Here is a 922,746-nt window from a genome sequence, read left to right on the forward strand (position 1 = left end):
CAAAAGGATCAAGCCCGATGGATCTTCTTCTTAGAGGAATTGCCGGATGTAGCAGTATAGATGTGGTAATGATCTTAAAGAAACAACAACATGAGTTGGAAGATCTTCAAGTAGAAGTAGAAGGTTTTCGTGAAGATGGAGCTATTCCAAATGTTTTCAAAAAGATCCAATTAGACTTTATTCTTAAGGGAGACGTACCCGCAGCAAAGGTTGAAAGAGCAGTAAAATTATCTATGGATAAATATTGTTCGGTATCAAAAATGTTAGAAAAAGCAGCAGAAATAGCTTATAGTATAACTCTTAACGGAGAGAAGCTTAGCTAATGGTTGCTTTTGAAACAAGAATAGTTAGAACCTGGGAGCCTTCTAAATGGTTAAGAATCTTAGGAGCATTGCTTTTAGTAGGTAGCGGAATTACATTATATGTTTGGAAGCCAGATATTAGGTGGCTCATGATCTTATCTGGAATAGTATATTTGATATCTTTCATATTTGCGTTAAGCTTTTCATTCATAAAACCTAAAAATCTAGGGATAATCTCTATTACAGAAGATAGAATACAAGTAAATCTAAAAGAGGAGAAAAGAGAATTTCAAATTTCAGAACTTTTAGAATTAGGTTTAGATTATAAAGGCTATGCAAGTTTTTGGAAGCACTCCATCTATGGTAATAAAAATCATCTCTATTTTACGAATAGTTCTAACGATATATTGGACTATGAGATAGTAATAGAAAATAAAGAGAAAAAGGAAGAACTAAAGCAATTTTTAGAAGATTTATCAGTGACTCATCAGTTAAAAGTGGCACATTCAGGACTTTCTTCATTTTAATATTTCAATCTTTATCTATGAAAATTAGGTACGATAAGACAGAGAATTTATTGGTTATAAATGACAATTTAGGATCTCAGAATTTCATCATAAGCACCATGTTGATCCTAACTCTAATAAATGCTGTCATAAATTTATTTTTAGTGCTTAATGATGCACAAAAAAGTATGTTTGGTTATATATATGTTCTATTGGGTGTGTTCTCAGCAGTAGTTCTAATTTATAGATATGTTAAAAAAACTTCTAAGAATAGAATTGGGCTGAATAATATCAAATCTCTACAAGTGAAAGACTTATTTGGTAGGAACAGGTATTCATTAATGTTAGATAACGGAAAATCTCGAGACCTCCCAGAATTAAGATCTGAGGAGGATATTGATGATCTAAAAAACGTATTGCAGCGCTCTACTTTAAAAGAAGAAGTCTAGCACGACCATTTAAAATTTAATGATATTTCCACTTACTTCTTGTAAGTATTTGACCTAATTTACCTGCGTCTAAAACCCATTTATACGTTTTTGCGTAAATGTGTTTGAATATTAAAAAAAAACCATAGATCTTGTAATGTACAGCCAGATCATTAGATGCAGCGGTATTTTTACGAACAAGTTACATTTGCCCCATATATGAAGAGAATTACCCTGTTGTTAATTTTGCTTATAAGCTCTAACTCTTATTCGCAAGATGAGATCAAAAAATATTATTCATTAGACGCCAATTATTTTTACGGTACCATTTTAGAACACAATCCGGATATTTCTCATCTTATTACCGGACATCCGAGCGGTTTCATTTTAAGCTTGAATCAAAAGACATATGGCTTAAAAGAATGGGAGCGTAGATATAACTATCCAGATTTTGGGTATTCTTTCTCTTATCAAGATATGCAAAATCAATATCTTGGAAAGAATTATGCGCTCTACGCTCATTTTAACTTCTATTTCTTCAAGAGAAACCTAATGTTTAGAATTGGGCAGGGAATTGCATATGCCAGTAACCCCTATGATCCAGAAACCAATTATATAAACAATGCGTATGGTTCAAGATTTTTGAGTTCTACCTATTTAATGGGAAACTATTCCAGGCAAAATATCTATAAAGGTTTTGGAATACAGGCAGGGATCTCTCTAATTCACTATTCTAATGCAGATTTTAAATCTCCTAATAACAGCACTAATACCATGGCTTTTAATATTGGTGTGAATTATCTGTTAGATGCAGAAAATACTCCAGACTTTGTGCCTAGAGATCCGGAAGACAAAAAATACACCCAGCCCTTCCACTATAATTTCGCACTTCGAGGTGGCGTTAATACAACCGGGGTAATTGGTTCTAAGCAATATCCATTTTTAACTATTTCTGCCTATGCAGATAAGGTTATTAATAAAAAGAGCACGTTGCAGGCAGGAACCGATATATTCTTTTCTAAAGCACTGGAAGAATACATCTACTTTCAATCTGTTGCATTTCCTCAGGGAGAGACCGTGGGAGATGAAGATGCTAAGAGAGTAGGGCTTTTTGTGGGGCATTTACTAACATTCAATAAATTATCTCTAGTAACTCAATTAGGCTATTATGTGTACTACCCTTATGATAATTATGTAGAGCAAGTCTATAATAGAATAGGTTTACAAAGAAAGATCTCTGATGATTTTTGGGCTTCGGTTACCGTTCGATCTCATGCAGCAAATGCAGAAGCAGTAGAATTTTCACTTGGATATAGATTATAAGATGAAAGCGATAAAAATAATATTCTGTATCATTCTAACAGTAACGTTTTTGGGTTGCGATAAGGAAGATGCTCCGGGTTGTTTTAAAACAGCAGGTTCTATAATAACTGAAGAAGTTGCGGTTTCTCCTTTTAACGAGATTATTGTATATGAAAGAGTTAAACTTTATCTAGATCAGGGGGAAGAACAGCGTATAGTTATAGAATCTGGTGAAAATCTAATAAATGATGTTGGTGTTGAGGTAGTAGATAACAGGTTGAGCATTCGTAATGAGAATTCATGTAATCTGTTTCGGGATTATGAGATCACCAAAGTTTATGTAACGGTTAAAGATCTTACGTGGTTACAAAATAGCAGCGGTAGTACTATAGAAACTACAGGCGTTATAAAATTAGAAGACCTATGGCTAAGATCTGTTAATCAGGAAAGAGATCTTTCTATACATACTAATGGAGATTTTAAATTAGATCTTGATGTTAAGAATCTAAGAATAACAAACGATAATGTTTCTAATTATTTTCTAACGGGGAAAGCAGATAAAGTGAATGCATTTTTTGCAGCAGGAGATGGAAGAATGGAAGCTGCAGATCTAATTGTTCAAGATTATCAGATATTTCATAGAGGAACAAATAAGTTGATCATCAATCCTCAACAATCTATTAGAGCAGAATTAAGAAGTAGCGGAGATGTGATCTCAAAGAATAGACCACCTGTGGTGAAGGTGGATGAATATTATACAGGTAGGCTTATTTTTGAGTAGAAGTTAACTCTGAAAATAGCGTTTCTAAATTTTTAGATTTTCTGTTTAGCTGAAGTGTTTTAAGTCCGTTATCGTGAGCAAAGTCAAAAACCGCAGGGCGCATGTCTTTGTTCGTGTCAAATTTTAGTTCATAATGAAATCCTCCTAAGTTCTTAGCTGCAACTAAGTGAGGCAAGACATTTAATGCCACTTCTTCAATGCGGTAATCAAACTCTACCTGAATGATCTGTTCTTTTTGCTCCTGCAGTTCCTTCATTTTCTTATCGGCTACAATTACACCTTTGTCAATAATGATCACGCGGTCACATATAGCTTCTACTTCCTGCATGATGTGTGTTGAAAGAAATACTGTTTTTTCTTTTCCAACCTTTAAGATCAAATTCCGAATCTCCGTAAGCTGATTTGGATCTAGCCCGGTAGTAGGTTCATCCAAAATAAGCACTTCGGGATCGTGTAAAAGGGCGGCAGCAAGACCAACTCTTTGGCGATACCCTTTAGAAAGTTGTTCGATCTTTTTATTGGCTTCCGGCAAAAGACCTGTCATTTCTATCACTTCTTCAATTCTCGACTTTTTGATCTTAAATATAGAAGCATTAAAAGAAAGGTATTCTCTTACATACATTTCGGCATAAAGCGGATTATGCTCCGGTAAATATCCTACAGAGCGCTGTACTGCTTTCAAATCTTCCGAGATCAAAACATTATTCACACTCGCAATACCTTCAGAAGCGCTTAAATATCCTGTTAGAATTTTCATCAAAGTAGATTTTCCGGCACCATTAGGACCAAGAAAACCAACGATCTCCCCTCTTTTAATACTAAAGTTTACAGTATCAAGAGCTTTTTGATCGTCATAGAATTTTGAGATATTTTCAACCGAAATAGACATAATAAAGCTTTTTTCAAAAGTAAGAATTAATTCAGCATCTAATACTTTCCATGGTTTTTATAGCGTTTGATTTTGCGATTTTTCATGAAAAAAGTAAGTATCAGGTTTTGATTATTCAAAACCTAATTTTAGAAACTACAATAGTTCTCGACTCCGCTCGAACTGACATCATTTCTAAAATCAACATTCTTCTTCTGCAACTTGTGTAAAAACATTTAAGTTGAATTGATACTGAAATGAGTTCAGCAAAAAAATAATAATGATGTCTCCCCGAGCGGAGTCAAGGGTTCAATAACAGTCTAAACGAAACCGTTTGAGTATAAAAAGTAAATTTTTATAAGGTGTTTTAATTTTTAATTTTAAATTAGCAGTATTCAATTACAGACATGAACAACTTTAATACTTGGAACGCTTGTTATTATTTTTATTTCTACACCAGAGATAAGATCGGGAGCGCCATGTAATTAAATAAGCAAATTATATATAAAAGGTCCTGATTTTTAAATCAGGACCTTTTTTTTATTTCAATTTTAAAATGGATAAATTAATAGGAATTCAAGGAATACAAGGCTCTTTTCATCATTTAGTAGCTCAGCAATATTTTGGGCAGCAAGTAGATGTTTTGGAGGCTATGTCTTTTCATGAGATGGTGAATAGTCTAGTTTCTGGGGAATCTCAAGAAGCTGTGATGGCCATAGAAAATTCTATTGCCGGTTCTATTCTTCCTAATTTCGCCTTGATAGATGAAAATGATCTTCAGATTATTGGAGAGCATTATATTCCTATTAATATGAATTTGATGTCGATTCCAGGACAGAAAATAACCGATATCAAAAAAGTATTTTCACATCCAATGGCTTTGCTTCAGTGTAAAGAATTCTTTAAAAATTATCCGCATATAAAACTTATTGAAGATACCGATACTGCTGAAGTTGCCAGAAGAATTTCAGAAAAAGAAAGTAGGGGAATTGCTGCAGTAGCAAGTGAAGCAGCTGCAAGCATCTTTGGATTAGAAATTTTAGCTTCCGGCATTCATACAAAAAAGGGCAACGCCACCAGATTCTTGATCATCAGTAAGATCAAAAAAGAACCAAATGGAGAAGTTCTAAATAAAGCTTCACTGAAATTTGAATTAGAAAGCACTCGTGGAAAACTGGTTTCTGTATTAAACATTTTCAGAGATTTTAATCTGGACATGACCAAGATTCAATCAATGCCAATAATTGAAACTCCCTGGAAATATTCATTTTTTGTAGATGTGATTTTTGAAGACTATTCAGAATTCTTGAAAGCCATGGAAATAATTACAGTAATGACAGATCATTTAAAAATTTTAGGAACATATAAAAATCGCTTATAATGATACAAGCCAATAGATTGAGTCAGGTACAGGAGTATTATTTTTCTTCTAAATTGAGAGAGGTGCGTGCATTAGAAGCGCAAGGTAAACCTATCATTAATCTAGGAATTGGAAGCCCAGATCTTCCTCCTCCTATGCAGGTGGTAGAGGGCTTAACCAAAGCATTGTCTCGATCTGCGGCGCATCAATATCAGCCTTATAAGGGAACCTCAGATTTTAGAAATGCAATACAAGAATTCTATAAATCTCATTATAGTGTTGAATTGGTTTCAGAAACAGAGATCCTTCCGTTAATGGGAAGTAAAGAAGGGATACTTCATATTTCTATGGCTTTTTTAAATGAAGGTGATGAAGTTTTAATTCCGAATCCGGGATATCCAACGTATTCTTCGGTTACAGAATTAATAGGAGCCAAGGCGGTAAAATATGAACTTTCAGAAGAGAGAAATTGGTTGCCAGATTTGCGAGAATTAGCCAAAAATGATCTTAGCAAGGTAAAGTTAATGTGGGTGAACTATCCACATATGCCAACCGGCGCTTCTGCCACGAAACAGGTTTTTAAAGATCTGGTGGCATTTGCCAAGCAGCATCAAATTTTGGTGGTAAATGACAATCCGTATAGCTTTATTTTAAACGAGCATCCGTTGAGTATTTTAGAAGTTGAAGGAGCTAAAGAAGTGGTTTTAGAACTTAATTCCCTCAGCAAAAGTTTTAATATGTCTGGCTGGAGAGTGGGGATGGTTTGCGGAAGTGAAGAAAATTTGAATAGCATCTTAAAAGTGAAATCTAATATGGATAGCGGCATGTTTTATCCGCTACAAGCCGGAGCTGCTATTGCGCTAAGACTATCTAAAGAATGGTTTCGATCTTTAAATGAAACCTATTTAAAAAGAAAGAAGCTGATTTTGGAGTTGACAGAAGCGTTGAATTGTATTCCCACAAAAGATCAAACAGGAATGTTCGTATGGGCAAAAATTCCTGAGGGAACTACTTCAGAATTGATAGTAGATAAACTGTTACATGAATATGATCTTTTTATTACTCCCGGTTTTATCTTCGGAAGTCAGGGAGAAGGTTATGTACGGTTTTCATTATGTACACCGGAAGAAATGATTAAAGAAGCAATTAAAAGAGTGAAGCAATGAGAGTGCATATAATTGGAGTTGGATTGATCGGCGGTTCGTTTGGGCTTGATATTAGAAATGCATATTCTGATGTTACCTTGGTAGGAATCGACAAAAATCACGAAAACCAAAAGCGAGCTTTGGAATTGGAACTAGTAGATGAAGTTGCCGAAATTGAAGACGTTGCAACTTCAGATATTGTAATTATTGCCGTTCCTGTAGATGTAAGTTTAAACGTAGTAAAGCGAGTTTTAGATCTGGTAAAAGACGATGCTATTGTTATAGATACCGGATCTACTAAAGGTAAATTATGTGAAGCGATTGCAACCCATGAAAAGAGAAGAAATTTTTTGGCCGCTCATCCAATTGCCGGAACAGAATTTTCCGGTCCCGATGCTGCGATTGCTAATCTTTTTAGGAATAAAACAAATATTATTTGTGAGGTAGAAAAGACCACTTTTAAGCTTCAGGAAAAAGCTTTAGATCTTTTTCAGAAATTAGGCATGAGAATTTGTTATATGGATGCTAAGTCTCACGACAGACATATTGCATATGTTTCGCATTTGTCGCACATCAGTTCCTTTATGTTAGGAAAAACGGTTTTGGAAAAGGAGAAAAATGAGCGTAATATTTTTGATCTTGCCGGAAGTGGATTTGCTTCTACGGTAAGATTGGCAAAAAGTTCACCAGCTATGTGGACCCCGATATTTGAGCAGAATAAGGAAAATGTAGTGGAGATTTTAAATGAATATATACTGAATCTTGTCAATTTTAAAAATCTATTAGAAGATGATAATTTTGAAGAAGTATATCAAGAAATGGAAACTACAAATCATATAAAAGCCATTTTAAATGGCATTAACTAAAATTAGAATTGTTTAAAAAATATTGAAAATGGAAAATAAAAAAGAACTTGGAAATTGGTTAAAGAAGTTTGGTCTTGATCACCCGCTAGTAATTGCAGGACCTTGTAGTGCAGAAACGGAAGAGCAGGTAGTAAAGATCGCTCATCAATTAAAAGATAGCGATGTAAGTGTGCTGCGTGCAGGAATTTGGAAACCAAGAACCAGACCCGGAAATTTTGAAGGAGTTGGTGCTTTAGGTTTAAAATGGATGCAAACCGCAAAAGAAGAAACAGGATTGTTAACTACTACAGAAGTTGCGAATCCAAACCATGTAGAACTGGCTTTAAAGCATGATGTAGATATTCTTTGGATTGGGGCAAGAACTACAGTTTCGCCATTTATAGTTCAGGAAATTGCAGATGCTTTAAAAGGAACTGATAAAACGGTATTGGTTAAAAACCCGGTAAATCCAGATCTGTCTTTATGGTTAGGTGCGGTGGAAAGACTTTATACAGCAGATATCAAGAATCTTGGAGTGATTCACAGAGGATTTTCAGCGTATGAAAAAACAAAATACAGAAACAATCCGGAGTGGCAAATTGCGATAGATCTTCAAAATAAGTTTCCAGATCTACCTTTAATTTTAGATCCATCTCATATTGCAGGTAGAAGAGATCTTATTTTTGATCTATGTCAAACCGCTTTAGATCTTAATTATGATGGGTTGATGGTAGAAACTCATTACGATCCGGATAATGCGTGGAGTGATGCCGCTCAACAAATTACACCGGCTACGTTGGTACAGATCATGAAAGATCTGAAGATTAGAAAAGAAGTAGGCGAGAGCGAAGAATTTCAGAAGAATTTACAAAATCTTAGAGCTAAGATCGATATTGCAGATAATCAGTTATTAGATGTGATGTCTAAAAGAATGAAAATCTCAGACGAAATTGGAAAGATAAAGAAAACTCAAAATGTGGCAATTTTACAAACTTCAAGATGGAATGAGATCTTAGGTAAAATGATCTTGGAAGGAGAACAGCAAGGTTTAAGTGAAGAATTCATCTTAAAATTGTTCAAAGCTATTCATCAGGAATCTATAAATCATCAGAAAAAAGTAATTAGCGAATAAGCATGGGATTTCGCACCTTTGTAGTATGAAAGGAATAGTTTACAAATCTACCGGAAGTTGGTATCACGTTAAGGCTGAAGATAATAAGGTCTATAGATGTCGTATCAAAGGGAAATTTAGAATGCAAGGCATAAAGAGTACCAATCCGGTAGCTGTTGGCGATAAGGTGGAATTTGATCTGGAAGAAACCGGAGATGATGTTTTTGGAGTTATCAAAACTATAGAAGAAAGGGAGAATTATATTATTAGAAAATCTGTAAATCTATCGAAGCAAACACATATTATTGCTTCGAATATAGACCAGGCCTTTCTTTTGGTAACGCTGAACAATCCACCTACGTTTACAACTTTTATAGACAGGTTTTTAGTAACCGCAGAGGCATATCATATTAAAACGATCTTGCTTTTTAATAAAATAGATACGTATACGCCGGAAGAGACCGATGAGATAAGATATCTTGCAGCGCTCTATAGAGAAATTGGATATGAGTGTATAGGAATTTCGGCGATGACCGGAAAAAATTTGGATAAAGTTAAAGAGAAAATGATAGGTAAAACCAGTATGTTCTCAGGACATAGTGGTACCGGTAAATCGACGCTCATCAATGCGTTAGAACCATCGTTAGATCTTAAAACCTCTGTAATAAGCACACAACATAAACAAGGGCAACATACCACTACTTTTGCCGAAATGTACGATCTTAGTTTTGATGCAAGGATTATAGATACTCCCGGAATTAAAGGTTTTGGGATCGTGGAAATGGAAAATGAAGAATTAGGAAATAATTTTCCTGAATTTTTTGCAGTTAAGCAAAACTGTAAATTCCATAATTGTATTCATGTGGAAGAGCCAAAATGTGCAGTAAAAGATGGTTTGGAAGAGGGGAGCATAGCCTGGTCTAGGTATAAAAGTTATTTGCAGATCATGGCAGGAGAAGATGAGCAGCAATATAGAATAGATAATTATACCGAAGAATGAAGGTAATCTTACAAAGAGTTACTCAAGCTTCGGTTTCTATTGAAAACAAAGTTAAAGCAAGTATAGATCAAGGACTTTTAATTCTGCTAGGAATTGAAAATGAAGATACTTCAGAAGATATTAGCTGGTTATGTAACAAGATCTTGAAGATGCGTATTTTCAATGATGAAAATGAAGTGATGAATTTATCTTTAGACGACATACAGGGAGAAATTCTGCTTATAAGTCAGTTTACCTTGCATGCCAGCACCAAAAAAGGAAATAGACCAAGTTATATAAAGGCTGCTAAGCCAGACGTTGCAATTCCGCTTTACAAGAAGTTCATTCAGGAAATGCAATCACTGCTGGGAAAAGAAATTAGTACAGGAACTTTTGGTGCAGATATGAAAGTTTCATTGTTAAATGATGGTCCGGTTACCATTATCATAGATTCGAAGAATAGAGAATAATTTTGCATATTCTTAATTAAATCTTAATTTTAGCGAAATACTTTTCCTAAAATGCGATTGAAAATTATATTTATTCTGTTAATAGCAGGATATTCTTCTATTTCCTACGGTCAGGAAAAAGATCTGGCTATATCAAAAATTCCATTTCAACTTTTACTCAATGCAAATTCTGTTGTTAGAAATGAAGAGTTAATTATAGAGGTAGAAGATGTAGATAAAATGAGCATCACAAATAAAAAAGTGATCACCGTTTTAAATGCCAACGGAGATGATTCTGCTATTGCTTATCAATATTACGATGATGATATTAAGATCAGAAAGCAGTTTCTTAAAGTTTATAACGCTACTGGTAATGAGATTAAAGAGTATAAGCAGCGAGATTTTAAGGATGTAAGCGGCGTTAGTAACAATGACCTATTTTCAGATAACAGGATTAGTTATTTAGATTATACACCTACTGAATATCCATACACTATAGAATATTATTGTGAGATAAAATCTGGAAATACGGCCTTTATTAGATCTTGGATGCCGGTAAAGCGATATGCCCAAAGTATTGAAGAATCTAATTATATTCTGAATAACCCCAAGTTAATAGGCTTAAGGGTTATAAAAAATAATATGAGCAATCGTATCTCCAATTCTGGAGATGATTTTAATTTGAAGTATAAAGCAGAAAATTTACCTGCATATAATTATGAGAATTTAAGTCCGCCTTTAGAAACCTATACTCCATATGTGAAAGTAGCTTTAGATAAATTCTCTCTGGTGGGTGTAGAGGGAGAAGCAACTACATGGAAAGATTTTGGAAAATGGCAATATGATCATTTGCTAAAAGGTAGAGACGTCTTGCCTGCTAAGACCGTGCAGGATCTAGAAGTTCTTACAAAAGGAATTTCAGATACTCTTGAGAAAGCAAGATTGATCTATGAGTATGCTCAGAATAAAACCAGATATATAAGTATACAACTTGGAATTGGCGGGTGGATGCCTATGCTGGCTTCTGATGTTGATAATCTTGGTTATGGAGATTGTAAAGCGCTTACCAATTACACCAAATCTTTATTGGAGAGTCAAGGAATTGCTTCTAATTATGCCATCGTATTTGCCGGAGATGAGAAAGAGAGTATAGATAAGGATATAGTTTCTATGCAGGGAAATCATGTAATTCTTAATGTACCTCAACAAGGAGAAGATGTGTGGTTGGAATGTACAAGTCAGACTCATCCCTTCAATTATTTAGGAGATTTTACAGATAATCGAGATGTTCTGTTAGTAAAACCAAATGGTGGAGAAATTGTAACTACCAAAAAGTATAAAGCTTCAGAGAATGTTATTCATACAACTACTCATCTAGAGCTAAGTTCAGATAGAAGTTTTAAGGCTGAAGGAAAGAGAAGTTCTAAAGGAATTGAATATGGTAATATATATCCCATTGCAAAGATCGATGAGCAAAAGCAAAAAACATATTACAAGAATGTGCTGGGACATATAAATTATCTTGAACTTGAGAATATAGTGCATACCAATAATAAACAGGCTCAAAATTTTGAAGAAACTCTTACATTTTCCGGTGCTAACTTTGGCACCACTGCAGGTTCAAGGATCTTAATACCTCTAAATATCTTTAAAATTGAAGTAGAAGATGTTCCCCGCTACAAACCTAGAAAATTGGATCTGGAAATATTAAGAGGTAAAACAGTGATAGATGAGCTTCTCATTAGCATTCCAGAAAATTATACTATTGAAACCCTACCTAAAGCTATAGATATTACAAATCAATTTGGAAGCTACAACTTTCAGGTTAGTGCTATAGCAGATAAAGAATTTAAGGTTACCAGAAAATATGTTTTAAACGATGGACTTTGGAAAAAAGAAGAGTACACTGCCTTTCGTGATTTCATGAATCAGGTAAATATATTGAATAATCAAAAGGCTGTAATAGCTATTATAAATCAATAAATAATTATGAAAAAATTCTACTTGGGTTGTTTACTTGTTCTATTTGTATTTAATGTGAATGCACAGAATTATAAATACGGCAAAGTTTCTAAAAAAGAAGTTGCTGCTACTTCTTATGAGAAAGATTCTTCTGCAAATGCTGCGGTGCTATATAGAGAACAACATATCTATTATGATTATTCTAAGGCAGAGGGTTTTCAAGTAATAGAAGAAGTTTTTGAACGTGTTAAGATCTACAATAAAGAGGGATTTGACTGGGCAACAAGAAATATAGATTATTATGTTTCCGGGAATAATAAAGAAAGTATTTCCAGCCTAAAAGGAGAAACTTATAATATAGAGAATGGTAAATTAACCTCTGTAAAATTAGATAAAGATGCCATTTTTGAAGAAGAGGTAAATAAATATAGAGAGCGTATAAAATTTACGATGCCGGCGGTAAAGGCAGGTAGCGTTATAGAATTTAAATACATTAGAACTTCGCCATTTATAACATCTATAGATGATATTCCACTTCAATACACCATTCCTATTAAAAAGTTAGACTTCCAGATAGCGATTCCGGAATATTATACATTTAATACTCACTTTAATCCAAGAAGTACGTTAAGATATGATCTAACCAGCCATACCGGTAGATCTAGTTATAATATTAGTAGTGTTTCCAGGTCTGGTGGTTATGTTCAGAAGAGTAATGCCACTGTACAGAAATTAGAATTTTCAAAAACGATCTATGAGATAAATCAAGAGGAAATCCCGGCATTAAAAAGTGAACCTTATATAGATTACCTGCGTAATTATGCAGGGTTTTTAAAGATGGAGCTGGTATTTATTAAATACCCAAATTCTAATATTGAGAACTATGCGCTAACCTGGGAAAATGTTGCAGAAAAGATCCAATCTCATCCAGAATTTGGAGATCAGCTAGAGAAATCCAGATATTTTGAAGATGATCTTGATGCTGTTTTGGTTGGTAAATCTGGGGTTGAAGATAAAATTAGCGCAGTTCTTGAATTTGTTAAATCTAAGGTGAAGTGGAATGATTACGTAGGGTATTATACAGACGAGGGTGTAAAAGAAGCATATAAAGAAGGTTCTGGAAATTCTGCCGATATCAACTTAATGCTAACCGCTATGCTTAAATATGCTGGATTAGATGCAAATCCGGTTTTAATAAGCACTAAAAGTAATGGAATTCCTGTGTTTCCTACCAGAAATGGTTTTAACTATGTAGTGGCTTCTGTAAAATATAATAACAAAACTACCTTGATAGATGCTACAGATAAAAATGCTTTGCCTAACATTTTGCCGGAACATGCTCAGAACTGGTTAGGGAGATTAGTAAGAACAGATGGATCTTCAGAATTAATAGAGTTAATGAATTTGGGGGTTTCTGAAACTAAGAAGATCTTAAAGATTAAGTTTGAGGATGCTCTTTCTATTAATGGCAGTTTTACTCAAATTGCTAGCGGGTATTCAGCAAAAGAGTTTCGAGATGAGCATGAGAATATGAGCGAAGAGAGTTTAATAAAAGAATTGGAAGAGGGAAAAGGAAATATTGAGATCCTGGATGTAAAGTTAAAAAATGATGATAGTAATTATGCTGAGGTTACAGAGATCTTTAATTTTAAACTTAAGAACGGAGTAGAAAAGATAAGCAACAATGTGTACATAAAACCTATGTTCTTTATGGCGCAAAGCACAAATCCGTTTAAAGCTGATGAGAGAAAACTTCCAATATTCTTTAAGTATCCATCTACAGAATCTAAAACGGTTTATATGCAAATTCCCGATAATTACAAGGTAGAATCTTTGCCGGAAAGTAAAATGTTTGATCTAAACGAAGGTCAAGGAAGTTATAAATTCATAATTTTGCAAAGTGGAAATTTTATCAAGGTCACTTCTGAATTAAAAATGAATAACATTGTGTACACTCCAGATGATTACCAGAATTTGAAGAGGTTTTATGATGGTATGGTAGCATTAAATTCTGAAGCGATTGTACTAACCAAACTATAATATGGAAATTAAGAACGCACAGCTAGAAGTAGATAATTGGATAAAGGAGCACGGGGTGCGCTATTTTAATGAACTTACCAATATGGCACAACTTACAGAAGAAGTAGGTGAGGTGGCTAGAATTATAGCTCGCAGATATGGGGAGCAAAGTGAGAAAGAAAGCGATAAGAATAAAGATCTTGGAGAAGAACTGGCAGATGTAATGTTTGTAGTGTTGTGTCTTGCAAATCAAACAGGAATAGATCTTCAGGAAGCATTTGATAAAAAGCTAGATCTAAAAACCAAGAGAGATCATGATCGCCATCAGAACAATCAAAAACTGAAATAATGCTTTTTCAAAAGATCTTAAAGCTAAAAGCGTTTTGGAAATCTGTTCTTGTATTGGGAATGGGTTTCGTAATAGTATATAATCTTTTTACCATGATCATAGAATTCGGAGGGTTTGATTTCTCCGGATTTTATGATAAAAAATTAGCAGATGGGAAATGGATTAGATTTGTGCTGGCATCTGTATTTTCTGCATTTGTCTATGGTTTGATAATAGCCTATGGAAAATTTTATATGAAGTTAAAGAATAGTGAAAAATAATATTGACAGTATTAAATTCACTTAATTTGCCTGCTTAATATTCTTTTAAGCTATGACCATTCAATTACCAAAGTCTTCTTTAAACATCTCGTCCTCATTGAAAATCACTGGTTCCAAAAGTGAGTCCAACCGAGGATTGATCTTGCAGGCACTATTTCCGGAAATTACATTAGAAAATCTTTCTAATAGTGATGATACTATGGTTCTACAAAACGCTTTAAAGCTTGTAAATGGAGTGGTAGATATACATCATGCTGGTACAGCAATGAGATTCTTAACTGCCTATTTTGCTGCGAAACCAGGATGTGATGTGGTGCTTACCGGTAGTAAAAGAATGCAGGAGCGGCCAATTAGATTATTGGTAGAAGCCTTACAAAGTATGGGTGCGGAGATCTCCTATAATCATGAAGAAGGCTATCCCCCTATAAGTATTAAGGGGAATCATTTGCAGAGACGTAGTGTAAATTTACAGGCTAATATTAGCAGTCAGTATATTTCTGCAATAATGCTGATAGCTGCCTCACTTCCAAGTGGAATAGAGATCAATCTAATAGGGCCAGTTACTTCTGTGCCTTATATTAATATGACGTTAGATCTTCTTAAATTAGTTGGAATTAAAGGAGAATTCAATAAGAACAGAATTAACATAGAGCCATGTTCTAAGTTATCTCCCGTAACTGTAAATATAGAATCTGATTGGAGCTCTGCATCTTATTTTTATTCTATAATGGCTATCTCTAAAGATGCCGAAATTAGATTGTCTAATTATAGAGCGTCCAGCTTGCAGGGAGATTCTTGTATTGCAAAGATCTATGCACAATTTGGGGTAGAAACAGAGTATCTGGAAGATGAAATAATCCTCAGAAAGATCCCGCATAGCAAACCTGTTAGAATTTACGAGAATTTAGTTAATGCTCCAGATATAGCTCAAACCATTGCCGTTACTTGTTTGGCGTTAGGGATAGAGTGTGAACTTACAGGGCTCCATACCTTAAAGATCAAAGAAACAGATAGGTTGGTGGCTCTAAAGAACGAAATGGAGAAACTAGGCGCAACGGTAGAAATTGGAGAAGACCGATTGATACTATCTCCTCAAAGCAATTTAAAGGAAAATGTGGCTATAGAAACTTATAATGATCATAGAATGGCTATGGCTTTTGCACCACTTGCTTTAAAAGTACCAATTACAATAAACAATGCAGATGTAGTATCAAAATCGTACCCTGGATTTTGGAATGATCTTCAAAATATTGGTTTCAATTGTGTGGAAGGCGCTTAAACATAGAGATTTCCTAAATAAATAGCCATTTGCTTGACAACCCCTATGTTGAGGTTGTATATTTGCAGCCTTTAAAAAATGTAACTATGGGAATGAAACTTTCACAATTCAATTTTGAACTTCCAAAAGAACTTTTGGCGGAATACCCTGCAGAGAATAGGGATGAAGCTAGATTGATGGTTCTTAACAGGAAAGAACAAACAATTGAACATAAACAATTCAAAGATCTAATAGATTATTTTGAGCCAGAAGATGTGATGGTTCTTAATAATACGAAGGTTTTTCCTGCTCGTCTTTATGGAAATAAAGAAAAAACAGGCGCAAGAATCGAGGTTTTTTTATTGAGAGAGTTAAATGCTGAAACGAAACTTTGGGATGTTTTGGTAGATCCGGCAAGAAAGATAAGAATTGGTAACAAACTTTACTTTGGTGACGATGAAAGTTTGGTTGCAGAAGTTATAGATAATACTACTTCAAGAGGTAGAACCCTACGTTTTTTATATGATGGTTCTTACGAAGAGTTCAGAAAAAAATTACAAGATCTAGGAGAAACTCCACTTCCTAAATATATTAAAAGAGAAGTGCAGCCTGAAGATCAGGAAAGATATCAAACCATTTATGCTAAAAAAGAAGGAGCTGTTGCTGCACCAACTGCCGGACTTCACTTTTCTAAGCATTTATTAAAAAGATTGGAAATTAAAGGGATAGATTTTGCTGAGGTAACTCTTCATGTTGGTCTTGGAACTTTTAACCCGGTGGAGGTAGAAGATCTTTCTAAACATAAAATGGATAGCGAAGAAGCTTTTATTGAAACTAACGCTACCAATACAATTAACCAAGCAATACAGGATCGTCGCAGAATTTGTGCTGTAGGAACTACGGTAATGAGAGTTTTAGAGAGCGCGGTTTCTTCAAATCACACATTAAATGAATTTAGTGGATGGACCAATAAATTTATTTTCCCTCCATATGATTTTAGTATTGCAAATTGTATGATCACTAATTTCCATACTCCAAAATCTACTTTAATGATGATGGTTTCTGCTTTTGCTGGTCATGATTTTATGAAAAAAGCATATGCTGAAGCTATTAAAGAAGAGTATAAATTCTATACTTATGGGGATGCCATGTTGATTATCTAATAGCAACTTATAATATTATAAGGTCACGATTTTACAGATTTAAAACTGTAGGATCGTGGCTTTTTTATTTTATAGAATTAAGTCAAATTTTAATTTGAAGATTTACGATGATTGAAATTACTGAAATTAGGTTCTTTACAGAGAAATCCTAATAATCTTCTTACTTTTGCATCGTGAAAAATGATAAGAAAGATATACGGGCTTTGACCAAACAACAACTGCAGGAATTTTTTGTTTCTCAGGGTGATAAATCTTTTAGAGGAACTCAGGTTTACGAGTGGTTGTGGGTAAAGAGTGCTTATAGTTTTGAAGATATGACCAATATCTCCAAGCAAACCAGACAAATGCTGGAAGATAATTTCGTGATCAATCATATTAGGGTAGATCAAATGCAGCGCAGTAGTGATGGTACTATTAAGAATGCTGTAAAATTACACGATAATCTTACGGTTGAATCTGTTCTTATTCCAACTCCTAAAAGAACCACTGCCTGTGTTTCTTCTCAAGTTGGTTGTAGTCTGGATTGTAAATTCTGTGCTACCGCAACTTTAAAGAGAATGCGAAATTTAAATCCTGATGAAATTTACGATCAGGTAGTAGCTATAGATAATGAAAGCAGGTTGTATTTCGATAAGCCACTTTCAAACATTGTGTTTATGGGAATGGGAGAGCCTCTCATGAACTATAACAATGTTATGAAGGCAGTAGAGAAAATCACTTCAAAAGAAGGTCTGGGCATGTCTGCTAAGCGAATTACCATATCTACTTCCGGAGTTCCAAAAATGATCAGGAAATTGGCAGATGATGAAGTTAAGATCAAATTGGCAGTTTCTTTACATTCTGCAATAGATGAAGTTAGAACCACCATCATGCCTTTTAATGAAACCTTTCCATTAATAGATCTTAAAGAAGCATTAGAATATTGGTATTCTAAAACCAAAAGTAGAATTACTTATGAGTATATAGTTTGGGAAGGTATTAACGATACCCCAAAGGATGCAGAAGCATTAGTGAGATTCTGTAAATATGTACCATGTAAGGTGAATTTAATTGAATATAATCCAATAGACGATGGTGTTTTTCAACAAGCATCTTCTAAAGCTACTCATATGTATGAGGCTATGTTGGAACAAAATGGCATTACTGTTACAGTGAGAAGATCTCGTGGAAAAGACATCGATGCTGCTTGTGGGCAACTTGCTAATAAATCATCGTAACGTTCAAATTTATAATTTTTAGCTATTTTAAATCCTTATGAAGGTCATCTCTCAAATAAAATTGCCGGTAGAAAAAGAGATGGAGCTTTTTGAAAAGAAGTTCTTTGAGTCCATGTCTTCAAAAGTGGCACTCTTAAATAGAATAACACATTACATTGTAAATAGAAAGGGGAAGCAAATGCGCCCTATGTTCGTGTTTCTGGTAGCTAAAATGGTTTCTGAAGGAAATGTGAACGAGCGTACCTATCGTGGCGCAGCGGTTATTGAATTGATTCACACAGCAACCTTGGTGCACGATGATGTGGTGGACGATTCTAACAGAAGAAGAGGTTTTTTTAGCATCAATGCGCTTTGGAAGAATAAAATAGCAGTGCTGGTTGGAGATTATCTGCTTTCTAAAGGATTACTGCTTTCTATAGATAATAACGATTTTGATTTGCTGAAGATCATTTCTGTGGCTGTAAAGGAAATGAGTGAAGGAGAATTGCTTCAAATTGAAAAAGCTAGAAAGTTAGATATTACAGAAGCGGTATATTATGATATCATCCGTCAAAAAACAGCAACACTTATTGCTGCGTGTTGTAGTTTAGGAGCAGCTTCGGTAAAACCGGAATCTTCAGAAATTGCTAAAATGAGAAGATTTGGTGAGTTGATAGGGATGGCATTTCAAATTAAAGATGACCTTTTTGATTATGGAGATGAACAAATAGGAAAACCTACTGGTATCGATATCAAAGAACAAAAAATGACCTTACCTCTTATTTATACTTTAAATAATTCTTCAGCAAAAGATAAGAAGTGGATCATTAATTCTGTGAAGAATCATAATAAAGATAAAAAACGTGTAAAAGAGGTAATAACCTTTGTGAAAACTAGCGGTGGCTTAGATTATGCGGTTAAGCGAATGAAAGAATATCAAAAAGAGGCACTTGCAATCTTAGATGATTATCCAGAATCTCCTTTTAAAGACTCTTTGATCTTAATGGTGAATTACGTAATAGATCGCAAAAAATAAGATCATTAATCTCACTTATTTGTCATGCTGAACTTGTTTCAGCATCTCTTTAAATCCTAAAACTATATCTACTGTCACATCGAGCGGAGTCGAGATGTTTTCTATCATTTATAGATGATTAGTCTGCGTCAAAAAATCAATTTTAAAAACTTTTTTAAAATTTTTCATACCCTCAGGCAACCTTTTGTAATTTAAACTCGTCTTATAAATAGATGGTTTAATTGAAACATTAGTGAAGGTCATTCAACTTTTTAATCAGGAATCTAAATTAATTGCCCGAGCTGCTAAGCAGAATCGGGAAGCTCAACAACGCATCTATGATTTGTATAGCGCTAAGATGTTAAGTGTTTGCAGAACGTATATCAAAGATCTTCAGCATGCAGAAGATGTGATGATAAAAGGCTTTCTAAAAGTTTTTACTCACTTAAATGATTTTAAGGAAGAGGGAAGTTTTGAAGGCTGGATAAGAAGGATCATGGTTAGAGAAAGTATCTCTTTTTTAAGAATTCAGAAAAGAATAGAATTTCAAGAAGAGTTTATAGAAGATAGAAGTTTTGATGATGTTAATTCGAATTTTGAGGTAGAGCATATTCAGCAATTAATAGATGAATTGCCAGAAGGTTATAGAGTAGTTTTTGTGATGTATGCTATTGAAGGATATAAACATCAAGAGATCTCAGAAACATTAAATATCACCGTTGGAACCTCAAAATCTCAATTGTTCAAGGCCAGAAAAATGTTACAAGAAAATTTAAAGACACAAAATAATATAGGTTATGGGACGCCTTAAGTTTGAAAAAGAGTTTAAAGAAAAGCTGGATCGTAGAGAGATAAAGCCTTCAGAAAATAGTTGGAATAAATTAAGTTCTCAATTAGATTCAGAAGAAAAAACCTCCAAATTTAATTTTTGGTGGCTTGGGATTGCTGCTACTTTTTTAGCAGGGATATTAATTATTGGACTTCAATATAGAAATTCTGCGGTAGAAACTTCTCCACAAGTGGTAGATGCTCCAGTAGATAATGTAGGTACAGAGCAGCATGAGCCGTTAAATGAGAATTCAGAAGAAGTGGAAGTAGTGAATACATCAATAATTAATAAAGATAATATAAGATCTCAAGAGGCAGTAGCTCAAAATTCCTCAACAGCTAAAAGTGAAGGACTTCAAAAATCTGGAGATGCTACTAGAGAAGAAAAAATCAGCAAAACGGCTTCAAAAGAGGAGGGTATTCAGGTAGCAAGTGTCGCAGCCCATCAAATTATAACTTCAAAAGAAGATATACTTATATCCAAAAAATTGAGTGAAGTTATCGCTCAGGTTAACAGTATGAATTCTGATGGGAATTCTATTACAGATATTGAGGTAGAGCAATTACTTGTTCGTGCTGCCAGGGAAATAGAAAAAGATAGGAATTACAACTTTTCTGTAGGTAAAATAGATCCGGAAGATCTTTTAAGATCTGTAGAGATAGATATGGAGCATTCTTTTAGAGATAAAGTATTTGATGTGCTTAAAGAAGGATATCTAAAAGCCAAAACCGCTGTTGCCAATAGGAATTATTAGTTTAGAATTAGCCATAAAAATCTTCTAATTCAGAAGTAAATCAAACATTCATTCATCAATCAGGTCTGGAACTGTTCCTCCCATAAACATCTGGGAGGACAGTGAAAGATCTTAAAAATTAATCATCATGAGAACAATTACAATTTACTTGAGTATTTTATTTATGTCTTTAGCCATGTCTTCTATGCATGCTCAAAACGATAGTATTCCTGCCAAAGCGGAAAGAATTCAGGAACTAAAAGATAAGATCATTAATGAAGAAAAAGATCTGCTAAGAATTGAACTTGAAGGAATCAATTACAGACTGGAAAGAGAATATATTACTAAAGAAGAAGCAGATAAGCAAAAGGAAGAGGCTGCTAAAATCCATGCGCTTAATATTGAGAACAGGATCGCCATCTTAGAAAATCAGATAGCTTTAAGACAAAGAGACGGGAATAAAACCTATTTAGCTCTGGAAATTTTTGAAGATGGAAAAGCATTAAATTTAAAGTTCGATGAGGGAGAATCTAAAAGAAAATTTGATAGAAGAACCACCAGCGATCTCGTTATAGCCGTTGGACTTAACAATGCAATTTCAGAAGATAATTCTATAGATGATTCAGATTTTAAAATTGGTGGTAGCCGTTTCTTCGAAATAGGGTGGGCATGGAAGACGAGAGTTTTTCAGAATTCAAATTTTATGCGAGTGAAATACGGAGTTTCATTTCAGTTTAACGGATTAAAACCTACAGATAATCGAGTATTTGTAGAAAATGGAGAGCTTACTGAATTAGAGGAATTTGAATTTGATCTTAATAAATCCAAATTTAGAACAGATAATCTTGTTTTTCCTGTTCATTTTGAATTTGGTCCTTCTAAGAAAACAGAAACCGAGAATTATTATAGATATTCAACTAATAACAAGTTTAAGATAGGATTGGGAGGATATGCCGGTTTTAACATTGGAGAAAGACAAAAATTAAAGTACAGAGAAGATGGAGATAAGAAGAAAGATAAATTAAAAGGTGATTACAATACCAATGATTTTATTTACGGTCTTAGCGGTTATCTAAGTTTTGGTGGAACTGCCTTATATGTAAAATATGATCTTAATCCATTATTTAAAGATCCGAATATAGACTTGCACAACATATCATTAGGTTTAAGATTCGATATAGATTAAAGTTAGTATTTAGTTCTTAACTCTTTGTTTGTTAGATAATTGAATAAGGTTAGTTTTATAATGTTATGTTGATTTGGCTTGAGTTTTGATGTAATAATAGTGACAATCTGCTAAGTTGTTAAAGAGAATGGTTTCCTGCATAAGTGGAATCGTTCTCTTTTTTTATTGTTACATTTGACGATTCATAAAAACTTCATTTCCCACTACATTGATATCTAAAAATACCATAGATCAGGTTTTTGAGACCTCTAGAGTTGAAGAGGTGCTGGGTGACTTTGTTCAGCTTAAAAAATCTGGTAGTAATTTTAAAGGTTTAAGTCCGTTTACAGATGAGCGCTCTCCAAGTTTTATGGTCTCTCCTGTAAAACAAATTTGGAAGGATTTCTCTAGTGGAAAAGGAGGTAATGTGGTTGCCTTTCTAATGGAGCACGAACATTTTACCTATCCTGAGGCTATAAAGTATCTGGCTAAAAAATATAATATTGAGATTGAAGAAACCGAGCAGTCTGATGAGCAAAAGCAACAAGCAGATGAACGAGAGAGTATGTATTTGGTTTCAGAATTTGCAAGCACCTATTTTCAGAATACGTTATTAAAAACAGAACAAGGAAAAGCAATTGGTTTAAGCTATTTCAAGGAACGTGGATTTACAGATGAAACCATTAAAAAATTTAAGCTTGGTTACTGTTTAGATGAATGGGATGCATTTACTTCTGAAGCTATTAGAAAAGGATATAACCTAGATTATCTTGAGAAGACCGGATTATCTATTGTAAAAGGAGAGAAACAGTTCGATAGATTTAAAGGAAGAGTAATGTTTCCAATACATTCTATGTCTGGACGGGTGCTTGGATTTGGAGGACGAATTTTAACCAACGATAAGAAAGCTGCCAAATATCTCAACTCTCCGGAAAGTGATATTTACCATAAAAGCAAAGTACTATATGGTATACATTACGCTAAACAAGCTATCGCCAAAGAAGATAATTGCTTTTTAGTAGAAGGATATACAGATGTTATTCAGTTTCATCAGAGCGGGGTGGAGAACACGGTATCCTCTTCTGGAACAGCTCTAACACAGGAGCAGATCAGATTGATCAATAGGTTAACTAAAAATATTACGGTTCTTTTTGATGGAGATGCTGCAGGAATGAGAGCTTCTATTCGCGGAATAGATCTTATTCTTGAACAGGGAATGAATGTGAGAGTTTGTGTATTTCCTGATGGTGAAGACCCAGATAGCTTTGCAAAGAATCATTCTCAGGCAGAATTAGCAGAATTCTTATCAGAGAACTCCAAAGATTTTATAGAATTTAAAGCATCCTTGTTATATCAAGATGCGAAGAATGATCCTATAAGAAGAGCTAATCTCATACAGGATATGGTCTCTAGTATCGCCAAGATCCCAAATCAGATTCAGCAGGAAGTTTATATTCAGGAATGTTCTAGGATCATGGATATTTCAGAAGATGTACTTTTCTCAACCTTATCTCAGATCTTAGTTAAAGAAGGCAAGGCTACAGCAGCTAAACCTGCAAAAACTAAATCTTTTGAAGTTGTAAAGGAAACAGCTGCAGAAAGAACAAAAGTAGATGAACAATTTGAGCTTGAACGCAAGATCATTAGTTTACTAATGCTTTATGGTACTGTAGAAGAAGAGTTTGAAGATATGATCTGGAAAGAAAATGCCCAAGGAGATCTGGTTTTAGAACCTGTGGTGCACAAGGCGAAAGTTTTCGAGAAGATCTTCTTAGACCTGCAAGAAGATGAGATTGCCTTTACTAATGATCATTTTAAGGAATTGTATACTAAAAGTATCAATCATTTAAATGCAAATGGCTCTTTAAATATGGAGATGTTCGTAAATGAATTAGACGCAGATCTGTCTTCTGAGGTTACTACCATTTTAATGGAAGAAGAACAATATGTTCTTCACGATTGGGAGCGAATGGATATTATTGTAAAAACAAAAGATACCACGATCTCTAGATTAGTGAACGAAACCATTCTGTCTCTTAGAAGATATCTTATCAATCAAAAGATAAATGAGCTTTCTGCAAGTATTCGGGAGGCTAATGATGCTGAATTTGCCCAGGCAACTATAACCGATATTATGGATTATCAATCTTTAAAAATGATCCTTTCCAGTAAATTAAATAGAGTTATGTAACTCTTAATTGAAGCATCCTCGCTTGATTTATAAGATCTGCAAGATTATCTACTTTCAATTTTTTAAGTAATCTGGTCTTATAGGTACTTACCGTTTTTTCGTTGATAGCTAATGCTTCTGCAATGTCTTTATTTCTTTTTCCATTAGAAAGAAGATTTAATACTTCACTCTCTCTGGTAGACAATTTTTTAAATTTTGCAATAAGTCCATTGCTCAGGGTAGCTCCAGAATTTATTTTATCGGTAATGCTCTTGTTAAGATATATTCCACCTCTAGCCACCTGTTGAATGGCTTGTTGCAGATTTTCTGTAGAAACTGTTTTGGATACATATCCTGATGCTCCTGCTTTTATAGCACTTAAGGCATACATCTCTTCTGGATGACAGCTAAATACCAGCATTTTGGTACCTGGATATTCATTCTTTATATTCCTTAAAGCGGTAATGCCGTTTATTTGCGGTAGATCTAACTCCATTACTAAAACATCGGGAATTTGATGTTTTAGAAATTTGAATAATTCATTTCCGCTGGTTACGTTTCCAATGACCTCTAGATTTTCGTTAGTCTTTAGAAGTGCTGTAATTCCTTCTTTAGTGATTGGATGATGATCTGCAATTAAAACTGTACTCATATGAAATGCTTAGCACTAAAATTAACAGTACGTGGGGGTTGCAATTTAGCTGGTTAGTAAAGTATTAAATAAAATTAACCGTTATAAATTTCAATTTCTAGTCTTAGCAGATATATTCGTTAAAAGTATTATTATTTAAGATGAACGGGTATCTCACACACCGGAATCGGATTCATTTTGTGCTGATTCATTCTGTTGAGTCTGATGTAAATCTTGAAGACTTCTTTTTCTCTGCTAGTAAATTCCTCCACATTTACATCTGGAGTATCCTGTTTCATGGCCCATTCCAATTCGTCATAAGACGCTCCTAATTGATCTTCATCACTTCTATCATCTCCAAACAATCCATCTGTAGGAGCTGCTGTAATGATCTCATTGTTAATTTTAAGATATTTTGCTATCTCATAAACTTCACTTTTGGTAAGATCTGCAATAGGACTTAGATCTACACCTCCGTCTCCATATTTGGTGAAAAATCCTACACCAAAATCTTCCACTTTATTACCCGTACCTGCAACTAAATATCTATGTAATCCTGCAAAATAGTAAAGGGTGGTCATTCTTAGTCTGGCTCTGGTATTTGCTAAACTTAGATCTTTGGTAGCGCTTACTTCTGCCTGAGGAACTGCAGTCTTAAATTGTTCAAAAACATTGGTAAGGTCTACAGGGAGGCTAGAAATATTTGCAAATTGCTGCTTTAAAGAAGTAATATGATTTTGTGCTCTGGTAACCTGGGTAGGAGCCTGATGTATTGGCATTTCTAAACATAAGGTGCGCAAACCTGTTCTGGCGCAAAGAGTAGAAGTAACGGCAGAGTCTATACCTCCACTAATTCCTATTACAAATCCATTCATAGATGCAGAAACTGCATAATCTTTTAGCCACGTAACTATGTGCTCTACTACCTTTTCTGTATCCATATTTTGGGTGTTTAAATTTGTAAGTAATACCTTTGTAAGCAAATTTAGCATTAAATCATAATTAATAAAAACGGGTTAAGTTAAACGCTTCACAATATATGCGCATGTTTAGAAAAACTTTTTTGGTGCTAACACTGTTCTTAGTCTTTGCTTGTAATGAAGACTCTAAACAAAGGGAGGAAATAGATAAAATTAATATAGAATTCAAAGTAGAAAGATTTGACCAAAAGTTTGCTAATACCGAGCCTGAAGATCTTCCTCAATTAAAACGTGATTATCCATTCTTATTTCCTGCACAATATCCAGATAGTGTATGGGTAAATAAGATGCAAGATTCCATTCAATTAGAATTAAATACAGAAGTAACTGCTGCTTTTAAAGATTTCTCTAAAGAAGAAGATGAGTTAAAAACATTATTTCAACATATTAAATATTACTTCCCATCGTTTAAAGCACCAACTGTTATAACAGTTACTTCAGATGTAGATTATAGAAATAAGGTCTTACTAACACCAGATTTTCTATTTATAGCTTTAGATACCTATTTAGGAAAGGACCATCAATTTTATATGGGAATACAGGAATATTTAAAAAAGAACTTTGAAAGAGCGCAAATTCTACCGGACGTTGCATCACAATATGCAGAGAGATATGTGCCACAACCACAAAAAAAGAACTTTTTAGCTACCATGCTCTATTATGGAAAGCTATTATACTTAAAAGACAGATGGTTGCCAGATACCCCAGATTTTGAAAAAATAGGATATACCGAAGAAGAATTGAAATGGGCAGATGCTAACGAGGAACAGATATGGAGATACTTTGTAGATAAAGAACTTATTTTTGATTCTGATACAAAGCTGTATAGCAGATTTTTGTATCCTGCACCTTTCTCAAAATTTTATCTGGAATTAGATAATGAATCTCCAGCAATGCTTGGCCAGTACATTGGTTGGCATATTATAAGAGATTATATGGATAAGAACGATGTAAGTTTACAGGAGATGTTAGACACAGATGCTGAAACAATCTTTAATAAAGCAAAATATAAACCGAAGAAATAATGTCAGAATATAAAAAATCAGAAATAAACATTGAAGTGATATTGGACGAGAATCGTGTTCCGGAAGAACTCTATTGGAGTGCGCAAGATGGCGATATTTATAAAGAAGAAGCAAAGGCTATGTTACTTTCTATGTGGGATAGCAAACAGCAGGAAACATTAAGAGTAGATCTTTGGACAAAAGATATGCCGGTAGATGAAATGAAAAAGTTCTTTCACCAAACTCTTGTAGCTATGAGCGATACTTTTAATCGTGCAACTCAGGATGAGAAAATGACAGCTACTATGAAAGATTTCTGTGATTACTTTGCAGAAAAAATGGAACTAAAAAAGTAGTATTTTAAAATTTATACGTTAAGCCAGAATAGAATCCAATATAGTATGGCTTATAATCTTGCGTATTGTTAAATGTATTTAATTGGTACTTCACTATTGGTTCTAGATGCAATTGAAGTTTAGGTACGATCTTATAGTTAAGCCCCATTCCTAAATTTGCAGTAAAACTCAAATTATTAAGGTTCTCTACTTTAGAAGCTACGCTATTGAAATTATCTGAAGTTATAGATATTTTATTCTTATTTAAAATTAAGGTGCTAAAGCCAGTAATAAAGCTGAAGCCAAATTTTTTATTAAGAATAAAATACTCTATTTCTGTTGGGACTTCTATAAACCCTATATTCTGATCAATTTTAACAGCAGCTTCTACCACATCGGTGGTTGTAAGTAAGGCAGAGTTTACAGAGAAATCATTTCCAATGGCTTTAGAATTTAATACCGAAGCATATGTAGTATTCTGAAAATTGTCTTTAAGTTCTACCTGACTAATTCCTGATCTTATTTTTAATCTTTCGGTTACAAGATATCCAAAGGAAACTCCATATGAAGTTGATGTAAGACCACCTGCATTACTTGCAATTTGATTACTCAAAGAACTTCCGCTTCCTAAATTATCGAAATAAAGCGCTGCAGCATTTGCAGAAACACTAAATCTATCAAAGTTAGAGGAGCTTTCTGCTAGTTCCTCTTTTTCAGGTTGTAGCTGGGGCTGCATGATTTTAGTAATTTCTTTAGTTGGTTCATTAATACCAATATTTCTTTTAAAAGTAGAGTGATCTCCAAGCTTAACACCCCCAGAGTTCAATGAAATACTTTTTAAAGATATATCTTCCTTTCTCTTTCTATTTGTAATTTGATCAGAATGTGAACTTGACCTTTCATGTTGATCTGTACCTATTACAGTAGTATAAAATTGTTCTTGCTTGCTATTTTTAGAATTAGAAGAATTCTCTTTAGATATCGAAGCGCCAGTACCAACAATTTCATTCTGATTTTTGATCATAGGCAAATGCTTTTCGTTCTCTAAAATAGGCGAATTACTGTCATTTATTTTATCAACTTTTATTGAATTTTCACTGTTGTGATCTGTAATTGTTGGAGATGTATTTTCTACAAAACTAGTTCTTAATAAAAGCGCTATAATTATTAGAGCAGCGGCAGTACCACCTAAATAATACCATAGTGGGACTATTCTATTCTTACGCTTTTTTAGAGGTAGCTGTGATGAGATTCCTTCCCAAATATCATCTGGTGGATTTATTTCTGCATCTTTAAATCTATCGCTAAAGATCTTATCTATGTTCTTATTTTGCTTCATAATTCTCTCGCCATTTTACTTAATTTATATGAAATAATAGTCTCCTTTAACTTTAGCCTTGCACGTGCTAAATTAGATTTGGAGGTTCCTATAGAGATCTTTAGAATGTCAGAAATTTCTTTATGAGAATATCCATCTAGCGCGTATAAGCAGAATACCAATCTGTATTGATCCGGAAGCCCCTGAATTAATGTCATTAGATATTCAAAAGACAGTGCTTCCTCTTCAATTTCTAATGATATCTCTTCATTTGGAATTAAATTATCTTCAATTTTCACAAAGATCGATTTACCTTGATATTCCTTCAGGGCGTTATTGATCATTATTCTTGTCATCCAGCCTTCAAAACTACCGTTGCCTTTATAGGAAGAAATGTTCTCATATATCTTTATAAAACCATCGTGTAGACTATCTTTAGCTTGCTCATAGCTGCTGGAATATTTTAGGCATATCACAAAGAATTTCGGAGAAAATGATCTATAGAGATTTTCTTGAGCTACTTTATCATGCTCTTTGCATCTCCTTATTAAATTCTCAATATCCAATGCTTTCTTGTTTAGCGTGGTGATGGTTAGCTTAATTTTTGTTTAGATTACACTTTTAAATGTAATCTCTATTCTTTTTTACCTAAACAGAATTATTTTGAGCACTTAATCCTAAAGTAAATACCAAAATTTGAATAGATGCTTTAGTTCTTTAGAGTCTAATTAGTTTTTTTAATATTATATGAGTCTCCTTTGAGTCTTTGTTCAATGTCAACATAAAACGAGCATTTTAGATTAAAAATTATTCCTTCGCATACTCAAGTCCAAGACCATCACAAGCATTGTAAGTATTTCTTAATTTAAGGTCGTTAGCAAAATAGAGATATTCAGTTAAACTTTGAGAGTAACAATTTGCGAGTAATGTGCTGTTGGTATCGAAGGTAGTTTCTAAATATTTAACGGAATTATCAGTATTCATGAATTCAGATTCATCTAATAATCTATAGGTTCCTGTGGCGATTAAGATAGTATCTTTTGTGGTTCTTGTTTTTGTAAATGTGCCGTCATAGTTGAGCATATAATCCTCCTGCCATTCCATATCTAAGCCTTCAGTAACAGTAGAGGAAAAACTTCCGGTTATTTTAACTAGAGACCATTTTCCTTTATAAGTTAATACATCGGTATCGCCTGTAGATTCTTTACTACAAGAAAATAGTACGGTAAGTATAAGAAATATTGCAAAGATGTTTTTCATAGTTGGTAATTTAAGTGAAATTAGAATTTTATACGCATTCATATTTATATGACCTAAATATTCTAAATGGTTGCGTTAATTCTAAATAAATTTAGTTTTTCTAATTTCAGGCAGATATACTTATAAAAACAAAACCCCTACTGTTTTAATAGTAGGGGTTTAAATATAATATTGTAAATATTTCTAGCCGTTCATAGAAAGTAGAAATTCTTCGTTATTTTTAGTTTGTTTAAATCTCTGGTTGATGAATTCCATTGCTTCTACAGGATTCATATCAGAAAGATACTTTCTCATTACCCACATACGTTGCAAAGTGTTCTCGTCTAATAAAAGATCATCACGACGTGTACTAGAAGATGTAAGGTCTATAGCAGGGAAAATTCTTCTGTTTGCAATTTTTCTATCTAATTGAAGTTCCATGTTTCCAGTACCTTTAAATTCCTCAAAGATAACTTCATCCATTTTAGAACCTGTATCTGTAAGTGCCGTAGCAATAATAGAAAGAGAACCTCCATTTTCTATATTTCTGGCTGCACCAAAGAAACGTTTAGGCTTATGTAAAGCATTAGCATCTACACCACCACTCAAAACTTTACCACTTGCTGGTTGCACTGTATTGTAAGCTCTTGCCAATCTGGTAATAGAATCTAGTAAGATTACAACGTCATGTCCGCATTCCACCATTCTTTTAGCTTTTTCAAGCACAATATTAGCAACTCTTACATGTTCATGGGCTTCACGGTCAAAAGTAGAAGCAACAACTTCTCCCTTAACATTGCGCTGCATGTCTGTAACTTCTTCTGGTCGCTCATCTATTAATAGAATGATCTGGTAAACTTCGGGATGATTGGCTGCAATGGCATTAGCGATGTCTTTTAGTAACATCGTTTTTCCCGTTTTAGGTTGAGAAACAATCATTCCACGTTGTCCTTTTCCAATTGGAGAGAACAAGTCTATAATTCTTGTAGAAACGGTACTTTCTCTTTCTGCTAAATTAAATTTCTCTTTCGGAAAAAGAGGGGTTAAATGTTCAAAAGAGATCCTGTCTCTAACAACTTGTGGATCTAGACCATTAATCTTGGTAATTTTAATAAGTGGGAAATATTTCTCTCCTTCTTTTGGAGGTCTAATTTGCCCAAGTACAGTATCTCCTGTTTTTAGACCAAATAATCTAATTTGAGATTGAGATACATAAATATCATCTGGTGAAGAAAGGTAATTATAATCTGAAGAGCGAAGAAAACCATAGTTGTCCTGCATAATATCCAGTACTCCTTCACTTTCTATAATTGCATCAAATTCATAATCTGGCTCGCGGTAACGGTTTCTGTTATCACGGTTACCATTATTCTTTGGAGAATTAGAATTATTCCCAGAATTGGTGTTATGATTTTGATCTTTATTGCCTTGATTACGAGTATCTTTTCGCGGCTCTCTATTATTGTCTCTACTGTTATCTCTGGAATTTCTGTTATTGTCTCTATCTCTACTGGAGTTAGAATTAGAGTTCGAATTAGAATTTCCATTCTTATCATCTCTTCTAGGAGAATGAGATTTTTCGGTAGGCTTCTTTACTTCTTCTTTAGCTTTTGCGCCTTGATTCTTCTTTTCTGAAGATTTTACAGGAGCTGGTTTTTTGGCTTCTGTTACATTATCTGGCTTATTATTTTGCTCCGGTTTAACCTGATTTTCCTCGCGCTTTTTAGCTGGTTTACGTTCTGAACCTATTTTAGATTTTACAGGCTTTTCGTCTGTCTTTTCCTTACTGATAGGTTTAGAAGCAGTAGTATCATCGTTTAAAACTTCTTTTACCTTATTAGGGTTTGCTGCTTGATAGTCTAGAATTTGATATACTAGATCTAATTTCTTTTGAGTGCGATATTTTGGGACATTCAAAGATTTGGCAATGTCTTGAAGCTCAGGTAACTTCTTAGCTTTTAATTCTGAAATTTCAAACATGTATAAGTATGAATAAGTTTGTGTTTGGTTTTGAATTTACTTCTCGAGGAAGAATCGAAAAAAATATGGAGTCTTAAGTAACCTATATTGAACCGGTTACGCATTATATATGCAATAATACAACTTTATTTTAAATTTTTGAATACCTATTTTAAAAAGAAAACTTAATTTTGCTGTCAATATTTAAGATTTCAAATGTTACAACGAATACAATCTGTTTACTTATTAATTGCCGCGTTATTAAGTGGGGTGTTAATATTTTTTGTTTCTTTGTGGAGCAATGAGGCTGGAGAGCCTACATATGTTGAAGATGTTATGCTGGCTCTGGGTATGTTTTTAGGGTCTGCCATCTTATCGTTCATCACCATATTTTTATTTAATAATAGAAAGCTTCAATTTATCTTGGGGCGTATCAATATAATTTTAAACTTTTTTTTGCTAGGAGTTTTTGTGTATTGGTCTCTAACTGTACCTGGAGAGATGGAAATCTCTGAGAAAGGTATTGGGATGTTTATTCCTATTCTTTCTATCGTTTTTTTAGTGTTAGCCAATAAAGCTATCCAAAAGGATGAAGATCTTGTAAAATCTGTAGACCGGTTACGATAAGCCTATTATCTTAGTGTTATTAGTGCGTAAAAACCCAGAGCGAAAGCTCTGGGTTTTTTAGTTGTAACTATTCGAGTTCTATCACTTCGAGATCAAAAATTCGCTCTCCTTCAATTTTAAATCTAAGCATAGTCCTTTTTTTATGAAATCCGCGTTTTCCTGCTGCGCCCGGATTCATATGCAATAAGTTTAATTTTTTATCATTCATTACCTTCAGAATATGAGAGTGCCCAGAGATAAATAATTTAGGAGGATTAGTTTTGATCTCCTCTTTTACGGCTGGAGAATATTTGTTGGGATATCCACCAATATGGGTGATCCACACATCTACTCCTTCGCAAAAAAATCGTTGATTTAATGGAAACTCTTTTCTTACTTCATGATCATCAATATTCCCGAAAACGGCGCGTAGAGGTTTTACTTTTTTAAGTTGGTCTGTAACAGAAATTAATCCAATATCTCCCGCATGCCAGACCTCATCTGCCTGTTCTGCATAAAATAATATTCTGTCATCTATATGGCTATGGGTGTCGCTTAATAATAAGATTTTCTTCAAAACTGCTTATAACGTTAATTTATGATTACATATAAAACTCGGGGGAGATGCTCCCTGTGAGTTGCTAAGTTTGCCGTATCTTTGCAGGCAATCACGTAAAAGTATCAATTTACATTGAGATATTTTGTAGAACTAGCATATAATGGAAAGGCGTATCATGGTTGGCAAAACCAGCCAGATGCTATTTCTGTTCAGGAAACTTTAGAGAAGGCATTGTTTACCATATTGCAGGTGGAAACCCCTGTGGTAGGAGCCGGGCGTACAGATGCGGGCGTCCATGCTACGCAATATTTTGCTCATTTTGATGCAGATTCTCTTGGAGATCTTCAGGATTGGGTGTATAAATTAAATTCTGTATTACCACCTGATATTGCGGTGTATGATTTGTTTAAAGTTACCGACCAAGCTCATGCTCGGTTTAACGCAGTTAGTAGAAGTTATCAATATCATATTGTGCTTCGTAAAGATCCATTTAATTTTGATGCAGCTCATTACGTGAAGAACCCTTTGGATGTACAGAAGATGAATAGGGCGGCAAGCACCCTTATAAACTACGTAGATTTTAAGTGTTTTTCCAAATCTAAGACAGACGTTAATACTTATAACTGTACGATAACTCATGCAGCTTGGAGGAAGGAAGGCGATAAGCTAGTGTTTCATATCACTGCCAATCGTTTTTTGAGAAATATGGTGAGAGCCATTGTAGGGACTTTGCTTGATATTGGTCTTGGCAAAACAGCAGAACATAGGCTTGATGAAATAATTGAGAGTCGAGACAGACAAAATGCAGGAACCTCGGTGCCAGCAAAAGGTTTGTATTTAACAGAAATTGAATATCCAACATCTATTTTAATTAAATAAATGGCGTCAGCAACAGGAAATGCTTTTGATTTTACCCTTTTTAAAAGGTTAATTAGATATACCAATCCCTACAAATGGACTTTCTATTTTGTAGGTTTTGCAGCAGTTTTATTATCATTTTTTGCGGTTTTTAGACCGTATCTTTTACAGATCACTATAGATGATTCTATAGTGCCTAAAGACAATGATAATTTAGTGTATTATATCAGCTTAATGCTGATAGCCCTAATGTTGGAAGTGATCTTTCAGTTTTGTTTTATTTATTTTGCAAACTGGTTGGGCCAAGAGGTAATTCGAGATCTCCGGGTGAATCTTTTTAAGCATATGCTTCAATTTAAAATGAAGTATTATGATAAATCTGCTGTAGGTAGATTGGTAACCAGAGCTGTGAGCGACATCGAGACCATTGCAAGCATTTTTAGCGAAGGTCTTTTTATGATTGCTAGTGATCTTTTAAAAATGATTGTTGTCTTAGGTTTTATGTTCTATAATAGCTGGCAGCTAACACTTTTGGTGCTATTAGTACTGCCTTTCATATTATATGCTACCAGAGTGTTTCAAAAGAAAATGAAGATCGCTTTTGAAGATGTAAGAAATCAAGTAGCAAATCTAAACACCTTTGTGCAGGAAAGAATTACCGGGATGAAGATCGTTCAGCTCTTTACAAGAGAGCAAACAGAGTATGATAATTTTAAAGAGATCAATGATAAGCATAGAAAAGCATGGGTTAAAACCGTGTGGTATAACTCTATATTTTTCCCAATTGCAGAAATGTCTACGTCTATTACCATTGGTCTTATTGTATGGTACGGTGGTTTAAGAGTGGTAGAAAGTGATGCGCTTAGTTTGGGTATCATTATTATGTTTATTGAACTGGCTCAAATGTTGTTTAGACCTTTACGCCAAATAGCAGATAAGTTTAATACCCTTCAAATGGGGATGGTTGCCGCTAATCGAGTATTTGCAATATTAGATACAGATGCTATTATTAAAAATGAAGGTACTATCGAAATTAAAAACTTAAAAGGTAATATCGAATTTAAAGATGTGCGTTTTGGGTATATAGAAGATGAAGAAGTGCTTAAAGGAGTTTCATTTAAAGCAAATGCCGGAGATACTATAGCGATAGTGGGTTCTACAGGTGCCGGAAAGACAACTATTATTAATCTGCTCAATAGATTCTATGAAATTAATAGCGGACAAATTCTTACTGATGATATTGATATCACTAAAATTACGCTGCAATCTCTAAGAGCTGAAATTGCTGTGGTGCTACAAAATGTTTTCTTGTTTGCAGATACTATTTTAAATAATATAACCCTTCATAATCCAAATGTTACTGAGCAGGACGTTATTAATGCTGCCAAAGAAATAGGGGTGCACGATTTTATTAACTCTCTTCCAAACGGATATCATTATAACGTGAAGGAAAGAGGGGTAATGCTATCTTCTGGGCAAAGACAATTAATCTCTTTCTTAAGGGCTTATGTGAGTAATCCTAGTATTCTTATCCTAGATGAAGCTACCTCGTCTATAGATTCTTATAGTGAGCAGTTAATACAGGATGCTACAGATAAGATTACAGAGGGCAGAACATCCATTGTAATTGCACACAGGTTGGCTACTATTAAAAAAGCAGACAAAATTATAGTTATGGATGCTGGGCAAATTGTAGAAATGGGAACACATAAAGAATTACTTCAGGTACAAGGTGGTTTTTACAAAAATCTATATGAGGTGCAATTTATGGCAGAAGAGTCTATATAATTTCTAAGTAAGATCTTCTTTTAGCTTGTTGATAAGTTCTTCGTTATCTTCAAAGATCACGAACTCACCATCTTTTAGATAAGATATCTGGCCTGTTTCTTCACTAACTACTAAAGCCAATGCATCGGTCTTTTCAGTAATTCCCACTGCAGCCCTATGTCTTAATCCGAATCTTAAAGGAATAGTTCTATCATTAGAAACCGGAAGTATTACTCTGGTGGCGGTAATTTTATTGTCTTCAACAACTAAAGCACCATCATGTAAAGGGGAGTTTTTGAAGAAAATAGATTCTATAATTGGTTGGTTTAATGTAATGTTCATGGCATCTCCAGAATTCTTTACGAAATCTAGTTTTGTGCTCTTTTGAATAATGATAAGGGCTCCGGTAAAGGTTTTTCCCATGTTTTCACAAGCCTTTACTATTGCGGTTAAATTGGTCTTTATTTGTGTATCATCTTTTACAAACCTGAAGGATCTTAAGAATTTTCTTCTGTGGGTAAAGTTGGTAGAACCAATCATTAATAAGAATTTTCTTATTTCTTGCTGAAATACTACGATCAATGCAAAGATTCCTGCCCCTATAAATTCACCCAGTACATTACTCAGCAATTCCATTTGCAACAGTTGGGTGATCTTCCAAACTACCCAAATGATCACAATTCCCACAAAAATGTTTACAGCAACGGTACCTTTAACGAGTTTATATAGATAGAATAGCAGTATTGCTAAAAACACAATATCTACTATATCTAAAATACGAAGGTTTAAGAAATCCAAATTCTGAGGCTTTGTGTAAAAATAGAAAATATACGCTTAGTTTGGCAGAAGAGATGTTAATTTCACAACTTCCATAGCTTCCTTTACATCATGCACTCTTAAAATATTTGCACCTCTGGTAATAGCGATGGTGTTTAAAACAGTCGTGCCGTTTAAAGCGTCTTCAGCACTACATTCTAAAGTCTTGTAAATAGTAGACTTTCTAGATAATCCAGCAAGAATTGGAAGATCTAGATTTTTTAAAAGTTCGAGCTTACCAAGTAATTCAAAATTTTGAGCAATATTCTTTGAAAATCCAAAGCCCGGATCTATAATTACATCGTTAATTCCTAGTGCTTTGGTTTTACTTATTATTTCTGAAAAGTAGTAGATCACATCCTGGGTTAGATCCTTATAATCTGTAAGATCTTTCATGGTTCTTGGATTACCCCTCATATGCATTGCGATGTAAGGTGTTTGATATTTAGCAATTACAGTTAGCATCTTATTATCTAGATGTCCGCCAGAGATATCGTTAATTATTGCTGCTCCGGCATCAAGGCATTTTTCAGCAACCTCACTTCTAAAAGTATCTATAGATAAAAGAGTTTTCGGAAAGTTTTTAAGTATAGATGTTATTGCAGGAATAACGCGTTCTAATTCCTCGGCTGTACTAATATCTGTTGCACCTGGTCTACTACTATAGCCTCCCAGGTCTAAAAAAGTAGCTCCTTCATTCAGCATTTTTTCAGCAGATACCAATAAACTTTCTTCTGAATCTTTTCTGCTTTCAGAATAGAAGGAATCTGGAGTTAAGTTTAGTATTCCCATTACTTTTGGCGTAGTGAGATCTATAAGGGTGCCTTTACAGTTAATTGTCATTCTTTAAAGCTTATAATTTTGAAGTTGAATTACCTCTGGTAAATTAACTTTGACTATCTAAATTATTTGACCGAAATTTACGGAAATTAGACTGTTTTTTATGAAGGATACTTCAAAACAATATGATGCGGTAGTAGAAATATGTCGCTCTTTGTTTTCAAATAAAATGAGAGATTATGGAAGTGCTTGGAGAATTTTAAGACTTCCTTCTTTAACCGATCAAATTTTTATTAAAGCGCAACGCATTCGCGGACTTCAGGAAAACGAGGTTAGAAAAGTGGATGAAGATGAAATTCCTGAATTTATTGGGATCATTAATTACGCTATCATGGCGCTTATTCAATTAGAGAAGGGAATCGCTGCACAACCAGATCTTTCTTTAGAAGAGGCAATTTCTTTATATGATAAACATATTTCTGAGACTAAATCCTTGATGGAAAATAAGAATCATGATTATGGAGAAGCTTGGAGAGAGATGAGAGTCAGTTCTCTTACAGATCTTATCCTTCAGAAATTATTAAGAGTTAAGCAAATTGAAAATAATAAAGGCAAGACGTTGGTAAGTGAAGGTTTAGATGCTAATTATCAAGACATGATTAATTATGCCATCTTCGCCTTAATCCTTTTGGAAGAAAAGGAGGCTTAAATTTAAAGTCTATTACTAGTGCAGCCCTATTTTAAATGCATATTGAATTTACTAGATATTATAAATAGCTGTAATTATTTAATCTTGCTACAGATGCCATATTATATACTATAATTATCTCAATCTAAAATATCAAGTTTAGATATTAAACCAGATTAAACATGAAAGTATTTGTAGGAATTACACGAATCTTTGTTGGGATCTTATTTATGATCTCTGGTTTTATTAAACTTAATGATCCTATTGGTTTTTCCTTTAAGCTTCAGGAATATTTTAGTGCGGAGGTATTAAATCTGGAATTTCTTGCTCCATTTGCATTAGCAATTGCTGTGATCTTGGTTGTTTTTGAATTGGTGCTAGGGGTGATGCTTATTATAGGATATTTACCAAAATTTACATTATGGAGCTTATTGCTCATGATACTGTTCTTCACTTTCCTAACATTCTATTCAGCTTATTTTAATAAAGTAACAGATTGTGGATGTTTTGGAGACGCCTTGCCATTAACGCCTTGGCAGTCTTTTTATAAAGATGCTTTTCTACTAGTGTTGATATTAATTCTGTTCTTCAACCCGAAATTGATTACTCCAATTTTAGTGCCTGCATCTCATAGATGGGTGATTTTCTTGGCATTTATGTTAAGTTTTCTTTTTGGATATTACGTGTTAATGCATTTGCCACTTATAGATTTTAGAGCCTATAAAATTGGGAATAACATTCAAGAACAAATGGTTCTCCCGGAAGATGCGCAGAAAGCGGAAGTGGAGTATAGATGGAAATTTATTCAGAATGGAGAAGAGGTAGTGATAAAAAATAATGGCATTTATCCGCAAGTTAAAGGAGAATATTTAGGAGTGGAAACCAAAGTTATAAAAGAAGCAGATCTACCGGCTATTCCATATTTTAAGATCGAGAAGAATGGAAAAGATCGTACAGATGAATTTTTAGCAGAAGATAAGCTAATAATGATCGTTGCGTATAATTTAAGAAATACTGAAACTCAAGGTTATAAAGAAATAAAGCTACTTACAGATAGCGCTTTAAGAAACGGATATACCGTGATTGGCCTTACAGCATCCGGAAAAGACAAACAAGAAGAATTAATTGAAAAGTTCGACCTCGGATTCGAATTTTATCAGTCTGATGAAACTGGATTGAAGGCGATAGTTAGATCTAATCCTGGAATATTGGTACTTAATAAAGGCACCATCACTCAAAAGAAACACTGGTTTGATGCCGCAGAAATTGGATTGTAATGGCTACTATTTCAAATAGTCTTGTTAATCTTTAAGGCTATGTTTCTACTTATCAATATATTTGTAATTCTTGAAAATGAACTGCTTTTTAGATAGCATCCAATTAAATAATTATCATCTCAAACTTCCATTGCATAGGTTGAAGGAAGTTTAATTAACATTTAAATACTTAGAATGAGAAAGAATATTGTTGCCGGAAACTGGAAAATGAATAATGATCTTGCCGAAACTCAGGAATTATTATCGCACTTAAAAATGCAATTGGTAAAAGAGCCTAAAGCAGATGTTTATGTAGCACCATCTTATATAAGTTTATTTAGTGCTTTTGAATCGCTAAAAGGAACCGCTATAGAGGTAGCCGCGCAGAACATGCATTTTGCAGAGAAAGGAGCTTACACAGGTGAAATTTCTGCAAAAATGTTGAAAAGTGTAGGGGTAAAGACAGTAATTTTAGGTCATAGTGAGCGTCGTGCTTATTTTAATGAAACCGATGAATTGTTGGCAAAGAAGGTAGATGCTGCTTTAGAAAATGAAATGACGGTGATTTTTTGTTTTGGTGAAGAATTAAAAGATAGAAAAGCAGACCAACATTTTGAGGTAGTAAAAAATCAATTAGAAAATGGTCTTTTTCATATATCTAAAGATGCTTGTAAAAATGTGATCTTAGCCTATGAACCGGTTTGGGCAATAGGAACAGGAGAAACAGCATCTCCAGAACAAGCTCAGGAAATTCATGCGTATGTTCGAAAAATGCTTACAGAAAAATTTGGTGAGACCATCGCGCAAGATGTTTCCATTTTGTATGGAGGAAGTGTAAAGCCAGATAATGCTAAAGATATCTTTGGTAAAGAAGATGTTGATGGAGGACTTATTGGTGGTGCCAGCTTAAATGCAGTGGACTTTTTAGCTATTGTAAATTCTTTTGAATAAAATATGAATTACTTAGAATTTCAGTTCAAAATAGAACCGCTTCAACCTGCTTCAGAGATCCTGATTGCAGAATTAGGAAATGTTGGTTTTGAGAGCTTTGTAGAAAATGAAGAAGGGATTACTGCCTATATTCAGGTTAACGAATTTCAAGAAGGATCATTAAAAGATATATACGTTCTAAATTCCGACGAATTTGAAATAAGTTATACTACTTCAGAGATCGAGCAAGTGAATTGGAACAGTGAGTGGGAGAAGAACTTTAACCCAATTATAGTGGATAATAAATGTTCTGTTCGAGCTCCATTTCATGTAAAGCCAGAAACTGAATTTGATATAGTTATAGAGCCTAAAATGTCTTTTGGAACCGGCCATCATGCAACTACGCATATGATGCTTCAGCATATCTTAAAAGATGATTGGAGAGATCTGTCTGTATTAGATATGGGCTGTGGAACAGGAGTTTTGGCAATACTTGCAGGGATGAAAGGTGCTAATCCTATAGATGCAATAGATATAGATAATTGGTGTTATCTAAATACGATGGAAAATGTGGAGCGCAATAATGCCAATAACATATCGGTTTATGAAGGTACGGCAGCGCTTTTAGAAGGGAGATCTTATGATAGAATTATAGCTAATATCAATAGAAATATATTATTAGAAGATATAAGTATCTATTCAAAATGTTTAAAATCTGGCGGAAAATTATATTTAAGCGGATTTTATGTGGAGGATATTCCAATGATAGAGAAAGAGTGCAATGCTAATAATTTAAATATAGAGGCAACACTGGATAGAGAAAATTGGGCTGCAGTAAGTTTTACTAAGGTTTAATTTTTTATTAATTAGTATCTTTGTAACTGAATTTCAATATATTAAAAACTGAAGATGAGCACGAAAGAAGAAGTATTGGAAAGAGTAAAGACCAGTACAAAAAAGCAACAGAATTACGAGATCGTTCTATTTAATGATGATCATAACACCTTTGATCATGTTATAGAAACGTTGATCACTACTTGTGAGCACACCGCAGAGCAAGCAGAGCAATGCGCAATTTTAGTACATTATAAAGGGAAATGTACTGTAAAGACAGGAGATTATAAAGATCTTAAACCTAGATGCTCTAAATTATTAGATGCGGGTTTAAGTGCTGAAATAATGGGGTAATCTCATTAATTTAAGTGTTAAATATCCAATAATGTAAGTTTTTTCTTACTTTATTGGATATTTTGTTTTATGTTTATAGGAACCAAAGTAAGGTTTTAAATACCCCCTATCTAACCCTAACTTAAATTCCTACTTATGAAAATTAAAAAATTACCATTACTATTATTGGCATCTGGATTATTTTTCACTTCTTGTCAGAAAGATGATATTTCAGATACCACCTTAGATGATTCTTTAAATGCAACTTCAGAATTAACCCCGGAAACCATTGATAAGATAAAAGCATTACACTTTAATCCTGTAGATGCTACTGTTGGAAAGATCATGCTACCAGATGGTAGTTATGAGAAAACCTATATTGTGGAAGGAGATATTGCTTTAAATTCATCTCAATTAAATAGCATGAGCACTGCAGAGATCACTAATAAGCAGTATAGAACCAATAACCTTGTTAGTAATAATAGAACGATAAGAGTAATTGGATATACTGGTGGTTCTCAAGCCTTAACTACTAAGCAACGCACAGCATTACAATATGCTATTAACAATTACAATGCATTAAACATTGGTCTTACTTTTACCTTAACCTTTGGAACTAACTATTCTCCTTATGATATTGTAGTTTACCAAACAAACAACGGTCAAGCAGGTGGAGTAGCAGGATTCCCTAGTGGAGGAAATCCTTACAAATACGTGCAGATCTATAGTGGTATGGAGAGCTATAGTGTAGATACTAATGAGCATGTGATGACACATGAAATTGGACATACCTTAGGAATGCGTCATACAGATTGGTTTAGCCGCCAAAGTTGTGGGCAATCTGGAGAATCTGCAGGAGCAGATGGAGCTGTATTAATTCCAGGAACACCTAGCGGATATGATGCTACTTCTGTAATGTTAGCTTGTTTTAGCGCAAATGAAGATGGAGAATTTGGAGCAAATGATATTACTGCCTTTGAATACCTTTACTAATAATTAATACGGGGGTATTTAATACTTTAAAAAAATGGATATATTTATTTCCATTTTTTCTTTTTATAAAATAAATCAAATTAATCTTTCTTGAATTTAAAATAAAACATATATTTGCACCCGCAAAAAGGCCTCGTGGCGCAACTGAATAGCGCACTTGATTACGGCTCAAGAGGTTCCAGGTTTGAATCCTGGCGAGGTCACAATAAGATCCTAATTTTCTTTTATAGATAGTTAGGATTTTTTTTATGCTTAAAATTGACTTTAAGCTGATGTCAAATTAGTTGATTGATGTTTTTATTTTGAATACCGCAAATTTGGGAATAGTGACCTTATTAAACCTGTAAAAGTTTTAAGGTGTAATTAATTGAAGATTAGAGTTAAATTATTTATTTCATAATCTCACCTTGCTTTTATGTAATTGTTGCAAGATATTGTAAAACAGATTGTTAGGATTGCATTTTCCCAGTGCTATATTTAGGTGCTTTCAATTCAATTAAAAGTATTTTAAGTTATTATAGAAATTTATAGTCTCTTTCATTAAATTACTCCCATTAACCTACTTACTTATGTCCTCAGATAATAGCCTAAAAGAGAACTTCTACGATCTTTTGTCACGTGATATTTCTATTCTAGAATGGATTACAAAAGACACCCTTTACGGTATTTGGGTCGTAAATAAAGATTTTCCAAGAAACTTTTGGGCTAATGATGCTTTTCTAAAGAATTCTGGATTTACCTCTGTAGCTGCGCTTATTGCAGATCTTAATTCTTTATTATTTTCATCAGAATTAGAAAGAATACAGAAAATTGTGCAAGATTCTTCAGATGAGATTTCTGATGTAAAATTATCTTTTAATTTTCAGAAAGATTATAGAGGTGAGATAGAACTTCAGGCTCATGTACAAAAAGTTGTAGATACTAATGGGGAATGGTTATATATCTTCAAATTTTCAAGAATTGATACCGATGAGAACAATGTTGATTTCTTACTGGATACACTAGATAAGGCTAAGAATAAATTATCTATTTATCATGAAACCAATAAGATAGCAGAAGTTGGTGGTTGGGAAGTAGATCTCATTAATAATAAATTGTCTTGGACCAGAATAACAAAAGCGATACATGAAGTTGATGCAGATTATGAACCAGATATCAGTTCAGGGCTCAATTTTTATAAGCCGGGTAGGAGTAGAGATAAGATCACGAAATTATTTGATAATGCCATTACTAAAGGAGTTCCTTTTGATACCAAGTTAAAGCTTATTACAGCTAAGAACAGGGAGATCTGGGTTAGGTCTTTAGGAAAACCTGAATTTAAAAATGGGAAATGTGTGAGAGTCTATGGAGCCTTTCAAAACATTGATCGAGAAAAAAGAATTCAGTTAGAATTTGAAAGAACCAAAGAGCAATATGAAATGATTTTCAATAACTCTGCAATAGGTAATGTATTGGTGCATAGTTCTGGAAAATTGTTAGAGGTAAATCCTGCTACCTTAAAGATCTTTGGTTTTGAGCAAGAAGATATGGAGACAGCAATGTCTTTAACTTTTAAAGATCTTATTCATAAAGATTTTCTGCAAGCTGCTGTTAAACAGCGAAAAATGTTGGTATCTGGAGAAGTAGATAGCTATCAATTAGAATCTAAATTCTACAAAAAGGATGGTTCTCTAATATGGTGTAGAACAAACTCATCTATAATTAGATCTTTAGAAGATAATGGAGATCTTATTATTACACAAATAGAAGATATTAACGATACCAAAGAGCTAGAGGTTAAAGCAAGTGAGAACTCAAAAAGATTTAAAGCAGCCTTTGAGTATTCTCCAAATGGAATGGGAGTAGTAAGTCTGGAGGGCAATTGGCAGATGGTTAACCAAAATCTGGCAAGTATGTTTGGGTTTTCCAAAGAGGAATTCAAAGAGAAATCTTTTAAAGAGCTTACTCATGAAGATGATTTTAAAAAGGATACGGCATTGCTTGGTTCCCTTTTAAATAGAGAAATTGAAACCTACAGTGTAGAAAAAAGATTTATTCATAAGAGCGGCAGAACCATATTTGGATTGCTAAATGTTTCCACTATACTTGGGGAGAATGGGCAGCCACTATATTTAATTGGACAAATTAGCGATATTACAAAACGTATCGTTTCTGAAAGGGCATTGCAAAAAAGCTTAAATGAGCTTCAGTGTTTGATGGATGCAACTTCTCAGATAGCTATTATTCAAACAGATCTGAAGGGTAAAGTGGAAAAGTTTAATAAAGGAGCAGAAAACCTTTTAGGTTATAAAGAAGAAGAGATAAAATATACTTTTAACGCCACCGGTTTTCATGATGAAGAAGAAATTGAAAGTAGAGCCCTAACACTTAGCGATAAATATAATAAGAACATTTCAGGATTTGAGATATTCTCGTATCCGGCACAAAGAGGTGATTACGATGCTCGAGAGTGGACCTATATACGTAAAGACGGAAGTAGGTTTACAGTGCAGCTTATAGTAACTCCTATTACCAATCATAGAGGTAAAATAACCGGATTTTTAGGGGTAGCAACAGACATTTCTCAGCTTAAAGAGATGGAGGTCTCTTTAATAAATGCAAAGATCAAGGCAGAAGCAGCCAGTAAATCTAAATCTGAATTTCTGGCGAATATGAGCCATGAAATTAGAACTCCATTAAATGGAATTATAGGATTTACAGATCTTCTTATGAGAACAGAGCTAGAGAACTCTCAGCAAAAATATATGCATACCGTATATAATTCGGCAAATTCTTTAATGGACATTATAAACGATGTTTTAGATTTTTCTAAAATTGAAGCAGGTAAATTAGAACTAAGTGTAGAGAGAACAGATCTTATCGAGCTTTGCGATCAAACCGTAGATATTATTAAGCATCAAGCCCACAAAAAAGGCTTAGAAGTCTTGATGAATATTTCCCCATCTTTAAGAAGGTATGTTTATGCAGATGCTGTAAGGTTGAGGCAAATTCTTACCAACCTTTTGGGTAATTCAGTTAAGTTCACTCAAAAAGGTGAAATAGAATTAAGCATTTCTTCAGAAACTGTAGAGGGTAGTGAAAATGATAGAATCTTAACTTTTTCAATTAGAGATACAGGAATTGGAATTGCGCCTCAAAATCTAAAAAAGATATTCCATGCTTTTGATCAGGAAGATGCTTCTACAACTAGAAAGTATGGAGGTAGTGGCTTGGGCTTGTCTATTAGTAATAAGCTCTTAAATCTAATGGATAGTAAATTAGAGCTAAGAAGTGTACTTAATGAAGGGAGTGAGTTCTATTTTAAAGTAAGACTTCGCACAGATAAGGAAATTAATTATATCTCTAGACCTAGCAAAAATGTAAAAAATGTGCTGGTAATAGATGACAATACTAATAACAGAATTATCTTAAAAGACATGCTGGCCGCTAATAATATAGATTCTCAAGAATGTGCTAACGGAGTAGAAGCCTTAAACATACTTAAGAAAGGAGAACAAAATTTTGATCTGGCTATTGTAGATTTCAATATGCCATATATGAATGGTATTAGTGTGATAGATCAAATAAGGAATAACCTTAAATTAACATCTAATGATCTTCCTGTTATTCTTTTACACAGTTCTACTGAAGATGATGAAATTTTAAAAGGTTGTAAGAGATTGGATGTTAGATTTAATATTCCAAAACCTATACAGATACATACCTTGTATAAAATGATAGATGAAATTGAAGAACCGGGAGTAGCGCCACAAGCTGCTCCTAGAGATCTGAAATTTACCATGGATAGTTCAAAAGTTTACAATATTCTAATAGTGGAGGACAATCCTGTAAACAAATTTCTTGCAAAGACTATTATTAAAAAAGTTTTACCAAATGCAAATTTGCTGGAGGCAGAAAATGGAGAGGATGCCGTTACTATCTTTCAGCAATTTAATCTGGACCTCATTTTTATGGATATTCAAATGCCGGTTATGGGAGGAATTGAAGCTACAAGAGAAATTAGAAAAGTAGAGAAGGAAAATTCCTACACCCCAATTGTTGCTCTTACTGCTCGAACCGTTAAGAATGAAGAAGAACTTTGTCTGGAATCTGGAATGGACGATTATCTTACAAAGCCAGTGGTAATGGAAGATATGAGGCTAATGATGGTTAAGCATCTTAAAACAGATTAATTCATATTTTCTATTAAATAGAGAAAGAATATTTTCTAAAATTCTTATTTGCACCCTTGCCAAATACTATGTATATTATAGTTTCGCTAATACTAGTCTGATTCTATTTAAAGTTATACTTTTGGAGACTAGTTTAGATAGTACAATTTTGTCCCAAATACCCCAGTATGAATAATTTACCCCAAAATGATTGTTTTCAAGTACTTCTTATTGAAAGGTCTGAGGTTGAAAGTATGCATTTTATCGATGTAATGAATAAACATCATAACAACGTATGTGTTGAGGTTTGTAAGAATAGTTTTGATGCAGTACAATGGGTGCAAGAAAATAATGCAGATGTAATTATTATAGAAGAAGATGCTCAACCTATGAGTGCATCTCAAACTATAGATTATCTTATGTTAGAGCTTAATTCAGAAACGCCTGTTTTTGTCACTGCTACTTCTTCTCAAGAAAGATATTATCAGAATTTAATTCTGAAACCCTTTACAGAAAGATCACTAGTCGCGCTATTTGATGCTACATCGGTAGCAATTAAGGCTGAGGAAATTTCACTTTATTCTTTGAACTATTTAATGGATATATCAGATGGAGACACAGATTTTATCATGGAAACCTTAGATGTTTTTAAGTCTTCCGTAAAAGAGAAAATAAGGGAGCTAGATGCTGCCTCTAAAGAGGGAGATAAGAAAGAAGTTGGTGGAATAGCTCATAATATTAAACCTTCTTTTGAGATGTTAGAAAATGAAGAAGGAACAAGTATCTGCAATGAACTTACCTATTACAAGGCTGAGACAGCAATCCCAGAACTAGTGGCCAGACTCAAATTAATATTTGAGGAAATTGTAGAACAAATAGATGCAGATTTTTCAACTAAAAATATATAGATGCAACGTATTCTTATCATAGAAGATAATCCAATGATCGTTAAATCTTTAGAGTTTAAACTCAGCAAAGATGGTTATCATGTGGTTACAGCCATAGATGGAAGAGAAGCCATGAATATTTTAGGGGAACAATCTTTTGATCTAGTTTTAACAGATCTAATGCTTCCTTTTGTTACTGGCAACCAGCTTATAAAACATATAAAGGAGAGTTCTCCCGAAACTTCAATTATCGTTCTTTCTACTTCTAAGCAAGAAAAAACTATTATGGAAGCTTTTAACTTTGGCGTAGACGATTTTATTACCAAGCCTTTTAACCCCAATGAGTTAACCCTACGTGTAAAAAGATCGCTCAAGAAAATTTAATATGAGTTTATGGATGATTTCTTTAGACATATTACCAATAATGGGAATTGGATCCTGCAATTAAATATAGTTTTTGCAGCTTTTTTCCTGAGTATAACATTGGGCTTTGTCTTCGCTATTATTTATCTGCGTATTTCAAAAATTATTAAGAATAGAGAAATTGGAAAGCAAAAGGAGTTATTTTCCAATTATATCATGCTTTATTTATTTGATACCAATATACCTTCCATAGAAGAGGTAAAACAATTTAAGGAGCAATATATACAAACCAAACTTTCCGAAAAGATCGCAGTTAAAGTTCTGCTTATTTTTGAAGAAAATTTTAAGGGTGAAACCAATCAGAAAATAAAAGAATTATTCTATCTGTGGGATCTTCGTAAAATTGTTGAAAACGATCTTAACAGTGGAAAATGGTATAAGATAGCAAGAGCTATCTATGTAGCTGCAGAGCTTAATCTTAATGATTTTAGTAAGAATATTGAACAATATTTGGATGCTGAAAAAGATGAACTCAGACAGCAAGCAATCCTTTATTTCATCCAGCTCTCTAATAAGAGTCCGCTTTTGTTCCTATCAAAAATTAAAAAGCCTTTGACGCTTTGGGAGCAAATTTATATTGAAGAATGTTTAAAAAGTAATTATACAGGAGAGATTCCAGATTTTTCTAAATGGTTAAATAGTGATCTGGCGAGTGTAAAGATCTTCTCTATTAAAATGATTGGAGAATATAATCAATATGAGAATATTCCAAACCTGCTACCATTTTTAGAAAGTAAAGATTTAGATATAAAAAAGGAAACTATCCATAGCTTAGGAAATTTAGGCTATCCAGAGTTGCTTATTTATTTAAAAGAAACATTTCAAAATGAAGTACCAGTCTTAAAAAGTTTTATTCTGAAAACTGTGATGAAAATTGGAGCTATAGAAGATGTTCTGGAGTTGGAATCTATGATCCCGGTAGAAGACTGGGGAACTAGACAAACCTTATTTAAGATCAAAAAACGCTGGAATAAAAAAGAATTTGCATTTTCCACAGTTTAATTTCATCTTGTAACAGATTTCCAAAATTCTTCAAATGATTTTAGTTTGAACATACATCAAATTACAGAAATTGCAAGCTGGCTATTCTTATTATATGGAATTATAATTTGTTCGGGATATTGTTTTGCAGCTATCTTCTCTTTTTTGGAAATAAGAGATTATAAAAGAAAGAACAATTTTCAGGCAGAATTTGCACTTCTTCAATCTTCTAGTCTTCCTACTATTTCTATTTTAGCTCCTGCATATAATGAAGAAGCGAACGTGGTAGAAAATGTTCGTTCGTTACTTACTCTTAACTATCCTTCTTATGAAATTGTTATTATTAATGATGGGAGTAAAGATGAAACGCTACAAAGATTAATAGACACTTTTAAATTAGAACTGGAAGAATTCTTATATCATCCTTTTATACCGTCTAAAGAGGTAAGAGGTATCTATAAATCTAAAAACGAATCTTTCAAGAATCTTACTATTATAGATAAGGTTAATGGCGGAAAGGCAGATGCGCTAAATACAGGTATTAATGTGTGCGACAATGATATAATCTGTTGTATAGATGTAGATTGTATCTTAGAGTCTGATGCATTGCTTAAATTAGTAAAACCATTTCTTAATAATTCAAAAAAAGTTATTGCTTCCGGTGGTATTATTAGAGTTGCAAATTCTTGCACTATTGAAGATGGCCGAATTTTAGAAGTAAAGCTGCCAGATACTTTCTTAGCCAGAGCTCAGATCATAGAATATTTTAGAGCTTTCTTAATGGGAAGAATGGCATGGTCTAGGTTAGATGGCTTATTGCTTATTTCCGGGGCGTTTGGGATGTTCGATAAGGAAACGGTTATTGCGGTTGGAGGTTACAACCATGAAACCGTAGGAGAAGATATGGAGTTGCTGGTAAGAATGAGAAAGAAGATGAGAGAGGATAAAGTTCCATACACGGTTGGATTTGTACCAAATCCGCTTTGCTGGACAGAAGTTCCTCAAAAATGGGGTGTATTACATAGGCAACGTAACAGGTGGACCCGAGGTACTGCAGAAACATTAATGTTGCATAAAAAAATGCTTTTCAATCCTAAATACGGTGTTTTGGGGTTGCTTAGCACACCTTACTGGTTCTTTTTTGAATGGTTAGCGCCTATAATTGAGTTTTTAGGACTTGTTTATTTAATATTGATCACAATTTTTACAACTCCCAATTATTGGGTCTATTTAATATTTTTTGGAGTAGTATATACCTTTGCCATCTTGTTCTCCATTACGGCACTATTCTTTGAAGAATTTTCTTTTCAGCAATATAAAAGGCCTAAGTACATTATAAAGCTGCTGGGAACAATTTTATTAGAGCCATTAATATATCATCCATTTGTAATGTGGGCTTCTGTAAAAGGTAATTGGGATCTTATTCATGGAAAGAAAACTTGGGGTGCCATGGCAAGAACGGGGCTGGGAAGCAAAAAGTCTTAAACTTGTTCGCCTCCAGCCTATGGAAAACGGATAAAATTTTGTAGATTAATTATTATAATCTTAGAACGAATTTCTGTTTCTTAGAATGGCAAAATAATGCCAATTTATATTACATTTTCCCTACTTAAATTAAATAATCTTCAGGTAAATGAATTGTGTAATTATTGATGATGAGGAGCTACCCAAAAAGATCTTAGCCAAATTGATTTCTCAAACAACGGCTTTAGATCTTATTGAAGTATTTGATAATCCCATAGAGGGGCTGAAGTTCATCAATAACGACGAGAATACTATAGATCTAATTTTCTTAGATATCCTTATGCCCAATTTCTCAGGATTCGATTTATTACGCGCAATAAGATCTAATGCACAAATAATTCTAATCTCCTCTGCTAAAGATTATGCGCTTAACGCATTTGAATATTCTAATATTACTGATTATTTACTCAAACCTTTTCAGAAAGATCGATTTAATAAAGCGATAGATAAAGCGGTTTTGCAAAATAATAATTTGAGTATTCTTAATAGCAGATCCACAACGGTGGAGCTATCTGAATCAGAAAAGGAGATCTTCATCAACACAGATAAGCGTCTTATAAAAATTAAGGTTTCAGAGATAGAATATATCGAGGCTAGTGGAAATTTTATAAATATCAAGACCGTTAATCAAATGCACCTTACATATTCTTCCTTGAAGAAAATAGAAGCCAAATTACCAGCCTCTTCTTTTATTCGAGTTCATAGGTCTTTTATCATCAATTATAAAGAGATCATAGATATACAAGATAACAGTGTTTTGATAAATAACAAGCTAATTCCTATTAGTAGAAGATATAAGACACAGCTTATTAAAAGGATCAACCTCTTATAATTACACTCTTATTTTAAAAACCTTACCACTTATCTTTTAAAAGCTACCATTTAAATAATTTATTCCGGAAGCTATTTTCCTATGCATATTTTTGTTTAGAATCTGTAGGGGAATGTTCACATTCTTTCGGTGAGTCCCTACAACCCGCCTTACAGATTCTTTTGTAATTACATTTTAATTACTCTTGCTTATGACTAGAAAAGAAGTAGATGGCACGATTAATTTATCGGGTAAATTAACTTCAGGTAACGTATCTGAAATTGAGATCTGTTTGCAAGAAGCATTAACAGAAACCGCAGATCTGGTAATTGATTTGAACGATCTTAAATCCATCGATGTTTCTGGATACTTTATGTTATTTATTTTCAAGAAGAATGCTGTACTGGCAAATAAGAAGGTTACCTATCTAATTAACAGCACTCCAATTATTACTGGTAGCATTAACGGTATTAATCCGCCCAAATTGGCGCTCTAAGTCTGCTGCCTTATCAAGAATATTTTTTTAGTATTTAGATGCTGAACACTTAAATGAAGTTTGCAGCTACTTGCCATATTGTAGTTCTATCCAAAGAAAGATCTGCTTATATGCTTCCTCTCTTACAGGTAAGGGGGATAGTATAAGATCATGCATTCCGTCTTTAATAGTGCATAACGTTATATCTCCCTCAAGTGCTTTTCCATATTTATGGATATCGTTAATATTAAGAACGGCATCTCCTTTTTGCATATCATTTACCCATTCCCTTGTGTATATCGATCTACTGCTATGTAAAATAAGCATAGGAACATCTATTGTAGTATGATGGTGAACCTGTTTCTGAGCTTTGTGAATAGCATTTATAAAGCCCAGATTTACCTTTGGAATTTTATGTGGTTTCCAAGTAAGGGAATACTCCCATTCTCCAAATTTTTTTTGATGTAAGCTATACCCATAAAGTTTGGTAAACCCGCTAGAAATTAGTAGATCTGGTTTATGTTTTCCTATAAATGAGAGCATAGGAATGCCTAACTTTCTTTCTATACTATTTAGATTAAAACTGTAAAACGGACTGTTGCAAATAACTCCTTGAAATTTTTCACTGTGAAGATTTCGCCCTGCGTAATAGGTAAGTATTAATCCTCCGGTAGAATGCCCCATTAGTATAACCTGTTTATTTTCTTCAGATCTAATGATATCTAAAGATCTTTCAATCTCTTCATCATATTCCAGAAGACTGCGCACATTGTTCATTTTTTGATGCTTAAGCAGGGAACGTCCATATTTTCTAAGGTCTAATGCATAGAAGTTATAACCCTTAGCATTGAAGCGTTTCGCCAGCTCTTTTTGAAAAAAGTAATCATTAAAGCCATGAACATACAAGACCGCTTTAAATGTTGGAATTTTAGATTTTCTGCGCACTAGGGTTGCTAGAACTTTCCCCTCATAATCATCTTTAAGATCTAAGGTGCATTGTTCAAAATCTTCACCCAGAACATCTTTTGAATAATTAGAATTAATAAAATGTGCTATGGACATAGTTTATTCGGGTGATTGTGAGATGGCTTGTTTGTCTTTTTTAAGATATGATGATATCTTAAATTGAAGTAATATAAGCATTGCAAAGAAGGTTACCACTATAATTATTAGTAGCATTGTTATTTCTGAATGAATAGAAGTTAACCCGCCTTCATAAAATGCTATTTTTCTGAATCCGCTAAGAAATTGAGTTAATGGTATAAACTGGGCTACATTGGTAATTGCAGTAGGAATTGCTAGTGTGGGCCATGTGAAACCACTTAGTACGAATGCTGGAGTAGAAATAACCATTAAAAGCTCTGTAGCTTTCAACTGGCTGGGAATTGCAATAGAAAAAAGCATCCCAATATTCATAGATGCTAATGTTAAAAGAGAAGCTAAGACTAGCATTGGTAACGTAAAAATAGAAATCTCTATATTAAAAAATGGTATTAATAGGCTAACTATGATCCACATTAGAGGAATCATTAATAAAAATGGTGTAGATTTTAAAGTTATATGGAATAGAGACCACTTGCTTTCTTTTACTAATTTTGCAAAATATCCATCTTCAAAATCTCTAGCAAAAACCAACGCCATCGCCAAAAAGATGATTTGTTGCATTATAGCAGCAATAAGCCCTGGTAGCATAAAGTATAAGTAATTCCCTGAAGAATTATATAACTTATTGAAATTGATCTTAAAGCTTTCGTAGGCATTCATAGCTTCATTAGGGTGCATCCCCTGTTTTTTAAGACCTTCTATTTCAATTCCTGCATTTATCGTCATTAATACAGATTGTATATTTTTACTAGTAGTATTAGCATTTAAGATATTTGCCATATTAAGATCTACTCGAACTTCAGGATGTCTTTTCTGAAGAATAGCGGCTTCAAAATTTGCAGGAAATGTAACTACTGCGGCATATTGCTCTTCCGGCATTTCTGCCATAATATTACCAGGAGTAAACCTTAGATCTTTTACTAATAGCGTTTCATTATCATTAAAAGCATCAATAATTTTATCTGTAGTAGGACTGTGATCTTGGTCTATAATAAGTATAGGCAAGTCTATAACTTTTGCCTGCCCATATACATACCCAAATAAAACTCCGTAAAGAATTGGTGCGCCAAAAAAAATGGCAAGTAAAACATTGTTTGAAAAAATCCTTTGGAATTCTACCCGTATTAATCTTATAAAATCTTTCATAGACTTTATTGTTTAATTATAACTGTGGCATTAGCAAAGAAGGATTGTTCTTTATTTATTGAAGTTGGTACTACTTTTAGTTCATAGATAGATTCTGAGAGATCATATAGAGGAGCAGTACTTGTAATATCTGCGTACTGGGCTAATTGCTTAATAGATTTTACTTTTGCTTTGATCTCTTGCTCTGTATATGGATTAACAAGAACTAATTCTTTTCCTACCTCAAAATTATAGATGTTAGATTCTGGTACTGTGAATCTGAAGTATAGGCTGCTCCTAGCATAACCGTTAAAAAGGACGAAACCTGGAGAAAGTAATTCTCCCTCCTTCAGGCTAATAGTTTCAATAGACATATTTGTTGGTGCAATCATATATTTTTCTTTAGACGCAGATAGAACTTCTTCCTTTGCGCCAAGAGCTCTTTGTAATTGCCCTTGTGCCTGATCTATCTGCTCAGATCTAGCGCCGCTTGTAGCTTCTTTTCGTTTTGCATTTAGAGCTTCTACCTGTGCTTGTGCCATTTCCAGCTTCATTTCTACCTCATCAAACTGCTGTTTGCTTATTAAGGAATCCTTGTACATATTTAGCATTCTATTATAAGATTCTTTAGCAAATTCCAATTGCGCTCGTCCAGAATTTAGTTGCCCATCAATTTGATTGATTTGATCTTTTGTAGCACCATTGTTTGCCATATCTAATTGACCTTGAGCGGCTGTTATTGCGCCATTAGCCTGCATTACTTTAGCATTAACTTCTGGAATATCTATAATGGCAAGAGTGTCTCCCTTTTTAACAATTTGTCCTTCTTCAACATAAATTTTACTAAGCCTGCCAGCTATTTTTCCACTAACAGAAATAGTTTCAAATTTAACTTTGCCTATGTATGGACTCAAAGCCTCCTTATCATTACAAGACTGGAGCATATAGATGGTTAGTATAGCAATGACCAATGTTTTGAATATTTTCATTTCAATATTAATTTTGATTGTAGAAAGAAGTAATTATACCTTTTGCATGAAGCAATTCTGTAACTGCTCTGCGCTGATCGAAATAAGATTCTTGCAATTTAAAATTAGCTTTCTCTAGATCTGTAAGTGCATCTAGAACTTCTGTAATAGTGGCGAGATTGTTCTTATACTGCTTATTTACCATGGTATAGGTAGCATTTGCCAGATCTATTTCTTTCTCAACAATCTTTGTATTTTGAATTGAAGACTCTAAGGTTAGTTTCGCTTTAATTATGGATAGATCTATCATCTCTTCTGCCTCTTCAATTTGCTCACGATATTTCTGACTTTCAATCATAGACTTTTTGCTTTTCAATACTGCTTGAAAACCGTCGAATACATTCCACGAAACACCAACGCCTAAAAACCATTTTGGATCTAGTAAGGATAAGTCATCCTCAATAAATTCATAATGTCCTTTTAAACCAAGTTTAGGAATATAACTACTTTTCTCCATCTTAGATTTAAATAATGTCGCCAGCTCTGCTTCTTCTAAGGCTTTAACCTCATTTCTTTTTTCAGTTGAGGTACTTGAAGAATTTTCAAGCGAATCTAATTGAGGTGCTAGTTGCATTAACCTTTCTTTAGATTCTCCAGTAAGCTGATGTAAAGATTCGATAATTAGAACTCTGTTATGATCATACTCTAATTCCTTGCCATTTAATTGCTGCTGAGCGAGCTCTATCTTTTTTCTGCTTATAGGGGTTGCTAACCCATTTTCTATGGCCTTTTTAATATAATATTCCTGATCATCTAAATATTCTTTAGAGGTAGAAATAACTTTTTTGGAAGCATACACCAACGCAAGCTTGTCATAATATTCTATAATTTTTAAGGCAATTTTATCCTTATCTGCTAAGCCTTTATAAATTATGGAAGTTTTTTTATGTTCACTAGCTCGTACCGCGTTGGTAACTTCTAAACCGCTAAAAAGAGTCCAGTTTAGATCTACAGAAGATTTTAAGATATTCTTATCCTGTAAATTTGGAATATCTGTTAACGGAATATTTTCAGGAAAAGGTGCATTAAATGGAATGCCAATAGCTTCTTTTACTAATAATTTTTGAGTAGAAATTAGAAGATTCTGTGTGTCTGAGTCAAAAGTTATGTCGTCATCAAGTCTTGTAAAACTTCCGTTGAAGGTAAGCTTTGGAAGTAGTGCAGATTTTGCAAGCAAAGCATCTACTTTGGCTTGTTCTGCTTCAAATTGATTGATATTTAATGAATGACTTTTATCAACAGCTTTTTGAATTAGGTATTTAAGGGCTGGATCTAATTCTTGGGCATTAGAAACTGTGGCGTTAAGCGTGGTAATAATTATATAAATTAATACAATTTTATTGAGCTTTAATTGCATCTTACTATTTTAAGAATTCTCCTTTAAATATAATAAACATAGTAATTACTTAGTTTAATTAAGAATATAAATAGTTATTATTTACTTTTTTAAGTATTAATTTTTAAGGTTAAAATGGTACATAATGAGGTTTTTAAACTAAAAAAGCTGCATTCTTTAGAGATATGCAGCTTCTTCATAAATGTCTTTCTACTCAATTTATTCATCTAAGAAAGAGAGCAAAGGTGTTATAAAACTATCAAATTGCTCTATATGAGGTAGGTGTCCTACATTTTCAATTTCTATAAGTTTAGAATTTGGAATCTTTCGTTGCGCTTTTTTGCCCAATTCATTATAAAGTCCCATTTGATCTCTAATGGTATCCTCTACCAGAGCTTTACCTAATGCGGTTCTATCTCTGGTACCAATAATTAATAAAGTAGGAGAGGAGATCTCTTCAAATTCATAGATCACTGGTTGTGTAAAGATCATATCATAAGTTAATGCAGCGTTCCAGGCGATGGTCTTATAATCTGAGTTTAGTGTCCATCCCGCAAGTAAATTAACCCATTGCTCATATTCTGGTTTCCACTTATTATCGTAGTAACTTTCAAGTTGATATTTTTTTATGTTTTTATAATTGTTCTTCAATTCGTTCTGGTACCACCATTCTACAGGTTTATATAGTACTTTTAATTTCCAATCTTCTAATCCTATCGGATTTTCCAGGATCAGTTTAGTTGTGTTTTCTGGATACATCAAAGCAAAACGAGTTGCCAGCATTCCGCCCATAGAATGTCCCAAAATAGCGGTTTTGGTCACGCCAATAGAATCTAATAATGTTTTGGTATTTTGAGCCAGTTGCTGGAAGGTATATTGAAAATGTTGAGGTTTAGAAGATTTTCCAAAACCTATCTGGTCTGGAACTATAATTCTATAACCTTCCTTTTGTAGCGCATCAATTGTAGTCTTCCAATAAGCACCATTAAAATTCTTGCCGTGCATAAGCACTATATTATTCCCATTATAGTTCTCTGGTTTTATATCCATATAAGCCATCTCCAAAATCTGGTCTTGAATGCTTAGTTGAATTGTAGACACAGAATAAGGATATTCATAATTAGATAACTTTATATTTAACCATTGTAGCTCTTTATCTTGAGCCGATAACAATTGAAAACTGCTAACTAAAATTAGAAGTAGTATTAGATTTTTCTTCATTGCTTAAAAATTTTATAGCTTAGTAAAAATCGATTAGAGTTCCATTAGCAATAGTTGCGAATGGAACTCTAATAATCTTTATATTTTTATCTTATTTATGGTAAAATCTATATTAGTAATCTCACCGTTGATCTCATTAATTCTGGAATTGGTAAAATAAAGCTCATCTTGATAAATGCTAAAGGTATCTGCCCATCTTATCTTTTCTCCTTTAGCAAGATCAGTTATAAGATTAGATGAAATATTGAATTTCATGATACTATGATTTTCCAGATCTGCTAAATAGAGATTTCCTTTTTTGTCTAATATCATTCCATCTGGTGCAGATGTTTTAGCAATTAATTTCACACCTTTTTCAATCTCTTTTGAAGTTCCATTTACTAAAACATCAGTAGAAATGGCATATAGGCTATATCCGGTAAGCGCATGGTAGTAAAGAATATCATTTTCCGTGTCTAAAGCAATACCATCGGAATGAATTACATTCTTCCATTTTTTTCCGTCTATGGTAAGATGATCTGTTTCGGTAAGGGTAGAATAATGGTCATTTAATACTCTATTCGAAGCTCCTGTTTTTAGATCTAAAACTATAATTCCCGCATGTCCCGAATCTGTTAAATATACTTTCTGTTTTTTCTTGTCTATTCTAAGATCATTAATGTAAGAATCTGAATGAAAACTAGCATCCTCTAAAATGTACGTGCGTTTTAAATTATTATTCTCCAAGTCAAAAACAAAAATTCTTGGATTGTCTATTACTCCTTGAAATAAGGAATTTCGAGTATCTAATACATATAAATCATTTTCAAAAGCGAGTACAGATTGTACTCCAATAAATACAGAGTCTTTTGCCGGAGACCCAACTTCCCATGTGTTCCAGCTTTTGTTAGGATAAGCGTTGGAAGAACCATTTTCTAGAACTTCTACTACAGAATTCTCAACTCCTTTTCTCCATCTAGGAAAATTGGCAAACATTCTGCCTCTATCGCTAATACTTAATCCAGTAACCTGTTGCCCGCTAAAACTCGCAACATTTTCAATTTCCTTATCTGTAGGAGCGGGAATACTAAGAGACTTGCATCCTGCCAGAGATATTAATCCAATTAATAAAATTATCTTCTTCATCTTTAAATAGTATATAATTAAACAAGCATTGCTCTAAAAGTTTTAAAGCAATGCTTGTTATAAATAGTAGGTGTCTCCAATAAAGTCGGAGAGGGTTAGTGATAACTTACAGCCTATTAGATTTTTCAGTCTAATCTATAAGTTTAAAAAGCATAAATTAGAACAAATCTGCCATGCTTATAATTACTTTTCCTTTCGCCTTTCCTGTAGCTAGATATTCATAAGCATCTATAGCATCTTCAAAAGAATATATAAGATCTACAATAGGTTTTATAGTGTCATCTTCTACTAAGATTTTTACATCTTCCAACTGCTTGGCGTTGGGCTGCATCCATGTTAGCTTGTACTCTGCAGATTTTTCTTTCTTTAGTTTTGCTAACTTCTCAGGTAAGGAATAATCTTGCATTCCCATTTGTTTTGCAGTTTCCTCATCTGGTGGACCTACAATGGTAGTAACCCTTCCGCCTTCTTTAATAATCTCGAAAGCATCAAAAGTATAATCGTCTCCCAGCGTATCAAAAACTATATCTAAGTTATTCGCAACCTCTTTATAATCTTCGGTTTTATAATCTATTACTCGATCTGCTCCTAGTGCCTTTACCCAATCTACATTTTTAGTGCTTGTGGTGGTATAAACAATTGCGCCTTTGTATTTAGCAAACTGTATAGCAAAACTTCCAACACCCCCAGAACCGGCATGTATAAGAATTCTATCTCCCTCTTTAATATTTACTTTCTCTAAAGCCTGCATCGCAGTTAATCCTGTTAGCGGCAGTGCACTTGCCTGTTCAAAAGAAATGTTTTCTGGTTTTAATGCAACCATATCAATATTAATGGCAACAAATTCTGCAACCGTTCCCATTTGCTCTTGTGGGACTCTAGAATAAATTTCATCTCCAATTTCAAAGTTCTTAACCTTGGAACCTTTTTCTACTACAACCCCACTTACATCGTAACCAATGGTGGCAGGAAGTTTTAAGGATAACATATCTTTTAATTTACCTTCCGCAAGTTTATAATCTATTGGATTTAGAGAAGCCGCTTTTACCGCTACCAGAATGTCATTATCATTAAAAGATGGTTTGTCTACCTCTTGTATGGAAAGACTATCTTTAATTTCTCCATATTTAGTTATTTGTAAAGCTTTCATAATTATTTATTTTAAGTTGATTGAGATGCAATTACCTCATTTTGTAAGTCTTTATTGAGTAGATTAATTAGTTTATCTAATGTCTCTTTTAAAGAAATAATATCTTTAAGTTCTACTTCTTCTGAAATTAAAGATCTTAAAAGAGTTTGTGGAATTGGAATAGCATCATTTTTATAATTTAATCCTTTTTTAGTTAGTTCTACAACTATGCTCCGTTCATCTTTTACAGATCTTGTACGCTTTAGTAAATCCATTTGTTCCATTCTCTTAATTAATGGCGATAGCGTATTTGTATTTAATTGTAAGTTACTTCCTATCTGATTAACGGTTAGTTTCTCATGCTCCCAAAGAACCAGCATTACCAAATATTGTGGATAAGTAAGGCTCATTTTCTCTAAATATGGCTTATAAGCTTTTGTTATAAGTCTGGATACTGAATATATCGGGAAACAAATCTGGTTCTCTAACTTAAGTTGATCTTCTACTTTCATGCATTACTTCTTTGCATTTCTCCAAGCGGTCCATGCACCAGAAGACCACAATGCCCATGCAATTAATACAGGCTGAAAAAATAATCTAATAAGTCTGGCTCTATCAGAATTTAAGGCTCCAAAAGCATCTTTCCCATCTAGATATTGAGCTACGTTCCCTGGAAATACCAGAATAAAGAAGATCGCTAAGGTCCAACCAATATTCACACGCTGATTTTTCCAAAATAAAAGTGCTAATCCCAAAGCCATTTCTACTATTCCAGAAAGAATTACTACTAGATCTTTACTCATAGGAAGCCAATCTGGTACCTGAGCTTGAAAATCTACTCTGTTAAATGTTAGATGACTAAATCCTGCGTAGATCATAAATACCGCAAGTACTATTCTAAAGATCTTTTGTGTTAAGCTAGTTTGAATTACATTTTCCATATTGAATTTTAAGTCTATTAATATTTATATCGTGCACGATACAAATATAAGGCTATTATCTAACAACCTTATAAAGCGTGAAAAAGGGAATGATATATTAAACATATCAAAGCGATTCTTTATCCCAATAATATTAATCACACCATCATAGAATTATTATCATCCCTTAATATCATTGTACTATATAATTGATAATTAGCTATTTATTGTGGGATGTATTCTAAAATCTATGAGCTTTTTAAAGTTAAAGATAGTTGACTTTACCGCGCATTAAAGTTGTGTTAATCTTTGTTGATCAACATTCAAACGAATCAATAAGGAATATAATCCTACAATTATGGTGACGATAAACAGTCTTACTACTTTTATTTCTGATTGCTAAAATACTCAGTTAGTAAAATTTGAAATCTAGATAGAAATATAGGGAAGATTGCATCTATTCTGAAAACACCGTCTTAGTCTCTATGGTTGATGCTCCTATAATTTTACGCCATTGCAAAACCCAAAATCAGATACATGATAGAAGTTATAATTCCTCCAAGTATTGCATAAGGCAACTGCGTTCTTACATGATCTATATGATCACTTGCAGAAGCCATGGAAGAAATAATAGAAGTATCTGATATTGGAGAACAATGATCTCCAAAGACTCCACCTCCCAAAGTTGCTGCAATAATAAGTGGTAATTCTGCTTGGTGTGCATTTGCCATAGGAATAGAAACAGCTAACATAATTGCAAACGTTCCCCAGGAAGTACCTGTAGAGAATGCAATAAAAGAACTTATAATAAATACCACTACAGGTAAGAATTCTGGAGATAACCATTCTTTTGAAGAGTTAGCTATAAACTGGCCGGTTCCTAATTGATTACATGCGTCTCCAATGGCAAAAGCTAAAAGCATAAGGAGCGCCAACGGCATCAATTCACTAATCCCTTTAATTACCAGATCTATCATTTCTTTAGTTTTCATGATCCCTTGAGATCTATATAAGATCATAGCAACCAAAATGGCAGTGCAAACTGCATACAACACAGAGGAAGACCCAGAACCTTGACCAATAGCCTGATAAAGATGATCTCCAAAAGAAGTATATTCTTCTACTGCTGCCCATCCTGTAGCTGCTAAATTTATAGGCATCATAAATACCATTGTAGCCAATGGAATGATCATATTGTAAGCTTTAGCCTTAATGCCTTCTTTTGGTTTATAAGAAGTAATTGTGTCTGAAAGCATAGGCTTTGAATTTTCATTAAAGAGTTCTCCGGTTTCCTGAACTCTCTTTTCAGCTTTAGCCATAGGGCCAATATCTTTTCTAAATACGATTACAAGAAAAACTATTAAAATGGCTAGAATAGGGTAAAAGTTATAAGCAATTGAAGAAAGCATCAGGGAGAATGGATTTTCCAAGCCTTGGGTTAGTAATAAGCCCATAATGAATGCTCCCCATGCGTTAAACGGAATTAAAATAGAGGTAGGGGCAGAACTGGAATCTGCAATATAAGCTAACTTTTCTCTTGATATCTTTAGCTTATCAAATACAGGTCTGTATAAAGTTCCAACCGTTAATGAGCTAATACTTGTTTCTACGAATAGTAAAATACCTGTTAATAGTGCAAGTAACTGAATAATGACCTTGCTATAACCGGTTTGCTTTTTCTCAAAATAACCAATTAATACATTCAATTTATTGATAAAACCTTCAACACCTCTAGAATATTGTATAAAAAGTAAAAGCGCACCAACCAGTGCACTAAACATAATAGTTCTGGTATTGCCTTCAGATTTAAATACGTTTACCAAACCCTCTATTGCAGCAACAGTACCGGTTAGAAAATTCCAATCATTCATGATGATCCACGAGAACCAGATCCCAAATAGTAAGGCTATATAAACCTGTTTGGTTTTTAAAGCAAGAATTATAGCTATTACTGGAGGTAGGATGGAAAGCAAACCGTAATTTTCCATAGGCGTAGTAAACAGTGGTAATTAGATTTTTGAAAGAAGCAATAAATATATAAAAACAATTCCAACTATAATATTTTGGAACTAAGAGGCGCCTGAATTAATTGGCCTTTTATTTAAACTTACAACCTCAGTATTTTAAAAAATACGCTCAAGAAGAACTGCTAAAACCTTCTTGAGCGAATTTAATTAGATAAATTAGTCTTTAAGTAAGGTCTCGTTAAATAGTTTTAGAATTCTTTTATATTCATCTGTCCAGCTACTAGGCTCTACAAATCCGTGATCCTCCAGAGGATAAACAGCAAGTTCCCAATTATTCTTACCTAATTCAATTAATCTTTGTGATAATCTAACTACATCCTGAAAATGTACATTTACATCTAACATTCCATGTTCTATTAATAAATTACCCTCAAGCCCTTCAGCAAAATAAATGGGAGATGAGCGTTTATAAGCTATAGGGTCATCTACCGGATTATTAAGAATGTTAGAAGTATACCCATGGTTGTAGTGAGCCCAATCTGTTACAGATCTTAATGCAGCGCCAGAGGTAAAAGTTTCTGGTTCATTGAACATTGCCATTAAAGTTATAAAACCACCATAGCTACCTCCATATATGCCAACTTTATCTTTATCTATCCCTAATTCTTTAACTAAATAAGTTGCACCGTCTACTTGGTCTGATAGGTCTTTACCTCCCATATGTCTATAGATCGCGGTTCTCCAATCTCTTCCATAACCTGCACTTCCTCTATAATCTATGTCTAATACAGTATAACCAAGGTCTGTAAGTAAATTATGGAACATATATTCTCTAAAATAGCTAGACCACCATTTATGCGCATTCTGAAGATATCCTGCTCCATGAACAAAAATCACGGCGGCTCCATTTTTAGCAGTTGCACTAGGTTTATAGATTCTTGCAGGAACCATGGCTCCGTCTTCAGCTTTAAAGTTTACAATTTCTGGATCTCTCCACGGGTACGCTTTAAATTCTTCTGATAATCCTGAGGTGAGTTGAGTGGCATTATCTTTTTGCTGGGTTTTCTTAAGAAATAGTTCCCATGGCTTATTACTATATGAATATAAAATTGCCATACGCTTTTCATCTGGGGAGAGATACACATCGTTATTCCCAGACATGCTAGTAAGCTTTTCCATTTTCCCTCCCATAAGAGGCATTTTATAAAAATGTCTTTCTTCAGGTCCCACTTCAGAGGTGGTTAAGAACCAGCTTTTGCCATCTTTTGATATAAATGGATCAAAAACTTCAAAACTACCTTTTGTAAGTTGTTTTTTATTTCCGGTATCTACATTAAGAACATATAAATGAGAATACCCAGATTCTTCAGATTGAAAATAAATATTCTTATTATCTGGAAGCCATCCCATAGTCTCATAACCTGTTGCATATCCTATCCCGGGACCATTAATCCATGCCTCATCTCTTTGTCTGTCTAAGCTTTTTAAAACTCCTGTGGCTAGATCTAAACTTGCAATCCACCTATCTTTATTATCTTGAGACCTAATATTTACTATAGCTCGTTTTCCATCTTCAGAAAAATAAGTAGCAGCCGGAATAACTTCACGCACTTCTTTTTCCCAATTCTTTTCAGGATAATCTTTAGTGTAATCTGGAAGATCTGTAATACCAGGCAATCCATCAGTTTTCACAATGTAAACACTGTCATTCTCTACAGAATAGATAAATAGTTCTTCTTCTTCAATCTCATCTCCAACTTTGGATCTTGCAGGTAGATTAACAGTATATCCGGAAGCATCTACATAGTTCGGAACATCTGTATATTTATTTTTTACCGGAGTAGTAAGATTAAAAGTAGCAAATTTGCCATCTGGAGAAAGGTGTAGGTTAGAAACTTCTTTATCTCCTGTATAAAAGCTTGTTGGATCTTTTTGAATACTATTATAATATGCTTCAGATTCTTCTCTTTTAATTTTGCGCTGATTGACAACTTCTAGAAGTCCTAGATTTTCATTTTTCAACCATTCATCTTTAGTAGATAGTTTCTCGTTTTTCTCAGGTTCATTTCCAGGCTTTATATTGGTGATCTTTTCTAAGAAACCTGTTTTTAAATGAAAAAGATATAAGTTGTTTTTCATGTTGAAGCTAACCAAATTTTCATCTTTTAAAAATTCAGCATTCCTAACATTCTCCCCTAGATCTAAAAGTGTTCTGGAAGAATTGTCTTTAGAACTGAAAAGCATTAACTTTCCATCTTTCGTGTACAGTTTTGCGCTTCTATCTTTATTATAAATTCCATTGAAGGTGAGTGTTTTTATCTCTTTCTGGCCAACTTTAACAATCTTCTCCGGAGCATTAAGCTGTATTTTATACAAAGAATCTGAAGGGTCTTCCTGCAGATTATAGTTGAAATAGAGAGTGCCTCCATTTTCAGCCCACTTTACATTAGAAGGAATCGTCCCCATCCATTTAGGATCCTTCATTATTTTCTCTACACTAAGACTAGATTGTTGAGCTGTTATTATTTGAAAGCTAAAGAAAAGTAAAATGGTAAAACTTAATATTTTGAAGTGTGAATGCATGGTAAATACCCGGTTTAGATAATGATGTTTTTTTGAATTTAGAAAGATATGAAAATTATGTGATTAGCATTTTATCTTAGTACTTGTTAAATTTATGTAGAACCACATTCATTATTTTCATTTGGAATTTATGGATACCTCTACAGTATTTTTTATCTTTCGCGAATGAAGAAAATTGAAGAATTAATTAGAGATATTCCAGACTTTCCAAAAGCTGGAATACAATTTAAAGATATAACTCCATTGCTTCAAGATCCGGAAAGAGTAAGAGAAGCAGTTACAAGTTTTGCTAAATCTTTAGAGGGGAAAACAATTCATAAAGTTGTAGGAATTGAAGCTCGTGGATTTCTATTTGGTATGTTGCTGGCGGAAAAATTGAATGCTGGTTTTGTGCCTATACGTAAGCCTGGGAAACTTCCATATAAAACTTTTAGTGAAGAGTATGATCTGGAATATGGTTCTAATACGCTAGAGATTCATCAAGATGCAATTAAAAAGGGAGAGAATGTAATTATTCATGACGATGTGCTCGCTACAGGAGGTACAGCAGAAGCAGCTTGTAAATTGGTAGAAAGAATGGGTGGTAATATTGTTGAATGTAATTTTATAATGGAGCTAAGCTTTTTAAATGGAGCAGATAAATTGAAAGATTATAAATTACACTCTTTAATAACTTACTAATCAGCTTAATTTTAAAATAAAAATTAATGAAGAAATTTAAATTGCAATATTTCAAATTAAATTTTGAAGTATAACTCTTTTGATAAGAGATGATTTATTTCAACAAGTAAAATAAAAAAGCCGAAAGCATATAGCTTTCGGCTTTTTAGATCATTAAAATTGTAATATCTAGTATAGATATTCAAAAGCTACGATATCAAACTCTCCAAAATTACCAGTTTCACTAGCGCTAAAGCATGAAGCCATGATAGAATTTGGATCATATCTGTATGGAGTACCTGGAATATGAACAGCTCCACTTGGGTTTGCTAATTCTCCAAAACTTGGACGTCCACAGCTTTCACGCGTAAACCAGTCGCTATGGCGCATTCCTAAAGTATGTCCAATTTCATGAGTTATTACGTGCTCATTAACACTTAGGCTGTATTGTTCCATTCCAGAAAAGATCTGTACGAATTGGTAAGGATTTCCGTTAGATGGGAATCCTGCTACCCCACCAGCAGCACCTGGAGATTGAAAGATGATAATATCTGCATTTGCCAGATCTGTTCCGAAAGAAAGACTGAAATCTAAACTGATATCAAGATCATTATAATTTTGTACTGCCAACGTAAGTGCTTGTTTTTGTTTAGCAGTTAATCCCTGACTTGATGGTGCATTGAAACCAAGAACTCTAATTGTTTTAGGAGTGCTAACTAGGTTATAAGTACGGTATTGCTTATCTGTAATACCAACGCCACTCATTTCGTTTATCTGACTTTCAGAAAGCATGATATCATCTTCTACTAGATAAGAAGTAACTGTAGAACCATCAGGTCTGTCTACCGCTCTTTTTTCTATACCATCTGTATTGAAATTAAGTGCTTTTAATTTTTTAATAATGTCTTTTGGTACTGCTGCAGATTGTGCATCTGTGGTTTCCAATTCTGTAGACGAGTTGTCATCTGTAGAACAGGCGGTAAATAATAGTCCTGCGATGAGGGCTGCTGCGTAAAACTTAATTTTCATAATTAGTGGTTTTAGTTTGTAGTTATTTTTTTTCTAATAATGCATTAAAGTATTAATATTTTTAGGATATAGTTAACGTTTGTGTTTAATTTTTAAGATTTTCGATAATGAAAGATATTTGTCAGATGAAATGTATATTTCAACAATACTTTTGAAATACTTTTACTACAAATCTTAAAACCTTGATATGGAAGAATATATAATTATTTAGTTAGAATTCTAATCTAATGAGTTCTTGGTAACCCATAATTTCCATCCCAAAATAGCTTTTTGAATGTTGGTTGCCTTTTGAAGATTTACTCGATTCTTAGAAAGGGAAGGCAAGGCTTTCTTATTTATCTTAGAAAGAGTCTTAAAGAATTGCTTTTTCATAAAATTGGTTGATTTCTTTCAAAGATATTGAAATTGAGTAATTTATGTAAAAAAATTAAAGCTTGTAGCTATATGAATTACATAAATCTACAAGCTAATTATTAAAGTTAAGTGATATAGGAGTTGTTTACTTTTCTTTTAATGTAATTACAATTACTCCATTCTTCCCTCTTTCTCCATATTTTTTAATGGCTGTTCTATCTTTTAGGATATATACACTCTTAATGTTTTCTGGATCAATAGCGTCTGTGCTAAAATCTTTACTTTTTATCTCACCATTTACAACAACCAGAATATCTTTATATTTAGGCGTGATATTTAATTTTTTGTCTCCAGATGCAGTTTTTACGATCTTAATAGTATCATCTAACTCAGATTGATCTGTTCTAGATTTAGTGCTAATTTCAATAACCCCATATTTGCCTTCGTTGCCATATTTGTGAGTTGCATTATCACCTTTCAAAACATTTACATATTCAATTGTTTCAGGAGAAATGGTGTTGATATCAAAACCTAAAGGCAATTTTTTACCGTTTAGAATTGTCAATATCTTTTTGTCTTGGGGAGCAGTAACAGTTATGCTTTTCTCTTTAGAACTTTTAGATTGATACACTTCTACCGTATCAACTATTTGAATTCGATTTTTTGATTTGGTAGTATCGCGCTCAAAATTGGTGACAGGGTTACTAGTGTTAATGCTATAATTTTGTCCGATCATCCCGCTAGATCCAGAATTACCCGTTGGATAGTATACCTTTTCTGAACCTGAAGAGAATAAATAGGTTGGTTTATTTGTAGAAGATCGCTCAATAATCGGCTCAACCACCTCTTCCTTGTTTAATTTTGAAATAGTGCCGGTAGTATCATTAGGCAATGAAATTCTTATAGGAGAGGCTGTAGATTTAAATTCAACCTTTTGATCTTCATCAAAGATTATTTCTATTGGCTTTATAGGAGTATTTCCAGATCTTTCGAACTTGCCAGACTCATTATTATTTAAGTTCAAATAAATTATTTGTATTTCGGTAAGATAGCCTTCTTCAGAATATTTCAAATCTTGAAAGTGAAGCTCTATTCCATACTTTTTAAAATTTTCGCTGATAGTTTTAAGCATCTCTGTAGTATGTGTTGAGGTAATGATAGCAGATGCTAGGGTGTCAGGAAACCATTCTATGCTTTCAAGTTTAACTGATGTAACTTTTTTTGTTTGAGCTTCAGTATTCACATTAAAGATGAGCATAAAAGAGAGCAATAATGGAAAGATAAGAGCAATTTTCCAGGAACTGTGAGATTTGTTTTTGGTGTGTAACATAAGTATTCGTTTTTTGATGAATGATTGATAAAATGAATTTGTGAATGATGGGTGATATTCATTAGTAGAGACTTTAACAAGCGCTTGCAGGTATTCTTTTTTCGAAGAGCATCTTTTTACCGTCTCTAGATCTGCTATATATTCTAAGTTCTGGACAATTTTCTTTTTATAAAATGGCATTAAAGGATGAAACCAGAGTAAAAGGGACGCCACATTACCAATTATAATATCTATAGAATGTAATTGAGAAGCATGAACTTTCTCATGGATTAAAATAAGGTCTATATCATCTTTGGAATGTAATGTTGGATTAAAAACAATAAAATTGAAGAAGGAAAATGGTCCAACTAATTTAGTAGACTCTATAAATTTGAAATTTCCATCTCTAATGATCTTGCTGGTATTTATAAAATGAAGTAGCTTCAGAAGTTGAAATATGAATCTTATTAGCAAGGCAGCTGTTATTAATAAATAAATAACTCCCACAATCTGCCACCAATCAATTGTTTCTTCTCTAATTATAGGTGTACTAATAGATCCTACGTTTTCAAATTGGCTATAATCTACCGGTGCCACCAGTATCTTTCTGGTAAGGTAAATTCCTGGCAGAACAAAAGATGTTAGAATTCCTCCTAGCAAATACTTTCTATTAATTTGAAAGTTTGTATCCTTTTGAAGCAGTAAAATGTATAGGATATAGAAAACACTTATAAGTACGGCGCTTTTTAAAAGATAAATTAGAATTATATGCATTATTATCCTTTTTTCTCAATTAATTCTAAGATCTCTCTCAATTCTTCTGCGCTTATCTTTTCCTCTTTTGCAAAATATGAGACCATACTCTTATAAGAATTGTCGAAGAATTTTTGGGTAGCGGTGTTCATAAATTGCTTTTTAAATACCTCTTTGGTAACAATCGGAAAGTATTGATGAGTCTTTCCAAAAGCCTGATGGGAGACATATCCCTTATCTTCGAGGTTTCTTACAATGGTAGATACCGTATTATAATGTAAATTTTCTTCAGTGATCTCTGCAAGGATCTCTTTCACAAAAGCTTTTTTCAGCTTCCATAAAATATGCATGATCTCCTCTTCTTTATTGGTGAGCTTTTCCATTAATACAATTTATAATTAGCTATTCTCAAATATAACTACAAAAATAGTTATAAACCTAATTTTATAGTTTGAAAATGATATTGGTGCAGCAGATTTAGTTTCTTTATCTTCGCAAAAAAATAAATAATGAGTATAGTTTTTATCCTAATAGGCTTCGCTTTGTTAGTTATAGGGGGAGAATTCCTGGTTCGATCTTCAGTAGCACTATCCTTTAAGCTAAACCTTTCTAAGATGGTTATTGGGTTAACGGTAGTATCTTTTGCTACTTCTGCACCAGAACTGTTGGTTAGTTTGCAAGCAGCATTAACAGGATTTTCAGATATTTCATTAGGAAATGTGATTGGTTCTAACATTGCAAATATTGGACTTGTATTAGGGATCACCGCCTTTATTTCACCATTGGCAATAGACAGAGATTTCTATAGATTTAACTGGCCGGTGATGATGATCTTTTCCTTAGCACTTTACTATTTCCTTACCACCGGTAATAATTTGTCTAGAGTAGAAGGGGTAGCGCTGTTATTAGGTATTGTTTTGTATTTATATTTATTGATACGTAGATCTAGAAAAGAGCATATTGAGGTTGAAGGGATTGATGATAAACTGACGAGTACCAGTAATTTTAAAGTAACAATATGGCTTCTAATTGGGGCTGCAGCATTATATGGAGGTTCAGAACTTTTGGTTAAGGGTGCAGTAGATCTCGCAGAAATGATAGGGGTAAGTGAACGCGTAATTTCTGTGACGATTATTGCCGTAGGAACCAGTGTTCCAGAATTAGCTGCATCTGTAATAGCTGCTTTAAGAAAGGAAAAAGCAATTTCTTTAGGAAATTTAATAGGCTCCAATATCTTTAATATTGCATCTGTTCTAGGTCTTACAGCGCTTATAAAACCAATTAACGTTCAGTCTGCAGAAATTCTTAACAATGATATCTTTTGGATGATTGGATTCGCTTTAATCATTATTCCATTAGCCTTCCTTCCCCGTAGATTTATTTTAGGTAGGTATAAGGGGTTTTTGCTATTTGCAGGATATGCAGTTTTCATAGCACTCGCGTTTTTAGATTAATTTAAGGGGTGTTTTAGTTATTTAAGTAAACTTTAAGTTTTTTACCCCTAAATTTTAGGGGGTGTATATATAAATCTTGTATTTTTGCTGAAGTATTTTTAAAAAACAAATAACTTCATATGGCAACTTTAAGATTTCAGGCTCTAAAAGAGACTTTAAATAGAAAACCGATAAAGATAGACGAGGGAGATCGTAGATCAGAACTTTTCGGAAGGAATGTTTTTAATGAAACAGTAATGAGACAATTCCTTACCAAGGAAGCGTATCAGAGCGTAAAAGATGCTACAACCAAAGGAACTAAAATTAGTAGAGGGGTAGCAGATCATATTTCTACTGGGATGAAAGAATGGGCTATCTCCAAAGGAGTTACTCATTATACACACTGGTTTCAACCCTTAACAGGAGCTACTGCAGAAAAGCACGATGCATTTTTTGAAACTATTGGAGATGGACTTGCCATAGAGAAGTTTGGTGGTACTCAATTGGTTCAACAAGAGCCAGATGCCTCAAGTTTTCCACATGGAGGAATAAGAAATACTTTTGAAGCTAGAGGTTATACTGCATGGGATCCAACATCTCCTGCATTTATATATGGAACTACCTTATGTATTCCAACGGTATATGTTTCCTATACCGGAGAAGCATTAGATTATAAAACACCACTTTTAAGAGCATTACAATCTGTAGATTCTGCAGCAACTGCTGTATGTAAATATTTTGATAAGAACGTTAGCAAAGTTGTGGCTACCCTAGGGTGGGAACAAGAATATTTCTTAATAGACTCTGCGTTATACAGATCAAGACCAGATCTTCAACTTTCTGGTAGAACTTTATTAGGTCATTCTCCAGCAAAAGGACAGCAGTTGGACGATCATTATTTTGGGTCTATTCCAAGCAGAGCTTTGGCTTTTATGAGAGATTTGGAAATAGAATGTATGCTTTTAGGAATTCCTGTAAAGACAAGACATAATGAAGTGGCTCCAAATCAATTTGAGTTAGCGCCTATTTTTGAAGAAGCGAACCTTGCAGTAGATCATAACTCCTTATTGATGGATCTTATGGATAAGGTGGGAGAAAGACATAATTTTAAAGTGTTATTCCATGAAAAACCTTTCGCAGGGATCAATGGTAGTGGAAAGCATAATAACTGGTCTTTAAGTACAGATACCGGAACCAATTTATTGAGTCCTGGAAGTACACCTATGAAGAATTTACAATTCTTAACTTTCTTTATTAATACTATAAAAGCAGTTCATGATCATGAAGAATTGTTGAGAGCTACTATTGCTAGTGCCTCTAATGATCATAGACTAGGAGCGAACGAAGCACCTCCAGCTATTATTTCAGCATTTATTGGAAGTCAGCTTACAGAAGTACTTGATGAGCTGGAAAAAGTTACCGATGGAAAATTATCTCCGCAGGAAAAGACAGATCTTAAATTAAATGTTGTAGGTAAGATTCCAGAAATCTTGTTAGACAATACAGATAGAAACAGAACTTCTCCATTTGCCTTTACAGGTAATAAATTTGAATTTAGAGCAGTAGGATCTACAGCCAACTGTGCAAACCCAATGACCGTTCTTAATACTATTGTAGCTAAGCAACTTAAAGACTTTAAGAAAAGGGTAGATGCTTTGGTGAAGGATGATAAAATGAAAAAAGATGACGCCATCTTCAACGTTCTTAGAGAGTACATCAAAGAATCTAAGAAAATTAGATTTGAAGGTGATGGATATGGAGAAGCTTGGCAACAAGAAGCTAAAAAGCGAGGATTGAGTAATAACAAAACTACTCCAATCGCTTTAAGAGCTAAAGTTTCTAAGCAAACTATAGATTTGTACAAGGAGATGAAAGTGATGAACAAAAGAGAAGTTGAAGCTCGTCATGAAATTGAATTGGAAGATTATTCTATGAGAATTCAAATTGAAGGAAGAATCTTAGGAGATATTGCTAGAAATCATGTAATTCCAACTGCTATTAGATACCAAAATGTTTTAATAGAAAATGTACGTGGATTAAAGGAAATATTTGAGCAAGATTTCAAAAAGCATTCAAAAGAGCAGATAGGTATTATTGAAGCTATTTCAGGTCATATTGAACATATCAATGCAGATGTAAATAAAATGACAGATGCTCGTAAAAAAGCTAATGTTATAGAAGATGCTGAAGAGAGAGCATTAGCATACTGTGATAATGTGAAACCATTTTTTGAAGAGATAAGATATCATTGTGATAAATTAGAGCTGTTGGTAGATGATGAAACTTGGCCATTGACTAAATACAGAGAATTATTGTTTACTCGCTAGGTGACATTAATTATATTCCAAGCCACACTTTTTAGTGTGGCTTTTTTTATTTTAAAAATATAGTTGATATTTTTTTAACAAATATTTAACTTTTAGATGATCTGTTAGATATATCGATTTATTGGTTACTTTTTGCACTAGAGGAAACTAAATAGGAAAATGCTATCAGTTAAACCTTACAATTTCTTCTGAAAAAATAAATGCTTTGTGTTAGAGGTAATATAATTCAGTGAAAAATTCGCATATTTAACTGAATATTAAGGTGTTGAGAAGATTTCGTTAAATTGAGTAGCTTAATTATTTAATAGATTTTTAATTTTTGAAAATTACTGACTAACGTATTAATTAAGATGGAAAACCCTAATCACTAAGCGAGAAAGGCTTATTGTTTTCCAGACTTTCCTCCCTACCCCATAGTTTACACCCCAACTATTATAAAGCAAGAAGATCTGGCATTTGCTTGGATTCTACATAAAGTCTATTTATTAACCAATACTATTTAAATTATGAAAAAAGTAATTCTAAGTGCTGCAGTACTCATGTGCGGAGCAGTGATGGTAGCTCAATCCAATTCTAGCGATGTTGATCAATCTGGAATGGGAAATGGTTCTGATGTTGCTCAACAGGGGGCATTGAATACGTCTGAGGTGGTTCAGAAAGGAAAGGAAAATTATAATGAAGTTAGACAAAGGGGGGAATCTAACATGTCTAATGTCTTGCAGGTTGGCCCGCGTAATGATAGTTATGTGCGGCAAATAGGAGACGATAATGAATCTTCAGTTTTTCAAGGAATGCCAGGAAACAGCAGTAAAGATAATTACAGCTTGGTGGTGCAAAGTGGAGATAAAAATGAATCTGAAGTATCTCAGTATGGAGATTATGGATCAGACTTTAATGATTCTTATGTTAGACAGATTGGAGATGAGAATGAATCTGAGGTAGAACAAGAGGGAGATCTTAATTATTCCAGAGTAAGACAAGATGGAAATAGGAATGAGGCAGATATTGAACAAGAAGGAGATTGGAATACTTCTATTTCATTTCAAAATGGCGATAAAAATGATTCTGATGTAGAGCAGGAAGGTGATTATAATTTCGCTAGAACAGAACAACTTGGAGTAGATAACGACTCTGATGTGGAACAGGAAGGCATGAGTAATATTTCCAGAGTGTATCAGGATGGTACAAAAAATGATTCTGAAGTAGAGCAGGAGGGAGATTCTAACCGTTCTAGAGTTTGGCAATTGGGAGAAGAAAACGAAGCTATTCTAGATCAGTTTGGAGATTATAATGTGGCAAAGGTCTACCAAAATGGTGATGAAAACATATCTGATATTGATATGGATGGAGATTATAACAAATCTTTTGTTTCGCAAATAGGTTTGGATAATATTAGCGAAACAGATCAAGAAGGAGATTCAAATAGAAGCGAAGTTTCTCAAGAAGGTGAAGATAACGAATCTGATATGGATCAATTAGGAGATAGGAACAGATCTAGAGTTGTTCAAGGAACGTGGGGCGCCTTAGGGTATTCAAATATGAGTACTGTGTTGCAAGAAGGTAATCGCAATACAAGCAACGTTCAGCAATTTGGAAACGACCATACCAATTCAGTAAATCAATTGGGAAATCAAAATTCTGCGATGACCACTCAAAGTGATCTATAGTAATCTAATTATCTTTGTTCTAAGCCCGTAATCAGATAGGATATAGAAAATGTGTGTTGCCTAATAATTTTTTAAAATACGCTCGTTATTGAGCATTTTACAAATGTTCCTTGTAGTAAGATACAGGGAACATTTTTTTGTTATTCATACTACAAGTTTCTTCTCTAAATAATAGTTGATGGAAGCTTGGATAATTAAAATGAGTAATTATGAACTGCTATTTATTGTAATAGCCTTTGTAGTATCTATAGAACAACAAAGGAGGTTAGTGATCCTGACAGGTATAACAATATAATAGCTATAAGTGAATAGCTGGAATAAGCTTATGTCCTACAAATGGAATAACATTAGGTGCTAAAATGAAGTACTAATTATGAGTTATTTCAAGAAATGTCTTAGATACCAGGCGGTGTAATCTGATTAATTCAAAACTATTTTGCATTAATTAAGAATTGACATTTGTGTTTACTTCAAACGTGTTTATATCTGGTGAATTAGAAAATGTAATTTTTATGATGTGCTTATAATATTATAAATGAGAACGTTGCATAATTTTCTGCACTCATCATTACGATATTATGTGCTAACTTTTTTAACACATTATAAGATTTATATTGCCAGTTCAAAATTAAAATTAACAAAAAATTAACGTTTCGGCAAGTGGTAATATTTTGAGATTACGAGCATATATTTTCTTCACAAAATGGAATAAGGGGAAAAATCCTATAAGGTAATTCTTACAAATAAAAGTACATTTCAATTTCTAAAACTCAGAGTGTTTGATGTTTATGCATTTTATTTAGATATTTGAATTGTTGAATTCAAAGAAATGTTCTTTTAATTGTTGATTTAATAACATTATGCTTAAAATTTTTGAATATGGAATTATCTAATTTCTTATAAGAATTATTTTGCTTAATAATGGTTTCGTTAAAAATGTACACCACGTTTCTTCCCAGGAAACTTTTATGTTAACATAACATTTAATAAATCAATCAATTTTTACAAAGCTCTGAATTATGTTAAACAACAACCTCGTCCCCTCACGATAACCTAATTAATTATGTCTTCCAATCTTTCATTGGAATTATACATAAGTCAATTTATTAACTAAATATATTATCATTATGAAAAAAGTAGTTTTAAGTGTTGCCGCTTTAATGTGTGGCGCAATGATGGTGGCTCAATCCAATTCGAGCGCTGTAAATCAATCGGGGATGACTAATGGGTCTTCCGTTAATCAAACAGGCTTAACAAATGTATCAACAGTAGATCAGGTAGGAGACTCAAATGTATCTGGTGTAATGCAATCTGGTACTAGTAACTGGAATGATACAGATCAACTAGGAGATGGGAATACAGCATCTGCAACCCAAATGGGTCTTGGAAATTATTCTAGTATACATCAAGGTTTTGGTTCTGGATCTTCTATAAATGACGGGAATAGTGCAACAGTAATGTCAACCGGCGACTATAACACTGCTCATATAGATCAATATGGCGATTTAGATGGTTCTGATGATAATACCGCTAGCATAGATCAAACAGGAAATGTTAACGATTCTTATATGGATCAAAATGGAGATATGAACCTTGCTTCAACAGATCAAGTAGGAGATTACAATTCTTCATCTGTTTACCAATATGGAGATTCCAACTCTGCAACTAAAGTTCAATCTGGAGATGGTAATTATTCTACTACTGATCAGTACGGTGATGGAAATAGCTCATCTGTTAGCCAAGTAGGAGTCGCTAACAGTTCTTATGAATATCAATACGGAGATGGTAATGCTATTTCTGAGAGTATAGAAGGAGATGGTAATTACGTTTATGCATATCAAAGTGGAGATTCTAACTCTGCTGTATTAAACGCCACTAAAAACAATCCTGCTTTTTTCGCAGATAACAATGATTTAATTGCAATACAAGTAGGAGATGGGAATAATGTACAGGTAAGAGTTTCTGGAGGAGATGATAACTATGTAGATGCAAGTCAGGTTGGAGATAACAACTATCACCGTATAGGAGTTAGTGGAAATGATAATGAGGTTACTTTAGATGTGGACGGAGATTCTAACAGAGGTGATTGGAAAGTGGCAGATGGATACCCACCAAATGCAGATGATAACGATGTAGAATTAATTCAAGATGGAAATTCAAACTTCTCTACAGGTAGAGTAATGGGAGACAATAACAATGTGGTAGTTAGTCAAGTTGGAAACAGCAACAAAGTAGGTAGTGCATGGTATACCGGAGATGGTGTAGTAATAGACGGAGACTTTAACACTGCAGAGATCTTTCAGAATGGTGATATGAACATGGCTACTTCTTTTCAAACTGGAGATTTTAACCAAAGTTATACAGCTCAATCTGGTTTGAGCCACTCAAGTGCTACAACTCAAATTGGTAATAGCAATACTTCTACAGTTAATCAAAGTAACTAAGCGATAGAGAGCTAGTATAAGATTATTATTAGAAATTACAAAACCTGCTTCGGCAGGTTTTTTTATGTAATGTTCATAGAATCAATTAATAAAATTGCGTTATAACAATTATTTGGGCGTTTTGACGAGTAATTTTTAATAGCCCTAAAGTTTGACTTAGATTCGTCTTGTGATTTTGATGCCCCCCAAGCTTCACGAAAATCACTTTTTGTAATACTCTACTATTATAGATAGGTTCATAATTTTTGAATTGGATTTTAATCAGTTATAAAAATAAAAATTAATAAGTATGAAAAAAGTAATTCTAAGTGCAGCAGCACTAATGATCGGAGCAGTTACATTCGCTCAATCCAATGATAGTGAAGTTATTCAGCAACGCACCGGTAATATGGCAGATGTTGTACAAACTGGAGCAATAAATGAGTCTGATGTTTTCCAAAATGGTGATAACAACAAGGCTTCTGCTACTCAAACAGGTGTAGATAATAAGTCTACTATTGAGCAAGCTGGATCTCAACCTTTCAAAGTGAAGCGTAACCAAGCAACGCTTGTTCAAACAGGAGATAATAATATCTCGTTCGCAAGATCTCAAGATGGAGAAGATAATGTTATTACAACAACTTCAGTTGGTAATTATAACAATGCTTATGTTAAGCAAATTGGTAGCCGTAATGGAAGTGTTATCGATCAACAAGGAGATGGTAACATTGCTAGATCAACAGTAACCTTTAGTAATGATAACTCGTCTACTATTTTACAAGATGGAAATGGTAATGAGTCCAGAACCGCTCAAACATTTGGTCCGGCAAGAGGAGATGGTGGTCTTAATATGTCTTCTGTAACTGTAGTAGGTGATTATAACCGTGCATTTACATACCAAGCTGGTGGTGGTAATACATCTATTATGAAGCAAGATGGTAATTATAATCTATCTGTTACAGATCAAATTGGTAATAATAACTATGCTAGAACTACTCAGCTTGAAAACACAAGTGATAGCTATATTACACAAACAGGAAACGGAAATGGTGCTACTGTTAGACAATATGCTAACGATTTTAATATATCTGATGTTGACCAGGTTGGTAATGACAACAAAGCTAATGTAGATCAGTTTGGTGGAAGCAATGAGTCTACTGTTTTAAGCGTAGGTAACGGTAACATTAATGACGTAGACCAAGGTCTTCAAAGTATTAGTAATCAAGCAAGAAGTTTTGATTCTGTAAGTGCAATTGATCAATTAGGTGACTTTAACAGAACTAGAGTTCTGCAGTTAGGAAACAACCAAATGAGTTCAATTATGCAATCAGGTAACAGTAACGTGGCTACTGTAAGCCAATCTAACTAATCAACTATAATTCTAATCATCAAAAAAGCCAACTTTGGCTTTTTTGATGATTTTTTTCATTTCAATAAAATTGGATAAAAGTAATTTAGTGAGAAGTTATTAGTAATGTTTCTAACGTAAGTAAAATCAACTAAACTTGATCTTCTTATAGTTTTAAAGCGCTGATTTAATTTCATACATCATAGTAATAAAAATAGCTATTCATTTATTATTACAGCACCTGCTAAGAAGCAGGCTTTGTTTTTATATAATGTGCATACAATTGAGTAATACTTTTACGTTTTAACAATTATTTGGGCATTTGGTCGAATACTTTTTATTACTAGACATGTTTCCCTTAGATTAGTATTATGATTCTGATGCCCCCCAAGCTGCTTAAGAATCATCCTTTTTTAACATTCTGTTATTTTAGGTAGTCCCCATATTTTTTTGAATTGAGTTTTAATCAATTATAACTATAAACAATTAATTATGAAAAAAATTATTTTAAGTTCAGCAGCTATCTTATTTGGAGCGGTTGCTTTTGCGCAAAGCAATCAAAGCACCGTAGATCAAGTAGGGTACTCTAATCAATCAGATGTTCAGCAAACAGGTAGTAATAATGGATCTGCTGTTCTTCAAACTGGTGGACGTGATGGTGAGACCGCTAACCATGAAGCAACTGTAATACAAAATGGGAATGCAAACTTATCTTCAGTAGATCAAAACAATGATGATAACATTGCAAACGTAAATCAATTAGGGGACTCTAATGATTCTGGAGTTTCACAAGATGGTTCTTCTAACCTTGCTAATGTAGACCAAGATGGAATTGCTAATAGTAGTACCGTTACACAAGTTGGAGATGCAGGTGGTGCAGAGCCAAATAACGAAGCTAACGTAAACCAAATAGGATTTTTAAATACTGCTGTTGTTTCACAAACAGGAACATTGAACTTAGGGAATTTAACTCAGAATGGAGATTTTAACTATGGTTCTATAGATCAATTAGGAGATGAAAATTCTGCAAACCTTCGTCAGTGGGGTATTAATAACACAGGATTTCAAATTCAAGATGGTGCAGGTAACTCAGCTGTAATGAATCAAGGTGAAGCATTAACAGGATGGGCTAGTTCTCAAGGTAGCATAGCTCAACAGGAGCAATATGGTAATGACAACATGGTTACTGTTACCCAAAGAGGAAGCGGTCAATTCTCTTTACAGGCACAACAAGGTGATGATAATGAAATGAAAGCTTACCAAGGAAATGACGGTAACTTTAACAGACAAGTACAACTTGGAAATGGTAACTACGCAAATACGCAACAATATTTTAGCTCTAATCAATCTCTACAAGAACAAGTAGGGAATGACAACTGGGCTACTACAAGACAAACAGGAGCAGGTGCAGGTTTTAACTTCTCTACGGTATCTCAATTGGGAGATGCTAACTATGCTTTAACCTCACAAAATGGTTTAGAAAATGGTTCAGCTACAACTCAACTAGGAAATATGCATAATAGTGTTGTAAATCAAATGGGTAGCAACAACTCATCTGATGTACTACAACAAACTGTAGCATCACCAGGAGGAGCATCAGGACCAGGACTTCCTCAATAAAGATTAATTTTATAGTACTTCATATTCCCTCCCGTAGGCATGAAGACTATGAAACTGCAACTAAATATTATTAAAATATTTATTTCATAACTTAAAATAATGGGTGGGCAATTTAAGATCCTGCCCTTTATTTTAATTTATTATTTAAGAAGTAGAGAATTCTCGGGTACGCCCGATTTCTGAATTTCTAAATAATTTCAAAAATTTTAGATAAAGCTCTATATGATTTCTTCTTTGTGAGTGTTTATTTTTAAATTTTATGTAATATTGAATAACAGGTACTTACTATGAAAAACTCAATCTACTTTTTAGTTTTTGGGATCTTTTTTTTATTGAATCCATTTACAGGCCATTCACAAAGTCAAACTAATGCTGATGGGGTTACTTTATCCTTACAAGGATTTCAATCCAGATCATCTGAACTGAATTTTCTAGCAAATCAAAATTATTCTTCCAATATTACTTCAGCCACTTCATCCAATATTGTAAATATTAAACAAATTGGTGATTTTAATGAAGTCTCATCAAAAACAATTTCTGCTCAATCTAATATAGATCTTATTCAAAATGGAGACTATAATAATATTGAATTAAATCTTAATGCTACTGTTATTAACGAAAGAGTTATACAAAATGGAGATCGTAACACATTTGTAGATATAAACACTTTTGGGGTAAACCTTCATGAAGCAGAAATAATTCAGAATGGGAATAATCAAAGTTTAACCTGGTATGGTAGTAATTCTATTTCAGAAAGAATGAAAGTTAACATGCAGGGGAATGATAAAATTATTGAGGTTAGAAGTTTTAATTAGATTTTACGATGGCAGTGAATAAAAAGTTTTCAGTTATTTTCCTTTTCGCTGTGATGAGTGCCAACACTTCTTTTGGACAATCTTATAATGCCGATGTAGAAGCTAAAATTAACATGTCTACTAATAACGAGTTTATAGAAATTACGGGTATTGCTCTTAATAAATCTGAAATCACCCAAAGTTTGCGTTACGTTCTCTCGGTAATAAAAAAGAACTCAGAAAATTCTAACAGTTCTAAAAATGACCAAAGCGGAAGAATTGTATTAGAACCTTCTGAAAAGAAAGAACTATCTACAACTACTATAAATGCGGATGTAATAGATAGGGTGATTATCCTCTTGTTGATATATGATATAAATGATAATATTGTTGGTAAGGACAGGGTGGTAGTAAATGATACTCCTGAGGCAAATGACAATGCATTGCAAAATATCATGGAAGATAATAATTTGCCTATAGAACCAACCTCTAATTCAGGCAGCAAGATTGCAAATGAAGATGTTAATCAAGAAGGCAGAGACGGGATAGAACTTTCTGGAATTGTTACAGAAGATACCAAGACCAAAGCTGGTATGGATTTTTATAAACTCTTTTACTCAAATTATAGTTCAAAAAATATTAATGGTAGTAAAGTAGTAAGTATTAGTGAGATGATAGCCCTTGGGAATAATACCAAAATACAAGTGAAGGTTGATAATGCCTTGGTTTGGGAATTCTTTGCAAGACCCAAGTATGATTACTTAAAATCTATGGCAGATGTTGCGGTGCAACGTGTCAATGCCTATTTCCAGAATATGGAAAGAAATGCCCGAAATGTAAGAAGATATTAACCTAAATTTTTCAAAATTGAGAATAAAACTACTCTTTTTATTTTTATTAATTTCAACACTAAGTTCTGCACAGCAGCTAACTTATAAGCCCATAAATCCAGCTTTTGGAGGTGATACTTTTAATTATCAATGGTTGCTTAGTTCTGCCACAGCGCAAAATTCATTTAAAGATCCAGATGCAAGGCAAAATTCAAACGGTACTAATTTAGATTCCTTTGCCGAGAATTTAAATCGTCAACTATTGAGTCAGCTTTCCAGAAGTCTATTTAATGATCAATTAGGAACAGACGGTCTAAAACCGGGAACATTTACTTTTGGTAGTTTGTCTTTGGATATCTACGAATCTTCTGAGGGTCTAGTAATAAATATACTAGATACCAATACTGGAGAACAAACCCAAGTTATAATTCCCAATTAACCTACAAGAATGAACTTTTTAAAACGAATTAGTGTAGTAACTTTTGCTACTATAGTTTCCTCATGTGGAACAACATTCAATCAGCCTGTAGATTTTCAAAAGGCAAGAATTGGCGAGATATCAACAGTTACTAAAAAATTAGAAAAGTTACCAGAGCCAGAAGAGGCTGTGGTAGTAGGAGTTTACAATTTTCGAGATCTTACAGGGCAATATAAAGCATCAGAAACAGGAAGTACCTTTAGCACTGCAGTAACTCAGGGTGGTACTTCTATCTTAATAAAAGCTTTAGCAGATTCAAAGTGGTTTGTTCCCATTGAAAGAGAAAATATTGGAAATCTTTTAAACGAGCGAAATATTATTCGTTCTACAAGAGAAGAATATCGAGGTACTCCTAAAAATGAACCACAGGTTCCACCGTTATTATATGCGGGGATCTTATTGGAAGGTGGAATTGTATCTTATGATACTAATATTCTTACCGGTGGTATGGGGGCCAGATACTTTGGTGTAGGAGGAAGTACACAATATCGTCAGGATAGAGTTACCATTTATTTAAGAGCGATTTCAACTTCAAATGGTAAAATTTTAAAGAATATCTATATTTCAAAAACCATCCTTTCACAGGAAGTAGGTGTAAACCTTTTTAAATATGTAAATTTTCAGCGCTTATTAGAGGCTGAGGTAGGGTTTACAAGAAACGAACCGGTTCAACTTGCTGTTAAGGAAGCTATAGAAAAAGCGGTTGAAGGTTTAGTAATAGAAGGAATTCAAGATAAATTGTGGCAGCCAAAAGATGGTTGGGAAGCTGCAGATCAATTAGTGCTAGATTACGTAAAGGAAAAGGATGAGGCAGAACTAACTAAGATTTACGATCGTAAGTATATTGATAATGAACATAAAAGTTCTTTAGGAATTAGTGGAGGTGCAGCTATTCTTAGCGGAGATTATTCTAAAAAGGATGCGGGTGCTTTATTAAAACTAGATTTTAATACGGCCCTAACCCCATCTTTCTCAATTAATTTTGCAGCCACTGCTTTTCAGCTTGAAAGTAGTAATGTAGTGCAAAACAAATTTATTGGTACAGAAGGAAACGTACTGTTCAAATTATTGCCTCATGATAATTTTGGACCTTACATCTATGGTGGAGGTGGACTTCTCTTTAACTTAGAGAATGATATACCAGACAATATTGGTAGCACTCATTTTAAACTTCAATATGGACTTGGAGCAGAATATTTGTTAAATGAAAAAATTGGTTTAAAAGTTTTCGCTGAGCATAATATTGGTTTAGATGATGAATTGGATAATCTAATTAATGGTAAAAGAGACGATCACTACTTCAATTTAGGAATAGGAGTAAATTATTACTTAGGTAAATCTGCAGGTAAAAACACTAAAAAATAAATTATGAAATTCATTAAACCCCTTATTTTATTATTACTACTAATAAGCGCAGTTGGTTGTAGTGAAGATACTATTGGTGCTTTTGGAAATGGAACTATCACTGGAAGGGTGGTAAAAGATGGAAGTAATGAACCTATAGAAAACGTAAAGATATCTACGAACCCTGCATCAACCACAGTTTTTTCTGATGCTGATGGAAATTTTATACTTAAAGATGTGCCGGAAGGAGAATATTCTGTGCAAGCTCAAAAAGATGGACTGTTAACCAAATTTGAAGGAGCTACCGTTAGACAAAGTGCAGAAGTGAATGTAATTTTTGAACTAAAGCCTCAAACTGCTAATAATAGACAACCTTCTGCTCCAGAAGCAATCTTTCCTGAAGATAATGCTACCAATGTAGATGTTTCATTACAATTTGCCTGGACTTCTACAGATCCTGAAGGAGATGATCTAACTTATGAACTAGAACTTAGAAATGATATTAATAATTCTGTTCTTAAGTTTCAGGATATACAGGATACCACTTATACCGTAAATGGTCTTCAGAATGGATTAAAATATTTTTGGCAGATTAAGGTTACAGATAGTGTTAATGATCCTGTACTTAGTAAAGTGTATTCATTTGAAACCTCTCAATTTCCAAAAACAAGATATTATTATGTGAGAAAAGTTAGCGGTAACAATGTGATCTTTTCATCAGACGGAGCAGGAGGGGAATACCAGTTAACTTCATCTAGTGTAAACAGTTTTAGACCAAGAAAAAATAATGCTACCAATAAAGTGGCGTTCTTAAGAACGGTTGGAGGTCAGACCCAATTATTTACAATGGATCCAGATGGGTCTAGGCAGACCCAGATTACTAATAATATCCCTGTTAATGGATTCAATCTAGAGAAGATTGGTTATTCATGGATTGATGATGGAACTGCACTTGTGTATCCTAACTTTAGCAAATTATATAAGATCAATATAAATGGTGGAGGAAATGAACTAATTTATGAAACACCTAATCTTAAATTTATTTCTGGCGTAGCTGTAAATGAAGTAAACAAATTTATAACCTTGCTTACTACCAATGTAAATGGATACGATGGCTCTGTTTTTACTATAGATTATACCGGTAATAAACGTACTACCATTTTAGATAACCAGAAAGGGGCAATTGGAGGTCTTGATATTTCTGTAGATGGTAAAACCCTGCTATATAGCAAAGATATATCTGAATTTGAAAATGGAAATTACAGACAATTAGATGCTCACATTTTTAGTTATAATTTCTCTACCGGAAGAACCATAGATCTAAGCCAGGGTAAGCCATCCGGATTTAATGATTTGGATCCTAGATTTTCTCCTAACGAAGCAAGTATAATATTTACCAGTACTTCTAATGATGGGGTATCTCCTATAAATATTTATATGGTTGGAGTTAATGATATGAATGCAGAATCTCAAAGATTAGAATTATTTCAAAATGCATTTATGCCAGACTGGGAATAATCTTATAAAAATTTTAAGTACGGCAGTCTGTAAAAAGGCTGCCGTTTTTGTTTTAGTATATCTTTACTGTCCGCTTTAAACTGTTTATCTTTGGCACTTCAAAGATCAATATTCATGAGCCAGGAAATAAGTAAAAGGTATGCCGGTCGCGGAGTATCTGCAGGAAAGGAAGATGTGCACAATGCCATTAAAAATGTAGATAAGGGGTTATTTCCTCAGGCATTTTGTAAGATCGTCCCAGATCATCTTACTGGAGATGAAGATTATTGTCTAATTATGCATGCAGATGGTGCGGGTACCAAATCTTCTTTAGCTTATATGTATTGGAAAGAGACCGGAGATCTTTCGGTTTGGAGAGGCATAGCTCAAGATGCTTTAATTATGAATATTGATGATCTTTTATGCGTTGGAGCTACAGATAATATTATGCTCTCTTCTACCATTGGGAGAAATAAAAATTTAATTCCTGGAGAAGTTATTTCAGCTATTATAAATGGAACAGAAGATCTTCTCAAAGATCTTAAAGAATTTGGAGTGGAAATTCATTCTACCGGGGGAGAGACTGCAGATGTTGGAGATCTGGTAAGAACAATTATTGTAGATTCTACGGTAACTTCTAGAATGAAAAGAGCAGATGTTATAGATAATGCCAACATTAAACCTGGAAATGTAATTGTAGGCTTAGCATCTTTTGGGCAAGCTAGTTATGAGAAAGAATATAATGGGGGTATGGGTAGCAATGGTCTTACTTCTGCTAGACATGATGTTTTTTCTAAAGCATTAGCAAAGAAATATCCAGAAAGTTATGATAATAGTATTCCTAAAGAATTGGTTTATTCCGGAACTAAATCTCTTACAGATACCATAGAGAACTCTCCTCTAGATGCCGGTAAACTGGTGCTTTCTCCTACTAGAACTTATGCGCCAATAATCAAAAAGATACTTTCAAAATATTCTAATACAGAAATTAATGGAATGGTGCATTGCAGTGGTGGTGCTCAAACCAAGATCCTTCATTTTATAGAAGATCTGCATATAATTAAAGATGATATGTTTGAAGTTCCACCGCTTTTTAACCTAATTCAGCAGGAAAGTGGAACAGATTGGAAAGAAATGTATCAGGTTTTTAATATGGGACATAGAATGGAAATTTATGTAGATGAAGCTATAGCGGCAGATATTATTGAAATCTCAAGATCTTTTAATGTGGAAGCCAAAATTATTGGTAGGGTGGAAGCATCAAATACTAAAAAACTCACAATTAGTAGTTCAAAAGGTATTTTTGAATATTAAAAAATTCTTTTATCAATTAAAATATTTAACTTATATCCTTAAGATGTAAGTGAATCTCTAAATTTACGGTTAAGAGGTATTTTATCTGAGAATCCCTATGAATATCAGTAAAATCATATTGCCAGTTGCAAAAGCTTTATTGATCTTTATCAATATTTGGACGCTGCTCGAGTTTTCTACCGAGGTGAGCGATTATATGCGTTTTGGAAACATGCTTATTTACTTCTTGCTTCTTTTATTTTTTAATGAGTATTCTAAAAAGCATTTAATTCTATTTTTGCTGCTACTTATATGTGATGGCTTTCTTATTTTTTATAAGATACCAATATTTAATCTTCTTACTTTTATTATGAGAATTGCAATTTATTTATTGCTCTTTTCATTAGTGGCAAAAAAATTAAAAGGACTTAGATTAGAATTCACGCAGGTGGCAGTATTTGGAGTTGTATTGGTTGTGAATATTTTTTTGCTATTAGCCTTAGTAGAAATGGTTCCTAGTGAGTATGATTATGATGCTTTTAATACCTTATTCTATATTTACGGTGTAGCTTCTATTTTAGTGGTAGCGGCAGCTATTTCATACAGTAATAGGTATGAAAATAAGATCTCATTATACTATATAGCAGCTGTTCTGGGACTTATTTTTTCAGATCTGACCTACTTCATTGCATTTTATTTAGAATTTGAAGAATTTTATATCCCGGAAAGAATTTTTAATATTCTTGCTATAGCCTTTTTAGTACAGTACGCTATTAGTGCTACCAGAAGGGATTCAAATAAATCTACATTGTATCCATAAATATCTGTTTTAATAAAACCACCCGAGCTGTTTTATCGTACTTCTTCGTGTAATTTTATTTTAATGGCACGTTTAAATCATGTTTCATTTATCATAGGAATAGTTCTTCTTATTCTTAACAGTATTGTTATCTTACAATTTGGACTACTAGAGAGTAGATGGTTAAGAAACTTTACCTATTTTTTCTTCGGAATTCTATTTTTTAAGGACCTTCAAAAAGATCAATATTATCTAATCACAGCTTTTTTAGTAGTTGTTATTTCAGATAATCTTTTAATTAATTATTCAAGAATTCATTTAGAGAACTCAAAAATGGTTTTGGGAGGGATATCTTATATAGCTTTAGTATTGCACTTAAGAAGATATGTAAGGATCTTATGGCAAAATTATTTTCAAACAATGCTCTTTATTCTCGTGCTAGCGCTCAACGCTGTAATGTTCTATCTTTTATTCGAAATCATTTCAGTGGAAGATCATGATCCAATGGCTTCCATTATTTTTATACTTTTTAGTATTGCATCGTTTTGCTTAATGGTTTTTACATTTTATTTTAATAGTAAGTATCAAAATAACAGTAGCCGTATTTTAATCATTACCATATTCTTACTTGTAGGAAGTGATCTCACTTTAATTATTAGCTCTTTTCCGAATTCTGGTAGTTTTTATGATCTATATGGGATATTTTATTTAATTGGGATAGGATCTCTTGTTAAATTTACTTCTTTGGATTCTCGAGTGATTCCATATAATTCTGAAGAAATTCAGAAAGCTACATAATTTTTCTAGTAAACCTGTAATTCAAATTCTGTTAAATCCATCGATTTATCGTAAATTTGACTCGAAAAATCATCCTAAATTTTATGATTGAGAAGCTGAATATAGTGAAGCAACGTTTTGACGAGGTAAATGATCTTATCATTCAACCCGATATTATGCAAGATCAAAAGCGTTATGTAGAACTTAATAAAGAATACAAAGATTTAAAAGCGCTCATGGATGAGCGTGAAAAATACATTCGTCTTACAGATAATATTGCAGAAGCTCAGGAAGTGATTGCAGATGGAAGTGATGCAGAAATGACAGAGATGGCAAAGATGCAACTCGACGAGGCTAAATCTCAAGTTCCTGGATTAGAAGAGAAGATAAGAATGATGTTGGTGCCTAAAGATCCTGAAGACGCTAAGAACGTTGTGATGGAAATTCGTGCAGGTACCGGTGGAGATGAGGCGAGTATTTTTGCTGGAGATCTTTATAAGATGTACAATAAATATGCAGAAAGCAGAGGCTGGAAAGCCAATATTGTAGATTATAATGAAGGTACCAGTGGTGGTTTTAAAGAGATGATCTTTGAGATCTCTGGAGAAGATGTTTATGGTACTTTAAAATTTGAAGCCGGTGTTCACCGTGTTCAACGTGTTCCTCAAACAGAGACTCAAGGTAGAGTGCATACTTCTGCAGCTACAGTTATGGTTTTACCAGAAGCAGAAGAGTTTGATGTAGAGATCAACCCAAAAGATGTGAGAGTAGACTATTTCTGTTCTTCAGGCCCTGGAGGTCAGTCTGTAAATACCACATATTCTGCAGTACGTTTAACTCACGTACCTACAGGATTGGTAGCGCAGTGTCAAGATCAAAAATCTCAGCATAAGAATAAAGAGAAAGCATTTAGAGTATTGCGTTCTCGATTATATGAAATGGAACTTGCAAAGAAAATGGAGGCAGATTCTGCGAAGAGGAACTCTATGGTTGCCAGTGGAGATAGAAGTGCTAAAATTAGAACTTATAATTATTCTCAGGGAAGAGTTACAGATCATCGTATAAATCTTACGCTTTACGATCTTTCCAATATTATTAGTGGAGATATTCAAAAAATTATTGATGAACTTCAGCTAGTAGAGAATACAGAAAAATTAAAAGAGAACAGCGACGTATTTTAAACTGTTTCACATACAAAATCCCGCAACTGCGGGATTTTTTTATATCTAATAAGTAAATTATCTTTACCTCAAACCTTATTTGTTATGACCACCGAAGCGCTTGTAGAGCAAATTTTTAAGAAAAGATCTTTTCTTTGTATAGGCTTGGATACAGATCTAGAAAAAATCCCCACCTACTTACTTTCTGAAGAAGATCCTATCTTCGAGTTTAATAAAGCTATTATAGATGCAACTCATCAATTTGCGATAGCTTATAAGCCCAATACAGCTTTTTATGAGGCTCATGGTAAAAAGGGATGGAAAGCGCTAAATAAAACCATAGAATATCTTAATGAGAATTATCCGCAACTTTTCACCATTGCAGATGCTAAGCGTGGAGATATTGGAAACACTTCTTCCATGTACGCAAAAGCATTTTTACAAGAAATGGCGTTTGATTCTGTAACCGTTGCACCGTATATGGGTAAAGATTCTGTAGAACCTTTTCTTTACATCAGAAATAAACACACCATTTTACTAGCCTTAACTTCTAATGAAGGCGCTTTTGATTTTCAGACGCTAAAAACTGATGATACCCAATTATATAAAAAGGTGATTGAAGTTTCCAAGACCTGGGAAAATTCAGAAAGATTAATGTATGTAGTGGGAGCTACAAAAGCCGAGTATTTAGCTGAAATTAGAAAGATCGTACCAGATAGTTTTCTTCTAGTTCCTGGCGTTGGTGCTCAGGGTGGTAGTTTGGAAGAAGTTTGTAAATATGGTATGAATAAAAATGTTGGATTATTAGTGAATTCGTCTAGAGGAATTATATATGCATCAGAAAGTTCAAATTTCGCAGAGATCGCTGCAGCTAAGGCTGAAGTTATGCAACGCGAAATGTCTGAGCTAATGAAGAATCTCTAAAAGGCTGATGAAAGATCAACTAGGTAGGTTGTTAGATATTACCCAAATTCCTAAGAGGATAATTTCTTTAGTGCCTAGTCAAACAGAACTATTATGTTCTTTAGGTCTTAAAGATTCAATAGTAGGAATTACAAAATTTTGCGTTCATCCTGAAGGTCTTAAGAAGGAAAAGAAAATTGTAGGAGGCACTAAGAATGTTCATTTTAATAAGATAGCAGACTTAAAGCCAGATATTATTCTTTGCAATAAAGAGGAGAACACAGAAGAGATGGTCTTGGCATTAGAAAAGATAGCTTCCGTTCATGTATCTAATGTTATTACATTAGAAGATACCTATCAGTTAATTCTGCAATATGGTGAAATATTCAAAAGAACAGAGCAAGCATCCCAATTGGTTAACGCTATTCAGTATAAAAAAGGTGAATTAAACATAGATAATCGCATAAAAAAAGTTGTTTACCTAATTTGGAAAGATCCATGGATGGCAGTAGGTGGAAATACCTTTATCAATTCTATGTTAGAATTAAATAACTGCGATAACGTATATAAAAACAGTGCGGATAGATATCCGGTTGTAACACCGGAAATGTTGAAGGATTTGGATATCGACATCGTTTTACTAAGCTCAGAACCTTATCCTTTTAGGGAAAAACATATTTCAGAAATAGATAAACTCTTTAATACAAAAACAATTTTAGTAAACGGAGAATATTTTAGCTGGTATGGATCCCGTTTGTTGAAAGCTTTCGACTACTTTAAGACAATAAGTTTTCTTAATAATTAGCTATAAGCTTTTGTCTATTTTTTTACAATTCATTTTTTTAAGTTGAAGTAAGATCTTTTTAGCTCTTGCTCTAATTTTGTCGCTTTTTTCTTTGTTGTGTAGCGCAACCCTAAATGATTGACTCATCAATTCAGAATATTTTTGACACAATCTATCTTCTTCACTTTTATAAAATAAGTTTCCTAACATCATCATCTACTTTAGGTTACAAAATTAGGGGCTTATGCCCTTATATTTTATTAACCTCAGGTTAAAGGTTTTGTAATATTTACAAGGTAATGGAATTATATCGTTAAATCTGTTAATCTTGTAGAGAAAAGACTCGTTGTAATAGTCTTGACGTTCTAGACGCAAGATCTGTTCTAATTTGCTGTTCTTCTACTGCAATCATTTTATAAACTCCTTTCAAAGCCTCATTAGTAACATAATCAGGAAGATCGGGATTCACCTTGCTAGCCAGTGGTAAATTATTATATTTCGCAATAATATTGCTCCATACTTGAGTTGCACCCACCTTATCTAAAGAATTAGAAATAACCGGATTAAACTTAGAGTATAGTTGATCTTCAGTTTTTGAAGTTAAATAAGATGTAGCAGCTGTATTATTTCCTAAAAGAATATTTCTTGCATCATTAAAAGTTATTTGCTGAACAGCGCTTACAAAGATTGGTGTTGCTTCTTTCACCGCATCTTCAGCAGCTCTATTCAATACTTTCAATCCTTCATCTGCTAAAGAGCTTAATCCAACACTACGTAAGGTTTGATCAACTTTTTGAAGTTCTGGAGGAAGCGAAATTCTTACAAGCTCATTTTTGAAAAAACCATCTTCCTGGGTTAACTTGTTAACTTGCCTATCTATTCCCAAATTTAATGCCTCTCTTAGTCCGGAAGAAATTTCGGTATTAGTAACCCCATATTCAGAATTTGGAAGTTGTGAAGCGATATCTTGTAATTCTGCACATCCTAAAAATAAAGGAAGTATTAAAAGAAGTAGAAGTTTTTTCATAATATGAACGATTTCAAAATTTCTATAAAAGTCTGATTTATTTAGCTGTAGTCATGTTATAGTTTTACTAAAACCTTTATTTATAAATAAATAATAAATAGCATTTTAAGTTGGTAATTTAATTCTTGATGCGTTTTATAATCTGTAAATCTTTAAAATATTTCTCTATTTCGAAAGTTCATTACGAAATTCGTAAATTGCGGAATCAAAATTTAAAATTTACCAATGGAAGTACAAGCTCCTTATATACCTCAGAATAAAGTTAGAATAGTAACAGCTGCCTCTCTTTTTGATGGACATGATGCTGCTATAAATATTATGAGAAGAATTATTCAATCTACCGGGGTTGAAGTAATTCATTTAGGACATGATAGAAGTGTTGAAGAAGTGGTTAATTGTGCCATTCAGGAAGATGCCAATGCTATTGCAATGACTTCTTATCAGGGAGGACATAATGAATACTTTAAGTATATGTATGATCTGCTTAAAGAAAAAGGAGCAGCGCACATTAAGATCTTTGGTGGTGGAGGTGGAGTAATACTTCCTGAAGAGATCAAAGAACTTATGGATTATGGTGTAACCAGGATCTATGCTCCAGATGATGGTAGAGAAATGGGATTGCAAGGGATGATTAATGATCTGGTAAGAACTGCAGATACACCCACTCCAAAATTAGAAAAGGAAAGTCAAGCTGAAGAATTGCTGAAAAATAAAGATGTAAACACTATTGCACGTTTAATTTCTTTAGCTGAAAATAGACACGAAGACTTTAAAAAGGTTTTCGATAAAATAAAAATGCCAGAGCTTAAAACTCCAGTTCTTGGAATTACCGGAACCGGTGGGTCTGGAAAATCTTCTTTGGTAGATGAATTAGTAAGAAGATTCTTGATCGACTTTCCGGAGAAAACCATTGGAATTATATCTGTAGATCCATCAAAGAAAAAAACGGGTGGAGCACTATTAGGAGATAGAATTAGAATGAATGCGATTAATAACACCAGAGTTTATATGCGTTCCTTGGCAACAAGACAATCCAACCTTGCATTGTCTAAGTATGTTGCTGAAGCTGTAGATGTGCTAAAAGCAGCTCAATATGATCTAATTATTTTAGAAACCTCTGGAATTGGGCAATCTGATACTGAAATTTTAGAACATTCTGATGCTTCTCTTTATGTAATGACACCAGAATTTGGTGCTGCTACTCAGTTAGAGAAAATAGATATGTTAGATTTTGCAGATCTAGTAGCAATAAACAAATTTGATAAACGTGGAGCCTTGGATGCACTTCGTGATGTGAAAAAGCAATATCAAAGAAATCATCAGTTATGGCATGAAGATGCAGAAAAGCTTCCTGTTTATGGAACTATTGCTTCTCAGTTTAATGACCCTGGAATGAATACACTTTATAGTAATATCATCAATAAAGTGGATGAGAAAACCGGATCTAAATTTAATTCTACTTTCGAGATAAGTGATGATAAAAGTGAGAAGATCTTCATCATTCCGCCAAAAAGAACCAGATATCTTTCTGAGATCTCCGAGAATAATAGAAGTTATGATGAGAAAGCAGATTCTCAAGTGGAAGTTGCGCAAAAGCTTTATGGAATTTATAAAACAATAGAATCTGTAACCAATGTTAAGCCAACACTTTCTCAATACGGTTTGGATGAAGAGAGTTTAGAAGAAAGTAAAACTGAACAAAACTCAGATCTTTCAGATCTTCTAAAGAAAGAATTCGATCGCGTAAAAATGGATCTAGATCCATATAATTGGGAAGTTATTACCGGTTGGAGCGAAAAAGTAAATAAATATAAAGAGCCGATTTATTCTTTCAAGGTACGTGACAAAGAGATAAAAGTGGAGACTCATACAGAATCTCTTTCGCATACGCAGATCCCGAAAATAGCTTTGCCAAAGTATCAAGCTTGGGGAGATATTCTAAGATGGTGTCTTCAAGAAAATGTACCGGGAGAATTTCCTTATACAGCAGGGCTTTATCCGTTTAAAAGAGCTGGAGAAGATCCAACCAGAATGTTTGCGGGAGAAGGTGGGCCAGAGCGTACCAACAGGCGTTTTCATTACGTAAGTCAGGGGCTACCGGCAAAACGTCTATCTACAGCGTTCGATTCTGTTACTCTTTATGGTAACGATCCAGATTTTAGACCAGATATCTACGGAAAGATTGGTAATGCAGGAGTTTCGATTTGCTGTTTAGACGATGCTAAGAAGTTATATTCAGGTTTTGATCTTGCAGATGCAATGACATCGGTGAGTATGACCATTAACGGTCCGGCACCAATGTTACTTGGGTTTTTTATGAATGCTGCCATAGATCAGCAATGTGAGAAGTATATTGTTGAAAATGGATTAGAGAGAGAAGTTGAAGAAAAAATCGATAAGCTCTATAAGGATAAAGAAGTAGATAGACCATTTTATCAGGGAAAATTACCGGAAGGTAATAATGGTTTAGGTCTTATGCTGTTAGGAGTTACCGGAGATCAGGTTTTACCTTCAGATATTTATGAAGACATTAAAAAACATACCTTAAGTGTTGTTCGTGGTACGGTACAGGCAGATATATTAAAAGAAGATCAGGCACAGAATACCTGTATTTTCTCTACAGAATTTGCTTTGAGATTGATGGGAGATGTTCAAGAATATTTTATTGAAGAAAAAGTAAGAAACTTTTATTCGGTATCTATATCTGGTTATCACATAGCAGAAGCAGGGGCAAATCCTGTTACTCAATTGGCTTTAACATTGGCTAACGGCTTTACGTATGTAGAGTATTACTTAAGCAGAGGAATGGACATCAATAAATTTGGTCCAAACCTTTCCTTCTTTTTCTCTAACGGAATAGATCCTGAATATGCGGTAATTGGTAGAGTGGCACGTAAGATATGGGCTAAAGCATTAAAATATAAATATGGAGCTAATCCAAGAGCTCAAATGTTGAAATATCACATTCAAACTTCTGGAAGATCCTTGCATGCTCAGGAGATAGATTTTAATGATATTAGAACAACGCTTCAAGCACTTTATGCAATTTACGATAACTGTAATTCCTTACATACCAATGCGTATGATGAGGCTATTACTACGCCTACAGAAGCTTCTGTAAGAAGAGCAATGGCAATTCAGTTAATTATCAATAAAGAGTTAGGGCTAACCAAAAATGAAAACCCAATTCAAGGTGCTTTCATTATTGAAGAATTGACAGATCTTGTAGAAGAAGCAGTTCTTTTAGAATTTGATAGAATAACAGAAAGAGGTGGTGTTCTTGGTGCTATGGAAACCATGTACCAACGTAGCAAGATACAGGAAGAAAGCTTGTATTATGAAACATTGAAGCATAATGGTGAATTTCCAATTATTGGTGTAAATACATTCTTGAGTTCTACAGGTTCTCCAACGGTTACACCGGGAGAGGTAATTAGAGCAACAGAGGAAGAAAAGCAATATCAAATTACGACCCTTCAAAATTTGCAGAAGGCGAAAGAAAATGATGCAGAACGTTCATTGGTTAAAATTAGAGAAGCTGCTATTAATAATGAGAATTTATTTGAAGTTCTTATGGAAGCTACAAAAGTTTGTTCTCTAGGGCAGATCACTCAGGCAATGTTCGAAGTTGGCGGACAGTATAGAAGAAATATGTAATTGTTAGAGTATATAATTGAATAAAAGGCGCTACTCTTTAGTTAAAAGGGTAGCGCTTTTTTTATTTTCAAAATGTATTAGATAATTATTTAATCCAAAAAATTAATTTAACTTCGCAGCTTCTTAAAACTAATCTAATGGAAAATCTGTGGTTATTTGCTATAGCTGTATTTACAGGTTTCTTCGCGATTAATAGTCCCGCTGGGAATATTCCGATTTTTATCAGTCTTACTAAACAGGCAGATAGAGCTACCAAAAAGAAAATATCTAAAAAGGCTACTATCACTGCTTTTATTATTGTTACCGGATTTATAATTCTGGGTAAATATATTTTCGATCTTTTTGGTTTAACAATTCCAGCATTTAAGATCACGGGAGGAATTTTAATATTCTTTGTTGGGTTTGAAATGATACGTTCTCAAGAATCTAGTATAGATAACCAAACTGAGGTAAACTTTAATGAAGGTATCTCGATCTCTCCATTAGCTATCCCTATTCTTGCAGGACCTGGAACTATAGTTACTGCAATGAACTATACAACTACTGCAGGATACATAGAATTAGTTATTATTATCTCTATGTTAGCCTTAATTATGTGGCTTAACTATTTGGCTTTTATCTCTAGCGAATATTTGGTGAAATATATAGGTGCCAATAAAATCGTGGTAATAGAGAAGATCATGGGATTGATCATAGCCATTATAGGTACCAATATGTTTATACAGGGTGTAAAATTGGCATTCTTTACAGAAGATGTGCTACTTAAATAACTACTCGTCTTTCTTGTAGTGAAGATTATTTAGCCAATCTGTAAATAGGTTTTCAAATTGAAGGATCTCAGATTTTAGAAGATTTAAGAACTCTGTTTCCTTCACTCCATTAAATTCTAACTTTCTGCACTTTATAAGCATTCTTTTGGCAGACTTTCTAATATTATTAGCACGTTTTAATCTTAAAGAAGAATTGGAGGTATTATGTACCACTGCCAAACTTGGCACCAATCTTAGAGAGTCTGATACTATTTCTCCAGCAAAATGATAATTATAGTTATTGGAAATTCCCATTTCCATCACATTTTTATTGTCACTAATAATACATGCAATGGCGCGAGATACCTTAAAGATCTCCTGAGCTTTTTGGTAAACTTTTAATTGAGTAAAATTAGATTCCATATAAAACTATAATTTCTTACGTTTCATAAAAATAGCAAGAATGCTGATGGTCATGCTTTAATATTTAAAGCATAATTGCGCTATTACTTTAATATTATGTAATTTTAGTCTTAAAATATTTAAAAATGCCTTTAGATAGAATAAACTGGTTAATACTAGATGAGTTGCAGATCAATGCTCGTCAATCGTTTGCGGAGATTGGCAGAAAAGTTGGTTTAACCTCTCCTGCAGTAGCAGAGCGAGTTAAGAAGATGGAAGATAAAGGAATTATAAAGGGCTATAAAGCTGAGGTTTCCTATCACAAAACAGGACATCAATTAAAAGCAGTTATTACCTTAAGAGCTTTTATGGGAAGACTCAAGCCTTTTTTAGAGAAGGTAAAAGAATTTAAAGAAGTGATTAATTGTTACAGGATCACCGGTAATGAAAATATTATTATGGAAGTGGTCTTATTCGATCAAACTCACTTAGAAGAATTTATAGATAAGCTAATTACCTACGGAGAAACAAAAACGCATATTATTCTATCTAATGTCGTAGAACATGCACCTATAAAAAGTAGGGGGGGTAGATAAACTATTTATTTAATTCCACTTACAAGATACATCATTGAGCCTCCTGCAGCATGATACTGCTCTCTTTGTAATGCGCCCATTACATGCTCATCTCTCCTTGAGTATTTTTCCTGATACTCAAAATAGAACTGCATATATTCTTCCCCTGCAGCACTAAAAAAATCTATATCTTTTTGAGTATTAGATTTCCAGGAACTTCCCTTCATCCATTGTTTTAAGGTTGCTACTTGTTCCTCATTATTGTAAGGAGGATACATTGCAATCGCTTTGTCAGACAATCTAACTTCAATATTCTTAAGTTCTTCCAATGCAAACATTCCCGGTAAGAGATCACCTAGAGAATTATCTCCTCGACCCATATTTTTCTTACCTCTTTCTATGATCAATCTATATTTAATGTGGTCTAGAGTTTCCTCTATAGAATCATTTTTAGTAAGCGATGTTTTGGTTAAGCTTTGAACGATATTGTTTGGTTCTACACATAGCAAAATTCCGCCAGGTTTTAAAACTCGAAGCATTTCTTTAAGCGCTTTTTGCGGGTGAGGAACATGAATAAGAACTGTTTGGCAGGTAACCATTTCAAAATGATCATCTTCAAAAGGCAGATTTTGAGCATCTCCTTTTAATAAATTGAAGGACCTATCTAAATTATAGATATGTCCTTCTAGTTCTTTATTTTCTGAATACCACCTAACATCACTATCTACTGCCGTAATAGAAGCGTTGTGAGAAAGGTATGGTGCAAGTAACCTCGTCCAATGTCCATTTCCACAACCTACATCTAGCATAGATCCAATTCTGGATAGCTCAAGCCTATTGGCAGTGAGATCAAGAAATGCCTTGTTCCACCAAAAATCTCTGTAGTCTCCAAAGTAATTTTCAGAATGTCCTTTATTTAGCTTTGGATCTGTCAAAACTTCTGCCCTTAGAATTATTATTAGAATTTGAGTTTGTTCGCTTAGAATTAGAAGGTTTGCTCTGGTTTCTTGATGGTCTTCTTTGTTGAGGTTTCTTTGCCGGAACTTCAAAGAGCTCCATTGGATAATTATGACCTTCAATTACAGGAATCTTCTGATCTATTAATTTTTGAATATCTCTAATGTATGATTTTTCCTCATAATCTGAAAAAGAAATAGCTTTACCACTAGCTCCAGCTCTACCTGTTCTTCCTATACGATGAACATAAGTTTCTGCTATGTTTGGGACTTCGTAATTAATTACCAAAGCCAACTCATCTATATCTATTCCACGAGCTGCAATATCTGTAGCTACAAGTACGCGGGTAGTCTTGTCTTTAAAGTTCTTTAAAGCTTTCTGTCTTGCATTCTGAGTTTTATTCCCGTGAATGGCTTCCGCTTTTATATTTTCCTTCATAAGGTCTTTAACCACCTTATTAGCACCATGTTTAGTTCTTGTAAAAACAAGCACTCTATCTGCATCATTATCCTGTAAGAGGTCAATAAGCAAATTCTTCTTATTCGCTTTATCTATAAAATATACTTCTTGCTGTATCATTTCCGCAGTAGAAGATACTGGTGTAACTTCAACTTTTACCGGATTATCTAAAATACTATTGGCAAGATCTAGAATAGAATCTGGCATGGTAGCAGAGAAGAATAAAGTTTGACGTTTTTGAGGAATTTTTTTGATCACTTTTTTTACATCATGAACAAATCCCATATCAAGCATTCTATCTGCTTCATCTAAGGTGAAAATTTCAATTTTGGAAAGAGAGATAAAACCTTGATCCATCAGATCCAACAATCTTCCTGGGGTTGCCACTAAAATGTCTACTCCATTTCTTAACGCATTAACCTGAGAATTTTGAGGAACACCACCAAAGATCACAAGATGTTTAAGATTGGTGAATCGTCCATAATCAGCAAGGCTTTCACCAATTTGAATAGCAAGTTCTCTTGTAGGTGTTAAGATCAAACATTTAATGTCTGTTCTGCGACCATTGTTTTGAGAATTTGAGTTTAATAGTTGTATTGTAGGAATGGAGAAAGCGGCTGTTTTTCCTGTTCCGGTTTGGGCGCAACCTAGAACGTCGCGTCCTTTTAATATTGCGGGTATAGATTGTGCTTGTATAGGGGTAGGATTGGTATATCCCACTTTTTGTACTGCCTTTTGTAAAGGTTCAGTTAATTGTAAATCGTTAAATGTCATGTATGAATTATAAATGCTGCGCCGCTTGAAAATTTGTTCTGGGGCAGACTATGTGTAAATGTTGCGTTGTCGGAGAAGATCGCAACCGGCTGCAAAGATAGGGCTTTATTCTGAAGTAGGAAGTTTAAGGCAAGCAATGCCAAATTTTAACACTCTTTTACGTTATGAATATAATTTAGTTAAAATCTGCGTAATTGTAATTTCTTTAATACTTGTGCGACAACTCTGTAGTTATCTTTGATAAAAATAATACGCTATGAAAAATTATACTTTAATATTCCTTGCATTAACCGTTATAACAGGTTTAATAGGCTTTACAGGAATGAACTTTTTTGGTATACCGGCGGTGAGAGTGTTATTTGTGATATTTGCCGATCTATTGGTGATCTCAGTATTAGCAAAAATCTTTTTCCCAGAAACTGAAAATATGAAATTGCAAAGAGTTAAAAAATAATCCCAACATTTTGTTTAGAAAAAGCCCTTAAGGTCTCTATGATAGAGGCCTTTTTTTATATGCTCAATTTATTCTAACTTGATGTTTTAAATCTTGAATTCTTGAAATATCTATTCCTAACTTTCTTCATGTTCTCTAGTGTGCTAATTTCAGCACAGCAATTAACGCTTAAAAAAGGTATCGTAACAGATAGTTTGATTGTGGCAAATGCCTCAAATGAAACTTTTTCTGTATACCTGCCAACTTCTTATACAACAGAAAAGACCTGGCCTATTATTGTAATTTTTGATTCTGAAGGGAGAGGTAAAATAGTTACACAATTATTTAAAAAGATAGGAGAAGAGCAAGGTTATATAATTGCGGCTTCCAATAATGTCTCGAAGGATCTGGATCTTTTAAAAAATGTAGAAATTGGTGATAGATTAATAGAGACCGTACAGGCTTATTTTTCTATTGATAAGAATGCTATTTATACCACCGGTAGTAATGCAGGAGCAGAAGCTGCCATGGCGGTCTCTGCTATTCGAACAGATATTAAAGGTGTGATGGCTATTGGAGATTTCTGGATTAACTCAGAGTTTCTGAAAAAAAATAAAGGATATGCTTTTGTGGGCATGATAGATTATAAAGATCCAGATTATTATAGGCTCAGCGATATCAGTAGTTATATTTCCAAAATAGGATACCCCTCTCGTATTTACTCATTTACAAGTGCAAAGGAATATCCTTCAGCAGATCTTATCTATAGCGGTATATCTGAGTTTACGCTTCAAAGACTTAAATCAGACTCAACAGTAAATGGTAATTCTGCACAGAAGTTATTTGAGTACGATCTTCGAATCGCAGAGAATTTAAGAAGAAAGTTAAGTTTTTATGAAGCCTATGAATTTCTAGATCTTATGTCTCAAAAATTTCCAGTAGAAGGTTCTCAGGATATCATCAGAGAAATGCAGAAAGAAATTAAAAAAAATAAGATCTATAGATCTCAAAGAAGAAATTTTGCCAAAGCCATCACCACAGAAAACATTAAGAAGTCTGAATTTTCCTATTATTTAGCGGATGATCTGGCACAGATAAATTTTGAAAATCTCGGATATTGGAATCAGCAAATTAAAGAGCTAGAAGAAAACAAGGGTTCTGAAAATATTGCAGAAGCGAGAATGGGTTATAGATTGCAAGGATATCTTCAAAATATGGCGCAATTATCTCTTGTACAGTTTGAGGAGCAAGGATCCAGTATAGATCTATTAGTCTTTACAGCTGTATTACAAACTATCTTTGATAAAGAAAACCCAAAAGGATATTTTAAAGTAATATCATTAAGTGCCTCAGATGGAGACTACGAAACAGCGCTGCTTTACTTAGAAGATCTCTTAAAAACCGGCTATGATAATTTAGATGCACTTTATACTATCCCAGGAACCTTGGATCTTAAATTAAGCCCGGAATATAACAAGGTTATCAGGAAATACTTGGGAAGATCTAAATTCTATAATCTTAATTTGGAGGAGAACTAATAGCTTCTTTTCTTATTGTAATTTTCAGCCAGACAAGAAGCGCACAGGCTAGGATAGCTAAAAATACCATTGTGTACCACGTAAATTCATAGCCAAAATTTTCTATAAGTTGCATTCCCGAATTATGTCCAAAGATGTGGCTAGTAGAAAAAGCGATACTGTAAAGTGCCATATAAGATCCTTGTTTACCTCTTTCTGCTCTCTTTAAAGCAAATGTATTAGAGAATGGGAAGGCTATCATTTCTCCTATTGTAAGAAATATCATTCCAACAATTAGTATCCCTATTAATCCGCTTAGGTTTACTAGTAAGAAACTTATTCCTACCAAAGCGGTACCCCAAATCATTAAACCAATAGGGTTAAACTTCCTACTTTCCAGATATTTTATTAGGGGCATTTCTAATAAAAATATCAAAAAGCCGTTCATGCCTAATAATAATCCAATTTCAAATTCAGACATTTTGAAGCCTTGAGCATAGTACAAAGGCATGGTAGAGAAGTATTGAATGAATATAAATCCAAATAAGATCATAGATACTATAAAAAGTAAATAAGGTCTATCACTCATAACCCCAAGCGGATTTAAGTTTTCTTCAAGTTTATTTTCTATAGCCTTCTTAGGATGTAATAATTTCAATAACAATAATCCTGCTGCCAAGCAGGTAATACCATCTACCCAAAAAAGTCCGCTGTACCCTGAAGTAGCTATTATTAGTCCGCCTAAAGCCGGACCGGCAGAAAATCCCAAATTAATAGCCAATCTTATAAGCGTTACAGATCTGGTTCTGTTTTCAGGCTTGCTATATGCGCTAATTGCTACAAATACTGCGGGTCGAAACATATCTGCCACCATCATCACCAAAAATATACCTGCACAGATTCCCCAAAAGGTTGTTGGGAATTGAAGTAGTACAAATAGAACAGAAGATAAGATCAAACTTCCGGTCATTGTTTTGTAGTGGCCTATAGTATCTACGAGTTTTCCTCCTAACCATGATCCTGCTACAGAACCTAGTCCAAAAAATGTTAAGATCCATCCAACTTGCTCTAAAGAAAATCCTCTGCTCTTAGTTAGATATAAAGAAAGGAAGGGTATAACCATGGTTCCGGCACGATTTATAAAGGTAATAAATGCTAAAAGCCAAACTTCCTTCCTTAAGTCGCTAAAAGAATCTATATAAGAGCGGTATATTCTACTAATCATTGATAAGAGATAGATCTCAAAATTAGATTAATTTTCGCTAATATTATTCTCTAATTTGAATCAACTAAATAGTGAATTATGTCATTTTTAAGATTAAAGAGAATAGTGTTGTTGTTAATTATGTTTGAAACATTTTGCGTTGCGGCTCAAACTTCTGAAAAGGAAAGTGTGTTAGAATTTCAGCGTAACATCAATAAAGAATTTAAAGATCCTGCCGAATCTCCTTTAACTATTGAAGAGAGAAAAGTTTTTAAAAGTCTTACCTTCTTAAAAATTGATACTACCTATGTGGTTGAAGCAGAATTTATTAGAACACCTTTTGAATCTCCTTTTGAAATGCCTACTACAAAAAAGCGCACTCCAATTTATGTTAAGTATGGAGAATTATATTTTAAGCTGAAAGGAAAGAATTTGAAGTTGAACGTCTATCAAAGTCAGGATCTATTGCGAAAACCGGAATATGCAGACTACTTATTTTTGCCTTTTACAGATCTTACTAATGGAGATATAACTTATGGCGGAGGTAGATATATAGACTTGTTATTACCTTTATCTAAAAAGGTAACTCTAGATTTTAATAAAGCTTACAATCCTTACTGCGCTTACAGTAAAAAATATGCTTGTCCTATTCTTCCTGTAGAAAATGATTTAGACATAGCAATTCCAGTAGGGGTGAGTTATAATGCTAAAGATTTTTTACACTAATTTTGACAGGAATAAACCAATAAATATAGCAGTAAATCCAGCAAGTAAACTTCCAAAAGTATAAATAGAGAAGTTAAAATAATCTCCGGCTTTCAAAAGTTCCTGATTTTCAAAAGCAAAAGTAGAAAAGGTAGTAAAACCACCACAAAATCCTGTAGCTAAAAATAAGATCATATTATTAGAAAGTTGACCACCTTTTAAAGCTATACCTAAAAAAAGGCCTAACAGCAAGCTTCCTAAAATATTTACGGTTAGTGTTCCTAATGGTACTTGGAACGGAAGCTGATTTAAATATTTTGAGATAGCATATCTTAAAACACTTCCCAAGCCTCCTCCTAAAAAAACCATTAATAAGGCTTTCATAAAACTAGTTTAGAATTTCTACTTCTGGCTGTATTAAAGGAATATATATTTCTGTGATCCAAAGAGATGGATTTTGTGTCTGTGCTGCGCTTACTTTATAAACCTCAAAAACCGCTTGATCTTCAGATGGTTGTAAATTGTTATCAGAAATATATTGGTACGATTTATCCCAAGCCCTCTGCATATATTTATAATCACCCTTTAAAGTGGTCTTAACAACTTTTTGAACGGGTAGCATTCCATTAAGTATAGAACTCTCTGCAGGGGTAATCACTAAGCTTGGAGTAAAAATTCCAACAGAATAGATAGCAGAGTTGTTTTGTTTATCCCATTGATTATATAATACAAATGGATTACCAGATTCGGTAATATTATTTTGCTTCATATATAAAGAAACATCAGTAAACATTTTCGGCATCTTCACTCTCACTTGGCTTACTTTAGAAGCTGTAGTTGTGTACATATAAAATCCTCCACCATGCTGTGTAATGCCATCTACATTTATAGAATAAGCATTCATTTTATCTTCTGTAACCTTTTTCAATTTATCTAAACCTTCTGCTAACATCGGTTTAAGCATATTAGAAAAGGATTCATCTTTAAAAGCAAATCCTAACTTTTCCATGAAACTTTGAGAGCCTTTTATGCCCCAAGTAACGAGTGTACCATCTTCTGCATCTTCAAATTTCCAATAAACATCGCTGGTAGATTCGCCATAGGTAGATTTAAAATTTAATTCCTGCTCTATAGAATTATTTGGAATAGCCTTAGTGGTAATAATATTTCCATCACCCATATCTTCGCTTTTCCAAGAGTATGAACCACCTTCACCGCTGGCTTTAGAGCCATAATCTAAAATTAAATCATCTGCATCATCCATCCATGGTCCCCAATTTTCCCAGTTACGGAAATCATTTACTTCATTATAAACAACACTGGTTGGTGCTGCAACATTTATACTGTCTTCTACCTGATAGTTTCCATCTTTAGTAGCTATATAGATGGCCCCTGCAATTATTGCAATTAAAATAAGAAAGAATAAATATTTAATAATTTTCATCTATTTGAGGGGGTTATTGGTTCAAAATGCTAATATAGTTAATTTACAAGACGCGAATTCTTACATTTGCATCAAAATAAACAAAATTATATGAAACCTAAATTTCTATTGACGCTTTTTACGGCGTCTATTTTACTGTTTTCCTGTAAAGATGATACAAAGGATAATCAATTAGCTGAAGCCGATGTAAAAGTTGATACTACCTTTAACTTTACAGTAGAAGAATTTGCTGATATTAAAGTATTGCGTTACCAGATTCCGGGGTGGGAGAATCTTTCTTTAAAAGAGCAGAAGCTGGTTTATTATCTTACGCAAGCAGGTCTTAGCGGGCGTGATATTATGTGGGATCAGAACTATAGACATAACCTTGAAATTAGAGATGCGTTAGAAAATATTTATAACACCTATGAGGGTGATAAAGATTCTGAAGATTGGAATTCTTATGTTACTTACATGAAAAGAGTATGGTTCTCTAATGGGATTCACCATCATTACTCTAATGATAAGATGAAACCAGAATTTAATAAAGAATATTTTGATACTTTATTAAAAGAAACTAATACAGAACTTACAGGAGAACCTTACGAAGTTATCTTTAATGATAAAGATGCTAAAAAGGTGAACTTAGATCCTTCAAAAGGATTGTTGGAAGGGTCTGCAATTAATTTTTATGGACCAGATGTAACGGCTGCAGAAGCAGAAGCTTTTTATAAGAAGAAATCTTCTCCAAATGCTAATAAGCCGCTTTCTTTTGGATTAAATTCTACTTTGGTTAAAGAGAATGGAAAACTAATTGAAAAAGTTTGGAAAAGTGGTGGTCTTTACGGTGCTGCTATAGATGAAATAATTAAGTGGTTGGAAAAAGCAAAAGGTGTGGCAGAAAATGAAAAACAAGCCAATGCCTTTGGACTTCTTATTAAATATTACCAAACTGGAGATCTTCAAACTTGGGATGATTATAATGTTGCTTGGGTAGAAGCTACCGAAGGGAATATAGACTACATTAATAGTTTTATTGAAGTATATAACGATCCTTTGGGATACAGAGGTTCTTATGAGAGTATCATTCAAATAAAAGATTTCGAAATGTCTAAGAAAATGCAGGTTCTGGAAAAGAACGTGCAGTGGTTTGAAGATAACGCTCCATTAATGCCAGAGCATAAAAAAGATTCTGTTGTTGGTGTAACGTATAAAACGGTTATTGTGGCTGGTGAAGCTGGAGATGCTTCTCCAAGTACACCAATAGGAGTTAATCTTCCAAATGCTAACTGGATTAGAGCGGCTCATGGAAGTAAATCTGTTTCTTTAGGAAATATCATTGGTGCTTATAACAATGCAGGAAGCTCTGGAGTTCTAAAAGAGTTTGCCAATGATGAAAAAGAGATTGAATTGGAAGAAGAGTATGGTAAGAATGCAGATAAATTGCATACAGCATTGCATGAGGTGGTAGGACATGCTTCAGGGCAGTTGAATCCTGGAGTTGGAGAAACCAAAGAAACCCTAAAAAACTATGCTTCTACTATGGAAGAGGGTAGAGCAGATTTAGTAGGGCTTTACTATTTAATGGATCCAAAAATTCAAGAATTAGGCTTAACAGATGATTATAAAAAAACTGGTATGGCTGCTTATGATGGTTATATTAGAAATGGATTACTTACGCAATTAAGAAGATTGAATCAGGGAGATGATGTGGAAGAAGCTCATATGAGAAATCGCCAGTGGGTAAGTGCTTGGGTTTTTGAAAAAGGTAAAGCAGAAAATGTTATCGAGAAAATTTCCAGAGATGGAAAGACTTATTATGATATTAAAGATTACGATAAGTTAAGAGCGCTTTTTGGAGAATTACTTAAAGAAACACAGCGTATTAAATCTGAAGGAGATTTTAATGCAGCTAAGAATCTGGTTGAGAATTATGGTGTGAAAGTAGATCAGGCAATTCATAAAGAAGTGCTGGATAGAAATGCGCAGTTTAAATCTGCACCTTACAGCGGTTTTGTTAATCCAGTATTAGTTCCAGAAATGGATGATAATAGAGAAATTAAGTCGATCAAAATTGAGCAACCTGAAGATTTTCAAGCGCAAATGCTTAGTTACTCTAAGAACTATAATTTCTTAAAAGTGAAGAAAGAATCTAAAGTTACTGAGGCTAAATAAGCTGAAAGTAAAACAGAATAAAAAAACCTCATCAATTATATTGATGAGGTTTTTTTATTTGTAAAAAGGATAAGAAACTACTCGTGCAAGAATTTTTTGATAACAAATAGTAAACCTATAAATACCAAAAATCCTACGAGCACGTATAAGCTACCTTTATAATATTTTTTATGAAGCTGAAGGTCTTTTCTATAACTGTATATAATAATGGTTACAAATGAAATAAAGAAGATGGCTGCAAAAACCCATTGACCGGTACTAAACATTTTTAGCTATTTTTATACAAAGTTAACTTTTAAAACTCATTCATTATAATGAAAAAGAGAATAGATAGCGTTCGTAAATTTCATGATGCATTTGGTCTAGGTAGTAATGAGAAGCCCGTGGCAGATCTTGGAGCAGCCAAGAATTTATTGAGATTCAATTTAATGCAGGAAGAAAATGAAGAGTACTTGGAAGCTGCAAATAATAATGATATTACTGAAGTTGCAGACGCATTAGGTGATATGCTCTATATTCTATGCGGCACCATTATAGAACATGGAATGCAGCATAAGATAGAAGAGATCTTTGATGAGATACAAAGAAGCAATATGAGCAAACTAGGAGAAGATGGAAGGCCTATCTATAGAGAAGATGGGAAAGTTCTAAAAGGGCCAAATTACTTTAAGCCTAATTTTAATGAGATCTTGAGTAAATAAGAAAAGCCTCTTAACAAGAGGCTTTTTAATTATATATAAAAAGAAATTATTCTTTAACAAGATATCTCCATCCAAATTTGTCTTCAGCAAGATTGTATTGGATCTTCATCATTCGTTCTTTAAAATAAGTAGCGTAAGAGTCTGTAAGATTTTTGATCTCATAACGTTCCCCTTTATGCCCAAATCCTTGAATAGGGTTAATTACAGCAGCAGTTCCGGTACCAAAGATCTCTTTTAAAGAACCGTCTTTTGCAGCCTCCACTATCTCTTTTACAGCAACTCTTCTTACCTCAACATTAATTCCATCTTCCTCTGCTAATTGAATCAAACTTTTTCTGGTAATACCATCTAAAATTCTGTCGTTAGTTGGTGCTGTGATCAACGTATCATTTATTCTGAAGAAGATATTCATTGTTCCAGCTTCTTCTAAGAATTCGTGAGAATTAGCATCTGTCCAGATAATCTGCTGGAAACCTTCTGCCTTAGCTAGATTAGTTGGGTAAAATTGTGCTCCATAATTCCCGGCAGCTTTAGCGTAACCAACACCACCATCTGCAGCACGACTAAATCTTTCAGAAAATTGTACTCTAACCTCACCGTTGTAGTAAGATTTTGCAGGAGAACATATTATCATGAATTTGTATTCTGTTCCTGGAGAGGCAAGTACACCAGGTTCTGTAGCAATAACAAAAGGTCTTATGTATAGAGAATTTCCAAAACCTTTCTTTATCCAATCTTTTTCCATTTTCAACAATTCTTCCAAAACAGTAAAAAAGTGATTTCTTGGAAATTCTGGAATTGCTAATCTATGAGAAGATTTATTAATTCTATTAAAATTTTCTTCTGGTCTAAACATCCAGATATTATCTTTGTCGTCTTTGAAGGCTTTCATTCCTTCAAAAACCGCTTGTCCATAATGGAATACTTTAGCAGCAGGATCTAGTTGAATTGCCCCGTATGGCTTAATTTGTGGAGTTTGCCAGGCGCCATTCTTATAGTCGCAAATCATCATATGATCTGTAAAGATGTGCCCGAAGTTAAGGTTCTCAAAGTCTACAGAATCAATTTTAGAGGTAGGGGCTTTTACAATATCAAGGGCGATGGTTGCATCGTTTTTCATTATGTCAAAATTTAGATTGCAAATTTACCGAAATATTACTAGAATCAAAATTGAAAGTTTTGCTAAATTTGACAGGTTATTGATTTACAGTCATTAAATTAAAATTATTATGAAAAAATTAAGTCTTTTTGCAGTATTTTCTGTCCTTTTAATAATTTCTTGTAAGAATTCTCAAGAGGAAAAAAGTATGGAGGTTGAAGCATCGGCAGTATTAGATGATCAAAAGTATCAGAACTATGGTGCAGAATTAGGTGAAGATAAAAGTGTTTCTGCATTAGAAATGGAAAACACCTATAATACCTTAAAACCTGGAGATACAATTCCTATGAAGTTTACTTCTACCGTAAACGAGGTTTGTAAGAGTAAAGGTTGTTGGATGACTTTAGATCTTCCAAACGAGGAAGAAACTGTAATGGTAAAATTTAAAGACTACGGTTTTTTTGTACCAAAAGATATTGAACAGCAAGAAGTAGTTGTTCATGGAAAGGCATTTGTTTCTGAAGTATCTGTAGAGGAGCAACAGCATTATGCAAAAGATGGAGGGAAATCTGAAGAAGAAATAAATGCTATTACCAAACCTAAAAGAACATTATCTTTTATAGCAGATGGAGTATTGGTAGCTGATAATAAATAAATGAAAAGAGAGATTATTACTACCGGAGATGGTTCTACTACCATACATATGCCAGAATGGAATGAACAATATCATTCTAAACACGGTGCAATACAAGAGGCAAGACATGTCTTTATTGAAATGGGTCTTAAGAAAATTCTGGAGCGAGATAATTGTAAAGAAATTTCTATTCTGGAGATTGGATTTGGTACTGGTCTTAATGCCATGGTTACCTGGGAGGCTGTTGAAGCTAAAGAAATCTTTATTAATTATACAGGGGTAGAGGCATACCCGGTAGCTGTGGAGGAAGTAATTCAGCTAAATTTTGCTGAAGAAATAAAATTAGAGAATTCAAAAGATATATTTAATAAGTTGCATGAATCATCATGGGAAGAGGCGAATAAGATCTGTGAAAACCTAACTTTAACCAAACAACAAAAATTCTTTCATCAAATTGAAGACGTAGAAACCTATGATCTTATTTATTTTGATGCATTTGGAGCACGTGTTCAACCAGACCTATGGACAGTAGAGATCTTTGAGAAAATGTTTAAAGCCACCAAGCAAGATGGTGTTTTGGTTACCTATGCCGCTAAGGGCTCTGTAAGAAGAGCAATGTTAGAGGTAGGTTTTAAAGTAGAAAGATTGCAGGGGCCTCCGGGTAAACGCGAGATGTTAAGAGCAACTAAAGTTTAACGCCTGTTAAACCTGTTATAAATGCTTCTTATTTGCCAGCACAGTTTAATACCTTGTCAATAAAAAAATGAAGGTTTTAATCACAGGTGCAACAGGTCTTATAGGGAAAGAGATCACAAGAAAATGCCATCAGGCAGATATTTCTGTGAATTATTTAACTACCAGCAAAGATAAGATAGAGAACAAGCCCGAATTTAAGGGGTTTTATTGGAATCCGGAACAGCAAGAAATAGACAAGTCTTGTTTTAATGATGTAGATGCAATTATTCACTTAGCGGGAGCAAGTATTGCAGAACGATGGACAGATAGTTATAAAAAAGAAATAATTTCTAGTAGAGTAGATACCGCCGCACTACTATATAAAACGCTCGAGGCATCTGAAATTGAAATACCTAATTTTATCTCGGCTAGTGCAATTGGTATTTATCCAAGTTCTCTGCAAAAACTTTATACAGAAGAAGATAATGGTGTAGACGATTCCTTTTTAGGAGAAGTGGTAGTAAAATGGGAGGAAGCGGCAAATCTATTTACAGACCTAGGAATGGAAGTTTCTAAGGTGAGAATAGGATTAGTTCTTGCTAAAGATGGTGGAGCCTTACAAAAGATGAAAGAACCTATTTCCCTAAACGTTGGAACAGCTTTGGGTAGTGGTAAACAGTGGCAATCTTGGATTCATCTACAGGATCTTGCAGGAGTATTTGTACATGTTCTTCAAAATAAATTATCGGGAACATATAATGCTGTAGCCCCTGGACCTGTTACTAATAAGGAACTTATTAATGGAATAGCTAAAGTGCTAGGGAAATCTATTTGGTTACCAAATGTTCCGGCCATCGCTTTAAAAGCAGCGTTAGGAGAAATGTCTGCAGTTGTTCTTTCAAGTCAATTAGTCAGTGCAGAGAAAATAATAGCTACGGGTTATGATTTTCAATTTAAAAATTTAATCAAGGCTTTAGAAGATATTTTATAAAAAAATGAACCAGGCTTTTAGAGCCTGGTTCTTAAATATATTGATGTAAATATTAAGCTTTCTTAGCTTTAACCTTTACTGTAAGTGTAATATCATCACTAATAAATTTATCACCTAAATTATCCATTACAGATTTAGACATAAATTTTATACCCCATTGTGTACGGTCTATTGTGAAAGATTCACTTGTTAACTCAAGTTCATCACCATCAACATCAATATTTACAGGAAATTCAACGTTCTTGGTCTCCCCTTTCATGGTAAGATTACCACGTAACATTGTGTTTCCTTCAACTTCATTAACACCGGTAATTTCAAAAGTAGCTTTTGGAAATTCCTTTACATTAAAGAAATCACTTTCTTTTCCTTCAACAGTACCTTTCAAATGATTTTCCAAGTTTGCTTTATCATCACCTTCAAGATCCTGAACTTCAATAGAATTCATATTAATCACAAAAGATCCAGATTCTATCAAACTATCGTTGGCAGTAAAAGTTCCTTCAGAGATGCTAATGACTCCATTATGAGACCCAGCAGGTTTTTCACCTTTCCATTCTATGGTAGAATTAGTAGTATCTACAACAAATTCTACAGCAGCCTCATTTGCGCTAGCAACTTCTTGAGCATCTGTAGTTTCTGCATTATTATTTTCATTCTTACATGCTACAGTAGCAAGAGCAATTCCTCCTACAAGACATAAATTTAAAATAGTTTTTTTCATGGTTTTCCTTTAAAAATTTAATTTGCAAAAATAGTTAATATGTAAATGGCGATATCATAAATCTATATTAATATTTAAGATGACATTTTGACAAATTTCTAGAATTGGCAGTAATTTTGACTTTAATGTAAAAACAAATATTGTTTAGTAATGAGCACGAACGAAGAAAACTACAAAGACGAGAATAATAAGAACATCAATAATAATGATGAATCTGTGAAAGATCAAATTGAAGAGCTTATGGATGAGGCAATTGAAGAAGTTGAGAGTAATCAAGATGCTTCTGAGATTTCTGAAGGTGATGCGCTTAAAGCTGATCTTGAGAAGGAGAAAGATAAGTTCTTAAGATTATTTGCAGAATTTGAGAATTATAAAAGAAGAACTTCAAAAGAACGTTTAGAGCTTTTCAAAACCGCTAATCAAGAAGTTATGACAGCTATGTTGCCTGTTCTTGATGATTTTGACAGAGCTATGAATGAGATCAAAAAAGCCAAAGACAAAAATCTTTTAAAAGGTGTTGAATTAATTCATAATAAATTCTCTGAAACTTTAAAGAATAAAGGTTTGGAAGCAATGGAGGTTAGTAATGGTGATGCATTTGATGCAGATATACATGAAGCTATTACTCAAGTACAGGCACCTTCAGATAAGCTTAAAGGAAAGATTATTGATGTTGTTGAACGCGGATATAAGCTTGGAGATAGAATTATTCGCTATCCAAAAGTAGTGACCGGGAAATAGGATTTCCAAATTAGTCTCTTTAAAAATTCAGAAAATTAGAAGATGAAACAGGATTATTACGAAGTATTAGGAATAAGCAAAGGAGCAACTGCTGCCGAAATTAAAAAAGCATATCGTAAAAAGGCGATAGAATTTCACCCAGACAAGAATCCGGGAGATTCTTCTGCTGAAGAAATGTTTAAGAAGGCTGCAGAGGCATATGAGATCTTAGGTAATGAAGATAAGAGAGCCAAATATGATCGTTTTGGACACCAAGCTTTTGATGGCGGTGGTGGCTTTGGCGGCGGCGGCATGAACATGGATGACATCTTCAGTCAGTTTGGAGATATCTTTGGCGGCGGTTTTGGCGGCGGAGGATTCTCTGGTTTTGGCGGTGGCGGAGGCCAAAGGAGAGTTAAGGGTAGCAATTTAAGAATTAGAGTTAGCCTTACTCTTGAGGAAATAGCCAACGGTACCGAAAAGAAAATAAAAGTTAAGCGTAAAGTTCAGGCAGCTGGCACTACCTATAAAACCTGTACTACATGTAATGGTTCTGGACAGGTAACCAGAATCACTAATACTATTTTAGGTAGAATGCAGACGGCATCTCCATGTAATGTTTGTGGTGGAGCTGGGCAAATTATAGATCAAAAACCGGATGATGCAGATGCACAAGGCTTAAAAGTTCAGGAAGAAACTGTATCTATAAAAATTCCGGCTGGAGTTGAAGATGGAATGCAGTTAAAAGTTACAAGTAAGGGTAATGATGCTCCTGGTAATGGAATTCCGGGAGATCTATTAGTAGCTATTGAAGAAAAGCCACATGCCTCTTTACAAAGAGAAGGTGATAATTTACATTACGATCTTTACATAAGCTATTCTGAAGCTGCTTTAGGTGCCTCTAGAGAAATTGATACCGTAACCGGTAAAGTAAGAATTAAGGTTGAGGAGGGAGTACAGTCTGGGAAGATTCTAAGATTAAGAGGTAAGGGTATCTCTAATCTTAATGGATATGGAAAAGGAGATTTGTTGGTTCATGTAAATGTTTGGACCCCAAAGACCTTAAATAAAGAACAGCGCGAATTTTTTGAGAAGATGGCAAGTGATGATAATTTTAAGCCAAATCCGGAAAAGAGCGATAAGTCATTTTTTGAAAAAGTAAAAGATATGTTTTCTTAAAAGAATGGTTTTAAGATAATTTTTATATATTTGACTATCACTAAAACCTTTAGTGATAATTTTTCTTTTTCATAGCAATTTTTTTCCCATCCTAGAATTTCTATTTTAGGATGGGTTTTTCTTTTATATAGATCTAGGTTTATATTTAAAAAAATATTGAAAAGAACTAAGGTTTACCTGCATTTCGATATCTTTACCTTATAACTACTATTTATGGATAATCTTCTGGTAGCAGAAAATGTTTCTAAACATTTTGGGGAATTTACTGCGCTAAATAATGTTTCTATTACAATTCCTACTAAAAGTATATTTGGATTACTAGGTCCTAATGGCGCCGGTAAAACAACACTCATTAGAATTATCAATCAGATAACCATGCCAGATAGTGGTAGGGTATTATTTGATGGGAAACCGCTAAGCCCATCAGACGTAAGTCTTATAGGCTATTTGCCGGAAGAGCGAGGCTTGTATAAATCTATGAAGGTGGGGGAACAGGCTTTATATTTAGCAAGGTTGAAAGGTCTTTCAAAAGCTCAAGCTAAAGAGAGGCTGGAGTATTGGTTTAAAAGACTTGATATAACACATTGGTGGGATAAAAAAATTCAGGAACTATCTAAGGGGATGGCTCAAAAAGTACAATTTGTAATAACAGTACTACATGAACCTAAATTATTGATATTTGATGAACCTTTTAGTGGTTTTGATCCTGTAAATGCAGATCTTATTAAAAATGAGATTCTTAAGTTGAGAGAAGATGGAGCTACTATTCTATTTTCTACCCATAGAATGGAAAGCGTAGAAGAACTTTGTGATTATATGGCTTTAATTCACAAGTCTAATAAACTGCTGGATGGAAAAGTAAGTGATATTAAACGAGCTTATAAGTCTAATACCTTTGAAGTAGGAATTCATCCTAGAGACGAGGCTATATTGTTACAAGAACTAAATAGCAACTTCAAAGTAGGAAAAGCACATTTTAAGAGTATTACAGAAGACTTGAAATTGAGTATACAGCTAAAGCCCGAAGAATCTGCGAACGATTTGTTGCAATACTTGATCTCCAGAGGTACCGTAAATCATTTTGTGGAGGTAATTCCTTCTGTTAACGATATTTTCATTAAAACCGTCACCACGAATGCATAATTTAAAGCTCATCCTTGAACGGGAATATCTAGCTAGAGTTAGAAACAAGACTTTCATTGTCATGACATTTCTAAGCCCATTAATACTAGTGGGTATGATCTGTTTAATTGCTTATTTAAGCATGCTCAATAATAAAGAGGTTCATACCATGGCTATTAAAGATGATAGCGGATTATTTGAAAATGATTTTAAAGACAGTGAAGATGTTAATTATGTAAACCTTTCAGATTTATCACTAGAAGAAGCTAAAGCGAGTGCTGCTAAGAACGAATACTATGGCCTTCTTTTTATTCCTGATGTTCAGGATAATCGCGAATTAGCAGGTTCTATTGAATTTTTTTCTAAAGAATCTCCCTCATTAAGTAACCTTAGACATATAGAGCGCACCATAAAAGAAAAATTAACCAATAGAGAGCTTATTTCTAGGGGAGTAGATATTTCGGAAATTGAATCTGCAGAAACTGTAGTAGATATACAAGTTCAAAATTTTGAAGGAAGGAGAACTTCAAAGATGTCTAATTATATAAAGATGTTCTTTGGTGGCGCAGCAGGATATTTGTTAATGATGTTCATAATAATCTACGGGAATATGGTGATGCGTAGCGTAATAGAAGAAAAGACCAATAGAATTATAGAGATTATTGTTTCTTCTGTAAAGCCAATTCAGCTAATGCTTGGAAAAATACTTGGAACTTCTCTAGCAGGGATCACCCAATTCGCAATTTGGGTAGTTTTAGGAGGAGTGCTGCTTGTTGCAGCTTCTTACTTTACCGGGATGGATCTTGTTTCGGGACCAGCTCAGGCGCAGGAAGGACTCGATAACATGTCTGGTTCGGAAATGCAGCAATTATTATTAGATGTTAGTAATCTGCCAATTACTAGTCTATTAATTTTCTTCGTAATCTATTTCTTAGGAGGCTATTTTTTATATAGTGCTATTTATGCAGCTATTGGTGCTGCTGTAGATTCAGAAACAGATACGCAACAATTTATGTTTCCAATTATATTACCACTTATGTTGGCCATCTACGTGGGTTTCTTCTCGGTTATAGAAAATCCTCATGGTACGGTTTCCACCATTTTTTCTATGATTCCGCTTACCTCTCCTATCGTAATGCTAATGAGAATTCCTTTTGGAGTACAGTGGTATGAGCTAGCAATATCTATAGCAATATTAATAATAACCAATATTGGTGTCTTGTGGTTAGCAGCAAAGATCTATAGAGTAGGAATATTGATGTATGGTAAAAAGCCCACTTATAAAGAGCTTTATAAATGGCTTAAATATTAAATTCTCTATAAATTTTATAGGAAGTTCTTCTTTTCTGAAGAGAGTCAATTAAATTTAAACTTTATAGAAAAAACTAAGATTCGGCTGTAAGGCTGTAATTATAAAAACATAAAATGGCGAAAATATTAGTTATAGAAGATGAAGCTGCTATTCGCAGAGTTTTAATTAAAATTCTCTCAGAAGAAAATAGTACTTACGAGGTAGATGAAGCTGAAGATGGTCTTATTGGAACAGAGAAAGTAAAAGATGAAGATTATGATCTGGTTCTATGCGATATTAAAATGCCAAAAATGGATGGTATTGAAGTATTGGAAGCTATCAAAAAAATTAAACCTGAAGTTCCTGTGGTAATGATATCTGGCCATGGAGATCTAGATACAGCAGTAAATACCATGAAATTAGGTGCTTTTGATTATATTTCTAAACCACCAGATCTAAATAGATTGCTTAATACTGTGAGAAATGCTTTAGATCGTAAAGAACTTGTGGTGGAGAATTCCAGACTTAAGAAAAAGGTAGGGAAGAACTATCAAATGATAGGGGAGTCTCCTTCAATTTCTAAGATTAAGGAGATTATAGAAAAGGTAGCACCTACAGATGCCAGAGTCTTAATAACAGGTCCTAATGGTACTGGAAAAGAGCTTGTAGCTCATTGGTTACATCAAAAAAGTGACCGCTCTAATGGCCCTATGGTAGAAGTTAATTGCGCTGCGATTCCTTCAGAATTAATAGAGAGCGAATTGTTTGGCCATGTTAAAGGAGCTTTTACTTCGGCAAATAAAGATCGCGCCGGTAAATTTGAAGCTGCAAATGGTGGAACAATATTTCTAGATGAAATTGGAGATATGAGTCTGTCTGCTCAGGCTAAAGTGTTGAGAGCACTTCAGGAAAATAAGATTTCCAGAGTGGGAAGTGATAAGGATATTAAGGTAAATGTAAGAGTTGTAGCGGCTACCAATAAAGATCTTAAAAAGGAGATAGAAGAGAATAGATTTAGGGAAGATCTTTATCATAGACTAGCAGTAATTCTAGTAAAGGTACCTGCTCTTAATGAGCGAAGAGATGATATTCCATTACTGGTAGATTTCTTCTCAGATAAAATAGCGGAAGAACATGGGAGCAATAAAAAAGATTTTACCAAGCCGGCTATAGATCTTCTAAAAGAATATGACTATACAGGGAATATAAGAGAATTGAGAAATGTTGTAGAACGTTTAATTATTCTTGGTGGCAAAGAAGTAACAGAAGAAGATGTAAAACTTTTTGCAAGTAAATTGTAGGGTTAAATGGACTTAATGAGTTTCGGGAAAAAGACTCATTAAAAAACAAAAAAGCCTGCTGGTTAAAGCAGGCTTTTCTAATTTATTATTTTCCTTCTTTTAGAGATTTAGGAATGTATCTTAAAAAATACATAGTGTCTCCACTAGGGTGTTGCCATTCATGAAACAGTTCAAATCCAAAACGTTGATACACCAAAGCATTCTGTCTCATTCTGGTTTCAGCATAAAGTGGGATTTTATATTCCTCTGCCTGACGATAGAATTCATCTTTCATCTCTTTTCCGGTTTGAGTATCTGCACCTCGTGCATCAGATAGAATTCCCCAGAACCAACAATAGAGATATTCACCTTCTTGAGGTCTTTGTGCTTTAATGTAGCTTTGAGTCTTCAAGATCTTTAAGGCATTTTTAAAGCCTGTTACATTTCTTAGCAAACCAAGCTGAGTAGGTAATTCTTCCCAAAAGTTTTCATCGTCTTTGCTAGTCTTAAATAATATAGCAATACCCTTTTCATTTTTAGAAATGATTAATGCATCTTTTTTTATGGCTTTCTCAACCATATGAGCAGCTAGATATTGAAAACGCGCATCTCTTTTAGAATCGTCTTTAACGATATCCATAGATGTTGGGATCTCTTTAAGTAAAAGAGCTACTTTATTTATAATTTCTTCCTTCTCCAAATCACTTTGTTTAGGTTGCGAAGATAAAAAAAAATCATCTTTTAAAGATTTGTATCTTTCGCTATCAACACATGTTTATGAAAGATATCAATATAGAGCAATTTATAGCTACATCAGATTTTAAATTAAAGAATGTTTCTACAAAAATAGCTTTAGGGGCAGATGAAGATAAATTAGAAGATGAACTTAAGAAATTAAGTAAAAAGCTTGGGGAGTGGCAGGATGTACTGTATGCACATAGCAAATATGCAGTGCTAATATGTTTACAGGGAATGGATACTGCAGGTAAAGATAGTTTAATACGTGAAGTTTTTAATCAATTTAATACAAGAGGCGTAGTAGTACATAGTTTTAAAGTGCCTACAAATCTTGAATTAAAGCATGATTTTTTATGGAGGCACTATATAGCGCTGCCTGCACGCGGAAAATTTGGAATTTTTAATAGAACGCATTATGAAAATGTTTTAGTAACCCGCGTACATCCGGAATATGTATTGGGTGAAAATCTACCAAATGTAAATAGTCTGGAAGATATTGATGAGAATTTCTGGGACTCTCGATTTGAACAAATAAGAAATTTTGAAGATCACTTATCTAAGAATGGGACTATTATATTTAAATTTTTCTTGAATATATCTAAAGAGGAGCAAAGACAACGTTTGCTTAGAAGATTAAATCGTAGCGATAAAAATTGGAAGTTCTCTCCGGGAGATCTAAAAGAGAGACAGTTATGGGATGATTATATGGATTGTTACGAAGAAGCTATTCAAAGAACATCTACTCCAAATGCTCCGTGGTATGTTATTCCTTCAGATAATAAAGATGCTGCTAGATATATAGTTGCTAAAGTTCTATGGGAGGAGCTTTCTAAATATACAGATGTTCAAGAGCCAGAATTAGAAGCTAAGATCTTAGAGAATCTGGAAGATTATAAAAAGCAGCTTCAACATCCAGACGCTTAGGCCTTATTATTGATTGTCTGCATTAGATTTTGTTAATTAGCAATCTGCAAAAAAAAATCCGCATTTATGAAAAGATCATTAGTAGCACTCGCATTGATTATTAGTTTCTTTAATCTTCAAGCACAAGAAAATAAACAGAGTGAAGATTCTTTAACTATAAGAAAAATATATGATTACAATTTGCTGCAAGGTCATTCTTATAAGTGGTTAAATTATTTATCTAATGATATTGGAAGTAGGCTATCTGGTTCTTTAAATGCTCAGAAGGCTGTAGAATACACCAAAAAGCAATTAGATTCTTTAGGTCTGGATAAAGTTTGGCTTCAGCCGGTGATGGTTCCAAAATGGGTGCGTGGAGGAAAGGAATATTCTTATGCTCAAACTGCGCCGGGAGTAACTAGAGATCTTAATATCACAGCGTTGGGAGGTTCTGTAGCAACTCCAGAAGGAGGAACTAAAGCTAAGGTTATAGAAGTACAAGGTCTGGAGGACCTTGAGAGATATGGTGAAGCAGGAATCAAGGGTAAAATAGTGTTCTATAACAGACCTATGCGTGCAGATAATATAAATACTTTTGATGCTTATAGCGGGGCTGTAGATCAACGTTATGCAGGAGCTATGGAAGCTGCTAAATATGGAGCAGTTGGTGTTATTATTAGATCGTTAAATCTAAGATTAGATGATTTTCCACATACTGGTTCTATGACTTATGGAGATTTGCCAGCGGCCCAGAGAATTCCTGCTGCAGCGCTGAGCACTAATGATTCTGAATATTTAAGCAGCTTACTAAAAGTTGATGAAAATGCTGAGGTTTATTTTAAATTGAATAGCTCTTCGTTGGCAGATGTGCAGTCTTACAATGTAATTGGCGAAATTACTGGCACAGAATTTCCCAAGGAATATATAGTGGTTGGTGGTCATTTAGATTCTTGGGATCTAGGAGATGGCTCTCATGATGATGGTGCAGGAGTAGTACAGTCTATGGATGTTCTAAGAACTTTTAAAGAATTAAAGATTAAACCAAAAAGAACTATTAGAGTAGTGCTGTTTATGAATGAAGAAAACGGACTTCGTGGCGGTACCAAATATGCAGAAATTGCTAAACAGAAAAATGAAGATCATATTTTTGCCCTTGAGAGTGATGAAGGTGGCTTCACCCCAAGAGGTTTTTCAATTGAAGCGAATAAAGCTCAGTTCGAAAAAATTAAAAGCTGGTCCAATTTATTTGAACCTTATCTAATTCAGCATTTTATTATGGGCGGCAGCGGAGCAGATATTGGACCACTTAAAAATGATAAGATCGTTCTTGCAGGCTTAAGTCCAGATTCTCAACGTTATTTTGATCACCACCACTCTGCTAACGAAACTTTTGATCAGGTTAATAAACGTGAACTAGAGATGGGTGCTGCAACAATGGCTTCTATGATTTACCTTGTTGATAAATATGGATTTAATTCTTCTAACTCTAATTAGTTTTGATTAGTATAACTAGGGAGAATGCGTGTCTAGAAAATGTTAGTTTAATTAAAGCTTCTAGATTAAAACAAGTTATCTTTGCGCCTTAAAAATTAAGATTTGCAATTAACAGCCTACACCAAAGAATTTAGAACCAGTTTGAATATTGCCTTTCCTGTTATGATGGGACAATTGGGACATGTGTTGGTTGGGTTGGTAGATAATCTAATGATTGGGCGATTGGGTGCAGCTCCTTTGGCAGCTGTTTCTTTGGGGAATAGTCTTGTATTTATTGCCCTCTCTCTAGGTATCGGGTTTTCTTTCGCTATAACTCCATTAATTGCAGAGGCAGATGGAGCATCAGATATAGAGCTTGGTAAGCGCTATTTTCATCATGGTATTATTTTGTGTACTGTTAATGGTGTTTTATTATTCTTACTTCTTTTATTAGCAAAACCTATACTTTATTATTTAAAGCAACCACAGGAAGTTGTAGAACTAGCAATACCATATTTAAATATCGTTGCATTTTCTATGATTCCGTTAATGATCTTTCAGGCTTTTAAACAGTTTGCAGACGGATTATCACAAACTAAATACAGTATGTACGCCACCATTCTTGCGAATGTAGTGAACGTAATATTTAATTTCTTATTGATCTATGGTATTTGGATATTTCCAAAACTGGGTCTTGAGGGTGCCGCTATTGGTACCTTGATCTCTAGATTCTTTATGCTTTGGTTTATCTGGGAAATATTGAGAAGGAAGAAGAAATTTAAAGAATATTTTATTTGGAGTAAAAAGGAATTAATTAAAACGAGCATCTTTAAGAGAATGATTGCTCTTGGATTTCCATCTGCTTTACAGATGTTTTTTGAAGTAGCTATTTTTGCAGGCACTATTTTTCTTGCAGGTACACTTGGAACCAATCCACAGGCGGCGAATCAAATTGCACTTAATTTAGCCTCTATGACTTATATGATTGCTGTAGGCTTAGGAGTAACTGCCACTATTAGGGTTGGGAATCAAAAAGGTTTAAAGAGGTATAAAGATCTTCGTAGAATTGCATTCTCCACTTTCTTGTTGGTTTTTTTAATTGAAGCTGTTTTTGCGCTAGGATTTATACTATTAAAAGATTGGTTACCAACTTTGTATATTAGCAATGTGGAGGTTATTATTCTTGCATCTCAATTATTAATAATAGCTGCATTATTTCAGTTAAGTGATGGTTTACAAGTGGTGATCTTAGGAGCACTTAGAGGACTTCAGGATGTAAAGATCCCTACTTTAATTTGCTTTATAGCTTATTGGGTAATTGGCTTTCCAGTGTCATTTTATTTCGGTCAAAAGGAGATTATGGGAAGTATGGGTATATGGATGGGGCTATTTGTAGGTCTCACCGCATCTGCCTTAATGTTATATCTAAGATTTAATTACCTAAGTAAACAAGAAGTTGTAAAAGAAAATGAAAGTGAAGCTCTTGATTCAGCAAAAACAACAACACTTTCTTAAATTTATAAGAACACAAAATTAATATTAGTACTATGGACTTTCCAAAATTCTTACTAGGAGACAATACAGATTTTCCCGACGCTATATTCGTTGTACACACAGAGTATCCAAGATTTATAATCAATCTTCAGGATGATGAAGTAGAATGGTTAGAAGATTTCGATCAAAGCGATGAAAAAGAATTAGCTACAGAGGCAGAAGATCTTATCACTCAGGCTAATGAATTCTATGATAGAGAGGTGTCTAGATACGACGATTAAGCTCCATGTTAGAAAAAATTATAGCTTTAGATCAGGAGTTATTCCTTTATTTAAATAATTTGGGTAGTTCCACCTGGGATCCATTCTGGTTATTAATTACAGATAAATGGACCTCCATTCCTCTTTACGCTATTTTACTTTATCTTATCTATAGAAACTTCGGGCTCAAGGGAACGCTTCTAAGCATAGTAATGGTGGCATTGCTTATAGCATCTACAGATCAGTTAGCTAATGTATTTAAGCACGGCTTTCAACGCCCTAGGCCCTGTGGTCAAGATGGAGTGATGGAATATGCAAGGTTTATAGCAGTGCGTTGTGGTAGGTACGGTTATTTTTCTGCACACGCCTCAAGTTCTATGGGGTTAGCCATTTTTATGAGTCTAATTTTAGATAAATATTATAAACACCTAACTTCATTATTAATGATCTGGGTAATATTAGTGACCTACAGTAGAATTTATGTAGGAGTTCATTATCCTTTAGATGTATTAACCGGTGGTTTATTTGGAGCGCTACTAGGCTATTTGTTTTATAAAATACACTGTTATTTAATGGGGTATTTTAATCTTGCTTCTTAGTAGCAATATAAAAATTTCTTATTAACCTTACATTTTTGCCTTTGGAGATAGCTGGATTTAAATTTAAGGTATCTACAAATCTTAGTTGATACTTTCCAAATCTGGATCTCCAACCTGGTGTAGATTCTTCATTTACTAAGATTCCAAATTCTTTTTCTGAGGGAAGATCATCTCCATATTCTTCAATAGACAGCGGTATTGGTTTCCCATAAGTAAAGATCAATTCAGGAAAAAGGCCGCTAACATCATACATATTAAGATCATTCTCTTCAATATAAGATCTAATTTGGGCAACATTTGGAGAGTTTCTTTCAGGAGCTATCAATTTTAAAAGTGGAAATCCAAACGAAAGTATCCCTACGATCATCAATACTTGAAGAGAAAATAGCAATTTCATATCTGTTTTATAAATTCCGTAGACAAACAGTATTCCTAAGGCTATTAGAAAAATAGAGAATAGGAGGTATTGATATTTCATTTCCCAAATAGTTTCTTTTAATCCGAAATACAAAAGAAAAGGAAGCGCAAATGAAACCAGTGTTAGCACTCCAAAATTTAACCAAACTGGAATTTTTTCTAATTTGCTGAAGTTATCTTTAAAATTCCTAATGGCATACTCCGCATAAAAGCTAGTTGCCATTGCTAGCGGAATTAATACAGGAAGTAAATATCTGCTTTTTTTCTCCGGAATAATAGACAATAAGATCACAGAAAAGATAGTCCATAGAAAATAAAATCTGTATGCTTTAAAATTTGAAACTCTGGGTTTTAAATACCAATAAAATAATGACATTAGAGCAGGAATGGTCCAGATACCACTCTGAGTAAAAAAGCTCCAGTAATACCATATTGGTCTCACATTATAACTAAACCATCGGGTACTCTCTGTATTAGCAACTTCTGCAAAAGCTTCCGGGTCATAATAATGAGCAATTGCTGTCCACCACGTTCCTGAAATTAGTCCCACAATAATGAACAAGGAAATTGATTTCCAAAGAGTAGGAGAGGTTTTAAATTTATAGGTGATTGCGTATGCAACTAAAAAGGGCAAAAACAAGGCATATAAAGAAACCGGGCCTTTACTTAGTAAGGAAGCTCCAAAGAATATGCCTGCCAATAGTGCATTTTGGTATTGATGTTTTTCTAGCGCTATCATCTTTATAAAGAAATAACAGCAAGTCACCATAAAACTATGAGTAAAGATGTCCCATTGTCCATCTCTTCCAGAAAACACAATATAAAAAGAAGTCATTAAGATCAAACTCCCTAAAAACGCAGTATATTTTTTAATGTTTAGTTTAAGTTGAAGTTTATAAAACATTATTACCATAAAAATTGAGACCAGAGCAGCAGGTAATCTATAAGCAAAAACGTTTTTTATTCCGAAGATAGATGCAGAAATAGCCGTGAGCCAGGTAGGTAGTGGTGGCTTCTCATACCTAGGCATAAGATCTATAGTGGTAAATATCCAGTTATTGTGGGTAAGCATCTCACGGGCTGTAATAAAATTACGAGCTTCCATGATATTGATATATAACGCATCTAAATTCAGTATAAACACCAGGCATCCAACAACTATTAGTATGGGCAGATAGTATGGTTTTAATTGAATTTTATGAAGCATGATTTTTTTCTCTTCTACTAATAATAATATTTCTTGCATACACCACACTTCCCATAATATGTCCTGTAAAAAGTACAGGATCTCTTCTAATAATGGCATAGGTGAGTACCATAAGTGCTCCTGTAAGACTTAAGATCCAAAATCCTAACGGTAAGATGGAAGCTTTCATCCTTTCAGAATATATCCACTGATATATAAAGCGGAGGTTAAATATGATCTGTGCGGTAGAGCCCAGAATTAATAACCATAACGGAATATTCTCATTATTGAATAATTTATGAATGTCGAGAATATTATTATTATAAGAATATATAACTATGAAGATAGGAAAGACATGTAGGAAAAATTTTAATGCTGTTGGAATCTTCTTCCAGTCTCCTTGTAACTGAATGTTTCTAATATAGATATAATAGGTAATTGCCTGTCCCAGCATAATCGAGAAATCTTCTCTTAGATATCCGTAAACAAAGAGTAGAAAAGAAGCAAATAGGCTAAATTGCCAAAATAGAGCAGGGGTTATTACTTTCTTTTCCTTTTCTGAGACTAACCACTGTTGAATTAATCTGGCGGAAAATAAAATTTGTGCAGCAAATCCAATACTATAAATCTGCCAACTACTCATCTTTTTTAATTACCTTATAATTGATGTAGTTTCTCTTCATCCATAAGTAGGCAAAACAATCTAATAATGGTCCTACTAGTCTATTCATAAGATGAAACTTAGCTTCTCCCGCAATTCTAGGATAATGACGCACAGAAACTTGTATTATCTTTCCGCCTTGAAGTTCGATCATTGCTGGTAAGAATCTATGTAATCCTTTAAACATTGGAATTCTTTTTGCATAATCTGCTCTTATCACTTTTAACGGACAGCCGGTATCATCCATTCCATCATGGGTGAAACTTCTTCTAATCCCGTTTGCAATAGTAGAAGACATATTCTTAACAAAAGAATCTTTTCTATTATCTCTTAATCCTGTAACTAGATCATATTCTTCAATATGAGGCAGAAGGATATTAAAATCTTCCGGATCTGTTTGTAGATCAGAATCTATATAGCCAATAAGAGGTGTTTTGGCATAATCAAATCCTGCTTTTATAGCGGCACTCAGTCCTCTGTTCTTATCAAAAGATATAAAATGCATAGCTTCATTGCGCTTACAGATATCTTCAATGAAATTAAGGCTATTATCAATAGAGCCATCATTTACATAAAGAATACAGGTTTTTTTAATGGCAATATCTATATAAGCTGCAAGGTGCTTTTCTACTCTTAAGAGGTTGTCTTCCTCATTATAAAGCGGCACAATGATAGTAAATTCGTAATCCATAAAATGTTTATTCGTTGCAAATGTATTAATTCTGAAGCATAAAGCACCCTATAATTACAGCTCAAAATTGGGAAATGTTTAAAGAATGATTGTAATTTGCACTCGAAACTTCTTCTAAGTCTTATAAATGATTTCTTAATTTAAAATTTTACGGGAAATATGAATGTATTAGTAACTGGGGCCGCAGGCTTTATTGGCTCTCATATGTCAGAAAGATTGCATAAGAATGGATTTCAAGTAACAGGAGTAGATAATTTTTCTTCATATTACGATGTCTCATTAAAAGAACTAAATGCAGAGGAACTTAGAGATAAAGGTATAGTACTGCATAATATAGATCTTAGAGATAAGACTCAAATTTCAGAACTTGCTACAGACTTCGATTTTATATTTCACTTTGCTGCACAACCAGGAATATCGGTTACCAGTTCTTTTGAAGATTATTTGTCTAACAATATCATCGCAACTCAGAACCTAATTGAGTTTTCAAAGAGAAATTCTAACCTTAAACATTTTTTTAATATAGGAACTTCCTCAATTTATGGACTTGAGGCTACTTTTCCGGAATCTGTAGCACCAAATCCTGCATCTCACTATGGAGTTACTAAATTAGGAGCAGAACAACTGGTACTTGCAGAATCTCGAACTAAAAAATTAAATGGAAGTTCTTACAGATTATATTCGGTTTATGGGCCTAGAGAACGTCCGGATAAACTTTATACAAAATTAATTTCCTGCGCTTACAATAATAAGTCTTTTCCATTATTTGAAGGTAGTGGCGAACATTTAAGGAGTTTTACCTATGTGGGTGATATTATAGACGGTTTAATGAGTGCTTTAGACAATCATGAAAAATTAATAGGTGAGATCATTAATATTGGAACAGAAGAAGAAAGAAGTACTCAAGAAGGAATAGACCTAGTGGAAGAATTATTAGATACCAAGATAGCTTTGGAAATTAAGCCACAACGCCCAAGCGATCAATGGAGAACCTTAGCGAATATAGATAAGGCTAAAAAACTCTTGAATTATAATCCCACCACCACTTTAAAAGAAGGATTAAAACTGCAAATAGAATGGTATAGATCTAATTTTTTATAGGTTTTTATATTTTTGCAAAAGATAATTGGCCGCAACAAATGGTGTGGTCTCATTATTTTCTATGGCATATAATTGATCGTGCAATGCTGTTTTTATCACAGGGTTCTTATAAAATCTATTTTTTAGATGCTCATTAATGGTTTGTACCAGCCAGAATTTATTCTGCTCATGCCTATTCTTTTCAAAGTAACCATTGTTGCTGGTTAGAGTTTGATATTCTTTAATTAGCTCCCATATTTCATCTACACCGGTTTTGTTTAAGGCGCTACATAATAGAACCTTAGGCTGCCAATCACTTTGCTTAGGTGGATAAAGATGTAAAGCTCTTTTAAAGTCTAATCTGGCCTCTCGTGCAGCTTTTTGATTTTCTCCATCTGCTTTATTAATAACGATGGCATCTGCCATTTCAATGATCCCTCTTTTAATTCCCTGTAGTTCGTCTCCGGCACCTGCTAATTTCAGCAACAGAAAGAAATCTGTCATACTATGTACGGTGGTTTCGCTTTGGCCAACACCAACGGTCTCTATCAAAATTACATCAAATCCAGCAGCTTCGCATAGAATGATGCTCTCTCTTGTTTTTCTTGCCACACCTCCTAATGAATCTCCGGAAGGTGAAGGCCTAATAAATGCATTTTCTTTTGTGACCAGGTTTTCCATTCTGGTCTTATCTCCTAAAATACTACCATGAGATAACGTACTACTTGGATCTACGGCTAGTACCGCAACTTTTTTACCTTGTTTTACCAAAAAACTCCCCAATGCCTCTATAAAAGTACTTTTGCCAACTCCGGGTACCCCGGTTATTCCAATTCGTATAGATTTATGAGCATATGGTAAGCAAGATTCAATAAGTTTTTCTGCTCTATGTTGATGATTGGTTTGATTGCTTTCTACCAGCGTTATTCCTTTTCCAAGCGCAGTTTTATTCCCTTCTATAAGTTTTTGAAATAATTCTTCGTGAGAATATATCTTCTTACGGGAAGCCTTGATCCTACTAATAGAATCAGGGTTTATCTTGGGTGATGAAGGAGTACTTTCAGACTGATTTAATGCGGAATTAGTTGGCTTTTTGGTCAAAATTAAATCAAGATTTATGACAAATTTATGAATAGTTCTATGGGGAAAATACCCTTTAGTAGTATCTTCAAATTTAAATAAAATTAATCAAAAATAAAGAAGATGAAGGTATTGTATAAAGCTAAGGCAACTACAGAAGGTGGACGTGATGGTCATGTAAAGACAGATGATGGTGTTTTAGACATGAACTTAAGTTTAGCAAAAGGTTTAGGTGGAAAAGGTGGTGATGGAACTAATCCTGAACAACTTTTTGCAGCTGGATATTCGGCTTGTTATGGAAGTGCTTTACAATTAGTGGCTAAAAATCATAAAGTAGATCTAGGTGAAGATTTTAGTGTTTCTGCTACCGTAAAATTAGGAACTAACGAAGAAGGAGGATTAGATCTTGCCGTTATTTTGGATTCTTATTTACCAGGAGTAGATGTTGAAACAGGAGAGAAACTAGTGAATGAAGCTCATGAGATCTGTCCTTATTCTAGAGCAACTAGAGATAATATAGATGTTACTTTAAATTTAATGCTAGACGAGGAGTAGGCATTTTAAAATATTAGTGAAAGGAAAGAGGCGTCTTGGATGCCTCTTTTTCTTTTATAATAGGCACGCGAATTTTAGTATAATCCCAACTTAATGTTAGTTCTACAAATTCATGATCTTTTTCAAAATATATGCTGAATTGTTCTAGAGGCTCCGCAATTTGCTCGGTAGGAATTTCAATAACCAACACGTCAAATTCAGGTTCTCTGTAAGGTTGTTTGTCTAAATTTATTCCCCACGGATACATTTTTGAGTTAAAAATGACTTTCCATGAATTTTCCATAGGGATTGTCCAAAGTGTATATTTCCCAGCTTCTAATATAGAGCCATCCACAATTAAATCTTCATTAGTACTAAAGGTAGTAGCTTCATTTGCACCTGTACGCCAAACTTCTCCATAAGGTATTAAACCTCCAAATATCTTTCTATTCTTTTTATAGGGCCTATTATAAAACACTTCAAGCTCCAGAGCGTTGTCTTCATACGTTATTGTTTCTTCAGGGCTATAGGCTTTGGTTGCATATCTGTCATAAAATAGCTTACCAAGTACTATCAACATTATAATTACCAAGATTTTTAAACCTAATAATATATTCTTTTTCATGGTCTTAATCTAATCAAATATATTGATCATCTCCTATGAAATTACAAAAATGGCGCCAAATGAATATTAGGTCTTGCTGCTATTGGTCCTCCAATTGAATTAATTTCACATAAAAATGAATAAATTTTGCAACATCGTATAATTAAGCTCGTCTTTATGATAACAATCAACTAACTAAAACCAATTTTGTTAACACATCAGCTCATTCAGGATTGTCGTGCCAATAACAGAAAAGCACAGGTAAAGCTTTATAATAAGTATTGTGAGGGTATGTTTATTGTGGCGCACAGATTTTTGAAAGATTCTTTTGAAGCTGAAGATGCAATGCAGGAGGCATTTATAAAAGCCTTTTTAAAATTACATCAGTTTGAAGGGGAGGTAACTTTTGGTGCGTGGTTAAAAAAGATCGTGATCCATAAATGTATTGATAAGCTTAAAGCTAAGAAAATGGAATTGATAGCTCTTAATGAGCAAACAATGGAGGTTGTAGATAATGATGATACTAATTGGCAAATTCAGGATGGTATAACAATAGATATGGTTACTAATAGTATAGAGAAATTACCAGAAAAATACAAATATCCTCTTATGCTCTTTTTGATAGAGGGTTATGATCATCAGGAGATATCAGAAATATTAAAAATATCTGGAGTAGCATCCAGAACCTTGGTACATCGAGGTAAGAAAAAGTTACAAGAAGAATTAAAATCAATTAAAGATGGCACAGGATATTAGAGAGATGTTCAAGAATGGATCTCTGGCTAAGGAGCGTTTGGAGAAAGGACATCATAAAAGATTTGAAAGAAAACTGGATAAGGAATTCGGCAAGAAAAAAGAACATAATAGCTTCTTATTTTTTAAGATAGCAGCAATTTTTATAATTGCCATAGGAGTAGCATTTTTCTATTTTAAAAATAATAATACGCCAATAGAAAATAAGATGGTAAATACTCCAGATGTAGAGAAAACTAACTCGGTACAGAAAAAGGATAATATTCAACTTAGTGAGATCTCTCCGGAATTTGAAAAAATTGAGAACTATTATCTGGCTGGTATCAATTTGGAATTAGCCAAACTAGAAATAAATGCAGATAATAAGCTTTTGATAGATTCTTTTATGGTAGAATTATCAGAATTGGATAAAGAATATCAGCGCTTAAATCAGGATCTGAATGAGACCGGCATTAATGAACAGACCATACAAGCTATGATCAATAACTTACAACTAAGGCTCGAATTGCTATTTAAGCTTAAAAATAAACTGAGTGATCTTAAGAAATCAAAAAGCACTACCTATGAAAATGCACAAATATAATATAGCCCTCTTATTTTTATTAATTGTGAGTAATATCACATTAGCTCAAACTAGAAAGCTTGATAAAAGTTATAAAGTAGATAATGATGTTGTAATAAAGATCAATTCTAAGCATACTAATTTATTAGTAGAGAGTTGGGATAAGAATGTAGTTTCCGTAGAAGCGTATTTAAATTCAGAAAAATTAAATAAGGAAGAGACTAAAAAACTTCTTAATGAATGGAATCTTTCTGCTACCGGAAATACTGGTGAAGTTGTGATTAATTCTTCTGGAGGAATGTCTGTTGGGCCAGATATAAATATGGAAGGTATAACTGGTTCTATAGGAGAATTGCAAAATTTGATAGGTCCAATGGTAACAGATCTTATTGGTCCAATACTTAGTGATATGCCTATTCCTAAACTGCCTTCAGAATTTTATTCTAAAATGGGAAAGCTTAATTTTGATTATCAGGCGTACCAGAAAGATGGAGAGAAATATATGAAGAGATGGGAAAAGCAGGTGGAGAATAATTTTGGAGATGATTTTCAGAAATCTATGGAAGAGTGGGGAAAGCAGTTTGAAAAGAACGCAGAAGTATGGGAAGCTCAAATTGAAAAGAATTCTGAGGGATTAGAAAAGAAATTTGAAGCAGACATGGAGAAGTGGGGAGAAAACTTTGGCAAAAGAATGGAAATATGGGGTAACAACTTTGAGAGAAAAATGGAAGGGAAAGAAGATGTGAAGCTTTATGTTAATGAGATGTTTTCCAACAATTCTTCTAAAGCCATAAGAACAATTAAACTAAGAGTACCTAAAAATGCAATTCTAAAATTAGATGTACGCCACGGTGATGTGATCTTAGATAGGAAAACCACCAATTTAAAGGCTACGCTCTCTCATAGCAACTTTAAAGCAACAACCATAGATGGAGAAAGAACAGAAGTAAAAGCTTCTTATACACCTATAAATGTTGGGTCATGGAATTATGGGATTTTAAATACAAGCTATGTGAACGATTGCCGAATTAATAATGTGAGAAGCATTAAATTGATCTCAAGCTCTAGTGATGTTGTTATTGGTGAAATATCGCAAACAGGTATTCTATCCGGTAATTTCGGAAAATTGAGAATAGATAAACTCTCTTCCGGTTTTAAAAATTTGGATATAAGTGTGGATAATAGTGAGCTAGAATTAAGTTTACCTGCAACAGCTACTAGTTTTAATTACAACGGAACTCAAAGTGAGATCTCTTATCCTAAGGTTAATACCGTGAAATCTACCAAGTCTTATGACAATTTAAGTTTAAATGGTTTTTATAAAAATCAGAGCTCTTCATCCTTAATATCAATTAAAGCAAGATTTAGCGAAGTTGTAGTAAAATAAGTTATTTTTGAAAAAAAATGATCTTATGTCCACTACCAATTTTGCAGAGTTCATCTCAGAATGCTCCAAAAACTTTACGCCAGTTATAGACACTATCTTCGTGAAAAAGGATTTTGAGCATATAGATCTTTCTCATGTAAGCGAGGAGTTAAAAGAGATCAAGATCCCTTCTTCTGTGATCCTTCAGGGTAAGATAGAAGAATATCTTGCTAAGCGCAAAAAAAAGGTAGCTTTTGGTGGGTATGACGAGCAAAGGAACCTGTATGAGCGTAGTGTTATATTTAATGACGATAAAGCAGCGGTTAATAGAAATATTCATATAGGATTAGATCTATGGTGTGCAGCAGGCACAGCAGTTATTGCTCCCTTAGATGGAACAGTTCATAGCTTTAATGACAATTTAGGATTTGGTAATTATGGGCCTACGATCATTTTAGAACATATTATTGATGAGCGTACCTTTTATACACTTTATGGGCATCTATCCAGATCCTCTATTAAAGATCTGGTTTTCGGTCAGATTGTAGAGGCAGGAGATAAAATTGGGGTTTTAGGTTCTCACAAGGTAAATGGAGATTACGCTCCTCATTTACACTTTCAGATCATAGAAGATCTACAAGGGTTTAATGGTGATTATCCCGGAGTAGTTGCTGCGGCAGATCTAGAATTCTACTTAAAGAATTGCCCAGATCCAAATTTGCTTTTAAAAATTAATTGATCATTTAAGCTTTAACCGCCGGATTTTTACTTTTTACAAACCAAGCTACTAAGGCAGAAGTTACTACGCCCATTGCTAAAGCAGAAAATACTACTTGGATCATCGTAGATTTAAGATTGTAAAATGCTTCTGCTTGTTCTCGCGTCATGGCGCTATTTTCAGAAATATAAGTTATCATATTGCTGAAGTAATTCGGGCTTATGTATACGCTAGTAATGTATTGAGATAAAGGAGACAATAACGCTACTACAATTGTAATTACTACTCCAGCAACAAAGCCTTGCTTCCAATCCATAACTCCATTATAATAATTCTTCTTTTTATCTCGCAGTCCGAGAAAATAAATGAAGACCGCTATAAATCCAAACAAGTTACTGTAAATCGCTTGTTGATCTATATGCTCATCATGCCATCCCATCATCTTTTCAAATAAGACCCAGATAAGACCAGCGATTATAAAAATAACACCCCATTTAATTTCAATAGAAAAATTCTTCATTTTGTGCAGATTGAATTAGAATGTTAAAATTAGTAAATATAGAGCTATGGGATGATATTTATCTCCTCTAATAAGGTTCTATATTACCTCTGAAGGTTTAAAAAATTGTTGTTAATTAATTTTAGTTTTTCTTGATCATATCTTTTTTGTTTTTCTATGTGAAGTTAAGAACTATATGGTGAATAATTAAATACATCATTTGAAGTAGAAGAACGGAAATTATAGAAAATAATAAACCCCAAAGTCAGGCTCCGGGGTTTATTCAAATAGAAATTAAATTTCTTTTATTGCTGATGATCTGTAACCACCCAATCTCCTTTTTCAATTAAGGGAATAGCTTGTTTGTATTTCATGGATTTACTTTCACCACTCATAACATTTTTAAGGGTCACCTTGTCATTTCTATTGATCTTAGGTTGATCTCTAACAATGGTTTCAGTTTTCTGAGGTCTTTGTTGAGTTTGTTGCCCTGCAGCGCGGCTTTGAGCAGCACGTTCATCTAGATTTGGAATTTCTTCTTTAGTAGTTTCCACCTGCTCTCTTCTTTTAACTTGTCGAGCTTCTTGAATATTAGAAGTGTTTCCTTCTGGAATTTCTCCTTTGAATAAGAAAGAGATCACATCTTTATTTACCTGATCTATCATGACCTTGAATAATTCAAAAGCTTCAAATTTATAGATCAATAAAGGATCTTTCTGCTCATGAACAGCAAGTTGCACACTTTGCTTTAATTCATCCATTTTGCGCAAATGCGTTTTCCAGGATTCATCAATAATGGCAAGAGTTATATTCTTTTCAAAATCTTTAGTTAATTGCTTTCCTTCAGATTCGTAAGCTTTTTCAAGATTGGTAACAACTTGTAAGCTTTTATTCCCATCTGTAAAAGGAACGGAGATTCTTTCAAAATTGTTAGTCGGATCTTCGTATACCTGTTTTATGATTGGGAAAGCAGAAACGGCAGTACGCTCCATTTTATCATAATAATGAGCATACGCAGCTTTATAAACTGTGCCAGAGATCTTTTGATCATCCATTTTGGCAAACTCTGTTTCAGAAACAGGAGAGCTCATAGAAAAATATCGAATCAGTTCAAATTCAAAGTTCTTATAATCTACAGCAGATTTGTTAACTTCTACAATAGATTCTACAGTATCAAATATCATATTGGCGATATCTACTTTTAATCTATCTCCAAAAAGAGCATGGTATCTACGTTTATAGATCACTTCTCTTTGAGCGTTCATAACATCATCATATTCCAATAATCTCTTACGAACACCAAAGTTGTTCTCTTCCACTTTTTTCTGAGCTCTTTCAATAGATTTTGAGATCATGGAATGTTGAATAACTTCTCCTTCTTCAAGACCCATTCTATCCATTAGTTTAGCAATACGCTCAGAACCAAATAAACGCATCAGATTGTCCTCCAATGAAACATAGAACTGAGAGCTTCCCGGATCTCCTTGACGACCGGCACGACCTCTTAACTGTCTGTCTACACGTCTGGAGTCATGGCGTTCTGTACCAATAATGGCAAGTCCACCATTATCTTTAACTTCTTTGCTCAATTTAATATCTGTACCACGACCTGCCATGTTAGTAGCAATTGTCACAATTCCAGAGTTACCTGCTTCCGCAACAATATCTGCTTCTTTCTTATGTAATTTGGCGTTCAATACATTATGAGGAACATTTCTTAATTTAAGCATTCTGCTTAATAATTCTGAAATTTCTACAGAGGTTGTACCTATCAAGACTGGTCTACCAGCATTGGAAAGTTCTGTAACCTGTTCTATTACCGCATTAAATTTCTCACGCTTCGTTTTATAAACAAGATCTTCTTTATCAAAACGGGCAATTGGACGGTTGGTAGGAATTTCTACTACATCCAATTTGTATATTTCCCATAATTCTCCTGCTTCTGTCACCGCTGTACCTGTCATACCAGATAGTTTTCGGTACATTCTAAAGTAATTCTGAAGAGTAACAGTCGCAAAAGTTTGAGTAGCATCTTCAATCTTTACACTTTCCTTCGCTTCTATAGCCTGGTGTAATCCATCGCTATATCTACGTCCTTCCATGATACGCCCTGTTTGCTCATCAACAATTTTCACTTTATTATCAATAACCACATACTCAGTGTCTTTTTCAAATAAAGTATAAGCTTTAAGCAATTGTCTCATAGTATGAATACGCTCGCTTTTGATGCTATAATCTCTAAAAAGATCTTCTTTCTGTTCTGCTTCTTCTTCTGAAGTAAGGCCTTTATTTTCGATCTTAGCGATCTCCATTCCTATTTCAGGCATCACAAAGAAATCCGGATCATCTTTTCCTGAAAGATATTCAACCCCTTTATCGGTAAGATCTATTTGATTATTTTTTTCTTCAATTACAAAATACAGCTCTTCATCAACCTTTGGCATTTCGCGGTTGTTGTCTGACATGTAATGATTTTCGGTCTTTTGAAGTAACTGCTTAATTCCCTCTTCACTCAAAAATTTAATCAGCGCTTTATTTCTAGGAAGTCCTCTGTGTACTCTTAATAATTGAAGTCCACCTTCTTTAGTATCTCCAGCAGCAATCAGTTTTTTAGCTTCAGCTAAGGTCTTGTTAAGTTGCTGTCTTTGCACTTCTACTATATTATGAATAGAAGGTTTTAAAACCTCAAACTCATGAATGTCACCTTTTGGAATTGGTCCGGAAATAATTAATGGCGTTCTTGCATCATCTACCAATACAGAATCTACCTCATCTACAATTGCATAGTTTGGTGCACGCTGAACGAGATCGTCTGGCGAGTGAGACATATTATCTCTCAAATAATCAAAACCAAACTCGTTGTTAGTTCCGTACGTAATATCTGAATTATATGCTTTACGTCTAGAAGCAGAATTTGGACGGTGATAATCTATACAATCTACGGTTAACCCATGAAATTGAAATAGTGGAGCCATCCAGGCGCTATCCCTTTTTGCTAAATAATCGTTCACCGTTACTAAGTGAACCCCATTTCCGGTAAGTGCGTTTAGGTACATGGGTAAGGTGGCAACAAGAGTTTTACCTTCCCCTGTTTGCATTTCAGCAATTTTACCTTGATGCATAGCAACACCACCAATTAACTGAACATCGTAATGAACCATGTCCCAAGTAATAGGTTTTCCTGCTGCATCCCACGAGTTTTTCCAAGTAGCATAATCACCATCAAGAACAACGTAATCTTTTTCTGCAGACAACTCACGGTCATAAGAAGATGCAGTTACTCTTAGCTCTGTATTATTTGTAAATCTTTTTGCCGTTTCCTTAATTGTAGCAAAAGCTTGAGGAAGTATTTCATTTAGAACCCCTTCAGATAGTTCATATAAATTGTCTTTAAGACCATCTATCTCTGCATAGATATCTTCATTTCTGGTAATATCGTCGCTTGCGTCTGCTTCTTGGGTAAGGGTGTCTATCTTCTGCCTGACATCTGCTGTAGCACCTGCTATTTGCTTTTTAAAAGAAACAGTCTTTTCTCTTAATTCATCAAGGCTTAAGGCTTCAAATTCCTTTTCTAGCGCTTTGATCTTCTCTACAATTGGTTGTATTTCTTTGACGTCTTTTTTGGATTTATCGCCAACGAATACTTTTAATACAGAATCTAAAAAACTCATTGTTTTTCTATTTATTATAGTTCAAATGTACGCAAAAAAAAAGCCTCAAGATTGAGACTTTTACTATTTTACGTTGTGTATATATTATTTAATATTCATCCTCGTTCCAAAGATAATCTTCGTCCGTAGGATAGTCGGGCCAGATCTCTTCGATAGAGTCATAGGAATCTCCTTCATCTTCAATTGACTGCAGGTTTTCTACCACTTCAAGTGGAGCACCTGTTCTAATGGCATAATCTATTAACTCATCTTTTGTTGCCGGCCAGGGAGCATCGCTTAGGTAGGATGCCAATTCTAAAGTCCAATACATTGATTAATCGGGTTTTATTTTTTGCAAAAATAATTTTTTTGTTGTAATGGGCAAGTAAAAAATCTAATAATTCATCATTAATTTTAAGAACATCCTCAAATTTTGTAAAAATTGATAGCTATGATCAAAATATAGAGGTAACGTAGGGACTTAAATATTCTCGGAAGGAATCCACTGAATTTCTTCTGCTTGTACATCTTTTGACAATTTTCGTGCCAGCACAAATAGATAGTCAGATAATCTGTTAAGATATTGTAAAACAAGTTCGTCAAAAGGTTCCAATTCATATAAAGCAGTGGCTAATCGCTCTGCACGTCTACAAACACATCGGGTTATGTGACAGAATGACACTGCCTGATGACCTCCTGGTAAAATGAAATGAGTCATTTCTGGTAAGTCTTCATTCATCTTATCCATTTCATTTTCTAAGAGCGTAATATCTCCTTCTGTGATCTTTGGAATGTTTAAGCGTTCTTTTCCGCTTTTCAATATTGCTTTTTCAGGATCTGTTGCCAAAATAGCGCCTAGAGTAAACAATCTATCTTGAATAATATTTAAAATTTCTTTGGTATGCTCATCAGGTTTTTGATCTTTAACAAGCCCAATATAAGAGTTAAGTTCATCTACAGTTCCATAACTTTCTATGCGTATGTGATGTTTGGGAACTCTGGTACCTCCAAATAACGCAGTAGTACCTTTATCTCCGGTTTTAGTATATATCTTCATATTTAATTAGTCTAAAGCTGCTTAATTCTTGCTGCCTTCAAAGATACAAGAAACCTTAAAGACTAGAAAAGGCATGGAGTGTTTATGTATTCCAAGGCTGGTGCTTTTCCAATATGATAATCTAGAAGATTAAAGCTGCTAAAGTTCGGTTCGTAAATTTTCTTCCTTTTTACGCTGATTGTATCTATGGCGAAAATTTCTATTTTTTCTGGCTTTCTTGCTTTTTGCGGAGCGATTGGCGTTCCAAATAAAGTAGGCAACAATAAGAATTATAATACTTAAATACCACCAAGTCTCCCTGTCTAGATCTATCATGATAAGATATGTTTTCTACAAAGTAAGAAATAATCTAAAAATCTCTAAGTATATTGAGGTTTAGTCTTGTCTTTACGTTCATCACTTTCTATAACACCATCTCTTAATCTGATTACTCTGTGAGCATGCTCTGCAATATCTTCTTCGTGAGTTACCAATATCACAGTATTTCCTGCAGCATGAATTTCATCAAATAAGTGCATAATCTCTACAGATGTTTTAGAATCTAAATTCCCTGTAGGTTCATCTGCTAAAATTATGGAGGGCTTATTCACCAAAGCTCGGCCCACAGCCACACGTTGTCTTTGTCCACCAGAAAGTTGGTTAGGTTTATGATCCATTCTATCTGCCAGACCAACATTGGTAAGAACCTCTTCAGCTCTAACTTTTCGTTCTGCTTTGGTAGCACCTGCATAAACCATTGGTAAGGCAACATTTTCTAAAGCTGTAGTTCTTGGTAGTAAGTTGAAGGTTTGAAATACGAAACCAATTTCTTTATTTCTAATCTCCGCAAGATCATCATCAGACATTTTACTAACATCCTTGCCATTTAAAATATAGCTACCTGAAGTAGGTGTGTCTAGACAACCTAGAAGATTCATAAGTGTAGATTTACCAGATCCCGAAGGTCCCATAAATGCTACATATTCTCCTCTTTCTATTTCAAGGTCTATACCTTTTAAAACTTTTATGATCTCTTGCCCCAATGGGAAATCGCGGGTAATACTGTGTAATTCTATAACCTTGCTCATGTGAAAACTTCAGAATTTGAATGTAAATATAGGACGTCAACTTTTAAGATTTGTTACAGCCTTAAAGTAAAATGCTCTTTTTCTTGTTCTTTTCTGAAGAAAACCAGTCCCCAATAATAAGAATCTATGGTAACTCTAACGTTAGGATCTTTTTTAATTTCATCCCAGGCTTCTTCCATTTCTTGCGACCAGTGAATATCATCGAAGATAAAAACAGAGTTGTTGTGGGCGTGCGGAAGCAGTTTTTGGAAATATTTTAATGTTGGTTCTTTTTGATGTTTTCCATCAAAATATATAAGATCAAAAGATTTTTTAAGAGACACATCAGTTAGCAATTCATCAAATTCACCTACTTTTATTTTAATGTTGTTCAGATTAAAATCTTTAAAATAGTGTTGTGCAACAGAAGCCGTTTCCGGGCAACCTTCAAAAGTTAAAATGTTTGCCTTTGTATCAATGGCCATAGCAGCTGAAGCTAATCCTACAGATGTTCCTAACTCTAATACTTCTTGAATTTCAAGATAATTAATAAGCTTGTTCAAGAGTTTTGCTCTCTTCAATGAGATTCCAGCATTCTTGGTAATAGCAGATACTTGTCTTTTATTAGATTTGAAAACCCGACTCCCGGCGCCAAAATCTTTAACGTTTATGTTCTGTTTATCTTGAAGTAATTTTTTTCTGAATTGTTTCAGCGTTAGAATGGATTCTTTTTTACCTTTTCTATAGAAACATTTTGTAAGAAGTAAATAGACAAAAGGGGAGTGCACCCCATGCTGATTTGTAGATCTTATTAGAAATTTTATATAGGAAATGAATTGATGCAAGTTTTTATTCAGTATTTAGTATACAGTATTAAGTATTGAGTACTTAGTATTGAGTTATGTAATTTCAAGTTAGAGCGTTTTTGCTTTTATTAATTAAAAACTTCTCTACTCCGCTCGAGGTGACAGTCATTTTTGTAAACGTCACCCTGAACTTGTTTCAGGGTCTATCATAAAAATTAAACTAGATGCAGACACAAGATCAGCATGACAAGAACAGATGAAGTTTGAAGTAAATTATTTGTATTATATTCTCACTACTCACTACTCACTACTCACTACTCACTACTCACTACTCACTACTCACTACTCACTACTCACTACTCACTACTCCAAAAACTATTCTTTCTCACCCAATTCAAAATAGCGTTCGGTCTTTGTCTCAATTTCATCTAAAACTTTTTGAAGCTCTAAAGAGGTTTTGTCTATTTCTTCTCCAGACAATTCTTCCAGAAATTTTGCCTGGATCTTTTCTTTCTGCTTTTCTAAATTCGGAATCTCTTTTTCTAATTTTTTAAATTCTTTCTGCTCATTATATGTCAATCCAGAATTTTCATTATTAGATTTCTTTTGAGATGTGGTTTCCTTAGGAATCTCTGTAGATTTATTATTTGGAGTTGAAGCTTCTAAAGCTTCATATTCTCTATAATCTGAATAATTTCCAGGGAAATCTTGAACCTCAGCATTTCCTTTAAAAACAAATAGGTGATCTACGATCTTGTCCATAAAATACCTATCGTGAGTAACTACCACCAAGCAACCAGGAAAATCAAGTAAAAAATTCTCTAATACATTTAAAGTAACAATATCCAGATCGTTGGTTGGCTCATCCAAAATCAGGAAATTTGGATTCTGAATAAGAATGGTACATAAATAAAGACGCTTTCGCTCACCACCACTCAGTTTCTCTACAAAATCATATTGCTTTTTTCTGTCGAATAAAAAGCGTTCCAGCAATTGTTGCGCAGAGATCTGACGACCTTTTTGAAGCGGAATAAAATCTCCAAATTCTCTAATAACGTCTATAACCTTTTGCCCGGGCTTACTTTCAATTCCACCCTGCGTATAATACCCAAATTTAATGGTATCTCCAATAATCACTTTTCCGGAATCTGGTTTGATGTTTCCGGTAAGCATATTCAAAAAAGTAGATTTTCCGGTTCCATTTTTCCCAATGATACCAATACGTTCTCCTTTTTGAAAATTATATTCAAATTTATCTAGCAGTTGTTTGCCTTCATAGCTTTTTGAGATCTTATGAATTTCAACGATCTTGCTTCCCAATCGTTCCATATTAATCTCCAACTGCACCTGATGATCTTTTCTTCTTTTAGATGCTCTTTCTTTAATATCATGAAAATCATCTATTCTAGATTTAGACTTTGTGGTACGGGCCTTTGGCTGACGGCGCATCCAGTCTAATTCTTTTTTGAAGAGTTGTTTTGCCTTATCAGTATTGGTTTGATCTAACTCTATTCTGGCATCTTTTTTATCTAGATAGTAGGAATAGTTTCCTTTATAAGTATAGAGAACACCATCTTCTAACTCTACTATTTCGTTACATACACGTTCTAAAAAATACCTATCGTGCGTAACCATAAATATGGTAAAGTTCTCTTTTTTGAAATATTCTTCCAGCCATTCGATCATATCAAGATCTAAATGGTTGGTAGGTTCATCCATTATTATAAAGTCGGGTTTATGCAAAAGCATATTGGCAAGAGCCAAACGTTTTTTCTGTCCTCCAGAAAGATCCCCTACTTTTTTATTTAGTTCCTCCAGTTTTAGTTTGAAAAGGATCTGCTTATACTGAGATTCAAAATCCCAGGCTTGAAGCATATCCATTTCCTCAAAAGCTTTTTGATAGGCTTCAGCATCATCTGGGTTTTCGAGTGCCTTTTCATATCTGGCAATCACTCTTAATGTTTCATTATCTGCAGCAAAGATGGTCTCCTCTACAGTTAGATCTGGATCTAGATCTGGTTCTTGAGCCAAGAATGCTGAAGTGATATCTTTTCTATAAACCACTCTACCATCATCTGGAGTATCGGTACCGGCGAGGATATGTAGCAATGTAGTTTTTCCTGATCCGTTCTTGGCCACGAATCCTACTTTTTGCCCCTCATTAATTCCGAAGGAAATGTTTGAGAACAACTTATGCTCCCCAAAAGATTTAGCTATATTTTCAACCGATAGATAATTCACAGATAATTTTTTTGCAAAAATACTCAGAATTTACCGGGTTCAAAGTAGATTAGTTTTATTATTAGCTTACATCTGTTATATTTGTTTGGGTTAGCATGTGCGAAGATCGAAAAACACTATCTTGCCACCATATTTGTTGAGATTTCGGGATCTATTAGTGATATATTCTCTGAAATTCAAAAAGTATAATACCCCTATAAAACCGAACTTATTTATATCCCCTCTATGAGATATATATTAATAATTTGCTTTTTAGTTATAGGTCTAGGTTTTACCTCCTGTGTTCCTACTAAGAAAATAACGTATTTGCAGCCTAATGAGAAGGTAGTAGATAGTATTATTGAAATACATAAATTAAATAAACCTTATAGAGTACAGATTAACGATCTGTTGAGTATTCGAGTAAAGGCATTAGATCAGGAACTGGTGGGGATGTTTAATCCAATAGATGAAAATAATCTTAGCGCTACTGGTGAGGAGCGATTGTATTATGATGGTTTTTCTGTAGATCAGCATGGAAATATAAGAGTGCCAACTTTAGGAGAGATCAACGTTCTTGGTTTCACCGTAGAGGAGATACGAAACAAAATAGAAGCAGAGCTTTTAGATAAATATTTTAAAAGTGAAGCCAATATTTTTGTAACTGTAAAATTAGCAGGAATTAGATATACTACGTTGGGTGAGATTGGATCTGGAAGCCAGGTTATCTATAAAGAACAAGTAAATATTATGGAAGCCGTAGCTCAGGCAGGTGGTATTACAGAATATGGTGACATGACAGATGTAAGAATCATAAGGCAGACTCCTGCTGGTGAGGAAATTCATAGTATAGACCTTACCAGAATTAAAGCTACTCAAAGTCCATATTATTACATTCAACCTAACGATCTTATTCTAGTAAATCCATTACCTCAAAAAGCTTTAGGGGTAGGTACCACAGGCTTAGGGAATTTGAGAGATATTATAAGTGTGATCACCTTGTTAACCTCTGTAATATTAATTGTTACCAGATAATTTATGGCGCACGAAGAAGATCATATCTCAGATGTAGGTTCCACCTTCGATTTTAAAGGCTTTGTACTTAAAATTATAAGTTATTGGCAGTTGTTGGTGATCTCTATTGCTATAAGTTTAGGAGTAGCCTATTATAACAACGTTCGGAAATTACCGGTATATCAACTCGGGAACTCGATCTCTATTAAAGATGATCAAAATCCATTTTTCACCTCTAATACCAGTTTAACTTTTAACTGGGGAGGAACATCAGATAAAGTAAATACCGCAGTTACCATTTTAAAATCTCGCTCTCATAATGAAGAGGTTGTAGAGCGCCTTCAGTATTATATGGATTATTTGGTAGATGGCGAATACCAGCGAATTGATGCCTATGGTTCAACACCATTTAAGGTAAAAGTAGATACTTCAAAAGCTCAGGCTTTAGGCTTAGTAATTAAATTAAAAATGGTAGATGCTACTAGTTTTAACTTAAGTGCTACGCTTCCTGCCTCAGTAATCGGGCAGAATTACGCCACTAAAGAAAAGGAGAGTATAGACCTTCAGGCTCAAGAATTCAGTAAAAATTATGGTTTTGGAGAATCTATAGACCTTCCATTTTTTAGCGGAACTCTACAAAGAACAGAGCAGCCTTTGCAAGCAGGAAAGGAGTTTTATATTCGCTTCTTAAATTTTGATTCTGCCGTAGGGAAATATCGATCTGTTTCTGTTAACCCAGACGGACAAGGCGCATCGGTTTTAAATTTGAGTCAGGTTGGTGGCAATAAAGCTCGAATTGTAGATTATTTAAATGGTACGGTAGCGGTGCTTAGTGAAAATATGCTGGAGCGAAAGAATCTCTTTGCTACTAAAACTATTCGATTTATAGATAGTAGTTTGGCTGTAAAGTCTCGTGAGCTACAAACTGTAGAAGATGAATTAAATCTATTTCGAAATCAGAATTCTATTTTAGATATTTCTGCGGAAGGGTCTGATCTTTCAAACAAGCTATCTACACTAGATGTAGAAAAAGAACAAATAAGAAGACAATTAGCTTATTACAATACATTGCAAACCTATCTTCAAACAAAAAATGATTATTCAAATGTTCCAGCTCCATCAGTAGCAGGTATTAATGAAGGTAGCATCTCGAGCGGAGTAGGGAAAATAATTGCACTAGCAGAAGAGCGAAGTAATTATCAATATACTTTAAAAGAGAACTCGCCTGTATTTGATGATATAGATAGACAAATTAACTCTATTAAATCTATTTTATTAGAGAATATAAGTTCTTCTAAAGGCTTATTACAAGATCAAATAAATAGTATAAATAGAAAAATTTCTGAGGCCGAAACCGAGATAAAGAAATTACCAAAAGATCAGCAAGACCTTTTGAAGATCCAAAGGAAGTATAGTTTGAGTGAAAAGACTTATAATCTTTTCTTAGAAAAAAGGAGTGAAGCTGGTCTGGTAAAAGCGGCCAATGTGAGCGATGTAATGGTAATAGATAATGCCAAAGACATTGGAGGAGGAAAAATTGGGCCCAATACAGAGCTTAATTATGTAATGGCCTTATTAATAGGGGGAGTAATCCCGTTAGTTTTTGTTTTCTTGATCGTATTTCTAAATACCAATATTCATAATGCTCAAGAGGTAAGCAGAATGTCCCCAATTCCCATATTAGGATTAATTGGTAAAAATAAGTCTGATGATAATCTGGTAGTTTTCAACAAATCTAAATCTGCCATTGCAGAAAGTTTTAGAGGATTGAGAAGTAGTCTGCAATTCATGTATAAAAAGCAAGGAGTTGTAGGGTCTAAAACTGTGTTAATTACCTCTTCGGTTTCCGGAGAAGGAAAAACCTTTTGCGCAATGAACTTAGCTACCGTCTTTGCTTTAAGTGAACGGAAAACAGTATTAGTAGGTCTCGATTTACGTAAGCCTAAGATCTTTGATGATTTTGAATTGAAGAATGAGGAAGGGATCGTGAATTATTTAATAGGAGAGGCAACAATAGATCAAATTATACAAGAGAGTAAAATTCCACATTTAGATGTTATAACAGCAGGGCCTATTCCTCCCAACCCATCAGAATTATTAATGGCAGATCAAATGGAAACTCTAATGGAAGATCTGAAAACCAGATATGATTATATAATTTTAGATACCCCACCAATCGGGATCGTAGCAGATGCCATGAACCTTGTAAAATATGCAGATGCATCTTTATTCTTAATTAGACAAGATTATACTAAGAGAGGCATGTTGGAGTCTATTAATGAGAAATACGAAAAAGGAGAATTGAAGAATATCAGTTTTGTCTTAAACTACTTCCAGCACCGTGCTAAATATGGATATGGGTATGGTTACGGATATGGATACGGCTATGGGTATGGATATTCTTATAATAAATACAATGCCTATGGGGAGACTCCTAAGGGTGTTAGGACATTAAGGAAGATTTGGAGAAATGCAATGAAAAATTTTGAGTAAGTTAGAGTGATTTATGTTCTAATCTTAAAATATCTTTGGCAAAAATTTTGCTGAATTCTGTAGCACCTCTATCATTTAAATGGCTGCAATTATAAAAATAATCTTCTTGAAAGGGGAATACGTGAGAATAATCTAAAAAACTTGGAAGTTTGTTTTTTAATTTTTTTGAATAATTCAAGTTCTTAGTATTAGGACAATAAGGAGCCATAAAATAGATTATAGTTATATCATTCTTTTTAGCGAAAGCATTAATCTTATTAATGTAATTGTTTCTGCTTATAACATGATCTGGTAAAGTGGAAGACAATTTTTGATTAGTACTTCCATATTTTGGAAAGTATCCATTTTTAAAATCGGTAGCTGATCTGTGATTAATTGCGGAATTAAAGAATTCCCTAAATCCTAATTTATAATCATATATCAGATACCTATAAAATGGAATATATTTTAATTGATAAAATTCCTTATCTCTTTTCTTTATCAATTTTGTGATAAAGTCCTTATGAATATATGGCATTAGATAGCTTTTCAAAATTTCAGAATTTCCATCCATATTGAAAACATAGTCCACCTGGATAAATACCTTTTTGAATTTTATATTTTGCTCCTTCAGAAGTTGTAGAATTATATAGTAATCATCAATTTTCGCACCTTGAAATCCTAAGTTGATGGTCGATTTACTTGTAATCGAAGTAATAATATCAGCATTTATGGTATTATCGACACGGGAAGACCCAATAAATACATAATCAACTGTATCATTCTCCCTTTGCATAATGTAAGAGAGTTTGTTTCTTGCCGTACCATGATGATATGTATAGGTATAAATGAAATCTAATAAATATAGACTTAGGATTATAATAACAAGAATGGATAACAGATACTTAAGAAATTTTTTCATCTTAAAATTGAAAATAAATAAATGTGGAGTGGTTGGAAAATACTCCAAATAGAAGGATCATCCATAATATTAATATAGTTTTTAAAAGTTCAAATTTTCCGCTTAAAGGTTGTTCTTTAGTTTTATTGAACCATTCAATTATTATAAAAATTAAGATTAATAAAACCATTTCTACACTATACCTTTCTATTGTTAAATATTCTATTTTAAAGGAATGATTGTTTATAATTCTCTTCAAATATTTAAAACTGTCGGAGATAGTTGATGATCTAAAAAAAACCCACGCAATACAAGTAATAAAAAAAGTGAATAAAATTCTAATAAGGTCTCCGAATGTAGTTGCAGTATGCTCTTTTTCTTTAACCATTATATTTGTTCTTGACCTTTTAAGTAAAATAGGTGCAAAAAATATAGCATGAAGACCACCCCAAGCTATAAATGTCCAGTTGGAGCCATGCCAAAATCCACTCACAAGAAAAATGATAAATACGTTTCGTAGCTGCTGAAACTTACTCCCTCTGGAACCTCCTAATGGAATATATAAGTAATCTCTGAACCATGTAGATAAAGAAATGTGCCATCTCCTCCAAAATTCACTAATATTTTTTGAAAAATAAGGGTAATTGAAGTTTCTCATTAAATCAAATCCAAACAACCTAGCCGTTCCGATGGCAATATTTGAATAGCCTGCAAAATCACAATAGATCTGAAATGCAAAGTAAAATGCACCAAGTAATAAACTTAAACTATCTACTCTATCATAAGAATCGAAAATTGCATTAACGAAGGTTGCACAATTATCTGAAATCACCATTTTTTGAAAAAGTCCCCATATTATCAATTGGATTCCACTTTTGGCTTGATGAAAATCGAATTTTCTGGGATTGATAAACTGAGGAAGTAAATTCTTAGCGCGTTCGATTGGCCCTGCAACTAATTGAGGAAAGAAGGAAACATAAGTAGCAAATACGACAAAATTTGAAGTGGGTTGTATTTCTCTTCTATACACATCTATAGTATAACTCAGCGTTTGAAAAGTATAAAAGGAGATTCCTACCGGGAGTATAATTTGTAAGCTGTTATAATCTGAAGATAGTCCAATAGAGTTACCAAGTTCTATAAAGCTCTCTATAAAAAAGTTGAGATATTTGAAATATCCTAGTAGCAATAGATTACAAGCTATACTGCAAAAGAGTAAAACCTTTCTCCACTTTTTAATCTCATTCTTATAAATGGCAATTGCAATAGAATAATCTACTAATGTACTTCCTGCTATGAGTAATAGAAATCTATAATCCCACCATCCATAGAAGAAATAACTAGCTACTAATAATAGTATATTTTGATAACTTACTTTTTTGATTATAAACCAATAAAGAATAAAAATAACTGGAAGGAAAAGTAAAAATGGAATAGAATTAAAAATCATTGTAAGCAGATAGTTGAAAATCTAATTTATATTTATAGATCAAATAAAATTTAAAAAGATAAATTTGCTCAAAGAGAGTTCTGCTGCAATTTATTAATATCTTTATTAGTATTAGACAGTTTAATAGAAATATTAAAATCCCCATCTTGAAAGAAATAAATTCGGACTGGCTTTACGTGATCACTCCTAAACATAAATTATTTGACCTTAATTTTAAAGAGATCTGGCGATATAAAGATCTTTTATTTCTTTTTGTGAAAAGAGATATTGTAACCGTTTATAAACAGACAATTTTAGGTCCTATTTGGTATTTCATACAACCACTGTTTACCTCAGTGATATTTACCTTAGTTTTCAACAATATAGCTAGTATTGAAACTGGAGCAGTACCGGCTTTTTTATTTAATCTTACCGGTATCACCGCTTGGAATTATTTTAGCCAGTGTTTAACAGGAACCTCGAATACTTTTGTTAGTAACAAAGGCTTGTTTGGGAAGGTGTATTTTCCAAGATTTATAATGCCTTTAAGTACCACATTTTCAAACTTACTAAAGCTAGGGATTCAACTCTGCATCTTGTTTTTCTTTTATATCTATTTTGTCATTAAGGGAACAGCTATTTCTCCCAACTTAAATTTATTACTATTTCCAATATATGTTATAATGATTGCATTATTAGGGTTGGGAGCCGGAATGATAATTTCTGCATTTACAACCAAATACAGAGATTTATCTGTTCTAGTAGGTTTTGCAGTGAGCTTATTGATGTACATTTCTGCGGTTCCATACTCATTAAGGGAAGTACAAAAAGGCCAGCCAAAATATGCATGGATTGTAGAATACAATCCATTAACACAGATCATTGAAGGCTTTAGATATATGATCCTGGACTACGGTGTTTTTACCTGGTGGGGATTCTTGTATGCCTTAATAATATCGATACTACTTTTTCTAGTAGGTTTGATCATTTTTAATCGTACTGAAAAAACATTTATAGATACTGTTTAAAGTTGGTGTCAAATAGAGTTCTAAATTATGGATGATAATCAGAAAAAGAATATAGAATTTTACGATCAGAAATATCAATTTTTAGATGCAGAAGTAAATGGTATTCTTAAAAGGCTTAATAAACTGGATGTTTTTTTAGCAGATGCTACATCTACAGATACCAGTTGGGTTGGGTTATATCACGGTGATTTTCAGAATAAGATAGTTGGTAAAAAAATTTTAGAGCTTGGATGTGGAGATTGTGCAAATGCTGCAATCATGGCTGCATTGGGAGCAGATGTATATGCTAATGATATTTCTTCTAAGAGTGGGGAGATCATTGCAAAAGTGAATGAGCTATATAAATTTACTCATCCAATTGTTTTTATCGAAGGAGATTTCTTGACTGCAGATTTTAAAGAAAAAGACTTTGACTTTGTTGTAGGGAAAGCATTTTTACATCATCTCACTCATGATGTAGAACGCAAATTCTTTAGTAAAATATGTGAATTATTGACTCCTACAGGGGAATCTAGGTTTTTTGAACCTGCTGTAAATAGTATAATTTTAGATGAGGTTAGATGGCATATTCCAGTACCAGGAAGACCATCAAAATTCTCTAAAAATGCTTTTCAAATATGGAAAGCGAATGATCCTCATCCGGAGAGAGATAACAGTAGTACTCATTTCAAAAAATTAGGCTTAAAATATTTTAATGATGTAAAAATTATTAATCTTGGAGCTCTGGAAAGGTTTCATAGATTACTACCTGCATATTTTAATTCAAGGTCATTTAGAAAGAAGGCATTTGTTTGGGAAAGAAAACTTCCTTGTTCTTTTAACAGAATACTTGCTAGAAGTCAGGTTATTATTTATACTCATAAGAAATCAAATAAAATTTAAGATCATTAGGTGTTTAAGGATAAAAGAAAATTACCAATCTTACTATTAATCTATCTGTTAAATCCAGTATTTGTATTTGGATTGATCTCTTGGCTGTTCCTTGATTTTAATGGATATAAACTGAAGGTGAATTTCACAGAAAATATATGTCTTGCTTTAATTGCTTATATTTTTATAACATTAGAAAATTCTATTAAGTTTAGAAAGTATATTTTTTGGAGTATTTATATCTTATTATCGCTAAAAATCTTCATAGATCTTTCTTATTATAATCTTTATGGCAATTCTATTGGTCCTTCGACGATATATATATTAATGGAGACTAATTTAACTGAGGTTTTCGAATATTTTCAAGCCAACTCATCATTTTTTTCAATTTGCATAATTGCATTATTAGTATGGCCACATTTAATACCCTATAAGCACAGGGACATAAAATTAAACTTCCTAAAATTTGAATTGAATAATCTTTTCTTGATATATATATTGATAGGAACGCTTTTTTTGTATTTTTTTCAAAATTTATATATTCATAATTTTTATTATAAAACATGGACTTCTTATAAAAGCTATGTTGAACAAAGCAAATTGTTCGATCATCTAGGACTGCATAATAAAATTGGTAAGTTTAAACATGTTACTTCTCAAAGCAATCCCTCCAAGCAATTATATGTTGTGGTTATAGGAGAATCTACTACCAGGCATAAAATGGGGCTTTATGGGTACAAGAGAAAAACAACTCCTTTGCTTTCAAGCCTCGATGACGAACTTAAAGTTTACACAGATGTTATAAGTCCTGCAACTCATACCATCCCTAGTCTTTCAGAATTATTGACCGGTTATGATCTTAATAAAACCCATTTTAAGGGTGATGGTAGTTTAATTCAGTTAATGAACCAGGCAGGGTTCAATACCTATTGGATTTCAAATCAAAGGCCTGTGGGTTTGAATGAAAATTTAATAACCAAACTTGCCTCTGCATCTACCAAAACGTATTTTTTGAACATTAACAATTACAATTTAACCACTCCATATGATAATGTTGTCCTACTTAAATTGCAAGAACTGCTTTCACAAGATTTAAACAAAACTTTTATTATCATCCATCTGTTAGGGACTCATGCGTATTACAAGAATAGATATCCAGAGAGTTTTAATAAATTCAATACTGGATCTGACTTTGTAAAAACTTTAAATGATTCTGAAAATGAAATTGTAATTGAATATGATAATGCTATTTTATACAACGATTATATTGTTTATAATATAATACAAAAGGTGAAATCTTTAAATTTAAATTCATACGTACTTTACCTCTCAGATCATGGAGAAGATGTTTTTGAAATAAATCATTCCGCATCTCATACTGAAACTAATGGAACAAAACCAATGTATGATATTCCATTTGTTTTGTGGACTTCAAAGAAATATAACAAGACAAGATCTATAGATTTAGACTTACATAGGCCCTACATGTTAAATGATTTAATATATAGTATTGCAGATTTGTCTAAAGTAAGTTTTTTGGGATACCTGCCAAAGAGGAGTATATTTAATAAAAGGTTTATAGCTAGAAATAGAATTATTTTTGATAGTATTAACTATGATAAGCATTTTAAGCCATGAAGAAAGCACTTTTTATAATATTCTTTCTCTTGGTTGCCGCAATGGCTTATAAATATTGTTCTCATCCATTTGTTCTGAAAATTCTTTTTCCTAAAAAAATATGGATCCATAGAGTAAATAGTTCCATAAAATTAAAAGAGGTCTGTTCAGATTATTATGGAGTAGAATTAGATGTAATGTGGTTGGATGGAAAATTTGATGTAAATCATCCACCTGCGAAATCTATAAATCTTTATCTAGAAAATTATTTTTCAGTACTCGAAGATCCTAAGAAATTGCATTATTGGTTGGATTTTAAAAATTTAACCAAAAGGAATTCATTGGCATCTAGTAAGCATCTTCATAATCTGGCCAGAGCACATAAAATTCAAACAAATCATATATTAGTAGAATCGTCTAATACTTTGCCACTTGAAAATTTTAAGAATTTAGGTTTCAAAACTTCCTATTATTTACCAGAAAATTTGGATATAGCTGATAGCATAAAAATTGATCATATTGGCGAGATCATACGGACGAGCAATACAACTTTCATTTCTTCTTCATTTAATGATTACTTATGGTTAAATGAAAATTATCCTGAAAAGAATAAAATATTATGGTATCTAGGGAGCTGGGGAGGATACAAAAATAAGATGAATATCTACCGAACTTTATTAGACGATAAAGTGAAAATTATACTGTTTCAATATAGTTCTATAAAAGGGGATAGATAATAAATTAAAATATAGTTATATTTTTGACTCTTACCATTAATTCTAGAATGATAGAAATTTATGAGCGTAATACTTAAGGCCGAAAACATTTCAAAGCAATATCGTCTAGGAACTGTAGGTATGGGGACTTTAAGTCATGATCTTAATAGATGGTGGCATAGCATAAGAGGCAAGGAAGATCCATATTTAAAAATTGGAGGAGTTAATGATAGAAGTCTTAAAGCATCAGGAGATTACGTATGGGCGATAAAAGATATTAATTTTGAAGTAAAGCAAGGAGAGGTACTAGGAATTATTGGTAAAAATGGAGCTGGTAAATCTACGCTCTTAAAAATTCTCTCCAGAGTTACTGCACCTTCCACAGGAATTATAAAGACAAAAGGACGAATAGCTTCTTTACTAGAGGTAGGTACAGGTTTCCATCCGGAATTAACCGGAAGAGAGAATATCTATTTAAATGGAGCTATTCTAGGTATGACCAAATCTGAAATTACTACTAAACTGGATGAAATTATAGACTTTTCCGGATGCGAAATGTATATTGATACACCGGTGAAAAGATACAGCAGCGGGATGACGATAAGATTAGGTTTTGCAGTAGCCGCGCATTTAGAACCGGAAATCTTGGTGGTAGATGAGGTTTTGGCAGTTGGAGATGCCGAATTCCAGAAAAAAGCAATAGGTAAAATGAATTCTCTTTCTAAGGGGGAAGGACGTACTGTGTTGTTTGTAAGCCATAATATGGCAAGTATAAATAGTTTGTGTACAAAAATAATCGTTCTTGAAAATGGGAATATAATTTTTGAAGGGAATACTAAAGATGGAATTGATAGTTATTTACAATTAAACCAAAATACTGGGTTTACAGGTGTTTATAATAAAAAAATAGAGAATGGCTCCGGAATAGAAAGCTTAGTAATTGTAGATAAAAACAACAAAAACAGAACTGAATTTGGTTTTGATGAAGTTATAACCATTAAATGTAAAATTTTAATTGAAGAAAAATATTTGAATGCTCATTTAGGGTTTCGGGTGGTTGATAAGAGTGAGCAAATTATTTTTACTACAGAATTTAAATTATCATCTAAAATTGATAGTGCAGGGGTTTACTCTTTTATAGTGGAAATTCCTCATAAATTTTTAGTTCCTAATACGTATTATTTGAATTTTGGTTTGCATATACCTAATGTTATAATGATTGATTATCTGGAAAATTGTTTGTCTTTTCAAATTGTAGAAACAGGTTCAGATTTTCATATCTATCAAGGGCGGGATTTTGGTTGCGTATTTGTAAACTGCGCCTGGAATGAAATTGCTTATCCAATATAAAATAAAAAATGAATGCTAAAAAAGTTACTAAAAAAGATATTGAAAATTGAGAAAGTTACAGAAGTAAACTATGATTCTGATAATAAAGAAACGTATAAATTGCTTATAGATATAAAGTTACAAAATGGGAGGATTTGGTCTTCACAGATAAAGAATAAGAAGGTTGAAACTTTACATGATGCTGAGTTTAAGGTTTTTTCTCAATGGGGAGATGATGGAATTATTCAATATTTAATTAATTATCTTGAAATAAAAAATAAGATTTTTGTGGAATTTGGAGTAGAAGACTATCTAGAATCCAATACCAGATTTTTACTTATTAATGATAATTGGTCTGGACTCGTAATAGATGGAAGCGAAATGAATATTGCTAAAATAAAGAAAGATGAAATATATTGGAAATATGATCTAATAGCTAAATCTGCCTTTATCACTAAAGATAATATTAACCAACTTATTGAAGAAGAAGGGATTTCAGATGAAATTGGATTACTGCATATAGATATTGATGGTAATGATTACTGGATTTGGAAAGCTTTAACCATAGTAAAACCAATTTTAATGATTGTGGAATATAACAGTGTTTTTGGGTACGCAAGAGCTATTACAATACCCTATGAGGAAGATTTTGTTTGGACAGCGGCACATTATAGCAATCTTTATTTTGGCACTTCTATTTTAGGACTTTGCGATTTGGCAGAAGAAAAGGGATATTCTTTTATTGGTAGTAACAGTGCAGGGAATAATGCTTATTTTGTGAAAAATGAATTCTTAAAAGGTTTGAACCCATTGACAGCTAAAGAAGGTTATGTTGAAATGAAATTCAGACAATCCCGGGATAAGGATGGGAATTTGAATTATTTGAGAGGAAACGAAATTTTGAAAAGTATTAATGGAATGCCTATTTATAATACAAGATCTAATAAAATTGAAAAATTATAGATGACATTATTAAATATGAAAATTCAAGGAATAATATAAATATGGGCATTTTTAAATTATTGAATAAAAAAAAAGGAAATTCACAAAAGAATATTGAATATTCGATTGGGAAATACACTGTAAATATTCCTCATAATCATCCTTTACCTCAATATCAAAAATCAAATAAATTGTATGACAGATTCTTACCTGTTTTGGTCAAAAATTTAAATTCTGATAAGATAATAATAGATGTTGGAGCAAACGTGGGTGATAGTACAATTGCTTTGATACAGAATTGTGAAAATCCAATTTATTCGATTGAGCCTTCAGAATTATTTTATCCATATCTAGAAAAAAATATAAAAAAACTTTTATACTCCGATAAAAAGCGAGTTATATGTTTAAATAAATTCATTGGTACCGGTGATTTTAATGGTCAATTATTGCACTCGGGAGGAAGTGCAAGCGTGACCACGGAAAGTTGTTCTAACGTTATTAATTATGAAACTCTGGATGGCTTAATTCAGGATCATTCAGCTGTTGAATTAATTAAAGTGGATACCGACGGTTATGATTTTGATGTATTAAAATCATCAGGAAATATATTAATTAAATCAGAGCCAATATTATTTTGGGAAAATCAAATGTTTGAGGAATTTCAAATAAAAGGATTTAATGATCTTTATAAAATACTTGAAAAAATAGGGTATAAGTATATTTATATTTTCGATAATTTCGGAAACCTAATAATTGAAGAATCAGATTTTATAACACTTAAGAAGATCAATTCCTATGTCCTTTCAATGGATAGAAATCAATCAACAAGAACATTTTTTTATACAGATATACTTGCAGCTACTGAGAGAAACCATTCTACCGTTAAGAAAGCTATGTTAGAATATAAAAAGGATTGGTTACCTTTAGAAAACACAAAAGAGCAAACAAAATAATTGTGAAAATTCTCATTGATAATCAGGTATTCGAAAATCAGAAATTTGGAGGAATAAGCCGTTATTTTAATGAATTACAAAGAGATAATAATTCAATTGCAAAGATGGAATTATTCGTTAATAATATTCCAAGGAAGAAGGATCTTTATCAAAGGCTTCAGTCAAAATTAAATAGAACTTTGATTAAAGAAAAGCAAATATTACCTAATAAATATGATTTTTATAATTCTCAAATAAGGGAGCTTCAATTTGATATTTTTCATCCCACCTATTACGACAATTATTTTTTAGAACAGCTCACCAAGCCATTTGTTCTAACCGTTCATGATATGATCCATGAAAAATACGCGGAGTATTTTGGGAACAGTCAGGATTCATTTAATAAACGAAAGTTATGCAATGCGGCGACCAAAATTATTGCAATATCAAATTCAACCAAAAATGATTTAATGGATATTTTTGGAATACCGGAAGAAAAAATAGAGGTTATTTACCATGCAACAAATTTCGATTCGGTTATTGCTATCAATCCAAATCTTAATATTCTAGACAGTCGATATCTGCTTTTTACAGGTAACAGGAGTATCTATAAAAATTTCTTAACTTTTTTAATTGCTGTTGCACCAATTTTAAAAAATAATAAAGATTTACATTTAGTATGTACAGGTCCGGATTTTACCACTATTGAAAATCGATGGTTAGAAGAATTGGAAATAAAAGCTATGGTGATTAGCTATTTTTGCCAAAGTGATGGAGAATTAGTTCACCTGTATAAAAATGCGGAATGCTTTGTCTTTCCTTCTTTATACGAAGGTTTTGGTTTTCCTCTATTAGAAGCATTTGCATGTGATTGTCCTGTAGTTAGTAGTCTGGGAGGATCGCTAAAGGAAATAGCCGGAAATGCTGCTTTATATTTTGAGCCGAAAAACATTAGAGAAATGAGACAATCAATTAATAAGGTGCTTTCAGACGAGTTGTTTAAGAAAGATTTAGTTGAAGCAGGTAAACAAAGGTTGAAAGATTTTTCTTGGGACAAATGCCGAGAAGAAACTAATTTGCTTTATTCAAAGCTTTAGTAATTTGAAAATTATAGAATGATTAACTCAGTATCTAATATTAAAATAGCTCTTATCACAGGTGTAACCGGACAAGATGGATCTTATTTAGCCGAATTTTTACTTGCTAAAGGATATATGGTTCACGGTATTAAAAGAAGAAGTTCTTCATTTAATACAGATAGGATAGACCATTTATATCAGGATCTGCATGATAAGAATGTGAAATTTAAACTGCATTATGGTGATCTTAGTGATGCTATGAATTTAACTAGAATCATCCAGGAAGTTCAACCAGATGAAATATATAATCTGGGAGCAATGTCTCATGTAAAGGTAAGTTTTGATACTCCGGAATATACTGGTGATATAGATGGACTAGGCACGTTGAGAATATTAGAAGCTGTAAGGCTTTTAGGTTTAGGAAAAAAAACAAAAATATATCAAGCTTCAACATCAGAGTTGTATGGGAAAGTGCAACAAATTCCACAAGATGAAAACACTCCGTTTTACCCGAGAAGTCCCTATGGAGTTGCAAAACTTTATGCCTACTGGATCACTGTTAATTATAGAGAAGCCTATGGAATGTTTGCTTGCAATGGTATTTTATTTAATCATGAATCTCCGGTAAGAGGAGAAACATTTGTTACTAGAAAGATCACCAGAGCTACGGCGAGAATAGCTCTAAGTATGCAAGACACTTTATTTCTGGGTAATTTAGACGCGAAAAGAGATTGGGGCCATGCAAAAGACTATGTAGAAGCTATGTGGTTAATGCTACAGCAAGACCAACCTGAAGATTTTGTGATAGCAACGGGAGTCACCACTTCCGTAAGAGATTTTGTTAAAATGTCTTTTGCTCAGGTTGGAGTTCGTATTTTATTTAAAGGAAAAGGAATAGATGAAAAAGGGATTGTAGAACAAAGCGAGCATCCAGATTTTAAGATTGAGATTGGAAAAACAGTCATAAAAATTGATCCTAAATATTATAGACCTGCAGAAGTAGACATTTTAGTTGGAGATGCTTCTAAATGTAAGCGAAAATTAAATTGGAAACCTAAGTATAGTTTAGAAGAACTGGTAAAAGAAATGATGATTGGAGATCTTAAGAATTTTCAAAAAGAGAAATATCTTAAAGAAGGTGGTCATGATGTAATGAATTACCATGAGTAAGTAACAGCATAATGATGAAGAAAAATTCAAAAATATACATAGCTGGTCATTCCGGAATGGTAGGTTCTGCTTTATTGAGACATTTAATGGAGAAGGGGTTTACCAGCTTAATTTTTAGGACATCTCGCGAGTTAGATCTTACCAATCAGGCTGCTGTAGCAAAGTTTTTTAAGGAAGAATCTCCGGAATATGTTTTTCTAGCAGCTGCAAAAGTTGGAGGTATAGAAGCCAATAATACACAGAGAGCTCAATTTTTATATCAAAACTTGATGATTGAGAGCAATGTGATTCATCAGAGTTATCTTAATAATGTTCTAAAACTTCTTTTTTTAGCGTCATCCTGTATTTACCCAAAATATGCAGATCAGCCAATCAAAGAAGAAGCCTTGTTAAGCGGAAAATTAGAACCCACTAATGAACCTTATGCTATAGCTAAAATTGCTGGAGTTAAATTGTGTGAGAACTATAATAAAGAATATGGATGCGATTTTATTTCTGTGATGCCTACAAATCTCTATGGTCCTAATGATAATTATGATCTTAAGAACTCTCATGTTCTTCCTGCATTACTCCGAAAATTCCATGAAGCTAAAATTCAAAATTTAAAGAGTGTAGAAATATGGGGAACTGGAACTCCTATGAGAGAATTTTTGCATGTAGATGATCTAGCAGAAGCTTGTATCTACTTGATGGATATTTATAAAGGTAACATAAGTGTGAATATTGGTACTGGAAAAGATATTTCTATTCATGATCTTGCGTTACTTATAAAGGAGATTCTAGGTTATCAAGGTAAATTGGTTTGGAAGAAAGAAAAACCAGATGGAACACCAAGAAAACTACTAGATGTGAGTTTGATACATAGCTTAGGATGGGAACATAAAATTCAACTTAGGCAAGGAATAGAACAAGTTTATCATGAAAAATTCACCAGTGCTCATGAGTAGACCTTTAATCTCTATTATTACAGTTAACTTCAATGATCTGGAAGGATTAAAGAGAACTTTTAAAAGTGTTTTTAATCAAACCTGGAAGGAATTTGAATATATTGTGATAGATGGAGGTTCTAATGATGGCAGTGCCGAATTAATTTCAAGTCAAGGATCCAGTATTAATTATTGGATTAGTGAACCTGATTCTGGAATCTATAACGCTATGAATAAAGGAATTAAAGTAGCTAAGGGAGAGTATTTATTGTTTTTGAATAGTGGTGATTGGTTATTTGACAATATAGTTTTAGATAAAGTTGCAGATAAATTATCCGGTTATGATGTGCTTTACGGAAATATGGTAAAAGTTTTTTCTGACGGCAAACAACATTTTGACAAAGGGATAAACGGAAATGAAATAACCTTTAAAACTTTTGCTGAAGGTAATTTAAATCATCAAGCTACTTTTATTAATATTAATTTGTTCGATAAATATGGTCTCTATGATGAAACTATAGGAATAGTTTCTGATTGGAAGTTCTTTCTAATTGCTTTGGGAATGAATAATGCCAAGGTCAAATATTTAAATACTGAAATTTCATTTTTTGATATGAGCGGATTAAGTAGTGATTATAAAGCAAGAGATGAAGAAAGAATGAAAGTTTTGAAAGAAGAAATCCCTTTTCCTATCTATAGAGACTATTTGAATTTAAAAGAACAGGAAGCCACTTTAAATTCTCCAAGAATAAAAAAATTTATTAAAACGGATAATAACAGAATTTCAAAGAGATTACATTCTGTTATTTTCAGGATATTTTTTAAATAATTGTTTTAAACATTGATTTATGGGAGACCCTTTAATTTCTTTAATTATACCTACATATAATCGAGCTCATTTAATTGGTGAGACCTTAGATTCAATAATTGCTCAAACCTATAATAATTGGGAATGTATCGTTATAGACGATATCTCAAGTGATTATACCGAGAAATTAATGGAGTTTTATTGTAGTAGGGATAATAGAATAAAATACTTCTCAAGACCAATCAATAAGAAGAAAGGACCCAATTCCTGCAGAAATCATGGGTATGAATTAAGTAACGGAATATTTATAAACTGGATAGATAGCGATGACATTTTATTTCCCAAAGCTTTAGAAAAAAAAATATTAAATATTGGCACTAATGATATTGTTATTTCTACTCTACATTATATTGATGAGCATAAAAAGATTATACCCCAAAAACATCAATTTCGGTCTGCGAATCTAATTGAAGATTATTTAATAGGAAAAATAACATTCTATACCTTTACACCGCTATGGTCTAAGACATTTATTGAAAAACAATCTGAATTGTTTGATGAAAGATTATCAAATTTAGATGATTGGGATTTTAATTTAAGAATGTTATATTCTAAACCTAAAATGGTGTTCTTGGACGAGGCTTTGATTCTTTATAGAGTTCACAACGAATCTTTATCTCATGAAATTCATAAAATGAATTTTGAAGAAATAAAATCGGAAGTAAGAGCACGTAAAAAGCATGTTATGATTAACCTAAAAAATAAAATATTCAATGGAAATTCATATTATAAATTTATTTTAGGAAGAAACAAAAGTTTTTTACGAGAAGCATTTGTAGCCAATTCAAATACGAAATATTATCTTTTTCTTAATTTAATTTTTGTTCAATTAATTTTAAAAGAGTATAAAGGGATTACAAATAGTTTTCTTGCCTTGATTGGTTATACTTTAGTTGGAAAAGGTTACAGATTTTTGAAATGAAATTATTAATAATCACCCCTTATCTCTCTTATGTAGGAGGAACAGAAATTGAAACGCTAACAACAGCTCAAGCACTTGCTAATTCTGGGAAGTTTAAAAGAATTGAAATATTCTGTCCTCATAAACCTAACCATGAAAATTATTTAGATCTCTTTTCAAGTCCAAAAATTACATTTAGTACATATCCTGCTTTCTTCAAAAATGAAAATGTGAGAAAGATAAATAGAATTTTCAGGATCACTTTTAATCTAAAAACTTCGTTTCTTGAAAATACTTATTGGTTTTTAAAGAGGTTAAGAGGGTTTGATTATGCATACATTTTGGCCACGACTTCAGATTTATACTACATCCCTTTACTTAATAATTTTAATCGAAAAAATTGTATACTCAAATTCACTATCCTTTATCAAGAAAAATCTACCGAGTGGAGAAAACAGTATTTCAGATCCCTAAAAAATATAATTGTAACTAATCATTGTCACAAGGAGTTTTTGACTACAAGCTTTCAAAGCAATAATGTAGTTGTTCAGGATTTAATTATAGCTAATGAAAAAAACCTTTTACAAAATGTAACCACACGAAAATATACTTTTGGTTTACTGTGCAGATTTTCAAAAGAGAAAAGGATTGAACAAGCTATTAGATTAATAGAAAAGCTAAATGTAAATAATAAAAATGCTACATTAATAATACAAGGAGAGGGAGATGAAACATATTTTGAAAAGTTGAAGGAAATGATCAAATCTCTTCATTTAAATGAATTTATAACTTTAGTTAAGAGTAACATTCCTCCTGCTCAAACCCATTTGTTTTACCAAAATATATCTTTTTTCCTGATAACTTCTGAGTTTGAAACAGGCCCGTTAACTGGTCTGGAGGCAATGTCAGCTGGGATTCCTGTTTTATCTTACAGTGTTGGAGCTATGAAAACAAGACTTAAATATCATGACTTTCTGATTGTTAATGAATTCGAAGAAATGTGTGAAATAGCGAGTCAATTAATAGACTTAAAAAAAATAGAATATCAAACTCTTTCAAATTCCATAAGACAAACGTATATTTCCCAAAGCTCTAATTATCCTAAAATAGAAAAATTAAAGGATCTATTTTTTCAAAAATAACCCGATGGATAAATTAGTCTCCTTAATAATTCCGTGTTATTATGATGCAACATATATAGAGAAGGTCGTAAATTCAGCATTATCAGAAACTTATAAAAACACGGAGATAATAGTTGTGGATGAGGCTCTATAGATCACATCAAAGCTATCTTAGATGCCTATGTGTCTAAAGATATGAGGTTTTATTATTACACCAGGCCTTCAAATTTTCCTAAAGGTGCAAATTCTTGTAGGAACTATGGTTTTGATAAGTGTAATGGAGAATTTGTGAATTGGTTTGATAGTGAAGATCTTATGCTGCCCGATAATCTTCACCTAAAAGTTGATGCTTTAACTGCAGAACTCGACTTTGTAATTGCAAATAGTCTCAATTTTGATGAAGCCGGGAATAAATCCAGACCTTATTTTCTCGATTATGATCTACCCATAACTTCAGAAAATTTTATAAACGGAAAAATTGGCTGGATAACAACCAATGCTTTGCTTAGAAAAGAAAGTATAAAAAATAGATTTAATGAATATTTGAGATCGGGGCAGGAGTACAACTTTTTTTCTCGCTAACTTTTTTATACTACTAAAGGGAAATACCTTAAAGAAGATCTTTGTTATAGAAGAATTCATAATGACTCTATACAAACGGAATTTTTAATAAATTCTACAAATAGAAATCAAAATTTATTTTATAGCGAGCTCGAACTTTTAAAAGATTTAAAAGGAATCAGAACTATAAATATTGTAAATCGATCATTAAAACGCATCGTTCGCTTTTATTTTTACTAAGACCAAAATTTAAAATTGCTAAATATCAATTAAGAGTTCTTGCTATAATTCCCTTACCAAATAAAATTAAAATATACACTTTTTACTTATTCTTTTGCTTTTCTAATCTTTTTTTTGGTAGAGGTTATATCTTTGTCAAATAAATTAATGACTTATTAAATGTATGAAAATTCTCTAGTTTCTATAATTATAACATGTTATAACGATTATAAATTCATAGAGGAATCTGTGAATTCAGCAATTAATCAGACTTATCAAAATAAGGAAATTATAATTGTCGATGATGGCTCAAAGGAAAGAACTAAGTCTATCTTAAAAAGTTTAGAGGCTAAAGTCACAAAGATAATTTATCAATTTAATCAGGGTGTTAGTGTAGCCCGGAATATAGGGGTTAATGCTGCGCAGGGAAAATATATTATTATATTAGATAGTGATGATTTTTTTATGCCAAGTTTTTGTGAAAAAGCAATAAAAATTTTTAATAAAGAAAACGACGTTGTTAATGTTACATGCAAAGCGCGGTGGTTTTGGGATGATCTAGATTATCAGATATTTGAACCTGTTGGAGGAACAGTCGTTAATTTTCTTAAAAATAATTCCTCTTTAGCAAATTCCTTATTTACAAAAGATAAATTTTTAGAAGTAGGTGGGTATGATGAAAAAATGATTCATGGTTATGAAGATTGGGAATTTTTCATAAGGTTGCATGAAAAAGGTGGTCATACTTATGTAATACCTGAAATATTATTTAATTATAGAAAGAAGAAAATATCGAGATCTACAAAATCGCATAATTATAAATATGATCTTTTAGAATATATATATCTAAAACATTCCAATTTATATATAAATAATTTTGAAGTTTTTGTGAAAGATCAGTTGGCTAAAAGAAAATGGGAGGAAAAAGAGAAAATTAAGAATACTGAGAGGATCGATTTTTTATTAGGTAAAAATATTTTAAAGCCATTTCGATTTTTAAAATCGAAATTTAAAACATAGGACTTATATGAAAAATCCAAAGATCACCATTCTAATTGCAACTTATAATAGAGCAAGTTTGCTGCCCAACACGCTGCAATCTATACTTGCTCAAACCTATAGTTATTGGGAATGTTTGATTATTGATGATCATTCTACCGACGGTATTGAAAAAATAGTACAGGATTTTATTAATAAGGATAAACGTTTTAGCTACTACTTGAAATCTGAAAATTATAAAGTAGGACTTTCCGGAACTAGAAATTATGGGTTAGATCTTGCAGAGTCTCAAAAGTCAGAATTTATTCAGTTTTTTGATGATGATGATTTAATGCATCCTAAAAAGTTGGAACTTCAATTAAAAGGATTACTTGAACATCCTGAAAGCATGTTTTCTATTTGTGGAAGAAGAAATTTTGAAAATGAAGCTGAAATAAATTGGGAAGATTATCAACAAATTTTTCAGTCTAAATTATATTCCTTTGGCGAAGCATTTTTAATTGGAAAATTAAGATTAGTTGCTCAGGTATTTTTATTTAGAGCACAGTATTTAAAAGATCAAAGGTTTGATGAAAATTTACGATATGCAGAAGACTGGGAATTCTTTTCTAAATTGTTCCTAAAAAAAACTCCAAAGTATGAGGTTTTAGATCAAGTTCTTTTTTTTAGAAGAAAACATTTGAATTCTATGACAGAAGACTTGGATAGAACGGGTCTTCGTGCTTCCAATCTAAACACCGCAGTTAATAAAGTTTTTTACTTTTTAGTAGATCAGAAATGCCATACACCAAATAGTTTAACTTACTTTGGAAGAGTATTTCTCCTATATCATTACAGCTCTAATAATTTAGAATTGATAAAACAGATATCAAAGGAAGATAAAATGTTTTCTAAGTTGAGCAAAAGGCTACAAATGGCATTAAAAATTCATTATTTAATGAGGAAAATGATTCTTAGAATTCTAATTTATAATGCTAATTAAGAGGTTTAGATATTGGATAATTATAAGGTAACTATACTACTTGCAACTTTTAATCGTGCTCATTTAATTGAGGAGACCCTTAATTCTATTAAATCTCAAACCTATAAGAATTGGGACTGCATTATTGTAGATGATCATTCCACCGATGGCACTCCAAAAGTAGTAAGTAGATTAATTGCGGAAGATTCCAGATTCAGTTACTTCTTAAAGACCGAGGCCTATAAAAACGGACTTTCCGGCACTAGAAATTACGGTTTAGACATAGCCGAAAGTAGAGAAGCTAAATATATTCAGTTTTTTGACGATGACGATATCATGCATCCTCAAAAATTGGAATTACAGATCACTCCTTTTATAGAAAATCCGTTATTAAATTTTACTGTCTGCAAATTTGAGAAGTTAATTGAAGATGAAAATGGAGATCTTCACAGATTAAAACCTGAATTCAGTTTACACCATCGACACCTTGGAGATGCAATTTTAACAGGAAGGTTTAGAATGAATAATTTAGGTCCGATCTGGAAGATGACGGTTATAGAACAATTCAGGTTCGATGAAGAATTAGCTTATGCCGAAGAATGGGAATTATTTACCCGTTTAGGCTACCTATATCCAAATAATTATAAAGTGGTAGATGAATTTTTGTTTACCTATAGAAAGCATAATAAATCTCTAACTTTGGGAGGAGATAAAAATTATGAAAGAAGAAAAACATCTGCTATTATAAGAATAAAAATATTTGAATTTCTAACTAATAATAAATTGCATACTCCGGATAGTGTAAGATTTTTAACAGAATCTTTTTTGTTGAAAGCTTATCATCCAGAATTATTAAAAGAACTTTATTCGTATTGCGAGCAAGATCAAAATCTATCATCAAGGTATAAGTTTTATATAAAGGTGGCAATGAGTATTACTAAATTTTACAGAAAAATAATTATAAAATTAGGTTCTTGGATCTAGGAAAGCACTCAATGTAATGAATGAAAATGTGATTGTTTCCGTTATTATTCCAACCTACAACAGGAGCAGCCTTTTAATTGATTCTTTGAGATCTGTGGCAAAACAATCCTTGCACAACCTGGAGTGCATTATTATCGATGATGGCAGTGCAGATGACACTGAAGATATTGTTAATAGCTTTATAGAAAAAGATTCCAGATTTAAATACTTTAAAAGATCTTCAGAATATGCTATAGGAGCTTGTGGGTCAAGAAATATGGGCTTTGATCTAAGTAATGGTAAGTATATACAATATTTAGATGATGATGACCTGCTTTCTCGAGATAAACTTGAATTACAAGTAAACAACCTTGAAGATCAAAAATCTAAAAATGTTTTTACAACTTGCGATTGGGATGTATATTGGGAAAGTAAGGATTTCGAGCCAAAGAATATCTTTAATAATCAGAAAAAAATTTTGGCTGATGAATATCTAGATAAATTAGCTGAAAATGAAACTTTCATTCCTTATCACACTTTTCTAATTCCTCGCAATGTGGTTAAAAATGCAGGGCTATGGAATGTTGATTTGACTATTAACGATGATGCAGAGTTTATGTTGAGGATTTTATTGAATTCTGATGGATTAATAAACACTAAGGATTGCTATGTTCTTTATCGTACACATAATGAAAATAGATTAAGTTCTTCATATAATAAAGACAGTCTCAAATCAATTCTTAAAAGTTATGATATAATGAGCTCAAATTTAAGCTTGAGATCTTTGAAAAGCAGGAAATTTTTTAAATGGAGACTTAGGAGATTATTATTGGCGTTCTGGAGAACTGATAAATTGATATTTCTATCTTATAAGAATTTATTTGCTGAGTATGGTGTCTTCCTTGGAATTAGTTATTATTACCTTCTTAGAAACGATTTATATATGTTGGTCTACCCTTTATATAAAAAAGTAAAACGATCAATTAAACTCTAATTCTTATAGAATAAAAATTAGTTAAACTATAAAGAATGATGAAAATATGATTCAGAATTTAAAAGAAATAATCTATAAACGTTATAATATTAGTTTTTCAAAATCTGGAGATGATATTCAACTTTTTAAACTTATAAATTCCCATAAGCCTGGTTTATATGTTGACGTGGGTTGTTGGCATCCAATTAAAGCATCAAACTCCTATTTTTTTCATCTAAGAAAATGGAAAGGGATTTGTATTGATGCAAATCCAGAATTAGAAAGTCTCTATCGCAAATATAGAAAAAATGATATATTTCTTAATTATGGTGTAGGAACATCTAATATTGATCTTACTTTTCACTTTTTGAATGAATCCTATAGTTCGATGAATACGTTTAACTTAGACTTCATTAAATCAGAAGGTTTAGAGAATGAAATTAGAAATAGTATCAAAATTCCCGTTCTTAATTTGGCAGAGATTTTAGCAGATTACATAAAATCCTCAAATAGAATTGATTTTTTTGATATTGATGTTGAGGGGAATGATTTAGATGTTCTAAAATCTAACGATTGGATTAAGTTTAGACCTAAAATTGTTATGGTAGAAACTACTCAACCCCTAAAATTTGACCTTGATTCTGAAATCAATAATTATATGGGAAATGTTGGTTATTCTTTAATAGGGAAATCAGTGATTAATGGAAATTTAGGAAATTTATTTTTTCAAGATAAAAGAGTTTAAATGCGCACCGGAGTTAATCCAGAGAAATTTAAAACAGAAAAGAATGTTCATTACTTTCATAGGGTGATCGTTCCTGTGCATATTCCAGAGAGTTCAAATTTATATTACAAAGAAGCTATAGAAGTTCTAAAAGTCTGTCTTCAATCCTTATTCAATTCTATAAATCATGAGACTACAGCTATAACTATTATTAACAATGCATCTAATACAGAAGTTGAAGAAGTATTATCTGGTTATTATAAAGATGGACTTATAAATAAATATGTAATATATAAAGAGAACAAGGGAAAGGTTCATGCAATTATAAGTGAAGCTAGAGCATGTTTTGAAGATTATATTACTATTGCAGATAGCGATGTTTTATTTATGGAAGGGTGGGAAAATGCATGTTTTGAAATCTTCAATTCTTATCCCAAAGCAGGAGTGGTTTCTCCGGTTCCCTCTCAAAATTTATCGCTTTATTATAACCGCTCCTTATTTTATGATCTTTTCTTAAAGGGAAAAATAAAATATGGAAAGGTGGTAAGCGATTACGATTGTGAACTTTTTCTGAAAGGATTAGGAAATGCAGCCTTGCTGGATAGAAATAATGCTGAATATTCATGGAAGCAGAAACAATACTATTTAGATAAACCTACAAGGGCTATAGTTGGTGCAAACCATTTTGTTGCTACTTATAGACGAGAAGTTTTAATGTGGAATAAAGAATTTCCTCAGGAAAAATTTATGAAGGGTTATGAAGAAAACTATTTAGATTTTCCTGCAGATAGATTGGGTTGGTATAGACTTTCTACTCCCAAAACATTTGCTTACCATCTAGGAAATGAGTTAGATGAAGTAGTTTGTAAATCTTGTGACAAGCCTAAATCAAAAATTTTTCAAGAGAGTTTTAAAGCTTTAAGTAGACCTAGACCTTCAAATAACTCCTATAAAATGAAAAGAATATTTTTCAAAGTACTTAGAAGTATAAAACAACTTTAAAAAATGAATGATTCTTTTTTAGTAAGCATTATCATTCCAGTCTATAACAGAGAAAGTTTTCTTCAGGAAACTATAGAATCTGTTATAAATCAAACTTATAAAAAGTGGGAGTTAATATTGGTGGATGATGGTTCTTCTGATTCCTCTATATCAATTGCGAATACAGCTGCTCAAAAGGATATTAGAATTGTAAGCGTAAGTAGACCAAATACTAAATTAGGTGGAGGTAATTCCGCTAGAAATTACGGATTTCAAAAATCAAATGGTGATTTGATCAATTGGTTTGATAGTGATGATCTTATGCATCCTGAGTTTATAGAAAGAAAGGTTGAAGAATTTATAGATCATCAAGATTTGAATGTAGTTTTTACAAAAACTATAAGAACAGATTTTACTGAAGTAAATGTTCCCGATGAAAGGTTGAAATATAGTTCAACTTTTTTACACGATTATGTAGTAAGAAAAATAAGTTGGTATTTGCCAGATGCAATGTTTAGAAGGTCTTTTTTAGAAGATAAACAATTATTTGATGAAGACCTATTAGCAGGACAAGATCGAGATTTTTATATCAGATTATTTGCCAGAGAATTTCCTAAGTTTAAAATTTTAGATTTTTATGCTACCTACTATAGAATTCATCAAGATAGTATTTCAGAAAAAATTTATAGAGAAGCAAACATCAAGATGCAAGTTTCTCACTATAATAGCCTCATAAATCAGGTGGAGGTTTTGAATGAGTGTAATTTATTAGGTAAAAACTTAAAGCAACATTACTTACAGGAGCTAAAAAAAAGGCTTCCTGCGGTTATAAAAAGTAAAGCTTCATTATCTAAATATTTTAAGGAAGTAAAAAAACTTTCAGATCTTAATAAAACCACTGCAGAGACATGGCTTAAGTTATTTGTTGCGTATTTTAGCTTTCAGATATTTGGTAAAGGTGAACGTTTTTTAAAATAAAATATTTGAAAATTCTTCTTTGTTTTGGTACACGGCCCGAGGCTATTAAAATGGCTCCGATCATTAAAGAACTCGATCGTCAGCATATTTCTTATAAAGTGTGTGTAACAGCTCAGCATCGAGAAATGTTGGATCAGGTATTGGATTTTTTCGAAATCATTCCGGATTATGATCTTAGTTTGATGAAGACAGGCCAAAGTCTAAACTCTTTGAGTGCTTCCATATTAAATTCTATAGACCCTGTTTTAGATGATTATAAACCAGACGTAGCTTTAGTTCAGGGGGATACGACAACTGCAGCTATGGTAGCTTTGGGTAGTTTTCATAAAAATATAAGGATAGGTCATATTGAGGCAGGTTTAAGAACCTATGATAAAAGGTCTCCGTTTCCGGAAGAAGCAAATAGACAACTTATAAGTAGATTAGCCGATTTTCATTTTGCGCCCACTTCAGACTCTAAAACAAATTTGGAGAATGAAATGGTAGATGCAAAGAGTATTTTAGTTACCGGAAATACGGTAGTAGATTCACTTAAATGGGCAATTAAAAAGATCGATGATCAAGAATCTGAGGAAATAATAAAGATTAAAGGTCTAATAAATGAGGAAAAGAAATTGATCCTTGTTACTGGACATAGAAGAGAGAATTTTGGGTCTGGTTTAAAAAATATTTGTGAAGCATTAATAGATATATCTCATTTAGAGAATGTTCAAATTATTTATCTTCTTCATCTTAATCCTAATGTATCTGGTCCTGTAAAGGAAATTTTAGGAAAAGTAAAAAATATTTGTCTAATTCCTCCTGTTACTTATCCTACTATGATCTTTTTAATGCAGAAATGTGATCTTATAATTTCAGATTCCGGGGGTATTCAGGAAGAAGCACCTAGTTTTAATAAGCAGGTATTGGTAACACGTAATCACACAGAACGAATGGAAGGAATTAAAGGCGGATTTTGCTATTTGGTTGGAACTAATTCTTCTGTAATAGTTCAAAAAGCTAAAGAAGTTCTAACTAACCCTACTAATAATTTAGACAAAGTGAACCCTTATGGAGATGGATCTGCTTCTCAGAAAATTATCGAATTTCTAAAGATAAAGTAACATTCTAAAACGGCATACCTAGAAAAGAGTTTCTTTAGACTTAATATTTTATATTTGTAACTCGCACTGCTTGCGGCTCCTCATTTTTTATAGAAATTAAAAAGATTATTTAATTGTCTGCTAAACAAAAGATCTTAGTTGTTGTTGAATCTATTGATGTTGAAGACAGCAGCGGTGCTAAGGCTAATTTGGCTCTTATAACTAATCTACAATCTGTAGGATATCAATTAAAAGTACTTCATTATACTAGGAAAGATATACAAGTATCGGATGTTGAATGTGTAGCCGTAAAAGAAAATAGGAGAAGTTTATACTTCTATTTAAGTCGCTTAGAAAGGCAAATACGCTACATTTTAAAAATTAAATTGAGTAAGCCATTAGAAAATATTTTTGGATTTTCTTTTACCCTTTTTAATGATAGAAATAGCATAGTTTCTGCTCTTAAAGACTTAGATCATTCAGAATTTGATCTTGTTCTCACCCTTAGCCAAGGCGGTAGGTTTAGACCGCATCATGCATTACTTAAATTACCACATCTTCATAATAAATGGATGGCATATATTCATGATCCTTATCCAATGCACCTATATCCTGAGCCTTACCCATGGAAAGAGCCGGGATATAAGATCAAGGCTGAATTTATGGAGGAAGTTTCTGTGAAAGCTGCATTTCATGCTTTTCCCAGTAAATTATTAATGGAATGGATGGGGAACTATTTTGAGGGATTTGCAAAAAAAGGTATAGTTATCCCACATCAGATCTTGGAGGAACAATTTCAATTAGAAATTACTTCAAATTATTTTGATGCTTCTAATTTTAATATTGTTCATTCTGGTAACCTGTTATGGGGCAGAGATCCTAAAGGATTGATCAATGGTTATTTAAAATTTATCAATAACATTCCAGAGGCTAAAGATCAAAGTTGTTTGATATTTTTAGGCGGTAAGAATCATTATACAAAGCAGTTATTGCATTACCATGAAGAGTACGAGAACATCTTTGTAAGTGGCAACTACGTGCCTTTTGAAGAAACTCAGTACATACAAAAGAATAGTGCTGTGAATGTAATATTAGAAGCGAAGGCGGAATCAAGTCCCTTCTTACCTGGGAAATTTCCTCATTGTGTTTTAGCAAATAAACCTATTTTGCTGCTTGGTCCCCCTGTGAGTGAATCAAGACGATTATTAGGAGAAGGTTACAAATTTTGGTCAGAAATAGATTCAGAAGAAATTATTGCTGACTTGCTCGGGGAACTTTATAAAAACTGGAAATTAAAATCTGGCAATCTCAGTTTAAATAGACCAGATTTAGAAAATTACTTATCAGTGGACCATTTGAGATTGACAGTAAATAGAATTTTCCTAAAAATAGAAGCATGAAGATATTAATGGTTTCTATGTTTTCTAATCATTTTTTTAATTGGACCAAACAATTGGAATGTCAAGGGCATACCATTTATTGGCTCGATGTGTATGATGCCAATATTGAAGTAGAGAAAATAAGCTTTGTACACCATATAATTGGTTGGAGAAATAAAACAGATTATCCGGGCAGATATACGATAAAGAAAGAATTACCAAAACTCTATGATTTTATTAATAAGTTCAATCAAAATAAGCTAGCAGATATTTTCGAGAAAAAAATGATTGAAATACAGCCAGATCTGGTACAAAGTTTTGAAATGTTTTCTTCCTGTGTACCAATTCTTGAAGTAATGCGAAAATATCCAAAAACCAAATGGGTTTATAATATTTGGGGAAACGATCTCTTCTATTTTAAAGAATTTCCTAAGCAAAAAGCACAAATCAAGGAAGTTTTAAAAAGAATAAATTATCTCTTTTCAGATTGCGAAAGAGATCATGAAATTGCTATGGAGCTTGGGTTTAACAGAGAGTTTTTAGGAGTTTTTCCAACAGGTGGGGGATATGATCTTGACAAATATGAAAAATTCCTAAAGGTAGCTTCTGAAAGAAAAACGATTTTAATAAAAGGTTATGAGCATGAATTTGGTAGGTGTATTAAAGTATTAGAGGCAATTACAACGATGAAATCTGAATTATCAGGTTATAATATTGTTGTATTTGGAGCAAATGAAAAAGTGGAAGTTTTCTGTAAAGAAAACAATCTAGATGATTGGGATAATTTAATTATTTACAAGCAAAGAGCACATTCCGAAATTTTGAAGTTGATGGGAGGATCTTTGATCTATGTAGGTAACAGTGTATCAGACGGAATGCCGAATACCTTATTGGAAGCTATCATTATGGGTGTGTTTCCTATTCAGTCTAATCCTGGGGGAGCCACCTCAGAAATGATCACTCATGGCGTGAATGGATTTTTAATAAACGATGCGGAAGATTCCTCTGAAATAAAAAGCTTAATTGCTCAAGCTTTGAAAGATCCAAATCTATTAAAATCTGGTGTAGACTATAACTTAGAAAATATAAAGCCTAAATTAGAACGACGTTTTATTGCGAATCAGGTAAATCAGAAATATCAATATCTACAACAAGCCTTATAATTTGCTGACGATAATTTATTCATATAGAAATCGAGACTTAAATAGATTAGAGAATTCGTTCAATTCTTTGGCTAGGCAATCTGTAAAAGATTTTGATGTTATCTTGGTAGATTATGGTTCTGAACCAGATTTGGCTAAGAATGCTAAGGAGTTATGTTCAAAGTATAAATTTATTTCTTACATATATCGATTTGCCCAATATCAACCTTGGAATAAATCTAAAGCATTAAACTCAGTGATCAAAGACCTGAAAACTGAACAATGTTTTGTTGCAGATGTTGATATGATCTTCAGAAGTGATTTTATTGAAATAGCCTATTCTTTAAAAGATCCAGAGAACATTACTTATTTTGAAGTTGGATTTTTAGGTCCGAAGGAAGATCTAAAAGATCTGAATTTTGCTGATATAACCAATTATAGAAAAAGTACTCATGAAGCTACAGGGCTTAGTTTATTTCCTGTTACTGCTTTAAAACAGATACGCGGCTTCGATGAGTTTTACCATTTCTGGGGAGCAGAAGATACAGACGTTCATAAAAGATTAATTGATAAGGGCTATAAAACAGATTTCTATAATTCAGAAACATTGATGTTCCATCAGTGGCATCCTAGTTATAGAAGTTCAGAGTCTAAAAAAATAACTAAAGATTTTCAGATCTCTGGAATAGTACAATTAAACCACCAGTATTTACAGAATGGTCTGCTTAAAACGTCTACAGAAGTAAATGCGAAAGGATGGGGCGAAACTTTGCTAAACGAAGAACTGCAAAGCTTAGAAAAGGAATCTGTAAACCTAATTTTGAATACTGAAAAAAGGAAAATAGATAATTTACTATTTGGGATTCTTCCAAATCTAGGAAACGGAATTTTAAAAGTGAGAATTGAAAGTTTAAAGAAGGATAATCTTAGACAAATGCTTAAGAAAAGTATGGGGAAAAAAGTTCCTGAATGTTACTCATTAAAAAAAGTAAATGACTTGATTTTGCTGCATCTCATCTCATATTATAGAGATTTACCCTATACCTTTAAAATAGATGATAAATTGCAAAGTATAGAATTTGCTTTGAAAATAACAAATAGATAAAAAGATTAGCTCTGAAAAAGCAAAAGAACATAGCCATCATTCCCGCTCGAGGAGGATCTAAAAGATTACCGGGTAAAAACATCAAGTTATTAGATGGGTTACCCTTAATTGTGCATAGTATTAATTTTGCCAAAGAGAATTTAGGTATTATAGATAAGATTGTTATTTCTACAGATCATGATGAGATAAAAAAGATAGCAAAAACCAATGGAGCAGAAGTTATTGATAGACCTTTAGAATTAGCTCAAGATCTAACATCTACCTTAGAAGTTCTTCATCATATAATGGATGAGCTAGATGAGCAGTATGATAACGTAATATTATTACAACCTACCAATCCTTTAAGACCTCAACATTTATTAGAAAACGCATATTCACACTATCTAAAAGGTAATTTTAATAGTTTAATGACTGTGACTCGAAATCATCAAAAATTCGGAAAAATAAAAGATTCTAGGTTCGTACCCTTCAATTATAATATGGGGGAAAGAAGTCAGGATCTGGAGCCTTTATATTTTGAAAACGGATTGCTTTATATTGTCAAAGCTCAAATTATAAAAAATGGAGAACTGTTAGCTCCTAATAATTGTGCTTATGTGATAGACCATCTCTGGGCGAAGGTTGATATTGATACCTTAGAAGATTTTGAATATGCGGAGTTTTTAATGAAAAAGGAGAATAGAAAATAAGATGATACACATGAAACCATATATTGAAATATCTGGAAGAAAGATTGGAGAAGATTATCCGCCTTTAGTAATTGCTGAAATTGGTATTAACCATGAAGGTTCGTTAAAAACGGCTAAAGAAATGGTTGATGCTGCGCATAGAGCTGGAGCAGAGATGGTTAAACATCAAACTCATATTGTAGAAGACGAAATGAGTTCTGAGGCTAAAAAGGTGATCCCCGGAAATGCAGATATTTCTATTTATGAAATAATGAAACGTTGTGCTTTAGATGAATCAGATGAAAGAAGCTTAAAAGAGTATGTTGAAAGCAAGGGTATGATCTTTATTTCTACCCCTTTTTCTAGAGCAGCAGCAAACAGGTTAGAAAATTTTGATATTCCGGCTTACAAAATAGGTAGTGGAGAATGTAATAATTATCCCTTGTTAGAACATATTGCCGGTTTTGGAAAACCTGTAATTCTAAGCACAGGTATGAACAGTATTGAAAGCGTTAAAAAAGCGGTTGCTATATTTGATAAGTACAAAGTTCCGGTTGCTCTACTACATACAACTAACTTATACCCAACCCCAATACATTTGGTAAGATTAGGAGCTATGCAGGAACTTCATAATTCTTTTCCAGAAAAAGTTTTCGGATTGTCAGATCACACTTTAAATAATAATGCCTGCTTAGGTGCTGTGGCTTTAGGTGCTTCTATTTTAGAAAGACACTTTACAGATCATATAAAACGTACTGGGCCTGATATTATTTGCAGTATGGATGAAAAAGCTTGTGGAGAACTTATAATTTCTAGTGCTGAAATTGCGCAAATGAGAGGAGGTAAAAAGGAAGCGGCATTAGAAGAAAAGGTGACTATAGATTTTGCATTTGCAACGGTGTGTACTATAAAAAACATTAAAAAGGGAGAGGTGTTCTCAAAGGAAAATATTTGGGTAAAGCGTCCTGGCACTGGAGAAATCTTAGCAGAGAATTATGATCATGTCTTGGGTAAGATGGCCATTTCAGATATAGAGAATGACAATCAATTAAAATGGTCTGATATTGTTAAGTAAGACTAATAAAGCAATGACTAAAAAAAGAATTCTTTTCTTAACAGGCACCAGAGCAGATTTTGGAAAGATAAAATCGCTTATTCAGATCTTAGATTCGGATGTAGACTTTGAAGTCTTTGTTTTTGTAACCGGAATGCATCTTCAGCATGAATATGGGTATACTTTACTTGAAATTGAACGCTGTAATTTTTCCAACGTTCATACCTTCGAAAATTTTACTCATGAAACTACCATGGATCTCACTTTGGCAAAGACTATTGAAGGTTTGTCTAGATATATTAAGGAGATCGATCCAGACATGATCGTAGTACATGGAGATCGAGTTGAAACTTTAGCAGGAGCTATTGTAGGATCACTAAATAATATTTTAGTGGCGCATATAGAGGGTGGTGAGATCTCTGGAACAGTAGATGAATTGATACGACATAGCGTAAGTAAGTTGAGTCACATTCATTTTGTTTCTAATAATGAAGCATGTAAGAGGTTAATTCAAATGGGAGAATTGGAGAATTCGATCTTTGAAATTGGATCACCGGATATCGATCTAATGTTATCTCCTTATCTTCCTTCTTTGGATGTAGTTAAAGAATATTATCAAATTCCATTTGAGAATTATGCAGTAGCAATGTTTCATCCTGTTACCACAGAAGTTTTACATATAGAGACCTATGTGAAAAACTTTGTAGATGCTTTATTGAATGATGATCATAATTATGTAGTGATCTATCCTAATAATGACCTAGGAAGTAAAACTATTTTGAAAGAATACAAACGTATTTTAGATAATAAAAGATTCAGGGTTATTCCATCTTTAAGATTTGAATATTTTCTGAGTCTACTAAAGGAAACTCAATTTATAATTGGTAATAGCAGTGCCGGGATTCGTGAAGCTCCTTATTACAAAATACCAATAATAAACATTGGAACAAGACAGCAAAATAGATCTCAATTTGCAGATATTATCCATGTAGATTATGATACTAAAAGCATAAGCAAAGCATTATATATGGTAGAAGATCACCAAATCAGCTATCAACAAACTTCCTATGGAAAGGGGAATAGTGCAGTTGAGTTTTTGACATCTCTTAAGAATTCTACTTTATGGGAAATAAATCATCAGAAACAATTTAAAGATCTATAGTTTGCTAAATAACTTCTGAATTGTTTTTAATACTTTTTAGAATCTTCCCCTTACTCACTATTATTTTTATCTTTGGCTAATACCTATTTATCATTATAAAATTTGAGCTCTAAAAAAATTTTAATTTTACTTCCTGATGGTGTAGGTTTAAGAAACTTTTCCTTTTCTAATTTTGTAGAGATTGGAGAGCAATTAGGGTGGGAGGTGATCTTTTGGAATCAAACTCCGTTCGATTTGAGTTCTCTTGGATTAAAGGAAATCAAACTTCAAGTTAAACCAAGACCATTTACAGATCTTATAAAAAGAGCTAAGATAAATTCAGAACTAAGTCATTTCGAAAATAAATGGAATGATTCGGTATATAGTTCTTATAAATTCTCGCCTTCCTCTAGAGGAATTAAAGCAAGACTCAAAAATACAATTGTCTCAATTTTAGAGAGCCGATCAAAGAATGAGAATGGATTAAAGCAATTGAGAAATAGGTTAAAAAAGTCTGAACGAAGTTCCAAATTTTACGATCATTGCAAAGTGGTCTTAAAAAGAGAAAAGCCGGATATTGTATTTTGTACCAGTCAGAGACCAGTAACGGCAATAGCACCACTTACTGCAGCGCAAGATTTAAATATTCCAACCGCTTCCTTCATCTTTTCCTGGGATAACCTGTCTAAAGCCACATTAGTGGTAGAAGCAGATCACTATTTTGTTTGGAGTAAATATATGGTGGACGAATTGGTTAAATATTATCCTTATATAAATACCAATAATATACATATTACAGGCACACCACAGTTTGAAGCTCATTACAATGCCAGCTTACTTATATCTAAAGAAGTTTTTTTTGAACAGCATAATTTAGATCTTAAAAAAAAATATATATGTTTTAGCGGAGATGATATTACAACTTCACCCGATGATCCTCAGTACTTGGAAGATCTGGCAAAAGCGGTGCAAACTTTAAATGCTGAAGGACTTCATCTAGGTATCATATTTAGAAGATGCCCTGTAGATTTTTCGGGAAGATATCAGGCTGTTATAGATACATATCCTGAAATAATAAAAGAGATAAGTCCTTTGTGGGAGAAACAAGGCGATAGTTGGAATACCATTTTGCCAACCAAAGAAGATTTGGCCTTACAGGTGAATACTGTACATTATAGCAGTGTTTTGATTAATTTAGGTTCTACTATGGTGTTTGATGCCGTAACTCATAAGAAACCTTGCTTTTATATCAATTATGATGTAGAAAATAAAAAAGTTGAAGATTGGAGCACAGAAAATATTTATAAATATGTTCATTTTAGATCGATGCCATCTTCCAAATCTGTAATATGGATAAATAGTAAGAATGAGATAGCAAATAAAATTGCAAGCTTACTAAATAACGATGATGAAGACGTCATTAGAAATGCCAAGACTTGGTTTAACTTGATCAATGAATCTCCAGCAGATAAGGCTTCAGAACGTATCTGGAAATGTTTAGAGAAGATCAAAACAAATAATTAATTATTTAATCTATGGAGAATACTGTTCCAAAATTATCTATTGTTAGCCCTGTTTATCAAAGTGAGGCTACTCTTGAACTTTTAGTTTCAGAGGTCGAAAGGGTAATGAAGAGTATGCAGGTTTCTTATGAGATAATTCTTGTAGATGACAGAAGTAAAGATAATAGCTGGAGTATTCTTCAAAGCATATCAAAAAAAAATGTTGAAGTAACTGCTGTAAGATTAAGTAGAAATTTTGGACAGCACCCTGCAATTATGGCTGGTTTATCAATAACTAAAGGGGATTGGGTGGTGGTTCTAGATTGTGATCTTCAAGATCAACCTAAAGAAATTGTCAAACTATATGAAAAGGCAATGGAGGGCTATGATGTTGTTTTGGCTAAAAGAGTTGATAGACAAGATTCTTTTTTAAAAAAAACTTCCTCTTTTATTTTTTCTAAATCTTATAAAATATTTACTGATACACATTACGATCATGAAATTGCAAATTTCGGAATATACAAAAAGAAGGTAATTTCATCAATATTAGAAATATCAGATTACATAAAATTCTTTCCTTTATTTGTCAAATTTGTTGGTTTTAATGTTACATCTTTAGAGGTTGATCATGCCAATAGAGAAGAAGGGAAATCTAGTTATAGCTATTCTAAGTTGATTAGTTTGGCATTTAATACTATCATTTCATTTTCTAATAAACCATTAAAACTATTTATGAAGTTTGGGTTGTTGGTTTCTATATTATCATTTTTAGTTGGTGTTTATTATATGAACTTAGCTTTTACGGGAAAGATAGAAGTGTTAGGATTTAGTTCCATTATTATTTCCATTTGGTTCCTCTCGGGTGTGATTATTACTACCATTGGAGTTTGTGGAATATATTTAGGTAAGATATTCGATCAAACAAAAAATCGACCTGTGTATATAATTGATGAGATTGTATGAAAGTAATTTTAAAAGGTTGGGATTCCAATTTTTTCAACCTGAAAGTTGGAGAGTATAAAGTTGAAAATAATGTTGGGCAAAACGTCAAAGCAGCTCACTTTGATTTAATTTATTGTTATTCAGAATGTGAAATTAATTTATCTCTTTCAAACTTTCTTAACAGCTATTCTGAAATTCAATTAAATTTTAGAAAAAAAATAATTCCTATAAACTATAAACATCCTGAAATATTTGAACTAAACCAATTATCAGAATTTGATATAAATGAACTTTATGAATTAGCTTATGAAAGCGGTAAGTATAGCCGTTTTAAATTAGACCCAAAATTCTCCGAAAAACAGTTTCAGGAATTATATGAAAAATGGATTGATAATTCTATAAATTCACAATTTGCAGATATCTTCTTAATTTTTTTCAAGGATGAAAAGATTACTGGATTTGTGACTTGTAATGTGGGAAAAGATTCTGGTTCTATAGGTTTATTAGCTGTAAACGAGAATCAACAAGGAAAAGGAATTGGTCGAATTTTAATACATAGCTTAGAATCATATTTACATAAAAGTAATATTGAAATACTAAATGTGGTTACTCAATCTGAAAATAATGTAGCTGTTGACTTTTATACAAAAATGGGATTCGAATTAATAACTAAGAAATATATTAAACATTATTGGAAATTATGATTCCCTTCAACAAACCATATTTTACAGGAAATGAATCTCGCTACATTGAAGAGGCAGTAAAGTCTGGTAAAATCTCTGGCAACGGTAATTTCACTAAAAGATGTCAACATTTTTTTGAGCAGGAATTTGGTTTTAACAAGTGCCTACTTACCACATCTTGTACAGATGCCTTGGAAATGGCAGCTATCTTACTAGATATTCAGCTGGGAGATGAGGTTATAATGCCTTCTTACACTTTTGTTTCTACTGCCAATGCATTTGTTTTACGAGGTGCCAAGATAATTTTTGCAGATAGCAAAAACACATACCCGGGATTCGATGAACATTCTCTAGAGCGTTTGATTACTCCTAGAACAAAAGCAATTGTACCGGTTCATTATGCAGGTGTGGCGTGTAATATGGATTTGATCATGGATCTTGCGAAAAAATATGATCTATTTGTAGTAGAAGATGCGGCTCAAGCAATTGGAGCATACTATACAGATAGAAACGGAATTCAAAAGGCATTAGGTTCTATTGGACACTTGGCAGCATTTTCTTTTCATGAAACTAAAAATATTATCTCCGGAGAAGGAGGGATGTTGGTTATAAATGATGACAATTTTGTGGAAAGAGCAGAGATTATTTGGGAAAAGGGTACAAATAGGGAACAATTTTTTAGAGGTGAGATCAATAAATATGAATGGGTAGATATAGGTTCTTCGTTCTTACCTTCTGAAATTGTTGCTGCTTTTCTTTGGGCACAATTAGAAAACATAGAAAGTATCCAACAAAAAAGGCTTCAATTATGGAATACATATAACGAAGAGCTGAAAGATTGGGCCTCACAAAATGAAATAAGACTTCCATTTATTCCTGAATATGCAAGTAATAATGCCCATATGTTTTATTTAGTATGCAAATCTTTAGAACAGAGAAGCAGACTCATAGAATTTCTTAGAGAAAATGAAATTTTAGCGGTATTTCATTATGTTAGTTTACATTCGAGTGAATACTATAGAAAGAATAACGAATATTTTCAATTATCCAACTCAGATATTTATACAGAGCGGCTAGTGAGATTGCCCTTCTTTTTTGAGTTAGAAATAAATAAGGTGATAGATGTACTTAAAAAATTTCATTAAACATTCTGGAAAGTTTTTTGAGATCGTCTTTTTGTGTTTAACGGTAATATATGCGTCTCTGAGCGCATACTATTTTTTAACACTTCCGGGAGATAGTGTAGATGAGATAGTATTCTTGAACGATCTTAATCTTATTGAAACTAAAGGTTGGTATACTGCTATTTCTAAAAACATATCTATCCCTTATTTGGGGCTTGTTTACCCTCTATCTATTTTAACAGGAAAAGTGGTTGCGCTTAGGTTGATAAATGTGATCTTATTGATATTGTTGCTCTTCTATTTCTATTTTAGAAAATTGAGCAAAATTGGTTTTAGCTTTTTGATATTTTATATTAGTACTGTTGGGTATTTTTATAGTGGAACTAATGATACCTTATTCGTGTTCAGTTTAGTTGTTTTTTTAAATGAAATAAGAAGGGCAGCTAATAAGGAAAGTTACAGCGTGAATTTAGCATTAATAAGCCTTTTAATAGCTGCTTTTACTAGAGAATTGTATCTCGTTTATTTACCGGTAATCCTTATAGGATTATTTATTATGGTAAAAGTTGGGATTAATTTGAATAAGAGAAGCTGGATTCCATTAGTACTGTTAGCTATATTTTTATTCTGTAATTTACCATCGCTAGTTTCAAACGGGAACTTATCTTACGATAGAAAGTCACCTCCAGAAGAGGTGCATGCAACTTGGACTCAGCGTCAATATTTAGCTCAAATTATGGTTAATAATGGGAAATTGCCAAATTATTATCATCCTAGTTGGGAACAAACAGATGAATATTTAAAAATAAATGGAGATAAATCATTACCAGATGGAATTCTTCAAGGTTTATTTTTTGATGTTTCATTTACCTTAAAAGAATTTGTAAAGGATCTGGTACATGTATTTATTTATAGCTCTAGAGGACTAGGGTTTATATTGTTAATATGTTTAGGTTACCTATTTTTAGAGATATTAAAAAACAGAAGTATCAGTTTAAATCTATTTTCTCCCGGTGTAGCTTTAATAATGCTTATTATATTTTCATTGATTATAATTTCTTATGTTGAAATGAGGTGGCTTAGTCCTATATTTATTCTGTTAATTGCATATTATAGCGATCTAATAAGGGTAAATAAAATTCACTTTCTGTTAAAAAATATCAATTTATTTTTCTTTTGTATCCTTGCAGGGTATGGAGTTTTCAAAATATTAAACCGAATTTATTAAATGATGCATATTGCCTTCATAACTCCAGAATATCCTCATTCATTCACCAATAGTTCCGGAGGTTTGGGCACCAGTATTAAAAATCTCGCACACTCGCTGATACATCAAGGTATGGAAGTGAGTATTTTTATATATGCTCAAGATCAAAACAAAACTTTTAAAGAAAAAAAAATCAATTTTTATCTTATAAAACAAAAGAGCTATAAATTTGGTGGCTTTTATTTTTACAGGAAATATCTTCAGCAATACATAAATAAAAAAGTAAAAGAAAAATCTATAGATCTTTTAGAAGCTCCAGACTGGACAGGGATCACTGCTTTTATGAAGTTCAAATGTCCTTTGGTGATAAGGCTTAATGGCTCTGATGGTTATTTTTGCCATTTAGAAAATAGAGAACAAAAGCCTAAGAATAGATTATTTGAAAAAAGAGCCTTGCAAGCTGCAAATGCAATAATTTCTGTAAGTGCTTTTACAGCAAAAGTAACATCTGATATCTTTAAATTAGAAAAGAAGATAACAGTTATTCATAACAGTCTAGATCCAAATAATTTTATGCCTTCAACCTTAAAGGTTGATAAAAACTTGTTGCTATATTTTGGTACTATAATTCGTAAAAAGGGAGTATTAGAATTAGCTAGTATCTTTAATAAAGTAGTACAAGAGAAACCAAATGCTAAACTTCTCTTATTAGGAAAAGATGTGGTAGATGTTTTTGAAAACAAATCGACTTTAGAATTATTTATAACTTCGCTAAGTAAAGAGGCCAAATCTATGGTAGAACATTTACAAGAAGTAAGTTATTCGGAAGTTCAAAACTACATAGCATCTGCCAAGGTAATACTGCTTCCAAGTTTTGCAGAAGCATTGCCAATGACGTGGTTAGAAGCTATGTCTATGGAAAAGGCTTTGGTAACATCTAATGTGGGATGGGCTCCAGAGGTAATGATAGATGGCGAAACAGGCTTTACAGGAGATCCTAAAGATCATGCCTCTTATGCCAGTAAGATCGTTAAGTTAATGAATGAAAATCACTTGAATGAACAAATGGGCAAAGCTGCTCGTAAGCAAGTATTATCTAAATTCTCAACAGATGTAGTTGTCTTGCAAAATATTGAATTTTACAGGAAAGTTATCTTAGATTTTAAAGTTTAACCATTTTTAAATAGTATTTCAATTTATGATATTAATAGTCCATCAAAAAGCAAGTCAAGTTCTGGAAGTACTTAAAGCTGGAAAATCTTTAGATATTAAATTTAATTCATGTGTTGAAGCCTTTTGGAGTCTCTCCGAAAAATTTGAAAATGAAATAATTGCTTGGTGCGATTTAGCTCTTAAACCTCATATAGATTTATCAACTTGGGATAATGTGTTTCATCATGATCTTATCATGGCTTCCTATGGTGTAAATACCATGTATCTTCCTCAAAGCATTGGATATGTAGATCAATTACCTTTTGCGAATGTTCTGTCTGAATTAACCTATGCTACTTGGAGAATGAGTGGTGATGTTGGCGGAATGAAGGGAGAGGTGATCTCAAAGTTTAAACATCTTTTTAATAATATTCATAACTTTGAATATTTAATCAACTCTATTGCTAAACTTGGACAACAAAATGGTCTTTTTTGTTATAGTGCACCAAGTTTAATTAAAATAGGAAAAATATCAAGTCTGAAATACACTGCTACTAAGAATGAACTTTTTTCTTTTGTATTTCAGCATTATAAAAGTTTTAGGGTTGTTGTTCTTTTTTGGTGCATTTTTAAATATGAAAAGGGATTTTCTTTAATCTCTTTTATTGCATCTTTCTTTAGATCGAAATTTTTTAAGGAGAAGATAGATCTATCAGATATTTCTATTAATTCAAATAAAGTATTTACAACCTCCAATGCTATAGATGTTATAATTCCAACCATTGGCAGAACTAAACATGTTTTACAAGTTCTTGATAATCTAAAAAATCAAACTTTATTACCTAAGAGAGTTATCATAATTGAGCAGAATCAGGGTCCAAATGCACATTCTGAGTTGACAGAAAAACTTAATGAGGAATATCCATTTGAAATCATTCATAGGTACATCCATCAAACAGGAGCATGTAACGCTCGAAATATTGCGTTAAAGGAAATTAAATCGGAATGGGTTTTCTTTTGTGATGACGATAACAGAATAGAGAATGATCTTTTAAGAAGAGGTCTAAAGGAAATAAGAAAATATGGAGTGGAGGTTTTAAATACGGCATATATCCAGATAGGAGAAAGTAGAATTTATGAAGATGTAAAACAATGGGGAACTTTTGGAGCTGGAAATGGAATTGTATTAACAAGTGCTATAAAAGATATAAGTTTTTCTATGGTATTTGAGCATAGTTATGGAGAAGATGTAGATTTTGGAATGCAATTAAGAAAGCTTGGGAAGGAGATTATGTATCATCCTGATTTAGAAATTATTCATCTAAAAGCCCCAATGGGAGGATTTAGAACGAAGCCTAAACTACCCTGGTTGTTAGAAGAATATGCTCCAAAACCTTCTCCTGCATTAATGGCCTTAGCATTAAAATATTATTCAAAACAACAATTATTAGGCTTTAAAACAGTGCTTTTTTTAAAATTCTATGCTTCTCAAACTATAAAGAATCCTTTTAAATATTATAATAATATGCAAAAGAGATGGGAAGCAAGCAATAAATGGGCCAAGTATTTAATTAAACAGAATGAATAATTTTTCGCCGATGGAATTACATTTTACGCTTATAATTTGTACCTACCAACGCTCAAAAGCGTTATGTAGGCTGCTTGATTCTATCAAAATTCAAACACTTTATCCAGATCAGATCTTAATAATTGATGGTTCTTTAGATAATGAAACTGAATTCTTATTATCTAAAAATCAGATCACGAATGTAGAATATTATAAAGTAACGGAAGATAATAGAGGGCTTACCAAACAGAGAAATTTTGGTGTTAACAAGGTGAATAGTACTACAGAAATTATATGTTTTTTAGATGATGATATTTTATTAACCGAAGATTATTTTCAAAATTTAATTTCTACTTATAAAACATATCCTACCGCAATTGGAGTAGGAGGTTATATAAAAGATGAAATAAAATGGTTTACAGCTGAGCAACCAGCTCAATTTGATGAATACTCTATTGATGGATATACTCGAAAATTAGGCAGCAGGAATTTATTTCGAAAGAAAATGAAGATGTTGAGTAATCATCCTCCAGGATATATGCCCGAATTTTCTAATGGGTTATCCATTAGTTTTTTGCCTCCCTCTGGCAAAATTTATCCTGTGGAATTTTTTATGGGTGGAGTTTCCTCTTACAGGAAAAGTCTTTTCGATGACATGAGATTTTCTGATTATTTTATTGGGTATGGTTTATATGAAGATATGGACTTTTGTTTAAGAGCATTTAAAAGAGGAAAATTATTTGTAAATACCAGTGCGCAACTATACCATTTACATGAAGAGGAGGGAAGACCTAATCAGTTTAAATATGGGAAAATGGTACTAAGAAACGGTTGGTATGTTTGGCGAGTTAAATATCCAAACCCATCTATAGCTGCTGTTCTAAAATGGAATTATATTGCATTTGTTCTTACCCTTATTCGCTTAGGGAATGTGATAACCACCTCTCAGAAAAAAGCGGCGTTTACAGAAACCTTAGGAAGAGTTGCGGGTTGGTTTAGTTTGATTTATAATAAACCAAAGATGGGAAATTAATTCCAATTCTATTTCTCTACAAAATAGATCAATTCATATTCTAAAATTCCATATTTAAAGCGATCACGTTGAGATAAAGTATTCCAGTAATCTATAGCAGAAACTTTGAAACCTGCTGTTGCTAATCTATCTACGTAATCTTTTCCATATAACCTTACATGATCACCTTGGCCAAAAGCTTTTTCTCTTTCTTTTGGGTCTGTTATACCAAAGTCTTCGAACGTTTCTAATAATTGAACATCAATTGGAACTAAAAGAACAGCACTTCCACCTTTTTTCAAGACTCTAAATAGTTCGCTCATGGCTTTAGTATCATCAGGAATATGCTCTAGTACGTGATTACAAAATATAAAGTCAAACTTTTCGTCTTCAAATTCAAGGTCTGTTACGTCCCCTTTATTAACGCTGGGCCATTTAAATAGTAGTAATAATCTGGATATAGATCTAGTGGAAAATATTCAATATGATTTGAATATTTAATCTTATCATAAATACATTTTTCAGGTGCTACGTGAAGTAGATTGATTGTTTTAGAATTTTCAAAAACTAAACTTTTTTCTTTAAGAAATAGGTAAATCATTCTATGTCTTTCCAGACTTTTACAAACAGGACACTGAGCGTTGTGCCGAATTGATGCTCCAAATTCATCGAATTTTTTAAAATAATTTTTACAATATGGACAGTAAACTCCTGAGAATTTATATCTATAATTTAGTTTTCTCGTAAAGGAATTTAGATTTTTATCTAAGATTTTTCGCATCTCCCGTCTTTTTTTATACGGCAGAATAGTATTCAGAAACTTTTTCACAAAGCGGTGTTTATTTAATTCATGAAGTTAAAACTTCAATTTACAGAATTCGAAAACTATAATAACAAAATGTATTAGAGCTCAATATTACATTTAATTATCATCTTTTAAAATCTTATAATACTAAAATTAAAAGTTAATGCAAGTAAATAGAAATGTGCTATTTATAAAAGTGTAAATTAATATCTTGCACTTCTCAAATTGCCTTAGAAATAACATGAAGTTAGCTGTAATTACACATATTCTGCATAAACAAAAGAATGAAGAATATTATTCTTACGAGCCCTACGTTAGAGAGATGAATATATGGTTTAAATATGCTTCTGATGTGATTGTAGTTGCACCATTATCTGAAGGTTCAATTACATCAATAGAATCAAAATATTTAAAAGATACTATTAGCTTTAAGAGAATCCCTCAAATTTCTTTCTCAAGCCATTTAATGACTTTAAAAAGCGTCTTTAAGATGCCATTTATTGTTTTTAGAATTATAAAAGCAATGAATGCCGCAGATCATATTCATTTAAGATGTCCCGGAAACATTGGGCTTATTGGTTGTGTTTTGCAAATATTTTTTCCCCAGAAACCTAAGACAGTTAAGTATGCTGGTAATTGGGACCCCAATGCAGAACAACCTTGGAGTTATAAATGGCAAAAGAAGATATTAAGTAATGCAAGACTTAGTAAGAATATCAAAGTTTTGGTTTATGGTGAGTGGGATGGTCAAACTAAAAATATTATTCCCTTTTTTACAGCGTCATTTAGCAGAACTGAAAAGATAAACTCAATTAAGAAAATAACTACCCCTTATAAATTTGTCTTTGTAGGAACGTTAAACGAAGGTAAAAGACCTTTCTTTACAATCAAGTTAATAGAAAATCTTATACAGAAGAGAATTCCAGTTACCTTAGAAATGTATGGTAATGGTGATATGAAAAAAGAGTTAGAAGAATATATAACTATTAATAATTTAGATCCTTTTATTAAGTTAATGGGAAATCAAAATTTGAAAATAGTAAAAGAGGCCTATTGTAATTCCCGTTTTTTGATCTTGGCTTCAAAATCTGAAGGTTGGCCAAAGGCAATTGCTGAAGCCATGTATTTTGGATGTATCCCCATTGCTACCAATATTTCTTGTGTGGACTGGATGTTGGATTATGGCAAAAGAGGAATTTTAATAGAGCCTAATGTGGAAAGTGCAACAAGAAAAATTGAGGATAAATTATCTGATATATCAAAACTGCAAGAAATGTCGGAAAACGCTATGGAATGGTCTCAGCAATACACTTTAGAGTTTTTTGATGAGGCGATAAAGAGCGTAATTAAAATATAGATAATGATCTTTAAAAAGTCTATAAAACCATGAAAGTTCTTCAACTAATAGATTCTTTAAGATTAGGTGGAGCAGAGAAAATGTCAGTTTCCTATGCCAATGCTTTGGCAGAAAGAATTGAGAGTTCTTTTTTATGCTGTACCCGTTTGGATGGTTTTTTAAAAGAAGAATTGCATACTACGGTTAATTATGTTTTTTTGAATAAAAAGAGCATTTTAGATACTAATGCCATCTTCAAATTAAAGAATTTCATTAAATACCATAATATTGATGTAGTACAAGCGCATGGAAGCTCATATTTCATTGCTAGCTTAGTTAAAATGTTATGGCCAAATTTTAAACTTGTTTGGCATGTACATAACGGAGCTAGTAATCAAATGAATTTTTTTGAATTGAATACTCTAAGATTTATTTCTCGCTTTTTTGATGGTATTATAACCGTTAATATATCTTTGAGTAATTGGGCAAAAGAGAATTTGAATTGTAAAAATGTAATCGATTTGCCGAATTTTGTTTTGAATAATTCTTCTTCGAAAGTTGGAGATCTAACTTTAAAGGGAGAAGCTGATGCATTTAAAATTATTTGTGTTGCAAATTTAAGACCTGAAAAAGATTACTCTAATCTTATAAAAGCTTTTAAGGAATTTGCTAAAAATAAGAATGTTAGTTTGCATATTATAGGAAATGATCTAGACACTTTATATTCTGAAAAAATATTGAAAGAATTAGAAAATTCAGGAACTAATAAAAAGATGTTTTACTACGGCTCTAGGAGAAATGTAATTTTTTTACTTAAACAGGCAGATTTAGGGGTGATTTCCTCAAGGTCGGAAGGATTACCAGTAGCACTTCTGGAGTATGGTTTGGCAGGTCTCTGTGTGGTTTCTACAGATGTAGGGCATTGTAAAGATGTAATTAAAAATAATGGTATAGTTGTAGGAAAAGAAGATCACATCTATTTGTCCAAAGCATTTAACACTTACTACTCTAATAGAGAATTAGCGAAAACTGATGCTTTGAAATTCCATAATGATATCACTAAAAAATATTCGCCAAGTACAGTAGTTTCCAGATTAATTGAGTTTTATAATTCAATACTAATAACTAATTAGATAAGCTATAAAAAGTTTTACAAACATTGGTTACCTCCAGATATTAGTTGCTCATATTTTTATGGGATATCTGGTCTATGCTTACAGGCCATCTGCCTCTATCCTTTTACTAGGGACAATGGTTTTCTTCGTGTTCTATATAGTTCTTAAGGATAATAAAAATAATGAAGCTTTAATGGCTGCAGCATATATTGCTGGGGCAGAAGTATTTTATAGAATGAATGGAGCCATGGTTTTTTATGAAACCGGGAAATATTCGGTAATAATATTTTTGGTGTTAGGTATGTTCTACAAAGGGACATCTTCTAAAACAGTACCATATTGGCTCTATTTATTGATTCTAATTCCTGGGATCATAATGGCCTCCATAACTTTAAATTATGATGTGGTTTTCCGTAAAGCCATAGCATTTAATTTAAGTGGGCCGGTTTGTTTAGGGGTTAGTGCTTTGTACTGCTATTATAAAAAAATTAGTGCTGATCAATTCAATAATTTGATAATACTATTATTGATGCCTCTAGTAGCTAATATGACTTATCTATATTTTTACACACCTAATATTGGCGAGGCTTTAATGAGTGGAACTGGATCTAATTACGCAGCCTCTGGAGGGTATGGACCTAATCAAATCTCAACAGTGATGGGCTTGGGTGCTTTTTTAGCATGTTCACGACTTTTTGTCGTAAAAAATAAAATGATCAATTTAATAGATTTGATAATTTTTGGGATGATGTTTTTTAGAGCAATGGTTACCTTTTCTAGAGGAGGAGTATTAACAGGTATCATTTGTATAATTGCCTTCGTTCTTATTTTCTATCAAAAAAAGAAAGGAATAGATCAACTAAAACTACTAAGAAAATCAGGTATTTTTTTAGGAGCTTTAATAATTATTTGGATGTATACTACAATAAAAACACAAGGATTAATAACGTATAGATATACTAATAGAGACGCTGCCGGAAAATTAGAAGATGACATTACAACAGGTAGAGCAGAACTTATTGAAACCGAATTGCAAGGATTTTATAATAACCCTATAATGGGAGTAGGGGTTGGTAAAGCTAAAGAGTATCGGTCTGACGAAGTTGGTTCTGCAACTGCCTCTCACAATGAAATAAGTAGATTATTATCTGAACATGGATTGTTGGGGTTAGCTGCCATTCTAATTCTTATATTTGTACCCGTAGTATTTTGGTTTAAATTCAAGAACAATTATTATTTTTTAGCTTTCTTAGCATTTTGGTTTCTAACCATAAATCACTCTGCTATGAGAATAGCTTTGCCCGGTTTTGTGTATGGCCTTGCATTATTATATATCGTAGATGAAAAAAAGAATCCTGTATATAGGAAACGACTTAACCATTAACAGCTTTACAGCTACGTATATATCCTTTTTTAGCAAAGTGTTGAAGAAAGAGGGCTATGCCGTTAGAACTGCGTCTAATAAAAATAATAAGGCTTTACGTTTATTAGAAATGTTAGGTCTTATTATGAAATATCATAAGTCTACAGATGTGGTTCTTATAGATACCTATGGAGCGTTAAATTTTTATTACGCTTATATGGTAGGAAAAGCGTGCCAGTTTTTCGATCTTGAGTACATACCTATACTGCATGGAGGAAATCTTCCAGAGAGGATAACACATTCTCCAAAATTTAGCAAAAGTCTATTTGGAAATGCGAAGATGAATGTAGCTCCTTCAAAATTCTTATACGATGTCTTTGTAAATGCGGGTTTCTCTAATACGCAGATCATTCCAAATTCTGTAGAATTAAAAAAATATCCATTTAAAAATAGATTAGAATTTAACCCTAAATTATTGTGGGTACGGAGGTTTCAGAATAGATATAACCCAATGATGGCGGTTGAAGTTTTGGAGCAATTAAAGCAACACTTCCCAAAAGCTTCGCTATGTATGGTTGGGCCTGAGAAAGATGGTGCCTTGGCTAAATGTAAAGCATTCGCAGAAAAGAATAATCTTGACGTGAAATTTCCAGGAAAACTTAGAAAAAAAGAGTGGGCAAAATTATCTGTGAATTATGATATTTTCTTGAACACTACTAATATAGACAACACCCCTATTAGTGTAATAGAAGCTATGGCACTGGGTTTATCTATTGTATCTACAGATGTTGGTGGAATGCATTTTCTTATTGAAAATAATAAGGATGGTTTATTGGTTCCTTCTCATAATAAGGATAAAATGGTCTCTGCAATTTTGTATCTTCTAAACAATCAGAAGAAAGCTAATCTTATGACATTAAATGCTCGGGAAAAAGTAGACAATTTTGATTGGGAGCTTATAAAAAATAAGTGGAATTTATTACTCCAGTAATGAAGCCAAGCATTATTTATATAGGTAATAAGGTTTCAAATTCACAAACTAATCCAACTACCCATAATAAGTTGGTAGAAAACCTGACTGCAGAAGAATTCAAAGTTTTTTCAGCTTCTTCTAAAACCAATAAAATAATTAGGCTTTTAGAGATGATATGGGTGTTTCTTAAAAATAGATCCCAGTCTAGTTATGTTCTTATTGATGTATATAGTACTCAAAATTTTTGGTACGCAGTGATATTGAGTAAGCTTTCTATTTTATTTGATATAAAATATATTCCCATTTTACATGGCGGAGATCTCATATCTAGATTTAATAGATCAAAAAAGGCAAGTACCTCGCTTCTAGCTAAAGCTTTTGTTATTGTTTCTCCCTCAAAATATCTTAAAGAGGAGGTGAGCGGTTTAGCATTCAATAATGTAGTATATATTCCAAATTCACTAGATCTTAAGAGTTACAAATTTAAGCTTAGAAAGGAGTTGCGTCCAAAATTGTTATGGGTAAGAGCTTTTGATGAGATATACAACCCTATGATGGCTATTAAAGCATTTCAATTGATTCTTGAAAGGTTCCCTAATGCTCATCTCTGTATGGTGGGTCCGGATAAGGATGGTACTTTAGAGATTTGTAAAAAATATGCTCTTTCAAACAATTTGAACATTACTTTTAAAGGAAAGTTGAAAAAGGAAAAATGGATACAACTCTCAGATGATTTTAGCATCTTTTTAAATACCAGTTTTATTGATAATATTCCCGTGAGTGTTTTAGAGGCTATGGCCCTTGGTCTTCCTGTTATTTCAACTAATGTAGGGGGAATCTCATATATTATTGAAGGCGGGAAAAGTGGTGTTTTAGTAAATGCTGGTGATGAGGTTGCTATGAGTAAAGCTATCTGTTATCTTCTTGAAAATCAAGAGTTGGTAGAAAAAATATGTTTGGATGCCAGATTAAATTTGGAGAATTATAGCTGGGAATCTGCTAAAAATGAGTGGTTTAAAATACTAAACTGAAAATAATTATATTTAAGTCCCCTAACCGAATATAATGTCTAAAAATACCTCTGTACATTTTGAAATATCAGAGCGCAAAGTGCTGCTCAGAATTATCGATATTTTAGCGGTGCTTCTTACACTTAGCATTGTAGGCGTCATTTTTAATTTTGATTATTTTCAGGTTACTTCCTATAACTGGATCTGGACATTTATGCTTGTTTTATATTTAACTGTTTTTGGAAGTGTGTTTGAGCTGTATGACCTTCAGAAAGCGAGCAAATTTGAGAAAGTAGGACAAAACATTATTTTTACAGCTTCTGTTACGGTTTTGTTCTTTATTCTTACGCCATTCTATACGCCAAGTCTACCAGAAAATAGATTGCAGATCCTGTTCTTTTTTCTGGCTATTGTAGGTGCGCTTTTACTTTGGAGATTTGCATACATCACTATTATTTCTGCACCTAGGTTTTACAAAAAGGTCTTGTTAATAGGTAATGCTTCAGAATTAGGTTTAATGGTAAAGGCGCTGCAAAAATCTGACCCTAATTACGCTATCGTTGGCTATATAAATACGTCTAAAGATGAAGTTATTTCTTTAGGAAACAAACTTATAGAATTTGTACCCAGACATCTATCTAGTACCATTAGGGAACAAGGAATTACAGAGATTGTGGTGGCAAGTACCAATAATAATACAAAGGATGGAGTAGACTTAACTTTGCTAAAGCAGTTAAATAATTTACTAATTCAAGGATTCTCCATAAAAGATTATATTCAGGTTTACGAAGATCTAACCCACCGCGTCCCTGTTCAATATATCGGGAAAGATTTTTATAAAGTATTTCTATTTAGCCGAAGTAATCAGAATAAGTTCTATTTATTTTTTTTAAGGGTTTTTGATCTTATCTTTTCGCTATTAGGATTGATAGTATGCGCAATTTTAATTCCATTTATAGCGGTAGGGAATCTGATAGGAAATCGAGGTTCATTGTTTTATTCTCAGGAACGGGTAGGGCAAAATGCAAAAAGTTTTAAAATTTTAAAATTTAGAACAATGCCAGAAAACTCTGAAAAAAATGGCCCGCAGTGGACAGAAAAGAACGATGCTCGAATTAAAGGTTTTGGGAAGTTTCTTAGGCGAACAAGATTAGATGAGTTTCCTCAATTCTTTAATATATTAAAGGGAGAGATGAGTATAATTGGTCCAAGACCAGAGCGGCCGGTATTCGTTAAAGAATTATCTAAAATGATACCTCTCTATAAAACAAGACATATTGTTAAACCAGGACTTACGGGATGGGCGCAGGTAAAGGCTAATTATGGTTCTAGTCATGACGATAGCTTAGAAAAACTTCAGTATGATCTGTATTATATAAAACATAGAGGGTTGTTCTTAGATCTGGATATTATGCTTAAAACCTTAAGTGCTGTAATATTTTTTAGAGGTCAGTAGGTTTAAGTTATTTCCTACTCTTGGTATGTTTTATAAAAGAGAAAGCAAAGATTATAATTCCAATTAAAATTGATATTCGGGCAATATAATCTCCAAAACTTACATAAAATGTTTTGTCAGAATTTAAAGTGATTTCGCTCTTTATGCTACCTCGTTCTTCATAAGCTAAGCTTTTAGTGATCTCTCCTTTAGGAGTTATAAAAGCAGAAATTCCAGTATTAGCACTTCTAACTACAGATCTTCTGGTTTCTATAGCACGAAGTCTGGCATAACTTAAATGTTGTTTATGGCCTTGCGTATTGCCCCACCACGCATCATTGGTAATTATGCTTAAAAAATTAGCACCATTTTTAATATAACCGGTTACATATTCTCCATAAACAGATTCATAACAAATTATAGGCGCGGTCTCCATATCATTATTTAATGCAAATGCCTCTCTGTCTTTTTGAGTGGTTTTCATTGCTACCGTTCCACCAAGATCTATCATTACATCTCCTAAAATTGGCTTAAGTACACTTTGGTATGGAAAATTCTCAACACCAACCACTAATTTAGATTTGTGATATAGTTGTGTACTATCTTGCCCATTTCGTAAAAATGCCGAATTATAATCGTCATACCAATCATTCTCACCTATTTGATTGCTTTGCTTTCTTACCATTCTAGGGTCATGAAAACGTTCGTAAAATGAGATACCGCTTAAGAAATTTGTTTTAGGATATTTTCTTAAGATCTCTCTGGAAAAGTAATCAGCTTCAGAATTTGAAAATTTAGACAATACTGTACCATCAGCAAAAACAGTTTCTGGAGCTACTATTAATGCTGTGTTGTCTGTAACCTTCTCCTCGCTTAACTCTAAAAGTAACTGTCCAATTCTAGCATCGTTTGTATTGTATTTCTCTGTATAAGGATTAATATTTGGTTGTAGAATTACAACTTCCATTTTATCCTTCGCTTCTGCATAAGTATTAAATAAATAGAGCGAGATTCCTATAGGCAAACCAATGATCAATAAGATCTTTAATGCTCCTTTATAAATAACCTCTTTCTGCTGAAATTGAACATAGGTTAGTATTAATTTGAATCCTGCCATGTTAGCCAGCCAGATCCATAGGGTGCCTCCAAAAGTACCGGTATATTCGTACCATTGAATGACCTTTGGGTATTCTGAAAACCCATTACCGAGATTTAACCACGGCCATGAGAATTCCCATCCTAAATGAAGTTTTTCGAAAGCTATCCAAATACAAATTAAAAATGCGGTGGAAGCTCTGAAATTCGTTTTTTTAGCTACAATATGATAAATAAGAAATACCACAGCCATTAAAAGAGAATTTACTGTAATGGCGAAGATTCCTCCAAATGCAGTAGAATTGTATAGCCAATAAGTGGTAATGATGTTCCAAATTAAAAAACTGATATAGGAAAGGGCCAAGACCTTTAATTTTATATAGCTTTTTTGGGAGTTTCTAACTTTATATTCAGCATAAAGTAATGGGATAAAGGCAAAGAAAAGTAAAAATGGAAATCCGTAAGTAGGCCAGGCTAGAGCCAATAGAATCCCGCTGCTAAGAGCTAATAATAAATTCTTCATAAAGAGCAATTCTCCTCAAAAATAACAATTTGAAGAGGTATAACGTCAGAAGAAAGTTAAAAACTTATAAATTTTGACATGCACCTTCATTAAATTGCATAGCTTAATCTATCATTCAATTACTTTAGTATTTTTACTGAAAAATATCTTATGGCTTTAAAACGACATATTCCTAATATAATTACACTTTTAAACATGCTATGCGGAAGTGTAGCGGTGATCTTTGCAGTGCAGGGAAACCTTATAATGGCAGCTATGTTTGTAGGGTTGGGAATATTTTTTGACTTTTTTGATGGTCTTGCTGCTAGAAGTTTAAATGTAAAAAGCGAATTAGGACTGCAGCTAGACTCTTTGGCCGATATGATCACGAGCGGATTGGTTCCTGGAATCGTTATGTTTAAATTACTGATAAAAGCACTTCCCGGAGATTGGAGTACCTATACTGGTAGTTGGGAAAGTCATTCTACGGCAAACTGGTTTGAATTCCCATTTCCATTAATAGCACTTTTAGGCTTACTGGTAACGGCTGCTTCAGGATATAGATTGGCTAAGTTCAATATAGATGATAGACAGCTAGATTCTTTTATAGGACTACCAACCCCGGCAAATGCATTATTAATTTTAAGTTTACCCTTAATTTTAGCCTTCCAGCCGCATCCTATTGCAGTAGCTATCATTTTAAATGAATGGTTCTTAATTGGATTAACTTTGGTAAGCTGCTATATGATTAATGCAGAAATCCCTCTTTTCGCACTCAAATTTTCTGATTGGTCCTTTGCCCCAAATAAAGTGAGATATTTATTCTTGATTTATTGTGTGATATTACTTGTCTTACTTCAATTTATAGCTATACCTATAATAATAGTAAGTTATGTTCTATTATCGTTAATTATAAATAGGAAAACTACTGCAGTGTAAAAGATGAAAGTCATGTAAATAAAAACCCGTCTGAATTAAATTCCAGACGGGTTTTATATTTATACCAATTGTTCTATTGAAACAATTTCTTCTTTCTGAGTTCAAAATTCTGACCTAAGTACACTTTTCTTACCATTTCATCTGCAGCCAATTCTTCTGGCTCCCCATGTTTTAGAATACTTCCTTCAAACATTAAATACGTTCTATCTGTAATGGCTAGTGTTTCCTGAACGTTATGATCTGTAATTAGAATTCCAATATTTTTGTCTTTTAGCTGAGCAACAATTCTCTGAATATCTTCTACCGCCACAGGATCTACTCCGGCAAATGGTTCATCTAGTAAAATAAAACTAGGATCTGTAGCCAAGGCTCGGGCAATTTCTGTTCTTCTTCTTTCTCCACCACTTAAAAGATCTCCTCTACTTTTTCTAATATGATTAAGTCCAAATTCTTCAATTAGGGATTCCATTTTAAGATGACGTTCTTTCTTGGAGAGCTTAGTAAGTTCCAGAACACTCATAATATTGTCTTCAATACTTAGTTTTCTAAAAACGGAAGCTTCCTGTGCTAAATAACCAATACCATATTGCGCTCTCTTGTACATGGGGAACTTGGTTATTTCCTGTTTGTCTAAGAAGATCTTTCCACCGTTAGGTTTAATTAGGCCCACTATCATATAAAAAGAAGTTGTTTTTCCGGCACCATTAGGTCCAAGCAAACCAACGATCTCTCCTTGATTTACTTCAACATTAATGCCTTTTACAACAGATCTTCCTTTGTATGATTTTACTAAATTTTGGGCAACTAATTTCATATATGTATTTGTAAGACTAAGATAAAGACTTTTTTTAAGTCTGCAGCTTTATGATATTTTTTCCTTGTTCTCTAGAGCATCCCAGAATTCGTAAGCTCTTCTAAGGTGAGGTATAACAATAGTTCCGCCAATAAGCGTTGCTATACTTAGTGCTTCCACAACTTCTTCTTTCTTTAGGCCTTCTTTATAAGAGGTCTCTAAATGATACTTTACACAATCATCACATCTTAAAACAGTAGATGCTACCAAGCCTAAAAGCTCCTTAGTTTTTACATCTAATGCTCCAGGTGCAAATGCATTGGTATCTAAATTAAAGATCCTTTTAATAATTTTATTATTATCATTAAGGATCTTATCATTCATACGCTCACGGTATGAATTGAACTCATCAACTTGATCTATCATAAACTTAATTACTTAATTTTTCTTCTTCTTTTTTATAAACTAATTTTGAAATAAAAATACTTACCTCGTAAAGTATCAATACCGGTATTGCTACAATGATCTGGCTCACAATATCTGGTGGAGTAATAACTGCAGAAATTATTAAAACAATTATCAACGCATATTTTCTATAAGTTCTTAAGAACTGTGGGGTTAGAACGCCAACTTTGGTTAGAAAGTATATGATTATTGGCAGCTCAAAAATAAGGCCACTAGCAATTACAGAAGCTCTAACAAGACTAATGTAGCTGCTAAGATCAAATTGATTTAAAACCTGATCACTTACCTGGTATTTACCAAGAAAATTGATAGATAGTGGAGTAATCACGTAATATCCAAAAAGTACTCCTATAAAAAATAGGAAAGAGGAAATTATAATAAATCCACGAGCATTTTTTCTTTCGTTTTCCTTTAAAGCAGGAGCTGTAAATTTCCATAGTTCATAAAGAACATAAGGAAAAGCGATAATGAAACCAGCAGTAATGGCTACCCAAATATGTGCAGAGAACTGTCCTCCCATGGTTCTACTCTGTATCCCAAAATTCATTACAGTGTCACAAAATCCACCGTCTATTCCTACAGAAGTAGAAATTCTACAGAGAATATCGTATGTCCAGAAATCTGGATGACTTGGGCCAAATAAGATATGATCAAAAATGAAACTCTTTAAAAAGAATGCTATGGTAGCAGCAATTATAACTGCAAGGGTAGCACGAATTAAATGCCATCTTAAATCTTCTAAATGATCTAAAAACGACATTTCGTCGTTGTGGTTCTTTACTTTTGCCATTATATAATACCTTCTCTAATAAGATTATGAATGTGAACTACTCCTGCATAATTACCATTTTCTTCGGCAATAAGCTGCGATATTTTATTTTCTTCTAATACATCTAAGGCATCAATAGCCATAGCATCATTGTTTATTGTTTTAGGCTTACTGCTCATAATATCTGAAGCAGTTAGATGCAAAAAAGAGTCGTTATTCCTTAACATTCTTCTTATATCACCATCGGTTATAATTCCAATCACCTTATTATTGTCTGTTACGGCAGTAACACCCAACATTTTTTCAGATATTTCTACAATCACATCTTTAACATTGGTAGTTGCTAATACCATTGGTTTAAGATTTTGTGATGTTATATCACTAACCCGTAAATATAGCTTTTTACCCAAAGCTCCACCAGGATGATATTTTGCAAAATCTTTGCTTGAAAATCCTCTTAGATTTAGCAGGCAAACGGCAAGTGCATCACCTAAAACAAGTTGTGCGGTAGTACTTGTAGTGGGAGCAAGGTTATTAGGACAAGCTTCCTTTTCTACATACGCATTTAATACAAAATCAGATTGCAATCCTAGAAATGAATCTGGATTTCCGGTTATTCCAATAAGCTTATTATGAAAATTTTTTATAAGAGGAACCAAAACTTTAATTTCTGGAGTATTTCCACTTTTCGAAATACAGATCACCGTATCATCTGGTAAAATTGTGCCCAGATCTCCATGAATAGCATCTGCAGCATGCATAAATATGGCCGGAGTACCTGTAGAATTAAGAGTAGCAACAATTTTGGTAGCAATAAGGGCGCTTTTTCCAATTCCTGTAATAATTACCCTACCTTTTGAGTTATATATGTATTGAACTGCGTCTGCAAAGTCTGAGGTTAAAAGATCACCTAGATTTGCTATAGCTTTCGCTTCAATGGATATAGTTTCTTTGGCTACTGAAAGAATTTTTTCTTCAACTTTCAAATTTGTAAAATTTTGATTGGCGATACTAAAGAAATACGTATCTTTATTTGTGCAAATGTATGTAAAATTGTAACACAATTGAATGAGTTCTACGGAAATCGATTTACACCAACAACTTAAAAAGTACTTTGGATTCAGCCAATTCAAAGGTCTTCAGGAACAAGTAATCACAAGTATCGTCAATAGGCAGGATACCTTTGTGATAATGCCTACCGGTGGTGGTAAATCATTATGTTATCAGCTGCCAGCATTAATTCAAGAGGGAACAGCAATTGTTGTGTCTCCTTTAATTGCTTTAATGAAGAATCAGGTAGATGCCATTAGAGGAATCTCCTCAGAGTATGGTGTTGCTCACGTTTTAAATTCTTCACTTAATAAATCTGAAGTCAAAAGAGTAAAGGAGGATATAGTTAATGGGGTTACTAAACTCCTCTATGTAGCTCCGGAATCTCTTACTAAAGAAGAGAATGTGGAGTTCTTAAGAACTGTGAAAATATCTTTTCTGGCGGTAGATGAAGCACATTGTATAAGTGAATGGGGCCATGATTTTAGGCCAGAATACCGTAATCTTAGACATATAATAAAGAGAATTGGAGATAATATTCCCATTATAGGACTTACTGCTACGGCAACCCCTAAAGTTCAGGAAGATATTCTCAAAAATCTTGGGATTACAGATGCTAATACGTTTAAGGCTAGTTTTAATAGGCCTAATCTATATTATGAAATAAGGCCAAAGACCAAAAATGTAGATTCAGATATCATTCGTTTTATAAAACAAAATGTAGGGAAATCTGGAATTATCTACTGCCTTAGCCGAAAGAGGGTAGAAGAATTAGCACAAACACTTCAGGTAAATGGAATCTCTGCTGTTCCATATCATGCTGGATTAGATGCAAAGACCAGAATTAAACATCAAGATATGTTTATTATGGAAGATGTAGATGTTGTGGTTGCCACCATTGCTTTTGGAATGGGGATAGATAAGCCAGATGTTAGGTTTGTAATACATCATGATATTCCTAAAAGCTTAGAAAGTTATTACCAAGAAACTGGTAGAGCTGGTAGAGATGGTGGAGAAGGACATTGCCTTGCTTTCTATTCTTATAAAGATATAGAAAAGCTTGAAAAATTTATGAGCGGTAAGCCTGTAGCAGAGCAAGAGATAGGTCATGCATTGTTGCAAGAAGTTGTAGCTTATTCAGAAACATCAATGTCTCGAAGAAAATTTTTACTGCATTATTTCGGTGAATCTTTTGATGATAAAACCGGTGATGGTGCTTCTATGGATGATAATGTAAGAAATCCAAAGAAAAAGAACGAAGCTCAAGAAGATGTAGCATTGTTGCTAAATACCATTAAGGAAACCAAGCAACTTTATAAGGCTAAAGAAGTGGTGAATACCATGGTTGGAAAAGCGAATGCTCTCATTGTTTCTCATAAAACAGATGAGCATCGACTATTTGGTAAGGGAAAAGATAAAGATCCTAAATACTGGATGGCTCTAATAAGACAGGTCTTGGTGGCCGGCATGCTCAAAAAAGATATAGAAACTTATGGCGTGGTTAAATTAACTCCAAAAGGTAAAGATTATATTAAAAGTCCATCTTCTTTCATGATGACAGAAGATCATATTTTTGATAGTACTACAGAAGCCGAAATTACTGCCCCTAAATCTAGCGCGGCTAGCGTAGATGCGCAATTAGTTAAAATGCTGAAAGATCTTCGTAAAAAGGTTGCTAAAAAATTAGGGGTTCCTCCATTTGCAGTTTTTCAAGATCCTTCATTTGAAGATATGGCGCTTAAATATCCAATAGATATTGAAGAGCTTAGTAATATTCATGGAGTAGGTGAGGGGAAGGCTAAAAAATACGGTAAGGATTTCGTAGCGCTTATCAGTGATTATGTAAAGGATAATGATATTGTGAGGCCCGATGATCTTGTTGTTAAAACTACTGGAGCCAATAGCGGACTAAAATTGTACATAATTCAGAACGTGGATAGAAAATTGCCTTTGGATGATATAGCATCGGCCAAAGGAATGTCTATGAATGATTTTATTAAGGAAATGGAAGCCATAGTTTACAGTGGTACCAAACTTAATATAGATTATTGGATAGATGAAATTCTGGATGACGATCAACAAGAGGAAATTCATGAATATTTTCTTGAAGCAGATTCAGATAAGATCGAAGTTGCTTTAGAGGAATTTGATGGAGATTACGATGATGAAGAATTGCGTTTGTATAGGATTAAATTTATTAGTGAAGTAGCTAATTAATTCGATTAAGACGATAGAAATTTTATGAAAGTATAGAAGTGCTTACATCTTTTAATAGAATTGGCTAGATAACTCTATCTGAGACCATTTTTATTCTTAAATTCTAGCTAAGCCTTACTGCTTACTTTTTCAAATCCTTATCTTTGCAGAATTAATTATAAAAAACTGCGACATGCAAGACGGATTATACGCAAAATTCAATACTAATAAAGGAGAGATCCTAGTTCAATTAGAATTTGAGAAAACACCTGGCACAGTTGGAAACTTTGTTGGATTGGCAGAAGGGAAATTAGACAATAAAGCAATTCCTCAAGGCAAGCCTTATTATAATGGTTTGAAATTTCATAGAGTTATTCCAGATTTTATGATCCAAGGGGGAGACCCTAAAGGAAATGGAACTGGTGGGCCTGGTTACAACTTTGCCGATGAGATTCACCCAGATCTTACACATGACGCTCCAGGTAAATTATCTATGGCTAACGCAGGTCCTGGAACTAATGGAAGTCAGTTCTTTATAACACACACAGCAACACCATGGTTAGATGGTAAACATACTGTTTTTGGAAGTGTAATAGAAGGTCAGGATGTAGTAAATGCAATTGCACAAGGAGATAAGATTGAATCTTTAGAAATTTTAAGAGTTGGTGCTGCAGCTGAAGGTTTTAACGGAGTTGAAGAGTTTAGAAGTTTTAACGGAGCTAAAGAAGAAAGGGAAGCTGCTGCGAAAAAACAACAAGAAGAACTTTTAGGAGAACTATCTCAAGGTTTCGTAAAAACTTCTAGCGGATTAAGATATAAGATCGAAGAAAAAGGACATGGACCTAAAGCAGAAAAAGGTAAAACTGTTTCTGTGCACTATAAAGGAATGCTTCCTGATGGAAGTGTTTTTGATTCTTCTTATAAAAGAAATGAACCAATAGACTTTCCTTTAGGACAAGGTCATGTTATTGAAGGGTGGGATGAAGGTATTCAATTACTAAGTGTAGGAGATCAAGCAAGATTTGTTATACCTTCTCATTTAGCATATGGAGAAAGAGGTGCAGGTGGAGTTATTCCTCCTAATGCAACTTTAATATTCGATGTTGAATTGGTAGCAGTAAAATAAGTTTATATAACTTTAAATACAAAACCTCCTTTATTTTGATAAAGGAGGTTTTTTTGTAGTTAACTATTTTTAAGTTCCGGCTGTGGCGTGAGTCTTAAATAAGGCTTTATTTCTTTAAAGCCTTTTGGAAACATCGTCTTGGCATCTTCATTCGAAACCGATGGACTAATAACCACATCTTCACCATTCTTCCAATTTGCTGGGGTGGCTACTTTATTATAAGCGGTTAACTGTAACGAATCTATTACTCTTACCAGTTCATCAAAATTCCTTCCAGTACTAGCAGGGTATGTCAACATAAGCTTGATACTTTTATCTGGAGCGATTATAAATACAGATCTCACTGTAAGTGTATCATTAGCTTTAGGATGCATCATATCATAAAGATCTGCTACTTTCCTATCTTCATCTGCTATAATTGGGAAGTTTACTGTAGTGTTTTGAGTTTCATTAATATCTTTTATCCAATCTTTGTGAGACTCAACACCATCCACACTCAAGGCAATCATCTTAACATTGCGTTTGTCGAATTCTGGTTTATATCTAGCAGCAGTACCAAGTTCTGTAGTACATACCGGTGTATAATCTGCAGGATGAGAGAAAAGAATTCCCCAGCTATCTCCTAAATAATCATAAAAGTTGATTTTTCCATCTGAAGTTTCTGCATCAAAATTTGGTGCTTGATCTCCTAATTTTAGTGTGCTCATAGAATTATTATTTTTTGTAAAATATATAATCTAAAGTTAAGCATTAATGATTTGGAAGGCTGTTAATGTCTTATCAAATTTGCAATATAGAAATAGAGAAGTGTTATTTTTTCCACTTTATGGAACAACCAACGCTCGGCTTCTGTAGCATAGAAACCTTTCTGTTATTTATAATTGCATCTAAAGCTTCTCGTATGCTTCGTCCATTTAATGAGATCCCATTGCCTGGTCTTGAGTCATCTAATTGTCCGCGATAGATCAATTCTAGATCCTGATCAAAAAGAAAAAAATCTGGGGTGCAAGCAGCATCATACTCCTTGGCAACTTGTTGCGTTTCATCATAGAGATATGGAAAAGAGTAATTATACTTTATGGCATTTTCTACCATTAATTTAGGATCGTCTTCAGGATAGGCTACCGTATCATTACTCATAATGGCAATAAAACTAAAACCGTGAACGCGATAATCATTGGCAACTCTTACAATTTCATCATTAACATGTTTTACAAAAGGGCAATGATTACAAATGAACATTATCATGGTTCCATTTTCTCCTCGAAGTTGTTCTAGACTTAAGCTATTCTGACTTATTACATCATAAAGCTTAAAATTCGGAGCCTTTGTACCTAATGGGAGCATGGTAGATGGAGTGAGAGACATTCTGAAATATGGTTTAGATTACTAGGATAACTACTAAATTAATATCTTTAGTAAAAATACAGATTATGAAGCGTTTAAATGAATGGTTTGAAGAATATTCTGTAAGTCATCAAAATCAAACCAATCAATACATTCATTATATATGCGTGCCGGCAATATTCCTTTCTATTGTTGGCTTAATTATGTGTATACCTGCCTATTTTTTGGAAGATCTTTTAAAAGGTGATCATCCAGTATTTGAAAATTGGGCATTGGTTGTATTAATAGTTGTACTCATCTTTTATTTTAACCTCTCTATAAAAATGGGGTTAATGATGGCTGTTTTTGGGTTTCTATGTTTGGTAATTAATCATCTTATTTCACTTATAGCCCCGTTATGGATTGTTTCACTTGCAATTTTTTTTCTTGCCTGGATAGGACAGTTCTACGGACATAAAATTGAAGGTGAGAAGCCATCCTTCTTAAAAGATCTTCAGTTCTTATTAATTGGTCCGGCGTGGGTACTTTATAAATTATTTAAATAGTATGGAAATAAATTGGAACGATTTTGAAAAAGTGGAGATGCGTGTAGGAACCATCATTAGTGCAGAAGTATTTCATAAAGCTAAAAAACCAGCCTATATTCTCACAATAGATTTTGGCGATGAATTGGGGATGAAGCGATCTTCGGCACAGATCACCTCGAGATATACTATTTCAGATCTTGAAGGAAAACAAATAATTGCAGTGGTCAATTTTCCTAAAAAGCAGATAGCGAATATTATGAGCGAATGCCTGGTTCTAGGAGCTATAGGTCCAAATAATGATATTGTTCTACTCAACCCAGATCACAAAGTGGAAAATGGATTAAGAGTAGGTTAAATATCAGCTTTGTTCTCTAACAACAGTTTTTTAATATCAGAATTTTTCCCGTAAAGCACCATAATATCATCCGGATGTAATACGGTTTCTGAAGATGCTACTCCTTGAACTTCAGATTCCTGCGTAGTAACACCTAGCATATTTTCATTAGGTATCATTTTAATGGTAGTAAGTACTATGATGTTATAGGCTCTTCTAAGGCCAATTTCCTGAAGTGTTCTTCCTTCATATCTTTTAGGTACCTTAATCTCTACAATACTGAAATGTCCTGTAAGTTCAAAAGAATCTACCACTCCATGAAGATTTAATTTCTTTGCCCAACGCTCTGCAGTTTCTTCTTCAGGATGTATTATTTCATCTACACCCATTGCCTGTAATACCATTTGTTGTAAAGGAGTGACGGCTCGACTAATTAATCGTTTCACCTTTAGCTGCTTCATTAGTGCAGTAGTCATAATAAGAGCTCCTTTATCTTCACCAATAGCAACAATAACAATATCTGTATCTTTTAAAGGTAGGTGTGAAACCGCATTAATATCTGTAGAATCTAAACAAATTGCGTGGGTGATCTTATCTTTAAGAGCTTCCACTTTATCCATCTTAAGATCAACTCCTATAACTTCATTTCCCATTTTTGTAAGCTTTTCTGCAAGGGATGAGCCAAAATTTCCGAGTCCAATTACTATATACTTCATGTGGTGATCTATTAGTTTATCAAGATTTCTTCTGTAGGATACTTATAATTTAAGTGTCTTACTCTACGTAACATTGCTATTAATATGGTAAGCATACTTACCCTTCCTATAAACATGGTTGCTATTAGAACCATTTTACTAGGGTCTGATAGTGCTGAGGTTATTCCCATGCTAAGACCTACCGTACTATAAGCAGAGAAACATTCAAATGCTATCTTTAATAAGTTTTGATCGGGATCAAAGGAAACTATAAGTGAAATAGCTATTCCTATAACCATAAGCGAAAGAGAAATAATAGCGAATGCTCTTCTTACAGAAATATCGGCAATCTCTCTTTTATATAATTCTATTCTATCTTTACCTTTTGCTAAGCTAAAAAAGTTAAGTGTTGCAATTGCAAATGTGCTTGTTTTAATACCACCCCCGGTAGATGCAGGAGACGCTCCAATCCACATTAATAGGAAAATTAACATGAGCGTTCCAAATCTTAGATCTGCATAATCTATACTATTAAAACCTGCGGTTCTAGGAGTAGCAGCACCAAAAAAGGCGGTTACTATTTTACCGAACTCAGTATGAGCAGCAAGCGTATTATCATATTCTAAAGCATAGAAACCTATACTACCACCAATAAGTAACACGAAGGTAGAAAGTAATACTATTCTGGTATTCATATTAATAACCCAAGGTCTGTGTAAGCATCTCTCATTTTTTCTAAGAGGTAAAACCCTATTAATAATTAAGTGCTTAAAATAGGTGTAGACGTTTAATACTATTGGAAAACCTAATCCTCCAAGAATAAAAAGTAAGGCTAATATGATGTGCAAGGGATAATTAAATCTAAATCCGGGTTCGTATAAACTATTTGCCAGTGTAGAAAATCCTGCATTACAGAAGCTGGAAATTGTATGAAAAGTAGAAAAGAACAATTTAGTTCCAATACCCGTTATACTCTTACCTAAGCTAAAGAATATTAGAATCCCACCAATAAATTCTATGGTAAACGTGATGAGTAATATCCTTTTCATAGCAGAGAATACTTCTCCTATCTTTTCTGAATTTGTCATATCACGCATCATAAGTTGCGTCTCATAACTGCTTTGTCCTCTAAAGAAATAACTAAAATAAGTTGCAAAGGTCATGATCCCGATACCTCCCAATTGTATCAACACTAGAATAATGGTTTGTCCGAATTGAGTGAAATAGCTTCCGGTATCTACAACTATCAATCCTGTAACGCATACTGCACTTGTAGAGGTAAAAAGAGCATCTATAAGAGATATTCCAGAATGAGTGGCATTAGGTAGTAAGAGGAGGAAAGTACCAATTAAGATAATTCCAAGGAAACTAGTAATAAACAGTTGTGCAGGATTAAAATACTGAGTCTTAAAATCTAATCTCAATGAAGAAAATTCTCTAATAAAATAAAGAAACACTGCCAGGTAAAGCCATCCTTTTTTATTGAAGAATCCAAGGTCTGCCACCAGTAGATCTGTCCTTATAATTATTAGGAATACAAACAATGTAAGTATAATAATATCTATAACTTTTACCTTAAAGCCGGGGTGTTTGCCAGAGAAGATATATCTTAAGCCAATAGATATACAGCCAACAAAAAGTGCTGAAAGATATATAGTAATTAATCGCTGTGCTGTAGTATCACTTTTTTGAAACCCCAGATCGTAAAAAACCAGGATTACAGAGATAAGACTCAGCCAGAACGAAATGCGCTGAATGATATGCGTAAATCTAGGCGACCATTGAAAAGACTGGATATTCTCTAACATTTTCATCTTAACAGATTTCCTTTGAAAGTATTTGATCTTCTAGAACTAAAGAATGATCAAAATTGGTTGTGTGATTTGCTACTAACTTAAGAGTTGTAGATATAAGTAGCTGATAAAAAGAATTTAATAGAGTATTAAAAGAATCAGAAATATTCAATGCATGAATTATTTAGAATTACATGCAAAATTAAGTAAACTAAAAGAAGTAATTAGTTAAGATTTGAATTTATTACTGTTTCCTTCTCAATATGATGTTGTTTACAATAATATAAAGGATAGAGCAATGTTATATATTTATTATTAGAATAAAAAAACCGCCTAGATTGCTCTAGACGGTTATAAAATAGTATTGAAGTGGTTTAAATATCTTCAAAACTAATATCTGTAAATTTATCTGGAGAAGTGCTAGAATGAGATTCTACTTCTTCTTCCTGATATTCTTTTTTGAAATCTTTTTGGTGCTTATCGCTAATTACTTCTTCACCTTTCTCTTCCACTATGTAATCTGTCATTTCATTAAGGATCTCTGTGAATCCTTCAAAATCTTCTTTATACAAGTAAATTTTATGTTTTTTGTAATGAAAAGATCCATCAGCATTCGTGAATTTCTTACTTTCTGTAATCGTAAGGTAATAATCGTCTGCCTTGGTAGCTCTCACATCAAAAAAATAAGTGCGTCTTCCTGCTCGTAATACTTTAGAGAAAATCTCATCTTTCTCCATCATTCCATTTTCACTCATAAAATAAATCTTTATAGTTTTTTTAAAGTACGCCCAAAAATCTAAAAATTTTTAACATTTCGCAACAAATTTTCACATTTCTTTTTCACTTAGCTGTTTTGCGTAGAGCTCTTTGTAATAACCATCAATCTCTATTAACTTTTGATGAGATCCTTGCTGAACGATTTCTCCATCTTCAAGAATTATAATATTGTCTGCATTTTTAGCAGAAGATATTCTATGACTAACAATTATAGTGGTCTTATCTTTAGATATTTTGAAAAGATTATTTAAAATTTCCTCTTCAGTTTCTGTATCTACAGCAGATAAACAATCATCAAAAAGAAGAATTTGAGGATCATGTATAATTGCCCGTGCTATTGAAACTCGTTGCTTCTGACCTCCAGAAAGTGTAATTCCACGTTCGCCGAGTACAGTATCATAACCATGTGTAAAATCTTTAATGTTTTTATGCACTGCTGCATTTTTTGCAGCTTCAATTACTTCTTCATCTGTAGCAGTGGTTTTTCCAAATCTTATGTTATTCTTAATAGAATCACTAAATAAAAATGCGTCTTGGGGCACGTAACCAATAGAGTTTCTTAAACTATATAAGTTTAGATCTCTAATATTCTTTTTATCAATAGCTATTTCTCCTGTTTGAACATCATAAAGTCTTCCTATTAATTCTAAGATAGTAGATTTCCCGGAACCTGTTTTACCAATAATTGCTAAAGTCTCACCTCTATTAACGCTAAAAGAAACATTTTTTAGAGCTGTAATATTTGTGTCTTCATATGTAAAGCTCACATCTTTAAACTGAATATCACCATTGATCTTAGAAACTGTTGGTTCTAAATTCTTTATTTGAGGTTCTTCTTTTAGAAATTCATTGATACGTTTTTGAGAAGCTTCTGCTTGTTGAACTATAGAGGTGACCCAACCTACAGTGGCAACAGGCCAGGTAAGCATATTCACATATAGCAGAAATTCCACTATCACTCCAATATTTTCAATTTCTCCATTAATTACCTGCCTTCCTCCAATAAAAATAACCAAGGTGTTACTAAGTCCTATTAGCAGTACCATCATAGGGAAGAAAAAGGCTTGCACTTTAACCAGATCCAGATTCTTTTCTTTACTCCCGTTAGATAATTCAATAAAATTAGAGTTTGTTTGCTGTTCTAAGCCGTAAGATTTTATCACGGAAATTCCGCTAAAACTTTCCTGAGTAAATGTGTTTAATTTTGAAAGGTATTGTTGTACGATGGTACTTCTCTTATGAATGGCAACGCTTAATTTATAGATAGCGAAAGAAAGGATAGGTAAAGGAGCTACCGTATATAAAGTAAGAAGGGGTGCTGTTTTTACCATATACCAGATCACAATTATAAAAAGCGTTAGAGTGGTAACACTATACATAATTGCCGGTCCCAGATACATTCTTACTTTGGAGACATCATCACTTATTCTGTTCATTAGATCTCCCGTACGATTCTGTTTGTAGAAATTTAATGAGAGTCTTTGGTATTGATGGTAGACTTCATTTTTAAGATCGAATTCCATATGTCTGGAGATAACGATAAAGATCTGTCTCATTAAAAATGTAAAAAACGCAGAAACTAGGGTGGCGCCAATTATTAAAGCGATATTATAAAAAAGTTCACTTCTTAATATGGCTGCATCGGTAATTTCTCCATTTACATATTTTTCTATAGTGCTGGTGGAATTACCAATAAATTGAACCGGATATAGTGCAAATATTCTGGCAACAACAGTTATAAGTAGGCCTAAAATTAATTTCCACTTGTATTTAAGGAAATATTTATTGAGGTGCTGTAATTCTTTCATTTAAAAAACTTAATTCAATTCTTGTGAGATTCGCAATTTATGTCGGCATTTTTTCCCATAACTTAAAATATTAATTATTTTTGTAGTCTGATTTTCAGAAAAACAAAAAAATTTAAATCTTAAATTTTCAATTTATGCAGGTTGACGTTTTAAACGCAAGTGAACTTAAAAAAGCTGCACCGGTATTCGGACAGCTATCCTTTGACAACCACGAGCAAGTGGTTTTTTGTAATGACAAAGATACAGGTTTAAAGGCAATAATTGGTATTCATAATACGGTTTTAGGTCCTGCTCTTGGAGGCACTAGAATGTGGAATTATAGCACTGAGTGGGAAGCGTTGAACGATGTTCTTAGACTTTCTAGAGGTATGACGTTTAAAAGCGCTATAACCGGATTGAATCTTGGTGGTGGAAAAGCAGTTCTTATAGGAGATGCTAAAACACAAAAGACCCCAGAACTTATGCGAAAATTTGGAGAATTTGTACATTCTCTAAGTGGTAAATATATAACTGCAGAAGATGTAGGAATGGATACAGAAGATATGGATACAGTAAGAGAGGTTACTCCTTACGTAACTGGTATCTCAGAATCTAAAGGGGGTGCAGGTAATCCATCTCCAATTACAGCATATGGAGTGTATATGGGAATGAAAGCGGCTGCTGGATTTAAATATGGAAGTGATAAATTAGAAGGAAAAAAGATATTAGTGCAAGGTATTGGGCACGTTGGAGAAACTTTGGTAGACTATCTTGTAAAAGAAGGTGCACAGGTTTTTATTAGCGATATCAACCAGGCTAGATTGCAAGAAGTAAGTGCACAGTACGGAGCCAACATTTTTGTGGATGATGTATATAGTGCAGATGTAGATATTTACGCTCCTTGTGCTTTGGGGGCTACAATTAATGATGATACTATTAATAGAATTAAAGCAACTGTAATTGCAGGAGCTGCTAACAATCAATTAGCAGATGAACTTCGTCATGGTAAGATACTTCAGGATAAAGGCATCGTATATGCTCCAGATTTCTTGATCAATGCAGGTGGAATTATAAATGTTTATGCTGAATTAGAAGGATACGATAAAAAAGAGATCATTCGTAAAACTGAAAATATCTATAATACAACCATGGAGATCTTGAGGACAGCGTCTTCAAAAGATATAACCACACATTTGGCTGCATTGAAAATTGCACAACAGCGAATAGATGACAGAAAAAGCCAAAATTTGAACTAACAAGTTTGAAATAAATACTATTTTTGCAAGGCGAAAGAAATCTCTTTCGCCTTGCTAATTTTATAAGTTCTTTTACACCTATGTTAACCAGAAGACATATCCGAGTTAAAGTAATGCAATCCCTATATGCATTCACCCAAAGCGATAATCAAAATTTCAATACGGAGGAGAAGTTCCTTTTAAAAAGTATGGATGAAATGTATGATTTATTCCTGCTTATGTTAAAATTGATCACCGAGATCAAGGTATATTCAGAAGACTATCTGGATAAATCTCAAAGAAAATTTCTGGCTACTAAGGAAGAAATAGATCCCAACAGAAAATTTATTAATAATAAAGTTATCCAGATCCTGGAGAATAATATCAATTTTAAAGAAGAAATTGAGAACAGGAAGCTAAACCACTGGAGCAAAGATAGTGAGTATGTAGCTCTTCTTTGGGAAGAGATCATGAATAGCTCAGCTTTTGAAAGTTATATGGCTACCAGAGAGTCTAGCTTTAAAGAAGATAAAGATTTTGTGATCTTGCTTTTAAAAGAATTTATTGCTCCCAATGATAAGTTGTATGATTACATAGAAGATACAAAGTTAACCTGGTTAGATGATCTTCCTTTAGTGAATACGGCGATCCTAAAATTCCTTAATAAACTTAAAGAAGGTGCTTTAGAAGAGACAAAACTACCTAAGTTGTTCAAGTCTCCTGAAGATAAAGAATTCGGGATTCAATTATTTAGAAAAGTTTATCTAAATGATGATGAATTAACCAATGAAATGGAAGGCAAGACTCCAAATTGGGACAAAGAGCGAATAGCAGAGATCGATACCGTTCTTATTAAGATGGCTATTTGTGAATTCTTACATTTTAATTCCATTCCTGTTAAAGTTACCATTAATGAATATTTGGAGGTTGCTAAAGAATATAGCACCCCTAAAAGCAGCATTTTTGTAAATGGAGTTTTAGATAAATTATCTAAAGAGTATCAGGAAGGAAAGAGATTAAATAAAATGGGTAGGGGATTGATGTAGTTTAGAATTTTTGTATTTTTAACGTTCAATTTAAATTAACTAATTATGAAGAAAGGTATCTTATTGATAGCAGCCTTTGGAGCAATGATTTTTACCTCCTGTAAAGATGATGCCTCTAGTAAGGTAAAAGCAGAAAATGTAGAGACAGCTGCAGAACGAGATGCAGAGCAAGTGTACTATCCTGAAATGAAATTCGAAGAAGAAGAATTTGATTTTGGAAATATTGCAAAGGGTACTAATGTAGAGCATGTCTTTAAATTTACCAATGTAGGTAAAGCACCGCTGGTAATTACAAATGCAACTAGTACATGTGGTTGCACTGTGCCTTCTTATCCTCACAACGAATCTATTGCTCCTGGAGAGCAAGGAGAAATGACCGTTCTATTTAATGGATCTGGTCAAGGTCAGGTAACAAAAACAGTAACCGTTTCTGCAAATACAGAAAAAGGTTCAGAACAATTAAGAATCAAAGCTTTTGTAGAATCTGATGGGACTAACCCAGAAGGATAAAAGCTTCTAAATAAATTTATGGAACAGATAACGCAGTTTGCCCCAATAATATTAATGTTTGTAGTGGTGTATTTTTTTATGATACGTCCACAAATGAAAAGAGCCAAACAGGAAAAGAACTTTGCAGCAGCTCTTAAAAAAGGAGATCGTGTAGTTACCAAAAGTGGTATGCATGGCAAAGTGATTGATTTTAGCGAAAAAAATAACACTATTATTATTGAAACCGGTGCAGGTAAAATTACTTTTGATCGTTCTTCAGTTTCTATGGAGATGAGCAAGAAGATGAATGAACCTGCTGTTATTGAAAAAAAATAAGAAAACTTTGCTCTTATTTTATATAATAAAAAGGCTGCCTGATAATTCAGGCAGCCTTTTCTATGCAAATTAACTAAGTAACCAAATCTAGTGCATTCCTGAAGTATCTACTTTCCCCGCACCTTTCTTTATCAATAATACAAACGGTACACAGACTAAGAATAGAAGCCCCAAGTAAAGAAAAATATCCATATAAGAGAGCACTGTACTTTGTAAGGTTACAGAACCATCCAAAACCTGATATGCTCTTGCTAAAGATTCATTAGCGCTAAAGCCTTTGCTCATAAACATTTGTTGTAGCCCGTTAATTCTTTGCTGAACATTAAATTTCATGGCGTTTATATTTGGAATAAGATCTATTCTATGTTGTTGAGAGAGTCTGGCAATCATAGTGGTGATAATAGCTATTCCAAAAGATCCTCCTAATTGTCTCATCATTCCTGTAAAAGCAGCACCTTCTCCAATATCTTTTCCTTTAAGTGTAGAAAGAGATAGGGTGGTAATTGGTACAAATAAAAGTCCCAAACCAACTCCTCTCACTACTAATGGCCAAAACATTTGTTCTGAAGAAGTATCTGGAGTAATTAAGGTAAACATCCAGAAGCTATACAAAAAGAAGATACTAAATCCTGCAGCTACCAAATATTTCTGCGACACCCCTCGCTCTATCAACTTACCAATTATAGGCATCATGATACCCGTAGTAATAGAACTTGGAATAAGTAATAATCCGGCATCTGTAGCGGTCCAACCTAAAATAGATTGCGTGTATATAGGAATAATAAATGTAGAGCCATACAAACCAAAACCTAAGATAAAGGTCATGATGGTTCCAACTCTTAAATTACTATTCTTTAAAACTTTAAGATTCACAATAGGATGCTCGTAGGTAAGCTCCCTCCATATAAAGAATATCAGTCCAAAAACGGAAACTACACTCAAGATCACTATTAATGGTTCTTGAAACCAATCATCTTGCTGCCCGTGTTCTAAAACAAATTGTAAAGAGCCAATAAATGAAGTTAAGAATACAATTCCCCACCAATCTACCTGACTTGCTTTTAATTTATCTCCGTACTTAGGACTCTTTACATAGATTAAAGTTAAGAATGTAGCTATTATTCCTATTGGTATGTTGATATAAAAAATATACGGCCACGAAAAATGGTCTACAATATACCCTCCTAGCGGAGGTCCTAAGGTAGGACCAACAATTACGCCCATTCCATAAATGGCCTGCGCCATTCCTCTTTTGGCAGCAGGATAACTTTCCGTTATAATGGTTTGAGCAGTTACTAATAAGGCTCCTCCACCCATACCTTGAATGAACCTAAAGGCTACTAGTTCCCAGATATTTGTTGCATTTCCACATAAAAATGAGGATACTGTAAATATCACTATAGAAGCTGCAAAGTAATTACGTCTACCAAATTGTTTGGAAAGCCAACTAGTCATAGGAATAATGATCACATTGGCAATGGCATAGGCAGTAATTACCCAGGCCACATCTGTAAGAGTAGCACCTAGACTTCCCCTCATATCGTTGAGGGCCACATTTACTATTGTAGTATCTACAATTTCTAGAAGCGCACATAAAATGGCGGTTATGGTAATGATTACCCTTCTAAAACCGTATTCTACTAAACTATTTTCTTCCTCTTGCATAACTTATTTTACATGTACATCTACTAAAACATTCATTCCAGAACGAAGTTTTTTCATTTGCTCTGCATCATTTGTTTCAGTAAAATCAATTTTAACAGGTAATCTTTGTACGGTTTTCACAAAATTTCCAGTAGCATTATCTGGAGGCAAGAGAGAGAATTTTGCCCCAGTAGCAGGAGAAAATGCAGTAATAGTTCCTTCAAATTCCATATCTGGATAAGCATCTACTTCTATTCCTACTTTCTGGCCAATAGCCATTTTATCTAACTGAGTCTCTTTAAAGTTTGCTACGACCCATTTATCTGAAATATTTACCAAATAGAATAAAGCTTGTCCTGGTTGAACGAACTGTCCTGGTTGAATATCAACTTCTGAAAGCTGACCATCAATAGGAGACGTTACAATTGTATAATCTAGATTTAACTGAGCTGCATCTAACATTGCCTGTGCACTTTGAATATTAGCTTCAGCCACAGATACCTGTTTCTTTGAGATCTCTGTTTGAGACATCGCAGCGTTACGCTGACTGGATGTTGCTTTAGACTGACTCTTTAAAATCTCTAATCTACTTTCTGCTTCTTGCTTGGCAGCTAACGCCTGCTCATATTGTTGCTCTGTTATAGAATGATTTTCAAAAAGATTTTTGTAACGATCAAAGTCATTAGTTACTCTCCATAAATTGATCTTTGCAGTTTCAATATTTCCCTGTGCTGTATTTACCTGTGCGTTAGATGCTGCAGCATTTGCCTGATAAGACCCTATGCTTGCCTCAGAAACACTAAACTGGCTTTCTGCTGCAGCCATAGAAGCTCTTGCCTGCTGTAATTGCACCTTATAATCTCTATTATCTATAACGAATAACGTATCTCCTTTTGATACCTTTTGGTTATCTGTAACATATACCTTTTCTATATAACCACCTACATGAGGAATTATAGGATTCATATTTGCAGCTATCTGCGCATCATCTGTTTCTTCGTGAGATAATGAGTGAATAAATTTATAACCTCCATAAACAACTCCAACGGTTACTAATACAGCGATTATTATTATAAATTTCTTGTTTGTTTTTTTCTTCTCTTCCATTTTAGTAAAATGATTATTAGTTGTTGAATTGATTTGTTAGTGTTCCCTGAGCGGTTAATAGCTCGTAATATTTTTGAGTGATATCTGCATTGGCATAAGCTAAATTCATTTTAGCTTGTAATTGATCTATATCTGCTTCTAAAAGATCATTGGTATCTACTAGTCCATTATCATATTTATCTTTAAGAATTCTATAGTTTTCTATTGCCTGCTCTTCAGACTTTGTATAAACCTCATATTTCCTTATAGAAAGTTTGTAATCTTGTTTGGCATTTTCTATTTGCAACTTCACTTTATCAGATACCATGTCTATAGTGTATTGAAGTTCCTCCGCTTTGCTTTGAGCTACTTTTACCTCACTTCTACTTTTGAAAATATCAGCTAGATTATAAGACAAGCCAACGCCAACATTAATTGCATTGTTTACAGTAAGTGCATTATGAAGATCCAGATTGGTATATCCACCTACCAACGCGATGCTAGGATAATACTTGCTTTTTGCCATTTTGATCTGATTTTCAGCAGCTTTTTCCTGATACGTTAGCGCTTCCAGATCACTTCTGGAAACCATCCCTTTTAAATTAGAAGGAATAACATTTCCGAAATTAGTATCTTGCGTATTGATCTTAGTTGCTTCCGGCAACTTCAACATTACATTTAATTTGTAATTAAGAATATTGCTGTTTTTTTTAGCTTCTTCTAAACTTAGCTGAATGTTAGATTCTTGCAGCTGTGCTTTTAATAAATCATTTCTGGCTAACAGACCATTCTCTTCCATAGCAGTAAAATCTTTTACACGTAGATTGGCACTGTTAAGATTCTCTTCTATAATTTCAATAGCCTTTTGCGCTTTATATAAATTGATATAATCTATTATGGTATGTAGCGCTATTTGCTCCTTATCGTTCTGTGCATTAAGAGAAGCAGCCTTTAAATTATTTTCGCTTGCTTTTACCGCATTCTTTAGTTTGAAACCTGAAAATAGGGGCAGCGACATATTGGCCTGTGCCAATAATAATTGATTCACATCTGGAGTTGGGGTAGGCTCTGAAGCAGAACCTTCTGAAGGAGTTGCAGCAGGAAAATCTATTTCTGCTCCGGTTAAATACTGATATTGTCCGGAGATCTTAAGATCTGGATACTGAAGATTTTTTGTTACCTGAAGCTCACTCTCTGCCGTATTTACTCGGGAATTCGAAATTTTTGCTTCATCGCTATTGGTGAGGGCTAAATTTACTGCCTGCTCTAAAGATAGAGATTTACCTTCCTGCGCACTTGCAGAAGCAATTCCTAAACATAGAATTGCAGAAAGGAAAAAATGTTTAATTTTCATAAGTCAATAATGCTTTTATGGTTTTCTGAATATGTTGGGTTAGGGTAGTGTGTACGTAGTTATCTAAAGATGCTTCATCTGTAATGTTATGTAGCACTTCAAAGAATCTGAGGTTATAATAGAAATTAAAATAGGTACCTAAAATTGTGGGTACAGTAAGCGGTATATTTAGATCTTTAGAAAAAACACCTTCTTTTTGTCCTTTAATTACAAATTCCTCAATGACCTTATAATTAGATAATTTCTGATTGATATAATTTTCGAAATCTATTTTTCGGGTGTCATTTGAGTATTCAAAATGAATGATCTTGTACATTCTTCTGTTGTGATGAACTCTTCTTATAATAAGTGCTACCACTTCATCTACCTTTTCCAACGTTGAATTCTCTATAGAAAGAACAGTCTCCAATTCCATTCTAAAATCTGCAGATCTATATATGAGCATAGCCTCTAAGAGTCGCTCTTTAGAGCCAAAGTAATAGGAGATCATTGCCACATTTACCCCTGCTTCCTTGGCTATTTGCCTCACCGAAGTACCTGCAAAACCATTCTCTGCAAATAGTTTCTCTGCTTCAGTTATAATTTGAATCTGTTTCTCGTTTAATTCCATAGAATCTAAATTTCGAGCACAAAGTTAAACAATTGTTTAAATTAAACGTTTGTTTAAATTAATTTTTTGTTTTAATTTAACACTATAAGGTTTTCGTGGAATAATAAAGCATTGTGCAATAAATGACCTAATCGCACATTCGCAGGAAAATATTAACAATCATTTAGAAGCCTTTCCCTTTAATCTTTGTGTAATTGTTCTATTTTAAGCCTCGATCACAAATAATTATAATGTTAGAAGAAAAAGACCAAAGTCATTGTGTAGACGCACCTTATAAGATCTCCTTTTCTGGGTGGAAGAAAATAATTTTAGAAGTTAAGAATGAGATTGCTGCAGATAGCGTAGGAATCGTTTCTGCGGGTATTGCGTTCTATGCATTTTTGGCCATATTCCCAGCGATTATGGCTTTAATATCTATTTATGGATTAGCAACAGATCCTCAACAAATAGAGCAGGAGTTATCCAAACTGGCGGCTATGATGCCGAAGCAGGCTTTTTCGTTACTAAAGGATAGAGTAGAAATATTTCTCTCTACCCCAGGAACCACTTTAGGATGGGGTACCGCAATTGGTATTTTATTTAGTATATGGAGTTCTAATAAAGGAACAAAATCTTTGTTCGAAGGTATAGATATAGCATATGATACTGTAGAAAGTAGAGGCTTCTTTAAGCAAATTTTAATGGCTATAATCTTTACCATATTTGGAACCATTCTCTTATTAATAAGTTTAGCTTTTATAGTGGTATTTCCTACTGTAATGCATAAGCTAGGACTGCCCGAGGGTACAGAAAATATAATAGCATTCTTAAGGTGGATTGTTTTGGCAGTAATAGTAACACTATTTCTGTGCCTGATCTATCAATATGCCCCAGCAAGAAAAAAACCAGAGCTTAAATGGGTGGTAACAGGAGCTATATTTTCTACTGTAGTCTGGTTACTTGCTTCTTGGGGATTTTCATTTTATGTGAGCAACTATGGAAATTATGGGGAAGTATATGGATCTATTTCTGCAGTGGTAATTCTAATGTTATGGTTATATATCACTTGTTATATCATCTTACTGGGAGCAGAAATCAATTCTGAAATAGACGATTATGTTCACCCAGATTCTATTGCAGATTATAAAGTAGAAAAAAAGAACTAATTGAGCTTAAAATATATTCAATAAGGAAAAGCCACCTCAAAAGGTGGCTTTTTATACTTTAATCTTTTACCTGAAAAACTATGGGTAATGAGTATGAGACCGAGACTGGCTTACCTCGTTGCTTTCCCGGCTCAAAATGTGGCAGGGATCTTATAACTCTAATTGCCTCTGCTTGTAATTTTGGATGCTGTGCTCTAGACTGAATGTCTACCACATTTCCATTTTTATCTATATTGAACATTACGTAAACTTTATTGATTCCAGATAGTCCTAGATTATTACCAATATCTCTGTTGAAGTTTGCATTAACATAATCAGATATTTTTTCACTCATACATGTTTTACGCTTTTCATTGTTTGAATAGCGCTCACACCCAGGGAAAATAGGGACATCTTCTATAACTTTGAAAGAATAGTGCTCTATTTCTTCCTTCGGTTTTATTTCAATAATATCAACAACATCAACTATACTTGGTGATTCTACTGTTTGCTGAATATTATTCGTAGGTACATCTTCACTATCATCAATGATGGCTAAAATATCATCAGATTTAATTGCCTTTGGAATTGAGGGTACTGCGCGATCTACAAATTCTGTTATTGGAATTTCTTCTTCTATCAACTTATCCATTACTATCTCTTTAGAAGCTTTTTCAATAGGATGATAGCTCTTCCATTCTACTAAAAAATAACATAATAGGAGAACAACAATTAGCCCTATTTGTAAGAAAAATACAGATCTTTTTCTAAGATCTGCCGTAGCGTTTTTTTTGAATTCCATAGGTTATAAGTTTATAAGTTAATATTTTTTATTATTACCAATAAACATGCCTAAGAGTTATAGTATTTATTATCTATTAAGTGTTTTATTCAGAGATAATTTTATTTAAATAAGGTTTTATGAAGAAATTAATAATGTATCTCATTTGTTAGTATTAGTGGAGGAAACAATTAAAATCTATTAGTTGAAATGATATCAAAAAAAACGCAACCATATTAAATATGATTGCGTTGTATTCTAATGTTAATTTTTATTTAGTCTGCAGAGACTTTATCTAACGCTTCTCCTATGAGGGTTTCTCCGCTTAGAATCTCAAAAGTCGCTTTATTAGCAACATCGTCATTAAGTACATGAACTAAGGTTTGAGCAACATCATTTCTGCTGATCTTGCCTCGTTTATTAAGTTTACGAGCTAATTCTATCTTATTAGTAAGCTCATCATTTGTTAAACTCCCAGGTCTCACTATTGCATAATTTAAGCCGCTATCTTTTAAATACTCATCTGCATTGTGCTTGGCTTTTAGGTAATCCTGAAGCTCTTCTGCTTTAGAAGGCTCATCTGCTCCCATAGAACTGAGCATAACAAATTTTCTAATATTATTCTTTTTAGATGCGTCAATTAATCGTTTTGCACCTTCTTGATCTACACCAACTACATTTTTACCTCCAGATCCTGCTGCAAATAATACCTTATCTATATTGTTTTTGAATACATGAGAAACGTCCTCTTCAAGATCTCCTAGAACGGTATCAATATTTTTAGCTTTAAAATAAGGAAGTTCATCCTCTTTTCTCACCATTGCAATAGGGTTAAAATACTGAGATTCGTGTAATAATTGTACAATCTTTTTTCCTGTGGTACCGTTGGCACCGGCTACTAATATCTGTTCCATAGTTACAAGATAATACCTTACTGCATTATTTTGAATATCATATTTGGGGTTTAACTCATATTTAATATAATTTCAAATAGTTAGTTTGAATATACTAAAGCATTTAACAATTGTTTTAATCCCTAACTGCAGAGTTATGGTTTTCAATAAATTCTGAACTTTATAAAAGTATTTGCTAAAACAGAGGTTTCACAGGTATTATAAGATTTCACTCAAAATAGATCTTAGCTTTATCGTTAGAGAATGTTTGTTTTCCATTTTTAAATCCTGCTAAAGGTTGCGAAATGGTTCGAATAGCTTCAATTTCATTCTTGGCTTCAAGTATTATAAAGGTTGCTGGAGCACCAACTTCAATAGTATATGGTAATGAGAGAAGAGCGGCGGCATTGTCTGTTACCATTTTATAAACTTGCTGTATCTCTTCATCTTTAGCTAACTGGGAAATGTTTGCGTACATATTTGCCATTCTAGCAAGGGAGGCATCTCCGTAAGGGGTAAAGGCATTTAGAATATTATTACTGGAAATGGTAGTATTTACACCAAAGGTTTTCAATTCATTAGCATTTACCATTCCACGGGGAATTAATGTGTCGTAATCTCTACCATTTAAAAAAATATCTGTTGCAGGAAGAACTGTTAGCGTAATTTCGGCATTGCTTAAAAGTAAAGCCATCTCATTGCGTTTTTCTTTGGGCATAGCAGAAATTTTAGTGACATGCCCTAAAGAAACTCTCCCTAAATAATTTCTCTTAATTGTCTCTTCGGATATTTTAGGGATGCTTGAATTATTTGGGTCAAGATCAAAATCTAGATGAAAATCTACATTTACATCAAATTCCTGAGCCATGTCAAAGATCATCTCGATATGTTTTGTAGGATCTACATCTTTGTAAGGACAGCCTCCAACAAGATCTGCTCCATCAGATAATGCCTGTTTTAATAATTTTTGGGTTTCGGAAGAATTGGTGAGTCCTTCCTGAGCAAAAGCGCAGATCTCAATATCTATGGCAAAAGCATATTTATCTTTAACTCTTTTAATAGCTTCAAAAGAACGTAATTCAGTTTTTGGATCGGTTTCAACAAAGGTACGAAGACCCATAGTTCCTTTCTTAATTGCCATTTCAATTACGCCGCTAGCACGCTCAAAAACATCTTTTTCTGTAAAGTTTTCTTTCGCCTTTCCGGTCTCTTCTACAGCCTCATCAAGATCTCCCTTTTTGATCTCACATCTTTCTAAAATACAAGCCTTATCTAAATGAATATGACTTTCAAAAAATCCTGAACATAAAAAATTATCCTTTGCGTTGTAAACGGATTGAGCGTCTTTTAGGTACTGAATTCTATTTTCATTATTACTGGAAAGACTGATACTTGCAATAGTACCATCTGAAACTGCGATATCTACAGGGGCACTATTTTTATTTAGAATAGCATTTTTTATTATTAGATCATAAGCTCTGTTCATATATCCAAAAAGTTTAAGCCTCTAAGATAATTAACTTGAATTAGAAGTTGAATATTAGGTTTTAGGAATATTACATTTTTACTATTTAGAGCTAGAAAAAATCTCCATTATATATTAATAACAATGGATAAAGAATTTAAAATACAGATAGTGTTCACCTCAGATTTATGAAGCGTAAGTGGAGTAACTCATAATTATAAACTACCGCAATGCTTTCCCGTTCCTTCGATCTGGGGTGTTTTAAAACATAAAAAAACTGCTCAGGAGAAAATACCCGGCAGATTTTTATTTTTTTAGTCCGCAGCGTAGCTGCGCTTCATAGTGGAATGGGAGGAAACGACCGAATTTTGACAGTTTCAATAATTTTAGGCTTCAAAATGGGTATTATTGATGGAGATACCGAATTGGTGATACGTTCACATAATTTGACACATTAGGCTCTTTAACTTTTAATCAATGATAATAAGTTGACCCTATCAACTTATTTCAACGGAGCGTGTATATTTTTTTTTGAATTATAAGTACACCTAATCAAGGTTCTCTGAATTATTGTCCTTTTAATATTTGTGGCACATACATTTTATATCAAAACTCTTTTGGCTCTTTTAAATTAAAAGTATATTAGCCGCAATGTTCAAAAAGCGTTACGCACATATAATCCCGATTTTCTTTCTGGTGGCATTTGCCCTCCTGCGGATTATTAATGTGCATACCTTTGTTCACGTTTTTTTTGAGAATCAGCAGGAAGTAGCAGATTGTAAGTACTGCGAGATGGTAGTCGCCAGCGATCAAGGCACTCCATTAAATCCTGCTCCAGAAGCTGCAGCGCATAGTTATATTAATTTTGAAGCCTTGCAGGCTGTTGAAGTTCACAGTGTTTATCGTGAGCCTTCGCTCAAAATTTTAAAGTTTTCCTATTTATTCAATAAGCCGCCTCCGGTGGTTTCCTAAGTATTGTTACACCTTTTTTATATCTGTTTTAGAGTTACCGGCTTTGCTGAAAATCATTAATCTTTGGTTGAGGTCTGGGAGTGTACAGTACATTTTCGTTTAAGGATTTAAGCAATTTTACACCTGATTATTTACTAGCGGCCCTTTGATAGAACAGGCTTTTAGTCTGTATACTATTGAATTTACAGTGCAGCCTGTATACAGCCTAAGGCTTTTGATATCACAAAATGAGTGATGTCACCTAGGGTTTAGGTGCTGTTTAGAATCCTTCCTTTTTTCCTTTTACTTAAAATTTTTGATCAGACTGCAACGAGCTCAATCACTGGGTTTATGCTGCTTCAAGCCTTTGGCTCAGAAGCGGCTGCTGTCTGTAATCTTACAACCTATAAAACATAAAACTTATGATTCAAGCACTTAACCTTACTAAAAGGTACGGCTCGCATTTGGCATTAAACAACCTTAACCTAAAAATCAAACCTGGGGAGATCTGCTGTTTGCTGGGGCAAAACGGAGCTGGAAAGAGTACCACAATCAACCTTTTTCTGGGCTTTATAGAACCCACCTCGGGCAATACGCTAATCAACGGGATCAACGTACAGGAGCATCCTCAGGAATCTAAAAATCATCTGGCATACATTCCGGAAACGGTGATGCTGTATCCTAATCTATCCGGGATTGAAAACCTGGAATATTTCTCTAGTCTGGCAGGTTTTAAATATAGCAAAGTTCAGCTTATTGAGTTTTTACTCAAAACCGGTTTACAGGAAGAGGCGCATAGCAAACGTCTGGGTGGTTATTCTAAAGGGATGCGTCAAAAGGTTGGAATTGCTATAGCGATAAGCAAGCATGCAAAGGCCTTGTTTTTAGACGAACCAACCAGTGGTCTGGATCCCAAAGCTTCTAATGAATTTACGAAGATCATCAGGCAACTCTCAGACTCCGGCACGGCAATTCTGATGGCGACGCACGATATTTTTAGGGCAAAGCAGGTGGCTCATAGTATAGGCATATTGCGCTCCGGAGACTTTGTTTCGCAAATCAAAGCCGCTGATATTTCTGCAAACGAGCTCGAAGAACTTTACCTACAAACCGTTTAATAAACCCTACACTTCAATACAATGATTTCTATAAAACAACTCTTATTTTCTTTATGCTTTTTAGTCTTTGCTGAAGCAAATTCACAGCAAATTAAAGGGCAGGTTAAAGATGTAGATTCACAACTCCCAATACCGGGAGCCACAGTACAAATCAAAAATACCAAGCAAGGTACCTTAACCGATTTTGAGGGCAACTTCCGTTTAAACGGAAGCGGCAGCTTAGAAATTTCTTATTTAGGCTATAAAACGACAACGGTCAATCCGGATTCAACTTTTGTCACTATTTATATGAAAGCTGAAAATTTTGCCCTCGAAGCGGTTGAACTTGTAGGCCGAAAAGCGCAAACTTATACCAGTGATTATTCGTTCTCGGCGACGCGTACTTCAACCTTGAATAAAGATATTCCGCAGGCGATAAGTACGGTTACCAAAGAATTGATAGACGAGCAGCAGGGCATACAACTCGCTGATGCGGTAAAGAATGTGAGTGGGGTTTCACCCAGCAGTTTTTATAATCAATATTCCATCCGCGGGATCAGTCAGAATGAAGAGGGGCAACTAATTAACGGGATGCGTACCCGCCAGTTTTATTTTTTGCAGCCGTTGCTGGCCAATGTGGAGAGAGTTGAAGTTATAAAAGGTCCGGCAAGTGCTACTTTTTCAAGCGTAGACCCCGGCGGAAGTATCAATTTGGTCACCAAAAAGCCACTGGACGTGGAGCGTAACGAGGTGAAATTCACCACCGGAAGTTTTAGTACGATTATGGCCGCTGTAGACTTCACCGGTCCGTTGAATGAGGATAAAACCCTGCTTTACCGTTTTAACGGTGCCTATGTGGAAGCCAATAGCTACCGCGACAACATCAGCAACACCTCGTTGTTGCTATCGCCTTCGTTTACCTATTTAGCCAGTGAAAAAACCGCTATAAATGTAGAGCTTATCTACAGCGATATGAAGGGGAAATTAGATCGCGGTCAACCTATTTTTGGTGCGGAAGCCGGCGTGACCAATTTGAACAGTACGCCCATAAGTTTGAACCTAGGTGCGCCCAATGATTTTTTCAATTCCAAACAGTTTATCATCACCGGAAATCTTACGCACCAGTTTACCGATCAGATAGGCTTTACCACGACCTATATGAAGCAAACCTGGAAAGAAGATTTACAGGAAAGACGCACCACAAATGGGTTTGGGGTTGACATTGATAACAATCCTGTACCCACCCTGGCCGCAATGCGTTTTATACAACGCCAACAGTCTTGGAGTGTAGACAACGTCAACAGCTATTTCAATTTTGACTTCCATACCGGTGCATTCAAACACAAATTGCTGGTAGGGTATGATCTGCACAGTTGGGCAAAATTAGAAGGCGGAGGACAAAATCAGGCACGGGGCTATCTGTTGAATGACGGTTCGGTAACCAATGCTTTTGATCCTGCGAATGCTGCAGCCTATCAAACCTATACCTACGAAGGGATGATCTTGCCCAAACCCAATGTGCCGCATTACAATCTGGAAAATCCCAACAACACCCTGAATAACCTTACCGACTATAATTTTAACGGAAGGTCCGCTTTTCCTACCGCACTAACTGAGACCCACGCAGCGTATCTGCAGGAACAGCTTACCTATAAGCGCTTTCATCTTTTATTCAGTTTGAGACAAGAATGGTTCCGCGATGTGACCAACCGGGGTGAGGTTGATGAAATTTCGTTTACCAACAGGGCGCTGCTGCCACGCATCGGGCTGACCTATACCGTTAATGACCAGATTAATGTGTATGGAACGTACTTGGAAGGCTTTCAACCACAATCTAACACGGTTACCATATTGCCGAACACAGGAAGTTTTTATGGCAGCACAGATGATTCGGCCAGCAGGTTTAAACCTTTAGAAAGCGATTTAAAAGAGGTAGGCGCAAAAATTACCCTGCTGAAAAATAAGCTTCATATCAATACGGCACTCTTTGAAATTAATCAAAAAAACCTGTTGCTTAATGCGAATGTCCCTTCAGCTCCAGATTCTTTAGTCACCCGCGGTGCAGAGCGCAGTAGAGGTTTTGAAGTAGATGTTAACGGTTATTTGTTGCCTAACTGGCAGGTGTATGGCTCCTTTAGTTATAATGATGCGAAGATTATAGCGGATAACGACCCAGAGCTGATCGGCGCCCGCAAACAAAACACGCCGATTACAACTGCGACTTTGTGGACGCGTTATAACTTTTTGAGTACTTCAAAACTACACGGACTGGGAATAGGTTTTGGCGCACAACATTCCGGGGACAAAGTACCTACTTATGACCGCAGTTTTAAAACGCCTGCCTATACCTTACTGGATCTGGCGGTCTATTTTACACCCAAAAACAGCAACATCCAGCTCAATCTGGCGGTTAAGAATCTAACCGATAAAACCTACTGGGTTGGAGCCCAAAATTACCTGAGGTTGTTCCCGGGGGCACCGCGTAACTTTTTAGCAACAGCAACATATAGATTATGAAGATGAACAGTATCAGGAATATTATAAAAGTAGAATGGAAGAACATCATGAGAACCAAAACAGCCATGGTGCTAATTGGTGTCTTTACAGTCCTGCTGTTGTTTTCAGCCTTTATAGGGGTGGAAAACACAGCAGAGCAGAACAGCATACGCGAGACCTATCAGGAACAGGTGCACGATGATTATGTCAATCAGCCCGATCGCAATCCGCACCGGGTATCCCACTACGGATACCTGGTATTTAGGGAGCGTCCTGCGCTGAGTTTTTTTGAATTCGGGATTGAATCTTTTGCAGGAAACTCCATTTTTTTGGAGGCACACCGGCAAAACACCGTCAACCTGAGTGAGGCCGGTTTTTCGAATGGGATGTTGCGTTTTGGAGAACTCAGCATGGCGTTGATCCTGCAATTGCTGGTGCCACTCTTTATCTTTTTCATCGGTTATGGTACCCTTGCCGATTTAAAAGCCAACGGCGTACTCAAGATCATGCTTGCCCAGGGCGTGAGTGCAAAGCGGCTTATTTGGGGTAAAACCCTGGGGATTTTCAGTTTTACCACGGTTGTTTTTATAGGAGCTATGCTTTTGATTTTTAGTATCGCTTTTGTGGCGTATCCTGAAGCTCTTACTACGGCTGTGCTGTTGCGCAGTCTTTTTGCAATGGCTCTGTACACGGTGTATTTCTTCATCTGCTCGTGGATAACCGTGCTTATTTCCGCTAAAAGTTCGCGTGGAGGTGCAGCACTGATATCTCTGATTCTGTTGTGGATGCTTTGCGGAATTATTCTACCCAAAATGGCGCAAAATGTAGGTTATGCTTTGTTTCCCGCACCCTCCAAATTGGAGTTTGAGACCCGAATTACCGAAGACCTTGAGCAAGTAGGCGATTCTCATGATCCAAATGATCTGTATTATACCGGTTTTAGGGAAAAAACTTTGGCGGAATATGGAGTAGATGATGTTAAAGACCTTCCCTTCAATTATGCCGGACATTTAATGGCAGAAGGCGAGCGGGTTACTACAGAACTGTACCGAAGCCATTTTGATGAGTTGATAGCTACCTACACCAATCAAAACAGTATTGCAGCCTATTTATCGTTTATCAATCCGTATTTGATGGTGCGCAATTTATCTATGGCTGCTACGGGAACCGATATGGCACATTACATCGATTTTCAGAAACAGACCGAAGATTACAGATACAGGCAAACCCAGTACTTCAACGAACTTCATAAGAATGAAGTTAATGCTGAACGGAGCGGCACCCAACGCCTGAATAGTGCGCGGTTTAATGAAAGAGCCCCTTTCGAATATGAAAACAGAGGGCTTTTCTGGGCCTTATCTAATAATGTGATCACGTTGCTGGCATTGGTGTTTTGGCTCATGCTTATCGGGTTGTCGTTTTCTTTTGGTTTAAAAAAAATAAAATTATAAAGATGAATACTACATTTTTTAAACTCTTTGCAACCGAGTATAAAAGCTTTGCCCGCAATCCCATAAGTATGTTGGGCTTTGCAGTGATTTTTATCATTGGGATCTATGCTATTTTCCACGGAAAGAATACCGTATCCCAGCAGGAAGAAACCATCTCAAAAATTGCGGAAATACAAGAAGAAGAGCTGGCTAAGAATAAGCGATTGTTTTCTGATAATCTGAGCTATTTTACCTATTACCAGTTTTATTACACGCAAAACGACCCTGGCAAATGGGCTGCTTTTTCTATAGGACAACGTGATGTAAATAATTACAGTCTTAAGCTGCGTATACTTGCGCTTGAAGGGCAATTGTATGATACCGAACTCACTAACCCGATGACCTTATTATCGGGGAATTTAGACCTTAGCTTTTTGTTTGTGGTCTTGATTCCGTTGCTCATCATTGCGCTGTGTTTTAATCTGATTTCTTCAGAGCGGGAATCGGGTGTGTGGGCAGTAGTAGCTTCACAACCCTATTCGCTTTCCAGGATTATATTCTTAAAGTTTTCAGTGCGATTTCTGGCTGTTTTAGGACTTTCTGTACTTCTATTGATAGCAGCTTTGTGGTTACTCGGGCTGCCTTTTGATACCGATTTTGGTGTGGTGTTTTTATTGATTGTAGGTTACGAACTCTTTTGGTTTGCATTGGTTTATGTGCTAACGCTGCTTAAGAAAAATTCAAACTATAATGCCGTCACGCTTTTAGGGATCTGGTTATTTCTGGTAGTGCTTCTTCCGGCATTGGGTAATGTGCTGGTTAACCGTTTTATACCTATTCCTGAAGCCTTTTCAACCACCGTAACCCAACGGGAAGCCTATCACGAAAAATGGGATATGCCCAGAAGGGAGGCGATGGAGCCGTTTTATGAAGCTTATCCGCAATACCGATCGTATTCTATACCTGAGGATGCGTACAGCAACGGCTGGTATTACGCGATGCAATATGTCGCCGATCAGGAAGCCGGTAAAGATTCAAAACTGCTTTTTGAGAAGCTTGAAAAGCGTCAGGAGGTAAGTAGAAAACTCGGTTATTTTATTCCCAGTTTGCTGTTACAAAACACCTTTAATCGAATTGCAGATACCGATCTGGAAGATCATCTCAACTATCTCGAAGCAGTAAAGAACTACCACAAAGCAATTTCTGAATTCTTTTATCCCCACCTCTTTAAAGGAAACACCATCGACGAAAAGGACTGGGAAGATTTTCCGGAATTTGATACTTATTAAATAAACAATTGAAAAATTAATAATCATGAAAAATACAGTAATCCTAATCCTTTTTATTTCTATGCAATTCAGCTTTGCGCAGCGCTCTTTTACCTTTGAAGGAACAGAAATCCCGGCAGCGACCAAAGCTCATTTTAAAATACCTGTAGAATATTCAGGTGAATTCACCTTTATACCAGTAACCGTTTTTAATGGAGCAAAAACAGGAGAAACCCTGGGTATCACTGCCGGCGTTCACGGGTACGAGTATCCGCCTATTTTAGGGGCACAACGGCTTATAAAATCAATTGATCCCAAAAACTTAAAAGGAACGGTTATTTTGGTACAGGTAGCCAACTTGAACAGCTTCTTAAACCGAAAATCGTTTATGAAGCCGGAAGATGACGAAAATCTGAACCGCGTCTTTCCGGGAGAAAAGGATGGAAATTTGAGTGAGCAAATTGCATATTATATATCCAATAGCATTATTAATCGGGTGGATTATTTTCTGGATATGCACGCCGGTGATGCTGCTGAAGATCTGATGAGTTACGGAGCCTATTACCGCAATGCGAATATGCCGGAAATTTCAGCAACCGGGAAGCGTATGGCATTGGCACTTGGCTTTGATCATATCGTAACGTTTAATACCGATGGTAAGGACTATATGAAAATGGATAGCCCCAGTTTATATACTTCTGCAGAAGCTTTCAAAAGAGGAATTCCGTCTATTGATATCGAATGTGGAAGGTTGGGTGTTGCAGATATACAAGCTGCTGAGCAGGTAGAACAAGCTGTTCTAGGTTTGCTTCAGGAACTCGATTTTACATCAAATTCAAAAGAAGCTACTCAAAATACTGTGAATATCATTATAGACCGAACCTATGCCGAAAGTTCGGTCTCCGGTATTTTTTATCCACTCAAAAAGGCTGGGGATTATGTTATTAAAGGAATGAAGGTAGGATACATTACCGATTTTTTTGGGAACATAAAAGAAACTGTATATGCTGAAGCAAACGGACTCCTTTTACTGATTTTAGGAACTCCACCGGTTAATAAAGGCGAGACGCTTTCGGTGATAGGACAATTTGAGCAGTAATCACTTTTTCAGAATCAATTGCGCATGGCTGCAGTTACTCCAGTCCTGTAAGTGCAAAATTCCCTTCCTTCGAAGGAAGGGCCGGGGGTGGATGTTTTTTTACTTTAGAAAGAGTAATGCGCATTTATCAATTTTTACTTTTAACTCATAAAAGGCGGGCTAGCTACGCTTCACCGCAGTAACTTGAGTCCTGCAAATGCAAAATTCCCTTCGTTAGTGCTCAGCGGTCTTAAAAGCAAAAACTCCTGCTCAGGTAACCTGGCAGGAATTTTACGTTTTAATCCTTTGCGGAATTTAGCATTTGATAGTGGAGTCGGAGGGAACGACCGATTTTTAAAGTTTATAGTATTTATAAGGCCTTTCAAAGTTCATCAAAAGTTGGTCACCGGATTGGTCTCGCTTTAACATATTTTAACTTTCTAATCTGATAATAATATGGTTTTAGTCTCATTTCCTATCTTATTGTATAATTCTCTATTTTATATGTCAACGCATATAGAAGTAGAGTAGAACTTTATTTTATATGTTTTTACATATAAAATTGTTAAATTATCAAGTATTGTATGTTACTGCATATAATTTTGTTTAAAAATGTACGTTTAAGTATATAATTGAAGAGCTTGCAGAATTTGTAAAATCACGATGGAAAGAAGTAAATCTTACCCAGGAAGAGTTTGCCGAAAGGGCAGGGGTAGCATTAACGGTAATCCGAAAAATCGAACAGAATAAAACGAATCTGAATCTTGAAAATGTTAATCAGGTTTTAAAAATGTTCGGTCATAAGCTTGTGCCTGTAAGTTTTAAAGATATCGAGAAAAATGAGACAAGCTAAAATTCTATATGATAATCTGTTCTGTGGATTATTGACAGAAACTGTTTAAGGCACTTATACTTTTCAGATTGAAGCTATGCAGGAAGCATATTCTAATCTTTTAGAAAGCAGATAGGAAGTATTATTAGAAAATTTAGGAGTTTAATAAATCTAAATATCTTGGAGATGTAATCTGGACTTTCAATCCTAAGTTATATGATAGGTTTTCTAGATTTAAAACAATTCTTTAAGTTGTCATACTCTAAAATTAAATCTGGAATGACTAAGAATATTAAAAATATCAACCTTACAGAATTAACCGACCCTACTCAGTTACCTATATGTAAGAACTGGTAATTAATTTAAATAAGTTGTAGATCTTTCATGATCGAAATCAAATGAGGATTAGTGTTCGCGCTGAATTCTTCCCTTAATTCCTTCAGACGTTTTTCAATGGCGCTTTTGCTATTGGGTTTTATATTCTGACTTTTCAGTTCTTGCTCTATCTGATCCTGTGTAAATCCATTTGCCAGAAATTTCACAATGTTGATCTCAAAATCGCTTAAGACAAGTAAATTGTTTTGGTTCAAGACCTTTTGAATTGAAGGTGAATTGTAGGTTTCGCCTATATTTAATTTTTGTAGTGCTTCTTTTAATTCCTTTAAACCATTTCGATCTTTACATACATAACCATCAATATTTCCAGAATCCCATAAATCTTTTACTGTTTGAGGATGATCTTCGATCGAATTTACCACAACCCTAAGATTAGGATATTCTGATTTAAGAATAGCTATAAGCTCTATCCCAGATTTAATTTTCTCCTCTCTATGATCTTCTTTAAAAGAAAGATCACAGATTAACAAATCGAACGGCTCCTTATCCTGTGAAGCTTTTTTGGCAAGAAGCCAAGCTTTATCACAATATTGAGCGTGAACTACTTCTGGTATTTCAAGTTCTTTTAAAACTGCAGCCACAGCATAATTAATGCTGTCCATGTCTTCTGCAATTAAAACTTTTTTAAACATACCGCAAATCTAAATTGGAATCTGTATTACTATTGATAAACCTTTTTCCTTTGAAGTTTCAAAATTAAGTGATCCTTTGATTGATAAAATACGGTTTTCCATATTTTGTACACCATTTCCCGATTTAAGCTTTACATCTGTAACGCCAATACCATTATCAGAATAGTGTATTTTTAAAAAATTCTTTTCTTCAGAAAATACAATTGCCACTAAACTCGCATTGCTATGCTTGTTCATATTGATCATTATCTCCTGCAAAACTCTATAAAGAATGATTTTTTTCTCAGGTTTAATGTTAGACCAATTTATTTTATTTTCTCCCCGAAGAATGAGCTTAGTATTTGCTGAGATAGTAGAACTAAGAGTAGAAAGCAAGTGAGTTTGGTAATTCTCTCCCATAGGAATACTACTATTCTCTTTAGAAATATTACGGGTACGCTTATAAATTTGTTCTAATTTGTCTATCATATTATTCGGTGCAATTTTCTGCAATTCACTCATAATATTATAGATGTCATTAGCTAATTCATCGTGAATCTTCTTTGAGATCCTGCTTTCAGTTTGATACGATTCTTTAATTTTCTCTTTTTCATGTTTTTGCCTTAAATAATAAAAGGCAAATCCGCTACTAACCACCAAAAGCAAACCTAATAAAGAGGCAATGAGGATTTGATTCTTCAATTCTTCAGTTTCCAAATGTTGTTTTATGGTTTCTGCTTCGAGATTATTTATTTCTTGCTGTTTTTGTTCCTCATCAAATTTAATTTTAGCAAAAGTGTTCTTAGCTTTTAATTGTGCATTTTGAAGGCTGTCATTAAGCGTAATAAACCTATTTGTATAGATTTTGGAACTTTCTCCTGGAGAAATCCTTATAATTCTTTTTAAAGCATTTAGTTCTGAATGCTGGCTGGAATTCTTTTTTGCCGTTTCTAACCACTTCAATGCATAGTCCAGTGCCAGTGCAGGTTTTTCCTTTTCGTAGTAATTGGAAAAATGTTCATAACTGGCGGTCAAACCATCTAAATCTTTTGATTTAAGCCGAAGTTCGAGAGCCTGAGTAAGTTCATCTAAGACAGGAGAGGAAGAATCTTGCATCCATTTTGTGTAGGCATAATTATCAATAAAACGAGCTTTGGAATCTTCATCGGCAACTTCCATTTTATCCAAAACTCCTTTAAAGGTAGAGAGTGCACTTGGGTAATTTCCATTATCCCTATATGCCAAAGCAATATTATTTAAAAAACTTAGACTATCTTTTGTAGAAATTGAATATCGAAGCGCATTTCTATATTCTTTTATGGCATCCTCATAGAAACCTCTTTCCCGATAGGATATGGCAATTGCATTGTACGCACTGTTTATATAAGATGAATCTTTTGCTTTTAATAGAAGTTTTAAAGCCGATGTGGCATTCTCTTGGCTACCATGATAGTCGGCCATCCTGCTTTGCGCATTTGCCATTTCCACAGATCTTTGTCCTGCACGCGAGCTATCACCTATTTGTAAAAACAGATCTCTAGATGTATAATAATTTTTAAATGCTTCTTCTGAATTGTTAAGCGCTTGGAACACAGCAGCCTTGCGATAATATCCTAAAGCAACAAAGTAAGTATTCTTTTGTAATTCTGCAGTTTTGATGAGACTGTCGGTATAATCGAGTGCAGCTTTGTAATTATTTTGCCGTTTTTGAACATAAATTATCCCATCCAATAAATAAAGACTTATACTGTCCTTTCGGGAGTCAACATTTGCCATTCCTTCCTTGAAATTGGATAGCATCTGCTTTGGATCTTTCTCCTTGATTCCTTTTTGGAAATAAATTTCTCCTATTCCAGGTTTAACTTCCTCATTATCTATTTTAATTTCCTTTTTACAAGAAGTGAGAGTGAGGCCTGCTAGAAAAATTATAATAATTTGGGGGATTTTCATAGAACGAAAATAGGTAAAAATGGCGAAGGTTATTAGGCTTATAAAAATGTGCTTTCAATGCTAAAACCTTATTGAGGTAAAACAAAGAAACCCACCATTTGGCGGGTTTCAATCTTCAAGTTTCCTCTACCAAATTGTTATTCTGTCTTCTTTTGGTAAAAACATTTTATTGTCAACCTTTACATCAAATGCGTTATAAAAAGGAGAGGTATTCATTAAAGGACCATTTACTCGCCAAATGGGTGGCGAATGAGGGTTGTTATTAATCCACAGCCTAAGGAACTCATCTTTCATTTTTACTTTCCAAATTCTAGCAACCGAAAGGAAAAAACGTTGGTCTGGAGTAAAATCGCCAATTTTTTCTTGGTTTTGTCCTTCCGGTGTCATTTTAAAAGCATCGTAAGCCACAGCGATTCCTGCAATATCAGCCGTATTTTCGCCTACCGTCATGTCACCATTAACGTGTAGAGAGTCTAAGACTGTAAATGTGCTGTATTGATCTTTAACTTGTTGTATTCTTGACTTAAACTGTGCATAATCATCTTCCGTCCACCAGTTTTTTACGTTACCATCTTTATCATATTGTGCCCCTTGGTCATCAAACGTATGGGTTATTTCATGTCCTATAACCATTCCTATGCCGCCATAATTAAGCGCATCATCGGCATTATTATCAAAATAGGGTGGTTGTAGAATTCCAGCCGGAAATACGATCTCATTTGCAGAAGGATTATTGTAAGCGGTAACGGTTGATGGAGTTGTGTACCATTCTGATTTATCCACAGGTTGATCTAATTTTGCCATTTCTCGTTGATACGAGGCAGCAGCAGCAGATACGATGTTCTCAAAATAGGTGTCTTTTGAAATATTCACATTGCTGTAATCTTTCCATTTATCGGGATAGCCTATTTTAAGCCTCATGGCAAAAAGTTTTTCTTTTGCTTTAATTTTAGTGCTGTCGCTCATCCACTCCAATTTGTTTATTCTTGCAGCATAGGCGTTTTGTACATTTTTCACTAAATCTAACATTCTCATTTTTGCGTCCTCCGGAAAATATTTCTTCACATAGAGTTGGCCCAGTGCTTCCCCTAAATAATTGTCAACTTCACTTGCCATTATTTCCCCTCGTGATTTTTGGACCGCTTGGCCAGAAATAACTTTGTTAAACTCAAAAATGGCATCTACAAAAGGTTTACTTAAATGCGATGCGTATTCTTCTATAACATTTGCCTTTAAATAAACTTTCCAATTTTCAAGTGGAGTTGTTTTTAAAAGTTCATTAAGTTTATCATAATAAGGAGGTTGCGCTATATCTATAGAATCGGTTTTAGCACCTAAATGTTTAAGGAAATTGGACCAGCCAATGTTAGGCTGTGCTTTTTCCAGATCTTTTAGAGCCATCTTATTGTAATTTGCTTTCACATCTCTGCGTTCAACTCTTGTTCTGTGCGATTCTGCAAGTTGCTTGTCAATATTGTAAACCAAAGCCGCATCTCTTTTGGCTTGCGCTGGCTCGCTGCCTGTTAGTTGAAATAAAGTGGCCAAGTATGTTTTATAGGCTTCCTGTATAGCAACTGTTGATGAATCTGATTTAAAATAATAATCCCTATCTGGCAAGCCGAGACCAGTTTGGTAGGCGTGCGCAATGTTCATGTTACTGTTCTTGTCATCTGCACCCACTCCAAACGCCATGATAGAACTATTATCAACTTTTACCTGATTCGCTACAAAGGTCATTAAAGAAGGTAGATCGCTAATTGCTTTAATATTAGAAAGTATAGGTTTGATGGGGTCATAGCCTCTTTTATTGATAGTCACCGTATCCATGCCCGACACATAAAAATCACCCACCTTTTGCTCTATACTTCCTAAGTAATGTTGACCTTGCGAAACACTATCCAAGATCCCTTGCAGCCGAATGCGTTGAGGATAATTCATAAACATGTAGGCACCAACTCCAGACTGAGATGCGGGGATAGATATAGAATCATACCATTTACCATTGGCATACCTGTAAAAGTTATCACCAGGGCTTAATGTTGAGTCTACCTCCGTAATTTCAATAAAACTTTTTTCCTGAGCGTTCGTTTTTGTGAATGATGCTAAGGAAAGTAGCGTCATGAAAAGGATTAATCTTTGTTTCATGTTTGATTTAGTTTACAATAAAAATAAGCATTTTTAAATATTAAGCGTATCGAACTTGATTTCTTTGTGATGCAAAATTCATATTCAGAACATTTGTATAGGTAGAAAATAATAAAGCGCGAAGAAAGGGTCACTTTGAACAATTTATTTCTAATATTTTTAGAAAGATTAATTGATTATTCAAGTTTTTAATATTTACGGTAAACTGTAATTAATTAAACAATTTTTAGATAATTTAATAATTAATTATAAATTGCTATAAATGGGCTTTTAGATAGTATGGCTGGAACTGATCCACCAAATTTAAGTAATAAAGGAATTTATTCAATAACAATAGGTATACCTTCAACTCTAAAAGAACAACAAGCCATTGCCACGGCCTTAAGCGATGTCGATGCGTTGATCAGTTCGTTAGACGGGTTAATCGCCAAAAAGAAAGCCATCAAACAAGGCGCAATGCAGCAGCTGTTGACTCCGCCCTCAAAAGGCGGCAAACGCTTACCTGGTTTTGATGGGGAGTGGGAGGAGAAGATGGTCGGGGAATTATGTAATAATATATCTTCAGGGACTTCAAATACAAATTCAGTTTCAGGTGCATTTCCATTATACGGTTCTACTGGACAGATTGGTACTAAAAATTATATGGACTATGAAGGAGAAAGGATACTTGTTGCCAGAGTTGGAGCAAATGCGGGAACTCTTTACAAAGTATGTGGTCAATATTGCGTCTCGGATAATACTTTGATGATTTCATTGAGTAAATCTTTGAATCTTGGGTTCCTATATTATTCTTTAAAGCAGTTTAATTTATCACGATTGATATTCGGTTCTGGTCAATCCCTTATTACAGGACGACAATTGAAAAACCTAAAATTCTTTATTCCGCAAATTGAAGAACAAAAAGCCATCGCTCAAATCTTAAGTGATATGGATGCGGAGTTGGGGCAGCTTGAGGCTAAAAAAACCAAGTATCAATAAATCAAACAAGGGATGATGCAGGAGTTATTAACCGGGAAAACGAGGTTGGTGTGATAGATCCTATAAAGAATAAATTACAGCTTAATTATGATAGCGAATGTTTTACTTCAAGGTATTACGTCTATGTAATTAAGATTGAAGTAGCGAAAGATATATTTTATTATGTTGGTCAGACTGGAGACCGCCATTTTATAGCGGCTCGTTCTCCATTTTACCGTTTATGGGGGCATTTTAATCCTTATAACTTAAAAAAAGGGACAGATAGCCAGCTTATGAGTAATTTGTTTAAGCGGAAAATATTTCGCAAAAAAGAAGGAGAATCAAACAGGCTTACAATTGATCGTGCCTTGGCAAGAAAAGATGCCATTATAAAAGCACAATTCTACCCCATTGAAGATTTTGCAAACGATAATACACAGATATCTAAAGATAACCATAGAAAAAAACGCCTATATGTAGAAGAAATTGAAAAAGGCGTAATCGAAGGATTAGATCAACAAATAATTTTCAATGATTTGTCTAAAAAAGGATTTCAAAAAATTAAAGTATCTCCAAAGGCTAGAGTGATTTCTGATTTGATCCTTCAGGATCTAGAATCAGAGAAATGAAACTGAATGCCAAAATTAAGTTGAACTAATGAAACCGCAGTTGTCAAACGCTAAAAAAAGATTAGTATGCACCAGGCATTTATATTGTCGTTTTATGACGACTGGGAGTTTTGGACGAGTGCTATTGGAACTCTTGTAACCGTATTCTTAGGTCTTGTTGTATGGTATTCCACAAAAAAGTATAATAAAACCCAGATTGATTTGACTAATGACAAACTACAGAAAGAGCTTTTTACAGATTTCAATAGTAGATATGATGAGCTAAACGATTTTCTGGAGATAATTATAAAAAACAAAATATTCAAATCTTTTAAGAAAGACAAAAACTTTGATCAATTATCGTGTAAGCTCAATGATTATTTCAATTTATGCGCCGAAGAGTACTACTGGTATAGGAAAGGAAGGATAGATGAGTTAATCTGGGCCAGTTGGCAAGCCGGGATGAATAGTTGGTATAATAATCATAATGTAATTAAAGAGGCTTGGGAGCTGGAGCTAAAAAGTTTTGGTCACCAGTCTTTTTATTTATAAGAAGATGAGCAGCTTTTTAAAAATTATTAATTAATGATAGCGTAAAAAAAGGTTATTTGTTCCCTAGCAGAAAGCTTTTAGTCAAACTAACCAAAATATGAAGAGAGTCCAAGCCGAAGTCAAAATAATAGGCGATGTATTAAATCAAGACTTAAAAATACCTCCTTATCAGAGACCTTATCGCTGGCAAGAGAAAAACGTATTAATTCTATTAGAAGATATTTTCTCGAGTTGGAAACAAGTAAAGAGCGCTTATAGGATAGGTAGTGTCATTATTCACGTAGATAAAAAGGAGGATAAAAAAGAAAATCAAAAAGAAGAACTCTATATTGTAGATGGTCAACAGCGCATAACAACTGTGGTGCTCATACTTAAGGCACTGGATTCTTCATTAGGAGATAACTTGCTGGAAAATCTAAAATATAATCACAGTGATTCTGTAGATAATATTAGAAAGAACTATGAGATTATAAAAGATTGGTTAGAGGAATTGGGAAGTGAAAAAAATGAATTTCTCAATTACCTAATTCGTTTCTGTGAATTTGTTGAGATACATGTTGATAATATTTCTGAAGCATTTCAAATGTTTGATTCTCAAAACAGTAGGGGGAAGTCTTTAGAGCCTTATAATCTTTTAAAAGCTTACCATATAAGAGCAATGGAAGACAATACCCAACGAGAAAAGGTCGAAGCAGACAGGCGTTGGGAATTGGCAACACGTTATGTTGAGGATCCTTTGCAGTTGCAAACTCCTAACGATATTCTAAAGCAGCTTTTCAATGAGCATTTATTTAGAACTCGTGTTTGGAGTCGAAAGGATGAGGCCTATACCTTTAGTAAAGATAAAATTGATGAATTCAAAGGTGTAACGATTTCTGCAAATACAAATTTAGATCATCCGTATCAAAACAAAGATTTATTAAATGCGGTTGCTCAAAATTATTTCAATTCATTAAACGTGCAGGTTAGGGGAATGAAATCCAGATTTAGATAAAAGCAACTAGATAATATCTCAGATTTTACCTCACTGAATCAACCAATAATTAATGGACTTGCTTTTTTCGACTACATAGAAACGTATACAGAGATTTATAAGCAACTCTTTGTAAATGAAAAGAAAAAAGATTCCTTTGAAGAGTTTAAGGATTTTTATTCTAAACAATGTCAATATAAGGGAAGTCATAGAGCCGGAGATCAATATTTAAAGGAGCTTTATAAATCTTTAATTATGCTCTTATTTGATAAGTATGGTGAAGAAGGTTTATATAAATATTACAAAGTTTTATACGCTATAGTGTATCGATTAAGGCTGGAGCAATATCAGGTACGCTACAATAAGGTTGCAAAATATCCAATAGAAATGGGAGGTCTATTTGCAATTATAGAAAACAGTAAAAACTACTACGACCTTCGCAAATTAAATTCTTTGGCAAGTCCAAGGATTGATTGTCAAAGAGATGAAAAAGTTATAATTGAGTTCTTATTAAACGAGATGCAAATTCCTATTTTCTCAAAGTTTAAAGGAGAAGCTGAAGTGAATATAGACAAATATCGTATAGCGTAATATGGAAAAAGTAAACCTAGAAAAAAGTATAAATCAGATTTTTGATGAGAAGTATATTGTACCGCTTTATCAACGTAATTATGCCTGGGGGTCAGAAGAAATACAACAGTTACTTCAAGATATATATGAGAGTTTTGTTAAAAACCCAACAGGTAATTATTTCATAGGCTCTTTAATAGTTTTAAAACGACGAAATAGAGATTTTGAAGTTATAGATGGTCAGCAACGCCTTACAACACTTTCATTAATAGCAAAAAAGCTCGATAGTCAAAATTTGAAAAGTCAGAAACTTTTTTTTGATTCTCGTCCTGAGGTTGAAAACTTTCTTAGTCATTTTTATCAAAGTGGTATAATTGCAGACAGTACCAATAACCATCTAATATCTCATTTTAAAGCAGCAGTTGAATTCATAGATGCAACAAACCTTGATAGTAAATCAGACGTGCCTCACTTATTGAATGAAATGGAGGAGAATGATTTTACAAATTTTAAAAAGTACTTCTTTAACAACGTTATTTTAGTTAGGGTCGAAATCCCTAATGATACAGATGTGGCACATTATTTTGAAGTAATGAATAATCGGGGAGAGCAGCTCGAAAAGCACGAAATTTTAAAGGCAAGTTTGTTAAAGAAATTGAGTGACAATGAAGAAGAGAGCTTACGTTTTTCTAAAGTATGGGATGCATGTTCACAAATGAATTCTCCCTTGCAAAGTCTTTTTGTTGTGGGAGATAGAGTAAGATTTTTTGGTGAAGAGTATAACGAATATATGTTTGACATTGATCCCAGCGATAAAAGTCAAAATAATAGATCTGATAATGTGAAACATTCACTAAATATTAATGAGGTAATTAGTGGGATAGATTTAAATTATAGGGATCCTGAAATTAAGGAGATAGCCGATAAAAATGAATCAATTATTGATTTTCCAAATTTTTTAATGCACGTACTTCGTTTATATCTAAATGAAGATGTTCCTCTTAATGGCGATGACTTATTAGACGTATTCAGAACTTTTGAGGAGCATATTGATCCGATGGCATTTATTGATTATCTTTTTTTCTATCGAACGGTCTTTGATAGATATGTTATAAAAGCTAGTGAAGATGAAAATGCTGAAGACCATTATAAATGGTCACTTTTAAAACCCGAACTATATCATTATGAAAAAAGAGATCAAGATAGATTGATTTATAAAAACACCTTTGAGAAACAGGATCGTATTATAAAAGGTCTATCAATGCTTCAAGTAACATTTAGGACTAAGAAATATAAAAACTGGTTACAAGAATTACTTTCTTGGTTTGAAAATGGTGATGATCTAGATATATCAAAAGAGGTGTTTCAAACAAAGTTAGATGGGTTAATATTAGATATTTTTAACTCAAATCAAGTTTATAATTCCATATTTGATGAGTCGTCATTATCGTTAGGAACAACCACTCCACATTTCTTATTTAATTTCATAGATTATCTAATGTGGCTTCAGGATAAGGAAACACAAACTTTTGAGTTTAAATACCGTAATTCGGTAGAACATCATCTATCTCAGTCTGCAAGAAAAGAAAATAATGAGAAGTATATTGATCACTTAGGTAATTTATGTCTCGTTAGTAAGGGAGGTAATTCTAAGATGAATAACGAATCGCCTGTAGGTAAAGCTAAGGTTGGTCATAAATATTACCGGGAAGATTTACCTCCTAAGCAAAAGAGAATGTATGATCTAACAAACAGTAATTCTGATTGGGGACCAAAGGAAATTCAAAAACATTATGACGAGTTAAAAGATCTGCTAAGTGAACGGAAAGAAATACTAGGATTATGAAAAACGCCATAGGCAAAGCAGAGCGCCTTTCTCAAGATCGTATTGTTCAGCTTTTTCAAAGCGAGTTGGGCTATCGGTATTTAGGCAACTGGCAGGACGAACTGCGTACCCAGCCGGTAGAAGAAGATTTGCTCAGAAACTTCCTTAAAAAGCAGGGATACGCAGCTATGCTTATAGACCGTGCTGTATCTAAGTTTTTAAAGTCGGTTACTAACATCGCTTCCGGTTTATATGATGCAAACAAAGAAGTTTATAAACTCATACGCTATGGGGTTAATGTACGGGAAGATTTAGGCGAAGCCAAAGAGTCTGTGTTGCTTATCGATTTTGAGAACCCCGAGAATAATGATTTTGCCATTGCAGAAGAAGTCAGTTTTAAAGGCAAGCACAACAAGCGACCCGATGTGGTTTTGTATGTAAACGGTATTGCAATAGGGGTTTTAGAATTAAAAAGTTCACGTAAAGGCCTTGAAGAGAAGAGGGCATAAGTCAAAACCTGGATAATCAAAGCGATTTTTTTACTCCTAATTTTTTTACGACCATACAGTTGGTGTTGGCGGGTAATGATACGCAAGGCTTACGTTATGGCACCACCAAAACTTCAGAAAAGTATTATTTAAAATGGAAAGAAACCTTAGATGCCACTTACGATATATCATAGACAAGCATATCGTGCAGCTCTGTGAAAAGAAACGCATGCTGGAAATCATTAAAGACTTTACCATTTTTGACAAAGGGGTCAAAAAGTTGTGCCGCCCCCAATCAATATTTTGGTATTAAGGCGGCCCAGCAACGTATACGCGATAAAGAAGGCGGTATCATCTGGCATACGCAGGGGAGTGGTAAAAGTTTGACCATGGTCTGGCTTACCAAGTGGATACGTCAAAATATTGATGACAGTCGGGTATTGATCATTACAGACCGCGAAGAGTTAGATGATCAGATCGAGAAATTATTTATAGGTGTAGAAGAAAGTATCTACAGAACAAATTCCGGGCGAGATTTTTTAAATGTTCTCAACCACAAAACCCAAATGCTTATTTGCAGTTTGGTACATAAATTTGGTAACCGTTCTGATGAGCCGGATTACGAAAAATACATAAAAGAACTTAAAGAAAGTTTGGGTTCAGATTTTAAAGCCAAAGGAAATTTATATGTTTTTGTAGACGAGTGTCACCGTACCCAAAGCGGAAAATTACACGAGGTGATGAAAGCCATTTTGCCTGAAGCTCTTTTTATTGGTTTTACAGGAACACCCTTGCTTAAAAAAGATAAGCAGAAGAGTATTGAAATTTTTGGACCCTACATAGGAGAACCCTATAAGTTTGATGAGGCAGTAGAAGATGGTGTGGTACTTGACCTATTGTATGAAGCCAGAGATGTAGAGCAGTTTGTTACCGCACAGGATAAAATTGACGAGTGGTTTGATGCCAAGACTCAGGGCTTAACTGATGTCGCTAAAATAGAACTTAAAAGAAAGTGGGGTACAATGCAAAAAGTGCTTGGCTCTAAATCCAGACTGGCAAAAATAGTAAATGATATCGTTCATGATTTTGATACCAAGCCACGGCTGTATACGGGCGAAGGTAATGCGATGCTGGTTTCCGGTAGTGTATATCAGGCTTGTAAATATTACGAACTCTTCCAGCAGGCAGGCTTTAAAGAATGCGCGATTATAACTTCCTATGAACCGCATCACGCAGATATAAAAGGGGAAGACTCAGGAGAATCTAATCCTACCGACAAGCTCTTAAAATACGAGGTGTATACCAAAATGCTTAAAGGTAAATCTACTGAGGTTTTTGAAAGCGAAGTGAAGGAACAGTTTATCGATGAACCGGCTAGAATGAAACTGCTTATTGTGGTAGATAAGCTGCTCACGGGTTTTGATGCACCCTCGGCAACCAATTTGTATATTGATAAGAGCATGCAGGATCATGGTCTTTTTCAGGCGATATGTAGGGTAAATCGTGTGGATACAGATGACAAAGAATACGGGTATATCATAGATTATAAAGATTTGTTTAAAAGCCTTGAGCGTTCGATACAGGACTATACCTCAGAGGCTTTTGATAATTACGATCAGGATGATGTAAAAGGCCTTCTGAAGGACCTTCATCAGGAATCTAGAAACCGCCTGGAGACTGCTCTCGAGGCAGTCAGAGCCTTGTGCGAACCGGTGCATCCTAAAGATGAACCCCATTACATTCGATTCTTTTGTGGGAATACAGAGAATCCAGATGATATAAAGCAGACCGAAGAGAAGCGGGTTGCTTTGTATAAAGCGGTCGTTACCGTTATTCGTTCGTATGCTAATGTAGCCAATGAGATGCGTGATCTGGGCTATTCTAATGCAGAAACAGAAAAGATTAAGGAAGAGGTAAAGTTTTACTCTGATTTACGCGATACCATAAAGCAGGCCAGTGGCGATCACGTGGACCTTAAACGCTTTGAATCGGGTATGCGCCAATTGATGGATCGCTATATTGATGCAATGTCCAGCAAGAAGATTTCTGATTTTGAAAACAAATCTATAGTAGAATTGATTGTAAATCTGGCTAATGATCCCGGAGCGGAATATAAGACGAAACGCCAGGAAGCGGTGGCAGAAACTATCGAGAACAATGTGTGAAAAGTGATCATTGAAGAAACTCAGGCTAACCCCAGGTATTACGAGAAAATGTCTCGACTTCTTGATGAGATCATTGCGCAACGAAAAAATGATACACTTGAATATCAGGAATATTTAAAAAGAATAAAGGAATTAGCTGAATTAGTATCAGCACCGCAAAAAACCAACGAATATCCGGAATCTCTAGATTCGGCGGCAAAGCGTGCTTTGTACGATAATCTGGATGCTAACGAGATTTTAGCCTTGGCTTTAGATAATATTATAAAAGCAACCAAGTTAGATGGGTGGCGTGATGGAGGTATAAAGGAACGAAAACTACGAATAGCTGTTCAGAACATATTGAAGGATGATGAAAAGACTGATGCGTTAATGGATATTATAAAAGCACAATGTGACTACTGAAAAGGAAAAAATAACCATCGCTAATATTGAAATTGATGTCATTAGAAAAGATATCAAAAACATGCATTTAGCGGTATATCTCCCTACCGGAAGAATCCGCTTATCAGCACCCAAATCTACCGATGATGAGGTACTGCGCCTTTTTGCGATTTCTAAATTAGGCTGGATCAAAAAACACGTCGAGAATTTCAAAAGTCAGCCTAGAGAATCTGAACGCGAGTTTTTAGGTGGTGAAAGCCATTATGTAAAGGGCAAGCGCTATTTATTAAAAGTAATACCGCAAACAGGAACTGCACGTGTGAACTTAAACGGAACCAAAGAGTTGATTCTGGAAGTAAAGCCTGATGCTAGTCGGGCTGAAAAAGCAAAAGTTATTAAAGAATGGTATCGTAAAAAACTCAAAGCAGAAATACCCAATCTGTTGACAAAATGGGAACAACGCATAGGGGTAAAAACTAACGACTGGGGAGTTAAACAAATGCGAACAAAATGGGGGACATGTAATATTGAAGAAAAGCGTATTTGGCTCAATCTTGAACTTGCAAAAAAACCAACAATTTGTCTGGAATACATAATCGTCCACGAACTCACCCACCTTCTTGAGCGTAATCACAATGAACGTTTTATACAGTATATGGATCTTTTTATGCCAAAATGGAGGCTTTATCGTGATGAACTAAATAGTCTTCCCGTTGCTCATAATGATTGGGTTTATTAAAAAAGCCCGCTACAGCGGGCTTTTTTATTGGAAACTTATTTACCTGTAATGATGGGCGTCAATTCAGACTTTAATTCTTCATATTCTTCTTCCTCTATGATACCAAGATCTAGCAATTCCTTTGATTCTTTTAGTTTAGCTATCGCTTCATCACGTGTTAGTGGAGAATTAGTGCTTTTAATTTCACCTGCCAAAACTGCTTTTTCATAATCTGTTACAGACATGTATTTGTTGATTCCAAACGCTCGTCCGTTAGGTTCTCCTAGCAAAATCTGAACTGCAAGAGGTTTTTTCTTACTTCCTTTATGGAACAGCGAAATTTCAGAAATTAAAACCACTTCACCTTGCATATCCTGCCCAGCGTTTGATGGACCTTCTCCACTTAGTGCATTCATCACATTTCCGAATCCTGCTGGTTCACCCATGATTATATTAGAAAAAGAACTTGCCGTTTTTGATCTGGCTTTAGCTACGCCAAATGTGTTTGCTGCGCCTGCCGCAGTTGTATTGGTAGTGCTACCAGAAGGTGTTCCTATTATTAGGGTATCACCCACTTTCAATTCACTGCCATCCGCAGAGGTGTAAGTGGAAACAGTTGTGCGGTTTTTTATATTTCTAAAAATGTCTGAAGTCTGGGTCTCTTCATATGTGATCGCTTCAAGGTGATTTTGAGATACTACGCTTAGAGATGCCAATAGAAATACTGTAAGTAAAAATTGTTTCATTAAATAAAGATTTGGTTGATTATAGTTATTAATTTGAATTGTGATTTCAAATCTATTTAAATCTTTTTGATAAAATTTCTTGGACTTTTCGTTCAATACCGTTATCTGCGGAGAAAACAGCCTTCTTTGCTAGGTCTATGTCTATATTGTGATTGGTGATATTCATGCTGTTAGATAACCAATCCTCCAATCTCATCTTTCCTTTAGATTGATTGATGGTTCGTAAAGTAACATCTACATTTTCTGGACAATTTACTACTTCTGCAATTTCATGATTCGTAAACTGATCACGATATGCCATAAAGATTGCTTCCGAAGATCGAATGTGCTCATAATCATAACGATCACCACCACGTAAAGTTTTTCCTGTGTAGCAATCGATATATAATGCTTTTCCATCTCCACCTCTTTCTAGTGCTTTTTGATGCATTTGTGTCTTTACATTTGTGAATAACAAATCTTTTTCGGCGCGGTGGTAGGGACGTATTGGGTTGTGCATAGAATTTAAATTCAATTATTCGGTACCTTCACCTTCTTCTTCCAAATCCTCCATCTCATCAATCTCCATCGCTTCAGCATTTAGCATGGAAAGCATATCTGGATTCACTCCTAATTCTTTTAATTTTTCTTGTACTTCTTGAACCTCTTTTAATACTTCTTTGAACTCTTGTAAATTATTTTTTATTTCGGAAAGATAGCTGGGATCAGCATTTTCTGTTAATTCTTGAGTTTTGTCTTCCTTTATATCTTTTGCAACATCATTAACATTTTCTGTAACCTCGTTTATTCCTTTGATTTCCTCAGAGGGATTTGCTTCAACTTTTTCGGGTTCACGCTCTAGTTTATCTTGAATACCATCAACTTTTTGGGTTGCATCATTGACCTTGGTTTGATTCTCTGTAGATAAAATTTTATCTAACTCACTAAAAGCTGTTTCTTTAGCAGTATCAAAACTGCCTTTTAAAGCTTCCTTAAAACCTTGGCCTTCTTTTAAGCCTTCTACACCTTTTTTAATTCCGTCTTTCGCTATTTTTTCTCCAGCCTCTTTTAATGTATTTATTACTGCTTCTAATGCCATAATTAAAGTTTTTTTGTTAATTGGGTTAGCTTGCTTGGGTATTCTTTTTTATTTAAAAGATTTACAATATATTTTAAAATTAACTGCGCATCTTCAGTACTATCGATATTAGTCATATTCTTAATGATTTTTAAAAAATCATTTTTAATCAAATTCAAGCTTTTGGACTTATCTATATTTTGTTTTAATATGAAGTCTAAACAAATTGTTTCGTTTACAAAATCTGCTTCTTTATTTGTGATTTTTTTAGTCCCTTCAAATTTTTTAATAATATTTAGAACCTTTTCTACATTATACTTTTTGCTTGAAAGCGCGGTATGTTTAAATTTCTCATTCTTAGATTCAAACTTGTCAAATTTGCATAGAATTGCTTCTTGCCAATCATTTTGGTAGATTGCTGCTACTCCCGTTTCAAGACTTGCCAATTCCTTTATTTGATCTTCAGTAAGATTCATTGCGTTCCCAACTAATTTTCTATCCTCGAAATCTGGTAATCTTAAGCAGATTTTTGTATTAGTATTTCGAATAACCGACAAATCCAATAGCCCAGGTGCTTGGTCTGCGATTATGAAGCCTTCACCGTAGGTGCGCATTTCGGCGATGGCATTAGATATCATCTCTACTGATTTTCCGGCTAAATTTGAACTGTCTGCTGACTGTTCTGAAGATGTTCTCTTAAGTAAATTATGCGCCTCCTCGATGATTGTTATGTGTTTTAAATCACTATTGCTTTGTGATTTGGTAGCAATTCGATATTCATTTAATTTCATAAATATAAGACCCATAAATAGAGCCTTTCCTTCAGAAGAAGCGACACGGGATAGATCCACTATAACATTTTTGTCAAATAAATCTTCATCCGAAATATAGTTATCAGAAAAAATTAATTTATTTAATCCATTTGTCATACTTCGGACACGGGAGACCAAGGCACCTTCATAATTGCTTTTAATTTCAGCGGAGAACTTACTTTTATTAATCACATTTTCCAATGATATTAATAAATCTGAAAATATTGGAAATTGAATATTTTGAGTAACACATCTAGATTCATCTAGTAACCAGCCTTTAGAAATATAAGAATCTTCAACTGCTTCTTTCAGAAGGTTTGGCATTGCAGCCTCCATTGGCCAGCACGAATTTAAAATTTCAATAAAACGATCTATGTGCTCATATATGTGGATGTTTGTTGGAAAAGCAAAAGGGTTAATTCTTAAAAGATCTGTTTCAGAAGAATTTGTTCCATAAACCGAAACATTGTCTCTCCCACCAAACTCTTCTTTATACTCTCCTTTAGCTGGTTCTATTACAAGAAAGCTAATGCCTTTATCGCAAAGCTTTTCTATTAAATTATAAGTAACATTAGATTTTCCAGATCCGGTACTTCCCGTAACAAAAATATGACTGGTAAGTTTATTAATATCTAATAAAACATCGTTATAAAGTGTTTGCTCATAATTATATAATTTACCTAACTTAATATTATTTTCAACCTCCTTTTTAGGGTTGTTTCCAAAGGGTACTATTTCCACCACATCTAACCCTACAACAGATTTATGAGGTAAATTCATTTGAACAGTCAATTCATCTGTGGTAATAGCTTGAGCTAAATCGCCGAAATCCTTTATTTTCGGGATTTCATATCGCTGTAAGTAATCAACTACTTTATTCTTTTCTTTACTATTAATAGAATTAAATGTTTTTATTGCTGCAGTTTCAAAACAAGATTCAGCACCTTTAGTTACTCCATTATAAATATTCGCTGCAATGATGCTATTTTGTTCTTCATCTGAAATGAAATAGGTACCTACATTCCAGAATCCCACTCCTTTCCCTTGCTGCAAACGTTTAATTTGGAGATCTAATTGATCTAAAAAGTTTGAAACTTTTTTATTTGTAAATGTTATTTGCCGAGATGTTGAATTTCCTGAAGAATTACTTGTAGTATTGGTTTCTGAATCACCCTGAGTTTCTGAGGTAGTAACCGATTTGGATTCGTTTGACCCTTTAGCCTTATTGCCTTCTCCTTTAGTTTTTAGATCTAAATTCTCTTTGAGCCTTTTGCCTTTTCGTTTACCCCACTCACTTCCAATTAGGGCCCCGCCGGTTCCGCCGACATATCCCCCAATACCTGTACCGATGACGTTAGGAGCAACTTCAAGAAAATTTCCAAAACCGTTTTCAATTTTTTTTGAAAAATAATCAGCGTTTTTTGATCCAGTCCCAAAAAATCCGCTCATCATTTTTCTGCCGATCCAAGGTGACGAATTTGTAGTTGTTGTTTCACTAGTTCCAAATGTTTTACTGCTAGAATGGGAAGTTGAATTACTCTTTGACATACTCAAAGAATCTGATATAGAATTATTTGTACCATCTGTGGTCACAAATTCTTTATCACTAGATAAGACACTGTATAATTGTTCGTAGGCATCTAAAGTTAATTCTACTTGGCTGGTTGCAATGGGATCAGCAATAAAAAAAGCTGAAAAAGATTTGCCATTCATTCCTAAAATTAGATTTTCAATTCCTTGAATAAACTGATCCTCATCTTTGTCTTTTAAGGAAGGAATACCAACAACAGCAGTAACTTCCTTACAATTATCAAATATCCTCTCATTGATATTGATTACATCTTCATTGCTAATACTTTCGTTCTTGTTTGTAAATTGTGTACCTGGAAAGTTGCCTTCTAAAGCCCCTTTTAAAACTTTCGATTTTTCATTTACCCTTTCACCCGCTTTAACACCGAAATACAAATTACATTCCGTACCATTCGAAACAATTTTAAAAACCAAAGAGCTATTAATAGAATGAACTGTTGTAAATACGGATTTTAATTTATCTGTAATTTTTACATCTTTTTCATAAACAAATTTCTGCAACTTGAAAAATCGGATTTTACCTCTAATCTGTTCTTTAGATACTGTAGATAACAATATCTCGTTATCTAATTCGGAAAATGGAAGAATACTTAGGTCTGTTTGCTGTAAATATTGCTTTTGTAAATCAAATTTTATATCGCTCAAATTATTTACAGGGGATTTTTTTTCGGGATTCTCTATCAACTCCTTATTCATTAACTTAAAACTTTATAAATTAAATAACCCGTAATTATGACTGCTCCTCCTATAATTATCTTCTTCAAGACATCGTCATTTTTAGAAGTATCATTTGATTTATAATCATATTTCTGATTTACGTAAACTTCGTTGTATAATTCAATCAAAAGATTGTATCGTTTCCTTGAATAGTTCTCATCCATGTTCCATTTTTCGTCAGTAAAATAATCCTCCTTATTATTTTTATCTGTAACTGCAAGTTCGCAATGTTCTTCGAATTCAAAATCACTCTTATTAATTGCATCTTCAACTGCTTTATTAATTTCATTGCGATCTCCCTGTAAAAAAAATAGATTGTCTATTAAAATTCTTTTTATTTCGTCTTGGTCATTCGCTTCAATACTAGTAAGTAATGGCTGGTTTTCTGTGTATTTTCTCATTTGATTCAGGTGTTTTTAATATTGAGATCTCATTTGTGATCTTATCAAATTTTTGTAATTGGTAATTTTTTGCTTCAATGGTTAAGACGAGAACTCTTTCTGATTTTTGAAATACACTGTTTATAGTTTCTTCGAAAGAGTGATAAACCAAATTTTTGAAAGAATCATTATAAGCTCTAAACATTTTATCAAACTCATCTTTACTATCTTGAACTATTTTTCTGAAATGTTTACTTAATGGATTAATTACCTCGTTATAAAACTTACCCCCATCAATTACCTCTGTTCTTTCCTTATAAGTTACATTATAAGTTACAGTATCTGTAATTCCAAAAATTCTTTTATACCATGAAGTGCTTGTAACTTCTTTCACTTTCTCACGTATTTTTTTTTCTGTTTTTACAATTTTATAATTATCAATTTCATCAAAACTTAATACATTAATTTTATTTAAAAGTTCTGCATTGAATGTCTTAGTTTCTAAGATCGGTTCATCCAATTTAAATTTATTAACTACCTCGTTTTTCAACTTTAATAAATAACCCTCCCCCTCATCATTCATTTTTGAAATTAGATCCGTTTCTATACTAACTCTTAAGTTTATAATAGTTTTGTTAGCTTCATCAACTAATTCTTTTGCTTGAAGAGGATTAAGCTCCTGTTTTCCGGATTCTGCTTTTAACCTAGCGAACATTTTGTCTACTTTCTTACCAGTTTCATTAATAAATTCTTTTTCAAGTACTATCTTATTAATCTCTTTTAAAGCCTCTGTTCTTTTGTTATTTAACTTTTCTATTTCTTTTTTAGTTCTCTCTTCATTTTTTTTTTGTTCCTCCAGCGTTTTTTCCTCTAGTCGATGTTTTTCTAAAAGAATTTTGTTTTCAATTACGTTTGATACATTTTGAGCAACACTCATCAAATCTTTATATTGTTTTTTTTGATGATGATTTGTAATGTAATCCTCTATATATAATTTAATGGAAGCTAAACCAGAATAGACAAGATCTGCATCTAGTTCACTTTTTAATATTTTTTCTTGTAATTGTTGTTTTTGATTTATAGATATAGGTGTGTATTCCAAAAGTTGATAACCTAGATATTTTTCTTGAGGTTCAGGAATAAAATCATTTCTATAAACATTTAATTTATTCTTTTCATTTCTTGATAAATTACTGTTTAACTGGGCAAGTTTAGCATACTTTGCACTTAATGGAAAAACCTTTGGATTTTCAATATTATATCTCCCTAAGAACTGCTTTATTTTTGGTGAGATTTCACTAAATGCTTTTTTGTCCAGCTCTTCCCTGTCAACTTTGTTATAGATAAAGATAATTCTGTCTAAATTTTGTTTGTTACTCTTTAAAACATCACTAATTTCCCTTAATGTGTTATCATCATCTTTTGAATCCATTTTTTCCGGATCCAAAACATATAAAACAATAGGGAGTTGTTGATTATCCTTTAGATACGTGAAGGTTTTTTTAGTATGATTAGAATATTGCGCACTATTCGGACCGGGAGTGTCAATAAAATTTAATTCTAAACTCGATGAATTTAAGTTTTTAACTGGCCCTTCTAAATTCAACTTTAAATTTGAAAAATTATTTTTATTGGCGTTAGAGTTCCACTTACTTAAAAAGGCGCTAATGTCAGACTGTGATTCTTCAAGTATTGTTTCTTTATCAATTGCTTGAGCTATAAATTTTTCTAATTTGTTATTGATTTTGATATTACAGGTTGTAGCTGTTGCAGCTCCTGTATCCTCGAATAAAAAATCTTGACCAATAAGTGCGTTTAAAAGTGTTGACTTTCCTGAACTCATAGTTGCTATAACAGGAACTTCAACTTTATTACTTCTTAGAGTTTTAATATTTTCGACATTAGGTTTAATAGCTTTCTTTACAATCTCCTCATTGGAATTCAATGCAAAATTTAAAAATGCATCAATATTATTATAATTACGGTTAACCCATTTATCATCTATTACATTAATTTTCTTTTGATCGATTAAACCATTTTGTCTATCTAAAATGGAATCAATTAAAACTTTTTCATATAAATCGCAACCGTTTATTTCAATCGAAAAAGGATCATTATTGCTCTCTTCTTTAAGCCTATTAATGAAGGTTCCAAACCAATCTGTAATTCTCTTATTCTTTATGTCTTCAATGGTTTGTTCTAAATTATTTTGTATCGTTTTGTCACTACAATTGATCTGAGATTCAAATGAAATTGTATTATAATTTATCTCTATATTCATTATTTATAATTTCGTTTTCTATTATTTCTTTTTAAGAATAGCTTTAAATTAATTTTTTTTAAACTTTAAATATCCAAGATTTAAATATCCTTCCGTATTTAAATCCAGACCATTTACTCTCATAAATGTATTGTGAACTTTCTCTTTTTCATCCATCGGATTTGCAAACATTGAACTTATTTGTACAGAAAGTCCTCCATCTATATATTCTCCTTTAACATTCATTGAATGTTTGGTTTTAATTTCAAATGTTGCCATATTTTTAAATTACTTATTAAAGTTATTCTTCACTTTATTCAGTTGGTGTAATTGTATTAAATGCTTCTATTATTTCTTCCTTCCCAATAATACTCCCTTGATTTCTCTTATACCCAAGAACAAGTGTTTCTTGGCCTATCAAGAACGATCTATAAGAGTCTGATTTTTCTTGCTTGTATTTTTTAGAAAACAAAACTTGAACTTCATCAAAAGCCATAAAACCTTCACAAATAATGGTTTTGGGTTCAATGAATTCAATCAATTTCTTAGTCCACACTCTTCCACATTCAAACATCTGGGAACTTAAATTTTTTGGCAATAATCTCATGAGTTCATTAAAGTCTGCTAGATTATGAGTAGCCCAAGGATAGAAATTGATTTTAACTGTTGAGTTGCGTAATTTATCTTCTTTTCCTGCCATAGTAAAAAGGCTTTTCGTTTGTTCTCCTAAACTGTGTTTATTGAGATAATATTCTAATGCAGGTATGGGTTCAAATTGTTCAACAATTATCCCATGCCATTTATGGTAGCCTCCCCCAGGGTTGAAACCGATCAATAGGAATTCTGGCCTTTCGAGCAAAGGACTGAAAAGGATTTGACAACCTTTATATAATTCCTTAATGCGAGAATTCTTTTTACATTCTTGAAGTATCGAGAAGTGATATGATTTAATTTCTTCAGATATAGAAGAGTAAGCAGCTAAAAGTTCTGTCATAAGGAGGTTAGAAAGCGAAAGATTTTGAATGAATTCAGGGTCATTATAATTGCAACTCATGTAAATCTAAATTTTATGTTAAAGCGATGCTTTGTCATTTAGTAAACGTATAGAAATTCAATGTTATCGTTTAAAATTTTGTTTGTTCTCCTATTATATTTACACTGGGGTTAGCCTTAGAAATTATGAATTTAGGTAGGGACTGAAAAGTTTTTAAAAGTACCATATAAATTATTACAGGAATAACGGTTTCCCGTATCACAACTGCAAATTTTCAATATTATAAAAAACCATCGAAGCCTATCTTAAATTAAATACCCTACTAATTAAGCTAAGAATTGAGCTCCAATGGTTATAAAACGAAATTAAATTAGTCTAACTTCAAGATATGTCAGCTAATAATTCTTTAAAGAATTCTTTAGTTGTTCTTTGATCATTTTTTTGAGACTGAGTGGCTCCAAAACCTTTACCTGATCTCCATAAGAAAGAAGCTCCATTCTAAAATCATAGGTAGGTTTTATAAAATAGCTGAATCTAATTTCCTCATTATTTTCCAGAATGATTTTTTGGCTATCGTGAAGTGGTAGAGATTTTATATATCTTCCTTGTTGTAACGTAAAGGATAGTATCACTTCAACTGCTTTTTCATCAGTTCCATTGATAATACCGAAACTTTCTTTAAACTCTTTATGAGCATTATAGGTGACGGGTTTAAACCTTAGTTGCGTGATATTGAGATTCTGTATACGATCTAAAGAAAAGTTTTTGATTGCACCATCCTTCTCATCTAAAGCTATTAGATACCAACGATTTCTAGCTTCTTTTAATGAAAGTGGTTTTACCTTTCTACTGCTATGTGATCCATCCCAAAATTTGTGATAGTTAAATTCAATAAATAGGTTATTTTGAATGCCATGTATCAAGCCTGCCATATGCTCTGTTCCCAGATGTCTACGGTTTTCGAAAATTAATATATTCCCAAAGCCTTTTGACATTTTAATAGCGTTAACGATCTCAAAGTTTTCTCGAAGTCTTCTCGTTTGTATATCTTCAATATCATCTTTGATGTAATACTTATAGCTGGAAGGATCTGATTCGATTTCAATTTCATAAATAGAAGCAATTGCTTTGATATCTCTTTGTAAGGTACGTTGAGAGGTTTGTAGTTTCTCTTCTATTGCATCAGGATCGTTTAACATTTCATCCTGAATTTCTTGAAAACTCATGGGTCTTCTTCTTAAAAGCGAAATGATCTTGGTATATCTTTTTATCGTTTGGCGTACAGACATAATGAGATTTTAATAACAGAGTTTAGAAAAGAAAATAGTAGTTTGTGTTTTGAATAACTCCAAAGGAATTCTATGCCCTAACTGAGGATCTATATGGAGGTCTATTTCTTCTTTATCCAGACAGTTGGTCAAAAATGCTAAGGTCTCCTTAGGATCTACCACATCATCAATACCTCCTAAAACAAACTGCTTATAAAAATTACCTTTAGTGTAAGTAGGATTAATAGGGTAGTTGTCTTCATATTTAGCTAGTGGTGGATTAAACAGTAAACATGGCCTTCCAATACTTTCTGAAATAATATAGGAGTTTAAGGCACCCATGCTACTTCCAATGATCACATTAATCTCAACATCTTTTAGCTTTTCCAATATTAATTTCGGTTGTATGTGCTTAATGCTATAATCAATATCGGGAGCATAAACTTCCCCGAAATTTTCAAGTACTTGTCTTTTTTCTGGACTCAATCTGCTATGAAGTCCGTGTAAATAGAGTATGTTCATAATTATTTAGTTAATAGCTGTTGAGAAGATCACTTCGATAAGATTTTTCGTCTTTAGGCCAATTCCATTTCTTGTAAATCTCTTTAAGTTGAGGTTATTCGATTTGAGTATCTGAAAAACTTTTTTTGACTACGCGTCTTAATTTACTATTCGCTTTTAGCTTATCCTCCTTTTCTGAAGATACCAAACAATTTCCTGTGATTGGTGTTTTCCTTTTCGATCTACTCATCGGTGTTGAATTCAATAAAACAAATTAAGCCAATTGAGGCGACAAAATATGTCGGCATTAGAATTAATCAAAAATTATTTCATTTAAAATTATTCCATAATTAAAAAGTGAATTTTGTCAGAAACGTAATAAAAATTTTACACTATATAACAAAACCAAAGCTGCTTTGAAAAAATAACCGACATTAGTTACTCGACGTGAAAAATAGTGTTTGATAAGAGGTTTACATGAAAATGATTTCTCTATATGATCAATGATTATTTTATGAGTGAAGTCATGAAAGACATTTATTTTCGAAAACAAAGAAGAGTAAGATCTCACCAGAAGAGTTGGGAATACAATGCTCCTAAATTAACCAGAACTAATCTGCGCGTGGTTCCTGTGCTGTTTTTATAGCGTTCGGGAAGATGAGCGTTAAGTAAAAACAGCAGAGGGCGCATATGTGCTGTTATTTGAAGCTTAAATCTATGAAGATTAAAAAGATGCAGAACTTTGATTTATTTATAAAAATCGGGATGGGTATCATCCTCTGCATAAGCTCTTTTCTCACGATAAACATTTTTGTTTATTGGATCAGCAATTTTGATAAGATTTAAAAGAATCTTGAGTGTAGGCTCCAAAGAGTCTTTTTCCATTTTTCGTAATAGTACTTCCAGCGCATCCATTCTTTTATTGAAAATATGAAGTAATCTATTATTAGTTAGCGGGAATGGTTTAAAGGGAGAAATATAATTCTTTTCAAAAAAGTCCAGCATCGCTTCCATGGATTCAGTATAATTCACATCATTTTCTATGGCGTATTTTTTAAAGCGTTCTACCGTTTCGGAATGAAAATTAATTCGGGAGAAATTCTTACTCATGGCACTAATTTTTTTGAGATTAGGATAATTGCGTGTACTGTTTATAGGACCTGCCAACCGTTTATGGTATATATCAACTTTTGGATGGATTTACAAACTTTGAAATAAGGTTGCAAAACACGGTAAATCAATAATTTATGAGAAAATGAGAATGACCTAACATCGCGTAGCGTGTTATCCTCTTGCTACTCATTTTCCTTCGCTTTCAGCTTAATAAAAGAGTACTTTTTTTGTGAATACTTTCTTTATTTAATGCAGTATTCATAAAATCTACCTAAAGATAACGAAAAGAATATATTGATTTGTTTTTTTAATACGGTCTCTATTAGTTTCAAGATTAATATTAATTCTCTTTTGATTTATTCTCATTTTTGGTCTTGGCTTCCAGCTTTTCCCTCAATGTCTGCATATCATCGCTTATTTTACGATCTACGATCTTAACATAATGTTGGGTGGTTCTAAGATCCTTGTGTCCCAACATTTTGCTCACAGATTCTATAGGCACACAATTTGTCAGCGTGATGGTTGTGGCAAAAGTATGCCGGGCCAAATGAGTGGTAAGTGGTTTGGTAATATCGCAAAGGGCAGCGATTTCCTTTAAAAATGCATTTGATTTCTGGTTACTCAATACAGGTAATACATATTTTCCATCTTTAACTTCAGGGTGGTCTTTATATCGATCTAAAATCTCCTCTGCAACTGGTAGGAGAGGAATGCTACTAAGTGATTTGGTTTTGGTTCTCTTGATACAAATCCATTTGCTACCATCAATTTCTTAGGTAATATAAGCTTTACTTAACTTTTTCAATTCAGAATAAGCTTTACTAGTGTAGAAGCTGAAAACAAACATATCCCTGACCAGTTTCAACGCGGTAAAGTTGAAGATTCGTGTGTATTTGTTTTGGAACTTTTATTGTTTAAATAACTGGTATTCTATAGTTTCCTTATTACCCTTTTAGTTAAAAAAGGATGGAAGCTGACAATCCCTATGTTGGCTAAGGTGATGTGAATAATTTTCTTGAGCCACATATTGGAGTTAAATAGAAACGTGGTCTATAGGTGTTTAAGAACAGGATTTAAGATATACTTTTCATTCATCATGTAACATAATAGTAAAATCTCTTACTTAATTGCTTGTGTATAATTTAAAAAGCTGTATTCATACTAGATGTTGTTGAGAAACGCTGACAAACATTTACAGCAGAAATCTTGACTTTAAAATTAATTTTTATCTCAATAATAACCTGATTCACGAAAAAATATAATGAAAATAACTAAATACCTTTTACTAATAGTCCTTTTTGGCCTCTTTGGCATTTTTGGTTATGTCTACTATCTTACATTTACTCCGCATGGACGTTTGAACTGGGGACAGGCTGTGTTTTTAAAAATGACTGTTAATGATAGTGTGTCAGAAATAGCTTATAGGCTAAAAAAGATGACTGTAATAGAAAGAAGCCATTTGATAGATCAAATGCCTATTAATTTGGAAGGTTTAAGTGTAGATACACTGAAAATAACAAGTGATAGTCTCACAACATATATTTTTAAGTCTAAGAATTTTGACAAGAATAGTCCTGTGGTAATTTATTATCACGGAGGCGCATTTGTATTACCTTGGACTAATCTATCTGTATCTTATGCCACAAGATTGGCCCGATTATATAATGGGATTGTAGTATCAGTTGATTATAGGGTTGCCCCTGAATACCCTTTCCCAATTCCTAACAATGATTGTTATGCAACTTTTTTATGGACCATTTCAAATATTGAAAATTGGGGAGGAAACCCAAAAAAAATAATCGTTGCAGGTGAAAGTGCCGGTGCAACCTTTGCATCCTTAGTGTCTATAAAAGCAAAAGAAGAGAATTTAGCCAATATTAAATATCAAATTTTGGAATGTCCTGCGATCTATTCACCTTTAGAAACAACTGCCTATCAAAATTTTAAAATAGGTTATTATTTACAGGAACCCGAGATGAAGTATGGGTTGCAAAGTTATTTGCCAAATACTGCTGACCTGACAAACCCCTTGGCTTTTCCATTTTATTCGGATAACTTATCTAATATGCCACCTTCATATATTGTTACTAGTGAGTTTGATCCATTAAAAGATACAGGGAAAAATTTTGCAGAAAAACTTAAAAACGCAAATGTCCCTATCATCCATAAGGAAATGAAAGGGATGATTCATAGTATACCAGGACCTTTCAATGAAAAGGACAGAGAAGATTTATATAAGGAAATAAGGACTGAATCTCAGAAATATTTAAATTAATGATGACTCTATTTTAATATACAGCGAGAAAAAGAGAAGTGGTACCCCATGGACTGAACTTTTTGAATTTTATATATTTTCTAAATTTTGTTTTAATCTTGCTTTTTCCTTACCATCTAATTTTCCTTTCAGTGTCTGCATATCATCACTTATTTTACGATCTACGATCTACGATCTTAGCATAAAGTTGGGTGGTTCTAAGATCCTTGTGTCCCAATATTTTGCTCACAGATTTTATAGGCACGCTATTTGTCAGCGTGATGGTTGTGACAAAAGTATGTCGGGCCAAATGAGCTGTGTGGGGTTTGGTAATTCCGCAAAGGACAGCGATTTCTTTTAAAAATGCATTTGATTTCTGGTTACTTAATACAGGTAATACATATTTCCCATCTTTTACTTTAGGGTGGTCTTTATATCGATCTAAAATCTCCTCTGCAAGGGGTGGGATTGGAATACTACTTAGGGATTTGGTTTTTTTTTCTTTTATTCGAATCCATTTGCTTCCATCAATACCCTTAGTGATATCTGCACTGCTCAGTTTTTTTACGTCAGAATATGCCAGTCCGGTCTTGCAGCTAAACACAAACATATCTCTCACGATCTTAAGTCGATCCAGATACAGCTCTTTATCAACTAGTATCCGCACTTCTTCTTAATTTAAATATTCTCTTTCTACAGCATCAAACTTGACTTTGAAATTGTAGAATGGATCTCGATCCATCCACTGGTTGGCTAGGCCAATGCGAATTTTCTTTTTAAAATTATTCACGTATTTCAAGGCGGAGTTATGATTGCACTTTCGTTTCGTCTTTAGAAAATACTCGAATTTAGAGATGAAGTGATGGTTGATATCATTCATTGGATAATCCTTGGCCTTATATTCTTCGTTTATGAATTGTTCCACATAATTACAACAGGTCCAGTATCGCTTCGCGGTGCTTTTATATATGCTTTTACCGGAAAGACGATCAATTTGTTCATTATGCTCTTTAAAGACCTCTAGGGTCATTTTAAGCTTAGGTTTATTTTCGCCTTTAAAATCGTCAAGAATATTTTTTAAGGTAATACATATCCCTTTCTATTAGTTGCTGGTGTATATTCTTGATCTTATTCCTGAGAACAGTGATATAATTATTTAATTCAATCGCTTCCAGACTTTTTCCCAGAGCTTTCTCAGATTTAGAACTCCACTTTCTAAGACCAACTTTTCGGCTTATACTAATGTCTGAGCGCTTGTTTTTTTGGCTTTAAAATTCCCATTTAAAGTACTAAAAAAGTACTTACGATTTAAAACTTTAATACTTTGTAAAGAATTGGTATTCAGTGTATTTTAGGCTTTCCGGTGTTCAATTTTTGAAGTAAAAATTGGTCGCCAAATTGCACACCAGATATGTGCTATTATTTGATATTAAACGATATTCTAAAAAATGAAAAACCCCGTAAATCCTAGGATTCCGGGGTTTTTGATACCATTTGGTAAGTAAAAAGTGGAGTCGGAGGCTATTGAATATACTATAATTCAGTTTATTTATCCTATGCAAATAAGTGGGTAAAACCTTTATTGACATCTTGTTTTATTACTTATTATAACTTACTTTTGAAAGTAAATATAGGTAAAATTGTCACCTATTTTGTCACCTTTATTGTCACCTCTTTCAAAAGTGTATTTATATGACTTCAACTTTTTATCTCAAGGAAGCTAAAACTACTGGCGAATCCTTAATTTATTTCTCTTGTCACTTTAAAGAGGAAGGTAGGAAATTCGTTTATTCTACCGGAGAAAAAATTGCACCTACTCATTGGGATCAGAAGAATAAAATGCCTGTAATGCGTGGGAAGAATAAAGCAATCAATCGGGGCTCTATAAAAACACAGTTAGGCAGATATGAAAGTTGTTTTAAGAACACGCGTTCCCGATGTATAGAAATGCAAGAGGATTTTACTTCCCAAGTTTTAAAAACTGCTTTTGATGAAGAGTTTAAAAAATCCCCTACCGGAAAGAATATTTTCTTTGATGCCTTCGAGATCTTTATGGATCAGAAGAAAAAAAATCAGGAGTGGAAGAAATCAACTGAGAAGAGGTATAACAATATTCAAAATCTATTGAAGTCTTTCCAAGCTGAAACAGGTTATAAGTTGAATTTCAATGCCATTAACAGTAGGTTCCATTCTGAATTCACCTATTACTGCATTGAGACGAAAGGGCACGTAAACAATACCTATTCCAGAAATTTAGGACTATTCAAAACCTTTATGCATTGGGCCTTGGAAAATGGTTACACGTACAATGAAGAATTTAAAAAAATAAAGAAAATTTCTAAAGTTGTAACTCAACAAATAGCACTTAAAAAGTCCGATCTGCAGAAGTTGATGGATCACGAATTTGAACCAAAACAAAAATATCTAGAACGTGTCCGGGATGTTTTCGTTTTTTCATGCGTTACAGGTTTAAGATTCGGTGAATTAGGCCTTGTGTCAAGGAATAATATTATTGATGGCAACTTACACCTTAAAGAGGAAAAAGGTGCAGAAAAGGAAGCTAGAACAATTCCATTGAATGATTTAGCAGAATATATACTAAAAAAATACAATTATAATCTTCCACTGATAACCAACCAACGTCAAAATGACTATATCAAGGATATTTTTGAGGAGGCAGGTTACACCTGGGACGTTGAAAAGAATGTAACTAGAGGGAAGAATGTTGATCGACAGACATTGCCATTTTATAAGCGCGTAAGTACACATACAGCAAGACGTACTTTTATCACAATGCTTAAGCGCGAGGGAAAAAGCGATAAGCTTATTTCCAAAATTACCGGCCACAAAGACCTGAAAACCTTAAATCAGTATTACCAGGTTGATGATGAAGCAAAAAAAGAGGCAGTAACTTCTACATTCGATATTAAATTTAATTCCTTGAAGAAAGTTGATTAACTCGGCGCTAAAATAAAAGTTTATGGATAACTCTGAAAATAGTACTGGTCTACAATTAGACCGTATAGAGATTAGAAGAATAATTGCAATAGGTAAGAAAAAAGGAAGTAATTTGGGAATGTTTGAATTTAAGGGTGAGCTAAATTCATTGCGAGTACATTCTATTAATAATGAACATTTGGCTGAGATGGTTCACGAGTACATGCAAGACATTCAACTGGCTTACATTAGGCATAAATCCTACTATAAGATTGCTATCACGAGCTTCCGATCTTCGAAAGATAAAATAATTGCAAAAGCAAAGTTGTATAATGAGACAATCGATCCTGAAAATAAAGAACAGGAAACAAATTTTGCAGCTTCAATGTATGAGAGCTTTATAAAAACTCAACCAGATTTTGGTTTGGGTATAGATATTCTGGAAGAAATAAAAGAACTAGAAAATGTTGTTACAATCTATGAATGTTTGGAAGAAAAAAAGAGACGGGTAGATGCAATTATAAACGAAACAACTGAAAGAATACGAAATAAGGAAAACGTACCGGTAATATATACTGATAAAGACTCTCAAATATTCAATACTGTTTGGGAAGCGGTTATATATCACTCAGTATTAGTCGATATAGATCCAAAGAAGTATATCAGGAGCAAGAAAGATATACCTGATCTAGTTCAAACCTGGATTAAGCCAGATGGTAAAGCTATTTCTCCTAATACTTTCTATCAGAAACTTCAAAAGATTCAAATGGCAAAGAAGGGAATTGCAGACCCTAAGCACGGTAAGTATACTATTAACGATTACGAATCTGTAAAACAAAGACTGATAAGGGGTTTTCCTCAGGCAGTTTCTGTACTTGAACTTAATTATTACCACAACGAATTATATTAATTAAAAATCGTAACCCCTTTCCGTAACCCCTTACCTATAGATTACCTATAATTCTTTTACAATTTAGCCTTGAATTTAAAAATCAAGGTAATGGAAAAAATAACTCAAGTACACGGAATCACTCGGGAAGATCTCTTCAATGCTTTCCAACGATTGGAGGATAAAATCAATAATCTTCAAGCGGCCAATCGTAAACCGAAAAAACATTCTATAAAGGAACTAGCTCAGAATTGCGGAGTAGCAGAGCTAACCGTTAGAAACTGGATTGCTGATGGTAAAGTTAAAGCGGAAAGAATTGGACGTAGGATCTTTATATCAGAAGAAGAATTTCAGAAAGCCTTATCTGAAGTGAAATCAATTAAATACAAAAGGTGAAAACCTAGTGTTTTATAACTCTAGGTTTTTATCTGCACTAGTAATTGATTTCAGGGAATGAAGGATAATTTTATTAAACAACCAAATCATATTTTCACAGCGAGATTTACATTGTCTAGGCTGGAGAAAAATATAATCTACACTATCTTGGATAAGCTTCAAAAATCAATGAAAATGGACTTGAATGATCATTTCGTTGAAGAGAAAGTTACGGCAAAGTTGAAAACATTAGATAAAAATCGGAATTATAAAAGAATTAAATCAGCAGTAAAATCTTTGGGTAGTAAGCAAGTAGAATTTGAGCTAAACATTCCAAATGGCAATAAACCTTATTTAGTTCAGGAGAATGTAACCTCTTTGGTAAGTGGTCTTACACATGTTCAGAACTCTGATTCGATTTCATTTATTATTCCTTCACAAGCCAGTAAATTTTTCTGTTATATTGGGGGAGGGTATACTATTTTTCAGAAAACTATCGCTATAAGTCTAACCTCTTTGTATTCCAAACGTTTGTATGAACTTTGCTGTAGGTGGATTGATAAAGGAGGTTACAATTGTTCTATTGAAGATTTTAAAAAATTAATGTCTATAGAGAATAAATATAAGCAAATATCTCACTTGAGAGAGCGAGTTTTGGAGGATTCCAAAGATGAACTTGAAAAGTTGTCAGATGTTTATTTTAGCTATTCTCTCAGAAAAACTGGGAGAACTTATACTACAATTTCGTTTAAATTTCATAGAAGTCTCGAGATTGGAAATAATAATCGACCAGTAAGAAGTGAACATTACTCATATGTGTATAATTTTCTTAATCAATATTTCCCACGATATTTAGATGATAAGGCTCTTGTTTATAGCGATTCTATAGCTAATGCGGATGAATTATATACGGCGTACAAAAGGTTCGGTAGATTGGACGATGATCTAGCAACTGGTAAGAAAGAAAAACGAGATATTACCAATTTGCTGAACACAGTAATTTTGAAAGAATTAAAAGCGATATAAGGAAAGTCATCAAATCACACATAAAAAAAGTTATGTGTGATATATCCTTAGAACTTCGTCAATTTGTGTGATTAACTTCGTCAATTTGTGTGATTTCACTTTTAAAACTTCGTCATTTTGTGTGATTTAGATCTGTTAAGGTCTGTAAATACAGGGGCTGAGAGACTGCTACAATAAGGTTAACCTACAATTATTTACAAGGTTATAGAAGAATATTAAAAAAATGCTTTTGAAAAGAAAAATAAAATAGTTTTTTCAGGTATTTGAAGACTTTAAATAATGAGAAAAGATTGAAAGTGAAAATTGATGGTTGAGATTTTTAGATCGAATATTTCGTGAAAACCAGGAACGGAACCCTCGTCCAAGCATAAATTAGTTATGATTTCAGGAGGCATTCATTTTATTTTCAGAAGCCAGAAAAACATAGGTTCATTTTAGGTTTGCAATGGAGGAAAAAAACGGAAATAGTTGTTTTTAAATTTGGAGATTTCCTGTAAACTTAAATGTTAAATTCCGGAAAATGGTCTGCAAGATGTGTACTCGTCCGTACAAATTTTATAAATTTTCACGATCGATTACAGACTTGCCAGCGGAGCAGGAGAAAAACACACTCGCAACTCGTAAATAAATAAGAATGGAAGAAAAGAAAAAAAGAAAAAAACTTTATAAAAAAAGCATTGAAAAAAAATTCTTAAAAAAGCGATTTGAATTCAGATTATCTGAAGCGGAATTAATTGAATTGAAAACAAAAGCACAGGAAGCTGGACTAAATACATCTACATATGCCCGAAAAAAGGTGATGGACACAAAAGGATCAGTATTCAATCCTAGACCTTTAATTCAACACTTTTTCAATTATACCGGGGCAGTCAATAAGGTAGGGAACAATATTAACCAGGTAACAAACTATATTAATTATTTGAAAAAAGAAGGAAAGACTGATGAAAAGGCAGTTTTGGAATTTAACCAATTATTTTACGATCTTGTAGTACTAATGACTGAACTAAATAGGGTTATGCATTTTGAATTAAAAAAACTAAGATAATTGTCTCAAATATTCTCCAATGAATAACTGCACGGATTTTCTATCTTTGTTTGTCTAAGTTATTTTGTACCCTTGAAAAATTAAAGTAGCTTTTATAGTAATTAGAATAAATAATAAATTATAAAAAAGAGATTATAAAAAACAAAAACTATAAAATAAAAAATATATTTTTTATAAAATAAAATTCTTAAGCGTTTAGCTTTTGATTTTGGTACTAGGAAATCGCCAGTTTTTTATATCCACCTCAATCAAAGCAAGGCGCCCACGTTTCGGCGTGGGCTGCTCTTGTTTGGTGGATGGGTGTCTGGCGATACCTCTGGTACCGACATGTTGCAGTTCCACGCTTTTTTTGTGCTTGGACTTCACGATCAAAGGCTGACCTAATCTTTAAAATGAACCTATGAACCAGTTAGCACATCTAAATTACAGTTTTGAAGAAGTCGAAATATTAAAAACTCTTGCCAAGTACCACGACGAGCCAAAAATTGCTGAAAATATTTTATTCTCTGGTTTAAACGAATATGAATATACCCAGGTAAAAAAAATAATACAAAAGTTTTACCTCGATGGTATATGGGACTTTGAAGACACTGCAAATGGTAAAGGTCAATCCACTTTCAATTTTGATCTTAAAAACAACATACTCGAATACCCCAATCCTATCCCAAAAGAGTACAAAGAAGATATTAATTTAAACAGCGTTTTAGAGAAGCTCTATGCTTCAAATCTAGAAACTTCAGAAGCGAAATATATTACGGCTCTTATCAAGAAAGATCTTATTGACCAACCTAAATAAAATATCATGAAGAAAGTTTTTCCATTTTTACTTATTACTATGATGGCTTGTAACAGCCAACAAAATATAGATGCTCAAAAACAGGCAATTGTCAACTTCTTGCAAGAAGATGCTAAAGGAGTTAAAACCGATTTAAAGATTGAAGTTTCGCAAATAGAAATTACTGATGTTACAGTGGCAGACAGCATTAGTATTTTGAAAGAAAGGTATCAAGCAGAAATAGAAAAAGCTCAAAAATCGATAGACAATTTTCAATCGAATATCGATAGCGCAATGAAAGAAAACAAATCATTGGATAATTCCAATATTGATAACCTTGCTAATATAGCAGCCAACAAGTCTATTGGTGAAATGAATCAAAGAGGTCTTGAAAAGGCCCAGGCTGCGCTAAAAGAGGTAGATAAACAAAAATCTATATCATTGGCTAAATATGAAGATAGGGATGAAAATGAACTCCTTGTAAAGAAAGCAGAAACCACTTTTTCGTTTTTTAATCCAAGATTACAAACACGCCAGGAAAGAACAGACGATTTTGTTATGTCAAAAGATGGTTCTGAGGTAGTGGGGATAATAGAAAACGGGAAAGTAAGGCGAAAGAGAAAGTAAATTTTAAAATATATAAAATCTAAAATTATAATTTGTTGCGTTGATTTATTGAACTAAGGATTTTAATATAAAATTGGAGCCAACGGTTTGCGGTTATCACAAGTTACGGGAGTCGGGACGCGGACTTGTCGGCTTAACCATTTTCTTTATAGGTTACTAAAATTACACTTTTTCCATAATACCCGGAATTTGAGATGAACCGCTGTTAGCTCGCGTATTTTACTCTAATTTAACTTCTTTCCATTTGTCAGATTCAGCGAACTCTTTTATTATTTGATTTCTTTCCTCTAATAATCTTGTCATATATTTTTTTAGAAAGAGATAGTCTGCAATTTTACCTAAAAACATTAATGGTGATTTGTAGTCTAAGATATCTGTCATTAAAGTTCCATTTTCTTGTTTAGTAAATATGTGCTGATGTTTAAAACTTTCAAAAGCACCACTTAACATTTCATCTGTGAAGTTGTCGGAGTAATTGTATTGTGTAATTTTAGTTGACAATTTTTGAGTAACGCCAAAATGTTTTCCTTTCCAGGTTACGCTTTCATTAGGACCAATTAATCCACTTGTAACTCCAGCAATTGCTTCTTCATTAGTTTTTGCAACCGAAATTTTATGTAGATCAATACTTCTTGATAAATTGAATACCAATTCTTTGTCAGCCTTTATGTGAGTCAGTAATTTTATTCTTGGCATTCTCTTGTGTATTATACTGAAATAGGTTGACCATTTTTGATCTAATTTTCGACAGGTTAAATGGTCAATAGTTCTAAATTTTGTTTGTTCCTTTTGTAGGAATGATAGTCTACATTTCTATTCAAATGAACAAAGTTAGGGGTGTTCAATTTGAGACTAAAATGGGGTCTTTTGTTGTTGTAAATCTCAACAGCTCTTTTGACCATCTTCTTTGCTAAGTTAGTATTTTTTATAGTTCGTTTTAAATCATATTCATATTTAAGGGTTCTGTTGATTCTCTCAGCTACGGCATTCTCGTAGGGATCGTACTTCTCAGTCATGCTCATGATTATTCCGTTTTCCTCAGCAAAGCTGGTGTATAGTGGGTTGCAATACTGAATTCCACGATCGGAATGATGGATGAGTTTCTGATTCTTGTATTTTCTATTTTTAATAGCCATTCTAAGGGCATCGATGCAAAGTGATGTCTTCATATGGCTTGCCAATTTATAACCCATAATTTGCTTAGAATAGGCGTCTGTGACTAATGCCAAGTAACTGTGTCCGTTCTGCGTTTTGATATAAGTGATATCGCTTACCCAAAGTTGTTCCGGCCTGGTGGGCATTTTATCTTTTACCAGGTTTTTGTATTTAAAGAACCGGTGTTTTGAATCGGTTGTGTTGTGGAACCGCTTTAATTTAGGAACGAGCAGGTTATTCATTCGCATTACTCGATAGAATTTATCCCTTCCTATTTTAATACCGAGTCGGTTCATATCTGCCTTTAATTCCTGATACAGTTTAATTCCACCGGTACGCAGTCCATACTGACTCCGATACTCTTTGATGAGTCGAATAATTAGCTGTTGCTCTGTTTGCCTGTTCTGATGAGATTTTAACCGCTTATAAAAAGCTTGTTTGGAAACCCCAAAACATTGAATCAACCATTTTCTTTTAAACGGTTTTGCTTCTTTTTTTCGATCTCGTCTGCTAATGTTTTGGGCAATGACTTTTTTGACATATCAACTCCGGTAATAAGTTCCATGTCAGCAATAATGTCTTGTTGGAAGTCTTTTACAAACTCTAATTCCTCTATTTTTTCTTTGAGTTTCTTGATCTCATCTTTCTAGCTCATCCCTTGTTTCTTTTGTTCTAAAGTACTGTATTTTTTCAACCAATAATAGATGGAAGCTCTGGAAACCTGATATTTATCGGAAGCATGATTGATAGAGATCTGTGCATTTTGGATCTGATCGATGATAACCAGCTTAAGATCGTATCCTACTTTTTTGTAGGAAGTTTTTCGACAGTGTTGATTTTGTTCTTTCATTAGGTATAGTGCTAAAAGGTTTAATTTTTAGTCAACCTATTTCAGGAAAGTACAGATAATTATTTTCTTAGTAACGGTGCCGCTTATTGGCGATTAACCGTTGTTGTGTACAGTTTTTATCCTTTCTATTCCTAAATGTGCATTTCGAATCAATTTTACAGCAGTATTATTATCACAGCCAATGGCTGTTTTGGAATCATCATATAAAGTAGTGAAACACCATTTTTTATTTTTTTCAAGCACAAATTCTGGGGAAAGATTTGAAAAATTTGAAGCTATATCTTTAATCTGTTCTATTTTTGTAAAATATAATGACGGTAAGTCATTGTTTTCAATATTTCCTCGAATTTTTCTTAAAACATCATAATGGCAATATACTTTTGTTTGAAGGGTTGAATCGAATACTCTTAAGAGTTCTAAAATATCATTAAAATAAATACTAGAACCTTCTTCACTTCCCCATAAATAATTTGGTCTCGTATCTTTGTTTCGGACCTGATACATAACGTAATCGTAATAATCTTTAAAGTCTTCTCCTTCTTTTAAAAATTCCTTTTTGAATTGGTTAAATGTCAAGACACGTTTATTTTTAGGTCTTCCTAGTTCGTCGCGAGAAGATTCACGACCATTTTGAATATCTAAATCAATTAAAATCGGATGATGATAGATGAAATAATTATCGAAATCCTCAGAGAACCAGTTTTCAATCTCATTTGGATAACTTCGACTTCCACTTTTTCTTTGTATCCAATATCTAGGAACTTTAAAATTTATCATTTTCTTAAAAATGTCTTGTCCTGAAATATGGCTACAGGTTAAAATTGATTTTACGCTGTTAATTTATATACCATATTTGGAGTTTGATAGTCTAAAGATAAATGTAATCTAATTGCATTATATAATTTAATGGCACTTTTTGCTGCTCTTTTCGCGTGTTCCTTGTTTGTGAAGACCTGATCGAGATAGAATTCATCTTTCAGGATCCCATTTACGCGTTCTGCCATTGCATTTTCGTAACAGTGATTTTCTTCAGTCATACTGATAGCTATCTTTTTTCTTTTAAGGATTTGAGTATACACATTGCTGCAATATTGTATCCCTCTGTCTGAATGGTGTATGAGCCCTTTGATGTCTTTGGCTTGGTAAATCGCTTTATTAAGTGCTCTCACGCATCCTTTAAGTTCTAGGCTATCACTAAGGTCATAACCCACAATCTTTCTGGAATGCATATCTGTAATGAGTGCTAGGTAACAAAATCCTTTTAGAGTTCTGATATACGTAATGTCCGATACCCAAACTTGATTAGATCGGTTTACTTTTAGATCTTTTATAATGTTATTGTACTTATAAAACCTGTGATACGAATTGGTTGTTCTGGCACTGTACTTTTTTCTTAATGTCAACATTTTATGTTCTCTAAGAACATTGAACAGGGTGTCTCTACCCACTTTCAGGTGTTGTTTTTCAAAATCCTGTCCTAGGGATTTCATAAGCTTTCTCACGCCTTCTCTAGGAAGGGATTTACGTCGTCTTTTAACGATGGTAATTATATGTTGTTCAACCTTTTTTCGCTTATCAGCTCTGCATTTATACTTATAATAAGCATCTCGCTTTAGTTCAAAACAATCACATATTTTGGTTAACGAAGCAAATCCCTTAGCTTTTTCCTTTGCTATGATTAAGGCTTGATATTTAGTTTTTTTTTAAGTTCCAAGACACTTTTGTAGCCTAGTTTTTGAGCAGCTACTTCCAAGTATGCATCATCGACAAGTTGATCCATATCCTTTTTAAGGAGTAGTTTTTTAAGCTGTTCAATCTCTTTTTGGAGTGCTTTGATCCGTGTTATTTCATCCTTTGTTTCTATCATAACCCTTGTGTTCATTAGGTCTTTACGTTCATACTTTCTGATCCATTCATTGATGGTGGAAGGAGCAATCCCATAGAGTTTGCCTAGTTCATACTTTGTGTATTTCCCAGTACTAAGTTCTGATAAAATTTTTAATTTGAATGGTTCACTGTAACGTCTGGTTACTCTGTCATTTTTATACATAACTGTTTAGAATTATGTAGCCTTTATTCAGGACGAGTCAATATTGCTGGCAACGGTCTCGGTTCGTATGTTAGATTTGAGATTGTAATTTAGCTAAAAATAGGAATTAATTATTAAACTCCATAGAAGGGATAGGGAGGTCTCGGTAGATACATTTAATCAATGATATCGTGTGTTAGAAATTCCACCCTTCTATTAATTTCTCTAAGAACTTGAACAGTACCTAGATCCTATAACAGAGATCGTATCAAAAGCGAGCAAAAGTGATGGAGAATAGAGTTTAAAAAATCAACATTATTATGAAGAATGAAATTTTGAAACTCTCCTTAGGAGTAGATGTCTCAAAAGAGACTTTGGCTGTTTGTTTGTGCCGTCTAACGGCTAGACTTACAAAGGAGTTTGAAGATCCATTTGAGGTTAGTAATGATTTATCAGGTTTTAAAAAGTTGGTAAAGTGGTTACTTAAAAATGCCAGTTCTCCAGAGGATATAGTTGTCGTTATGGAATCGACAGGTATTTATCATGAAGCTTTGGTATACCATCTCTATGGGGAAGGATTTCCTGTAAGTGTTATGCAATCAGGACGTGTAAAGCGCTATGCTCAAAGTTTGGATCAACGTTCCAAGACCGATGCCTTAGATAGCCGTATGCTTGCCATGCTTGGTTGTGAAAGAGAGTTGGCATTATGGAGCCACCAGATCCAATATTACGTCAGTTAAAAGGCTGAGTCGGGAACGATCTTTTTACTAAAGGAAAAGCAGATGGAGCGAAATAGACTTCATGCCTTGGAACACTCCGTTTATAAAAGCAAGCGGGAGCTAAAGCGCTATGGACAGCGATTAAAATTGATTGAAAAGCAGTTGATAGAAATAGAAAAGGAGATGGAAATTCTAGTTAAGAATGATCCACAGTTGCATCAAAGGATTAAGCATTTGGAAAGTATCCCCGGGATCTCTTTTAAATCTGCAGCGACCGTAGTAGGTGAAACTTTGGGTTTCACCGGTTTTACTAATGCTAAACAATTGACTAGTTATGCAGGATTTGATGTGGTCTTGAAAGAATCTGGTGCTTATAAGGGAAAGACGAGAATCAGTAAGAAAGGGAATAAACATATTCGTAGTGCACTATATATGCCAGCGATGAGTGCCATACAATGGAATCCAACCTTGAGAAAATTTTACGAACGAGTCCAACCCACTAAAGTCAAACCAATGATAGCCTTAGTAGCAGTAGAGCGAAAGCTATTGGTATTAATGTATAGTTTATGGAAAAATAAAATAGATTACGATCCAGAACATGAGCAAAAAAAGACAGCAAGAACCGAAGTCCTTGCTGCACAGGATAGAAGTAATTTAGCATTGACAACTTCCTAAAATTTTTATCAAAAATACTTGTTTTCTAACACAGTACCTAACACAAGTTGCGGGAGTAGGGACGCGAACTTGTCGGTTTTGTTCTTTTCTTTCTTAGGATACTAAATTACACTTTTTCGATAAAACCCGTTATTTGTGATAACCGTTGTTGTACACAGTTTTAGTGTTCCTCAATTTCTATTATAAAGTTACCTACAAGGGTTGATTTTATATTTACGGGAATTGCTCCAAATGATGTCACAATAAACTTAAACACATTTTCAGAGAGTTTTTCATTGTCGGAGAATAATAAAAATTCCATAGTAGTATTCTCAGTTAATCCATTAGATTTTAAACTCCAAACTTTGTTTAAAGTCAAAGGTCCTTTTTCATAGTTAAAATAAGTAGAATCTAATTCCAGATTAATTCTACTATTTACATTCCCTGTAGCAATTTTAGGAATAAATATATATTTTTTAAGACCTGCACAATTACATAAACTACTTACTTTTATTTTATATTTTTTGTCGGCTTTTAGATCAAAAGTAAAATTTTTATAATTGGATTTAATTGAGTCATTATAATACAAAATGGAATCATCCAGAGAAAGCTTATCTTTAAAATCGGCATTTACTTTAATTTCTTTTGCAATTGAATTATTTGCTTCAAATAAGTCTACTGAATTTTTGCTCTTTATCTGTTCATATCCTTCATTAGGATTTATTTTTCTTGAACAAGAAGTAAAGATTAAAATAATAGATATAAAATAAAAGTAAAATTTTCGGGTCATATTCTAAAATTGTGTACAACGGTCTTGGTTAAGGCAAGTGGCGTGGAGTAGGGACGCGAACTTGTCGGCTTTGTTGTTTTTTACTTGGTCTCTAAAATAACACTTTTCATCGGAATGCCCGCTATTTGCGCTTAACCGATGTTGCCCACAGTATTTAAAACCAGAATTTTAATAATCATCAATATTCTCTTCAAATTTGGTTATATGATGAATCATTCGGGTTTCACCTTTTTCATTGTATTCCTGCAAAAAGATAATATCATCAATAACTCCCTTAATAACATTCACATATTTCGTTTTAGGCTTGTAATAAATCTCAGCCGTCATTGCTGTATCTAACACATATGACTGAATATGGTTTTTATTTATTTGTGACCAATCATCTTCTTTTATACTTTTTTCCAAATCTTCTAGGTTAATATTTTCAAAAGTATAGTACAGAAAAGTATACCTCTTATCTTTTTCTGAAAGTTTAAGAGTGTCCAATGAGGAATTGTAAATTAATTCTATTTTTAATGAATCCTCGGGTATCGAAGATCTATTATAAACTAACAAAATTTTATCGTTTGTTATTTTTGCTTCCTCTTTTTTTAGATCAGATCTACCGTTTCCTTTTTCCTGTTCCTTGCACGAGAAAATGAAAAAAATAAACAGTAATGGATATATATAACAATAAGGTTTCATTACATCAAAGTTGGTTCCTGGTTAGTTAAACAGTTTATACTTTAGTTTGACTAGAATCTTTGTTCATATTGTGGGCAACGGCCGCGCATAACACAAGTTGGCGGAGTAGGGGATGCGAACTTGTCGGCGTAGACCTGATTTGTTGGTCAAGATAATTATTTTCTTTCTAACGGTGCCGCTTATTTGAGTTATGCGCTGTTGTGTGTAGTTTTTTAGTCAAAACTATATTCTTTAGAAAGGACTAAACAAATTTCTCCTTTGTACTATAAATATGATATGGTTTAATAAGAAAAAATGTTATCTCATGATTTTAACAGATTTTTTGATAAAGTGGTGTGATCCAAATAGTATGATTATACCAATTCCTACTAAAATGGCAAGTGAAGAGTAGTTGATTACATAATAAGTGTCACTTAGATTTATAGTTAAAAATTTTTCTTTGAAAATTATGCCTAAAATTATAGTTGATATTAATGCAATTGCGAAATAAAATTTTTTCATGGTTAGTATTTTAAATTGTTCGAAAAAAATGCGTTGTATAATGTGAAATTTCCAAAATCAAAATCTTGAAAACTTATATCTTCTAAAATATAGTTGTCCCAACTCAAATTAAATGGTTTTAATCCGAAATTTACTTTTATGTATTCCGATAAATTTGTAACCAAATCCTTTGATTTTTGTGAATATTGATTTTCTGTAATAATTTTTGGAGGAGATTCAAAAATTCTATTATCGGAATCAAGGTTTACTTCTGTTAGAAATAGTGTAAAATATGGGATTAATTTACTCAATTGAAGTTTATATCGTAAGAGGTTATTCTCAACAATGATGTCTAACCAATAGCATTCAGCTCGATCTAGCCAATTATCCAATGAAACCTTTTGAAATTTATATTCATTAAATTTTACAGAAATTTCATTTTCTAATTTCTCCAGATTTTCTTTTCTAGAAGAACTATTTATTGAAGCTTTTAGATTTATAAATTCTTGAGTTTTAATATAATCATCTGTTTTCTTCGTTGCCGATAAATTTGATGGATAATATAAATATACGATCTGTTTTAAAATTAAAATTTCATATGTATCCAATGATTTTTTCACAATGCTCTGTTTCAAATTTAATAGTAAATTTTACATAAAAATTACACACAACGGTCTCGGTTAACACAAGTTGCGGGAGTAGGGACGCGAACTTGTCGGTTTAGTTGTTTTCTTGTTAGGATACTAAATTAGACTTTTTCGATAAAACCCGTTATTTGTGATAACCGTTGTTGTTGCCAGTGCGGTTACTTGCCTATTTTTAAAATTCTTATAGCACCTTGAACTACTAGAATAAAAACAATTGTTCCAATAATTAAGTCAGGCTTACTTGAATTCAACCATTTAACAAGTATAGCAGCAATTATAACTCCTACATTTATTATTACATCATTTGAAGTGAAAATCATACTTGCTTGCATATGAGCTTCTTGTTTGCTTTTAGATTTTTGCAGTAGAAATAAACAAATTCCATTCGCAATTAAAGCAAAAATTGAAACGATAATCATTGTTTGAAATTTAGGAAGAGTTTCACTTCCAAAAAACCTTCTTAGCACTTCTGCAAATCCAATTAATGCAAGTAAGATTTGAAAATAACCAGCTAAATTTGCAATTTTTTTCTTTTTTACAACAGAACCACCGACAGCGAAAATACTTATTCCATAAACAAAAGAATCGGCTAGCATATCTAAACTATCGGCAACTAATCCCATAGATTTAGAAATTATACCGGTTGTCATTTCCAATATAAAAAAGATGAAATTTATAGCTAGTACATACCAAAGTAATTTTTTCTGTTGAGCATTTGTTTCAAATTCTGTTTGGTCGGTTTCTTCCGTCTTAATTTTTTTGGTTCCTAATTTTAGTCCGTCTAATGATTCTTCTATAGATTGAATTTCACCTTCGTGAAATACTGTTAATTTTCTATTCGGAATATCGAAATCAAGATTTTTAATACTAGAGATTTCATCTAATTTCATCCTTATCAGATTTTCTTCTGAAGGACAATCCATTTTTGAAATTTCGAAAACTGACTTATTCATTGAGGTATAAATTTATCTAAAGATAAATATTGGTTTTAAAATTTGGGATTTTCGTTTTTAGAAATTTGGTTTTTAAGCTGAATGTTCAATGTCCGCATTGGCTACAACGGTCTCCTTTACTTCGTTTATTAATAAATATACCTTTGAGATGAAGAAGGAGGAGAACTAAAACGGTCTCTAGATTACAGATCCAATATCCGTAAGAGTCCTCCATTCTTCATATGGGCAGCAAAGAACCATTTGGAATACCAGGTCAATAAATGGACCCGTTAAAGGAGTTAGTTACTGCGCCCTTCAAATATTAATTTTTAAAAATATGAAAAATTACCAAGAAGTAATCGGAATTGATGTTTCAAAAAACAAGTTAGATGCTTTTGCGTATAATCGAAGTTTACATCGTGAGTTCAGTAATGATGTAGTGGGTTATAAAGCCTTGTTGAAATGGGCTAACGGTAAGGAACAGAAAGTGTTTTTTTGTTTTGAGAATACAGGTCATTATTCCTTGAAGTTAGCGTTGTATTTATCGTCGAAGAAGGCGGTTTATGTGCAGGAAAACCCAGTAGTGATCAAAAGATCCTCTGGAGTAATCAGGGAGAAGAATGATGTTGTAGATGCCATGATGATCGCCAGATATGGTTGGCTTCACCGAGAGGAACTTTCTGCCAGTGAGCTGAAAGATAAGGAACTCTTGGAAGTAGGCAGATTACTCGCTTTACGGGATCAACTGGTTCGAAGTCGTACAGGATTAATGAGTACCCTTTCCGAGCTAAAGAAGTTACTCAGCAGTAGTTCAACCGATACCTGTTGCAAGACGCTGGTAAGCTCTATTGCTCATCTAACTTCTCAAATAAATAAAATAGAGAAGCAACTAAAATCACTTATAAAGAATTCTGAAGCATTATCACAAAACTATCGGTTGATCTCTTCTTTAAAAGGCGTGGGATTAGTTGTAGGTGCCCAGTTGCTTTATCACACCAATAATTTTAAACGTTTTGATAGCTGGCGCCAATTCTCCAGTTATTGTGGGACTGCTCCTTTTGGTCATAGTTCTGGGAGCAGTATTCATAAAAGGCGAAAATGTCACCCGATGGGAGACCGGCAAATGAAGAGTCTGCTTAGCATGGCTGCTTGTACAGCTATTCAACATGATAGTGAATTACGCCGTTATTACAAGAAAAAGCTAGAAGAAGGTAAACTAAAGATGATTGCGCTGAATAATGTTCGCAATAAGCTATTATCCAGAGTGTTTGCAGTAGTAAAAAGAGGTACTCCGTATGTGGAACTACATAAATTTGCTGCCTGAAGAATTAGGGAAAAAAGTTTGGATTTAACCTTGGAATACGGTTAACACAAGTTGCGGGAGTAGGGACACGGACTTGTCGGTTTAAATATTTTCTTACTTAGGATACTAAATTAAACTTTCTCGACAAAACCCGTTATTTGTGATAACCGTTGTTGCCTGCAGGCATTTAGTCAGTTTTATATAATGTTGGTTTTGTTATTCCATTTTTCAAATAAATTTTTTTATTCATCTCAAAATTCATTTCCGACATTCTGTTCAAATAGTCTTCTAATGGTTCAAGTCCAATAGCTTTTCTTCTTTCATTCACGTTTAAACTGTCTTTTAGATTTTTTGGGTATGCTTGAGATATTTTGAAGTTATAAGCGACTTGAGTACCATAAATTTGTTTTTTTCCAGTATTAAGATTTGACCTATCTGTTAAAAGAGCATAATTGGAAGCTGTGTCATTTCCTTTTTCTACCTCAATTTTCATTTGTTCTAAATATTCTTTTTGAAATTCAGGGTCGTGATCGGAATGCTGCACAATTATAAATGCAATATTAGAACCTTGATTACCTACTAAACTGTAACCTGGATATCCATTTTTTTCGATTATTTCAACAATCAATCTTTGGTGAGATTTATAAATACTGTCCTTAAATAAATTCCACTTTTCTTGAGAATAATCAGAATAATTTTCAGGTGGAAAAGCGTTACTCGCTGCTAATTGATCAATTTCTATTACTCTATTTAGTTCTTGAATTAAATCATTATTTAATTCAGTTCTTTCAACTCCTTGATTAGATGCAATCTTTTGTTCTTTACATCCAACAAAAAGAAAAACGAATAATGATATTCTAAAAAAATGTTTCATTTAAGTGCTTTTTTTGCTTGCTGGCAACGTTTAGTATATGAAAAGTAGGCGGTTTGGAAGCACGAAACTTTCGGCTAAGCACAAACTTTGATAAGAGCCAAAAGCCTTGAATTTACTACTGTTTCGCCTATTTTTTATATACATTGTTAGCTGTAGTCTTTTCAACTTTCCCACGTTATATAGTCTAAAGTTCCATCTTGATTAATATTCAAAACTAAAAGCTGATTGCAAGGTTCTCCATCAATGTCAATCGAATAGTCAAATGTTGCGAAATAAGAAGCTTGTGGATAAATTCCAACTCTTATTAAGTTCAGTTCTTCCATTAAAAGACTATTCCTCGATTTTTTTCGATTTTTCAAGTCAATTATTCCACCTAATTCACTTTCATCAAGTTCGTCAAGGTAGAAATTCAGATAGTCCGATGTCATACTCACGTCTTGCTCAAAGTCCGATTTTATGTAATTCCGATTTTGGTGGTCAAATTCAGGTATCTTTTTTACGAATTCCATAATTTGATTTAATTCAGCTTGATTTGTCGAATCGGTTTCAAAGTTTAAATCCAAGTTCAATTTCCGCTCTCCATAATTTATTGTCCAATCGTAATAATCCTCCAACTTCTCAATGTTAACTTTTGAAAAATTTGGTTTCTCTAAAATTAGGACTTCTGCTTTTTTATTTTCAGATTCTTCTTTATTTTTTTTGAAAAAGTCAAATATTCCCATTTGCGTTTTTTTGGTCAGATTACAGCTAACGGTCTCGGTTAACACAAGTTGCGGGAGTAGGGACGTGGACTTGTCGGTTTAAGTATTTTCTTACTTAGGATACTAAATTACACTTTTTCGATAAAACCCGTTATTTGTGATAACCGTTGTTAGCGGCTGGCATTTTATAATGGTATTACATCCTCAATGTTATCGACAATACCTCTTTCGTTAAACGGACTTGTTAGAGCTAGCATAATTATCTTCCTTTCCTTTCTCCATTTTATTAGAAAAATAAATGAGATTACTATTAACACTTTTAATTCTTCATCATCACTTGTTAAATATTCTTCTTTCAAATCCTCATTTTTAGGCAGGTTTATATCAATTACGTTTGAATAGATTTTATATTCTTCATTTAGAAGATTTAAATTAAATTTCTCTATTTCGGTTTTTGATAAATCTTTTGATTCAAACTTTGGTAAATCTTTTTTATCTAAAATGAAAAAGTTGTCATTAAGATGATGGTTGCTTGAGGGTATTTCGATAAAAATTTTCTTGTATTTGGAATTATCGATTAATTGTTTGGATTCATAACTTGGTCTGATTGCTACGATGATCTTATTATCCAACTTTTTAAGTAATCTGTCTAAACCTTCTATTAATTGGTTTCTTTCTAAAACAAAGCGATTAGTCTTAGCTACCAAAAAGGCATTAGGGAGAAATTTTTGGATCTTATATCTTGCAATACTCTCTGCATAAATAGTATCAAAATTAATATTAGGAATATCATTATCAGTAAATGATGATTTGGTTGAAACGATTAATTCCCCATTTATTGAAGAAACCATACTATCATCTACATCTTTAAAATTTTCTTCATTCCCGATTACATTATACTTTTTAAATGCAGAAGTAATAATTTCTTTTGTAGAATCATAAAATGTTGTAATCTTTTCTTGTGATAAACCAGCACCTAACTTGGTAAGATCAATTTTTTCCTTGATCTTTTGATCTAAATTATCAAAGGTTTCCAGAATTTCTTCTTCACTCTTAATTTTAAAATCTAAGTCTTTTAACAACTCTTTATTTCCTAAAACTTGTTCTATACAACTTCTAAAATATGGTAGTCTATCATTATATGAATAAAGAGTCTGTAAATCATCGGTTAAATTGTGAAAAATTCTAAAATTTTGATAGACGTAAATTTTTTGTTGAGTAAACTGTCTTATAAATAGTAAGGAAATATAGAGGCAAATGTTATTGCTAATGTCATTGCTAATTCCCAAGTTATCTATTTCTGGAAAGGAATATTTAAACTCTAATGGTTCATCCATAGTTCTAAACTCATTACTGAAATGTTCAAACCAGGAGAAGATTTCATCCATTGTCTGAGGTAGAAGCGGATAACTTGGAGGTTGTGATTGAGAGAATGATAGTATGTATTGCAATGCGTGGTATTCCTTCTGATAAAATAATAATCCACCCAAAGCATAGTTAAATTCCAAAAATTGTTTACGTTCTATATTGACTTTATCAATTTCTTTCTGATTAGCTATCTCTCCATTCTCATATTCTGGTATCAAGGCTGAAAGACTATAATTGAAATTTTGAGAAGCTCTGCTCCAGTAATTCGAAATTAATTTTTTATGATTACTAGATATAACTAAATTTCTCCATAACCATCTATAAGTTTCGTTTGATAATTTACTGAATTTGAAATTTTCGCCTATCAACCAAATCCCAGATGATGCACGATGTTCTAAGACCTTTAACTTTAGGTTCTCATTATGAATAGATGTTGCAATTATTTCATTATTAACGAAATAAAGATCTATCGGATAAATCGGACCTTCTTCAGGATCGAAGTTTTCTCGATAGCGATAAAATAAGGAAGAATAGAAATTTACTAATGATTCTTGCAAATGGAAATCCTGATGTTTTATTGCATAAATAGCGAACTCATTAATAGATTTTAATAGGTAAGTCTTATGTTGGTTATCTTGTTGTTGATTGTTATACTCTGATATTAAGTATTTCAACAATTCTGATGCCTTACCCTGAAACAGCATAATTCTATTTAACCAATAAAGGAATGTTCCTGTCAGTATCAGAGTCAAAAAGAAAACTATTAGATCAGCAGAGTTATCAATTATAATATTACCTGTAAAATAAGGTATTGTTGGAATCCAAAAAATTTGGAAAATAAAACTTAAAAGTGTAATTATTAAAATTATTTGGAAGAATGAAAAACCCCTATACACTTTATTATTTGGAAATTCTGCATCAAAAATATTGGTAAGATATTCTGAATAATATTTTGATCCAATATTTGAAATTTTATCAATTAAAATAGGATATGCAATTCCTAATATAGCTATATCAATTGCTATACATATTTCGATTAAATAGTTTATCATTTGTATTCGAATTTCGATAATGCTTGCCGCTAACGGTCTTGGTTAAGGCAAGTAGCGTGGGGTATGGACACGTTCTTGTCGGTTTTGTTGGTTTTTACTTGGTGTCTAAAATAATACTTTTCACTATATTGCCCGCTATTTGCGCTTAACCGATGTTAGCTATCGTTATTTACTCAAATTCTAATTTTAAGTTCTCTCTTATATATTCATTTAAGTCAGATTTTGCAATTCCTAAGCAATTTTCGAGAGCAGCATAAAATTCCTCATTTGATGTACCACTGTTCATCATTTCTTTAATCATTTTCCATCCACCTTTTTCGTAAATTTTCTTAATAAGAAAACTTCCTAGCGCGTAATGATAATCTGTATATTGATCGAAATTCACATAATCAGTTAAATTATTTAAATTGACATTGGGATTCTTCTTTAGATAATTATAAATCTTTTCTTGGTGCCATTTTAAACTTTTGCCTCTACTTGAATTGCTAAGGTATGTTGCAAGTCCCTCAGTGATCCAGTAATTTTTATTTGGATAATGTTGATCTATTTGAACATGATAAATTTCATGCAAATAATCCTCGCCCAATCCGCTACCATATATTTTATCAAACGATGATTTTCCACTAGGCATATTAGCACCGCCCATTCCTATATAGTAATCTATACCTTTTAAATTCTGTATTTCATCATAATCATCAGCCATATAATATTCAAAAGGAATAGGCTTTACATCAAATATTTTACTTATTTCATGAATAAAATCATTTGCTATCTCCGCTTTATCCATGTTGAATTCGTGATACTTGGGAAAGTAGTAATCAATAAGCCCAACTTTCTTATAATTCCATTTTTTTCTGTTCTCTATAAGTGCATTATATAGTTTATAACTACCGTTTTCAGGTTTGGCATAATAGTTCACAATTGCTAAGACATAAGGGGTTCCGTTTTCTTGACAAAAAGAATATTGTGCTTTCAATTGGTATATATCATTATTTGATTTCACACTCAAAACATGTATAGGAAAATCCATATATAAAGAAGGTTTGAACTCACTTTCTAAAAAGTCATAGTGTTCATAATTTCTTTGATCTTCTTCATTCCAAAATTGATTGAATCCTAGTTTGTTGGGTTCAGATTTGATGTAGTTCTCAATTAATCTAATTACTTCCTGTGTTTTTACATTGGAAGAATCTACAAGATGATTATAGGTGACATTTTGAGAAATCAATGTAATATTATAGAACATTACAATAATTATCAAAAATCTTGTTTTATTCATAGAATTTAAGGTTTGCTTAATAATGATAGCTAACGGTCTTGGTTAAGGCAAGTAGCGTGGAGTAGGGATGCGTCCTTGTCGGCTTAGTTGTTTTGTTACTTGGTGTCTAAACTATCACTTTTCATTGGAATGCCCGCTATTTGCGCTTAACCGATGTTGTTGCAAGTTTTGTAAACTAAAATTTGTTTTAAAAGTTTTTTTGAACTTCTAAAATTAAATATGCTTGACTGAGTGCTGTTGCCATTCCTGGTCCGCTTTCCTCGAAATCAACCATAGTTTTTCCATCTTTTTTATAAACTTTGTTGATCTTTATTTCACTACAGCAGTAATTAAAAAATTCACCGATTACGATTATCAAATCGTTACTGGTAAAATCAAAATTCAAATTTTTCAATTTTTCTGCTTGGTTTGGATTCACTCTTTCTATTTCTGGAATAAAATCGTTCCAATCATTTTCATTTTCAAATACTAAAAACTGTTTACGAATTTTATTTTCTTCGTCATAGCTTAAAGTACTTTCATCAATTATTTTATATGAAATTTGATCTGTTATTTCTTTAGAACACCCAATAAATAGTAATATTGAACAAACAATAAGTATAATATTTTTCATTTTCTTCTTTATTAAGTTAGATAGCATGTTAGAATTCGGTTACTATAGTCAATGGTATTGCAAGTTTAGTTTCTCCGATTATTTTAGAATAACTCTTTTATAAGGAATTAGAGCACAGTTTTGTAATTCACCGCAACCTAATAGTAGTTCATTATTTTCAAAGTAAAAACTACGACTATGTTCAATATCTGATTTTATTAAGATTAGGTTTTCTAAAGGAACACTCTCAAAATAATTTTCTTCATTAGAAGCCCAGCTGTTATATTTTAATTTAATCATATTATTGTCAACATTGTAGGTTCCGATTTCTTTAGAAAAATATCCAAGTTTTTCTTGATTATTTTTATCGATTATGAACAACAACGAAGTATAAGTATTATTGGAAGAAAAATTAATTTGGGAAACTATTAAATAATCTCCTTCGTTAAGTCCTTCAATTTCTGCTGCCACAGGTTCATATGATCGCTCCCAAGTTCCTAACAGTCTTGGACTGGAATTATCATCCTTACTACATCCTAATACAAATAAGAATAAGATTGTAATCCATAATACATTTTTCATAATTATATCATTTGTTATTAATATAATAGATATTTTGATAACGAAAGGTTGCTTCAAAATTTGCTACAACGGTTACGGTTATCGCAAGTTGCGGGAGTAGGGACGCGGACTTGTCGGCTTAACCAATTTACTTCTTGGTTTCTAAAATTACACTTTTTCGATAAAACCCGTTATTTGCGATGAACCGATGTTACCTATCGTTTTTTATCTCTTTTCTAATGTATAGATCTTTAATTTTTTCATTTATCGTAGTATCATTTCTTATAAATTGCGAATATGATGTACACGAATGAACACATGCTAACATGAACCTTTTCCCATTTTCTTGAAAGAATAGTAATGCGTCATCATAATCCACCTTGACACTTTCTATTGTAGGATTTGTTGATTCATAAATATACTTATAAGTTAATACTTGAATTTTCTCTATAGGAGAAGAAGGAGCGAATGAAATTGAAGAATTCATATTTTGAAAAACATACTGGTCAAATTTGTTTTTTAGTTCATTCTCATTTCTTTTTATTGCAAACTCCATCCTAAAAAAATCAACATCATCTTCCTCATCGAATATACTCCTGAATTTAAAAGTCTTAAGTTGTTTAGAACCTATTATATTTTCTGATAAGTAAGGCATATAGAAATAACTAGATTCCATTATTTTATCCTCCGTAGAAATATTTAAACTCGGCGCACTAATTATATAAACATCTTTTTTCAATAACTCTTCTAAAACTTTAATTTGTTTTTCGGTAATATGTATTTTATGTGTCTTCATAAAAATGATAGGTAACGGTCTTGGTTAAGCCAAGTGGCGTGGAGTAGGGACACGTTTTTGTCGGCTTAGTTGTTTATTTATTGGTTACTAAAATATTACTTTTTGTTGAGATACCCGCTATTTGGGCTTAACCGATGATGTGGCTAGTAGCTTTTATCCGAGTAAGAATTTTTTTATCAATATTGTCATTTTAAACCTCATTGATATTGTCACTTTTCACGTCTGAGTGATGTCAGTGATTTATCTTTAAAATCATTCAATTGTTTGTAGTTAACAATCCTGAGTAAAAGTCGGAATAAGAACTCAAATCTTCGGTTCGAGTAAAAGTCAGCGACTTGTATTTAAATCATTTTTGTTCTTTAAATCTCATTTTCATTTGACTTTTTCACTCCCGAGTAAATTCAGCGATTTAAATTTAAAATCATTCAATTGTTTATAGCTAACAATCCTGAGTAAAAGTCAGAATAAGAACTTAAATCTTTTAGGTTTGAGTAAAAATCAACGAACTCCATTTTACTCATTTTTCAATCTTTTAAATTTAGCGCAACAGTTGCGAAAAACGGGTTCTTATCAGTTCTTTATCAATTATGTTCTTTACTGAATTTTGTTTTTTGGGCTATTAGCCACAACGGTCTCGGTTCGTATGTTAGATTTGAGATTGTAATTTAGCTAAAAATAGGAATTAATTATTAAACTCCATAGAAGGGATAGGGAGGTCTCGGTAGATACATTTAATCAATGATATCGTGTGTTAGAAATTCCACCCTTCTATTAATTTCTCTAAGAACTTGAACAGTACCTAGATCCTATAACAGAGATCGTATCAAAAGCGAGCAAAAGTGATGGAGAATAGAGTTTAAAAAATCAACATTATTATGAAGAATGAAATTTTGAAACTCTCCTTAGGAGTAGATGTCTCAAAAGAGACTTTGGCTGTTTGTTTGTGCCGTCTAACGGCTAGACTTACAAAGGAGTTTGAAGATCCATTTGAGGTTAGTAATGATTTATCAGGTTTTAAAAAGTTGGTAAAGTGGTTACTTAAAAATGCCAGTTCTCCAGAGGATATAGTTGTCGTTATGGAATCGACAGGTATTTATCATGAAGCTTTGGTATACCATCTCTATGGGGAAGGATTTCCTGTAAGTGTTATGCAATCAGGACGTGTAAAGCGCTATGCTCAAAGTTTGGATCAACGTTCCAAGACCGATGCCTTAGATAGCCGTATGCTTGCCATGCTTGGTTGTGAAAGAGAGTTGGCATTATGGAGCCCACCAGATCCAATATTACGTCAGTTAAAAGGGCTGAGTCGGGAACGATCTTTTTTACTAAAGGAAAAGCAGATGGAGCGAAATAGACTTCATGCCTTGGAACACTCCGTTTATAAAAGCAAGCGGGAGCTAAAGCGCTATGGACAGCGATTAAAATTGATTGAAAAGCAGTTGATAGAAATAGAAAAGGAGATGGAAATTCTAGTTAAGAATGATCCACAGTTGCATCAAAGGATTAAGCATTTGGAAAGTATCCCCGGGATCTCTTTTAAATCTGCAGCGACCGTAGTAGGTGAAACTTTGGGTTTCACCGGTTTTACTAATGCTAAACAATTGACTAGTTATGCAGGATTTGATGTGGTCTTGAAAGAATCTGGTGCTTATAAGGGAAAGACGAGAATCAGTAAGAAAGGGAATAAACATATTCGTAGTGCACTATATATGCCAGCGATGAGTGCCATACAATGGAATCCAACCTTGAGAAAATTTTACGAACGAGTCCAACCCACTAAAGTCAAACCAATGATAGCCTTAGTAGCAGTAGAGCGAAAGCTATTGGTATTAATGTATAGTTTATGGAAAAATAAAATAGATTACGATCCAGAACATGAGCAAAAAAAGACAGCAAGAACCGAAGTCCTTGCTGCACAGGATAGAAGTAATTTAGCATTGACAACTTCCTAAAATTTTTATCAAAAATACTTGTTTTCTAACACAGTACCTAACACAAGTTGCGGGAGTAGGGACGCGAACTTGTCGGCTTAGATTTTAATTGTTGGTTAATTTGATTATTTTCTTTGAAAAGCTACCCGTTATTTGTGATAACCGTTGTTGGCTGTAGTGCTTATTCGTGTTCTATTTTTAAATCTTTTTTTATTTCATTTATTAGTAATTCTTCTAAAGTAATAAATGGACCATTAGACTTAAATTTATCTCCAGCTTCAAAAAACTTCGCTAAATTTTCTTTTCTAATCTTTGATTCTAACCCTTGAACATTTTTGAGAGAATGATGCATAAAAAATTCTTCAAAGCAACTTTGAAGTTCCTTATTTATTTCTTTTAAGGCCGCTAAAATCTCTTTTTTAATGAATGGTTGATTATAAATATAGTATTTAATAAAGTCATTAAAATCTCGGCGTAATTCTATTCCCATTTCTTCAGATCCGTTGTATTGAAATTGTTGAATTTTACTTTTCAAATCAAAAAGTTTCTTTAGAAGAGTTTTATGAATTTCTAATTTTTCTCTGAAAACTCCAGAATAAGCAACCTTAAATTTTTCTATTTTTTGATCAACATTTTTTTTAATAATTAGATAGAAAATTATGTTTCCAATAATTGCAATTAAGCCTGGAACAATTAGATAAATTATTTTCATTTTTTCAAAGTTTCTGCATTACAGCCAACGGTCTCGGTTAACACAAGTTGCGGGAGTAGGGACGCGGACTTTTCGGTTTTGTTCTTTACTTTCTTAGGATACTAAATTACACTTTTTCGATAAAACCCGTTATTTGTGATAACCGTTGTTGGCAACAGTTATTTACCCTTTACTTTGTAAGATTGTAGTTTCCTTTTAACTCCAACTTTTGGATTTATTTGAATTGCTTTTTCCCAATAATGAATTGTTTGATTTATTTCTCCTTTATTTTCATAAAACTCTCCTATTCTTCTGTATAATTTATCTAATCCATAGGAATATGAAGCATTCTCATCATTAACTGCTTTACTTAAAACATCCAAATAATCATTGTCATTAAATTTAACTTCGTCTGGTTTACTTTCGAAATGATACAGTACGTCAGTAATACTTCCTTTATTTAAAATTTGTGATTCATATTGTTCTTTGTTTGTATGTAAGCCATTAAAGTCAATTTCATAGATAAAATCATTTCTTGTAGTAAGTATTATTTTTTGATCTTTAGTTTTAATTATCGCTTCCTTGAAGGAGATAGGTCTTTCTAGTTTCTTTAATATTTTTTGATCTTGAAGATCAATTATAAAAAGTTTATCACCATCATTGTCATCAGAATTATGTGTTTCAAATATTGCTATTTTGGAATCAATGCTTAATGCACAATTCCCTAAATTAGCATTTGTTCGAATTGAAAATAATTCTATACCTGATTTATCAAATACATAAAATATTCCCGTTAAACTTTCTGCATTTGACCAATCACAACATATAACAATACCGTCATTACTTACAATACAATCGTGTGGTCTTTCTATCTCTTTTTTAAATAATAATTTATTATTCTTAACTAAAGCAATTTTTCCATTCTCCCATTTCGAACCTCTAAATAAACCGTCTCTAGAGTAAATGCTAAAATTCTTATTTGGTGACTTTTTTTCAGTGCCATAAAATCCAGCAATATCTCTGGTTGTTTTTCTTTTTTTATCTAGTTTTCCATTTTTTGCTCTTCTAACAAATTCTTTTTCATTTAATTCTATTGTGAATTGGATGCTATTTCCTGTACTCTCACTTTTAACATTACTAAGATCTTTTTCTTTTTCAGTAGAGTCTTTCTTTTTGTTTCGTTTAAAAAGATAAAACGTAATAAGTCCAATTGTTATGATTATAAATATTTCCAAAATGTTTTTTTTGGGATTTTGATGATAATTGTTGCCAACTGTCTCGGTTAACACAAGTTGCGGGAGTAGGGACGCCGACTTGTCGGTTTTGTTTTTTTCTTACTTAGGATACTAAATTACACTTTTTCGATATAACCCGTTATTTGTGATAACCGTTGTTGTGCCCAGTTAAATTAAATATCGTGTTTTGTTTTTATCTCCTACTTTTTTAAATAGTTTTAGTTCAACTCCTTTTTTCAAATCTCGGCTTGCAGTAGCAGCGGAAATATCTTTAAACACCTCCATATAATCTTTTCGTGTAAATTCTCTTTTGTTGAGAGATAAGAAATATTCAAGTCGATCTTTTTCAGTCAATGTGCGACTATTGAAGTCTAATAATTCATCTAATGATTTATCAATTACCCCTAGCATATATTCAATAAAAGCTGTGGAATTTCCCGACTTGTCACTTTGTGATAAAGCTTTATAATATTTGTCCTGGTCTTTACTTATTAAAGTTTCAAAGGGTAAATATTCAAATACGGGATATTTTTCCATTAAAACTAATGTTTGCCACAATCTGCCCATTCTACCATTTCCATCTAAAAACGGATGAATAAATTCCATCTCATAATGAAAGACGCAACTTTTTATCAATTCTATTTCTTCTGATGATTTTAAATAGTCAAATAGATCTTTCATTAAAAAAGGAACATTTTCATAAGGTGGAGCATAGTGTTCAACTTGTGAACCTTTCATTATACCGACTCCTTGTTTTCTGTATTTTCCAGCATCTTCAATTAGGCTCTCCATTAAATGTTTATGACATTCTAAAAATGATTTTTCATTAAATGGATTATAATTTTCTAAGTGTTCATAAATCTCAATTGCATTCAAAACTTCTTTTACATCTTTCTTTGGCCCTATTATTCTTTTATTTTCAAGCAATGCAGTGATCTGTTCTTCAGTCAATGTGTTACCCTCAATTTTTAAAGATGAATGAATGGTTTTTATTCTATTTTCCTTTCTTAATTTGGGAGATGGTTTATTAAGATAGTTTGCATTAATAGCTCCAACTTTCTCGGAAATTGAAGTTATAAATCTTAAAATACTCGGTGTTATATCGTAAGGTGGTTTCATTTGATACTATCATTTGATATTATCAAAGTTAGCATCATTTTATTATTATTCGAAGGAAAAATGTTAATCTTTAATTGGGCACAACGGTCTCCTTTACTTCGTTTATTAATAAATATACCTTTGAGATGAAGAAGGAGGAGAACTAAAACGGTCTCTAGATTACAGATCCAATATCCGTAAGAGTCCTCCATTCTTCATATGGGCAGCAAAGAACCATTTGGAATACCAGGTCAATAAATGGACCCGTTAAAGGAGTTAGTTACTGCGCCCTTCAAATATTAATTTTTAAAAATATGAAAAATTACCAAGAAGTAATCGGAATTGATGTTTCAAAAAACAAGTTAGATGCTTTTGCGTATAATCGAAGTTTACATCGTGAGTTCAGTAATGATGTAGTGGGTTATAAAGCCTTGTTGAAATGGGCTAACGGTAAGGAACAGAAAGTGTTTTTTTGTTTTGAGAATACAGGTCATTATTCCTTGAAGTTAGCGTTGTATTTATCGTCGAAGAAGGCGGTTTATGTGCAGGAAAACCCAGTAGTGATCAAAAGATCCTCTGGAGTAATCAGGGAGAAGAATGATGTTGTAGATGCCATGATGATCGCCAGATATGGTTGGCTTCACCGAGAGGAACTTTCTGCCAGTGAGCTGAAAGATAAGGAACTCTTGGAAGTAGGCAGATTACTCGCTTTACGGGATCAACTGGTTCGAAGTCGTACAGGATTAATGAGTACCCTTTCCGAGCTAAAGAAGTTACTCAGCAGTAGTTCAACCGATACCTGTTGCAAGACGCTGGTAAGCTCTATTGCTCATCTAACTTCTCAAATAAATAAAATAGAGAAGCAACTAAAATCACTTATAAAGAATTCTGAAGCATTATCACAAAACTATCGGTTGATCTCTTCTTTAAAAGGCGTGGGATTAGTTGTAGGTGCCCAGTTGCTTTATCACACCAATAATTTTAAACGTTTTGATAGCTGGCGCCAATTCTCCAGTTATTGTGGGACTGCTCCTTTTGGTCATAGTTCTGGGAGCAGTATTCATAAAAGGCGAAAATGTCACCCGATGGGAGACCGGCAAATGAAGAGTCTGCTTAGCATGGCTGCTTGTACAGCTATTCAACATGATAGTGAATTACGCCGTTATTACAAGAAAAAGCTAGAAGAAGGTAAACTAAAGATGATTGCGCTGAATAATGTTCGCAATAAGCTATTATCCAGAGTGTTTGCAGTAGTAAAAAGAGGTACTCCGTATGTGGAACTACATAAATTTGCTGCCTGAAGAATTAGGGAAAAAAGTTTGGATTTAACCTTGGAATACGGTTAACACAAGTTGCGGGAGTAGGGATGCGAACTTGTCGGTTTAAGTATTTTCTTACTTAGGATACTAAATTACACTTTTTCGATAATACCCGTTATTTGTGATAACCATTGTTGGCTACAGTATTTTTATCGGTGTTTTACTGTCATCTATCGCTACGAAGGTAAATTCTCCCGAAACTGCTTTCTCTCTAAAGTCAGAATACATTTCTTCTACAAAAATGTCTACTCTTACTTTTAAACTCGTATTTCCTACGTGAGTTACATATCCTATTAACTCGATTATTGTTCCTGCGGCAATAGATTTTTTAAAATCAATTTTATCGCTACTTACGGTAACCATTTGTTGACGGCTAAATCTTGTGGCAGTTATAAAAGCTGTTTCATCCATTAATTGCATTGCAGTTCCTCCAAATAAGGTATCATAATGATTTGTAGTATTAGGAAATACTGCTTTAAAAATTGTCGTTGTTGATGCTTTAATTCGCTTCTCTATATTCATACAACTTGTTTTTCTATTGCTAAAAAGTGAGTTACATTATCACTATACATTGGAATAATTTTGACTTGGCACTCATAAGGTGTATTGTCTTTTCGGTAATTCATTATGATTTCTGTAAACGGTTTTAGTTCATGTAGTTTGTTCCTAATTCTTTTCTTTGCTTTTGTCGAAGTATTGATTCCTTGTAAAAAATGAGGTTTTTTATTGACTGCAAATGATTTAGAGTATCCTGTCATTTTTGTGAAGCCCTCATTAACCCAAACAATTTTCTGTCCTGCATCTGTTATAATTAAGGCGTCAAAATCTTGATTGTTAAAAATGGTATCTATTTCATTTTTCCATTTAGCTTTTTTAGCAAAAGCTTTTACCATTTTAATATCGCTTTCTGTTTTCAGGTTTTTAAGTGTTTTAAAATAGTTCTGACTATAGATATCCCAACTTAACAAGGGCATAAATTTAGGTGTCGATGGTTTAATTTGAAGTTTAATTTTGTCATATTCTTTGGATGACAAGGAGGATGTATAGATATCTAAACACATCATTTCAGAAAGGCTGTATTTCATAGTTCTCTTTTCTTTAATATTGTAGCCAACGGTCACGGTTATCGCAAGTTGCGGGAGTATGGACGCGGACTTGTCGGATTAACTATTTTCATTCCTGGTTTCTAAAATTATACTTTTTCCACAATACCCGTTATTTGCGATGAACCGATGTTGTGAGCTGTTTGTTACACTAATATTTATTCATATCAATTTCATCGAAATCTTGTATTTCAGACAACTTTATCAAGTTTTCAATTTTAATTTTCTCCCAAGTTTCTTTAAAAACTTCCTCTTTATCTTGGGAATTCATATTTTCATTTTCTAAAACTTGTTTTTTCTTTGTTAGAAAATTAATGCTTGTTTTGTAATTCACAATCGGTCCACGATTTTCACTTGATTCATATCCAATCAATTTAAAGTCTGATTCATCGTATCTAAAAATATACTCCCAATTTCCATATCGGCCATGTCCGTAATGAATTTTTAAAATGTTCTTATGAATATCAATTGAAAGTTCTGGAGGATAATAAACGCCGCCATTTTCATTTTCAGAGGAGAAGCAATCTAAATTCTTTAAAATTGATTCATAACCATTTTCAGTGCCTAATAGCACAATTATTCCTCTTCTATTACGGTCAACTACATCTCCAAATCTATTTTCAATTATATTTTCCTCTTTTGAATTCTTTATAATTAAAATACAATCCTCTAATCCATCTTCATTAACATCTGCACTATACTCTTCAAACAATACATATCCATTAGGAATAAATCCAGTTGTTGATTCGGTCTGAGCATTTCCAAGACTGTTATTGAAAAGTAAACTTAGTAAAATTAAAAAATTGATATTTTGTTTCATTTTTGTTATTCTCATTTTTACAAATTGCTCACAACGGTCTCGGTTCGTATGTTAGATTTGAGATTGTAATTTAGCTAAAAATAGGAATTAATTATTAAACTCCATAGAAGGGATAGGGAGGTCTCGGTAGATACATTTAATCAATGATATCGTGTGTTAGAAATTCCACCCTTCTATTAATTTCTCTAAGAACTTGAACAGTACCTAGATCCTATAACAGAGATCGTATCAAAAGCGAGCAAAAGTGATGGAGAATAGAGTTTAAAAAATCAACATTATTATGAAGAATGAAATTTTGAAACTCTCCTTAGGAGTAGATGTCTCAAAAGAGACTTTGGCTGTTTGTTTGTGCCGTCTAACGGCTAGACTTACAAAGGAGTTTGAAGATCCATTTGAGGTTAGTAATGATTTATCAGGTTTTAAAAAGTTGGTAAAGTGGTTACTTAAAAATGCCAGTTCTCCAGAGGATATAGTTGTCGTTATGGAATCGACAGGTATTTATCATGAAGCTTTGGTATACCATCTCTATGGGGAAGGATTTCCTGTAAGTGTTATGCAATCAGGACGTGTAAAGCGCTATGCTCAAAGTTTGGATCAACGTTCCAAGACCGATGCCTTAGATAGCCGTATGCTTGCCATGCTTGGTTGTGAAAGAGAGTTGGCATTATGGAGCCCACCAGATCCAATATTACGTCAGTTAAAAGGGCTGAGTCGGGAACGATCTTTTTTACTAAAGGAAAAGCAGATGGAGCGAAATAGACTTCATGCCTTGGAACACTCCGTTTATAAAAGCAAGCGGGAGCTAAAGCGCTATGGACAGCGATTAAAATTGATTGAAAAGCAGTTGATAGAAATAGAAAAGGAGATGGAAATTCTAGTTAAGAATGATCCACAGTTGCATCAAAGGATTAAGCATTTGGAAAGTATCCCCGGGATCTCTTTTAAATCTGCAGCGACCGTAGTAGGTGAAACTTTGGGTTTCACCGGTTTTACTAATGCTAAACAATTGACTAGTTATGCAGGATTTGATGTGGTCTTGAAAGAATCTGGTGCTTATAAGGGAAAGACGAGAATCAGTAAGAAAGGGAATAAACATATTCGTAGTGCACTATATATGCCAGCGATGAGTGCCATACAATGGAATCCAACCTTGAGAAAATTTTACGAACGAGTCCAACCCACTAAAGTCAAACCAATGATAGCCTTAGTAGCAGTAGAGCGAAAGCTATTGGTATTAATGTATAGTTTATGGAAAAATAAAATAGATTACGATCCAGAACATGAGCAAAAAAAGACAGCAAGAACCGAAGTCCTTGCTGCACAGGATAGAAGTAATTTAGCATTGACAACTTCCTAAAATTTTTATCAAAAATACTTGTTTTCTAACACAGTACCTAACACAAGTTGCGGGAGTAGGGATGCGAACTTGTCGGTTTAGGTTTTAATTGTTGGTTAATTTAATTATTTTCTTTGAAATGCTACCCGTTATTTGTGATAACCGTTGTTGGCTGTAGTATTTTATTCGGAACTAATTTTTTCTTGCTAATAATATACCACCCTAAATTCTTTAGAACTTTCATTGACCAATTGTCTAAATAACTTGTAATATTCGTCATCTGGAGCATGAATATTATATGAATATTCAGCTTCATTTTTATTTTTTATTGTGACTTTAACTTGAATTGCATCAAGAACAACTCGATTTTTATTTGTCTCAATTTCATTTAAAATTGTTTTTTTCGAGCTTATAATTAAATCACTTAATTCAATAATTGGATCTTTTTTTGAAAAAATGAAACACTCTTTTGAATAATTTTTTGAATTATCACGTAATTTCATTATTTCCATATTTTCATTTGCAGTTCTATCTTTTTTATGAAGTAATTCCGTAATTCTTATTTTATCAGTTTTAGTATAAGTTTCTTTACCAGTATATTCTGAAAAATAGATTTTAGAATTTTCACTATTTCTATGAACATCAATTATATATTCAAATTCAGGCATGTTTCCACTAACCCTAACTTTTAATTGGTATTCGTTTTGAGCAAAAGAATTAATCTTTGTTAAAAGAAATAAAAGAATAAGAATCTTGTACATATCTAAGGTTTTGTGAATATTACAGCCAACGGTCTCGGTTCGTATGTTAGATTTGAGATTGTAATTTAGCTAAAAATAGGAATTAATTATTAAACTCCATAGAAGGGATAGGGAGGTCTCGGTAGATACATTTAATCAATGATATCGTGTGTTAGAAATTCCACCCTTCTATTAATTTCTCTAAGAACTTGAACAGTACCTAGATCCTATAACAGAGATCGTATCAAAAGCGAGCAAAAGTGATGGAGAATAGAGTTTAAAAAATCAACATTATTATGAAGAATGAAATTTTGAAACTCTCCTTAGGAGTAGATGTCTCAAAAGAGACTTTGGCTGTTTGTTTGTGCCGTCTAACGGCTAGACTTACAAAGGAGTTTGAAGATCCATTTGAGGTTAGTAATGATTTATCAGGTTTTAAAAAGTTGGTAAAGTGGTTACTTAAAAATGCCAGTTCTCCAGAGGATATAGTTGTCGTTATGGAATCGACAGGTATTTATCATGAAGCTTTGGTATACCATCTCTATGGGGAAGGATTTCCTGTAAGTGTTATGCAATCAGGACGTGTAAAGCGCTATGCTCAAAGTTTGGATCAACGTTCCAAGACCGATGCCTTAGATAGCCGTATGCTTGCCATGCTTGGTTGTGAAAGAGAGTTGGCATTATGGAGCCCACCAGATCCAATATTACGTCAGTTAAAAGGGCTGAGTCGGGAACGATCTTTTTTACTAAAGGAAAAGCAGATGGAGCGAAATAGACTTCATGCCTTGGAACACTCCGTTTATAAAAGCAAGCGGGAGCTAAAGCGCTATGGACAGCGATTAAAATTGATTGAAAAGCAGTTGATAGAAATAGAAAAGGAGATGGAAATTCTAGTTAAGAATGATCCACAGATGCATCAAAGGATTAAGCATTTGGAAAGTATCCCCGGGATCTCTTTTAAATCTGCAGCGACCGTAGTAGGTGAAACTTTGGGTTTCACCGGTTTTACTAATGCTAAACAATTGACTAGTTATGCAGGATTTGATGTGGTCTTGAAAGAATCTGGTGCTTATAAGGGAAAGACGAGAATCAGTAAGAAAGGGAATAAACATATTCGTAGTGCACTATATATGCCAGCGATGAGCGCCATACAATGGAATCCAACCTTGAGAAAATTTTACGAACGAGTCCAACCCACTAAAGTCAAACCAATGATAGCCTTAGTAGCAGTAGAGCGAAAGCTATTGGTATTAATGTATAGTTTATGGAAAAATGAAATAGATTACGATCCAGAACATGAGCAAAAAAAGACAGCAAGAACCGAAGTCCTTGCTGCACAGGATAGAAGCAATTTAACATTGACTTCTTCCTAAAAATTTTCTCAAAATTACTTGTTTTATAACACAGTACCTAACACAAGTTGCGGGAGTAGGGACGCGGACTTGTCGGTTTAAGTATTTTCTCACTTAGGATACTAAATTACACTTTTTCGATAAAACCCGTTATTTGTGATAACCGTTGTTACCACCAGGCGACTATCTCTTATACTCGTCTCGGAGGCCGATAAAATCAATCGGAACAACTGGCTTATTTATTTCTTTTTTTCGTTCTTCTAAATTAATTCCCATTGCTAAGTATATCATACTAGCCCTAACTAATTTAATTAAGTTTAATGTTTTCTTCTCAAATTCCTCTCGGTTTATAGCATAAGTAAGATTTTTATCAAATAATCCATTTTCTCCAAACTCTATTATTTTGAATGACTTATGTTCTATGAAGTTTCTGATTTTAGCTAATTCTTTGGCTTCTGGTTCAATTGTTGAAGAAAAGCTCTCATCTTTTTCAAAGAAGTCTCTACTTAACCAATATAGTCCTCTTAATGGCCAATTTTGAGTTTGACTAATTTTTGGGTTCATTTTAGAAGTCTTTGATTTTTTATCATAAACGATCCAAATACTTCTAAAGGATACTTTTTCGGGTTGGAATCCTAAATCTAAATAATCATTTAATAAGTAACCGATTTTATCAAGGATCGAGTAGCACATTCTAAAAGCAATTTTTGTTTTTTCACTACTATATGAATAAACAGCAAAATCTAAAGTGTCCAATTGTAAATTATCTTTATCCGAATAATGTGTTTCTTTTTGATTCAGGCCTTCAAATAATAAATGTCTTGCAGATACAAATTCTTGCTTTATTTGATTAAAAATTGTCTGATAAAATGGAGTTTTGTCAAAATTTAAGGTCATAGTCGGGAGTAAAAGACAATCGTGACCAGCTATGTTTTCTGTGGTAATATCATTTAATGGATTTAAAAATAAATGATTTTTTAAACACCATTTTCTGTATTGAATTTCTCCTTTACTTTCTCCAAGAGAGAAGTGTTTTAAATCTTGGATGTTTTTTAATTCTTCTTTTTCTATAAAGGACTCAATTAAATTAATTGTGTTCTGGAATGCTGATTTCGCTTCATCGTAAATATCAGTGTCTATAGTTTTTAATAGGTACTTATGTGCGAATTGGAAAAATAAAAATTGATGGCCACTATCGTAGATAGTTTTAGCATAATGAAAAAGTCCAAATCCGATATTTCCAAAAGCCATTGGAAAGGATGAATCTACACTTAATACTTTCTTCCAATATAACTGAGCTTCTGAGAATCTCCCCAAATGACTAAAAACGTTTCCTAAATTCGTAAGTATTTCACATTTTTTAATTCTATTCTGGCTTTTATGAGAATATGAAAGGGCTAATCGTAGATTTATTATTTGTTGATCAAGTTCTTTATGACTAAAACGCCAAAATTGATCTGAATTTAATTCTTCTGTCAATCGTTGGAAATAAGACCATCCATTTGCAACATTATAATGAAAAACCATTTTTTCATCGTTCGAGAAGTTTTCCAGACTTTGATCTTCGGCAAATTTTAGTCCTTGTCGAATGATTTTGACATCTTCTGACTGTCTTCCTGTTTCAAATAAAATAGCAAGCGCATTCGGAACCTGGCCAGTTTCAAAATTATTTAGGTCAGGTAAGTTTAATATTTCCTTTAAAGTTAAATTCACAGTTTGTCGGAGCTTGGTGGTAACGGTCTTGTATATGAAAAGTAGCGCTGAAAATAAGCGATTACTTTCGGGTGAAACACAAGTCGAATTTTTAAATTTTACTAATTATTTTATTTTTGGGAATTTGTCAAATTTAAAAATTTGGCGACTTTCCAAAAATGCCCGAACCTTTGTGTTAGCAACGACTCGCGCTATTTTTTATATACGTTGTTGCCAGTAGTTTTATATCACGGAAATTCTTGGTCTCAAGTCATCTGTTTTGCCTAATTCCTCTCCTAAAAATCCGATTATTTGAACTTTTCCATTTTTATCCATCCAACGACATTCTACTTCATTAATATCATTGTGAATTCCGATTACTACCATAATCAGGCTCGTATTGCTTAAATGATAAACTTTATCTCCTATTTTGAAATCTTTGATTGTATATTTTCCCATAAATATTTAATTCATTAAAACTTTTAATTCTCTATGTAATGCTCCAAAAGTCGCATCAATTGTGTCTTTTGCAAATGGAATATAAACAAGTCCGTGAATATTACTTGGAATATTTACACCACTTTCGTGAAGTAGAACAACATTATTTAAACCATAAAAACCTTGAAAAAAACCGATTTCGTGCATCACATTTTCCCTTGCTCTTATTTCTCCATCTTCTGTAATATCATCTCCTGTCATAACAATAACTGCAACAGAACATTTCTGTGCTTCTTCAGATAATTTTTGTAAAATGGTTCTTCCCAAATTCGCTTCTTGTGCTAATTCTAAAGTATTATGTTCAAGGTCTTTTTCTAAATAAGCTTGAAGTTTTCTCCATTCCTCACTTCTGCCGTGACTTATAAAAATTCTATTCGTCTTTTTTATATTTTCGGATTTTTCGCCAATTCGCATATTAGAATAAACCTCTAAAACATAGTCAAGATTATTTATCAATGGTGTGATTCCATCTCTTTGATATAAACTATCATTTCCATTATTACCTAATTTTTTTGGTAAAGGTAGATTTGGTAAGTCATCAAATAATCCGTCAAATTCAGTTTCTAATTTATTTATTAGAGTTTCATATCGAGGAAGTAAAGGTTCAATACTACTTCCGATGCACCTTTGTCCATAACCATATTCAATACTCTCAAAACTTTTTTTAAGTGCTGCTACTTTTGCTAAAATTATTGACTGTTTACTCATTTGTTCGTTTGTTTCTCAAATTACTGGCAACGGTCTCGGTTCGTATGTTAGATTTGAGATTGTAATTTAGCTAAAAATAGGAATTAATTATTAAACTCCATAGAAGGGATAGGGAGGTCTCGGTAGATACATTTAATCAATGATATCGTGTGTTAGAAATTCCACCCTTCTATTAATTTCTCTAAGAACTTGAACAGTACCTAGATCCTATAACAGAGATCGTATCAAAAGCGAGCAAAAGTGATGGAGAATAGAGTTTAAAAAATCAACATTATTATGAAGAATGAAATTTTGAAACTCTCCTTAGGAGTAGATGTCTCAAAAGAGACTTTGGCTGTTTGTTTGTGCCGTCTAACGGCTAGACTTACAAAGGAGTTTGAAGATCCATTTGAGGTTAGTAATGATTTATCAGGTTTTAAAAAGTTGGTAAAGTGGTTACTTAAAAATGCCAGTTCTCCAGAGGATATAGTTGTCGTTATGGAATCGACAGGTATTTATCATGAAGCTTTGGTATACCATCTCTATGGGGAAGGATTTCCTGTAAGTGTTATGCAATCAGGACGTGTAAAGCGCTATGCTCAAAGTTTGGATCAACGTTCCAAGACCGATGCCTTAGATAGCCGTATGCTTGCCATGCTTGGTTGTGAAAGAGAGTTGGCATTATGGAGCCCACCAGATCCAATATTACGTCAGTTAAAAGGGCTGAGTCGGGAACGATCTTTTTTACTAAAGGAAAAGCAGATGGAGCGAAATAGACTTCATGCCTTGGAACACTCCGTTTATAAAAGCAAGCGGGAGCTAAAGCGCTATGGACAGCGATTAAAATTGATTGAAAAGCAGTTGATAGAAATAGAAAAGGAGATGGAAATTCTAGTTAAGAATGATCCACAGTTGCATCAAAGGATTAAGCATTTGGAAAGTATCCCCGGGATCTCTTTTAAATCTGCAGCGACCGTAGTAGGTGAAACTTTGGGTTTCACCGGTTTTACTAATGCTAAACAATTGACTAGTTATGCAGGATTTGATGTGGTCTTGAAAGAATCTGGTGCTTATAAGGGAAAGACGAGAATCAGTAAGAAAGGGAATAAACATATTCGTAGTGCACTATATATGCCAGCGATGAGTGCCATACAATGGAATCCAACCTTGAGAAAATTTTACGAACGAGTCCAACCCACTAAAGTCAAACCAATGATAGCCTTAGTAGCAGTAGAGCGAAAGCTATTGGTATTAATGTATAGTTTATGGAAAAATAAAATAGATTACGATCCAGAACATGAGCAAAAAAAGACAGCAAGAACCGAAGTCCTTGCTGCACAGGATAGAAGTAATTTAGCATTGACAACTTCCTAAAATTTTTATCAAAAATACTTGTTTTCTAACACAGTACCTAACACAAGTTGCGGGAGTAGGGACGCGAACTTGTCGGCTTAGTTGTTTTCTTACTTAGGATACTAAATTACACTTTTTCGACAATACCCGTTATTTGTGATAATCGTTGTTAGGCTGCGTTATTTTCTAACGGTTTTATATTATTGAATTCTTTCTCCTTTAAAGATTTTTCTTCTTCTAAATCATAATCATCTTGCAATCCCAACCAAAATTTTGCTGTGGTTCCAAAATATTTTGAAAGTCGAAGAGCGGTGTCAGCAGTTATTCTTCTTTTCTTTTTTATGATTTCACTTATTCTTGTCTGCGGAATAAAAGTTTCTTTAGAAAGTCGATATGCAGTAATTTCCATTGGATCTAAAAATTCTTCTTTCAAGATTTCACCAGGATGTATATTTTCTAACTTTTTCATTTTTTATCTTTTTAAAATTAATGGTAATCAATAATCTGAACTTCAAAAGCATTGTCATTTTCCCATTTGAAAATTATTCTCCATTGCTTATTAATTCTAATGCTATGAAAACTTTCTAAATTCCCGCTCAACTTTTCTAAATGATTCGCTGGAGGAATTCTTAAGTCATTTATATTTTGAGCATTATTTATCATTCTCAGTTTTCTTCTTGCTACATTTTGAATATTAGCAGGAAGCTTTCTCGATTGGATACCGTTCCAAATTTTGTCAGCTTCTTTGTCTGCAAATGTTTTAATCACAAATAATTTTGTTTTGCGTTACTAACGTCAAAGATAAGTAAAAAATTAGAAGTTCCCAACACGAAAAAATTATGCTGCCTAACGGTCTCGGTTAACACAAGTTGCGGGAGTAGGGACGCGAACTTGTCGGCTTAGACTTTATTTGTTGGTTAATTTAATTATTTTCTTTGAAATGCTACCCGTTATTTGTGATAACCGTTGTTGTAAACTGTAGCGATACACCCAGTAAGTTCTTGAAATAGTATTCGCCGTAAATTTTGAATTTATCTGTTAATCCTGAAAAATAAATAATGTTCAAAATACTCATTTTCCTCATTTTTCTGTATGAGTGAGAGTCAGATTTGTAATTTTTTAAAAATTTTATTAAAAATCAGTTTCCAAATTTTCTCGACGCTTTATTGATTTCCATCATTTTTTCGCACTAAATTTTATGAATTTTAGAGTCCTATTTTGAGTTATGAAACTTAGTCAGTTTAATCAATTATTTCATTTTTTGCTGCTTAAATTTGGAAGAATTTAAGTCGTTGCTATTATTTCCAACTGAAATTGTGCACTGTAATCAAAATTTTAAACTTGTTTAAGAAATCACTTTTTCTTTTGGTTTGTGGAGTTTGTTATATAAAAATTTCAAAAATCCAGTTATCATAAAGAAAAATATTACGATTAAAAATCTGTTATTAGTCAAAGTATCAATTGGCCAAATATCAGTCAGGGCAATAATCAAAATGAATAGTGATAGTAACCAAATTATAAGAGCGAATATCCAAAGCGTTTTATACATTTTTATATTTTTAATTTGATTATCTACTAAAGAGAAGTTATTATTTATATTAATCAATTCTTGATTAATTGTTTGGCCAATTTAATTTCTTTTAATTAAAACTCAAAATTTTCCTTAGAGCTATTGTTTACAACGGTCTTGGTTAAGGCAAGTGGCGTGGAGTAGGGACACGTTCTTGTCGGCTTTGTTGTTTTTTTTTGATGTCTAAAATAGTGCTTTTCACCAGAATGCCCGCTATTTGCGCTTAACCGATGTTGGCAACTGGCTTTTTCCAATTAATTACTTTTCAAAAACCTAATATCATTCATATTATAATTTTTTTCCGAAGCCCCAATCTGTTTAAAATAAATATATTTTAATTCTTCCGAACACGATTTATACGTGCTACCAGAAACAGAATATTTAAGCATTGTAAATGGTTTTATTGAGTCATTATTATAGATAAAGCCTTTTCCATTAAATTCAATTCCTCCCGTTGGGTAATTTATATATTCGTTAAAAACCTTATTTATCAATAATCCAGCTTTAATATCTTTTCCGTTTTCCGAGTAAAATAATGTGTCAATTATAGATTCCTTGTATTCAATGTTTGTTGGTAAATCTATTGCCCAATATCTTTTAATCGTGTCATTATAAGTTTTGCCATTAAAAAATCTTAAAGCTAATTCTGAAGGCTTTTGAATTGTTTTAACTTTTATTAAACTGTCAACCAAATTTTGAATTTTGATTTTATCACGCCTATAAAGGTTTGGTTCAATTTTTACGTTATAATTAAATTCCTTTGGCGTTGTCGTTTCAGTCATTTTTAGAGAAAACTCTTTTGTCAAATGAGTCATTGACATAACTGCAAGTGGACAACTTAAAATTAGTAGAAACCAAACACTTATTTTTTTGATATTATTCTTGAACGATAATAAAATAAATACGATTGTTGATATAAATAGGATTAAGGAAGTAATTGTAAAAGTGTCAATTACATTTCCTAATCCAGAACCATTTTTGTCGTTAAAAATGTGAAAGATTGAAATTAAAATTCCAATTGCTAAAATTCCATATAAAATTTTAATTCCTTGTTCTTTCATTTTTTTTTTAGCTTGTTGCCAACGGTCTCGGTTATCGCCAGTTGGCGGAGTAGGAGACACGGATTTGTCGGCTTAGTATTGGTTCGTTGGTCAAGTTAATTATTTTCTTACTAATGCTACCGCTTATTGGCGATTAACCGTTGTTATGTGGCGTTTAATTGTTTATATTTTGTAGTTAAAATCGAGCTAACCAATTTTTTCTATTCTTTTCAAGTCGAGACTTTTTAATTCCAGTTTCATTCCAAAAAGAATAATATTCAGATCTTCTTAAATAACGAGATAATTTGAAAGCTAAAAACAAATGTGTTATTCCATTCAGTCGAAAAACCTCTTCAAAAACCCTTTTTCTATTTTCTTTTCCAGTTATTTTTTTCGCATCTGCTCCACTTTTCATTTCTAGAGGAGGTAAATCTTCTAATCTGCAAGCTTCTGCCCAAAGTAGATCTATGAGAATTAGGCATCTTCTTCTGATTCCATCGTGATAGGTTAGCCAATCTTGAACCTCTTTTCTAATCTGATCGTGTTGTTTAGGATCAGTTTCGTATGAAAATATATGTTTATATTCTGGTTCCAATAGCTGTCTTAAAGGTCTACTTGGTCTTAGGAATTCTGTCCCAAATATTGGATAAGTTTCTGCTATATCTAAATGTCCTTGTAATAATCTCGTTGAAATCTCAGATAAAATTCCACATATTTTTTGAACGCTTTCTCTTGCCCAAATTGTAGGTTCACTTAAATTGTATTCAAGTGTTTTTTCTTTTAATTCATTGAGTCTTTTCTTATTAACCACTTGGTAATATTCATTAGAACTTCTTCCAATGTAAACTATGTTTCCCCAATATTTTTTGCTTTTATTCCAGAGGTTACGATATTCTGTAATTAAAGCAATTCTTGTCTGTCTTTTTTGTGATATTAAAATAAATACCTGGGCAAGTCCAACCAATACAAGAAGAATAGTTGCAATTGCTGTTAATGCAGAATCACTCATTATAGAAATCATTTAGGATTCTTTTAATTTTTGTGCAATTTAAGTATTTATAGCTTTCGTATTAAATGCCATATAACGGTCTCGGTTAACACAAGTTGCGGGAGTAGGGACGCGGACTTGTCGGTTTAAGTATTTTCTTACTTAGGATACTAAATTACACTTTTTCGATAATACCCGTTATTTGTGATAACCGTTGTTATGCCTTGTTATTTGTGTTCTTCATTTATAATTAGAAACTTTGCCCTTTCATAAAGTTCATCATATGTAATTATTTCTGGAGAGTTAATGTTTTGTCTATATAATTCAAAAGATGAAAATTTACTTTCATTAATTCCATATTCGGTTTTAAATTCAGATAGATTTCCTATTATTAAGAATGATTTTGGTTGATAAAGAAAAACGGTTTCATTCGTTGGATTGCCCATACTATCTTTTAAAATATTCTGTGTGGGTAAATTATTTATAGATTTTTGAACAGTCTTCTGAATTTGAGAAACTGCTCCAGATAATTCATTTGAGGGATTCCAACAATCGTTTCTATAAGGTTTGTTGTTTAGTAATGAAGTGCTATTAGTTTTAATTTCAATAAAACATAAAGTGCTTATTATTCCTCGAGTTTTTAATAATCCATCAACTCTTTTACCATTCGAATTGAATGTATACCCAGAAACTACTTGTTCAATTTTTTTTCCTTCTAAATTACTAATGAAGACGTAATTTAAACCAAAACCAAATATCCAAGTATTCTTTTCAAAAAATACTTGCCATAAATTCTCTTTACTTCTATTTCCCAATTTATCTAATTGGGAATCAAAATAATCTTTGTCATTTAGGAGTTTTTCAAATTCTTTTAATTGTTTTTTTCTAAATCCTAAAGCTGTTATATCTGCGTTCTTAATATCATTTTCTATAAACGATTTGATAATATTTGGGTTATTTTCTAAAAGTTTTTTTGACTGATGATCTGTAAAAACAATATTTTCGGCTTGTTCGTCAGTTATTTGGATGTTTAATTTTTTTCTATTCTTTGGATTATATAATGAATCAATTGGTGAGAATTCAACTCTACTATTTAGTCCTTCTATTTTGGAATATACTTCGTAATTCTTTAAACCAATATGATTAATAACATCAGTAAGTTGAAAGCCTTCATTGACTAGATGTTTAACATAAGAAAATTTTAAGTGTTTTATAGAATATTGTTCCCCATTCAAAATATTTAATTTTGCTCGATTAAAAATATTTCTAACTGATGATTTAGAATATGCTTCATGTGAAGAATCATTTTCAAATAAGTAATATTTTGGTTTATAGATTTCTAAATAAGAGTCTATTTTAGTTTTTAAATAATCTCCAAAATTAGATTCCCGATATATTTTACCATATTTTCTAATTTTCAGAATATTTTTATCAAATAATAAATCCGACTTTCTTAACTCAATCAATTCGCTCACATCTAAACCACAAGCATAAATTAATGAGATTATTAAATTATGCTTTAAATTTTTAATTGAATCAAGTATAGTTATTAATTCTGGCTTTGAAATTGTTAAATGTATTGTCTGTTCAGGTCTTTTTATTTTGATTTTTTTGAATGGATAATTTCTTTCAAAAACTCGATTGTATAAAAACTCTAGTGCCGTTATCGCTTGACGAATACTTGGCTTGCTGTAATGATTTTCATTTTTTAGAAAAGTAATATATTCGGTAATTTCGTTAAAGCTTAATGCTTTTATATCATCGGAGTTATGATATTCAAAAAATCTATTTTGCCATATCATATAAGTTTTAACTGTACTATCTTGAAAATTGAATTCCTTCAATTTATTCTCTATAAAATTCTGCGCAATTGAAACTTTCATATTCTCAAATTATAAGGCATAACTGGTTATATCCACAGCAATATACTTATTTATTCAAGAATGTTCCGGGATAAGCGCAGGTTTTGCTGTTTTTTAACCCATAAACATTAAATACAAAAATACTATTTAGAAAGAACAATTTGTCATCTATATTGTCACCTAAAAATAAAAAACCCAGTAAGCATAGTGCTTACCGGGTTATGTGGTGGAGTCGGAGGGTTTCGAACCCTCGTCCAAACAAGCAATTAACATAGCTTTCTACACGCTTATTTTTCACTTAATTGTCGATGCAAGACCGGCTGAAAACCACCAACCTTACACGTATTCTCATTTGAGCTTCAGAATTACATCAAGACCCTATAATTCCTATATTTACTTTATCGATACCTCTAGTGTGAACGCCGTAAATCAAGGCTTTCACGAGGCATCTCGGCTCCCTACCTTGTAGGGATGAAGATAATCCTACTGTAATTCGGATTATGCAGCCAAGGCGTAGTTATTCTCGCCGTTTAAAAAAGTGTGAAATATGAGATTTACGAGCTATATCCCAGCGCTCGACGTGCTTACTATCCAATTAGACTCGCTGTCAAATCCAAGTCGACCCCATAAAATAATGAACTTTTGTGCGTTCCTGCTTTAAAAAAAGCAGGCCGGGCTATTCGTTTCAATCCATTTAATCTTTTAACAAAAATAAAATGGGATTTTCACTGCTATCCTTAACGCGGCTGCAAAGATACAGATTTAAATTTATATCTTTACAGAAGACCTAGTTTAAAACAAAATCCATACCAAAATATGATAAAATTTGCCCTGATCAAAGAGCGTAAATCTCCACCGGATAGACGTGTAGTGTTTTCTCCAGAAAAACTAAAAGAAGTAGTTCAAAAATTTCCAGAGGCAAGTTTTAAGATTGAAGCCTCCGATATCAGAATATTTTCAGATCAGGAGTATAGAGATGCAGGATTTGAGGTGGTAGAAGATATTTCAGATTGTGATGTAATGCTAGGGGTAAAGGAGGTTCCATTGCTATATCTAATTCCGGATAAGAAATATTTCTTCTTTTCGCATACTATCAAAAAGCAGCATTATAATAGGGACCTTTTAAGAGAAGTGGTTTCAAAACATATCGAACTTTACGATCATGAAGTGGTTGTAAAAAAGAACGGACATAGACTTATTGGCTTTGGTCGCTACGCAGGACTGGTAGGAGCTTATAATTGTTTTAGAGCTTTGGGAGTCCAAAAGAATTTATATAATCTGCCAAAAGCTAAGGATCTTCCAGATCTAAATGCCCTTTTGTCAGCCTTAGAAAAAATTAAAGTTCCTAATTTAAAATTCGTTCTTACAGGTAGTGGAAAAGTTGCACATGGCGCTAAAGAAATATTAGATCATCTAAAAATTAAGCAGGTAAGTACAGAGCATTATCTAAACGATAAGTTTAATGAGCCTGTGTATTGTCTAATAGATGTGCTGGATTACAATGCACATAAAGAGAATAAAAACACTACGAACTTGCATTTTTATAAAAATTCAGAAGAATACAGATCAGATTTTATGAAATTCGCTAAAGTAAGTGATGTGTTTATTGCAGGTCATTTTTACGGAGATGGGGCACCAGTTTTCTTTGATAAGCAACAGGCCGCTTCTAAAGATTTCAATATTAAACTTATTGCAGATATATCTTGTGATATCAATGAGCCCATAGCTAGTACTATAAGACCTTCTACTATTGCTGAACCTTTTTATGGATTTGATCCTGAAACTGGGACAGAGGTTGATTTTAAGGATAAGAATGCTATTATGGTAATGGCGGTAGATAATCTACCTTGTGAATTGCCTCGAGATGCCAGTGAAGGTTTTGGTGAAATGTTCCTTGAAAAGGTAATTCCATCTTTCTTTAACGGTGATAAGAATGGTATTCTAGAACGGGCAAGAATGACTCAAAATGGCAATTTAACAGAAAGATTTAAATATCTACAGGAATTTCTGGATGGTAAATAGAACCTATAAGTTTTAATAAGAAATTTAAAAAACTGAAAAGCTGTTATCCAACTATAACAGCTTTTCAGTTTTTTAATTAACTCCTACTTAGCGATCCACATGGCTATTTCCAGATCCTGATTAAAGAGTTCATCGGTTATACTACCAATAAGTAAGGAAGAAAAAGTATTACCTCCTTTATCTCCAACAATCAAAAGATCTACATTAGAATTTTTAGCGCCAGTACTAAGTTTTTTGGCTACTCCAGAATCTCTGCCGGGTATGATCTCTAATTCTAACTCATGTTTTAAGTGAAGTTTTTTAGAGAATTTTAAATAACGTTCCTTTAGATGCTTTTCTATTTTAAGATCTAAATTCTCCTTTGGTACATAGGGAGAGAATTGAACTGGCATATTATAGACATGAACAGCTTTTGCGGTTGCTTTGGTAAATTCTAATAGATTGTCTGTTAAGTGAAAAACCTTTTTAGAAGCTTGAGAAAAATCGGTTCCAGCCCAGATGTTGGATATCTCAGGTTTAAAATTTTTGGGAATGGATAGAATGTTACATTTGAGCAAGCGTAACAACTTACTGCTTACAACTCCTGTCCCACCATTTCTATTTTTATTACCAATAATTGCTAAGTCTATTCTATACTTATTAACTATATAATTTATAAGAGATTCTGTATACGGATCTTCAGAAATAAGCACCTCCCAATCTACTGAATCACTAAATTTCTCTTCAACCTTTTCATTGAGCTCATCTCCAATGATCTCATCAAGATTTATATCTTTTAGCTGCTCATGGAACAACTCAGATATTTCGTATTTCTTGATATTATGAACAAAGAAAACTTTATCAACTTTAAGGGTTTCAGCAAGAAAGGAAGCATAATTGATAAGGGTATCGTCAATGTCAGATAAATCTAGTGCTACCAGTATATTTTTAAAATTGTACATAGAAATCTATTTTTGAATATTTTGCTGATTTGTATTTCGTTTTTTTACGATGCTAGAAACAATCTCTTCATAATTCTCTAATTCTTTTTGAGAGTCTCGCTTTTTTAATTTTTCTAGATCTTCCGAAAGGCCTTTGTATAGGGAATAGCACATTACAATTAATATTAATGCAAAGGGTAGCCCTGTTACTATAGAGGCTGTTTGTAATGCCTGTAAACCACCTCCAACTAGCAATACAGCAGCCACAGTTCCTTCAGCAAGTGCCCAGAATACCCGCTGTCCTACAGGAGCATCTATCTTTCCTCCAGATGTTAAACTGTCTACCACTAAAGATCCTGAATCTGAAGACGTTACAAAAAATCCTGCTATAAGAATGATCGCAACTATGTTCAAAACAAATGAAAATGGATAATCTTCTATAAATACAAATAGGGCAGTGGCAACATTATCATTTACTGCATTTATAATAGTGTCATCTCCAAGTAATGCCATATGTAAAGACGTACTTCCAAAAGCAGAGATCCAGAAAAATGTTACTAATGAAGGTACAAGTAAAACTCCAAGAATAAATTCTTTTACCGTTCTTCCTTTAGAAATTCTAGCAATGAACATTCCTACAAAAGGCGACCAAGCAATCCACCATCCCCAATAAAAAACCGTCCAGTTATTCTGCCAAGAAGTCCCTGTGTAACTTTCTGTCCAACTAGCAATGTTCAGAAAGCTAGAAAAATAACTTCCGGTATTTTGAATAAAAGATTTAAAGATAAAAATGGTTGGTCCTAATACTACCACTAGGAGTAAGAATAGCACTGCAACACGCATATTCCATTCACTTAAGAATTTTACTCCCTTGTCTACACCTAACACTACAGAAATTGTAGCAATTAATGTAATTCCTGCTATTAATAGAATTTGAGTTTGTACGCCACTGTCTATATCAAATAGATGATTTAAACCTGCAGCTATTTGTTGAACCCCCATACCTAAAGAAGTTGCTAATCCAAACAGAGTAGCTAATACAGCAAAAATATCTATGGCATCTCCAATTTTTCCATAGATCTTATCTCCCAAAAATGGATAGAATACAGAACGAATAGTCAGTGGAAGTCCGCGGGAGTAGGTAAAATAAGCTAAAGATAATCCAACTAGTGCGTAGACAGCCCATGCATGAAACCCCCAGTGTAAAAACGTGAATTTCATAGCCTCTTTAGCTGCTTCGGCAGTTTCACCTTGGGCCATTGGCGGACTGAGGAAATGATATATGGGTTCTGAGATACTCCAAAATAATAATCCTATTCCCATTCCTGCGCTAAAAAGCATGGCAAACCAGGAAAGTGTTTTAAATTCTGGTTTTGCAGATTGTCCTCCAATTCTAATATTACCAAACTTGCTAAATGCCAGGTAAATCATAAATATCAAAAAGATGTTTACGCTTAGAATAAAGAACCATCCAGCCTTATTTGCAACAAAATCTTGAACTGAGGTAAAATATTGCTCTGCTCTTTCTTTATATAGTAGAGTTAAGGTGATAATTAAAATGATAATGATGGCAGAAGTAAAAAATACCGGACCATTCACTTCTAACCCGAATATGGACTTCCTTTCATCACTTCTTATAATTTTCTTAGCCATAAATTGTTGTGTTTTTTGTAATGTATGTTTATTTTCTGCGAATTAGTAAAATTAGTTTGGTAGAATTTTAAAAATAGTAACCTATGTTGATATTGAATCTCGCTTCCCATTTTCCATCTGGGTTTCCGGTGGAGAAATCATCTACAAAATTTCCACCCAGCCAAGAGTGATTATATCCCGCGGCATAGTCTACATACGTATATACATTACCTGCAGTAATCATAACTCCGGTAACATTGGTATATGAATCTTCAAAATCTGAAGCTTTCTTTTGCATGAACCCGAAATCATTATAGAATTGCAAACCCGATATAGGGCCAAAGGCTACTGGAACATTTCTTGAAATTCCAAAAGTATAAACATTAAAATCTGCGGCAACTTCATAAGGAATTCCGTAAGCGGCCATTAATACTATATCTCGGGATTCTCCAAGAGCATTCTTTGGTTGGTGCGCTGCAATAATAAATTGTGCTTTGGCGTTCCATTTTTCGGTAGTTAATTCATAATGGGCGGCAACAGCAGAATGGTCTCCTAAAGCTTCTGTGTCTAGATTGTAAAGTTTTCCATATTCGGCAGAGAGTCCAAGCCTACTCTCTACATGCTCCCCGAACTTATAGATAAACTTTCCATTGAATTGATTGATCTCTTTATTTCTACCTGCAATATCATAGGAATATCGATTGGGCGATATTTCAGTATTATTCCCAAATCTTAATTCTTCAGCATTTTTAAAGAAGGCAAGTTGATATTCAAATCTTTCTCCTGTATGAATATATTTTACTCCCATATCATAATCATCTTCCAAACCTGCATAATAGGCTATGTTTAGAAAAAAGTTGGAAGAATTATATCGTTGAATTCCAAATGGAACCTGAGTAAGCCCGAGATGAATTTGATCTTGATCATTAAAATTATAACCCATCCATCCTTGTTTTAAGAAACCACCTCCAAAACCTTCTGAGTAGAATCTATACTCTGCATTTAGGAAAATTCCTTTATAAGCAGCTTTTGCATTTATTCTGAACACATCAAAACCAAGATCTCCTCCGCGTTTTTTCTGTCCGTCTTTCCAGGATGATAAATTATAATTAAAACGAAGTGCACCGCCTAATTTTAATTGTAAACTGTCTTGTGCATTAGTCGGGAAAAAGCTGCATAGGGCTAGAAGCAGAATACAGAATTTTTTTGAAAATATAGATAGGGTAATGTTTTGTACCATGCAGTTAATTTTAATGTTAGCTAATCTTTGAGATCTGAGAGGGGATGTGCAATCTTCGCAATTTAAAATATCATAAAGTTTTTGAAGATAAATTTAAGAAAGCTATAACAAAATTATTGTCTAATGCATTGTTTTTTAGTGAATTGAGGTAATTTGTAATCTTTTTAGTTTATAAGATAATTAAATTTAAGGCATAAAAAAAGCCGACGCTATGTCCGGCTTTTGTTTTGCAAATGAAATTATTGAAATATTACTTTAAAGAATTTACTGTTTTTCTAATGGCTACCAGATTAGTTAATAATTTTTCTAAATATTGAAGATCTAGCATATTTGCGCCGTCACTTTTTGCATTTGCAGGATCAAAGTGAGTTTCTATAAATAAACCATCTACGTTGTTTACTATTCCAGCTCTCGCAATAGTTTCTATCATATCTGGTCTTCCACCAGTTACGCCACTGCTTTGATTTGGTTGTTGTAAAGAATGCGTAACATCTAATACTGTAGGTGCATATTGGCGCATGGTAGGAATACCTCTAAAATCTACTATCATATCCTGATATCCAAACATAGTACCTCTATCTGTGATCATAACTTGCTCATTATTGCAATCTGTAACCTTGGTAACAGCATGCTTCATGCTCTCCGGACTCATAAACTGACCTTTCTTTAGGTTTACCACCTTACCGGTTTCTGCTGCAGCCACAACTAGATCTGTTTGGCGTACTAAGAATGCAGGAATTTGTAATACATCTACATATTCTGCCGCAAGAGCAGCATCGCTTATTTCATGAATATCTGTTACTGTTGGAACTTTAAAAGTTTCAGAAACCTTTTTTAAGATTTTTAAGGCCTTTTCATCACCAATTCCGGTAAAACTATCTATGCGACTACGATTTGCTTTTTTAAAGGAGCCTTTAAAAATAAATGGGATCTCCAGTTTATCTGTAATAGAAAGGATCTTTTCTGCAATTCTTAAAGCCATTTCTTCCCCTTCAATAGCACATGGTCCTGCAAGTAGAAAAAAGTTGTTGGCATTAAGATGTTTTATCTGTGGAATCTTTTCAAGTTTCATATAAAGTATTTTAAGAACAAAGATAACAGAAATTAAAAGCGTTTACAATGCATATAAATACAGGTTTTCCTCCATGCCATTTTTAAGAGTGGGAAAATCTAATTGATTCTCCAGTAGTTTATATTAGTATTGATCTTATGTTTTTGATATTAAGGGTTTTGTTAGAAATGATGTATAGCTAGATTTTATACATTTTAGATTATGAAAGAATCATCCTTGAAACCTAAATTATGGTTATGGCGTTTTTCTAGTGCTGATTGTGGTGATCATAAGGTAGATTTTCATAAATCTGTTTCTGATGCCAGAATTAAGATAATGATTGAAGATTTAAAGAAGAAAACTAAAATGTATCGGAATATGTATGCCTTTATAATATTTAAGTTCAATAGTATCTAACAGCATATGATAAGATGTGATTATTCTATCCAATACCTAATTCTTTTGTATCTTTTTGCTAAGTGAATAATTATCTGTGAGTTATAGATTTGAAGGAGTTTCGAAATAAATGATAAAAACTTAAATTATATAGACCCTTGCTTATAGTAAATTTCATAAAATAAAACGTACCTTTGCAGCCTTAAAAATGAGGCGTTTATATGACAGCTATTAAAAACATTGCAATTATTGCACACGTTGACCACGGTAAAACTACCTTGGTTGATAAAATTATGTACCATTGCCAACTTTTCCGTGAAAACGAAAATACAGGTGATCTAATTTTAGATAATAACGATCTTGAGAGAGAACGAGGAATTACAATTACCTCTAAGAACGTTTCTGTAGTTTACAAAGACACAAAGATCAATATCATCGATACTCCTGGTCACGCCGATTTTGGTGGAGAGGTAGAGCGAGTGTTGAACATGGCAGACGGAGTTTTACTTTTAGTAGATGCTTTTGAGGGACCTATGCCTCAAACTCGTTTCGTATTACAAAAAGCGATCGACCTTGGTTTAAAACCATGTGTTGTTGTAAATAAAGTTGATAAAGAAAACTGTACTCCAGAAGAAGTTCATGAGAAGGTTTTTGACCTTATGTTCGAATTAGGAGCAGAAGAATGGCAACTAGATTTCCCAACCGTTTACGGTTCAGCTAAGAATAACTGGATGAGTGACGATTGGAGAAACCAAACTGAAAATATCGAACCATTATTAGATATGGTTCTAGAACATATTAAATCTCCAGTAATTGAAGAAGGAACAACTCAAATGTTGATCACTTCTTTAGACTTTTCATCTTTTACAGGACGAATTGCAATTGGAAGATTACAAAGAGGAAAATTAAAAGAAGGAATGCAGGTTTCTTTGGTGAAGCGTGATGGAAGCATCAAGAAAACCAAGATTAAGGAACTTCATACTTTTGAAGGTTTAGGAAGAAGAAAAATTGATGAAGTTCAAGCAGGTGATATCTGCGCGATCGTAGGTCTTGAAGGATTTGAAATTGGTGATACCGTTGCAGATCTTGAAAATCCAGAGGGGTTGAAGACTATCGCTATTGATGAGCCTACCATGAGTATGCTTTTCACAATTAACGATTCTCCTTTCTTTGGTCAGGATGGAAAATTTGTTACTTCTAGACATATTAGAGAGCGTTTAGCTAAAGAACTTGAAAAGAACCTTGCACTTAAAGTGGAAGCTACAGATAGTGCAGATAAATTCATGGTATTTGGTCGTGGTGTACTTCACTTATCTGTTCTTATTGAAACAATGAGAAGGGAAGGTTATGAAATTCAAATTGGACAACCACAGGTGATTATCAAGGAAATTGATGGTGTTAAATGTGAGCCGGTAGAAGAAATGACTATAGATCTTCCGGAAGTGGTTTCTGGGAAAGCTGTGGAAATGGTTTCTATGAGAAAAGGAGAGATGACGAGTATGGAAGCTAAAGGTGACCGTATGACTATCCAATTCATGATCCCATCTCGTGGAATTATTGGTTTAAGAAATAACTTACTTACTGCAACTGCAGGAGAAGCTATCATGTCTCACCGTTTTAAAGAATACCAACCATTAAAAGGTGGTATCCCAGAACGTCAGAATGGTTCTTTAGTTTCTATGGAAAGAGGTAAAGCGATTCCTTATTCTATAGATAAATTACAAGATAGAGGAAAGTTCTTCGTAGATCCGGGAGAAGATATTTATGAAGGTCAGGTTATTGGAGAGAATTCTCGTCAAGATGATATGGCTGTGAATATCACCAAAACTAAAAAAATGTCTAACGTACGTTCTTCTGGAGCAGATGATAAAGCGAAAATTGTTCCGGCAATTAAATTCTCTTTAGAAGAAGCTTTAGAATACATTCAGAAAGATGAGTATGTAGAGGTTACTCCTCACCATATTCGTTTACGTAAGATCTATCTTACCGAAAATGAACGTAAGAGAAATAAGATCAATTAATTCGATCCAATTACTATAAAAAAATCCCGATCTTTTCAGATCGGGATTTTTTGTTTTTTATAAAAAGTAAAGATTGTTTACTTAGATAGATTTTTGTACTACTTCAAAAACGCGTTCTCCATCACATTTTAATGTTTTTGATGGATATTTAAGCAATAATGCATAATCATGCGTGGCCATTAAAATGGTATTTCCGTTTTTGCTAATTTCTTGTAAAACTTCCATCACTTCCACAGAAGTTTGAGGATCTAAATTTCCGGTAGGCTCATCTGCTAGTATTAATTCAGGATCATTTAATAGCGCTCTTGCAATAGCAATACGTTGTTGCTCTCCACCAGAAAGTTGATAAGGAAATTTAAACCCTTTAGTTTTCATACCAACCTTATCTAGAACTTCATCTATCTTTCTGTCCATAGAAGCTTTGTCTTTCCAACCTGTAGCTTTAAGAACGAACATTAAATTCTCTCTGATATTTCTATCATTTAATAATTTAAAATCCTGAAATACCACTCCTAATTTTCTTCTTAGAAAAGGAATGTCCTTCTCTTTAAGTGTTCTAAGGTTGTAATCTACAATAGTTCCTTCACCTTCTGTTAAAGGGAGATCTCCATATAAGGTTTTCATGAAACTACTCTTTCCTGTACCGGTTTTACCAATAAGGTACACAAAGTCTCCTTTATTGATCTTTACATCAACTTCAGATAAAATAAGATTTTCTCGCTGGTAAATAGCAGCATTATTTAATTCTAGAACAGTTTGCGACATAAAAACAGGGTTTCAGATTTTAAGGTTAAAATTATGGGTAAATATACAGTTTTCCGAAGTTTTTAATAGTTCTTTTTATTAATGGTACACCAATTGATTTGGATGCCACTTTCCATGTTATATAATTATATTGAATAGTATGGATTTGCACTTTTTTTTACATTAACATAATTATCACAGTATACTTACGTTATAAAATGAGTGTTTAAATTATCTTTGATTCATCAACCTAAAAATTTTTTAATGACACAACGTAAAGCTTCTCTATTAGTTGTTTTTCTTCTTTCCATTACTTCCATTTTTGCTCAGCAAACAGCGATCTATACCAATAATCTGGTAGCATATAATCGTGCTTTGGAATTGTATAATAATAAGCAATATTTAGCCGCTCAAAATATCTTTGACGAGGTTAAAGATGAAACTGAAGATGAAAAAATAAAGTCTGATTGTGCTTACTACATTGCAAATGCAGCAGTAAGATTAGGGCAACCCGGTGCAGACGATCTTATGCAAGAATTTGTAGAAAGATATCCAACCAGTACCAAACGAAATTCTGCATTTTTGGATGTTGCAGATTATTATTTTGAAACAGGAAAATATTCTCTTGCCAGAAGATGGTATGATAAAGTAGAGGAGAAGGGAATGAATCGAAAAGATAAGGAGCGCTATAACTTTAATAATGGTTATGCTTACTTCCAGTCTAAGCAGTTTGACGAAGCTCAAACCTACCTACAAAGAGTGCGAGATTCTAAAGAGTATGGTGCTCAGGCAAAATATTATTTAGGATATATGGCTTATGAAGGAGATGATTATGAACAAGCCAATGATCTTTTTGAAGAAGTAAAGGGGAATGATAGATATTCTGAAAATCTTTCTTATTTCCAAAGTGACATGAATTTTAAACTTGGAAATTTTCAAAAGGCAGTAGATCTAGGATTAGAGCAACTGCCAACTGCCAATAGAAACGAGATTTCACAACTGAATAAGATAATTGGAGAAAGCTATTTCAACTTAGGAGAATATGAAAAAGCCATTCCATATTTAAAAGAATATAAAGGCCTTCAAGGTAAATGGACCAATACAGATTATTATCAACTTGGGTATGCTTACTATAAACAGGGAGATTTTGAAAGTGCTATTTCAGAATTTAATAAGATCATAGATGGTAATAACTCTATAGCTCAAAATGCATATTATCACTTAGCGCAGTCTTATTTAAATCTAGATCAAAAACAGCAAGCACTTAATGCATTTAAAAATGCAAGTGAGATGAATTTTGATGTTAAGATCCAGGAGGATGCCTTGCTGAATTATGCCAAGTTAAGTTATGAGATTGGAAATAGTTATGAGAGTCCGTCTCGAGTATTGCTTACTTATTTAGAAAAATATCCAAACTCTCCGGTAAAAGATCAGATAGAGACTTTATTGATAGACTCTTTTATAACTTCTAAAAATTATGAAGAAGCTATGAGTTTGTTAGAGAATAATAGAAACTTTACAGATAAGGTAGCCTATCAAAAAGTGGCTTATTACTACGGACTGGAACTTTACGAAAATGGAAAGTACGAAGAAGCAAGTAAGAATTTTGATAAGTCGCTTTCAGAAAGAAGAGATGCTGTAATCACAGCTAAAGCAACTTTTTGGAAGGCAGAATCAGATTTTAATCTAAATAGAATGAGAGAGGCCTTAGTGGGCTATAAGGAATTTGCAGGAATGAGCGGTGCTAAGGGAACTTCAGAAATGGAGAATATAGACTATAACATTGCATATAGCTATTTTAAGCAGAAAGAATATGATAGTGCTATAGATTACTTTAAGAGATTCTCTAATTCATCTGCTGCAGATAAGGCACGAAAAAATGATGCACTTACTAGATTGGGGGATACTTATTTTGTTACAAGTAAATATTGGCCTGCGATGGATGCTTACAATGCAGCTTTAGAAATGAATGTTGGAAATCAGGACTACGCTGCTTACCAAAAAGCAATTAGCTACGGATTTGTTAATAGAAATGATAGTAAAATTCAGGATCTAAGCGGATTTATGAATAAATACCCTCGCTCTTCTTACCGTGATGATGCTTTGTATGAATTGGGAAATACCTACGTAGCTATGGAAAATACTTCTCAGGCTATAGAAGCTTATAATAGATTGATAAGAGATGTACCTGGAAGTGCATTTGTTCCGCAAGCGATGCTAAAGCAAGGTTTAATCTATTATAATTCAGACCAGTCTAACAAAGCATTAGAAAGATTTAAAAAAGTGGTAGCAGATTTTCCTAATACTCCAGAGTCTATGCAGGCGGTTTCTACAGCGAGATTGATCTATATCGATCTTGGTAGAACAGATGAATATGCAAACTGGGTTAAGAATGTAGATTTTGTTGAAGTTTCTGATGCAGATCTAGATAACACCACCTATGAAGCAGCAGAAAAACAATATCTAAATAATAATACGGCAGCAGCTAAAACAGGTTTTGAGAAGTATTTGGCAAGTTTCCCAAATGGATTGAACTCTCTTAAAAGTAGTTTCTATTTAGGACAGCTTTATTTTAGAGATGATCAAAAAGAGAAAGCAGTAGCTAGATATAAATTTGTTGTTGATAAGCCAAGAAGTGAATTCTCTGAGCAGGCTTTAGCAAAACTATCCCAGATCTATTTAGAAAAGAGAGATTATAAGCAAGCTTTACCATTGCTAAAAAGATTGGAAAGTGAAGCAGATTTTGCTCAAAATGAGATCTATGCTAAGTCTAATCTGATGAAATCTTATTATGAATTGAAAGATTTCAATTTAGCAGTTACGTATGCAGAAAAGGTGTTGGCAAATACTACAGTAGAGAATAACGTGAAAAGTGATGCTCACGTAATTATTGCACGTTCTGCTATGCAAACAGGTAATGAGAATAAAGCTAAAGCAGCCTATTCAGAGGTGATAAAAATAGCATCTGGAGAATTAGCGGCAGAGGCTTTATACTATGACGCTTACTTTAAGAACAAAGATGGGAACTTTAAAGCATCTAATGAGTCTGTACAGAAATTAGCCAAAGATTATTCCGGATATAAGTTCTATGGAGCTAAAGGTTTGGTGGTAATGGCCAAGAACTTTTATGCCTTAAAAGATTCTTACCAGGCTACGTTTATCTTAGATAATGTTATTAAGAATTTCAAGGATTATCCTGAGGTTGTTAAGGAAGCTCAGACAGAACTTAATAGAATTAAGATGGCAGAGTCTAAGACGAATGCATCTGTAGAAACAAAAAATTAATAACAGTTGAAACTAACAAATAAGAAAATCTCTATGCAAATTCTTTCATATAAAAGAAGCCTGATTTTACTTTCAATTTTATGTAGCGGCGCATTATTTGCCCAAGATAAACCTCTAGGAAGTGAGACCGTTATTGTAGTAAAGCCATATACTCCATCTGTAAATGATGCTTTTAAAATTAAAGAAACTCCTAAACAGGGAGATTCTGTTAAACTGGATAAAAAGCCTGTAAAATATAGTATTTTCTCTGTGCCTGTTGCTTCTACATTTACACCTTCTAAAGGACGAGCAACACAGGTAGAGAAAGCAAAAAGAATAAAGTTGTTCGATAACTATGTAACCCTAGGGTTTGGAACTTATTCTAATGCTTTAGCAGAATTTTATACCAATTTTGAAGTTAGCAGAAGTGATAACTTCGGAATCTTTCTAACGCATAATTCTTCCCAAGGAGGAATTGAAGATGTAGTGTTGGAAGATAATTTTTACAATACAAATTTAAATTTGAACTATAATTCTAGAAATAGAAAAAGCTCATGGACTACAGAACTAGACCTAAAACATCAATTATTTAATTGGTACGGAGTTCCAGAAACTTTGGGACTTTCAAATAATCTTATTAGAGGTATAGATGCACAGCAAAATTATTATGCTGCAGGTGTTGGAGGAGAGTTACAATTGTATGATTCGTTCTTTAAGAAGGGGAGTGCTAATTACAGATATTTTGGGGACGACTTTAGTTCTACAGAACATAATTTTAAAGCAGATGCAAATTTTGAATTGAATATTGCAGATGAATTAATAAATACTAAGATCTCTGCAGATGTTTTAAATGGAAGTTTTCAAAATGGGTATCAAGATTTAAATTCAAAAGATTATACATGGATGAACTTTGGGGTTACTCCTAGTTTGGTAATCTTAAGAGATGATCTTACCTTAAATTTGGGAGCGTCTTTTGTTTATGGGCTTGATGCAGAGAATAGTGATAATAGCGTATATATATATCCGCAAGTAACCGCTAGTTATAGAGTATATGGAGATATGTTTATTGCTTACGCAGGTTTAGAAGGTGGACTAAATCAAAATACCTACTATAATTTTGCTCAGGAAAACCCTTACGTCTCCCCAACACTAGATATTAGACCTACAGATAGACCTTATGATGGTTACGTTGGTGCTAAAGGAAAACTCACAAATAGCATTTCCTATAATCTTCGTGGAGGGTATATGTCTGAGATCAATAGAGCTCTTTACCGTAATAATTATGAATTCACTACTAATAAAGAGGGATATACTAATGGAAACTCTTTTGGAGTAGTGTATGATGATCTAAAAACGCTTTCTGGTTTTGGAGAAATTAGTGTAGATGTAAATTCTAGTTTTAAATTAGGGTTGAATGCTACTTACTTTAGTTATAATGGAGAATTTGAGGCAGAAGCATGGAATTTACCAGATTATAAAGCGTCCATTTTAGCCGACTATCAAATTACCAAGAAATGGTTTGCCGGTGCTAATATGTTCTTTGTAGGGGAAAGAAAAGATAGAGAAATTTATTTCGCTCCTGCAGATGGAAATAATTTTAGAACCGTTACTCTAGATCCTTATGTAGATCTTAATGCTAATCTAGGATATAGATTTAATGATCAACTGTCAATATTCGCCAAAGGGAATAATTTGCTTGGAGACAATTATAACAAATGGTCTAACTTTCCTGTGCAGGGAATACAAGTGATGGCAGGCGCAACGTATAAGTTTGATTGGAATTAAACTAAGATAATTCGTTATAAAAGGCTACCTATTTCAGGTAGCCTTTTTTTATGCTTAAATCTTAAGTTGCTTAAGATTTTAAATATTAGATTTTGCATCTAAATCGCTTTAAATAAATTTTAATTATTTTGCTTTCAGGTTATTATACCTTGAAATCTCCAATGTTTTCTTAACAATAAAACAACATGCAAAACAATTATTTAATGTTGAATATGGTTTAATATTGCAAATTGAATTTAATTATAGAATTGTAAATTTTATTTTAACCCAATACTCTTTATAACTTAGTAAATGGCAAAATTTAAACGCAGTGACAGGTCTAAACCCTATCTTAATATTCTGGACTTTATGGTTCAGGAAAAGACCTTTCTAGCAATTGTTATAGTTGGAATTGTTCTTGCCGGTATATTCACCGGGAACAGCCAGGCAGCAATGTGGTTAGGGTTTTTCTTCGCAGCATATGCTACTGTAGCCAATGATAGTATTCAATCATTAGGAACTTTTATTGAGAGTAATAAGAATCAAAGATGGTGGGTTCTATGGCTCTATATAGGAGGTATATTTTTGGTAACCGTAGCCTGGAGTTGGTATTATTTTGACGGCGATGTAACGTACCAAAGATTGCTCAAAGCAGATGGATCTACAAATTATCCGCATCCACAAAACTTTAGTTTCTTTCAGATAATAGCTCCTTTGGTGTTATTAATCTTAACCAGATTGAGAATGCCGGTATCTACTACCTTCTTAATATTAAGTGTATTTAGCGCAGATACTTCTGGTATTACATCTGTAATTTGGAAGAGTTGGACGGGTTATATTTTAGCCTTTATTCTCTCCTTTTTAGTGTGGTATCTTTCATACAATGTAATTAGAAAGTTCTTTAAAAGTAGAAAATTTCATAATAGCTGGACGGTTGTTCAATGGTTAGTAAGTGGTACCTTATGGGGGGTTTGGGTAATGCAAGATGGAGCTAACATAGCCGTATTCTTACCAAGGCAGCAAACCTTATTTCAATTTATAATCTTTGCATTAGTGATATTTTTAGGTCTTGGATTATTGTTCTATCTAAGAGGAGATAAAATTCAAAAAGTTGTAAGCGATAAAACTAGAATCTCAGATATTCGTGCAGCCACACTGGTAGATCTAACCTATGTGATACTGCTTATATATAAATTATTTATTAGTACCGTTCCTATGAGTACAACTTGGGTATTCCTGGGGATAATAGGAGGTAGAGAAATTGCAATAAGTTTGGCTAGGAATAAGAAAGGTAAGAAACATCGTAAAAAAGCCGGTACGATGATCTTTAAAGATTTTTCGTATGCTATGATAGGGCTGGTGGTTTCTATTGCGCTAGCTGCAGCAGCCAATCCAAGTATTCGAAATGCCATTATAGATGCGGTTGGGTTCTAGATAAGCTCGCTAATAATAAATTATTATCAAATGCGTCTGTGTGTTACAGGCGCATTTTCTATTTTTATAAAAATTTAAAACTTATGTTTAAAAAAATACTACCGATCCTTGGTTTATCCTTGCTGATATTTTCATGTGATTCTTCTAAAAAAACAACCGCAGATCTTTTAGTTTTTAATGCTGATGTATATACCGTAGATTCTTCATTTAGCGCTGCCGAAGCCTTTGCTGTTAAAGACGGGAAGTTCTTAGAAATAGGGTCTGCTGAAAGCTTAAAGGATAAATATGATTTTAAGCAAGAGCTTAATGTAAATGGAAAAGCAGTTTTCCCCGGTTTTATAGATGCCCATACCCATTTTTATAGATTGGGACTACAACAACAAAAAGTAGATCTTACAGGGACTAAGAGCTTCTCTGAAGTGGTACAGAAAATTGTAGATTTTCAGAAAGAAAGAAATTTAGATTTCATTACCGGAAGAGGCTGGGATCAAAACGATTGGGATATCAAAGAATTTCCAACTAAAGATACCTTAGATATTTTATTTCCTGATACTCCAATTGCGATAACAAGAATAGATGGGCATGCCTTACTTGCTAATCAGGCAGCCTTAGATAAAGCTAATATTACTGCTTCTACAAAAACATCTGGTGGTGAGATAGAGGTGAAAGATGGAAAGCTAACAGGAATACTTATAGATAATCCTATGGATTTGGTTCAGAAGGCACAGCTAGAACCAACTACCCAAGAAAATATTGCCGCTTTATTAGAAGCTCAAAAGATCTGCTTTAGTTATGGTCTTACCACCGTAGACGATGCAGGATTAGATAGAAGCACAATAGAACTTATAGATAGTTTGCAGCAGGCAGGAACTCTTAAAATGAGAGTTTATGCAATGATCTCTAATACTCCAGAAAATCTAGATTACTACTTAGATAAAGATCCTTTAAAAACGGATAGATTAAACGTTAGATCTGTTAAATTCTATGGAGATGGAGCTTTAGGATCTCGAGGAGCCGCGTTAAAAAAAGAATATTCAGATAAGCATGAACATTTTGGAGCTCTCCTTTCTCCAGTTAAAGACTTTAAAGAAACAGCAATTAGGATTGCTAACTCAAAATTTCAAATGAATACTCATGCAATTGGAGATTCTGCAAATGGTTTGGTGTTAAAAACCTACGATTCACTTCTAAAATCAGATCCCAACAGGAGATGGAGAGTAGAACATGCTCAGGTAATAGACTCTGTAGATTTTAAATATTTTAGCAAGAATATCATTCCTTCTGTGCAACCTACACATGCTACCAGTGATATGTATTGGGCAGAAGATAGACTTGGAGCCAAAAGAATTAAGGGAGCGTATGCCTTTAAAAAGTTATTAGACGTGGCGGGAATAGTATCACTAGGAACAGATTTCCCTGTAGAAGAAGTTAGTCCATTCTATACATTTTATGCTGCAGTTGCTAGAAAAGATCTTCAGCAATATCCAGAAGGCGGTTATAGAGTAGAAGAAGCGCTATCTAGAGAACAAACCTTGAGAGGTATGACAATCTGGGCAGCTTATAGCAATTTTGAAGAAGATGAAAAAGGGAGTATAGAAGCAGGTAAATTTGCAGACTTCGTTATTTTGGATAAAGATATTATGAAAGTGAACGAGGATGAAATTCCTAATATTGAAGTGTTGCAGACTTATATAAATGGTGAAAAAGTCTACTAATAATTAAGTTGAAATAAAAAAGGGTTCCTAAATCAGGAACCCCTTTTTTATTTCAATTTATTTACCTCCATTAGCTATTAGATCTTGTGCACAAAGATCTTCTAGTCTAGGGATATTATTGCCGTCAATAAAATCTGTTAAGCTACCACCAAATTGGGCATTAGCACTCATTAAACATCCGGCTATATTACAATGTGCTGGGTTGTTACTGTCTTCATGCGCAACCTGCATCGGACTTCCCTTATCTACTAAACCGAATAAATGTCCAAATTCATGATTGAAAGTAGTGCTTTCTACACTGGTTTTATCTGGAGCATTTGTTCTGTCTGATATGTTTTGTACTGTTTTTCCGAAGATCACTAAAGAGGTATTTCTAAAGGCAGAACCTAGTACCACTTTATTATTATCATCTCCCTCTTTACTTCCATCTGCGATGTAAACAAATACGGAAATTTCATCTCCGGTAGTATATACAATTCTATTTTCAGATTCTATCGCTGCGATCTCTTCTATAGAAAAAGGGGCTTTTCCAGAAGAAGCAATAGCTCTAGTAGTTATATTAATACCATCTGGCTTATGGGTTCTTCGAGATAAAAATTCTTTAAGGTTTGCTAGTGTCCCCGAAGTTGGAGCATAGCCAGTAACATAAACAATTTCTACATTTATAGAGGTGTATTTAACATCGCTTAGAAGATCATTCGCAGAGCTTCCAAGAGCTTTTAAATTTGCGCTTTTATCTATTTTTGGAACACCATTAGAATTGGTGCCGGGATCATCTTTAGAACAACCAATTAAAAATAAAAATAGAAGGGCTATGGAAAATATTCTTTGGAACTTCATTTTAGAACTTTTGAATAATCAATTTTAAAACTATAAATATAAAGATATCTAAGCAAATAGGTGAAATTCTCAGGCAAATAAGGGTTATAGTACTTTAAGCTTCGCCAGATAATCATAATGATCTCCTTTTTTGATTAATTCACAACTAAAGCCATTCTTGTTTGCTGCTAATTCTAAGGAGGGAAAATCTAAATATAACCAGTTAAACTTATCAGAAGTTTCGCCTTTATAGCTTATGCTAAACTCTAACTCTCCATAGTAACCTTGATCGGGGTCTACCCATATTCCGCCATCTTCATCAGGATCTAATAAATAACTGAGGTCTGAAGAATCAATTAATAGCTGTCCGTTTGTAGTCATTAAGCTTTTGGTATGCTCAAAGAATCTATCTAGATTAGAAAGTTTTTCAATTATGCCGGTACCGTTCATCATAAAAAGCAGCGTGTCATATTTCTCAGCTTTCCAATCAAAATAATCCTGCACTTTTACATTTTTGCATCCTCTTAATTTACAAATTTCTATTGCACCTTTAGAAATATCTATGCCAGTTACATCCAAGTCTTTTTGCTGCTGAAGATAGAGGGTATGGCTACCAGCTCCGCATCCAACATCAAGTACTTTTCCATAAGATTTATTAAGTGCTTCCTTCTCTAATGCAGGCATCTCTTCGTAATTCCTAAATAGAACCGATACCGGAATAATATCATCATCAAAATCTGGGGAATGCACAATGATATCAGTTTCGTCCTGATAGTGATAATAGGCAAAAATTGCCTTTCCAAACACGTCTATATCTTGCTTATTTTTGTCTTGCATCTTCATATCTTTGTTTCATGGATGAAATTTTAAAAGATCTCCCCCAAAAGGCCAAAGATAAGCATAAGGAAAATAAAAAGTTCTTTACCAAACTTCGTAAAAAGCCACCAAAAAATCTAGATTCTCAAATGCAGGAAATGCATGAAGAAGAATTTGAACGTACAGATTGCTTAACCTGTGCAAATTGCTGTAAAACTACCGGACCTTTATTTACAAATAAAGATATTGAGCGTATTGCCAAGCATTTTAGGCAGAAACCATCACAGTTCATAGAAACGTATTTAAGAGTAGATGAGGATAATGATCATGTGTTGCAACAAGTACCTTGTACTTTTTTAGGAACAGATAATTATTGTTCTATATATGATGTTAGACCTAAAGCTTGCAGAGAATATCCTCATACAGATAGAAAAGACTTCCATAAGATATCCAATATTAATATAAAGAATACATTTATCTGTCCTGCTGCTTATAATATCGTAGAAGAAATGAAAAAGCGAATAAAAGTGTAAAAATGTTTGTAATTAGATAAGTATAATTCTATTTTTCCCACATAAAATTATGTTTATGTGTAAAATAGTTTCTTTTTTATTTTTTATAATTAGTGTTAATGCCTTTTCTCAGGTTGGTTGGACTTCTTCTTTTAAAGATGCTCAAAAGCTTGCTATTGCTACAGATAAACTTATTCTGGTAGATTTTTGGGCAACGTGGTGTGGGCCTTGTAAGCAAATGGAAAGGGAATCTTGGAATAATGAAGAGATCAGAAAAATATCTGAGAGTTATGTTCCATTAAAGGTAGATCTAGACAAAAGAACAGAGTTGGCAAGACGATATGGGGTGAATGCAATTCCACTATTGTTGATAATTGATGCAAGCGGCGAATTAGTGTTCAGCCAAGTTGGCTACATGAGTAAAGATCAGGTGAGTGTTGTATTGAAAAAATACGCTTTAAATACTCGCTTTATGCGAGCTGAAAATCTTAATTATTTCAGACATCAAGATTATGCTACTGGAATTAGATTAGCTCAAAAATATATCGATTTTAGTCAATATTTACAGAAAGACATACAACCTGAATTTTTAAAAATAGCGAGTAATTATTTGCGTTATGGCGAAAAGATGCTTAGTAGAAAGCAGCGTAATTATGAAGATATGAAGGAGAAGGTTGATCTGTTGGAAATGCAAATAGGTTTGTACCAGGATAATACCGGTAGTGTAGAAAAAAAGCTTCTTAAAAATTTTGAAATCACTAACTTATCTAAAGGCAATAAGTTGTTGTACACCTATTTAAATTATTGCGTATCACTCAAAAATCAGGATGCAACCGCGATAGATAAATGGAAAAAACAACTTGTAAGTGTAGATAATTCAGGAGCGTATCTTAAAAAGTCTGAGCAGTTTTTAGATTAAATTGTTATTTATAAATTATATAATTTTCTCTGGTTTTATTGAATTTTTCTAATCCTGATGCCCATGTTTTTCTGATTTCATTTTCGGAAAGTCCGCTTTCTATTTGATTTTGAAGCTCATTTCCACCTGCTAATTTTGCGAAGAAATTATTAAAGAAACCAGATTTATTGTTGGTGTTATTATAAGCTTCAATAAGCCATTCTAGCTTTATATGGTTCAACTTTTTAGTATTGGTTAGGTCTCTTCCGTAACATTTTTCGCCTAGATGTTTTGGACTTTTTGCTCCTTCTTTAGATTCTGGTATATACGAATAATCAAAATAAGCTTTATTTAAGGTAGGAGATCCAAACACTTGAAATTGGTGATCTGTACCTCTTCCGGCATTTACATTAGTTCCTTCAAAAAAGCATATACTTGGATAAAGATTAATGGCTCTATCATTTGGTAAGTTTGGGGAAGGTTTAATAGGCAGGCTATATTCGGTTTGATGGGTATAATTTTCTACAGCTATTACGCTAAGATCACATTGTACTGCATTCTTAAGCCACTTCTCCCCATTTATCATTTTAGCATACTCACCCATAGTAAGTCCATGAACCACAGGTACCGGATGCATGCCTACAAAACTTTGAAATTCGGGATCTAATATTGGTCCGTCTACATAATGTCCGTTAGGGTTTGGCCGATCTAATACTATAAGCTTAATGTTGTTTTCTGCACAAGCTTCCATAACGTAATGTAAAGAAGAAATGTAGGTATAAAACCTAGCTCCCACATCCTGAATATCAAAAATGATAATATCTAGATCTTTTATTTGTTCTGGTTTTGGCTTTTTATTATCTCCGTAAAGAGAAATAACATTCAAACCAGTTTTTGGATCTTTTCCATCTTTTACGTGTTCTCCTGCATCTGCATTTCCTCTAAATCCATGTTCTGGAGCAAAAACCTTTTTGATGTTCACTTTTAGAGTTACCAAAGAATCTACTAAGTGCGTATAACTAATTTTATTGGGGTCTTTAGTCTCAGCTTTAAAAATTACAGAACTTTGATTTCCTACAATTCCAACTCGCTTACTCTTTAAAAGAGGTAGATATTCTGAAATTCTATTGGCTCCAACTATCACGCTGGCACTTTCAGATTTAACTGCTTTGGTATCCTCTATATTCTGACCTGAACTTCTTCCGCAGGAAACTAAGGCTATAAGAACGAATAAAAATGTATTTTTGAATAATATTTTAACCATAACAGACGTCTTGAATTTCGAATTTTTTATCGCCAAAAGGCTTATAAGTACTAAAAAGTATAAAAGTAGTATTTCGGCACCAATAATAAAAATAGCCATTGCAGCTATAGCTATTGGGGTAATAATGATGTTGGTTTCTTTTGCTACGGGAATAGGTCTTCAAAAAAAGATCAGGGAAAAAATAGCAGCGTTCAACGGGCATATCTTAATAGAAAGTTACGATAATAATAGTTCTCAGGTTTCTTTAAAACCGGTTTCATTAGACCAGGAATTCTATCCAGAATTTAAGAATGTTGATGGAATTTCTCATGTACAGGCAGTGGCTACAAAAGCAGGAATTATAAGAACTGAAACAGATTTTGAAGGGATTATTGTTAAAGGAGTTGGTGCAGATTTTAATTGGAATAATTTCAATGATTTTTTAGTTGAAGGAGAGCTGCCTGATTTTTCGAATAATTTAAATGATGAGCTTTTAATCTCTAGTTATTTAGCAAGCCGATTAGGTTTTGCGCTAGGAGATAAAGTTATAACCTACTTTCCTCGGGAAGGTTTTGATAAAAGTCCGCTACTAAGAGTTTTCACGATAAAAGGTATTTATAACTCCGGCTTTCAGGAATTTGATGAGTTGTATATTTTGGCAGATATTAGACATATTCAGCGTTTAAATGATTGGTCTAAGACAGAAGTTGGTGGCTTTGAGGTATTCATCGAAGATTTTGATGAATTAGACCAAAAGGGCGGGGAGGTATATGATAACACAAATTCTTTCTTAGATGTTCAAACCATCAAACAAAAATATTACTCCATTTTTGAGTGGCTATCCCTGTTCGACTTTAATATTGCGCTAATAATTGTTATCATGATCATAGTTGCGGGAATTAATATGATCACCGCTCTTTTAGTTCTCATTCTAGAAAGAACCCAGATGATTGGTATCTTAAAAGCATTAGGAGGAAGTAACTGGAGTGTTAGAAAAATTTTTCTTTATAACGCTTCCTATCTAATTATTCTTGGATTATTCTGGGGAAATCTTATTGGTCTTGGACTTTTATTTATCCAGAAATATTTTAAGATATTCCCTTTAAATCCTGAAACGTATTATGTTACCGAAGTTCCGGTGTATATAGGTTGGCAGTATATAATAGGAGTAAATTTAGGAACCCTTATTCTTTGTGTACTTATGCTTTTGATCCCCTCTGTAATTATATCGAAAATATCGCCGGTAAAAGCTATGAAGTTTGAATAATGTTTAGGTAAAGATACTAAGAACCCAAATTTTTGGAATCGATTTAAGATAAAAGTACCTTTGCCCCTTCAAAATAAAACTATGAATTACGCTGAAAATATATTAGGCACTATAGGAAACACTCCTATGGTTAAGATGAATAGGCTTACTAAAGATATAGATGCTTTGGTTCTTGCTAAATATGAAACCTTTAATCCTGGAAATTCTGTAAAGGATAGAATGGCTGTTAAGATGATTGAAGCTGCAGAAGCAGACGGAAGATTAAAGCCAGGAGGAACCATTATAGAAGGAACTTCAGGGAATACCGGGATGGGATTAGCACTAGTAGCTATTATAAAAGGTTATAAAATGATCTGCGTGCTTAGTGATAAGCAAAGTAAAGAGAAAATGGATATCCTTAGAGCTGTAGGTAGTGAAGTAGTAGTTTGCCCTACAGACGTGGAACCAGAAGATCCAAGATCTTACTACTCTACTTCTAAGCGATTGGCAGAAGAAACACCTAATTCTTGGTATGTAAATCAATATGATAACCCTGCAAATGCTCAAGCTCATTATGAAAGCACAGGTCCCGAGATTTGGGAACAAACAGATGGTAAGGTTACACACTTTGTGGTAGGTGTAGGTACCGGAGGAACCATTTCTGGAGTGGGGAAGTATTTAAAGGAGAAAAACCCAAATATAAAAATATGGGGAATAGATACTTATGGTTCTGTCTTTAAGAAGTACCATGAAACCGGAGTTTTTGATGAAAAAGAAATTTATCCTTATGTTACAGAAGGTATAGGTGAAGATATTCTTCCGGAGAACGTAGATTTTAAGATCATAGATGGGTTTACTAAAGTTACAGATAAAGATGCTGCAGTATATACCCGAAGATTGGCTAAAGAAGAAGGGATGTTCTTGGGGAATAGTGCAGGAGCAGCTGTAAAAGGCTTACTTCAACTTAAAGACCATTTTAAGAAGGACGATGTAGTGGTGGTTTTATTTCATGACCACGGGAGTAGGTATGTTGGAAAAATGTATAATGATGATTGGATGAAAAAAATGGGTTATCTTGATTAAGATTTTTATATAGAATATATTAATAATAAATAAACAAAAATAGTATGATGAAGAATTCGTGGTTATTAACCAGTTTATTCTTAATTATAACGCTCATTACAAGTGCACAAAGTAATGTAAATGAAAGCTCAGATCTTGAGGTTTCTTTAGAATTAATCAATCCCTCTAAGGAGATTAATGATGGTGTTGCCAGAATAGATGTTAAAGGAGGAGTAGCTCCCTATCAGTATAAATGGAGTAAACAAAGCTCAGCTTTAGATTCTTATGAGTCTAAAGGATTAACAGAAGGCCTTACCTACTCTGTGCAAGTTACAGATTCAAAAGGGAGAACATCAGTAAAAGATTTTAAAATTCCTGCAGAGGCAATAACAGAAATTGTAAACAGTAAAGTTCAACCTGCCGTAGATTTTCTTGGTGGTATACTTTTCTGGGATCCTTTTGCGGCAACAGGCATTTATGATCCTGTAGTTTATACCAATGAAAAAGAAATTCCTGTTCCGGGTTGGAATGCTACAGCAAATACTACCTATGTTTTAAAAAGCTGGCTTGTAGAAGAAGGAGCAAAGGTAAGTGAAGGAGATAAGATAGCGATCGTAACCGGCAATTCTGGAGAGGAGATAGATGTTTTCTCTGATGTTGCCGGAACTATAAATTTTCTTGCTAAAGAAGGCGCAGAGATATTTGATCCTAATGATAAGGACGACGTGATCGAGCAGAATGCACATATGCTTGCAAAGATCACTTTTAATGACCCTCAACCTCTTCATCATCCAAACGGTGATCTAAGAACTAATTCCATACCTTTTATTGTTATCTGGTTAATTCTTGGTAGTATCTTTTTTACATTCAGGCTGGGATTTGTTAATATAACTGGTTTTAGGCACTCTATACAATTAGCTCGAGGAAAATTTGATGATCCGGATGCGCCAGGAAGAATTACTCATTTTCAAGCAATGGCAACAGCGGTTTCTGCCACTGTTGGGTTAGGAAATATTGCAGGGGTGGCAGTTGCAATTTCACTGGGTGGAGCTGGAGCTACCTTTTGGATGTTTTGTGCTGGATTTTTTGCAATGTCCTTAAAATTTACAGAATGTACGCTAGGAGTAAAATATAGAGACATCCATGAAGATGGAAGAATTTTTGGTGGGCCTATGAATTATTTGCGTGACGGACTAGAGAAACGCAATATGAAAGGGCTTGGGAAATTTCTTGCCGTATTATTTGCTGTGCTGGGAGTAGGAGCCTCTTTTGGAGGAGGAAATATGATACAATCTAATCAGGCTTATAAAATAGTTTCTGAGCAGTTACCATTTCTTGAAGGATATGGATTCTTATTTGGGGTTGGTTTTGCTGTATTGGTAGGTGCCGTAATCTTAGGAGGTATTAATAGTATAGCTCGTGTAACGGGAAAAGTGGTTCCTGTAATGGCAATTATTTATATTCTTGGATGTGCAGTAGTTATAGGAACAAACATAGAAAATATTGGTGCGGCTTTTTCTGCTATATATAACGGAGCATTTTCTGCAAGCGCCTTAAAAGGTGGTTTTATAGGAGTGCTAATAATAGGTTTACAAAGAGCAGCTTTTTCTAGTGAGGCTGGGGTAGGTTCTGCAGCCATAGCGCATAGTGCTACCAAAACCAATAATCCTATTGCAGATGGCTTTACTTCTCTAGTTGAACCTTTTATAGATACTATGGTAGTATGTACCATGACAGCCCTGGTGCTTATTTTTACAGGGATGCATGAAGTTGGTGGTGGTATGAAAGGGGTAGAGCTAACCTCTGATGCATTTGGAAGTGTTATTTCATGGTTTCCAACTGTTCTAGCAGTTGCTGTCTTTCTTTTCGCATTTTCTACGATGGTCTCTTGGTCTTATTATGGAATGAGATCATGGACGTATCTTTTTGGTCAAAGTAAAAGGTCTGAAGTTATTTATAAAGTGCTATTCTTAGTATTTGTAGTATTAGGTGCATCTGCAAGTTTAGGTGCTGTATTAAGTTTTTCTGATATGATGATCTTAGCGATGTCATTCCCAAATATTATAGGTCTTTATATCATGTCTTCGGAAGTACGAAAAGACATGGAGATATACCTTAGAAAACTGAAAAATGGAGAACTCTATATAAATCCTAAATATGAGAAAACCTCTGATTAAAAGATTATCTAATATAAAAAAACTCTTCCAACCGGAAGAGTTTTTTTATATTAGATATTTGCTTTTCAGGCGTTATAATTTAAATAGATCAATTTAGTTGGGGATGAAAAAATCGTTATTTCAAATAGTGCTAATCTTGTTTTCTGCAACTATAGTGTTATCATGTAGTACAGATAGTACTAATGACGTTGATGAAGATTTTAATTCACAGGATTATTCATACCTAGCTCTCGGAGATTCGTATACCATTGGAGAAGGTGTAGATAAATCTCAAAGCTGGCCAGAGCAATTGGTGAAAAAATTAGAGGAAAGTGGTCTTGATTTTAATGATCCTAAAATAATCGCTAAAACCGGGTGGACAACAAAGAATCTTTTATCTGCAATGAACGTGGAGTTAACAACCAAGCAGTATGATCTTGTATCTATTTCTATAGGTGTTAACAATCAATATCAAAGAAGATCTATTAATGAGTATGAAGAAGACCTGAAGGTTATCTTTTCTAAGGCTATAAATAGATCTGTTAACGGAAAAGAAGGTGTATTTGTATTGAGTATTCCAGATTACGGCGCAACACCATTTGGAGCTTCTAATTCAGAGAATATTGGTAAGGATATAGCTAGATTTAACAGCGTTCTTAAGCGAGTTTCTGAAAATTTTGATGTTCCTTTTTATAACATTACTCCAATCTCGAAGGAGGCAAGGAACGATCTTTCATTGGTTGCAAATGATGGTTTGCATCCTAGTGGAAAAATGTATGGTTTATGGGTAAATTCTTTCTTTAATGAGATCTACAATACATTAAAAAAATCAGTAGAATAATTTTTAACATACTTATATCTAAGGTGTTATGTAAATTGATATATTTATATAATGCAGGAGCATTTTCTTCATTATGTCTGGAAATTTAGAAAATTCGATTTTGGTAAAGCCAGGACCGTACAGAATTTTTCATTACAAATCTTAGATGTAGGCGTGCATAATTATAATTCGGGGCCAGACTTTTTTAATGCTAAAATTAAAATTGAAGATCAGATATGGGCAGGGAATGTAGAGATCCATTTGAAATCTTCAGATTGGTATTTACACAAACATGAAATTGATCCTAATTATGACAATGTAATTCTGCATGTAGTTTGGGAGGATGATGTCGCCATCTATAGGAAAGATAATTCCATAATACCTACTTTGCAATTAAAAGGCTTAATTTCGGAAACTACCCTATCAAGTTATAGAGAATTATTAATAGCTCCAAATAACAAATGGATTAACTGTGCAACAGATTTTAATAAGTTTGATGAATTTGATGTAAAAAATTATCAGTATTCCCTTTACCTTGAAAGATTAAATAACAAATCTGATCTGATCTTAGAATTGCTTCGTAATTCTGAAAATAATTGGGAAGCCGTTCTGTTTAAATTGCTTGCTAAAAATTTTGGATTGAATATAAATGGGAGTGCCTTTCTGAGTATGGCAAGCAGTATTAGCTTTCAAACAGTTCAGAAATTAAGATCTTCTCAACAAAGATTGGAGGCAGTATTTTTTGGTCAATCAGGTTTGCTGAATAAAAAGATAGATAATGATTTTTTTTTGAGTCTAGACAAAGAATATGAATTTGCTAGGTTAAAACATCGCTTAGAAAACAGCTATGTAGAACGTGCTAAGTATTTTAGATTGCGTCCAGATAACTTTCCAAACATCCGTCTCTCTCAATTAGCATCGCTATATAATAAAAAAGCTCATTTATTTTCTGATCTAATGGAAGCTAAAGGATTACAGGATGTTTATCAGATTTTTACAGTTCAGCCTGCTGCGTATTGGCAAAGTCACTATTCTTTTGAAAAAGAGCATTCAGCTAAACCTAAATTCCTCACGCATGACTTTATGGATTTATTAATAATTAATACTATTATTCCATTGAAGTTTTGCTATAATAAGGCAAGAGGAATATCAGATATTGAAGAGTTGCTGGATTTAATACATCAAATTAAATCAGAGAAAAATAAAATAAGTTTGGGTTTTAATAAGCTCAAATCCGGTACCATTACAAATGCGTTACATTCACAAGCGATGCTTCATCTAAAGCAAGAATATTGTGATAAGAATGAATGTCTTCAATGTAGATTAGGAAATAAAATTTTAAGTGGCCTTATTCAATAAATAGTATCTTTGTTAAGTGTTAACATTTATATACTCCATACGGCATTTCTTTGAGCGCAACGGCTTTTATGTCTCTTCAAGATTGGCAGACAAGATTGGGATGCGCGCTAAAATTATTAGATTATTCTTTATATATCTGTCTTTTGCCACTTTAGGATTAGGTTTTGCACTTTATCTTACCCTTGCTTTTTGGTTAAAGATCAAAGATCTAATATATTCTAAGAGAACTTCAGTTTTCGATCTTTAAAGCTTAGTCTTCTGAAGCTTAGTGTTTTAATATTGTTATTAATTTAAGAATGCAGTCAAGTATTTCGTACGGAATGATAGTTGGAATATTAGAGTCTAATTTTAATTTAACAAATCATTTACATTTTAACTAGTAAAAATTTGAAAAGGCCTATTTTTTTAGCATCTTGCTTCGCTGAAAAATAATCTTAATTAATTTTTATATTAGCTTATGAGAAAGTACTTACTTTCATTGTTCTTTTCATTTTCATTAATTTCATTATTTGCTCAAGACTTAGAAGTAAAAGCCGATATTGGAAATCCATCTAATGTTATTAACGATGGTTTTATCGATCTTGAAGTAACAGGAGGAACACCTCCTTACACCTACAAATGGGATAATCAATCTACTCCTCTAACATCTCCAAGAGCAAGTGGATTAATTGAAGGGATACCGTACTCTGTAATTATTACAGATGATGCCGGAAATACTACAACCCGTACCTACAAAGTAAAGGCTGAAGCCATTACAGAAATTTTTAATAGCTCATTTGCTCCAATCGTGGAGAAAATGGGATCTATCTTATTTTGGGATCCTTTTTCTGCAATAGGAGTTTATGATCCCGTAGTTTATGCAGATGCTAAAAGAGTTGCTGCTCCGGGATGGACACCATCTTTAGAAGCAAAATTCATTCTTAAGAGTTGGGCACTACCGGAAGGAGCTAAGGTGAAAAAAGGAGATCTTATAGCTACAGTTTCAAGAGACGGAGAAGAAGTTAATGCATATGCTAATGCAAATGGTACTTTAAAATACCTTGTTCAAGAAGGAGGAGTTATTTATAATTCTGAAAATAAGGAGCACGTAATTGAGCAGGGAGCACAATATTTAGCTTCTATAAGATATGATGAGCCTACACCTTTAACGCATCCTAACGGAGATGCTCAAGAAAAGAATATTCCATTCATTGTAGTTTGGTTATTGTTAGGAGCGGCATTTTTTACAATAAGATTAGGTTTCATAAACATTAGAGGATTTAAACATGCATTTCAACTTGCTAGTGGTAAGTATGACGATCCAAATGCACCGGGACAGGTTACTCACTTCCAGGCTTTGGCAACTGCCGTTTCTGGGACAGTTGGTTTAGGAAATATTGCTGGAGTAGCGGTTGCTGTTTCTTTAGGAGGAGCGGGAGCTACGCTGTGGATGATCGTTGCTGGACTTTTGGGGATGTCTTCAAAATTTGTAGAATGTACTCTAGGTGTAAAATATAGACAAATTACAGCAGATGGTCGTGTATTTGGTGGACCAATGCATTACTTAAGATACGGACTTGAAAAAAGAAATAAAAAAGGATTAGGTAAGTTATTAGCAGGTTTCTTCGCCATTCTTGCAGTTGGAGCTTCTTTTGGAGGTGGAAACATGTTCCAGGCAAACCAATCTTTTGTTACACTAGCTGGAGAGTTTCCGATGCTGGTTGGAAATGGTTTCTGGTTCGGACTTATAGTAGCGGTGCTTGTTGGTGTGGTTATTATTGGAGGTATTAATAGTATTGCTAAGGTTACAGAGAAAGTAGTGCCAATTATGGCTGGAGTGTATATATTGGGAGCTTTAGTTGTTATTGGATATAATATAGAAAACATCGGACTTGCATTTCAAGCAATTTGGGATGGAGCATTTAGTCCTAGCGCCCTTAAAGGTGGTGTTATAGGTGTTCTGATAGTTGGTTTCCAGAGAGCTGCATTCTCTAATGAAGCTGGTGTAGGTTCTGCAGCTATTGCTCATAGTGCTGCGAAGACTAATCACCCGCCATCTGAAGGATTTGTATCTTTATTAGAGCCTTTTATAGATACCGTTGTTGTTTGTACGCTTACTTCTTTGGTTCTTATATTTACAGGAATGCATGAAGTTTCTGGTGTAGCCGGAGCAGAGCTTACTTCAAGAGCATTTAGAAGTGTAGTATCATGGTTCCCATATGTATTGGCAGCAGCAGTTTTCTTGTTCGCATTCTCTACAATGATCTCTTGGTCTTATTACGGGATGAGAGCCTGGACCTATTTATTTGGAAAGAGTAAGAAAAGTGAGATTATCTATAAAATGTTATTTTTAGTATTTGTTGTGGTAGGTGCTTCTGTAAGTTTAGGAGCAGTATTAGACTTCTCAGACATGATGATCTTGTCTATGTCTTTCCCTAATATTATCGGGCTTTATATTATGTCTGGTGAAGTTAGAAAAGATCTTAGAGAGTATATGAAAAAACTAAAAACTGGGGAGTTATTGAGAAAAGAACCGGTTAGCTAATGATATAATTAAAATGAAAAATTTTAGATCCCATTTTGTTTTCAATAGAAGTCAACAAAATGGGATTTTTTTATTGGTAGTAATTATAGTTATTCTTCAAACAGTCTACTACTTGGTAGATTTTGGTGATTCTAAAGTTACCGTTGAAGCGAATTCACAACAACTTATTGCTGCTCAAAATTCTATAGATTCTTTAAAATTAGAAGCTCTAAAAAGAAACAGTCCTAAGATTTACCCTTTCAATCCGAATTATTTAACGGATTATAAAGGATATACGCTAGGAATGTCTACTGCAGAGATTGATCGGCTCTTGGCATATAGAAAAACTAACAGATGGATTAATACTTCGGAAGAATTCCAGTTAATTACACAAGTGTCAGATTCTTTATTGCATAAAATAAGTCCATTTTTCAAATTTCCTGAGTGGGCGCAAAAAAGTAATACTACATACAAAGTGAATGCGAAGCCCTTACTAAAAGTTAATGGTCCCAAACGAGATCTTAATACAGTAAATGCAGAAGAGTTACAGAAAGTTAAAGGTATAGGAGCGGTGTTATCGGAAAGAATAGTAAAGTATAGGACGAAGTTGGGCGGTTTTGTTGGTGATATTCAGCTCAAAGATATTTATGGCTTATCTGCAGAAAGCAGAAAAGAACTTCTTCAATATTATACAGTACAAACCTTACCAGATTTTAAAAAACTCAATATTAATGAAGCTTCCGTAATACAATTGAGTGAGCTTCCATATATAGATTATGAACTTGCTAGGGAAATAGTTAATTACAAATTGCTACATGAAACAATTCATAATTTTGAAGAATTAGCAAAAATAAAGGGCTTTCCTTCCGAAAAGATAGACCGAATTGCGTTATATTTGAGCGTAGATTAAAATATCGGAATACTTGATAAGTTAGTTTACTTTATTAAATCAGTTGTTGTTTTAATTTCAAACTTAAAATCTGGAGTTATCTAACTCTTGTTTAGCTGATTTGATCTCATTTTAATATAAAAGAAATTGTTATATATGGATAGTATGTATTTTACAGAGGAACACGAGCTTTTTAGGAAAAGTTTTCAAGAATTTTTGAAAAAAGAAGTGGTGCCTCATATTGACAAATGGGAAAAATCTGGAACCATAGATCGCTTTATTTGGGAAAAATTTGGTGAGATGGGATATTTCGGATTAACCTACCCGGAGCAATATGGAGGATTAAATTTAGATCTTTTCTACACGGTTATATTTTTGGAGGAATTACAAAAAGTAAATTCCGGAGGATTTGCCGCTGCAATGTGGGCACATTCTTACTTAGCTATGACGCATTTATTGGCTGAAGGTAGCGAAGAGGTGAAGAAGAAATATTTAGAGCCTAGTATTGAAGGCAAGATGATTGGTTGTCTTTGTATTACAGAGCCATTTGGTGGGTCTGATGTTGCAGGCATGAAAAGTACAGCAGTCAAAAAAGGAGATAAATATATCCTGAACGGATCTAAAACATTTATTACCAACGGTGTCTATTCAGATTACCTTGTAGTAGCTGCTAAAACAGATCCTGAAAAAGGTGGTAAGGGAATGAGCATTTTTGTTGTGGATAGAGATACTCCAGGAATTTCTGCTACTAAGTTAGACAAGTTAGGTTGGAGAGCTTCAGATACAGCAGAGATCGCATTTGATAATGTTGAAATTCCAGAAGGGAATTTAATGGGTGAAGAGAATCTAGGATTTTCTTATATCATGCAACACTTTGCTTTAGAACGATTGATAATGGGTGTGAATGCTCATGCTCGTGCAGAATTTGCTTTAGATTATGCTATTAATTATATGTCTGAGCGTTCTGCGTTTGGAAAAACTATAGATAAGTTTCAAGCATTAAGACACTCTGTAGCTCAAATGGCTAGTGAAGTAGAGATGTGTAAAGAATTTAATTATTCTATCGTTAAAAGAATGATTGGTGGTGTTTATGTAGTAAAAGAGGCAAGTATGTCTAAACTTCTTTCTACTAAGATTGCAGATGAAGTTATATATAACTGTCTTCAGCTTTTAGGAGGATATGGTTATATAGAAGATTACCCATTAGCGCGTATGTTAAGAGATAGTAGATTAGGCCCAATAGGAGGTGGAACTTCTGAAATCTTAAGAGAGATTATCGCAAAAATGGTAATTGATAAGAAAGAATACAAACCAGCGGCGAATTAAAGTTGATTGGCTTTTTTGCGAAAATGTTTTCATTTTTATGCAAAAATGGTAATCGATAAAAAAGAATACAAACCAGCGGCGAATTAAAATTGATTGGCTTTTTTGCGAAAATATTTTCATTTTATGCAAAAATGGTAATCGATAAGAAAGAATACAAACCAGCGGCGAATTAAATTTGATTCACTTTTTTGCGAAAATGTTTTCATTTTTATGCAAAAATGGTAATCGATAAGAAAGAATACAAACCAGCGGCGAACTAAAGTTGATTGGCTTTTTTGCGAAAACGTTGAAGCTTTTTAATGCTAAAACATTCGTTTTAAGTAGGTTAAATGCTGAATTGAAATAATAATAATATTAAATATAATTTAGGGTTGTGAGATAGATGATTTAATCTATATTTGCACTTTAAAATTTCTAACGAAAGGAGGTGATACTATGTTAATTATACCAGTTAAAGACGGAGAGAATATCGATAGAGCGCTAAAGCGTTTTAAAAGAAAATTTGACAGAACAGGGACCATGCGTCAGCTAAGAAGCAGACAGGCGTTTTCTAAGCCTTCTGTTGTGAACAGAGCCCAGCTTCAAAAAGCTCAATATATCCAAGGATTAAGAGATAAAGAAGAAATCTAGATCTTCAATAATTAAGGCTTAAAGTCTTTGTGAATTGAGATAATGATTTTGAACCTGTTGAATAATAGATTTTTTCAAAGTCTATAACTTCAGAATAGTTCCTTATTAAGAGGAGCCTTATAATACTAACTGCTAATGGTAAAAGTTTAGACTTTTATTATTAGCAGTTTTTTGTGTTTATTACTTCCTGAGTTAAAATTATAGTATCTAATTAATTTCTGTAAACTTTATATAACTTAGAGATTAATAATTTTATTGTTAACTGAACAACTATGCCTTTTAATCAATTTTTAGATTATTTATTTTATGAGAAGAAATACTCGGAACATACAGTAAAAGCTTATAAGACAGATCTGCTAAGATTCCAAGAATATATTCTGAACGAATTTGAAGATCAAAATATAGATGAGATCTCTTATCATCAAATTAGGAACTGGATAATTGTGCTAGTAGATACTGGTATTACCAATAGGAGTATCAACAGGAAGATAGCATCACTAAAGGCTTATTATAAGTTTCTTCTAAGAACAGATCAGATAGTGCTTAATCCTTTAGCAGCTCATAAAGCTCTTAAGACCTCTAGGAGTTTACAGGTACCTTTCTCGGAAGTAGAAGTAGAGAATGTTCTAGCGGCTATAGCGCCTAATAGTTTTGAAGCTTCTAGAGATCTCTGTATAATTTCACTTTTTTATTCTACAGGTATAAGGAGGGCAGAGTTAATTGGAATTCAATTAGGAGATCTAGATCTGCGCAATAACAGACTTAAAGTATTAGGAAAAAGAAAAAAAGAGCGTGTAATACCATTGATCCCAGAAATTGCTGTTTTATTGAATAATTATCTTGGTTATAGAGCAGAGGTTGCTAGTCTAGACATGGCATTTTTATTCGTAACTTCTAAGGGAATTAAATTGTATGAAACTCTTGTGTATAGGATTATAAATAATTACTTTAGTAAGGCTTCGAACAAGGTGAAGAAGAGTCCTCATATTTTACGGCATTCTTTTGCAACTCATCTTTTAAATAATGGAGCTAATTTAAATGCTGTAAAAGAGTTATTAGGACATTCTAGCTTAGCGTCTACGCAGGTTTATACACATAATAATATTTCTGAATTAACTAAGGTGTATAAGAATGCGCATCCTCGCCAAAATAAGAAGTGACTAAAATGTAATGTTTAATTTAAATGTTTAGGAGATGAAAGTAAATGTTCAATCAGTTAATTTCAACGTAGATCAAAAGTTGATAGATTTTATTCAAGTGAAGTTAGATAAGCTTGAAAACTATTATGATAAGATAATCTACGCAGATGTATTTTTAAAAGTTCAAAATACGAGTGAGAAGGAAAATAAAATCACAGAAATTTTACTAAGCATTCCCGGGGGAGATTTAATGGTTAAAAAGACGTGCAAGAAGTTTGAAGAATGTGTAGATGAGTGTATTAGCACATTGCAGCGACAAATTGTAAGAAAGAAAGAAAAAATGAATGCACATGTTTAGTGAAATTTTTTTCAAAATAAATTTGTGAAATAGATAAAGATGTATATCTTTGCAGTCCGTTAGAAATAGCGGACTTTTTTATGCTGAATAAGTGTAGAAATGCCGATGTAGCTCAGCTGGCTAGAGCAGCTGATTTGTAATCAGCAGGTCGTGGGTTCGAGTCCCTCCATCGGCTCTTTGAAATTTTGGAATTACAGTTAACAATTAAATCTTATTAGATGGTGAGATTTTATTTTTAGAGCTAATTATTTTGTTCTTAGGTTAATAGAGTGTAAGCTTTATTTTATTTAAGATTTTATCTCTAAAAGTTTTGTTTTAAGGTTTTAATTTTATTAAATTTGCACCTTCAAAAAAAGCAAGCCGTTAGATTTAATGGTTCTGTAAAATTCTGAAAAGGTAATATTGGGGAGATACTCAAGCGGCCAACGAGGGCAGACTGTAAATCTGCTGACTACGTCTTCGCAGGTTCGAATCCTGCTCTCCCCACTAATCACTTAAAGTGATAGATCCAACAAGAAACATTGAATAGATGTTTCAAATTTGCGAAAGTAGCTCAGTTGGTAGAGCGTCAGCCTTCCAAGCTGAATGTCGCCGGTTCGAACCCGGTCTTTCGCTCTAAGGGGAACAACGACGTCGTGTCGAGGTTCGTTTTAATCTCCATAAGGTGTAATCCTGATGGGGATAACCTTTTTGGCCGACGTAGCTCAGGGGTAGAGCGTTTCCTTGGTAAGGAAGAGGTCACGAGTTCAATTCTCGTCGTTGGCTCTTAATTTTGTATAAAATTGAACACTAATATATAACTAAGAATAAAATCATTAATTATGGCAAAGGAAACTTTTGATCGTTCCAAACCGCACTTAAACATAGGTACGATAGGACACGTAGATCACGGAAAAACTACCTTAACTGCAGCGATTACTAAAGTAATGGCTGACGCTGGATTTTCAGCAGCTATGTCTTTTGATCAGATTGACAATGCTCCAGAAGAAAAAGAAAGAGGTATTACTATTAACTCTTCACACGTAGAGTACTCTACTAAAGAGCGTCACTATGCACACGTAGATTGTCCTGGTCACGCGGATTATGTAAAGAACATGGTTACTGGTGCTGCTCAAATGGATGGTGCTATCTTGGTTGTTGCTTCAACTGATGGTCCTATGCCACAAACTCGTGAGCACATCTTATTAGGTCGTCAGGTTGGTATTCTAAGAATCGTTGTATTCATGAATAAAGTGGATATGGTTGATGATGAGGAATTATTAGAATTAGTAGAAATGGAGATCAGAGATCTTTTATCTTTCTATGAATATGATGGTGATAATGGTCCTGTTGTTCAAGGTTCTGCTTTAGGAGCTTTAAACGGTGAGGAAAAATGGGTAAATACAGTTTTAGAATTAATGGAAGCTGTAGATTCATGGATCGAACTTCCAGTTCGTGACGTTGAAAAGCCTTTCTTAATGCCTATCGAAGATGTATTCTCTATTACTGGTCGTGGTACTGTTGCAACAGGTCGTATTGAAACTGGTGTAGCTAATACTGGAGATCCTGTTGAGATCATTGGTATGGGAGCTGAGAAATTAACTTCTACTATTACTGGAGTTGAAATGTTCCGTAAGATCTTAGATAGAGGTGAAGCTGGAGATAACGTTGGTATTCTTTTAAGAGGTATTGAGAAGTCAATGATCTCTAGAGGTATGGTAATCGTTAAGCCAGGATCTGTAACTCCTCACAAAAAGTTTAAAGCTGAGGTTTACGTATTGAAAAAAGAAGAAGGTGGACGTCACACTCCATTCCATAATAACTACCGTCCTCAGTTCTACGTACGTACAACTGATGTAACTGGAACTATTACTTTACCAGAAGGTGTAGAGATGGTAATGCCAGGGGATAACTTAACTATCCACGTTGAGTTATTGCAAACAATTGCAATGAATGTTGGTCTTCGTTTTGCTATCCGTGAAGGTGGTAGAACAGTAGGAGCAGGTCAAGTAACTGAGATCCTAGACTAAGAATTATAAATAAGAATAAGGTACTCTGCATTTGTTGAGTACCTTATCTTATCTACGGGTTTAGCTCAGTTGGTAGAGCACTGGTCTCCAAAACCAGGTGTCGGGAGTTCGAGTCTCTCAACCCGTGCAAATAAGAAAACAATGGCAGGAATCGTCAATTATATTTCAGAGTCTTATAACGAGTTAAAGAATCACGTAACTTGGCCAACTATGGCGGAGGCTCAAAGGTTAACAGTAGTTGTAGCTCTTTTTTCAATTATTTTTTCTTTAGCTATTTGGGGTGTGGACACCGTCTTTAGTTCTGCAATAGAAAAATATTTTGAATGGATTAAATCTTAAATTTAGACTATGGCAGAAGTAAAGGATAAGAAATGGTATGTGGTTCGTGCCGTGAGTGGTCAGGAAAATAAGGTAAAAGAATATATTGAACGTGAGATTTCACACCAAGGAATGGAAGATTTCGTGGGTGAAGTTCTTGTGCCTACAGAGAAAGTTATTCAGATTAGAAATGGTAAGAAGATTTCTAAAGAAAGAGTATACTTTCCTGGTTATGTTATGGTTTTAGCAAATCTTGGAGGTGAAATTCCACACATCATTAAGACTATTAATGGTGTTATCGGGTTTTTAGGTGAAACTAAAGGAGGAGATCCTGTTCCGTTAAGAAGATCAGAAGTAAATAGAATGTTAGGTAAAGTTGATGAGCTTTCAGTTAAAGCAGACAATGTCGCTATACCTTTTACTTTAGGAGAAACCATTAAAGTAATTGATGGACCTTTTAACGGATTTAATGGAACTGTTGAAAAGATTAATGAAGAAAAGCGTAAACTAGAAGTAATGGTTAAGATCTTTGGAAGAAAGACACCGTTAGAGCTTAGTTATATGCAAGTTGAAAAAGTATAATAGTAATACTGTTACATATATTTTTGATAGTTTTTAATTGCTTCCACTCTTAAAACTATCACTTAAAAATTATAAAAATGGCAAAAGAAGTAAGTAAAGTTGTTAAACTACAAGTTCGTGGAGGTGCTGCTAACCCATCACCACCAGTTGGACCTGCTTTAGGTGCTGCCGGAGTAAATATAATGGAGTTCTGTAAGCAGTTTAATGCTAGAACCCAGGATAAAGCTGGTAAAGTTTTACCAGTACAAATTACAGTTTATAAAGATAAATCTTTTGATTTTGTAATTAAAACTCCACCAGCCGCAGTTCAAATATTAGAAGCAGCAAAATCTAAAAAAGGTTCTGGTGAGCCTAATCGTAAAAAGATTGCCAGCGTTTCTTGGGATCAGGTTAGAGCTATTGCTGAAGATAAAATGCAAGATTTAAATGCATTTACTGTAGAATCAGCAATGAAAATGGTAGCGGGAACAGCTCGCTCCATGGGTGTAACTATTAAAGGGCAAGCGCCGTTTTAATCCAAAATAGAAATTAAAAATGGCAAAAATAACTAAAAAGCAAAAAGAAGCTCAGTCTAAAATTGAAAGCGGAAAATTGTATTCAGTTAGTGAAGCTTCTGCTTTAGTAAAAGAAATTTCCAACGAAAATTTTGATCCTTCTGTAGATCTTGCAGTTCGTTTGAACGTAGATCCACGTAAAGCCAACCAAATGGTTAGAGGTGTTGTAACCTTACCACACGGTACTGGTAAAGACGTGAAAGTTTTAGCCTTAGTAACTCCAGATAAGGAAGCTGAAGCTAAAGAAGCAGGTGCAGATTACGTTGGTTTAGATGAATATCTAGATAAGATTAAATCTGGTTGGACGGATGTTGATGTAATTATCACCATGCCTAGTGTTATGGGTAAATTAGGACCTTTAGGTAGAGTATTAGGACCAAGAGGATTGATGCCTAACCCAAAGACAGGAACTGTAACTATGGATGTAGCTAAAGCTGTATCTGATGTGAAAGCTGGTAAGATCGACTTTAAAGTTGATAAGACTGGTATTGTTCATGCCGGGATTGGAAAAGCATCTTTTGATGCAGAGAAAATTGCAGGAAACGCAAGAGAATTATTAACTACTTTGGTTAAATTGAAACCAGTGGCTTCTAAGGGTGTTTATATTAAGAGTATATACATTTCTTCTACAATGGGCCCAAGTGTTGAGATAGATACTAAAAGGTTTACTGAGCAATAATATTTAAGATTATGACAAGAGAAGAAAAATCATTAGTAATTGAAGATCTAACTGCGCAGTTATCAAATAATTCTATTATTTACCTTGCAGATATCTCAGGTTTAAACGCCTTAGGTACTTCAAACTTACGTAGAGCTTGTTTTAAAGCTAACGTAAAACTAGCAGTAGTTAAAAATACATTGCTTGCAAAAGCTATGGAAGCTTCCGATAAGGAATTCGGAGAACTTCCTTCAGTTTTAAAAGGCAATACATCTATAATGATCTCTGATACTGGAAATGCTCCAGCTAAAGTGATCAAAGAATTCAGAAAAAAATCTGATAAACCATTACTTAAAGGTGCTTTTATTGAAGAAGCGATTTATGTAGGTGACGATTATCTTGAGACATTGGTTAACATCAAGTCTAAAGAAGAAGTTATTGGGGATATCATCGGATTGTTACAATCACCTGCTAAGAACGTTGTTTCAGCGCTTAAATCAAGTGGTGGTAAATTAGCTGGAATTCTTAAAACTCTTTCTGAAAAAGAAGGATAAGCACGTACGCACTTTTTAACAATTATATATTAAAGAACATTTTAAAACGATAGAAAATGGCAGATTTAAAAGATTTCGCAGAGCAATTAGTTAACTTAACAGTAAAAGAAGTTAATGAATTAGCTACTATTTTGAAAGAAGAATATGGTATCGAACCTGCAGCTGCTGCTGTAGCTATGGCTGGTCCAGCTGGTGGTGGTGAAGATGCTGCTGAAGAGCAATCAGAGTTTGACGTAATCCTTAAAGCTGCAGGTAGCTCTAAATTAGCTGTAGTGAAAATGGTAAAAGAACTTACTGGTCTTGGTCTTAAAGATGCTAAAGAATTAGTAGATGGTGCTCCTAAAGCAGTTAAAGAAGGAGTTGCTAAAGACGAAGCTGAAGCATTAAAAGCACAATTAGAAGAAGCAGGAGCTGAGGTTGAGCTTAAATAAGCTTAACAAGCAATATTATTTAGGTTTAGACCTTGGGAGTATCTCCTAAAGGTCTAAACCCTTTTGCGTATATAAAGCTTAAAGTTCTATAACGCACCCACTTTTATATATAAATTATAATTCCGTCCATTGATGTTAGCAACGCAAACTGAAAGATTGAATTTCTCTTCTGTAAAGAATAAGCCTGATTATCCAGACTTTTTGGATGTCCAAATTAAGTCTTTCCAGGATTTCTTTCAACTAGAAACAAAATCAGAAGAAAGGGGAGATGAGGGTCTCTATAATACCTTCATGGAAAACTTTCCCATTACAGACACTCGTAATCAATTCGTTTTAGAATTTTTAGATTACTTCGTGGACCCACCAAGATATTCTATTCAAGAATGTATTGAGAGGGGTTTAACTTATAGCGTACCGCTTAAAGCCCGCTTAAAACTTTATTGTACCGATCCTGAGCATGAAGATTTTGAAACTATCGTACAGGACGTATATTTAGGGACTATTCCTTATATGACACCAAGTGGGACTTTTTGTATCAATGGTGCCGAGAGAGTAGTGGTTTCTCAGTTACACCGTTCACCTGGTGTTTTCTTTGGACAATCTTTCCATGCCAATGGAACAAAATTATATTCTGCCAGAATTATACCTTTTAAAGGTTCTTGGATAGAATTCGCTACCGATATCAATAACGTGATGTACGCGTATATCGATAGAAAGAAAAAATTACCTGTAACTACACTTTTCCGAGCTATCGGTTTTGAAAGAGATAAGGATATTCTTGAGATCTTTGACCTTGCAGAAGAAGTGAAAGTTTCTAAAACAGGACTTAAAAAAGTATTAGGAAGAAGACTTGCCGCAAGAGTATTAAATACTTGGTATGAAGATTTCGTTGATGAAGATACCGGTGAGGTAGTTTCAATAGAACGTAACGAAATTGTTCTTGATCGTGATACAGAATTGGATAAGGATCACATAGAAGAAATTCTAGAAACCGGTTCTAAAACAATTCTTTTACATAAAGAAGATAATTCTACTGGAGATTATGCAATTATTCACAATACATTGCAAAAAGATCCAACTAACTCTGAGAAAGAGGCTGTAGAACACATCTATCGTCAGCTGCGTAATGCAGAACCGCCAGATGAAGAAACTGCACGTGGAATTATAGATAAATTGTTCTTTTCTGATCAACGTTACAGCCTTGGGGAAGTAGGTCGTTACAGAATGAACAAAAAACTTGGTCTTGATGTAGCTATGGATAAGCAAGTGCTTACCAAAGAAGATATCATTACCATTGTTAAATACTTAATAGAGTTAATTAACTCAAAGGCAGAGATTGATGATATCGATCACTTATCTAACCGTCGTGTTAGAACAGTAGGAGAACAATTATCTCAGCAGTTTGGTGTTGGTTTAGCTCGTATGGCTCGTACCATTCGTGAAAGAATGAATGTGCGTGACAACGAGGTATTTACCCCGATAGATTTGATTAATGCGAAGACCTTGTCTTCTGTTATCAACTCTTTCTTTGGTACCAACCAGTTATCTCAGTTCATGGATCAAACAAATCCACTTGCAGAGATAACGCACAAACGTAGATTATCTGCATTAGGGCCAGGTGGACTTTCAAGAGAAAGAGCAGGGTTTGAAGTACGTGATGTTCACTATACGCACTACGGAAGACTTTGTCCTATTGAAACTCCGGAAGGACCGAACATTGGACTTATTTCTTCACTTTCAGTATTTGCTAAGGTGAACGGAATGGGATTCATTGAAACTCCTTACCGTAAGGTAAATAATGCAAAAATTGATTTTTCAGAACAACCAATATATTTAAGTGCTGAAGAGGAAGAGGATAAAATGATAGCGCAAGCTAACATTCCTTTAAAAGATGATGGTACGATAGATACAGATAAGGTAATTGCACGTATGGAAGGTGACTTCCCGGTAGTAGATCCGCAAGAGATTCACTATATAGATGTTGCACCAAACCAGATCTCTTCTATCTCTGCATCTTTAATTCCTTTCTTGGAGCATGATGATGCCAACCGTGCATTGATGGGATCTAACATGATGCGTCAGGCTGTACCTTTATTAAGAGCAGAATCTCCAATAGTTGGTACTGGTCTTGAAAGACAGGTAGCTACAGATTCTCGTGTATTGATAAATGCTGAAGGAGATGGTGAAGTTGAATACGTAGATGCTCAAAAGATAACCATTAAGTACGATCGTACTGAAGATGAGAGAATGGTAAGTTTTGAAAGCGATTCTAAGACTTATAATCTTATTAAATTTAGAAAAACCAACCAAGGAACCTCTATTAACTTAAGACCAATCGTAAGTGTTGGAGATAGAGTTGCAAAAGGTCAGGTACTTTGTCAGGGTTACGCAACAGAAGCAGGAGAACTTGCTCTAGGACGTAACATGAAAGTTGCCTTCATGCCTTGGAAAGGATATAACTTTGAGGATGCAATTGTAATTTCTGAAAGAGTTGTAAGAGAAGATGTATTTACATCTATACATATAGATGAGTATTCATTAGAAGTTAGAGATACCAAGTTAGGTAACGAAGAATTAACTAATGATATTCCAAACGTTTCGGAAGAGGCTACAAAAGACCTTGATGAAAACGGGATGATTAGAATTGGTGCTGAAGTGAAGCCTGGTGATATTCTTATTGGTAAGATCACTCCAAAAGGAGAAAGTGATCCTACTCCAGAAGAAAAATTACTTAGAGCGATCTTTGGAGACAAAGCTGGTGATGTAAAAGATGCTTCATTAAAAGCACACCCATCTTTAAGAGGTGTTGTTATTAATAAGAAACTTTTTGCTCGTGCGGTTAAAGATAAGCGTAAACGTGTTCAGGATAAAGAAGATGTTTCTGCTCTTGAGAAGAAGTATGATGCTAAATTCTCATTGCTTAAATCTGACTTAGTAGATAAATTATTTGCTATTGTTGGTGGAAAAACTGCTCAGGGAGTAATGAACGATCTTGGAGAAGAAGTTTTACCAAAAGGTAAAAAATACACTCTTAAGATGTTAAATTCTGTAGATGATTATACGCACCTTACACAAGGTACATGGACTACAGATGATAATTTAAATAAATTGGTTGCAGATCTTATCCATAATTACAAGATTAAGGAAAATGATCTTCAAGGTAACTTGAGAAGGGAAAAATTCACTATCTCAGTTGGAGATGAATTACCTGCAGGTATTATCAAATTAGCGAAAATATATGTAGCTAAGAAGAGAAAACTTAAAGTAGGTGATAAAATGGCGGGACGTCACGGTAACAAGGGTATTGTTGCACGTATCGTTCGTCAGGAAGATATGCCTTTCTTAGAAGATGGAACTCCGGTTGATATCGTATTGAACCCACTTGGTGTACCTTCTCGTATGAACATTGGTCAGATTTATGAGACTGTGTTAGGATGGGCAGGACAAAAATTAGGTAGAAAATACGCTACTCCAATTTTTGACGGAGCTACATTAGATCAGATCAACGAACTAACAGATGAAGCTGGTGTACCTAGATTTGGTCATACCTACTTATATGATGGTGGAACAGGAGATAGATTTGATCAACCTGCAACCGTAGGAATCATTTATATGTTGAAATTAGGACATATGATTGATGATAAGATGCACGCACGTTCTATAGGACCATACTCATTAATTACGCAACAACCATTAGGTGGTAAAGCGCAATTTGGTGGACAAAGATTTGGTGAGATGGAAGTTTGGGCATTAGAAGCTTATGGAGCTTCTGCAACACTACGTGAAATTTTGACCGTGAAATCTGATGACGTTATAGGAAGAGCTAAAACTTACGAGGCAATCGTAAAAGGGGAGCCTATGCCAGAACCCGGATTACCAGAATCTTTTAACGTGTTAATGCACGAACTAAAAGGTTTAGGATTGGATATTAGATTAGAAGAATAACATACTTCTTTAAAGTTGGGTGTTTCGATGCCCAACTTTAATAGTAGTATTTTCACAATAATTAGATAGCACAACATTATGGCTAGAAATAATGAAAAGAATACAGAACAGAGATTTAATAAAATCTCTATAGGTTTAGCCTCTCCAGAATCCATTCTTGCGGAATCTCGTGGTGAAGTTTTAAAGCCTGAAACTATTAATTACCGTACGCACAAACCTGAGCGTGACGGATTGTTCTGTGAGCGTATTTTTGGTCCTGTTAAGGATTACGAATGTGCCTGTGGAAAATATAAAAGAATTCGCTACAAAGGGATTGTTTGTGACCGTTGTGGTGTAGAAGTTACAGAGAAAAAAGTACGTAGAGATCGTGTAGGGCACATCAACTTGGTGGTTCCTGTTGCGCATATCTGGTACTTCCGTTCTTTACCAAACAAGATAGGGTACTTATTAGGTCTTCCATCCAAGAAGTTGGATATGATTATCTATTATGAAAGATATGTTGTTATTCAAGCTGGTATCGCTAAGAATGCAGAAGGAGAACAACTTAAGAAAATGGATTTCTTAACAGAAGAAGAGTATTTAGATATCTTAGATACACTTCCTCAAGAAAACCTTTATCTTGAAGATAATGATCCTAATAAATTCATCGCTAAGATGGGTGCTGAATGTCTTATTGAATTATTAAGAAGAATTGATCTTAATCAACTTTCTTATGACCTTAGACACAAAGCAAATAACGAAACTTCAAAACAACGTAAAACGGAAGCTCTTAAGAGACTTCAGGTTGTAGAGGCTTTCCGTGATGCTAATAACAATCGCGAAAATCTTCCGGAGTGGATGATCATGAAGGTTATTCCAATCATTCCGCCAGAATTACGTCCTTTAGTGCCGTTGGATGGTGGTCGTTTCGCGACTTCAGATTTAAATGATTTATATAGAAGAGTAATTATCAGAAACAATCGTCTAAAGCGATTGATGGAAATTAAAGCTCCAGAGGTAATTTTACGTAACGAAAAGCGTATGCTTCAGGAAGCGGTGGATTCCTTGTTTGATAACACTAGAAAATCTTCAGCAGTAAAAACTGACTCTAACAGACCGTTGAAATCTCTTTCTGATTCCTTAAAAGGAAAACAAGGACGTTTCCGTCAAAACTTGTTAGGTAAGCGTGTGGATTATTCTGCTCGTTCGGTAATTGTTGTTGGACCAGAATTGAAAATGTTTGAATGTGGTCTTCCAAAAGATATGGCTGCAGAGCTTTACAAACCTTTCGTGATCAGAAAACTGATTGAAAGAGGAATTGTAAAAACTGTGAAGTCTGCTAAGAAGATCATAGACAAGAAAGAACCAGTAGTTTGGGATATCTTAGAAAACGTATTGAAGGGTCACCCCGTATTATTGAACAGGGCTCCTACACTTCACCGTTTAGGTATTCAAGCGTTCCAACCTAAGTTAATTGAAGGTAAAGCAATCCAATTGCACCCACTAGCAACTACGGCATTCAACGCCGATTTTGATGGTGACCAGATGGCGGTTCACTTGCCACTTGGGCCTGAGGCTATTTTGGAAGCGCAATTATTAATGCTAGGATCTCACAATATCTTAAACCCTGCAAATGGTTCACCAATTACGGTACCATCTCAGGATATGGTTTTGGGTCTGTACTATATGACCAAACCAAGAGTTTCTACCCCAGAAGTAAAAATTAAAGGTGAAGGCCTTACTTTTTACTCTTCGGAAGAAGTTGTGATTGCATACAATGAGAAACAAGTTGACCTTAACGCTGTTATTAAAATCAGAACAAAAGATTTTAATGAAGAAGGAGAATTGGTTAAGCAAATTATCGAAACTACAGTTGGTAGAGTATTGTTCAACCAGTCTGTTCCTGAAAAAGCAGGATATATCAACCAAGTATTAACCAAAAAATCTCTTAGAGATATTATTGGGCAAGTACTTAAGGTTACAAGTGTAGCAGAAACTGCTGCATTCTTAGATGAAATTAAGAGTTTAGGTTACAAATTTGCATACACTGGTGGATTGTCATTCAGTTTAGGAGATATTATTATCCCTGCTGAGAAACAATCTATGATTGATGAAGCTAATGAGCAGGTTGATGGAATTATAGGAAACTATAACATGGGTCTTATTACCAATAACGAGCGTTACAACCAAGTTATTGATATCTGGACTTCTACCAATGCTGGTCTTACAGAATTGGCTATGAAACGTATTAGAGAAGATAACCAAGGTTTCAACTCTGTGTTTATGATGCTAGATTCTGGTGCTCGTGGATCTAAAGAACAGATCCGTCAGTTAACCGGTATGCGTGGTTTGATGGCTAAGCCTAAAAAATCTAACTCTGGTGGAGGAGAAATTATTGAAAACCCTATTCTTTCTAACTTTAAGGAAGGTCTTTCAATTCTTGAATACTTTATCTCAACTCACGGTGCACGTAAAGGTCTTGCCGATACCGCACTTAAAACTGCCGATGCTGGTTACCTAACTCGTAGATTGGTAGATGTTTCACAAGACGTTATTGTTAACGATGAAGATTGTGGAACTCTAAGAGGTGTTGAAGTAACTCCGCTTAAGAAAAATGATGAAATAGTTGAATCTCTTGGAGAACGTATTGTAGGACGTATTGCTTTAAATGATATCATCAACCCATTAACTCAAGAGTTATTGGTAAAATCTGGAGATGAGATCTTAGAAGCTGCAGTTACTAAAATAGAGAATGCTCCTATAGAAAGTGTAGAAGTTCGTTCTGCTCTTACTTGTGAAGCTAAAAAAGGTATTTGTGTGAAGTGTTACGGTCGTAACCTTGCTACAGATAAACTTGTTCAAAGAGGTGAAGCTGTTGGTGTAGTTGCTGCTCAATCTATTGGGGAACCAGGTACACAACTTACCCTACGTACTTTCCATGTTGGAGGTATTGCAGGTAACATTTCAGAAGAAAATAAATTAACCGCTAAATTTGGTGGTGTTGCAGATATCGAAGACTTGAAAGTAGTAAAAGGAGAAGCTCCAGATGGAACAACTTCAGATATTGTAATTTCAAGAACTTCAGAATTAAAGATTAAAGATAAGAAGACCGGAGTGGTACTTAGTACTAATAACATTCCTTATGGTTCTCAGATCTTTATAAATGACGGAGATACTGTTAAGGCTGATGATATCATTTGCCAGTGGGATCCATATAATGGGGTGATCATTTCAGAATTTGCTGGTAAGATTAAATATGAAAATATTGATCAAGGGGTAACCTACCAAGTAGAGATTGATGAGCAAACCGGATTCCAAGAGAAAGTGATCTCTGAGTCTAAGAATAAGAAGTTGATTCCAACGTTACTTATATTAGGTAAGAAGGATGAAGTAATTCGTTCTTATAACCTTCCAGTTGGTGCCCACCTAATGGTAGATAAAGACGAGAAGATCAAGGTTGGTAAGATCTTGGTAAAAATCCCTCGTAAATCTTCAAAAGCTGGTGATATTACTGGAGGTCTTCCTAGAGTAACCGAGTTATTCGAAGCTCGTAACCCTTCTAACCCTGCAGTAGTTAGTGCAATAGATGGTGTTATTTCCTTCGGTAAGATCAAAAGAGGTAACCGTGAGATCATAGTTGAATCTAAATTGGGAGAAGTTAAAAAGTATCTAGTGAAACTTTCTAACCAGATCTTAGTTCAGGAGAATGATTATGTTCGTGCAGGTATGCCACTTTCTGATGGTTCAATAACTCCGGAAGATATACTTTCTATTAAAGGACCTAATGCAGTACAACAGTACTTAGTAAATGAGGTTCAGGAAGTTTATAGATTACAAGGGGTGAAGATTAATGATAAGCACTTTGAGGTTGTAGTTCGCCAGATGATGCGTAAAGTACGTATTGTAGATCCGGGAGATACTATATTCTTAGAAAATCAGTTAATTCATAAATCAGATTTTATCGAAGAAAACGATAATATCTTTGGAATGAAAGTAATTGAAAGTGCTGGAGATTCTACAAATCTTAAACCAGGACAGATTGTTACTATACGTGAGCTAAGAGATGAAAATTCATCTTTACGTAGAGAAGATAAAGAACTAGCTACGGCTAGAGAAGCGATCTCTGCTACGGCTACACCAGTACTTCAAGGTATTACTAGAGCATCTCTTCAAACAAAATCATTTATATCTGCGGCTTCCTTCCAGGAAACAACCAAAGTATTAAATGAAGCTGCGGTAAGCGGTAAGATTGATGCCCTGGAAGGACTTAAAGAAAACGTAATTGTTGGACATAAGATACCTGCTGGTACAGGAATGCGTAAGTATGATAACATTATTGTTGGTTCTAAAGAAGAATTCGACGAGATGATGGAGAAGAAGCAAGAAGTTAATTATAACTAATACAAATTCAGGTCTCGATTTTATCGGGACCTGATTTTTTTATGATCGATTTTTGTCGATTTTTAAATTTATAGAATAATGAGCGACCAAGATAATAAGCCAAAACAAGGACAGATCAATATAGAGTTGGATGAGAAAATTGCGGAAGGAACTTATTCCAACTTAGCAATTATCAATCATTCTGTTTCAGAATTTGTAGTAGACTTTGTAAGCATTATGCCTGGAACTCCTAAGAGTAAAGTAAAATCTAGAATTATTCTTACCCCACAACATGCTAAACGTTTGTTGAAAGCCTTAGGTGATAATGTTCAAAGATTTGAGAGTGCCCATGGTGAGATAAAGGATTACGAGCAACCACCTATTCCTCTTAATTTTGGCCCAACAGGTCAGGCTTAAGATTATTGACTTAATAAATAAAAAACCCGAAGATAGTTCTTCGGGTTTTTTTATGTCTAAACTTTAAATGGTTTAAAATTTAAATTGAGGTAATTACATTAAAAAGCCTGTTATTAAATCTTGATAGATCTATTAGTAGGCTTTAAAATAATTTGATATAAGTGAAAACGCTTGTTTTTCTAAAATTCTGATACCAAATGAAATTTAATGCTTGGATATTTAGATTGGGTCATTTGTAAAGAAAATTGAGAATCTGCTAAAAATACTAGCTGTCCTCTTTTATCATGTGCTAGGAATTTTGATTTTACTCTTTTAAAATCTTTAAATTCCTCACTTTTTTGATCTTTAGTCTCTACCCAGGTTGCTTTGTAAACATTCAGATTTTCATAAGTACACTTAGCACCATATTCGTGTTCTAGTCTGTACTGTATAACCTCAAATTGTAGTGCTCCTACCGTTCCTATAACTTTACGACCGTTTAATTCTAGGGTAAATAATTGTGCAACCCCTTCATCCATCAATTGGTCTAATCCTTTCTCCAGTTGTTTAGACTTCATAGGATCTGCATTGTTTACATATCTAAAATGTTCTGGAGAGAAACTAGGGATACCTCTATAATTCAATACTTCTCCCTCGGTTAAAGTATCTCCAATTTTAAAATTTCCGGTATCGTGCAATCCAATAATATCTCCTGGATATGATATATCTACAATTTCTTTCTTTTCAGCAAAAAAAGCATTGGGGCTTGAAAACTTTAAGTTCTTACCATGTCTTACATGAAGGTAGGGTTTATTTCTTTCGAATATCCCGGATACGATCTTCACAAATGCAAGACGGTCTCTATGTTTAGGATCCATGTTAGCATGTATCTTAAATACAAAGCCAGAAAATTGTTTTTCATCTGGTTTTACATTGCGCTCCTCACTATCTTTTGCACGTGGAGTAGGAGCGATGCTCACAAAACAATCTAAGAGCTCTCTTACTCCAAAGTTATTTAGAGCAGAACCAAAGAATACAGGTTGCAGCTTTCCGGCTAAATAATCTTCCTTATTAAATTCTGGATATACGCCCTGAGCCAACTCTAATTCTTCTCTAAGTGTATTAGCTGCATTAGAACCAATTAGATTATCTAATTCTTTAGAAGAAAGATCTGATATCTCTACGGTATCTTCAATATCTTTTTTAGGGTCTCCTGTAAAAATGTTTACGTTTTGTTCCCAAATATTATAAATTCCTTTAAAGTCATATCCCATTCCAATTGGGAAACTTAAAGGCGTAACAGTTAGATTAAGTTTTTGTTCAATTTCATCTAGAAGTTCAAAAGCATCTTTTCCCTCACGGTCTAGTTTATTTATAAAAACTATCATAGGAATATTTCGCATGCGACAAACTTCTACCAGCTTTTCGGTTTGCTCTTCAACCCCTTTTGCAACGTCTACTACTACAATTACACTGTCTACCGCAGTTAAAGTTCTAAATGTATCTTCAGCAAAATCCTTATGACCCGGTGTATCCAAAATATTGATCTTGGTGCCGTCATACTCAAATGCTAATACAGAAGTAGCTACAGAGATCCCTCTCTGGCGCTCAATTTCCATAAAATCACTGGTTGCTCCCTTTTTTATCTTATTTGATTTTACCGCTCCAGCTTCCTGAATGGCCCCTCCAAAGAGTAATAATTTCTCTGTTAAGGTTGTCTTTCCGGCATCTGGGTGAGAGATGATCCCAAATGTTCTTCTTCTTTTAATTTCGTCGGTAAATTTCATATGCTAATTTAAGGCTGCAAAGATAAAATTTTTGATCAAGAATTAAGGTATCTGGAATAATTAGCTCTTGTTATTTTTCTGAATAAGAATCTTCTGCCAAGTCCTTATTTTCTTATGATTTGGTAAGTTGATTTTGTATTTTTGATTTTCAATTTTAGCTATGGAAGAAGAAAAAGTGATACTTGTTGACCAAAATGATGAACAAATAGGGTTGATGCCTAAAATGGAAGCGCATGAAAAAGGGCTGCTACATAGAGCATTCTCTGTATTTGTATTTAACGACAAAAACGAGTTGATGCTTCAGCAGCGTGCTCACTCTAAATATCACTCTCCTGGTTTATGGACCAATACCTGTTGCAGTCATCAGCGAGAAGGGGAAAGCAATATTGCTGCTGGTAAACGCAGACTGATGGAAGAAATGGGTTTTAGTACCGAATTAAATGATACTATTTCATTTATTTATAAGGCTCCTTTTGATAACGGTCTTACAGAACATGAATTTGACCATATTCTAGTAGGTAATTTTCAGCAGGAACCTAAGTTGAACCTAGAAGAAGCTGCTGCATGGAAATGGATGGCTTTAGAAGATGTAAAAAAAGATATGACAGATAATCCTTCTGTGTATACAGAATGGTTTAAGATCATTTTTGATAAATATTACCAAACAATTCAGCAATGAGAGTAACTGTAAATAGAAAAGCACATTTTAATGCAGCTCATAGGCTCTTTTGTAGAGATTGGGATGATACTAAAAACAAAGAAATTTTCGGGAAATGTAGCAATCCAAACTTCCACGGTCATAACTACGAACTTATAGTAGGAGTAACGGGAGAAATAGATCCTCAAACTGGTTTTGTAATAGATATGAAGGTTTTAAAAGATCTTATTTATTCTGAAGTTGAAACCGAATTTGATCATAAAAACTTAAATGTAGAAGTTCCAGAGTTTAAAGATCTTAATCCAACAGCAGAGAACATAGCGGTTGTAATTTGGAATAAGTTACGCATAAAGCTATCCAAAGATTTAGATCTTTCAGTAACTTTATATGAAACTCCTAGAAACTTTGTAACATATACTGGTAAATAGTATAAATAGCTAAATGAAGACCACATACCAAACGTGATTCTTAATGAAAAAGGCAGAAATAGTTTTACAGAAAATAAATTTACTTGAGAGTGCCCAGTGGTAATCTATTTTTATCCAAAGAATTTTACATCCGGCTGCATAAAAGAGGTGTGTTCTCTTGGAGATAAATTTCAGGATTTTAAAGATCTGGGTGCAGGGATTATTACTATTAGCGTATATTCTGAAACTTCTTTATAAAATTTTCGAACCTTTATAATTTATCTTTTATTTTCTTTCAGACTTAGATGAGCTAGGAAAGCTTTTGACGTGAAACCTTCTTTATTCGGAATAATTCCCGAATGAGAAATGTTCGTTTTTAATAAAAATGGTTATCTTCAAATGAGGTATAGCAATTTATATGCTGCACAATACACTGTAAATGCATTAAAAACATTAAAAACTCTCCAGTATGAATAAAGATCTTTACGTATTAAAGTTTCACCCAATCTTGAAAGAAAAGGTTTGGGGAGGCAATAAATTGAAGAAGGTATTAAATAAGAATTCTAAAACGGATAAAACTGGGGAAAGCTGGGAGATCTCAGATGTGGAAGGTGATCTTTCTGTAGTTTCAGATGGACCATTAGCCGGTAAAACCTTAAAGAGTTTGATAGGAGAGTATAAAGGGGACCTAGTTGGTGAGAAAGTTTATAAGGAGCACAATACCAAATTTCCACTTCTTATAAAATTTATAGATGCAGCGGAAGCTTTGTCTATACAACTACATCCTAATGATGAAGTAGCGCAGAAAAGGCATAATTCTTTTGGTAAAACGGAGATGTGGTATATTATGCAGGCAGATGAAGATGCAGAGATCATTTTAGGTTTTAAAGAAGCGGTAACCAAAAGTGAATATCAGGCACTTGTAGAAAAGGGCGGATTAGCTGAAGCTTTAAATACTGAAAAATCTAAACCGGGAGATGCCTATTTTATAAAGGCCGGATTGGTACACGCTATTGGTGCCGGTATTCTACTGGCCGAGATACAGCAAAATTCTGATATTACGTATAGAATATATGATTGGGATAGAGTTTCTAACACGGGTGAGCAAAGAGAATTGCATACTCAGGAAGCTTTAGATTGTATAAACCTTGACAACAATAAAGATTTTCTGGTAAATTATAAGCTCGAAGAGAATCAAAAGAACGCGCTAGTTCATGACACTTATTTTAAAACAGATATCTTAAAAGTTAATGGTGAATTTGCTCGTAACTATGAGAAATTAGATTCTTTTGTTATTTTGATGGGTGTGGAAGGTGATTCTGTAATAGAATATGATGAAAAATCTATAGATCTGGGATATGGGGAGAGCTTATTGATACCCGCTTGTATCAACAAAATCAACGTTTTAGGAAAGAATTCAAAAATTTTAGAGGTAAGTGTTTAATTATATTAGAAAATAGATTAAATTCGCAGCTTAAAATTAAGAAACATGGCAAGTAAAAGATTGTTGAAGAGAGATGTAAACTATGTGATGGGTGATATCATTGAAGCAGCTTACATTAATCAATTAGCTAATCCTAAACAGGATCCAAAGCAAACGGAAGAAATCGTTGAAGAAGCGATTGTTGCTTTTGATGAATTAATAGCTAAGATCAACAAAAAAGATGTTGAGAATAAGAAACAACATTTTAAATCTATTGAAACAGAATTGGAAACTAAAGCGAATGCTTTGGTAGAAAAGATCAATAAATTATAAGAATTTTAGGCCGATGTAGCTCAGCTGGCTAGAGCAGCTGATTTGTAATCAGCAGGTCGTGGGTTCGAGTCCCTCTATCGGCTCTAATTTTTTAAAAGCTTCTCCAAAAGAGAAGCTTTTTTTATACCTTAATTTTTTTATTTATTAATGATCAACTTTTAGATTTAACGCTTTAGAGCAATTTGCCTGCACCTCTTTAAATCGTTCTAGATCATCTACAACGCTCATATTCCACAACGGAATCATTTTAGAAAGTTTCTCCTGCCATTCTGTTGTACTAACTTTTTCTGGAAAAGCAATTTGCAATACCTCTATCATTATTTGTACAGCTGTAGAAGCTCCAGGGGAAGCGCCTAACAACGCGGTTATACTACCATCTTTACTATGTACTACATCGGTACCAAATTCTAAAGTACCACCTTCTTCTTCATCTTTTTTAATGATTTGAACTCTTTGACCTGCAACTTTAAGTTCCCAGTCTTCAGATTTAGCCCCTTTTATAAATACTCTTAGATCTTCCATTCTATCTTCATGATCCATGGTAATCTGTTCTAATAAATATTTAGTTAATGGTAAATTATGCCAGAATACACCCCACATAGATGGTATGTTTTTAAAATTTATAGACTTTGGTAGATCCAGATAGGAACCTTCTTTTAAAAATTTTGTACTAAAGCCTGCGAATGGCCCAAATAGTAATTCTTTTTTTCCTTTAATATGTCTTGTGTCTAAGTGAGGAACAGACATGGGTGGAGCATCTACCCCTGCTTTACTGTAAACTTTTGCATGGTGTTGTTCTATAATTTCTCTATTCTTACAATAGAGCCATTGGCCACCAACAGGAAAACCACCATAGCCATCTTTTTCCGGAATTTCTACTTTCTGAAGTAATGGCAATGCACCGCCACCTGCGCCAATAAATACATGTTCTGCATCATAATATTTCTTAACCTCATTTTTAAGGTCTTCAACTTCTACCAGCCATTCTATATTAGTTGCCGGATCTACATCTAAAACTTCATGTTCTCGTAGTACAGGTACATTAAAATGTTCTTCTAGTATTCTGTAGAATTTACGGGTAAGATTTCCAAAATCTACTCCGGTACCTAATTCCATTCTTGTAGCAGCCATCACTTCATCTGATGTTCTGTCTGCCATAATTAAAGGGAACCATAATTTCATAGTGTCAAAATCATCGGCAAACTTCATGGTTTCGAACATAGGATGCTTTGTCATCTCATCGAAACGTTTTTTTAGAAATTCTGCATCTTTGTTTCCACGTACCCAGCTGTGATGCGGTGTAGATTTTATAAACTCTTCAGGATGGTCTAGCAATTTTTGCTCCACCAAATATGCCCAAAATTCTTTAGATCTCTCAAATTGTTCAAAGATCTCTATAGCTTTAGAGACATCTACAGAGCCATCTTTTTGTTGTGGGGTATAATTAAGTTCACAAAAGGCAGAGTGTCCTGTACCAGCATTGTTCCATGTATCAGAACTTTCTTCTGCAACTTCACTAAGTCTTTCAAAAATTATTATCCGAGCTTCAGGATCTATTAGCTTTAGCATCAAAGATAGTGTTGCGCTCATAATTCCGCCTCCAATACATATTAGATCATATTTCTCTTCGGTAAGTTTTTGTGTGGACATATAAATAGTTGTTTTTCTCAAAGTTAGGAAAACAGCCACTTTTTATTCCATAAGGAAATATTAAACCTTTAAAGCGCAACCGGAAATATGTTAATTTATGGGATATAAAATCTTATACAGAGTATGCGAAGTACTAATAATGAAAGAATTTATAAAAGACATATTAAGATAATGACATAAAAAAAGCTGCGTTTAGCAGCTTTAATTTTATTGATTTTCGATCTTATCTTCAATTTTTTCGTTCTTCTTTCGCTCTTTTAAAAAGCTTTTCAGGTTCTTGCCATAAAGCGATTTTTTAACTTGTGGAGTCATAGAAGAATAGATAGTATCTAGATATTTTATATTAGCATCAAAAACTTCAGATAGCGCTAGGTACGGAGCGATCTCCAGATCTTTATTGTTAATAGCAAAGTTTACTGTGTACAAATATTTTCTGGTTAAAAGCTGATTGTACTCTTTATCTATGGCTACGAGCGCTTCCTGATTATCATCTCTTTCTGCTTCAAAATTTCTTTTGATGAGATCTAAATTCTTATCGTTGAAGCGAGACATCATTTGTCTGTATTCTTTCATTTTTAGCTGATTGGCAGAACCTGTAATTTCTGCATCTACCTGAAAATTCTTTAAACTTGAATTAATGGTCATTTCACCTTCTTCTGCAAAGAATTCGATTCTATCATCGTATTGCTCGTTGTCTACTTTATCTAAATAAAGATACATTATCTGAGGGCTCTTGATGTAGTCTTTTAGAATGAAATTAGCATCGCCATTTACTACCACAGAATCTACATTTATAAGAACAGTATCGTCAATCTTTTGAAGGTATAAAGTTCCCTTCTTCAACCCCTTAACGTTTCCGCTTACAGTTAGATTGCTTTCTTTTTCAGAACAAGCGATAACACTTAATAAGATAACAAGTAATAAACTAATTTTTTTCATGAATTCAGATTGGCTTTAAGGGTGGCAAATATCATATAAATTTTGAAGTTATACTAACCTCCAGCTGCCAATTGCATTAAAATTGTACATAAGATCGCTCCATAGGTTCCAACTACATATCCAAATACGGCTAGTAGAACCCCAACCGTTGCTAAAGATGGGTGAAATGCGGCTGCAACAACAGGTGCGCTTGCTGCGCCACCTACATTTGCCTGACTTCCTACAGCTAGAAAGAAGTAAGGTGCTTTTATTATTTTGGCAACACCAATTAATAATAAGGCATGAATAGTCATCCATACAAATCCAATAGCTATTAGTCCCGGATTATCAAAGACCATAGATAGATCCATTTTCATTCCTATGGTAGCTACGAGTACATAAATAAATACGCTTCCAATCTTACTAGCTCCTGCACCTTCATAAGATTTAAATTTAGTAAAAGATAATATGATTCCAATTGCAGTGGCAATACTTATCATCCAAAAGAATGAAGAAGCAAAAGATGCCAAAGAACTTTTATTATCACTAAATACTTCAAAATTATCTACTAGATAAGCAGAAATATTATCTGCTCCCCAATGTGCAATTCCTACAGCACCAAAAGCTATGGCTAATAAGATCATAAGATCTGTAAGCGTAGGGATTCTAGTTACGCTTTCAGAATAGGAGGCAACTTTATTTTTAAGATCTGTAATGGCAGAATTATCTGCATTCAACCATTTATCAATTTTATCATTTCTACCAATTCCTAAAAGAATTATGGCCATCCATAAATTAGCAATTACAATATCCACCAAAACCATCCCACCATAAAGATCTGGATTGTATTCATAAATCTCTAGCATCGCCGCCTGATTGGCTCCACCACCAATCCAACTTCCTGCAAGGGTAGAAAGGCCTCTCCATACGGCATCAGGACCTACTCCTCCCACAGTTTCTGGGGAGACTGTAGCTATAAGTAAAATGGCTAATGGTCCACCAATTATGATACCTGCAGTTCCCGTAAAGAACATAATTAGCGCTTTGGGCCCTAAATTAAATATTGCTTTAAGATCTATACTTAATGTCATTAAAACCAAAGCAGCGGGCAATAAGAATCTACTAGAGATAAAATATAGTTGAGATGTTTGATCTTCAATAATACCAAGAGAGTTGAAGATAGCAGGAATTAGATAGCACATTAATAACGCCGGCACATATTTGTAGAACTTCACCCAAAATCCTTCTTTAAGAGAGGAGGTGTAGAACACAAATCCTAAGGCAATCATTAAAATTCCTAATACAATGGCATCATTTGTAAAATAGGGAGTGCTTTCCATAATTCTGTATAGTTTGGTCGGCAAAATACAATTTTTATCAAACTATAGTCAAATGGAAAATTTTAAAATCAGTATTTATTCTATTTGAAGAGCTCGAGCAGCATTCTGGCAACCCCATCTTCTTTATGATGATGCGTTACGTGTGCAGCAACAAGTTTAGCTTCTTCTCTGGCATTGCCCACAGCAATTCCAAACCCTACATTTTTTAGCATTTCTACATCATTATAATTATCGCCAAAAGCTATGGTTTCCTTAAGATTAAAAGGGTAGTGATGTTCCAGCAAAAGTTCTATAGCGGTTAATTTTGATATGCTCTTATGAGCAATTTCCAGATATGTATCTTTAGATCTGTATAGGTTGAGTTCATTTGGGTATGTAGTTAATAGGTAATCTCGAATGTCATCTATGTGTTTTTCAGTTCCCATTGCCATGATCTTGTGAGCACCTTTGCCTTCGTTTTCCCAATTTTTTATGACTTCAAAATTAGCTTTGATGGTAGGTGCTACTTTGGTATTGTTCTTTTCTCTAGCGGCCCACTCATCAAATCTGGGTACATACCATTCATCATTATGATATAAACTTAAATGACAATCCAACATTTTATTAAAATTGCTCAAATCTTCAACTATATTAATTGGAATTTCCGTAGAACTTATAGGTTTTCCTGCTACTAGAACAAGTCCTCCATTATAACATATAATTGGCAGGTTCTGGATTTCTAGCTCATTTTGTAAATGCCTCATTGCTGAAGGCATTCTAGCGGAAATAAGAATGAAGGGTACCTTATCTTTTAATTTCTTTATCTGTTTGATAGTAGCTGGAGCAAGGCCGCGATCTTTATCTAGAAGAGTTCCATCTATATCTGAAAATACAATCTTATAGTCCATATTATTCCTGTTCTGTTTTATTCTTAGGGTGTCTTTTGGCATCTTTCAAAGCCTTGGAAAGCATATATTCAATCTGCCCATTGGTACTTCTAAATTCATCTGAAGCCCATTTCTCTATCGATTTTAATACCTCTTCGTTTAACCTTAAGGCAAATGCTTTCTTCTTGCTCATTTTATTGGAATGTGTTGATAAAATCAACCAAAGTGGGTATAAGTTCTGGGTGTAAAGAGAGTTGTGGAATATTATACGCCTTGGTATTTTCTAGTGCATCTCCATCTATCTTTCTAAAAATGTGATTCATATTATCTAGAATTACCAATTTTGATTGTGCGTTAGCATTATGTAATAACGCCGCTTCGTTCTCGTCTACTTGCAAATCAAAACTTCCATTAATAACAAGGATTGGAATATTGAGTTTTGAGATCTCATGCGCAGGATCATATTGCATCCAAGAACCAAGAAACGGTTGTACACTTGGTCTAAAAATAGAAGCTAGTAAAGGATTGAAATTTGTAGAGGTTCCGGTGGCTTTTATTTCATCAAAACTTTCTCTAGCACTTTGAGCAAGCCCTTCAGATTGTTTGCTTATTTGTTCTACTACTATACTGTCTATACTTTTCCCGGCGCCAGCCAAAGATATAAATGCATTTGCACCTTCTTGTTGTGCAGCTAAGATGCCAATTAATGAACCTTCACTATGACCTGCGATAATTATTTTTTGAAAATCTTTCTTTTTTTTGAAATACGATAAAATGGAATCTACATCGGTAACAAAATCTTGAAAGCTTAGATCTTTCTCCTGAATGCCAAGTTGCTGCATTTTAAAAATTCGCTTATCATATCTATAAGATGCAATACCATTTTGTGCCAAGCCATGGGCAATTTTTTTAGAAGCATCATTCTTCATCATATTAGCATTCCCATTTCTATCTACAGGACCAGAACCTTGAATGAGAATCACTAGATCAGATTTCATAGAATTTTTAGGCTGAGTAAGTGTTCCATCAATAAATTTGTTTATAGACAGCTCCGTTTCTGTATAAATAGCATCGGTAGATTTTTCTTGAGAATATCCTTGTTGAGAGAATATCAAAAGAAATAGCATGCTTAAAATTTTAAATGATCTCATATAGATTAATTTTCATGTTTCTGCGTGTACCTCTTAACGGTTGCTTTTGCTTTTTCCGGTTTTTGCGTGCCTATCAAAAAATGCACATTGTCTTTGGTTACAATTTGAATGCCATAACTCCCGCGAACTGTGTAAGCTTTAGTCGGAAATAAACCTCTTATTCCCCATCCACCATATTCTGTAATAGCAGAGTATTTTCTAACATGGCAGGAAGCTATCTCATTCCACCTATATTCTCTTTTAAAGAAAGGCAGGGGTCTAAAATTAGCTTCTATACCAACTTTACTTATTTTTGTTTTTAGTCGTAACGAAAATAGATAGACCATGATGCCAATTAAGAACAATCCAAACAAAATAGGTCCTGCTTCCTTAAAATTTGTAAATCCATCAGTCTCATTATATATACTGATAGTAGAACCTGCACCGGTAAAAAATACAATGGCATACACCCACCACTGGTTGAATTTCTGTTCTTCTTTAAAAACGTGCATCTGTTAATGATTAAGAGTTCCTGCATTTACAATTGGCGAGGCATCTTTATCGCTACAAAGCACCACCATTAAGTTACTTACCATTGCAGCACGTCTTTCATCATCCAGATGCACAATATTTTTTCTACTTAATTCATCTAAGGCCATTTCTACCATACTTACTGCGCCCTCAACAATTTTATGTCTTGCTGCAACAATAGCAGTGGCTTGTTGCCTTTTAAGCATTGCACTGGCAATCTCATTGGCATACGCCAAATATCCTATTCGTGCCTCCAAAACTTCAATTCCTGCAATGTCTAAACGCTCTTCTAATTCTTTCTCCAACGCCTCACTTACTTCATTTACACTGGCTCTTAAGGTAATATCTTCATCCAGACCTTCATCTGCAAAATTATCATACGGATACAAACTTGCTAATTTTCTAACTGCTGCATCTGTTTGTACCACCACAAAGTTCTCGAAGTTATTAACGTCAAAGGAAGCTTTATAAGTATCCTCTACGCGCCATACTAAAATGGTGCTTATCATTATAGGGTTTCCAAGCTTATCATTCACCTTCAATCTCTCACTATCAAAATTTCGTGCTCTAAGAGAGATCTTCTTCTTTGTATAGAATGGATTCACCCAAAACAAACCATTGCTTTTTACAGTACCTGTGTAATCCCCAAACAATAATAGTACTCGAGATTCATTTGGATTCACTAAGATCAAACCCATAGCCAAAAGAAGCGATAAAATAATGAGAAGTATAAACCATCCACTTTTTAATGCTATTATACCTCCAACTCCTATAATAAGAAAGAAGAAGATCACAAACAGCATAATATAGCCACTTGGTGGTTTTAACGTTTTTTCGTTGGTTGTCATAATTTTAGAATTAGTTGATATTAAAATGATATCATAAATATACTATATTAAATTTAGTATTAAGTTTTTTTAGAGTAAAAAGGTTGAGGTTCTATATATTTGTGAAAAAATTGATCTTATGAAACATATTATTGTAGCAATGGCATTAATGTTATCCGGTATTTCAGGATTTTCTGCTAATTATTACTGGGGACAAACTGGGCATAGAACTACTGCAGAGATTGCCTCCAAACATCTGTCTAAAGAAGCTAGAAAAGAAATTGCTAAAATTTTGAAGGGTCAAAGTTTAGCTTTAGTTTCTACTTTTGCCGATGAAATTAAAAGTGATCCAAGATTTAGGGAATTTGGAGTTTATCATTATGTGAACCTTCCTAAAGATGCTACTGAATATAAAGCAGAAGATGCTAATGAAAAAGGAGATCTTCTCCAAGGTCTTAGAAAATGCGTAAAAGTTCTTAAAGACAAGAACAGTAGTAAAGATGATAAAGAATTCTATCTAAAAATGTTGATCCATTTTATGGGAGATCTTCATCAACCGCTTCATACCGGTAGAGGAGAAGATAAAGGAGGGAATGATATTCAAATTAGATGGTTTAATGATGGATCCAACCTACACAGACTATGGGATAGTGATATGATTGATAGTTATGACATGAGCTTTTCTGAACTTGCAAATAACACCGTGAAATTTTCGGAAACTGAGCGAAGAACGATCACTGCCGGATCTTTTGAGGATTGGATGTACGAGTCTAAGATGTTAAGTGAAAAAGTATATAATTCTGCAGATATAGGTGAAAAGTTAAGCTACAGATATATGTATGACTGGTTTCCTGTGGTTAGAGAGCAATTAGAAAAGGGCGGATTAAGATTAGCATCGGTATTAAATGAGATCTACAACTAGAATTTATTCTGAACTTTTAAAGTTTATAAATTAAAAAAGATCGGCTACTCTTAAAGTAGCCGATCTTTTTTTTAAAGTAAAATTAGAGGATGGTTCTGAAGGTAAGATTTATTCTGGAAGTATCGATCTTTTTAGTTTTTGGCAGTTGGTGTTTCCAGAAGTGTTGAGTTTTACCTTTCATTATCAATAAACTACCATGCTTTAGATGAAGTTCAAATCGTTGATCTTTACGTTCTTTATGTTTTAGCTGAAATTTTCGCTCTGCTCCTAAACTTACAGAAGCAATTATAGGGTTTGGCCCAAGTTCCTTCTCATTATCTGCATGCCACCCCATACTGTCATTACCATTTCTATAAAGATTTGCGAGGCAATGAGTGAATTTTAGATCTGTCAATTTTTCCAGCTCCTTAGAAATATTTAGTAATTCTGAAGGATAAGATTTGGGGTGCAAGGTGAGATTGGAGTAAGAATAAGCCTGAGAGTTAATGGCATATAAAGATGTTAATCTGGGTTGAGGAATCAATTTTCCAAAGATCTTAATATCGTATTGTTTCCAATCTAAATTATTTAATAGGAAGTTGTAATACGTATTTGCAATTGGAGCAGATAAGAAATTCGGATAATACCAGATCTCTGCATCTATAAGATCATAAATTTTCAGGTCTGTTTTCATCTTCGTTAATAATTATAGAGGGAGATAAAAATACGCCCACCATATTAATAAAAACTGTAACGGAATTCTAAGAAATAATGCCCACCGTGGTATACCTGCAGCTGCTTTTTTAGAAGAAAGCATATAAAAATGTACCATTAAAAATACGAGTAACATTAATATGATCAGGTATATTGAAATATTCTTTGTTTCCGGAAAGAATAGACCTATTCCTAAGAGTATTTCTGCTAAACCACTAAGATATACCAGACTCTTGTGCGCAGGTAAATATCTAGGCATTATTCGCATGTAGACCTTGGGTTTAATAAAATGGATACAGCCAGCAAGGATATACATAAATCCCATTAAGTACAAATGCCATGGATAGTTCATAAAATTCTAATTTAAGTTATTGTAGTAAATATTAAGAATTAATTGTCATTATATCAAGCCTAGTCTCAAAATATAAATCTAATTGCAGTTTTTCTAGGTTTTTGTTATTCAGATAATTGTTTAATACTCTTAATTAGAGTAACTTCCCACCCCGAAATCTAATCTTTATAAACTTAACTCTATTGAAGAAAAATTACTTCATATTCTTACTAATTATATTAAGCTTTAGTTATTCTTATGCGCAGAGCGATTCTTCGAGATTGGCATGTCTGGAATCTATTTATGTAGAAGCCGAAGAAGAGCACAAACAGTATGATTATAAGGAAGCAATAGAAAAAGCTATGACCTTGCTAGAGGAAGCAAGTGTAGATGGAGATCTCTATTACAAATATCAAGGAAATAAACTTTTAGGACACAGTTATCAAGATCTAAATGATACCCTTAGGTCTAGAAAACATTATGTGGAAGCATTAGGACATGCGCTAAATTTAAAGAATGATACCATTCTTATTGGGGCTTATAATGATCTTGGGAACACCTATTCTGAAGACAAGAACACCACTCAAAAAGGGATAGATTATTATCTTAAGACTATAGAGCTAACCGATAAATTGGGGATGACAGATAAATCTTTTTCTCCCACCTTAAATATAGCATGGACGTACATTGATAATAAAAAATACGAGAAAGCAGCGCCTTATATCAAAAGAGCACGAGCTATTAAAGATGAATACTTGCCGGAGGAAGAAAATACATTTATAGAATATATATCCGGTAGATATTATATGGGAATTGGTGAACTTGATAAAGCCAAGCCGTATTTAGAATATGCAATAGCGATTGCAGATAAGAAGGGCTTAATATTAGAATCTTCTCATGCTTATGATGAATATGCAAAACTTTTATATAGCAAAGGAGAGTATCAGGAAGCATTTTTAGCGCTTAAAAAAAATGTTGAACTTAAGGATAAGATCTTTGAGAATGATAAGATCTATCAAATAGAGTCTGCCAATGCAAGATTTGACGTAAGTGAATATCAAAAGGATCTGGAAGTAGCCAAAAAAGAACAACTTTTTAAGGATGAGGTCATAGAAAAATCTAGAGAGAAGATGTTTATTCTTATTATCTCTTCACTTGTACTTATTTTCATCTTAATGGCTTTGTATTTCATAAATAGGTCTAGGCGTAAACTAATATCAGAACTGAGTGTTAAGAATACAGAACTGATAAGTGCAAAAGAACAAGCAGAGCGACTAACAGTTTTAAAAACCAAGTTCTTTTCTACCATTAGTCATGAGTTAAGAACACCTCTTTACGGAGTTATCGGTCTTACTTCAATCTTATTAGAAGATAAATCCCTTCAAAAGCATGAAAGCGACCTACAATCGCTTAAATTCTCTGCAGATTATCTTCTGGCTCTTATTAATGATGTATTGCAAATGAATAAAATGGAATCCAATCTATTAAAGTTGGAGCATTTATCATTTAATCTTACAGATCTTATGAATAGTATTGTGAAGTCTTTTGAATTTACCCGACTTCAAAATAAAAACGTTATTCACCTGGATTTTGATCCTGCAATTCCTAAAAATATTATAGGAGACCCTGTTCGACTTTCCCAAATTCTGATGAATCTAGTTGGAAATGCTATGAAGTTCAATGAACGCGGTAACATCTGGTTAAAGCTAAAATTGATAGCTGAAGAAGAGGATAATATGGTGAGGATACATTTTGATATTAAGGATGATGGTTTGGGGATTCCTGAAAATAAGCAGCAAATGATCTTTGAAGAATTCTCTCAACTTAAATCTTCTAACTATAACTACCAGGGAACCGGACTTGGACTTCCAATTGTAAAGAAATTATTGAACTTATTCGATTCAGACATCCATTTGGAGAGTACAGAGGGTGTAGGCTCTACTTTTAGTTTTGAGATCTTATTCGAAAAAGATGTAAAACAGGAAAAAGCAGATTCTAGAGTTCTCGAGTCTGATATTCAAATGCAACAGAATGCCGTTGGTAAGCGCATATTAGTGGTAGATGATAATAGAATAAATCAGGTAGTAACCCAAAGAATCCTAGAGCAAAAATCCTTTAGATGTGAAATTCGTGATAATGGGATAGCTGCAGTAGATGCTATAAAAGATGAACATTTTGATCTGGTTTTAATGGACCTCAACATGCCGGGAATTTCCGGACTGGAAGCAACAAGAATGATAAGATTGTTTAATCCAGTAATTCCTATAATTGCATTAACCGCCGTAGAGATTGAAGAAATTCGTGAGGAAATTCATGAAGCCGGTATGAATGACATCATTGTAAAACCTTACGACAATTCAACATTCTACCAGGTAATCTATAGAAATATTCAAGCTGAGGTCTTAACCTAGAAGTTACTATTACTTTGTTATAATTTTAGAATTTTCAGGCTTTTGAAAAAGATCGGCATGAGCGTCGAAAAATACAATATCGCTAAGGTCTGCTTCCCCTAATTTCTTGCCAATACCATCCGTTTCATTCCATTCGTGAAAATCCCAATGTGTAGCCATATTAACACTATCAACTTTTACGTAGTTGGAATATACTATAGCATGAGGGTTCTCATTTGCTTTCTCTAATTCAGATCCAAATGTTACCACATAAGCAGCAGCATGTAGTAAGTTATTTTTTGGGTTTTGATAAATAATATACCAATCATCTGGTGCATCTCCAATATTATCTCCAAATGTTAATCTTCCCGTTGGGTACTCCATACTATCCTGCTTTCTAGTTGGCATGCTTTCCCAGTTAGTTCCTGGATCTGTTAGTTTAAATGGCATTGCAAAGAAGTATTGCCACGTAAACATGTCAAATCTTGCTCCTTTATCTACAGCTGTTTGTGGACATAAAAATACTTCTGCTCCATCATAAATCAGCTTGTCTCCATTTTCTTTATCTATTCTGATCTTGGAAGAATTGGTAAGACTGGTAATCTTAGCATTTAAACGCTCACTTCCACCAAATTTCAAATTAATATCGAACGCTACTGCGGTGTGATCATTCCAAGCACTTTTATTATGAGTATTCTCTATACTTTGTGCAAATGCTACCGCCGGAGATACTGCGCCATCACCAATACCCGAGTTTGGTTCTGTTTCTATTGGCTCTGCCATATTACTATCTTTTTTCTGGGCTTGGTTACAGCCGCTAAGTGCTAATAACATGATTAAAACAAATGCATTCTTCATAAAGTTCTATTTTGATTAAATGTACAAAAGGTTTCTAAAACTACTTAAAGTTAAAAACCGCCCTAACTATGTCTTGAGTTAGAACGGTTCTTTACAAATTTATTTTACGGGCTTTCTATTTTACCATTTCAAAACTTCTTTTGATAAAGGCAGTAAGCTCTTCACCTTTTAATAAGTTTTGAGATAAACGAGCTAGGTCCAAAGATTGCTTGATCAATCTTTCCTGTTTTTCCTCAGAATTAGAGTTTAAGATCTCCGAGATCAATTCATGATTGGTATTAACCACTAAATTGTACATCTCTGGCATATTTCCCATTCCAAACATACCACCGCCACCGGTTTGCTGCATTTCTTTCATTCTTCTCATAAACTCGGGTTGAGTAATTATAAGAGGAGCCGCGGTACTATCCATAGCTTCCAGTTGTACGGAATATTTTTCTTTTGGCACAACCTTTTCAAAGTCAGTCTTTAATTTCTCTTTTTCCTCTTCAGAAAGTTTAGAGATCTTATCGTCATCCTTTTTAATTAAATTATCTACATGATCACTATCTACTCTCACAAAAGAAATCTTTTCTTTGGAGCTTTCTAACTTTTGAATAAGATGTGAAACTATTGGAGAATCTAATAGGAGTACTTCATATCCTTTATCTTTTGCAGCTTGGATATAACTGTGCTGAGCATCCTGATTGGAAGCATAAAGAATCACCATATTACCATCTTTATCGGTATGATTATCTTTGATGCTCTCTTGCAACTCTTCAAAAGTGTAAAACTTATTATCTACCGTTGGATATAGTGCGAATTTATCTGCTTTTTCAAAGAATTTATCTTCAGAAAGCATCCCGTATTCAATCACAATTTTAATATCATTCCACTTTTTCTCGAATTCTTCTCGATTATTAGTGAAGAGCGATTTCAGCTTATCTGCTACTTTTCTAGTAATATAGCTAGAGATCTTTTTAACCGCACCATCTGCCTGTAAGTAAGATCTAGATACGTTTAATGGGATGTCTGGAGAGTCTATTACACCGCGCAACATGGTTAAGAATTCTGGAACAATTCCCTCAACATTATCTGTTACATATACTTGGTTCTGGTAAAGTTGAATCTTATCTTTTTGAATGTTCATATCCTGTCCCATCTTTGGGAAATATAGAATTCCTGTAAGGTTAAAAGGATAGTCTACATTTAAGTGAATATGAAACAAAGGATCTTCGAACTGCATAGGATACAGCTCTCTATAAAAATCTTTATAATCTTTATCTTCTAGCTCTGTAGGTTGCTTGGTCCAAGCCGGAGTAGGATTATTTATAATGTTATCTACTTCTACAGTTTCTGCTTTTGCATCTTCTGCAGCATCTTCTGGAAGAGGTAATTCTTCTTGAGTGGTACCAAATTTAATTGGCACTGGCATAAACTTGTTATACTTTACAAGTAGTTCACTAATTCTATTCTCTTCTAAGAATTGATTGTCTTCTTCATTTATATGAAGAATGATCTCTGTTCCGCGATCTGTTTTGTCCGCTGTCTCTAAGGTAAATTCTGTAGAACCTTCACAAGTCCAATGTGCTGCTGGCTCATCTTTATAAGATTTAGTAAAGATCTCTACTTTATTGGCTACCATAAATGCAGAATAGAAACCTAGTCCAAAATGGCCAATAATTCCACTGTCTTTGGCAGAGTCTTTATATTTTTCTAAGAATTCTTCAGCTCCAGAAAAAGCCACTTCGTTGATGTATTTCTCAACTTCTTCTTTGGTCATCCCAATTCCTTGGTCTATGATATGAAGGGTTTTATTCTCCTTATCAACCTTAACTTCTATTTTAGGATTTCCATATTCTACATCTATCTCCCCAATACTGGTAAGATGTTTTAATTTCAAGGTCGCATCTGTTGCGTTAGAAATTAACTCCCTAAGAAAGATCTCGTGATCGCTATAAAGAAACTTCTTTATAAGAGGAAAAATGTTCTCTACAGATACATTAATATTTCCGGTTGCCATATAATTGAATTTTAATTAAATAATTTATTTACTGTCTTTAACTATAGTCAAAAAAAATACCAAGTAAATTATTCTGCCAAACTGGCATTGTGTAATTATAAGCTATTTAAACCGTCTAAAACCATAGCTATTATTAACCCGTATATATTTAACAAACATTTTTGTTTGATGTTTATTGAAAAAGGTTAAACAGTTTGTATATTTACATTAGAATTAATTGATATGGTACAGAAGAAATCAACAGCAGAGAAATCTAAGAAAGCACTTCCTCTAACATTGGATAGAAATAAATTAATTTCTATGTATATGGAATACGTCTTGGAACATGATACTATGCCTAAGAATATTTACAAATTTTGTAAAGACAATGGAATTACTGAAGATCAGTTCTATGAATTCTATGGAAGTTTTGACGGATTAAGAAAAGGAATTTGGAATGAGTTTTATGATAATACGATGAGCTTGTTAATGCAAAGTCCGGAATTTGAATCTTTCACAACTAGAGAAAAGCTACTTACTTTCTACTATACATTTTTTGAATTGCTTACAGCAAACAGAAGTTATGTGCTATTTACACTCTCAGACGAGCCAGAGATGATGAAGAATCTTGAGCAATTAAAAGGTTTAAGAAAGAGAGTAAAAGAATTTGCCAGAGGATTGATTCAGGAGGGTAATGAAGATAAATCGGTTAAGATCTTAAAACAACCTGAAACAATTTTTTCTGAAGCTACTTGGTTACAATTATTATTTATTTTAAAATTTTGGAAAGATGATAATTCTCCAAAATTTGAGAGTACAGATGTTGCCATAGAAAAGTCTGTAAATACAGTGTTTGATCTTTTTGACAATACTCCTTTAGAAAGAATTTTAGATTTAGGAAAATTTCTTTGGAAAGAAAGAAGGGGATAAGATCTAAAATAACCTTACAGTTTTATAGCACTACGTGATATTGTGCTAGGTTACCAAATATTTAGAATTATGAAGACTATAGATAAGATACCAACAGGGAAATTAGGAAGAACATCTAAGATGGTTCAGACCGGTGTAAAAATTGGTGGTAATTATCTTAAATATTATAGTAAAAAGGCTTTTGACCCGCAGTTAACCAGAGATGAACTGGATGAGAATAATGCTACAGACATATATGATGGCTTAAAGAGTTTAAAAGGTAGCGCGCTTAAAGTAGCACAGATGTTATCTATGGAAAAGAGTTTGCTGCCAAGTGCATATGTAGAAAAATTTTCTCTAGCACAGTTTAGTGTTCCTCCATTATCTGCTCCATTGGTTAGAAAGACCTTCAAAAAATACAATGGGAAGTATCCCGAAGAACTGTATGATACGTTTGCAACCCAATCCGTTAACGCCGCTAGCATCGGACAGGTGCATAAGGCAACAAAAGATGGGAAGAAACTTGCTGTGAAAATCCAATATCCGGGGGTTGCAGACAGTATCAGTTCAGATCTTGCAATGGTAAAACCAATAGCAACTAGAATGTTCAATCTCCAAGGTAAGGATTCTAGTAAATATTTTAAAGAAGTAGAGGGTAAGTTATTAGAAGAAACAGACTATCTACTCGAAGTTGAACAAAGTAAAAACATCTCTAAGGCCTGTCAACATATTCCCAATCTTAGATTCCCAAAATATTATGAAGAGCTATCAAGTGAGCGAATAATTACAATGGATTGGATGGATGGTAAGCACTTAAGTGAATTTGCCAAGGAAAATAACGATCAGGATAAAGCTAATAAATTAGGTCAGGCCTTATGGGATTTTTATATGTATCAGATGCATCAATTAAGAGCAGTTCATGCAGATCCACATCCAGGAAACTTCATGGTAGATAAAGATGCTAATTTAATAGCAATAGATTTTGGTTGTATTAAAGAAGTACCAGAAGATTTCTATATTCCTTATTTTGAGCTTGCAAATATTGATAATATTAATGATCCTGAATTCTTTAATAAAAAGCTTTTTGAGCTTGAGATTTTGAGAGCAGACGATTCGGAAAAAGAGGTCAAATTCTTTTCTGAACTATTCTATCAAATGTTAAGTTTATTTACAAGCCCTTTTCATAAAGAAACTTTCGATTTCGCTGATGGATCTTTTTGGGAGAGCATTACAGCTCTTAGTGAGAAATATAGTAAAGATACAGAGCTTAGAAAAATGAATGGTAATAGAGGTAGTAAGCATTTTCTTTATATCAACAGAACATTCTTTGGGTTATATAATTTATTGCATGATCTAGAAGCTAAGGTTGAAATTAACAATTATAAAAAATATATATAAGGTTTTTATTGGTTAGGTTGTTAGAAAAGCGTGTCTTAAACTTAAGGCACGCTTTTCGCATTTTTATACTTTTTATATGGTAAATCAAAGATCGAGCGATTGAAATGCAACTTCTTACTAGTATTTGGATGTTAATGTTTCTTATATTGCGCCGCAAAAAATTATTAAATGCTTAAATTTAATAGCAATAATTATTAATTACATAATTTTCAAGAATGTATCAATCTAAAATTGCCGGGCTAGGAAGTTACGTGCCGGAGAATGTGGTAACTAACGAAGACCTTTCAAAATTAATGGATACCAATGATGCGTGGATCCAAGAGCGTACGGGAATTAAGGAGCGTCATCATATAAAGAAAGGCGATGGTAATTCTACCTCTGTAATGGGGGCAAAAGCAGCAAAGATCGCTATAGAGCGTGCTAATATTTCTAAAGATGATATAGATTTCATCATTTTTGCCACCTTAAGTCCAGATTACTATTTTCCTGGATGTGGTGTACAAGTACAGGAAATATTAGATATAGATACTTGTCCTTCGTTAGATGTAAGAAACCAATGTAGTGGGTTTGTATACGCACTATCTGTGGCAGACCAATTCATAAAAACCGGGATGTACAAGAATATCTTAGTTATTGGAAGTGAAAACCATAGTGGAGGTTTAGACTTTACTACAAGAGGTAGGTCTGTCTCTGTTATCTTTGGCGATGGAGCTGGTGCTGCAGTAGTTACTAGAAGTGCTCATTTAGGACAAGGCATATTATCTACTCATCTTCATTCTGAAGGAAGGCATGCTTTAGAATTATCTTTAAAAGGTCCTAGTACAGAACATTGGGTACCAGAAATAATAGCTGAAAATCCGCAAGGAGATGATATTCCATATTATCCATACATGAATGGACAATTTGTGTTTAAACATGCTATACAGCGTTTTTCTGAGGTAATTAATGAAGGCTTAGTTGCAAATGGTCTGGAGGTTAAAGATATAGATATGTTAATACCACATCAGGCTAATTTGAGAATCTCTCAATTTATTCAGCAGAAATTTAAATTGCCAGATGATAAGGTTTTTAATAATATTCAGAAATATGGAAATACAACAGCTGCCTCCATACCTATAGCGCTTACAGAAGCCTGGGAACAAGGAAAAATAAAAGAAGGAGATATAGTTGTATTAGCAGCCTTTGGAAGCGGATTTACTTGGGGAAGTGCTATAATAGAATGGTAAAATTAAATTAGCTTTATAAAATTAAAAACCCGAGCTCAACCAAAGCTCGGGTTTTTTGCTAATAAATAAACAAATAGAATCTTCAAGAGTTAACATCGCTGCTCATTAAGCTTAAGAAGAGCTTTAAAATGTAGATCTCATATTTTTTATAAGGACCGAGAAATTTCTATTTTGTTACAATCTTAATAATGCTGTAACTTTGTTTTATGGAAAAGAAAAAAACATTAGTGCTAGGTGCATCTACCAATCCATCTAGATATTCGAATATTGCTATTAATAGATTGGTAACCTACGATCAACCCGTAGTTGCAATTGGACTTAGAAAAGGGGAAGTTGCAGGAATCTCAATTACTACAGCGTTAGAAGATTTTCCGGAAATAGATACCGTTACATTATATCTAAACCCTAAAAGGCAGGTAGAATATTACGAATATATAATTTCCTTACAACCAATTAGGGTGATTTTTAATCCGGGAACAGAAAATCCTGAATTCTATAAATTGCTAAAAGCAAATAATATTGAGATAGAAGTGGCCTGTACGTTAGTGATGTTGGGTACGAATCAATACTAGACCAAGAAAGGTTAATGCTCCATTTAATATTAGTATAAAGAAACCAAATTCAAAGCCAAACCAAGCTAAGCTATTTACGCTAATAAAGTAACTTAGGATAGGAGATAGAATTGCAATAATGGGCACCAGTTTATCTTTAACCTGCCATTTGGTAAACATTCCGAAACTAAATAGACCTAATAGTGGGCCATAGGTATAGCCGGTAAATACGAATAGCTTAGCAATTACACTTTCATCTTTTATAAAGTATTTAAAAGATACTATTACCAAGATCAACAATATTGAAATGGCTATATGAATTTGCTTTCTGATACTTTCTTGCCTAGCAGGGCTAAATCTTCTTTCAATATCAATAATATCAATACTAAAAGAGGTTGTAAGAGAAGTTAATGCGCTATCTGCACTACTATAAGCTGCAGCTATCAATCCAAGAACAAAGAAAGTTGCTATTCCTATTCCTAGGCCACTTTGTGTTGCTATTACTGGAAAAAGGTCATCTTTAGAAGCATCAATTCCGTTTCGTCTGGCGTATTCTGTAAGTAATATTCCTAAAGCCATAAAGAATAGATTTACGAAAACTAGCACAATAGTGAACCAAAACATGTTCTTCTGTGCATCTTTCAGATTTCTACAGGTAAGATTTTTTTGCATCATATCCTGATCTAGACCTGTCATTACTATTGCTATAAACGCACCAGAAATAAACTGCTTCCAGAAGTAATCTGCACTTTTATAGTCATCGAAAAAGAAGATCTTAGAAAGTTCACTATTTGTGATATGAGAAATTAGGTCTGCTCCTTGTATACCAAGATCATCTGAGACATAATAGATGCTAACGCCTACAGCAATTAGCATACATAGGGTTTGTAAAGTATCTGTATAGACAATGGTTTTAATTCCAGATCTAAAGGTATATAGCCAAATAAGAGCAATGGTCATTACTACCGTAGCCCAAAAGGGTATTCCTAAATTATCGAACAGTATGATTTGTAAAACATTTGCAACAAGAAAAAGTCTAAAACTGGCGCCCACAATTCTAGATAATAAGAAAAATGAAGCTCCAGTTTTATAAGAATTCCTACCAAACCTTTCCTCTAAATAGGTATAGATAGAAATAAGGTTCATCTTATAATAGAGTGGTAGCAGCACTGTTCCAATTACGAGATATCCCAAGGTATATCCCAAAACTACCTGAAAATAACTGAATTGATTAGATTCTATTAAACCGGGAACAGATATAAAGGTTACTCCGCTTAAAGAAGCGCCAATCATCCCAAAAGCAACTATATACCAGGGAGATTGCCTGTTAGCTTTAAAAAATGCTGCATTGTCTGAATTTTTTCCGGTAAGGAAGGAGATTAAAATAAGTACTCCAAAATAAGCTGCAATGAGCAGCAGAATATAAGTTGATTGCATGAAAATATATTTGCGGTCGCAAATTACAAATAATGTGTTGAACAATTTGAAGTTCCCTTCTTCTTAAATTTATGGAGATGCATCAAAATTGTGTATTTTTGAACCATGGATTTTTCATCTAAATTATTAGGACAGGCCGTGGCCGAAATGTCTCAACTTCCGGGAATAGGAAAGCGTACCGCATTAAGATTGGTATTACATTTACTAAAGCAACCAGAATCTCAAACCGTGCAACTTTCTGGGGCGCTTACAAATCTAAGAACCCAAATAAAGCTTTGTGAGAACTGTCATAATATTAGCGATACTAGAATTTGTGATATTTGCGCTAATCCAAACAGATTAAAAGAGATAGTTTGTGTGGTGGAAGATATTAGGGATGTTATGGCTATTGAAAATACGGGTCAGTATCGAGGTCTATATCATGTGTTGGGAGGCAAGATAAGTCCTATGGATGGAATAGGTCCCTCTCAACTTACTATTAAATCGCTAATAGATAAAGTGAAGTTAGGAGAAGTAGAAGAGATCATTTTTGCATTGAGCAGCACTTTGGAAGGAGATACTACCAATTTCTATATATTTAAACAATTGGAAGGGGCTGCGATCAAAACTTCAACTATTGCTCGAGGTATTTCTGTAGGAGATGAACTGGAATTTGCAGATGAGGTAACTTTAGGAAGAAGTATCACTAATAGAGTACCTTTTGAAAGTTCCTTAAAAAATTAAAAGAGCCTAAGTTGTAAGTTGCTTTCAGAAATTATAACACAGAATGGCTTAAAACAATGATTATAGAGTTAATTAATGCTTTTGAAATTGTATTTTAAGCCAAAAGAGAAATTAAAGCGATTGCAGTGGGTTTTGTTAAATTTTATTTATTAAATATTTAATATTTCTTAAAAGTAAAATTTAGTAATTTCGCAATCATAATTATAAAAAACATCTTTGAGATAAGAATATGGCAAAGTTTGAACTTAAATTACCCAAAATGGGCGAGAGTGTTGCGGAAGCAACAATTACTAATTGGTTAAAAGAAGTTGGAGATACCATCGAGGCAGATGAAGCGGTACTTGAAATTGCTACAGATAAAGTAGATAGTGAAGTGCCAAGTGAGGTTGATGGAAAGTTGGTGGAAATCCTTTTTCAAACCGATGATGTTGTAAAAGTTGGTCAAACTATAGCCATTATAGAGACGGATGGTGATGGTGAAGAGGAAAATTCTTCTCAATCTGAAGTTGCGCCTTCAGATGCCATGGTAAAAGATGTAGAAAATACTGTAACTGCTGCTAAAGATAATACAACATCTCATAGTTCAACAGATTTTTCAGATTCAGATAGATTTTATTCTCCCTTGGTAAAGAATATTGCCAAGCAAGAAGGGATCTCATTAGAAGAATTAGAAAAAGTTCAGGGATCGGGAAAAGAAGGTCGTGTTACAAAGAATGACATTTTAGATTATGTAGAAAATAGATCATCAACGCCGGCATCTCAGCCATTAGCTTCCGCTAAACCAGCAGCAAGTGCTCCTGTTCAGCAAAAAGCTGCTCCTGTAAGTGTAAATGGAGAAGATGAGATTATTGAAATGACCAGAATGGGTAAGATGATCGCTCATCATATGGTGCAGAGTAATCAAACTTCAGCCCATGTTCAATCTTTTATAGAAGTAGATGTAACAACTATCTGGAATTGGAGAAATAAGCATAAAGATGCTTTTGCTAAGCGTGAAGGGGAGAAGTTGACCTTTACTCCAATTTTCATGGAGGCGATTGCAAAGGCCATTAAAGATTTCCCCATGATCAATATCTCTGTAGATGGAGATACTATCATCAAAAAGAAAAACATCAACTTAGGGATGGCAGCAGCGTTACCAGATGGTAACCTTATTGTTCCTGTAATTAAAAACGCAGACAGACTAAATTTAGTAGGCTTGGCGAAAGAAGTGAATGATCTTGCTAACAGAGCCCGAGCAAATAAATTAAAGCCAGATGATATTCAAGGTGGTACTTATACAGTTACCAACGTAGGTACTTTTGGAAGTATTATGGGAACTCCTATTATTAATCAACCACAAGTGGCAATTTTAGCGTTGGGTGCAATTAGAAAAGTACCAGCTGTTATAGAAACTCCAGAGGGTGATTTTATTGGTATAAGATATAAAATGATACTATCTCATAGTTATGACCATAGAGTTGTAAATGGAGCTCTAGGTGGACAGTTTGTTCAAAGAGTTGCGCAATATTTAGAATCTTTTGATAAAAATAGAGTGGTTTAATAAGTACTCCATATAAGTTTAATAAACCGTTTAGAAAGCTCGATAAAGGCTTTTTAAGCGGTTTTTCTATTTCAATAATATATGCCGCTGTCTGGTGTCTTCTCTTGCAAATATGGGTACTGCCCCGATATTTTTATAGTATCTTTGCGAAAATTAAGCATTCATTTATGGAGTTGAAACTTACTAAGCCAATTTGTTTTTTTGATCTGGAAACTACGGGGACAAATGTGGCTAAAGATCGTATTGTAGAAATATCAGTTTTAAAGGTTTTTCCTAACGGAAATAAAGAAAGTAAAACTTGGCTGGTAAATCCGGAGATGAAGATCCCTGCTGAAGTAATTGAGATTCATGGTATTTCTAATGAACGTGTGGAAAATGAGCCTACTTTTAGAGAGTTAGCCCCTAAAGTTCATGAAATGATAAAGGGGTGTGATCTTGGAGGATTTAATTCTAATAGGTTTGATATTCCATTACTAGTAGAAGAATTATTAAGAGCAGATGTAGATTTTGATATGAAAAATGTAGTTTCTGTAGATGTACAGACTATCTTTCATAAAATGGAGCAGAGAACGCTTTCTGCAGCCTATAAATTTTATTGCGGAGAGACTTTAGAAGGAGCGCATTCTGCAGAGGCAGATACCAATGCAACATATGAGGTGTTGAAATCTCAGTTAGATAGATACGAAGATTTAGAAAATGATATATCGTGGTTAGGACAATATAGTTCTAGAAGAAATTTTGCAGACTTTGCAGGGTTTATTGCTTTTGATAAAAAAGGAGCTGAAGTTTTTGCTTTTGGAAAGTTTAAAGGTAAATATGTAGAAAAAGTATTGGAAGATGAGCCAGGTTATTATGGATGGATCCAAAATGCAGATTTTCCGTTATATACTAAAAAAGTTCTTACTGCTATTAAATTAAGAAAGTTGAATACGAAGCTAAAATAAGTTTTCAAAGTTAATTGGATAGACCATGAAAATAATCTGTATTGGTAGAAATTATGGAGCTCATATTTCTGAGCTTCAGAATGAAAAGCCTAAAGATCCGGTAATATTTCTTAAGCCTGATACCGCTATTTTATTAAAAAAGCAACCTTTCTTTATTCCAGATTTCAGTAATGATGTGCATTATGAGGTGGAAGTGTTGGTTAAAATCAAGAAAGTAGGAAAATATATTCAGTCCAAATTTGCTCATAAATATTACGATGAAGTAGGTTTAGGAATAGATTTTACTGCCAGAGACCTTCAAAATGAATTGAAAGAAAAGGGATTACCTTGGGAAAAGGCGAAATCTTTTGATGGAGCAGCGGTTATTGGTGAGAAATGGATAGATAAAAATGCTTTTCAGAATATAAATAATGTTAACTTTAGCTTAGAAAAGAATCAACAAAAGGTTCAATCGGGCAATACTTCAGATATGTTATGGAAGATAGATGAGATCATCGCCTATGTTTCGCAATATTTTACACTGAAAATTGGCGATATTATTTTCACCGGAACTCCAGAAGGAGTAGGTAAAGTAGAGCCTAATGATAGGTTGACAGGATTTTTAGAAAAAGAAGAAATGTTTTCAATTCAAGTAAAATAGATGAGTAAAAGTTACAACTTAGACAGCGTGAATGAAATGGCTGGGGGAGATGAGGATTTTTTAAAGATCATTGTACAAACCTTTTTAGAAGAGATCCCGCCAGATGTTAATTCTATGATCGAAGCAATAGATAATGATAACCCTAGTTTGGCTTACCAGTTTGCTCATAAGATGAAGCCAAATCTAGAATTATTTGGATTACAATTAATGGATCAGGTTCTTATTATAGAGGCTTGGTCTAAAGAAAATAAAAATGATGCCAGCGCCAAGGAAGCTGGTAATAAGATCTCTAAAAAAGTCTCTTTAGCAGAAATAGAGCTAAAAAATGATTTCGGTTTATAATGACGGCAGAGATTATTACTATTGGTGATGAAATTTTGATCGGTCAGATCGTGGATACAAATTCTGTTTTTATTGCTAAAGAGCTAAATAAGATCGGAATTTCTGTAAATCAGATCACTTCTATACAGGATAATAGAGAACATATTCTTTCTACGCTTAAGGATGCTAATTTAAGAGCAGATCTGGTAATTATTACTGGAGGTCTTGGGCCCACAAAAGACGACATTACAAAACATACTTTTTGTGAGTATTTTGAAGATCATTTAGTAAAAGATCAATCTGTGCTGGATCATATAGAAGATCTTTTTGAAAAGATAGTTTCTACTCCAATTTCAGATATGAACCGAGACCAAGCAATGGTTCTTTCTAAATCTACAGTGCTTTTTAATAAATACGGAACGGCACCGGGAATCTGGATCGAAAAGGATAAGACTGTTTTTGTTGCTATGCCCGGCGTGCCTTTTGAAATGAGATCTTTGATGGAGTATGAGGTTATACCTAAGTTAATATCAGATTTTAATAGGCCTTTCATTTATCATAAAACCATTAGAACTTATGGGCTAGGGGAGAGCGCTATTGCCCAGAGGATCGAAGCATGGGAGGAAGCACTACCTGCACATATAAAGCTAGCGTATTTACCTAGTTATGGTTCTGTGCGATTAAGACTTTCCGGGAAGGGGGATAATGAAGAAAAACTAAAAGAAAGTATTGAGGTAGAGTTTGAAAAGATCTATCCACTTTTAGAGGATATTTTGCCTAGTAAAGATGGAGAAGATCAAGATATAGCTATGAGCATTAATAATCTTCTAGCATCTAAGCAACAATCACTTTGTTTTGCTGAAAGTTGTACAGGAGGAGAATTGGCTGCGGCTTTTACATTAAATCCTGGGGCTTCTAGATGTTTTAAAGGCGGATTGGTTACTTACGCCACAAAAATGAAAGAAGATATCCTTAATGTACCAGCTAATATTATTGAAAAATATAGTGTGGTTAGTGGGGAAGTGGCAGAAAAAATGGCAGAAAATGCTAAGAAGCTCTTTAAGTCTGATTACGCTATTTCTACCACTGGAAATGCCGGCCCTGCTAAAGGAGACAGTGATGTAGAGATTGGTACTGTTTTTATAGGAGTTGCTACTCCAGATCGAGTTTTTTCTGTGGAATATCAATTAGGGAAAAATAGAGAGCAAGTGGTGAATAAGGCGGTGAATAAAGCTTTTGAATTACTCCTTAAAGAATTGAACCATAATTGATTATATAGTGCTTATTAAGTATGGTAAGGAGTGCTGCTCTGGCAGGTAGTTTTAAAGGCACAAAAAAAACCTCTAATTATTTTTAATTTTGTGTTGGCTGTTATGTAAAAAAATCGTTAATTTGCAGCCTGTTTTGAAATAACAATAAAGTATAAAGCAATGTCAAGAGTTTGTGAGCTTACAGGTAAAAGAGCAATGGTAGGGAACAATGTTTCTCACGCCATGAACAAAACCAAGCGTAGATTTAATATCAACTTATTAAAGAAGCGTTTTTATATTCCTGAGGAAGATAGATGGGTAACTTTAAAGGTTTCTGCATCTGCACTAAAAAACATCAATAAAAAAGGTATCTCTGCTGTTATGAAAGAAGCGAGAGAAAAAGGTTATTTAACTAAATAATCCTTAACCGTTAAGATATAGAGAAATGGCAAAGAAAGGTAACAGAATACAGGTAATCTTAGAATGTACAGAGCACAAAGAATCTGGTAGACCAGGTACTTCAAGATATATTACAACAAAAAATAAAAAGAACACGCCAGATAGAATGGAGTTAAAGAAATTTAACCCAATTCTTAAGAAAATGACTGTTCATAAAGAAATTAAATAAGTAAGCCATGGCAAAGAAATCAGTAGCATCATTACAAACAGGTTCCAAGAGATTGACTAAAGCCATCAAAATGGTAAAATCACCTAAAACAGGTGCATATACTTTTGTGGAAGCAATTATGGTCCCAGAGAACGTAAATGACTTTTTAAGCAAAAAGTAAATTATTTCAAAATATTTTAAAAGCCGTCCGGAGTCATCTGGACGGCTTTTCCTTTTTGTGTATATTTACAGCTGAATTGTAAGTGTTGATAGTTTAAAATATCAATAATATTGAGTTTAATACGTCCAAAAAATAATGAGTTTATTTAAAAAGATTTTTTCCAAAGAGAAAAAGGAGACTTTAGACAAGGGGTTAGAGAAATCTAAATCTAATTTCCTTTCTAAAATGAGTAAAGCCGTTGCTGGTAAATCTAAGGTAGATGATGAGGTTTTAGATGATTTAGAGGATGTATTGGTTAGTAGTGATGTAGGAGTTGCAACTACTATCAAGATCATTAATAGAATTGAAGAGCGAGTAGCTAGAGATAAATACCTGGGTACAGAAGAGCTCAATGAAATATTAAGAGAAGAAATAGCTGCCTTACTTTCTGAAACTAGTGGTGGGGAAGGTGATGGTTTTCAAATTCCGGCAGGTAAAAAACCTTACGTGGTTATGGTTGTAGGGGTAAACGGAGTTGGAAAAACAACTACCATTGGAAAACTAGCTCATCAATTTAAGAAAGAAGGTAAAAATGTAATGTTGGGAGCTGCAGACACATTTAGAGCCGCTGCAATAGATCAGCTTCAAATCTGGGCAGATAGAACTCAGGTGCCAATAGTTAAGCAGCAAATGGGTAGTGATCCAGCATCGGTAGCTTTTGATTCTGTTCAAAGTGCTGTAAAGCAGGATGTAGATGTTCTAATTATTGATACTGCAGGAAGATTGCACAATAAAGTGAATCTTATGAATGAACTTACTAAGGTAAAGCGTGTGATGCAAAAGGTAATTCCAGATGCTCCTCATGAAGTTTTATTAGTGTTAGATGGTTCTACCGGTCAGAATGCTTTTGAGCAGGCTAAACAATTTACAGCAGCAACAGAAGTAACGTCTCTTGCTGTAACTAAATTAGATGGTACGGCTAAAGGTGGTGTGGTGATAGGTATTAGCGATCAATTTAAAATTCCTGTAAAGTATATTGGTGTAGGAGAAGGTATCGAAGATCTTCAAGTATTCAATAAATTCGAATTTGTTGATTCTTTTTTTAAAAAATAGAGGTGCCGATCATACCTAAAATTAATCCTATACTTTAGATTCAAATTTATGAAGAAGATCTTACTTGTTTTATTAGCAATTTCAATATTTAGTTGTAAAAATGAATCAGAAGAAAAGACTTCTTCAGTAGTTGATCAAGATACCATCCAGTCTCCTAAGGAAATGGATTTTAAGGTGCTGGATTCTAAATATGTTTCTAAAGATTCTATTATGAGTCCTTTTAAAAAGGAACTACAAGATTTTTCTGCGGAAAGATATAATCAAATAAAGCCATTAGTTTTAGATCAAGATATTCCCGCTATACAGGCTTCTGTGAAAAAAGGTGATCTTAGCTATGAAGAATTAGTACTTTTTTATCTTACCAGAATTCAGAAATATGATAGGGAAAACGAACTTTCCTTGAATTCTGTAATTTCTTTGAATCCAAATATTATTGAAGAGGCAAGAGAAAAGGACGCAGCTTTAAATGAGGATAAAGATTATCATCAAATATTTGGAATACCGGTTCTGCTAAAAGATAATATCGATGCTGAAAATATGTTAACTACAGCGGGAGCTGAGGTACTTAAAAATAATTATACTCAAGATGCTTTCATAACCAAAAGATTAAAAGATAATGGTGCTTTGATCATAGGAAAAGCAAATTTAAGTGAATGGGCTTATTTCTTTTGTGGCGAATGCCCAAGCGGTTATTCTGCAATTGGCGGGCAAACTTTGAATCCTTATGGTAGAAAGTTATTAGACACCGGTGGTTCCAGTTCTGGAAGCGCTGTGGCGGTAGCAGCAAATTTGGTTACAGTGGCAGTAGGATCTGAGACGGCAGGATCTATACTTTCTCCTGCTAGTCAGAATTCTTTGGTTGGATTAAAGCCAACCATTGGTCTATTAAGTCGTGGAGGAATTGTTCCTATATCTGGTACTTTAGATACTCCGGGGCCTATAACAAAATCTGTGATAGATAATGCCATTCTGCTTTCTGCAATGACAGGAAAAGACGCAAAAGATTCTGCTTCGAAAACAAATACAAATACTACTAAAGATTTTTACACCTCAGTAAAAGCAGGAACTCTCAAAGGAAAGCGATTTGGAGCTATTAAAGAGTTGATGGAAGATGCATTGTATGTTCAAGCCATTGCAGATCTAAAAAATGCGGGAGCAGAAGTAATAGAATTCAAAACGGAAGAAGTAGACCTTCCAAATTTCACTCGTTTTCTAAATTTAGAAATGAAAAGAGATCTTCCTAAGTATTTAAAATCTTACGGTAATAAAAGTTTGGAAATTAAATCTGTTACAGATGTAATAGCATATAATCTGCAAGATTCATTAAGAAGAGCACCATACGGTCAGGGATTGTTTGATAGAATTGTTGCAGATACTGCTTCAGCAGAGGAATATCAGTCTATAAAGGATACATTGCATGCCAACGGTAAGAAATTCTTTGACGTTCCTATGGAAAAACATGATCTTGATGGTGTGCTTTCTATCAATAATTATCATGCCGGAGAAGCTGCAGTAGCTTTATATCCCGGTATAACAGTTCCTATGGGCTATACCAAGAGCAATGCTCCAAAAGGTCTTACATTTTATGCGAAATCTAATAAGGAACAAGATCTGCTAATATGGGCTTACGGTTATGAAGCAGTTTCTAAAAAAAGAATAGCTCCTAAAAATTATAATTAATAAAATGCCAACAAATAATCTTAAAGCTATTATTAGTAAGATCATACTTTTTTATAGTGTGTTCTTTGTAGTTATGAAAGTAATCGCCATTCTCTTTGAAAATGCTTGGCCTCTTCCTAATTTAATTCTTGCCATTCCATTTCTAATTTTTGCTATAATTGGAGGTTTAATGATGAAAAAAGAAACATATTCCTGGATCTATGTAATAATAGGTGTAATAGTGATAAGTGCTTTAAGATATTACGAAGCCTCATGGATGGTGTCTTTACATGAATATTTCAGTTAATTTCCCAATCAATTCATTATTCGTTTATTCTTCTGTAGTTCAAATTCTACGTTGTATCTTTGCACCCGCTAACTTTTAACCGAGAATCTATTAAATCGGCTAGAAGTGAAGCTTTTAAAGCACAAATGGTATGAGGACGAAATCTATAAAAAAGAACAGAATTAATGTAGTAACCTTAGGTTGTAGCAAAAATGTTTACGACAGTGAGGTATTGATGGGACAGTTACGTGCCAATGATAAGGATGTTGTTCATGAGCAGGAAGGTAATATTGTTGTTATTAACACCTGTGGATTTATAGATAATGCTAAAGAAGAGTCTGTAAATACTATTTTGGAATATGTGGAGAAAAAGCAACAAGGCGAAGTAGATAAGGTTTTTGTAACCGGATGTTTAAGTGAACGGTATAAGCCAGATCTTCAACAAGAAATTCCAGATGTAGATCAATACTTTGGGACTACAGAACTTCCCGGACTTTTAAAAGCTTTAGAAGCAGATTATAAACATGAACTTATAGGAGAACGACTTACTACTACTCCTAAGAACTATGCCTATTTAAAGATTGCGGAAGGTTGTGATAGACCTTGCTCGTTTTGTGCAATCCCATTAATGCGTGGTAAACACAAATCTACACCTATAGAGCACTTGGTGAAGGAAGCTCAAAATCTAGCAGCACAAGGAGTAAAAGAGTTGATTCTTATCGCTCAGGATTTAACTTACTATGGATTAGATCTATATAAAAAACGAAATCTTGCCGAGTTATTAGAAAATTTAGTGAAGGTGGATGGAATTGAATGGATAAGACTTCATTATGCATTCCCTACAGGTTTTCCTATGGATGTGTTAGATGTAATGAATCGTGAGCCTAAGGTTTGTAATTATTTAGATATCCCATTACAACACATTTCAGACGATCTTTTAAAATCTATGAGACGTGGAACTACGCATGAGAAAACCACCAAACTTCTAAAGGAATTTAGAAAAGAGGTGCCAGATATGACTATTAGAACTACCCTTATTGTTGGGTATCCAGGGGAGACCGAAGCGCATTTTCAGGAATTAAAAGAGTGGGTTAAAGAAATGCGATTTGAGCGTTTAGGTTGTTTTACTTATTCTCATGAAGAAAATACGCACGCTTACAATTTGGAAGATGACGTGCCACAAGATGTAAAACAAGATCGTGCAAACCAGATCATGGAAATTCAATCTCAGATCTCTTGGGAATTGAATCAGCAGAAAATTGGGGAAACTTTCAAGGTGGTTATTGATAGAAAAGAAGGGAATTATTTTATTGGTAGAACAGAGTATGATTCTCCAGACGTAGATAATGAAGTCTTGATTGATGGAACCGAGATCTATTTAAAAACTGGTGAATTCTATGAAGTGAAAATCACAGAAGCAGCAGATTTTGATCTTTATGGAACTCCAGTAAACGCTGATGTAGCCAAACCAGTAAGAAAAGAGTTGAAGATTAGAAACGTATAGTTTTGTATTTTTTGTCAGTTCGAGCGTAGACGAGAACTATTCAATAGTTTCATAAGGTTTTTATCTCGATAGTATCAGGAAACTGATTCATACCATTTTATAGCGTGCTAGGTGGATAAAGTTAGATTTTATATATTTATAATATCTGTATCTAAGTTATAATCGATGCCTAAAGTTGTAAAGAAAATTTCTGTCTGGAGAAAACACCATAATCTATTTTTCTCATTTTTATGGTTTGCCGTAGGATTAAGCTATATTCTTGTATCAGATAAACTAGTATTTGGTATAATTTATATACTCCTAGCTGCCTCCTATTTATTTTTACACTTATCTAATAAAACGAAAGGTAGAGATCAAGAGTTCGTAAGTTGGGATGAAGAAGGTATAAAAATTGGTAAAGTAGGAGTAAAGCCATTGGAATATTCATTTACCGATATTCAAAATATTTCTCTTACTGCTAATAACCTAATTGTAAAATCTGGTGCCGCTGCCGGAACAATGTTAGAATTGAAAGGTTTTACTTCTGAAGATCTTGATCGTCTTAAGTCTAGATTTGCTTCTGAAGCAGTAGCTTAGACTAACTATTTTCAAGAATTTCGAAATAATACTGAATAGCTTTTAGCTGATTTCTTGGTTTCTGCATATCGCAAATAAGCTCTTTTCTACTATATTTTTCTAGCGAGAATTCTCCATCGGTTTTTAATTGGAGTACTTTAAACTGATCTAGACAAACATAAACTCGCGCTATTCCAAGGCTAATTATTTTTAAGAATTTTTCCATATTTTTCGACGGATAATCACAAGCTTTCGCAAGTTCAAAGCTTCTTTTCAATTCAGATGTAAAGTAACTTCTTAAAACATCAATATCTATTGTTCTTGTAGCAAGGGTATGAATCTTCTCCTGATGATCTTTATAAACATCAAAAATATCATTACCTAATTGCATTAGTCCGCCGAGATGATAGATGAGCTTTTTTTCATTTTGATCTGCACTATTTTCCAGACAAGCTCTATAATATAAAAAAGAACTGCCGCCTTTATCAAGAGTGATCTTTTCTAATTCTGAATTGGTGATCGATTTATCTTTTTGCTTTAAACTTTCCTGCTGTGCTTTAAATACATCTAAAGCCTCCTCTTGAATTTTTTCAGGCTGACAAGACTCTTTTAGGCCTTGAGTATAAAGGCTCAGTAGCAACCCTTCCTGATCATTATCAGGTTTCATTTCTTGGGGAGTTAAGATAAAGTCCTTTAAACCCCGAGTTTCTTTAGAAGTATTATCAAATAGATCATCCAGTAATCCTGAAATACCTCCTAAGTAGCTGATCGCTTTTCGCTCTGCCAACTTTATTTTATAACCTCTTAAAATGCAAAAAGAAGTTCCCAGTATTCCGGAAACTCCTAATGCATAATAATCTGTAATTTTTTTAAGGTCTTTTTCAGTTAAGCTACCATCGTTTTTACTTCTATAGAGATCGAGTTTAGGTTGAAGGTATTTATTATTGAATCTTCTTTGTCTCCAAACCTGTTTCAGTAAAAAAATATAGATGCCTGGTAGTTGTATATAATTCTTGTAATTATTCTTCATTAAGTAAAACCGGTTTTCCAAAGCCAAGTTCTTCCAGTTTTGGGAACTGTGTTTCTGCGTCACCCACTACTAAATAGTACATTTTTGCAGGGTTTATATATTTATTAGCCAGTTTCTGAATATCTTCAATACTAAGTGCTTCTACCTGTTTCTCACGTTGTGCTATAAAATCTGGATCTTGTCCCAATTCTGTAATATCGCTCAACATATCTAATTTAGAATTTAGAGTTTCAAATTTTCGAGCATTACTTTTTACCATAAAGCTTTTTGTCACTTCAAGATCGGTAGCGTCAAAATTCTCAGGGTATTGTTTTAAAATATCTTTTACAAGGTCTAGAGCCTCAAAAGTTATATTAGAACGAACACCACTAGATATTACAAAGGGGCCTACCATTTTGCTGCCGTTAAAGCCAGATCGTATTCCATAGGTATAACCTTTTCCTTCTCTTAATTGCTGTGTTAATTGAGATGCAAAGCCACCTCCTCCAAGCCTGTAATTCATCACCTCTGCCGGGTAAAATTCTTTTGAAGTTGCCGCTAATGCCGGAGTACCTATCATGATAACAGATTGTTTGGCACCCGCAACATCATAAAAATAAACCTGTGAGCTGTCTGGAGCATTAGGTGTTTCAAATACTGGGATCTTTACAGTTATAGGTTTCCAGTTTGCAGAAATATCTTTAACAGTCGCTTTAGTCTCTTCAAGATCTATTGCACCCACTACCAGAAATTTTGATCTTAAGGGAGTAAGCTTATTATTGTAATAATCCTTAAGATCTGCAAGTTCAATTGTGTTAACGGTTGCTGTATTTCCAAGATTATTATTAGCTATAATGTTGTTCTGCCCATAAATCAACTTCTTAAATTCATTTTTAGCAATGCTATTTGGATTTGCTTTTTCTTGCTGAATCTGACTTAATACCTGCTGTTTCACCAATTTAAATTCAGATTCATCCCACCTTGGTTCTAATAAGATCTCTTTTACCAGTTCTATTGTTTTGGTAAAATTTCGAGAAAGACTACTTCCACTTATCGTGATCTTTTCATCCTGTGCTCGTACATAGATTTCAGAGCCTAATAATTCTATAGCCTCTTCAAGTTCCTGTGGAGTTTTATCTTTAGTTCCTTTTGTCATTAAATTAGCTAGCAGATTAGAAACCCCGATCTTTTTAGGGTCTTCAAGCAGTAAACCACCCTCCATCTCTAAGCTGAATTTAATAATAGGTACTTCTTCTGTTGTAATTCCAGAAATTGATAGGCCGGAAGGTAAACTAGTATTCCAGATTTGTGGTGTTGTTACTTCTGGAGTTCCCCAATATGGAGGCTCTGTAGATCTGTCAAAGCTAGATGGTGTTTTGGTATAAGTAGCAGTGATACTGGCATCAAATTCATCTTCTGCACCTTCTATAATCCTCTCTTCTACAACTTCAGCTTCCGTAGAATTTTCAAGCGCTAAAGTTATCTGTCCCTTTGGAACAAAACTGGTTGCAATAAAAGGTTTGTTGAAGATATACTTCTTAAAGACTCTCATTACATCCTCACGAGTTACCTTCTTTATCTTCTCAACATTTTTATTGATTTCATTAGGATCATTCGCGAAAATCTGATATTGTGCTAACTGAAATCCTTTTCCAAGAACACTGGAGATACCGTCATAAAACTCTGTTTCCTGTCCTGCTTTAATTCTTTTTAGGTCTTTTTCAGAAATTCCATTTTTAGCGAATAGAGCAAATGTTTCTTCAACCGCTTTTTTAACCTCATCTAGATCCTTACCATCATACGCCCTTATTTGAAGTAACAGCTCTCCTGCAAGTTCTGAGGTATAGTTATACATCTGCACCTCATCTGTGAGTTCCTTTTTAGCAACTAAATTCTTATAGAGCGGCGCATTTTTACCTTGAGATAGATATTTAGCAAGAATTTCTAAAGCATAAGAATCTTCATGATAGGAATATACGGAAGGGTAGGCTAATGTAAGTTCTGGTAGTTTAGCAAAATTATCTTCATAATACAGCTGTTTAGAATCTTTTAAACTAACAGGTTGCTTTTTTAAGATCTCGATCTTATCTCCGGCTTTTATCTCATCAAAATATTTATGAACCCATTCTTTTGCCTGTTCTTTATTAAAATCTCCGGCAATAGTGAGTATTACATTATTAGGTACATACCATTTGTTATAAAAATCTTTTACGTTCTGAAGAGTAGCATTCTGTAGATCTTCCAAAGATCCTATTACTTGCCAGTTATATGGATGCCCTTCCGGATATAGATTCTTATCAATAACATACATGGTATGTCCATACGGTCTATTATCACCACTTTGTCTTTTCTCATTCTTTACTACCTGCTTTTCTTTTGAAAGCACAGGTTCTGTAACTGTATTTATAAAATAGCCAAGTTTATCTGCCTCTGCCCAGATCATTTTTTCCAGTGCATCATTAGGAACGGTCTGGAAATAATTGGTTCTATCTCTACTGGTAGAACCATTGGCACCAGAACCTCCAATTCGTGCGCTCATTTTATCTAGCCCTCCTTTTCCTAAATTTTCAGATTCTAAGAAAAGTAAATGCTCAAATAAATGGGCAAATCCGGTTCTGCCTTCTATTTCCCTTGCTGAACCCACGTGACTTGTAAGTGCTACTGCTACCACAGGATCTGATCTGTCTATGTGAAAGATCACTTTTAATCCGTTTTGAAGGGTAAAAGTTTCAAAATCTATTTTAGGTTCTTTACTCTCGTTTTGTGCTGAAAGTTGTAGACAATTCAGTGAAATAAAAAGTAGTATTGGTATTAAAGCGAAACGTTTTATCATCTGTAGAGCTATATCTATTAATTAAAATGAATTTATACTAAGTATAAGACTTTGAAACATCTAACATGTTACATCTTCTTATTGTAGTTTTATGTATGCGATCTCTGCTAAATCTTTGATGTCTTTTAACGAGTGATCATTTAATGTTAAAATTGAAATTAGTCCATATCATATTCGTTATTGTTCACAAAGAATAGAGAATTCACAAAGAATAATTTCCCGTTCTCCCAGAAAGATCTAAACAGCGGATTGTCTACCAGATATATAAAACTACCTTTTCCCATACGCTCCTCTCCAAAGATCATGGAGTTCTTAATTTTTTCTTTTGCATTACTTCCTGCAAAGCCGGAAACAATTTGAGGTTCGTTCTCTAAATAAGAAACGTTATATCCATTATTTAAATAGGCATAACTGTCTTCACTTAATTTAAGACTGAAATAATAATTATTGTAGCCAAAAGCCATCGGGTTGGTATTATCCACTTTTGTCTTAACAATACTTCCGGTAATGAGGTCTTTTATACTTTCTCTCTCTCTTACATTGTAAGGCAATAAATTCCCTTTCTCTGTAGAGTCTTTTTTGATTGAAGAAATATTTTCGTGCAGATCAAACCCTTCTTTTCCGGCAAAGGCACTCACAGCGTTACCAATGGCAATTACTTTTCCACCTCCTTTTACCCAAGCCTTAAGCTTGTTTAAAGTGGAAGGATCTAATAAGCTGTTATAATATCCAGATGGCATCACTAAAACATCAATTTTAGCCAAGTCTACATTTGAGAGGTAATTTGTAGAAATTGGAAATACCGGGTACTGAAGGTCTTGTTCAAAAAAGTAGAGAATCTCACCATAGCTTAGAGAAGAAGTTCCTTCGCCTTGCAAAACTCCAACGGTAGGCTTATTAATGATCTTGATATCTGAAGAGCCAAAATCTGGTCCGTTACGGGAAAAACCACTGTTTGCAACACTTAGCTTTCTATTAAATTTATTTGCAATACTAATTAATGCAGTATCAAACTCTTCAAATTTAGCATTGTCACTTTTAGTAATTACGAGACTTCCAGCTTCAAATTTCTCATTTTCGGTTTGAAGTGGCTTCTCACTAAATCTTACTTTTATACCTTCTTTTAATAGCGCAGTGAGAAAGCGAGCATCATCCATACTGTTCCATTTGGCTATATATCCGGCAGCAGAAGGAGTTGCGGTATTCTCAAATACTTCAGTATTAACGAGGGTACTACTTTTAATATTATCAGAACTAGACACTGCCTCTAAGCCATAAGCGTAAGGTAAGCTCCATGCGGTAATATCATAGGTAAGGGAGTCGTTTAATTTAGCGTTTGGCTCAAACAGCACCTTTACCATTTTACCTTTAGGCTGGTTCCCATCTATCACCAATGTCTTAGCATTGGTATTAAGACCAGAATTATTGTTCTTAGTATAATTAAAACCTTTAATTCTATTGGAATTTGTATTACCGTATTTAATTTCATGCCTATCTAACAATCTTTGCAAAGCTGCGATCTTATCTGCCTCTCCATTTAAAGCGTAAGACTTATACTTAGAATCTCTGTTATTGAAAAAGCTCTTAAACTCAGAATTTAGTTGCTCTATATTTTCTGAAGCTACTTCTATAGTAGACAATCCGGTTGTTAAATGATGTGCTACTCTGTCTACCAATGTCAGTTCAAAACCTTCTCTTGTATTTATTCCTAATCCGGCACCACCATTTCCAGCCTGTTCATAGGTCATCCCAATTGCACCCATATAAATGGGATAGGTATCTCCATAACTAGGATATAAAAGATCAAATCTTTCTTTCGTAAAATATAGCCAGCCGTTCTTATCAAAGTACTTCGCATGATTTTTACCAATAGTAGTTTGGAAATCTCTTTGGAAAGGGGTAATGATCTCATGAAAAGGTTCTGCTGCCGGAGCAAAATAATAAGGATCATTCACTCCTTGTTCATGAAAATCTACATGGATCTGTGGCATCCATTTATTATAAACCTTTAAGCGTTGTCTTGTTTCAACTTGTGTTGCCCAAGCCCAATCTCTGTTTAGATCGAAAAGATAGTGATTTGGCCTACCTCCAGGCCATGGCTCGATGTGTTCTACAGCTATTGGATTGGCAGTATAAGGTGTTGTTCTTACCATATTATACCAATTTACATATCTATCTCTCCCATCCGGATTTACACAGGGATCTATGATCACAACTGTATTTTTTAACCATTCTTTTTTAGAAGTAATAAGCTCATAAAGCGTTTTCATTGCAGCTTCTGTACTAGAAGCTTCATTGCCGTGTACATTATAACTTAGCCAAACTATAGCTTTTTTAGAGCTAGCAGAATTATCGTTCTCAAGTAATCCGGCGCTGCTTAGATGATCTTTTCTTATTTGTTCTATATTGGTGAGATTTTCTGGAGATGAGATTATTGCATAGGTTAATGGTCTTCCTTCGTTGGTTTTTCCGTAGGTATTATACTCAACCATATTGGAAGCTTCCGCAACACTTTCAAAATAACGTACCACATTAGCATGCCTGGTAAATTCTGTTCCTACTTCATAACCTAAAAAATCCTCAGGTGATTGTAGTTGTTGAGAGAAGCTAAAATGTATGCTAAATAATAAGACAAGAAGTACAGAGATCTTTTGCATCTAATAAAATATTGGAGAGTTTATGTAGTAAAGATAGTGCTCATGCGGGAATTAACTAAAATTTACGGTATAAAATATTTAACTTCGGTATCTTTACGTTTTAAACATTTTCTATGCCTACAGACTGTCTTTCCTATAAAGAAACAAATTATTTCACTCCGTTGATCATCGATTATCTAGATCAGAAGGAAAGTCTTAAACCCTTTTATAATAGGTTTCCTTTGCTCGATAATTTTGAAGCTCAGATCCAAGAAAAGCAAAGCTTTTTTACTTCAGCCAAAAGAAAGGTTTTAGTGGAGGTTTTACAAGAGCAGTATAAAGATCTGCAAATTTCTGAAGCGGTAAAAGAGCATATCTCATTATTAGAAAAGGACAACACGTTTACGGTTACTACAGGGCATCAGCTTAATCTATTTACAGGGCCGCTATATTTTTTATATAAGATAGTTTCTACTATCAATCTTGCTAAAGATCTTCAGAAAAAATATCCAACTTCTAATTTTGTCCCAATATATTGGATGGCAACGGAAGATCATGATTTTGCCGAGATCAATTATTTTAATTTAAATGGTAAAAAATTTAAATGGAATAGCACACAGTCTACAGTTGAAAAAGATGCGGTAGGAAATTTAAATACTTCCGGTTTAGATGAAGTATTAACACTTTTTTCTGCGGAAATAGGAGGAGGGAGAAATGCAGATTTTTTAAAAGAGCTGTTCAGCAAAGCCTATATAGAACATGATAATCTTACAGATGCTACCCGATTTTTAGCCAATGAGCTCTTTAAGGAATATGGATTGGTGATCTTAGATGCAGACGATAAGCATTTAAAACGCGAGTTCTTGCCTTATCTCGAAAAGGAAATCTTTGAAAAAGTATCTGAAAATTCTACTACACCGGCAGCAAATAAGTTAAAGGAATTAGGTTATACGGTGCAGGTAAATCCTAGAGAGATCAATCTTTTTTATTTGAATGATGGTTTGCGAGAACGAATTATTGAGCAGGAGGGTCGCTATTTTGTAAATGAAACAGAGATCTCTTGGAGTGAAGAAGAATTAAGATCTGAACTAAAAGAGCATCCAAATAGATTTAGTCCGAATGTAATGACAAGACCGCTTTATCAAGAAGTGATCTTGCCAAACCTTTGTTATATTGGAGGAGGAGGAGAGTTGGCTTATTGGTTCGAGTTGAAAGATCTTTTTGAAGCAGTAGATGTTCCATTTCCAATACTTTTGCTTAGGAATTCTGCATTAATAGAATCTGCCAAGCAAAATGAGAAAAGAAGCAAATTAAATATTTCTCAGCAAGAATTATTTCTAAAGCAATATGAACTCATAAATAGAAAAGTTAGAAAGATCTCTAATATCGATATTGATTTCAGTCAGCAAAAAGAGCATTTGGTAAAACAGTTTCAGGAGATGTATGCGCTGGCAGAAAAAACAGATAAAAGCTTTTTGGGAGCTGTAAAGGCTCAGGAGGTTAAACAATTAAAAGGATTAGATCATTTAGAACAGCGATTGTTGAAGGCTCAAAAACGAAAGTTGAGCGATGAGGTTTCAAGAATAACGAGCCTTCAGAATGAATTATTTCCAAATAAGAGTTTACAGGAGCGGCAGACCAATTTTTCAGAAATGTATTTGGAATATGGAGAAGCGCTTATACCTCGTCTTATGGAAAATCTAAATCCTTTAGAACAACACTTTAAAATTTTGACCTTTGGAGAAAAATAAAATGCATACTATAGATATGGATCTGGTAGAAATGACCTTAGACGTCATGAAATATACTATAGATCGTATTTCAAATATAACCCCAGAACTTGGGTCGCCTAAAAAAGAAGAAGAATTGCTTAGTCTGGTTGGAGAGACCGTTACTCCAGATGGTATAGGCGGAGAAAATGCTTTTAAGCTGTTTAGAGACGTATTGGTTAAGGCTACAGTGCCCATAGATCATCCAAGGCATTTAGCATTTGTACCTGCAGCACCTACCAGGGCAGCTATCATGTTCGATCTTGTAACTTCTGCTTCCAGTATACATGGTGCGTATTGGATGGAAGGTGCCGGTGGTATCTTTTGTGAAAATCAGGCAATGGAGTGGCTAGTGTCATTAACAGGTATGCCAGAAAAATCTTTTGGAGTTTTTACCAGTGGGGGTACCGCTGCAAATTTATCTGCGATGGTAGCGGCAAGAGAAGATTGGAAAAATAGAAGTGTAGACAATATAGGTCAAAAGGGACTATTATTAACCTCTCATGGAGCACATAGCTCTGTACAGGCTATGGCCAAGGTCATAGATGCTGATTTGATAATGATAGATTGTGAGGGAGATCATCTTACAGGGCAGGAATTGCAGGCTGCTGTAGATGAGCTGGAGCATAAAGATAGAAAAAGACTTTTTGCTGTTGTGGCTACAGGAGGAACTACAAATGCAGGAATTATAGATGATCTGGATACTATTGCAGAAGTATGTGAGCGAGAGAACGTATGGTTTCATGTAGATTGTGCTTATGGGGGAGGAGCTTTGGCTGCACCATCTGTTAGAAATTTGTTCAATGGGATAGAAAAAGCAGATAGTGTTACCATAGACCCACACAAATGGTTATTCTCACCTTACGATTGCGGTGCGATCATTTATAAGAATATGGAATTGGCAAAGAATGCCCATTCTCAGAAAGGTTCTTATTTAGAGATCTTTAAAGATGAAGGTGCTCATGGATTTAACCCTGCAGATTATCAAATTCAGCTTACAAGACGCTTAAGAGGAATGCCATTATGGTTTTCTCTAGCCATGCATGGAACCGATAAATATCGCGACTCTATAGAACGCGGAATTGAATTGGCAAAACTGGCAGAGAAAAAGATCGAGCAAAGTCCTTATTTAGAAATGGTAAGACCATCAAGTTTATCTGTGGTATTATTCCGAAGAAAAGGATGGACTCCAGAGCAATATACAGATTGGACCTACAAGAATCATAGAGAAGGAATAGCACTGGTTACACCTACAAAATGGAAGAAAGAAACAGTTTCTAGATTCTGTTTTATAAATCCGGACACTACGGAAGAGGATATAGATATTATTTTAAAGACGCTGGAGTAATAAACTTTTGGGTTGCGCAATAAAAAAAGCTGTTTAGATCTAAAGGTCTAAACAGCTTTTTAATTTTAATAGGACTAAAATTTATTTTGCAGCAGCAGGTGTTTTTTCTGCTTTATCTACCAACGGGCGCTCTGCTCTGTTAGCAACTTCCCAAGCGGTAAGAAATACCAGTTTAGCACGTTTTGCCAGAAGATCATACTGGATCTTGTCTGGAGTATCTGTCATTTTGTGATAATCTGCATGAACTCCATTAAAGTAAAAGATAATTGGAACATTGTTCTTAGCAAAGTTGTAGTGATCGCTTCTGTAATAAAAACGATTTGGATCATTCTCATCATTAAAAGTATAATCTAGCTCCATGTTAAGATATTTATTATTCATCTCTTCGCTTAGGTTATGTAAGTCAGAACTTAATTTATCACTTCCAATAAGGTACACGTAGTTCTCATTACCTTCATGACCAACATCAGATCTTCCAATCATATCGATGTTTAGGTTGGCAACCGTTTGAGCTAATGGAAAGATAGGGTTATCTGTATAGAACTTAGATCCAATAAGGCCCTTTTCTTCTCCAGTATTGTTTAAGAAAAGAATAGATCTCTTTGGAGCGTATCCATCTTCTTTAGCTTTCATAAAAGCTTCAGCTATCTCCAATACAGCTACAGTTCCAGAACCATCATCATCTGCTCCATTATAGATGTTTCCATCCTTATCTATCCCCACGTGGTCATAGTGAGAAGAGATCACTAGAATTTCATCTGGCATTTCACTACCTTCTATAAAGGCAACAACATTTTCAGATGGTTTTACTGTTCCTCTAAAAGCAGAAGAAGGAACTTCCTGATAATAATCAACTCCACCAAGGGGAGAAGGGATGTTTAATTTCTTGTAATAATCTTTTAGGTATTGTGCAGCTTTCTTTTGTCCTGGCTCGCCAGTTTCACGACCTTCAAATTCGTCGCTAGCAAAAGTATAAAGGTGCGTTTTTAGATCTTGGGCAGTAATGGTGTTGGTGTATTTCATTACATCTGCCTGCTCTACATTTTTTTGGTGTTGAGCGCCACAGCTTACTAAACCAATGGTAAGTGCGCATAAAAATATTCTCTTCATAAAATAAGTTGTAATTAATAAGAGTAGCAATATACTAGATTTGTAGAAAATTGTAGGGAATGTTATTAAATATAATTTTAAGGTGGTGTTAAATATAGGGCATTAGAATGAAGCCTACTATTTGTAGCTTACTGATATTCAGTTATTTTTTAAAATGCGAGCGTCAAGGCTTAAAAAAAATAAAAAAAACCTTTAAAAAAGTTGTTGAAATATGAAAAAGCTTTCTATATTTGCACCCGCAATCAAGGAATACTTGATGAGACACTCGGAGAATTGGCAGAGTGGTCGAATGCGGCAGTCTTGAAAACTGTTGAGGGTTACACCTCCGGGGGTTCGAATCCCTCATTCTCCGCAAAAGAAAACCCACAACGAAAGTTGTGGGTTTTTTGTTTTCAGAAAAACGCTCAAGCTTTTCGCTTGAAGGCGTTTTTGGAAAACGAAAAACAAGGCCACGCTTTTTGGAGTGGGGTGGGTTTTTCTTTGCCCATGATCCCCCGAAACGGAATCAGTGATATTTAAACCTCAATCTCCGAAAAAGAAAAACCCACAACGAAAGTTGTGGGTTTTTTGTTTTAGTTGATTTCAAAATAGGTTTATAGGTTAAGCGTTCTTAAGTGTTTTGACTTCTAATTACCAAAAACGGTTTAAATTCAAACTAGAATATTCTGTTTAACCAACTGCCATTTTTCGACTTTCTTTTAGAATATATGATGGCATTGGCTCGGCTAATTTCCATTCTATATTCATGGGCTTCTCTCCTGAATATTTCTGAAAAATCGTTTCTCCTAAAAAAACATAACCCATTGTAAATCCATATTCATCTTTATTTTGTTCTCTAACGAAAAGCAAAACCTTTTTTTCGCTATTAATATAGGCTAGCCCTTTTGGAGTATTAGGAGAAGCGCTATTCTGAGTTTGCCAATGAAAAAGATGTTTATTTAAAGCATAATCATCATACATAGTAGTAGGAGAATATTCTTTATCAGATTTTTTCAATGTTACAAAAAGAGCTTCAGTATTTATAGACTTTTCATAAGAAGAACCCTCACGACTAGGTTTAGCCTTTTTAAAAGTATGTCTTCTTATCGCCACAAGTATTTGGTTTCTGTTATATCTACTATGAATCTTTAATGGAAAAGCAAATCCGAGATCAATAGGTTTTTCAATAAAATCAATTTTTTCAATTATATATTTTACAACCTCCACTATTTCCCTAATCATCACAAGATTCTTTTGAATTTGACTCAAGCTTTCTTGCAAACTATAAAAGCCACAATCAGGTCCCGATCTCTGCCAGATATCATAATGAAACATTAATGCATTTAAACGATCCTTTTCCGACTCTTCAGAAAATTTGAAATTGTTTTCACATAATTGTTTGATGAAATTGAGATAGCTGATAGAATTGCAGTTTATCAATCTATTAGCTATGAAATTGGAAATCTCTTTTTCATTAGGATCTGAAAAATCTTCAATTACTTTAGCTTCCGCACAAAGCCTACTCCAACTTCCTTTTTTATAAACTTGTTCAATACTTAAATGATGGAATTCTAGAAAATTATTTAGGTTTAAAGGTCTTGTAGAATGATGTTTAAATATTTTAATTTTCTGGACTAGTTGAGGCCTTCTAAATTCTGTTGCTTCTTTTATATTTTTTAAAATTATTTCCTTTGCTTTTTTCTCTAAAACAATGGAACAACCCAGCGGTAAATGAGGAAATTCATCTTCAATTTCTTTGATGACAGAGGTATGAGTTTTTCCAATTAAAGCTCTAAATTTATGTTCAAAATCATATTCCGGTCTTGAATTTCCAACAAAATCAAGAACAGTTAAACAATCTTTATTTTCGGCAAGACGTAAACCTCTACCAAGTTGTTGTAAAAAAATAGTCAAGCTTTCTGTTGGGCGCAGAAATAACACTGTGTCTATTTCTGGAATATCAACACCTTCGTTGAATATATCAACCACGAATAAATAATTAATTTCCTTTTTACTCAATTGGTTTCGTAATAATGTTCTTTCAGAGCTATTGTCGCTTACGAGATAATCTGCTTTTAATCCAGCGAGTGTGAATTTACTTGCCATATATTTTGCATGTTCCTGGCTTACGCAAAATCCTAAAGACTGAACATCATTTACGTCTGTAAGATATTCTTCACAATTCTTCAGTATATCTCCTACGCGTCTATCATTTTCGGTATACAGTTTTGTTAGCTCTTTAATCTCATATTTACCATTTTTCCAACTCACATTAGTTAAATCAATGGAATCTGATAAAGCAAAATATTGAAAAGGAGAAAGCAGTTTCCGGTTTAAGGCTTCTGGAAGTCTTATCTCAGCAGCAATCTTATTTTGGAAATCTTCAGTAATATCCCCGCCATCCATCCTTTCGGGAGTTGCTGTAAGTCCCAATAAAATTTTAGGATTAAACCTTTTTAGAATTGGTCTGTAGCTATCAGCCTTAATATGATGAACTTCGTCTACAATAATATAATCGAAAAAATCTTCCCCTAACTCTATATTTTTAAGACGACTATTCAAAGTTTGAACTGAGGCAAAAAGCTGGTCATATTTTTCAGGTTCATAGCCTCCTACCCAGAGCTCACCGAAGTTGGAATCCCTTAAAACATGCTGAAATGTTTTTTGAGCTTGTTCTAAAATTTCTTTTCTGTGGGCAACGAATAAAAATTTAGAATTTGGATTTAAGTTTCTATATCGTTTGAAATCAAAAGCTGAAATTACCGTTTTACCTGTTCCCGTTGCAGCGACTATTAAGTTCTTGTTTCTATTATGAATAATTCTTTCCGAATCAAGTTTAGAAAGAATTTCCTCCTGATAGGGATATGGTTTAAGGTCAAAAAACGTTGTAATTTCATTAATTCCTTGATTGCTCTGCCTTTTTAGAGAGTTTATTAGCTTAATCCTATCCTTTACCTTGTCATAATATTCAAATTCTGGATCTTCCCAGTAGGTTTCAAATGTTTTTTGAAATTTATCTATAATATGTCCAATTTCTTGAGTTGTAACCTTTAAATTCCATTCTAAACCATTAGTTAACGCAGATCTAGATAGATTGGAAGAGCCGATGTAACCTGTGTGAAATTCTGATTTTCTTAAAAATAGATATGCCTTTGCATGCAATCTTTCATGTTCAACATTATAAGAAATTTTAATTTCGGTGTTTGGCAAAGAAGCTAAATATTCCACAGCTTTAGCATCTGTAGCTCCCATGTAAGAAGTAGTTATAATTTTTAACTTTTTTCCACTTTTGGTGAATTCTTCCAATTCCTTTTTAAATATTCTAATTCCTGAATATTTAATAAAAGAAACAAGCCAGCAAATTTCATCTGCTGAAAGAATTTCCTTTTTAAGCTCGCTCTCTAATGAAATTCCCGAGTTATTACCGGTAAATAATTCACTTTGACTAAGTCTTGTATATGGCGTTATTTCTTTTAAACGGTCTTTTAAATTAGAATAAGGAAAATTAGATTTCGAAAAAATCGCTTCTAATATTCTTCCCTCGTTTTCAATAAGGTTTTCTGTTAACTCTACATTTTTAAGTTCATCAGCTAACAACATAATAATTTTGTTAGAGATTTCAATTTGCTTTAAGGGCCTGTCTTTATCTTTAATCTCATTTAAGGCATATTTAATGGTTTCTGCTAAATAATGACTTAAATATAAGGAGGCTTCTTCTTTATCTAAAGGAGTCTCACTGATATGATACTTTTCACAATCAATAGAATTTAATTTATTGGTGACAAGTTTATTTATTAGCTGTTCGTAAAGACCGGTTTCAAAGCTCATTTAAAATTCTGTATATAATGTTTTACGATTGGAATATCGGCTTCTGCCCAGTCAAAATTTTCTAATTGGGAAACAGTTACCCACTCTATTTTAGAGTGTTCTTTTAAATCGATTTCTGAGGTTTGTAGGGAACAACGAAATGGAATAAGTTCAATAATTTTTTTATCGGAGTATCTATGAGTATTTGAGGGAAGTCGTTGTAATATTTTCACATTTAATCCAAGTTCTTCCTTTATTTCTCTTTTTAAGCAATCTTCTAGTGTTTCCCCTTTTTCAAGTTTTCCTCCAGGAAATTCCCACTTTAATGGAAGACTCATTTTTTCGCTACGCTGAGCGCATAAAACTTTATTTTTATTTACTATTAATGCGCAAGTGACTTGAATCAACCGAATTTAAATTAATTATGAATATAAAATTAAATGTTTCATTGAAATTTTCTATTTCAAACTTAATCTAATTATTTTATAAAAATTACTGGATTCCCTACCTAAATGATGGTAATTATCCACAATTGTCAAAAAAACAAATGGTTTTAGTGGATAAGTATCAGATTTTAAATCAAATATAATTTTATAAAAGAACTAAGTTTGGAAGGAATTATTATTTTTTTTAATCCACTAACTCTTATAGGTACATAAACAAAAAAAGCATGATCTATTTCCTCTATACATAATCCACATTCCCACTATCTAAATTCCTTTCCCCGTTAAGTCGTTCACCTACTAATTTCCCTTCTTTTGCAACGCCTTAGTCTAGGCAGCAAATATTGTCTTAATAAAAATAGGGTTCGCATTTAAGCCAATAATAGCCGCAAAAAAACATTTAATCAATAGCACTATAAAAGTCAAGCGAATTTAATTCGGATTCTGAAATTGGATGGTCTAGCAAATTTTCCAATGGTAACAGATTTATAGATCTGTAGGTCATTTTTTACGGATCTTCCCAGCACCTTTGTCGAAATTCAGATTTCATATTATGGTCCTTATTTTTTAAAAAAAAAGTCCATTGGCCATTTCATCTCATTCTCTTTCAGCTTTTTTTAAAAAGTTCTCTGGCATTACTGTCAAAGCAAATATCCTGATGAAGTTTTTATGCTAAATTTGCCGCTACTCAATACAATATGAAAAGAGCTTTAGTTAGATATAGAAAAAGTGCTTTTGGCACGTATATTACTCGCAATCAAAAGTATGCTCCCATTCTTTTTTTTATGGGTGGTTTTATTTTTGATACGTTGACCCTAGGGAGAATAGATCGAGTTTATGATACCGTTGTACTTTGCTCGCATATGACCTTAGTATCCATAACGCTTTATTTATATAATACAGTGAATAATGATAAGTGGGAAGGCACTTTTATAAGACGTTATTCAGAATATTTTCCGCTTGCTATACAGTTCTTCTTTGGCGCACTTTCAAGTGCTTTTGTTATCTATTTTTTCAGAAGTGTCTCCATGTCAAAAACTATGTTTTTTTTCATACTGCTGGTGCTGCTCTTATTTGCAAACGAGTTTCTTAAAAAGAAGATCTCCAATAAATACCTTCAGTTTAGTGTTTATTTTTTTATAAGTTTCACCTTTTTCACCTTTATGATCCCTACGCTCATAAGGCAAATGAATACCTTTATCTTTATCATTTCCGGGCTTGTTAGTTTGTGGTCTACGCTAGCACTCATCAGGTTTATTTACAAGTCAAGCCCAAGCACAAGAGCTGAGATAAGTCTAAAAAAACTGATGGGAATTATCTTTTCTATTTATATCACAATTAATGTTTTTTACTATTTCAATCTTATTCCACCAGTGCCGCTAGCGCTGGATACCGGGTTGGTGGCTCATGATGTGCAGAAAATTAATAATGAATACATTGTTACTTACGAGAAGGATGAATGGTTTGTATTTTGGCGAAAACATAATATCAATTTTCATCGTCAGGAAAATCAAAGAGTTTATGTGTTCACTTCTGTTTTTGCACCTACAGATTTAAAAAAGTCTATTTTTCATAGGTGGAAATGGTTTAATCCCAATACCGGGGATTGGGAAGTTACAGATGACCTTGGCTTTGAAGTTGCCGGAGGGCGTGATCGAGGTTTCCGTGGATATACTTATAAAAGCAATCTTAAAGAAGGTCAATGGAAAGTGGATGTAATTACAGAAGAGGAACTGGTTCTGGGTGTTGTGGATTTTGTGATTAAAAACACTGCTGAACCTTATAAAGAAGGGATGGTAAAGAGATCATTTTAAAAATAGTTTCTAAGATCTAAGACAGATGTACGCGTACAATGACTATTGGAAATTCTTTGAAGCAGTTCTTTATATCAATCAGAGAACGAATGATCATCCCATCCTTTCATCCATTTGATAAAATGAAACATGAGTGTTGGAACTGGTAAAATAATCGAGTTAATGGAGATAAATTAAAACCTGGAAATAGGAAGAACTAACTTATATTGGTCTATTAGGGAAGAGGATTGTCATTAATATTCCTGTACGTGATATTTCCAATTTCAGATCTAAAATAATGTCTTTCTAGTAATTGTTTAATTTCCAGTTTCACAAAACGCATCAGAATTACTAATTTTAGCAAAAATGATCTTTTTGAGGTCTTAGCGTTGTACTTCTCTATAATTTTCATCTGAATAAAGCTAAGATAATAACTAAGGTTAATTAAGAATACATAAGATCTACAAAAGCTTATTTCATGGATACATCTTCTTTAAAAAATAATTCTGTAAAAAAGAGCAAAGCTCCACTGTACGTTTCTCTTGGGATCTTGGTATTATTAGTAGCTTCTTACTTCTTAATCCCCGCAGTTAATCAATTCTTAAATGAAGCATGGAGCGTACTCACCAGCAACGATAACGAAAGGATAAGGAAATGGGTAGGAGATTTTGGATGGTTCGGACCTTTAATGCTAGTGGTGAGCATGGTAGCTCAAATGTTTCTTATCATTATTCCTTCTGTGGCCTTGATGGTAGTTTCCATATTAGCGTATGGGCCAATTTGGGGTAGTTTAATTGTTTTATTGGCCATATTTACCGCTTCATCTATTGGTTATTGGATAGGAAGATATTTTGGTCCTATGATCGTAGAACGATTAATAGGGCATAAATCTGAAAAGAAAATCGCTAGTTTTCTGGATGATTATGGATTTTGGGCAATAATAGTTACTCGTATAAATCCATTTCTTTCTAATGATGCCATAAGTTTTGTAGCCGGCATCTTAAAAATGGGATATTGGAAATTTATAGGTGCTACCATTGTAGGTATCATTCCGCTTACCATCTTTATTGCTATCATAGGAAAAAGCACCGCTACATTAGAGAGCGGATTGCTATGGGGCTCTATAGTAAGTCTTGTTATCTTTGGTGGATATGTTTACTGGGATAAAAAAATTAGAGATAAATAAAATAGTGAGATTAGCTAGGTTGCTTTTTTGAAGTATCTTTTATCACCACCGTTCTGTAAGGGAATGGAATCTCTATTCCTTCACTATCAAAACGATTTTTAATACTCTCTAAAACATCGCACTTTAGCTGAAAAGAATCACCAAAACTTTTACTCCAGGCCCAGGCTCTTACAGTTATTGAAGAATCATTCATTCTAATTACAGCGGTTTTTACCATAGGTTTCGCATCATCATTCTTTTCCCATTCAGTTCGATTGTCTAAAATTAGTGGATGCGCTTCACATTCTTCCTGCATAATTTTCTTGGCAAGAACAATATTGCTATCGTACGATATTCCTATTTCTACATGTTCACAGCATTTAAGTTCACCCAGGTCATAATTAACCAGTTTTTCTTTATTTATTATGGAATTTGGGATCACTATCATCTTATTTTCAAAATTTCTAATGATGGTATGCCTCAAAGTTATATCTGTTACTATTCCAACCATACTATCTGTGATCTTAATGGTATCTCCAATCTTAAAAGGTTTAAATGAAATTATAAAGACACCTCCAACCAAATTTGCCAGTGCTTCCTGAGAAGCAACCCCTGCAATTAGTGCAATTACACCTGCACCTCCTAAGGCGGTTTGAGCTACTCCCTTTAACGATGGAAATGCCAAAAGGCCAAATAATATTCCCACAAAATAGACTCCGAAAACTGCGATATACCGCAAAAATTTAAAACTGGTAGGATCATTTTGATTTGCGATCTTTTTTCTGATACTTTTCCTGAACCATAAATTAGTGCTTGAAGCAGCCACAATGGTGATCACTGCCAAAAAACCAAGGTAGAGCACTATGTTGAAGTTTTTGGTGAGAACTGCATATTTCTCTTCTTCTACAAACAGAAAGCTAAGTGCAATAAGTCCTAAAACCAGCCATAATGCATTTAGCACCTGCTTTACTAGATTTAATGGAGTGGCTCTTTCTTCCGGAAATTTTTCCTGTTCTTTCTTTACTAACCACTTATGAATAAAATTGGTTACAAAGTGTAATACTATAACGCTTATAACTACAGTAACGGCATAAATTATTTGTCGTCTATATGTTTCAAAAAGCTCTATCATTTCTATAATTCTTGAGGATTGAAATTTACCAATCTAATTAGCACTAAGGGTAAACTAGCAAAATTGAACAATGTAAGTTCTTTAATCATATTAGATCAAATATTGATGAACTCTAAATTAAACATTTCGCATCAAATTCTACTTTAGATTTCTAGGCGACATTATTGTTGCAAAGGTATCAATATCTAGCAGATCTTATGGAAGTAGTTATAGGGAGAGCTGTATGTGTTGAGAATCGTTATAATTCTGATGAATTTGTTCTGCTATTTTAAATTCTGAATTTATTGGATAGTTGTGTTCTTAAATCTTAACATGGTTTAGCAAACTAATGAACAAAGAAATACCGGATAGCAACCTCTAAAGTTTAAGGTGGCTATCCGGTATTATTTATAATTTGGTAATAGGTAGTTATGAATTAAAGGTCTACATCCCATTCATCATTATTGCTATTCTTTCTTAATGGTTCTAGTAAATTCATGAGAACGATCAATATTACCACAAAACCAATGATATAAAATGCTACCCAATAATTTTCCAGAAAGATCCTGGAATAGAGTTCATCATGAATATAAATGGATCTAATTATTACTGCTAACAATATAAAAATGAGGGTTTTGGTGATGGTTTTCATAATTAACTAGTTTCTAGAATTAATAAAATCTTTTATCTACACAGTTCTTAACTTCAAACTACTACTATCATTTCTTGCGGATTATTATTCTTCTGTTTATTGCGGTGAGCTGTTAATTCTCATATGCTTCTATTCCATTCTGGAGATACTGAAATGCAGATCTTTTGATAGTTCTAACTACCTCAAAATGGGTATCTAGTTTATTTTTAAAGATCAGAAATGAGTTTAAATACGCATTATCACATTGTACATCGTCACATTCTTCAATTCCCTGTAATTTATTTTGAAACTGAATGCAGGTCTTATAATGAAAGTTATTTAGATCTTTTAGTTCATGAAATTGCTTTACTAAGTACTTGGCATCTATGTGATTTGATCTTGTTCTTTCAATTAACGATGATGCTAGTAATAGGAGATAAAAGTTAATTTCTTGCTCCAAAAATTCCAGCTCACTTCGCCATTTACTAACATCATTCTCCATGTTAAGTTTATGAACCTCTTCCTCGTTATGATGCTCCTGAATATTGTTTATCATATCTTTTATTTTTTAAAATAGGTTGTTGAATAACCTTTACAATTTTAATGATGCGCTCACCCACAGGAAACTTCCACATAATTTCATCTCCTTCGGCATGTCCAAATAGAGCTAGACCTAATGGTGCTAATATGGAGACTTTTTGATCTCTTAGATCTGCATTATCTGGTGTAACTATCTTATAGGTTCTTTCTACATCAAACTCAGATTTTATGGTGACAGTAGAGTTTAATCTTATATTGTCTTCAGGGATCTTATCAGACTTTAGGATCTTTGCAGTGAGCATCTGTTCCTGTAATTTAGAAACAGATGCCTTGTAAATCTCATCTTTGTAATGTCTAGATAGTGCCAAGAGTTCTTTTAAAATATCAAACTCACTTCGCTCTATTATCAATGCTCCGTATTTCATGTTATTAGACATTTTCAGCTATTTATTAAGGAAAGATTCCTCTTTGTTTATAGGCTGTTTCAACTCTGGAGATCGCCAGTATAAAGGCAGCTGTTCTCCAGTCTGTTTGTTGCTTTAATACTTCAGAATGGATCTTATGGAAATTCTGAGTGATCTTCTTTTCTATTTTTTCCATCACTTCTTCCAACTGCCACATTTCTCCATTTCTGTTTTGCAACCATTCAAAATAACTTCCAATTACACCCCCAGAATTACAGAAGATATCCGGAATTATGATCTTCCCATTTTCAAGCAGTATTTGCTCCCCATCTTTATCTGTAGGTCCATTTGCACCTTCTGCTATGATAGTAGCTTTTATCTTATAGGCATTTTCAGCAGTAATTTGATTTCCTAATGCAGCCGGAATTACGATGTCACAATCTAATCCGAAGAAATTTTCTGCATCTATTTCCCGAGCTCCCTCAAAACCTGCTATAGAACCTTTTCTAGGTTCACAATGTTGCGAAAGAGCCTCTGCATCTATTCCATTTTCGTTATAAAGAGTGGCATGAGCATCTTGAACAGCAATAAGTTTGGCTCCATCTTTAGTTAGAAAATGTGAGGCCCAATAACCAACATTTCCATAACCTTGTACTATAAAAGTTTTATTGTGTAATGCTAATCCCTGTGTTTGAAGTAGTAATTTTATTGAAAGGTACACGCCAAAACCAGTAGCTCTATCTCTACCTTCAAGGCCTCCCGCGCCTACGGGTTTCCCGGTTACTACGTGTTGGTTGTGTGAGCGTTCTGAAGAAGATATAGTAGACATATAGGTATCTACGATCCACGCCATGGTCTGCGGATTGGTATTTACATCTGGAGCAGGAATATCATGTTCCGGCCCAATATTCTCTCCCAGAGCATAAGTAAATCGTCTGGTGATACGCTCTAACTCAGAATCTGAGAATTTTCTAGGGTCTATCTTAATTCCCCCTTTTGCACCTCCAAATGGAAGCCCTGCTAGAGAAGTTTTCCAGGTCATCCACATTGCAAGAGCTTTTGCAGCGTCTATATCTACAGTATCATGATAACGCAAACCTCCTTTATATGGTCCTAATGCATTATTGTGTTGTACCCGATATCCGGTAAAAACTTCTACGTTCCCATTGTCCATTTTAACAGGAAAATGAACAATAATTTCGTTATTGGTAATTCCCAATATCTTTCTGATATTAGGATTAAGATCTATAATGTCTGCCGTTTTGTTAAACTGACTCATTACAGTATCATACATAGACTGTTTATTTGGTGTTTTAGTATCTATCATTTTATTTATTCAAAGTGTTCACAAACTAATTTTCTGTGCTCTTTCCAAGTACAGGATTTCTGATGGTCGCAGTTAAAGCATAAACCCTTGATCATCTCTTGCGTAAAGCCATTTAGAGGTTGCTCTTTGGGTGAGGATGCAAAAAGCTTTTTACTTATTAAGTTCATTTTTTCATAAGATTATATTTTCTTGTTTACAGAAAGTCAAATGCTATGCCCAACAATTTTAATTTGTGCTAAAAATGTATTTAATAACCTGATAAACAGTAAATTAAAATTTATATTTTTATTTATTTTGAAATTAGGGTAGGGGAGTTTTGCCCCGGTAAGGGATAAATGGACCACTTAAGAAGCTTATCTTATTTTAGCTTATTGCGAAGGGTTTTTCTATCTATTTGAAGAATTTCAGCTGCTTTGGTCTTGTTATTATCTACACTAGCCAAAACGTTTAAGATGTGTTCTTTTTCAACTTCTTGTAAAGATCTTGAGGTAGAGGTAATAGCGGGAATTGGGTATTTTAAATGATCTGGAAGTTGTGCTATATCTATAAGCTCTTCACTCATAATAATAGCTCTCTGAACCACATTTTCTAATTCTCTTACGTTGCCCGGCCAATTATAACGTTTTAGCATTTCTAGTGCTCTGCTACTAAACTGAACTTTAGGTTTAACATATTCTGAAGCATATTTTCGAAGAAAATTTTTCGCGAGACTCGGAATGTCACCTTTGTGGTCTCTTAACGGAGGAGTAATAATGTTTACCACATTCAACCTGTAATAAAGATCTTCTCTGAAACTTCCATTTTGAGACATCTGAAGTAGGTTGCTATTGGTGGCGGCAATAATCCTAATTTCTATTTTTTGGGCTTTTTGTTCTCCAACACGTCTAACTTCTTTTTCTTGAAGAACACGTAATAATCTGGTTTGTACTGTAGAGGACGCTGTACCAATTTCATCTAAAAAAATAGTACCTCCAGCTGCGGCCTGAAAAAATCCTTCTCGATTCTCATTCGCACCGGTAAAAGCACCTTTTTTATATCCAAAGAGTTCTGCTTCTAATAACTCTTCGGGAATGGCACCACAGTTAACCGCAATAAAAGGGTTTGCTGCAAAAGAACCTTTATAATGAATGGCACGAGCTACCAATTCTTTCCCGGTACCGCTCTCGCCCTGAATAAGCACCGTAGCCCTATTGTTCTTAACACGCTCTATAAGATCTATTAATTTCTCAATCTCATCAGAATGTCCTACTATACCAGCATATACATTAGGTCTCATGGGGGAGGAGATAGAAGGAGTAGCATCTTGTAATGATTGTGGAGGAAGAGATTTTTGAACAGAATTCTTTAATTCTTCAAAGGTAAAAGGCTTGACTAAATAATCTAGAGCACCAGATTTTATGGCGTTAAGAGCGCCATCTATAGAAGGATATCCGGTAATCACCAGTTTTGGAACCTCCGGGAAATGTTCATCAACATATTTTATAAGTTCAAGACCACCAATGCCGGGCATTTGTAGATCTGTGATTATGAGATCTACAGCATTAAATTTTAAAATATTTATAGCCTCAACTACAGAAGATGCTCTATACGAATGAAAATGTAACTCCTGAAGATGGCGCTGCACTAATTCCAGCATGTCATAATCGTCATCAACAATGAGAATATTTGCCTTCTTAAGAGCCATAAATTACATTTTTAAAGGGAGTTTAATTTGAAATACAGTTCCCTTAGGTTTATTATCAAATGTAATAATTTCTCCTCTATGACTTTTTATAATACCGTGCACTACACTTAAACCTAAACCGGAACCTTCTCCAATAGGTTTGGTAGTAAAAAAAGGTTCAAAGATCTTAGACCTCAAAGCTTCTGGAATTCCCGCACCTTCATCTTTGATCTCCATTGTAAAATGATCTTTATCACTTCTTATGGTTATAAAGATCTCGCTCTTCTCTGGAGCTATATAAATAGCATTAATTAGTATATTGAATAATACCTGAGTAAATTGAATAGTATCTATTTGCGCCTTTAATTGCTCATTGTCTATGCAGAGGCTATAAGTTATTCCAGCCTTCCTAAAGTTTGGAGCTAATAGAGAAAGTGCTTGCTCTATTAAAGGTTTTAATAAGGTAGACTCTCTATGTTGAGGCATTTCGCAAGCAAAGAACATGAGCTTCTTCACTATTTCTCTAGAATAGATGGCAGCCTTTATGATCTTATCTGAATCTTTTTGGGTTTGTTCTTCTAGGCTATTTGATTTTATCAATTCGGCAAAGCCTAGAATATTTCCTAAAGGCGTATTAAGCTCGTGTGCAATACCGGCAGTGATCTCACCTAATATGGAAAGTCTGTCATTTCGTTCTGCACTGCGCTGTAGAAGTTCTTTTTTCTCTTCGATCTCACGGCGTTCGAAAAACTCGGTGATTTCTATAGCTACCTTATTTAAAAGTTTCTGTTCTTCTTCTAAAAAATGTGCATTTTTTAAATTGCCGGTATTATAGAGCACCTTAATAGCACCTCTTGATTCGTTAAAAGGTGATATAATACTTGACTGGTGGATGTAGCTTTTAGGTAAAGCAGCGGTTGCCACTTTATAATTTTCAAGTTCTAAAAGCACAATTGCCTGATCTGGATACAGCCAGGCTTGCTGGGTAATTTTGCAGATTTCTTCTAAAGTGTCTAAAACAGAGTTAGAATGTTTGCGAATTGCAGAAGAAACTTCATACAAACAAGATAACTCTTTAACTCTTTCCTCTAATCTTTTGGAAATAGATATGTTGTTAGACATATAGACTTCATTGATTATTCTACACTAAGATCTGGAATATCGATCATTTTTCCACCCTTAGATCTTCCTAAAATAACTACGTCTTTACTATCTTTATACTCGTTTATTGCAAGTATAAGTTGTTCTTTAGTATCTCTTCTAATTTTTACACCAGTACTTTTATTCTTGTTACGGACTTCTATATAGAATCCATCTCGTAAGTCCTTCGGTTTTGTAGCAGGTCTTCCCATAATAATTTTTTGAATTTTAGATGTGATCAGGATTAATCCATAAAAGTAAGAAAAGAAACTTTATCATCTTGCCTATTATTTTAAAATGATCACTAAATACCTCATTAGACGTAATAATATTCATTTCCAAACACTTATGGGCAATAAAATGTATTTTATTTATCTTTTTTTAACATTAATATAGCTTCTCAACAATTTAAATGCATCAGTAAACGCCAATTTGGTCTGTGAATGCTGCAATTCCTATCAATATCAAAGATAATTCATTAAAAAATTTACTTAACTTTCTAATGAAATTCTATCAAAGATTAATGCAAAAAAAAAACCGAACTATTTGTTCGGCTTAAGTTTTAAATGCAAATTTCTTAATAAGAAAATGACCTTAATTTCCATAGGTAAGTGTCAATGTCATATTGTATTCCAATTAGTAGATCTTGAGTCACTACATCCTTATCTCCAACCAATTCAATACTTTCGGCAAGGTTATCAGATAATTTTTTAGTACTCATTACCAAACTCTTTATCACTTCATGATCTTTTTGGAATCCAGTAGGAGTGTCACCAAGCTTAGCTTTTGTTGCTACCGCACTTGGCCTTCCATCTGCAGCCTGCCCTAAAGCTAATTTTCTTTCTGCTAGTTGATCTATATCTCCAGATAAAGATTTATAGAAATCTCCTAATAAAGAATGTAGACTTTCAAATTGTGGTCCCTGCACATTCCAATGTGCCTGTTGTACTGCGTGAAATTGAGCTATAACATCGTACAGTATGTTTTGTAATTCTGAAGAAACCTGTGAAGATGCTTCTACTTTTGGTGTATTAGCACTTAGGTTAAGATTAAAATTCTCCTGCCCAAAGCTAAGAAAGCTTACTAGCAAAAATACTGAGGTAATCATCTTTTTCATAATATCTATTTTTTTATAAAATTCATTAAATTGAATGAAAACATATATTAATCATTTATTAAGCTCTTCATAAAGTTTAAATTTAATTGTATTCAAAGATTTACGTTAATAATCCTTAAAAAAGCATCACTCTTTTTGTTTAACATATTATATTAATAATTAAACAAAATCTATGTTTATATTTGTTGATGTTCGTATTTAACTAATAATAATTTAAAAGTCTTCATCGATGTTCAACCTATTTAAAAAGAAATCAGAAAAAGAAAAGCTTCAAGCCGAGTATGAAAGTCTTTTAAAAGAATCGCACCGTCTTTCTACAAGTAATAGAAAAATGAGCGATCAAAAAGCTTATGAAGCAGAGGAGGTGATGAAAAAATTAGAAAGGTTGAATTCTTAAAATTCTTTATATGTCTGTAGACAAGAAGCCAGATAATGTTGTTTTTGACGTAGAAACTCAAAAGTATGACGCTGCACTTAAACCTTATGCTACCTCATTGGGTGCTCCTGTAATCACAACTCCAGATACTATAACCTGGAAAAATAGAAGTATCAACAAGCTGAATCATAAAGTAGAAACCAAATACTTAGAGTTAAAAGCAGCGTATGAAAAAATGATCCAAGAATTTGAATATAATAAACTCATCTTTAGCTCCAAATTTACTTTTGAACCTATAGTTAATCAATTGTATCATTTATACAAAAGGGATAATGGAGAAACTTTTCTTTCCATTATTGCGCCAGAGCAATGTAATTTTAATAATCTTGGGAGCTTTTATTTAAATGCGGACCAGATATGGGAAAAAATTTAAACTAAATTATGTTAGATACTACCGAATTTACAGAACGAGAATTAGATAGAATTATAGAAATGGCCTGGGAAGACAGAACTCCGTTTGAGGCTATAGAATTTCAATTTGGGCTTCCTGAAAAAGAGGTTATTAAAGTAATGCGTGGAAACCTGAAAGAGTCTAGTTTTAAAAGATGGCGAAAACGTGTTAATAGCGGAGTGAGTCAAAAACATTTAAAGAAGCGATCTCCAGACATGTTACGATTTAAAAGCACGAGACAAAAAGCGATTTCTGGAAATAAAATAAGTAAAAGATAATGAGAACCTTTGAACAGCAAGAATTGTCTTTTCCTACGTCTTATTCCAAGATCATAGAGCAAATTCATGCTGTAGATCCGGTTAAATATGGGGCTGATAGAAATTATCTTAACGGTTCTGTATCTCACTTGTCGCCCTATATTTCAAGAGGTATTATCTCCACAAATTTTGTTTTTACAGAGGTTCTAAAGCAAGGCTATCAAACTGCTCAAATAGGAAAATTTATTCAGGAATTGGCCTGGAGAGATTATTGGCAGCAAGTTTGGATCGCAAAGGGAGATCAAATAAATTCAGATCTTAAACATGCGCAAGAAGCTGTTACTAATGAGATGATACCTAAGGCAATTGTAAATGCTACAACAGGCATTGAGGCCATAGATAAAGGAATTCAAAGCTTCTATGAGACAGGATATCTTCACAATCATCTTAGAATGTATATTGCTTCCATATCGTGTAATTGCGGGCAAAGTTATTGGAAGTTACCAGCAAAGTGGATGTATTATCATCTCCTAGATGCAGATTGGGCTAGCAACGCTCTTAGCTGGCAGTGGGTTGCAGGAACTAATGCAAATAAAAAGTATGTAGCCAATCAAGAGAATATCAATAATTATTGTTTTACAAATCAGCAAAATACCTTTCTAGATGTTCCTTACGAGAGTCTACCGCTAAAGGAGATACCAGAAAATTTAAAAGAGCTAATAAACCTTAACTTAACTACTCCGTTGCCAGAGAAGAAAGATATTTCTATCAAAGAAGCGCTTCCTACAATTATTTATAATTTCTACAATTTAGATCCTATTTGGAAAAAAGATCTTTCTGCTAATAGAATACTGTTACTGGAACCATCACACTTTGAAAATTATCCGGTTTCTCAAAAAACCATAGATTTTGTTTTAAGCATTTCTAAAGAGAATATTTCAAATATTCAAATTTACGTTGGAGAATTTCATGAGCTAACGGAAGCTTATCATTTAAAAGAAATTTACTACAAGGAGCATCCTTTAAATAACCATTATAAAGGGATTGAGGAACCAAGAGAATGGATGTTCGATGTAAAGGGTTATTATCCTTCCTTCTTTGCGTATTGGAAAAAATGTAAAAAGCAACTATCTTTTTAGTAGCTAACATCAAGCTAATAATCACAATACGGCCAAAAGAACTTTTAAGACTTGAAAAAAGAATTTCTACCCCAGAAAATATGTGTTGTGTGTAAATTACCATTTACATGGCGCAAGAAATGGGAGAAGAATTGGGAAGAAGTGAAATATTGCAGTGAACGTTGCAGAAGAACAAAATGAAAAGTATAAATCTTATATTTCCACATCAATTATTCAAAGAATCTCCACTTTTTGAATATGATGCTCCTGTATATCTAGTTGAAGAATATTTATTTTTCAATCAATATAAATTTCACAAACAGAAGATAGCTTTTCATAGAGCCACTATGAGAAGATATGCAGACTTTCTAAAGAATACTGGAGGTTATGAGGTGCATTATATTGAAGCTACAGAACCTATCTCTGATATTAGATCTTTACTTATAGAATTACATAATAATGGAGTAACGCATATAAATTATATAGATCCAACAGATTTTTGGCTGCAACAACGATTGGAAAAAGGTTTTAAAGAATTAGGTATTTCCTCTTCGTGTTGTAGGTCTCCTTTATTTCTAAATTCAAAAGAAGATATTACCGATTATTTTAAAAAAGATCAAAAGAAATATCAGCAGAAGAATTTTTATTTAGAGCAACGTAAAAAGAACAATATTCTTATAGAACCCAACGGTTCTCCAACGGGAGGAAAATGGAGCTTTGATGAGGACAATAGAAAGAAATACGAAGCCAAAAAGCAACCTCCAGTAGTACATTATCCAGATGTAGATAGCTATTTTAAAGAAGCTAAAGATTACGTAGAAAAGCATTTTTCTAAAAATTTAGGTACCATTACTGCACATGCACTATATCCTACCAGTTTTGAGGCTACCCATTCTTGGTTAGATCAATTCTTCGAAAATAGATTTTTAGAGTTCGGAAAATATGAAGATGCTATAGTTGCAGAATATTCTATATTAAACCATAGCGTTCTAACCCCTATGCTTAATGTAGGTTTAATTACGCCACCTCAGGTTATAGATGCCTGTTTGGAATATGCAAGAGAAAATGATATTCCTATTAACTCTACGGAAGGATTTATAAGACAGATTATAGGTTGGAGAGAATTTATTAGAGGTGTTTACGAGGTTAGGGGAGTGGAAGAGCGCACCACAAATTTTTGGAAATTTAAGCGTAAGATCCCTGCGTCTTTTTATGATGGTACCACTGGAATAGTTCCTATAGATAAAACGATCAAAAAAGTATTGGAAACCGGCTATTGTCATCACATAGAACGTTTAATGGTGCTTGGGAATTTTATGGTGTTGTGTGAGTTTGACCCAGATGAGGTCTATAAATGGTTTATGGAACTGTTTATAGATGCGTATGATTGGGTGATGGTTACCAATGTTTATGGAATGAGTCAGTTTGCAGATGGAGGCTTGATGGCTACAAAACCTTATATAAGTGGAAGCAATTATTTAAAGAAGATGAGTAATTATCCTAACGGAGAATGGCAGGCAGTTTGGGATGGTCTTTTCTGGCGCTTTATGGATAAACATAGAGATTTCTTTCTTGCTAATCCCAGATTAGGAATGCTGGTAAGAATGTTTGATAAGATGCCTGTAGAAAAAAAGACATTACATTTAAAAAATGGAGAGAATTATCTTTCTACTCTAGCAACTTAACAGGATTTAATTACACAAAAAAGTGAGGTTACAGATCAAAATTAAACTTTATGATGCTATTTAAAACTACAAATACCAATCACATTTTTATTCAGGAGAGTACAGATGCTGTGGGGAAGCCTTTTTCATTTTTAGAGAAAATAAAGCTGGGAAAGATAAGTTCAGGTAAATTAGAGATTGCAGCGTTTAGTCCAAAACTTCAACCAGAAATGTTAGCAGTTGCAGATAGTTCTTTTGCAACCATCGTTTTACGGCCTAAGGGAATCATAGTAAATATAAGCGATGCAACAAACCAATATTCATGGGTTATTCCATATTACAGATTGGTGATTTATAATACCCAGACCTTTACGATACATGCAAATGGGCATTTTATTAAGTGTAGAAGAAATAAGAACTATCATGATAATAAGAAATTTATTAATAAAATGATCGATCTTAAAAATGACTCGTTAAACTTAGAGTATTATGATGGATAAGCAGAGAACCATTAAACAAAATCAAGATGAAATTAAAGCTAACTATATTCACCTTATTTTTATTTACTATGCAAACAACCACAATTTTTAAATTTGATAAGACAACAGATATTTCAGGATGGTCTGTGGTAGATGATGGAGTTATGGGAGGTAGATCTGCAGGAAAATTTCATCTAAACAATGAGGGGAATGCAGTATTTGAAGGTCGGGTTTCGTTAGAGAATAACGGCGGGTTTTCTTCTGTTAGATATGGCTTTGAAGAGATGAGTACCAAAGGATTTACCAAAGTGCTTTGTATTATACTGATATAGGTTGACCTTTTTTGATTCGATTTTTGACAGTTTAAATGGTCAGTAGTTCTAAAATTTGTTTGTTTCTTTTGTAGGAATGATAGTCTACATTTCTATTCAAATGAACAAAGTTAGGGGTGTTCAATTTGAGACTGAAATGTGGTCTTTTGTTGTTGTAAATCTCAACAGCCCTTTTGACCATCTTCTTCGCTAAGTTAGTATTTTTTATAGTTCGTTTTAAATCATATTCATATTTAAGGGTTCTGTTGACTCTCTCAGCCACGGCATTCTCGTATGGGTCGTACTTCTCGGTCATGCTCATTTGTATTCCGTTTTCCTCAGCAAAGCTGGTGTATTGGGGATTGCAATACTGAATTCCACGATCTGAATGATGAATGAGTTTCTGATTCTTGTATTTCCTGTTTTTAATGGCCATTTTAAGCGCATCGATGCAAAGTGATGTCTTCATATGGCTTGCCAATTTATAACCCATAATTTGCTTGGAATAGGCGTCTGTGACCAATGCCAGATAACTGTGTCCGTTCTGTGTTTTAATATAGGTGATATCGCTTACCCAAAGTTGTTCAGGCCTGGTGGGCACTTTGTCTTTTACCAGGTTTTTGTATTTAAAGAATCGATGTTTTGAATCAGTTGTGATATGGAATCGCTTTAATTTAGGCACGAGCAGGTTATTCATGCGCATCACCTGATAGAATTTATCCCTTCCTATTTTGATACCGAGTCGGTTCATGTCAGCCTTTAATTCCTGATATAGTTTGATTCCACCGGTGCGCAGTCCGTACTGACTCCGATACTCTTTGATGAGCCGAATGATTAGCTGTTGCTGTGTTTGCGTGGTCTGATGAGATTTTAACCGCTTATAGAAAGCTTGTTTGGAAACCCCAAAACATTGGATCAACCATTTTCTTTTAAACGGTTTTGCTTCTTTTTTTCGATCTCGTCTGCTAATGTTTTGGGCAATGACTTTTTTGACATATCAACTCCGGTAATAAGTTCCATGTCAGCAATAATGTCTTGTTGGAAGTCTTTTACAAACTCCAGCTCCTCTATTTTTTCTTTGAGTTTTTTGATCTCATCTTTCTTGCTCATCCCTTGTTTCTTTTGTTCTAAAGTACTGTATTTTTTCAACCAGTAGTAAATAGAAGCTCTGGAAACCTGATATTTATCGGAAGCATGATTGATAGAGATCTGTGCATTTTGGATCTGATCGATGATAACCAGCTTAAGATCATAACCTACTTTTTTGTAGGAAGTTTTTCGACAGTGTTCATTTTGTTCTTTCATTAGATATAGTGCTAAAAGGATTAATTTTTAGTCAACCTATTTCAGGAAAGTACACTTCTAAAAGTAAAAGGAGACGGTAAAACCTATCAATTTAGAGTAAAGCATAAAACAAAAGATTACTATTCTTATATAGTGAACTTTCAACCTTATGAAGAGTGGGGAACGATAGAAATAACACTTACAGAGATGTACCCTGCTTTTAGAGGAACTAATCTTGATATTCCAAATTATGACAGAGAAAGTATAGAGGAAATTGCCTTTTTAATAGGCAATAAAAAAGCCGAGGATTTTAAATTAGAAATAGCATCTATTATTTTGAAGTAGAACTTTGGTAGACTTAAAAAAAAGCATAATTACGCCTACAGATCTTAGATCTTTAATCCCCTTCTTTAATCCAGATCTACCACAACTTTTGTTGGCATACAGAAGGTAAATTTAATTTCATCTTCTAAAGAACTCACCTTCATTTTACCGCCATGGGCTTTGGCAATTTCAGAAGAGATATATAGTCCTAAACCAAGTCCGGATTTATTATTCTCAGAATTTGTAGAAAAGAATGGTTTAAAAAGACTTATCATTTTTTCTTCTGGAATTTTCTTACCCGCATTTAAGACGCTTAGTTTAAATTGGCCATTCTCTGCAGTAACGTTGGTTTGAATAGGCTTTAGAGGATCCCCGTGCTTAACAGCATTGCTCAAAAGATTGGAGTATAATTGCCCAATTCTATTATGATCGCACTCTACCTCTTCCTTAAGATCTATTTTCACCAGAATTTTATGATCTGGATCTACGGTTCTAATTTCATCTATTACCTGAAGTAATGTTGTTTCTAAGATATTGTTATTCTTAGCAATTTCAAGGGAAATACCATCGCCTAAATGTCCTTTAGCAAAATCCAGAAGATTATCTATTAAAGCCTGCATTCTATAGGAAGTAGCCTTTATTGTTCGCGCTTGGCGCTTTGCCAGTTCTGGTAGCTCTATTTTTAATAAAATGTCTGCACACATCCTTGTAGTACCAACCGGATTACGAAGATCATGGCCTAATATGGCAATAAAGGTTTCTCGAAGTTCTGCAATATGCCTTTCTTCCTTTAAACTGGAATTCAATTCTTCTAATTCTTCCACTGCATCCAGATGAAAAGATATAAGTTGCGTGTATAGTTGAAATAGATCTTTAATCACCTTATTTTCTAGCTTGGCAGGTTCTGGGTCTATAGCACAAAGAGTCCCGAAAAAACTTCCGTCTTTTTTAAAGATAGGAAAGGAAATATAACTCTGAAATCCATAGCGCTCTGGTGTTTTATGATTACAAAATTGCTCATTCTTCGCAACATGTTCTATAATAACCGGAGTATTATGCTGGCGAATCTCATTACAAATGGTGGTTTCTAAAACCAATTCATCTCCTGTATTAAGGCCAAAATTTATTTCATCTTGCGAAACACAAGTAATCCATTTTTCATCGGTTACTCTAGCAACTGCAGAAAATTTCATTCCTGTAGTTCTGCAAATAACATTAAGAATAGATGGGATTGCACCTATTTTAGAGATATTATCAATATCATTAATTAAATGAGGGGCTAAATTTTCTCTGTACATAAACTGAAAGCGTTATTTTTCAAAAATACTAAATAGATAAATTAACATACTAGCTAATAACAGCGATTTAAACCTCAAATCTGGGATATTAAAATTGGAGGATTTGGGAGTTTTATTACTATCAATTTTCGGGTAGCATATTTATTCATTCTTAGCAATATTCATTGATCGATAAAAAATAGTTTGTATTCTAAAACGAAATTTCCAAAAGACTATAAATAAATAAAAATGACCATAAGACAGTACGTATCCAATTCTTTTTAACGAGGCTAGTGAGCATTTTTTGATCTCCGTTGTTTTTCGCAATTTTAGAATGAATTGGCACAAAGATGCCAAAGGTAGAAATCCAAATTACTGCAATGGTTAGAAGACTAATTATAGTATAAAAGTTTGATTGCGTGATAAGTTGATAAAAAGCAATTCCTAATTGTCCAAACATCAAAGGGATCACGATAGTACTAAACCTTTTGGTATACGCAGTATGCCAATTCACTAATTTTTCGGGACTATAGTATGCAAAGCTAGGATATACAATACGCTGAATGATCCAGATAAGCACTAATAATCCAAAATCTAATAATAATCTTATTATTTCTATGCTCATTTTAAATGCTTAGTGATCTTGGTACTTAGTGGATTGGTGATTGAGAAATAATAATCTACTAAGTTTCCTTTTTCATCTACGAGGTATTTCTGAAAGTTCCATTTTACACTAGAACTTTTCTTATTATTAAGTTCTTTAGAAGTTAGCCATTTGTAGAGGTCGTGCTGTTTACTGCCTTTTACATTTATTTTTTCTGTCAGTAAAAATGTAACTCCAAAATTCACTTCACAAAATTCTTGAATTTGCCCAGCTTCTCCCGGTTCTTGTTTCCCAAATTGATTGCATGGTGAACCTATTACCACCAGACCTTCCGGATAGCTATCACTTAATTTCTGAAGTTCTTTGTACTGTTTAGTAAATCCACATTCTGAAGCTACATTTACAAATAGCATCTTTTTTCCCTTATAATCTAATAGCGTTATAGGTTTTCCATCTAGAGCATTAATCCTAATATCGTAGATAGATCTTTCATTTTGTTTTGTAGAAGATATAGGCGCCACCTTCATTTTATCATTAGTTTTCATGTAAATTGGGATTTTTGTAAAAATGCCACTAATTATTCAAAGATGCTATTAATCAATTATTAACCTCTTATTAAAATATTCTTACCAACCTATTTTTATGGTTGGAAGTGAGATTGTGAATATCTATTCTTAGATAATTTTTGAAGGCGTCTTTTTAAATTTATATTTGGCACCCTTAAAAAAATCAAGATATGAGTGCAACGTGGTATGAGTGTAAAGTTAAGTATAGAAAAACACATGAAACTGGAGAACAAAAAGTTATCTCTGAGACCTACTTATTAGATGCGATCTCTTTTACAGAAGCAGAAGCAAGAATAACAGAAGAAATGACCGCTTACACGAGCGAGGAATTTATGATCACCAATATAAAAGTGGCAAATCTAGCAGAAGTTCATCCTTTTGAGAATTCAGACAGATGGTTTAAAACCAAAGTCTCTCTAATGGCTATAGATGAAAAAAGCGGGAAAGAGAAAAAATCTAACATGTACCTTTTAGTTCAGGCAAACGATGTGAAAGAAGCCTTTGATAATTGCACGAAGGCTATGGAAAATACTATGGGAGATTATTCTATTCCGGCCATTAATGAGTCACCAATAGTAGATGTATTTCCTTACTTTTCTGGGGAAGTTGAAGATTCTTCAGAAGAAATGAATGCAATTAAAGCTGAAACTGAAGATGTAGTAAATGAAGAGGTTTTAGAGGATGAAGTGTTAGAAGAAACAGAAATCGCGTAAGTAATAGATTTCTAATATAAGAACGCCTCTTTTTTTTAAAGAGGCGTTTTTTTTTAATAATTATTTCCCTAGGTCTGGTCTATCTTCATATAGATCCTTAAATGTTTTATCTGTACTATAATTATCTCTTAAGATCTTATAAACACTGAAAATTAACAGTGCTTGCCCAATAAGCATTATTCCAAAAATAATTCCGAAGGAGATATTAAAGTTAGCCAACACACAAAGTGTTATTAAAAGTACGGTGGTTATTACCAACCAATTAATGGCAGTTATTTTCATAATATCTTTTTACTTAAGTTAACCATTTTCTACGGAGATCATTCTCAATAAATTCTTAAAAAATTCGAGAAAACTGACAGGCATCATTTTGTTACTTTATCACTATCATCAATTTTGTAAAAGCTAATGCCAACTTTAATTATATGGAGTCTTGCTTTCATTGTGGTGATATTTGTAGTACAACCACTATTTCTCATCAGGATAAATCTTTTTGTTGCAATGGTTGTAAAACTGTTTTTGACATTTTAAATGACAATGATCTTTCCTATTATTATGATCTGGAAAGAACTCCCGGAACCAGTCCGCTAGCACAAGAAGTAAAATTTGATTTTTTAGAGAATTCAGAAATTATTAAGAAGTTGGTAGAGTTTGATGAAGATGCTATTCAGGTAGTAAGCTTTCTTATTCCATCTATACATTGTAGTTCCTGTATCTGGGTTTTAGAAAATTTAAATAAGCTAGATCCTGCCATAAGGAACGCGCAGATCAATTTTCCAAAAAAGACACTTAGAGTTTCGTATAAGAGCACCGAGATCTCTTTAAAACAATTGGTGCTGTTACTGTCTAGAATTGGATATGAGCCTTATATTTCGCTAGAAGATGCCACAAAAAAAGGAACAATAATAGATCGAGGCCTTATCTACAAAATTGGCGTGGCTGGCTTTGCATTTGGTAATATTATGTTTCTGTCTTTTCCGGAATATTTTGAAGTAGATGAATTTTGGCTCAATCAATACAAACATGTTTTTAGATGGTTGATGTTCGCGCTATCTTTACCGGTGATCACCTACGCAGCAAGAGATTATTTTATATCTGCATTTAAAGGGCTTCGTTCTAAGATCTTAAATATAGATGTTCCAATCGCCCTTGGAATTATCGTTTTATTCTTGAGATCTTCGGTAGATATTACGATGAATTGGGGATCTGGATATTTTGATAGTATGTCTGGACTTGTCTTTTTTCTATTGTTAGGAAAGTTCTTTCAACAAAAAACATATGCGTTTTTATCTTTTGAAAGAGATTACAAATCTTACTTTCCTATTGCAGTAACTAGATTACAAAAGAAAAACTCTTCTTCCGAAGAAATAGAAGAGCAGGCACAGGTTTATGAACTTAAAAAAGGAGATCGTATCTTAATTCGAAATTCAGAATTACTACCTGTAGATGGAATTTTAATAAAAGGTACAGCTTTAATAGATTATAGTTTTGTTACCGGAGAGGCAGCACCTCTTCATAAAAGTTCTGGAGATATGCTCTATGCCGGAGGAAGGCAGCAGGCAGGTTCTATAGAAGTTGAGGTCTTAAAATCTATAGAACAGAGCTACCTTACTCAGCTATGGTCTAATGAAGTATTTGATAAGAACAAAGAAAGTACTTTCCAATCTCTAACAGATAAGATTAGTAAAAGTTTTACTATAAGCCTACTTAGCATTGCTATTTTTGGCTTTGTGGGTTGGATGTTCATAGATAGTTCTAAAGCATTGAATGTTTTTACTGCGGTACTTATAGTTGCTTGCCCCTGTGCTATTGCATTGGCAGCTCCATTTACATTAGGTAACCTTCTTCGTATTTTTGGTAGCAATAAATTATATATAAAAGATAGTTCTGTTATAGAGCAAATGGCGAATGTAGATACTGTGGTGTTCGACAAGACAGGAACTTTAACTACCACTTCCAATAATATAATTACTTATGAAGGTATATCTCTTACTACAGAAGAAGAATCGCTTCTTACCAGTACGCTTCGCGCATCTAATCACTCCTTAAGCAGACAGTTATATGAGCTTTTAAATAAAAATGAAATTCAAACCTTAGATGATTTTGAAGAAAATGTAGGTCAGGGAATCACCGGAGTTATCAATAAACATCATATTAAAGTAGGTTCTATAAGTTATGTGGGTCTAAGTTCTGAATCCTTAAAGAGCGATCAACGCACCGCAGTACATATAAGTACAGATAATCAATACAAGGGTTGTTATGTTTTCTATAATGATTACAGACAAGGGATCAAGCCTATTTTCGATTCCTTGACGCCGGACAGGGAGATCATTATTCTCTCTGGAGATAATGATGGCGAAAAAGATAATTTGTTAAAACTACTCCCTGCCAACTCTAAATTGCTGTTCAACCAAAAACCAGAAGATAAACTCTCATATATTCATTCTTTACAGGAAAAAGGGAAAAAAGTTATGATGATAGGCGATGGTTTAAATGATGCTGGAGCATTGGCTCAGAGTGATGTTGGTATTTCTATTTCTGAAAACGTGAATATTTTCTCACCTGCCTGTGATGGAATTTTAGATGCTTCCAGATTTCAGGATCTTACCACCTATTTGGAAATTTCAAAAAAAGGAGTGAAAACTATTAAGAACGCCTTTAGATTTTCGCTTTTTTATAATGTTATAGGTTTAGGTTTTGCATTATCAGGAAATCTAGCTCCTGTGGTTGCAGCAATCTTAATGCCTCTAAGTTCTATTAGCATAGTAATATTTACAACACTGGTTACTTATAGATTAGGTAATAACCTCAATAAATTCTCAACTTCCTCCTATCCTGAAGATCTTCAATAACTTTGGAAAGTGAGCCTTCATAATTTAGATATTTTCCTAAATACCTAGTTATCAAATTGTTTTGAAAAGTGCTGTATTTATTAGCCTTTACGTGATATGTTATAGCATCTTTTTAACGAACAAATACCTCTAAACCTGACAATCGTCAGGTTTAAAAAAACTTCATAATCATAATTTTACACATAGATATTTAAGCCTATGGAAATTATATATATGCTTCTTGCAATTAGTGTTATTGTGGCGGTTTTATTTTTTATAGCCTTCATAATCTCTGTAAAAAGTGGTCAATATGACGATACCTATACGCCATCTGTTAGAATGTTATTTGATGATGAGCTTGTAGATACTAAGAAAAATAATAAAGATCAATCAGTTTCTAACCAATCAAACAAATCAAAAGTTCAACGTAAGTAATATGGAAATTCAAAAGTTTTATTACGATAATAAGATCGTACGGAAATTTATTGTCGCTACAATGTTTTGGGGCATTATAGGGATGAGTGTAGGCCTTTTATTGGCATTTATGTTTCTTTTTCCAAATGTAACCGATGGTATTCCATGGTTGAGTTTTGGAAGACTTCGCCCGCTGCATACCAACGCTGTTATTTTTGCATTTGTGGGTAATGCCATTTTTGCCGGTGTTTATTATTCAAGTCAGCGTTTGCTAAAAGCAAGAATGTGGAAAGACTGGTTGAGCACCTTTAATTTCTGGGGGTGGCAACTTATTATAGTGGGTGCAGCTATTACATTGCCATTAGGATATACAAGTTCTAAAGAATACGCAGAACTGGAATGGCCTTTTGATATTGCCATTGCAGTGGTTTGGGTAGCTTTTGGTATTAACCTCATAGGTACTATTATAAAAAGAAGGCAGAGACATATGTATGTTGCAATCTGGTTCTATCTGGCAACCTTTGTTACGGTTGCAGTATTACATATTGTGAATAGCATGGAGCTTCCAGTTAGTGCCTTAAAGAGTTATTCTATGTATGCCGGAGTTCAGGATGCGCTGGTACAATGGTGGTATGGCCATAATGCTGTAGCATTTTTCTTAACCACGCCATTTTTAGGTTTGATGTATTATTTTGTTCCTAAAGCGGCAAATAGACCGGTCTACTCTTATAAATTATCTATCGTACATTTTTGGTCACTTATTTTTATCTATATCTGGGCGGGTCCACATCATTTACTTTATTCCTCTTTACCAGATTGGGCGCAAAACCTAGGGGTTGCATTTTCAATAATGTTATTAGCACCTTCTTGGGGAGGAATGATCAACGGACTTTTAACCTTGCGCGGGGCTTGGGACAAAGTGCGTACAGATCCTGTTCTAAAATTTATGGTGGTGGCCATTACTGGATATGGGATGGCAACTTTTGAAGGGCCTATGCTTTCTCTAAAAAATGTGAATGCCATTGCACACTTTAGCGATTGGGTAATTGCTCACGTACATGTTGGCGCCTTAGCATGGAATGGATTCCTTACATTTGGTATGGTTTACTGGATGGTACCACGTTTATTTAAAACCAACTTATGGTCTATAAAGTTAGCTAATGTTCACTTCTGGGTAGGAACTCTAGGGATCATATTATATACCATCCCAATGTATGTAGCCGGATTTGTACAAGCTTCTATGTGGAAACAATTCAACCCGGATGGAACCCTTACCTATGGTAATTTCTTAGAAACACTAACCGAGATCATTCCAATGTATTGGATGCGTGCCATTGGTGGTACCCTTTATATAATTGGAGCCTGTATCGGAATTTATAATATCATCCAAACTGCTCGTAATGGGGAGAAAGTTACAGATGAACTTGCAGAAGCAGCAGCATTAGAAAAAGTAACTAAAAAGCGCACTTCCAAAGAAGGTTACCATACCTGGTTGGAAAGAAGACCTGTAAAACTTACCATTTTTGCCACTATAGCCATTTTAATAGGTGGTATGGTTCAAATTATACCTTCTTTAATTGTAGACGATTATATTCCTATAATATCTAGTGTAAAACCGTACACGCCTTTAGAACTGGAAGGTAGAGATATTTATATACGTGAAGGTTGTGTGTCTTGTCACTCACAAATGATACGCCCCTTTAGAAGTGAAGTAGAGAGATATGGAGATTATTCAAAAGCCGGGGAGTATGTATATGATCACCCTTTTCTATGGGGTAGTAAAAGAACCGGTCCAGATCTGTTTCGTGTAGGAGGAAAGTATAGTGATAATTGGCATCTAAATCACTTCTATGATCCTCAAACTACCTCTTCAGGCTCTATAATGCCATCATATAAATGGCTGCTGAAAAATGAGTTGGATAAGGGTATGACAGAAGATAAAATGGAAGCTATGGTAACATTAGGAGTTCCATATACTGCTGAAGATATTTCTAGAGCACAGCAATGGATGACAGAACAGTCTACCCAAATAGAGAAAAATCTTTATAACGATCCCGATTTTGCAAGAACCTATGAGGCAGATATGAAATATGCCAAAGAGAATGGTGAAGATTTTATTGAGATGCGTAATCGTGAGGTTGTTGCGCTTATTGCCTATATCCAAAGGCTAGGAACAGATATAAAAATTAAAAACGCAGATGGTACCACTGCAAACTTAAACGAATAAGGCTATGTTGAAATTTATAAAAGGGAATCTGGAAAATATAGATGGAGTAGAGATCTATCCTATTATCTCATTATTGATATTCTTCATCTTTTTTACCGTGTTGATTTGGTGGGTATTAACAACCAGCAAAGCGCATATAACAGCCGTTAGCAATATTCCGCTAGAAGATGATACAGTAATCTTAAAAGAAAAACAGTTATGAGAAGTTTTGGATCAATTTTAAGAATTATTGGAGTTGCATGCGCAGGTTATCTTCTCTTTGAAATAGCTGCGTGGGGCCAGGAAGATTCAGTTTTTGAACAACAACCCTGGCTATGGGCAGTGTATTTTCTAATTCTAACTATTTATGTTGCTGGAGAGATCTCTGCACAAGCTCTAAAAAGCATTTTATATAAAACGTTGAAACCGGAAGCCAAAGAAGCTTATGATAGAGAAGCTTCTATAGCTAAAGACAATCAATTTCTTTGGCTAAAAACTACCTATATCAAATTGTTGGGAAGTAAGCCTTTAGAAGAAGAAGGTGAAATCATTCTAGATCATAATTATGATGGAATACAGGAATTAGACAATAAGCTACCACCATGGTGGGTATATGGTTTTTATGCATCTATAGTTTTTGCTATTGTTTATATGGTGAGGTTTGAAGTTTTTGACGATTACAATCAGGTAGAAGAATATGAAGCTGCAGTAGCACAAGCAAATCTGGAGATAGCAGAATGGAAAAAAACGGCTAAAGATCTTATAGATATTAATAATGTAGAACTGTTAACCGATGCCAGCGATCTAAAAGCAGGAGAACAAATATTTGCTGCCAATTGTATAGCCTGCCACAAAGAAGGTGGAGGTGGTGGTATCGGACCAAATCTAACCGATGACTACTGGATTCTTGGAGGTGGAGTTAAAAATGTTTTTCATACAATTTCTGAAGGAGGAAGAGATGGAAAAGGTATGGTTGCTTGGAAGTCTGATCTCAAACCTTCAGAAATGGCACAGGTGGCAAGTTATGTTCTAAGTCTGCGAGGTACCAATCCTCCAGATGCTAAAGAACCTCAAGGAGATCTTTGGAAAGATCCTAATGCTGCGGAGGAAGTAGGAGAAGCTATTATAGATAGTTCCGCTACCGCAAATTCTTTAGAAAATTTAACTACAGAAAAAGAAATAAGCACTACCAAATAATTAAGGCGGCTTAAATGCTAAGCTTTAAACTATATAACTAAATGGCAGAACAAGGTAAAGATAACTTTAGGGATTCTATAGGAACCTTAAGTGAAGAAGGAAAGCGAGCCTGGGTTTTTCCAAAGAAGCCTTCGGGGAAATGGTATAAATACAGGAAGTATGTAAGTTATGTATTACTGGCATTTTTGGTGTCTGCACCGTTCCTTAAGATTGGAGGAAATCAATTTTTGATGTTTAATGTACTAGAACGCAGGTTCAATATTTTTGGATTTCCATTCTGGCCACAAGATTTTCATCTTTTTGTGATCATGATGATCATTGGTGTGGTTTTTATAACCTTGTTCACGGTTGCATTTGGTAGAATATTTTGCGGTTGGATCTGCCCGCAGACCATTTTTATGGAAATGGTATTTAGACGTATAGAATATCTTATAGATGGAGACCGAGGCAAGCAGATAAGGCTGAGTAAAATGCCTTGGAATGCAGAAAAAATTAGAAAACGCAGCTTAAAATGGACCATCTTTTTTATAATCTCATTTCTTATTGCCAATGTTTTTCTAGCTTATTTAATAGGAAGTGATCAGCTTATAAAATACATTATAGATGGTCCTTCCTCACACATAAGCACCATTATTTCGCTATTAATTTTTACAGGAGTTTTCTATTTTATCTTCGTTTATTTTAGAGAACAGGTATGCATTATTGCCTGTCCTTATGGAAGGTTACAGGGTGCATTATTAGATAATAAATCTATAGTAGTTGCTTATGATCATGTTCGAGGTGAAAAAGAAGAGGGAAGAGCAAAATTTAAGAAGAACGAAGATAGAGCCTTAACCGGGAAAGGAGATTGTATAGATTGTTTTCAATGTGTAAATGTGTGTCCTACTGGGATAGATATTAGAAATGGAACGCAACTGGAGTGTGTGAATTGTACTGCCTGTATAGATGAGTGTGATCATATTATGGAAAGTGTAAACTTGCCAAAAGGTTTAATAAGATATGCAAGTGAAGATGAAATAGAGAAAAAGAAGAAATTTAAATTTACTCCAAGATTAAAAGGCTATACCGCTGTTCTAACCATTTTAATAGGTGTCTTGGTAGGTATGCTCTTTTTGCGAAATGATATTGAAGCAAATATTTTAAGGTTGCCGGGGCAGCTATATGAGCATAAGGCAGATAATATGATTAGTAATGTTTACACCTATAAGCTAATTAATAAGACTGTAGATGACATTAAAGATGTTCATTTCAAACTTTTATCTCACAAAGGGACCATCAAAGTAGTTTCTCATGACGGAAATTTCAATGTAGAAAAACAAGGCTTGGCAGAAGGGACACTTTTCATTCAAATAAACAATAGTGCATTAGATGGAGATAAGAATAGATTACGAATAGGGATCTATAGTGGGAAACTGCTTATAGAATCTACTACCACATCATTTTTAGGTCCCAGAAGTTATAAATGATCTTATAAATAATTACTGTAAATAAAGATAGTATGGAAAAATCCAAAAAAAAGCAATGCTGTAAAGCTTGCCTTGCCAAAGCCGGAGGAAGTCCGAAATGCAAATCTAATTTAGATTCTAGCCAGGACAGAAATAGTGAGAAATCTATTAAAATTGAAAGCCTATGAAATGGAATTGGGGCAAGGGGATAGTGGTAGGATTATCATTGTTTATGGGATTTATCTTATATCTGGTCATTACTTTGAGTACTAACAACAAGTATAGTTTTGATCTGGTTACAGAGGAATATTATGCTAAAGAGATGGCATACCAAACAGAAATAGATGCCGAGAAAAATACTCACAATCTTACAAGTAAGATCATGGGACAACGAACAGCAGCAGGGTGGATGTTAAGTTTCCCTGAAGAATTGCATTATAGCTTGGTTAAGGGCACGGTTACACTCTATAGACCATCTAATGAAAAGCTGGACTTTGAGCTTCCTTTATCTTTAAATGAATCTAAAATGCTAATTCCCGCCAATAAAATGATTGATGGAAGATGGAATATCATAATTTCATTTAACCAAAATGGGGAAGAATATCTATATAAAAAATCAATAACATACTAATGATCATTTCTGCACTTATTTTTGGTCTTTTGGGAAGTTTTCATTGTATAGGAATGTGTGGTCCTATTGCTTTTCTATTGCCTTTAGACCGAAAAAATGAAGTGAATAGAATTGCACAACTTTTAAGTTATCATGCAGGTAGAATATTCACCTACTCCTTTCTGGGTTTAATCTTTGGGATGCTTGGCAAAAGTTTGAACCTTATTGGTTTACAACAATACCTATCTATAGGAATTGGTGTTTTAATGATCTTGGTAATCCTTGTTCCTTCTAAGTTCTCTCATAAATTTCAGATTGCTAAACCTATTTACAAAGTTGTAGGGAAGGTGAAAAATGCAATGGGAAAAGAGCTGAAGAACAAAAAACCAAGTACTTTTTTTACTATTGGGTATCTAAATGGATTGCTTCCATGCGGATTGGTGTATATGGCCATATTTGGAGCTTTGGCAACCGGTGATGCAGTTTCTGGGAGTTTATATATGGCTGTTTTTGGACTTGGTACTATTCCTTTAATGACCACAGCAATTTATCTAGGAAATTTTTTAAAATTACAAGTGCGACAAAAAATATTGAAGTTGATCCCTGCCTTTGTAGTACTTATAGGCTTATTATTCATATTAAGAGGCTTGGGATTGGGGATACCCTATATCTCTCCATCAAGCACTATAAACATTGAAAAAGCATCATCTAGTATGAGTTGTTCTTAAATCATCAATTTAAAATATAGGTAGCTATAAAAACGATCAAAAAAAAAAGAGAAGCCTTAAGTGCTTCTCTTTTTTAATTTGAAGAATGTGACTTACACGGTCATAGAAAATAAAGGTCTATCTGGTTGTTTCTGCTGGAGTCTGAGATCGAAAGGCATACAAACATTTCTTAAAAACGGTCTTCCTTTTTCAGTTATTTCTACAGATCCTTCTGTTAGAATAATTAGACCATCTGCTTGCAGCTCTTTCAATTTGGTAAGTATATCTGGAATTTTGGCGAGATACTGCTCGTGGTGATTCCACTCCGTTTTAAATGTGCACATTAGATTTAGAATATGCATTCGTACTTTAAGATCTTCCGAAGTTAAAATATGACCTTTAGAAATGGGTAAAATTTTATTAACTATTAATTTCTCATAAGCTTCAATATTTTTTACATTCTGAGCAAAACTATACCAACTATCTCCAATAGCAGAAACTCCTAGGCCTATCATTACCTGAGTTTTACTGTCGCAATACCCCATGAAGTTACGATGAATAGTACCGTTATGTTGTGCTTTATACAATGAATCTGTTTTTAGAGCAAAATGATCCATTCCTATTTCCACATAACCCGCTTCTATAAGTTTATTTTTTCCCGCCTCATACTGCTCGCGCTTTAAAGCTGCAGAAGGTAAATCGTTGTTATTAAATCCACGTTGACCATTTCCTTTAATCCACGGCACATGCGCATAACTATAATAGGCAATTCTATCTGGTTGTAATGAGATCGTTTTATCTATTGTATTAATTACATCTACTAAAGTTTGAAAAGGTAATCCGTAGATGATATCATGTCCCACAGAAGTGAAACCAGCACTATAGGCATTTTCAGTAGCTGTTTTCACATTTTCATAAGGTTGGATACGGTTTATAGCTTTTTGCACTTTAAGATTATAATCCTGTACCCCATAACATACACGCTTAAACCCATGAGAGGCCAGAGTTTCTAAATGTGCAGTAGTGGTATTATTAGGGTGTCCCTCAAAGCTGAATTCGAAATTAGGAGCCTTATCTGCAAGTGTAAATAACCCACATAATAGCCTGTCTAGATGTTCTGCAGAAAAAAAAGTAGGGGTGCCGCCTCCAAGGTGTAATTGCTTGATCTTTGGTCTCTCTTGAAATAATTCTGTATATAATTTAAATTCCTGGATCACTAATTGAATATAGGGAACTTCAACTTTATGATTTTTAGTAATACGTTTGTTACAGCCACAAAAGGTGCACATACTTTCGCAATAGGGAAGATGAATATAAAGGCTTATTCCTTCTGAAGAATTACTTTCTTTAAACGACTGTTGCAAGGTTCTCTTCCAATCTTTAAGTGAAAAATTCTCCTCATCCCAATAGGGCACAGTTGGATAACTGGTATATCTAGGTCCAGGAACGTTATATTTTGAAATTATAGAGTGCATACTAAGCTATTTTAAATGCAAAAATATTAGAACAGCTATGAGTAAGAAATGACGAAAATCAGCTTTGGTGCAGAGTGATAATATTTAATTGAAGGTTGTAATTTTATGGGGTAATCACGGTGTGTAGATTAGAATCAGCTAAAAAGGCTTAGTATTTAAAAATAAAAAGCATGCCTATAAGACATGCTTTTTAACTGGTATATTTATAACTTTTTATGCCAGATTCTTTTGAACGTGCATATAAAGATCATCTACATTAAAAGGTTTTGCTATAAAATCATTAGCTCCAGAATCATTAGCAATAGAAGGGTTTGCATGAGCAGACATTAATAATACAGGTATATCTTTTGTGTTTGAAGTTGCCTTAACCAATTTGCAAAGATCTATCCCATTTCCATCGGGAAGCATGATATCAAGAAGAATAAGATCTGCATCTGCAGTAGAGATCTTGTTTTTAAAAGATTTTGCATTAGCAAAGGCCTCCACTTCATAATCTTTATCCATCAATAAAAAAGAAATAAGCTCTCTCAAAGCATGGTCATCTTCAACTAAATAAATTTTTTTCATCTTAATTTCTTTGCTGTAAATATAATTGGTTCCTTATTTCTATACTTTTAATGTTATGTTAAAAACAAAATTGTTATACCAGTTAATGTGCTCTTTCTAATGTGAAGCAAAATTCGGAACCTACACCTATTTCAGTCTTTACAATTAGTTCCTCATCATGTCCATCAATAATCTGTTTGGTAAGATAGAGTCCTAATCCAAGTCCATTTATACCTTTTGTAGTTTCTGCTCTGTAAAATCTATTGAAAACCTGTTTTTTCTGCTGTGGAGTTAATCCAATTCCGTTATCCCTAACCTTAACTATAACTTTGTTATCTTTTGCATTTAAGTCGAGATAGATCTCTTCGGCTTGTGGGGAATATTTTACTGCATTGCTTAAAAGATTTCTCACTACCTGTTCTATTCTTTGTTTATCTGCTGTAACCATTAGTGGTTGATCTCCAATATTAGAGATCAAATTATGGGTATTCTCTCCATCATTAAAGGTTTCGCTTAGATCCTGTAACATGGCGGTAATATCAAAATCTTCATAACTAAAATCTAATTTTCCTGCCTCTATTCTAGACATATTTAAAAGATCTTCTATAAGAGAGTTCAATTTATAGGTCTGGTCTAGAGATTTAGATAAGAACTTTCTAGATAATGGTTCTTTTATCTTTTTTTCCAACACCTGAAGATATCCAATAACGGTGGTAAGCGGAGTTTTTAACTCGTGACTTGCAAGGGCTATAAATTCATCTTTCTTTTCACTTAATGATCTTACTCTTTCAAAAAGACGAGAATTGTCTAATGCAATTGCAGCCTGAGTGGCTATATTTTTTACAATATTTTCATGATCCTCTTTAAATTTTCCTTTCTCGGGATGCCCAAAGATCAATCCTCCAATAACATTTCCAGAAGAGGTGATTACAGGAATGGCCATATAGCTAGAAACAGGAAGGTGACCTATAGGCATTCCTTTATGTGGAGGATTATTTCCATATCTAGGATCACTTTTAATATCATCTATTCTTAAGATTCCCTGCCCTCCAAAAGTTGGTTTGAAGATTTGTGTATGTCTTGGCATTCCTAACTTTTCAAAATCTTCTTTAGTAGCGCCAGAGAGTGTGTAAAGCATCATTGCCTCGCCAGATTCATCTTCACTGTTATAAAAGAATGCGCCAAATTTTGCTCCAGACAATTTAGTAGTTGCATCGGTAACCTTTTGCAGCACTATTTGCACATCCAAATTAGAAGAGATTTCTGTACCTATGGTATTGATTATCTCTAATTTTTGATTGTATTTTTTGATCTTTTGCTTAGCTTTTCTTCTATCTTTTATATTCCTGGCAATTTTGGATGCACCAATTATTTTTCCGCTACTATCTTTTATTGGAGAGACACTTATGGATACGGGTATTTTCTTGCCATCCTTGGCTAAACGTTTGGTTTCAAAATGAGCGATCCTTTTTCCGCTTTTGATATTATTGATAATGATATCTTCTTCATTTATTCTGTTCTCCGGAATAAGCTTTTTAACAGATGTCCCCAGCATTTCCTGTTCAGAATATCCAAATATTCTGGTAGCACCTAAATTCCACGAAGTGATGATCCCATCAAGATTTTTACTAATAATAGCATCATCAGAAGAAGATACTATAGAAGATAACATGGCCTGCTTTAGTTCTTGCTTATACCTATCTGAAATATCTCTTACAATTTTTGAAGCGCCAATTATTTTCCCGGAAGCATTTCTAATTGGAGAAATAGTTACAGAGATCAATATCTCCTCTCCGCCTTTTTTAAGTCTTAATGTTTCAAAATGATCAATTTGTTCTCCATTTTTAATGGTTTCAATGATCATTTGCTCATCATCAATTCTGTCTGGCGGAAAAAGAATGCTGATATGTTTTCCTACTATTTCTTCTTCTGAATACCCAAAAATACGAGTGGCAGATTGGTTCCAACTAGTAATATATCCATTAAGATCTTTACTGATTATTGCATCATCTGAAGATTCTACAATAGCAGATAATACTGTTTGTTTAATTTCATCAAGTTTCAGGCTTTCTGTAGGTGTAAAACAGAAGCGTAGACATTCACTATTTTGAGCAAAATTAATTTTGTCTATTGATATTTTATAAGGCTTTAAAGAATCAGCTTTAAACTGTGCCTTTAAATTAGTTACTTCAAGTTCATTAGAATTCAGTCTATCTATTAAAGAAGCATTATTTATAGGCTGATTGGTATAAATATCACTAAAACTAAGAGCTTCCAAAGATCTTATATTTTCAATCTCAGCATCTGTTTCCATTCCAATCTGCTTGAAAAAATCATTGAAATACAGTAGGTCTCCATGATTATTGCAAATAAAAACAGGTATTGGGAGATGTTTTAATACTTGCTCCACATCAGATTTTGTTCTATCAGAATTTTTGCCGGGTTGCAGATCTTCCGCATCACTAGATAATTGCATGGACTTCTTTAATTAAAATAGTAAAACATAATATTTTCAATAAAGCTAATATTGAAGTATCGTGCGCAAAAATATCTATAAACAAGCTATAGTAGAAACCTTAATGGAGTTAATTAGTATAATTTTAATATCAAATGGACTAAAAATATAATTTTAGCATAATTAATTATTACCAATTATCGATTTGATAATTTTATTTTAGTTATGGTAGAATTGTTGTGAATAGGATTTTGAACTAATTTCACCACTCGCTTATAGGAAATAATCCAACATTAAGGAAATAATCCAAATTTAATAATTTATCCTTACTTTTGTATGAAGAGATTTATTATATGCAAGATCAATTATTTGCCATTATAGATATTGAGACCACAGGTGGTGGAATTAAAGGAAATAGACTTACCGAAATTTGTATCGTTTTATTAAAAGGAGAAACCATTGTAGACAAGTACACTACTTTAGTTAATCCGGAAAAAATCATTCCGCCGCAGATAACCGCACTAACGGGAATTGATAATGAGATTGTGGCAAGTGCTCCCAAATTTGCTGAGGTTGCTAAAAAGATTGATGAGTTTACCAAGGATGCCATTTTTGTAGCTCATAATGTTAATTTTGATTATAATGTACTAAGAAATGAATTCAATGAGCTTGAGTACGAATTCACTCGTAAAAAGCTATGTACGGTTAGACTTTCAAGAAAACTCATTCCGGGATTGTTCTCATATAGTTTAGGGAATTTGTGTTCTTCTATTAATATTCCTTTAATAAATAGACATCGCGCAGAGGGAGACACAGATGCTACGGTACTATTATTTAAAAAATTGCTGGCATTGGATGTGGACTTCGAATTGATCAAAACTTTTCTTCATCCAAGATCAAGACAAGCTACCTTACCACCCCATCTTTCTGAATCTCAAATTGAGGATCTACCTGAAACTCCAGGGATATATCTTTTCAAAGACAAAAAACAGAAGGTTATTTATGCAGGGAAAGCTAGTAATATAAAAAAGCGAGTGATCTCTCATTTTTATGATAAGATGAGTAAAGAGTATCATTTAGGGCAAGAAACCTTTTTTATAGATTATACAGCTACGGGAAATGAGCTAATAGCGCTGCTCCTGGAAGCAGAAAGTATAAAGAAGTATTACCCTAAATTTAATAGCGCACAAAAGCGTCAAGGTCTTGTGTACCAAATTATAAATTATACCAACCAGAGAGGGATCACACAGTTGGCTATTGGAAAAACCAAGAAAGTGCAAAATTCTATCGGCACTTTTTATAACAGATCTCAGGCGGTAGAAAAATTAGAGCAGTTATGTGAGGATTTTAATTTATGTCCTAAATATTGCACACTTCAATCTAATGTTACCAAATGCTCTCATTATAAATTAAAGAATTGTGAGGGTATCTGCGATGGATTAGAAACGGTACAGGAATATAATTTAAAGGTAAGCGATGCAATAGATTCTTTAACTCTTGAAAGTGAAACTTACGTTATAATGGAAAAAGGAAGACATTATAATGAAGAAGCATTTATACTGGTTAAAAATGGAAGATATCATGGTTATGGGTATATAGATACTGATGTTCAGATCTCCGGGATTGAAGATTTTGATCCTTTTCTAAAAATTCAGGAGGCTACCTATCACACTCATAAGATTATAAATTGGTATTTGAGAAAATACGGTCAGGAGAAGATGGAGTTTTTAGAGTCTGATGGAATAATATCAGAAAACTATCCCGTTTTTGAACTTTCCTGATCCATTCGCTCTCACGTTAAGTTCTCTTTTTTATTAAGGAATATTTAAGGTCTGCATTTCTTGATTTGAACGTTTAACAAGTATCTTTAATCTTTAAATTTTTTCAGATATAGATGTAGCTTTAAAAGATCTCAATTTTTTTTAAAGCTCTGGTTTAAGCGTTAAGTAAATGGCTAAAAAAGTTAAGAAAAGTAAGATCACAGAAGGTAAGATATTATCTTCCCTTATTACACTTGCTCTTCCCATTATTTTTGCGAATATACTTCAAACTACCTACCAGCTTATAGATACATTTTGGTTGGGTAGGTTAGGTGCAAATGCTGTTGCAGCCGTGAGCCTTAGTTTTCCAATACTGTTCTTGGTTTTATCATTAGGTGGAGGCTTAACCCTGGCAGGAACCGTTTTGGTATCTCGGTACAAAGGGGCTAATGATCAATCTATGGTGGATTATAGCTCATCACAAACAATCTTTGTGATTTTTATCATCTCCTTATTTCTTGCTGCTTTGGGTTATTTTGCTGCACCTTTTTTAATGCAGCTGGTAGGTGCAGGGCCGGAGATCATGGAAGATTCTGTGAAATACTTTCAGGTAACCTCACTTGGGTTTATATTTCTGTTTCTCTTTTTTGTATTTCAATCTTTAATGCGTGGTATAGGAAATGTACTCTTACCAATGTATATAGTGCTGGCTACGGTATTTCTAAATTTATTACTTGATCCTTTGTTTATTTTCGGATTTGGATCTTTTCCTGGGTATGGAGTTGCGGGAGCTGCCGTTGCAAGTATTATTACCCAAGGGATATCTGCTTTAATAGGAGTTTTAATATTATTTAGAGGTAAAATGGGAATAAAGATCCAATGGCAAAATATGAAGCCGGATCTCACATACACTAAAAGACTATTTAAACTTGGAATTCCTTCCAGCTTAGATCAATCTACACGAGCAGCGGGAATGACAGTAATGGTGATGCTGGTAACTAGTTTTGGAAGTGATGTGGTTGCTGCCTATGGAATAGGCTCTAGAGTATTAAGTCTGGTAATTGTTCCTGCTTTAGGACTTTCTATAGCCACTACTTCTTTGGTAGGTCAAAATATTGGAGCTTTAAAAATAAAGCGCGCAGAAAAAATTGGGAATTTAAGTGGTAAGATTGCATTCATTGGACTAACTGCAATAGGTATCATTATGTATATTTTTGCTGAAAATCTCACAGCTTTCTTTGTTCCTAATGATCCTAAAGTGATACATGATGGAGCAGTTTTTATTAAGATCATGGCACCGAGTTTTGGGCTTCTGGGAATACAGCAAGTTCTAAACGGTCTTTTTAATGGTGTTGGGTTTACTACTGCTTCTTTGCTAATTTCTGTATTAAGTTTATGGATTATTAGATTCCCCACCGCGTATGTATTATCTAATAATACAGATCTTGAATTTGTTGGGATATGGTGGTCTTTTCCTATCTCGAATTTAATAGCTGCATCCATAGCGCTTATATACTATAAAATGGGATACTGGAAGCTCAGAACCATTAAAAGAAGACATCTTGACATTTGATCACTTTTATAATCCATTTTATTCACTTTTCTCGCCTTAGAACATCAAATCTGTCATTTTTAAGTCTTTTTACTACTTAAATATAAGAAATGATCCCTTTTTATGATAAAATGGAATACCACTTATGGGTGAAAATCAACCATTAATCGATATTATAATTGTATCAATTAAAATCCAAGAATTATTTCAAAAGATCTTTGAAAATTGAATTCTTAAAAAAAACTTTATGATTTATTAATACCTAATTATATACTCGATAATTTATTTAATATTGAGGTATTTATGTTAAAATATTCGATAAACCTAAATTTTAGTAATCATAAATGTTAAATATTCTAGAATTTTTAACGAGTAATTTATAAAATATTAGAGATTATTTTCTATATTAATTATCTGATAAACAGGCGTTTATTTAACGCGCTAACCCTACATGATGTCATTTCTTAAATTTCTAAATAGTATTGGATCTCTTAATGGGATTCACTTGGCGAAGCCATGATACTATGAATTTTAAGAGAATAAATAAATTCTCAAAGCTTCATTTTATTAGTTATAGTTAATAATTTAGTTGCACACATCCCCGCAAAATAGTCTGCAAAATTCCCAGCAGCTCATTATCCTTTTAACTTAAGATTTCTTTAAAAATACCCCACGTTAATAGTTGAATTAATTTTTAAAAAATACACTATGTCTTGGAATGTATTGTACACAAAACCGCGAACGGAAAAAAAGGTTGCGGAAAGATTGCGCGATGAAAACTTGGAAATATTTTGTCCATTGGTAAAAGAAGTAAGACAATGGAGCGATAGAAAGAAGAAAGTTGAAATACCACTCTTTAATTCTTATGTTTTTGTAAAGATCAAGGAGAAGCAAAGAAACGTGGTGTTTAATTGTCCTGGAGTAGTACGGTATTTATACTGGCTAGGAAAACCTGCTATAGTTCGAGATGATGAAATTGACACTATCAAAAAATGGCTTAATAACGAGAGTTATGACAGTTTTAAAGTTGAAAACCTAAACCGCGGAGATAGGATTAAGATCAAATCTGGAGTTTTTAAAGATAACGAAGGAATAATTGAATATGTAGGGAACGATCATTTAAAGTTGTTACTATCATCTCTTGGATGTGCTGTTATAGTAAAATTAAAGGAGTTAGCGTAAATAATTAATAATCATGATCTTATTTGTTTATAAGTTAAATAAACGTTGAAAGTATGAAAACAGCATTAATTACAGGGGTTAATGGACAGGACGGCGCTTATTTAAGTGAATTCTTACTTGAAAAAGGATATGTGGTTCACGGTATTAAAAGAAGGTCATCACAATTTAATACAGAAAGAATAGATCATCTGTATCAAGATCCACATGTAGAAAATAGAAATTTCATTCTTCATTATAGTGATATGACAGACCCTACATCTCTTATAAGAATAATTAAGCAGATAGAACCAGATGAGATCTATAATCTGGCTGCGATGAGTCATGTTTCTGTATCTTTTGAAATACCTGAATATACAGCGAACACAGATGGATTGGGAACATTAAGAATTTTGGATGCTGTGAGACTTTTAGGTTTGGAACAAAAGACTAAAATTTACCAGGCATCAACTTCAGAATTATTTGGGAAGGTTCAAGAGGTACCACAAACAGAGAAAACACCATTTTACCCGCGTAGCCCATATGCCGTTTCTAAATTATATGCTTACTGGATGATCGTAAATTATAGGGAAGCTTATAATATGTTTGCCTGCAACGGAATTCTGTTTAATCATGAATCTCCTAAAAGAGGAGAAACCTTTGTAACACGAAAGATTACAAGAGCAGCATCCCGTATTGCACTAGGATTACAGGACCAATTATTTCTTGGTAATCTAGATGCTCTAAGAGATTGGGGACATGCTAAAGATTATGTTAAGGTAATGTGGATGATCTTACAAGCAGAAACAGCAGAAGACTGGGTTATTGCCACGGGAATTACTACAAGTGTCAGAGATTTTATAAAGATGGCATTTCTGGAAGTTGGAATTGAATTAGAGTTTATAGGTAAGGGTGTCAAAGAAAGAGGATATGTAAAAAATTGTTCCATCGCAGAATTTCAAATAGAAATAGGAAAAGAACTAATTGTTATAGATCCAAAATACTTTAGACCTACAGAAGTAGAGCTTTTAATAGGTGATGCCTCTAAAGCTAAAACCAAATTAGGTTGGGAACCGGAACATAGTTTACAAGATCTGGTAACAGAGATGATGCAAAGTGATCTACAATTAATGAAAAGAGAAGCATTTTTAAAACAAGGTGGCTTTGAGATCTTAAACTATTCTGAAATATAGATTTAAAAAATAATCAAGGTGAAAAAAGATTCTAAGATATACGTTGCAGGCCATACAGGATTGGTGGGAAGTGCCTTTACGCAGGTTCTCAAAAAGCATGGTTATACAAACCTGTTACTAAGAACGCATAAAGATCTAGATCTAATAGATTGTAATAAGGTAGCAGCTTTTTTTAGCGAAGAGAAACCGGAATATGTTTTTGTAGGTGCAGCTCAGGTTGGTGGCATTGTTGCCAATAATAAATATAGGGCAGATTTTATTTACAATAATCTAATGATCCAAAACAACATTATTCATGAAAGTTATATCAATAAGGTAAAAAAACTCTTGTTCTTAGGAAGTACCTGTATATACCCCATAAATAGTGAGCTTCCTATAAAAGAAGAGAGTTTGTTAAGTGGTGTTTTAGAATATACAAATGAGCCTTATGCAATTGCAAAGATTGCAGGAATCAAAATGTGTGAGAGCTACAATTTACAATATGGCACCAATTTCTTAACGGCAATGCCAACAAATCTGTACGGCCCTAATGATAATTACGATCTTGAGAAATCTCATGTATTACCGGCATTATTAAGAAAGATCCATCTTGGCCATGCTTTAGAAACTAAAGACTGGGATGTGATACGGAAAGATCTAAATACACACCCTATGGAGGGCTTAGATGGAGATTCTCCAAAGCAGGAAATTTTAGATATCCTTCAAAAATATGGTGTAACTCTTATAGAGGGAGAGGATGATCATCCTAAAGTTAAAATTGAAATATGGGGAAGTGGAAAAGCTAGAAGAGAATTTTTGCATAGTTCAGAATTTGCAGAAGCTTGCCTTTTTATTATGGAAAATATAGAGTTTCGTGATATTTCTTCTGCCTACAATACAAAAGAGATCAGAAATACACATATTAATATTGGTACTGGTAAAGAGATATCCATAAAAGATCTGGCATTTTTGGTTAAAGAAACTGTAGGATTTAAGGGAGAACTGTATTTCAATAGCAATAAGCCGGAGGGTACGCTTAGAAAAGTAATAGACTGTCAAAAACTTAAAAATTTAGGATGGCAATACAGCATTGAAATTGAAGAAGGGATAAGAGAAATCTACCAACAATATCAGGAAAATATCACGCAAAGTGTTCATTTATAGCAATAGTAAGGTTATGTTCCCATATTAACATATAATCCATGTCTAAGTATTTTAATATTTTTCTAAATAAGTATTTCAATAGTTTTACCTATTTCTATAAGCGTCTGGGACTTAGAATATTTATAGCCATGGGTCTTAGTATTATAGTTGGTATTTTAGATGGTTTTGGTTTGGCGATGTTTCTACCTCTTTTACAAATAGTAGATGATGGAGCTTCTGCAGATGGTGATGGCCTGGGGAAATTAAAGTTTCTGGTAGATGGGATGGAGCAAATGGGCATGGGCTTAAATCTTTCTACTATTTTAATAGCCATGTGCGTGTTCTTTATACTAAAGGGGATCATGCAATTTTTTAGCAGTCTTTATGAAGTAAATTTAAGGCACTATTTTGTTAAATCTATTAGACTCGGTCTTTCCAGATCTCTTTCAGAAATATCTTATAAGGCATTTGTAACCACAGATGCTGGTAGAATTCAAAACACAATGTCTGGAGAAGTAAGTAGAGTTTCGTTAGCATATCAAAGTTATTTTGGAGCATTTCAACAAATTACGATGATGATAGTGTATATGACCTTCGCTTTTTTTATAGATGCACAATTTGCACTTTTGATCTGTTTAGGTGGATTTCTTACCAACTTTATTTATAAAAGATTATATAAAATTACTAAGCAATACTCCAGAAAGCTTACCTATGGTAGAAATCATTATCAGGGTTTGATCTTGCAGTTTGTTACCAATTTTAAATATCTAAAGGCCACCGGATATATACACAGATATAATACAAAGCTTAAAAAGGTGATAGAGTTAATTGAAGATAGTAACAAGACCATTGGCAAATTAGGAGCTATAGTTAATTCTATAAGAGAGCCATTACTAATAGTTGTGGTGAGCACCGTGATCTTAATTCAAGTAAATTTTATGGCAGGTACGTTAGGAACGATCTTAATAAGTTTATTATTCTTTTATAGAGCGCTTTCTTCAATGATCTTGCTGCAAACTCATTACAACAAGTTTCTTGAGGTTTCTGGATCTATGGAGAATATGACCAGTTTTGAAAATCAATTGATACAATCTAAAGAAGCTTCAGGTTCTATTTCTTTAAATAAATTTAAGAGCGATATCATACTCAAGAATGTAGTGTTCAATTATGAAGACCATTATATTTTGAAAAATATCAGTTTAAAGATCAGGAAAAATCAAACTATTGCATTTGTTGGAGAAAGTGGTAGCGGTAAGACAACACTTATAAATATAATATGTGGTCTTATGCCGGTTGGCTCTGGAAGTATGCATATTGACGGTATAAATTCTGAGCAATTAAAATTACAGGATTATCAGAATAGAATTGGATATATCACTCAGGAGCCTGTTATTTTTAATGATACTATCTACAATAACATCACTTTCTGGTCTGATAGATCTGCTGCTAATTACGAAAGATTTAATTGGGCGCTACGGCAAGCTTCTATCAATGATTTTATAGAGAGACTTCCTAAAAAGGAAGAGACCATTCTTGGAAATAATGGAGTGAACTTAAGTGGAGGCCAAAAACAACGTATTTCTATAGCCCGAGAATTGTTTAAGAATGTAGATATTCTGGTCTTAGATGAAGCCACTTCGTCTTTAGATTCTGAAACAGAAGAAGCCATTCAAAAAGGTTTGGAAGAATTACAGGGAAAGTATACTATTCTTATAGTGGCTCACAGGCTTTCTACCATTAAGAATGCAGATAGAATTTTAGTGCTGAATAATGGTAGCATTGAAAACGAAGGATGTTTTCAAGAATTAGTTATGAATTCTACCAAATTTCAAAAAATGGTGGAACTTCAAGAAGTTTAGATTAAAATATATAAGCCAAAATTGATCGAATTTTCTATCGGTCAATACTAACAATCAAATAGAACTCTTAACTCATAGTTCTTCAGATAAAAAAGAATTATAAGTAAGCTCCCTCCTAAATTGAAACAGTAATTATTTAACTATAGATCACTAAAAAGAATGAGAAATCTATTACTTCTTGTTTTTGGATTTTTTCTTCTTGGGCTTTCAGTAAAAGCTCAGCAAGGATTTCAATCTATCACCACTTTAAACCCGATATCAATAACTATAGATACAGGAGAAAAACCTCAATCTAAAGTTTGGCTATTTGAGGGTAAACATTGGACTATTCTACCATCTGCCGGAGGTACTTACCTTTGGAGACTAGATGGTGCATCTTGGGTTAATGTTTTAAAAATATCTGATAAGATTTTTACCAAGGCAGATTGTAAACTGTATGGTAATACTATACATATAATTCTTTTAGAAGGGGAATATGTAGAATTAGTCTCACTAGAATTTAATTTTGGTCTTGCCCAGTATGAGCTTTGGTCTCAGCGTGGTTCCACCGTAGATGTATGGCTAGATGATGATGTGGAAACAGCAACATTAGATATAGATGGTACGGGAAAAATGTGGATTGCCTTTAATGGGGATGATGATAATTATGATTTTGATTACAATGGAGTAGAAGATGATAATATCTATGTGGTTTACAGTGATGCGCCTTATACTACTTGGAGTACCAGAATGCTTGTTGGTACCAATATTGGTGGAGATGATATTGGAGCAATTATAGCAATGCCCGGTAAAATAGGAGTTTTTTGGTCTGATCAAAATCTTGAAAGATTTATGTTTACATCTCATGTAGATGGAACCAATGAAGCTTCATGGACAACTATAGAAGCTGCAGCAGCTCAGTCTGCTTTAAATTCTGGTTTCGGGATGGCAGATGATCATTTAAATTTAGCATCGGCAACAGATGGAACTCTCTATGCCGCCATTAAAACAGGATATGAAGATCTAAATTATCCAGAAATAGCACTATTAGTTAGAAGACCTAATGGGGTTTGGGATGATCTTTATATGGTATCCAACCTAGGTACAAGGCCTATTGTACTTTTAGATGAATCTACCGGTAAAGTTAAAGTGATCTATTCTGCTCATGATGGAGGAGGTAACATATTATATAAAGAATCTCCTATTGCCAATATTTCTTTTGGATCTGAAAAAGTGCTTATTAGTGGTTCGTATAACAACGCTACCAGTACAAAAGGGAATTATATTTCTGAGGTAGTAATACTAGCTTCTTCCGCAAATAAAGCAGTAGGGGTTTTAGCTTCAGATGGAGTATTCACTTCTATTCCCGATACACCAACTCTAAACCTTCCGTTGGCAGGTGAGATAGATGTTGTAAACGCACCAACACTAAGCTGGAACTCAACTTTAAGAGCTACCATATATACTTTGGAAGTATCAGAATCTTCAGATTTCTCTACACTTTATTATACTCAATCCAATATTACTCAAACTTCCAGTGTTCTAAATAATCTCACAGAAAACACTATTTATTACTGGCGTGTGAAGGCTACAAATAACGTAGGAGATAGCGATTGGTCTATAATTAGAAATTTTACAACAAAGGAAAATCAGAGTGTAGATGAACTTGTGCTGCATTTAGAATTAAATGAGGGTTCTGGCAATTCTTTAGGAGACGCTTCAATATATATAAATAATGCTACATCATTTAATGATCCAACATGGGTTACAGATGCTACAGGTACTGCATTAAAATTTAATGGTAGTGATCAATATTGCACCATTGGTGATAATGCTTCTCTAAATCTAACTCAAGCACTCACTATTTCTATGTGGATTAAACCCGATAAGCGGGATACCCAATATATTATAAAAAAGGCGCTGGGAAATTCTACAGATGGGTATGAGCTTTCACTTTCCAGTGGAGGAAAAGCATTTTTTAGGTTTAATCAAGATTCTCATGGAAATGATTTTAGATTGGATTCTCAAACAAATTATCCTTTTGACGGAAATACTTGGATGCATTTAGCCGCCACTTTTGATGGTACTATGATGAAGATCTATATAAATGGTGTAGAAGATAGTGCAATTTCTTTAGCATCAACTCAATGGATAAATGTGAATCAACTTCCTTTATGGATCTCTTCAGAAAACGATGGTTATAGAGGTTTTAAAGGAGCTATGGACGATATATATATCTATAGCAAAGCTTTGAATAATACTGAAGTCTATGATCTATTCTCCGCAAGACAGATCCCTACAATAGCAGCGGTTCCACAACTGCAATTACCTCAAGATAGTACGCTAGAGGTGGAAATTCCGGTTACTTTAAATTGGAATGCATCGGCTAATGCGGTTTCTTATAAAGTTCAGATAAGTGAAGATGTTAGCTTTGCCAGTAACATTTTTGAAGGGGCAGCTATTACAGCCACTTCTGTTGAGGTATCTAACTTAGAGAATAATTCTTCCTATTACTGGAGAGTTCTTGCCACTAATTCTTTGGGAGACAGTAATTGGTCTTCCATTTGGAATTTCACTACCACCATGAAGTTGGCTGAGATTCCGGTTCTTGATTCACCACTAGATCTAGATTCAGAACAGCCTATAAATACTTTATTGAGCTGGAATTCAACAAAAGATGCGGCTTCCTATAAAGTTCAGGTAAGTGATGATGTAAACTTTGCAACTACCGTTTTTGAAATAAGTAATTTAAACGATACCTCTGTAGCTGTTGATAATTTAGCTGTTAGTACTTCCTATTATTGGAGAGTACTAGCAAGTAATGCTGTAGGTGAAAGTGATTGGTCTGCTATTTGGAATTTTACAACTACCTCCAATCCCGCCGAAGTTCCGGTGTTGGTATCACCACTTGATCTGAGTACAGAACAGCCTAATAATTCAACCTTAAGCTGGTCTTCAGTAGCAGATGCTACCTCCTTTAAGATTCAGGTGAGTGATGATGTTAATTTTGCAACCACTATTGTAGATATTACAGGTATTACTACAACTTCTGTAGAGATCACAAATTTAGCTAGTGACGCTTCTTATTATTGGCGAGTGCTTGCTAACAGTGCTAGTGGAGATAGCAACTGGTCCACCGTTTGGAACTTCCACACAATAAATACAACTACACCAACTAATTTAGTAGCACATTATAAAATGAATGAATCTTCGGGTGCTATGCTAGCAGATGATTCAGAAATTGCAAATACGGCCACTATAATGGGGAATCCGGTTAGAGTAAATGGAGTAGAAGGAGGGGCGGTAAGATTTAATGGTGCAGATCAATACGCTATTGCAGGCGCTAATCTGGCCCTGAATCTCACCAATAGTTTAACTATAGCTACATGGATAAAGCCTGAGAAACGAGCTACTCAATATGTTATTAAAAAATCTGAACATAATGCCATAGATGGCTACGAATTATCATTATCCAGTAGCGGGAAAATATTTTTTAGGTTCAATCAGGCAACTTCCAACAATACTTACAGACTCAATTCTCAAGCATCCTATCCTATTGATGGAATTACATGGATGCATGTAGCAGTAACTTTTGATGGTACAACTATGAACTTGTATATAAATGGAGTATTAGATAGCAGTAAATCTTATAGCGCAGCTACAGCTTTAGGTACAAATTCAATGACATTGGCTATTGGCTCTGGAAATGATGGTTATAGAGGAATTTTAGGAGCAATGGATGATGTAAGAATTTATAATGTAGCGTTAAATGCAGCAGAAGTAAGTGCCATTGCTACAATAACAAGTTCTCCAAGTCCGCCAGAGATCCCATTGCAAGAATTACCGTTAGATCTTGCCAATAATGTTGAGGTAGATCCTACATTAACATGGAATGCTTCAGATGGAGCACTTACTTATAATATTCAGGTGTCTAACAATAATTCATTTGCATCCTTTATCCTAGATCAGTCAGATCTAAGTGCCACTTCAATTGCGGTATCGGATCTTACAAATAGTACTACTTATTACTGGCGGGTACGGGCAACGAATGCAGAAGGAGATAGTGCATGGTCTACAGTGCGTAGTTTTACTACCATCTCAAGCACCCCTATAATACCTGGAGTTCCTATTTTAGCTACTCCTGTAGATCTGGCAATAGATGTTTCTATAGCACCTACATTAAGTTGGAATACCTCATCTAGTGCATCTTATTATGCTATGCAGTTATCTGATGATCAAAATTTTTCTAATCTAATTCTAGATGAAAATAATATTAATCAAACTTTTTTAGATGTAACCGGATTATTGAACAATTCAACATATTACTGGCGAGTAAAAGCTATAAATCCTGCGGGAGAAAGCGCATGGTCTGCTAACTGGTCTTTTGCAACATCAGTACCATCTACAACAGGTTCTTTGGTAGCACATTATAAACTGGAAGAGGGGTCTGGAACTGCAGTTATAGACGCAACTACCTATGCAAATAATGTAACTTTATCTGGCAATCCATTATGGGTTCTGGGAAAAGAAGGTCAGGCTTTAAGGTTTAATGGTAACAATCAATACGGGACAGCTTTAGATCATCCATCTTTGGATATTTCTCAGCAAATCACCATTTCTACGTGGATTAGACCAGAGAAAATAGGTACTCAATATCTTGTTAAAAAAGCCCAGCAAAATAGCGTAGATGGCTACGAACTGTCATTAGCTAGTAGCGGAAAGATATTTTTCAGATTTAATCAGGCAACTTCCAATAACATTTATAGGTTAAATTCTCAAGCCAATTATCCTACCAATGGTACTACTTGGATGCATATAGCCGTTACTTATAATGGCACTGAAATTAATTTATATGTAAATGGAATTTTGGATAGCTCGAAATCTTATACCGCTACTCAGAATATAGTTACTAACTCGTTGAACCTCGCAATAGGTGCCGGGCCAGATAGTTTTCGAGGAATTTTAGGGGGCATGGATGATATTAGAATTTTTAATGAGGCATTAGATGCTGTAGAAATTGGTAAAATCTATGATTTTAGTTCAACCATAAAAGCTTCTGCTAAAACTTTTAGTGCTAAATCTAATAGTTCTAATTCCCTTTTCAGCTCTGAAGATAATTCTGAAACAGCTCTAGGAACATATTTTATGTATCCAAATCCTTTTACGACCTCCGCAAATGTTCATTTCTCATTTTATGAGAACACAGATTATAGCCTTGTTCTTTATGATCTGAAAGGTTTAAAAGTGAAAGAAGTTAAAAAAGGAAAGGCGCTAAAGAATGTAGAAGAGACAGCTGTTTTGCAAGCTTCTTGGCTTTCTAAAGGTATTTATTTATTAAGATTAGAATCTAATAAAGAAGCCAAGAATTTGAGAGTGATACTTCAGTAATATCATTGATACTTATTTATTCATTGAAAATTCAAAACTATGAGAAATTCTAGCCTTCAATTTCAGGTAATTAACGAGGCCGCTATCAATAATCCAAATTCCTCCAAAGCGAGAGTTTATATCAATAAAGCGATACAGATATTACCAGAAAATCTTCAGAAAGAAATTCTTAGAAATCAATTTTTAAGACTAACATATCAGCATACAGCTAAAAAATATAGAGCCTTAAAAGGAATTTTAAAACCTTATAAATCTCCTAGAGTATTCGTTAAAAGAGGACTGTCTAGAGAACAATTTTTTATGATTCTAAATGAGAGAAGGATAAATTATGTGCTGCTAAGATGGTGGGAGAATTTTCCTGAAATACCTGAAGGGGAAGATATGGATATATTGATACAAGATGATCACAGAGATCGTATTCAAGATCTATTAACGTATACCGATAATAGCACAGGATTAAAATGTGACATTTATACCGTTACCGGCAGTAATTATGGCGCGCACAAAGGAATTCCATATTATCAGTCTAACCTTTCTCATCATCTTCTAGAAAGTAGAATCCTGTTTAAAGGAGTTTATGTGCCTTCACCCTCTATGTATTTTGCTTCTCTAACGTATCATGCCCTGTTTCATAAAGGTGCAAATTCTGGATTAGAAGGCTTTAACAGAACAGCCTCTATTATTGAGCATGATTATTCTAAGGTATTAAAGAAGCAAATGCCCTTTCTAGAGCTAGAATTTAAACCAAATGTAGAGAATTTGTACAATTGGTTGAAAGATCAGAATTATTTACCGGCTGAAGATACATTATCGAAGTTGGTGGAGATCAAACCTGAACTTGCCAGATTTCAAGCAAGTCTATCTTCAGATATTAGAGGAGGGGAATTAATAGTATATGTAATTAGAGATCGGCTTTTAAAGGATAAGTTGGTTAAAGACCTTATGTTCTTTCTGAAAGATTCCTATTGTTTTGAGATTTTAGATCTTAAGATATTGAATTCAGAAGAAAGGAGAATTTGTTCTAGAAATATTAGAGGTGGTAAATGGGACAAAGGACCCTTTAAGTATTCTGGAGGTTTGCCCGTAGCGGTGTTAAGTGTCTTTGATTATCACCCAAAACCTTTAAGTGAGAAAGCTCTTCAAAAACAATCTAGAATGACCAATGTAAATAATCTAAATGCAAAATATGCTTTTAGATCATTGATAAACAATAGTTCGAAGATTAAAAAATGCAATTACAATGGAGTACATTCTTCAGACAATGAGCAGGATGCTCTTTATTACCTTACGCTAATGGGAGAAAAGTATGTAAAGAAGATCAATTCAGAATTAGAAGTAAGAAGAAGTAGATATAGCAGAGAGTGGAACTTAGTAAAGTTATTAAGTTACAACGAGATCTATAAAGAGGAGCTTATTAAGTATGAAGGAGCCTTAGCAATTTTAAAAACCTTTAGACCAGGAAAGGAAGAGCAATTTGATAAAGAATTATCTACAGTAGAAAATTCTGAAAAAGTCTTTAAAAATGAGGAATTACTTAAAAAGGGAAATGGGTTTCTAATAAAGTCGTTTTCAGAAGATCGTGTGCGAGCATGATTTATAAAATTACCAAAATATGCTTTAGAAAGATATAAATTATGGCTAAGATTATTGAAATATGCGGAGTTCCTGGAGTTGGTAAGTCAACAATTTTTAGCGAATTGGAGAAAATTGAAAAGATCCATGGCCAATGGAGAACGAGCTCTAATTTGAAGCCGCTTGGAGATAAAAGCAGAAGCGAATTCTTAGGTAGCATATGTTCTGATATTTTAAAAGGAAAAAAGCCTAGAAATAAGAGAACTAAGGTGCTAGAATCTAATCTAGATTATATTAAACGAATTTACAGAACCTTGAAATTAGGGAGAAAATTTGTGGATACTTACCTGTTAAAAGAAGCTGGGTTAAGATTTATACAGGAATATCCAGAATATATTGATGCATGCTGGCAAAATATTTATTATAAGCAGTCTAAAAGTGCTAATGGCTTAGACCTTAGGTTTGAAAAAGCAGAGTTTATTTATCTAATCATAAAAAAGATTCAGGTTTTAATGGAACTAAAATCTAACAGGATCATGCTTATAGACGAGGGGTTAATTAATTTGATTGATAGAGCTCTTTACGAAAGTAGTATTGAAATTAGTGAGGAATCTGAAATAAAAAAACGTGTAGATACTATGCCTTGGCCAAGTGCAATTGTATATGTGCAAACAGATCTGGATGAAATAGCAAATAGAATCCTTGGCAGAAAAGATATTAGAGATATGCACAGGAATTTAGATAGAAATGAGCTGATGATGTTTACAGATAATGCGATGAAAAGAATTGAAATTGCTATTGAGCATCTTAAATCTTATGGGGTTCCTGTTTTAGATCTAGATTCATCACATTCTGTGCAAAGCAATACCCAACAAATTATAGACTTCGCTACACTGCTTGGTAAGAATGAATTGGAAGTTGTTAACAAAGAGATTTTAGCAATCTAAATTATGAAGGTTTCTATTATTATACCAACTTTTAAAGACTGGGATAGGTTGAATTTGTGTTTGCAAGCATTGCAGCATCAAACCTATTCACAAGATCTATTTGAGGTAATAGTAGTTAACAATGCACCAGAAGATCTAAAACCTAGAGATCTAGCAATTCCAGAAAATGGTACAGTAATAAATGAATTCAAACCAGGTTCTTATGCTGCCAGAAATGCAGCGCTTGCCATTTGCAAAGGAAGCATTGTTGGTTTTACAGATTCAGATTGTGTTCCAGACAAAAATTGGATTAGAAACGCAGTCGAGTACTTTAAAGAACATCCTGAAACGGAGAGAATTGGGGGTGCTATTCAAATATTTTATAAAGAGCGTAGACCTTCCAAGGTAGAATTGTATGATAAGATATTTGCATTTCCACAGAAAGCTTATGTGCAATCTGGTAACGCTGTAACTGCAAATATGTTCACTTATACAGAATCTTTTAATAAGATTGGATTATTTGATAGTAATCTGCTTTCCGGAGGCGATTACCAGTGGGGAAAAAGAGCGTATTTAGCAGGCTCTAAGATCGATTATGTACCAAATGTTTTGGTAAAACATCCTGCAAGACCTTCTGTAAAAGAATTAGTTATTAAAGCTAAAAGAGTAGGGAAGGGGCAGGCAAAATTTAGTAAGAACAAATCTAATGAGTCTTTTGGTTTACTAAAATTGCTATCACTTTTTAAACCTAGACTCTGGGAGATTAAGATGATCTTCCAGAAAGAGCATAATATTGGACTGGTAAATAAACTATATCTGGTTTTTTTAAGGCATTATATAGTTTTGGTTGGAGATCTCTCTAGAATACGCAACTAAATATTTTCAATAAACCCATCAATTTTTTATGTGCATTTAGTAAGGTATATCATAAAACCTACGTACAGTATATACTCCGCCCACAAACCATAGTTAAATTTTTAATAGTGTAAAATTTAAACTTATGAGAATAGCATTGTGTTCCAAAGGTAATTTCTCCTTAGAAAAAGGTTTTACCAAGAATAGAATAGAACTCGCAGAAAGCTTAGAGAAATTAGGTTGGGAAACTACGTTGGTTGATAAGCAATTGTTAGGCATTCCCAACTCTGAAAGATATAATCCTGAAAAGCATAGCAATGCTTTAAAAGATTATTTAATAAAAAATATAGACCATTATGATGTTGTGCTCTATGAATATGACACCTTGCCTTTTAGAAGAGGTTTGTTTGATAAACATACTTTAATGATAGCTCGTCCTGCAATTCTTGCATATCATTTTGACCTTATACCTTTTAGGTACGATCTTAAATCTAAGATTTCCAACTTTATTAGGAGCTGTAAACTATGTTTCGGTAAAGAGAGAAATGTTTTAAAAGAAGAATTAAGCAAAGTAGATTACTGTTTAAGACAGGCAGATATTATACAGGTTCAAAATAAGAAAGATCAAGCCTTATTGGTTTCTAAAGGATTTGCTGAAAAGCGGATTATTATAGTACCAAATGGAATTCCTTTAGGCAAGATAGGGGCATTTAACAGAAATTCTTTTGATCTGCATACCCCGTTCATTGTAGTATATGTTGGGACTTTCGATTTTAGAAAAGGTGCCATGGATTTCCCTAAAATTTTTAAGCAGCTAAGAAAAGAGTTTCCAGATGTAAAGTTGAAACTTCTTGGAACTCAGGGAATGTTTCAAACTACAGAAGAGGTTTTAAATTTCTTTCCGAAGAAATATCATGCCGCAATAGATGTGTTACCAAAGTTTAAAGCAGATGAATTACCTATGTTACTCAAAGACTGTCATATAGGTATTTTCCCGTCGTATTTGGAAAGTTTTGGTTTTGGAGCTTTGGAAATGATGTGTGCCGGGTTGCCAGTTGTTGCTTATGATATTCCGGGTCCGTCTGATTTTGTTCCTAAAGAGATGTTGGCACCCCGAGGTGATGTTAGAACCTTTTCTAATATAGCAATTAGCACCCTGAAAGATTCGCATCTACTTTATAAAAGATCTCATGAAGCCAGAGAGATCGTTCTAAATAAATATTGTTGGGATGATATTGCCAGAAAGGTGGATGCTCAATATAAATTTTATCTAAATCAGCTTCAGGAAAAGCCTGAAGTAAGAGAACCCTCATTTGAATTAAAAGGATTTCAAAATAATTGAATTAAGTACTAAATCTGTTCTAAGATGACTCCGCTAGTTTCTATAATAATTCCTGTTTTTAATGCTGAAAATTATATAAAAGCAACCATAGAAAGCTGCCTTCAGCAATCTTATACCAATTTGGAGATCATTTTAGTTAACGATGGAAGTAGCGATAGTTCTGAGACGATCATTGAAAGTTTTAAAGATCATCGAATTCAATATTATGCTTTACGAAATAATGGACCTTGTTATGCTAGAAATTTTGGTATCAAGAAAGCAGATGGAGCGTTATTTCAGTTTTTGGATGCAGACGATATTTTAGGGGAAGATAAACTTCAAAAACAAGTTGCCCAATATTTAGAATACGGTGAGAACTATGTATATAGTGGCGTTATGGGGAATATTATCGAGAATCAAAAAGCGTTGGAAACAGATTTTGAATTCTATTATACTCATTTAAAGGTAGCGTCCTATTTTAGAGCTATGTTCTCCAATTTCGGTAAATATTATACCACAGGAATTTGGCTTGTTCCTAAAAAGTTGATAGAAAAGACTCATGGCTGGGATCAAGGCGTACTTCTTAATAATGATGGTGAATACTTCAGTCGGCTTATTTTGTTATCTAAAGGGGTGATTTTTTGTCCTGGATCTATTTTTTACTACAGGAGAGATGTCCCTCAAAGTATAAGTAAAAAATTCAATTCAAAAAAGATATATGAGAGCTGGCTGTATTCTTATAGATGCTACGTAGAATCTTTTAAAAAGGCATTAGATGAGGACACCGCGAGGGAATTAAGTAGAAAAGCATTAAGTGTTTATTACTGCAACTCCTATCCAAATTACCCAGAATTACTAGCACAGTGTAAAGCAGAGATTAAAGAGTTAGGATTTAAGGAGCCTTACGCTTATGGTGGTGTATTCTTTAAACAGCTATCTAAGGTAATAGGTACAGAACAAGCTTTAAAAATAAGAACCTTCAAGAATTCTGGCAAACAGCTCCTAACCAGCTTAAATAGTTAATATGAGCATACTTTTTATATGTGGATGTTTGGAAACAGGAAAAGATGGAGTAGGAGACTATACCCAGATTTTAGCCCGTGAACTTTACCTAAAGAACATAGAGGTTTCAATAATAAGTTATAATGATGCTTTTGTAAAAGGCGCTACTTTCAGGGAAGATGGTGTATTGAATATTTTAAGGCTAGGCATTGATCTGTCTGCTGAGAAAAAAATAGAATTGGCCAAGCAATTTGTAAATGCTAATAATCCAGATCTTATAAGTTTACAATTTGTTCCATATGCATATCATCAGAAAGGGTTACCCTGGAGATTAGGATTAGAGCTTTCGAAAATAGGTAAGAAATTTTCATGGCATATTATGTTTCATGAATTGTGGGTGGAAGAAAAAGATTTTAAGAATCTGGTCATTTCAAAAATTCAAGAGGCCATCATAAAAAGATTGGTCACTCTGCTGGATCCCGTTTTGGTTCATACCAGTATCCCAGTTTATCAAAAGAGATTAGAGACTATTGGCATAGCTGCTATGCCATTGCCAATATATTCTAATATTAAGGTGGATGCCAATCAGAAGCATCAAGACCTTAATACGTTTATGATCACATTTTTTAGTCAGTTATCTCCTCGCAAGGAGATTTTAAGTTTTTTAAAAATGTTGATAGCTAGTTTAAAACGAGAAAAGATCAGCTTTAAATTATTGATCGTTGGAGGAACAACAAAGGCCAAGCAAGAATTAGAAAAACAACTAAAGGAAATTCCACAGATCTCAAATAAGATCGAACAGATTGGTTTTTTACAGGATCATGAATTATCTAAGGTCATTGCTTCTACTGCTTTAGGAATAAGTCCGGTACCCAGACATTTACTTGGTAAGAGCGGTAGTGTAGCAACATTTTTATCTCACGGTATTCCAGTAGCCGCTCCCTATGTGAAAATGGGACATAATGTAGATGAGGTTGGTTTTTTTAATACCAAGATGAGTAAGGTATTAGTTATTGAACCAGCGTCAGAAAACATTTTTATGGCAACTCAAAAGGCTAGAACGTTGTCTAAAATATATTCTAGAAGTGCTATTGCTGAAGTCTTCATAGAAGATTTGATGCTAATTTCCAACATTCAGGAGATCAACTTGAATTTGATCACCTAACTCTAAAATTTCATGAAAATTCTAATTCTTACAGATAGATTCTACCCAGATATAGGTGGTATTGAAATGAATTCTGAAATTCTAGCAAATTATCTCTATGATTCTGGCTGTGAGATTAAAATTATGACCTGGTCTAAAAGCTCTTCTAAGAACGAGTTTCCGTACACCATTGTAAGAGAGCCAAACAAGATTAGAATGTTTAAGGAACATAAGTGGGCAGATCTAGTATTTGAAAATAACCCATGTTTAAAATTATCTTGGCCATTGATCCTTTTTAGAAAGCCACATCTTATTGCACTTCATACCTGGATTCAGCGTCTAGATGGCAAGATTTCTATACAAGACAAGGTTAAAACCATCTGGTTGAAAAAAGCAAAAGCTGTTATTGCTGTGAGTAAAGCTCTAAGAAATGGCACTTTTGAGGAAGCTCTTGTAATTAAGAATTCTTACAAAGAAGACCTTTTTAAAAGAATTCCGGAAATTCCAAAGATCAAGGATTTTGTATTTCTAGGCAGACTGGTCTCAGATAAGGGAGCAGATATGGCGATTGAACTTATAGCGAGATTAAAAGAAAACGACTCGAGCTTAGGAAGAGCTACATTTAAAAATTTGACCATTATAGGGGATGGTCCAGAAATGAATGTGCTAAAAGATGTGGTGAAGACAAATCATTTAGAGGACAATGTTTTTTTTGAGGGAGCGCTTAGTGGAGAAGAATTAGTAAAAAAATTGAATGAACATAAATATATCCTTATTCCTTCTCGTTGGAAAGAGCCATTTGGAATTGTTGCATTAGAAGGAATTGCTTGTGGTTGTTTACCTATTGTATCTAATGAAGGCGGCCTACCCGAAGCAATTGGTAATACGGGAATTGTTTTCGAAAGAAATAATTTTGAATCATTATATAATAATGTGCAGGATCTATTAAAAAATCCATTGATGGAAAAGATTCTGAGAAGTTATTTTAAATCGCATTTAGAAGAACATACCTCAAAACAAGTTTCTGAGAAATATTTAAAGATCATTGAAAGTATTGTGAACAGTTATGAAAGAAACTAGACTAATAGTATCTCATCCTACAGGGAATGCGAATGTAAGAGCATTAACCTATTCTTTGGCAGAAAATGGATTATTACATCATTTCTATACGAGCATAGCTTTTTTTGAATCTAGTTTTGTCTATAGATTTTTAAATTTTAAACTGTTATCAGAGTTAAAAAAAAGAACATTTCCTGCAAATATTAGAAACCTGACATCTAATAGACCAACTAAGGAAATTTTAAGACTTGTTCTTCAAAAGCTTAATCATACAAAATATACACATCATGAAACGGGTCTGTTTTGTATTGATAAGGTTTATAAAGATCTAGATAAATATGTTGCCAGAAATATCAATAAAGAAACCATCGTTTATTCTTTTGAAGATGGAGCTTTAGAGAATTTTAGAATAGCTAAAACTAAAGGTGTGGATTGTTTTTACGACCTGCCTATTGGATATTGGAGAGCTATGCGTGATCTTTTGGAGGAGGAAAGAATTAAAAATCCAGAGTGGGCCAGCACTATGGAAACCTTTAAAGATTCTGAAGTAAAATTGCTAAAAAAGGATAAAGAGATAGCGCTCGCAGATCACATATTTGTGGCGAGTTCATTTACTAAGAAAACCTTAGAATTCTATCCAGGTATAACGCCTAAAATTTCAGTGATACCCTATGGGTTTCCTCCGGTATTTGAACAAAGGAAATATCAACCACTTAGAAATAGAAAACTTAAAATTTTATTTGTAGGCGGATTATCCCAAAGAAAAGGAATTTCCTATCTGTTTGAAGCCATGAAAGTTTTGAAGGAAAGGGTTTCATTAACAGTAGTAGGTAAAGAACCAGTTAAGAATTGCAAAATTCTCTATAAGAATCTCGAAGAACATCAATGGATTTCTGCGCTTTCTCATGCAGAGATATTAGAAACTATGCGCAATAATGATGTTTTGATTTTCCCATCCCTTTTTGAAGGTTTTGGGTTGGTCATTACCGAAGCTATGTCTCAGGGAACTCCAGTTATTACTACGAACAGAACTTGTGGAGCAGATCTAATTTCTAATGAAATAGATGGGTGGATAATTTCTCCAGGTTCTACTACTGCTATTGTAGAGAAGATAAATGAGATCCTGGAAGATCCTTTATCTGTAGAAAATGTTGGTAAAATGGCTATGGTAAAAGCAAGAACAAGACCATGGAAAGTATATGGTGAAGAAATGGTAGTAGCTATAAAATCTTATGTAAATAATAAAACTGAGAATAATTGAATGATGATACAATTACAATAGTTAAAAAAGCTATTTGGCTCTACTTCTGGCTTCTTATTTTTGAAGGAGCTTTAAGAAAATGGGTTTTGCCCGGACTGGCAGAGCCATTACTAATAATAAGAGACCCTTTAGCAATTTATATCATTTTTAAGGTTGCTCAAAAAAATATATGGCGTCCAAATAACTACGTGAAATTTATTTGGGGTATCACCATCCTGTCGCTAATATTTACGTTGTATGTAGGCCATGGAAATTTGATTGTAGCCTTTTATGGGATGAGAATTACCATGATACATTTTCCTTTATTATTCGTTATAGGCCATGTTTTTAATAGAGATGATGTTTTAAAAATGGGTAAGGTCATTTTATATCTTTGTATAGGAATGACTGTTCTTGTGGCTATACAATTTTTTAGTCCGCAGTCTGCTTGGGTAAATAGAGGAGTAGGTGGAGATATGGCTGGGTCTGGGTTTGGTGCAGTTCGAGATTTTTATAGAGTTCCTGGAACATTCTCATTTACAAACGGACTTGCGCTCTTTTACGGACTTTCTTCAGCCTTTATTTTTTACTTTCTAATTGGTGAGAATAAAGAGCAAGTATCAAAACTACTTCTAGCTTTTGCTGCAATTTCTTTAGTGATAGCCATTCCTTTAAGTATAAGTAGAACCATCCTTTTGCAGACTGTTTTAAGCTTAATATTTCTATTCTTAAGTTCTGGAAAAAGTTCTCAGCTCATTAAAAAATTTGTTGCTATAATCTTTGCCGCAGCTATTTTGCTGATAGGTCTTAACAAATTTAATTTTTTTCAAACAGCTAGTTCTGTATTTTCAGAGCGTATTGAGATTGCCAGCAAAACTGAAGGAGGTATTGAGGGTACTATTGTAGATAGATTACTTGGTGGAATGTACAGTGCTGTAGCAGATCCAGAAAATTCTTATCTGGGATTGGGATTAGGATTAGGAAGTAAGGTGGCTTCTAAATTGCTTACCGGTGGGACTGCTGCTTATTTGTTGCCGGAGGGTGAGTGGGGAAGGATTATTGGAGAAATGGGACTTTTACTAGGCTTATTACTTATTCTAACCCGAATTGGCCTAGTGTTAGAATTCTTTAAAGGATCCTGGGTTTCTATAGGGAATTCTAATGCATTACCATGGTTGCTTTTAAGTTTTGGGGCTATCACCATTTTACAAGGTCAATGGTCTCAGCCTACAGCGCTGGGTTTTAGTATATTAATTGGAGGTTTAATTTTAGCAGCATTTAAACAACCTGAGACCACGTGAATATCATATTCTTAACACATCCAAAATTTTCTAATATAAGAAGTATTGCTCTCTACACTCAAATGATTGCTAATGGGATGGAGGAGAGAAAACATTCTGTACAAGTTTATTCGCCAACAGCATATTTAAGTGAAATATCAAATAATCCTAAAATTAAGAAATGGCTTGGGTATGTAGATCAATATTTAATATTCAAAATTCTATTTGAACAAAAAATAAAGAAGTTTCCAAAAGACTCACTTTATGTTATTTGTGATCAGGCACTAGGAATATGGGCTACTTTGATATCGAAAAAGCCGCACGTAATTCACTGTCATGACTTTCTTGCACAAAGATCTGCTCTCGGAAAAATTTCAGAAAACAAGGTTGGAAGTTCTGGAAAATTATATCAGAAATTAATAAGGAAAGGTTATTCCAAGGCAAATAATTTTATATCTATTTCAAAAAAGACACGTGCAGATCTCCATGAATTTTTACCAAAAGAGCCCATTTTTTCTGAAGTGGTTTATAATGGGTTAAATCAAAACTTTGAACCCGGAAATGTAATGGGAGTAAGAGAAAATTTAGAAGATCTTTTAAAAATAAACTTAATGCAGGGATTTGTGCTACATGTAGGAGGAAATCAATTTTATAAAAATAGAACGGGAGTTCTTCAAATTTATATTGCTTGGAGAGAAATGCAAGAAAAAGAATTGCCTCTAATTATGATAGGTTCAGAACCAACAGATACTCTCAAATTTACAGCTCATAAATCTAGGTTCTCTAAGGATATCCATTTTATATCAGAAGTTTCAAATAAAATACTAAAGAAGTTTTATCAAGGGGCTAGTCTTTTGTTGTTTCCTTCATTAGAAGAAGGTTTTGGTTGGCCAATAGCAGAAGCAATGGCCAGTGGATGCCCGGTAATAACTACTAACAAAGAGCCTATGAGTGAAGTGGGAGGTACTTCCTGCTATTATTTATCCAGACAACCAATAGACGATACTATAAAAAAAATGATGTGGTATAAAGAGGGTGCAAAGATTTTAGATGAGGTTTTAAGCCTTACAGTTGAAGCTCGAGAGAATTTAATTGTCTCTGGATTAGAAAATTCCAGGAGATTTAACTCAGAAAAAGCTTTAGATAAGATTGAAGAATGTTATAAGGAGGTATTAAAGAAATACACCGCCGGTGTTTAGATCAAAGTTTTGTAAAATAATAGGATATGAAGGTAATACAATATGTAAGTTCTATAGATCATAATTCAGGAGGAACTGCAGTTTATATCAAACTTTTGGCAGATCAGATGAAGCATGCCTTAGATCTAACGGTTCTTACAGGAAAATCTTTGAATCCGATATTACTTACAGACGTTAAGACCGTTTTTATCGATTTTAATTTAGGACGATGGTTTAAGATTAAAAAGGAATTTATATCTATTCTAAGAAATATCAAACCAGATCTTGTTCATATAAATGGAATATGGGAACCTCAAAATTGGTTGTTACAGATAGTAGCACAACGAATGGGGATTAAGGTCTTACTTTCTCCTCATGGCATGCTCGAACCTTATATTCTTAAAAGGAATCCACTAAAGAAGAAGATAGCAATGATGCTCTATCAGAATAATGCACTACTAAAAGCTAATTATTTACATGCTACTGCAATTTCAGAAATGGAACAGTTTAAAAAATTAGGGTATAATCTTCCTATAGAAGTAATTCCAAATGGTATTGATATGGCGGATATAAAATTCAATGAAAAAGTAGCAGCAAAACCTACACATAAGAATATTTTGTTTTTATCCCGAATTCATCCTAAAAAAGGGATTGAGCTGTTAATTGAGGCAGTTTATAAGTTGAAAGATAAAAATGTGAAAGTTATTATTGCTGGAGAGGGAGAGCAAAAGTATATAGATGAATTAGTTGCGCTTATTTTAGAAAAGAAACTTAACGAGCAGATCATTTTTTTGGGAGGTGTTTACGGAGAAGATAAATGGGATCTATTCAATCAGGCAGATCTATTTGTTTTACCAACTTATAGCGAGAATTTTGGGTTAGTGGTAATTGAAGCTTTAGCAGTTGGAGTACCTGTAATCACTACAACTGGAACACCGTGGAAGGAACTAGATACCTATAACTGTGGCTGGTGGATAGAATTATCTATTCAAAATCTTACCAATGCCATAGAAGAAGCATTCTTAAAAACATCTACAGAACTAAAAGAAATGGGAGAGCGAGGGAAAGCTCTGGTAGAAAGAAAATATGATATTAGAGCTGTTTCCAATCAAACATTTGAATTGTATCATACTATCGTTCAAAATTAAAGAATATAGACCATGAAAGAAGCACTTGTAGTTAATTTAGCAGCATACGATTTTAGCTTTAGTATTTCCAATAAGCTATGTAGATTATTATGGAATTGCACTTATTGGATCTTTGTAAGGCCATTCAATCTTAGCATCTTTAGAGAGTACAGAACGTTGATATTAAAATTGTTTGGAGCTAAAATTGGTAAGAATGCACATATTTATGCAAGCGCTAGAATTTGGGCTCCCTGGAATTTAGAAATTGGTGAACATTCTATATTGGGGCCTAAGGTAGATTGTTACAATCAAGGAAAGATTATCATTGGAGATCATTCCGTAATTTCACAAAAAAGTTACCTCTGTGCGTCTTCCCATGATTATAAGATCTATAACTTTCCCTTAATTTTGAAACCTATTACTATTGAGGACCAGGTTTGGATAGCTGCAGATGCATTTATAGGTCCTGGAGTTAAAATAAGTCAGGGAAGTGTTATTGCTGCAAGATCTTCAGTATTTACAAATATAGATCCATGGGTAGTTGCAGGTGGTAATCCTGCAAATTATATAAAAGACAGGGTCATGAAAATTTAAAATTTTTAGAAATAGTATTCAGCAGTGTAAGGTAATTAGCACATTTTTATATAAATAATTAAAAACCATTTAAACATATAATTATTTTAATAAAAGTGACCTATAAATTTTGATATAAAGTTAAATAAATGTTATATTTATAATAAGTCTTAAGAGTTTTATTAAGATCAGATTTTTTCCTCCCCTCAGTATTTTTATATGTTCAATTACTCCAAAATTAAGTTCCCAAATCGTTGTCCCTAATAATTCATAGTTTTCATGGCAGTCCTATTTAATGGATTGTAATAGCTAGAATTGATGCTTATTGCCTACTTACATAGAAGAGAAATTCTGTTTAGCTTTAAGCTTAATCAGAAATAAATAGCTATGGTTCTAATTTATTGTGTAATAATTAAAACCAAGTAGTTCAATGAAAAATTCAGCGTTATTTACATCCTTAGCAACCCTACTGCATTTAGTTATTATAGACGGAGTTTTTATTCTGTTTAGAGAAAATCCTGCTGCCAATTATATGGTAGTAATTAGTTACAATATTATTTGGCTTATAGCTGCTCTTCTGGTTTGGAATCAGTCTTATGCTGCCAGTAATTCTAATGCTAACGATTGATATCAAGATTTAAAAAAGCAACATATGAAAATATCAATCATAACTATTGTATATAATAGAGCTCATTGTATTGAAGATTGCATAAAATCTGTTTTGAGCCAGACCTATTCTAATGTAGAGTATCTAGTAATAGACGGTGGATCTACAGATGGCACTGCTAAGATCATAGAAAAATATGCAGATAAAATAGATTATTATATTTCAGAAAAGGATGAAGGTATTTTTGATGCGCTTAACAAAGGCATCAAGAATGCCACCGGAGAAGTTATTGGCATCCTAAATTCTGATGATTTTTTTTATTCTGAACAAACTTTGAGTCAGATAATTGAAGCTTTTCAATACTCCGGAGCAGAACTGGTTTATGCAAAAGGTCTTTTTGTAAGTGAAACAGATATAACCAAGATAAAACGAATATATCCCTCCAATTCTTTTAAAAAGGTCTTTTTAAACTTTGGATGGATCCCTTTGCACACAACGATCTTTGTAAAGAAAGAAGTTTTTGAAAATTATGGATGTTATAATGAAGGCTATAGAATTGCTAGTGATTATGAGATCTCTTTACGCTGGTTCAAAAATGACGAGATCTCGAAATTTTATTTGAATGAATGGGTGGTGAAAATGCGACTTGGAGGCTTGAGTACATCTGCAAAACTTCAATTGAGAAAATCTAGAGAAGATCTCCGTATTATATCAAAGTATAAACTGTCAGGAATATTCACTTTAGGCTTTAAAATAGCTCGAAAGATCCCACACTATATCATTCCCCAGATAATGGGTAATAAGTTTATTACCTCTTAATTATTTATACCTAATCCATAATGAAAGTTAGCGTGTATGAAGGGTTCTTATTTCATAGTTCCATTTTCTGTAACAGCTCATTTAATAACTATAAACTTAACTCTGTATCTTTTTACACCAGATACTTATTTAAATGTTCTTGCTATTATAGGGTATAATGTTGCATGGCTATTAACGGCCGTGGGGCTTAATTTCTATAATGTAGAAAGAAAAGAACGGTTTATTACCAAATTCCATAAATTTTTAAGGCATTATCTAATATTTAGCCTTGCATATTTTGCACTTTTTGCACTTTTAAAAATTTCTTTCTCTGTAAAATATCAATTGTTCGTTCTAGCTTTTCTTTTATTCTTATTGGTGTTCTATAGATGGTTTTTCTTTTCTGTAAGAAGATTATATAGAATCGATGGAGGTAATTTCATAAACGTGGTGGTTATAGGTAATGATAGAAATATCCAAAGTATTCAGGCAATTTTTAATGAGCCAGATTTTGGATATAGATACAAAGGTTTTTTCCACAACAACCATTATAAAGACGCTCAGTATTTGGGAGCTATAGAAAATTCATTTGAATATATTATTAAAAATAACATTGAAGAAGTTTACTGCTTGGTCTCTCAGGTGTCTAAAAAGGAGCTTCAAGAATTAATTTCTTTTGCAGATAACAATTTAAAAAAGCTAAAGCTCATTCCAGATAACAAAGGAATATTTACCAGAGCAATGCATGCTGAATTATTTGGAAATCTGCCAGTGCTCAATTTAAGAGGTACGCCACTAGAGAAAAATTATGCAAAATATGGGAAAAGAGCATTCGATATTGTTTTTTCTTCTTTGGTTATCATTTTTATTATCTCCTGGTTAACCCCATTATTATATATAGTTACAAGATTAGAATCTAGAGACCCATTATTTTTTAAGCAAATTAGACATGGCTATAATAAAAGGTCATTTTGGTGCTATAAATATAGATCTATGGTAAGGAATAGAGATGCTCATCTAAAAATGTGTAAAAAGAATGATTCTAGAACTACCAGAATTGGTAGGGTGCTAAGGCAAACTAGCATAGATGAACTGCCTCAATTCTTCAACGTACTTAAAGGAGATATGAGTGTAGTGGGACCTAGGCCACATATGGAAACTCACTCTTTAGAATATTCTCACTCTGTAGATAAATATTTAGTAAGACATTTTGTAAAACCCGGTATTACTGGTTTAGCCCAAATTAAGGGATATAGAGGAGAGATCTCAAAACCCTCTGATATTATAAACAGGACGAGATTTGACATTTTTTATTTAGAGAGATGGTCGTTCTGGTTGGATTGTAAGATTATCTACTACACTATAGGAAATGCACTTAAAGGTGAAGAAAAAGCTTATTAATAACAAATGTAAAAAGCAATACTAACAAATATATATAAATATGAAAGCCTCCCGATGTATTACTCGTATCATAATTTTTTTATTAGCCAGTTTTATAGTGTCTTCCTGTGTTTCTCCCAAAGAGATGACTTATTTCCAGGATCCTGAGAAAGTAAATAGTAGAATAGATTTTAATTTAGACGATAATTTAAAGATCAAACCTGGAGATCTTTTAACCATCCGTGTCTCTGCAACAGAGCAGGAAGCCGCACAACCTTTTAACCTTACAAAATCTGTGGTATCTTCTGATAGATTACCCGGCTCTGTACAGTTAGAAACCTACATGGTTTCTAATACTGGAACTATAGAATTTCCAATAATAGGTACCATTAAGGTTGATGGTATGACCAATTTTCAACTTTCAGATAAGATAAAATCAGATATAAGCATTTACGTAAGGGATGCAATTGTTAATGTGAGAATTCTAAACTTTAAGATTAGTGTACTAGGAGAAGTAAAAAATCCTGGCACGTTCACTATTGAAGATGATCATATTAATCTCGCACAAGCTTTAGGTATGGCAGGAGATCTTACCATCTATGGAAATAGAAAGAATGTCTTAATAATGAGAGAAGAAAATGGAGAAAAGATTAATGAATACCTAGATCTCACAGATGCAAGAATTGTTACATCACAATATTACAATTTAAGACAACGCGATGTTATATATGTAGAGCCAAAGTTCTCTAAAGTTCAATCTGCAAGTAGTTTAGGCCTAGCTTCCAGATATCTTTCTATAGCTTCGGTTATTATTTCATTGGTGATTCTCCTTACTAAATAGTAGGTCATGGTATCTATAAAAAATACTTCTAAATCGAGTGGTTCTAAAAAGGTATCGCTACGAGATGAGATAGGTAAATTTCTGAAATACTGGCCCTGGTTTCTTATTTGTGTTATGGTAACAGTAGGAGCTGGCTATACATATATAAGATATACAACCCCTATCTATAGCGCCTCGGCAACTATTATTATAAATGAAGAGAATGCCAACGGTTCTGGTTCTGAAATGTCTGCTTATGAAAATCTGGGTTTTATAAGTGGTCTAAGTACCAATAGTTTAGAGAAAGAATTAGCTATTCTAAGATCTAGAAGATTGATGAAAGATGTGGTAAAAACTCTTAATATTCATATTAGGTATTTCATGGAAGGGAATATTAGAGAGATTGAAGTTTATAAAAATCATCCTTTTAATTTAAAAGTGCTAAAATTTGATGACGATAAATTAAAAAGTCTGGGAGGTGCTAAATATGCTTTTAGGCCTATTAAGGATTCCTATTTTTCGGTTAGGAATCTTAAGAACGAAAAATCGTTTATAGCCAAAGCAGGAGTACCTTTTTCTTTAGACTTTGCAGAGGTAGTATTAGTAACCAATTCCAATTTTAAAGAGCTTCCGGAGATAACTATTAAGTTTAGCAATATAGAGAAGGAAGCTATAAAGTACCGAAATAAGGTTCAGCTTATTCAAGGTGGTAAGAGCTCTAATGTTATTGAGTTAGCATTACAAGATCCTGTAAAACAAAAGGCAAAAGAAATAATAGATCAATTAATTTATGAATTTAATAGGGATGCTATAGACGATAAAAATCTAATAGCCAGAAATACTGCGAGTTTTATAAATGATAGATTAGACATTATTAATGCAGAACTAGAATCTGTAGAAACTGGGAAAGAAGAATTTAAGGAAGATAACAGGTTAACAGATATTAATGCAGAATCTCAGATGTTCATTCAAAATGCGAGTGAATACAATAGAAAATTGCAAGAAGTAGGTACGCAAATGGAACTTTCTCAGGCAGTATTGGAATATATTTCTTCCAGCTCCGGATCAGACCTTTTGCCCGCAAATTTAGGTATACAGGAAGGTGGTATCAACCAGCAGATAAATGAATATAATGATCTGATCTTAGAACGGAATAGAATTCTGGTAAGTTCTACCAACGAGAACCCTGTGGTTGTTAGATTAAACAATACACTTAGGCAGATAAAAGGAAATATTGTTCAGGGATTACAAGGTATGAGAACAAATCTTCAGATTTCACAAGGAGAAATGAAACGGCAGGCATATAGTATAGGTTCCCGGATCATGGCGGTTCCTTCACAAGAAAGAGAGTATAGAGGAATAGAGCGTCAGCAGAATATTAAGGAAGCTTTATACCTATTTCTATTACAAAAAAGAGAAGAGAATTCTTTGGCCTTAGCAATCACTGCTCCTAAAGCAAAGATCGTAGACCAGGCTTACAGTGCCGGTAATAGAATATATCCTGTGCCTAGAAATATTTTACTGGGAAGTATTATTCTAGGTTTATTCGTTCCTTTTTCAATCATATATTTGAAAGATATTCTGGATAATAAAGTGAGAAATAGAAAAGATCTTGAACTTTTAGAAAGTAATATTCCGTTTGTGGGAGAAATTCCTAAAGTGAGAGCTAAAGAACATTTCACAATTCAGCAGAATGATAGATCTGTGCTTGCGGAGTCTTTTAGAATCCTGGTAACCAATATGCAATTTCTATTATCTAAGGCAGCACATAAAGATAAAGGTGCAGTGATCTTTGTAACCTCTACTATTAAAGGAGAAGGGAAAACCTTTACATCAATTAATTTAGGTATCACTTATGCCAATAAGGGAAAGAAGGTGCTTATTTTGGGAGGAGATCTTAGAAGTCCGAAACTTCAACCTTTCAAGCCAAAGGACAGTCAGAAACTAGGGGTTAGCGATTATATCTCGAATGAGAAATTAGACCTTCAAGATCTAATTGGCAACTCTATATTTTCGGAGCATTTAGATATTTTATCTTCTGGGAGCATTCCGCCAAATCCTTCAGAATTGCTTGGCTCCAAAAGGATGGAAGTGCTAATTAGCGAGATTCAACTTAAATATGATTATATTATTGTAGATACTGCTCCTGCTATGTTAGTAGCAGATACGTTCTCTCTTAATAAGTACGCAGATGTAATACTTTATGTAGTGAGAGCCGGATTTACAAATAAGAATTTAATTGAATTTGTTTCTGATGCAAACGAGGCTGGAACATTGGATAATCTGGGGTTTGTGCTTAACAATGTAGATATTACAAATCTTGGATATGGTAATAAATACGGTTATGGCTACGGTGATGGCAATAAGAAGAATATTAAAATTAAGTCTTAAATGCAATCCACAACTTTAAGATACTGTAAAGAAAGCGAAATTGGTATTGGATTTTGCCTTCTTATGAGCTTTATATTTATACATTCTTCGTGCACTTCACAAGTAAAAGTTGATAACACTACTGCGCAAATCATAACAGAAAAAACAGATTATGATACCGATGATCCGGCGATATGGTTTAATAAAAAAGATTCTTCAAAGAGTATAATTTTTGGTACCGATAAAAATTCTGATGGAGCAGTTTATGCTTTCGATATGGATGGGAAAATAATAAAAGATAAGGTTCTTAAAGGTTTAGCGTACCCAAATAATATTGATATAGAATATGCTGTTGCTACAATTAATGATGTTCTTATAGATATTCTAGTTGTTTCAGAAAGAGATAAGCATCAAATAAGAATTTTCTCCGTTCCAGATATGAAACCTATAGATAACGGTGGGCTGAAGGTTTTTGAAAATGAAACTAAGAAATCTTTTAATTTACCCATGGGGATAGCCATTTATAAATCACCAATAGATGGAACGGTTTATATTATAGTTAGTAGAAAAAATGGGCCTCAATATGATTATCTGTATCAATATAAATTGATTGCTCTCAAAGGAAATTTTAAAATTGAACTTGTAAGGAAGTTTGGGGAATTCAGCCAAAAAAAAGAAATAGAATCTATAGCGGTAGATGATGAGTTGGGCTATATTTATTATTCTGATGAAACTTATGGCATTCGGAAGTATTATGCTGAACCAAATTTAGGAAATAAGGAGGTTGGAAGTTTTGGACATAAGATCTTTAAACGGGATAGTGAGGGGATTGCTATAATACCTAGAGATAAAGGATTGGGTTATATCATAGTTTCCAATCAACAAAATGATACATTTAGTGTTTTTACAAGAGATACTAATCAATATATAAAAGATATAGATTTAGGTACGAAACAGTCAGATGGATGTGAATTTTCTTCTTTAATAGGAAATAAAAATTTTGAGAAAGATCTTTTTGTAGCTATGGATAATGATAAAACCTTTCATTTTATCAATTTAAATTTATATCAATTAGACTAAGTCTAAGTACTAATATTAACTTACAAAAATGCGGTATAGAATTATGTTTTTACAGATTTTATACTTTCATTAATAGTGCTTTAACAGCAGATTGGGAGAGCTTCAGTCTTAAAAATGATAACTTTGAATTGCTAGAAAAATCAAACCTTTTTGGGTCTGAATTTGAAAAATGAATAAAAAAAAGAAGTTATGTCAAAGAGTGAAAGTAAAGAATTAAAGACTATTAATCCTGCAACCGGAGAAAAGTTGAAAAACTATCCGATAATGACAGATAAGGAAGCAGATGACGCAGTAAAAAAATGTCATGAAGCATTTTTGGATTGGAGGTTGAAAACCCATGAAGAACGTGCTGAAGTTCTTAGAGGAATAGGAAAAAGTCTTATAGATCATCAAAAAGAATTGTCTGAACTTATGACATCAGAGATGGGAAAACTCGTTTCTCAAGGTGTAAGTGAAATTGAATTATGTAAAGGAATTTGTGATTGGACTGCAGATAATGGACCTGAAGAATTAAAAGATCTTCACCGTACGCTTCCTAATGGCGGTAAAGGAATAATTTCTTATGCTCCATTAGGAGTAATTTATGGAATACAGCCTTGGAATTTCCCAACATATCAGGTAATAAGATATGCTATTGCTAATTTGATGACTGGAAATGGAATCTTATTGAAGCATGCTGAGAATGTTACCGGTTCTGCATTATTACTGGAGAAGATATTTGTAGCAGGAGGATTGCCAAAAGATCTTTTTACCGTTTTGAGAATTGATCACGATCAATCTGATGCTATTATAGAAAATGATCTTGTTAGAGGGGTTACGCTTACAGGAAGTTCTGCAGCAGGAAAAATTATTGGTAAGAAAGCGGGAGAAGCTCTGAAGAAAACAGTTTTAGAATTAGGTTCTAATGATGCATACATCGTTATGGATGATGCAGATATAGATCTAGCAGTTAAAACATGTGTTACTGGTAGAATCTACAATAATGGAGAAACCTGTGTAGCAGCCAAAAGATTTGTTGTAGTAGATAAAGTATACGACAAATTTAAGGAAGGATTTGTAAAGGCAATGAGTAACATCAAGCATGGAGATCCTACGAAAGAAGAGACAGAGCTTGGACCAATTGCTAGAGAAGATCTTAGAGATACTTTACATGAGCAAGTAGAAAAAAGTGTTAAGAATGGTGCAGAGATATTGTGTGGTGGAGAAATGCCTGAAGGTAAAGGTTTCTATTATCCAGCAACAGTACTTGGGAATGTTAAACCTGGACAGCCTGCATATGATGATGAACTTTTTGGGCCGGTAGCATCTTTAATAAAAGCGAAAGATAACGAAGACGCGCTAAGAATTGCCAATGATAGTAGATTTGGTCTTGGTGGTGGAATTTTTTCCAAAGACGAGGACAAAGCAATTGAGCTAGCAAGTAAATATTTTGATACTGGAATGATTTTTATTAACTCATTTGGAGTGGCACAACCAAATATGCCATTTGGAGGAACTAAAAACTCAGGGTATGGTAAAGAGCATGGTGGATTTGGAATGCATGAATTTATTAATGCAAAAGCTATAATGAGCTTAAATTCATAAGAGCAAGAATTATTTTTTGAGAAAAAGGTTGAGGTATCTCCTCAGCCTTTTTTTTATTTTAATACGTTATTTATCAAATTTATGACAATCAAAATCCCATATTTCCTTTTATTTTTTATTCTGATGTTTTCATCTTGTGCGGTTAATAAAACTGAAGATGTATCCTATTTAAACAAGAAGGATGCTAAAAATCTTAGAGAGGAACCAAAGATGAATATCTTCAGTCCTAAAAAAGCAACCTCAAAAAAATTACCGGTTCTAATATTTGTGCATGGAGGGAATTGGAATAGTGGTAAAAAAGAGCTTTACAGTTTCTTTGGAAATAATTTCGCTAAAAAAGGAATCGTAACTGTTGTAGTTGGATATACGCTAAGTCCAGAGGCTAGTTATAAAGAAATGGCAATTGAAATAGCGCAAGCTATAAAATGGACTAAAAGTAATATTTCAGATTATAAAGGAGATCCTGAGAAGATATTTCTTACCGGACATTCTGCCGGTGGACATCTTGTTGCTTTGGCGGCATTAGATGGCCAATATGGTGTTCAGGAAAAAGATATCTCCGGTATAATTTTAAATGATGCTGCTGGTTTAGATATGCATCATTATCTAGAGAATAATCCACCTACAACAACCGATAATTATTTAACAACGTGGACGAACGATCCTTTACAATGGAAGGACGCCTCCCCAATAAATTATTTGAGTGAATCAACACCGCCCATGCTTATTTACGTTGGAGATAAAACCTATGAGTCTATTAAGGTTGGAAATAAAAGGTTCTTAGAAAAACTTAAAGCATTTCAACCTAAGGTGGAGGTGAAATATATCAATAAAAAGCACATCCCTATGATGACTCAATATTTTTGGTCTTGGAATAATAGATATAAAGAAATTATTAATTTTATAAATAGTAACTCTTAACTATTCTGCCTGCTTTTCTTTTTCCTCCTGTGCTTTCTTAAAAATAGCCTTTAATTTTTCTTTATGAGCTGCCTTCTCAATTCTAAGTTTATCTTTCTTTCTTTTTAAAAGTTTGGTGTGCTTAGCTTTATTAGCGGCGTTTTTTTCAACTCCTTTTTTAGGCATCTTAAGTAAAATTTAATGTATAGATCTTTGCAAAGATAGCTGAAAATTTTTCTACTCTAGAATATTGCTGATCTCCAAGAACTTTAGTGAACTATTAAGAAGGAGTGATTGAAAATTGTAGATTTTCAGGATCCTTTTCTATTATCAATATTAATTCATTCATAATTTGGTTATCGGCACATATTAATGTGAAGTGAAGTTTTAAATAAAGCATCTTAGCAGATATTACTAATTTCTAAACAATTTCATTAACTTGAGAATTACTGTTTTAACCTTTAATTAAATGGCTTTTAGCAACGAGAATAAACCTGTGTATTATCCACCCTTCGAGGAAAAATTAAATATTTTATCTCACGGTTTTGGATTTTTACTTAGTTTAATAGGTTTGGTGCTCTTGATCATAAAAGCAATAGAGCTGGGAGAACCCTTGCATATTATTAGCTTTAGTATCTTTGGAGCGAGTATGATACTGTTGTATGCAGCCTCTACTTTCTATCATAGTGCTACATCATTAAAGCGTAGATATGTACTTAATATCATAGATCACGCTTGTATATATATACTTATTGCAGGCACATATACTCCTTTTGCTCTTATAACATTACATGGTTGGATGGGATGGACTCTATTTTCGTTGGTATGGATTATGGCTTTAACCGGTATTATTCTGAAGCTATTTTTTATTGGTAGGTTCCAAACGTTCTCTACCATTATGTATGTGGTAATGGGATGGATTATAGTGGTGTTCCTGAAACCATTATTATCTTCACTTTCTTTATCTGGAGTAGTTCTTCTTTTCTTGGGTGGTGGTTTATATACCGTTGGAGCTATACTTTTTAGTTTAGATAAGATAAAGTACAACCATGCCATCTTTCATTTATTTGTACTAGGAGGAACTTTCTGTCATTTTCTAGTTATTTATAATTACGTCTTACCAGTTTAATTTTATTATCATTATTTATATTAATGAATATTAATGTGATAAGTATCATAGGGTCTACTTTATAAGTTCTTTATTTTTATAATATACCTGTCTTTAATCAAATAATTTCATCTTTAGTATGCAGACATTCACTACAAGAAAAGTGGGAATTTGGATAGACCAGTCTAAGGCTTGTTTAATAGAGTTTAGTGATGGAAATGCCATATTTTTGGAGACAATTTCGTCTAATATTTTAAATAACAATAAATCAACTGTAGATTATAGTAGAATTAATAAAATTCAATTTTCACATGATCTCCGAGGTTTAAGATCATCAAGGATTAGTACGTCACACCTTCCAAACCTTCAAAAGTATTTTAAAAAGCTACGTGAAAAATTGATCAGCTTTGAAGATATATTAATTCTTGGACCGGGAGTGGTTAAGGATCAATTTTATAATGAACTGAAATTAGATCAGCAGTACCAGGGTAAATTTATAGCGGTACAAAATAAAGGGAACTTTTCTGAGAAGCAACTTATCTTGTACATTAATGATTTCTTTAATCCTTAAAAAGTGTAATTTGCTGTTTTTTATTTTTCGAATTAATTTAGTGAAACCTCAATATTATATCCATTTATTTAGTGCTTTTTAAGTAATTCCTAACTAATAGGTATTCTAAATTAGAATATTACTTTTTGCTGTTATTTCAATTTTACGATCGTTTCAGATTTAATATAACATTCACTTTTTATCAACAGTCTTGCTATTTTAATTATCTTATTTTTGATAATGAATTTTCATATTCCTCTATAATAACAGCCCATGAATAGCAATAGACATTACGTAATAGATTTTGATAGCACCTTTACTCAAGTAGAAGCCTTAGATGTTCTAGGCGAGATCTCTTTGGAAAATCAACCAGATAAAGATGAAAGACTTCAAGAGCTAAAATCTCTAACAGATAGAGGTATGGGGGGAGAGCTGGCGCTAAGAGAATCTCTTAGTTTACGATTAGATCTTCTAAAAGCAAACAAGAATCACCTGGCTCCACTTATTGATGTATTGAAGGGTAAGATCTCTACTTCTTTTGTAAGGAATGAAGCCTTCTTTGAGGAAAATAGTGACCATATATATATAGTATCTAACGGTTTTAAAGAATTTATTGTACCAATAGTAAAGGAGCTTGGAATTAAAGAAGAAAATGTTTTTGCCAACACCTTTGTATTTGATGATGAAGGTAAAATTATAGGGTTTGATAAAGAAAATGTACTTTCCTCCAACAATGGTAAAGTAGAGCAATTAAAAGCCTTAGATCTAAAAGGAGACGTTTATGTTATTGGAGATGGATACACAGATTATGAAATAAAAGCTGCCGGACTGGCAAATAAGTTTTATGCTTTTACAGAGAATATTGAACGTGATAAAGTAACAGAAAAAGCAGATCATATAACTCCTAGCTTAGATGAATTCTTATATGTACATAAAATGAATAAAGCTATCTCCTATCCAAAGAACCGTATTAAAGTATTGTTATTAGAAAACGTACATCCTGATGCCTTACAGATAATGAAAAATGAGGGGTATAATGTAAGTTTGCAAACAGGTGCTATGGATGAAGATGAACTTGCAGAACAAATTAAGGATGTTTCTGTATTAGGTATTCGTTCTAAAACACAGTTAACCAAAAAAGTTTTAGATAATGCCAATAGATTAATTGCAGTTGGAGCCTTCTGTATTGGAACCAACCAGATAGATCTGGAGGAATGTCTTAAAAAGGGAATAGCAGTATTCAACGCACCTTACAGCAATACAAGATCTGTAGTAGAATTGGCAATAGGAGAGATCATTCTTTTAATGCGAAATCTTCCAGATAAGATTGCAAAAATGCATGAGGGCAATTGGGATAAATCTGCTAGCCATAGTTATGAGGTGAGAGGGAAAAAATTAGGTATTGTTGGATACGGAAATATTGGTGCTCAACTATCTGTTATGGCAGAATCTATAGGGTTTGATGTGTATTATTATGATCTGGTAGAAAAACTGGCATTGGGTAATGCTACCAAATGTAATAGCCTTAAAGAATTACTACAAACTGTAGATATTGTAAGTCTTCATGTAGATGGAAGAAAAGAAAATAAGAATCTTATTGGAGAGAAGCAGTTTAAAGAAATGAAAGATGGCGTGATCTTTCTAAATCTTAGTAGAGGACATGTTGTAGATATAGAAGCTTTAAAGAATAATATAAATTCTGGAAAAGTTAATGGGGCAGGGATAGATGTTTTTCCGTCTGAGCCTAAGACCAATAAAGAGAATTTTGAGTCTTCCTTGAAAGGATTGCCAAATGTTATATTAACTCCGCATATAGGAGGAAGTACAGAAGAGGCACAAGAAAATATTGGTAATTTTGTTCCAGGGAAGATTATAGAATATATAAATACCGGGAGCACTACTAACAGCGTTAATTTCCCGAATTTGCAACTGCCTATTTTAGAAAATGCTCACAGACTTATTCATATACACCATAATAAGCCGGGAATTATAGCCCATATAAATAGGGTTCTTGCTGCAAATGATATTAATATTGTTGGTCAACATCTTAAAACCAATGAGACTATTGGCTATGTAATTACAGATATTGATAAGGCGTATAATATTGAAGTTGTGAAAGAACTCAAAGAAATTAAAGACACTATTAAGTTTAGGATCTTGTATTAGACATAAAAAAGGTATGAGAGATCATCGCTTTTTTATTTAATTTGAAGCAAGTATTTATCTAGTAAGCCTGCCAAGTTATTTGAAGAAAACTTAGCACCGGTAAGTTTATTTTTTTCCGGGTCTATGCTAAAATTTGAAGCGCTACTAAAATCTGCTTTTTCCAGATTGGTGTTTTCAAAGATCGAGGCAGTGAGATCACAGTTGTAGAATATTACATCAGGTAGATTTGCATTTGCAAAATCTACCTGTTCTAATTTACAGTTATCAAAAATTAGCTTTTTGATCTTCAAGGAATAGAAAGAAGAGAAATTTAGAATACAATCTTTAAATCTAAATGAAAGTAAAAACGGGTTACATTCATCAAATCTCAAACCTAATAATTTACAATTAGAAAAGATGCAATCTCTAAACGTTGTATGCTTCAAGAGTGCATTGCTTAGATCAGAATTTATAAACTCACAGTCAGAAAAAGTATAAGATGAAAGATTGGTGGTAGTGAAAGTGCAATTCAAAAAAATACAACTTTCATATTCTCCACTTTCAAGAGGTTGTTCATTAAAATTAGTTCCATTGTATTCTTCGTTCTCAATATAATTCATGTAAAGGGACTACGATTTATTTATTCTGAAATATAAAAATTCGCTTTATAGAAGGTTATTATTTATCTAATGGATTCAAAAATGAGTACTGCTTTATTAAAGTGATCAAATTTATAGTAATTTGATAAGAAGTTTAGATATAAATTCCAATCAAAGTGCGAATAATATTCAATTAAAAAGAACTATTTTTGCACATTAATAAAAGACTTAAGTCGATATGGGCAATATTGTAGCCATTGTAGGGAGACCAAACGTTGGGAAATCCACTTTTTTTAACAGATTAATTCAGCGTAGAGAAGCAATTGTAGATTCCGTTAGTGGGGTAACAAGAGATAGACATTACGGAAAATCTGATTGGAATGGGCAACCATTTTCTTTAATAGATACTGGAGGATATGTAAAAGGAAGTGATGACGTTTTTGAAACTGAGATCGATAAGCAGGTAGAACTTGCCATAGATGAAGCAGATGCTATAATCTTTATGGTAGATGTTGAAACCGGTATTACCGGAATGGATGAAGATGTAGCCAAACTTTTAAGAAAGGTTAAGAAACCTGTATTCTTAGTGGTTAATAAAGTAGATAATTCAAAGCGTTTAGAAAATGCTGTAGAATTTTATTCTCTAGGTTTAGGGGATTACTTTCCTATTGCTAGTACAAATGGTAGTGGAACCGGAGAATTATTAGATGCTCTAATTGAAGCATTGCCCGAGGTTGAAGATGACGACGAAACAGAATTGCCAAGATTTGCTGTGGTAGGAAGACCGAACGCAGGGAAATCTTCATTTATAAATTCATTAATTGGGGAAGACCGTTATATCGTAACCGATGTTGCAGGTACTACCCGTGATTCTATAGATACAAAATACAACCGTTTTGGATTTGAGTTTAATCTTGTAGATACTGCGGGAATAAGACGTAAATCTAAAGTGAAAGAAGATCTTGAATTTTACTCGGTAATGAGATCTGTAAGAGCTATAGAAAATTGTGATGTTTGTTTAATAGTTCTAGATGCAACTCGTGGGTTTGATGGTCAAGTTCAAAATATTTTTTGGCTGGCACAGCGTAATCGTAAAGGTGTAGTTATTCTTGTGAATAAATGGGATCTGATGGAAAAGGAAACCAATACATTGAAGGAATATGAAAAAACGATAAGACGTGAGATTGAACCTTTTACAGATGTGCCAATTGTTTTTATCTCTGTACATTCTAAGCAACGTATTTTTAAAGCTATAGAAACCGCTGTAGATGTTTACAAAGCGAGAAGTCAGAAAATAAAAACAAGTGAGTTAAACGATACGATGCTTCCTATTATAGAAAGTTATCCACCACCAGCTTGGAAAGGTAAATATGTAAAGATCAAATTCTGTATGCAATTACCAACGCCTCAGCCTCAATTTGCATTTTTCTGTAACTTGCCTCAATATGTGAGAGATCCTTACAAGCGTTATTTAGAGAATAAACTAAGAGAAGTATATAACTTTACAGGAGTACCAATTTCAGTATATTTTAGAAAGAAATAGGTAAACATATCTAATAAAAAATCCCATCAGTTCTTGCTGATGGGATTTTTTATTTTTTCTAAATAGGATTATTAAAAATGTTTGTTCATTAAGGTTGAGGTAATAATTACCAGCTTCCACCAGCACCACCACCACCAAAACCTCCACCGCCAAAGCCGCCTCCAAAACCGCCTCCGCCGCCAAAGCCTCCGCCTCCACCAAATCCTCCAGAGCTTCCGCCACCAAAGCTACCTCTTCCAAGGCTGCTTAAAATAATGGCATCTAATAAGCCACCACGCATTCCGCCTCTGCTTCCTGGGCCACCACCATTCTTATTCTTTCTGATAAGTGAAATTATAAAAATGATAAAAAAGATACCAATAATTATGAGTCGTGGAGGAATCCCATTACTACTTTCGGTTTGAGGCCTAGAACCTTTGAAAGTTCCATTCAATACCTCAAAAATAGCTGAAGTACCTTTATCCAACCCACCATAGAAGTTGTTATTTCTAAAGTCTGGTAGGATGATATTTTCGATAATGTCTTTGGACTTGGCATCGGTTAGATATTGTTCCAAACCATAACCTGTTGTGATCCATATCTTTCGATCTTCTTTAGCTAATAGCACTAAAAGTCCGTTATCTTCTTTAGATTGTCCAACACCCCATTCCTGCGCCCATTCTGGAGCATAAAGTCCAATATACTCTCCTTCTAATGAAGGAATGGTAGCAATTACAATTTGTGTAGAAGTAGTATCTGCATAATTAATTAATTTTTGCTCCAGCATGCTCTTTTCTTGTGCAGACAAAACTCCTGCCTCATCATAGACACTGGTCTGCTTGCTAGGCTTAGGAGGTATATCTCTTTGAGCATAGCCTGCTAAAGAAAATGCAAGAATAAAAAATAGTACTGGAAATAAAAGTCTTTTAATTGGTAGCATTAGCCTTTTGATATAGTGTCTGGAAGTTCATTAACATCGTTCTCATCCCATGGAAAATGTTTTTGAAGCTGATTCCCAGCTTTCAAAATTCCATCGATAAGTCCTTGTTTGAAATTTCCATTTTTAAAGTGAGTAACAATAGTATCTTTTGTACTCTCCCAGAAATCTACTGGAACAACTGCATTGATACCTTTATCGCCATAGATTACAAAGTTCCGATCTTCTACAGCTACATAGATAAGTACCCCGTTATCTTGCTTTGTATTATCCATCTTAAGGGCATGGAAAACTTCCATAGCCCTTTCAAAGATGTCTTTATTTTCATGAGATTTTTCAATGTGAACTCTAATTTCACCAGAAGTTGCCTTTTCTGCAGAACGGATAGCATCTACAATTTCCTTCTCTTCCTTTTCTGTTAAGAATCTTTCAACTTTACTCATAGCTTTTACTAATTAAAATCGAAGTCTACATCTGGTGCATTTTCAGAACCTGCATCTGCTTCAAATCTAACCATAGGGTCAAATCCAAACCATCCGGCAAACATGCTATTCGGAAAAATTCTAATGTATTTGTTATACTCTGTAACACCCTCATTGTATCTATTTCTTGCTACATTAATTCTATTTTCAGTTCCTTCTAATTGAGATTGTAACTGAAGAAAGTTCTGATTTGCTTTTAATTCTGGATATCTTTCTACAGTAACTAGTAATCTTGATAATGCAGAAGAAACTCCGCTTTGAGCTTGCTGGAATTGAGCCATTTGCTCTGGAGTAATGTTAGCAGGATCTATATTTACAGACGTTGCTTTTGCTCTAGCTTCTATAACATCTGTAAGCGTACCTCTTTCAAAATCTGCAGCTCCTTTCACGGTTTTTACAAGATTGCTAATAAGATCATTTCTTCTCTGATAGGAACTTTCTACGTTAGACCATGCTAATCTAGCATCTTCTTGTTTAGTTACCGCTTTGTTATTAAAGCCTACAGTTAAGCTATAAATAATAATACCTAGAACAATAATAACAATTGCTGGAATAAGCCACTTTTTCATACTATAATTGATTTTTGAGATTGGTTAATTCAGATTTTACCGATTGTAATTTTCGGATAATGTCAAAGTTAGTGAGAGTTTTCTTCTTTTCCTCTTTTAAATGGATTTTTGCACCTTCTAAGGTAAATCCACGTTCTTTCACTAAATGATAAATGAGCTCTAGATTCTTTATGTCTTGAGGAGTAAATAATCTATTGCCTTTGGCATTCTTTTTAGGTTTTAGTGCATCAAATTCTTTCTCCCAAAATCTGATAAGAGACGTATTCACACCAAATGCTTCAGCAACTTCGCCAATAGCATAATATCGTTTTTCTGGAAGATCTACATGCATTAATCTAAAGATTGGTTTTCTTGTTGTGCTTTAATAAGAACCTGGTCAAATTCTTCTGGAGATAAGTTACCATAATAGAAGTTAATAGGGTTAATACGTTCTCCATCTTTATAGATCTCATAATGTAAATGTGGACCTTCAGATCTACCGGTGCTTCCAACAAAACCTATTACATCTCCACGTTTTACTTTTTGACCTACTCTTACATTGTATTTATATAAATGAGCATATAGGCTGGTATATCCATACCCATGATCTATTTCTATATGATTTCCAAAACCGGTTGCTCTATTATCTGCCCTTTCCACTTTTCCGTCGCCGGTGGCATAAACAGGAGTTCCCCGAGGGGAAGAAAAGTCCATTCCATAATGAAATTTCTTAACCTTGGTAAAAGGATCACTTCTCCAGCCATATCCGGAAGCAATTCTCTTAAGGTCTTCATTTTTGACAGGTTGTATTGCAGGGATCGCTGCGAGCAGTTGTTCTTTTTCTTTTGCTAGAACTGTTATTTCATCTAAAGATTTGGACTGAACAACAATTTGTTTTGTAAGAATATCCATCCTCTTTTCGGTATCTATTATAAGTTTAGAGTTTTCATAACCCTCTAGATTCTTATATCTGTTTATACCTCCAAAACCTGCTTTGCGCTGTTCTTCTGGAATAGGATTGGCTTCAAAATATAGTCTATATATATTATTGTCTCTATCTTCAATATCAGCAAGAACGTTCTGGATTTGATCCATCTTTTTGTTCTGAATTCCGTATTGTAATTGCATGTTCAGCAATTCTCTCTTAAGCGCTTTTTCTTTAGGGGTTTCTATACCTGGAATATTTAAATAAACCACGAGCAGTATAAGCCCGGCAAGAAATGCTCCCGCAATTCCTACAAAGGCGATCCCAAATTTTCGGCTTTTACGGCGTTCAATTTTTTTATAGGAAAGCGTCTCGCTATCGTAATAATATTTAACCTTCGTCATAAATTAAAAATATGCTATTTTTGCCAGTATTAAGCACTGCAAAAACCTTGCAAATGGTTATGAGAAACGAACAAATATAAAAATTGTTTTCTCACCCACATAATTTAATAATTATTAGACCTTTTTTGGCCATATGAAATCTAAGGAGATACGCTCAACATACCTCGAATTCTTTAAATCTAAAGTTCATACCATTGTGCCATCTGCACCTATGGTAATTAAAGATGATCCAACCCTGATGTTTACCAATGCAGGAATGAATCAATTTAAGGAATATTTTCTTGGAAACACAGTGCCAAAGCAAACTAGAATTACAGATACCCAAAAGTGTCTTAGAGTTAGTGGTAAGCATAATGACTTGGAAGAAGTAGGGATGGATACTTACCATCATACTATGTTTGAAATGCTTGGGAATTGGAGTTTTGGAGATTATTTCAAAAAAGAAGCAATTCATTGGGCTTGGGAATTACTTACCGAAGTTTTTAAGGTGAACAAAGATATTTTATATGTTTCTGTATTTGAAGGAAGCGAAGATGATAATATGCCTTTAGATAAGGAGGCTTTTGATCTTTGGAAAGCGATTGTTCCTGAAGACAGAATTATCATGGGTAATAAAAAAGATAATTTCTGGGAAATGGGAGATCAGGGGCCGTGTGGTCCAAGTTCAGAAATTCACGTAGATCTTAGATCTGAGGAGGAAAAAGTTAAGATCCCTGGTAGAGATCTAGTAAATGCAGATCATCCTCTTGTAGTAGAGATCTGGAATTTGGTTTTTATAGAATTTAATAGAAAAGCAGATGGATCTTTAGAAAAATTACCTGCGCAGCATGTAGATACCGGAATGGGCTTTGAAAGGCTTTGTATGGTATTGCAAGATAAAAAATCTAATTATGATACCGATGTATTTACACCTCTTATAAAAGAGATAGAAATTATTACCAATACTCCTTATGGCAAAACGGAGAAAGTAGATATAGCTATTAGAGTTATTGCAGACCATGTTAGAGCTGTAGCTTTTGCTATTGCAGATGGGCAATTACCAGGCAATGGCGGTGCAGGATATGTTATAAGAAGAATATTAAGGAGAGCTATTAGATATGGCTTTACCTTTTTAGATACTAAAGAACCATTTATTTATAAATTGGTAGCTACTTTGAGCAAGCAGATGGGAGATTCTTTCCCAGAAATTAAAGCTCAGCAAACGCTTTGTGAGAATGTAATTAGAGAAGAAGAACAGTCCTTTCTTAGAACATTAGACCAAGGTCTTGTGCTACTAGAAAATATTATTGAAAATACAACCGGAAAAACTGTTTCAGGTAAAAAAGCCTTTGAATTATATGACACCTTTGGTTTCCCTATAGATCTTACTGCTCTTATATTGAGAGAACGCGGATATGATCTGGATGAAGCTGAGTTTAAGTCTGAATTACAGCAGCAAAAAGATCGGTCAAGAGCTGCTTCTGTTGTAACTGCCGGAGATTGGCAGATATTAGGAGAAGAGGAATCTGAAAACTTTATAGGATATGATCACAGATCTTCTGAAGTAAAGATCACAAGAATTAGGAAGGTTAATAGTAAGAAGGATGGTGAGATATATCAATTAGTACTTAATAGAACTCCATTTTATGCTGAAGGTGGTGGACAAGTTGGTGATAGAGGAATTCTTGAGACCGAGAATGGAGAAACGATAAAAATAATTGATACTAAGAAGGAGAATAATTTAATTATTCATTTTACTAAAAAATTACCTTCAGATATTTCTGGAACGCTGCAGGCCAAGGTAAATATTGAAAAAAGAGATCTCTCTCAGGCAAATCATTCTGCAACACATTTATTACATCAAGCTTTAAGAAAAATCTTAGGCACTCATGTAGAACAAAAAGGTTCTATGGTAAGTCCGGATTATCTAAGATTTGATTTTTCTCACTTCAGTAAGCTTAGTGCAGGAGAATTACAGGAAATAGAAACCTTTGTTAACAAGCGCATCAAAGAGCAAATTCCTTTATTTGAACAAAGGGGAATTACGTATAATAATGCTATAGAGCAAGGTGCAATTGCACTCTTTGGGGAGAAATATGGAGATTCTGTAAGAGCCATAAAGTTTGGAGACTCTATGGAACTATGTGGTGGTACGCATGTTCAGAATACCGCAGATATTTGGTATTTTAAAATTATTTCTGAGGGAGCAGTAGCAGCCGGAATTCGTAGAATTGAAGCTATTACCGGTGATGCTGTAAAACAATATTTTTCAGATCAGGCAGAAACCCTTCATCAGATCAATTCAGAATTAAAGAATGCTAAAGATCCGGTAAAGTCTATACAATCATTACAATCTGAAAATGCGTCTCTTAAGAAACAAGTTGAAACATTATTAAGAGAAAAGGCTAAAAACCTTAAAGTAGAACTTCAAACAGAAATACAATCTATTAACGGAATAGATTTTCTTGCTAAGAAAGTAGATCTAGATGCTAATGGAATTAAAGATCTTGCATTTCAGTTAGGAGAAAATAAGAATAATTTGTTTTTGTTACTAGCTTCAGAGCAAGATGGCAAAGCATTATTATCATGTTACATTTCAAAAGAATTAGTAGCAGAAAAAGGTTTGAATGCAGGACAGGTAGTACGCGAACTTGGTAAATTTATTCAAGGTGGAGGAGGGGGGCAGCCTTTCTTTGCAACTGCGGGAGGTAAAAAACCTGAAGGAATAGCGGAAGCCTTGCAAAAATCAAGAGAATATTTAAACTAATAAACTTACCCCGCATTTCTTAATTGCGGGGTTTATTTTTATCTAATTTTAAATATTATGAAGTTTAGAACAGAAGTATCGGTTTCCCCCCAAGATAATGCAATTAGTTATCGCTCTAAGATCTTCTTGCTCGGCTCATGTTTTGTGGAAAACATTGGTGAGAAACTAGATCTTTATCAATTTCAGAATTATAAGAATCCTTTTGGAATTCTATATCACCCTTCAGCCTTAGAAAATTTTTTAAGAAAAGTAGTGGAGGGCTATGAGTTTACCTCTGCAGATATTTTTTATCATAATGAACGCTGGCATAGTTTTGATGCACATTCAGAACTTAGCGATGAAAGTAGTTCTAATTTAATAGAAAGATTAAATGTTCAACTGCAACATAGCAGGTCTTATTTAAATCAAACTTCGCACATCATACTTACTTTAGGAACAGCATGGAAATATTATCATTTAAAAACAGAAACATCTGTTGCTAATTGCCATAAATTACCTCAAAAGGAATTTGTGAAAAAGCTAATGAGCATAGAAGAAATAACTGGTAAATTACATTCCATTCAATCGTTATTATGTAAACTTAATAGAGACATACAACTAATTTATACACTTTCTCCTGTTAGGCATCTTAGAGATGGTCTCTTAGAAAATCAATTAAGCAAAGCGCATCTTTTAACTGCCATTCATGAGAATTTAAAAATCAAAAAAGATGGCGGTTTAAAGGTTGATTATTTTCCTTCTTATGAGATCATGGTGGATGATCTTAGAGATTATAGGTTTTATAAAGAAGATCTGCTTCATCCTAACAGCACAGCTATTTCATATATCTGGAATAAATTCTTAGATGCCTGGGTGCTTCCAAAGGAGCTAGATGTAATGAAGAAGGTGGAAACCATACATAGAGGCTTAAATCATAGACCATTTAATGAAAATTCTGAAGCGCATAAAAAGTTCATATCTCAGTTAAGGGAAAATATAGATTTGTTAGTAAAAGATCATTCCTGGATGCGTTTCTGATTTAAAAATTATTAATCCTCGATTTTTTCTATTCTTTATATTCAAAACTGTTAATAATCTGTGTCTTCTATTTTGTTGATATCTATTAAGATTTTAAAGCTATCTTTCTGATAAACACATAATTAATATAAAAATTTAAGGAGATTTACTTGTTTGGTGATTAAATTTTTGTAATTTTAAATAAGCAATAAGAGTAGAACTACATCTTAAATAATTATTAAAATTAGTTCAAAATTAATGCTTAGTTTCTAAAATTTGTTGGGGTAGATTTTAGAATTTTAAAGCTTATGGACGGGTGGGGCCGTCCATAAGCATTTTTATTATACACCACTTCTTCACTTAAATTTATAATAATCCGTTCTTCTTATTAGTATCTTTAGCCTAAATTCTAAGCTATGAGAAAGATTATTGCGGTGGTTCTTTTACTTTTGGTTGTGTTTTTTGGATATCAATATTTTGAATCTAAGAATAATGAGAGAGATCAATTGCTAGAAAGTACCAATCTTATCCAAAAACAAATAAAGAATGTTGGGAAGCTGGTGGTTACCGAAGGCAATTTTTCTCAAGTTTTCTCCTATAAAGATTCTAAGAAGTACTACCTAGATATATTTTCTGCAAGAAAAAAAGCTCTTATAATAGTAAATGCAGATGTAACAGTATCTTATGATCTTAGCAAATTAAAGACAGAAGTGCACCCAGAAACTAAGACCGTTACCATTACTTATATCCCGGATGAGGAGATCAAGATCAATCCTAATATTCAATATTATGACGTTACTCAAGATTATCTAAATCAATTTGAAGCAGAAGATTATAATACCATTCAGAAAAAAGTAACAAAACTCATAAGTGCGAAAATTGAGAAATCCTCCCTAAAGACCAATGCTAAGAATAGGTTGATAAGCGAACTTCAAAAAATTTATATTTTAACCAACTCTATGGGGTGGACCTTAGAGTATAATGGTAATTCATTTAACAGTAATAAAGATCTGGAGTCACTAAAATTATAGTTATTTCACCATTAAATTAGCTTCTACGAGTTCTATTCCTCCATCAATTAAGTGAGCGATATCTTTACGTTGTGCTTTAACTTCATGTAAATGTTCTTTCACTTTAGCTGCAAATTTTGGATCTCTGTCTAAAACCAATTCATATATTTCAACAGAAAGTAACCAATCTTTTGGATGATGTTTTTTAGCAATTTCGAAAGCTGCTTCTAGAGAGAATTTAGTGTTTTCACCATTTCTATTGTTCTTTACTGCTTGATACAAACTTTCCAATTCTAATTTCTCTTCAGAACTTTTACTCTTTATGGTGGTGCTTGAAACTTTATGAGTAATAAGATCAAAAGACAAAGGATCTGCTGGACCAGCAAAGGCAGAAATTACTTCTTTCCCTATAGCCATATCATAATTGCCCCATTCTAGTTGGAATAATATTTCATTTTTATAGGTAACCGTACAATTTTTTAGACTTATCAGAATTATTTTACCTTGAAGATTTCTAGTGCCGGTTATGATATCCCCTGTTACAAAAATCCCACCTTCAAATTCAAAAGTAATATTTTCGCCCTCATAGATATCATAAGCTCTAAGATCTCTAGGGCTCATATCTTCAATAGCTAGATTGATCCCTTTTAGTTTTCCAATGGGAGATCCAAAGCCATTAGGATGATTTATAACCCCATGCCCTACAAGTTCTTTATCTCTATTTGATAATGCAGTTTTACCAGTTGTTTGAAAATATATTGGCCGATCCTGATAAGAAATAACTTTGGTAAAATTCCCAGAAATCTGTATTCCGGTGCTCAACTCAATAGTGCCTAAATTCTTGGAATTAATTAACTTTTCCAATCCAGATAAACCTCCCTTTCTTAGCGACATGGTATTTGCAAATTCTTCAAGTACCTGACTTAAATAAGAGAAATCTGGAGTGACATATAATTGAGGTTGTGGTTTTGTAATATCAAATTCTTGATTGGCAGCTTCTAGATTATAAGGTCTTTTTTTCACCTTATCTGTCATACACCAAGCGCTTTCTCCAATAGAAGATAAAAGTCCTGCACCGTAGATCTTTGGCTCTTCCACAGTTCCTATAAGTCCGTATTCTACGGTCCACCAGTGTAAATTTCTAATTTGAGCCATTTCACTAGGCTTTCCCATATTATTCTGAAGAAAATCTACTTTCTCTTCAGCTTCACGAATTACATCTTCAGGTGTATCTTCAGCTTCTTTGATTATAGAAAGATGACGAATGGCTTCGTACATTTCATAATCTTTAGCACTCGAGATCGCTTTGCAACCAATTTCTCCAAAACGTCTTAAATATTCTGCATATTCTGGATTGGCAATGATTGGAGCATGCCCGGCACCTTCATGAATTATATCTGGAGCAGGAGTGTATTCTATATGATCTAGTTGTCTTATATCACTTGCAATAACAAGAACGTTATAAGCTTGAAATTCCATAAAAGCCGCTGGTGGAATAAATCCATCTACGGCAACTGCTGCCCATCCAATTTCCTTTAGAATTCTATTCATTCCATACATATTGGGAATGCTATCTATAGAGATCCCTGTTTGCCTAAGACCTTCTAAATAAGAATTATGAGCAACTTTACTTAGATAATCCACATTCTTTCGCATCACATATCTCCAAACTGCCTGATTTATTGCTGTATATTCATCATAATCCTGAGGTTTGATAAATTGTTGCAAATGATCTGGTAGCCGGTCTAAAATCTCATTAGATTGAATTTCTTCTAACATATATATATATGGTGTTTTTGCAGCCTAAAGATACAAAATTAGGTTTGGATAATATCAACTTAGGGCTCCTTGAAAATAAAACTGTTTTCAACAAAAAACGCCTCCAATTGGAAGCGTTTAGAATATTTACTTATTCTTTTCCCGGTGGAAATTTCTTTAATATTTCTGCTACAATTTCGTTCACTCTATTTTGTTTTTTAGAAACATCTGTAGCAAGTGCAGCTGTTCCCATACCTTGCCAGATAAGTTCTTTGTCTTTAGCGTCGATAAGGTCTATGTAAAGAGTACCTTCACTTGTTGAAGAAATGGTATTACGACCAGCTCCCCAATAATAAGGATTCCAACCTCCCCATCCGTAGCCATAGAAACCCATCATATTATTTTGATAGATATTAATGTTCTCATTAGTTTTGGTAAAAATGCTAACCAACATATCAGGGTCTTCAGATTTCATATAACCTTGTACACTCATGGCAGATTCTATACCACGTAAGATTCTTTTTTTGTCTAGATCTGAAACTTCTGCCTTATCTATTCCAGGTTTGAAAAACGCATAGGTCTTATACTTATTGAAATCTACAGACTGATCATAATCTGATGCTACTTTAACCGAGCTGCAGGATGTAAGCAGTGCAGCAAACAGAAACATTGCAAATGTAATTTTTAAGAATTTCATAAATTTATATTTTAGAGGGTTACTACTCTTCTAAAAACAAAGAATCATCTACAAAATTAGGCATGGTTACTTTTAACTTGGGTTCTGTTTGCATCGCCCTATTTATAGTAAAAACAGCCTCTTTGTTTCTCGCCCAAGAACGTCTCGCTAAACCATTGTTAACGTCCCAAAAGAGCATAGATTTTAATTTATCTTCAGATGCTTTAGATCCATCAAGAACCATACCGAAGCCTCCATTTACAACCTCTCCCCATCCTACGCCACCACCATTATGAATGCTAACCCAGGTAGCGCCTCTAAAGCTATCACCAATAACATTCTGTATAGCCATATCTGCCGTAAATCTAGAGCCGTCGTAGATATTGGAAGTCTCACGGTAAGGAGAATCTGTACCGGAAACGTCATGATGATCTCTTCCTAATATGATAGCTCCTTCTAATTCTCCATTGGCAATAGCAGTATTAAAAGCTTGTGCGATTTCCATTCTACCTATAGCATCTGCGTATAGTATTCTGGCTTTAGATCCAACTACAAGTTTATTCTTTTTTGCATTTTTAATCCATTTTATATTATCAGCCAATTGAGATTGAATTTCTTCAGGAGCTTCTATTTTCAGTTTTTCAAGAACTTGTGTTGCAATAGCATCAGTTTTATCTAGATCTGAATCTTTTCCAGACGCGCAAACCCACCTAAAAGGGCCAAAGCCATAATCAAAGCACATTGGCCCCATTATATCTTGTACATAAGAGGGATATGCAAATGGAGCATTTTCAGCTTTCTCTTTATTCAATTCAGCGGCACTCACAAAATGATCATTTTCATCTATATATATCTTAGCTCCGGCTCTGGAGGCTTCTAAAAGAAAAGCATTTCCATAATCAAAAAAATAAGTTCCTTTTTTGGTATGATTATTTATAGCATCTGCGTGTCGCCGTAAACTTTGCTGCACCTTTTCTTTAAAAAGATCTGGATTGGCACTCATCATTTTATTAGCTTCTTCAAAACTTAATTCTGCAGGATAATATCCACCGGCCCATGGATTGTGTAATGAAGTTTGATCGCTTCCAAGATCTATATACATGTTTGCTTTGTCAAAATGTTCCCACACTTCAACTATATTCCCATGAAAGGCGATAGACACCGTTTCTTTGTTTTCTTTTGCTTTTTTAACTCTTGCGGTAAGTTCTTCAAGATCTGAAATAACTTCATCTACCCAACCTTGAGAATGTCTTACATGAACTGCTTTTTCATTGACTTCCGCACATACAGTGATGCATCCAGCAATATTTCCAGCTTTTGGTTGTGCGCCGCTCATACCTCCAAGTCCGGAGGTTACAAATAGTTTACCCCCTAAATCTTCATTGTTCTTTGCTATTTTTCTACCAGCATTTAAAATGGTAATTGTGGTACCATGAACTATTCCCTGAGGCCCAATGTACATATAGCTTCCAGCAGTCATTTGCCCGTATTGAGATACTCCCAGAGCATTAAACTTTTCCCAATGATCTGGCTGGGAATAATTAGGAATTACCATTCCGTTAGTAACCACTACTCTAGGAGCATTGGTGTTTGAAGGAAATAACCCCATTGGATGCCCAGAATAGATCACCAAGGTTTGGTCTTCCTCCATTTCAGCTAAATATTGCATCACTAATAAATACTGTGCCCAGTTCTGGAAAACAGCCCCATTCCCACCATAGGTAATTAACTCTTCCGGATGTTGTGCTACTGCCGGATCTAAATTATTCTGTATCATGAGCATGATAGAACGAGCTTGTAAAGAGTTACCCGGATATTCTTCTACAGCTCTGGCTTTCATTTCATATTCAGGCTTAAACCTATACATATAGATTCTACCATATTTCTCTAATTCTTCTCTAAATTCTGGAAGAAGCGTGGCATGATGTTCAGCATCAAAATACCTTAAAGCGTTTCTAAGCGCTAATTGTTTTTCTTCTTTATTAAGGATGTCCTTACGTTTTGGTGCATGATTTGCAGAGGGATTTAAAACTTTTTTGGAGGGAAGTTCAAAAGGTATTCCTTGTAAGATCTGTTCTTTGAATGTCATTTTTTCGGTTGCTGTTTATTTGTATTCTTATTATATCCATAAGGACAATGTCTGCATCCGCTTTCACAACAATAGCCTCTTTTTAAATGATATTGCTCTGTAAAACATCTATAGCCCTCTGGAGTTAAATAATAATCACCCTCTTCTAGAGGAATTTTTTTCTTTAAAAAGCTCATATTACAAAAATACAATTTCTTATATTCAAACCTATGATCCTTATAATTAACAAGTTTATATTAAAGAAAGGCTTTCTGGGTATTAGCATTTGGCCTTTCGTTATTTTAAGAGACGAAAAATTAAAAGAAGACCCTGTATTTATGAATCATGAAAAAATTCATTTACAACAACAATTAGAAATGTTGATTTTACCTTTTTATATAATATATATCCTAGAATTTCTTCTGAAATATACATACTATGGTAATGCGTATTTAGCTTATAGAAATATCTCATTTGAAAGGGAGTCTTATCAACAAGAAGCTAATCTTCTATATCTGAAGAAGCGAAAAATATGGAGCTGGGTTAATTACCTAAAAATAGCATCAAAATAAAGAATAGAATTTAGGGATAGAATAATGCTAAAATTCCAATCTTTGCTATATGATGAAAATGATGGATCTTAATTTTGTTGAACCTCCCGTTGAGCTAGTTACGCATTTTAAAGCACACAACATTAGTTTACATATTAAGAGAGAAGACCTTATTCATCCCTTCGTCTCCGGAAACAAATTCAGAAAATTAAAATATAATCTTCAAGAGGCTAAAAATAACGGAAGTAAAACCATTCTCACTTTTGGAGGTGCTTTTTCAAACCACATAGCGGCTGTTGCAGCAGCAGGAAAACTTTTAGGATTTAAAACGATAGGAATTATAAGAGGGGAAGAATTGGGTGTAGATCTAAATACTACCTTAAATCATAATTCTACTCTAAGATTTGCAAAAGAGCAAGGGATGGGATTTCATTTTATAAACAGAGAAAAATATAGAGAGAAAGATTCGTCAGAATTTATTGAAAAACTGAAATTTGATTTTGGTGATTTTTATCTAATTCCTGAAGGCGGAACTAATGAGCTTGCAGTTAAAGGCTGTGAAGAAATCATGACTGATGCAGAATCTAATTTCGAGATTATTTGCTGTGCGGTGGGAACAGGAGGAACAATCTCCGGCATCATAAACGCATCCCATTCAGATCAAAAAGTTTTGGGTTTTCCTGCGTTAAAAGGAGATTTCTTAAGCTCTGAAATTAGAAATTTTACTTCAAAAACAAATTGGGAGTTAGTAACAGACTACCATTTTGGAGGTTACGCCAAAGTGAATGGAGAGCTAATTAATTTCTTAAATAAATTTAAGAGAAAATATCAGATCGCATTAGATCCTATCTACACAGGAAAGATGATTTTTGGTATTTTTGACCTGATCGAAAAATCTTCTATTCCTGAAAATTCTCGTATTTTAGCCGTTCATACAGGAGGCTTACAGGGCATAGAAGGTATGAATAAGCAATTGTCTAAAAAGAAATTACCCTTAATCGAAATTTAGAATGATCTTCAAAAGACTTTTATTCTTGATCTTAGTAGTTGTTATGGCTGCTTCCTGCGGAAGCAAAAAAAAGGTCACTTCTCGTAAATCTACCCCTAGAACAGAAAACAAAAGAGAAAGCAGAGCAATTCCGGCCAGACCTGTAGATGCAGAGGTAAGATCTAGACCTACCGGAAGCTATGCAAATATTGTAGAGCAATACATTTCAGAATATTCAGACATCGCTATGGAAGAAATGAGACTTTACAACATCCCCGCAAGTATAACATTGGCTCAAGGTATTTTAGAATCTGGTGCTGGAAGGGGAGAACTCACAAGAAGAGCAAATAATCATTTCGGAATAAAATGCCATGATTGGGAAGGCGATAAAGTGTATCACGATGACGATCGTTCTCAGGAATGTTTCAGGAAATATAATGATCCTAAATTCTCATATAGAGATCACTCCTTATTTTTAAGTGAGAGACGAAGATATTCTAATCTTTTTGATCTGGATATAGATGATTATGAAGGCTGGGCGAAAGGTTTAAGAGCTGCAGGATATGCTACAGATAGGCTTTATCCTAGAAAATTGATAGATATGATAGAAAAATATCAATTAAATCATTTTGACGAAAAAGTTTTAGGTAAGAAATCTAGAAGAAGAGAACGCAGCTCTGAAATTGCAGAAGCAAGTTCAAATTCTGGATTCAAAACATATACCGTTGAAAAGGGGGATACGTTGTATTCAATTTCAAAAAGATTTAATACCACAGTAGAAATGCTGCAGGAAGTTAATAATCTAAGATCTAATGATCTTGCTATAGGCCAGAGATTAAAGGTGTCTCCTGCTAATAACCAATATTAAAATATGATTTATAAGAGAAGTAGTGAGTTATTTGAGAATGCGCAAAAGGTAATTCCAGGTGGAGTAAATTCTCCCGTTAGAGCTTTTAAAGCGGTTGGGGGAGATCCTATTTTTGTAGAACGTGCTGAAGGAGCTTATTTATTTGATGCAGACGGGAATAAGTTTATAGATTACATTAATTCTTGGGGGCCAATGATCTTGGGTCATGCCCATAAGCCTGTGGTAGATGCTGTTATCGAAAAAGCTAAAAAGGGAACCAGTTTTGGAACTCCTACAGAAATTGAAACCAGAATTGCAGAATTAGCGGTAAAAATGGTTCCTAATATAGACAAGATCAGGTTCGTGAATTCTGGAACAGAAGCTTGTATGAGTGCAGTTAGACTGGCGAGAGGTTTCAATTCAAAAGAAAAGATCATAAAATTTGCAGGCTGTTATCATGGGCATAGCGATTCATTTTTGATACAAGCGGGGAGTGGAGCCATAACGTTTGGAACTCCAAATAGTCCCGGTGTAACTCAGGGAACAGCAAAAGATACGCTCTTAGCCAAATACAACGATCTGGATAGTGTAAAGCAATTAATTGAGGCTAATAAAAAGGAGATCTCCTGTATTATTTTAGAACCGGTTGCCGGAAATATGGGATGTATTCCACCACAACAAGGGTTTTTAGAAGGACTTAGGGAATTGTGTGATGCTAATGACATCTTGTTGATATTTGATGAGGTAATGACAGGGTTTAGATTGGCCCCTGGAGGTGTACAAGAAACTTCTGGAGTTAAGGCAGATATTGTATGTTTTGGAAAAGTTATTGGAGGTGGTTTGCCGGTAGGTGCTTTCGCTGCTAGAAATGAAATCATGAATTATTTAGCTCCAATTGGACCTGTATATCAAGCCGGAACATTAAGTGGCAACCCTTTGGCAATGGCTGCAGGATTAGCAATGCTTACAGAGCTAGATGAAAATAGGGAGATCTTTGAAAGTATCAATAAAAAGACTCAATATTTACATGAAGGAATTGCAAAGGTTTTAAAAGAAAATAATATTACTCATACTATTAATAGATTTGGTTCTATGATCTCTGTTCATTTTGCGGAAGAAAGGGTAGTTGATTTTGATACTGCTGCGAATGGCAACAATGAAACTTTTAAAAAGTTCTTCCATGGAATGTTAGATCATGGAATTTATATTGCTCCAAGTGCATTCGAAACATGGTTCATTACTGAAGCCTTATCTTATGAAGATATAGACAAAACGATACATGCAGTACGCGAAATATCAAAAACGCTATAAGTAGATAGTATCTTATTTACAAAAAACTCGTAATAGTTCTTCAGAGATCTTTACGGGTTTTTTTGTTGAATAATCCATGAGGCACCACGTAGACTTTGCTTCTACCAAAATATCTCCATTTTCTTTATTTAATATATGGACATGTCTCTTTGAAGTTACATGTGTCTGTTCTCCAATAAATGTTTTTAAAAGCAAGTTATCATTTAAGAACGCCTGCCTCTTGTAATCTATTTCGTGCCTTATAACTACCCAAAAATAGCGTTCTTTAATTTCGCTGCTAGCTCTAGATTCCCAATGAGACTTCGCAATATCCTGTATCCATTGCACATATTGTACATTATTTACATGTTGCAAATCATCAAGATCAGATTCAGAAACCTTTAGCTGCTGTTCAAATATTTCGGGAGTATAACTCATTTATTTTTTTATAATTTCTACCTCAAACAATTTATCCCAGTTCTTTCCGGTAACATACAATCTTTTAGTATTCGGATTATATGCAATTCCGTTTAATACATCTAGTTTTGGGTGTTGTGTAACATTATCTCTTAGATCATGGAAATCTATGATACCTTCAATAGCTCCATTTTTAGGATTAATGATGGCTACTCCGTCTTTTTGATAAGTGTTCGCGTATATTTTACCATCTACCCATTCTAGTTCATTTAACTGTGTAGAGATCGTTCTGTTTGTTGTAGGTTGTATATAATCTAGTTCAGCCAGCGTTTGAGCATCCAAAGTCCAGATCTTCTCTGTACCATCACTTTTATAGAATTTCTTACCATCATTGCATAGTCCCCAGCCTTCTTTACTTTGATTAAAATTAAAACTGCCAATTTTTTCGAGAGTTTCTATATTATAAATAAAGCCAACTCCTTTTTGCCAGGTTAATTGATAGATCTTATTATTTAGAATTGAAAGTCCTTCTCCAAAATATCTTGCGTCTAGATCTATCTTTTTAAGAACCTTTCCCGTTTCAAAATTAGTAATACGCAATGAAGAACTTCCGTATTGCCCTGTACTTTCGTATAAAGTATCATTTAAGAATTCTAAGCCTTGCGTATATGCTCCCTGATCATGAGGATAGGTATTAATGATCTTATAGGTATAAATTGCGGGAGGTGCATCATTATATATTTTTACCGAAGTTTGTAGGGTATCTGTAGTGCCTTCAGAATAGATAAATGCGCTTATTTTTTGATTACCCAACTTTTCTCTCTCAAGCTTTAACTTCAAATTGGTCTCTTCTGGCTTTTTTGAGATTAATTTATCTTGAAGGTAAAAGTTAACGGAGTCTATTTTTTTACTTTTTGGATTCAAAATAGAGACTTCTAACTGATCTCCTAGATGATATTCTGCCTTAACTTGATTTAATTTTAAAGAATAATCACTTATTTTTTTATCAGAATTACTTCCACAAGAAATTAAAATGAAGTTTAAAATAAACAGTAACAGGAGGTTAGCTTTTTTCATAAAAATTAGCGTTTTTGCTAAGGGCTAAATTAATTAAATCAGTTTAAAAAATACTTGTAAAATGTATCAAAGATTGTATATTTGCCTCGGCAAGTCCCACACAACCAGCTCCTGCTGAATCCCCCCAGGGCGGGAACGCAGCAAGGGTAGGCGGTCGAAGCGGTGTGATGTGGGTAGCTTGCCATTTTTTGTATCTGATATTTAAATATTATCGCATCTTTGTGAGCTATGAAAACAGATGCCTCTCAAACTTCAAAAGTTGTTCTTATTACTGGTGGTTCTTCAGGAATAGGAAAGTCTATAGCAGAATATCTTTCTGATAGAAATTATAAGGTTTACGGTACGAGTAGAAATCCTCAAAATCAATCTTCTTTAAAATTTGAATTAGTTGCTTTGGATGTTACTAAAGTCGAGACTATAACTGCTGCGGTTAATTCAATCATAGAAAAAGAGGGTAGGTTAGATGTACTTATAAATAATGCAGGGGTTGGAATTACAGGCCCGCTTGAAGAAACTCCGGAAATTGAAATAAAGAAAGCTTTTGATACCAATTATTTTGGGCCATTAAATGTAATTAAGTCTGTATTGCCGCAAATGAGAAAGCAAAAATCAGGGCTTATAATAAATATTACCTCTATTGCTGGGTATATGGGCTTACCATATCGCGGTATATATTCAGCTTCAAAAGGAGCTTTAGAACTAACTACAGAAGCCTTTAGAATGGAGCTTAAAGACTTTAATATTAGTATGACTAATGTTGCTCCTGGAGATTTTGCTACCAATATTGCGGCAGGGAGATTTCATGCTCCTGTAATTAAAGGTTCTCCATATGAAACTTCCTATGAGCGTACCTTAAATATTATGAATGAGCATGTAGATCACGGTAAAGATCCGCAGGTAATGGCAAAAGCTATCTATAAGATAATTACTACCAAAAAACCTAGAGGGCATTACAAGGTGGGAGAACCATTACAGAAATTTTCTATTGCGCTTAAAAGGATTCTACCAGATAAAGTATATGAGAAGATGTTGCTCAAACATTATAAATTGTAATTTTACAACACAAAATTTTCTATAAAACTTAAAAAAACCACTATGAAATTTTTTATTGACACTGCAAACCTTGATCAAATTAAAGAAGCTCAGGATCTTGGAGTTCTTGATGGAGTTACAACCAATCCTTCTTTAATGGCAAAAGAGGGAATTACCGGAAAAGAAAATATCATTAATCATTACAAGAAGATATGTGATATTGTAGATGGAGATGTGAGTGCAGAAGTAATTTCTACAGATTTTGATGGAATGGTTAAAGAAGGTGAAGAACTAGCTAAGCTTCATAAGCAAATAGTGGTTAAGATTCCTATGATAAAAGAAGGAATTAAAGCTATTAAATATTTTAGCGATAAGGGAATTAGAACCAATTGTACACTAGTTTTTTCTGCAGGACAAGCTTTGTTAGCAGCAAAAGCAGGTGCAACCTATGTATCTCCATTTATTGGTAGATTAGATGATATTTCTACAGATGGATTAAATCTGATTGCAGATATTAGATTGATCTATGATAACTACGGATTTGAAACTGAAATTCTTGCAGCTTCAGTACGTCATAGCATGCATATATTAGAATGTGCTAAAATTGGGGCAGATGTAATGACCGGGCCGCTTTCTTCTATTGAAGGTTTATTAAAACATCCTTTAACAGATAGCGGTTTAAAACAATTTTTAGCAGATTATAATAAGGGAAATTAAATTACCTTATAAAATAATAAAAAAAATCCCAGAGGTAACTTTGGGATTTTTTGATTTGTGATATTTTAAGAGGCTATTTCTGACTGATAAATTCTAAAATTTTATTCTCAAGTTCAGGAGAATTCAATTGTACATCTCCTCTAACTATTGTCCCATCTGCTTTTACAAAAAGCAGCTTGTTCAGGTAGTTTTTAAGTAGTTTCTGCTTTACGGTGATGATCTCTAATTTATACTCAAAATTTTGATCATAAACTTCCTGAGCAACTCTGTTTTGCCAAATATCAAATTGATCTTTATCTATATTAATGCCTATAAAATTGATCTCTGGATACTTAAATCTAAGGTCTTCAATAATATTATTTTCCCATTTGTGGTGTCCTTGAGAACTTAAGGTCCAATGGTAAGTAATTATAGGTTTTCTTGAAATATCTTTCAACATAACCGGCTCATTTTTACTATTCAATAGTTTTAAATGACCGATATTAGAGCCAGGCAGCAAATTATTTTGGATCATAGCCATTTGCTCAATATCCTTCAATTGTCTGCCAGAGTAATTCATGGATTTCAAAGTTTCTACGATAGAGTTGATATTCTCTTTATTCTGAGAATAGATAATTCCCTGAGCCGCCAAAAGTTCTAAAAATGAATTTCTAATTGATTCTATCTCAATATTAGAATCTACCATTTTCATTCTACTCTTTATGTTTTCATAACTGTTTAGATCGTAACATTCTTCAGAACTGCTTTTTTTAGACTTACAATCTTCTATAGATTTCGATCTAAAATAATCATCTAAAAAGTTCAAGTAAATATAATTATCCTGAGATGCTTTATCATTAAAAGAAATATCCTTGCGATACTCATGAAAATCTGAAGGGATGTTATTTGCATATTCGTGATAATACTTTTCAATTAAAAAAGTATATCGCTCTCTTAGATCGTAGAATTCATAATTTATACTAGCAGCAGCTAGGTCGTAAAATTCTTCAGATAGATCATATCTATCTCTAAGAGCTGTTAGGTCTAAGGTTCTTGCTTCTCTTATAGAATCTGTTTTGTAAGCAAACTCTTCAGGCTTAACTTTATAATAATGAAGAATAAGATCGTTGTTCTTTTGATTCTGAAGATAGATCTTATTTAGAAAATTACTTTCTTTAGCGCCCTTACCGCTAAAATTTATAGATTCATCAAAATCTAAGGTATTAACAAAAACCAGTGTGCTATCTCCTGGTTCTAAATACATGATCTGATTTTCGGGTGGATGTTTAAAAACGTATAGGCCTGCTTCAATATTATTTAGCTCTCCACTAAATCTATTATTTTCATTTAGCTGAAATGTATCTATATCTACATCGTTCTTAGAGATGATGACATATTCGCTACTTGGATTTTCAATTTGACCACCAATAAATACTTTTTGAGTGTTCTTAATGTCACTATTGCAGGAAGTCAGTCCCACAAATAAAAGCAGTATTGAGAGGGATATTATAGTTCTCATAAGAGGATTGGGAATTCTAGGGGTATTTGGAAATAATTACAACGTAACAAATATAATTTTTGATAGGTCTTCTTTTGTTAATCGATAGTTAAAAGGCTGAATTAAAAAGTTAATCTTTTATCTATTGGACAATATTAGCTACTTTTGCAAAAATTTACGAGAAGAAATATATATCTATGTTATCAGTTTCAAATCTTTCAGTTCAATTTGGTAAGCGTGTTTTATTCGACGAGGTAAATACCACTTTTACACAGGGGAATATCTACGGAATTATTGGTGCTAATGGTGCTGGAAAATCTACATTTTTAAACATCCTTTCTGGAAAAAGTGAACCTACTAGTGGTAGAGTTTTTCTAGAGCCAGGAAAGAGAATGTCTGTTCTAGAGCAAAACCACAACCTTTATGATGAATATACTGTTTTAGAAACAGTAATTATGGGTAATAAGCCATTATTCAAAATAAAAAAGGAAATGGATGAGATCTATGCTAAGGAAGATTTCAATGATGCAGATGGAGAGCGAGTAGGGGTGTTACAGGTGGAATTTGAAGAAATGAATGGATGGAATGCAGATAGCGATGCTGCCTCTATGCTTTCAAATCTTGGGATCTCTGCAGATTATCATTACTCACTTATGAAGGATCTTGATGGTAAGCAAAAGGTACGTGTGTTATTAGCACAAGCACTTTTTGGAAATCCGGATGTATTGATCATGGATGAGCCTACCAACGACCTGGATTATGAAACAATAATCTGGTTGGAAAACTTTTTGGCTTATTATGAGAATACAGTAATAGTAGTATCTCACGACCGTCACTTTCTAGATGCGGTTTGTACTCATATTTCTGATATAGATTTTGGAAAGATCAATCATTACAGTGGTAATTACACGTTTTGGTATGAATCTTCTCAGTTAGCTGCTAGACAACGTTCTCAACAGAATAAGAAAGCAGAAGAGAAGAAGAAAGAGTTGCAGGAATTTATCATGAGATTTAGTGCGAATGTTGCGAAATCTAAACAAGCAACATCTCGTAAAAAGATGATTGATAAATTAAATATTGAAGATATTAAGCCTTCCAGTAGAAGATATCCAGCCATCATCTTTGAACGAGATAGAGAAGCCGGAGATCAGATCTTACACGTAGAAGGATTGGAAGCATCTATAGACGGTGAGACAATCTTTAAAAATATAGATCTTAATCTTAAAAAAGGAGATAAAGTAGTAGTGTATTCTAGAGATTCTAGAGCTACAACTGCATTCTATGAGATCATAAACGGAAATCAAAAAGCTGTTACCGGTACTTATAATTGGGGTATAACTACTTCCCAATCCTATCTACCACTAGATAACTCAGAATTTTTTGAAAACGATCTAACGCTTGTAGATTGGTTACGCCAATGGGCTAAAACAGATGAAGAGAGAGAAGAAGTTTACATTCGTGGATTTCTAGGTAAAATGATATTTAGTGGGGAAGAGGCATTAAAAACATCAAATGTACTTTCCGGTGGAGAGAAAGTAAGATGTATGTTAAGTAGAATGATGATGATGCGCGCTAACGTTGTAATGTTAGATGAACCTACCAACCACCTAGATCTAGAATCTATTACCGCTTTTAATAATTCGCTTAAGAATTTTAAAGGAACTGTAATGTTCACCACTCACGATCATGAATTTGCACAAACTGTAGCTAATAGAGTGGTAGAATTAACTCCTAATGGAGTTATTGACAGGTATATGAGTTTTGATGAGTATATGGATGATAAGAAGATAAAAGAGCAACGCGATAAGATGTATAAAGTGTAATTCTTAATATATAAAAACTAAAAACCCTCAAATATTCATTGAGGGTTTTTTATTTGAATTCTTTTTAAAGGCCTTGATCTTCTTCATCAGAATAATCTTCTTTGAAAGTTGCAGCCACAATCTTTTGAGCTTCATCTAGATGAGAAGTTACGGCAAAAAGTTGCACTTGTCCCGGGAGCCCTCCTCCAAATCCTGCTCTCAAACCAGAATCAAAATCGTTGCGCACTCTACAAGAGATTCCTGCTTTTTGAAAAAGTTCTTGAAGGTATTGTACATTAACATCAGAACCTGTGTATACTCTTTGATAATTATCTTCTGTGCTCATAATATTTAGTTTTAGATATTCTAAAATACATAAAGCAAATCTGTATTATCAACGTTTTTTAAAGAGTTTAACGTTCTAAGCGTTGTAATATTTACTATTCCATATGGAAGAGCTAAAATTTTTACCTTTTTTGAAACCATAAAATATAGCCATTCCTGCTACCCCTTTAAAAATAAAAAAGAAAGTCATAATGTATTCTGATGTTGTAGTATGTGGACTAAACAATCCATCTGGAACCATAAGCGTTAACACAACACTAAATAGCGCTAAAGTAATAAGAAGGTTTTCAATCTCCTTGAATGGCCACATAAGCAACTTTCTGAAGGGATGTAGGTCTTTACCCCAAGAATGAATTAAGTAGAAGTAATCATTCCCTATAGGTGCAAATAATAAAGGATCGTCTGCATTCTCCAATTTGAACAATTTTGAGGGAGCCATGATCTTGAATCCTTTAAGCTCGATATGATGCGTATTTTCTATTTCTTTAATTTTAATTAAAGCCTCGTAGGGAAGAGCGCCTTTAAAATAGTTGCTATCTAAAAATCTTAATCTGTATAGAACACATATTTTTTTAATATCAGAGATATGGAATATCTTTTCAGAACTTAAAAGATCTATATTAAATTCGTTATTAGAGAGATCTGATCCTTCAGATAGTGTTCTTTGAATGTTCTTCTCTCTCTGCTCGTCTTTGTCCAAAATTTGGCGAACAGATTCCAAAATATCATTCGCAGTAATGCGCTTATTTCTGGCTTCTAAGATTTTTGTGGGAATGTGTGTATTTAGAATTTTCATCATCATCAACTTTGCGTTCAACTAAATTAAATAATTGATACTGAATTGCCAACGTCAAATAAAAATTTATTTTTTGAAGGTTGAATCACCTGTTTTTTGGGATATACAAAAGTTAAAGAAGTATTAATTCAGCTATTTGTTAGAACCGCATTTAGCTATTTCTCGTTTGTTTATACAGATAACTAAATCAACATATTATGAGAAATTTAAAATTTTTAGCAATTGCAATTTGTGGGATCGTATTATTTTCAACTGCAGAGGTACATGCTCAGAAAATGAATAAGGAAAAAACTATAATGGTGGGTGGAGCAGAGATGTATCCTAGTAAAAACATTATTGAGAATGCAGTGAATTCTAAAGATCATACAACCCTTGTTGCTGCTGTGAAGGCTGCAGAATTGGTTGAAGTATTACAGGGAGATGGACCTTTTACTGTTTTTGCACCTACAAATGCTGCTTTTGAAAAATTACCGGAAGGAACGGTAGCATCACTTTTGAAACCAGAGAACAAAGAGAAATTACAAGCGGTTTTAACCTATCATGTTTTAGCTGGAGACTTTAAAGCTAAAGACCTTATAAATGCTATTAAAGTGGGAAATGGAAAAGCTACCTTTAAAACTGTAAATGGTGCTGAACTTACCGCAATGATGGATGGTAAAAATGTAAAAATTAAAGATGCTGCTGGTAATGTGGCTACTGTAACTATTGCTAATGTAAATCAATCTAACGGAGTTATTCACGTTATTGATACCGTACTATTACCATCAAAATAATTTTTTTAAGAGCATGGGGTTCTTAAATTTAAAAAGGTCATTTTCTTAATTGAAAATGACCTTTGTTAATTTTGGAAGATGAGAATTACTATCTTAATTCAGCCTTCAATTCCTTTTCAAAGCGCTGTTGTAATTTGTTCATTATCTTATCTATTTGCTTATCTGTAAACGTGCTATGCTCATCCTGAAACATAAAACTTACTGCATAACTTTTCTTTCCATCAGGTAGATTTTTACCTTGATACACATCAAAAAGATTCACAGATTTTAAAAGTCGTTTTTCAGATTGTTTAGCAATAGTTTCAATCTCTTCATAGCTAACAGCTTCATCCAACAATAGTGCAAAATCTCTACGTACCGCCGGAGATTTTGGAATAGCTGTAAACTTAACTTTTTGATTTTGGGCCGTTTCTAGTACAAGGTCCCAGTTAAAATCAGCATATAGAACTTCTTGCTGAATTCCGAAATGCTTAAGTATTGAATTTTTTAATACTCCAAATTCAACCAGTTTAGATTTTCCTGAGGAAATAGCAAGGCCTTCAGAAAAAATATCTTCTTTTACAGAAGAATTTTTGAGAGATGTAATCCCAAGGCGCTCTAAAATATTCTCTATTATACCTTTTATGTAAAAGAAATTTCCAGGAGTTTGAGTAGTATTCCAAGATTCAGAAAACCTGTTGCCCGAAACAAATAGGCTTAAATGCTTTTTCTCCTCACGGCCGCTAGGATAATTATGATACGTCTTACCAAATTCAAAGAATTTAAGGTCACTTCTCTTTCTATTTAAATTATAGGTTATCGCCTCTAATCCTGAGAATAATAATGACTGACGCATAACAGACAGATCCTGACTTAGCGGATTAAGCATTCTTACGCTTTGCTCATCACTAATATGATCAGTTAATTTTGTATAACTAGCGGTAGTTAAGGAGTTAGCCATGGTTTCAAAAAAACCTTGTCCTACCAATTGATTTGCGATATGATTTTGAAGTTTATAATCTTCAAATTTTGAAGAATTTGAAATGGAGGCATTTAATTTCGTTCCAAATTCTATGTTGTTATATCCGTAAACTCTTAAGATCTCTTCAATAACATCTGCTTCTCTTTGAACATCTACTCTATAAGAAGGAATAGTTAGCCCCATTCCAGATTCTGTAACATTGTTAACTCGAATCTCCAAAGAAGCTAAGATAGATTTGATGGTTTCCTCAGCAAGATTCTGGCCTATAAGCTTATTTACTTTTTCAAAGGTTAGAAAAACCTGAAAGTCTTCTATTTTTTTGAAATATAGATCATCTACATCACTAGTTATCTCACCTCCGGCAATCTCTTTAATAAGCACTGCCGCACGTTTTAAGGCGTATTCTGTAATGTTTGGATCTATTCCTCTTTCAAATCTAAATGATGCATCTGTGTTAAGAGCATGTCTTTTAGCTGTTTTTCTTATACTAACAGGATTAAAGTAGGCACTTTCTATAAAAATTTTAGAAGTTGTTTCTTTAACACCGCTAGAAATTCCTCCAAATACTCCGGCTATACATAAAGGTCCTTGAGTATCGCAGATCATAAGATCTTCTTCATGAAGTTCTCTTTCTACTTCATCTAGCGTAGTGAACTTGGTGCCCGCAGGAAGGGTCTTTACGTGAATCTCATTTCCTACTATGCTATCTGCATCAAAGGCATGTAAAGGCTGTCCAAGTTCATGCATAACGTAATTGGTAGCATCTACAATATTGTTCTTCGGATTTATTCCTATAGCTTTTAATCTATTCTGAAGCCATTTTGGTGAAGGTTTTACCTTGATTTCAGACATAGTTATTCCGCAATATCTAGGCGCAAGGTTAGAATCATCTACAAATATCGGAATTCTTAGACTTCTACTGTCTACATTAAAACCACTTACAGAAGGAGTAATAAGTTCTAGGCTAAGATCTTGTTGCTGGTATCCAGCCTTAAGATCTCTTGCAACTCCCCAGTGGCTCATTGCGTCTGCTCTATTTGGAGTAAGACCTATTTCAAAAACTTGATCATTTTCAACTTCAAAAATTTCGGCTATAGCTTTTCCTGGTTCCAGATCGCTCTTTAGAACCATGATGCCATCATGGCTAGCGCCAAGTCCAAGCTCCTGCTCAGAACATACCATTCCAAAACTTTCTTCTCCGCGTATCTTACCTTTTTTTATCTCCCAAGATTCCCCTTTTTCATCATAAAGAACGGTGCCTATTGTTGCAACCGGTACTTTTTGACCTTCGGCAATATTTGGTGCACCACAAACTATTTGAAGTGTCTCATTATATCCAATTTCAATCTTGCATAATTTAAGTCGATCTGCATTAGGATGCGGAAGACAACTTAATACCTGGCCAACTACAATTCCTTCTAAACCTCCTTTTATACTTTGAAAGCTTTGGATACCTTCTACTTCCAGCCCAAGGTCTGTAAGTAAATGTCCCGTCTCTTCTGGGTTATTTGGTAGTTTTATAAATTGCTTAAGCCAATTGTATGAAATTTTCATAGGTTCCTTTTTTCCGTGGGCAAAGATAGTATTACGAATGGTTTTGGCATAATTTGCCCTTTGTTTTTAGAGATAAAATATCGATAGAATCTAATTTAAGTCAAATTAAGCGGTCTTCTCGAAGATTAATGATAATACGTCAAAATGCAATTCTAAGGATGCAGTCTAAATTAGTATTTAAATTGAATGAATCTTGCATTTCCTCAACTCTGCTGTACAGTTTAATTATTCTGAAATATGATTGTTGGCAAATTTAATTGAGGGGGTGCTTGGAGCCATATTAGCTTATATAGTTCCAAATATTCTTATGTTTAGCCACTTGCGCATAGGTGTATCTTATAGCTTTATTCTTTTCAAGTTTTAGATCTGGATCCTCGGTAAGTATTTGCTTAGCATAATATCTGGCCGTTTGTAGTATCTGATTGTCCTTTATGATATCTGCAATTTTTAGAACAAGTACTCCACTTTGTTGAGTTCCCATAAGATCTCCGGGACCTCTAAGTTTTAGATCTACTTCTGCAATTTCAAAACCATCACTAGACGTGGTCATAGTTTGAAGTCTTGTTTTTGCATCTTCTGAAAGTTTATGGCTTGTCATTAAAATACAATAGCTCTGTTCTGCTCCTCTACCAACTCTACCTCTAAGTTGATGTAATTGAGAAAGTCCAAATCTTTCTGCGCTTTCAATAATCATAACGCTGGCATTAGGAACATTTACCCCAACTTCTATAACAGTGGTTGCAACCATGATTTGTGTTTCACCTTGTACAAATCTATTCATCTCAAATTCTTTGTCGGCTGGCTTCATTTGTCCATGTACTATAGAGATCTGAAATTCCGGCATAGGGAATTCTCTTGCAATACTTTCATAACCATCCATGAGATCTTTATAATCCATTTTTTCTGACTCCTGGATGAGAGGATAAACCACATAAACCTGTCTCCCTTTTGCAATCTCATCTCTTATAAATCTAAAAACTTTTAGGCGATTACTATCGTATCTATGAACTGTTTTTATCTCTTGTCTTCCGGGTGGTAATTCGTCTATTACAGAAACATCTAAATCGCCATATAGACTCATTGCTAAAGTTCTTGGAATAGGGGTGGCGGTCATCACTAAAACATGTGGGGGGAGATGATTTTTTTGCCATAATTTTGCTCTTTGAGCAACGCCAAATCTGTGTTGTTCATCTATGATTGCCAATCCTAAATTTTTGAATTTAACCTTGTCTTCAAGAAGCGCATGAGTTCCAATTAGGATGTTTATTTCACCATTTTCAAGTTTTTCATGGATCTCTCTTCTCTTTGAAGCTTTTGTTGAGCCAGTTAAAAGGAAAATGCTGGTATTCAGTTCTTTACATAGTTCAATTAATCCGTGATAGTGTTGTACTGACAAAATTTCAGTAGGAGCCATAAGACAAGCTTGAAAATCGTTGTCAAGTGCTATTAACATTGACATTAAGGCAACTATCGTCTTCCCAGAGCCTACATCTCCCTGTAAGAGCCTGTTCATTTGCGCTCCACTACCCATATCGCTCCTAATTTCTTTGATCACTCTCTTTTGCGCACCGGTTAATTCGAACGGTAAATATTGATTATAAAACTCTCCAAAATTCTCTCCTATCTGATCGAAAATAAAACCTTTGATTCGTTTTTTATGAAGCATATTTTTAACCAAAAGTTGAAGCTGAACATAGAATAATTCTTCAAATTTAAGTCTGAATTGTGCTCTTGCAAGTAGCTCTTGGCTGGTAGGAAAATGTACATTAAAAAGTGCTTCTGCTCTTGATATTAATTTTAATTCACCTCTCAGATCATCGTTCAAAGTGTCGTAAAATTTTCCCTTGGTTTCCAGAAAAAGTTGCTGCATTATTTTGGTGATCACTCTATTTGTGATCCCAGATCTTGCTAATTTTTCTGTAGAAGGATAGATAGGTTGCATGGCAATTCTAAGATTTTTTTCATGCTCTTCCAGCAATTCTATTTCTGGATGTGGCATGCTAAAAACTCCATTGAACCAATTTGTCTTTCCAAATATTACATAGGGTGTATTTATCTTTAAACTTTCTCGAATCCATTTTTGACCTCTAAACCAAACCAGTTCCATTTTACCGGTATCATCAATAAATTCTGCTACCAATCTACTTCCTCGCTTTTGTTCAACAGTTTTGATGTTGATTATCTTACCAATAATTTGAATGTCTGCAGAGTTTTGTTGCAATTGGGAGATCTTGTAATATTTGGTCTTATCAAGGTATCTGTTTGGAAAGAAATTTATTAGATCTTGATAGGTATGAATTCCAATCTCCTTGCGAAGTAGTTCTGCTCTAGCGGGTCCTACGCCTTTTAAATAATCTATGGGAGTCTGTAACAGGTTTGAATTCATAAAACGAAGATATTAAAAAACCATTAAAGTTATCTTCTTATCAACATAGTATGAATTGTGAAGCGTGAATTGTATTTTTATACGCTAATCTAATATAGATAGGGTGTAAAAGCCTATGTATTTTTATTATCCCCCTGCTATGAAAGCTTTGCTGCTGCTAGTGTTCTTACATATTAATTTTAATATCTACTCTCAAGACAATGTAAAATTGGAGCAGATACAAACCGTAGATTTTAAGACAACGGCTGCAGAAATAGCAATCTTGCCAGAAACTAATACCGTTAAAGGTAAAATGATCTATTCTTTAGAAGTGATTAAAAACACGGATTCTATTTATATAGATGCTCAAAATATGGAATTTGAGAATGTGCTTTTGAATGGTGAAAAAGTAAATTATTATTATAATAAATCTAAGATATGGCTAATTTCAGATTTTAGATCATCAGATATAGATACCATTAGTTTCAACTATACCGCAATTCCTAGACAGGCTATGTATTTTATTAACTGGCAATATTCAGATCAAAATTTAAGGAAACAAGTTTGGACCCAGGGTCAGGGTAAGAATACATCGCACTGGATGCCTGTTGTGGATGATATGAGAGAGAAAACAATTTTCGATCTTAAGATAAGTTTCCGTAATGGATATGATGTGTTTGCTAATGGTGAGTTTCAAGATAAATTAACGCTAGATAATAATTCTACCCAATGGCATTATAAAATGCAGCAGCCTATGAGCAGTTATTTGGCGGCAGTAGCAATAGGGGAATACCGGTTAAAGAGTGAGAGATCTAAATCTGGAATTCCTTTACAGCTGTATTATTATCCTGAAGATTCTCTTAAGGTATCACCTACCTATAAGCATACAAAGAAAATCTTCGATTTTTTAGAGAAAGAAATTGGAGTGCCTTACCAATGGCAAAATTACAAACAACTACCGGTTCAGGATTTTCTATATACCGGAATGGAAAATACGAGCATCACTCTTTTTGCAGATATGATGATGGTAGATAGCATTGGGTTTAATGATAGAAATTATATTTCTGTAAATGCTCATGAACTGGCTCATCAATGGTTTGGGAATCTCATCACAGAAAGATCTGGAAAAGATCATTGGTTGCAAGAAGGTTTTGCAACATATTACGCATTGCTGGCTGAACGAGATATTTTTGGAGAAGATTATTACTATTGGAAATTATATGAAAGTGCAGAGCAATTAAAAGCGTTAAGTGATAAAGGCAAAGGTGAATTATTAGTGAGCCCTAGATCTAGTTCAATTACATATTATCAAAAAGGTGCATGGGCATTGCATATGCTTAGAGAGCGAGTAGGAGATGCTATCTTTAAAAAGGCCATTCAGAATTATTTGGAAAAATATAAGTTTAGCAATGTTACAACCGCTAATTTCATGGAGGAAGTGGAATTATTGTATGGTAATAAATTGGATGGTTTTAAGAAAAACTGGTTACAGCAAACTGCATTTCAGGGTACCGCGGCGTTAAACTCTTTAAAGAAATCTAAGTTCATAACAGACTATTTAAAGATAGCGGCTTTAAGAGAAACCCCTTTTATAAATAAGCAAGAAATTTTGAGGAAAGCTTTAGAATTTCCGGTGAATGATTATATAGGTCAGGAAGTGATCATTCAACTATCCGGTCAGAAAAGTTTAATAGCTCGAGAGTTATATAAAAAGGCGTTTCAGAGCGGTAATCTGTATGTAAGGCAGGCTATTGCAGCAAGTATTAAAAATATACCGGATGGCTTGAAGACTAATTTTGAAGGGCTGCTTAAAGATGATTCTTACCTAACTAAAGAGCAGGCTTTAATGGAGCTTTGGTTGCGATATCCAGATAAAATCCAGAATTATCTGAATGCTACAAGTAATGTACAGGGTTTCTCTAATAAAAATGTTAGGTTGCTTTGGCTAACACTAAATCTAGTGAGTCCTGCGGTAGATGCAGAGAAGTCAGAAATTTATTATAAAGAACTTAGTTCCTATACATATCCTTCGTATCAATTTGAGCTTAGGCAAAATGCTTTTGGTTATCTATATCAGATAGACACTTTTACGGATCAAAATTTAGTAGATCTGGTGCAGGGCGCTCAGCATTACAACTATAGATTTAGAGATTATTGCAGAGATTTACTATATAAGCTCTTAGAAAATCAGGTTTATCGAGAAAAATATGTAGCTTTATTAGATAGTTTGAAAGAAGTAGATAAAAAATTCTTAAATAAAAAGCTCAAAATCTAAATGCGGGCACTTGTTATATCTGGAGGTGGTAGTAAAGGTGCTTTTGCCGGCGGTGTAGCGCAGTATTTAATAGAAGCTCAGGGCCATGATTATGATATGTATTTGGGAACTTCTACGGGAAGCTTGCTAATATCTCATTTGGCGCTTAATAAAACTCAGAAAATAAAGAATATCTATACTTCGGTTACTCAAAAAAGTATCTTTAGCAATAGGCCCTTTATGGTGAAAAGAAAACATGGGTACGATCAAATTTCCATCAATCACTATAATGTTCTTAAAAACTTTTTTAAAGGAGGAAAGACCTTTGGTGAGAGTTATAATCTTAAAAAACTTATTTTAGAGACCATCACTCCCGAAGAATTTGAGACTTTGAAGAAAAGTAATAAAGAGATCATTGTTACTGTTTCTAATCTTTCTATGAACGAGGTGGAATACAAGTCTATAAACGATTTTGGATATGAAGATTTCTGTGAATGGATATGGATTTCTTGCAATTACACCCCATTTATGAGTTTAGTACGCAAGAATGGATGTGAGTACGCTGATGGAGGATTAGGATCTATGGTTCCAATAGAAGAAGCTATTAAGAGAGGCGCAACAGAAATAGATGCTATTATATTACAAACAGAAGTAACCTATTTTAATAGACTCCCTTCTAAAAATGTTTTTTCGCTTATTACGCATCTCTTCAGTTTTATGTTAGATAGAATTGAAAATCAGAATATAAGAATAGGGAAATTTGTAGCGGCAAATAAAAATGTGATCGTAAATTTTTATTATACACCAACAGTATTAACTACCAATTCTCTTATTTTTGATAAGGAGAAGATGGAGAGATGGTGGGAAAGTGGTTATAGTTTTGCCAAATATAAAAATGAAGATTTAAATCAAATTCAACCTTAATGCGTGCATTGGTAATATCTGGAGGCGGTAGTAAAGGAGCCTTTGCTGGAGGAGTAGCTCAATATTTAATGGAGGAAGAAGGAAAGAAATATGATCTTTTTCTGGGAACTTCTACCGGAAGCTTGTTAATTCCTCATTTAGCAGATGGAAATATCACGAAAGTGTATGATATCTATACGAACGTAACTCAACGAAAAATCTTTAGTCTTAACCCTTTTGTAGTAAAGAAGAAAGACGGAAGGGAATATGTTACCATCAATTATTTTAATATGTTCTGGCAGTTCGTAAAGAAAAAAAGAACTTTTGGAGAAAGTAAGAACTTGCGCAAACATATACGAAAGAACTTTTCAGAAGAAAATTTTAACTCAGTAAAAGCCAACGCAAAAGATGTAGTAGTTACAGTATCTAACCTATCTAAAAATCGGGTGGAGTATAAATCTATCCACGATTTTTCTTATGATGATTTTTGTGATTGGATATGGATAAGCTGTAACTATATTCCGTTTATGAGTTTAGCAACTAAGAATGGTTATGAATATGCAGATGGTGGTCTAGGTTGCGTGGTACCAATTAGAGAGGCTATTAAAAGAGGTGCTACAGAGGTGGATGCAATAATTCTGGAAGCTGAAAATATGGAATACAATAAGGTTCTTGGAAAAAATCCTTTTTCGCTAATGATCAATCTGTTCGGGTTTTTATTAGATCAGGTAGAATATCACGATGTGGTTGAAGGGAAATTAGCTGCCTTAAACAAAAATGTGAAGTTGAATACTTATTATACCCCAGTGCAACTTACAGAAAATTCTCTAGTCTTTAATAAAAAAGCCATGACACAATGGTGGAAACAAGGCTTTGAATATGCTAAAGAAAAGGGGCTTCAAAAAAAAGGAGATCCAATATTAGCTTTTAAGAAGTTGATTTAAATAATACTTCTAACTTCTTTTTTAATATAGTCTAGTGCAGTTTCGGTTGGGGCTTGCTGCTCCATTAATCCAGCCAAAATAACCTCTCGCAATTTATCTGCAGATGTAACCCCTTCTTGTTTTAAGGTTTTTCTAATAATGCCTATGGTTGCGTTCTTAGATGTCTTTATAACATTCCAACACTCTCCGGTAATATAGATTTGCTGTGCTAAATTATGCTCAAATTCTATTTCAATGTTGCTTGTAAGTACATTGGCATATTCTTCTGCAGTAAGATTATCTGTTTTAATGCGAATCAATAATTTACCAAATGAAATCCTTTCAAGATAAAGTGCCATACGCTCATAAGCTTGTAATCTTAGGGGTAATGCTTCTTTTTGATTCTCTTTTCTAATTAGAAACATTCGTCTCTTTTCTTCATTAAGCATGTACATTCTAAAGAAATAAAATGCAACTAAGCCAACAATTATGGCAGGTAAAATATAGAAGAAAAGCTGAATTATATTGATATCATTCATAGAGTAATACAAATAGTACGCACTGTTTATAATGCTAATGTAAAAGTAATATTTTAAGATTAGACTGTAGCTTCTCAATAGAACTAAAGTCAGTGCTAAGCATTTAAAGAGCTAACGCAATTTCTATTAAAATTAGTACATTCTACAAGGCAATACTTAGAAGTTTATAAGTTGGTAGCCTTCATTTTGAAGTTGAACCAGCGCATTCATTGCAGATAAAGCCATTTTTACCTCTGGTAACATTTGTGATTTCAAAATATTTGCTGCTGCTGCCGTTTGGCCGCATACAATGACATCTACTCCAAAATCTGCTAGTTCTGATACTAATTTAGTATTAGGATTTCCATTGGTTGCCTCACTATTCTTAGTTGCATAATCTTCATCTAATAACACATCGTTAACGGCAGCAGAATGGAGTACAAGTGCAACTTTTATGTTTTTAGGAGCAACCCCATGCTTCACGTTCATATTTATAAATCTTGCAGCACTTTCAATATATCTATTTATATCATTTGGGTCTTTAGATTTTGCAGTAATATCGAAAACGATCTTAAGTTCTGTGCTTTTGTCTGTCTCAAAATCTAGGTTAGGAACCTCAAAGGTAGGGCCATAGTTTGGTATTGCATCACTTTCTTGAGAGAAGCCAAAATAAGAGGTGCCTATAAATAGAATGGTGAATATTGATTTTGGAATAAAGTTCATGGTAGGAAGAATAATGAATTAGATTTTTTAAAGATATTTAAAATTTTAGTAGGCTTGCCACAATAGCTGAAATGTTTCAAAGTATGCGGGCTTCAGATTTTAATTTGACCCGATTTTTGGTTAAATTCACGGCTTAAAATAAAGAGGAAAATTGGAATCATATTTAGCTGAATTGAATGATGCCCAAAGGGCGCCCGTTCTTCAAAAAGACGGGGCGATGATAGTAATTGCAGGTGCTGGATCTGGAAAAACGAGAGTGCTTACCTATAGAATTGCCTATTTAATGAGTAAGGGGGTAGATCCATTTAATATTCTATCACTCACCTTTACCAATAAAGCTGCAAGAGAAATGAAAAAGCGTATTTCTCAGATCGTAGGTAGTAGTGAAGCGAAAAATCTTTGGATGGGTACATTTCATTCCATTTTTGCAAAGATGCTTAGAATGGAGGCAGACAAATTAGGATATCCATCCAATTTCACTATTTATGATACTCAGGATTCTCAACGTCTTATTTCTGCTATTATCAAAGAAATGGGACTAGATAAGGATGTTTATAAATATAAACAGGTATATTCTAGAATCTCCTCTTATAAGAATAGTCTTATTACGGTTAAGGCATATTTTCAAAATCCGGAGCTAAAAGAGGCAGACGCTATGTCTAAAAAGCCTCGAATGGGTGAGATCTATAAAGAATATGTGGAGAGGTGTTTTAAAGCCGGTGCTATGGATTTTGATGACCTGCTGCTAAAGACCAATGAGTTGTTGAATAGGTTTCCGGAAGTTCTTCAAAAATATCAAAATAGATTTAGATATATTCTGGTTGATGAGTACCAGGATACCAATCACTCTCAATATTTAATTGTAAAGGCATTATCAGATAAATTCCAAAATATATGCGTTGTGGGAGATGATGCACAGAGTATTTACGCATTTAGAGGTGCTAACATCAACAACATTCTAAACTTTCAGAAAGATTATGATAATGTGGAGATGTATAGATTGGAGCAAAATTATAGGTCTACCAGAAATATAGTAAATGCTGCAAATTCAATAATAGATAAGAATAAGACCAAATTAGAGAAAGTTGTATGGACCGCCAATGATGATGGAGCAAAGATCATCGTTAATAGACTGCTTACAGATGGAGAAGAAGGTAGATATGTAGCCAGTTCTATTTTTGAAAATAGAATGAATCACCAACTAAGTAATGGAGATTTTGCTATTCTTTATAGAACCAATGCTCAAAGTAGAGCTATGGAAGACGCACTTAGAAAGCGTGATATACCGTATAGGATCTATGGCGGACTTTCTTTCTATCAGCGTAAAGAGATAAAAGATGTGATCTATTATTTAAGGCTACTTATTAATTACAATGATGAGGAAGCACTTAAAAGGATAATTAATTTTCCCGCTAGAGGAATTGGAGGCACTACAATAGATAGATTAACTATTGCAGCCAATCAATATGGAAAATCTATTTTCGAGATCATTGAAAATATAGATCAATTAGATCTAAAGATCAATTCTGGTACTAGAAATAAGCTTACCAATTTTGTGAATATGATTAAGAGTTTTAGAATTCTTAATGAGAATGCTGATGCTTTTACTGTTGCAGATACCGTTGCAAAGAAAACGGGACTTATTCAGGAATTAAAAAAAGATACTACTCCAGAAGGTGTTGCTAGAATAGAGAATATTGAAGAATTACTTAACGGGATTAGAGACTTTGTTGAAGGTCAAAAAGAATTAGCAGATGCTACCGGCTCGCTGTCAGAATTTTTAGAAGATGTTGCATTAGCAACAGATCTAGATAAAGATACTGGAGATGATGATAGAGTGGCTTTAATGACCATTCACTTAGCTAAAGGATTAGAATTTCCATATGTATATATTGTAGGTATGGAAGAAGATCTTTTTCCTTCTGGAATGAGCATGAATACGAGATCTGAACTTGAGGAGGAGCGTAGATTGTTCTATGTGGCTTTAACAAGAGCAGAAAAACAAGCCTACCTTACCTATACGCAATCTAGGTATAGATGGGGAAAGTTAGTAGATGCGGAGCCAAGTAGATTTATAGAGGAAATAGATGATGTTTATAAGCATTACATGATTCCTCAAGACGATTATAAATATAAGCCTCTAATAGATGCAGATATTTTTGGAGAAGTAGATAAGAGTAAATTTAGACAGACCAAACCAAGATCCAGCTCACCTCCACCCGCGCATAAACCTAGTGAGGAGCAATTAAGAAAACTAAGGAAATTAAGACCTGCTATCACTTCACGAGAGACAGCTTCGGTAAAAGATACCATTCAATTGCAAGAAGGGGATCAAGTAGAACATATAAGATTTGGAAAAGGGCATGTTATTAAAATAGATGGTAACGGCCAGGATAAAAAAGCAGAGATCAATTTTGAGAACGGAGGGATTAAAAAATTACTCTTAAGGTTTGCTAAGCTGAAACTGCTTTCATAAAACATTAAAATAACTTCATCATCCGTTAAACTTCTGTTATTGATTAAGTTCATACCAAGGCTTTTTTATAATTTGAAAATAAAAAAATGGTAAGAGAAGGAAGTTCTGTAAAATGGAAATGGGGAAATGGTTACGCTGAAGGCAAAGTAATTGAAACTTATACCGAAGAAGTAACAAAGAAAATTAAAGGTTCTGAGGTAACACGAAAGGGTAGTAGTGGCAACAAGGCACTTTATATTGAGCAGGAAGATGGTACCAAGGTATTGAAGTTAGAGCAGGAGGTAGAGCACGTTGAATAAATATTTAAATTTTTCGAAATTAAGTTTTAGAAATTCGTAAATTTTGAGAAGCTTAAAAATATATCAGTATGGCAGAATTAATTAGAATTTACGAAGAGAACCCAAATCAGAAAGATATAAAACGGGTTGTAGATGTTTTACGAAATGGTGGATTGATAATCTATCCTACAGATACCGTTTATGGATTAGGATGTGATATTACTAATACTTCAGCTTTAGAAAAGATTGCGCAGATTAAAGGCGTTAAGCTCGAAAAGGCTAATTTTTCATTTATATGTGAAGATCTAAGCAATTTATCAGATTATGTTAAGCAAATAGATACACGAACATTTAAGATTTTAAAACGCAGCCTCCCGGGACCTTATACTTTTATTTTGCCTGGTAATAATACCTTGCCTTCAGTTTTCAAAAAGAAAAAAACAGTTGGGATTAGGGTGCCAGATAACAACATTTGCAATTCCATAGTAAAAGCCTTAGGCAATCCAATTGTTTCTACATCTATTAGAGATGAAGATGAGGTTATTGAGTATACTACAGATCCAGAATTGATTCTAGAAAAATGGAATAAGCTTGTAGATATAGTTATAGATGGTGGATATGGAGATAATATTCCTTCCACTGTTATTGATCTTTCGGGTGCGGAGCCTGAAATTATAAGAGAAGGAAAAGGAAGTACTGAAATTATGTAAATATTTGAATTTGTTTAAATATTAATAATAGAAAAAAAGCCTCGCATTGCGAGGCTTTTTTCATGGTTATGAATTAATCTTTTTTCAAATTACAAGATACCTGCAACATTAGCAACAAAATACTCATGAGCTTGTTGTTGTGTCATTATATGACCTTGTTTTTGAGCACTGTTTGCGAGATCGAAACCTAGATTTGCAGCTCTCATTCTTTGTGCAGGTGTTCCGTGGTGTCCAGCACTTTTAAATCCGCAATCTCCTATTTGGAAGAATAAACTGTAAAACTCTTCAACTCGTTTTTGATTGTAAGTAGCTCCTCTTTTGTGTGTCATGTAATAAGCCGCTAAGAAATCTGCCTCTAACTCTGTGTAACGAGTTGCAGTTGCTTGATCTGGATCTGCTCCTTGCGGATACCAAGTTGGGTAGTTTAAAAATTGTACTTGATGTGCCCATTCGTGAGCTAAAATACCAGTCCATACAATTCCTTCATCAACTCCAGCTTCTGCAAGCCATGTTACTAAACCGTCTCCTATAACAATTGTTTTATTTCCAGAAGCAAAACCATCTGTAGCAAAATATGGATTTTCAGGTAAGTTTGGTGATAGTTCGTTATATCCCAAATATTCGTCTGCAATTTGAGAAGCTTGTTCAATAGTTAGATTTACAAAAGTACCATCTGGTTGGCTATATCCGTAGAAAGTAGAAAGTACCTCCACCCAAATGTCTTTATTGTCTAAGTTTTCGGTATGTTGTCCTTTCACGGTGATCATTCCCTGCATATCCCAGAAAGAAGCTAATTCTCTTTCGCGTTTCACCATTAATTTGGTATAATCTCCGTCATTCCCAAAATATTGATCATTATTATCTAATAAGAAGCTGTAGTAATAATTTACGTTAGAGTAAATTCCATTTTCTGATAAGGCTAAAGGATCTGCAATAATTTGTTGGATGTATTTACTTGAAACACTATTAAATGCGGTAGGTCTACATTCGCTTGGTGCGACAGCGTTAAAGATGTCACCCATATTTTCACTCATTTCTTTCTCAGCAAATTTATTACTGTTTGGGAGAACCACTAATTCTGTTCTGGACTTTAAAGCATTGTCATTAGAGGTATCGAAATTTTGAACATTATCTTCTGTTTGACACGAAACAATTGCCGATCCCACAGCACATAACGTGATAAAGTTTTTAATCTTTCCCATTCTTATAATTAGTTATTTTAGTTAATGATAGGTTAAATATATCATTATAATTGTATTATATCGGCTTTATAAAGTTTTTCATCGAGTATTAATTGATAACATCAGTATCTATGCGAAAAACATTAAATAGTATTATAATTGATATTCTCTACTAAACGTATATATTTTGAATTATTGATAGCTTATTGGTTAATAAACTAAATTTTAATTTAAATAAATAGCAAAAGCATTAATATTACATGCGCTTTTCTTTTACTTTATTAATAATATTCTTATGTTTCAAACTTTTCTGTAATACATAGGAGATTATTGGTTGCCTTAAGAATTCGGGTTTGATGTATATATAAGCTATAGGATAAAATTAATTTGAATAAAAAAAGCCTCGCATTGCGAGGCTTTTATATTTAATAAGAATTGCTAGATTATTTAGCTTCTTTCATTCCTTCATCAATCAGGTTGTAGAACTGATCTAATTTTGGAAGAATAACAATTCTTGTTCTTCTATTCTTAGCACGACCTTCTTTAGTATCGTTAGTTGCTACTGGAATATAGTAACTTCTTCCTGCTGCAGTCATTCTTTCTGGTGGTACACCAAATTCATTTTGAAGTATTCTTACAACAGAAGTTGCACGTTTAACACTTAGATCCCAGTTATCTTCAATAACTCCGCCTTTCATAGCTTGATCATCTGTGTGTCCTTCAACCATAAATTCAATCTCTGGTTTGTTTTTCACAACAGTAGCAACCTTTCCTAAAACTTCTTTAGCACGAGAAGTTACGTTGTATTTACCGCTTTCAAATAATAATTTATCTGAAATTGATACATAAACCACACCTTTTTCAACATTAATGCTAATGTCCTCGTCGCTCATGTTACCAAGAACTCCTTTTAAGCTAGTTACTAAAGCAAGAGTTACAGAATCTTTCTTAGTAATAGCATCTTGCATGCGTGTTATTTTGATCTCTTTTTCTTTGATACTCTCCAAAGATTTTTCAAGATTTAAAGCTTCTTGCTTAGAAAGTGTTGCCAAATCTCCCACATTGTTTAATAAAGCAGTGTTTTGATTGCTTAATGTTTTAATGTGATCACCTAGTCTATCTTTTTCTTCTAAACAAGAGTTCAACTTCACAGTAGCTGTGTTTAATTGATCTTGAGTTTCTTTGTGTGCGGCTTCAAGCTCTGAATATTTCTTTTGTGAAACACAAGAAGAAAGTAATAAGGCAGCGGTGGCCGATAAAAGCAAAATTTTCTTCATAATTAGATTTTTATTATTAATTGTTAGAACTTCAAATTTATCAAATCTGATGCCAGAAAACTATTTTTTTTCTGGAAACCTCATAAATTTGAAAACTTTTTTATTCCCTGGACAAAGTGCTTATAAACAATGGACAAGGCAGTTGAATAATTTTCTAGATTATGTGTATTTTTTCTCTTGTCATACATAGATAGGATATTCCCATAAAAGTGGAAGTGAGCCCTAAGAACAGCTGTAAAATGAGATAGTTTCCCTTCTGCTAAAAATTTTAATCCAGCAATTCCATCTAGTGTCATCCTACCAAAAAGCACCCATATAAGATCGTTCTTTGGGATATTCTTAATTATGTTGTATAAACTATTTCTAAAATTATAATACGTTTTCTTTGGATTCATGGCATTAAGTGTACCTCCGCCCAAATGATACACAACAGAGTGTGGAGTATACCTAATTTTGTAACCGGCTGCATTAATCCTCCAACAAAGATCTATCTCTTCCTGATGTGCGAAATAGTCTTCATCTAAGCCTCCAACTTTTTTATATATTTCAGATCTTATGGCAAGGCAAGCGCCGCTAGCCCAAAAAATCTCTATTTCATCATCATATTGTCCTTCATCCTTTTCCTTAGAATCAAATATTCTACCTCTGCAATAAGGATATCCAAATCTATCTATAAATCCTCCGGCAGCACCAGCATATTCAAAACAATCTGGATCTTTAAGATCTAATATCTTAGGTTGTACTGCACCAACCTCAAGTTGATTTTTAAAAATATCTGTTATAGCATCTAACCAATGAGGAGTTACCTGTACATCACTATTCAATAGAACATAAACATCTTCATTAATTTGAGACAAAGCATCATTATAGCCTTTAGCAAAACCTCCATTCTCAGGATTTTCAATGATCTGTACTTCAGGAAAATTTTCTTGGGTATATTTTATAGAAGTATCTGTAGAAGCATTATCTGCTAAATAAATAGTAGCTTCTGGAGAAAATTTAAGTATTTCTGGAAGAAACTGTTTTAAAAGTTCCAATCCATTCCAATTGAGGATAACTACTCCTATGGTCATGCAGTAATTTTTTAGAGTACAAAAATACTCTTAATTATTAAGTCGGTTAGATCTCCTACAGATCGTTCATGTTATATATCGGTATTTCTCCAAGGAAATTGTACTGCCCTTTATTATAATCCATATTACAATAATAATGATCCAAACCATTGGTGACCATTAGAAAATCTGCCTTTAATTGCATATTATATCTGGCGATCTGATCAAAGGTATCTTGTGTGATCTTAATTTTTGGGGCTTTACATTCCACTATGATGTAGATCTCGCCATTAGGTTTATATACTACAATATCATAGCGTTTAATCATTTTACCTAATTTTAATTGCTTCTCTACATTAATTAGGGTTTTTGGATATCCTTTTTGCTGAATTAAATATTGAACGGTATGCAATCTTACCCATTCTTCAGGAGTAAGAAGGATAAATTTTTTCCTGATTTCATCAAAAGCTGCCGTTTTATTTTCGCTATTTTTGAACCGAAAAGAATATTCTGGAAAATTAAGTTTTTGCATAGTTCAGATCAATATGATTATATTCTGATTGACATCATGGATGCTGAACTCCAATCACCACTTCTGAATAAATTCAGCTTCAAAAGTAACATATTCAGAACCTTTTTAAAACCATTATGGAAGAAGCATTACAAATAGTTAAAACAATAAAAAGCGGAGATATAAAGCCGATCTACTTTTTAATGGGGGAAGAACCTTACTATATAGATAAAATAGCAGATTATATAGAAAAGAATCTTTTAGCGGAAGAGGAAAAAGGGTTTAACCAGATGATGATGTATGGTAGAGATGCCACTATAGATGAAATTGTAAGCAATGCCAAACGTTTTCCTATGATGGCCGAAAGGCAGGTAATCATTGTTAAGGAGGCTCAAGATCTTTCCAGAACTATAGAAAAATTAGACTCTTATGCAGAAAATCCTCAGCCTACTACAGTTTTAGTGATATGTTATAAGTATAAGAAAATAGACAAGCGAAAGAAGTTATATAAGACCATTTCAAAATCTGGGGTAATTTTTGAAAGTAAAAGGCTCTATGAAAATCAGGTTGCAGATTGGATACAAAAAACCTTAAAATCTAGAGATTATGGAATCTCACCAAAAGCAGCTCAAATGCTGGTAGAATTTTTAGGAATAGATCTTAGTAAGATAGATAATGAGCTGCAAAAACTTCAGCTTATTTCTCCTGCGGGAACAACTATTACTCCAGAGCTTATTGAAGAGAATATAGGAATAAGTAAAGATTTTAATAATTTTGAGCTTCGAAAGGCTATTGGAGAAAGAGATCAATTAAAAGCACATAGAATTATCAAATATTTCGGACAAAATCCGAAAGATAATCCAATGGTAGTCACAGTTTCTTTGCTCTTCTCTTATTTTTCGCAAATATTACAGTACCATGGTTTAGCAGATAAGTCTAAGCCTAATGTTGCTAAATATCTAAGAATAAGTCCTTATTTTGTAAATGATTACGTGATAGCGGCAAGAAATTTTCCGATGAGAAAGGTGAGTCAGATTATTAGTTTGTTGCGAGATGCAGATGTAAAAAGTAAAGGTGTGGGAGCAGCGAGTGTTTCACAGGAAGATCTTTTAAAAGAACTTGTAGTAAAAATAATGAATTAATATGGGAAGTTTAAGATCATGGATAGGAGCAGCAAGACTTAGAACGTTGCCATTGTCCATATCAGGAATAATTGTAGGTACTACCATGGCTGCGTCTCAAGGTTACTTTAATATCGTGGTTTTTAGCTTGGCTTTAGGTACTACTTTAGGCTTACAGGTGTTATCTAATTTTGCCAATGATTATGGAGATGGTGTAAAGGGAACAGATAACGCAGATAGAATAGGTCCTGCACGCGCTATACAAAGTGGGCTTATTACTCATAAGGAGATGAAACAGGGAATTGCACTTACAGCAATTGCGACTCTTGTTATTGCGGTTCTATTGATATATACTGCATTTGGCAATGATAATTTTCTCTATACTTTAATATTTTTTGCCTTAGGCATTGCAGCAATTGTTGCAGCAATTAAATACACCGTTGGCAACAATGCTTATGGATATAGAGGTCTTGGAGATCTTTATGTATTTCTATTCTTTGGATTAGTAGGGGTTTATGGTTCTTATTTTTTATATGTTCACGAGCTAGATGCAATAGCTCTTTTACCAGCTTTTGGGATCGGTTTTTTAAGTACAGGAGTCCTTAATTTAAATAATATGAGGGATAGAGAGTCTGATAAGAAAGCAGGAAAAAATACTTTAGTAGTGAAGATTGGTGCAGCAAATGCCAAGACCTATCATTATATGCTTATTATAATTGCAATTTTATGTTTTGTTATCTACAGTGTTCTAACTGCTGCACATTGGAATGAATTTCTTTATTTAATTGCTCTAGTACCATTATTATTACATTTAAAAAGAGTTGTACAAAATGAAAGTGCAGTTTTGCTAGATCCTGAATTAAAAGTTTTAGCCTTATCTACTTTCTTTTTATCTGTTCTATTTGGAGTTGGGCTTATCTTATAGCCTCAGACTCTGTTTTAACAAAATAATATCATTGGTATAAAGAGAAGTGTTTGGTGATTGTTTATTTTTAAGGTCAATATAATTACTTTACAATATGAAAATCACTTTCTACGGACAGAACTCTTTCGGAATTAAAATTGGAGATATTAATTTACTAGTAGATCCTTTTATCACAGGAAATGAACTAGCAAAAGATAAGATCGATATTAAAGATCTTAAAGCAGATTACATACTTCTAACACATGCGCATCAAGATCATACTTTAGATGCTGAAGCGATCGCTAAAAATACCGGGGCAGTGATAGTTAGTAATTTTGAAATTGTAAATCATTACGAAGAGAAAGGTTTGGAATGTCACCCTATGAACCACGGAGGGAGTTGGGATTTTGAATTTGGTAAACTTAAATATGTAAACGCAATTCACACTAGTTCTTTTCCAGATGGAAGTTATGGCGGGCAACCCGGAGGATTTGTGATTGAGAGCGAACATAAGAATATTTATATAGCTGGAGATACTGCTCTTACTATGGATATGAAACTTATTCCAATGCACACAAAATTAGACTTGGCAATACTGCCAATAGGAGATAATTTCACCATGGGCGTTGACGATGCTATCTTAGCCAGTGATTTTGTTGAGTGTGACAAGATAATTGGTTGTCACTACGACACTTTTGGTTACATAGAAATAAATCATGAAGAGGCTAAGCGCAAATTCTATGAAAAAGGTAAAGACTTAATGTTATTGGAAATAGGCGAAAGCATAGAACTATAAAACTTTATTACAATTACTTTACATAATAATTAATGCTTAAGGCAACCTATAAAAAATACACCCTACACTTTAAGCGCCCTAGCGGAACTTCACGCGGTGTACTTACCACTAAAGAAACCTGGTTTTTAGTAATTACTGATGGTAATAAGCTAGGCATAGGAGAATGCGGTATACTTCGCTCACTTAGTATAGATGACAGGCCAGATTACGAGGAGAAATTAAACTGGGTTTGTGAAAATATTGCTTTAGGGGAAGCAGCTCTTTGGATGCAATTACTCGAATTTCCTTCGATACAACTTGGCGTGGAAATGGCATTTCAATCTTTTAAGGCTCAAGATCCTTTAGTATTATTTCCTTCAAAATTTACCTCCGGTGAGAATAATATCCCTATTAATGGTTTGGTTTGGATGGGAACTAAAGAATATATGAAGGAGCAGATCTCTCAGAAGATAGAAGCTGGTTTTGATTGCATTAAACTTAAGATAGGAGCTATAGATTTTCAGGCAGAACTAGATCTTTTAAAATATATAAGGAGCGAGTTTTCTGCTGATGATATTGAACTTAGGGTAGATGCTAATGGTGCATTTGCTATAGATGATGCATTAGATAGGTTAGAGCAACTTAGCGCCTATCAACTTCATAGTATAGAACAACCCATAAAACAGGGAAATTGGGAATCTATGGCTAAGCTTTGTGCTCATACGCCATTTCCAATTGCTCTAGATGAAGAACTTCTAGGTATTACAGAAGTGTCAGATAAAAGAAATCTACTTAAAGCTATAAAGCCTCAATATATAATTTTTAAGCCTAGTTTAATTGGAGGGTTCAAAGGAACTAAAGAATGGATAGATCTGGCAGAGGAGCTGCAAATTGGCTGGTGGGTAACGAGTGCTCTGGAAAGTAATATTGGATTAAATGCAATTAGCCAATGGACCTATTTACAAAATTCACCAATGCCACAAGGTTTAGGAACCGGGGGGCTATACACAAATAACTTTGAAAGTCCGTTAGAGGTAAAAAAAGGAAAAATTGAATACAATCCTGAGAACATTTGGGATTTAGATACTATATACAAAAATGTTTATTGAACAAGCCCTAAAAAACTATCACGAATTTTGGAGATACCTCATTGGTCTAATGCTGATAATTTTAGCAGTTGTGATTGGTCAGGTTCCATTAACCATTGCATTATTTCTAAATGGGAGTTTAGATCCAAATATGGATCAGATGGAGATGTTGAACAGTCTAGACTCTAATTATTCATTTTTTTTGATGCTTTTAACCTTTGCAGTGGGGCTAATAGGGATATTTTTCGTTGCCAAGAATATCCATTATCAATCTATAAGATCGTTAACCACAGCAAGAGATAAAGTAGATTGGAGTAGGATAGGCTTCGGATTTGGAATAATAGCTTTAATTTCTGTGAGCACTGTGTTAATAGATTACTTTTCCAATCCACAAGATTATGTTGTAAATTTTGAACCTACAAAATTCTATATAATGTTGGTTATAGCTGTGATCTTCGTTCCAATTCAAACAAGTTTTGAAGAATATCTTTTTAGAGGTTATTTAATGCAGGGATTTGGAGTTTTATCTAAAACTCGATGGTTGCCGCTCATAATAACTTCGGTAATATTTGGTGGACTTCACTTCTTTAATCCTGAAGTTACCAAACTAGGTAACATCATAATGATCTATTATATAGGAACAGGATTTTTATTAGGAATAATGACGTTAATGGATGATGGCATGGAACTAGCTTTGGGCTTTCATGCTGGAAATAATTTGATTACAGCTGTACTAGTAACCGCAGATTGGACTGCCTTTCAAACCAATTCATTATTAAAAGATATTTCTGAACCTGGAACAGGATGGGAAAATGTTTATCCAATATTGATCATGTATCCTATCATCTTATTTATAATGGCTAGGAAATATAAATGGACTAACTGGAAAGATAAGCTGTTTGGGAGTGTAAAAGAAGATACAAATCTAGAGATTCCCAGATAAGTTCTTAAAAAATTGAATTTAAATTATTAGATTAGAGATTAAATAATAATTACTGTTTATTCTAGCAACATGATTGAGAAATTTAAAGTTCCTGAAATACATCCTGCTTTTAAACTGAATAAACAACACTATACCAATACCGAATTAAGACAAGCTGCTTACAATCTAATAAAAGAGGGAGAACCCTATGAGGAAGCTGTTGGAGATTTTATTTTAGATTGGTTAAAGCCATCTGCGTTTTTAGAAGTTCAAACTTCGGGCTCTACAGGAACGCCAAAGAAATATAAGATTAGAAAAGAATTCATGATTAACTCTGCACTTGCTACCGGCAAGTTTTTTGAGTTAGAAGCTGGGTCTCATGCGCTATTGTGTCTTCCTGTAAACTTCATAGCAGGTAAAATGATGATGGTTAGGGCTATGACTTTGGGCTGGGAATTAGATCTTGTGGTGCCGTCTTCCAATCCTTTAGATCAGGTTTATAAGATCTATGACTTTTGTGCAATGACTCCTTTTCAGTTAGATAATTCTATTGGAAGACTTCATCTTATTAAAAAGTTGATAGTTGGTGGAGGGGCTGTAAGTCTTAATTTACAGAAAATGGTACAGGGACTTCAAACTAAGGTCTACGAAACTTTTGGAATGACAGAAACCTTGTCTCACATTGCCGCACGTAGATTAAATCCGAAGAAAAAGAAAAAGCAAAAACAATATACTCCTTTTAAGGTATTGCCAAATGTAAACATCTCTAAAGATGATAGAGATTGTTTGGTTATTAAAGCCCCATTAGTCTCTAAGGAGACTATAGTTACCAATGATGTGGTTGAGATAATTACCTATAAAAAGTTTTTATGGAAAGGAAGGTCTGATAACGTAGTAAATTCAGGAGGAGTTAAATTGTTTCCAGAGGCAATAGAGCGAAAAATTAGCAAGGTTATCAATAATAGGATTTTTGTAATTGGAATTCCGGATGACGCTTTAGGAGAAAAATTGATACTCTTTGTAGAGGCAGATTTTTCTGAAGAGTTACTCATAGAACTTCAGGAGAAAGTTGCGAAACTTAAATCTTTAGAACGATTTGAGGTGCCTAAAAAGATCTATTTAATTGGGAAATTTGAAGAAACTCCCAACGGTAAAATTCATAGATTGAATACACTTAGAAGCAAAATAGGATAAAACAGAAAGAGCTTTTTGATATCAAAAAGCTCTTTCTGTTTTTAGTATTTAGTAACTATTAATTTACAAATTCAGAATCAACATAGTATTTAAGGTCGTTAACTCTTATTTGATCTTTGCGCTTTATATTTTCCTTTAAACTTTGCCATTTTGAAGTGGGAGTAATTCGTATTTCTTTATTTTCTACAAAAATAGAGACCGGCATCTTAAAGTTTTCTACATCTGCCTGCCATCTATATAAAACCTTATTCCCATTCATTTTAAATTGTAGAACAGGTAATTTAGAATGCCTAAGATATTGGTCGAAAATAGGAGCTAGATCTTCTTTTATAGGTGCATTAAAATAGTCTTCTACGGTTTTTGTCTCTATTATCTTATGTCTGTAGGTTTTTGTATACGCTCTTAAAGTATTCCACCATAGCTCATCATTGTTATAAATACTTCTTAGATTGTTAAGAAGATTAGCTCCTTTAAAATACATGTCTCCAGAACCTTCAGAATTTACTCCGTAATCACCAATTATAGGAGCTGTGTTTCTTACGCCTTTACGGGTTCCTCTAATATATTCTAGTGATTTATCTTTTCCCCATCTACATTCAACATAAATAGCTTCAGTATAAGAGGTAAAGCTCTCATGTATCCACATATCTGCAATATCTTTAGCAGTGATACTATTTCCATACCACTCATGTCCAGATTCATGAATTATTATATAATCCCAGTTCATACCGATTCCTGTACCGGAAAGATCTCTACCTAAATAACCATAACCATAATTATTACCATAAGCTACAGCACTTTGATGTTCCATTCCCAGATAAGGTGTTTCTACCAGTTTGTAACCATCCTCTTCAAATGGATAGGGTCCCATTTTGTTATAGAAACAATCCATCATCAACTTCACTTCTTCAAATTCTTTCTTTGCTTTTTCTAAATTATAAGGCAGTACATAATAGTCTAGATCTAAGTCTTTATAAGTGTCATGAAAATGCTCATAATTAGCAATATTAACCACTATATCGTAGTTGTTGATAGGGCTATTAACTTTCCAGCTCCATTGGGTGTAACCATCACCAAGATCTTGTTTTCCAATAAATCTTCCGTTAGATACATTTATAAGATCATTAGGAACCGCAATTTCAATTAATGCTTCCTCCGGCTCATCACTTTGATGATCTTTATTAGGATACCAAAGACTGGCTCCTGTTCCTTGAACAGCAACAGCTATCCATGGATCTCCATTTTCATCGGTTTTCCAGACAAATCCCCCATCCCAAGGAGCATTTTTAGCAACTATAGGATTTCCAGAATAAAAGAACTGTATAGAGTCTTTAGCTGAAGCACTGGTTTTTTTATTAAGATCTATAAAAACCGCATTAAATTCTCTTCTATAATCAAGCTTTTTACCTTGATGTATTATTGAATCTACCTGCATATTCTCAAAAAGATCTACCTGCATTATCGGTAATTCTTGGGCTGCTTGAAAGGTGATCGTATTAGAACCAGAAATAAATTTCTTTTCAGGATTTACTCTTACCTGCAAATGATATTTGAGAACTTCATAATTTCGTTCTGCTCTTAAACTTCCTCTAAGCGTATCACCAGCATTATAATTTTGTTGTTTATCGCTCAAAACTTGCGCGCAACTTGAATTGAATATAGAAATGCAAATTGCAAATATGATAATAGAAATCGTATTCTTCATTTTTATAAAGTATGGTCTATGTATAATTCTGCATTTGGATGTTGGCGTAATGTGCTTCTCATTTTTCTATGCATTTTTTCAAAATTATCTCTAGTAGTTCCTTTATACACACCATAAGAATAATGATATTTTAACACCTCCAGATCTAAAGGTATTAGACTTCTTATAACCGGGCAGCTAGAGAAGTAGCTATTACATTCTAATGAGGCATCTTCTCCAAAATAGCCTAAAGTTCTAACTAAATTGAATTTTAATTTGGCAATCTGATATTCACTGCTTTTTACATTTATTGCATTGATCTTTAATGAAGCACTCGTAATTTGTTGTTTGCTATTCCAGGTAACATGATATCCGCCGTTCTTATTTACTATTTTAGGCTCAAAATCTTTATCACTCTTATCGTTCAGGTAATAAATGAAGTAATTTGAATCTTTCTTAGTGTCTACTTTTCTTATAGTTAAAGAATCTATCTCATTAGAAATTCCTTCAGCAAAATTCATTAAAGATTTTTGATGCAATTCTGGAACTGAAGGATCAAAATAAATTTTAACATCGTCTTTCCAAATCTTTAAAGTAGATTTAGCATTCTTATTTTTTCCAAAAACAATGTTTTTATAGGTTTCCAAAAAGAGTGAATCTTTTGGTTCATATTTCACACTTACTTTGCGTGTATTTACAGTTTTTAGATTTTTTAAATATTTCTTATCTACCGCAAGCAACGTATCTTCACCCTCAATAACAAAATGTAGGCTATCTTTTTTTGTTAAAATATAGCCTGTACTCCGAATGGTATTTATATTGATAAAAGTGCTTGAATGCCATTTCTCCTTGGTAGTATCTTGAGAGAAACTGTTGAAACTACCAAGTAAAAACAAAGCACATAAAAATAATTTCATAGAATTAGGTTTGGATCACTCCAAGATTAAAATCTTTTGTAATTGGGGCGTGGTTTGCAGCCTCAATTCCAGTAGAGATCCATTTTCTGGTATCTAGAGGATTGATAATAGCATCTGTCCATAACCTAGCAGCCGCATAATATGGTGAAGTTTGCTCATCATATCTGGCTTTTATCTTATCAAATACCTCTTTTTCTTTCTCTTCGTCTACTGTTTCCCCTTTCTTTGCCATAGAGGCAGTTTCAATTTGAGCAAGCACCTTTGCTGCTTGGGTTCCACCCATAACGGCTAATTCTGCGCTAGGCCAAGCGAAGATCAATCTAGGGTCATAAGCTTTTCCACACATAGCATAGTTCCCAGCTCCATAAGAATTTCCTATAAGAACCGTAAATTTTGGAACTACAGAATTACTTACGGCATTCACCATTTTGGCACCATCTTTTATAATTCCTCCTTGTTCACTTTTGCTACCTACCATAAATCCTGTAACATCTTGAACAAAAACTAAAGGGATCTTTTTCTGATTACAATTAGCTATAAATCTTGTGGCTTTATCTGCAGAGTCTGAATAGATAACTCCACCAAACTGCATTTCCCCTTTTTTAGTCTTAACTATTTTACGCTGATTGGCAACTATCCCTACTGCCCAACCGTCTATTCTAGCATATCCTGTAATAATGGTCTGTCCATAACCTTCTTTATATTCTTCAAATTCAGAATTATCCACCAATCTGCTAATTATTTCATGCATGTCATATTGGTCGCTTCGCTTCTTTGGTAGAAATCCAAAGATCTCATTTGGATCTTTTGCAGGTTTTACGGAAGGTTTTCTGCTATATCCGGCCTTATCAAAATCACCAATCTTATCCATGATGTTTTTGATGGTATCTAAAGCATCTTTATCATCTTTTGCTTTATAATCTGTAACACCACTAATTTCAGAGTGTGTAGTTGCACCTCCTAGAGTTTCATTATCTACAGATTCTCCAATAGCTGCCTTTACCAAATAACTACCTGCTAAAAATATACTACCTGTTTTCTCAACGATGATAGCCTCGTCACTCATAATAGGTAAATAAGCACCTCCGGCAACACAGCTACCCATTACAGCAGAGATCTGGGTGATTCCCATACTGCTCATCACCGCATTGTTTCTAAATATTCTTCCAAAATGTTCCTTATCTGGAAAGATCTCATCCTGAAGTGGTAAATAAACTCCTGCACTATCTACAAGGTAAATTATTGGTAACCTGTTTTCTATAGAAATTTCCTGTGCTCTTAAATTCTTTTTAGCTGTTATTGGAAACCAAGCTCCTGCTTTTACAGTAGCATCATTGGCAACAACTATACATTGTTTGCCAGAAACGTGGCCTATCTTAACTACCACACCGGCACTAGGACATCCTCCATGTTCCTCATACATTTTATCCCCGGCAATAGCACCAATCTCGATAGCTTTATCTTTATCGTCCAGTAAATAATCTATACGTTCTCTAGCAGTCATTTTACCTTTAGAATGATGCTTTTCAATACGTTTTTCTCCTCCACCCAGACTAATCTTAGCCAATTTGTGTTTTAGTGTAGAAAGTAATAATTTATTGTGATCTTCGTTTTTATTAAAGCTGATATCCATAAGTTATTCGCAGTTTTGCTGTAAAAATACGTTTATTTATTAATGAAAAAAAAGCGGAATCAAGAAAGAGCTGACTTTTTATCAAATTGAAATACATATTTTTTTAGCTTAACTTATTAGGTATTATTGATTTTGATCCCAACTTCATATATTTATGGTATGCCTTAAAATGTTGGAGTTTTAGAACTAATAAGATATCTTTAGTTGCCGAGGAAAAGCTTTATTTTCTTAGTGTTAACTTTAATAACTAATAACTTTAAAAATCGAGATAACTATGGCAATGAATAAGAACAGCATATTTGCATGGGGATCTTTCTTTATGCTATTAATTGGCATCGCTCTAATTTTACTTGGAGTTCTAAAATATAAGGAATATGCTATTGGGTTTTCTACAGTAGGAATTGGATTTATTGTGGTTTCATGGGCCTTTAATGCGTTAAAAGGTCGTGTGTAATATGGAAGATGTTACTTTTATTAAACAAAGATTAGCTAAACATGTAAAGGGGGGAGAAGCTTTTACGCCTGTAGAGGAAATGTTGAAATTTGCTGAGTTTAATATGTTAGGCGTAAGGCCAGAGCATTTACCTTATTCATTTTATGAGATCTTTCATCATATAAGATTTACTCAAAAGGATATTTTAGATTATTATAAAGATCCTTCTTATAAAGCTCCCAGCTGGCCTAAAGACTATTGGCCAGATCATAAGGCACCACCATCTAGCAAGGAATGGGAAGTACTGAAGGATTCTTATTTTGAAGAGAGAGCATTTTTAATTCAGCTCATTTTGAATGAAGAAAATGAGCTCTTCGCTCCCTTTAATCAAGAAACAGATCACACCCTTTTTAGAGAAGTATTATTAATTATTGAGCACACTGCTTATCACACCGGTCAGCTTTTATTAATACTTAGGGAATTAGGCAGATATCCTGCCTAATTTTTGATGCAATTTTGCGCTTCATCCTATCAAAAATTCAGATATTTGCATTCTGAACTTTTTACCTTGAAAATTGCTTTAGGGTACATTCAATTTAATTTTAAAATCACATAATAATGGCAGATGACAATAAGGTGATATTTTCCATGTCTGGGTTAACCAAAACCTATCCCGGAGCAAATACACCAGTTCTTAAAAATATATATCTAAGTTTTTTCTACGGCGCTAAAATTGGAATTCTTGGTCTTAACGGCTCTGGGAAATCTACTTTACTGAAGATCATTGCCGGAATGGAAAAGAACTATCAGGGAGATGTGGTTTTTTCTCCTGGATATACCGTGGGAATGTTGGAGCAGGAACCACAATTAGATAATGATAAGACAGTTTTAGAAGTTGTAAAAGAAGGAGTTGCTGCAACAGTAGCAATTTTAGATGAATACAATAAGATCAACGATATGTTCGGGCTTCCGGAAGTTTATGAAGATGCAGATAAAATGCAAAAACTCATGGACAAGCAGGCAGCTCTACAAGATGAGATAGATGCTTCTAATGCATGGGAATTAGATACTAAATTGGAGATCGCCATGGACGCACTTCGAACTCCAGATTCTGATAAGAAAATTGGAGTTTTATCTGGAGGGGAACGCAGAAGAGTTGCGCTATGTAGATTGTTATTACAAGAACCGGATGTTCTATTATTGGATGAACCTACCAACCACCTCGATGCAGAATCTGTACATTGGTTGGAACATCACTTATCTCAATACAAAGGAACAGTAATAGCTGTAACTCACGATAGATATTTCTTAGACAATGTAGCTGGATGGATCTTAGAATTAGATAGAGGAGAAGGAATTCCTTGGAAAGGAAACTACTCTTCTTGGTTAGATCAAAAATCGAAACGTTTGGCTCAGGAGCAGAAAACTGCAAGTAAGCGTCAAAAAACATTAGAGCGAGAATTAGAATGGTCTCGTATGTCTCCAAAAGGTAGACAGACCAAGCAAAAAGCGAGATTGAACAATTATGATAAATTGTTGAGTCAGGATCAAAAGAAAATGGATGAGCAACTGGAGATCTATATCCCTAACGGACCTCGATTAGGAACCAATGTTATAGATGCCAAAGGAGTTAGTAAGGCTTTTGATGATAAATTACTTTATGAAGATCTAAATTTTACCTTACCGCAAGCAGGTATTGTTGGAGTTATTGGACCTAACGGTGCTGGTAAAACCACGATCTTTAAAATGATCATGGGGGAAATTAAACCAGATCAAGGAAGTTTTGAAGTAGGAGATACAGCAAAGATCGCTTATGTAGATCAAAGCCACTCAAATATGGATCCGGACAAAACTATATGGCAAAACTTTAGCGATGGCCAAGAGCTTATAAATATGGGAGGGAAGCAAGTGAATTCCAGAGCATATTTAAGCAGATTTAATTTTGGTGGTGGAGAACAGAATAAAAAAGTGAGCATGCTTTCTGGTGGAGAACGTAACCGTTTACACCTTGCAATGACCCTTAAGGAAGAAGGTAACGTATTGTTATTGGATGAGCCAACAAACGATTTAGATGTGAATACGCTGCGTGCGCTTGAAGAAGGTTTAGACAACTTTGCTGGCTGTGCGGTAGTGATCTCTCACGATAGATGGTTCTTAGATAGAATATGTACTCATATTTTAGCTTTTGAAGGTGATTCTCAAGTTTATTTCTTTGAAGGTGGATTCTCAGATTATGAAGAGAATAAGAAGAAACGATTGGGTGGTGATCTTATGCCGAAGCGTATTAAGTACAAGAAATTGACTCGATAAGTACTTTATATTTTAACAGAAAAAACTCCGAAGATTTCTCTTCGGAGTTTTTTTATGTTTAAAAAATAAGATTAATCTTTTTTGTAGATCAATGTTAATTCATCATCTGCAATTTGTGGTTCATCAAGAAAGTTTAAAATAAGAACATCGCTATCTTTCTTAAATTTAAAGCTCATGTTATTTATTGTAAGGATATCTCCATTAATAGAATAATCATAAGTTCCATTTGGTGCAATAAAATAGGTGCCTTCCATTGGACTTTCTAATCTAACTTTTGAACTTCCTTCTGTGAATGATAATTTAAAACCTTTAAAATTAAAATCAGGTTCATAGAAACAAAAACAGATTGCTTGATCGAGACTATAATCTTCCGTTAATTGTTCTTGTGGATCTTCATCTTTAGAACAGGAAACCATCGAGATTAAAAACAACATTAAAACAAGCTTTTTCATACTTTCAAGATTTATAAATCTTAATATTGCTAATACCAACGTTTCTTATTAGCCTTAGAGCCGCTTCCTTTTCTTCCTTTTTTATGCTTACTTCCTTTCTTTTTATGAACGGCTGGGTTTGCTTCAGAATCCATTGGATAAGGATTCTCATTTTCTATAGGAATTTTAGTTCCTATTAATTTTTCAATACTTTTTATATATTCCTTCTCATCTGCACTGCAAAAAGAAATGGAACTTCCAATATTTCCTGCACGTCCCGTTCTTCCAATTCTATGTACGTAGACTTCAGGAAGATTTGGTATATCAAAGTTTAAAACAAAATCTAAGAGATCTATATCTAATCCTCGAGCAGCAACATCTGTAGCTACAAGGATATTTACTTCATTATTCTTAAATTTATTTAGCGCTAAGGTACGATCAGATTGTGTTTTATCCCCATGTAATGAGTCTGCTTTATACCCATTCTTTACTAAAGAATTCAGAGCTTTCTCTACGCCATTTTTGGTTCTCCTAAAGATCAGTACAGATTTATCTTTAATGATGTTTCTCATTAAATAAAGCATCAATTCTGTCTTATCCGGTTTGGGTACTAAAAATAAGCGCTGATTTACTTCTGGTGCTGCAGATGAATTTGCGGCTACTTCAATTCTTTCCGGATCTTTTAATAAAGATTTTGCAAGATCCTGCACCTTTGCCGGGATGGTGGCAGAAAACATAAGGCGCTGCTCTAAATTAGGTGAAAGTCTTATGATCTTCTGCACTTCATCTATAAAGCCCATATCTAACATTAGATCTGCCTCATCTAAAACTAAAATTTCAATTTTATCTAAGTTAATATAACCTTGTTTTCTAAGGTCTAACAACCTCCCTGGAGTAGCAACCAAAATATGAAGACCTTTTTTCAACATATTTATTTGAGGCTGCATAGAAGTTCCGCCAAAAACAACTCCAGATTTTATTGAAGTAAATTTTGCATAAGCTTTTATATTTTCCTCTATCTGTACAGCCAATTCTCTAGTAGGGCTCACTATCAACATAGTTAGCTCTTCTACGTATTGAGGATTTTCTATCTTTTTGTTCAATAGATTTAATAGCGGTATTGCAAAGGCTCCAGTTTTTCCGGTTCCAGTCTGTGCGCTTGCAATAACATCATTTCGTCTTAAAATTTCAGGAATTACTTTTTCCTGAATAGGAGTAGGGGTAACATATCCAATTTCTGCAATTCCTTGCTGAATTGGTTTTGATAAGGGTAGATCTTCAAAATGCATAAACTCAATTTAGATCGCAAAGATACCTCAAAAATAACTTGTTATATATATCAGTCTAATTTTGGAGGAGATTAGACTTTTAATCCTAAATGTAGCACTGTAAAATAGATTTCTCTTTTAATTAAGCTACCATTGATTGATATAAAGTGTCTTTATGTTCTTGCTTTGATTTGGTAATATATTTAAGATATACATGGCACCATTTTCATCATCCGGAATATCTTTAAATTTCTCAGATCCTAAAATTTTGTTTACAAGTTGTGGAGTAGTGTTGCTATGTCCAACTATTAATACCGTTTTGCCCTCTGTCTTCTTTTTAAAATCATCATTAAAAAGATTTTCAGGATCGTAAGTTTCCACTTTTAAAGATTGGAAAATTGCAGTAGGTTGAGCAGTCTGCTTGGTTCTATTATAATCTGTACTATAAATGGCGTCAAAATCTACTTCTTTAAAAACCTTTGCCCAATTCTCTGCTCTTAACTTCCCATCCTTATTAAGTTCTGGGTTTTTATTCTTGCTGTCTGTTCTATCTTTTTCTGCATGACGTATCATATAATACGTGGTCATGCTCTTTGTATTTTGAATAGCCTCTTTTTTCTGTTCAGATACTGCTTGCAGCGATTCTTCAGTTTGTGAAAAATTGCATCCTGCCAAGAGAATTGGTAGTATTAATAGAAGAAGCTTTTTCATAATTCTAGATATTTTGATCCTAATTTAGCATTAATTCTTATAACTGAATTAATTCAATTTTATTATTTAAGATCAACTTCTAAAAGTATGATCTGGCTTAATTGCTTCCCCATACTATTAAAATTATTATCTGAGATAAGAATTAAGGTGCTATTGCCATTAGGCAATTTTGGTCCAAAACTCATTCCCTCTATATTATCTATAATATTTTCAGTAAGCTTATCTTTTATAGAATCGAAATTAAACACCAATTTTTTAGTGGCGGTATTAATTTTAGCATGTTTTATGTTTTGGATAAGAAGGGTATTAGAGGCTGAACTGGCGTCTACATCAAATATTCTTACCGTATTCCCTGTACTTCCATGTCCTGCAGAAAAAGCTCTTTCTAATACCAGAAATTTGTTTGGTGCATATTCAATAAGATCTGTAAGTCCATTAACCGCAAAATATTTCCACGGAATTTTAGATATAGATTCTAGCTTAAATGCAAATTGAGAAACAGGTTTTTTAGATACTAGGTTAAAATTTGTGATCCTAACCAAAGAATTAGTAGGGTATAATTTAGGTTTAGGCCCATCCTTCTCTAAAGGCAATTCCATGCCTGCCCAATATCCTTTTTTATCAAAACTCTCACTCAAACCTTCAAACACTCCATTATTTCTTGGTTTTTGGTATCCATCCACCTTAAAATAATCTGGCATCTCAAAGTTAGAAATATATTTACCTTCTGGAGTTACACTAAATATAGATGGATTTTTATTTTTTTTAATAGATCCTTCACTTGTTAACCACAGATTGCCTGAAGTGGTATTATATCTAATAGCTTCTAGATCTAAGGTGTTATCCTTAAAGAAATTAGCATCTTGTTGAATCATTACGGTATTCTTAAAAATTACCGTATCAATTTTGGTATTGCTTAAAGCTACAGACGCTACATAAAATCTAGGATTACCGGGATGATCGCAGACTAAGTAGAAATTATCATTGTGATAATCTATCCCGGAGAGACCGCCAACCTTAGTGCCATCTATCTCAAGATCTGCAGGGATTATATAATCATCTAAAAATTTTAATGTAATATTTTCTGTGCTTATCTTTTTTGAAGTTCCACAGCTGGTTAAAATTAGTATTGAGGATAGTGCTAAAAGAAGGTAATTTTTCATGGCTAAGAGCTATTTGGCAAAAATAACAAATCCTTAAGATAAATATGGGAGTTTGTTGAGACAAATCCCTGCGGCTTAGCGGTACATTTATTCTTATTAACAACAAAAACCAAATATTATGAATAATGATCAGTTAGAAGGAAAGTGGAAACAAATAAAAGGTGAATTCAAACAGAAGTACGGTAAAGTTACTGATGATGACGCTACTTATACAGAAGGTAAATTTGATGAAATGATGGGACGTCTTCAAGAAAAAACTGGAAAGACAAAAGAAGAATTACAAGATGAAATTGATAAGTGGTAGGAATTACCATATAAATGAAAAAGGGCTGTTTTATAACAGCCCTTTTTTTTTGCTCATATTTTCTAATTTAATTTTCTTTTAATTCCTCTTGGTTTCTAAAAACAAGTTGATCATCAAAAGCGTCTAATAAAATAATGCTATTTACATGTACGTTCCCGGAAAGGATCTCCTTAGAAAGTTTGTTCAAAACTTCTTTCTGAATCACTCTTTTAACGGGTCTTGCACCAAAATGAGGATCATATCCACGTTCAGCAAGAAATTTAATAGCGTCTTCTGTGGCATCCAATAGAATTCCTTGTTTAGACAGCATTTTTTTAATTCCTCTAAGTTGAAGATCTACAATTCTTTTAATATCCTTTTTGGTTAAAGGAGTAAACATAACAATATCATCTATTCTATTGATGAATTCTGGCCTCACACTTTGCTTTAATATGGCAAGCACATCATCTTTAGCAGATTCCATTGCTGTTTGAACATCCTGAATAGCTTCAAATCGTTCTTGAATTATATCAGAACCCATATTACTTGTCATTATAATAATGGTATTCTTAAAGTCTGCAAGTCTTCCTTTATTGTCTGTAAGTCTACCTTCATCTAATACTTGTAGTAAAATATTAAAGGTATCTGGGTGCGCTTTTTCGATCTCATCTAGTAGCACAACAGAATAGGGTTTTCTTCTTACCGCTTCTGTTAACTGTCCACCTTCATCATATCCCACATATCCTGGAGGAGCGCCAACTAATCTACTAACAGAATGGCGTTCTTGATATTCACTCATATCAATTCTCGTCATAGATGCTTCATCCTCAAAAAGATATTCTGCTAAAGCTTTAGCCAATTCTGTTTTTCCTACTCCCGTAGTACCTAAAAATAGAAAGGAACCTATAGGTTTTTTTTGATCTTGAAGTCCGGCTCTACTTCTACGCACGGCATCACTAACAGCGGTAATGGCTTCTTCCTGCCCAACCACTCGTTTATGTAGTTCGTCTTCTAATTTTAAAAGCTTTTCTCTATCGCTCTGTAACATCTTAGTTAAAGGTACTCCTGTCCATTTTGCCACAACTTCAGCAATATCTTCATAGGTAACTTCTTCTTTAATAAGAGTGTGATTTTCATCATTCTCATTATGATCTATTTGTAGTTTTTCTAACTTTTCTTGAGCTTCTTTGATTTTTCCATATCTTAACTCTGCCACCTTCCCGTAATCTCCGTCGCGCTCTGCTTTCTCAGCTTCCATTTTAAAATGTTCAATGTCAGATTTTGCAGCTTGAATATTATCTACAACTTCCTTCTCATTTTTCCATTTTGCATTCAGTTCATTTCGATCCTCTTTAAGGTTAGCTAAGTCTGCACGTAAAGATTTCAGTTTAACTTCATCATCTTCTCGTTTTATAGCTTCAATCTCAATTTCTAATTGGGTCACCTTTCTGTCTAATACATCTAACTCTTCCGGCTTAGAATTTATCTCCATTCTAAGCTTCGCTGCAGCTTCATCCATAAGATCTATTGCCTTATCTGGCAAAAATCTATTGGTTATATAACGTTGAGAAAGCTCTACGGCACCTATAATAGCTTCATCTTTAATCCTAACTTTGTGGTGAGTTTCATACTTTTCTTTAATACCTCTTAAAATAGAAATAGCACTTTCTGTATCTGGCTCATCTACAAGAATTTTCTGAAACCTTCTTTCCAAGGCTTTATCTTTTTCGAAATATTTTTGATATTCATCTAAGGTAGTGGCTCCTATAGCTCTAAGTTCTCCACGGGCTAAAGCCGGTTTTAAGATATTGGCTGCATCCATAGCGCCTTGTCCGCCACCTGCACCTACCAGTGTGTGTATCTCATCTATAAAAAGAACAATATCACCTTCGCTACTGGTTACTTCTTTGATAACAGCTTTTAATCTTTCTTCAAATTCCCCTTTATATTTAGCTCCTGCAATTAGAGCTCCCATATCTAGCGAGTAGATCTGTTTATCTTTTAGGTTCTCCGGAATATCTCCCGAAATTATTCTATGGGCTAATCCTTCTGCAATTGCTGTTTTACCAACTCCCGGTTCACCAACTAACATAGGATTGTTCTTGGTTCTTCTTGAAAGGATCTGTAGAACACGTCTTATTTCTTCATCTCTACCAATAACCGGATCTAATTTGCCTTCCTCAGCCATTTTATTGAGGTTTTTGGCGTATTTATTAAGTGAATTATAAGTGTCTTCAGCACTTTGAGAAGTAACTCTATCTCCTTTTCTCAACTCATCTATAGCTGCTTTTAAATTCTTTTCTGAAGCTCCCTGATCTTTAAGGATCTGAGCTACCTTACTGTTAGAATTAAATATTGCTAAAACTAGATGTTCTACTGAGACGTACTCATCATTCATCTTTTTAGCAATACTACTTGCTTCGTTGAGCGTTTTTGAAGCTTCTCTAGAAAGCATGATCTCTCCTCCAGTAACCTTTGGAAAACTAGTAAGCGTATTATCTAGAATTTGATTGAACAAATTCACATTTATGTTTAATTTTTTTAAAAGGAATGGAGGAACATTTTCGTCTACCATAGTGATAGCCTTAAATATATGTTCATTCTCTATTTGTTGATGTCCCATTTCTTGAGCGAGCTGATGCGCTTGCTGGATAGCCTCCTGAGATTTTATGGTGAAATTATTTAGATTCATTACTGTAAATTTTGAGTTCAATATAGATAAGCAAACTGCGAGCCACTGCAATAAATTGTCAAAAAGTCAGTTAATTTAAAAGATTTAGTGACAATATGTCCTATATTAGCTATTCTATTTATAAATTTACTTTTTTAAAAACCAAAGTTGGCAACTTGTTATAGAAACTTTAGTATTTCTATTGGAATAGGTTTTTAAATGAAAATGTATTTTTACCTTCTAAAAATTACACATCATGGGAATATTTGATAAGATCTTTAAGAGCGATAATGAAGAAAAGAATGTTGAGAAAAAACAAATTTCATGGATTGAGATAAAGCAAATGGAAATGTTAGACGACATTGTGGAGGCAAGTAAACATCAGCCAGTTGCAATATTAAAACACTCTACCAGCTGTGGAATTAGTAGGATGGTCCTACGTCAATTTGAAGCAACTTATGATATAAGAGAAGAAGATATGAAATTGTATTTTCTTGACCTTTTAAGTTATAGAGAGATCTCCAATAAAATTGCTTCTAGATTTAATGTGCCTCACCAAAGTCCGCAACTCATTGTTTTAAGTGAAGGAAAGGTTATTTACGATGCTTCTCATAGTGAGATCTCTGCAGATAAACTTAAGTCTATTGCGTAATAGTTTTTAAAGCATCATTAATTATGGATGAGAAGCCGAGTCAAAATAAAGGAGAAGAAAAAGAAGGGAAGGATCAAGATCGTAACCCTAAGAATTCCGGGAGAAATAAGATAAGTAAAGAGTCTCAAGAGTCGGAGCGAACAGATCTAAATACTTCTCCGCAAGATGATCAAATAGGTTAGTTCATTAGAATTGAAACCATGCATAATTTTATAAATAAAAAAGTCCGATCTAAATTTTAGATCGGACTTTTTTATTAGTGATAGCTTTTAACTATTTCTTTTTAGGCTCGTACACCGGTAATAATTTAGTGCTCACTTCTCCAAATCCAATTCTTCTGGTTTTGTTCTCACAATATCCTCTAAGAATTACCGTATCATTATCTTCTATAAATTTTCTTTCGGAACCATCGTTGAGTTTTACTGGTTTCTCACCTCTCCAGGAAAGCTCTAACATAGATCCAAAAGTATCTGGAGTTGGTCCTGAGATTGTTCCAGATCCCATCATGTCTCCAGAGTTTACAGGACAGCCATTAATGGTGTGATGTGCTAGTTGCTGACTCATATTCCAATACATGTATTTGAAATTTGAATTTGTGATCACCGTTTCTTCCTTATCCTCAGGTTTTATGGCTACTTGTAACTTAATATCAAAACTCTTTTTACCCTCAAATTGTAAATATGGTAAAAGTTCTTTTTCAGGTTCTGGACCTTTAGTTCTAAAAGGCTCTAAAGCATCTAAAGTAACTATCCATGGTGAAACAGAAGAAGCAAAGTTCTTAGCCAAGAATGGTCCTAGAGGTACATATTCCCACTTTTGAATATCTCTGGCACTCCAATCATTAAATAATACCAATCCAAAAATATAATCTTCGGCATCTTCAATAGGAATAGGTTCTCCTAATAAATTGGCATCTGTAGTAATGAATGCCATTTCCAATTCAAAATCTATAAGTCTGGATGGCCCAAATACAGGTTCTGTAGCTCCATTAGGCAATTTTTGTCCTTGTGGCCTATGTACAGGAATCCCACTTGGAATAATGGAGGAACTTCTTCCATGATACCCCACAGGAATGTGTAGCCAATTTGGTAATAATGCATTCTCAGGATCACGGAACATTGTTCCTACATTGGTAGCATGCTCTTTACTAGAATAAAAATCTGTATAATCTCCTACCTGCACCGGTAATTGCATTTCAATTTCATCTAGGGTGAAAAGCACGATATTTCGATGATCTTGATTGTTCTTTAATTTCGAATTCTTTTCATCAAAAACTTCGGCAATTCTATTTCTAACCAGTCTCCATGTTTTCTTTCCATCAGAAATAAAATCGTTTAGCGTGTCTTGTAAAAAGATATCATCAGTTAATGGTATATCCTCAAAATACCCCAGTTGGTGAAGTGCACCCAGATCTATGGCGTAATCTCCAATTCGGGTTCCTATGGTCACAATATCATCTCTTGTCAAAAATACTCCAAAAGGTATATTTTGAATAGGAAAATCTGTGTCTTTAGGGGTGTCCAGCCACGTTTTTCTGTTAGGGTCATTTGCTGTAATTGGCATATTTCTTTGGTTTTATTCTTAAATCTATTGATTTCAAATATATTATTTTCCCTTCATTAACCGAATGTTATTCTTACTTTTGAGGAATATTTAACGTAAAAAATTAATATGCAACGAGATACGGAAATTTTTGATTTGATAGAAGCGGAAAAAACCCGTCAAACCAATGGTTTAGAATTAATTGCGAGTGAAAATTTTGTAAGTGAACAAGTACTGGAAGCAGCCGGATCTGTACTTACAAATAAATATGCTGAAGGATATCCTGGAAAGAGATATTATGGAGGTTGTGAGATTGTAGATGAAGTAGAGCTTTTAGCTATTTCTCGCTTAAAGGAATTATTTAATGCAGAATATGCTAACGTGCAACCACACTCAGGATCACAAGCAAATACAGCAGTTTTTCATGCTTGCTTAAAGCCTGGAGATAAATTTTTAGGTTTTGATCTTTCTCATGGAGGTCACCTTACTCATGGTTCTCCTGTTAATTTCTCAGGAAGATTGTATGAGCCGGTATTTTACGGTGTAGATGAAAAAACAGGATTAATAGATTACGATAAAGTTGCAGAAATTGCGCTCAAAGAAAAGCCGAAACTAATTATTGCAGGGGCTTCAGCATATTCTAGAGAGATAGATTATAAAAGATTTAGAGAAATAGCAGACAGCGTTGGGGCAATTCTTTTTGCAGACATTGCACATCCTGCAGGGTTAATAGCTAAAGGATTATTAGGAGATCCATTACCATATTGCCATGTGGTAACTTCAACAACACATAAAACTTTACGCGGGCCTCGTGGTGGAATTATCATGATGGGGAAAGATTTTGACAATCCATTTGGAGAAAAATTAAAAAATGGAAACTTAAAGAAAATGTCTGCTATGTTAGATAGTGGTGTTTTTCCCGGAAACCAAGGTGGACCTTTAGAACATATTATAGCAGCTAAAGCTGTAGCTTTTGGAGAGGCACTTACAGATGAATTCTTATATTATATGGTGCAGGTTAAGAAAAATGCAAAAGCATTGGCCCAAGCCTTTATGGATAAAGATTACAATGTTATATCTGGAGGAACAGATAACCATATGATGCTAATAGATCTTAGAAATAAGAATATTAATGGAAAACAGGCAGAGGAAGCACTTGGAAAAGCTGAAATTACGGTGAATAAGAATATGGTTCCTTTTGATGATAAATCTCCATTTGTAACTTCAGGAATTAGAATAGGTACTCCGGCAATCACCACAAGAGGCTTAAAAGAAGAAGATATGGCTCAAATTGTATCATTTATAGATACGGTGATATCAAATTTTGAAAACGAAGAGAAACTAGAGGAAGTTAAAGAAGAGGTAGTCGCTTTAATGAAGGATAAACCACTTTTTAATTTCTAGATACCAATAAAATTTTATTTAAAAAGGCTAATTGTAAATCAATTAGCCTTTTTTGATGATTGTGATGTGTTCTTATTTAGCGCTTGAATTGAAATAAATGGAATAGCTATTGTATAAGGAATATCGTTCTTTAAGGTTAATGTAAAATACAATAGAAAAATTGTAAAGTAACTTTGGTAAAAGAGACTGTAAAGAACTTCTATAACATTTATCAATAATTAAATTTGAAGAAATATGAGAAAGTATGTAATTTTTTGTCTTTTGCTTATAGGTACTACCTTCAGTATAAATGCTCAAGAATGGCAATTAGATCTTAAAACTGCAGAAGAGACTGCATCAAAAGATCATAAAAATATCATTTTAGTTTTTCAGGGTTCAGATTGGTGTGCACCATGTATGAAACTTGAAAAGCAAGTTTGGAGTACTGATGAATTTAAGGCATATGCAAAATCCAATTTTGTAATGTTGAAAGCAGATTTTCCTAAGAGAAAGAAAAATGCACTTTCTGAAGCGCAACAAGCTAAGAACGATAAACTTGCACAAAAATATAATTCAGAAGGGTATTTTCCGTTAGTAGTTATACTGAATGAAAATGGAAAAGTTTTGGGTAAGACAGGGTATAAGAATCTAACGCCTTCAGAATACATCAAACATTTGAATTCTTTTAAAGGATAGTTCTTTTGAGAAAATTAATTACCATAACGTTTGTGCTTTGTATTGCTATAAGTACTAATGCTCAAAACATTCAGAAGCGTACCTTAAAACTTATGGGTAGTAGGTTTGATGTTACGGTGGTGGCTGAAGATTCTACTAAAGCTGTTTCTTATATTGATCTTGCAATAGAGGAAATGACGCGAATAGAAAAGCTTATATCTTCTTGGGATCCAAATTCTCAAACTTCAGAGATCAATAGGAGTTCTGGAATAAAACCAGTAAAAGTTGATAAAGAGCTTTTTGATCTTATAGCGAGATCAATTGCAATCTCTAAACTCACAGATGGTGCTTTTGATATAAGTTACGCTTCTATGGATAAGATCTGGAAGTTTGATGGTTCTATGAAAACTATGCCTTCAGAAGCAGATATTAAGGCTTCTGTTTCTAAGGTTGGATACCAGAATATAATTTTAGATAAAGAAAACACTACGGTTTTTCTAAAAATCCCTGAAAGCAAGATAGGGTTTGGAGCTATAGGCAAAGGTTACGCTGCAGATAAGGCAAAAGCGCTGTTGATGTCTAAAGGTGTTTCTGCCGGTATTATTAATGCAAGTGGAGATATGAATACCTGGGGAAAACAACCAAATGGAGATGAATGGAAGGTTGCAATTACAAATCCGTTAAATAAAAATAAAGCGTTCGCATTGTTACCAATTAATGAAGGTGCAGTTGTAACTTCCGGTAATTATGAAAAGTATGTGAATTTTAATGGGAAGCAATATACGCACATCATAGATCCAAGAACTGGATATCCTTCCACCGGAATTATTAGTGCTACGGTGTTTGCTCCTAAAGCGGAATTGGCAGATGCTTTGGCAACGTCTGTATTTGTGATGGGGAAAGAAGTTGGTTTAAATAGGATCAATCAATTACCTCAAATAGAATGTATCATAATTGATGATAAAGGAAATATATTTACTTCAGAAAATATTAAAATAGATAAATAATGATCAAGAGAATTTTATTCTGTTGTTTGATTGCGGGCTACTTTAGCTCCTGTACTGCGGTTAAGGAGTATGAAAAGGTAAAGATCAACGATCCAGACATGGTATTATCAACTAAAGGCGTTGATAGATTTGAAACAAATTTCCAGGCGTATAGAGAAGCTGCGGCAGGAGCTAATGGCGGAAAGACCGGTGGTGGTTGTGGTTGTAATTAAAATTTTAAAATGAAAAATAATTTATTGATAGGTTTGTTCGTGATCTTTTCTTCAATTGCTTTTGCACAAGATGGTGATTCTACAAAAACTTATAAGAAGAGAGTATTAGAGAATACAGAAGTAGATTTTTTAGCCAGTTATTATACGCAGGAAGGTGATAATGCTGCTGTAAGTGGTGGTATAGGTACAGAGCATCTTACCAATGTTACTCCCACTGTTGTGGTTTCTATACCTTTAAATGCAGATGATGTATTAACTATAGATGGAGAGGTATCTGCTTATACTTCGGCCTCGTCTAGCAATGTTAATCCATTTGATGGAGATCAGGCTGCAGATCCATTTGTGGCATCTACGGGAGCATCTTCTAGCGATACCTGGACAAATCTTACAGGAACCTTCACCCATAACTCAGATGATAGGAATGATATTTGGAGTGCTAAATTAGCGGTTTCTACAGAATATGATTATTTCTCACTAGGTTTAGGTGGAAGTTATACGAAGCTTTTTAATGAGAAGAATACAGAAGTTAGTGTTACTGCTAATGTCTATTTAGACAATTGGAAAACTATTTACCCCTATGAACTTAGACCTTTTGAAGATGGAGGTAGAGGCTTAACCGACGGACTTTTTAGAAGATATACAATTACAGGAAATCAAAATTACAATCCAGATTTTGTTGCTTTAGATGGAACTTCAAGAAATTCATATTCTGTAGGATTTGGGTTCTCTCAAATACTTTCCGAAAGATTTCAGGGTTCTTTGGCTTTAGATTTTGTTCAACAAGAAGGACTCCTTTCTACACCTTTCCAAAGAGTATATTTTAAAGATGTGGAAGATTCATTTATAGAGAATTTTCAATTAGCAGATGATATTGAAAGATTACCAGACACTAGATTTAAGGTTGCAGTAGGAGGTAGGTTAAATTATTATTTAAATGAGACCTTTGTAGTTAGAACTTATTATAGATACTACACAGACGATTGGGGAATTAGATCCAACACCGCAAGTATTGAAGTACCTATTAAAATAGCTCAAAAATTCACGCTCTATCCATCTTATAGATATTATGATCAAACTGCGGCAGATTATTTTGCTCCTTATGAAGAGCATGTGTCCACAGATGAGTTCTATTCTTCAGATTATGATTTGTCTGAATTCAGTGCAAACCAATATGGATTTGGAGTGACTTATACTGATATTTTTACACAATTTCATCTTTGGCAATTTGGGTTAAAAAGTATAGATCTGAAATATCACTATTACGAAAGAAATACCGGATTGCAAGCAAACATCATAGCAGCAGGAATTAAATTTGTTCTAGACTAAATTACAGAGCATCTCGAAATGAAAAAATCCGACTCAGTAATGGGTCGGATTTTTGTTTTGGATATGTATGATAAGATTATCCTTTTGTTGGATACCACTCTAACAATTCAACAGTAATATCTTTGTTCTCTTTATTAACCAATTCCTTAAATTTTTCTACATCAGCTAGTCCATCTTTACCTCTATAGTGGTAAGGGATGACTTTCTTAGGTTGGAAAGCAAGTACTCCCTTTGCAGCATCTTCAACCGTCATTGTGTAAGGTAAGTTCATTGGTACCAGTGCTATATCAATATTCTTAAGGTTTCTCATCTCTGGAACATCTTCGGTATCTCCGGCTATATAAAGTCTTTGGCCATCTTTCTCCAAAACATAGCCATTTCCTCTCCCTTTAGTATGCATAGCGTCTGGACTTTCCGGCAAATTATACATAGGAATTGCAGTAATGTTGAATCCCATAAAGTCTTGAGAATCTCCATTATTCATTACTATAAGATTTTTTTGAAGATCTTGAGGTAATTTTTCCTGAACTGCTTTAGGTACTATGATCTTTGTTTCTCCTAATTGTAAAGCCTTTAAAGTTTCGGCCTCCATATGATCTTGATGAATATCTGTGATCAATACAAAACTTGGTTTAGCTTGACCTTCAAAACCGGCAGCTCCTCCTACTGGATCTGTATAGATAATAGTTTTATCCCATAGAATAACTGATGTCGCATGAGATATTGGAGTAATATTTATACTAGTCTTATTCTCCATTTCATCTTGACGTGTTTCCGCCGGAGTCATAACTTCAGAACTCATTTCTTCAGTAGAGTCTTTAGCTTCATTTTTACAAGAAGTGAATACGGCTGCTAGAGCCAAAATTGTAACTATTTTCTTCATTTTGTTAATTTTGGAATAAAGTTACTGTTCTAAATAGATAATATAGTGGGTATTAGTATAAATTTAGCAATAGTTCAATCTCAAAACTAGGTCATTTATACGGTATTTGTTTAACTTTAAATGCTAATCGGCATTTTCCAAATTTCAATCTCAAAATCTCTATGTTGCATACAGATCTTCGTTATTTTTTATACCCTGGTTTATTAGTGCTATTTATTTCATGTTCTGGAGGTAAGGTTGTAACAGATAAATCTGTGAAGATCCTACCACCGGAAGAGTTGTATGGCAAACTTTTCTATGACGTACAGGAAAGACAGATCTTTGAGGATAGTAAAACTTTTGTAGATGCCATTCCCCTTGGTAATGTAGATACCATCGTTAAATTATACTTCAATAAAGGAAAATTGAATAATACAGATCTGCGGTATTTCGTATTAGATAACTATGAAATTCCTCAAAATGATATCAATTTCACTTCAGATTCAGTATCCATAAATAATCATATAAAACAATTATGGAAAACTTTAAAAAGACCTTATGATGAAAAGATCTCAGGAACTTTATTGCCGCTTCCAAATCCGTATATAGTTCCAGGAGGAAGGTTTAGAGAGATCTACTATTGGGACAGTTATTTCACAATGTTAGGTTTGCGTGTAGACGGGGAGAAGGAGACTATAAAGCATATGGTAGACAACTTTACGTATCTTATAGAAACAAACGGTTTTATACCAAATGGGAATAGATCTTATTATTTAGGAAGATCACAACCTCCATTCTTCGCAAATATGGTTCAAATCTTAGCAGATACTGAAGGAGAGCAGGTGTATGAAAATTATATGCCCACATTAGAAAAAGAATATCTTTTTTGGATGAATGGTGAAGATTGTATAGATGAATTAGAACCTACTAATAGAAGAGTGGTTCGGTTAAAAGATGGGGAGATCTTAAACAGGTATTGGGATGATTTTGACACTCCACGTCCAGAGAGTTATAGGGAAGATGTGATAACTGCCAATAAAGCTTTAAAGAAATATCCGGAACTAAGTAGAGAGAATGTGTATCGTAATTTAAGAGCCGGAGCAGAATCTGGTTGGGATTTTTCTAGTAGATGGCTAATTAAAGATATGAAAGGAGAGTATGATCTATCTACAATTAGAACTACTCATATAATTCCTGTAGATCTTAATGTATTGCTTTTTAATGTGGAAAGAACATTGGCTAAGGGCTATAAATTTAATGAAAATCTTTCTAAAGCTAATTATTATAAAGCTAAATACTTAGCAAGGCGTAAAGCTATAAATAAGTATTTGTGGAGCAGGCAGGAAGGTTTTTTTATGGATTACAATTTTATCTTGGAAGCACAAACCGAAACTCTTTCCTTAGCGGGTGTTTACCCCTTATTCTTTAATCTTGCTACTGAGGCTCAGGCGAGATCTATTTCAGCGAAATTAGAAACTATTTTTCTAAGACCAGGAGGATTGGTTACCACCCCTTATCATACAGGAGAGCAATGGGATGCTCCTAATGGTTGGGCTCCATTGCAATACATGAGTATCGAGGGCTTAAAAAATTATTCTTATAAAGATCTCGCAGATAAAATTGCAAAAAGATGGACTAGCCTTAATGAAAAGGTGTACTCACAAAATTACAAGATGCTAGAGAAATACAATGTAGAAGATCTATCCAAAAAAAGTGGAGGAGGAGAATATCCTACGCAAGATGGTTTTGGATGGACAAATGGCGTATATCAGGCGCTTACGAAAGATTAAGATCTTAGATCTAGTTTCATTTTTATATCCCCTCGAGAATAAGGATTTTTCTCTTCAATGGGTATTTCTTTAAAGCCATATTTAAAATAGATATAAATTGCGTTCTCCAGCTTTCGGTTAGAATACAGAATCAATTCTTTCAATTTTTGAGCTTTCGCATACGCTATTGCATGATTCATTAATTTCTGACCTAAGTGTTTTCCTTGATGTGATGGAATAATAGCCATTTTTGTGAGTTCGTAAATACCGTCTTCAATTTTCATTAAAGCTACAGTACCAACGATCTTGTCATTCTCCTGAATGAAAAAAATAGTTCCACCTGGGGTAATTATATATTTTTCAGGATTACTTAATACCTCTTCATCATGAGGTTCTACATAAAAATACTTCTCTAACCACGCAATATTAAGCTCCTTGAATTCTTTGGAAAATTTTTTCTCAAAAGGAATAATACTTATACTCATCATTAATCTGTCTTTTGCCAAGGAAATTTGCCTTCCAATTCTACCTGAAGAGAAAGGCTTAAAAATGTTCTAATTAAAACAATAAGGCCTAGAGATAGTACTTGTTGGATAGTTGGATCTATAACCACAGTACCAATTATATCTCCTGCTACCAAAAATTCTAAACCTAATAGTATGGCCTTACCTAATTCTTGCCTTAATATTTTATAAGATCTATTCGCTGCCTGAAGCTTAAATGCATACCTCACCAAGGCAATAGCTGCGCCTATGATTATTGTGAGTATACCTGTTACTTCTATAACATTAGCCATGATCTCTATAAAATATAGCAAGTCCTTATCCATAACTTTCAGCTGTTATAAAATCTGTGATCAAATAGCTGATGGATTTTCCAACCTGTACGGCATTGGTACTATCGGCAGAAGCTTCGCAAATATGTAGGTATTTTATTTTTTCCTCTTCAGAAGCTAGCCAGATAAAATTTCTAACCATATTAATAGGCAAGCCTGTTGGACTTTGTGCACTGCTAGAAAAATCTTTTATAGCATCACAATCCAATTCAAGCCCAAATTCATCATGAGAGACCATTTCCAATTCTTCTAAAAATGCTTTTTTGATCTTTTCTGAAGACATTAAGATGAGGTGCTCAAACAATCTAAAACTGTCATTAGCAGATTTTTTCATCTCATCGAAGATATATTGTGGAGTATAATTTTGATGAACCCCAAATACGCGATATTTCCCTAGGATCTTATCCTTTCTAGCAAAGCTAAAACCATTACCACTGTGGCGATAGTCTGTAGTCCTAAGATCTGTATGAGCATCTATATTTAAAACATTTATAGGTTTTTCTAAAGCATTAAAAGCTCCTCTAATATTACCATAGGCATTATTATGACCCCCACCTATGATAATAGGTACTTTACCGGCAGCAATAATTTTTTGCACCACCAAGCTCACTATATCATCTAAATGACTTACCAGCTCTCCCATTTTTATATGGTAATTAGGATCTTGAGAATCTAGGTTAGATGCCTTTTGCATTAAACCTTCACAACTTATTTCTCCTAATAGAATTAGATTCTCTGGTCTGGTATATAAATTAGCTTGAATATTTAGCAGAGCAGCCAAAGTCGCTTCCCAAGCTTTTGAAGCTCCATCTTTTCCATAATTAGCTCTTACTCCAATATCTTCTGGTATTCCGAAAAGTACATATTTTGCGTTTGAAGTTGCAAGTGTTCCAAGATCATCTAAGAATTGAACTTTTTCTCCAAATTTCACTTCTCCCTTTCTAAGGGCAATTAATTTTTCTACAGACTTAAAACTGTATAACGTAAATCCTTCCATTAATTTAAAATATTACCATTTATGTATACAGATGCTATCTTATTACTTCCGAAGGAATAAGGCAGGTATGCGTAAGATGGTATTGGTTCTGTAATTATAAAATTTGCTGATTTTCCTTTGGTGATGCTTCCATGAGTAGTGCTTAATTCCATTGCATAAGCTCCATTGATAGTAGCTGCATTTATAGCCTCTTCCGGAGTCATATTCATTTTTATACAAGCTAAAGAAACCACTAAATTCATATTTCCGCTAGGCGCACTTCCTGGATTATAATCTGTAGCCAAGGCTAACGGTAAACCTGCATCAATGATCTCTCTTCCCGGTGTATAAGGAATACTAAGAAAAAGCGAACATCCTGGCAATGCAACAGGAATGGTTTTCGAGTTCTTTAAACACTCAATATCTTCTGGCCTCATTACTTCTAAATGATCTACACTTAAAGCTCCATTTTCAACCCCTGCTTGAACTCCGCCAATAGCGTGAAATTGATTTACATGGATCTTTGCTTGTAAGCCTAGTTTTTTTGCCGCTGCCAATAGCGTATTAGTATCGTCTACATCAAAATATCCTTGCTCGCAAAAGATGTCTATATATTCTGCTAATTTCTGATCAACTACTTGAGGAAGAATTTCTTCAATCACGTAATTAATATATTCCTTCCTTTTTGCCTTATATTCTGTAGGTAGGGCATGAGCTCCTAAAAAAGTAGCTTTAATGGGAAGATCAAATTCCTCTTTCAGTTTTTGGATGACTCTTAAAAGTTTTAACTCTCCTTCTTTTTTAAGTCCATAGCCCGATTTTATTTCGATAGCGCCGGTTCCTAAGCTCATTACTTCTTTTAATCTTTGAGCAGATTGTTCGTAAACATCTTCTTCAGAAGTATTTTCCAAAGTTTTTGCGCTATTAAGGATCCCGCCTCCACGATTAGCGATTTCTTCATAGGTAAGTCCGCTAATTCTATCTGCAAATTCCTGTTCTCTATTTCCTGCATAAACCAAATGTGTATGAGAATCGCACCATGTTGGTAATACAATTCTCCCTGTAAGATCTATGGTTTTTTCAACATTAATTTCCGGGAGTGCATTCATTTCTCCAAAATCTTCTATTTTCTCATTATTAATCAACAACCAGGCATTTTTAAGGGTAGGAAGTATGTTCATCTCCTTTCCGCTAACTTTTTCTACGGAAGAGTCCCGAATTTGCACAAGTTCTTGAATGTTGGTAAATAGTATTTTCATAGTGTAAAGATAGAAAAGTAGGGAAGAATTTTATGAAGTAAATGAGTTAAGTTACTATGAAAAATGTGATGTAATTATCAAAATTCTTGAAGTTAGCGCAAAAAAAAATCGGATAGATTCTTAGAATCCATCCGATCATATAATTTTAAATTAAGTTCAATTTATAATGTGAACTCTGCTAATAATTGTTGCACTTCATAAATATTAACATTCCTATTAAAACGCTTAGAAATTGAAGGACTTTGTTCTCCGGAGATCCAGATTTTTAATTCTGCATCCAGGTCAAAACTGCCCGCAGTTTCTATGCTAAATCTACTAATGCTCTTATAACTAACAGAGAAATATTCGATCTTTCTCCCTGTAAGTCCTTGAACGTCTACAATAATGAGTCTTTTATTGGTGAAGATAAAAGTGTCTCTAATGATCTTAAAACCAGCTTCTATACCTTCTGAAGGTATTAAAAGCTTAGCATAATCTTTCTCTAGTACACTTTTTTCTATTGCACCTGCGTTCCCTAACAGGGAAGAGATCAAACTCATATTAAGAATTTTTAAGAGATTTCATATCGATCACAAATCTGTATTTTACATCAGATTTCACTACGCGATCATAAGCTTTATTGATATTTTGAATGTCTATCATCTCCACATCCGAAACTATGTTATGCTCACCACAGAAATCTAACATTTCTTGAGTTTCTTCTATTCCACCAATTAGTGAACCAGCTATTCTCTTTCTTGAGGCGATCAATCCACCTCCATGAATTGGATCTAAAGGTTCTATTGCTCCAACAAGTACCATAGTTGCATCTCTTTTTAACAAAGCAATATAAGGGTTCACATCATGACCAACAGGAACTGTATTCAGTAAAAAGTCAAAAGAGTTCTTATGTTTATCCATCTCTTTTTCATCTTTAGAGATCAAAACTTCTGCAGCTCCTAATTTCTTAGCATCCTGACTTTTATCTGGAGAAGTGGTTATCATCACCACATGAGCTCCCATAGCGTTCGCTAATTTTATTCCCATATGTCCTAATCCTCCTAGACCAATAACTCCAACTTTATCACCCTTCTTCACATTCCATTGTCTTAAAGGAGAATACGTGGTAATTCCTGCACACAACAGAGGAGCTACCGCTTTAATGTCAAGATTTTCTGGAACCTGTAATACAAATTTTCTATCTACTACTATTTTTTCAGAATAACCACCAAAAGTGTGGCCACCTAAATGCTCATCCGGACTATTGTAAGTATAGGTAGCACCGTTCTCGCAATATTGTTCTAAACCTTCTTTACAGGAGTCACAATGCTGGCAGGAGTCTACCATACATCCTACCCCTACAAGATCTCCTTCTTTAAATTTGCTGGCATTCTTACCAGCTTTTACTACTCTACCAATAATCTCATGTCCGGGTACAGATGGATATTTTGCATTTTTCCAATCATTTCTTACAGTATGAATATCAGAATGACAAACCCCACAATACAGAATATCTATTTCAACATCTTCTTCAGTGATTTCTCTTCTAGTAATATCAAAAGGTTTTAAATCTGCAGTGCTAGACTGCGCAGCATATGCTTTTACTTCGCTCATTTTCAATTTTTTTTAAGAATATAAATTTAATCATTAGTAGGTCGCTTACTCTACTTTGGGCTTACTTTAAAACAAGTTTAACTTTAGCTTCATTATAATTCCCGGAGCTATTGCCTTATCTCATAGCGCAATAAATTTTGCAAGCGTACTAATATTCTTTTTACCTTGGATGAAAATTTGCAATTACAAAAGAATCAATATTTATGAAAGAGAATAAATTAGGTCTTAATACAATATGTACACATACAGGAGAGCTGGTAGATACTCAGTTTAAAGGAGCCATTTCTCCATTGTTTATGTCTACTTCTTATGCCTTTGAAGATGTTGAGGTAAAGAGATATCCAAGATATTTTAATACTCCAAACCAAGTGGCGCTAGCAAAAAAAATGGCCGCTTTAGAACATGGCGAAGCAGCGCTAATTTTCGGAAGTGGAATGGCGGCGGTAAGTACTTCTATGTTCGCCTTTTTACATAAAGGAGATCACGTGGTGCTTCAAAATACGCTTTATGGTGGAACTAGTAACTTAGTGGTAGAAGAGTTTGAGAAATTTGGAATAGAATATTCGTTTACAGAAGATCTTAAGATTGAGAGTTTCAAGGCCCAGATTCAAGATAACACAAAGGTGATCTATATTGAAACTCCATCCAACCCACTATTAACCGTTACCGATATTAAAGCGGTTGCGGAACTTGCTAAAGAACATAACTTGGTAAGTATGATAGATAACACATTTGCTTCTCCGGTGAATCAAAATCCTATAGATTTTGGAATAGACATAGTTATTCACTCTGCAACCAAATACATGGGTGGGCACAGTGATATTTTAGCAGGAACGGTGATCTCTTCTGAAGAGCATATCAATACTATTTTTCAGATGGCTAAGAACTTTGGAGGAAGTTTAAGTGATTATACCGTATGGTTATTAGAACGCAGTTTAAAGACAATGGGAATTCGTGTGAAGGCTCAGAATAAGAATGCTAAGAAATTGGCTAAATTTTTAGAAAAGCATGAAGATATTAGTCAGGTATATTATCCGGGTTTAAAATCTCATCCAGATCATAAGTTAGCAAAATCTCAGATGCATGGTTTTGGAGGAATGATGTCTTTTGAGCTAAGGGAAGGATTAGATGCAGATTTATTTCAGAAAAAATTAAAACTAATTAAATCTTCTATGAGTTTGGCAGGGGTAGAGTCTACTATTCTTTCACCTACAAAAACATCTCATGCATTGTTAACTCCGGAAGAAAGAGAGAAACAAGGTATAAGAGACGGCCTTCTAAGATTCTCTGTTGGGATAGAAGAAAAGGAAGATCTTATAGCTGATATTGAGCAAGCGCTAAAAGAGTTGAAAGGTTAAGTGTCTAAGTCGACCAATTTGTAAGTAAAATTTTATATATGAAATTAGATATCTTAGCTATAGGTGCACATCCAGATGATGTAGAATTAAGTTGTTCTGGAACACTTGCTAAAGAAATATCCAAAGGAAAAAAAGTAGGAATTCTAGACCTTACCAGAGGAGAATTAGGAACTCGAGGTACTGCGATAACAAGAAGGGAAGAGGCAGAAAGTGCTGCAAAAATTCTCGGAGTATCGGTGAGAGAAAATCTAGGTTTTAGTGATGGTTTTTTTGAAAATAATAAAGAGCATCAACTAAAAATCATAGAGATTTTAAGAAAATATAAACCAGAAATAGTTTTTTGTAACGCTATAGAAGATAGGCATATAGATCACGGTAAAGGCTCTAAACTTGTGAGTGATGCTTGTTTTTTAAGTGGATTACGCCGAATAGAGACTCTAGATGAAAATGGGGAACAAGAGGCTTGGAGACCTAAACAGGTTTTTCATTATATACAATGGAAAAACTTGGTACCGGATGTAGTAGTAGATATTTCAGGGTTTATGGATGTAAAGCTAAAGTCTGTAAAAGCGTATAAGACGCAGTTCTATGATAAGGATAGCTCAGAGCCTAAAACTCCCATCTCTAGCGATAATTTTTTAGATAGTATTACCTACAGAGCGCGTGATTTAGGTAGGATAATTGGTACAGATCATGCTGAAGGATTCACTGTAGAACGCTATGTAGCAGTAGATTCCATTTTTGACCTAATTTAATTTTATTTTTTTCTTGGTAGAAATGTAGAAATGATATACATTTGCAACCGCGAATAAATGGTGGTTGTAGCTCAGCTGGTTAGAGCATCGGTTTGTGGTACCGAGGGTCGCCGGTTCGAACCCGGTCTTCCACCCTTTTTAAACTCCTTAGGAAACTAAGGAGTTTTTTTATGTCTTAAATTGAGGTGCTTAGAGTTCTAGCGTTCTAAGGAACTACAAAATCTCCTTGCCATGTATTAATAGTTCTATTAAAAATAAGCCTTGTATGGTCTGAATCTTTATGTAGCTGAAGGTAGTCTATAGATGTAATTCTAAATTCGAGAATGCAAAAGTTTATCCTTGAATCTCGTTCTATATAAATAGGCTTTTTAAGCGTAGTACCTGGCGGTAACACAGTATTATAGTCGCTTGCAGCTTTTTTATCTATACGTTCTAAATTTTCTTTATAAAGAGCATCTTTAGTATGTATACTCACTTTACCTTGAAGAGAAAGTTGCAGGCTTTTATCGTGATGGTAAAAAAGTAAACTTCCTCCAGCATTATTAAATACCTGAGTTACCTTATCTGATCTGAAATCTGTATAAAATATTAGTGTTCTATCTTCTGTTATTCCTCGTAGAACTAAAGTTCGCTGTTTTATCTCGTTCCTATTAATTAGCGTTGCAAGCGTGCAAAATCTAAATGGATGACCATGTTCTGAAATACCTTTTTCTAACTCTACCCACGCATTTTCTAAATATGCAGTTTCTTCCATATAACTATTCTATTTCGTATTCTAATCTCATGGTTATAGAGGCCGTTTTCTTCTTATCCTGTGTGTTATACGCGCCACTCCAGCTATAGTCTTCACCGCTGTTTTTTCCTGTGATCTGAAATACTCCCATACTCGCATTGTTGAGTTTGCCTAAGGAACCACCACTATTCTCTGCAATTTTTTCTGCTCTTAATCTAGCATCTTCTGTGGCTTTTGAGATCATAGAAATTTTCAGGTCTGAGATCTTGGTGTAATAATAGCGAGGAGGAGTAGAGTTAAATTGAACACCTTTATTTAAAAGCTCTGTAATTTCTCTTGAAACCTTTTCAATTAATTCTACATCTACAGATTCAATTTTCACAGATTGATTAAGTTCGTATCCCTTAAAGATGCTACCTACATAATTTCCATTCTGATATTGATTTTCCTGCTGTTCAATGGTCTGTACCGAGTTAAATACAATATTTTCAGATTTAATACCTTTACTAATTAAATATTGTTTCACTATTTCCTTGTCAGATTCTAAGTCTTCAAAGGCCTGTTTTAGATTCGGAAACGTCCTGCTAAATTTACCTTCCCAAACTATAAGATCTGAAGTGAAATTCTCACTACCGGAGCCTGTTACAGAGATGACTCCTTTAGGCTGAGCTCTTTCTACGTAAGCATTTCCTAAGAAGTAAGAAGCCAGAACAATGGCAATTGCAAAGATGATAGCACTAATGTATTTCATAGAAGACGATTATTTTTCTTTTAAAGATATAAAAATTGATTTCCTCTAACTCATTTTTGCCTCAAATTCTTACTTTTGTGCATGCAACAAAACGTACTTATCTTAGACTTCGGCTCGCAGTACACGCAATTAATCGCAAGGCGTGTAAGAGAATTAAATATTTTCTGTGAAATATTTCCTTATAATAATCCTCCAAAAGATCTTTCAACTTACAAAGCGGTAATCCTTTCCGGAAGTCCATTTTCTGTAAGAGCAGAAGATGCTCCACATCCAGATCTTTCTGAGATTAGAGGAAAACTGCCAGTTTTGGCGGTTTGTTATGGAGCTCAATATTTTGCTCATTTTCATGGTGGGAAAGTTGAACCGTCTCAAACAAGAGAATATGGTAGAGCTAATCTATCTATCATAAAAGATGCAGAACTTCTATTTGATGGTATTCGTGAGAACTCTCAGGTTTGGATGAGTCATAGTGATACTATAAAAGATCTACCTACTAATGGAGTGAGATTGGCAAGTACTGCAGATGTTCTAAATGCAGCGTATAGAATTGACGGTGAAGAGACCTACGCCATTCAATTCCACCCAGAAGTTTACCACTCTACAGATGGAAAGCAATTGTTAGAAAATTTCCTTGTAAAGATTGCAGATGTACCACAAACTTGGACACCTCATGCTTTTGTGGATATGACGGTAGATGAATTAAGAGAAAAGATAGGTGAAGATAAAGTAGTTCTTGGCCTTAGTGGGGGAGTAGATTCTACCGTTGCGGCAGTATTGCTTCATAAAGCTATTGGTAAAAACTTATACTGCATTTTCGTTAATAACGGTCTATTAAGAAAAGGAGAGTTTGAAAGTGTACTAGATCAATATAAAGATATGGGCTTGAACGTAAAGGGAGTAGACGCTTCCGGACGTTTTTTAACAGCTCTTGCCGGAATAAGCGATCCGGAGACTAAACGCAAAAAGATTGGAAATGCTTTTATAGAGGTGTTTGATGATGAAGCACATTTAATTAAAGATGTAAAATTCCTTGCCCAAGGAACGATTTATCCAGATGTGATTGAATCTGTATCTGTTTCTGGAGGTCCTTCTGCCACGATAAAATCTCATCATAATGTTGGTGGATTGCCAGATTTTATGAAACTTAAAATTGTAGAACCTCTAAAGATGTTATTTAAAGATGAGGTAAGAAGAGTAGGAGCTGAAATGGGCATAGATGCAGAATTATTAGGGAGGCATCCTTTTCCTGGCCCGGGTCTTGCTATTAGAATCTTGGGAGATATCACTGCAGAAAAAGTAAGGATCTTACAAGAAGTAGACGCTATCTTTATTAATGGTCTTAAAGAATGGATGTTGTATGATAAGGTTTGGCAAGCGGGTGCTATCTTACTTCCTGTAAACTCTGTAGGTGTTATGGGAGATGAAAGAACGTATGAGAAAGTAGTTGCTTTACGTGCTGTGGAATCTACAGATGGTATGACCGCAGATTGGGTAAACCTACCATACGACTTTCTTCAAAAGACCTCAAATGATATAATAAATCGTGTTAAGGGCGTTAATAGAGTAGTGTATGACATTAGCTCTAAGCCACCAGCAACTATAGAATGGGAGTAGAATATCTTTGAACTTTTGATGTTAAGTTTTGAGAATACTGCTTTTTAAATAATATGAAAATCACGAAAATGAAGTACTTAATTGTTTTATGTTTATTTTTCCAGGTAGTTACTTCTACCGCTTATGGGCAAGCTTATAAATACCATACGGTGTCTCCGGGGGAAACTGTTTTTAGTATTTCGCAAAAATATGGAATTAGTGAAGCTGCTATCTATAAATATAATCCAGATGCTAAGAATGGGATACAGATTTCCAGCAAACTAGTAATTCCGGTAGTTGAGGATAATACGGTTAATAATAGCGCTGTTGCAGAAAATTCTCCTGTAAGTTTCACTTCGCATAAAGTTGAAAAGAAAGAAACATTATACAGTCTTTCAAAACAATATAATGTAGACATTGAAGATATTAAGAAGTATAATAAACAATTATATTCAAAAGAACTTCAGAAGGGAGAAACGGTTCAGATACCTGTATTTGGAAAAGCTCCATTTAGAAACGTAAAGACGGAAGTACCATCTCAACCAAAATCTGAAATAACCAGAAGTCCTGCTAAAACTCCACAGATCTCTAAGACTAGAGAACATATTATTATTCCTAAAGAAACGAAATATGGAATAGCAAGAAAATATGGGATGACTGTTGCAGAGCTAGAGGCTTTAAATCCAACAGTAGATGTGCTACAGCCGGGTATTATGCTTAAAGTAGGTACTAATGTATTAGATGAACCTGTGATCATTACAGATAATGCATTTGAATTTTATGAAGTTCAACCACAGGAGACTTTATATAGTTTAACAAAAAGATTTCAAATAGAACAAGACTCCTTAATAGCGCTCAACCCAGCTTTAAAAGATGGTTTGAAATATGGAATGGTTCTTAAAGTGCCTACTAAAGATGCTTATGGAAGAGAATTAAAAGAAGTTCCAGCTGAAAAAGCAGAGAATGCCATAACTAGTAAAGTACAATCTTTAAGCTTAGAAAATAAGATCAAAGATTTCAAAACAAAGAATATAGTTTTAATGTTGCCTTATGGCTTGAATAAGGTTAGAATAGATTCTACCTCGAATGCTGGAAAGGTGCTGGAGAGCGATAGAGTAATGAGAATATCTTTAGATTTCTACAGTGGGGTTTTAATGGCTGTTAAGAAAGCAAAAGATCTTGGTATTTCTACAAATTTGAAAATCTATGACAGTCAGCAACAAACATCAAGTGTTTCTTCTATTATCAATTCTAATAGTTTTAGTAATGTGGATGCAGTAATAGGACCGCTACTTCAAGCCACTTCAGAAGAGGCTGCTCAGCTGTTATCCAATAAGAACATTCCAGTGATCTCTCCAATGACAAATAGAGAACTAAGATCAATGTCAAATCTATATCAATCTATGCCTACAGATGATATGTTAAGAGATGCTATGATCTCATATCTTCAAAAGAATTCTCAAGATAAGAACGTAATAGTAATAGCAGATGGAGCCAATACTGCTACCAAGAGTAAACTGATGAATGCTATGCCCAATGCAAGAACAGTGAACGTTTCTGGTAATAATGTTACAGAATCTTCACTTGCATCTCTAATGTCTACCTCTCGTGAGAATTGGGTAATATTAGAATCTGAAAGTGTTGCACTACTTAGTACGGCAACATCAGCATTGTTTAGACAGGCTAGAAAAAATAATATTACCTTATTTACTACCAATAAGAATAAATCTTTTGAGAGTGATGTGCTACTAAATGAGCATCTAGGGAAATTAAAGTTTCACTACCCTTCAGAATATAAAGAATTTGATGAAAATAATAGTGATTCTTTTATAGATGCTTATAAAGAAAAATATGGGTATTTGCCTAATAAATATACAACTAGAGGTTATGATCTAACGTTGGATGTATTGTTAAGATTGGGAGCAATGGGAACTTTAGAAAAGTCTGTACAAGAGAATATCATTACAGAATATGTGGAAAATGAGTTTCATTACAAGAAAAAAGCCAATGGTGGTTTTTACAATAGTGCAGTTTACATTATGGCGCTAGATGAGAACTTAAATTTAAATGTAGCAAACTAATTAAAAGATGACTTCAAAGGTAACTTACAAAGGAGATTTGCGCACAGAATGTGAGCATTTACAAAGCAAAAGCAAGTTTATAACAGATGCACCTATAGACAATCAAGGTAAGGGAGAGGCATTCTCTCCAACAGATACCGTTGCAACGGCAGCTGCCTCCTGTATGCTAACCATTATGGGTATTAAAGCCAGAGATATGGAGATAGATATAGAAGGAACTACTGCAGAAGTTATTAAAACTATGGCTGCAGATCCTAGAAGAATCTCTGGAATAAAGATCCTTATTGCTGTTATGGGGGATGATCTAAGCGATAAGCAAAGAACTATTTTGGAAAACGCAGGAAGAACATGTCCTGTTTTACAAAGTATTCATCCTGATATTGAAAAGGATATTACTTTTAAATACTAAGAATTGGATGGGAACAGTTAAAGAAGATTAATTTCTTTTTTAGCTGTTTCAAATTCTGAGATGATATCTGCAACAATTTGTGCTGCTGATTTAATATCGTGAATCAGACCAGCAATTTGACCGATCTCGAGCTCTCCTTCTACAAGATCTCCTTCAAACATTCCTTTTTTAGCTCTGGCTCTTCCTAAAAGTTCTATTAGGTCTTCTTTGCTTGGAGCCTGTTGATATAATTCCTGAACATCTTCAAAAAACTTATTTTTAAGCAATCTCACAGGCGCAAGTTCCTTGAGAGTTAATTGAGTATCTCCTTCTTTTGCTTGCACTACAAGTTCCTTAAAAGACTGGTGAGAGGAGGCTTCATTACTCGCTACAAAACGAGAACCAATTTGTACCGCATCTGCACCTAAAACCATAGCAGCAAGCATGCCTCTACCGCTAGCAATTCCTCCGGCTGCAATTAGTGGTATCTCAAGTTGCTCTTTAACCATTGGAATAAGTGTAAGGGTAGTTGTTTCATCACGCCCATTATGACCTCCTGCTTCAAAACCTTCAGCTACTACTGCATCTACACCAGCTTCCTGAGATTTTAATGCGAACTTAACGCTGCTTACTACGTGTACTACTTTTATACCGTGTGCTTGCAGGTGATTTGTCCATGTTTTGGGATTACCAGCAGATGTAAACACGATCTTAACTTCTGCTTTAATGATGATCTCCATGATCTTCTCTACATCGGGATACAACATAGGAACATTTACACCAAATGGTTTATTAGTGGCCTTTTTACACTTTAGAATATGTTCTCTAAGAACTTCTGGATACATAGAACCGGCACCAATTATACCTAATCCACCTGCATTGCTAACGGCGCTTGCTAATTTCCATCCACTTGCCCAGATCATACCCGCCTGAATTAAGGGGTATTCAATATTAAAAAGTTCTGTGATTCTATTTTGCATATCTAATATTTCATTTTATTAAGGTGTAGATCATCTCGATCTTTGAAGTGTCTAAATTTAAAAGCCACGAATCATCGAATATAATAATTTTATATTCGTTGATTTGTGGCAATTTTATAAATGCACAGGATTTTGACCGATTAAGAAATAACTCCAGATCCTACAAGTTCATCTTCTAGATACCAAGCCACAAATTGCCCCTCGGTAATTGCAGATTGCGCTTTCTCAAATTCTATATAAAGTCCGTTCTTTGTTTGATATAAGGTAGCATTTTGTAAGTCCTGACGATAGCGTATTCTCGCTTTCACTTTCATTTCTTGTTCTGGTTTTAAAGCGAGATCTATTCTTACCCAGTGTACTTCTTCTGGTGCCACAAACAGTGCTTTTCTAAACAAGCCAGGATGCTCTTTACCTTGCCCGGTATATATAATATTTTCTTCAACATCTGTATCTATAACAAACAATGGCTCTGGTGTTCCTCCCACAGCTAAACCTTTACGTTGCCCTTTAGTAAAATAATGAGCGCCTTGATGTTTACCAACTATAGCACCGTCTTGCTGAGAATATTTAAATTTATTAGAAAGGTGTTTCAATTCATCTAATTTCGAATTGAACTCGGGAACTTCCACTAGAAATTGATCTATTTCTGACCTTACTTCTACAATAACTCCTTCTTTCGGTTTCAATTTTTGCTGAAGGAACTCTGGCAATCTTACTTTTCCTATAAAGCAAAGTCCTTGAGAATCCTTTTTGTTAGCAGTAATTAGATCTTGTTCTGCAGCTATCTTTCTAACTTCGGGCTTTTGTAATTCCCCTATTGGAAATAAGGTCTTAGCTAATTGTTCTTGCGTAAGTTGGCAAAGAAAATAAGATTGGTCTTTATTATCATCTTTTCCTGCAAGTAGTTGATAGGTAATTTCGCCATTTTTTACGATCTCTCCTTTTCTACAATAATGACCTGTTGCGACATAATCTGCACCCAAAGAAAGCGCGATCTTCATAAAAACATCAAATTTTATCTCTCTATTACAAAGCACATCTGGATTTGGTGTTCGACCTCTTTCATATTCACGGAACATATAATCTACAATTCGTTCCTTGTATTGTTCGCTAAGGTCTACTGTCTGAAATGGTATTCCTAGTTTGTCTGCCACCATCATCGCATCATTGCTATCATCTAACCATGGGCATTCATCAGAAATGGTGACGGTATCATCATGCCAGTTTTTCATGAACAAGCCTATAACCTCATATCCTTGCTGTTGAAGTAAATACGCGGTAACACTAGAATCTACACCGCCCGATAATCCAACTACTACTTTTTTCTTCATTTTCTTCACTCGAGATTTCAATAATCAATATATTCTTATCCCTTAATTGTCGGATAAGAATGTGCAAAATTACGAAATAAAATAGGGCGGTAAAAATACCGCCCTATTAGTAATATACATCTAATGTAATTACTTTTTAATAAAGACGATATTAGTTTGTTGAGTAGCAAAAACGGTAGGGTAGAACTTAAATGATGTATTATCATCACTGAATTCTACAGTTCCTGTTAACTGTCCAATATCTTCTACTGGTACATAGAATGAATAATTTCCACCACCTAGGTCACTCCAATCAGATTCCTTTGAAGAGTCTAAAGTACATTCACCGTCTGTTGTAGTATAGTATTCAGAATTTGCATCTTGATTCCCTTTAAATTCTATAAAAGATCTTTCATTACATTCTGAAACCTGAAGATTTAACGTACCGCTATTATTGATCTCAGATAAATACCATTTACCCACGATTTTATTGTCGCTACTATTGTTATCATCATCCTTATCACAAGACAGTAATGCAGCAGCGGCTAAAAATAATACTAAGAATTTTTTCATGTTTTTAAATTTTGATTTGGGATGTAAATATATGTATAACGTATTATTGCAGCCAACGATTAAGAATTATTTATACAAAATTTGGTGTTTAAGAAAACAATTAAATCTAGTTTAATACACTTGGTTGTTTAAATATCATTTTGTAAAAATTTGAAATTAAGTTGGTTGCGTAATTATTCAATTAGATATTAAAAGATTTTTTTCAGCCGTTTTATTATTCTTAACAACGATTAAACAAAATCACGAAGCTCACTAATTTATTTTTATAAAGTAATAAAAACTTAAAAAGTTGTACCATCAGATCTTCTTGCATCTATTCTAAGTTATCATGTGGTATCTGGTTCTAATTATAGATCTTCAGATATAATGGATGGATTTACTGTAATTACTTTTGAGACAGGTGATCTTACCTTAAATACAGGAGATAATGTTACAATAATAGATGAACGCGACAGAACTTCAACTGTTGTAGCTTTAGGTATACAAGCCAATAATGGGGTAATTCATGCTATAAATAAAGTATTATTACCTGCAGCATAGTAAAATTATATTATATTATATATAAAAAGAAGCCTGGCATTGTCAGGCTTCTTTTTATGAAACATATTTTTAATAAATCGTAATAATTATAACTATGCTTAAGTTAGTTTAGAAGTACATTTGAAAATGGTTATACGATATTCTAAGATAACTATCTATTCATCAAATTTCCGCCTATCGATAAAATTTTACAATTAGATTTCTAAATAACTAAACGGTTCTCTTCTCAAAGTTCAAACGATTTAAATTTTAAATATAAATCGTTTTCAAATGAGGAGAGTTCAATTAATATCAAGTTGAGAACATAATTTTTCTATCATTTTTTAATGATTAGATGGATCATGAATTTATAGAGTAGAGGTCTAAATTCTTAACTATATGAAACTAAAAAAAGCCCAGCAATGCCGGGCTTTGATAATATAACGAAACTAAATTTTATTTTTTAGCGTTTTTTTGTTGTTCTGCTTGCTCCATCATTTCTTGCATCTTTCGAGCAAATTTACCTTGTTTTTTAGGTTTTTTCTTGTTTGCCTGAATCTTAGCATGAATCTTTTCTTCATCTACAATTACATACTTAATTACTAACATAATACCAATGGTAATAAGGTTAGATGTGAAGTAATACAATGATAATCCACTCGCATAATTGTTGAAGAATATCAACATCATTAAAGGAGATAGATACATAAGGAATTTCATGTTAGGCATTCCTGGCTGCTGAGCGTTTTGCATATTCTGCCCAGTGGTCATCATCATATAAACAAAGATGGCAATAGATGCAAGTATAGGGAACAAACTAACGTGATCTCCGTAAAAAGGTATGTTGAATGGAAGTTGAGCAATAGTATCATAACTAGAAAGGTCATCTGCCCATAAGAACCCTTTCTGTCTTAATTGAAAAGCACTTGGGAAAAACTGAAATAATGCATAGAAGACTGGGATCTGCATTAAAGCCGGTAAACAACCGCTTAATGGACTAGCACCAGCTTTACTTTGCAACTTCATAGTTTCCTGTTGCTTTTTCATAGGATTATCCTTGTACTTTTCATTGATCTCATTGATCTCTGGGCGAAGGATCTTCATTTTTGCCTGAGATAAATAAGATTTATAAGTTACAGGAGATAATACCAATCTTACTACTATGGTCATAACAATGATTGCAATACCATAACTTGGTAGAAATCCAGATAAGAACGCAAAGAACGGTATGAATATATTTTTGTTGATCCATCCAAATATTCCCCATCCTAAAGGAACAACTTCATCTAAATTACGGTCATAATCATTTAAGATCTTATAATCTGTAGGGCCATAATACCAATTCATGTTATAATTAAGCTCACCACCTTTTAAGGCTAGAGGTACAGAAGAACTAAATTCTTTGGTATAAACGGTATCAATATCTTCATCTTCAACTAGATCTTTAGATATAAAATCTGCTCTTTCAAATGGAGTGTCTGTTAAAAGAATAGAGGAGAAGAAGTGTTGTTTATAAGCAATGTAGGTTACATCTTCTGCATCTTCTTCGTCTAGCTTACCTTTTCCAACATCGCTATCGTCGCCATCATTATGCTCATAAGACAATTCTGTATATCTGTTTTCATAAGGAATACTTTTACTATGTCTATATCCTTTTAGCTTCCAGTCCATAACAATTTGAGACGAACCATTAATAACCCCATTTAAACCTTGAGATCTAACTGTAAAGTCCATCATGTATTCTCCCGGCTTAAGAACATATCTGTATTCTAAAAATTCATCTGGAGAAACCTTTAACTTCATTGATATCACCTTATTCTCACCACTTTGAGTAACTGTAGGCTCAAAGTACATGTCTTGGGTGTTAATTACTTTCCCATCTCTCGTTGTAAAATTGATATTGAAAGAAGCATTACCATCTTTTATAGTGTAAACAGGAATAGAATCATAGGTTTTAAATTTAACCAACCTTGCTTCAGAAATATATCCACCTTTGTTATCAATCTTCAACTCTAAAACATCATTAGAGATGGTGGTAGTATTATTGGTTGCAGATGCCAAAGATGAGGAATATCCAAATTCTCCCAGTTTTTTACGAGAAGCAGCTACTGCTGCAGAATCTTGAGGCGTGTTATTGCTAATATCATTTTGTTCAAAATCCTCATTAGCAGGAGCATCTATTTGCTCTGTCGCTATTTTTGGATTTTCCTCTGTGTTATCTTCAAAGGAGTTGTTATACAACATCCATAATAAAATTGCACCAATTAGTAAAAATCCTATTAGGGATTGTACGTCAAACTTTTTTTCTTCCATGTTATAAAATAAATATGCTATTGCGAACAGCTTGCTTGCTGTGAATTACGTAGTCAAAAAAATGACCATTTAGTTGCTTTGTGTCACTTTGGCATTCTTTTTTTGAGTAGAATACTCTAATGCCGCCTTAATAAAGGCTATAAAAAGTGGGTGTGGAGTAGCTACAGTACTCTTATATTCTGGATGGTATTGCACTCCAATAAACCAAGGATGGTCTTCTAGTTCTACAATTTCTACCAATCCAGTTTCCGGATTTATACCGGTACTTTTCAAGCCGGCTTTTTCTAATTCTGGTTGGTACTTATTATTGTACTCGTAGCGGTGTCTATGTCTTTCATTAATAGTATTCTGACCGTAGATCTCTCTAACCTTAGAACCTTCAGATAAATCGCAAGCCCATGCACCTAACCTCATAGTACCTCCTTTATGAGTAACAGATTTCTGCTCCTCCATAATATCAATAACAGGATGTTTGGTTTCCGGATCCATTTCTGCTGAATTCGCATTTTTAAGCTGAAGAACATTACGAGCAAATTCTATTACTGCCATTTGCATTCCAAGGCAAATTCCGAAGAAAGGAATATTATTTTCTCTTGCATATCTTACAGCATCGATCTTTCCTTCAATACCACGTTCTCCAAATCCTGGTGCCACCAAAATTCCATCCAAATGAGCAATCTTATTTTTGATGGTATTTTCATTGATGAACTCTGAGTGGATGCTTTCTACATTCACCTTTACCTCATTCTCGGCACCGGCATGAATAAAAGCTTCCAGTATAGATTTATAAGAATCTTGTAATTCTACATATTTTCCTATCAGCCCTATTGTGATCTCAGATTTTGGATTTTTATGTCTATCTAAGAAATTATTCCAGTGTTCTAAATTAGGCGTAGTATCGTCTGGTAAATTAAGTTTTTTGAGAACAACAGTATCTAGACCTTCTTCTAGCATTAAGTTTGGCACATCATAAATGGTAGAAGCATCAATAGACTGAATTACCGCTTCTTGTCTTACATTACAGAAAATTGCAAGCTTTCTTCTGATGTCATCAGAAAGTTCATGTTCTGTTCTACAAACAAGAATATCAGCTTTAATTCCACTTTCCATTAATGTTTTTACACTGTGCTGGGTAGGTTTTGTTTTTAATTCTCCTGCTGCAGCTAGATAAGGCACTAAAGTGAGGTGAATTACCAGCGCATTCTCATCGCCTAATTCCCATTTAAGTTGTCTTACAGCCTCTATATAAGGAAGAGATTCTATGTCTCCAACAGTACCACCTATTTCTGTAATAACGATGTCAAAATCACCACTTTTTCCTAAGATCTGAACACGTTCCTTAATCTCGTTGGTAATATGAGGGACTACCTGCACGGTTTTACCTAAAAATTCTCCGCGTCTTTCTTTTTCTATTACGCTTTGATAAATCCTTCCGGTTGTAACATTATTTGCCTGAGAAGTATTAACATTTAAAAATCGTTCGTAATGACCAAGATCGAGATCTGTTTCTGCACCATCTTCTGTTACATAACATTCTCCATGTTCATAAGGATTTAAAGTACCAGGATCTACATTGATGTAAGGATCTAATTTCTGAATCGTGGTTCTAAATCCACGCGCCTGTAATAATTTTGCTAAAGATGCAGCTATAATTCCCTTTCCTAAGGAAGAAGAAACCCCACCGGTAACAAAAATATACTTGGTTTCGCCCATTTTTGAAGTGTTTATTGTGTTGTTGATTCAGGGCGCTAAATTACAAAGAAGAAAATAAAAATACTTGTAAAATCAAAGTGAATATTACTGAAAGTAAATGCTTGATCTACAGAAAGGAAGTTGTTAGTATTTAGGGTATTTTGATCTTATGTTGCGAAGGATTTGTTCCATACCATTCACTTTAAGTTCTGTTACTTGTAATAATTGATTTCCTAATTTACCTTTAGGAAAGCCTTTTTGACGGAACCAGATTAGATAGAATTCAGGAAGTTCAGACAAATATCTGTCTTTGTATTTTCCAAAATACATCTTTGCATGGGCAAGTTCAATTAAGGCGCGATGATCTGGTTTTACTTCCATTAAAAAGATTGTACAGGTAATTTTTGTTTATAGTGAAGTACAAAGATGGGTAGAAAGTTTGGAGAATTTCAACTTGCTAAAGGGTTTTATGATATAATCTATAACGCATGGATAATCTTTTGCTTTTAAAACGTCTAACTCACTTGTACTAGAAGTTAAAATAACAATCTTAGGAAAGCGATTACTTCTTTTGAGATTATCTAAAAATTCCCAACCTGTCATTTCAGGCATATTTAGATCCAGAAAGATAAATGGGTCTTGATCTATTTCCAATTCTTCTAACGCTATTAAAGGATTGGTAAATTCTTTGATTTTTGAAGTGATCCCTTCAACCTCAAGTAATTTTCTAGTAATAAAATTGGTTATTGGCTGATCGTCTACCAGGTATATAGAATTCATGTTCTTTCGGCTTTTAATTCAGATAATTCATTAGTGGCCATGCTAATTACATCTTGTAATACATGGTCCATTTCTTCTGCAGATTTCTCTAATTTAGGTATTACTTCTGTTCTTATTTGTTGATCATCAAAAACATCAAATAACTGAATTAAGCCCTGAATCCTCGAAAGAGGCTCTCTTACATTATGAGCATTTATAGCAGAAATATGCAATAACTTTTTATTCTTCTCTACAATTTCCTTAGTTCTATCTTCTATGATCTGTTGTTGATTCTCAACGATCTTTTGAATTTGATCATTTTTTTCCTGAATGGTGTTCAATGCTTTGGTTAGAGATTTATTCTTTATTGCTAGAAGTCGAGACAGATAGATCTCATGAAATTTAGCTTCAAAACAATCTACAACTAGTTTTAGAATATCTACATCACCGGTATTAAACGGTTTATTCTTATCAGAAATAAGGGTTATCGCAATTTTCCGTTCATTTTTCTTAAAGAGCCATCCCCAAAGAGAAGGCTCTATGAGTTGATTTGATTCCATATACTCATCTATCCATTCATGCGGGATATCTTTTGTTAATAAGGGAATCTCATTTTCTAAAAGATCTTTTTCATGATTTAAGATTTGCGTTTGCTCTTTTAAATCATAAATCACCTGATTTCCAGCTATGCTAAAGAATAGATATTTATCATCTTCCTGTATAGATAATCTTATAATATGAAAATTTAAAAGATATTTAAGATGCGTACGAGATATCTCACCAACTTCTTTCAAACTGGTGCATCTACTTATGTTATTAGCAAATTTTGAATAAGCCTCATAAGTAATCCTGTAGAGTTGAGAGGTATTGTTTGTTATTGAAGCCATTAGGAGTTAGTCTAATGTCTCCAATAGCTCATTATCTATCTTAATTCCAGATACATCTGCAATAGTATTAAGCATGTTTACAAGATCTGCCTGAGCCATAAGCTCTTGAATTTCAGTGTTGCTAAATCCGGCATTTTCTAATTCTTGAAAATCCTCATTGCTTATATTTTTATGGTCTAAAGCAGCTTTAGTAACTACATTTACAGCAGTTCTATAACTAACTGGCATAGATGGAGAATTTAAACTTTCTGTAGCTTTAAACCCATCCTCTTCACTAATCATCGCACTCATGCTGTCTGCAAAGATTCCGTGAGCATGGGAGCAATAATTGCAACCGCGTTCCTTAGAAACATTGTATATAATTAATTGTTTAAGAACGTTAGGAACTTCCCCTTCCATTAGGGTATTTTTCAATTTTCCCCAATTTCCTTTTAGAAGTGTGGCATTATCACCTTGGCATTTAAACCAGTTTAGAACGAAGGGAAGTTGTAAGGTTTTTTTAGTATCATCATAAATTGCTTGAACGGCAGGGCTTGCTTCGTCATAAGAAATCATGGGATATCGGGAGGAGTTATTCATCATAAGTAGGAATTTTTATAATTTGGGTAGGCTTTAAGATACAAAATGAACAAGCAAAATAAGAGTTTATATTTTAATTTTCAGAGAAGTAAACGTATTTTTTGAGATTATTTTAACATAGGTATAAGTGATCCTAAGAATTGGATAATCAAAACTTAAAGTGCTAATTTTGCCAAATAGCTATTTTCATGATAAAGAATTTTCAATTAAGAACAAGTCCGGAGATTGCGGCAACCCAGGAATTGCTTCATATAGAAGTTGCTAAACAGGCTCGTCTAAACTCTAAAGACATTACCCATGTTGAAATTCTTAAAAGATCAATAGATGCTAGGCAACAGAGTGTAAAGATAAATCTGAAGGTAGATATTTATATCAATGAAGTATATGATGGTAAAGTAATACCACTTCCAGAGTATCCTGAAGTTTCTAAAGAAAATCCGGTTTACATTATTGGAGCAGGTCCCGCAGGATTATTTGCAGCACTTAGAGTTATAGAATTAGGCAAAAAACCAATTATATTAGAGCGAGGGAAAGATGTAAGAACAAGGAGAAGAGATCTTAAAGCTTTGAATATAGAACACGTGGTAGATGAAGATTCTAATTATTGTTTTGGAGAAGGTGGTGCAGGAACCTATAGTGATGGAAAGTTATATACAAGGTCTAAAAAGCGTGGAGACGTAAATAGGATCTTAGAATTGCTTGTAGGTTTTGGAGCCACATCTGATATTTTGGTAGATGCGCATCCCCACATTGGGACTAATAAATTGCCGGCCATCATTGCAGATATTAGAGAAAAGATCATAGAACATGGAGGCGAAGTTCTTTTTGAAACCCGAGTAACAGATCTAATTATTGATAATAAAGAGATTCAAGGTATTAAAACTGCAAATGGAGATCATTTTAAAACGAATCATGTAATTCTTGCTACTGGTCATTCTGCCAGAGATATGTTTGAATTATTAGAGCGAAAAGCAATTAAGATAGAGGCAAAGCCTTTTGCCTTAGGAGTGAGAGTAGAGCATCCTCAGCAATTAATAGATAAAATTCAATACAACTGCGATTATAGGGGTGAATTTTTACCTCCCTCTCCATATAGTATTGTAAAGCAAATTAATGGTAGAGGAATGTACTCATTTTGTATGTGTCCGGGTGGTGTTATTGCACCTTGTGCCACCAGTCCGGGAGAAGTAGTAACCAATGGGTGGTCTCCAAGTAAAAGAGATCAACCTACTGCAAATTCTGGTATTGTGGTAGAATTAAAATTATCAGATTTTACTAAATATGGTAATTCTCCATTAGCCGGAATGTACTTTCAGCAGGAAATAGAACAAACTGCATGGAGCGTAGGGGGAGAAACTCAAAGGGTTCCTGCGCAACGGTTAACCGATTTTGTAGAGGGAAAAGTTTCTAACTCATTACCAGAAACTTCTTATAAGCCGGGGACTACTTCTGCAGATCTAAGAACCGTCTTTCCAGAATTTATTCATCAGATTCTAAGATCTGGTTTTAAGGAGTTCGGAAAATCTATGAAAGGTTATATGACAGAAGAAGCCATTATTCATGCTCCAGAATCTAGAACCTCATCTCCGGTTAGAATTCCTAGAGATTATAACACCTTACAACACGTAGAGATAAAAGGGCTTTATCCATGCGGGGAAGGAGCAGGATATGCCGGTGGAATTATTTCTGCGGCCATAGATGGAGAAAAGTGTGCAGAACGATGTGTAATGACAATTTCATCATAATCTAATGTAGATTTTAAAGGTTAAAAAATTGGTAATTTGTGGTTTATCCTTAAAGGATTTTCCATTTTTGCTATGTTTAATACTTACCAAAAAAATAAATCATGGCAATAATAGGTTCATTAATAAAAGGGTTGATTGATCTTGGAGATAAGATCATTTCAGATCCAAACGCTACCGAAGCACAACAAGATGTATTAAAATCATTATTAGAGAAAGCTAAAGATACCGCCTTTGGTAAGCATTATGACTTTGAAGCGATCTTAGAATCTGAAGACATAGCAAAAACATTTGCTGAAAAAGTGCCTTATTTTGACTATAACAAAATTAATGAGCAGTGGTGGAGTAAGATGCATGAGGGAGAAGAGGATGTAACTTGGCCTGGAAAACCTCCATATTTTGCCTTAAGCTCTGGAACTACAGGAAAAACAAGCAAAAGAATTCCGGTAACCACAGACATGGTAGATGCTATTAGGCAATCTGGTATTAAGCAAGTAAGTGCACTAAGCAACTTTGATCTACCTTCAGATTTCTTTGAAAAAGAGATCATGATGTTAGGAAGTTCTACAGATCTACAAACAGAAGGAGACCATCAGGAAGGAGAAATAAGTGGAATATCTGCCAGTAACATTCCTTTCTGGTTTAGAAGTTTTTATAAGCCGGGAGTAGAGATTGCAAAAATTGATGAATGGGATGAACGCGTTCAGAAGATCGCAGAGAATGCCAAAAATTGGGATATTGGAGCTTTATCCGGAATTCCTTCGTGGATGGAACTTATGATGAAAAAAGTAATTGAATACCATGGAGTTAACAACATTCATGATATTTGGCCAAACTTACAAGTATATACTTCCGGAGGTGTAGCCTTCGAGCCATATTCAAAAAGTTTCAATGCCTTATTAGATCATCCAATTGTGGTTATAGATACCTATCTGGCTTCAGAAGGATTTCTAGCATATCAGCAAAGACCTGATACACATTCTATGAAATTGGTATTGGATAATGGAATTTATTTTGAATTTGTTCCATTTAAAGCAGAATACGTAAATGAAGATGGTTCTATAACAGATAATGCCCCTGTGATCTCTATTTCCGAAGTAAAAGAAGAAGAAGATTATATACTTTTAATTAGTACGGTTTCTGGTGCATGGAGATATTTGATTGGGGATACTATAAAATTTACAGATATAGAGAAGCATGAGATCAAGATCACAGGAAGAACTAAATTTTTCCTAAACGTAGTTGGATCTCAGCTTTCTGTAAATAAAATGAATGATGCTGTACAGGAACTGGAAGAAAAATTTGATATGGAAATTCCAGAATTTACCTTATCTGCTAAGAGGATCGATGGAGAATTCTATCACTCTTGGTATCTGGGAACAAACTCTGATAAAGACGAAAAGGATCTTGCAGAATTTCTGGATAATGCCTTGATGAATGCTAATAAGAATTATAAGGTTGCACGTTCTAAAGCTTTAAAAGGAGTAAAGGTTAAAACCATTTCTCCAGATCTTTTTTACGCATGGAACGGCGCTAACAAGAAAAAAGGTGGGCAGGTAAAAATGGAACGTGTTATGAACGAAGAGAAATTTGCAGAATGGGAAGCCTTTATAGCTAAACAATAGCTATAAAGGGTTATTCCTTAATTTCTTCAACGATCTCTAAGATCTCTTCAGGAGAAAGGTAAAGTCTTTTAATCCTTTCTCTATACTCTTCAGATAATCCGGCATGGCTAAGAATAAAGTCTTTTGTGGCAAGTATATAATCTGCCATTCCGTGATTTACTGCATAAGTATCTGCAGCTCTTTCAGCATTCATTAAAAACTTTTTAGAAGTGATATAACTCATTCCAAAAGTGATAAGATTAAAGCCGCTTCTATTTTTATAATCAATAATATGACCTAATTCGTGTCCTATCCAACCCACGAGAACATCAGAAGGAATATCTGTTACCTCAATTTCTTCACCATCTATAACAAAATTCTTTCCAATAAGAATATAATATTTTCTCTTGCTCTTTTTCTTGAACAAACTTGAAAATCCAGGTTGAGCTTGCATAAAAGACTTTTTAATATTGTCTTTAAATCTAATCTCTATCTGGGTATCCTTCAATTCCGGATAAAAGGATAGCGCTTTTAAAGCTTCATTTGATATGGTTTTGGGAATAGTTTTGTTGGTATAATGTAAACTGTCTGTAACTTTCATAGAAGTAGTAGATCCAAAAATGTTCGAATTAATAAATAGAAATGCCATTACTAATACCAAAGTTATATAATGGTTCATTGAACGGGCAATTTGAAATGTTAGATTTTTAATAATTTTTGTTTTGAATAAAATTGCAATTATGATACCGTTCTTGGAAATTATAAACAAAAAAAAAGCCTTACACAATGTGTAAGGCTAAAACTTTCATAAGTATAGTAACTATATAAACTAAGCCTAAGCTTGTTTCACGTTTACTGCATTTAATCCTTTTCTTCCTTCTTCTAGATCAAATGTAACTTCGTCATTTTCTCTAATTTCATCAACAAGACCATTTGCATGTACAAAATATTCTTTGTTTGATTCTTCGTCTGTAATAAATCCAAATCCTTTAGAGTCGTTAAAGAATTTCACAGTTCCTTTATTCATTATATATAAATTTAATTTGGACAAATATACACGTTTTTTGAAAACAATGCATCATTTCTATCATTTATTTTAGAATATTTTAATAGACATAGTTTTCTATTGAAATATTTTAAATTGATATGGATGAAATATCTATGTTTATTGCCAATTCTTTAATTAAAAAGCCCCCATTGGTATGGAGGCCTTTAAACATATACTTTAAAATTGAATTATTCTGAAGTCAATATTTTTTGCAGTCTGTTCTGAAGATCCGTATCAGATTGTAAAGCTATACCTATCTCCTTATATCTTTCTATTGTAAAACCTGCATCTTTTACCAGATTTTCCATTTCGTCTTGAAAATCTTTTTGAGCATCTTCAAGATCTTCTACTGCATCTTCATATTTTTTTATGTCTTCTTTGCTTGCAGTAGGCTCTGTATTGGTCATTTTGGCCTGGTGAATTGCATTAAATGTATTCACATCCATTTCACGTTCGCTCAGTTTTTCTATTACCTTAGATTGCATTTTCTGACTTTCTTGTTGCATATCATTAAAAGTAGCGGCGAACTTTGCTAATTCTGCATCATCTACATTAATTGCAGATTGCTGCTCAACTTTAGGCGTTACATCTTGGGCAAAGCATGTTGCACCAGTAAATAGTCCAAATGTCAGGGCTATATAACTTATTTTTGATTTAATTAAATTCAACATGATCTCTTATTTTATTTGTTAATAGGTGGCGCAAGCTAAAGGATTTTAAGCGTGTGAAGCTAAAATTTACGTTAAATCATAATTTAATCTGCAATTAGGAAAAATTTATCAAATAATTGGAGATCCTTTAACCATAAGAGATGAGCAATTTATCTAGTTTGGCTCTCTGTAAATAACCTAACACTAACTTTTTAATATGGTTGCTATTTTCTCCATATTAGAATCGACAATTATGTAATTGATGCGTAAAAAATTCCATACTCAAATTTTTCTCCCGGCCTTTTCCTTTTTAATGATATTAGGGGTTTCTTGCAATAGGAACAATTCCGAAGTTACCAAAGATGTTGAGCAACGATCTAAATCCTTAGATACTATATATACAGAGAAAGAACCAGAGCCTGAACCAGAACTAATTGTAAACTATAGTATAGATTCTCTTGCCACAGCAGTACTTGTAGATAGTTTTAAAACCAAGTATGATGATCATCAAAAAGCAATAATTTATGCTCTTAATAGGATAGATGCTTCTAGAGTTAGACCAAAGACAAATCTAGTTATTCCAGATACATTACTTGCAGATCTAAATTCTTATGCTCCATTTCCAAAGAACCTAGATATTTTGAATTCTATACCTAAAACCGTTCTTATAGCACAGAGAATACAGGCTTTTGCATTATTTGAAAATGGAAAATTAGTAAAATGGGGGCCTATAAGTTCTGGAAAGAGAACGACACCGACTCCAAACGGACTTCACTATGGGAATTATAAAGCCAAGCAAAAGATAAGCACCGTTAATGATGCGTGGAAATTACCTTATTATTTCAATTTTATGAATTTTGAGGGAGTAGGAGTACATCAGTATTCTTTACCAGGATATCCTGCAAGCCATGCATGTGTTAGATTATATATGGACGATGCGCAATATATTTATGATTGGGCCAAGCAATGGGAATTAAACCCTACTGGGCAAAAGGTAGTAAAAAAAGGTACTCCTTTTATGGTCTTTGGTACGTATGATTATAAGAGTGATGCCCCATGGAGACAGTTAGCAAATGATAGATTGAATAACGATCTTATAGATGAAGAAATTGCTACTCTAAAAGATTATGCCTCTCAATATGACGATTATATTAAAACGACGCAACCTAGTGATGACTTGGATAAAGAACTTTCTCTAAGCGAAGGAACTGTGGTTACCTATAACTAAAACTATATTTATTAAATAATAGAAAAAGGTTCGTATTAGATACGAACCTTTTTTTTATTTCTAGTTTTTAAGTAGCCCTAATTCTTTAATAGTTCTTAGTACACCATTTTGATTATTATCGAAGTTCGTGACATAATTACTGGCGCTTTTTATTTCAGGATGCGCATTTTTCATAGCATAGCTAAATTTCGCATTCTGCATCATTTCTAGATCATTAAGATAATCTCCAAAAACAAGAGTTTCTTCAGGGGTTATATTCATTTCTTCTTGAATCCCTTTAATGGCATTTCCTTTATTTGCAGTTAAGGTGGTTATATCTATAAAAACGCTTGCAGCAATTGCTACCTTAAAATCATCTTTGTATTCCTTAAAATGGTGGAAGGTGTTTTCTTCAACTCCTTTAAAATTACACAAGGTCACTTTCAAAACAGTATCATCTACCTTGGTAAGATCATCCACGATCTTCAAACGCTCGTAATATTTATTAATCTCCTTATAAAAACTATCATCCTGAGTCTCTATATATGCAGAGTTCTTTCCGCAAAGTACCAGTTGGGTATGCTCTAAGGTTCTTCCAATTTTAATGAACTTATTGGCATCATCTCTTTTTAAAGGATTCAGATAAACTTCTTTGCCTTTATAGACCACATACGTTCCGTTTTCTGCAAAGAATAACATCCTGTCCTTTATCCTTTCAAATTTACTTTCAAGGTTATAGAATTGTCTTCCGCTTGCTACAGAAAACATAATTCCTTTCTTTGTTAGCGCTTCTTCAATTTCCCAAAAATCTGGATGTATTTGATGCTCATCATTAAGCAACGTTCCATCCATATCTGTGACGATCAATTTTATCATACTATGTTTTAAAAAAGGGCAAAGATAAGTTATATCAAGGCAGATAAAGTTAAGATTGTATCAATTCTAAGTGTCGAATGATCGGTCATCCAATGTCATAAAAAAAGCACCTCAAAATAAATTGAAGTGCTTTTGTTTTAAAATATAGTATCGATTAGAATAGAATAGCGTCTACTAAGGCTCCTACCAGTGCTAGAATAACGGCTAACCATATAGAGGTAACAAAACCTATTGTTTTAAAATCTTTGCTTAATTGATCTGCAAGCTCTATAATTATAGCATATACTACAACTCTTATTATAAACCCTAAACCTAAGAAATAGAAAATTCCTAACGTGGCAATGTTGAGAACAACTGTAAGGATCCAGCTTAGAAAGAAGCTCAGAATACCAATTAATAGCGCCACGATAAGAGCTGTTTTAAAACCTTTAAGGTGAACTTTAGTCATCATCTTAGCTGCGCCTAAAAGAACTAGAGCATCAATAACAATATGAAGTATCCATTGTAACATATATTATTTTTTTTTGGTTAGTTAATCTAAAGTAATAAAATTCCAGCAATTGTTAATCATATGCTGTTGCTTGCTAAATTCGCTTTTTGAGTGTTGTGGGCTTCGCATTAATAACCAGTTCCCAAATAGCTTTGATATTAGCAAGTTTCTCTCTAAATATAATTTGCTGAGTTGCTTTATAATCTTGGGGCTTTGCCGCAAACCCTTTGTAATTTAAACCAAGATGTTTTGCTATAAAAAGAGATCTTGGCAGATGAAAGCTTTGAGTTATTACTATAGCGCTATCCATATCAAACAAAGCTTTAGATCTATACATGCTATCATAAGTATCCAAACCAGCATGGTCTAAAGTTATTTTATTTTGTGGTACCCCTTTGCCAAGGAGATAGTTTTTCATAGAATTTACTTCATCATAATCATCTGTAGTATGATCTCCACTTAAAAGAAAATTTTCAACCTTACCAGATTCATATAAAAGATAGGCAGTATCTACACGATCTTTTAAAATTGGAGATAATTTTCCGTCAGAGTGTACGCTGGCACCTAAAACAATAGCGGTCGTGGTTTCAGGAATATCTTGCATATTCTTAATAAACATTGAGGAGGTATCTTTTTTTATGTATGCGTGAATACCAAATATTACCAGCATTGCTAATACTCCACCAAGAAAGAGCATAAAAAGGATCTTTTTCAATCTTCTCATATTCTGAATTAAATATCCTGACTTTTGGCCGAATATAGCTATTTATATTGGTTGATAGGTTTAATTTATCAATTAACGCCGAGCTTCTTTCTTACATTGCTTAACTTTGAAGAAATATTAAATCTGAAGGTTTATGCCTAATATAAAAGCCTTAAAATGGCGCTATGCTACAAAAAAATTTGATTCTGAAAAGATCTTACCAAAAGATAAGATAGATACGTTAAAGCATGCTTTTAATCTTACGGCAACTTCTTATGGCCTACAGCCGTTAAAATTGCTGGTAATTCAAAATAAAGAGCTACAAAAAGAGCTTAAGGAATTTTCATATAATCAAAATCAGGTAGATACCGCATCTCATCTATTGGTTATTTGTATAGAAAGCCAGATAAGTACAGAATTTATAGAGAATTATTTTAAAAGAGTGAAACATGTTAGAGAAACTCCAGAAGAGATCTTAAACCCATTTAAGGATTTTCTAGTTAAGGACTTTAAAGAAAAAACGAAAGAGGAGATCAACGCCTGGGCTATCAATCAGGCATATTTAACGCTTGGTACCATGCTTACAGTGTGTGCAACAGAAGAAATAGATTCTTGCCCGATGGAAGGCTTTATACCTGAAAAATACGATGAGTTATTGAGGCTGAAAGAACATAATCTTCATTCTGTACTGGTATTGCCGGTGGGGTATAGATCACTAGATGATGCATTTTCAGGTTTTAAAAAAGTACGTCGCCCATTGGACGACGTAATTATAGAATTTTAAACCTGAATGTTTAAAAGGTTTATATAGTATTATTAATAGTTCACATATTCTGTGATCTCCAAACCATACCCAATCATACCAACACGTTTGGTTTGTTGGGTATTTGATAATAATTTGATCTTATGAATATTAAGATCGTGCAGGATTTGAGCTCCAATCCCAAAATCTTTATTATCCATAATAACAGGAGGAGCCTTCATTTCACCCTGTTTTTGTCTTTCTTTAAGTTCTCCTAATCTATTAAGTAGGTTAAGAGATTGACTGGGCGGATTTATAAAAACAATGGCGCCACGGCCTTCATCATTAACAGCCTTAAACATATCGTCCAGTTTCTTATCTGCATTATTAGTAAGCGTACCAAGAATGTCATTATTAATAAGTGTAGAATTAACTCTTACCAAAATTTCTTCTGAAGCACTCCAACTTCCTTTAGTTAAAGCAATATGAACCTGATTGTTGGTGGTTTGATGATAGGCGCGTAATCTATAGTTTCCAAATCTGGTCTCTATATTAAAATCTTCTTTTTTCTCTATCAAAGAATCATGTTGCATTCTATAAGCTACAAGGTCTTCTATAGATACCAATTTAAGATCGAACTTTTCAGCAACTTCCACCAGTTGAGGTAGCCGTGCCATAGTTCCATCTTCGTTCATTATCTCTACAATTACCCCTGCTGGTTGAAAACCGGCCAATCTTGCAAAATCTATAGCTGCTTCTGTATGTCCTGTTCTTCTTAGTACTCCACCTTCTTTTGCTTTTAGCGGGAAAATATGCCCTGGGCGACTAAGGTCATGCGGTTTGGTTGTAGGATCTACAAGCGCTTTTATCGTTTTGGCTCTGTCTCCCGCAGAAATTCCGGTGGTAACACCTTTACCTTTTAAATCTATAGAAATTGTAAAGGCAGTTTCCATAGGATCTGTGTTATTGCCTACCATCATTTCTAGCTTAAGAGCTGTGCAATGTTCTTCGGTAATTGGAGTACAGATAAGTCCTCTCCCATGGGTAGCCATGAAGTTGATCATCTCGGGAGTTACCATCTCGGCAGCTGCCAAAAAATCTCCTTCGTTTTCACGATCTACATCGTCTACAACAATAATCACTTTTCCATTTCGAATATCCTCAATGGCTTCTTGAATAGTATGTAATTTGATCTTATTTTGATTTTCAACAGTATCGGGCATAGCAATATACTTTTAAGAATGCAAAGGTATTTAATCTATTTTGTTTCCTTCTTAATAAGGCCGAGTTTTTTAAACAGCTTAGAGAACGGTTGGATTATATTTCCAACTGCTAAAAGTCCTTGATCTGTAGTAGCTCTGTAAGTAAAGAATATACCTAATGGTAACATAATAAATGTGGAGATCCAAGTGGCTAGAAACGGACTCATACTGCCGTCTTCTGCACTATTCTTTGCAAAAATACCTATAAAATGATAGGTTAGAAATATAAGAATAGCCACAACTATTGGTAAACCCATTCCACCTTTTCTAATAATTGCTCCTAGCGGTGCTCCAACAAAAAAAAGAACGATACATGCAATAGAGAGGGCGAATTTCTCATGAAGCGCGATCTCAAATTTATTTAATTGCTTGGCAGATCCTTTAAATTCCTGCTCTTTTACGGTTATGTTAGAAATACCTGCATTTATAGTTCCTAAAGCCAAATTAACGATCTGTAGTTCTGTTTTTGGATCATAAAGTTCTAATACAGAATTTTCGAATGCTACAATAGTATCCTTAGGCGTATAATTTGTATTTACGGTTGTAGCCCCCGTTCTTCTATACATAACATCGGCAAAGATCTTTTTATCGTTATTAAAAGCAGTAGAAAAAGAATCTATACTCTGTTTCAATTCTGAAACTTTCAACATGTTCTGAGAATTTCTATAATTCTCATCACTAAGATCTACATTGTTGAAATTCGAAAGATCTATATTGATGGTGTATTCTTTAAAAAAACTTTTTGCAAACGGTTTATTTACGCGTTTAGATGGATCTGTAGGTTGAATCTCGTCGTAATAGTTCCCATTGGTTAGAATTAGAGAGAGTACTTGAGATTCTGTACTTCCTACCAATTCACCTTTTTCGGCTTTAATTACAGTAAAATTACCTCCCCTAGTAGATTTTTGGTGAATTATAACATCATCTAAGTACTGATCATTATCTCCGGTTTTCTTATTCACCTTAATATTAAAATTCCCTACGTCATTAAAGATTCCTTCAGAAATGGCCATAGCAGGCTTTAACTGAGCGATATTCTTTCTTAAGTTTATTGATTTAAATTCTGCTGCTGGAATCACATTATTTGCAAAGAAAAAGGCTATTAGGCTTACAAATACTATAAATACTGTAAGTCCACGCATGGCTCTTTGCAAGGAGATACCACTAGATTTCATCGCTGCAAATTCATAGTTTTCAGCAAAACTACCAAACACCATGATGGAGGTAAGCAAAATGGTAAGCGGCAATACCAGCGGAACTAATTTAGGAGAAAAATAAAGCAGGAATTTAAAAATAATTCCTGCGTCCAGATCTTTACCTGCAAGTTCCCCTATGTACAACCAAATGGTTTGTAGTACAAAAATGAACATCAGGATAATAAAAACCGAAAAGAATGTCTTAAGGTAACTTACAAGTATATATCTGTCTAATATCTTCAAAATTAATCCAGTCTGTTAATGTAGTAGTCTTTGTATCTAGCCTCGTTAAAAGAAAATAAGTTCTTAGCTAAAGGCTGATTTGTTTTAAAGCTCTTTACAGTAATAGTGATCTTAGTTCCATTCTCCTGAGTTTGGATAAGATTGTAAATATGCTTTGTTTGATTGTCTATCCCTAATAGAATATTTTTTACATCGGCATTGCTATCTTTCGGAGTCAGTTTAATATACTGGATCTTTCTACCTTTAATGTTCTGAGTAATATCCCATTTGTAGGTATACCCTTCTTGGTAGAAAGTAAACATTTTAGAAGGAGTTATATTATTTTCTTCTTCTGCAACATAGTTAGAAATATTGATCTCTTGATCTTCAGGAATAATAGTATAGATCTTTTTTCCATCAAATAATTGAGTGGTACCCATTAAATTTAATACGTACTTCTCTCCATTAATGCTTACGTCTCCGCGAGTTTCTTGGTTAACTCCTTCAGCTTCATTTTCCAAAGAATATTTGAAATCTATAACCATATTATTGTAGGCTTTCACTTTAGATGAAACTTCATCTAAAAGCTTTTTTGCTTTTTGTGAATCCTGAGCATTCGCGGTGTTAAAAACACTCAAAAGGGCAATCATTATAATACTTAATCTTTTCATTTTATGATCTTTAATTGTTGGCTTAATTGTTTAAGAGTTGATCTAGCGATGTCATATCTGAAACTAAAACTTGTCTAGCCTTGCTTCCTTCAAAAGGACCAACTACTCCTGCAGCTTCTAATTGATCTATAATTCGTCCGGCACGATTATATCCTAATTTTAATTTACGTTGCAGTAAAGAAGCAGATCCTTGCTGTGCAATAACTATAACTTCTGCGGCTTCTCGAAACAGCTTATCTCGCTCGCTCACATCTATATCAAGACTTGTGCCATTGTCCTCTCCTTCGTACTCTGGCAGGAGGTGAGCGTCTGGATAGGCTTTTTGAGAACCAATAAACTCTGTTACTTTATCTACCTCCGGAGTGTCTATAAATGCACATTGTAAACGTATTAATTCGTTACCCTGCGTGAATAACATATCTCCACGCCCAATTAACTGATCTGCTCCTTGGCTATCTAGAATTGTACGTGAATCTATTTTAGAGGTAACTCTAAAAGCAATTCGAGCTGGGAAGTTAGCTTTAATAATACCGGTAATTACGTTAACCGACGGTCTTTGGGTAGCAATAATAAGGTGAATACCAATAGCACGTGCTAATTGCGCAAGTCTCGCAATTGGAGCTTCAACCTCTTTTCCTGCCGTCATGATAAGATCTGCAAACTCATCTACCACTAATACTATATAAGGTAAAAATTTATGACCGTTTTCAGGATTTAACTTTCTAGCCTTAAATTTTACGTTGTATTCTTTAATATTCCTTACCATGGCATCTTTCAACAAGTTGTACCTGTCGTCCATTTCTATACATAAGGAATTAAGTGTATTTATTACCTTGGTGTTATCAGTAATAATAGCGTCTTCAGATCCTGGAAGTTTAGCTAAGTAATGTCTTTCAATTTTATTGAAAAGTGTAAGTTCTACCTTCTTAGGATCTACCAATACAAATTTCACTTCTGCAGGATGTTTGCAATATAGTAACGAAGTTAGAATGGCATTCAATCCAACAGATTTACCTTGTCCTGTTGCTCCTGCCATTAGTAAGTGAGGCATTTTAGCCAGATCTACCACAAATGTTTCATTAGAAATAGATTTTCCTAAAGCTAAAGGCAATTCCATTTCTGCATTTTGAAATTTTGGAGATGCAATTACAGAACGCATGGAAACAATAGTAGCATTCTTATTAGGAACTTCTATACCTATGGTACCTTTTCCAGGTATTGGTGCAATAATACGAATCCCTAAGGCTGCTAGAGAAAGCGCAATATCATCTTCTAAGTTCTTAATTTTAGAGATTCGAATACCTGCTTCTGGTACAATCTCATAGAGAGTTACTGTTGGTCCAACGGTAGCTTTAATTTGAGCGATCTCTATTTTGTAATTTTTTAGTGTAGAGACAATAGTGTTCTTGTTCTCTTCTAATTCTTGTTGATCTACCGTAATTCCGCTGCCATTAACATTATAGTCTTTTAGCAGTTCTATAGTTGGCCATTTATAATTCTTCAGCTCTAGTGTAGGATCAAATTCTCCAAAGTCTTTTACCAATTTATTGCTTAGAGTATCTTCTACTTCTTCCTCTTCAATAGTCTCCACTTCCATTTTTACATCTTCTTCCTCTTCTTTTGCTGAAGGAGATGGAGTAGGAGGGGTAGTTTTTACCGGAGTTTCAAAACTTACGGAAGCTGGAGTCTCTGGTTTAATTTCTATCTTTGGTTCTGGCTTTTTAGTAATTGCTTCTGTAACCCAATTCTTCTCTTCTGAAGTGATCTTAGCAGCTTCTCGTTTTTGCTCAAAATCTTCATTTATTTCTTTCTTTTTAGATTTCACATACGTACCAATTAACTCTGGAGTGATCTTTAATCGAACCACTAAATATGCGATCATTAGAAAAGTAAGAAGCAGAATAGTTCCTATAACACCAATAAAATCTGTTAGATAATCATTGATCTCATAACCAACTCTTCCGCCTAAAAGTGGAAATTTAAGAGCAAAGAATCCTAGGAGAACAGACCACCATAAGATCATTAATAATCCCCATAACCAGAATTTAAATAGATTCTTCATCTTAAAGGCAAAGAATAGATAAACGCCTGTCATGGTAATAAGGGCTGCAAAGATAAATGCAGCAATACCAAAGCCATCATATATAAAAAAATCGCTAATGATCGCTCCAAATTTGCTCATCCAGTTCTTAGCTACGATCTCTCTGTTACCAAATTCGCTTAAAGTGCTTTGGTCTGTTTGCCAGTTAAATAGGAAAGAGATGAATGCAATGAATAAGGCTAATCCTAAAAGCATCAGGAAACTACCAAGTACTACTTTTTGTTGCCTGTTTAACTTAAAACTGGCTTTATTTATCTTAGTAGAATTTTTCTTTTTAGTGGAGGCTTTTTTATTGGCCATATAATTTCTGGGGAATTTTTGCAAAAATACAAATTAGAGCTTGTCTAAAATAAAGAAAAGGGATTCAATATTAACAATGCTATTTTTTTAATAATTCAACTCAAATCTAAGAATTTTATTTCGTGTTCTTAGGTCGAAATTGAATGTAACGAATATGCCCGAGATTTTATTGGTTGTTGGCTTCATGTTTTTTTACTGAAATCAAGTAATCTTCAAATTCAAAATTTGTATATAATTCAATAAATAACGATGATATATTAATGAATGTTTTTTAGTTTTGACTTGGATCGATGTTGAATATTTAAATCTCATCAATCAATAATTAATCGTAATATTGCAATAAACAAATTAAGTTGATATGGGCTTAGTAAAATCAGAAAAATTCACAGCACAGCAAAATTCGCTGGCTAACTTCGCAAAAGCATTTGGACATCCCGCTCGGGTAGCTATTTTGCAACATCTCTTTAAAATAAACTCTTGTATTTGTGGAGATCTGGTAAATGAAATAGGGCTAGCTCAACCTACAATATCGCAACATCTTAAAGAGCTTAAAAATATAGGCTTAATTAAAGGCAATATTGAAGGTACGAGTGTTTGCTATTGTATTGATTTAAAGAATTGGAACGCTATGAAAAAGGATTTTGGAGTATTTCTAGATCAAGATCTTAATTTAAATGACAGTTGTTGTTAATCAGAAAATAATAATTTAATAATTTATCTAATGAAATTATCACAAATAATTAAGATTCTAAAGGATGTAGAAAACATCAGTTTTAAATTACCAAACGGCGAGCTCGTTCCCAGTCATTTTCACGTAACTGAAGTAGGAAATGTTAGAAAACATTTTATTGATTGCGGAGGCACGATTAGAAACGAAGAGGTTATTAATTTTCAGTTATGGAATGAGAACGATTATGACCATAGATTGCATCCAGAAAAATTACTTGCTATCATAGAACTTTCAGAAAGTCAGTTAAATCTGGCAGATAATGAGATAGAAGTAGAGTATCAAGGAGATACCATAAGAAAGTTTGGTTTGGATTTTAATGGTACTGAATTTTTACTGACCAATAAGCAAACAGATTGCCTTGCTAAAGATAAATGTGGCATTTCTGAACCTAAACCAAAAAAGAATTTGTCTGATTTAAATAAAAAGAATTCTGAATGCTTGCCTGGTTCTGGTTGTTGTTAATTAGGAGTCTTTTTTAACCTGATTGATTAAAATTATATAATTTATTGAATGAGTAGCGAATGGAACACTCAGAAAGCCTCTATCCTAAATTAAAATCTTTTATAGATTCTTTGAATACCTCCCAAATTTCAGAACAGCGGAAACAAGAATTGCTGCCTTTAATTGAGAGTATTCAAGATAATAGAACTTATAATAAACCATTAGAGCTTGTATTTATTTGTACTCATAATTCTAGGAGAAGTGTATTAGCACAGGTTTGGGCCCAGACATTATCATATTATTTTAAACAGCCATATATTCACTGCTATTCTGGAGGTACAGAAGCTACAAGTGTATATCCTATGATTATTAAAGTATTGGCGGAATGTGGTCTTAAGATCGCTGTGAATGGTAAGTATAGCAATTCTAACTTTAGTATTTCCTATGCCGCCAATGTTCCTTCAATAGCTGTTTTCTCAAAACGTTTTGATGATGCTCAAAATCCGTCTCAAGAATTTCTGGCAATTATGACCTGCTCTCACGCAGATCAAAATTGTCCTTTCGTGGCTGGTGCTATAAAAAGATTTACCCTTACGTATGAAGATCCAAAGATCTATGATGAGACCACTAAAGAAAAAGAGAATTATAACATTCGAAATTATCAAATAGCTACCGAAATGAAGTTTATTTTTTCGAAGATCAATATCTAGTAACATCAATGAAAAAGCTTAGTAAGTTAGACCGATACTTAACACTTTGGATATTTTTAGCAATGATTCTGGGAGTTGTAATAGGATATTTTATTCCAAATTTCCCGATGATTGTTAATTCAATGAGTTCGGGAAGTACAAATATTCCTATTGCAATTGGTCTTATTGTAATGATGTATCCACCTTTAGCTAAAGTTAATTATAGATTGCTGCCAGAAGTTTTTAAAGATGTAAAATTACTTTCATTATCTCTTATTTTGAATTGGGTAATAGGTCCTATTCTGATGTTTGCACTTGCATTGCTCTTTTTACATGATCACCCAGAATATATGGTAGGTCTTATTTTAATAGGTTTGGCTAGGTGCATAGCTATGGTCTTGGTCTGGAATGATCTGGCAGAAGGAAGTAGTGAGTATGGTGCAGGCCTAGTGGCATTAAATAGTATTTTTCAGGTTTTTGCATATAGTTTTTATGCATGGTTGTTCATCACAAAATTACCGCCTCTTTTTGGTTTTGAGGGTGCTCTAGTTTCTATTTCAATAGGTACAATCGCTCAAAGTGTTGCTATTTATTTAGGAATTCCATTTGCCCTTGGTATCTTGACTAGGCTCATATTGATAAAGCTAAAAGGAGAAGTTTGGTATTCAGCTAAATTCTTGCCTAAAATAGCTCCTTTAACCCTCATCGCTTTATTATTTACCATCGTCATCATGTTCTCCCTTAAAGGTGAATTGATCTTGCAAATACCTATGGATGTATTACTTATAGCATTACCATTGTTAATCTATTTTAGTTTGATGTTTATAATAGGATTCTTTGCAAGTAAATTGATGGGCGCTAGTCACGCTAAAAATGCATCTATTGCCTTTACCGCCACAGGGAATAATTTTGAATTAGCTATAGCGGTTGCTATAGCAGTATTTGGATTAAATTCTGGACAGGCCTTTGCAGGGGTAATAGGTCCTTTGGTGGAAGTTCCGGCTCTAATATTACTGGTGCGGGTTTCTTTTTGGCTGAAAAGGAAATACTATCCCGCCTCAATGTAAATACCTTAGTATTTAGAAGTATTTATGTTAATTTTAAGATTTACTTTGCAGTGTTTCGAGAATTCTATTAAGTTTGAGGAAATTTCGGTAACCCTACTTATCGCAATCATTTGGGTTTTTTAATATGAATTTGATTATAATTTTGTCATAATATATTTTTCAATTCTACTAAAAAGTTTAAATATCATCAAAAAACGATAAATCTATAAAAGGCGATCCATCATGAAAACTTTAGTTATTATAATTGTAAGTTCTGTTGTTAATAATTATACAGAACAGCCGGTACATGTAGTTAAAGATACCATTCACCCCGTTAAGGAAATAAAGCTTGTAGTGAAGGCAGAGAAAGATCCTGCACTTAAAGAGCTTTAAAAAGCAGAAACTTCATCCATCTATATAACATAGTTAAGTCTATTGAGATTTAGCTTTACTGGCAGTTCTTGTTTTAAGATTTTATGAAAAGTTTTAATTTTTTGAAATATCTATTTCTACTAATTAGTATTTCTATTTTCATTCTTTATATTTTTGAAAAATCTTTCATCAATAAATATGTACTGTGCATTGGCTATGTAATGATCTTTTTAGTGCCTGTGTTACACAAAATGAAGAGTAGTTGATGTAGAAATATCTCTTAGCGAAAAGCTAATCTACAGCTTTTGAAATTGTATAAAAACACAGTATAACCTTTATTTTATTAAATGCCGACTCGAAGAATTAAACTTACGCGAGAGAAAGAGAATTACAATAAAAATTTAGAGTATAAAGTCTTTATTGATAAACAAGAGATTGCACATCTAAAAAATGGAGATTCTCAAATTATTAAACTTAAGACCAAAGCGCATTATTTAGAAGTGCGATTTAACTCTGGGAGTAGTGAAAAAATTCGTGTTGATAATTTAAAGGCAGACCAAGAACTATTAATTTCAGGAAACAATTTTAGAAATAAATATCTAAAATATGCAGGCGCTTTAATACCTTTAATTGGATTAAGCTTTGTATTGAAACACAATTATGATTTTATTAAACAAGTTGGGATATTCATCTTTGTTTCCTACTGTTTAATACTTATTTACATTTTAATATTTCAAAAAAGGAAATGGATTGATATAGAGCTTAAACATTAAAATTACTATCCAACCATTAGGTAAATAAGTGATTTCTGATCTTTTTTAAAAAATAGGTATGTTGAGAATTCTTCCAAATTGTATTAATAATATTACTAATTCAACTCAATAAATGAAAATTATAAAACTAAATTATTTTCTGATCCTGCTCTTAGTATTCAATAGTTCATGTGATAGCTCTAGTTCTAATTCTGATGATGATTTTGTAGAAGAGCCAGTCAAAGAGAGCGTAGATGATTATAACTTAGTTGCAGTTTCTGACCTTGGGGAGATATTTGAAATTGGTAATATAACAGGAAACGTTACAAACGTTGGTCAATTTTCTAAAGAGAATAGCAATACTATTTTATCTGCAAATACTTTGATAGCGAATGCAGAGAAGATCTATGCTTTAGAATATGTTTATAATCCTTCTCCAACAAATAATTTATTGATCTTTGATAGGATAAGTGGAGCGACCCAAATTATGTCTTTAGAGATTCCATCCTCCATAAAAGGAGATGAAAGAGGTATCGTTGCACTTGCTCGTTACAATGATAAACTTTTAGGAGTTCTTACAGAAAATGTCCTTACCACTAATACGGTAAAACACCTGATAAGTATAGATCTTCAAAATAAATCTATAACAGACTTGGGCATCACCTTTAATGAAAATAGAATTAGTTCTATGAAGTTGATTGATTCTAAAGTATATATCTCTACATGGGGTGAAGGTTTCTTAGAAATTGATCTAATAGATAAATCTGTAAGCAATTTTGAAACGATAAACGGTAGCAGATTAGCCCAAGTAAGTAATTCAGAATTAGCTATGATGCAGGCTGTGACCGGTTCAATTAACGGTGCTAAACCTGCGTTAGTAAATCTATCTACCAAAAATATTTCGGAAAGCTCTAATGATGAAATTTATGGCTTGGTTTCGGTTTTTGGGAATACGATATTCGATAATGGTATTTATATAAATTTGGTAAGTTCTAACAGTCTAAATCTTTATTTAGGCATTTTAAAAACAAATTTTTCAACTAATAAGAATACCATCGTTAATATCAATTCTACAACTATCAATAGAAATTTGATCATTGTAGATAGAACTAGGTAATATCTATTTAATTTTACTTATTACCTACAACTCTATGCGTTGCAGGTTGGACCAGAAATTGTTTCAAGGCCAAAATTTTAGATTGTTACAGCTAAACATCAATGAAGAAAATAATTTGCTTTATAATTTTCTGTGCGGTACTTAATGCTTGTGGACAAGATAAAGGTTTTATGGGTTATTCCACAGCCTTTGTTAATGAGGATAGCATTATAGAGATTAACTATGTAGGATTTGCAGATAGAGAAAACGGTGTGTTGTATAATATTAAAACCATTCAACCCGTAGGCTCTGTAAGTAAAACATTTATAGGGGTTTCACTACTGATCGCTCAGGAAAAGGGATTACTAGATTTGGATGATGACATTAATAAATATCTAGATTTTGAATTTGTAAATCCTCATTACAAAGGAGAAATTATAACCTTACGCCATTTAGCAACCCACACTTCGGGCATTTTGGATAATGAAAAAGCCTATAAGTCTTCATATACTTATGGATTAACACCACGTCTGAAACTGGGAGACTATTTGCGAGAATATCTGGCAAAAGGCGGAAATATGTATGCTAAAAACAATTTTAGTAAAGACAAGCCCGCAACAAGATATGAATATTCCAATATTGCATCTGCACTTGCGGCATATATAGTGGAAAAAGCCAGTGGAAAACCTTTTGATGTTTTTACAGATGAAAATATATTTAGCCCTTTGCATATGTACAATACTGGATGGTACTATAAAGATATCTCTATTGCAAACCATGCCATTTTGTATGATGAAAAGGATATAGCATTAAAGCCATATTCTTGCGATACTTACCCGGATGGCAGTCTAAAAACTACAATATTTGATCTTTCCATTTATCTCAAGGAACTAATAAAAGGATACCATGGAAATTCTACATTGCTGACTAAGGATTCCTGGAAGGAATTATTTGAAAAGAATTTTCATGATAAAGATAATGTCAAGCATAAAAGCGAAAAAGAGCCAAATACAGGAATTTTCATGATGTACTTTAAATCTGGTACTTTAGGACATACCGGATCGGATTATGGTGTTTCAGCAATTATTAATTTTGATCCGGAATCTGGTGAAGGAAAAATTTTTATGGCCAATGAAGATATTACAGACAAAAATATGGAAGAATTTAAATCAATTTGGAATAATATTGGTCAATAAGGTATTATAGATTATGAGTGAAAAATCGGAATTGTCAGGATGGCAACGGGTATTAATAATAATATTGCCATATTTATTTATAGTTGGAATATTTCAATTAATAGGAGCATTTGCAATAGGTCTTGATTATGAAGATACAAATAATCAGAAAACCTCTGAACAACAACTCATTATTCAATTCTTCTCTTTTATCGGGACCGTTTTTGTAGTCTGGCTCTTTATGAAATATGTAGACAAAGAAAAATTTGTCGCCATTGGATTGCGTTTAAAGAATAATTTCAGATCAATTTATTTAGGATTTTTTATAGGTTTAGCGATAATGTTAATAGGTTTTGGTTTGTTGTTTAACTTAGACGAAATACAATACCAAGGTTTAGATTTTGATCTAAAAGAACTAATGATTTCTATTCTATTATTCCTATTAGTATCGCTAACAGAGGAAATTATTTTTAGAGGATATTTTCTTAGAAACCTAATGCATTCTTATAGTAAATATTTAGCGCTATTAATAACTGCTACTTTTTTTGCACTTATACATACATTCAATCCTAATGTGGGTATACTAGGATTAGTAAGTATTTTTGTTGCTGGAATTTTCTTGGGAATAACTTATATACATACTAAAAACCTGTGGTTTCCTATTGCACTTCACTTTAGTTGAAATTTCTTTCAATCTATGTTAGGCTTCAATGTTAGCGGGCAGGATACCTATTCTGTAATTAGTTATAGTATACAGGAAGAAACCATCTTGAACGGAGGGTACTTTGGCTTTGAAGGTTCTATATTTTCCATAATTGCTATGATAGCTACAATAGTTGGCATTTTAATGTATTATCAGAAAAAAAAGATAACTATAAGTTTACAGAATTAAGCATATATCGATATTGAACACTAGGTGCTAATAAGATTAAGATTTACTTATTTCTTTTGAAAGATTTTATCTCAATGGAATTGACTAGAATCGATTTAAAATTAATATTTTAGTAGGAAATTAATGGTATTCGAAATGCTTGAAATATAAGTTCTTATAGTTTGCAAGGCTATTTACAGATCTCTATTGAAGGATTTATAAATCATTAAATTGTCGAATTTAAAAATTCATCCATGGATTCAATTTAGTTAATCGCGATATTACTTTTTATAAGCATCACTTATTTATTTTGGAAGCTCACCAATACTCATTTTAAAAAGCAAAATGGTACGAAAATGTGGCAAAAATGGGGTACGAGATTATTTTATTGGCAAGGGGTAATCTATACAGGAACAGGTATAACAATTCTCTTATTGTATGCTTTAAAATGGACTCATGCGCTTACTTTTTAATTAAAAGATCTCTACTAAATGGTAAGATCAGATTTGGAATTTAGATTATATAAATGAATATTATAGTTATTGTTTTATTGCTAATAACTTCCATGCTATGGGTCTGGGCTTTTTGGGATATTATCTCCTCTACCGGAGAGAGTTCCAGTTTAAAATGGTTATGGATTGCTGCGATTGTAGTATTTCCAATTATCGGATCCCTGTTATATTTTAATACAAAGAATAAGATAAAAGGTTTTAAAACTAGAAAATTTGAACCTAAATTCAACAATAACGTAGTGCCTTAATATTGCCTGCCATTTAAATTTTAAATCTTAAAGCATATTATAAAATGTCTGACCACAATACTTTACTTTCTAATCCTTCAAAAAAGCAATTCTTATCTCTCGTAATGATCTGGTTTGTAGGAGTGTTTTTATTAATATTAGTAATAACAAACAGTTTTAATGATTTTATAATTAGAAAAGATAATGTGTTTTACTGTTTGCTGTTGTTTTTTAGTACATGGAAAATGATCATGGTTTTTCGAGCATATTTTAAACATTGAAGAGTAATCACTCTATAATATATAGTCGCAACGTACCTACAAAATAAAAGATTTCATGCTCATGATTAAAGAAAATTTACTACCAAGTTATTCCAAGAAGATCGCTATTATTACAGCTATAGTTGCAATTATTGCTTTTTTCTCAAAAGTATTGGTAGCAGAAATTATTGCTGTAGATGAAACTAGAATCGTCATAATATTTAAAACATTATTGATAGTGTCTCTATTTGTTTTGGTGTTTTCTAAAGAAAAAAATGAATCTAAAGATATTAAGAGGTTGCGGTCGCAAGAATTGAAGGGAGCATTGTTGTTTGGAGGTTTTCTTTTACTTGTAGATTCTATTCAGGATATAATATTTGGGGAAGGGAGTTATGAAACTAAGAGCGGCGATGGTTTGATGATCGCTATTTTACTGTTTTATTTGATATCCTTTGCTATTAAAAAGAATGCTTTAAAAAATTGAAATTCCGGTAGCTTGAATATCTAAAGAAACTCAATAGAGTATTGCTATTTTGATGTTCTAAAGCTGTTAATTCGTTTATTCGCTAATTGGAACCGTTATGCTATTTTTAGTACATATTTTGTAACAATAATGGTTATTAAAAGACTTATTGTGCGAGAGCCTCTTGAGTAAAAGAAACTTTACCGAGATTAATTAAGATGGAATAATAACCATATTTACCTATTGCAACCACCAAAAATTGAAGATGACAATTAGATATTCACAAAAGCGAATCAATTTTAATTTGGGTTATGGTATTTTAATGATCATTATTGGCTTATTTGGTTTCTTTAAAAGTGGAGTGAGCTTTTTTAATTTCGGTTGGGTAATATTAGGCTTATTGCAATTAGGAGTTGCATTGTATGAAAGAAAAAATCAGTATATAACCATCACCGATACCAAATTTATTAAACATTCTATTTTTCCAAAGTCCGTAGAGATAGACCATATCAATAACATTAAAATTTTTGCTAATAGCTTTAAGGTGGAAACTGTAAACAGTAGTATTACAATAAATAAAATTCTCGTAGAAACACATTCATTATATAGGCTGCATGATTATTTATCGACCTTGAAATTATCTATTGATGGAACTACAACATATAAAGACAAGAATTTTGAAAATAAGCAAACACTATAATCAAGAAGTTAGTAAATATCCAGACCTCTTAAATATCAGGGGCTAATTTTTTTTTAAACAAATTCTAAAACATAACCGTGAAAAGCGTTCGGTCTAAATAAACTACATATGAAAAATTATAAGTTTAAATTCTCATTTATAATCTTATTATTGGTGAGCAGTATATCCACACAAGCACAGAATTATATCAAAGCCCCTAAAGGTTTTACACCTCAGGTGGGAAATTTGGTTTCTATGCTGGAAGATCTTAAGGAGAGAATTACGCAAAGCGTAGAGGATATGGATACAAATGCAGTAGATTATTTATTAGATGATAAAGCAAATAGCGTTGGGGCTATGATCATGCATTTGGTGGCTACAGAAAAGTATTATCAGGTACTTACTTTTGAAAATAGAACTTTTACAGAGGAAGAAGCAGCAGTTTGGATGATGCCATTGAGACTTGGAGAAGATGCTCAAAATCAAATTCAAGGAAAACCTATTAAATATTATCTTAAAGAATGGGATAGTATGCGTAAGCAAACCCTTAAATTATTAAAAGAAAAGGATGATACTTGGCTCAATTCAAAATTGGGGAAAGCAGATATGAACAATCATTGGGCATGGTACCATGTAATGGAGCATCAAGCAAATCATATGGGACAAATAAGATTGATCCTTAAAAGAGTGCCTCAAGAGTAAGGGATCTGCGCAGCTCAAGAAATAATTTAATTAGCAAACTTTAAAAATTTATAATGAATTTTAAAATTGCTAGAAGAGATTGCAAAATTTTCTTCCTTGTAGTATTTTGCGATGTTATTATTAACGGTGTTATATGACTGGCAAGATTTTGAATCTGGTTTCAAATCTTCATTTAATGAGGTAGGAAATAACATTGACGTTGAAGAAGGATCTTAATCTTAATCTTAAGATTAAGGATGGTATTAAAAGATGAAGTGATTATATATTAAAATTGAAAAAACATGAATTATTTGGCAATTGAATTATCGGGAAGATCTATGATGTTACTAGGTGGCATAATGATCTTAACTATTATAGTATTAGCTATATATTTAGCAAATCGCTACAGTAAAAAAATATAGTTTATAAATCAATTTTCTTTAGATTAAGTTTTAATCTAAAATTTCTTTTTTATTGAAACCTTATTTATATTGTAATAAAGTGAGTAAACTTATAGTAATTAGAAGATCTGAATATCTTAATAGATCTCGAAATATTCGTCTCTATTTAGATGATCAACCTATTGGATCTGTAGCGAATGGAAAATCTTTTGAGCTAGATCTAAAGCCAGGAAATTATAGTTTGAATGCTAAAATAGACTGGTGTAGGAGTCAGAAATATGCATTTTCAATTTCCGAGGGAGAACTTAAGAAAATGAAGCTAACAGGTTTTTCTAAAAATAAATGGATAGTTCCAATTTTAGCCATGATTCAACTCCTCTTAATTGTACTTACTTTTTATGTAGGTCTTAATAGTATTTTCCTAACGCTCTATTCTATATCTCTTTTATTGGTGATATTCTATCCAATTAGCGTTGGAAGAAATAAATATTTAAGGCTAATTGAAGATTACAGTTAGTTCATAACAAGTCCATTACATTTTAACTAATTCATGAACTAAAGAACATACATAATAATTTGAACCCCATTCAATGAAGATTCTACTGCTAATTTCTTTTTTCCTTTTATCTGCTATCTCATTTTGTCAAACCCAAAAAGATAGTCTTTTTAAAGCCGATATTGAGGTTTTAGTAGAGGAGCTGGAATTTATGTATGGATATGATCAGACATTACGAGAATATACCTTTTACAAAACCTTTGATAAAAGTGAAACGAATAGGGTAGAAGCATTATCAGATTCTCTAAGAGCTGAAGCCTTAAAGGAAATAAGCTTTACTTCAGACAGTTTGGTTAGGAAAATTTTTAAGTACTATATTAATCCTCAAGATGCATTACATACTCAGAGAGTAATAGATATAACCAAAAAATATGGTTTTCCAAGTTCTAAGCGTATTAAACAATTTTATAACCAAGAATTTGAAGATCCGGAATTTAATCCAATTATAATATTAATACACTCGCCGAAAGAGTTTTGGGAAGAATTAAAAGTTATGATGAAAAACGAATATCAGAATGGCGATATCTCACAATGCGATTATGGCTACTTATTGTGGCAATTTTCCGGACGAAAAAGTTTTAAGCCAATGTTGGATAATGGTTTTGAAATGGTAGAGAAAGATGGAAGATCTGTGCTAACTTCTACATGTGATTAGAGAGGCTCTTTTAGTTATTATTTTATCTAATCTTTCCTATATATTATTAAACTTTTTTCATCAAATAAATTTTATTAAATCTCCTTTTAATTATGAAAAAGCATTTCACCCTTTTAATCCTGTTTATTAGTGCTAGCCTTGCTCAAGCTCAAGATAACTATGATTATGTAGATAAGATCGCTCAGGATGCTTGTGAATGTGTTCAAAAAGCTAAAGATTCAAATCCCAAATTAACAACAGAAGATCTTGGAGGATGCTTGCTGTTAAGTGCTAAAGACTATAAAGCACAACTTTCTAAAGATTATGATTTAGACCTTGATAGTTTAGATGGAGAAAGTGGTGAAAAATTAGGACAGACCATAGGTTCTAGAATGGCTTTTATTTGCCCAACCTTAGTAGCATCACTAGGGAATGTGTCAGATAAAAATAAAACAGAAGAATTTAGAATTTTAGGAACCATAAAATCTATTAAGATAGAAACATTCATGGTATTTGAAATTAAGAGCGAGGATGGGAAATTAGAGAAACTTTACTGGTTAGATTTTGTAAACTCTGAATTTGATCTTCAAAATAATTATGAAGAGCTTAAAGAAAAAGTAGTTGAAGCTATTTACGTTAATAAAGAAGTATATGATGCAAGAATTAAAGAATATAGAGTTATTAAAGTGCTTAAGAAAATAGCAGTACAATAAGAGTTTTAATTGTTTTATTGGAAAACTAAGAAAACAGGCTTCATTAAAACTGTTAGTTTTTAAATGTTTTAAACTATTGAAATTAAGTAAAGTATAATTGTTTATCGAAATAAAGTTAATATCTTCACAGCTTTAATATGAATAAACTGTCCCTACCCAGTTGAGACAAGAATAGACTCCCCCTAAGTTCTGTTTTATCGTCTGTTATAGTTTGTCATAAATGAAAAAGTTCAGAGAGAATAGAAGGACCATTTCTTATGGATTATGTTTTGGTGTAATTGGTGGTACGTTTATAGGAATATTTTTAGCCCATTTCTTTGGTGCTCCTTTAATAGGAGTGCTAACCGGTTTAACTTCAGGAATAATATCGGGCACCTTGATAGGGGCGTTTTTATACTAATATAAGCGATGATCTATCTTTTATTAATAATGATCGCTGTAGATGTTTATATTGCTGCTTTTATGCAATTAGAAAAGCAATACCGCAAGCGCTTTGTTAGTATATCTTCTGCACTAATAATTATCTTCTTATTTTATTTCTTTGGAGAAGCATTGGGAGAGGCCTATTACTATATGGTTCATTAAACCTATCAAAAAACCCATTAAAAATTAATTCAATGGGTTTCATATTTTATATATCAATTATTTTTACCAATTCACATCTGGAAAGATGTAAGGTAGATAAATTATGCAGGCTATAACAAAAGCTGTTATTGCTGAAAATAATACTGCTCCTGCGGCTACATCTTTAATGTAACCAATTTTTGTATGAATATCGGGATGTACAAAATCTGCAATTCCCTCTACTGCGGTATTCAAACCTTCAACGCTAAGCACTAATCCTATAGCAAAGATCTGAAACAACCATTCTGTTTTTGTAATGTCAAAATAAATTCCGGCAATGATAATTCCAATTCCCATAAAGAATTGTACTTGAATGCTATGTTCACTTTTTAATAGTATCCATGCACCTTTTATAGCATAACCGCCTCCTCTTATTCTTTTTCCGAGGTATGAATCCCTCATTTATAATAAAGTTTTTAATGCAGATAGATAATCTGGCTCTTGAGAAATCTCTGGTACTTGTTGACTATGCATTACAACACCTTCTTCATCTAATACTACTACAGCTCTAGATAATAATCCATGCATAGGTCCATCTATCATTTCTACACCGTAATCTTTTCCAAAATCCCCTTGTCTAAAATCAGATAAATTGGTCACATTATTCAAACCTTCATCATCTACAAAACGTTTTTGAGCAAAAGGAAGATCTCTAGAGATACATAAGATTTCGGTGTTATTCAATTTTGCTGCACGCTCATTAAAATTTCTAACAGAAGTTGCACAAACATTAGTATCTATACTAGGGAAAATATTCAGAATAAGTCTTTTTCCTTTAAAATCTTTAAGCGTTGTAGATGAAAGATCGCTTTTCACAAGTTCAAAATGTGGTGCTTTTTCTCCCATTTCCGGTAAACTTCCGTAGGTATTAATTTTGTGTTCTTTTAAGGTTATCTGTGACATGCTATTTTGACGTTAGTTGGTTTGAAAGCTAAATTTAATGCTTATCACGTAGGGATTTACTAAAATTATCATAAAACAACAAAGGCTATTCTTGTTGAAAAGAATAGCCTTTGTTACATTATTTATACTAAGGTATTAACGATCTATAGACCCCATAACCTTCTTCACAAAATTGTTTGCTGCATCCATTTCAGAATCGCCGCTATCTATCATTTTGTGTACTTCAACAGCTCCGCATAGATTGGTAAGTAGCTCACCAATTATATCCATCTCCTGATCAGAAACAGATCTATGTTCTGTAAAACTCTCCAAAACGTCTATAGTGTTCTGAAGTTTTTCTGCATCGTTATTACGTTGCAAATGCTTAATTACTGGCAACTTCATCTACTAGATCTTTTAAAAGTTCAAACTTATTAGTTTGTACTTGATTTACTAAACTTCCGTTCTTAAAAGTCGCAAACGTGGGTAAGTTATCTACTTTAGCCATTTTACGAGACTCTGGAAACTTTTCAGCATCTACCAATAAGAAAGTAGAACCTTCATTCTCTCCTGCCAGTTTCTTAAATTTAGGTTTCATAACGCGACAGTTTCCACACCATCCAGCCATGTATTGAACCACAACAGTCTGGTTGTTTGCAACAACTTCATTCAAATTATCTTGTTCTAATTCCTTAACCATAACAGTATTTTTTAGTTTAAACTTAGGTACGAAGCCACACCTTCACGATCTGCATTCATTGCTTCTTTTCCTTCTTCCCAGTTTGCAGGACATACTTCACCTTTTTCCTGTACGTGCGTATAAGCATCTACCAAACGTATAAATTCATTTACATTTCTCCCAAGTGGCATATCATTCACCGCTTCATGAAAGATCTTTCCATCTTCATCAATTAGATAGGTTGCACGGTATGTTACGTTATCACCTTCTACAGTTACAGCACCAGTTTCTTCATCATACTGTTCGTTAGAAATATCTAAGATTCCTAGTTGTGAACTTAAGTTTCTATTAGAATCTGCAAGTATTGGGTATGTTACACCTTCAATTCCTCCATTATCTTTTGCAGTATTTAACCATGCGAAATGTACTTCTGGAGTATCACATGATGCTCCTACAACCATTACATTTCTCTTTTCAAATTCTTTTAAAGAAGCTTGAAAAGCGTGTAATTCTGTTGGACAAACAAAAGTGAAATCTTTTGGGTACCAGAATAATAAAACTTTTTTCTTATTTTTTTGAGCTTCTTCAAGGATGTTCAACTTGAAGGTATCGCCCATTTCATTCATTGCGTTTACACTTAAATTCGGGAATTTTCTTCCTACTAAAGCCATATAATATGTATTTATGTTATTATTTATTTTCTGCTGCAAAAATATAAAATGCTTCCCTGCATCATAGCAAACCGAATTTTTATTTCTTATTACACAATAGTATTTGATTATAGCGTGCAGAAATATGAATAGATATTTTCTATTTTAAATTTTTCTATTTCCAGTTGTATTGTGTTTAAGCTGTTTTTGCAGTAGTAGCGATCTGTCTTATTTTAATACTGAATGCAGCAAATAATAAGGTCATAAACGGACTTAAATAGTTAAAGAAGGCATACCCTGCATAAGATAGGGTAGGGACACCTAGCACTCCACTATGATAGGCTCCACAGGTATTCCATGGCACCAACACAGAAGTTACCGTACCAGAATCTTCTAAGGTTCTACTTAAGTTTTCTGGTGCCAAGCCTTTCTCTCTGTAAGCCTTTGCGAACATCTTTCCTGGAACCACAATAGCAAGGTATTGATCGGAAGCTGTTGCATTTAGTGCTAAACAACTAATAACGGTACTTGCAAAAAGACCGAAGGTGGTGTGAAAAAGATTTAAGAGTGCAGCACTAATTCTAGACAAAGCACCAATGGCTTCCATTATTCCGCCAAATACCATAGCACAAAGAATCAACCAAATGGTATCTAACATTCCAGCCATACCTCCAGAAGAGAATAGGTCGTTTAAATTTTCGTTATCTGTAACCACAGAGGTATCTACTGTAATTGCCTGCATGATACCTTTATATCCTGAAACAAAATCTAGATTATCTGCTCCAGAGATCTGTCTAATGATTTCTGGCTGAAAGATAAAAGCTGCTACAGCTCCCAGTAATGTTCCTATAAGTAATGCTATAAGAGGGGATGTTTTTTTAACGATAAGAAAAATAACAATTGCCGGAACTAAAAATAACCAAGGGGTGATATAAAAAGACGAATCTATGCTGCTAAGTATTGCTGAAGTATCTGTATTACCAGAAACGTCTATATTCAAACCAATTATAATAAAAATGATAAGAGTTACTACCACGGTTGGAACCGTAGTGTATAACATGTATTTAATATGTGTAAAAAGATCTGTTCCTGCCATTGCGGGAGCTAGATTGGTAGTATCGCTTAATGGGGAGATCTTATCTCCAAAGTAGGCACCAGATAAGATGGCACCAGCCGTCATTCCCGGAGAAATCCCAAGTGCATTTGCAATACCAATAAGAGCTATACCTACAGTAGCAGAGGTTGTCCAGCTACTTCCTGTAGCCACAGATATAATAGAACAGATTACTACGCAGGCAGGTAAAAATATTGTAGGATTCAAGATCTGAAGTCCGTAATAGATCATAGTTGGAATAATACCACTCATCATCCATGTTCCTGCTAGAGCACCTACCATAAGTAAGATTAGGATGGCACCGGCAGTACTTTGGATGTTGTTGGATACTTCATCTATCATCTTGTCAAATTTCACTTTATTCGAAATTCCAACTATTGCTGCAACAGCACCTCCCAATAATAAAATGAACTGATTTGAGCCGCTTAAGGCATCATCTCCAAATACATAAACATTAAAAGCAAGCATCCCAATTAAAGCAAATACCGGGATCAATGCTTCTCCTATACTAAGTTCTTTATTGATAATTACAGGGTCATTTTTCGAGGTTTTGCTCTGGTCTTCCATTAAGTGATTCTTTTTTCGGATCGTAATGTTACGATTTTAAGGCATATTTGGCAAGTCCTAAAATGAAGTTCTTTGCTTAAAGCAGCGGTTTATTCCCAAATTATACAGAATTTTAAAAGTTGTAACGCATTAGATCAAAATAATCATAAAAAGCAAAAAGGGAACTTTAGCCTAATTGCCAAAATTCCCCTTTATCATAATTTATAAAATTTCAACTAATTATGCATGCTCGGTTTTTAAAAGACCTACCTCTTTCATGCATTTTCTCATCATCTGATACGTTCTTTCAATATCATTATCTAATCCTATAGAAAATCGTATCAACCCATCGCTTAAGCCCATTTCTTTTTGTTCTTCTAACGGAATTTCAGAAGAAGTTGAACTTCCCGGAGCACTAAACAAGGTTTTATAGAATCCAAGACTTACAGCCAAGTATCCTAAATTGCGTTCTTGCATTAATTCCATTAATTCATTGGCTTTATCTATACTGCCAACATCTATGGTTAACATTCCTCCAAAACCGTAATCGGGATTCATCATGGTTTTATATAACTCATGACTTGGGTGAGATGGCAATCCCGGATAAACCGTTCTAAAACCATCTTCTTGAAATTTATGTGCCAAGAACATTGCGTTCTTGCTGTGTTGTTTCATACGGATATGAAGCGTTCTCATGTTTTTCAAAATTGAAGCAGAGCGCATACTATCCATTGTTGGTCCTAATAGCATATTAGCTCCATCGTTCACACTTCTAAGCGCATTGATAAAATCTTGAGTTCCACAGGTTACTCCACCTACGGTATCACTACTACCATTGATGAATTTGGTTAAACTGTGTAAAATTACATCTGCACCTAATTCTCCCGGAGTAATAGAAAGAGGAGAGAAGGTATTATCAACTATTAATACTAATCCGTGTTTTTTCGCGATCTTAGAAAGTCCCGCAATATCGGCAACTTCTAATAATGGGTTACTTACAGATTCACAGAATATCACTTTTGTATCTTTTGTAATAGCAGCTTCAACAACATCTAGTTTGGTGATGTCTACAAAAGAAGTTTGAATGTTGAAACCCGGAGTAAAGTTCTTTAAAAAGGCATAAGTACCTCCATATATAGTTCTACTGGAAACTATGTGATCTCCTGCTTTGCATAATTGTAAAATTGCAGAGGTAATAGCGCCCATTCCAGAAGCAGCAACATTTGCAGTTTCTGTACCTTCCATAGCAGCTAAAGCTTCACCTAAATATAAATTGGAAGGAGAAGAGTGTCTGGAATATAAATAACAACCATCTGCATTTCCTTCAAAGGTGTCGAACATGGTCTTTGCCGAAAGGAAGGTATAAGTAGATGAGTCTGAAATGGAAGGATTCACTCCACCAAATTCTCCAAAATATTGAAGGTCTTGAATATGATCTGCAGGTTTATATTTCATCTTGATATATTTTATGATACTATCAAATGAAGTGGATATTTGAAAGAAAATCAATAGGTATACAATTATTCAGTAAATAAATCTAATAATTTGATAAATTGCAGAATATTAATCTTCAATATTTTAATTTTAGATTGGTAAAGCGAAAAAACATCAGTTTATGAAATTAGATCCTATAGATAAAAAGATCCTTCAGCATTTACAATTAGATAGTAAGATCACTAACAAGGAGCTCTCCAACAATCTCAATCTCTCTGTTACTGCTATTTTTGAAAGGATTAAGAGGTTAGAGAAAAATGACGTAATTTCAAAATACGTGGCGCTTATAAATCCGGCAGGAGTAGAGAAGAGTTTTATGGTTTTCTGCCAGATAAAACTCATTCAGCATACCAAATCTTATATGTTGAAATTTGAAGCCGAGGTGGAGAAACTTCCCGAAGTTTTAGAATGTTATCATGTAAGTGGAGAGTATGATTATATCTTAAAGATCTTGGTGAGAGATATGGAAGCATACCGAGAATTTATGGTGACAAAACTTACCGCTTTGGAGCATATTGGGAGTACACAGAGTACTTTTATTATAAGTCCGGTAAAAAGTACAACGGCCATTCCTGTATAGAAAAAACTCATAAATCAGGATTTCTGCAGATTGGTCATTGCCGAGAATAGTCGTACTTTTGTTTTCGGTTTAAAAAAAAATATAATTATGAGTACATATGATGTAGTAATTATTGGATCTGGTCCCGGTGGATACGTGGCTGCCATACGCTGCGCACAACTAGGATTAAAAACTGCGATCATTGAAAAATATTCTACCCTTGGTGGAACTTGTTTAAATGTAGGATGCATTCCAAGTAAAGCTTTACTGGATTCTTCTCACCACTACGACGATGCTGTAAAGCATTTTGAAGAGCATGGTATAGATATTCCAGGAGAGATAAAAGTGAATTTAGAGCAGATGATGAAAAGAAAATCTGCTGTGGTTCAACAAACTTGTGATGGGGTAAAATTTCTGATGGATAAAAATAAAGTTGATGTTTTTGAAGGGATTGGATCTTTTAAAGATGCTACCCACATTAACATTGATAAAACGGAAGGTGAAAGTGAAACTATTGAAGCTAAGAATGTAATTATAGCTACAGGTTCTAAGCCTTCAACGTTACCTTTTATCAAAATAGATAAAGAAAGAATCATCACTTCTACTGAAGCTTTAAAACTGAAAGAGATCCCTAAGAAATTAGTGGTTATTGGAGGTGGAGTTATCGGGTTGGAACTTGGGCAGGTGTATAGCCGTTTAGGTTCAGAAGTTACTGTGGTAGAATATATGGATAGAATTATCCCTACTATGGATTCTGCACTTTCAAGAGAACTGAATAAAGTTCTTAAGAAACAAGGAATGAACATCAATGTAAGTCACAAAGTAAAATCTGTAGAGCGCAATGGCGATGAGGTTATTGTGAAGGCTGATGATAAAAAAGGAAATGAAGTTGAATTTACTGCAGATTACTGTTTGGTTTCTGTAGGAAGAAGACCATTTACAGATGGATTAAATGCCGATGCTGCCGGAGTTGAAATTGGAGAGCGCGGAATGATCTCTGTGAACGATTATTTACAAACCAATGTAAAGAATATCTATGCGATTGGTGATGTTGTAAGAGGAGCAATGTTAGCTCACAAAGCGGAAGAGGAAGGAACTATGGTTGCTGAATTGATCGCGGGACAAAAACCACATATAGATTATAACCTTATTCCCGGAGTTGTTTATACATGGCCAGAAGTTGCTGCAGTTGGTAAAACTGAAGAAGAACTTAAGGAAGCTGGTGTAGATTATAAAGAGGGAAAATTCCCAATGAGAGCTTTAGGTAGATCTCGTGCTAGTGGAGATACCGACGGATTGGTAAAAATATTAACAGATGCAAAGACCGATGAGGTTTTAGGAGTTCATATGATTGGAGCTCGTGTTGCCGATCTTATCACGGAAGCTGTAACTGCAATGGAATTTAGAGCGTCTGCTGAAGATATTGCAAGAATGAGTCATGCACATCCAACGTATGCTGAAGCTGTAAAAGAAGCTGCCATGGCAGCCAATGATAGAGCAATGCACATCTAGGGTCATAGACCCCTTTAAAAAAATTAAAACCCTAATGATCTTAGATCGTTGGGGTTTTTTATTGGAAATTATTTAGATAATTGAGTACTTGCTCTTTATAACTCCTACTTAAAGGTAATGATCTCCCTTCAATTAAAATTTCTTCATTATTGTACGAATCAATCTTAGAAGTATTAATAATAAAAGATCTATGGATCCTCAAAAATTCTTGTGAAGGCAGTTTTTCAGAAATGTTCGTAATAGTTTCTCTTACAACTAGAACTTCTTTATTCTGAAGATGGATCTTTAGATAATCGCTTAGACTTTCAATACAAAGGATATCTTCAAATATAATTTTTACCATTCTTCGATCTACCCGAATAAAAATAAAACGTAATGCTTCTTCATTTTCTAAAATTTGGGAAGAAGACTTTTGGTGGACGTTTGAATAATTGGTTATGGCATCCAGTAATCGCTCGTAAGAAATGGGTTTTAAAAGATAATCTACTGCGTGAAGATCAAAACCGTCTACAGCATATTCTCTATAAGCGGTGGTGAAAATTATTTTAATTGATGAATTGATGGTCTTGGCGAATGAAATTCCGGAGATGCCAGGCATATTGATATCAAGGAAGATTAGATCTATTTGTTCGATACTAATAAGATTAAATGCCTCCGTAGCATTGTTGCAAGTGCCAACAATATTCACTTTTTTGATCTTCGAAAGATGTGTTTTTAAAATATCGATTGCCATAGGCTCATCGTCAACCAATAAACAGCGAATTTTATCGTTCATTTTTTTTCTGTTAATTGAAGTTTCAAATTAACTTTAAACTCATGTGCTTTGTCGTCGATCTTTAAGCTATGCTTGTTTTTAAACAAAAGATCCAGCCGCTGCTTTACATTCTCCAATCCGATACCTTTATCATTTTCTATAGATGCTTCTTGCATTTCTTTAGGACTTTTGGAATTTATAATTTCGAAAAATAGATCGGTTTTATCCTGAATAAGCTTCATGTCAATTTTAAGATTACCGCTTTCATCTTTGCCGTGTTTAAAGCTATTTTCCAAAAATGGTAGAAACAACATCGGCGGAATTTGCGTGTATTCTGAGATTCCTTTGGTAGTAAAATTTATATATAATTTATCTTGAAACCGGTTCTTTTCCATTTCAATAAAATCTTGCAGGTGTTTAATTTCATCAGCTAGAAAAACATGAGGCTTTTGAGTTTGATATATAATGTAATCTAGCAAATTGGATAATTGTAGGATCATCTCGGGTGTTTTTTCATTTTTATGCAATGCAAAAGCATACAAGGTGTTCAAGGTGTTGAACAAAAAATGAGGATGAATCTGCATTTTTAGATATTTCAGTTGCTGCTCTTTTATCTGCAACTCTCCCTGTAAAATTGAATTTTTCAATTCTTTATTATCCGAAAGTGTAACGTAATAATTCTTAAGTAGGGTAAAGGCACAAGCTATTAGAACTACTATATATACAGCGATAATAATAAAAAAGACACTTTTGGAAATTGGAAATTTACCGGCAAGATCCATTTTTGAGAGAAAAACCAATCCGTAAAAAGTAGAAATAATGATATAAACACAAGAAAAGATAACAGCGCAAATGGAATAAAATATAAATTTTACATATTTCTGATTTAGTAAAAATTTCGGAATAATATAATAGACAAAAGCATAGGTGGTGAAAATTGTTATTGGCAGAAGATAGAGTGAAAATTGCAAAACGCTTGAGAAACTAGCTCCTTCTACACCAAAGAATACACTAAAAAATAAGAGCACCGCAATCCACAGAATTCCGTGGATGAGCATTTTTTTACCAAAATATTTAAGAAATCTAAGGAGTTGCATATATTTATTAAATATGCCTCTTTATATTTAAAACCTCAAACTTTTGCGATGAATAACCCTTAAGCAACTGTTTTTAACCGTTTCTGAATTTTAAGTGTTGGGATCTAATTATTTCTTGTAGAAAGCAGTTCTAATTTCGTAGTTCATCGCAAATTTATCTTGAAGGTGAGTTTATCCAATAGTTTAGCTGAAATAATCCTAAAACTCAATCATATGTTAAGTCTTAAATTAGTTATGTTTTTTAAAAGCACCGTTTTTCTTTCAGTAGTTGGTGATAGAATGGCGGAAGGGGGAATTTTACCTATGAGTCTTATCTTAATTAGTTTTTTACTAATGATTTTTCTAATTTTCAAAGCCTCAGTAAAACTAAGATCTGATTATTTCAGCTTTAAGAAATACGTCTCCTTAGTTAATCAAATTGCATTGTTAGCATTGGTCATTGGTTTATTTACGCAGCTAATTGGTTTAATTCAGGTTTTTGATGCTTTCGAAAGCCTTGATAATGTAAACGCGGCCTCATTTGCCGGCGGAATTAAAGTCGCATTATTGGCTCCACTTTTTGGTTGGTTAGTATTCTTAGTTGGAAGGATTGCAACTTTTATTCTAACTTGGATCTACAAGGATAATGAAGCGGAAGCCAGAGTTGCATAAAGGATATAAAAAATTGAAGTTTGTAACTTAAGTTTTCTTACATTTATTCTATATAACTGTAATAAAACAGAAATCATGGCTAAAGAAAAATCTCCTTCAAAAAATTCAGCAAAGAAAGAACCTACGTTGAATTTAAAAGAGAAACGCGCAGCAAAAGCAGCAAAAAAGAAAACCAGAAGTTAAATCTATAAACGCTGCTATTTGATAGCGATCGAATAGGAAGCATTAAAAGTTTCAGAAGGCATTAATTTATTAATGTCTTCTTTTGTTTTTAGATCCTTCTTGGTATTTACTCCATCGGCTATTCCTAACCAAGGTTCTATACACACATAATCTGCTCCCGGTTTTGACCACAAGCCTAAATTCTTAAAATCTGGATAAGTAACTTCTAGAACTGGTCCATGCTGCTTACTCATCAAAACAACCTTTTTAGAGCTGATATCTTTAAAGATCAATGCATCTTTTAAAAAAAGATCTTTATGTAATTGTATTGTTTCGCTATCAGAAATAATCTCTTCTGTTTCTTCTGAAACCAAGCCTTCCGGACTTAAAAGGTGAGTTTTAAGATGTAATTTCTTATCAAATTCCAGATAATAATCTTGATATTCTTCACCTTCGAATAGCGGAAGATTGAAAGCTGGATGAGCGCCAACAGAGAAATACATTGGTTTGCTATCTAGATTGATAACTCCATGTTTTACTTCAACGGTATTCTCATTCAGAATGTAACTTAGTTGAAATTCGAACTTAAAGGGATATTGTTTTAAAGTTTCTTCAGAATATTTAAAACTAAAGGTTAAGCGATCTTTTGTTTGCTCAATAAGTTCTATAGCATCGCTATGTCTAAAGATTCCATGACGAGGCATAGAATAAGCGTTGCCTTCAAAAATAAATTCATCATCTTTAAGATTGCCTACAATTGGAAATAGAACAGGGGCATGACCTTTCCAAATATTTGGATCTCCTTGCCAGATATGTTCCAATCCGTTTTCCTTATTGATAATAGAGCACAATTCTGCTCCTGTAGGTTTTACTTTTAAGCTTAGTTTTTTATTCTCTAAACTATACATAGAACGAAGTTTTATGAAAGACTATTTCTTATTGCGCTTGTTGTAATTCTTGTCTCCTCGAGTTTTTGGCTTCTTATATTTTTTGGCGATCTCTCTTCTATAAGAACCTCCTAAATTTACCTTCTGATTCTTTGCGCTCTTTTCGTGAAAAGCAGGCCCCGGAGCGTCCTCATTCTTATTAGGATTATTGATCTCAAAAACTTTTGGTTGTTCTTCGGGAATCAATATAGTAGATACTTCAACACTTTCGGGAAGTTCAAATTGCGGAACTTCCATTCTCATCAAGGTTTGGATCTTCTCAAGGTTTTCTTCTTCCTTTTCAGTAGTTAAAAGAAAAGAGATTCCTTGTCTTTCTGCACGGCCGGTTCTACCAATACGGTGCATATAGTTTTCAGGATATTCTGGAGTGTCAAAGTTTATAACATGAGAAACATGCTCAATATCGAGTCCACGTGCCATTACATCTGTAGCCACTAAAATTCGACAAAAACCATCTCCAAACTGACGGATACTTCGTAATCTATAATTCTGACTTTTATTGGAGTGGATTATAGTACATTCTTCTTCAAATTCGAGATTTAAGATCTCGAACAATCTATCTGCTAACTTTTTGTAACCTACAAAAATCAAAACCTTAGAATAAGTCTCCTTATCTTTTAGCAACTCCTTTAAGAAATTCGCCTTTGTATGAAAATTTGGAATTTTATACCCGCGTTGCTCGATATTATCTAATGGAGTACCACTAATTGCAACCGATATTTTTTCAGGAGTTTTAAAATTGGCATCTATCAACTCTTCTACCGCCTCTGTCATGGTTGCAGAGAACATAATATTCTGACGATTATCCGGTATTAATTCTAAGATATTGTTGATCTGAAATCTAAATCCAAGATCTAACATAACATCAACTTCATCTATCACCAATTTCTGAATAGACTTTAATTGAACCGCTCTTCTTATAACAAGATCGTACAAACGTCCTGGGGTAGCAACAACAATATCTTGTCCTTGCAATAGATCTTGATGTTGCGTATTTATATTTACACCACCATAAACTCCTGCAACTCTCACATTAATGTATGCTGCAAGCTTTTCAATTTCTTCCACCACTTGTACTACCAATTCTCTGGTAGGCACCATTACCAAGATACGCGGATTCTTTTGCTCAGAATATTTAAGCATGCGTAAGATAGGCAACATATAAGCAAAGGTTTTCCCGGTACCGGTTTGCGCGATACCCACCACATCTTTACCAGACATAATGGTAGAAAATGCCTGTTCCTGAATAGGAGTAGGGGTTTCGAATTTTAGATCCTCTAAAGCATTAAGCAGAGGAGTATTTAAATTAAGATCCTGAAAAGTCACAAGATGAGGTTTTTATTAACTGCAAAGGTAGGTTTTGCAGCGCAGGTTTCAACTAAAAAGCGTGCAGAAAATTGGAGACTGTACATTTATAATACTATTTATCCCGATTATCTTGTTTATAATTAGGCACCTTTGAATTCTTCTCTATGCTATTATTAGTCTCATACTCTTTTAATTTTAGGTATTTTTGAATTCAATTAAAGAGCTATGAAAAAAATTCTTGCCTTTGCAGGCTCAAGTAGTAGTATTTCTATTAATCAGAGATTAGTAACTCATGTGGCCAATAGGATTCAGGGTCATGAGGTTAAAGTTATTAATTTAAGAGATTTTGAGATCCCTATGTACAGTGCAGATGTAGAGCTAAAAAGCGGATTTCCAATAGATATTCGCATCATTAAAAACCTTATTGAAGAACACGATGCTTTAGTTATTGCTGTTAATGAGCACAACGGATCTGTTTCTTCTTTTTTTAAAAATATCATAGATTGGCTTTCAAGATTGGATAGAAATTTTCTAAGCAATAAAAAGATCTTGTTAATGAGTACCTCACCAGGTATTCGTGGTGCGTCTTCTGCATTAGAATATACCAAAGGAATTTTCCCAAGATTTGGAGGGCAGGTAATAGAAAGTTTTAGCTTTCCTTCTTTCAATGAAAATTTTGAAAATGAGAGTGTTATAAATGAAGTGTTGAATATGGGAATAGAAGATGTTTTAACAACTTTCTCTCATGAAATTGATGGATAATTGCGAAGTGTAAAGAAATATGAAGTTGCTAATATTCATCTTTTTAAGCAACAGCTTTTAGAGTGGAGTAAGCACTATGATGAGATAACTTGGTTAGATAGTAATAATTATCAACAGAATCATAGTCGTTTTGATGCAGTTTTAGCACTGCAGGCATTCACCCTTATTAAAACAGACTATGTACATGCCTTTGATAAACTTCAGGAATATCAACAAACCACGAAAGATTGGATCTTTGGGTATCTCTCTTATGATCTAAAAAATGATGTAGAACAGCTAAAATCTAATAATTTAGATCTTCTAGACTTTCCTGAGCTTTACTTTTTTCAACCTCAAAAGTTGATCTTTATAAAAAATAATGAGGTTGAATTTCAATATCTAAGAATAGTGGACGATGAGATGGATTCTGATTTTAAAGAAATACATAAATTAGAAATTAATACCCTTAAAAGAGCTGCTACTTCTCAAAAAGGGGAAATTCAATCTCGAATATCTCCATCTCAATATTTAGAAAGAATACAGGAACTTTTGGCTCATATACATAGGGGCGATATCTATGAGGCTAATTTCTGCCAAGAATTTTATCTAGAAGATACGAGCATAGAACCATTTCAGGTTTTTAAAGATCTAAATGCACTATCACTATCTCCATTTGCTACCTTTTTTAAATGGGAAAATAACTATTTGCTTTCTGCATCTCCGGAAAGATATCTTCAGAAAAAAGGAAATAAGATCATCTCACAACCCATTAAAGGGACTGCAAGGCGCGATGAGAATGAAACTATAGATCTACGCATTGCTAAAGAATTAGAAGAAGATCTAAAAGAACGTTCAGAAAATATTATGATCGTAGATCTTGTAAGGAACGATCTTTCTCATACCGCAAAAAAAGGAAGTGTAAAGGTAGAAGAACTATGTAAGATCTATTCATTCAGGCAGGTACACCAAATGATCTCAACTGTAACTTCTGAGCTTGCAGATGGAATTCCACCTGTGAAAGTCTTGCGTTCTACTTTCCCGATGGGAAGTATGACCGGAGCTCCTAAAATTTCAGCAATGAAGATCATAGAAGAGTTGGAAGTTTCAAAAAGAGGCTTATATAGCGGCGCAGTAGGATATTTTACTCCAGAAGGAGATTTTGATTTCAATGTAGTAATAAGAAGTATTCTGTTTAATGCTAATTCTAATTATGTATCATTTTCTGTGGGAGGTGCTATTACAGCTAAATCTATTCCTCAAAAGGAATATGAAGAATGTCTGCTGAAATCTAAAGCTATGAGAGAAGTACTACTTAATGGTATAAAGGAGTTGAAGTAAATCTAAGTGTTTGCGAGTATTTATTGCAATACCGAATATTATGGTATTTCAATTTAGTAACTTTGCTACAATATGGAAAAAGCATTTAAACAACTCTTAAAATTACAGTTTCCTTTTCTATGTCAAGGGAAGCTGCTGTTGGCCGTGAGCGGAGGGGTGGACAGTGTTGTTATGACACATCTCTGCAAGTTAGCAAAACTGGATTTTTCTATTGCACATTGCAATTTTAATTTGAGGGGTGATGAGAGTAATGAAGATGAAATCTTTGTAAAAGAGCTTGCTGAAGAGTTAGGAGTTGAGGCTTTTACTCAATCTTTTGATACAGAGGGTTTCGCTAGAGATGCAAAACTTTCTATTCAGATGGCCGCAAGAGACCTTCGCTATTCGTGGTTTGAAGAATTGCGTAGCACTCGTAATTTTGATTATATTTTGAGTGCTCATCATGCAAATGATAACGTAGAAACTTTCTTGATAAATCTGGTTAGAGGTACAGGAATAGAAGGTTTAACAGGAATTAAAGACACCAATGGCTATATTATAAGACCTCTTTTAAATTTTACTAGAAAAGAGATCGAAAATTACGCTACAAGCAATCATTTGAATTGGAGGGAAGATAGCAGTAATGCATCTTCAAAATATATGCGTAATAATATCAGGCATCAGGTGGTTCCAATTCTGGAAGAGATAAATCCCCAGTTTATAGAAAGTTTTTCTCAGTCTCAAAGATTTTTGAAAGAAAGCGTAGATCTGGTAGATGATTATATCGCTTTATTATATAAAGAGATTGTTGAAAAGACTTCTATTGGATATCAACTTAATGTAGAGGTTCTCAAAAGAATTCCAAACAATAAAGCGGTACTGTATCAATTGCTAAAGTCTTTTGGCTTCACAGAGTGGAGTGATGTACACGCCTTACTGCAAGCTCAATCTGGAAAAATGGTCTTTTCGAGATCTTATAGATTGATTAAAGACAGAGATCATTTATTACTTACTGAGATTCCTAATAAAGAAACGGATAAGGAATACGAAATCTTAACCTATGAAGATGTAGTTATGCTTCCTATAGGAACTTTTAGTTTTCATGAAGTTTCTGAAGTGAAAGAGGTTGATGAACATCATATTTTTATTCCCAAAGAACTGTTGAAATTTCCGTTGATCTTACGAAAATGGAAACATGGAGATCATTTTTTTCCATTTGGAATGAAAGGAAAGAAAAAGCTTAGTGACTACTTTAAAGACAAAAAATTATCTTTGCCCGAGAAGGAAAATGTTTGGTTGCTTTGCTCAAATAACGAAATTGTTTGGGTGGTTAATCACAGAGCCGATAATAGATTTTCGGTGACAGATGCTTCTCAAAAAATAATAAAAATAACGTATACCCCATGAAATATTTCTTAATCCTGATCCTGTTTGTAACCTCAATATTTTCAAGTCAGGCCCAGGTTTTTACCTCTGGTGCAGATGAGAATCAAGTTGAAGATCCAGTATCCTGGGATGTAAAGCTTGAAAAACAGAACGATTCTATTTATAAATTGATTATTAATGCCAAAATTGAGAAAGGTTGGCATCTATATTCTCAAAATATTGGTGATGAAGGGCCAATAGCTACTAGTTTTATCTTTGAAGATGCTCCCAAGGATTATTTGGCAATAGGTGAAATGACCGAACCAGATGTCCCATCTATATTTGATGAGGTATTTGAAATGGAGATCAAATATTTTGAGGATAATGCAGAATTCATTCAAGAAATAAAAGTTTTGGATGAAGACGCAGTGATCAAATTTGAGGTGGAGTATATGGCTTGTAATGATACGCAATGCCTGCCGCCAGAGACAGTTCCTTTTCAAATTTCGGTCTTAAAGAATAAAGCCAGTAAAGGGTACACAGATGTAAATGTTACTTCTATAGATGTAGATAAATCTAACAATCTAAGGATAGGAGTTCAAGGTGGAGAAAATTATCAACTAGAACAGCAAAAAGAAAAGAAGGGATACCTTTCTATTTTCTTATTAGGGTTTTTAGGAGGTCTTATTGCCTTACTAACGCCTTGTGTTTTTCCTATGATACCGCTTACAGTCTCTTTTTTCACTAAAGGTGCTAAAACCCGTAAGCAGGGCTTAAGTAATGCGATTCTCTACGGTTTTTTCATTTTTGCAATCTATCTGTTATTAAGTCTACCTTTCCACTTGCTAGATAGTGTAGCACCAGAGATCTTAAATAATATCTCTACTAATGTTACTTTGAATATTGTCTTTTTTGTAATATTTATAGTTTTCTCATTATCATTTTTTGGGTATTACGAGATAACCTTGCCAACTTCATGGAGTAGTAAAATGGACGATAAAGCTTCCAGCGTAGGGGGTATTGTAGGGATCTTTTTTATGGCACTTACCTTGGCTTTAGTTTCATTTTCTTGTACAGGTCCTATTTTAGGTTCTTTATTGGGAGGTTCTTTAAGCAGTGATGGTGGAGCAACACAATTATCTTTTGGAATGGGTGGATTCGGACTTGCATTGGCTTTACCATTTGCCTTGTTTGCATTATTTCCAAACTGGTTAAATTCTTTACCTAAAAGTGGAGGATGGCTTAATACTGTTAAAGTAGTTCTAGGTTTCTTAGAATTAGGACTTGCTTTTAAATTCTTATCTAATGCAGATCTTGTACAACACTGGGGAATTCTAAAAAGAGAAATATTCATCGGCATTTGGATCATAGTAGGTATAGGTCTCATGTTATACCTCTTCGGAATTATTAGATTTCCACATGACGGTCCAAAAAAGAAGTTGAGTAAGGGTAGGTTTGGTCTGGGTGCCTTAACGTTCCTATTTGTTTTATACTTATTTCCTGGGTTAACAAATACGCCGTTCGCAAATCTCGAATATATAAGTGGTTTCCCGCCACCTTTGTTCTATAGCGTATATGATAAAGAAACTGAAGGACCTTTAGGATTAGAAGCCTATAAAGATTGGGATAAAGGTTTAGAAGCTGCGAAAGAACAGAATAAACCTATTATGATAGATTTTACAGGATGGGCGTGCGTAAATTGTAGAAAGATGGAGGAGCAGGTGTGGAGTGATCCAGAAGTATATGAAACCATCAAAAATCAATATATACTGATTTCTTTATATGTGGATGATAGAAAAGAGTTACCTACTCAAGAACAATTCAACTACGTAAGGGAAAATGGATCTATAAAAAAGATAAAAACTATAGGAGATAAATGGGCGACTTTTCAAACAGTCAATTTCAAAAATAATTCACAGCCTTTCTATGTATTATTAGATACAGAAATGAATCTACTATCAGAGCCTGTAGGATATACTCCCAATATCAAGAAATATCTTAACTGGCTAAAATCTGGTGTAGCAAACTTTAGACAAACGGTAAAAGAATAAAATCCCTTTAGGGTTAACGGGGTTATTTCTATCTTTAGGAACTAAAAATTCTTAAATATGAAATTAATTAAATTCCCCGGCTTGTTATTACTTGCTTTCTTATTCACACTTTCTGGATTTTCTCAGGATAGTGAAGAATACCAAGTAGCCGAAAATTACACGAAACAGGAAGTAGATATCGCCATGAGAGATGGCACGAAACTTCATACCACAATTTATTCACCAAAAGACACTTCTAAGAAGTATCCAATAATTATGCAGAGAACACCTTACAGTTCTCGCCCTTATGGAGAAGGTCAATTACGTTCTAAAATAGGACCTAATGAATACCTTATGAAAGAAGGTAATATTATTGTTTACCAAGATGTAAGAGGTAGATGGATGAGTGAAGGAGTTTACGATAATATGCGTGCTTACATTCCTAATAAAAAAGGGAAACAATTTGATGAGGCAAGTGACACTTATGATAGTATAGATTGGCTTATCAAGAATATTAAGAATAATAATGGAAAAGTTGGAACTTGGGGAATATCGTATCCAGGATTTTATGCAGTATATTCTTTATTAGATGCGCATCCAGCGCTAAAGGCTGTATCTCCACAAGCTGGAATAAGTGATTTCTTTTTCGACGATTTTCATCATAACGGAGCCTATTTGTTGAGTTACTGGAGAGCTACGTCTATATTTGGATACGAAAAATCTACCCCTTCTGATACTGCCTGGTATAAGATGCCAGAACTAAATAGTGAAGATCAATACCAGTTCTTTTTAGATAATGGCCCGTTGTCTAATTTAGATAAATATTATAAAGAAGATAATGTATTTTGGCAACAGCTTAAAGATCACCCTAATTATGATGAGTTTTGGAAGTCTAGAGGTATCCTGCAACATCTAAAAAATGTAAAGCCTGCGGTAATGACCGTTGGTGGTTTATTTGACGCAGAAGATCTTTATGGACCTTTTCACGAATATCAGAGTATAGAGAAGAGCGGAGATAATTATAATACCCTTGTATATGGACCATGGAGCCATGGAGATTGGGCCAGAAAATCTCCGCGTCAGGCAATTGGGAACGTCTATTTTGGAGATAATATATCAGAAGATTATCAAAAGAATATTGAAACTAAATTTTTTAATCATTTTTTAAAAGGAAGTGGATCTAAAGATTCTGGTTTACCGGAAGCTTATATGTACGATACTGGAAATAGAGAATGGGATGAATATGCAGCATGGCCTCCAAAAGAAGCTAAGACTAAAAAATATTTCTTGGGAGCAGATCAAAAGTTAGAAGATAAAGCTACAGATGCTGAGGTTACTTTTGTGAGTGACCCTAAAAAACCGGTTCCTTATTCTGAAGATATTAAAATGGTTTTCACGCCTAGAAAATATATGACAGATGATCAAAGGTTTGCAGCCAGAAGACCAGATGTTTTAGTTTTTGAAACTGAGGTATTACAGGAAGATCTAACCTTAGTAGGGCCAATTGAAGCAGCTTTAAAAGTTGCTACCACCGGTACAGCTGCAGATTGGGTTGTAAAAGTGATAGATGTGTATCCTGCCGATGCTCCAGATTATGAAGAAACTCAGGAGTATTTGAAGATGGGTAATTATCATATGATGGTAAGAAGTGATGTTATTAGAGGGAGATTCCGTAATTCTTTCGAGAAGCCTGAACCATTTGAAGCGAATAAGAAAACTGATGTTTCTTTTGAGCTGCAAGATGTAAATCACACTTTTAAGAAAGGGCATAAATTACAAATTCAGGTTCAAAGTACGTGGTTCCCACTTATAGATTTGAATCCACAAACGTATGTTCCTAATATTTTTAAAGCGAAAGCTGAAGATTTTAAGAAGCAAACTCATACCGTTTACGGAGACTCATTTATTAAAGTTTCTGTATTAAACGAAAAATAATCTTTTAGTATTAACTTAAAAACCCATCTTTATTCAGTTAAAGATGGGTTTTTTGTTTTTAAGGAAAATTTGAAACATGTTATTTACAACTCTGATCAGAAAATTTTTGAACTACGTAATCACCCCACTCCGCTATAGATCTTATTAATGGTATGAGTGTTTTACCAAATTCGGTTAATGAATATTCCACTTTTAGAGGTGGTTTAGTTGTATACTCTTTTCTTTTTATCAGACCATCTTCTTCTAAAGCTTTTAGCTGTAGGCTTAAGGTTCTTTCAGTAACTGTAGGCATTTCTTTTCTCAACTCGTTATAGCGAAGCGTTTTATTCATTAAATGATATAAGATAACCGTCTTCCACTTACCGCCAATAACTCCCATGGTTAAACTTGGGCAACAAGGGTATTCATTACCTCTAAATATTAGCTTTTTAGATTCTGCCTTTTCCATAAAAATTGTACTGTCGTTACAACAAAGATAAAACACCATCAAAACCTCTGCAACTATAAGAATTATAGTAGCTAGGATGTATTAAGGTTGGAACGCATTATTCTAAAAGAATACATATTAAAGGCGATAATTCAAATTGAAGCAGTAAATAGTTTTTAAGGAAAGTAGGGATAAATATTGTACTAATTTCAAAAACGAATTTCGTTTGAACTTGAAGATTTATAAATAAAAATTCTTTTATACAATGTTAATAGCTTCTGCATAAAAGAGTCATTCTCTACTATTATTAGATATTCATAATATGTTAGACACCGTAATTCTAGTGCTTAATAAGCCAAAGTGCTGCATCAGGAAATAGTTTAGACCATGCCATTTCATTATGTTGGCCATTAGGTATGGATCGAGTATTTAATTGATCTTGTGTTAACCCCTTATTAATGAGTCTCTCCTTTATCTCCTTCATTAAGGGTACCATCGTTTCATCTTCTGCTTCCCCCGCCCTAAAATAGATAGCTATTTGCTTTAACTTAGATAATTCTGTATTGTCTGTAAAAGGTTTTATCTCATCAGAAAACCAAAAACTTGGAGAGAAAACCAATGCCTTGCTAAAGATGTCTGGTTGTTTTAGGAGTGCATAATATGAAAATAGCCCGCCAAGGGAGCTTCCACCTACAAATGTGTTTTTAGAATCAATTTTGGTTCTATAGGTAGAGTCAATTTTAGGCTTTAAAGTTTGAGTTAGAAAGTTCAAATAAGAATTGGCATTACCTCCATGATATTTGTGATGAGGAAAAGGGGTTAATTCATCTATTCTTTTTTCATTACCATGTTCTATTCCAATCACAATAAGATCTAATTTTAAACTGTCCAAAATCTCATCAACTCTCCATTCTCCTGAATATGAAGTTGATTTATCAAATAGATTTTGCGCATCTTGTAGATAAAGTACAGGATAACTTTCATTATTCGCTTTGTAAGATAAAGGCAGATAAACCCATATTTTCTTTATAGTATCTAACTGAGGTGCTTCTAATAAAAAAGTTGATACATTCTGTGTAGCTGTATGTTGTGCTTTACCGGGAAAACTCACTAAACCAAGTGAGAGTATAAGCAATATCCTGAGAATATTTGAATTCATGCTTTGCGTTATGATTATAGGACTTGTTAAATTTATATAAGTTTATAATGATTAGCAAGATTCATCACTTTCTCAATATCATCTTTGTTTGTAATGCCTTCCTGTGCATCATCTAAAAAGCTTTTTGCTTCGTTAAAAACCACTTCTCTATATTTTTCATTGAAGGGTTTTTGATCTATTAGGTGGCGAAACATTATCAATAATTTGTGCGTTAAAGTAATATCGTGCTTGCAATAGGTTCGTATTGATGCCATTACCTGATATATAAGATCTTCAAAATCTATAGTGTTAATCCTTAGATAAGGGTGTTTATCTCTTCTAATTACATTAACGTCTTTTTTATGCATACGCAATGCAAAAAGTTCGGTTAGGTAATCTATAGCATTAAGAGCTGTACCTGGGTCATTAATTCCTGGAGACATTGCCTTAACGATGATCTCCGTAAGCTGTTTAAATCCTAATATATAGTTGTCCTCCACCAATTCTTCTCTAGCAAAATTGAAATTGGCCAATATTTGTTTCAACGTGTCATCATCAAGTTCTTTTTCAGATCTTATGATAGGTCTGTCATTTAATATAAAAATACCTTTAACCGGAAGAATATGAATTTTGGTTTCAGTATCAATACAAATATCTATAAGGTTAGTATCGGAAATATTTTGAAAATATCCACTTTTGTTAGAATGATATTCATACCAGTCGTCAGATTCCGGAAAATCATCATCATATTTCTCCTCGTTATCCAGCAAGGTCTCTAATCTATTTTTAGATTGATTATATATCTTTTCTAAAATGTTACTTATTTGTATGGCTTGGGAAATATTATGTATGAAGAAGATAAAGGCATAGATACAAACCACTGTACCAAAAATACCAATTAAAACAGAAAACCCAGGAATTTGATATTTATCTCCATCGGGTTGTATTGTAAAAAGTATAAAGATATTATACAAGATGGTGGAGAGGTAAGCTCCTAAAATAATTTGATGGTTTTTATTGGAAATAAGTCCAGGCAGTAATCTTGGAGAGTAGTTACTTGAGGCTTGGCTTAACAAAAGCATTACCATTGAGAAGCTAAATACAATTACGGATATTAATCCAGAGATAAGTGAACTCAGAATTGTAAGTGCTGTATCACCATTATTAACTACCAAAAATGGCGCTTTGTCCATTAAATATTTAGAGATACCTAAGTTCTCTAAATAAATCATTATAAAAGCGAATAATACACCAAATATGGCTAGAGCAGTAGGGTAGAATGCTATTTTGCTTTCCATTACATTAAAAAAGGAAAGTGAACGATAGTATAATTGCTTCATGAAAATTGTTTGAGTTTTAAAATTAATCAATTATGTTTATTTGAACTTATTCATTGCTTTATTATAACAAAAGATTAGTGTAAGTGTCAAAATGACAGCTTTAGTACTCTCTTAACTGTCTTAATGGCGCTAAAATTGTTTTGGTTTTTATTTTGTTAATAATCTATGAATTATAATAATTTTAAATTTAAAGATCATGAGCATTATAAAAACAAAAGACGCAAATTGGTTGCCTTCTGCAATAGATGATATGTTCAAAGCAGATTGGTTAGGTGGAACAACTAATGTAAATAGCATTGGAACGAGTATTCCTGCTGTAAATATTTTAGAGAATGATGAGACCTTTTTAGTTGAGGTTGCTGCTCCCGGAAAAGATAGAGAAGATTTTAAAATAGAATTAGATAATGATATTTTAACGATCTCTTCTATGAGTAAGGAAGAGCATAAAGAAGAAAAAATGGCTAAAAAATATACTCGAAAAGAATTTAGCTATAAAACTTTTAAAAGAGCTTTTCGTTTACCTGAATCTGTGGATAGTGGAAAGATTTCTGCGGGTTATACTAATGGAGTACTAGAGATCAATTTACCGAAGAAAGAAGAAGCTAAGGTGCAACCAAAAAGGTTGATTGAGATTGCTTAAGAAGCATAAATAAATAGTAAAATTGAGAAAGCGTTGATTTATCGGCGCTTTTTTTAATTTCCTAAGAACAACCATCTATTCCCAGCACTTTGAATTCTGAATATCTGGTTTCCAGCGATAGATGTTATTTTTTGATTTTTAACAACGTCGTACAGATCGTCATTATTCAAGAAATTAAAATTCTTAGTAGCGGTACCATCCCAACCAATCAATATTAGAATTCTGCCTTTATTCAAATTTGCCTGAGGTAAGGTTATAGTAGAGATGGTATTATTAATACGTAAGGTATAAATCTCATCTGTAATTATAAAATCTCCTGTTGCTCCACCCGTGGTAGAATAATTTTGAGTATTTGGATAATTCCAATTTAAATTTCCGGAGGTATCTAATTTTAGAATTTGATCTGAACTCCCTCTGGTAGCCGGTAATATATATTCATCTAAAACTGAATTTCCAATTCCTACCCTCCCTGCAAAATAACCGGCAAAGACTTTTGCGCTGCTATTTCCATACGCTACAGAATAAATTCCGTAGATATTTCCTTGCCCTTGTATACTTCCAACCTCACTATATAACCCATAATTATTGCTATTGGCACCAAATGTCCTTCCTACACGATTAAAAATACCGTAAATATCATTGGTACCGCTATTTTGATATGATTCATTAAAAATGCCGTAGTGAATTCCATTACCTATTCCGCCTACATTATTTTTGATTCCATATTTATTGCCATTAGTAGCACTTCTATTATCACTAATAATTCCGTAGGTAGTAAGATTATCTGTTGCTGGATTGTTATTGTCTACTTCTAATGCTTTTTTAATAGAGGTATCTAATGTAGAATTTAAAGCAACCTGAAGTTTAGCGGTAATATCTTCGGTTCCTATGCCCATGTTGCCTTTCCTAAAAATAGCATCGTTGATGTTATTTGGACTTACAGTAGAACCAGGTTTATAAAAGTTGCTCCCGGAAATCCCGCTTATAGGCTCCCATTTTGATGACGTATTATTCCAAAAATAAAACCCTGATGTTGCAAGTGTCGTGGCAGTCTTTAAGAAAACCATCATTCCATGTTGAGCAGCACTTGGATTAGTTAGTGGAAATTTTTCAATTCTGGGAATTAAAATTCCATCTATGGTAGAAGGATTTTCGGGAGAACCTGCAACTATATCTAATTGAGCTTGTGGATTAGAGGTGCTAATTCCTACCTGAGCATAAAAAAAATTCATACTCAGGATGGATATAAAGATAAATAGATTTTTCATGATAGCCTGTTTTAGACAGTCATTGAAATTAGCTTAAATGTAAAAGGGAATATTAAATATATAAAATTATATCATTGAAATTCAGTTAGTTGAATTAGATATTAACGTAAATCAATTTTTAAATGACAAATAAGTAAATATTATAAAGCTTTAGATTTTTCTTGTAACATCTTTATCTCATCTCTTAATCGAGCAGCCGTCATAAAATCAAGATCTTTAGCTGCAGCTTCCATTTCTTTTCTTTTATTTCTCACTCGTTGCTCTAATTGAGGTTTACTGAAATATGCAGTCTCTTTTTCTGCGGCTTTTAAAGTAGGAGCAGATTCAATTTTATAGGCTTCTTCTTTCTTCTTAACCAATGTGCTATTAAAGGCTTTAACTAAAGCCTGAGGCTGAATCTTATTCTTAGTATTATAGGCAATCTGTTTCTCTCTTCTGTATTCTGTCTGATCGATCGTTAATTGCATACTTTCTGTGATCTTATCTGCATACATGATAGCTCTACCTTCTAAGTGTCTTGCAGCTCTACCTATAGTTTGTGTAAGCGATCTATTACTTCTTAAAAAACCTTCCTTATCTGCATCTAAGATAGCAACCAGAGAAACTTCAGGTAGATCCAGACCTTCTCTTAAAAGGTTTACCCCAATTAAGACATCAAAGATACCTCTTCTAAGATCATTCATAATTTCTACACGTTCTAAGGTGTCTACATCAGAGTGTATGTATCTACATCTAATATTGATTCTTGCGAGGTATTTATCAAGTTCCTCTGCCATTCTTTTTGTAAGCGTAGTAACTAGAACCCGCTGATCTTTTTCTGCTCTCACATGAATTTCTTCAATAAGATCATCTATTTGATTGAGACTAGGACGAATTTCTATAATTGGATCAAGAAGTCCTGTAGGTCTAATTAATTGTTCTACGTAGATACCTTCTGTTTTCTGAAGCTCATAATCTGCAGGAGTTGCACTTACATAGATCACCTGATTTTGCAGAGCTTCGAATTCCTCAAATTTTAATGGTCTGTTGTCCATAGCAGCAGGAAGTCTAAACCCATAATCTACTAAGTTTTCTTTCCTAGACCTATCGCCACCATACATGGCATGAACCTGTGGTATGGTAACGTGACTTTCATCTACAACCATTAAATAATCATTCGGAAAATAATCTAACAAACAGAATGGTCTGGTTCCAGGTAACCTTCCATCTAAGTAACGTGAGTAGTTCTCTATTCCAGAGCAATATCCGAGCTCCCGAATCATTTCTAGATCAAAATTTGTTCTTTCTTCTAACCTCTTGGCTTCCAAATGCTTTCCAATTTCTTGAAAATATGCCATTTGTTTTACAAGGTCATCCTGAATTTCACGAATAGCGCCTTGCAATACATCGGGTGATGTTACAAACATATTTGCAGGATATATGTTTAAACGCTCATATTTTTCTACGATCTCATTAGTTTGAGGGTCAAATGCTTCAATCTCTTCAATGTCATCTCCAAAGAAGTGTACTCTAAAGGCATTGTCGGCATAACTTGGAAATATATCTACGGTATCTCCCTTAATCCTAAAATTCCCATGGTTAAAATCTGCTTCAGTTCTCGAATATAAACTTTGAACCAAGCTGTGTAGTAACTTCGTTCTAGAGATGTGTTGATTTTTTTCAATAGAGATCACATTCTTTTTAAATTCTACAGGGTTCCCAATACCATATAAACAGGAAACAGAAGCTACTACAATCACATCTCTTCTTCCGCTTAATAGTGAGGAGGTGGTGCTTAACCTTAGTTTTTCTATCTCTTCATTAATAGATAGATCTTTTTCTATATAAGTTCCGGAACTGGGAATAAAAGCTTCCGGTTGATAGTAATCATAATAACTCACAAAATACTCTACAGCATTATCAGGAAAGAATTGTTTAAATTCTGCGTAGAGCTGTGCTGCCAACGTCTTATTATGTGCCAATACCAACGTAGGTTTCTGTACATCTTGAATTACATTTGCTACAGAAAAGGTCTTTCCAGACCCTGTAACTCCTAGTAAGGTTTGATATTGTTCGTTCTTGTTAATTCCGGCAACAAGTTGCTTTATAGCCTGTGGTTGATCTCCGGTAGGTTTATAATCAGATTGTAAATTGAATTTCATGAATCTCTTTTTCTTAGCTTCACGAAAATAAGCAATAATTGTACCTAACGCAATTGCGCCAATCCTACCTTATAAGGCTAAAATGACCTGTAAATTCTTCTCCGTTCTTCATCTTAGCATGAAACCAATAATCGTCTTCTGGCATTGCATAGCCATTAAAAGTGCCGTCCCAACCTTTACCCTTAGGACTAAGTTGTTTCAATAGTTTTCCATACCTGTCATAGATCTCAATTTGAGTAAGAGTATTATCAGCAGTATCAGTATTAAAGGGTATCCAATAGTCATTATATCCATCATTATTTGGCGTAAAAAGCGAAGGGAATCCAAACAATTCTACCTCTAATTGAGCTACCCCGCAAGAATTTTCATCTTTTACGAATACAGTATGGGTTCCTCCTAATACGTTATTAAAAACTGGACTATTTTGATAAGGTCCATATTCGTTATCCAATGAGTATGAAAGCGCATTTTCATCTGTGGAAGTGGTTTCGATAGTGATATCATTATCAGCTCCATTATTTTTTACAACAATATTCGAAATTGCGGGTGCCTCTAAAGCATTCACAGTAAATTGTACTGTTCTCCCACATCCTACCAAAGGATCTGTAATTTCTAGGGTGTATAATCCTCCAGAATTTATTTCAAGTTCTCTAGTTGTAGCACCAGTATTCCATCTGTAGTTGTAATTGTTAGGGTTTGGAATATCATCCATTCCTATTGTAAGTGGAAAGTTATCTGTGCAAGCTTGTATAAGTTGCTCATTTTTAATGGAGGGAAATGCAATTAAATCAAGCTCAAGAGATCCAAAACCGAAGCAATCGCCAGATTTTTTCAACTTTATAAATACGGTAGAAGGCCTGCCCTCATAGATTCTAGGTAATGGATTGATACCGTAAATAGCATCATCTTTACTCTGAAAAAAGTCCATGGTTACATCATTTCCTAAATTTAGATCTAAGAGTATTGAAGCTTGAATAGTGTCAAAATTGAACTGCCCAGAACCGGAGGTTAGGGAACATCCAAAAACGGGATCTGGTTTTATTTCTATAGTTGAAGTTGTTTCAAGAACTACTTTAGATAAACTATAACAGTCTGTATTGAATGCTATAGTTTTTACCGTTAATTCTTGATTTCTAATAGTATTTGTAAATATAGGATCTAAAGATTTTTCATTGTTAATATCATTCATCGCCTCTGCATCAGTCTTATAGAAATAGTACTGCATTTGTGTATTTGAAGCTTCAGTATCTCTTATTTCCTGAAGGTTGAAAGTGGTAATACCATCTGTAGGATCTATATCTCCCACATCACATTGATTGAGCTTGTAATCAGAAACTTTTGGAAGTTCTACTATAATCACTTCCTCGCAAGCGGGGTCTAGCGGTATTCCATTAACTATTTTTGTTATTGATACCGTGTAGCTACCCGGGGCTGTAAAAGTATGGGTTGGAGAAACTTCTGTAGAAGTAGAACCGTCTCCAAATTCCCATACAAGACTATCATAGCTGCTAGTATTGGATAGTGTGAATTTAGTTTTAGCGCCTAAACAAAGATTTTCAACATCAAAATTGCTATTGAAAAGAGATTGAACAAAAGGAGGTAGCCCTAATCTTAAATATCCACTTTTGATCTTAATACTGTTATGAGCGTAACTAACATTAGCACCGGTTGCTTCAGGATTATTAATAACAGATAGTGATTGATGGTCTTCTATAAAAACAGGATATCCTGCTCTATAGATCTTTCCATTTAACGCAAGCTGAAGTGCTCCGGCTACATTATTAGAAGTATTAATGGAGTATTGAGAATTGGCTATGTCTGTTCTTGTGAGATCAAATTGAATTAAGGCGCTGTTCTGAAATACATCCCGGTTATCATAATTATTGGCAGTAACATATAGTTTCTTAGATTCCGAGGAAAATTCAATGCCGTAAGGAAAGGAGTTTGCCAAGATAAGGAGCTCATTAGATACAGTTCCACTTATATCATCAAAATTATACAAAAATACTTTTCCGGTTTTTTTTCCTCCACCGGTTCTCGGACTTCCTAAAGATGTGGACGAATAAGCTACTGCCAGCTTTTTACCATCGGGAGATATTTTTAAATATCCTGGTGCAGTTACATTACCCTTGCTATCTTCATCAATTAAGGGATGTACATTATTAGAAACTGTAGAAATTACTGGAGAACTTTCTACCCCTGCAGAGCTAACTCTAAACGCGTAAAATTTATTTGTGAATTGTGTTACCACCCAGTATGAGATACAATCCCCAGCTATCACGGCAGATATTTTTTCTGAACTTTTGTATTCGTTTTCTATTGGTTTTGAAGCATCATACGTAATAAGATGTATATTCTTTTTATCTGAAATTATTGCGCCTTTACCATTGTTCATCGCCATGTCTATTTCAGAATAATGTATGCCTTCAATAGGATCGTTAGGTACTTCACTAATATCGGGTTTATCTACGGTAAAAATATAATATCTGCCAGGATTTCCTGGTCTTGGCACTATGATGGCAGATTGGGTACTTGAGGCATTTCCTTTTAATGAAGAACCATTCTGCATAATTTCATTGGTTCTATCAAAAACCCGGGTACCATCAGTATAAAATAATAAATTTCCATAGCTGTCTGAGATAGATGCAGATCCTTCTGAAGTTTGCAAACTACTATTAGATATAGATTCAACACCACTGTCGGTAAAATGAAGTCCGGCAGATTGTCCAAAATGCCAATATGCTGTCTCTTTTTGAGAAAAGCAAAGCATTGGTATGCTGAAAATAAATAGCGTTAATAAAATGCTTTTCATAATGGTTAAAGCTATGAAAAATAGCTATGAACTTTAAATTTTTTCTTAAAGTAAAGATGAATGTTCAAAAATTAATGGATTGAAGCAAATAGTTCTAAAAAAGGAAGAAGTATTAAAGAGGACCTTGATTTTAAAATTTATATAAGTAATATGCTCATTAGATCAAATTAAGATCTATCATTCTTTGATTTATAAGCAAATTCAGAAATATCTTCAGGTAGCACTAAGCCTTAAAAAACCATCTAATTCTATCTATAGTATTAATTATAGATCTCTTTTTTTCAATAGTTTATAAGACATGAACACAAAAAGTCCTGTCCATGCAATTACAATTAGAATTTGATACCAATGTACCCCATAATCCTTATCAAGTTCAGAGCCTATTTGAGAGGCTGCAGCTTTTATAACATTTAATCTGGATATTGGTTCTACAACAAGATTACTCATTGATTCTAAGGGGAAGAATTGAGCAATGGAATCTGCCACATCAGAATCTCTAAAAATTTTCCATTTTAAAACCCCATATGCTATGCTCTCTGCGATCCACCATATAAATAAAAATCCTAAAGCGAATGCAGATCTTTTTATAAGTATTCCCAAGAACATACAAAATGAGAAAAAGCCTACCAGTTTTACAAAATAGCCCAATAAGTATTCAAGATCTGAGAATACTATTGAAAGCTCTGTATAATCTGAAAATGAATATCCTAAAATTAAGGATACGATAAACAGAAATAGGGTAGAGACGAGTGAAAAAAGTACTACAGTTATAAATTTAGATAGAACAAATTCCTTTTTACTAAGACCATCAATTAAGTTCTGTTTTAAAGTTCTATTGCTATATTCATTAGACATCATAGAAACAATTACAATGGCCAGAAACAATTTTAATAGGGCTGCGATATAACTGTTAAAGTGCCATATAAATGGGAAATTAAATATTCCCTGATCTGCCAGTCTAAAATGAACATTTCCTAAATTGAATTCTATGGAAGCGATAAGAGCTATAAAGGTAATTAGGATAAAATATGTGGTAGTGAGGATCTTAGCAGACCGACTATATTTTAGTTTGTGGAGTTCTATATTTAAAAGTCGTAACATGTACTAAGAATTTTCTTTTGTTAATTGAAGGAACTGCTCTTCCAAGCTTTCTTTTCTCTGATTGAGATAAGACAGGGTTAAGCCTTGGTCGAATATATATTTATTCATCATCTCTGCATCCATAGGTTCATTCAAAATGGCTGTTATTAGACCTTCGATATTCGTAACTTTACCTATAGATGGATGTTTTGTAACGATTTCTTCTAGGTGTTGCATGTTTGCGGCTTTCAACTCAAAGAATCCAAAACTTGCATTCATTTCATCAACCCTTCCGCTATATAGTTTAACCCCTTTTCTAATTATAACCACGTGAGAACAAACCTTTTCTACTTCATCTAATAAATGAGATGCTAAAAGAATGGTTGTGCCGGTAGAAGCGATCTTTCTAATGATCTCGCGAATTTGATGTATTCCTTGAGGATCTAATCCATTGGTAGGTTCATCAAGAATAAGTATTTCCGGATCGTTCAAGAGTGCAGATGCAATTGCTAACCGCTGCTTCATTCCCAAAGAAAAAGCTTTAAATTTGCTGTCTTTCCTTTCTAAGAGATCAACAATAGCTAATTTTTCTTCTATCTTAGCGGGGTCTACACCTTTAATCTTACATACCAATGCCAAATTTTGAACAGCGGTCATATATGGATAGAAATTAGGATGTTCGATAATGGCTCCTACTTTCTTTAATGCTTCATGAGTAGAATCTTTACCATCAAACCAAAAGAATTCTCCACTAGTTTTATTAACTACGTTTAAGACCATTCCAAGGGTAGTAGATTTTCCACTTCCGTTTGGCCCCAAAATTCCATAAACATTACCTCTTTGAATTGTAAAGGAGAGATCGTTCACAGCGGTTAAAGCACCGTATTTTTTTGTGAGATGTTGTAGTGTTAGAATTGTATCCAAAGTAAACTTGATTTTAACATTTGACGACTAAGTTAACGTTTTGTTACAGCAGAAGTGAGGGAGAAATCTTATTTTTGGAAAAATCGGTTACATGGAAGAAAAATTAATGTCGAAGAAAAAGCCTTCATTTCCAGTGAATGAACGCTTTAATGCTTATCTCGCAAAATATAACAGAAATACCAAGATCCCTGTGTTTTATGATGATCTTCTAAGGTTTGCAGGCTGTGTTACTGTATATGATAGACATGACGAGGATACGCTTTGGGTACGATGTTATTATTCTGATAGTGAACGAAAAGAAATAGACGATTCTTTAAAACATGTGTATACCATTTTGCATTCCGATGGTAGTGATGATTCTTTAGAATCTTTAAATATTGATGCTATAGACTATTGCACCTTCGGAAACTCAAAACCTTTCAGAATTAAAGTTCGAAATATTTTAAATGATAGTTTTACCTATTTCTACGTGAAAATGGCAGATTCTTCTAGGATATATGGCCTTGAAATAGAGCATATATTATCTCCGCACCGTATCAATTTTCTAGTTTATAAAGACACATTAATAGAAGAACACATTGCAGGAATACCCGGAGATGTTTTTATAACAGATGAATTACCGCATTGCGATGATAGAGCAAAAACTCAAATAGCTAAGCAGTTCGTTAAATTTAATGAACGATGTATGGTTAGGCTTCTAGGTGATATGCGAGCTTATAACTACGTAGTTATTCCTACCCACGATTTTGATCATGTGGAGTACACCATAAGAGCTATAGATTTTGATCAACAATGTTTTGAAGGAAATCTAAAGGTTTACAGACCGCAATTCTTTAAAGAAAACTATAAGATGGTTCAACTTGTAGCAGAGAAGTTACAAGACGATTCTATAGAGCAATATAGAAGAGAGGAACGTTCTCTATTAGCCAAAAGGATGATTAACGCACATTCCAGATTTAAAGAGCTTATAAGATGCATGATTAATGACCATGTTTCTACACCAGAGAATGTTAGAACTCTGAGAAAAGATCTATTCGTATTCACACGAGACGTAAAATTTAAACGAGCGAGAACTATGGGGCAAATCCTTAGAACAGCCTTAGAGTTTGTGCGTAGAAATTATGAAGATGTAAATATGAAAGTGCTAAGGTAACTTAGCTCTTTTCTTCTTTATTGAAATAAACCAGGTAATAATACATCTGCTTTTCTTCATCCCATCCCTTTTCTACAAACTTCTCTGCAGATTCCGGGTTTATGAAATCCATTCTAATCTGTATATGAGTATCAAGATTAATGGTATTCTTTATAGATTTTCTTGAAGCAGTTACAGCCGAGTTTGAGATTGGAAATTCTGTAAGATCTTCAATTTTATATTTAGGAGCTTTCTCCGTTTTGTAGTTCTTAAATTCTGGAATAAGATCTGGATTATCTATTACAGAGTTTAGAAAGTTATCTTCATCAAAAGAGTCGTTTTTTGCAAAATAATCTACACTACGGTTCATGAACATAACCTCCTCTTTTTTATCTTCTGCTGGTAAAACAACATCTTTAGCAAAATTCTGACAGAATTTTAGGTACTTCTTAGTATAGAAATTCTCATCTGCCAGTACATCTACTCCAAGAAAATTCTCTAACCAGTATTTTGTATCATATTTGTTAGAATCTACAGAAAGGATCTTATATCCTTCGTCTTTATTCTTATTGAAAATAAGTGCGCCTTTATCTAGTTTATTAAGGTTAATTCCTTGCTGAATGATCATTTCTAAAACACTTCCTTTTTCCTGAAATTGTAAGAAATCATGCTTTAACTCAGATTTAAATATTCCTATAGCTGAGGTCTTCTCATTATCTAAAAGCATATTTTCAAAATATACAATGTAAACCTCTCCACTTTTAATATGTGGATGTGCAGATTGTTCAAACAATAAAGTGTTTATCTTTTTAGAAACTTCATGCACAGATTCTGGATCTTCAAAGATCTTGTTGGCAAAATTATATAACTCGTTAAATTCTAGATCTGTCTCATGAAAGAACTGGTAATAGTTCTCTTCTTTTTCTCTAAAAGGCTTAAGAAAATATTCTTTTATAAGTGGAGTGATCTCATCATTTAGTTGAAAAGGTTCTGCAGATAAAAAAATGTTTTCATTTCTACTTTTATTACCAACACGGTGAATAGAAAGAGATTCAATTTGAGCGTTATATAAGTTGATCATTTTAGAGGTTTACGTAGATGTTTAACGTGGAGGTTAAATGTCTTACTAATAAAATAAATTAAAGGCTAGGTTAACAGCTATGTATCGAGTAACTTAAAGGTCTGAAGGTTTAAAATGATTAATTCCAGTTATCGTCAAAAGGAAGGTCATCATAATCTTCAAGATCAAAATCATCATCAAAATCATCGTCGTCAAACCCATCTTTTTCGGCTACAAATTCTTTATCTGGTGCCTCCATAGGTATTTGGCCATGAACGAACATTAGGTTTGGGTAATCTCTTCCATCTTCGGGCTCTGCAATTTCAGCAAGTTCTATAAGAAAGGTCCACATGCTTAAAAAGTCGTACACGTATATAAGCTTAGTCTGAGATTCTGATACTACAGAATCTAAGGTTGTCTCGTTCATGAGGCGTATAGATCCTTCCTCGTCAGAAAGGTCGAATTGTGAGATCTCTTCCCCTTGGTTCCAGGTGTCATCACTTATATAAAAAGAGGCCATTTCTGAACCATCAAATCCAAAAGCATTGATTATGGAGTTATGGAAATCTTCCAAAGTACTTTCTTCTAAAAGTTCAATGTCTCTAAAAACATCCTCTTCAGCATCCAAAATAACTCTAAATCGATAAATCATAATATTCTTTTTTTTGAGCACGCAAAGTTACAAACTTTTAGCCTTTTTAGTGGCACGTAAAACCTCCAATAATATATAAAATTGAAACCCGAAAAGTAACGTAGCAATAACTAGATGTAAAGGTTGAGAAAGAACCGGAAAATCTAGATAATACATTGCCATTCCGGTAAGAATTTCAGCAAATATCAAACCTATTATCCAGTTCATCTTATTAAAACCAAGTGATAATTTTTTATTTTGTCTCCAAAGTAATAGGTTTACTAATAAGATAAGTATAGAGAATGATCGATGAACGTAGAAGGTGAGCGATGGATTTTCTAACCATTGCTGATTGGTGCCATAACCTAATAGTTTTATTTGCTCATCTATAAGTTGCCTTACCTGTGTACCAGAGGTTATCTGTATAAGCGTAAAAATTATGGCAAAAAACATCAAACTTTGAAATGCTTTATTTTTAAATTTTGAAGACGTATTAAGTGTTGTTAATTGCATTAAATACAATAAAATTGCAACTATTACTAACGCCATAAGCATATGCACGGTGATCTTTACCGGAGAGAGTACAGAGTAAACAACTGTTGCGCCAAGCCAGGCTTGGAATCCCATTAAAAAGACGGTAAGCCATGATAATAATGTAATTCGCTTTTTGATCTTCCATTTTGAAAACGAGAGTGCTGCCATAATTAAGATCACAATTCCGGCAAGGGCCCCAGCAAGTCTATTGAGATACTCTACCCAAGTGTGCCAGGGATTGAAAATGGCATAATCATGTTTGGTATAGGTATTCCAATTAGAAGGGTTATAAGTATCACCCGATCTAAAATCTGTAGCAGCTACCTGTAGAGCTTCATCAACTATAATTACCTGACCTTTTTCGTAATCATGTTCTGATTTAAACTCAATTTCAGAAACCTCGGTAGGAGGAATATAATATCCAAAGCATTTAGGCCAGTCTGGACAACCCATTCCAGATCCGGTCATTCTTACTAAAGCACCTGCAATAATTACAAGGTAGACTAAGGCGAGTGATAATTTTACTAATTTTCTATACATTTCTTAGGGTATTATCAAATATCGAAACCAAAATTTAAGTAAGATCAAGCTTTCTTTAAGCCTAGTTCTTCTCCTTTTTTAAGCATGTAGTTTCTAGCAGCATCATAGTCATTGGCAATTTCACCTTCCAGAATAGCTTCTTTTATAGCATCTTTAATCATCCCGATCTCTCGAGAAGGCTTAAGATTAAAAGTTTCCATGATCTCTTCCCCAGAAACAGGTGGCTGGAAATTCCTTACATGATCGCGCTCTTCAACCTCTCTTAATTTTATCCGAACCTTTTTAAAGTTATTATGATACTTCTTAAATCTTTTTGGATTTTTGGTAGTAATATCTGCCTCACAAAGTGTCATAAGATCTTCTATCTCTTCCCCGGCATCAAAAACTAACCTTCGTACTGCAGAGTCTGTAACTTTTTCATCTGCAATTACAATAGGTCGAGAACTCATAAGAACTAACTTCTGAACATACTTCATCTTCTCGTTTAATGGAAGTTTCATATGTTTAAAAAGCTTGTACACCATTTTCGCACCCACAAATTCATGTCCGTGAAAAGTCCATCCAATTTTCTTGTGAAATTTCTTTGTTGGAGCTTTTCCTATGTCATGTAATAAGGCAGCCCATCTAAGCCAAAGATTATCGGTATTTTCTGAAATATTATCAACAACTTCTAACGTATGCCAAAAGTTGTCTTTATGTTTTTGTCCTTCTATTTCTTCAATACCTTCCAAAGCAGTAAGCTGAGGCATAATAATAGGCAATAACGCTGTTTTATGAAGTAACGCAAATCCTATAGAAGGTTTTTCAGACATTAAAATTTTGTTGATCTCTACAACAATCCGTTCTCCAGAAATGATCTTTATTCTTTCTTTATTTCTAGTAATGGCTTCCAGAGATTCTGGTTCTATCCTAAAATTTAATTGAGTTGCAAAGCGTATAGCTCTCATCATTCTCAAAGGATCATCAGAATAAGTGATATCGGGATCTAGTGGAGTTCTTATCAGTTTGGTACTAAGATCTTCTAATCCGTTAAAGGGATCTAGGAGTTCTCCATAGTTATTTTCATTAAGACTTAAAGCCAGTGCATTAATAGTGAAATCTCTTCTGTCCTGATCATCTTCCAAAGTTCCATCTTCTACCACCGGATTTCTACTCTCTAAATTGTAGCTCTCTTTCCTGGCACCAACAAATTCAATTTCCATATCATAAGCATGAAGCATGGCAGTTCCATAATTCTTAAAGATCTGTACTTTAGGGTTATGGTCTAGTAAGGAGGAGACCTTTTTAGCTAGCTCTATACCACTTCCAACTGCAACTATATCTATATCCTTATGTTCACCGCGTTCCAGTAAAAGGTCTCTTACAAATCCGCCAATTACATAACTATCTATTTGAAGCTCTGCAGTAGCCTGAGAAATTACTTTAAAGATGGGATGCTGAAGTGCTTGACTGTAATTCTTTTTATTGGGCATGTCTTATTTGCGTATCACTTTTACAGATCTATCGTTTCCAAGCTTAATAATAGCCGATGGAGGACCTGAATTTTTAGAATGATGCAAATTTACTACATAGTCCACACCTTTTAAAATTTCAGGAGAAATTTGAGAAAAAGAATTAGGTGTTGGTTCTCCACTAATATTGGCAGAAGTGGAAACTATAGGTTTTCTAAATTGATAGATAAGCTGTTCACAAAATTTATCTTTAGTAACTCTTATTCCCAAAGTATCGTCTGCTGCTACCAGATTATTCGCAACTCTTAAAGGATTGTCATATATTATTGTAGTTGGTTTTGAGGAATGCTCTATAATTGGATATGCTGCATCTGGCACCTGATCTACAAATTGCTCTAGCATTCTAAGGCTATTCACTAAACAGATCATCGCTTTACTATCACTTCTTTTCTTAAGTTTATAGATCTTATCTACAGCTTCAGAATTTGTAGCATCGCAACCAATTCCCCATACGGTATCTGTTGGATAGAGTATAAGACCTCCTTTTTTAAGAATTTCCAGACAAATCTCTATTTCCTGTTTGATGTTATTTTCCATTTACAATGCTTTTATAGGTAGTCATCGTTTTTTGCGCCATAGTTTCTGTAGAAAAAGATCTTATAAGGACGTTATGAGAACGATGAATAAAATTTTCTTGCAAAGATACGTTGTCTATTAAAGTTATAAGCAAGTTTGCAATTTTAATATGATCATGCGCTGGAGCTAATAACCCGTTTACTCCATGTTCTATGATCTCTGGAATCCCTCCAACATTAGTACTTAAAACAGGAATTTTCATTAAAAAAGATTCATAAATAAATTGAGGCACTCCTTCACTCTGAGAAGTCAATACAGAAATATTAAACTGAGAGATGAGCTGTGATGCATTTGGCTGGAAGCCCATAAATGTTATATGATCTTCCAGATGAAGTATCCTAACTCGATGAATTAAGGCATCTGTTCTTTTACTAAATGCGCCTATCTGAATAAAATGGAGTTCTTTTTTATTTTGAACGTTTACTAGTTGATCTATAACATTTATAAATGTATCTAAGTCTTTTGCTCTTATATGATTTGCAATATTTCCAATAAGTATTTGATCTTTCTTCAGATTTAGCTGTTCTCTCAGAATAATAGAAGATGGATATGGATTTGCAGACACATTGGTACCATGATAAATGGTTTCTAGTTTGTCTTTTTCTACTATTGCTTTAGAGGTAATTCTCCGAGTTTCTTTAGAAACGCATAAGATCTTCTTTATCTTAGGGTAGTTGTATTTATAAAGGGTTTGTCTTCTATCTTTTATAGGAAAAGAGGTTTTTTTACTAAGTACAAATGGAGGCAGCCGGTATAATTTATCTGCTATAATAGAGAGTGTTAGTGCGGTTGGATCATGAATATGAATTAGATCAATTTTCTCTTTTCTACAGATAGCAATGATCTTTGAGCTATATCTTGGGTCTATCTTTAAGCTTAAATTTGAAGTTGAAACAGATAGATCATTCTCCTTAAGTTTTTGGTAAAGTGCAGAATTATTGGGGCATAGTACAAAATTCTTATTTTCAGGATAGGTGCTGTTTAGAGTTTTTACCAGATTGAAAATATGATTTTCTCCACCTCCCCAGGTCTTTACCGCAGATAGATGTAAGATTTTCATATTTTTGAAGCCGCTTTCATTGGTGCAAATTTACAATTTCCCTAAAAGAAGCTTGTACTAATCATTCTGAATTTTATATTTGGAAGGGAAAGGAGAGAGATTTATAAGAAGGTTTATTTTTCGTTAATCTCATCAACAGAATATATTATATAATTTTAAAATCATTAATGAAAACAGCGCTGCTTATTTCTACCTACAACTGGCCAGAAGCCTTAGAATTAGTACTTAAAAGCCTTATTGCTCAAACAGTACTTCCAGACGAGGTACTTATTGCAGATGATGGTTCTAGAGATGAAACAAAAGCGCTTATAACTAAATTTAAAAAAGAATCTACTCTAAATATTAATCACGTATGGCATGAAGATTCGGGGTTTAGAAGAACTGTTATTCTAAACAAAGCTATAGCCAGTACCAATGCAGATTATATTATTCAATTAGATGGAGATTGTATAATGCATTCAAATTTCATTGAAGATCACATAAAAAACGCCACTGTAGGTATCTACTTATTTGGAAGTAGAGTAAATCTAACCGAAGAGCTAAGCGCTGGTGCAGTTAAAGATCAGCAAATAGATTTTAGTTTTTTCACTAAGGGTATGACGCGAAGAACTAGGAATATTTATCTTCCTAAATTTGGAGCATTTTATAAAGCTAAAAAAGAACTTTCTAAGAAAGTACGAGGATGTAATCTTTCTTTCTGGCGGGAAGATTTTTTAAAGATAAATGGTTATAATGAAGATATGACCGGATGGGGTAGGGAAGACTCGGAAATGGTAATAAGATTATTAAATAATGATATCTACGGAAAAAGGCTAAGATACCAAGGCATCATATACCACCTGTGGCATCCCCAGGCCCAAAGAGAGCGAGATACCATCAACTATAAAATTCAATTAAAAGCTGAGCAACAGAAATTACAGACCTGTGAAAATGGAATTGATAAGTATTTGCCTTAGCAATTAAGAAACTTAATTATAGCCTGTGCTGCTCTGATGGATGGAGTAGAACCTTCCTGCACAAAATAATTCTCAAGATTTAATTTTTCTTGAACAGGTCTATATTCATCAAAACTTAAGAAAGCTTGCGATAAATCGCTATCCAAATCTTTAATACGGTCTATTACCAAACCACTCTGCCAAAATCTATAATTGATGTCCTCTTTATAATCTATACCATTCGTGTTTAAAAATAAACACGGTCTAGGATTAATTATAAACTCATATACCTGGCTAGAAACATCGCCCAGATAAAGATCTGCAGCATTAACTAATTGCATATCTGTACTGTCTGCAGAACCTAGATCTATGTGAATATGCGGTGCATCTAAAAACCTTTTTGGAATTTGCTCTTTATTTTCACCTCCCTTTAATTCTTGAAATAAATGTAAATGGGGTGCGAAGATCAAATTATATTTATCCTGATTGTAAAAATATGCGAGTATCTCCAAACCAAATTTGTTCCATGAAGATAATTCAGAATCAAAGTGAGGATTGTAGATAACAACGGGTTTTTGATTTTTAAAAAAGTTCTTTTTTTTCAGATTTTTTACAGCATCTAATTTAGGATACCCAACTACTACAGGATTTTTCCCTAATAGATTAAGTTCTTTGAATTGCTGATGGTGAAACTCGCCAAATAATAATTGAAAATCGAAATCTAATTGAGCGGGATTATAAGAATAGGCTCTACCAGGAGTACCATGTGGGAACTTGATCAATTTAATATGGGTTCCTAGAAGATATTTCTGAAAATAATCTGTAAAGACTACCGCGTCAAAATTGTCTGTGATGTATTTTTTGTTCTTTTTTATCCAGAAACCTTTTCTAGGCAATTTTCTATCCTTTAATTTATCGGTAAGTGCTCGAAAAGGGGAGGTACTAAGTTCTTCAATTTTTAAAGCCGTTGGTTGAAATCTATTAATACACTTAAATAAATAGGGATCTGGATTTTTGTAGGTAAGTATAGACACTTCATGATTCTTAGCAAGTTCTGCTGCTACACTTATAAAATGATTGATATGATGAATTTCATCAAGAAATAGAAATCCAATTTTAAATGATTCCGATTTATTCTTCACAAGTAATTTCTTTACATTTTAAGCAAATATAATTTAATAAAAAGAACCTTAGTTCTATCAATTTAAGAATACCAATATTTTATATTTGCAGCATGAAAGCTAAGTTCAGCCAGAATTATTTATCAGAAAATATCGAGATCTCTCAAATTATTGAAGATTTCGATGCTACCGGCACCACTCTCTATGATGATAGAAATACAATAAAGATCTTTGATCATAAGGGTGATGTTTTAAACATCAAAAGGTTTAAGGTGCCTAATGCGGTAAACAAGATTGCGTACAAATTCTTCAGAAAATCTAAGGCAGAGCGTTCTTTCAATTATGCACAGGAGTTATTAAAGAGAGAGATAGATACACCAGCACCCGTGGCTTATTTTGAGGAGCAGTTGCCTTTTACTTTTGGAACAAGCTACTTTGTGAGCAAGCATATAACGTATGATCTTACCTATAGAGAGCTAGTACAAGAACCAAATTTTAAAGATCACGAAAAGATCTTGAGGGCGTTTACCAGATTTACTTATGAGCTGCATCAAAAAGGAGTGTTGTTTTTAGACCACTCTCCGGGTAATACGCTTATTCAGATTAATGATGGTTCGTATAAATTCTATCTGGTAGATCTTAATAGAATGATCTTTAAAGATCTTACTGAAGAAGACAGACTTAAAAATTTTAGTCGACTTTCTCCAAAAAAGGAAATGGTAGAAGTTATGGCAAATGAATATGCTAAACTTATCAGTAAACCATCCGTAGAGATCTTTGAAAAAATGTGGGCATACACGGCCGCTTTTCAGGAACAGATAGAAAGAAAGAATAGATTAAAGCAAAAATTCAGAAAGTAGTCCAATCCCTATTTATTTCGATCTAAGAACAATTTCAGATCTGGATAGATAAAATCTGGTTTAAAGATCCAATACCATTGGTAAGCTTCTTTTCGAAGGTCTTTTTTATCTTTTTCTATAAATAGTTCTGGTCTATAATCATTTAGATGAACCCCTACATTTTTTAAACCGTCTTCATATAAATTCCAGTCGGCTTTAAATATTTGTGGGCTAAATATGGAGAAGCTTGGAATGCTTAAAGCTTTGGCCATATTAACAGCACCGCCTTCATTACCTATAATAGCATTGCAGTAGCTGGTTAGCGCCATAAATTCTCTAAGATTCTTTCCGTAAACAGCTAGATTTATTTGAGCTCGGGTTTCTTCTTCACACAATTCTAAAATTTCTAGAACAGTATCTTTTTGTGAAGGGATGTAATTAATTATGAGTTGAGCCTTGGTTTGAGCCACAATATAGTTCAATAGCATGGCCATATATGGTTTGGGGTAAGATTTACTTTCTGAACTTCCCAAAATACCTATCATATACAAAGGCTGCTGAAGGTCTATTCCATTAACAATCAAAAGTTGCTTCGCCTTATCTTTCTCTTCCTGAGTAAGATAGATCTTAGGTTTTAGAGCTTTTGGGAAACTTTTTCCTAGTCCCTTTAATAATAGCATTCTATTTTCAATAGCTAAACCTGCTGGTGTTTCAGATTTTGTAGCGGGTCTATATCTTTTTGAATAGGCATTTTTGGTATACCATTTCTTAAAAGAGATCTTCTCTGAAGCTCCACTTCTCATAGTGATAGCTGCCGAATTTATTTTAGAATAGACATCAATAACAACATCATACTTCTCTTCTTTAACAATGTGGATCATCTTAATCAAACCTTTTGCAGATTTATGCACTTCAGGATCAAATATGATGTATTTATCTATAAACGGATTGTTCTCTACCACCGGGAGCGTATGCTTATAGATCAAATAATGAAGTTCAGCATCTGGGTATCTGGAGCGTATTGCCTCAAATAGAATTGAGGACGTAAGTACGTCCCCAATCATTTTCATCTGTATGATAAGTATTTTCAATCTTAGAGATTATAAATTTATACAGCTACATTATATTCCCTTAATGCGTCGTTCAAGGAAGTTTTCTTATTGGTGCTTTCTTTTCTTTGTCCTATTATTAAAGCGCATGGCACCTGAAATTCTCCTGCAGGAAATTTCTTGGTATAGCTTCCAGGAATCACTACAGAACGAGCAGGAACATAACCTTTAAATTCTTTTGGCTCATCTCCAGTTACATCTATGATCTTTGTTGAAGCTGTAAGTACTACATTTGCTCCCAGAACAGCCTCTTTTTCTACTCTTATTCCTTCAACAACTATACATCTGGAACCTATAAAAGCGTTATCTTCTATAATTACCGGTGCTGCTTGAAGAGGTTCTAAAACGCCTCCAATTCCAACTCCACCACTTAAGTGTACATTCTTTCCAATTTGAGCGCAACTCCCAACAGTTGCCCAGGTATCTACCATTGTGCCCTCATCTACATATGCTCCAATATTTACATAACTAGGCATTAATATAACACCACTAGAAATATATGCGCCATGTCTGGCAACAGCATTAGGAACAACTCTAATTCCTTTTTCTTTATATCCGGTTTTTAAAGGAATTTTATCATGATATTCAAAAATACCCGCCTCTAAGGTTTCCATTTTCTGAATTGGAAAATACAGCACTACCGCCTTCTTAACCCATTCATTAACTTGCCATTTATCTCCTAAAGGTTCTGCAACTCTTAATTTTCCTTCATCTAATAAAGAGATCACTTCTCTTATTGCATTGGTGGTCTCTTCCTCATTCAACAAGCTTCTGTCCTCCCAAGCTTTGGTGATAATTGCTTCTAAATTGGTCATAATCTATTTTTGTAGCAAATATAATAGCTTCCCTTCAATTTTTGGGAGCATTAGTATATAAACCTTACATTTGCATAAAATTTGATATGGCTAGAATAATGGCTTTAGATTATGGAGCTAAGCGCACAGGAATAGCAATTACAGATGAGATGCAGATCATAGCATCTGGTCTTGCTACAGTGCCTACTTCAGAATTGTTGGTCTACCTTGAAAAATATTTTCTTTCAGAAAATGTGGAGTTGGTATTAATGGGGCAGCCAAAACAAATGGATTACTCCGATTCTCAAAGTGAACCGGCAATTTTAGAGTTCTTAAAAAAGTTTGCTCTTAAATTTCCAGATATGGAGGTTAAAAGAGTAGATGAAAGATTCACTTCTAAAATGGCCGTAAAAACCATGATAGATAGCGGATTGAAAAAGAAAAAACGCCAGAATAAGGCTTTGGTAGATGAAATTAGCGCTACCATAATTTTACAATCTTATTTGTATAAATAAGTTGATCACATAAAAGTTTATAAAGCATTAATTTTTACAAGAATGATTTTATCAATTGTTGCGTACGGAGATCCCGTTCTAAAGAAAAAATGTAAAGATATCCCTAAAGATTATCCAAAATTGGATGAATTGATCAATAATATGTGGGATACTATGTACAACGCCTATGGTGTTGGGCTTGCTGCCCCTCAAGTGGGATTGCCAGTACGTATGTTCATGATAGATCCTGCTCCTTTTGCAGATGATGAGGAAATGGATGAAGAAGAAGTAACGCAATTAAAAAATCTTAGAAAAACGTTTATCAATCCACAAATAGTAGAAGAAGAGGGTGAGGAATGGGCGTTTAATGAGGGTTGTTTGAGTATTCCGGATGTAAGAGAAGATGTCTTTAGAAAACCAAAAATCACCATAGAATATATGGATGAGAACTTTGAACCTAAGAGAGAAACTTATGATGGTTTGGCAGCAAGAGTTATTCAGCACGAGTATGATCATATTGAAGGTATCTTGTTCACAGATAAATTATCGAGTTTAAAGAAAAGGCTTATCAAGGGAAAACTTAGTAATATTGCTAAGGGAAAGATACATGCAGACTACAAAATGAGATTTCCATTAATGAAAAAAGGGCGTTGATTCTTTTGATATTAAATCAAGAGATATGATATTTGCCAGCCAAAATTTATAAAAGAAGTATGGGTTTAGAAAAAATTTTATCGATTTCCGGGAAACCAGGATTATATGAGTTAACAGCACAAACGCGTGGTGGTTTTGTTGCCAAATCTGTTACAGATGGTAAGAAAATAGCTGTAAATGTGCGTAATAATGTGAGTTTACTTAGCGAAATAGCTATTTATACCTATACAGAAGAAGTTCCTTTAGGAGAGATCTTTCAAAAGATTTCAGACAAAGAAGAAGGTAAAAAAGCTATAGATCATAAATCGAATAAGAAAGAACTAGAAGCTTATTTTTCTGAGATCCTTCCAGATTATGATGTGGAAAGAGTTTACCAAAGTGATATAAAAAAAGTGTTACAATGGTATAATCTATTAATTGACAATGGATTTACCGATTTTTCTAAAGGTGAAGCAAAAGCTTCAGACGAAGAAGAATAGTATTGACATACCTATAAAATAAAAAGCAGCTTTAGAATCTAAAGCTGCTTTTTATTTTAATAATAATTCTTTCAGATAAAATTTATTATTATTTACGATTGTACTTTTATAAAAATCTTAGATCATGAACTCCAGAGAAGACCAACTTTTAGCATTTGATAGACTTCTAACAATTATGGATGAATTGCGAGCACAATGTCCTTGGGATAAAAAGCAAACAATGGAGTCTTTAAGACATCTTACTATAGAAGAGGTGTATGAGTTAGGAGATGCTATTTTAGATAAAGATCAAGAAGAGATCAAGAAAGAGCTTGGAGATGTGCTGCTACATCTTGTGTTCTACGCAAAAATAGGTAGTGAAACTAACGATTTTGATATAGCTGATATCGCGAATTCCATTTGTGAAAAGTTAATTAGTAGGCATCCACATATCTACGGCGATGTTAAAGTGGAGAATGAAGAGGATGTGAAAAGGAATTGGGAGACATTAAAATTGAAAGAAGGTAAGAAAAGTGTATTAGAAGGTGTTCCTAAATCTCTGCCAGCACTTGTTAAGGCTAGTAGAATTCAAGAAAAAGTAAAAGGTGTGGGTTTTGATTGGGAAGAGCCTCAACAGGTATTTGAAAAGCTACAAGAGGAATTAGGAGAACTCCAACATGAGATAGATACTAATGATAAGGATAAGATGGAAGCAGAATTTGGGGATGTTCTCTTCTCTATGGTAAACTATGCAAGATTTTTAAATATCAACCCGGAAAATGCTTTAGAACGTACCAATAAAAAATTCATTAAAAGGTTTCAATATTTAGAAGAGAAAGCTATCCAGATCAATAAACCTTTAAGTGAGATGAGCCTGGCAGAAATGGATATCTTCTGGAATGAAGCTAAGTTGCTCTAGATACGATAAATTTTAAATTCGACTATATAAATATATAGGCTTTGTAATTAAGCATCCTCTATTTCAGGTGGAAATTTAAAGGAGCTTTTTACAAAGCCTAAATTATTAGTAATTTAATCTATTTAGTATAAAGATTTTATCGCTTTTAGCTTCTCTTTCCAGATCTTAAGATCTTCTTTATGATTTTCTATATTCTTAAGAACTTCTTTCACTAGAGGATTATCATCCTTCACATTAGAGAAAAATTGAAGGTTGTTCTCCAACTGCCTAATTTCAGCTTTGGTCTCTTCCACTTTCTTACTCAAGAAATAATGCTCATTTCTAAGTTTTTTATCATCATCTGCATCATTTAAGGCTTGGATCTTATTCTCGTATTTCATCATCTCAGCCTTAGTGTTGCTCACATCCAGCTTAGAGAATAATTGGTCTAGAAGTTTGTTGAACTTTCCTTCAATAAAACGTTTATTAAATGGTACTTTTCCAATATTTTTCCAGTCTTCTATCGCAGTTTTAATCTTTGGAAGATCTGTTTTTTTGTCTCCAGAGAATTCAAAAGATTTTAAAGAGTCTAGCATTTCTTTTTTCTGATCGAAAGCCTTCATTTCTTCTGCATTCTCTTCATTGCTGTTCTCGTGCATTCTATTAAAGTAATGATTGCAAGCTGCTTTAAATTGCTTCCATACTTTATCACTGTCTTTTCTAGGAACATGACCCACTTTTTTCCAGTCAGCCTGGATCTTTTTCATGAGTGGAGTAGTGGCCTTAAAATCTTCGTTGTCTTTATTGTCTTCTGCAATTTTAATAAGCTCTTTCTTACGTTCAAGATTATCATATTGCTCTTTCTTCAAACCTTTGTAGTAGGCATTTTTATTACGGTTGAATTGTCTTACGTTAGATTTGAATTCACTCCAGGTAGCTTCATTCTTCTCACGTGGCACTTTTCCTGCCTTAAAGAATTGCTCTCTTAGCGTCTCTAATTCTTTAATTTGCTGTTGCCATTGATTGTGAGAGGTATATTTTCCTTCAGATAGTGACTTTATCTTGGTTATGATCTCTTGCTTAATCTCAAGATTCTTCTCATAGTTCTTTTCTAAATCATCATAATAAGATTGTCTAAGATCGTGGATCTTTTTAGTAGCTTCGCTAAACTTATTCCAGATGTCATCTCTATATTCTTTAGCTACAGGTCCCAATTCTTCCTTCCACATTTTATGCAACATCTGCAGTTCTCTAAACGCTCTGCTAGTGTCTTTCTCCTGAGTTAGTTCTTCTGCTCTATCTATGATCTTTAATTTCTGCTCTAAATTATGCTTGAAATCTAGATCTCTAAAATCTCTGTTCAAATGAAGGAAATCATAGAAATTCTCTACATGATGATGATAAGTGTTCCAAACCGTATTGTATTTATCTCGCGGAATAGATCCTGCAGTTCTCCACCTGTTTTGTAGCTCCTTAAAATGCTTATAGGTGGTATTAATATTTTCTTCTACATCCAACAAGCCTTTTAATTCTTCAACGATCTCAAGTCGCTTATTTAAGTTCTTATTTAGATCTTGTTTTAGCTGTTGATAGTAATTATTTCTTTTCTCTTTATAGTCGAAATAAACAGAGTTGAATTGTTTTTTGATGGGAGTAGAGTAGTGGAAGTCTATAATATTACCTCCTTCTGCTAAGAAATCTTCTTTCTTTTCCTCAACCTCTTCATCAAATTTAGCATTGAATTCAGATTTTATCTCTTCAACGTGTTCTTTAATGGCTTGCACTTTTTGAGTGGTTACCAAATGTTCAAACTCTTTTACAAGCTCTTCTTTAGACATTGCATGATAATCCTTCTTCTCTATACCATGTCTTTCAGAGGTAGTTTCATCTTCGCTATCTTCTGCCACAGTATCTTCAAACTCCGTCTGTATATCTTTTTTTTCTGATGATTGTGCTAGCTCTTCCTCATCTTCATCTTCCAATTGAGCACTAGAGGTAGCAGCCATCTTTTCTTCTGCATCTTTGGTGGCTTGAGAAGAGGAAACTTCACTTTCATCTATCATGGCCTTTTCCAAATGATCTTTATCTTTATTTTCTGCAGCGTTTTGAGACTCAGTTACTCCAGAATAATTTTTATTATCAGAATTGTCTTTCTCTTGGCTCGCAGATCCTAATACAGATTCTTTATTTGTATCTGAATTTCCGTCAGAATTTGTAGCATCTTCGTTGTGGAGATCTTTCTTCATATTTTCGTTTTCTTGCTGAGACATATCTTTCAATGTTAGGGTTCGTGAATAACTAATTAGCCTGAAAGATACTAACTACACTAAAACCAACCAAGATTTTACGGCAATTTATGATTGTTACTACTGTGATGGTTACAATTATTTATTCCAGATCTCCCAGGCTTTTTCTGCCTGTAGCTCCAACATTTTTTCACCATTAGTTACCTGTCCGTTCGCGTTCATGGTTAATTTCATCAACTGAGTAATTTTGGGATTGTAAATAAGATCGTAAAGGAGATGATTTGGAGTTAAAAATTCTACGGGAATTGGAGGGTAGGTCTCCACATCAGGAAAAGTTCCTAATGGCGTACAATTTATTATTAGAAGGTGATCTGCGAGTACTTCTTTATCGAGATCGGAATAGGTTATTTGTCCATCTTTAGCACTCCTGGATACAGATGTATGATCTATATTTAATTTCTGAAGGGTATATGCAATAGCTTTAGATGCTCCACCAGTACCTAAAATTAATGCCTTTTTGTGGTAATCTTTTAAATGTGGGCGTAATGATTCTTGAAAACCATAGTAATCTGTATTATAACCGGTAAGCGCTCCTTTGTTGTCTAGCTTGATCGTGTTAACCGCTCCAATCTCTTTAGCTATGGGATCTAAATTAGTTAAAAATGGAATTACCTGTTCCTTATATGGAATGGTCACATTAAGACCTCCAAGATTCGGGGTCTCTTTAAGTACGCTATAGAGCTGTTCTATATTTTGAAGATCAAAATTCACATACTCTGCATCTATCTTAAGTTGACTGAATTTATCAGAAAAATAAGACCGAGAGAACGAATATGATATATTTTTACCTATTAAACCGTAGGTTTTCATTTTAGAGAATTTCTTTGTTCATACCAAGCCAGGCCTAAGACTATAAATATCCCAATGAATACGCATAGTATAGCCAGATATGTTGCTGGATCACTAAAACTAGGAAAGTATCTATCGTAATTGTCTATAATATAATTTCCATGCCTGTCTACTAAAAATTTTCCTTCAGCATTTATTTTAAAGATCTTTTCTTTCCAAGGCCAAACTACTCCTAGAGAACCAGTAATAAAACCAATAATAACTGAATACGTTTCTTTTTTATATTTTTTAAGCACATATCCCAAAAGGTGTGATAATGATACCAATCCTGCTAAAGAGCCTAATGAGAACATTGCTAAAACTTGAAGTAATCTTATTCTTTCAGAATTATGAATAAATGAAAAATCCATGAATACAAGATCTGTCATTGTATCAAATAAGGCATTTACAGAATCTATGAGAAGAAGTACATAGTTTCCAAAAAGCATCAGTATAAAGGAACCAGAGAGCCCGGGCAGTGTCATTCCGCTAACACCTACTATCCCGCAAAAGAAAACGAAGAATAAATTATCATTTTCTTTAGCCGGTTCTAAGAAACTAATGGCTACTCCAGCAATAATTCCGGCAATTACGAAAAGAACAGATCTTTTAGACCAATGATCAAAATCTTTGCTAATGTAGTAGACCGAGCCTATGATCATTCCGAAAAAAGCAGCCCATACATAAATTTCATAATGAATAATAAGATAATCAAGCAGTTTTGAAATGCTGAAATAGCTTATAATCATCCCTAATATTAAGAGACTTAGAAATCTTCCATTAATATAGCTATACAGGCTTCTAAACCTGCCGCCTAACAGCAGCTTAAACGCTTTTAAATTTATCTTTTGAAGTGAGTAGATGAATTCTTCGTAGAAACCGGCAACAAATGCAACAACACCTCCAGATACACCAGGCACTTTATTGGCAGCACCCATTGCAAGACCTTTTAATACTAATAAGATCTTATCACTAAAGGTTCTCGTTTGTTGAAGCATCTTCGGTTATTGGTTTTTGGGTCGCAATTCGTTCTAGGAAAAGTATTAATAAAAATCCAACAATCATCAAAATAATAGCTGCTAAAAGATGAGGATCTCCGTCAAAGTTAGACGGAAGCACAGATATTTCTTTAATAACAACTATTTTCTCTCCGTACTTAGCAGTCTCCAAGACCTCTTTCCAAGGCCATATCTTGTTTAAGGATCCTGCTATAAAACCTGTTAATACTGCTAAAGTAATATTGCTATAGTTATTGAAAAGCCATTTTAAGATTCTTGAAAAAGAAAGTAATCCGAAAACAGCGCCCACCGCTACAATAGCTAATGTCTTAAAGTCTAAATTTTGAGCAGCTTCTGTGATGGTCTTATAGGCTCCTAATAACACCAGAATGAATGCGCCAGAAATCCCGGGAAGGATCATAGCACAAACTGCTAAAGCACCTGCTAAAAATAAGAACCAGTTATTACTTTGAACATTTAAGGGAGGTAAGGAGCTAATGTATAAAGCCAACGCCGCGCCAATAATTAGCGCCAATACAATTTTAAAATTCCATTTAGGGATTTGCTTTGCTACAAACCAAACACTGGCAACTATAAGCCCGAAGAAGAAAGACCATACCATTACCGGGTGATTATCCAATAAATAATTGGTAAGTCTCATTAAGGTTAAAATGCTTATTAGGATCCCGGTAAGTAGCGCTAATAAAAATGAGCCATTAGCTTTACGCCACATGGCCTTTGTTCCACTTTCTCTCCAAACATGTATAAGAGAGAAATCTATACCGCTAATAGTATTTATTAATTCTTGATAGATTCCCGTTATGAATGCGATTGTTCCTCCGGAAACTCCCGGTACCACATCTGCGGCACCCATTGCCATTCCTTTTAAGGTAATTGTAAAGTACTCCTTTAAACTTCGCTGCATATCTGAAATTAATATAGTTTCCGCCAAATATAATTAAAATATCAGGAGGCTTTCAGATAAGAATTGATCATTTCTTTTATGCTCTTTCTGCTAAAGATGGAAGGGAAAAGTTCTTCGATAATTATATAGTATTCAGTATCTATCTTTAATCCATTATTTAGATGAAAATATCCTTTATCACCTTCATTAAGACTAAAATATAAACCTGCTAACCTAAATTCAATTTCCGCAGTTTCAGGATAGAACTCTAATGCTTGAATTAAATTTTGAACTGCAGTTTCATACTCTCCAAGATTTATTAAAATATCACACCTTCTAATCCATGTCTCTAATTCATAATTACCAAGATCGATAGTTTTTTGATAACCTTTCTCTGCTTCTTCAAAGTAGCTCAACTTGCTATTGATCTTTGCATAACGTTTCCAATAAAGAACATTCTCCTCATCTATTCCAATAGCTTTATTTATAAAATACAAGGCTTTTTGATAATTCCCTTTTTTAAAATAAAAATCTGTAATTGCAATCCATCCTTTATCTAATAAAGGATCTTCCTTAACAGTTTTTGAATAATGCTCGAGCGCTAATTCTTCCAAGCCTAGCTTTTCGAAACACTTTCCTATTCTTAGATATGCAAATGAAGTAGGATCATCCAGGTCTAAAGTGATCTTATAATTTTCTATAGCTTCGTTATAACGACCTAATTTTTCAAGAACTTTCCCTTTTTCAAGATAAGCTCCAATAAAATGCTCATCGCTAATAATAGCAAAGTCAAAAGCGTTCAAAGCTTTTTCAAACTGTTTTAGATCAAAATATTGTTTTCCAATTTGATGCCATGCTACCTCACAATATGGGTTCTTATTTAAGAACATATTGAGGTAATCTATAGCTTCGTTCTTTTGTTCTAGAAAATCAAAACAATACATAATATTATAAAGAGCAGAATAATCTTCATCATCTGCCTCCAAACATTTCATAAAACTAAGCTTTGCATTCTCAAAATCTTCCAAAAATAGGTATTCCATTCCTAAAAGGGAGTAAACATCAGCCTCATCCATGGTGATCTCTAAAGCAGCTTCCAACATTTGAATTGCTTTTTGGTGATCATCTCTCTTTGAGAAAATATTTGCTTTTTGAATATAGATCTCTTCATTAGAAGACTCCAGATCGTGTAGCTCATTTAAAAGCCCATCGGCAAGATCTAATTTATCTTCAAATACCAAAATTTCTACTTTGTAAAGTTTCAAATTGGTAGATGTAGGGTGCTGCGTTAAACCTAGTTTAACGGCTTTCTTAGCTAAAGCTATTTTGCCATTCTCTAGATAATGATTAATAATATCCTCAAATTCTTCTGAATCAAAAAACAACACATCGTTTGTTTTTAACATAGATTCAAAACGGGTAAGTGAGAAATTGTTTTCTTCGTTATGACTTAATTGCATACACTGGGGATTACGATATTTCTACAGTATTAAAGTTAACCATGTTAACTTATAAAGCCGGTAGTACTTTATATTGTTTTTAACAAAGTAATTAACAAGCCAAGCCTATTGATTTATATCATTGAGAACGTCAATAATAATGCCACATCCTTCTTTAATTTCATCAATAGATATAGTAAGCGGAGGAGTAATTCTAACCGCTCTTTTTTCAAATAATAACCAAAATGAAATAAGTCCTTTTTCTTGACATTTTAAAATAACTTCTGTAGCAATATCCTCGGAAGGAGTGATAGCAGCGAGCATTAATCCCTTTCCTCTTATTTCTGATATTAATGGATGTACTAAAAGAGATCTTATAAGTTCCTCCTTTATTAGCGTCTCTGCCATAAGGTCTGATTCTGTGATCTCTTGCAATGTTGCTAGTGCTGCTGCTGCAATTAAAGCATTACCTCCAAAAGTGGTTATATGTCCTAATTTAGGATTTTCGCTTAGTAAATCCATCACTTCTTCAGACGCTGTAAATGCTCCAATTGGGAGTCCGCCGCCCATTCCTTTTCCTGTAACCAGAATATCCGGTACAATTCCAAAATGTTGAAATCCAAATAACTTCCCTGTTCTTCCAAATCCGGGTTGAATTTCATCTAAGATTAAAAGAGCACCAACTTCCTGGCAACGCTCCTTCACTTTTTTAAGATAATCATTCTTAGGTAAAATAAATCCTGCACCACCTTGAATGGTCTCTAAAATGACAGCTGCTGTCTTAGACGTTATTTTATTAAGATTATTACTATCATTAAATTGGATAAAAGAAACATCACCAATTAAAGGTCTAAAAGGCTTTACTCGTTCTTCAAAATCCATAAGACTTAAAGACCCCATAGTATTTCCATGATATGCAGATTTGGCTGCTAATATCTGCGTTCTACCTGTTGCTCTTCTGGCTAATTTTAGTGCGCCTTCTATGGCCTCGGTTCCAGAATTGGTTAAATAGGTTTTACTAAGCGTAGGAGGCAGGTGAGATGCTAATAATTTAGAAAATGCTACCGCAGGCCCTTGGGCATATTCTCCATAAACCATTACGTGTAAGTAAGATTCTGCCTGAGTTTTTATGGCATTTACAACTCTGGGATGACAATGTCCTAAGCTACAAGCAGATACGCCTGCTACAAAATCTAAGTATTTATCTCCTTGTTTGGAAAAAATATAGCTGCCTTTGGCGTGATCTATTTCCATTCCCAAAGGGTGGGGAGTAGTTTGAGCTTGGAACTTTAAAAAATCTTCTTTCAATTAACGGATGCTTTTGTTTTATTTTCTTTTTCTTTCAATTCTGGTGTAGCTTTCGGCTTGAATTGCTGTTGAATAGAGTCTGATCTTTCATCTTTAAGATCTGTAGGCTTCAATCTGGAATTTTCATTTAATAGAGGTTCCTTGCGTTTACTATCATCAAAGAATTCTTCTTGATTCTCAGGTAGTTCAATACCTTTAATCTTAGTTAACGTAGGTTCTGGCTGACCGGCAAAAAGATCTGCTTTGCTTAGTAGTCTTTCTTCTCCTCTCCAATTAAATCCTGTAAGCTCTCTTACATTTTCCGGAAATTCATCTTCAGGATTTAAATTACCCTCTACTTGTTTATAGTAATAGATATCTTCAATTTTATTCTTTTCAAAAAGAATTTTTATAGAGCTCGATAGTGTTTTATTGATACCTAGAAGTTCACTCTCATCATTTCTGCTATAAAATATGGTTTCGGTATTTTTTATTATATCTACCTGATAAAGCTCATTATCTACAAATAAACCAGTAAGCTCTTTGCCCTTAAGCTGATTATATCCTTCAATACTATCTTTCTGTATCATAAAAGCGTTATTAAAAACTCTTATAGAATCTAGTTTTTCTGTTTTTGGATTGCTTTGAAGGTGAATAGTGTCTCCGGTAATTTGATTATCACCAGACCATACCACAGGGCTTCTTTTAATACTAACAGAAGTAACAGGACCCATATTAATATTGATCAATTTTGTGAGTCCACTTTTTTGATTGATATAAATAGAGTCACTTTTGCCGCTCATATCACTCTTAAACATTCTAACATCATAATAACCTTTAATAATTCTATTTTCAGGTTTTCCCATCACCATTAAAGTATCACTATGTACAAATATAGAATCTTGATCTTGTACGGTTGCCGCTACAGCTCTTTTGGTAATAAATACTGAATCTTTCTCTCTATAGACTTCAGCATAATGACCAGTAATTAGGCTATGGTTTAATGTATCTATAACTTTAATATTGTTGGTTCCAGATGCAAAACTATTCTTCCTGTTAAAATATAGACTGTCACCTTTCAAAATTCTATTGTCATAATCTATCCGTGAATTTTTTACAAAGTAACCATTATCTAAACGTGTATTGTAAAATCCACGTTCACAGTAAACCGTACTTGTTTTGCTCTCTATTGTGGTTGGCCCATATAAATAAGCATATCCATTCTCTGAGTAAAAGTCTAATTGATCTGAATTTATAACGTATTCTGGGTTCGTAACGGTTACTTTAGATAGAAATGAATATTTATCGTCATCCATATAATATCTTCCAACCTTACTGGTTAGAACACTCGCGGTATCTCTTATGGTACCACCACTTCTATAATAAGCCTGTTGTTTAATTCTATCAAAGAATAAAGTATCTGTCTCTAAGGAGGTTTGAGGTCTTGTCATTTTTACTTTTCCACTGGCAAAAGCAAACTTCGTGGTACCGTTGTATTCAGCGTAATTACTTTGCATAGTCACAGTATCACCTTGTTGCATTCTCACATTACCGTAAGCTTTAAAGAAGTTCGCCTGATCATAATGTATTGCCTGGTCACACCAAATTTCTATTCCTTCGTGAATAAAATGTACCTGATTCTCAACTTTACTTAAAATGATCGCTCCAGGGTACTTGTTTTCATCCTTCAGAGTTCGATCACTGGTATAATCAATCTTTTTGGTCTGAGCTATTAAAGGTTTTGAAGTCAGCAGAAAACCTATAATGAATATGAAATAAATAAATACATTTTTCAAGAGCAGAATTATTTAGATCAAAAGTAAATAAAAGGCGAAAAAGAAGGTGGCTTTAAGCAGAAAATTATAAGAATCTAAGACTAAATTTATTTCAGAAAAAATCTACAAAGAGCAAAAAAATATAGATAACGAGTGAGACGAGCGCTAAACATTATAAAATAGTTTGTTAAAATTAGCATATATTAAGATTTTTAGAATCTTTTTAGCAAAATATTAACCACTTCAAAAAAACCAAATATGAATTCCCTACGTAAGTTTACATGTAATCTAGAAAAACACAATTATGAAAAAACCATTGATTAAAGTGCAGACCTCAGAAAATTTGCACTCAAACAAGAGTAACTCTCGAAGAAATTTCTTAAAAATGGGAGGTTTAGCCGTGGCCGGTTCAAGTCTTTTACTTGTAGGATGTAGTGATGATGATGATGATCCAATGACACCAGAACCAGGTGATGTATTTGATCTAGGAAGTGGAGATGTAGGAATACTTAATTATGCTTACGCATTAGAGCAATTGGAAGCTGCATTCTATACCAACGTATTAAATGGTTCTTATTGGATGGGACTATCTGATGGAAAGGAAAAAACTATTTTAGAAGATTTGTATAATCACGAAGTTATACACAGAGAATTTTTTAAAACAGCTATAAATGCTGCAACTAGTGCTTCAAATGTTTTGCCAGAATTAGAATTTGATTTTACTGGTGTAGACTTTAGCAGTAGAGATACTGTTCTTGCTACTGCTAAAATTTTAGAAGATACTGGAGTAGCTGCTTATAATGGAGCAGGACAATTACTTGCTAGTACAGATTATTTGTTAATTGCAGGTAAAATTGTATCTGTAGAAGCAAGACATGCTTCTGCAATAGCTAATCTAATTAATCCAGGTTCTACAGATTTCGCTGGAGATAGTGTATTAGTTGATATTGGTGGGTCTGGAGTAGCTTATGATAAAGCATCTTCTCCAAGTGAAATCATTACAGCCGTTGGGGCAACAGGATTTATTAAAACTAAATTCACTGCTAACAACTTACCTACCTCATAATTAACTTATCAATTTAAAACGAAAACGATGAATTTATTAAAAATATTAGATAACCTTTCTAACGACGAGCTTTTAAACGCTAAAAGTTCTAGAAGAGGTTCCATAAATCAATTTAAGAACGTAGGTAAGAATATTGCCTTGGCATCAATCCCATTTGGACTTGCAGCAACTAGTAATAAAGCTAAAGCAGCAACTAGTTCTATGGCAGCCGCAGCTTTTCAAGCTTCTTCTACTGATGTGTTAAATTTCGCTTTAACTCTTGAGTATTTAGAGCGTAACTTTTACAGAATGGGTCTTGATACCGATGGACTTATTCCTGATGCAGATAAAGATATTTTTGCACAAATCTCTAAGCATGAAGATGCTCACGTAGATTTTCTTGTAACAGCTTTAGGAGATGCAGCTATAGATGAGCCAACTTTTGATTTTACAGGAAAAGGATTAATGTTGGATACATTTCAAAATTATCAAACATTCTTAGCATTATCTCAAGGATTTGAAGATACTGGTGTAAGAGCTTACAAAGGTCAGGCAGGAGCCTTGGCTAATGATAATGATCTTTTAACTTATGCATTGCAAATTCATTCTATAGAAGCACGTCATGCTTCACAAGTTAGAAGAATGCGTGATGAAAAAGGATGGATCACAGGAACTCAAAACACACTTCCAGGAGCCTTTAGCGCTATTTATGGTGGTGAAGATAATACAGTGCAAGGTGGAGTAGATCTAGCCGGATTATTTGGAGACTTTGGTGGAGTAGATGGTGTTACCGAAGCTTTTGATGAGCCTTTAACAATGGAAACTGTAAATGCTATTGCTACAAACTTTATTGTTACAGAATAGTAAGATTTTAGCTAATAAAAAAGCCTTCCAGATTTGGAAGGCTTTTTTTGTTATAAACTGTTATGAATTTTTTATCTATTAATTGTCTGCTTTCTATCCGGTCCAACCGATACAACAGAAATAGGAGTTTTTAATTCTTTCTCTAAGAACTCAATGTATGTTAGAAGTTCTTGTGGAAGTTCTGAAGCATCTGTCATCTTAGTAAGATCTTCTTTCCATCCTTTAAACTCTGTGTATACCGGAGTTACATTTTCTGCTTCAATATTATAAGGTAAATGGTCTATTTCTTCCCCCTTATAGTTATAAGCAGTACAAACTTTTAAAGTTTTGAATCCGCTTAGAACATCCCCTTTCATCATTATTAATTGGGTAATACCGTTAATCTGAACCGCATATTTTAGTGCAACTAGGTCTAACCATCCACATCTTCTAGCTCTTCCGGTTGTAGCTCCAAACTCATTACCAACTCTTCCCATCGTCTCTCCATCTTCATCAAACAATTCCGTAGGGAAAGGTCCGCTTCCAACTCTGGTAGTGTAGGCCTTAAAAATTCCAAAGGCATCTCCAATTTGATTTGGAGCAACTCCTAAACCGGTGCAAGCTCCTGCAGCTGTAGTTGTAGATGAAGTTACAAAAGGATAGGTTCCAAAATCTATATCTAATAGAGAACCCTGTGCACCTTCTGCTAAAATGGTCTTTCCTTCTTGCTGTGCATTTTGAAGATAGTTTTCACTGTCAATGAATTGCAATGTCTTTAGCATTTTAACCGCCTCAAAGAATTCTTTCTCTAGCTCTGCAAGATCGTATTGAACATCTACATCATAAAAGCTAATCATAGCCTCATGCTTATCTGCCAACATTCTATATTTATCCATCCAATCTTCTAGCTCCAGATCTCCAACTCGTAATCCATTTCTACCGGTTTTGTCCATATAAGTAGGGCCAATTCCTTTGAGAGTAGAACCAATCTTAGCCTTTCCTTTAGAAGCTTCAGAAGCTGCATCAAGAAGTCTGTGGGTTGGTAAAATTAAATGTGCTTTTCTGGAAATTAGAAGTTTAGACTTATAATCTGTTTTAAAAGGCTCCAGATTATCTAATTCTTTTTTAAATATAACAGGGTCTATTACAACTCCGTTTCCAACAAGGTTTACAGTGTTCTCATGAAAAATTCCGGAAGGAATGGTATGTAGTACATGTTTGTGCCCATCAAACTCCAAGGTATGTCCAGCATTTGGACCTCCCTGAAATCTAGCTATAATGTCATATTTTTTGGTAAATACATCAACTATTTTACCTTTTCCTTCATCTCCCCACTGTAGTCCGAGTAGTAAGTCTACTGCCATAAATATTTAATTTGTTGGTTGTTTTTTAGTGCCGTAAAAGTATAAAGAATGTTTAGAAACATCTATGTCAAATACCTCTTCTATAGTTTGTTTGATACTTTGTATCCTAGGGTCACAAAATTCTATAACCTCTCCAGTATCGGTAAGTATAATATGATCGTGCTGTCTGTCAAAAAATGATTTCTCATATTGCGACTGGTTTTGCCCAAATTGATGTTTTCTAACCAATCCGCATTCCAATAAAAGTTCTATGGTATTATAGAGCGTAGCTCTACTAACGCGATATTTTTTATTTTTCATATTGATATAAAGTGATTCTATATCAAAATGCTCTTCATTATTATAGATCTCCTGCAATATAGCGAAGCGTTCCGGAGTCTTTCGATGTCCTTTTTCTTCTAAAAACTTTGTGAATACGTTTTTAACTACTGCCTGGTCGTTCTTATTTATTACTTTTTTACTCATATTTTTTCTTCCTCGCAAAGATATTAGATTATTCTCTGGAGACCTTATCTATCCCATTAATTTTTTTTAATCGATCTATAAGCGTATTTAGAATTGAATTATTCTTTACAATTACCGTGATCTTTCCGGTAAATACGCCGTCAGAACTATCAAAATTAATGTTTCGCATGTTTACGTTCATACTTTTTGAGATCTCTTGGGTTATTTCACTTACCAATCCTAGATTATCAATTCCCGTTAATTTTATAATAGCCTTGAAATCTTGTTGTGACGAATCTATCCATTTTGCTTGAATGATCCTGTATGCATAGTTGCTTTGAAATTGAATTGCATTAGGGCAATCTTTCTTATGAACTTTTATACCCTCACTTACCGTTATAAAGCCAAATACATTATCTCCCGGAATTGGATTACAGCAATTTGCTAATTTGTAATCTAAAACCTCTTCCTCTTTTCCAAAAACTAGCTGATCATACTTAGAAGTGATCTCTTCCTTATCAATATCTTCTGCAACCGCAGGTTTTCGAATCTTATTTTTAATATAGCTAACAAAGGCGTTGCTGCGTGAATTCGTAAATTCCTTTAACTTTTGATTGTCAATTTTCCCTATTCCCACTCTGTAGAAAAGGTCTAAGCTGGTCTTTAGCTTAAAATAGATCACCAATTCATTAATGATCTTTTCGTTAAATGTTAATTTCTGAGCTTTTAATTTTCGTGCTAAGATCGCTTTTCCATCTTCTGCAATCTCTTTCTTTTCTTCTCTTAAAGATGATTTTATTTTAGCTCGCGCTCTGGCAGTAGAGGCATAATCTAACCAGTTTACATTAGGCTTGGCATTTTCTGAAGTGATGATCTCTATCTGATCTCCACTTTTTAATTCATGACTTAAGGGAACTAATTTGTTATTTACTCTAGCTCCTCTAGTATGTAAACCAACTTCAGTATGTACTCCAAATGCAAAGTCTAGTGGAGTAGCTCCTTTAGGTAGCGATTTAAGATCTCCTTGTGGGGTAAATACAAAGATCTCCTTAGCATAAAGATTCAATTTGAACTGCTCAACAAAATCAACAGCATTGGTCTCAGAATTTTCAAGAGCTTCCTGCAGCTTATTCAGCCAGTCTTCCATTGTTTTTTCTTCCTGTACTGCACCTTGTTTATATTTATAATGCGCAGCATAGCCTTTCTCTGCAATCTCATTCATGCGCTCACTTCTAATCTGCACTTCTACCCATCTACCTTTTGGCCCCATTACCGTTATATGCAGAGCTTCATATCCTGTAGATTTAGGAGAAGATATCCAATCTCTTAATCGTATAGGATTGGGTCTAAAATGATCTGTTACTATAGAATAGATCTTCCATGCTAAGAACTTTTCATTTGCAAGATCTGCCTTGTAGATAATTCGCACAGCAAACTTGTCAAAAACTTCATCGAAAGTGATGTTCTGAGCCTGAATTTTTCTACGGATAGAAAAAATAGATTTTGGTCTACCCTTTATTTGATAGTTAAGATTTTCTTGATCTAATGAATCTTTAATAGTTTTCGTAAATTCATTAATATACGCATCTTGCTCTTCTTTACTTTCTCTAATTTTTTTTAGAATGTCATTATAAACATCTGGCTCAGTAAATTTTAAACTAAGATCTTCTAATTCGGTTTTTATACTGTAAAGCCCAATTCTGTGAGCTAGTGGCGCATAGATGTATAAAGTTTCTGAAGCTATTTTAACCTGCTTGTCTGGTTGCATAGACTCCATAGTTTGCATGTTGTGCAAACGGTCTGCAATTTTAATGATGATCACCCTTACATCATCATTTAAAGTCAGCAGCATTTTTCGGAAGTTCTCTGCTTGAAGAGATACGTCCTTATCTTGTTTTAAGTGAGATATTTTAGTAAGGCCATCTACAATCTTTGCAACCGTTTCCCCAAACATTTTTTCAATATCTTCCAGAGTATAATCTGTATCTTCTACAACATCGTGCAACAAGGCAGCTACAATAGATGTAGCGTCCAATCCAATTTCTGAAGCTACAATTTTAGCAACCGCAATTGGGTGAAAGATATATGCTTCTCCAGATTTCCTGCGTTGATCTTTATGGGCATCTACGGCAGTATCAAATGCCAGCCTAATCATTTTTTTATCCTCTTCAGACAAAGACCTGTAACTAATGCGCAACAGCTCCTTATATTGGCGGGTTATTTTCTTATTTTCTAATTCTATAGCAGCTTCGGTCATAGTCTAAAATTACGATTAAGATTGTAAAGAAACAACTACAAACTACCTTCTTAAATTATTAAATCTCTCTAAAAGAGTAGGGTGTGAGTAGTGCACAAAAACATAGGCTTTATGGGGCGTTAAATTGCTTAAACTGGTTTTTGATAATTTTTTTAAGCTAGAAATCAATGCCTCTGCATTATAAGTATTTTTAGCAAAATCATCAGCCTGATATTCAAATTTTCTTGATAAAATATTCATTAATAATCCTGTTACTGCTGATACGGGACTATAAAGAATCCCGAAGACTATCAGGCCTATGTGAAAACTAGGAGTTGATACTCCTAGAGCTTCAGATAATAATGGATTTCCAATAAATAACGACAATAGCCATAATGTAAGTCCGGTGGTAAAAATAGATGCTGCAACATTTGCAATAATATGTTTTTTCTTATAATGTCCAACTTCATGTGCAAGAACTCCAACGATCTCCTCTTCCTCAAGATCATTTAAAAGCGTATCATATAAAGTGATCCTTTTTTCTTTGCCAAACCCTGAAAAATAAGCATTTGCCTTCGTACTTCTTTTAGAACCATCTATTATAAAAATATTATGTAATTCAAATCCTACTGTCTTTGCATATGCTTCAATTTTAGTCCTTAAGCTACCATCTTGCAGTGGTACTTGTTTATTAAAAATGGGAACTATCAATTTCGCATAGAACATATTTGCGAAAAGGGTTATGAAGATGACTAATCCCCAAGCATACAGCCAAAAATTTTGAGCCGTTAATTGATAGAACCAAACTATTAATGCCAAAAATCGCTGTAAGTACTAGCGATTTCAATTTGTCAAAAACAAAAGTTTTAAGGCTTGTTTTATTAAAGCCATATTTTTCTTCAATGACAAAGGTGCTATACCATGAAAATGGTAGCATAATTATCTCATTTATTATCATAATAATTCCGAAGAACAATAGCGTAATAACAATCTCATTTTCAGAATACGTTCTTACTAGTTTGTCTAGATATGCAAATCCTTCAAAAAAGAGAACCAGTAGCATGGCTATAAAAGAAATTGTAGATGTGACTGTACTATATTTATATCGCTCTTTTTTATAATTTTGTGATTTATTGTATTCAGAGGTTTCATAAACATCAGATAATCCTTCTGGGATAGGATCATTAAAGTGCTTCGCATTGAGGGTATCTAAAATTTTATCGATTAAAAAATCTATAATGATCACCGCTATTAGTATATAGAATAGAGTTTGTGCCGTCACAAGTGATTGTTTTTTTAGAGTGAAATTTAAGAGAACTATAGTTACATAAAGGTTAACAGCAGTGATTGTTTAAATAAAAGACATTAGAATTTGCGCTGTCGTTTTGCTTCGAAAATTAGTATTCCAGCTGCCACAGAAACATTCATTGAATCTATTTCACCTTGCATAGGGATGATGATATTTTGAGTAGAATTATCTAACCATTCTTCGCTTAAACCTGTAGCTTCGGTACCTACTACTATTGCAGTTGGCGCTGTAAAATCTATAATATCATAATGTACCGATGCTTGAAGTGCCGCCGCATAAATATTAATAGATTTATCTTTTAAGAACTGGATGATCTCAGCAGTACTTGCAGTACCAATATTCGTGGTAAAAACACAGCCCACACTAGACCTAATAATGTTTGGATTAAACATATCTGTTTTGGGATTGGCCAATAAAACGGCATCAACATTAGCAGCATCTGCAGTTCTTAATAATGCACCAATATTCCCTGGCTTTTCCGGAGCTTCAGCTACTAATATTAAGGGGTTCTTTGCGTTTAATTGCAACTGAGATAAACTAAGATCTTTAACTTGTACCAACGCCATAACTCCTTCTGTACTTCCTCTATAAGCTATTTTGCTATAAACCTCTTCAGAAAGTTCGGTAACTTCAGGATTGGTGATAACAGTTTTAGTTAGATCTGAAATATTTTCAGCTTTAAAAAGCTCATCACAGAAGAAAAGTTCAGAAATTCTATAATTTCCTTTTATTGCTAAGGAAATCTCTCTAACTCCCTCTACCAGAAATACTCCTTCTTTTTTTCGGTTCCTGGATTTCTCCTGTAATTGAAGTAAGCTTTTGACCTTTGAATTCTGTAAACTTGTAATCTTTTTGAACATAGTGCAAAATAAAAGTTAGATGTGGCTACAAATATAAAACCTCTGAAGTTATCAGAGGTTTTATAATAAGCTAAGAAGTGATTAGATCTATCTTTTTAATTCCTTTCGAAATTATTAGATCTTAGAATACTAAAAGGTATTACTCATTTTCTTTCTTTTTAGTTTTATCTTGGTCCTTATATTTGTTAGAATACCTGTGATATAATTCTGTTTGGTGACTTTCCAGACTTATCTCTCTTCCCTGAATAAAAGCGTGCGTAATAATGTTGGTTCTCATATCTAATGCATCACCTTCACTAATAAATAGTGTAGCATCTTTACCTCTTTCAAGAGTTCCAACCATATCATCTATTCCTAAGATCTTTGCGGTATTAAAAGTAATAAGTTTTAAAGCTTCCTCTTTATCCATTCCAAAGGAAGCCACGGTACCGGCATAAAAAGGTAAATTTCTAGAGTTCATTCTTTCCATTTGTCCGCTAGATTCTAAACCAACAAGCAGGCCTTTATCTACAAGAAGTTTGGCCATTTTATATGAATAGTCATAATCATCTCCGTCTTGATCTGGAGTAGTATGAGGTCTTTGAGCTAAGATTGAGATATTATTAGCTTTTAATGCATCTGCAACTTTAAGTGCATCATAACCTCCAACAATAACCATATCTTTTAGGTCTTGTTCTTTTTTGAATTGAATAGCGTCTGTTATCTCTTTTTCGCCATTTACATGAATATAAACTTTTTTATAGCCTGTAAATACAGTTTTCATCGCCTTAAAGGGTAAGTTCACCTCATTCATATCTCCTGCTAAATAGGCTTTCGCGCTATTGAAGAATTGGGAGATTTTTGAAACTTCATCTTTGTAATCTTTATTTGGTTTCATTCCTCTTTCTTCACCTTCCCACCATTTACCTTGCTTAAAACTGTTTGGCCAATTTAAATGAAGTCCATCATCTTCTTTAATAACCGCATCTTCCCAGTTCCATGCGTCAAATTGTACTATAGAAGAAGTACCAGAAATAGTTCCTCCTCTAGGAGTGATCTGTCCCATTAAAACTCCATTAGGTCTCATAGATTCTACAACCTGACTTTCGGTATTATAGGCTATTAAGCTTCTAAGATGTGGTAACATATCTCCAATCTCATCTTCATCATCTGAAGCTCGAACCGCATCTATTTCTACTAAACCTAAGGTTGAATTGGGAGCAATAAATCCTGGATATACGTGTTTCCCATCAGCTTGAATAATAGTACCTCTATACTGCATTTTGGTAGTTAAGGCATCCATGATCTGGGTGATCTTGCCATCTTCAAAAATGATTAAACTGTTCTTTATAGTTTCACCATTTCCCAAGTGAGCGGTAGCTCCAACTATGGTTACGGCTTTAGATTGTTTGGGCGCAGGTGTTTGCTGTGCCATTATTCCTCCTGACATTGAAATTGCGAGGATAAAGATTTTTATAGTAAGCTTTTTCATTATAGTTCTTTTAGTGTATTTCAATAGTGTCGCAACCCATAGTCTGGTTTTCTTTCTTCACAACTGGCTTAGTTTTAGCTCCACCATTTTTAGCAGCTAACATTTGTGTAGTAAGGATGCTCTTTTCTTTTGTGATCTCTTGTCTTAGTTTTTCATCTCTTTCCAAATCAAAATAAACAGTACCATCAATGAAAGTTTTTTCGGCTTTAGAGTATATAGAAAGAGGGTTGCCAGACCATAATACAACATCAGCGTTCTTACCAGACTCAACACTTCCTACCAGATTATCTATATGAAGTAGTTTCGCCGGATTTAAGGTTACAAATTTCCAAGCTTCCTCTTCTGAGACACCTCCATATTTTACACTTTTTGCAGCTTCTTGATTTAATCTTCTGCTCATTTCTGGATCATCACTATTAATTGCAACGGTAACTCCTGCATCATGTAAAATGGCCGCATTATAAGGAATTGCGTCTTTAACTTCATATTTATAGGCCCACCAGTCTGAAAAAGTCGAGGCTCCAACGCCGTGTTCTTTCATCTTGTCTGCAACTTTATAACCTTCCAGAATATGAGTAAAAGTATTTATTCGGAAGTCAAACTTCTCTGCTACCGTCATCAACATATTAATCTCGCTTTGAATATAAGAGTGGCTAGAAACAAATCTATTTCCGGTTAGGATCTCAACCAAAGTTTCCATTTCTAGATCTTTTCTAAAATTCTTATCTTCTTTTTTAGCAGCTTCATAATTTCTTGCTCTGCTAAAATAATCCATGTAAACTTGTTCTGTACCCATTCTAGTTTGTGGAAAACGAGTGGTACTTCCCCAATTGGCTTGTTTTACATTTTCTCCCAAAGCGAATTTTATAAATTTTGGAGCTTCTTTAAAGATCATTTCATTTGGTGCCGCTCCCCATTTTAATTTTAAGATCGCAGATCTCCCTCCAATAGGATTTGCAGAACCATGCAGTAGTTGTACAGTAGTAACTCCACCTGCTAGATTTCTATAGATATTAATATCAGAAGGATCTATCACATCTTCCATAGTTACTTCTGCCGTAGAATTCTGCCCGGCTTCATTAATTGCTGAAGCGGCTATATGAGAATGTTCATCTATAATTCCAGAAGTTAGATGCTTTCCGGTAGCGTCTACAACTTTAGCCTTTCCGGCGTTAAGGTCTTTGCCAACAGCAGCTATTTTTCCATCTTTTATTAACACGTCTGTGTTCTCCATAATTCCTTTGGAAGTATTGGTCCAAACAGTAGCATTCTTAAATAATATATTTTCTGAAGTAGGCAATGTTTCAAAACCATAAGCCATATTAGGGTAGGAGACAGGCATCACATCTTGTAATACATCCTTTTCTTTTTCTTTCTCCTTCTTTTCTTCTGAAGCTGAAACATCATCTGATCTCATAGCGTAAAAAGAAGTTTCTGTTCCATTATTAAGAGTAGCGCTTCCCTGTAAATTATCTGATTTAGAATTCACTCTAGCAACCAACCTGATATATTCAGATTTTGTAGAATCTGGAGATTCCAACATTAAGTTCATCCAGGAATCTGAATACGTTAGCTTAGATTTTACTTTGGTCTCACCAACTTTTACATCTACTTTAGGCTCGTTAGGTTCGCCAGAGAATTTAAGATCATACGTATTCCCATCAAGTTTTAGAGTATAATTACCAGCTAGACTTGGAGTATCCATAGGAGTAAAGGCGGTTCTATTTCCCTGTACCCAGTTCTCATAAAGTACAGTTTCCTTATCAAAATAATCGCCGGAGGTGATCAAGAAATTTGCCCAAGCACCTTCTTTTAAAACCCCTAATTTATTTTCTTGCCCAATAAGTTTTGCCGGAATTGTGGTAAGTGCATTTAATGCAGTTCTCTTCTCTAGTCCATACTCAATAGCTTTTAGAAGATTCTCCTTGAACTTCTTTTCATCCTTAATATCGTTAGTGGTAATAACAAATGGAATTCCGTTCTTTTGCATCATTGCCAGATTAGAAGGAGCCTGATTCCATCTTTTCATATCTTGAAGGCTCACATAGTTCGCCATAAATGGATTTTCTACATCATAAGCATCTGGAAAGTTAAGTGGAACGATATACGTAGCGTTGGTTTTCTTGATCTCCTCTAATCTTTCAAATTCATTACCATTTCCGTAGATTATATATTGAAAGCCAAATTCATCTCCAATCTTATCTGCTCTTAATTCATCTAATAAATTATCGGTTTTAAAGATCTTGGTAAGCGACTTATTTCTGTTTAATGCTTCTAAAGCAAGATCCTTATTTTTAGATTTACCCTGAGTATACCAGGCTGCATCTAAATAGGTTTGACGCAGTAATGCCATGGCACCCATTATAGATGTAGGATAAGATTGTCTGGATTGTACACTTTTGTCAAAAGAAAGATATTCTGCAGATCTATCGCTCAGAATTCTATCTCCAGTGGTGCCCTCAGGATTTAAAGCAACCAACATTCCGGCTCCTCGAATAATTCCATCTGCCATGTGAGTGTTTACCACTCCAAATCCGTTTTTCTGTAATTTTTCTGCAGCTTCCTTATCATAGCTAAAATATTCTACTGCATTTGTTTCAGGTCTTATATGATCATTCCAATAATACCCTTCTCTACTGGCATCATATTGTGGTTGCCCGCCACCTTCTGCTTTCTTAGGTTTTGCAATTCCATAATCACTATAGATATCTATAAAAGATGGATAAACATCTTTTCCATCTAAATTAATCTTAATAGCATTCTTGGGTATATTAATTTTCTTACCCACTGCGGTGATCTTACCATTTCTTACTGCAAACATTCCATTTTCTATTATGGTGTTGGCATCTACGTGAATTTTGGCATTTTCAAAGACCGTGTAATTGTTATTTTCAGATTTAACTCCGTCATTCTTTGGGAAGTATTCTTGTGCCTGTGCACAGCTACCCATAATTGCCAGAGAAAACAATAAAATTTTTAACTTCATAGGAGGGATGAATTTGAATTGATGATATTTTAATTTTTAAAGGCAGAATTTAAGAAAATTATAACTAATACGGCTATTAGTTAAAATGCTTTTTCAACATCATCAAAATAATTAACTAATAGTGCTACCACATAACTATAGCTCTTCATTCCCTCAGCCTGATTATTTGCTTTTAGAAAACCATTATATGTAGTCTGAAATAATGGCTCAAAAGGATTTTGATGAAGCGACCAAAAATCTCTCACCTCTTTATAATTAGCAAGAATTCCTGGATGTATGGTTTTAAGCATGGCTTCTGCTTTTACTGCATCTCTTACATACAGTTCATTTAAGCAATACCTTAAGGCGAAGGTTAATCCTGAATATCTGAAATATGGATCTGGATGATGGATTGTAGCAAGACAAGCTATAAAGTTAGCTTCGTTCTCTTTAGCAAATCCTAATTGATGGCCAATTTCATGACTCGCAGTGGTAGGGATCTTATATTTAACTATCTGAGTATTTACTTGCGCCTCATTTGTTAGCGGATTTAAATATCCATTAAAACCCATATACGTAAGCGGAATACTGAACAAGGATCTTTTTAATGCCTTACCGCTATAGGTAAGCTTAGGATATTCTTCACGTAAATAGTCAAATCCCTGAATGGTTGTGTGCAGTAGTTGAGTTTTAGAAAAGTTATACGCTACTATTACAGAATCATTATTTACAAGTTTGCTATGAACCTGATTAGATTTTTTAATCAAGGTTTCTGTTAATAACACCAGTTCTTCTGTAGTATAGGTATTTTTGATCTTTAAGGTTTTATGCAATGGTAATCTGTAGTAATTAAAACCCCAGAAAATATGAAAACAAGCATAAACAATAGAGAATGTAGCAAAGATCTCCAAAATCCATTTTTTGGGATTACTAAATTTAGTTCGTAATCTTAAAACAAGCCATCTAACAATAGAGAAGATAAAAAATGTATATAATAGGTCACCTACAGAAAAAGGAAGGATACCAAGGGAAAATCTCATTACCTTAGAAATGTAAGGGTAAATGCCGGTGCTGTACCACTCTTCTATAAACGATGGATAATTGGAGATGATCTTAATCACCACATATTGAACTGGCAATAGGAGCGCTAAAATAAGTGCGGTTTTATTTTTCACATTTTAAAATTACAAACTAATTAAGAGCTACAATTTTTGTGCTTTCGTAATTACCAATATCTTTGTGAAGATACCAAAATATAATAGTATGAATGAAGAAATAAGAGCACTGGAACCGAAAAATCTTTGGAACAAATTTGCAGATCTAAACGCTGTTCCGCGGCCATCTAAAAAGGAAGAACGCGTAATAGAGTTTATGAAGAATTTTGGGAATGATCTCAATCTCGAAACTCAAGTAGATTCTGTAGGGAATGTGATCATCAAGAAGCCTGCTACTAAAGGTATGGAAAATAGAAAAGTTGTGGTTTTACAATCGCATCTAGATATGGTGCATCAAAAAAATAATGATACCAATTTTGATTTTGATACTCAGGGTATCGAGATGTATGTAGATGGAGACTGGGTAAGAGCAAAAGGAACTACATTAGGAGCAGACAATGGGCTTGGAGTAGCAACTATAATGGCAATTCTAGAAAGTGACTCTATAGAACATCCTGCTTTAGAAGCATTGTTTACTATTGATGAGGAAACAGGGATGACCGGTGCCAAAGGTTTAGAAGAGGGACTACTAGAAGGTGAAATTCTTTTAAATTTAGATACAGAGGAAGACGATGAAATAGGAATAGGATGTGCTGGTGGAGTAGATGTTACTGCTAAAAGAACATATTCTCAAGAAGATGCTCCAGAAGATGCTGTTGCCTTTAAAATAGTAGTTAATGGATTGCAAGGTGGACATTCGGGAATGGATATCATCAAAGGATTAGGGAACGCCAATAAATTTATGAACCGCTTACTTTTTAATGCTTCTGAAGATCTTGATCTTAGAATTTCAAGTATTAATGGAGGTGGCTTAAGAAATGCAATACCTCGTGAGAGTGAGGCGGTTGTTGTAATTGATGATTTTCAAGTGAAAGCTTTTAAAAGCGAATTAGAAGATGAGATTGATGCAATTAAAACTGAGTTTTCTAAGTTAGAACCTAATCTAAAAGTTTCTATTACTGAAACCGAAGTTCCGGCAAAAGTGATGGAGGCTCAAGTACAGGCTCAGGTTCAAAAAGCAATTTATGCAGCACATAATGGGGTTTACAGAATGAGTCCGGAGATTGAGGGGCTGGTAGAAACTTCTAACAATATTGCTAAAGTTGAAATTAAGGATGGCAAAATAGAAATAAAATGTCTTACCAGATCTTCTGTAGAAACCTCTAAAGATGATCTAGCCAATAGTTTAAAGTCTAGTTTTGAACTTGCAGGATTTGATGTTGAACTTTCTGGGGATTATCCAGGGTGGGCTCCAAATAGAGAATCTGCAATCTTAACTGTTCTAGATGATCTATATGAGAAAATGAATGGGGAGAGAGCAGATGTTGCAGCTTGCCATGCAGGATTGGAATGTGGTATAATAGGAAATCATTATCCTGAGATGGATATGATCTCGTTTGGGCCAACTATTAGAGGAGCGCATTCTCCAGATGAGAGAGCGAGTATCTCTTCAGCTAAAAAATATTGGAAATTCGTTTTAGAAATTTTAAAGAACATCCCTGTAAAATAGAAAATGCTTTATATGTAAAAAGCCGCTTCATTTATTTGAAGCGGCTTTTTTATGATTTATAATTGAAGTTCTTATTCTTCTATACCTACCATTGTCATCTCAAAAATAAGATCTGTATTTGGAGGAATAATTCCACCAGCTCCTCTGGCTCCGTAACCCAAGTGTGATGGGATATAGATAATAGCTTTATCTCCAACTTTTAATTGTTGAATACCTTCTTTAAATCCTGGAATAACTGGAGCATCGGGACCATAAGGAATTACCATTGGGTTATATCCAACCTGGTCTTTACGTTGTTGATTAAATACACCACCTTCTACAGCAACTTCTTCAATACTTGTATCAAACAAAGTTCCATCTGCAAAATATCCTGCATAATCAATTTTTACTTTATCTCCAGCTTTTGGTTGTGAACCATCACCTTTTTCCAAGAAATGGATCTTAAGACCACTCTCTAATTCTTTAGTGTCTGTTTCTTTAAGGGCAGAAAATCGATCAGCATTAGATCTCTTAGAAGCAGCTTTCATTTTCTCTATTCTTTCTTCTTCTTCCTTTACTTTAGATAGTTTTTCTTCAAAAAGTTTAGCTGCTTCAAAATTCTTAGCATCCTTACCTTTTCTAATGATCTTTACATTCTCTATTAAAACATCTTGTAAAGGCTTGTCTCCAGGACCTGTTTTTACAGAACCAATGCTATCTACGACAGTCATTCCTTCCAAAACTTTACCAAATACAGTATGTTTTCCTGTTAACCATGGAGTTGCAGCCAAAGTAACAAAGAACTGACTTCCGTTTGTACCAGCACCTGCATTAGCCATTGCTAATAGACCTTTTTCTTCAAGTTTTAAAGTATCTACAATCTCATCTGGAAATCTATATCCTGGGTCACCACTTCCTGTACCTTGAGGATCTCCACCCTGAATCATAAAATCTCTTATTACACGGTGAAAGATCAAACCATCATAGAATTTCTTTCCTTGATAAGCGCTATCTACCATTTTATGGCTTTTTCCTTCAGCAAGAGAAACAAAGTTAGCAACGGTTATTGGTGTCTCCTTATAATATAATTCTGCTAAGAAAGTACCTTGGTTAGTATTGAATTCTGCATACATCCCGTCTGCTAGATCCGGATAATCCTCTTTGCAGCTAGTAAAGCTTAGAAGAATGGTACAAATAAATAGAATGCTTAATTTTTTCATATTAATTATTAGAGTTTGAATTGGTATTTAAATCGTTTTCTGTAGTTATAGAGTTTAAACTCACTTTTGTAATAATGGGAATATTGGTTCCTATTCTATTCTTATCGCCATAATAACCAAAGGCTTTATGAGATGGAAAGATAAATGTTACAACCTCTCCTTCTTTCATTAATTTTAGACCTTCTCTAAGTCCGCCAAAAAGCTCTTCTTTATCTATAGCATATCTTTTTGTAGGAAGTTCTCCTTCATCATATATCACATTTCCATTAAGATCGTTAATAGTATAATCGAACTTAACAACATCGCCAAATTCAGGAGTTTTAATATTTAAGGAATCTGTAGTTTGCTTGTTGTAATAATACCAAAATCCATTCGCCGACGCTATATATTCCTTAATAGAATCTTGTTGGATCATTTTTTCAATAACAGCTTCCTCTTTGGCAACTAGTTCTTTATTTCTGGCTATAGATTGATCTATAAAAGAACCAGAATTTTGAGTTACAGGTCTTCGGGCTTCAGGAGATTTACATGCTCCAAAGCTTATAACTGTTAGAATCAATAATATAAATCTTATTCTCATCCTTTTAATTGCTCTGAGTATTTGTTCAATACACTGTTAAATTTTATGACGGTATCTTCCAGAGAAAGATCACTTTTTCCTCCAGCGGCATTAACATGCCCGCCTCCTTCAAAATGAGCTCTAGAAAAATCGTTTACAGAAAAACTTCCTTTAGATCTTAAGCTCATTTTAATGATTCCATCTGCTTTATGTTCTATAAAAATAGCTGCAAAAATAATACCTTCTAAAGCTAACCCGTAGTTTACAAAACCTTCTGTATCTCCTTTTTTAAAGTTATTTGTATCTAACTCTTCTTGTGAAAGGGTGATATATGCCGTTCTAAGTTCTTTATTAACTCTTAAATTCTGAAGAGCCACTCCTAATAAATGCATTCGGTTTGCAGAATAGGTGTCATAAATCATTTGATGGATTAGGGTGTTATCTGCACCTTTATCTATAAGAGCTGCAATTACCCTGTGGGTTGTACTGGTAGTAGATCTAAATCTAAAAGAACCAGTATCTGTCATTATTCCCGTGTACAGGCATGTGGCAATTTCTGGGGTTATGCTTTTTACCGCTCTTAATTTTTCTATGAATTGATATACCATCTGGCAGGTAGAGCTCATAGTAGTATCGCTGTAAATATGATTTGCATAATCTGCAGGTTCTGGATGATGATCTATCATTATAAAGGTAGCTTCTGCTTCCTCTAAGGTGGTATGCATATCTCCTGCTCTAGAAAGTACATTAAAATCTAAAGTAAATATAATGTCTGCTTCTAAGATCAATTTTTTACAATCTTCCTGACACTTTTCAAAATTTAAAATGTTTTCTTGCCCCGGAAGCCACTTCAAAAAGTCTGGATAATCATTAGGTGCTATTACATTTACAAAATGTCCTTTCCCCTTTAAAAAGTGATATAAGCCTAGGCTAGAGCCAATGGCATCTCCATCAGGACCTTTGTGCGGTACAATTACAATATTGTTCGCTGTAGAGAGTTCTGAGGTAATTTCTAAAATACTTTGTTCTATCATAATAAGGGGTAAATATACAATTTTTATAATCCTGTAGTATACAGCACTATTATCTTGAAATGCTAAATCTGAAGACAAATGAAATGAAATTATAGGTTTTTTCGCTTATATCTTCAGTTGAAAATTTCTACTTTATTAAGAATTAGAATATAATCTTAAAAATTATAAAGGGTGTAGCTCATTATTAAATTATGGTATTTGTTATAAATTTTAAAAAAGCTTGCATAAAGGTTTGAATTGCTTATTTTTGCAAAAAATTTAAAAACAAAGAAATGGCAAATAATAGAACATTTACAATGCTAAAACCCGATGCAGTTGAAAAAGGGTACATCGGTGGGATCCTAGAACAGATTAATGCTTCAGGCTTTAGAATTGTAGCAATGAAGATGACTCAAATGACTCGTAAAGATGCGGAGACTTTTTACGCAATCCATAATGAGCGTCCATTCTTTGGAGAATTGGTAGAGTATATGACACAAGGACCAATTGTGGCGGCTATCTTAGAAAAAGAAAATGCAGTAGAAGATTTCAGAACTCTTATTGGAGCAACAAATCCAGAAGAAGCAGCAGAAGGAACTATTAGAAAAAAATATGCAGCATCTATCGCAGAGAATGCAGTTCACGGAAGTGATAGTGATGATAATGCAGCTATTGAGTCTGCTTTTCATTTCTCAGGAAGAGAGATGTTTTAGTAAGAACTTACCTTATACCAAAAAAGGCCGTCCAATTTGGACGGCCTTTTTTATTTAAGTCTATTCGTTTTTTAACGCAATATCAATTTATTGATAAGTTCTTTGCCAAGTTCTTCATTGAGTAATCTAATGATCCTTTCCTTTCCATAACTTAACTCTTCTCGTAAAACCGATGAACTTAACTGAACATAAAGTGTATTTCCATCTAATTTAATAGAGGTAGTATATTTTTCTATAGCCGGACCCATTTGAGCATTCCAAACATCTTTGGCATTTACCTTGTCTAATCCTTTTTGCAACTTGTTTGATGAAACAAAGCTTTGCAAAGCATCACTTAATTTCATATTTTCATTATTCCTCTTTTTCATTGTCATCTTTTAAAAGTGGTGTATATCTATTGTAATTATAAATAATGCCTCTACTATTCTTAAGGCTTAATTTTTTATCGCTGGCTTTTAAAACCTGTTCTTTCCAAGAATCAAATGGTGTAGAATAATACAAGGTTAATTCACCATCTTCTATTACAGCTTTAACTTCTTCACTTGTTTTTGGATTTACCTTATAAGAGCCATGAAATTGAGGCGTTACTTTTTTTCTGAATCCTGAACCATCTGCAATTTCGAAATAATCTATATGTTCACTAATACTGAAATCTCTAATGGAATCTTTCGAAAATTGTACCTGATCTATTTCCCAATACCCGTTAAGATGCTTTAATTGTTCTTTAGGATCTTCAGTATTACATGCTATGGTTAATAACGCTAGTAAGAAGAATGAAGCCTTTTTCATAATTTAAATATTTTGTAAGATTGATTGCTTTCTTTTACAACTTTCTCTGTTCTATCTGCATGGGTATCACTTATAAATATTTGCCCTAGCTCATTTTCTGCAACTAGCGCTACAATTTGAGCCACCCGCTGTTCATCTAATTTATCAAAGATATCATCTAAAAGTAAAATAGGATTGGCTTTGCTTATGTTTTTAATAAAATCAAATTGAGCTAATTTTAAAGCGATTAAAAATGATTTTTGCTGGCCTTGAGATCCAAATTTCTTGATAGGATATTCTGCAATTTCAAAACTGAGATCATCTTTATGCAAACCAACACTGGTATATTGTAATGCCATGTCTTTTTGAAGATTATCTTCTAAGAGTTTTGCAAGAGGAGTTTCAAATAACTTGCTAGCATACGCTATAGATACTTTCTCTTTATCATTAGTGATCTCTGAATATCGATTATTAAAGATGGGAATAAACTCTTTTAAAAATTCTTTTCTCTTATTAAAAATCTTATTTCCTAGATTGCACATTTGGGCATTATAGATCTCTAGTGTGTCTCTATCAAATTTAGAATTGGCAGCAAAAAATTTTAATAGCGCATTTCTTTGCGCTACTACTTTACTATATTGTATCAATGCATTTAAATAACCTTGGTCACTCTGGGAAATAACCCCATCTATAAATTTTCTGCGTGTTTCGCTACCTTCAAGAATAAGATCTCTATCTCCGGGAGAGATCATAACTGCAGGAATAAAGCCAATATGTTCACTAAACTTTTCGTAGGGTTTATTATTGCGCTTAATCACCTTTTTCTGTCCGCGTTTGGCGCTTACCAGTACATGCTCCTCTCTATCATTCTTATCTAAAGTACCTTCAATCACAAAAAAATCGCTATTGTGATTGATATTCTGACTGGTAATTGGGTTGAAATAACTCTTGCCAAAAGAGAGGTGGTATATACTATCCAGAACGTTAGTCTTACCGACACCATTATGACCTACCAAACAATTTATTTTAGAATCGAAATCGAAAGAAGCGGAGTCAAAATTCTTATAATTAACTAAGGAGAGGGATTTTAAAAACATAAAACGCTGTAATTCAGCTATTTAAAATTTATAATCTTTTAAGTAAAGGTAATAGAATAGGGATGAAAATATTACAAAATAAGAAATATTTTCCCTTTAAAATATGAATAAAAATTTTATTTTTGCCACTCATTAAACCTAATTTATGGCGACTTACAAGAAAAAAGGGCATAAACCAACTACCCAAGAAGAGAAAACTCATGTAGCTGAAGAACATTCAACAACTGCGGAGGTATTTAATAGTCTTGACGAAGGGGCAAGTAAAACAGAAGAATGGGTAGCTGGCAATCAAAAGATCATCTACGTTATTGTAGGGTTAGCTATTGTAATAGTATTAGGATACTTAGGGTATGAGCGTTTTATTCATACTCCAAAAGAAAATGAGGCATCTAACGAAATGTTTCAGGCACAAGAATATTTTGATGCGGCTTTAGCAAGTTCTGGAGCTCAAAGCGATTCTTTATACAACATGGCCTTAAACGGTGGTGAAGGAAAATACGGGTTCTTAGATGTTATTGACAATTACGGAAGTACTTCTTCTGGAAATCTGGCTAATTACTATGCTGGTTTTTCTTATTTAAACACTAATAAATACCAAGAAGCTATAGATCATCTTGAAGACTTTAAAAGTGATGATGAGATCTTAGCACCATTAGCAACAGGTGGAATAGGTGATGCATTTATGCAACTAGAACAGCCTGAAGAAGCGCTAAATTATTATGATAAAGCGGCTTCTATGAGATCTAATGATTTTACAGCACCAAGATTTTTATTAAAAGCAGCTATCACTTCAATTCAATTAGGAAAAGGAGAAAAGGCATCAGAATATCTTAATAAAATTAAAGATGAATACGCAAATACTCCAGAAGCAGGACAAGTTGCAATTTATCTAGGTCGCGCTGAAGCGATGAAATAAGCTAAACTATGGCTACACAAGGTAAAAACCTTTCAGATTATAATAAAGATACAGTTCCGAACGCGAAAGAATTTCGCTTCGGAATTGTTGTTTCTGAATGGAATGAAGAAATTACAGAAGGACTTTTTAATGGAGCTTTTCAAGCTCTTAAAGAGAACGGAGTGTTAAATGAGAACATTGTAAGATGGAATGTTCCAGGAAGTTTTGAGCTTATCTACGGTTGCAAGAAAATGCAGGAAAGCTATGATATGCTAGATGCAGTTATTGCCATTGGTAGTGTAATAGAAGGAGAAACTAAACATTTTGATTTTGTTTGTCAGGGAGTAAGTCAGGGAATAAAAGACTTGAATGTTCTTAATGACATTCCGGTTATCTTTTGCGTTCTTACAGATCAAAACATGCAGCAGGCTATAGACAGGTCTGGTGGAAAGCACGGTAACAAAGGTGCAGAAGCGGGAATTACGGCTATTAAAATGGCACAGTTACGTAAAGACGCTAGATTCTAATAAGATCTATACATTAGCCATTATTGCTGTTTCAGTTATTTTACTTGATCAAGCTTTATTTTCTAAAGCTTTTTAAGTAAATTTGAACATCCATAAAGCAAAGTATTTTGAAGGTTAGTATTACCAAATTAAGAAAGAACACCCGCTATAATTACACTCCACGTTATTATAAAGGTAAGGATGAAGGTAATATATATGAGTTTGATTCAAAATTCAATAAATATAAAAATCTTACCAATTCTATAGATTTTGGTTCTCATTGGGCTGAGGCTCGAACTAATAGTAGAACTCGTGGAAATCGCGAGATCAATAAAAGAGTTATCTACATTATAATTGTACTAATCTTGATCTTCTTATGGATCATAGACTTCGATTTATCCATTTTTAGGAATTAAGCTTTCATGAAAGATGTTATCCATCTGCTACCAGATCATGTAGCCAATCAAATTGCTGCAGGTGAAGTGGTTCAAAGACCTGCGTCTGTAATTAAAGAATTACTAGAGAATTCTATAGATGCGGGAGCAAAAAATATTCAAGTTTATATAAAAGAGGCAGGTAAAATTCTTATCCAGATCGTAGATGATGGTGTAGGGATGAGTATTACCGATGCCAGATTAAGTTTTGAGCGTCATGCCACCTCAAAGATTACTTCTGCTCAAGATCTTTTTAGCCTTAATACCAAAGGGTTTAGGGGAGAAGCTTTGGCATCTATAGCGGCTATTGCTCACGTAGAACTTAAGACCAAAAGAGATCAGGACGAAATAGGAACCTGTATTAAAATTGAAGGTAGTGAGATTATCTCTCAGGAAGCTTGTGTTACTAAGGCCGGAACTTCTATTAGTGTAAAGAACTTATTTTATAATATTCCCGCCAGAAGAAATTTTTTAAAATCTGATGCCGTAGAAACTCGTCACATCATAGACGAATTTCAAAGGGTATCTTTAGCACATCCACATATCGCTTTTTCTCTAGTTCACAATTCTGGCGAATTATTTCAATTGCCAGAAACCAATTATCGTCAACGCATTACCAATATACTGGGAGGTAAAACCAACGAGAAATTGGTGCCGGTAAATGAGGAGACAGAAATTCTGACGATCTCAGGGTTTGTAGGTAAGCCGGAATATGCAAAGCGCACTCGTGGAGAACAATTCTTCTTTGTAAATGATAGATTTATTAAAAGTCCATATTTAAATCATGCTGTTACTGCTGCATTTGAGGGGCTTTTGAAAGATAAGGCATATCCTAGTTATTTTTTATATCTAAAAGTAGATCCTAAAAGTATCGATATCAATATTCATCCAACCAAAACTGAAATTAAGTTTGACGATGAACATGCATTATATGCCATCTTAAGAAGTGCTATAAAGCATAGTTTAGGACAATTTAATGTAGCACCAGTTTTAGATTTTGAAAGAGATCCTTCTATGGACACTCCTTATAATTACGAAAACAGGCCTGCATCTACGCCACAAGTGGAGGTAGATAGAAATTTTAATCCCTTTAAAAACGATTCTTCTTTTAGCGGGAATTCTGTTACTTCTTTTAGAAATAATTTTAAAAAGGAATCTACAGCAGGATGGGAGAGCTTATATACAGGCTTACAATCTGAATCTTCCAATATGAATTTAGATGCTGATGTGAAAGCTATAGAATTTGAGAGTGAAGAAGTAACAGGGAATCTCTTTGGTGCTCAGAAAGTTGAAAAGACTCAGAATTCTACTTTTCAGCTTAATAAAAAGTTTATCATTAGCACGCTTAAAAATGGAATGCTCGTAATAGATCAACATAGAGCGCATACCAGAATTTTGTATGAAGAGTTGTTAAAGAGCATTACAGTTTCTGCAGCACTAAGTCAGCAATTATTATTTCCTTTAGTTCTAAGATTTAGTAGTAATGAAATTGAACTGCTTAAAGGTATTATGGACGCTTTAGAGCAAACGGGATTTATCTTTTCTGAAGTTAAAGTAGATTCTGTAGAGATCACAGGGATTCCTACAACAGTCTCTGAAAGTGAGGTGGAAATGTTATTAGAACAGCTTATTTCTGATTTTGAAAATGAAGTGCCGGAAAACAATTTTTCTCAAACAGATCTCCTTGCGAAATCACTTGCGAAAAGCATGGCAGTTAAATCTGGGAATTTATTAAATGATACAGAGCAGTTGCATATTGTAAATGGATTATTTGCTTGTAAAGAGCCAAGCTTAACTCCATTTAACAAGCCTGTTTTTATTACCTTGCCGGTTGAAGAACTAGAAAAAAAATTCATGTAGATGGGAAGAATAACAGATACGGTTAAAGCACTTATAATTGCAAATGTTCTATTTTTTGTAGGTACAATGATCCTTGGTGATTATGCCTATCAATTATTTTCATTATGGTTCTTTAAAAATGAAAATTTTCAAATTTGGCAGATTATAACTCACATGTTCATGCATGGTGGGTTTATGCATATTTTGTTCAACATGTATGCACTGTGGGCTTTTGGAAGTCCTATAGAACAACGACTTGGTCAGAAGAAATTCCTTTTCTTTTATTTTTCTTGTGGGATAGGTGCAGCTTTAATTCACAGCCTCGTTAATTATTATCAGGTAGAAAGCGCTTATACTGCCTTAGTGAACGCAGGGTTGAATTCTATAGAAATTCAAAATATCTTAGATACTGGGCAATTTCCTAATGCCATTCTTAATTCTGTTTCACGAGATACAGTAGAAAGTATGTACACGGCTTACAATACTCCCGCGGTAGGGGCTTCTGGAGCCATCTACGGTGTTTTAGTTGCATTCGGAATGTTGTTTCCTAACGTAGAACTATTCCTTATTTTTGTGCCGGTTCCAATTAAAGCTAAATATTTTATTCCTGTACTTATAGCTATAGATCTATTTTCAGGAGTTACCGGATATTCTTTATTTGGAGGTGGAATTGCACATTTTGCCCATGTTGGAGGTGCATTATTTGGATTTATCATGATGTATTACTGGAAAAAGAATCAATTCAATCAAAACAGGTGGGATTAAATGACAACTAAAGAAAAAATTAAATATAAGTTTCAAACGGCCAATGTGGTAGAAAAGCTCATTGCTATCAATGTGCTGGTATTTATTTTATTTTTTCTTATTCAGACTATCGCTTTCTTATTTAAGATCCCATCAGATTTTTTAATGAGTTGGTTAGTCTTTCCAAAAGATCCTGGTGAGTTTCTCTTCAAACCTTGGTCTATAATTACATATTCATTTTTGCATTCGGGAATTTGGCATATTTTGTCTAATATGCTTATTCTATATTATTCCGGCACCTATTTTTTAAGCTATTTCTCTTCCAAAAAACTACTCACTGTGTATTTTTTAGGGGTGATTTTTGGTGCTTTAATATATATGCTAAGTTATAATCTGTTTCCTGCTTTTGAGGCAACAGGTAAATCATATTTAATTGGAGCTTCTGCCGGCGTGATGGCGGTATTGGTAGCTATAGCAACCCATATTCCAGATCTTAAGATCAGATTGATGTTCATTGGAGCGATAAAATTTTGGTATATCGCAGCATTCTTAGTGGTTTTAGATGTGATCCAAATCCCATTTGGAAATGCCGGAGGACATTTTGCGCATCTTGGAGGCGCCTTATTAGGTTTTTTATATGCGAAACAACTTGCAAAAGGTAATGATATAGGTGCTGGCTTTGAAAAAGGTATAGAATGGTTCTTATCATTGTTTGAATCTAAAAATAATAAGAAGCCAAAGATGAGAACGGTTTATAAAAAGCCGCAAACTTCTACTTCTAAAACACAGATTAAAAAGAATATTAGCAAAGACGAGAAACAGCAAAAAATAGATTCTATCCTAGATAAGATTAGTAAGAGTGGTTATGATAGTCTTACTAAACAGGAAAAGGACTTTTTGTTTCACGCAGGAAAAGAGAATTAAATGAAGAAACTAGGTGTTTTAGATAAGGTTATATTCATTTTAAATACAATAGCTGCCTTTGCGCTATTGCTTTCTTTTTTGCTCCCTTATGTGCCCCCTAGATCTTTTCCGTTACTTTCGGTCTTAAGCTTGGCCGTGCCTATTCTAATCTTAACCAACATTATATTTTTAATATTTTGGGCTATCAGGTTTAAGAGACAGTTCTTATTATCATTGTTCGTTCTTATTTTAGGTTACAAGTATGTGTTCGCATGGGTTCAATTTTCAGAAGAGAATTATGCAGGAAGTGCTTCTGAGCTAGTATTGATGAGTTATAACGTACGGATGTTCAATTCTTATAAGTGGACGGAACAAAAAAACATCCCCGACAAAATTTCAGAATTCATTAAAGAAAAGGCCCCGGATATTTTAACTACCCAGGAGCACGCAATTAATGTGTCTAATGTAAAGGAGTTATTTCCATATCAATACATTGTTTTAAAGGAAAAAGCATCAGAATTTGGTTCTGGAATATTCTCTAAATTTCCAATGATCAATAAGGGTTCTGTAGATTTTCCAGAAGACGGAAATAATAATGCTATTTATGTAGATGTTGTAAAAAGTGAAGATACTTTACGCGTCTTTAATGTACATTTCCAGTCGTTGAACATTCAGCCGGCAATTTCAGATCTTCAGAAGGAAGATTCTAAGAAGTTGATAGGAAGAATAGGCTACGGTTTTTCGCTTCAGCAAAACCAGGCGGAGATGCTTATAGCTGCTATAGAAAGTTCTCCTTATAGAACTATTGTAATGGGCGATTTTAATAATACCGCCTTCTCCTATATTTATCAAAAAATCAAGGCAGACAAATTTAACGATGCATTTTTAGAGGTAGGAAGTGGTTTTGGAAAGTCTTTTAATCTTAATTATTTTCCTTTAAGGATTGATTTTGCATTGATAGATAAAGCGCTAAAGATTAGTTCTTTTGAAGTGTTCCCTGTTGAATATTCAGATCACTTTCCAATTGTAACCAAGATAGAACTATAAGTATACTACTGTAAAGACTCCAGATAATCTAAAGTATTTGGGCCCTCATTAAATAGAAGGTCTACAATACATAAATTGGATATAAAACCATGTTTTTCATCAAATACCTGAGTATAAGCCGGTAATAAGTGATCTTTTTTGGCATTGATAAGTTCACGCTTATCTATAACTCCTTCAGGTGATATTTGATATGCTGTTGTTTTATTATAATTAAGCTCTAACTGCAGGCACTCTTCTAAAGCTTCTAAACAAGCATAATTAAAATCTATTAAGTACTCGTACTCTTTTTGATAAAGCGGCGCTAGATCATCTTCATAGTATTCAAAGAAAGGGGAGGTCTTATAGGCAGATTGCAAGGATTTCCAATGCTGCTTCTGCCATTTATATTCTTTCTCGATCCTAACTTCCTTATACTTTTGATGCTGTTTTACACCTGGAGTATGCAAATGCTTTATTGGAATATTCAAAGTTAACTTCCCATTAGCTCCGTAGATATTTATACGATTGCGATAGGTTTGCTTTTGATAGTTGTCTTCATTTTCAACGTAGATCGAACCAGATCTCAGCATTTCTCTAAATTGCACAATAGAGCCAAAATAGGGGAGATGAACTAGAATATCTTGCATAAATTATAAGTTGATCTAAGCGTCTCTTCTTTTCTTGAAATAACTAAAACCAAGACCAATTGCTACTATAATGGCGGCATATGGTAAATAAGAAACAGGATCTGAATCTCCTTCAACGGTAGTAAATAATCTATTCCAACGAATCTTATCTAACCCACTAGCGTTAGTGTCCCAACTCATCCATATAAATACAGGTTTTCCAACCACATGATTAAAGGGTACATATCCAAAATAACGGCTATCTAAGCTGTTGTGGCGGTTATCTCCCATCATCCAGTAATAATCCTGCTGAAAGGTATAAGAATTTGTAGGAGTACCGTTTAATAGTACCTGCGTTCCATTTGTGGACAGTTTATTGGTAATTCCCATTTCAGAACCTTCATATACTTCAATAATTCTTTTATATAATGGTAGGGTTTCTATAGTAAGGGGAGTAGTAGTTCCTGCTTTTGGAATGAAAATAGGTCCGAAGTTATCTTGATTCCAATTATTATCTTCGCTTTGAGGGAACACAGAGCGATCTTTATTACCTGCAGGATTAATGACTCTTTGTACGCTGGCTACATTGGGATCGTTCTTAAATTTCTCAAATTCTCCATCTGTTAGATTTATCCAAAATGTATTGCTGTTTTGATCATATCGATATGGATCTGTAACTCCATATAATTGATACATAACGCGTGGATTTAAAGGCTGACCTTTGGTTTTTCCAATATAAGAAGTTTGTAATCTTGCTCTTCCCGGCAGGTTTAAGGGCTTGGAATTTATAAATACTTTCCCGTCTTTGATCTGTAGCGAATCTCCTGCTACACCAACAGCTCTTTTTACATAATTTGTTTTCTTATCTATAGGCTTATAGTAGTACTTATCTGTAGTGGTCATGTATCTCATAGTATCTACTGGCCAGTTGAAAACAACAATATCTGATCGCTCTATATCTTCAAATCCGGGAAATCTGAAATAAGGGATTTGAGGTTTAGAGAGGTATGATTTAGTATTTACAAATGGTAAAGTATCGTGAACCATGGGAAAAGCAACTGCCGTCATAGGGGTTCTGGCACCGTAATGAAATTTACTCACAAATAGAAAATCTCCAACCAATAACGTTTTTTCCAATGAAGAAGTTGGAATGGTAAAGGGTTGAATTAAATAAGTATGAACAATTGTTGCAGCAATAACAGCAAATAGTATAGAGCTTATCCATTCTCCTGTGCTGGTCTTAGGCTGAAGACTTCTTTCTGCAATATAAGTAACATCTTCAATATAGTTTATGTAGTATATATAGAATCCTAGGGTAGCAATTACAAGAACAGTATCTAGCGTAGAGTTCTTTCCAAAGCTTCTAATGGTTTCTACCCAAATAACCGGGAACATAATTAGATTTACAATAGGCACAAATAAAAGAATTGTCCACCACCAAGGCCTGTTAATGATCTTCATTAGAACTACAGCATTGTATACCGGTATTGCCGCTTCCCAGGCTTTTCTTCCTGCTTTAACGTATAGTTTCCATGTTCCTAAAAAATGAATAACCTGAACTATCAGGAAAAATATAAACCATTGTGTAAATGTCATAATCTAAATACTTTACTGGTATTAGTGTAATTTTAATTTGAACCGTTACAGTTAAACTAACTTAAACTTGAAAGTACGTCTTTCATGGAATGAACTCCCTTTTTGCCATTCAACCATTCAGCTGCAATTACGGCACCTAAGGCAAAACCTTTTCTAGAATGTGCAGTATGTTTTATTTCTATAGAATCTATAATAGAATTGTAAGCTATGGTATGAGTTCCAGGCACTTCATCTATTCTCTTCGCGATAATAGGAATTTCATTGGCTCCTGCTTCATCTAGTTTCCATCCACTTTTGGAAGAATGTTCAATGATCTTTTCTGCTAGAGTTATAGCTGTCCCGCTAGGAGCGTCTAGCTTATGCGTATGGTGAACTTCTTCTATTTCTACTTTATAATCAGAAAAAGGACTCATCATTTTTGCTAATTTTTGATTTAATTCAAAAAATAGATTTACACCAATACTAAAATTTGAAGCGTATAAAAATGCAGAATTTTCTTCATTACAGATCTTCACAGCTTCTTCGTATTTTGTTAACCAACCGGTAGTACCGCTCACCACAGGAACTTGATGTCTCATGCAAGTGGTTATATTGTTATAGGCAGCGGTAGGTACGCTAAAATCTATAGCAACATCTACCTTGCTAAAATCATAATTTTTAATATCTTCTTTGATCTTGTAAACTATTTCATGACCTCTTTCCTCAGCAATACCTTCAATGGTCTTCCCCATTTTTCCGTAGCCTAAAAGTGCAATTCTCATATCTAAAAGTTGTAATTTAATGATAATAGGTAGCCTGTTTTACCTGAAATTCTATCATAGTTCATTGTAGGCTTAAAAGAAAGGTCTTCGCTTACATTAAACTGTTGTAAGTGTGCATCTACGTTAGCATCTATTATGTTTAAGGCATATATACCTACTGTTACCAATAAAGAAATTTCTTTATTACGCTGGTAGACTTTTTGAGCTCTTATTAAACCGTCATTGGTTACTCGTTGCGTACCATCTTCCCTCGAGAATTCATCGTCTGTAAAACCTGCTAATCTACGCTTATAGGCATCTCGATACCGGTCATATTGTTTATCATTGTCTAAATAGAAATAAATTCCGATCCCTAGTCCAGCGTAAGCTATTGGAATTTTCCAATATTTTCCATTATAGGCCTGCCCTAAACCTGGTAATACGGCAGAGTAAAAAGCAGCCTTAGCAGGTGCTAAAGGATTATATTCTTTATACTCTTCTTTTTTATCTTTTTGAACAATAGGTTCTTTGATGGTATTAGCAACAGAAAGTGAGTCTTCCTGAGCTGCAAGAAAATTAAACGCTAGTAAAAGCGAGAGTAGCGAAAGTAATTTCTTAAGCTTCACCCTGAATTAATTTTTTAAGTCGGTTAAAATCTTCTTCGGAAGTAAAAGGTATTATTAATTTCCCTTTTCCTTTGGCGGCAACCTTCACGTCTACTTTAGTGCCAAGATAATCGGAGAATTCTTTAATTCCTTTTTTGAATTCCTGTGGAAGTGGTTTCGCTTTTGGAGTGGGTTTTTCAGAAGAGTTTCCACTAAGTTCACGCACCAATTTTTCGGTATCTCTTACAGACAAAGATTTCTCTAAGATCTTCTCGTAAATGTCTAATTGTAGTTGTGGATCTTCAATATTTATCAAGGCTCTTCCATGCCCCATAGATAGAAATCCATCTCTCATTCCGGTTTGAATGATAGGGTCTAACTTTAATAATCTCAAGTAGTTAGCAATAGTAGATCTATTCTTTCCAACACGCTCGCTTAATTGCTCTTGGGTAAGATTGATCTCATCTATCAATCTCTGATATGAAAGTGAAATTTCTATAGGATCAAGATCTTGACGTTGGATATTTTCTACCAAGGCCATCTCCAAAGATTCCTGATCGTTCGCTATTCTAATGTAAGCAGGAACTGTTTCAAGTCCAATTAATTTAGAAGCCCTGAATCTTCGTTCTCCTGAAACTAATTGATATTTATTAAACTCTAATTTTCTTACCGTTATTGGTTGAATTACCCCTAATTCTTTAATAGAAGAAGCTAATTCTCTAAGAGAATCTTCATTAAAGCTGGTTCTAGGCTGAAATGGGTTTACTTCTATAGAAGTTAGCTCCAATTCTACAATATGCCCTACCAGTTTATCTGCATTCTTATCTTCTGCAGATTTTATATCTTGTTCAGGATCTTTCAGTAATGCTGAAAGGCCTCTTCCTAATGCTTGTTTTTTAGTAGCTTTCGCCATCTTCTACATGTTTTTCTTTATGATCTCATGGGCAAGGCTCAAATAATTATTTGCTCCTTTGCTACCAGCGTCATAATTGATAATACTTTCCCCGTAACTTGGTGCTTCACTTAAACGTACATTTCGCTGGATGATTGTAGTGAAAACCATTTCATTAAAATGTTTCTGCACTTCATCTACTACTTGATTTGATAGTCTAAGTCGAGAGTCGTACATAGTTAACAATAAGCCCTCTATATCTAATTCTTTGTTGTGAATTTTTTGAACACTTTTAATAGTGTTCAATAGTTTGCCCAACCCTTCTAATGCAAAATATTCACACTGAATTGGAATGATCACCGAATCTGAAGCGGTAAGTGCATTTAAAGTTAGCAGTCCTAAAGAAGGAGCACAGTCAATAAGTATGTAGTCATAACTCTCTTTTAGGTGAGTAATAGCTTTTTTAAGCATATATTCACGCTCGTCCTGATCTACAAGTTCTATTTCTATAGCAACAAGATCTATGTGAGAAGGAATGATATCTAAATTTGGAGAACTGGTTTTTATAATAGCTTCTTCCGCTTTGATAGAATGTTCCAAAAGTTGGTAGGTTCCAAATTCTACCTGTTCTACATCAATACCTAATCCAGAAGTAGCATTCGCTTGTGGGTCGGCATCAATTAACAACACCTTTTTTTCAAGAACCCCAAGAGAGGCTGCTAAGTTAACAGAGGTGGTAGTTTTGCCAACACCTCCTTTTTGATTTGCAATAGCAATGATTTTACCCATTAAATATCTTCAATTTATGAGGGGTAAAAATACAATTTATTACAGCTATATAAAATGATTTTGTTAACAGCTTATACAGTTTCGTAATATTCTGGATTTTTACAATGTAACGAATCTCGTTATCAGTTATTTATTTACTTTTCTTAGCGCGGATCATTGCTTCCAGCTGATCCCACATTTCTTCAGGGATGGCTTCCAATAAATTGAACTGTCCTGCACCTTTCAGCCATTCGCCGCCATCTATAGTTACAACTTCACCATTTATATAGGCAGAAAAGTCTGAAACCAAGTATGCAGCTAGATTAGCCAATTCCTGATGCTCTCCAACACGTTTTAATGGCACTTTTTTAGCAAGATCGAACTTCTCTTTTAAATCTCCTGGTAGTAATCTGTCCCATGCGCCTTTAGTTGGAAATGGTCCTGGAGCAATGGCATTAGATCTAATACCATATTTTGCCCATTCTACCGCTAAAGAACGTGTCATAGCTAATACTCCAGCTTTTGCAGTCGCACTTGGAACTACATATGCAGAACCCGTCCATGCGTAAGTAGTAACGATGTTAAGTATAGTTTTATTCTCCTCTTTATTGTCTATCCAATGCTTTCCGAAGGCTAGTGTGCAGTTTTTACTTCCTTTAAGAACTATGTCTATAATAGTGTCAAAAGCATGTGCGCTCAAACGTTCTGTTGGCGAGATAAAGTTTCCAGCTGCATTGTTTAAAAGTACATCTACAGATCCAAATTCATCTACAGAGGCTTTTACCATAGCTTCAACCTCTTCATAATTACGAACATCACATTGCACCGGTAAAACCTTTCCCCCGGTTTGAGATCTCATCTCTTCTGCAGTATTTTTTAGTTTTTCCAGGTCTCGTGAAGTAATTACCACATTGGCTCCAAGTTCAAGAAAATAGGTGCTCATTGCTTTTCCCAATCCACTTCCTCCTCCTGTAACAACAATAGTTTTGCCTTCTAAGGCATCATCTCTCAGCATTTTTTTTGTAAAATCCATATTTATAAGTTTTAGTGGCAAGTCTGGTTAGGCCTTGCGCTAATTGGTTGATTGTATTAAATTGAAGAGGAATATAAATTATTCTTCTTCTATAAGAATTTCTAATAATTGAATTGCTGCTTCGCTAATTTTTGTCCCCGGCCCAAACACCGCGACAGCTCCAGCATCAAATAAAAACTGATAATCTTGAGAAGGAATTACCCCTCCAACTATTACCATGATATCTTCTCTGTCGTGTTTTTTTAGTTCTTCAATTACTTGAGGTACTAAAGTCTTATGTCCTGCAGCTAAAGAAGATACGCCTAAAATGTGAACGTCATTTTCTATAGCTTGCTTCGCAGCTTCTGCAGGGGTTTGGAATAGCGGCCCGATATCCACATCAAAACCAAGATCTGCATAACCGGTTGCTACCACTTTAGCGCCACGATCATGACCGTCTTGTCCCATTTTGGCTACCATTATTCTTGGACGTCTACCATCTTGCTCAGCAAACTTATCGGCAAGCTCTCTTGCTTTTTTAAAGGATTCATTGTCTTTCATCTCTTTAGAATAAACTCCGCTAAAAGATTGAATTTTGGCTTTATATCTGCCATATACTTTTTCTAGGGCATCACTTATTTCTCCTAAAGTGGCTCTTTCTCTAGCTGCTTCTACTGCTAAAGCTAATAAATTCTCATTTTCTTTTTCAGCAGCATCGGTTAAAGCTTCTAAGGCTTTATTTACTTTCTCTGAATTTCGATCTTCTCGAATTAGTTTTAATCTATCAACTTGCTGAATTCTTACCGTTTGGTTGTCTACTTCAAGTGTAACCAATGGGTCTTCCTTTTCAAGTCTGTATTTGTTATTACCTACTATAATATCGGTTTCGCTATCTATTCTGGCTTGTTTGGTAGCTGCAGCTTCTTCAATTCTCAATTTAGGAATTCCAGCTTCAATGGCCTTGGTCATTCCACCAAGTTCTTCTACTTCTTCAATAAGTTTCCAAGCTTTTTGAGCTATATCATTGGTAAGGCTTTCTACATAAAAACTTCCAGCCCAAGGATCTACTGTTTTAGTGATTTTGGTTTCTTGCTGAAGATATAATTGAGTGTTTCTAGCAATACGTGCAGAGAAATCTGTAGGTAAAGCAATAGCTTCATCTAAGGCATTGGTATGTAAACTTTGAGTTCCTCCAAAGGCTGCCGCAGCTGCTTCAATGCAGGTTCTGGCAACGTTGTTAAATGGATCTTGCTCTGTTAAACTCCATCCGCTGGTTTGTGAATGCGTTCTAAGTGCTAAAGATTTTTCGTTTTTTGGGTTGAATTGTTTTACCAATTTCGACCATAACATACGCGCAGCTCTCATTTTGGCGATCTCCATAAAATGGTTCATTCCAATTCCCCAGAAAAAAGAAAGACGAGGAGCAAAGCTGTCTATATCCATTCCTGCTTCTAATCCTTTTCGGATGTACTCCAATCCATCGGCAAGGGTATAAGCAAGTTCAATATCGCAAGTTGCACCTGCTTCTTGCATATGGTATCCGGAGATACTAATACTGTTGAATTTTGGCATGTTTTGAGAAGTGTACTCAAAAATGTCTGAAATGATCTTCATGGAAGGAGTAGGTGGGTAGATATAAGTATTACGCACCATAAATTCTTTTAGAATATCATTTTGAATGGTTCCTGAAAGGTCTTTTCTATCTACACCTTGTTCTTCTGCCGCCACTATATAAAAGGCCATGATAGGAAGTACCGCTCCATTCATAGTCATAGATACAGACATTTTATCTAATGGGATCTGATCGAATAAGATCTTCATATCTTCCACAGAATCTATGGCAACACCTGCTTTTCCAACATCTCCTACCACGCGTTCATGATCGCTATCATAACCTCTATGCGTAGGAAGATCAAAAGCTACTGAAAGTCCTTTTTGCCCTGCAGCTAAATTTCTTCTATAAAAAGCATTGCTTTCTTCTGCGGTAGAAAAACCTGCGTATTGGCGAATGGTCCAAGGTCTGCTCACATACATGGTGCTATAAGGTCCTCTTAAGAAAGGAGGAATTCCTGCAGCAAAATTTAAATGCTCTGCATTTTCTATATCCATTGCGGAATAGGTCGGTTTTAAATCGATCTCTTCTGCGGTTTTAAAAACTTTAGAGTTATCAGAATTATTAGTTTCGCTAGAAACCGAACTCTTTAAAGTGATATTTTGAAGATTTTTTCTAGGCATTGCTTGTAAATTCTTCTAGCTGAAAAATATCAGCAGTTATATTTTAATAGTATTTCGTGACTGAAATTACTCTTTTTCTAATCGCTCTTGTTCAGATCTTTCTGATAATCTTCTCTCTAAAATTGGAGAGATCAAGGTTTTTCTTGGATTCATCTTCAAAAATGGAAACAATTCTAAATCCGCCTTCATTTTATCTTCAGGATTCTCATATTTATTAGTACCTATAAGCACCAATTCTCCTTTATCAAATTTCTCTTGCTCCAATTTAGCATTTTCAGCTATTTTTCTTTGAATGATCCCTTCCTTCAATTCTTTTAAAAATCCACCTCCAGCTTCAATTTCTTTAAATATTTCCAAGGCTTTTTCTGCAAATTGCTGAGTCAAACTTTCTATATAATAAGCTCCTTCTGCAGCGTTGGAAACTTTATCAAAATAGCTTTCAGTCTTTAAAATAAGTAACTGATTTCTAGCTATTCTATCTCCAAACTCATTATTCTTATGATAAATTGCATCATAAGGCATATTGTAAACAGCATCTGCACCTCCAAGTACAGCGCTCATTGCCTGTGTGGTCGTTCTAAGTAGGTTTACATTAAAATCGTATAAGGTCTTGTCTCTTTTTGTAGGTTGAGCCAAAACATTACATTTTTTATTGATGCCATATTCTGAAGCCAAGCTGGCATATAAAATACGAAGTGCTCTGATCTTGGCGATCTCAAAGAAATAATTGGTTCCGGAAGCCACAATAAAATCGATCTCCAGATCTTTATTTTCTGAAAAATGATTTAGGTATTCATTTGCATGAGCTAGAGCATAAGCCAATTCTTGTGGAATAGTGGCACCTGCATTTTGGTATAAGCCAGAATCTACGCTCAGCACTGATTTAAAATCAGCTGATTTTGATACGATCTTAGATAAAATTTCGTGATCTTTTTTAAGATTAAAGTACCAATTCCCCGAACGGGCAAGATTTCCAACAATATCAATATGAAGTCTTATTTGATGATCTGTACCGCTTATAAAAGTAAGCAACTCCTCAAAAGTGCTCTCTGGTAAAAACTCAAAATTTAAGTAGATAAGAGTATCTTTAAGAGAGATATCTTTGAATAACTTCTGAAAATCTGTCTTCTCAGAAGAAATGATAAACCATAAACTTTCGGCACCTTTGGTAAGTACTTCAAGAGCCCTTTTATTACTTTTTTCTTCTGAAACCACGAAGATCTTTTCACAGATCTGCCAATTCTTTGGAGAATTTATACTGAATGTTTTTTCAACATCTTCAGCATTATAAAATGGTTTTATGTGAATGCCATCTCTACTTTTAAAAACAAGCTTCTCGTTATAATCTGCTCCTTTTAAATCAACTTGGATCTTTTGCTTCCATTGTTTTGCAGAAACCTCTTCAAATTCCTGAAATAAAGGCTGACTCATTGTTTAGTTTTTTTAAGATTAGGCAAAATGTAAAAAACGTAAGGTTTTTAATTTACAGTATCATATTCAATAATGTAAATATCTTCATTTGGCCTTTTCATATAATATTGTTGCCTTGCAAAGCTTTCTAGTTCAAAAGAATCGTCCAGACTTTCCATAGTTGCTTTGTCTTTAGCGATCTCTTTTTTGTAATATTCTTTGTTGGTATTAAGCTCGTCTACCTTTTGGTTGAGTTCTCGCTGAATGTACCATGAGTTACTATCTAAAAAAAGCATCCAGAAGGTAAAGATCAGAAGCAACAGAACGTATCTATTACTAATGATTTTGAACCATCTTTTTTGTCTAAGCTGCTTTAGATTCATAGTTTTTAAAGATACAAAATTAACCCAATCTCTCTTTAATGATGGTTTGAACGATATCTACCGCCACTGTATTGTATCTATTGGTAGGAATTATAATATCTGCAAATTCTTTGGTTGGCTCAATAAATTGTTGATGCATAGGTTTTAATGTGGTCTGGTAACGCCAAAGTACTTCTTCCAGATCTCTACCGCGATCATTAATATCTCTTTTTAGTCTTCTAATTAGACGCTCATCACTATCTGCATGCACGTATATTTTAATATCGAACATGTCTCTGATGTCTGTATGAGTAAGAATCAGAATTCCTTCAACTATGATTACCTTTTTTGGCTGTGTAGTCACAGTCTCACCTGTACGGTTATGATCTTTAAAAGAATATACAGGTTGTTCGATGGTTTTGCCTGCTTTAAGATCTTTTAAATGAGAGACTAAAAGATCAAAATCTATAGATTTTGGATGATCAAAATTTATCTTTTTTCGTTCTTCCATTGGCAGATGGCTGGTATCCTGATAATATGAATCTTGAGAAATTACATCAACTTCATCATTATTCAATTCATCTAAAATTTGTCTAACCACGGTAGTTTTACCACTTCCGGTTCCACCAGCAATTCCTATAATTAACATAAATACTAAAATTTATGGGCAAAGTTAATTATTACTTTTAAAAGCCGGCCTTTGGATTTTAATTTAATGGTAGTATGTAGAACTTTTTTTTCTTACTCTTTCACAGCTTTTACTTCTTCTAGAGTGATAGGGTTATCGTTGGTATTTCCCCATGAACTCATGGTATAATTAAGCACGTCTGCTACTTCCTGATCTGTAAGACCCATTGGGGCCATTGCGTTATTATATTCTACATCATTTACTACTATAGGCCCATTTAAGCCATATTTAACCGCATGTATACTTTCAGCTCTTTTTTCTGTTAACCAATTAGAGCCGTCTAGTGGTGGAAAGCTACCAGCAATACCTTTTCCTGATGGTAAGTGGCAGGTAGCGCATAGATTATTATAAACTTCTTTTCCCTGTGGATATTCGTTTTGAGTGGAAGTAGTTGTAGATTTAGGTTTGTCTGCAATTACTATTTTTTCTGTGTTATCATTCTTATTCTCGTCAGATTTGCATCCAACGATCAATACCATTATAAAAAGACTTAATATTAATCTCATTTTTCAGTTTTAGTGGTTTTTACTTCTATTAATTTAATAATTCCTTTTCCCTCTACGGCGGCATAAATGTATCCGTCTGGCGCTTGGCGAACATCGCGAAATCTTCCTAGATCTTCAAAAAGTTTCTCTCTTTTAACAACTTTTTCACCTTCTAGTATATCCAATTCAAGGTATTGAAATTTTAATGATCCTACCAATAAATTTCCTTTAAGATTCGGATATTTATCTGAAGTGATAAATGCCATTCCGCTAGGAGCAATAGAAGGCACCCAATAGTAAATTGGCTCTTCTATTCCTGGCTTGGATGTTTCTGAAGTAATACTGGTGCCGTTATAATTTTTACCATAAGTAACTACTGGCCATCCATAGTTGGCTCCTTTTTTAATGATATTTATTTCATCTCCACCCATAGGCCCGTGTTCATGCTCCCAGATCTCTCCAGTTTCCGGATGTAAGATTAAACCTTGTGGATTTCTATGCCCATAGCTATAAATAGCAGTTTTTGCATTATTTTGACCAACAAATGGATTATCATTTGGTATGGATCCATCATCATTAAGCCTATATATTTTACCGTTATCTCTGGTAATATCCTGAGGATTGATATCTCTTTCTCCACGCTCTCCTGCAGAGAAGTAAAGATATCCTTCATTATCAAAAGCTATTCTCGAGCCAAAATGTTGTCCTTTAGTAGTGTTTGGGGAAGCTTTGTAAAGAACTTCTTTATTTGTAAGCTGATTTTCGCTTAATTGAGCACGCATAATTGCGGTATTACCTCCATCTCCTTCACCTTCTGAAGAGGAATAAGTAATGTAGATCCACCCATTATTTTTATAATCTGGATGTAGTACAATGTCTAATAAACCGCCCTGCCCTCTAACATACACCTCCGGAACGCCAGATACGGCTACTTTTTTACCATCCTTAAAATGTATCAACTCGCCACTTTTTTCTGTGATGAGCATACTTCCATCCGGTAAAAATGCCATTCCCCACGGAATTTGAAGTCCGTCTACCACCATTTCATAGTCATAAGAATAGGAGGAAGGGGTAATACTAGTATCCTTTTGTGCGCACGCAGAAAATGCAATTAAAAGAAGGCTTAAAAACGAGAATTTTAAGTATTTCATAAATTTATTTTGTGTTGAAGTTACTAAAAAACTACCTATGGAGCTGTGAAACAAGTGTTAAGGCACTTTAGATATTTTTTGATTTTTCTTTGCACTTTGTAGGTACATCAAAAGTTATTCTTATATTTGCACCCGCTATGACGATAAGCGTTTATTGCTTATCACAAAGATAACCTTCGGGGTGTAGCGTAGCCCGGTTATCGCGCCTGCTTTGGGAGCAGGAGGCCGCAGGTTCGAATCCTGCCACCCCGACTTTTAGTGTGTCAAAACACACCAAAGAATACCTAAACAAATGATTTTCAATACTTTAATAGAATTGAGGATCATTTGTTTTTATTTAAAACTATCCTTAAAGTGACCTAATCGGTCACCTCTTCGGTTACCTTTTTTTTCTTAACTTCAAGTATCCCACTGGGCTTTTTAAAGTGATTTGATTTTCGTTTATCTCATTTTTTAACTTTTAAAAGAGAAGGCAATGGTAACAAAAATAACATTCAGTATCCTATTTTGGCTCAATATCACAAAATCGAAAAACGGAGCCGCCCCTATTTATGCTAGAGTAACGGTAAATGGTCGACGAGCGGAGATCAGTTTAAAACGGAGTTGTCCTGTTAATTCCTGGGACAACGATTCCCATCGGATCAGAGGACGAAAGGCAGAAAAATCTTCGATCAATGCCTATTTGGACAGAACTTATTCCAGATTGCTGGATTGTCCGGAAGCACTCCAAAAAGAAAACAAGCTTGTAACAGCCAAAGCCATTAAGGCACGTTTTTTAGGTTTGGATGATAAGAGTAAAACCCTACTTGATATGCTGGATTATCACAACGAACATATGAAGGATGTTCTAAAGCCCGGTACTTTAAAGAATTATACCACCACAGAACGCTATCTAAAAGATTACCTTAAAAAGGAAGTCAAAACTTCCAATACTTATCTTAAAGATCTGTCCTACGGATTTGTGATCAACTTCGAAAATTTTCTACGACGAAAGAAGGATAAAAATGGAAAGTCTCAATTGACCAATAATGGAATCATGAAGCATATGGAACGGTTCAAGAAATTACTGAACCTCGCCATAAAATTAGAATGGATGCCCAATAATCCATTCCGAGAGTATAAGATGAAATTCAAAAAGTTTGACAGGGCATTCTTAAGCAGGTTGGAGCTTCAAAAACTGGAAGAAACTATATTTACCAGTAAAACATTAGAAAAGACTAAGGACATCTTTCTATTCGCTTGCTATACCGGTTTATCTTATGTAGATGTAAAGAAACTTTCAAAAAACCATTTGGTAAAAGGTATTGATGGACGGGACTGGATACACTGTCTCCGGGAAAAGAGCCAGACTCCTATGAAAATACCGCTATTAGAAAAAGCCAAAACAATATTGAATAAATATTCCACCTATAATAATTCAGAGTTTTTACTGCCTATATTTTCCAACCAGAAAACCAATAAGTACCTTAAGGATATTGCCAGTCAGTGTGACATTCATAAAAAGCTGAGCTTTCATGTTGCCAGGCATACCTTTGCCACAACTGTAACGCTTTCCAATGGCGTACCTATAGAAACAGTTTCAAAATTACTGGGACATACTAAACTTTCGACTACCCAGATTTACGCGCGGGTCGTTGAGCAAAAAATTGGAGAGGATATGGATAAGCTCCAATTGAAATTGGGAGGATAATCCTAAATTCAAAATGAATTATCTTTTCTAAAGAAGGGGAAATACGCTGTTACCTGTATATTCCCCTTCAATTCCACTTAAAGGGTGACCAGTAGGTGGAATTATAATTCTCCAAAAAAGGAGAGAGAAAGATGTAGGGGTCTTAGCTCCTTTATAAGGAGTTAATGAATATACTAATTTGATATTATATCGACAAAATATGGTAGGGGATTATTCAAGAACCAGTGAATATTATTAATTCCCCTTTCGTTAATTGCTAACTGATAAAATATAATTAACATAGGTTTATCTGGGAACTTTTTTGAATAAATAAGTATATTAGAGTTGACATAACGTTGTGCATAATGCGGAAATCGTGCAAATTATCATATTTAGTATTGAAAACCTACGCTCAAACAGCACATTTATTTTTTTGCCAACACTATAGGCCCAGCTAAAAAAAAATAAAAGAGCTGTTTTTTGCCATTGCGCTCAACGAAATAAGGAAAAAGTAAAAATAATAATTTTAAAAAACTATATTTAGTAAATAGAATACGATTGTAAATGACTTTAAACCAAATTTTAGAAAACAATAGTTTCAGCGTAAGAGCCTATAATGTTTGTGGGGGAAATGACCTATATAACCTAGATTTAATACTTGATTATTATTTAAAAAACCTCTCATTTAAGAAATTGAGAAATTGTGGCGATGGAACTAATCAAGAACTTATAAAATTCTGTAGAAATCATGTACCCGAAACTTCCCAAATTAAATTACCGATACAACAACTAGTCTCATTTTTAGAATTAACATCCACATTAACGAGAAAACAAAGAGAGGTTATAAACAGTTTCATAGTTATAAATACTTCCAGCTTATCGATTAGGAGTCAAAATGCTGTTAAGTGGCATCTTCAAAACAATCTCAAAATAAAAAATTTTTCCCGTAAAATTCTCGATGCAAATCTTGATGTAAACAATATGAAAAATATAGGGAAAAAATCTATTCCTGAGATTGAATTATATATAGATATTGTTAAAGAGTTTTTCGATGAAGTTGCGAAGATAAAAGATGATAAACAACTTACAGTTTTGAGAAATCAATTTTTAATCCAAAAAACTTTCGGAATTAAGCAAATCCCAGATGAGATTTTGGAATCTGAATCAATATTTCAATTAACAGAATTCCTTTTTGATAAAAATGGCTTTTTTGATAACAAAGAAACGCTTATCCTAAAAAAATCACTTCATATTTACGAGAACACGGAAGAAATTACTCTGGATAAAATCGCAGAATTAATTGGTTTATCAAGAGAAAGAGTTAGACAATTGAGAAAAAATTGTCTTGAACAATTTTTGTCTAACTTTAATTTTTTAAAAAATTTCAATGATGACTTATATTCAAATTATGGCATCGAAGAGAACTCATCTTTTATCTTCGTAGATGATGAACTTAAAAAGAGAATCAACAAAGTAAACGAAACCATTTTTACCAAAAGTTTCTTAACTTTTATCTTATATATTTATGGCTCTGATGAGTACACATTAATTGGTAATATAGAGGACGTTCTTCAAATAAACTATTTTAATCATAGAAACCGACATAATTGGCATTCATTTTACCTCGTTGAAAAACAAATTGCAAAGTCTTTCAGTTTTGAAAGGTTTTTAGATGATATCAGTTCGCGATATGAAGAAAGAATTACTGAAACATATACATTTAATTTCAAAAGTTATTTATCAAAATTTCTAACGGAGGACCAAATAGAAATGTTGGATAAAATAATGCCTATTGCCGAAAAAATAATCTTTATTGAACTAAACATCATAATTGATTTAGAAGATAATATTAATTTTCAAAGAAATACCTCTAAACTATCATATGAATATGCTTTTGAAGCATTAGAATATCTTGGAAAACCTTCAAAAGTAAAGAATATAGTTTTGGCCGTCAATTATTTACATCCAAATTATAATACTGATGAGCCAAAAATCAGAGCTTCTATGAAAAGAAAGCACGGATTTGTACCAATCGGTCGCCGAAGTATTTTCGGCTTAAAAAAATGGGAAAATGAGCTTGAGAATTTCAAAGGGGGTACAATTAGAACTATCTCCCAGGAGTTCCTTTTAGCTTTTAATGAGCCTAAACATAAAAAGGAAATTGCTAGATACGTAAAACAATTTCGCCCCAAAACCAATGCAAACAGCATTTACAATAATTTGTATATAGATGAATCTAAAACTTTTGTTTTTTTTGAAAATTATTTCATTGGCTTAACTTCAAAAGAATATCCTGATAAATACAAATTATTGAGTAAGACTGCTCCTCCATTAAAACGAACATGGGATGAAAGCTTGAAAGACTTGAAACAATTTATAAACGAAAATGGAAGATTACCCTTTTCAAGCGGATGTCCAGAACTGGAAGAAAAGCTTTACCGATGGTTTAATGTTCAAAAAAGAGAAGTTAAAAAGAATAAATTAAATGAAGAGCAAAAAAGTACGATTCGATCGATTGCAAAAAAGTTTGAAGATCTTTTAGGTAAACGAAGAACAGACAATGATAAGCGCTATGTAAAGTTAAAAAAGTTTGTTCAACAACATTCAAGACTTCCTAATGCAGGTTTAAATGATGAAAAGAATCTTTACTCATTTCATTACAAGGAGAGAAAAAAATATGAAGCTGGCGAATTAGATGAAAACGATAAGCAAAAATTAATTGAGGTCGCATTATTACTTCAAAAATAAAAAAAATGATAAAACTAACCAAAGAAAACCAAAACAATAGACTTAAGGAGCTAAGTGAAGAAAAAGGTATTGATTTCAATTCCTTAAAACTGCTCATTGATTCAGTAAAAACGAAAAAATTATTTAAAAGGAATAATTACCATTTTCAGAAGATTAATGATACAATAGAAAAAGCTACCAAATGAAATTCAGCAAAATAGACATTGAAAATTTTAGGCAGTATTACGGCAATGTGCCTATTAATTTAGCTACTGATGGTCAAAAAAATATTGTCGTTATAGGTGGAAGGAATGGATATGGAAAAACCAACCTTTTAATGTCAATCGTTTGGTGCTTATATGGAGATAAACTATCGCAAATAGATGACCATTTTAAAAAGGAAATACAAAAGGAAAAAAATTATAATTGATTTATGCAACAGTCTATAAATTGGACTGCAAAAAAGGAAGAGACAGTTACATTTTCCGTAACGATTAGAATAGATGAGACAGAGTTACCTGAATTAAAAATGTTGAATTCAAATTCAGCAGATTCTGTAATTATCAAAAGGGAATTTAATGTAGCCACAATGAATGAGGATTTGCATATTATCGACCCTGTTTCAAATTTGGAATTGTTCAATGATGATGATGATAAAATCAATTTCATCAACGATTATATAATTCCTATTGATGCCGCTAAATTCGTATTTTTTGATGCAGAAAAAATAGCAGAAATCGCCAACTTATCTATTAAAGAGGAAGGGAGTTTTATAAATGATGCCCTTGGTAAGATTTTAGGATTAGACACATACGAAACTTTGATAGATGATATTGAGACTTACATTAATGATCTAAAAAAGGAAGGAGCTACTAAAAATTTACAAGAACAAATTGCTGATAAGGAAAATGCCATAAAACTATCGCAGATTGCAATTGATAAATTTGAGGAGGAAAATGCTGATAGCCTGAAAAAAATAGATGAGCTTAAAAAAGCAATTAGAGAGTTTGACAATTTAATCTCAAGCGAAAGCAAACAAGGAAATTCAAAATTTGACAGAGAAAAGATTTTAACCGATATATCCGAACTTAAATCAAAAGAAGCTGAATTAGCTGAAAAATTCAATGAATTAAGTGAGATATTACCGCTTACAATATTGTCTGGAAAACTTGAAGAAGTAAATGAGCATTTGGATTTACAAGAATCCAATTTAGTTTTTGGAAAAATAGCCTCTGAAAATTCTGCGAAAATTGAAGAATTCATTGAACTTTTATTTAATAAACCACCCGAACCTGAAAATTCTTCTTTTTTGCTAAAGGACAAAATGTTCTACTTTGAAAAAGCTCAAGACTTGAGCCATAAACTTTTTGATCAACAGAACAACGATAATGCAGAATTAGAATTTGAACACGATTTAAGTAATGCTGATAAAAAAATGATTCAAGATGCTATTGATTTAGTCAACACCCAATCAAAAGATTTTTTTGAGACTATTATTGATGAATTTAACGCAACTAAAATAAAACTATCCGAATTAAACAACACCTTGAACAAAGTCGATGCTGATTTGGAAGATGACATAATATTAGAATATAATAGTAAAAAGGAGAAAGCAGATTTTCAACTTTCACAAGCAAACCAACAAATTGGAGAGAATAAAGCGAATATTTCTAAAGAGGAAATGAATGTTAAGAGGCTAAACCAAGCATATCAAGCCTTATTAAAAAATGTTGAAATAAATAAAAAGAATAAGACGAAAATTGTAAAAAGTGCCGAATATCTGGATGTATTGAAAAAATTCGTTTTTGAACAGAAAGAACAAAAAAAAGAGAGTTTGGCAAAAAATATTCTCGAGGAAATGCAAAAATTAATGCACAAGCTTAATACTTCTGGAAGTCAATTTGTTAGTGATATCAAAGTAACCATTCTTGCAGAAGGAAATGGAATGAAAATAACGCTTTACAATCCTGATGATGAGGAAATAAAAAAAGAAGTCCTTTCACAAGGAGAAAAACAACTTTACATTTCAAGCTTAATCAAAGCTATTTTGAAAGAATCCGTTCAAAGTCTTCCAATCTTTATTGATACACCTTTAGGCCGTTTAGATGATGAGCATATCAAAAATATTCTTCTCTATTATTACCCAGACTTATCAGAGCAGGTAGTAATTCTATCTACTAACAATGAAATAACACCAAAGAGATTCAATGATATTTTAGAGAGTGTTTCTAAATCATATTTACTTGTCAACGACGGTATAAATACAAAACTTAAAAAAGGATATTTCCATAGCTATGAGAATTAAAATAAGCAAAGAAAATGACGCGATATTATACAAGCTCAAAACGCTATATAATTTTAAAAACGAAAGTGTTGTTCCTCGAATCGCGTTTTCTTACAGTATAATGACTGGAAAAATTTTTGATTATAAAAGTGAGCTTATACCTCCGTCTGATGGAAAAGAATTTAGAGATGACCGTATGCTATTTGGGTCATTAATTGATGATACATCTAATTCGATAATTTATAAAGCTGTACTTGACCAACACTATAGTAAAAACACCTTTGAAGATGAGTTTGTAAAACTATTCAAACTTCATTTAAATCACGGATTAAATTTACTTGCTAGTAAAATTGATAAGGTTAATATTTCAAAAGGAGACATATCGATATTTTAATGAAAGCCGTAAAAAGTGGGCTTGATTTAAGAAAGAAAAATGTAAAAACTTTCACTAATCTAAAAAAGAATCAAGTAAAAGAATATGATGAAGCTTTATCTTTTGATTTAGGTAAAACTGAAGAAGGTAAAAATATAGAAATAAGAATTAATGATTTAAGGGAGTTTGATAATCGAAACATTGCTATTGCAGGTATGGCAGGTTCTGGAAAAACCCAGTTGATCAAAGATATATTATATCAAATTTCAACAAAAACAAATCACGAACTCAAATTTATTTTTTTCGATTATAAAGGAGAAGGAAATCCAGAGCAGTTAAAGCCATTTTTAGAAGCTACTAAATGCAATTTTATTGATATTGTCAATGATGGTGGCCTAAAATTCAATCCATTTTTATCAATTAGTACAGATGAAAGACAGAGACCTTTTAGTATCAAGGCTTTTGTTGATACAATTGCCACTTTTGTTCCGAGTGTTGGTGTCGCTCAAAAAAATATTCTGATGAATGTGATAACTGACCTGTTTGATGAGAAAAAAGGAGCGTATCCAACTATAAATGAACTTTTTGAAAGATTAGAAGAATACTACCAAGAAAATAACAGAAAACCAGATACACTTTATGCAGGAATTCAAGATTTAACTACAAACATTTTCAATTGTAGTAAGGATAATCTCAATATTTTAGATAATAGTCTATACCTGAATTTACCGCCAGCATTGTCTGACACACTTCGCCAATTGGTAGTTTTCTTGCTGTTAAGATATTTCAATACTTATTTTAGCTCAACAAACGATTGTGAGCCAAAGGACCATATTTTCCCTTTGAGGTATGTAATAGTAATTGACGAAGCTCATATATATCTTAAAAATAAAAATGCCCGAAAAGCTTTAGAAGAATTATTAAGATTATTGAGGTCTAAAGGTGTCATTATTGTAATGTTATCACAAGGAGTAGAAGATTATCGAACAAAAGATTTTGATTTTGCATCACAGGTTAAGTTACCTATTTGTCTAAATGTTCAAAATAAAGATTATAAATCGATAAGCAATTTTGTGGGAACACCGAGCAGTAAATATAAACTTGAAACTGCCATTCAAAAATTGGATTCTGGAAAAGGACTGATTAATGTTGTTGACCCTCAAATTATAGAACTTAACCAATGGTGGAGAACGAAAAAAACATTAGGCTGAAAAAGCCAACGCTAAGAGCTATAGACATTTGCAATTCGCTCAAGGCCAACACGCCCCCAAAAAACGCAAAAGAGTATGGCTTGCCAACAATCAATTCTAAATCAATCAGAAACGTCTGAAAATGAAGCGGAATGTAAAAAGCACTATGCACAACATCGGTTCCTATGAAAAGCAATAACCTTGTCTCTTAAAGATAATATTTTAATTTCTCTTATTTCATACTTATAATATTTTAACGTGTTGAATTTTTGATGAAGCTGTGCTTCAGTAAGAATTCAATACAAAAATAACCTGCTCAGCATCCTATTTGTGGTCACTTCATGAGTGCCACCAGCATCACTATGATTGTGGTTAATAAACCTGTCCACTGTCTAACAAATAATGTGGTCCATATGGCCACCAACGATGTTTTGTGGTACAGGCTTGGTTTTAGTTTGAGCTTGGTCATTGATTCTTATTTATGCTATCACCCCTATCTCATAAGGGATTTCAGTTTTTATAACCGCTAGCGTGCGGCTCAGTAATTTATGAGCCACCTTTACTATTATTTTCTTCACATCTTTGCCTACATGCTTCCGGTAATATGCCTGGATCACAGGATCAGTTCTTATCGCCTGCCAAGAAGCCTCCACAAAATAGGAGCGGATAAGTCTGTGGCAACGTGGGTTCATTCCAAGAGCCTTAGAAGTAGCCCCGCTTTGATAGATCCCAGGAGACAATCCAATATAACCCGCTAAATGTTTAAGCGTGTTGAAACGTCTTATATCACCCAGTTCAGACAAAATCCCTACGGCTACAATGCTTCCGATTCCAGGAACACTTCTTAGCAGATAGTAATCCTTTTTGAAGTGTTTTCGGCAATAGGCCCTTAACTGACTTGATACATCCCGAAGCTCTTTATCGATAAACCGGAAAGTCCGCATTTTGCTAGCCATGGTTTCCTGTGCGGTGGGATAATGGAACTCTTGGCTATCCACCCACTGACGAAAAGCATGGCTCCAATGATCATTATCAAACTCTGCAGGAACTTTAATTCCAAAATATAGCAAGTGCATCTTGATCCTACTTTTGATCCGACGAAAGTCTTTGACTAGCTCATTGCGACGGCGAAACAGACTACGTAATTCTTCTCGTTCTATATCTGGAACAGTGATACCATCCAGACGGCCATCTTTAAGCTCTCGGCTAATGAGTTGCGCATCGATACGGTCTGTTTTAGTGTAGCGCTCCTTTCCTTTACGGTGGATATCGGCAGGGTTCACCACTAAGGATTTCCAACCATAGCTCTCAAAACTGCGATGGGCTGAATATCCACAGCAACCAGCCTCATAAGCAGTAGTTACTTGGTGCTCACTAAAATGTTTCTGAACGTACTCATATAACTTCTCAGGTTCTGGAGGCATCGTAAAAGATTTACCACCAAAGAGATCGGTGCTGCAATGTATTTTCCAGCTTCTCTTGTGAATATCAATTCCTATGAATAACTTTGGTAATGCAGTAACTCGGGTTTCCATATCTTTAGTTTTTATCGTGAATATTAAAGATACTCGATTACTGCTTTTTCATGGATGCTAAGCGCAAATAGCGAGCATTCTGGTGAAAAGTGTTATTTTAGAGACCAAGAAACAAACAACAAAGCCGACAAGAACGTGTCCCTACTTCACGCTACTTGCCAAGACCGCTATATTGCATTTAAATTGAATGGAAAGAACTGAAATAAAATCTTTAAATATAAGCGTTGCAGTTGAGCAATATACTTTCGAGTTTAAAGATGAGTTACAACTTTATTATTCCCCTAATGAAAAGATTGATAAAATTGATATTCTTTTCACTAACTGCATTTTCCGAAAAGGATTGCATTTTAATATTGACATTCGTAAAAGTCAATTAAAGGAACTACAACTGACCTTTGACAACTGTATTTTTGAAGAAACAGAAAGTGAACAGAAAATTCTTTCCAATAAGCTCAAACAAAATATCTTCCTACATTTTCATTCTTGTTTCATAAAAGATCTAGTCTTTAAAAAATCTATTTTTCAACATTTGTATGTAGGCAAGTGTCTATTTGGTTCTAGGTTATTAATAGAACAGACTGATATTGGTATAATAACTATTCGAAATTGCTTCGGTGATTTTTTCCTAAATCGAAATTCCAAAACTAAACTTTTTATAGTTTACTCAGATGACAATCTATTTATAGAAGACACTCAAATGAGAAAAATAAATAGAATATTTATCAAAGAACACTCTTTAAAAAGAATTTTCGCCTACAAAACAAACTATTATACATCAGAATTTAAGGAATTAAATTTTACTTTCAATAAGCAAAATAAATCCGGCATATTCAGAGAAGAAAAACCTGATAAATCAGGTGATGAATATAAATATTATCTAACCGATAATGATATTGAACTTTTGAATATCTCTCTTTCTGCAACTATACAAAATGAAGATTCTGAAAAAGTGAAAATTGAAAATGGATTTTTCAATTCTTTAACTCTAAAAGGAGAATCACATGCTACAATCGACATTAAGCATACAAAAACAAACTCTTTATTTATTCATTCCTTTAGCTCTAAGAACTTTAGATTATATGATTTTAGCTCAAAAGGCCAAACCAGTAAATTAGAAATAAAAGATTCGGATTTAAATAATACATGGTTTGACAAAGTTCAACTTAATAGTTTTAGTATTGTCAGCTTTTACCGAACTACGGTAGAGAAAATGAAATTTTCTGCAACTGAATTTCCACTTTCAATTGAAGCTTTAGAAAATATACACTATCCAAATAGAAAGGAGTTAGATTATTTTAAAAATAAATATGAAACATATAAACAACTGAAAATAGCGCTTTTAAACCAGCATAACCAGATTCAGGCATTGCAGATGCATAGTAAAATGTATGAATCAATTCGTCACAGTACAACATTAACAACTCAAGATAGGTTAATCCTATTTTTAAATGATATTTCTAATAAACACGGTACTTCTATTTTTAATGCTTTTTTGTGTTTTTTAATTGGTGGTGTTACGCTATTTATTATTTATAGTTTAGTTCTTCCTGATGCTCCATATCACTTAGGTTGGCGAAGTTTAGAGGATTTTATTTGGACATACCGGAACACCTCTGTTTTTATTATGGAGAATTGGAAAATTTTTTATGTATTAATTAATCCTACACATAGAATAAGTCAATTAATAGAATATAGCCCAAGTGGCATTATATCCTGGGGAAATTATTTAATATCTTTTTTATCTAGAATAATCATCGGTTGGGCGATTTATCAGTTTATTTTAGCTTTTAGAAAATTTGGCAGAAGTATTTAAACACAATATAACAAGGGTTCATCATCAATAGGAGGTAACCTTAGAAAGAAAATAATTAACTTGACCAACGAAACAATACTAAGCCGACAACTCCGCGTCCCCTACTCCGCCAATTGGCGATAACCGACCGTTGTACATAAAAGACCGAATCTAAGATCGAAACCTGATTATTAAATTTGAAAAACGGATTGAAAATATTGGCTCATTGATTTAAGCTTGGTGCATGAAAAAATTAGTTTTTGCTCTCCAGTTTCTGCTCTTCGGGACAGATAGAGAATCCAACGCACATTGCACACATTTGCAAATCGCACAAGCTAACCCACAAACCAAAATTTGCAAAAAAACTGCAATTTTTGCCAACACTGAAATGAATATTATATGGGTTTATATACTGCACATGAAGGATATGAATATCAAGATTTATTAACTGCCTACTTCATTCTAGGTTGGATTCTTGAAGATGAAGAAAGTACTTTCTATATTGATAAAAAAGAATTTGATTCAGATAGATTTGATGATTTAACAATTAGAAACAATAAAGGGTTATTTAAAAGACAGATAAAGTATAGTAACTCAAAGAGTAATCATTCTTTAAAAAAAATGGACTTATCTACAGATGGTTCATACAACTTAGCTATTGATGAATTATTTAATTCATGGAACAAACATCCTGATAAAAGTATTCTTGATATTAGGCTTTGTTTAGCATGGAATGAGCCTAAAGATGAATTGCTAAATATTCTAGATATTCAGAATAAGCAAAAAACTTTCATAAATCACGATACTACTCTATACAAAGTAAACGTAGATAAACTATGGCCCAAAAATAAAAAGCCAATTGAAAAATGGAGAAGATTTAGAGCCAAATCTAGTGGTATTCAGCGAGATGAATTCATAACGTTTTGTGAAGCTTTTACAGTTGAAATAGATTTTCCAAAATTCAGTTTAAGTATTTATGAGCCTGGTCAATTGGAAAAAATTATATTAGACCAAGTCGACAGATTAGGTATAGGTATTTTCCCAAATAATAAAAAAAGCAAAGAGGAATTCATTCTTTCACTTTCTGCTCTTGTTAGCAAGTCTCGTAGCAATGGGCTTCCGATTACAACAAAAGAAATATTTAAGCAATTCGAAATTATTACTGATTTTGGTTCAATAGAACAAAATTTTATAATTGATGAACGTAAAAATATCCCAACAAAAGAGAGCGTTACTTCAATCCTTAAGTTAGTCAGATCAGATAAAAGAATAATTTTAAAGGGAGAACCAGGAAGTGGAAAGTCATGGTTTGTAAACAATCTCATAAGTGGATTAATTAGTCACAATATTAATACTGTAAAGCATTATTGCTATACAGACCTTCAAGATAAATTTCAAAAAGAACGAATAAAGACAGATGTCTTTTACGGAAATATAATCTCTGAAATCCTTAATTTATATCCAGAATTAAAGGATAAAAAAAGGCACAGATATGCAAGTAGTTTATCTGAATTAAATATACTTATTGAGAATATAAGTGAACCTACGGTATTAATAATAGATGGACTAGACCATATTCAGAGAGTTTTCAATTACAGGCCTTATGATGATTTAAGCATAAGTGAAATTGATATCATCAATGATATTAATAAAATAAATATATCAGACAATGTATCAATTCTTGTAGCCTCCCAACCTATTAAAGAATTGGATAATATCCATAACTATACTCAGATGTCAATACCTAGTTGGGATATTGACGATGTAAAAGCTTTAATGTCCAGACTCCACCTTGATGATGAAGAATTAGACGATAAAAATATATCAGACCTATTATTAGAAAAAAGCTCTGGTAATCCCCTATACTTAAATTACTTAATTGAAGAAATTAAATACTTACCTCAAATAAGTTTAGATATTTTTAATTCGCTTCCATATTATTCATACAATCTAAAAAAATATTATAGTTACCTGTTGGCAAAACAAAATCTGAATAATGATGTCCCATTTGCTTTATCTGCGGTAAATTTTAGTCTTACGAAACAAGAGTTGAAGGAAATAACAGAACTAGGGAAATATGTAGATGAAACATTAGATTTTTTAAAACCTGTTTTGAAACAAAACACATCTTCAAAAGGCTATATTATTTATCATGAAAGTTTTAGAAGATTCATATTAGAAGAACTAAAATCAAATGAAGTAGTAGAGAAAAGAATATTTCGCCCTGTAATTGATTGGTTTGATAAGTTGGATTTTTATTGTTATCCTAAGGCATATCGGTATTATTTACAAGTATTAACAGATGGTGGTTATTATGAAAAAGTTTTGGGATTTATCTCAAAAGACTTCATTAAGAAATGTGTATGCTCAGGGCATCCATGGGATATAATTAAAAATAATTATTACTTCTTCTCAAGGGCTTGTGTAGAATCAAAAGATATAAAAAATGTAATTACCATTAATGAAATTAATAAAATACTAACAGGTACAAAAGATTCATTTGATGAAGCTTTTTTGTATTATATCGATGCATTCGGTTGTAAAAATGGATATGAAGCAGTTTCAGAATATTTGTTGTTTGAGAGTAAACCTACATTAAAAAAAAGACAAGGATTGCAAGTTTGTTATTTAATAGACTCTAAAAATGCTGTTGCACCATGGGATTACTATTCAGATTATTTTAAATCCGGAGAGCCTATACAATTAGACGATTTTAAATATTATATAAGAGTTCTCCTATTTCAAAGTAATGAAGAAAAATTAATTGATATAGCCAAAAAGATTAAGAAGAAAAATTTGACTGATTTCAAAGCTATTTTTATTAAAGAGTTATCTTCTTCTAGACCAAGTGCATTAGTTGATGAATTAATAGATAAATATGAGATAATCAACGATGTATTTACAATTGATGGTAACAAAGAAATAGCAATAGAAAATCTTCAACTATTAGCAGAAGAAATTCTAAAGTTTGAAAATATTTTCGATAATGAAGTTCCTAAAATAAAGTTTTTTTTCAAGCAAATAGAAAATCAAATTTATGATATCGAATCAATTGCAGATGTGATTAATGTCTTTAAATCAAATAATTGGTTTTATAATTGGTTGATTTATTATATAAAGGTTAAACAATTTAGAATCACCAAAACAGTTGATTCATTAGAACTCAGAAATGCTTTTGATTTTCTTGCATATAATGTTGAGCCTTTTCACGGTAAGCCTAGAACTTGTGATTTATATTCATTGAATGATTTTATTTATGAATCACTAAATGAAGGATTATCTTTTATAAAAGAAAAAGAAGATTGGATTTATATATTAAAGGTACTTGATAAAGTTAGTACAAGAACAACAACATATTTACAAAACTCGCCAGGAGGGCCAATTGCAACTAATAATTTCTTTAAACTCCTCGTTGAAAATATCAATCACAACAATTCCATTTCTCTTATTGAATTATTGGTTGGGCAATATGAACGAAATAAAGTTGGGCAATTTCACGCATTTCTTTCTGAATATTGCTTTCAACTGGTTAAAGCATACGCTTTCATCAATAATTCTGAAAAAATAAATCATTATTTTAATCAAGGTGTTGAATATGTCCTAGGTTATACATGGCGTAGAGATTTAACTCTTGAAGACTTAACTGAAAGTATTGTAGGTTTAAGTTCTATAAATAATTCTTTAGGGAATGAGTATATCTTAAAACTGAAAGAACTGGTTGATTCTGTTGTTCAACACACAGATGGTAAAGACACAAAGCATTTTCCAATAGAATGGTTTGAAAAATTCTATAAAATTAATCCTAAAAATGCCTCCCTATATTTGCTCAATGAATTAGTTGGTACACGTTGTGATTGGCGATTAGAATCTTCCTTGAAACATTTAATTACAAATCCTGATTTTCGGATTAATGATTTGACTAAATGCTTTTTAAATCAAACAATGCTAGTTGAATCTGACGATGCATTTCTGATGGATTCTATTAACTTGTTTGAGAGGTTAAAAATACCAGTTGCAAAAAAGACATTAGCATCTTCAATTAATGCAAGGTTATCAATTAAACAAAACTCAGAGCGTTCAAAGGATTGTCAAAAGAAGATTAAAAAATACGCGAATGATTTAAAACTTTCAAATACTATTGTTACTACAAATACAATAGCTTCAAGTAGGAAGTATATAACCATTGACCCAATTGTAAAAATTAAAAAAGAATGTGTTGATAGGAAAGAATTTTCTGATATGTCTCTTTCTGAGCTTTCAGTTTACCTAAATGATAATCCAATTCTTGAAAAAGAGGTTCAATCTTTAGTTTATGTATTTGATAGTTATCAAATTCTTACTCCTGAAATTAAAAATTTAATCGAGTATCTTGTTAGGAAGAATGAAGACTTTCATGCTAAAAGCAACATTAACTTAAATCCGATTTTTGATTCAAATTCTGAACTATCTGTATTTTTCTGGGTAACACGGTTTATTTATCAAAGAGATGGATGGTTTAAAAGTTTGTCAAACTTAGGCGCTTTCCAAACAGCATATAAGCTTAATCCCTCTAAAAGCATTGATTTTTTATTTGAGTTATTAGCTTCAAATTTAAATCTAGGTTATAAACGTGTTTTTTCTGCAAACTTATTTAATGCACTTTCAAGTGTTGGTTATAAGACATCAAAGCTTGAGAAATCTTGGCTCTCAATGTATGAAATAATTGAGTATAGGTTACCTTCAAGAGAAACATATAATTGGGAAACAGTACTTACTAATGAGCTAAATATGGATATGGATGAAATTCATATTTGTCTGTTATTTTGTCGGTTTAAGTCTTATACAGTTCAAAAATACCATAATGTTTTATCAAGTATTTCTATTTTATTATATGAAGATTCTCAAAAGTTGATAAAACCAATAAAATGGTTCCTTTTAAACCATGAATACTTTAAAAAATCTATAATCCTTGCCATAATAGAATTATTGATAATGTATGATGATGAAGTCAAAGGTTATATTCATAATTTTGAATTAGAACTAAAAGAATTGTACCCTACAAATTATTTTTTAATCGATTTTTTAATTGAAGATTCATTCAATTTAGTCAATAAAACATTAGTAAAACCCGTCGATGATTTTATTTATCCCATTTCTAATGATGAATTCAAATGGTTTGAAGGCTTAAATATAAGACATGAAATATTAAAGAGAGCTGGCTTTGATACAAAAAATATTTTTGGAAAGTACATAGGAACTTTTTTACGAAAATATAATGATTATCTAGAACTCTATGGTAATCGTTCTTGTAAAAGAGCAGTAAACAATATATATTCTTCAGATTATCTTTTAGAACTATTTAACACAGAATACTATGAGGATCTTAATTCATTCGGAAATCCACAAGACGTTTTTGAATGTTTAAAGGTTGATATAAAATCAATAATAGCCCAGTATTTGTCATCAGAGGTTAGACCAAATAGTCTAAAAAGAGCAACTAGCTATGAAAATAATGCAGCTTTCAAAGAAGATTTATATAGAGATGAAAATGGCTGGGTAAGAATAGCTCATTATGAGCATGAATTAGAAAGAAAAGGATATTCAGAATTAATTGATAAAAGGATATTTGGTGGTGTTGTATTTGATGAGAATAATTCAATGAAATTCCCTTATGCATCATATAGGTTAGACATGGATTTATTATGGAATGAAAATTATGTTGATTTTCCAATAGATAACACCCCGATATTTTCATTTATTCAAAATCAATTTCAACTTGAATATTTTAAAATCTTATGGTTAAACCCATCTATTATGGTAATATTGGAATTACAATTTGGTGATTTTAAAGACGGAATTGTAGCATATGATTCTAGTGGTGAAATAGTTTTAAAATTGAAAACATGGCAGACAGAATATGTTGCTTTAGGTTACTGTGCGAATATACAGGACGAAATACCGAAATTAGATGGTTCTGAATTAGTAATGAGAGAAGATTACTTTAAAAAACTATGTGATTTATTTGATGAAAAACCAAAATACTCTATATCAAAAACATTTTAAGCATTCCGGCAGTCAAGCACATTTGCAATTCGCACATACCAACGCTCGACCAAAAATTATAAAAGAGTTTGTCTGTCTTCCACCACTTTTTTCCGACCCTAAAAACTAATTGTTTCGGAATTAGCAGTACTTCGATTGAGCGGATTTTGGATTTTAAAATATTGGTAATTAACTGATAATGGGTGAAATTCAGCATACAACACGGTATAAAAAGTATTTGGCGGAAAGTACTAATTTTAAGTGCGATACATTTAATAAACTTTGTACTGGTTTGATTAATTTCCCCTTGACATTCCAAACGTTTCATATACCCCATCAGAATGTCAAATAACTTATCAAAATACAGAAAGTATTCGGATAGGTATCTTTAAAAAAATGAAATACGTCATTCACAGTTTGTGAATTTAGTTTTTATACAGACCGCCATTGCCTATAATTTTAAAAAAATCTAAATTCAATGAAAATAAGTCTAATAATTGGGATTCTTTTTTGCTCGGCATTTTTCGCTTGTGGAAATGAGAATGATGACCGATATATATTCTTTCTCCACAATCGATTTTTAGAAGAACATGATTTGAATGAATTACATTCAGAATTTGGGCGGACCCAATACTTGGAAATAATCAATGAATTTGAGAAAAATGGCTTTAAAGTCATAAGTGAAAAAAGAAACGGAAATGTAAACTCTAGAGAATATGCTAGCAGACTTGTAATACGAATTGACAGCTTAATAAAAACTGGAACAGAAGCGAAAAATATAACAATAGTAGGAACTTCTAAAGGGGGATATATTGCGCAATACGTTTCAACTTTAGCGAGTAATCCTAATTTAAATTTTGTGTTTATAGCAAGTTTCAGAAATGAGGATACTTTGAACATTCCTGAAATCAATTATTGCGGAAATATCCTAACGATATATGAAAAATCAGATCCATTTGGTGTTTCAGCAAAAGTGCGAGCAGAAAATTCACCATGCGATATTAAACATTTCAAGGAAATTGAACTTAACACTGGGTTGCGTCACGGATTTTTATTTAAACCCCTAGATGAATGGATTAAACCGACAGTAAAATGGGCAAGTGGTAATTATAATCCGTAAAGAAAACTATAGGCAACATCGGTAAAAGACATATTTGGTATATATATAGACCGCATAAAATCAATTGTAATCTGTAGCCAAATTTTAAAACTTGAATCCCCTTATCGTTTTGTCCTAAATAAATATATAGGTATTCCCAGATGAGAAGTTACTCAGTTAGATGTTGATGAGTCATGTCACAATAGCTCTAAATAAATTACAAAGTATAATAATGTGGGAATAGCAAGAGGGTAACACGCAGAGCGATGTTACCTATTCCCAACTTATTGATTATCAGTTATTTGTGTTTTTTTAATTCAACTTTTATTACTTCATTTGCGACAAATACATTGAGAAACCCAGTAAACAGGCTCATTTTTGCGACAAACCTTGCTAAAAATTAAAATTTGAATGGAATTTTAGAACAGTCCTCATCATATTCCCTTTCACTTCATTTCAGGAAAAAAGATTCGTCCCAAGGTCTTGGACACAAGCCAAAAAGATTTAATATTTTAATCCTACCGGAATAAATCTTTCTGTCTCAAGTCCGCTTGGTTAGAACTACTAAGTTTAATTCTTTTTAAAAAACCGATCTTCCATACTTAAACTTTACTAGGCTTTTTTAAGAATTACCTTTTGATACCAAAGAAATAGGATCTGAAATTAGCCGGAATGCATAAGCCGGGCAAAGCCCTTTTATAATTCCTCTCTAATTCCATATCCTAAAAAGATCAAGTATCAAAAGGTAATGCATACAGCTCTGAAAGAAGTAAATGAGAAAGTCTAGAAAATATTCTGTTCGATCTATCATTGGAAAAACAAAAAAGGTAAATGCCCCAGATAAAAAAAGTAAATGTTTTTGTTATGAAGAATCAAAAATTCATCTATAATCAAATATTACTTGTATTTTCCTCTAAAGGAGCATTTAGATTTTCTAATAACCCCACAACCTGATCAATAAATTCTTGTTCCTGAAAGGGAATAAGCTGTAATATATGTCTTAGTACTTCATTGACATTGTAATTCGGCTGTAGTATCTGTTCATTGTCCACGCATTCGTTTTCTTCTAAGGCTAGAATACATACTTTCAGTAAATTGGTTATCAAGCACATCAATTCCAAATGACTGCTAACCTCAAAAGTGCCCTTATAGGATCTTCCTTTTTTGCTCTTTTTAGGTGTTAAATGGATTAAATGTTCTTCTTTAATCTTATTTAATTTTTTGAGTATCATTTTCCTTTTCATCTTAAAATTATTTTCGTCGAACCTTAACTTCTCTGTGAAGGGATTCTAATTCCTGAAGTTTCTTTTTTCCTTCATTAGCCGCATTCCCAAGGAAGCGTCGACATAAGCGCTGTGCATAATTACTGTCCTTTATGGAGACATCATCAACTGATTTAAAATTCACATTATACTGGGCATGGTAAAGGGCATGAAATACCCGCTTGGATCTAAATGAAGCTTTAGGTAATACTATCTTAGGACTACTGCAGAAGTTATCACAAAGATTTAAAAGATGACTCAGATCATAGTAACTAGGTTTATACTCCCAAAAAACATTCAACAATGCGGTACAAGCTTGCTGAAGTGACTGAGAGATTAAGAGCATCTTTGCAGATTCATCATAGATATCGTCGCACACATCTATTTTATCTTTAAAGTAATAAGCTCGGTTCATACGGAATTCCCATTCCTTTTTAATCATAGCATACATTTTCGGATGATAAAAATACCTGCAAGACAGTAGGCTTTCAGCAGTATATATTTCATTTTCAGGTTTGAGAATTCGGCTCAGAAAATTGTCGCCATGATTCAACCGATACTTTACATCACTTATAGTAAAATGAATGGAATCTATTCTTACACTTTCGTTCATTTTAGAAAACACCTCACTCATAAATTCTTTAGGTTGTGCAATGTATTCCTCGCTGATAACCAATAAAGTTAATTTATATGCATACACAGTTGAACTTTCCTTTTGTAGAGTAGGGTTAAACAGGTAAAATGATGATTTACTCTCCTTTTGCATACCGATGAGATAAATTGAATGAACTTTAGTAATAGATTGTATAACCTGGAGAAGCATAGTAATTACTTTATCTGGTAAAAGCTCATTGTGGATGGTATAAATATTTGATAACTTTGATAAAGGCTCCATAATATTGTTTTTAAATTATGGATATCAAGTTAAGATTAGGGAAAGCCGTACCGAACCAAAAGACTTGGTAATTTACCCGTGAAGGTTTGTTTTATACCCGAGAGGGTCATCTATTAATTTTTTGAAAAAGAATACTTATATTTGAGTTATGACAACAACAAAACCAAATCACATAGGCCGTAAGATTGCTCGAATCAGAGAGCTTCGTGGCATGAAACAAGAAATCCTTGCAGAACAATTAGGTATTAGCCAACAAAGTGTTTCTCATATAGAACAGAGTGAAACTTTAGATGATGCTAAGCTTAAAGAAGTAGCCAAAGTTCTTGGTGTTACAAAAGAGGGAATTGAAAATTTTACTGAGGAGGCTATTTTTAATATAATTTCAAATACATATAATAATACAAGTAATGATAACTCTTCGCTTATATCTAGTTCAGTTAACTATCAACCAACTTTTAATACTATAGAAAAAATGGTAGAGCTTTATGAAAGATTGGTTCAAGCTGAAAAAGATAAAGTGGTCTATTTGGAAGAGCTTTTGAAAAATAAATAATTTTAGTTTTCATAATAGATGACCCTGTATAGAATGTTTTTTAAGCAGGGTTTTTTTTTGGGGAAACTACACCCTTAAAAAGTTGACAGAATCAGCTATATAACTTGTCCTTGATCCAATTTACAATATCACTTCGATAAATGATGTTATGCTAAAAAGATTGATCTTTTTAAACTGATAAATCAGTCCAGTTAGTTAATTTCTATTTTTTTTGTTTTGTATTCTATTTTTATTTAATTTACACTTAAATAAACCTATTTCATATCATTTTAAAAGTTACCTAATCGGTCACCTGAAGGAATAGAAATTAAGGGAAGTATTGAATTTAAAGGGATACGGGGAATCACGATCAAGTCTGCCACCCCGACCAAGACCATTACTAAATGGCACCAAAACCTTGTTAATCTTATGATTATCAAGGTTTTATGATTTTAGATCGTTCATAGTATTTGATGCTAAATCATATAAAATGAGTCCGATTCGGTGACCTCTTATTATTTTGGGCTATTGTCCAGATTGTTGATTTGACTTTCGTTTTCACGCATTTGTTTAACCTGAAAACGATTATTATGAGAAATTCGGTGACCTTTGGGATAGTCTTTATCCCAAAATCCAGTAAAGCCAAAAATGGCAAAGCTCCCCTTTATGCTAGAATTACCTTAAATGGTGAGCGAATTGAACTAAGCCTACAACGTAGAATTACCCAAAATCTCTGGGATGAGCAAAAAAGCCGCTTAAGAGGTTGTAGCGCAGAGAGCATTCAAGTGAATGGTTCCTTGGATAGAATCTATAATAAGATATACGAGTCCTTCCGCCAGCTTCAAAACGAGAACAAACTTTTAAATGTTAGCGCAATAAAGCAACGCTATTTAGGAGCAGATGATTCTTTTAAGAAACTCTCTGAGCTTTTAAATTATCATACAGAAAATATGAAGTCCATATTAAAGTATGGTACAATGAAGAATTACTATACTACCGAACGGTACTTATATAAATTCTTGTTCAAGCAATTCAAAGCAGAAGACATTTACCTGAAACAGATCAATTATCAGTTCATCACAGACTTTGAACATTTCTTACGAACCTATAAACCAAAAAGGGTTAGAAAAGCTCCAACGAACAATGGAGTGATGAAGCATTTAGAACGTTTAAAAAAACTTCTGAATCTTGCACAGAAATTGGAATGGGTAGAAAAAGACCCCTTTGCAAAATTCACACTGAAATTCAAAACATCTGAGAGAGCATTTCTAAACGAAGCTGAATTAAAAAGCATAGAGAATTACCATTTTAATAAATTAACCCATCAGCAAACCCGGGATGTGTTTATATTCTCATGTTATACAGGCTTATCTTGGATAGATGCAAAGAACTTAAAACCAGAGAATATTGTAATTGGAATTGATGGTCGCAAATGGATATTTACCGCTAGGGAGAAAACAGAAAAACCGGTAAAAATCCCAATTCTTCCCAAGGCTATGGAAATAATAAAAAAATATGCAGTACATGCCGAATGTTCAGGATGCTTGCTGCCAGTTTATTCCAATCAGAAAACCAATGAATATTTAAAGCAGATTGCTATCAGTATAAAACTTAAAAAGAAACTGACCTTTCATGTAGCTAGGCATACTTTTGCTACAACTGTTACATTATCTAAAGGGATTCCAATAGAAACAGTTTCCAAGCTATTAGGCCACTCTAAATTATCTACTACCCAGGTTTACGCAAGAGTTTTAGAAAGTAAATTAAGTGAGGACATGCGAAAATTAATGATTTGATTAAATAGCTTCGTTGAATGTGTTTCTTAATACCCTAAAAAACTAAATTTTCAAATTATTATAATGATATATTTTATGAGCATTAATAACTTCAAAAATTGCCTTCTCAATCTTCTTTTTATTTGCAGAAGACCTATAGTTTTTTCCTACAGTTATTTTCATTGTATAGAATTGGAATTCTAAATTTTCTATTTTATCCAGTTTAAAATCAGGGAATGCAAACTCAACTGAGCAAATACCATCTCCTTGGGCATGTTTGAATTTATACTTGACAATCATGGAGTGTAGAAAAACACAATCTCTAAATTCCTCATTTGAAAGCAATATGTGCCTTCTAAGTCCACTTCCTTTTATATTTAAGTTTTCAATATCTTTTAAAAATTCTTTAGCTGCTTCGGGCAAATTTTCATTAGGGTCTGGACTAACTGAAATATTTTCAACTTTATCAAATTCCATAAAGGCTATAGTATCTAAAAATTTCATAAAAAATAGAAATCTATCAGCGTTTAAAAATTGAGTGAATAATATTCTCTCAAAAGTATCGGCCTTATCTACTGAGCCACTTGTTTTAAAATGATTCTCTAATTCTTTATTTATATTATCGACAAACTTCTGAGTACCTTTTGAACTAAATGTTTTTGTAACGCTAAGATGTAAATGACCATCTTCTTTTAATTCATAAACTATACCTCCCTTAAAAACTCTGTCCTTGTCATGAATTGCCTTAATATCAGAATGTTCTTCAATTTCAAAATTGAGTTCAATTTTATCATTCCGACCATCAACCTTTTTGAAAGAAGGTATTCCTATTAAATCCATATCTGATTTATAGGTATACATTTCATTTAAAATTTTCTTTAAATCGATATCTCTAGGTATTGATTTAAGTAAATTTTTATCTCCTTGCCATGGTATACTCGCTGTCCTATATTTTTCCTTTTCTTCCCTATTTTTCTTTAAATCTAAAACATCTCTGTACTCACTCGGACTCAAAATTGTACACATTAGCTCTGGAACAATATCGTTCTTACTATATTGTGATAAAAATATTCCTTTAGATTTGATAACTTTTTTCAGGTCACCTTCTGACAATTCAGGTTGTACTAGAATAGTTCTTAAAAGTTCTCCGTACGGTAGCTGATATAATGATGAATTATCTTTTTCATTCATGCTATTCTAGATTTGTAAGATTTTTAAAATTTGAATCATGAGAAACTACTGAGATTAGTTTTATGAAACTGTTATCTGTAAATCTTCCTTTAACTTTTTTTATCATATCATCATGATCATAAGAATTGTAATTTTTAAAGGATAAGAAAATACTAGATGTTGCTTCAAGTTTATCAAAAGTTTTAGCTAAACTAATTAATTGGGCCAAATGATCTTCATCTATATTATCTCTGCAAGACAGTATAAAATATACTTCATTGTTAACCATAAACCTCATGGGAATGACATCATATGCAAAGAAATCTAATGGAAAAATATCTCCGAAATTTTCATTAAAATTAGCCTTGAAATTTAATCCAGTGGATGGGTAAACGAAAGAGTAGTTACCACGGCTTATTAGTTTTACTTTTGAAACAGTCTGATGAATAAAATTTAGCCGCGCTGAATCTACCACTATTATTCTATTAAATACAATCTGCAACGATTCCACTTGAGATTTCGCTAGATCTTCTAATATTGAATTATCTGAATCTTCCTTTTCATTGGACAGCCAAAATAACATTCCAGTTACATTAGTACTCCTTACTCCAGTTGAATTACCTTCAATATCTTTTTTTTCATCAGAATAGTGAAAACATTCTAAAGCAGTAGCTAAGTCAATAAAATGCTCTTTGAACTTTCCCCTAGGGGAACCTGGATATTTATTTTTTGTATGTTTGACTGATATATATCCAATTTCTAAAACTTCAGATTTTAAAGGTGAATTATAGTGCACTAATCCATCTAATCCATGTGAGTTAGATTTATTAGTCCTGAGCTTTGCATGTTCTTCTTGACTTTCGCATTTTAAATTTGGAATGTTTGTTCTATACGCAGGAAAACCTAGAAGCTCTTTAAAAATGTTTTCAATAAGGGCTTCTCCATGGTCTCCAGATTTTTTAGATTCTTCTCCAGGCATAATTGTTATGTATTCTGAAATTTAATGATTGAATATTAATTTAAAAAAGTTTAAACTGGATTGTTTATATCTAATGCTTAAAAAAATATGAATGGTTTTTATATAGGTATATTTTCTAACCTATTTATTCTCAAACAACTTCTCCAAATAAGCCACTTTATCATTCTCTGCTTGTAATAGACGCTCATAAAGCTTTTTATTTTCTTCAAATAGTTCAACTACTTTGTCTAAAGGATTGAAATTACAAGTATTTTGATGCCCAAAATTGCTACTAGACACTTTATCATTAAAAGTGTTAAAATAATTAATAACAGCTTCTTCCGAAAAATTCTCAATAGCTTCTTTTGTAACCCCAAGCACTTTTGCTACTTCTTCAAGTTTTGCGTCCTCTAAATTCTCGCTTTGTTCGATGTGGGAGATACTTTGTTGGCTAATGCCTAATTGTTCTGCAAGAGTTTCTTGTTTCATGCCACGAAGCTCTCTAATACGAGCGATCTTACGGCCTATATGGTTTGGTTTTGTTGTTGTCATAACTCAAATATAAGTATTCTTTTTCTAAAAATTAAGGTATAACCCTCTCGGGTATAAAACAAACCTTTTCAGGTAAATTACCAACACTTTTGGTTCTATACGGTAAGGCCTCAACCTAACTTGATATTCATAATTAAAAAACAATATTATGGAGCCTTTATCAAAGATATCAAATATTAACGCCATCCAAGATGATCTTATACCAGATAAAATAGTTACTAAGATTACCAAGGTTATAAAATCTATTATTGAAGTTCATTCAATTTATCTCATCGGGATGCAAAAGGATAGTAGATCATCATTATATCTGCTTAACCCCAATCCCGAAAAGCAAAGTCCAATAATGCATGCGTATAAATTAATTATATTGATTATTAGCGAGGAATACGTTGCACAACCAAAGGAATTCATGAGTAAGGTGTTTTCCAAAATGCACGAAAGTGTAAGAATAGATTCCATTCATTACACTTTGAATGAGATAAAGTATCGGTTGAGGCATGGTGATAATTTTCTTAGCCGAATTCTTACACCTGAAAAAGCAATATACGCTGCCGAAAGCTTATTGTGTGGTGGTTATTGTTATCATCCAAAAATGTATGCAGCCATTAGAAAAGAATGGGAATTCCGTATGAACCGGGCTTATTACTTTAAAGATAAAGTAGATGTATGCGACGATATCTATGATGAATCTGCAAGAATGTTTTTAATCTCACAATCGCTACAACAAGCTTGTGCCGCATTGTTATATGTTTTTTGGGAGTATAAATCTAGTTACTATGATCTGAATCATTTTTTAAATCTTTGCAGTAATTTCTGCAATAGCCCAAACATAGTATTACCTAAAAAGTCTTTTCGCTCCAAGCGAGTATTTCATGCGCTATGCCATGCGCAGTATAATGTCAATTTTAAATCCATTGACGAAGTTTCGTTAGAGGACAGTAATTATGCACAGCGCTTATGCCGTAGATTTCTTGAAAAAGTGGCTAATGAAGGAGAAAAGAAACTTCAAGAATTAGAACCCCTCCACAGTGAATTCAATGTTCAATAAAAAGAACTTTAAAATGAAAAGGAAAACAATTCTCAAAAAATTAACTGAGATTAAAGAAGAAAATCTTAACCATTTGACTCCACTAAAGAACAAGAAAGGCAAGTATTACACGGGAACTTTTCAGGTTCAGAGTCATTTAGAACTAATGTATTTGATTACGAATCTTATTAAAGTGTGTATCCTCGCATTAGAGGAAAATGAATGTTTAAGCGATAAACAAATACCCCAACCGAAATATAATGTTAATGAGGTATTGCGACATACCTTACAACTTATTCCCTTTGAGGAACACCAATTTATTGATCAGGTAGTAGACTTACTAGATAACCTAAATGATGACAATGATGGTTAATAGAATTTTCTCTGTTATTAGAAACCTCTGCGCTCATTCTATGGTATAACCCATTTACTTTTTTTATCTGGAGCATTTTCCTTTTATGTTTTTCATGGATAGATCAAATAATATGTTTTCTGTGCTTTCTCATTTACTTCTTTCAGAGCTGTATGCATTACCTTTTGATACTGCATCTTCTCAGGATCTGAAATTAGAAAGGCCTTATAAAAAGCAAAGCGGCTTTATGCAGGCCTCTAATTTCAAATCCTGTTTTTTTGGTATCAAAAGGTAATCCTTTGAAAGTATTATAAAGTGTAAGAAGTGAAGATCGGGTTCTTTACACAAAGTATAGTTTACAGTTCCAAACTAGCGGACTTGAGTCAAAAAGATTTATACCATCAAATAATAAAATATCAAATCTTTTTGGCTCGTGTCCAAGACGATTTTTAGTGAACCTCTTTTTCTGAAATGAAGCTTTTGCGAAATGAAAGGAAATGGGGTCAGTATCGCACAATCTTTTAAATTTAAGTTATTCTAAACTCAGTCCAAAGAGGATAGTGATCTGAAAGCATAAAAGAAATACTCCTTTTAGATAAATTCCGATTTCTTAGTGCTGTTGATAAAAAGTCAAAATTACCTGCTCTTAAAAAGTCCATAGATAAATTTGGAACATTACTATTATTATTGAACCAGGCAATTTGATCATAATATTTAGTTTCATTAAAAATAGAACGGGTAATTAGTGGATCTTGTAAAGCATCGGGTACAAACAAGCCTTCAGACAAAAATGTTTTATCCAAAAGATCACCACGTTCATCAATATTAAAATCGCCAAGTGTAATTAAGTTTTGGTGATAAGCGTTCATGTCGCCCGCCCAATCAGAAAGCCATTGTGCTATACCTTTGAGTTCCTGAATCCTTTCACTTGATTTTTTCCCATATTTAATATGAAGCGTCACTAGAATAAAGGTCTGGGAACAGGATTTAAAACTTACTGCATACGGGGTTCTGACAAACTGCTCTTCTAAAGCATTTTTAGAAATATCTCCTTTTAACCATTCTTTCGGCACTACTAATTCACAGGCCAATCCGGATAGATTGACCCTACGGGTATCAAAAATGAATGCCATTCTTTCTCCGTTGCCACTACTACCTTTGGTGACATCTGTTAATATTAGAGACCAATGACTTCCTAAAAGTTTCATCACATCTCTTAAACCCCTAATGTTAGCTTTCACCTCCTGAACTGCGATGACGTCAAAACGTTTGATGATTGCAGCAATGCATAAAATAGAATGCATATCCCGCTTAGGACTATCTTCTTCTTCCGACTTCCATTTTCTGATATAATTACCGAAAGCTCGAATATTCCACGTTGCTATAAGAAGGTTTTTGTCAATTTCCTTAGAAGGCAGGTGAGCATCCAGATCGTTATTTAAAAGATCTATATTCTTTTGTATATCATCTGGTGGAGCGTCTAAGATAGTTGCCATAACATTTTATTTTTCTAATTCCTGATATAACCAATCCGGCTGATCTTTAAACCGCAACCAGTCATTTAATAATTCGGCATGTAATTCTTTTAAATTATTTTGAATGTCAGTGTCCAGGTTTTTAAAACCACTTCCTTTTCGATTTATTAGTTCCGATACATAAACCATTAAATCCTGACAGCAACCTACCTGACCACTAACCACAAGTGCTTTGACCTTTTCTTCCTTAAAATCGTCATGGGTAAACCAAAGCGTAGTTCCAAATTCAGAGGCTTTGTCAACATATTCTTTGATATTTTCACCAATGATCTCTTGGTAAGTTTCTCCCTTTAATTCAGGATAAAATTTCCCCATGAATGCAAAATTTTTCTTGGTTTTTTTAAAGTCAACTACGGTAAGCTCCTTAATCAAACAAGATGCCCTACGATAGTCAAATTGCTTATTTTCATATAGCCCATTATATTGCAATTGTCTAATTCGTTTTAGAAAAATATCGGGAAATAACAATTTCAAAGAATTTATCCTGTCCAGTAAGAGCACTTCCAACCTTCCTATTTTAGTTGTCTTGTAATCAAAGAGCGTCAATCGTTCTTCAAAAAAATCAGGGATTAGTTTCTTTAGATATAAATTAAAATCCCCAAACCATCCTTTAATTTTTTTTAGTAACCAGAATCTGGCAAATGCAGAAAGAAATCCTATGATAAGGAGAGTAATTCCAATTCCGGTAATAATATTATCTTGAAGCTTTCCAAGAGCCGCCAATATTAGCCCGATGGCACAAATAATAATCGGTAACCAGATTGAATTCTTTTTGATATTCTTAAGTCTATTCAATTGGTCTTCCAGCGTACTATCTCTGAATTCGTCTATTTTTTCTTCTGAAAATTGGAAAGGTGCCAGATATGGGGAAGACACATCACATAAAAAATACAAATCGAAGGTTGATGTACTTTTTTTATTTTCATAACGTCGTAAGGCGGATATTCCCTGGTTGTCAAAAATCCCACCATCCATCAGCCCCATACTCCCACCATCATCTTTCAATTTTTTTTGGATTGTTTCATAAATCTCAGATCGAGGATCAAAAAAATCTTCAGGAAGGGATAAAGGTTCAAATCCTCCCGGAAAAGCCGAGGAAGCAGCGACAATATCCCCGATACGAAAGTCTGTATAATGATTATTTGAAATCCTAAGTTCATTGGTTCCGAAGTAATTATAATTGCCACCATGTTGAAATCTAAACTGAAGTCCGGTTAGAAATTCTGTAGCATTAAAGCAGACAAATTCTAAATGAGAATTCTCAAGATTATTTATAACCTCTAGGGTATCATTTTCAAATAAAGTGTCATCATATATTTCTGCAAATGCATTGATCAGGTTCTTTTTTTTATAAGCGTAATTCCAAAGTCCTTTTGTACTTATTTTGGTCAAAGCTTCTTTAACCAAATCCTGTTTTCTTATCCATGCCAGCAGCTCATGATAGATTTGGGTAAATGCTTTGTTTTTTTGAATACCCGCCGCGTAGAATGCTCCCGTAATAGTACCTCCTGAAACTGTGGAAATAGCTTTTACATTTGTTAGAAGTGGTTTTCCTTTATATTTTTTATGATTAAAATAACTTAAGATTCCTAAGTGAAAACTGGCGGCACGGTAGCCACCACCACTCATCGAAAGGGCAATGCGCTCTAATGGATTTATTGAAATTTCTTTCTTAGATTTTAAAAAGTCATCTTCCACAGCATGAAGTTTTTATAAATATAAAGAATTTAAATTGAAGCTTTTAGAACCCTAAAAAAATGATTTGAATTAATGTAGGCCAGTAGTATTGAATATAAAATATATAATAGAAAATAAGTTACCACAAAGTTTTTTTTAATAATGAAAAGTAATCCGGCGGACTTTATTCAACAAGAGAATTCATCACTTCATAAAATATCAAAACTTTTTGGCTCGTGGCTAAGACCTTTGAACGAATCATTTTTCCTGAAATGAAATGCAAGGGAATTGATGAGGACGGTCCTATAATTCCATTTAAATCCATTTTTATAAAGATTTGTCGCAAAAATGAGCCTGTTTACTGGGGTTCACGATGCATTTGTCGCAAATTTAGTAAGAAAGAAGGAATTAAAATAATTTAAAATACTGATAATCAATGATTTGGGAATATGTAACATCGCGAAGCGTGTTACCCTCTTGCTATTCAAATCCGTTCGCCAAAGCGAACAAATTTTCTTACTCTTATTAAATATATATTGTACTGATATTCCACTATTTGAACATATCCTTTTTTTTTAATGAGAACCGATGTTGTAAACAGTGATTTATTCGATTCTAATACATCCCTTTTTATCTCTAGACCTTTTACTTTTTAGTAAATAACAGAAGCTATTATCTGAAGGAATAGCGATATAATTTGATTTATTTTCATTTAAAAGTATATCTTCTTTTATCAATCTCAATTTCCAATTCGGAAAATTTGCATCTGGTTGAAAATTTGCAGCTAATTCAATTATACTTTGAAATTTTAATTCAAGTATTAATTTTTTGAAATATTCCCTAAAGTCAGAATAGATTAAAAATTCTATTTCTTTTATGTTGTTTTTATTGTATTAAATCTTCTTTAGTAATTGTAATTAATTCAGATTTTCCGATTTTACTTGCTGCTTTTCTTTCAGCGACATCAACTACTACGAAATAATAATTTTTATTATTTATGGTCAACATTGGTGGATACATGGTTTGCTTATTATTCAAGTCAAAATTTATTTGAGCTTTATCAAAATTGAAAATAACCAGAAAACCTTGTGTTTTATTATAATTTTCTGTGTACTGTCTAATCTGAGTAAATCCCTCAACAATTCTTTTTTTGCCATATTTCTTTTTGCGATCAAATATTTTAATTTCTATAATTAAAGGATCTGAGGTATCTATGTTTCCCACAATATCTGCTCTACCAGATTTCGATTTAGGCGTTGAAAAAGGATAATCTATTCCTTGATCAAATAAGAATATTCTTAAATCATCCTCTAAGGAGTCTTCATAGTTCTTGGTTTGTAAACTATATTGATTTAATAATTTTTCTGATGTAAACCATTCGGTTCTTTTCTTATATTTTTCTAAAAGATAAACTATTGAGTTACTGTTTTCTAATGAATCTATTATGAACTGAATAAAAGGAAGGATTAAATCCGAGCATATTCTATCTTGCGTTTGTTGATAATCGCCAAAATTGAAATGTGTTAATGTATTAATCTGAAACTTATATTCATTAGCCATAAATTTTGTAAGCTGATAGCAAATTGCAGCTCTATGTTCTAAGCTATCCATTCCAATTTCATAGAAATCAAATTGTAGGTCTTCATCTAATCTTTTTAGTTCTTTTTCGTTTAAAAAATACTTTTTAACCGATTCTGAAATAACACCTTTAATTGTGGCATTATCTTCAATGTTTTTAAGTAGAAATTTCAAATCAAATTGAAAATTATCTAATGTTGAATTTTGAACTCTGGAATACCAATTAGAAATATTCTGAACAAGATTTTTATTGTAATACATTGAAACTCAAATTTTGATTAAAAATTACCACAACGTCTCGTATAAGAACAGTGCGAGCGGACGAGTGTGATTGTCCGTAGGACAATCCTCTAAGCAAGCGAACACGGAACTTCGATTCAAGACAGGTTTAAGCATTGTATTTATATGTTGTTGTGCAACGTTGTTTATATCTTCAACAGGCTAAAAGTATCTTTCTAAGTCCTTTTTTAGCTTTCCTTCCTTATATCCAACCCATCGATCCACTATTTTTCCATCAGGACTAATGAGCAGGAAAGTTGGAGTAACTGAGAAATTATAGCGAAGGGCACTTTCGCTGTACCTCCCTTTACCATCCCACAAGCTGGGCCACGAATTTTGATCTCGTTCAACCGACTTCAGCCAAGTTTCCTTATGAGGATCAGCAGAGAAATCTACAATATTGAGAGAGTTTTGGTACTTGTTAGAAATTTCTTTGAGTTCATCTGTAGCCCTTATGCAGTAACCACAATATGCGGAAGTGTAATTGATTAAAAGAAATTTTCTTTCTTCCATTAGGTTTGATAGGCTGGTTTTATTATCTAACTGATCTAAACCCACAAAATCAAGAAATTTATCACCTTTTTCTATGTTCTTTGATTCAAGGTATACTTTTACAACTCTGCCAAACTTACTCTGCTTTAGTTCATTGCTATAGCGGTCAAATATTATTTTGACTGAATCTTTAGGAATGTCATCTTTGTGAAAGCCGAGTTGTAAAATACCGGCATAAGTGTCGCTGGTTTCTTTGACATATTTAATTGTTCGAAGCTTTATGATGCTATCAATTTTGCCAACAGTTTCCATAAATTCCTCTCTCATTTCCTCCTTTTCACCATCTGACAAAGCGTGGAAACCAAATATCAGTGAGTCCCTTTTGATATCGAGTTCCTTTGTTACATCCATTGACTTGCGGTAACTAGCGTCAATTTTAGATCCGCTGGTTTTCACGTTCCAGGCAAAATCCTTTTTGTCAGCAATTAATGTAAGGTTATCGTTTCCAATGAATAAAGGTGTATAGACATAATCTTCACCATCAGTGGCTCTCAGCCAGAACAACGATGGAGGATCGGCAATGTGGCCCTCCATTAAAAATTTATTATTCTTAACCGTTGCACTATCGACATTCGCATTTGTTGCGAGATTATGGAGGTAAAATTTAGTACCCTCTGTAAAATTGGAAACATTTCCTTCTATCCTGTAAGTTGGAGCTCCGCTATTGACCTCTTTCTTGTCAGGCAGACATCCTATTAACAAGAGGGAGCAAAAGAAAAGCAGAGGCTTATAAAAAGTCATTTTTGATAATTTAATAGCAAGTTAGCCATATTACATTTATATTTTTCAGTTTGCCCAATGTTGCACAACGGTCTTGGTTGACGCAAGTAGCGCGGAGTAGGGACGCTTTCTTGTCGGCTTAGTTGTTTGTTAGTTGGTGTCTAAAATAGCACTTTTCACTACAATGCCCGCTATTTGCTGGTAACCGATGTTTTTGCCAGTTTTAGTTTGTACTAAATTTTTTGATATCCTCTAATGTCAGAACTTTATAATCGATGTTCATACTTTTAGCGCTTTCTTCTATGGATTCTTTAAATCCAACATTTTCCCTCAAATTATTTACCTCAGATGGAGATTCAATCGGCCATATAAAGGACTCCCATTTAGTTTCTTTTGTTTTTGGATCTACAACCTCATGACCGCTAGCTTGAGTTCCATATTTCTGTTCTAAACCTTTATACATTAACATTCTGTCCTCCATCATAGCAACTAAAGTCATTGGAATCTCATTTTCGACACCAGCTTTTTCTATCAAAGGAAAATATTTCTCTATTTGATTAGAATGCTGTATTACGCTCCACGCAGCAGTATTTGTCGATTTACCAACAAGTGATTTACCAGGATAACCAAATTGGTCAATAATCTTACTTACTTCTTTTATATTTAAGCTATCTTGTTCTGAAACGAGTTTCCACTCCTTTTCTACAAATTGCTCCCAAGTAAAGCCCAACTTATTTAAAATGTCTTTTTTTTCTTGTGTAGAAATCGGATAAAATAATTTTCTTAGTTTTTGATCTTTTTCCTCTATTGAATCAAGTTTGACTTTTAATTCATAGTTGATTTCTTGAGCAGAAATATTTGTTATAATTAATAACAGAAATATGGAAATAATATGTTTCATTTTTTTTTAATAAAATTGTCTAAAATGGTCTCGGTTCACACAAGTTGCGGAACTAGCGACGTACACTTATCGGCTTAGGTTTTAATTAATGGTTAATTTAATTATATTCTATTAACAGCTACCCCTTATGTGTGATATCATTTGTTAGCAAATGTTATTTTTGCACTAATATTCTATGGTTCGAAATATCAATTGTTAATTTTTCTCCAATCCAATTAATGCCCATTATGCCTTCATATATGAGGCCTTCAATAAAAATAGCGTCGAAATCTTTTACTGATGCATTGTTATTATCATCTATTAAATCGGGTATTTTCGTGATAAAAAAATTGTTCCCTTCACCTTCTTTAAAATAACTTTTTTTATAAACCTTTTTTATTAACGTTGAATCAATTTTAAAAGCTGTTAGATATCTCGAATTAAATCTATAAACGTCAAATCCTGCACCACTATCTAATCCTACATTCAAGTTTAATTTATTGTTTAGTTTAATGTTCGTAGATATACTTACATCTATATTCCTGTCATTAGTTATTTGAATAGGCATTTCGAAATCTTTATCTTTAATTAAATCCAGCATGGACGATTCGGATTCAATTGTAATGACTTTATTCCTGAAATCTATACTTATTGGTGTCTTCCTGAATAAAGTTAGGGAGATTAATCCGTCATATTCAAAATCTATATCGTAAATTCCAGTAATTACATTCTTGACATTAAAACTGCCTAATGATAAAGATTCTAGATTATATAGATCAACTTGCAATTCTTCACCTGTAGCTCTATGTCCTGTATAGAAATTATCAGTTTGTTGTAGATTTTCAATTTTATCTGCAAAATTTTTAAAAATTATATTTATTCCTGCTCCAGTATCAAATATAAATTTTCCTTCTACACCATTAATTTCAACTGGAATTATTATATGTCCATATTGAGTCAATGTAAATGGAATACTCGTTTTATTTATTAAATTTTCTTGTGAATAGGTTAGTGTTGATAGTAGCATTATTAAAATCGCAGTAAACTTTCTCATAATTATTTAACTTGGCTTATTTATTATTAATCTCACGAAAGTATTTAATTAAGAATAGAGCGTACTGACACATTTGTGTCAATTTTTATTTTTTAAATATTTTTTCTTATTCTGGTTAGTGATTGTCTTTCAATTCCAAGAAATGAAGATAGATGAGTTAAAGTTATTCGATTTATTAGCCTCGGATTATTTTTTATGAAATTGAGATATCTTTGCTCTGCATTTTCAAATAAAAAACTTTCAATTCTATTTTGGCGTTTAATTAATAAATATTCAGCGATGAGTCGACCATATTTTTCAAAATTTTTAAACCTGGAATAGCATTCTTGAATTGAATTGTATGATAGATTAATGAAGATACAAGGTTCTAAAGTTTTAATATAAAATTTTGAAGGTATTTGTTGTATGAATGAACGATAATCCGTGGCTGTGTTATTTTCACTTAGAAAAGCTGTGGTAACTTCCTTTCCATCAGCGGTCAAATAGTAACTTCTTAAAAGACCGCTATAAACGAATCCTAAGCTTTCTTGAACTATTCCAGCTTGTAGGTAAAATGTTTTACTTCTTATTTGAGTAAAGGAAACTTTCGTTAATATAAATTCTAATTCTTTTTCTGTCAAATCAGGGCAAATTTCTAATAAGGAATTTGAAAATGCATTTTTTGCATTATTAAAATTTTCAGATTCTTCCATTCATAATTATATCTCAGTTTTCCTGCTAAAATTGGCTACAACGGTCTCCTTTACTTCGTTTATTAATAAATATACCTTTGAGATGAAGAAGGAGGAGAACTAAAACGGTCTCTAGATTACAGATCCAATATCCGTAAGAGTCCTCCATTCTTCATATGGGCAGCAAAGAACCATTTGGAATACCAGGTCAATAAATGGACCCGTTAAAGGAGTTAGTTACTGCGCCCTTCAAATATTAATTTTTAAAAATATGAAAAATTACCAAGAAGTAATCGGAATTGATGTTTCAAAAAACAAGTTAGATGCTTTTGCGTATAATCGAAGTTTACATCGTGAGTTCAGTAATGATGTAGTGGGTTATAAAGCCTTGTTGAAATGGGCTAACGGTAAGGAACAGAAAGTGTTTTTTTGTTTTGAGAATACAGGTCATTATTCCTTGAAGTTAGCGTTGTATTTATCGTCGAAGAAGGCGGTTTATGTGCAGGAAAACCCAGTAGTGATCAAAAGATCCTCTGGAGTAATCAGGGAGAAGAATGATGTTGTAGATGCCATGATGATCGCCAGATATGGTTGGCTTCACCGAGAGGAACTTTCTGCCAGTGAGCTGAAAGATAAGGAACTCTTGGAAGTAGGCAGATTACTCGCTTTACGGGATCAACTGGTTCGAAGTCGTACAGGATTAATGAGTACCCTTTCCGAGCTAAAGAAGTTACTCAGCAGTAGTTCAACCGATACCTGTTGCAAGACGCTGGTAAGCTCTATTGCTCATCTAACTTCTCAAATAAATAAAATAGAGAAGCAACTAAAATCACTTATAAAGAATTCTGAAGCATTATCACAAAACTATCGGTTGATCTCTTCTTTAAAAGGCGTGGGATTAGTTGTAGGTGCCCAGTTGCTTTATCACACCAATAATTTTAAACGTTTTGATAGCTGGCGCCAATTCTCCAGTTATTGTGGGACTGCTCCTTTTGGTCATAGTTCTGGGAGCAGTATTCATAAAAGGCGAAAATGTCACCCGATGGGAGACCGGCAAATGAAGAGTCTGCTTAGCATGGCTGCTTGTACAGCTATTCAACATGATAGTGAATTACGCCGTTATTACAAGAAAAAGCTAGAAGAAGGTAAACTAAAGATGATTGCGCTGAATAATGTTCGCAATAAGCTATTATCCAGAGTGTTTGCAGTAGTAAAAAGAGGTACTCCGTATGTGGAACTACATAAATTTGCTGCCTGAAGAATTAGGGAAAAAAGTTTGGATTTAACCTTGGAATACGGTTAACACAAGTTGCGGGAGTAGGGATGCGAACTTGTCGGTTTTGTTCTTTTCTTAATTAGGATACTAAATTACACTTTTTCGACAACACCCGTTATTTGTGATAACCGTTGTTGCCCACTGGCTTTTTTTAAACATTAATCAAATTCAATTTTCTGAATGTTGCTGCATTGTATTAAAATGTTCAATACCCCCAATATCTTTAAACATTAACTCAAATACCTCATAGATGTCCTCAATATCTGTATGGGTCATTCTTTGATAGTAAAAATCATCATTAGGATTGTAATGGTGACTATCATCATTAATTTGAGAAATCAAGCAACTAAATATTATCCTTTTGGGGTCATTTTGTTCAAGTTCTTCTATTAATGTCCATTCCTTTGGAGTATTCCTAGTAAAATTTAAATAACTTTGAAGAATCCTTCTCATCAAATTACCGACAACAACATTATTTGCAGGATTACCTTCTGTTTTTAAATTTTGTAAGCCCTTCCATAACAAGTTGTAATCATTATCAATCTCATTTTTTGCAGTTTTTTTAATTTGGGTCTTATCAGAAATCTTTTGTATTTGGTAATAACTAATCTCTTGACACAACTTACTACCCGTAGCGAAGGATACTTCTTTATGGAAATATATGTTGTGAGTTAAAACGAAAATTTGCTCGATATAAGGATTGTAAAATTCCCTTTTATCACTGGCTAATCCTCCTTTTTTCTTGGCCAAATCCCTAATGATTGTAGTTACGATAAATAATGCTTGACTATCTAAACTAGATACTGGATCATCTATTACCACAATCTTCTTTTTTTCTTTATTTTCTTTTTCTAAAGTTCCTTTACATATTTCATTAAAATATAAAAAAGCGATAAAATTCTTTTCTCCTTCACTAAGCGTGTTGAAGACATTATTACTTTCTGAATCATCTCTTTTCAAATAATATTTAGGAATTTCATTTTCTGAACTTTTTGGCATTTCACCAATTTCAAAACCTTTAAATCCTGCACCTTTCAGAATTTTGTTAATGTTAATTTTGGCTTTAGCGGTATTAATAGTATTGTCTCTTAAATCCTCTATTTCAAGTCGTAGTTTTTTTATCTTTTCTGACAAATAGGTTTCAAATCTACTAAGTGCGGCTTTCTTAAATTCAATTTCGTTTTTGCGTGAATAGTAAAGTTCAATATCATCTTTAGATTGAAAGCTTATATAATTCCAAATTTTAGAATCTAAATTATCCTTTTTATCCTCCAATGAATCAAACATCTCATTGTTGGTTTTAATTGCATTGATCAACTTTGATAATTTTGGTTTGAATTTGAAAATAGAATTAACTTCAAATGTTTCATTTGTTCTATCTAATTTATTTTGAATTATGTCTTTTTGTAATTCAAAATGAGAAGATAATTCTAGGATTAAATCACTTAATTGGCTGTCAGGATTAAATTCTGTTTTAGTAGTATTTAAGTTAGCAATAATTTGCTCTGATAAAGTTTCATATTTGGATAATAAGCTTTCTATATACTTCTTTTTCTTCTTATAAGATTCATCAAAATATTCGTCGAATTTCTTTATCAGTTCTGGGGTTATAGTAAATTCCTGACAGAATGGACATTTTTCTTGATTACCTGATGTGTCTATTTTCTCTAAACCCTCTTCTACCCATTTTTGTAGGCTTAGTTTATCTATCATCTCTGCAATATCGATGTCCTTATTTCCAGTGAAAATTTGTTTTAAGGCATAATTAATCTTTTCTTCCAGTCTCCGGATTTTTAGATATAAAGTTGATTTGAAGGTATTTTGAACCTTGGTTAAGTCTTGCTCATAAAAAAACTCATATTCTTTCTTTAGGTCTTTAAATTTGTAGTATTTGTTTTCTTCGTCCTTTAAAACTTTCTCAACTTGACTAATGTGATTTGGTTTACTTCCTTTATATTTTAACTTTAATAGAGGAAACGACTGATTGAAGACGTCTCTTTTTTGAAAACAAGCGTCTAAAATTCCTGTTTTCTTTCCTTTGTATAGCTCGTCTAATTGACTATTATAACTGTCATTTTTATTAGTCAGATCTTCAGTAACGTAGTTTTCAAATTTTTCTGCTTTTTCCTGCTTTTCTTTGATTTTTCTTTCTATTTCATCATTCTCTTCGTCTAATGAAAAAATACCTTTTAAAAAATCTTTTTTTATAAAGTTTCTTTTTACAAATTCATCATCAAATACTAAAACTTCATTATTTTCTTCATTGAAACCTAATTGGCTACAGTCTTCAAATCCGTATAACTCATTTGACTTATTTGGATTTATATTATAAAGAAATTTTGCTATTGTAGATTTCCCAGAACCATTATTACCAAAAAAGAAATTTAATTTTTTTAATTCCTTTATAGGGACTGGTTCTTTGTAACTAGAAATATTATCAATTTTAATTTCAGTTATCATTATGCTCAATTTGTAGTTAGAATCTTGGTTAAAGCTTGTGGGCAACGGTCTTGTTTAACGCAAGTGGCGTGGAGTAGGGACGGCAACTTGTCGGCTTAGCTGTTTTTTACTTGGTGTCTAAAATAACACTTTTCACTACAATGCCCGACATTTGCTGTTAGCATCCATGAAAAAGCAGTAATCGAGTATCTTTAATAATCACGATAAAAACTAAAGATATGGAAACCCGAGTTACTGCATTACCAAAGTTATTCATAGGAATTGATATTCACAAGAGAAGCTGGAAAATACATTGCAGCACCGATCTCTTTGGTGGTAAATCTTTCACGATGCCTCCAGAGCCTGAGAAGTTATATGAGTACGTTCAGAAACATTTTTCTGATCATCAAGTAACTACTGCTTATGAGGCTGGTTGCTGTGGGTATTCTGCCCATCGTAGTTTTGAGAGCTATGGTTGGAAATCTCTAGTTGTGAACCCTGCTGATATCCATCGTAAAGGAAAGGAGCGCTACACTAAAACAGACCGTATTGATGCGCAACTCATTAGCCGAGAGCTTAAAGATGGTCGTCTGGATGGTATCACTGTTCCAGATATAGAACGAGAAGAATTACGTAGTCTGTTTCGCCGTCGCAATGAGTTAGTCAAAGACTTTCGTCGAATCAAAAGTAGGATTAAGATGCACTTGCTATATTTCGGAATTAAAGTTCCTGCAGAATTTGATAATGATCACTGGAGCCATGCTTTTCGTCAGTGGGTGGATAGCCAAGAATTCAATTACCCCACCGCACAGGAAACCATGGCTAGCAAAATGCGAACTTTCCGGTTTATCGATAAAGAGCTTCGGGATGTATCAAGTCAATTAAGAGCCTATTGCCGAAAACATTTCAAGAAAGATTACTATTTGTTAAGAAGTGTTCCGGGCATTGGAGGGATTGTAGCGGTAGGGATTTTGTCTGAACTGGGTGATATAAGACGTTTCAACACGCTTAAACATTTAGCGGGTTATGTTGGATTGGCTCCTGGGATCTATCAAAGCGGGGCTACTTCTAAGGCTCTTGGAATGAACCCACGTTGCCACAGACTTATCCGCTCCTATTTTGTGGAGGCTTCTTGGCAGGCGATAAGAACTGATCCTGTGATCCAGGCATATTACCGGAAGCATGTAGGTAAAGATGTGAAGAAAATAATAGTAAAGGTGGCTCATAAATTACTGAGCCGCACTCTAGCGGTGATAAAAACTGAAATTCCTTATGAGGTAGGGGTGATAGCATAAATAATAATCAATGACCAAGCTCAAACTAAAACCAAGCCTGTACCACAAAACATCGTTGGTGGCCATATTGGACCACATTATTTGTTAGACCGTGGACAGGTTTATTTAACCACAATCATAGTGATGCTGGTGGCACTCAAGAAGTGACCACAAATAGGATGCTGAGCAGGTTATTTTTGTATTGAATTCTTACTGAAGCACAGCTTCATCAAAAATTCAACACGTTAAAATAGTATACGTATGAAATAAGAGAAAATAAAATATTATCTTTAAGAGACAAGGTTATTGCTTTTCATAGGAAACGATGTTGCCACCAGTTTATTATCTTATTGCTCAAATTCTACATTCGGATAGTAATAGCTATATGTTATACCAAAAATTTTCTTCCCAGGAATATTTTTTATTAAATTATATTTAGTAATTAATCGTTTCTCATTAATTAGATCTTTATCGCTTCGATACCATTTTTTACTAATTTCAGGTGTAAGATCCCAAACCATACCTAACGAGGAAATACTATTAATAAAAAGTAGTAGTTGTTCATGAGTTGATAATTGTGCTCTTAAAGTTTTAGCATAAAAGTATTTTTCATCATGTCTTAAATTATTTTGAATATTAATGAATGAAAATGTTTGAAATAAATGCCTGAAATAATGACCTAATTGGTATTGATGACCGCCATAAAACTTTACATAATCCGATTTATAAAAATGTTCATTGGCAAGATCAACTTGTTCATCATTAGGGATAATTTCATTGTTTCTTATTCTCCGAATTAGCTGAGCAATTCTTACTCTTGATTTACTCGGAAGTTTATTAAGTCTTGACCAAGACTGGAAATATAAACTGCTCTTAGCAGGTTTCATAGAAATATATTCTATTGCTTTTTTTATAAAAGCTTTTTTATATTTATTCTCTAAAAAATCATAAATGGCTTCTCTACCATGTGATCCTACACCGTAAAAAGTTACTAAATAAGGAAGATTTAGTTTTGCTAAGTCTACCAAATTAATATTTTCATTAGTCAGATTAAACTTTTCCCTTAACTCATCTGCGTATTTTTTTTCATATATGGTATTTTCATTTGCTCGTCTAAAAACTGGTTTCATATCTTCCCTACATTCTAAAAATTGTAAGAATATTTTGTGAAATTCTTTTCTCCCACTTGTATTATCTTTTTCCAATTCTCTAACATTTTCCCTATGAAGTTTAACCAGATCAAAAAATTTGCTTTCAAATCTTTCTTTATGAGCGAATTTAGTTTGTTCAGATAAAGTGAGAATAAGAATAAAAAATCCACCTAGTGAAAAAAATGTTCCTACAACTCCTCCAATAAAATTTCCGACATATGCTGTTTCTTTTAGAAGTACTGCATTTTCTCCTAATACTTGAAAATCAGCTGTAAGTTTATTAAAGAAAAAAATAGCAACTATAATTCCGCTTAATATTGTTAGAGCAGAAAATATTCTTAAAAATTGTCTCATAATTTAAATTGGTGGCAACGGTCTTGTATAACGCAAGTGGCGTGGAATAGGGACGAGAACTTGTCGGTTTTATTCTTTTTTACTTGGTCTCTAAAATAACACTTTTCACAAGAATGCCCGCTATTTGCTGTTAGCATCCATGAAAAAGCAGTAATCGAGTATCTTTAATAATCACGATAAAAACTAAAGATATGGAAACCCGAGTTACTGCATTACCAAAGTTATTCATAGGAATTGATATTCACAAGAGAAGCTGGAAAATACATTGCAGCACCGATCTCTTTGGCGGTAAATCTTTCACGATGCCTCCAGAGCCTGAGAAGTTATATGAGTACGTTCAGAAACATTTTTCTGATCACCAAGTAACTACTGCTTATGAGGCTGGTTGCTGTGGGTATTCTGCCCATCGTAGTTTTGAGAGCTATGGTTGGAAATCTCTAGTTGTGAACCCTGCTGATAATCAATGACCAAGCTCAAACTAAAACCAAGCCTGTACCACAAAACATCGTTGGTGGCCATATTGGACCACATTATTTGTTAGACCGTGGACAGGTTTATTTAACCACAATCATAGTGATGCTGGTGGCACTCAAGAAGTGACCACAAATAGGATGCTGAGCAGGTTATTTTTGTATTGAATTCTTACTGAAGCAAAGCTTCATCAAAAATTCAACACGTTAAAATATTATACGTATGAAATAAGAGAAATTAAAATATTATCTTTAAGAGACAAGGTTATTGCTTTTCATAGGAAACGATGTTGTGATGCGTTAAGCAGTGTAAATATAGTTTTTTGAAATTTATTTATAACTTTTCCTGTTTCGTATACTTTGTAATTTTAAGTTCAATAAAATAAGTGAATCCACGCGTTATATACATCATCTTCATTTAGTGAGTGTGGTTCTCTTTTGAATTCACAGGTTTAAAATTAACTTAGAAATTAATTTTTCCATCTATATTAAGTTTAACCCTTCTATGTTACTTACGAAATTGTTTTTTAGAAAGAGTAAGAATTAACCATACAAAGTGTACGGTTAAAATTTAGCATTGTTGATGAGTTTTTATCAAGTTTACAATATGATAGAACTGCGCAGGCTATTATTTATTCAAATGATTTAATAATTTAATTTTTTTAAAATGAAGAGATTACTACAATTAATGTCTTTTATGGCATTATTTATTTTCTTGGGTAGTTGTAGATTTGATGGAGGTTATACAGATAACACACCACCGGATTGTGATTTTTCTGCAACTAAAACATACACCATGACAAATTTTAGCCTGGGGTTGCCAAATATCCAGTCTACAAATGTTGCGTTTAATATCGCCTTTAATAATGGAGGAGTAATTTATAATTTGAACACCCTTTTGGAAACCAAAGGCGATTATAGATACCCTGAGAATGAAGCTGCTGTTTATGGAAAAATGACTGCGGATGGCTCTGAATGTAAAGGAGAAAAAGAATTTGAATATAATGAAGGTGACTCAAACGTAATGAGTAATTCTGTAGCTGTACCCGTCCCGTCAAATAGTAGTTTTTATGGAGAAGTAACAGTGAAAGCTAAAACAGATAGTTTTAGGGAACAAGGTTCAGGTTACAATCAAGGATTCTACGTGCGTTGGGAAGTTACCGAAAATGATGGCGATAATTTTGTAGAAGGGAATATTCAAGGAGAGAAGATTAATTTCGATTACGACCAGGACATGATGTACATTCCCGAGATTCAAGAGCCTATATATATAGATGGCAATTGGGGGTTACCTTCTGAGCCTACTGAACCTTAAGTTTAACAACTAAAAATTTTAAAGATGAAATTAAAAAAAATCACATATCTTTTATTATCTGCAATTATTTTTACATCATGTCAAAAAGACGAGCAGAATGAAATCGAAATGACTACTGAAGCTTCCAGTGCAAATAAGGAAATATCAAATAAGTATAGACTGTTGGATATTAGTCCAAATGCCTATCATGATTATTTTAAAATGACAGATAATACTTTGGGTTTTAATAATCTAAAATCAATCAATAATGTACAATATTCATTATCTCAAAAAATTGAAATCCAAAATTATGCTAATAAATCAGTTTCTTTGAATGGACAGAAAATGGCTTTAGGGGAAACTATCGAAGGTAGTAAATTCAGTGAGTCAGAAATTTATGGTAAAACAATATCTCTTAACTTCAAAAACAATAAGAGCTCAAATGATGTTACAGAGGTTGAATTATATATTCCGAAAAAATTAAATGTCAGTAAGCCTGTTCAACAGATAGAATCTAAAGTCTCTATATTAGCATATTACAAAAATTTCTTATTGGAATGGAATGCTGATCCTAAAAATGAAGAAGGTCTAATGGTTGCTGTTGAATACCTTGGAGAAACTCTATCAAAAGATGGAAATAAACAAGAAAGAAAAAACATTGTGAATGTGGATCATATCGAAAATGATAATGGGAAATATATTCTTAAACAGGCAATATTTGAAGATATACCAAACTTATCCTTTGTCAATTTGATTTTAATGAGAGGAAATGTGGATATTAGCGTAATTGAAGGAGCATCTTATAAAACATATGCGGAGTCTCACCAAAGGATTCCCATTCTTTTAGTAAAGGATTTAAACTCTGTAAAAGGATTTAATGAGTAATCATATAATTACAATCTATAATACAACCCAGATTTTTCTCAAGTCTGGGTTTTACTATAAGGATATTTCGATACTGATATTTTGCTTAATTATTTGTGGAAAATCAGGCGAAGCCCAAAATTCCGATTTGGAATTCGCTTTAGTGAATGTTGGGGTTAGCTCGGTAATTGGTGGAATAGGAGCTATTATCAATAAAGAACCGGAAGAACAATTCAGTAAGGTTTTGCTAAAAGGCTTTGCTCAGGGAGCTTTAGGAGGCTATGTGGTATTCGAGAGTAAACGAATGCTAAGGGAATTTTCACAAAGCGAGAATTATGCTTACGTATGGCCGTCTAAATTGGTCAACGCGGCAGGAAATTCCATTATTGAAAATGCTGCGGGCAACCAAAATTTTTGGGTAAAATGGCATTTAAATATAGGTTTCAACAGATTTGATATTTATACGAAAGATAAATTTCGATTGCGGTATAGGATCATGCCGTTTAGTCTGGGATCAACTATAAGTGGTTTTATTAATTATTCTTTTGATTTTTCGCAAAGTCTTACATTTGGAACGTTTGTTTTCACTGATGAAAATATTAGTATAGATGGAATAAATAATTTTGATGGAGCAACCGGGGATAATTTATTCGTACTAAAAGAAAACTCTCCTATTTCAATAAAAGCACATGAGATCATTCATACTTATCAGTATGAACAATTATCTGGAATTAATATGTATGTTTCTCCAATTTCAACGAAACTTGAATCGAAGTCGAAATTATTTAAATTTTATCAAAAATACTTTTATACAGATTATAACTCCGTATTAAAAAAGTTTCTCTATCAAATTGAAAAGAAAAAATCTCAAAATTATAGCGATAATCTTTTTGAAAAAGAGGCATATTATTTTATGCAATAATTATCTTGAATGTATCAGCGAATCTCAAATTGACTTTATAAATTTTCCTTTAGTAAATATTTATATCAATTCCAATTAATAAATTATCTAGAATTGCTGCTGTCTGGAACAATTTATTAGTTTAATTATATTGAATATTATTACTATAGCAGATTTTGGAATTGGCAGCGTATTATGAAATTTTATTTACTCAAACACTACATCATCAACGGGAACTGAAGCTAACGAAATAATCCATAACTATCAATATGAAGAATTATAATTATTTAAACATTTTTCACTATACCAAAAGATCTCTTAAGGAAAAAAAAGTTTGTACAATTCTATACTAAAGATTTCATACGGAAATGAATTCCGCATATTCTCTTTTTGTTGGATCATTTTGTTTAATGCATCACAACTCATTATATGAAAACTAATATAGTAATTAACCTGAAGATATACCGCGATAAAAGCAGTATTTGAAATCATCACCTGGTAAGTTCTCTGGGTTAATTGAAGAATTATGATAAATAACTCAACATCAATGCTTAAAATTAGAAATCAAAAAAATAATTCTGTACTTTTAAATAGTGAGAATGAAAGTAATATATCTTAACATTGATTCCGATTCGGTGACCTATTAAAATTAAAATACTGAGAAGTCTCTACTAACAAGGGATAACAAATAAAAGGTGCGTTCTGCCACCCCGACGAAAAAAAAGCCTTGAACATTTGTTCAGGGCTTTTTTGTGTATATAAATCTTCCAAACATAGAAGATTATATTTATTCTTCCTTTATTAACGGAAAGGCTCCTTTAGTCACAAATTGATCATCTGGTTTAAAATCTTTGCTATTCGTTATAACGGTAAAACCGTTATAAACATCTCCTAATTTTACCTCACGACGTTTAAACACATAGCCACTATCTGTTCTGTCTACTAAAATAAGAACATAGTTAGTATTATCTAAAGATACTATACTCTCTGTAGGAAGCGCTTTTGCCTTCTTTTCAGCTGTTTGGATCTGAGCTTCTACAAACATTCCGGTAGCAAATTTATTTTTTAAACTTTCATCTTTAAAATGCCCATGCACCTTCACTGTTCTTTTTTCACTATTAATAGAAGTTCCTACCAAATGAACTTCTCCTTCTATGGTATCATTATTTGCCTCAGGAATGCTGAATTTTATCTCCTGATCTTTTTTGATATTCATCAGATCTTTTTCAAAAACATCTAGCTCTATATGTAAATGATCTCTATCTATAATTTGCATTAAATTTTGAGCTGCAGAAACATACATTCCATTATTGATATTCATTTCTGTAATACTCCCTGTAATAGGCGAATAAATTCTAATTTGAGAAGAAATAGAACCTTTTTCTATGGCATCAGGAGACAAATTTAACATTTGTAACTTTTTGCGAAGCGCTTGGTATTTAGCCAAATTTCTTTTGTAGTCGCTTTCAGCTTTTAGATAATTCTTCTCTGAAGTTATATTTTCTTCTATGAGCGTTTTTTGACGTTCATACTCAGATTTCAAATATTTCATCTGCTCCATAGCATCTAAATAATCTTGTTGCATCTGAATGTACTCTGGATTTTCCAAACTAAGCAGAAATTGTCCTTTTTTAACCGAGTCACCAATAAGCAGTGGTGTCTGTCTAACATATCCATCTGCAAAGGAGCTAATGACCGCTTTATTTTCTGGTGGAACATCTATAACTCCGGTAGCAGCTACACTAACAGGAAAATATTTTTCAGTAAGCTTATCAATTTTCATATTGCTCCCATCAAATTGAGCAACGCTTAAAGTTATTTCTCCTTTCTTAGCAGTGCTTTCACCGCTATTAACGTCTTTAGGCGTTTCTTCATTATTTCCGCACGAATATATTGCCGAGACTATAGTGAGTACTAGAAGATATCTTTGAATATTAATATACATGGGCAGAAGTTATAAGGTTAGGTAATTTAGTTGAAGCACCGTTTTATTATATGCATTCAAATTTTCATAATAAGTAAGGATGATGGCATAAGAGTTTTCTAAACTTTGGATGTATTCAAAAAAATCTATCTCTCCATTTTTAAAGCTCATAGTAGCAGTTTTAATGATTTCCTCAGAAAGCTCTTTTCCTTCGCTTTGGTAATAAGAAAGTGCTTCTTCATGTTTATTCATTTGTTGCAACAGCTGGTTATATTCAGAATTTAATCTGTTCTCGTAATCTTTGGCATCTTGAATAGAAGCACTTTTTGCAAAATTTGCTGCTTTTATTTTTGAAGAATTTCCAAAGAATAAGATAGGTATATGTATTCCAACCTGATATCCTCTTAAAGGATCTTCTACCATATCATTATTAAATTGAAAATAATTTAGACTAATATCTGGCAATAACTGTTGTTTCTCCAATCCGGCTTGAGCCTTAAAATAATCAGTTTTATTGCGATACAGATCGATCCCAGGATTACCTTCAATCCCCAGATTGTCTAATGCCACTTTATCTAACTTCCAGGTTTGAATAATAACGTCCTTATCTGTATTTAATAATGGTTTAAGTTTCTCATAAGAGATATTAAGTTCATTTTGTGCTTGTTTTAGTTGTGTCTCTAACTGTTTCTGTTTAGATCTGGCGGTGATCTTTTCTAAATAATTAGTTTCTCCAAGTTCAAACCTTCTCTTGGCAGCATATGCAAACTTTTGGTAAAGACTATCAAGATCTTTGTAAACTGAAATTTTAGCATTTTCATACTGAAGCTGATAATAAACCTCAGCAACCTGCTGTTCTATTCTAAGTTTTTTAAGCTGAAAAGAACTTTGTGCTTCTCTAAATTGAGCTTTACGAACTTTTTTTCTGGCAAGATAAACCGTAGGGAAATCGAAGAACTGTTTGATTCCAATAACGTTCAGAGATTTATCTAAAGCTCTGTTACTTTCATCTTTTCCAAAATACCCTTCGGTTTTATCAAAAGTAAAGGCAGTACCAATTAAAGCGTCAGATTCATTAATTCTTAGAGAAGATGCTTTTAGTCCAAGATTATTTTCAAGAGCAATTTCTTTAAGATCTTGAACATTTTCTATAGTTATTACTTGAGTCTCTTGAGAAAACGCAGAAAATCCGAAAAGTAAAAGGATAACACTAAGTGGCTTTATCTTTAAATTTTTAGTATCTGCTTCTTTCTTCTTTTTTTCTTTGCTGAATAGAGAATATATCACCGGCAACACAATTAGTGTTAACAGGGTAGAAGTGATTAATCCACCAATAACAACAGTTGCAAGTGGGCGTTGAACTTCTGCTCCCGCTCCAGAAGATACCGCCATCGGTAAAAATCCTAAAGCAGCAGCAGAGGCGGTTAAAAGTACAGCACGTAATCTATTCTGTGCACCATTTACAATTAGGTCATCGTCATTTTTCATACCGTCTTCCCTTAGTTCTTTAAAATGTTCTATCAATACTATTCCATTTAATACAGCGATCCCAAATAGTGCAATAAAACCAACACCGGCAGAAATGCTAAATGGCATGCCACGTGCCCACAATAATAAGATGCCGCCTACGGCTGCTAATGGAATAGCAGAAAAAATCATCAATGCTTCTCTAATTGTTCCAAAAGCGAAGTAGAGTAGGATAAATATAAGTATCAGGGCAATGGGTACTGCTACCTTAAGTCTTGCAGTGGCGCTTTGTAAATTTTCAAATTGACCTCCATACGTAATAGTATATCCCGGAGGCAGGCTAATATTAGATTCTACAATTCCTTTTATTTTATCTACTACTGTTTGAAGATCACTATCTCTAACGTTTACACCCACTACAATACGTCTTGGTGTATTATCTCTAGAAATTTTTGCAGCTCCTTTTTGATAGGTTATATCTGCAAGTTCGCTTAGCGGAATTTTCGCTCCAGATGGCGTATTTACATATAGATTCTTTAAGTTAGAAATATCCTTCCTACTTTCCTTTTGAAGCCTTAGAACCATATCAAAACGTTTTTCTCCCTCAAAAACACTCCCTGCGGTTTCTCCGGAAAATCCCATAGTTATTACTTTGTTGAGATCTGCGATATTAAGGCCATATCTCGCAATTTTCTCTCTATTGAAATTTACGTTCATTTGAGGAAGTCCCACAATTTTTTCAACCGTTATATCTGAAGCTCCTTCTACATCTCTAATCAGGTTTTTGATCTTCTGAGCTTTTGAGTTTAAAATATCTAGATTTTCTCCAAAGATCTTAATGGCTATATCTGCTCTCACTCCCGTTATCAATTCATTGAAACGCATCTCTATAGGCTGCGTGAATTCTATTTCCATTCCAGGTATTATTGCCAGCGCATCTTTAAATCGTTCTGCAAGTTCATCTTTGGTTTTAGCTGAAACCCATTCAGATTTAGGCTTAAGAGATATTATAACATCACTTTCTTCCATAGACATAGGGTCTGTAGGAACTTCTGCTGCACCAATTCTACTTACAACTTGCTCTACTTCAGGGAAACTATCCAGAAGAATATTTTCAATTTCTGTGGTAGTTTCTATAGTTTTACTCAAAGAAGTTCCTGTTTTCAGTACAGGCTGAATTACAAAATCCCCTTCATCTAATTGCGGAATAAATTCACCTCCCATACGGCTGAATATATATCCGGAGAATATTAGGAGAGCAATAGCAATACCTAATACCAGTTTCTTTTTATTTAAAGCCCAAATGATGGCAGGTTTATAACTTCGATTTAAAAATTTTATAAGTCTCACAGAAATATTCTTCTCATACTGCTCCTTAGATCTTAGAAAGAGGGCAGAAGCCACCGGAACGTATGTTAAACACAAGATCATTGCACCTATTAATGCAAAACTGAAGGTAAGTGCCATAGGTCTGAACATTTTGCCTTCCACACCCGTTAAAGATAGAATTGGAATAAAAACGATTAGAATGATAAGTTGCCCGAAAATAGCAGAGTTCATCATCTTTGAAGAACTATTAAAGGTGACGCGATCTTTAAGATTTTTTAGTTCTTGTTTTCCTAAATTTTCATATTCTTTATGTTTTTTCGTGATCTCAAAGGCCGTAAATTCTACAATAATAACGGCTCCATCTATTATAATACCAAAATCTATAGCCCCTAAGCTCATCAAATTTGCATCTACTCCAAAGATGTACATTAAAGAAAGTGCGAATAGAAGACATAGCGGTATTACAGATGCCACTACTAAACCAGAGCGAAAATTACCTAATAGTAATACCACAACAAAAATTACGATAAGGCATCCTACAATAAGGTTTTCTGCAATGGTAAAAGTAGTTCTTCCAATTAATTCACTTCTATCTAAGAAAGGCTTAATCACTACCCCTTCAGGTAGCGAAGTAGCAATTTCTGAAACCCTTGCTTTTACATCTTCTATTACCTTGTTAGAGTTTGCTCCTTTTAACATCATTACTTGCCCAAGTACGGTTTCTCCTTTTCCATTGGCTGTAATGGCACCAAAACGGGTGGCTTGACCAAATCCAACTTCAGCTACATCTTTTATAAAAACAGGTATACCATTATCATTCTCCACCACGATATTTCTAATATCATCTAAAGAGGATACGCGTCCTTGTCCCCGTATAAAATAAGCCTGATTTACTTTTTCTATATATCCACCACCTGCAACGCTATTATTATTCTCTAATGCACTAAATATCTTAGACATAGAAATATGCATTGCGTTCAATTTTTTTGAATTGATGGCAACTTCATACTTCTTTTACATAACCTCCCCAAGCATTGATCTCTACCACACCTCTAATGCCAGAAAGCTGCCTTTTTACCAACCAGTCTTGAATGGTTCTAAGATCTTCTGCAGAGTAACGGTCTTCAAATCCTGGCTCGGTATCTAAAGTGTATTGATAGATCTCACCTAATCCGGTAGTGATTGGCCCCATTTGTGGCTTACCAAAACCTTCGGGAATCTTTTCTGAAGCCGATTTAATTTTTTCTGCAATAAGTTGTCTTGGGAGATAAGTACCTAGATCTTCTTCAAAAACAATGGTAACTACAGATAATCCAAATTTAGAGACCGATCTAATTTCTTTTACTCCTGGCAAGTTTGCCATTTCCAGTTCTACAGGATAGGTAATATATTGTTCCATATCTTGAGTAGAAAGATTCTGGGAAGTAGTAATTACCTGTACTTGATTATTGGTTACATCTGGTACAGCACCAATAGGAATTTGAGAAAGCGAATAGATCCCAAATCCAACAATGAAGATCGTAAAAAGCAAGATTATTAGCTTGTGTGAAATACTAAATTTAATGATACGATCGAGCATAGGAATATTTTATCTAAGTCAAATATAGACCTGATCTCTAAGTTAAGAGAAATTTCTAGCTTAAGATTGGCTTAAATAGTATTTTAAAACTGGTGCCTCCTTCTAATTGGCTTTCTAATTCTATTTTAGCACCAATAGCGTCTGCAGATTTTTTAGCAATAGATAATCCAAGTCCGTTTCCTTTAATATGCTTATGTTGCAACGCATTAGATCTATAGAAGCTATTAAATATTTTCTGAATATCCTCTTTTTTGATACCTATCCCATTGTCGGTAATAGTACAAATAATGGCTTCCTTTCTTGCTTCTAGAACTATAGATATAATTCCATTTTCATAAGAGTATTTAACGGCATTTTGAATAATATTATCTAGAATTAGATGCGCGTTATATCTAGGTACAACATAATCTCGATTGGTTTGAAGCTTTAATTTAATCTGAAGATTCTTATGCTGAATTGCTTCTTTGTTTTTATACACTATTTCATCTACCAAGGTAGAAAGTAAGGTTACATCTTTAGACTCTGAATTGGTAGGAGCGTCCATTCTAGCTAAAGTGAGTAGTTGGTCCAAGGTAAAGCTCATAGTATCTATAACTTCTAGACTGTACTCTATTTTTTCTACGTATTCGGCGGCACTGCGTTCTTTTTGAATTAGCACTTCTAGATTTCCTCTTAATGAAGCTAATGGTGTACGGAGCTCATGAGAAGCGTCTGATGTAAATTGGCGTTCTCTCTCTATAGTTCTTTCAATTCTATTTAAGAGTTCATTTATGGCCGATGATAGTTCATGTAGTTCATCTTTTTTCTGAGGTAAAGCTACTCGGTCATTTAGATTATTTCTGGTAATCTTATTAGTTGTAGCAATTATAGATCTTATGGGAGCAATACTTCTACCGGCAAGAAAGCTAGAGATGAAAAATAGACCAATAATTATTAGAGGGTAGAGAAGTAGTAAGGTATTTCCAAGATTTCTAATTACTCTGGTAGAACCTTCCAAAGACATTGCCGCAACCACGTATCCTTTTAAAACATCATTTTTCTCTATTGGCAATTGTACCTGGCGTATTGGCTCATTAGATAGGATTGTATTAAAATGCTGACCGGCTTTTTGATTTGCTGAGGTTGCTAATTCCTTATCTTTAAGGTTTGGAGACTTGTCAAATAATTTTCCGTTTGTTCCTGATAGCTGAATAAATACAGGATTAACCTGCACTTCTACATGTTCGCGTTCTTCCAATTCCTCTTTATTAGAGAAATAAATACTATCATTAGAAATAGTGATCTCCTGGGTATGCTTTTGGATCTCAAAGTTCAGATCTTTATCTAGATTTGCGTAAACAGTACTTTTAACTACAAAAAAGATCACCAAAAAAACCAGACCAACAATAAGGGCAGTGGCAACTATATAATGATAAGCGATCCTATTTTTAAAATTTAGTTTCATTCTGCTTTTTGTAACTTATCTAAGATCTAGGTTCTTTAATAATATATCCAACCCCGCGAATGGTCTCAATTAAATTGTCTTGGACATTTAAATTAAGTTTCTTTCTTAATGAATTTATATAGACATCAATAACGCTAGAATCATAATCAAAATGAATATTCCAAACCTTGCGGATGATCTCGGTCCTCTCGCAAACTTTACCTTTATGCTGAAGTAAATATTGAAGCAGTTCAAATTCTCTTTGAGTTAGGTGTACTTCATCTATATCATTATACACTTGATGGGTGGAAATATTTAAAACTATTTTTCCTACATTAAATTTATGATCTTCTTTAGTATCTTGTCTTAATTGAACCTTAATACGTTCTAGTAATTCTTTAAAATGAAATGGTTTTTTTATATAATCATTGGCTCCGGTTTTCAAGCCTAGAACGGTTTCATCTACTGTATCTTTCGCAGTTAAAAAGATAATTGGTGTTTCTTTATCTTGATTTCTAAAATTACTACAGATCTCAATGCCGCTCATACCGGGAAGCATCCAGTCTAGAAGCAATAGATCATAATTATTGGTAAGTGCCAATTCTAATCCTTTGCTGCCATCATCTGCTACCTCTACGGTAAAGCCATTTTCCTCTAATCCCTGTTTCACAAAATTGGCAATACCAACTTCATCTTCTACAAGTAATAATTTCATCTTACAAATTTTAATTTTTATTCTTTAATAGCTCTTAATAAATACCTTAAGATTCAATTAAGATTTAAAGGAGGAATATCATATTTATATTATTCTATCGCTCATAATTTGGTATTATCTCTATTTTATAGGAAGTTTCAAAAAGATCAAGGTTCAACTAAAGATCGGTTTTTAAAAATCTCATTAGAACTTTTATTTAAGCGAGATTTACTCCAAAAAAATAACCTACAACAGCCGTTAATCCCATGGCAACAGTACCCCAAAAAGTTATTCTAAGAACAGCTTTTGCAATATTAGACCCTCCAGCTTTGGCGGCTAAGGCCCCCAGAATTATCAAGAAAATAGTGGCAAAACCATACAAGTAATACTCCATAGATTGAACCGGTAGAAAAAGAACTACTAATAATGGTAGCACGCCACCTACGGTAAAGGAGGCTCCAGATGCAAAAGCAGCCTGAATTGGTTTTGCTTGGCTTATCTCATTAATTCCCAATTCATCTCTAATATGGGCGGCCAGTACATCATGCTCGGTTAGCTCTTTGGCTACAATTAGTGCGGTATCTTTTTTAAGTCCTCTTTTTTCATAGATCTCTGCAAGGCGCTGCAATTCTAATTCTGGAGTTTCTTCTAATTCTATCTTTTCTCTGGCGATATCTGCACTTTCCACGTCGGTTTGTGAGCTAACAGAAACATATTCTCCGGCAGCCATAGAAAGTGCACCTGCTACCAATCCTGCCAACGTGGCCAGAATAATAGGCTCTCTTAAGTCGCTGGCAGCTGCTACCCCTATGGCTAAACTTGCAGTAGAAAGAATACCATCATTTGCACCCAAAACTGCCGCTCTTAACCAATTACTTCTATGTATGTAATGATTATCCAAATAGTCGTCTACTGTTTCGCTCATCGGTATGCCTTATTAATGTTAAGTTTGAATTATGAAAATAAGAGGTGTTCCTATTTTTACTGAAGATAATTAAATAAATCCAACAAGATTAGTATTTAATAGCAGCTTAGAAATAAGATATGTTCTAGATAGCACGAATAATTTTATTCTAAACTTTTAAGTTGATTCAACAAGAGTTTAGTCTACTATAAATTTAGAAATATAAATTCTTATATTTATAAAAATGAACGGCACTTCGGGCTGGTTATATAAAACATAATAACATGAAAAATTTTATAACATTAATAGCAGTTTTAATTGGAGTCTCCGGCTTTTCTCAGGATAAAGAAAGAACTAGTTTACCAGTAGCTATTCAAATTAAAACCGCTGTACTCGCCGCTCCAGAAGATCAAAGAGAAGGAGCAAAGGTATATGGATATAGCGAGAGTGGAGAATTAGAGGTTCTTAGAGAAGGATCTAATTATATGGTTTGTATAGGAGATGACCCTTCCAAAGAAGGAATTCAGGTTACCTGTTATTCTAAAAAGTTAGAGCCATTTATGGAACGAGGAAGAGCGTTAAAAGCTGCAGGGAGATCTGAAGCTGAAAAAAGACAAATTAGAGCAAAAGAAGCTGCAGATGGAAGTTTAGAGATGCCGGATGCTCCAAGTGCCTTCTTTGTTCTTAGCGGTTCTGAAGAAAATTACAATAAAAATACGGGTGATCTAAAAGATGGTAAATTTAGATATGTAGTTTACATTCCTTATGCAACTGCAGAATCTACAGGTTTGCCTATAAAGCCAGAAGCTCCGGGAATGCCATGGATCATGGATCCGGGAACTCATAGAGCACATATAATGATTTCTCCAATTAGTAAGAACTAAGTTTAAGAACTTATTCCTCTGTGAAGAATTGACAATAGAAATAAAAAATTAGTTTTTTGAGCTATAATTCATAGCGTATTTACATATTTGTATTGCCTTGTTTTAGCTTATATTTAAGAAATAACTCTATTTTGAATGCCTGAAAATTACACCGAAAAGGAGCACGCTACTTTTTTAAGAATAAAATCTTTAGTTCAATCTTTTGCAGCGCTCTCACTTATATGGTTAGCCTTGATATTTATATTAAGCGTTATAGAAGTTTCTCTAAATTCTAATTTCCACGGTCTTCCTTTAGGTTTCTTAAAGCTATTGATGTGGAGTTTTTATATAGATCTGCTTTTTTGGTTAAAGTTCATTCCATTACTTTTTATTCTTTACGCGATATTATATCTAATAGCTCCTAAGCTAGCAAACATCAGTTTCAAACTATTTATATCCTTAATATTCGCAATTCAACTATTACTTATAAGTTATTTTAATACCGCTTTGGTAATGTTGGGAGCAGATCTTTTTGGCTATTCGCTTGAAGATATAACCCAAACCGTGGGAGCATCTGGGGGAGTAAGTATAGTATCTGCTGTATTATTTATCCTTCTGGTGTTATTTAACGTTGTAATTTTAAATTTACTCCCAAAGCGATTTAAATTGAATTTTATTTTGGCTGCAGTAATAGTTATACTAGCAGTAATCTATATTCCGGTTAACGCTATAACTTCATGGAATAAAGTCAACTTAAAATCTGATTATGCCAATAATCTGATCACTAATAAATCTGAACATTTTTATAGCGCAGCCTATGATCATTATTTTCCAGAAATTTATGAAATTGATATCTATGCAGATTCTTATATTGGAGATTTTATAGACAAGCTTACCAAAGCTATCCCATTTGAATATGTAGATGAAGAGAATTATCCCTTTTTACATAAGGATATAGAAAATGATGTACTAACTCCTTTTTTTGAGCCAGGAACAGAAAAACCGAATATTGTAATAATATTAGTAGAAGGATTAGGAAGGGCGTTTACTAATAGCGGCGCTTATTTAGGTAATTTTACCCCATATCTAGATTCCCTTTCTTCAGAAAGTTTATACTGGAAAAACTTTATGAGCGAGGGAGGAAGAACTTTTGCCGTGCTTCCATCTATACTAGGTTCTTTGCCGTTCGGGCAAAATGGTTATTTAGCAATGGGACCAAAGATGCCTGAACAATTATCTATGATCAATCTTTTAAATGCAAATGGATATAGAACTTCTTTTTATTATGGAGGAGATTCGGGATTTGATAATATGTCTCAATATTTAAAGCTTAATAATATAGATGAGATCAATGATCTAAGCACATTCCCATCATCTAAGTATCCAAAGTTACCAGCTAATAATGGATTCTCTTGGGGATATAGCGATAAGGCGTTGTACCAGTATTATTTAGATACTAGGCCAGTAAGTAGCTCTCAACCGCAATTAAGCGTGCTTTTAACACTTGCAACTCATAGTCCTTTTCTAATTGAAGAGAAAGAAAGGTATACAAAGAAATTTGAGGAACGACTTACTGAATTAGGTTTTGATAACAGTAAAAAAGAAAATTACAGAAATTACGAAAAGCAATATGTAAGCATTTTATATGCAGATGATGCTATAAAAGAATTTATGGACAGCTATAGAAAAAGAGCAGATTTTAAGAACACCATTTTTCTTATAACCGGAGATCACAGAATTCCAGAAATTCCTATGAGTACTAAATTAGATAGGTACCATGTACCCTTCATTGTTTATTCTCCAATGCTTAAAAGGACTGCTGAAATGAATTCTGTTTCAACTCATTTTGATATTGCTCCAAGTTTGTTATCATTTTTAGAGACCAATTACAGTATAAAGTTACCAGCAACTATGAGTTGGGTAGGAAAAGGTTTAGATACTACCAGAGCTTTCCAAAATATACATGAAGTTCCGTTAATGCAAACCAAAACAGATCTTATAGATTTTATAATGGGCGAATATCATTTAAACGGAGATAACCTTTATAAATTTAACGAGAAAATGGAAGAGGTATTAATAGATGATGCAGATAAAAAAGCACAACTTATTAATGCTTTTAATTTGTTTAAAAAGCGGAATGCTGAAATTATTAAAGGAAGAAAGATCGTGCCAGATTCCATATTTCAGAACTACACCATGTCTAATTAAATATCAATCGTGAAGGTTTTGGTTATAATCTTCTAAAATTTCTGAAAGCATAGGGCGATAGAACTTCCAAAAGAAACTTTTTCTTTCTAGAGCATCTTGTTCGTTATAAAAGAATCCTTCAAAAAAACCAATGCCTTTAAAATATGAGCTGGTAATATTTACTGCATTATCACTAAAGTCTCCTGAAAAATAATAGAAGATATAGTCTTGGTCTTTATGCATGGTCACTGCAGGGAACGTGGTTGGAATACCATACTTTTTAAGTTCATTTTTGCCGGCATTGTTAGCGCTTATCTCAAATTTAGAGACCACATCGTTCACTTCTAAATTAGGTACCATAATATCAAACCAAAAGGGATATTTAATCTTCTCGGGTAATGATAAATGCTCCTGTGCATAATCATTACTAACTATATGTGGTAATGACTCTGTAAGATGTTCATCTTTCTGCAATATTACTACTTCATCCTTATCATTAACAAAGGCAATTCCAGACTTTGTGAACGGCCACTTCCTTTTATGTGTGTTTTCATAATTTCTTATGAGCCATTGTGGGATCTCTTTATTTATGCTGATATCTAAATTGTCAAAATAGCGTGCCGTCCAACCAGTCCATTTTAATTGAAACATATTTTCAAACTGATTCCTATTTTCAGATTGTGTGGGAGAACCAATCGTGTTGAATTCGGTTATGATAAGTTTCTTTTTCTCTTTCATTAAGCGCAAAAGTTCAATGTCTTTAGAACTTAAACCACCATATAACATACCGGAACGCTCACCAACGTCTTCTTTCTTAAACCACTCATTATTATAAATGCCATAAGTATCTGTAAAATAGACCATATCTGCATCTAAGCTTAACTGCTCTAGCTGATTTTTGGAGAAGCGCTCTAAACCTTTAATTCTGAATTTTTCATCTTTTTGGGGGAAGAATCCGTAGTAATCATGGCTGATATCATAAGCATCTTTAGTGGTCTTAGTATAACGTTCATGATTTAAGATCCAGTTTAAAGAAATATGTTCCTGGCCTTCTTTAGTAAGCACGGTTTTATCGATTATTGCAACTACAAGTTTGGTTTTTGGAGTTATTACCCATGCCATCCACATTATTAATGGAAGAAAAATTATAACTATAAAAATGAGCTTGAAGATCTTTTGACGCATATTTAGAACCTTTTATTATAACCTACACCAATTTGAAACTGATTTCCTTTAACGCCTTGTTGGTATTCTTGGTTTTCAAGTTCTGCAGAAATAAATATAACATTAGTTGTATTAAAGCTTCTTCTGTAACCTATAGAGATATCACTTGTCTTAAGTTTATAAGTATCTCCATTATTATATAAAATGTTGTTAGTAGGATCGTCTGGAGATAAACCAGTTCCTACAGAAAAGCTTAAGAAATCATCTGCACCACCAATATAATATCTTACGTTTAAGGTTAAAGACTGAGATAGAGATTCGTTAGAAGGGGTGAGATACGTTCTTAAATTGAACCAATAATTCTTATAGTATTTTCCCAATGATGCGGTGTAGATCCAAGTTTCATCTGAGAATTTTAGCATTCTAAAACCTGCCTCTGCCTCCATAGACCACGGCAAATTTGCGTAAAGAGAAAAACCCGTTCTAAGTTGTGGAAAAATTCCGTCTTTTTTAGCGATTCCAGCACTTACATAGGTGTAAAAAGTATTGGAAATTCTGGGATAAGCATCCACTTCAAATTGAACACCATCAGTTTGAAATCTGTTTGCGTAGTTAACTCTACCGGTTATAGATCCAAATTTTGTTTGTCTTCCATAGTCTACACTTGCAAGATGCCATGGATCATCAAAGCGTTTGTCAAAATACACGAAATCATAGGTTAGTCCTATAATATTTTTTGAAGAAGCATTTTTTATACTTTCACTTAAACCTCTAGCTTTAGAGTATTGAGGGTTGATATTTAGAAGCTCATTAACCGTTTTATTAGCTTCGGGAAATTCTCTTAGATCTGTTAAAATACGTGCTTTTAAATAAAGCAATTCTTCAGACTTTGGATGGTATTCCAATCCATTATTTACGATCGCCTTAGCCTTTTTTGAATCATCATTCCAATATTCCAAACTTCCATATGCCAAACTACCATCTTCATGTCCCGGGTTCTTTTCTAATACTCGGTTAAATTCTACGCGAGCACTATCCACCTTGTCTGTCCAAGTATATAATCTTCCTAAAAATATGCGGATATCTGCGTAGTCTGGGCTAATTTCTAGAGCCTTTTTGGTTAGGGCAATTGCTTTTGGATAGTTATCATCATCAAAAGCGGTGTTACGCGCCTTTATAAAAAGCTCATCAGAGCTAAGATCTTCCTGAGCAAAAGTATTGGGAATTTGGAGCATTAGAACGAAAAAAGCAAACAGAGCTTGACTTTTAATTCTACTAGAACTGGGGTAATTCATAAGAATTTATAAAATAGGTTTAAACTTGGGGTACAAAGATACGTGCTTTCAATTGGACTTATAAAGAGCCAATAATAGTATGCTTCATAATTAATTAAAGATATATAATTTTAAAAAAGACACAATGATTTTGATAAAAAGAAATATCAGACTAGAATATTTAAGTAGAAAAATTCTAGTCTAGCGACTTAGGTGAGTGTGGATTTTAATTTTGGAAAACAATATTTTTCTTATCGATCTGCTCTTCTATAAAATTATCTTAATAAAAAAAGCAGATCTAATGGGAGTGCCTTTGAAAATAGCCTTTTTATAAATTCTCGCTATTAATGTTAGAATTGCGAATGAAGGAATTTAAAAAAAGATAAGATTTAAAGGCTTACTTATCTTTAATTACTACTTCCCCCATTCTTTTAGGATAAGAAAGTTCTTCCATTTCCTTAAGATTTTTCATTACAAACTCTGTTAGAACGGTGTCTGTTTTTACAATATTCGTGCTTTTTCCAAATTCATCGTAATTATGAATTCCGTTAATCATTCCTGTATGCGTAACTACTTTATAAAGTTTGGTTGGATTTAGATCTTCATTTTGAATTTTAATGGCATCAATTCTTTGCCCTATCGGCTTGTTGAGATCTAAGTGATATTGTATCCCTGAAGATTGAATTAATCCACCTACCGTCTTTAATTTGTCTATAGGGTTTAAGTTGGTAGCTGTTTGTTCCAGCGTTCTTCTTATTTGTTCCCCTGTCATCTCCAACGTAACTATTTTAGCAGGATGCGGCAAAAGTTTATAGATATCTTCTGAAGTGATTTCACCTTTTAAAGAAATCCCATATCCAACTCCAGGCAAGAACGCTGCATCTGCCTTAAATTTATCTACCATAAAGCTGGTAACCATTTTATCAAAAGGACTTTCAGATTTATATTGTCTTCCAATTACAGTATTCGTTTTGATAATCTTTTCTTCTAATTGAGATTTATATGGTTTTCTAAGTTCGGAGATCATATTCTTCATTTCTGGATCTGGAGACATTTTATCATGCCACAGGTAGTGATAATTAGCATTTAGCGCTATAATCTTATTATTGCTAACTTGGATTTCAGTTTCTCCTAAAATAGCTCCATCAGAAAGAGCTTGAACAATATAAGTATCGTTTATTTTTATGGGTGGCGAGATGACGTCATGACTGTGTGCACCTACAATAAGATCTACACCATCAATTTCTTCAGCAATAACTTTATCTACTGCCATTCCCTCATGAGATAACAAGACAATAATAGCTGCTTTTTTACTGATTATGGGAAGATACTTTTTTATGGCATCGATCCCGGTTTCAAATTTTAAACCTTCAATATTTTTAGAATTCCCTGTAAGTGGTGTGTTTCTGTAACCTAAAGAAAGAATAGCAATAGAAATTCCTTGTTTTTCTATAATAATATAGGGTTCACCAAAAACCGGAGCTCCCGTTTTTTCATCTATAATATTAGCAGCTCGCATCGGGAAATTTGCCAATTTTTGAAGCTCATCGGTTCGCTCTAATCCATAATCAAAATCATGATTTCCAAGCGCCAGAAGATCGTAACCAACTTGGTTCATCATACTAATCATGGCTTCCCCTTTGGTAAGATTTCCTAATTGATCATCACTAAAAGTATCACCTCCATCTAATAATATCACCCTATCATTTCCTTTTTCGGTTCTTATAGATTTTATAGCTGCTGCCATATAATCAAAACCTCCAATAAAGGCTTTACGGTCAAATCTCATTAAGTTGTCTATAGAATCTCCCGTTTGTGCGGTAGCATTATCTAAAGTTGTTTCAAAAGGCATATAAGAACCATGCATATCGTTGGTATGCAGTATAGCAATAGTTTTTGCCTTATTTTTCATAGCATTATTTTGAAGCACCGTTTTCTTATTGGTATTGCAGCTAACTATAATAAGTGCAAGCATTCCATAAAAAGGCAAAAAGTATTTAATATTATTGGTCATAACTATAATTTTAGAGAGCGGACTAATTTAAAAGTATGATGAGCTATTATATGTAACATTTGTTACACATTTAAGAACTTCTAATCTTTAGGTTTGTTACTAATTTCGCCTTATTAAACTTATCTTAGTATTACCATCTTTTTTGATAAGAAATTTATTTTAATGGGTGACGATTAATTTTAAGAGCGATGACTATTTATAGAAAATTAAGCAAATCGATTGCCTTTTTATTCGGATCAGTATTAGCAATAATAGTGGTGATATTCTTAGGTATTTATCTTTATAGTTCAGATCCTTACTTGTTTAAAGATAAGCAAATACTTGCGGAAAACTGGCAGCCAAAAGATGTAGAAGCTGAAATGAGTGCTGGATTTGTAGATTCTCAAATTAAATATGGATATCAGCTTATTTCTGAATCTCCAAAATACATGGGACCTCAGGCAGAAGATCCTGAAATGAGATATGCAGGTAATAATCTTGCATGTATGAATTGCCATTTAAAAGCAGGAACCCAGCCAGGTTCTGCTTCTTGGATAGGAGTTACCAATAGATTTCCTCAGTTTAGAGGTAGATCTAATAGCGATGGAACTATAGAAGATAGAATTAATGGATGCATGCAACGAAGTATGAATGGAGACAAGCTGCCAACAGATTCAAAAGAAATGAAAGCCATAGTTGCTTATATGGAATGGTTAACTGAAGATATGCCTGCAGAACGAGAAAAGGATTTCAAAGGATATGCTAAAGTTGAACTTCCCACTGTTGCTGTTGATTTTGATAAAGGTAAAGATCTATTTTCTAAAGAATGTACAGTGTGTCACGGAGATAACGGGCAGGGCGTAAAATTGGCAGATTCTACAAAAGGATACCAATACCCTCCACTTTGGGGCCCGGATAGTTATAATAATGGTGCAGGAATGCACAGAGTAATCACCGCTGCACAATTTATTAAAGGAAATATGCCTTTTGGACAAGCAACTTGGAAGTCTCCAAAACTTACAGATGAAGAAGCTTACAATCTGGCGGGGTATATCAATAGTTTCAGTAGACCTCAAAAAGCAGGTTTAAATAAAGATTATCCAGATCTTAAACTAAAACCAGTTTCTACTCCTTATGGCCCATATGTAGATAATTTTTCGGTAGAACAACATCAATTTGGCCCGTTTCAGCCTATAATGGACTACTACAAACAGAAATATGATATAACTAAAAACAAATGATAAAGAAATTCTTCTTCCTTCTACTTCTAATTTTGTGTTTTCCTTCATTCATTATAGCCCAGGAAAATTCAGAAAATAAAAAGCGAAGTATCTTATCAGGTCAAATTCGTAGTTATTACATGAATACTGTAAATAAAGGATCTTTAAAAGATTTTAAGGCTTTAGCAATAGGAGGTAAATTAAAATATCAATATTTATTTAATGAGAATCTAGAGTTTGGAGTAGCAGTTTATAATTCAACAAATTTAGGTTTACAAGATCTTACTAGTCCAGATTTGGCAACAGGGAAAGTGAGTAGGTATGAAGAAGGACTGTTTGATAGGTTAAATTTAGATAACAAGACCATATTTATTTTAGGAGAGCTCTACGTAGATTATAGTTTGGAAAAACATTCTTTTAGTTTAGGTAGAATGAAGCTAAAATCTCCGTTGATAAACCCTCAGGATGGTAGAATGATCCCAAGTCTTTTTCAAGGCTTTATGTATAAGTTTGATCGAGATAAAAAGACTCATTTTCAAACCGGTATTTTTAATGCAGTAGCTCCTAGATCTACAGGGGAGTTTTATTCTATAGGAGAAAGTATAGGTACTTATGGAGCAGGTAGAAATTTTGAAGGAAAAGATTCGCAGTATGCAAATAACACCAATTCAGATTTTCTAATTATCTCGAGTGCAAATTTTAATCTTACCAACAATCTTAGTTTTGATACTTGGAATTATTATATAGATAATGTTTCTAATTCATTTTATGTCAAACCAAAGATCGCAGTAGCTCCTAGCGTAGATTTAGAAATGGAATGGTTGCATCAAAACAAGATTGGAAACGGAGGGAATGAAATAGATTCTTTAAGCTACATTAGATCTAATACTTCAGATGTTTTAGGAATAAAGATGAAATATAAATGGGCGCAAAGTAATTCTTCTATTTCTTTAGCGTACGATAGGATCTTACCTCATGGTCAGTTTGTGTTTCCTAGAGAATGGGGAAGAGAGTTTTTGTTCAGTTTTCAAAAGAGAGAACGTAGCGAGGGTACTGCAGATAATCATGCTTTAGTAATGTATTATGAAAATACATTTAAGCTACTAGATCCAAAATCTAAGATTCAAACTATTTTTAGCGTAGGCCATCAATGGAAACCTTCTGTTCTAGATCCAAAATTGAATAAATATGCCGTTCCAGATTATACGCATGTTAATTTAGATATCTTCTTTTTCTTTGATAAAATAAAAAATCTTCAGCCGGAACTATTATTGGTGGCTAAATTTGCTAATGGAGATTTTCCTGATAATCCTAACTTTTATTTGAACAAAACAGATCTTTTTCATGCAGATCTGATTTTGAATTATAACTTTTAAGAGCGAAGAACTTAAAAACATATAATTAGTAGGTTCAAAAAAATGGTAGTAATTTTAAACTGTTAACCAATATATTATTCATGATCGAATCTCTTACAGAGGCTTATTCCTTTATTTTTGAAAAAGAATTAATAGAAGAAATGGCAGAAGTTGGCCATCTAAAATCTATAAAAGAAGGAGAGAAAATAATTGAAATTGGCGATTTTGTTACCCATATGCCTTTACTTATTAGTGGGGCTATTAAGATCTTAAGAGAAGATAAGGATGGCGATGAATTGTTGCTTTATTTTCTTGAAAGAGGGGATACTTGCGCTATGACGCTTTCATGCTGTTTAGGCGAAACAAAAAGTGAAATTCGTGCGGTTGCAGAGAAGCCTACAGAAATTATAATGATCCCTATAGAAAAGATGGAGGAGTGGATAGCAAAATATAAAACCTGGAGACATTTTGTTTTTGAAAGTTATCATTCTCGCCTTATCGAAATGTTGGATACTATAGATACTATTGCTTTTCTAAATATGGATGAACGGCTAATGAGGTATCTTCAAGATAAAGCAAAGATTAATCAAAATGAATTACTTCAGGTAACCCACCAAGATATAGCTTATGATCTTCATACTTCAAGAGTTGTAATTTCTAGACTGCTTAAAAAATTAAAATTAGAAGGTAAAATTGAGCTTCAAAGAAACAGTATTAAAGTGTTGTCTTTATAATTTTCATATGTAACTATTGTTACTGTGCGCGCCGTGCTAACTCTCTACTTTTGTATAGAATTAAAAATTGGTAAATGGAATTGATAGATATTTTAGGTTACGTTGGAGCGTTTTTGATAGGTGGAGTTTTAGGTTTGATAGGTGGAGGAGGTTCCATCTTAACAGTTCCAATTTTAGTATATTTATTAGCGATCAACCCGGTTACCGCTACGGCATATTCCTTATTTGTAGTTGGATCTGCTTCTTTAGTTGGAGCTGGAAGAAATCTGCAAAAAGGCTTAGTTGAATTTAAAACAGCTATCTCCTTTGCCATTCCTGCTTTTATAGCTGTTTTTAGTACCAGAAAATTCTTAGTTCCTGCAATTCCTTCAGAAATTTTTACAATTGGCGGTTACATTCTTACTAAGAATATTGCGATCATGTTGTTTTTTGCCATTTTAATGTTGGCAGCCTCTTTTTCTATGATTGTTGATAGAAAGACACTTCTCGCAAATAAAGATGAAAATGCTAAGGCAAATTATAAGGCATTAATTCCTTTAGGCTTTATTACAGGAATTATTACCGGACTTGTGGGTGCAGGAGGTGGATTTATCATCATTCCTATACTCGTAATCTTGGCAAAACTACCAATGAAGAAGGCCGTGGGAACCTCGCTCTTCATTATTGCTATCAATTCTCTTATAGGCTTTTTAGGAGATCTTGGAAATGTAGATATAGATTGGATCTTCTTACTTATTTTCACCGGAATAGCAATTGTTGGAATTTTTGTAGGTATATATCTTGCCAATTTTATAGATGGGAAAAAATTGAAAAAGGCTTTTGGATGGTTTGTATTAGTTATGGGATTTTATATTATCTATAAAGAAATCTCTTAATTTTAAAGATAGGATGAGAGCAGGAAAAGATTGGATGTATGTTTTACTTCAATTTATCCTGTTTGGTGTTTATTTAATAGAAATTGATCTTATTACTATAAGTCTGCCCGAATGGTTTAAATTGGGGGTATTGACTTTTTCAGTCTTAGGAATTATAATAATAGTACTAAGCTTTTATCAATTGGGAAGCAACTTATCCCCATTTCCTTCTCCTGTTAAGAATGCAGATTTAATAACAACCGGAATATTTAAATATTTAAGACACCCTATCTATACTGGAATATTATTAATCTTGTTCTCTGTCGCTATTTATATTACCTCGGAATATAAACTAATTATAAGTATACTTCTTTTAATTTTATTTCAGTTTAAATCAAAATATGAAGAATCCAGGTTGATTGCCAATTTTGAGAACTATAAAGATTATATGAAAGACACGGGTAAATTCATTCCTAAATTATAAAACATCTTTAGAAAAATATATAACGAATTCGGCTAAAATTTAGAATAAAAAAAAACGATGCAAAATAGAGCTACTCACTGGGAAAATATTTATCAAACAAAAGATATAAGTACGGTGAGCTGGTACCAGCCAACGCCGTCAACATCTTTAGAATTAATAGCTGATTGTAATTTAGATAAGGATGCGGCTATCATAGATATTGGGGGAGGAGATAGTTTTTTACCAGATCATCTTCTAGCGCTAGGGTATACAAATATCACCGTGTTAGATATTTCTGAAAAGGCTTTATCTAATGCTAAATTACGTTTAGGTGAAGATGCTAGTAAAATTAAATGGATTCTGGAAGATGTAACTAAATTTTGTCCTAAGCAAAAGTATGATCTATGGCATGATAGGGCTGCTTTTCATTTTTTGAGAGATGATAAAGAGATAGAAGCCTATGTTAAGTTAGTTTATGAGAATTTAATAGATAATGGAAAAGCAATTATAGGTACATTTTCTAACAATGGTCCAACAAAATGTAGTGGTATTGAGATCTCTCAATACTCTAAAGATGAGCTTTCACAAGTATTTGCTCAGGATTTATTCATAGATAAATGTATAAATGTAAACCATACTACTCCTTCCAATGCTGTTCAAAATTTCACCTTTTGCACCTTCAGAAAGAAAGGTTGAGGTCTTAGAGAATCGTACATTCATAATCATAAGTTTTTAAGCTGAAATTGTTTAATTTCAGCTTAAATTTTATTGAACATTTATGAATTTCAAAACTTTTGGTAAAATACCTTCAGAAGATAGATTAAAGAAAATAGAGCAAGTTGATAATTATAGGGAGGGTGAATTTAAGAATGTAGAAACAACTTCACTAAATCCTGACAATATTTCTACTTTTAAGATGTTCCGTGCTTTTTATAATAAACCAAAAGATGTTAAACCAGATAGAGAAATTCCTAATAAGAAAATAGATCTGAGTTCTATTGAAGCAGAAAAACCAACAATTGTTTGGTTTGGACATTCTTCTTATCTAATTACTCACAATAATTTTAAGATCTTGGTAGATCCTGTTTTTAGCGGTAATGCATCTCCGGTTAATATCTTCGGAAAATCATTTTCTGGAGCAGATAATTATGAGGTTGAAGACCTTCCTGAAATTGATCTTTTAATACTTACCCATGATCATTATGATCATCTGGATTTTCCTACCATAGAAAAACTTCATTCAAAAACTAAGAAAATAATTACCTCCTTGGGTGTAGCTTCTCATTTAGAATATTGGGGAGTTTTTCCAAATAAAATTACAGAACTCAATTGGTGGGAATATATAACGATCAATAAAAATTTAAAAATTACAGCAACTCCTGCCCGTCATTTTTCAGGAAGAGGATTTACAAGAGCAAAAACTTTGTGGTCATCCTTTGTGCTAGAATTAGATAGATATAAAATCTTTATTGGAGCAGATTCGGGTTATGACGATCAATTTAAAAGAATAGGAGCTTATTTTAAAGGTTTTGATATTGCATTTCTGGAATGTGGGCAATACAGTGAACATTGGCCACAAATACATATGTTTCCCGAAGAAACCGTTAAAGCTGCGAAAGATCTAGATACTAAAATTGTATTCCCAGTTCACTGGGGTAAATTTATGCTTTCTACGCATCCTTGGAATCAATCTATCAAAAGATTTATTAAAGAGGCTGCAGTACAAGAGCAGGAATATATCGCTCCAATTATTGGCGAAACTTATGTATTGGGTGAGAACTATATGCAAACCAATTGGTGGGATTTTTAAACTTATACGTATATGAACTTTACTTTTACATTTAATGAGATTCCAAATATTCAGGATATTATAACTATCTATGATACAGCTGTGCTTAAAAGACCAACAGAAAGTGCCGAGAGAATTGCAAAAATGTATGAGAATTCTAGTTTGATAATTGCTGCATGGCATGATGAAAAACTCATTGGAGTTGCCAGATCACTAACAGATTTTAGTTATTGTTGCTATCTGTCAGATCTTGCTATTCACCCCGAGTATCAAAAGCATGGAATTGGTAAAAAATTGATAGATCTTACCAAAAAGAAAATAGGGGATGAGTGTATGTTACTATTATTGTCAGTTCCAACGGCTATGGAATATTACCCGAAAGTTGGTTTTGAAAAAGTAGAAAATGGATTTATAATAAACCGTAAAAAATAAATAGCGATGTCTTCTTCAGTTAAAATATCGAATTCAGAAAATAAAATTGAGATCAATGGTTTTGTTCATAAGCGTTACAACTCATTAGGTGTCGATCAAGCAGAAATGCTTTCCAGATCTCAGAATTTTTTTGATAAAATGAATGTTAGAAGATCAATTAGAGAATTTTCAGATAGAGAAGTATCCAGAGAAATCATAGAAAATATTATCAGAACTGCTTCTAGCGCGCCATCTGGAGCACATAAGCAACCTTGGACGTTTTGTGCAGTTTCTAATCCGCTTATAAAATCCAAGATCCGTAAAGCTGCAGAACTTGAAGAGAAGGAGAATTATGAAAAGCGAATGAGTGAGCGATGGAAAGAAGATCTTCTAACTTTTGGTACCGATGCTAATAAACCTTTTCTAGAAAAAGCACCATGGCTTATAATAGCATTCAAGAAAGCTTATGAAATGGATGAGAAGGGCTCAAAACAAAATAATTATTATGTAAATGAATCTGTTGGTATTGCCTGCGGAATGTTAATTACTGCCATTCACAATGCCGGGCTGGTAACCTTAACGCATACTCCTAGTCCAATGAATTTCTTAACAACGGTACTAAATAGACCTGCCAACGAGCGTGCATTCTTACTTCTTCCTGTGGGTTATCCTGAAGATCCCTGCTATGTTCCAGACATAGAAAGAAAAGGATTAAGTGAGGTAAGTGAATTTTATGAATAATTCTTTCAATTTATTATAGATTATAAGAATAAAGAAAGAATAAAAAATGCCGTCATGAGGTTATCTTGACGACATTTTTTAATTTGGATAACTGTTAATGATCTAAAGTTCTATACTCAAATACCCTTTTTTCTGAAGTTCAAAATCATACAAAATTCCGTTTGATACAACTTCTAATTCTCTAGGCAGATCTTTGGCTTTCACTCCGAATTTTTTCATAGAAAATCCACAAACCACAATTTTTACATTCTCGTTTTTGGCAGCTTCTAAAAATGGCTTCATGTTATCTTTATCTGTTAATTCTTTTACAGTTTTCCCACAAATAATAACCTGAAACTCGCCATATTTTTCCTGATCTTGTTCTTGAAGCGCTTTTGCAGTTAATAGTATAGGTTTTAATTGAGGTACATTTTTAGTGAGAACTACGTAGTTGTTCTTATGGTTATCCAAAGTAGATTTTTGATCTTGAGCAGATGCTGTAAATAGAGCTAAAATTATTGCAAATGTTGATAATAGCGTTTTCATATTTTTTGTCTTTGTGTATTATTAAAATCATTTAGTATAAAAAAAAGTAAGCCACCCAAAATGGCTATATTTTTGAATAATGGGCCTAGGGTGGTCATTTAACCCACCTGCACCGTAAGTGTTATTGGTATAAGTATTAAAGCTAGTATAATGGCTGAGATCTTAGTTTTAAACCCGATCATTAAGCTGAATCCTGCAATAAGCATAATTATTCCAGAGACTATAATTGGATATGTGGGTTCTCCAAAGAGATATCCCAAAGCTTTAAACCTTGCCTGATTCATTTTGTAAATAGTTCGCTCTACGTATATTAAATGACTTGAGCTGGCAACTAAGAAGATGCCGCTTAGCATAACTCTAAATAGTACCACCGAGTTATGATTCACCCAAAGTTTAGGTTTCATAATTAGTGAAATTGATAAATTAATAAATGGAAGAGCCATATAATCTTAGTACAGATTATATATAGGTCTACCGTAATTTTAACTGAATAAATAACTAAACTTGAGGAGGGGGATAAAAATGGTTTATAAAGCCATCTGTACGCGAACTGGCTTTGTAATGGTATTTTTGAAAATTAAGTATGGTTTGGACTGATATAAAAACTGGTTGTGGTACTTGTAGCGCAATTGGGCAGGATACTTCTACAGGGATAACTTTATAATTCTTATCAGTTATATTTTGATGATCAAAATTTAAAGTTTTGATCTTAGCTTTAGGACATGTGCTCTTAACCATTGCAATCCTAGCGCCTTCAAAATTTGATATGGCAATGCCAACATCCATCGCAATTAATTTGCTAAGGAAAATCACAGTTAATATTATGGAAAGAGTGTTCTTTTTGCACATTGTGGCAAATATAGGTGCTCAGTTCTAAGATTTATGTAACCAATGTTACAAAGTGTTTATCATGAATATACTCGATACATCATTAAAATATAAGAGCGTATTAAAGATAAATGATATTAATTGATAGAACATATTTTGAGACTTGTAGATATAGATAAATAAAAAAGCCCTTGGGCAATACCAAAGGGCTTTTCATTACTATAATTAATAATTAAGAGGGAGTAACCGCTCTATCATCAATTAAGTTTTCAGCTTTCAATTCTTTCCAGAAATTAGATGGTATTTTAACATCTAAGAATTTCATATTTTCTTTTGGCTGATTAGGATGGCTTCCACCAACCAATAAAATATCAACTTCTTCTGGAGCGTAAGAAAATTGCATAGATGCAGTACTAAGATCTACATTATGCTTATCTGCAATAGCTCTTATTTTCTTATATTTTTCCTGAACTTCTTTTGGCATTTCACCTTGGTAATTATATCTGTCTTTACCTGCAAGAAGTCCTGCATTAAACGGTGCTCCAACCATTAAAGATGCTCTACTATCTGCAATTGCAGGAAATAATCTATCTATAGAATCTTTATGATCTACCATTGAATATTGTATAGCAGATAGAAAAATATCCGGATCTGCAACTTCTAGGGTCTTTAAGATTGGTTCAATAGTATTTACTCCAAGTCCCCAACCTTTAATAATTCCTTCTTCTCTCATTTTTGTTAACTCTGGCATTGCACCTTTCTTAGCAACTTCAAAATGATCTAACCAAGTTACTCCATCTTCGTACTCTTCATTATGGTCTGGAGACAAGTCATGTATAAAAACGTAATCTAAACGCTCTACTCCAAGACGTTGTAAACTATCTTCCACAGATCTTCTTACAGCTTCTGCAGAATAATCGTATTTATAATCGAAAGGTGCTGGATTCACCCAAATGGTTTCCGGCATCTTTCCAGTATTAGCTTTCAAAATTCTACCCACTTTGGTAGATAATACATATTCATCTCTGTTCTTATTATGCAAAAAGTGTCCAAATCTTCTTTCACTTAATCCTAATCCATACCAAGGAGAAGTATCATATTGTCTAATTCCTGCATCCCAAGCTGCTTCTAAAGTTTCTTGTGCTCTTGCATCAGAAACTTCTTCAAATCCGTTTCCTATTGCAACTCCACCAAATGCTAATTTGTGTTCTAAATTCAATTTCTTCGTACTCATAACTTTTCTTTTTCATTTAATTGGTGGTGCAAAAATACCGGAGGTATAGGTTTTATTATCCTTTTTTAACTTTCGCTAACATCCAAATCTTAAGCAATGTTAATAGAGAGAAAAACATTATTTATCATTTCTGAGGTGCTGTAAAAGGCAATAATTTTTAAGCGGAAATAGCAGCGTGCTGAAAGTCAATTTATTAAAAAATAGCATCTGTAACATAAGTTACTGTCATAAGTAATTTGAATGTGTATTTTTGCTTAAGAATTAATAAAATAGTTGGAAAAGTATTTAAAGATCATACAAGAATCGTTTTCAGGATATTTTAATTACCTGATCACAGAAATCACAAATCCGTCGTGGACAAATTATTTGTATTGGCTACTTGCGGTTTCAATTTTAGTATGGAGTTTAGAAATTATATTGCCTTGGAGAGAAAAGCAAAAGATTTTTAGAAAAGGATTTTGGTTAGATTCATTTTATATCCTCTTTAATTTTTTCTTATTTTCTTTAATAGGATATAACGCTCTTTCAAATGTTGGTGTAGAATTATTCAATGATTTTCTAGGGCTTTTTGGAATAGAAAATATTGTAGCTTTTAAAGTTCAAGATTTCCCGGTTTGGGCTCAATTGCTCATCATGTTTGTGATAGCAGATTTTGTACAATGGAACGTGCATAGGCAATTACATAAACGAGCTTGGCTTTGGGAATTCCATAAAGTGCATCATAGTGTAAAAGAAATGGGGTTTGCCGCTCAGTTTAGATTTCACTTTATGGAGACAATTATTTATAAGACAGTGCAATATATTCCTTTAGCAATGATAGGCTTTGGAATTCAGCAATTCTTTATAGTACATATGTTTGAGGTTTTTGTTGGCCACTTAAATCATGCAAATGTAGGTTGGAATTATGGCTGGTTAGGCTACATTTTCAATAACCCAAGGATGCATATTTGGCATCATTCGAAAGAATTACCAAAAGATCATTCTTTTGGGATGAACTTCGGATTATCGCTGAGCATTTGGGATTATCTCTTTGGAACGGCCTATATTCCGAAGAGTGGAAAAAATATAATTATAGGTTTTAATGGAGATGAAGATTTTCCTGAAGATTTCGGAAATCAGATGTTATTTCCATTCAAAAAGAACAGAACAAATAAAGTAGAATAACAAAAAGGTAAAAAGATGAAGATAAAACAATTTAAAGATGCTCCTTTAGCACATTATTCTTATGCAATTATAAGTAATGGAGAAATGGCTTTGGTAGATCCTAGCAGAAATCCAATGCAGTATTACAAATTTGCTGAAGAGAATAACGCTAAGATAGTAGCGGTTTTTGAAACGCATCCACATGCCGATTTCGTTAGTAGTCATTTACAAATTAGCGAACAAACGGGTGCAAAGATCTATGTAAGTAAACTTTTAGGAGCAGATTATACCCACACATCTTTTGATGATGGAGATACTTTAAAAATGGGAGATATCACTTTTAAAGCCATTAATACTCCTGGACATTCTCCAGATAGTATTACCATAGTTGCAGAGCAAGGTGGAAACACAGCTTTATTTACCGGTGATACTTTATTTATTGGTAATGTTGGTAGACCAGATCTTAGAGAAAATGCCGGGAACATGAAGGCGAAGAGAGTAGAATTGGCAAAAGATATGTACAATACTATTCAAACTAAATTTAATGAGCTGCCAGATGGAGCTCTAGTTTATCCGGCGCACGGAGCTGGGTCTTTATGTGGTAAGAATATGAGCGATGCTGCATCTAGTACTCTTGGTAACGAAAGACAAGGAAACTGGGCTTTTAAAGATCAAACAGAAGAAGAATTTGTAGAAGAGATCTTAAAAGATCAGCCATTTATCCCTTCATATTTCGGATTCAATGTAGACATCAACAAAACAGGAGCGGTTAACGATAAGAACGCTAAAGCAGAAGTTAAGTTGAATCTTTTGGTTGAAGATGTGGAAGAAGATGTTACTGTAGTAGACGTGAGAGATGGAGATGCTTATAAAGCAGGTCATTTACCAAACGCTATCAATATTATGGCAAGAGCCGAAGGTGATAAGTATGAAACTTGGTTAGGAGCCATCATAGAGCCTAAAGAAGCGTTTTATCTTGTAGTGAGTAGTGTAGAGGATATCGAAGATATTTTAGAGCGTACAGCTAAAATTGGATATGAAAAACAATTAAAAGGCATAGTTACTTTAGCTGATTCAGTTTCAGAAAAATCTGAAGATCTTGATGTAAAAGATTTTGGAGCGCATCCAGATAAGTATACCATTGTAGATATTAGAAATGCAAGTGAGGTTGCGGAAGGTAAGATCTTTGAAAGCGCAATTGCAATTCCTTTAAACGAATTGAGAGATCGTTACAAAGAGATCCCAACAGAGCATCCAATAGTGGTGCACTGTGCAGGTGGATATAGATCTGCAGCAGGAAGCAGTATTCTTGAAAATAAATTTAAATCTACTACTGTCTATGATCTTAGTGAAGCGATCAAACAATTTTCAGAATAATTTTATTGTTTTCTAGAGGAGTTAAACCCGAATTGTTCTTGACATTTCGGGTTTTTCATTTTATAAAATTTCAGATTTGATTGAAGGAATCTCAAAAAATACTTCAACATTTTTCTATATTTACAACATTCGTTTGAAAAGCGGACTTTGAAATAAAGATTTATGGAAAAAAAGTATAAAGTCTCGGTGAATGATTCATACGACTATAAATTCACCCAAGATCAGATCAATTCATTAGACACACAAGAACTCAATGCTACTCAGTTTCATATTTTAGAAGAGCACCAATCTTTTAAAGCAGAAATTCTCAAAGCAGATTTCTATAATAAATCCTACACCGTTAAGATCAACTCTAATATCTATGAGGTTGCTATTACCAATGAGCTCGATATGCTTATTGCAGATATGGGACTTTCCCTTGGATCTGCTCAGCAAATAAATGATATTAAAGCACCAATGCCGGGTCTAATTCTAGATGTAAATGTTAAAGAAGGAGATGAGGTAAAAGAAGGTGATTATCTTATTGTTTTGGAAGCCATGAAAATGGAGAACACACTTACTTCTCCCGGAGACGGAGTTATTAAAAAGATTAGTGTGGAGAAAGGCCAGACAGTAGAAAAAAATCAGTTGTTAATTGAATTAGAATAATTGAAGATGAAAAAGATATTAGTTGCCAATCGTGGTGAGATAGCATTAAGGGTAATGAAAACTGCCCAGAAAATGGGTATTAAAACGGTAGCGGTTTTCTCTACTGCCGATAGAAATTCCCCTCATGTAAAATTTGCAGATGAAGCGGTTTGTATTGGAGCAGCTCCTTCTAACGAGTCTTATTTATTAGGAGATAAAATTATAGAAGTTGCTAAAGAACTTGCCGTTGATGGAATTCATCCCGGATATGGGTTTTTAAGTGAGAATGCAGACTTTGCTGAAAAAGTTGAAAAAAACAATATCACATGGATAGGTCCTGGTTCTAAGGCTATAAAAGTTATGGGAAGCAAATTAGCTGCTAAAGACGCGGTTAAAAAGTATGATATCCCTATGGTTCCCGGAATAGACGAAGCTATTACAGATGTTGAGAAAGCAAAGAAAATAGCCAAAGAGATAGGTTTTCCTATTTTAATTAAAGCTTCTGCAGGTGGTGGTGGAAAAGGAATGCGTGTGGTAGAGCAGGAGAAGGAACTTGCAGACCAGATGAAAAGAGCTATTAGCGAAGCAGAATCTGCTTTTGGAGATGGTTCTGTATTCATTGAGAAATATGTAGGTTCTCCTCGTCATATCGAAATTCAGGTGCTTGCAGATACACATGGGAATACGGTACATTTATTTGAAAGAGAATGCAGCATTCAACGTCGTCACCAAAAAGTAGTAGAAGAAGCACCCTCAGTTATTCTTACTGAAGAGAAAAGAAAATTGATGGGAGAAGCGGCTATTAAAGTTGCTAAATCTTGCGATTATGTTGGTGCAGGAACCGTTGAATTTTTGATGGATGAAAACCTGAATTTCTATTTCTTAGAAATGAATACAAGGCTACAAGTAGAACACCCCGTAACCGAATTTATTACCGGAATAGACTTAGTAGAGCAACAGATAAAAGTAGCCAGAGGAGAGAAATTAGAATTTTCTCAAGAAGACCTCACGATCAACGGCCATGCCGTGGAGTTGAGAGTTTATGCTGAAGACCCAATGGGAGATTTTATGCCAAGTGTAGGAACTTTAGAAAGATATAGAGGTCCGGAAGGGGAAGGGATTCGCTTAGATGATGGTTTTGAAGAAGGTATGGAAGTGCCTATTTATTACGACCCAATGTTATCGAAATTGATCACCTATGGTAAGACTCGAGAAGAAGCAATTCAGTTAATGATAAAAGCTATTGATGCTTATGAAGTAAAAGGTGTGATGACCACCTTACCTTTTGGAAAGTTCGTTTTTGAACATGAAGCATTCAGAAGTGGAAATTTTGATACTCATTTTGTGAAGAATTATTATTCAGCTGAAAAATTAAAATCTAAGATCGCAGAAGAAGCAAAATTAGCAGGTTTAATTGCTTTAAAAAGATATTTAAAAGATCAGGAGTTGGTAAGATTACCACATTAATTAGAGCGACGCTCTGAACTTGTTTCAGAGTCTCAATGACGGCGAAAACTTCGAATATTTAGATCAAACAAAAATTAAAATCATAATTGAATTATGAGTCAGAATATAGAAAAATTGAATGATAAAGTTGCTCAGGCACATTTGGGTGGGGGAGAAAAAAGAATTGCTAAGCAACATGAAAAGAAAAAATTAACAGCAAGAGAACGCGTAGATTATTTATTGGATGAAGGTTCTTTTGAAGAAATAGGAATTTTGGTTACACATAGAACTACAGATTTCGGAATGGAAAAACAACAGATCTATGGAGATGGTGTTGTTACCGGTTATGGTACCATTCACGGGAGATTGGTATATGTTTTTGCACAAGATTTTACCGTATTCGGTGGTGCCTTGTCTGAAACTCATGCCGAAAAGATCTGTAAAGTAATGGATCATGCCATGAAAGTAGGAGCTCCAATTATTGGATTGAACGATTCTGGAGGAGCTCGTATTCAAGAAGGAGTTAGATCTCTTGGCGGATATGCAGATATCTTCTACAGAAATGTTCAAGCATCGGGGGTTATTCCTCAAATTTCTGCAATTATGGGGCCTTGTGCCGGTGGAGCCGTTTATTCTCCTGCTATGACAGATTTTACCTTGATGGTAGAAGATACAAGTTATATGTTCGTTACCGGGCCAAATGTGGTAAAAACGGTTACTAATGAAGAAGTAACTTCAGAAGAATTAGGGGGAGCAAGTACGCATTCCACAAAATCTGGGGTAACGCATATCACTTCATTTAACGATATTACCTGCTTAGAAGACATCAAGAAATTGATGAGCTATTTGCCTCAAAATAATAGGGAAACCACTGCAAAATTACCTTATGAATTGGGTGATGAAATTAGAGAGTCTTTAGATTCTATGGTGCCAGATAGCGCCAATAAACCTTATGATATGCATGAGGTGATTAAAGGTATTATAGATGCAGATTCTTTTTATGAGATCCATAAAGATTATGCAGAGAATATCATTGTTGGTTTTGCTCGATTGGGAGGAAGAAGTATTGGTATTGTAGCCAATCAGCCAATGAGCCTTGCCGGAGTACTAGACGTAGATTCTTCAAAAAAAGCAGCAAGATTCACCAGATTCTGTGATTGTTTTAATATTCCACTTTTAGTTTTAGTAGATGTTCCTGGCTTCTTGCCGGGTACAGATCAAGAATGGAATGGGATCATTTTGCATGGTGCTAAGCTACTTTACGCTTTAAGTGAAGCAACAGTGCCAAGAGTTACTGTTATTACTAGAAAAGCTTATGGGGGAGCCTATGATGTTATGAATTCTAAACACATTGGAGCAGATCTAAACTTTGCATGGCCAACAGCAGAGATTGCGGTGATGGGAGCGAAGGGTGCCAGTGAGATCATTTTCAGAAAAGAGATCCAAGAAGCGGAGAATCCGGAAGTTAAACTTTCTGAAAAGGAAGCAGAATATGCAGAGAAATTTGCAAACCCGTTTGAAGCTGCAAAACGTGGATTTATAGATGAGGTTATTATGCCTCGAGATACCAGAAAGAAATTATTAAAAGCATTTAGCATGCTGGAGAATAAGAAAGTAATGAGAATAGATAGAAAGCACGGGAATATTCCGCTTTAAGAAATTATTACTTATTAGTTAGAATAGATATTTGCAGCCAGACTTTTAGTTGAATTCTTTATTTTTAAGAGATTCTTCTCAAAGTCTGGCTGCATTTTTTGTTTGAAAACGGAATAATCGTTTTATTAGTTTAAATATTCAAGTTGACTTATGCGTAAATTCAATAAAATAGTAGCTGTAGATAATACGAAACTTCAGGAAAACGCCATAGATGAATTGAAGAAATACAGTGAAGGCGAAGTTCAAATTTATAATGATTATCCTCTTACAAATGCTGAGATTATAAAACGCATAGGTGATGCTGAAGCGATGCTAGTTTCTTGGCATACACAAATTAGTGAAGAGGTTATTGCTGCATGCCCTAATTTGAAATATATAGGCATGTGTAGTACTTTATTCAACGAAGAATCTGCCAATGTTGCTGTGAACTTTGCACGACAAAATGGAATAGAAGTCACAGGAATTAATGATTATGGAGATCCTGGAGTAGCAGAATATATTATTTCAACGTTGATACATCTGCTTCATGGTTTTGGTGAAAAGCAATGGAGAGAAATGCCTGTTGAACTTACAAATAGAAAAATAGGAATTATAGGTCTAGGTGTAACTGGGAAGTTACTTGCAAAATGTCTTCTGCCATTTGGTGCAGACCTATATTACTTCAGTAAGAGCAGAAAAAAAGACTGGGAAGAAAAAGGTGTTAAATATCTTAGTTTAGAGGAGTTGCTGAAAACTTCAGAGATTATAAGCATTCATCTCCCTAAAAATGTACAATTATTAAATGAAAGAGAATTTGAAGTTTTGGGTTCTGGTAAAATTTTGGTCAATACTTCTTTAGGTTTGCCTTTCAACGAAGAAGCCTTAAAAAACTGGATAAAAGATTCTTCGAATTATGCAATTTTTGATGGTGATGCTAAAAATGCGCTAGACGGAAGAATATTAAAGAATAAAAATATAATCTTTTCAGAAAAAAGTGCTGGCTGGTCTGCAGAAACGGAAATTCGTCTATCTAAAAAAGTTGTTCAAAATGTCAAGAATTATTTGAAATAGTTCACCATTCATGTTAAGTTTCCTTTATTGTAGTGTAACAAATGTTACTTCAATAATCGATAGAATACCTTTTCTTTGCATCACTAAAAAAAATAAAATATGGAATGGATTTTTGAACCATGGCCTTGGTATGTTGCCGGCCCATTAATTGCTTTAATTATGTTCTTGCTGATATTTATAGGTAAGCAATTTGGAATGTCTTCTAATCTTAGAACGATGTGTACCATATGCGGAGCAGATAAAAAAGCAGATTTTTTTGATTTCAATTGGAAAGATCAACGATGGAACTTGGTGGTGGTATTAGGAGCAGTAATTGGAGGTTTTATTGGAGCTCACTTCTTATCTAATGATATTAGCGTGGCGATTAACCCAGATACTGTTGCAAATCTACAAGCTATGGGAATTGAGAGTGCAGGAAAAGCTTATTTACCTACAGAATTATTTGGAGTAGGAGCCTTTACTGATATTAAATCTCTTGCTATCTTATTAATTGGTGGTTTGTTGATTGGATTTGGTGCAAGATATGCCGGAGGTTGTACTTCTGGGCATGCTATTTCCGGATTAAGCAATTTACAATTACCTTCTTTGATCGCAGTAATAGGATTTTTTGTAGGTGGATTATTTATGATCCATGTTTTATTCCCTTTAATTTTTTAAAATATGAGAACACTTAGTTATTTATTTATAGGAATATTTTTTGGAATTGTAATGTTCAAGTCTGAAGCAGCTTCATGGTTCAGAATTTATGAAATGTTCAATTTTCAATCATTTCACATGTATGGGATCATTGGATCTGCATTGGTAATTGGTATTGTAGGTATTCAATTGATCAAGAGAAATAATATAAAATCATTTTATGGAGAACCTATAAAGTTCACCCCTAAAGATAAAGGAGTAAGCAGGTATCTGTTTGGCGGAATTATCTTCGGACTTGGTTGGGCTTTGGCAGGTGCTTGTCCTGGACCAATCTATACCTTAATAGGAGCCGGATTCCTTCCTATTATCGTTGTTCTTATAGGTTCTTTGTTGGGAACTTTTATTTATGGACTGCTTCGTAAGAAATTACCTCATTAATTGTCTTCATCTCCGGCAGTAATATAGAAAAATGGTAGTGAGATCTTGTATTTCACTACCACTAATCTTATACTTATAACAATAAGTGCAGTAACAATGTAGATCACATCTTCCTGAACTCCCAGATAATATAAGATTACATAGGCCAACCCTCCTGTAAGAGAAGCGGTGGCGTAGATCTCCTTTCTAAAGATAACAGGAATTTCATTACATAGGATATCTCTAATAACTCCTCCAAAAGTACCTGTCATTGCACCAATAGCTATAGATATTACAGGATGTAAATTATTCTGAATTCCGGCTTCTACTCCAATTATTGTAAAGATCCCTAAACCTATGGTATCAAAAAGAAAGAGGGAAGTTTTAAGATAATTGATCTGATTCCTAAAAATAATGGTTAGAATAGTTACTACTCCAATGAGGTATATATAACTGATATCTTCCATCCACATAACCGGAGTATTCCCTATAAGAATATCGCGCAAAGTACCTCCCCCAATAGCAGTTACAAATGCTATAATAAAAGTGCCAAAAAGGTCTAATCTTCTACTCATAGCAGCAAGTGCGCCAGAGATAGCAAATGCAATTGTACCTAGTAGGTCTAATATATTGAATAGTGATATATCCATAGATTGGCAAAGGTAATTTTTAATGTATAATTTCGACTAAGGATTACCTATTTTACGAAGAATTTTGAAAAAGTATAAGTTTAAACTATAAATAAATAGTAAATCTTAAGAACAATTAATCGGAGGTTTTGGTTAAAGTTTCTATTTTTACAATCATAAAATTATTGAAATGACTGAGAACGTTGAAAAAATAAAATGTCTTATCATAGGATCGGGTCCTGCAGGATATACTGCTGCAATTTATGCAGCTCGCGCAGATATGAAACCTATTATGTATACAGGAATGGAGCCGGGTGGACAACTTACTACTACTACAGAAGTTGATAATTTTCCAGGGTATCCACAAGGAATTGATGGTCCTGCCATGATGGTAGATCTTCAAAAGCAGGCAGAAAGATTTGGAACCGAAGTTAGAATTGGAATGGTTACCGAAGTAGATCTTAGCAAAGAAATTGGTGGAATACATAAAGCTTGCATAGATAACTCTCATTGGGTGGAAGCAGAAACTGTAATTATATCTACAGGAGCAACTGCCAAATATCTAGGTTTGCCAAGCGAGCAACGCTTAAGAGGTGGAGGAGTTTCTGCCTGTGCAGTTTGTGATGGATTCTTTTATAAAGGCCAGGATGTAGCAATTGTTGGTGGAGGAGATACCGCTGCAGAAGAAGCTACCTACCTTGCTAATATTTGTAATAAAGTTACGATGTTAGTTAGAAAAGACGAAATGAAAGCTTCTAAAGCTATGCAGCATAGAGTTACTACCACTAAGAATATAGATCTTAGATATAATACCGTTATAGACGAAGTGTTAGGAGAGCAGGTAGTTGAAGGTTTGAGAATGAAGAACAATCAAACTGGAGAAATGGAGACTATAGATATTACAGGTCTTTTTATTGCTATTGGGCATAAGCCTAATACCGATATTTTTAAAGGTCAGTTAGATATGGACGATTCCGGATATTTAGTAACCAAAGGAAAAAGCACTAAAACTAATCTTCCCGGTGTTTTTGCTTCGGGAGATGTGCAGGATAAAGAATATCGCCAAGCTATTACTGCCGCAGGTACAGGTTGTATGGCTGCTTTAGATGCAGAGCGCTATTTGAGTGTTGTAGAGGAGCAAAAAGTGGATGAAGTTACGGCTTAGATCACTTATTATATGAAATAAAAAAGTCCCGATAATTATCGGGACTTTTTTGTTATAAACTTTATGCTAATCTACTTTTACCTTTTTCGTTACAGTACCGTCATCATCTTTGGTGATCTTGATCTTCTTATCATCGGTCTTGATCTTAACCTTGTCACCATCGTTTTTAACTTTTACTTCTACACCATTTTCTGTAGATAAATCATCTGCATCATCGTTTACATTTTCTCTACAGGAAACTAATGATATACTTACAACAGTAACTAGTAGTAATGAACTAAAAAATCTTTTCATAAATTTTATGTTTAGGTTTATCCTATTAAAGATAGTCTTATTTTAGATAATATGGTTATTAAGATTAAGATCATCATTTTTATGAAAAGAGCAAGTATTCACGTTCCTGCTAGTATCACATTGTTCGGTTCTAATTTGATCTACTACTTTATTCTTTTCTGTTTTTTCTATAACAGTGAAGCTAGAGATCAAACTTATAATATATACTATTACTAATTTTACCAGAGCTGTCATGGCTAGTCGGTTTGAATTCTAATACCATTCTTGTCTATTTCAACTTTTTTACTTCGATTCTTATTGATCTTTATTCCATCTTCATCGATCTTAATACTAACTTTAGAAGTAGAATCGTTCTCATTTGTAATAGAAGCTTCAAATTCATTGTCTTCTTCATTCCAAGTAGCCTCATTCTCATCATCCCAAGAATCGTCATCTTCCCAAGAATCATCGTAATGATTAAGCGGACATTCTTTGCATAAAGTTCCATCTTCCGTTATGATCAAGAAATTATCTTCTTCTCCAGACTTCAAAATATTTCCGAAGTTATGACGATTGGTAAAAGAAGTAGTATTTCTATCTGCTCTAAGCGTTGTTCCTTCTGGCAAGTAAACCACCACACGTATTTTTTGATCTCTAAAGTAATTTTTTGCATTGGTTGTTAGATATGAATTCAGCAGTAATTCATTTCCTGAAAATTTAGTGCCGTAATCTATACTTTGAGCTCGTTGTCTGGCATCTTTGTAATCTGAACCTTCTGCTTTTTTAATGATCTCTATTCGTCCTAAAGAATCTTTAGTAGATCTTACCACTACATCTATATCTGTATTATAGATGATCTGATTATCATCATCATCATACTTTAACTTTACAGAATTTCCGTGCACGCTAGAAGCATATGTAGGATTGTATCTCATACTTAGATACATGGTATCTTTAGCAGTAACTGGTAAATTTTCAGTAATGATAAACTCGCCATCAAAGGCTCTTTTCGTGGCTTGAGAGACTCCAATTATAGAAAGTCCTATCAAGGATAATAACCATAACCCTAATAGCACTAGTTTTGTAGGAGTACCTAAAGATTTCAGGTTCTTAACCAATATCTTCAAGCCTAAAATGAAAAGGAAGAATACTGGTATTCCTGCTACAAAGAAGGCTAATAAAGAGATTAACCAAAGCGGAGCTCCTATTCCTGCCATTTCTACATAATCTGTCCACGGAGCATCTATAATTCCGAAAGTTCCTACTGTAAATAAAGCTATAAAAAGCCCAATAAGTATAGAACCTGCAACTAATAGGATCATGATACCGATAAATTTAACAAAGATGTTTAGCATAAATAGAATGGCAGCGCTTATTCCAGTAGCAGCAGAGGTTGCTCCAGATCTTGCTTGCTTCCCGTACTTCTCATAATCTACGCTTTTTACCTTTCCTGCTACATCGTCAAAACCTTCACGAATTTTACGCTCGATGTTAGAAATATTAACCTCTTCTCCTCGCATAGAAAGTTTGTCTGCAGTGGTTTTTGCTTCAGGAACAAATATCCAGAGTGCAATGTAGATCAATAAGAATGCACCACTAGAAGCTATGGTTAAAATTACCCATAGTAGTCTTACCCATATAGATTCTATTCCCATATAATGAGCTAATCCAGAAGATACCCCTCCAACATAAGAATGATCTGTATCTCTAAACAGTTGTTTTCCGGTAGTTTTAGTCTGAGAATATGAGTAAGAGGGCTCGTCTTCAAAGATCTCTTCATCTACCATATAATCTTCAGGTTGGCCCATGATGGTAATTACTTCATCTACTTCTTTATAACTTATTACCTGGCGTTCATTCCTTATCTTTTCTCCAAATAATTCAGCTATACGCGCCTCTATATCGGCTATAATTTCGTCTTTACCTTGAGTGTTGTTTAAAGAACGTTTTATTGTGTCAAGGTAATGTTGCAATTTAGCGTAAGCATCTTCGTCTATATGAAAGAAAACGCCTGCAAGATTTATGTTTACTGTCTTATTCATGATTCTTAGATTTTTGCGTGGTTACTATAGTTACAGCAGTTTGTAGTTCGTCCCAAGTATGGGTAAGTTCTGTTAGAAATAATTTTCCGGTATCGGTTAATCCATAATATTTACGTGGAGGTCCACTAGTAGATTCTTCCCATCTATAATTGAGAAGACCTGCATTCTTAAGCCTAGTGAGTAAGGGGTAAATTGTACCTTCAACCACTAGTAATTTGGCGTCTTTTAGAGTTTCAAGAATTTCTGCTACATAAGCATCATTGTCTTTTAACACAGAAAGAATGCAATATTCCAGAACACCTTTACGCATTTGTGCCTTCGTGTTTTCAATCTTCATAGCGTTTGATTTTGAGTGTTGTTAAACTGTTCATTTTTTGATGTATGATCTCCACTATTTGTGGAACTGATGAAATTGATGGTAATAGGGTATTTATAGTTATGCCCGTCTTTGGCTTTAATTGTCGCAGAAATTACAGCAACAAGATCTGTGATGAATAAACCTAGGAGTATGATCCCGATAATGATCATAAAAACTATTAAAGGAATAGCAGTATTTAGATTGCCTACTCTTATAGAATCTTCAGAAAAGAAAAGGGGACCCTGTTCACTTATATTCATTCCCATAATTACTACTCCAGATATTCCAATAGCTGCAACTAATACAAAGTATAAGAACATACTTATTTGAAAGTTGAGCGCTTTTTTGCCATGATCGTCTACAAATGGATCTTGTTTTTTAGCGGTCCATAGTATCAATGGAAAAATAAAATTTCCAAAGGGGATAAAATATTTTGAAAATGTTGACAGATGGATGAAGGCTGCAACTGTTTTATCCGGGTTTGTGGTTTGTGTGTTCATGATGAATGGTTTTATCTTATACAAATATATATCTAAAAGAAGGTATTATGCAAAGCAAAGTACTGTATATATTTAAAATTTATGAAACTTTAACATTTCGGTATGTTTAGAATTTTGAATACTTTTATGAAAAATATTACTGAATAATGAAGCTATCACCTAGTAAACTCAATAAATACGTACTTTTTAAACTTCCTAGTGCTTGGCTTACCGGAGTAAGAGTTAAAGAAATTAATGAGAATCAATGTACAGTTTCTGTAAAACATAGATGGATCAATCAAAATCCTTTTAACTCGATGTATTTTGCAGTGCAGGCAATGGCGGCTGAATTAAGTACCGGGGCGTTGGTAATTGGGAATATTCAACAGAGCGGAAGAAAGATCTCCATGTTGGTAGCGCAAAATAAAAGTACTTTCTCAAAAAAAGCTACCGGTCGAATTAATTTTGTTTGTAAGGATGGATATTTAATTTCAGAAGCTATTCAAAAAACCATTGCCACTGGAGATGGACAAACATTTTGGATGAAATCTATTGGTACTAATGAGGAGGGAATAGTAGTTTCTACATTTGAATTTGAATGGACAGTAAGAATTAAGAAATAAATCTTTTAATTAAAATAAAGTCTTATGAACTCACATGAAATAGATTACGAGATCTTTGGGGAAGAGATGCAGTATGTAGAATTGGAACTAGATCCTTCTGAAGCGGTTATTGCTGAAGCTGGAAACTTTATGATGATGGATAGCGGTATTAAGATGGATACTATTTTTGGAGACGGCTCTGCTCAAAACGAAGGATTTTTAGGAAAGGTTCTTGGGGCTGGTAAACGTTTGCTCACCGGAGAAAGTTTATTTATGACCGTTTTTACTAATTATGTTCAGGGTAAAAAGAAGGTAAGTTTTGCATCTCCATATCCGGGAAAGATCATTCCAATAGATCTAAACATTTTTAATGGAAAGTTTATTTGCCAAAAAGATGCTTTCTTATGTGCAGCAAAAGGAGTTGCTATAGGAGTGGAATTCAGCAGAAAGTTAGGTAGAGGGTTTTTTGGAGGAGAAGGTTTCATTATGCAGAAACTAGAGGGTGATGGATTGGCATTTGTACATGCCGGAGGTACCATGGCAAAAAAGGTGTTATTACCTGGAGAAAAGTTAAATGTAGATACAGGTTGTATAATAGGATTTACTCAGGATATCAACTACGATATTGAATTTGTAGGAGGTATTAAAAATACTTTTTTTGGCGGAGAAGGGCTATTCTTTGCTACTCTTACGGGGCCGGGAACCGTTTACGTCCAGTCATTACCGTTTAGTAGATTAGCTAACAGAGTATTGCAGGCTGCTCCCCAAGGTGGAGGTAAAGATAAAGGAGAAGGTAGTATTCTCGGCGGAATTGGAGACATTATTAGTGGTGATAATAGGTTCTAAAAGTTAAATAAAAGTAAGTATCGCAAACGTTTTCGTTTTAATTTTGTACCTTTAATTGAAATTAAAATTCTAGGCTTATAGACCACTTCTACTTATTATATTTCAATTTTTAACAATAACCTAAACCAGTATCAAATTATGGCGAGAGCGATGTTTGAATACACCAAGACAATCCTTAACAAGGTGAGTTTTGATGCTGTTCTTTTCTGTAGAGAAGTAGAAAAAGCACTCCAGAGATTATTACCTCATGAAATTGAGGAATTAAAAATATGGATTGTCTCACTTACAAAACAGAATCCGGAATTAAACCAATGTTTAATATACTTAGATTAATAAAAAAGCGGCAATTTGCCGCTTTTATTATTTTGAAGATTTTTGATTGTTAAGAGGACTAATGATCTTAATATTTTGAAAAGCTATGGCTCCCTTAACAACTCCAGCTATGGTTGCTCTTAGTGCTTCAATTATCTGCATTTTTAGTTCACTCTTGTTATAGATCAAACTCACTTCTCTTGCAGGAATTGGATCTTCAAACATTTTTAAGTTTTTACTTTCAGACTCCTTTAGATCTAAAGTATGTAAATAGGGCAGAAGGGTCATACCTAAACCTTCATTGGAAAGTTTAATAAGAGTTTCAAAACTACCGCTTTCTAGTTGAAAATGATCACCATCGTAATTTCTAGAAGCTTTACAAAGATTTAAAATACCATCTTTAAAACAATGTCCGTCTTCAAGTAACAACATATCATCAACATCCAAACTCTCTGTGGTTATCTTTCCAGTATTAGACAATCTGTGGCCAGATGGTACATATGCTACAAATGGCTCATAATACAAGACCTGCTCTTTAATTCCATCTATCTCTAGAGGTGTTGCTGCAATTGCCGCATCTAAATGTCCTTCCTTAAGTCTTTCTACTATAGCTTCTGTGTGAAGTTCTTCAATCTTTAACTTTACTTTTGGATATTTTTTAATGAAATTATTTAAAAACATTGGTAAAAGTGTAGGCATTACCGTTGGAATTACTCCAAGCCTAAATTCTCCTCCTATAAATCCTTTTTGCTGATCTACAATATCCTGAATTCTGTCACTCTCATTAACAATATTTCTAGCCTGATTTACTATTTTCTTACCTGTCTCAGTAAGTTGAATAGGTTTCTTGGTTCGATCAAAAATTTGAATATCCAATTCATCTTCCAGTTTTTGAATTTGCATACTCAACGTTGGTTGCGTAACAAATACCTTTTGAGCTGCCTTGGTAAAATTTTGATGTTCTGCCACCGCTAGAACGTACTGTAACTGAGTAATAGTCATAAAGTCGTTATTTGATCGGTCACAAAGGTATTGATTAATTCTATACTACAAATTATTATTTAATGATTTGTCTATAGTGACTAATTCAATTTAATGTTCATATCTATATCTTTATTTGCTACCTCAAATTTTGCTTCTTCCCATTCTGGAGGACCATACATATTTACAGCATTATTGGAAATGCCGTATCTTTCTTTAGGCATTCCACTTGGCTCAAAATCCATTTGATCATTGCCATTCATATCATGGAAACAGGAGATAGCATACGTTCCTTTTGGTACATTTTCAAATGTTATTTGGGCTACGCCATCAACAACTTCACTTTTAGCCATAAATTCTGGTTTGGCCTTCATAAATGTAGATTGTGTGTAGAGACCAAATAGAACAGATCCATCGTTAGTTTTTATGTTCTCAATTTTAACTGAAATCTTAGAACTTTCTTCAGTTTGAGCGTAAAAACTCATGGTAAGTAGTAATGCGATTAATACGGTTAATTTTTTCATATTTGTTGATTTTTAAATTGTTAAGATAAATATATAACCAATTATACTATCTAATTAAATAAAGATCCTCAACTGTACAAATTGATGGATCAACTGTAATAATTAGTTAATAATGTTTAATCTAGTCTGCTTAACAATCAAAATTACAGAATTCCACGTGCTTTGATCTCTAAATATTTATTAATAGTATTTAGAGTAAGATCTTTAGGCTTGGTAAGAACTGTTTGGATTCCATTTTGTAGTAAAAGCTTTTGCATTAATCTTTTTTCTGAGGCGAATTCTTGAGCGATGATCTTATGAGCAATATCCTGAATCTTGCTAGCATCTTTACCTATTACACTGTTAATCTCTGTATTCTCGAAGAAGATCACAACGAGGACATGTTTTTTCGCTATAGCTTTTAAATAGGGAAGCTCTCTTTTAATGGCATTAGTATGTTCAAAATTGCTATAAAGCATGATCATACTACGATGTTTTATTTGTTTATTAATAGTAGCGTATAGCAATCCAAAATCTGAATCTAGAAATTCTGTTTTGATATTGTATAAAGTCTCTAGTATAGAAAGCAGGTTTGTTTTTTTAGAATTGGCAGTTACTATCTTACCGGAGGTATTGGAAAAAGACATCATGCCTACTTTATCTTTTTTTTGTAGGGCTACGTTAGAGAAAGCTAAGGTGCTATTAATAGCATAATCCAATAAGCTAAGATTTTCAAATGGCATCTTCATCACACGGCCTGTGTCTATTATAGAATATATAGGTTGGGCTTTTTCTTCTTGATATTGATTGACCATCAAGGAGCCTCGTTTTGCTGTGGCCTTCCAATTAATATTTCTTATATCATCCCCAAGTATATAATCTTTGATCTGCTCAAACTCTTGGGTATGCCCGATTCTTCTTATCTTCTTTAATCCTGGTTGTCTTAAACGCTTATCTATAGCTAGAAAGTCGTATGCTTTCATTTGAATAAAAGATGGATAAACCTTTACCGCTTGCCCATGATCAAAAACCTGCCTTTTTTTTAGCAATTTTAATTTAGTGGATATGAATATGTTGAGATTCCCGAAAAAATATTCACCTCTTTCATAAGGTTTGATGGTATATTCAAAACTATTTTTAGAACCAGCTTTCATTTCTAAAGCCTGCAGAAAATCACGTTTTTGGAATTGAACTGGAAGTTCATCTATTACTTCAATATAGATCTTAAATGTATAAATGCTCCAAATTTTAATTATAACGGCATTGCTATCAGAATTAGAGAACTTATCGGGTAATATCCGCTCAGATCGCATACCGTTCTTAGAAAACAATAAAAGTCCATCTAAACATACAACAGCACAAAGCACCATTGCTATCACCCATGTGATTGCATACAATTCTATTATCCAATAAGAGAACAAAAATAATACGGCCAGTATAAAAAGTGCCCAGAAAAATCTCTGATGAAAATAGATTGCCTTTAAGAATTTCACTTACCTAGGGATTTCAATTGAATTAGTAATCATTTCAATTACATTTTCTGGAGTTACTCCTTCCATTTCTCTTTCTGGAGAAAGAATTATTCTATGGGCAAGAACAGGAGACAGAACTTTTTTTATATCTTCTGGGATTACAAAATCTCTCCCATGTATTGCTGCCATAGCTTTTGAAGCATTCATAACTGCTATAGAAGCTCGTGGCGAAGCACCTAAGTATAGATGAGGGTGATTTCTTGTCTTAATTACTAGCTGTGCAATGTAATTGAAAAGTTTATCTTCTATAATTATTTCTTGTATCTGCTCCTGAAGATGTTTTAAGGAGGTAGGAGAAAGAACAGCCTCAATTTGCACCTCAGGAGGTGTACCTTTTCTATTATGGTGAGATTTTAATATCTCAATCTCCTCTTCTTGATTTGGATAATCTACTTTTATTTTGAAAAGGAATCTGTCTAACTGAGCTTCTGGTAACGCATAAGTACCTTCCTGCTCTATAGGGTTCTGGGTTGCTAAAACCATAAACGGAGGTTGCATCTTATATTTATTCCCATCTATAGTGATCTGCCTTTCTTCCATCACCTCGAACAAGGCTGCCTGTGTCTTTGCAGGAGCTCTATTAATCTCATCTATTAATACGACATTAGAAAAAATAGGTCCTGGTTTAAATTCGAATTCTGATGTTTTTGGACTTAATATGGAAGTTCCCAGAACATCACTTGGCATTAGATCTGGAGTAAATTGAATTCTGCTGAACTCAGTTTGAAGCGTTTTTGCAAAAAGTTTTGCTGTAATAGTTTTTGCTACTCCTGGTACTCCTTCTATTAATACATGGCCGTTAGCTAATAATGCGGTTATTAAGAGCTCAATAAAATTATCTTGCCCTATGATCACCTTGTTAAGTTGTAACTTTAATGTTGATATAGCTTGCTGTAATTCATCCAGCGGTATTCTATTATTAAAATTCAATTCTTGATTTTCTAAAGATTCGTTATTCATTACTGGCATATTTTAATGTCTGGATTGTGCGATGGATTTCTTCTAATTCAATTTTAGAGAGCTCTTCTTTTTTAGAAAGCTCTGTGATCTTTTTAAATTTAGATCTAATATCTTCTTTGCTTAGATCTAGCTTAGCGGAAAGATCTACAAAGAATTCTTCATTTAAGTTATTGGTATCTAGTCTATAATGAGTTCTAAGATATTCATATAAATGTTGAATATCTTTAAGTGCTAAACTTTTAAATTGCTTTTGCTCCAAGTAAAGTTCTGAAATGGTTTGAGAATATTCATAACTTTTATTTTTTAGAGGAGTTACTACTGGAATAGCTCGTTGCTTTCTCTTCCCTTCAAAAATTATAAATAATCCGGCAGCAATAAGTACGAAGTAATATGCCCATTTAAGTGCTTTGTTATTCAATAATATATATAGGGGAGAAGTATGATAAACTTTCCCTGATTTATAATGATCATCCCAATAAACTTTAGTTTTAGCAGGGATATACGCTAAAGCATTTTCAGCATATCTGTAATTAGTATCTGAAAGCAGAAAATAGTTGCTAAAAACTTCGGGCATAGTATGTAGGTAGATTTGTCCATTTCCAAATTTAGAGCTTATGAAATTTGAATAAGCCCTATTTTTCTCATCGAATGAACTTGCATTTACCACTCCTAAAGTTTCCTGATGCAAGCTATCAGATTTTTCCAGTCTAATAATTCTTCGTTCTTGATCTAAATGATAAGGACGCTTCCTCCAAAAAGACTTTTTGGTTAAATTAAGATAGGGTTGTTGTTTAAAATTTTCACCCGGATTAACAGTAAAAGGCTCAATATCGAGAGTGTCTAAAAGATTTTTTGAAATATTATTAGCAGATAGGTATAAATTATTTCCCTTAGAAACCCATGTTAGAAGTTTATCTAATTCTGCCTGATCGATAAAAATATTATCATTCAGGAAAAAATAAGTGCCTTTCGGGTCTTCTTCAGATAAAAACTCAAATGGTGACTGTCTTACTTTTTGAATCTCATGCGTCCCTGCATCTGTCCAAGTCTCATAGAGTACATAACTTCCTAAAGCTATTTTATCTGATTCCAAATAACTAGCATTCCAATTAATAGGTCTACTTGTAGTAGCTTCCAAATAAGTAAGTATAACTAAAAGAAGTAGAAATGCTCCGAAAATGAGCTTAAAGCTTTTACTCATCTTTTAAGGAATTTAGATCATTTTTAATCCCTTTAAATGATTCCTGAGCTCTCTGAAATTCTTTTTCACCAATATTAAAATTCCCATACCAGATAAAATCATAAAGCCTTATAATATTTTTAAAGGATGCTTTTAGCTCTAGATTCTTAATTTCGGCTAAATAATCATCATTGGTTTTCTGGAATTCGTAGTTTATAGTTCCTTCAGAATTAAAAATCTTAAGAAGCTGTAAATAGTAATACCGGATAGCAAGTCTATAATCTTGAGCTTGAATGGCAGACGAAATAAGTTCATCTATATTTTTAGACCTTATGATCTCTTCCTCAGCATTAATATAAAAAGCGGTGTCTTTATTTTTATGTAGCATGGAAGTTGAGGCGCTCAACTTACTAAAAAGCCATCCTATTAAAAGAACTAAAATACCAAGTAAGAAGTAAGGTAAGATCTTTAAAAGCAAAGAAACGGCGGTACTGGTACCAAATTGTTCAAAGAACCAAGTTACAAATTGATTATATTTTAATCTTAGCCAATTTTTAAATCTAGCCCACCACCCATCGCTTTCTGCATTATTTAAATATGCAAAATCTTTAGAATTCTTAAATTCTTCAATTTTATTTGAATTAAAGGGTACTGTAGAAATTAGTGTATCGCTGTTGGAAATCTGCGTAATTGTATCATTATTGATACTAACCTGAGCTTTTGATGGAAAGCTTAAGAGTAAGGAGAAGAATAATACGATTACACTAAATTTCATTGTTAGTTCCCTAAGTTATCTATGTTCTCATAAGTTCCTGTGAAATTTTTCTTTTCATTCAAACTAAAATAAATAAAGGATATACAAATTACAGAAACGGTAGCAAGGAGATAATTTACAATAGACCCAAAAACATTAAGAATTACAAAAACCCAATCTGCCTCTGCAGTTGCCGCAGATACTTCTCCAGATTTAGTGAAGATTCCCATAACGGTGTAAATCACAGCAGGTAACTGAAAAATATAACCTATTATGTAGATCAAAATTCCAAAAACTATTAGCGTAAAGAAGGTATACCACCAATTATCTTTAATGTAGTGTAGACAGGAGGAAATAGTTTCTGTAAGACTTTCTTCATTAAAGATCATTACTGCAGTACCAATACTAAGGGGTACCATAAGATAGATTCCCGGTAATACCAGTAAAAATAATCCAGCAATTACCAAAATTGCGGAAACTATAAAGAAGAGAAAGAACTTTGCGAAGTAATTGCGATGTCCTTGTTTAATTTCCTCTTCTACTACCATACCATTATTAATGATATAAGATTTTATATAATTTAATACGGTAGCGTATAAAGAAGAATAAAAAATTAATAAGGCTAGGGCAAATACCAAAAATGCTATTGAGAACTCCGCTGTTCTGCTTTGCATTAGTGTTGCAGGACTGTTACCTCCAGAAACCATATAAGAATAATAAGTAAGAGCAGCAACCAGCAATAAAAATGCAGGTCCGGCAATCTTAAAAATGATCTTAAATAAGGGTTTAAAATTTTGTCTAAAAAACGAAAAGGTATCGCTTAGGATAGCTCCAAGATCTCGCTCCTCCTTAAATTCAATGTAATTTTTCTGCTGCATTAGATTGCTGTTTTTTATATAAATAGATTGGATAATAGACGTAATAGAATAATATGGTTAATAGTGAAATAGTAATTATTAAAATTGCTAGCCAATCTGGCATCTCTGTAATTCTAGTTACAAAACCCTCAAGAAATCCTGCAATGATAAAGAATGGTATAGTACTCATAACTATCTTAAGTCCATTCTTTATACCAGCAATAAATGATGTTAATCTAGTATAAGTGCCAGGAAAAAGTATCGCTTTTCCTAAAACTAATCCTGCACATCCCGCTACAATGATAACCGATATCTCTATGGTACCATGAAGCCAAATTGTTCTTGCAGACTCCCAAAGCAACCCGTTTTGATAGAAAAAATATTGAAAGGATCCTAACATAATGGCATTTTGCATAAGCACTAAGGCCGTTCCAAGTCCGCCAATAATACCTAAAGTATAAGCCATTAGAGAGACTTTTATATTATTAATAGTAATTCCCAAGAACATATCTATCTGCCCCATTTTTTTGTAAACCGCCATAGGATCATTATTTGAAATGTTCTCCAGGGTCATATTCACATATCCATCGCCAAGGATAGCTCTTATAAATGTTCCATCACTGGCTGCAGAAAATATTCCTACTATCACAAAAGTGCTAAATATTAGAAAGCTTAACAGTAATTGACGTTGATGTTTATAAAAAAATAGCGGGAAATCTTTTACGTAAAAATTATAAAATGCATTTCCAGATTCTTTCTTATTGCTATATATCTTTTGGTGTGCAGAAGATGCAATTTGATTAAGATATGCAACTGTGTTACTTCCAGAATAGAAGGTTTTAGCGTAGCTAAGATCGTCTGTAATTTCAAGATATAGAGCAGAAATAATTTCAGGAGCTATTGTTTTATAATTCTGAAGCTCATTTTCAAATTTCAGCCATTTATTCTTATTTTGCTTCACGAAAGCAGCCTCACGCATAGATGGTTATTATTTCTCTCAAAGAAACGTATTTAATGGATAATTTTCAAATAGAAACAGCCCAAAATATTGGTATTCAACAAAAAATTGCAGGTATAGGAGATAGGGTGCTTGCCTTCTTGATAGATCTGTTTATTTTAGTGGTGTATGGTATTATTTCTACCATTTCCATGTCTAGTTTATTGGGAGATAGAGGAGAGACCTATATGATCTATATGGTGATAGGGCTGCCGGTATTTCTATACTTTCTTTTATGGGAGACTTTTTATAACGGTCAGACTCCGGGAAAATCTATAATGAAGATCAGGGTTGTTCAGCTAGATGGTTCCAGACCCAGATTTAGTCAATATCTCATTAGATGGTTATTACGTACTATAGATATTTCTTTAGGAAGTGGGAGTATTGCAGTGGTAAGTATATTGATGTCTGGAAAAGGACAAAGATTAGGAGATATGGCTGCGAAAACCACCGTTATTAGTGAGAAAAAAGATATTACTATAGCAGATACCTTAATTACAGATATTTCTGAAGACTACAAACCAAGATATCCACAAGTAACCATCTTAAAAGATAAAGATATTCAAGATATCAAGGCTATGTTTAGGAAAGCTCAATTTAATGGAAATCATCATATAATAGTAACTCTCTCACAAAAAATAGCAGATCTTTTAGAAGTCACGCCAGAGGAAAAGCCAATAGACTTTGTAGAGAAAATTATTAAAGATTACAATTATTTTACCCAGAAGTAAAAGATCAATCTAACACTTCAACCTTGATGGTAATATTAATAAGAGGCCATTCTCCCTGTCCAACTTCTTGATTGTTTATTTCATCTACCACGTCCATACCTTTAACCACTTTTCCATACACAGTGTGCTCATTATCTAAATGATGAGCACCTCTATGATCTTGAACTATAAAAAACTCTACGGGAGAAGAGGCATCACTAACGTTTTGCTCTGCATATTTGGCAGCAGAAAATGAACCTCTGTTATGCGTATGTCTAGCACTGGTCTCACTTGGAATAAGATAGGACCCTATATTATTTCTTTTTAGAGCTGTTTCAGGATTATCTGAATTACCACCTTGTATAACAAATCCTTTTGCGACTCTATGAAAAAAGGTATCATCAAAATATCCATGTTTTGCCAAGAAGATAAAATTGGCTCTATGTAATGGAGTATCTTTAAATAGCTCCACATCAATATTTCCAAATCTAGTAATGATCCGCACCTTGGTTTCCGGGTTCTTTTTACCATAATCTGTTAGAAAAGGTATCAACTCTTCCTGAACGAGCATGGGCTTATCTCGTTTGGTTAAAATATCAATACTATCAATATCTTTATTTTTTGCTACCTCTTTTACAGGTTCTTTCTTGGTTACAGAAGTGCTTACAGGGTCTTGTGTATTAATTTTCTTTGTTTTTTGCGTATCTTCACAACTTGCCAATAAAAGGCAGAAAACGCAAAATATAATAGATAGTTGTCTGATCATGAATTTTGATGAATTTAAATATAAGATCTCAAATTTAAAGAATTTAGAACTTCCGGGAGAATCAGCGCAAATTAAATTGGCACCGGCTATGCGTGTTTCAGAATTAAAGGCCTTAGATATAGCTTCCAAAAAGCCTAATAAAGCTGGAGTTATGGCTATTTTCTATCCTAATGATCGCCAAGTTACCAATTTAGTATTAATACTAAGAAAGACTTATAGAGGTGTTCACTCCAATCAGGTAGGTTTTCCGGGAGGAAGAGCAGAGGTGTTTGACAAGAATATGAAATCTACCGCCCTACGAGAAACAGAAGAAGAGGTGGGCATTCCAAGAGATGAAGTCACCGTAGTTAAAAAACTTACTAAATTATATATTCCTCCAAGTAATTTTTGGGTACATCCTTATGTAGGTTTATTAAATGCAACTCCAAAATTAATTAAACAAGAATCTGAAGTAGAAAAGATCTTAGAGATAGATATAGATGAGTTTCTAGATGAGAGAAATCTAATCTCTAAAAAATTAAGCACTTCTTACGCGAAAGATATTGATGTTCCTGCTTTCTCTCTTAATGGTCATATTGTTTGGGGCGCTACCGCAATGATGCTTAGTGAACTTAAAGAGCTCCTCATAAAATCACTTTAGATCTATTTATTATATTTGCCGATTTTAACAGAAATTAACAGTTTAATAGTTGAAGTAATTAATGGGACTATTTAAAAGAAATCCATTTGGACATATTTTATTAATAAAGAAGTGGCTAATTAGAATTTTTGGCTTACTAACCCATAGAAGATACCGTGGGTTTAATGAACTTAAGATAGAAGGATCTGAGATCATTAAAAATTTACCTCATAATAATGTTCTTTTCGTTTCCAATCATCAAACCTATTTCGCAGATGTGGTAGCAATGTTTCATGTATTCAATGCCAGTCTAAGTGGCAGGGTAGATTCTATTAAAAACGTTGGCTATATCTGGCAGCCTAAATTAAATGTATATTATGTTGCGGCTAAAGAAACGATGCAAGCCGGACTTCTTACTAGAATTATGGCCTATGCTGGTGCTATTTCTGTAGAAAGAACCTGGAGAGCTAAGGGGCAGCAAGTACAGCGAGAAGTAAATCTTAATGATACCCAAAGTATAGGTATAGCTTTAGAAGATGGATGGGTAATTACTTTTCCTCAAGGTACAACCAAACCCTTTAAACCCATTAGAAAAGGAACGGCACATATAATAAAGCAATATAAACCTATCGTAATTCCGGTAGTGATAGATGGATTTAGAAGATCATTTGATAAAAAAGGTTTAAGAATCAAAAAGCGAGGAATTCTACAATCTTTTCAGATCAAAGAACCCTTAGATATAGATTATGATAATGAATCTGTGGAAGAGATTGTAAAAAAACTAGAGTATGCTATAGAGCAACACACCTCCTTTTTAAAGGTTATTCCAACAGAAGAATTAGATGCTATAGAGAAACTTAATGAGCAAAGAAGCTGGGAACAGTATTAATTTTTAATCCTATTACTATCATATAAATTTTTGGATCACTTTATTTTCCTGTTGAGCAATTTTATCTTTTCTAGTTCCAAGGATAACTCCAAAGATGAGTCCGAAAACTACTCCGAAAACCAGGTTAATACTATTATCTAAGGTAGCAGTAAGAAGCAGCCCAAGCGGTAATCCGAAGATAGTCATACCTAAAGTAGTATAAAGATCTCGATAGTAGTTTTTGGGTATAATACCAAGATCTGTCTTAATAATATGAAGAATGCTATGATATGTCATATCCAATAAATTTTGAATCTTTATTGAATTATCTATAGCACAGGAATTCACCTTATCTATTTGATAATTTATTTTATAACAAACCTCTTCCGGTATGTTCTTCGATTTGATTTCGGCGATCAACATCTTCAGATTAGAGATTGAAACATATAGTTCTAAATCTCTATCCTCAGATAACTCCAAGTGATGTATGTGCATAATAGAATCCCTAATTTTCTATTTCAAGTCTTTTAAGTTCCTTATAATTTTTTTGAAGTCTGTTTAATAAGATCCCATAAAGCAGTTTGTAAAACAACCAGATGAGCCCTAAGAATACAAGCATAAAAACTACAAAACCAACAATTAATAAAAGCCATTGCGAAGTGTCAAAATCGTATAGGGACGGATTTTTGATCTCCAGATTGGCGGTATGATATTTTAATGTAAAGTATGTATAAACTAAGAATGTAAACCCGGTTGATATAAGAATGTAACCTATATAGTATTTTACCGTTTTACGAGTGTTGATGATATTCTCCATTAAGATAGCTGCACTATCTGTAGCTGTTATTTTTTTATAATTTTTATAGAATTTAAATATAAAATAAAAAGTTATTACGTAACCAATTAGATACAATCCAATGGTAAACCATTTTAAATGGATCTTGTCCATCTCTTTCCAGAAGTCTTGATCTGCAAGGCAGAAATTCAATATACCCCAAAATACAAATTCTAAAACGCTAATAATAAAGATCCATCTTACAATAGAAGAAGATTTTTTCCATATCATTTTATAGAGCTGGTCATAGCTGAGTTTGGGATAATTCCCATCCTGCTTTTTCCAGTCTTTTTTTAAAAATTCTAATTCATCCATTGTTCTACGGATTTAATATTTTCTTTAGTTTAGTTTTCACTCTATTCATTTTCACTCGTGCATTCACTTCACTAATTCCTAATGTGTCTGAGATTTCTTTATAGTTTTTATCTTCCAGATATAAAAAAACCAGTGCCTTATCTATATCATTAAGTTCCTTTACAGCGTTATACATTAATTTTAATTGCTGTTCTTCTTGCGGATCATATTCCTGCGCCTGAATTCTAAAATGAACCGTATCATAATCTTGCGTTTGAATACTTCTTTTCTTCTTTCTATAAAGAGTAATTGCTGTATTAAGCGCTACTCTATACATCCAGGTGCTAAATTTAGCTTCTCCTCTAAATTTAGGGTAGGCTTTCCAAAGTTGTATGGTAATTTCCTGAAAGAGATCATTGTGTGCAGCCTGATCATTTGTATAAATACGACAGATCTTATGCACTATGTTCTGGTGCATTTCTAAGTTCGATACAAATTGATGTTCAAGTTCCTTGTCCACAGTAATTTTCTGATATCTATAGGTACAACAATCTAGTAAATTGTTACAAAAAATTATAATATATAGTTAATCCATGGCAAATCTGCTAGTTAAATATTAATTTTGAAAGAAACCAACTATATGAATATCCCAAGAACTAGTTTACCTAGGGTTGTTATTATTGGAGGAGGATTTGCAGGAATGGCTTTAGCCAAAAAGTTATTGAAAGAGGAGGTGCAATTAGTGCTTTTAGATAGAAATAACTATCATACCTTTCAGCCTTTGCTATATCAAGTATCTACCGCAGGCCTAGAACCAGATTCTATAGCATATCCTTTAAGAAAGATTATCAGAAATAGTGATAATTGCTATTTCAGGTTAACAGAGGTAAAATCCATTTCGCCAGAATCTCACACCATTCATACATCTATTGGAGAAATAATTTATGATTATTTGGTAATTGCTACTGGTTCTAAAACAAATTTCTTCGGAAATGAAAGCATAGAGAAGAATGCTATGTGGATGAAAACAGTGCCGCAAGCATTAAACATAAGAAGTTTGATCTTGGAAAATCTGGAACAGGCAGTTATAACAGATGATCCAGAAAAGAGAAAATCTCTTTTAAATTTTGTGCTAGCAGGAGCAGGACCAACAGGTGTAGAATTAAGTGGTGCTATTGCAGAACTCAAGAATAATGTAGTACCTAAAGATTATCCAGATCTAGATCCCAACGAGATGCAGATCCATCTTTTAGAAGGTTTAGGAAGGGTGTTACCTCCTATGAGTGAAACAGCCTCAGAAAAAGCAGAAAAATTCTTAAAAGAGCTAGGAGTTCAAATTCATCTAAATACTATGGTAGAAAGCTATGATGGTCATTTAGTAAAAACCAATAATGGACTAGAACTTAAAACAGAAACTTTTATTTGGTCTGCGGGAGTTACCGGAGCCCCGGTAAAAGGCTTAAATGCCTCAGCGCTGGTAGATAAGGCCAATAGATATGAGGTTAATGTTTTTAATCAAATTCTGGGGTATGAAAATATTTTCGCTATCGGAGATATTGCTTTAATGAAAAGTTCAGATTATCCAAAAGGTCATCCAATGGTTGCTCAACCCGCAATTCAGGAAGGACAGCATCTGGCTAAAAATTTAAAACATTTAATAAGAGGAGAGAAATTAGAGCCCTTTAATTATTTTGACAAAGGTACCATGGCAACCATCGGTAGAAATAAAGCAGTGGTAGATATTGGGAAATTTAAATTTGGAGGATTTTTTGCCTGGTTTATATGGATGTTCATTCATCTATGGTTTCTTATTGGTTCTAGAAATCGAATAGTAACATTCTTTAATTGGGTATATAATTATGTGAATTATGATAAGGCAGCAAGATTAATTATAAGACCATTTAAGAAGAATCGTAAAAATTTAGAGACAGATCAAAGAAAGGTTTAATAAAAACTTTTCCTTAATCTATAATAATATCGCAAAACTGAATAAGAGATATTATAATATCTAAAAGCCCGTTCCATATGTGAGCGGGCTTTTTTAATCTTAAGTTCAAAGAATAATATGGGAATTGCTGATTTACTATTGGAACTCTAATTCTGAGGAGATCATATCTTAAATTGATTAATTAGCAGTTCATCTGCATAAATTGACGGTTGAGTATTAAATATTGGTTTCACCTTAATAATAGAATCAATTTTGATCTTATAAAATCAACGAATTATGAGATCTCACTTATTTATAATATTCCTTTTTAGCTTCCAGTTATTTTATGCACAAACTCAGATTACCGGAGTAGTGGTAGATACTAAAGGTAAACCTATATCTGGAGCCAACGTTTTTGTTGAAGGAACCTATAGTGGAGATACTTCTAAGGAAGACGGTTCATTTTCATTCTCCACCAATGCTTTAGGAGAGCAATCTTTACAGATCTCGTTCTTATCATTTCAAACAGCCAGATATTTTGCGCATGTTGGTAAAATGACCTCACTAAAGATCACTTTAAAAGAAGACCTTAATTCTTTAGATGCAGTTATTCTAAATGCCGGATCTTTTAAAGCTGGGGGTACTTCTAAAGTTTCAGTATTAAAACCATTAGATATAGTTACTACTGCAGGAAGTGCTGGAAACATTATTGCAGCGCTACAAACATTACCGGGAACCCAGGTAGCGGGAGAGAGTGGTAGGTTGTTTGTAAGAGGTGGAGAAGCAGATGAAACACAAACCTATATTGATGGCTTAAGAGTGGCTCAGCCGTATGGGGCAAGTGTACAAAATGTTCCTAGCAGAGGAAGATTTTCACCGTTTCTATTTAAAGGTATTTCTTTTCAAACTGGCGGATATAGTGCAGAATATGGAGAAGCTCTATCCGGAGTATTATTATTAGATTCAGAAGATGACGTGGAGCAAGATAAAACGGAAATCTCTCTTATGACGGTAGGATTGGGCATGGGAAATACTCAGAAATGGAAGAAGAGTTCATTAAGTATTAACACCTCCTATATAAATCTTGCACCTTATATGCTAATAGCGCCGCAAAATCTAGATTGGGTAAAGCCCTTTAGAACTATCTCCGGAGAGGCTATTTACAGACAATCTCTTAAGCGAGGTCTTTGGAAAACCTATGCAGCTTTTGATAATTCTAAATTTGAATTTAACCGAGAGAATATCGATCTGGCAATTCCAGAAAATATAAACCTTAAGAATAATAATTTTTACTTCAACACTTCTTACCTAGGAAATTTTGGAGATAGATGGGAACTCAATACAGGAATTAGTTATGGTAGAGGAAACAACTCCCTTAATTACAACTCCACTAGTATCAATAATACGGAGGATGCTATTCACCTAAAAATGAAAGTTAGTAATAGATTTTCAGATCACTTAAAAATTTCTGCAGGTTCAGATCTATTTAACACAGATTTTGAAGAGCAGATTGAAATACCAAAAAACGTATTGTATAATTCTAAATTTCAAACAACCATAGGTGCTATTTATACGGAAGCAGACCTCCTATTTAGCAAATCTCTAGCTCTTAAAGTAGGTGTTCGTGCATCTTATAATAATTTACTAAAAGAAAGTAGGGTAGCGCCTAGAGTTTCCTTTGCTTATAAGACTAGTCCCTTTTCCCAATTTTCCTTTGCCTATGGGAATTTTTCTCAAACTCCTAAAACAGATTACTTAAAATTCAATGATAAATTATCATCAGAAAATGCTTCTCACTATATTCTTAACTATCAATTCAATAAGGCAAATCGCTTGCTTAAATTAGAAGCCTATTATAAAGATTATAGAGATCTTATAAGATATACACAAGGTGAGAATTCGGAGCCAACTTTTTTGAACAATTCAGGAAATGGCTATGCTGGTGGCTTAGATATTTTTTATAGAGATGGTGCTAGTATAAAGAATTTGGAATATTGGATTTCATACTCTTACATAGATTCTAAAAGAAGATATAAGAACTTCCCAATAAAGGCTACGCCAGGTTTTATTGCAGATCATACCCTGTCTATAGTCACCAAATATTGGATTAACGATCTTAGATCTCAGGTGGGGATTACTAATTCATTTAGTTCAGGAAGACCATATAACAATCCTAACCTATCGTCTTTTATGAGCGTGAAAACCAAAGCTTATAATAATTTGAGTTTGAGTTGGGCTTATCTTTTAAGTCCTCAGAAAATTCTTTATTTCTCAGTCTCTAATGTGTTAGGGACCAAAAATATTTTTGGATATGACTATGCTTCTACTGTAGATACTAACGGAAATTTTAGAAGGCAGGAAGTGGCTCCCACAGCAGATAGATTCTTCTTTGTAGGATTCTTTTGGACCATTAGCAACGATAAAAAAGCGAACAACCTTGAAAATCTTTAACTCGCTTTAATTTTAATTACAGTTCATCCTTATAATTAAACAACTGGGTATATCTTAATTTCTCAAAGAGAACAAACCATAGATATTTGTTAAATCAAAAACCAATACTTAATAATCATGGATAAATTTATTTTAATACTAGCGGTATTTTTTACCAACTTAATCTTTTCTCAAAACAATTATGAGGAAGGAATGACTCATGCCTTAGAATTATGGGAGCAAGGAAAACCAAATGAAGCTTCAGATTTTTTTGAAAGAATTGCAGCGGCAGAAGAAAACGAGTGGCTTCCAAATTACTATGTCTCTTTAGTAAATACAACTCAGGCTTTTGAGAATTTAGGCACTAATAAGGTAAAAGATCTCATAGCTAAGGCTCAAAGCGCTTTAGATAAAGAATTAAATATTGATCCGGAGAATACAGAACTTTTAATAGTACAAGCTCTGATATATACAGCACTTATTGCTGATGATCCAATGAATAATGGGCAGAAATTAGCTCCAAAAGTCATGAGTATTTATAACAAGGCAGAGAAAATTGATCCTAAAAATCCAAGAGTGATCTTATCTAAGGCGCAGTTTGAAATGGGATCTGCAAAATATTTTGGAACAGATACTCAACCAATTTGCAATAGAATTGAGAAATCTTTAACACTTTTTGATACCTTTAAAACTCAAACAGCATTTTATCCTAAGTGGGGTAGGGAGCAAGCTGTTACAGCATTAGAAGATTGCGCTAAGTAAAAATGAATTTTCAAGAATGAAAAAGATATTAAAAATAGTAATAATGGTTTTGGTGATAAGCGTTCTATTGAATGTCTTGGAACTAAGTTTTAAATTTCTTGCTGGTGAGTATGTAGCATTAGATCTAACTATAATTAGTTCCTTCGGATATTACCTGCTTTATACGCTCCCGCTAACACTAATTAATTATTATTTGTTTAATTATTTAAACCATAAGATCAATTGGGAGAAGTATGACCAGCGTTATAGGTTTGTAATTGGATTTGTAGGTTCCATAAGCTTAACGCTTATAGCATTATTTCTTATTAGGACTTTCCATAAAGTAGTTCTTGAAGGGCAGACCTATTCAGAATTCTTAGCATCCCAAAATGGAACTTTTTATTTGATTTCATTAATTATAACTGTTGTAATTTCTCTATTCTTTCATGTATTTTACTTTTACAAAGCACTCCAAGAAAATAAAGTAAAAGAGCAAAAGATCATTGCAGGAACGGCTTCTGCTAAATTTGAAAGTTTAAAGAACCAAATAGACCCCCATTTTTTATTCAATAGCTTAAATGTGCTCACATCTTTAATAGAAGAAAGTCCTGATAATGCTCAAAAATTTACCACATCTCTGTCAAAGATTTATAGATATGTTTTAGAGCAAAAGGATAAAGAACTAGTGAGCATAGAGGAAGAATTATCATTTGCCATTCTCTATATGAATCTTTTAAAGATGAGGTTTGAAGATAGTATACATTATGAGATACCTAAAGAACTAAGTACTCCTAATGGTAAAGTGGTACCTCTATCACTGCAGCTATTATTAGAAAATACCATTAAGCACAATGTAGTAAGTGAGAAGAAGCCTCTTTATATTAGAATTTTTGAAGATAAGGGCTATTTGATCGTAGAAAATGATTATCAAAAAAAGGAAGTTTTAGGTGCCCGAAAGGGTGTAGGACTTCAAAATATAGCAGATAGATATTCTTTAATCACTCAGCGTGAAGTTGCTGTAGAGCAAAATTCTGAGGTGTTTAGAGTAAAATTACCAATATTAACTAAACAATTTTCAGTTATGGAAACAAATCAATCTAACAAAAGCGAAGCTTATTTTAAAGCCAAACAACGCGTAAAGGAGATCAAAGAATTCTATGGAAATCTAATTTCTTATTGTGTAGTGATCCCTTTTTTAATCTTTATAAATTATATGACCTATTGGGGCTTTCAATGGTTCTGGTTTCCATTATTTGGTTGGGGACTGGGACTTACCATACATGGATTCTCTGTGTTTGGATATGGTTCTACTTGGGAGGAAAGAAAGATCAAAGAGATCATGGCAAAAGATGTTGAAAACAATAAAACCTGGAACTAATGAAAAAGTACGATGAGCATAGCAATAGTTATCAATTAGCGAAAAAACGTGTAAAACGAATAAGAGGTTTCTATATTCACCTTTTCATATATATCGTGGTGAACATATGTATTATCATTTTAGATTCCAATAGACAGTATTATATTGATGGAAATTTGCAATTCTGGGCTTTTGCGAATATATTTTTTTGGGGAATAGGTCTATTTATTCACTGGGCTAGTGTTTTTGGACCTAATATATTTCTAACCAAGAAATGGGAAGAGAAAAAGATAGAAGAGCTTATGAAAAAGGATAGTTTCGAACAAAAAAAATGGGAATAAAAATATACTAGAGCTATGAATGCTATTATTATAGAAGATGAAAAGCCTGCAGCAAGAAGGCTTAATAGAATGTTAGATAAGCTTGAGGTTCCAATAATTGAGGTTTTACATTCTGTAGAAGATTCTATAGCTTGGTTCTTACAGAATGACCATCCAGATCTTATATTCTTAGATATTCAACTTAGTGACGGTTTGTCTTTTGAGATCTTTGAGAATATAAAGATTAAAAGCGCAGTTATCTTCACTACCGCTTATGATGAATACGCTTTACTGGCCTTTAAGCTGAATAGTATAGATTATCTATTGAAGCCAATTGATGATGAGGAATTGGAAACAGCGGTACATAAATATCAAGATCTTCTAAAAGATCTAAATTCTAAAAATGAGGATCTTAACCTTCAATTGAATTTTGAAGATATTAAAAAGTTATTGGTAAGTCCTGAAGAAAGATCCTACAAAAAACGATTTACCGTAAAAGTGGGTCAACACCTTAAAATGATTTCACTTGAAGATATTGAATGCATATACAGTGAAAATAAAGGTACCTATATCTATACTTCAGAAGGTAGAAATTATTTACTAGAGACTACCTTAGAAAGTTTAGAAAATGATCTTCCTCCAGACTTATTCTTTAGAGTTAATAGAAAAGTATTCGTTCAACTAGGAGCTATCAAAGATATTATTGCGTATAGCAATTCAAGATTAAAGATTATAACAAAATGCTTTAAGGAATTTGAGATCATCGTTGCTAGAGAGCGCGTAAAAGATTTTAAAAATTGGTTGGGTTAAAAATTAAAATGTTAAAAATCATCATTTTAAAAACCAAAGTCAAAAAAGTCTCGTAAGTATAACAAATGCAGAATATTAATTGTAGTAGATCATAAGGCATTTATTTTTTCTTTGGTTTGTTTTGATCCTATGGAAGATTTGTTGTTGAGTTTTGATTTTACAATGCTTTCTGAATACTACGATTAAGTATTCTTTTGATTTTTTTTGGTTGGTTATAGAAAGGTTTGTTTTGAAAAGGACAAGCCTTTCTTATTTTAATAAAATTGGATAGTTGGAAAAAAAGAAGGATATCTATAATATAGATATCCTTCTTTTAAATTTCTGTTTCTTCTAGTTTTAAGTAGAAGAGACTGTTCCTAAAGTATATAACTGTTCCATTGTTGGAGTTTTACTACCTCCTGCAGGTTCTAAAGTTATTCCAAATCCTTCCGATAGATTTTCATTTGTTAATTCAAAGATCTTATTATCATCATCTTCAAATTTATTCAGCAATCCTATGCTAACAGGAGTAAGTGGTTGCATTTTTAAAGACCATACCTGGTAAACCATTCCTCTAGGAGGATTGGGAAGATCTTTAGCATCTATATAGGTTTTATTATTTTCTTCATTATAATATGCAAATGCATATGCATCTGGAGCTACTTGCTGTCCTTTAAGAGAAACTCTAATAATGTTCTTATCTCTAAGTACTGTTAATAATTGCTGAGATTTCTCCGTATTATTTCTTGCTTCTGCTATTTGAGATTCCATCTGTGCTTTCTCTACTTGCAATGCCTGAACAGAATTTTGAAGTTCATTGTTCCTATTAAATAGTACGAATAATCCAATTAAGAATAATAAACTTGCTGCCCATCCTAAATAAGGAACTAAACTAGATTTTTTTCGGGTAATTGGAATTACCTTTTCAGAACTACCAAGTTTGGTTTTAATAGAAGCTATAAGTTGCTCTGGATTATACGGCGCTGCTGCAGAAGATAGTTGCATTAAAGAATTTTCTATTGCAGCTACCTCTTCTTCAACGGTAGGATATTCTCTAAGCTTTGCAGCTACTTCCGCGCTTTCTGTCTCTGTAAGAGCACCATATACATAGAGCTCTAAAATTCCGGATTGTATGTAATCGTTAATGTCTTCCATAATTATATAACTGTAGCTCTAAGTTTATCAATACACACCCTATTTTTGGTCTTTACAGTTCCTAAAGGCATGTCTAGTTTCTCTGCAGTCTCTTTTTGTGTAAATCCTTTAAAGAATAAAAGATCTATAAGTTTTTTGCAAACAGGCTCTAAAATATCTATATATTTTTGAAGACCTATTGCATCTATCTTACTACTAAAGTTAGACTTTGCTTCTAGTATATCTACGAAATTATCCGACTTAAGGTTTAACTGTTTGTTTTTAAAATCTTTAGATCGAATCTTATCTATGGAGGCATTTCTTGCTATATTCAAGATCCAAGTAAAAAATCTACCTTTTTTCGGGTTATAGGTAGGTGCTTTTTCCCAGATCTTAAGAAACACGTCTTGAAGAATTTCTTCTGAAACCGTTTTATCTCTTGTGATGGTATAAATAATACCGAAAATACTTTCCGAATATAATTGGTAAATTCTTTCAAAGGCTCTCTCGTTTCCAGCCTGAAGTTGAGCAATTAGTTGGTCTTGTTGCATGGGTTATCCTAAAATATTTCCTTTAAAAGTATAAAAAATAATGTCATAAAACAGCAAAAGCAACCAATGGTTGCTTTTACGTTAATAATTTATAGAGGTGTAGTATTATTTAATAGTCCCACATCCAACTCTAGTTCCTGCAGCTCCAGAAGGTTGAGAAGTGAAATCATCTACACCATCATGTATTACAACAGATTTTCCAACAATGTTCTTAGCATCATCATCACATCCAATACACCACTCATCTGTAGTCATAGTAATAGTTCCATTTCCATTGGCATCAACTTTGAAGTTTCCAATATCACCTTTGTGGTATCCATTTGGAGATCCCCATTTACCATGATCTTCATGAGTTGGATTCCAATGTCCACCTGCAGAAGAACCATCTGCCGCAGAGCAATCTGCATTTTCATGAATGTGAATTGCATGCATTCCGGCAGCAAGACCATCAATAAGAGCAGTCATAGTTACTTCTCCATTTTCCTGAGTAAACACAACGTTACCAGATAATTTACTGTCACTCTTAGCTTCTAAAGTAACTTTTGCTTTCTTAACTTCTTCTTGTTTAGTTTCCTGAGACATCTCAGTTGTAGAAGAATTTTCGTCTTTAGCTTCTTTTTTGTCGTTTTTACATCCAACAATCAATAAGGAAGCACAGAATAAAAATGATAGACTAATACGTTTCATAATTTTGTTTACTTGGTTTGTTAATTTATATCTAAAGTACAGTGATTCTTAGGAAGCACCAAAGATTTAAGGATTGCTTAACAGATGTTAAAATCTATATTATCACTCCCAATTAATTTAAAATTTCTATTCTTTAATAACAGTAGTTATTACTTGTGTAGGGGTAGTGAGGGTTTTATGAACGGGACATTTATCTGCGATGAGTATAATTTTATCTAGCTGAGCTTTATCCAAGTCTCCTTTAATTATTATTTCTCTGCTAAACGTATCGATCTTAGCTGAAATATCTTCGCAATTCTCACAATCTGTAGAATAGTCCTTTGCGTAGTTAATATGAGTTTCTACAGAATCTATTATCCAATTCTTTCTTCTTGCATACATCTGTATCGTCATTGAAGTGCATGCTGCTAGTCCGGCAGAGATATAATCGTAAGGGGAAGGTCCTAAGTTTTTACCGCCTACTTTTACGGGTTCATCTGCAATAAAACCATGATCTCCGGCTTGCATCTGAGTTGTAAATCCTTCAGCTCCTAATTTTGCAACTACTTCAAAATTGGTAGTTAATTCAATTTTTTCTGAAATCTCAATATACCTGCTAGCCCAATTTCCAATCATAGATCCTGCATAGATAGAATCTCTAGTATTGGTTAATAAATGGTCTGCTCCGTCTAGAGATATAAAACTTTTAGGATGTCTGGCGGCTAAGTAGATCTCTTCAGCATTTTTTATTTCTACAATTGCATCTTGCGGGCTATGTAAAATTAGCAGAGGTTTATCTAGATCTGGTAAAATTGTTTTTAGTTGCTTATCTTCTATATCCTCTAGAAATTGCTTCTTAATCTTAAAGGGTCTTCCACCAATATTAACTTCTGCAGATCCCTCATCATTAATTTCCTTAAGGTCATCTTTAAGTAAATGTACTAAATGATTAGCTTTAGATGGAGCAGCTATTGTGGCAACAGCTTTTACAGAAGATAATTCTTTAGCCGCAAATAAAACAGCCGCTCCACCTAGAGAATGACCAATAAGTAGACTTGGCTCTTTATATTTAAGCCTTAGAAATTCTACAGCCTGTAAAAGATCGTCTACATTACCGCTAAAATTGGAATCTTCAAAATCTCCTTCACTTTCACCTAATCCTGTAAAGTCGAATCTTAGAACTCCATAGCCTTGTTGAGTAAGCGCATTGCAGATATTTTTTACTGCAAAATAGTTCTTATTACAGGTAAAGCAGTGCGCAAACAAAGCGTAGTTGTGCGGTTCCTGATCTGATGGTAATTCTAATTTACCTTTAAGCAGATGCCCATTTTTATTTTTAAAAGTTACATTTTGAGAACTCATATAATTTTTTTTAATTGATCGAAGCTTTCTTCCTAAATTCCTTAGGAACTGCTATTAATAATTTTATAGGACTCACCTGTGCAAACACTTCTGTTACTTCACCTATAAACTCGCCATCTATTTGTAAAGCCACAGGAGTTTTGGAGGTAATTTTTACACTTGTGGTAGATACATCTTCTACAAATTCTGAGTCGAAATCTACTTCTTCACTATACAGCGATTTAAAAATTTCTATAATGTCAAGATTTTTAAATATCAAGACTTCAAATTTCCCGTCGTATATTTTACCCTTCGGATTTATATTCGCTCCTGTTCCAAATTTACTTGCATTGGCTATGGCTAATAAAATACCTTCCTTTTTATAGAATTTCTTATTGATCTCTAATTCAAAATCAAATGGATATTCAGAGTTCAGAAGGGTAGGAATACTTTGTAAGAAATATCCGAGCTTTCCATGAAGTTTGGATTTTTTGTAGTTTTTAATCAGCTCGGCATTAATACCCAGATCTGCAATATGTAAGCAAATTTTATCATTTATTAATAGGGTATCTGTTTTTAAAAGATCGTTACTAAGTGCAATCTCTAATTGTTCTATTCTATTTGAAGGTAAATTAAGATTAACGGCAAATCCATTGGCAGAGCCGGCGGGAATAATACCAATTGGCAGATGATCATGATCTTTTAATACTTCAGCTACAAGTTGAATAGTTCCATCTCCTCCAGCTACTAGAATTCTTTCTGGAGTTTCCTTATTTATAAGATCATCTATTCTTTGAATATCATCCTTACCATTGGTCTCATAGATGATAAGGTTTTTACCTCTATCTTTTAGCTCACTTTTAATAAGATCCGTTAATTCGGTTTTTTTTAGATTTCCTGAAATAGGATTTACAATTAGTAAAATTTTATTTTTTGCACTCATGAATTGTAGATTGTGATTAAAAATAAGTATTTTGGAACGAACCTATGTTAACAAAATCTCAATTGATAAAAATAGATCTTAAGCTTTACAGAGGATATCTCAATAACAAAGAACTTGTGGTTTTTGGGCACGTTTTTAAGTCGTGGGCTCCAGATAAATACAGGATAGATAGAAGAGGGGTAAAACATGCTTTCTCTATAATACATATGTTCAATATTTCTCCAATATCAAATTTTAGGATCAAACTTAATTTTAAAGATGTTGAAGTTGAAACTAAAACACTTAATGATGGATATTTTAGATTCGCCATTCCTTTTACAAAAGAGTTAGAAAGCGGTTGGCATACTTATACCGTGAGTTGTAAATTTAATGATTTTGGTATCGTGGAGCAGGGAGAAGTTCTAAAACCATATGATAGTAAATACGGTATTATATCAGATATTGATGATACTTTTTTAATATCACACAGCAATAATTTTTTTAAAAAGCTTTATATAATGCTTCTTAAAAATATTAATAATCGAAAGGTTTTTTCAGACGTTGTGCCTCATTATAAAGCGCTAAGTTCTTATGGTCAGGAATCTGAGAATAGTTTCAATTCCTTTTTTTATGTTTCTAGCAGTGAATGGAATCTATATAGTTTTATTAACGAACTGGCAGTAATGCATGAATTGCCAAAAGCAGTGATCAAGTTAAAAAAGATCAAGACCGGAATTTCAGACTTCCTTTTTACCGGCAGAGGCAGTCACGATCATAAGTTTGAAAAAATCAAAGATATTATTTCATTTTATCCACATATTGAATATGTGTTGTTGGGAGATGATTCCCAAAAAGATCCTTATATCTACGAACGTGTTTGTAAAATCTTTCCTTTAAATATAAAAGCTGTTTATATCCGGCAAACAACAAATACTAAAAAATCTGAAGTATTAGAGATTCTAGAGAATTTGGAGGATTTGAATGTAGCTACCTGCTATTTTCAGCATAGTGAAAAAGCTATAGCACATTCTAAAAAGATAGATATTATTTAAATTTGAGAACAATAAATTTGAAGGTACATCGCTCTTAAAATTACCTTTACATCATCTTTAATATTTAAAATCATTTACTCTTGAAGTTACTCGAATATATAAAAGCGCAGATAAATGCGCCAGAGAAGTCTATTCAAAATACCCTGGATCTTATAAAAGCAGATGCAACTATACCTTTTATTGCCAGATATAGAAAGGAGCTTACCGGAAATTTAGATGAAGTTGAAATAGAAAAGATCGCTACCTTATTAAATGCTTTTCAAGAACTTGAAAAACGCAAAGAGTCTATTTTAAAGGCTATTGAAGAGCAAAATGCGCTAAGTGATGATTTGCGTTCTAAAATTAAGAACTCTAATGACTTAATAGCGCTGGAAGACCTTTACTTACCGTTTAAGAAGAAGAGAAAGACAAAGGCAGATGCGGCTAGAGAAGCTGGCTTAGAACCGTTGGCGAGGATCTTAATGGCGCAACAAGACAATTCCATAGAGTCAAGTTCCAGGCGATTCTTAAGTTCTGATATTAGAACAGTAGAAGATGCTTTAGAAGGAGCTAAAAATATTGTTGCGGAATGGATTAATGAAGATCAGAATGTTAGGGCTAAAATAAGGCAGCTCTATCAGCGCACGGCAGAAATAAGTGCAAAAATTATTAAGAAAGAAGCATCTTCAGAAAAAGCTCAAAAATTTAAGAAATATTTTGATTGGAATGAACCTCTAAAGCGAATTCCATCACATCGATTTTTAGCTATTCATAGAGCAGAAAAAGAAAGCATTTTAAAATTGAAGATCGAAATAGATCAAAAGGATGCTTATAATATTATTTCCAGAATCATATTAAAAAATAGAGAGAACGCTACCACCCGGTATGTTTTCGAAGCAATTGAAGATGCATATAAAAGATTGCTAAAACCATCATTTTATACAGAATTTTTAAATGAAGCTAAAGCGAGGGCAGATGCCGAAGCTATTTCAGTTTTTGCAGATAACCTCGAACAATTGTTATTAGCTCCTACTTTAAATGGTAAAAGAATTTTGGCGATAGATCCTGGGTTTAGATCTGGTTGTAAAGTGGTTTGTTTAGACGAAAATGGCATTTTACTTCACAATGAGAACATCTATCCACATCCTCCGCAAAAGGAAGTTGCTATGGCAAGTAAAAAAATTAAATCCCTAGTAAATGCGTATAATATTGATGCAATTTCCATCGGTAACGGAACGGCTTCTAGAGAAACAGAATTCTTTGTGAAGAAAATTTCTTTTGACAGGGATCTTTCGGTCTATATAGTAAACGAAGCCGGAGCATCTGTTTACTCTGCGTCAAAAATAGCAAGAGATGAATTTCCTAATTATGATATTACCGTTAGAGGTGCTGTTTCTATTGGAAGAAGATTAACAGATCCTTTGGCAGAACTGGTGAAGATAGATCCAAAATCTATTGGAGTAGGACAGTACCAGCATGAAGTAGATCAAAATCATCTAAAAAACAAGCTAGATACCGTGGTTGTAAGTTGTGTAAATAGAATAGGTGTAAATGTGAATACAGCAAGTAAGGAGTTGCTATCTTATGTTTCTGGGATTGGACCTGGCTTGGCCGATAATATTATTTCTTACAGAAAGATAAACGGTGGTTTGAAGAATAGAAAAGAATTGCTGAAGGTACCTAGACTAGGAGCTAAAGCCTATGAGCAATCTGCAGGATTCTTAAGAATTAAAGATGGTAACTTTCCATTAGACGATTCTGCGGTGCATCCAGAAAGTTATAGTTTAGTTCAAAAGATCGCCAAAGATCAAAAGTTGAAATTAGAAGACCTAATAGGGAATAAGGAGATTCTTAAGAACGTGGACCTAGAAAAATACATCAGTAAAGATCTAGGTTTACCAACTTTAAAAGATATTTTAAAGGAATTGGAAAAACCTGGAGCAGATCCTAGAAAGGCTATAGTTAATTTTCAGTTCGATCCGAATGTGAAAACTATAGAAGACCTAAAGGTTGGTATGAAACTACCTGGGTTGGTAAATAACATTACCAATTTTGGATGTTTTGTAGATATAGGCATTAAAGAAAGTGGATTGGTTCATATTTCTAATTTAGCAAACGAATTTGTAAGTGATGTTAATTCTATAGTGAAACTAGGTCAACAGGTGGAGGTAACTGTTATGGAGGTAGATGAAAGTAGAAAAAGAGTTCAGCTTTCAATGATAGAATAAAGTAGCTGTCACAAATGTTTTTGTTTGCGTCGAGCGGAACTAATTTTGTTTAAAAGTTAAACGTCATTCCGAAATAAATTCAGAATGACGTTTATAATAGCTTTGTACGGTCTTCTTAAAGTGATGTTTATCTATAAGTTCCTGAAGGAAATACAACTAAACTTTCATGCCCTTCTTTATCTACCGCGGCTACACCAAATAAGAAGTTATCTATAACGATACCCTCCAGCGTAAATTCTGATACATCTCCAACAAATCTAGAATATTGCCAAATAGGAGAAGTTGTATCTCTCCAATAGATTTTATATCCTGCTATTTCTCCATCTACTTGCTTCCATCTTAATTTAGTAGAAGGTTCTACTATTCCGCCAATTTCTACATCTTTAGGAGCAGGTGGTGCCCAGGCAATTGCTGCCATATTTATAGCATTAACGGCCGTCATCTTAGCAGCATAATCAAAATTTACACCTTCTACAACATCTCCATATTTAATTCCGTTTTCTGTGCGAATATTTTGGTGCTGTCTATTATAGTTTTCATGCGCTTCCATAATTCTAATTCCTGCATATCCAAGATCATTAAAAGATCTGTGGTGGCCACCACGTCCAAATCTATCTAATCTATAAATCAACATTGGGTTCATTTCAGGCATGTAAGTTTTTGTAGTAGTATAAACAAAACGCGCAAGTTGTCTTGAGATTCCATCTACTTCGCCACCATAAAATCTTCGCATGTTTCTTTCTCTCTCGGTTTCAGTAGGAGGCACTGGCTCAGAAAAAATTCTAAAACTTCTATTATCTATCACACCATCTACTCCTTCAATATTGCCTATCATATCATTATTAAAAACTCCTATAATATCCCAGCCTTTTTCCTTTGCATAGGCTGCCATAGATTTTCCTCCAAATAGGCCTTGCTCTTCTCCAGATAACCCTAAGTAAATAATACTATTTTCAAATTTGTATTTTGATAGAACGCGAGCAGCTTCCATTGTTCCGGCCATTCCACTTGCGTTATCATTGGCACCAGGTGCATCTCCTTTATAATCCATCACATCAGAATTTCGAGAATCTATATCTCCACTCATTATGATATATCTGTTAGGGTATTTTGTCCCTTTTTGAATAGCTACAACATTAGTAATATATGCTTCCATAGGTATTCTATCACCGTCTGAAGGCTTAACCAGATCTCTCTGGTACTTAACGTCTAGGCAATTGGAACAATCTTTAGAGATATTGTCAAATTCAGATTTTATGAATCTTCTGGCTGCTCCTATCCCGCGAGTATTAGAAACGGTGTCACTAAAAGTATTTCTAGTACCAAATCCTGCTAAAGTTCTAATATCCTTTTCGATTCTTTGGGAAGAAACATTGTTTATTATATCATAGATTTTAGAATCTGTTTGTTGTGCATTGGCAGGAGCTATTGAGCTTATAAATAGAAAAGCTCCACCAATCGCAAATTGGGATAATTTCATAAGTTTTTTGTTTTCAATTTAGTGAAAAGAATGAAGATTAGGAAAAAGAAAGATTTAGTAGTTTTAGAGCATAAAAAAACCCCGAAAAATCGGGGTTTTATAAATATTTAGTCAAAGACTAGCTAGCTTTCATTTCGTGAATTTCAGCTTTTGCTTTGTTGATTGCTTCTTCAGATTTTGAATTTGTGAATTTAGCTTTAGACTTGTCTTTCAAAGCTTCAACTTTGTGGTTTAAGTTATCAGAAAATTCATCAAATCTTCCTCTTGCACCTTTTAAGTAGTTATCACTAGTTTCAGAGATCTTTTTACGAGTATCTACACCTTTTTTAGGAGCAAATAATAATCCTAATGCTGCTCCAACTGCTGCTCCTGATACTAATCCTGTTAATAATCTTCCTGCTTTCATAATTATGTTGTTTTATTGGTTTATGTTTCAATTATGATGTAAAATTACTTATAATTACAAGTATACAACAGTTCAGATAGTTAAGTTTGATATAATTTTTATGATGATTTCCTAAGTATTTTAACACTTAGAATTTCAATTAAACTATCTTTTTACTAATCTATATCGCTAAAAGCTTTTAGCAAGGTTCTAACTTTAGCAGTATCTTCTACGTAATAAGTGGCTGCAGTTTTTTTAAGTCCCACTTTCACGGTAACAGATTCTTCAGGAAGTTCTTTAAATAGATACTCATCGGTCCAATCGTCTCCAATTGCGAAGATAAAATCATACTCTTCCTTTAAAAGTAATTTGTTCGCAGCTTTTCCTTTATTAACGCCGCTACTTTTAATCTCCAACACTTTATTGCCATCAAGCACACTCAATCCGTGATTGGAAATTAGATCTTTAAGAACATTAGAAAGTTCATTGGCTCTTATCTCACCGAGATCAGGATCAGCCTTTCTGAAGTGCCATGCTAGTGAATAATTTTTTTCTTCAATAAACGTCCCAGGAGTTCTATCTACAAAGGTTTCTATTACAGGACGCACAGCACCCATCCAGTCATTTTGTACTTTCTCGTTTAATTTCCAGTCACGGCCTGTTTTTCTAACCCACACTCCATGTTCTGCAATAAGCTCTACAGGAGTAGATTTCCACCATGTACCTAGCGTGTTCTTATCTCTACCACTTATAAGTACCACTTTGGTATTTTCTAGGGTAGTTAGTTTATTAATAAGCGCTAAAAGCTCGTCATCCGGACTTGCGTGATCTGGATTATTAGTGAAATTCACCAATGTTCCATCATAATCTAGAAAAAGTACTCTATTCTTAGCATTCTTGAATTTAGTGAGTATTTCCCCTTTTACACTTGTATTAATAAGGTTAGCCTTATAAATATCTCTATTTTCTGTTGTTCCTTTCAAAGATTTCATAAAATCATTTGCCCATTTTTCTACATTATATCTCTTCAGTCTTTTCTGTAAAGAGGTGATTCTCTTGTTTTGTTCTGCCTCGGGCATTTCTATGGCGAACTTAATAGAATCTGCTATCTCATTAAAGTTGTTCGGATTTATTAAAATAGCTTCATTCATTTCCTGAGCGGCTCCTGCCATTTCACTTAGTATAAGTACTCCGGTTTTGTTAGTTCTGGTAGCTATATATTCTTTAGCAACCAAATTCATCCCATCTCTTATAGGTGTAAGTAATGCAATATCGCAACTGGTATATAAATCAATTAAGTTTTCAAAAGGCATAGATCTATAGAAATACCATATAGGGGTCCAGCTTACTGTGGCAAATTTCCCATTAATTCTTCCTACCAACTCATCTATCTCCTTTTTTAATAATTGATATTGAGGCACTTCAGATCTAGAAGGAACTGCCAGCATCACTAAACGAATTTTCTCTATGTACTGCGGATATTTATCCAGAAAATATTCAAACGCTCTTATTCTATTAGCTATACCTTTGGTGTAATCTAGCCTATCTATGCTCAATATTAGTTTCGCATCTGGAGCAGCTTTTTTATGATGATCTAATCTCTGTTGAATTTCAGATTGATCTTCTGCTGTTTTCTCAAAATGATCTAGTGCGGCGCTTTCAAATTTATCGTAATCTATTCCCATAGGAAAAGAATCTACTTTAACCAAGCGCTCGGGTAAGCTAACCTCATTAAATTCTACCTGATGCCTTAAAATCCTACTTACAGAACTTAAGAAATGTCTTTCATAGTCATATGTATGAAAACCAATAAGATCTGCTCCAAGCATTCCTGTTAAGATCTCATCTCTCCATGGCATTGTTCTAAATACTTCATAAGATGGGAATGGGATATGATTAAAGAAACCTATGGTTGCATTCGGTTCTTTCTCTCTAATCATATTTGGAACTAGCAGTAATTGATAATCATGTACCCAAATTACGTCTCCATCTTTATAATGTTCAATAACTGCATCTGCATATTTCTGATTAACATTTTTATAGGTTTCCCATTGCCATGAATCCCATTCTGTAAACTCCATAAAATAATGAAATAATGGCCAGATCCCTCTATTGCTAAAACCATAATAGAAACCTTCCATTTCTTCAGAAGAAAAATTTACAGCAATGCAATCTTCTGCCCTCGCTTTTTTATGCACTTCATCAATTAAATGTTCTGGGATTTCTTCGGTGGTCATTCCTGTCCAACCTATCCAAATACTATCTCCGTCTTTATGAAATGATTTTAGTCCTGTTGCCAATCCTCCTACACTAGGAGTCACAATTAATTCATCATTTTCTAGATTTATTTGTAAGGGTAATCGGTTGGAAATAATAATTGTTTTACTCATAATTTAATGTGAATGCTGATGTGAAAAAATTGATTTTTCTTAAATTTCGGAAAATCAATTCAGAGTACCACTCTTTTAAAACAATTTTAAGATTATATGGAGAATTTAGATTATGGAATTATAGGAAACTGTAAAAGTGCTGCCTTAATTTCCAAAACCGGAGCTATGGAATGGTGCTGTTTGCCAAATTTTAATTCTGCTTCAGTATTTGCAAAATTATTGGATGATGAGATAGGAGGGAGTTTTGAATTTAAAGTGAGTGAAGATTATAAAATAACTCAAGAATATCTGTGGGGAACTAATGTTCTAAGTACCGTTTTTGATAATGGTACTGATGCTTTTCAGCTTATAGATTTTATGCCTAGATATCAAAGAGAAGATCAATCTTATTATGCACCGCCAGATGTTATAAGATTTATTAGATTGTTGAAAGGAGCTCCAAAGTTTAAACTTATTTACGACCCAAAGTTGGATTTTGCCAGAGAGAAGACCTTTAATGAAAATAAGGGAGATTATATAAAGAGTTATACGGAAGAGGGAAAATATGATTCTCTATTTTTATATTCTAATTTCAATCTAGATAAGATCCTCAATCAGGAAGAAATTGAATTAAAGGAAAATTCTTACCTGCTTCTAGCATATCACGAAAAACTAATAACACAAACTATAGACAGAGCATATCTTAAATTTCAACGCACCAAGACGTATTGGATGAATTGGAGTGAGAAGACCACCAAATATAAATATTATAATGAGGAGATCTTAAGAAGTGCACTGGTACTAAAAGCTCTTACTTATAAGAAATCTGGAGCTGTACTTGCAGCTGCTACTACATCTTTACCAGAAACTATAGGTGAGGAGCGAAATTGGGATTACAGATTTTGCTGGATTAGAGATGCTTCTATGGTTATAAAAGTGATGGCAGGATTAGGTCATACCAAATCTGCCAAAGATTTTCTTCAATATATCATCAATATCATCCCCCATAAAGATGAAAAAATTCAGATCATGTATGGGATAAATGGTGAAAAGGATCTTACAGAAAATATACTTACTCATTTAAAAGGATATAAAAATTCCGGACCGGTTAGAACGGGTAATGCTGCATATATTCAGAAGCAAAATGATATTTACGGAATTTTGATGGAAGTGATCTATCAACAATTTCTTCAGTTTGAAACATCTCTGGAGAATAGTGAAGAATTATGGACCATTACTCGAGGTATCGTAAAAATTGTAGAGGAGCATTGGCAAAGTCCAGATAAGGGAATTTGGGAGTTGCGCACTGAAGATAGACATTTTGTTTTTTCAAAATTACTTTGTTGGGTAGCTGTAGATAGAGCTATTAAGATAGGAGAGATCTTAAGAATGGGTATTAATGATACCAAGTGGAAACAGCTAAGAAATGAGATATTTGAAGATATTCATGAAAATGGATGGAATGAGGAAATCCAGGCTTATACACAATCTTACGGTTCTAAAGATCTGGATGCTTCTACTTTACTTATGGAACAATATGGATTTTTGGAAGCGTCAGACCCGAGGTTTATTAGTACAGTGAAGGCTACTAAAAGAGAATTATGTAAAGATGGGCTAATGTATCGATATAAAAATAAAGATGATTTTGGAGAACCTTCATCTTCGTTTACAATTTGTACTTTCTGGCTCATAGATAGTTTGTATAAGATTGGCGAAGAAAAGGAAGCTAAAGCTATGTTTGACGATTTACTTTCTTATAGTAATCACTTAGGTCTTTTTAGTGAAGATATAGATTTTAAGACTAAACGATTATTAGGTAATTTCCCTCAGGCTTATTCACATCTTGCTTTAATTGAAACAGCTGCAAATTTTAGTAAGAGCTATGTTTCCGAAGAAAATATTCAATTTTAATCAGTTTTTAGACTTACCCTGGATTTTGGAAGACTTTCAGGGTAATTTTCTTTTATAAATACTAAAAGATGTTCTCTTACATACACTCTCAGATCCCAAGAGGTAGGGGAGTCTTTAGCGCTCATAAGCGCTCTAATTTCTACAGATCTATCTGTTGCATTTGTTACCTGTAAAACATTGGTCTTTCCATCCCAAAGGGGTGATTTCTCTAAAAGCCTTGTAAGTTCTTCTCTCAATCTATCAAAAGGCACTTCGTAATCTGTATAAATAAATACGGTTCCTAAGATCTCTGCGGTATTTCTAGTCCAGTTCTGAAATGTGTTTTCAATGAAATAAGTAGATGGAACCACAAGTCTTCTCTTATCCCAAACTCTTACTACTACATAGGTAAGTGTAATTTCTTCAATCCATCCCCATTCTCCTTCTACAATAACTACATCTTCAATTCTTATGGGCTGAGTTATGGCTATTTGAATTCCTGCCAGTAAGGTAGCTATAGCTTTTTGGGCTGCCAATCCTATAATTATTCCTGCTATTCCTGCCGAGGTAAGTAAACTCACTCCAATAGATCTAATACTATCAAAGCTCATTAACGCTATTCCAACAGAAAGAATAATTATTAGAAAAATTATGATATTTTCTAAGATCATAAATTGAGTATAGACTTTTCTAGCCTTCAGATTATCTGAAGTAGAAACATCGTACTTCTTAAGAATCCTTGCCTTAAAAACCTTGAGGATAATGATCAAGAACCAGGCGGTACTTAATATAATTCCTATAGTGCTTAGATGCCCAATTACAGTATAGGTATATTCAAATCTAAATAATCTTATTATAAGTGCTATTTGACAAAAAAGGGAAATCAAAAAAATTAGCAAAGGTATCCATATTCTATTGGCGAAATTTACTGGTAATATATTACTTGGGTCTTTTCCTATTTTCTTTAGACCGTAATAGGCAAGAGTAAAAGTAACTATGATGGCACAGATGCCTATTATTAAATAATCTATTAGTTCTTTATTGAATGAAACCATATTTATTGTTGATGTAATCTATATCTATCAATAATAAAAATAGGCCTTTGAAGTTTAGGCTACAAAGAATTCGAACAGAATTAACCTATAAGCTTTTCGTAACAATAAAATGCCTTCTGGTTAGGGTGGCTTTTATAAGTATTGAATTAGAATTCTGTGGCCATCGTTGCTCTTTTTTATAGAACTAGTAGGTGCTTTTCTTAAGCGAGATTTCAACCTATAGAACATTTAGATTTATACCGTTCTAAATAAGGGTAATTAACAGTGGAATAGAAATTTTGGTTAGATCCTTCCCAAGATATCTAATAACCTATAAAATCAAATTTTAAATTTAGATTTATAAATTTTAATTAATGATAAGGTTACTCCGTTCTTCATGCCAATATCACTTGCGAAGAAAGTTTTAAGATTGTCTGTTGATATTATATTTTTTTGTTATTCTACACTAGTATGAGTAACTCATATATCTTAAATTGAACCTAAACAAACTAGTTCCATTTTGCGTATGTATACTTTGACTAAATTTTATAACACCTAGATTTTTTGGATATTCATATCAATCAAATTGATCAGTTTCATCGTTGATCTTTTGAATACTCACACGTTGTTTAGAAAGGTAGAGTCCATCTTCTAGTTCACACACATATTTGATAAGCTCTTCACGTAATTTACATCTAAGGTTCCAAACGCTAGAAAAGTCCTTTGCGCTACAAAGACATCTCATTTTGAGAGTTTTCTCGGTAATCTCGGTAACTTCAACTATAGGTTCATAATCTTGGTCCCAATCTTCAGATTGCTTTAAAAGTTCAGAAAATTTTTCTCTTACTTTTTGAACATCAATTCTATAATCAGCTACAATTTCAATTTCCCCTAATTTTTGCGAATTGGTTATAGATAGGTTTTTAAAACTTTCAGATATAACATCTCTTAGGGGAATAATTTTGCGATGCAAATTCCATGTTCTCACTATAAGATATGTAAAGCGAATATCTTCAACAAAACCATAATCACCTTCAATAATTAAAGCATCTCCAATTCTAACAGGCTTTGTGATTGCTATTTGTATACCGGCAATAATATTACCCAACGTACTTTGTGCTGCAATACCTAAAACAACCGTAGCTATTCCAGCAGATGCCATCAAAGAAATTCCTAAATTTTCTAGGGAAGGGAACTGTGATAGCATTATATAGGCTGAAGTAATGACTATTGCAAAAATAAAAATTCTTCTACCAACAGAAATGTAGGTTAACATCCTTCTAGACTCACTGTTTTCTTCTGCTGTAATATCACCAATTTTACTTTTAGTAAAAAAATCCATGATATAATCTATGAGTCTCATAATTAGCCAAGTAAAAATAATAATTACTGATAGCAATAGAATAGCATAGATACCTCTGGCCAAAGGACCTGAGAATGATATTAATTTATTGAGTAGCAAATAAAATATTAAGACTCCTATCGCAGAACCAGCGGGAGATGATAATTTATTAGCGATATCTTTTATCCAATATGTATTTGAACTAGAAAAGATCTTTCTAATGATTATGGCAACGCCTTTAGCAATTAGATAGGATATAATTATTAAGAGTAAAGTTCCAAAGTATTTCCAAAATGGAATATCAAGTATTTTAAAGCTTATCCAAGTAGGCATTATCTTATCTAACTTTCTAGGACCATAGATTTTATAAAGCGGTTCAATATTCTCTACGGTTTGAGAAGAAATAAGCCATAGCGGTCCATTGTCCTTATATTTTAAGCGTTGTAAGCGAAATACAATGTCCCGTCCATCCATTTCTATTTCTCCAAACTTTATACTTCTTCTTGGTTTACCCGCAACTGCCTTATTTGTGGAAGTGCTAATATCTACTTGTCCATCTGGCCTATCTGGAATATTATCCCAAGAAATGAGAACACGTTGTTCTATTACGAAGAACAATTTTTCCGTAATTATTGCTGCATCTTCTTTTGAAATATTATCAGACAGTAAATTGAAATTTAGAGCGTAAGCTGCTTCATCAAATTTTTTATTTCTAGAACTTACTATAAAATGTTCTAAAGTAGCCTGTGGGGATGTTAAATTAAATTCCTTTGGAGGTAAGCCAATAGCCTCGTTAAGTTGATTAACAATATAATAACCTTCGGAATATTCTACTAATGGATTTTGATCATAATTCAAGCTATCATTAACAATAAGACTTTTATCTGGTGAATTTTGGTCTTCTGTTTTGGTGCTATCTTTTTCATTTTGATATGCAAAAGTATTTTGAAAACTAACTATAAATCCAATAAGTAGCCAGATTTGAACTGTTATTTTTATCATAGGATCATTTGTTGATATTGGATAATATAGAAAATAATTATAAATTAAAAAAGCCACCTAATTTGGGTGGCTTTTAAATAAAATAAATAAGGTGTGTTTTAGTTAGCCATTGCTTGTCTTGGTCCTCCACTCATAAAAATAGTTCTAAGTCTTTCTTTTTGACCATTAGAGAACATATACATACATGCATCATTAGTATAATCCATATAGTTCATAGTCATATCAGTAGATCTACAATTTACGGTAGGGTATGATGGACAACCATAATTTGGTGCATCTGAAGAAGGGGTATCTGCAACAAAATCATCTTGTTGACATCTACCATCACCCCAGATATGACGTAGGTTTAAGTAGTGACCAACCTCATGAGTTGCGGTTCTACCTTTATTGAACGGAGCAGAGACATAACCTGTGCTACCAAAGTAATTTGGTCCTATTACTACACCATCTGTGGATGATGGTCCACCTGGAAATTGTGCATAACCAAGAATTCCTCCTCCAATATTACAAACCCAGATATTTAGTGTAGAAGATGGAGTTACGGGTGGGTACTGACTCTTTACAGCATCATTTGTTCCCCACTGGGTGGTAGAATTACTATATCTGCGCACACCAGCTAAAGTAAATTGAATTTCAGAATCTGCAGCTAGCCCAGCAAATTCTGAAGGAATATTACTTCTATCTCCATTTGTTGCTCTAAAGTCATTATTTAAAACTGCAAGTTGAGAATTGATCTGAGCATCAGAAATATTTTCTTGAGAATTGCTGTATACAACAGTTATTACTACAGGAATAGAAATTACTCCTAAGTTATCTGAAACAGGAGGGGTAGATCCACCACCTCCGGATCCTGGTTTGCCTTTTTGCCCGTTAGACGATTTAGCAAGTATAGATCTTGTGTTATGTTCTATATCATACATCTTTTTATAAAGCTTCTCATCCTTATTTAGCATATGATTAAGATGTTGCATAGAATAACAATTTTTCTTGCCTTCTGCAGCTTTAAATTCATCATTTGCGGTAAAATCGGTGTAAACATAAAAGTCACTCATATCTACGTTTTCTTGAGCAATTTCATCCACATTTTCTGATTGGTCATCATTACACGATGTGAACATCAAAGCCATAGCAGCCATTCCTAAAATTAATTTTTTCATTTGTTAAGTTTGTTAGGGATTAAGCCTACAATATATATTATTATAGCAATTACCTTAACAAATAATTAATATTTTAATGAACATAGTACGATATGGTTATTCTTATTAATTGATTTACAATAGTTAACATCATTAAACTTTAACAATTAAAAAATAAAAAGCCACCTTAATTACAAGGTGGCTTAATAATATGATAATTTTAAAGCTTCTTAGAAACAATATTTGTTTTCTGAAGTTAATTTATCAGCAATCATATTTCTCAATTCAACTACGTTAGGCTGATTTTGATATTTAGTGAAACGTTTAAGTCCCATTAACATCATACGTTGCTCATCTCCTTCAGCAAAAGATACAATTGCTTCTTTCGCTTTTTGAGTGATAGTATCTACAGCATGGTATAGGTACAACTTTGTCATAGCTATTTGTTCTTTTTGCTGATCTTCTCCAAAACGCTTCGCATTTTTTTCAGTTCTTAACAAAGTAGATTCTGCCATATATACTTCAATAAGAATATCTGAAGAAGCTAAAAGTAATTGCTGATGATCTTCTAATTGTGGACCAAATTTTTGAACTGCACTACCGGCAACCATTAAAAACACTTTCTTAAGGTTAGCAAGAAGCTCTTTTTCTTCTGCAAATAATTCAGAATAGTCTGGTTTGTCAAAAGAAGGAATACCTGTAAGTTCTTCCCCAACTTTAGTAGCTGGTCCCAAAAGATCTACGTGACCTTTCATTGCTTTCTTTACTAACATTCCAACAGCTAGCATTCTGTTAATCTCGTTAGTACCTTCGTATATACGAGAGATACGGGCATCTCTCCATGCAGATTCCATTGGAGTGTCTGCAGAGAATCCCATTCCTCCATATACCTGAATCCCTTCATCGCTACAGTTTTGAACGTCTTCTGAACAAGCTACTTTTAGAATTGAACATTCTATTGCATATTCTTCAACACTCTTTAATTCTGCATCTGCATGAGAGTTTCCTTCTTCGGTTCTAAGAGTTATTCTATCTTCAATATTTTTAGCAGCTCTGTAAGATGCAGATTCTCCGGCATAAGCTGAAGTAGCCATTTCGGCTAATTTAGATTTAATAGCTCCAAACTGAGCAATAGGAGTATTGAATTGTGTACGCTCATTAGCATAGCTTACAGAACTTGTAATAACTCTTCTCTGAGCGTCTAAACAAGCTGCAGCCAACTTAATTCTACCTACGTTCAAAGCATTCATTGCGATCTTAAAACCGTTACCTCTTTCAGATAGCATATTTTCTGCCGGAACTTTTGTCTCATTAAAAAATACTTGGCGAGTAGAAGAGGAGTGAATACCCAATTTCTTTTCTTCCTCCCCAAAAGAAATTCCGTTTGGATTTTCTTTATCATATTCAACAATAAATCCGGTGATGTATTTATCATCTTCAATACGGGCAAAAACTATAAAAGTATGAGCAAATCCTGCATTGGAGATCCACATTTTCTGTCCGCTAATGCTGTAAGACTTTCCGTCTTCAGAAAGAACAGCTTTAGTCTTTCCAGAGTTGGCATCACTACCTGCACCTGGCTCTGTAAGGCAATAAGCTCCAAACCATTCTCCGGTAGCTAATTTTGGAACATATTTTTTCTTTTGTTCTTCAGTTCCGTATAGGGTTATTGGCATAGTTCCAATTCCCGTATGTGCTCCAAACGCAGTTGCTACAGATCCGGTTGCACCAGAAATATAATCACATACTAACATTGTAGAAACAAAACCCATTCCCAAACCATCGTATTCTTCAGGAACAGAAATACCTAGAAAACCAAGTTCTCCAGCTTTTTCCATCACCTCTTTGGTTAGAGCATAATTCTTTTGTTCAAATTCTTCTTTTTTAGGCCAGATTTCACGGTCTACAAATTCTTTAACCGAGTCTTTCATCATATTTTGCTCCTCGTTGAAATCTTCTGGAGTAAAAACATCTTCGCACTTGGTTTCTTTTACAAGAAATTGTCCACCGCGTAATAGATCTTTGTTCGTTGCTGTATCGCTCATTTTATTTTATTGAATGTTGAATTATAAAATCTTATAGTCGATTATAATTCAGATTGGTTAATACTATTTTAATTGAATTAATTAAAATACCTCGTAAACACCTGCAGCACCTTGTCCGGTACCCACGCACATAGTTACCATGGCATATTTATTCTTTAATTCACGTTTTTTCATTTCATCGAAGATCTGAACAGATAATTTTGCTCCTGTACATCCTAGTGGGTGACCCATAGAGATAGCTCCACCATTTACATTTACAATATCCTTATTCAAACCTAGTTCTCTAATAACTGCAAGAGATTGAGAAGCAAAAGCTTCGTTCAACTCGAACAATTCAATGTCATTTTGTTTCAATCCACCTTGTTTTAAAGCCTTTGGAATTGCATAAACAGGTCCCATCCCCATAATTTTAGGTTCTAATCCTACCGGAGCATAACTTACTAATCTAGCAATTGGCTCCAAATTCATCTCTTTCATCATTTCTTCACTCATAACCATAACAAAGGCAGCACCATCACTCATTTGTGATGAGTTTCCGGCAGTTACACTTCCTCCATCTGCAAATACAGGTCTCAATTTGTTCAATACTTCAATAGAAGTATCTGCTCTTGGACCTTCATCTTCAGTTACTGTATAAGACTTGGTTTGTTTTTTTCCATCAGGACCAACAAAAGTCTCGTTAACAGTAATTGGGACGATCTGATCTTTAAATCTTCCTTCTTTTTGAGCTTTTAAGGCTCTTTGGTGAGAAGTGAAGGCAAATTCATCTTGATCTTCTCTAGAGATCTTGTATCTATTTGCAACCTCTTCTGCAGTAAGACCCATTCCCCAGTAATAATCTTCATTGCCTTCTTTGGCCACTTTGTAGTCTGGCGTTGGTTTATATCCTCCCATTGGGATATAACTCATGCTTTCTGCACCACCTGCAATAATACAATCTGCCATTCCGCTCTGTATTTTTGCTGAAGCAATGGCAATGGTTTCCAATCCAGATGCGCAATAACGGTTGACGGTCATTCCAGGAACGTCTTCCACCTTAAGACCCATAAGAGAGATGAATCTACCTACGTTAAGTCCTTGTTCTGCTTCAGGCATTGCGTTTCCTACAATAACATCATCAATTCGAGATTTATCAAAATTTGGAACTTTGTCCATCATGTATTGAATAGTTTCTGCTGCTAATTCATCAGGTCTTTTAAATCTGAAGACTCCGCGAGGAGCTTTTCCAACTGCAGTTCTATATGCTTTAACTATATATGCTGTTTTCATGTTAATAGTATTAAGATTTTAGTACTTAGTATTGAGTTTTTATAATGATTTTTGAAGTCCAAAATTCATTTTTTGAATCTCAATAATATCTTTAAGTATTGGTTTTATTTTTTCTTCTGAAATTAGTTCGAGTTCCATAGAGAGTATAAGCTGTGTTTGTAATTCATATGATAATCCATTGACAATTGATAGAAAATGTGTGAATTCTTTTTGAGAATTTCTTCCAGCACCTTCAGCAATATTTGAAGGAATTGAAATAGCACATCTGTTAATTTGTGAGATAAGACCAAATCTTTCATCTGCTGGTAATTCTGCACAAATCTTATAAACTGATTTAGTCAAATTCATTGATTTCTGCCAAATTTTTAAATCTTCAATCTTATGCATTTATACAAATTTGTCTCAATACTCACTACTGCTCACTCAATACTAATTTCTAAGTGGTTTCCCCTTTTTCAACATGTGTTCTAATCTTTCTAAAGTCTTACGTTCTCCTGTAAGAGATAAGAATGCTTCTCTTTCAAGATCTAGTAGATATTGTTCACTTACATAATTAGCATCAGAAAGATCTCCACCAGCCATTACATAGGCCAATTTGTTTGCGATCTTCTTATCATGCTCACTTATATATTTTCCTGCAAACATTTGGTCTGTTCCTACGTAAAAAGCTCCTAATGCTTGTTTTCCTAAAACCTTAATATTAGATTGTTTTACCGGTTGTGTATATCCGTTTTCAGCCATTAACAAAGCATGTTTCTTAGCAATTGCTAATTGACGGTCTGGATTTATAACAACTATATCTTTTCCTTTTTGAAGTAGATTTAGGTCAAACGCTTCGTGGGCAGAAGTAGAAACTTTAGCCATTCCAATAGCTAAGAAATGTTCTCTTAGTCTATTCAACTCTACATCACCATCATGATAAGTAGCAGCAGCACGAACCGTCATTTCTTTAGATCCACCACCACCAGGAATTACACCAACTCCAAATTCAACTAAACCGATATAGGTTTCTGCCGCAGCAACTACCATATCTGCATGAAGTGAAAGTTCACATCCACCACCAAGTGTCATTGCATGTGGTGCAGCAACTGTTGGAATAGAAGAGTAGCGCATTCTCATCATAGTATCTTGGAAATATTTGATTGCCGTGTTCAATTCGTCATACTCCTGTTCAACCGCCATCATAAAGATCATCCCGATATTTGCTCCTACAGAGAAATTCTTCCCATTGTTAGCAACTACCAATCCTTGGTAATCTCTTTCAGCAATATCCAATGCTTTGTTCAATCCATCAAGAACATCACCTCCAATAGAATTCATTTTACTTCTGAATTCAACATTCAAGATTCCATCTCCTAGATCTTCAACTACAACGCCACTATTTTTAAAGACCTCTTTAGATTCTCTAATATTATCAAGAATAATGAATGCATCCTGACCTGGTACTTTTACCTGTTCCTTTTTAGGAATGTCATAATAATAAGTATTTCCTTCTTTTACGGTATAGAAACTCTTACTTCCGCTTTCTAGCATCTCCTTAACCCATGCAGCAGGTTCATGACCTTCTGCTTTCATCATTTCGATACCTTTTTCTACACCAATAGCATCCCAAATTTGAAATGGTCCATGTTCCCATCCAAAACCAGCTTTCATGGCATCATCAATTTTGTAAAGCTCATCTGCTATTTCTGGAATTCTGTTCGAAACATAAGCGAAAAGGGCAGAGAAGTTCTTTCTATAGAATTCACCCGCCTTATCTTTACCTTTAATTAGCACCTTAAATCTATCTACCACATTATCTATGGTCTTGGTCATTTCTAAAGTAGCAAAAGAAGCTCTTTTTGATCCTCTGTATTCTAAGGTATTTAGATCTAAAGATTGTATCTCGCTAGATCCATCTTCATTTTTAATTTTTTTATAAAACCCTTGGCCAGATTTACTTCCTAACCACTTATTGGTCATCATAGAATCTATGAAGTTTGGTAAGGCGAATAGATCATGTTGCTCATCTGATGGTACACCCTGATGTAACCCATTAGCAACATGAACTAAGGTATCTAGTCCTACAACGTCTACCGTTCTAAAAGTTGCAGACTTAGGTCTACCAATTACTGGTCCGGTTAGTTTATCAACCTCTTCAATGGTCATATCCATATCTTTTACCATATGGAACAAACTCATAATACTAAAAATACCAACTCTGTTTCCTACAAATGCAGGAGTATCTTTAGCAATAACTGTGGTTTTACCTAAGAATTTTTCTCCGTATTCATTTAAGAAACTTAGAACTTCCGGATCTGTTTTTGGTCCTGGAATAATTTCAAATAATCTTAAATATCTAGGTGGGTTAAAGAAGTGAGTTCCACAGAAATGCTTCTGAAAATCTTCGCTTCTTCCTTCACTCATAAATTTTATTGGAATTCCAGAGGTGTTAGAAGTAATTAAAGTTCCCGGTTTTCTATGCTTTTCAAGATTATCAAAAACCTGCTTTTTAATATCAAGTCTTTCTACAACAACCTCTATTATCCAATCAACTTCTGAAACTTTAGAAATATCATCTTCTAAATTCCCCGTTTTTATTCTACTAGCAAATGCCTGATTATAGATAGGAGAGGGCTTAGATTTTAGAGCAGTTTGTAAATCTTCATTTACAATTCTATTACGAACTACTTTGTCTTCTAAGGTTAACCCTTTTTTCTTTTCTTTCTCATTAAGTTCTCGAGGAACTATATCCAGTAGAAGAACTTCTACTCCTATGTTTGCGAAATGACATGCAATACCGCTACCCATAATTCCGGAGCCAATAACTGCTACTTTATTAATTCTACGTTTCATTTGTTGATGTTTATTTTTGAATTATTAAAGACCATATAACTACCGGCCTTTATCTTTAAATTATTTACTAATGTCTTGCTTGTATACTTTTTTGTTTGAAATAAGCTCCATAATAGTATTGGCAACATTCATAAAGGTTTTTAACTCTTCCGGGGATACAGATTCTTTTACCACCTCATCAAACCTTAGCACTACACCTTTAGAAAAATCTCTCATTTCTTTGCCGAAATCTGTTAGGTGAAGAAGAACACTTCTGCCATCGTTTGGATTTTTCTTTCTTTCTATAAGACCTTTCTCTTCCATGGTCTTTAAAATTCTGGATAAACTGGTGGCTTCCATTCCCATTTTGGGGCCAAGTGATGTAGAAGGGGTGCCTTTTTCCGGATCTATGCTTAAAAGTGCAAATCCTGTTGCCATCGTACTTCCAGCTTTGCCAGCTTCTTCATTATACATTTTTGAGACTGCCATCCAGGTAGCTCGCAAGACGTAATCGATGGTTTTTTCTTTCATATTTAAATTGATGGAATCCAAAGTTATAAAAAATTATTATGCATGCATAATAAATTAGACTAAAATTTCATCTTGAAAGCAAAACACTTAAATTTAAGCTAATACAATAAAAAAACTCCTCAATTTTGAGGAGTTTAACAGTAACTTAATATTATATATGAAAGATTCTAACGTTCGTAGATCTTATTATAGAGATCCATATATTTCTCTTTTATATTTCTACGCTTCAATTTCATAGTAGGAGTAAGCATATCGTTATCTATTCCCCATACTTCAGGCGTTAGTTCAAAACGTTTTACTTTCTCCCAATGTCCAAACTTAGCGTTGTAAAAATCTACTTCTTCCTGAATGCGTTTTATTACTTCCTCATTTTCAACAAGTTCTTCAGAAGATTTTCCAAGATCTAAATTTTTTCTTTTAGCCCAATCTTCAACAAACTCAAAATTAGGCTGAATAAAGGCTGCAGGCATTTTTTCTCCTTCACCAATAACCATGATCTGCTCTATAAAGCGAGATTGCTTCATGGTATTTTCAATTATTTGAGGAGCAACATACTTCCCTCCAGATGTCTTAAACATTTCTTTTTTTCTATCTGTGATTTTCAAGAAACCTTCTTTATCGATTTCTCCAATATCTCCAGTATGGAACCATCCCTCAGGATTTATAGCCTCATCGGTTTTCTCCTTATCCTTAAAATAGCCTATCATTAAATTTGGACCTTTAGTAAGGATCTCCCCATCTTCAGCTATTTTAACTTCTACATTATCTATAACTCTCCCAACTGTACCTATCTTAAATCCTTTCTTACGCTGGTCATTTACCGCAATTACAGGAGATGTTTCAGTTAATCCATAACCTTCCATAACCGGTATTCCAGCCGCTGCAAAAACTCTGGTAAGTCTTGGTTGTAGAGCGGCACTACCAGAAACAATCAATTCAATATTACCACCTAAACCTTCTTTCCATTTAGAGAAAATAAGTTTTCTGGCAAGGCTAAGCTTGGTTTCATACCACCAGCCATTGGCACCGTATGGTTCATATTCCAATCCGAGTTCTACTGCCCAATAAAATAATTTCTGTTTTACACCGCCAAGATCTGTGCCTTTTGCGATAATTTTATCGTAAACCTTTTCTAAAAGGCGGGGTACTGCAGTTATAACGTGTGGTTTAACTTCTTTTAAGTTATCACTTATCTTATCTATAGACTCTGCGAAATAGATAGATACGCTATAATATTGGTATAGATAGAGTATCATTCTTTCAAAGATGTGACAAATTGGTAAAAAGCTCAAAGCGGTATATACTCCTGTTTCAAAAGGAACTCTAAGAGAACTTCCCAATACATCACTGGCAATATTTTCATGAGAGAGCATCACACCTTTAGGTCTTCCTGTAGTTCCGGAAGTATAGATTATAGTTGCAAGATCTTTTTCTGTAACAGCTTTCTTTAGCGTTTCTACTTCGTCTTGATTGCTTTTATCTTCCCCTTGATCTAAAACTTCTTTCCAATTCTTACAACCTTCAATTTCGTCAAAAGAATAAACCTCTTTTAATTGGGTGTTATGCTGAATCGCTCTCAATTTCTCTAATACCTCTGTGTCTGATACAAAGCAATAGGTAGCACCACTATGATTAAGAACATATTCATAATCTTCTTCAGAAATAGTGGGATAGATAGGAACGTTCTGAGCTCCTAATTGTAAAACTCCAATATCTAAAACATTCCATTCATTTCTATTAGATGTAGAGATTACCGCAATTTTATCATTGGGCTTAACTCCCAGTCTTAATAGTCCGCGGCTAATTACATTTGCCTGGTCTATATATTGTTGTGTAGATAAAGTCTCCCATTTACCATTGTATTTCGTGGCCAAGGCTACTTCTAAAGGATGATTCTCTAATTGATAATATGGAAAATCAAAAAGCCGTTTTATATCAGTCATTTAAGTGTTTTAATAAAATGTTCCATGCAAAATAGTAAAATTGGAGGCTATTTCAAATCTATTATATAAAAAAAGATGGGATATATTCATTATCCCATCTTTTTATGATCTTTAAATTTGATTGTCTATATCTTTTCCAACCACTTTCTTGCGTTTACAAAACCTTCTAACCAAGGAGAAACTTCATCTTTTCTTCCTTCTGGATAGTAGGCCCAATTCCATTGAAAGGTTGATCTCTCAAAATGTGGCATAGTTACTAAATGTCTTCCGGTAACATCTGTAAGCATTGCGGCATTAAAATGAGAACCGTTTGGATTGGCTGGATACCCTACATATCCATATTTTCCTACGATATTATAGTTGCGCTCTTCATAAGGAAAACTAAATTTTCCTTCTCCGTGCGCAGCCCAAATACCTAATTTACTTCCCGCAAGACTTGATAACATTACAGAGTTGTTCTCCTGAATTTCTACGGAAGTGAAATTACATTCAAACTTATGAGATTCATTATGCTGCATTTTTGGCTTTTGCGAATCATCCGGATTAATAAGTCCTAATTCAATGAATAACTGGCATCCATTACAAACTCCAAGAGACAACGTATCTTCTCTAGCGAAGAACTTGTCTAATGCATTTTTAGCTTTTTCGTTATACAAGAAAGCTCCAGCCCAACCTTTAGCACTTCCCAAAACATCTGAATTTGAGAAACCACCAACAGCAGCTATAAACTTGATGTCTTCTAAAGTTTCTCTGCCAGAGATAAGATCTGTCATGTGCACATCTTTAACATCAAATCCTGCAAGGTGCATAGCACGAGCCATCTCACGTTCAGAATTCGATCCTTTTTCTCTGATGATCGCTGCTTTAATCTTTGGTTTAGAACTATCTAATTTTGGTAATTTTCCATCAAAATGTTTAGGAAAAACAAATTCTAATGGTTGCTTTTTATAATTATTAAAACGCTGCGTAGCATTGTCTATTCCGCTTTGAGCTTCATCTAATAGGAAAGACGTTTTATACCAAGTATCTCTTAAGCTTGGAATATCGAACTTAAATTCGTCCATTCCATTTCTAATTTCTACTGAAGTTCCTTCTACAACATTTCCTATTTTAAAGAATTTTATTGCGTTGTCTTTCAGCACTTCTTCAACTGCACTATTATCTTTCGCTTGAAAAACGATTCCGCAGTTTTCATTGAAAAGAAGTTTTACAGAATCTTCTTCATTCAATCCTGTAAGATCAAGTTTTGCGCCTAAATTCACATCGGCAAAACACATTTCTAATAAAGTAGTGATCAATCCTCCCGAAGCCACATCGTGTCCGGCAGCAATAAGATCTGCCTTGATCAATCCCTGGATAGTATTAAAAGCATTTTTAAATGAAGCTGCATCTTTTATGGTTGGCACTTCAGCTCCCACTTTATTCAAAATTTGTCCAAAAGAAGAACCTCCCAATTTAAACGAATCTTGAGATAAGTTGATATAATAAACATCACCGCTATTCTTTTTAAGAACCGGCTCTACAACTTTAGTAATATTATCGCAATGCCCGGCAGCAGAAATAATAACCGTTCCCGGTGCAAGCACGTCTCCTTCTTTATATTTTTGTTTCATAGAAAGAGAATCTTTTCCCGTTGGAACGTTGATCCCTAATTCTATAGAAAAATCTGAAACTCCTTGAACCGCTTCGTATAATCTAGCATCTTCACCTTCATTATTACAAGGCCACATCCAGTTTGCAGAAAGCGAAACAGATTTCATTCCTTTTTCAAGCGGTGCCCAAATTAGGTTTGAAAGTGCTTCTCCAATAGAATTTCTGGAACCTGCAACAGGATCTACCAAAGCCGAAATGGGGGAGTGCCCAATGGTGGTAGCAACTCCTTCTTTTCCGTTATAATCTAAGGCCATCACCCCAACATTGTTTAATGGAAGTTGCAATGGTCCTGCGGTTTGTTGTTTAGCAACTCGGCCGGTAACACATCTATCTACTTTATTGGTCAACCAATCTTTACAAGCAACCGCTTCTAATTGAAGTAGTTGTTCTAAATATTCATTGATTTTTTCTTTTGAATAAGAAACTTCAGCATATTTTCTATCTACAGTACTATCTGTCATGATAGTTTTTGGAGAACTTCCAAACATATCTGCCAATTCCAGATCCATTGGTTTTTCACCGGTTTTCTTACTTTGAAATAAGAAATGTCTGTCTTCTGTAACATGACCTACGCTGTACATAGGGGTTCTTTCTCTCTCAGAAACCTTTCTTAGGGTCTCCATATCTTTTTCAGCAATAAGAAGTCCCATTCGTTCTTGAGACTCATTACCTATGATCTCTTTAGACGATAGGGTAGGATCTCCAACAGGTAATTCATCCAGATCTATATTTCCTCCGGTATCTTCAACAAGTTCGCTTAGACAGTTTAAATGTCCACCAGCGCCATGATCATGGATAGAAATTATAGGGTTGTGCTCACGTTCTACCATTCCTCGAATAGCATTTGCAGCTCTTTTTTGCATTTCCGGGTTCGCTCTTTGTATAGCGTTTAATTCAATTCTGCTTCCTAAAGCACCGGTATCTGCAGAAGATACTGCAGCTCCACCCATTCCAATTCTGTAATTCTCACCACCAAGAACTACTATTTTATCTCCTTTTTTAGGAACTTCTTTGATGGCCTGATCTGCTTTTCCATATCCTATTCCTCCAGCAAGCATGATCACTTTATCATAGGCCAAAGTCCTGTCATTTTCTGAATGTTCAAAAGTTAGAACAGAACCGGTTATTAAAGGCTGGCCAAATTTATTGCCAAAATCTGAAGCTCCGTTTGATGCTTTTATCAAGATATCCATAGGTGTTTGATACAACCACTTTCTTTCCTGAATTTTCTTTTCCCAATCTTTGTTATTCTTATCTAATCTAGAATAAGACGTCATATAAACAGCAGTTCCCGCTAATGGTAAAGAACCTTTTCCGCCGGCAAGTCTATCTCTAATCTCTCCACCACTTCCGGTAGCAGCTCCATTAAAAGGTTCTACTGTTGTTGGAAAGTTATGGGTTTCAGCTTTTAGGGAGATCACAGATTCAAAATCTGTATTTTGGTAGTATTCTGGAACATCTGCAGCTTTTGGTGCAAATTGCTGCACTCTGGGTCCTTTTACAAAAGCTACATTGTCTTTATATGCAGAAACAATCCCATTTGGATTTTCTTCGGAAGTTTTTCTGATAAGCTTAAAGAGGGTAGATGGTTTTTCTTTTCCATCTATCACAAAAGTACCATTGAAGATCTTGTGTCTACAATGCTCTGAATTTACTTGAGAAAATCCGAAAACTTCTGAATCTGTAAGTTTTCGTTCTAATTTTTTAGCTAGATTTTGAAGGTATGCTACTTCTTCACCATTTAAGGAAAGTCCTTCCTGTTTGTTGAAAGCTGCAATATCTTCTACCTCAATAATAGCTTGAGGCTTGCTATCTACTGTGAATATTTCCTGATCCAACCCATCATACTTCTGAGAAAGCATCGGATCAAATTTGCTATATTTTGAATCAACTTTTAGAAATTCTTCAATTCTAAGAATTCCTTTAATACCCATTGTTTGGGTTATTTCTACAGCATTAGTACTCCAAGGAGTAACCATTGCGGCACGTGGACCAATAAAAAAATCTGCAAGTGCAGATTTATTGAGGTGTTGGGCGTCGCCGAAAAGCCAGTCTAATTTTGAAATATCCTGCGCTGAAAGTGTGGAGTGCGTTTGCACTGCGTAAACCTTAGTGGTTTGGGTTCCGAAGAAAAGGATCATTCTGCCTTGTTTTGTGTTGTTTGAGAAAGCTCAAATTTAAGTTTTTTAGGTGTAATTTAGAATAATTAATATAAAATATTAGTTCTAATAAATGAACGAGTAGAAGTGATATAAAATAAGAAAGATCTCAATAAAAGCCAAAGACGTTCTATTGAGATCTCTAAATTATAAAAGAATTTGTTCTATTTAATTCTCGATTTTATTTTCAAGCAAAGCCATATAAAAACCATCATACCCGGTTACAGAAGACAGTATTTTTTGATCTTTTACTAGTTTGAAATTCTTCCCGGCTTCACGGTTTAAGAATTTCTCAACCTGTTCCTGATTTTCAGAAGGCAAGATAGAACATGTGGCATACACCAATTTTCCTCCAGGCTTAACTATTCTAGAATACTGATCTAAGATCTCTATTTGAGTTGCTCTAATTTTATCTAAAAATTCTGGTTGTAATTTCCACTTAGCATCCGGGTTTCTACTTAAAACTCCAAGTCCGCTACATGGCGCATCTATTAAAACTCTATCTGCAGTGCCGTAAAGTTTTTTAACAACTTTAGTAGTATCTATAGTACGCGGGTCTATATTATGAGCTCCGGCACGTTTAGCACGTCTTTTAAGCTCTTTTAATTTATTCTCATAAATATCTGTAGCAATAATCTGCCCTTTGTTTTCCATTAAAGCAGCAATATGCAAGGTTTTACCACCTGCACCTGCACACGTATCTACTACACGCATTCCAGGTTCCACTTCCATGAATCTGGCTACCATTTGTGAAGAAGCATCCTGAACTTCAAAATTTCCATTCTTAAAAGCCTCCGTCTTAAAAACATTAGCTCTTTCTACCAACTGTAAAGCATCCGGAAATCCTTTAATTGGTTCTGTAAGAATATCCTCATCTTTTAAAACACTTCTAAGTTTATCTCTATTAGTCTTTAAAGTATTCACTCTAAGTACCACAGGTGCTTGTTCATTAAGCGCATGAATTTCTTTCTCCCATACCTTTTCACCAAGTTCTCTAACCCCTAATTCATCCATCCAATCTGGAATAGATTCTTTAAATTTTCTAATTTGACTCAATTCATCAAACCTTCCTTTTATTCTTCTGCTAGGAGTTGGTTCTATTTGTTTCCAATCTGGTAAGGTAACGCCTCTAAGAGTTGCCCATACCGCGAACAATCTAAATAAATTCTCTCTAGAATAAGGAGCCTTAACTTCAGCGATTTCTGTATAAAGACGTTTCCATCGAACAATATCATAAGTGGTTTCCGCAATAAAGCTACGGTCTCTAGAACCCCATCTTTTATCGCGTTTTAAAGTTTTTTCAATCACTTTATCGGCATATTTCCCATCATTAAAAATTTCTGATAAGGCATCAATCGTTGCAAAGACTAAATTTCGGTGTAAACGCATAATTATATTTTAAAGCTGCAAAGGTACATTTTTTTGCTACGGAAAAATTTATCTTTGATTCAAATTATAGATATGAAGAAATTACTGTTTTTATTTGTTTTATTGACTATAGGCTGCAAGTCTGATGAAAAAATGGAGAAGCAACGAAAATTCTTTACAAGTGTTGATGTAAAGAATATCTTACAAGATGATTCTCTTAGCATAAGAGCGATAGAGATAATGGGGAATAATCTTGCCTTTGCAGCTAATAAAGGAATCTATGGGCTTTATAATTCTCAAACCGGACAATGGAAAACGAATCAACAACTGAATGATTCTGTAGCTCCTGAGTTTAGAGCAGTGGCAAGTACTTCTTCAGATTTCTTTATGTTGAGCGTAGGAAATCCTGGGCTGCTTTATAAAACCGGCGAAACTGGAAAAATGGAATTGGTATACAAAGAGGAGAGCGATAAGGTATTTTATGATTCAATGATCTTTTGGAATGAAAAGGAAGGTGTAGCAATGGGAGATCCTACAACAGAATGTCTTTCTGTTATTATAACAAGAGATGGTGGACAAACCTGGAAGAAAATAAATTGTAATGCATTTCCTAAATCTGAAGAAGGAGAGGCTGCTTTTGCTGCTAGTAATTCTAATATAGCAGTTCAAGGAGATCATACCTGGATACTTTCAGGAGGTAAAAAGTCAAGAATATTTTATTCTGAAGATAAAGGGAATTCATGGAAAGTTTATGAAACTCCTCTTCTTCAAGGAGAAGCTACAACGGGTGGTTATAGTTTAGATTTTTATGATGCCGCAAATGGTTTTATTATTGGCGGAGATTATACGAAACCTGATGGGAATGAAGGTAATAAAGCCAGAACAAAGGATGGTGGTAAAACCTGGCAATTGGTAGGAGAAGGGAAAGATCCTGGATATAAAAGCAGTGTAAGATACATTCCAAATGGAGATGCTAAGGAATTGGTGGCAACTGGTTTTACCGGCATCTCTTATTCTAAAGATGGAGGTGAAAATTGGACTCAATTAAGTGACGAAGGATTCTTTACCGTTAGATTCTTAAATGATTCTACAGCATATGCCGCTGGGAAAGGGAGAATTGCTAAACTGACTTTTAAATAATTTTTGGAATAAAAAAAGTCTTCCGAACTTTTACATTCGGAAGACTCAACTAACTTAACTTAAATCTAACCTAACAATTTTTAATTTCTTGAGTTCTTACCTTTCCTACTTCGGTATTCTTCCCATAATTTTTTATTGAAATCTGCTTCAAGTTGATGCAACTGGACAATCTCTTTGGCAGAGAATATTTGTTTCAATTCATCGTATAATTTGCGTTTATTTAAAAACTCTTGTCTTTCTATATCTACAAATTCATTTAAACGCTTATCTGCATCACCTTCAGACATTGCTGCGATATTTTTCACATCCCTATGTTCGCGCTTATGCAAGTCCATTTGTAGACATTCATAATTATTATAAATAGGCCAGAATTTTTCTGCTACAGCCTTGCTCATGTTCATTTCTTGAGTGATATATGCCACTTTAAGAGATTTGATTTGCTCTTTGTTTTTATCTTGTGCTTTAACAGCAAGGCTTAAAAAGCAGATCGTAAAAATTAGTAATATCTTCTTCATCTGTATTAACTTATTTTAAAAGTAAATCTGGATCATCTACATTATTCATTAAATATTCTAGTACAGCTTCATCATTTACTTTGCTGGTATTTAAATTATCCAAGACAATGCCATCTTGAGTAATTAAGGTAGAAATCTCTAAAAAATTGAGATCTATCATTTCTGTATCTATATAATCTTCAATCTCAGCAAGCTCTACATTATCTATGCTAAGTTCCGGCTCTGGATTTGTGAACCAAATATTTATAACTCCAACAAAGACTGCAGCGATAGCAGCAACCTTTAATAAATTGTGTTTGCTAAAAATAGAAATTACTTTAGAGGAACGTTCTTTTAATACAGTTTTACCAAGCACCTCATTTTCTAAAGTTGCAAAATAATCTGTCGGAATTTTAAAACCTGGATCCTCTATACCTTGAATAGAGTTTTGATCTTCATCATTTAAAATATCCAACATCTTATCTTCAAATTGCTTGAAATAAGTCTCTGGTATTTTAAAGCCAGATTGAGGTGGATATTTAGAATTATTCTTTTTCATCTGTATATAAGACTGATCTTTGTAAAAATGGTTTAATCTGATTTTAAAATATTTTCTATCTTCTTTGCCGCAATATGATAGGAAGCTTTCAACGCCCCTTCACTAGTATCTAGAATCTCTGCCATCTCTCTGTATTTAAGCTCCTGAAAATATTTCATGTTAAATACCAATTGTTGTTTTTCTGGAAGTGTGGCTATGGCTTTTTGTAGTTTTAACTTGATTGCATCTCCATCAAAATAGGTGTCTGCCTCTAAATTGTTAATTAGATTCTGTTGTAATTCTTCGGAAGATATCTGTAATTTTTTAGCTTTCTGGCTTAAGAATGAAAGAGATTCATTAGTAGCAATTCTATACATCCAGGAATATAGCCGACTGTCTCCTTTAAAACCATCAATATTCTTAAAGATCTTAATAAATGTATTTTGTAATACATCATCTGTATCATCATGATCTTTTACAATATTCCTTATATGCCAATATAAACGCTCTTTAAATAACTTTAGCATCTCTTTAAAGGCTTCATTCCTAGAAATAGGATCTTGAAGCTTTTGCACGAGTAAAGTTTCTTCTGTAATCAAGGCGCAGTTTTTACTAAGACCTCAAAGTTAGGTAAAAGTTTAAAAGAGAAAATGATAATTTGGGAAAAGTAATAAGCAATTCCTTATAAGTCTTAACTATCAAAATATCGACGAAATGCATTTTTATTAGATAAAATACACATTTTGTTTGCTCAGATGAAATATATCTTTATATTTACATTGTTGAAAGGAATTAGTCTTTTTTTGCCCCAAGCAATTAAACTTAAATTTCAATAAATTTTTCATTTTCCCCAAGATGAAAAAAACTATAAAAATGGATGAACCTACTTCATCCATTTTTTATTTAACAAAAAACCTCAAATCGCTTTTCGGTGATTTGAGGTTTATGTTTTTAATAACTTATTTAATTTAGTCGAAAGACTGCATCTCCACTAGCTTTCTATAGGTTCCATTTTTAAAGAGTAATTCTTCATGCTTCCCTTGTTCCACGATCTCTCCTCGCTGCATAACTACAATCTTATCTGCATTTTGGATGGTAGATAGTCTATGAGCAATTACAATAGAAGTTCTATTTCGCATCATATTTTCTAAAGCTTTTTGAACTAATTTTTCACTCTCTGTATCTAAAGCAGATGTTGCTTCATCTAAGATCATTATAGGTGGATTCTTTAATACGGCACGAGCAATAGATATTCGTTGTTTCTGTCCGCCGCTTAATTTGTTTCCACTATCTCCAATATTAGTCTCTAAGCCTTTAGGAAGATCTTTTACAAATTCCCAAGCATTAGCTATTTTCAGTGCTTCTATAACTTCTTCTTCTGTAGCTTCCTTTTTACCTAGAGATACATTGTTTTTAATAGTGTCATTAAAAAGAATAGAATCCTGAGTAACTAATCCCATCAGGTTTCTTAAAGAATGTTTGCTTACTTCTCTAATATCATTCCCATCTACCTCAATAGAACCTTCATTAACGTCATAAAATCTAGTAACCAGATTGGCAATAGTAGATTTTCCGCTTCCAGATTGACCTACTAGCGCTACCGTACTTCCTTTAGGTACATTTAAACTGAAGTTCTTTAACACTAACTCATCTTCATATTTAAAGTTAATTTTATTAATAACGATCGATTTTTCAAATTTCTCCTGATTGATTGCATTTGGAACATCTACAATCGTAGAAGGAGTTTCTAATACTTCTAAAATTCGCTCTGCTGCAGCATTACCTTTCTTAACACTATAAGAGGCCTTGGATATCTGTTTTGCAGGAGTTAGAATATTATAGGCCAAACCTAAAAACGCAATAAAGGCAGCAGCATCAAGTGTTTTATCTACTAAAACCATTTTCCCTCCAAACCATAGAATAACTACAATTACAAATATTCCTAAGAATTCACTAGTTGGAGAAGCAAGATTCTGCCTATTTATTAGACTGTTTAAAATATCATTCAATCTATTAGTAGACTGCTTAAATTTACCTTCAAATTGAGATTCTGCATTAAAACCTTTTATTATTTTAAGGCTAGATAAAGTTTCCTCTACAATAGAAAGAAAATGTCCATTTTCCTCTTGTGCCTGATGTGATTTTCTTTTAAGTTGTTTTCCTATTAAAGAGATCACAAATCCGGAAATTGGAAGAAATACAAATACGAAGATAGTAAGTTTAGCACTTATTAAGAGCATTGCCGCTATAGTGAAAATGATTGTAAGTGGTTCTCTTACTATCATTTCTAATATAGATAGAAAAGAATTCTGAACTTCATTAACATCTGCAGTGATCCTAGAAATAGTATCACCTTTTCTTTTTTCAGAAAAATAAGAAACCGGTAAACTTAAGATCTTTACATAGATAGCATCTCTTACATCCCTTAGAACCCCATTTCTAAGGAACGTAATAAAAAACGCTGCTAGATATCCAAATAGATTTTTCAAAAAGAATAATAATACTACTATTCCGCAAATAAAGATGAGAGCTGAAACTTCATCTTCAATTATTCTTTGGGTTACATTATAATTAAAATAATCTATTGGGTAATCTTTAATGCTGGCAATACCTTCAAATTTTGGTTCTATTAAAACCCTTTTATTCTTATCGAATAAAATTTGAATTACCGGGATTAATGCGATAAAACTAAGGGTACTAAAAAGTGCGTAAAAAATATTGCAGAGAATATTTAGTAATGCGTACTTTTTATAAGGCTTAGCAAATTGAATGATTTTTTTAAAATAGTTCATTAAGGATGTTTAATCTACCTGAAGATCAGATTTAATTCTGGTAATTTTCTCGCCCAGTTGATTGTATATTTCATCAAAGTTTGCAACAGTATCTAACTCTGTATTTACACTTATATAAAACTTAATTTTTGGTTCTGTGCCGCTAGGTCTTGCTGCAATTTTGGTTCCTTGTTCTGTGTAATAGATCAAAACATTAGATTTAGGAATATCGAGTGCATGCTCTGTATGATCTTGTCTATTCTTAGCTATGGAAGATTGATAATCTTCTATAAGCACAATTTTTTCGCCATCTATTTCAGATAAAGGATTTTCACGAAGGTTTATCATGGTTTGCTTTATCTCTTGCTCTCCTGTAATACCTTTCTTTACTAAAGAGATTAGTTCTTCTCTATACAAACCAAACTCTGTATAAAGTTCTAATAATTTCTCATACAAAGAAATACCTCGAGATTTCATTTGTGCAGCAATTTCACAAGCGAGTAGGGTAGCAGTAGCTGCATCTTTATCTCTCACAAAATCTCCAACCATAAATCCAAAACTTTCTTCACCTCCTCCAACAAAATCTAATGAAGGATGATCTTTAATAAGTTTAGCTATCCATTTAAAGCCAGTTAAAACTTCAAAATATTGTGCTCCAAAATCTTCTGCAACGATCTTCATCATTGGAGTGGAAACTATAGTGGATGCTATAAAACTATCTGTATTCAGCTTACCTTCTTTTTTCCACTGTTCTAACAAGAACCAAGTCATGATCAACATGGTCTGGTTACCGTTAAGTAGAACGAGTTTGTTGTTAAGATCTCTAACCGCAACTCCTAAACGGTCACTATCTGGGTCTGTTCCAATTACAATATCGGCATCGGTAATATCAGCAAGCTCTAAAGCCATTTTCAATGCTTCAGGCTCTTCAGGATTGGGAGATTTAACGGTAGGGAAGTTACCATCTGGTTTTTCCTGTTCTTTAACGATGGCTACATTTTTATATCCTGCCTTCTTTAAAACTTCAGGTACAATGGTAATTGATGTTCCATGTAAAGAAGTAAAAACAATTTTTAAATTATCTTTTGCTTCTTGAGCAGTGTCAAAACTTCCATTTTTTACTGAAGATGCAATAAAAGCAGTATCAACCTTCGTATCTATTTCTTCAATAAGATCGTTGTTCGCTTCAAAATTGATCTCAGAAAAATCCAATTTAGAAATTTCATCTATTATAAGTTTGTCTTGTGGCGGCACTAATTGCCCTCCATCCTGCCAATACACTTTATAACCATTATATTCTGGTGGATTATGGCTAGCTGTTAGCACAATTCCGCAGTGACAGTTTAAATATTTAACAGCAAAAGATAATTCGGGCGTAGGCCTCAATTCAGAAAAAATAAAAACTTTTACACCATTCGCAGAAAATACATCTGCTACAACTTGTGCTAATTCTTTACTATTATTTCTACAATCATAAGCAATAACAACTTTATGCTGTTCTCCGGGAAACTCAGATTTTAATATATTAGAGATACCTTGAGAGTTCTTACCTAAGGTATATTTATTAATTCTATTGGTTCCAACACCCATGACACCTCGCATACCTCCAGTACCAAATTCTGCATCTTTATAAAAGCTCTCTTCAAGATCTGTAGAATCGCTTTCGATTAATTTTGAAACTGAATTTTGAGTGTCTTTGTCGAAGTTTTCTGCAAGCCATAATTTGGCCTTAGAAATAATTTCTGGTTTGTTATGTGACATATAAATAGAGATTTGAAAGCAAAAATACAGATAAATGCTGAATTGCTTTAGTTTAAGCCTTTGGTTTTGCTGATTCTGTATCTATCCTTATCTCTTTTGCTTCTTAAAATGAGCTCACCAAGAAAACCGGCAAGAAAGAATTGAGTACCAATAACCATTAAAATAAGAGATATATAAAACCACGGGTTAGATGTAACCAAAATGTTTGGTAAGCCGTGATACATTTTATAGAGTTTAGAAAGTCCAATCCATCCTGCAGCTGAAAATCCGAAAAAGAACATTAATACTCCCAAAGCACCAAAGAGGTGCATAGGCCTTTTTCCAAATTTAGATAAGAACCAGATACTTATTAGGTCTAGAAAGCCGTTTATAAAGCGGTCCATCCCAAATTTAGTCTTTCCATATTTTCTGGCTTGATGTTTTACTTCTTTTTCTGTGATCTTATAATACCCTGCATTTTTTGCCAGAACAGGAATATATCTATGCATTTCACCATAAACATCAATATTTTTAATGACTTCTTTTTTATAAGCTTTTAATCCGCAATTAAAATCATGTAGTTGTACTCCGGAAGTCTTACGTGCAGCAGCATTAAATAGTTTGGAAGGAAGATTTTTTGCAATTACAGAATCATATCGCTTTCGCTTCCAGCCAGAAACCAGATCATATTTCTCTTTTGTAATAAGGTTATATAATTCTGGGATTTCTTCCGGGTTATCCTGTAGATCTGCATCCATAGTAATAATTACATCACCTTGAGCCGCTAAAAAACCCGCATGTAATGCTTGAGATTTACCATAATTTCTATTAAATCTTATACCTTTTACACCTGTATGAAGATCAGATAAACCGCTAATTATCTCCCAGGAATCATCTGTACTACCATCATCTATAAAGATAATTTCATAAGAATAAGAATTGGATTGCATCACAGATACAATCCAATTATATAATTCTGTTAAAGATTCATCTTCATTAAGAAGAGGAATTATAATAGATAGTTGCATTAAATAAATTTTAAAGCTTAGGCTTTATAAGGATTTTCCTTTTTCATTACCAGCCCCGAAATTAAGGAAATTATTAATCCTGAAAATAAACTCCAGATAATTGTCATTGCCATAGCAATCCATGGACCACTAAATTTTGACGAAACTTCTTGAGCTGCATCTAATTGAGATTGGGTTATGTTTGGATTTGTAGCCAACATTTTTTCTTGTTGTGCCTCCATTAGTAAGCTCATGTAATTAGGCTCTATAACAGTCATTAATAATAAAGACCAGATTGCCGTTAAAATACCTCCAATTACAGCAATTCCTAAACCAATTTTAATAGCTTCTCCAAGACCTAAAAATCCTCCATTAGCAGTTTTAAAGGCTTTTATTCCCATAGTAATGATAACAATAGGTAAAGCAATGCTAATAACACTATAGATCCAAGAAGGGTTTAAGTAAGAATTTGTAACATACATAATTACCCCTATTAGTACAGAGGTTATACCTAATAGTAAACCGTAATTAATGATAAACTTCTTTGAGTTTGTTTCTTTAATCTCCATATTTAATTTAATTTTGTTAGTTAGTAGTAGTTAGTGAACAAATATAGCAAAACGTTACATTTCAGGAGTTTTATATATTTTATAGGGTTAATGTAAATTTTTGTTGCTTATTAGTTTGTTATTTGTGAAATTTGATTAAATTTGCCACTCGAAAAACGAACACGATTTTAAAGAATAAAGAGATGAAGCAGGGAATCCATCCGGAAAATTATAGATTAGTAGCATTTAAAGACATGTCTAATGAAGAAGTCTTTCTTACTAAATCTACCGCGAACACTAAAGAGACTATTGAAGTTGACGGAACTGAGTATCCATTAGTTAAAATGGAGATCTCAAGAACATCACACCCATTCTATACAGGGAAATCTAAATTATTGGATACAGCTGGTAGAATTGATAAATTCAAAACCAAATACGCGAAATTCAAGAAGTAATTTCAAGTATCACAATACTATTGAAGCCTTCAGAAATGAAGGCTTTTTTTGTTTAAATGAGATAACTAGAGTTGTAACAACTTATTGCAATCACATTTTATTTAATTATATTTCATTTGCAGGTCTTACTGTAAATTGAATTTAGAAAATTTGAAGTATATGAATTATATTTTATTCGACGGTTCTTCCAGAGATCAATTATTACCTTTCACGTTTACGCGCCCTGTTGCAGATCTTAGAATAGGTATTTTAACCATTCGTGAGAAATGGGAAAAGATATTAGGTACCACAACTTCTACTATTACTGAAGATTATTTAGCAGAAAAATGGCCTATGGTAGAATTTGAACAAAATATTATGATCAATGCCTCCTTTCTGCCAACCCCAGAATTTATTGCTCAAATTGAAGATCTTAAACTTAATCAGGCTATTTTCTTTGAGGAAGACGTAATTGCCTTTTACGCAGAAGAAGATCAAGAAGTAGATTTTGAGGTTTTTGAACAAATTGAATTGAAGGGGGAACCTTTTAGAATAGCTAATACGTGGGATATATTCTCTAAAAATGCAGAAGCCATTGCAAAAGATTTTGAATTACTCACAGCAGACAGAACTAGTGCGCCTATATCATCATCAAATTATGTGAAGAATAGAGAGAATATCTTTATTGAGCCCGGTGCTATAGTAGAAAATTCTTCTTTAAACGCATCAGACGGACCAATCTATATCGCTGCGAAAGCAGAAGTAATGGAAGGTTGTTTTATTAGGGGGCCTTTCTCTTTAGGAGAGTCTTCAGCTTTAAAGATGGGAGCTAAAATTTACGGTGCAACAACCATAGGTCCACATTCTAAAGTAGGAGGAGAGGTTAATAACAGTGTTATTTTTGGTTATACTAATAAAGGACATGATGGATTTTTGGGAAATTCTGTTTTAGGAGAATGGTGTAATCTTGGTGCAGACACCAATAATTCTAATTTAAAGAATAATTATGCTGAAGTGAGATTATGGGATTACGCAACGGAAGGTTTTGCTAAGACGGGATTGCAATTTTGCGGACTTATGATGGGAGATCACAGTAAATGCGGAATTAATACCATGTTTAATACCGGAACAGTTGTAGGGGTGAGTGCTAATATCTTTGGCAGCGGATTTCCTAGAAACTTTGTACCTAGTTTCAGCTGGGGGGGGAGTGCCGGAATGAGCACTTATAAAACCGCTAAAGCATATGAGGTTGCAGAAATGGTTTTAAGTAGACGTGGTTTGGAGTTTTCTGATGTGGATAAAGGGATCTTAGATAAGGTATTTGAAGATACTCAAAAGTTTAGAAGAGATTAAACGAAGAAGGAATTGGATATGCTTAGTAATGAAGTACTGTTTTTAGTAAATCAATTAAAGTAGGTATATTTGCACTCCTAAAATTAAGGTAGTAATTAAAGATTGCTGATGAAAGACGCGAAAAAAGTGGCATTTTATACTTTGGGTTGTAAGCTCAATTTTTCTGAGACTTCAACTATAGCAAGATCTTTTAAAGAGGAAGGTTTTGATCGAGTAGAATTTTCTGAAATAGCCGATATTTATGTTATTAATACCTGTTCTGTAACCGAAAATGCAGATAAGCGCTTTAAATCTATTGTAAAGCAGGCTCAAAAAGTTAATGAAGATGCATTTGTTATTGCTGTTGGGTGTTATGCTCAATTAAAACCAGAGGAACTAGCAGATGTTGATGGAGTGGATTTGGTACTTGGAGCTACAGAAAAATTTAAGATCACAGATTATCTTAATGATCTTACTAAACATGAGTTTGCAGAAATTCATTCTTGTGAGATACAAGATGCAGATTTTTATGTGAGTGCCTATTCTTTTGGAGATAGAACAAGAGCTTTTCTTAAGGTTCAGGATGGTTGTGATTATAAGTGCACTTATTGCACGATACCTTTGGCTAGAGGAATTTCCAGAAGCGATAAATTAGAAAATGTTCTTCAAAATGCGGCAGAGATCTCTGCAAAAGGAATTAAAGAGATCGTTCTTACTGGAGTTAATATTGGGGATTATGGTAAAGGTGAATTTGGTAATAAAAAGCATGAACATACTTTTTTAGATTTAGTTAAGGCTTTAGATGATGTAAAAGGAATTGAAAGATTACGAATATCTTCTATAGAACCAAATTTACTTAAAAATGAAACTATAGAATTTGTTGCGCAATCTAAAACCTTTGTTCCGCATTTTCATATTCCGCTGCAAAGTGGAAGTAATGAGATTTTAAAGGCTATGAGAAGGCGTTATATGAGAGAATTATATGTAGATAGAGTTTCTAAAATCAAAGAAGTCATGCCAAACTCGTGTATTGGGGTAGATGTTATTGTAGGTTTTCCTGGTGAAACCAATGAGCAATTTCTTGAAACGTATAATTTTTTGAATGAGCTTGATATCTCTTACTTACATGTTTTTGCTTTTTCTGAAAGAGAAAATACCCCAGCTGCAGAAATGGAAAATCCTGTTCCATTGAGTATTCGTAAAAAGCGCAGTAAAATGTTACGCGGCCTTTCCGCTAAAAAGAGAAGAGCTTTTTATGAAAGTCAGATAGATACTGTACATACTGTTCTATTTGAAGGAGAGAATAAAGAGGGTTATATACATGGATTTACAGAAAATTATGTAAAAGTTAAGACTCCTTGGAATCCGGAATTGGTAAATACACTTCATCAAATTAAATTAACTACCATTGCAGAAGATGGGTTGGTAAAGTTTGAATATTTTCAGCAAGAGGCTGTAGAGGCTTAGATGTTCAACCCCACTGGTAATAGATCCTTATATTTTCTTCTGTTTTTACGCATAAATTTTGCGATCTCCGGACTTGTAGGAACAACTCTATCATTACCTGAATCTTTTATGTCTCCTAATAACACCTCTAAAAATTGGTCTAAATAGCCATTTTCCTGTAGCTCTTCAGACATTTTTAACTTGGTTAAGAATATTTTTCGCTCTTGCTGTGCGTATTCAACCGTGATTAATTCTCCATTTATAACCGATTCAAACTGTCTCAAAAAATCATTCTTGGTAATAACTATCTCTTTAGTGCTCATTATAAGGTATGGTTTAAATTAATCTTTTAATATTTGTTGAAGTAATTTTAAATAAACAGTTCTTATTTTTAATCATTCAGTAAAAGCTTTACAATCGAAATATTTCTAAATTGAATAATGTATGATTTGAATAACGGTACTCCTTCTTAATTTATAAAGGAACTATTTAATATAAAATAAGATCTACTATAGAAAGGCTACGATAGATTTATTACATTATAGGTAATATATTTAAGAACGAAGGTTTTTAGAGCTTAGCATCTGCATTTGACCTATAAAGTATATGTCCCCCAAAAAAATAACTGTAATTTTGATAGTAAATTTACAATATAACCAGCGCTGTTAGTGTTATACACATGTTAAAATGCTCGAAGAGAAAGATTTAATACACGTTTACCTGGTTCCCGGGATGGCAGCCAATCCAAGTATCTTTGAAAATATAAAGCTCCCAGAGACACAATTCAAAATGCATTTATTAGAATGGATGATCCCAGAAAAGGACGAATCCTTGAGAGATTATGCTTTAAGGTGGAGCAAAGATGTTAAACATAACAATGCAGTACTTATTGGCGTATCTTTTGGTGGTGTAGTGGCGCAGGAGATGAGTGAATTTCTGGATCTCAAAAGATTAATTATTATTTCTAGCGTAAAATGTAGAGCAGAGTTGCCAAGAAGAATGCGATATGCGTCTGCAACAGGCCTATATAGATTATTACCTACCAGTTTAATGAACTATGTAGATCATTTTAAAAAGATTGCTTATGGAGACTTCTTAACTAAAAGAGCCCATCTGTATCGTAAATATCTATCTGTTAGAGATATTTATTATATCGATTGGTCTATTAAGAATATGGTATGCTGGGATCGACAAGTTCCTAAAGATGGATTAGTACATATACATGGAGATTGTGATATGGTTTTTCCTTATAAATATATTAAGGACTGTATCACGGTTAAGGGAGGGACTCATATTATGGTTGTAAATAGATTTAGATGGTTCAATACGCATTTACCAGGTTTAATATTAAACGGAAGATTAGATAAGAAAATATAAATTATAAGTTATGAAAATTATAAAAATGTTATTAATGGCTGTTGGATTTATTGCTATCCTAGCAGTAAGTATCCAAGCAGTGCAAAAAGGTCCAGATCTAGGAGTAAATCCTATTAAGAATAACGACCCCGTTACGGGTGATAATTATAATATTTACTCTCTTCCAATGCCACAGAATTTGGAATTTGCAGGGGAGATGGTGCCTATCGAGAATCCTGATATTTATGAAAGAATGGATAAGGAGCTATTGGTTAATACGTATTGGCAATCTAATGCTTTGTTATTAATAAAAAGAGCCCATAAATATTTTCCTATTATAGAGCCGATATTAAAAGCAAACGGAGTGCCAGATGATTTTAAATACCTAGCAGTTATAGAAAGTGGTCTTACTCAAGTAGTTTCTCCGGCGGGTGCTGTGGGGTTCTGGCAGATAATGGAAGGTACAGGGAAAGATTTTAAATTAGAGATTAATGATAACGTAGATGAACGTTATAATATCGAAAAGTCTACACAGGTAGCTTGTGATTATCTTAAGCAATCTAAAGCTAAATTTGGAACATGGACTATGGCTGCTGCTGCTTACAATGCAGGAAATGCGGGGGTGATGCGTCAATTAGATAGACAGGATGCTAGTAATTATTATGACCTTTTATTGGGTGAAGAGACTGGACGTTATGTATTTAGAATACTTGCCTTAAAGGAAATATTAAAGAATCCGATTCAGTATGGTTTTAATATAGAAGAGGAGCATTTATATAAAAATATTCCAAGTTATAATGTAAAAGTAGATACAGCTGTAAAAGATTTCCCTGCATTTGCAAGAAAATTTGATATCAATTATAAGATCTTAAAGATTCATAATCCTTGGTTGAGAGAAGCTTTTTTAAATAATAAATCCGGAAAGCTTTATGAGATTCAAATACCTGAAAAAGGAGTTTATAAATTCTCTAAATAATGATATTAATTGTTGTTTATAGCAACAGTTTCTTTTGATAGCGTAAATTTCTTGCTCTCAAATAATAAATGATTTGCAATTCCATCATGTATAGAATTGTAGTTCATTTTATAAGATTCGTCAAAGGTTTTGCTTAGTGGGTGGGTAATACCTCGTCGAATATCAAGAATTTTCTTGGTTCCATCCAATAGAAAAGTTGTAGGTAATCCAAGAGAATGTTTTAATTGACTTATTACAAAGGAATCGTTATTTTTTTGTTCGTCTACATAAAGAACGGTAATGTTATTGCTGTAATCTTTGGACATTTTTTTTGCAACTTTTTTGGTGTCCCAAAAAAGTATTACAAATTCTACCTGATCTTTATATTTTGATGCCAAAGCATTAATAGCAGGAATTTCCCCTTCTGTTGCAATACACCAAGAGGCGTATGTAATTAAATAAACGGGTTTTTTTATATTGTAGAGGTCAATTTTTTTACCTTTAAGGTCATTCAATTCAAAATTATCCATATAACTACCATTCAAATCTTCCTGAACAAGCGTGTCGAATAATGTATGAGCTTTCTCGTAATTTCTTAATCTATATGCTTTCTTAGCCTGCTTTTCATATTTAGGTAGGTGCAAAGCTAGAGCCTCAGAAAATAAAATTCTTGGATCATCCTGCTGGGCGAAAGCACCTAGACTAAAGTTAAAAATTAAAAAGCAGAGTAATAGTCTTACCATATTTTTTGCATCACTACAAAAATAAAGGTAATTTATACCGGTGGCCCGTCATAAAATATTCGTTGAAGGACCTAGAAATTAGTCGAATGGTAAGCTGTGTTTGAAGTATCTTAAGAACAGTAACAGCATAATGAAATTTAAATCTTTTTCATCTGTTGTTTCATCATCTGTATTTGCTCTTTCATCATACCGTGTTTATCTAATTTCTTAGCTTCGGTTAAGTATATTTGAGCTTCGCGCTTACGTCTCTTGGTCATTGCTATACCTGCAAGATTTAACTTAGCCATGGCAAGATCCTGATCCATTGCAAGTCCTAGTTTTATTGCTTTTTTGAAATACTTTTCTGCTTTGGTAATATTGGTTTGAGAAAGCATAAGGCCGTGTAGGTACCAATAATATCCTTGTTGTTTTTGGGTAAGTGCAGCTTCAGGATTTTTTATCTTATCTAGCCACTTCTTAGCTCCTGGAAAATCTTGTTTTCGCAACCTAAGAAATGCTAGTAATATCATTTCATTTTTAAAGTAAAGGAATACAAATATTCCGGCTAAAAGAATATACATAATTCCGTTACCGATATTCCCTAAATAAAACTGCCAGATAGAAACTAATAAGATAATTCCGGCTAAAACTAATTTGATATTTTTGTTGAACATATTGGGTTTTTATATTTCAATGCGCAAAGTTAACAAAAACATTTAAAATTATTTTTATTAAGTTTTTGCATGAGATAAAAGTCTTTGTATATTTGCACGCAGTTTTAAGGAAAGGCTTAGAACTATTTAAACAAAGAATCCCACAGAAGATATTAAAGATAATTAAAAATGAAAAGAACATTTCAACCATCTAAGAGAAAAAGAAAAAACAAGCACGGTTTCAGAGAACGCATGGCAAGTGTGAACGGAAGAAAAGTGTTAGCTAGAAGAAGAGCTAAAGGTAGAAAAAAATTATCCGTATCTTCTGAGAACAGACACAAACACTAATGAGAATTAGTTTTTAAATATTAAGGTGTTACTTTTATAAGTAACGCCTTTTTTTATATCTAACAGTTTCCTATTTAATCAACTTAAAACTACCTCCTTAACATGCCAAAAAATAATAAAATTAAAAGTGTTTTAATAATTGGGTCTGGTCCTATAGTTATAGGGCAGGCATGCGAATTCGATTATGCTGGAGCTCAGTCTCTAAAATCTTTAAGAGAAGAAGGAATTGAAACTATTCTTATCAACTCTAATCCGGCTACAATAATGACAGATCCTTCTATGGCAGATCATGTGTATTTAAAGCCATTAACAACTAGATCTATTGTAGAGATATTAAAAGCACATCCAAATATTGATGCGGTTCTGCCTACCATGGGTGGTCAAACTGCTTTAAACCTTTGTATTGAAGCAGATGAAAAAGGAATTTGGAAAGATTTCGATGTAAAATTGATCGGTGTAGACATAGATGCTATCAATATTACAGAAGATAGAGAGAAATTCAAACAGTTAATGGGTAAGATTGGAATTCCGGTGGCTCCTGCAAAAACTGTTACTTCTTATTTGCAAGGTAAAGAAGTAGCGCAAGAATTTGGTTTTCCTTTAGTTATTAGAGCGTCATTTACATTAGGAGGTAGTGGTGCTGCATTTGTACATAGGGCAGAAGATTTTGATGAACTTTTAACTAGAGGTCTGGAAGCTTCCCCTATACATGAAGTTTTAATAGATAAAGCACTTCTTGGATGGAAAGAGTATGAGCTAGAATTGTTGCGCGATAAGAATGACAACGTTGTGATTATTTGTTCTATTGAAAATATGGATCCAATGGGAATCCATACAGGAGATTCTATTACGGTGGCTCCGGCAATGACGCTTAGTGATACAGCATATCAGCGAATGAGAGATATGGCTATCAAAATGATGAGAAGTATTGGGGATTTTGCAGGTGGGTGTAATGTTCAGTTTGCAGTAAGTCCAGATGAAAATGAAGATATTATTGCTATAGAGATTAACCCTAGGGTTTCTAGATCTTCTGCACTAGCTTCTAAAGCCACTGGATATCCTATCGCAAAAATAGCTACTAAGCTTGCAATTGGGTATCATTTAGATGAATTGCAAAATCAGATCACTAAATCTACTTCAGCATTATTTGAGCCTACTTTAGATTATGTAATTGTAAAAATTCCTCGTTGGAACTTCGATAAATTTGAAGGAAGTGATAGAACCCTCGGACTTCAGATGAAATCAGTAGGAGAAGTAATGGGAATTGGAAGATCTTTTCAGGAAGCACTTCATAAAGCAACTCAGTCTTTAGAGATCAAAAGAAATGGTCTTGGTGCAGATGGGAAAAGTTATACAAATTACGAGCAGATCATAGAAAAACTAACTCACGCTAGTTGGGATCGAGTTTTTGTGATCTATGATGCTATACAAATAGGAATTCCGCTAAGTAGAATTCATGAAATTACGAAAATAGACATGTGGTTCCTTAGACAATATGAGGAATTATATGCGTTGGATGTAGAAATATCTAAATACGATATCAATTCTATTCAAAAAGATCTGATGTTGGAAGCTAAACAAAAAGGATTCGCAGATAGACAGATAGCGCATATGCTAGGATGTTTGGAAAGCGAAGTCTATAATAAAAGAGACGAATTCAACATCAATAGAATATATAAACTTGTAGATACATGTGCTGCAGAGTTTAAAGCAGAGACTCCATATTATTATTCTACGTTTGAGGCTGAAATTGAAACAGCTGATGGAAAGCGTTATGTAGATAATGAAAGCAAAGTAAGCGATAAGAAAAAGATTGTAGTTTTAGGTTCCGGGCCTAACCGAATTGGGCAAGGAATTGAGTTTGATTATTGTTGTGTTCACGGAGTGTTAGCAGCATCAGAATGTGGCTATGAGACCATCATGATTAACTGTAACCCGGAAACGGTTTCTACAGATTTTGATGTAGCAGATAAATTATATTTTGAACCCGTATATTGGGAGCATATATATGACATTATAAGACACGAAAAACCTGAAGGAGTTATTGTGCAGCTTGGAGGTCAAACCGCGCTTAAACTTGCTGAAAAGCTGGATCGTTACGGAATTAAGATCATAGGAACTAGTTATGAATCTTTAGATCTTGCCGAAGACAGAGGAAGTTTTTCAAAATTATTACAGGAGAATGACATTCCTTACCCAGAATTTGGGGTAGCAGAAACTGCTGATGAAGCTTCAGCACTTGCAGATGAATTAGATTTTCCAATTTTAGTGAGGCCATCTTATGTATTAGGAGGTCAGGGGATGAAGATCGTTATTAATAAAGATGAATTAGAAGCTCATGTGGTAGATCTGTTAAGAAAGATACCAAACAACAAGTTATTGCTAGATCATTATCTAGATGGAGCTATAGAGGCAGAGGCAGATGCTATCTGCGACGGGGAAGATGTGTACATTATTGGAATTATGGAGCATATAGAACCTTGCGGAATTCATTCTGGAGATTCTCACGCCTTATTACCACCTTTCAATCTTGGAGATCTTGTAATGCAGCAGATTAAAGATCATACCTTAAAAATAGCGAAAGCTTTAAATACGGTAGGTCTTATAAATATCCAGTTCGCTATTAAAGATGAAATGGTTTATATTATTGAAGCTAATCCTAGAGCATCTAGAACGGTTCCGTTTATCGCAAAAGCTTATAAAGAGCCTTATGTGAATTACGCAACTAAAGTAATGCTAGGAGAGAAGAAGGTAAAAGACTTTACATTCAATCCACAACTAAAAGGATATGCTATAAAGGAGCCAGTGTTCTCTTTTGATAAGTTTCATAATGTAAACAAGCAATTGGGACCAGAAATGAAGAGTACCGGAGAAGGAATTCTTTTTATTGACAGTCTTAGAGATGATACTTTTTATGATCTATATTCAAGAAGAAGAATGTATTTGAGTAAATAATCTTAGGTAAAATTAAAAGAGGCTGATAATTAATTATCAGCCTCTTTTAATTTTATAGCACTTAGAAAATTATTTCTTTCTACTCAATTCAATGATTTGAACGGCATTACTTCCATCTGTAGATTTCCATAATTGCTTATCTTTTTTGTTAGTGATCACGATCCAAGTTTTATCAAAATCAGATTTTTTCTCATCTTTTGATTTTCTTTCATTACCAGTAATCGTTAAATTACTATCCATCAATTTCCAATCAAATTTTTGAACATCGCTAAATTCATTATTGAAAATATTATATTCAATGTTCTTTTCTCCAGAACCATCCTTATTTAGAACAATCTCTCCTGCATTTCTGGTAGTTATATTTTGACCTTTTTGATTGTTTACTTCGTATCTGTCAACATTCCAGGTTCCGATGATTTTTTGACTACAACTGGTTAAAAATAGAGCACAAAGTGCTGTAAGTAATAATGATTTTTTCATATCTCTTAATTTTTAATCAAAGATACCATAAATTGCACGCTATAGAAGGATTAGGCAAACAGGACCCTAATTTTTCACTTAATTTTAGCATATGAAAGAAACGATGTTAATTTTCGGAGGCATTTTTGGAACACTAGCAGTTATTTTTGGTGCTTTTGGAGCACATGCACTAAAGAAGAAATTCAACGAAGATCAGTTAAAAAGCTTCGAAACGGGAGTAAAATACCAGATTTATCATGCTCTTATCATTATAATTAGTGGTGTTATTTTTCCATTTCTGAATACTTCTCAGAATATTATGGGTTGGTGTTTTATAATAGGTGTAATGCTATTTTCGTTTAGTATTTACGGACTTTGCTTGAGCGGTGCTTATGGTAATAAACTTAAAATTTTAGGTCCAATTACTCCTTTAGGTGGATTATTGCTTGTTATTGGTTGGGTAATATTTACATTTCAGGCAGCAGAAATTGCTTTATATCTATAACTATTCTGTAATTTCCTCCAAAACTCTCTTCTGATATTTTTGAGCGAAAAAGGATACTAATACCAACTGAAAAATATGGTAAAGCATAATTGGTAATAAGAATAAGCCAACATTTGGATTCGTTCCAAAAATGATCTTTACCATAATAGAGCCATGAACCAAAGATTTCTTAGTTCCACAGAACTTTGCTGTTATAGTATCTTGTAAATTAAAGCCGAAGAGTTTGCATAAATATCCGGTTAGTTTATAAACACTTAAGAATAGAAAGATCACTATTCCAAAAAGTTTTAAAAGATCTGTCCATTCAATATTATCAAATAAATTTGAATTAAAAGAATGGCTAAAGCTGGTAAAGACAATTAGAATAATAACAGCTTTATCAAACAAACTGAGCTGTTTACTGTATTTATTAGCCCATTTCCCTAAGAATCTTTGAAGAATAACTCCCAGAAAAAGTGGAATAACGATCTGGATAACTAGGTCTATCACAATTTCCATAAAATCGAACTCTCCAGAGTTCATCATAAAAATACTCATCCATAAAGGCGTAACCACAATCCCAATTAACCCAGAAACACTGGCGTTAAAAATTGCAGTTGGTAAATTTCCTCTGGCAATTGCCACCATGACTACCGCAGAGGTAACTGTAGACGGAAGCGCTCCTAAAAAGAATATTGCTAACCATAATTTGGACTCTGTACCACCTTCAAAAAAAGGAATGAAGATCATCGTTAGCAATGGAAATATTACGAATGTGGTAAGATGAATTAAAATGTGCGATTTATAATTTAAAAATCCCAATTTAAGCTCTGCTGGTGCTAATTTAAGCCCGTAAAAGAAAAATATAAACCCTACACCAATATCTATAATGTGCTGTACAGGTAATAGCTCTAACACAGTAGGGAAAAAGTAAGCGAGTGCGATAGCTACTATTAAGGCAATGATAAATCCGTTTGGCTTCAAGACAGCTGCATTTTTACATTATGATCTTCTAATAAATGAATGTATTCATGTGAGGCAAAATCTGTTTCGTGAAATTCTTTCTTTCTTTTGAATTTCATTTTATTCCTTTTAATGCTTTTTACAAACCTTCTAATATCATGATCATTTTCTAAAATAAGACCTGGCACACTGATGGATTTCCCATCATCATCTTTAGCAACCATCGTAAAATAAGATGAATTACAATGCTTAATTTGTCCAGTCTGAATATTTTCAGCTTCCACACGAATTCCTATAACCATAGAGCTTCTTCCAACATAATTTACGGAAGCTTTCATAGTTACCAATTCTCCAATTTCTATTGGATTTAAAAAGTCTACCGTGTCTACACTTGCAGTTACACAATAAACTCTGGAGTGTTTAGAGGCACATGCAAATGCTATTTGATCTAGTAATGATAAAATGTAGCCTCCATGAATCTTTCCATTAAAATTTGAGTGGGAGGGAAGCATTAATTCTGAAATTACTACTTGAGATTCTGATATTTTTTTAAATTTTTCCTGCATCATTAATTCCTAAAATGTGGAGATTGGACTTCTTCCACTTTATTTATAAAATATTTGGTATCACCCCAAAATACAAACGTAGCATATCGCTCTACATAGGTGAGTTTAACGTAATTGCCTTGATTGTTCTTAAGCTTATCTATAACTTCTTTTTTCTCGCTTAAAACAGAAAATTCAAAGATCTGGGCACCACTTATTCCTTGACTTATCTCACCCTCATAGGTTTTAGTGATCACTCCTTTGCTGCTAAATTTTATAAGTTCTCCGGTTCTTGTGCCTTCACTATAAGGCACAAAATATACAAAGGCGAAATATACTAAATACAGCAAAAACAATCCGCCAAGTATGTAAAACAAGATTCTTTTCATTAGGTGATAGTTAGTTTTCTAAATTTAATAGTTCTTCTTCCTCTTCATCATTTCTTTCCTTTGCAATCAATTTCGGGTCGAGCTGTTTACTCGCGCTGGCGCCTAATTTCTTTAGTTTTTCCACTTTCCTTACAAGATTTCCCTTTCCGGTAAGCTTCTTCATGGCAGTATCATACGTATTCTGCACGGTGCCTATTTGCTTTCCAACTTTAAGAAGATCTTCGGTTAAATTGGTAAAAGAATCATACAACGCCCCAGCTTGCTTAGCAATTTCTAAAGCATTTTCCTTTTGCTTTTCATTTTGCCACATGGTGTCAATGGTTTTTAGAACCGCAAGTAGCGTAGTTGGAGTAACAATTATAATATTTTTCTCGAAAGCATCAGAATATAGTGCCGGATATTCATGAGAAGCAATTGCAAAAGCAGACTCTATTGGTATGAACAGCAAAACAAAATCTGGACTTTCCATTTGGTAAAGTGCATGATAATTCTTGGCGCTCAATTCTTCAACTCTTCTTTTTACTGAAATCAAATGATCTTTAAGGTGCTTGGCTTTCGCTAAACTATCATTTTCATTGATATAGCGCTCATAAGCATTGAGAGATACTTTAGAATCTACGATCATTTTTTTATCTCCTGGAAGATGAATCACCACATCGGGCATCACTCTTTTCCCACTATTATTAGTGAAGTTCTGCTGAACAAAATATTCACTATTTTTCTCCAGTCCGCTGCGTTCTAATACTCTTTCTAACACCATCTCGCCCCAATTACCCTGCATTTTGGTATCACCCTTTAAAGCGCGTGTTAAGTTGATGGCTTCTTCACTAATCTTTAAATTTTGTTCATTTAAAAATTGAAGTTGTTTTCCTAATTCGGCGTGGCGTTCTATAAAATCGTTGGAATTCTTATCTACCTTTTCTTCAAAGAGTTTGATTTTCTCATTTAGCGGATTCAAAATATTCTGAATGTTCTCTTTGTTGAGTAAAGTGAATTTTTCAGATTTTTGCTCCAAGATCTTATTGGCCAAGATTTCAAAATCTTTGGTGAATTTTTCTTGAAGTTTTTCAACTTCTGCTTTCTGCTCTAAATTACGTTGCTGTAAATTTTCGAATTCGGAGTTTCTTCTGGTAAGTTCAGAGTTCAAGAAATCTTTTTCTTTTCGGATGTTTTCTTTTTGATACTCACTCTTCTCTAATCTATTTTCAAGATCAAATCTAACCGAACTATTTTCTTTTTTTAAATTTTCTATAGTATTGATATTAAATGAATTAACATCTTCTATTTTAAGTTTAAGTTGATTGTTTTGTTCCTCGATCTTACTACGCTCCGATTTACTTTTTAATCCCGAAATAAGCGATCCTAAAAAGAAGCCTAAGCTAAGAGCAATAACAATTATAAGACTAACTATTAAATAGTCGTTCATAGAAACGATTGATTTTGTTCAAAGATACTTATTTGAATTTCTTTTAAAAGATATTATGAAAAATTAGGGAGTAACGTATTTTAAGTTTTGATCTTAAAAGAATTGGAGATCTTATCAAAAACTATAAGATCTGAAGGGAAAAGTGTAGCAAAAGAATCATTTTCAATAAGTTGTTTTGGGCTTCCTACGCTAACTTTATCTGGCTGCATTAAAACAATCTTATCACAAAGCTGAAGTGCAAGATTGATCTCATGAGTAGCAAATAGAATGCTTTTATTGGTTTGAACACAAAGCTTTTTAAGCAATTTAAGAATATATGCTTGGTGATAAATATCTAAATGGGTAGTAGGTTCATCTAAAATTATAAGAGGAGTATCTTGAGCAATGGCTCGCCCAATAAGAACTTTCTGCAATTGACCGTCGCTTAATTCAAAACACTTTTTATCTCTTAACTCAGTAATTCCAACAAGCTCTAAGGCGGTGTTTATTTGCTGAATATCTCTTTTACCTAAAGTGCCAATCCAATTGGTATAGGGTTGTCTACCCAAAGCAATCAACTCAAAAACACTTAAATTCTTAGAGATAGGTTGTTCGGTAAGTACGATACTTATCAATTCTGAAAGATCTTCCGGAGAGATATTTTTTAAAGATTTATTATTGATGGAAATATTACCATCGAGTGCGTCTTGTACTCCAATTAAACTTCGCAACAATGTAGATTTTCCAACGCCGTTTACTCCAATTAAAGCTACTAACTCCCCTTGATTTACATCAAAATCTATATTAGAAGCAATAATGCTTTTAACATTTTTGCTCTTATAACCAATTTGAAGATCATTAGCGCTAAGTACTGTATGGAGGTTTTTAGTTTCGATAGGTTCTAAAATAAAAATTTACGTTTTCTTACCAATAACCAAATTACAACAGGCGCACCAATTAAAGAAGTAATTGCATTTATGGGTAAAGTATATTGTGAGCCCGGTAATTGCGCAGCGATATCGCAAATAAGCATTAGAATAGCACCTCCCAAGATTACAGCGGGTAATATTATTCTATGATCATTAACTGGTATTACTTGTTTTATTAAATGCGGGACTGCCAACCCAACAAAAGCTATTGGTCCTGCAAAAGCTGTAATACTTCCCGCAAGTAGGCTGGTAGATATTATAATAAGAATTCTGTTTCTAGATATGCTCACTCCTAAACTTTTAGCGTATTGTTCCCCCAGCAGTAAAGAATTTAAATTCTTGATACAGAAGATGGCTATAATTATACCTACAAACCAAAATATTGATAAAATGCCAACTTCATTCCAAGCTAAATTTCCTAAACTTCCAAAAGACCAGAAAATATATTGTTGTAATTGTGCAGCCGAACTAAAATAGGAGAGTACACTTACCACTGCAGCTGTTAGGCTGGCAAACATAAGCCCAATGATTAATATGGCCATAGTATCTCGCAATCTAGATGATGCTAATAAAACGGCAAATAGAACTAATAAACTTCCAATACTGGAAGCCAAGACAAGACTCCATTTAGATAATAAAATGGTAGCAGTAAAACCTCCAAATAGGCTAGCTCCCATCAATAATATCGCTACTCCCAAACTCGCTCCAGAACTTAGTCCTAAAACATAAGGACCAGCCAACGGATTTCTGAATAGCGTTTGCATTAAAAGTCCGCTAACGGCAAGACCGGAACCGGTTAAAATAGCTGTAAATACTTTTGGTAATCTATATTCTGAAATTATATATCTATGACTTTCAAGACTCACCTCTCCGTGAAAAAAAGTACCTAAAATATCCTTAAGTGGAATACTTACAGATCCTAAACTGAGATTGATAAAAGCAATAACTACTAGTAAAACCAATAGTATTAGTAATAATCCTCTGTATTTCTTTGTTTTTGGCATTTAATCCAGAGGTTTGAAAAAGGTAGGTTTGTAATCTTTTAAAAGCTCAGGATGAAATATGGAAATTAAATCTTTAAGAACAAGATCCGGCCTATTTGGAGCTAATTCATAATATAAGACACCACCCGTAGCTCCCATAGTATTGCTATAAGTGAAAACCTTTTTCTTTTGAACGGCCTTAAATTGTTTGTAATGTTGGGAAGTTTCGTATAACTGCTCATAACTTTGAAATTGACCTGGAGCCACCCAGAAATCTGCGTTCTGAGCATCGTTGAGAACAGATTCAAAGGAGAGAGCTTTACTGCCACTTCCTTCTGTGTCTTTATAAATATATGCTGCGTTGGCATCTTTAATGAATTGAGCCTGCCAAGAATTTCCGTAGGGTACAAACCATGAATCTTTATACATAGACCCTGCGATGACTAATGGGGTTTCATCTACAGATTGTGCTAGTTGCTTTGCTTCCTTATAATTCTTAGCAATATCATCGTAAATTTCTTCCGCTTCTTCAGATTTATCGAAAAGCGCTCCAAAGAATTTGATCCATTCTGCTTTTCCCATAGGAGATTCTTCGGTCCAATCTCCATTAAAGATCACTGGAATTCCACTTTTCTCAATAGTGTTATAGGTTTTATTATTACCATCTATGGCAAAACCTATAACAAGATCAGGTTCTAAGGTGATAAGAATTTCGGTATTGATCGCTTCATTTTTACCAAGCTCTACGATCTTATTTTCAGCTATTAAAGCTCTTGTAGTTTCTGAAGAAATATAATCCAACCCGGGGAAACCTATTAAAGCTTCAGTTTCATCTAAAGCTTCAAGTGAAGGGATGTGAGTAGTAGAAGTGAGCACAATACGTTTTATAGGAATATTAATTTTTTTATCGAATTCTATTGTAGATGGTACTTTACTTTCATCTTCTACCAATAGATATTTAAAACTTTTTTCGGCATTTGGCCAAGGATCTGTAATGGTTAAAATCTTATATCCGTTGTATTTCGAAATGGTAAATCCATGCGCATTTTCAATTTTCAAAGATTCGCCGATTTCTTGAGAAGTAGAATCTACTTCATTCTTTTCTTCATTTTTACAAGAGAGGAAAAGCAGGGAAATGCATAAAATTAGAATAGGTCTCAAAGATTTAATTTTGGTTCAAAAGTAAGATTATTTAGAATTTTTACATCTTAAGAAACATAAATGTTTAATTTCGCATCGAATTTTTGGTTTGACATGGAGATTATCTAAATAAATAATAGCCTGTCAATTAAAAGGGAATCAGGAAAATTGAAATTTTTAAAAGAATACATACTCTTTAAAAGTTTTGATGTAATGCCTGAGCTGTTCCCGCAACTGTATGCTTAGTCTAAGACGGTATTTTGCCGAATTAGATGCTTGATGTTATTACTTCAAAAAAACCACTGTTCTTTTTTGAATGGGAAGGTAAATATCAAGACGCGAGCCAGGAGACCTGCCAATATTCACCAAATGTCAAACTTTCGGGATAAAAGTTTGGTGTAGTATACTACATCTTTTCTCCTGGCAATAATTTAAAAACATGTTTAAAAAACTATGGGTATGCAGTGCATTGTTATGCACCGGTTTGTCTTTCGCACAACAAACCAAAATCGAATCTTTAGACAGCGTAGTGCTAATAGATTCAAAATTTGAACTGAAACGTGAGAATAGTGGTAAGGTAGTTACCAAAATTTCAGCTAAAGATTTAGAGAAAAGCGCCGGGCTAACCATTCCGGATCTAATTAACAAGGTTTCCGGAATTGAGATTAATGGAACTAGAAGCACCGATGGTCAGAATCTTGGTTATTATGTTCGAGGAGGAAGAAACAGACAGGTATTAATTTTGGTAGATGGGGTTCAATTAAGTGATCCATCTTCTATCGCAAATGATTTTGACCTTCGATTATTACCGTTGGATCAAGTAGCTTCAATAGAAATTGTAAAAGGAGCGTCTAGTACCTTGTATGGCTCTGGAGCTGCAACCGCAGTTATCAATATTACGACTAAGACTCCAAAAGATAAAAAGATATCGCTACAGTTACAATCTACTCTGGGTACCAATCAATCGCAAAATGATCAAGATTATGATATAGCACAATTTGATAATTCTGTTGGTGTAAGCGGAAAGTTATCTAAGTTCGATTATCAGGTAAATTTTAGCAACAGATATTCAGAAAATATGTCTTCTATAAATTCTGAAGATGAAACTGTTCAATTTGAAGATGATCCTTTTTCAAAATACAATGTATATGCAAGGCTTGGTTATAAAATAAGCGATCAGTTGAAGTTCTATTTCTACGGGAATTATGATAAATTCAATGCAGATTATGACGATTCTTTTATGTATGCTGATGCGAATAATGAGTTGGAAAGTAGACAAGTTAGAACAGGAAGCCACTGGGTAGCCACCTATAAGAATGGAAGTTTCATTTTTAGTGATAGCTATACCGAGTCTAAAAGGCAAATATTCTCAGATTATCCAAGTAAATATGATAGCAAGGTGTACGCTTTTGATGCTTACAATAAATATGTTTTTAACGATAAGTTTCATACCGTACTTGGTGTAAATGGAGTGTTTAGTAGTTTTAACAGCTATAGTATTCCTTTTGGAGAATCAAATTTTAAACAAACGGTAAGTGAAGATGTAGCAGATTTTGATATTGTAGATCCCTATGTAAATGTGGTCTATATTTCTGGAACTGGGCTTAACGTTAATGCCGGTACGAGGTTGAATATTCACAGCGAATATGGGTCTAATTTGGTGTACAGCCTTAATCCTTCTTACTCTTTTAAACTAGGTGCTAATTCATTAAAAGCGTTAACTTCTTACAGTACGGCATATATAACTCCTTCGCTTTATCAGTTATTTGACAGCAGCTATGGGAATACAGAACTCGATCCAGAGGAAAGTAGCACCTTTGAAATTGGTTTAGAATTGAATACCAACGCTTTTAATATGAATTACAGTTTGGTTTACTTCAATAGAAATACCAAGAATTTCATAGATTTTGTAACAGTAGATCCTGAAAATTATATTTCTGAATATCAGAATATCGGGGAAGAGTTTAATGCAAGCGGACTAGAATTTGAATTTAGTTTAGATCCAATTGAAAATTTAAGTCTTACTGGTAATTATACCTATACCAAAGCGGAAGAGCGCTTTGCTCTTAGAATTCCTGAGCATAAGATCAACCTAAAGGCAGGGTATCAAATTTCAGATAAAAGTTATACTTCTTTAAGTTATCAATTCAATGACGACAGAACCGATAATTTTTACAATAATGAAACTTTTGCTAATGAAACCGTGGTATTAGAAAGTTATGGAATTTTAGACTTTTATTATAGCCATCAAGTGAGCGATCATCTAAAAGTTTTTGCAGGAGTAGATAATATCTTTAATACTGAATTTCAAGAACTTTATAGATATACTACTAGAGGTAGAAATGCACGTTTAGGAATTGCGCTTAATTTTTAAGCTTTAAATCTCAATATAAAAAAAGGGTTCTGAAATTTCAGAACCCTTTTTACATTGTAAATATGTATTGTTAACTATTCAGAAACTTTTCCTGGAAGTACATCAATATACATTCTTTGATAATTCAAGTCATTCATGCTGCTTTCTGCAACAGGATCAAATAATTTATAATCTCTAGAAATCGATCTTCTATTACCTTGAATAACGTCTAAAGCAGCTTTAAGTAGTGGCTCATTTGCGTCTCCAAGTACACCTAGATTTTCAATATCTTCAAAGATCTCGATATCTGGGATTAGACCATCTACATAATCTGAAACTCCGTTTGCATTTGCAGATTTTAATACTAAAGGTTGCATAGCGTAAGTATGCTTTGGATTTGCATTAGCTCTTCCAAAATTTGAAGAATCATATAAGGTTACAGAGGCTTGGAATTTACCAGTAGTAGTTCCACCAACTTGTACCACGTCTATGTAAGGATCTAGTCCGTTAATAATAAGTTCACTTGCAGAAGCTGTTCTATCTGTAGTTAAAACAAATAATCTAGTTAGATTAAGGCTATTGATCATCTCTCCATTGGTAATGGTAGTATTAAATTTGTTCAATAATCTTTCTGGTTCTGTACTCTCGAAATAATCTTGATAATCTTTATTCCATTGTTCTTTAGAAAAGATCTGTCCAGGGAATTGTCCGGTGATCATAGAAGCAAGATCTGTAGCAGTTCTTACAGATCCACCACCATCATATCTAAGGTCTAAAACTAATTCTTTAACTCCTTCAGCTTTAAATTGCCCAAAAGCAGCATTTAATTCCGGATCATAATCTGATACAAAACTGTTATACATTAAATAACCAACTTTTTGTCCTGCTACCTCTAAGGTTTTAGCAATAAAAATTGGGTTCGCATTGTACTCACGCTGGGTAAGATCTGCAGTAACCCCATTTTCAGAAATATTGCTCTCAGACAATGTAGCAAATCCTAATGTGTAAGAATTTTGATTTAATAAACCCTGATAGTTAGAAACGGTAAGTTGTTGTCCGTCTATTTGAGTAAAGATATCTCCTCTTTTAACTCCGGCTTCAGAAGCAGATGTATTTGGCTGTACATAACGTACATAACCAAAGATATCATTAGAAGTTGCAGAAAATCTTACCAAACCATAAGACATTCCGGTAGTTGTACTAATACCGCTAAAGGTTTTTTCTAATTCCACATAATCATCAACTAAAAAGCTAAATCTATCTTGAGGAGCTGTAAGGCCATCGTAAAAAAGATCTTCAGGAGTGTCATAATTATCTAAAAAATCATCTCTATCTTCTGTACTGGCAAAATAATTATCTCCTAATTGAGCTACATCAGCCTTATAAAGATAAATCTCATTAAGTCCACGATAGATAAATCTTTCTACCGTAAGATCTTTAGGTTCTCCCGGTTCTGGTGTAATAGATTGTGGAGAATCATTATTATCATCAGAACAAGCGGTTAAAGCACCAATTAAGAATAAGGTTAAAAGGGGGCGTTTAAAAATTTTCATAGTTTTTTTGTTGTATATAATAAGTTTCTAAAAGTAATTAAAAAGTGTAAATTAAAAAATTGTAACAAAAGTAATTCTGATTCGTCGTAGTAATAAGAGGGCTAATACAAACTAACCAAATGAACCAAAGAACCTTTTTGAGATTAATAGATCCCATTCAGGATAAGATATATCGATTGGCACTTCGATTGCTAACCTCTAAAGAATCTGCTCAAGATGCTTCTCAAGAAATAATATTAAAATTATGGAATCATAACAATAAACTCAAGGATTATGCCAATATAGAGGCATTTGTAATGACTATGACAAAAAATTACTGCTTAGATCAGTTAAAATCTAAACAAAATAGCAATGTAAAAATAGTTCATAATAATTATGAAAGTCGAGAGAAGAGTTCTTATGAGCAATTAGAGATCAAAGATGAATTTGAGCATATCGATAAAATTTTGGATGCACTACCTCATCAACAAAAGCTGATCTTTCAACTAAGAGATGTTGAACAATATGAATACGAGGAGATATCAAAAATCACAAAAATGAATGAAACTGCCATTAGAGTTGCACTTTCAAGAGTTAGAAAAAAAATAAGAGAAGAACTACTTAAAACACATCGCTATGGAATTAACTAAAATTGAAGCGTTACTTATAAAGTATGATGATGGAGCAACAAATCTTGAAGAAGAGATAGTACTAAAAGAATATTTCGCCAAGGGAGATGTGCCAGAACAATGGAGCGCTTATGGTGTTATGTTCGCTCATATGAAAAAAGCCAAGGATCTAAGGTTGGAAAATTCTTCTAAGATATCTTCGAAGATCAAAAATAATAGATCTAAATATGCTCTTGTAGGAATAGCTGCAAGTTTGGCACTTGCTTTGGGAGTATTTTTCTACGAGGATGACAATCATGAAAATTTAGTTTCTAGTACAGATTATGGAACCATTGAAGATCCTGAAGAAGCATACCTTAAAACCAAACAAACGTTACAGATGATTTCTGAAGTTTTTAATAATGGGAAAGAAGATCTGGGGTACATAAAAGAATTTAATAATACAAAAGATAAATTTATAAACGAGTAAATCAAAAAACGATGAAAAAAATAATTTTATTAGTAGCAATAGCTTTAGTCTCTTTAGTAAGTAATGCTCAAAACTTTCAGAAGTATGAGAGTATGAAAGATGTAGATGCTATGGTGATGACCAGTAAGATGTTTAAACTTCTTGCTAAGGTAGATCTTAATTCTACAGATCCGCAAGCTCAACAATATATCAATCTTATCGAGCATTTAAAGGAAATTAAGATGTATACCACAAATAAGCAAACCATTAGAAGCCAAATGGCAACAGATGTATCTTCTTATTTAAGCAAAGGATCTCTAGAGCAATTAATGAGAGTTAATGAAGATGGTAAAAATATTAAATTCTATTCTAAGCCGGGAAGAAATGAAAATTTTGTGAGCGAACTTTTTATGTTTATGGAAGGAGAGAAAGATGGTAAACCTATCTCCGTAATTTTAAGCATCACTGGTGATATAGATCTTACACAATTATCTAAGCTAGCCACAGATCTTAAAGTTCCAGGAGCTGAAGAATTAAAAAAAGTAAATAAAAAATCTTAAGTATGAAAACTTTTAAATTTATAGGTTTAGCAGTGGTAGCTGTAATGATGGTTTCTTGTAACAGCAATCAGAGCCTACAGGAATATTATGTAGATAACCAGGGAGATAAAGAATTTGTAGCAGTAGATGTTCCCACCAGTTTGTTTGCCAATACCGAAGCTCTAAACGAAGATCAAAAGAGAACGTTAGAAACGGTTAAAAAAGTAAACGTAATCGCCATTCCTAAAAAACCTGAAAATCAAGAAAAGATTAACATCGAAAAAAATAATATTTCTAAAATCTTGAAAGATGAAAAATATCAGCTTTTAATGAAATTTGGTGGCTCTAGTACCAAATTAGAGGTGTATTTTACAGGTAATGAAGAAGCTGTAGATGAAATTATAGTTTATGGATATAATGATGAGAAAGGAATGGGTATAGCCAGGGTTTTAGGAGACAATATGAATCCTAGTGATATTTTGAATCTTGTTAGTTCTATGCAAAAGGGCGATATAAATATGAGTGGTTTAAAAGAAATTACGGGCATCTTTGCAGATAAATCTTAAGCTAGATAACCATATTATAATTTAAAAAGCCCCGAAATATGATCTGTTTCGGGGCTTTTTAATAGATGTGATCTAGCTATTTAGATTCCAGTATAATTTTGTGGAGTTATAGTTTTCAATTCTTCTTTTACGCTTTCTTCTACTTCTAAGGTTTCAATAAAATTAGCCATGCTTTCTTTATTTATAGCCTCATTAGTACGTGTAAGTCCTTTTAAAGCTTCATAAGGATTTGCATAGCCTTCTCGTCTTAATATAGTTTGAATTGCTTCTGCTACTACAGCCCAGTTATTCTCCAGATCGCCCTGAATTTTTGCTTCATTCAATAAAAGTTTATTTAATCCCTTTAATGTAGATTGGAAAGCGATAAGTGTATGCCCTATTGGAACACCTATATTTCTTAATACAGTACTATCTGTTAGATCTCGCTGTAATCTGCTTACCGGTAGCTTTGCAGAAAGATGTTCGAACAAAGCATTCGCTATTCCTAGATTTCCTTCACTATTTTCAAAATCTATCGGATTAACTTTATGCGGCATCGCAGAAGATCCTACTTCTCCTTTTTTTATCTTTTGTTTGAAATAATCCATAGATACATAAGTCCAAAAGTCTCGATCTAGGTCTATTAAGATTGTATTTATTCTCTTTAAAGCATCAAAAAGAGCCGCCATGTTATCATAATGCTCAATTTGCGTGGTTGGAAAAGAGTGATCTAATTTCAAAGTTTTTTCCACAAAGTCAGATCCAAAAGATTTCCAATCTATAGCTGGATAGGCTACGTGATGTGCATTATAATTTCCTGTTGCTCCACCAAATTTAGCAGAGTTAGGGATTATTTTAAGTTGTTTTAATTGAGCGTTAAGCCTAGTAACATACACTTCCATTTCTTTACCAAGACGTGTAGGAGAAGCAGGTTGACCATGCGTTCTTGCTAGTAAAGGAATATTTTTCCAGTCTACGCTAAGATCATTAATTTTTTCAATAATCTCGTTAAGAACCGGTAGGTAAACATTTTCTATAGATTCTTTTAAACTTAATGGAACTGCTGTATTATTTATATCTTGAGATGTAAGACCAAAATGAATGAACTCCTTGTACTGTTGTAATCCAAGTTGATCAAACCTATCTTTAATAAAGTATTCTACAGCCTTAACATCATGATTTGTGGTGCTCTCGATCTCTTTTACCGCTTCTGCATCAGTACTAGAAAAATTTAAGTAAATATTTCTTAACTCTGAAAAGATATCTGAATTTACAGTTTTTAACTGAGGTAAAGGTAAGGTACAAAGCGCGATGAAATATTCAATTTCAACTCTTACTCTATATTTGATAAGAGCTTCTTCGCTAAAATAAATTACAAGGTCTTTGGTTTTTTGAGAATATCTACCATCAATAGGTGAGATTGCTGTAAGCGGCGTCATTTTTAATGATTTAAAATTGAAAGGTTAAAGATAGCGCTTTAAGCAATTCTAAGCTTACAGATTTTATTATTTTAAAGGAAAACTTTTTTATAAAAATAAGTTTCTTACTCAGCTTCAGCTAAAAGTCTTTTCGATAATTCAGGAACCCCTAGTGCAGCTTTTTCTTTAATAATTTCAAGATATTTACTAGGATATACGGCAGGATTTGGATCTATAAAGTAAATAGGGATTTTAGCAGGTGAAAAATCTAGTAGTGCTGCTGCAGGATAAACCTGCATGGAAGTGCCTACAATTATTAATATATCTGCCTCTTCTGTAATCTCTATAGCATGTTGCAGTTTTGGAACCGGTTCTCCAAACCAAACCACATGTGGTCTTAATTGATGATTAAATTCACAAAAATCTCCTACATTAAGATCTGTTTTCCAATCCATTACCAGATCTTCATCAAAAGTACTTCTTACTTTTAAAAGTTCTCCATGCAGATGAGTTACATTAGAACTGCCAGCTCTTTCATGCAGGTCATCTATGTTTTGCGTTATAATGTGAACATTATATTTTTCTTCTAGATCTCGCAATGCATTATGAGCTGCATTAGGTTCAACTTCTAAAAGTTGTTTTCTTCTAAGATTGTAGAAGTTAAGTACATTTTCTTGATCTCTAGCCCAACCTTCTGGAGAAGCAACATCCATAACATTATGGCCTTCCCAAAGACCATCGACATCTCTAAAAGTTTTGATTCCGCTTTCTGCACTAATTCCAGCGCCGGTTAATACTACAATATTTTTCATGAGGATAGAAGGTAATTGACATTTGAAGGAATCAAAGTATAACTTTTAATTTTATAATCCAATGAAATATGAATAGGCGTAAAGTGAAGAAAATAAAAAAACCGCTTAAAATTTATATTTTAAGCGGTTTTGAAGTAGCGAGAACGAGATTTGAACTCGTGACCTCCGGGTTATGAACATCGACAAGTAGTTATTCAAAATAGATTAAAAACCGTTAAAATATATGATTATCAGTTAAATACGTAATTTTTGCAATCAATTGAATTCTGTTAAAATCAAGTGATTCTGTACTTATTCTGTACTAGTTTATAAACTAATTATTTATCTTTATAAAGTTCAAAATTAAATAGTTATGGCTAGCATAAAGATAGTTTTAAGGAAGAATATGATTCGAAAAGATGGAAGAATTCCTTTAGCACTGAGAATTAGTGAGAATTATAAAACTAATTACAAGTGGCTCGGACAATATGTTTTTGAGAAAGATTGGGATAACAATGCTGGAATGGCTAAGAAAAGTCATCCAAACTCGCAACAGCTCAACATTTTTTTAATGAAGAAAATGGTTGAGGCTAATAACCTATTTTTCCACTCTGAAGATCGTGTTACTCCAAAACAGATCAAGCAAAAATTAAAGGGAGCCAGGGGGCAAAAATCATTTTTTGAATTAGCGGCTGAACGTATAATGGAAAAATATGAGAGGGGGATATTCTCAGTTGCAAAAGGTGATTTATCTATACTGTATAATATTGAAGAATTTTTAAACTTTAAAAGGACTAAAAGGAAGTCAGCGATCATTGAGGATATAAAGGAACGCAGATTGAAACGTATCAGTAATGCTCGTCGTAATAAATATGTATGGATGGATGGGGTAGAGCATTTCAAAAAAAGTAAAGCTCTTTCTTTTAGAGATATCGATGAAGTATTCATTAATAAATACAAAACCTTTTGCTATTCTTATTTAGGACAAAAAACCAGAACTATTACTAATCAGCTTATTTTAATTAGAACCCTGTTTAATTTAGCAATTAAGCAAGGAATTATTGATCAAAAATATTATCCTTTTGCCGGAGATAAGGAAAAAATTAGAATTGGTTCTGGTAATAAAGTAGGACTTAGCGTAGAAGAGGTTGAGAAAATTGAACAGTTGAAATTGGAGGAAAATACTTCTATCTGGCATACGCACAACATATGGTTATTTTCTTTTTATTTCGCAGGAATTCGTATTTCCGATGTGGTTAAAATGAAGTGGTCTGATTTTAAGGACGATCGTCTTTATTATGTGATGAACAAAAATGAAAAAGCACTCAGCCTTAAAATTCCTTTGAAAGCGGAAAAAATTTTAAATTATTACAAAAAGGAGAAAAACCTTAATAAAGGTTTTGTATTCCCCTTTTTAAGAAATACCAATCCTAAGGATGCTGAACAAATTTATATAAAAACAAAAAGTGCTACGAAGGTTTTTAATAAATGCTTAAAGCTAATTGCCACGGAATGTGGAATCGAAAAAAACTTATCTAATCACATTGCTAGGCATAGCTTTGGTAATATTGCTGGCGATCGAATTCATCCATTAATGTTACAAAAGCTCTATCGTCATAGTGATTTAAAAACTACCTTGAATTATCAAGCTAATTTTATGCACCGGGATGCTGATGAAGCACTTGATGAAGTTATTAATTTTTAAATTTATATGGATTAAAAGTCTGTAATAACATGATTTATGATGGTTAATCAACCGTTGATAAATATCTGACATTTGGTAATACCAAGTTTATAACCAGAAGGTCTCTCGAGTCCAAGTCCCTCTACTGGCATTGACAAGGTTTCAAGAAATTGAAATCTTTTTTTTGGACTGGGTACAACATTTTTTGAAAGTCCGAATTCCCTGAAATTTAATATTAATTAAAATTATTCAGAATAAAACCTTATGATAACCGGGATAAATATGGTCGCCATAGCCCAGACTTGGTTATTTCGTTTTATCAAATATTGTGGTGAAGTGACTACAGAATGAACTTTATATTTTAATTGATATTATTAAGATTATTCTATTGTGCCTATCGCAGCTTTGAGACCTTTAGAGGGAAATCCCTATTAGTGAATCCCGCTGATACAGACCGTAAAGGAAAGGAGCAATACACCACAAATGACAGGATGGACACTCAGCTCATTAGTCGGAAACTTATAGACGGTCGTCTGGATAGTATTACTATACGTAATATAGAGCGCGAGGAATTGTGAAGTCTTTTCCGTCGTAGTATTGAACTGATTCTTATGAAATTGGGGTGATATTACAATATAAATAAATAGCTAAAATCAGAATAGTAAAAGTTTGTACCACAAAAAACGTAGGTGACCAATTAGGATCACATTTTTTAGCAGATGGACGGACTTATTTCACCAATCAGAGTGATGCTGATGGCGCTCTGGAACTGCCTTAAAAAATTAAATGATTATGAGATAATAAAAATTTAAATATATTTTTAAGAAACAAGATTATTGCTTTTCTTAGGATACTTTGTTGTCTTGTCCTATTTTAGTTGTTTTACTATTAAAGCTTTTATAAAAATAAAGTAATCCAATGGCGGTCAATATAATGATGCCGGCAATAATAAAGGGAAAATAAAACCCACCTGTAATAAGCCAAGTCCCTATAACCGGACCTAAAATTTGTCCCACACTATTTGCCGATGTTTGGATAGAAATATTGCTGCCCGCATTTTCTTTTGAAAGTTGGGAAACAGCTGAAAGTAGGTTTGGGGTCACCATAGCACCTCCTGCGGCGAATATGATGATTAATAAATAGACGGCAAATTCATTATTAAAAAATGGGAATGCAATCATTGAAATTCCTGAAATAAACAACCCGGCTGCAATTTGCTGCTTTGCCGTTAATAGTTTTTCCCCATAGGTTGCAAATACTGGCTGTAATACGGCCATTACCACTCCACAAAGCATAAAGCCAATGCCTATTTGATTACTAGAAAATAACAACTCATTTTTTCCGTAAATTGAAAAAACCGTTTCGAAGAGGGTAATTACGAATTGCATTACAAAAGAAAGCAGTAATAGGACAGTAAAGAACCTACTAAAGCTAAAGCTCAATTTTTGTGCTTCTGAAACAAACCGACTTATAGGTGTTGTGTTCCCAAGCCATTTTATGAGTATGCTCAATATAACAAAACCCAAAAGAGCAACCAGGAGAAAGGGGATTGAAAAGCGATCCAAATGTAATATTCCCAAGGAATACTTGAAATGTAGATTGGTTTGGGATAGAAGGCTACCTAAAACAGGGCCAAAAATAACCCCTGAACTTATCGCTACCCCAGACCAGGCCATAACCTTGGTCCTGTGCTTTATAGAAGTGATATCACTAAGATATGCATTACTAACGGGAATTACAGCTGATGTAAAAATACCTCCGAAGATTCTAGCTATATAGAGCATCGTCAATGATGTAGCAAGACCGGTAAGTAATTGCATAATTACAAAGCCGATTAGCCCAACAATGATAATGGGCTTACGTCCGTATTTATCGGATAGCCTGCCCCAGAGTACAACGAAAAGAAGCTGGAAGAGCGGATAAATACTGGTCAAAAAACCAATATGAAAGTTAATCGAATCAGTATCTAGGTTATCTCCTAAAGCTAATCTTTCGGTATAGTAGGGAAGGGTTGGCAATAAAATACCATAACCCAACATCACTACAAATAAACTCAACAGGATTAAAGATATCCTGTTGAGTTTTTCTTTTCTTTCCATCTATTTTTTACCGATTTTTCGCTTTAATAATTGCGCATTAATAGCTACTATAATCGTACTTAAACTCATAAATACCGCACCAACCGCAGGACCTAAAACAAAGCCTGAAGAATATAATACACCGGCTGCTAAAGGAATAGCCACGACATTATATCCTGTAGCCCACACAAGGTTCTGGATCATTTTATTGTAGGTAGCCTTGCCGAAAAGAATCAGGTTAGCAATATCTTGCGGATTGCTGTTTACCAAAATAATATCCGCGGTTTCAGCGGCCACGTCAGTACCTGAACCAACGGCAATACCAACATCAGCTTTTGCAAGTGCAGGCGCATCGTTTACACCATCGCCAGTCATAGCCACAAATTCTCCTTTGTTTTGTAACTTTTCTACAATTTCTACCTTTTGATGTGGCAGCACTTCAGCATAGTAACCATCCAAGCCAAGCTTATCACTTACAGCTTTGGCTGTTTTTTCGTTATCTCCTGTTGCCATCAAAACTTTAATGTTATTCTTTTTAAAGACTTTTATGGCTTCGGCAGATTCTGGTCGTATTTCATCGGCAAGAGCAATGTAACCAGCTAATTTTCCATCAATCAATACAAAAACAACTGTTTCAGCGGCATCACTGTATGCGTCTTCGGGAATAGTGATTTTTTCATCCCTTAAAAAACCAGGACTAACCACTTTTACTTGCTTACCTTCTACATTGGCCTCAACGCCTTTACCTGTAATTGCATTAAAGTTTTCAGGCTTTGGGATGGTCATATTATCTTCTTTGACTTTTTTAATAATACCTACGGCGATAGGATGTTCCGAACTTTGTTCCAATGCACTCGAAAGCCTTAAAATTTCTTCAGATGAATAAGTTTCGCTAACAGACTCAATTCGAGTAACGCCAAAATCGCCTTTGGTCAATGTTCCCGTTTTATCAAACAATAAAGCTGATATTTTTCGGGATTCTTCAAAAGCTGTCCTATTTCGAATTAATAACCCGTTTTGAGCTGAAACAGCAGTAGAAATAGCAACCACAAGTGGTATGGCAAGACCTAATGCGTGTGGACAAGCAATAACCATAACGGTAACCATTCTTTCTAAAGCATAGACAAACGGAAAGCCTAAAATCAACCATACTGCTAATGTTCCAAAACCAATAGCCAAAGCGATATAGGTTAACCATTTTGCAGCCCTATCTGAAAGGTTTTGCATCTTGGATTTGGTTTTTTGTGCTTCTTCAACCATTTTGATAACCTTGTTGAGATAGCTATCCTTTCCAGTATGTTCAACTTTTACTTTTAAGGTACTATTGCCATTTACCGAACCACCAATAACCTTATCGTTTTCATCTTTTTTTACAGGTTTAGATTCACCTGTGAGCATAGATTCATTTAGGTAACTGGAACCGTCTACTATTATTCCGTCAGCCGGAACTTTTTCACCTGGTTTTACCAAAATCACATCATCCTTCAGTAAATCTTCAAGAGGGATGTCTTCTATGATGTCGCCTTTTACCCTATGCGCTTCTGCAGGCATCATACTCACCAACAACTGTAAGGCTTTTGACGCACCTAACACACTTTTCATTTCTATCCAATGGCCAAGCAACATTATGGATATAAGTGTTGATAGTTCCCAGAAAAAGTCTTCACCTCTTAAACCAAAAACGGTAGCAGTACTATAAAAATATGCTACAGAAATTGCCATAGAAATCAAAGTCATCATTCCTGGTGCACCTTTTTTGACTTCAGACCAAAACCCTTTTAAAAATGGCCAACCACCATAAAAATATACAACAGTGGAAAGTGCAAAAAGGATATATGGATTTCCTGGAAGTAAAAATTCATAACCAAAAAATTCCTGAATCATTGGCGAGAAAAACAATATGGGAATGGTAAGCACAAGTGTTACCCAAAACCGTTTTCTAAAGTCTGCAATCATCATTTTATGATGGTCGTGACCCATTTGACCGTGTCCCGGATTGTGACCTGAATGGTCTCCATCTCCATGATTCATTTTAGAATGGTCTGCTTTTTTTTGTTTTTTCTTAGAGTGGTCCATTTTTGAATGGTCCATTTCTTCGTGATTGTGGTGTTCGTGATTTTCCATTATTGTCTTGTTTAAGTGTTATCGTAATTTTTTTCTCATTGCTTCCGATATGTTTTCGGCATAGACGCCATAAGCATCTACTAAAAGACCTTTAAGCTCTTTTTTGGAAGATATTGCATATAAAATGCTGTTATCATCGGTACTGCTCATTCCTTCAAAGCGATATATTTTATCCACTTTAAAATCTTCTGGTCGAATCTCAATTTTCAGGGAAGCACATTCCAGACATTCAGGTTTTAAGTTGAAATCATAAGGGTATTCGTTTGTCTGCAAATCGTTAATAGCTTCTGAAAGGGTGTTATAATTTTTCATTTATAAGTCATTGTAAAATAACTGTTGTCTTCTTCGGTAAATTTTTGAAAGGTCAATAGACCTTGTGCATTTAATTTCTCGTTAACAGTATAATTGAGTTGCTTAATGCGAATTCCCAAGGCATAGGCCTTAATGTTAATTTTTGAATTAATATTATTTTCGCTATTATTAAATTTTCGGTCGTAAATTTTTATGGTACTTTTTGAGCCAAAAAAATTCAACAAGCCCGAATCAAAACTCATTTCTAATTCTATATCTTCAATATTGTCCAAATCATAGAGGTCTTTAAATTTTTTAGAGGTGGTATTAATTTCGGTCTCCTTTGATTTTGGGCTGGAAAACGGGAAAGCCATTACCATTATACTTGCTTCATCAGGCTTGCAACGATAAGTTGTGGTGTATTTATCGGTCGATTTTTTGTCTTCATCGAACAATTCCGTAACCACCTCAATTTCATAGTATCCATTTTTCTTTATTGTTTCACCAGCTTCAAAAGTTTGTTTGTTTAAAAAAGAGCCTTCTTCATCAAAATTTTCTCGAACAACAACTCTACCTGAAATCTGCCCAATAAGCATTTCAGTTTGTCCAGTCATTGTGATGCTGAATAAAGTGATTAGTACTATAAAGCCTTGTTTTTTCATATATGGTGCATTAATTTTTTTACCTCTTTTGCCATAATATCACTTAAATCTATTCCATTTGAAGAGTGTGGGATGGTATTACAAGTCACTATTTTTTCTACTCCGGAATCCAATAAATCTTGATAGGCGTTTCCTGAAAAAACGGCGTGAATGCCTACACAAATAGGTGGTTTCATTCCTGCTTTTTTAAGATGTTGTACGGTTTCAATCATTGTTCGGGCTGTGGAAATAATATCATCTACCAAAATGGGTGTAGCATCTTTATATATATCCACATCGGGAACAGAGACTTCTACATCACGGTCACCGTGACGCACCTTTTGTAATACCGTAAATGGTGCTCCTGCATTTTTGGCGACTTCTGATACCCATTGTTCACTTTCAGAATCAGGTCCGATAAGTACCGGGTTTTCGATATTTTCTTTAATCCATTCTGAAATTGCGTCGGCAGCGTGAATCACTTTATTTGGAATTTGATACACTTCTCCCAACGAACTAATTCTGTGCAAGTGAGGGTCAACCGTGGTAATGCTATCGGCAAAACCTGATATCAATTTTCCGAAGAAACCAGAAGTCACTCCTTCACCTTCATTAAATACTTTGTCCTGCCGCATATACGCCAAATAGGGTGCTACCAAACAGGTACACATTGCCCCCAATGATTTGGCTGTGTGACTTAAAAAATAAAGCGGCAACAGTTTTTCATCCGGTTCGTGTAAGGTGCATACCAGTACCACACATTTATCTTTAACATCAGATAATATACGTGTGTACGATTCCCCATCAGGAAAATTACGCAAAGTGGCTTTGCCCACTTCAGCATCCATTTTTGTAGCCATAAGTTCTGTGAGTTCTTCATTTCCGGGAAGACTGAATAATATTGTTTTCATAGTTTTTTAAATTATAGTTAGGATGTCGTTATGGTTGTTTTTATATTCCAAGGCATAGTTAAGTTCACCTTTGGATTCAGCATATATAGTATAAAGCAATTGGTTTTCCTCAATGGGTTTTCCCAGATGAACATTTAGAAGAATCCCTGCCGATTTAGATTGTGGTGCTCCAGAAAGCTTGGCCAGTTTTGCAATTTTACGGTTATCAATTCGTTGCAAAACGCCTGACTTTTCAGCTTTAATTTCAATTTTATAAGGTGCTAAAACTGGTTTTGAAAATTGACCTTGCGCCTTACAAATGGCTACGAATTTTTCATATGCTTTTCCAGATTTGAGAATTTTATGTGCGGTTTCCTGTCCCTTTCCTTTTTCTACTTTTCCAGAAAGTTCTAATAGTTCAGTAGCTAAAAGCAATGCTCTTTCTGTTAAGTCTTTAGGTGCATCTTCCTCATTTTTCAAAACTTTTAATATATCTATGGCTTCTAAAGTTGGACCGATACCCCTTCCAACAGGCTGCGTGCCATCCGTAACTACAACTTTTACATTCAACCCAACAGCAGTTCCAACGGTTTCCATATGATTTTTTAGTTTTTCTGCCATTTCGGTACTGCGAACCTTGGCGGTTTCTCCCACGGGAATATCAATGACCACGTGAGTAGAACCAGCTGCTGCCTTTTTAGAGAGTACTGAAGCGATGAGCTGACCTTCGCTATCAATATCCAAGGCTTTTTCAATTTTAATGAGCACATCATCGGCAGGACTTAACTGCGCTGTACCGCCCCAAACAAAACATCCGCCTTCTTTTTCTACTACGGTCTTTATTTCCTCGGAAGAGAGCGTAACATTGGTCAGTACTTCCATTGTATCTGCTGTGCCTGCTGGCGAAGTGATTGCCCGTGAGGATGTTTTTGGCATAGTAAGCCCATACGCGGCAACAATGGCAACTACCAATGGTGTTGTCCTATTGCCAGGCAATCCGCCAATACAATGTTTGTCGACCACGATATCCTTGTTCCAGTTCAGTTGCTTTCCGGAAGCAATCATTGCTTTCGTTAGGTCGGATATTTCATCAATATCCATTCGGTCGCCAGCACAGGCAGTAATAAATGCCGAAAGGTGGATGTTGGAATAATCGCCTTCCACGATATCGGTTATGATGTTGTTATAGGCCTTATAATCCAGTTTTTTGTTATAGATTTTTGCCCTGACGTGGCTTAAGGATTCAATAGGCTCTAAATGGGAAACATATAATGTATCGTTTGGGGAAACATTGAGTTTTTTCGCAGCAGCATCTGATAGTCCGATTTCATTAGGCAACAGAATATCAGAATTCAGGACATTAAGACTTGCTACGATTGATGTATTTGCATTGGATATTCTTATTCGGGTAAGTGCCTCAAACCCTTCTGAAATACAGACGTGGCAATCTTCGCGCATATACACTACATTTTCGTTTTGGGTATAGATTCCGAGATGTTTATATTTTAATATGTTTGAGTGTGTGTCCATATTTTATTGGTTGTTGTGATTTTTCGATTTATTCTATTTCTTCGATGGTGTATAATTGCGGAATTTCTGCATCCCACCCATAGGTTTCCTTGATGCCTTTTTGCAATGCTTCTGCACTCTCTTTTTCACCGTGTACAATGAAAATACGTTCGGGTTTGTTTTTTATCTTATCCATCCAGTCCATAAGTTCTGCGTGGTCTGCGTGTGCCGAAAGCCCTTCAATTTCTACTACTTGCATTTTAAACGGCACCCATTTTCCATATACTTTTAATTCTTTTTCACCTTCCAATAATTTTCTGCCACGAGTGCCTTCAGCTTGATAGCCTACAAAAAGTAAGGTGTTATTTGGATTTTGTGCCTGTGTTTCAAGATAGTTTAGCATTCTTCCGCCTGTGAGCATTCCGCTTCCTGCAATCACGATTTTTGGTTTGTTATCTGTTCTTAATTCCATTGTTTCACGATAACTGCTAACAACTGTAAAGTGTGAGCACATTTCGTCACATTCGTTGTCTTCTAATCTGTGCCAATCCCGAGTTCTATGAAACAGTTCCAATACGTTGGCACCCATTGGACTATCCATAATCATTTGTACTTTGGGAATTTTGTGCTCTTTCAGTAATTTCCAAAAAATAAGCATCATCAATTGGGCACGTTCTACCGAAAAGCTTGGGATAAACAGGCTGCCACCTCTATTGATGGTGTCATTTACCAATTTTTCAATCAGTGGAAGTGCTTCCATTTCATCTGGATGAAACCTTCCTCCATAAGTAGATTCTATAAAAAGCACATCTGCTCTTTTTGGTTTCAGGGGTGGATAAAGCAATAAATCACTGGTTCTTCCAATATCTCCTGAAAAGACAAAACGCTTTCCTTCAACATCCAGCTCGATGAATGTAGCACCAAGAATATGTCCGTTGTATTGGAAGCGAGCCCTAATACCATCAAATAACGGAATCCATTGTGATTGTGGAATTCCTTTAAAGTGTGGGATAGTTTTTTCTACATCCTTTAAATCGTAAAGCGGTTCTGCGGGACTATGTTTGGAATAGCCTTCCTTATTGGCACGTTCGGCTTCTTGCTCCTGTATTTTTGCACTATCATTCAAAATGATTTTTGCAATGTCCAAAGTAGGATTCGTACCATAAATGGGACCATTGAAGCCTTGTTTTACCAATCTGGGTAAATAACCTGTATGGTCCATATGACCGTGGGTAAGCAAAACAGCATCAATATCACCTACATTAACAGGTGGGTACTCCCAGTTTTTAAGGCGTAATTCCTTTAACCCTTGGAAGAGGCCACAGTCTATAAGTATCTTTCTATCTCCTGTATCCACCAAATATTTTGAGCCAGTCACGGTGCCTGCCGCTCCCAAAAAGTGGATGTTTATTTTTTTGTTTTTCATCGTTATAGTATTTATTAATGTCCACCACAACAGGAAGGCGTATTTCCTTTGTCTTGGTTCGATTTGCTCAATTCCGCTATTTCGTTATATAGATTGCGGGAATCCTCTTTTATTACGAGTGCCAACTTCTTTACGGATTTAGGCTCGAAGTGTACCATACCCAATAATATTTCGAGGGCTTCTTCAAGTAGTTTAGAATCATCTTCCAATGCTTGGTAAAATGGCTCTAAATCTATGTTGCCCTGTTTTTGCAATTCTTCAGTTTTCATTTGTATTATTTTTAAAAATTAGTAATTATTCATTATTTGAATTAATGGGATCTACATAATTCTCTTGAATCTTCGAGTATCTTATTTTGCCTTAGCTTACTGATACCCATTTGTTCCAAAAAGTCTGGATTTTCGTGTAGCTCCTTGCAGAGTATGATGCCTTGATCCAATAATTTTGTTTTTTCAGCTTTGGTAAGTGTTGTTAAAGCGGTTAAGGGATGTAGCCCAGATTTATCTATTCTGTCCTTGAGACCATTTCCTCTTGGATAATCCCAACTGCTTAAAAGCATTCCAACACATTTCCCGTACTGAATGGCATCGGTTGTGAAACGCGTATTGGTGTACACAGCTCCTTTATGAAGTTTAGCCTCGTGACCTTTTTGGTGTTCCCATTGCTTTTCTACGTCCAAAAACCGTGAATGGATATATAATGGGATTTTTACATTACAAAATCTGCCTTGGTCGCTATGGTATTTGCATTCAATCATATAGTGTTTGTTTTCTTTTTGGGCGATAACATCAACTTCGTGCTGTACACAATTACCTTGAACAATAACTCCCACATTTGTGCTAAAGCCTTCCATCTCTAAAATCTTACCAACAAATTTTTCAAAAGGAAATCCTGATGGCCCTAATTCCATTATCGCTTTTTTTAGCTTGTATTTTGAGGCACTTACACGAGATTTTCGTTTTAGCATCTTGAAAGCCAACTGATAGATTTTTTTGGTTGTCATTCCTTCTTCAATCTGCTCTTGTACTTTCCAGGCTATATCTTGAATAATATCCTCATCTGCCCGTGAACGCCGCAGGGAGTTGATGAGTTTGTTTACATCAAAGGCTTCGTACTCACCAGAGTATTTTTTTATTAAGACTGATTTATTCATTGTTACATTTTAATAGTCATTACTGGTAATTCGGAGTGATTGGTTACACCCTCTGCGATGCTTTTAGAGAATAAGCTTAAAAAGCCTGTACGTCCGTGAGTACACATTGCGATTAAATCGGCATTTTTATATCGTAAATAATTGTTTATCCCTGTTTCTACGTCTGGTTCGTTATATACATTCATTGAGAAGTTATCCAAATCGGGGAATTTTTTCAGGAACTCCTTGATGGGATCCAACCCTTGTTCTATACTGTTAAAATCGGTCTGAGTATTGACCCTCAATAAATGGATATGTGCGCCGCATTTTTCAGCAATCGAAATAACTTGCTTAAATGCATCGCTTACATCTTGAAGAAAATCTGAAACAAAAACGATATCCTTAAAAGGAAAGGATACTTCTTCATCCTTGACTACAACAACTGGTACATCAGCTTTCCTAACAATTTTTTCTACGTTGCTTCCCATTAACTCACGTATACCGCCTCGGGTGCCACTACTTCCCGTAACTATAAAATCGTGATGAAAATGACCCGAATGTTTAAGGATATTTGCCTGACCACCATCAAATTCAAGAAAAGTCCTGCATTCAAGGCCTTGTCGTTCTGCTTTTTTCTCCAGTTCTCTCAGGTAGGCTTTTGCGATGCCTATTTGCTTTACTGTTTCTGGGTACTGTTTTTCTTTTTGTTTATCCAACTTTACCCATTCTACCGGGGTTTTCATCAAATGGAAAAAATGGATTTCGGAATTGTAAAGCTTTGCCATTTCAATTCCGAGTTCTTCTGCTTTATTGCAATTTTTTGAAAAGTCTGTTGGTACGAGTATGTTTTTCATAATATTTGTTTTTAACTATTAATTAATGCTAATTTCATTTCCAGAAGGTTTTTGTTTTTCAAAACAATCCAGATTATATATTGTGGTTTCAGCAATATTTGTCAATGCAGTTTCGGTTAAAAAGGCCTGATGACTGGTAATTAAAACATTATTAAAAGTCATTAAGCGTGCAATGACATCGTCTTGCAAAATGTCATCGGAATGGTCTTCAAAGAACAATCCTTCTTCTTCCTCATACACATCTATTCCGAAATACCCAATTTTTTTAGTTTTCAATCCTTCGATAACAGCTTTGGTATCGACCAATCCACCACGACTTGTATTGATAAGCATTACGCCTTGCTTCATTAATGAAATATGTTTTGCATCAATCAAGTGTTTCGTTGAAGACGTTAGTGGTACGTGTAAGCTTATGATATCGGACTGCTTACAAATAGTTTCACAATTGGTATAGATTACATTGTAAAACTTGATTAAATTTTCATCCTCAATGACATCCTGAACAAGTATTTTACAACCAAAACCGTGTAGTATTTTTACCAATACAGACCCAATTTTTCCTGTTCCAATCACGCCGACGGTTTTTCCATTGAGGTCGAAGCCGGTAAGACCGTTCAATGAGAAATTCTGGTCACGAACCCTGTTGTGTGCTTTAATCAATTTTCGGTTTAATGCAAGTATGAGCGCCATTGTATGCTCTGCAATGGCATAAGGGGAATAGGCTGGAACACGTGCCACCTTCATATCCAGTTCAGCTGCTTTTGCTAAATCCACGTGATTGAATCCTGCTGAACGCAGAGCAATATATTTTATGCCAAAAGCATTGAATTTTTCAAGAATGTGTGCCGAGGCATCATCGCCCGTAAATAGACTTACTGCTTTAGAACCCGTTGCGAGAATAGCAGTTTCTTCAGTTAAACGACTCTCAAGCAGCTTTAATTGATGCTTGCCATCATTCGCTTTTACGAGATACGGCTCTTCAAACTTATGCGTGCTGAATACTGTTGTTTTCATTTCACTTTTTTTAATTTCCTAACTGTATTAAAATATATACTAACCCTACGATGACAACAGTTCCAAAAATTAGCATCACGAGTTTCCCGGTCTTTTTAGAACCTTTGAAATAGGTAATACCAAGTTTTACAATCATATTGCTTATGGTTGCTGTTATAATGACATTGGTGGCCAGCGTGAGTTTTTCTTCCAATGACCCAAATTTTGCCATACTAATAGTTATTGCATCCGTATCTGCCAATCCTGCAATTAGGGCTGAATAGTATAAACCGCTTTCGCCAAAAAATTGATTTCCATAAAAAACTGCAAACAGGATGACCACATAAATACCACCAAACCCAAGGGCGTTCCAAATATTGAGCGGATTACCCAGATTGATAGCTGTTTTTGTGACATCTGTATTCTTTTTGATGAATAAGAGTGCGCTTATCAAGCAGATAAGGGTAAGAATAGTAAATGGAATGACTAAATTTAAAAGTATGGCACTATTGAAAATATAGGCCAGAATCGCAAGTCTGGGAAACATAATTGCGGAAGCTATAATGATACCCGCAGCATATTCTTTTGAAAGTTCTGGCGATTCCTTACTTCGCGAAGCATATATCCAAGCTACTGCGGTACTTGAAATCAATCCGCCTAAAATAGCAGTGAGCAGAATACCACGTTTAGAACCTACATATTTTACAAGAAAGTAACCAATGAAATTCAGAAATGACACTATCACTATTATCGCTCCAATCTCAAAAGGGTTAAGTAATCCCTCTGGACCATAATCTTGATTTGGTAAGAAAGGCAAAATAAGAAGCGCAATAATTGAAAACTTAATAAAAGCAAAGAGCTCTTCAGAAGTAATATTCTTAATGAATGTATTAAAGGTCGTTTTCAATGATAACAGCGTAACCACGACTACTGCGGTCGCAACTGCTTCCTTATGCAAATGATTGGCAACCATAACACCCAAAATTAGCGTAGCGAACAAGGCCATATTGGTGGTAATACCAGTCATAATATGCTTTTGTACTATGGAAAGATGACTCAACGCCAAAAACAAGAGAAATGCTACCGCAATAATAATGACCAACCAAGGTGTGTAAGCTGTCGTAAGGTTGCCTAATATAAAACCGATGATTGCGACAATTGGGAAGGTTCTTATGCCTGCAAAGCCTTGTTCTTCCTTCAATTTATCGTATTCACGTTCCAACCCAAGAATAAGGCCAATGCCCAGACTGATGAGCAGTCCAAGGATGAAAGGGTTGATATTTTTAAAGGCCTCGGTCATAACTACTTTTTTATTGCTTGGTAGGATTAAAATCGCTAACTGTTTGATACATTTCGTTCTATTTTTAAACTTTTACCGATGCACTTTTCTTGGATGATCTTTTTGCCACGTTTTGAAGCCGAGTCCATCTTTAAACTTAAATCTAATTTATTTTCTTTAAGACCAACCTCCAAAGGGTAACCCTCAACAACTAAACGCGCCATTACGTAGCACAAGCTGGATTCCGCACCTTGATTTATATTAATATTTTCTTTTTCAAGACCATCATAACAGGCCCCATTAACAGGGTTGTACATAATTTGCTTGAGATGGTTATTGCCTAAAAACCAATTAAATGCGGTATGAAGCTGTTTGGAGTATTTCTTTTTATGGGTAACTTTACAGAATAGGTCCAATGAAAGAATGGTATAAGCCACCTCAATGGGTTGTTCGCCGTGAAAGGTACGTTTGTTTCTTTTGTGAAACCATCCGTCATTAGAAATGACTTTAATTTGCCCTTTCATAAAATATTGTGATAATAAAAAGTCAAAAGTAGTTTCGGCAACGTCCTTGTATTTTTTATTTTTTGTGATTAGCCAAGCATAAAAAAGCGCTTCTGGCAATATACTATTGGCATAGGTCAGGTAATCTTCAAACCATTCCCATTTTTTATCACTGGTAATATTAAAAATGCGCAAGAGCTCTTGGGCCAATGTATCTGCTAACTGATTATATTGGGTTTTAGGCTCATTTTCTTGATAATAATAAAGTCCTTTTAATATAAAGCCAATGGCTCGTGGGGATTTGAAATCCGCTACATTTCGTATGACGTTTTTAAAACAGTTTTCTGCTTTGGCTACTAAACTTTTTGGCAGGTTTTCTGTATCAGACAATACATAGCCAAGTGCCCAAATGGCCCTGCCATTGGAATCTTCCAGGTTCACTTCGGTATTCTGATTGGTAAATTGCTTTTCATAATCCACATAATTATAGAACAGTCCATCGTCCTGTTGGCAAAACACAATAAAGTCCATATAAATTTCAATGAGCCGCAGGACTTTGTCATTTCTTTTTTTCTTATAATACATAAGCATTGCTATAAGCGCCCTTGCATTATCATCAAGTGTATAACCAAAAGACGTATCCGGGACACTAAAATTTGAAAATTGAAGCATCCCAAAGTCAGTAGTCATATCTTCAATATGGTCTGTTTTTATGGGTGGTAAACTAAAATCCAAAGAATTATTATGTTGCAAATAATCCTGAAAAATATCGGAATAGGAAATGGCTACATTTTCCCAACTAAAAGCACGCATTTTAATAAAGGCATTTTTCCCCATTGATGTTGCTATGAACGGTTGTTCCAACAAATCGATAACAGCGTCGCTAATTTCTATGGGATCTTCAAAATCATTCAATAAAATACCAGTACTGGGATCAAGACATTCTTTGGAATGGGGAATAGGTGTTGATATAACGGGGTTTCCGCAACTCATGGCATAAGCAAAAGTGCCGCTAACGGCCTGGTTGGGATCTTTAGATGAGAATAAGTAAACATCGGATAAGGATAGGTATTCCAACAACCTGGTAAGTTCCAAATATTCGTTTATAAAAATGACATGGTCTTTAATATCTAAATCATCGACTATTGTTAAAAGCGCATTTCTATATGTTTCGCCTTCTCTCTTTATTATATCAGGATGTGTTTTGCCTAAAACCAGATAAACTGTGTTAGGGAATTTTTGGAGTATTTTTGGCAATGCACGAAGTGCTGTTTCTATATTTTTATTCTCACTTAATAAACCAAATGTGGAGAGCACATTTTTATTTTGAAAGCCATATCTATTTTTAAGCCGTTGTTTTTCTTTCCATAGTACAATATGGGTGCCATGGGGTATGACAGCTAATTTGTTAGTATCAATATGATAATCACTTTCTAGTATTTCTGCGGATTTATTGGTAAGAACGATCAGTTTCTCGGAAAGATCACCCAACGCTTGCACTATTTTAGTTCTTTTTTCATCTGGATTGGGTAGCACGGTATGAAACACACAAGAAATAGGGATGTCTAACTTTAGTAGAAAAGCCACCAAATGGCTACCGTAGTCACCTCCAAACAGCCCAAACTCGTGTTGTATACAAACCATTCCAATATCGTCCCTTTCATTTAACTTATTGGCTACCTGGAAAAAGGAATTTAACTCTTGGGCATCTATTTTATATTTAACTTCCTCTGGATAATCATTGGCGTCGCAGCACTCATTTTCCAGAGCACAAACCTCGATCTCTATGGTTGAGCCAAAGCATCTTTTCAAAGCCCGTATCAAATCTTGTGAAAAAGTAGCAATACCGCACTCGCGTGGAGGATATGAGCAAACAAATAAAATTTTATTATTTTTCATGATATAGCTGTTTTTTTTAATTCATTCAATAATAGTTGTAGGCTTACTTTAGCTACCGCCGTATGTTTGTCGGCCGCTCCATAATAGATATGAAGGTCGTCCCCGAACAATGCGGTCCCGGTAGGAAATACCACATGATCTACAACACCAAGCAGTTCCCATTCTTCGGTAGGGGAAAATAAGGGATAGGGCAATCGCCCAATTACTTTTATAGGGTCTTCAATATCCAGTAACGCAGCGGCGGCGTGATAGGTCTTTCCAATGTGGGTTTCACAAACTCCGTGGTAAATCATCAGCCAACCATCCTTTGTTTCTATGGGAGGGCATCCGGCACCGAGATAATTCACTTCAAAATCGTAGAACGGATCCATAAGAATATGATCGTGAAGGTTCTTTATATGATTTTCCCAAAATTCTTTGGTAAGGTTTTCCCACTTTTCAAACTGTACTATTTGTATTCCTGGCCATATACGGTGGAGCATTACAAATTTACCGTTGATTTTTTTGGGGAACAGGACAATGTCCTTATCCCTCAGATACCTATGTTTTTCATCTGCCAATCCAATTTGTGCAAACAAGTTGTAGTAATAATAATACTTTGGATTCAATCTTTCCTGATTACAATGCTCCAAATGGTATTTATATTCTTTGTAGGTAATGAATGGTGTGATTATCCCCTTTTTCTCAAAATGTTTCAGGTCTTTTGAAGTTGCCAAAGCACCCATGGCATTTACCCCATCATAGGCGGTATAGGATAAATAAAAGGTATCTTCAATTTTAACAATACGAGCATCTTCCACACCATGTTTTTCATAATCAAAATCACGAGTTATTAACGGGCTTGATTTCCTTTCTATGAGATCTAAATGCTCATTGGTTTTGGCATATCCAATAGTAGAGTAATTGCCATCTTCCACCGCACGGTAAAAGATATGCACCTCTTCACCTTCTTGAAATATTCCAGGGTTTAAAACCCCATTGCTCTCAAATTTCAATTTAGTGGGACTGAGCAGTATCCCTTTTTTCTCTATGGGTATTCTGGTATTAATTTGATGTGTATGTTCCATATTGTAATATTTATTTGGGTCTTCCCTGTTGTATTTGTCCTTTAGCCTGACAATATCGTTTTCATCAAAATTTCCAAAAGCAATTTCAAGTACACTTACAGAAGAATCAGATGTTTTTATTTGATGTACGGTTTCCTTCGGGATAAAAAATTCGTCCCCTTTATGGCCAACTTTGGTATTGTCGCCAATTACGAAAGTTCCCGTTCCATCTATTACTCTCCAGAATTCTTCCCTGTTATGGTGAAACTGTAGACTTAGCTCTTCGTTTGGATTAACCGTAAGTATTTTTACGGTGCTAATCTCGTTATGGGTAAAGCGTTCAAAGTTTCCCCAAGGTCTTTCCTCTATGTATGTTTTCATTTTTCTCGTTTTTATTTTCCAAATAGTTCTAAGAGTTCGTGCAATTCTTTATTGACCTGATGTTGTTTGACCACTTCATTAAAAGGGGTTAAGTGCAATTGATTGTTTAAAATCCCGACCATTACATTCTTTTTACTTTGTAAAAGTGATTTTACGGCTTCCACCCCAAGCCTAATACCCAACATCCTATCTAAAGCAGAAGGATTTCCACCACGCTGTACGTGCCCAAGTTTTGTAATTCGTAAATCGACATTGGGGTTGACTTCCTTTATTTTTGAAGAAACAAGTTCGGCACCTATTTCATCGCCTTCTGAAACCACGACAAGAAAAGCATCTTCGCTATCGTAATTTTTAACCTTATCCAATAGATAAATAAAGTCCTTTCCACTCTCGGGAATTAAAATGGCATCTGCTCCTGTGGTAAGTCCTGAATGAATGGCGATGTAGCCAGAATCCCTGCCCATTACTTCCACAATGAATACCCGATTGTGAGATTCCGCAGTGTCCTTTATTTTATCAATATTCTCAATGGCTGTATTTACTGCGGAATCAAAACCAAGGGTATAATCTGTTCCTGAAATATCATTATCTATAGTACCAGGAATGCCGATAAACGGAATGTCGCATATTTCTGAAAAAGTAAGTAGTCCTTTAAATGTGCCATCGCCACCAATGGCAATCAGGGCATCTATTTTGTTTGCATTTAGGGTTTGCAGGGCTTTTTTTCGACCTTCCAGTTCGAGAAAACGTTTGCTTCGTGCGGTCTTTAGAATTGTGCCACCCTTTTGGGTCAGTTTTTGTAATTCGTGTGATTTAAATTGAACCAAGTCACCGTCTATCAATCCTTCATATCCTTTTCTAAAACCACTAACTTTTATACCAGTTGCTTCAGCCGTTTTTGCAATGGCGTACAAGGCTGAATTCATCCCTGGACTATCACCTCCAGAGGTAAATACACCTATATGTTTAATTTTATTAGTATTCATTTAAAATTGTTTTTTGTGATTTTTTATCTGAAACAGAAAAATCTTGGATGGTCTTCCATACAAATTCTGCTTCTTTTAGAAAGAACTGATGGTCTCCCCCTGTAGAGGTAACAGTTTTTACGTTTGTAAATTCTCTTGATAAGTCTATAGCATTTTTGAGCGGTGCAGTAGTGTCCTTTGCTCCGTGAATGAAAAGCACTTTTGTGTTTCTAATCTTTCTTGCAATCCCGTATAAATCTGTTTTTAGGATTATCCTCGTAAGCGAATAATAGTAGCTCTGCCAATGGTGTTTTTTTGCATCTTCATAAACATCATCCGTGAGGTTGTCTGGTTTAAATGCACGCGACATAAAAATGGGATGAATCATACAGATGTATTTAGAGAATCTGCTTATTGATATTCTGTCCACAAAGGAATGTGAGGACATAATTTTTTTAAATTCATCTGCATCCTGATAAACAGGTATTCCAATAAAAATGCCTGCTTTGAGCCAATTTGAGTGTTTTTCCAATAGGGCCATTGAAATTATAGCGCCCATAGAATGACCGGCAACTATGGTTTTTCCATCATTGAATCCTTCTTTTTGCAAAACCAATTCTAAAGCTTTTAGTTGAACTGAAAGCGAATAATCACTTTGTGGTTTTGGCGAATCACCAAAACCCAAAAGGTCTATTAATAGCAAAGTGTGTGTTTTTGAAATGCTTTCTAAATTGCGTTTCCAATAATTCAATGACCCTGTCAAACCGTGCAGCAAAACGAGTTTGTTTTCACCCGCACCTATAATTTCATAATTTAAGAGTGTTTTGTCAGCATCATAAGCTGGGTGCTTAACAATCTTATAATGTTGATATCCTGCTATTGCGACCACAGGAAAAATGAAAAATATGGATATGAGTAGTAATGTCATATTTTTAAAGTTTTATCATTAACCAATATTGGGGTTTTACCATAAAACCTATTAAAAACCATACAAGCTGTGAGGTCACCCGTTACGTTTACAGCAGTCCTGAACATTCCCAACAATCTTTCTACACCAATAATAATGATGATGCCTTCGGCTGGAATACCGACACTTCCCAAAACAGAAGCGAGTATCACCACACCACCTCCGGGAATGGCAGGTGTGCCGATTGAAGCAGCAACGATGGTTACGATGACCACAATAATATTGAGCAAACTCATTTCCAAGCCATAGGCTTGGGCTATGAATAGCGTAGTTATGGTTTGATAGAGTGCAGTGCCATCCATATTGACGGTTGCACCTATGGGAATAATAAAATTGCTAATGGTCTTGTCCACCTTCAATTCTTCTTCGGCTGTTTGAAGGGAAAGTGGCATCACGGCCGCAGAGCTTGTGGTTGAAAAGGCCAATAATTGAACGTCCCTTATTTTTTTTAGGAAATGCATAGGGTTTGCTTTTCCAAGAAGCACAATTAGCCCTAAATAGAAAATTACCAAAAGTAATAGACCGAGCAGGACGACGCCAACATAATAGGTGAGACCGGAAAGAGAACTTAAACCAACACTAGAGGTAAGCTGCGCCATAAGTCCGAAAACAGCAATAGGGACTAATAACATAGACCATTTTACCACCGTCATACAGACTTCCTGAATGGCAGTTAGAAGCAGCTTTACTGGGCGCAGTAAATCATTTTCAAGAGATAGCACAGCTACACCAATAATGATTGTGAAAATCACAATACTTAACATTTCACCACTTACCATAGATGCCAATGGATTTTCAGGAAGCAGGTTTGAGATGGCATCAGGAATCGTTTCAACTCCGAAGGAAAGCTCGGGTTCATCAGTTGAAACTGCCGTAATTTCATTATGCTCTTTTAGTGCTTGTTGATGAAGAAAACGACCCGGTCTAAAAATTTGGGATAGTATCGTACCAATGCTAACCGAAACTATTGTTGTGCCCAAAAAATATAGTAAAACACCACCACCTAATTTTTTTAAACTGTCCTTATCATTACTTGCGATTCCTGTGATGATGGAAGCCACAATCAACGGAATCATAATCATTTGAACCAGTTTCAGAAATAGTACACCGGGCAATGCCAGCCAATTCCCCGCGATATCTGCTGTTTCTTTAGAAATCCATCCGTTTTGTGGACTCAATAACAGACCAAATCCAACACCTAACAACAAAGCAATGATTACTTTAAGCCATAGACGGCTTTCTACCAGTTTAAGGAGGTAGTGGTTAAGTGATTTTAATGATTTTATCTCTGTGTCAAACATTCTGTTGATTATGCTATACTAATTTTATCGTCCAAATAAACTTCCTGAACAGATTGTAATACTTTCACGCCTTCGCTAAAGGGCTTTTGAAATGCTTTTCTTCCCATTATCAGCCCAGAGCCACCAGCCCTTTTATTGATGACGGCAGTTGTTACAGCTTCGGACAAATCTGATTTGCCTTTGGAACCACCACCTGAATTAATCAGCCCTATTTTACCCATATAGCAATTGGCTACTTGCAACCTGCAAAGGTCAATAGGGTGGTCTGTGGTAAGGGTTTTATACATTTCATCATCATATTTTCCAAATCCTATCTCTTTGAAACCAAAATTATTGGTTGGTAATTTTTGTTTGATGATATCTGCCTGTATCGTTACTCCAATCTGATTGGCTTGTCCGGTTACATCGGCCGATGCGTGATAATCTTCTTTATCGGTTTTAAAAGCTTCATTTCGTGTATAGCACCATAAAATGGTAGCCATACCAAGATTATGAGCTTCTTCAAAAGCCTCTGCTATTTCTTTGAGTTGTCTGTTACTTTCCGCTGAACCAAAATAAATCGTAGCTCCTACGGCAATTGCTCCCATATCCCAAGCGGTTTTTACCTTACCAAAGAGTGTTTGGTCATATTTGTTCGGGTAGGTAAGCAGTTCATTGTGGTTAATCTTAACGATAAAAGGGATTTTATGGGCATATTTTCGGGCATTCAAACCCAAAACCCCAAACGTGGAAGCCACCCCATTACAACCGGCCTCAAGGGCGAGTTTTATAATGTTCTCTGGGTCGAAATAATCTGGGTTTTTATAGAATGAAAAGGCCGCGCTATGCTCAATACCTTGGTCCACAGGAAGGATACTTAAATAGCCTGTACCTCCCAGATTTCCGTTGTTGTACAATTGTGAAAGACTTCGAAGCACCTGCGGATTTCTGTTGCTACTGCCAAATACTTTTTCTAAACTATTTTTGCTTGGCACTTGCAATTCATCCTTTGTTATTTTTTCACAAACGTGTTCTAAATAGAAGTCTGCTTTTTCTCCTAAAAGTTCTACTATATTCTTGTCTGTTTTCATTTTGATAGTATTTAATGGATTCCTAAACTTTCATTTGTTTTGGCTATGGATTTTGTACCATCTGTTTCAATTCCAGTTAAAGCCCTAATAGCATCAATTGTTTCCGGGATTACAATAGCTTGGTTATCGACCACGTAGGCATAAAAGAGTTCGTCTCCCTGTACCTTCAGCATATCTTCCCATAGTGCTACTTCGTACATATCGCCCCAAGGTCTTCCCATATCCAAGAACATTTCTTTAATGGTATTGTTTGAAACTAGGCCTTGGTCATATTGAATTAGTTTAATACGGCTAGATGTTTTAAGGGCGTTAAGAACTTCCTCTTTTGTGGCTTGTCTTTTCAACTTCACATTCCAATAGTGCATATGGCTCAATGTTTCAGGTACTTTTACTGCTGCGGTGATGACATCCAGTTCTGGGTCAACACTTTTAGCATCCGGACCTTGATGGCTTGGGATATCTTTTTCGGGAACCATCGTATTCATAATACCACCCAAATGACTTTCCCAAGGGTCTGTAGCTCTTCTTAAAAGTGTACCTCTGGCATAATCCAATAAATCGGCTCTTTTTAAAGCGGTCAAGGTTCTTAAAATAGACGTAGTATTACAGGAAACTACTCTTGTCGCATTCAAGTTTAGAGCTGATTTGTAATTATTTTCTGCACTAAAGGAATGCCCTGTGGTTTCGTGTTTTTCGCCACCGTGTAGAATAAATTTGATGTTTTGCTCCTTGTAGATAACGACATTCTGAGCGGCAATTTTTTTGGGTGTACAGTCCACAACCAGGTCTGATTTCTTTAAAAGCTCCTGTAAATTTCCTTTTACTGAAATTCCTTCGGATTTCATTTTACCTTCAGCTTCCTGGGTAGCTGCATAAATATCGTATTCCTTTCTTACGGCATTTTGAATTCGCCAGTCGGTAATGATATCGCATACTCCCGAAAGCTTCATATCTTCTTGTAGGTTGATGGCATCTGCCACCCTTTTTCCAATGACTCCGTAACCTATAACTGCTACATTTTTCATATAAATTGTTTTTAATTAATTATGTTTTATTGTTTTTGTCACTTGTATTCTTCATTCCCATCGGCATATTACCTTCATCGTCTGTATGTGAAATCATAAAAAGGCGTTCCGCCACAAGTATTAGAACAATCCCAATTGCCGCGACAATAAGAACCAAAGGATCGTTCAGATATTTTATATAAATAAAGGCCGAGAGTACTGCAACATCCAGTATAATGGCAATCACGGGGATAATTGGTTTAAAATCCACTTCTTTTCTAAGATTGCGGAACAGCCCCCAATGGATAGCGATATCCATAATAAGGTAAAAAATAGCCCCAATGGATGCTATCCTTGTCAAATCGAAAAGCACGGTCAGTAAAATGGCGAGGGAAGACGTGAATATTAGTGCTGGATTTTTTAAGCTACCAAGTTTGGTTAAAGAAGGCACCTGTTTCATATTGCTGAGCATTGCCAACAAGCGTGAAGAGGAAAAGATACTGGCAATGACCCCAGAAACCGTGGCAATAATGGCAATGCCAATGGTAATCCAGGAACCCCATTCCCCAAAAACAGGTTTTGCGGCGGCTGCAAGGGCATAATCTTTAGCTTCGATTATTTCAGGAATGCTTAAACCTCCCGCAACAGCTAATGCCAAGGCTACATATATCAGTGTGCAGATAAGTATGGAAAACACGATAGACCTACCAAGATTTTTATGCGGGCTTTTAATATCGGCTCCTTGGTTCGTGATTGTTGTAAATCCTTTATAGGCAAGGATTGCCAATGCCAATGCAGCCACAAAGCCAAAGCCCTGTGGTAAAGCTTCGGTATTTTGAGGAATATAGCTTCCTGTAATGTCTGCAAATCCAGAAACTATTAACCCTGCAATGGCGAGCAATGCAATACCAAAAACTTTGACAACTGCTGTAAAGGTAGCTGTTGCACCAATAACCTTATTGCCCAGGATATTCACTATATAAGCAATAACAATAAGTCCGACTCCAAGAACAGAGGCATAATTTGCGTAGGAATCTGGAAATAGCCTAAGTGTATAAGCCCCAAAAGTGCCGGCCACCAAACTTTCTGAAACTACCATTGATACGTACATCAGTAAAGAATAAAACCCAGTTGTTGTTCCAGGCCCATAGGATTTGTTAAGGAATTTAACCACACCTCCAGACGACGGAAAAGCATTTGAAAACTTGACATAGGAATATGAACTGAACCCCACCACAACGGCTCCCGCAATAAATGCTATTGGAAATAGATCTCCCACTAATTCAGCTATTTGACCCATTAGGACAAATATGCCAGCACCAATCATTACGCCTGTACCAAGGGATATGGAACCTATTAGGGAAAGCTTATCTTTATTCTCTCTGTTATTCTTCATTTTTAAATTATTTTCCCCTGTTTTTAATCGAAGATTTCGGATTAAAATTTCTAATAATCAGTCGGTTGCTCTTTTCATAAGTGAAATAACTAACCGCCCAATTAAAACCAACCATCAATCTATTTCTAAATCCGCTTATGGACATCAAGTGTACTATGGACCATAGTAACCAGGCGAAATAGCCAGCAAACTTCATTTTTCCCAAGTCGGCTACTGCTTTACGTTTTCCTACGGTTGCCAAAGAACCCTTGTCTTTATATTCGAAAGGTTTTGGTGCCTCGTTCTTAATGATTTTTAATAGTGAATCACCCAACCATTTACCTTGCTGAATAGCTGTCTGTGCTACTTGTGGATGCCCTTTGGGTCTTTCTTCAGAAATAAGCGCAGCTATATCGCCTATGGCAAAAATGTTTTCGTAGCCTTCTACTTTTAAATTAGCATCGGTTTTAATCCGGTTGCCCTTGACCACGTGTTTTTCATCAATACCTTTTGGGAATTGTCCTTTTACGCCAGCCGTCCAGATAAGGTTTTTAGCCAAAATGGTCTTATCACTTTTGGTAGTGACTTCCTTTCCATCATAATTGCTTACAGCTTCATTTAATAATACCTTTACATTTAAATCCTCTAAATATTTGAGGGTTTTCGATGATGCCTTGTCTGACATTGTGCCTAACAACTCATCAATGGCTTCTATTAGATAAATATTCATAATGGAAGAAGGGTACTCTGGGTAATCTTTGGGAAGGATGTATTTGCAAAACTCTGCCAAAGCTCCTGCCATTTCTACGCCTGCTGGACCACCACCTACTATTACAAAATTTGTCAGCGCGTCGCGTTCTTTATCATCACAAGTAATAGCTGCCTGTTCCAAATTTTGCAACATCATATGACGGATGTTGAGGGAATCGCGAATATCCTTCATCCCCAAACTATTTTCGGCCACAGAATCCATCCCAAAGAAATTGGTGGTCGTGCCAGTAGCCAACACTAAATAGTCATAAGAAACACTTCCCTTATTGGTCAATATAGTATTTGAATCAGGTTGAATTTCCTCAACTTCAGCCAAACGAAATACTACATTTTTGTAACCATTGAATTGTTTTCTAAATGGAAATACTATGCTATCAGGTTCCAACGCACTCGTTGCCACTTGATATAATAAAGGTTGAAATTGATGGAAGTTATTTTTATCGAGTAAAACCACTTGAACTTCTTTGTGTTTCAGTTTTTCAACCAATGCCAAACCTGCAAATCCTCCACCAACGATAACCACACGAGGTAATTTAGTATCTGGAAGACAGATTTCATCTGTTATCTTACAGGTGGATTCCAACGGAATGCTATGTGTTTGCTTTTCTTTCATTTTTTATTTCTATCTCTTGCAATGAGTACTGAACATTTGGCATTTGTGGTCAAATATTGGGATACAGAGCCCAATACTAAGCGTGAAAGTGCACCGTGACCCTGAGAGCCTACTACGATTAAATCTGCACCCCAATCTTCTGCTTTTTCATAAATAGTACTTTTGGGCAGGCCACTAACAACACTTGTGGTTATGGTAAGTGCCTTGTTTTCGGCCTTGATTTTATCGAAAGCTTCTGAAACGATTTTGTTTCCCAATTTTTGAGCGTTACTTCTAATTTCTTCTATGTAATTTCCTATCCTGCCGCCCATAGTATGCAATCCCAGGCCGGTTGTTTTCGGAACTTCATAAACATTTATAATATGAATTTCACTATTTGAGGATAGGGTCATTTTTATAAGTTCGTGAATGGCTACTTTACTGAAATCTGAACCATCTATGGCCAATAATATTTTCATAATTTGAATGTTTTAGTTGGTTGACATTTCTTTCGATTTTATAAGTTTTCTCCAATACAAGTGTTCATATAATCCAGACCAATACATACCAAAGGTGAAAGCGAACAGTAACTCTTCAATTGGGATTCCCAAAACAAGAATATGGGTCAGGTTGTCCAGATTCCAGTACAACTCCACATATTGGGGATAGAACGGAAGGATGCTTCCGAAATAAATGAAGTACAGTATGGTAAACAAGATTCCTCCAACCCATATCTTTCCTTTTAAATCTGGGCGACAGTACAATGTTGCCAAACCACCAAAAAACATTGCAATGATGCCACAATAGATGTGGTTAAGCGCGGTGAAAAGACTAAATATTACAAATACAATGGCTGGAACAAAAAGTATATAAATATGTAGCTTATGTCTTTGGTGGCTCCGTTCGGTATGAGGCATATCTATATAGCCTTTTTTGAATATCAGATTATACAATACCGTCCCTATTCCGCCAATAGCAAAAGAGAAGATAAGGCTCTCAATATCAAAACCTGTTCTTTCCGCTAAATGGAATAGGGAAGGTGGAAACCAATATTCTGGAACAAACAAGGGTTCTGTTAGGCCAAAGGGCATAGTGATAAGGCTCATTTTGAGCATTTCTTTTCTATACCCCTTTTTTGACAAATAGATTATTGCCCAAAGCGCAAGAATTATAAGAGACCATATAAACCAGACATATTGCATAGACCTATTGCTTTCTATTTTCTAAATAATTAACAGCTTCTTTAACAGTCAATGGGTAGGTTGCATTGCCAGTACGCACATAGAATGTGGTGTTTTCGGTATCGTTGACATAAATGGGTTTTTCCGAAGGTTCGATATCCACTACGCACACATCTTTTTCATTAATACTGTAAAATGAAATATGGTTGCTGAAACAAGCCTCGTGCCCCAATTGCGTAGAAATAATCCTGAACACCGCACGTTCATACCCGTCCCTGTTTTTATGCTTTAGGGTTTTATAATCTTTTTCCAATCCCAGAACATTTCCTTCGTCATCAACACCAATTATAAGTTTTCCACCTTTTGCGTTCATAAACCCTGTGATGGTTTTGGCTATGATAACTTCTAGGTCGCGATTGGTTGATTTACGGTAATAGTCATAACGTATGGAAGACTTAAATTCTACGCGCTCATTTTCACCGGCCTGGATCAATTCTTCAATATCACGAACAAGCAGCCGCTGTTGTGTGCCAATAATTTCATCTTTCTTTTTCAGGTTTATCCAGAACAAACCAGAAACTATTCCCAAGAAGCCTCCCAATAGAGTCAATAAGCCGCCCATTCCCCGCATATCGAAGGTGAAAGATTCCACAAAACGTTCTTCCAGAACTTGCTGAAACAAGGGGAAAGAGAAGGGCGTATTACTGAACTCAAACCAATAGATTACCATTGTGAAAGGGTGTACCAGGAAATAAAAAATACCTGCACCTAATAGTAAATGAATAAAAATGATTTTAATTTTCGCCATAGCCTTTTTCAACTTTCACAATTTTATTTGTTTTTAATTTGAGCATTGTAAAAAGCAGCGATGCACGCGCCTATAAGCCATCCTAAAATGAATATCTGTACTATTCCCAAACCGGCTTCCCATAAAGGAACATCCATTCTAATAATACTGGTAACATCCAATCCGTGCACAAGGCTATTAAAAAATGTTATGGATCCTCCTTGTCCGGCTGTAGCCATTACGATCATACAGCCCAGATATATCAAGGCTCCAGTTAGACCGAGGGCAAAACCGAATTTTTTTACATTTAATCGATACATAATTTATATGTTTTAAGATTGGTTATCTGATTTTAATAATTTTTTGGATTCTTCAAATTCCTCCTTTGAAATTTCGCCCTTGGCAAACCTGTTTTTTAGGATGTCCAATGGCTTTTCTTTTTTTGGTTTTTGGTATGGGATATCAGTTGGGATAAAGAAAATCCAAATGATAAACGCCATCCAAATAATCCACCATATCAGGTGCATACCTCCGAAACTTCCGTCGTGAAAAAACATAATTTTTGATTTTAAGTTACTTTTACAGTTTTTCAATTGTGTAACCCTCAAGGTTGCTGAGTTGTTTTTGTAATTCATCTACTGAAAGCGTTTCCTTCATAGTGATGATTGTAGCTCCTTTTGGTGCCAGAAAAATTTCTGCCTTTTCAATCTTTGGATGTTCTTCCAATGTCTTTTTGACCCTGCTAATGCAGCCGCCGCAACTAATACCATTAATTTGAAATTTTCGTTTCATAACATAAATTTTAGTGATGTTGTCCTTCTTTTTTTTTATCCTTCTTTTTTAAGTTCTCATTGGACAATCCGTGCGTATGGCTCCCGTGCCGCATGGGCATTAACAAGTGTACTGCGAACATTATTATAATAAATGCAAAAAGCCAGGTGCCACCACCAATTCCAATAGATGGTGCTAAAAAGATGAGTAAAAGCGGCAGTCCACAACCGAGGACCATCCATAACCAGTGATTTTTCATTGTTTTTTATTTTAATTAATGTTTATTCCTCGCCTTTTTAAGACCTGAACTGGCTTATGTTGTAATTGGGGGATTATCAACACAAGCCTTAGGGTTTTTAATATTATAATTAACACGAAAGCTATCTGTTTTTATGCTACTTCATCTGCATAACTTTCGTTGTTATTTATATAATTTCATCATAGAAATTTCGTTTCCATTTTTCTGTGTTTTTATAGTCGCTCATACTCATTCCCACAATCTCTTTAAACTGTCTTGATAAATGGTTAATGCTACTATAATCCAGCATATATGCCACATCTGAAAAAGAATATTGTTTTAATTGAATAAGTTCTTTTACTTTTTCAATTTTCAGTTTTATAAAGTATTTTTCAATGGTGGTGTTTTCATTTTTAGAAAACAGCCTGCTCAGTATTTTATAATCCCTGTTGAGCGTAGAAGACAAATGTTCTGAAGTATTTGTTTTCAAATGAAGTGGTAACTGAGTAAGCAGTTGGATTAGAATGATTTTTACTTTTTCAACCAGCATTTCCCCTTCACTTTGTACTATTTCAAAATCATTGGAATGAAGTACTTTGGTAACTTTATACGTAACCTCCGTGTTGGTGTTTTTTGAAGATTCAACCAATAGTTTACCTAATTCCAAAGAGAGTACGGTTATTCCCATCTCTTCCAGTTCTTGCGTTATTACTTTTAGACAACGGCTACATACCATATTCTTTATCCAGAATTCTTTCTGTAAATCCATAGTATTAATTATTTATTCTTAGAATGGTATTTATTCTAATAGATTATAAATTTCTGTTTTTCAAATAGTTGAAAGTGTGGTATGCTCAGGATAGAGCGCACCAGTTGTTAGCCTTTGCGTAGTACAGGCCAACATATAAGGTAGGTTGTTTGAAAAAGAACCTACTTAGGATGAAATCAAATTAAATATACCTCGTGGAGTACTTGAAAATCTTTCGGTATGAGGGGTGGGTCATAATCCCTAAAAGGGATTATATTTTGTTCCAACCCTTCGAATAGATTTACGTAAGTGTAAAAAAATGTGTGCAGGAAAACCAAATTTTGATTTTCCGTTTTAAAGGAGTTTTTTTGAAAGTTATCGCTACCTTCTTTTACAAAAGATTTATTATCACAGCAACCTTTCTTTTCAAGAGAACATTCTTTCGAAGAATTGTCTTGAGTATCCATCGCTTTATCGCACACCTTGGCTTTGGTGAAAACAGCTATATCCACAAGCTCATTACAGCAGAAATGCATATTTACAGTAAAGGACGAGGTAGCGAACATTACTGCAAGTACCAATGAAACAGCTATTGTTTTATTAAAGCTTTGCATAATACGAATATAAAAAAATTAACAAATGTTAACTATATTTTTAACATAATTTTTAGTAATGTGTTTTTTAACACCTTATTTAACCGAAGATACTGCAAAAAAAGACGACGGTAATATGATATTTATCATATTTTTAGAAATTTGATTCTCTTTTTGTCGAAAATAGTATAAGAAGTAAAAGTTTACATAACGAAAAAGAATTATTAATGTTTTTATATTTCGTTGTTTTATATATATTTGCAGTCTTATGAAATCATTTTTCCATAAAATATTATCTGTAGCCTTAGCGAGCTTGGTATTTGTTACCACTATGTCTTTTACTGTAGATATGCATTATTGTGGAGATTCTTTGGTTGATTTTGCTTTATTTCATAATGCTCAAACCTGTGGAATGGAAAATCAATCATCCCAAAAAAGTTGTGAAGCAGGTTTTTCGGAAAAATCTTGCTGTTCAGATGCACAAATAGTGAATGGCGGTCAAGATGATTTAAAAACATCTTACACAAATTTAACCTTTGAGCAACAAGCCTTTGTTGCTACTTTATTTTATACCTATATTAATCTTTTTGATGGACTGGATAAGAACGTTGTTCCATTTAGAGATTATACACCTCCTTATCTCATAAGGGACGTACAGAAACTACACGAAACTTATTTAATTTGATTTTAAACAGTTTCCGATAATTATCGGAAAGATTTGCCCTATGGTTACTGCCATCTTGGGCTTACTTTGTTGTGTTTAATTTTCTGCTATTATTAATTGGTGCTGCAGAAAAAATAATGGAGAGTGAAGATATTTCTACTCAGCGGGATCATTTTAAACACCTGTCTGCCCATTTGAGTAAAGCGATGCAACTTTTTGGAGTGGGACAGACCGTTTATAAGCAATTTTGCCCTATGGCAGATGACAATGCGGGAGCCTACTGGCTCAGCCGTTCAGAAGAGATCAAAAACCCTTATTACGGTAGCGCAATGTTAACCTGCGGCGAAATCGTGGAAACTATAAACTAAAGCAGGGAAGAACAAATTTTTATAACCTTTAAAACCTATTAAGATGAAAAGAACAATGATGATGCTCCTTCTAACTTTGTTAAGCATGGGAGTTTATGCACAACACGACCACGACAATATGGCCGGTCATGGTGAAGAAATGCAAATGTCGCCTAAGTTCAAAGACAAAGATCTGGGCGCTGCTTATGAACATTACCTATTGGTAAAGGACGCTTTAGTGGCTTCAAATGATGCAAAGGCCGCCAAGCATTCGATGAAACTCGAGAAAACTTTGGCAAAAGTGGAAAATGCTGAGACGGCTCGCAAAGAAGCTTCGCAAATGGCCGGTGCCACTTCTCTGGAAGACCAACGTGACAATTTTAATGCTCTTAGCGATGCAATGTTGAAACTGGTTAAAAATGGGAAGCTTGCCAAAGGTGAAATTTACCTGGAATATTGCCCTATGGCAAACTCTAATAAAGGCGGCTATTGGCTTTCCAATGAAAAGGCGATCAAGAACCCATATATGGGCCAAAAAATGCTGAAATGTGGTAGTGTAAAAGAAACTATCAATTAATAAAGTCCTGCAAGGTATGGATAGACTCTTTTTTATAGGTCTATCCATTTTGCAGGCACAAAATTAGATTGAAATGAAAAATACATTCAAAGTTCTAACAGCGGTATTTCTTCTGGCCGTGGTTTTTGGTGCTTGTAACTCCTCTGGGGAGCAGCAAAAACAAAAAAAGCAAGACAAACTGGCTACAGAAATTAGTACAAGTACCGCCAATAAACAAACCTTTTCTTTAGATTTTCAGATAGGAGACAAGTTGCCTAATGACCTGGTATGTATGGTAAACGATGCCTATATGGCCAAACCGCAAATCCCGGTTCCGGTAAACGGGAAAACCTATTATGGTTGCTGCGAGATGTGCGTGGGCACCTTGAACAACGAAGAATCTGCAAGGATGGCCACCGATCCCCAAACAGGGGAAAGCGTGGATAAAACCGAAGCCTTTATTGTACTGCTTGACGCGAATGGCCGGGTTGGCTATTTTAATTCAGAAGCGAATTACACAGCTTACACAAAAAAGAGCTAAGCATAACAAAACTTATTTCAACTTAAATTTAGAAGATATGAATGAGATCAAAGCCTTTATCAGACCCGAAAGACTTAGTGAAGTGACCATGAATCTGCGGGAAGAAAACTTTTGTTGTTTTACCGTATTTCAAGGCGAGGGGGTTGGAGATTAAACTGATTCCAAAACCGCTTCCCCCAGTTTGAATTTTCCATTTATGCACAGCAAAGTCATTAAAATGGAGATAGTGTGCGAAAAAGAGGATGTAGATAAAATTGTAAATATTATAAAAGTAAGTGCCCGTACTGGCAAAAGCGGGGACGGGCTCATCTATGTAAGCGACGTGGAACAGCGTATAAAAATAAGGACTGGGGAAAAGGAAAGCCGGTAAGTGCTTTTTTTGTTTCCGGTCGAACAACCAAGTAAAATACTAAGTTCCGGGCTGTGTTTTATGGCATCCGGAAAATTTAATTATAGAGGTCAGTAGTTAGTTACTTATAATTTGGGATTGATATATGACATTGCCCTGAACCATTTTTGTAATCAGCTTATTGAATATAGTAGCTTTGCTCTGAGATCGGTTGATCCTGAAACAGAATTCGTTAAAATACCTGTTCAGGTTTTTATCGCTTACCCAGGAATAAGTGGTTCTAATCCAAGATTTCACTTGGTGTATCATGGTGTGAATTGCCTTAAAGTTCAATCCCTTATTGCTTTCTATTTGTGTAATGTCATATGCTTTGGCAATTGGCCTATAACCACGCCATTTATCAGTGGTTACCTTAGCTTTGCGGCTTATATGGTTGATAAAGATGTACTGAAGGGACTGGGCTGAAAAATCTTCAATTTTCATGGTATACATCCGCTTTACCTTTCCATCTTCGGTCAATTGCACTGCCGTGATTGCTTTTTTTTTCTTACCATCATAACTTCTTCCTATTTTCCCCTCGTCCCTGCCGCCCATAACAAATTCATCCACGTGAACATCACCATCCATAGGGTCATTCCCACTCGAAGCCATAGCTTCTCTAACTTTCAACATAAATAATCTCGCCGTTTTTTCAGTAACCCCATAGCGCACGGCCATATAACTTGCTGATAAACTTTTGGTTGTCGTGGCCATCTCAAAACAAATAAAAAATGCTTTGCGAACACCAAATTTAACCTTGTGAAAAAGGGTGTTTGCGGTAGCGGATTCAATATGGTGGCAAATATTGCACTGCCTGGCAAAATCCTTCCGTACTTGGCAAGCAGTGTGATTACATCTTGTACATTTAAAACCGGTTTTGGACTTGATTGAAGCAAGGTATTTCTTGCAATCCTCATCGGTTTTGAACCGATCAGAGAACTCCAGAAGGTTTTGACCCTTAAAAATATCCATATTTTTATATATTTACTGGTAATAAAGATATGTATTTAAATACTGACCTCTATTTAATTAATTGCAGTAACAGAAATATCAACCTTTTAAAAACAAGAAAAATGAAAACAGTAAAAGTAAGTTTGGGAGTGATGGCTATGGCATTTGCCGTAATAAGCACTTCTTGCAAGAACAACGAGAAAAACAGCAATACAACTATTGAAGACGCGGCGACCGAGCGCGCTGTCCCGATGGAAGAAAACAGGATGGAAAGCAGCAATGCTGCCCAAACCGATGCCAGCCTGACCACATACTTGGAGCTTAAAAATGCCTTGGTAAATGACGATCAGGAGGCCGCGGCCAAAGCCGGGGAAAAAATGGTGGGACAGTTAAAGACCTTTAAAACGGAAAACTACGAACAGAACGACCAACAAGAACTGCAAGATATCATAGAAGACGCCACTGAGCATGCCGAACACATTGCGGAAAGCCCCATAGGCCACCAGCGGGAACATTTCGACATTTTGAGCAAGGACATGATAGACTTGATTGACATTGTCGGAACCAGCCAAAAGTTGTACCAAGCTTATTGCCCGATGTACAATAATAACAAAGGTGCACAGTGGTTGAGTGTAACCAAAGAAATCAAAAATCCCTATTATGGAAGTAAAATGATGGATTGCGGAGAGGTGCAAAGAGAAATTAACTAAATGAAGACAATCAAAATCATTGCACTGGTTTTTTTAGTTGTGTTGGTGGGCATCCAGTTTGTGCCCACCAATCGCAACCAAAGTGAAGTGGTGCCAAAATCAGATTTTATGCTGGTGAACAATGTCCCGAAAGACGTACAGGATAAATTAAAGGTTTCCTGTTATGATTGCCATAGCAACAATACAGCATACCCTTGGTACAATAAAATACAACCAGCTGCCTGGTTTTTAGAGGATCATATAAAAGAAGGAAAAGATGAATTGAATTTTAATGAATGGGGTGAATATTCCGACCGAAGAAAAAACAGCAAACTCCGGTCAATCATCAGTCAGATTGAAGATGATGAAATGCCACTGGACTCCTACACTTTTATTCATGGGGATGCGAAACTTTCCAAAGAAGAAAAAACAGAAATGATACAATATATGACCCAGCTTAAAAATAGTTTATAGGGGATTTTTAAAATAAACAATATCATATCCCAAAAAAGGAAAGGAATTTTTTCATTGATTGGTTAGTTAATCTTTTTCTTTTGAGAGTATGATGTTAAAGTCCTGTGAGGGAAGGGTATTCTTAAATTTAATTAGTTTATAAAGCCTCTTCCCTTGACAGGCACAAAAACCAAAAAATGAAATATTGTTAGACTACTGGGAAAAACATGGGCGTGGTAGCTTAAATAAATGCTTAGGGTATGATAAAAAATAAATTTTTAAAAAACATTACCAAAAAATTATCATGGTAGAAGTCTTTGTTAAAAATATGGTCTGTAACCGGTGTATAAAAGTAATTAAAAACGAGTTACTTGAAGCCGGGGTGGAAGTAACAAAAGTAGAACTAGGCCGGGTAGTTTATAAAAGCAAAAATATAGCTCGTGATTCTAAAAAGTTAGAAAAGGTCCTCGATGAAAATGGTTTTGAAATATTGGAGGGATCCGATAAAATTTTAGTCGAGAAGGTAAAACAAAGTCTTATACGGCTTTTGGAAAACCTTCCCCTGCAAAAATCAGGGACTTTATCCCGCTACTTATCCAAAGAAACCAAAATTGATTATTCGAGGTTGAGTCGAATTTTTTCCTATACCGAAAACATAACGGTAGAAAAGTATTTTATAAAGCTGAAAATTGAAAAAGTAAAAGAGCTCATTCAGTCCAAACAATATAATTTTACCCAGATTAGTCAGCTATTGGATTATACTAATGTAAATTATCTTTCCCGGCAATTTAAAGCAGAAACAGGGATGAATTTATCTGAATATAAGGAACTTAATAAAAATTTTAGAAATTCTTTAGACCAAATTTTATAGATGTTTAACCAAATTATGACAATAAATCCTTTTTCTTACCATTAATTTTAAAAATCAAATTTAAAACCAGTCAAGATATGAAAAATAGATTTTTAAGTTTTAGTGTGTTTTTATTTAGTGTAATTGTATTTACTTCCTGCCTTGATAACAAAGCAAAACAATCGGTAGGAATAGACACCCCTGAAGAGGTTAAAAAAGCCGAAGGGAAAACAGCAGATATCGCCGATCAGGATTTTATAGATGGAATGACGGGAAAAATATGGCATAACTACCTGGAAATAAAAATAGCATTGACCAATGCTGATGCAGGCCAGGTACAGGATGCGTCTCAAAGTATGGTAGCCTCTTTTTCAGAAGAAAGAGCAGAACTGAAAGCTATTGCACAACAATTATCTGAAACCAGCGAGCTGGAAAAACAAAGGGAATTATTCGCAGCATTCACAGAAAAAGCAGGGCCTATGTTTGAAGATGCACTTTCTGGCGGTACGATCTATAAAAAGTTCTGTCCTATGGCTTTCAATAACGAGGGCGCATACTGGTATGCCGATATCGAAGAAATAAACAATCCATATTTTGGCGATAAGATGCCCAATTGTGGTTCCGTAAAAAAGACAATTAAAAAGTAAAAACCAACCTAACCAAAACCAAAAAATAATGAATTCAGAAGCAAAAAACCACCATAAAACTGGTGGTAGCAATTACGGTAGATTTTTTCTAATGCTCGGGTTATCTTTTATAGCCATGTACATTACCATGTACCTGAATACCTACGAATTTGATCATGTTTATTTCAGCTTGACCCGTTTTTATATGACCTGTTTGGGGATAGCGGCAATGGCGGTAATTATGTTGTCGTTGATGTTGAAAATGTATAAAAATAAGAAGAAGAATATAGCAATTTACGTGGGTAGCCTGGTGCTGTTTGTCTCTGCTTTAGGTTTAGTACGAGCACAACGACCTATTATTGGCGACGTTTTATATATGAAGGCGATGATTCCCCATCACTCTATAGCGATATTGACCAGTAAACGGGCAGATATAAAAGATCCTGAAACCAAGAAACTGGCCGAAGAAATAATTGAGGCTCAGAAACGCGAAATTGCCCAAATGAAGAAGATCATTTATCGACTGGAAAACGAAAACAAATAAAATAACAAGCTATGAAATTGAAAAATTGCTTACTAATTCTACTGATATTTTTAGGTTTTTCAGTTTATAGTCAGGAGGAATTAGAGGCATCGGTAGAAGGAAATATTAATAATTTACCGGTGCGTGAATACAAAATAACTATAGATCAGGAAATGGTTGTTAAAGCCAAGGGTAAAGAGACCATGGGAATGACTATTAATGGAGGAATTCCTGGCCCTGCATTAGAATTTACTGAAGGGGAATACGCGGTAATTTATGTAGAGAATAAAATGGATGTAGAGACTTCTATCCATTGGCATGGAATGTTGTTACCCAATTTTTTTGATGGGGTGCCTTACCTTACCACTCCGCCCATTAAACCTGGAACTACTTTTAAGTATGAATTTGAGATAAAGCAACATGGAACATATTGGTATCATTCCCATACTATGCTACAGGAACAAAGTGGCGTTTACGGTGCGCTTATGATCCATCCAAAAGAAAAAACACTGGAATATGATAAAGAACTGGTGCTGGTACTTTCAGATTGGACTAATGAAAAACCTAAGGATGTTTTAAGGTTCCTAAAAAGGGGAACGGAATGGTATAACATTAAAAAAGGAACTGCGACACCACTAAATCAGGTAATAAAACGAGGAGCATTGGGAGCACAATTAGATTTCTGGAGGCAACGAATGGAAGGGGCTGATATTGCTGATATTTATTACCCTGCCTTTTTGATTAACGGTGAAGAGAAAATTGAATATCCAGATTTTAAACCAGGTGAAAAAGTAAGGATGCGTATTATTGACGGTTCCGCCTCCACTTCATTCTGGATGACCTTTGGCGGGGAAACTCCCACTTTAGTATCGGCTGATGGAAAGGATATTGTTCCGCTTAAAAGAAATAAAACCTTTATAGCAGTTGCAGAAACCTATGATTTTATTGTAACCATTCCCGATGAAGGGAAAGTGGAATTTAAAATCATGGCTCAGGATGGTTCTGGAACAGCTTCAGCTTTTCTTGGGGAGGGGAGAATACTCCCTGCTCCTAATGTGCCAAAACCAGATAAAATTGGGATGATGCAAAAAATGGCAAAAATGAAGATGAAGATGGGCGCGCCAGCTTTACAATTTAATCCTAAAGATCCGGATCCATATGAGTTAAAGGAAAAATGGGGAATGCAAATGAACGATATGAAGATGGGAGAAGAGGACCACTCTAAAATGAATATGAAAAAGGATTCTGTAATGGGAGGAATGGACCACTCTAAAATGAATATGAAAAAAGATTCTGTAATGGGAGGAATGGGTGAGAAAGATAAAAGGATAGATGGGATGGCCATGAAGGAGGACGAAATGAATGGGATGGATATGAAAAAGGGAAAAATGGAAGATATGCAGGGAATGGATCTATTTTCGGAATATAATTACGATTACCTTAGATCACCAGAAAAGACGGCTTTTAACGATAGCATTCCGGTCACCAATGTTTTACTGAATTTAACTGGAAATATGAACCGTTATATTTGGAGTTTAAATGGCGTACCACTGTCTGAAGCCGATAAAATCAAAATAAAAGGCGATGAGGTTACCAGAATTACCTTTAATAACCTCACTATGATGCACCACCCTATGCACCTGCATGGTCATTTTTTTAGGGTAATAAATGAAAATGGAGAATATTCGCCTTTGAAGCATACCGTGAATGTTCCTCCTATGAAAGAAGTAACCATAGAGTTTTATGCTAATGAATATGGAGACTGGTTTTTACATTGCCACATCCTTTATCATTTGGATTCTGGTATGGCCAGAGTGGTAAGTTATGATACCCCACGGGATGAACGTATGAAGCCATTCCCTGTTTCTAAACTCATTAATGAAACCGATAAATTCTATACCTGGGGGATGTTGGATGTAGCTTCACATATGTCTACTTTAAATGTGGTAAGCTCCAACATCAGAAATCAGTTTACAGTTTTAGCTGAATATGGCTGGAATAAGAATTTGGAAGCTGAAATATCCTATGAATATTACCTTAATGACTGGGTTCGTGTTTTTGGAGGGGTAAATGTGGAGAATGAAATGGAGGATAGCCTGGAAGAACTTCAAACTACTGCAATTGGCGGAATCAGGTATTTTACCCCTTATATGTTTGCCCTGGATGTTCGGCTGGATAGCAAATTAAGACCACAGATAAGTCTGGCCCGGGAAATCATGATTTTTCCCAGATTAGCTGTCTTTGGAGAGTATGAATTTCAGGCAGATTTTGGCTGGGTAGACGATTTACCTGAAGATGAAAATTTTAAAAAAGAAATTACCTGGAGCGCCGGCCTGGAATATTTTTTAGGAAAAAACTTTTCTCTTATGGGAAGTTATGACAACCGGTTTGGAGCTGGAGGCGGATTATCATTACGATTCTAAACAATATGGGAAATTATAAAGAAAACAGTCTAAGCCTGGTGGGTGCAATATCAATGGGAACCAATGTTATGATTGGTGCAGGGATCTTTGCGCTTCTTGGTCAAGTGGCAGAACTTTCTGGTGAGTATTTTCCAATAGCTTTTATTGTGGGTGGAATTATATCAGGATTTAGTGCTTATTCCTATAACAAGATGTCTAATGCGTATCCATCTGCAGGAGGTATCGCCATGTATTTGGAGAAAGCTTATGGAAAAGGTATTGTAACTGCTTTTGCAGCTTTGCTGATGACGTTCTCTATGATTATTAATGAAAGTCTGGTGGCCAGAACCTTTGGTAGTTATACGTTGCAATTGTTCGATGCGCCAAAAGACAGTTATCTCATTCCTGTTTTAGGGGTGGGCCTACTCATTTTAGCCTTTGTAATTAATATTGCGGGCAATAAGGTAATAGGGAAATCCTCCCTTGCCATGGCGGTCCTCAAAACCGGTGGATTATTGATCTTTGCCGGAGGGGCTATCTATGCCTCGGGTTTTGTAGTGTCAGATTTGGTGCCTTCAGGAGGTACCGGCGGGGAAAGGGGGGTAATGGAGTACCTTGGAGCACTGGCTTTATCTATCCTTGCCTATAAGGGTTTTACTACTATAACCAATAGTGGTGGTGAAATTGTGAATCCACACAAAAACGTGAGCAGGACCATAGTTATATCTTTATTGATCTGCGGGGTGACCTATTTACTGGTTTCCTGGGGGGTTATTTCCAATCTAAATATTCCTGAAATCATTGAGGCCAAAGATTATAGTCTAGCTGAAGCTTCCAGACCATTATTTGGTCAATTTGGTTTATGGTTTACCGTGGCTATTGCTATTATCGCCACTATTTCTGGAGTAATTGCCAGTGTTTTTGCAGTTTCAAGAATGACTGCTATGTTAACCGACATGAAGTTGATACCTCACAGTCACTTTGGTATGAAAGGGAGTATACAAAAGCATATGCTGGTGTATATTATAGTAATTGCCATTGTGCTTACTATCTTTTTCGACCTTTCCAGGATAGCCTCCCTTGGCGCAATATATTATTTGGTGATGGATATTATTATTCATTGGGGAGTGCTTACCAAAATGAGAAAGGACATAGAAGCCAAAGCTGGGATCGTAATAAGCGCAATAATTCTGGATGTGGTAGTTTTGGGTTCCTTCGTTTATATTAAAATAGAACGTGATCCCACCCTAATTTGGATAGCATTTGGTTCTATGTTGCTCATATTTTTAGGTGAAAAATGGTTTCTAAATCGAAAACCTCCAGAAAAAGGGGCGGTAGATTAGCTGTTAAGCAGCCTGCGACTTTTAAGTTGTCGAAGTATCTAAAATTTAAGCGGGGCTGTAACTTTCCTTGTGCTGAAATTGTTACGGATGCCATTCAAAATAATATAATGATGAAAAAAAACGTAAACAGAAGGAATTTTATACAAACTGCAAGCCTGGCAGCAGCAGGTTTCTATGTAATGCCTTTTTTTGCCTCCTGTAAATCGGATGCCTCCACCCGGCATCCCGAGATCGTAAATAAAATGAACAAGGATTTTATTGCCGATTTAGATCTACAACTTACCGCATTACCTTCCCAGACCGGCATCTATCCAGAAAGTAGTACCAAAACATATTCCTATAGAGCATCTATTATAAAAGGTAGTGAAGGTAATTTACAAAATATAGAGGGTAGCTATTTAGGACCTGTTATTCGGGTAAAAAAGGGCGATAAGGTTAGGGTGAGGTATGAAAACCAGATTCCGGCCGAATCTATTGTACATTGGCATGGCCTGCACGTGTCTCACGAGAATGATGGCCACCCAGAGCATGTAATAAGTGAAGGCGAAACCTATTATTATGAATTTGAAGTGATGAACAGGGCTGGAACGTATTGGTTTCACCCACATCCGCATAAACATACAGGGGAACAGGTATATAAGGGACTGGCAGGATTGTTTATCGTATCTGATAAAGAAGAAGAAAAATTAAATTTACCCCAGGGTGAATATGATATTCCCGTGGTAATCCAGGACAGGACTTTTAATGATAATAGGCAGCTCCAATACCTAGGTGATGGAGAGATGGATCGAATGCAGGGTTTTTTAGGTGAGCAAATATTGATCAATGGTAAAATTGATAATACCCTGAACCTGGGCGCAAACGGGAAATATCGTTTAAGGCTCTTAAACGGTTCCAATTCCCGTGCCTATAAATTGGCATGGGATCACGGCGAAGCGATAACCGTATTGGGTGTAGATGGAGGTCTGCTTAAAGCGCCAAAAAGAATGCCTTATTTAATGCTAGGGCCGGCCCAGCGGATAGATATTTGGCTGGATTTATCTCAACAGTCAGAAAATAGCCGTATTAAACTGGTCCATTTACCTATCCCACTGGACATGATGGGTGGTGGTATGATGAATGGCGGGATGATGGGAAATAGCAGTAGCAATCACTTGCCTTATGACACTCAGTTTGATATTCTGGAAATAAAGGTGGGGGCTTCCGCAGAAAACAATGCTCAATTACCTGGTGAGCTCAGTTCTTTCAATACATTGGCGGCCACAGATGCCATCAATAAAGGCAATCCCAGGACTTTCACCTTCGCTATGGGCGGAATGATGGAATGGACCATTAATGGTCGCACCTATAATGGTACCGAAGTAGCTGAAGAAGAGACCGTGAAATTAGATACTACCGAAATTTGGCGTATCAATAATGGAAGCCAGTTTTCTTCAGATCCTGATGATGACAGCGGAATGATGGGCGGGGGAATGCATGGCAACGGCGGAATGATGGGCGGTCAGCGAGGCATGGGAAATATGATGCAAATGCCACATCCTGTTCATATCCACCAATTACAATTCAACATCTTAAACCGAAACGCTGATAAGGTAGATGATAAGCTTTGGGAAGCAACCAAAGACGGTTTTATCAACGAAGGCTGGCAGGACAGCGTTTATCTTTTACCAGGAATGCAAATGGATTTGATCATGCGATTTGAAGACTATAAAGGATTGTTTCTATACCATTGCCATAATCTGGAGCATGAGGATATGGGCATGATGAGGAACTTTAAAATAGTGTAGAAAGAACAGGATAAGAGAATTATAAAAAAATATAACTGAACGATGAAAATTTTATTAACTCTAAAACAAAGTAAAATGAAAACAATTGTAAAAACCTTAATGATTATAGTAGCAGTAGGAACATTGGTAAGCTGTAAATCAACATTTAACGCTTCTGAAGCAATGGATGTTCCAGACAATCGAAACGCTGTTTACCAGGAAATTATTTCGAACCCAAACCAATTCAATGAATTTATTGATCTGGCACAACAAGACGAAGGGGCAAGAAAACTCATGATGCAAAACCATATGCAAATGATGGAATCTGGCAAGATGAATGCTATGATGGAAAAAAATCCGGAGATGAAGGAGAAAATGAAAAAAATGATGCAGAAAAAGATGGAAGAAGACCCTGAAATGAAAGAAATGATGGGAAAAATGATAATGAAACAAATGAAGGAAAATCCTGAAATGAAAGAAAAAATGATGCATGAGATGATGCACCAAATGGGGAATGATCCTGAATTAAGAAAAAAAATGATGCAGGGGATGATGAAAAAAATGAAAGAAAACCCGCAAATGATGCAGGAAATGATGGAAAAAATGCATGATGATCCCGAGATGATGGAAAGAATGAAGCAACATATGGATAAAAAGAAAGGGGATGATTCCAAAAAAGAAGCCGGAAAACATGAACATAATCCAAAACCATAATTAGGGGATAATGATGATGTTTTGGTGGATTGTAATAGGGCTTATTGTCGTGGCAGCAGTCTTTCTGCCCTTAAGTAATTGGTTAGGTAAAAATCAGAGAACAGGCGATAGCCCTATACAAATACTTGAGAAAAGATACGCAAAGGGAGAAATAAGTAAAGAAGAATTTGAAGAGCAAAAAAATAATCTCAAAAGAAAATGACTTATGAAATACTATTTTAATAAAACGATAAAAGGAGATTTTGAGCAGGTAATTGATCAGGTAACCCGGGAACTGGAAAAAGAAGGCTTTGGCGTTTTAACTGAAATTGATGTTACTGGCACTTTAAAGAAGAAACTGGATGTGGATTTCAGAAATTATCGCATCCTGGGAGCATGTAATGCGCCTTACGCCCATAAGGCATTAGAGGTCGAAGATAAGATTGGCACCATGCTGCCTTGTAATGTTATAGTTCAGGAGAAAGAATCGGGCCAAATTGAAATTGCGGCCGTTAACCCTATAGCCTCGATGCAGGCTGTAGAAAATAAAGCTTTGGGAAAAGTTGCCCAGGAAATAAAAGGGAAACTCGAAAAAATTATTTCAAAATTATAGTTAGACGTTTTTAAAACTAACCAGATGAAAAATATGAAATTTATACTGTTGCTCGTTTTTATTGTAGGAATTAATTTTTCTTTAATGTCCTGTAGGGAAACCACAGAGACAGAGCATGACGATATGGATGATATGGAAATGCAGGATGAAGGGATGATGGAAGAAGATGATATGCAAATGGATCACGACTAGGATATGGATCTTGAAGGAGGTCACGATCATTAAACAACATATTTGATCAAAGTTTTTTGAAAATGGAGGGATTTTGTCTTAATATTAATTAGTTGAAAACTTCGATTCCTCTCCATTTTCTTTCCTACTTGCTTTATGACATATTTCTAAGAACCAAAAAAAGATAACAGATGAAAAATTTTTTTCTCATATGCCTGGTTTCTTTGGTGCCAATTATGGTACAGGCTCAGGAAAATCATGAAAGCCACGAACACCCTTCAAACACTGAAGAACGAAATATTGAAAAGGATTCAATTCCTGCTCAAGATTTGGAGTCTAAAGAAACCAATGAAGAAAATTTAGAACAGCACAAGAATGAAGTGAAAGCCGGGTTGGACGAATTTCCAAACCTGCATCCTTTGGTTGTTCATTTTCCTATTGTCCTACTCATTTTTGGGGTAATTTTACAACTTATCCAAATTTTTATATTAAAACCTAATATGGATTGGGTGATTTTGCTTATGGTGGGTGTTGGCTTTATGGGAGCTTATATTGCCGGGGTATATGCCCATCCTCATACACATGATTTAACTGAAACAGCCAAAAGTGTGCTGGAACAACACGATAAATTTGCTGAATGGACTATCTATTCCAGTGCCATCGCGGCTACTTTAAAATTGGTGAGCGTGTTTTTACTTAAACAGAACCGCCTTTTTGAAATTTTAGTTTTTCTGGTGCTGGCTTTTTCAGCTTATTCAGTTTCAGAAGCTGGGCACTATGGCTCGCAATTAGTTTACCTTGAAGGCGTAGGACCACAGGGCAACTACCTGGAACCTGAAAAAACAAATGAGAATAGCAAAGACGAAGGACATTCGCATTAAATTGCATTTATGAGAAATTCTTTTTTAATAGGTTCTTTAGTGTCCGTGGTAGTGCTCACAATCCTTATATTGTGGCAGCCGAATTTATGGTGGGTAGCGGTTTTACTGCTTCCTGTTTATATTTTGGGCTTTAAAGATTATTTTCAAAAAGCGGACAACATACAGCGTAATTATCCTTTATTTGGTAGGCTTACCAATCTTTTAGAAGAACAACGCCACGTTTTGCAAGAAGCTTTGTTCCTTAATCGCACCGAGGGTATGCCCTTCAACTGGATCCAGAAAGAAATCGTTTATAAGCGGGCCGCAAACGCAAACAAGAATCAGCCCTTTGGCACCCAGTTATCTTATGAGAGTGTTGGCCGAGAACGGTTTTTGCATTCTACATTTCCGTCAAAGGAATTCCGGGATAATTTTCGTATTAATATTGGAGGCCCAAATTGTACTAAACCCTACAGCTCAAGTATTTTAAATCTCGGGGCGATGAGTTATGGCTCTATAAGTAAAAATGCAACTTTGGCATTAAATGCTGGGGCTAAAATTGCAAATTTTGCACAAAATACAGGAGAGGGAGGTTTAACCCCATATCACAGGAAATACAAAGCTGATTTAATTTTTCAATTTGGCACGGGTTACTTTGGTTGCAGGAATAAGGAAGGGGATTTTGATGCTAAAAAATTTAAAAAAATAGCTGAAGATAAACTCGTGAAAATGATAGAAATTAAAATCTCACAAGGAGCTAAGCCAGGTTTTGGTGCTATACTTCCTGCCAGTAAAAATACCAGGGAGATTTCAGAATATAGGGATATTGAAGCACATACAGAGATTCATTCCCCGGCGCACCACAGTGCTTTCAGTAACCCTAACGAGTTGCTTAAATTTATCAAAGAATTACGTGATCTTTCCTCTGCAAAACCTATAGGGATTAAACTCTGTATTGGTTTAAAACTCGAATTTGATGAGATGATTGAAATATTTTCGAAAAATAAAGAAAATAATTTTCCAGATTTTATTGCGGTAGATGGAGCAGAAGGTGGTTCTGGGGCTGCAAGCATGGATGGATTACATTGGGGCGGAACACCTTTAATTGAGGCGCTCCACTTTGTGGATATAACTTTAAAAAAATATAATCTGCGCAAACATATTAAGGTTATAGCTGCGGGAAAAATAATTTCTTCTTTCGATATTTATAAAGCATTAGCCGTTGGGGCCGATGCTTGTTACAGTGCCAGGGGTATGATGTTTGCCCTGGGGTGTGTCCAATCTTTAAAATGCAATTTAAATACCTGCCCTACCGGAATAACCACTATGGATTCAAAGCGGGTAAAGGCTTTGGTAGTTGAGGATAAGAAACACAAAGTGGCTAATTATCATAAAAACACCATTCAGGGTTTAAAGGAATTGTTACTATCAATGGGTATCTCAGATAGAAATGGAATAAACAAAACCAGTATTGTAAGAAAAATTAGTGAGTCGGATAGTAAATCCTATAGTGAACTTTATAAGTGATCTTTAATGACTAAAAGTAAATTTGTAATGGATTACGTAGGTAAACGTAAACATAATTGCAAACGTAAAAAGAATAATCTAATATATGGAAGTTAATTAGAAATGGTGAAGAGAAAAACAGCGATGAAAATTCGTAAAGCCCATCGATATCTGGGAATCTTTATAGGCATTCAGTTCTTGATGTGGACTATTAGCGGGATGTATTTTAGCTGGACCGATATCGATGAAATTCACGGAGATCACTTTAAAAAATTGCCTCCTGAAACTTCAAATTTTGAAAATCTTGCCGGTATTTCCACGCTCATTCCAGAAATGAAAATTCATAGTATTAGTTTAAAAGAAGTTTCGGGAATGCCTTACTATTTTGTAAACAACGAAAAACTGGTACACGCACAAGATGGCAAAGTTATCGATGAAATTTCAGAAGAAGATGCCAAGAATATTGCGCAACGATATGTAAAAGATGATTTTAAAATAATTTCAGTAGAAAAAATCAACAAAGTCGGGGATCATCATGAATACCGTAGTGGATCTTTTCCGGCTTATGTTATTAATTATGCCCAACCTAAAAACCTAAAAGCCTATGTGGGTGCTACCGATGCAAGTTTTAAAACGGTACGTTATCGCGACTGGCGTTGGTTCGATTTTCTTTGGATGACCCATACCATGGATTACGAAGGAAGGGACGATTTTAATAACCTTGTACTACGTATTTTTTCTCTTATGGGCCTTATAACGGTCTTGAGCGGTTTTTTACTCTGGTATATTTCATCACCATCAATAAGAAAATTTCAAAAAAAATTCAAATAAACCTAATTTTGAACATTAATAGCGATAAAATCGGAAAATGAAAAAAATAATTAGAAGCATAACAGTTTTAAGTCTCATTGCTGGAAGTTTAGCGATATTCTCCTGTAAAAATGACCAAAACACAAAGGATGCCCCAAAGCCTATGCAAAATGAAATGCACCAGCCAAACATTGATGAAAATGCTGAAGCAAAAGGCTATGAGGATGAAGGATTGCAAGCAGAATTTAAGGATGAAAAAACTGCTGATCTCTATGACCTGTATGTAGCTATTAAAGACGCATTTGTAAATACCAATTCCCAAGCCGCTAGTGCAAAAGCAGCAGAACTTGCGGAAACGGCAACCAATAAGAAGGGTATAGTGGCTATTGCAAATGAAATTGCAGAAAGCGGTAATATAAATAAGCAGCGGGAAGCTTTTTCTAAACTTACAGAAGCTATGGAACCTGTTTTAAGGAATGCATTAGCCTCTGGAGAAATCTATAAGCAATACTGCCCCATGGCTTTTGAAGGAAAAGGAGACTATTGGTATTCAAATTCAAAAGATATTTTTAATCCATATTACGGAAATAAAATGTTGAAATGTGGTAGAGTTCAAGAAACAATCAAATAAGCGTAAGAATAACTTGCTTGGTTTTCGCACCTTGTAGGTTGTTCAAAAGTTTTTGGGTCAAAGTAAATAAAGGGTGCATAAATAAACGTGGTGTGCTAGAGGTGCTTATAGTGGTAAAAGAAATTTTTAATAATTTGAATATTCCTTTTTCCGTGGTAAACCTTTGTGAGGCCATTATAGAAAGGAAGCTCTCTGCTGTTGAGAAAGAGCAACTATAAACAGAATTTGAAAAATTAGGGTTCGAGATCATTGAAAGCCGTAATGAAAAATTAATTAGATAAAATCCTTAATTATTAAAAAGGTTTATTCAAAAGACACCGCAAACGATAAATTTTCAACTATGCCTAGCTCGCACCTGCACTTCGATTATAGACATATAACCCACATCTTTACAGATAGGGAGGGACAGAGTATTCAGCAGCTTTACATCTCGGTTCGAATTGAACGCGTAAAAGAACTTTTAAATTACGATGATTGGAGTATCGCGATGATTGCAGATAACCTTGGATATTCCACAGCCGCCTATCTTTCAACTTCATTTAAAAAGGCAACTGGGCTTTCCCCTTCAGGTTATAGGAAGTTACAAGTAAAAGACCGGAAAAGTATAAATATGGTCTAAGTTTCCCTTGGTATGGAAGTTTAACAGGGTTAGCTTGTTCAAGGGGCTACTTAGGTCAAATAAAATAAAGCATAAAATATGAACATTCTTTCAATCTTAGGCATAATTATTTATCTATTAATTGTGTTAGATGTTATTCAAACAACTCTTTCCTTGCAGGGTGGGGGGTGGTTAACCAGCCGGTTTTCCCATTTTTTCTGGAAAGGATTTTTAAATATTTCTGGCAAAGACGGAAGCTCAAAATTTTTAAGTCATGCAGGTTATATCCTGCTTATTGCAATTGTAATAATTTGGGTCTTTGCCCTGTGGAGTAGTATGGTGTTGATTTTATATTCCAATCCTGGATCAATAATTCAAAGTTCCACCAAGACCACCGCAGGATTATGGGAGGTAATATATTATAGCGGTTTTACCCTCTCCACTCTGGGCGTTGGTGATTTTATAGCGGCAGGAAATTATTGGAGGCTACTAACCACTATTTATTCCTTTACAGGTCTTATTCTTCTTACTATGTCGGTAACTTATTTTATTCCCGTTCTTTCAGCAGTTATAGACCAACAAAAATTGGGGATAAAACTTAGTACCTTAGGAAGCACACCGCAAGAAATTGTACTTAATTCCTGGAATAAAAAAGACTTTTCAAGACTGACGAATAAAATTGATGATATATCCGACTCTATTATTAAATACAGCCAGCATCATAGAACATATCCGGTTATTCATTATTTCCACAACCCAAATCAAAGTAACAATGTAGTTTTGCAACTGGCGCGCCTATACGAGGCATTAGTTATCCTTACCCATAAAATAAAAAAGGAAAAACAGCCCCCCTTAGAAGATATTCGGCCTTTGATTGTAGCTTTTGAAAATTATTTTAAAATTATATCTGAAGTTACCCATATCAATATTAAAGAAAAAAATACTGCAAAAATTTCGGTTGCAATTTTGCAGGAACACGGCTTGGTGTCTACCACTATAGAACAAAAAGATATAGAAGAAAAATTTATGAAAAAACGTAGATTTTTCAAGACCTTATTATTGCAGGATGGCTGGAAATGGACACAATTAGAAGAAAAAAAGCCTTAAAATTTTAAGGACTTTGTTAAATACCTTTAAAATTGAAAGATCTTAGCATAATTTTAAAACCCACTTTGGTTTTTAGTTTATAATTTCGACATAAACCATTAAAAATCAATATTATGAGAAATGAAAAATTAATTAATGCACTTGGAAATTGTATTAACCATTGCAATTATTGTGCTGATGCCTGTCTTGATGAAGACAATGTAAAGATGATGAAAGATTGCATTAGAATTGACAGGGTATGTGCTGAAGCCTGTGCTGCTTTAAATCAAATTTTAGCCACGAGTTATAGCGATGTGAATGCCCTGGTTGAATATTGTAAAAAGGTATGTCAGGATTGTGCAGATGAATGCGATAAGCACGATCATCAACACTGCAAGGATTGTGCGCAGGCTTGTAGAGAATGTGTAGAAGCTTGTGAAGCTTATCTGGCTTAATTGTAACTGGGACCCGGTTTAGGCCGGGTTTTTATTTACGATTTAGCAGGCTATGTTAGTTTTTGAACCTATTTGAAAACTACCTCAATGTTTTTGAGGTCGCAACTGGTCAATTGCCAGTTTGAT

At 33.8% G+C, this 922,746-nt stretch carries 873 protein-coding genes, 10 tRNA genes, 2 other RNA genes, 5 pseudogenes and 1 riboswitch (1 of these 891 running past the window's edge); of the genes and pseudogenes, 482 read left to right on the forward strand and 408 right to left on the reverse strand.

The window, feature by feature from the left end; all coding sequences use genetic code 11:
- The 5 genes from P163_RS08955 to P163_RS08975 all read left to right on the forward strand — a co-directional run.
- Nucleotides 1–323: the 3' portion of an OsmC family protein gene (locus tag P163_RS08955; RefSeq protein ID WP_034889815.1), read on the forward strand. It extends 100 nt beyond the left edge of the window; 323 of the gene's 423 nt are visible here — the last part of the coding sequence; its start codon lies beyond the left edge, outside the window; it ends in the stop codon at nt 321–323.
- Entirely contained in the window at nt 323–829 is a 507-nt protein-coding gene (locus P163_RS08960; RefSeq protein WP_034889818.1) for a hypothetical protein, read from the forward strand. The genes P163_RS08955 and P163_RS08960 overlap by 1 nt, the downstream gene beginning before the upstream one ends.
- Nucleotides 830–846: 17 nt before the next feature.
- A complete protein-coding gene (locus P163_RS08965; protein ID WP_034889821.1) occupies nt 847–1,257 on the forward strand; it encodes a hypothetical protein in 411 nt (136 codons plus the stop codon).
- Between the two features lie 198 nt (nt 1,258–1,455).
- Nucleotides 1,456–2,559, forward strand: coding sequence for an acyloxyacyl hydrolase (locus P163_RS08970; RefSeq protein ID WP_034889824.1), 1,104 nt, complete (start codon nt 1,456–1,458; stop codon nt 2,557–2,559).
- 1 nt (nt 2,560) lies between these two features.
- A complete protein-coding gene (locus tag P163_RS08975) occupies nt 2,561–3,319 on the forward strand; it encodes a head GIN domain-containing protein (protein WP_034894176.1) in 759 nt (252 codons plus the stop codon).
- Here P163_RS08975 and gldA read toward each other — a convergent pair.
- Nucleotides 3,306–4,208, reverse strand: a complete 903-nt coding sequence (gene gldA / locus P163_RS08980) for a gliding motility-associated ABC transporter ATP-binding subunit GldA (protein WP_034889827.1) — start codon at nt 4,206–4,208, stop codon at nt 3,306–3,308. The genes P163_RS08975 and gldA overlap by 14 nt on opposite strands.
- Before the next feature lie 535 nt (nt 4,209–4,743).
- On the opposite strand from gldA, the gene P163_RS08985 reads away from it, so the two are divergent.
- From P163_RS08985 to dnaG, 18 genes are all read left to right on the forward strand, one after another.
- Complete coding sequence (locus tag P163_RS08985; RefSeq protein ID WP_034889830.1) at nt 4,744–5,568, forward strand: prephenate dehydratase; 825 nt, start codon at nt 4,744–4,746, stop codon at nt 5,566–5,568.
- The gene (locus P163_RS08990; protein ID WP_034889833.1) at nt 5,568–6,713 is read left to right on the forward strand and encodes a pyridoxal phosphate-dependent aminotransferase; all 1,146 of its coding nucleotides are present in this window, start codon (nt 5,568–5,570) and stop codon (nt 6,711–6,713) included. Before P163_RS08985 ends, P163_RS08990 begins: the two co-directional genes overlap by 1 nt.
- Nucleotides 6,710–7,558, forward strand: a complete 849-nt coding sequence (locus P163_RS08995; protein WP_034889835.1) for a prephenate dehydrogenase — start codon at nt 6,710–6,712, stop codon at nt 7,556–7,558. Before P163_RS08990 ends, P163_RS08995 begins: the two co-directional genes overlap by 4 nt.
- Before the next feature lie 28 nt (nt 7,559–7,586).
- Entirely contained in the window at nt 7,587–8,669 is a 1,083-nt protein-coding gene (locus tag P163_RS09000) for a bifunctional 3-deoxy-7-phosphoheptulonate synthase/chorismate mutase type II (RefSeq protein WP_034889837.1), read from the forward strand.
- Nucleotides 8,670–8,694: 25 nt separating this feature from the next.
- The gene (gene rsgA, locus P163_RS09005) at nt 8,695–9,648 is read left to right on the forward strand and encodes a ribosome small subunit-dependent GTPase A (protein WP_034889839.1); all 954 of its coding nucleotides are present in this window, start codon (nt 8,695–8,697) and stop codon (nt 9,646–9,648) included.
- Entirely contained in the window at nt 9,645–10,097 is a 453-nt protein-coding gene (gene dtd, locus P163_RS09010) for a D-aminoacyl-tRNA deacylase (RefSeq protein WP_034889841.1), read from the forward strand. Before rsgA ends, dtd begins: the two co-directional genes overlap by 4 nt.
- Before the next feature lie 57 nt (nt 10,098–10,154).
- Nucleotides 10,155–12,059, forward strand: a complete 1,905-nt coding sequence (locus P163_RS09015; RefSeq protein WP_197055431.1) for a DUF3857 domain-containing protein — start codon at nt 10,155–10,157, stop codon at nt 12,057–12,059.
- 6 nt (nt 12,060–12,065) lie between these two features.
- A complete protein-coding gene (locus P163_RS09020; RefSeq protein WP_034889843.1) occupies nt 12,066–14,078 on the forward strand; it encodes a DUF3857 domain-containing protein in 2,013 nt (670 codons plus the stop codon).
- 1 nt (nt 14,079) lies between these two features.
- Nucleotides 14,080–14,406: a nucleotide pyrophosphohydrolase gene (locus tag P163_RS09025; RefSeq protein ID WP_034889845.1), complete on the forward strand. Its 327-nt coding sequence runs from the start codon at nt 14,080–14,082 to the stop codon at nt 14,404–14,406.
- Nucleotides 14,406–14,666 (forward strand): hypothetical protein, encoded by a 261-nt coding sequence (locus P163_RS09030; protein ID WP_034889847.1) that lies wholly within the window; start codon nt 14,406–14,408, stop codon nt 14,664–14,666. Before P163_RS09025 ends, P163_RS09030 begins: the two co-directional genes overlap by 1 nt.
- Nucleotides 14,667–14,718: 52 nt before the next feature.
- Nucleotides 14,719–15,945, forward strand: a complete 1,227-nt coding sequence (gene aroA, locus P163_RS09035) for a 3-phosphoshikimate 1-carboxyvinyltransferase (RefSeq protein ID WP_034889848.1) — start codon at nt 14,719–14,721, stop codon at nt 15,943–15,945.
- A 92-nt stretch (nt 15,946–16,037) separates the two neighbouring features.
- Nucleotides 16,038–17,087, forward strand: a complete 1,050-nt coding sequence (gene queA / locus P163_RS09040; RefSeq protein ID WP_034894182.1) for a tRNA preQ1(34) S-adenosylmethionine ribosyltransferase-isomerase QueA — start codon at nt 16,038–16,040, stop codon at nt 17,085–17,087.
- Nucleotides 17,088–17,260: 173 nt separating this feature from the next.
- Complete coding sequence (rlmN, locus tag P163_RS09045; protein WP_034889850.1) at nt 17,261–18,304, forward strand: 23S rRNA (adenine(2503)-C(2))-methyltransferase RlmN; 1,044 nt, start codon at nt 17,261–17,263, stop codon at nt 18,302–18,304.
- 37 nt (nt 18,305–18,341) lie between these two features.
- Nucleotides 18,342–19,319, forward strand: coding sequence for a polyprenyl synthetase family protein (locus tag P163_RS09050; RefSeq protein ID WP_034889852.1), 978 nt, complete (start codon nt 18,342–18,344; stop codon nt 19,317–19,319).
- A gap of 232 nt (nt 19,320–19,551) precedes the next feature.
- Complete coding sequence (locus P163_RS09055; protein WP_034889854.1) at nt 19,552–20,109, forward strand: RNA polymerase sigma factor; 558 nt, start codon at nt 19,552–19,554, stop codon at nt 20,107–20,109.
- Nucleotides 20,096–20,881 (forward strand): hypothetical protein, encoded by a 786-nt coding sequence (locus P163_RS09060; protein WP_034889856.1) that lies wholly within the window; start codon nt 20,096–20,098, stop codon nt 20,879–20,881. The genes P163_RS09055 and P163_RS09060 overlap by 14 nt, the downstream gene beginning before the upstream one ends.
- 127 nt (nt 20,882–21,008) lie before the next feature.
- A complete protein-coding gene (locus P163_RS09065; protein WP_034889858.1) occupies nt 21,009–22,046 on the forward strand; it encodes a hypothetical protein in 1,038 nt (345 codons plus the stop codon).
- Nucleotides 22,047–22,254: 208 nt separating this feature from the next.
- Nucleotides 22,255–24,216, forward strand: coding sequence for a DNA primase (dnaG, locus tag P163_RS09070; protein WP_034889860.1), 1,962 nt, complete (start codon nt 22,255–22,257; stop codon nt 24,214–24,216).
- On the opposite strand, the gene P163_RS09075 is transcribed toward dnaG, so the two are convergent.
- Together P163_RS09075 and nadE are read right to left on the reverse strand one after the other, a co-directional pair.
- Nucleotides 24,209–24,847 carry a response regulator transcription factor gene (locus P163_RS09075; protein WP_034889862.1) on the reverse strand — a complete coding sequence of 213 codons (639 nt, stop codon included), beginning with the start codon at nt 24,845–24,847 and terminating at the stop codon, nt 24,209–24,211. The two genes, dnaG and P163_RS09075, sit on opposite strands and share 8 nt — an antisense overlap.
- Nucleotides 24,848–24,978: 131 nt before the next feature.
- Complete coding sequence (nadE, locus tag P163_RS09080) at nt 24,979–25,767, reverse strand: NAD(+) synthase (protein WP_034894185.1); 789 nt, start codon at nt 25,765–25,767, stop codon at nt 24,979–24,981.
- A gap of 104 nt (nt 25,768–25,871) precedes the next feature.
- On the opposite strand from nadE, the gene gldB reads away from it, so the two are divergent.
- Together gldB and gldC are read left to right on the forward strand one after the other, a co-directional pair.
- On the forward strand, nt 25,872–26,831 hold the full coding sequence (gene gldB, locus P163_RS09085) for a gliding motility lipoprotein GldB (RefSeq protein WP_034889865.1): 960 nt from the start codon (nt 25,872–25,874) through the stop codon (nt 26,829–26,831).
- Nucleotides 26,831–27,166 (forward strand): gliding motility protein GldC, encoded by a 336-nt coding sequence (gldC, locus tag P163_RS09090; protein ID WP_034889868.1) that lies wholly within the window; start codon nt 26,831–26,833, stop codon nt 27,164–27,166. Before gldB ends, gldC begins: the two co-directional genes overlap by 1 nt.
- Before the next feature lie 4 nt (nt 27,167–27,170).
- Here the strand turns inward: gldC and P163_RS09095 are convergent, their stop codons facing one another.
- From P163_RS09095 to rho, 4 genes are all read right to left on the reverse strand, one after another.
- Complete coding sequence (locus tag P163_RS09095) at nt 27,171–28,484, reverse strand: hypothetical protein (protein WP_034889871.1); 1,314 nt, start codon at nt 28,482–28,484, stop codon at nt 27,171–27,173.
- Entirely contained in the window at nt 28,481–29,029 is a 549-nt protein-coding gene (locus tag P163_RS09100; RefSeq protein ID WP_034889874.1) for an RNA polymerase sigma factor, read from the reverse strand. The genes P163_RS09095 and P163_RS09100 overlap by 4 nt, the downstream gene beginning before the upstream one ends.
- 241 nt (nt 29,030–29,270) lie before the next feature.
- The gene (locus P163_RS09105) at nt 29,271–29,723 is read right to left on the reverse strand and encodes a hypothetical protein (protein WP_156100677.1); all 453 of its coding nucleotides are present in this window, start codon (nt 29,721–29,723) and stop codon (nt 29,271–29,273) included.
- Between the two features lie 183 nt (nt 29,724–29,906).
- The gene (rho, locus tag P163_RS09110) at nt 29,907–31,682 is read right to left on the reverse strand and encodes a transcription termination factor Rho (RefSeq protein ID WP_034889877.1); all 1,776 of its coding nucleotides are present in this window, start codon (nt 31,680–31,682) and stop codon (nt 29,907–29,909) included.
- 195 nt (nt 31,683–31,877) lie between these two features.
- Between rho and P163_RS09115 the strand changes: the two genes are divergently transcribed.
- Nucleotides 31,878–32,288, forward strand: a complete 411-nt coding sequence (locus P163_RS09115; RefSeq protein ID WP_034889880.1) for a DUF4293 domain-containing protein — start codon at nt 31,878–31,880, stop codon at nt 32,286–32,288.
- A 67-nt stretch (nt 32,289–32,355) separates the two neighbouring features.
- Here P163_RS09115 and P163_RS09120 read toward each other — a convergent pair whose 3' ends face one another.
- Nucleotides 32,356–32,844, reverse strand: coding sequence for a metallophosphoesterase family protein (locus P163_RS09120; protein WP_034889883.1), 489 nt, complete (start codon nt 32,842–32,844; stop codon nt 32,356–32,358).
- 114 nt (nt 32,845–32,958) lie between these two features.
- On the opposite strand from P163_RS09120, the gene truA reads away from it, so the two are divergent.
- A complete protein-coding gene (truA, locus tag P163_RS09125) occupies nt 32,959–33,705 on the forward strand; it encodes a tRNA pseudouridine(38-40) synthase TruA (protein WP_034889887.1) in 747 nt (248 codons plus the stop codon).
- Complete coding sequence (locus P163_RS09130) at nt 33,706–35,472, forward strand: ABC transporter ATP-binding protein (RefSeq protein WP_034889890.1); 1,767 nt, start codon at nt 33,706–33,708, stop codon at nt 35,470–35,472.
- A 3-nt stretch (nt 35,473–35,475) separates the two neighbouring features.
- Here the strand turns inward: P163_RS09130 and P163_RS09135 are convergent, their stop codons facing one another.
- A complete protein-coding gene (locus P163_RS09135) occupies nt 35,476–36,249 on the reverse strand; it encodes a diadenylate cyclase (protein ID WP_034889892.1) in 774 nt (257 codons plus the stop codon).
- Nucleotides 36,250–36,285: 36 nt separating this feature from the next.
- On the reverse strand, nt 36,286–37,110 hold the full coding sequence (gene folP / locus P163_RS09140; protein ID WP_034889894.1) for a dihydropteroate synthase: 825 nt from the start codon (nt 37,108–37,110) through the stop codon (nt 36,286–36,288).
- 100 nt (nt 37,111–37,210) lie between these two features.
- Between folP and P163_RS09145 the strand changes: the two genes are divergently transcribed.
- The 14 genes from P163_RS09145 (at nt 37,211) to P163_RS09210 (ending at nt 51,354) form a co-directional block, all read left to right on the forward strand.
- Complete coding sequence (locus P163_RS09145; RefSeq protein ID WP_034889896.1) at nt 37,211–37,756, forward strand: DUF1599 domain-containing protein; 546 nt, start codon at nt 37,211–37,213, stop codon at nt 37,754–37,756.
- Nucleotides 37,757–37,917: 161 nt separating this feature from the next.
- Nucleotides 37,918–39,012 carry a BT_3928 family protein gene (locus tag P163_RS09150; RefSeq protein ID WP_034889915.1) on the forward strand — a complete coding sequence of 365 codons (1,095 nt, stop codon included), beginning with the start codon at nt 37,918–37,920 and terminating at the stop codon, nt 39,010–39,012.
- Nucleotides 39,013–39,186: 174 nt separating this feature from the next.
- Nucleotides 39,187–39,942, forward strand: a complete 756-nt coding sequence (gene tpiA / locus P163_RS09155) for a triose-phosphate isomerase (protein WP_034889918.1) — start codon at nt 39,187–39,189, stop codon at nt 39,940–39,942.
- Nucleotides 39,943–39,945: 3 nt separating this feature from the next.
- A complete protein-coding gene (gene prmA, locus P163_RS09160) occupies nt 39,946–40,776 on the forward strand; it encodes a 50S ribosomal protein L11 methyltransferase (RefSeq protein WP_034889921.1) in 831 nt (276 codons plus the stop codon).
- A 54-nt stretch (nt 40,777–40,830) separates the two neighbouring features.
- Nucleotides 40,831–41,109 carry an ATP-dependent Clp protease adaptor ClpS gene (locus P163_RS09165; RefSeq protein ID WP_034889924.1) on the forward strand — a complete coding sequence of 93 codons (279 nt, stop codon included), beginning with the start codon at nt 40,831–40,833 and terminating at the stop codon, nt 41,107–41,109.
- A 135-nt stretch (nt 41,110–41,244) separates the two neighbouring features.
- The gene (locus P163_RS09170; RefSeq protein WP_034889927.1) at nt 41,245–42,081 is read left to right on the forward strand and encodes a M57 family metalloprotease; all 837 of its coding nucleotides are present in this window, start codon (nt 41,245–41,247) and stop codon (nt 42,079–42,081) included.
- Between the two features lie 129 nt (nt 42,082–42,210).
- Nucleotides 42,211–42,284: transfer RNA gene (locus tag P163_RS09175), tRNA-Arg, on the forward strand.
- Nucleotides 42,285–42,650: 366 nt separating this feature from the next.
- Nucleotides 42,651–46,253 carry a PAS domain S-box protein gene (locus P163_RS09180; protein ID WP_034889930.1) on the forward strand — a complete coding sequence of 1,201 codons (3,603 nt, stop codon included), beginning with the start codon at nt 42,651–42,653 and terminating at the stop codon, nt 46,251–46,253.
- Between the two features lie 167 nt (nt 46,254–46,420).
- Nucleotides 46,421–47,140, forward strand: coding sequence for an Hpt domain-containing protein (locus tag P163_RS09185; RefSeq protein WP_034889933.1), 720 nt, complete (start codon nt 46,421–46,423; stop codon nt 47,138–47,140).
- Nucleotides 47,141–47,503 carry a response regulator transcription factor gene (locus P163_RS09190; RefSeq protein ID WP_034889936.1) on the forward strand — a complete coding sequence of 121 codons (363 nt, stop codon included), beginning with the start codon at nt 47,141–47,143 and terminating at the stop codon, nt 47,501–47,503.
- Between the two features lie 9 nt (nt 47,504–47,512).
- Nucleotides 47,513–48,544 carry a HEAT repeat domain-containing protein gene (locus tag P163_RS09195; RefSeq protein ID WP_034889939.1) on the forward strand — a complete coding sequence of 344 codons (1,032 nt, stop codon included), beginning with the start codon at nt 47,513–47,515 and terminating at the stop codon, nt 48,542–48,544.
- A gap of 45 nt (nt 48,545–48,589) precedes the next feature.
- Nucleotides 48,590–50,008 (forward strand): glycosyltransferase family 2 protein, encoded by a 1,419-nt coding sequence (locus tag P163_RS09200; RefSeq protein ID WP_034889942.1) that lies wholly within the window; start codon nt 48,590–48,592, stop codon nt 50,006–50,008.
- Between the two features lie 148 nt (nt 50,009–50,156).
- Nucleotides 50,157–50,879, forward strand: coding sequence for a LytR/AlgR family response regulator transcription factor (locus tag P163_RS09205; protein ID WP_034889945.1), 723 nt, complete (start codon nt 50,157–50,159; stop codon nt 50,877–50,879).
- A gap of 190 nt (nt 50,880–51,069) precedes the next feature.
- Nucleotides 51,070–51,354 (forward strand): STAS domain-containing protein, encoded by a 285-nt coding sequence (locus P163_RS09210; protein WP_034889947.1) that lies wholly within the window; start codon nt 51,070–51,072, stop codon nt 51,352–51,354.
- A 66-nt stretch (nt 51,355–51,420) separates the two neighbouring features.
- On the opposite strand, the gene P163_RS18295 is transcribed toward P163_RS09210, so the two are convergent.
- The 11 genes from P163_RS18295 to P163_RS09265 form a co-directional block, all read right to left on the reverse strand.
- The gene (locus P163_RS18295; protein ID WP_034889950.1) at nt 51,421–52,395 is read right to left on the reverse strand and encodes an alpha/beta hydrolase; all 975 of its coding nucleotides are present in this window, start codon (nt 52,393–52,395) and stop codon (nt 51,421–51,423) included.
- 3 nt (nt 52,396–52,398) lie between these two features.
- Complete coding sequence (locus tag P163_RS18300; protein WP_034889953.1) at nt 52,399–53,583, reverse strand: ABC transporter permease; 1,185 nt, start codon at nt 53,581–53,583, stop codon at nt 52,399–52,401.
- Nucleotides 53,584–53,588: 5 nt separating this feature from the next.
- The gene (locus P163_RS09225; RefSeq protein ID WP_034889956.1) at nt 53,589–54,551 is read right to left on the reverse strand and encodes an HlyD family secretion protein; all 963 of its coding nucleotides are present in this window, start codon (nt 54,549–54,551) and stop codon (nt 53,589–53,591) included.
- Nucleotides 54,552–54,558: 7 nt separating this feature from the next.
- The gene (locus tag P163_RS09230) at nt 54,559–55,947 is read right to left on the reverse strand and encodes a TolC family protein (protein ID WP_034889959.1); all 1,389 of its coding nucleotides are present in this window, start codon (nt 55,945–55,947) and stop codon (nt 54,559–54,561) included.
- A gap of 198 nt (nt 55,948–56,145) precedes the next feature.
- Nucleotides 56,146–57,147: an alpha/beta fold hydrolase gene (locus tag P163_RS09235; protein ID WP_034889963.1), complete on the reverse strand. Its 1,002-nt coding sequence runs from the start codon at nt 57,145–57,147 to the stop codon at nt 56,146–56,148.
- Between the two features lie 78 nt (nt 57,148–57,225).
- On the reverse strand, nt 57,226–58,272 hold the full coding sequence (locus P163_RS09240) for an L-dopachrome tautomerase-related protein (protein ID WP_034889966.1): 1,047 nt from the start codon (nt 58,270–58,272) through the stop codon (nt 57,226–57,228).
- A gap of 157 nt (nt 58,273–58,429) precedes the next feature.
- On the reverse strand, nt 58,430–59,422 hold the full coding sequence (locus P163_RS09245) for an NADP-dependent oxidoreductase (protein ID WP_034889969.1): 993 nt from the start codon (nt 59,420–59,422) through the stop codon (nt 58,430–58,432).
- An 11-nt stretch (nt 59,423–59,433) separates the two neighbouring features.
- Nucleotides 59,434–59,913 (reverse strand): MarR family winged helix-turn-helix transcriptional regulator, encoded by a 480-nt coding sequence (locus P163_RS09250; protein ID WP_034889971.1) that lies wholly within the window; start codon nt 59,911–59,913, stop codon nt 59,434–59,436.
- A 3-nt stretch (nt 59,914–59,916) separates the two neighbouring features.
- Nucleotides 59,917–60,342, reverse strand: a complete 426-nt coding sequence (locus P163_RS09255) for a DoxX family membrane protein (RefSeq protein ID WP_034889975.1) — start codon at nt 60,340–60,342, stop codon at nt 59,917–59,919.
- A gap of 485 nt (nt 60,343–60,827) precedes the next feature.
- Entirely contained in the window at nt 60,828–62,309 is a 1,482-nt protein-coding gene (locus P163_RS09260; protein ID WP_034889978.1) for a Na+/H+ antiporter NhaC family protein, read from the reverse strand.
- Nucleotides 62,310–62,504: 195 nt separating this feature from the next.
- Nucleotides 62,505–64,871: an alpha/beta hydrolase family protein gene (locus P163_RS09265; RefSeq protein ID WP_034889981.1), complete on the reverse strand. Its 2,367-nt coding sequence runs from the start codon at nt 64,869–64,871 to the stop codon at nt 62,505–62,507.
- 165 nt (nt 64,872–65,036) lie between these two features.
- Here P163_RS09265 and P163_RS09270 point away from each other — a divergent pair, with 165 nt between their 5' ends.
- Nucleotides 65,037–65,552, forward strand: coding sequence for an adenine phosphoribosyltransferase (locus tag P163_RS09270; RefSeq protein WP_034889984.1), 516 nt, complete (start codon nt 65,037–65,039; stop codon nt 65,550–65,552).
- Nucleotides 65,553–65,720: 168 nt separating this feature from the next.
- On the opposite strand, the gene P163_RS09275 is transcribed toward P163_RS09270, so the two are convergent.
- From P163_RS09275 to P163_RS09290, 4 genes are all read right to left on the reverse strand, one after another.
- Nucleotides 65,721–66,560 carry a M57 family metalloprotease gene (locus P163_RS09275; protein ID WP_051931198.1) on the reverse strand — a complete coding sequence of 280 codons (840 nt, stop codon included), beginning with the start codon at nt 66,558–66,560 and terminating at the stop codon, nt 65,721–65,723.
- 219 nt (nt 66,561–66,779) lie between these two features.
- Nucleotides 66,780–66,932 (reverse strand): hypothetical protein, encoded by a 153-nt coding sequence (locus P163_RS09280; RefSeq protein ID WP_034889987.1) that lies wholly within the window; start codon nt 66,930–66,932, stop codon nt 66,780–66,782.
- A gap of 127 nt (nt 66,933–67,059) precedes the next feature.
- Nucleotides 67,060–68,997 carry a M56 family metallopeptidase gene (locus P163_RS09285; protein ID WP_034889990.1) on the reverse strand — a complete coding sequence of 646 codons (1,938 nt, stop codon included), beginning with the start codon at nt 68,995–68,997 and terminating at the stop codon, nt 67,060–67,062.
- 2 nt (nt 68,998–68,999) lie between these two features.
- Complete coding sequence (locus tag P163_RS09290) at nt 69,000–69,359, reverse strand: BlaI/MecI/CopY family transcriptional regulator (protein WP_034889993.1); 360 nt, start codon at nt 69,357–69,359, stop codon at nt 69,000–69,002.
- Nucleotides 69,360–69,485: 126 nt separating this feature from the next.
- Between P163_RS09290 and P163_RS09295 the strand changes: the two genes are divergently transcribed.
- The 17 genes from P163_RS09295 to P163_RS09380 all read left to right on the forward strand — a co-directional run bounded on the left by P163_RS09295 (nt 69,486) and on the right by P163_RS09380 (nt 90,474).
- A complete protein-coding gene (locus P163_RS09295; protein WP_034889996.1) occupies nt 69,486–70,430 on the forward strand; it encodes a calcium/sodium antiporter in 945 nt (314 codons plus the stop codon).
- Nucleotides 70,431–70,549: 119 nt separating this feature from the next.
- Entirely contained in the window at nt 70,550–72,736 is a 2,187-nt protein-coding gene (locus tag P163_RS09300) for a glutamine synthetase III (RefSeq protein ID WP_034889999.1), read from the forward strand.
- A 506-nt stretch (nt 72,737–73,242) separates the two neighbouring features.
- Nucleotides 73,243–74,403 (forward strand): hypothetical protein, encoded by a 1,161-nt coding sequence (locus tag P163_RS09305; protein WP_034890003.1) that lies wholly within the window; start codon nt 73,243–73,245, stop codon nt 74,401–74,403.
- 1,127 nt (nt 74,404–75,530) lie between these two features.
- On the forward strand, nt 75,531–76,847 hold the full coding sequence (locus P163_RS09310; protein WP_034890006.1) for a hypothetical protein: 1,317 nt from the start codon (nt 75,531–75,533) through the stop codon (nt 76,845–76,847).
- 289 nt (nt 76,848–77,136) lie between these two features.
- Nucleotides 77,137–78,195, forward strand: a complete 1,059-nt coding sequence (locus P163_RS09315) for a hypothetical protein (RefSeq protein WP_034890009.1) — start codon at nt 77,137–77,139, stop codon at nt 78,193–78,195.
- 471 nt (nt 78,196–78,666) lie between these two features.
- The gene (locus tag P163_RS09320) at nt 78,667–79,794 is read left to right on the forward strand and encodes a hypothetical protein (protein ID WP_034890012.1); all 1,128 of its coding nucleotides are present in this window, start codon (nt 78,667–78,669) and stop codon (nt 79,792–79,794) included.
- A 287-nt stretch (nt 79,795–80,081) separates the two neighbouring features.
- Complete coding sequence (locus P163_RS09325) at nt 80,082–80,609, forward strand: hypothetical protein (RefSeq protein WP_034890015.1); 528 nt, start codon at nt 80,082–80,084, stop codon at nt 80,607–80,609.
- Nucleotides 80,610–80,617: 8 nt separating this feature from the next.
- Nucleotides 80,618–81,439, forward strand: a complete 822-nt coding sequence (locus P163_RS17845; RefSeq protein WP_051931199.1) for a CsgE family curli-type amyloid fiber assembly protein — start codon at nt 80,618–80,620, stop codon at nt 81,437–81,439.
- 16 nt (nt 81,440–81,455) lie between these two features.
- Complete coding sequence (locus tag P163_RS09340) at nt 81,456–81,857, forward strand: curli production assembly/transport component CsgF (protein ID WP_034890018.1); 402 nt, start codon at nt 81,456–81,458, stop codon at nt 81,855–81,857.
- A gap of 9 nt (nt 81,858–81,866) precedes the next feature.
- Entirely contained in the window at nt 81,867–83,261 is a 1,395-nt protein-coding gene (locus P163_RS09345) for a CsgG/HfaB family protein (RefSeq protein WP_034890021.1), read from the forward strand.
- A gap of 3 nt (nt 83,262–83,264) precedes the next feature.
- A complete protein-coding gene (locus P163_RS09350) occupies nt 83,265–84,758 on the forward strand; it encodes a carboxypeptidase regulatory-like domain-containing protein (protein WP_034890023.1) in 1,494 nt (497 codons plus the stop codon).
- Between the two features lie 114 nt (nt 84,759–84,872).
- Entirely contained in the window at nt 84,873–86,051 is a 1,179-nt protein-coding gene (locus P163_RS09355; protein ID WP_034890025.1) for an AIR synthase related protein, read from the forward strand.
- 97 nt (nt 86,052–86,148) lie between these two features.
- Nucleotides 86,149–86,850: a hypothetical protein gene (locus tag P163_RS09360; protein WP_034890027.1), complete on the forward strand. Its 702-nt coding sequence runs from the start codon at nt 86,149–86,151 to the stop codon at nt 86,848–86,850.
- Between the two features lie 63 nt (nt 86,851–86,913).
- Nucleotides 86,914–87,627: a hypothetical protein gene (locus tag P163_RS09365; protein WP_034890036.1), complete on the forward strand. Its 714-nt coding sequence runs from the start codon at nt 86,914–86,916 to the stop codon at nt 87,625–87,627.
- Nucleotides 87,628–87,710: 83 nt separating this feature from the next.
- Nucleotides 87,711–88,787: a peptide chain release factor 1 gene (gene prfA, locus P163_RS09370; protein WP_034890037.1), complete on the forward strand. Its 1,077-nt coding sequence runs from the start codon at nt 87,711–87,713 to the stop codon at nt 88,785–88,787.
- An 84-nt stretch (nt 88,788–88,871) separates the two neighbouring features.
- Nucleotides 88,872–89,690 (forward strand): orotidine-5'-phosphate decarboxylase, encoded by an 819-nt coding sequence (gene pyrF / locus P163_RS09375; RefSeq protein ID WP_034890040.1) that lies wholly within the window; start codon nt 88,872–88,874, stop codon nt 89,688–89,690.
- A gap of 7 nt (nt 89,691–89,697) precedes the next feature.
- Entirely contained in the window at nt 89,698–90,474 is a 777-nt protein-coding gene (locus P163_RS09380) for an ABC transporter substrate-binding protein (RefSeq protein ID WP_034890042.1), read from the forward strand.
- Here P163_RS09380 and P163_RS09385 read toward each other — a convergent pair whose 3' ends face one another.
- Both P163_RS09385 and P163_RS09390 read right to left on the reverse strand, forming a co-directional pair.
- Nucleotides 90,475–90,669, reverse strand: a complete 195-nt coding sequence (locus P163_RS09385; RefSeq protein ID WP_316930071.1) for a Lacal_2735 family protein — start codon at nt 90,667–90,669, stop codon at nt 90,475–90,477.
- Nucleotides 90,670–90,775: 106 nt separating this feature from the next.
- Nucleotides 90,776–91,480 (reverse strand): DUF4197 domain-containing protein, encoded by a 705-nt coding sequence (locus tag P163_RS09390; protein ID WP_034890044.1) that lies wholly within the window; start codon nt 91,478–91,480, stop codon nt 90,776–90,778.
- Nucleotides 91,481–91,705: 225 nt separating this feature from the next.
- On the opposite strand from P163_RS09390, the gene P163_RS09395 reads away from it, so the two are divergent.
- Together P163_RS09395 and P163_RS09400 are read left to right on the forward strand one after the other, a co-directional pair.
- Nucleotides 91,706–95,137, forward strand: a complete 3,432-nt coding sequence (locus P163_RS09395; protein ID WP_034890047.1) for a methylmalonyl-CoA mutase family protein — start codon at nt 91,706–91,708, stop codon at nt 95,135–95,137.
- Nucleotides 95,138–95,274: 137 nt separating this feature from the next.
- Complete coding sequence (locus P163_RS09400) at nt 95,275–95,907, forward strand: MarC family protein (protein ID WP_034890050.1); 633 nt, start codon at nt 95,275–95,277, stop codon at nt 95,905–95,907.
- On the opposite strand, the gene P163_RS09405 is transcribed toward P163_RS09400, so the two are convergent.
- The gene (locus tag P163_RS09405) at nt 95,908–96,309 is read right to left on the reverse strand and encodes a hypothetical protein (protein WP_034890053.1); all 402 of its coding nucleotides are present in this window, start codon (nt 96,307–96,309) and stop codon (nt 95,908–95,910) included. It abuts the gene before it with no gap.
- Nucleotides 96,310–96,434: 125 nt separating this feature from the next.
- On the opposite strand from P163_RS09405, the gene P163_RS09410 reads away from it, so the two are divergent.
- Nucleotides 96,435–96,884 carry an Lrp/AsnC family transcriptional regulator gene (locus P163_RS09410; protein WP_034890057.1) on the forward strand — a complete coding sequence of 150 codons (450 nt, stop codon included), beginning with the start codon at nt 96,435–96,437 and terminating at the stop codon, nt 96,882–96,884.
- Between the two features lie 5 nt (nt 96,885–96,889).
- Here P163_RS09410 and P163_RS09415 read toward each other — a convergent pair whose 3' ends face one another.
- Nucleotides 96,890–97,798, reverse strand: coding sequence for a class I SAM-dependent methyltransferase (locus P163_RS09415; protein ID WP_034890060.1), 909 nt, complete (start codon nt 97,796–97,798; stop codon nt 96,890–96,892).
- Complete coding sequence (locus tag P163_RS09420; protein WP_034890063.1) at nt 97,776–99,053, reverse strand: DEAD/DEAH box helicase; 1,278 nt, start codon at nt 99,051–99,053, stop codon at nt 97,776–97,778. The genes P163_RS09415 and P163_RS09420 overlap by 23 nt, the downstream gene beginning before the upstream one ends.
- Before the next feature lie 256 nt (nt 99,054–99,309).
- Between P163_RS09420 and P163_RS09425 the strand changes: the two genes are divergently transcribed.
- Both P163_RS09425 and P163_RS09430 read left to right on the forward strand, forming a co-directional pair.
- Nucleotides 99,310–99,507, forward strand: a complete 198-nt coding sequence (locus P163_RS09425; protein ID WP_034890066.1) for a DUF1328 domain-containing protein — start codon at nt 99,310–99,312, stop codon at nt 99,505–99,507.
- A gap of 101 nt (nt 99,508–99,608) precedes the next feature.
- The gene (locus P163_RS09430) at nt 99,609–101,024 is read left to right on the forward strand and encodes a hypothetical protein (RefSeq protein WP_156100678.1); all 1,416 of its coding nucleotides are present in this window, start codon (nt 99,609–99,611) and stop codon (nt 101,022–101,024) included.
- Here the strand turns inward: P163_RS09430 and P163_RS09435 are convergent.
- Nucleotides 101,005–102,225 carry an MDR family MFS transporter gene (locus P163_RS09435; protein WP_034894204.1) on the reverse strand — a complete coding sequence of 407 codons (1,221 nt, stop codon included), beginning with the start codon at nt 102,223–102,225 and terminating at the stop codon, nt 101,005–101,007. The two genes, P163_RS09430 and P163_RS09435, sit on opposite strands and share 20 nt — an antisense overlap.
- Nucleotides 102,226–102,306: 81 nt before the next feature.
- Here P163_RS09435 and P163_RS09440 point away from each other — a divergent pair, with 81 nt between their 5' ends.
- Nucleotides 102,307–102,933: a DUF1684 domain-containing protein gene (locus P163_RS09440; protein ID WP_034890073.1), complete on the forward strand. Its 627-nt coding sequence runs from the start codon at nt 102,307–102,309 to the stop codon at nt 102,931–102,933.
- Here the strand turns inward: P163_RS09440 and crcB are convergent.
- Nucleotides 102,925–103,296, reverse strand: a complete 372-nt coding sequence (gene crcB / locus P163_RS09445; RefSeq protein ID WP_034890076.1) for a fluoride efflux transporter CrcB — start codon at nt 103,294–103,296, stop codon at nt 102,925–102,927. The two genes, P163_RS09440 and crcB, sit on opposite strands and share 9 nt — an antisense overlap.
- 4 nt (nt 103,297–103,300) lie before the next feature.
- Entirely contained in the window at nt 103,301–104,356 is a 1,056-nt protein-coding gene (locus tag P163_RS09450) for an SRPBCC family protein (protein WP_034890079.1), read from the reverse strand.
- Nucleotides 104,357–104,446: 90 nt separating this feature from the next.
- On the opposite strand from P163_RS09450, the gene P163_RS09455 reads away from it, so the two are divergent.
- Entirely contained in the window at nt 104,447–106,510 is a 2,064-nt protein-coding gene (locus tag P163_RS09455) for a dipeptidyl-peptidase 3 family protein (protein ID WP_034890083.1), read from the forward strand.
- 77 nt (nt 106,511–106,587) lie between these two features.
- Here P163_RS09455 and P163_RS09460 read toward each other — a convergent pair whose 3' ends face one another.
- Nucleotides 106,588–106,776, reverse strand: coding sequence for a hypothetical protein (locus P163_RS09460; RefSeq protein ID WP_034890086.1), 189 nt, complete (start codon nt 106,774–106,776; stop codon nt 106,588–106,590).
- Between the two features lie 48 nt (nt 106,777–106,824).
- On the opposite strand from P163_RS09460, the gene P163_RS09465 reads away from it, so the two are divergent.
- Entirely contained in the window at nt 106,825–107,211 is a 387-nt protein-coding gene (locus tag P163_RS09465) for a nucleoside triphosphate pyrophosphohydrolase family protein (RefSeq protein ID WP_034890090.1), read from the forward strand.
- A 46-nt stretch (nt 107,212–107,257) separates the two neighbouring features.
- Here the strand turns inward: P163_RS09465 and P163_RS09470 are convergent, their stop codons facing one another.
- The gene (locus tag P163_RS09470) at nt 107,258–108,331 is read right to left on the reverse strand and encodes a branched-chain amino acid aminotransferase (RefSeq protein WP_034890093.1); all 1,074 of its coding nucleotides are present in this window, start codon (nt 108,329–108,331) and stop codon (nt 107,258–107,260) included.
- 109 nt (nt 108,332–108,440) lie between these two features.
- On the opposite strand from P163_RS09470, the gene P163_RS09475 reads away from it, so the two are divergent.
- From P163_RS09475 to P163_RS09485, 3 genes are all read left to right on the forward strand, one after another.
- Nucleotides 108,441–108,965, forward strand: a complete 525-nt coding sequence (locus P163_RS09475) for a DUF4920 domain-containing protein (protein ID WP_034890096.1) — start codon at nt 108,441–108,443, stop codon at nt 108,963–108,965.
- Nucleotides 108,966–109,640 carry a tRNA (5-methylaminomethyl-2-thiouridine)(34)-methyltransferase MnmD gene (gene mnmD / locus P163_RS09480; RefSeq protein WP_034890099.1) on the forward strand — a complete coding sequence of 225 codons (675 nt, stop codon included), beginning with the start codon at nt 108,966–108,968 and terminating at the stop codon, nt 109,638–109,640.
- Nucleotides 109,641–109,707: 67 nt separating this feature from the next.
- Nucleotides 109,708–110,610, forward strand: a complete 903-nt coding sequence (locus tag P163_RS09485; RefSeq protein WP_034890102.1) for a TIGR01777 family oxidoreductase — start codon at nt 109,708–109,710, stop codon at nt 110,608–110,610.
- Nucleotides 110,611–110,662: 52 nt separating this feature from the next.
- Here P163_RS09485 and P163_RS09490 read toward each other — a convergent pair whose 3' ends face one another.
- Entirely contained in the window at nt 110,663–111,331 is a 669-nt protein-coding gene (locus tag P163_RS09490) for a YceI family protein (RefSeq protein ID WP_034890105.1), read from the reverse strand.
- Nucleotides 111,332–111,481: 150 nt separating this feature from the next.
- Between P163_RS09490 and P163_RS09495 the strand changes: the two genes are divergently transcribed.
- From P163_RS09495 to P163_RS09515, 5 genes are all read left to right on the forward strand, one after another.
- A complete protein-coding gene (locus P163_RS09495; protein ID WP_034890106.1) occupies nt 111,482–112,072 on the forward strand; it encodes a nucleotide exchange factor GrpE in 591 nt (196 codons plus the stop codon).
- Nucleotides 112,073–112,114: 42 nt separating this feature from the next.
- Nucleotides 112,115–113,230, forward strand: a complete 1,116-nt coding sequence (gene dnaJ, locus P163_RS09500; RefSeq protein ID WP_034890108.1) for a molecular chaperone DnaJ — start codon at nt 112,115–112,117, stop codon at nt 113,228–113,230.
- Between the two features lie 213 nt (nt 113,231–113,443).
- Nucleotides 113,444–114,373, forward strand: a complete 930-nt coding sequence (locus P163_RS09505; protein ID WP_034890110.1) for an ABC transporter ATP-binding protein — start codon at nt 113,444–113,446, stop codon at nt 114,371–114,373.
- Nucleotides 114,366–115,664 (forward strand): ABC transporter permease, encoded by a 1,299-nt coding sequence (locus P163_RS09510; protein ID WP_034890113.1) that lies wholly within the window; start codon nt 114,366–114,368, stop codon nt 115,662–115,664. Before P163_RS09505 ends, P163_RS09510 begins: the two co-directional genes overlap by 8 nt.
- A gap of 113 nt (nt 115,665–115,777) precedes the next feature.
- Nucleotides 115,778–116,944 (forward strand): sigma-54-dependent transcriptional regulator, encoded by a 1,167-nt coding sequence (locus P163_RS09515; RefSeq protein ID WP_034890117.1) that lies wholly within the window; start codon nt 115,778–115,780, stop codon nt 116,942–116,944.
- 85 nt (nt 116,945–117,029) lie between these two features.
- Here the strand turns inward: P163_RS09515 and P163_RS09520 are convergent, their stop codons facing one another.
- Nucleotides 117,030–117,623, reverse strand: a complete 594-nt coding sequence (locus tag P163_RS09520) for a hypothetical protein (RefSeq protein WP_034890120.1) — start codon at nt 117,621–117,623, stop codon at nt 117,030–117,032.
- A 77-nt stretch (nt 117,624–117,700) separates the two neighbouring features.
- Here P163_RS09520 and P163_RS09525 point away from each other — a divergent pair, with 77 nt between their 5' ends.
- The 5 genes from P163_RS09525 to P163_RS09545 all read left to right on the forward strand — a co-directional run bounded on the left by P163_RS09525 (nt 117,701) and on the right by P163_RS09545 (nt 122,390).
- The gene (locus P163_RS09525) at nt 117,701–118,585 is read left to right on the forward strand and encodes a PPK2 family polyphosphate kinase (RefSeq protein WP_034890123.1); all 885 of its coding nucleotides are present in this window, start codon (nt 117,701–117,703) and stop codon (nt 118,583–118,585) included.
- Nucleotides 118,586–118,651: 66 nt separating this feature from the next.
- Nucleotides 118,652–120,058, forward strand: coding sequence for a M20/M25/M40 family metallo-hydrolase (locus P163_RS09530; RefSeq protein WP_034890126.1), 1,407 nt, complete (start codon nt 118,652–118,654; stop codon nt 120,056–120,058).
- A gap of 102 nt (nt 120,059–120,160) precedes the next feature.
- Complete coding sequence (locus tag P163_RS09535; protein ID WP_034890129.1) at nt 120,161–121,552, forward strand: MATE family efflux transporter; 1,392 nt, start codon at nt 120,161–120,163, stop codon at nt 121,550–121,552.
- Nucleotides 121,553–121,584: 32 nt separating this feature from the next.
- The gene (locus tag P163_RS09540) at nt 121,585–121,812 is read left to right on the forward strand and encodes a hypothetical protein (protein WP_034890132.1); all 228 of its coding nucleotides are present in this window, start codon (nt 121,585–121,587) and stop codon (nt 121,810–121,812) included.
- A gap of 5 nt (nt 121,813–121,817) precedes the next feature.
- Nucleotides 121,818–122,390 carry a phosphatase PAP2 family protein gene (locus P163_RS09545; RefSeq protein ID WP_034890135.1) on the forward strand — a complete coding sequence of 191 codons (573 nt, stop codon included), beginning with the start codon at nt 121,818–121,820 and terminating at the stop codon, nt 122,388–122,390.
- Here the strand turns inward: P163_RS09545 and P163_RS09550 are convergent.
- Genes P163_RS09550 through P163_RS09560 form a run of 3 tightly spaced genes read right to left on the reverse strand, consistent with a single transcriptional unit; the run spans nt 122,374 to nt 125,345 of the window.
- A complete protein-coding gene (locus P163_RS09550; protein ID WP_034894207.1) occupies nt 122,374–124,014 on the reverse strand; it encodes an ArnT family glycosyltransferase in 1,641 nt (546 codons plus the stop codon). The genes P163_RS09545 and P163_RS09550 overlap by 17 nt on opposite strands.
- Nucleotides 124,004–124,636, reverse strand: coding sequence for a lipid-A-disaccharide synthase N-terminal domain-containing protein (locus P163_RS09555; protein WP_034890140.1), 633 nt, complete (start codon nt 124,634–124,636; stop codon nt 124,004–124,006). The genes P163_RS09550 and P163_RS09555 overlap by 11 nt, the downstream gene beginning before the upstream one ends.
- Entirely contained in the window at nt 124,629–125,345 is a 717-nt protein-coding gene (locus P163_RS09560) for a glycosyltransferase (RefSeq protein WP_034890143.1), read from the reverse strand. The genes P163_RS09555 and P163_RS09560 overlap by 8 nt, the downstream gene beginning before the upstream one ends.
- A 159-nt stretch (nt 125,346–125,504) precedes the next feature.
- On the opposite strand from P163_RS09560, the gene P163_RS09565 reads away from it, so the two are divergent.
- The gene (locus P163_RS09565) at nt 125,505–126,446 is read left to right on the forward strand and encodes an NAD-dependent epimerase/dehydratase family protein (RefSeq protein ID WP_034890146.1); all 942 of its coding nucleotides are present in this window, start codon (nt 125,505–125,507) and stop codon (nt 126,444–126,446) included.
- On the opposite strand, the gene meaB is transcribed toward P163_RS09565, so the two are convergent.
- Entirely contained in the window at nt 126,441–127,526 is a 1,086-nt protein-coding gene (gene meaB, locus P163_RS09570; RefSeq protein WP_034890149.1) for a methylmalonyl Co-A mutase-associated GTPase MeaB, read from the reverse strand. The genes P163_RS09565 and meaB overlap by 6 nt on opposite strands.
- Before the next feature lie 102 nt (nt 127,527–127,628).
- Between meaB and P163_RS09575 the strand changes: the two genes are divergently transcribed.
- The gene (locus P163_RS09575) at nt 127,629–128,060 is read left to right on the forward strand and encodes an organic hydroperoxide resistance protein (protein ID WP_034890152.1); all 432 of its coding nucleotides are present in this window, start codon (nt 127,629–127,631) and stop codon (nt 128,058–128,060) included.
- A 13-nt stretch (nt 128,061–128,073) separates the two neighbouring features.
- Here P163_RS09575 and P163_RS09580 read toward each other — a convergent pair whose 3' ends face one another.
- Entirely contained in the window at nt 128,074–128,664 is a 591-nt protein-coding gene (locus P163_RS09580; protein ID WP_034890155.1) for a DUF2911 domain-containing protein, read from the reverse strand.
- Between the two features lie 186 nt (nt 128,665–128,850).
- Between P163_RS09580 and P163_RS09585 the strand changes: the two genes are divergently transcribed.
- The 4 genes from P163_RS09585 to P163_RS09600 are packed head-to-tail and all read left to right on the forward strand — an operon-like array spanning nt 128,851 to nt 132,063.
- Nucleotides 128,851–129,399, forward strand: a complete 549-nt coding sequence (locus P163_RS09585) for an RNA polymerase sigma factor (RefSeq protein ID WP_034890157.1) — start codon at nt 128,851–128,853, stop codon at nt 129,397–129,399.
- Nucleotides 129,383–129,979: a hypothetical protein gene (locus P163_RS09590; RefSeq protein WP_034890160.1), complete on the forward strand. Its 597-nt coding sequence runs from the start codon at nt 129,383–129,385 to the stop codon at nt 129,977–129,979. Before P163_RS09585 ends, P163_RS09590 begins: the two co-directional genes overlap by 17 nt.
- Nucleotides 129,960–131,345, forward strand: a complete 1,386-nt coding sequence (locus P163_RS09595) for a hypothetical protein (RefSeq protein WP_034890163.1) — start codon at nt 129,960–129,962, stop codon at nt 131,343–131,345. The genes P163_RS09590 and P163_RS09595 overlap by 20 nt, the downstream gene beginning before the upstream one ends.
- Before the next feature lie 25 nt (nt 131,346–131,370).
- Entirely contained in the window at nt 131,371–132,063 is a 693-nt protein-coding gene (locus P163_RS09600; protein ID WP_034890166.1) for a peptidoglycan DD-metalloendopeptidase family protein, read from the forward strand.
- A gap of 4 nt (nt 132,064–132,067) precedes the next feature.
- Here P163_RS09600 and P163_RS09605 read toward each other — a convergent pair whose 3' ends face one another.
- From P163_RS09605 to P163_RS09640, 7 genes are all read right to left on the reverse strand, one after another.
- Nucleotides 132,068–132,562: a DUF4199 domain-containing protein gene (locus tag P163_RS09605; RefSeq protein ID WP_034890169.1), complete on the reverse strand. Its 495-nt coding sequence runs from the start codon at nt 132,560–132,562 to the stop codon at nt 132,068–132,070.
- 284 nt (nt 132,563–132,846) lie between these two features.
- A complete protein-coding gene (gene secA / locus P163_RS09610; RefSeq protein ID WP_034890172.1) occupies nt 132,847–136,212 on the reverse strand; it encodes a preprotein translocase subunit SecA in 3,366 nt (1,121 codons plus the stop codon).
- A gap of 88 nt (nt 136,213–136,300) precedes the next feature.
- Complete coding sequence (locus P163_RS09615; RefSeq protein WP_006989959.1) at nt 136,301–136,522, reverse strand: DUF2795 domain-containing protein; 222 nt, start codon at nt 136,520–136,522, stop codon at nt 136,301–136,303.
- Nucleotides 136,523–136,672: 150 nt separating this feature from the next.
- Nucleotides 136,673–137,248, reverse strand: coding sequence for a cob(I)yrinic acid a,c-diamide adenosyltransferase (locus tag P163_RS09620; RefSeq protein WP_034890176.1), 576 nt, complete (start codon nt 137,246–137,248; stop codon nt 136,673–136,675).
- Between the two features lie 359 nt (nt 137,249–137,607).
- A complete protein-coding gene (locus P163_RS09630; protein WP_034890182.1) occupies nt 137,608–138,315 on the reverse strand; it encodes an ABC transporter ATP-binding protein in 708 nt (235 codons plus the stop codon).
- A gap of 53 nt (nt 138,316–138,368) precedes the next feature.
- Complete coding sequence (locus tag P163_RS09635; RefSeq protein WP_231556181.1) at nt 138,369–139,082, reverse strand: O-methyltransferase; 714 nt, start codon at nt 139,080–139,082, stop codon at nt 138,369–138,371.
- A gap of 393 nt (nt 139,083–139,475) precedes the next feature.
- Nucleotides 139,476–141,341, reverse strand: coding sequence for an ABC-F family ATP-binding cassette domain-containing protein (locus P163_RS09640; RefSeq protein WP_034890188.1), 1,866 nt, complete (start codon nt 141,339–141,341; stop codon nt 139,476–139,478).
- Between the two features lie 225 nt (nt 141,342–141,566).
- On the opposite strand from P163_RS09640, the gene P163_RS09645 reads away from it, so the two are divergent.
- Both P163_RS09645 and P163_RS09650 read left to right on the forward strand, forming a co-directional pair.
- Nucleotides 141,567–142,355 (forward strand): polysaccharide biosynthesis/export family protein, encoded by a 789-nt coding sequence (locus P163_RS09645; RefSeq protein ID WP_034890191.1) that lies wholly within the window; start codon nt 141,567–141,569, stop codon nt 142,353–142,355.
- Nucleotides 142,356–142,358: 3 nt separating this feature from the next.
- A complete protein-coding gene (locus P163_RS09650) occupies nt 142,359–144,827 on the forward strand; it encodes a polysaccharide biosynthesis tyrosine autokinase (protein WP_034890193.1) in 2,469 nt (822 codons plus the stop codon).
- 1 nt (nt 144,828) lies between these two features.
- Here the strand turns inward: P163_RS09650 and P163_RS09655 are convergent, their stop codons facing one another.
- On the reverse strand, nt 144,829–145,728 hold the full coding sequence (locus tag P163_RS09655; protein ID WP_156100679.1) for a hypothetical protein: 900 nt from the start codon (nt 145,726–145,728) through the stop codon (nt 144,829–144,831).
- Between the two features lies 1 nt (nt 145,729).
- On the reverse strand, nt 145,730–147,157 hold the full coding sequence (locus P163_RS09660; protein WP_034890197.1) for an MBOAT family O-acyltransferase: 1,428 nt from the start codon (nt 147,155–147,157) through the stop codon (nt 145,730–145,732).
- 146 nt (nt 147,158–147,303) lie between these two features.
- On the opposite strand from P163_RS09660, the gene P163_RS09665 reads away from it, so the two are divergent.
- From P163_RS09665 to P163_RS09840, 37 genes are all read left to right on the forward strand, one after another.
- A complete protein-coding gene (locus P163_RS09665) occupies nt 147,304–148,164 on the forward strand; it encodes an ABC transporter permease (RefSeq protein WP_034890199.1) in 861 nt (286 codons plus the stop codon).
- 27 nt (nt 148,165–148,191) lie between these two features.
- The gene (locus tag P163_RS09670) at nt 148,192–149,046 is read left to right on the forward strand and encodes a class I SAM-dependent methyltransferase (protein ID WP_034890203.1); all 855 of its coding nucleotides are present in this window, start codon (nt 148,192–148,194) and stop codon (nt 149,044–149,046) included.
- A 588-nt stretch (nt 149,047–149,634) separates the two neighbouring features.
- On the forward strand, nt 149,635–150,672 hold the full coding sequence (locus tag P163_RS09675; RefSeq protein ID WP_197055432.1) for a sulfatase-like hydrolase/transferase: 1,038 nt from the start codon (nt 149,635–149,637) through the stop codon (nt 150,670–150,672).
- Complete coding sequence (locus tag P163_RS09680; RefSeq protein WP_034890207.1) at nt 150,669–151,388, forward strand: hypothetical protein; 720 nt, start codon at nt 150,669–150,671, stop codon at nt 151,386–151,388. The genes P163_RS09675 and P163_RS09680 overlap by 4 nt, the downstream gene beginning before the upstream one ends.
- Before the next feature lie 60 nt (nt 151,389–151,448).
- Nucleotides 151,449–152,717 carry an ABC transporter ATP-binding protein gene (locus tag P163_RS09685; RefSeq protein ID WP_034890209.1) on the forward strand — a complete coding sequence of 423 codons (1,269 nt, stop codon included), beginning with the start codon at nt 151,449–151,451 and terminating at the stop codon, nt 152,715–152,717.
- A 12-nt stretch (nt 152,718–152,729) separates the two neighbouring features.
- A complete protein-coding gene (locus P163_RS09690) occupies nt 152,730–153,659 on the forward strand; it encodes a hypothetical protein (RefSeq protein WP_034890211.1) in 930 nt (309 codons plus the stop codon).
- Nucleotides 153,660–153,718: 59 nt separating this feature from the next.
- Nucleotides 153,719–154,591, forward strand: a complete 873-nt coding sequence (locus P163_RS09695) for an FkbM family methyltransferase (RefSeq protein WP_197055433.1) — start codon at nt 153,719–153,721, stop codon at nt 154,589–154,591.
- A 2-nt stretch (nt 154,592–154,593) separates the two neighbouring features.
- The gene (locus P163_RS09700; RefSeq protein ID WP_034894210.1) at nt 154,594–155,667 is read left to right on the forward strand and encodes a glycosyltransferase family 4 protein; all 1,074 of its coding nucleotides are present in this window, start codon (nt 154,594–154,596) and stop codon (nt 155,665–155,667) included.
- Nucleotides 155,668–155,685: 18 nt separating this feature from the next.
- Nucleotides 155,686–156,819 carry a GDP-mannose 4,6-dehydratase gene (gene gmd, locus P163_RS09705; RefSeq protein ID WP_197055434.1) on the forward strand — a complete coding sequence of 378 codons (1,134 nt, stop codon included), beginning with the start codon at nt 155,686–155,688 and terminating at the stop codon, nt 156,817–156,819.
- Nucleotides 156,820–156,833: 14 nt separating this feature from the next.
- Complete coding sequence (locus tag P163_RS09710; protein WP_034890215.1) at nt 156,834–157,766, forward strand: GDP-L-fucose synthase family protein; 933 nt, start codon at nt 156,834–156,836, stop codon at nt 157,764–157,766.
- On the forward strand, nt 157,738–158,574 hold the full coding sequence (locus P163_RS09715) for a glycosyltransferase family 2 protein (protein ID WP_081891320.1): 837 nt from the start codon (nt 157,738–157,740) through the stop codon (nt 158,572–158,574). The genes P163_RS09710 and P163_RS09715 overlap by 29 nt, the downstream gene beginning before the upstream one ends.
- A gap of 19 nt (nt 158,575–158,593) precedes the next feature.
- Nucleotides 158,594–159,535, forward strand: coding sequence for a glycosyltransferase family 2 protein (locus P163_RS17850; protein WP_051931201.1), 942 nt, complete (start codon nt 158,594–158,596; stop codon nt 159,533–159,535).
- Nucleotides 159,532–160,656 carry a glycosyltransferase gene (locus tag P163_RS09725; RefSeq protein WP_034890221.1) on the forward strand — a complete coding sequence of 375 codons (1,125 nt, stop codon included), beginning with the start codon at nt 159,532–159,534 and terminating at the stop codon, nt 160,654–160,656. The genes P163_RS17850 and P163_RS09725 overlap by 4 nt, the downstream gene beginning before the upstream one ends.
- A gap of 4 nt (nt 160,657–160,660) precedes the next feature.
- The gene (locus tag P163_RS18725; RefSeq protein WP_156100681.1) at nt 160,661–160,789 is read left to right on the forward strand and encodes a glycosyltransferase; all 129 of its coding nucleotides are present in this window, start codon (nt 160,661–160,663) and stop codon (nt 160,787–160,789) included.
- The gene (locus tag P163_RS09730; protein WP_410503403.1) at nt 160,786–161,217 is read left to right on the forward strand and encodes a glycosyltransferase; all 432 of its coding nucleotides are present in this window, start codon (nt 160,786–160,788) and stop codon (nt 161,215–161,217) included. Before P163_RS18725 ends, P163_RS09730 begins: the two co-directional genes overlap by 4 nt.
- A gap of 378 nt (nt 161,218–161,595) precedes the next feature.
- Nucleotides 161,596–162,435 carry a glycosyltransferase family 2 protein gene (locus P163_RS09735; RefSeq protein ID WP_034890227.1) on the forward strand — a complete coding sequence of 280 codons (840 nt, stop codon included), beginning with the start codon at nt 161,596–161,598 and terminating at the stop codon, nt 162,433–162,435.
- Nucleotides 162,436–162,442: 7 nt separating this feature from the next.
- A complete protein-coding gene (locus tag P163_RS17855; protein ID WP_051931202.1) occupies nt 162,443–163,396 on the forward strand; it encodes a glycosyltransferase family 2 protein in 954 nt (317 codons plus the stop codon).
- A gap of 12 nt (nt 163,397–163,408) precedes the next feature.
- Nucleotides 163,409–164,359 carry a glycosyltransferase family 2 protein gene (locus P163_RS17860; protein ID WP_051931203.1) on the forward strand — a complete coding sequence of 317 codons (951 nt, stop codon included), beginning with the start codon at nt 163,409–163,411 and terminating at the stop codon, nt 164,357–164,359.
- 16 nt (nt 164,360–164,375) lie between these two features.
- On the forward strand, nt 164,376–165,332 hold the full coding sequence (locus P163_RS09750) for a glycosyltransferase family 2 protein (protein WP_034890231.1): 957 nt from the start codon (nt 164,376–164,378) through the stop codon (nt 165,330–165,332).
- Between the two features lie 46 nt (nt 165,333–165,378).
- On the forward strand, nt 165,379–166,056 hold the full coding sequence (locus P163_RS09755; protein ID WP_051931204.1) for an FkbM family methyltransferase: 678 nt from the start codon (nt 165,379–165,381) through the stop codon (nt 166,054–166,056).
- Nucleotides 166,057–167,037 (forward strand): glycosyltransferase family A protein, encoded by a 981-nt coding sequence (locus P163_RS09760; protein WP_034890234.1) that lies wholly within the window; start codon nt 166,057–166,059, stop codon nt 167,035–167,037. It begins immediately after the preceding gene.
- Nucleotides 167,038–167,040: 3 nt separating this feature from the next.
- Complete coding sequence (locus P163_RS17865) at nt 167,041–167,994, forward strand: glycosyltransferase family 2 protein (protein ID WP_051931205.1); 954 nt, start codon at nt 167,041–167,043, stop codon at nt 167,992–167,994.
- A gap of 5 nt (nt 167,995–167,999) precedes the next feature.
- Nucleotides 168,000–169,097: a non-hydrolyzing UDP-N-acetylglucosamine 2-epimerase gene (gene wecB / locus P163_RS09770; RefSeq protein WP_034890236.1), complete on the forward strand. Its 1,098-nt coding sequence runs from the start codon at nt 168,000–168,002 to the stop codon at nt 169,095–169,097.
- 113 nt (nt 169,098–169,210) lie between these two features.
- Nucleotides 169,211–170,476: a glycosyltransferase family 1 protein gene (locus P163_RS09775; RefSeq protein WP_034890239.1), complete on the forward strand. Its 1,266-nt coding sequence runs from the start codon at nt 169,211–169,213 to the stop codon at nt 170,474–170,476.
- Complete coding sequence (locus tag P163_RS09780; protein ID WP_034890242.1) at nt 170,473–171,618, forward strand: glycosyltransferase; 1,146 nt, start codon at nt 170,473–170,475, stop codon at nt 171,616–171,618. Before P163_RS09775 ends, P163_RS09780 begins: the two co-directional genes overlap by 4 nt.
- Nucleotide 171,619: 1 nt before the next feature.
- Nucleotides 171,620–172,702, forward strand: a complete 1,083-nt coding sequence (locus P163_RS09785) for a glycosyltransferase family 2 protein (protein ID WP_034890245.1) — start codon at nt 171,620–171,622, stop codon at nt 172,700–172,702.
- A gap of 38 nt (nt 172,703–172,740) precedes the next feature.
- A complete protein-coding gene (locus tag P163_RS09790; RefSeq protein WP_316930088.1) occupies nt 172,741–173,391 on the forward strand; it encodes an acylneuraminate cytidylyltransferase family protein in 651 nt (216 codons plus the stop codon).
- A gap of 10 nt (nt 173,392–173,401) precedes the next feature.
- Nucleotides 173,402–174,445, forward strand: coding sequence for an N-acetylneuraminate synthase family protein (locus P163_RS09795; protein ID WP_034894232.1), 1,044 nt, complete (start codon nt 173,402–173,404; stop codon nt 174,443–174,445).
- A 13-nt stretch (nt 174,446–174,458) separates the two neighbouring features.
- Nucleotides 174,459–175,586 carry a UDP-N-acetylglucosamine 2-epimerase gene (gene neuC, locus P163_RS09800; RefSeq protein ID WP_034894234.1) on the forward strand — a complete coding sequence of 376 codons (1,128 nt, stop codon included), beginning with the start codon at nt 174,459–174,461 and terminating at the stop codon, nt 175,584–175,586.
- A gap of 102 nt (nt 175,587–175,688) precedes the next feature.
- On the forward strand, nt 175,689–177,089 hold the full coding sequence (locus P163_RS09805; RefSeq protein WP_034890250.1) for a UDP-glycosyltransferase: 1,401 nt from the start codon (nt 175,689–175,691) through the stop codon (nt 177,087–177,089).
- Between the two features lie 11 nt (nt 177,090–177,100).
- Nucleotides 177,101–178,030 (forward strand): glycosyltransferase family 2 protein, encoded by a 930-nt coding sequence (locus P163_RS09810; RefSeq protein WP_034890253.1) that lies wholly within the window; start codon nt 177,101–177,103, stop codon nt 178,028–178,030.
- Complete coding sequence (locus tag P163_RS09815) at nt 178,027–178,713, forward strand: GNAT family N-acetyltransferase (RefSeq protein ID WP_034890255.1); 687 nt, start codon at nt 178,027–178,029, stop codon at nt 178,711–178,713. The genes P163_RS09810 and P163_RS09815 overlap by 4 nt, the downstream gene beginning before the upstream one ends.
- A complete protein-coding gene (gene rffA, locus P163_RS09820) occupies nt 178,710–179,837 on the forward strand; it encodes a dTDP-4-amino-4,6-dideoxygalactose transaminase (protein ID WP_034890258.1) in 1,128 nt (375 codons plus the stop codon). Before P163_RS09815 ends, rffA begins: the two co-directional genes overlap by 4 nt.
- Nucleotides 179,815–181,044, forward strand: coding sequence for a hypothetical protein (locus tag P163_RS09825; protein ID WP_034890261.1), 1,230 nt, complete (start codon nt 179,815–179,817; stop codon nt 181,042–181,044). Before rffA ends, P163_RS09825 begins: the two co-directional genes overlap by 23 nt.
- Entirely contained in the window at nt 181,045–182,196 is a 1,152-nt protein-coding gene (locus P163_RS09830; protein ID WP_231556183.1) for a glycosyltransferase family 4 protein, read from the forward strand.
- 25 nt (nt 182,197–182,221) lie between these two features.
- Nucleotides 182,222–183,763, forward strand: a complete 1,542-nt coding sequence (locus tag P163_RS09835; protein WP_034890264.1) for a glycosyltransferase family 2 protein — start codon at nt 182,222–182,224, stop codon at nt 183,761–183,763.
- Nucleotides 183,764–183,773: 10 nt separating this feature from the next.
- Entirely contained in the window at nt 183,774–184,775 is a 1,002-nt protein-coding gene (locus P163_RS09840) for a glycosyltransferase family 2 protein (protein WP_034894240.1), read from the forward strand.
- 8 nt (nt 184,776–184,783) lie between these two features.
- Here P163_RS09840 and P163_RS18140 read toward each other — a convergent pair whose 3' ends face one another.
- Together P163_RS18140 and P163_RS17875 are read right to left on the reverse strand one after the other, a co-directional pair.
- Nucleotides 184,784–185,233 carry a methyltransferase domain-containing protein gene (locus tag P163_RS18140; protein ID WP_081891323.1) on the reverse strand — a complete coding sequence of 150 codons (450 nt, stop codon included), beginning with the start codon at nt 185,231–185,233 and terminating at the stop codon, nt 184,784–184,786.
- Entirely contained in the window at nt 185,161–185,535 is a 375-nt protein-coding gene (locus tag P163_RS17875; protein WP_156100682.1) for a hypothetical protein, read from the reverse strand. The genes P163_RS18140 and P163_RS17875 overlap by 73 nt, the downstream gene beginning before the upstream one ends.
- A 265-nt stretch (nt 185,536–185,800) precedes the next feature.
- On the opposite strand from P163_RS17875, the gene P163_RS09850 reads away from it, so the two are divergent.
- The 6 genes from P163_RS09850 to P163_RS09875 all read left to right on the forward strand — a co-directional run bounded on the left by P163_RS09850 (nt 185,801) and on the right by P163_RS09875 (nt 192,812).
- On the forward strand, nt 185,801–186,916 hold the full coding sequence (locus P163_RS09850; protein WP_034890267.1) for a glycosyltransferase family 4 protein: 1,116 nt from the start codon (nt 185,801–185,803) through the stop codon (nt 186,914–186,916).
- Nucleotides 186,917–186,945: 29 nt separating this feature from the next.
- Entirely contained in the window at nt 186,946–188,028 is a 1,083-nt protein-coding gene (locus tag P163_RS09855; protein WP_034890272.1) for a glycosyltransferase family 4 protein, read from the forward strand.
- A 61-nt stretch (nt 188,029–188,089) separates the two neighbouring features.
- Entirely contained in the window at nt 188,090–189,394 is a 1,305-nt protein-coding gene (locus P163_RS09860; protein ID WP_197055436.1) for an O-antigen ligase family protein, read from the forward strand.
- Nucleotides 189,351–190,364, forward strand: coding sequence for a glycosyltransferase family 4 protein (locus P163_RS09865; protein ID WP_034890276.1), 1,014 nt, complete (start codon nt 189,351–189,353; stop codon nt 190,362–190,364). The genes P163_RS09860 and P163_RS09865 overlap by 44 nt, the downstream gene beginning before the upstream one ends.
- Nucleotides 190,364–191,377: a glycosyltransferase family 4 protein gene (locus tag P163_RS09870; RefSeq protein ID WP_034894243.1), complete on the forward strand. Its 1,014-nt coding sequence runs from the start codon at nt 190,364–190,366 to the stop codon at nt 191,375–191,377. The genes P163_RS09865 and P163_RS09870 overlap by 1 nt, the downstream gene beginning before the upstream one ends.
- Nucleotides 191,378–191,411: 34 nt before the next feature.
- Complete coding sequence (locus P163_RS09875; protein ID WP_034890279.1) at nt 191,412–192,812, forward strand: sugar transferase; 1,401 nt, start codon at nt 191,412–191,414, stop codon at nt 192,810–192,812.
- Between the two features lie 7 nt (nt 192,813–192,819).
- On the opposite strand, the gene lnt is transcribed toward P163_RS09875, so the two are convergent.
- Nucleotides 192,820–194,409 (reverse strand): apolipoprotein N-acyltransferase, encoded by a 1,590-nt coding sequence (lnt, locus tag P163_RS09880; protein WP_034890282.1) that lies wholly within the window; start codon nt 194,407–194,409, stop codon nt 192,820–192,822.
- 150 nt (nt 194,410–194,559) lie between these two features.
- On the opposite strand from lnt, the gene P163_RS09885 reads away from it, so the two are divergent.
- Nucleotides 194,560–195,327: a CDP-alcohol phosphatidyltransferase family protein gene (locus P163_RS09885; RefSeq protein ID WP_034890285.1), complete on the forward strand. Its 768-nt coding sequence runs from the start codon at nt 194,560–194,562 to the stop codon at nt 195,325–195,327.
- 73 nt (nt 195,328–195,400) lie between these two features.
- On the opposite strand, the gene lptB is transcribed toward P163_RS09885, so the two are convergent.
- Genes lptB through P163_RS09905 form a run of 4 tightly spaced genes read right to left on the reverse strand, consistent with a single transcriptional unit; the run spans nt 195,401 to nt 198,340 of the window.
- Nucleotides 195,401–196,141 carry an LPS export ABC transporter ATP-binding protein gene (lptB, locus tag P163_RS09890; RefSeq protein WP_034890288.1) on the reverse strand — a complete coding sequence of 247 codons (741 nt, stop codon included), beginning with the start codon at nt 196,139–196,141 and terminating at the stop codon, nt 195,401–195,403.
- Between the two features lie 48 nt (nt 196,142–196,189).
- Complete coding sequence (locus P163_RS09895; RefSeq protein WP_034890290.1) at nt 196,190–196,546, reverse strand: carboxymuconolactone decarboxylase family protein; 357 nt, start codon at nt 196,544–196,546, stop codon at nt 196,190–196,192.
- A gap of 4 nt (nt 196,547–196,550) precedes the next feature.
- Nucleotides 196,551–197,375 (reverse strand): twin-arginine translocase subunit TatC, encoded by an 825-nt coding sequence (gene tatC / locus P163_RS09900; RefSeq protein ID WP_034890292.1) that lies wholly within the window; start codon nt 197,373–197,375, stop codon nt 196,551–196,553.
- Entirely contained in the window at nt 197,375–198,340 is a 966-nt protein-coding gene (locus P163_RS09905; RefSeq protein ID WP_034890293.1) for an SIS domain-containing protein, read from the reverse strand. The genes tatC and P163_RS09905 overlap by 1 nt, the downstream gene beginning before the upstream one ends.
- 82 nt (nt 198,341–198,422) lie before the next feature.
- Here P163_RS09905 and P163_RS09910 point away from each other — a divergent pair, with 82 nt between their 5' ends.
- Together P163_RS09910 and P163_RS09915 are read left to right on the forward strand one after the other, a co-directional pair.
- Nucleotides 198,423–200,621, forward strand: a complete 2,199-nt coding sequence (locus tag P163_RS09910) for a RecQ family ATP-dependent DNA helicase (RefSeq protein WP_034890295.1) — start codon at nt 198,423–198,425, stop codon at nt 200,619–200,621.
- Between the two features lie 172 nt (nt 200,622–200,793).
- Nucleotides 200,794–201,726, forward strand: coding sequence for a peptidylprolyl isomerase (locus tag P163_RS09915; RefSeq protein WP_034890297.1), 933 nt, complete (start codon nt 200,794–200,796; stop codon nt 201,724–201,726).
- Nucleotides 201,727–201,785: 59 nt separating this feature from the next.
- On the opposite strand, the gene P163_RS09920 is transcribed toward P163_RS09915, so the two are convergent.
- Nucleotides 201,786–202,433, reverse strand: a complete 648-nt coding sequence (locus tag P163_RS09920; RefSeq protein ID WP_034890300.1) for a peroxiredoxin — start codon at nt 202,431–202,433, stop codon at nt 201,786–201,788.
- A gap of 103 nt (nt 202,434–202,536) precedes the next feature.
- Entirely contained in the window at nt 202,537–203,094 is a 558-nt protein-coding gene (locus tag P163_RS09925; RefSeq protein WP_034890303.1) for a thioredoxin family protein, read from the reverse strand.
- A gap of 65 nt (nt 203,095–203,159) precedes the next feature.
- Here P163_RS09925 and P163_RS09930 point away from each other — a divergent pair, with 65 nt between their 5' ends.
- Nucleotides 203,160–203,618, forward strand: coding sequence for a DUF962 domain-containing protein (locus P163_RS09930; RefSeq protein ID WP_034890306.1), 459 nt, complete (start codon nt 203,160–203,162; stop codon nt 203,616–203,618).
- Nucleotide 203,619: 1 nt separating this feature from the next.
- Nucleotides 203,620–203,955 (forward strand): tRNA-binding protein, encoded by a 336-nt coding sequence (locus tag P163_RS09935; RefSeq protein ID WP_034890309.1) that lies wholly within the window; start codon nt 203,620–203,622, stop codon nt 203,953–203,955.
- On the opposite strand, the gene P163_RS09940 is transcribed toward P163_RS09935, so the two are convergent.
- The 4 genes from P163_RS09940 to P163_RS09955 form a co-directional block, all read right to left on the reverse strand.
- Nucleotides 203,952–204,650, reverse strand: a complete 699-nt coding sequence (locus tag P163_RS09940) for a potassium channel family protein (RefSeq protein WP_034890312.1) — start codon at nt 204,648–204,650, stop codon at nt 203,952–203,954. The two genes, P163_RS09935 and P163_RS09940, sit on opposite strands and share 4 nt — an antisense overlap.
- Nucleotides 204,651–204,661: 11 nt before the next feature.
- Complete coding sequence (locus P163_RS09945; protein WP_081891324.1) at nt 204,662–206,443, reverse strand: TrkH family potassium uptake protein; 1,782 nt, start codon at nt 206,441–206,443, stop codon at nt 204,662–204,664.
- 353 nt (nt 206,444–206,796) lie between these two features.
- Nucleotides 206,797–207,177: a PUR family DNA/RNA-binding protein gene (locus P163_RS09950; protein WP_034890314.1), complete on the reverse strand. Its 381-nt coding sequence runs from the start codon at nt 207,175–207,177 to the stop codon at nt 206,797–206,799.
- Between the two features lie 72 nt (nt 207,178–207,249).
- On the reverse strand, nt 207,250–209,007 hold the full coding sequence (locus P163_RS09955) for an ABC transporter ATP-binding protein (protein ID WP_034890316.1): 1,758 nt from the start codon (nt 209,005–209,007) through the stop codon (nt 207,250–207,252).
- A gap of 134 nt (nt 209,008–209,141) precedes the next feature.
- Here P163_RS09955 and P163_RS09960 point away from each other — a divergent pair, with 134 nt between their 5' ends.
- From P163_RS09960 to yajC, 4 genes are all read left to right on the forward strand, one after another.
- On the forward strand, nt 209,142–210,242 hold the full coding sequence (locus tag P163_RS09960; RefSeq protein WP_034890318.1) for a Glu/Leu/Phe/Val family dehydrogenase: 1,101 nt from the start codon (nt 209,142–209,144) through the stop codon (nt 210,240–210,242).
- Between the two features lie 80 nt (nt 210,243–210,322).
- Nucleotides 210,323–211,267 (forward strand): transcription antitermination factor NusB, encoded by a 945-nt coding sequence (nusB, locus tag P163_RS09965; RefSeq protein ID WP_034894248.1) that lies wholly within the window; start codon nt 210,323–210,325, stop codon nt 211,265–211,267.
- 45 nt (nt 211,268–211,312) lie between these two features.
- Nucleotides 211,313–211,777: a DUF1573 domain-containing protein gene (locus P163_RS09970; RefSeq protein ID WP_034890320.1), complete on the forward strand. Its 465-nt coding sequence runs from the start codon at nt 211,313–211,315 to the stop codon at nt 211,775–211,777.
- Nucleotides 211,778–211,795: 18 nt separating this feature from the next.
- Nucleotides 211,796–212,092: a preprotein translocase subunit YajC gene (gene yajC, locus P163_RS09975; RefSeq protein ID WP_034890323.1), complete on the forward strand. Its 297-nt coding sequence runs from the start codon at nt 211,796–211,798 to the stop codon at nt 212,090–212,092.
- 87 nt (nt 212,093–212,179) lie between these two features.
- Here yajC and P163_RS09980 read toward each other — a convergent pair whose 3' ends face one another.
- The 4 genes from P163_RS09980 to P163_RS09995 are packed head-to-tail and all read right to left on the reverse strand — an operon-like array spanning nt 212,180 to nt 216,786.
- Nucleotides 212,180–213,757, reverse strand: coding sequence for a DHA2 family efflux MFS transporter permease subunit (locus tag P163_RS09980; protein WP_034890326.1), 1,578 nt, complete (start codon nt 213,755–213,757; stop codon nt 212,180–212,182).
- A gap of 3 nt (nt 213,758–213,760) precedes the next feature.
- Entirely contained in the window at nt 213,761–214,843 is a 1,083-nt protein-coding gene (locus P163_RS09985; RefSeq protein WP_034890329.1) for an HlyD family secretion protein, read from the reverse strand.
- A 16-nt stretch (nt 214,844–214,859) separates the two neighbouring features.
- Entirely contained in the window at nt 214,860–216,176 is a 1,317-nt protein-coding gene (locus tag P163_RS09990) for a TolC family protein (protein ID WP_034890332.1), read from the reverse strand.
- Nucleotides 216,166–216,786: a TetR/AcrR family transcriptional regulator gene (locus P163_RS09995; RefSeq protein ID WP_034890347.1), complete on the reverse strand. Its 621-nt coding sequence runs from the start codon at nt 216,784–216,786 to the stop codon at nt 216,166–216,168. The genes P163_RS09990 and P163_RS09995 overlap by 11 nt, the downstream gene beginning before the upstream one ends.
- Before the next feature lie 230 nt (nt 216,787–217,016).
- Between P163_RS09995 and P163_RS10000 the strand changes: the two genes are divergently transcribed.
- A complete protein-coding gene (locus tag P163_RS10000; protein WP_051931211.1) occupies nt 217,017–217,931 on the forward strand; it encodes a YihY/virulence factor BrkB family protein in 915 nt (304 codons plus the stop codon).
- A gap of 58 nt (nt 217,932–217,989) precedes the next feature.
- On the opposite strand, the gene P163_RS10005 is transcribed toward P163_RS10000, so the two are convergent.
- The 3 genes from P163_RS10005 to P163_RS10015 all read right to left on the reverse strand — a co-directional run bounded on the left by P163_RS10005 (nt 217,990) and on the right by P163_RS10015 (nt 221,070).
- Nucleotides 217,990–218,712 carry an energy transducer TonB gene (locus P163_RS10005; protein WP_034890350.1) on the reverse strand — a complete coding sequence of 241 codons (723 nt, stop codon included), beginning with the start codon at nt 218,710–218,712 and terminating at the stop codon, nt 217,990–217,992.
- Between the two features lie 254 nt (nt 218,713–218,966).
- Nucleotides 218,967–219,605, reverse strand: a complete 639-nt coding sequence (locus P163_RS10010; protein WP_034890353.1) for an SDR family oxidoreductase — start codon at nt 219,603–219,605, stop codon at nt 218,967–218,969.
- Nucleotides 219,606–219,813: 208 nt separating this feature from the next.
- Nucleotides 219,814–221,070, reverse strand: a complete 1,257-nt coding sequence (locus P163_RS10015) for an amidohydrolase family protein (protein ID WP_034890356.1) — start codon at nt 221,068–221,070, stop codon at nt 219,814–219,816.
- 630 nt (nt 221,071–221,700) lie between these two features.
- On the opposite strand from P163_RS10015, the gene P163_RS10020 reads away from it, so the two are divergent.
- The 8 genes from P163_RS10020 (at nt 221,701) to P163_RS18310 (ending at nt 230,558) form a co-directional block, all read left to right on the forward strand.
- Nucleotides 221,701–222,021, forward strand: coding sequence for a hypothetical protein (locus P163_RS10020; RefSeq protein ID WP_034890360.1), 321 nt, complete (start codon nt 221,701–221,703; stop codon nt 222,019–222,021).
- A gap of 401 nt (nt 222,022–222,422) precedes the next feature.
- Entirely contained in the window at nt 222,423–223,118 is a 696-nt protein-coding gene (locus P163_RS10025; RefSeq protein ID WP_034890363.1) for an ABC transporter ATP-binding protein, read from the forward strand.
- 21 nt (nt 223,119–223,139) lie between these two features.
- Nucleotides 223,140–225,614, forward strand: a complete 2,475-nt coding sequence (locus P163_RS10030) for a TonB-dependent siderophore receptor (RefSeq protein ID WP_034890381.1) — start codon at nt 223,140–223,142, stop codon at nt 225,612–225,614.
- Nucleotides 225,611–227,044, forward strand: coding sequence for an ABC transporter permease (locus P163_RS10035; protein ID WP_034890384.1), 1,434 nt, complete (start codon nt 225,611–225,613; stop codon nt 227,042–227,044). Before P163_RS10030 ends, P163_RS10035 begins: the two co-directional genes overlap by 4 nt.
- A 2-nt stretch (nt 227,045–227,046) precedes the next feature.
- Complete coding sequence (locus P163_RS10040) at nt 227,047–228,312, forward strand: ABC transporter permease (RefSeq protein WP_034890387.1); 1,266 nt, start codon at nt 227,047–227,049, stop codon at nt 228,310–228,312.
- Between the two features lie 25 nt (nt 228,313–228,337).
- Nucleotides 228,338–229,390 carry a succinylglutamate desuccinylase/aspartoacylase family protein gene (locus P163_RS10045; RefSeq protein WP_034890390.1) on the forward strand — a complete coding sequence of 351 codons (1,053 nt, stop codon included), beginning with the start codon at nt 228,338–228,340 and terminating at the stop codon, nt 229,388–229,390.
- 610 nt (nt 229,391–230,000) lie between these two features.
- The gene (locus tag P163_RS18145; RefSeq protein ID WP_081891362.1) at nt 230,001–230,222 is read left to right on the forward strand and encodes a helix-turn-helix domain-containing protein; all 222 of its coding nucleotides are present in this window, start codon (nt 230,001–230,003) and stop codon (nt 230,220–230,222) included.
- 195 nt (nt 230,223–230,417) lie between these two features.
- Nucleotides 230,418–230,558 (forward strand): hypothetical protein, encoded by a 141-nt coding sequence (locus tag P163_RS18310; RefSeq protein WP_156100683.1) that lies wholly within the window; start codon nt 230,418–230,420, stop codon nt 230,556–230,558.
- A gap of 5 nt (nt 230,559–230,563) precedes the next feature.
- Here P163_RS18310 and P163_RS10050 read toward each other — a convergent pair whose 3' ends face one another.
- The 3 genes from P163_RS10050 to P163_RS10060 all read right to left on the reverse strand — a co-directional run bounded on the left by P163_RS10050 (nt 230,564) and on the right by P163_RS10060 (nt 235,303).
- Nucleotides 230,564–231,229 (reverse strand): DNA-binding response regulator, encoded by a 666-nt coding sequence (locus P163_RS10050; protein WP_034890393.1) that lies wholly within the window; start codon nt 231,227–231,229, stop codon nt 230,564–230,566.
- A 9-nt stretch (nt 231,230–231,238) separates the two neighbouring features.
- Nucleotides 231,239–233,158, reverse strand: a complete 1,920-nt coding sequence (locus tag P163_RS10055) for a tetratricopeptide repeat protein (RefSeq protein WP_034890395.1) — start codon at nt 233,156–233,158, stop codon at nt 231,239–231,241.
- Nucleotides 233,159–233,284: 126 nt separating this feature from the next.
- Entirely contained in the window at nt 233,285–235,303 is a 2,019-nt protein-coding gene (locus P163_RS10060; protein ID WP_034890397.1) for a M13 family metallopeptidase, read from the reverse strand.
- 279 nt (nt 235,304–235,582) lie between these two features.
- Between P163_RS10060 and P163_RS10065 the strand changes: the two genes are divergently transcribed.
- From P163_RS10065 to P163_RS10100, 10 genes are all read left to right on the forward strand, one after another.
- Entirely contained in the window at nt 235,583–236,281 is a 699-nt protein-coding gene (locus tag P163_RS10065; RefSeq protein ID WP_051931212.1) for a restriction endonuclease subunit S, read from the forward strand.
- Nucleotides 236,282–236,331: 50 nt separating this feature from the next.
- Nucleotides 236,332–236,889, forward strand: a complete 558-nt coding sequence (locus P163_RS10070; protein WP_034890400.1) for a hypothetical protein — start codon at nt 236,332–236,334, stop codon at nt 236,887–236,889.
- 66 nt (nt 236,890–236,955) lie between these two features.
- Nucleotides 236,956–237,420, forward strand: coding sequence for a hypothetical protein (locus P163_RS10075; protein WP_034890403.1), 465 nt, complete (start codon nt 236,956–236,958; stop codon nt 237,418–237,420).
- A 97-nt stretch (nt 237,421–237,517) separates the two neighbouring features.
- The gene (locus P163_RS18560; RefSeq protein ID WP_231556184.1) at nt 237,518–238,414 is read left to right on the forward strand and encodes a DUF262 domain-containing protein; all 897 of its coding nucleotides are present in this window, start codon (nt 237,518–237,520) and stop codon (nt 238,412–238,414) included.
- A 234-nt stretch (nt 238,415–238,648) separates the two neighbouring features.
- Complete coding sequence (locus P163_RS18565) at nt 238,649–238,984, forward strand: hypothetical protein (RefSeq protein ID WP_231556185.1); 336 nt, start codon at nt 238,649–238,651, stop codon at nt 238,982–238,984.
- A 1-nt stretch (nt 238,985) separates the two neighbouring features.
- Nucleotides 238,986–240,809 (forward strand): DUF262 domain-containing protein, encoded by a 1,824-nt coding sequence (locus P163_RS10085; protein ID WP_034890406.1) that lies wholly within the window; start codon nt 238,986–238,988, stop codon nt 240,807–240,809.
- Nucleotides 240,806–241,297 (forward strand): type I restriction endonuclease, encoded by a 492-nt coding sequence (locus tag P163_RS18570; RefSeq protein WP_034890409.1) that lies wholly within the window; start codon nt 240,806–240,808, stop codon nt 241,295–241,297. Before P163_RS10085 ends, P163_RS18570 begins: the two co-directional genes overlap by 4 nt.
- 194 nt (nt 241,298–241,491) lie before the next feature.
- On the forward strand, nt 241,492–243,441 hold the full coding sequence (locus P163_RS18575) for a type I restriction endonuclease subunit R (RefSeq protein ID WP_231556186.1): 1,950 nt from the start codon (nt 241,492–241,494) through the stop codon (nt 243,439–243,441).
- Nucleotides 243,442–243,444: 3 nt separating this feature from the next.
- Nucleotides 243,445–243,843: a hypothetical protein gene (locus tag P163_RS18580; protein WP_231556187.1), complete on the forward strand. Its 399-nt coding sequence runs from the start codon at nt 243,445–243,447 to the stop codon at nt 243,841–243,843.
- Nucleotides 243,833–244,561 (forward strand): M48 family metallopeptidase, encoded by a 729-nt coding sequence (locus P163_RS10100; RefSeq protein ID WP_034890412.1) that lies wholly within the window; start codon nt 243,833–243,835, stop codon nt 244,559–244,561. Before P163_RS18580 ends, P163_RS10100 begins: the two co-directional genes overlap by 11 nt.
- Nucleotides 244,562–244,596: 35 nt before the next feature.
- On the opposite strand, the gene P163_RS10105 is transcribed toward P163_RS10100, so the two are convergent.
- The 12 genes from P163_RS10105 to P163_RS18585 form a co-directional block, all read right to left on the reverse strand.
- Nucleotides 244,597–245,286 carry a hypothetical protein gene (locus P163_RS10105; protein WP_156100684.1) on the reverse strand — a complete coding sequence of 230 codons (690 nt, stop codon included), beginning with the start codon at nt 245,284–245,286 and terminating at the stop codon, nt 244,597–244,599.
- Nucleotides 245,287–245,338: 52 nt separating this feature from the next.
- Nucleotides 245,339–245,785: a hypothetical protein gene (locus P163_RS10110; protein WP_156100685.1), complete on the reverse strand. Its 447-nt coding sequence runs from the start codon at nt 245,783–245,785 to the stop codon at nt 245,339–245,341.
- Nucleotides 245,786–245,800: 15 nt separating this feature from the next.
- Nucleotides 245,801–246,364 (reverse strand): hypothetical protein, encoded by a 564-nt coding sequence (locus P163_RS10115; protein WP_034890418.1) that lies wholly within the window; start codon nt 246,362–246,364, stop codon nt 245,801–245,803.
- A gap of 2 nt (nt 246,365–246,366) precedes the next feature.
- The gene (locus tag P163_RS10120) at nt 246,367–249,441 is read right to left on the reverse strand and encodes an ATP-binding protein (protein WP_051931214.1); all 3,075 of its coding nucleotides are present in this window, start codon (nt 249,439–249,441) and stop codon (nt 246,367–246,369) included.
- Nucleotides 249,441–249,863: a hypothetical protein gene (locus P163_RS10125; RefSeq protein ID WP_034890421.1), complete on the reverse strand. Its 423-nt coding sequence runs from the start codon at nt 249,861–249,863 to the stop codon at nt 249,441–249,443. Before P163_RS10125 ends, P163_RS10120 begins: the two co-directional genes overlap by 1 nt.
- Nucleotides 249,826–252,123, reverse strand: a complete 2,298-nt coding sequence (locus tag P163_RS10130; protein WP_034890424.1) for a dynamin family protein — start codon at nt 252,121–252,123, stop codon at nt 249,826–249,828. Before P163_RS10130 ends, P163_RS10125 begins: the two co-directional genes overlap by 38 nt.
- 48 nt (nt 252,124–252,171) lie before the next feature.
- On the reverse strand, nt 252,172–252,381 hold the full coding sequence (locus P163_RS10135; protein WP_034890427.1) for a DUF6140 family protein: 210 nt from the start codon (nt 252,379–252,381) through the stop codon (nt 252,172–252,174).
- 34 nt (nt 252,382–252,415) lie between these two features.
- Nucleotides 252,416–253,156: a hypothetical protein gene (locus P163_RS10140; RefSeq protein ID WP_156100686.1), complete on the reverse strand. Its 741-nt coding sequence runs from the start codon at nt 253,154–253,156 to the stop codon at nt 252,416–252,418.
- A gap of 335 nt (nt 253,157–253,491) precedes the next feature.
- Nucleotides 253,492–254,385 (reverse strand): helix-turn-helix transcriptional regulator, encoded by an 894-nt coding sequence (locus P163_RS10145; RefSeq protein WP_034890449.1) that lies wholly within the window; start codon nt 254,383–254,385, stop codon nt 253,492–253,494.
- A gap of 9 nt (nt 254,386–254,394) precedes the next feature.
- Entirely contained in the window at nt 254,395–254,886 is a 492-nt protein-coding gene (locus tag P163_RS10150; RefSeq protein ID WP_034890452.1) for a YqiA/YcfP family alpha/beta fold hydrolase, read from the reverse strand.
- 726 nt (nt 254,887–255,612) lie between these two features.
- Complete coding sequence (locus P163_RS10155; protein ID WP_034894260.1) at nt 255,613–255,975, reverse strand: BfmA/BtgA family mobilization protein; 363 nt, start codon at nt 255,973–255,975, stop codon at nt 255,613–255,615.
- A 343-nt stretch (nt 255,976–256,318) separates the two neighbouring features.
- Nucleotides 256,319–256,747, reverse strand: coding sequence for a site-specific integrase (locus P163_RS18585; protein WP_410503404.1), 429 nt, complete (start codon nt 256,745–256,747; stop codon nt 256,319–256,321).
- Between the two features lie 492 nt (nt 256,748–257,239).
- Between P163_RS18585 and P163_RS10165 the strand changes: the two genes are divergently transcribed.
- Nucleotides 257,240–258,253 carry an alpha/beta hydrolase gene (locus P163_RS10165; protein WP_081891325.1) on the forward strand — a complete coding sequence of 338 codons (1,014 nt, stop codon included), beginning with the start codon at nt 257,240–257,242 and terminating at the stop codon, nt 258,251–258,253.
- Between the two features lie 154 nt (nt 258,254–258,407).
- Here the strand turns inward: P163_RS10165 and P163_RS18590 are convergent, their stop codons facing one another.
- Both P163_RS18590 and P163_RS18595 read right to left on the reverse strand, forming a co-directional pair.
- Complete coding sequence (locus P163_RS18590; protein WP_051931218.1) at nt 258,408–258,899, reverse strand: site-specific integrase; 492 nt, start codon at nt 258,897–258,899, stop codon at nt 258,408–258,410.
- Between the two features lie 6 nt (nt 258,900–258,905).
- On the reverse strand, nt 258,906–259,262 hold the full coding sequence (locus P163_RS18595; RefSeq protein WP_051931219.1) for a phage integrase SAM-like domain-containing protein: 357 nt from the start codon (nt 259,260–259,262) through the stop codon (nt 258,906–258,908).
- 662 nt (nt 259,263–259,924) lie between these two features.
- Between P163_RS18595 and P163_RS10175 the strand changes: the two genes are divergently transcribed.
- The 7 genes from P163_RS10175 (at nt 259,925) to P163_RS10205 (ending at nt 265,906) form a co-directional block, all read left to right on the forward strand.
- The gene (locus P163_RS10175; protein ID WP_034890457.1) at nt 259,925–261,190 is read left to right on the forward strand and encodes a site-specific integrase; all 1,266 of its coding nucleotides are present in this window, start codon (nt 259,925–259,927) and stop codon (nt 261,188–261,190) included.
- Nucleotides 261,191–261,212: 22 nt separating this feature from the next.
- Nucleotides 261,213–262,079: a hypothetical protein gene (locus P163_RS10180; RefSeq protein ID WP_034890460.1), complete on the forward strand. Its 867-nt coding sequence runs from the start codon at nt 261,213–261,215 to the stop codon at nt 262,077–262,079.
- Nucleotides 262,080–262,169: 90 nt separating this feature from the next.
- Nucleotides 262,170–262,454, forward strand: a complete 285-nt coding sequence (locus P163_RS10185) for an excisionase family DNA-binding protein (RefSeq protein ID WP_034890463.1) — start codon at nt 262,170–262,172, stop codon at nt 262,452–262,454.
- A 57-nt stretch (nt 262,455–262,511) separates the two neighbouring features.
- On the forward strand, nt 262,512–263,459 hold the full coding sequence (locus tag P163_RS10190; protein WP_034890468.1) for a replication initiation protein: 948 nt from the start codon (nt 262,512–262,514) through the stop codon (nt 263,457–263,459).
- Between the two features lie 634 nt (nt 263,460–264,093).
- Nucleotides 264,094–264,504, forward strand: a complete 411-nt coding sequence (locus P163_RS10195; protein WP_034890471.1) for a plasmid mobilization protein — start codon at nt 264,094–264,096, stop codon at nt 264,502–264,504.
- A 400-nt stretch (nt 264,505–264,904) separates the two neighbouring features.
- The gene (locus P163_RS10200) at nt 264,905–265,300 is read left to right on the forward strand and encodes a hypothetical protein (protein WP_034890474.1); all 396 of its coding nucleotides are present in this window, start codon (nt 264,905–264,907) and stop codon (nt 265,298–265,300) included.
- 6 nt (nt 265,301–265,306) lie between these two features.
- Nucleotides 265,307–265,906 carry a hypothetical protein gene (locus tag P163_RS10205; RefSeq protein ID WP_034890477.1) on the forward strand — a complete coding sequence of 200 codons (600 nt, stop codon included), beginning with the start codon at nt 265,307–265,309 and terminating at the stop codon, nt 265,904–265,906.
- 219 nt (nt 265,907–266,125) lie between these two features.
- Here the strand turns inward: P163_RS10205 and P163_RS10210 are convergent, their stop codons facing one another.
- From P163_RS10210 to P163_RS10235, 6 genes are all read right to left on the reverse strand, one after another.
- A complete protein-coding gene (locus P163_RS10210; RefSeq protein ID WP_034890480.1) occupies nt 266,126–266,602 on the reverse strand; it encodes an SRPBCC family protein in 477 nt (158 codons plus the stop codon).
- 56 nt (nt 266,603–266,658) lie between these two features.
- Nucleotides 266,659–267,525: an IS3 family transposase gene (locus P163_RS10215; RefSeq protein ID WP_034890505.1), complete on the reverse strand. Its 867-nt coding sequence runs from the start codon at nt 267,523–267,525 to the stop codon at nt 266,659–266,661.
- Between the two features lie 182 nt (nt 267,526–267,707).
- Nucleotides 267,708–267,911, reverse strand: coding sequence for a helix-turn-helix domain-containing protein (locus tag P163_RS18600; protein WP_231556188.1), 204 nt, complete (start codon nt 267,909–267,911; stop codon nt 267,708–267,710).
- A gap of 93 nt (nt 267,912–268,004) precedes the next feature.
- Nucleotides 268,005–268,688 (reverse strand): hypothetical protein, encoded by a 684-nt coding sequence (locus P163_RS10225; protein WP_034890507.1) that lies wholly within the window; start codon nt 268,686–268,688, stop codon nt 268,005–268,007.
- Between the two features lie 50 nt (nt 268,689–268,738).
- On the reverse strand, nt 268,739–269,590 hold the full coding sequence (locus P163_RS10230; protein ID WP_051931220.1) for an IS3 family transposase: 852 nt from the start codon (nt 269,588–269,590) through the stop codon (nt 268,739–268,741).
- Nucleotides 269,590–269,961, reverse strand: a complete 372-nt coding sequence (locus P163_RS10235; RefSeq protein WP_034890511.1) for a transposase — start codon at nt 269,959–269,961, stop codon at nt 269,590–269,592. Before P163_RS10235 ends, P163_RS10230 begins: the two co-directional genes overlap by 1 nt.
- A 299-nt stretch (nt 269,962–270,260) precedes the next feature.
- Here P163_RS10235 and P163_RS10240 point away from each other — a divergent pair, with 299 nt between their 5' ends.
- Together P163_RS10240 and P163_RS10245 are read left to right on the forward strand one after the other, a co-directional pair.
- On the forward strand, nt 270,261–270,680 hold the full coding sequence (locus P163_RS10240; RefSeq protein WP_034890513.1) for an IS110 family transposase: 420 nt from the start codon (nt 270,261–270,263) through the stop codon (nt 270,678–270,680).
- A gap of 42 nt (nt 270,681–270,722) precedes the next feature.
- Nucleotides 270,723–271,334 (forward strand): IS110 family transposase, encoded by a 612-nt coding sequence (locus tag P163_RS10245; RefSeq protein ID WP_034890516.1) that lies wholly within the window; start codon nt 270,723–270,725, stop codon nt 271,332–271,334.
- A 160-nt stretch (nt 271,335–271,494) separates the two neighbouring features.
- On the opposite strand, the gene P163_RS10250 is transcribed toward P163_RS10245, so the two are convergent.
- The 4 genes from P163_RS10250 to P163_RS10270 form a co-directional block, all read right to left on the reverse strand.
- The gene (locus P163_RS10250) at nt 271,495–272,103 is read right to left on the reverse strand and encodes a hypothetical protein (protein WP_034890519.1); all 609 of its coding nucleotides are present in this window, start codon (nt 272,101–272,103) and stop codon (nt 271,495–271,497) included.
- 168 nt (nt 272,104–272,271) lie between these two features.
- Nucleotides 272,272–272,787, reverse strand: a complete 516-nt coding sequence (locus P163_RS18605) for a hypothetical protein (RefSeq protein WP_034890521.1) — start codon at nt 272,785–272,787, stop codon at nt 272,272–272,274.
- 503 nt (nt 272,788–273,290) lie between these two features.
- Complete coding sequence (locus tag P163_RS10265; RefSeq protein ID WP_156100688.1) at nt 273,291–273,887, reverse strand: hypothetical protein; 597 nt, start codon at nt 273,885–273,887, stop codon at nt 273,291–273,293.
- A gap of 185 nt (nt 273,888–274,072) precedes the next feature.
- Complete coding sequence (locus P163_RS10270; RefSeq protein ID WP_034890548.1) at nt 274,073–274,867, reverse strand: cation transporter; 795 nt, start codon at nt 274,865–274,867, stop codon at nt 274,073–274,075.
- 316 nt (nt 274,868–275,183) lie between these two features.
- On the opposite strand from P163_RS10270, the gene P163_RS10275 reads away from it, so the two are divergent.
- A complete protein-coding gene (locus P163_RS10275) occupies nt 275,184–276,170 on the forward strand; it encodes an IS110 family transposase (RefSeq protein WP_034890560.1) in 987 nt (328 codons plus the stop codon).
- 166 nt (nt 276,171–276,336) lie between these two features.
- Here the strand turns inward: P163_RS10275 and P163_RS10280 are convergent, their stop codons facing one another.
- From P163_RS10280 to P163_RS10310, 7 genes are all read right to left on the reverse strand, one after another.
- A complete protein-coding gene (locus P163_RS10280) occupies nt 276,337–277,023 on the reverse strand; it encodes a DUF6624 domain-containing protein (RefSeq protein ID WP_051931221.1) in 687 nt (228 codons plus the stop codon).
- Between the two features lie 161 nt (nt 277,024–277,184).
- Nucleotides 277,185–277,745 (reverse strand): DUF2004 domain-containing protein, encoded by a 561-nt coding sequence (locus P163_RS10285; protein WP_034890570.1) that lies wholly within the window; start codon nt 277,743–277,745, stop codon nt 277,185–277,187.
- A gap of 164 nt (nt 277,746–277,909) precedes the next feature.
- Nucleotides 277,910–280,144, reverse strand: a complete 2,235-nt coding sequence (locus P163_RS10290) for a hypothetical protein (protein WP_034890575.1) — start codon at nt 280,142–280,144, stop codon at nt 277,910–277,912.
- 169 nt (nt 280,145–280,313) lie between these two features.
- Nucleotides 280,314–281,423, reverse strand: a complete 1,110-nt coding sequence (locus P163_RS10295; RefSeq protein ID WP_156100689.1) for a hypothetical protein — start codon at nt 281,421–281,423, stop codon at nt 280,314–280,316.
- A 187-nt stretch (nt 281,424–281,610) separates the two neighbouring features.
- Nucleotides 281,611–282,036, reverse strand: coding sequence for a hypothetical protein (locus tag P163_RS10300; protein ID WP_156100690.1), 426 nt, complete (start codon nt 282,034–282,036; stop codon nt 281,611–281,613).
- 78 nt (nt 282,037–282,114) lie between these two features.
- On the reverse strand, nt 282,115–282,597 hold the full coding sequence (locus tag P163_RS10305) for a hypothetical protein (protein ID WP_034890585.1): 483 nt from the start codon (nt 282,595–282,597) through the stop codon (nt 282,115–282,117).
- Nucleotides 282,598–282,787: 190 nt separating this feature from the next.
- Nucleotides 282,788–283,372, reverse strand: coding sequence for a hypothetical protein (locus P163_RS10310; protein WP_034890588.1), 585 nt, complete (start codon nt 283,370–283,372; stop codon nt 282,788–282,790).
- Between the two features lie 875 nt (nt 283,373–284,247).
- Here P163_RS10310 and P163_RS10315 point away from each other — a divergent pair.
- Nucleotides 284,248–285,324, forward strand: coding sequence for an IS110 family transposase (locus P163_RS10315; RefSeq protein WP_034890591.1), 1,077 nt, complete (start codon nt 284,248–284,250; stop codon nt 285,322–285,324).
- Nucleotides 285,325–285,484: 160 nt separating this feature from the next.
- On the opposite strand, the gene P163_RS10320 is transcribed toward P163_RS10315, so the two are convergent.
- From P163_RS10320 to P163_RS10330, 3 genes are all read right to left on the reverse strand, one after another.
- On the reverse strand, nt 285,485–286,015 hold the full coding sequence (locus P163_RS10320) for a hypothetical protein (protein WP_034890594.1): 531 nt from the start codon (nt 286,013–286,015) through the stop codon (nt 285,485–285,487).
- 158 nt (nt 286,016–286,173) lie between these two features.
- A complete protein-coding gene (locus P163_RS10325; RefSeq protein ID WP_034890597.1) occupies nt 286,174–287,229 on the reverse strand; it encodes a tetratricopeptide repeat protein in 1,056 nt (351 codons plus the stop codon).
- Nucleotides 287,230–287,397: 168 nt separating this feature from the next.
- On the reverse strand, nt 287,398–288,348 hold the full coding sequence (locus tag P163_RS10330; protein WP_034890599.1) for a Fic family protein: 951 nt from the start codon (nt 288,346–288,348) through the stop codon (nt 287,398–287,400).
- Nucleotides 288,349–288,641: 293 nt separating this feature from the next.
- Here P163_RS10330 and P163_RS10340 point away from each other — a divergent pair, with 293 nt between their 5' ends.
- Nucleotides 288,642–289,628 carry an IS110 family transposase gene (locus tag P163_RS10340; RefSeq protein ID WP_034890560.1) on the forward strand — a complete coding sequence of 329 codons (987 nt, stop codon included), beginning with the start codon at nt 288,642–288,644 and terminating at the stop codon, nt 289,626–289,628.
- A gap of 156 nt (nt 289,629–289,784) precedes the next feature.
- Here the strand turns inward: P163_RS10340 and P163_RS10345 are convergent, their stop codons facing one another.
- The 3 genes from P163_RS10345 to P163_RS10355 all read right to left on the reverse strand — a co-directional run bounded on the left by P163_RS10345 (nt 289,785) and on the right by P163_RS10355 (nt 291,569).
- Nucleotides 289,785–290,168, reverse strand: a complete 384-nt coding sequence (locus tag P163_RS10345) for an acyl-CoA thioesterase (protein ID WP_034890604.1) — start codon at nt 290,166–290,168, stop codon at nt 289,785–289,787.
- Nucleotides 290,165–290,731 (reverse strand): PAS domain-containing protein, encoded by a 567-nt coding sequence (locus P163_RS10350; protein WP_051931296.1) that lies wholly within the window; start codon nt 290,729–290,731, stop codon nt 290,165–290,167. The genes P163_RS10345 and P163_RS10350 overlap by 4 nt, the downstream gene beginning before the upstream one ends.
- Nucleotides 290,732–290,900: 169 nt before the next feature.
- A complete protein-coding gene (locus P163_RS10355; protein ID WP_034890605.1) occupies nt 290,901–291,569 on the reverse strand; it encodes a hypothetical protein in 669 nt (222 codons plus the stop codon).
- Nucleotides 291,570–291,849: 280 nt separating this feature from the next.
- Here P163_RS10355 and P163_RS10360 point away from each other — a divergent pair, with 280 nt between their 5' ends.
- A complete protein-coding gene (locus tag P163_RS10360; RefSeq protein ID WP_034890591.1) occupies nt 291,850–292,926 on the forward strand; it encodes an IS110 family transposase in 1,077 nt (358 codons plus the stop codon).
- Nucleotides 292,927–293,111: 185 nt separating this feature from the next.
- On the opposite strand, the gene P163_RS10365 is transcribed toward P163_RS10360, so the two are convergent.
- Nucleotides 293,112–293,666: a hypothetical protein gene (locus tag P163_RS10365; RefSeq protein WP_034890607.1), complete on the reverse strand. Its 555-nt coding sequence runs from the start codon at nt 293,664–293,666 to the stop codon at nt 293,112–293,114.
- A 275-nt stretch (nt 293,667–293,941) separates the two neighbouring features.
- Here P163_RS10365 and P163_RS10370 point away from each other — a divergent pair, with 275 nt between their 5' ends.
- Entirely contained in the window at nt 293,942–295,018 is a 1,077-nt protein-coding gene (locus tag P163_RS10370) for an IS110 family transposase (RefSeq protein ID WP_034890609.1), read from the forward strand.
- 162 nt (nt 295,019–295,180) lie between these two features.
- Here P163_RS10370 and P163_RS10375 read toward each other — a convergent pair whose 3' ends face one another.
- The 3 genes from P163_RS10375 to P163_RS10385 form a co-directional block, all read right to left on the reverse strand.
- Complete coding sequence (locus P163_RS10375; RefSeq protein WP_051931222.1) at nt 295,181–296,710, reverse strand: LA2681 family HEPN domain-containing protein; 1,530 nt, start codon at nt 296,708–296,710, stop codon at nt 295,181–295,183.
- A gap of 222 nt (nt 296,711–296,932) precedes the next feature.
- On the reverse strand, nt 296,933–297,148 hold the full coding sequence (locus P163_RS10380) for a hypothetical protein (protein ID WP_034890611.1): 216 nt from the start codon (nt 297,146–297,148) through the stop codon (nt 296,933–296,935).
- 6 nt (nt 297,149–297,154) lie between these two features.
- A complete protein-coding gene (locus P163_RS10385) occupies nt 297,155–297,895 on the reverse strand; it encodes a TIR domain-containing protein (RefSeq protein ID WP_034890615.1) in 741 nt (246 codons plus the stop codon).
- Nucleotides 297,896–298,171: 276 nt separating this feature from the next.
- Between P163_RS10385 and P163_RS10390 the strand changes: the two genes are divergently transcribed.
- Nucleotides 298,172–299,248, forward strand: a complete 1,077-nt coding sequence (locus P163_RS10390; protein ID WP_034890591.1) for an IS110 family transposase — start codon at nt 298,172–298,174, stop codon at nt 299,246–299,248.
- Between the two features lie 148 nt (nt 299,249–299,396).
- Here the strand turns inward: P163_RS10390 and P163_RS10395 are convergent, their stop codons facing one another.
- From P163_RS10395 to ssrA, 6 genes are all read right to left on the reverse strand, one after another.
- Nucleotides 299,397–299,696, reverse strand: coding sequence for a HigA family addiction module antitoxin (locus tag P163_RS10395; protein WP_011709863.1), 300 nt, complete (start codon nt 299,694–299,696; stop codon nt 299,397–299,399).
- Between the two features lie 17 nt (nt 299,697–299,713).
- On the reverse strand, nt 299,714–299,995 hold the full coding sequence (locus P163_RS10400) for a type II toxin-antitoxin system RelE/ParE family toxin (protein WP_034890621.1): 282 nt from the start codon (nt 299,993–299,995) through the stop codon (nt 299,714–299,716).
- 1,056 nt (nt 299,996–301,051) lie between these two features.
- Nucleotides 301,052–301,858 (reverse strand): hypothetical protein, encoded by an 807-nt coding sequence (locus P163_RS10405; RefSeq protein ID WP_156100691.1) that lies wholly within the window; start codon nt 301,856–301,858, stop codon nt 301,052–301,054.
- 175 nt (nt 301,859–302,033) lie between these two features.
- On the reverse strand, nt 302,034–302,846 hold the full coding sequence (locus P163_RS10410) for a hypothetical protein (RefSeq protein ID WP_034894272.1): 813 nt from the start codon (nt 302,844–302,846) through the stop codon (nt 302,034–302,036).
- 206 nt (nt 302,847–303,052) lie between these two features.
- A complete protein-coding gene (locus P163_RS17895) occupies nt 303,053–304,708 on the reverse strand; it encodes a Shedu anti-phage system protein SduA domain-containing protein (protein WP_051931223.1) in 1,656 nt (551 codons plus the stop codon).
- A gap of 203 nt (nt 304,709–304,911) precedes the next feature.
- Nucleotides 304,912–305,313, reverse strand: a transfer-messenger RNA (tmRNA) gene (ssrA, locus tag P163_RS18160).
- Between the two features lie 190 nt (nt 305,314–305,503).
- Here ssrA and P163_RS10420 point away from each other — a divergent pair.
- The gene (locus tag P163_RS10420; RefSeq protein ID WP_197055438.1) at nt 305,504–306,709 is read left to right on the forward strand and encodes an NAD(P)-dependent oxidoreductase; all 1,206 of its coding nucleotides are present in this window, start codon (nt 305,504–305,506) and stop codon (nt 306,707–306,709) included.
- An 83-nt stretch (nt 306,710–306,792) separates the two neighbouring features.
- Here P163_RS10420 and P163_RS10425 read toward each other — a convergent pair whose 3' ends face one another.
- The 4 genes from P163_RS10425 to kdsA all read right to left on the reverse strand — a co-directional run bounded on the left by P163_RS10425 (nt 306,793) and on the right by kdsA (nt 311,573).
- Entirely contained in the window at nt 306,793–307,650 is an 858-nt protein-coding gene (locus P163_RS10425; RefSeq protein WP_034890627.1) for a universal stress protein, read from the reverse strand.
- 6 nt (nt 307,651–307,656) lie between these two features.
- Complete coding sequence (locus tag P163_RS10430; RefSeq protein WP_034890630.1) at nt 307,657–309,282, reverse strand: BCCT family transporter; 1,626 nt, start codon at nt 309,280–309,282, stop codon at nt 307,657–307,659.
- Nucleotides 309,283–309,349: 67 nt separating this feature from the next.
- On the reverse strand, nt 309,350–310,501 hold the full coding sequence (locus tag P163_RS10435; protein WP_034890633.1) for a hypothetical protein: 1,152 nt from the start codon (nt 310,499–310,501) through the stop codon (nt 309,350–309,352).
- Nucleotides 310,502–310,751: 250 nt separating this feature from the next.
- Complete coding sequence (gene kdsA / locus P163_RS10440; RefSeq protein WP_034890637.1) at nt 310,752–311,573, reverse strand: 3-deoxy-8-phosphooctulonate synthase; 822 nt, start codon at nt 311,571–311,573, stop codon at nt 310,752–310,754.
- A gap of 201 nt (nt 311,574–311,774) precedes the next feature.
- On the opposite strand from kdsA, the gene P163_RS10445 reads away from it, so the two are divergent.
- Entirely contained in the window at nt 311,775–311,969 is a 195-nt protein-coding gene (locus tag P163_RS10445) for a hypothetical protein (protein WP_034890640.1), read from the forward strand.
- 200 nt (nt 311,970–312,169) lie between these two features.
- Nucleotides 312,170–313,969, forward strand: coding sequence for a translational GTPase TypA (gene typA, locus P163_RS10450; protein ID WP_034890643.1), 1,800 nt, complete (start codon nt 312,170–312,172; stop codon nt 313,967–313,969).
- Between the two features lie 81 nt (nt 313,970–314,050).
- Here the strand turns inward: typA and P163_RS10455 are convergent, their stop codons facing one another.
- Complete coding sequence (locus tag P163_RS10455) at nt 314,051–314,734, reverse strand: cell division ATP-binding protein FtsE (protein WP_034890646.1); 684 nt, start codon at nt 314,732–314,734, stop codon at nt 314,051–314,053.
- Between the two features lie 243 nt (nt 314,735–314,977).
- Here P163_RS10455 and P163_RS10460 point away from each other — a divergent pair, with 243 nt between their 5' ends.
- The 4 genes from P163_RS10460 to P163_RS10475 all read left to right on the forward strand — a co-directional run bounded on the left by P163_RS10460 (nt 314,978) and on the right by P163_RS10475 (nt 322,890).
- A complete protein-coding gene (locus tag P163_RS10460; RefSeq protein WP_034890649.1) occupies nt 314,978–317,998 on the forward strand; it encodes a tetratricopeptide repeat protein in 3,021 nt (1,006 codons plus the stop codon).
- 6 nt (nt 317,999–318,004) lie between these two features.
- The gene (locus tag P163_RS10465; protein ID WP_316930072.1) at nt 318,005–319,762 is read left to right on the forward strand and encodes a TonB-dependent receptor; all 1,758 of its coding nucleotides are present in this window, start codon (nt 318,005–318,007) and stop codon (nt 319,760–319,762) included.
- Between the two features lie 291 nt (nt 319,763–320,053).
- Nucleotides 320,054–321,175: a hypothetical protein gene (locus tag P163_RS10470; protein WP_034890655.1), complete on the forward strand. Its 1,122-nt coding sequence runs from the start codon at nt 320,054–320,056 to the stop codon at nt 321,173–321,175.
- Between the two features lie 83 nt (nt 321,176–321,258).
- Nucleotides 321,259–322,890 (forward strand): amidohydrolase, encoded by a 1,632-nt coding sequence (locus P163_RS10475; RefSeq protein WP_034890658.1) that lies wholly within the window; start codon nt 321,259–321,261, stop codon nt 322,888–322,890.
- Nucleotides 322,891–322,947: 57 nt separating this feature from the next.
- Here P163_RS10475 and P163_RS10480 read toward each other — a convergent pair whose 3' ends face one another.
- Entirely contained in the window at nt 322,948–323,730 is a 783-nt protein-coding gene (locus P163_RS10480; protein ID WP_034890661.1) for a hypothetical protein, read from the reverse strand.
- Between the two features lie 84 nt (nt 323,731–323,814).
- Complete coding sequence (locus P163_RS10485) at nt 323,815–324,552, reverse strand: class I SAM-dependent methyltransferase (RefSeq protein ID WP_034890664.1); 738 nt, start codon at nt 324,550–324,552, stop codon at nt 323,815–323,817.
- Between the two features lie 11 nt (nt 324,553–324,563).
- On the opposite strand from P163_RS10485, the gene P163_RS10490 reads away from it, so the two are divergent.
- The gene (locus tag P163_RS10490) at nt 324,564–325,058 is read left to right on the forward strand and encodes a YkgJ family cysteine cluster protein (RefSeq protein ID WP_034890667.1); all 495 of its coding nucleotides are present in this window, start codon (nt 324,564–324,566) and stop codon (nt 325,056–325,058) included.
- 55 nt (nt 325,059–325,113) lie between these two features.
- Nucleotides 325,114–325,956: a thioredoxin family protein gene (locus tag P163_RS17900; RefSeq protein WP_051931224.1), complete on the forward strand. Its 843-nt coding sequence runs from the start codon at nt 325,114–325,116 to the stop codon at nt 325,954–325,956.
- A 4-nt stretch (nt 325,957–325,960) separates the two neighbouring features.
- Here P163_RS17900 and P163_RS10500 read toward each other — a convergent pair whose 3' ends face one another.
- On the reverse strand, nt 325,961–327,199 hold the full coding sequence (locus P163_RS10500) for an exo-beta-N-acetylmuramidase NamZ domain-containing protein (protein ID WP_034890670.1): 1,239 nt from the start codon (nt 327,197–327,199) through the stop codon (nt 325,961–325,963).
- 10 nt (nt 327,200–327,209) lie between these two features.
- Between P163_RS10500 and P163_RS10505 the strand changes: the two genes are divergently transcribed.
- From P163_RS10505 to P163_RS10635, 27 genes are all read left to right on the forward strand, one after another.
- On the forward strand, nt 327,210–328,445 hold the full coding sequence (locus tag P163_RS10505) for an ABC transporter permease (RefSeq protein WP_034890673.1): 1,236 nt from the start codon (nt 327,210–327,212) through the stop codon (nt 328,443–328,445).
- A gap of 81 nt (nt 328,446–328,526) precedes the next feature.
- Complete coding sequence (locus P163_RS10510) at nt 328,527–329,507, forward strand: PLP-dependent cysteine synthase family protein (RefSeq protein ID WP_034890676.1); 981 nt, start codon at nt 328,527–328,529, stop codon at nt 329,505–329,507.
- A 44-nt stretch (nt 329,508–329,551) separates the two neighbouring features.
- Nucleotides 329,552–331,663 carry an amino acid carrier protein gene (locus P163_RS10515; protein ID WP_034890679.1) on the forward strand — a complete coding sequence of 704 codons (2,112 nt, stop codon included), beginning with the start codon at nt 329,552–329,554 and terminating at the stop codon, nt 331,661–331,663.
- 103 nt (nt 331,664–331,766) lie between these two features.
- On the forward strand, nt 331,767–332,483 hold the full coding sequence (locus P163_RS10520) for an SGNH/GDSL hydrolase family protein (protein ID WP_034890681.1): 717 nt from the start codon (nt 331,767–331,769) through the stop codon (nt 332,481–332,483).
- A gap of 51 nt (nt 332,484–332,534) precedes the next feature.
- Entirely contained in the window at nt 332,535–333,821 is a 1,287-nt protein-coding gene (locus tag P163_RS10525) for a DUF2851 family protein (protein ID WP_034890684.1), read from the forward strand.
- 16 nt (nt 333,822–333,837) lie between these two features.
- Nucleotides 333,838–334,068, forward strand: coding sequence for a PspC family transcriptional regulator (locus tag P163_RS10530; RefSeq protein ID WP_034890687.1), 231 nt, complete (start codon nt 333,838–333,840; stop codon nt 334,066–334,068).
- Between the two features lie 210 nt (nt 334,069–334,278).
- Nucleotides 334,279–336,345: an amino acid carrier protein gene (locus P163_RS10535; protein WP_034890690.1), complete on the forward strand. Its 2,067-nt coding sequence runs from the start codon at nt 334,279–334,281 to the stop codon at nt 336,343–336,345.
- Between the two features lie 13 nt (nt 336,346–336,358).
- Nucleotides 336,359–337,234, forward strand: a complete 876-nt coding sequence (locus P163_RS10540) for a ComEA family DNA-binding protein (RefSeq protein WP_034890693.1) — start codon at nt 336,359–336,361, stop codon at nt 337,232–337,234.
- 135 nt (nt 337,235–337,369) lie between these two features.
- Complete coding sequence (locus P163_RS10545) at nt 337,370–338,539, forward strand: acyl-CoA dehydrogenase family protein (protein WP_034890696.1); 1,170 nt, start codon at nt 337,370–337,372, stop codon at nt 338,537–338,539.
- Between the two features lie 435 nt (nt 338,540–338,974).
- Nucleotides 338,975–339,169 carry a 30S ribosomal protein S21 gene (gene rpsU / locus P163_RS10550; RefSeq protein ID WP_034890699.1) on the forward strand — a complete coding sequence of 65 codons (195 nt, stop codon included), beginning with the start codon at nt 338,975–338,977 and terminating at the stop codon, nt 339,167–339,169.
- Nucleotides 339,170–339,441: 272 nt separating this feature from the next.
- Nucleotides 339,442–340,329 (forward strand): tyrosine-type recombinase/integrase, encoded by an 888-nt coding sequence (locus tag P163_RS10555; RefSeq protein ID WP_034890702.1) that lies wholly within the window; start codon nt 339,442–339,444, stop codon nt 340,327–340,329.
- A 34-nt stretch (nt 340,330–340,363) separates the two neighbouring features.
- A complete protein-coding gene (hpf, locus tag P163_RS10560) occupies nt 340,364–340,666 on the forward strand; it encodes a ribosome hibernation-promoting factor, HPF/YfiA family (protein WP_034890705.1) in 303 nt (100 codons plus the stop codon).
- 101 nt (nt 340,667–340,767) lie between these two features.
- Nucleotides 340,768–340,841: transfer RNA gene (locus P163_RS10565), tRNA-Thr, on the forward strand.
- Between the two features lie 229 nt (nt 340,842–341,070).
- Nucleotides 341,071–341,152 (forward strand) — tRNA-Tyr (locus P163_RS10570).
- A 56-nt stretch (nt 341,153–341,208) separates the two neighbouring features.
- Nucleotides 341,209–341,281: transfer RNA gene (locus P163_RS10575), tRNA-Gly, on the forward strand.
- A gap of 78 nt (nt 341,282–341,359) precedes the next feature.
- A tRNA-Thr gene (locus P163_RS10580) sits at nt 341,360–341,431 on the forward strand.
- 56 nt (nt 341,432–341,487) lie between these two features.
- Nucleotides 341,488–342,675, forward strand: coding sequence for an elongation factor Tu (gene tuf, locus P163_RS10585; RefSeq protein ID WP_034890708.1), 1,188 nt, complete (start codon nt 341,488–341,490; stop codon nt 342,673–342,675).
- Between the two features lie 54 nt (nt 342,676–342,729).
- Nucleotides 342,730–342,802 (forward strand) — tRNA-Trp (locus P163_RS10590).
- A 14-nt stretch (nt 342,803–342,816) separates the two neighbouring features.
- Nucleotides 342,817–343,014 (forward strand): preprotein translocase subunit SecE, encoded by a 198-nt coding sequence (gene secE, locus P163_RS10595; RefSeq protein WP_034894285.1) that lies wholly within the window; start codon nt 342,817–342,819, stop codon nt 343,012–343,014.
- A gap of 9 nt (nt 343,015–343,023) precedes the next feature.
- Nucleotides 343,024–343,575: a transcription termination/antitermination protein NusG gene (gene nusG, locus P163_RS10600; RefSeq protein ID WP_034890711.1), complete on the forward strand. Its 552-nt coding sequence runs from the start codon at nt 343,024–343,026 to the stop codon at nt 343,573–343,575.
- 77 nt (nt 343,576–343,652) lie between these two features.
- The gene (gene rplK, locus P163_RS10605; protein WP_034890714.1) at nt 343,653–344,090 is read left to right on the forward strand and encodes a 50S ribosomal protein L11; all 438 of its coding nucleotides are present in this window, start codon (nt 343,653–343,655) and stop codon (nt 344,088–344,090) included.
- A gap of 19 nt (nt 344,091–344,109) precedes the next feature.
- A complete protein-coding gene (gene rplA, locus P163_RS10610; protein WP_034890717.1) occupies nt 344,110–344,808 on the forward strand; it encodes a 50S ribosomal protein L1 in 699 nt (232 codons plus the stop codon).
- Nucleotides 344,809–344,819: 11 nt separating this feature from the next.
- The gene (gene rplJ / locus P163_RS10615; RefSeq protein WP_034890720.1) at nt 344,820–345,341 is read left to right on the forward strand and encodes a 50S ribosomal protein L10; all 522 of its coding nucleotides are present in this window, start codon (nt 344,820–344,822) and stop codon (nt 345,339–345,341) included.
- A gap of 56 nt (nt 345,342–345,397) precedes the next feature.
- Nucleotides 345,398–345,772 (forward strand): 50S ribosomal protein L7/L12, encoded by a 375-nt coding sequence (gene rplL, locus P163_RS10620; RefSeq protein WP_034890723.1) that lies wholly within the window; start codon nt 345,398–345,400, stop codon nt 345,770–345,772.
- A gap of 132 nt (nt 345,773–345,904) precedes the next feature.
- Nucleotides 345,905–349,717 (forward strand): DNA-directed RNA polymerase subunit beta, encoded by a 3,813-nt coding sequence (gene rpoB, locus P163_RS10625; protein WP_034890726.1) that lies wholly within the window; start codon nt 345,905–345,907, stop codon nt 349,715–349,717.
- 78 nt (nt 349,718–349,795) lie between these two features.
- Complete coding sequence (rpoC, locus tag P163_RS10630; RefSeq protein WP_034890729.1) at nt 349,796–354,097, forward strand: DNA-directed RNA polymerase subunit beta'; 4,302 nt, start codon at nt 349,796–349,798, stop codon at nt 354,095–354,097.
- 78 nt (nt 354,098–354,175) lie between these two features.
- A complete protein-coding gene (locus tag P163_RS10635; protein WP_034890732.1) occupies nt 354,176–354,493 on the forward strand; it encodes a DUF3467 domain-containing protein in 318 nt (105 codons plus the stop codon).
- Nucleotides 354,494–354,672: 179 nt separating this feature from the next.
- Here P163_RS10635 and P163_RS10640 read toward each other — a convergent pair whose 3' ends face one another.
- A complete protein-coding gene (locus tag P163_RS10640; RefSeq protein ID WP_034890736.1) occupies nt 354,673–356,259 on the reverse strand; it encodes a peptide chain release factor 3 in 1,587 nt (528 codons plus the stop codon).
- A gap of 160 nt (nt 356,260–356,419) precedes the next feature.
- Here P163_RS10640 and idi point away from each other — a divergent pair, with 160 nt between their 5' ends.
- The 6 genes from idi to P163_RS10670 all read left to right on the forward strand — a co-directional run bounded on the left by idi (nt 356,420) and on the right by P163_RS10670 (nt 359,163).
- A complete protein-coding gene (idi, locus tag P163_RS10645) occupies nt 356,420–356,938 on the forward strand; it encodes an isopentenyl-diphosphate Delta-isomerase (RefSeq protein ID WP_034890739.1) in 519 nt (172 codons plus the stop codon).
- A complete protein-coding gene (locus P163_RS10650) occupies nt 356,935–357,345 on the forward strand; it encodes a 6-pyruvoyl trahydropterin synthase family protein (RefSeq protein ID WP_034890742.1) in 411 nt (136 codons plus the stop codon). Before idi ends, P163_RS10650 begins: the two co-directional genes overlap by 4 nt.
- A 96-nt stretch (nt 357,346–357,441) precedes the next feature.
- A complete protein-coding gene (locus P163_RS18815) occupies nt 357,442–357,582 on the forward strand; it encodes a redoxin domain-containing protein (protein ID WP_081891327.1) in 141 nt (46 codons plus the stop codon).
- 211 nt (nt 357,583–357,793) lie between these two features.
- Nucleotides 357,794–358,768, forward strand: coding sequence for a type I phosphomannose isomerase catalytic subunit (locus tag P163_RS10660; protein ID WP_034890745.1), 975 nt, complete (start codon nt 357,794–357,796; stop codon nt 358,766–358,768).
- A 45-nt stretch (nt 358,769–358,813) separates the two neighbouring features.
- On the forward strand, nt 358,814–359,080 hold the full coding sequence (locus P163_RS10665) for a hypothetical protein (protein ID WP_034890749.1): 267 nt from the start codon (nt 358,814–358,816) through the stop codon (nt 359,078–359,080).
- Nucleotides 359,081–359,089: 9 nt separating this feature from the next.
- Nucleotides 359,090–359,163: transfer RNA gene (locus P163_RS10670), tRNA-Thr, on the forward strand.
- A 61-nt stretch (nt 359,164–359,224) separates the two neighbouring features.
- On the opposite strand, the gene mqo is transcribed toward P163_RS10670, so the two are convergent.
- The 8 genes from mqo to P163_RS10705 form a co-directional block, all read right to left on the reverse strand.
- On the reverse strand, nt 359,225–360,751 hold the full coding sequence (gene mqo, locus P163_RS10675; protein WP_262489656.1) for a malate dehydrogenase (quinone): 1,527 nt from the start codon (nt 360,749–360,751) through the stop codon (nt 359,225–359,227).
- 186 nt (nt 360,752–360,937) lie between these two features.
- Complete coding sequence (locus P163_RS10680; protein ID WP_034890755.1) at nt 360,938–361,669, reverse strand: DUF4369 domain-containing protein; 732 nt, start codon at nt 361,667–361,669, stop codon at nt 360,938–360,940.
- A 53-nt stretch (nt 361,670–361,722) separates the two neighbouring features.
- Nucleotides 361,723–362,988 carry a DUF819 domain-containing protein gene (locus P163_RS10685; protein WP_034890757.1) on the reverse strand — a complete coding sequence of 422 codons (1,266 nt, stop codon included), beginning with the start codon at nt 362,986–362,988 and terminating at the stop codon, nt 361,723–361,725.
- 80 nt (nt 362,989–363,068) lie between these two features.
- On the reverse strand, nt 363,069–363,875 hold the full coding sequence (locus tag P163_RS10690; protein ID WP_034890760.1) for a Cof-type HAD-IIB family hydrolase: 807 nt from the start codon (nt 363,873–363,875) through the stop codon (nt 363,069–363,071).
- Between the two features lies 1 nt (nt 363,876).
- Entirely contained in the window at nt 363,877–364,047 is a 171-nt protein-coding gene (locus tag P163_RS18170) for an Arc family DNA-binding protein (protein ID WP_081891328.1), read from the reverse strand.
- Nucleotide 364,048: 1 nt separating this feature from the next.
- The gene (locus tag P163_RS10695; RefSeq protein ID WP_034890769.1) at nt 364,049–365,005 is read right to left on the reverse strand and encodes an alpha/beta hydrolase; all 957 of its coding nucleotides are present in this window, start codon (nt 365,003–365,005) and stop codon (nt 364,049–364,051) included.
- 5 nt (nt 365,006–365,010) lie between these two features.
- Nucleotides 365,011–365,496: a hypothetical protein gene (locus tag P163_RS10700; protein WP_034890770.1), complete on the reverse strand. Its 486-nt coding sequence runs from the start codon at nt 365,494–365,496 to the stop codon at nt 365,011–365,013.
- Nucleotides 365,497–365,499: 3 nt separating this feature from the next.
- Nucleotides 365,500–366,363: an SPFH domain-containing protein gene (locus P163_RS10705; RefSeq protein WP_034890771.1), complete on the reverse strand. Its 864-nt coding sequence runs from the start codon at nt 366,361–366,363 to the stop codon at nt 365,500–365,502.
- A gap of 118 nt (nt 366,364–366,481) precedes the next feature.
- Here P163_RS10705 and P163_RS10710 point away from each other — a divergent pair, with 118 nt between their 5' ends.
- Nucleotides 366,482–367,264, forward strand: coding sequence for a S1/P1 nuclease (locus P163_RS10710; protein WP_034890773.1), 783 nt, complete (start codon nt 366,482–366,484; stop codon nt 367,262–367,264).
- An 82-nt stretch (nt 367,265–367,346) separates the two neighbouring features.
- Here P163_RS10710 and P163_RS10715 read toward each other — a convergent pair whose 3' ends face one another.
- Nucleotides 367,347–367,937 carry an alpha-ketoglutarate-dependent dioxygenase AlkB family protein gene (locus P163_RS10715; RefSeq protein ID WP_034890775.1) on the reverse strand — a complete coding sequence of 197 codons (591 nt, stop codon included), beginning with the start codon at nt 367,935–367,937 and terminating at the stop codon, nt 367,347–367,349.
- Between the two features lie 12 nt (nt 367,938–367,949).
- Nucleotides 367,950–368,309, reverse strand: a complete 360-nt coding sequence (locus P163_RS10720; protein WP_034890777.1) for a MauE/DoxX family redox-associated membrane protein — start codon at nt 368,307–368,309, stop codon at nt 367,950–367,952.
- A 182-nt stretch (nt 368,310–368,491) separates the two neighbouring features.
- Between P163_RS10720 and P163_RS10725 the strand changes: the two genes are divergently transcribed.
- A complete protein-coding gene (locus tag P163_RS10725) occupies nt 368,492–370,699 on the forward strand; it encodes an ATP-binding protein (RefSeq protein WP_034890779.1) in 2,208 nt (735 codons plus the stop codon).
- Between the two features lie 9 nt (nt 370,700–370,708).
- Here P163_RS10725 and P163_RS10730 read toward each other — a convergent pair whose 3' ends face one another.
- On the reverse strand, nt 370,709–371,536 hold the full coding sequence (locus P163_RS10730) for a hypothetical protein (RefSeq protein WP_034890781.1): 828 nt from the start codon (nt 371,534–371,536) through the stop codon (nt 370,709–370,711).
- A 115-nt stretch (nt 371,537–371,651) separates the two neighbouring features.
- Entirely contained in the window at nt 371,652–373,538 is a 1,887-nt protein-coding gene (htpG, locus tag P163_RS10735) for a molecular chaperone HtpG (protein WP_034890783.1), read from the reverse strand.
- Nucleotides 373,539–373,760: 222 nt separating this feature from the next.
- On the opposite strand from htpG, the gene P163_RS10740 reads away from it, so the two are divergent.
- From P163_RS10740 to P163_RS10755, 4 genes are all read left to right on the forward strand, one after another.
- Entirely contained in the window at nt 373,761–374,447 is a 687-nt protein-coding gene (locus P163_RS10740; protein ID WP_034890785.1) for a TetR family transcriptional regulator C-terminal domain-containing protein, read from the forward strand.
- Nucleotides 374,448–374,516: 69 nt separating this feature from the next.
- Nucleotides 374,517–375,824, forward strand: coding sequence for an ABC1 kinase family protein (locus tag P163_RS10745; protein WP_034890787.1), 1,308 nt, complete (start codon nt 374,517–374,519; stop codon nt 375,822–375,824).
- A 215-nt stretch (nt 375,825–376,039) separates the two neighbouring features.
- The gene (locus P163_RS10750) at nt 376,040–377,050 is read left to right on the forward strand and encodes a 3-oxoacyl-ACP synthase III family protein (RefSeq protein WP_034890789.1); all 1,011 of its coding nucleotides are present in this window, start codon (nt 376,040–376,042) and stop codon (nt 377,048–377,050) included.
- A 206-nt stretch (nt 377,051–377,256) separates the two neighbouring features.
- Nucleotides 377,257–377,622, forward strand: coding sequence for a CoA-binding protein (locus P163_RS10755; RefSeq protein ID WP_034890791.1), 366 nt, complete (start codon nt 377,257–377,259; stop codon nt 377,620–377,622).
- On the opposite strand, the gene P163_RS10760 is transcribed toward P163_RS10755, so the two are convergent.
- Nucleotides 377,593–379,038 (reverse strand): sodium:solute symporter, encoded by a 1,446-nt coding sequence (locus P163_RS10760; RefSeq protein WP_034890793.1) that lies wholly within the window; start codon nt 379,036–379,038, stop codon nt 377,593–377,595. The genes P163_RS10755 and P163_RS10760 overlap by 30 nt on opposite strands.
- A gap of 105 nt (nt 379,039–379,143) precedes the next feature.
- Here P163_RS10760 and recR point away from each other — a divergent pair, with 105 nt between their 5' ends.
- The 14 genes from recR (at nt 379,144) to P163_RS10825 (ending at nt 390,364) form a co-directional block, all read left to right on the forward strand.
- Nucleotides 379,144–379,761, forward strand: coding sequence for a recombination mediator RecR (gene recR / locus P163_RS10765; RefSeq protein WP_034890797.1), 618 nt, complete (start codon nt 379,144–379,146; stop codon nt 379,759–379,761).
- 229 nt (nt 379,762–379,990) lie between these two features.
- A complete protein-coding gene (locus tag P163_RS10770; protein WP_034890799.1) occupies nt 379,991–381,304 on the forward strand; it encodes a dihydrolipoamide acetyltransferase family protein in 1,314 nt (437 codons plus the stop codon).
- A 167-nt stretch (nt 381,305–381,471) separates the two neighbouring features.
- Nucleotides 381,472–382,248, forward strand: coding sequence for a 3'-5' exonuclease (locus P163_RS10775; RefSeq protein ID WP_034890801.1), 777 nt, complete (start codon nt 381,472–381,474; stop codon nt 382,246–382,248).
- A gap of 25 nt (nt 382,249–382,273) precedes the next feature.
- Entirely contained in the window at nt 382,274–382,888 is a 615-nt protein-coding gene (locus tag P163_RS10780; RefSeq protein WP_034890803.1) for a fumarylacetoacetate hydrolase family protein, read from the forward strand.
- Nucleotides 382,889–383,230, forward strand: a complete 342-nt coding sequence (locus P163_RS10785; protein ID WP_034890806.1) for an Hpt domain-containing protein — start codon at nt 382,889–382,891, stop codon at nt 383,228–383,230. It begins immediately after the preceding gene.
- Nucleotides 383,230–384,480: a competence/damage-inducible protein A gene (locus P163_RS10790; protein WP_034890808.1), complete on the forward strand. Its 1,251-nt coding sequence runs from the start codon at nt 383,230–383,232 to the stop codon at nt 384,478–384,480. The genes P163_RS10785 and P163_RS10790 overlap by 1 nt, the downstream gene beginning before the upstream one ends.
- A gap of 159 nt (nt 384,481–384,639) precedes the next feature.
- The gene (gene rpmB / locus P163_RS10795) at nt 384,640–384,879 is read left to right on the forward strand and encodes a 50S ribosomal protein L28 (RefSeq protein ID WP_034890811.1); all 240 of its coding nucleotides are present in this window, start codon (nt 384,640–384,642) and stop codon (nt 384,877–384,879) included.
- A 25-nt stretch (nt 384,880–384,904) separates the two neighbouring features.
- Nucleotides 384,905–385,087, forward strand: a complete 183-nt coding sequence (rpmG, locus tag P163_RS10800; protein WP_034890814.1) for a 50S ribosomal protein L33 — start codon at nt 384,905–384,907, stop codon at nt 385,085–385,087.
- Nucleotides 385,088–385,094: 7 nt separating this feature from the next.
- Nucleotides 385,095–385,247 carry a DUF4295 domain-containing protein gene (locus P163_RS18175; protein ID WP_081891329.1) on the forward strand — a complete coding sequence of 51 codons (153 nt, stop codon included), beginning with the start codon at nt 385,095–385,097 and terminating at the stop codon, nt 385,245–385,247.
- Nucleotides 385,248–385,382: 135 nt separating this feature from the next.
- The gene (ftsY, locus tag P163_RS10805) at nt 385,383–386,339 is read left to right on the forward strand and encodes a signal recognition particle-docking protein FtsY (protein WP_034890817.1); all 957 of its coding nucleotides are present in this window, start codon (nt 385,383–385,385) and stop codon (nt 386,337–386,339) included.
- 48 nt (nt 386,340–386,387) lie between these two features.
- Entirely contained in the window at nt 386,388–388,019 is a 1,632-nt protein-coding gene (locus tag P163_RS10810) for an amidase family protein (protein WP_034890820.1), read from the forward strand.
- Between the two features lie 4 nt (nt 388,020–388,023).
- Nucleotides 388,024–388,305, forward strand: a complete 282-nt coding sequence (locus P163_RS10815) for a hypothetical protein (RefSeq protein WP_034890823.1) — start codon at nt 388,024–388,026, stop codon at nt 388,303–388,305.
- A 130-nt stretch (nt 388,306–388,435) separates the two neighbouring features.
- The gene (gene rimO / locus P163_RS10820; protein WP_034890826.1) at nt 388,436–389,788 is read left to right on the forward strand and encodes a 30S ribosomal protein S12 methylthiotransferase RimO; all 1,353 of its coding nucleotides are present in this window, start codon (nt 388,436–388,438) and stop codon (nt 389,786–389,788) included.
- Between the two features lie 165 nt (nt 389,789–389,953).
- Nucleotides 389,954–390,364 carry a hypothetical protein gene (locus tag P163_RS10825; protein ID WP_034890830.1) on the forward strand — a complete coding sequence of 137 codons (411 nt, stop codon included), beginning with the start codon at nt 389,954–389,956 and terminating at the stop codon, nt 390,362–390,364.
- A 1-nt stretch (nt 390,365) separates the two neighbouring features.
- On the opposite strand, the gene P163_RS10830 is transcribed toward P163_RS10825, so the two are convergent.
- The 3 genes from P163_RS10830 to P163_RS10840 form a co-directional block, all read right to left on the reverse strand.
- Nucleotides 390,366–391,373, reverse strand: coding sequence for a hypothetical protein (locus P163_RS10830; RefSeq protein WP_034890833.1), 1,008 nt, complete (start codon nt 391,371–391,373; stop codon nt 390,366–390,368).
- The gene (locus tag P163_RS10835) at nt 391,363–394,185 is read right to left on the reverse strand and encodes a M16 family metallopeptidase (protein ID WP_034890836.1); all 2,823 of its coding nucleotides are present in this window, start codon (nt 394,183–394,185) and stop codon (nt 391,363–391,365) included. The genes P163_RS10830 and P163_RS10835 overlap by 11 nt, the downstream gene beginning before the upstream one ends.
- A gap of 158 nt (nt 394,186–394,343) precedes the next feature.
- Nucleotides 394,344–396,842 carry a M14 family zinc carboxypeptidase gene (locus P163_RS10840; RefSeq protein ID WP_034890839.1) on the reverse strand — a complete coding sequence of 833 codons (2,499 nt, stop codon included), beginning with the start codon at nt 396,840–396,842 and terminating at the stop codon, nt 394,344–394,346.
- Between the two features lie 113 nt (nt 396,843–396,955).
- On the opposite strand from P163_RS10840, the gene bshC reads away from it, so the two are divergent.
- Nucleotides 396,956–398,572, forward strand: a complete 1,617-nt coding sequence (gene bshC / locus P163_RS10845; protein WP_034890842.1) for a bacillithiol biosynthesis cysteine-adding enzyme BshC — start codon at nt 396,956–396,958, stop codon at nt 398,570–398,572.
- Nucleotide 398,573: 1 nt separating this feature from the next.
- A complete protein-coding gene (locus P163_RS10850) occupies nt 398,574–399,938 on the forward strand; it encodes a pyridoxal phosphate-dependent decarboxylase family protein (RefSeq protein WP_034894288.1) in 1,365 nt (454 codons plus the stop codon).
- 81 nt (nt 399,939–400,019) lie between these two features.
- Here the strand turns inward: P163_RS10850 and P163_RS10855 are convergent, their stop codons facing one another.
- Nucleotides 400,020–401,048, reverse strand: a complete 1,029-nt coding sequence (locus tag P163_RS10855) for a M28 family metallopeptidase (RefSeq protein WP_034890845.1) — start codon at nt 401,046–401,048, stop codon at nt 400,020–400,022.
- Nucleotides 401,049–401,315: 267 nt separating this feature from the next.
- Here P163_RS10855 and P163_RS10860 point away from each other — a divergent pair.
- Nucleotides 401,316–401,400, forward strand: a tRNA-Ser gene (locus P163_RS10860).
- Between the two features lie 317 nt (nt 401,401–401,717).
- Here P163_RS10860 and P163_RS10865 read toward each other — a convergent pair.
- Together P163_RS10865 and P163_RS10870 are read right to left on the reverse strand one after the other, a co-directional pair.
- Entirely contained in the window at nt 401,718–404,855 is a 3,138-nt protein-coding gene (locus P163_RS10865; RefSeq protein ID WP_034890849.1) for a DEAD/DEAH box helicase, read from the reverse strand.
- Nucleotides 404,852–405,241, reverse strand: coding sequence for a (deoxy)nucleoside triphosphate pyrophosphohydrolase (locus P163_RS10870; RefSeq protein ID WP_034890853.1), 390 nt, complete (start codon nt 405,239–405,241; stop codon nt 404,852–404,854). The genes P163_RS10865 and P163_RS10870 overlap by 4 nt, the downstream gene beginning before the upstream one ends.
- A 734-nt stretch (nt 405,242–405,975) precedes the next feature.
- Here P163_RS10870 and P163_RS10875 point away from each other — a divergent pair.
- Entirely contained in the window at nt 405,976–407,091 is a 1,116-nt protein-coding gene (locus tag P163_RS10875) for a DUF2914 domain-containing protein (RefSeq protein ID WP_034890856.1), read from the forward strand.
- 214 nt (nt 407,092–407,305) lie between these two features.
- On the opposite strand, the gene P163_RS18315 is transcribed toward P163_RS10875, so the two are convergent.
- Nucleotides 407,306–407,482: a hypothetical protein gene (locus P163_RS18315; protein WP_156100693.1), complete on the reverse strand. Its 177-nt coding sequence runs from the start codon at nt 407,480–407,482 to the stop codon at nt 407,306–407,308.
- A 66-nt stretch (nt 407,483–407,548) separates the two neighbouring features.
- Here P163_RS18315 and P163_RS10880 point away from each other — a divergent pair, with 66 nt between their 5' ends.
- The gene (locus P163_RS10880; RefSeq protein WP_034890859.1) at nt 407,549–408,256 is read left to right on the forward strand and encodes a TVP38/TMEM64 family protein; all 708 of its coding nucleotides are present in this window, start codon (nt 407,549–407,551) and stop codon (nt 408,254–408,256) included.
- Nucleotides 408,257–408,266: 10 nt separating this feature from the next.
- On the opposite strand, the gene P163_RS10885 is transcribed toward P163_RS10880, so the two are convergent.
- The 9 genes from P163_RS10885 to P163_RS10925 form a co-directional block, all read right to left on the reverse strand.
- A complete protein-coding gene (locus P163_RS10885; protein WP_034890862.1) occupies nt 408,267–409,367 on the reverse strand; it encodes a mechanosensitive ion channel family protein in 1,101 nt (366 codons plus the stop codon).
- A 415-nt stretch (nt 409,368–409,782) separates the two neighbouring features.
- The gene (locus P163_RS10890; RefSeq protein WP_034890865.1) at nt 409,783–409,998 is read right to left on the reverse strand and encodes a hypothetical protein; all 216 of its coding nucleotides are present in this window, start codon (nt 409,996–409,998) and stop codon (nt 409,783–409,785) included.
- 112 nt (nt 409,999–410,110) lie between these two features.
- Nucleotides 410,111–410,533 carry a hypothetical protein gene (locus tag P163_RS10895; RefSeq protein ID WP_034890868.1) on the reverse strand — a complete coding sequence of 141 codons (423 nt, stop codon included), beginning with the start codon at nt 410,531–410,533 and terminating at the stop codon, nt 410,111–410,113.
- Complete coding sequence (locus tag P163_RS10900) at nt 410,505–410,954, reverse strand: GreA/GreB family elongation factor (RefSeq protein WP_231556189.1); 450 nt, start codon at nt 410,952–410,954, stop codon at nt 410,505–410,507. Before P163_RS10900 ends, P163_RS10895 begins: the two co-directional genes overlap by 29 nt.
- A 13-nt stretch (nt 410,955–410,967) precedes the next feature.
- Nucleotides 410,968–412,248, reverse strand: a complete 1,281-nt coding sequence (locus P163_RS10905; RefSeq protein WP_034890871.1) for a Glu/Leu/Phe/Val family dehydrogenase — start codon at nt 412,246–412,248, stop codon at nt 410,968–410,970.
- A 358-nt stretch (nt 412,249–412,606) separates the two neighbouring features.
- Nucleotides 412,607–413,932 carry a sigma-54-dependent transcriptional regulator gene (locus tag P163_RS10910; RefSeq protein WP_034890874.1) on the reverse strand — a complete coding sequence of 442 codons (1,326 nt, stop codon included), beginning with the start codon at nt 413,930–413,932 and terminating at the stop codon, nt 412,607–412,609.
- A gap of 3 nt (nt 413,933–413,935) precedes the next feature.
- Nucleotides 413,936–415,033, reverse strand: coding sequence for a sensor histidine kinase (locus tag P163_RS10915; protein WP_034890877.1), 1,098 nt, complete (start codon nt 415,031–415,033; stop codon nt 413,936–413,938).
- 14 nt (nt 415,034–415,047) lie between these two features.
- Nucleotides 415,048–415,263: a hypothetical protein gene (locus P163_RS10920; RefSeq protein ID WP_034890881.1), complete on the reverse strand. Its 216-nt coding sequence runs from the start codon at nt 415,261–415,263 to the stop codon at nt 415,048–415,050.
- A 365-nt stretch (nt 415,264–415,628) separates the two neighbouring features.
- Entirely contained in the window at nt 415,629–416,168 is a 540-nt protein-coding gene (locus P163_RS10925; RefSeq protein ID WP_034890884.1) for a Dps family protein, read from the reverse strand.
- Nucleotides 416,169–416,397: 229 nt separating this feature from the next.
- Here P163_RS10925 and P163_RS18320 point away from each other — a divergent pair, with 229 nt between their 5' ends.
- From P163_RS18320 to P163_RS10960, 8 genes are read left to right on the forward strand one after another with little or no spacing between them, the layout of a single operon-like run.
- Nucleotides 416,398–416,565: a Lacal_2735 family protein gene (locus P163_RS18320; RefSeq protein ID WP_034890887.1), complete on the forward strand. Its 168-nt coding sequence runs from the start codon at nt 416,398–416,400 to the stop codon at nt 416,563–416,565.
- 10 nt (nt 416,566–416,575) lie between these two features.
- Nucleotides 416,576–416,977 (forward strand): DUF2452 domain-containing protein, encoded by a 402-nt coding sequence (locus tag P163_RS10935; protein WP_034890889.1) that lies wholly within the window; start codon nt 416,576–416,578, stop codon nt 416,975–416,977.
- Between the two features lie 8 nt (nt 416,978–416,985).
- Nucleotides 416,986–417,273: a TIGR03643 family protein gene (locus P163_RS10940; protein WP_034890892.1), complete on the forward strand. Its 288-nt coding sequence runs from the start codon at nt 416,986–416,988 to the stop codon at nt 417,271–417,273.
- On the forward strand, nt 417,273–418,391 hold the full coding sequence (locus P163_RS10945) for an FAD-binding domain-containing protein (RefSeq protein ID WP_034890894.1): 1,119 nt from the start codon (nt 417,273–417,275) through the stop codon (nt 418,389–418,391). Before P163_RS10940 ends, P163_RS10945 begins: the two co-directional genes overlap by 1 nt.
- 51 nt (nt 418,392–418,442) lie before the next feature.
- Nucleotides 418,443–418,571, forward strand: a complete 129-nt coding sequence (locus tag P163_RS18180; protein ID WP_081891330.1) for a DUF2256 domain-containing protein — start codon at nt 418,443–418,445, stop codon at nt 418,569–418,571.
- Complete coding sequence (locus P163_RS10950; RefSeq protein ID WP_034890897.1) at nt 418,568–420,055, forward strand: cryptochrome/photolyase family protein; 1,488 nt, start codon at nt 418,568–418,570, stop codon at nt 420,053–420,055. Before P163_RS18180 ends, P163_RS10950 begins: the two co-directional genes overlap by 4 nt.
- 50 nt (nt 420,056–420,105) lie before the next feature.
- A complete protein-coding gene (locus P163_RS10955; protein WP_051931225.1) occupies nt 420,106–420,534 on the forward strand; it encodes a hypothetical protein in 429 nt (142 codons plus the stop codon).
- A gap of 26 nt (nt 420,535–420,560) precedes the next feature.
- Complete coding sequence (locus P163_RS10960) at nt 420,561–420,845, forward strand: CIA30 family protein (RefSeq protein WP_051931226.1); 285 nt, start codon at nt 420,561–420,563, stop codon at nt 420,843–420,845.
- A gap of 31 nt (nt 420,846–420,876) precedes the next feature.
- Here P163_RS10960 and P163_RS10965 read toward each other — a convergent pair whose 3' ends face one another.
- Nucleotides 420,877–421,743, reverse strand: coding sequence for an IS3 family transposase (locus tag P163_RS10965; RefSeq protein WP_034886819.1), 867 nt, complete (start codon nt 421,741–421,743; stop codon nt 420,877–420,879).
- Nucleotides 421,740–422,129, reverse strand: a complete 390-nt coding sequence (locus tag P163_RS10970; RefSeq protein WP_034886817.1) for an IS630 transposase-related protein — start codon at nt 422,127–422,129, stop codon at nt 421,740–421,742. Before P163_RS10970 ends, P163_RS10965 begins: the two co-directional genes overlap by 4 nt.
- A gap of 66 nt (nt 422,130–422,195) precedes the next feature.
- Between P163_RS10970 and P163_RS10975 the strand changes: the two are divergent.
- Nucleotides 422,196–422,453 (forward strand): annotated as a pseudogene (locus P163_RS10975) (CIA30 family protein); the annotation flags it as partial.
- A 65-nt stretch (nt 422,454–422,518) separates the two neighbouring features.
- Here the strand turns inward: P163_RS10975 and P163_RS10980 are convergent.
- The 3 genes from P163_RS10980 to P163_RS10990 form a co-directional block, all read right to left on the reverse strand.
- The gene (locus P163_RS10980) at nt 422,519–423,730 is read right to left on the reverse strand and encodes a GAF domain-containing sensor histidine kinase (RefSeq protein ID WP_034890900.1); all 1,212 of its coding nucleotides are present in this window, start codon (nt 423,728–423,730) and stop codon (nt 422,519–422,521) included.
- Between the two features lie 190 nt (nt 423,731–423,920).
- A complete protein-coding gene (locus P163_RS10985; RefSeq protein ID WP_034890903.1) occupies nt 423,921–424,334 on the reverse strand; it encodes a hypothetical protein in 414 nt (137 codons plus the stop codon).
- Nucleotides 424,331–424,858, reverse strand: a complete 528-nt coding sequence (locus tag P163_RS10990; protein ID WP_034890905.1) for a glutathione peroxidase — start codon at nt 424,856–424,858, stop codon at nt 424,331–424,333. Before P163_RS10990 ends, P163_RS10985 begins: the two co-directional genes overlap by 4 nt.
- A gap of 191 nt (nt 424,859–425,049) precedes the next feature.
- On the opposite strand from P163_RS10990, the gene P163_RS10995 reads away from it, so the two are divergent.
- The gene (locus P163_RS10995) at nt 425,050–425,592 is read left to right on the forward strand and encodes a DUF4494 domain-containing protein (protein ID WP_034890908.1); all 543 of its coding nucleotides are present in this window, start codon (nt 425,050–425,052) and stop codon (nt 425,590–425,592) included.
- 60 nt (nt 425,593–425,652) lie between these two features.
- On the opposite strand, the gene P163_RS11000 is transcribed toward P163_RS10995, so the two are convergent.
- Nucleotides 425,653–425,874, reverse strand: a complete 222-nt coding sequence (locus P163_RS11000) for a hypothetical protein (RefSeq protein ID WP_034890911.1) — start codon at nt 425,872–425,874, stop codon at nt 425,653–425,655.
- A gap of 143 nt (nt 425,875–426,017) precedes the next feature.
- Between P163_RS11000 and P163_RS11005 the strand changes: the two genes are divergently transcribed.
- The 9 genes from P163_RS11005 to P163_RS11040 all read left to right on the forward strand — a co-directional run bounded on the left by P163_RS11005 (nt 426,018) and on the right by P163_RS11040 (nt 435,023).
- Nucleotides 426,018–428,444 carry a heavy metal translocating P-type ATPase gene (locus P163_RS11005; protein ID WP_034890914.1) on the forward strand — a complete coding sequence of 809 codons (2,427 nt, stop codon included), beginning with the start codon at nt 426,018–426,020 and terminating at the stop codon, nt 428,442–428,444.
- A gap of 198 nt (nt 428,445–428,642) precedes the next feature.
- On the forward strand, nt 428,643–428,858 hold the full coding sequence (gene ccoS / locus P163_RS11010; protein WP_034890917.1) for a cbb3-type cytochrome oxidase assembly protein CcoS: 216 nt from the start codon (nt 428,643–428,645) through the stop codon (nt 428,856–428,858).
- 1 nt (nt 428,859) lies between these two features.
- Nucleotides 428,860–431,064 (forward strand): cytochrome-c oxidase, cbb3-type subunit I, encoded by a 2,205-nt coding sequence (ccoN, locus tag P163_RS11015; protein WP_034890920.1) that lies wholly within the window; start codon nt 428,860–428,862, stop codon nt 431,062–431,064.
- Nucleotides 431,065–431,068: 4 nt separating this feature from the next.
- Nucleotides 431,069–431,266 carry a CcoQ/FixQ family Cbb3-type cytochrome c oxidase assembly chaperone gene (locus P163_RS11020; protein ID WP_034890923.1) on the forward strand — a complete coding sequence of 66 codons (198 nt, stop codon included), beginning with the start codon at nt 431,069–431,071 and terminating at the stop codon, nt 431,264–431,266.
- Complete coding sequence (locus tag P163_RS11025) at nt 431,263–432,240, forward strand: cbb3-type cytochrome c oxidase N-terminal domain-containing protein (RefSeq protein WP_034890926.1); 978 nt, start codon at nt 431,263–431,265, stop codon at nt 432,238–432,240. Before P163_RS11020 ends, P163_RS11025 begins: the two co-directional genes overlap by 4 nt.
- A 41-nt stretch (nt 432,241–432,281) precedes the next feature.
- Nucleotides 432,282–433,706 (forward strand): cytochrome c oxidase accessory protein CcoG, encoded by a 1,425-nt coding sequence (gene ccoG / locus P163_RS11030; RefSeq protein ID WP_034890929.1) that lies wholly within the window; start codon nt 432,282–432,284, stop codon nt 433,704–433,706.
- A gap of 32 nt (nt 433,707–433,738) precedes the next feature.
- Nucleotides 433,739–433,873 carry a hypothetical protein gene (locus P163_RS18730; protein WP_262489657.1) on the forward strand — a complete coding sequence of 45 codons (135 nt, stop codon included), beginning with the start codon at nt 433,739–433,741 and terminating at the stop codon, nt 433,871–433,873.
- Complete coding sequence (locus P163_RS11035) at nt 433,870–434,316, forward strand: FixH family protein (protein ID WP_034890937.1); 447 nt, start codon at nt 433,870–433,872, stop codon at nt 434,314–434,316. Before P163_RS18730 ends, P163_RS11035 begins: the two co-directional genes overlap by 4 nt.
- Nucleotides 434,316–435,023 (forward strand): sulfite exporter TauE/SafE family protein, encoded by a 708-nt coding sequence (locus P163_RS11040; protein ID WP_034890939.1) that lies wholly within the window; start codon nt 434,316–434,318, stop codon nt 435,021–435,023. The genes P163_RS11035 and P163_RS11040 overlap by 1 nt, the downstream gene beginning before the upstream one ends.
- 92 nt (nt 435,024–435,115) lie before the next feature.
- Here the strand turns inward: P163_RS11040 and hemN are convergent, their stop codons facing one another.
- The 3 genes from hemN to P163_RS11055 all read right to left on the reverse strand — a co-directional run bounded on the left by hemN (nt 435,116) and on the right by P163_RS11055 (nt 439,499).
- Nucleotides 435,116–436,477, reverse strand: a complete 1,362-nt coding sequence (hemN, locus tag P163_RS11045; protein ID WP_034890942.1) for an oxygen-independent coproporphyrinogen III oxidase — start codon at nt 436,475–436,477, stop codon at nt 435,116–435,118.
- 213 nt (nt 436,478–436,690) lie between these two features.
- On the reverse strand, nt 436,691–437,044 hold the full coding sequence (locus P163_RS11050; protein ID WP_034890944.1) for a response regulator transcription factor: 354 nt from the start codon (nt 437,042–437,044) through the stop codon (nt 436,691–436,693).
- Between the two features lie 82 nt (nt 437,045–437,126).
- Nucleotides 437,127–439,499 carry a PAS domain S-box protein gene (locus tag P163_RS11055; protein WP_051931228.1) on the reverse strand — a complete coding sequence of 791 codons (2,373 nt, stop codon included), beginning with the start codon at nt 439,497–439,499 and terminating at the stop codon, nt 437,127–437,129.
- Between the two features lie 332 nt (nt 439,500–439,831).
- On the opposite strand from P163_RS11055, the gene P163_RS11060 reads away from it, so the two are divergent.
- From P163_RS11060 to P163_RS11190, 27 genes are all read left to right on the forward strand, one after another.
- A complete protein-coding gene (locus P163_RS11060; RefSeq protein ID WP_051931229.1) occupies nt 439,832–441,259 on the forward strand; it encodes an exonuclease domain-containing protein in 1,428 nt (475 codons plus the stop codon).
- Between the two features lie 169 nt (nt 441,260–441,428).
- Nucleotides 441,429–442,811 carry an MATE family efflux transporter gene (locus P163_RS11065; RefSeq protein WP_034890947.1) on the forward strand — a complete coding sequence of 461 codons (1,383 nt, stop codon included), beginning with the start codon at nt 441,429–441,431 and terminating at the stop codon, nt 442,809–442,811.
- A gap of 687 nt (nt 442,812–443,498) precedes the next feature.
- Complete coding sequence (locus P163_RS11070) at nt 443,499–443,972, forward strand: UpxY family transcription antiterminator (RefSeq protein ID WP_034890951.1); 474 nt, start codon at nt 443,499–443,501, stop codon at nt 443,970–443,972.
- 53 nt (nt 443,973–444,025) lie between these two features.
- Nucleotides 444,026–445,141: a GDP-mannose 4,6-dehydratase gene (gmd, locus tag P163_RS11075; protein WP_034890954.1), complete on the forward strand. Its 1,116-nt coding sequence runs from the start codon at nt 444,026–444,028 to the stop codon at nt 445,139–445,141.
- A gap of 18 nt (nt 445,142–445,159) precedes the next feature.
- Nucleotides 445,160–446,284: a GDP-L-fucose synthase family protein gene (locus P163_RS11080; protein WP_034890957.1), complete on the forward strand. Its 1,125-nt coding sequence runs from the start codon at nt 445,160–445,162 to the stop codon at nt 446,282–446,284.
- A gap of 38 nt (nt 446,285–446,322) precedes the next feature.
- Nucleotides 446,323–448,122, forward strand: coding sequence for an ABC transporter ATP-binding protein (locus P163_RS11085; protein ID WP_034890960.1), 1,800 nt, complete (start codon nt 446,323–446,325; stop codon nt 448,120–448,122).
- A gap of 159 nt (nt 448,123–448,281) precedes the next feature.
- Complete coding sequence (locus P163_RS11090; RefSeq protein ID WP_034890963.1) at nt 448,282–453,489, forward strand: LamG-like jellyroll fold domain-containing protein; 5,208 nt, start codon at nt 448,282–448,284, stop codon at nt 453,487–453,489.
- 39 nt (nt 453,490–453,528) lie between these two features.
- Nucleotides 453,529–455,082: a hypothetical protein gene (locus P163_RS11095; RefSeq protein ID WP_034890966.1), complete on the forward strand. Its 1,554-nt coding sequence runs from the start codon at nt 453,529–453,531 to the stop codon at nt 455,080–455,082.
- A gap of 41 nt (nt 455,083–455,123) precedes the next feature.
- A complete protein-coding gene (locus P163_RS11100) occupies nt 455,124–456,008 on the forward strand; it encodes a hypothetical protein (protein WP_034890969.1) in 885 nt (294 codons plus the stop codon).
- 3 nt (nt 456,009–456,011) lie between these two features.
- The gene (locus tag P163_RS11105; RefSeq protein WP_051931230.1) at nt 456,012–456,863 is read left to right on the forward strand and encodes a glycosyltransferase; all 852 of its coding nucleotides are present in this window, start codon (nt 456,012–456,014) and stop codon (nt 456,861–456,863) included.
- 124 nt (nt 456,864–456,987) lie between these two features.
- A complete protein-coding gene (locus P163_RS11110) occupies nt 456,988–458,184 on the forward strand; it encodes a glycosyltransferase family 4 protein (RefSeq protein WP_034890971.1) in 1,197 nt (398 codons plus the stop codon).
- Nucleotides 458,185–458,208: 24 nt separating this feature from the next.
- Nucleotides 458,209–459,186: a glycosyltransferase family 2 protein gene (locus tag P163_RS11115; RefSeq protein WP_034890974.1), complete on the forward strand. Its 978-nt coding sequence runs from the start codon at nt 458,209–458,211 to the stop codon at nt 459,184–459,186.
- Nucleotide 459,187: 1 nt separating this feature from the next.
- On the forward strand, nt 459,188–460,330 hold the full coding sequence (locus P163_RS11120) for a glycosyltransferase (protein ID WP_156100694.1): 1,143 nt from the start codon (nt 459,188–459,190) through the stop codon (nt 460,328–460,330).
- Nucleotides 460,331–460,342: 12 nt separating this feature from the next.
- Entirely contained in the window at nt 460,343–461,389 is a 1,047-nt protein-coding gene (locus P163_RS11125; protein WP_034890980.1) for a glycosyltransferase family 4 protein, read from the forward strand.
- Nucleotides 461,376–462,629: a glycosyltransferase family 4 protein gene (locus tag P163_RS11130; RefSeq protein WP_034890983.1), complete on the forward strand. Its 1,254-nt coding sequence runs from the start codon at nt 461,376–461,378 to the stop codon at nt 462,627–462,629. Before P163_RS11125 ends, P163_RS11130 begins: the two co-directional genes overlap by 14 nt.
- Nucleotides 462,626–463,909: a membrane protein gene (locus P163_RS11135; protein WP_034890986.1), complete on the forward strand. Its 1,284-nt coding sequence runs from the start codon at nt 462,626–462,628 to the stop codon at nt 463,907–463,909. Before P163_RS11130 ends, P163_RS11135 begins: the two co-directional genes overlap by 4 nt.
- On the forward strand, nt 463,906–465,087 hold the full coding sequence (locus P163_RS11140) for a glycosyltransferase (protein ID WP_034890989.1): 1,182 nt from the start codon (nt 463,906–463,908) through the stop codon (nt 465,085–465,087). The genes P163_RS11135 and P163_RS11140 overlap by 4 nt, the downstream gene beginning before the upstream one ends.
- A gap of 26 nt (nt 465,088–465,113) precedes the next feature.
- Nucleotides 465,114–466,214, forward strand: coding sequence for a glycosyltransferase (locus tag P163_RS11145; protein WP_034890992.1), 1,101 nt, complete (start codon nt 465,114–465,116; stop codon nt 466,212–466,214).
- A 12-nt stretch (nt 466,215–466,226) separates the two neighbouring features.
- On the forward strand, nt 466,227–466,787 hold the full coding sequence (locus P163_RS11150) for a transferase (RefSeq protein ID WP_034890995.1): 561 nt from the start codon (nt 466,227–466,229) through the stop codon (nt 466,785–466,787).
- A 409-nt stretch (nt 466,788–467,196) separates the two neighbouring features.
- Nucleotides 467,197–467,394 (forward strand): hypothetical protein, encoded by a 198-nt coding sequence (locus P163_RS11155; protein ID WP_034890998.1) that lies wholly within the window; start codon nt 467,197–467,199, stop codon nt 467,392–467,394.
- A 24-nt stretch (nt 467,395–467,418) separates the two neighbouring features.
- Nucleotides 467,419–468,192, forward strand: coding sequence for a glycosyltransferase family 2 protein (locus P163_RS11160; protein ID WP_034891000.1), 774 nt, complete (start codon nt 467,419–467,421; stop codon nt 468,190–468,192).
- Between the two features lie 36 nt (nt 468,193–468,228).
- Nucleotides 468,229–469,572: an exopolysaccharide biosynthesis polyprenyl glycosylphosphotransferase gene (locus tag P163_RS11165; RefSeq protein ID WP_034891003.1), complete on the forward strand. Its 1,344-nt coding sequence runs from the start codon at nt 468,229–468,231 to the stop codon at nt 469,570–469,572.
- 124 nt (nt 469,573–469,696) lie between these two features.
- Entirely contained in the window at nt 469,697–470,392 is a 696-nt protein-coding gene (locus P163_RS11170; RefSeq protein ID WP_051931231.1) for a polysaccharide biosynthesis/export family protein, read from the forward strand.
- 6 nt (nt 470,393–470,398) lie between these two features.
- On the forward strand, nt 470,399–472,762 hold the full coding sequence (locus tag P163_RS11175) for a GumC family protein (protein ID WP_034891008.1): 2,364 nt from the start codon (nt 470,399–470,401) through the stop codon (nt 472,760–472,762).
- Nucleotides 472,763–473,821 carry a phytase gene (locus P163_RS11180; protein WP_051931232.1) on the forward strand — a complete coding sequence of 353 codons (1,059 nt, stop codon included), beginning with the start codon at nt 472,763–472,765 and terminating at the stop codon, nt 473,819–473,821.
- A gap of 189 nt (nt 473,822–474,010) precedes the next feature.
- Nucleotides 474,011–475,405 (forward strand): NAD-dependent succinate-semialdehyde dehydrogenase, encoded by a 1,395-nt coding sequence (locus P163_RS11185; protein ID WP_034891011.1) that lies wholly within the window; start codon nt 474,011–474,013, stop codon nt 475,403–475,405.
- A gap of 81 nt (nt 475,406–475,486) precedes the next feature.
- Complete coding sequence (locus P163_RS11190) at nt 475,487–476,326, forward strand: alpha/beta hydrolase (RefSeq protein ID WP_034891014.1); 840 nt, start codon at nt 475,487–475,489, stop codon at nt 476,324–476,326.
- Here the strand turns inward: P163_RS11190 and P163_RS18470 are convergent, their stop codons facing one another.
- Nucleotides 476,327–476,491 carry a hypothetical protein gene (locus P163_RS18470; RefSeq protein WP_172822450.1) on the reverse strand — a complete coding sequence of 55 codons (165 nt, stop codon included), beginning with the start codon at nt 476,489–476,491 and terminating at the stop codon, nt 476,327–476,329.
- Nucleotides 476,492–476,774: 283 nt separating this feature from the next.
- Here P163_RS18470 and trhA point away from each other — a divergent pair, with 283 nt between their 5' ends.
- The 3 genes from trhA to serA all read left to right on the forward strand — a co-directional run bounded on the left by trhA (nt 476,775) and on the right by serA (nt 480,129).
- Nucleotides 476,775–477,434, forward strand: a complete 660-nt coding sequence (gene trhA / locus P163_RS11195; RefSeq protein WP_034891017.1) for a PAQR family membrane homeostasis protein TrhA — start codon at nt 476,775–476,777, stop codon at nt 477,432–477,434.
- 118 nt (nt 477,435–477,552) lie between these two features.
- Entirely contained in the window at nt 477,553–477,984 is a 432-nt protein-coding gene (locus tag P163_RS11200) for a hypothetical protein (protein ID WP_034891020.1), read from the forward strand.
- A 252-nt stretch (nt 477,985–478,236) separates the two neighbouring features.
- Complete coding sequence (gene serA / locus P163_RS11205) at nt 478,237–480,129, forward strand: phosphoglycerate dehydrogenase (RefSeq protein ID WP_034891023.1); 1,893 nt, start codon at nt 478,237–478,239, stop codon at nt 480,127–480,129.
- A gap of 32 nt (nt 480,130–480,161) precedes the next feature.
- On the opposite strand, the gene P163_RS11210 is transcribed toward serA, so the two are convergent.
- Nucleotides 480,162–480,728, reverse strand: coding sequence for a pentapeptide repeat-containing protein (locus P163_RS11210; RefSeq protein WP_034891026.1), 567 nt, complete (start codon nt 480,726–480,728; stop codon nt 480,162–480,164).
- Between the two features lie 217 nt (nt 480,729–480,945).
- On the opposite strand from P163_RS11210, the gene der reads away from it, so the two are divergent.
- Nucleotides 480,946–482,250, forward strand: a complete 1,305-nt coding sequence (der, locus tag P163_RS11215) for a ribosome biogenesis GTPase Der (protein WP_034891029.1) — start codon at nt 480,946–480,948, stop codon at nt 482,248–482,250.
- Between the two features lie 106 nt (nt 482,251–482,356).
- Here der and P163_RS11220 read toward each other — a convergent pair whose 3' ends face one another.
- The 5 genes from P163_RS11220 to P163_RS11240 are packed head-to-tail and all read right to left on the reverse strand — an operon-like array spanning nt 482,357 to nt 485,525.
- On the reverse strand, nt 482,357–483,169 hold the full coding sequence (locus P163_RS11220) for a TPM domain-containing protein (RefSeq protein WP_034891032.1): 813 nt from the start codon (nt 483,167–483,169) through the stop codon (nt 482,357–482,359).
- Nucleotides 483,169–483,609: a TPM domain-containing protein gene (locus tag P163_RS11225; protein ID WP_034891035.1), complete on the reverse strand. Its 441-nt coding sequence runs from the start codon at nt 483,607–483,609 to the stop codon at nt 483,169–483,171. The genes P163_RS11220 and P163_RS11225 overlap by 1 nt, the downstream gene beginning before the upstream one ends.
- An 8-nt stretch (nt 483,610–483,617) precedes the next feature.
- Nucleotides 483,618–484,217, reverse strand: a complete 600-nt coding sequence (locus P163_RS11230) for a LemA family protein (protein WP_034891038.1) — start codon at nt 484,215–484,217, stop codon at nt 483,618–483,620.
- 1 nt (nt 484,218) lies between these two features.
- A complete protein-coding gene (locus tag P163_RS11235) occupies nt 484,219–484,548 on the reverse strand; it encodes a MerR family transcriptional regulator (RefSeq protein WP_034891041.1) in 330 nt (109 codons plus the stop codon).
- On the reverse strand, nt 484,548–485,525 hold the full coding sequence (locus P163_RS11240; RefSeq protein WP_034891044.1) for a M23 family metallopeptidase: 978 nt from the start codon (nt 485,523–485,525) through the stop codon (nt 484,548–484,550). Before P163_RS11240 ends, P163_RS11235 begins: the two co-directional genes overlap by 1 nt.
- Before the next feature lie 133 nt (nt 485,526–485,658).
- On the opposite strand from P163_RS11240, the gene alaS reads away from it, so the two are divergent.
- The 3 genes from alaS (at nt 485,659) to P163_RS11255 (ending at nt 490,298) form a co-directional block, all read left to right on the forward strand.
- The gene (alaS, locus tag P163_RS11245) at nt 485,659–488,271 is read left to right on the forward strand and encodes an alanine--tRNA ligase (RefSeq protein ID WP_034891047.1); all 2,613 of its coding nucleotides are present in this window, start codon (nt 485,659–485,661) and stop codon (nt 488,269–488,271) included.
- Between the two features lie 57 nt (nt 488,272–488,328).
- Nucleotides 488,329–489,288 (forward strand): GSCFA domain-containing protein, encoded by a 960-nt coding sequence (locus P163_RS11250; RefSeq protein ID WP_034891050.1) that lies wholly within the window; start codon nt 488,329–488,331, stop codon nt 489,286–489,288.
- Between the two features lie 395 nt (nt 489,289–489,683).
- On the forward strand, nt 489,684–490,298 hold the full coding sequence (locus P163_RS11255) for a DUF4230 domain-containing protein (RefSeq protein WP_034891054.1): 615 nt from the start codon (nt 489,684–489,686) through the stop codon (nt 490,296–490,298).
- Here P163_RS11255 and P163_RS11260 read toward each other — a convergent pair whose 3' ends face one another.
- The 4 genes from P163_RS11260 to P163_RS18475 form a co-directional block, all read right to left on the reverse strand.
- Nucleotides 490,299–492,056, reverse strand: coding sequence for an aromatic amino acid hydroxylase (locus tag P163_RS11260; protein ID WP_034891057.1), 1,758 nt, complete (start codon nt 492,054–492,056; stop codon nt 490,299–490,301).
- Nucleotides 492,057–492,186: 130 nt separating this feature from the next.
- Nucleotides 492,187–492,732 carry a DUF4136 domain-containing protein gene (locus P163_RS11265; RefSeq protein ID WP_034891060.1) on the reverse strand — a complete coding sequence of 182 codons (546 nt, stop codon included), beginning with the start codon at nt 492,730–492,732 and terminating at the stop codon, nt 492,187–492,189.
- 22 nt (nt 492,733–492,754) lie between these two features.
- The gene (locus tag P163_RS11270) at nt 492,755–494,800 is read right to left on the reverse strand and encodes a urocanate hydratase (RefSeq protein WP_034891063.1); all 2,046 of its coding nucleotides are present in this window, start codon (nt 494,798–494,800) and stop codon (nt 492,755–492,757) included.
- Nucleotides 494,797–494,976, reverse strand: a complete 180-nt coding sequence (locus tag P163_RS18475) for a DUF5522 domain-containing protein (RefSeq protein ID WP_034891066.1) — start codon at nt 494,974–494,976, stop codon at nt 494,797–494,799. The genes P163_RS11270 and P163_RS18475 overlap by 4 nt, the downstream gene beginning before the upstream one ends.
- Nucleotides 494,977–495,009: 33 nt before the next feature.
- Between P163_RS18475 and P163_RS11280 the strand changes: the two genes are divergently transcribed.
- The 4 genes from P163_RS11280 to hemL are packed head-to-tail and all read left to right on the forward strand — an operon-like array spanning nt 495,010 to nt 498,476.
- The gene (locus tag P163_RS11280) at nt 495,010–495,351 is read left to right on the forward strand and encodes a hypothetical protein (RefSeq protein WP_034891070.1); all 342 of its coding nucleotides are present in this window, start codon (nt 495,010–495,012) and stop codon (nt 495,349–495,351) included.
- A gap of 58 nt (nt 495,352–495,409) precedes the next feature.
- On the forward strand, nt 495,410–496,339 hold the full coding sequence (locus P163_RS11285) for a 1-aminocyclopropane-1-carboxylate deaminase/D-cysteine desulfhydrase (protein ID WP_081891364.1): 930 nt from the start codon (nt 495,410–495,412) through the stop codon (nt 496,337–496,339).
- Nucleotide 496,340: 1 nt separating this feature from the next.
- On the forward strand, nt 496,341–497,186 hold the full coding sequence (locus tag P163_RS11290; protein ID WP_034891076.1) for a glucosaminidase domain-containing protein: 846 nt from the start codon (nt 496,341–496,343) through the stop codon (nt 497,184–497,186).
- Nucleotides 497,187–497,189: 3 nt separating this feature from the next.
- Complete coding sequence (gene hemL / locus P163_RS11295; protein ID WP_034891080.1) at nt 497,190–498,476, forward strand: glutamate-1-semialdehyde 2,1-aminomutase; 1,287 nt, start codon at nt 497,190–497,192, stop codon at nt 498,474–498,476.
- A gap of 12 nt (nt 498,477–498,488) precedes the next feature.
- On the opposite strand, the gene P163_RS11300 is transcribed toward hemL, so the two are convergent.
- Both P163_RS11300 and P163_RS11305 read right to left on the reverse strand, forming a co-directional pair.
- Entirely contained in the window at nt 498,489–498,893 is a 405-nt protein-coding gene (locus P163_RS11300) for an acyl-CoA thioesterase (RefSeq protein WP_034891083.1), read from the reverse strand.
- Complete coding sequence (locus P163_RS11305) at nt 498,894–499,949, reverse strand: glutaminyl-peptide cyclotransferase (protein ID WP_034891086.1); 1,056 nt, start codon at nt 499,947–499,949, stop codon at nt 498,894–498,896.
- Nucleotides 499,950–500,036: 87 nt separating this feature from the next.
- Between P163_RS11305 and ffs the strand changes: the two genes are divergently transcribed.
- The 3 genes from ffs (at nt 500,037) to fsa (ending at nt 501,698) form a co-directional block, all read left to right on the forward strand.
- An RNA gene (gene ffs / locus P163_RS18185) (signal recognition particle sRNA small type) lies at nt 500,037–500,136 on the forward strand.
- A gap of 41 nt (nt 500,137–500,177) precedes the next feature.
- On the forward strand, nt 500,178–501,002 hold the full coding sequence (locus tag P163_RS11310) for an SDR family oxidoreductase (RefSeq protein WP_034891089.1): 825 nt from the start codon (nt 500,178–500,180) through the stop codon (nt 501,000–501,002).
- Nucleotides 501,003–501,044: 42 nt separating this feature from the next.
- Nucleotides 501,045–501,698, forward strand: coding sequence for a fructose-6-phosphate aldolase (fsa, locus tag P163_RS11315; protein WP_034891092.1), 654 nt, complete (start codon nt 501,045–501,047; stop codon nt 501,696–501,698).
- Nucleotides 501,699–501,771: 73 nt separating this feature from the next.
- Here fsa and P163_RS11320 read toward each other — a convergent pair whose 3' ends face one another.
- Nucleotides 501,772–503,196, reverse strand: a complete 1,425-nt coding sequence (locus tag P163_RS11320) for a hypothetical protein (RefSeq protein WP_034891095.1) — start codon at nt 503,194–503,196, stop codon at nt 501,772–501,774.
- A gap of 176 nt (nt 503,197–503,372) precedes the next feature.
- Between P163_RS11320 and P163_RS11325 the strand changes: the two genes are divergently transcribed.
- Nucleotides 503,373–504,998: an ABC-F family ATP-binding cassette domain-containing protein gene (locus P163_RS11325; RefSeq protein WP_034891098.1), complete on the forward strand. Its 1,626-nt coding sequence runs from the start codon at nt 503,373–503,375 to the stop codon at nt 504,996–504,998.
- 64 nt (nt 504,999–505,062) lie between these two features.
- On the opposite strand, the gene P163_RS11330 is transcribed toward P163_RS11325, so the two are convergent.
- Together P163_RS11330 and P163_RS11335 are read right to left on the reverse strand one after the other, a co-directional pair.
- Nucleotides 505,063–505,323: a putative signal transducing protein gene (locus P163_RS11330; protein WP_034891101.1), complete on the reverse strand. Its 261-nt coding sequence runs from the start codon at nt 505,321–505,323 to the stop codon at nt 505,063–505,065.
- Nucleotides 505,324–505,398: 75 nt separating this feature from the next.
- Nucleotides 505,399–506,118, reverse strand: coding sequence for a hypothetical protein (locus P163_RS11335; RefSeq protein ID WP_034894314.1), 720 nt, complete (start codon nt 506,116–506,118; stop codon nt 505,399–505,401).
- Between the two features lie 197 nt (nt 506,119–506,315).
- On the opposite strand from P163_RS11335, the gene P163_RS11340 reads away from it, so the two are divergent.
- Nucleotides 506,316–506,891: a fasciclin domain-containing protein gene (locus P163_RS11340; protein WP_034891104.1), complete on the forward strand. Its 576-nt coding sequence runs from the start codon at nt 506,316–506,318 to the stop codon at nt 506,889–506,891.
- 88 nt (nt 506,892–506,979) lie between these two features.
- Here the strand turns inward: P163_RS11340 and pheT are convergent, their stop codons facing one another.
- On the reverse strand, nt 506,980–509,406 hold the full coding sequence (pheT, locus tag P163_RS11345) for a phenylalanine--tRNA ligase subunit beta (RefSeq protein WP_034891107.1): 2,427 nt from the start codon (nt 509,404–509,406) through the stop codon (nt 506,980–506,982).
- A 280-nt stretch (nt 509,407–509,686) separates the two neighbouring features.
- Nucleotides 509,687–511,792 (reverse strand): ATP-dependent DNA helicase RecG, encoded by a 2,106-nt coding sequence (gene recG / locus P163_RS11350; RefSeq protein WP_034891110.1) that lies wholly within the window; start codon nt 511,790–511,792, stop codon nt 509,687–509,689.
- Between the two features lie 139 nt (nt 511,793–511,931).
- Here recG and P163_RS11355 point away from each other — a divergent pair, with 139 nt between their 5' ends.
- Genes P163_RS11355 through P163_RS11365 form a run of 3 tightly spaced genes read left to right on the forward strand, consistent with a single transcriptional unit; the run spans nt 511,932 to nt 515,872 of the window.
- A complete protein-coding gene (locus tag P163_RS11355) occupies nt 511,932–514,046 on the forward strand; it encodes a M1 family metallopeptidase (RefSeq protein WP_034894317.1) in 2,115 nt (704 codons plus the stop codon).
- Complete coding sequence (locus P163_RS11360) at nt 514,047–514,949, forward strand: patatin family protein (protein WP_034891114.1); 903 nt, start codon at nt 514,047–514,049, stop codon at nt 514,947–514,949.
- Complete coding sequence (locus P163_RS11365) at nt 514,949–515,872, forward strand: patatin family protein (RefSeq protein ID WP_034891117.1); 924 nt, start codon at nt 514,949–514,951, stop codon at nt 515,870–515,872. The genes P163_RS11360 and P163_RS11365 overlap by 1 nt, the downstream gene beginning before the upstream one ends.
- Here the strand turns inward: P163_RS11365 and P163_RS11370 are convergent.
- Entirely contained in the window at nt 515,869–516,390 is a 522-nt protein-coding gene (locus P163_RS11370) for a hypothetical protein (protein ID WP_034891119.1), read from the reverse strand. The two genes, P163_RS11365 and P163_RS11370, sit on opposite strands and share 4 nt — an antisense overlap.
- Before the next feature lie 156 nt (nt 516,391–516,546).
- Nucleotides 516,547–517,092 carry a DsrE family protein gene (locus tag P163_RS11375; RefSeq protein ID WP_034891121.1) on the reverse strand — a complete coding sequence of 182 codons (546 nt, stop codon included), beginning with the start codon at nt 517,090–517,092 and terminating at the stop codon, nt 516,547–516,549.
- 151 nt (nt 517,093–517,243) lie between these two features.
- Here P163_RS11375 and P163_RS11380 point away from each other — a divergent pair, with 151 nt between their 5' ends.
- The 3 genes from P163_RS11380 (at nt 517,244) to P163_RS11390 (ending at nt 520,556) form a co-directional block, all read left to right on the forward strand.
- Entirely contained in the window at nt 517,244–519,568 is a 2,325-nt protein-coding gene (locus tag P163_RS11380; protein ID WP_034891123.1) for an ATP-dependent helicase, read from the forward strand.
- Between the two features lie 86 nt (nt 519,569–519,654).
- A complete protein-coding gene (locus P163_RS11385; protein WP_034891125.1) occupies nt 519,655–519,867 on the forward strand; it encodes a DUF2945 domain-containing protein in 213 nt (70 codons plus the stop codon).
- 68 nt (nt 519,868–519,935) lie between these two features.
- Entirely contained in the window at nt 519,936–520,556 is a 621-nt protein-coding gene (locus tag P163_RS11390; protein WP_034891127.1) for an L-threonylcarbamoyladenylate synthase, read from the forward strand.
- Nucleotides 520,557–520,645: 89 nt separating this feature from the next.
- Here P163_RS11390 and P163_RS11395 read toward each other — a convergent pair whose 3' ends face one another.
- The 4 genes from P163_RS11395 to P163_RS11410 form a co-directional block, all read right to left on the reverse strand.
- Nucleotides 520,646–521,758, reverse strand: coding sequence for a hypothetical protein (locus P163_RS11395; protein WP_034891129.1), 1,113 nt, complete (start codon nt 521,756–521,758; stop codon nt 520,646–520,648).
- A gap of 422 nt (nt 521,759–522,180) precedes the next feature.
- Nucleotides 522,181–523,014, reverse strand: coding sequence for a flagellar motor protein MotB (locus P163_RS11400; RefSeq protein WP_034891131.1), 834 nt, complete (start codon nt 523,012–523,014; stop codon nt 522,181–522,183).
- A gap of 80 nt (nt 523,015–523,094) precedes the next feature.
- On the reverse strand, nt 523,095–524,087 hold the full coding sequence (locus tag P163_RS11405) for a glycosyltransferase family 2 protein (RefSeq protein WP_034891133.1): 993 nt from the start codon (nt 524,085–524,087) through the stop codon (nt 523,095–523,097).
- Between the two features lie 55 nt (nt 524,088–524,142).
- Nucleotides 524,143–524,598 carry a type I restriction enzyme HsdR N-terminal domain-containing protein gene (locus tag P163_RS11410; RefSeq protein WP_034891135.1) on the reverse strand — a complete coding sequence of 152 codons (456 nt, stop codon included), beginning with the start codon at nt 524,596–524,598 and terminating at the stop codon, nt 524,143–524,145.
- A 116-nt stretch (nt 524,599–524,714) separates the two neighbouring features.
- Between P163_RS11410 and holA the strand changes: the two genes are divergently transcribed.
- The 6 genes from holA to P163_RS11440 all read left to right on the forward strand — a co-directional run bounded on the left by holA (nt 524,715) and on the right by P163_RS11440 (nt 530,581).
- On the forward strand, nt 524,715–525,719 hold the full coding sequence (gene holA, locus P163_RS11415) for a DNA polymerase III subunit delta (RefSeq protein ID WP_034891137.1): 1,005 nt from the start codon (nt 524,715–524,717) through the stop codon (nt 525,717–525,719).
- Nucleotide 525,720: 1 nt separating this feature from the next.
- Nucleotides 525,721–526,623, forward strand: coding sequence for a 1,4-dihydroxy-2-naphthoate polyprenyltransferase (locus P163_RS11420; protein ID WP_034891139.1), 903 nt, complete (start codon nt 525,721–525,723; stop codon nt 526,621–526,623).
- 94 nt (nt 526,624–526,717) lie between these two features.
- Nucleotides 526,718–527,398, forward strand: coding sequence for a metal-dependent hydrolase (locus tag P163_RS11425; protein WP_034891141.1), 681 nt, complete (start codon nt 526,718–526,720; stop codon nt 527,396–527,398).
- A gap of 32 nt (nt 527,399–527,430) precedes the next feature.
- The gene (locus P163_RS11430; protein ID WP_034891143.1) at nt 527,431–528,486 is read left to right on the forward strand and encodes an o-succinylbenzoate synthase; all 1,056 of its coding nucleotides are present in this window, start codon (nt 527,431–527,433) and stop codon (nt 528,484–528,486) included.
- Nucleotides 528,476–529,408 carry a CPBP family intramembrane glutamic endopeptidase gene (locus P163_RS11435; RefSeq protein ID WP_034891146.1) on the forward strand — a complete coding sequence of 311 codons (933 nt, stop codon included), beginning with the start codon at nt 528,476–528,478 and terminating at the stop codon, nt 529,406–529,408. The genes P163_RS11430 and P163_RS11435 overlap by 11 nt, the downstream gene beginning before the upstream one ends.
- A 69-nt stretch (nt 529,409–529,477) precedes the next feature.
- The gene (locus P163_RS11440; protein WP_034891149.1) at nt 529,478–530,581 is read left to right on the forward strand and encodes an AMP-binding protein; all 1,104 of its coding nucleotides are present in this window, start codon (nt 529,478–529,480) and stop codon (nt 530,579–530,581) included.
- A 58-nt stretch (nt 530,582–530,639) separates the two neighbouring features.
- Here P163_RS11440 and P163_RS11445 read toward each other — a convergent pair whose 3' ends face one another.
- From P163_RS11445 to P163_RS11455, 3 genes are read right to left on the reverse strand one after another with little or no spacing between them, the layout of a single operon-like run.
- On the reverse strand, nt 530,640–532,286 hold the full coding sequence (locus P163_RS11445; protein WP_034891153.1) for a M1 family metallopeptidase: 1,647 nt from the start codon (nt 532,284–532,286) through the stop codon (nt 530,640–530,642).
- Nucleotides 532,287–532,288: 2 nt separating this feature from the next.
- Nucleotides 532,289–533,182, reverse strand: a complete 894-nt coding sequence (locus P163_RS11450; RefSeq protein ID WP_034891156.1) for a hypothetical protein — start codon at nt 533,180–533,182, stop codon at nt 532,289–532,291.
- A 4-nt stretch (nt 533,183–533,186) separates the two neighbouring features.
- The gene (locus P163_RS11455) at nt 533,187–534,815 is read right to left on the reverse strand and encodes an acyl-CoA carboxylase subunit beta (protein ID WP_034891159.1); all 1,629 of its coding nucleotides are present in this window, start codon (nt 534,813–534,815) and stop codon (nt 533,187–533,189) included.
- Between the two features lie 274 nt (nt 534,816–535,089).
- Here P163_RS11455 and P163_RS11460 point away from each other — a divergent pair, with 274 nt between their 5' ends.
- From P163_RS11460 to ettA, 3 genes are all read left to right on the forward strand, one after another.
- A complete protein-coding gene (locus tag P163_RS11460; protein ID WP_034891162.1) occupies nt 535,090–535,269 on the forward strand; it encodes a CAL67264 family membrane protein in 180 nt (59 codons plus the stop codon).
- A gap of 1 nt (nt 535,270) precedes the next feature.
- On the forward strand, nt 535,271–535,750 hold the full coding sequence (locus P163_RS11465; protein WP_034891166.1) for a DinB family protein: 480 nt from the start codon (nt 535,271–535,273) through the stop codon (nt 535,748–535,750).
- Nucleotides 535,751–535,866: 116 nt separating this feature from the next.
- Nucleotides 535,867–537,558: an energy-dependent translational throttle protein EttA gene (gene ettA / locus P163_RS11470; RefSeq protein ID WP_034891169.1), complete on the forward strand. Its 1,692-nt coding sequence runs from the start codon at nt 535,867–535,869 to the stop codon at nt 537,556–537,558.
- Between the two features lie 71 nt (nt 537,559–537,629).
- Here ettA and P163_RS11475 read toward each other — a convergent pair whose 3' ends face one another.
- From P163_RS11475 to P163_RS11490, 4 genes are all read right to left on the reverse strand, one after another.
- Nucleotides 537,630–538,010 carry a hypothetical protein gene (locus P163_RS11475; protein ID WP_156100695.1) on the reverse strand — a complete coding sequence of 127 codons (381 nt, stop codon included), beginning with the start codon at nt 538,008–538,010 and terminating at the stop codon, nt 537,630–537,632.
- A 29-nt stretch (nt 538,011–538,039) separates the two neighbouring features.
- Nucleotides 538,040–539,278 carry a DEAD/DEAH box helicase gene (locus tag P163_RS11480; protein ID WP_034891176.1) on the reverse strand — a complete coding sequence of 413 codons (1,239 nt, stop codon included), beginning with the start codon at nt 539,276–539,278 and terminating at the stop codon, nt 538,040–538,042.
- Nucleotides 539,279–539,404: 126 nt separating this feature from the next.
- The gene (locus P163_RS11485) at nt 539,405–539,968 is read right to left on the reverse strand and encodes a SixA phosphatase family protein (protein ID WP_034891179.1); all 564 of its coding nucleotides are present in this window, start codon (nt 539,966–539,968) and stop codon (nt 539,405–539,407) included.
- A 62-nt stretch (nt 539,969–540,030) separates the two neighbouring features.
- The gene (locus tag P163_RS11490; RefSeq protein ID WP_034891181.1) at nt 540,031–541,131 is read right to left on the reverse strand and encodes an esterase-like activity of phytase family protein; all 1,101 of its coding nucleotides are present in this window, start codon (nt 541,129–541,131) and stop codon (nt 540,031–540,033) included.
- A 118-nt stretch (nt 541,132–541,249) separates the two neighbouring features.
- On the opposite strand from P163_RS11490, the gene P163_RS11495 reads away from it, so the two are divergent.
- The gene (locus P163_RS11495) at nt 541,250–541,435 is read left to right on the forward strand and encodes a CsbD family protein (protein WP_034891184.1); all 186 of its coding nucleotides are present in this window, start codon (nt 541,250–541,252) and stop codon (nt 541,433–541,435) included.
- Between the two features lie 67 nt (nt 541,436–541,502).
- On the opposite strand, the gene clpB is transcribed toward P163_RS11495, so the two are convergent.
- Nucleotides 541,503–544,106: an ATP-dependent chaperone ClpB gene (gene clpB, locus P163_RS11500; protein WP_034891187.1), complete on the reverse strand. Its 2,604-nt coding sequence runs from the start codon at nt 544,104–544,106 to the stop codon at nt 541,503–541,505.
- Between the two features lie 235 nt (nt 544,107–544,341).
- On the opposite strand from clpB, the gene ytxJ reads away from it, so the two are divergent.
- Both ytxJ and P163_RS18325 read left to right on the forward strand, forming a co-directional pair.
- A complete protein-coding gene (ytxJ, locus tag P163_RS11505; RefSeq protein ID WP_034891190.1) occupies nt 544,342–544,737 on the forward strand; it encodes a bacillithiol system redox-active protein YtxJ in 396 nt (131 codons plus the stop codon).
- Between the two features lie 23 nt (nt 544,738–544,760).
- A complete protein-coding gene (locus P163_RS18325) occupies nt 544,761–544,919 on the forward strand; it encodes a hypothetical protein (RefSeq protein WP_156100696.1) in 159 nt (52 codons plus the stop codon).
- A 91-nt stretch (nt 544,920–545,010) separates the two neighbouring features.
- On the opposite strand, the gene fahA is transcribed toward P163_RS18325, so the two are convergent.
- The gene (gene fahA, locus P163_RS11510; protein ID WP_034891194.1) at nt 545,011–546,300 is read right to left on the reverse strand and encodes a fumarylacetoacetase; all 1,290 of its coding nucleotides are present in this window, start codon (nt 546,298–546,300) and stop codon (nt 545,011–545,013) included.
- 108 nt (nt 546,301–546,408) lie between these two features.
- Here fahA and glyA point away from each other — a divergent pair, with 108 nt between their 5' ends.
- From glyA to P163_RS11535, 5 genes are all read left to right on the forward strand, one after another.
- Complete coding sequence (gene glyA, locus P163_RS11515; protein WP_034891197.1) at nt 546,409–547,683, forward strand: serine hydroxymethyltransferase; 1,275 nt, start codon at nt 546,409–546,411, stop codon at nt 547,681–547,683.
- A 234-nt stretch (nt 547,684–547,917) separates the two neighbouring features.
- Nucleotides 547,918–548,358, forward strand: coding sequence for a thioredoxin family protein (locus P163_RS11520; RefSeq protein ID WP_034891200.1), 441 nt, complete (start codon nt 547,918–547,920; stop codon nt 548,356–548,358).
- 5 nt (nt 548,359–548,363) lie between these two features.
- Nucleotides 548,364–549,344, forward strand: a complete 981-nt coding sequence (locus P163_RS11525) for an FAD:protein FMN transferase (RefSeq protein ID WP_034891203.1) — start codon at nt 548,364–548,366, stop codon at nt 549,342–549,344.
- Nucleotides 549,344–549,556: a DUF4266 domain-containing protein gene (locus P163_RS11530; protein ID WP_034891206.1), complete on the forward strand. Its 213-nt coding sequence runs from the start codon at nt 549,344–549,346 to the stop codon at nt 549,554–549,556. The genes P163_RS11525 and P163_RS11530 overlap by 1 nt, the downstream gene beginning before the upstream one ends.
- A gap of 9 nt (nt 549,557–549,565) precedes the next feature.
- Nucleotides 549,566–550,882 carry a DUF3570 domain-containing protein gene (locus P163_RS11535; RefSeq protein ID WP_034891209.1) on the forward strand — a complete coding sequence of 439 codons (1,317 nt, stop codon included), beginning with the start codon at nt 549,566–549,568 and terminating at the stop codon, nt 550,880–550,882.
- A 76-nt stretch (nt 550,883–550,958) separates the two neighbouring features.
- Here the strand turns inward: P163_RS11535 and P163_RS11540 are convergent, their stop codons facing one another.
- The gene (locus P163_RS11540; protein WP_034891212.1) at nt 550,959–551,765 is read right to left on the reverse strand and encodes an MBL fold metallo-hydrolase; all 807 of its coding nucleotides are present in this window, start codon (nt 551,763–551,765) and stop codon (nt 550,959–550,961) included.
- Between the two features lie 161 nt (nt 551,766–551,926).
- On the opposite strand from P163_RS11540, the gene treF reads away from it, so the two are divergent.
- Nucleotides 551,927–553,534 (forward strand): alpha,alpha-trehalase TreF, encoded by a 1,608-nt coding sequence (gene treF, locus P163_RS11545; protein ID WP_034891215.1) that lies wholly within the window; start codon nt 551,927–551,929, stop codon nt 553,532–553,534.
- On the opposite strand, the gene P163_RS11550 is transcribed toward treF, so the two are convergent.
- The 6 genes from P163_RS11550 to P163_RS11575 form a co-directional block, all read right to left on the reverse strand.
- Nucleotides 553,531–553,998: a GNAT family N-acetyltransferase gene (locus P163_RS11550; RefSeq protein ID WP_034891218.1), complete on the reverse strand. Its 468-nt coding sequence runs from the start codon at nt 553,996–553,998 to the stop codon at nt 553,531–553,533. The genes treF and P163_RS11550 overlap by 4 nt on opposite strands.
- A 2-nt stretch (nt 553,999–554,000) precedes the next feature.
- Complete coding sequence (locus P163_RS11555; protein ID WP_034891221.1) at nt 554,001–554,342, reverse strand: DUF1622 domain-containing protein; 342 nt, start codon at nt 554,340–554,342, stop codon at nt 554,001–554,003.
- On the reverse strand, nt 554,335–555,345 hold the full coding sequence (locus tag P163_RS11560; RefSeq protein WP_034891224.1) for a formimidoylglutamase: 1,011 nt from the start codon (nt 555,343–555,345) through the stop codon (nt 554,335–554,337). Before P163_RS11560 ends, P163_RS11555 begins: the two co-directional genes overlap by 8 nt.
- On the reverse strand, nt 555,345–556,583 hold the full coding sequence (hutI, locus tag P163_RS11565) for an imidazolonepropionase (protein ID WP_034891227.1): 1,239 nt from the start codon (nt 556,581–556,583) through the stop codon (nt 555,345–555,347). Before hutI ends, P163_RS11560 begins: the two co-directional genes overlap by 1 nt.
- 161 nt (nt 556,584–556,744) lie before the next feature.
- Nucleotides 556,745–557,122: a PH domain-containing protein gene (locus P163_RS11570; RefSeq protein WP_034891230.1), complete on the reverse strand. Its 378-nt coding sequence runs from the start codon at nt 557,120–557,122 to the stop codon at nt 556,745–556,747.
- A gap of 1 nt (nt 557,123) precedes the next feature.
- A complete protein-coding gene (locus P163_RS11575) occupies nt 557,124–558,176 on the reverse strand; it encodes an NAD(P)-dependent alcohol dehydrogenase (protein WP_034891233.1) in 1,053 nt (350 codons plus the stop codon).
- A 203-nt stretch (nt 558,177–558,379) separates the two neighbouring features.
- Between P163_RS11575 and P163_RS11580 the strand changes: the two genes are divergently transcribed.
- The 3 genes from P163_RS11580 (at nt 558,380) to P163_RS11590 (ending at nt 560,424) form a co-directional block, all read left to right on the forward strand.
- A complete protein-coding gene (locus tag P163_RS11580; RefSeq protein WP_034891236.1) occupies nt 558,380–559,534 on the forward strand; it encodes a trans-sulfuration enzyme family protein in 1,155 nt (384 codons plus the stop codon).
- Nucleotides 559,535–559,572: 38 nt separating this feature from the next.
- Entirely contained in the window at nt 559,573–560,289 is a 717-nt protein-coding gene (gene bshB1, locus P163_RS11585; RefSeq protein WP_034891239.1) for a bacillithiol biosynthesis deacetylase BshB1, read from the forward strand.
- 59 nt (nt 560,290–560,348) lie between these two features.
- Nucleotides 560,349–560,424: transfer RNA gene (locus P163_RS11590), tRNA-His, on the forward strand.
- Nucleotides 560,425–560,494: 70 nt separating this feature from the next.
- Here P163_RS11590 and P163_RS11595 read toward each other — a convergent pair.
- Both P163_RS11595 and P163_RS11600 read right to left on the reverse strand, forming a co-directional pair.
- Complete coding sequence (locus P163_RS11595) at nt 560,495–561,043, reverse strand: pyridoxamine 5'-phosphate oxidase family protein (RefSeq protein ID WP_051931233.1); 549 nt, start codon at nt 561,041–561,043, stop codon at nt 560,495–560,497.
- A gap of 4 nt (nt 561,044–561,047) precedes the next feature.
- Nucleotides 561,048–561,773: an SIMPL domain-containing protein gene (locus P163_RS11600; RefSeq protein WP_034891242.1), complete on the reverse strand. Its 726-nt coding sequence runs from the start codon at nt 561,771–561,773 to the stop codon at nt 561,048–561,050.
- A gap of 81 nt (nt 561,774–561,854) precedes the next feature.
- Between P163_RS11600 and guaA the strand changes: the two genes are divergently transcribed.
- From guaA to P163_RS11615, 3 genes are all read left to right on the forward strand, one after another.
- A complete protein-coding gene (gene guaA, locus P163_RS11605; RefSeq protein WP_034891245.1) occupies nt 561,855–563,387 on the forward strand; it encodes a glutamine-hydrolyzing GMP synthase in 1,533 nt (510 codons plus the stop codon).
- Between the two features lie 68 nt (nt 563,388–563,455).
- Entirely contained in the window at nt 563,456–565,447 is a 1,992-nt protein-coding gene (locus tag P163_RS11610; RefSeq protein ID WP_034891248.1) for a LysM peptidoglycan-binding domain-containing protein, read from the forward strand.
- Nucleotides 565,448–565,454: 7 nt separating this feature from the next.
- On the forward strand, nt 565,455–565,856 hold the full coding sequence (locus P163_RS11615; protein WP_034891251.1) for an OsmC family protein: 402 nt from the start codon (nt 565,455–565,457) through the stop codon (nt 565,854–565,856).
- A 17-nt stretch (nt 565,857–565,873) separates the two neighbouring features.
- Here the strand turns inward: P163_RS11615 and P163_RS11620 are convergent, their stop codons facing one another.
- From P163_RS11620 to P163_RS11630, 3 genes are all read right to left on the reverse strand, one after another.
- Entirely contained in the window at nt 565,874–566,815 is a 942-nt protein-coding gene (locus P163_RS11620) for an NAD(P)H-dependent flavin oxidoreductase (RefSeq protein WP_034891254.1), read from the reverse strand.
- Between the two features lie 140 nt (nt 566,816–566,955).
- The gene (gene mnmA, locus P163_RS11625; RefSeq protein ID WP_262489658.1) at nt 566,956–568,167 is read right to left on the reverse strand and encodes a tRNA 2-thiouridine(34) synthase MnmA; all 1,212 of its coding nucleotides are present in this window, start codon (nt 568,165–568,167) and stop codon (nt 566,956–566,958) included.
- A 108-nt stretch (nt 568,168–568,275) separates the two neighbouring features.
- Nucleotides 568,276–568,698 carry a lipocalin family protein gene (locus P163_RS11630; RefSeq protein ID WP_034891260.1) on the reverse strand — a complete coding sequence of 141 codons (423 nt, stop codon included), beginning with the start codon at nt 568,696–568,698 and terminating at the stop codon, nt 568,276–568,278.
- Nucleotides 568,699–569,007: 309 nt separating this feature from the next.
- Here P163_RS11630 and P163_RS11635 point away from each other — a divergent pair.
- Nucleotides 569,008–569,238: pseudogene (locus P163_RS11635) on the forward strand (fasciclin domain-containing protein); the annotation flags it as partial.
- 435 nt (nt 569,239–569,673) lie between these two features.
- Here P163_RS11635 and yidC read toward each other — a convergent pair.
- The 6 genes from yidC to P163_RS11665 all read right to left on the reverse strand — a co-directional run bounded on the left by yidC (nt 569,674) and on the right by P163_RS11665 (nt 575,450).
- Nucleotides 569,674–571,530 (reverse strand): membrane protein insertase YidC, encoded by a 1,857-nt coding sequence (yidC, locus tag P163_RS11640; RefSeq protein WP_034891266.1) that lies wholly within the window; start codon nt 571,528–571,530, stop codon nt 569,674–569,676.
- 69 nt (nt 571,531–571,599) lie between these two features.
- Nucleotides 571,600–573,243: a CTP synthase gene (locus P163_RS11645; RefSeq protein ID WP_034891269.1), complete on the reverse strand. Its 1,644-nt coding sequence runs from the start codon at nt 573,241–573,243 to the stop codon at nt 571,600–571,602.
- Between the two features lie 123 nt (nt 573,244–573,366).
- Nucleotides 573,367–573,603 (reverse strand): DUF3820 family protein, encoded by a 237-nt coding sequence (locus P163_RS11650; protein ID WP_034891272.1) that lies wholly within the window; start codon nt 573,601–573,603, stop codon nt 573,367–573,369.
- Nucleotides 573,604–573,630: 27 nt separating this feature from the next.
- A complete protein-coding gene (locus P163_RS11655; RefSeq protein WP_034891274.1) occupies nt 573,631–574,002 on the reverse strand; it encodes a response regulator in 372 nt (123 codons plus the stop codon).
- Nucleotides 573,999–574,868 carry a hypothetical protein gene (locus P163_RS11660; protein ID WP_034891277.1) on the reverse strand — a complete coding sequence of 290 codons (870 nt, stop codon included), beginning with the start codon at nt 574,866–574,868 and terminating at the stop codon, nt 573,999–574,001. The genes P163_RS11655 and P163_RS11660 overlap by 4 nt, the downstream gene beginning before the upstream one ends.
- Before the next feature lie 6 nt (nt 574,869–574,874).
- The gene (locus P163_RS11665) at nt 574,875–575,450 is read right to left on the reverse strand and encodes a carboxymuconolactone decarboxylase family protein (protein ID WP_091265332.1); all 576 of its coding nucleotides are present in this window, start codon (nt 575,448–575,450) and stop codon (nt 574,875–574,877) included.
- Between the two features lie 185 nt (nt 575,451–575,635).
- Between P163_RS11665 and P163_RS11670 the strand changes: the two genes are divergently transcribed.
- Both P163_RS11670 and P163_RS11675 read left to right on the forward strand, forming a co-directional pair.
- Nucleotides 575,636–577,192, forward strand: a complete 1,557-nt coding sequence (locus P163_RS11670) for an NAD(P)/FAD-dependent oxidoreductase (RefSeq protein WP_034891284.1) — start codon at nt 575,636–575,638, stop codon at nt 577,190–577,192.
- A gap of 101 nt (nt 577,193–577,293) precedes the next feature.
- Nucleotides 577,294–578,814, forward strand: a complete 1,521-nt coding sequence (locus tag P163_RS11675) for a GH3 auxin-responsive promoter family protein (RefSeq protein WP_034891287.1) — start codon at nt 577,294–577,296, stop codon at nt 578,812–578,814.
- A 10-nt stretch (nt 578,815–578,824) separates the two neighbouring features.
- Here the strand turns inward: P163_RS11675 and P163_RS11680 are convergent, their stop codons facing one another.
- The 3 genes from P163_RS11680 to P163_RS11690 all read right to left on the reverse strand — a co-directional run bounded on the left by P163_RS11680 (nt 578,825) and on the right by P163_RS11690 (nt 580,512).
- Nucleotides 578,825–579,472, reverse strand: a complete 648-nt coding sequence (locus P163_RS11680) for a hypothetical protein (protein WP_231556190.1) — start codon at nt 579,470–579,472, stop codon at nt 578,825–578,827.
- Between the two features lie 156 nt (nt 579,473–579,628).
- The gene (locus P163_RS11685; protein WP_006990139.1) at nt 579,629–579,820 is read right to left on the reverse strand and encodes a cold-shock protein; all 192 of its coding nucleotides are present in this window, start codon (nt 579,818–579,820) and stop codon (nt 579,629–579,631) included.
- Nucleotides 579,821–580,029: 209 nt separating this feature from the next.
- Nucleotides 580,030–580,512 carry a DUF4168 domain-containing protein gene (locus P163_RS11690; RefSeq protein ID WP_034891290.1) on the reverse strand — a complete coding sequence of 161 codons (483 nt, stop codon included), beginning with the start codon at nt 580,510–580,512 and terminating at the stop codon, nt 580,030–580,032.
- 241 nt (nt 580,513–580,753) lie between these two features.
- Between P163_RS11690 and P163_RS11695 the strand changes: the two genes are divergently transcribed.
- Nucleotides 580,754–581,719, forward strand: a complete 966-nt coding sequence (locus P163_RS11695; RefSeq protein WP_051931234.1) for a L,D-transpeptidase — start codon at nt 580,754–580,756, stop codon at nt 581,717–581,719.
- Between the two features lie 60 nt (nt 581,720–581,779).
- On the opposite strand, the gene P163_RS11700 is transcribed toward P163_RS11695, so the two are convergent.
- The 3 genes from P163_RS11700 to P163_RS11710 form a co-directional block, all read right to left on the reverse strand.
- Entirely contained in the window at nt 581,780–582,574 is a 795-nt protein-coding gene (locus P163_RS11700) for an HAD family hydrolase (RefSeq protein ID WP_034891294.1), read from the reverse strand.
- Between the two features lie 154 nt (nt 582,575–582,728).
- The gene (locus tag P163_RS11705) at nt 582,729–583,085 is read right to left on the reverse strand and encodes a phage holin family protein (RefSeq protein ID WP_034891297.1); all 357 of its coding nucleotides are present in this window, start codon (nt 583,083–583,085) and stop codon (nt 582,729–582,731) included.
- A 73-nt stretch (nt 583,086–583,158) separates the two neighbouring features.
- The gene (locus tag P163_RS11710) at nt 583,159–583,788 is read right to left on the reverse strand and encodes a vancomycin high temperature exclusion protein (RefSeq protein WP_034891300.1); all 630 of its coding nucleotides are present in this window, start codon (nt 583,786–583,788) and stop codon (nt 583,159–583,161) included.
- A gap of 133 nt (nt 583,789–583,921) precedes the next feature.
- Here P163_RS11710 and P163_RS11715 point away from each other — a divergent pair, with 133 nt between their 5' ends.
- The gene (locus P163_RS11715; RefSeq protein ID WP_034891303.1) at nt 583,922–584,551 is read left to right on the forward strand and encodes an NAD(P)H-dependent oxidoreductase; all 630 of its coding nucleotides are present in this window, start codon (nt 583,922–583,924) and stop codon (nt 584,549–584,551) included.
- Nucleotides 584,552–584,583: 32 nt separating this feature from the next.
- On the opposite strand, the gene ribB is transcribed toward P163_RS11715, so the two are convergent.
- The 4 genes from ribB to P163_RS11735 are packed head-to-tail and all read right to left on the reverse strand — an operon-like array spanning nt 584,584 to nt 590,261.
- Nucleotides 584,584–585,732 (reverse strand): 3,4-dihydroxy-2-butanone-4-phosphate synthase, encoded by a 1,149-nt coding sequence (gene ribB / locus P163_RS11720; RefSeq protein WP_034891307.1) that lies wholly within the window; start codon nt 585,730–585,732, stop codon nt 584,584–584,586.
- A 35-nt stretch (nt 585,733–585,767) separates the two neighbouring features.
- Nucleotides 585,768–587,210 carry an LptF/LptG family permease gene (locus P163_RS11725; protein ID WP_051931235.1) on the reverse strand — a complete coding sequence of 481 codons (1,443 nt, stop codon included), beginning with the start codon at nt 587,208–587,210 and terminating at the stop codon, nt 585,768–585,770.
- Between the two features lie 2 nt (nt 587,211–587,212).
- On the reverse strand, nt 587,213–587,860 hold the full coding sequence (locus P163_RS11730) for a LolA family protein (protein ID WP_034891314.1): 648 nt from the start codon (nt 587,858–587,860) through the stop codon (nt 587,213–587,215).
- Nucleotides 587,861–587,882: 22 nt separating this feature from the next.
- Nucleotides 587,883–590,261 carry a DNA translocase FtsK gene (locus P163_RS11735; RefSeq protein WP_034891318.1) on the reverse strand — a complete coding sequence of 793 codons (2,379 nt, stop codon included), beginning with the start codon at nt 590,259–590,261 and terminating at the stop codon, nt 587,883–587,885.
- 358 nt (nt 590,262–590,619) lie between these two features.
- On the opposite strand from P163_RS11735, the gene P163_RS11740 reads away from it, so the two are divergent.
- The 19 genes from P163_RS11740 to P163_RS18335 all read left to right on the forward strand — a co-directional run bounded on the left by P163_RS11740 (nt 590,620) and on the right by P163_RS18335 (nt 603,144).
- Nucleotides 590,620–590,952: an ArsR/SmtB family transcription factor gene (locus tag P163_RS11740; RefSeq protein ID WP_034891322.1), complete on the forward strand. Its 333-nt coding sequence runs from the start codon at nt 590,620–590,622 to the stop codon at nt 590,950–590,952.
- A 30-nt stretch (nt 590,953–590,982) separates the two neighbouring features.
- Nucleotides 590,983–591,453 carry a DUF6428 family protein gene (locus tag P163_RS11745; RefSeq protein WP_034891325.1) on the forward strand — a complete coding sequence of 157 codons (471 nt, stop codon included), beginning with the start codon at nt 590,983–590,985 and terminating at the stop codon, nt 591,451–591,453.
- A gap of 59 nt (nt 591,454–591,512) precedes the next feature.
- Nucleotides 591,513–592,142 carry a low molecular weight phosphatase family protein gene (locus P163_RS11750; protein WP_034891328.1) on the forward strand — a complete coding sequence of 210 codons (630 nt, stop codon included), beginning with the start codon at nt 591,513–591,515 and terminating at the stop codon, nt 592,140–592,142.
- A gap of 8 nt (nt 592,143–592,150) precedes the next feature.
- The gene (gene arsB, locus P163_RS11755) at nt 592,151–593,188 is read left to right on the forward strand and encodes an ACR3 family arsenite efflux transporter (protein ID WP_034891331.1); all 1,038 of its coding nucleotides are present in this window, start codon (nt 592,151–592,153) and stop codon (nt 593,186–593,188) included.
- A 222-nt stretch (nt 593,189–593,410) separates the two neighbouring features.
- Nucleotides 593,411–593,560, forward strand: coding sequence for a hypothetical protein (locus P163_RS18330; RefSeq protein WP_156100697.1), 150 nt, complete (start codon nt 593,411–593,413; stop codon nt 593,558–593,560).
- A gap of 326 nt (nt 593,561–593,886) precedes the next feature.
- A complete protein-coding gene (locus P163_RS11760; RefSeq protein ID WP_034891335.1) occupies nt 593,887–594,312 on the forward strand; it encodes a hypothetical protein in 426 nt (141 codons plus the stop codon).
- A 112-nt stretch (nt 594,313–594,424) separates the two neighbouring features.
- Entirely contained in the window at nt 594,425–595,408 is a 984-nt protein-coding gene (locus P163_RS11765) for a hypothetical protein (protein WP_034891338.1), read from the forward strand.
- Between the two features lie 101 nt (nt 595,409–595,509).
- Nucleotides 595,510–596,583 (forward strand): serine hydrolase domain-containing protein, encoded by a 1,074-nt coding sequence (locus P163_RS17905; RefSeq protein ID WP_051931236.1) that lies wholly within the window; start codon nt 595,510–595,512, stop codon nt 596,581–596,583.
- 13 nt (nt 596,584–596,596) lie between these two features.
- On the forward strand, nt 596,597–597,244 hold the full coding sequence (locus P163_RS11775) for a CPBP family intramembrane glutamic endopeptidase (RefSeq protein ID WP_231556191.1): 648 nt from the start codon (nt 596,597–596,599) through the stop codon (nt 597,242–597,244).
- Between the two features lie 15 nt (nt 597,245–597,259).
- Nucleotides 597,260–597,454: a hypothetical protein gene (locus P163_RS18610; protein ID WP_231556192.1), complete on the forward strand. Its 195-nt coding sequence runs from the start codon at nt 597,260–597,262 to the stop codon at nt 597,452–597,454.
- A 505-nt stretch (nt 597,455–597,959) separates the two neighbouring features.
- Nucleotides 597,960–598,193, forward strand: a complete 234-nt coding sequence (locus P163_RS11780) for a PLDc N-terminal domain-containing protein (protein ID WP_034891340.1) — start codon at nt 597,960–597,962, stop codon at nt 598,191–598,193.
- A gap of 315 nt (nt 598,194–598,508) precedes the next feature.
- Complete coding sequence (locus P163_RS11785) at nt 598,509–598,916, forward strand: hypothetical protein (protein WP_156100698.1); 408 nt, start codon at nt 598,509–598,511, stop codon at nt 598,914–598,916.
- A gap of 244 nt (nt 598,917–599,160) precedes the next feature.
- A complete protein-coding gene (locus tag P163_RS11790; protein ID WP_034891342.1) occupies nt 599,161–599,595 on the forward strand; it encodes a hypothetical protein in 435 nt (144 codons plus the stop codon).
- Nucleotides 599,596–599,703: 108 nt separating this feature from the next.
- Nucleotides 599,704–600,276, forward strand: coding sequence for a DinB family protein (locus P163_RS11795; RefSeq protein ID WP_034891343.1), 573 nt, complete (start codon nt 599,704–599,706; stop codon nt 600,274–600,276).
- 480 nt (nt 600,277–600,756) lie between these two features.
- Complete coding sequence (locus tag P163_RS11800; protein WP_156100699.1) at nt 600,757–601,173, forward strand: hypothetical protein; 417 nt, start codon at nt 600,757–600,759, stop codon at nt 601,171–601,173.
- A 73-nt stretch (nt 601,174–601,246) separates the two neighbouring features.
- Nucleotides 601,247–601,867 (forward strand): hypothetical protein, encoded by a 621-nt coding sequence (locus P163_RS11805; RefSeq protein ID WP_034891345.1) that lies wholly within the window; start codon nt 601,247–601,249, stop codon nt 601,865–601,867.
- Nucleotides 601,868–601,959: 92 nt separating this feature from the next.
- On the forward strand, nt 601,960–602,559 hold the full coding sequence (locus P163_RS11810) for a hypothetical protein (RefSeq protein WP_034891346.1): 600 nt from the start codon (nt 601,960–601,962) through the stop codon (nt 602,557–602,559).
- 220 nt (nt 602,560–602,779) lie between these two features.
- Nucleotides 602,780–602,959, forward strand: coding sequence for a hypothetical protein (locus P163_RS11815; RefSeq protein WP_034891347.1), 180 nt, complete (start codon nt 602,780–602,782; stop codon nt 602,957–602,959).
- A gap of 8 nt (nt 602,960–602,967) precedes the next feature.
- Nucleotides 602,968–603,144, forward strand: a complete 177-nt coding sequence (locus P163_RS18335; protein WP_156100700.1) for a hypothetical protein — start codon at nt 602,968–602,970, stop codon at nt 603,142–603,144.
- A gap of 63 nt (nt 603,145–603,207) precedes the next feature.
- Here P163_RS18335 and P163_RS11820 read toward each other — a convergent pair whose 3' ends face one another.
- The 7 genes from P163_RS11820 to P163_RS11850 all read right to left on the reverse strand — a co-directional run bounded on the left by P163_RS11820 (nt 603,208) and on the right by P163_RS11850 (nt 608,509).
- Nucleotides 603,208–603,585 (reverse strand): diacylglycerol kinase, encoded by a 378-nt coding sequence (locus P163_RS11820; RefSeq protein ID WP_034891348.1) that lies wholly within the window; start codon nt 603,583–603,585, stop codon nt 603,208–603,210.
- A complete protein-coding gene (gene tpx, locus P163_RS11825) occupies nt 603,586–604,086 on the reverse strand; it encodes a thiol peroxidase (RefSeq protein WP_034891350.1) in 501 nt (166 codons plus the stop codon).
- 135 nt (nt 604,087–604,221) lie between these two features.
- Nucleotides 604,222–604,470 (reverse strand): DUF6952 family protein, encoded by a 249-nt coding sequence (locus P163_RS11830; RefSeq protein ID WP_034891352.1) that lies wholly within the window; start codon nt 604,468–604,470, stop codon nt 604,222–604,224.
- Entirely contained in the window at nt 604,451–604,765 is a 315-nt protein-coding gene (locus P163_RS11835) for a thioredoxin family protein (protein ID WP_034891355.1), read from the reverse strand. The genes P163_RS11830 and P163_RS11835 overlap by 20 nt, the downstream gene beginning before the upstream one ends.
- Nucleotides 604,766–604,776: 11 nt before the next feature.
- Complete coding sequence (locus tag P163_RS11840) at nt 604,777–605,415, reverse strand: peroxiredoxin (RefSeq protein ID WP_034891358.1); 639 nt, start codon at nt 605,413–605,415, stop codon at nt 604,777–604,779.
- Between the two features lie 175 nt (nt 605,416–605,590).
- The gene (nhaC, locus tag P163_RS11845) at nt 605,591–607,075 is read right to left on the reverse strand and encodes a Na+/H+ antiporter NhaC (RefSeq protein ID WP_034891360.1); all 1,485 of its coding nucleotides are present in this window, start codon (nt 607,073–607,075) and stop codon (nt 605,591–605,593) included.
- A gap of 219 nt (nt 607,076–607,294) precedes the next feature.
- Nucleotides 607,295–608,509, reverse strand: a complete 1,215-nt coding sequence (locus P163_RS11850) for an aminotransferase class I/II-fold pyridoxal phosphate-dependent enzyme (protein ID WP_034891363.1) — start codon at nt 608,507–608,509, stop codon at nt 607,295–607,297.
- 160 nt (nt 608,510–608,669) lie between these two features.
- On the opposite strand from P163_RS11850, the gene P163_RS11855 reads away from it, so the two are divergent.
- Both P163_RS11855 and lpdA read left to right on the forward strand, forming a co-directional pair.
- A complete protein-coding gene (locus P163_RS11855; protein WP_034891366.1) occupies nt 608,670–609,128 on the forward strand; it encodes an Lrp/AsnC family transcriptional regulator in 459 nt (152 codons plus the stop codon).
- An 87-nt stretch (nt 609,129–609,215) separates the two neighbouring features.
- Nucleotides 609,216–610,619, forward strand: a complete 1,404-nt coding sequence (gene lpdA, locus P163_RS11860) for a dihydrolipoyl dehydrogenase (protein WP_034891369.1) — start codon at nt 609,216–609,218, stop codon at nt 610,617–610,619.
- Nucleotides 610,620–610,677: 58 nt separating this feature from the next.
- On the opposite strand, the gene P163_RS11865 is transcribed toward lpdA, so the two are convergent.
- The gene (locus P163_RS11865) at nt 610,678–611,394 is read right to left on the reverse strand and encodes a LytR/AlgR family response regulator transcription factor (protein WP_034891372.1); all 717 of its coding nucleotides are present in this window, start codon (nt 611,392–611,394) and stop codon (nt 610,678–610,680) included.
- Nucleotides 611,391–612,470, reverse strand: coding sequence for a sensor histidine kinase (locus tag P163_RS11870; protein ID WP_034891375.1), 1,080 nt, complete (start codon nt 612,468–612,470; stop codon nt 611,391–611,393). Before P163_RS11870 ends, P163_RS11865 begins: the two co-directional genes overlap by 4 nt.
- A 213-nt stretch (nt 612,471–612,683) precedes the next feature.
- Between P163_RS11870 and P163_RS11875 the strand changes: the two genes are divergently transcribed.
- Nucleotides 612,684–613,121, forward strand: a complete 438-nt coding sequence (locus P163_RS11875) for a MotA/TolQ/ExbB proton channel family protein (protein WP_034891378.1) — start codon at nt 612,684–612,686, stop codon at nt 613,119–613,121.
- Between the two features lie 197 nt (nt 613,122–613,318).
- Here P163_RS11875 and P163_RS11880 read toward each other — a convergent pair whose 3' ends face one another.
- Nucleotides 613,319–614,191, reverse strand: coding sequence for an aldose 1-epimerase family protein (locus P163_RS11880; RefSeq protein WP_034891381.1), 873 nt, complete (start codon nt 614,189–614,191; stop codon nt 613,319–613,321).
- Between the two features lie 21 nt (nt 614,192–614,212).
- Nucleotides 614,213–615,556, reverse strand: a complete 1,344-nt coding sequence (locus P163_RS11885; protein WP_034891384.1) for a DEAD/DEAH box helicase — start codon at nt 615,554–615,556, stop codon at nt 614,213–614,215.
- Nucleotides 615,557–615,763: 207 nt separating this feature from the next.
- Between P163_RS11885 and P163_RS11890 the strand changes: the two genes are divergently transcribed.
- From P163_RS11890 to P163_RS11910, 5 genes are all read left to right on the forward strand, one after another.
- Nucleotides 615,764–616,300 carry an NADPH-dependent FMN reductase gene (locus P163_RS11890; protein ID WP_034891386.1) on the forward strand — a complete coding sequence of 179 codons (537 nt, stop codon included), beginning with the start codon at nt 615,764–615,766 and terminating at the stop codon, nt 616,298–616,300.
- On the forward strand, nt 616,301–617,617 hold the full coding sequence (locus tag P163_RS11895) for an anthranilate synthase component I family protein (RefSeq protein ID WP_034891388.1): 1,317 nt from the start codon (nt 616,301–616,303) through the stop codon (nt 617,615–617,617).
- A gap of 72 nt (nt 617,618–617,689) precedes the next feature.
- On the forward strand, nt 617,690–619,003 hold the full coding sequence (gene tilS / locus P163_RS11900; protein WP_034891390.1) for a tRNA lysidine(34) synthetase TilS: 1,314 nt from the start codon (nt 617,690–617,692) through the stop codon (nt 619,001–619,003).
- Nucleotides 619,000–621,012, forward strand: coding sequence for a protein-disulfide reductase DsbD family protein (locus tag P163_RS11905; protein WP_034891394.1), 2,013 nt, complete (start codon nt 619,000–619,002; stop codon nt 621,010–621,012). Before tilS ends, P163_RS11905 begins: the two co-directional genes overlap by 4 nt.
- 57 nt (nt 621,013–621,069) lie before the next feature.
- Nucleotides 621,070–622,926: a CocE/NonD family hydrolase gene (locus tag P163_RS11910; RefSeq protein WP_034891396.1), complete on the forward strand. Its 1,857-nt coding sequence runs from the start codon at nt 621,070–621,072 to the stop codon at nt 622,924–622,926.
- A 79-nt stretch (nt 622,927–623,005) separates the two neighbouring features.
- Here P163_RS11910 and P163_RS11915 read toward each other — a convergent pair whose 3' ends face one another.
- The 3 genes from P163_RS11915 to P163_RS11925 form a co-directional block, all read right to left on the reverse strand.
- Entirely contained in the window at nt 623,006–623,374 is a 369-nt protein-coding gene (locus tag P163_RS11915) for a winged helix-turn-helix transcriptional regulator (protein ID WP_051931237.1), read from the reverse strand.
- 319 nt (nt 623,375–623,693) lie between these two features.
- Complete coding sequence (locus P163_RS11920) at nt 623,694–624,512, reverse strand: alpha/beta hydrolase (RefSeq protein WP_034891398.1); 819 nt, start codon at nt 624,510–624,512, stop codon at nt 623,694–623,696.
- A 32-nt stretch (nt 624,513–624,544) separates the two neighbouring features.
- On the reverse strand, nt 624,545–625,831 hold the full coding sequence (locus P163_RS11925) for a DUF2254 domain-containing protein (RefSeq protein ID WP_034891408.1): 1,287 nt from the start codon (nt 625,829–625,831) through the stop codon (nt 624,545–624,547).
- Between the two features lie 196 nt (nt 625,832–626,027).
- Between P163_RS11925 and P163_RS11930 the strand changes: the two genes are divergently transcribed.
- Nucleotides 626,028–626,471, forward strand: a complete 444-nt coding sequence (locus P163_RS11930) for an Hsp20/alpha crystallin family protein (protein WP_034891417.1) — start codon at nt 626,028–626,030, stop codon at nt 626,469–626,471.
- Nucleotides 626,472–626,524: 53 nt separating this feature from the next.
- Here the strand turns inward: P163_RS11930 and P163_RS11935 are convergent, their stop codons facing one another.
- From P163_RS11935 to P163_RS11955, 5 genes are all read right to left on the reverse strand, one after another.
- Nucleotides 626,525–627,739 carry a hypothetical protein gene (locus tag P163_RS11935; protein WP_034891420.1) on the reverse strand — a complete coding sequence of 405 codons (1,215 nt, stop codon included), beginning with the start codon at nt 627,737–627,739 and terminating at the stop codon, nt 626,525–626,527.
- A gap of 140 nt (nt 627,740–627,879) precedes the next feature.
- Nucleotides 627,880–629,880 carry an excinuclease ABC subunit UvrB gene (uvrB, locus tag P163_RS11940; protein WP_034891424.1) on the reverse strand — a complete coding sequence of 667 codons (2,001 nt, stop codon included), beginning with the start codon at nt 629,878–629,880 and terminating at the stop codon, nt 627,880–627,882.
- A gap of 64 nt (nt 629,881–629,944) precedes the next feature.
- Nucleotides 629,945–632,692, reverse strand: a complete 2,748-nt coding sequence (locus P163_RS11945; protein ID WP_034891427.1) for a T9SS C-terminal target domain-containing protein — start codon at nt 632,690–632,692, stop codon at nt 629,945–629,947.
- A 264-nt stretch (nt 632,693–632,956) separates the two neighbouring features.
- Nucleotides 632,957–633,793 (reverse strand): ABC transporter permease, encoded by an 837-nt coding sequence (locus tag P163_RS11950; RefSeq protein WP_034891430.1) that lies wholly within the window; start codon nt 633,791–633,793, stop codon nt 632,957–632,959.
- Nucleotides 633,794–633,796: 3 nt separating this feature from the next.
- Nucleotides 633,797–634,696 carry an ABC transporter ATP-binding protein gene (locus tag P163_RS11955; protein ID WP_034891433.1) on the reverse strand — a complete coding sequence of 300 codons (900 nt, stop codon included), beginning with the start codon at nt 634,694–634,696 and terminating at the stop codon, nt 633,797–633,799.
- Between the two features lie 91 nt (nt 634,697–634,787).
- Here P163_RS11955 and P163_RS11960 point away from each other — a divergent pair, with 91 nt between their 5' ends.
- Entirely contained in the window at nt 634,788–635,849 is a 1,062-nt protein-coding gene (locus P163_RS11960; protein ID WP_034891436.1) for a hypothetical protein, read from the forward strand.
- A gap of 1 nt (nt 635,850) precedes the next feature.
- On the opposite strand, the gene P163_RS11965 is transcribed toward P163_RS11960, so the two are convergent.
- The 6 genes from P163_RS11965 to P163_RS11990 form a co-directional block, all read right to left on the reverse strand.
- Nucleotides 635,851–636,909 (reverse strand): nucleoid-associated protein, encoded by a 1,059-nt coding sequence (locus P163_RS11965; RefSeq protein WP_034891439.1) that lies wholly within the window; start codon nt 636,907–636,909, stop codon nt 635,851–635,853.
- A 118-nt stretch (nt 636,910–637,027) separates the two neighbouring features.
- Nucleotides 637,028–637,540 carry an IS1096 element passenger TnpR family protein gene (locus tag P163_RS11970; RefSeq protein ID WP_034891443.1) on the reverse strand — a complete coding sequence of 171 codons (513 nt, stop codon included), beginning with the start codon at nt 637,538–637,540 and terminating at the stop codon, nt 637,028–637,030.
- A 27-nt stretch (nt 637,541–637,567) separates the two neighbouring features.
- Nucleotides 637,568–638,593, reverse strand: a complete 1,026-nt coding sequence (locus tag P163_RS11975) for a COX15/CtaA family protein (protein ID WP_034891446.1) — start codon at nt 638,591–638,593, stop codon at nt 637,568–637,570.
- A 44-nt stretch (nt 638,594–638,637) separates the two neighbouring features.
- Nucleotides 638,638–640,065 carry a CCA tRNA nucleotidyltransferase gene (locus P163_RS11980; RefSeq protein WP_034891448.1) on the reverse strand — a complete coding sequence of 476 codons (1,428 nt, stop codon included), beginning with the start codon at nt 640,063–640,065 and terminating at the stop codon, nt 638,638–638,640.
- Between the two features lie 3 nt (nt 640,066–640,068).
- Nucleotides 640,069–640,641, reverse strand: a complete 573-nt coding sequence (locus P163_RS11985) for an L-threonylcarbamoyladenylate synthase (RefSeq protein WP_034891451.1) — start codon at nt 640,639–640,641, stop codon at nt 640,069–640,071.
- Nucleotides 640,631–641,740: a glycosyltransferase family 4 protein gene (locus P163_RS11990; RefSeq protein WP_034891455.1), complete on the reverse strand. Its 1,110-nt coding sequence runs from the start codon at nt 641,738–641,740 to the stop codon at nt 640,631–640,633. The genes P163_RS11985 and P163_RS11990 overlap by 11 nt, the downstream gene beginning before the upstream one ends.
- A 167-nt stretch (nt 641,741–641,907) precedes the next feature.
- Here P163_RS11990 and P163_RS11995 point away from each other — a divergent pair, with 167 nt between their 5' ends.
- Nucleotides 641,908–642,696, forward strand: a complete 789-nt coding sequence (locus P163_RS11995; RefSeq protein WP_034891458.1) for a glycosyltransferase family 2 protein — start codon at nt 641,908–641,910, stop codon at nt 642,694–642,696.
- Here the strand turns inward: P163_RS11995 and P163_RS12000 are convergent.
- Nucleotides 642,693–643,817: a hypothetical protein gene (locus P163_RS12000; protein WP_034891461.1), complete on the reverse strand. Its 1,125-nt coding sequence runs from the start codon at nt 643,815–643,817 to the stop codon at nt 642,693–642,695. The genes P163_RS11995 and P163_RS12000 overlap by 4 nt on opposite strands.
- A 92-nt stretch (nt 643,818–643,909) precedes the next feature.
- On the opposite strand from P163_RS12000, the gene P163_RS12005 reads away from it, so the two are divergent.
- A complete protein-coding gene (locus P163_RS12005) occupies nt 643,910–644,656 on the forward strand; it encodes a lipopolysaccharide kinase InaA family protein (protein ID WP_034891464.1) in 747 nt (248 codons plus the stop codon).
- Between the two features lie 8 nt (nt 644,657–644,664).
- On the opposite strand, the gene P163_RS12010 is transcribed toward P163_RS12005, so the two are convergent.
- A complete protein-coding gene (locus tag P163_RS12010; protein WP_034891467.1) occupies nt 644,665–645,726 on the reverse strand; it encodes a glycosyltransferase family 9 protein in 1,062 nt (353 codons plus the stop codon).
- A gap of 17 nt (nt 645,727–645,743) precedes the next feature.
- A complete protein-coding gene (locus tag P163_RS12015; protein WP_034891470.1) occupies nt 645,744–646,559 on the reverse strand; it encodes a 2,3,4,5-tetrahydropyridine-2,6-dicarboxylate N-succinyltransferase in 816 nt (271 codons plus the stop codon).
- Between the two features lie 86 nt (nt 646,560–646,645).
- Between P163_RS12015 and ruvX the strand changes: the two genes are divergently transcribed.
- The 4 genes from ruvX (at nt 646,646) to mazG (ending at nt 649,063) form a co-directional block, all read left to right on the forward strand.
- Entirely contained in the window at nt 646,646–647,053 is a 408-nt protein-coding gene (gene ruvX / locus P163_RS12020) for a Holliday junction resolvase RuvX (RefSeq protein WP_034891473.1), read from the forward strand.
- Between the two features lie 42 nt (nt 647,054–647,095).
- A complete protein-coding gene (def, locus tag P163_RS12025; protein ID WP_034891476.1) occupies nt 647,096–647,686 on the forward strand; it encodes a peptide deformylase in 591 nt (196 codons plus the stop codon).
- A gap of 59 nt (nt 647,687–647,745) precedes the next feature.
- Nucleotides 647,746–648,165: a DUF5606 domain-containing protein gene (locus P163_RS12030; RefSeq protein ID WP_034891481.1), complete on the forward strand. Its 420-nt coding sequence runs from the start codon at nt 647,746–647,748 to the stop codon at nt 648,163–648,165.
- A gap of 124 nt (nt 648,166–648,289) precedes the next feature.
- Nucleotides 648,290–649,063 (forward strand): nucleoside triphosphate pyrophosphohydrolase, encoded by a 774-nt coding sequence (mazG, locus tag P163_RS12035; RefSeq protein ID WP_034891484.1) that lies wholly within the window; start codon nt 648,290–648,292, stop codon nt 649,061–649,063.
- A 122-nt stretch (nt 649,064–649,185) separates the two neighbouring features.
- Here the strand turns inward: mazG and P163_RS12040 are convergent, their stop codons facing one another.
- The 7 genes from P163_RS12040 to P163_RS12070 all read right to left on the reverse strand — a co-directional run bounded on the left by P163_RS12040 (nt 649,186) and on the right by P163_RS12070 (nt 658,600).
- Nucleotides 649,186–651,312, reverse strand: a complete 2,127-nt coding sequence (locus tag P163_RS12040; RefSeq protein WP_034891488.1) for a DUF349 domain-containing protein — start codon at nt 651,310–651,312, stop codon at nt 649,186–649,188.
- Between the two features lie 114 nt (nt 651,313–651,426).
- Nucleotides 651,427–652,158 carry a shikimate dehydrogenase family protein gene (locus P163_RS12045; protein ID WP_034891491.1) on the reverse strand — a complete coding sequence of 244 codons (732 nt, stop codon included), beginning with the start codon at nt 652,156–652,158 and terminating at the stop codon, nt 651,427–651,429.
- Nucleotides 652,155–653,174, reverse strand: a complete 1,020-nt coding sequence (locus P163_RS12050; protein ID WP_034891493.1) for a DUF368 domain-containing protein — start codon at nt 653,172–653,174, stop codon at nt 652,155–652,157. Before P163_RS12050 ends, P163_RS12045 begins: the two co-directional genes overlap by 4 nt.
- Nucleotides 653,149–654,099: a DUF368 domain-containing protein gene (locus tag P163_RS12055; RefSeq protein ID WP_034891496.1), complete on the reverse strand. Its 951-nt coding sequence runs from the start codon at nt 654,097–654,099 to the stop codon at nt 653,149–653,151. The genes P163_RS12050 and P163_RS12055 overlap by 26 nt, the downstream gene beginning before the upstream one ends.
- Nucleotides 654,100–654,140: 41 nt before the next feature.
- Nucleotides 654,141–655,538, reverse strand: coding sequence for a tetratricopeptide repeat protein (locus P163_RS12060; RefSeq protein ID WP_034891499.1), 1,398 nt, complete (start codon nt 655,536–655,538; stop codon nt 654,141–654,143).
- Nucleotides 655,539–655,643: 105 nt separating this feature from the next.
- Nucleotides 655,644–656,825, reverse strand: coding sequence for an aspartate aminotransferase family protein (locus tag P163_RS12065; RefSeq protein ID WP_034891502.1), 1,182 nt, complete (start codon nt 656,823–656,825; stop codon nt 655,644–655,646).
- Nucleotides 656,822–658,600 (reverse strand): OstA-like protein, encoded by a 1,779-nt coding sequence (locus tag P163_RS12070; RefSeq protein WP_051931238.1) that lies wholly within the window; start codon nt 658,598–658,600, stop codon nt 656,822–656,824. Before P163_RS12070 ends, P163_RS12065 begins: the two co-directional genes overlap by 4 nt.
- A 283-nt stretch (nt 658,601–658,883) precedes the next feature.
- Between P163_RS12070 and P163_RS12075 the strand changes: the two genes are divergently transcribed.
- Nucleotides 658,884–659,645, forward strand: a complete 762-nt coding sequence (locus tag P163_RS12075) for a ferritin-like domain-containing protein (protein ID WP_051931239.1) — start codon at nt 658,884–658,886, stop codon at nt 659,643–659,645.
- 27 nt (nt 659,646–659,672) lie between these two features.
- The gene (locus P163_RS12080; protein WP_034891505.1) at nt 659,673–660,488 is read left to right on the forward strand and encodes a ferritin-like domain-containing protein; all 816 of its coding nucleotides are present in this window, start codon (nt 659,673–659,675) and stop codon (nt 660,486–660,488) included.
- A 71-nt stretch (nt 660,489–660,559) separates the two neighbouring features.
- Here the strand turns inward: P163_RS12080 and P163_RS12085 are convergent, their stop codons facing one another.
- From P163_RS12085 to P163_RS12120, 9 genes and pseudogenes are all read right to left on the reverse strand, one after another.
- Nucleotides 660,560–661,831, reverse strand: a complete 1,272-nt coding sequence (locus P163_RS12085; RefSeq protein WP_034891508.1) for an adenylosuccinate synthase — start codon at nt 661,829–661,831, stop codon at nt 660,560–660,562.
- Between the two features lie 6 nt (nt 661,832–661,837).
- On the reverse strand, nt 661,838–662,296 hold the full coding sequence (locus P163_RS12090; protein WP_034891511.1) for a Fur family transcriptional regulator: 459 nt from the start codon (nt 662,294–662,296) through the stop codon (nt 661,838–661,840).
- Between the two features lie 28 nt (nt 662,297–662,324).
- Entirely contained in the window at nt 662,325–664,532 is a 2,208-nt protein-coding gene (locus tag P163_RS12095) for a RelA/SpoT family protein (RefSeq protein WP_034891514.1), read from the reverse strand.
- 42 nt (nt 664,533–664,574) lie between these two features.
- On the reverse strand, nt 664,575–665,222 hold the full coding sequence (locus P163_RS18820; protein ID WP_410503405.1) for a M48 family metallopeptidase: 648 nt from the start codon (nt 665,220–665,222) through the stop codon (nt 664,575–664,577).
- 36 nt (nt 665,223–665,258) lie between these two features.
- A pseudogene (locus P163_RS18825) lies at nt 665,259–665,793 on the reverse strand (M48 family peptidase); the annotation flags it as partial.
- A gap of 83 nt (nt 665,794–665,876) precedes the next feature.
- Complete coding sequence (locus P163_RS12105) at nt 665,877–666,680, reverse strand: TrmH family RNA methyltransferase (RefSeq protein WP_034891517.1); 804 nt, start codon at nt 666,678–666,680, stop codon at nt 665,877–665,879.
- Nucleotides 666,681–666,819: 139 nt separating this feature from the next.
- Entirely contained in the window at nt 666,820–668,151 is a 1,332-nt protein-coding gene (locus tag P163_RS12110; protein WP_034891520.1) for an amidohydrolase family protein, read from the reverse strand.
- Between the two features lie 10 nt (nt 668,152–668,161).
- Complete coding sequence (locus tag P163_RS12115) at nt 668,162–671,137, reverse strand: amidohydrolase family protein (RefSeq protein ID WP_034891523.1); 2,976 nt, start codon at nt 671,135–671,137, stop codon at nt 668,162–668,164.
- Between the two features lie 80 nt (nt 671,138–671,217).
- A complete protein-coding gene (locus tag P163_RS12120; RefSeq protein WP_034891526.1) occupies nt 671,218–672,291 on the reverse strand; it encodes a DUF3810 domain-containing protein in 1,074 nt (357 codons plus the stop codon).
- An 88-nt stretch (nt 672,292–672,379) separates the two neighbouring features.
- Here P163_RS12120 and P163_RS12125 point away from each other — a divergent pair, with 88 nt between their 5' ends.
- Complete coding sequence (locus tag P163_RS12125; protein WP_034891530.1) at nt 672,380–673,840, forward strand: aminoacyl-histidine dipeptidase; 1,461 nt, start codon at nt 672,380–672,382, stop codon at nt 673,838–673,840.
- A 71-nt stretch (nt 673,841–673,911) separates the two neighbouring features.
- On the opposite strand, the gene P163_RS12130 is transcribed toward P163_RS12125, so the two are convergent.
- Genes P163_RS12130 through P163_RS12140 form a run of 3 tightly spaced genes read right to left on the reverse strand, consistent with a single transcriptional unit; the run spans nt 673,912 to nt 676,632 of the window.
- Nucleotides 673,912–675,039, reverse strand: coding sequence for a peptidylprolyl isomerase (locus P163_RS12130; protein ID WP_034891532.1), 1,128 nt, complete (start codon nt 675,037–675,039; stop codon nt 673,912–673,914).
- A 1-nt stretch (nt 675,040) separates the two neighbouring features.
- The gene (gene gldI, locus P163_RS12135; protein WP_034891535.1) at nt 675,041–675,619 is read right to left on the reverse strand and encodes a gliding motility-associated peptidyl-prolyl isomerase GldI; all 579 of its coding nucleotides are present in this window, start codon (nt 675,617–675,619) and stop codon (nt 675,041–675,043) included.
- On the reverse strand, nt 675,616–676,632 hold the full coding sequence (locus P163_RS12140) for a DHH family phosphoesterase (protein ID WP_034891538.1): 1,017 nt from the start codon (nt 676,630–676,632) through the stop codon (nt 675,616–675,618). Before P163_RS12140 ends, gldI begins: the two co-directional genes overlap by 4 nt.
- A 272-nt stretch (nt 676,633–676,904) precedes the next feature.
- Here P163_RS12140 and P163_RS12145 point away from each other — a divergent pair, with 272 nt between their 5' ends.
- Nucleotides 676,905–677,324, forward strand: coding sequence for a nucleoside-diphosphate kinase (locus P163_RS12145; protein WP_034891540.1), 420 nt, complete (start codon nt 676,905–676,907; stop codon nt 677,322–677,324).
- Nucleotides 677,325–677,395: 71 nt separating this feature from the next.
- On the opposite strand, the gene P163_RS12150 is transcribed toward P163_RS12145, so the two are convergent.
- The 3 genes from P163_RS12150 to recF are packed head-to-tail and all read right to left on the reverse strand — an operon-like array spanning nt 677,396 to nt 679,189.
- A complete protein-coding gene (locus tag P163_RS12150) occupies nt 677,396–677,692 on the reverse strand; it encodes a DUF721 domain-containing protein (RefSeq protein WP_034891543.1) in 297 nt (98 codons plus the stop codon).
- Complete coding sequence (locus P163_RS12155) at nt 677,676–678,113, reverse strand: hypothetical protein (RefSeq protein WP_034891546.1); 438 nt, start codon at nt 678,111–678,113, stop codon at nt 677,676–677,678. Before P163_RS12155 ends, P163_RS12150 begins: the two co-directional genes overlap by 17 nt.
- Nucleotides 678,110–679,189, reverse strand: a complete 1,080-nt coding sequence (gene recF / locus P163_RS12160; protein WP_034891549.1) for a DNA replication/repair protein RecF — start codon at nt 679,187–679,189, stop codon at nt 678,110–678,112. The genes P163_RS12155 and recF overlap by 4 nt, the downstream gene beginning before the upstream one ends.
- Before the next feature lie 145 nt (nt 679,190–679,334).
- Between recF and P163_RS12165 the strand changes: the two genes are divergently transcribed.
- The 7 genes from P163_RS12165 (at nt 679,335) to P163_RS12195 (ending at nt 685,557) form a co-directional block, all read left to right on the forward strand.
- Complete coding sequence (locus P163_RS12165; protein WP_034891552.1) at nt 679,335–680,105, forward strand: tetratricopeptide repeat protein; 771 nt, start codon at nt 679,335–679,337, stop codon at nt 680,103–680,105.
- An 8-nt stretch (nt 680,106–680,113) separates the two neighbouring features.
- Nucleotides 680,114–680,611: a 6,7-dimethyl-8-ribityllumazine synthase gene (gene ribH, locus P163_RS12170; protein ID WP_034891555.1), complete on the forward strand. Its 498-nt coding sequence runs from the start codon at nt 680,114–680,116 to the stop codon at nt 680,609–680,611.
- Nucleotides 680,612–680,718: 107 nt separating this feature from the next.
- Complete coding sequence (locus P163_RS12175; RefSeq protein ID WP_172822452.1) at nt 680,719–681,006, forward strand: hypothetical protein; 288 nt, start codon at nt 680,719–680,721, stop codon at nt 681,004–681,006.
- Between the two features lie 6 nt (nt 681,007–681,012).
- Complete coding sequence (gene mutL, locus P163_RS12180; RefSeq protein WP_034891561.1) at nt 681,013–682,884, forward strand: DNA mismatch repair endonuclease MutL; 1,872 nt, start codon at nt 681,013–681,015, stop codon at nt 682,882–682,884.
- Complete coding sequence (locus tag P163_RS12185) at nt 682,885–683,628, forward strand: rhomboid family intramembrane serine protease (protein ID WP_034891564.1); 744 nt, start codon at nt 682,885–682,887, stop codon at nt 683,626–683,628.
- The gene (locus P163_RS12190) at nt 683,629–684,531 is read left to right on the forward strand and encodes a rhomboid family intramembrane serine protease (RefSeq protein WP_034891567.1); all 903 of its coding nucleotides are present in this window, start codon (nt 683,629–683,631) and stop codon (nt 684,529–684,531) included.
- Entirely contained in the window at nt 684,532–685,557 is a 1,026-nt protein-coding gene (locus tag P163_RS12195) for an endonuclease/exonuclease/phosphatase family protein (protein ID WP_034891570.1), read from the forward strand.
- 5 nt (nt 685,558–685,562) lie between these two features.
- Here P163_RS12195 and P163_RS12200 read toward each other — a convergent pair whose 3' ends face one another.
- The 13 genes from P163_RS12200 to P163_RS12260 all read right to left on the reverse strand — a co-directional run bounded on the left by P163_RS12200 (nt 685,563) and on the right by P163_RS12260 (nt 698,106).
- On the reverse strand, nt 685,563–686,183 hold the full coding sequence (locus P163_RS12200) for a WbqC family protein (protein ID WP_034891573.1): 621 nt from the start codon (nt 686,181–686,183) through the stop codon (nt 685,563–685,565).
- Nucleotides 686,184–686,198: 15 nt separating this feature from the next.
- On the reverse strand, nt 686,199–687,758 hold the full coding sequence (lepB, locus tag P163_RS12205; RefSeq protein WP_034891576.1) for a signal peptidase I: 1,560 nt from the start codon (nt 687,756–687,758) through the stop codon (nt 686,199–686,201).
- Between the two features lie 56 nt (nt 687,759–687,814).
- Nucleotides 687,815–688,519 carry a 4-hydroxy-tetrahydrodipicolinate reductase gene (gene dapB / locus P163_RS12210; protein ID WP_034891579.1) on the reverse strand — a complete coding sequence of 235 codons (705 nt, stop codon included), beginning with the start codon at nt 688,517–688,519 and terminating at the stop codon, nt 687,815–687,817.
- A gap of 2 nt (nt 688,520–688,521) precedes the next feature.
- Nucleotides 688,522–689,124 (reverse strand): DUF5683 domain-containing protein, encoded by a 603-nt coding sequence (locus tag P163_RS12215; protein WP_034891582.1) that lies wholly within the window; start codon nt 689,122–689,124, stop codon nt 688,522–688,524.
- Nucleotides 689,114–690,016 carry a ParB/RepB/Spo0J family partition protein gene (locus P163_RS12220; protein WP_034891584.1) on the reverse strand — a complete coding sequence of 301 codons (903 nt, stop codon included), beginning with the start codon at nt 690,014–690,016 and terminating at the stop codon, nt 689,114–689,116. The genes P163_RS12215 and P163_RS12220 overlap by 11 nt, the downstream gene beginning before the upstream one ends.
- A 3-nt stretch (nt 690,017–690,019) precedes the next feature.
- The gene (locus P163_RS12225) at nt 690,020–690,784 is read right to left on the reverse strand and encodes a ParA family protein (RefSeq protein ID WP_034891587.1); all 765 of its coding nucleotides are present in this window, start codon (nt 690,782–690,784) and stop codon (nt 690,020–690,022) included.
- Nucleotides 690,785–690,914: 130 nt separating this feature from the next.
- Entirely contained in the window at nt 690,915–691,796 is an 882-nt protein-coding gene (locus P163_RS12230) for an SDR family oxidoreductase (RefSeq protein ID WP_034891591.1), read from the reverse strand.
- 78 nt (nt 691,797–691,874) lie between these two features.
- Nucleotides 691,875–694,010 carry a methylmalonyl-CoA mutase gene (scpA, locus tag P163_RS12235; protein WP_034891594.1) on the reverse strand — a complete coding sequence of 712 codons (2,136 nt, stop codon included), beginning with the start codon at nt 694,008–694,010 and terminating at the stop codon, nt 691,875–691,877.
- Between the two features lie 66 nt (nt 694,011–694,076).
- Complete coding sequence (locus P163_RS12240; RefSeq protein WP_034891597.1) at nt 694,077–695,441, reverse strand: methylmalonyl-CoA mutase subunit beta; 1,365 nt, start codon at nt 695,439–695,441, stop codon at nt 694,077–694,079.
- Between the two features lie 47 nt (nt 695,442–695,488).
- Nucleotides 695,489–695,803, reverse strand: a complete 315-nt coding sequence (locus P163_RS12245) for an FtsB family cell division protein (protein WP_034891600.1) — start codon at nt 695,801–695,803, stop codon at nt 695,489–695,491.
- 19 nt (nt 695,804–695,822) lie between these two features.
- The gene (gene udk, locus P163_RS12250) at nt 695,823–696,431 is read right to left on the reverse strand and encodes a uridine kinase (RefSeq protein ID WP_034891603.1); all 609 of its coding nucleotides are present in this window, start codon (nt 696,429–696,431) and stop codon (nt 695,823–695,825) included.
- A gap of 92 nt (nt 696,432–696,523) precedes the next feature.
- Nucleotides 696,524–696,976, reverse strand: coding sequence for a c-type cytochrome (locus tag P163_RS12255; protein WP_034891606.1), 453 nt, complete (start codon nt 696,974–696,976; stop codon nt 696,524–696,526).
- Nucleotides 696,973–698,106 (reverse strand): PQQ-dependent sugar dehydrogenase, encoded by a 1,134-nt coding sequence (locus P163_RS12260; protein ID WP_034891609.1) that lies wholly within the window; start codon nt 698,104–698,106, stop codon nt 696,973–696,975. Before P163_RS12260 ends, P163_RS12255 begins: the two co-directional genes overlap by 4 nt.
- Before the next feature lie 177 nt (nt 698,107–698,283).
- On the opposite strand from P163_RS12260, the gene P163_RS12265 reads away from it, so the two are divergent.
- From P163_RS12265 to P163_RS12290, 8 genes are all read left to right on the forward strand, one after another.
- A tRNA-Pro gene (locus P163_RS12265) sits at nt 698,284–698,358 on the forward strand.
- Between the two features lie 223 nt (nt 698,359–698,581).
- Nucleotides 698,582–699,796: a site-specific integrase gene (locus P163_RS12270; protein ID WP_034891611.1), complete on the forward strand. Its 1,215-nt coding sequence runs from the start codon at nt 698,582–698,584 to the stop codon at nt 699,794–699,796.
- A gap of 543 nt (nt 699,797–700,339) precedes the next feature.
- Nucleotides 700,340–702,523 carry a sigma factor-like helix-turn-helix DNA-binding protein gene (locus tag P163_RS12275; protein WP_034891613.1) on the forward strand — a complete coding sequence of 728 codons (2,184 nt, stop codon included), beginning with the start codon at nt 700,340–700,342 and terminating at the stop codon, nt 702,521–702,523.
- 5 nt (nt 702,524–702,528) lie between these two features.
- Nucleotides 702,529–702,708, forward strand: a complete 180-nt coding sequence (locus tag P163_RS12280) for a hypothetical protein (protein ID WP_034891615.1) — start codon at nt 702,529–702,531, stop codon at nt 702,706–702,708.
- Nucleotides 702,705–702,932 carry an AAA family ATPase gene (locus tag P163_RS18615; protein ID WP_231556193.1) on the forward strand — a complete coding sequence of 76 codons (228 nt, stop codon included), beginning with the start codon at nt 702,705–702,707 and terminating at the stop codon, nt 702,930–702,932. The genes P163_RS12280 and P163_RS18615 overlap by 4 nt, the downstream gene beginning before the upstream one ends.
- A gap of 3 nt (nt 702,933–702,935) precedes the next feature.
- Entirely contained in the window at nt 702,936–704,807 is a 1,872-nt protein-coding gene (locus tag P163_RS12285; RefSeq protein WP_231556194.1) for a DNA sulfur modification protein DndD, read from the forward strand.
- The gene (locus P163_RS18620) at nt 704,797–705,180 is read left to right on the forward strand and encodes a DndE family protein (RefSeq protein ID WP_231556195.1); all 384 of its coding nucleotides are present in this window, start codon (nt 704,797–704,799) and stop codon (nt 705,178–705,180) included. Before P163_RS12285 ends, P163_RS18620 begins: the two co-directional genes overlap by 11 nt.
- Nucleotides 705,180–706,370: an ATP-binding protein gene (locus P163_RS12290; RefSeq protein ID WP_231556196.1), complete on the forward strand. Its 1,191-nt coding sequence runs from the start codon at nt 705,180–705,182 to the stop codon at nt 706,368–706,370. Before P163_RS18620 ends, P163_RS12290 begins: the two co-directional genes overlap by 1 nt.
- Before the next feature lie 458 nt (nt 706,371–706,828).
- Here the strand turns inward: P163_RS12290 and P163_RS12295 are convergent, their stop codons facing one another.
- Complete coding sequence (locus P163_RS12295; RefSeq protein ID WP_034891617.1) at nt 706,829–707,884, reverse strand: IS110 family transposase; 1,056 nt, start codon at nt 707,882–707,884, stop codon at nt 706,829–706,831.
- Nucleotides 707,885–708,071: 187 nt separating this feature from the next.
- Between P163_RS12295 and P163_RS12300 the strand changes: the two genes are divergently transcribed.
- From P163_RS12300 to P163_RS12320, 3 genes are all read left to right on the forward strand, one after another.
- Nucleotides 708,072–709,697, forward strand: a complete 1,626-nt coding sequence (locus P163_RS12300; RefSeq protein WP_034891619.1) for a hypothetical protein — start codon at nt 708,072–708,074, stop codon at nt 709,695–709,697.
- 378 nt (nt 709,698–710,075) lie between these two features.
- Entirely contained in the window at nt 710,076–715,718 is a 5,643-nt protein-coding gene (locus P163_RS12310) for an ATP-binding protein (protein WP_034891622.1), read from the forward strand.
- Between the two features lie 457 nt (nt 715,719–716,175).
- Nucleotides 716,176–716,817 carry an alpha/beta hydrolase gene (locus P163_RS12320; protein ID WP_034891628.1) on the forward strand — a complete coding sequence of 214 codons (642 nt, stop codon included), beginning with the start codon at nt 716,176–716,178 and terminating at the stop codon, nt 716,815–716,817.
- An 869-nt stretch (nt 716,818–717,686) separates the two neighbouring features.
- Here the strand turns inward: P163_RS12320 and P163_RS17910 are convergent.
- Together P163_RS17910 and P163_RS12330 are read right to left on the reverse strand one after the other, a co-directional pair.
- Nucleotides 717,687–718,040 carry a hypothetical protein gene (locus P163_RS17910; protein ID WP_051931240.1) on the reverse strand — a complete coding sequence of 118 codons (354 nt, stop codon included), beginning with the start codon at nt 718,038–718,040 and terminating at the stop codon, nt 717,687–717,689.
- Nucleotides 718,041–718,047: 7 nt separating this feature from the next.
- Nucleotides 718,048–718,953, reverse strand: a complete 906-nt coding sequence (locus P163_RS12330; RefSeq protein WP_034891631.1) for a hypothetical protein — start codon at nt 718,951–718,953, stop codon at nt 718,048–718,050.
- A gap of 148 nt (nt 718,954–719,101) precedes the next feature.
- Between P163_RS12330 and P163_RS12335 the strand changes: the two genes are divergently transcribed.
- Both P163_RS12335 and P163_RS12340 read left to right on the forward strand, forming a co-directional pair.
- A complete protein-coding gene (locus tag P163_RS12335; RefSeq protein WP_034891634.1) occupies nt 719,102–719,506 on the forward strand; it encodes a helix-turn-helix domain-containing protein in 405 nt (134 codons plus the stop codon).
- Nucleotides 719,507–720,075: 569 nt separating this feature from the next.
- Nucleotides 720,076–721,281: a site-specific integrase gene (locus tag P163_RS12340; protein ID WP_034891638.1), complete on the forward strand. Its 1,206-nt coding sequence runs from the start codon at nt 720,076–720,078 to the stop codon at nt 721,279–721,281.
- A gap of 42 nt (nt 721,282–721,323) precedes the next feature.
- Here P163_RS12340 and P163_RS12345 read toward each other — a convergent pair whose 3' ends face one another.
- The 3 genes from P163_RS12345 to P163_RS12355 all read right to left on the reverse strand — a co-directional run bounded on the left by P163_RS12345 (nt 721,324) and on the right by P163_RS12355 (nt 723,940).
- Entirely contained in the window at nt 721,324–722,451 is a 1,128-nt protein-coding gene (locus P163_RS12345; protein ID WP_034891641.1) for a hypothetical protein, read from the reverse strand.
- 1 nt (nt 722,452) lies between these two features.
- Complete coding sequence (locus tag P163_RS12350) at nt 722,453–723,409, reverse strand: hypothetical protein (RefSeq protein WP_034891644.1); 957 nt, start codon at nt 723,407–723,409, stop codon at nt 722,453–722,455.
- Between the two features lie 120 nt (nt 723,410–723,529).
- Nucleotides 723,530–723,940, reverse strand: coding sequence for a helix-turn-helix domain-containing protein (locus tag P163_RS12355; protein ID WP_034891647.1), 411 nt, complete (start codon nt 723,938–723,940; stop codon nt 723,530–723,532).
- Nucleotides 723,941–724,088: 148 nt separating this feature from the next.
- Here P163_RS12355 and P163_RS12360 point away from each other — a divergent pair, with 148 nt between their 5' ends.
- Together P163_RS12360 and P163_RS12365 are read left to right on the forward strand one after the other, a co-directional pair.
- On the forward strand, nt 724,089–724,988 hold the full coding sequence (locus P163_RS12360; protein ID WP_034891650.1) for a hypothetical protein: 900 nt from the start codon (nt 724,089–724,091) through the stop codon (nt 724,986–724,988).
- Between the two features lie 13 nt (nt 724,989–725,001).
- Entirely contained in the window at nt 725,002–725,340 is a 339-nt protein-coding gene (locus P163_RS12365; RefSeq protein ID WP_156100701.1) for a hypothetical protein, read from the forward strand.
- Nucleotides 725,341–725,846: 506 nt separating this feature from the next.
- Here P163_RS12365 and P163_RS12375 read toward each other — a convergent pair.
- The 7 genes from P163_RS12375 to P163_RS12405 all read right to left on the reverse strand — a co-directional run bounded on the left by P163_RS12375 (nt 725,847) and on the right by P163_RS12405 (nt 734,286).
- On the reverse strand, nt 725,847–726,815 hold the full coding sequence (locus tag P163_RS12375; RefSeq protein WP_034891659.1) for an endonuclease/exonuclease/phosphatase family protein: 969 nt from the start codon (nt 726,813–726,815) through the stop codon (nt 725,847–725,849).
- Between the two features lie 6 nt (nt 726,816–726,821).
- Nucleotides 726,822–728,552 carry a patatin-like phospholipase family protein gene (locus P163_RS12380; RefSeq protein WP_034891662.1) on the reverse strand — a complete coding sequence of 577 codons (1,731 nt, stop codon included), beginning with the start codon at nt 728,550–728,552 and terminating at the stop codon, nt 726,822–726,824.
- A gap of 864 nt (nt 728,553–729,416) precedes the next feature.
- Nucleotides 729,417–730,370: a hypothetical protein gene (locus P163_RS12385; RefSeq protein ID WP_034891665.1), complete on the reverse strand. Its 954-nt coding sequence runs from the start codon at nt 730,368–730,370 to the stop codon at nt 729,417–729,419.
- 180 nt (nt 730,371–730,550) lie between these two features.
- Entirely contained in the window at nt 730,551–731,681 is a 1,131-nt protein-coding gene (locus P163_RS12390; protein WP_081891332.1) for a TlpA disulfide reductase family protein, read from the reverse strand.
- Between the two features lie 202 nt (nt 731,682–731,883).
- Complete coding sequence (locus P163_RS12395) at nt 731,884–732,561, reverse strand: DUF6624 domain-containing protein (protein ID WP_034891671.1); 678 nt, start codon at nt 732,559–732,561, stop codon at nt 731,884–731,886.
- A gap of 154 nt (nt 732,562–732,715) precedes the next feature.
- A complete protein-coding gene (locus P163_RS12400) occupies nt 732,716–733,594 on the reverse strand; it encodes a retropepsin-like aspartic protease (protein ID WP_081891333.1) in 879 nt (292 codons plus the stop codon).
- Nucleotides 733,595–733,686: 92 nt separating this feature from the next.
- The gene (locus tag P163_RS12405) at nt 733,687–734,286 is read right to left on the reverse strand and encodes a Crp/Fnr family transcriptional regulator (protein ID WP_034891677.1); all 600 of its coding nucleotides are present in this window, start codon (nt 734,284–734,286) and stop codon (nt 733,687–733,689) included.
- 250 nt (nt 734,287–734,536) lie between these two features.
- On the opposite strand from P163_RS12405, the gene P163_RS12410 reads away from it, so the two are divergent.
- Complete coding sequence (locus P163_RS12410) at nt 734,537–735,523, forward strand: IS110 family transposase (RefSeq protein ID WP_034890560.1); 987 nt, start codon at nt 734,537–734,539, stop codon at nt 735,521–735,523.
- Between the two features lie 186 nt (nt 735,524–735,709).
- Here P163_RS12410 and P163_RS12415 read toward each other — a convergent pair whose 3' ends face one another.
- Nucleotides 735,710–738,001, reverse strand: coding sequence for an AAA family ATPase (locus P163_RS12415; RefSeq protein ID WP_034891680.1), 2,292 nt, complete (start codon nt 737,999–738,001; stop codon nt 735,710–735,712).
- Nucleotides 738,002–738,219: 218 nt separating this feature from the next.
- Between P163_RS12415 and P163_RS12420 the strand changes: the two genes are divergently transcribed.
- Nucleotides 738,220–739,275, forward strand: coding sequence for an IS110 family transposase (locus tag P163_RS12420; RefSeq protein ID WP_034891683.1), 1,056 nt, complete (start codon nt 738,220–738,222; stop codon nt 739,273–739,275).
- Nucleotides 739,276–739,601: 326 nt separating this feature from the next.
- Here P163_RS12420 and P163_RS12425 read toward each other — a convergent pair whose 3' ends face one another.
- On the reverse strand, nt 739,602–740,759 hold the full coding sequence (locus P163_RS12425; RefSeq protein ID WP_034891686.1) for a putative phage abortive infection protein: 1,158 nt from the start codon (nt 740,757–740,759) through the stop codon (nt 739,602–739,604).
- Nucleotides 740,760–740,950: 191 nt separating this feature from the next.
- Between P163_RS12425 and P163_RS12430 the strand changes: the two genes are divergently transcribed.
- From P163_RS12430 to P163_RS12445, 4 genes are all read left to right on the forward strand, one after another.
- A complete protein-coding gene (locus P163_RS12430) occupies nt 740,951–741,226 on the forward strand; it encodes a hypothetical protein (RefSeq protein ID WP_034891689.1) in 276 nt (91 codons plus the stop codon).
- A gap of 670 nt (nt 741,227–741,896) precedes the next feature.
- Nucleotides 741,897–742,544: a hypothetical protein gene (locus tag P163_RS12435; RefSeq protein WP_156100704.1), complete on the forward strand. Its 648-nt coding sequence runs from the start codon at nt 741,897–741,899 to the stop codon at nt 742,542–742,544.
- Nucleotides 742,545–742,568: 24 nt separating this feature from the next.
- Nucleotides 742,569–743,408 carry a hypothetical protein gene (locus tag P163_RS12440; protein WP_034891693.1) on the forward strand — a complete coding sequence of 280 codons (840 nt, stop codon included), beginning with the start codon at nt 742,569–742,571 and terminating at the stop codon, nt 743,406–743,408.
- A 127-nt stretch (nt 743,409–743,535) separates the two neighbouring features.
- Nucleotides 743,536–744,309 (forward strand): hypothetical protein, encoded by a 774-nt coding sequence (locus P163_RS12445; protein ID WP_034894344.1) that lies wholly within the window; start codon nt 743,536–743,538, stop codon nt 744,307–744,309.
- 766 nt (nt 744,310–745,075) lie between these two features.
- On the opposite strand, the gene P163_RS12450 is transcribed toward P163_RS12445, so the two are convergent.
- The 5 genes and pseudogenes from P163_RS12450 to P163_RS12470 form a co-directional block, all read right to left on the reverse strand.
- Nucleotides 745,076–746,233 (reverse strand): efflux RND transporter periplasmic adaptor subunit, encoded by a 1,158-nt coding sequence (locus tag P163_RS12450; RefSeq protein WP_034891695.1) that lies wholly within the window; start codon nt 746,231–746,233, stop codon nt 745,076–745,078.
- 9 nt (nt 746,234–746,242) lie between these two features.
- Nucleotides 746,243–750,587 (reverse strand): annotated as a pseudogene (locus P163_RS12455) (CusA/CzcA family heavy metal efflux RND transporter).
- Nucleotides 750,588–750,642: 55 nt separating this feature from the next.
- Nucleotides 750,643–752,031, reverse strand: coding sequence for a sensor histidine kinase (locus tag P163_RS12460; protein WP_034891698.1), 1,389 nt, complete (start codon nt 752,029–752,031; stop codon nt 750,643–750,645).
- A gap of 19 nt (nt 752,032–752,050) precedes the next feature.
- On the reverse strand, nt 752,051–752,725 hold the full coding sequence (locus P163_RS12465; protein WP_034891700.1) for a response regulator transcription factor: 675 nt from the start codon (nt 752,723–752,725) through the stop codon (nt 752,051–752,053).
- Nucleotides 752,726–752,921: 196 nt separating this feature from the next.
- Nucleotides 752,922–753,629: a VIT family protein gene (locus tag P163_RS12470; RefSeq protein ID WP_034891703.1), complete on the reverse strand. Its 708-nt coding sequence runs from the start codon at nt 753,627–753,629 to the stop codon at nt 752,922–752,924.
- Nucleotides 753,630–753,892: 263 nt separating this feature from the next.
- Here P163_RS12470 and P163_RS12475 point away from each other — a divergent pair, with 263 nt between their 5' ends.
- A complete protein-coding gene (locus P163_RS12475) occupies nt 753,893–754,492 on the forward strand; it encodes a hypothetical protein (RefSeq protein WP_034891706.1) in 600 nt (199 codons plus the stop codon).
- Nucleotides 754,493–754,627: 135 nt separating this feature from the next.
- Complete coding sequence (locus tag P163_RS12480; protein WP_034891707.1) at nt 754,628–756,679, forward strand: LTA synthase family protein; 2,052 nt, start codon at nt 754,628–754,630, stop codon at nt 756,677–756,679.
- 3 nt (nt 756,680–756,682) lie between these two features.
- On the opposite strand, the gene P163_RS12485 is transcribed toward P163_RS12480, so the two are convergent.
- The 3 genes from P163_RS12485 to P163_RS12495 form a co-directional block, all read right to left on the reverse strand.
- Complete coding sequence (locus P163_RS12485) at nt 756,683–757,780, reverse strand: hypothetical protein (protein WP_231556197.1); 1,098 nt, start codon at nt 757,778–757,780, stop codon at nt 756,683–756,685.
- Between the two features lie 65 nt (nt 757,781–757,845).
- Nucleotides 757,846–759,117: a YaiO family outer membrane beta-barrel protein gene (locus P163_RS12490; protein ID WP_034891712.1), complete on the reverse strand. Its 1,272-nt coding sequence runs from the start codon at nt 759,115–759,117 to the stop codon at nt 757,846–757,848.
- Between the two features lie 376 nt (nt 759,118–759,493).
- Nucleotides 759,494–761,110, reverse strand: coding sequence for a bifunctional metallophosphatase/5'-nucleotidase (locus P163_RS12495; protein WP_081891334.1), 1,617 nt, complete (start codon nt 761,108–761,110; stop codon nt 759,494–759,496).
- Between the two features lie 188 nt (nt 761,111–761,298).
- On the opposite strand from P163_RS12495, the gene P163_RS12500 reads away from it, so the two are divergent.
- The 9 genes from P163_RS12500 (at nt 761,299) to P163_RS12540 (ending at nt 768,656) form a co-directional block, all read left to right on the forward strand.
- Nucleotides 761,299–762,330 (forward strand): c-type cytochrome, encoded by a 1,032-nt coding sequence (locus tag P163_RS12500; protein ID WP_034891716.1) that lies wholly within the window; start codon nt 761,299–761,301, stop codon nt 762,328–762,330.
- Between the two features lie 119 nt (nt 762,331–762,449).
- Nucleotides 762,450–763,685 (forward strand): OprD family outer membrane porin, encoded by a 1,236-nt coding sequence (locus P163_RS12505; protein WP_197055439.1) that lies wholly within the window; start codon nt 762,450–762,452, stop codon nt 763,683–763,685.
- Nucleotides 763,686–763,765: 80 nt separating this feature from the next.
- Nucleotides 763,766–764,398 carry a Crp/Fnr family transcriptional regulator gene (locus tag P163_RS12510; protein ID WP_034891723.1) on the forward strand — a complete coding sequence of 211 codons (633 nt, stop codon included), beginning with the start codon at nt 763,766–763,768 and terminating at the stop codon, nt 764,396–764,398.
- A gap of 74 nt (nt 764,399–764,472) precedes the next feature.
- Nucleotides 764,473–765,273: a sulfite exporter TauE/SafE family protein gene (locus tag P163_RS12515; RefSeq protein ID WP_034891726.1), complete on the forward strand. Its 801-nt coding sequence runs from the start codon at nt 764,473–764,475 to the stop codon at nt 765,271–765,273.
- 13 nt (nt 765,274–765,286) lie between these two features.
- The gene (locus tag P163_RS12520) at nt 765,287–765,736 is read left to right on the forward strand and encodes a methyltransferase family protein (protein WP_034891729.1); all 450 of its coding nucleotides are present in this window, start codon (nt 765,287–765,289) and stop codon (nt 765,734–765,736) included.
- Nucleotides 765,737–765,793: 57 nt separating this feature from the next.
- The gene (locus P163_RS12525) at nt 765,794–766,411 is read left to right on the forward strand and encodes a class I SAM-dependent methyltransferase (protein WP_034891732.1); all 618 of its coding nucleotides are present in this window, start codon (nt 765,794–765,796) and stop codon (nt 766,409–766,411) included.
- 82 nt (nt 766,412–766,493) lie between these two features.
- Nucleotides 766,494–767,525 carry an MBL fold metallo-hydrolase gene (locus P163_RS12530; protein WP_034891736.1) on the forward strand — a complete coding sequence of 344 codons (1,032 nt, stop codon included), beginning with the start codon at nt 766,494–766,496 and terminating at the stop codon, nt 767,523–767,525.
- Nucleotides 767,526–767,537: 12 nt separating this feature from the next.
- Entirely contained in the window at nt 767,538–767,936 is a 399-nt protein-coding gene (locus P163_RS12535) for a GNAT family N-acetyltransferase (RefSeq protein WP_034891739.1), read from the forward strand.
- Nucleotides 767,937–767,942: 6 nt separating this feature from the next.
- Nucleotides 767,943–768,656, forward strand: a complete 714-nt coding sequence (locus P163_RS12540) for a nitroreductase family protein (protein ID WP_034891743.1) — start codon at nt 767,943–767,945, stop codon at nt 768,654–768,656.
- 102 nt (nt 768,657–768,758) lie between these two features.
- Here P163_RS12540 and P163_RS12545 read toward each other — a convergent pair whose 3' ends face one another.
- From P163_RS12545 to P163_RS12560, 4 genes are all read right to left on the reverse strand, one after another.
- Nucleotides 768,759–769,181 carry a DsrE family protein gene (locus P163_RS12545; RefSeq protein WP_034891744.1) on the reverse strand — a complete coding sequence of 141 codons (423 nt, stop codon included), beginning with the start codon at nt 769,179–769,181 and terminating at the stop codon, nt 768,759–768,761.
- 98 nt (nt 769,182–769,279) lie between these two features.
- Complete coding sequence (locus tag P163_RS12550) at nt 769,280–769,585, reverse strand: DoxX family membrane protein (protein ID WP_316930076.1); 306 nt, start codon at nt 769,583–769,585, stop codon at nt 769,280–769,282.
- Nucleotides 769,586–769,679: 94 nt separating this feature from the next.
- Entirely contained in the window at nt 769,680–769,967 is a 288-nt protein-coding gene (locus P163_RS12555) for a hypothetical protein (RefSeq protein WP_156100705.1), read from the reverse strand.
- A 274-nt stretch (nt 769,968–770,241) separates the two neighbouring features.
- Entirely contained in the window at nt 770,242–771,243 is a 1,002-nt protein-coding gene (locus tag P163_RS12560; protein ID WP_034891751.1) for an aldo/keto reductase, read from the reverse strand.
- Nucleotides 771,244–771,516: 273 nt separating this feature from the next.
- Here P163_RS12560 and P163_RS12565 point away from each other — a divergent pair, with 273 nt between their 5' ends.
- The 8 genes from P163_RS12565 (at nt 771,517) to P163_RS12600 (ending at nt 779,616) form a co-directional block, all read left to right on the forward strand.
- The gene (locus P163_RS12565; protein WP_034891753.1) at nt 771,517–772,407 is read left to right on the forward strand and encodes a sterol desaturase family protein; all 891 of its coding nucleotides are present in this window, start codon (nt 771,517–771,519) and stop codon (nt 772,405–772,407) included.
- A 15-nt stretch (nt 772,408–772,422) separates the two neighbouring features.
- Nucleotides 772,423–773,763, forward strand: coding sequence for an MBL fold metallo-hydrolase (locus P163_RS12570; protein WP_034891756.1), 1,341 nt, complete (start codon nt 772,423–772,425; stop codon nt 773,761–773,763).
- A gap of 162 nt (nt 773,764–773,925) precedes the next feature.
- Nucleotides 773,926–774,411: an acetyl-CoA carboxylase biotin carboxyl carrier protein subunit gene (locus tag P163_RS12575; RefSeq protein WP_034891759.1), complete on the forward strand. Its 486-nt coding sequence runs from the start codon at nt 773,926–773,928 to the stop codon at nt 774,409–774,411.
- A 6-nt stretch (nt 774,412–774,417) separates the two neighbouring features.
- Nucleotides 774,418–775,857, forward strand: coding sequence for an acetyl-CoA carboxylase biotin carboxylase subunit (accC, locus tag P163_RS12580; protein WP_034891762.1), 1,440 nt, complete (start codon nt 774,418–774,420; stop codon nt 775,855–775,857).
- A 93-nt stretch (nt 775,858–775,950) separates the two neighbouring features.
- The gene (locus P163_RS12585) at nt 775,951–777,492 is read left to right on the forward strand and encodes an acyl-CoA carboxylase subunit beta (protein ID WP_034891765.1); all 1,542 of its coding nucleotides are present in this window, start codon (nt 775,951–775,953) and stop codon (nt 777,490–777,492) included.
- Between the two features lie 150 nt (nt 777,493–777,642).
- Nucleotides 777,643–778,542, forward strand: a complete 900-nt coding sequence (locus P163_RS12590; RefSeq protein WP_034891768.1) for an NAD(P)-dependent oxidoreductase — start codon at nt 777,643–777,645, stop codon at nt 778,540–778,542.
- Nucleotides 778,543–778,641: 99 nt separating this feature from the next.
- The gene (locus P163_RS12595) at nt 778,642–779,199 is read left to right on the forward strand and encodes a YeeE/YedE family protein (RefSeq protein ID WP_034891771.1); all 558 of its coding nucleotides are present in this window, start codon (nt 778,642–778,644) and stop codon (nt 779,197–779,199) included.
- Nucleotides 779,200–779,202: 3 nt separating this feature from the next.
- On the forward strand, nt 779,203–779,616 hold the full coding sequence (locus P163_RS12600; RefSeq protein WP_034891773.1) for a YeeE/YedE family protein: 414 nt from the start codon (nt 779,203–779,205) through the stop codon (nt 779,614–779,616).
- Here P163_RS12600 and P163_RS12605 read toward each other — a convergent pair.
- Complete coding sequence (locus P163_RS12605; RefSeq protein ID WP_034891776.1) at nt 779,613–780,245, reverse strand: trimeric intracellular cation channel family protein; 633 nt, start codon at nt 780,243–780,245, stop codon at nt 779,613–779,615. The genes P163_RS12600 and P163_RS12605 overlap by 4 nt on opposite strands.
- A gap of 169 nt (nt 780,246–780,414) precedes the next feature.
- On the opposite strand from P163_RS12605, the gene trxB reads away from it, so the two are divergent.
- Nucleotides 780,415–781,389: a thioredoxin-disulfide reductase gene (gene trxB, locus P163_RS12610; RefSeq protein WP_034891779.1), complete on the forward strand. Its 975-nt coding sequence runs from the start codon at nt 780,415–780,417 to the stop codon at nt 781,387–781,389.
- Nucleotides 781,390–781,455: 66 nt separating this feature from the next.
- Here trxB and P163_RS12615 read toward each other — a convergent pair whose 3' ends face one another.
- Genes P163_RS12615 through P163_RS12635 form a run of 5 tightly spaced genes read right to left on the reverse strand, consistent with a single transcriptional unit; the run spans nt 781,456 to nt 784,562 of the window.
- Nucleotides 781,456–781,683, reverse strand: a complete 228-nt coding sequence (locus tag P163_RS12615; RefSeq protein WP_034891782.1) for a hypothetical protein — start codon at nt 781,681–781,683, stop codon at nt 781,456–781,458.
- Nucleotides 781,684–781,725: 42 nt separating this feature from the next.
- Complete coding sequence (locus P163_RS12620) at nt 781,726–781,917, reverse strand: hypothetical protein (RefSeq protein ID WP_034891785.1); 192 nt, start codon at nt 781,915–781,917, stop codon at nt 781,726–781,728.
- A 2-nt stretch (nt 781,918–781,919) separates the two neighbouring features.
- Complete coding sequence (locus P163_RS12625) at nt 781,920–783,704, reverse strand: PspC domain-containing protein (RefSeq protein WP_034891790.1); 1,785 nt, start codon at nt 783,702–783,704, stop codon at nt 781,920–781,922.
- Entirely contained in the window at nt 783,697–784,041 is a 345-nt protein-coding gene (locus tag P163_RS12630; RefSeq protein WP_034891793.1) for a PadR family transcriptional regulator, read from the reverse strand. Before P163_RS12630 ends, P163_RS12625 begins: the two co-directional genes overlap by 8 nt.
- The gene (locus tag P163_RS12635) at nt 784,038–784,562 is read right to left on the reverse strand and encodes a DUF4870 domain-containing protein (RefSeq protein ID WP_034891797.1); all 525 of its coding nucleotides are present in this window, start codon (nt 784,560–784,562) and stop codon (nt 784,038–784,040) included. The genes P163_RS12630 and P163_RS12635 overlap by 4 nt, the downstream gene beginning before the upstream one ends.
- 146 nt (nt 784,563–784,708) lie before the next feature.
- Here P163_RS12635 and P163_RS12640 point away from each other — a divergent pair, with 146 nt between their 5' ends.
- The 3 genes from P163_RS12640 to P163_RS12650 all read left to right on the forward strand — a co-directional run bounded on the left by P163_RS12640 (nt 784,709) and on the right by P163_RS12650 (nt 786,322).
- On the forward strand, nt 784,709–785,164 hold the full coding sequence (locus tag P163_RS12640) for a DUF4442 domain-containing protein (protein ID WP_034891800.1): 456 nt from the start codon (nt 784,709–784,711) through the stop codon (nt 785,162–785,164).
- A gap of 24 nt (nt 785,165–785,188) precedes the next feature.
- Nucleotides 785,189–785,989, forward strand: a complete 801-nt coding sequence (locus P163_RS12645; protein ID WP_034891803.1) for a TIGR00266 family protein — start codon at nt 785,189–785,191, stop codon at nt 785,987–785,989.
- Nucleotides 785,990–786,127: 138 nt separating this feature from the next.
- Nucleotides 786,128–786,322, forward strand: a complete 195-nt coding sequence (locus tag P163_RS12650; RefSeq protein WP_034891805.1) for a hypothetical protein — start codon at nt 786,128–786,130, stop codon at nt 786,320–786,322.
- A 27-nt stretch (nt 786,323–786,349) separates the two neighbouring features.
- Here P163_RS12650 and P163_RS12655 read toward each other — a convergent pair whose 3' ends face one another.
- The 8 genes from P163_RS12655 to P163_RS12690 form a co-directional block, all read right to left on the reverse strand.
- Complete coding sequence (locus P163_RS12655; RefSeq protein WP_034891808.1) at nt 786,350–787,303, reverse strand: hydrogen peroxide-inducible genes activator; 954 nt, start codon at nt 787,301–787,303, stop codon at nt 786,350–786,352.
- 80 nt (nt 787,304–787,383) lie between these two features.
- Complete coding sequence (locus P163_RS12660) at nt 787,384–787,806, reverse strand: DUF2141 domain-containing protein (protein WP_034891811.1); 423 nt, start codon at nt 787,804–787,806, stop codon at nt 787,384–787,386.
- A gap of 143 nt (nt 787,807–787,949) precedes the next feature.
- Entirely contained in the window at nt 787,950–789,278 is a 1,329-nt protein-coding gene (locus P163_RS12665; protein WP_034891814.1) for a DUF58 domain-containing protein, read from the reverse strand.
- On the reverse strand, nt 789,279–790,277 hold the full coding sequence (locus tag P163_RS12670) for an AAA family ATPase (RefSeq protein ID WP_034891818.1): 999 nt from the start codon (nt 790,275–790,277) through the stop codon (nt 789,279–789,281).
- Nucleotides 790,270–791,478, reverse strand: a complete 1,209-nt coding sequence (locus P163_RS12675) for a DUF4350 domain-containing protein (RefSeq protein ID WP_034891822.1) — start codon at nt 791,476–791,478, stop codon at nt 790,270–790,272. Before P163_RS12675 ends, P163_RS12670 begins: the two co-directional genes overlap by 8 nt.
- The gene (locus P163_RS12680; protein ID WP_034891825.1) at nt 791,471–792,232 is read right to left on the reverse strand and encodes a hypothetical protein; all 762 of its coding nucleotides are present in this window, start codon (nt 792,230–792,232) and stop codon (nt 791,471–791,473) included. The genes P163_RS12675 and P163_RS12680 overlap by 8 nt, the downstream gene beginning before the upstream one ends.
- A gap of 2 nt (nt 792,233–792,234) precedes the next feature.
- The gene (locus P163_RS12685) at nt 792,235–793,089 is read right to left on the reverse strand and encodes a hypothetical protein (protein WP_034891828.1); all 855 of its coding nucleotides are present in this window, start codon (nt 793,087–793,089) and stop codon (nt 792,235–792,237) included.
- Entirely contained in the window at nt 793,067–794,047 is a 981-nt protein-coding gene (locus P163_RS12690) for a stage II sporulation protein M (RefSeq protein WP_034891831.1), read from the reverse strand. Before P163_RS12690 ends, P163_RS12685 begins: the two co-directional genes overlap by 23 nt.
- A gap of 35 nt (nt 794,048–794,082) precedes the next feature.
- Between P163_RS12690 and P163_RS12695 the strand changes: the two genes are divergently transcribed.
- Complete coding sequence (locus P163_RS12695) at nt 794,083–794,796, forward strand: RDD family protein (RefSeq protein WP_034894349.1); 714 nt, start codon at nt 794,083–794,085, stop codon at nt 794,794–794,796.
- 4 nt (nt 794,797–794,800) lie between these two features.
- On the opposite strand, the gene P163_RS12700 is transcribed toward P163_RS12695, so the two are convergent.
- On the reverse strand, nt 794,801–795,541 hold the full coding sequence (locus P163_RS12700) for a peptidylprolyl isomerase (RefSeq protein WP_034891834.1): 741 nt from the start codon (nt 795,539–795,541) through the stop codon (nt 794,801–794,803).
- Between P163_RS12700 and P163_RS12705 the strand changes: the two genes are divergently transcribed.
- Both P163_RS12705 and P163_RS12710 read left to right on the forward strand, forming a co-directional pair.
- Entirely contained in the window at nt 795,540–796,181 is a 642-nt protein-coding gene (locus P163_RS12705) for an NUDIX hydrolase (protein ID WP_034891837.1), read from the forward strand. The genes P163_RS12700 and P163_RS12705 overlap by 2 nt on opposite strands.
- Before the next feature lie 61 nt (nt 796,182–796,242).
- Nucleotides 796,243–797,049 (forward strand): lysophospholipid acyltransferase family protein, encoded by an 807-nt coding sequence (locus P163_RS12710; RefSeq protein ID WP_034891840.1) that lies wholly within the window; start codon nt 796,243–796,245, stop codon nt 797,047–797,049.
- Nucleotides 797,050–797,067: 18 nt separating this feature from the next.
- Here P163_RS12710 and P163_RS12715 read toward each other — a convergent pair whose 3' ends face one another.
- From P163_RS12715 to P163_RS12725, 3 genes are read right to left on the reverse strand one after another with little or no spacing between them, the layout of a single operon-like run.
- Complete coding sequence (locus tag P163_RS12715; RefSeq protein ID WP_034891843.1) at nt 797,068–797,523, reverse strand: hypothetical protein; 456 nt, start codon at nt 797,521–797,523, stop codon at nt 797,068–797,070.
- Between the two features lie 10 nt (nt 797,524–797,533).
- A complete protein-coding gene (locus P163_RS12720) occupies nt 797,534–798,178 on the reverse strand; it encodes a hypothetical protein (protein ID WP_034891846.1) in 645 nt (214 codons plus the stop codon).
- A gap of 4 nt (nt 798,179–798,182) precedes the next feature.
- On the reverse strand, nt 798,183–798,677 hold the full coding sequence (locus P163_RS12725) for an RNA polymerase sigma factor (protein ID WP_034891850.1): 495 nt from the start codon (nt 798,675–798,677) through the stop codon (nt 798,183–798,185).
- Between the two features lie 120 nt (nt 798,678–798,797).
- Here P163_RS12725 and P163_RS12730 point away from each other — a divergent pair, with 120 nt between their 5' ends.
- The 6 genes from P163_RS12730 (at nt 798,798) to P163_RS12755 (ending at nt 805,742) form a co-directional block, all read left to right on the forward strand.
- Nucleotides 798,798–800,105, forward strand: a complete 1,308-nt coding sequence (locus P163_RS12730; protein WP_034891853.1) for an NAD(P)/FAD-dependent oxidoreductase — start codon at nt 798,798–798,800, stop codon at nt 800,103–800,105.
- A 276-nt stretch (nt 800,106–800,381) separates the two neighbouring features.
- Nucleotides 800,382–802,535 carry a TonB-dependent receptor gene (locus tag P163_RS12735; RefSeq protein WP_034891856.1) on the forward strand — a complete coding sequence of 718 codons (2,154 nt, stop codon included), beginning with the start codon at nt 800,382–800,384 and terminating at the stop codon, nt 802,533–802,535.
- Between the two features lie 117 nt (nt 802,536–802,652).
- Nucleotides 802,653–803,276: a hypothetical protein gene (locus P163_RS12740; protein WP_034891859.1), complete on the forward strand. Its 624-nt coding sequence runs from the start codon at nt 802,653–802,655 to the stop codon at nt 803,274–803,276.
- Nucleotides 803,277–803,292: 16 nt separating this feature from the next.
- The gene (locus tag P163_RS12745) at nt 803,293–804,633 is read left to right on the forward strand and encodes a 2TM domain-containing protein (RefSeq protein WP_034891862.1); all 1,341 of its coding nucleotides are present in this window, start codon (nt 803,293–803,295) and stop codon (nt 804,631–804,633) included.
- Nucleotides 804,633–804,953 carry a 2TM domain-containing protein gene (locus tag P163_RS12750; RefSeq protein ID WP_034891867.1) on the forward strand — a complete coding sequence of 107 codons (321 nt, stop codon included), beginning with the start codon at nt 804,633–804,635 and terminating at the stop codon, nt 804,951–804,953. Before P163_RS12745 ends, P163_RS12750 begins: the two co-directional genes overlap by 1 nt.
- Before the next feature lie 15 nt (nt 804,954–804,968).
- Complete coding sequence (locus P163_RS12755; RefSeq protein WP_034891868.1) at nt 804,969–805,742, forward strand: LytR/AlgR family response regulator transcription factor; 774 nt, start codon at nt 804,969–804,971, stop codon at nt 805,740–805,742.
- Between the two features lie 336 nt (nt 805,743–806,078).
- Here the strand turns inward: P163_RS12755 and P163_RS12760 are convergent, their stop codons facing one another.
- From P163_RS12760 to P163_RS12780, 5 genes are all read right to left on the reverse strand, one after another.
- On the reverse strand, nt 806,079–806,876 hold the full coding sequence (locus P163_RS12760; RefSeq protein WP_034891871.1) for an anti-sigma factor domain-containing protein: 798 nt from the start codon (nt 806,874–806,876) through the stop codon (nt 806,079–806,081).
- 2 nt (nt 806,877–806,878) lie between these two features.
- A complete protein-coding gene (locus tag P163_RS12765) occupies nt 806,879–807,406 on the reverse strand; it encodes an RNA polymerase sigma factor (RefSeq protein ID WP_034891874.1) in 528 nt (175 codons plus the stop codon).
- 105 nt (nt 807,407–807,511) lie between these two features.
- Nucleotides 807,512–808,093, reverse strand: coding sequence for a superoxide dismutase family protein (locus P163_RS12770; protein WP_034891877.1), 582 nt, complete (start codon nt 808,091–808,093; stop codon nt 807,512–807,514).
- Between the two features lie 126 nt (nt 808,094–808,219).
- Nucleotides 808,220–809,434 carry a bifunctional alpha/beta hydrolase/OsmC family protein gene (locus tag P163_RS12775; protein WP_034891880.1) on the reverse strand — a complete coding sequence of 405 codons (1,215 nt, stop codon included), beginning with the start codon at nt 809,432–809,434 and terminating at the stop codon, nt 808,220–808,222.
- A gap of 10 nt (nt 809,435–809,444) precedes the next feature.
- Nucleotides 809,445–810,356: a diacylglycerol/lipid kinase family protein gene (locus P163_RS12780; RefSeq protein ID WP_034891883.1), complete on the reverse strand. Its 912-nt coding sequence runs from the start codon at nt 810,354–810,356 to the stop codon at nt 809,445–809,447.
- 65 nt (nt 810,357–810,421) lie between these two features.
- Between P163_RS12780 and P163_RS12785 the strand changes: the two genes are divergently transcribed.
- Nucleotides 810,422–811,387, forward strand: coding sequence for an App1 family protein (locus P163_RS12785; RefSeq protein ID WP_034894353.1), 966 nt, complete (start codon nt 810,422–810,424; stop codon nt 811,385–811,387).
- A gap of 80 nt (nt 811,388–811,467) precedes the next feature.
- Complete coding sequence (locus P163_RS12790; RefSeq protein ID WP_051931242.1) at nt 811,468–813,594, forward strand: Tex family protein; 2,127 nt, start codon at nt 811,468–811,470, stop codon at nt 813,592–813,594.
- 127 nt (nt 813,595–813,721) lie between these two features.
- Here the strand turns inward: P163_RS12790 and P163_RS12795 are convergent, their stop codons facing one another.
- The 3 genes from P163_RS12795 to P163_RS12805 form a co-directional block, all read right to left on the reverse strand.
- Nucleotides 813,722–815,074, reverse strand: a complete 1,353-nt coding sequence (locus tag P163_RS12795; protein ID WP_034891887.1) for a M28 family metallopeptidase — start codon at nt 815,072–815,074, stop codon at nt 813,722–813,724.
- A 118-nt stretch (nt 815,075–815,192) separates the two neighbouring features.
- Complete coding sequence (locus P163_RS12800) at nt 815,193–815,480, reverse strand: YtxH domain-containing protein (RefSeq protein WP_034891890.1); 288 nt, start codon at nt 815,478–815,480, stop codon at nt 815,193–815,195.
- 155 nt (nt 815,481–815,635) lie between these two features.
- Nucleotides 815,636–817,849, reverse strand: a complete 2,214-nt coding sequence (locus P163_RS12805; RefSeq protein WP_034891893.1) for a bifunctional alpha,alpha-trehalose-phosphate synthase (UDP-forming)/trehalose-phosphatase — start codon at nt 817,847–817,849, stop codon at nt 815,636–815,638.
- A gap of 96 nt (nt 817,850–817,945) precedes the next feature.
- Here P163_RS12805 and P163_RS12810 point away from each other — a divergent pair, with 96 nt between their 5' ends.
- Nucleotides 817,946–819,739, forward strand: a complete 1,794-nt coding sequence (locus P163_RS12810) for a glycoside hydrolase family 15 protein (RefSeq protein WP_034891896.1) — start codon at nt 817,946–817,948, stop codon at nt 819,737–819,739.
- On the opposite strand, the gene P163_RS12815 is transcribed toward P163_RS12810, so the two are convergent.
- The 11 genes from P163_RS12815 to P163_RS12865 form a co-directional block, all read right to left on the reverse strand.
- Entirely contained in the window at nt 819,736–820,773 is a 1,038-nt protein-coding gene (locus P163_RS12815) for a mechanosensitive ion channel family protein (protein WP_034891903.1), read from the reverse strand. The genes P163_RS12810 and P163_RS12815 overlap by 4 nt on opposite strands.
- A gap of 556 nt (nt 820,774–821,329) precedes the next feature.
- The gene (locus P163_RS12820) at nt 821,330–823,096 is read right to left on the reverse strand and encodes a mechanosensitive ion channel family protein (RefSeq protein WP_051931243.1); all 1,767 of its coding nucleotides are present in this window, start codon (nt 823,094–823,096) and stop codon (nt 821,330–821,332) included.
- A gap of 98 nt (nt 823,097–823,194) precedes the next feature.
- Nucleotides 823,195–824,253 carry a zinc metalloprotease gene (locus P163_RS12825; protein ID WP_034891906.1) on the reverse strand — a complete coding sequence of 353 codons (1,059 nt, stop codon included), beginning with the start codon at nt 824,251–824,253 and terminating at the stop codon, nt 823,195–823,197.
- A gap of 209 nt (nt 824,254–824,462) precedes the next feature.
- On the reverse strand, nt 824,463–826,277 hold the full coding sequence (locus P163_RS12830) for an acyl-CoA dehydrogenase family protein (protein WP_034891909.1): 1,815 nt from the start codon (nt 826,275–826,277) through the stop codon (nt 824,463–824,465).
- Nucleotides 826,278–826,358: 81 nt separating this feature from the next.
- Nucleotides 826,359–827,546 carry an acetyl-CoA C-acyltransferase gene (locus tag P163_RS12835; RefSeq protein WP_034891911.1) on the reverse strand — a complete coding sequence of 396 codons (1,188 nt, stop codon included), beginning with the start codon at nt 827,544–827,546 and terminating at the stop codon, nt 826,359–826,361.
- 39 nt (nt 827,547–827,585) lie between these two features.
- The gene (locus P163_RS12840; protein WP_034891920.1) at nt 827,586–827,933 is read right to left on the reverse strand and encodes a four helix bundle protein; all 348 of its coding nucleotides are present in this window, start codon (nt 827,931–827,933) and stop codon (nt 827,586–827,588) included.
- 42 nt (nt 827,934–827,975) lie between these two features.
- Nucleotides 827,976–830,381: a 3-hydroxyacyl-CoA dehydrogenase/enoyl-CoA hydratase family protein gene (locus tag P163_RS12845; RefSeq protein WP_034891922.1), complete on the reverse strand. Its 2,406-nt coding sequence runs from the start codon at nt 830,379–830,381 to the stop codon at nt 827,976–827,978.
- A gap of 60 nt (nt 830,382–830,441) precedes the next feature.
- Nucleotides 830,442–830,891 carry a MarR family winged helix-turn-helix transcriptional regulator gene (locus P163_RS12850; protein WP_034891927.1) on the reverse strand — a complete coding sequence of 150 codons (450 nt, stop codon included), beginning with the start codon at nt 830,889–830,891 and terminating at the stop codon, nt 830,442–830,444.
- 167 nt (nt 830,892–831,058) lie between these two features.
- A complete protein-coding gene (locus tag P163_RS12855) occupies nt 831,059–832,834 on the reverse strand; it encodes an AMP-dependent synthetase/ligase (protein ID WP_034891930.1) in 1,776 nt (591 codons plus the stop codon).
- 125 nt (nt 832,835–832,959) lie between these two features.
- Nucleotides 832,960–836,628 carry a phosphoribosylformylglycinamidine synthase gene (purL, locus tag P163_RS12860; protein WP_034891933.1) on the reverse strand — a complete coding sequence of 1,223 codons (3,669 nt, stop codon included), beginning with the start codon at nt 836,626–836,628 and terminating at the stop codon, nt 832,960–832,962.
- A 186-nt stretch (nt 836,629–836,814) separates the two neighbouring features.
- A complete protein-coding gene (locus P163_RS12865) occupies nt 836,815–838,035 on the reverse strand; it encodes an RsmB/NOP family class I SAM-dependent RNA methyltransferase (RefSeq protein ID WP_034891936.1) in 1,221 nt (406 codons plus the stop codon).
- 72 nt (nt 838,036–838,107) lie between these two features.
- Between P163_RS12865 and P163_RS12870 the strand changes: the two genes are divergently transcribed.
- Nucleotides 838,108–839,154, forward strand: a complete 1,047-nt coding sequence (locus P163_RS12870; protein WP_034891943.1) for a WD40/YVTN/BNR-like repeat-containing protein — start codon at nt 838,108–838,110, stop codon at nt 839,152–839,154.
- 80 nt (nt 839,155–839,234) lie between these two features.
- Here P163_RS12870 and P163_RS12875 read toward each other — a convergent pair whose 3' ends face one another.
- From P163_RS12875 to P163_RS12905, 7 genes are all read right to left on the reverse strand, one after another.
- Nucleotides 839,235–839,669 (reverse strand): hypothetical protein, encoded by a 435-nt coding sequence (locus tag P163_RS12875; protein ID WP_034891947.1) that lies wholly within the window; start codon nt 839,667–839,669, stop codon nt 839,235–839,237.
- Nucleotides 839,670–839,679: 10 nt separating this feature from the next.
- Complete coding sequence (locus P163_RS12880; protein ID WP_034891950.1) at nt 839,680–840,207, reverse strand: hypothetical protein; 528 nt, start codon at nt 840,205–840,207, stop codon at nt 839,680–839,682.
- Between the two features lie 32 nt (nt 840,208–840,239).
- Nucleotides 840,240–840,782: an RNA polymerase sigma factor gene (locus tag P163_RS12885; RefSeq protein WP_034894362.1), complete on the reverse strand. Its 543-nt coding sequence runs from the start codon at nt 840,780–840,782 to the stop codon at nt 840,240–840,242.
- Nucleotides 840,783–841,154: 372 nt separating this feature from the next.
- On the reverse strand, nt 841,155–842,978 hold the full coding sequence (locus P163_RS12890; protein ID WP_034891953.1) for an ABC transporter ATP-binding protein: 1,824 nt from the start codon (nt 842,976–842,978) through the stop codon (nt 841,155–841,157).
- 9 nt (nt 842,979–842,987) lie between these two features.
- A complete protein-coding gene (locus tag P163_RS12895) occupies nt 842,988–844,718 on the reverse strand; it encodes a phospho-sugar mutase (protein ID WP_034891962.1) in 1,731 nt (576 codons plus the stop codon).
- Nucleotides 844,719–844,765: 47 nt separating this feature from the next.
- Complete coding sequence (locus tag P163_RS12900; RefSeq protein WP_034891966.1) at nt 844,766–845,725, reverse strand: glycosyltransferase family 2 protein; 960 nt, start codon at nt 845,723–845,725, stop codon at nt 844,766–844,768.
- 17 nt (nt 845,726–845,742) lie between these two features.
- A complete protein-coding gene (locus P163_RS12905) occupies nt 845,743–846,273 on the reverse strand; it encodes a DUF4199 domain-containing protein (RefSeq protein WP_034891969.1) in 531 nt (176 codons plus the stop codon).
- A 182-nt stretch (nt 846,274–846,455) separates the two neighbouring features.
- On the opposite strand from P163_RS12905, the gene P163_RS12910 reads away from it, so the two are divergent.
- From P163_RS12910 to mtaB, 3 genes are all read left to right on the forward strand, one after another.
- Nucleotides 846,456–846,707, forward strand: a complete 252-nt coding sequence (locus P163_RS12910; RefSeq protein WP_034891972.1) for a type B 50S ribosomal protein L31 — start codon at nt 846,456–846,458, stop codon at nt 846,705–846,707.
- A gap of 159 nt (nt 846,708–846,866) precedes the next feature.
- Nucleotides 846,867–848,039, forward strand: a complete 1,173-nt coding sequence (locus P163_RS12915) for a GlmU family protein (protein ID WP_034891975.1) — start codon at nt 846,867–846,869, stop codon at nt 848,037–848,039.
- Between the two features lie 108 nt (nt 848,040–848,147).
- Nucleotides 848,148–849,485 carry a tRNA (N(6)-L-threonylcarbamoyladenosine(37)-C(2))-methylthiotransferase MtaB gene (mtaB, locus tag P163_RS12920; RefSeq protein WP_034891976.1) on the forward strand — a complete coding sequence of 446 codons (1,338 nt, stop codon included), beginning with the start codon at nt 848,148–848,150 and terminating at the stop codon, nt 849,483–849,485.
- Here mtaB and P163_RS12925 read toward each other — a convergent pair.
- Complete coding sequence (locus tag P163_RS12925; RefSeq protein ID WP_034891977.1) at nt 849,482–849,787, reverse strand: acetyltransferase; 306 nt, start codon at nt 849,785–849,787, stop codon at nt 849,482–849,484. The two genes, mtaB and P163_RS12925, sit on opposite strands and share 4 nt — an antisense overlap.
- A gap of 364 nt (nt 849,788–850,151) precedes the next feature.
- On the opposite strand from P163_RS12925, the gene P163_RS12930 reads away from it, so the two are divergent.
- Nucleotides 850,152–850,841, forward strand: coding sequence for an alpha/beta hydrolase (locus P163_RS12930; protein ID WP_034891978.1), 690 nt, complete (start codon nt 850,152–850,154; stop codon nt 850,839–850,841).
- A gap of 10 nt (nt 850,842–850,851) precedes the next feature.
- Complete coding sequence (locus P163_RS12935) at nt 850,852–851,796, forward strand: lytic transglycosylase domain-containing protein (protein ID WP_034891979.1); 945 nt, start codon at nt 850,852–850,854, stop codon at nt 851,794–851,796.
- A 5-nt stretch (nt 851,797–851,801) separates the two neighbouring features.
- Here P163_RS12935 and P163_RS12940 read toward each other — a convergent pair whose 3' ends face one another.
- Both P163_RS12940 and P163_RS12945 read right to left on the reverse strand, forming a co-directional pair.
- Nucleotides 851,802–852,518 carry a TlpA family protein disulfide reductase gene (locus tag P163_RS12940; protein WP_034891982.1) on the reverse strand — a complete coding sequence of 239 codons (717 nt, stop codon included), beginning with the start codon at nt 852,516–852,518 and terminating at the stop codon, nt 851,802–851,804.
- 137 nt (nt 852,519–852,655) lie between these two features.
- A complete protein-coding gene (locus tag P163_RS12945) occupies nt 852,656–853,171 on the reverse strand; it encodes a hypothetical protein (protein WP_034891984.1) in 516 nt (171 codons plus the stop codon).
- Nucleotides 853,172–853,339: 168 nt separating this feature from the next.
- Here P163_RS12945 and rpmH point away from each other — a divergent pair, with 168 nt between their 5' ends.
- Together rpmH and carB are read left to right on the forward strand one after the other, a co-directional pair.
- Nucleotides 853,340–853,498, forward strand: coding sequence for a 50S ribosomal protein L34 (gene rpmH / locus P163_RS12950; protein ID WP_013071475.1), 159 nt, complete (start codon nt 853,340–853,342; stop codon nt 853,496–853,498).
- A 102-nt stretch (nt 853,499–853,600) separates the two neighbouring features.
- Nucleotides 853,601–856,453, forward strand: coding sequence for a carbamoyl-phosphate synthase large subunit (gene carB, locus P163_RS12955; protein WP_034891986.1), 2,853 nt, complete (start codon nt 853,601–853,603; stop codon nt 856,451–856,453).
- 69 nt (nt 856,454–856,522) lie between these two features.
- On the opposite strand, the gene P163_RS12960 is transcribed toward carB, so the two are convergent.
- Entirely contained in the window at nt 856,523–856,933 is a 411-nt protein-coding gene (locus P163_RS12960) for a hypothetical protein (RefSeq protein ID WP_034891990.1), read from the reverse strand.
- Between the two features lie 91 nt (nt 856,934–857,024).
- Between P163_RS12960 and P163_RS12965 the strand changes: the two genes are divergently transcribed.
- Complete coding sequence (locus tag P163_RS12965; protein ID WP_034891993.1) at nt 857,025–857,417, forward strand: DUF423 domain-containing protein; 393 nt, start codon at nt 857,025–857,027, stop codon at nt 857,415–857,417.
- Here the strand turns inward: P163_RS12965 and P163_RS12970 are convergent, their stop codons facing one another.
- From P163_RS12970 to P163_RS13000, 7 genes are all read right to left on the reverse strand, one after another.
- Nucleotides 857,418–858,380 carry a bile acid:sodium symporter family protein gene (locus P163_RS12970; protein ID WP_034891996.1) on the reverse strand — a complete coding sequence of 321 codons (963 nt, stop codon included), beginning with the start codon at nt 858,378–858,380 and terminating at the stop codon, nt 857,418–857,420.
- A complete protein-coding gene (locus P163_RS12975; protein ID WP_034894365.1) occupies nt 858,377–858,925 on the reverse strand; it encodes an acyl-CoA thioesterase in 549 nt (182 codons plus the stop codon). Before P163_RS12975 ends, P163_RS12970 begins: the two co-directional genes overlap by 4 nt.
- A 2-nt stretch (nt 858,926–858,927) precedes the next feature.
- Nucleotides 858,928–859,293, reverse strand: coding sequence for a hypothetical protein (locus P163_RS12980; RefSeq protein ID WP_034892008.1), 366 nt, complete (start codon nt 859,291–859,293; stop codon nt 858,928–858,930).
- A 10-nt stretch (nt 859,294–859,303) separates the two neighbouring features.
- A complete protein-coding gene (gene rmuC, locus P163_RS12985) occupies nt 859,304–860,719 on the reverse strand; it encodes a DNA recombination protein RmuC (RefSeq protein ID WP_034892010.1) in 1,416 nt (471 codons plus the stop codon).
- Between the two features lie 80 nt (nt 860,720–860,799).
- Nucleotides 860,800–861,612: an ABC transporter ATP-binding protein gene (locus tag P163_RS12990; RefSeq protein ID WP_081891335.1), complete on the reverse strand. Its 813-nt coding sequence runs from the start codon at nt 861,610–861,612 to the stop codon at nt 860,800–860,802.
- The gene (locus tag P163_RS12995; RefSeq protein WP_034892015.1) at nt 861,600–862,631 is read right to left on the reverse strand and encodes an iron ABC transporter permease; all 1,032 of its coding nucleotides are present in this window, start codon (nt 862,629–862,631) and stop codon (nt 861,600–861,602) included. Before P163_RS12995 ends, P163_RS12990 begins: the two co-directional genes overlap by 13 nt.
- Nucleotides 862,632–863,771, reverse strand: coding sequence for an ABC transporter substrate-binding protein (locus P163_RS13000; protein WP_034892017.1), 1,140 nt, complete (start codon nt 863,769–863,771; stop codon nt 862,632–862,634).
- Between the two features lie 67 nt (nt 863,772–863,838).
- Nucleotides 863,839–864,125, forward strand: a riboswitch (cobalamin riboswitch).
- Between the two features lie 64 nt (nt 864,126–864,189).
- Here P163_RS13000 and P163_RS13005 point away from each other — a divergent pair.
- Nucleotides 864,190–866,124 carry a TonB-dependent receptor plug domain-containing protein gene (locus P163_RS13005; protein WP_034892019.1) on the forward strand — a complete coding sequence of 645 codons (1,935 nt, stop codon included), beginning with the start codon at nt 864,190–864,192 and terminating at the stop codon, nt 866,122–866,124.
- A 74-nt stretch (nt 866,125–866,198) separates the two neighbouring features.
- On the opposite strand, the gene P163_RS13010 is transcribed toward P163_RS13005, so the two are convergent.
- The gene (locus tag P163_RS13010) at nt 866,199–867,656 is read right to left on the reverse strand and encodes a S41 family peptidase (RefSeq protein ID WP_034892022.1); all 1,458 of its coding nucleotides are present in this window, start codon (nt 867,654–867,656) and stop codon (nt 866,199–866,201) included.
- A gap of 119 nt (nt 867,657–867,775) precedes the next feature.
- On the opposite strand from P163_RS13010, the gene P163_RS13015 reads away from it, so the two are divergent.
- The 4 genes from P163_RS13015 to P163_RS13030 are packed head-to-tail and all read left to right on the forward strand — an operon-like array spanning nt 867,776 to nt 869,817.
- Nucleotides 867,776–868,285, forward strand: a complete 510-nt coding sequence (locus P163_RS13015; RefSeq protein ID WP_034892026.1) for an RNA polymerase sigma factor — start codon at nt 867,776–867,778, stop codon at nt 868,283–868,285.
- Nucleotides 868,272–868,733, forward strand: a complete 462-nt coding sequence (locus P163_RS13020) for a hypothetical protein (protein ID WP_034892029.1) — start codon at nt 868,272–868,274, stop codon at nt 868,731–868,733. The genes P163_RS13015 and P163_RS13020 overlap by 14 nt, the downstream gene beginning before the upstream one ends.
- Before the next feature lie 11 nt (nt 868,734–868,744).
- Nucleotides 868,745–869,272 carry a DUF4252 domain-containing protein gene (locus P163_RS13025; RefSeq protein WP_034892032.1) on the forward strand — a complete coding sequence of 176 codons (528 nt, stop codon included), beginning with the start codon at nt 868,745–868,747 and terminating at the stop codon, nt 869,270–869,272.
- Nucleotides 869,273–869,274: 2 nt separating this feature from the next.
- Complete coding sequence (locus P163_RS13030; RefSeq protein ID WP_034892035.1) at nt 869,275–869,817, forward strand: DUF4252 domain-containing protein; 543 nt, start codon at nt 869,275–869,277, stop codon at nt 869,815–869,817.
- An 80-nt stretch (nt 869,818–869,897) separates the two neighbouring features.
- On the opposite strand, the gene purB is transcribed toward P163_RS13030, so the two are convergent.
- Complete coding sequence (gene purB, locus P163_RS13035) at nt 869,898–871,235, reverse strand: adenylosuccinate lyase (RefSeq protein ID WP_034892038.1); 1,338 nt, start codon at nt 871,233–871,235, stop codon at nt 869,898–869,900.
- Nucleotides 871,236–871,339: 104 nt separating this feature from the next.
- A complete protein-coding gene (locus P163_RS13040; protein WP_034892041.1) occupies nt 871,340–872,026 on the reverse strand; it encodes an SIR2 family NAD-dependent protein deacylase in 687 nt (228 codons plus the stop codon).
- A gap of 352 nt (nt 872,027–872,378) precedes the next feature.
- Between P163_RS13040 and P163_RS13045 the strand changes: the two genes are divergently transcribed.
- Both P163_RS13045 and P163_RS18340 read left to right on the forward strand, forming a co-directional pair.
- On the forward strand, nt 872,379–873,710 hold the full coding sequence (locus P163_RS13045; protein WP_034892044.1) for a site-specific integrase: 1,332 nt from the start codon (nt 872,379–872,381) through the stop codon (nt 873,708–873,710).
- A gap of 413 nt (nt 873,711–874,123) precedes the next feature.
- Nucleotides 874,124–874,267: a hypothetical protein gene (locus tag P163_RS18340; protein ID WP_156100706.1), complete on the forward strand. Its 144-nt coding sequence runs from the start codon at nt 874,124–874,126 to the stop codon at nt 874,265–874,267.
- Between the two features lie 267 nt (nt 874,268–874,534).
- On the opposite strand, the gene P163_RS13050 is transcribed toward P163_RS18340, so the two are convergent.
- From P163_RS13050 to P163_RS13195, 30 genes are all read right to left on the reverse strand, one after another.
- Nucleotides 874,535–875,788 carry an MFS transporter gene (locus P163_RS13050; protein ID WP_051931244.1) on the reverse strand — a complete coding sequence of 418 codons (1,254 nt, stop codon included), beginning with the start codon at nt 875,786–875,788 and terminating at the stop codon, nt 874,535–874,537.
- Entirely contained in the window at nt 875,789–877,891 is a 2,103-nt protein-coding gene (locus tag P163_RS13055) for a copper-translocating P-type ATPase (protein WP_034892048.1), read from the reverse strand.
- A gap of 18 nt (nt 877,892–877,909) precedes the next feature.
- Entirely contained in the window at nt 877,910–878,203 is a 294-nt protein-coding gene (locus P163_RS13060) for a hypothetical protein (protein ID WP_009778877.1), read from the reverse strand.
- The gene (locus P163_RS13065; protein WP_034892055.1) at nt 878,200–878,844 is read right to left on the reverse strand and encodes a hypothetical protein; all 645 of its coding nucleotides are present in this window, start codon (nt 878,842–878,844) and stop codon (nt 878,200–878,202) included. Before P163_RS13065 ends, P163_RS13060 begins: the two co-directional genes overlap by 4 nt.
- Complete coding sequence (locus P163_RS13070; protein ID WP_034886808.1) at nt 878,841–879,734, reverse strand: ribose-phosphate pyrophosphokinase; 894 nt, start codon at nt 879,732–879,734, stop codon at nt 878,841–878,843. The genes P163_RS13065 and P163_RS13070 overlap by 4 nt, the downstream gene beginning before the upstream one ends.
- 6 nt (nt 879,735–879,740) lie before the next feature.
- On the reverse strand, nt 879,741–881,243 hold the full coding sequence (locus P163_RS13075; RefSeq protein ID WP_034892059.1) for a thymidine phosphorylase family protein: 1,503 nt from the start codon (nt 881,241–881,243) through the stop codon (nt 879,741–879,743).
- A 28-nt stretch (nt 881,244–881,271) separates the two neighbouring features.
- Nucleotides 881,272–882,648 carry an MBL fold metallo-hydrolase RNA specificity domain-containing protein gene (locus P163_RS13080; RefSeq protein WP_034892063.1) on the reverse strand — a complete coding sequence of 459 codons (1,377 nt, stop codon included), beginning with the start codon at nt 882,646–882,648 and terminating at the stop codon, nt 881,272–881,274.
- A gap of 14 nt (nt 882,649–882,662) precedes the next feature.
- Complete coding sequence (locus P163_RS13085; protein ID WP_034892066.1) at nt 882,663–882,917, reverse strand: hypothetical protein; 255 nt, start codon at nt 882,915–882,917, stop codon at nt 882,663–882,665.
- Nucleotides 882,918–882,958: 41 nt separating this feature from the next.
- A complete protein-coding gene (locus P163_RS13090; protein WP_034892069.1) occupies nt 882,959–883,801 on the reverse strand; it encodes a restriction endonuclease in 843 nt (280 codons plus the stop codon).
- Between the two features lie 2 nt (nt 883,802–883,803).
- Nucleotides 883,804–884,634 carry a universal stress protein gene (locus tag P163_RS13095; RefSeq protein ID WP_034892072.1) on the reverse strand — a complete coding sequence of 277 codons (831 nt, stop codon included), beginning with the start codon at nt 884,632–884,634 and terminating at the stop codon, nt 883,804–883,806.
- 18 nt (nt 884,635–884,652) lie between these two features.
- Nucleotides 884,653–885,648, reverse strand: a complete 996-nt coding sequence (locus P163_RS13100) for a 2-hydroxyacid dehydrogenase (RefSeq protein WP_034892076.1) — start codon at nt 885,646–885,648, stop codon at nt 884,653–884,655.
- Between the two features lie 10 nt (nt 885,649–885,658).
- A complete protein-coding gene (locus P163_RS13105) occupies nt 885,659–886,927 on the reverse strand; it encodes an MgtC/SapB family protein (RefSeq protein ID WP_034892080.1) in 1,269 nt (422 codons plus the stop codon).
- A 35-nt stretch (nt 886,928–886,962) separates the two neighbouring features.
- Entirely contained in the window at nt 886,963–889,308 is a 2,346-nt protein-coding gene (locus tag P163_RS13110) for a glycosyltransferase (RefSeq protein ID WP_081891336.1), read from the reverse strand.
- Nucleotides 889,305–890,735 carry a cupin domain-containing protein gene (locus tag P163_RS13115; protein WP_316930077.1) on the reverse strand — a complete coding sequence of 477 codons (1,431 nt, stop codon included), beginning with the start codon at nt 890,733–890,735 and terminating at the stop codon, nt 889,305–889,307. Before P163_RS13115 ends, P163_RS13110 begins: the two co-directional genes overlap by 4 nt.
- An 11-nt stretch (nt 890,736–890,746) precedes the next feature.
- A complete protein-coding gene (locus tag P163_RS13120; protein ID WP_034892083.1) occupies nt 890,747–891,721 on the reverse strand; it encodes an ATP-dependent 6-phosphofructokinase in 975 nt (324 codons plus the stop codon).
- Nucleotides 891,711–892,628 (reverse strand): alpha/beta fold hydrolase, encoded by a 918-nt coding sequence (locus P163_RS13125; RefSeq protein ID WP_034892086.1) that lies wholly within the window; start codon nt 892,626–892,628, stop codon nt 891,711–891,713. The genes P163_RS13120 and P163_RS13125 overlap by 11 nt, the downstream gene beginning before the upstream one ends.
- Entirely contained in the window at nt 892,625–893,968 is a 1,344-nt protein-coding gene (locus tag P163_RS13130) for a dicarboxylate/amino acid:cation symporter (RefSeq protein ID WP_034892089.1), read from the reverse strand. The genes P163_RS13125 and P163_RS13130 overlap by 4 nt, the downstream gene beginning before the upstream one ends.
- A gap of 8 nt (nt 893,969–893,976) precedes the next feature.
- Entirely contained in the window at nt 893,977–895,038 is a 1,062-nt protein-coding gene (locus tag P163_RS13135) for a class I fructose-bisphosphate aldolase (protein WP_034892092.1), read from the reverse strand.
- Between the two features lie 11 nt (nt 895,039–895,049).
- A complete protein-coding gene (locus tag P163_RS13140) occupies nt 895,050–896,063 on the reverse strand; it encodes a type II glyceraldehyde-3-phosphate dehydrogenase (RefSeq protein WP_034892094.1) in 1,014 nt (337 codons plus the stop codon).
- Between the two features lie 19 nt (nt 896,064–896,082).
- Entirely contained in the window at nt 896,083–897,438 is a 1,356-nt protein-coding gene (locus P163_RS13145; RefSeq protein WP_034892097.1) for an APC family permease, read from the reverse strand.
- 7 nt (nt 897,439–897,445) lie between these two features.
- Nucleotides 897,446–898,801: an NAD(P)/FAD-dependent oxidoreductase gene (locus P163_RS13150; RefSeq protein ID WP_034892100.1), complete on the reverse strand. Its 1,356-nt coding sequence runs from the start codon at nt 898,799–898,801 to the stop codon at nt 897,446–897,448.
- The gene (locus P163_RS13155) at nt 898,798–899,259 is read right to left on the reverse strand and encodes a universal stress protein (protein ID WP_008616424.1); all 462 of its coding nucleotides are present in this window, start codon (nt 899,257–899,259) and stop codon (nt 898,798–898,800) included. Before P163_RS13155 ends, P163_RS13150 begins: the two co-directional genes overlap by 4 nt.
- A gap of 12 nt (nt 899,260–899,271) precedes the next feature.
- Nucleotides 899,272–899,886 carry a lycopene cyclase domain-containing protein gene (locus P163_RS13160; protein WP_231556198.1) on the reverse strand — a complete coding sequence of 205 codons (615 nt, stop codon included), beginning with the start codon at nt 899,884–899,886 and terminating at the stop codon, nt 899,272–899,274.
- 100 nt (nt 899,887–899,986) lie between these two features.
- Nucleotides 899,987–900,781, reverse strand: coding sequence for a helix-turn-helix domain-containing protein (locus P163_RS13165; RefSeq protein ID WP_156100707.1), 795 nt, complete (start codon nt 900,779–900,781; stop codon nt 899,987–899,989).
- Between the two features lie 11 nt (nt 900,782–900,792).
- Nucleotides 900,793–901,068 (reverse strand): DUF5676 family membrane protein, encoded by a 276-nt coding sequence (locus P163_RS13170; protein WP_034892114.1) that lies wholly within the window; start codon nt 901,066–901,068, stop codon nt 900,793–900,795.
- 12 nt (nt 901,069–901,080) lie between these two features.
- A complete protein-coding gene (locus P163_RS13175; RefSeq protein ID WP_027884439.1) occupies nt 901,081–901,305 on the reverse strand; it encodes an SHOCT domain-containing protein in 225 nt (74 codons plus the stop codon).
- A gap of 22 nt (nt 901,306–901,327) precedes the next feature.
- Complete coding sequence (locus tag P163_RS13180) at nt 901,328–901,540, reverse strand: heavy-metal-associated domain-containing protein (protein WP_027884438.1); 213 nt, start codon at nt 901,538–901,540, stop codon at nt 901,328–901,330.
- 10 nt (nt 901,541–901,550) lie between these two features.
- Nucleotides 901,551–901,778: a hypothetical protein gene (locus P163_RS13185; RefSeq protein ID WP_034892122.1), complete on the reverse strand. Its 228-nt coding sequence runs from the start codon at nt 901,776–901,778 to the stop codon at nt 901,551–901,553.
- A gap of 166 nt (nt 901,779–901,944) precedes the next feature.
- Complete coding sequence (locus tag P163_RS13190) at nt 901,945–902,526, reverse strand: helix-turn-helix domain-containing protein (protein ID WP_034892125.1); 582 nt, start codon at nt 902,524–902,526, stop codon at nt 901,945–901,947.
- Nucleotides 902,527–902,702: 176 nt separating this feature from the next.
- Complete coding sequence (locus P163_RS13195) at nt 902,703–903,119, reverse strand: HYC_CC_PP family protein (RefSeq protein ID WP_034892128.1); 417 nt, start codon at nt 903,117–903,119, stop codon at nt 902,703–902,705.
- A 247-nt stretch (nt 903,120–903,366) separates the two neighbouring features.
- Between P163_RS13195 and P163_RS13200 the strand changes: the two genes are divergently transcribed.
- The 5 genes and pseudogenes from P163_RS13200 (at nt 903,367) to P163_RS18485 (ending at nt 905,576) form a co-directional block, all read left to right on the forward strand.
- The gene (locus P163_RS13200) at nt 903,367–903,783 is read left to right on the forward strand and encodes an HYC_CC_PP family protein (protein ID WP_034892131.1); all 417 of its coding nucleotides are present in this window, start codon (nt 903,367–903,369) and stop codon (nt 903,781–903,783) included.
- Between the two features lie 101 nt (nt 903,784–903,884).
- Nucleotides 903,885–904,130: pseudogene (locus tag P163_RS13205) on the forward strand (DUF3347 domain-containing protein); the annotation flags it as partial.
- 43 nt (nt 904,131–904,173) lie between these two features.
- The gene (locus P163_RS13210; RefSeq protein WP_034892138.1) at nt 904,174–904,686 is read left to right on the forward strand and encodes a DUF3347 domain-containing protein; all 513 of its coding nucleotides are present in this window, start codon (nt 904,174–904,176) and stop codon (nt 904,684–904,686) included.
- 73 nt (nt 904,687–904,759) lie between these two features.
- Nucleotides 904,760–905,206 (forward strand): hypothetical protein, encoded by a 447-nt coding sequence (locus P163_RS18480; protein WP_034892140.1) that lies wholly within the window; start codon nt 904,760–904,762, stop codon nt 905,204–905,206.
- Between the two features lie 196 nt (nt 905,207–905,402).
- Nucleotides 905,403–905,576 carry a P-II family nitrogen regulator gene (locus P163_RS18485; protein ID WP_218152226.1) on the forward strand — a complete coding sequence of 58 codons (174 nt, stop codon included), beginning with the start codon at nt 905,403–905,405 and terminating at the stop codon, nt 905,574–905,576.
- Between the two features lie 96 nt (nt 905,577–905,672).
- Here P163_RS18485 and P163_RS13220 read toward each other — a convergent pair whose 3' ends face one another.
- A complete protein-coding gene (locus P163_RS13220; RefSeq protein WP_034892142.1) occupies nt 905,673–906,566 on the reverse strand; it encodes an IS1595 family transposase in 894 nt (297 codons plus the stop codon).
- Nucleotides 906,567–906,667: 101 nt separating this feature from the next.
- Here P163_RS13220 and P163_RS13225 point away from each other — a divergent pair, with 101 nt between their 5' ends.
- The 19 genes from P163_RS13225 to P163_RS13310 all read left to right on the forward strand — a co-directional run bounded on the left by P163_RS13225 (nt 906,668) and on the right by P163_RS13310 (nt 922,620).
- Nucleotides 906,668–907,255, forward strand: a complete 588-nt coding sequence (locus tag P163_RS13225; RefSeq protein WP_034894378.1) for a DUF3347 domain-containing protein — start codon at nt 906,668–906,670, stop codon at nt 907,253–907,255.
- Nucleotides 907,256–907,708 (forward strand): heme-binding domain-containing protein, encoded by a 453-nt coding sequence (locus tag P163_RS13230; RefSeq protein WP_034892144.1) that lies wholly within the window; start codon nt 907,256–907,258, stop codon nt 907,706–907,708. It begins immediately after the preceding gene.
- Nucleotides 907,709–907,988: 280 nt separating this feature from the next.
- The gene (locus P163_RS13235) at nt 907,989–908,558 is read left to right on the forward strand and encodes a helix-turn-helix domain-containing protein (protein WP_156100709.1); all 570 of its coding nucleotides are present in this window, start codon (nt 907,989–907,991) and stop codon (nt 908,556–908,558) included.
- Between the two features lie 77 nt (nt 908,559–908,635).
- Nucleotides 908,636–909,184 carry a DUF3347 domain-containing protein gene (locus P163_RS13240; protein ID WP_051931245.1) on the forward strand — a complete coding sequence of 183 codons (549 nt, stop codon included), beginning with the start codon at nt 908,636–908,638 and terminating at the stop codon, nt 909,182–909,184.
- Nucleotides 909,185–909,212: 28 nt separating this feature from the next.
- Nucleotides 909,213–909,707, forward strand: coding sequence for a DUF305 domain-containing protein (locus tag P163_RS13245; RefSeq protein WP_034892149.1), 495 nt, complete (start codon nt 909,213–909,215; stop codon nt 909,705–909,707).
- An 11-nt stretch (nt 909,708–909,718) separates the two neighbouring features.
- A complete protein-coding gene (locus P163_RS13250; protein WP_034892152.1) occupies nt 909,719–912,109 on the forward strand; it encodes a multicopper oxidase domain-containing protein in 2,391 nt (796 codons plus the stop codon).
- A gap of 5 nt (nt 912,110–912,114) precedes the next feature.
- Nucleotides 912,115–913,431, forward strand: a complete 1,317-nt coding sequence (locus tag P163_RS13255; protein WP_034892155.1) for an APC family permease — start codon at nt 912,115–912,117, stop codon at nt 913,429–913,431.
- 26 nt (nt 913,432–913,457) lie between these two features.
- Nucleotides 913,458–915,218: a multicopper oxidase family protein gene (locus P163_RS13260; protein ID WP_231556199.1), complete on the forward strand. Its 1,761-nt coding sequence runs from the start codon at nt 913,458–913,460 to the stop codon at nt 915,216–915,218.
- A gap of 75 nt (nt 915,219–915,293) precedes the next feature.
- The gene (locus tag P163_RS13265) at nt 915,294–915,911 is read left to right on the forward strand and encodes a hypothetical protein (RefSeq protein ID WP_051931304.1); all 618 of its coding nucleotides are present in this window, start codon (nt 915,294–915,296) and stop codon (nt 915,909–915,911) included.
- Nucleotides 915,912–915,921: 10 nt separating this feature from the next.
- Nucleotides 915,922–916,113 (forward strand): SHOCT domain-containing protein, encoded by a 192-nt coding sequence (locus tag P163_RS13270; protein ID WP_034892159.1) that lies wholly within the window; start codon nt 915,922–915,924, stop codon nt 916,111–916,113.
- Nucleotides 916,114–916,116: 3 nt separating this feature from the next.
- The gene (locus P163_RS13275) at nt 916,117–916,503 is read left to right on the forward strand and encodes a DUF302 domain-containing protein (protein WP_034892162.1); all 387 of its coding nucleotides are present in this window, start codon (nt 916,117–916,119) and stop codon (nt 916,501–916,503) included.
- Between the two features lie 24 nt (nt 916,504–916,527).
- The gene (locus tag P163_RS18345) at nt 916,528–916,695 is read left to right on the forward strand and encodes a hypothetical protein (protein ID WP_156100710.1); all 168 of its coding nucleotides are present in this window, start codon (nt 916,528–916,530) and stop codon (nt 916,693–916,695) included.
- Between the two features lie 170 nt (nt 916,696–916,865).
- On the forward strand, nt 916,866–917,555 hold the full coding sequence (locus P163_RS13280; RefSeq protein WP_081891337.1) for a DUF2231 domain-containing protein: 690 nt from the start codon (nt 916,866–916,868) through the stop codon (nt 917,553–917,555).
- Between the two features lie 123 nt (nt 917,556–917,678).
- Nucleotides 917,679–919,061, forward strand: coding sequence for an FMN-binding glutamate synthase family protein (locus P163_RS13285; RefSeq protein ID WP_231556200.1), 1,383 nt, complete (start codon nt 917,679–917,681; stop codon nt 919,059–919,061).
- Nucleotides 919,062–919,163: 102 nt separating this feature from the next.
- Nucleotides 919,164–919,871 carry a PepSY domain-containing protein gene (locus P163_RS13290; protein ID WP_034892168.1) on the forward strand — a complete coding sequence of 236 codons (708 nt, stop codon included), beginning with the start codon at nt 919,164–919,166 and terminating at the stop codon, nt 919,869–919,871.
- A 37-nt stretch (nt 919,872–919,908) separates the two neighbouring features.
- Nucleotides 919,909–920,481: a DUF3347 domain-containing protein gene (locus P163_RS13295; protein ID WP_051931246.1), complete on the forward strand. Its 573-nt coding sequence runs from the start codon at nt 919,909–919,911 to the stop codon at nt 920,479–920,481.
- A 340-nt stretch (nt 920,482–920,821) separates the two neighbouring features.
- Nucleotides 920,822–921,100, forward strand: a complete 279-nt coding sequence (locus tag P163_RS17930) for a helix-turn-helix domain-containing protein (protein WP_051931248.1) — start codon at nt 920,822–920,824, stop codon at nt 921,098–921,100.
- Nucleotides 921,101–921,178: 78 nt separating this feature from the next.
- Complete coding sequence (locus P163_RS13305) at nt 921,179–922,186, forward strand: potassium channel family protein (protein ID WP_051931249.1); 1,008 nt, start codon at nt 921,179–921,181, stop codon at nt 922,184–922,186.
- A gap of 113 nt (nt 922,187–922,299) precedes the next feature.
- Nucleotides 922,300–922,620, forward strand: a complete 321-nt coding sequence (locus tag P163_RS13310; RefSeq protein WP_034892172.1) for a four-helix bundle copper-binding protein — start codon at nt 922,300–922,302, stop codon at nt 922,618–922,620.
- Nucleotides 922,621–922,746 lie beyond the last annotated feature (126 nt).

The organism is Gillisia sp. Hel_I_29 (assembly GCF_000744275.1).
Classification (GTDB): Bacteria; Bacteroidota; Bacteroidia; order Flavobacteriales; family Flavobacteriaceae; genus Gillisia.

Coding starts and splice junctions, on each gene's coding strand:
- P163_RS08960 (WP_034889818.1), top strand. CDS start 323: ATGGTTGCTTTTGAAACAAGAATAGTTAGAACCTGGGAGCCTTCTAAA.
- P163_RS08965 (WP_034889821.1), top strand. CDS start 847: ATGAAAATTAGGTACGATAAGACAGAGAATTTATTGGTTATAAATGAC.
- P163_RS08970 (WP_034889824.1), top strand. CDS start 1,456: ATGAAGAGAATTACCCTGTTGTTAATTTTGCTTATAAGCTCTAACTCT.
- P163_RS08975 (WP_034894176.1), top strand. CDS start 2,561: ATGAAAGCGATAAAAATAATATTCTGTATCATTCTAACAGTAACGTTT.
- gldA (WP_034889827.1), bottom strand. CDS start 4,208: ATGTCTATTTCGGTTGAAAATATCTCAAAATTCTATGACGATCAAAAA.
- P163_RS08985 (WP_034889830.1), top strand. CDS start 4,744: ATGGATAAATTAATAGGAATTCAAGGAATACAAGGCTCTTTTCATCAT.
- P163_RS08990 (WP_034889833.1), top strand. CDS start 5,568: ATGATACAAGCCAATAGATTGAGTCAGGTACAGGAGTATTATTTTTCT.
- P163_RS08995 (WP_034889835.1), top strand. CDS start 6,710: ATGAGAGTGCATATAATTGGAGTTGGATTGATCGGCGGTTCGTTTGGG.
- P163_RS09000 (WP_034889837.1), top strand. CDS start 7,587: ATGGAAAATAAAAAAGAACTTGGAAATTGGTTAAAGAAGTTTGGTCTT.
- rsgA (WP_034889839.1), top strand. CDS start 8,695: ATGAAAGGAATAGTTTACAAATCTACCGGAAGTTGGTATCACGTTAAG.
- dtd (WP_034889841.1), top strand. CDS start 9,645: ATGAAGGTAATCTTACAAAGAGTTACTCAAGCTTCGGTTTCTATTGAA.
- P163_RS09020 (WP_034889843.1), top strand. CDS start 12,066: ATGAAAAAATTCTACTTGGGTTGTTTACTTGTTCTATTTGTATTTAAT.
- P163_RS09025 (WP_034889845.1), top strand. CDS start 14,080: ATGGAAATTAAGAACGCACAGCTAGAAGTAGATAATTGGATAAAGGAG.
- P163_RS09030 (WP_034889847.1), top strand. CDS start 14,406: ATGCTTTTTCAAAAGATCTTAAAGCTAAAAGCGTTTTGGAAATCTGTT.
- aroA (WP_034889848.1), top strand. CDS start 14,719: ATGACCATTCAATTACCAAAGTCTTCTTTAAACATCTCGTCCTCATTG.
- queA (WP_034894182.1), top strand. CDS start 16,038: ATGAAACTTTCACAATTCAATTTTGAACTTCCAAAAGAACTTTTGGCG.
- P163_RS09050 (WP_034889852.1), top strand. CDS start 18,342: ATGAAGGTCATCTCTCAAATAAAATTGCCGGTAGAAAAAGAGATGGAG.
- P163_RS09060 (WP_034889856.1), top strand. CDS start 20,096: ATGGGACGCCTTAAGTTTGAAAAAGAGTTTAAAGAAAAGCTGGATCGT.
- P163_RS09065 (WP_034889858.1), top strand. CDS start 21,009: ATGAGAACAATTACAATTTACTTGAGTATTTTATTTATGTCTTTAGCC.
- P163_RS09075 (WP_034889862.1), bottom strand. CDS start 24,847: ATGAGTACAGTTTTAATTGCAGATCATCATCCAATCACTAAAGAAGGA.
- nadE (WP_034894185.1), bottom strand. CDS start 25,767: ATGGATACAGAAAAGGTAGTAGAGCACATAGTTACGTGGCTAAAAGAT.
- gldB (WP_034889865.1), top strand. CDS start 25,872: ATGTTTAGAAAAACTTTTTTGGTGCTAACACTGTTCTTAGTCTTTGCT.
- gldC (WP_034889868.1), top strand. CDS start 26,831: ATGTCAGAATATAAAAAATCAGAAATAAACATTGAAGTGATATTGGAC.
- P163_RS09095 (WP_034889871.1), bottom strand. CDS start 28,484: ATGAAGCAAAATAAGAACATAGATAAGATCTTTAGCGATAGATTTAAA.
- P163_RS09105 (WP_156100677.1), bottom strand. CDS start 29,723: ATGAAAAACATCTTTGCAATATTTCTTATACTTACCGTACTATTTTCT.
- rho (WP_034889877.1), bottom strand. CDS start 31,682: ATGTTTGAAATTTCAGAATTAAAAGCTAAGAAGTTACCTGAGCTTCAA.
- P163_RS09115 (WP_034889880.1), top strand. CDS start 31,878: ATGTTACAACGAATACAATCTGTTTACTTATTAATTGCCGCGTTATTA.
- P163_RS09130 (WP_034889890.1), top strand. CDS start 33,706: ATGGCGTCAGCAACAGGAAATGCTTTTGATTTTACCCTTTTTAAAAGG.
- folP (WP_034889894.1), bottom strand. CDS start 37,110: ATGACAATTAACTGTAAAGGCACCCTTATAGATCTCACTACGCCAAAA.
- P163_RS09145 (WP_034889896.1), top strand. CDS start 37,211: ATGAAGGATACTTCAAAACAATATGATGCGGTAGTAGAAATATGTCGC.
- P163_RS09150 (WP_034889915.1), top strand. CDS start 37,918: ATGAAAGTATTTGTAGGAATTACACGAATCTTTGTTGGGATCTTATTT.
- tpiA (WP_034889918.1), top strand. CDS start 39,187: ATGAGAAAGAATATTGTTGCCGGAAACTGGAAAATGAATAATGATCTT.
- prmA (WP_034889921.1), top strand. CDS start 39,946: ATGAATTACTTAGAATTTCAGTTCAAAATAGAACCGCTTCAACCTGCT.
- P163_RS09165 (WP_034889924.1), top strand. CDS start 40,831: ATGAGCACGAAAGAAGAAGTATTGGAAAGAGTAAAGACCAGTACAAAA.
- P163_RS09170 (WP_034889927.1), top strand. CDS start 41,245: ATGAAAATTAAAAAATTACCATTACTATTATTGGCATCTGGATTATTT.
- P163_RS09180 (WP_034889930.1), top strand. CDS start 42,651: ATGTCCTCAGATAATAGCCTAAAAGAGAACTTCTACGATCTTTTGTCA.
- P163_RS09185 (WP_034889933.1), top strand. CDS start 46,421: ATGAATAATTTACCCCAAAATGATTGTTTTCAAGTACTTCTTATTGAA.
- P163_RS09190 (WP_034889936.1), top strand. CDS start 47,141: ATGCAACGTATTCTTATCATAGAAGATAATCCAATGATCGTTAAATCT.
- P163_RS09195 (WP_034889939.1), top strand. CDS start 47,513: ATGGATGATTTCTTTAGACATATTACCAATAATGGGAATTGGATCCTG.
- P163_RS09205 (WP_034889945.1), top strand. CDS start 50,157: ATGAATTGTGTAATTATTGATGATGAGGAGCTACCCAAAAAGATCTTA.
- P163_RS09210 (WP_034889947.1), top strand. CDS start 51,070: ATGACTAGAAAAGAAGTAGATGGCACGATTAATTTATCGGGTAAATTA.
- P163_RS18295 (WP_034889950.1), bottom strand. CDS start 52,395: ATGTCCATAGCACATTTTATTAATTCTAATTATTCAAAAGATGTTCTG.
- P163_RS18300 (WP_034889953.1), bottom strand. CDS start 53,583: ATGAAAGATTTTATAAGATTAATACGGGTAGAATTCCAAAGGATTTTT.
- P163_RS09225 (WP_034889956.1), bottom strand. CDS start 54,551: ATGAAAATATTCAAAACATTGGTCATTGCTATACTAACCATCTATATG.
- P163_RS09230 (WP_034889959.1), bottom strand. CDS start 55,947: ATGCAATTAAAGCTCAATAAAATTGTATTAATTTATATAATTATTACC.
- P163_RS09235 (WP_034889963.1), bottom strand. CDS start 57,147: ATGAAGAAAAATCTAATACTACTTCTAATTTTAGTTAGCAGTTTTCAA.
- P163_RS09240 (WP_034889966.1), bottom strand. CDS start 58,272: ATGAAGAAGATAATTTTATTAATTGGATTAATATCTCTGGCAGGATGC.
- P163_RS09245 (WP_034889969.1), bottom strand. CDS start 59,422: ATGAAAGCTTTACAAATAACTAAATATGGAGAAATTAAAGATAGTCTT.
- P163_RS09250 (WP_034889971.1), bottom strand. CDS start 59,913: ATGAAAGTAGAAGATCAACTTAAGTTAGAGAACCAGATTTGTTTCCCG.
- P163_RS09255 (WP_034889975.1), bottom strand. CDS start 60,342: ATGGAAAATGTAATTCAAACTAGCTTAACACAAAAGATCTTTAGAATA.
- P163_RS09260 (WP_034889978.1), bottom strand. CDS start 62,309: ATGGAAAATTACGGTTTGCTTTCCATCCTACCTCCAGTAATAGCTATA.
- P163_RS09265 (WP_034889981.1), bottom strand. CDS start 64,871: ATGCATTCACACTTCAAAATATTAAGTTTTACCATTTTACTTTTCTTT.
- P163_RS09270 (WP_034889984.1), top strand. CDS start 65,037: ATGAAGAAAATTGAAGAATTAATTAGAGATATTCCAGACTTTCCAAAA.
- P163_RS09275 (WP_051931198.1), bottom strand. CDS start 66,560: ATGAAAATTAAGTTTTACGCAGCAGCCCTCATCGCAGGACTATTATTT.
- P163_RS09280 (WP_034889987.1), bottom strand. CDS start 66,932: ATGAAAAAGCAATTCTTTAAGACTCTTTCTAAGATAAATAAGAAAGCC.
- P163_RS09285 (WP_034889990.1), bottom strand. CDS start 68,997: ATGCATATAATTCTAATTTATCTTTTAAAAAGCGCCGTACTTATAAGT.
- P163_RS09290 (WP_034889993.1), bottom strand. CDS start 69,359: ATGGAAAAGCTCACCAATAAAGAAGAGGAGATCATGCATATTTTATGG.
- P163_RS09295 (WP_034889996.1), top strand. CDS start 69,486: ATGAGTATAGTTTTTATCCTAATAGGCTTCGCTTTGTTAGTTATAGGG.
- P163_RS09300 (WP_034889999.1), top strand. CDS start 70,550: ATGGCAACTTTAAGATTTCAGGCTCTAAAAGAGACTTTAAATAGAAAA.
- P163_RS09305 (WP_034890003.1), top strand. CDS start 73,243: ATGAAAAAAGTAATTCTAAGTGCTGCAGTACTCATGTGCGGAGCAGTG.
- P163_RS09310 (WP_034890006.1), top strand. CDS start 75,531: ATGAAAAAAGTAGTTTTAAGTGTTGCCGCTTTAATGTGTGGCGCAATG.
- P163_RS09315 (WP_034890009.1), top strand. CDS start 77,137: ATGAAAAAAGTAATTCTAAGTGCAGCAGCACTAATGATCGGAGCAGTT.
- P163_RS09320 (WP_034890012.1), top strand. CDS start 78,667: ATGAAAAAAATTATTTTAAGTTCAGCAGCTATCTTATTTGGAGCGGTT.
- P163_RS09325 (WP_034890015.1), top strand. CDS start 80,082: ATGAAAAACTCAATCTACTTTTTAGTTTTTGGGATCTTTTTTTTATTG.
- P163_RS17845 (WP_051931199.1), top strand. CDS start 80,618: ATGGCAGTGAATAAAAAGTTTTCAGTTATTTTCCTTTTCGCTGTGATG.
- P163_RS09345 (WP_034890021.1), top strand. CDS start 81,867: ATGAACTTTTTAAAACGAATTAGTGTAGTAACTTTTGCTACTATAGTT.
- P163_RS09350 (WP_034890023.1), top strand. CDS start 83,265: ATGAAATTCATTAAACCCCTTATTTTATTATTACTACTAATAAGCGCA.
- P163_RS09355 (WP_034890025.1), top strand. CDS start 84,873: ATGAGCCAGGAAATAAGTAAAAGGTATGCCGGTCGCGGAGTATCTGCA.
- P163_RS09360 (WP_034890027.1), top strand. CDS start 86,149: ATGAATATCAGTAAAATCATATTGCCAGTTGCAAAAGCTTTATTGATC.
- P163_RS09365 (WP_034890036.1), top strand. CDS start 86,914: ATGGCACGTTTAAATCATGTTTCATTTATCATAGGAATAGTTCTTCTT.
- prfA (WP_034890037.1), top strand. CDS start 87,711: ATGATTGAGAAGCTGAATATAGTGAAGCAACGTTTTGACGAGGTAAAT.
- pyrF (WP_034890040.1), top strand. CDS start 88,872: ATGACCACCGAAGCGCTTGTAGAGCAAATTTTTAAGAAAAGATCTTTT.
- P163_RS09380 (WP_034890042.1), top strand. CDS start 89,698: ATGAAAGATCAACTAGGTAGGTTGTTAGATATTACCCAAATTCCTAAG.
- P163_RS09385 (WP_316930071.1), bottom strand. CDS start 90,669: ATGATGATGTTAGGAAACTTATTTTATAAAAGTGAAGAAGATAGATTG.
- P163_RS09390 (WP_034890044.1), bottom strand. CDS start 91,480: ATGAAAAAACTTCTACTTCTTTTAATACTTCCTTTATTTTTAGGATGT.
- P163_RS09395 (WP_034890047.1), top strand. CDS start 91,706: ATGGAAGTACAAGCTCCTTATATACCTCAGAATAAAGTTAGAATAGTA.
- P163_RS09400 (WP_034890050.1), top strand. CDS start 95,275: ATGGAAAATCTGTGGTTATTTGCTATAGCTGTATTTACAGGTTTCTTC.
- P163_RS09405 (WP_034890053.1), bottom strand. CDS start 96,309: ATGGAATCTAATTTTACTCAATTAAAAGTTTACCAAAAAGCTCAGGAG.
- P163_RS09410 (WP_034890057.1), top strand. CDS start 96,435: ATGCCTTTAGATAGAATAAACTGGTTAATACTAGATGAGTTGCAGATC.
- P163_RS09420 (WP_034890063.1), bottom strand. CDS start 99,053: ATGACATTTAACGATTTACAATTAACTGAACCTTTACAAAAGGCAGTA.
- P163_RS09425 (WP_034890066.1), top strand. CDS start 99,310: ATGAAAAATTATACTTTAATATTCCTTGCATTAACCGTTATAACAGGT.
- P163_RS09440 (WP_034890073.1), top strand. CDS start 102,307: ATGTCATTTTTAAGATTAAAGAGAATAGTGTTGTTGTTAATTATGTTT.
- crcB (WP_034890076.1), bottom strand. CDS start 103,296: ATGAAAGCCTTATTAATGGTTTTTTTAGGAGGAGGCTTGGGAAGTGTT.
- P163_RS09450 (WP_034890079.1), bottom strand. CDS start 104,356: ATGAAAATTATTAAATATTTATTCTTTCTTATTTTAATTGCAATAATT.
- P163_RS09455 (WP_034890083.1), top strand. CDS start 104,447: ATGAAACCTAAATTTCTATTGACGCTTTTTACGGCGTCTATTTTACTG.
- P163_RS09460 (WP_034890086.1), bottom strand. CDS start 106,776: ATGTTTAGTACCGGTCAATGGGTTTTTGCAGCCATCTTCTTTATTTCA.
- P163_RS09465 (WP_034890090.1), top strand. CDS start 106,825: ATGAAAAAGAGAATAGATAGCGTTCGTAAATTTCATGATGCATTTGGT.
- P163_RS09470 (WP_034890093.1), bottom strand. CDS start 108,331: ATGAAAAACGATGCAACCATCGCCCTTGATATTGTAAAAGCCCCTACC.
- P163_RS09475 (WP_034890096.1), top strand. CDS start 108,441: ATGAAAAAATTAAGTCTTTTTGCAGTATTTTCTGTCCTTTTAATAATT.
- mnmD (WP_034890099.1), top strand. CDS start 108,966: ATGAAAAGAGAGATTATTACTACCGGAGATGGTTCTACTACCATACAT.
- P163_RS09485 (WP_034890102.1), top strand. CDS start 109,708: ATGAAGGTTTTAATCACAGGTGCAACAGGTCTTATAGGGAAAGAGATC.
- P163_RS09490 (WP_034890105.1), bottom strand. CDS start 111,331: ATGAAAAAAACTATTTTAAATTTATGTCTTGTAGGAGGAATTGCTCTT.
- P163_RS09495 (WP_034890106.1), top strand. CDS start 111,482: ATGAGCACGAACGAAGAAAACTACAAAGACGAGAATAATAAGAACATC.
- dnaJ (WP_034890108.1), top strand. CDS start 112,115: ATGAAACAGGATTATTACGAAGTATTAGGAATAAGCAAAGGAGCAACT.
- P163_RS09505 (WP_034890110.1), top strand. CDS start 113,444: ATGGATAATCTTCTGGTAGCAGAAAATGTTTCTAAACATTTTGGGGAA.
- P163_RS09510 (WP_034890113.1), top strand. CDS start 114,366: ATGCATAATTTAAAGCTCATCCTTGAACGGGAATATCTAGCTAGAGTT.
- P163_RS09515 (WP_034890117.1), top strand. CDS start 115,778: ATGGCGAAAATATTAGTTATAGAAGATGAAGCTGCTATTCGCAGAGTT.
- P163_RS09525 (WP_034890123.1), top strand. CDS start 117,701: ATGAAAGATATCAATATAGAGCAATTTATAGCTACATCAGATTTTAAA.
- P163_RS09530 (WP_034890126.1), top strand. CDS start 118,652: ATGAAAAGATCATTAGTAGCACTCGCATTGATTATTAGTTTCTTTAAT.
- P163_RS09540 (WP_034890132.1), top strand. CDS start 121,585: ATGGACTTTCCAAAATTCTTACTAGGAGACAATACAGATTTTCCCGAC.
- P163_RS09545 (WP_034890135.1), top strand. CDS start 121,818: ATGTTAGAAAAAATTATAGCTTTAGATCAGGAGTTATTCCTTTATTTA.
- P163_RS09550 (WP_034894207.1), bottom strand. CDS start 124,014: ATGCTTCATAAAATTCAATTAAAACCATACTATCTGCCCATACTAATA.
- P163_RS09555 (WP_034890140.1), bottom strand. CDS start 124,636: ATGAGTAGTTGGCAGATTTATAGTATTGGATTTGCTGCACAAATTTTA.
- P163_RS09560 (WP_034890143.1), bottom strand. CDS start 125,345: ATGGATTACGAATTTACTATCATTGTGCCGCTTTATAATGAGGAAGAC.
- P163_RS09565 (WP_034890146.1), top strand. CDS start 125,505: ATGAATGTATTAGTAACTGGGGCCGCAGGCTTTATTGGCTCTCATATG.
- P163_RS09575 (WP_034890152.1), top strand. CDS start 127,629: ATGAAGGTATTGTATAAAGCTAAGGCAACTACAGAAGGTGGACGTGAT.
- P163_RS09580 (WP_034890155.1), bottom strand. CDS start 128,664: ATGAAAAAGAATATATTATTAGGTTTAAAAATCTTGGTAATTATAATG.
- P163_RS09590 (WP_034890160.1), top strand. CDS start 129,383: ATGGCACAGGATATTAGAGAGATGTTCAAGAATGGATCTCTGGCTAAG.
- P163_RS09595 (WP_034890163.1), top strand. CDS start 129,960: ATGAAAATGCACAAATATAATATAGCCCTCTTATTTTTATTAATTGTG.
- P163_RS09600 (WP_034890166.1), top strand. CDS start 131,371: ATGTCCACTACCAATTTTGCAGAGTTCATCTCAGAATGCTCCAAAAAC.
- P163_RS09605 (WP_034890169.1), bottom strand. CDS start 132,562: ATGAAGAATTTTTCTATTGAAATTAAATGGGGTGTTATTTTTATAATC.
- secA (WP_034890172.1), bottom strand. CDS start 136,212: ATGAGTTTTTTAGATTCTGTATTAAAAGTATTCGTTGGCGATAAATCC.
- P163_RS09615 (WP_006989959.1), bottom strand. CDS start 136,522: ATGTATTGGACTTTAGAATTGGCATCCTACCTAAGCGATGCTCCCTGG.
- P163_RS09620 (WP_034890176.1), bottom strand. CDS start 137,248: ATGAAGATATATACTAAAACCGGAGATAAAGGTACTACTGCGTTATTT.
- P163_RS09630 (WP_034890182.1), bottom strand. CDS start 138,315: ATGAGCAAGGTTATAGAATTACACAGTATTACCCGCGATTTCCCATTG.
- P163_RS09645 (WP_034890191.1), top strand. CDS start 141,567: ATGAGATATATATTAATAATTTGCTTTTTAGTTATAGGTCTAGGTTTT.
- P163_RS09650 (WP_034890193.1), top strand. CDS start 142,359: ATGGCGCACGAAGAAGATCATATCTCAGATGTAGGTTCCACCTTCGAT.
- P163_RS09655 (WP_156100679.1), bottom strand. CDS start 145,728: ATGAAAAAATTTCTTAAGTATCTGTTATCCATTCTTGTTATTATAATC.
- P163_RS09660 (WP_034890197.1), bottom strand. CDS start 147,157: ATGATTTTTAATTCTATTCCATTTTTACTTTTCCTTCCAGTTATTTTT.
- P163_RS09670 (WP_034890203.1), top strand. CDS start 148,192: ATGGATGATAATCAGAAAAAGAATATAGAATTTTACGATCAGAAATAT.
- P163_RS09680 (WP_034890207.1), top strand. CDS start 150,669: ATGAAGAAAGCACTTTTTATAATATTCTTTCTCTTGGTTGCCGCAATG.
- P163_RS09685 (WP_034890209.1), top strand. CDS start 151,449: ATGAGCGTAATACTTAAGGCCGAAAACATTTCAAAGCAATATCGTCTA.
- P163_RS09690 (WP_034890211.1), top strand. CDS start 152,730: ATGCTAAAAAAGTTACTAAAAAAGATATTGAAAATTGAGAAAGTTACA.
- gmd (WP_197055434.1), top strand. CDS start 155,686: ATGATTAACTCAGTATCTAATATTAAAATAGCTCTTATCACAGGTGTA.
- P163_RS09710 (WP_034890215.1), top strand. CDS start 156,834: ATGAAGAAAAATTCAAAAATATACATAGCTGGTCATTCCGGAATGGTA.
- P163_RS09715 (WP_081891320.1), top strand. CDS start 157,738: ATGAAAAATTCACCAGTGCTCATGAGTAGACCTTTAATCTCTATTATT.
- P163_RS17850 (WP_051931201.1), top strand. CDS start 158,594: ATGGGAGACCCTTTAATTTCTTTAATTATACCTACATATAATCGAGCT.
- P163_RS09725 (WP_034890221.1), top strand. CDS start 159,532: ATGAAATTATTAATAATCACCCCTTATCTCTCTTATGTAGGAGGAACA.
- P163_RS18725 (WP_156100681.1), top strand. CDS start 160,661: ATGGATAAATTAGTCTCCTTAATAATTCCGTGTTATTATGATGCAACA.
- P163_RS09735 (WP_034890227.1), top strand. CDS start 161,596: ATGTATGAAAATTCTCTAGTTTCTATAATTATAACATGTTATAACGAT.
- P163_RS17855 (WP_051931202.1), top strand. CDS start 162,443: ATGAAAAATCCAAAGATCACCATTCTAATTGCAACTTATAATAGAGCA.
- P163_RS09750 (WP_034890231.1), top strand. CDS start 164,376: ATGAATGAAAATGTGATTGTTTCCGTTATTATTCCAACCTACAACAGG.
- P163_RS09755 (WP_051931204.1), top strand. CDS start 165,379: ATGATTCAGAATTTAAAAGAAATAATCTATAAACGTTATAATATTAGT.
- P163_RS09760 (WP_034890234.1), top strand. CDS start 166,057: ATGCGCACCGGAGTTAATCCAGAGAAATTTAAAACAGAAAAGAATGTT.
- P163_RS17865 (WP_051931205.1), top strand. CDS start 167,041: ATGAATGATTCTTTTTTAGTAAGCATTATCATTCCAGTCTATAACAGA.
- P163_RS09780 (WP_034890242.1), top strand. CDS start 170,473: ATGAAGATATTAATGGTTTCTATGTTTTCTAATCATTTTTTTAATTGG.
- P163_RS09795 (WP_034894232.1), top strand. CDS start 173,402: ATGAAACCATATATTGAAATATCTGGAAGAAAGATTGGAGAAGATTAT.
- neuC (WP_034894234.1), top strand. CDS start 174,459: ATGACTAAAAAAAGAATTCTTTTCTTAACAGGCACCAGAGCAGATTTT.
- P163_RS09810 (WP_034890253.1), top strand. CDS start 177,101: ATGGAGAATACTGTTCCAAAATTATCTATTGTTAGCCCTGTTTATCAA.
- P163_RS09815 (WP_034890255.1), top strand. CDS start 178,027: ATGAAAGTAATTTTAAAAGGTTGGGATTCCAATTTTTTCAACCTGAAA.
- rffA (WP_034890258.1), top strand. CDS start 178,710: ATGATTCCCTTCAACAAACCATATTTTACAGGAAATGAATCTCGCTAC.
- P163_RS09825 (WP_034890261.1), top strand. CDS start 179,815: ATGTACTTAAAAAATTTCATTAAACATTCTGGAAAGTTTTTTGAGATC.
- P163_RS09830 (WP_231556183.1), top strand. CDS start 181,045: ATGATGCATATTGCCTTCATAACTCCAGAATATCCTCATTCATTCACC.
- P163_RS09835 (WP_034890264.1), top strand. CDS start 182,222: ATGATATTAATAGTCCATCAAAAAGCAAGTCAAGTTCTGGAAGTACTT.
- P163_RS09840 (WP_034894240.1), top strand. CDS start 183,774: ATGGAATTACATTTTACGCTTATAATTTGTACCTACCAACGCTCAAAA.
- P163_RS17875 (WP_156100682.1), bottom strand. CDS start 185,535: ATGCGAAAAATCTTAGATAAAAATCTAAATTCCTTTACGAGAAAACTA.
- P163_RS09850 (WP_034890267.1), top strand. CDS start 185,801: ATGAAGTTAGCTGTAATTACACATATTCTGCATAAACAAAAGAATGAA.
- P163_RS09855 (WP_034890272.1), top strand. CDS start 186,946: ATGAAAGTTCTTCAACTAATAGATTCTTTAAGATTAGGTGGAGCAGAG.
- P163_RS09860 (WP_197055436.1), top strand. CDS start 188,090: ATGGGATATCTGGTCTATGCTTACAGGCCATCTGCCTCTATCCTTTTA.
- P163_RS09865 (WP_034890276.1), top strand. CDS start 189,351: ATGAAAAAAAGAATCCTGTATATAGGAAACGACTTAACCATTAACAGC.
- P163_RS09870 (WP_034894243.1), top strand. CDS start 190,364: ATGAAGCCAAGCATTATTTATATAGGTAATAAGGTTTCAAATTCACAA.
- P163_RS09875 (WP_034890279.1), top strand. CDS start 191,412: ATGTCTAAAAATACCTCTGTACATTTTGAAATATCAGAGCGCAAAGTG.
- lnt (WP_034890282.1), bottom strand. CDS start 194,409: ATGAAGAATTTATTATTAGCTCTTAGCAGCGGGATTCTATTGGCTCTA.
- P163_RS09885 (WP_034890285.1), top strand. CDS start 194,560: ATGGCTTTAAAACGACATATTCCTAATATAATTACACTTTTAAACATG.
- lptB (WP_034890288.1), bottom strand. CDS start 196,141: ATGAAATTAGTTGCCCAAAATTTAGTAAAATCATACAAAGGAAGATCT.
- P163_RS09895 (WP_034890290.1), bottom strand. CDS start 196,546: ATGATAGATCAAGTTGATGAGTTCAATTCATACCGTGAGCGTATGAAT.
- tatC (WP_034890292.1), bottom strand. CDS start 197,375: ATGGCAAAAGTAAAGAACCACAACGACGAAATGTCGTTTTTAGATCAT.
- P163_RS09910 (WP_034890295.1), top strand. CDS start 198,423: ATGAGTTCTACGGAAATCGATTTACACCAACAACTTAAAAAGTACTTT.
- P163_RS09915 (WP_034890297.1), top strand. CDS start 200,794: ATGCAAGACGGATTATACGCAAAATTCAATACTAATAAAGGAGAGATC.
- P163_RS09920 (WP_034890300.1), bottom strand. CDS start 202,433: ATGAGCACACTAAAATTAGGAGATCAAGCACCAAATTTTGATGCAGAA.
- P163_RS09925 (WP_034890303.1), bottom strand. CDS start 203,094: ATGTCTCTCACTCCATCTACCATGCTCCCATTAGGTACAAAGGCTCCG.
- P163_RS09930 (WP_034890306.1), top strand. CDS start 203,160: ATGAAGCGTTTAAATGAATGGTTTGAAGAATATTCTGTAAGTCATCAA.
- P163_RS09935 (WP_034890309.1), top strand. CDS start 203,620: ATGGAAATAAATTGGAACGATTTTGAAAAAGTGGAGATGCGTGTAGGA.
- P163_RS09940 (WP_034890312.1), bottom strand. CDS start 204,650: ATGAAGTATATAGTAATTGGACTCGGAAATTTTGGCTCATCCCTTGCA.
- P163_RS09945 (WP_081891324.1), bottom strand. CDS start 206,443: ATGAAAATGTTAGAGAATATCCAGTCTTTTCAATGGTCGCCTAGATTT.
- P163_RS09950 (WP_034890314.1), bottom strand. CDS start 207,177: ATGAGTGAAAATGGAATGATGGAGAAAGATGAGATTTTCTCTAAAGTA.
- P163_RS09955 (WP_034890316.1), bottom strand. CDS start 209,007: ATGAAAGAATTACAGCACCTCAATAAATATTTCCTTAAATACAAGTGG.
- P163_RS09960 (WP_034890318.1), top strand. CDS start 209,142: ATGCAGGTTGACGTTTTAAACGCAAGTGAACTTAAAAAAGCTGCACCG.
- nusB (WP_034894248.1), top strand. CDS start 210,323: ATGTTAACCAGAAGACATATCCGAGTTAAAGTAATGCAATCCCTATAT.
- P163_RS09970 (WP_034890320.1), top strand. CDS start 211,313: ATGAAGAAAGGTATCTTATTGATAGCAGCCTTTGGAGCAATGATTTTT.
- yajC (WP_034890323.1), top strand. CDS start 211,796: ATGGAACAGATAACGCAGTTTGCCCCAATAATATTAATGTTTGTAGTG.
- P163_RS09980 (WP_034890326.1), bottom strand. CDS start 213,757: ATGCAAGAGGAAGAAAATAGTTTAGTAGAATACGGTTTTAGAAGGGTA.
- P163_RS09985 (WP_034890329.1), bottom strand. CDS start 214,843: ATGGAAGAGAAGAAAAAAACAAACAAGAAATTTATAATAATAATCGCT.
- P163_RS09990 (WP_034890332.1), bottom strand. CDS start 216,176: ATGAAAATTAAACATTTTTTCCTTTCTGCAATTCTATGTTTAGGAATT.
- P163_RS09995 (WP_034890347.1), bottom strand. CDS start 216,786: ATGGAATTAAACGAGAAACAGATTCAAATTATAACTGAAGCAGAGAAA.
- P163_RS10000 (WP_051931211.1), top strand. CDS start 217,017: ATGTTAGAAGAAAAAGACCAAAGTCATTGTGTAGACGCACCTTATAAG.
- P163_RS10005 (WP_034890350.1), bottom strand. CDS start 218,712: ATGGAATTCAAAAAAAACGCTACGGCAGATCTTAGAAAAAGATCTGTA.
- P163_RS10010 (WP_034890353.1), bottom strand. CDS start 219,605: ATGGAACAGATATTAGTAGCCGGTGCCAACGGTACCACAGGAAAAAAG.
- P163_RS10015 (WP_034890356.1), bottom strand. CDS start 221,070: ATGAACAGAGCTTATGATCTAATAATAAAAAATGCTATTCTAAATAAA.
- P163_RS10020 (WP_034890360.1), top strand. CDS start 221,701: ATGTTCAAAAAGCGTTACGCACATATAATCCCGATTTTCTTTCTGGTG.
- P163_RS10025 (WP_034890363.1), top strand. CDS start 222,423: ATGATTCAAGCACTTAACCTTACTAAAAGGTACGGCTCGCATTTGGCA.
- P163_RS10030 (WP_034890381.1), top strand. CDS start 223,140: ATGATTTCTATAAAACAACTCTTATTTTCTTTATGCTTTTTAGTCTTT.
- P163_RS10035 (WP_034890384.1), top strand. CDS start 225,611: ATGAAGATGAACAGTATCAGGAATATTATAAAAGTAGAATGGAAGAAC.
- P163_RS10040 (WP_034890387.1), top strand. CDS start 227,047: ATGAATACTACATTTTTTAAACTCTTTGCAACCGAGTATAAAAGCTTT.
- P163_RS10045 (WP_034890390.1), top strand. CDS start 228,338: ATGAAAAATACAGTAATCCTAATCCTTTTTATTTCTATGCAATTCAGC.
- P163_RS18310 (WP_156100683.1), top strand. CDS start 230,418: ATGATAGGTTTTCTAGATTTAAAACAATTCTTTAAGTTGTCATACTCT.
- P163_RS10050 (WP_034890393.1), bottom strand. CDS start 231,229: ATGTTTAAAAAAGTTTTAATTGCAGAAGACATGGACAGCATTAATTAT.
- P163_RS10055 (WP_034890395.1), bottom strand. CDS start 233,158: ATGAAAATCCCCCAAATTATTATAATTTTTCTAGCAGGCCTCACTCTC.
- P163_RS10060 (WP_034890397.1), bottom strand. CDS start 235,303: ATGAAACAAAGATTAATCCTTTTCATGACGCTACTTTCCTTAGCATCA.
- P163_RS10065 (WP_051931212.1), top strand. CDS start 235,583: ATGGCTGGAACTGATCCACCAAATTTAAGTAATAAAGGAATTTATTCA.
- P163_RS10075 (WP_034890403.1), top strand. CDS start 236,956: ATGCACCAGGCATTTATATTGTCGTTTTATGACGACTGGGAGTTTTGG.
- P163_RS18560 (WP_231556184.1), top strand. CDS start 237,518: ATGAAGAGAGTCCAAGCCGAAGTCAAAATAATAGGCGATGTATTAAAT.
- P163_RS18565 (WP_231556185.1), top strand. CDS start 238,649: ATGCTCTTATTTGATAAGTATGGTGAAGAAGGTTTATATAAATATTAC.
- P163_RS10085 (WP_034890406.1), top strand. CDS start 238,986: ATGGAAAAAGTAAACCTAGAAAAAAGTATAAATCAGATTTTTGATGAG.
- P163_RS18570 (WP_034890409.1), top strand. CDS start 240,806: ATGAAAAACGCCATAGGCAAAGCAGAGCGCCTTTCTCAAGATCGTATT.
- P163_RS10105 (WP_156100684.1), bottom strand. CDS start 245,286: ATGAAACAATTTTTACTTACAGTATTTCTATTGGCATCTCTAAGCGTA.
- P163_RS10110 (WP_156100685.1), bottom strand. CDS start 245,785: ATGCACAACCCAATACGTCCCTACCACCGCGCCGAAAAAGATTTGTTA.
- P163_RS10115 (WP_034890418.1), bottom strand. CDS start 246,364: ATGGCATTAGAAGCAGTAATAAATACATTAAAAGAGGCTGGAGAAAAA.
- P163_RS10120 (WP_051931214.1), bottom strand. CDS start 249,441: ATGAATAAGGAGTTGATAGAGAATCCCGAAAAAAAATCCCCTGTAAAT.
- P163_RS10125 (WP_034890421.1), bottom strand. CDS start 249,863: ATGAGAAAATACACAGAAAACCAGCCATTACTTACTAGTATTGAAGCG.
- P163_RS10130 (WP_034890424.1), bottom strand. CDS start 252,123: ATGAATATAGAGATAAATTATAATACAATTTCATTTGAATCTCAGATC.
- P163_RS10135 (WP_034890427.1), bottom strand. CDS start 252,381: ATGGCAACATTTGAAATTAAAACCAAACATTCAATGAATGTTAAAGGA.
- P163_RS10140 (WP_156100686.1), bottom strand. CDS start 253,156: ATGAGTTGCAATTATAATGACCCTGAATTCATTCAAAATCTTTCGCTT.
- P163_RS10145 (WP_034890449.1), bottom strand. CDS start 254,385: ATGTCTGTACGCCAAACGATAAAAAGATATACCAAGATCATTTCGCTT.
- P163_RS10150 (WP_034890452.1), bottom strand. CDS start 254,886: ATGAACATACTCTATTTACACGGACTTCATAGCAGATTGAGTCCAGAA.
- P163_RS10155 (WP_034894260.1), bottom strand. CDS start 255,975: ATGAGTAAGAATTTCTCCCGAATTAATTTTCATTCCGAAACGGTAGAA.
- P163_RS10165 (WP_081891325.1), top strand. CDS start 257,240: ATGAAAATAACTAAATACCTTTTACTAATAGTCCTTTTTGGCCTCTTT.
- P163_RS18595 (WP_051931219.1), bottom strand. CDS start 259,262: ATGACCCTAGAGGTCTTTAAAGAGCATAATGAACAAATTGATCGTCTT.
- P163_RS10175 (WP_034890457.1), top strand. CDS start 259,925: ATGACTTCAACTTTTTATCTCAAGGAAGCTAAAACTACTGGCGAATCC.
- P163_RS10180 (WP_034890460.1), top strand. CDS start 261,213: ATGGATAACTCTGAAAATAGTACTGGTCTACAATTAGACCGTATAGAG.
- P163_RS10185 (WP_034890463.1), top strand. CDS start 262,170: ATGGAAAAAATAACTCAAGTACACGGAATCACTCGGGAAGATCTCTTC.
- P163_RS10190 (WP_034890468.1), top strand. CDS start 262,512: ATGAAGGATAATTTTATTAAACAACCAAATCATATTTTCACAGCGAGA.
- P163_RS10195 (WP_034890471.1), top strand. CDS start 264,094: ATGGAAGAAAAGAAAAAAAGAAAAAAACTTTATAAAAAAAGCATTGAA.
- P163_RS10200 (WP_034890474.1), top strand. CDS start 264,905: ATGAACCAGTTAGCACATCTAAATTACAGTTTTGAAGAAGTCGAAATA.
- P163_RS10205 (WP_034890477.1), top strand. CDS start 265,307: ATGAAGAAAGTTTTTCCATTTTTACTTATTACTATGATGGCTTGTAAC.
- P163_RS10210 (WP_034890480.1), bottom strand. CDS start 266,602: ATGCCAAGAATAAAATTACTGACTCACATAAAGGCTGACAAAGAATTG.
- P163_RS18600 (WP_231556188.1), bottom strand. CDS start 267,911: ATGAAAGAACAAAATCAACACTGTCGAAAAACTTCCTACAAAAAAGTA.
- P163_RS10225 (WP_034890507.1), bottom strand. CDS start 268,688: ATGATAAATTTTAAAGTTCCTAGATATTGGATACAAAGAAAAAGTGGA.
- P163_RS10235 (WP_034890511.1), bottom strand. CDS start 269,961: ATGTATAAAAATGACAGAGTAACCAGACGTTACAGTGAACCATTCAAA.
- P163_RS10240 (WP_034890513.1), top strand. CDS start 270,261: ATGAAGAATGAAATTTTGAAACTCTCCTTAGGAGTAGATGTCTCAAAA.
- P163_RS10245 (WP_034890516.1), top strand. CDS start 270,723: ATGGAGCGAAATAGACTTCATGCCTTGGAACACTCCGTTTATAAAAGC.
- P163_RS10250 (WP_034890519.1), bottom strand. CDS start 272,103: ATGACCCGAAAATTTTACTTTTATTTTATATCTATTATTTTAATCTTT.
- P163_RS18605 (WP_034890521.1), bottom strand. CDS start 272,787: ATGAAACCTTATTGTTATATATATCCATTACTGTTTATTTTTTTCATT.
- P163_RS10270 (WP_034890548.1), bottom strand. CDS start 274,867: ATGAATAAGTCAGTTTTCGAAATTTCAAAAATGGATTGTCCTTCAGAA.
- P163_RS10275 (WP_034890560.1), top strand. CDS start 275,184: ATGAAAAATTACCAAGAAGTAATCGGAATTGATGTTTCAAAAAACAAG.
- P163_RS10280 (WP_051931221.1), bottom strand. CDS start 277,023: ATGAAACATTTTTTTAGAATATCATTATTCGTTTTTCTTTTTGTTGGA.
- P163_RS10285 (WP_034890570.1), bottom strand. CDS start 277,745: ATGGGAATATTTGACTTTTTCAAAAAAAATAAAGAAGAATCTGAAAAT.
- P163_RS10290 (WP_034890575.1), bottom strand. CDS start 280,144: ATGATAAACTATTTAATCGAAATATGTATAGCAATTGATATAGCTATA.
- P163_RS10295 (WP_156100689.1), bottom strand. CDS start 281,423: ATGAATAAAACAAGATTTTTGATAATTATTGTAATGTTCTATAATATT.
- P163_RS10300 (WP_156100690.1), bottom strand. CDS start 282,036: ATGAAAAATATTATACTTATTGTTTGTTCAATATTACTATTTATTGGG.
- P163_RS10305 (WP_034890585.1), bottom strand. CDS start 282,597: ATGAAAAATGTATTATGGATTACAATCTTATTCTTATTTGTATTAGGA.
- P163_RS10310 (WP_034890588.1), bottom strand. CDS start 283,372: ATGAAGACACATAAAATACATATTACCGAAAAACAAATTAAAGTTTTA.
- P163_RS10315 (WP_034890591.1), top strand. CDS start 284,248: ATGAAGAATGAAATTTTGAAACTCTCCTTAGGAGTAGATGTCTCAAAA.
- P163_RS10320 (WP_034890594.1), bottom strand. CDS start 286,015: ATGAAAATAATTTATCTAATTGTTCCAGGCTTAATTGCAATTATTGGA.
- P163_RS10330 (WP_034890599.1), bottom strand. CDS start 288,348: ATGAAACCACCTTACGATATAACACCGAGTATTTTAAGATTTATAACT.
- P163_RS10340 (WP_034890560.1), top strand. CDS start 288,642: ATGAAAAATTACCAAGAAGTAATCGGAATTGATGTTTCAAAAAACAAG.
- P163_RS10345 (WP_034890604.1), bottom strand. CDS start 290,168: ATGAATATAGAGAAGCGAATTAAAGCATCAACAACGACAATTTTTAAA.
- P163_RS10350 (WP_051931296.1), bottom strand. CDS start 290,731: ATGAAATACAGCCTTTCTGAAATGATGTGTTTAGATATCTATACATCC.
- P163_RS10355 (WP_034890605.1), bottom strand. CDS start 291,569: ATGAAACAAAATATCAATTTTTTAATTTTACTAAGTTTACTTTTCAAT.
- P163_RS10360 (WP_034890591.1), top strand. CDS start 291,850: ATGAAGAATGAAATTTTGAAACTCTCCTTAGGAGTAGATGTCTCAAAA.
- P163_RS10365 (WP_034890607.1), bottom strand. CDS start 293,666: ATGTACAAGATTCTTATTCTTTTATTTCTTTTAACAAAGATTAATTCT.
- P163_RS10370 (WP_034890609.1), top strand. CDS start 293,942: ATGAAGAATGAAATTTTGAAACTCTCCTTAGGAGTAGATGTCTCAAAA.
- P163_RS10380 (WP_034890611.1), bottom strand. CDS start 297,148: ATGGGAAAATATACAATCAAAGATTTCAAAATAGGAGATAAAGTTTAT.
- P163_RS10385 (WP_034890615.1), bottom strand. CDS start 297,895: ATGAGTAAACAGTCAATAATTTTAGCAAAAGTAGCAGCACTTAAAAAA.
- P163_RS10390 (WP_034890591.1), top strand. CDS start 298,172: ATGAAGAATGAAATTTTGAAACTCTCCTTAGGAGTAGATGTCTCAAAA.
- P163_RS10395 (WP_011709863.1), bottom strand. CDS start 299,696: ATGAAAAAGTTAGAAAATATACATCCTGGTGAAATCTTGAAAGAAGAA.
- P163_RS10405 (WP_156100691.1), bottom strand. CDS start 301,858: ATGAAAGAACAAGGAATTAAAATTTTATATGGAATTTTAGCAATTGGA.
- P163_RS10410 (WP_034894272.1), bottom strand. CDS start 302,846: ATGAGTGATTCTGCATTAACAGCAATTGCAACTATTCTTCTTGTATTG.
- P163_RS17895 (WP_051931223.1), bottom strand. CDS start 304,708: ATGAAAGTTTCAATTGCGCAGAATTTTATAGAGAATAAATTGAAGGAA.
- P163_RS10420 (WP_197055438.1), top strand. CDS start 305,504: ATGATAAAATTTGCCCTGATCAAAGAGCGTAAATCTCCACCGGATAGA.
- P163_RS10425 (WP_034890627.1), bottom strand. CDS start 307,650: ATGTACAATTTTAAAAATATACTGGTAGCACTAGATTTATCTGACATT.
- P163_RS10430 (WP_034890630.1), bottom strand. CDS start 309,282: ATGGCTAAGAAAATTATAAGAAGTGATGAAAGGAAGTCCATATTCGGG.
- P163_RS10435 (WP_034890633.1), bottom strand. CDS start 310,501: ATGGTACAAAACATTACCCTATCTATATTTTCAAAAAAATTCTGTATT.
- kdsA (WP_034890637.1), bottom strand. CDS start 311,573: ATGAAACTTGAAAAGATTCCACAGATAAAACATCTTAATGCCAACAAC.
- P163_RS10445 (WP_034890640.1), top strand. CDS start 311,775: ATGAAAGAATCATCCTTGAAACCTAAATTATGGTTATGGCGTTTTTCT.
- typA (WP_034890643.1), top strand. CDS start 312,170: ATGACAGCTATTAAAAACATTGCAATTATTGCACACGTTGACCACGGT.
- P163_RS10455 (WP_034890646.1), bottom strand. CDS start 314,734: ATGTCGCAAACTGTTCTAGAATTAAATAATGCTGCTATTTACCAGCGA.
- P163_RS10460 (WP_034890649.1), top strand. CDS start 314,978: ATGACACAACGTAAAGCTTCTCTATTAGTTGTTTTTCTTCTTTCCATT.
- P163_RS10470 (WP_034890655.1), top strand. CDS start 320,054: ATGGCAAAATTTAAACGCAGTGACAGGTCTAAACCCTATCTTAATATT.
- P163_RS10475 (WP_034890658.1), top strand. CDS start 321,259: ATGTTTAAAAAAATACTACCGATCCTTGGTTTATCCTTGCTGATATTT.
- P163_RS10480 (WP_034890661.1), bottom strand. CDS start 323,730: ATGAAGTTCCAAAGAATATTTTCCATAGCCCTTCTATTTTTATTTTTA.
- P163_RS10485 (WP_034890664.1), bottom strand. CDS start 324,552: ATGAAGATGCAAGACAAAAATAAGCAAGATATAGACGTGTTTGGAAAG.
- P163_RS10490 (WP_034890667.1), top strand. CDS start 324,564: ATGGATGAAATTTTAAAAGATCTCCCCCAAAAGGCCAAAGATAAGCAT.
- P163_RS17900 (WP_051931224.1), top strand. CDS start 325,114: ATGTGTAAAATAGTTTCTTTTTTATTTTTTATAATTAGTGTTAATGCC.
- P163_RS10500 (WP_034890670.1), bottom strand. CDS start 327,199: ATGGTTAAAATATTATTCAAAAATACATTTTTATTCGTTCTTATAGCC.
- P163_RS10510 (WP_034890676.1), top strand. CDS start 328,527: ATGAATTACGCTGAAAATATATTAGGCACTATAGGAAACACTCCTATG.
- P163_RS10515 (WP_034890679.1), top strand. CDS start 329,552: ATGATGAAGAATTCGTGGTTATTAACCAGTTTATTCTTAATTATAACG.
- P163_RS10520 (WP_034890681.1), top strand. CDS start 331,767: ATGAAAAAATCGTTATTTCAAATAGTGCTAATCTTGTTTTCTGCAACT.
- P163_RS10525 (WP_034890684.1), top strand. CDS start 332,535: ATGCAGGAGCATTTTCTTCATTATGTCTGGAAATTTAGAAAATTCGAT.
- P163_RS10535 (WP_034890690.1), top strand. CDS start 334,279: ATGAGAAAGTACTTACTTTCATTGTTCTTTTCATTTTCATTAATTTCA.
- P163_RS10540 (WP_034890693.1), top strand. CDS start 336,359: ATGAAAAATTTTAGATCCCATTTTGTTTTCAATAGAAGTCAACAAAAT.
- P163_RS10545 (WP_034890696.1), top strand. CDS start 337,370: ATGGATAGTATGTATTTTACAGAGGAACACGAGCTTTTTAGGAAAAGT.
- rpsU (WP_034890699.1), top strand. CDS start 338,975: ATGTTAATTATACCAGTTAAAGACGGAGAGAATATCGATAGAGCGCTA.
- P163_RS10555 (WP_034890702.1), top strand. CDS start 339,442: ATGCCTTTTAATCAATTTTTAGATTATTTATTTTATGAGAAGAAATAC.
- hpf (WP_034890705.1), top strand. CDS start 340,364: ATGAAAGTAAATGTTCAATCAGTTAATTTCAACGTAGATCAAAAGTTG.
- tuf (WP_034890708.1), top strand. CDS start 341,488: ATGGCAAAGGAAACTTTTGATCGTTCCAAACCGCACTTAAACATAGGT.
- secE (WP_034894285.1), top strand. CDS start 342,817: ATGGCAGGAATCGTCAATTATATTTCAGAGTCTTATAACGAGTTAAAG.
- nusG (WP_034890711.1), top strand. CDS start 343,024: ATGGCAGAAGTAAAGGATAAGAAATGGTATGTGGTTCGTGCCGTGAGT.
- rplK (WP_034890714.1), top strand. CDS start 343,653: ATGGCAAAAGAAGTAAGTAAAGTTGTTAAACTACAAGTTCGTGGAGGT.
- rplA (WP_034890717.1), top strand. CDS start 344,110: ATGGCAAAAATAACTAAAAAGCAAAAAGAAGCTCAGTCTAAAATTGAA.
- rplJ (WP_034890720.1), top strand. CDS start 344,820: ATGACAAGAGAAGAAAAATCATTAGTAATTGAAGATCTAACTGCGCAG.
- rplL (WP_034890723.1), top strand. CDS start 345,398: ATGGCAGATTTAAAAGATTTCGCAGAGCAATTAGTTAACTTAACAGTA.
- rpoB (WP_034890726.1), top strand. CDS start 345,905: ATGTTAGCAACGCAAACTGAAAGATTGAATTTCTCTTCTGTAAAGAAT.
- rpoC (WP_034890729.1), top strand. CDS start 349,796: ATGGCTAGAAATAATGAAAAGAATACAGAACAGAGATTTAATAAAATC.
- P163_RS10635 (WP_034890732.1), top strand. CDS start 354,176: ATGAGCGACCAAGATAATAAGCCAAAACAAGGACAGATCAATATAGAG.
- P163_RS10640 (WP_034890736.1), bottom strand. CDS start 356,259: ATGAAATTTACCGACGAAATTAAAAGAAGAAGAACATTTGGGATCATC.
- idi (WP_034890739.1), top strand. CDS start 356,420: ATGGAAGAAGAAAAAGTGATACTTGTTGACCAAAATGATGAACAAATA.
- P163_RS10650 (WP_034890742.1), top strand. CDS start 356,935: ATGAGAGTAACTGTAAATAGAAAAGCACATTTTAATGCAGCTCATAGG.
- P163_RS10660 (WP_034890745.1), top strand. CDS start 357,794: ATGAATAAAGATCTTTACGTATTAAAGTTTCACCCAATCTTGAAAGAA.
- P163_RS10665 (WP_034890749.1), top strand. CDS start 358,814: ATGGCAAGTAAAAGATTGTTGAAGAGAGATGTAAACTATGTGATGGGT.
- P163_RS10680 (WP_034890755.1), bottom strand. CDS start 361,669: ATGAAAAAAATTAGTTTATTACTTGTTATCTTATTAAGTGTTATCGCT.
- P163_RS10685 (WP_034890757.1), bottom strand. CDS start 362,988: ATGGAAAGCACTCCCTATTTTACAAATGATGCCATTGTATTAGGAATT.
- P163_RS10690 (WP_034890760.1), bottom strand. CDS start 363,875: ATGGACTATAAGATTGTATTTTCAGATATAGATGGAACTCTTCTAGAT.
- P163_RS18170 (WP_081891328.1), bottom strand. CDS start 364,047: ATGAGCAAGAAGAAAGCATTTGCCTTAAGGTTAAACGAAGAGGTATTA.
- P163_RS10695 (WP_034890769.1), bottom strand. CDS start 365,005: ATGAGATCATTTAAAATTTTAAGCATGCTATTTCTTTTGATATTCTCT.
- P163_RS10700 (WP_034890770.1), bottom strand. CDS start 365,496: ATGCACGTTTTTAAAGAAGAACAGAAATTCAACCAGTGGTGGGTGTAT.
- P163_RS10705 (WP_034890771.1), bottom strand. CDS start 366,363: ATGACAACCAACGAAAAAACGTTAAAACCACCAAGTGGCTATATTATG.
- P163_RS10710 (WP_034890773.1), top strand. CDS start 366,482: ATGAAACATATTATTGTAGCAATGGCATTAATGTTATCCGGTATTTCA.
- P163_RS10715 (WP_034890775.1), bottom strand. CDS start 367,937: ATGAAAACAGACCTGAAAATTTATGATCTTATAGATGCAGAGATCTGG.
- P163_RS10720 (WP_034890777.1), bottom strand. CDS start 368,309: ATGAACTATCCATGGCATTTGTACTTAATGGGATTTATGTATATCCTT.
- P163_RS10730 (WP_034890781.1), bottom strand. CDS start 371,536: ATGAAGAATGCATTTGTTTTAATCATGTTATTAGCACTTAGCGGCTGT.
- htpG (WP_034890783.1), bottom strand. CDS start 373,538: ATGGCAACCGGAAATATTAATGTATCTGTAGAGAACATTTTTCCTCTT.
- P163_RS10740 (WP_034890785.1), top strand. CDS start 373,761: ATGGTACAGAAGAAATCAACAGCAGAGAAATCTAAGAAAGCACTTCCT.
- P163_RS10745 (WP_034890787.1), top strand. CDS start 374,517: ATGAAGACTATAGATAAGATACCAACAGGGAAATTAGGAAGAACATCT.
- P163_RS10750 (WP_034890789.1), top strand. CDS start 376,040: ATGTATCAATCTAAAATTGCCGGGCTAGGAAGTTACGTGCCGGAGAAT.
- P163_RS10755 (WP_034890791.1), top strand. CDS start 377,257: ATGGAAAAGAAAAAAACATTAGTGCTAGGTGCATCTACCAATCCATCT.
- P163_RS10760 (WP_034890793.1), bottom strand. CDS start 379,038: ATGCAATCAACTTATATTCTGCTGCTCATTGCAGCTTATTTTGGAGTA.
- recR (WP_034890797.1), top strand. CDS start 379,144: ATGGATTTTTCATCTAAATTATTAGGACAGGCCGTGGCCGAAATGTCT.
- P163_RS10770 (WP_034890799.1), top strand. CDS start 379,991: ATGGCAAAGTTTGAACTTAAATTACCCAAAATGGGCGAGAGTGTTGCG.
- P163_RS10775 (WP_034890801.1), top strand. CDS start 381,472: ATGGAGTTGAAACTTACTAAGCCAATTTGTTTTTTTGATCTGGAAACT.
- P163_RS10780 (WP_034890803.1), top strand. CDS start 382,274: ATGAAAATAATCTGTATTGGTAGAAATTATGGAGCTCATATTTCTGAG.
- P163_RS10785 (WP_034890806.1), top strand. CDS start 382,889: ATGAGTAAAAGTTACAACTTAGACAGCGTGAATGAAATGGCTGGGGGA.
- P163_RS10790 (WP_034890808.1), top strand. CDS start 383,230: ATGACGGCAGAGATTATTACTATTGGTGATGAAATTTTGATCGGTCAG.
- rpmB (WP_034890811.1), top strand. CDS start 384,640: ATGTCAAGAGTTTGTGAGCTTACAGGTAAAAGAGCAATGGTAGGGAAC.
- rpmG (WP_034890814.1), top strand. CDS start 384,905: ATGGCAAAGAAAGGTAACAGAATACAGGTAATCTTAGAATGTACAGAG.
- P163_RS18175 (WP_081891329.1), top strand. CDS start 385,095: ATGGCAAAGAAATCAGTAGCATCATTACAAACAGGTTCCAAGAGATTG.
- ftsY (WP_034890817.1), top strand. CDS start 385,383: ATGAGTTTATTTAAAAAGATTTTTTCCAAAGAGAAAAAGGAGACTTTA.
- P163_RS10810 (WP_034890820.1), top strand. CDS start 386,388: ATGAAGAAGATCTTACTTGTTTTATTAGCAATTTCAATATTTAGTTGT.
- P163_RS10815 (WP_034890823.1), top strand. CDS start 388,024: ATGCCAACAAATAATCTTAAAGCTATTATTAGTAAGATCATACTTTTT.
- rimO (WP_034890826.1), top strand. CDS start 388,436: ATGAGGACGAAATCTATAAAAAAGAACAGAATTAATGTAGTAACCTTA.
- P163_RS10825 (WP_034890830.1), top strand. CDS start 389,954: ATGCCTAAAGTTGTAAAGAAAATTTCTGTCTGGAGAAAACACCATAAT.
- P163_RS10830 (WP_034890833.1), bottom strand. CDS start 391,373: ATGAAGAATAATTACAAGAATTATATACAACTACCAGGCATCTATATT.
- P163_RS10835 (WP_034890836.1), bottom strand. CDS start 394,185: ATGATAAAACGTTTCGCTTTAATACCAATACTACTTTTTATTTCACTG.
- P163_RS10840 (WP_034890839.1), bottom strand. CDS start 396,842: ATGCAAAAGATCTCTGTACTTCTTGTCTTATTATTTAGCATACATTTT.
- bshC (WP_034890842.1), top strand. CDS start 396,956: ATGCCTACAGACTGTCTTTCCTATAAAGAAACAAATTATTTCACTCCG.
- P163_RS10850 (WP_034894288.1), top strand. CDS start 398,574: ATGCATACTATAGATATGGATCTGGTAGAAATGACCTTAGACGTCATG.
- P163_RS10855 (WP_034890845.1), bottom strand. CDS start 401,048: ATGAAGAGAATATTTTTATGCGCACTTACCATTGGTTTAGTAAGCTGT.
- P163_RS10865 (WP_034890849.1), bottom strand. CDS start 404,855: ATGAGCTTTGAAACCGGTCTTTACGAACAGCTAATAAATAAACTTGTC.
- P163_RS10875 (WP_034890856.1), top strand. CDS start 405,976: ATGAAAAGAGCTTTAGTTAGATATAGAAAAAGTGCTTTTGGCACGTAT.
- P163_RS18315 (WP_156100693.1), bottom strand. CDS start 407,482: ATGAAAATTATAGAGAAGTACAACGCTAAGACCTCAAAAAGATCATTT.
- P163_RS10880 (WP_034890859.1), top strand. CDS start 407,549: ATGGATACATCTTCTTTAAAAAATAATTCTGTAAAAAAGAGCAAAGCT.
- P163_RS10885 (WP_034890862.1), bottom strand. CDS start 409,367: ATGATAGAGCTTTTTGAAACATATAGACGACAAATAATTTATGCCGTT.
- P163_RS10890 (WP_034890865.1), bottom strand. CDS start 409,998: ATGAAAACCATCACCAAAACCCTCATTTTTATATTGTTAGCAGTAATA.
- P163_RS10895 (WP_034890868.1), bottom strand. CDS start 410,533: ATGATAAACAATATTCAGGAGCATCATAACGAGGAAGAGGTTCATAAA.
- P163_RS10900 (WP_231556189.1), bottom strand. CDS start 410,954: ATGTCTAATAACATGAAATACGGAGCATTGATAATAGAGCGAAGTGAG.
- P163_RS10905 (WP_034890871.1), bottom strand. CDS start 412,248: ATGATAGATACTAAAACACCAAATAAACAGTCTATGTATGATACTGTA.
- P163_RS10910 (WP_034890874.1), bottom strand. CDS start 413,932: ATGGCTCTTAAGAAGGCAAATATTCTCATTGTTGATGACGATTATGAC.
- P163_RS10915 (WP_034890877.1), bottom strand. CDS start 415,033: ATGTCTAACAACATATCTATTTCCAAAAGATTAGAGGAAAGAGTTAAA.
- P163_RS10920 (WP_034890881.1), bottom strand. CDS start 415,263: ATGGGAAGACCTGCTACAAAACCGAAGGACTTACGAGATGGATTCTAT.
- P163_RS10925 (WP_034890884.1), bottom strand. CDS start 416,168: ATGAAAAAGATGATTACCTCAGTATTTTTGCTAGTAAGCTTTCTTAGC.
- P163_RS18320 (WP_034890887.1), top strand. CDS start 416,398: ATGTTCAACCTATTTAAAAAGAAATCAGAAAAAGAAAAGCTTCAAGCC.
- P163_RS10935 (WP_034890889.1), top strand. CDS start 416,576: ATGTCTGTAGACAAGAAGCCAGATAATGTTGTTTTTGACGTAGAAACT.
- P163_RS10940 (WP_034890892.1), top strand. CDS start 416,986: ATGTTAGATACTACCGAATTTACAGAACGAGAATTAGATAGAATTATA.
- P163_RS10945 (WP_034890894.1), top strand. CDS start 417,273: ATGAGAACCTTTGAACAGCAAGAATTGTCTTTTCCTACGTCTTATTCC.
- P163_RS10950 (WP_034890897.1), top strand. CDS start 418,568: ATGAAAAGTATAAATCTTATATTTCCACATCAATTATTCAAAGAATCT.
- P163_RS10955 (WP_051931225.1), top strand. CDS start 420,106: ATGATGCTATTTAAAACTACAAATACCAATCACATTTTTATTCAGGAG.
- P163_RS10960 (WP_051931226.1), top strand. CDS start 420,561: ATGAAATTAAAGCTAACTATATTCACCTTATTTTTATTTACTATGCAA.
- P163_RS10970 (WP_034886817.1), bottom strand. CDS start 422,129: ATGAAAGAACAAAATGAACACTGTCGAAAAACTTCCTACAAAAAAGTA.
- P163_RS10980 (WP_034890900.1), bottom strand. CDS start 423,730: ATGTACAGAGAAAATTTAGCCCCTCATTTAATTAATGATATTGATAAT.
- P163_RS10985 (WP_034890903.1), bottom strand. CDS start 424,334: ATGAGCATAGAAATAATAAGATTATTATTAGATTTTGGATTATTAGTG.
- P163_RS10990 (WP_034890905.1), bottom strand. CDS start 424,858: ATGAAAACTAATGATAAAATGAAGGTGGCGCCTATATCTTCTACAAAA.
- P163_RS10995 (WP_034890908.1), top strand. CDS start 425,050: ATGAGTGCAACGTGGTATGAGTGTAAAGTTAAGTATAGAAAAACACAT.
- P163_RS11000 (WP_034890911.1), bottom strand. CDS start 425,874: ATGAAAATAACTGCCATTAATTGGTTGGTAATAACCACCGTACTTTTA.
- P163_RS11005 (WP_034890914.1), top strand. CDS start 426,018: ATGGAGTCTTGCTTTCATTGTGGTGATATTTGTAGTACAACCACTATT.
- ccoS (WP_034890917.1), top strand. CDS start 428,643: ATGGAAATTATATATATGCTTCTTGCAATTAGTGTTATTGTGGCGGTT.
- ccoN (WP_034890920.1), top strand. CDS start 428,860: ATGGAAATTCAAAAGTTTTATTACGATAATAAGATCGTACGGAAATTT.
- P163_RS11020 (WP_034890923.1), top strand. CDS start 431,069: ATGTTGAAATTTATAAAAGGGAATCTGGAAAATATAGATGGAGTAGAG.
- P163_RS11025 (WP_034890926.1), top strand. CDS start 431,263: ATGAGAAGTTTTGGATCAATTTTAAGAATTATTGGAGTTGCATGCGCA.
- ccoG (WP_034890929.1), top strand. CDS start 432,282: ATGGCAGAACAAGGTAAAGATAACTTTAGGGATTCTATAGGAACCTTA.
- P163_RS18730 (WP_262489657.1), top strand. CDS start 433,739: ATGGAAAAATCCAAAAAAAAGCAATGCTGTAAAGCTTGCCTTGCCAAA.
- P163_RS11035 (WP_034890937.1), top strand. CDS start 433,870: ATGAAATGGAATTGGGGCAAGGGGATAGTGGTAGGATTATCATTGTTT.
- P163_RS11040 (WP_034890939.1), top strand. CDS start 434,316: ATGATCATTTCTGCACTTATTTTTGGTCTTTTGGGAAGTTTTCATTGT.
- hemN (WP_034890942.1), bottom strand. CDS start 436,477: ATGCACTCTATAATTTCAAAATATAACGTTCCTGGACCTAGATATACC.
- P163_RS11050 (WP_034890944.1), bottom strand. CDS start 437,044: ATGAAAAAAATTTATTTAGTTGAAGATGACCATGCTTTGAGAGAGCTT.
- P163_RS11055 (WP_051931228.1), bottom strand. CDS start 439,499: ATGCAATTATCTAGTGATGCGGAAGATCTGCAACCCGGCAAAAATTCT.
- P163_RS11060 (WP_051931229.1), top strand. CDS start 439,832: ATGCAAGATCAATTATTTGCCATTATAGATATTGAGACCACAGGTGGT.
- P163_RS11065 (WP_034890947.1), top strand. CDS start 441,429: ATGGCTAAAAAAGTTAAGAAAAGTAAGATCACAGAAGGTAAGATATTA.
- P163_RS11070 (WP_034890951.1), top strand. CDS start 443,499: ATGTCTTGGAATGTATTGTACACAAAACCGCGAACGGAAAAAAAGGTT.
- gmd (WP_034890954.1), top strand. CDS start 444,026: ATGAAAACAGCATTAATTACAGGGGTTAATGGACAGGACGGCGCTTAT.
- P163_RS11085 (WP_034890960.1), top strand. CDS start 446,323: ATGTCTAAGTATTTTAATATTTTTCTAAATAAGTATTTCAATAGTTTT.
- P163_RS11090 (WP_034890963.1), top strand. CDS start 448,282: ATGAGAAATCTATTACTTCTTGTTTTTGGATTTTTTCTTCTTGGGCTT.
- P163_RS11095 (WP_034890966.1), top strand. CDS start 453,529: ATGAGAAATTCTAGCCTTCAATTTCAGGTAATTAACGAGGCCGCTATC.
- P163_RS11100 (WP_034890969.1), top strand. CDS start 455,124: ATGGCTAAGATTATTGAAATATGCGGAGTTCCTGGAGTTGGTAAGTCA.
- P163_RS11105 (WP_051931230.1), top strand. CDS start 456,012: ATGAAGGTTTCTATTATTATACCAACTTTTAAAGACTGGGATAGGTTG.
- P163_RS11110 (WP_034890971.1), top strand. CDS start 456,988: ATGAGAATAGCATTGTGTTCCAAAGGTAATTTCTCCTTAGAAAAAGGT.
- P163_RS11115 (WP_034890974.1), top strand. CDS start 458,209: ATGACTCCGCTAGTTTCTATAATAATTCCTGTTTTTAATGCTGAAAAT.
- P163_RS11120 (WP_156100694.1), top strand. CDS start 459,188: ATGAGCATACTTTTTATATGTGGATGTTTGGAAACAGGAAAAGATGGA.
- P163_RS11125 (WP_034890980.1), top strand. CDS start 460,343: ATGAAAATTCTAATTCTTACAGATAGATTCTACCCAGATATAGGTGGT.
- P163_RS11130 (WP_034890983.1), top strand. CDS start 461,376: ATGAAAGAAACTAGACTAATAGTATCTCATCCTACAGGGAATGCGAAT.
- P163_RS11145 (WP_034890992.1), top strand. CDS start 465,114: ATGAAGGTAATACAATATGTAAGTTCTATAGATCATAATTCAGGAGGA.
- P163_RS11150 (WP_034890995.1), top strand. CDS start 466,227: ATGAAAGAAGCACTTGTAGTTAATTTAGCAGCATACGATTTTAGCTTT.
- P163_RS11155 (WP_034890998.1), top strand. CDS start 467,197: ATGAAAAATTCAGCGTTATTTACATCCTTAGCAACCCTACTGCATTTA.
- P163_RS11160 (WP_034891000.1), top strand. CDS start 467,419: ATGAAAATATCAATCATAACTATTGTATATAATAGAGCTCATTGTATT.
- P163_RS11165 (WP_034891003.1), top strand. CDS start 468,229: ATGAAGGGTTCTTATTTCATAGTTCCATTTTCTGTAACAGCTCATTTA.
- P163_RS11170 (WP_051931231.1), top strand. CDS start 469,697: ATGACTTATTTCCAGGATCCTGAGAAAGTAAATAGTAGAATAGATTTT.
- P163_RS11175 (WP_034891008.1), top strand. CDS start 470,399: ATGGTATCTATAAAAAATACTTCTAAATCGAGTGGTTCTAAAAAGGTA.
- P163_RS11180 (WP_051931232.1), top strand. CDS start 472,763: ATGCAATCCACAACTTTAAGATACTGTAAAGAAAGCGAAATTGGTATT.
- P163_RS11185 (WP_034891011.1), top strand. CDS start 474,011: ATGTCAAAGAGTGAAAGTAAAGAATTAAAGACTATTAATCCTGCAACC.
- P163_RS11190 (WP_034891014.1), top strand. CDS start 475,487: ATGACAATCAAAATCCCATATTTCCTTTTATTTTTTATTCTGATGTTT.
- P163_RS18470 (WP_172822450.1), bottom strand. CDS start 476,491: ATGCCTAAAAAAGGAGTTGAAAAAAACGCCGCTAATAAAGCTAAGCAC.
- trhA (WP_034891017.1), top strand. CDS start 476,775: ATGGCTTTTAGCAACGAGAATAAACCTGTGTATTATCCACCCTTCGAG.
- P163_RS11200 (WP_034891020.1), top strand. CDS start 477,553: ATGCAGACATTCACTACAAGAAAAGTGGGAATTTGGATAGACCAGTCT.
- serA (WP_034891023.1), top strand. CDS start 478,237: ATGAATAGCAATAGACATTACGTAATAGATTTTGATAGCACCTTTACT.
- P163_RS11210 (WP_034891026.1), bottom strand. CDS start 480,728: ATGAATTATATTGAGAACGAAGAATACAATGGAACTAATTTTAATGAA.
- der (WP_034891029.1), top strand. CDS start 480,946: ATGGGCAATATTGTAGCCATTGTAGGGAGACCAAACGTTGGGAAATCC.
- P163_RS11220 (WP_034891032.1), bottom strand. CDS start 483,169: ATGCTACCAATTAAAAGACTTTTATTTCCAGTACTATTTTTTATTCTT.
- P163_RS11225 (WP_034891035.1), bottom strand. CDS start 483,609: ATGAGTAAAGTTGAAAGATTCTTAACAGAAAAGGAAGAGAAGGAAATT.
- P163_RS11230 (WP_034891038.1), bottom strand. CDS start 484,217: ATGAAAAAGTGGCTTATTCCAGCAATTGTTATTATTGTTCTAGGTATT.
- P163_RS11235 (WP_034891041.1), bottom strand. CDS start 484,548: ATGCATGTAGATCTTCCAGAAAAACGATATTATGCTATTGGCGAAGTT.
- P163_RS11240 (WP_034891044.1), bottom strand. CDS start 485,525: ATGACGAAGGTTAAATATTATTACGATAGCGAGACGCTTTCCTATAAA.
- alaS (WP_034891047.1), top strand. CDS start 485,659: ATGAAATCTAAGGAGATACGCTCAACATACCTCGAATTCTTTAAATCT.
- P163_RS11250 (WP_034891050.1), top strand. CDS start 488,329: ATGAAGTTTAGAACAGAAGTATCGGTTTCCCCCCAAGATAATGCAATT.
- P163_RS11255 (WP_034891054.1), top strand. CDS start 489,684: ATGAGAAAGATTATTGCGGTGGTTCTTTTACTTTTGGTTGTGTTTTTT.
- P163_RS11260 (WP_034891057.1), bottom strand. CDS start 492,056: ATGTTAGAAGAAATTCAATCTAATGAGATTTTAGACCGGCTACCAGAT.
- P163_RS11265 (WP_034891060.1), bottom strand. CDS start 492,732: ATGAAATTCTTAAAAATTACATTTGCAATGTTTCTGTTTGCTGCACTG.
- P163_RS11270 (WP_034891063.1), bottom strand. CDS start 494,800: ATGACATTCAAAGAACAGATCTTACAAGGAATACCTTTTGAACTTCCC.
- P163_RS18475 (WP_034891066.1), bottom strand. CDS start 494,976: ATGAGCTTTTTAAAGAAAAAAATTCCTCTAGAAGAGGGTGATTATTAT.
- P163_RS11280 (WP_034891070.1), top strand. CDS start 495,010: ATGATCCTTATAATTAACAAGTTTATATTAAAGAAAGGCTTTCTGGGT.
- P163_RS11285 (WP_081891364.1), top strand. CDS start 495,410: ATGATGGATCTTAATTTTGTTGAACCTCCCGTTGAGCTAGTTACGCAT.
- P163_RS11290 (WP_034891076.1), top strand. CDS start 496,341: ATGATCTTCAAAAGACTTTTATTCTTGATCTTAGTAGTTGTTATGGCT.
- hemL (WP_034891080.1), top strand. CDS start 497,190: ATGATTTATAAGAGAAGTAGTGAGTTATTTGAGAATGCGCAAAAGGTA.
- P163_RS11300 (WP_034891083.1), bottom strand. CDS start 498,893: ATGAGTTATACTCCCGAAATATTTGAACAGCAGCTAAAGGTTTCTGAA.
- P163_RS11305 (WP_034891086.1), bottom strand. CDS start 499,949: ATGAAAAAAGCTAACCTCCTGTTACTGTTTATTTTAAACTTCATTTTA.
- P163_RS11310 (WP_034891089.1), top strand. CDS start 500,178: ATGAAAACAGATGCCTCTCAAACTTCAAAAGTTGTTCTTATTACTGGT.
- fsa (WP_034891092.1), top strand. CDS start 501,045: ATGAAATTTTTTATTGACACTGCAAACCTTGATCAAATTAAAGAAGCT.
- P163_RS11320 (WP_034891095.1), bottom strand. CDS start 503,196: ATGAGAACTATAATATCCCTCTCAATACTGCTTTTATTTGTGGGACTG.
- P163_RS11325 (WP_034891098.1), top strand. CDS start 503,373: ATGTTATCAGTTTCAAATCTTTCAGTTCAATTTGGTAAGCGTGTTTTA.
- P163_RS11330 (WP_034891101.1), bottom strand. CDS start 505,323: ATGAGCACAGAAGATAATTATCAAAGAGTATACACAGGTTCTGATGTT.
- P163_RS11335 (WP_034894314.1), bottom strand. CDS start 506,118: ATGAAAATTCTAAATACACACATTCCCACAAAAATCTTAGAAGCCAGA.
- P163_RS11340 (WP_034891104.1), top strand. CDS start 506,316: ATGAGAAATTTAAAATTTTTAGCAATTGCAATTTGTGGGATCGTATTA.
- pheT (WP_034891107.1), bottom strand. CDS start 509,406: ATGAAAATTTCATACAATTGGCTTAAGCAATTTATAAAACTACCAAAT.
- recG (WP_034891110.1), bottom strand. CDS start 511,792: ATGAATTCAAACCTGTTACAGACTCCCATAGATTATTTAAAAGGCGTA.
- P163_RS11355 (WP_034894317.1), top strand. CDS start 511,932: ATGAAAGCTTTGCTGCTGCTAGTGTTCTTACATATTAATTTTAATATC.
- P163_RS11360 (WP_034891114.1), top strand. CDS start 514,047: ATGCGGGCACTTGTTATATCTGGAGGTGGTAGTAAAGGTGCTTTTGCC.
- P163_RS11365 (WP_034891117.1), top strand. CDS start 514,949: ATGCGTGCATTGGTAATATCTGGAGGCGGTAGTAAAGGAGCCTTTGCT.
- P163_RS11370 (WP_034891119.1), bottom strand. CDS start 516,390: ATGAATGATATCAATATAATTCAGCTTTTCTTCTATATTTTACCTGCC.
- P163_RS11375 (WP_034891121.1), bottom strand. CDS start 517,092: ATGAACTTTATTCCAAAATCAATATTCACCATTCTATTTATAGGCACC.
- P163_RS11385 (WP_034891125.1), top strand. CDS start 519,655: ATGGTAAGAGAAGGAAGTTCTGTAAAATGGAAATGGGGAAATGGTTAC.
- P163_RS11390 (WP_034891127.1), top strand. CDS start 519,936: ATGGCAGAATTAATTAGAATTTACGAAGAGAACCCAAATCAGAAAGAT.
- P163_RS11395 (WP_034891129.1), bottom strand. CDS start 521,758: ATGGGAAAGATTAAAAACTTTATCACGTTATGTGCTGTGGGATCGGCA.
- P163_RS11400 (WP_034891131.1), bottom strand. CDS start 523,014: ATGAAGAAAATTTTGCTTTTATCGGCCACCGCTGCCTTATTACTTTCT.
- P163_RS11405 (WP_034891133.1), bottom strand. CDS start 524,087: ATGACCATAGGAGTAGTTATCCTCAATTGGAATGGATTGGAACTTTTA.
- P163_RS11410 (WP_034891135.1), bottom strand. CDS start 524,598: ATGCAAAAACTTAATTTTCCAGAATATTCTTTTCGGTTCAAAAATAGC.
- holA (WP_034891137.1), top strand. CDS start 524,715: ATGGAAGAAGCATTACAAATAGTTAAAACAATAAAAAGCGGAGATATA.
- P163_RS11420 (WP_034891139.1), top strand. CDS start 525,721: ATGGGAAGTTTAAGATCATGGATAGGAGCAGCAAGACTTAGAACGTTG.
- P163_RS11425 (WP_034891141.1), top strand. CDS start 526,718: ATGAAAATCACTTTCTACGGACAGAACTCTTTCGGAATTAAAATTGGA.
- P163_RS11430 (WP_034891143.1), top strand. CDS start 527,431: ATGCTTAAGGCAACCTATAAAAAATACACCCTACACTTTAAGCGCCCT.
- P163_RS11435 (WP_034891146.1), top strand. CDS start 528,476: ATGTTTATTGAACAAGCCCTAAAAAACTATCACGAATTTTGGAGATAC.
- P163_RS11440 (WP_034891149.1), top strand. CDS start 529,478: ATGATTGAGAAATTTAAAGTTCCTGAAATACATCCTGCTTTTAAACTG.
- P163_RS11445 (WP_034891153.1), bottom strand. CDS start 532,286: ATGAAGAATACGATTTCTATTATCATATTTGCAATTTGCATTTCTATA.
- P163_RS11450 (WP_034891156.1), bottom strand. CDS start 533,182: ATGAAATTATTTTTATGTGCTTTGTTTTTACTTGGTAGTTTCAACAGT.
- P163_RS11455 (WP_034891159.1), bottom strand. CDS start 534,815: ATGGATATCAGCTTTAATAAAAACGAAGATCACAATAAATTATTACTT.
- P163_RS11460 (WP_034891162.1), top strand. CDS start 535,090: ATGGCAATGAATAAGAACAGCATATTTGCATGGGGATCTTTCTTTATG.
- P163_RS11465 (WP_034891166.1), top strand. CDS start 535,271: ATGGAAGATGTTACTTTTATTAAACAAAGATTAGCTAAACATGTAAAG.
- ettA (WP_034891169.1), top strand. CDS start 535,867: ATGGCAGATGACAATAAGGTGATATTTTCCATGTCTGGGTTAACCAAA.
- P163_RS11475 (WP_156100695.1), bottom strand. CDS start 538,010: ATGAAAAAGCTTGTTTTAATGTTGTTTTTAATCTCGATGGTTTCCTGT.
- P163_RS11480 (WP_034891176.1), bottom strand. CDS start 539,278: ATGCATTTTGAAGATCTACCCTTATCAAAACCAATTCAGCAAGGAATT.
- P163_RS11485 (WP_034891179.1), bottom strand. CDS start 539,968: ATGAAAAAGCTTCTTCTATTAATACTACCAATTCTCTTGGCAGGATGC.
- P163_RS11490 (WP_034891181.1), bottom strand. CDS start 541,131: ATGAAAAATTACCTTCTTTTAGCACTATCCTCAATACTAATTTTAACC.
- P163_RS11495 (WP_034891184.1), top strand. CDS start 541,250: ATGAATAATGATCAGTTAGAAGGAAAGTGGAAACAAATAAAAGGTGAA.
- clpB (WP_034891187.1), bottom strand. CDS start 544,106: ATGAATCTAAATAATTTCACCATAAAATCTCAGGAGGCTATCCAGCAA.
- ytxJ (WP_034891190.1), top strand. CDS start 544,342: ATGGGAATATTTGATAAGATCTTTAAGAGCGATAATGAAGAAAAGAAT.
- P163_RS18325 (WP_156100696.1), top strand. CDS start 544,761: ATGGATGAGAAGCCGAGTCAAAATAAAGGAGAAGAAAAAGAAGGGAAG.
- fahA (WP_034891194.1), bottom strand. CDS start 546,300: ATGCCAATTACAGCAAATGACCCTAACAGAAAAACGTGGCTGGACACC.
- glyA (WP_034891197.1), top strand. CDS start 546,409: ATGCAACGAGATACGGAAATTTTTGATTTGATAGAAGCGGAAAAAACC.
- P163_RS11520 (WP_034891200.1), top strand. CDS start 547,918: ATGAGAAAGTATGTAATTTTTTGTCTTTTGCTTATAGGTACTACCTTC.
- P163_RS11530 (WP_034891206.1), top strand. CDS start 549,344: ATGATCAAGAGAATTTTATTCTGTTGTTTGATTGCGGGCTACTTTAGC.
- P163_RS11535 (WP_034891209.1), top strand. CDS start 549,566: ATGAAAAATAATTTATTGATAGGTTTGTTCGTGATCTTTTCTTCAATT.
- P163_RS11540 (WP_034891212.1), bottom strand. CDS start 551,765: ATGAAGAAAATAGTTACAATTTTGGCTCTAGCAGCCGTATTCACTTCT.
- treF (WP_034891215.1), top strand. CDS start 551,927: ATGTTGCATACAGATCTTCGTTATTTTTTATACCCTGGTTTATTAGTG.
- P163_RS11550 (WP_034891218.1), bottom strand. CDS start 553,998: ATGAGTATAAGTATTATTCCTTTTGAGAAAAAATTTTCCAAAGAATTC.
- P163_RS11555 (WP_034891221.1), bottom strand. CDS start 554,342: ATGGATAAGGACTTGCTATATTTTATAGAGATCATGGCTAATGTTATA.
- P163_RS11560 (WP_034891224.1), bottom strand. CDS start 555,345: ATGGAAGGATTTACGTTATACAGTTTTAAGTCTGTAGAAAAATTAATT.
- hutI (WP_034891227.1), bottom strand. CDS start 556,583: ATGAAAATACTATTTACCAACATTCAAGAACTTGTGCAAATTCGGGAC.
- P163_RS11570 (WP_034891230.1), bottom strand. CDS start 557,122: ATGAGTTTGATCTCTTCCCTGTTAGGGAACGCAGGTGCAATAGAAAAA.
- P163_RS11575 (WP_034891233.1), bottom strand. CDS start 558,176: ATGAGCGAAGTAAAAGCATATGCTGCGCAGTCTAGCACTGCAGATTTA.
- P163_RS11580 (WP_034891236.1), top strand. CDS start 558,380: ATGAAAGAGAATAAATTAGGTCTTAATACAATATGTACACATACAGGA.
- bshB1 (WP_034891239.1), top strand. CDS start 559,573: ATGAAATTAGATATCTTAGCTATAGGTGCACATCCAGATGATGTAGAA.
- P163_RS11595 (WP_051931233.1), bottom strand. CDS start 561,043: ATGGAAGAAACTGCATATTTAGAAAATGCGTGGGTAGAGTTAGAAAAA.
- P163_RS11600 (WP_034891242.1), bottom strand. CDS start 561,773: ATGAAATACATTAGTGCTATCATCTTTGCAATTGCCATTGTTCTGGCT.
- guaA (WP_034891245.1), top strand. CDS start 561,855: ATGCAACAAAACGTACTTATCTTAGACTTCGGCTCGCAGTACACGCAA.
- P163_RS11610 (WP_034891248.1), top strand. CDS start 563,456: ATGAAGTACTTAATTGTTTTATGTTTATTTTTCCAGGTAGTTACTTCT.
- P163_RS11615 (WP_034891251.1), top strand. CDS start 565,455: ATGACTTCAAAGGTAACTTACAAAGGAGATTTGCGCACAGAATGTGAG.
- P163_RS11620 (WP_034891254.1), bottom strand. CDS start 566,815: ATGCAAAATAGAATCACAGAACTTTTTAATATTGAATACCCCTTAATT.
- P163_RS11630 (WP_034891260.1), bottom strand. CDS start 568,698: ATGAAAAAATTCTTAGTATTATTTTTAGCCGCTGCTGCATTACTGTCT.
- yidC (WP_034891266.1), bottom strand. CDS start 571,530: ATGGAAGAAAAAAAGTTTGACGTACAATCCCTAATAGGATTTTTACTA.
- P163_RS11645 (WP_034891269.1), bottom strand. CDS start 573,243: ATGGGCGAAACCAAGTATATTTTTGTTACCGGTGGGGTTTCTTCTTCC.
- P163_RS11650 (WP_034891272.1), bottom strand. CDS start 573,603: ATGGAAGTAAAACCAGATCATCGCGCCTTAATTGAACTTGCCCATGCA.
- P163_RS11655 (WP_034891274.1), bottom strand. CDS start 574,002: ATGAATTCTATATACCTGGTAGACGATCAGCCAATAACCAATTTTATT.
- P163_RS11660 (WP_034891277.1), bottom strand. CDS start 574,868: ATGGCTTCAATAACAAACAATACCTCTCAACTCTACAGGATTACTTAT.
- P163_RS11665 (WP_091265332.1), bottom strand. CDS start 575,450: ATGATGAATAACTCCTCCCGATATCCCATGATTTCTTATGACGAAGCA.
- P163_RS11670 (WP_034891284.1), top strand. CDS start 575,636: ATGATAAAGAATTTTCAATTAAGAACAAGTCCGGAGATTGCGGCAACC.
- P163_RS11675 (WP_034891287.1), top strand. CDS start 577,294: ATGGCAATAATAGGTTCATTAATAAAAGGGTTGATTGATCTTGGAGAT.
- P163_RS11680 (WP_231556190.1), bottom strand. CDS start 579,472: ATGAACCATTATATAACTTTGGTATTAGTAATGGCATTTCTATTTATT.
- P163_RS11685 (WP_006990139.1), bottom strand. CDS start 579,820: ATGAATAAAGGAACTGTGAAATTCTTTAACGACTCTAAAGGATTTGGA.
- P163_RS11690 (WP_034891290.1), bottom strand. CDS start 580,512: ATGTTGAATTTAATTAAATCAAAAATAAGTTATATAGCCCTGACATTT.
- P163_RS11695 (WP_051931234.1), top strand. CDS start 580,754: ATGCGTAAAAAATTCCATACTCAAATTTTTCTCCCGGCCTTTTCCTTT.
- P163_RS11700 (WP_034891294.1), bottom strand. CDS start 582,574: ATGATAAAATTGATCGTCACAGATATGGATGGAACGTTGCTTAATGAT.
- P163_RS11705 (WP_034891297.1), bottom strand. CDS start 583,085: ATGTTACAATGGATACTTCATATTGTTATTGATGCTCTAGTTCTTTTA.
- P163_RS11710 (WP_034891300.1), bottom strand. CDS start 583,788: ATGAGAAGATTGAAAAAGATCCTTTTTATGCTCTTTCTTGGTGGAGTA.
- P163_RS11715 (WP_034891303.1), top strand. CDS start 583,922: ATGCCTAATATAAAAGCCTTAAAATGGCGCTATGCTACAAAAAAATTT.
- ribB (WP_034891307.1), bottom strand. CDS start 585,732: ATGCCCGATACTGTTGAAAATCAAAATAAGATCAAATTACATACTATT.
- P163_RS11730 (WP_034891314.1), bottom strand. CDS start 587,860: ATGAAAAGATTAAGTATTATAATGATTGCCCTTTTGAGTGTTTTTAAC.
- P163_RS11735 (WP_034891318.1), bottom strand. CDS start 590,261: ATGGCCAATAAAAAAGCCTCCACTAAAAAGAAAAATTCTACTAAGATA.
- P163_RS11740 (WP_034891322.1), top strand. CDS start 590,620: ATGGGCTTAGTAAAATCAGAAAAATTCACAGCACAGCAAAATTCGCTG.
- P163_RS11745 (WP_034891325.1), top strand. CDS start 590,983: ATGAAATTATCACAAATAATTAAGATTCTAAAGGATGTAGAAAACATC.
- P163_RS11750 (WP_034891328.1), top strand. CDS start 591,513: ATGGAACACTCAGAAAGCCTCTATCCTAAATTAAAATCTTTTATAGAT.
- arsB (WP_034891331.1), top strand. CDS start 592,151: ATGAAAAAGCTTAGTAAGTTAGACCGATACTTAACACTTTGGATATTT.
- P163_RS18330 (WP_156100697.1), top strand. CDS start 593,411: ATGAAAACTTTAGTTATTATAATTGTAAGTTCTGTTGTTAATAATTAT.
- P163_RS11760 (WP_034891335.1), top strand. CDS start 593,887: ATGCCGACTCGAAGAATTAAACTTACGCGAGAGAAAGAGAATTACAAT.
- P163_RS11765 (WP_034891338.1), top strand. CDS start 594,425: ATGAAAATTATAAAACTAAATTATTTTCTGATCCTGCTCTTAGTATTC.
- P163_RS17905 (WP_051931236.1), top strand. CDS start 595,510: ATGAAGAAAATAATTTGCTTTATAATTTTCTGTGCGGTACTTAATGCT.
- P163_RS11775 (WP_231556191.1), top strand. CDS start 596,597: ATGAGTGAAAAATCGGAATTGTCAGGATGGCAACGGGTATTAATAATA.
- P163_RS18610 (WP_231556192.1), top strand. CDS start 597,260: ATGTTAGGCTTCAATGTTAGCGGGCAGGATACCTATTCTGTAATTAGT.
- P163_RS11780 (WP_034891340.1), top strand. CDS start 597,960: ATGAATATTATAGTTATTGTTTTATTGCTAATAACTTCCATGCTATGG.
- P163_RS11785 (WP_156100698.1), top strand. CDS start 598,509: ATGCTCATGATTAAAGAAAATTTACTACCAAGTTATTCCAAGAAGATC.
- P163_RS11790 (WP_034891342.1), top strand. CDS start 599,161: ATGACAATTAGATATTCACAAAAGCGAATCAATTTTAATTTGGGTTAT.
- P163_RS11795 (WP_034891343.1), top strand. CDS start 599,704: ATGAAAAATTATAAGTTTAAATTCTCATTTATAATCTTATTATTGGTG.
- P163_RS11805 (WP_034891345.1), top strand. CDS start 601,247: ATGAAGATTCTACTGCTAATTTCTTTTTTCCTTTTATCTGCTATCTCA.
- P163_RS11810 (WP_034891346.1), top strand. CDS start 601,960: ATGAAAAAGCATTTCACCCTTTTAATCCTGTTTATTAGTGCTAGCCTT.
- P163_RS11815 (WP_034891347.1), top strand. CDS start 602,780: ATGAAAAAGTTCAGAGAGAATAGAAGGACCATTTCTTATGGATTATGT.
- P163_RS18335 (WP_156100700.1), top strand. CDS start 602,968: ATGATCTATCTTTTATTAATAATGATCGCTGTAGATGTTTATATTGCT.
- P163_RS11820 (WP_034891348.1), bottom strand. CDS start 603,585: ATGAGGGATTCATACCTCGGAAAAAGAATAAGAGGAGGCGGTTATGCT.
- tpx (WP_034891350.1), bottom strand. CDS start 604,086: ATGTCACAGATAACCTTAAAAGAACACAAAATTAATACCTACGGAAGT.
- P163_RS11830 (WP_034891352.1), bottom strand. CDS start 604,470: ATGAAGTTGCCAGTAATTAAGCATTTGCAACGTAATAACGATGCAGAA.
- P163_RS11835 (WP_034891355.1), bottom strand. CDS start 604,765: ATGGTTAAGGAATTAGAACAAGATAATTTGAATGAAGTTGTTGCAAAC.
- P163_RS11840 (WP_034891358.1), bottom strand. CDS start 605,415: ATGGCTTTAGTAGGAAGAAAATTCCCGAATTTAAGTGTAAACGCAATG.
- nhaC (WP_034891360.1), bottom strand. CDS start 607,075: ATGGAAGACCAGAGCAAAACCTCGAAAAATGACCCTGTAATTATCAAT.
- P163_RS11850 (WP_034891363.1), bottom strand. CDS start 608,509: ATGAAATATAAACCTGCAGATCATATTCAAGACCTTCAATATTTTGGA.
- P163_RS11855 (WP_034891366.1), top strand. CDS start 608,670: ATGAAATTAGATCCTATAGATAAAAAGATCCTTCAGCATTTACAATTA.
- lpdA (WP_034891369.1), top strand. CDS start 609,216: ATGAGTACATATGATGTAGTAATTATTGGATCTGGTCCCGGTGGATAC.
- P163_RS11865 (WP_034891372.1), bottom strand. CDS start 611,394: ATGAACGATAAAATTCGCTGTTTATTGGTTGACGATGAGCCTATGGCA.
- P163_RS11870 (WP_034891375.1), bottom strand. CDS start 612,470: ATGCAACTCCTTAGATTTCTTAAATATTTTGGTAAAAAAATGCTCATC.
- P163_RS11875 (WP_034891378.1), top strand. CDS start 612,684: ATGTTAAGTCTTAAATTAGTTATGTTTTTTAAAAGCACCGTTTTTCTT.
- P163_RS11880 (WP_034891381.1), bottom strand. CDS start 614,191: ATGTATAGTTTAGAGAATAAAAAACTAAGCTTAAAAGTAAAACCTACA.
- P163_RS11890 (WP_034891386.1), top strand. CDS start 615,764: ATGAAAAAAATTCTTGCCTTTGCAGGCTCAAGTAGTAGTATTTCTATT.
- tilS (WP_034891390.1), top strand. CDS start 617,690: ATGGAAAAAGCATTTAAACAACTCTTAAAATTACAGTTTCCTTTTCTA.
- P163_RS11905 (WP_034891394.1), top strand. CDS start 619,000: ATGAAATATTTCTTAATCCTGATCCTGTTTGTAACCTCAATATTTTCA.
- P163_RS11910 (WP_034891396.1), top strand. CDS start 621,070: ATGAAATTAATTAAATTCCCCGGCTTGTTATTACTTGCTTTCTTATTC.
- P163_RS11915 (WP_051931237.1), bottom strand. CDS start 623,374: ATGGAAAAGGCAGAATCTAAAAAGCTAATATTTAGAGGTAATGAATAC.
- P163_RS11920 (WP_034891398.1), bottom strand. CDS start 624,512: ATGAATTCAAATATTCTCAGGATATTGCTTATACTCTCACTTGGTTTA.
- P163_RS11925 (WP_034891408.1), bottom strand. CDS start 625,831: ATGAAGCAATTATACTATCGTTCACTTTCCTTTTTTAATGTAATGGAA.
- P163_RS11930 (WP_034891417.1), top strand. CDS start 626,028: ATGAGCATTATAAAAACAAAAGACGCAAATTGGTTGCCTTCTGCAATA.
- P163_RS11935 (WP_034891420.1), bottom strand. CDS start 627,739: ATGAAAAATCTATTTATCTTTATATCCATCCTGAGTATGAATTTTTTT.
- uvrB (WP_034891424.1), bottom strand. CDS start 629,880: ATGAAATTCAATTTACAATCTGATTATAAACCTACCGGAGATCAACCA.
- P163_RS11945 (WP_034891427.1), bottom strand. CDS start 632,692: ATGAAAAGCATTTTATTAACGCTATTTATTTTCAGCATACCAATGCTT.
- P163_RS11950 (WP_034891430.1), bottom strand. CDS start 633,793: ATGTTACGACTTTTAAATATAGAACTCCACAAACTAAAATATAGTCGG.
- P163_RS11960 (WP_034891436.1), top strand. CDS start 634,788: ATGGAAGAAAAATTAATGTCGAAGAAAAAGCCTTCATTTCCAGTGAAT.
- P163_RS11965 (WP_034891439.1), bottom strand. CDS start 636,909: ATGATCAACTTATATAACGCTCAAATTGAATCTCTTTCTATTCACCGT.
- P163_RS11970 (WP_034891443.1), bottom strand. CDS start 637,540: ATGATTTATCGATTTAGAGTTATTTTGGATGCTGAAGAGGATGTTTTT.
- P163_RS11975 (WP_034891446.1), bottom strand. CDS start 638,593: ATGTATAGAAAATTAGTAAAATTATCACTCGCCTTAGTCTACCTTGTA.
- P163_RS11980 (WP_034891448.1), bottom strand. CDS start 640,065: ATGCCCAATAAAAAGAATTACAGTCAAGCACTTCAGCATCCCATCTTT.
- P163_RS11985 (WP_034891451.1), bottom strand. CDS start 640,641: ATGGAAAATAACATCAAACAGGAAATAGAGATTTGTCTGGAAATTCTT.
- P163_RS11990 (WP_034891455.1), bottom strand. CDS start 641,740: ATGAAAATCTTACATCTATCTGCGGTAAAGACCTGGGGAGGTGGAGAA.
- P163_RS11995 (WP_034891458.1), top strand. CDS start 641,908: ATGAAAACAGCGCTGCTTATTTCTACCTACAACTGGCCAGAAGCCTTA.
- P163_RS12005 (WP_034891464.1), top strand. CDS start 643,910: ATGAAAGCTAAGTTCAGCCAGAATTATTTATCAGAAAATATCGAGATC.
- P163_RS12015 (WP_034891470.1), bottom strand. CDS start 646,559: ATGACCAATTTAGAAGCAATTATCACCAAAGCTTGGGAGGACAGAAGC.
- ruvX (WP_034891473.1), top strand. CDS start 646,646: ATGGCTAGAATAATGGCTTTAGATTATGGAGCTAAGCGCACAGGAATA.
- def (WP_034891476.1), top strand. CDS start 647,096: ATGATTTTATCAATTGTTGCGTACGGAGATCCCGTTCTAAAGAAAAAA.
- P163_RS12030 (WP_034891481.1), top strand. CDS start 647,746: ATGGGTTTAGAAAAAATTTTATCGATTTCCGGGAAACCAGGATTATAT.
- mazG (WP_034891484.1), top strand. CDS start 648,290: ATGAACTCCAGAGAAGACCAACTTTTAGCATTTGATAGACTTCTAACA.
- P163_RS12040 (WP_034891488.1), bottom strand. CDS start 651,312: ATGTCTCAGCAAGAAAACGAAAATATGAAGAAAGATCTCCACAACGAA.
- P163_RS12045 (WP_034891491.1), bottom strand. CDS start 652,158: ATGAAAACCTACGGTTTAATAGGTAAAAATATATCATATTCGTTCTCT.
- P163_RS12050 (WP_034891493.1), bottom strand. CDS start 653,174: ATGCTTCAACAAACGAGAACCTTTAGTGATAAGATCTTATTAGTATTA.
- P163_RS12055 (WP_034891496.1), bottom strand. CDS start 654,099: ATGCAGCGAAGTTTAAAGGAGTACTTTACAATTACCTTAAAAGGAATG.
- P163_RS12060 (WP_034891499.1), bottom strand. CDS start 655,538: ATGCAATTAAGTCATAACGAAGAAAACAATTTCTCACTTACCCGTTTT.
- P163_RS12075 (WP_051931239.1), top strand. CDS start 658,884: ATGAAAAAACCATTGATTAAAGTGCAGACCTCAGAAAATTTGCACTCA.
- P163_RS12080 (WP_034891505.1), top strand. CDS start 659,673: ATGAATTTATTAAAAATATTAGATAACCTTTCTAACGACGAGCTTTTA.
- P163_RS12085 (WP_034891508.1), bottom strand. CDS start 661,831: ATGGCAGTAGACTTACTACTCGGACTACAGTGGGGAGATGAAGGAAAA.
- P163_RS12090 (WP_034891511.1), bottom strand. CDS start 662,296: ATGAGTAAAAAAGTAATAAATAAGAACGACCAGGCAGTAGTTAAAAAC.
- P163_RS12095 (WP_034891514.1), bottom strand. CDS start 664,532: ATGACCGAAGCTGCTATAGAATTAGAAAATAAGAAAATAACCCGCCAA.
- P163_RS12105 (WP_034891517.1), bottom strand. CDS start 666,680: ATGTTCAAAAAGATTACAAGTTTACAGAATTCAAAGGTCAAAAGCTTA.
- P163_RS12110 (WP_034891520.1), bottom strand. CDS start 668,151: ATGAAAAAGCTTACTATAAAAATCTTTATCCTCGCAATTTCAATGTCA.
- P163_RS12115 (WP_034891523.1), bottom strand. CDS start 671,137: ATGAAGTTAAAAATTTTATTGTTTTCTCTGGCAATTATGGGTAGCTGT.
- P163_RS12125 (WP_034891530.1), top strand. CDS start 672,380: ATGAATGAAGAAATAAGAGCACTGGAACCGAAAAATCTTTGGAACAAA.
- P163_RS12130 (WP_034891532.1), bottom strand. CDS start 675,039: ATGAAAAAATTAAGCATTCTATTTATTTGTACCATTCTTCTAAGCTTT.
- gldI (WP_034891535.1), bottom strand. CDS start 675,619: ATGAGAATAAGATTTATATTATTGATTCTAACAGTTATAAGCTTTGGA.
- P163_RS12140 (WP_034891538.1), bottom strand. CDS start 676,632: ATGATAGAACAAAGTATTTTAGAAATTACCTCAGAACTCTCTACAGCG.
- P163_RS12145 (WP_034891540.1), top strand. CDS start 676,905: ATGGCAAATAATAGAACATTTACAATGCTAAAACCCGATGCAGTTGAA.
- P163_RS12150 (WP_034891543.1), bottom strand. CDS start 677,692: ATGAAAAAGAGGAATAATGAAAATATGAAATTAAGTGATGCTTTGCAA.
- P163_RS12155 (WP_034891546.1), bottom strand. CDS start 678,113: ATGAAAAAGGCTTCATTCTTCTTACTAGCGTTATTAACCATAGCATGT.
- recF (WP_034891549.1), bottom strand. CDS start 679,189: ATGTTTTTAAAATCCCTCTCCTTAGTTAATTATAAGAATTTTGACTCC.
- P163_RS12165 (WP_034891552.1), top strand. CDS start 679,335: ATGGCGACTTACAAGAAAAAAGGGCATAAACCAACTACCCAAGAAGAG.
- ribH (WP_034891555.1), top strand. CDS start 680,114: ATGGCTACACAAGGTAAAAACCTTTCAGATTATAATAAAGATACAGTT.
- mutL (WP_034891561.1), top strand. CDS start 681,013: ATGAAAGATGTTATCCATCTGCTACCAGATCATGTAGCCAATCAAATT.
- P163_RS12185 (WP_034891564.1), top strand. CDS start 682,885: ATGGGAAGAATAACAGATACGGTTAAAGCACTTATAATTGCAAATGTT.
- P163_RS12190 (WP_034891567.1), top strand. CDS start 683,629: ATGACAACTAAAGAAAAAATTAAATATAAGTTTCAAACGGCCAATGTG.
- P163_RS12195 (WP_034891570.1), top strand. CDS start 684,532: ATGAAGAAACTAGGTGTTTTAGATAAGGTTATATTCATTTTAAATACA.
- P163_RS12200 (WP_034891573.1), bottom strand. CDS start 686,183: ATGCAAGATATTCTAGTTCATCTCCCCTATTTTGGCTCTATTGTGCAA.
- lepB (WP_034891576.1), bottom strand. CDS start 687,758: ATGACATTTACACAATGGTTTATATTTTTCCTGATAGTTCAGGTTATT.
- dapB (WP_034891579.1), bottom strand. CDS start 688,519: ATGAGAATTGCACTTTTAGGCTACGGAAAAATGGGGAAGACCATTGAA.
- P163_RS12220 (WP_034891584.1), bottom strand. CDS start 690,016: ATGGCGAAAGCTACTAAAAAACAAGCATTAGGAAGAGGCCTTTCAGCA.
- P163_RS12225 (WP_034891587.1), bottom strand. CDS start 690,784: ATGGGTAAAATCATTGCTATTGCAAATCAAAAAGGAGGTGTTGGCAAA.
- P163_RS12230 (WP_034891591.1), bottom strand. CDS start 691,796: ATGGATTTTACAAAAAAAATGCTGAGAGATGATGCCTTAGAAGGCAAA.
- scpA (WP_034891594.1), bottom strand. CDS start 694,010: ATGCCTAGAAAAAATCTTCAAAATATCACTTTAAAGAGTTCGGTTTCT.
- P163_RS12240 (WP_034891597.1), bottom strand. CDS start 695,441: ATGAGTCAGCCTTTATTTCAGGAATTTGAAGAGGTTTCTGCAAAACAA.
- P163_RS12245 (WP_034891600.1), bottom strand. CDS start 695,803: ATGAATCTAAAGCAGCTTAGACAAAAAAGATGGTTCAAAATCATTAGT.
- udk (WP_034891603.1), bottom strand. CDS start 696,431: ATGTTAATTATAGGAATTGCTGGTGGAACCGGAAGTGGTAAAACTACC.
- P163_RS12255 (WP_034891606.1), bottom strand. CDS start 696,976: ATGAGATTAATATTAAGTCTTTTTATAATGGTATTGATCGTTGGATGC.
- P163_RS12260 (WP_034891609.1), bottom strand. CDS start 698,106: ATGAAATACTTAAAATTCTCGTTTTTAAGCCTTCTTTTAATTGCATTT.
- P163_RS12270 (WP_034891611.1), top strand. CDS start 698,582: ATGGTAACAAAAATAACATTCAGTATCCTATTTTGGCTCAATATCACA.
- P163_RS12275 (WP_034891613.1), top strand. CDS start 700,340: ATGACTTTAAACCAAATTTTAGAAAACAATAGTTTCAGCGTAAGAGCC.
- P163_RS12280 (WP_034891615.1), top strand. CDS start 702,529: ATGATAAAACTAACCAAAGAAAACCAAAACAATAGACTTAAGGAGCTA.
- P163_RS18615 (WP_231556193.1), top strand. CDS start 702,705: ATGAAATTCAGCAAAATAGACATTGAAAATTTTAGGCAGTATTACGGC.
- P163_RS12285 (WP_231556194.1), top strand. CDS start 702,936: ATGCAACAGTCTATAAATTGGACTGCAAAAAAGGAAGAGACAGTTACA.
- P163_RS18620 (WP_231556195.1), top strand. CDS start 704,797: ATGAGAATTAAAATAAGCAAAGAAAATGACGCGATATTATACAAGCTC.
- P163_RS12290 (WP_231556196.1), top strand. CDS start 705,180: ATGAAAGCCGTAAAAAGTGGGCTTGATTTAAGAAAGAAAAATGTAAAA.
- P163_RS12295 (WP_034891617.1), bottom strand. CDS start 707,884: ATGGAAACCCGAGTTACTGCATTACCAAAGTTATTCATAGGAATTGAT.
- P163_RS12300 (WP_034891619.1), top strand. CDS start 708,072: ATGGAAAGAACTGAAATAAAATCTTTAAATATAAGCGTTGCAGTTGAG.
- P163_RS12310 (WP_034891622.1), top strand. CDS start 710,076: ATGGGTTTATATACTGCACATGAAGGATATGAATATCAAGATTTATTA.
- P163_RS12320 (WP_034891628.1), top strand. CDS start 716,176: ATGAAAATAAGTCTAATAATTGGGATTCTTTTTTGCTCGGCATTTTTC.
- P163_RS17910 (WP_051931240.1), bottom strand. CDS start 718,040: ATGAAAAGGAAAATGATACTCAAAAAATTAAATAAGATTAAAGAAGAA.
- P163_RS12330 (WP_034891631.1), bottom strand. CDS start 718,953: ATGGAGCCTTTATCAAAGTTATCAAATATTTATACCATCCACAATGAG.
- P163_RS12335 (WP_034891634.1), top strand. CDS start 719,102: ATGACAACAACAAAACCAAATCACATAGGCCGTAAGATTGCTCGAATC.
- P163_RS12340 (WP_034891638.1), top strand. CDS start 720,076: ATGAGAAATTCGGTGACCTTTGGGATAGTCTTTATCCCAAAATCCAGT.
- P163_RS12345 (WP_034891641.1), bottom strand. CDS start 722,451: ATGAATGAAAAAGATAATTCATCATTATATCAGCTACCGTACGGAGAA.
- P163_RS12350 (WP_034891644.1), bottom strand. CDS start 723,409: ATGCCTGGAGAAGAATCTAAAAAATCTGGAGACCATGGAGAAGCCCTT.
- P163_RS12355 (WP_034891647.1), bottom strand. CDS start 723,940: ATGACAACAACAAAACCAAACCATATAGGCCGTAAGATCGCTCGTATT.
- P163_RS12360 (WP_034891650.1), top strand. CDS start 724,089: ATGGAGCCTTTATCAAAGATATCAAATATTAACGCCATCCAAGATGAT.
- P163_RS12365 (WP_156100701.1), top strand. CDS start 725,002: ATGAAAAGGAAAACAATTCTCAAAAAATTAACTGAGATTAAAGAAGAA.
- P163_RS12375 (WP_034891659.1), bottom strand. CDS start 726,815: ATGGCAACTATCTTAGACGCTCCACCAGATGATATACAAAAGAATATA.
- P163_RS12385 (WP_034891665.1), bottom strand. CDS start 730,370: ATGTATTACAATAAAAATCTTGTTCAGAATATTTCTAATTGGTATTCC.
- P163_RS12390 (WP_081891332.1), bottom strand. CDS start 731,681: ATGACTTTTTATAAGCCTCTGCTTTTCTTTTGCTCCCTCTTGTTAATA.
- P163_RS12395 (WP_034891671.1), bottom strand. CDS start 732,561: ATGAAACATATTATTTCCATATTTCTGTTATTAATTATAACAAATATT.
- P163_RS12400 (WP_081891333.1), bottom strand. CDS start 733,594: ATGAGAAAGTTTACTGCGATTTTAATAATGCTACTATCAACACTAACC.
- P163_RS12405 (WP_034891677.1), bottom strand. CDS start 734,286: ATGGAAGAATCTGAAAATTTTAATAATGCAAAAAATGCATTTTCAAAT.
- P163_RS12410 (WP_034890560.1), top strand. CDS start 734,537: ATGAAAAATTACCAAGAAGTAATCGGAATTGATGTTTCAAAAAACAAG.
- P163_RS12415 (WP_034891680.1), bottom strand. CDS start 738,001: ATGATAACTGAAATTAAAATTGATAATATTTCTAGTTACAAAGAACCA.
- P163_RS12420 (WP_034891683.1), top strand. CDS start 738,220: ATGGAAACCCGAGTTACTGCATTACCAAAGTTATTCATAGGAATTGAT.
- P163_RS12425 (WP_034891686.1), bottom strand. CDS start 740,759: ATGAGACAATTTTTAAGAATATTTTCTGCTCTAACAATATTAAGCGGA.
- P163_RS12430 (WP_034891689.1), top strand. CDS start 740,951: ATGGAAACCCGAGTTACTGCATTACCAAAGTTATTCATAGGAATTGAT.
- P163_RS12435 (WP_156100704.1), top strand. CDS start 741,897: ATGAAGAGATTACTACAATTAATGTCTTTTATGGCATTATTTATTTTC.
- P163_RS12440 (WP_034891693.1), top strand. CDS start 742,569: ATGAAATTAAAAAAAATCACATATCTTTTATTATCTGCAATTATTTTT.
- P163_RS12450 (WP_034891695.1), bottom strand. CDS start 746,233: ATGTATATTAATATTCAAAGATATCTTCTAGTACTCACTATAGTCTCG.
- P163_RS12460 (WP_034891698.1), bottom strand. CDS start 752,031: ATGAAACTAAATTTTAAAAATAGGATCGCTTATCATTATATAGTTGCC.
- P163_RS12465 (WP_034891700.1), bottom strand. CDS start 752,725: ATGAAATTATTACTTGTAGAAGATGAAGTTGGTATTGCCAATTTTGTG.
- P163_RS12470 (WP_034891703.1), bottom strand. CDS start 753,629: ATGAGCGAAACAGTAGACGACTATTTGGATAATCATTACATACATAGA.
- P163_RS12475 (WP_034891706.1), top strand. CDS start 753,893: ATGAAAAATTTTATAACATTAATAGCAGTTTTAATTGGAGTCTCCGGC.
- P163_RS12480 (WP_034891707.1), top strand. CDS start 754,628: ATGCCTGAAAATTACACCGAAAAGGAGCACGCTACTTTTTTAAGAATA.
- P163_RS12485 (WP_231556197.1), bottom strand. CDS start 757,780: ATGGCATGGGTAATAACTCCAAAAACCAAACTTGTAGTTGCAATAATC.
- P163_RS12490 (WP_034891712.1), bottom strand. CDS start 759,117: ATGAATTACCCCAGTTCTAGTAGAATTAAAAGTCAAGCTCTGTTTGCT.
- P163_RS12495 (WP_081891334.1), bottom strand. CDS start 761,110: ATGACCAATAATATTAAATACTTTTTGCCTTTTTATGGAATGCTTGCA.
- P163_RS12500 (WP_034891716.1), top strand. CDS start 761,299: ATGACTATTTATAGAAAATTAAGCAAATCGATTGCCTTTTTATTCGGA.
- P163_RS12505 (WP_197055439.1), top strand. CDS start 762,450: ATGAATACTGTAAATAAAGGATCTTTAAAAGATTTTAAGGCTTTAGCA.
- P163_RS12510 (WP_034891723.1), top strand. CDS start 763,766: ATGATCGAATCTCTTACAGAGGCTTATTCCTTTATTTTTGAAAAAGAA.
- P163_RS12515 (WP_034891726.1), top strand. CDS start 764,473: ATGGAATTGATAGATATTTTAGGTTACGTTGGAGCGTTTTTGATAGGT.
- P163_RS12520 (WP_034891729.1), top strand. CDS start 765,287: ATGAGAGCAGGAAAAGATTGGATGTATGTTTTACTTCAATTTATCCTG.
- P163_RS12525 (WP_034891732.1), top strand. CDS start 765,794: ATGCAAAATAGAGCTACTCACTGGGAAAATATTTATCAAACAAAAGAT.
- P163_RS12530 (WP_034891736.1), top strand. CDS start 766,494: ATGAATTTCAAAACTTTTGGTAAAATACCTTCAGAAGATAGATTAAAG.
- P163_RS12535 (WP_034891739.1), top strand. CDS start 767,538: ATGAACTTTACTTTTACATTTAATGAGATTCCAAATATTCAGGATATT.
- P163_RS12540 (WP_034891743.1), top strand. CDS start 767,943: ATGTCTTCTTCAGTTAAAATATCGAATTCAGAAAATAAAATTGAGATC.
- P163_RS12545 (WP_034891744.1), bottom strand. CDS start 769,181: ATGAAAACGCTATTATCAACATTTGCAATAATTTTAGCTCTATTTACA.
- P163_RS12550 (WP_316930076.1), bottom strand. CDS start 769,585: ATGAAACCTAAACTTTGGGTGAATCATAACTCGGTGGTACTATTTAGA.
- P163_RS12555 (WP_156100705.1), bottom strand. CDS start 769,967: ATGGATGTTGGCATTGCCATATCAAATTTTGAAGGCGCTAGGATTGCA.
- P163_RS12560 (WP_034891751.1), bottom strand. CDS start 771,243: ATGAGTACGAAGAAATTGAATTTAGAACACAAATTAGCATTTGGTGGA.
- P163_RS12570 (WP_034891756.1), top strand. CDS start 772,423: ATGAAGATAAAACAATTTAAAGATGCTCCTTTAGCACATTATTCTTAT.
- P163_RS12575 (WP_034891759.1), top strand. CDS start 773,926: ATGGAAAAAAAGTATAAAGTCTCGGTGAATGATTCATACGACTATAAA.
- accC (WP_034891762.1), top strand. CDS start 774,418: ATGAAAAAGATATTAGTTGCCAATCGTGGTGAGATAGCATTAAGGGTA.
- P163_RS12585 (WP_034891765.1), top strand. CDS start 775,951: ATGAGTCAGAATATAGAAAAATTGAATGATAAAGTTGCTCAGGCACAT.
- P163_RS12590 (WP_034891768.1), top strand. CDS start 777,643: ATGCGTAAATTCAATAAAATAGTAGCTGTAGATAATACGAAACTTCAG.
- P163_RS12595 (WP_034891771.1), top strand. CDS start 778,642: ATGGAATGGATTTTTGAACCATGGCCTTGGTATGTTGCCGGCCCATTA.
- P163_RS12600 (WP_034891773.1), top strand. CDS start 779,203: ATGAGAACACTTAGTTATTTATTTATAGGAATATTTTTTGGAATTGTA.
- P163_RS12605 (WP_034891776.1), bottom strand. CDS start 780,245: ATGGATATATCACTATTCAATATATTAGACCTACTAGGTACAATTGCA.
- trxB (WP_034891779.1), top strand. CDS start 780,415: ATGACTGAGAACGTTGAAAAAATAAAATGTCTTATCATAGGATCGGGT.
- P163_RS12615 (WP_034891782.1), bottom strand. CDS start 781,683: ATGAAAAGATTTTTTAGTTCATTACTACTAGTTACTGTTGTAAGTATA.
- P163_RS12620 (WP_034891785.1), bottom strand. CDS start 781,917: ATGACAGCTCTGGTAAAATTAGTAATAGTATATATTATAAGTTTGATC.
- P163_RS12625 (WP_034891790.1), bottom strand. CDS start 783,704: ATGAATAAGACAGTAAACATAAATCTTGCAGGCGTTTTCTTTCATATA.
- P163_RS12630 (WP_034891793.1), bottom strand. CDS start 784,041: ATGAAGATTGAAAACACGAAGGCACAAATGCGTAAAGGTGTTCTGGAA.
- P163_RS12635 (WP_034891797.1), bottom strand. CDS start 784,562: ATGAACACACAAACCACAAACCCGGATAAAACAGTTGCAGCCTTCATC.
- P163_RS12640 (WP_034891800.1), top strand. CDS start 784,709: ATGAAGCTATCACCTAGTAAACTCAATAAATACGTACTTTTTAAACTT.
- P163_RS12645 (WP_034891803.1), top strand. CDS start 785,189: ATGAACTCACATGAAATAGATTACGAGATCTTTGGGGAAGAGATGCAG.
- P163_RS12650 (WP_034891805.1), top strand. CDS start 786,128: ATGGCGAGAGCGATGTTTGAATACACCAAGACAATCCTTAACAAGGTG.
- P163_RS12655 (WP_034891808.1), bottom strand. CDS start 787,303: ATGACTATTACTCAGTTACAGTACGTTCTAGCGGTGGCAGAACATCAA.
- P163_RS12660 (WP_034891811.1), bottom strand. CDS start 787,806: ATGAAAAAATTAACCGTATTAATCGCATTACTACTTACCATGAGTTTT.
- P163_RS12670 (WP_034891818.1), bottom strand. CDS start 790,277: ATGAATAACGAATCTTTAGAAAATCAAGAATTGAATTTTAATAATAGA.
- P163_RS12675 (WP_034891822.1), bottom strand. CDS start 791,478: ATGAGTAAAAGCTTTAAGCTCATTTTCGGAGCATTTCTACTTCTTTTA.
- P163_RS12680 (WP_034891825.1), bottom strand. CDS start 792,232: ATGAAATTTAGTGTAATCGTATTATTCTTCTCCTTACTCTTAAGCTTT.
- P163_RS12685 (WP_034891828.1), bottom strand. CDS start 793,089: ATGCAGCAGAAAAATTACATTGAATTTAAGGAGGAGCGAGATCTTGGA.
- P163_RS12690 (WP_034891831.1), bottom strand. CDS start 794,047: ATGCGTGAGGCTGCTTTCGTGAAGCAAAATAAGAATAAATGGCTGAAA.
- P163_RS12695 (WP_034894349.1), top strand. CDS start 794,083: ATGGATAATTTTCAAATAGAAACAGCCCAAAATATTGGTATTCAACAA.
- P163_RS12705 (WP_034891837.1), top strand. CDS start 795,540: ATGAATTTTGATGAATTTAAATATAAGATCTCAAATTTAAAGAATTTA.
- P163_RS12700 (WP_034891834.1), bottom strand. CDS start 795,541: ATGATCAGACAACTATCTATTATATTTTGCGTTTTCTGCCTTTTATTG.
- P163_RS12710 (WP_034891840.1), top strand. CDS start 796,243: ATGGGACTATTTAAAAGAAATCCATTTGGACATATTTTATTAATAAAG.
- P163_RS12715 (WP_034891843.1), bottom strand. CDS start 797,523: ATGCACATACATCACTTGGAGTTATCTGAGGATAGAGATTTAGAACTA.
- P163_RS12720 (WP_034891846.1), bottom strand. CDS start 798,178: ATGGATGAATTAGAATTTTTAAAAAAAGACTGGAAAAAGCAGGATGGG.
- P163_RS12730 (WP_034891853.1), top strand. CDS start 798,798: ATGAATATCCCAAGAACTAGTTTACCTAGGGTTGTTATTATTGGAGGA.
- P163_RS12735 (WP_034891856.1), top strand. CDS start 800,382: ATGAGATCTCACTTATTTATAATATTCCTTTTTAGCTTCCAGTTATTT.
- P163_RS12740 (WP_034891859.1), top strand. CDS start 802,653: ATGGATAAATTTATTTTAATACTAGCGGTATTTTTTACCAACTTAATC.
- P163_RS12745 (WP_034891862.1), top strand. CDS start 803,293: ATGAAAAAGATATTAAAAATAGTAATAATGGTTTTGGTGATAAGCGTT.
- P163_RS12750 (WP_034891867.1), top strand. CDS start 804,633: ATGAAAAAGTACGATGAGCATAGCAATAGTTATCAATTAGCGAAAAAA.
- P163_RS12755 (WP_034891868.1), top strand. CDS start 804,969: ATGAATGCTATTATTATAGAAGATGAAAAGCCTGCAGCAAGAAGGCTT.
- P163_RS12760 (WP_034891871.1), bottom strand. CDS start 806,876: ATGGAAGACATTAACGATTACATACAATCCGGAATTTTAGAGCTCTAT.
- P163_RS12765 (WP_034891874.1), bottom strand. CDS start 807,406: ATGCAACAAGACCAACTAATTGCTCAACTTCAGGCTGGAAACGAGAGA.
- P163_RS12770 (WP_034891877.1), bottom strand. CDS start 808,093: ATGAAACGTATTAGTCTATCATTTTTATTCTGTGCTTCCTTATTGATT.
- P163_RS12775 (WP_034891880.1), bottom strand. CDS start 809,434: ATGAGTTCTCAAAATGTAACTTTTAAAAATAAAAATGGGCATCTGCTT.
- P163_RS12780 (WP_034891883.1), bottom strand. CDS start 810,356: ATGAGTGCAAAAAATAAAATTTTACTAATTGTAAATCCTATTTCAGGA.
- P163_RS12795 (WP_034891887.1), bottom strand. CDS start 815,074: ATGAAATTATCCCAATTTGCGATTGGTGGAGCTTTTCTATTTATAAGC.
- P163_RS12800 (WP_034891890.1), bottom strand. CDS start 815,480: ATGAAAGCAGGAAGATTATTAACAGGATTAGTATCAGGAGCAGCAGTT.
- P163_RS12805 (WP_034891893.1), bottom strand. CDS start 817,849: ATGAGTAAAACAATTATTATTTCCAACCGATTACCCTTACAAATAAAT.
- P163_RS12810 (WP_034891896.1), top strand. CDS start 817,946: ATGGAGAATTTAGATTATGGAATTATAGGAAACTGTAAAAGTGCTGCC.
- P163_RS12815 (WP_034891903.1), bottom strand. CDS start 820,773: ATGGTTTCATTCAATAAAGAACTAATAGATTATTTAATAATAGGCATC.
- P163_RS12820 (WP_051931243.1), bottom strand. CDS start 823,096: ATGATAAAAATAACAGTTCAAATCTGGCTACTTATTGGATTTATAGTT.
- P163_RS12825 (WP_034891906.1), bottom strand. CDS start 824,253: ATGAAAAAATTAATTTTAGGAATGGCTGCTATGGCTTTGATGTTCACA.
- P163_RS12830 (WP_034891909.1), bottom strand. CDS start 826,277: ATGAGCGATACAGCAACGAACAAAGATCTATTACGCGGTGGACAATTT.
- P163_RS12835 (WP_034891911.1), bottom strand. CDS start 827,546: ATGAAAACAGCATATATAGTTAAAGCATATAGAACTGCAGTTGGAAAA.
- P163_RS12840 (WP_034891920.1), bottom strand. CDS start 827,933: ATGCATAAGATTGAAGATTTAAAAATTTGGCAGAAATCAATGAATTTG.
- P163_RS12845 (WP_034891922.1), bottom strand. CDS start 830,381: ATGAAACGTAGAATTAATAAAGTAGCAGTTATTGGCTCCGGAATTATG.
- P163_RS12850 (WP_034891927.1), bottom strand. CDS start 830,891: ATGAAAGAAAAAACCATCGATTACGTCTTGCGAGCTACCTGGATGGCA.
- P163_RS12855 (WP_034891930.1), bottom strand. CDS start 832,834: ATGACTGATATAAAACGGCTTTTTGATTTTCCATATTATCAATTAGAG.
- purL (WP_034891933.1), bottom strand. CDS start 836,628: ATGATCCTTTTCTTCGGAACCCAAACCACTAAGGTTTACGCAGTGCAA.
- P163_RS12865 (WP_034891936.1), bottom strand. CDS start 838,035: ATGCGTTTACACCGAAATTTAGTCTTTGCAACGATTGATGCCTTATCA.
- P163_RS12870 (WP_034891943.1), top strand. CDS start 838,108: ATGAAGAAATTACTGTTTTTATTTGTTTTATTGACTATAGGCTGCAAG.
- P163_RS12875 (WP_034891947.1), bottom strand. CDS start 839,669: ATGAAGAAGATATTACTAATTTTTACGATCTGCTTTTTAAGCCTTGCT.
- P163_RS12880 (WP_034891950.1), bottom strand. CDS start 840,207: ATGAAAAAGAATAATTCTAAATATCCACCTCAATCTGGCTTTAAAATA.
- P163_RS12890 (WP_034891953.1), bottom strand. CDS start 842,978: ATGAACTATTTTAAAAAAATCATTCAATTTGCTAAGCCTTATAAAAAG.
- P163_RS12895 (WP_034891962.1), bottom strand. CDS start 844,718: ATGTCACATAACAAACCAGAAATTATTTCTAAGGCCAAATTATGGCTT.
- P163_RS12900 (WP_034891966.1), bottom strand. CDS start 845,725: ATGCAACTATCTATTATAATTCCTCTTCTTAATGAAGATGAATCTTTA.
- P163_RS12905 (WP_034891969.1), bottom strand. CDS start 846,273: ATGGAGATTAAAGAAACAAACTCAAAGAAGTTTATCATTAATTACGGT.
- P163_RS12910 (WP_034891972.1), top strand. CDS start 846,456: ATGAAGCAGGGAATCCATCCGGAAAATTATAGATTAGTAGCATTTAAA.
- P163_RS12915 (WP_034891975.1), top strand. CDS start 846,867: ATGAATTATATTTTATTCGACGGTTCTTCCAGAGATCAATTATTACCT.
- mtaB (WP_034891976.1), top strand. CDS start 848,148: ATGAAAGACGCGAAAAAAGTGGCATTTTATACTTTGGGTTGTAAGCTC.
- P163_RS12925 (WP_034891977.1), bottom strand. CDS start 849,787: ATGAGCACTAAAGAGATAGTTATTACCAAGAATGATTTTTTGAGACAG.
- P163_RS12930 (WP_034891978.1), top strand. CDS start 850,152: ATGCTCGAAGAGAAAGATTTAATACACGTTTACCTGGTTCCCGGGATG.
- P163_RS12935 (WP_034891979.1), top strand. CDS start 850,852: ATGAAAATTATAAAAATGTTATTAATGGCTGTTGGATTTATTGCTATC.
- P163_RS12940 (WP_034891982.1), bottom strand. CDS start 852,518: ATGGTAAGACTATTACTCTGCTTTTTAATTTTTAACTTTAGTCTAGGT.
- P163_RS12945 (WP_034891984.1), bottom strand. CDS start 853,171: ATGTTCAACAAAAATATCAAATTAGTTTTAGCCGGAATTATCTTATTA.
- rpmH (WP_013071475.1), top strand. CDS start 853,340: ATGAAAAGAACATTTCAACCATCTAAGAGAAAAAGAAAAAACAAGCAC.
- carB (WP_034891986.1), top strand. CDS start 853,601: ATGCCAAAAAATAATAAAATTAAAAGTGTTTTAATAATTGGGTCTGGT.
- P163_RS12960 (WP_034891990.1), bottom strand. CDS start 856,933: ATGAAAAAATCATTATTACTTACAGCACTTTGTGCTCTATTTTTAACC.
- P163_RS12965 (WP_034891993.1), top strand. CDS start 857,025: ATGAAAGAAACGATGTTAATTTTCGGAGGCATTTTTGGAACACTAGCA.
- P163_RS12975 (WP_034894365.1), bottom strand. CDS start 858,925: ATGCAGGAAAAATTTAAAAAAATATCAGAATCTCAAGTAGTAATTTCA.
- P163_RS12980 (WP_034892008.1), bottom strand. CDS start 859,293: ATGAAAAGAATCTTGTTTTACATACTTGGCGGATTGTTTTTGCTGTAT.
- rmuC (WP_034892010.1), bottom strand. CDS start 860,719: ATGAACGACTATTTAATAGTTAGTCTTATAATTGTTATTGCTCTTAGC.
- P163_RS12995 (WP_034892015.1), bottom strand. CDS start 862,631: ATGCCAAAAACAAAGAAATACAGAGGATTATTACTAATACTATTGGTT.
- P163_RS13005 (WP_034892019.1), top strand. CDS start 864,190: ATGTTTAAAAAACTATGGGTATGCAGTGCATTGTTATGCACCGGTTTG.
- P163_RS13010 (WP_034892022.1), bottom strand. CDS start 867,656: ATGAAAATTTTTAAACGCCCCCTTTTAACCTTATTCTTAATTGGTGCT.
- P163_RS13015 (WP_034892026.1), top strand. CDS start 867,776: ATGAACCAAAGAACCTTTTTGAGATTAATAGATCCCATTCAGGATAAG.
- P163_RS13020 (WP_034892029.1), top strand. CDS start 868,272: ATGGAATTAACTAAAATTGAAGCGTTACTTATAAAGTATGATGATGGA.
- P163_RS13025 (WP_034892032.1), top strand. CDS start 868,745: ATGAAAAAAATAATTTTATTAGTAGCAATAGCTTTAGTCTCTTTAGTA.
- P163_RS13030 (WP_034892035.1), top strand. CDS start 869,275: ATGAAAACTTTTAAATTTATAGGTTTAGCAGTGGTAGCTGTAATGATG.
- purB (WP_034892038.1), bottom strand. CDS start 871,235: ATGACGCCGCTTACAGCAATCTCACCTATTGATGGTAGATATTCTCAA.
- P163_RS13040 (WP_034892041.1), bottom strand. CDS start 872,026: ATGAAAAATATTGTAGTATTAACCGGCGCTGGAATTAGTGCAGAAAGC.
- P163_RS13045 (WP_034892044.1), top strand. CDS start 872,379: ATGGCTAGCATAAAGATAGTTTTAAGGAAGAATATGATTCGAAAAGAT.
- P163_RS13050 (WP_051931244.1), bottom strand. CDS start 875,788: ATGGAAAGAAAAGAAAAACTCAACAGGATATCTTTAATCCTGTTGAGT.
- P163_RS13055 (WP_034892048.1), bottom strand. CDS start 877,891: ATGGAAAATCACGAACACCACAATCACGAAGAAATGGACCATTCAAAA.
- P163_RS13060 (WP_009778877.1), bottom strand. CDS start 878,203: ATGAAAAATTATAACACCCTTTCAGAAGCTATTAACGATTTGCAGACA.
- P163_RS13065 (WP_034892055.1), bottom strand. CDS start 878,844: ATGAAAAAACAAGGCTTTATAGTACTAATCACTTTATTCAGCATCACA.
- P163_RS13070 (WP_034886808.1), bottom strand. CDS start 879,734: ATGAAAACAATATTATTCAGTCTTCCCGGAAATGAAGAACTCACAGAA.
- P163_RS13075 (WP_034892059.1), bottom strand. CDS start 881,243: ATGGACACACACTCAAACATATTAAAATATAAACATCTCGGAATCTAT.
- P163_RS13080 (WP_034892063.1), bottom strand. CDS start 882,648: ATGAAAAACAAAAAAATAAACATCCACTTTTTGGGAGCGGCAGGCACC.
- P163_RS13085 (WP_034892066.1), bottom strand. CDS start 882,917: ATGAAAACTGAAGAATTGCAAAAACAGGGCAACATAGATTTAGAGCCA.
- P163_RS13090 (WP_034892069.1), bottom strand. CDS start 883,801: ATGAATAAATCAGTCTTAATAAAAAAATACTCTGGTGAGTACGAAGCC.
- P163_RS13095 (WP_034892072.1), bottom strand. CDS start 884,634: ATGAAAAACATACTCGTACCAACAGACTTTTCAAAAAATTGCAATAAA.
- P163_RS13100 (WP_034892076.1), bottom strand. CDS start 885,648: ATGAAAACAACAGTATTCAGCACGCATAAGTTTGAAGAGCCGTATCTC.
- P163_RS13105 (WP_034892080.1), bottom strand. CDS start 886,927: ATGACCGAGGCCTTTAAAAATATCAACCCTTTCATCCTTGGACTGCTC.
- P163_RS13110 (WP_081891336.1), bottom strand. CDS start 889,308: ATGAAAAATAATAAAATTTTATTTGTTTGCTCATATCCTCCACGCGAG.
- P163_RS13115 (WP_316930077.1), bottom strand. CDS start 890,735: ATGAAAACATACATAGAGGAAAGACCTTGGGGAAACTTTGAACGCTTT.
- P163_RS13120 (WP_034892083.1), bottom strand. CDS start 891,721: ATGAATACTAATAAAATTAAACATATAGGTGTATTTACCTCTGGAGGT.
- P163_RS13125 (WP_034892086.1), bottom strand. CDS start 892,628: ATGACATTACTACTCATATCCATATTTTTCATTTTTCCTGTGGTCGCA.
- P163_RS13130 (WP_034892089.1), bottom strand. CDS start 893,968: ATGTTTGACACAGAGATAAAATCATTAAAATCACTTAACCACTACCTC.
- P163_RS13135 (WP_034892092.1), bottom strand. CDS start 895,038: ATGAAAACAGACAAGAATATAGTAGAACTTTTAGGAGAAAAAGCAGAC.
- P163_RS13140 (WP_034892094.1), bottom strand. CDS start 896,063: ATGAAAAATGTAGCAGTTATAGGTTACGGAGTCATTGGAAAAAGGGTG.
- P163_RS13145 (WP_034892097.1), bottom strand. CDS start 897,438: ATGAAGAATAACAGAGAGAATAAAGATAAGCTTTCCCTAATAGGTTCC.
- P163_RS13150 (WP_034892100.1), bottom strand. CDS start 898,801: ATGAAAGAAAAGCAAACACATAGCATTCCGTTGGAATCCACCTGTAAG.
- P163_RS13155 (WP_008616424.1), bottom strand. CDS start 899,259: ATGAAAATATTATTGGCCATAGATGGTTCAGATTTCAGTAAAGTAGCC.
- P163_RS13160 (WP_231556198.1), bottom strand. CDS start 899,886: ATGAGCCTTATCACTATGCCCTTTGGCCTAACAGAACCCTTGTTTGTT.
- P163_RS13170 (WP_034892114.1), bottom strand. CDS start 901,068: ATGTATCGATTAAATGTAAAAAAATTCGGTTTTGCCCTCGGTCTAACT.
- P163_RS13175 (WP_027884439.1), bottom strand. CDS start 901,305: ATGTTTTTTCACGACGGAAGTTTCGGAGGTATGCACCTGATATGGTGG.
- P163_RS13180 (WP_027884438.1), bottom strand. CDS start 901,540: ATGAAACGAAAATTTCAAATTAATGGTATTAGTTGCGGCGGCTGCATT.
- P163_RS13185 (WP_034892122.1), bottom strand. CDS start 901,778: ATGAAAAATCACTGGTTATGGATGGTCCTCGGTTGTGGACTGCCGCTT.
- P163_RS13190 (WP_034892125.1), bottom strand. CDS start 902,526: ATGGATTTACAGAAAGAATTCTGGATAAAGAATATGGTATGTAGCCGT.
- P163_RS13195 (WP_034892128.1), bottom strand. CDS start 903,119: ATGCAAAGCTTTAATAAAACAATAGCTGTTTCATTGGTACTTGCAGTA.
- P163_RS13200 (WP_034892131.1), top strand. CDS start 903,367: ATGAAATCATTTTTCCATAAAATATTATCTGTAGCCTTAGCGAGCTTG.
- P163_RS13210 (WP_034892138.1), top strand. CDS start 904,174: ATGAAAAGAACAATGATGATGCTCCTTCTAACTTTGTTAAGCATGGGA.
- P163_RS18480 (WP_034892140.1), top strand. CDS start 904,760: ATGAAAAATACATTCAAAGTTCTAACAGCGGTATTTCTTCTGGCCGTG.
- P163_RS18485 (WP_218152226.1), top strand. CDS start 905,403: ATGCACAGCAAAGTCATTAAAATGGAGATAGTGTGCGAAAAAGAGGAT.
- P163_RS13220 (WP_034892142.1), bottom strand. CDS start 906,566: ATGGATATTTTTAAGGGTCAAAACCTTCTGGAGTTCTCTGATCGGTTC.
- P163_RS13225 (WP_034894378.1), top strand. CDS start 906,668: ATGAAAACAGTAAAAGTAAGTTTGGGAGTGATGGCTATGGCATTTGCC.
- P163_RS13230 (WP_034892144.1), top strand. CDS start 907,256: ATGAAGACAATCAAAATCATTGCACTGGTTTTTTTAGTTGTGTTGGTG.
- P163_RS13240 (WP_051931245.1), top strand. CDS start 908,636: ATGAAAAATAGATTTTTAAGTTTTAGTGTGTTTTTATTTAGTGTAATT.
- P163_RS13245 (WP_034892149.1), top strand. CDS start 909,213: ATGAATTCAGAAGCAAAAAACCACCATAAAACTGGTGGTAGCAATTAC.
- P163_RS13250 (WP_034892152.1), top strand. CDS start 909,719: ATGAAATTGAAAAATTGCTTACTAATTCTACTGATATTTTTAGGTTTT.
- P163_RS13255 (WP_034892155.1), top strand. CDS start 912,115: ATGGGAAATTATAAAGAAAACAGTCTAAGCCTGGTGGGTGCAATATCA.
- P163_RS13265 (WP_051931304.1), top strand. CDS start 915,294: ATGAAAACAATTGTAAAAACCTTAATGATTATAGTAGCAGTAGGAACA.
- P163_RS13270 (WP_034892159.1), top strand. CDS start 915,922: ATGATGATGTTTTGGTGGATTGTAATAGGGCTTATTGTCGTGGCAGCA.
- P163_RS13275 (WP_034892162.1), top strand. CDS start 916,117: ATGAAATACTATTTTAATAAAACGATAAAAGGAGATTTTGAGCAGGTA.
- P163_RS18345 (WP_156100710.1), top strand. CDS start 916,528: ATGAAAAATATGAAATTTATACTGTTGCTCGTTTTTATTGTAGGAATT.
- P163_RS13280 (WP_081891337.1), top strand. CDS start 916,866: ATGAAAAATTTTTTTCTCATATGCCTGGTTTCTTTGGTGCCAATTATG.
- P163_RS13290 (WP_034892168.1), top strand. CDS start 919,164: ATGGTGAAGAGAAAAACAGCGATGAAAATTCGTAAAGCCCATCGATAT.
- P163_RS13295 (WP_051931246.1), top strand. CDS start 919,909: ATGAAAAAAATAATTAGAAGCATAACAGTTTTAAGTCTCATTGCTGGA.
- P163_RS17930 (WP_051931248.1), top strand. CDS start 920,822: ATGCCTAGCTCGCACCTGCACTTCGATTATAGACATATAACCCACATC.
- P163_RS13305 (WP_051931249.1), top strand. CDS start 921,179: ATGAACATTCTTTCAATCTTAGGCATAATTATTTATCTATTAATTGTG.
- P163_RS13310 (WP_034892172.1), top strand. CDS start 922,300: ATGAGAAATGAAAAATTAATTAATGCACTTGGAAATTGTATTAACCAT.